The following is a 922746-nucleotide window of genomic DNA, read 5'->3' on the forward strand; positions in this document are numbered from 1 at the left end:
AAGATTGGGCCTGTAGCCTTGCACCTTCTTGTTCATCGCCACCAGTTCGAACTGGAACGCGAGCGGCAGCACGAACGCATTTTCCATCACCAGCCGCTGTACCGTCGCAAACGCCTTGCTGCGGGTCTCGATATCTTCCGACGCCCGCGATTCCTTGATGGCAGCTTCGAGTTCCGACGGTACCGGTGCGCGGCCGCCATTGTAATAGGCGTCCTTGGTGAACATCAGCGAGTAAGTGAGGCTGGGATCGGGGCGGCCGGTCCAGGCCGCGAGCAGGCCCGAGTGGCGCTTCTCGGGGCCGAAGAAAGCGGCGGACGCCTCCGCGATCGGCGCGTTGACGAACTTCACGTTCATCCCGGCCTTGCGGAACATCTCGATCAGGATTTCCTGGCGCTGCACCGAATCCTGATCGTTGTAGCCACCGATCTCGATCGCGGTGCCTTCCTTGAAGCCGGCCTCGGCCAACAGCTTGCGTGCCTTGTCGGGATCATAAGGATAGAGCGCGGCCACCGACTTGTCGTAGGCCCAATGCGCCTTCGGCAGGTTCATGTAAGCGGGCTCGGCGAGGCCGGCGAGCGCCGCCTTGACGAAGGCTTCGCGATCGACCGCGAAATTGAACGCCTGCCGCACCTTGATGTTGTCGAACGGCGGCTTCGCCCAGTTCAGGAAGATCTGGAACACGTAGAGTGTCGGCCCGTTGAAGACCTTCACCGAGGGGACGCGATCCATGATCGCCTTCTGGCGCGGCGGCAACTGGTAGATCAGGTCGTTCTGGCCGGCGGTGACCGAGCGCGCGCCGGTGGTCAGTTCCGGAATGATCGAAAACTCGATGCCGTCAGGATAAGGACGGTTCGGCTTCCAGTATTTCTCGTAGCGCTTGACGACGATCTTTTCGCCGTCGGCCCAGCTTACGAAGGCATAGGCGCCGGTGCCGACCGGCGTACGATTGAGGCTGCCGGCTGCGGCCGCTTTCAGCGCGGTCGGCGAGACCATCATGCCGGCACGGTCGGACAGAATGCCGGGCAGCGCCGCATCCGGCGTGCTCAGCTTCATCGTCACCTGCATTGGGCCAGTAACCTCGGCCGATGCCATCGAAGCGAGATCGGCCTTGATGTTGGATTTCGCATCGCTCTTGTTGCGCTCGAGGTTGAACTTCACAGCTTCGGCATCGAGCGGCGTTCCGTCGTGAAAGGTGACGCCGGCGCGGATGTTGAGCACCAGCGTATTCGGATCAGTGAACTTCCAGCTCTCGGCGAGACCCGGCTTGGGCTTCAGCGTCTCGAAATCCCATTCGGTCAGTGTGTCATACATCGTGAACAGGAAGGCGTGATCGGAGCCGGCGCCGCCGGTGGCCGGATCGAGGCTCGACGGATTGGCCGGCGCCGAGATGCGCAAAGTTCCGCCGCGTTTCGGTGTGGTTTGCGCGAAGGCGCTGCCGCTCAGCGTCACGCCGGCCAGCGCGCCAGATATCAGCGCCATCAGCTCGCGTCGGGTGGTGTGGGTCATGGCTAGTCCTCCGGCAGTTAGTTCGGCGAAAAATTCGGACGATCGGCGAAATGGCAGGCGACCCAGTGATCGGGCAACAGCTCGCGCCAGTCCGGCGTCTTCTCGGCGCAGAGATCCTGCGCATACTGGCAGCGGGTACGGAACCGACATCCCGACGGCGGATCGATCGGGCTCGGGATTTCACCCTGCAGCATGATCCTGGCAGCGCCGCGCATGGTCGACGGCAACGGCCGCGGTTCGGCCGACAGCAGCGCCTGAGTATAGGGATGCAACGGCTTTTCCGAAACCTGTTCCGTGGGCCCGAGCTCGACGAAGCGTCCCAGATACATCACGGCGATGCGCTCGCTGATATGCGACACCACGGCGAGATCGTGGGTGATGAAGACGTAAGTGAGCCCGAGGTCGCGCTGCAGCTCGGCGAACAGATTGAGCACGTCGCCGCGGATGGACATATCCAGCGCCGCCACCACCTCGTCGCAGACGATCAGTTTCGGCCGCAAGGTCAGCGCCCGCGCGATCACCACGCGCTGCTTCTGGCCGCCGGACAACTGATGCGGATAACGCGCGCCGATATCCGGAGGCAGGCCGACCCGGTCGAGCGCCTCGCGGGCCCGCGTCAATCGTTCGGCTTTGGTGCCGGCGCGCGCCAGTTCCAGCGGCTCCAGCACCGAGGACAGGATCGTCATGCGCGGGTTGAGCGCGGCGTTGGGGTCCTGAAAGATGATCTGGTAGTCGCGGCGGTGGCTCTGGAACTGCTTGCGCGGCATCGCCAGCGGATCGACGCCGTTGTGCAGGATCGCGCCCGCGCTGGGCTTCAACAAAAACACCAGCGCGCGGCCGATCGTGGTCTTGCCCGATCCGGATTCGCCGATGATGCCGAAGGTCTCGCCGCGGCGAACGTCAAAATTGACGCCGTCGACCGCCTTGACCGTGGCGCGGCGGTCGCCGGTCTGGAACTGGACCTGCAGATCGCGCACCGAGACAATTGAATCCTGGACAATGGAGTCGTTCGTAATATCGGCGGCCGGGGCGTTCATGGGCGGGCGACCATCGCTGCAATCGGCGCCGTGGCCGCATGCTGCAGCGCGCCGGGCAGATCGAGTTCGGCAAAGCGCCAGCAGCGCACCTTGCGGCCGCCCCCGGCATCGCGCAATTCCTGCTCGGCCTCGCAAGCCTGCACCGCGTGCGGACAGCGCGCCTTGAACCGGCAGCCGTTCGGCATATCGGCAAGGGAAGGTACTCTCCCGGGAATCGACGGCAGCTTGCCGTGGCGCGGACTCAAATGCGGCAACGAGCGCAGCAGCCCCGACGTATAGGGATGCAGCGGCCGCACCAGCGCGGCGTCGACGCCGGCGTCCTCGATCACCTCGCCGGCATACATCGTGATCATGCGGGTACAGGTCTCGGCGACGACGCCGAGGTCGTGCGTGATCAGCATCAGCGCGGTGTTGGAGGTCTCGCTGAGGTCGCGCAGCAATTCCAGGATTTGCGCCTGCACGGTGACGTCAAGCGCGGTGGTCGGTTCGTCCGCGATCAGAAGCTGCGGACCGCAAATCAAACTGGCTGCGATCATCACCCTCTGGCGCATGCCGCCGGACAATTGATGCGGATAATCGTCGATGCGCCGCTCCGGCGAGGCGATGCCGACACGGCGGAGCATATCCAGCGTGCGTTCCCTCGCCTCCTCCTTGCCGACGCCGGTATGGATGCGCAGGGTTTCAGCAATCTGGTGGCCGACGGTGAACACCGGATCGAGCGCGCTCATCGGCTCCTGGAAGATCATGGCGATGCGGCGGCCGCGGATCGCGCGCATGGCACGGCCGGAGCATGTGGCGAGATCGACCCCATCGAACAGGATCGAGCCGTCGAGGCCGGCCATATTGTTCGGCAACAGCCGCAGGATCGAAAGTCCCGTAATCGTCTTGCCGCAGCCGCTTTCGCCGACGATGCCGACGCGCTCGCCGGGCGCAATGTCGAAATCGATCTTGCGCGTCGCCTGCCAGACGCCTTGCGAGGTCTTGAAGCGGATGCCGAGGCCGCGCACAGACATCAGCGCCTGCGGGCTAACCGCAATCGCTTCCGCCTCGCGCTGTGCCGACCGCGCCGTTGCCATCAGCCTGCCGCCCGCTTCTTCTCTTTCACGAGCTGTTCTTCCATCAGCATCTCGGTACCGATGATGCCGTCGCGCGTGAGCTGCGCGATCTCGGCCTCCGACAGCCCGAGCAGGCCGCCGAGGATTTCGTTGTTGTGTTCGCCGAGCGTCGGCGGCGCGCGACGGATGGCAAACGGTGCTTCGTTCTCGCGGAACGGCATCGACGGTTGCGGATGTTTGCCGATGAAGGCGCGGTCGACCTGCTGGATGAAGCCGCGCGCGCGCAACTGCGGGTCTTGCAGAAGTTCAATCGGCAGCCGCGCCACGCCGGCGGCAATGCCCGCCGCCTGCAATTCCTTCATCGCCGCTTCCGGATCGCGCGCGGCGGTCCACGCCGCAATTGCGGCCTCGATCTCGCTTTCGATCACGCGCCGCCCCGCGGCGGTTTTCAGCTTCGCATCGAAGGCCCAGTCGGCGCGGCCGAGCAGCGTCGCCAGCTTCGGCCACATCGCGTCGCTGGAAACCGCGACCATGATCCAGTTGTCGGAACCGGAGCAGGGAAAACAGCCATGCGGCACGAAATCCGGATGACGGTTGCCGTATTTCAATGGTTGCTTGCCATCGATCGAATGCGCGGTGATCCAGGGCGCGGCAAACGGCATCATGCATTCGATCTGCGCCAGATCGATGAACTGGCCCTTGCCGGTGAGTTTGGCGTGGATCAGCGCCGTGAGAACGGCGGCGCAGCCGTTGAGGCCGCCGACGGCATCGCCGAACGCCGTATGGCTCATGACCGGCGGACCCAGGGGATCGCCGACCACGCTCGGCAGGCCCGAACCTTGCTCGAGCGTCGAACCATAGGCGCGGCAGTCGCGGTGGCTGCTGCCGGCGCCAAACGCCGACATCGACATCATAACGAGTTTTGGATTGAGCTTGCTCAGGACGTCGTAGCCGAGGCCCATCTTCGGCAACACCTCGACCGAATAATTGTCGACCACGAGATCGGCGTCGGCCAGCAGACGCTTGGCGAGCGCCAAGCCCTGCGGCCGGGTCAGGTCGAGCGTGATGCCGCGCTTGTTGCGGTTCATGATGCAGTAGCGGACCGACTTCTCGTACATCTGCTCCTGGACATAGGCCCGACGGCGGTCGACGCCGCGCCACCAGTCCGGATATTGTGTCGCCTCGATCTTGATCACGTCGGCGCCGAGATCAGCCAGCGTGCGCGTGCAGACCGGGCCGGCCCAGCCCATCGAGAAATCGACCACACGAATGCCTTCGAGCGGCAGGCGTTTCTGCCCCTGCGGTGCCGGCGCCGTTGCACGAACGGCCTCGGTGACATGGGCGCTGCCCATCATCTGCTCGCCGATATCGGGAACCGCGCCGCCCTTGCGCGGCGGCGTTCCGGTCAGGCGCTGCATCGAACCAGCCGTAAAACCGCTCTCGTCGCCGATAATAACCGGCACGATCGCGCCGCGCGCCTTCTTTTCCTCATCGGCGACGAGATCGGCGATCTCAGGCACCGGCACGATCGGGATCTTGCGCCGCAAGCCTTCCGCGAACCATTCCTGCGCGGTGCGCGTCTTCAGCTTCGGGATGAATTGGCTCTCGATGACATCGACATGCTGCAAACGGTCGACGCCGAGAAACAAGGAGGCGTCGTCGCGCAAGTCAGGCAATCCAAGCATCTCGCAGAAGGAACGCCATTGCGCAGGGGTCACCGTGGTGACGCCGAGCCAGCCTTGTTTGGTCTCGTAGATGCCGACCGGAAAGGTCGGCCAGAACCTGTTGACGCCGATCCGCCGCATGATATCGCCGCGTGAGAACGCCTCGAACATGATGTATTCGGTTACGGCGATCGAGGACTCGAAGATGCTCAGGCGGCTGCTGCGGCCGCGCCCATCCTGCATCCGCCCTAGCACCGACGAGGCGGCGGCGATGAAACCCCAGAGCCCGGCGAAGATGCCGGTCTGGAAATCCGGCGCGTACATTGGCGTTCCCTCGGCGGGACCGACCAGTTTGACAAGGCCGACCAGCGCGCGAATCGTGGAGTCCGTCGCCTCGAATTTGGCGTAGGGCCCCTCGCCGCCGAACCAGCTCGCCTCCAGGTGAATGAGGCCGGGATGATGCCGCCTGAGTTCGGCGAGTTCGATCGCAGGACAATCCGCCGCATCGACGTCGCGGCCGTCGAGCAGGATGTCGCAGCCGGCGATCAGTTCGGCCAGGCGCGATACCGCCTTCGGGTCATTCGGATCGAGCGCGATACTCGACTTGTTGAAATTCAGAAACGCAAACCACGCGCTGTTGCCTTTCGGCGTCAACGGCGCGGCGCGGCGCAGCGGATCACCCGCCGGCGGTTCGATCTTCTGAACATTGGCGCCGAAATCCGCGAACAGGCGGGCGCAATAGCTCGTTGCGGCTGCGCTCCCGATTTCGACAATCCGCAGATGCGACAACGCGCCCATCACGCTTCCTCATGGCCAAACGACCGGCACAAAGTGATTGCCGGTTCAATTTCTTGTTGGCGACCATGAAACCGCGCCCGCCTGCTGATGCAAGCGGAATTTTGTTCCGCGTTACGGAATACGCTGATGACGCCGACGTGAAGGGATTAACTGCAATCCAGCTGCTGCTCAAACCAGTTTTGCAAGCCGGCCGAGAGTTGTGGCCATGCTCGCTGTAGACCTGAGAGTTTCCCGGCATTGACGCGGAAGATTCCGCGCAGTTCCTGCTCGATCGCAGGCAGATCGACTCCCAGGCAACGGCCTTCGCTGGCGATCAATCGTCCGTCGACAACCACGTCGCGCACCAGCTGTGCATTGCCCCTGGCGAACAGGAGATCGATCGGATCGACCGGCATGATCGCGTCGCGGTCGAGCCGGTCGAGATCGAGGGTAACAAAGTCGGCTGGCGCGCCGGATACTAACGCCCCGGTTCCGGGCGCACCGGTGGCCTTGCGGCCGTTGGCGATCGCAAGGCCGAAGAATTCGGCAGGCGCCCACGTCCGCTGGAAGCCGAGACCGCCGTGCACCATCTGCACCAGCCGCATCTCGCGGAGCACATCGTCGTCCTCGTCGAGCGCCAATCCGTCGACGCCGACGGCAATCGCGCAGCCGCATCGATGCGCCGCGGCGATCGGCGCCAGGCCGGAACGCAGATGCATGTTGGAACTGAAATTGGTGACGATGCGCGCGCCGGAGGCCGCGATCATCTCGATCTCGTCCGGGCGCGCATGGATACCATGCGCCAAGGTCAGCCGTTCCGACAGGAAGCCGATGTCGCGGAGATAGCGCACGATACCGTCCGGAAAATTCGTATCGGCCCAGGCACGCTGATAGATGGTCTCCAGCAGATGCATGTGAATGCGCCGGCCGGTCGTGGCCGAATTCTCCGCCACCGCTTCGAGCAGCGGCTTCGAGCACCACTGCACGCCAGCGGGGCCGAGTTGCACATCGACCTTCGGGCCAGATATCGCGGCAGCGATCGCATCGGTCAGTTCGATGTAGGCTTTCGGCGACATCGGCGCGCGGACGAACAACTCCTCGATGGTCTTGCGGTCGTCGCTCGCAAGCCCCGACAAGACAGGCTCGCCGTCGCCATACACAATCGGATTCTGGTCGCGCACCGCAATCGCAAAGGCGATGCGGATTCCGACATCGGACGCCGCGCGTGCGATCGCTTTTGCCTCTTCGACCAGCGGCATGGTGCCGCTCGGCCGGGTGTAATGCACCATCATCGCGGCACAGCCTGCCCGCGCCGAACGCGCCAGCGCGGCGGCCGCCGTCAGATAAGGATCGACCGGCGTACCGATCGCCGAACGCAAGATCCAGCTTTCCAAGGGCATCCCGATCGCGCCGAACGAGGATGCGGTCGGCCGCGCATGGTCGTGGGCATTGACGAAGGCCGGAAGCACAAGCGAGCGCGGCGCGGTCGCGGGTGGGGCTCCCCCGGAGATCGAGGTGATGATACCGTTGTCGTGCCGGAGGACGACGTTCGAGAGCAGGCCACGGCCGGGGCCGGAGAAGAGGCTGGCGGCCGTGACATCTCCGGACATGACTGTGCGCCTTCTCTATCTGTCATTCCGGGGCGATGCGGAGCATCGAACCCGGAATCTCGAGATTCCCCGATGCGCCATTGCGCATCTGAGGTCTGGTGCTTCGCACCATCCCGGAATGACGGGCTTACGCCCGTCAATTCGCCGTATAGGTCAACTCGCGATCCGCACGCGGCGGCAGGAATTCGCGCGAGAAGATTTCCGACGCGGCCGGCACGCGGGCGAGCTGGTAGCCTTCGGCAATGATGCCGATGGCGCGGGTCATGCGGTCGTCCTTGACGTCGCCGACGCCGATTTCCTTCATTTCGGGCGAGACGATCAGCTTGTCGAAGGAATACTGCAGCCGGCGCTTCTCGACGTCGACATTGATCAGGTTGTCGTAGTTCAGCGCCGCCTTCATGCCGGCGTTCTGGTCCTTGGCGACCGCGATCATGCCCTTGTTGATGGCGCGGACGAGGCCGGCGACGGCCTTCGGGTTCGACGCCAGGAGCTTGCGCGATACCATCACGCCGTTGGAATAGAGGTCCATGCCGTAGTCGCCGAACGAGAACCACTTGTAGTCCTTGTCGGGATCCTGGCGGTTCAGCACCAGGTTGAAGTAGCTGGTGATATTGAACACCAGGGCGGCGTCGATATCGCCCTTGATCAGCATTGGCTCCTGCAGGTTGGGCGCCATGTTCGAAATCTTGATCTTCTCGCCTTCCAGCTTGTTCTTCTGCACGAACACCGGCAGCAGCCGCGTGGTCGGCGTACCCTGCGCGCCACCGAGCGTATGGCCTTCGAAATCCTTGATGCTGTTGATGCCGCTGCTGTTCTTGGTCACGATCGCGAACGGCGGCTGGTTCCAGATCATGTAGACCATGACCGGCGCGTCCTGCGGCTTGGTCGAGGCGTTCTGGATGATGGCATTGACGTCGCCGAAGCCGGCGTCATAGGCGCCGGACATGATGCGCGTCACCGTGGCACCGGAGCCCTCGCCCTGGTCGATTACGACGTTGAGGCCCTCTTGCTTGAAGTAGCCGTTGTCCTGGGCATAGAAGAACGCGGCGTCGCTGCCTTGCGTCTTCCAGCCCAGCGTGAACTTGATCGTCGTGTCCTCGGCGCTGGCGGCGCTTGTGAACAGAACGGCTCCCAACAGCGCGGCACTTACTTTGGCTAACATGTTGACCTCCTGGGTTGGATGGCGGTTGACGAAATCTTGTTTCAGGTTGCGATCAGATCGTTCTTGCGGGTGGCCCAGCCGGTGACGCGCCCCTCGATGACAGAGAAGATCACGTAGAGCGCGACGCCGAGGCCGGCGAGCACGAACAGGCCGGCGAACACCAGCGGCACATTGAAATTGGACGATGCGGTCATCATGACGTTGCCGATGCCGCGGTTGGAGGCGACGGTCTCGGACAGCACGGCGCCGACAAAGGCGTAGGAGATCGCAACCTTCAGCGACGCAAAGAAGAACGGCATCGTGCGGGGCAGGCCGACATTCCAGAGAATGTCTAATTTGCTGGCGCCGAGCGCCTTAAGCACGTCTTCGAGTTCGGGCTCGGTGGTCGCGAGCCCGGTCGCGATGTTGACGACGATCGGAAAGAAGCAGATCGACAGCGCCGTCAGCACCGCCGGCACCGAACCGGAGCCGAACCACAGTACGAAGATCGGCACCACGGCGACCTTCGGGATCGAGGAGAAGCCGACCAGCAGCGGATAGCAGGTATCGTAGGCGGTCTTGGAGACGCCGATCACCGCGCCAAGCACGACACCGAGGCCGACGCCAAGCACGAAGCCGATCATGGTGGTCGCCAGGGTCTGCAGGATATGCGGCCACAGGATCGGGAATTTCTGGAACAGCGTGACGAACACCTGCGACGGACGCGGCAGCACCAGGTCGGACATCCCGGTCATCACGCAGAACAATTCCCACGCGACAAAGAACAAGACGATCAATCCCGCCGACCAGGCTTTTTGGCGATAATCGAGATCGGGCATGATCAGGCCACTCCCTGTTTTGACGCCGTCTCTTTTGCGGCAGTTCTTGCGTCGACGATGAACGCGCGAAGTTTCTGGTTGAGCGCGACGAAATCCGGCTCGAAGGTTCTGGCGACCGTGCGCGGGCGCTCGAAGTCGACACGGCTGTCGTCGACGATGCGGCCCGGCCGCGCGCTCATCACGCAGATGCGGCTGCCGAGGAACGCCGCTTCGCGCAGATCATGGGTCACCAGCAGCACGGTCGGCTTGTGCGCGATCCAGAGGCCCTGAAGGATCGACCACAGCTCTTCACGGGTGAACTGGTCAAGCGCGCCGAAGGGTTCATCGAGCAGCAGCATGCGCGGCTCATGAATCAAGGCGCGGCACAGATTCGCGCGCTGAAGCATGCCGCCGGAGAGTTGCCAGGGATAACGGCTGCCGAACCCCTTGAGGCCGACCTGCTCCAAGAGCGTATTGGCCTTGTCGCGGAATTCGGTCTTGCGCAGTTTGCGGAATTGCGAGCGGAACGGTTCGACGATCTTGAGCGGCAGCATGATGTTCCGCTCGATCGTCATCCAGGGCAGCATGGTCGGATTCTGGAACGCCATGCCGACGCGCAGCGCACGCGCAGCGACTTCACGGCCACCGACGATGACGACGCCGGTGGTCGGCTGCACCAGTCCTGAGACCAGCCGCAAGATGGTGGACTTACCGCAGCCGGACGGCCCGACCAGGGCGACAAACTCGCCGTCGGCGATCCGCAAGCTCGTGGCCGATAGCGCCGGCACCGCGCGGTCGCCGCGGCCGAAGGTAACGGAGGCGTCCGACAGTTCGATCGCAATCGGCATGGCGGCGGACGGAACCGGCGCGCCCTTGAATTCCTGATCTGGTTGCATGCGCATCATGGCTGGAAGTGCATGCAAGCCGGATGCCAGCGAGACTCGCGTTGAAAATCAACGGGATCGCAAAAAGACGGTGCCATTCGCCGGATTCGTTTTGGGCAATCCGCCCGTCAAACTGCATGCAATTGAGGCGCTCATTCGCTGCCCAATTGTGATATCAAATGCCCATTCGAAGCACTTCCTTTCAGGATTCGCCCGATGGCGCCTCGTCCAGGCAGTAAGACTGCGGAATCGTCCGACAAGGTCAGCGTGATCTGCCGCGCGCTTCGCCGCGCCATTATCGAGCAGGCACTGGCGCCGGGCGCGAAATTGCCGGAGGATTCGCTGGGCGAACGCTTCGGCGTTAGCCGCACCATTGCCCGTCACGCGCTGGGACAACTCGCGGCAGAGGGCCTGGTCGAGCTGCGCCGCAACCGGATCGCCGTGGTGGCAACGCCAAGCTGGCAGGAAGCCCGCGACGCCTTCGATATCAGGATCGAACTCGAACGGCTGGTGGTGCGCCAGCTCGCCGGCAAGCTGACCAAGGCGCAGGTCGCCGAGCTGACCGCCCATGTCGATGCCGAGGACGGCGCCCGCGACGGCACCGACGCGGTATCCATCAGGTTGGCGACCGAATTTCACATCCTGCTCGCCCATATGACGAACAGTCCGATTCTCGTGCGTTATGTCAGCGAAGTCGCGTATCGCTGCTGCCTGACCTTATCCTTGTACAGCCGCCCGCATTCCTCGGAATGCGCGATCAACGAACACCGCGCCATCATCGCCGCGCTGGTCAAGGGCGACGAGAGCAAGGTGATGGGCTTGATGCACAGCCATCTGGATTCGGTCGCCAATCGCGCGCTGGTCGCCCCTGTCCCGCAGCGCGGCCGCGATTTGCTGGATATTTTGGCGCCTTATGCGGAAGAAGGCGATAGCGGGCGGGTGGTGAAGATGCCGAAGGTGGTGCGGGCGAGGTAGGCCTTCTCCCTCGCCCCGCTCTTGCAGGGCGAGGTAAGAGGGCTACGCCTCAATCCCCCGCTTCACCAGAATCCGCTCGGCGCTGTCGTTCCAGACGTCCATCTTCACGATCTGGCCGCCTTTCACCACGAAGCGGTCGACATAGCGATTGCCCTCGAACGGCGAGCCGTCGATCCATTCGCCGTAGAGCGTGCCGACGCTGTAGACCACGGTCTCATCGACCCCTGGGCACACGTCGAAGCGGTCCATCTTTTTCTTGACCCAGCGATAGCGTCGCGCGTTGAAACCGGTCGGCCCGCGCGGATGATCGAATTCGCGACCGCCGGTGAAGGTGATGATCGTGCCGGCCTTCATATAGGCCGCGGCGGCATCCGGATCCGGGATCATCGAGGCCGTCAGATAGGCCTCCACGACCTCGGCATCCGACAGGGCTTTGGGCTCGGCTTTCGCGACAACAGACATCGTGGCTTCTCCTCAAGGTACCAAATACTACAATTAGTCCACCAAATTGCATGCACATTTTTTGAACAGTTTGGCCTCTAAACTGCACACAATCTGGAGCTGCCCGCTCCCTGCTCTTCCGCTAGGCTTCAATCCTCCTCCAGCCCGCCCGGACCCATGAACGCGAAAACGGCCTTCGATCTGATCTTCCGCAATGCGCGGACGCGGACCTCCCCCACCCCGGTCGATATCGGCGTCTCCGGCGGCCGGATCGCCGCCATTGCACCAAAGCTTGCCTGCGAAGCTCTCGAGGTCGAGGTCGGCGGAAAACTGGTGCTGCCCGGCTTCGTCGACACCCATATTCACTTGGACAAGGCCTGCCTGCTCGGCCGCTGCGGGCACGACCACGCGACCGTCAGCGAGGCCATTGCCGCGGTCGCGGCGATGAAGCGCGATTTCACCGTGGAAGACGTCTATGCCCGCGGCGCCCGCGTGATCGAGCGCGCCATCGTGCACGGCACCACGCGGATGCGCACCCATGTGGAGATCGACCCGCGCATCGCGCTGCGCGGTTTCGAGGCGGTCAAGGCGCTGAAGCGGGATTATGCCTGGGCCATCGACCTGTCGATCTGCGTGTTTCCGCAGGAAGGCCTCACCAACGATCCCGGCGCCGAGGAACTCTTGGTCGCCGCACTTCGCGACGGCGGCGAGGCGATCGGCGGCTGTCCCTATATGGACACCGATCCGAACGCGCAACTCGAAAAACTGTTCGACCTGGCGCAGCAGTTCGACGTCGACGTCGACCTGCATCTCGACTTCGATCTCGATCCGTCGTGGTGGCACATGGAAGAGGTGTGCCGGCAGACCGAACGCCGCAATTATCAAGGCCGCGTCGCCATCGGACACGCCACAAAACTGTCGGCGCTGCCGCCGGACCGGCTGCAGGCCGCGACCGCGCGGCTGGCGAAATCAGGCGTCGCCGTCACCGTGCTGCCCGCGACCGACCTCTATCTGATGGGCCGCGATGCCACCCATAATGCGCCACGCGGGCTGACGGTGGCGCACAAGCTCGTCGAAAACGGCGTGCTGTGTTCGGTCGCGACCAACAACGTGCTCAATCCCTTCACGCCGTTCGGCGATGCGTCCCTGCTGCGGATGGCGAATTTCTACGCCAACGTCGCGCATGCCGGTATCAGCGAGTTCGACGCCTGCCTCGATCTGGTGACGGAGTTGCCGGCGCGCCTGATGAACCTGCGCGACTACGGCATCGCTGAGGGCAATCCGGCCGATCTCATCGTGCTCGATACCGACAGCGGCGCCAACGCGATTGCGGAAATGCCGGACATGCTGATGGGCTTCAAGAGCGGCCGCCAGGTTTTTGCGCGGCCACGGCCGACGCTGTTTCCGCCTCAGGGTTAGGGACGCCCCGCCCTCCCGCGATTGACGCGCCTGCCGATCCCTGTTTGTTATCAGCCAAACACAACAACAAAATCGGGCAGGAAATGATGACCAAGGCATCCCAAATAAGAAGCGTCGAAACGCTCGCCTGCGACGCCGGCTGGCGCAACTACCACTTCGTCAAGATCATGACCGAAGACGGCATCGTCGGTTGGAGCGAATATGACGAGGGCTTCGGCGCGCCCGGCGTGACGGCGGCGATCGAGCGGCTCGCCGCGCGCGTGGTCGGCAAGAATGCGTTCCAGCATGAGCGGATTTACGCGGAACTGTTTTCGGCGACGCGGCCCGCCGCCGGCGGCGTGGTGGCGCTGGCGCTTGGCGCCATCGAGAACGCGCTGCTCGACGTCAAGGCCAAGGCGCTCGGCGTGCCCTGCTACGACCTGCTCGGCGGCAAGATCCGCGACAAAATTCGCGTCTACTGGTCGCATTGCGCGACCTGGCGCATCAACCACCCCGACTGGTTCAAGCCGGCGATCACCGATCTCGACGGCGTCAAGGGAATCGGCCGTGAAGTCCGCGAAAAGGGTTTTACGGCGCTGAAGACCAACGTCTTCGTCTACATCGACGGCAAGCCGCAGGGCTGGCGCCCCGGCTTCGGCTCGCCATTCGAGCCCGAAATCAATGTCGATCGCACTGTGCTGCGCAATCTCTGCATGCACCTCGAAGCCATCCGCGACGGTGCCGGGCCCGATGTCGACCTGCTGCTCGACCTCAACTTCAACGCCAAGACCGAGGGCTATCTCAAGATCCTGCGCGCCATCAAGGACATGGACATGTTCTGGGTCGAGATCGACACCTTCAACCCGCAGGCGCTGGGTTACATCCGCCGCCAGAGCCCGCACCCGATCTCCTCCTGCGAGACGCTGTTGGGCCTGCGCGAATTCCTGCCCTACTTCAACGAACAGGCGATGGACGTCGCCATCATCGACACGCCGTGGAACGGGGTCTGGCAATCGATGAAGATCGCGGCCGCCGCCGAGCATTTCGAGGTCAACGTCGCCCCGCATAATTTCTACGGCCACCTCTGCACCATGATGAACGCGCATTTCTCGGCAGCGGTGCCTAATCTGCGCATCATGGAAACCGACATCGATCGGCTGGCGTGGGACCATGAGCTGTTCACGCATGTGCCCGAGATCGTCGACGGCCACCTCATCATCCCGGACCGGCCGGGCTGGGGCACCGAACCCAACGAGGAAGGCCTGCGCGCCCACCCGCCGAAGAGCAAGGGCGGGCTGCTGAATTATGGGCTGAAGAAGTGATGTAACCTCGCCCCGCTTGCGGGGAGAGGCCGAAGCCGCAGCGAAGCGTAGGCTTCGGGTGAGGGGGTACTAACGGTCTATCAGCTATAGCGAGATCGCCGAGAGAGCCCCTCACCCATAGCCGATGCTTCGCATCGGCGTTCTCCTATAAAGTACGGCGGCCAAAGGCCGCCTACGCCTCTCCCCGCAAGAGCGAGGCGAGGGAGAAGAAAGAGCCGGCGCATCTAATTATCCCCCGGGCTCGCGGCGAACGCGCTTTCGATCACGTCGCCGATCGGCTGCCACGCGGTGCCGTCGAACTGCACCAGCCGCATCTGTTTGATGGGGCGAAAGTCGGAAGGCCCGGTGTTGATCGCAATGCCCGGCAGCACGATCGGACTCTGGTAGTTCTTCAGCGATGCCGCCTGCCGCATGATGTTCTCGCGCGACAGGTCGTCGCCGCACTGGGTCAACACCTGCAACAGGGTTTCGGCCGCAGCATAGCCGAAGATGGCGTAGCTGTCGTCCTTGTCGCCGTCGGGGTAATATTTATCCATGAAGGCGAGCCACGTCTTGATGGCCGGGTCTTCCTTCCAGGTGGTGTCGCCGGTGTCCTTCAGGAACGAGGTCGAGATCACGCCGATGGCGTTCTCCAGCCCCGCCGGCCGCAGCGCATTGGCGATCGAAGCCGCCGCATTGACCAGCAGCAGCACCGGATGCCAGTCGAGCTCCGCCGCGCGGCGGATGGCGCGCGCCGAGATCGGCGGCGCGCAGTTGAGCACCAGCACCTCGGCGCCGGATGCCTTGAGGATGTCGACCTGGGAATCGATCGACATGTCCGCCTCGATGGCAATATCCGCCACGATGTGGTTGGCGGTGACCCCGAGCCCCTCCTGCAGTCCCCTGAACAGATCGCGGCCGAACTGATCGTTCTGCCACAGCACCGCGATCTTGCGGTCCGCATAGGAAGCCTGGATGTAATTGGCGTAGATCCGGCCCTCGGAGCGGAACGTCGGCTGCCAGCCCATCGTCCAGGGAAATTTCTTCGGATGCGCCCACTCCTCGTCGCCGGACGCGACAAAGAGCTGCGGGATATTCTTCTCATTGAGATATTTTCGCGTCGCCAGATTGCCCGGCGTGCCGAACGAGCCGAACATCAGCACCACGTTCTGCTCTTCGACCAGATTCTTGGTCTCCTCGAGCGCCGTCACCGGGTTGGAGCTGTCGTCGCGGGAAATGAACTTGATCTTGCGTCCGTTGATGCCGCCGCGCTCGTTGACCATGTCGAAATAGGCGGCCTCGGCCCTTCCGATCGCCGCAAACCCCGTCAGCGGCCCGGTATAGGGCATGATGTTGCCGATGCGGATTTCGGTATCGGTGACCCCGGCGGCCGCGGCTCGCTGAGCAGCGAACGGAGCAAACGCCAGGGCTATGGCGGCGACAAGGGCTGACGTTAGTCGGGTTTCTCTTCTTATTTGCATCAACATGGCCTCGAGCTAGCAGAAGCTTGTGACGCCCAACCCAGCAGGCGCGACGATAGCGCCGAAAATGCGGATGTTGAAATCAAATGTTGAGTCGGTTTCGTCGGATGGTCGAAGCGATACCCAGCCTACATATCACCGCAACGCAATATCGAGCCAGCCGAGCGCATTCACCGTGACGCGGTCGCCGGTGTCGACCAGCACCGTCGTGGTCTCGGCTTCGATGATCGCTGGACCCGCCAAGGTATGCCCGGGCCTGAGGTCATCGAGCGCATAGACCGGCACCTCGCGCCAGCCGCCGAAGAAGGCTTGCCGTTGGCCGCGCGGCGCACAGGCGCCGGAAGACGGTGCAGGCCTGGTATCCTGCCCGCGTTGCGCGACTTCGCCGACGGCTGCGACGCGGGCGTTGACGAACACGACTTCCTGGCCGCGCGAAGCGTAGGTGTAGAGTTCCTCATGCTTGACGTGGAAACGGTCCTCGATTTGATCGACGAGATTGTCCGCATTCCAGTCCAGCCCATCGAGCGAAACGTCGATCTCAAAAATCTGCTCGCCGTAGCGCATCTCGGCGGAGCGCTCGATCGCGATCGGTCCAGCGAACCAAGAACGAAGCCGGCCGGCGGCCTGCGCTTCCAGCTCGGCAAACAGCGCATGGACTTCGCCCGCGGTGATGCGCGCGCCCGTACCGTAATGCGTGCGGCTGACTTCGTAGCGGAGATCGCTGGTCAGCATGCCCCAGGCCGACAGCACCGACGCCACCGTCGGCACGATGATGCGCTTGATCTCGAGCTCGCGCGCCACTTCCGCCGCATGAAGTCCCGCCGCGCCGCCAAAACTGAGCAGCGCAAATTTTCGCGGGTCAACGCCACGGCGCAGGGTCATCAGGCGGATGCCGTCGGCCATCTTCAGATTGATCATGCGGTAGATGCCGGCGGCGGCTTCCGCCTGCGACAATTCCAGCGCCGCGGCGACGCGATCGATGGCGGCTTCCGACGCCGCGCGATCGAGCGGGCGTTTGCCGCCCATGAAGGCGGCGGCATCGAGATAGCCGAGCACGACATTGGCATCGGTGACGGTGGCTGCCAGGCCGCCGTTGCCGTAGCAGGCCGGGCCCGGCACCGAGCCCGCGCTTTCCGGGCCAACGCGCAAAGTGCGGCCGGCATCGACGCTGGCGATCGAGCCGCCGCCGGCCGCGATGCTCGCAATGTCGAGGCTGCGCAACGCGATGCGCTGGCCGGCGAGCATGCCGTCCGCGGACAGCGAGGCCTGCCCGCCCGATATCAACGAGATATCCGTGCTGGTGCCGCCCATGTCGAACGGCACCAAATCGGGAATTTCGACCAGCGCAGCACAGCGCCGTCCTCCCGACATGCCGCCGGCGGGGCCCGACAGCACCGTGCCCGCGGCGAGCCGCGACGCCTCCTCGACCGGCGCCATGCCGCCATGCGACAGTACCACGAACAGCGAGCCCTTGAAGCCGGCCTCCGTCAGGCGCGTTTCGAGATTGGTGAGGTAGCGCCGCACGATCGGCTCGACATAGCCGTTCACGATCGTGGTCGAGACGCGCTCGTATTCCTTGATCTGCGGCAGCACATCGCTGGAGCGGGAAACGCTGATGCCGGGCAGCGCCTGCGTCAGCCGATCAACCGCGGCGAGCTCGTGCGCCGGATTGATGTAGGCGTGCAGGAAGCACACCGCGACCGAAGTCGCACCGGATTTCTTGATGCCGGCAATGGCATCATCGAGCGAGCGCGGGTCGAGCGGACTCGAAACCTCGCCGTTCGCCCTCAACCGTTCGCGCAAGCCGAACCGCAATTCGCGCGGCACCAGCGGCTCGGGCGGCGGCGAGCGCAGATCGTAGCGGTCCGGCTTGAGGCCCTCGCGCATTTCGATGACGTCGCGATGGCCTTCGGTCGTGAGCAGCGCGACCTTGGCGCCCTTGCGCTCCAGCAGCGCATTGGTCGCGACTGTGGTGCCATGAACGAGGCGGTCGGTCGCAGCCAGCATCTCCGCGCGCGTGACGTGCAGGCGACGCGCCAGCTCTTCCAGTCCCGCCATCACGCCGATCGATTGATCCGCCGGGGTCGATGGTGATTTCGCGAATACGGTCCGTCCGGTTTCATCCGTGGCCACCAGATCGGTGTAGGTGCCGCCGACGTCAACGCCAATCCTGTACATTGTTAGCTACGCTGCTCCGCCGGAACTTCAGTGAGGCCCTGTTCGCGATCGCGCTGCCGCGCTTCTGCCGAACGCTCCGACGGTGGCCCCCAGCCGCCACCGCCGGAGGAGCGGATTTCGAGACAATCGCCCGGACGCAGCTCGATGCCGACTTCCTTGGTGCGCAACACGCGGGGCTCGCGGCCCTCGGACAGCAGGCGATAGTGATGCGGCTTGCCGTCCTCGCCACCGAGCATGCCGCACGGGCCATGGCGAGCGCCGTCGCCCGCGGTGTTGCCGCGCGCGGGCTTGTCGATTTCGAGCACGAGATCGAGCGCGACGCCGAGCCCGCCGCGAAACTGACCATCGCCGCCGGAGCCAGGGCGGAATTCGTGCTGACGGAAATGCAACGGAAAACGGGTCTCGGCCACTTCAAGGCTGCCGAATTTGAGCCCGCCGACGCTGTGCCATTCGCCGATCGACGACCAGCCGTCGCCCCCGGACGACGCGCCGCCGCCCGGGCGCGCCTGGAACAGATGCCAGATGAAGTTCTTGCCGGTGCGCGGGTCTTCACCCTGGATGGCGATCCGGAACCGTCGGCTCCAGCCCGCCATCGCCCGTTCCGGACAGGAAGCCGACATCGCCTTGACGATCGCCTCGACGATTTCGTTGGAGGGATGGCTGGTGCACAGCGTCACCGGCCGGCCGGGATCGGCCCAGACGATGGTGCCCTGTTTGGCGATCACCTTGAGCGGACGCAGCGCGCCGGTGTTCTTGGGTATCTCGGCGTCGATCAGGTACGCAAAGGCCATCGCGACGGCGGCCTGCATGTTGGCATGCGAGGAATTGACGAAGCTGGTCGATTGCGGGTCGGAGCCGGAAAGATCGACCTCGATGTCGCTGCCCTTCTTGGTCACCTTCGCAGCAATACGGATATCGCTGCGGCCATGGCCGTCGTCGTCGAGAAACGCCTCGCCGTGAAATACGCCGTCTTTCCAGGTCGAGACCACGGCGCGGGTCTGCTGCTCGGTCGTATCCAGAATGGCTTCGATCGCGGCTTCGACGACCGGCGCGCCGAATTCGCTGAACAATCTTGATACGCGCCGCTCGCCCAACTGCGCCGCCCCCAGCATCGCCGCGAGGTCGCCGCGAAATTCGCGGGGGTTGCGGACGTTGAGCGCCAAGAGATCGAGCAGGTCGGCGCGCGGCTTGCCGGCCTCGTAGAGCTTGATCGGCGGAATCCGCAGGCCTTCCTGAAAGATTTCGGTGGCCGCGGGGTTATAGGCGCCATGGGTGCCGCCGCCGATATCGCTCTGATGCGCGCGTACGATGGTCCAGAGCAGTCGCCGTTCGCCGGCAAATACCGGCACGAAGACGGTCAAGTCAGGCAGGTGGCTGCCGCCATGATAGGGATCGTTGAGCAGAATGACGTCGCCGGGCTTGACGTCCTTGAACCGCTCCTCGACCGCGATCGTCGCCCACGGCAGCGCGCCGACGTGGACCGGAAGGTGGTCGGCCTGCGCGATCAGGCGAGCGTCGGTGTCGCAAATCGCCAGCGAGAAATCGCGGCTGGAATTCAGTATCTGCGAATAGGAGGTGCGAAGCATCGCCTCGCCCATCTCCTTGACTATCGAACTGAGCCGGTGCTGGACGACGGAGCGCGTGATGGGATCAATCTTGGCGGACATTGTACCTGTTCTTGCCGTCTTGCTTGTTGTTGCTCAGAGCGCCGCGACTTCCGCCAGCGCGCCCGATGCCGCCTCGATGATTGCATGGATATCGTCGTCCGTCATCGGGGTCGACAATGCCATCAATCCATAGCCCGCGGCCAGCACGCCACGATTGAGCAGGCCGCGGTTGAAAACCGCCTGGCGTTTCGCTTCCTCGTCGGTCGGATACGCCGAGCGATAGTCGCGGATCGGGCGGTCGGCGAAGTGAATCTTCAGGAGCGAACCGAGCCCGACGGTGCGGCCCGAAACGCCGTGGCTGCGAAACGCCGCATCGATGCCCGAGCGCACAGCCTCGCCCATCGCGTCGAGCCGCGCGAATGCCGCGTCGTCCAAAAGCTCCATCGCGGCGATGCCGGCGCGCATCGTCACCGGATTGGCCGAGAACGTGCCGCCATGCGGCAATGCCGGCTTGCCCGGCCGCGGATCGAACACCGCCATGAATTCCTTGTGGCCGCAGATCGCGCCGACCGGAAAGCCGCCGCCGATGATCTTGCCGAGCGTGGTCAAATCCGGATCGATGTTCCAGATGCCCTGCGCGCCGCGATAGCCCAGACGAAACGTGATGACCTCGTCGAAGATCAGGAGCGCGCCGACCTCGCGCGTGACGTTTCGCAGCGCCTCCAGATAGGCATGGTCGGCCGGCGCCAGACCGGCGCGGTTGGGCATGGGATCGACGAGGACGCAGGCGAGTTCCGGGCCGTGCTCGCGGATCAGGCTGACGGCAGCCTCCGCGTCGTTAAAGGGAATGGTGACGACATCGGCGAGCACGTTGTCGGGCGTGCCTTTGGCGTAGGCGACCGATACCGGCGCGTTGCGGCCCCAGGCTTCCGGGGTCGGATCGAGGCTGACCTCAGCATAGTCATAGGAGCCGTGATAGGCGCCCTCGCATTTGGCGATCTTCGGCCGGCCAGTGTGCGCGCGTGCCGCCTTCAGCGCCATCATCACCGCCTCGGTGCCGGAATTCGCAAAGCGCACCTGGTCGACCGACGGCAGTCGCGCCGCCAGCAACTCCGCAAGATCGACTTCGGATTCGGTCGGCAGGCCGAAGGCCGATCCCATGGCAAGCTGCGTGGTCGCGGCCTTGATCAGCGCGGGATGGGCGTGGCCGTGAATCTGCGAGGTGAAATTGTTGATGCAGTCGATATAGACGTTGCCGTCGAGGTCCCAGACCCGGCAGCCCTCGCCGCGCGCGGCATAGATCGGATAGGGCTTCATGAACACGGTGGTGCGGGTGTTGCCGCCAGGCAGGCTCGCCAGCGCACGGTCGTACATTTTTTGCGACGAGGAATTTGGATCCGGGTACATGCGGCTTCCTGCGAACTGGACCCAGCCCTTATAGCGGCTGGATTTTTGCCCGCAAACCGCCGCCTTTTCCGCGATGCTCCGCACGGCAAAGGCCCGACGGCTCACGTTTACGTGTCCGGAACCACTAAAAAACCCAGCAGCCGACGGAATAGATCGCGCCGCCACGCGTCACCACCCATGCAAGCCGTTTGCATCATGGGAGTTGAAATGACGAAATCACCAATCCTGGCCCTATTCGCCGCCGCGATCTCGCTGGCCGCCATCTCAGCCGCGAGCGCGGCACCTCCGACCAAGACCGGCACCACCGCCAAGGGGTCGGCGCTTACCGACGCCAAGGGCATGTCGCTCTATACCTTCGACAAAGATGCCGACGGCAAGTCGGCCTGCAACGGCCCCTGCGCGGCGAATTGGCCGGCCCTCAAGGCGGAAGCCAGCGACGCCGCAGGCGATGGTTATACCGTCATCGCCCGCGACGACGGTTCCAAGCAATGGGCCTACAAGGGCAAGCCGCTCTACACGTTCACCAAGGACCAGAAGGCCGGCGACATCACCGGTGACGGCTTTCTGAACGGCGCCTGGCACCTGGCGCAGCCCTGACCAATCGGGACCGAGGATCGAGGCTCGCGCGTGTCGGCGCCCAACCGGCGGGAAACGCGCGAGCGCTTTCAACAAACCAGTTCGAGCACAGGGAACCATGACAATGCTACAGCTTTTCAAACCAGGCATCCGAATGGCGATGTTTGGCGCGCGCCTCCTGGTCGCCTTCGCCGCGCCGTCTCTGGTGTTAGGCGCGTTCGCACATGAAGCCCATCCGGCCGCGCAAACGGCTGCCAGCGCGGATGAAAGCGCGTTTCTCGCCGAGAACGAGACGGCGATGACAAAAATGATGAACGACATGGCGGCGAAGCCGACCGGCGACATCGATCGCGATTTCGTCGCCATGATGGCCCCGCACCATCAAGGCGCGATCGATATGGCCGTGATCGAATTGCGCTACGGCAAGAACGAGCAACTGCGACGGATCGCCCAGGAAATCATCGTCAGCCAGTTGCAGGAGATCGCAGCCATGAAGCTCGCGATCGGCGAGCCGGTCGCGGCTTCCGCGCCTGCCCCAACGCAGCCTGACAAGGCACCGGTCTCGGCGCCGGCGGTGCACGACCACATCAACATGAAAAAGTAGGAGCGACACATGCGCTATCCGATTCTGAAAAGCAGCCTGTTGGCCTGCACGATCATCGCAACATCAGCAGCAGCCTGGGCGGGACAGCCGCCCGGCGCGGCCGCCTCCCCCGATATCCCGATCAGCCATCACGACCGCGTCTATGCGGCGGAGCAATTTTCGAACACGGTGTCGGTCACCGACCCCGTCGACAACAAGTTGCTGGGCGTGATCCGGTTGGGCGATCCGCAGCCCGGCAATTTCAGCCCGCTCTACAAGGGCCAAGTGCTGGTGCACGGCATGGGCTACTCGCCCGATCACACAACGCTTGCCATCGTCTCGATCGGGTCGAACTCAGTGAGCTTCATCGACACCGCGACCAACACCGTGAAGCACGTCACCTATGTCGGCCGTTCGCCGCACGAGGCGTTCTTCACGCCCGATGGCAAAGAGGTCTGGATCACCGTGCGCGGCGAGAATTACATCTCCGTCATCGATGCCGCGAGTTTTTCCGAGAAGACGCGCATCGAGGTGCCGGCCGGTCCGGGCATGCAGATATTCTCGCCCGACGGCAAATACGGCTACATCTGCTCGTCCTTCAATCCGGAGACCGTGGTGGTCTCCGTCGCCGACCACGCCATCGTCGCGCGCGTCAAGCAGGAGAGCCCGTTCTGCCCGAACATCGCCGCCACGCCTGACGGCGAGCAGGTGTGGTTCACGCTGAAGGATGTCGGCAAGACGCAGGTGTTCAACGCGCGGCCTCCGTTCAACCCGATCAAGACCATCGACACCGGGCCGATCACCAACCACGTCAACTTCGCGCGCACGCCGAAGGGAACGTTTGCCTATGTCACGATCGGCGGTACCAACGAGATCAAGGTGTTTCGCACCGATGATTTCTCATTAACTGCGACCATTCCGGTCGGCAGCCTTCCGCACGGCATCTGGCCATCCGGTGACGGCACGCGGGTCTATGTCGGCCTCGAAAACGCCGACGCGCTGGCGGCGATCGATACCGCAACCAACAAGGTGGTCGCCAACATCCCGATCGGACAGGCGCCGCAGGCAATCGCCTACGTCCCCAACGCAGCGCCCAATCCGGAGGATCGCCAGAACCTGCAACCCCTCGGTGTCGCCGGCCAGGTCGCGCACCTCTCCCTCGGGCCAAAGACGGAGCCCAAGAGCGGACAGCCGCCGACCAGCGTCTCGCTGTTCGACCAGGGCCTGATTCAGGTGCTGCAGGCGTCGGTGACCGGCCTGCAGCCGAAGCAGCGCTATGTGCTGGCGCTCGCCGAAAAGATCGACGGCAGCGGGGCAGTACAGCCGCTCGCCGCTTTCATGACCAATCCGGCGGGTTCGGCGATCGTCAACGCGGTCGGACCTATCCGGCAGATCGTGCAGAATTCCGCCACAGCCGAGCGGCGATATCTGATCATCGCCCCCGGCGAGCCCGCCAAATTCGGGGAAGCGGTACAGGTGCAGACCCCATGAGCGACATGCTGCGCCAGATCGAGCCGGTGATTCCAGCGTTGCGCCGCTACGCGCGTGCGCTAATGCGCAACCACGCCGCCGCCGACGATCTGGTGCAGGATTGCCTGGAGCGGGCCGTCAGCCATTGGAACCAGCGGCGCGAAGGCGATCCCCGTCCGTGGCTGTTCACGATCCTGCACAATCTGGCGATCAATCAATTCCGCCAAACAAAGACACGCGGCAAGCACATTGCCATCGACGAGGCCAACGAGGATGACTTTGGGCAGGATGCCGTGCAGGAACAGAAACTGATGTACCAGGATGTCCTGGACAGGCTGGCGCGGTTGCCGGAAGACCAGCGCGCCGTGCTGCTTCTGGTCGCGGTGGAAGACCTATCCTATGCCGACGCCGCCCGGGTGCTCGACATTCCCGTCGGCACCGTGATGTCGCGGCTGTCGCGGGCGCGCGAAAGATTGCAGCAGGAAATCGAAGGGACCGCGGACGGCGCGTCGAAAAACGTGGTGCAGTTGCGGAGCATGAAATGACCAATCGACCCATCACGGAAGACGATCTCCACGCCTATGTGGATGGCGTTCTCGAACCTGAGCGGCGAGTAGAAGTCGCGGCCTATCTGGAAGGCCACCCCGATGTCGCCAAACGCATCGCTGGGTTCGCCGATCAGCGTGAGCTGTTGCGCAAGGCGCTGGCGCCGATCGCAGACGAGCCCTTGCCGCCGCAACTCAATCTGTCGCGGATGATCGAGAGCCGGCAGCGACGCCACCTGCCGTTCGGCTGGGCGGTCGCGGCCATGCTGATGCTGAGCATCGGCGGTCTCGGCGGCTGGGTGATGCGTGGCGCCGTGCAAACTTCGTCCGGCGGCCTTGCCGCACTCGCGCAGGAAGCGGCCTACTCCTATCAGGTCTACGCGCCGGATCGCGTCCGGCCGGTCGAGATGCGGGCAACCGATAGCGCGCAACTGGTGCAGTGGGTTTCCAACCGCCTGCATCAGCCGGTGAAACTGCCGGACCTGACCACGTCGGGCTATCGCCTGATGGGAGGCCGTCTGATCGCGACCTCGCACGGCCCCGCGGCCATGTTCATGTACGACGACGACAAGGGCGAACGGCTGGTCGTGTTGACGCGTCCCATGACGACAGACCAGAGCGCGCCGATGGCCCCGCATGCGCAGGACAATGTCGCGGGCTTTGCCTGGGCGGATGGCGGGATGGGCTACAGCCTTGTCGGACAGGTCGCCGCCGAATCCCTCAAGCCGATCGCCAACGAGGTACGCCGGCAGGCGCGCACGATTTAGTGGTTCGACGGCCGTGTGTAGATCAAGAACACGACCGTCCCGACGAACAGCGCCGCCGCCATGTACAACAGCACGGCGGGCAAGCCATAGACCGCCGCGACCATGCCGGTGGTCGATTGCATCAGCGCGGCACCGAGGAAGAACGCCAGGTTGATTGCGGACAGCGCCTTGCCGGTGTTTTGCGCGTCCACCATCTGCCGCGTCATCCCGTACAATAACGGCTGCGCCGATACCGCGATGCCGATCAGCACGAACAGCACGGCATCATATTGCGCCGGCATCACCGCCACCCCGAACAACTCGGACACCGGATAGTGCGGCGCGCCGGCGGCCATCAGCACCAACGTCAGCGCGGCGACAAAATGCGCTGACGCCAGCACCTCGCGCCGATGACCGACATTGCGGTCGAGAATGCCGATCAGCAACGGCCCGACGATCAGCGCCAGCGTGAACAGGCCGAGTTCGTTGCCGGCCTCGATCCGGCTCAGCCCCTTGATCTCCATCAGCCAGGGACCGCCCCATAATCCCCGCAGCACCAGCGAAGCCGCCAGCGACACCAGCGCCACCGCGATCAGGCCGCGCAACTGACGCGACAGGCCGAGCCGGATCACTTCGGTCATTTGCGCGAGCGGCGATGACCGGTCGGCATGCGCGGCCTCTTGTCGCGGCACCAGCGCGAACACGGCAATCGCCACCACGACGCCGAAACCGGCCGAGATCCAGAACCCGGCCCGCCATCCCCAGTGATCGACCACGAAAGCCAGCGGGCTCGACGACAGCAGCATGCCGATGTTGCCGATCGACAGGATCACGCCGGACCACAGCCCGAAGCGCGTCGCGGACATGCGCTTCGCCGCCAGCGTCATCGGGCACATCAGCATGCCCGAAGTCGCCACCCCCAGCAGGAATTGTCCGAACAGAAAGCTCTCCGGTCCCGTCGCCAGGCCGGAAGCCAACGCACCGACAACGGTTCCCATCAACAGGCTCAGCGACACCGGACGGACGCCAAAACGGTCCATCGCGGCGCCGACCGGAATTTGCGAGGCGGCAAAGGCGAAATGATAGATCGAGGTCAGGCTGGCGAGCTTCTGCGGGGAAGTGCCGAAATCGGCCGCCATCACGTCGAGGCTGATGGCCGGGATCGTTCGCAGCAGGGTCGACAGCATGTGACCGCAGGCCAGCGCCAGCAGCGCAAGAACCAGCGCGCGAAAATTGCCGCCTGCATCATCGGCTTTGGCGCCGCCCATGGTCAGTCTCGTCCCGTTTCCTGGGCGGCGTAACATCATTATCGGCCAGGCGCCAATCAGCCCTCCCCTGCGGCTTGATCATGCCAGCCGGGCGAACCATGATGGACCTCATCGGCCGATGCTCTGCTTCGGCCTGTCCAGCGGCACAGAAGACCGCGACCGGGAGAACAACATGCAAATAACAATGAAAGACCGCGTTGCCGTCATCACCGGCGGCAGCAAGGGCCTCGGGCTGGCGATGGCGCGGCGGTTTGCGGAGTCCGGCGCCAAGGTCGCGATCCTGGCGCGCGGCGCACAGGACCTGAAGGCAGCGCGGGAAGAACTCGCCAAGGACGGCCTCGCCGTCCGCGACTATGCCTGCGACGTCTCGAAGGCGTCCGACATTGCGAAGGCCCATGACAAGATCACCGCCGATCTCGGCGGCATCGACATTCTCGTCAACAATGCCGGAACCGCGCGCACCGTGGCGTTCGAGAACATCACCGACGAGGCCTGGCAGGAAGACCTCGACCTCAAACTGTTTGCCGCCATTCGCTTCAGCCGGCTGGTCTGGCCTGGGATGAAGGCCCGCAAATGGGGCCGCATCATCAACGTGCTGAACACGTTTGCGAAGGCGCCGGCGGCGTCCTCGGCGCCGACCTCGGTCTCCCGGGCGGCCGGCATGGCGCTCACCAAGGTGATGGCGAACGAGGGCGGCGAGCACAACATTCTGGTCAATGCGATGCTGGTTGGCCTGATCATGAGCGATCAATGGGTGCAGCGGCACGCCAAACAGGCGCCCGACATGGATTTCGAGGTGTTCGCCCAGGGCCTCGCCAAGGGCACACCATTGGGGCGGATCGGAACATCCGAGGAGTTCGCCAATCTGGCGTGCTTCCTCGCCTCCGATCAGGGCTCGTACATCACCGGCACCGCCATCAATGTCGATGGTGGCCGCTCGCCGGTGGTGTGAGGGCGCGTCTTACCGCCCCCCCAAACAAAAAGGCCCCCGTCACCGGGGGCCTTTTCGCCTTTCTTAAACCGCGTCCTTGGCGGCCTTGACCGGCCTGGCGCGAACGATCTTGCGCGCCGGCTTGGCCTTGAACATCATTTCCTCGCCCGTGAAGGGGTTGGTACCCTTGCGGGCCTTGGTCGCGGGCTTCTTGACCACGACGAACTTTGCGAAGCCGGGAACGAGGAACACGCCGTTCTTCTTGAGTTCCTTGTGACCGACGTCAACCAGCGCTTCCATCACGCCCTTGACTTCCTTCTTCGAAACTTCGGTGGTGGTCGCGATCTTTTCGATCAGCTGCGACTTAGACATTTGGGTAGCCATGTTTGCTCCATTGATTCTGGACGTGCGACGTTATGGCGGAAATTGCCTAAAAAAATAGGGCTTTTGGCATTCTTCACAACTATATCGCCAGTTGACTTAGACTGATTCGCGCTATCTAGCGCGGTTTTTCGTAGTCCAAGGCCTCCAAAACCCCTTTTTTTATGGGGGATGAGACACATTGTCCCCTTTCTGCACTGCGATTTCCGGTCATTTCCCGGTCCGATGACCGGTTGCGGGCGGCCATTGATTCCGATTCCGCGGCAAAAAGCGGCGATGACGTCGCGCGCAATTGCCTGCTTTCACCGCATGTTTTGAATGATTTTCCTCATGCGCACCTGCATTAGAAAATGACTCGCGTTCCCCTTCCATCGTAACATCGCCTTTAAAGGCCGCCGTCGAAAACGGCGCACCACCTGATGTCCCCTTCGGAGAGTTTTCATGGATTTGACGCGTCTTGAGATCAATCGCCGCACCGCGTTGCTGACATCGGCCGCGATCGCCGCCAACGTGATCAATCCGATGCGCGCCTTTGCGCAGGAAACGCCGAAGAAGGGCGGCGTGTTCAACGTTCACTACGGTGCCGAACAGCGCCAACTCAATCCGAGCATCCAGGCTTCCACCGGCGTCTACATCATCGGCGGCAAGATTCAGGAGAACCTCGTCGACCTCGATGCCAGCGGCCAGCCGGTCGGCGTGCTCGCCGAGAGCTGGGAAGCCACCCCCGACGGCAAGACGGTGACCTTCCATTTGCGCAAGGGCGTCACCTGGCACGACGGCAAGCCGTTCACTTCGGCCGACGTCGAATTCACCGCCATGAATATGTGGAAGAAGATCCTCAACTACGGCTCGACGCTGCAGCTGTTCCTGACCGCGGTCGAGACGCCGGATCCGCAGACCGCCGTCTTCAAATACGAGCGGCCGATGCCGCTGAACCTGTTGCTGCGCGCCCTGCCCGACCTCGGCTACATCTCCGCCGAGCATCTCTATGAGAATGGCGACATCCGCCAGAACCCGACCAACCTCGCCCCGGTCGGCACCGGCCCGTTCAAATTCGTCAAGTATGAGCGCGGGCAATATGTCATCGCCGACCGCAACGCCGACTACTGGCGCCCCAACGCGCCCTATCTCGATCGTATCGTCTGGCGCGTGATCACCGATCGCGCCGCGGCCGCAGCCCAGATGGAAGCCGGCGAACTGCACTACAGCCCGTTCTCGGGTCTCACCATCTCGGACATGGCGCGGCTGGCCAAGGACAAGCGCTTCATTGTCTCGACCAAGGGCAATGAAGGCAACGCCCGCACCAATACCATCGAGTTTAATTTCCGCCGCAAGGAATTGTCCGACATCAAGGTGCGCCGCGCCATCGCACATGCGATCAACGTGCCGTTCTTCATCGACAACTTCCTCGGCGATTTCGCCAAGCTCGGCACCGGGCCGATCCCCTCGACCTCGACCGATTTTTATCCCGGCGCCGGCACGCCGCAATACCCCTACGACAGAGCCAAGGCGGCGGCATTGCTCGACGAGGCCGGCTTCAAGGCCGGCTCCGGCGGCACGCGGTTTTCGCTAAAACTGCTTCCGGCGCCATGGGGCGAGGACATCTCGCTGTGGTCGACCTTCATCCAGCAATCGCTGGGCGAGATCGGAATCCCCGTCGAGATCGTGCGCAATGATGGCGGCGGCTTCCTCAAGCAGGTCTATGACGACCACGCCTTCGACCTCGCCACCGGCTGGCATCAGTACCGCAACGACCCCGCGGTCTCGACCACGGTCTGGTATCGCTCCGGCCAGCCGAAGGGCGCGCCGTGGACCAACCAGTGGGGCTGGGAGGACAAGACGGTCGACAAGACCATCGATGACGCCGCCACCGAGGTCGACCCGACCAAGCGCAAGGCGCTCTATGCCGAGTTCGTCAAGGAGGTGAATACGGAACTGCCGGTCTGGATGCCGATCGAGCAGATTTTCGTTACCGTGATCTCGGCGAAAGCGCGCAACCACTCCAATACCCCGCGCTGGGGTTCGGCGAGCTGGCACGATCTTTGGCTTTCCGCCTGACGCCTTATCAGCGAAGATAGGTTTATGCGTATTTTAGGCCTCGCGGGGCGGCGTCTGGCCGCCTCGATTCCGACCCTGTTCCTGATCCTGATCGGCGTGTTCCTGCTGCTGCAGTTCGCGCCGGGCGACACCGTCGACGCCATGATGGCGCAAATGGGTGGCGGCGATGCCGCGACCGCGCGCGAGTTGCGCAAATTTTACGGGCTCGACCTTTCGATTCCCGTGCAGCTCGGCAATTACCTCTGGCGCCTGGTGCGGCTCGATCTCGGCTTCTCCTCGATCTACGGCAAGCCGGTGGCGTCGGTAATCCTGGAGCGGCTGCCGCCGACCATCCTGCTGATGACCGCGTCGCTGTCGTTTGCGTTCTTCTTCGGCCTGCTGTTCGGCGTGATCGCCGCGCGCGGCGTCAATCGCTGGCCGGATACGCTGATCTCCACGCTCGGCCTGATCTTCTACGCGACCCCATCGTTCTGGTTCGGGCTGATGGCGATTGTCGTGTTCTCGATCTATCTGCAATGGCTGCCGGCCGGCGGCTTTCAGGATATCGGCACCGTGCAGGCCGGCATCTGGGGCGTCATCGATATCGCCCGCCACCTGGTGCTGCCGACGCTGACGCTCGGGCTGATCTTTCTAGCGATCTATCTGCGCATCATGCGCGCCTCGATGCTGGAAGTGCTCAACCTGGATTATGTCCGGACCGCGCGCGCAAAAGGCCTCGACGAGACCCGCGTGGTGACCCGGCATGTGCTGCGCAACGCCCTGCTGCCGATGGTGACGCTGATCGGGCTGCAGGCCGGCACCATGCTCGGCGGATCGGTGGTGGTCGAGAGCGTGTTCTCGCTGCCCGGGCTCGGACGTCTCGCCTATGAATCGGTGGTGCAGCGCGACCTCAACACCCTGCTCGGCATCGTCTTTGTTTCCGCCTTGCTCGTCATCGTCGTCAACTTCGCCGTCGACCTGGTCTATGCGCGCCTCGACCCGCGCATCTCGGCCGAGGGCTAGGGTCATGGACGCGATCAAGCGCTATTTCCGAAGTCCAGCCGCGGTCGCCGGCCTGTTCCTGCTTCTGGTGGTGATCGCGATGGCTGTCAGCGCCGGCTTTCTCTACCCGCGCGATCCGCTGGCGCTGGCCGGGCGCCCCCTGATCTGGCCGTTCTCCAATCCGCGCTTTCTGCTCGGCACCGACAATTCGGGGCGGGATATCGCAGCGCAAATTTTCTACGGCGCGCGGATCTCGCTCTTGATCGGCGGCGTCGCCACCGCGATCGCGATCCTGATCGGCATCCTGGTCGGCGCCTTCGCCGGCTATTATGGCGGCTGGGTCGACAACGTCCTGATGCGCATCACCGAAGCGTTCCAGACGCTGCCGAATTTCGTGCTGCTGCTGGTGCTGGTCGCGGTGTTCGGCTCGACCTTGACCACCGTCACCATCGCTGTCGGCGTGGTGTCCTGGCCGGCGCCGGCACGGCTGACCCGCGCCGAATTCCTGTCACTGCGCAACCGCGAATTCGTCCAGGCCGGGCGGACGCTGGGCATGAAGGACGTCCAGTTGATCCTCGGTGAAATCCTGCCCAACGCGCTGCCGCCGGTCATCGTCTATGCCAGCGTCGTGATGGCGGTCGCGATCCTGCTGGAAAGCGCGCTCGCCTTCCTGCGGCTGTCCGATCCCAATGTCGCTTCCTGGGGCAACCTGATCGGGCTCGGCCGCGACGTGCTGCGGGTGCAGTGGTACGTCTCGGCGATCCCCGGCATCGCGATCCTGGTCACGGTGCTGGCGGTGTCGCTGGTCGGCCAGGGCCTCAACGACGCGCTCAATCCGAGGCTGAAGAGCCGATGAGCGACAGCATTCTCTCGATCGAGCATCTCGGCGTGCGTCTCCCCAAAGGCGCCGACCGCAGCCATGCGCTATCGGACGTTTCGCTGTCGATCAAGCCTGACGAAATCCTCTGCGTGGTTGGCGAATCCGGCTCCGGCAAGTCGATGATGGCCAACGCCATCATGCGGCTGCTCCCCAATGAAGTGACGATCGATGGCGGCCGGGTGATGTTCGAGGGCAAGGACCTCGCCTCTGCTACCGTGGCCGAGATGCGCCGGGTGCGCGGCGCCGGCATCGCCATGATCTTCCAGGAGCCGATGACGGCGCTCAATCCGCTCCGCACCATCGGCGACCAGATCGCCGAAATGTTTTCGATCCACACCGAGCTGTCGAAGGCCGAGATCTCGGAGAAGGTGCTGGCGTTGCTCGCCGACGTCCACATTCCCGAGCCTGCGGGCGCCGCAAAAGCCTATCCGCACGAACTGTCGGGCGGCCAGCGCCAGCGCGCCATGATCGCAATGGCGCTGGCGCTCGACCCAAGGCTCTTGATCGCCGACGAGCCGACCACGGCGCTCGACGTCACGACGCAGGCGCAGATATTGAAGCTGATCCGCGAGCTGCAGCAGCGCCGCAAGGCCGCGGTGCTGTTCATCACCCACGATTTCGGCGTCGTCGCCGAGATCGCCGACCGCGTCGTGGTGATGCAGCACGGCGTCATCGTCGAACAAGGCGCGGCCACTGATGTTCTCAACAACCCGCAGCACGCCTACACGAAGCAGCTGATCGCCGCCGTGCCGCCGCTGAAGGCGCCGCCGCCGCGCGCGATTTCGGGCGAGAATATCCTCACCATTTCAGGCGTGTCGAAGACCTACCGCACTGGCGGCTTTCTCGGGCGCGGTGCGCGCGTGACGCCGGCGGTCAGGGACGTCACGCTCCATCTGCCCAGGGGCGCGACGCTCGGGATCGTCGGCGAATCCGGCTCGGGCAAGTCGACGCTGGCGCGCTGCCTCGTGCGATTGATCGATCCAGATAACGGCTCGATCGTGCTCGAAGGCAAGGACTGGGCAAAACTATCGCGTGAAGAAGTCCGGCGCGAGACGCGCCACGTCCAGATGGTGTTTCAGGACCCGTTTGCCTCGCTCAATCCGCGCCGCAAGGCGGCCGAACTGGTGGCGCAAGGACCGATCGTGCACGGCGCGCCGCGGGCGCAGGCGATCGCCGACGCCAGGGAATTGTTCGCGCTGGTCGGGCTCGATCCTTCCGCCGGCGACCGGTTCCCGCACGAATTCTCCGGCGGCCAGCGCCAGCGCATCGGGCTGGCGCGGGCGCTCGCCCTGAAGCCTGATGTGCTGGTCGCGGACGAGCCGGTCTCCGCGCTCGACGTCTCCGTGCAGGCGCAGGTGTTGAAACTGCTCGCTGACTTGCGCCAGCGGCTCGGGCTGTCGATCGTCTTCATCACCCATGATTTGCGCGTCGCCGCCCAGATCTGCGATCTCGTCGCCGTGATGAAGGACGGCGCCGTGGTCGAGCACGGGCTTGCCGGAGACGTATTCGGCAATCCGCAGCATCCTTATACGCAGGCGCTGCTGGCTTCGATTCCCGGCGGCGATTTTACCCGCAAGCGCGACGCGGCCCTGTTGTGATTACGCGATCTCGCGCGCGTCGCGACGCCGGTAGACCAGGAGCATCAGCGGCGCCAGCTTGCGCAGGATGGCGTGCCCCACGATCGGCACCGGCTCGGTGAACGGCAGCGCCAGTTCGCTCTCCGGCACACCACGAACCGCCTTCGACAATTGATCGCCGAGCGCGATTGTCAGCGCTACCGCGCGGCCGTTACAGCCGGTCCAGCCATAGGCGTTGGGCCCGAGGTGGTGGACGCGCGGCAGGAAATCCGTCGTCATGCCGACATAGCCGTTCCAGACATGATCGAACGAGACCTCGCCGATCTGCGGCCACAGCCGCTGCAGCCGTTCCGTTACCCGCGCCTTGATCCGTTCGACCTTGTTGCCGGGACCGATCACAGCGCCGCCGGTGATCAGGCGATTTCGCGCATCATAGCGCGCGAAATAGAGTTCGCCGTGGGTATCCGACAGCGCCTGCCGGCCGGGGATGATGGTCTTGCGAACGTTGTCCGACAACGGTTGCGTCGACATCTGCCAGGACAATACCGGCATCACTTCGCTCGCAATATCAGGCACCAGCGATTTGGAGAACTCGCCGCTATAGGCATTGGTCGCCACCACCAGCGCGCGGCCGGAGATTTCGCCTTTCGCCGTCCGCACGATCCAGCGGTCGTTGCGGCGCGCGAAACTTTCGACCGGCGAGCGCGCGTAGATGCGCGCGCCGAGACCGAGTGCTGCGCGCGCCAGCCCACGGGCCAGCGCCAGCGGATTGACGTGGCCGCCGGTCTTGTTCCAGAAGCCGCCGAACCAGGCGTCCGAGCCTGTCATCTCGCGGACTTCGTCGCGCGACAACAATTCCACCGGCGCACCGAATTTCGACCATTGCCGCACACGACGTTCGGCGATCTTGATGCGGCCGGGTGAGTGCACCGGCTGCACCCAGCCGGCCTGCTCCTGCTCGGCCTCGATATTGTAGCGCCGCGCGACATCGAACAGCGTCGATGCGCTGTCGCGCAGCAGGCCGACGAAGCGCTCGCCGACCGCGCCATGCCGGGCCACGATGTCTTCGGGATCGGGCCGCGACAGCGTCGGGATCACCTGGCCGTTGTTGCGACCTGACGCGCCCCACCCCGGCTCCGCCGCTTCGACGACCGTGACATCGACGCCGGCTTCGCGCAAATGCAGCGCGGTCGAGAGGCCGGTAAAGCCGGCGCCGATCACGATGACGTCGGCTTGCTGCGTGCCTATCAATTCCGGGAGATCGGGCCCCTGCGGCGTCACAGCGGCCCATAGCGAATCGGGCCAGCGGACGTTGGTCGTTTCCATCGTGATCCTTTCTTGCAGGCGACTGATCGTTCTGCTTAGTTTAATCAGCTAATTGATCGTGAGGAAATAACAGAGTGGCACTCAAAAACGTCATCGGTATAGATCACGCCGTCGTCATGGTGAAAGACCTCGACCAGGCAGCAGCCAACTACAAGCGGCTGGGCTTTACCGTGTCGCCGCGCGGCACCCACAGCGCGCATATGGGATCGGGCAATTACACCATCATGTTCGACCCCGACTATATGGAATTGCTCGGCGTCCTCACCCCGACAGAACATAATGCTCCGGCGCGCGCCTATCTCGAAACGCGCGGCGAAGGCATCGAGCGCGTCGCCTTCACCGCGGTGGATTCGGCTGCCGGCGCCGAGGAAATTCGCGCGCGCGGCTATCCGCCGGTTGGACCGACCGACTTCGAGCGGCCGGTGACGATGCCCAACGGCACGATATCGGCGGCCAAATTCCGGACCTTTGAATGGCCGAGGGCGGAGACGCCGGGCGGCATTCGCATCTTCGCTTGCCAGCACAAGACCCGCGAGACGGTGTGGATTCCCGAACTGATGCAGCATGCCAATGGCGCCAGGCGCCTCAAGCAGGTCATCATCGTTTCGCCGGAGCCGGCCAAGGATGCCGCGCATCTGTCCAAAATGGTCGATCGCGACGTACGCAACGAAGCGGATGGCGCGGTCGCAGTGCCCTCAGGCGGAGACCGCGCCGACTTCGTGTTCCTGACCCGCGACCAGCTCGGCAAGCGCTATCCTGATGTCTCGATGGCTGGCCTGCCCGAGCGCGGCGGCGCCGGGCTCGTGATCGCGGCCGATCTTGCCGCCGCCGAGAAGGCGCTGGCTACGACGGGCGTACGCAGCGCCGGCGCCATAGTCGTGCCGCCCGCCTCCGGCAACGGCACCCTGCTCGCCTTCGTCACGGCGTAGGCGTTTCACTTTTATTGCTGCATCCGTTGGCACTGCACACCGGCAACCGCGTCACGCGCGGTTGCCGGAAAAATTGTGCTTGCAGCATTATACCGCACAAGGGGGCTATGCAGACCGTTCGCGAACGCTAGTATTCGCCCAAAACAAGCCGACCCCAGGGAGAGAACAACAATGCACAACCATATCATCTCGCGCCGCAAACTTCTGGCCGGCACCGCCGCCGCGGGCGCGCTCGGCCTCACCGGCTTTCCGGCGCGCGCCGACGTGCAATGGAAGAAATACGCCGGCACCAAGCTCGAGGTCATCCTCGCCAAGGGTCCGCGCGGCGACAATCTGCAGAAGTACATCAAGGAATTCACCGAACTCACCGGCATCCAGGTCGAGTCGGAACAGATCCCCGAGCAGCAGCAGCGCCAGAAAGCCGTGATCGAGCTCGCCTCCGGCAAGCCGAGCTTCGACGTCGTTCACCTCAGCTATCACGTGCAGAAGCGGCAGTTCGAGAAGGCCGGCTGGCTCGCCGATATCTCTGGCTACATGAAGGACCCGAACCTTACCGCGCCCGACTTGGTCGAAAGCGATTTCTCGGCCGCCGGCCTGCAGTACGCCAAGAACGACAAGGGGCAGATGCTGTCGCTGCCGTGGTCGGTCGATTACTTCATCCTCTATTACAACAAGGAGCTGTTCCAGAAGAAGGGCGTCGCGGTGCCCAAGACGCTGGACGAGATGGTCGCGGCCGCCGAAAAGCTCACCGACGCCAAGGACGGCATCTACGGCTTTGTCGGGCGTGGCCTGCGCAACGCCAACATGACGCTGTGGACCAACTTCTTCCTCAACTACGGCGGCGAATTCCTCGACTCCAAAGGCGGCATCCTGACCGACGGTCCCGAGGCGATCGCAGCGACCAAACTCTATCAGACGCTGCTGACCAAGGTCGCACCTCCCGGCGTCGCCGGCTTCAACTGGATGGAGTCGATGGCCTCCTTTACGCAAGGCCGCTCGGCGATGTGGATCGACGGCGTCGGCTGGGCGCCGCCGCTGGAAGACCCGGCCGCCTCGCGCATCGTCGGCAAGGTCGGCTACACCGTGGTGCCGGCCGGACCGAAGGGGCAATATTCGGCGACCTATGGCGACGGCCTCGGCATCGCGTCCGCCAGCAAGAACAAGGAAGCCGCTTATCTGCTGTGCCAATGGGCGGTCTCCAAGACGCAAGGCGCGCGGCTGTTGCAGAGCGGCGGTGGCGTGCCGTTCCGCAACTCGATCCTCAATGACGCGGAAGTGCAGAAGGGCGTCAAGAATCGGGAGTGGCTGCAGTCGGTGATCGATTCCGCCAAGATCAGCAAGCTCGGCCTCCCCGTCGTGATCCCGGTCGCCGAATTCCGCGACCTGGTCGGTGCCGCGCTGACGTCGACGCTGTCGGGCGCCGACCCGGCGACGGAACTAAAGAAGGCGCACGAGCAATTCCGCCCGATCCTGGAGCGCAGCGAGAAAGCGTGAAGGCCATTACAGAAGTCGCTCCGGGCGCGGCAAATGGCGCCGCGCCGGAGCAGGAATTACGGAAGCCGTCATACTGGCCGTTCGTCGTGCCGGCGCTCGTCGTCGTGCTCGCGATCATCATCTTTCCGTGGGTCTTCACGATCTGGATGAGCCTCAACGAATGGAAGGTCGGCTCGCCGACCACCTTCGTCGGCCTCGCCAATTACATGCGGCTGCCGAACGATCCCCGCTTCGTCGAGGCGGTCGGCCACACGATCCTTTACACCGCCTTGTCCGTGGTTTTGCCGCTGATCTTCGGGACGCTGGCGGCGGTCGTGTTCCACCAGAAATTTCCCGGGCGCGGATTCCTGCGCGGGGTCTTCATCATGCCGATGATGGCAACCCCGGTGGCGATCGCGCTGGTCTGGACCATGATGTTTCACCCGCAGCTCGGCGTGCTCAATTATCTGCTGTCGCTGGTCGGCCTGCCGCCGCAGCTCTGGGTATTTCATCCCGGCACCGTAATCCCGTCGCTGGTGCTGGTCGAAACCTGGCAGTGGACGCCGCTGGTGATGTTGATCGTGCTCGGCGGTCTCGCGGCGATCCCGATCGAGCCTTACGAGAGCGCCGAGATCGACGGCGCCAACTTCTGGCAGATGTTCCGCTACATCACACTGCCGCTGATCACACCGTTTTTGTTCATCGCCGGCATGATCCGCATGATCGATGCCGTGAAGAGCTTCGATATCATCTTTGCGATCACGCAAGGCGGGCCCGGCTCGGCGTCGGAGACCATCAACCTGTATCTCTACAGCGTCGCCTTCATCTACTACGACCTCGGCTACGGGTCGGCGATCGCGGTCATCTTCTTTGTCCTGATAATCATCCTGGCCGCGCTGCTGCTGTATCTGCGCCAGCGCACGCTATGGACCGAGATCGGCGGTGGCGCATGAGCCTCCGGCAAATCCTCGGCAAGATCGCGCTGTGGTTTTCGGTGCTCGTCATCGTCTCGCCCGCGATCCTGTTTTTTCTCTGGATGCTGTCACTCTCGCTCAAGTTCGAGGTCGACAACGCCGCCTACCCGCCGGTCTTCATCCCGGAGAATTTCGCCTGGAAGAACTATGCCGACGTACTCGCCTCCAACCGGTTCCTGACCTATTTCGTCAACAGCCTGGTGGTGACGGGCAGCGCGACCGGGCTCGCGATGCTGATCGGCGTACCGGCCGGTTACGGGATCGCGCGCATGGCCGCGCACAAATCGGCGGTCGTGATCCTGATCGCGCGCATCACGCCGGGCCTGTCCTATCTCATTCCCCTGTTCCTGCTGTTCCAGTGGCTCGGATTGCTGGGCACGCTGGTGCCGCAGATCATCATCCATCTGGTGGTGACAGTGCCGATCGTGATCTGGATCATGATCGGCTATTTCGAGACCACGCCGCTGGAGCTCGAGGAAGCCGCATTGATCGACGGCGCCACGCGCTGGCAGGTGTTCCGGCATGTCGCGCTTCCGATCGCCAAACCGGGCCTTGCGGTTGCCTTCATTCTCGCGGTGATCTTCTCCTGGAACAACTTTGTGTTCGGCATCGTGCTGGCGGGCCGGGAGACGCGCACGCTGCCGGTCGCGGTCTACAACATGATTTCGTTCGACCAGTTGAGCTGGGGACCGCTGGCGGCGGCCGCCCTGATCGTGACGTTGCCGGTGCTGTTACTGACGGTATTAGCCCAGCGACAGATCGTCGCCGGGCTAACCGCGGGTGCCGTCAAGGGCGGTTGATAGAGCTCCTTACTCCGCGGGCGCGGCGTGCGGCATGTCCATATGCGAGGTGTAGGGCATGCTGACGCTGGTCCGGCCCAGCGCATAGAGGCCGCCGGCCATGACGAGGTAGGCGAACGCGACGCCCGGTGTGACACCAAGACCGCCGCCGATGCCGACCGCTTCGCCGTGCATGAAGCCGAAATAGGTCATGACCGCGCCGGCCAGCGCGAATGCCGAAGCCTTGAGGAAATCACGTTCGATCACGAACACGCCGATCGCGCCGAGGATCAGCCCGGCGAGGATTGAGCCGCCGCCCATCACGTCGAGACCGTGATAGAGCACGCCCTGCTGCGGCAATGAGGCGATCGCCGCAGACTTGACCGCGCCGACCTTGTCGGCGGCCAGCCCGCCGACGCTCTGCGCGGCATTCATCGTCGCACCGAGCATGGTGTCGATCTGCAGCTTGGCCCAGGCCGCCAGATGCGGCGTCAGCGCCAGCACGACCGCCGGCGCGTGCTTGACCGGCGTGGTCTGGAACGCCTGCGCGCCGATCAGCATGCCGATATAGAGCAGGATCGGCGAGATTGCGACCACAGGCACCAGCGCCAGCAGCACCGAGATGATGCCGAACCAGGACAGGATCACCACCATCAGGCCGGTCGCGGCGGAATAGCCGATCCGGCCGCCCATCGCCTTCCAGCCGGGATGGCCGATATAGACCGCGTTGATGAAGGGATTGCCCATCAGGCAGCCGATCAGGCTGACGACGCCGTCGGCGGTCAGCACCCGCGTGGTCGGATATTCGTCGCCGGCGGCTTCCGCGCTCTCGACGTTATCCATGGCCTCGACGAGGTCGTAGATGCCGAACGGGATCGCGGTGACCAGGATGACGCCGAGGAATTCGAAGCCGGAGAATACCTGGCCGACGGCCGGCAGCGGCACCGAGAAGCCGAAGCTGGCAAAGGCGTCGCCGAGACCCTTCACGCTGAGACCGCCGAGTCCGAGACCGAACAGGTTCGAGCCCCAGGCGATGATCATGCCGACCGCGATCGCGACCAGGCCTGCCGGAATGTTCTTCCAGTATTTCACGCCGCCGAACCAACTCACCAGGATGATGGCAAAGCACACCAGGCCGATCTGCGGCGTCATGAACATTTCGAGCGCCGGCCGCATCGAGATGAAGGTGATGGAAACGCCGGCGAGCGTGCCGAGCAGCGCCGCGCGCGGCGTGATTTTTCGGATATACGGCGCGATGAAGCCGCCGATCATCAGGATGAAGCTCTGGAAGAACACCCAGACCAGGCCGGCGGACCAGCCCTTCATGGGATCACCGGTCTTGATCGTGATCGGCAGCATGATCACGAAGGTGACGATGAACATGTGCGGCACGGAAACGCCCGACGGCAGCGCGCAGACGTCGGTGCGGCCGGTCTTCTGCGCCAGTTTGTAGGCGAGGAAGGCGTAATAGAAGGTCGAGAGGCACATCATCAGGCCGAGCGCCGGCAGGATGCGGCCGAACACGAGTGTATCAGGCATTTTCAGCACGAACCGCAACAGGCCGGTCAACACCAGCATGTTGACGAGAATGTTGGTGCCGAAGCCAAAGAATGCGTTCCAGTCGCCCGGCGTCCACAACACCGGTTTGAAATCGAATTTGCCTGCCGTCTCCGTCGTGCTCGTGCTCATCGTGATGCCCCCGCTGCTGCTGTTTTTGAAGTCTCCGGTGAAAGTGCCTCCAGTACCGCGGCTGAGTCGGAGACCCAGCCGAAGATTCCGCCCTGGGCCTTGATCATCTTCAGGCCCATCTCGTGAAACTCGGGGAAATAGGATGCGCAGCCGTCGGCCAGCACGACGCAGCGATAGCCGCGGTCATTGGCCTCGCGCACCGTGGTGTTGACGCAGACCTCGGTGGTGACGCCGCACACCAGCAGGTTCTCGATGCCGTATTGCTGCAGCACGTCTCCGAGTTCGGTGGCGTAGAACGCGCCCTTGCCCGGCTTGTCGATCACCACCTCATTGTCGAGCGGATAGAGCTCGGGAATGATGTCGTGGCCGGCCTCGCCGCGAATGAGAATGCGCCCCATCGGGCCGGGATCGCCGATACGCAACGACGGCGCGCCGCGTTCGATCTTGGCCGGTGGCGCATCCGACAGATCGGGCAGATGACCCTCGCGGGTGTGCACGACCAGCATGCCGATGTCGCGGGCCGCTTCCAGCACGGATGCGATCGGCTTCACCGCGCGCGCGAGCTGCGAGACGTCGTTGCCGAGCGTTTCACCGAAGCCGCCGGGCTCCATGAAATCGCGCTGCATGTCGATGATGAGAAGTGCTGTCGCGGCGAAGTCGAGCGTGATCGGCTCCGGCTCCGCGGCGACCGTGCCTGAGAGTGGACCCGCCGATAGTGAACCCGTCGACAGTGAACCCTTGGAGTTCGCCATGATGCACACGCCCCGAACGAGAGTACCCGGAGCTAGCTAAGCAAGGCGCGTGCCATTGTGTACAATGCCGGTGCGGCGTCGCTCGAAAGCGAATCCGTCGTATTTTCAATTCATTGCGTGAGGCGCATGTCTCTGCTCATTCTCTGTGCGAAGCTTTCGCCGCGTGCATTTGCTCAAGTGCTGAGCGATAATTTCATTGCACTCGATTTACGCAACACCTCGTGACCCCTGTCTTTCTACGGAGCAAAGCGACCGAAGCATGCATCAGCCGGACTGAAGCAAGACTCCGATCGCCCAGTTTCGCCGGCAGTCCGAAAGGCCTCAGACGGTGCCGACGATACCCTCGACGAGATAGTCGGTGGTCTCCAGCGACGGATCATAGAGAGGCGTGTCCTTGCTGGTGATGACCTTGCCGGTGTTGCTCTTGACGGTGCCGGTGAAGATCGGCTTGCCGCCCTTGAGCTCGGCGATCGCCGCCATCGCGGCGTTCTTGCCCGCCTCGCTGCAGCCGGCACCGAACGGCGAGCTTTGCACCATGTCCTTGTCGTAGCCGCCGATCACCATGTTGGGCAGCTTCTCGCCCTTGCCGATCATGCCGGCAAACTGCGTATAGATCGTTCCCCATTTCAGTTCGGCGCCGGTAATGAAGCCCTTCGGGGCCAGATCGGCCTGGTTGGCGTTGTGGCCGCAACTCTTGACGCCGCGCTTTTCAGCGGTCTCGATCACCACCTTGGGGCTGTCGATGTGGCAGGCGATGACGTCGCAGCCGGCATCGACCAGCGCGTTGGCCGCTTCCGCCTCGCGCACTGGCAGCGCCCAGTCGCCGGTGACGATGAGTTGCACGGTGACAGTGGGATTGACCTTGCGCGCACCCAGCATGAAGGAGTTGACGTTGCGCAGCACCAGCGGAATCGGCTTGGCCGCGATGTAGCCGATCTTGTTCGACTTGGTCGAAAGCCCGGCGGCGATGCCGTTCACATAGTGGCCCTGGTCCAGATAGCAGAAATAGCCGCCAGCGTTGGTCGGATCCCTGCCCTCTTTCCACAGCGAGGTTGGATGGCGGAATTCGATCTTGGGATATTTTCTGGCTTCGTCGACCATGAACGGGTTGAAGTAGCCGAACGACGTCGGAAACAGCAACGTCGCACCGTCGATGTTGATCATCGACTCCATCGTCTTCGCCACCGCCACGGTTTCAGGCACGCTCTCCTCTTCGACGACCTTGACGCCGGGGATTTCCCGCAGCGCCTTGGCCCCGACCGCATGCGCCTGGTTCCAGCCATAGTCCTGGCGAGAGCCGACATAGATAATGCCGACGGTGATGCCGGCCGCAGCCGCCGGCCCGCCGAGACCCGACAGCACGAACGGACTGGCGGCGGCGCCGAGCAGCGAACGGCGTGAGATCGAATATCTGGTCATATACATACTCCCTCAATGCCGAAGCCCCATCGGCGTGGCGTGAATGCTGGAATAGATGTCGTCGTTGCGGCCGTCATTGCGACACCCGCATCTTGCGTTTCGGCAACCGCGCCACTTTTGGCGAGTTTGTGGCTTCCAGGTTTTCGGCATAGCGCGAGAGCACCGCGCCAAGATCGAATTGCGCGTCGCGGCCTTCGTCCGACAGCGCGCGATGCGCGACCAGGCCGAGGTGATGCTCCATCACGGATGTGGCGGCATCCGCGTTGCGCCCGCGCAAGGCGGCCACAATCTCGCGATGCTCCTTGACGGAACAGTCGGCGGAATGCGGCCGGCCATATAGCGCCAGGATCAGCGAACAGCGCGACACCACCTCACCGAGATAGCGGCGCAACAGCCGGTTACCCGACAAATCCGCGAGCTTGACGTGGAATTCACCGGCGAGCCGGCCGGACACCCGCGTGTCGCCGGCCTTGCGGGCGGCCTCTTCTTCACGGACATGGCCCTCGAGTTCGGCGCCGAATTCCGGTCTCCAGCGCTCGATCACCAGCCGGACGACATCGCGTTCGAGCAGACGCCGAACCTCGAACACCTCCCTCGCTTCCTCCAGTGTGGGCTTCGCCGTGGTCGCCGTGCGTCGCGGCGGCGCATCGACCAGGCCTTCGGACTGCAACTGCGCCAACGCCGCACGCACCAGCGTGCGGCTCATCGCGAACCGTTTTCCGAGTTCATCCTCGGGCAATTTGGTGCCAGGCGGCAGCGCCTGCTCGATGATCGCCTGACGCAATGCTTGACAGGCCAGATCGGCGCGAGTGGATTTCTTGCTCATCCGGGATCTCGTTGCGAAGTCTGAGCGACAGGGGCGCTCAACATTCCGCATACGATAATCCAGCATCTCGTACACAAGATGCGGCAATTTTGTTCGATGCGCTGGAATTTCGGGCAGCACGCCGCACAAAGTTTGCGCTTCGAAGTGCGCTGCAAATGGCGCTATTCTCATCAATGAGCGATGGCGACCATACTTTTCCGCGCGACTGATGAACCTCGGACGCGCGGCAGCGAAGCCGTCCATCGCAATCAATTCGGCAATTCCTGTATACAGGATTTGCCATCTTACGACCTTTCGAAAGGACGCGTTCATGGCCGAGACGGTCGTCAAACTGCGGTTGAACCAGCAGCAACTCGAACTGATGGACCGCACCATCGCGCAAGGCGTGGCGCCCGATCGCGTGGCCCTGGTTCGCCTGGCGCTGCGCGAATACGCCGCCGCCCGCAAGGCGGAGACTTCGCGATGAGTTTGCGGCAGGTGATTTCCGAATTCGTGCTGGAGCCCGGTACCGGCAAGGCCATCGAACTGCTCAAGGGGCAAATCCTGCGCATCGAACAGGTCGAAGGCGGCCAGTGCGCCGACTTCAACGCCTTCAACCTGCATGACTACAAGGAGTTCATGCATTGCGGCCGTACCCGCACCGTGCACGGCTTTCACCCGACCAAAGGCACCTTCATGTGGTCGGCGCCGCCGCGCGAGCGCGCGATGCTCTATATTCTCGAGGACACCGTCGGCCGCAACGACGTTCTGTTCCCGCGCTGTAGCGCCTATGTCTACGAGGCGTCCTACGGCTTCGCCGTGCACACCAATTGCCACGACATCCAGGCCGAAGCGCAGCGCGAATACGGGCTGACGCCAGATGACGTGCACGATTCCTTCAACCTGTTCATGTGCACCGGCGTCGACGACGACGGCCATGCCTTCATGACACGACAAACCACCAAAGCCGGCGACCATGTCGACCTGCTGGCGCTGATGGACGTGCTCGCGGTGCCCAATGTGTGCGGCGCCGACGTGATGAAGACCAGCAATTTCGCGCTGAAACCGCTGAAGCTGACGGTGTTCGCCGCCACCGCGGCCGATATCGCGGCGGTACCGAAGACGCCTGTCCTGGCCAGCCAGCGCACGCCGAAGGATTTCAGGAACTCCACCATCAAGACCGACCGGCCGCTGCGACGCGATCCCGCCTACAGAGCGGAATTCCCCAACACGCCGATCGTCGTTACAGAGCTGCCGATCGCGCTCAGTCCGGACGAACTCGCTTTGTTCAACGCCGTGAAACGCACCGACATTTATGGCGGCGACGATGCCGCCGCCTTGCGCGACCTGCTGTTCTCCTGGTGGGAAGAGCGTTTCCTGCTGGCTCATGCCGGCGCGCCTGCGATCGAGAAAGCACGAGGGAGCACGACATGAACGGACTTGGCGGCCTCAACAAATCCCCCGATGGCGTCGTCATCGGGCTGGTTCAATTGCAATTGCCCGTGGTCGTGACCCGGGCCGACCTGGCGCGGCAGACCGAGCGCATCGTCACTATGGTCGGCAAGGCGCGGCGCAATCTTTCCACCATGGACCTGGTGGTGTTTCCGGAATACGCGCTGCACGGCCTGTCGATGGACACCAACCCCGAGATCATGTGCCGGCTCGACGGCCCGGAGGTCGCAGCTTTCAAGCGCGCCTGCATCGACAACAATATCTGGGGCTGCTTCTCCATCATGGAATTCAACCCGGACGGCAATCCCTATAATTCCGGATTGATCATCGACGATAGCGGCGAGATCAAACTGTATTACCGGAAATTCCATCCCTGGATTCCGGTCGAGCCGTGGGAGCCCGGCGATGTCGGCATTCCCGTGATTGAAGGCCCGAAGGGCGCCAAGCTCGCGCTGATCATCTGCCATGACGGCATGTTCCCGGAGATGGCGCGCGAATGCGCCTACAAGGGCGCCGAGATCATGATCCGCACCGCCGGTTACACCGCGCCAATTCGCGAAAGCTGGCGCTTCACCAACCAGGCCAATGCGTTCCAGAACCTGATGGTGACCGCCAATGTCTGCATGTGCGGCTCCGATGGTTCGTTCGATTCCATGGGCGAAGGCATGATCGTGAATTTCGACGGCTCCATCATCGCCCACGGCACCACCGGCCGCGCCGACGAGATCATCACCGCCGAGGTCCGCCCCGACCTGGTGCGCGAAGCGCGGATCCACTGGGGCGTCGAGAACAACATCTATCAGCTCTGGCATCGCGGCTACGTCGCGGTGAAGGGCGGCGCGATGGATTGTCCCTACACTTTCATGCAGGACATGGTCGCCGGCACCTTCCGCCTGCCGTGGGAAGACCAGGTAAAGATCACCGACGGCACCTCGTGCGGTTTTCCGGCGCCGACCCGGATGTTCGGCAAGACCGCGAAGGCGGCGGAGTGAGGGATTGCTTGTAGCCCGGATGAGCGAAGCGATATCCGGGGTGATGTGAGGGCGACCCCGGATGTCGCTTCGCTCATCCGGGCTACGAACCTTATCGTCATTGCGAGCGCAGCGAAGCAATCCATTCTTTTCTTTCGTCGGCAAGATGGATTGCTTCGCTGCGCTCGCAATGACGTTGTGAGACATGCGCTCTTGATCTCGCGGCGCAATGCGCCCGGAGTTTTGCATTTCGTTTGCCCTCGAAATACAGAGGGCGCAGGGAAGACCGGGTGCGCGCCGCACCCGCGGTCTTGCGTGCAAGATGCATACGAATAGGCGCACGCAAGCATACAGGTTTGGCGGAGGCATCCAGCCTTCCCTGCGCAATGGCTTTACGGCTTATACGATTTCGTCCTGGTGACCGGCTTTTTTGCCACCATCATCGACGTCGGCTTTCGCTTCCGCCAACTTGACGCCAGCACCGGGGCGTCGGACCCACACGATTTCACCGTACGCAATGACCACGCTCGTCAGTCGCAGCCTTCGCGTCCACCGCTCCCTGCCCCTCGTTTGCGACGATGGCCTACGCCCCTCCTGTGGGACAGGATGCGCGGAGTTAAACGTCTGATTTGCCCGACAAGGCCAGCGAAATATTTTTACCCGAAGGTCTGGACGACGAAAATCACGTTGAATCCGCTCATGAAATTCGTGCCGACGCGCATCGCCTTTTATCCGGCGGTCGCGCAAGGCGACACCGGCCGATTGTCACCTCGGACACAATCACCCGTTCGCAGATCACGCCGTCATTAGGAACTATTGACCGGAAGCGGATATCTGCTTCCCTGCGGAAAGCGGCGATCTCCAGACGGGCGGGTGGGACATGGCCTCGAATTTCATCGCGAAGGGCGCTGACGGTTACGAGGCTTTCATGGGCCGATGGAGCAAGCGCCTCGCTCCCGTCTTTCTGGATTTTGCCGGGATCAGGGATGGAGAGCGGGTGCTGGACGTCGGCTGCGGCACCGGCAGCCTGACGTTTTCGATCACGGAACGCTCGGACGTCGCCTCGATCGAGGCGATCGATTTTGAAGAGCCGTTCGTCGAGGCGCTGCGGCAGCAGAACAAGGACCCGCGCATCACCGCGCGACAAGGCGACGCCTGCGCGTTGACGTTTGAGGACAGGCAATTCGACCGCGCGCTGTCGCTGCTCGTCCTGCATTTCGTTTCCGACCCTGCGAAAGCGATTTCGGAAATGCGGCGCGTGGTTCGCCCGGGAGGCGTCGTTGCGGCAACGGTCTGGGACACATTCGGCGGCATGCCGAGCCAGCGAATGTTCTGGGACACATTTTGCGCCATCGAATCGGCCGCCGTTGAACGAAGGTCGCTCGGATTAGTGCGACCGATGACCCGTCCGGGAGAACTGGCAAAGGCATTCGCCGCCGCCGGCCTTGAACAGGTTACCGAGGCCTTCCTGACTATCCGGATGGATTTCAGCAATTTCGACGACTACTGGCAGCCGCTCATCAATGGACAGGGCACGCTTGCGGTGTTCCTGTCGACGCTTCCAGCGACGACCACTGACAGGCTCCAGGCGAGCGTTCGCGATGCGTATCTATGCGGTGGATCGGACGGCGCACGAAGTTTCCCGACGACGGCGGTTGCGGTAAAAGCAACGGTTCCGCAGGGTTGACGGCGCCATCTGTCGGATCGTCCACCTTGCGTACTAATTCCCGTTCAACAGCGACGTCCCGAACGCGCGCTTCCACACCGACAGGAAACGCGGAAACCAGGAATGCGCGACCGCGCTCTGGTAGGCCCAGGTCTGATATTTCTGGCCATTTTCCGACAGCAGTTCCTGATAGCCGCCGTGGGTCTCGGTCGCGGTACCGATGTCGCGCAAGATGTCGCGCGCGTAGGCACGGTAGGTATCGGTGGCCCCGCATTCGTCATAGTCCAACATGCGGTCGGCGAATTCGACGTTGAATGTCGGCCAGGACGATCGGCCCTGGTAGGCCGGCGCCGCGATCTTGTGAATGAGTTTGTTGAGCGGATTATCCACGGATACCAGGAAGTGGGACGTGTCCGGAATTCGAAACCGCGGCTCTGCGAGAACCAGATTTGTCGTGGCCGCGAACAGCGCCCGTTCGTTCGCGTCGTTCAGATCCCAAAATCCCAGATGCACGTTGACGAAATCGAGCGCGATGGAAAACACCGGCGGCTCCTGACGGGAGTCCAGCGAATGGCTGATGTAGCCATGCTTGCCGAACAGCCGCAGCAGTTCAGTCTTGTAGTGCGGAAGCTCGCGGCCGAGCCGCCGATCCAGTTCGCTCCGCTCGATCACGCCGAGCTTGATGCCGCGCAGAAATGTCGCGTAGACGCTGGCATTGGTGACGAAACGCCGGCGTTCGGCGCGGGTATCGGTTGCGGCAGATCGCGGGGCCGTCGCGTCGCACAGCAAAGCCGAGAGGCCGTTGTCCTCGAACGGCTGCAACGATCCGGCGAGGTCAAGGATCGCTCGTTTCAGATCTTCGCGATACTCGGCCAGCAACAGCCGGCCGGCATGTGCGCCCTGTGACATCGCCACATAGGAAGACGGCCGTTGCTCCGCGGTCAGCAATTGCTCGAGACCCGCAAGGATGCCGAGCAGCGTATCCGAAGGCCGCGAGAAATAGTTGATGCCGATGTAGCGGTTGCGTCCCGCAGGAACGAGCGTCGTCGTGACGACATCGGCGCGAACCGCCTCCAGCATCAGCCGAACGCTTTTCTCGAGCAGACGAACCCGGCGCACCGCATCCGCGGAATCCAGGACGGTTTCAGGGTCGAGCACATCGGGATAGAACCAGGCGAAGTCGCGCGGATAATAGGCGGATGCGTGCGGCGCCCCGGTGACGAGAAAGGCTTCGGTCTCCGAGAACGCAGCGTTCATCGAGTGCCGGTACAACTGGTCGATCGCCGCCGAGAGATGATATTTTCGGAGGAACCGATCGCCGAGAAAATTCACGGCCTGAATGCCGTTGGCGACAAAGCTGGCAATCAGCCCCTGGTAAAATCGGTATCCGCGACGGGATGCAAACGTAATCTGGCTATTCATGCGCTGGGATGACGATGTCCTGTGGTGCCGCGTGTTACCGCGTTGGTACTGCAAACACCATTGATTCGTCTCTCGGCCAGAGCGCGACGAATGTCATCGAACTGTCATACTGCGCGATGCGGACCAAGCCAGGTCGAACATGACAGCTTTGATTGATCGACGATCACGGGGAGCCGCGCGACTATTCCGGCTGGATCTCGCCCGTGGCTCTCTTAGGAAGGTCTCCGAGCAGGTTCGATAGCTTGACCGCGAGCTTTCGAAGCCGGGCATTCTGCTCAAGCAACTGCAGCAAATCATTGGCTTCCGCTTGTTGCGATTCAAGTATCTCGGCCTCTTCAAGCAGAGGCGACAAGGCTGAAAGAAAGTCGTCGCGCTGATCCTGCCTGTCGTGCGGCGGATGTCCGATGCTCATGGCAAATCCCCGATCTGGACGCGCGGCAGCGGCCCGTTCAACTGCTAACGTCGATTGAGTCGAGGGCAAATTTGCGTCGGAAAAAGGGACACGCGTCGGCGAGTTAGAGATCTTCCGCGCTACTGTCCGGCCGCGTCCCGCGGCCTGAAATTCTCGATCAACCGCAGCAGCACCCGCGCGCCGGCATCGGCGTCTGATGTTTCGACGTGCTCGTCGGGATGATGGCTGATGCCGCCGCGGCAGCGGACGAACAGCATCGCGACATCGGCAACGTCGATGATCGCCATGCCGTCATGCCCTGCCCCGCTCGGCAGTTCGAACACGGAAAAACCCTCGGCAGCGACGGCTTCCGCGACCTGCGCCTTCAGCCAGGGCGCGCAGGGCACGGTGCGGTTTTCGTGGGTGACGTCGACCTGCAGCGCAAGCGCGCGGGTTTTGGCGATGCTCTCGACCCGGCGAACGATATCCGCGACCGCACGGCGGCGGTGCGAATCCGTCGGCGCGCGGATGTCCATCGTGAACGACACCTTGCCGGGAATGACATTGGTCGCACCGGGCATCGCATTGATGTAACCGACGGTGCCGACCAGGCCATCCGGATCGGTGCGGCACAGTTCCTCGATCGCGACGATGCATTCGGCAGCCCCCGTCAGCGCGTCGTGGCGCAGCGCCATCGGCACCGTGCCGGCGTGGCCGGCCATGCCGGTAAGATTCGCTGCCAACCGCGTCGCGCCTGCGATCGCGGTGACGACACCGACCGGAAGCTGCTGCTTTTCCAGCACCGGCCCCTGTTCGATGTGCAACTCGACATAGCCAAGCAATTCGCCGCGCGCGCGCGCCGCCGTGTCAATGTGGTCGGGGTCGAGCCCGAACGCGATCATCGCCTCGCGCATGGTGATGCCGGCGCGGTCCTTGCCGGCGAGCACGCTCTCGACGAACGTCCCCGCCACCGCGCGGCTGCCGAGCAGCGTCGACGCAAAGCGCACGCCCTCCTCGTCGGCGAAACCAACGATCTCGATCGCGAATGGCAGCCGCTTGCCTCTTCTGTGCAGGTCGCCGATGCAGGCGATCGCGGTGATGACGCCGAGCGGCCCGTCCCATTTGCCGGCGTCACGCACCGTATCATAGTGCGAGCCCAGCATCAGACACGGCAGACCGGGACGTTCGCCCTCGTAGCGGCCGCAGACATTGCCGATGGCGTCGAGCCGCGCGTTCATGCCGGCCTCACGCATCCAGGACAGGATCAGGTCGGCGGCGATGCGGTGCTCGGGAGACAGGAAAACCCGCGCCAGGTGCTCCGGCGTCTCCGAGATCGTCCCGAGTTGGTTGATCCGGCCGACGATTTCATCGCCGAGCGAGGATTGTCTCAATGCACCGCTCGCCGCCTCTGTCTTGCTCATGCTTTTCCGGGGCGCGCTTGCCGCGCCTGCCTCATCGATACAAGTTCAATGCCAGCGAATGCGACTCCGCATCGCCCACCGACCTTGTCACTGGTAGCAGCCCCAATCAGGCTGACCAGCCGACAAATACAGGAATTCGGCCGCAAGCAGGCCTCTTGGAGCCCCTTCCGGGAGTCAAGAACTGCTCAACCGCCTTGCATACAATTAGAAAATGGCGCCTAAAAACTGAGCTGAAAGGCTCCTGCCCAAAGTTTGAACGGCTGTCACTTATCTAGATTAGCATAATAATTTCAATGTACTGCCAAACAATGCCCACCAGATGTGCTCTGGCACGAAGATTGCGACACACCCTCTGAGCTTCGCCGTGTCGGCGCGGCTGCGAAATAGGGGGCGGTTTTTCCGCCAGAGGGAGCAGGCAAATGGATTTTGGCAGGATTTCTCGACGGCATCTGTTGCAGGGCAGCGCCGCGATGGCGCTCGGCGGCACGCTTGGCGCGGGCCGGGCTTTTGCGGCCGACACCACCATCGGCTTCATCTATGTCGGGTCGCGCGACGACTACGGCTACAACCAGGCCCACGCGGCGGGTGCGGCCGCCCTGAAGAAGTTGCCCGGCCTGAAAGTGGTCGAGGAAGAAAAGGTGCCCGAGACCGACGCGGTCGAGAAGACCATGGAGTCGATGATCAATCTCGACGGCGCTTCGCTGCTGTTCCCGACCTCGTTCGGTTACTACAACCCGCACATGATCAAGATGGCGAGCAAGTTTCCAAAGCTTCGCTTCGAACATTGCGGCGGCCTGTGGGCCGACAAGGATCCCAAGAATGCCGGCAGCTATTTCGGTTATATCGACGAGGCCCAGTATATTTCCGGGATCGTTGCCGGCTACTCCTCCAAGACCGGAAAGCTCGGTTTCGTCGCGGCGAAACCGATCCCGCAGGTGCTGCGCAACATCAACGCGTTCACGCTCGGCGCGAAACTCGCCAACCCGAAGGCCACCTGCCAGGTGATCTTCACCGGCGACTGGTCGATGCCGGTCAAGGAAGCCGAAGCCACCAACAGCCTGATCGACCAGGGCGTCGACGTCCTGACCTGTCACGTCGACGGTCCCAAGACCATGGTCGAGAACGCGGCGCGCCGCGGCGCGATGGTCTGCGGCTATCACGTCAACCAGTCGCCGCTGGCGCCGAAGGCCTACCTCACCGGTGCCGAGTGGAACTGGGAAGCGCTGTATCCGAAATTCGTCAAGATGATCGCCGCCGGCGAAGCGATTCCGAACTTCTACCGCGGCGGCCTCAAGGAAGAGATCGTCAAGTGTTCGCCCTACGGCGAAGCGGTCTCGGCCGAAGCGCGCAAGCACGCCGACGACATCAAGGCGAAGCTGACCGAAGGCAATTACACCATCTTCAAGGGACCGATCATGGACAACAAGGGCAAGACCGTGATCGCGGCCGGCACCGATCGCGGCCAGAAGGATCCCGAACTCGAGAAGATGGATTATCTGGTCGAGGGCGTGATCGGAGCCACTTCGTGACCACTGATGCGGCGGATCCGGCGGGGGCGGTCGGCATTGCGCCGGCCGCCGATGCCGGATTCCTGCAGCGCTACGGCGCCAGCATCGAATACATCCTGATCCCGGGCGCGGCGCTGGTCGGCGCGCTCGCGGTGTTCGGCGTGTTCGTGGCGCTGTTCGGCAAGAGTCCGCTCGATCTGTATTTCTACATGTACCAGGGCGCGTTCGGCACCTGGTTCTCCTGGCAGAACACGCTGACGCGCGCGGCGCCCTTGATCCTCACCGCGCTGTGCACGGCGCTGCCGGCGCAGCTTGGCATGGTCATCATCGGCGGCGAAGGCGCGCTCTTGATCGGCGCGCTGTCGGCCACCTCGATCGCGCTGGCGATGCCGTGGGCGCCGCCCTTTGTGGTGCAGTTTGCCATGGTCTGCGCCGGCGTCGCCGGCGGCGGGCTCTGGATCATGTTGGCGGGCGGCTTAAGGCAATATCGCGGCGTCAACGAAACCATTTCGAGTCTGCTGCTGGTCTATATCGGGCTTGCGATCCTCAACCATCTGGTCGAGGGCCCGATGCGCGATCCGGCCAGCCTCAACAAGCCGTCGACCCGCGAGATCGGCGCCGCCAACATGATCGGCAGCATTCCCGGCACCGACATCCATTGGGGACTGGTGTTCGGCGTGATTGCTGCGATCGCGTCCTATATCCTGATCTATCACACCGTGTTCGGCTTCGCCGCGCGGGTCGCCGGCGGCAACATCCGCGCGGCGAGGATCGTCGGCCTCGGCGTCAGCAAGCTGATCCTGACGATCTGCTTCCTCGCCGGCGGCGCCGCCGGCCTCGCCGGCATGATCGAGGTCGCGGCCGTGCAGGGCCGCACCAACGCCAATCTCGCCGCAGGCTACGGCTTTACCGGCATCCTGGTCGCCTTCCTGGCACGGCAAAATCCGCTCGCGATCATTCCGGTGGCAATCCTGCTCGGCGGCATCAGCGCCAGCGGCGGGCTGTTGCAGCGCCGGCTCGGCCTGCCCGACGCCTCGGTGCTGGTGCTGCAGGGCATCATCTTCGTGTTCGTGCTGGCCAGCGACGCGCTGTACGGCCGCATCGGCTTCCTGAAAGGAAAATCCTGACATGGCGGACGGAACGATCGGACTCTGGACCGTCCCGCTCGCGGTGTTCGGCGGCGCCATCCGCGTCTCGACGCCGTTCCTGTTCGTCAGCCTGGGCGAATGCATTACCGAGCGTTCGGGCCGCATCAATCTCGGCCTCGAAGGCACGCTGGTGATGGGCGCGATGAGCGCCTACGGCATCTCCTATCTCTCGGGCTCGCCCTGGCTCGGCGTCCTCGCCGCCGGCATCACCGGCGCGCTGCTGGGCGCGCTGCATGCCGGCATCTGCTCGCTGCCGCGCGTCAACGACGTCGCGGTCGGCATCGCGCTGATGCTGTTCGGCACGGGTTTAGCTTTCTATCTCGGCAAACCCTTGATCGAACCGACGGCGGCGCGGCTGCCGGCGATCGATTTCGGCTGGTGGAGCGACATCGCACAGGTGCGCGCCGCGCTGCGGATCAACGTGCTGTTTTTGATCGGGGTCGCGATCGCGCCGATTCTTTACTGGGCGTTCCGGACCACGCGCTGGGGGCTATTGATCCGCACCGCCGGCGAAAGCTCGGATGCCGCGCGCGCGATGGGTTATTCGGTGCTGTGGATCCGCCTTCGCGCCACCATGGTCGGCGGTTTCCTCGCCGGGATCGGCGGCTCGTTCCTGTCGCTGTTCTATCCCGGAAGCTGGAACGAAGGCCTCTCCAGCGGCCAGGGCATCACCGCCGTGGCGCTAGTGATCTTCGCACGCTGGGACCCGATGCTGTGCCTGTGGGCCTCGCTGGCGTTCGGCGGCGCCGCGGCGCTGGGCCCGGCGCTGCAATCGGTCGGCGTCACCTCCGGCTATCATTTGTTCAACGCCGCGCCCTACATCCTGACGCTGGCGATCATGATCATCACCTGTTCGCCGAAGCGCACGCTGACCGGCGCACCGGCGGAGTTGTCCATCACCCGATAGGCGAGAACGTGACATGCCCGAGCGTTACCTGAAATCCGAACCCTATGCGTGGCCCTATAACGGCGACCTGCGCCCGCAAAATACCGCGCTCATCATCATCGACATGCAGACCGACTTCTGCGGCGTCGGCGGCTATGTCGACAAGATGGGCTACGACCTGTCGCTGACCCGCGCGCCGATCGAGCCGATCAAGAAGCTGCTGGCGACCATGCGCGCGCAGGGTTTTCACATCATCCACACCCGCGAAGGCCACCGCCCCGACCTCACCGACCTGCCCGCCAACAAGCAGTGGCGCTCGCGCCAGATCGGCGCCGGGATCGGCGATCCCGGTCCCTGCGGCCGGGTGCTGGTGCGCGGCGAGCCCGGCTGGGAGATCATTCCCGATCTGGCGCCACTGCCGGGCGAACCTGTTATCGACAAGCCGGGCAAAGGCTCGTTCTGCGCCACCGACCTCGAACTGATGCTGCGGCTGCGCGGCATCGAAAACATCGTGCTGACCGGCATCACCACCGACGTCTGCGTCCATACCACCATGCGCGAAGCCAACGACCGCGGCTTCGAATGCGTGCTGATCGAGGATTGCTGTGCCGCGACCGACAAGAGCAATCACGAGCACGCGCTGAAAATGATCAAGATGCAGGGCGGCGTGTTCGGCGCGGTCGCGACCTCGGCCGCGATGATCGGGGCGCTGTCATGATCATCGGCGAAACGCCGCTTCCATCAGGCGCGCTCGGCGTCGACGCCATCGCCATGACCATGCAGTTCGGCGACTTCAAGGCGCTGGACAATGTCGAACTGAAGGTGCGCCCCGGCTCGTTCCATGCGCTGCTCGGCGAGAACGGCGCCGGCAAAAGCACGCTGGTGAAATGCATCATGGGTTATTACCGCGCCACCCAGGGCGACGTGCTGGTCGGCGGCCGCGAGCAGGCGATCGCCAATCCGAAGGAAGCCCACGCGCTCGGGCTCGGCATGGTCTACCAGCACTTTACGCTGGTGCCGGCGATGACGGTCGCGGAAAACCTGGTGCTGGCACGCGACGACGTGCCCGCGGTGGTCGACTGGGCCAAAGAGAAGAAGGAGCTCGAGGCATTCCTGGCGCGGATGCCGTTCAAGGTGCCGCTCAACGCAAAAGTCTCGGATATCTCGGCCGGCGAGCGGCAGAAATGCGAGATCCTCAAGCAGCTCTACCTGAAGCGGCGCTTTCTCATTCTCGACGAGCCGACCTCGGTGCTGACGCCCGGCGAAGCCGACGAGGTGCTGGGCATGCTGCGCGCCATGGTGGTGGCCGGCGACCTCACCATTCTGATGATCACCCACAAGTTCCGCGAGGTGATGGCGTTTGCCGACGAGGTGACGATCCTGCGCCGCGGCAAGCTCGCCGGTGCCGGCAAAGTCTCGGAGCTGACGCCCGACGACATGGCGCGCACCATGATCGGCGCCGAGCAGTTGACCGTGCAACCGCCCCGCGTCGGCGAGGTAGGCGAAACCAGGCTGGAGCTTTCCAAACTCACCGCGCTCGACGATGCCGGCGCGATCGCGGTCCATGACGTGTCGCTGTCGGTGCGCGGCGGCGAAATCGTGGGGATCGCCGGCGTCTCCGGCAACGGCCAACGGCAACTGGTCGAGGTGCTGGCCGGCCAGCGCGAGGCCGAGAGCGGCGAAGTCCGCGTCCGCGGCGATCTCTATTCGGCAAGCCGCGAGGAAATGCGCCGGCACAAGATGTCGTTGCTGCCCGAGGAGCCGCTGAAGAATGCCTGCGTCGGCGGCATGAGCGTGGCCGACAACATCGCCTTCCGAGAATTCGACCGCGCGCCCTTTGCCAGCGGCGGCTGGTGGCTGAACAAGTCGGCGTTCCGCAACAGCGCGATCCGCAAGATCGGGCTCTACAAGATCAAAACCCGCACGCCGGATACGCCGATCTCGGCGCTGTCGGGCGGCAACGTGCAGCGCGCCGTGCTGGCGCGCGAACTCGGCGGCGAGGTCGAGGTGCTGATCGCCGCCAATCCCTGCTTCGGGCTGGATTTCGCCGCCGTAGCCCAAATCCACGCCGAGATCATGGCGGCCCGCAACCGCGGCGCCGCGGTGCTGTTGGTCAGCGAGGACCTCGACGAACTGCTGGAACTGTCCGACCGGCTGGTCGTGATGTTCCACGGCCAATTCGTCCACGAAGCCCGCGCCAGCGAGGCCGACCTGACCGAAATCGGGCGGCATATGGCGGGGCATTGATGATACGGTACTGACGACAGTAACGGTGTAACGGTCATGCACTAATGGTCGATATATCCACGCTAAGCCCGGCGGAGCGCGACGCACATTTTCTGCGCCGGTCGTTCGACGTCGCCCGCCGCGCCATGACGCACGGCAACCATCCCTTTGGCGCGCTGCTGGTCGATGCGGATGGCAACGCGCTGATCGAGGCCGAGAACGGCTACATGCCCTCGCATGACGGCACCGCGCATGCCGAGCGCCTGCTGGCGACGCAAGCCTGCACCACGATCCCGGCGGACATCCTCCGCCACGCCACGCTCTACTCGTCGGCCGAGCCCTGCGCGATGTGCGCGGGTGCGATGTACTGGGCGGGGATCGGCCGGCTGGTCTACGGCCTCAGCGAGCACCGGCTGCGCGACATCACCGGCAACCACCCGGAAAACCCGACGCTCAATTTGCCGTGCCGCGACGTCTTCGGCAGCGGCCAGCGCTCAATCGAGGTGGTCGGGCCACTGCTGGAAGACGAGGCTGCCGCCCTGCATGATGGGGTGTGGGGCAAGTAGGATTTTTGCCTTTGTAGGATGGGTGGAGCGAAGCGATACCCATCGCGGTCACCACAGACAGTGATTGATGGGTATCGCTTCGCTCCACCCATCCTACGATTTCAGGCCGCCAAAAAGAAAAATGGCGCCGCGGGGAACATCGCGGCGCCATCGCTTTTCACCTGTGGAGATGATCAGGTGGTCAGAACTTCACGGTCACGCCGCCGTAGACGGTCGATTCGGTGCAGGAGTTGGTGCTCTGGCCGGTTGCTGCGATGGTGCAGACGCCGGGCATCGCGTTGTGATCGAGGCCGAACTTGTTCTGCCAGTAGCGGTAGGCAACCCAGAGGTCGACGAAGTGGGAGTACTGCGGACCGATGAAGGCCTTGGAGGCGTCGAAGGTCAGACGGATCGGCTCAGAGTTGAGTTCGGTCTTGGAGGCGGTGCTGAAACGTCCCGGACCGGAAAGAGCCGGAAGGCTGTTCGAGTCGCCCTTGGGTCCATACCAGCCGGCGCGGCCGCTGATCGAGAAGTACTGCATGTTCTCGGGCAGGAAGCCGAGGTCCATGTAGTAGTTGATTTCAACCGCCCAGGTAGCGTTGTACTTCACGTTGCCGTCGGCGTTACAGTTCAAGCCCGGAATGTTGCCCGCAAAGTTCGAGCCGCACTGGGTGAAGGCGTTGTGATTCGAGAATTCCCAGTAAGCCAACGGCGCTATGTTGATGTAGCCCTTGTAGGGCAGGTCGAAGGCAAACTGCAGACCGGCGACCATGTCGCGCTTGGCCGGAGCCAGGTAGTTGTTTTCGGTGTTGCCGTCCATGCCGACTTCCAGCGAAACGTTATGCAGGGGGCCCATCGAGAAGGCCTTGGTATTGAAGATTTCGTTGAAGCCGAAGGTCGAGCGGAACAGACCGTAGATTTCGGTCGCACCGGCGCACTGGACGTTGGGCCCGGTCGCGAAGTTGTCGAGGACACCCGCGTTGATACACGGCGAGGCCGGATCGTTATGGCCCGACTTGAACATCGAGATGGTGAAGAAGTTGGTGCCGTAGGCCCAGGCATCGAAGTGGGTGAACGAATAGACCTGCTTGGCGGTGGTGCCGTTGATCGAACCGTTCGGGTTCACCGAGTACATGCCGGGATCGGTGCCCTTGGGCATCCAGGAGAACGACACGCGGTCGTCGATCACCAGGAAGAACGGGACCGGAGCGACCTTCTTGAGGGCCTTGACCGGCAGGTCGGCCGCCGCGGCGTAGCCGGCCGGTACGAGTGTGGCGAGTGACAGCGCCGCTGCTGCCAATGTTCTGCGAAGACTAGACATCCTTTAATACCCCCAAGTTGACGACCGAATGATCGAGGCCCTTGGAAGCGACCCTTGCGCCGATCGCATGAAGTGAGAAGCCTCAAGATTCCCCATGGCTTGCTGCAAGTTTCATCAAGAAGAAGTGAGGCCGGCGCGGTTTGTGCGGCGAGAGGCCGATTGGTTGCCGCGGCAAGACAATCTCCGGTAGAATCGGATTTTCGCATTTTTGCCGGGAACAATCGGGCTTTCTGCGACGATCGGGCGCAGGGAGCAGCGCACCAAACGCACGAACGGGGCATTCCCGGCGACGCGTACACAGCCGCGTCAAAACTGCTCAACTTCGCAGCAGCGCTGCTTAGGCGATTTCGATTTGTCTAGACCGTCACAAATTTACAACAACCCGTCTGGCGTTTTTGCGGGTCACCCGCACCACGCGACGCTTCGGTGCCGGCTCAACGACGTCCATCGGATCGAGGAGCAGCGAATCCGGCCGGGAATCACGCCGCGTCTCATCTGCCAAAGAGTTGAGCAAGGGTTGGCGCTTTTTCCCTACTTACGCATGCGGCCAAACTAGCACAGTATTGAGGCATTCTTTTCTCATACGCGTGACAACGAATGTTGGATTCGACGCCTGCCGCGCTGCACACAGGTGGCACGCCGCTGCTCCGGACGGTCGGTTTGACCAAGCGGTACGGCACCTTCCTCGCCAACGATGCCATCGACATCGAGATCTGGCCGCAGCAGATCCACGCTTTGCTCGGCGAGAACGGCGCGGGAAAGTCGACGCTGGTCAAGACCATCTACGGACTGGTTCAGCCGAGCGAGGGCGAGATGCTTTGGCAGGGCGAACGGATGGTGCTGTCCGGCCCGTCGGAAGCCCGCCGCCGTGGCATCGGCATGGTGTTCCAGCACTTCTCGCTGTTCGACAATCTCACCGTGGCCGAGAACGTCGCCCTCGGGCTCGACGGCAAGGAATCCTTCAAGGCCATGTCGGCGCGCCTTGAAGAAGTATCCCGGATTTACGGGCTTCCGCTCGATCCCCGGCGCGAGGTCTGGCAATTGTCGGTCGGCGAGCGGCAACGCATCGAGATCGTTCGCGCGCTAATGCAGAATCCGAAATTCCTGATCCTCGACGAACCGACCGCGGTGCTGACACCGCAGGAGGCCGACCAGCTCTTCGTCGTGCTCGATCGCCTGAAGGCCGAGGGGCGCGCGATCCTCTACATCAGCCACAAGCTCGACGAGGTGAAACGGCTCTGCGACACCGCCACCATCCTGCGCGGCGGCAAGAAGATCTCGACCTGCAATCCCAAGGCGGAGACCGCATCCTCCCTCGCCCGCATGATGGTCGGCGGCGAGATCAAGGAAGTGAAGGCCGCGGCGAACCGCCAAACCACGGTGCCGCGCCTCGTGGTCAACGACCTCAGCCTCGAGCCGGACGATCCGCACGGGGTGCGGCTCCAGCACATCTCCTTTGAGCTCAAGGGTGGTGAAATCTTGGGCATCGCCGGCGTCGCCGGGAACGGTCAGGACGAACTTTTCGCCGCACTTTCGGGCGAGCGGCTGGCCCAGGACCCCGGCACGGTCGTGATCGACGGACATGCCGCGGGACACCTTTCGATCACCAAGCGGCGCAAGCTCGGCGCGGCCTTCGTTCCGGAGGAGCGGCTCGGTCACGGCACCGCGCCGCGCATGCGGCTTTCCGAGAACGCGCTGCTGACCGGTCATGCCGCCAGCGGCATGGTCCATCATGGCTTCGTCAATACGACCGCGACGCTCAATGCGGTCGACAAGGCGACCGCGGCGTTTGACGTCCGCAAGGCCAAGCGCGATCCCGAGGCCGCCAGCCTGTCCGGCGGCAATCTGCAGAAATTCATCGTCGGCCGCGAAATCCTGCGAAACCCGGTCGTGCTCGTCGTCAGCCAGCCGACCTGGGGCGTCGATGCCGGCGCCGCCGCCGTGATCCGGCAGGCGCTGCTCGATCTTGCGGCCGCCGGAGCCGCGGTGCTGGTCACGAGCCAGGATCTCGACGAGCTCGCCGAAATCACCGACCGCATTGCCGTGATGTTCCACGGTCATCTGTCGGCGCCCATGGCCACCGGCGAAGCCAACCGGGAAAAGCTCGGCCTGTTGATGGGCGGGGCCAGCCTGGAACAGAAGGAAGCGGCTCATGCAGTTGGTGCTTGAAAAACGCGCCGAGCGGTCGAACACGATCGCGCTGATTTCGCCGCTGATCGCGATCGGGCTGACGATCGTGACCATGAGCATTCTGTTCGTCATTCTCGGCAAAAACCCGATCGCGGCGCTTGGCGTCTATTTCATCGACCCGCTCACCGACAGCTATTCGCTGCAGGAGATCGCGGTGAAGGCATCGCCTTTGGTGATGATCGCGATCGGCCTGTCGCTGTGCTATCTCGCCAACGCCTGGAACATCGGCGCCGAAGGCCAGTTCCTGGTCGGCGCGGTGGCCGGAAGCTGGCTCGCGGTGAAGACCAACGGCACCGATGCCGGCGTCTGGGTCCTGCCGGCAATGCTGCTGCTGGGCGCCGTGGCCGGCGCGCTCTATGCGCTGATCCCGGCGATCTGCCGGGTCAAGTTCGGCGCCAGCGAAATCCTGACCAGCCTGATGCTGGTCTATGTCGCCGACCTGTTTCTCGATTATCTCGTGCGCGGTCCGTGGCGCGATCCCAAGGGTTTCAACTTTCCGACCACGGCCGAGTTCGATCCGGTCGCGACCGTGCCGGTGCTGATCGACGGCGGCCGCCTCCACCTTGGCGCCGTCATTGCGCTGGTCGTGGTGGCGGCCGGCGCGGTGCTGCTCGGGAGGACCATCAAGGGGTTTGAAATCCGGGTGGTCGGCGCCGCCCCGCGCGCCGCCCGGTTCGGCGGCTTCAACTCCAACCAGTTGATCCTCCTGACCTTCGCGATCTCCGGCGCGCTGGCGGGGCTGGCGGGGATCATCGAGGTCGCGGGTCCCGTCGGTCATCTGCAGCCCGGCATCTCGCCCGGCTACGGCTTCACCGCGATCATCGTCGCCTTCCTCGGGCGGTTGAACCCGGTTGGAATATTAATTGCAGGACTTTTCCTCGCACTCACCTTTATCGGCGGCGAGCAGGCCCAGATCGCAATGAAGATCCCGTTGGACGTCACCAAGGTTTTCCAGGGCATCCTGCTGTTCTACGTGCTCGCCTGCGATTCCCTCATCCTCTACCGGTTCAAGCTCATTTTCGCGTCAGCAAAGGTGGCCTGATGGAGCTCGTCGAAGCCATCATCCTCGCAGTGCTCGCGGCCTCCACGCCGCTGCTGCTCGCTGCGACCGGCGAACTCGTTACCGAACGCGCCGGGGTGCTGAACCTCGGCGTCGAAGGCATGATGATCGTGGGCGCGGCCTGCGGCTTCGGCGGCGCCTGGCTTTCCGGCTCGATCATCGTCGGCGCGCTGTGCGGCATCATCGCCGGCACGCTGCTGTCGCTGATTTTTGCGCTGATGACGCTGGGGCTCGCGGTCAACCAGGTCGCGACCGGCCTGGCGCTGACCATTCTGGGCATCGGATTGTCGGGCCTGATCGGCGCCCGCTTCGTCGGCGAGAAGATCACGCCGGCGCCGCACCTTCATATTCCCGGTCTCACCGATATCCCGCTGGTGGGACGGATCCTGTTCGGCGAGGATGCTTTCATCTACCTGTCGCTGGCGCTGGTCGTCGCGGTCTGGTTCTTCCTTTACAGGACCCGGGCCGGGTTGATCCTGCGGGCCGCCGGCGACAACCACGTCTCGGCGCACGCGCTCGGCTATCCCGTGCTGCGGATACGGATGTACGCGGTGATGTTCGGCGGCGCCTGCGCCGGCCTTGCTGGCGCCTACCTGCCGCTGGCCTATACGCCGTTCTTCATTCCCGGCATGACTGCCGGCCGCGGCTGGATCGCGCTGGCGCTGGTGGTGTTCGCATCCTGGCGCCCGGGGCGGCTCGTGATCGGCGCCTATCTGTTCGGCGCGGTGACGATCCTGCAATTGCACGCACAGGGCTGGGGCGTCGGCGTTCCCTCGCAATTCATGTCGGCGTTACCGTATCTCGCCACCGTCATCGTCCTCGTCCTCATTTCACGCGCGCGCAGCGGCGGCTCGACCGCACCGGCGGCGCTCGGGACGGTGTTCGTGCCCGATCGATAGATATACCCGGAGCGTGCGCGATGGGGCGCGTGCGCATCGGGGCGTGACAGTTCACCCCTTCAGTAACTGGAGAAACCACATGAGAAAGATTTTCATCGCGACGACGGCAGCCGTGATTGCCGTCGGAGCAAGTCTGGCCGGCGCTTCCGCCGCCGACAAACTGAAAGTCGGCTTCATCTATCTCGGTCCGGTCGGCGACCTCGGCTGGACCTATCAGCACGACGTCGCCCGCCAGGCGATGGTGAAGGAGTTCGGCGACAAGGTCGAAACCACCTTCCTCGAAAACGTCAGTGAAGGTCCGGACTCCGAGCGTTCGATCGAACAGCTCGCCCGCGCCGGCAACAAGCTGATCTTCACCACCTCGTTCGGCTACATGGAGCCGACGCTGAAGGTCGCCAAGAAATATCCCAAGATTCATTTCGAGCATGCCACCGGCTACAAGCGCGCCGAAAACGTCTCGACCTATTCCGGCCGATTCTACGAAGGCCGTTACATCCAGGGCATCATCGCCGCCAAGATGTCGAAGACCGGTGTGCTCGGCTACATTGGTTCGTTCCCGATTCCGGAAGTCGTCTCCGGCATCAACGCCACGATGCTGGGCGCGCAGACCATCAATCCCAACATCAAGGTCAAGATCATCTGGGCCAACTCGTGGTTCGATCCGGGCAAGGAAGCCGATGCCGCCAAGGCGCTGCTCGACCAGGGCGCCGATGTGATCATGCAGCACACGGATTCGCCGGCCGCGATGCAGATCGCTTCCGAGCGCGGCAAGCTGGCGTTCGGCCAGGACTCCGAAATGATCAAGTTCGGGCCGAAGTCGCAGCTCACCTCGATCATGGACAATTGGGGCCCCTACTACATCGAGCGCGTCAAGGCCGAGCTCGACGGCACCTGGAAGTCGGAAGATTTCTGGGGCGGCCTGAAGACCAAGATCGTGATGATGGCGCCCTACACCAATATGCCCGACGACGTGAAGAAGCTCGCCATGGACACCGAAGCCGCCATCACCGACGGCAAGCTGCAGCCGTTCAAGTGCCCGGTCATCGGACAGGACGGCAAGGAAGTCGAATGCAAGGGCGGCACCCATCTCGACGATGGCCAGGTGCTCGGCATGAACTTCTACGTCAAGGGCATCGACGACAAGATCCCCGGCAAATAGGGCTGAGGGGGACCAGCGCGACGACCAAGGTCCGGGCGGAAACGCCCGGACTTTTTTCATGCTGGACCGCTTCTTACCTTCTCCCCTTGTGGGAGAAGGTGGCATCGGCGGCCAAGGCCGCCGTTCTCGATAACGCCGATGCTTTGCATCGGCTATGGGCGCGAAGCGACAGCGAGACGGATGAGGGGTTGTCTCCGCGGATAGAGACCCCTCATCCGCCTTCGCGTTCCGCGATGGCACCTTCTCCCATCCCAACTCGGGTATACCCGAGTTGGGCATCCTAAGATGTCGAAGTCGGATAGATCCGACTTCGATGGGAGAAGGTAAGAATCCAAGCGGCCTCACATGACGACCTCATCCTGAGGAGCGCGAAGCGCGTCTCGAAGGATGGGCCACGGGCCTCATGGGTTCGAGACGCGCGCGAGTGCGCGCTCCTCACCATGAGGATCACCCCGCATGCATCGCGCGGCCGGCGGGCGCTTTGGTGGTCTGCCAGGCCAAAATTGATCGACAGGGTCATTCATTGCCTTCGGCCCGAACCGGCGGCTTCTGCGCGCCCTGCACGCTCTTGCTAAGCGACAACAGCGCATACTTCAGCTCGTCGGAGACGGAGGGGATGCCCCTAATGTCTTCGAAGGCTTCGGAGACGCGCTCATTCGCCGATTTCGCGAACGGTTCGAAGCCCACATCGATGCGCGTTCCTGCTCCAAGAACGGTGGCAGCGGCAATCGATCCCAGCAGGAGGATTGCGGTCCAGATGCCGCTTTTTGGGTTGTTATTGTCCGGCTGAAGGATGGGCGGTAGCTGCAAGTGATCGTTGGCCATGGTTGTTTACCTCCTGTCGTCGCGAACAACGTCCGGCCGGCGAGTTCGGTGACGAACAACAGTCTTTCTCGTCGCGGCCTGCCAACCCAGCCGGTCTCTGCGTAGTGTGTTGTCTGACGGCATATCGGGCGACTGCTATTAAGGGGTAAACCCAACAGACTGCCTTATCTTTCTTGCCCCGCCATCACGGGTGCGCATTCGCGTCATCCGAACAAGCCGCCGGTCGCCCGCTCGCCCGGATACAAGCTCGATACAACTACGGCTCAAACTAGCTGCCCGCCCATATCCCGCGGCCAGCATGCTCGGCATTGCGCTGGGCTGCATCATATCTGCCCTTCGAATATTGCGGCCAGTCTGCTCCTTGAGCCGAGGGCCTTTTAGGCGAACAGCTCAGCGCCGGACAGCGACATCCAAGAACTCCTGCACAGAACGCGGCACCTCGTCGTATTCAGCAAAGCGTCGGCGCAGCTCGTCGGCAATATCGATCGTGACGTCGCGCGACCAGCCCTCGGCGGTGTTGAAGGCGACAATGCGGACCGGGTGACTATACTGGTCTTCCATGAGACGGCGGATCAGCGTCGTCCGGTCAGTACCTTGCTCATCTGCTTCGCACCAAGCGCGCCCGAGCCTGCCAAAATCGTTTAGCACCACATAGGTGTCGCAGTCGGCGCCATGCGGCACAATGGAGGGGGAGCGGCGCATCACCTTTGGCTCCAACAAGTCCCGCACAAAGCGACCCCGCTACGCGGGGCGTTGGCAGGGTCGCCTGCTCTACCGGGCCCGGGGCTGGGCAGCGTGAGCCCGGTAGGCCGAAACACTTTATCCGAGGAAACCTGATGGAATGACTGCTAAAAAGGGGCACCCCTTTAGTTCCATCCACCATTCGGACGCGCGCGAGCGGGGACGAACGGTTCCAGCTCCGGCGCTGAGCGGTTGGGCTAGGCGCCTTGATGGGCGGAGACCCATTATTTTTTGGAGGCGGGTGGATAAGCATCAACTATGGCTGCCACCCGATCTTCCTTCTCGCCCCCGCGCCCGACAATCTTGAGCATGTCGTCCCGCAACGGCCGCTGTAGCGCCTTCGCCTCATCCCACGGCGCGCGCATCCAGACACGTCCAACATGTCTAGGGCTCCCAACAGGATTTGGGTCTTCCCTGTAAACTGTTTATGGCACCCTTAGTTCGACACCCGTATGGCGTAAAATTTGCCGAATGAGTTGACAGGTGATCAAATCCGCGCTGGACGCGGCTCACAAACAAAGCCGATTGGCAGACGCCGAAGAGCGCGGCGATGGCAGCCTGGCTGGTGTAGTGCTGTAGAGGTTGCACATCACTGGAACTCGTGCCGCGGGATGATCCAGCCAATTGCCCGGAAGGGGACTGTCGAAACCCGCAGCTTGTCTTTGAAGCCGCTCCGATCAAGCAGATCAAACATCCTCAAAACCGACGCATGAGCCAACGCCCGCGCCAAACCCCAATTGGACACTATAGGGACGCCGATCACTTAAGATATTAGTTACGTTACAGATATTCTGGGTGTCATCCTCCCACAAGGGAAGAAGGGAAGAATCCAAGCGCCCCACATGACGACCTCATCCTGAGGAGCGCGAAGCGCGTCTCGAAGGATGGGTCACGGGCCTCATGGTTCGCCCGGCGATGCAAAGCATCGTCCGGAGACGCGCGCAAATGCGCGCTCCTCACCATGAGGATCACCCCGCATGCATCGCGCGGGCGGCGGCGCTGTGGCGGCGGATCAGGTCCTGGACATCGAGGCCGGGGATCGCGCCATCCGTCACCGCCCAGTTGCCGCCGACCATGACGCGGTCGGCGCGGTGTGCGCCGCAGAGCACCAGTGCCGCCAAGGGATCGCCGTGGCCGGAGAAGCGCAATTCATCGAGCTTGAACAGCGCGAGATCGGCGGCTTTTCCCACCGCGATTTCACCGAGTTCGGGACGGCCGACGCAGGCGGCGGAGCCCTTGGTGGCCCAACGCAGCGCGTCCTTGTGGCTGACGCGGCCGACGCCGTAGCGGGCGCGCTGCAGCAGGAACGCGGCGCGCACCTCCTGCATCAAATTGGACTCGTCGTTGGAGGCCGAACCGTCGACGCCGAGGCCGATCGAAACCCCGGCCTCCTCCATCTCGCAGACCGGGCAGCAGCCCGACGCCAAAATCTGATTGCTGCAAGCGCAATGGCTGATCGACGTCTTCGCCCGCCCCAGCCGCTTCATTTCGTCCGGCTTGAAGAAGATGCCGTGCGCCAGCCATGTCCTGGCGTTGAGCCAGCCGCATTGTTCGAGGTAGTCCAGCGGCCGGCAGCCGTACATCTGCTCGCAGAATTTGTTCTCGTCCTCGGTCTCCGCCAGATGGGTATGCAGGCGGACGTCGAGCTTGTCGGCAAGTGCTGCGGTGGCGCTCATCAGCGATGTCGTCACCGAAAACGGCGAGCACGGCGCCAGTGCGATCTGCACCATCGCGTCCTCGCCGCGCTGATGATGTTTGGCGACCACGCGCTCGCAGTCGGCCAGAATCGTGTCCTCGTCCTGCACCACGCTGTCGGGCGGCAGGCCGCCGTCCTTCTGCGACAGGTTCATCGAGCCGCGCGTCAGCAGCACCCTTAAGCCGAGGCGCTTGGCGGCGGCGACTTCGATATCGACGGCGTCTTCAAGGCCGCCGGGAAACACGTAGTGATGATCGGTCGTGGTGGTGCAGCCCGACAGCAGCAGTTCCGACATCGCCACGGTGACGCCGAGGTGGAGCGACTCCGGGGTCAGCCGCGCCCACACCGGATAGAGCGCCTGCAACCACGGGAACAGTTCACGGTCCATCGCCGCCGGCAGCGCCCGGGTCAGGGTCTGGTAGAAATGATGGTGGGTGTTGATCAGCCCGGGCAGCACGACATGGGCGCCGGCATCATAGACCGCGGTATGGGCGGTCACAGGCTCGCGGCCTTTGCCGACCAGCTCGACGATCTTGCCGCCGCGGACCACGACGCCGCGTTCGGCGCCGTCGGCCAGAATGGAAAGGGGATCCTTGATCCAGATCGCCTGCGTTTGGTCCATGATCCCCACCGTCTTCCCTGGAAAGCGCCATAACGGGCGCCCGTGCGCTACAATGCAAAGACCATCCCAACGGGATTGGCAATTGGCGCTGGTCTTGCAAGACTTCACAAGCAGAGAGGCATCCTGTTGAAAGCACTAGCCTATCCATGGACCTGAACACGATAGAAGCGGTGGCGCATCCCACAGCGCGGGAACAATTGCCCGTTTGGACGGCAGGCGATGCGTGGCTTGCGGGCGGGACCTGGCTGTTCTCCGAACCACAGGCCCATCTGCGCCGGCTGATCGACCTCACCGACCTGCAATGGCCGGCGCTGACGATCAGTGAGGCCGGGCTGTCGATCGCGGCGACCTGCACGGTGGCGCAGCTCGACGCGCTGGCCTGCCCGCCGGACTGGATCGCCTCCCCCCTGATCAACCAGTGCTGCCGGGCGTTTCTCGCCTCCTTCAAGATCTGGAAGACCGCGACCGTCGGCGGCAACATCTGCATGTCGCTGCCGGCGGGGCCGATGATCTCGCTGACCTCGGCGCTCGATGGCATGGCCACCATCTGGCACGCCGATGGCGGCGAACGAAAGATCGCGGTCGCTGATTTCGTCACCGGCGACAACCGCAATGTGCTCGCGCAAGGCGACCTGTTGCGGCAGATCGATATCCCGCTCGCGGCGCTGAAGCGGCGCTCGGCGTTTCGGCAGATTTCGTTGACGCCGGTCGGCCGCTCGGCGGCGCTCCTGATCGGCAGCCTGACCGGCGAAGGCGCGCTGGCGCTGACGGTGACGGCATCGACCAAACGGCCGGTGCAACTGTCCTTTGCCGGAATTCCGACGGCGAGGGAGCTGCGTGAAACGATCCTGCAGCGCATTCCCGACGAGCTCTATCACACCGATGTCCATGGCAAACCGGCGTGGCGCAAGCACATGACATTGCGGCTCGGTGAAGAGATCCGCAGCGAGTTGCAGGCGCTGCTATGAATTTCCTGATCAACGGCAAGACATTCTCGCAAGCCCCCCGGGCCGGGCAATGCCTTCGGACGTTTCTGCGCCAGCTCGGCCATTTCGGCGTCAAGAAAGGCTGCGACGCCGGCGACTGCGGCGCCTGCACGGTGCTGATCGACGGCGAGCCGGTGCATAGCTGCCTGATCCCGGCGTTTCGCGCCGACGGCCACATGGTGACGACCATCGAAGGTTTTGCGCCCGACGGCGGCACCCATCCGATGCAGCAGGCATTTCTCGATGCGCAGGGATTTCAGTGCGGGTTCTGCACCGCCGGCATGATCCTGACCTGCGCCTCGTTGAACCAGGCGCAGCGCCAGGACCTCGGCACGTCGCTGAAGGGAAACATCTGCCGCTGTACCGGATACCGCGGGATAGAGGATGCGCTCAACGGCAAGACCAATGTCGAGGACGCCGCGGCTGGCACCGCGTTCGGCCGCAGCCTGCCCGCGCCCGCCGGGCCGAATCTGGTGCGCGGTGCGGAACGCTATACCTTCGACGTCGCCTCGGAAGGCCTGCTGCACGTCAAGATGCTGCGCTCACCGCACCCGCACGCCAGGATCATTTCGATCGACAAGCGCGACGCGCTCGGCGTGGCCAGCGTGCATAGCGTGCTGACCTACGAAGACGCGCCGGACCGGCTGTTCTCGACGGCGCGACACGAAAGGGACTGGATGGATCCCGACGACACCAAGGTGCTCGACAACGTCGTCCGCTTCATTGGGCAGAAGGTTGCGGCCGTGGTCGCCGAGACCGAGGCCGCCGCCGAAGAAGGCTGCCGCCGGCTCAAGGTCGAGTATGAAATCCTGCCCGCCGTGGTCGATCCCGTGCAGGCGATCGCGCCGGGCGCGCCCGTCATCCATGGCGACAAGACGCCGGCGCATCGCGTCAGCAACGCCGCTCGCAACATCGTCGCCGAAACCCACGGCGAATTCGGCGACGTCGCCGCAGCGTTGGCACAGTCCGCCGTGACCTATCAAGGCACGTTTACGACCCAGCGGGTGCAGCACGCAGCGCTGGAGACCCATGGCGGCATCGCCTGGGTCGATGCCGATGGCGCGCTGACGGTTCGCTCCTCGACGCAGGTTCCGTTTTTGACCCGGCGAGCATTGGCCGACCTGTTCAATCTGAAGCCCGAAAACGTGCGGGTGTTCTGCAAACGAGTCGGCGGCGGTTTCGGCGGCAAGCAGGAAATGTTCGTCGAGGACATTCTGGCGCTGGCCGCGCTCAGGACAAGACGGCCGGTGAAATTCGAGTTGACCCGCGAGGAGCAATTCATCGCGACCTCAACGCGGCATCCGATGCGCGTCACGGTGAAGGCCGGCGCCGACAGCGACGGCAAACTGACGGCGTTGCAACTCGACGTGCTCTCCAACACCGGGGCTTACGGCAATCACGCCGGCCCAGTGCTGTTTCATTCCGTCAGCGAAAGCCTCGGCGTCTACAATTGCCCGAACAAGAAGGTCGATGCGGCAGCCGTCTATACCAACACCGTGCCATCAGGCGCGTTTCGCGGCTACGGCCTGCCGCAGACGCTGCTGGCGGTGGAAGCCGCGATCGACGAACTGGCAAAGCAACTCGGGATCAGCCCGTTCGAGATGCGCCGCCGCAATGTCGTCAAGCCCGGCGATCCCATGCTGTCGCCGCCGAGATCCGAATATCACGACGTGTTCTACGGCTCCTACGGCCTCGATCAGTGCCTCGACCTGGTCGAGCGGGCGATGGCGGCCGACGCCGCCAAACCAGACCTTTCCGAGGACTGGCTGACCGGCGACGGTATCGCGCTGACCATGATCGATACCGTGCCGCCGGCCGGACATTTGGCCGACTGCAGTATTTCGCTGCGCGAGGATGGCGGCTTCGAACTCACGGTCGGCACCGCCGAGTTTGGCAACGGCACCACCACGGTGCATCGGCAGATCGCAGCGTCCGCATTGGCAACCACGGTCGACCGGATCACGCTGAAGCAGTCCGATACCGCGCATGGCGGCCACGACACCGGTGCCTATGGCAGCGCCGGGATCTTCGTCGCCGGACGCGCCACGCAGGCCGCGGCAGAGGCGCTGGCCGCCGAGATGAAAGTGTTCGCCGCATCCCTGACCGGCGAAACTCCGGATGCCTGCGCACTCGACAATCATGCAACCGTGTGCGCCGGACGCCGCACGCCCTACGCTTTGCTCGCCGCCTCGGCGAAGGCGCTCGGCAAGTCGCTTGTCGCCAGCGGCACGTCGGCGGGCTCGCCGCGGTCGGTCGCCTTCAACGTCCAGGGCTTTCGTGTCGCCGTCAACAAGTTCACCGGCGAGATCAGGATATTGAAAAGCGTGCATGCGGCGGACGCCGGCCGGGTCGCCAATCCCTTGCAGTGCCGCGGCCAGGTCGAGGGCGGCGTCGCGCAAGCGCTCGGGGCAGCGCTGTATGAGGAAATGGTGATCGACGAGACGGGCCGCGTCATCAATCCCCGATTCCGCGACTACCACCTGCCGCAATTTGCCGACATCCCGCGCACCGAAGTGTTCTTCGCCGACACGTCCGATACGATCGGACCGATGGGCGCGAAATCGATGAGCGAAAGCCCGTATAACCCGGTCGCCGCCGCCATCGGCAATGCCATTGCCAACGCCACCGGCATCCGCTTTACGTCGACACCGTTCAAGCCGGACAGGCTGTTTCCGGCGCTGCACGAGAAATTCGGGAAATAATTATCGCGCTATTGCCGGTTGGCCCAATCCAGGATGGCGGACGCTTCGGCCGGCACCTTGGCCTGCCATGCCGCGATCGGACCGCTTCCGGCTTTCTTCAGGGCGGCGATAATGGCTGTCGGCGGCGGCTCGTCGATACTGACCCCATTGGCGCGCATCCGCGCGTAGTTCTCGGCCGTGCGATTGGCGAGCAGTTCGATCTGGCTTTTTTCGGTTTCCGCGGCAGCGGCATCGACCGCGGCCTGCAGGTCACCGGACAGCGCGTCGAAGGCGTCCTTGCGTACGAACGCGATCGAGATCGGGATCGCGTAGTTGATCGGCGTGAAATGATGCAGGTCGTCCCAAAGCTTTCGGCCCGCGCCGCCGTCACCGGAAGTCAGGATCGCGTTCAAGGCGTGATTTTTCACCTTGACGATCGCCTCGTTGAACGGAAGAAATTCCGCCGCAGCGCCCGCAGCACGCAAGACGTCGGCCGAGCTGTTGTCATAGGCTCTCACCGCTAAGGTATGTAGGTCTTCCTCGCCTTTGAGCGGTTGATCCGACCATATGCCCGTCGCAGGCCAGATCGTGATGTAGAGCAGCTTCATGCCGCGCGCCGCCAGCGCGCGTTCATACAGCGGTCGTGCTTTGACATTCATCGCCTTGGCGGTCTCGACCGACTGGACCACGAAGGGAAGCGCCGACAGACCGAATATTTGGTCGGACGATTCCAGCGGCGCCGCAAACGCGTCGCCGCCGTCAATACGGTGGTCCTGGGCCGCCTGGGGCATCTCGCGAGAAGTGATTTTCAGTTCGTTGTCGAAAGCGGTCACGACCGTCAGCGCGCCCAGCGTTTTCGACGACAGCAGTTTTCCGAACGTCACCAACCCGATGCCGGAGATGTTGCTCTCCGGATATTCGGTCGTCATCTTCCACTGGACTTGCGCAAAAGCCGTCGCGGGGACCGCCACCAAAATCAGCGCAATCGCGCAGGCTACGGCGCGGACCCGTCGGCTTACAACTAACTGATGCATGCTACCCTCTGGCTTGCTTGGCGGCGTAGGTCGGCTCCAGCCGCGAACGCAGGAATTCGGCGCCGGTGATCGGCGGATATTTCGCCGGACGGTCGGCGCTGACGCAGGTCGGCAGACACGCAACCACGGCATCGGGATTGGGATCGAGAAAGAACGCCACCGAATAGCGATCCTTGCCGGGGTTGACCACCTTGTGCGGTGTCGAAACATAGACGTCGTTCGACCACCGCATCAGGCAGTCGCCGATATTGCAGACGAAGGTATCTGGAATCACGGGCGCGTCGAGCCAGCGACCGGAGCGGTCCTGCACCATCAGGCCGCCGACCTCGTCGGTCGCCAGCAACGTGACGTTGCCGTAGTCGGTGTGAACGCCGGCACCGAGTTGCCCCTCGGACAACGGCACGGCGCTCTGCGGGTAATGCAGCAGGCGCAGCGTGGCGTTCGGCCGGTCGAGCCTGGTTTCGAAATAGTCGGGCTCAAGCCCGAGGTCGAGCGCAAACCCGCGATGCAGGTCGCGCCCGAGCCGCCACACCCGGTTGAAGTAATCGAGCATGGTGTCGCGAAAGCCCGGCATGTGCGGCCACAGATTGGCCGCCCGGAACGGCGCGCGCGCCAGCATCTCGGGATCGTCAGGAGGCAGTTCGAGACCGATGTTGAAGGCCTCCTTGACGTCAGCCGGCTTGCCGGGATCGAGCGTTTCGCCGCCGACCCGGATGTAACCGCGATTGCCGCCGGGACCGCTGAAGGAAACCGCCTCCCGGATCGACGCCGGTCCCGCAAAGAAAGCGGCGGAGGTTTCGAAAACGCGCTTCATCAAGGCCGACGGCACGCCATGGTTGGCAATATAAAAGAACCCGACATCCCGGCACGCGTTACCGAGGTCCCTGGCGACGGCGCGAGCTTGCGCCGGCGAACCGTCCACCAGGGGCGCAATGTCGATCACCGGAATGGCACTCATATCGATCTCCCGGAGAGGTCATCGGGCCAACAAACAGGAATCGTTAACCCAGACGCCCCAGAATCGGAGCCACCAGTCTGTTCGCATTCCCGACGGAACTCCAAATCTGGCGGGGCATTGTCCCCAACCAGCGCGTCTAAGCCGCGCACCTCTGTAAGGCAATTTCCCATGCGACGCACGATCGAACACCTCTTTGAACTTGCGTCGCTGGCGATCACGGGCTGCCTGCGCTTCATCTGGGAATGAAACCACCACGGCGGCAGGAAGACCTGCCAAGGTGGCACGAGGGCCTGCTCTAGACTAGCCGCGCCCCACCGTGCACTCGATCTGGCCGTGCGGCTCGTCGGTCGGCAGGAACACATCGTTGTTGTTGTCCTGCCCGAACGCCGACAGGTTCATCAGGATGAAATGCATGTTCGGGCAGGCCATGCTGACCTCGGAAATTTCCGGCACCGCCGCAAGCGCCGCCTCGCCCATCCGGTACAGGCTGTCCTGCACGCTCATGCTGTAGGTCATCGCAAACACTTCCAGCAAGGTATCGAGAACCCTGTTGTTGGTCGCCGGGTAGCTTGCAGGTTTGCCCGACCACTTCCACGACGCCACCATCGAGGTCGCACACATCCGGTCGGCGGTCGGCGGGATCGTCGTGTACTTGTCCTTGACGTAATTCTCCCAGCCGGACTGGGTCGACTTCATGAAGGCAAAGCCGTCGATGCCGGACGACATGACAGCAGTGCCGCCGCGGATTTGCGAGATTTCCACCGTGGGCTTGCCGTTGCTGTCGAGCACGAAACTGTGCGGATGCGGCTTGCCGCCGACACTGAGCCGGCTCCATTTGGTCTCGTGCGCGGTGATGGCGACCGAGGAAATCTGCGGATAGGTGTCGAGATATTTCTTCGCCAGCACCTGGCAGAATTCCTCGGTGCTGAGCCCGGTATTTTCGCGGGCGACGACGTTGACGACGTTCTTGATCGTGTCGGTCGAGACCGAAGTGGAATTGTCGGCATGGGTATAGGCGCGGGCGAAGTCACCCTCCATCATCGCCTTGATGTTGAGCTGGCTGACCTCGTGCCGGTCGCCGTCGCGATGGATGCGCATCACGCGGACGCGACCTTTCCCGTATCTGTTCTTGATCAGCGGCACGTGGGAGCCTCCAGTTCAGCCGGTAAATTAACGGGATATTGGTCGCCCGATATGGTCCAATAATGAGCAACGTTCGTGCCATCGAGCAAGGGCCCCGGATCAGGTTCTGGCACGGGCCTTGTATCGGTCTGACCGGGCCGTGGGCCCGTGCCTTTAAGGGGCAAGCTTTTGGGGGGCCAGTCCATGACCACGACGATCGAAGTTCATCCCGTCGACCAGATCCTGCCGACCCCACGCCTGCTCGCGCTGGGCTTGCAGCACGTGCTGGTCATGTATGCCGGCGCCGTCGCGGTACCCCTGATCATCGGCCGGGCGCTGAAACTGCCGCCGGAGGACGTCGCGTTCCTGATCAGCGCGGACCTGTTCGCCTGCGGGCTGGCGACGCTGGTCCAGTGCATCGGCTTTCCCGGGGTCGGCATTCGTCTGCCGGTGATGATGGGCGTCACCTTTGCGTCCGTCGGCCCGATGCTGTCGATGGCGGCGGCGCCCGATATCGGCCTGCTCGGCATCTACGGCTCGGTCATCGCTGCCGGAATCTTCGGCATCCTTGCCGCGCCTTTCATCAGCCGGCTGCTGCCGTTGTTTCCCCCGGTCGTGACCGGAACCATCATCATGGTGATCGGCATCTCGCTGATGCGGGTCGGGATCAACTGGGCGGGTGGCGGCCTGCCGACGCTGACCAAGGTGGTGGATGGCGTCCCCGGCGCGTTTCCCAATCCCGGCTATGGCCAATTGCAGGGGCTCGGCATCGCGCTGTTCGTACTGCTGGTGATCCTCGGCCTGATCAAATGGGGCTCCGGCTTCATCGCCAATGTCGCCGTGCTGCTCGGCATCATCGCCGGCGCCATTCTCGCGGCCGCGCTCGGCGTCATGCATTTCGAAAAGGTCGCAGCCGCGTCATGGGGCGCAGTGGTGATCCCGTTCCATTTCGGCATGCCGCAATTCCATCTGGTGCCTGTTGTCACCATGTGCATCGTGATGATCGTGGTCATGATCGAATCGCTCGGAATGTTTCTGGCGCTCGGTGAAATCACCGGCAAGACCGTCGATCGCGACGCGCTGACCCGTGGCCTGCGCGCCGACGGCGTCGGGACGCTGCTCGGCGGTCTTTTCAATACATTCCCCTACACGTCGTTCTCGCAGAACGTCGGCCTGGTCAGCGTCACCGGCGTGCGCTCGCGCTGGGTGACGATCGCAGGCGGCTGCATCATGCTGCTGCTAGGCTTGCTGCCGAAGATGGCGGCGCTGGTCGAAGCCGTACCGCTGGTGGTGCTTGGCGGCGCGGGCCTCGTGATGTTCGGCATGGTGGCCGCGACCGGCGCACGCATCCTCACCGCGGTCGATTTCAGGAACAACCGCTTCAACCTGTTCGTGGTCGCGATCTCGGTCGGCTTCGGCCTGATTCCGCTCGCGGCACCGAACTTCTTCAAGAACCTGCCGCACGACCTGCAGCCACTGCTGGAAAGTGGCATCCTGCTCTGCGCACTGGTCGCCGTGATCCTGAACGCCTTCTTCAACGGCGTCAGCAGCAAGGCCGGGGCGGAAGCCGACGCCGCCGCGGCCGCGTCATCGGCGCAGCATGTGTGATTTCCAATTGTGCATCTCACGCCGTCATGGCCGGGCTTGACGAAGAGAGAACCTCAACTCCCCCGATAGGTCCCGTAGCTCCAGGGCGTGACCAGGAGCGGCACGTGCAGATGGCCCTCGGGATCGCTGACCGAAAAGCGCACGGGAATCTGGTCCAGGAACGGCGGCTCCGACATCGGCACGTCGCGGCCGGCAAAATATTCGCCGACACTGAACATCAGCTCATAGCGTCCGATCGGCACCGGCCGGCCGCCGATCAGGGGCTGGTCAGTGCGGCCGTCGCTGTTGGTTACCGCGCGGGCGATCACGCGGGGCTCACCCAAGTCAGACAGTTCGGTCAGCACCAGCGAAATTCCTGCCGCGGGCTTGCCGCTATGGGTGTCCAGCACATGGGTCGACAGCCGCCCGTGCACCGGAAGCTTGTCATCGGATAGCACGAGCTGATCAAGCCGCAGCGCCGCGATACGGCAAATTTCATTGATCGAGGTCTGGGTCTCCGTCGCTACGTCGTTCGGCAGCCGGCGCTCGAAATCGCGCAGCACGGAATCCTTGGTGTGGCGGCGAACGCAGACAATGTAGGGGAAACCGAATTTGGCGCGATAGGCGTTGTTGACGCGCTCGAACGCCTCGTATTCGGCATCCGACAGCCGGTCGAGACCAAGGCTGTTTTGTTCAGAGGTAGATTCGGCAGTCAGGCCCGCGGCACGCTGGGTCTTGTTGGCGAGATCGGGATGCGCCTTGATCAGCGCCATCTGCTGTTCGGCCGGCGCGCGATCGACCGCATCCCTCATCGCTGATAGCAGCGCCTTTACGCCGGAATAGGGCCGCACCGCGGCGGCCTGTTCGGCAATCCAGGGCGAGTATTCGAAGATATTGGCAAGAGCCGCGACGAAATCATCCTTGCTGCAGGCATTGAGTTCAGAAAGGTTCTTTTGCATGACCTACCCGATGTTGAACGCGTGCCCGGCCAAATGCTTCAGATTGGAGTGCCAGTGCTGCGCGATCTGCAGCCGCGTCGGCACCCAGACGCGCTCGTGCTTGCCGACATAATCGAGAAACCGCATCAGCGACGCGGCGCGGCCTGGGCGGCCGACGACGCGGCAATGCAGGCCGATCGACATCATCTTCGGCGAGGTCGCGCCTTCGGCATAGAGCACGTCGAAACTGTCCTTGAGATAGGTGAAGAACTCCTCGCCGCCGCCGAACCCCTGCGCGTTGACGAAGCGCATGTCATTGGCATCGAGCGTGTAGGGAATGACCAGATGCGGCTCCAGGGCCTGCGTCCTGATCCAGTACGGCAGGTCGTCGGCATAGGAGTCGCAGAGATAGAGGAGACCGCCAGCCTCCATCAAGAGCCGGAGCGTATTGATCGAGGAACGTCCGGTGTACCAGCCGAGCGGACGCCCGCCGGTCGCCTCGGTGTGAACGCGGATCGCCTCCGCGATCTCCCAGCGCTCCTCGGCCTCCGACATATCCTTGTGTTCGATCCATTTCAGGCTGTGGCTGGCGATATCCCAGCCCGCCTCCTTCATGGCGGCAACCACATCGGGGTTTCGCTGCAGGGCGGTGGCGACGCCGAACACCGTCGCCGGCATCTTGCGCTCGGTGAACATCCGCCACAGCCGCCAGAAGCCGGCGCGCGAGCCATACTCGAACATCGATTCGATATTGGCATGGCGCTGGCCCGGCCAGGGCTGCGTGCCCAGCACATCCGACAGGAACGCTTCCGAGGCGCGGTCGCCGTGCAGGATGTTGTTCTCGCCGCCTTCCTCGAAATTCACCACGAACTGAACGGCGACCCGTGCATGGCCCGGCCACTTCGGATCGGGTGGATGGCGGCCGTAGCCGCGAAGGTCGCGCGGGTAGTTCGGCTCCGTCACCTAGACTTCCTCGAACCGGATCTTCTGCGCACCCTTCCACAACACGGTCTTGCCGAACGCGGTCAGGTTCTCCAGCCCCGAGGTCAGGGTGATGAAATGGTTGCCGGCGAGCTGGCCCATCTTGCTGGCGAAATGCACGCCGCCATAGGCGAGCAGGATTTCGGTTTCGCTGATGCCGCCGGGATAGAGGATGATCTGGCCCGGCGCGGGATAGCTGGTGTGGTTCTCATAGGAGACGCCGAAGTCGAGATCGCCGAGCGGCATCCAGACCCCCTCGCCGCTCCAGCGCACATGGATCGCCTGGCTTTCGAACGGCATCGCTTTTCGAAATGCCGCGACCGTTTTCGGCGCCAGCTGCTCCTCGAAACGGGCGTTGAAGGTGAACTCACCGGCGCGGACGATCAATTGGCTCATCGGTCTCTTCTCTCGGATGGCTAAAGAAAACGGGTTCGCCATATCCATTGCAGCCGGGATTAGCGGAAGCAAGGACCATTCCAGCCCAAGGGGATAGTCCAAGGGGATCGGTTTCGAGCCTGGCCGCCTTATTGCCGGCGGTCGTAGGACCAGCCGAAAATCCCGCCGCGCTGGGCTTCCGGTTCCGGAGCCGCAGCGGGCGCGGCCTCCCTGGCTTCGGCCTGCGACGGTGGCGGCGGCGCCGGCAGGTCGTCGCACTTCATGGAATAGACCAGCTCGCCCTTCGCGGTCCGGCCGATCGGCGCGCAGTTGTCGACAACCCGCGCGGCTCCCTTCGGGGCAGGCTTGGGCGTCAGCGGGGTCTGGGCCCAGGCGGGCGATGCGGCCAGCAAAATGACCAGCAGGATATTCTTCATCGGGTTCATCAGCGACAACTGAATTCTCTCATTGGACCGGGTCGGCTGGACCCATTCTATTACAGCCCGACGACAGCGGTTGCTGAATATTTAGTCGATCGACGTCCCTGACCAGAAAGTTTGCTCGCCGCTTCGTGATATCCGCGACCGTAATAATTCACATCGGCCATCGTTATCTCCCATGGAGCGCTGCAACGGCGAGGCGCGTCTGCCGCGCCAGCGAAAAGCGTCAAAGGGAGAACCACAATGCGAAAGACAATCCTCACCATCCTCGGCTCGGCCCTGATCGTTTCGGCTTCCGTGCAATTTGCCGATGCCGCCCAACGTCATCACGGCAACCGCGCCGTCACGAGCCAGCAGCTTGGCCGCAATGCCGATGCCTATGCGGCGTGGCCGGCCCCTGCCGCACAGCCCGACTGGTCGCGCTATTCGGGCGGCTATTCGGCGCCTGCCGGACGCTGAGCTAGCCTACAGGATTGAAAAGCCGGTCGCGCGCAGCGGCTGGCTTTTCAACGGACATCGGTACGAGCCGCGCCGGTCAGCCGATGCGGATCCGATAGCCGAGGCTCCGGGTGGCTGATGGCGCGATGTGCATCAGCCCGGGCTTGTCGGTGAATTCGCCGTCGAAATCCACCGGGCTGGCAAAGCCGTGCCACGGCTCGATACAGAGAAACGGCACACCGCCGGGCTTCGACCAGATTCCGAGTTCGCGAAAGCCATCCCACGACATTTCGATCGACGGTCCGCGGTCGGCTGCAAAGCGAACCGAGCTGCTCGCGGGGTGATCAAGGATGATGGCATCGTCATCGAACAGCTTTTCCGAAAGCGGCAGCGTGTTGCCGCCAATGGGCGTCGGCTCCGGCGTTGCCAGCATCAGTCCCCTTTGGAGACGCCGGATCGGCACGGTCTCGTCGTGGGAGAAGGTGAGCGTGTAGGTTTCCTTCGCGAGTCCGGGCAGCAACGGCCAGTTAAACGCCGGATGCCCGCCGATCGAGGCCGGCAGCATCTCGTTTCCGGTGTTGGTGACTTTAAGACCCACGTGAAGGTCGGAGCCTTTCGCCGTATAGGTAACTTCCAGCCGAAACGCGAACGGGTAACGGGAACGGGTTGCGGGATTGTCGGTCAGAACCAGCGCGCAGGAATCCGGCTGACGCTCGAGCCATTCAAAGCGGTGATCGCGCGCCACACCATGCTGTGTCATCGGGTAGGTCTTGCCGCGATGATGCAGCTCGTCGTTCTTCAGGCGGCCGATGATCGGAAACAGCAAGGGAGAATGCCGCGGCCACGCCTCGCCGGCCTGCCACAGCAATTCCTGCCCTTCGGCATTCCGCAGCGAGCACAGTTCGGCGCCATCGGTCTTGATGGTCGCGGCAATCCCGTTACTGCGAAGCGTATGGCGGTCGTCGGTTATGCTGTCCATTCCTATCCCTCATAATTCATGGAGTTAACCACCGCAACAAGCGAGGTCCACGCATGGCGGCAGTGGATGCCGGCCGTGAGGCCGGCGCATAACCAGCAGCGCGCTAAACGCTTGCATTCCCCGGATGTTGCGCGTTTCATCGGTCCAAACAATTCGAACCGGGGAAGCACCCATGCCAGCCAGAATCATCGGTATGATTGGCACCCAACAGGAAGGCGTCGCGGTCCACCTGATCCAGGGCAAGATATCGCGCGAGTGGGTGCGCGATTTCACCCGCCTGCACGAGCAGTGGAATTACGACTCCGTCCTCGTCGGCTATTACGCATCGGCGGCCGAAGGTTTTGCCATCGCGCTTTACGCGGCCGACCACACCGAGCGGATCAAGTTCCTGATCGCGCACCGGCCGGGCTCAGTGGCGCCGGCGCTCGCGGCGCGGCAGGTTGCGACCTTCGACCAGCTCACACAGGGCCGGATGTCGCTGCATATCATCGCCGGCACCAGCGACAAGGATCAGGCCAGCGAAGGCGACTTCCTGCCGAAGGACGACCGCTACCGCAGAGCCAGCGAATATCTCGACGTGATGCGCCGGATCTGGACCAGCGACAGCCCCCTCAACCACCACGGCGAGTTCTACCGGGTCGAGGGCGCGTTCTCCGATATCAAGCCGTATCAGCAGCCCTATCCGTCGCTGTTCTTCGGCGGCTCGTCAGAAGGCGCGCTGGAGATGGGCGCCAGGCATTGCGACGTGTTTGCGATCTTCGGCGAACCGCTCGCCGAGACGCGCGAAAGGATGCAGGATTTCCGGCGGCGCGCGGCCGTGTTCGGCCGCAGGGTCGGCTTCAACATGTCGCTGCGCCCGATCATCGCGGACACCGAGGGTGCGGCGTGGGACAAGGCCAACAAGCTCCTGGCTGATGTCGAGGGCAAGACCGGGGCTGCGCCGCAACCGACCAACCATTCCGCCGAACGCCTGCTCGGCTACGCCGCGCGCGGCGATGTGCATGACGAACGGCTGTGGATGGGGATTGCCCGCGCGACCGGCGCGCCCGGCAATACCTCTTGCCTGGTCGGCACGCCTGAACAGGTCTCGGCCGCAGTGCTGGAATATTACCGGCTCGGCATCCATTCGTTCCTGCTGCGCGGTTTTGAAAATCCGCACGACACGGTCGCGATCGGCCGCGAATTGATTCCGCGGATCAAGGCCGGCGCGATCGAGATCGACCGGCTCGCCGAAGCCGCCGAGTAAAGAAGCTGCAACCCGGAGGGAAATGACGATATGGATCAAGTTGCATGAGAGCTGTTGTTGTCGAGAATTACGATTCGATTGATGGAATTTCGATCAAGGAGAGAGAGTTGCCGGACGTTGCCGCCGGCGAAGTCCGCGTCAGGATCGGCGCCGCGGCGGTAGGCTTTGTCGACGGGTTGAAGGTGCAGGGTCTCTACCAGACCAAGGATCCGCTGCCGTTCGTGCCGGGAACGGAGTTCGCCGGCACGGTCGATTGCGTGGCCGACAACGTCGCTCAATTCAAGCCGGGCATGCCCGTGATCGGCATGACGCGTTCCGGCGCGCTCGCCGAATATATTTCGGTGCCGTCGATGGCGCTGAAGCATCTGCCGGCGCAGGTTCCCTTCGAGGCCGGGGCCTCGTTCCAAGCCAACTATCTCACCGGGCTCTATGCGCTTGAAGCGCGTGCGCAGCTTCGCGCGGGCGAAACGCTGCTGGTGCTCGGCGCCGCCGGCGGCGTCGGCATCGCGGCGGTTCAGATCGGCAAGCTAATGGGCGCGCGCGTGATCGCGGCGGCATCGACGCCGGAGAAGCGCGCATTCGCGGCTCAATACGGCGCGGATGAAACCATCGACTACACCCAGGCCGACTGGCGCGACACGCTCAAGACGCTGACCGGCGGCCACGGGCCTGATGTGATCTACGATCCCGTCGGCGGCGAAGTGTCGCTGCAGGCGTTCCGCTCGATCGCCTGGCGCGGCCGGCATCTGGTGGTCGGGTTCGCCTCCGGCACCATTCCGGCGCTTGCCTTCAACCTTCCGCTGCTCAAGGGCGGCGCCCTGCTCGGCGTCGATCTCGCGCAAATCCAGAAGCGCGAGCCGGAGACGCATACGCGCCTGATCGCGCAACTGTTCGACTGGCTCTCATCCGGCAAATTACAGCCGGTGGTCGGCAAGGTCGTGCCGTTCGAGAATTTTCGCGAAGCGTTCAAGACCATGCAGTCGCGATCGGCGTTGGGCAAGATGATCATCAAATTCTCCTGAACCCACGCCATCCAGCCATCAACGACAGCCGCGGCGACCACGCCTGCGGCGTCGAACCAGGACAAGGACGAATGCCCAAGGAAGACACTGGCAACCCGACAGGGCGCCGCCACATGCATACGCGCACGATCGAATGCAACGGCTACCTGCGCGACGACGGGCTGTGGGAAGTCGAGGCGCGCTTGCGGGATACAAAACCGTTTTCGCAGAGTGCCAGCCGCTACCGCGAGGAACTCAAGCCGGGCGATCCCGTCCACGACATCGCCCTGCGACTGGCGATCGACGACAGCATGACGATTCACGAGGCGCAGGCGACCATGCGTGGGACACCTTATCCGACCTGCATCGAGGTCGAGCCGATACTCCAACGATTGATCGGTGAGCGCATCGGCAGCGGATGGCGCAAAGTGGTTCAGAGCAAGCTCGGCCGGCTCGAGAGCTGCACGCATCTGTCGGAACTGCTCGGCCCCGCCGTGACCACGCTGTTTCAGACCATGTCACATGGCAGAAATCCGGAAGGCCGCGATTCGCTGGAGAACCAGCGCGCCCGTACCGAGCGGCCGTTCTTCGTCGGCGGCTGTCATTCCTGGCGCACCGACGGGCCCATCGTCGCCGACATGTTCCCGCAATTCGCCACCGAGCCGGCCGCGCGGGATTAGCTGTCAGCTCTCGCGCACCTGATACCGAATTTGGCCGCGGTCGCCGACACCAGTACGATGAACGCGCCAGCCGGTCCGCCGATCTGATACCGGCCGCCTCCCGGCGCCGAGACTAAAAGCCGCCGATGACGGCGGCATGGTGTACCGAAAATGCGATGGTTCCGCGTTTTTCACTTGATCCAGATCAAATCCGCGGGTCATCTCGGCGCACATGATACCCTCGGGTTGAATCCGTCACGGACCCGCCTGCCGCCGTAAAGTCAGCCGATGCAAAAATTCGCGCTCAAGATGCTGCTGACGAGCCTCACCGTCGGGCGAAGCTCGTCGCGGCGGATCGGGGGCGCGCAAGTCGTAACGGCCTTTCTGACACTTGTTTTGCTCGCGACCGTCGGGCTGTACATCTGGGCACATGGCGGCAATTGACAAAGTTTTCGCAAGGACTTGGCTTCGGCAACCGGGAGTGGTGATGCGCCCGATCGTCCAGTTACTCGCATTCGCGATCCAGTTTGCCCTGGCGGCAGCAGCATCCGCCGGCCCGGCGTTCGAGACCAAGGCGGTTTGCCGAACGGCAATCGCTGTCCTCATGGACCGCGACCCCAAACTGCTCCAGGCAACCGACGCGCCTGACGGCGGCGTGGTCGTGACCTATGCCCGCCCGTTCGACAATTTCGTCTTTGCCTATCGATGCCGGATCGAGGGCGATCGCGTTGTATGGGCGGACGAGCCCGGACGCTGGCGCGACCGCGCCAAGGACGCCAAGGTGTCGTTCGAGGTCGCCGGTACCGGCGACCGACTTCGCATCGTCGTCAGCCGCGCCAACGGCCCGACCCTGCAGCAACTGTTCGATCGCGAGCTGAATGAAGTGCATTAGAATGTCGCGATGGTTGCACGATCAACCCACGTGCTCGATGGCGCGGATCGCGCCGCGCAGTTCGGCCAGTCCCCGCAGCCTGCCGATCGCGGTATAGCCGGGGTTGGTCCGCTTGGTCTCGGCGAGATCGTCCAGCATGCGGTGGCCGTGATCCGGCCGGAACACGATCCGGTCGCGCGCGGAACGCTTGCTGTTTTCGGTCAGCAGCGCCTTGAGCACCGCGATCATGTCGACATCGCCGTCAAGATGATCGGACTCATAGAACGACAGGCCGTCCTGCTCCCGCTTGGTCGCCCGCAGATGGGCAAAGCCGATCCGGGGCGCAAAGCGCTTCGCCATCGCAGGCAGGTCGTTTTCCGCGCGCACGCCGAGCGAGCCGGTGCAGAAGCAGATGCCGTTGGCCCTGGACGGAACGGCGTCGAACAGCGCCTGATAGTCTTCCGCCGACGAGGCGATGCGCGGCAGGCCGAACAGCGGGCGCGGCGGATCGTCCGGATGCAGCGTCAGCGTCACGCCGAGCTGCTCCGCCACCGGCGTCACGCGTGCGAGGAATTCGCTCAGATGCCGGCGCAACACCGCTGAGTCGATGCCGCGGTACTGCTCCAGCCGGTCGCGAAACTGCGGAATGGTCAGGGGATCGGTGGTCGATCCCGGCAGCGCGCTGGCAATATTGGTCACGAGGCGGTCGATGTCGGCTTGCGTCATGCCGGCATGGATCTGCCTGGCACGCTGCTGCGCGGCCTCGGAATATTCGGAGGCCGCTTCCGGCCGCTGCAGGATATGGAGATCGAACGCCGCGAAGCGGTCCTGGTCGAAGCGCATGGCGCGGGCGCCGTTCGGCAATTCCCATTCGAGATCGGTGCGGCACCAGTCGACCACGGGCATGAAATTGTAGCAGATGAGCCTGATGCCGGCCGCGGCCACCGCCTCGAGGCTGGCGATCCAGGCCTCGATCGAGCGCGTCGCCTTACCGCCGAGCCGCTTGACGTCGTCGGGCACCGGAATCGATTCCACCACCGACCATGTCAGCGGCGAGCGGCCGGGCTGGCCGTTCTCGATCAGGTTCTTGCGCGCTTCGACGGCCGATCGCGTCCAGGCTTCGCCGATCGGCACCTGGTGCAGCGCCGTCACCACATCGGTGGCGCCGGCCTGGCGGATATCGTCGAGCGACACCGGATCATCCGGCCCATACCACCGCCATCCCTGCAACATCATGCGGAGTCTCCTGAACGTATGTCGCCCATCATTGCGCGGTCAGCACGACCTTGACGCTCTGCGAGCGGTCGAGCGCGAGGCGGACCGCGTCGGGCGCCACCGACAACGGACGTTCGGCCGTCACCAGCGCCAGCACGTCGACGCTGCCGTCGGCGATCAGCTCGACCGCGGTGAAGAATTCGCTTCCGAAACGGAATGAGCCGCGGAGGTCGATCTCCTTGGCCATCACGGCGTTGGCCGGCACCGGGATCTGCCCGCCCGGCAGATTGCCGACCTGAACCACGATGCCGCCGCGCCTGACGACGCCGATCGCGCTGGCGAGGCCGGCCGCCGTGCCCGATACTTCGAACGCCACATCGAACGGCTGCGCCGCGGCCTGCGCCTTCAAGGCCTCGTCACCGCCCGAGATATCGACGACATGGTTGGCGCCGAGTCGCGTGGCAAACGCCAATGGCGCCGCCGCGATGTCGACGACGGTGACGTCGGCCATCCCCGCCCGCCGCGCCGCCAGCATGGTCAGCAGCCCGATCGGACCGGCGCCGAACAGCACCGCGCGTTTGCCGTTGACGTCACCGGCGCGCGCGACCGCATGCAGGCACACCGCCAGCGGCTCGGCCAGCGCCGCCGCCTGATACGGGACGTGGTCGGGAATCTTCACGCATTGCGCCGGGACGGCATCGAACACCGAGGCAAAACCGCCCTGCATGTGCGGGGTCTTCGAGGCCGAGCCCATGAAGAAGATGTTTTCGCAGAGGTTTGCCCGGTTCTCTCGGCATGGCTTGCAATGGCCGCACCAGCGCGACGGATTGACGGCAACCCTGTCGCCGACTTTCAGGCCCGGCGCGGGGCCTGCGATCTCGACGACTTCGCCCGCGATCTCGTGGCCGAGCACGAGCGGCGAGGTCACGACGAAATCGCCGGTGCGGGCATGGCGGTAATAATGCATGTCCGAACCGCAAATGCCGCCGGCGCCGAACCGGACGCGCACCATGCCGGACGCCAGCGGATCGAGCGGCCGTTCGACCATGCGCAGATCTTCCGGACCGAACAAGGTTGCGGCCAATGCCATCGATGTCATTTTGAAAGCCCCATATATTTCGGAAGCCAGAGCGTTAGCTCCGGGATGTAGGTGATCGCAATCAGCGCCAGCAACAGCGGCACCAGCCACGGCAGGATCGCCATCGTGGTACGCTCGACCGAGAGCTTCGCCACGCGCGCGAGCACGAACAGCACCATGCCGAGCGGCGGATGCAGCAACCCGATCATCAGGTTGAGCGTCATGATCAGGCCGAAATGGATCGGATCAATGCCCAATTTCAGAACGATCGGCAGCAGGATCGGCACCAGGATGGTGATGGCGGCGATGGTGTCGATGAAGCAGCCGACGAACAGGATCAGGATATTCGCCAGCAGCAGGAACACCCATTTGTTGTGGGTGATCCCGAGTATCGTGTCCGTCAGGATCTGTGCCGCCTGCGAGACCGTCAGCAACCACGCAAAGATCGAGGCCGCGGTGACGATGAAGAGCACGGAGGCCGTGGTCTCGATGGTGTCGAACGTCGCCTTCGCCACCGTCTTGAGCGTCATCGAGCGATAACGCACCAGCCCGAGAAATAGCGACCAGATCACGGCGGCCACTGCGGCCTCGGTCGGCGTGAACCAGCCGAGCGTCATGCCGCCGATCAGGATGACCGGCGCCATCAGCGCCATCACGGCGGAGAAGTCGAAGTACCAGTCGAGCGCCAGCAGCACGGCGAGCCCGATGCCGACCGCCATGTTGGTCGAGAGGCCGGCGACGACCATCAGCCACACCACAAGCGGGAAGCCCAGCACGATGACGATCTCGAGGCCGGCCGATCCGATCTGCGCCCACGAGAACGGCGAGTCGCTGCCCCAGCCGTTCTTGTGGGCGAAATAGGCCACGGTCGCCATCATCAGCAAGGTCATGACCACGCCGGGAATGACGCCGCCGAGAAACAGCGCGCCGATCGAGACGTTCGCCATCATGCCGTAGATCACGAACGGCAGCGACGGCGGGATGATGGGGCCGAGCGTTGCGGACGCCGCCGTCACGCCGACGGAAAATTCCGTCGAGTAACCATGGTCCTTCATCGCCTTGATCTCGATGGTGCCTAGGCCGGCGGCATCCGCAATCGCGGTGCCGGACATACCCGAGAAGATCACCGAGCCGATGATGTTGACGTGGCCGAGGCCGCCGCGCATCCAGCCCACGAGCGCGACCGCAAACTTGTAGATGCGCCCGGTGACGCCGGCGATGTTCATCAGATTGCCGGCGAGAATGAAGAACGGCACCGCCAGCAACGGAAAACTCTCGACGCCGGCAATCATGCGCTGCGCCAAGGTCACGTCGGGCGTGATGCCGGTGACGAGGATATACAATAGCGAGGACGCGGCCATCGCCAGCGCGACGGGAAGGCCGAGCAGCATCAGGATCAGAAATCCACCGAGGAGCAACAGCATCGCCTTACCCTTCCGTTCCGTCGAATGCGCCGGGGCGTTCCAGGATCGAATAGCCCCGCTGCCAGTTCTCGACCGCGATCTGGATCGAGCGGCCGAACATCAGCACGAAGCCGAGCAGCACGGCGTAATAGACGAAGCCCTTCTGGAACTTGATCGTCGTCATCCGTTCGTCGCCGATGATCTGGATGAACTGCCAGACCAGCGTGGCCGCGTAGCCGAAGAACGCGATCCGGATCAGGTCGATCACGGTCGAAAGCGCGCGCGCGGGCAGACGCGGCAGATAGCGGAAAATCAGGTCCACCTGGATGTGCCGGGACAGCCGCACGCACATCGACGAACCGATGAATACCACCCCGATCAGGCAATAGGTCGCGATCTCCTCGGTCCAGGCGTAGCTGTCGTTGAGGACATAGCGGGTGAAGAACTGCAGGAAGACGCACAGCGCCATGATCCAGAAGATCGCCAGCGCCAGCCAGTCTTCCAGCGCGTATTGCCCGAGGTCGGCGCTGACCGGCGCTTCTTCCTCGAACGTGTGGGCGATCTCGTCCCCCGTGATCTGCTTGTGCACTTCAACCATCGACATCTGCCCCTCTTCTGGCGTCGAAAATCCGCGAGCCTCGACCGGGCTAACGCCGTGCCGCCGCAGGGACGCGGCCGGCACGGACGAAGGTCCGACCGTTTATTTGATGGCCTGGATGCGATCCCAATCGGCCTTGCGATAATCGAAGCTCTCGAAGCTCGTTGTCTTGAGGACCGCGTCGCGGAACTCGTCCTTGTTGATCTCGGTCACGGTCAGGCCCTTCTCCTTGAAGAAGGCAACCAGCTTGGCCTCGTTCACCTTGATCTCCGCGGTCGCCTTGGCCGACGCCTCCTGCGCCACGTCGGTGAAGATCTTGCGATCTTCCTCACTGAGCTTCTTCCAGAGGCCAGCGGAGATGATGGTGTTGAGGTGGTCGACGATGTGACCGGTTAGAACGATGTGCTTCTGCACCTCGTAGAACTTCTTGGCTTCGATCGTGGTGAGCGGATTTTCCTGGGCTTCCACCGTGCCGTTCTGCAGCGCCAGATAGACCTCCGCGAAGGCGATCGGCGCGGTATTGGCGCCGCAGGCGCGCGGCATCGCCAGATAGGCCGGCACGTCAGGCACCCGCATCTTCAGGCCCTTCATGTCGGCGCAGGTCTTGATCGGCCTGTTCGACGAGGTGTGCCGCACGCCATAATAGGTCACCGCCACGATGTGGTGGCCGGTCTTGTCCTCGTAGCCCTTGGCGAGCTCCTTGAAGACGTCGCTCTTGGTGTAGGCCAGGAGATGATCGGCATCGCGGAAGGTGTAGGGATAATAGGTCACGCCGATCGGCGGGTAGCTCTTGGCAGCAAAACTCGATCCGGAAATGATGATGTCGACCGAGCCGAGCGAAAGACCCTGATTGATGTCGGCTTCCTTGCCGAGCTGGGAGGCCGGATAGACGTCGATCGCGTAGCGGTTATTGGTCCGCTTGTTGATTTCCTGCGCCGCCCAGACGGAGGCAGTGTGGAACGGTTCCGAGGTCTCGTAGACGTGGGCCCATTTGAGCTTGGTCTGGGCCATTCCGGCGGTGGTCGCGGCCATCAGCGCTGCGGCAGACGCCGCCAGTACGATCGTCAATTTCTTCAACACGTGCATTCCCTCCGTTGTTACCGTTTTCTCTTGTTACGCATTGGTTCGGGATCTGACCGAACATCGAATGTCCGTCCTGATCGTCTCAACCGCTCCCGGCCGAAACACGCGACATCGGTGCGGCCTCCGTCCCGAAACTCTGTGCAAAGCGCGCCTGCGAATGCGCCAGATGCTCGCGCATCGCCGCGCGGGCGGCTTCCGGATCGTGCGCGGCAATGGCGTCGCGGATCGCCTGGTGCTCGGCCAGCGCAGCGCCCCAGGACTGCGGATTCTCGAAATAATGTGCGAGCTTGGCGAAGTAGGGATTGAGCCGCTGATCGAACAACTCGCCGACGACGCGGACCAGAACCGCATTGTCGAGACATCCGGCGACCGCGACGTGAAACGCGCGGTCATGGATCATCGAGGCTTCGCCGGGATGCTGCACGGTCGCCATCGCCTCGAGCGAGGCGTCGATACGCCCGATATCAGCAGGCGTCGCGACCCTCGCCGCCTGTTCGGCAATGGCGGCTTCGATGAATTCGCGGGCGCGCAGCAGTTCGAACGGCCCTTCGATCATCCCGGACAGGTGTGCGGGCAACGCGTGCGCGGCGGGTTCGCTGACATAGATTCCGGAGCCGACCCGAATGCGCACCAGGCCTTCGACCTCGAGCGCAATCAGCGCCTCGCGCACGGTCGGCCGCGACACCTTCAACTGTTCGGCCAGATCGCGTTCGGTCGGAAGCCGGCTGCCGACGGCGTATTCGCCGCGCTCGATCAAGCCGCGAAGCTGATCGGCAATCTGGCGATACAGGCGTCGTGCTTCCACAGCCTCGAGCGGCACGCTCGTCTCTCCCTGAAACGATCCCAGACGGATCGATTTTTCTTGCTTGTCTTGCTTGCTTTGGTGAGAGGCCATTGAAAATTGGCCTTACCAATTGACCAAAGATTGACGGAACCGGTTCCACATGTCAAGCGAGAGGACGAAATCCGTCCATTCCAACCCGATAGAGGGCCATTTGCGCCTCTCGAACGCCAACCTCGACCGGCTCCCGGGCCAGATCCGTCGCCCGAATTACGACCGCGCGGGCATCCGGCCGGGCATTATTCATCTAGGGATCGGCGCCTTTCACCGCGCGCACCAGGCGGTCGTGATCGACGATCTGCTCGCGGGAGGCGCGTCAGCCTGGGGAATCGTCGGGGCCAGCCTGCGAAGTCCGGACACACGCGATGCCCTGGTCCCGCAGGACTGCCTCTATACGCTTGCCGTTCGTTCCGGCGCCGGCACAGAACACCGGATTATCGGCTCGGTCCTTGAGACCGTCGTCGCGCCCGCCAACCCCGCAGCGCTGATCGCGCGCATGGCCGATCCCGCCGCGCGCATCGTCTCCTTGACCGTCACCGAGAAGGGCTATTGCCACACGCCGCAAACCGGCGAGCTCGACGGGCATCATCCCGATGTCGTCCATGACCTGCAACATCTGGACGCGCCGCGATCGGCGCCCGGATTCATCGTGGCCGCGCTTGCGCGCCGGCGGGCTGCGGGCACCGCGCCCTTCACCGTCCTCTCCTGCGACAATCTTTCCGCCAACGGCCACACTGCAAAGCGCATCGTCACGCAGTTCGCCGCCCTGAAATCGCGCGAACTCGCCCGATGGATCGAAGACGAGGTCGCATTCCCCGCGACGATGGTAGACCGGATCGTTCCGGAGACCACCGAAGCCGACCGCGCTTCGGTCGCATCCGCGCTCGGCATGACCGACGCGTGGCCGGTGGTCACCGAGCCGTTCACGCAATGGATCGTCGAGGATCGCTTTCCGGCCGGACGGCCGGATTTCGCGGCTGCCGGCGTGCAGCTCGTCTCCGATGTGACGCCGTTCGAGCACATGAAGCTGCGGCTGCTCAACGCCAGCCACTCGGCGCTCGCCTATCTCGGCTATCTCGCCGGCTATGAGACCATCGCCGCCGCCATGACCGACGCGCATTTTGCGGCCTATGCGCGGCAAGTGATGGAAGACGCGGCGCCTACGCTCGCCATGCCCGAGGGCACTGATCTGGCGGCCTACAGCGCATTGCTGCTGCAGCGCTTTGCCAACCCTGCTTTGCATCATCGCACTTGGCAGATCGCGATGGACGGATCGCAGAAACTGCCGCAACGGCTGCTCGCCACAATGCAGGACCGGCTGCGGCTCGGCTTGCCGATCGACACGCACGCGCTCGCCGTCGCAGGCTGGATGCGCTACGTCACTGCCAGGGACGAGGCCGGACGCGCGATCGACGTGCGCGATCCGATCGCAGCCAGGTTGAAGGAAATTGCCGAAGACGCAGGCCCCGTCGCCAACCGGCTGGCTCCGGCGCTGCTGGAGGTCAGCTCCATTTTCGGCGCGCTCGGAGCGGATCCCCGGATGCAGCGCGCCGTCACGCAGGCGCTCACACGGCTCTATGCGGTCGGCGCGCGACAGGCCGTGCAGGAATTTCGCCCCGCATAAACAGGATCAGCGCGGCACCACTGCCGTCGCCTCGATCTCGACGCGCGCGGCCTTCTCGACCAGCCGCACCACCTGAACCAGCGCCATCGCCGGATAATGCGTGCCAAAGATCTCGCGATAGACCCGGCCGAGCGTCTTGAGACTGGCCAGATATTCCTCGATATCGACGACGTACCAGGTCAGCCGCACCAGATGCTCGGGCCCGGCGCCACCTTCAGCAAGGATGGCGGCAATGTTGCTCAGCGCCTGACGCACCTGGGCGACAAAGTCGGCGGCCAGATGGCCCTCCGTATCCCAACCGATCACGCCGCCGGTCACGACGAGACGGCCATCGGCCGCCATGCCGTTGGCGTATCCTTTCGGCATCGGCCAGCCGCTCGGCTGCAGCACTTGCGGGCCGGACGACGAAGCATCGGATTTGGGATGAGGCACCACGGTCAAGGTGGGGCCTTTGGGGGCGGTCACGTTCAATTCTCCTTCCAGGACGTTCACTCAGCCGCAGCGCTCGACGATACGGCGCTGGCCGCAGCCATCTGCCTCAGCGCAAAACGCCGCAGCTTGCCGGTTTCGGTCTTCGGCAGCGCCTCGACATATTCGATGGCGCGCGGATATTTATAGGGCGCGATCTCGCGCTTGACGTGCTCCTGCAACGCCGCCGTGAGTTCGGCATCGCCGCGAGCACCGCCGGCGAGGATGACATAGGCCTTGACGATCATCCCGCGCGCCTCGTCGGGCGCGCCGACGACGCCGCATTCGGCGACCGCAGGATGGGACAGCAACGCCGCCTCGATCTCGGGGCCGGCGATGTTGTAGCCGGAAGAGACGATCATGTCGTCCGAGCGCGCCACAAAGGACAGCCGGCCGTTGGCGTCGCTGACAAAGGTATCGCCGGTCAAATTCCAGCCGTCGCGCACATAGTTCGATTGCCTGGAGTCGGCGAGATAACGGCAGCCGGTGGGACCACGAACCGCAAGCTTGCCGACCGTGCCCGCCGGCAGTTCGTTCATGTCGTCGTCGACGATCTTGGCCTCATAGCCGGTGACCGGATGTCCGGTGGTTCCGGCGACGGCATCGCCGAGCCGGTTGGTGATGAAGATATGCAGCAGCTCTGTCGAGCCGATGCCGTCGAGAATCGTCTTGCCGGTTCTGCGGGTCCAGGCGTCGAACACCGGCGCCGGCAAGGTCTCGCCGGCGGAGACCGCGAGCCGCAGCGACGAAAGATCGGCGCCCTTGTCCATCGCCGCCATCATGGCGCGATAGGCGGTCGGCGAGGTAAAGCAGATCGTGGCCTTGTAGGTCTCGATGATCTTGACCATTTCCGGCGGCGAAGCCGTTTCCAGCAGCGTCGCCGTGGCGCCGAATCGCAACGGAAAGATCGCAAGCCCGCCTAGCCCGAACGTAAACGCCAGCGGCGGCGAGCCGACGAACACGTCATCCTCGGTGACATTGAGGACCTCCCGCGCATAGCCATCGGCGACGATCATGAGGTCGCGATGGAAGTGCATCGTGGCCTTCGGTTCGCCCGTGGTGCCCGAGGTAAATCCGAGCAAGGCGACATCGTCGCGGCCGGTCTTCACCGCATCGAAGCGCACCGGCTTGTTCAGCGCCACCCGGTCGAGCTCGGCGTCGTGGTTCGAGGTGCCGTCGAAATTCACCACCTGCTTGAGAAAGCGGCTGGTCTTCGCGCATGCCACCAATTCATCGGCAATGCGGCTGTCGGTCAGCGCCAGCGCGATCTCGGCCTTGTCGACAATCTTTGTCAGTTCGCCGGCGCGCAGCATCGGCATGGTGTTGACGACGACGGCGCCGGCCTTCGTCGCCGCAAGCCATGCCGCGACCAGCGCCGGATTGTTGCCGGAACGGATCAACACCCGATTGCCGGGCTTGACCCCGTAATTCTCCACCAGCGCATGCGCCAGGCGGTTCGACCAGTCAGCCAGCTCCTTGTAGGTGCGCTGACGACCATTGCCGATCAGCGCAATGCGATCGCCCATGCCCTTCTCGACAATGCGGTCGGTCAGTTCGACGGCGGCGTTCAGATATTCCGGATATTGAAACTCCGGCCGGTCGAGCCGCAGCTCCGGCCATTGCTCGAACGGCGGCAGATTTCGCCGCGCAAAATCATCGACGTGGCCCGACGGACCAAGGACAGGGTCTCTACCTGACATTTCCATCGCTCGCTTTCATCCATGAAAGGCACGAGTTGGGTATCGCGGACGCCCGGCAGCGTTATCGGCAATCATTTTAGGCTTAAAGTAATTTGGTGCAAGTCCGGAATTTGGCCATCCCGAAGATTTTGCGGAGAGTCTAGCGCCCGGCCAGTTGCTTCAGCCGCAGCGTCATCGGCGAGTTCGGATCGGCCAGCGGCGCAATCGCGGTAAAATGGTTGGCATCGGCAACGGTGCCAAACCGCGCCGCAAGGCCTGCCGCGCCCCAGGCGTCGACAATGATCCGGCTCTGCCGGAAATATTCGGCGCTTTCGTTGCCGCCGACCACCGCATCAAGCGAGCCGCGCGCCGGTGGCTGCCAGAACAAGGGGCTGGCCGCCTTCGCCGACGCGTCGTCGAGCTTCAGCGCGGTGTTGATCGAGGTCGGAACCAGCGGCCGCAGGTCGAACAGGCCCGATATGGTGTAGGCCGCCGTCACCAGATCTTCCGGCAATGCCGCATCGAGCGCGCGCCAGTCGGTCGCCAGCAGGCAGGCGGCGAGATGGCCGCCGGCGGAATGACCGCTCATGACCAACGGGCGCCCGAGCTTTGCGAGTTCGCGCGTTGCGGTTCGCATCTGTTCGATGATGTCGGCGACGGAAACGTTGGGGCAAAGGTCGTAGCTCGGCACCGCGACATCGATCCCGTGCGCATTCAATCCGCCAGCCAAATGGCTGAAGAAGGAGCCATCGAGCGCCTGCCAATAGCCGCCATGAATGAAGACGACGATCGGCCCCGTTCCATTGCCGGCAAACAGATCGATCCGATGGCGCTCGCCCGGGCCATAAGCCAGCACTTTTGAACGGCCCTGATGCAGTTCGCGATAGGCCTGCGCATCGCGCGCCCAGCCGGCCATGATCGCCGGATTTTCCGGCACCCGCGCGCGATTATTGTATTCGACCTCGTAGTCCACATCCGCATTCAACGGATCACCTCATGCGATAATCGAAGCGCTGCGCTACGCCATCCGCGCCTTGGCGGATTTCTGTGCCGAGCCCTTGGTCTTCGCCAGCAGGCGCATCAATTCGCGGACATCCTTCGGCGTCAGGTCGCCAAAAATGTCGGCGATCCATAACTCGTGCTCCGCCGCCATCTTGCGAAACTCGGCGCGGCCGGCCTTGGTCAGGCGGATCACCTGGACCCGGCGGTCGGAATCCGAGGTGCGGCGGTCGAGATGGCCGGATTCGACAAGGCGCTCGACCAGGCCGGTGACGTTGCCGTTCGAGACCATCATCCGCTTCGAGACATCCGACAGCGTCATGCCCTCGGGGACCTTGTCGAGCTGGGCCATCAGGTCGAAGCGCGGCAGCGTGACGTCGAACCGCTCGCGCAGGCGGCTCCGCACCTCGCCTTCGATCAGGGTGGTGCAGGTCAGGAGACGCAGCCACAGCCTGATTTCGTCGCCATGATCCTCCGGGAGCTCGACGGCCTTGGTCTCGGAATCGAGAATCATCGTACAATCTTGTCTGGTTTGGATATCGCGAGATTACCAACAGACCGCAGCTTGGGGTGATTGTCCAGATTTCTTTAGGGTTCAAGCAATTGGCGCACGGCTTGCATGACCTGCAGGCTAGCTTGCGCAAGCTTGCAGGCGCGGTCGTCATCAGAATAAGCTGCCGCTCGAACATTGGTGTGGCGTCAGGTTTCGGCGGCGGTCGCGGCCGAACGGAGGAATAATCATGAAGCAGTCGTTGAAACTGGCGCCGTTGAAGCTGGCCGGACTTGCCGTCCTGCTGGGTGCCGCGGCCGGTCCCGCTGTCGCGCAGGAAAAGGTCAAGATCGGCGTGATCGTGACCTTGTCCGGCCCGGCCGCCGGCCTCGGCCAGCAATCGCGCGACGGTTTTCAGCTCGCGATCAAGGATCTCGGCGGCAAGATGGCCGGCAAGGAGGTCGAGGTCGTTGTCGTCGACGACGAACTGAAGCCGGACGGCGCCGTGACCAAGGTCAAGGGTCTCCTGGAACGCGACAAGGTCGACTTCGTCGTCGGGCCGATCTTCTCCAACATCCTGCAGGCCATTCACCGGCCGGTCACCGAGAACAAAACCTTCCTGATCAGCCCGAACGCCGGACCGTCGAGCTACGCCGGCAAGGAATGCAGCCCGTTCTTCTACGTCACCTCGTACCAGAACGACCAGGTTCACGAGATCCTCGGCAAGGTGGCGCAGGATCGCGGCTACAAGCGCGTCTACGTGCTGGTGCCGAACTATCAGGCCGGCAAGGATTCCGCCGCCGGCTTCAAGCTCGATTACAAGGGCGAGATAGCAGAGGAAAGCTACATGCCGCTCGGCACGCTCGACTTCCAGGTCGAGCTCACCAAGATCGCATCCGCCAAGCCCGACGCGCTGTTCACCTTCATGCCAGGCGGCATGGGCGTCGGCCTCGTCAAGCAATACCGGCAGGCCGGCCTCGCCGACAAGATTCCGGTGCTCTCCGCCTTCACCGTCGATGAATCGACGCTGCCGGCGCAGCAGGACGCCGCGGTCGGCATGTTCGGCGGCGCCAACTGGGCCCCCGATCTCGACAATCCGCAGAGCAAGAAGTTCGTTGCCGCCTACGAGGCTGCCTACAACGGCGTACCCGGCACCTATGCGATGCAGGGCTATGACGCGGCGCTGCTGATCGACAGCGCGGTGAAAGCGGTGAAAGGCGACCTCAGCAACAAGGACGCGGTGGCGGCGGCACTGAAGAAGGCCGATTTCACCTCGCTGCGCGGCGATTTCAAGTTCAACACCAACGGCTATCCGATCCAGAATTTCTACCTGACCAAAGTGGCAAAACGCACGGACGGTAAGTTCGAGACCGAGATTGTCGAGAAGGTGTTTTCGAATTACGGCGACCGCTACGCCAAGGACTGCGGCGCGAAATAACAATCGGAAGGAAACAGCACCATGAAAACCGAAATCGCCGGGATCACCCGGGCCAACGAGGGCATGCAGGGCATCTCCTGGAACATCCTCGGCCAGACCTATGTACCGAAACACCTCACCGAGCATTCCTTCTCATGGCATGCGACCTTCCCGCCCGAGACCTTCGTGCCGCCGCATATTCATCCGGACCAGGACGAGTATCTCTACATCCTCGAAGGCAAGCTCGACTTCTTCCTCGACGGCGCCGAAACGCAAGGGTCGCCGGGCGATCTCGTGCGGCTGCCGATGGGCAAGCCGCATGGCATCTTCAACAAGTCCGGGCGGACTGCGAAAACGCTGTTCTGGGTGTCACCGACGCGCCGGCTCTACGATCTGTTCTGGGGTATCCACAACATGAAGGAACAGACCCCGGACGCCGTGGTGGCGCTGGCCGCCGAGCACAACATCCACTTCCTGCCGCCGCCTCCGGGGGCGTGAGCGCCTAACCCTCATGGTGAGGAGGCGCGTAGCGCCGTCTCGAACCATGAGGCCCCGATGTGGCCATCCTTCGAGACGCCGCTTCGCGGCTCCTCAGGATGAGGATGAGAACGTGTGTTACGCCCGCACCGCCGCCAGCCCCAGCGTCGGCGCGGCAAATCCTGCCTTCGACGCATAGCCGCGCACGATCGCCTCACGCTGGGCGTGGCTCAGCACCTTCTCGATATCGGTAAAGCCGTCGGGCGCCAGTTGCTCGACGGCGTCGATGACGCCCTCGGGCCCGCCGCGGCGGTTCGAGCGCACGATGTCGGCCGTCATCGGCAGGCGCTTCTGCTCGTAGGCCAGCAGCGCCTGACGCGGATGTTCGGCATGCGCCAGCGAATCCGCCAGCGCGCGGGCGTCGAGGATCGCCTGCGATGCCCCGTTTGAGCCGACCGGATACATCGGATGCGCGGCGTCGCCGAGCAGCGTGACCCGTCCCCAGGTCCAGTACGGCAAGGGATCGCGGTCGCAGCACGGATATTCGTAAAATTCCGGCGTCGCCGAGATCAGGCTGCGCGCATCAACATGCGGCACCTTGAACCGCTCGACATGCGGCATCAGTTCCTCGCGCTTGCCGAGGCGCGACCAGTCCTCGCGGCGCGGCGGCGGGGCGTTGTTCTCGCCAACCTTGACCAGCACCGCCCAGTTGGTCAGCCGGCTCGCCGGGCTCGATCCTTCGGCGATCGGATAGACCACGACCTTGGCATTTAAGCCGCCGGCGACGATCATCGAGTTGCCGGTCAGGAACGCCGGCCAGTCGCGCGCGCCGCGCCACAACATCAGGCCGTTCCAGCACGGCGGGCCCTCGTCCGGAAACAGCATCTCGCGCACGCGCGAATGGATGCCGTCGGCGCCAACAAGCACGTCGCCCTGCGCGGTCTTGACGTGCGACCCGGTGCGGTCGAAGAAATGCGCGATCACGCCGCCTTCATGCTGCGCGAAGGCGCCGAGCCGGCAACCGGTGTGGATCGCTTCCCTGCCCAGCCGTTCCTCGACGGCGCGATGAATGACGCTCTGCAGACGGCCGCGGTGGATCGAGAACTGCGGCACGTCGTGACCGGCCCCGAGGCCGCGCGGCTCGCGCCAGACCTCCTGGCCGTGGCGATTGAGGTAATACAATTCATCAGTGCGGATCGCGGCAGCATCCAGCCGATCCAGTAGCCCAAGACCGGCCAGTTCGCGGATCGCATGCGGCAACGTGTTGATGCCGACGCCGAGTTCGCGGATGGTATCGGACTGTTCGAACAATTCGCAGTCGATGCCGCGCGCGCGCAGCATCAGCGCCGTGGTAAGGCCCCCGATGCCGCCTCCGACGATGATCGCCTTCATCCACTCAACTCCACTCAACGCAAACTCAAAACCGCGGCTCTCTTACCTCGCCCCGCTTGCGGGGAGAGGTCGGCGCCCTTGCGCCGGATGAGGGGGTACCGAACTCACGGCGATCTCGCCCGTTGAGAGAGCCCCTCACCCAACCCTCTCCCCGCAAGGGCGGAGCGAGGGAAGAACGAGCCAGCGTGCCACCCGGCCTATTCGGCTGCAAGCGGCTTTGTCGCCTCCGCCTTCAGCTCCGCCCGTGTTTTCGGCTTACCCTTAATTTTGAGGTCGTCGAAATCCTGCCGGTCGCGAACACTGTTGCGGAAAATCTGCTCCTTGCCGGGCAGATATTGCTGCGGACAGGCGATATCGGCGCCATACCAGGCCGCCGCCCGCATCGTGAACGACGGATCGACCAGATGCGGCCGGCCCAGCGCCACCAGGTCGGCGCGCCCGGCGGCGAGGATGGTGTTGACCTGGTCCGACGTGGTGATGTTGCCGACGCACATGGTGGCGACCCGGGCCTCGTTGCGGACCTGTTCGGAGAACGGCGTCTGGAACATCCGCCCGTAGACCGGCTGGGCGTCGCGCACGGTCTGGCCGGTGGAAACGTCGATCAGGTCGACGCCGGCCTCGCCGAACGCACGCGCGACCGCGACCGCGTCATCGCCGGTGATGCCGCCTTCGGCCCAGTCGGTCGCGGAGATCCGCACCGACATCGGCTTGTGCGCGGGCCAGGCCGCGCGCATCGCCGCAAACACTTCCAGCGGATAGCGCAGCCGGTTGGCGAGCGTGCCGCCATAGTCATCCGTCCGCGTGTTGGTCAGCGGCGAAATGAAACTCGCCAGCAGATAGCCGTGGGCGCAGTGCAGCTCCAGCATATCGAAGCCGCAGGCTTCGCCGCGTTCGGTCGCGGCGACGAACTCGGCCTTGACGTGGTCCATCGCGGCGCGATCCAACTCGCGCGGCACCTGGCTATCCGGGAAGTAAGGGATCGGCGACGCCGACACCGTGTCCCAGCCGCCCTGTTCCAGTGGCCGGTCCATGCCCTCCCACATCAGTTTGGTCGCGCCCTTGCGGCCGGCATGACCCAACTGCAGGCAGATTTTGGCGGCGGAATTGGCGTGAACGAAATCGACAATGTGCGTCCACGCCGCCTGCTGCTCGTCGTTCCACAACCCGGTGCAGCCGGGCGTGATCCGGGCGTCGCGGCCGACACAGGTCATCTCGGTGAAGATCAAACCCGCCCCGCCGATCGCACGCGACCCGTAATGCACGAGGTGAAAATCGCCGGGCATGCCCTCGTTCGCCGAGTACATGCACATCGGCGACACCACCGCGCGGTTCGCCACTTCCATCTCGCGCAGCCGGAGCGGCTGGAACATCGGCGCTACCGGCTTGTCGAGATCGACGTCAAATCCTTTTGAGCGAACCTGCGTCGCAAAGGCCCTGTCGACCTCGCGGACAAATTCCGGCGCCCGCAGCGTCAGGTTATCGTAGGTGATGGCCTTGGCGCGGGTCATGACGCCGAACGCAAACTGTACGGGATCGAAATCCCAGAACCGGTCGACATGCTCGAACCAGACCAGCGACACGTCGGCGGCGTGTTGGGTCTTCTCGACCTCCTCGCGGCGGCCCTGCTCATACTTCTGTAAAGCGCCTTCCACCGTCGGCGCCTGCGCCATCGCGTCGCCAAGCGCGATCGCGTCCTCCATCGCAAGCTTGGTGCCGGAGCCGATCGAGAAGTGCGCGGTCGCCTTGGCATCGCCGAGCAGCACCATGTTGCCTTTGACCCAGCGCTGGCTGCGGATCATCGGAAAATTGCGCCACATCGAGCGGTTGGTCAGCAGCGGATGGCCGTCGAGGAACCAGCCAAAGATCTCTGCCATGCGATCGGCGGATTGCCGTTCGCTCAACCCTTCGAGGCCTGCCCGCGCAAAGGTCTCGGCATCGGTCTCAAAGATCCAGGTCGAGCGACCGGCCTCGTATTGATAGGCGTGGGCAATGAACGGCCCCCACTCGGTCTCCTGGAAGATGAAGGTGAAGGCGTCCAGCGGCCGGGTCGAGCCCATCCAGGCGAACTTGTTGGAGCGCAGGTCGACTTCGGGCTGGAAATGATCGGTGTATTTGTCGCGGAAGCGGCTGTTGATGCCGTCGGCCAGCACCACGAGATCGGCATCGGCAAACCTGCTCTCGTCGTCGATATCGGTTTCGAACTTAAGCGTCACGCCGAGTTCTCGGGCGCGCTCCTGCAGGATCAGCAGCAGCATGCGGCGCGAGCAGCCGCAAAAGCCGTTGCCGCCGACCCGATGTACGGTGCCGCGGAAATGCACGGCGATATCGTCCCAATAGGCGAATTCCTGGGTGATGCGGCGGTAGCTCGGCGGATCGTACTTTTCGAAGTTATCCAGCGTCGCATCGGAGAACACCACGCCGAAACCAAAGGTGTCATCGGCGCGGTTGCGCTCATAGACGGTGATCTCGGCCTGCGGCCGCTGCTTCTTCAAAAGGATCGCGGCATAGAGACCGGCCGGTCCGCCACCGATTATCGCGATCTTCATCAGCGCCTCCGAAGCAGGCTATCGGGTCATTCCAATTACTTTAAGCCTAAAGTAATTTTTCGGCAAGGCCCGCCACACCCTCCGCCCCCATCCTGAGGAGCGGCCACTTGGCCGCGTCTCGAAGGATGGGCCACATCGGGGCTTCATGGTTCGAGACGGCGCTGACGCGCCTCCTCACCATGAGGGCTCCTCAATTCCCCTGGAACGCCGGCGTCCGCTTGTTCGAGAACGCCTCGAACGCGCGAGCAAAATCTTCCGTGGTCATGCAGAGCGCCTGCGCCACCGCTTCGGCCTCGATCGCCTCTTCCACCGACATCGCCCATTCCATCGCCAGCATACGCTTGGTCATGGTGTTGGCGAAGGTGGGACCGTCGGAAATCTGCTTCGCCAGCACCTGTGCCTGTGCCAGCACGGCGTCCTGCGTCACGATCCGGCTGAAAAAGCCCCAGCGCTCGCCTTCCTCAGCGGTCATGAAGCGGCCGGTATAGAGCAGTTCGGAAGCGCGGGACTGTCCGATGATGCGCGGCAGGATCGCACAGGCGCCCATGTCGCAACCCGCGAGCCCAACCTTGTTGAACAGGAACGCGACCTTGGCGCCGACAGCGGCCAGCCGCAGGTCGGAGGCCATGGCGATGATCGCACCGGCGCCGGCGCAGATGCCTTCGACGGCTGCGACGATCGGCTGCGGACACGCCCGCATCGCCTTGACCAGATCGCCGGTCATGCGGGTAAACGCGGTCAGACCCTTGGTGTCCATCTGCACCAGCGGACCGATGATCTCGAACACGTCGCCGCCGGACGAGAAATTGCCGCCGGCACCGGACACGACGATGGTTTTCACCTCATCGTCCATCGCGCAGGCGCGGAAGAAATCGGTGAGTTCGCGATAGCTCTCGAAGGTCAGCGGATTCTTCCGCTCGGGACGATTGAGCGTCACGGTGGCGACACCACCGACCACGGCGAGCAGGAAATGTTTTGGCGAATAATCCGCCAGCGGCAGTGTCACGGGGTTGGCGGGTCTGCTCATGGGTTCTCCCTAGCATTATGGTTGTTGTTGCCGCTTCAGACTTCGCCGCCAGCCACCGCGATGGCTTGTCCGGTGATGGCGGCAGCACCTTCGCCGCACAGCCACAGCACGGCGTCAGCGACTTCCTGTGGCGTCACGAGGCGTCCTTGCGGGTTGTGTTTCGACAATTCGGCCACCGCCTGCTCGCGGCCGCGGCCGGTCTTCTTCATGATGTTGTCGATCGAGCCTTCGAGCAGATCGGTCTCGGTGAACCCGGGACAAACCGCATTGACGGTGACGCCGCTCCTCGCCGTCTCCAGCGCCAGCGAGCGCACCAGGCCGATCACCGCATGCTTGGCGGCGCTATAGGCGCTGACATAGGCATAGCCCTTGAGACCCGCCGTCGATGCAATCGCGACAATCCGGCCGTGGCGGCGCTCGATCATACCGGGCAGCACCGCCTGCGTGGCATGCACCACGCCCATGAAATTGACGTCCATCATCCGCTGGAACAGTGCCGCCTCGGAGCGGCCGAAGGGGGCGGATTCCGCAGCCCCGGCATTGGCGACCAGGATGTCGATCGGCTGGCGGCGAGCCGCTTCCGCGATCACCGATTTCACCGAAGCCTGATCGGCAACATCGGCCACTTCGGCGAACTGCGCCGCGCCCGATGCAACGGCCTCATCAAGCGTGGCGCGATTGCGGCCGAGAATGGTGACCGTCGCACCCGCCTCTGTCAGCGCCGCGGCCACCGCACGGCCGATGCCGCGCCCGCCACCGGTGACGAGCGCATGGGAGGAACGCGAAAGTTTCGACATCCGTTGGCCTTCCCGCGAAAGAACGCTTCTGCATATATTTTAAACTTCAAGCATTGGCAAGGAAGCGTCCCCCCCCCCTGCCGACATGCTTGACAGCAAGCCGGCCGAGGCTAGCGTCGTCCCTTCAACAACGAAGGGATCGGCAACATGGCGGCGCTCGAAAAAGGCATCACGCGGAACGGCACCGGCTATTCCGGCAAGACCTGGAACATCCTTGGACAGGTCTATTTTCCGAAAGCCGTCACCGACTCGACCTTTGCGTTCGAGACCAACAGCGACCCGGGCCAGTTCGTACCGGTTCATATCCATCCGACTCAGGACGAATTCATCCTGGTGCAGGACGGCATGCTCGACCTGAAGCTCGACGGCGTCTGGGTTCAGGCCAAGGCCGGCGACCTGGTCCGGTTGCCGCGCGGCATTCCGCACGGCTATTTCAATAAATCGGACAAGCCGGCGCGGGCGTTGTTCTGGGTTTCGCCGACCCAGAAGCTGGAGGCGCTGTTCAACCAGTTGCACGACCTGACCGACGTCGCCGAAATCGTGCGCATCTCGGCCGAGCATGAAGTGAATTTCCTGCCGCCGGAAGCGAACGAGTGAAGGCGCCCGCCGTCATTGCGAGCGAAGCGAAGCAATCCATGCCGCCGCGAAACAAGTATAGATTGCTTCGTCGCAAGTGCTCCTCGCAATGACGCTGCGCCAATCAGTCAAATCCGATAAAGCCTCGCCGCGGTGTCGTGCAGGATGGCAGACTGCTCGGCCTCGTCGAGATGCGCGATAGCATTGCGGAAGGTCCGGTACAAAGTGCCGTAGTCCGTCCACAGTTTCTCGATCGGAAAATTGCTGCCGAAGAAACAGCGATCCGCGCCGAACAACGCCACAGTCTCCCTCACGATCGGACCGATGACATCGTCGCGGCAGGCATGAACGAAGGTGCCAAGCCCGGAGAGCTTGACGTTGACGTTGCGGCATTGCGCCAACGCGGCCATGCCGTCGCGCCACAGCTGCCAGCCCGCAGGCGACATGTCTTCCAGCATGCCGGCGTGTTCGAGCACGAATACCGTATCCGGGAACCCGCGCGCAAGCGCCGCGCCATCGGCCATCTGGCTCGCAAAGATCTGCAGTTCGAACAGCAGGCCGTGATCGGAAAGGCGCGCCAGTCCGCGGCGCCAATCGGCGTCCTTCATGACGTCGAGCCGCGGCGCAAAGCGATATTGCGGATTTTCGTGCCAATGCAGTTGCTGGCGAATCCCGCGCGTGGCCGGCAAATCAGCGAGACGGCGCAGCAACGAACCGGCGTCGGAATCGGCCAAGTCGGCATGCGCGACGTTGGCGTGCGGCCAGCCGGTCTCGTCGGCCACCGACTGCACCCACCGCGCTTCGTCAAAACTCTTGCCCGCGGGCCAGTTGGTCTGGATGTAGATCGATTTGACGATATCGCAGCCGGCCATGTCGCTGCGGTATTCGGAGATCGGATAGTCGCGGCAGATCGGCTGATAGGGCCCGAAGATCCGCGGCACCTGCGGCCCCGCAAGCCAGGGCAGATCGTTCAGCCGCCAGATGTGATGGTGGGCGTCGATGGTCGGAACAGGCTTCATGGGCATGCGCTAGGTTTCGGCCGCCGGGTCGGAAGCCGGCACTTCGCCGAAAATCTGCGCCGCGATCCGGTTGGTTTCGATTGCCGCCGGCACGCCGCAATACATCGCCACCAGCAGCAGCACATCCTGCACCTGCTCCTTGGTGCAGCCGTTCGCCAGCGCGCCCTTGGCATGGACGCGAAATTCGGCAGGCTTGCCGCTGGCCGCGGTGATGCCCAGCATCACCAGGCTGCGAATATCGCTGGAAAGGCCGGAGCGCTCCCAGACATCGCCATAGACGTAGGCGTTGATGATGTTCTGCAGCGGCGCGCCGAATTCGCCGGCCGCCGCCATCCGCTTCTCGACGTCGGCGTCGCCGAACATCGCCTTGCGCCGGCGCAAGCCGCGCGCGTACATTTCGCTGGTGTCCACGTTTGGCTCCCGGTGAACGATTTATACGGTCAAATATACAGGTTCGACCGAACAGGGATAGCTTTATTCGCCGCATTGTTCTTGCGACAAATCTATTTGTCCGTATAAAGTTTTGGACGGGTCCGAGAGAGATCCCGCTGATAAATGCCGGGAGCACGCGATGAAACTGTCTTTGGGTGCCGTTGCCGCCGCCATCTTGCTTGGCCTTGTAGGCTCGCCGGCCAACGCCGCCGACGATTATCCGTCGCGCCAGATCAAGATCATTGTGCCGTTCCCGGCCGGCGCCGGCCCCGACCAGGTCGCCCGGCTGCTCGGCCAGCAGTTGCAGGATGCACTCGGACAGACTGTCGTGATCGAGAACCGCAGCGGCGCACTCGGCAGCATCGGCGCTCAGGAAGTCGCGCGCGCCCAGCCCGACGGCTACACGCTGCTGATGGGAACCAACACCACCCAGGCCAGCAATGTCGCGATGCTGAAGAACCTGCCCTACGATCCGGCCAAGGATTTTACGCCCGTCATCCGTACCGTGACCACGGCGATGGTGCTGCTGGTGAATCCCAATTTCCCGGCCAAGGACCTGCCGCAGTTCATGGCCTACGCCAAAACCCATCCGAACATGACGGCGGGCTACGGCTCCGGCGCGTCGCAGATATCGAACGCGCAACTGCAGAGCCGCGGCGGGATATCGATCGTCTCGGCGGCCTATCGCGGCGTGCCGCTCGCCGTCACCGACGTGATCGCCGGCGTGATCGATCTCGCCTTTGCCGATTTCTCGGTGGCGATCCCGCAGATGCAGGGCGGCATGCTGCGCGGCATCGGGGTAACCTCACCGATGCGAAACGAACTGACGCCGGACCTGCCGCCGCTCGCCGATGTCATGCCGGGCTTCGAGGCCACCATCTGGTACGGGCTGCTGGCGCCCGCGAATACGCCGGCGCCAATCGTCAACAAGCTCTATGCCGCGAGCGAGAAAATCCTGTCGGCGCCGGCGACCCGCGAGAGGCTCGCAAGCCTCGGCATGATCGTGTCGACGATGCCGCCCGCCGAGTTCGGCGCCTTCGTCAACAGCGAAATCACGCGGTGGACCGAGGCTGCCAAGGCCGCCGGCATCGAAGCGAAATAGATGTCTGGGGACACGCCGGTCGGAATCATTGGGCTCGGCCTGATGGGAACTGCGCTGGCGGAGCGCCTCACCGGCGCTGGCATTGCAGTGATTGGCTTCGATATCGACGCGAATAGGCGCGACGTGTTCAGAGACGACAGCCGAAAGATTGCAGCCTCGGGCAGCGATCTCGCCGGCCAATCGCAATCGATCGTCATCGCGGTCTATGACGGCGCCCAGGTCGAGGCATTGCTCGGCGAGTTCGAGCTCAGCCCTGCCCGCCCGGCCTTGATCTGCACGACGACGTGTGCACCCGACGAGATCGAGCGGATCGCCGCACGCGCGGCCAACGCGGGCTTCACCTTTGTCGAAGCGCCGATATCGGGCACCAGCGCCGAGGTCAAAGATGGTGCCGCGACCGCGCTGGTCGCCGGCGACGCTGACGCGATCGAGGCGCTCGACGCGCTGTTGGCCGTGCTCTGTCCGCATCGGATTCGCATCGGCAACATCGGCGACGCCAGCCGGACCAAGCTTGCGATCAATCTGATCCTGCAGAATAACCGGGCGGCACTGGCCGAAGGCATTGTGTTTGCGGAGCGGCTGGGGCTGGATGGGCAGGCTTTCCTGGCCGCCGCGCGGCAATCCGCGGCCTATTCGCGCGTGATGGATACCAAGGGTGAGAAAATGGTGAGCCGGGATTTTCGGCCGCAATCACATATCGCGCAAACCTTGAAGGACGCCGAGTTGATCCTGCACGAAGCCCGACGACGGGGCCTGCGCCTCGCCGTCACCGAGGCCCGGGCCGACCTGCTGCGCGCGGCCATCGCGCTCGACGGAGCGGAGCGCGACAGTTCCGCGATCATCGAAGCAATCCGGCAGCGGCCTTCATCAGAGGTTGTCCGATGATACCAGCCGCCATCGTCGGCCTCGGCCGCTGGGGCCGCAATATCGTGGAAGCCGCAGGCGGCCACGACAGGCTGAAGATCGTCCGCGCCGTCGAGCCCGATGCCGATGGCGCGCGGGAGTTCTGCAACCGGTATCACCTCGATCTTTCTCCTACTCTCGATGACGTTTTGGCCGATCCCGCGATCAAGGCGGTGTTGCTGGCAACGCCGCACTCGCTGCATCCGGCGCAGGTGATCGCCTGCGCCGCTGCGGGCAAGCAGGTGTTCTGCGAAAAGCCGCTCGCGTTGCATCGCGCCGACGCCGCGCGGATGTTCGACACCTGCCGCGCGGCCGGCGTCCTGCTTGCGGTCGGACACAACCGGCGCTTCTGGCCCTCGTTGCGGGCGTTGCGCGATATCGTCGCCGGTGGCGAGTTGGGCACCCTGCTCCATATCGAAGGCCACAACAGCAACGAGAACTCGCAAAACATCGCCGCGGGCTGGCGATTGTCGGAAGCTGAATCGCCGGGTGGCGGGCTGACCGGCGCCGGCCTTCATGTACTGGACGCGTTCATCAGTATGCTTGGACCGGTGCGGCAGATCTCGGCGCAACTGCATGCCCGCGAGCCGGGTCCGCCACCGCTGGACACCGCCATGCTGATGATGGATTTTGTCAGCGGCGTCACCGGGACGCTCTCGACCATCAGGGCCACGCCGTTCTACTGGCGCGTGCATGTGTTCGGAACCCAGGGGTCTGCGGAGGTGCTGGACGAAATGACCTTGATCAGGCGGGTGTCCGGCAGCAAGCCGATGCGACACATCTTTCCGGCCATCAACGTGCTGCGCGCCGAGCTCGACGCATTTGCCGATGCCGTCGAAGGCAGGCGGACGTTTCCGGTACCGGAGGCGGACGTGCTGGCGACGCTCGCGGCATTCGAGGCCGCCCTGGCCTCGATGAAATCGGGCCAACCGGTGCGGTGCGATGGCCAATAAGGAGGAAGCCCGCAAAACCACGCGCTACCGCGACATCGCGGCCGAACTGCAGAAAGCTGTCAGGCTCGGCAAATATCCGGTCGGAGACCTGCTGCCGACCGAGACCGAATTGATGGCGCGCTATGCGGCGAGCCGCCAGACCGTGCGCGAGGCGCTGCGCATCATCACCGAACAAGGTCTGATCGTGCGCCGCGCCGGGCTCGGCTCCGTCGTCATCGCCGCCGAACCGCCGGTGCTGTTCACCCACAGCGTCAAGTCGCTGACCGAATGGCTGCGATATTCCAACGAGACCTATCGTCAGGTAGTGCGCTCGAGCGAGATCGTCGCCGACCGCAAGCTCGCGGCGATGCTGAAATGCGAACCCGGCAAGCACTGGTTCCTGATCGAGGCGGTCCGCCGTTCCGACGAATTTGCGGCGCCGCTGGGCTGGACCGAAATCTACGTGCTGCGGAAATTTGCCGGCGTCGTCGACCGCAAGGACCACGGCCGGACACCGGTGCATGAGCAGATCGCGAAGATGTACGGCGAGACCATCGAATACGCCCAGCTCGAAGTGTTCGTGCGCGGCATGCCGGCCCGGCTAGCCAAGCCGCTCAAGGTCAAGCCGGGATCGCCGGCGCTGACCATGGTGCGCCGCTATTACGGCCGGCGCGAGGAACTGTTCGAGGTCACGGTCACCACCCATCCCGAAGGCCGCTACACCTATACGATGGACATGCAACGGTCGCTGCGGCCGCGGGTGTAGAAAAGTCAGCGAGAGTTGAACAGTGCGGCATGGCTGATGTCGCCCCAGGCGCTAGGCGCGATCCGGCGAAGCTGATAACAATTCCAATCCTCATATCGAGTTCAAGATCGGGATCTGACGATGGACAACCGCAGTGACATCTGGCGTGGCGTCGACACCATCAAGCCGCGCTTCGTCGCCCTCGCCGACAGGGTCTGGGCGATGCCGGAGGTGTGTTACACCGAGGCGCGCTCTTCGGCCGAACACCTGGCCGAGCTGCGCCACCAGGGTTTCCGCATCACCGAGAACGTCGCCAGCATTCCCACCGCCCTGATGGGCGAAGCGGGCGAAGGCGGCCCCGTTATCGCGTTCCTCGGCGAATATGACGCGCTGCCGGGCCTCAGCCAGGAAGCGGGCGTGGCGGAACATCGCCCGATCGAAGCCGGCGGCCATGGCCACGGCTGCGGCCATAATCTCCTCGGCTCCGCCGCCCTGCTCGCCGCCACCGCGGTGAAGGACTGGCTCGCCGCCAACAAGGTGCCGGGACGCGTGCGCTATTACGGCTGTCCCGCCGAAGAAGGCGGCGCTGCGAAAGCCTTCATGGTGCGCTCCGGCGCGTTCGCCGATGCCGACATCGCCATCACCTGGCACCCGTCGAGCTTCTGGGAAGTCGTGGTGACGCCGTCGCTCGCCAACACCCGCGCCGACTTCATCTTCACCGGCCGCACCTCGCATGCCGCAGCTTCCCCGCATCTCGGCCGCAGCGCGCTCGACGCGGTGGAACTGATGAATGTCGGCGTCAACTACATGCGCGAGCACATGCCGAGCGACGCCCGGATCCACTATGCCGTGCTCGACACCGGCGGCATTGCCCCCAACGTGGTGCAGGCCCACGCCCGCGTGCGCTACTCGATCCGCGCCCGCGACCTGCCCGGCATGAACGAACTGGTGGCGCGCGTCCACAAGGTCGCGCAGGGCGCGGCGTTGATGACCGAGACCAAGATGGAGATGCGGATCATTTCCGCCGTCTCCAACATCCTGTTCAACACCCCGCTCGAGGAAGCGCTGCATGGCATCATGCAGGAACTCGGCCCGCCGCATTTCGACGACATCGACAAGGATTTCGCCGCCAAGATCCAGTCGACACTGACCGACAAGGACATCGCCAGCGTCTATCATTCGATCGGCATGGACCCCACCGACCGACCGCTGGCCGATTTTCTGGTTCCAATGGATGCCAAACGCAATCCGCAGATCGGCTCGACCGACGTGGGCGACGTGAGCTGGGTGGTTCCGACCGTGCAGGTCCATGCCCCGACCATCGCGATCGGTACCCCCTTGCACACCTGGCAGGTGGTGGCGCAGGGCAAGACCCCGGCCGCCCACAAGGCGATGGTGCAGGCCGCGAAGGCGATGGCCGGACTTGGCATCAAGGCGCTGACCGAGCCGGACTTGGTCGCCGCCGCCAGGGCTGATCTGGAGAAGCGCACCGCCCGGACACCCTATGTCTGCCCGATGCCGGACAGCGTGGCGCCGCCGCTGGACATGTCGCTGGGCTAGCGCGGCCCGCGAACCCAACGAACAAATTTTTTGCAATCCGGACCGGTTTCGCCACGCCGGAACCGCCGGATTGCCGAAGCCGTGTGCGCCGCAGCGTCCTTCTGCCCAAGCGATCACCAGAATCCGCTCGCCTTGATCTGGATTGTCGCGCGCCAGACGTTGACCTCCGAGGCATTTGGTGTGCCATCTATTGCCATCTGCCAAAGGCATACCCGGCGCACCCCTGCGGCGCGCCGTGACGAGGCGCGAACCGGACGAGGGGAACTATGCTGGATACCGAACTGCGTACCATGATCAACGAAGTGAAAGACGGGCGCATGGATCGCCGCGGCTTCATTCAGCGTATGATCGCCCTTGGCCTCACCGCGCCCATGGCCACCCAAATTCTCGCCGTCGGCGGCGTCGCCATGGCCCAGAGCCCCGCACAGTACATGCCGACCAAACGTGGCGGAGGCGGACCGCTGAAGCTGCTGTGGTGGCAGGGGCCGACCCTGCTCAATCCGCATTTCGCCACCGGCACCAAGGATCAGGACGCTTCGCGCATCTTCTATGAGCCGCTCGCAAGCTGGGATCTCGACGGTCATCTCAACCCGATCCTCGCCGCCGAAATTCCCTCGATCCAGAACGGAGGCCTCGCTGCCGACGCCAAGTCGGTGACCTGGAAACTCAAGCCCGGCGTCAAATGGCACGACGGCAAACCGTTCACCGCCGACGACGTCGTGTTCAACTGGGAATACGCCACCGATCCCGCTACCGCGGCGGTGAGCAGCGGCGCTTTCGGCGATGCCACGGTCGAGAAGGTCGATGACCTCACCGTCCGCATCCTGTTCAAGGTGCCCACGCCGTTCTGGGCCAACGCCTTTGTCGGCGCCTATGGCTGCATCATCCCAAAGCACCTGTTCGCCGAGTACAAGGGCGGCAAATCGCGCGAAGCCCCGAACAACCTCAAGCCGGTCGGCACCGGCGCCTACAAATTCGTCGAGTTCAAGCCGGGCGACCTGATCCGCGGCGAGATCAACCCCGACTATCACATGGCCAACCGTCCCTACTTCGACACGATCGAGCTGAAGGGCGGCGGCGATGCCGTCTCGGCGGCGCGCGCCATCATCCAGACCGGCGAATATGACTATGCCTGGAACATGCAGGTCGAGGACGAAGTCCTGCTGCGCCTCGAGAAGGGCGGCAAGGGCAAGACCATCTATGCAGTCGGTGGCGACATCGAGTTCATCGCCGTCAACTCCACCGACCCCAACACCGAGGTCGACGGCGAACGTTCCTCGATGAAGACCAAGCATCCGATCCTGTCCGACATCAGGGTGCGCAAGGCGCTGGCGCTGCTGATCGACCGCAACGCCGTTCAGAAGGTCATCTACGGCCGCGCCGGACGCACCACCTCCAACTATCTCAACGGCCCCGCGCCATTCGTTTCCAAGAACACGTCGTGGGAGTTCAGCATCGAAAAGGCGAGCAAGCTGCTGGACGATGCCGGATGGAAGCCGGGCGCGGACGGCATCCGCGAGAAGGACGGCAAGAAGCTGAAGCTGCTCTATCAGACCTCGATCAACGGACCGCGCCAGAAGACCCAGGCCATCGTCAAGCAGGCCTGCCAGAAGGCCGGGATCGACGTCGAGCTGAAGTCGGTCGTCGCCTCGGTGTTCTTCTCCTCCGACGTCGCCAATCCCGACACTTATGCGCATTTCTACGCCGACCTCGAGATGTTCCAGATCCCGATGACCCAGCCCGATCCGGTCCTGCTGATGCGGCGCTATCATTCGCGCTACGTCGCCACCAAGGAGAACAAGTGGCAGGGCTCGAATTTCCCGCGCTGGGTCAACAAGGAATACGACGCGGCGGTCGATGCGGCGGAAACCGAAGTCGACCCGGTCAAGCGCGCGGCGCTCTACATCAAGTGCAACGACCTGATGTGGCAGGAGGGCGTCATGATTCCCGTGATGCACCGCGTCAAGGTCGGCGCCACCGCCAACGCGCTGCGCCCGGTGATGAGCGGCTGGGCTAACGATCTGGATAACCTGCAGGACTGGTATCGGGAGGCGACGGGATAGAAGTCGAAGGGATCGTTCCCTCATGGGCCAGTATGTCCTGCGTCGCCTGCTGATCGCGGTGCCGAGCCTGCTCGGCATCTCGCTCGTTCTGTTCACCGTGCTGGCGCTGGCGCCCGGCGACCCCTTTGGCGACCTCGCAACCAATCCGAACGTACCGCCCGAAATAGCCCTCGCGCTTCGGGCCAAGTTCGGCCTCGACGACCCGATCTATCTTCGCTACCTGCACTGGCTGGCGGCGATGGCGCAGGGCGACTGGGGCTTCTCCTTTGCCAGCCGCACGAACGTCGACACGCTGATCCTGCAGCGCCTGCCCACCACGCTCTATGTGATCGGCTCGGCGCAGTTGCTGGCGCTCGCGATTGCGATCCCGGTCGGCGTCTTTGCCGCGACCAGGCCGTATTCGATCTTCGACCAGATCGCCAACACCCTCGCCTTCATCGGCTTTTCGCTGCCGACCTTCTTCACCGGCCTGCTGTTCATCCTGGTATTTTCGGTCAAGCTGGACTGGCTGCCCTTCGTCTATTCGACCGACGTCAAGGGAACCGGCATTCACTGGGTGCTCGAACAGATCAAGCAGGCCATCATGCCGGTGATGGTGCTCGGCCTGTTCCAGGCGGCCTCCATGACCCGCTTCGTGCGCTCGGCCATGCTGGACGTGATCCGGCTCGACTACGTCACCACCGCCCGCGCCAAGGGGCTCGGTCAGGCCACGGTGATCGTCAAGCATGTGATGCGCAACGCCATGATCCCGGTCGTGACCCTGATTGCGCTGCAGATACCGGCCGTGTTCGGCGGCGCCATCGTCACCGAGCAGATCTTCCGCATTCCCGGCATCGGCTCGCTCTTGATTTCCTCCATTCTCTCCAATGACACGCCGGTCGTGATGGCCGTGACGTTCGTGTTCGCCTGTCTCGTGGTGTTCTTCAATCTGATCGCGGATGTTCTGTATGGCTGGCTTGACCCTCGCATCTCGCTCCGTTGAGCGGGGCGGCTACTCGCCCTGGCGCGAGACCTGGCGGCGCTACCGCCGCCACAAGCTCGCCGTGGTCAGCGCAGTGCTGCTGCTGGTGCTGGCCGCGGCGGTGATCTTCGGCCCGTTCGTCTGGCGCGTCGCCATCAACGAAATCGATTTCACGGCGCGGCTGGAAGGCCCCTCGTTCGCCCACCCCTTCGGCACCGACGATTTGGGTCAGGATATCCTCGCCCGGATGATCTATGGCGGCCGCATCTCGCTCGCGGTCGGCCTTGCCGCGATGGCGGTGTCGGTGATCGTCGGCACGCTGATCGGCGCGCTCGCCGGCATGTCGCGCGGCGCGCTCGGCCATGCGCTGATGTGGCTCACCGACCTCTTCCTCTCGCTGCCGCAATTGCCGCTGCTGCTTCTGCTGATCTACCTGTTCCGCGACGGGCTCAAGGCCGCGTTCGGCCCGGAGGGCGGCATCTTCATTCTCATCGTCCTTGTGATCGGCGGCCTGCGCTGGATGCCGGTCGCCCGCCTGGTGCGCGCCCAGTTCCTCTCGCTGCGCGAGAAGGAGTTCGTCGAGGCCGCCCGCGCACTCGGCGCCAGTCCGTTGCGGCAGATCGTCCGCCACATCCTGCCCAATGCGCTCGGGCCAGTGATCATTGCGGGCACCATCGATGTCGCCGCCGCCATCATCGCGGAATCGACACTGTCGTTTCTCGGCCTCGGCTTTCCGCCGGATACGCCGACCTGGGGCCGGCTGCTCTACGACGCCAAGGATTATCTCGACATCGCCGCGCACTGGGCCATGTTCCCGGGCGGGGCGATCTTCATCGCCGTCGTCGCCATCAACTTCATCGGCGACGGGTTGCGCGATGCGCTCGACGCGCGGCGGGTGATCTGATGGCGCCGCTGCTCGAAATCAAGGGCCTGAAGACCCACTTCGCCACCGACGACGGCATCCTTCAGGCCGTCGACGGTGTCGATCTCTCGATCAACAAGGGCGAGACGCTGTGCGTGGTCGGGGAATCCGGTTGCGGCAAGACCGTCACCGCGATGTCGATCCTCAAGCTGATCGCGATGCCGCCGGGCCGCATCGCGGCGGGTCAGATCATCTTCGAGGGCCGCGACCTCGTGCCGCTGACCAGCGAGCAGCTGGATGAGGTCCGGGCCAAGGAAATCGGCTTTATCTTCCAGGAGCCGATGACCTCGCTCAACCCGGTGCTGTCCATCGGCGAACAGATCGCCGAGAGCCTGCGCCGCCACGAGGCCGTGACGCGCAAGCAGGCGCTCGCCCGCACCATCGAAATGCTGCAACTGGTCCAGCTCCCGAACGCCGCCGGCCGGGTGCATGACTACCCGCATCAGTTCTCGGGCGGCATGCGCCAGCGCGTCATGATCGCGATGGCGCTGGCCTGCAAGCCCAAGCTCGTCATCGCAGATGAGCCGACCACCGCGCTCGACGTCACCATCCAGGCGCAAATCCTCGATTTGCTGCAGGACATGAAGGAGCGCTTCGGCATGGCGGTCATGCTGATCACCCATGCGATGGGCGTGGTGGCCGAGACCGCGCAACGCGTGGTGGTGATGTATGCCGGCAAGATCGTCGAGGAGGCCGACGTCGACAGCCTGTTCGAAAGCCCGGGCCATCCCTATACACAGGGCCTGATCCGCTCCATTCCGCGCATCGACCTCGCCGCCACCCACAAGACCCGGCTGGAGGCGATCGGCGGTTCGGTGCCGAGCCTGATCAATCCCGCCCCCGGCTGCCGCTTCGCCGCGCGCTGCCGCTTCGCCATGCGCATCTGCACCGAAGTGGAACCGCTGCTGCGCGAGATCGCGCCCGGTCATCGCATGGCCTGCCATCTGGGAGCTGTGCCATGAGCGAGTTTCCCGTGCGCGCGCCCGAAACCAGCGAATCGCTGTTGCGCGTTACCGATCTGAAGAAGCATTTTGCCGTCAAGGGCGGACTGCTTTCGCGCGAGGTCGGGCGCGTTCACGCGGTGGATGGCGTGTCGTTCGCGGTGAAGCGCGGCGAGACGCTCGGACTGGTCGGCGAATCCGGCTGCGGCAAATCCACCACCGCCCGCTGCGTCATGCGGCTGATCGAGCCCAGCGAAGGCGAGATTATCTTCGACGGGCAGAACGTGCTGAACCTCGGCGGCGACGATCTGCGCGCGATGCGGCGCAACATCCAGATCGTATTCCAGGATCCGTTCGCCTCGCTCAATCCGCGCATGACCGTCGGCGCGATCCTCGGCGAAGCCTTCATCATCCACAAGCTCGCCTCCTCGGCCCGCGAGCGCGAGGAGCGTGTCGCGAGCCTGCTTCTCAAGGTCGGACTCAAGCCCGAGCACATGCGCCGCTACCCGCACGAATTTTCCGGCGGCCAGCGCCAGCGTATCGTGATCGCGCGTGCGCTCGCGGTCGAGCCCAAATTCATCGTCTGCGACGAGCCGGTTTCGGCGCTCGACGTTTCGATCCAGGCGCAGGTGATCAATCTGCTGGAAGACCTGCAGGCCGAAATGAACCTCACTTATCTGTTCGTGGCCCACGATCTGTCCGTCGTCGAGCATATCTCCGACCGCGTCGCGGTGATGTATCTCGGCCGCATCGTCGAGCTGGCCAGCGCCAGCGACCTCTACCGCCATCCGCAGCATCCCTATACGCAGGCGCTGCTCTCCGCCGTGCCGGTGCCGGACCCCAAGGTGAAACGCAAGCGGATCCGCCTGCAGGGCGACGTGCCAAGCCCGATGAACCCGCCGAAGGGCTGTCATTTCCACACCCGCTGCCCGATCGCCGAACCGCGCTGCCGCGAAGTTGCGCCCGAGCTGAAGCAGGGCAGCGACGGACATTTCGTGGCCTGCCATCTGGCGTGAGCCGACCGTCATTGCGAGGAGCGTGGCGACGAAGCAATCCGTTTTTCCCCTTTTGCGGCGAGATGGATTGCTTCGCTTCGCTCGCAATGACGTTGTGAGACATACGTTCTTGATCTCGCGGCGCATCGCGCCCGAAGTTTTGAAAGAAATCCGTGCCCTCGAAATCAGAGGGCGCAGGGAAGACCGGGTGCGCGCCGCACCCGCGGTCTCGCGCGCAAAACAGTGCATCAAACACGCGCACGAGCATGCAGGTTTGGCGGAAACACACCGGCCTTCCCTGCGCAATGGCTTTACGGCTTATACGATTTCGTCCTGGTGACCGGCTTTCTTGCCACCATCATCAGCTTCGGCTTTCGCTTCCGCCAACTTGACGCCAGCACCGGGGCGTCGGACCCAAACGATTTCGCCGTACGCTCATGCCACGCTCGTCAGTCGCAGCCTTCGCGTCCATCGCATCCCACCGCACGTTCGTGACGATCGCGATCGCCCCTCTTGTCGCGGTAGACGAGCGGAGTTGAACTCCTGATTTGCCCGACGGCGCAACGGAAATATTTTTGCGCCGAGCACTGGACAGACTTTGGTGATTTGCCCGTCGTGCCAATTTGTCGCGGATGCCGGTGATTGACGCGCCGACAAATCAGACCCTGGAACAGGCGAAGCCCGCCGCTACACGATACGTTTATCCCGTAGTGCCGTGATCGTTGCCGCATCATAGCCGAGTTCGGCCAGCACCAGATTGGTGTGTTCGCCGAGCGTCGGCGGCCGCGTCACGATCTCGCCGGGCGTTTCCGACAGCCGTACCGCAGCGCGCGCCAGCGGCGCGGGTTTCGGCAGTCCCGGATAGTCGACGTCCTGCATGAAGCCGGCGGCGCGAATATGCGGATGATCCAGCGCCTGTTGCGGGCTCAGGACGGGGCCTGCCGGAATCATCGCCTTGCCGAGGGTATCGAGCGCCTCCTGCGAGGTACGCTCGGCGCACCAGCGCGCCATCCGTTCGCTGATGACGGGACCGTTCTCGCCGCGCTTGAGATCGTCGGCAAAGCGTGGATCCTGTAGCCAGAACTCCTCACCCATCAGTTTGGCCCAGCGAATGAACAGCGGGTGGCCCGTCACCTGGCACAGCACCCAGCCGTCCTTGGTGCGGTAGATGTCGACGGGCGCCGCGGTCTGGCCGAGATTGCCGGTCGGAACGCGATTGGCCGCGATCACCGCCTGTTCGATCAGCGTCGAATTGGTAAAGGACAGCGCAGTCGCCAGCAGCGCGCCCTCGACGATCTGGCCGCGCCCCGACTTGGCCTTCTCCATCAGGGCCGCGAGCGTGCCGAACGCACAATGCAGCGCCGTTCCGAAATCGACCCAGTTGACGGCCGCCCGGTACGGCGGATCGCCGGCGCCGGTCATATAGACCGCGCCCGACATCACCTGCCCGACGCCGTCGAAGCCGACGCGGTCGGACCATGGCCCTGGCCCGCCGAACGCGGTTGCCGTCGTTAGAATAATGTCCGGTTTGATCGCCTTCAGCGAATCGTAATCGAGCTTCATCGCCGCAAGCGTCTGCGGCGGCAGGTTGGCGACGACGACGTCTGCGGTCGCGATCAGCCGACGCATCACTTCCTGGCCCTCGGGCTTCATCGGATTGAGGGTGATGCACTTCTTGTTGCGGTTGATCTGCAGGAACAGCGCACCCTCGCCGCCTTCGCCGACGGGAGCGACGAAGCGATCCTCGCTGCCATCGAGCTTTTCGACGCGGATGACTTCGGCGCCGAATTCGGCCAGCAAGGTCGCACAATACGGTCCCGCGATATAGCGCCCGAAATCCAGGACGCGAACGCCCTCCAGAACTCCCCCCATCGACCTACCTTTGCTTTCGTTTGGCTGAAGCGTTCTCTAATTGCGGGCAGCGAGTCAACCGTTCTGGCGTCCCCGCCGCGCCGCCTCGATCGCGTGCCAGATGCGGGAGGGCGTCGCCGGCATGTCGAGATGCGTCACGCCGAGCGGCGTCAGTGCATTCATTACGGCGTTCATGATGGTGGCGGGTGCGGCGATGGCGCCGGCCTGGCCGCTTCCTTTCACGCCGAGCCGGTTGGCGCTGCTTGGAAAATCGGGTGTCAGGGCGCCCTCGAACGAGGGAATATCGTCGGCACGCGGCAGCGCATAATCCATCAGCGATCCCGAAAGGATCTGGCCGGTCTCGCCGTCGTACAGCGCCTGCTCGAACAGCGCCTGCCCGATGCCTTGCACCACGCCGCCATGCACCTGCCCCAGCGTCAGGCGCGGATCGAGCAGGCGGCCGTAGTCATCGAAGATCACGTAACGCGCGAGCGTCACCTCGCCGGTCGCCGGGTCGATCTCGACTTCGGCGACATGGCACCCGTTGGGAAAGGTGTAGCGGTCGCAGAGATGGGTTGCCTTATGTGCGAGGCCGGGCGCGACGTCGTCGCTCGGCATCTGGTACGAGACGCGCGCCACCTCATCGACACTGATCTCCTGCCCTGTCGCGGCCACGCGCAACAGGCCGGCTTCGTAGCTGACGGCATCGACGCTGGTTTGCAGCAGCCGCGCGGCCAGCCGTCGCGCATTCTCGATCAGGCCTTCGGCCGCCATCAGCACCGCGGTGCCGCCCTGGTGCATGGAGCGCGCGCCGCCATGTCCGCCGCCGCTATCGAGATCGTCGGTATCGCCCTGCCGAAATCGAAATCGATCCAGCGGCAAACCAAGCGCGGCGGCCGCGATCTGGGCGTAGGTCGTTTCATGGCCCTGGCCATTGGAATGCGTGCCGACTTTTATATCGATCAGGCCGTCCTCACTGAAACCGACTTCCGCCACTTCATTGGGTTGACCCCGCGCGGTTTCGAGGAAGCAGGCATAACCTAGACCACGCAAGCGGCCTCGCGCGCGCGAACTCTTTTGGCGCGCCTTGAATCCCTCCACGGCCGCGACCGCGCAATCGATGGCGTGCGCAAAGCTGCCTTGCTCGATCGTGAGTCCCATCGCGCTTGCGTAGGGAAACCGGCTGACGATGTTCTTGCGCCGCAGCTTCAGCGCATCCATGCCGAGTTGGGCGGCGGCGATATCGATCAGGCGCTCGATCAGATAGTTCGCCTCGGGCTTGCCGGCGCCGCGATAGGCGTCGACCGGCGTGGTGTTGGTGAAGACGCCCTTCGCCTGAAATGCGATCAGCGGAATGTCGTAAACGCCGCCCATCGCGCTTGCCATCGCCATGGTCGGCACGACCGGCGCCACCGTCGAGACATAGGCGCCCAGATTGGCGAGAACGTGTGTGTCGAGCGCGAGGAAGCGGCCGTTCCGATCGAGCGCCAGGCGCGCTCGGACGATGCTGTCGCGGCCATGCACGGAGGCGACGAAATCCTCGCCGCGCTCCCCGATCCAATTGACCGGACGGCCGAGGCGCCGCGCCGCCCACAGCACCAGCACCCATTCGGGATAGAGCACGTTCTTCATCCCGAAGCCGCCGCCGACGTCGGGAATAGTGACGCGAAGCTGTTGACGGGGGACGCGAAAAACCTGATCGGCGAGCAGGTCGCGGATCGCATGCGCACCGGCGGCGGACGCCGTCAGGTGCAGGCGGCCGCTCGACGCGTCGAACTCGCCGAGCGCACCGCGTGTTTCCAAGGGAGCCGCGACCACGCGGTTGTTGACCAGTTCGCATTCCACGACATGCGCGGCACTGCCGATCGCGGCTTCCACCGGACTGATTTCGCCGCGGTTGAACTGAAACGCAGAATTGTCCTTTGCCTCCGGCCAGATCGCCGGCGCTCCCGGCGTCACGGCGTCCGTGATCGCGACGACCGGCGCCAGCGGCTCATAGTCGACGACAACCGCCTCGGCGGCATCGCGGGCGCTTTCGATGCTTTCCGCGACCACGAAGGCGACGGGTTCGCCGACATAGCGAACCACGTCGGCCGCCAGCGCGTGACAGGGCGGCACCACCAGCGGCATGGTCATCGGGATCTGGGTCGTCGCGCACGGCAGCGGGCCAATATGATCGGAAGCCAGATCGGCCCCCGTGAGTACGGCTACGACGCCGGGCATCCGGCGCGCCGCATCGACTTCAAGCTGGCGGATGCGCGCATGCGCATGCGGCGAGCGAACGACAACGCCGTGAAGCGCGTTCGGCGTCGCCAGATCGGCGATGTAACGCCCGCTCCCCCTTACGAAGCGCGCGTCTTCAAGACGGTTGATACTGCGTCCCAGGAGCGGCTCGGTCATATCAGGTTGTATGGAACTGGGCGTTCGTGAAGGCAAGTGCAGCCATGCTTCAAAATGGTACCTTGAATGGTTGGAATAGTCGGTTGCCCTGCCCTAGTATTACAATAGTCGTGCATTCACACTCCGAGCCGCTTTCATGCACCAGCCCTTCGATCGTGCCGCCGAGGACCTCGGCAACGCCATCCACCTCGAACATGTCAACGTCCAGGTCCCCGATCAGCGCCTGGCGACGTTGTTTTACGTCGCGGGACTTGGGCTCACCCGCGATCCCTATCTGATGGTGTCCGACACCAACATGTGGGTCAATGTCGGCAGGAGCCAGTTTCATCTGCCGAGCGGAAGTGCGCAGGTGCTGCGCGGCCATACCGGCCTAGTGATCTCGGGCCGCGAGGCGCTGCTCGACCGGCTCGCTTCCGTCGCCAAAAAGCTCGAAGGCACCGCGTTCGCATTCGCCGAGCATAACGACTACGTCGAGGCGACCTGTCCGTGGGGCAATCGCCTGCGTTGCCACGAACCGGACGCCGATCGTTTCGGGCGCATCACGCTCGGCATTCCCTATGTCGAGTTCGACGTGCCCCTCGGGACCGCGTCGGCGATCTGCGCCTTCTATCCCGAGATCATGGGAATGCCGGCGGAACTGCACAACGGCGACGGCACCGTCGCTGTGGTGAAGACCGGCCACGGCCAGCATCTGCGGTTCCGCGAGACCGACCGGCCGCAGCGCGAATATGACGGCCACCATGTGCAGATCTACATCACGAATTTTTCCGGACCGCACCGGCGGCTGGCTGAACGCAACCTGATCTTCAGCGAGGACAACCCGTACCAGTACCGGTTTCGCGACCTCGTCGATCTCGCCAGCGGCAAGCACCTGTTCACGGTCGAGCACGAGGTGCGCAGTGCGACCCATCCGATGTTCATGCGGCCGATGGTCAACCGCAATCCGGCCCAGAACAACCGCAACTACGCCTTCGGCCACGACCAGTGGCGCTGGGCGATGGGGCCGGACGAATACGACCGCCGATAGCCTCCCACGTCCTGTTAACCGGGCCTTGAAACCGGGTCTTGACTGTTATCCGGGCCTATTTGATGCTGCAGCGCACGATAACGTCAGGGTGAGCCGAATTGCGAGACAGTAAATGGGATGAGCGGTTCATGCTACTGGCCCACCATCTGGCGGAATGGAGCATCGAGAAGGGACGGCGCGTCGGCGCCGTCATCGTCGGGCCCGATAACGAGATACGCTCGACCGGATTCAACGGCCTGCCGCGCGGCGTGAACGATGCGGTGGAGGAACGCCACTCCCGCATTACCGGCGCGAAATACATCTGGAGCTGCCACGCCGAGCAGAACGCGATCTTCAACGCGGCCCGCACCGGGATCGCGCTCAAGGGCTGCGCGATCTACGTTCCCTGGTTTCCCTGCGTCGAATGCACCAAGGCGATCATTCAATCAGGGATCACGGAGGTCATCGGCTACGAACTCGACCGGCCCAACTCCAATTGGGCCCAGGATTTCGCCATCGCCAGCACCATGCTGAAGGAAGCCAATGTCACCGTGCGCTTCATTCCGAGACTGGCCGAACTGCCGGACGTATCCGAAAACAATAGCTGATCGCGACCACCCGAAGACGATTAGTCACAATTACCGGGTGCCGTAGGCGCGGTCGCCGGCGTCGCCAAGGCCCGGCACGATAAAGGCGTCCTTGTCGAGCCCTTCGTCGATCGCGGCGAGCCAGACCGGCACATCCGGGTGAATACCGCGCATGCGCTCGATCCCTTGCGGCGAGGCGATCAGGCTGACCAGGCGGATATCGTTGGCTCCGCGCTCCTTGAGCCGGTCTACCGCCGCGACGGACAGGTTGGCCGTCGCCAGCACCGGGGAGACCACGATCACGAGCCGCTCGTGCAGATCGCTCGGGGCCTTGAAGAAATATTCCACGGCGGTGAACGTTTCCGGCTCGCGATAGAGGCCGATATGGGCGACGCGCGCGGTCGGCACCAGGTCGAGCATGCCGTCGGCAAAGGTGACGCCGGCGCGCAGCACCGGCGCGAACACCAGCTTCTTGCCGGATATCTCCGGCGACTTCATCTTCGCCAGCGGCGTCTCGATCTCGACATCGGCAAGCGGCAGATCGCGGGTCACCTCGTAGCAGAGCAGCATCCCGATCTCCTTGAGGAGTTCGCGAAACGACTTGGTCGAGGTATCCTTGCTGCGCAACAGTGTCAGCTTGTGCTGTACCAGCGGGTGGCTAACGATCGTGACGCCTTCCATGGCTTAATATCCCTGCTTCTTCTATTGAGCATGATCTCCGCGCAAACGCGTTCCGCGTTTGTCGCGAGGGAAAACCGGTGCCCACTTTTCCGGATCATGCTCTAAAATACCGTACCGTCGCTGATGATCTTTATTGGGGGCGACGCGTCGGCGCGGCGATCGCGCGCCAGCCGCCGGCCCGCGGCCCAGGTGCCGCCTTCCAGAATTTTGGCCAGCGGTAGCGCGCCGGCATCGAGCCCAAGGCGGCGCCGCACGCCGTCAGCGACGCGATCGAGCAACGCCACCGTCAGCGCCCGCCACTCCACGACCAGCGGCGATCCCACATCGTGCTCGCGGGATGCATCGTCCGGATCGCGGAACGTCAGCACGCCGTGGTCGACGAACAGTCCGCCGTTGCGATATTCGGCAAGGCCGGTCAGCCCGTCGATATCGGTCACATCGATGCCGGCCCGCTGCAGCGGTTCGATCAGCGAATAGGAAAGCCACTGCGACAGCTTGTGCAGCGGCATCAGTTGGCTGGTGGCGTCCCCGGTCGTCAGCATCGGATGCCGCCAGCAATCGCCGAGCGCGATGCCGCCGAGCGCCAGCCGCGACGGCCAGATCGGCCCGAATTCCCTGAGCAGCTCCGACAATATCGTCGGCGCCGGAAGCCTGCCATCGGCGGCCAGCGTTGCCAGCCGGTCGAACAGGCCGCCGGGCCGCGGCGTATCCTGGCTTGCAAAGACGCCCGGCTTCGCGGCCACCAGCCTGCCGAGGCCGCGCAACAAATTCACACGGCCCTCGAGGCCCACCAGCGGATTGTCCGCCGCGACCTGCATGCCGCGTTCGAGGTCGGCCACGGAAAAATTCGCCAGCACTTCGGCATCGACCCGCAGCGGATGTCGGGAATCGGACGAGAAGACACCGCTCGTGAACATCGCAAGGCTGGCCAGCCCCAATCCCTCCGACCGACCGATCGCCGATCCGGTGACGGGATCGCGGTAACGCCACGAGGGGCCGGCGCCGGCGTCGAGGAAGACGCTGACCATGGCGAGATCGAATTCGGCACGGGCCCGCGCCGCCGGATCGGGCCACGCGATCCGGTCGGCCAGCTCAGCCCAGCGATCGACACCGTCAATCGCAAAATGCCGCCAGCGCGAATGAAACGGTATCGCCAGCGAGGGATAGGCCTTGCGCGTGGTCTCCACCACCAGCTCGGCGGTTGCGTCCATCCGATCGAAGTGGATGCGAAAGTTCGGAAGCCTGTCGTCGAGGCCGATCGCCAGCAGCCGATGGGCGCGCTGGCGAACTGCGCCGGCATTCAGCAACGACAACGCCGCCGCCGTCTCGGGATTTTCGACAGACACGGCCGTTCTCAATATTTGTCGAGCGAGCGGCCGACGAAGTCCCGCTGGGTCGGTTCATCCGGCGAATAGTAGCCGGCGGCTTTCTTCGCAACGATCTCGACCTGGGCATCCGCCGGCACCAGATCGTCGGGGATCGGTACGCGTTCGACGATGTCGATGCCCTGGCTGGTCAGCGCGTCGTACTTCATGTCGCTCATGGAGACGAAACGGTCGATCCGTTTCAGGCCAAGCCAGTGCACGACATCCGGCATCAACTGCTGGAATCTTGCATCCTGCACACCCGCGACGCATTCGGTGCGCTCGAAATACTGGGCCGCGGCGTCGCCGCCTTCCTGTCGCTTGCGCGCATTGTAGACCAGGAATTTGGTGACCTCGCCGAGCGCGCGGCCTTCCTTGCGGTTGTAGATGATGATGCCGAGGCCGCCGGTCTGCCCGGCCCGTACGCATTCCTCGATGCCGTGCAGCAGATACGGGCGGCAGGTGCAGATGTCGGAGCCGAACACGTCCGAGCCGTTGCATTCGTCATGCACGCGGCAGGTGATGCGGGTGCGATGGTCAGGAAGTTTGGTGACATCGCCGAACAGATAGGCGGTGGTGCCGCCGATCGGCGGCAGGAACACATGAAGGTCGGGCCGCGTCACCAGTTCGGGAAACATGCCGGCGGTCTGATCGAACAATTGCCGGCGCAGGTTGTTTTCGGTGGTGGCGAAGCGCGCGGCGATTCCCGGCAGGTACCACACCGGGTCGATCGCGATCTTGACGACGCCGACGCTGCCGTTGGCGTGAACGACTTCGCCGTCATGCTTCAGCCGACCGGCGGCGAGCGCGGCCTGCAGTTCCGGCAGATCGAGGCGCGCGCGCGTGACGGCAATGCTCGGGCGGATATCGATGCCCTCGGCGATTTCCTTCGAAAACGCTTCCGCGGCGAGATGTCCCCACGGATCGAGCGAAACGATCCGGTCCGGTTCGGTCCATTGCGGGAACGGCCCGATCACCGCCGCCGGCTGGGTATTGGTCAGGTCGGGGCGCCTGATCGGATCGAGCGCGCCCGACGACACCGCCAGCGCGCGATAGATCGAATAGGAGCCGCTATGGGTGCCGATCACGTTGCGGTCCTGCGGACGTGAAACCGTGCCGATCACCGGCCCGCGTTCGCGCGCCGTCGCAGCCCCCCAGTGGATCGGGAAATCAACCTTCGCACCCGGCGCCGGGTGGGAAGTAATGCGGATGTGGTCAGTCCGATTGGAGCGAGTCATCGTCACACACCAAGAGATGCCGACTGTATTAGATGCCGACTGTCCGCAGAGCGGACCGGCCGGCCACAACAATCGAAGGATTCTCCAGTATGGCCGAATTGCCGCCGAGCACAACGGGGGTTTCGGGCATGGCGCTGGTTGGCGACGCGGTACTGGTTCGCAGCCGTTTTCGCCTGAGAACAGAGAATTTTTTGCAAAATTCGCCAAATAACAGGCCTTTGGCCGGTTTGATGCCGGCCAGTTGTCGGAGATTCGGCTGCAATCTCCGACGGTTACGGGAGGGCTCAGGCACTTTCCCTGCTATTCTGCATCACAGGCATTTGAAGCGCGAAAAAGTGACCGCATGAATCTCCACTGCTTGTGACAACCACGCCAGTCGCGGCGAGACCATCTTCATTCGACTCGGTCAGCTACGCGATGCTTCTTTTGATGCACCGGAAACCGACATGGCTGGCCGATGTGTCGATCGGCTCGGCGTGACGCGCGGCCGGACGATAGCGGCGGCAATAGTTGGGAGCGCAAAGATGCGATCCACCTTTCAGCACCTTGCGCGGAATCTTGCTGTTCGGATCACGAGCATCGTAGCTTTGCTCTTCCCGCCCGCCGCGCGGATTTTCGGGAATGCAGCACGCCTTCGGCGCATCGGCCGTATGCTTCGGCGAATACCAATCGGCGGTCCATTCCCAGACATTGCCGATCATGTCATGGAGGCCGTAGCCGTTAGCCGGGAATGCGGTGACCGGCGAGGTCCGTTCGAAGCCGTCGGCGGCAAGGTTCTCGTGCGGGAAATTGCCTTGCCAGGTGTTCGCCATGTGTTTGCCGCCCGGCGTCAGCTCGTCTCCCCATGCGAATTCCGTGTCGTTCAATCCGCCGCGTGCCGCAAATTCCCATTCGGCTTCGGTCGGCAATTCCTTGCCGGCCCATTTGGCATAGGCTTCGACGTCCCGGTAGGCGACGTGGACGACGGGATGATCGTCAAGCCCGCTAATGTTGCTGCGCGGCCCATAGGGACGGCGCCAGTTGGCGCCGAATTTGAACGTCCACCATTCTCCCCAATAACGGAGGTCGACTGCTTGCTTGGGCGGCGTAAAGACCAGCGAACCAGCCTTGAGCATATGCGGGAGCGCGTTCGGATAATCTTCCGCCTTAGGCGTCAATTCGGCGAAAGTGACGTAGCCGGTTGCGTTCACGAATTTACGGAATTGGCGGTTGGTGACCGGCGTCCGGTCGATCCAGAACCCCTCGACGGTGACGCGATGGCTGGGCGCTTCCTCCGGATAATGTCGGTCGGAACCCATGCGATAGGTACCGCCCGGCACGTACAGCATCCCCTCATCCGCGAGCGCTTCCGACGACGGCGCGCGATCGGATAATGATTTTGCTTCCGCAAAACTCATCTTGAACTCCAACAGCGTTGCGAGCGGCTTCAGGCCTTTCACGCGTGATACTGCCGAAGCGCTATTTCGTCCGCTATGCAGTTTCGGCAGCAAAGCCGTTGGGGGGGACCGACGCCCCAATGTCGATGATCGGAGGAGGACCGCGGTTCCTCCACTAGTTACTGGACGGCGGCAGCCTCAGCTTTTCCAGCGCCTGTTCGACCGAGAACGAACCGGGCCTTTGGCGCGGCGGGAATTGCACGAAGCTCGCGAGATGCTGTCCCACGATCGCCTGCGCCGGGACAACCACGAAGGCGTGCTCAATGAACCATCGTACGTAGTCGCCGGACTCGTGCTGCGCCCGCTCGAACGGATCGGAGCGCAGGTTGAACAACATCGGCAGTCGAAGTTGAATCATCGGCTGTTGCCAGACACTGAAACCCTCCGCCTTTTGCTCGAGGAACACAGCCTTCCACTGTTCATACCGCAGACCCGCAAGATTGCCGTCGTCGGTCCAGTAGAAGAATTCGCGGCGCTTGTCCGGCCCCTTGCGGCTAAGAAGGTCACGCTGGTCATAGCCGTCGAGGTGAACCTTGAAGGTCTGGCCTGCCGCGCTGTAGCCCTGCAACAGCTTTTCCTTCATATCGGGCTCGCCGGCCGCCGCGACCAGGGTCGTCGCCCAGTCCTCCGCCGAAAAGATGTCGTTGATCTCGGTATGCGCCGGTACCAGCCCGGGCCAGCGTACCATCGCCGGAACGCGATAGCCGCCCTCCCAGTTGGTGTTCTTCTCGCCCTTGAAGGGCGTGGTGCCGCCGTCGGGCCACGTGAACGTCTCGGCGCCGTTGTCGGTGGTGTAGATCACGATGGTGTTGTTGGCGATCCCGAGATCGTCGAGCTTTTTGAGCAGCTGTCCGACCTGACCGTCATGCTCCACCATGCCATCCGGATAGAGACCGAGACCGGTTTTCCCCTGGGATTCGGCCTTCAGGCGAGTCCAGATGTGCATGCGGCTCGGATTGAACCAGACAAAGAACGGCTTCTTGTCGCGGTTGGCGCGATCGATGAAATCCGTCGAGGCTTTGAGGAACTCCTCGTCAATCGTTTCCATGCGCTTCTTCGTGAGCGGCCCGGTGTCTTCGCACTTCTGCTTGCCCCAAGTGCCGAAACGAGGGTCGTCGCCGGGGGTGTCGGTCGGGACAGCGACGCACTTCATTACACCGCGCGGGCCGAACTGCGCCCTGAACGAAGGATTTTTCGGATAGTCGGGGTTCTCCGGCTCATCCTCGGCATTCAGATGGTAGAGATTGCCGAAGAACTCATCGAAGCCGTGTAGGGTCGGCAGGAATTCGTTGCGGTCGCCGAGATGGTTCTTGCCGAACTGTCCCGTCACATATCCCTGCGGCTTCAGAAGCTCGGCGATCGTCGGGTCTTTCCCGGACAGTCCTTCCTTTGCTCCAGGCAGGCCAACTTTCAGAAGTCCTGTCCGCAACGGACTCTGTCCGGTGATGAAAGCAGAACGACCCGCGGTGCAGGACTGCTGTCCATAATAGTCGGTGAATATCGCACCTTCGTCGGCGATGCGATCGATGTTGGGCGTTCGATATCCCATCATCCCGCGGTTGTAAGCGCTGATGTTCCAGTAGCCGATGTCATCGGCCATGATGACGAGAATGTTTGGCTTCTGCGGCTGTTGGGCCAAGGCGGGCGCGCATGCTGTTGCCGCAACTGCAGACAAAGCGAATAGCGCCGGCCGGAGGTTGCTTGCAAAGCCCATCACACACTCCCGTGGTTCTTCAGTCTGCCGAAAGCTATTGCGAAGTCGTGGTATCTTCTGCTCGAAGGCACAAAGGTCAGAGATCGTCGGCTCCGGAAGACCTTCGACGGGCAGCGGACGCCCCGGGGGGCGCCCGCATCAACCGCAAGCATCCGGACTACTGGCTCGGGTGCCCCTGACCCTTCTTGAGCTGTTCCATGACCTGATCGAGGTTGTAGCTCGCCGGATCCTGAAGCGGGGGGAACTCCTTGTAGGTTTCCAGCTCCTTCAGCCACAGCACCTGGCCGATGGGCAGCAGGTTCCAGTCATAGATGTAAGCAGAGACCGGCCCGGCGAGCGCGCCGCTGAACCAGAAACTCGCCTTCTTCTCGTCGCCCCACGACGTCTCGAATGGATCGCGCTTGAGGTTTACCATGCCGGCCGCGAACTGGGTCTGGACTCCCGGGGAGAGGAAGCCCGTCGCGGTTTCGGGCGCGATCGCGAAATACATCTTCCAATTCTTGTAGCGCACCGCCGACGGGTGTGCGCTGGAATAGTAGAAGAAGGTGTCGCGCGCCGACTTCTCCGAACGTCCCGAGAGATATTCGGTCTGGTCGACGCCATCGAGCCTGGTCTTGACTATGCCCGGATAGGAACCGGCCATGATCCGCTTGTTCAGCGCATCGCCCTTATCGCCGCCGGCGATGTCGACAAGCGTGGGCAGCCAGTCGAGCGACGCGAAGATGTCGTTCTTGACGGTGCCGGGCTTGATGACGCCCGGCCAGCGCATGACCGCCGGAGCGCGCATGCCGCCTTCCCAGGTGTTCATCTTCGAGCCCTTGAACGGGGTGGTGCCGCCGTCCGGGTAGGTGAACGTCTCGGCGCCGTTGTCGGTGGTGAACACGATGATCGTGTTGTCGAGTTGGCCCATGTCCTGGAGCTTCTTCATCACGTAGCCGATATTGTCGTCCATCTGCTTCATGCCGGCTTCGTTGACGCCCCAGTCCTTGCCGCCCGGCTCGCCGACCATGGCCATGTACTTGTCATTCAGCACGGTCGTCACATGCATACGCGCCGGGTTGTACCAGACGAAGAACGGCTTGTTGGTCTTCTTCGGGTCGTTGCGGTCGAGGAAGTCGATGACCTTGGTCGAGATTTCCTCGTCGACACCCTTCGATCGTTCGAGCGTCAGCGGACCCTCGTCCTTGCATGTCATGTTCTTGGCGGTGCCGTCGGACTTGCACGCCAGCACGGGCCGCGGAGGCGTCAGGCAAACCGACGTTCTCGGATCGACCGCGCCCGGCACTTCCGCAACACCGGGGATCGGCGTGTTCTTGCACGGCGGCGCGACCGTCTGCTGGGTCGGAGTCTTGTTGATGTCCGGGAAGCTCACCCCCTGCATGGCATCGAGATGATACAGGTAGCCCCAGAATTCCTGGAAGCCGTGCGCGGTCGGCAGCGCGTCGGTGTGATCGCCGAGATGGTTCTTGCCGAACTCGCCGGTGTTGTAGCCGAGATCGAGCAGGAATTTGGCGAGCGTCGGGGTGCCGGGCCGCAGATAGGACGGACTGCCGGGCAATTGTGGAGGGATCATGCCGGTGCGCAGCGGATTCATGCCGGTGAAGAAGGCATTTCGCCCGGCCGTGCAACTTTGCTCGGCATAGTACGTCATAAAGATCGCACCTTCGTTGCCGATGCGATCGATATTAGGCGTTTCGCCGACCATCAGGCCGCGATGGTAGATGCTTGGCTGCATCCAGCCGATGTCGTCGCCCATGATGAAGACAATGTTGGGCTTGGCAGCCGGCGCCTGTGCGAATGCCGGCAGGTTGATTGCGGGCAGACTTGCCGTCGCTAGAGCGACACTCGAAACCAGTAGGGCTCCTATCCGTTTACTGATCTTCATGACTCCAGATCCTCCGTTTCGAACGTGATTGGTCATTGAGTCGCATTTTCCGGATGACAGCGCAGAGAGCAGGCCACACGTGGTCTTCGCCTCTGGCTATCGCCGGGGTCGTCGCATCCTGTCGATCTGTCGATTTTCGGCGGGTTGCTCTGCGTACGCTATGCGGCTTCGGCAGAAATGATCAGATCAGGACGTTTTGATCAGCGGGCTTCTCAGCGTGGACGACGGCATTTCACCGAAGACGGTGCGGTAGGCCACGGCGAAACGCCCAAGCTCCAGGAAATGATGGTTTCGAGCTATCTCCGCGACACTTGCCGTTTCCGGATCGGCACGCCATAACGCCGAGCGGACCAGGTTCAATCGTTGCAGCAATTGGTACCGGGTTGGACTCATATCCAGGAATTCATTGCAGCACGCTCGCAGCGTTCGCTCGGGCACGCCGATCGCTGAGCAAAGCGCAGGCAAGCTCGGTCGCGGATCGGCATGTGCGGCCAAGGCATCCTCGAACTGGAGCATGATATCGGTATGATGCCGCCGCTTTTTCAGATTGCCGACGGCATCGCCGACCGTCAGGCAATTCACAAGAGCATGAATTAGTTCTTGCTCGAGAGCTCGCGCGACTTCCGGATTCGCAATCAGCTCATGTTTCGTTTCGGCGAGACGACAGACCCTTGAATAGAGCCCCAGCAGATGTCTGGCGGCGCTCCGCGGCGGCCGCAGCACCCAGCCCTCCGGTGGCGACACGATGTTGTATCCGATCAGGGCCTTACTGGACGCGGCGAGTTGCTCGGGCGGCAGCGATATGAGGCCCCATTGGCCTTCTCCATCGATCCGCTGATGCATTCGCTCGCCGCGGCTGTGCAGCACGACATCGCCGAGCTGCAAGTCAATTCCGCCGTACGTTAAGGGGGCGCCCGGATTTGTCGGAAACGAAACAAACGATTGTGTAGGCGACAACGAGAAAAAGCCAATGCGCGGCAGATTTTCGCGGCCATGGAGGACGTGGAGATGACCTAAATTCAACCACGTCAGGCGGGCGTTGAAGTTTCCACCGCCCGTGACGACGAGATTGACAGTCGCGGATCCAATGGCCGCGCGGTAGTCGTCCGGGTTGGCAAACGTGGCCGTGCCCTTCTCCGCCATCCGCCCGATCTCATTCGAGGTGTGACGCCATCGCGAACGGCGATCGCTAAAACGCGCAGGATGGCGGATCAGCTTCGGTCCAGCTATGCGACTTCGGAAGCTGGCCTTCAATTTCAACTAATACGTCTCTCTTAGGCCCGGACCATCTTCGATAGGGGTAAGAATAGCCGTAGGCCGGGCCGTCTGAAGTCAAACCGGCCGGCGTCAGAGGTTCACCCTCCGCGAAGCAACGCCGGCGATGTTGCATCAAAGCATCAGAGGAAACAGATTCGGACCGTTTTGCCGTTTCTGCATACTGTCCCTGGAAATATCGGTACTAGACTAAAGCGATAGGAGTCGATCTCGGGGGAGCCAGCAGGTGCAGCACGATTTTTCGGATTTGAAACACAATCTTCGATGTCTGGGACTCGGCGCTTGCACACTTGGCGCACTACTTACGCTTTCTCCCGAGATTTCCCGCGCCGACGAAAGTGGCGTTTCGTTCTGGCTTCCCGGGCAAGTTGACAGTCTTCCGGCGGTTCCGGGGGCGCCGGGCTGGTCGATGGGGGCGGTTTATTATCATACCAGTGTATCGGCATTCGGCGCCGTAGCCGCGGCAAGAGAGATCCAGATCGGCAGGTTCTCGCCGAACGTTAATGTCAGCTTCAACGCGAGTTTGAACGCGCAAGCCGATCTCCTTTTCTTGAATCCGACCTATACGTTCGCGACGCCGGTGCTTGGCGGGCAACTCGCGATGGGTGTTACCGGCATATTCGGCCGATCGGCAGCGACCATCGACGGGACGCTGACCACAGGGATCGGAGCATTTGCGGCAAGCCGTATGGGAAGCATCGGAGACTCCATCACGTCGGTCGGCGATTTGTATCCAATGATAACACTGAAGTGGAACTCAGGCGTTCATAACTTCATGACCTACGCGACCGGGGATATTCCCGTCGGCGCCTACGACCCGAGCCGTCTCGCCAACATCGGCATCGGTCACGGTGCTATCGACGGTGGCGGCGGCTATACTTACTTGAATCCGGTGACTGGGCACACGTTCTCCGGTGTTGCGGGATTCACCTACAATTTCAAGAATCCCGATACGCAGGTTCAGAGCGGCATCGATTTCCACTTCGACTGGAGCGCAGCGCAATTTCTTTCGAAACAGGTTTTTGTCGGCCTCGTCGGATATGCCTATCAGCAAGTCTCGGACGATACGGGCCAAAGCCCGATTCTTGGTGGTTTCAGATCGCGTGTTCTCGGAGTGGGTCCACAGATCGGCTATATCTTCCCCGTCGGCGACATGCAGGGATATCTGAACTTCAAGGCATATGGGGAATTCGACCAGGCTAACCGTCCGGCGGGCTGGAACACATGGCTGACGTTTGCGATATCGCCGACGGCACCCACCGAAGCGAGGCCGACGCGCCACCTGATTACGAAGTAGACCGGTAACGATGGGCTGGCTCGCCGGTACCGAGCCGCCTTCGAAACGCTCACTGGTAGGCGGAGCCCGCCAGCGATGATGGACGATTCAGGAATTCGGGCCGCTGGTCCGCGGGCCGTCGCAAGGATTCCGACGGTGACTCGTTAAACAAGGCACGATAGGCGACCGCAAAGCGCCCCAGTTCCCAGAAGCCGTGATCGGTCGCCAATCGAGTGACGGTTGTGGTCGACGAATCCGCCCGCTGAAGCGCCCGGTGGACAAGGTGCATTCTCCGCAAGGAAAGAAAGCGAATTGGGCCCATCCCCAGATGCTTCTCGCAGGCGACGCGCAACGTTCGTTCCGCCACACCAATCGCCGCGCAAATCTCTGTCAGATACAGCGGCCGGCAGGGGTGTGCCTCCAGGAATTCCTCGAACCGGGCGATGATGATGTCGTGGCGGCGGCCGCCGCTGGTCATATCCAGCGAGCATCCCTCGGTCAGGCACCGGATCATCACAAGAATCAGCTCCTGCTCCAGCGCCCGTGTCACCTCGGGAAGCGAAAGAATATCCGGAGAAGTCTTGGCGAGCTGTCCGACCATCTCATGAATCTTCAGCAGCCGTGACATCAGTGCGGGAGCTGGCCTGACCAGATGTTTCAAGGGCGACCCCGAATATTCGCGGCCGGTCAAGGCTTTGCACGATGCATCGAGATCGTCCTCGGGGAGAGACATCGACCCCCAATCGCAGTTGGCCTCGGTCCGCCGATACATCAAGTCAGTGTCGTTGATAACGATATCGCCGGGCAAGACCGCCATACCGCAGTGTTGCATGGCCGGCTGGTCTGGCCTGGTTAGAAAGCCGATCGCCGCTCGATGCGGCTTGACAGTGCCGATGTAAACCCGGGGCAGATCCTCGTGAGCGCCGTGTACCCAGAGCTTGCCCATGCTGACTTGAGTCAATTCGGCGCGGAATTCTCCTTTCGCGGTCGGGAGAAGCTCTACCTCCACGGAACGAAAAGCCGATTGATAAGCAAACGGGTCGGTGAAGGTGAGCACGCTGCTCGAAGGCATTTCCGCACTCCTGGATCAGCTGAAATTGCAACCGACTGCTTGACCGTGTTTTCATTTAAATGAGAAGCGATGAGCGAAATTCTCTTTGCCGATAATCGTCAGGGCACATGTACGGAATATGACATAAAACCAGAGGATGCAGAACGCAAAAGGCTATCTCCAACGGAAATTGGTTACGAATCTCTTCGCGTACAATGTCGCGCTGCAAGCGCGTAAATCGGCGCTTGTCGAACGGAAGATCGTCGGCGTGCAATTCCTTGATGGCAATGGGATCGCTTTGGGCGACTCCCTGAACCGAGTAGTCCTAGCCTAATGTTATTCCGAGGATCGCCCCGGCCAACGCATTTAATCGCCTGTTTTTCATCGTGGCTCTCTGGAACACGTGGGAGAAGGGCAAATCCTTCGCACCACCGATCCAGAAGAGAAGTTTGGGGTGAGGAATAGTCGCAGTCTATGCAAATTCGGCACATTTGTCTTGCCGTTTAAATGAGCTTCATTCTGCCCCGCGGATGGCATCTCGCTCCGCGCTCATCTACGCGCCGTTTCTGCATAGTCGATACATTTGAAATGCCTCATACAATCGAGTGAAGCGCGATCGTCCGCGTTAGGACAATACCGTTTACCTGTGACTATTTACCTGTGCCGTTGCGGTACAACCGCTCCCAATGCCCCTCGCATTGCGCTCATCAAGGAACGGTCTAGATGAAGCTGTCCACAAGGCGCCGGCGATGGCTGTTCATTCTAGGGGCTGTGCCAATCGTCTATTTCATACTGGCTTACCTCGTGTTGCCTGCGATTTGGACGCACCACGAGCACGAACCCGGTCTGGCTAATCTTCCCATGGTGACACGCACCAGCTCCGGCATTCCGGGCGATGCCCTTAACGTCGGACTTGTTGGTAGCAAGGAAGACATTATCCGCGCCATGCATGAGGCCGAATGGTTTCCGGCCGATCCAATCACGCTGCGCACGAGCATCGATATCATCGGCAGCGTTGTACTTGACCGGCCCTACCGCGATGCCCCAGTCAGTCCCCTCTACTATGACGGAAAAAAGGAACAGCTTGCCTTCGAAAAACCGGACGGCAGAAGCGCAGATAAACGACATCACGTCCGCCTGTGGATGGTCCTTGAAAAAGGAACGGATGGCCGCCCTGTCTGGCTCGGCTCTATAACGTTCGATCGTGGGGTCGGGTTGAGCCATGACACGGGGCAAGTCACCCATCACATTGGGCCAGACATCGATGCCGAACGCGACCTGCTAATGAACGATTTGCGTGCGGCGAGAATGGTCGAGACTTTCTTCCAGATTTCCGGAATTGGGCCGACCCTGCTCGCCCGGAATGGCGAGGGTGATCCCTATTATACAGATGGAGAAATCGACGTTGCCCGTCTTGTCCGTGACGGCGTCAAGAGAACGGAGCCGCCGACGACGTTGCCGCCTCCGAAGCTGATTGCCCTCAAGGATCAAGTCTGGCACGGCATCGGCAATGTCGTAACCCAATGAGGACCGGGGCAACTCGGCATGCGGCTGCCGTTCGCCCGCCGGCGTTTCGCGTGACACTGAAAGGTCGGCGATAGGGCGGGTAGCGATAGAACGGGTTCGGTATTCAGGTTGATCGGACAGACTGATGGAAAACCTGACGCATTACCCCGCACTGGTGTTCGCGGCAGCCTTTGTCTCTTTATCGCTCGCCTCAGAGACGGGGGCGTGGTTGCGACGGCGCTATTCAGGCGCCAGCGACGAGCGGAATGAGGCTCTCAGTGTCATCCTCGGCGCTACACTGACGCTGCTGGCACTAATTATCGGTTTCAGCTTTTCGATGGCCACCAACCGCTACGATCAGCGCAAGAATTTCGAGGAAGCAGAAGCTAACGCGATCGGAACCGAACTCTTGCGCGCCGACCTTCTACCTGCGGCCGATGCCTCAAGCGTGCGCAAGCTTCTCGGCGACTATCTCGACCAGCGCATCGCGTTCTACATCAATAAGGACGATATGCGCCGGACGCGGATCGACGAGCGTATTGGTCAATTGGAGACTGAGCTCTGGGCTGCGGTCCGCTCGCCGGCTCAAGCACAACCGACGCCTGTTGCTGCGCTGGTGCTCATTGGCATGAACGACGTGATCAATTCTCAGGGTTATACTCAAGCGGCCTATTGGAATCGGATTCCCACGGCCGCGTGGTGTCTAATGGCCGCCATTGCGGTATGCTCCAACGTGCTGTTCGGCTACCGGGTGCGAAACGCGGGAAAGCTTTCTCTCGTTCTACCGCTCGTCGTCTCAATTTCCTTACTTCTGATCGCCGACATCGATGCTCCGCGGCATGGCCTGATACACGTCAGTCCGCAGAACCTTGAAAGTCTGGCGAGATCACTCGGGCACTGAAGTTCATCGCGGCGAACACGCTGCATTCCTTGTGCTTTCGGGGAGCGAGCACCTCGTCAGCGCCGGTGAGAAGCGCGAGCGGCCTTCGCGATCAATTACGACGGAAGCCCTAGTCAAGCCAAGATGGTCAACCACCTGGACCAACATTACAAGTGTTACGGGTGCAATCCTGGTAAACGCCCCGACACTCGGAGGATGGTATTTGCTTCAGGGACCGGCAGTCTCGATATCGCGCCCGACAGGTATTTACGCATTGCTGTTTGGCTGTCTGAGCCGCCGCCAGGGTGAAAGGGGCGAGATCGGCGTCGCGCGCATTGAGGGTTCCCGCACTCACGGCCAGTGAAAGCAACGACAGAAGCATGGTGAAGAGTACGGAGACGAAGGCAAACGACTGGTTGCTACATTTCATGGCCTAACCCCCTAAGGTCAGCGAGCTTGGAATGACGCTGCCGTTCGTCAGTAAAGTACAGCCTTTGTTCGTCCGCAACAACTTCTCGCACGGAATTGATCATTACCGACTGGCGACGCAGCGGTTGTAGGCCGTCAGTTCGATTTGTGCCTGACATACCTGCCGGGCGCCGGCTCGATGACGCCATAGGCCTCGTTACCGGCATGCACAGGCGCCGGAACGATTCCGTTCGAATGCCGCTTCATCCAGGCATCCCAATCGGGCCACCAGCTTCCGGGCTTTTCTTCGGCCCGGTCAATCCAGTCCTTGGCTTCGCAATTAAGGTCGTCATTCAACCAGTGACTGCGCTTGTTGCGCGCCGGAGGATTGATCACGCCGGCCACGTGACCGCTTGCGGCGAGCACAAAGCGGGGATTTGTACCCATGAGATCCTTTGAGCGGTAGGCACTCTGCCAAGGCACGATGTGATCCTCGCGCGAGGCCAGCACATAGAGGGGAATTTTGACCCTCGACAGGTCGATCGACAGCCCGCATTGCGTGGTCTTGCCCGGCTCCTTGATCTTGTTTTCGAGGTAGGTATTGCGCGTGTACCAGCAGTACATCGGGCCCGGCAGGCTGACGCTGTCGGAGTCCCAGTACAACAGGTCAAATGCGTCGGGCGTTGCTCCCTTCATATAGCTGTCGACGACATACCGCCAAATCAGGTCATTGGCACGCAACGTTCCAAAGGTAAACGCCAGCTCTTTGCCCGGCAGAATGCCGCCCCTGCCTATGGTCGCCTCGCGCAACGCGACCGACGCGTCATCGATCAAAAGCCCGATGTCACCGGTATCGGCAAAGTCGAGCATCGTCGTCAGCAGCGTCAGACTCGTGAGCTTGTTCTCGCCACGCGCCGCCAGCACTGCTGCGGCGCAGCTCATGATCGTGCCGCCGACACAGAAACCAAGCGCATGCACCTGCTCCACCTTCGCGATGTCGCGGACCACGTCGATCGCCTGCAGAGGCCCCTTCGTCAGGTAGTCGTCCCACGTCAGATGGCCGATTTCGGGCACCGCGCTGCGCCAGGAAATGAGGAACACATGATGGCCCTGTGCGACGGCGTATTCGACAAGCGAATTGCCTTTTCCGAGGTCGAGAAGATAGTATTTATTGATGCACGGCGGTACGATCAGCAGCGGCGTCCGCTCAACGTTGGCTGTCTGTGGCGTGTATTCGATCAGCTGTATCAATTCGTTCTCGAAGACGACTGAACCGGGCGTGATCGCAAGATTGCCGCCGACTTCAAAGGCCGATTCGTCAACACGCGTGATTCGGCCTTTCCTGATGTCCTCGATCAGATTCGCCATCCCGCTTGCCAGGCTCGTCGAGCGCGTTTCAATAGCGGTCCGGATCACTTCGGGATTCGTCGCCGGAAAATTTGACGGGCTCAGCGCGTCAATGAACTGCCGGGCATAAAAGCGCAACTGCAACTTCGTCTTGCCGTCAACCTGCGCGCCTTCGACCAGGTCATGCAGTTGTCTTGCCGCCAGCAAATACGATTGCTTGAGGAGATCGAAGTAAGGGGCCTCCTGCCACGCCTCGTCCTTGAAGCGCTTGTCGCCGCGGATCGGCTGGATTTCAGACTTGGCTCCGAGGGAGAATGTCCTGATCGCCGCCGTGTTCCAGAAGCGCCAAACCTGCGTCAGGTATTGGCGCTGCATATCCAGAGCAAACGCAAAAGGCGAAAAGCCTTGCCCTGTTGGAGCCGGATTCTTGCCGCCCACTCCCATGGTCGTCGCGAGGGCTTCGTCGAATTGCTTCATCGACTGCTGACCGGCTTGCATCAGGCGCTCGAAGTACTCGGATGGATCCCCTGGCGAGGTGAAGCTATTCATGCGCGTGTCTCCTTCGCAGTCGCTCGGCAGCTACCTCCGCAATTTTTGGTCCAGAGCCGCTCTTACGACAAGGTAATTGTTGTCGAGCCGCGCACACGTCGCATGCTGATATTGCGTCGCAGCATATTGTGATCTTCCGCTGATTCACGTGCACTCTTGAGGTCGGCTTCACCCAGGCCTGCTCCACCGACACTTTATCTTCGCCGAGAACGTCGACGACCGCAGCAACGACAGACGACGGTCGCGACGGTATCGGATTGCGCGCAATCGACACCAATGATTGGTAGCCAGCCTATTGATAGCGGCTTCGAAGCGGGAGGTTCGAGTGGTCCGATCCACAGGTGAGTTTCGGACAACGCCAATAACGACCGGCAATGAATGATGTACTTTTGCCGGGCGGATTCTCAGCTCCACCGAGAATCAAACCCACCGTCATCCCCGCAATCGTTCTACTATTACCATCGCCGAGGGGCCGGATGAATTCGGGTATAACGAACCTTCCTGCGGCCGAAAAAATGGCAACGATGGCCAAAACAGGGAGGTCGAATATGCCTGTCGCAACGCGCGAACATCCGGAACAGCCGCTGCACGAGTATCTCCGCAAGCATGCGCGCGAGCGGCCGGAGAAGCCCGCATGTATTTGGTATGGCCGCGCCATCACCTTCGCCGAACTTGATCGCGCGAGCGATGCGTTTGCGGCGCGGCTCCAGGAACTAGGAGTGCGCAAGGGCGAGCCAGTTGCGCTTTTTATGAACAACTGCCCGCAATACTTGATGGCGCAGTACGGCATCCAGAAGATCGGCGCCATCGCCTCGCCATGCGGCGCACTGAACAAGGAGCATGAGCTGCATTACCAGCTCGACGATCTCGGCGCGCGCGTGATCGTCGCTGCCGAGCCGCTGCTACCCATTGTCCGCCAGGTGCGCGGCAATACCGCGCTGGAGCACGTGTTCGTCGTCCGCTACCACGATCTGCTGCCCGATCAGCCGAAAATCACCGTGCCGGACGAATTGATTAGGATGGCCGCCGAAAGGGCGCCTTTAGTCGCCGACGCCGAGGATTTCCTCGCCGTCGCCGCGAGCGGCGCCACGCCGACAGACGTCACCATCGACATGGATGATACCGCCCTCATGGTCTACACCTCAGGAAGCACCGGGCGGCCGAAGGGCGCGATGCTGACCTATCGCAACGCCTGGTTCAAGTCAGCGGCAACGGTGCATTGCAATGGTCTGAGTGCCGACGACGTACTCCTCTCGATCGCGCCGCTTTATCATATTGCGGGCATGGTGATGGGAGTCAACGCGCCGATCTATGCGGGAGCGAGCTCGGTTCTGCTGTACCGGTTTGACCCACTGACCGCACTTCAAGCGATCGATCGTCATCAAGTAAGCTGGTGGTACAGCGTGGCACCGATGAACGTCGCAATGACGCAACTTCCGAACGCGCGCGACTTCAAGCTGACAAGCCTGCGCGTCAACCCTGTGACCAGTTTCGGTATCGACTGGACCGAGGCACTCGCCAAACAGTGGCGTGGCTTCGCTTCCAATTGCGAAACGTTCGAAGCAGCCTACGGCCTCACCGAAACACACACGGTGGATACCTATATGCCTCGGAAGGCGGTGCGCTGGGGGACGCATGGCATGCCAGTGCCGGGCAACGAGATCCGCATCGTCGACCCAGATTCTGGCACAGACACCCTGCCCGGCGTTCCCGGAGAAATCGTCCTCCGCAGCCCCGGGGTATTCAAGGGTTATCGGAACCGGCCCGATGCGACCGCAGAGACGCTCCGCGGCGGCTGGTTGCACACCGGCGACATGGGGTGCGTCGACGCCGAGGGCTATTTGACCTTCATGGGGCGCTTCAAGGAGATGATCAAGGTCTCCGGTTACAGCGTATTCCCCGAAGATGTAGAGGCGATTTTGAACAAGCACGCAGCTATTGCACAATCTGCGGCTATCGGCGTGCCCGACCCTACAAAGGGTGAGGTCGTGAAAGCGTTCATTGTGCGCGAGCCCGGCGCCGCGCTGGACGCGCCCGCGCTCGTTGCCTGGGCCCGACAAAACATGGCCCCGTACAAGGTGCCGCGCGACATCCGGTTCGTCGAAGAGCTGCCGCGGTCGCCCGCAGGGAAACTCCTGCGACGCCTGCTCAAGGACCAAGCTTAAGGGCGTCACGCCGACAAGGCGTCCCAAAATCACTTCCGATTCGGGCTAATCGCACCTTTCCTCGCGGCCCATGCGGAGGAATTCTCTTGGAACATCAGCATCAAAGGCGCTCGATGCTACAAACGGCTTAGCAACGCAGGTGTCGGCTTGACCGCATTGGAACCACAGCACGAAGGCGTCGTGAGATCTCGCGTCGTGAAGCGCTCGATTGTCGTTGCCGGTCACAAGACCAGTGTCAGCCTCGAAGATGCCTTCTGGAACGGGCTAAAGGAAATCTCCGGTCTCCGAAACATGACGATGTCGGAGCTGGTGGGCGAAATCGACCACAATCGACAGCAAGGCAATTTGTCCTCCGCCATCCGCCTGTTCGTTCTCGACCACTTCAAAAACTCCGTCGTGACAACCGCGCTGGATTCGCTTCCGCAAACAAGAACGGTCGGCGGAGAAGTGTCACGACCGAAACACTCCAGCACGCCAACGTGAAGACCGACCTTGCGTTCGAAAACGGCAGGAAATCTCGCTCGAAAGAAGCCCGCAACTAGGCGGACCCGCTCCTGACCGCGGGTATTGTCGAGCGTGATCTTTGCCTACCTCATGACAGCAACCTCCCTGCTCAACCCGGCTTCCTAACGGATGACTATCTGGGACGCTGCAGTCTATGCGCAAAGTCGACCGTAGCTATGGCCCCCACGGGTGCGGTTGAGCCTTCGGCCACCTCGATGGTGCGGCCGTCACCGGACGCCACGATCTCGGTGGCAATCTTCTCGGTTTCCACCACGAACAATACATCGCCGCTGCGCACCTGATCGCCGGGCGCAACATGCCAAGACGCCACCATGCCCTCGATCTTGATACGAAGATTTTTCACCGTGCCGATTTTGCATAGCGCGCATTGGTCGATTCTCGGCCAATAGCGATCTTGTACCCGAACGATGGGGAGCTCCGGCGTGGTCGTTATCCTGTGCCTTTATGTAGCTGCGATGTGGGTGGTTGACCGATTTTGCATAGGCAGTTCGCAATCGGCCTCCTAGGGTTCTCTCTCAAGATGAAGGCCGAAGTTAATGCTGACGGCATGACGCTCGGTAGCCATAGGAATAAGATTTTGAAGCTGAGACGGATAACTGCGCTACTTGTTCTCGTCGCCATTCAATGCCCGGCAAGCGCACATGCGCAGGTTTCGACCCGATACCCATTCTGCCTGCAAGGTGATGACTATCCGGGCTGGAGCAACTGTACCTTCACCAGCTTTCAGCAATGCCAGGCCTCGGCGTCCGGCACGTTCGACGAATGTCTTGCAAACCCGTGGTACCAGGCCGGTGACGATGCGGCGCCGGCTCCCGATCAAAACACGGCCACCCCAGGTATATCTCCCCTGCCCGTCGGGCCCCCGCCCAACTGAAGCACCAGTTTCAGTGGTGCTGGAAATCGGCCCGGACAAGGCCGACCGCCTGCCTGAAAGGGGCGCTACCACCACACGTTGCCCTCAAGGACAATATGCCGGGATATCGAGCTGTGGTGTTTTGGCGCCGGGCAGAACTTTCTGCTGTGTTCTAGCGATATGCGGGGCCACGATGAGAATTCATCTGTCAGCCAATATGGGGACGCAAACTCTCAGTGCCCAGTCCGTTAGCTCCTGTCGAGACCTCGTTGAACGGGCTGAAGTTCTGGCGCTCGCTGAGGTCGACGAGCCCCTCCAGATCTCAGCTCTTTGTGCCGCTCTTTCGGTCAGCGAGCGCACCCTTCGCAAGGCATTTCACGGGATCCGTGGTCTCCCGCCCTGCCGGCATCTTCGAATGCTGCGATTGTCACAGGCAAGACGCGCGCTGATGGACACTGACAGCGGCCTGTCGACTGTAACAGAGATTGCTACCGGCTTTGGATTCCTGGAATTGGGACGCTTCTCGGTTGAGTACCGACGAGCGTTTGGCGAAAGCCCCTCTCAAACCTTGCAACGCACATCGAGTGCAAGTGCGCACATGGTCCGGACCGCTGAGCACGAAGACCGCGTCGAATTTTATGTGTGAGTATTCGCGCGGCGCAGCTTGGCTCCCAAGCCGCCGCAACCTGAGAGTGACATTGGAGCCACAGCAAGGAACCGACGCGGATGGATGGCCGATTTTGCATAGTCATTCCCAACACTCGGAGGTTCAATCGCTAACCTGGCAGCCTGCCACATCGTGATATTGAGGATGATATGCAGATGACGGGCTATATCTCCAAGCAAGCATCCCCCCATCGGCTCGCCCACTCCGCCGGCCTGGCCATGTTGGTATTTGGCTCGCTGTCTGGCGCGGCCTATGCGGACGAAAGCGGCGTGTCGTACCGGTTGCCTGGGCGGCTCAGCAGTCTGGCTGCCACTCCCCAGCTGCCGGGCTGGTCTTGGGCCGAAGTCTACTATCATACCTCGGTCGGAGCATCCGGAGGCGTGGCGGCCGCAAAGCAGATCCAGATCGGAAGGACCCCCGCGAACGTCAACGTCAGCCTGAATGCAAGTCATCATTTCATGACCTACGTGACCGGAGACGTAACATCATGAAATTTTGGCTGAACTAGAACGCCCGCCATGACCAGGTGATCAGCAATGCCGCTTCCGAAATCCATCACTGGCACCACCGTTTCGGTGGACGAGGCAGCCCACGCACAGCCGGCGAAGAGCGGCCGGTTGAGCCGCCTGGTTCTTGACCTCCTTCGGCCGTACCGTGGCTGGCTAATCATTGTGTTCGTGGCAATGCTGGTCGAGATCGCTATGAGCCTCGCGGCACCGTGGCCGCTCAAGCTTGTGCTCGACGACGCTCTTGGACACCACAAGCTTCCATACTGGCTCGCGTGGGCGCACGATTACGGTTTTGGACGTCATACACTCGGTGTTGCCCTGTTCGCGGGAGTCGCGACCCTGTTTATCGCCGTCTTCGGAGCGATCGCCACCTATATCGACAATTACTACACCACCAGCGTGGGGCAGTGGGTCGCAAACGACTTGCGTATTCGCATTTACGAGCATTTGCACCGCCTTTCGCTGCGCTACTACGACAACGTCAAGTCCGGCGCTCTGATGTCCACCATCACCAGCGATGTTGCAACGATTCAAAGCTTTGCGTCGTCATCTACACTCGACATCGTCGTTGACCTGATCACCATCGTCTTCATGGTCGGGCTGATGTTCTGGCTCGATTGGGACTTCACCCTGATCGCCGTCGGTTTAACTCCTTTCCTGGTGGTGTTTCTTTTTCATTTCAAGAAAGCGGTGAAGGAAGTCACGCGGACTGTCCGTGCGCGGCAGAGTGAGATCGTCGCGGTTGTCCAGGAGGGGCTCGGTTCCGTTCGCGCAGTCAAGGCATTTGGAAGGCAGGATCTCGAAGTCGCCCATTTGGAGGCCGCGAGCCATGCGACCGTTGAAGCTGCGCTCAAGGCGCGACAGGTGAAATCGCTGCTGGCACCGATGGTCAACATCGTGGTGGCAATTTGTACAGGGATTGTGCTTTGGAAGGGCACTTCCTTGATCGTTGCGGGAACGATGACGGCCGGAGCACTGACTGTGTATCTTGCGTATTTGTCGAAATTTTTCAAACCGGTCAAAGACCTTGCTAGCATGACGAGCGCAATCGCACAGACGACGGTGGCTCTGGAACGCATCCAAACTATCTTGTCCGCCGATGACATCATCCAGGAGCGCGCCGATGCCACAGACCCCGGCCGCCTCAAGGGCGCCATCACTTTCGACCATGTCGCCTTCAGCTATGGTGACGATACCCCGGTGTTGCGCGACGTTTCGTTCAGTATCGAGCCCGGCCAAGTCGTCGGTATTGTCGGCCCAACGGGTTCCGGCAAGTCGACGGTGTTGAGTCTCGTTCCCCGATTTTACAATCCCACCAGCGGACGAGTGCTGATCGACGGTGACGACATATCCACGTACAAGCTCGCGTCGCTGCGTTCCCAGGTCGGTTTCGTGCTGCAGGAAACGGTGCTATTTCGCGGGACCATTCGCGAGAACATTGCTTATGGACGCCCCGGAGCCACGGATGAGGAGGTCATCGCTGCCGCGAAAATTGCCAACGCGGACGAGTTCATCAGTCGCATGCCGCACGGCTACGACTCCCCTGTCGGCGAGCGAGGCGACACACTTTCGGGCGGCCAGCGACAGCGCATCGGCATAGCACGTGCAGTCATTCGGAACAGTCCAATCATGATCCTCGACGAGCCCACGGCAGCGCTCGATACGGAATCCGAGCGTCTGGTCATCGAGGGTCTGGAACGTCTGATGGAAGGCCGTACGGTCATCATGATCGCGCATCGTCTCAGTACCATCGTCGACGCCGACAAGATCATCGTCCTGAAAGACGGCGTCGTGGCAGAAGAAGGCTCAAACGACGAACTAATTGCACGCGGGGGCGTCTACGCCGAGTTGCACCGTGTCCAGTATGAACCAGCCGTCGCAAGATCGACCGGCGCAGCATAGGCACGGATCGGCCAATCGCATTTCATCATTTTGAGGAGCTTTAAGCCATGTCGCACAGGTTAATCGTCCTGCCGGATGATACCGCCAAAGCAATACTTGATCCTATCGAAGCGGCCCTGCATTCACTCAACATTCGAATGTTTCTGTTCACCGATCCGACCCTGCTGAGCGCGGTGATTGCTGCGAAACGCCGCGGCGTCAACGTCCGGGTCATGCTGAACCCAGCGCGACGCGACGGGCAAAGCGATAACGAAAAGTCTCGCAGACTATTGCTCAAAGCTGGTGTCAAAGTCCGGAACAGCAGCGAAGCTTTTGCGCTGACGCATCAGAAGTCGATGGTAATCGACGATACATTAGGCTTTGTAGAATCTCTCAACTGGGAGACGCGGGACCTCACGGAAACCCGTGATTATGCCGTCGTAACCACGAGCAAGCGCGAAGTTGCAGAGATGATAGCGTGCTTCAACGCCGACTGGTCACGAAAGCCGTTCAAACCCGATCCTAAATCACGCCTCATCTGGTGCCCTAACGACGGCCGCGAGCGTATTGCGGCTTTTATCGATGGGGCCAAGAAAAGCCTCTGGATCCAGAACGAACGCTATCAGGACACGGTAATTATCGAGCGGCTGGTTCAAGCCATGAATCGTGGCGTTCGCGTCCGAATCATGGCGCGCCCCGCGCACAAGCTGAAGAAGAACAAACTGGTTGAAGCGGTCGGCGGTCTTCGTATCATGCACGACGTAGGCGCGAAGATTCATAAACTTAAGGATCTCAAGCTGCACGGCAAGATGCTGCTCGCAGATGAGAGCCGCGCGATTGTAGGATCGATCAACCTCACACCGGGGAGTTTCGATGCAAGACGAGAACTGGCCGTCGAGACCGACGCCAAGCATGTTGTGAAACGACTCGTCAAGACATCGCGCCTTGATTGGAAGAATTCCAAAAAGCTCGATTTGTCTGATGAGGGAATTTTAGCCGATTTTGAAAAACACGGCACTCAGGGAGCGGACAAGCTCGCTATCGCCACCAAGTCAACCAAGCAGAGCGCTAAATAACCGAATGGGAGGCCAATCATGTATTCCATAGCGCGCTCCGCATGACCGTCGGAGATTCGGCGAGCTTATCGCACGAAACAGTCGGATTGCGTCGCATCCATTCTCGCCGAGCGGTCGTTGGAGTCTTCGAAGAGCCCGCTTTGCGCCGAAAGCGGCCCCCCCCCGAAATGTCATTTCATCGCTTGATGCCAGGCTCCACAGAGTCGACGAGGGGCGTCACTCCCGACACTTGTCGTGATCGTCTCAGTCGGAATCTACTTTTTTGGCCTATCACATCACTCACGAGATTAGCAGATCAAGGGGTCGGATCTGGTCGAACAGGCTCGTCTTCGGCAATCGCCCGCCACCCTGCCCCTTCGAGGTCATCGTACTGGCCGTTCCTGAGCGACCAAAGAAATCCCATCAGGCCGATCAGACCGAGCGTCAGTGCCAACGGCACGAGGAACACCAGGACTTCCATCAGCCAAACTCCCTGACACCCCGGTGTGCGCGGAGGGCATTCAGTATCACCAGCAGCGACGAACCCGACATCGCAGCCGCCGCCACCAGCGGCGTCGCCAAACCAGCAATCGCCAGCGGCACCGCAAGCAGATTGTATCCGGCGGCGAGCCACAGATTCTGCCGCATCAGCCGCAGTGCCTTGCGCGAGAAGCCGATGGCCGCCACCACGGGCGCCAGGCGGTCGCCGAGGAAAACCAGGTCGGCCGTGGCTTGGCTCAAATGGGTGGCGCTCACCGGCGACATCGAAACATGCGCAGCCGCCAGCGCCGGCGCGTCGTTCATACCGTCTCCCACCATCATGACCTTCAAGCCCTGCCGCTTCAGCTCATCGATGCGGGCGATCTTGTCGGCGGGTGTGACACCGGCGCGCCATTCCTGAATGCCGAGCAAATGCGAGGCATGCTTCACCGCAGGCTCGCGATCCCCCGAGAGGATCTCGACCGCGATCCCGGCCCGCACCAGCGTCGCCACCGCCGCGGCCGCATCCGCGCGCAGGCGCTGTCGCACCGCAAAGACGTGGCAGTCGTCGCCATGCCGGAAGGCGACCACCGAAGCCTCTGGATCGCTGCACAGAATCTCGTTGGCGAGCCGGTCCGCATCACAGAACGACGGCCTCCCCAGCCTGATCTCGACGTCCCCGACAAAGCCCCGCACGCCCTGACCCGGCACTTCCTCGATCCCCGCTAACGGCTTCTTTGCGCGCGCCGCGCGGGCAACCGCGGCTGCGACCGGATGATGGCTGGAAAGCGCAAGCCTACCCGCCAGCGCAAATTCAGCTTCCGGAATTTCACCCGCATTGGTGACGTCGAGTTCGGGCATGGTCAGCGTGCCCGTCTTGTCGAACACGACCCTGTCGACCTCGGCCAGTCGTTCGATGGCATCACCGGAATTGAGCAATACGCCAGAGCGAAACATGGCGCCCGATACCACGGTCTGCACGGCGGGGATCGCAAGCCCCAGTGCACAGGGACAGGTGATGATCAGGACCGCGATCGCGGTGACAATGGCGTCATGCCAGGTCGCGCCGAACGCGACCCAGCCCAGCATGGTCAACAGCGCCGTGGCGTGCACGACGGGCGCATAAAGCCGCGAGGCGCGATCCGCCAGTTGCACATAGCGGGAGCGCGCCTGCACGGCGTTGTCGAGCAACCGACTGATTTCGGCCAGCAGCGTGCCTTCCGAGGCCGCCGCGACCCGTACGCGCAATGCGCCGGAGAGATTGAGCGTTCCCGCATAGACAGCGGTGCCCGGCTCCGCCCTGACCGGCAGGGTCTCGCCGGTGATCAGGCTTTGATCGATCTTGGATTTCCCTTCGATCACCGAGCCGTCGACAGCCGACCGCTCACCGGGCCGCAGCAAGACGATGTCTCCGACCTGCACCGCGGCGATCGGCACTTCGCTGATCTCGTCAGCGCCGACAAACTTTGTCGCGGTCTCTGCCTTCAGGGCTGCCAGATTTCCGGCGACGGCACGCGTCCGCCGGCGCAGACTCTGATCGAGATAGCGGCCAGCCACGAGAAACGTGATCAGCATCAGCGCTGCGTCGAAATAGGCGTGTTCGGCGTGGTGAATGGTTTCAACCACCGACATTGCCAGCGCCAGGACGATGCCAATGCTGATGGGAACGTCCATATTGGTGCTGCGCGCCCGCAGCGCACGGAATGCGGATCTGAAAAACGGCTGTCCCGAATAGGCCGCCGCCGGCAACGCAATCAGAGCGGACAGCCAGTGGAAAAAATCGCGCTGCTCCGGGATCATGTCGGTCACATTGCCGGACCAAACCGGAACCGACAGCATCATCACGTTCATCGCAGCAAAGGCAGCGACGCCGAGGCAGCGCAGCAGGAAGCTTGCCTGTTCGTTCTCCAGCGTTTCAGCGCGGACCGGCTCGAACGGATAGGCCCGGTAACCAAGCTCCGCCAGCCGGTCGATGAAGCGAGCCGGATCCAGCGCGCCTTGCTTCCATTCCAGTGCCACGCGGCGGTCGGTCAGATTGACGCGGGCCAGTGTCACGTCCGGCAACGCGGAAAGGCCGCGCTCGATCTTGGACATGCAGCCGGCGCAACTGACACCCTCGACCGCGAGATCGATATGCGACAGGCCCGAGTCCAGGTTCCTGACGTAGTGCGAGAAGTCGCGCGTTGCCTGCATGTGCGCTTTCCTAGTTGAACAAGACGCGGTTTTTGGACAGGAACAGGCGCTGGCCGGCAGATGCGCCTTCCAGCACCAGGTCCCATTGGCCCGATGCGATCGCTAGCGCGCTGCCGCGATAGATACCGATCCCGACTTCCGCCAGCGTGACCGGCAGATCGGCCCGCCGGTCGGTCGGCCGCTCGAAGCGGCCTTCGAACGTCAGGCCGGTCATCGGACGGCCGGCATTGTCGCGGGCCTCGACCTGCAACGTCGCCCCGCCCTGCCCGCTGCGCTCGACATGCGCGTCGACCTTCCAGTTGCGCGCGTTCTGGTCGCGGGCCGCCAGAATTTCCTTTTCGTAGGCAAGGCTGGCACTGTAGGCGCTGTCGACTTCGGTGCCCGGCAGCGTCTGGATGGCGAGCCGCATCATGACGAGGTTGACCCCGATCACGACACCGAAGAATGCAACCAGCATGAAAAACACCCTGCGCCCGGTCAAAGGCTTTGGGGCCTGCGATTTTCTCATGCAACACTCCTCCCGGATCTCATGGCGTCACGAAATGATCGGTCGCGGAGGCGACCTCGCCGAGCCCGATATCGGTGACGTGAAAGTGCACCGGAATGGACTTCTCGGGATTGCTTTCGGTGGGCGCTGTCACCAGCAGTCGCAACTCGGTGGTCTGGTCCCGGCCCAGGATGATCATCGGCCGGTCCTGCGTCAGGGAATCGGCGCCGACGACATGGACTGTGCCATTGACCGGACCGTCGATATCAATCGCTATGACACGATCGAAGCCGCGCTTGTTCAGGAGACGAACCGTATAGGCATTGCGGATCGAACCGTCGCTCAGCTTCACCGCGACCGGATTGCGATCGTGCAGCACGTTGATGTCGAGCAGCGTCCGCGTCAGCAGCGCGTACAGCATGACCGCGCCAACGCAGGCGATCATGGCCAGGTAGGTGACGGTACGCGGGCGCACGATGCGGTAAACCGGCGGTGTGCCGGCCTGGCGGCGCTGGATATTGATATCGTTGTCATATCCGATCAAGCGGGTTTCGCGACCGATCTTCGTCATCACCGCGTCGCAGGCATCGATGCACAGCCCACACTGGATGCAGTCGAGCTGCGCACCGTTGCGGATGTCGATCCCGGTCGGGCACACGGCGACGCATTGATAGCAATCGACGCAATCGCCGACCGGCTCGCCAAGCGCCCGCAATTCGTTCGCCTTCTTCAACGACGTGCGTTTCTCGCCACGATCGTATCTGTAGGTGACGTTGAGCGCCCATTCGTCGGTAAGCGCCGCCTGAATACGCGGCCATGGGCACATATAGACGCAGACCTGTTCGCGCATGAAGCCGGCGAGCAGATAGGTCGTGGCGGTCAGTATCGCAATCCAGATATAGGCCAGCATCGGCGCCTGGAACGTCACCAGCTGCTTCACCAGCGTCGGCGCATCATTGAAATAGAGCACCCAGGCACCACCGGTCCACCAGGCGATCATTAACCAGATCGAATGCTTCAGGACGATCTCGGCGAACCGCTCGAGCTTCATCGTACCGCGCGCCGCATCCTTGCGCATACGATCACGTCGATCGCCCTCGATCAGGCGCTCCACGGCGTAGAACAGATCCGTCCATACGGTTTGCGGGCACAGATATCCGCACCAGATACGGCCACCCACCGAATTCATCAGAAACAAAGTGATGGCCGCGACGATCAGCAGGCCAGTGAAGTAGTAGACCTCCTGTGGCCACAACTCGATGAAGAAGAAATAGAAGCGGCTGTTCGGCAAATCGACCAGCACAGCCTGGTCGGGGGCGCCCAAGCCGCGATTCCAGCGCACGAACGGCAGCAAATAGTAGACCCCGAGGCAGAACGCCATCAGGCCCCATTTGATCCGGCGGAAGGTTCCCGACACGCTTTGCGGATAGACCTTCTTCCGGGCCGCATAGAGCGGTCCGTCGTCTTCAAGCTGCAGTTCGGTTGTGTTCACGGGCTTGTTCATCGAAGTGGTCTCGTGCGCCTGGGGCGGAATGTAGGCCCACCCCCGCAACCCTGATTGATCCACCTCAAACAGCGCGCAACTTCCTGCGCCCGGCGGTCACTTACCTCCGCCGAGAGAGTGAACATAGACGGCCAGCGCCTTGACCGTGGAAGGGTCGAGACGGCCTATCCAGGCCGGCATGACGCCGCCGCGGCCATTCGTGATGGTCTCGATCAGCGTCACCTCGTCCGAGCCGTAGAGCCAAATCTTGTCGGTAAGGTCGGGCGCGCCGAGCTCCTGGTTACCCCTGGCATTGTCGCCGTGGCATGAAACGCAATTGTCCGCGAAGATCTTCGCGCCAGCCGACTTGTCGTAGCCGGGACTGGTCGGCAGACCCGACAGCGACCGGACGTAGTTGGCGACGGTGACGATCTGATCCCTTTTGAGAATTCCATCCTTGCCAAAAGCCAGCATGGTATTTTCGTGAGCCTTCGGATGCCCGGAACGGGCGCCGAACTGGATCGTCTGCATGATCTGATCGAGCGAGCCGCCCCACAGCCAGTCGTCATCGTTCAGGTTGGGATAGCCCTTGGCACCGGCGCCGCCGGAGCCGTGGCATGGCGCGCAGTTGTCGCCGAACACCGTCTTGCCGCGGGCCCGTGCCAGCGCCAGCAAGGCAGGATCCTTCTCGATTTCCGCCAACGGCGCTGCGCCAAGCGCGACCATTTTGTCGCCGCGGATCTTTTCCAGATTGGCAAGTTCGACGGCAACATCCGCGCGCGAGGAGTAATTCAGCACGCCGGTGGTATGGCTCCACAGCAACGGCCACGCCGGATACACCACCCAATAGCCGATCGCCCAAGCGATGGTCAGGTAAAACGTGATGACCCACCAGCGCGGCAGCGGAGTGTTCAATTCCCTGATGCCATCCCACTCGTGGCCCGTGGTCGTCTTGCCGGAGACTCTATCGAAATCGTTGTTGTGCTCGGTCATGATCCCGTCATTCCTCCCGCAACGGCATTCTCGCCGCCTCGTCGAACTCGGCCCGGTTGCGCGGCCAGAGCGCGTAGGTCACGATCGCAATGAAGATTCCGACAAACAGCGGTGTCCAGAACGTCGTGACGAAATCCGACGTGATGTTCTGTACCGTTAGAATGGCTTTCATCGTTCTGCCTTCTCAGCGAGGTTTTTCTCAGCGAAGATTTGCTTTTTCGTTGTAGAGCTTGAAATCGACCAGCGTTCCCAACATCTGCAGATAGGCGACAAGCGCGTCCATCTCGGTCGGCATGCCTGGCCTGCCGTCAAAATTCCGGGCAGCCGCTTTCGGGTAGCGCTTGGAAAACGCGTCCACGCCGTCGCTGTCGGGGTCGGTCTGGGCCTTGAGATCGGCCGCAGCGTTGGCGATCTGGTCGTCCGTATAGGGTACGCCGACCGTGCGGCTGGCGCGTAGATGATCGGCGATCCCCGCAACATCCACCTCCGCCTTCGACAGGAAGGCATATCCGGGCATTACCGATTGCGGCACGATCGCGCGAGGATTGGTCAGATGCGTGACGTGCCATTCATCGGAATATTTCGCGCCGACGCGGGCGAGATCGGGACCGGTTCGCTTCGATCCCCACTGAAACGGGTGGTCGTACATACTCTCGGCTGCGAGCGAGTAATGGCCATAGCGCTCGACTTCATCCCGCAACGGCCGGACCATCTGCGAGTGGCAGAGATAGCAGCCTTCACGGACATAGACGTTGCGGCCAGTGAGTTCCAGCGGCGTATACGGCCTGATGCCGTCGACCACTTCGATTGTGCTCTTCAGATAGAACAACGGCGTGATCTCGACGAGGCCGCCAATCGCGATCACCGCCAGAATCCCCCCGACGAGGACGATCGAGTTCTTCTCGAAGATCTGGTGTCTGCTCCAGAATGACATCTAGTCGCTCCTCATTCCGCCGGCTGGAGCGCGACGGGCGATTGCACTTCCGCCTCGCCGACACGCACCGTCATCCAGAGATTATAGGCCATGATCAACGCACCGATCAGGAACAGCGCGCCGCCCGCCGCGCGAATGATGTAGAACGGATGCATCGCTTCCACGGATTCGATGAAGGAGTATTCGAGGAAGCCGAGCGAAGTGTAGGCGCGCCACATCAGGCCTTGCAGGATTCCCGAGACCCACATCGCCGAGATGTAGAGCACGATGCCGATGGTCGCGATCCAGAAATGCCAGTTGACGAGCTTGAGGCTGTAAAGCCCCTTGCGATCCCACAACCAGGGAAACAGGCAGTACAGCGCGCCGAACGAGACGAACCCGACCCAGCCGAGCGCGCCGGAATGAACATGGCCGATGGTCCAGTCGGTGTAGTGGCTCAGCGAATTCACCACCTTGATCGACATCAGCGGGCCTTCGAAGGTGGCCATGCCGTAGAAGGCGACGGACACGACCAGCATCCGGAGCACGGGATCGGTGCGCAGCTTGTCCCAGGCGCCCGACAGCGTCATGAGGCCGTTGATCATGCCACCCCAGGACGGCATCCACAGCATGATTGAGAACGTCATACCGAGCGTTTGCGCCCAATCCGGCAGCGCCGTGTAGTGAAGGTGGTGCGGCCCGGCCCAGATGTAGAGGAAGATGATCGCCCAGAAATGGATGATCGACAGCCGGTAGGAATAGACCGGCCGCTCGGCCCTTTTGGGGATGAAGTAATACATGATGGCGAGGAAGCCGGCGGTGAGGAAGAACCCGACCGCGTTATGGCCGTACCACCACTGGAACATCGCATCCTGAACGCCGCCCCAAGCGATGTAGGATTTCGAGCCGAACACCGACACCGGCAGTGCAGGATTGTTGCCGAGATGCAGCACGGCGATGGTGACGATGAAAGCGAGATAGAACCAGTTGGCGACGAAGATATGCGGTTCCTTCCGCTTCACGATTGTCATCAGGAAGACCAGCAGATAGGTCACCCAGACGATCGTCAGCCAGAGATCCGCATACCATTCCGGCTCGGCATATTCCTTGGATTGGGTAACGCCGAGCAGATAGCCCGTGCCCGCGATCAGGATGAAGAAATTATAGCCGATGACAACGAACCACGGCGCGAGATCGCCAACGAGACGCGTACGGCAGGTCTTCTGCACCACGTAGAACGAGGTTGCGATCAACACATTGCCACCGAATGCGAAGATCACTGCCGACGTATGTAGCGGCCGCAGACGACCAAAACTGGTCCAGGGCAAGTCGAAATTGAGCGCCGGCCAGGCAAGCTGCGATGCGATCAGCAGCCCGACCGCGAAACCGGCAATACCCCAGAACATCGCCATCACGGCCGAGAACTTGACCGGACCCATATTGTAATTGGGTCGGCCGTTGATCTCCCGGGGCGGCAGCACCGCGGAACGGTCGTAATACCGATTCAGGATCGCAAAGACAGCCCCCAGGCTGGCAGCGCACGCCAGCGACGCATGGAAGGCGAACGCCGTATCTAGCGCCTTTCCCGCGGCGAAGAGGCACAGAAATGCCGTCGCGGCAAACACCAGCGTCAGACCGGCTTCGCCATGCGTCATCGATTTCGCGGATTGAGATGGGTTCATGCGCGGGCTTCTCTTCTGTAGAGGTCAGCCTGAATGATCACACCTTCGGTATCTCCGAATTGATCGAGGTCAAACTCGGTCAAATTTGCGAGCGCTGGGGAAAACACTGATCAGGTGTCAGCAGCAGGAAGGACCGATCGGAATGGACGCGCGTATTCTGGCCGCGCGACGCTGCCGTTCGATCGCACGCAGCCGCTTCGAAAGCTGCGCGGATCCTAATTCCGCCGCCAGGCGCTGTTCCAGCGCGTCGGCCGAGAGATGACGTGATGTCAAAAGCCGGTAGAGTTCCGGGGGAGACAGGTTTAGGTCTTGCGCGATCTGCTCGAACTCCGCACGTTGCACGCCGCGCAGCCTGTTCTTGCGCGCGCACACAGCGACGGCGGTCTTGAGCCACCGCGCCAGAGCGCCGCCAAGCGACGAGCTTCCTGCATCACCTGACAAAATATGCACGTGCGCCCCCTCGCAAGATGAAGCTGGCAGCCAAGCCCGATCCGGCGATATCCGCCTTGACCTGAATCAAGCTGGAAAGGAGCGCTAGACGGCCTTGCTGAATCGCGCCGGATCAGTGCGCGTATGGGGATCGAATGCCGCCGCAAGCACCCGCACCACCTGATGACCGTTATCGGTGGCGGTCACAACGCGGCCCTCAATGCGTACCAGGCCGTCGTCGACCAAGGGTTGCAGCAGCGCCAACTCTTCGGCAAACGCCATGTCCGGCGCGGTGACGTCGAGGTCCGCCTGAAACGCGCACATCAGGCTTTCGATGGTGCGGGCCCGCTGCTTTTCGGCGGCATCGAGCCGGCAACCGCGCGACGACGCCAGGCGGCCATCGGTAATGGCGCGAACATAGCTTGGAACGTCGGAGATATTCTGGACGTATCCGTCCTCAAATCTTGAAATCGAAGATGCTCCGAGGCCGATCAGGGTTTTCCTGCCATCGTCGGTATATCCCTGGAAATTGCGATGCAGCTGCCCGGACATCGCGGCCCGGGCCAACGCGTCGTCCGGTTTTGCAAAATGGTCGATACCGATCTTCAGAAACCCGTGGCGCAGGAACTCCGCGGCGATAGCTGCGGCCTGATCGATGCGATCGTCGACGCCCGGGAGCGTGCTTTCGTCGATGCGCCGCTGATTGGCTTTCAGACGCGGCATATGGGCATAGCCGTAACAGGCGATGCGGTCCGGCGACAGCGTGGCGACGATCTCGCAGGTCTTGCGAAGCGAGTCGATGGTCTGCAGCGGCAATCCGTAGATCAGGTCGAAATTCAGATTGCCGATGCCGGCGGCTCTCAACCGCAACACAGCGGCTTCGACATCCTGCATCGGCTGCCACCGGCCGATCGCCGCCTGCACCAGGGGATTGACGTCCTGCACGCCCAGACTGGCGCGGTTGACACCAAGTTCCTTCAGGCTCTCCGCCAGCAACGGCGTCACATAGCGTGGATCGAGCTCGATGGCATGCTCGAAGCTATCCTCAAAGGTGAAATGGCTGCGCAGGACTTTCATCACCGATGCGAGTCCCTCGCCGCCCAGAATGCTCGGCGTTCCGCCGCCCCAGTGCAGCCGGGCGATTCGGACCGGTCCGGACAAGGCGACGATGACCAGTGCAATCTCGCGTTCCAGCGCTACGCGATAGGTCGCGATGACGTCGTCGCGCATCGCTTTCTTGGTGTTACAGCCGCAGTAAAGACAGAGCTCGCGGCAATACGGCACATGCAGATAGATCGAAACGGCCTCAGACGTGTCCAGATCCTGCAACCACCGCCGCTGGTCGGCGGAGACCACCGCTGGCGTGAATTCGGCCGCCGTCGGATAGGACGTATATCGCGGCACCTGCAGTCGGGCGTAACGGCGAACAATATCGTTCACGGCAGTGCTTCCTTGCGCCGGACAAAATGCCCTGGTTGGAACCGTCGTGAATCAGAACGGTCGGCGCCTAACGTCGGACTGTTGGGCCAATTGCTTCGGACGGGTCTGCAGATCGCCCCATGCCAACACGGCCCCAAAGACAACGAACATCAGCACTACGCTTAGGGCAACGAGCATCGAATCGACTGGCATGGCTTGCCTCCTGTGATGGAGAAACGATGCCTGCCTTGCTTCGTCAGGGCTTTGACTTGAATCAATCAGACACGAGTTGCGGCGCAGAATTCCTTCACGCCGCGGCCATGGCCTCGGCGCGTGCCGGGTCGATCAGATGAACACCGCCGGTGACGATAGCCAGCATCTTTTCGCGCGCAAACCGCGTCAATGTCCGGCTTACCGTCTCGATCGTCAGCCCGAGGTAATCGGCGATATCCTGCCGGCTCATCGGCAAGGAGATCGTCTGCCGCTCGTCGCCGATATGGGCCAGCCGCGCCCGCCAACCGACGAGAAAGGCCGCGACCTTCTCTTCTGCGGTACGCCGTCCAAGTAAAAGCATCTGCTCCTGAGCCAGCATCAATTCGCGCGCCGCGAATTCGTTGATCCGAAGCAGGAAATGCGGTCGATGTTCAATGAAATGCGCAAACGCGTCGGCAGGAAAGCGGCACACCGAAATGGCTTCGATCGCATCCGCCGAATAGCCGTAACGCTCCGATGGCATCGTGCCGAGAAAATCTCCCGGCACCGCGAAGCCGATTACCTGCCGCCGCCCATCGGGCAACAGCTTGTAGAGGCGCGCAACGCCCGCGGTCACGTTGTGGACGGAAGTGGCGGGCTGTCCCGCATTGAAAAGCGCCTCGTTGCGCGTCAAATGAACATGGCGAGCGATCCGTTCGAACTCGGCGAGGTCGGCCTGGTCGAGCGCGCCGCATATGCTGAGCGATCGGACTGCGCACGCCGAGCAACGGCCGAAAATGACGCGATTCGGATTTGGCGCGATGGTTCGTATCATTGCCTCTGCCCGTTCGGCCGAATCTTCGGCCAGTGCATTTTCCGGTCGTAAATGGCGGCTCAAGGGCACGCCGGGATATGCTCCATTTTAGTGGGTTCACGGCAGGCCGATTGATCCAGATCAAGTGAAGCGCCAATTAGACCTGCATTGTACGGCGCACGCTTGGAAGCCAGCCTCCGCCCGGAGTGATCCCGAAAATGATTCGACGAATTCTAACACCGCTGGCGCTTGCGCTCGTCACGCTGACGCAGGCCGTCGCGGCTTCACCTGACGAACAGCGCGGCAGGACGTTCGCACTCACCAACTGCGCGCGATGTCACGCCGTCGATCGGGTCAGCCAAAGCCCGCTCAAGATCGCGCCGCCCTTCCGCGTGCTGCACAAACGTTATCCGATAGAGACCCTGGCTGAATCGCTCGCCGAAGGCATCCAGACGGGTCATCCGACCATGCCGGAGTTCCAGCTCGATCCCGATCAGATTCACGATCTGTTGTCGTATCTGAAGACGCTTGAATAATCGGCTCTACGCGCGAAACAGACTCGCCTGGAGCGCGTCGCGCCGGGAAGATTGAGCTGCATCAAATCGATCGTCGCCTGGACGTGTTACCTGCCCAACACCAATCCAGAATTCGCGGAGGTTCCCATGCGCGCGCATCAGATCATGACCCGGCCGGTCTTCACCGTCTTGCCGGACGCCACCATCCTCGAAGCCGCAAACCTCATGTTGCGGCGGCATATCAGCGGGCTTCCGGTGGTCGATGCGGCCGGGAAGCTGGTTGGCATCGTCTCGGAGGGTGATTTCATTCGCCGCAGCGAAATCGGCACCCAACGCAAGCGCAGCCGTCTCTCGAACTTCATTCTCGGCCCGGGTCAGGCGGCGACTGACTTCGTTCACGAGCGCGGCAGCAAGATCGCCGAGATCATGACGCATGATCCGGTGACGATCAGCGAGGATACTTCGCTCGCCGCTATCGTGGCGCTGATGGAGAAGAACAAGCTCAAGCGATTGCCGGTGATGCGCGGCGAAAATCTCGTCGGCATCGTGTCGCGCTCCAATCTGCTACAGGCGGTCGCGAGCCTTGCCCGCCAGATCCCCGACCCGACGGCTGACGACGATCACATTCGCGACCGCATCATCGATGGGCTCGTCAGGAACGACTGGTGTCCTCAGGGTCTCAGCGTCGTCGTCCGCGACGGCGTGGTGCATCTGAGTGGCATCATTACCGACGAACGTTCGAGGCAGGCCGCCATCGTCTGCGCGGAGAATATCTCCGGGGTGAACAAGGTCCACGACCATCTGTGCTGGGTCGATCCGATGTCCGGGCTGTACTTTGTCGCACCGGAAGACGAAGAACTCGCGAAGGCGAGTTAGGGAACGCAACCGCGCCGACGTGGCCGAATACTTTCCACTGCCGTTGCTGCTACGGCCCTTCAACCCTGGACGTCAGCGGGTAAGCGGCGCTCTGCTGCCGGTACAGCGCTGCAACGCCCGCATCACGTCTTCGCGTGAGATGATGCCCGCAAGCCGCTGATCGTTATCGATCACCGGCATGCTGCGGATGCGGTGATCGACCATGAGCTGAAGCACCCTGGTCAGCCTGGTATCCGTTCCGACATAGATGAAGTCCGAGGTCATGATATCGGCGACAACGCGCCTCATCAGGTCGTTGTAGTGCGGCATCATGCGGGCCGGGGTAAGGATGAAGCAAGCCAGGTGGTCGAACTTCGAAACCAGCCCGACGACTTGCCCGTTTTCTTCGACCGGGTAGGTATTGAAGTCCTCTCGTTCAAAGCGGTCGCCGAGTTCGCGCAGCGTCAGGCTGCGAGCGACCGTCTGGACGTCGCGCGTCATGTGATCGGCAACAATCTGTTCGATGAAATTGTCCAAGACGCGATCCTCAATCGAGATTCGGTACTATTCAATCAAGCCGTCAGCCGGCTGATGTTGATTGAGATCAAGTTCAGTGTGACAGCAGGGAACAGCGGCCTGCCGACGGATCGATGAGCCGTCGCGTCACGCCCCCGAAAATCCATTCGCTGAGCCTCGAGCGGCCATACGCACCGGCAATGACCGCGCCGGCCCCGACGTCTGCCGCAATCCCGTCAAGCTGCTCGGTAACCCCGGCGGCCGAGTCCGGAACCACGGTACGCGCGACGATGCCGTGGCCAAGCAGCCACGCCGCCACGTCCGCGACGTGTGACAGCGCTTCGGCGCGATGGGCGCCTTGTTCGGGAATTTCCGCGATCGTCACATCCCGTGCCGCGGCGAGGATCGGCAACGCATCGAAAACCGCCCTGCGGGCTTCGCGCACATCCTTCCATGCCACCAGCACACTTCTGAAATCGAACCATCCGACTGCAGGCGGCACGACGATGAGAGGACGGCCCGCCTGCATCAAGAGAATACCGGGATCCGCGGCGGCACGGACGTCGACAATGGCCTCGCCGCGGGCGCCAACCACGAGGAGGTCTGCGCACTTCGCTTGCTGCAAGATGTACGGCGCCGGTGTTGCCTGCGCGGAGCGCCATTCAACGGCTTTCGCGCGCTTTCCGACACCAGCACGAAACTCCGCCTCGAGTTCGGACAATCGCCTTCGAATAATGACAGCCTCTTCGTCGAACAGCTTTTGCGCATAGCCGCCCTCGGCAAAATACAAAGGCGGCCTGAGGTCTGCCGCGGCGATGCCGATTACCCACGCCCCAAAACGCTCGGCAAGATCACCGGCCACCGCGAGACAAGCCTCGTTCGGCCGGTCCAACGCCAAGCTGACCATGACTGTCTTGTAGTCCATATCCCGCTCCACGCCCTGGCGCCAAATCCCCTATGGGCGTTCTGCCCGTGAAGCGACATCCTAGGCGGCGATTCCGGATCGGACCTGACCTGGATCAAGACCGGCACGCTTTCTCCAATAGGTGGCCGGCCTGGCGTTTCGGGACGCCATGCGAGTGCGAATGCGTGGATATTATCTTTTATCCCAATGAGGTAAGCGCTATTGATAGCCTCACCTCGTTGCCAATGCAGATCGCACGATTGGACACGTGTACGGAAAGGTTCGAGACGAAGCATGATTGACGTCGACCGTCCATTTCGCAGTCAGAATCCGCTCAATCGGAACGTGCGCAACGGTGTCGAGGGGTCCGGTGTCGGCACCTGGGATTTTGAGTTTTCGACCCGGGAATTGACCTGGTCCAACACAACACGGAAGCTTTTCGGCATCTCGCCGGACGCACCCATCGATTACGATATCTTCCTTTCGCTACTTGATCTGCAGGACCGCGATCGCACGGCGCACGCCGTGCAGGAGTCGATCGATACCGGGTGCAATTTCGATATTCAGTACCGGGTGCACGGGCATTCGGATGCGGGTCATTGGGTGCGCGCGCTCGGCGCCATTGTCGCCGACTCCGATGGCGCCCCAACCCGGCTGAGCGGCGTCATGATCGACATCGACCGCGAGAAGCGCCTCGAGGATGAGTTGAGGACACGCGAGCGGCATTTCCGCTCGATCTTGGACACGATCCCCGATGCTATGATCGTGATTGACGAGCACGGCATCATGCAGTTTTTCTCGAGCGCCGCCGAAAGGCAATTCGGCTACACCGAACCCGAGGCGATCGGCAAAAATATCAGCGCGCTGATGCCGGAGCCCGATCGCAGCCGCCATGACGGTTACCTCGCGCGCTATTTGCGGACCGGCGAACGGCGCATCATCGGCATCGGCCGTATCGTGACCGGGATGCGCAAGGACGGCACCACATTTCCGATGCACCTCACCATCGGCGAAATGCAATCGGGCGGACGACCCTACTTCACGGGTTTTGTGCGCGACCTCACCGAGCAACAACAGACGCAGGCACGGCTGCAGGAACTGCAATCCGAACTTGTCCATGTGTCGCGCCTCAGCGCGATGGGCGAGATGGCTTCCGCCCTCGCCCATGAACTCAATCAGCCGCTTTCCGCCATCAGCAATTACATGAAGGGATCGCGCCGGCTGCTGGCGGGCAGTACCGACGTCAACGCGCCGAAGATCGAGGCCGCGCTGGATCGTGCTGCGGAGCAGGCCATCCGTGCTGGCGACATCATCCGGCGCCTGCGTAACTTCGTCGCACGCGAGGCATCGGAAAAGCGCGTCGAGAGTCTCTCGAAGCTGATCGAGGAGGCCGGCGCGCTGGGGCTTACCGGCGCCCGTGAACAAGGGGTGTTGCTGCGCTTCAATCTCGACCCGGCGTGCGACCTGGTGCTCGCTGACCGGGTCCAGATTCAGCAGGTTTTGGTCAATCTGTTCCGCAACGCGCTGGAAGCGATGGCCGCTTCGTCGTACCGCGAGCTCATCGCCGCCAACGCCAGGGCCGCGGATGACATGATTGAAATTTCCGTGTCAGATACCGGATCTGGATTCGGCGAAGATGCCCATGCCAACCTGTTCCAGCCGTTCTTCACGACCAAGGAGACCGGCATGGGCGTCGGCCTTTCGATCAGCCGAACCATCATCGAAACCCATGGCGGCCGGTTGTGGGCCGAGACAAACAAAGCCGGTGGCGCGACGTTCCGCTTCACGCTGCCCGCGGCCTCTGCAAAGGAGGTGACCGATGTCGCAGAACGGTAAAGTCTATGTCATCGACGACGATGCGGCGATGCGTGACTCGCTGGATTTCCTCCTCGGCTCGGCCGGCTTCAGTGTGCGCCTGTTCGATTCCGCGCAGGCCTTTCTGAACCAGCTTTCGAGCCTGGAGGCCGGTTGCGTGGTCACGGACATCCGTATGCCTGGCATGGACGGCATGGAGTTGCTGCGCCAACTGAATCTTGGCTCCGGCGCCCGCAAGCTTCCGATCATCGTCATGACCGGCCATGGCGACGTTCCCTTGGCGGTTGAGGCCATGAAGCTTGGCGCGCTCGACTTTCTCGAAAAGCCGTTCGACGATGACCGGCTGATCGGCATGATCGCGACCGCCCTCACGCAGAATGAAGGCGGCGCAAAGAACGAGGCGCTCACGGCCGACATGGCCGCACGGGTCGCCTCCCTCACCCAGCGCGAGCGCCAGGTAATGCAGGGGCTGGTGAACGGCCAATCGAACAAGGTGATCGCAAGGGAATACGATATCAGCCCGCGGACGGTGGAGGTCTACCGGGCCAACGTCATGACCAAGATGCAGGCGGGCAATCTTTCGGAGTTGGTCAGGTTTGCGATCCGGGCCGGGGTTTTCGAGGATTGAGCCAAGTCAATTCGGCCGGACGGAAACTGGCTATCTTCCGGCAATGATAAATGCCCGTTACACGCCATCCGGCCGTGCCGTGATCGCCCCGCCATCGAAAAAATCGATGATTTACATCGTCGACGATGACTACGATGTCCTTAGCTCGTTGCGATTTCTTTTGGAGACGGAGGGTTTCGAGGTCCGCACCTTCCGCAGCGGGTCCGCGTTGTTGGGGTCTTCCACCCGGCACGACGCGGATTGCCTGGTTGTCGACTACAAAATGGCGGGAATCGACGGGCTGGAGCTGGCCGAGCGGTTGCGGGGTCTCGACGTCAGCGCGCCGATCGTCATGATCACGGGCTTTCCCGACGAAAACATCGCGTCAAAGGCGAGTTCCGTCGGAGTGCGCCAAGTTCTTCTGAAGCCCAATCTCGAGGATAATCTGGTGGAATGCGTTCGAAACGCAATTAATCCGGCCTCCGCGACTAATCCGGGCTCCACGGCGGGCCAGCCCTGAATATCAGGCAGGCTGCGCCTCCGTAAAACCCCGTAAGTAACCCCCCTTAGGATATCGACCGAAATATTCAGGAACCGGCATTCCCGGTACGCCAAGCCATCCCGCATCGAGGAGATGGCGACATGCACACCCAGACGATCACCGCCCCGGCAACCACGGTTCTCACCGCCCCGCGCGCGCCGATCCCGCCGTCGGCCGACCAATTCAGCGTCATCGCCAGTTGCTCGGGAGTAATCGCGACCGAATTCTCCTACCGCAAGGATGAGGAAATCTACGGCGAAGGCGAGCCATCCGAGTATGTCTATCAGGTGATCCGCGGCGCGGTGCGTACCTACAAGCTCCTGAACGACGGACGCCGCCAGATCGGTGCGTTCCATCTGGCCGGCGACGTATTCGGCCTCGATCCCGGCACCTCCCATCGCCTGACCGCCGAGGCGATCGCCGATACCACCGTCCGCCTGGTGAAGCGCCGCAGCCTGGAAGCCGCCGCGGGATCCAATGTCCGGGTTGCCCACAATCTCTGGACCATGACGGCAAATAACCTCAGGCACGCGGAAGATCATATGCTGCTGCTTGGCCGCAAGACTGCGATGGAAAAAGTTGCCACGTTCCTCCTAGAAATGGACCGCCGGCTCGCCAAGGCTGGTATGATGGCGCTGCCGATGTGCCGGCGCGATATCGGAGATTATCTCGGCCTTACCCTGGAAACCGTATCGCGCGCGCTTTCGCAGCTCAACGACCAGGGCATCCTGGTGTTTTCCAGCGCCCGCCAGATCGTACTACGCAACCGCCAGCGGCTCGCCGACATGGACGCCTGAGGCGGGCCACCAGCCCGCTTCCCGATTTGCTGCACCACCTCGCACACGGATGGGAGTCGACAATGAACAGCTATCGCGTCTCCTTCTACAAGGATCTCCTGAACTCGGACGGACACAGCTTCAAGTGCCTGCAGCGCCATGTCGATGTCCAATCGGACGGCCCGTCGCAGGCGCTGGTGCTGGCCGAACGGCTGGTCGACAACGGGCGCCTGAACGCCGACTGCGTCGAGGTGATGCATCTGGGCGACCATCATGCATTCGAACGCCCATCCAGCCAATCATCTGCCCCCAGCAAACACACATGGAGCCGCGCCTCGTAACGCGCGCGCCATGGCATGGATCGTTTCCCGGAACTCGCCGCCGGCGATTCGTCGAGATCGATTTTCCGATCAGCCGGCGGGACGCTGCTGTGATGATCGGCACCACCTTGCATAGCGTTAGCCGTATTCTCGGCGCTTGGGAGCAAGAGGGCCCGGTCGAGGGCAGGCGGCAGCATATCGTGCTGCGCGACCCCTGCAGACTGTTCGCAATCGCGGGAAGGGCACGACAAACATGACGGTGAGCCCGGCTAGAAGCTCTTTTGTGTGAAGGCGGAAACAAGCACTGAGAGTTTGGGGGATCGCGAAGCCATTGCGGAGCTAGTTGCCGGAATCGTCGTAGGCTGGTCATCAGTCTCAAATCAGATGGCGTGGACGATAGATCAGATTCCCCATATGTCCGGTCGCTCACAATTCCCTCGCAGAAACCGCCCTCCAGAAGGTCCCGCCGGATCCTGTTCTCGCAAAATGCAGCGCGAAGCGACGTCCGTCCGGAGCAGTTCAAGCGCCGGGCGCGCCTGGTCAGCACGATCGCCCGAGGTCGTCAGTGGCTCGATGACGTAGTCTCCGGCCGGGTCCGCACGGTCGCAGAGCTTTGCGCTCGCGAGAAGTGCAGCGTTCGGCAGGTCAACATGGCCATCTCGCTGGCCTTCCTCGCGCCCAATCTTGTCAAAGCAGCCCTAGAAGGCCGCCTGCCGCGCGGCGTCGGTATCGAGCGGCTCCGTGATCCGCTGACCGAGTGGAGCCGGCAGTTCGAGGCGCTCGGACTTAATCCGGAATAGCCGAAATGCCGGTCTCTTCCCATCGAATTCAGGACCCAGCACACAGTCGTCGAACCAGTCTCCGCCTGAGCGGGGAACGGAATTTTCTGATGCGGAGACAGGTGCGCAAACGGACCCCTTTTGCTTGCCAGAGGTCCTACTGGAGACTCGCAGGGTGAGCCAAAGCCCGCACTCCAGCGCAATGAATGCGGCTATTCTTGCAAGGGCCCCAACCCAAAGACTGGGTGGTGGTGTGCGCAATCACGCGCGAACCGGTCTCGCCCGGTTTTCGCCTGAGAACACGGAATTTTTTGTCACCGCGGCCTCCGGACCCGCAGCCGCACCTATTCTAGCCATAGCCGGTGGAAGCTGTGTACACAGCCTGGGGCCTAACACGGTAAAGCGGGTCAAAGGAACCGACAGCAGAGGCGACGCCGCATAGCTGTGAGTTTTTATGGCCGCCTCAATATTGATACCCCGGGCAAATCCAGTTGCCGTAGGCGTCGTAGCCGCAGCCGCCGCGATAATAGGTCCCTGCCGCTGCAGCGCCAACAGCAGCCGCGCCGACCGCCGCCGCACCGACACCGCGTCGATACCCGTATCCGGCATAACCGTAGCGGCCGCCGCGCACTGCGACAGCGCCGCCACGGTGGCCCCCGCCTCGAACTGCGACAGCGCCGCCGCGGTGGCCACCTCCGTGAAATCCGCCACCGCCCCGATAGCCGCCACCCCCGCGGCCGCGGGCATAGGCATCGTCTGGGATCATACTGGCGGTGAGCAGAACGAGTGCTGCAAGAGGAGTAAGAATATAGCGGAGCATGACAGGAATCTCCCTACGAACTCTCCGACCAAGGAGATTGCGGCGCACTCCGCGCGGAAGGTTGATCTAGATCAACGGAACTTGTGCGCTCCGGCATTTCGCGCGGCAGCCTATGCAAATCCACTTGGGATCAGTTTTGATTTTCCCGTCTCGACCTTTGCGTCGTCGCCCGCTCGACTTCATTGGCAAGCTCGTTGAGATGCTGGGCCAGCCGGTCGAACGTGTCCCGCTTCGTCGGGTCCGTTGTGAGGTCCCGGATGAGCGCGCATCCGGCTGCGTCACTGCGGAGCTTTCCAAGCCGACTTGATAATCTTTCACGGCCCCCCCTTTCTGCAGCGGGTGCGGCAAAATGCACATGCGGTGATCCGCCGTCGCCGAAGCGTCGAACGGCTCCGGCTCAATTGGGGTTGAGTGACCGGGGCCGCCGGTGGGACGGCGCGTGCCGGGGGCGACCAAGCACTCACCTCTTTCATTTCAACGCGCATCGTCGCCGGTCAATCAAAAGGACCGAGCCTTAATTGACGAAGTTTCGCTGTTCACCATCCGTAGCCATAGGGCGGGCAATAGCCGCCGCCATACCCATAGCCGCCGCCGTAGCCGTATGGGACGGCCGCATAGCTGTAATAGGGATCGCCGCCGTAATAACCGTAACCGCCGTAATAGCCACGACTGATAAGCGCGCCGCCCACGACGGCTCCGGCTGCTACGCCGTAACCAAGCCTGCGATAACCCCAGCCTCCGCCGCGATAGCCCCAACCGCCGCCGCGAAATCCGACACCGCGATAGCCAAAGCCGCCACCGCGCCAGCCGCCTCCCCAACGCACTTCGGTCGCGCTTTGATCGACCATTGATTTCATCGCCGCCACGTTGGTCGGCATCGGTCCGGCCTGTGCGCTTGCACCGATTAGGGCGACGGTTGCAGTGAGAATGGCGATGCGCAGTGAGCTCAACAATCTCATGATTATCTCCTTACTGTGCGGCAACGCTTGTGCGGGCCGTGAGCGCCAATTTCTGGGCGGCTGGGCCGCGGCGGATTTGATTTAGATCAAAGCCAAGACTGTGAGGGCCGGCCAATAGCTGAAATATTGAACGGCCGCAGGGAGGATCGCGGCAATGAAACTCAAATTTTCTGCCTTCGCGCTGCTCGCGGTCTTGCCGGCGCACGCGCGCGCCGCAACGCTCACCGATGCCGAGGCGGCATTCCTCGACCACCTCGTCACAGCGGCAGCAGTGCTCGAACAACGATGCACCGGCTACGAGGTCAATGGTACCGGCGGCGTACAATACGGGGCCGGACTTCTCGGCAGTCCTAATGCCGCAATGGCGATGATCGACGCCTTTAATGCCGCCATTTTGGCGCACGATGGTAGGGATTACGATTCGAGTAAGTTTCGTCCCGAGGTGTTTGAGGCGGCCGGCAAAACGTCCAACCAAGTCCGCGCGGAACTTACCAAAAATCCGAAAGCGGCCTGTGCCGACTAGGGAGATACAGCGTGGCGCGCGGCCTGCTAAGGCGGTATTGAACGTGCTCTCGGAGCTTTTGGAATTTGGCCTTAGACTTTATCAGGCCGCGCGGTCCCATTGAGGTGAAGAGAGCGACCCAGAGTGACGTCAGAACGAGGCATGAAGAAAACACTCGCATCCATGGTGCTGCCGGCGCTGGTGCAGGTCGCACATGCAAGACCTACCGACTGGCAAGCTGAATTGGATCGCTGTCGCGCAATGCCCGAGCAAATGGAACCACTGTTGCGGGCAGGAGTAGGCCCGTCTGCTGTCGCGCGCTCCCGGACTGCGGTGCGTCGCTGTATCCGAATTGAACGGCGGGCACCGAAACATGGCGCACGATAGCCGAAGAACTTCGACTCTCGTTAAGTTCATAGGCTGGAAGGGGTCTTCGAGCCGTTCTACGCCAGCAAGAAAGAAGGTGTGACTGTCCATCGCCCGCGCCCACTATCGAGGCGCACCGTGGGCCAATATGGGCTGGAAATCGGGATCATGCGGGCGCGTCGTTCCGAATGAAACTTCCACAACGACGACACCGCACTGTCATTGGGGGCATCGGCGAGCGCCGCACCTGACCAAAAAGCTGCGAAGGCACGGCCAAGATGCCAGACCAACGAGAGCCGATGGTACAGAGTGGGCCACTGTCGTCCAATAAGCGCGACCTCATTGCTGCGTCAGGCCCGCTTTTTAGTTGCTTTGATTTGGATCAATAGGTGCTGTCGCTTTGAAGATCGAAATCTCGCGTGTGCCATCGCAGATGCAGCGAACAGAGAGGAAAGTCTGATGAGTGACCTTGTGGTGATTGCATTCCCAACCGAGGCGAAAGCTGAGGAACTCCGTCAGAAACTGCTGACCATGCAGAAAGACTATTTGATTGAACTCGGAGATGCCGTCGTCGTCGTGAAGGACGGCACCGGAAACATCAAGTTGAATCAACTGATCAATACCACGGCTGCCGGTGCGGTTGCCGGCACGTTTTGGGGCGCGCTGATCGGCATGATCTTTTTGATGCCGTTGGTTGGCGCTGCCCTTGGCGCAGCGTCCGGCACGCTCAGCGGATATTTGACGGATGTCGGAATTGACGACAAATGGATGAAGGAGACCGCCGCCGCAATTCAACCTGGAACCGCCGCGCTTTTCGTATTGGTGCGCAAGGTCACCGCGGACAAGGTTCTTGAGAGGCTCAAGGGCGAAGGCGGCACAGTGCTAAAAACCTCCCTCGACCACACGAAGGAAGCCGCCTTGCAAGCGGCTCTGGCGGAGGTCAAAGCGGCGGTACAGGCTTCGCCTCCCGTTTGAAGCGACCGCAAACCGACGACCGCAGCACAGTTACTCATTAAGCGCAGATCGGCCCCCAACCCGACTGTCCCACAGCATAGATGCACTGACGACCAGGACCCACAATGGAAACAGGAGCAGGCTTCCATCGATGTGGTTACTTCCAAATATCAGGACCACCGCGACGGCAAACCCTCCGATTGCCAGCCAACGCGGCGTTAGACGCGTATAGGCAGCAATCGTTGACGTCGTAATCATGAAGACGGCCGCTGTCTTAGCTAAGTATATGTTCACCATCCCGTAGGCCAAGCCGCGCCCAAAATGAAAAGTGGGAGACTGGATAAGCAGTTCGGGTGCCGCATGGAATGCAACAATGATCGCGCCGACAACCGCGGCGGCGGCGAACAGCATTGATAACATTAGAAAGCCGCTCCCCAAGAATACCGTCGCAAAAAATCGATCCTCCCGTGAGCCAAGTCGGTCCCGAAGCACGCCCACGAACCAGAGGAAGGCTACTCCGGCAAACGGCACGAGGTTCATGGCAAGCGTGACATACGTCGTATCCCCTGCAAGCCAGGCGCCTCGTTCAAGGGGATCGGAGGGGACCGAAAGTCGCATGAGCCCGAATACGGCGAACATCAGGACCGAAAAGATAATACCCGCATAGGCCGCGGCTCTTGGTGTTTTCAGATAGGCGTCCGTCAAACCTGGTTCGCCCGATATCATCGCGAAACTCCGTGCGGGAAGATTTCAGCAAGGCCACGCATGGTTCAGAATCGCGTCCGCCCGACGCTGAAGACCGGGCAGACAATGGAACGAAGCGTTGTCCTTAGGCCTAGTCGCGCTTGGGCGACTGACGATCCAGGCGCATACGTTGCGCTCTCATTCGCCTTATTTCTTCACTCAATGCGTCGGCTTTTTCGTCGCGCGACGAGCTTTCCGATTTCGCGTCGCTCTCGCGCATCTTTTTTAAAGCTTTCTCCACGGAGAGCTTGGGTGTTTCCGCCATTTTTACCCTCTCTCAATTCGCACACTTAAAAGTGCCGTTGCCTTCAACACAGCCACCTACTCTGCCGGGTTAGCGACCCAAGCCAGCGTCGATCGAGAACGCGAGCGGCAGCGCGGCGCAGGCGGCGAACCCAAGTAGAGCGCCCTAACCCGCTCTTTTGTAAGCTGGCTGAACTTGATCTAGATCAAACAACGGCAACCCCACCGTACCACCATCCAGCGCAGTCGCCCGCAAGTAAAGCACCCCCTCGGGCACATAATCGAACGCACGCGGTGGGAGACGTATCATGAAAGCAAGTGCCGCTCTCAGGAAAGAAACCGATACTGGAGATTGTTGGAAGGCGTTTCGGCCGGGAGACTGGCAGATCTCGATCAACGTACGCGACTTCATCGTTCGAAACGTGACGCCCTACAGCGGCAACGAGGACTTCCTGGCAGGCCCTTCGCAGCGCACAAAGGCGGTGTGGGCAAAACTGCAGCCTTATTTCGCGGATGAGAGAAAGAAGGGCGTGCTTGCGGTCGATGCTGCTTCCCCCTCAACCCTGTTGGCGCACAAGGCCGGCTATATCGATCGTGACAACGAAGTCATTGTAGGCCTGCAGACAGACGAGCCCTTCAAGCGGGCGATCTTCCCGTTCGGTGGCCTCAGAATGGTCGAGAACGGCTTGCAGGCGGCAGGTTTCGAACCCGATGCGCGTGTGCATGAAGCATTCACGAAATACCGTAAATCGCACAATGACGGCGTGTTCGACGCCTATACGCCCGAGATCATGAGCTGCCGGAAATCGGGGATCGTCACCGGCTTGCCCGACTCTTACGGGCGAGGACGGATCATCGGAGATTATCGCCGGCTGGCTCTCTACGGGGTCGACCGCCTCCTTAAGGAAAAGAAAGCGGAGCGGGCGCAAATCGACGACATGTGGCCGACCGACGAAATCATTCGGATGCGCGAGGAGCTATCGGAGCAGATGCGCGCGCTGGCCGATCTGGCGTCCATGGCGAAGCTCTACGGTAGCGACGTATCCAGGCCCGCTGCGAACGCACAGGAAGCATTCCAGTGGACTTATTTTGCGTATCTGGGCGCCATCAAGGAAGCAAACGGCGCCGCGATGTCGATTGGCCGCATATCGAGCTTCCTCGATATTTACATCGAGCGCGATCTGAAAAGCGGCGTTCTGGACGAAGCCGGGGCGCAAGAGCTTTGGGACCAGCTGGTGCAAAAACTCCGCATCGTCCGTTTCCTCCGCACCCCTGACTATGATGCGCTGTTCAGCGGCGATCCCTATTGGGCGACCGAATGCGTTGGCGGCATGGATCTGGATGGCCGGGCTCTGGTGACCAGAAGCAGCTATCGGATGCTGCACACCCTTTACAATCTTGGTCCGGCGCCCGAGCCGAACATTACGGTGCTGTGGTCGACCAAAATGCCAGCACCTTTCAAGCGGTACTGCGTGAAGGTGAGCAAGGACACATCCTCGCTTCAGTACGAAAACGACGATCTAATGCGGCCGTTCTGGGGAGATGACTACGCGATTGCCTGCTGCGTTTCGGCGATGCGCCTTGGCAAGCAAATGCAATTCTTCGGCGCGCGCGTCAACCTGGCGAAGGCCCTGCTGTACGCGATCAACGGTGGCCGGGACGAAGTATCTGGCGACCAGGTTGCGCCGCAGTCGTTGCCCGTCGCGGGCGAATTCCTCGATTACGACGACGTCATGGCCAAGTTCGACATCACGATGGAGTGGCTCGCCAAGATTTACGTCCATGCCATGAACTGCATCCACTACATGCACGACAAGTATTTCTACGAGCGTCTGGAGATGGCGCTCCACGACCGCGACATTTTACGAACGATGGCGTTCGGGATTGCGGGTCTCTCGGTGGTTGCCGACAGTCTCAGCGCCATGAAGTACGGCAAGATTCGCGTCGTGCGAGACGCTACAGGACTGGTGGTCGACTACCAGAACGAGGGCAACCGGTCGACGCCCCAGTTTGGCAATAACGACGACCGGGTCGACCAGATCGCCTGTAGCCTCGTTACGAGTTTCATGGAGAAGATCCGCAAGCACCCGACCTACCGGAACGCGACGCACACCCAGAGTGTACTCACGATCACTTCCAACGTCGTCTACGGCAAGGCCACCGGAAACACACCTGACGGACGGAGGAAGGGCGAGCCGTTCGGACCGGGCGCAAATCCGATGCACGGACGCGACAGCCACGGCTGGCTCGCCTCCTGCCTGTCGGTCGCAAAGCTACCCTACAAGGATGCACAGGACGGCATCAGCTACACGGTCTCCGTCGCGCCCCAAAAAGCGCATCTGTCGGAAGGCCAGCTTATCGATGAGGCCGTCAAGGCCTTCGACGTCTATTTCGATCGCGGCGGCTTCCACATGAACCTGAACGTCATCGACAAGGAGACACTCGAGGATGCGATGAAAAACCCGGACAAGTATCCGCAGCTCACGATCCGGGTTTCCGGGTACGCCGTGAATTTCGTCCGGTTGACGCCGGAGCAGCAGCGAGACGTGATCAGCCGCACCTTCCACGGCCAGATTTGAGCGAGGTGCTCCATGTCGACGGTGCAGGCACTGGAACCCGGAAATCGTCATGATCTCCGGGTCGGCATTTCGCCCGACGCGCCCGATACCGAAGAGGTCAAGGACGAGGAAGGCGCGTTCGGATACTGCCACTCCTATGAGACGTCGTCCCGCTATGACGGACCCGGTCTGCGCGTCGTGCTTTTCACCTCGGGCTGCCTTCTGCGGTGCACTTACTGTCACAACCCGGACACTTGGCACCTCAAGGACGGCACCTATGTTTCGGTCGACCAGGTACTTCGCCGCCTGGCTGATTTCGCGCCCTCCATCCAGGCCCTCGGTGGCGGGCTGACCATCTCGGGTGGCGAGCCCATGGTGCAGCTTGCCTTCACGCGCCGGATCTTCGCCGGCGCCAAGGCGATGGGCCTGCACACGGCGGTCCAGACCTCCGGCTTTCTCGGCGATCGCGCGGACGAGGCCTACCTATCTGAGATCGACCTCGTTCTTCTCGATATCAAGAGCTCGGATCCCGAAACTTACCGCCGGACCACCGGTCGTGACATCGCCCCCACGCTTCGCTTCGCCGAACGCCTGGCTTCAATGTCGAAGCCGGTCTGGGTTCGGTTCACCCTCGTCCCGGGGGAGAACGACGATCCGGCGAATGTCGACGGTATCGCGCGATTTGTCGCGCCGATGAAGAACGTCGAGTGGGTAGAGGTTCAACCTTTCCACCAGATGGGCGCGTTCAAGTGGAAGGCGATGGGCATCGAATACAAGCTTGCGGACACGCTGCCGCCTAGCCGCGAATTGGTCGATCGGGTGCTTGGACAGTTCCGGGCCGCGGGGTGTCAGGCACGCTGAACAATAAATCGTCACATCGATCCAGGGGAGCTCAAAGACATGTTGGACTTTGCACGCGAAATCATCGGAAGCCAGCCGATCTTGACGGCCTTTCTGGCGATCGGAGTGGGCTATCTGGTCGGTCAGATCAATATCGCCGGGTTCTCGCTCGGGGTTGGAGCAGTTCTTTTTGTCGGCCTCGCTATCGGAGCCTTTGCGCCGAAAGCCCAGATTATAGGGCCGATCGGCCTGACCGGCCTGATCATGTTTCTATACGGGATCGGCATACTTTACGGCCGGCAATTTTTCGAAGGGATGGTCGGCGCCGGGCAGAAATACAATCTGCTGGCTCTTGTTGCATGCCTTGCCGGCTTGGGTGTTGCACTCGGGCTGGGCCACATCTTCGGCATCAAGATCGGTCATACGCTTGGCCTGTATGCCGGGTCGATGACGAGCACCGCAACACTTCAGGCCGCGCTCGACGTCATGAAGAACAAGGATCCGTCGATCGGATATTCCATCGCCTACCCCTTTGGCGTCATCGGTCCGATCCTGTGCATCTATCTGATGACCCAGATCGTGAAACCAAAATTCCCGGCGAAAACGCAGCGCTTTCATATGGGCGAGATTTCGATCAGCCAGATGTTTGCCGGAAGAAAACTCGACGAACTGACAACCAGCGTGCTCGCCGACGTCCAGGTCACGATGGTTCGAAAGGATGGACGCAACTTCGTTCCGACCTCCGATACGGCTTTATCGGCAGGCGATGCTCTCATGGTCGTCGCGGAGAGCCAAGAGGCGATCGCCAAGGCGGCGACTCAGCTCGGGAGCCTGCAGCCGGGCCAGTTGGCGAGCGACCGCGCCGATCTCGATTACATCCGTGTTTTCGTTGGAAAGGCCAACATGGTCGGCGTGCCGCTCGTCAGTCTTCCGATGCCGGCCGGCTATCCGACGCATCTGCTGCACGTCCGGCGATACGATGCCGACCTGGTGCCGTCACCCGACCTCATGCTGGAATTCGGCGACCGGGTCGGCGTGCTGATGCCGCCCGACCGAAAGGAAGAGATCCGGCGTCTCTTCGGCGACACCGTAAAGGCGGCGGCCGAATTCAGCTATGTCTCGCTCGGGATTGGGATGGTCCTGGGTGTTCTGCTCGGCCTCATTCCGATTCCAGTTCCAGGCGTCGGTGTCGTGACACTCGGAATCGGAGGCGGACCCCTGATCGTTGCGCTCATTCTCGGCAAGCTCCGTCGCACTGGGCCCATGCTTTGGACCATGCCCCTGCCGGCCAATATCGTTCTTCGAAACTTCGGCCTCGCCATGTTTCTCGCGACCGTCGGGGTGAACGCCGGACAACCCTTTGTCCGCACCGTGGCCGAGTCAGGCTTCACGATGCTGTTTATCGGCGTAGCCGTGCTTCTGACGACGGTGTTCATCGTCTTGTTGGTCGGCCACTACATCATGAAGATTCCATACGACGATCTGGTCGGCGTGGCGTCCGGGGCGACTGGAAACCCCGCCATCCTGGTCTACTCAACCAAGATGGCGCCGACCGAACGGCCCGACATCGGCTACGCCATGATCTTTCCTTCGATGACGCTGGTGAAGGTGATCGCGGCGCAGATCGTGGGTCTGCTCGCGGTTGGCGGCGCCGGCGGCGGATAGCCGGACTGTCGACCGAGGATCCGCCGATGGCCGACCAGGCACCTGAGCCGCAACCGCCTATCTTCAATCTGCAGGCCTACAGCCCTGCCGAAATCAAGGAAGCCGTCGAAAAGGTCGGGGTGAAGAAGGCCAATTTGCCGCTTTTGGCGTCTTTCATGCTGGCGATCGTCGCAGGCGGCGGCGTCGGCTTCGGTGCCCTCTATTACACAATCGTCGCCAGTGACCCCGCGCTCAGCTTCGCCACCGTGCGCGTCGTTGGAGGCCTGGTTTTCTCGCTCGGATTGGCGCTCGTCCTGGTTGGAGGCGCCGAACTATTTACGGGCAACAACCTGATTGTGATGGCCTGGGCGAGCGGAAACGTGTCCACCGCGACGATGCTGCGCAACTGGACGATTGTCTATTTGGGCAACCTGGTCGGAGCGCTTGGGCTCATTGTCCTGGTCTTTTTCTCACATCATCTCGACATGAACGATGGCCGTATCGGCCTTTCCGTATTGAATACAGCCGTCGGAAAGATCCGTCCCGATAGTGTGACATTGTTCTTCAAGGGCATTCTTTGCAACGTGCTCGTATGTGCGGCAGTCTGGCTTGCTTATGCAGGCCGGTCAGTCACTGACAAGATGGCTGCGGTCATATTGCCGGTTTCCGCTTTCATCGCCGCCGGATTCGAGCACTGCGTTGCCAACATGTATTTCCTACCCCTGGCGTGGTTGCTGATCCAGACGGGCCACGCTCCAGCGAATTTCGACGCTTCGTCCGTCACCGTCGCGGGGATCGTCCACAATCTCGTACCGGTAACGCTCGGTAATATCGTGGGCGGTGCTGGCTTTGTCGGTGCTGTCTACTGGGCAATCTACAGAGCGACCTTCGGCGCGCCAAATCCGGACGCGCGGTAACAAGATCCAGGATCAACAACCCGCACAGGACGATCACCATGGCGCTGCAAACTGCCAATTGGGAACCTAACAAGGAGATGCCCGTCGGCAAGGGTGCCACGGTGCAGCAGTTCTCTACCACCGTCGGCAATGATCGGTTCGAGATCAGTGTTGCGCCTTGGGGAGAAGGACAGTTGAAAGTGAACGGCCGGGAGATAGCCAGGACCGCGGATGCCAAGGATCGGCGCCAGGCCTTCACTTTCTTGAAGCAGGCCGCCGAAAGATATGCCCGCGGCGAATCTCTCGAGATACCGAAAGCGGGAAAAGCCCGGCTGATCCCGGCCGTCAAGGCCAAGCTACTCGAGGGCAAAAAAGGCCTCGTCGTGGGTATCGCGAACGAGCAATCGATCGCATGGGGGTGCGCTGCCGCGTTCCGCGCCTTTGGCGCCGACCTGGCTGTCACCTATCTCAACGACAAGGCGAAGAAACACGTCGATCCGCTGGCGCAGGCGCTCGAATCCCCAATTGTGATGCCACTCGATGTCCGCGTGCCCGGACAGATGGAGGCCGTATTCGATCGGATCACCAAGGAGTGGGGCAAGCTGGACTTCGTCGTACATTCCATCGCGTTCGCGCCGCAGCAAGCGCTGCATGGACGGGTGATCGACGTTCCGCTGGATGGATTTCTGACGACCATGCATGTTTCATGCTGGACGTTCCTTCGGATGGCCCAGTTGGCTGAACCGCTGATGAAGAAAGGCGGAACCCTCTTTACCATGACGTATTACGGCAGCCGTACCGTCGTAAAAAACTACAACATCATGGGAGTCGCCAAGGCCGCGCTGGAAAGCGCCGTCAGGTACGCATCCGCCGAACTCGGACCGAAAGGTATTCGCGTTCACGCTATTTCGCCCGGACCGCTCGCCACCCGGGCCGCATCCGGCATTCCCGAGTTCGACAAGCTGCTCGAGAAAGCGAAGGCCAAAGCCCCGGCACGCAGCCTCGTGAGCATCGAAGACGTCGGCGCCGCAACGGCTTTCCTGGCACACGACGTGGCCCGGCTCATCACCGGCGACACGATCTACATCGACGGTGGATATCACAACGTCGACTAGGACATTCAACGACGCAGGTGGGTGCACTACAATTCGGGCGTCCTCCCCTGCTGTTGCTTTCTCAATAGATGCCCGTCAAATAGAAGAACCCGATGACAACAAATACCGCCACGGTCTTCGTCAATGTAATCACGAACACATCCTTGTAGGCCTGCCTGTGTGTGAGACCGGTCACCGCAAGCAGCGTGATGACCGCGCCGTTATGCGGCAAAGTGTCCATACCGCCGCTCGCCATCGCGGCGACCCGATGAAATACCTCGAGCGGAATGTTCGCAGCCTTTGCAGCAGCGATGAAAGTATCGGACATTGCGGCGAGCGCGATGCTCATGCCGCCGGAGGCGGAGCCCGTGATACCTGCGAGCACCGTCACAGTCACGGCTTCATTGACCAGGGGATTGGGAATCGCACTCAGCGCGGCAGACACCGTCTTGAAGCCGGGCAAGAGTGCAATGACGCCACCAAACCCGTATTCAGATGCGGTGTTCAGCGATGCGAGCAGCGCGCCGGCGACGGCTGCCTTACTGCCGTCCGCGAACCTAGCAAGCACGGGCCGCCAGGCAAATATGAAGACGGTCACAATCCCCAGAAGGAGTGCGCCTTCGACGGCCCATATCGCCGCCACCGATCCGATTTGCGTTACGATCGGGTGGTCGCCGAGCGTGATCTCGTGTTTCGCTCCGTAAAAGCGGGGGATCAGGAAGGTCAGAATGAAATTTGAAACACCTACAATGATTAGCGGCAGGATGGCGATCAAGGGATTCGGCAGTTCCTTCTCTTCAAACGGCTCCGGTTCGTTAAGAACCTCCGTGCCATAACCCTCCCCGCGGGCCTGCGCGGCGCGACGACGGTTCTCGATGTAGGCGAGGCCTACGCCGAAAACGAAAATGCTGCCGATGATGCCAAGCACCGGGGCGGCCCACGTCGTCGTGTTGAAGAAGGTCGTTGGTATGATGTTTTGAATCTGCGGCGTCCCCGGCAACGCATCCATCGTGAAGCTGAATGCCCCGAGCGCAATCGTGCAGGGAATGAGACGTTTCGGAATGTCACCTTGGCGAAACATCTCGGCTGCGAATGGATATACCGCGAACACCACGACGAACAGCGACACGCCGCCGTAGGTGAGGATCGCACATACGACGATGATGGACAAAACGGCCCTCTCCCGGCCGAGTATCCCTATCACGGCAGATACGATCGACTTCGAGAAACCCGACAGCTCGATAACCTTGCCGAAGACTGCTCCCAGCATGAAAACGGGGAAATAGCTTTTCACGAATCCGACCATCTTCTCCATGAAGACGCTGGAGAACATGGGAGGCACCAGCGACGGGTCTGTGAACAGCACGGCGCCAAGCGCGGCCACCGGCGCGAACAGGATCACGCTGTAGCCGCGATAGGCCACAAGCATGAGAAAGACCAGAGCGGCCAACACGATCAAGAAGTTCATGGCGAAGATCCCCTGCGCGCCTTCGTTCGACCCCGGCCCTGTCAGGCCGTCGATGTGAGCATGGTCAGACGTTCCCGCTCGAGTTCAGCGATGACCCTCGTGTGGTGCGCGACCGCTTCGCCCAGCAAGTCACGAACCGAAATTACCCCCACGACGTCGTCATTATCCGTCACCGGCAGATGGCGAATCTGGTGTTCGTGCATCAGCCTCAGACAGTCGGAAAAGGTATTGGTAATGTCGGCTTTGACGACGTTGCGGACCATAATGTCCGCGACCGACGTCGCCTCGGCAGATCTTCCGCCGAGGACGAGACGCCGGACGCAATCGCGTTCGGAAAGAACGCCGACGATCGTGCGGCGCTCCATGACCACCAAAAAACCGATGTTCTTGTCGGCCATGAGTTGCATCGCCGAAAGCGCATTGTCGCCGGGTGCAACGGTCCAGAGAGCCTTGGACTTGGCGGCAAGGATCTGTTTCAGCGGTCGGTAGGCAAGGATTTGCTCGGGCCGTCTGAGCGGATGATCCATGGTGCAATCTCATAATGGCTCGATCTGCGTTGAATCTGTGAAGCCGAAGGCGGAATGCCTTGATCTATGTCAAGTGTGGGGCCGATCGATCGCTGTGCGCCGCAACACAGCCGAGGCAACTGACTGCGAAAAACGCGCTGCAAGGGCAAACAGCTGACGATAAGATCGGCCGCGACGCTGTTGTTAGGAGGTGTGCATGGGAAACCCTGGAGCGGCGCGGGAGCGCGGGTAGTCCGGCGACCCGCGCCAGGGCGAGTTTGATATATTTCTTCACGAGACAGGGGCCGTCTCCAATATGCTGGAAATACCGGTGCTCGGCCGGGGGGAGATGCCGCCGATCAGTTCTCCGCTTACGTCATGCGTCGGCTCGGCAGAGATGAAGCCCGCAGAATGATCCTCGGGTCTGCCCATCATTATACAACCCAGATGCCGGGGCAGGAGGTCACTCTTCCGCGCCAGTCGTTTTCGGACGCACACTCGACGCCAATCCAACGGGCGTTCAACGTCTTGTGTATCGCTTACGGTGCCGACAAGAACCTTTTTGCCGATGTCGTCGAAAAGAATTTCCTGCCCAAGCGACGAGCCGAAAGGTGCGAAACAGAGGATAATGACTTTTCCTTCGCCATGACCAAGCTAATCGGCCCGCATATCAATGACAGGGCGCATGGCGCCGCAGCCGGCGGACCGGTTTCCGAAATAATGGATGGCGCGTGCCGCGGTTCATCGCACCTCGGCAGGAGGCACCGTCGGCAGGGAAATTTCGAATGTCGATCCCCGGGGACTCGATTCGGCAAGGACCAAACCGCCTTCATACCGTTCAACGATCGTGCGGCAGATTGCCAAACCCAACCCCATACCCGCGGGCTTGGTCGTGAAGAACGCCTCAAATATCCGTCCTTGGTCCTGTGGATTCACTCCGGGACCGGTGTCATGAACAGACAGGAGAACTGACGAATTTCCTCGGAGCCGCGTGCTGATGTTCAATCGGCGACGATCAGGAGGGGTAGAACTCATCGCCTCGATCGCGTTCTTGACCAGGTTCAAGATCACCTGTTGCAACTGCACTCGATCGACACGCACTAAAGACGGCTCCGCCCGGAACTCGGTCACGACAGATACTTCATTGATCATTAGTTCGTGCCGCAGCAATCGTAACCCCTGTTGAACAACGTCCTCAATGGGCATCATGGCAGGCTGATCTGTTGGTTTCTTGAACAGTTCTCGAACGCTGGTGATGGTCGCGCTCACCCTGAGGCTTGCCTCCTCTATGTCTTTGAGAATGATATTCAGGTCCTGCAGCAAAGGAGGCTGGGAGCGCAGCTGCTTCAGAGCCGTGCTCGTATTCAGCGTGATTGACGCCAACGGCGACCTGATTTCATGTGCGATTGCCGCGGTGGCTGCGTCTATGCTCACCAAGCGGTTCGATCGTTCTCGCCGCTGCATCGTCAGAGCGCTGGCCAGGCGCGTGTATAGTACGATCATCTCGGTCAGCAATACGGACAACAGCATGCAACTTGCGACCAGCGCAAATCCGCGGGCTGCATACCACCCCACCGAAAAGCGAACCGAACTCGCGACGGCCGCTACCAGAAAGTTGGGTAGCCAGGCGAATAAGGTCACCAGGAGCCACAGATCGAGCACAGTCCGTCTTCGGGCGAAAAGCACCAGCAGTGTAGTGGCGCCGAACAGCAACAAGGCGACATTGATTTGGCTGCCCAGTCTTGTCTGCAGCGTGATACTTGTCGCGTAGAAGCTTGGTAATGACTCGACCCTAACCGTCACCAGCCACGACAGCGCGGCGACTGCTCCAAACACGCCGGCAACGGTCATGGCGATACTCGCAGTCGTCGAAATGGGAGAGCTCTTGCCTTTGTCCTTCAGCAAAGCATACGCAAGGATACCCAAGGGGAAAGTTGTGTGCCAGAAAACAAAAAACCAGGCCGGAGTGTTGGAACCGTCCCCGATGATGCCACCCGGTGCGTAGCCGCCCGGAAAGCTCAATGTCTGCAGAAAGGCAAACGAGCCGCCAAAGAGGTATCCACTCGCGAGAGCGAGCAGCGCGCGGTGCGGCTGGACCGAATATTGAGCCAACAGGAGAGTCGCCGTGAGCAGGTCAGCAGCGCTCAGGACCGTCTGAAGGACCGGAACAAAGCTGTCTATTCTTCCTAACTGTACGTTCGCGAACGGAGCAACAAGAACCGCCGTGGCGAGCAGCGCAACTATTACCCCGACAGCGACGGCTCGATGTCCCGGCGTCGAAGGCATCAATGGCACCACGACCGGAGGATCGTGATCTGCATCGGGCAAATACTGGTGAGTGTCCGCTTTCGGCATTGGCGCGCCACTCCCTCCGGCGACGGGCTTCCGCCCACTGAAGTTTTAGTATCCCCCGGAAGACTTCCGTTGGCGAGTGCTTCAGCCGTGTTCAATCAAGTTTGGCGGCCAAAGCCCGGGTATCAAGCATTTCGAGGGAGCCCGTAACCTTTTCGCAGCGCTTGTCGCATCGCCAAACGCAAGGTCCGTTGCCGCCCTGGGCGTTGCTTGTGAGCGGCAGCCCGGATCGCTGCGGGCTTTACGGCCGCATGCAAATGCCGACCGATCCGGCGGATTTTGCTCAGGGATTATCAACTCCGGCGGCATATTTTGCCACGCCGGAGGCCTTCACTTTAGCGAGATTTTGATCCCGCTGACGTTGCCCGCGAACTCCATTCCCGCCCGGAGACCTTGCAGGGCGATCCTTACACCCTTGTCGTTGCTGAGCTGAACGCCTCCGAACCCGCCAACGAAGGCCCCGCCACCTCCAACTGAACTGTAAGTGCCGGCGAAATCGCTGATCTGCTTGATTCCGGTAGCCCATCCTTCCAACCGGCTGATGGACGCGCCGGCTGCAACTCCCAGGCTGAGGCCGGACACCCTGAACGGATAGTCGCGGCCGCGATACGTCACGACACCGCTGCCGCCGCCGGCTCCCACCATCAGCCCTGCCTTCACCAGCTTGACCCGGACATGGCCGGGAGCCTGCGCCGAGGACGGCGTCACCGGCACTGTCAACGCGAACAGCCCAATTGCCGCCAGGGACATGACGACCAAGCGCAGTGCAGCTATCCAGCGCTCAGGGTTTTGCTGCATCGACTTTCTTCCAGGTCTGGTCGGGATCGAACAGGATCAGGCGCTTGGCGAAGAAGTCGGTGCTTTTTCCAAGGTCCTTCTCGTAGACCGTCCCGACATGACTGACCAGGAAGGTCTTCACGCCGGAATTGCCATACTCGGCGGGCCAGGCGATCAGCGCGAAGCCGCCGATCATTTTGTCCTTCACGACATAATTGAGCGTGCCGCCGGGTGCATCCGATCCCTGCGCTTTCAATATCCGGAAATAGTAACCGTGATAAGGCGCCGGCTTGTCACCGGCCTTGTAGCCTTCGGCCGCAGCCTCCGCGACCAATGCGCCGAGTGGGCTCGGATCGCTATCGTCACGCCAGAACAGCCCATCCTTCTTGCCTGGCGTCGATACGATCCGCTGCGCATAAACGCCCCCGCCCTCACCGCGATCCTTGTCGGCGTATTCGTTCTGGGCATCGACATAGGCGAGGCAGGTCTGGATCGCGTCGAGCTCGTTACGGCCGATACGACGATACAGGACCTCGATGCGGCCCTCGTCAGCATCGAAAACCCAGCCGGTCCGGGTGTTGACGAGTGGAATCGGGAACGGGAAGTCGTCCGCGCCCAACATCAGCGTGGCCTTTTTGTTACCCTCAGCTTTGATCGAATGCTTGGCGTCATACATGGACGTGAAGCGTAGACGCGTGTCCGCATCGGCGACCTCGTCGCCCGACGAGACGATGTCATCGGCGGCCCTGCCGAGGACCTTCAAAACATCGCGTGGGCCGCTCTTGACCGCGACAGCCAATGCCGCCGCGGCATCCTCCGGAGAGGGAAAAGACTGCTGCGCCTGGGACACCGAGCTCATCAGGGCCAGCGCCAAGATGGCCGCAACACTTGTCGACACGGCGCGATGGAATGACGTCATGACAGTCATGGCGACACCTCCGCAGGGATCTTTGCGCCGTTCGCAATCCAATCGCGATACGTGCGGAACGTCAGTCCGAGTTTCTCGTAGTAAACCCGCAGGTAGCCGTCGCTACCGCGCGTCACCGCATCCGGCACTACGGCCTGCACCTCTTGCGCCATTACACCCACATACGTCTTCCGGCTGCCGAGATAGCTGAAGCGGTAATAGCCGAGGCCGCTGGAGAGATGGCCGAGCAGGATGATGTCATGCTTGAGCGCAACGTCGGAACGCCGCCCACCGCCGCCGCCGCCCCGGAAGCCACCGCCACCTCCGCCACGGAAGCCGCCTCCTCCGCCACCATGGAAGCCGCCACCACCACGCCCGCCGGCGAAGCTTGCAGCGCCACCACCGCGCGGCATGCTTGCCATGCTCGACCGGCCGCGTGCGGATGCCGCAGACGCCCCCCGGCCAGACGACAAATCCATCGCGCCGCCGCGATTGCCGCCACCTCTGTTGGCTGCACCCCCGCCGCCGCGGTTAGCGGCCTTCGCGCGATCCCCGCCGCCTTTGGCGCGGTCCGCAGCACCGGCGCGATTACCGCCGCCCTTGGCGCGGTCCGCAACGCCAGCGCGGTCACCGCCGCCGGGCCGGTCGCGCGAGCCGGCACGGTCACCGCCACGATCTCCCGCCCGATCCCCCGCACCCTGGTTCGGACGCAACACCTGCTGTCCGTCGCGGCCGCGAAAATCCATCCGGTTCGAAGCGCCGGCCTTCAGATTGTTGTTCCCGAAGCGTTGCTGAACATTAGCGTTGTTGTAACGCACGCCCTGGCGATGCACCGAATTGTGCTGCCAGCCGACGTTGGCGGTGCGATGGTTGACGTAGACATTACGATTACCCCAGTTGCAGCCACCGCCCCAGTAATTGCCCCAGCGGCCGATAGCCCAGGCTGCGCCAAAGGCGAGACCAGCCGCAACCACCCCCGCGCCGATATAGGACGGGTACCCGAAGTAATATGGCGGATAGGCCTCATAAGGCCAGGTCCCGTAGACCGTGGCCGGATCGTAATACGGCACGTAGACCGTCGCGGGGTCAGCCTGTTCGATCACGACGACCTGTTTGCTTTCCTGGGTCTTGACGCTGACCTTCTGCTGCTTGGTCGTGACCAGCTTCTTGTTATCATAGGCCTTGGTGCGGAGCCGCTGGACGGCGTCCATCAGGTCCGGTTGCTGGGCCAGCACTGCATCGCCGAGATTCTTGGTCCATTCGATCTTGTCGCTCATCATTGTCAGGACGGCGGCCGTGCTGACCAGAGCTTTGACGCTGTCGTCCCAGGACTGCTTGTCGACCTCCGTCTTCAGCGCGTCGCCCTTGAGCGACTTGCGCTCCTTCAGCCAACGATCGGCCTGCACCACTTCCAGCGGATAGGTCGATGCAGCCAGCACGTTGGCGAGCAGCTCATCCGGGTAAAGTGCGATCGGCGCGACCAGCGCCTCGAGCTGTTCTGGCTTCAGGAGTGACTGGTCAGGTAGGGACGGCGACGGACTGACTGGGGCTTGGGCCGCAGGTTGGCTCGGCGACGACTGAGCGGATGGCGCAGGTCGATCCGTCGTTTGGGCGAGGGTGGCAACGGGCGTCGCGATCAGGAGCGCAAGCGCAATCAAGGTCCTCACCCAATGAAACATTGTCGCCTCCATTCCTGTCGTTGGCGCAAGCTTCGCGCAGCCCGAATGCCAAGGTTTGACAGAGATCAAAGGAATCCGACGGCTCAGTGTGGCATCTGCCCCTGCGGCGCGCTCCCTTGCTGCGGCGCAAGAACCAGCCGGCGGTCATGAGGTTTTCCCGCCGGTGCGCCGCCACGTTCAACGCGACAGCGTCGCGGGCTTCCTGCGCCGCTGGGCTTTGTTACAATAGATCGAAACGGTCTTGCGTCGTAAACCAGCTGAACGTCGGCATAAACCGCCGGTGCGGCTGACGCGCAGCTTGTCCGGCCGCGCAAGCTGCAATTTCCGGAGCTCGTGAACTGGATTTTCTCCAGCGCGAGTGTCAGACCTCGATATCGCCGTCGAAACTGTCGGAGATCGTTTTCAGCGCGCGGGTATAGTCGGCCATCACCTTGAGCAATTTCGCTGCGCCGTCCGCCACGCTGACTGGACGGTGCGCGCGATGAAGTCCCGCGATCAAAGCCGCATTTGCGAGGCATTGAGCGCGCGTAGTTCCGTTGATCGACGCCATCAGTCCCAAGTATCGTGGTGTGCGTTGAGCTAGGTCAAGCTCCGTCGAGCAAGGATTTTATCCTAGATTTGGCAGCGGTGATACTTCACTTCCATTCCTTCCATTCCTGGAAACTCTCGGGAGATCGTGTTGCCATCAATTACTTTGAGGAAAAATTGGACATTTGACGACATGATCCCCGAGGCGCAAGCAACGACCAAATTTACAATCTGATCGCTCTCCTTTTTCGACTTGATCTTGCAGATCTCGGCCTTGCTCCTCAGGCGACCGGCTTCGGCAATGAATCCGCCGCCATACACGCCTGGGAAGGCCGTAAATCCGACCTGGTTCGCGCGTCCCTTGCGGGTGAACACCTTGGTACATTGGTCCGCGCTCGTCGCCCACGCGCCAGTAAGCTCGAACGCATTCGCCTGCGGCGATGATAGAAAGACGCATCCTGCCGCTATCGCCATGGCCAAGGCTGGGTTTCTTTTCATAACTATAGGTTCTCCCTTAGTGACCGCTCAACACCAGTGTCCTGATCGGCAACAGCAACGCCTGGATACGGAGCAACAATGCATGCACGAGCCCCGTCGCATCGATAACGTGCAGGCCAAATCCTTTCAGTGCGCCGGTTTTCGGATCGGCGATGACGTCATGGTTGCTGGTATATGCATTGACAATGCAGGAGCTGCCCGGCGTTACATCCGCCAGGCCATCTTTGTAGAGCGGCTCCAGGAAAACGAGAATCGAACCAGGTTTTTGCAGGTTCTGAGGGTCGATCAACAGTTCGCCGGCCCGGAATTGACCGGCGGCAATGAAATCTTGCACGCTCGTGACGACCAGAGGAATGATCACCCAGGGTTTCGAGACGCAGGTGGCTTCCGCGATCATGCCGGGCTTCATCACCTGGGCTTCGATCTGTCCGAAGCCCGCCTGCAGACTGCGCCGGCCCGCGCCATCGGGTATCAGGACTCCGGCCGGACGCATCAATTGATTGACGACGTCGCCAATACGGAGGAGGAATTGCTCGACGCGGCCATCGATTCCCGCGCGAACATACGTCTTGTCGAGATCCACCTGCGCCTGCGCCTGCTCGGCCTCAGCGCTCGCCTTCTCGGCCGGCAGAAGGGTGGAAACCCGCAACGCAGAGGATTCTCTCGAAGCCTTCGCGACGTCGACGCCGGCCTGCCGTTGATCAACGAGCACCTGCAGCTTCTCAATATCGCGTTGCGGCACAATGCCGGGGTTTCGACGTTGCAGTTCGCTTTTCACATCAAGTTCGTCCCTGGCTTGCTGCAACGAGGCTTTCGCCTCCCCGACCTGGGCGTCCGCCTTGACGATGTCGGCCCGCGCCGAGATCAGCGAAGCCTCCACCTCCGCAATCTTTCGCTTGGCGGTTTCCAGGGCGGCCTCCTGCTTCGAACCGTCAAGCCGGAACAGAACGTCGCCTTTCTTAACTGACGCGGTGAAGCCGACATTGACCTCGGCGACGCGGCCGGAACCTTCGGGCAGGATCGGTACCGTCCTGAAATAGATCGCGGCCGAGGTGGTCGATGGATGGAAATAGAAGATCATCGTGATCAGCCCGATCGTGAGCATCAGACAGCCGGTAATGCCCCACCTCAGTTCGTACCAGACCGAGAAGAACGTGATCTCCTTGCCAAGGCGCTTACCCTGCCTATACCGGCGGTAGAGGTAATCCGGAAGAATTGTCACCAGCGAGCAGATCATAAGCTCAAGCATGGTCGCGTGCCCCTTCCTTCGCCGGCATTTGGACGCTCAAATTGCTGTCGGATCCGAATTCGGCTTGGGGTTCAGCAGCGCGCGTCCCCGGCGTGGTGTCGGCTATGCGCCGGACGGAATCAGCAATGCTGCTCATCGGCGTGCCAAAATCCGGCAGATCGATCATGGCAAGCAACAAACCAGCTATCCAGAAAATATGCATATGGGTGAAAAGCGAAATCAGCCCAAGAACGGCGACGATCTCGAATTGCAGCTTGTGGGTCCTGTGCGCCATGCGCTCAGGCAGGCTGTGCAGCTTCAAGTACAAATTGCCCACCCAAAGAACCATTGCCACAAGAAAAACGCCCATCACCACTATCAGGGTGTCTGACCCGTCAGCGCCAGGAATGAAAAACGGCAGATGATGGGGGGCCATCGGGTGCATCTGTTCGTTCAAATTTCGTCTCCCCAAGGTGTCCAGGCACTCGAGACCAGACTACATCGTGGCCTGGCCTGACGCGATTTTCTTGATTTGGATCAACGGACCGCAGTTGGCTGCACCTAGCCTCGTGGCAGTTCTGTAACCGATAGCCAGCCAGGAGCCGTCCGTCATGTCCGACAGCATCGACGATCTCATCCCAAATGCTAAGAAAATCCGCGAGGAAGCGGCTCTCAAGGAGGCCGAAAAAGCCGATGAATTTGCGCGTCTCGCTGCCGCAGCTGAGGCAGAGAAGCGGGCGCTGATCGAACGGCTTACTCGCCCGTCGGGCAAGAGCGAAGCCGAAAAGATCCAGCTCGCCTCAAGCATAATCCAGCGGGCGGTACGAAGCGGATTGACGGAAGTTCAGGTCTATCGCTTTCCCAATACGCTGTGCACCGACCGGGGCCGCGCCATCAATCAGCAAGAGCCGGGCTGGGAAAACACGCTGACGGGCATTCCCAAAGAAATATACCAGCTCTGGACCGACTATCTGAAGCCACGCGGCTATCGCATCGGCTACCAGATCATCGACTACCCGGGAGGCGTGCCGGGCGACATCGGCGTCACGATCGCCTGGGCGGACTGAGGGCAGCTGCAATTGGTTACGGAAACAGTGAAATGTCAGTTGACGGGCCCGCAGAGAGAATGAAACGCAAGGACTACGAGAAGGAGCTCGAAAAGCTTCAGGTAGAGCTTTGCCACCTGCAGGAATGGGTGAAGACCGAGAAGCTGAAGGTGATCATCATCTTCGAAGGCCGCGACGCCGCCGGCAAGGGTGGCACCATCAAGGCCCTGACCGAAAAGGTGAGCCCGCGGGTGTTTCGAATTTGCGCGCTGCCCGCGCCGTCTGACCGGCAAAGAACCCAGCTGTTTTTGCAGCGCTATATTGAACAATTCCCGGCTGGCGGCGAAATCGTGATCTTCGACCGCAGCTGGTACAACCGCGCCGGCGTCGAATATGTCATGGGCTTCTGTTCGCCGAGCGACCACAAACGTTTTCTCGAATTGTGTCCATCGGTTGAGAAATTCGCTGTCGATGCCGGCATCATCCTTATAAAATTGTGGCTTGAGGTCGGGATGGAGGAGCAGGAACTCCGTTTCCAGGCGCGCATCGAGGATCCATTGCGGCAGTGGAAGCTGAGTCCAATGGACACCGAGTCGTTCGGGCGCTGGTATGACTACTCGCGGGCGCGCGACATGATGTTCGAGGCGACCGACACCAAGCATGCGCCGTGGCGGCTGATTCGTTCCAACGACAAGCGACGGGCGCGGCTCAACGTCATCGCCCATATTCTCAAGACGATACCGTACAGAAAAATCGCGCGAGACAAGATCAAGCTGCCGAAGCGATCCCATAAAGGCCGTTACAACGACCAGGCGAGCCTGCGCCGCATGAAGTTTGTCGAGGAGCGGTATTAGTCCATCGCATCGAACCGGCTTGGGGGCGCGGCGCAAAGCGGCACCCCACCGTGTCGACGATCATTGCATCGTGGATCATTGCATCTTGATGGTGACGCCGCCAACGGCCGCCGAGGCTTCGAATCCCATCCTTGGTCCGCTGAGCCGCAGGATCACACCATTGGCATTCTGCAACTGGACGCCTCCGGCCCCCGCTGCAAGTGCGCCGCCCGCCCCGCCCACGGCGTAGGTACCGGCCAAATCGCCGGGGCTGCGCAAGTTTATTGCCTTTCCAACAAACTTGCTGGTCGAGGCGCCGATTGTGAAGCCCACACTCATGCCCGACACCGTGAAGCGATAATGCCTGCCGCGGAAGGAGAGCACGCCCTGCCCGCCACCGACGCCGACGATGAAACCGCCCTTGGTGAAGACGACGGCAACCTGGCCGACGTCGGCGCGCGAGGACGTGCTGAAACCGACAGTACCTGCGAGCATGGCGATCAGCGCGGCGTGAATGGAAAATCTTCGCATGACTTTCGTTTCCTTCTGGTTATGACGTTATGTCATTGGTGAGTCGGTCAGCAGTTTGGCCAATGTTGGTGCTGGTCCAGCCTGCGTCTCTTGATCCAAGTCAACGCAAAACTGGTCATGTGCGCGGGACCTCGCGTTCGGCGTGTCGCAGCGTCGTAAGGTCAATCGCCCCCCAACTCGCCGAGCACACTGTCCATTCTCCGAGTCCAGTTGGCCTTGTCGGTCTTTTCCGCAAGACCATCGGCCTGCAAGACATCGCGGACTTGGCCGCGAGCGCCGACGATCAGGAAGACGATACGGCGCGAGGCGAGCTCGCCGTGGAGGTCGTGCAGCATTTTCGCGCCCGCGAGATCGATAAAGGGAGACGATGAAAGGCCGCAGACAACATTCTTGATGTCCGGCGTTGCGTCGACCTTTGCCAACACGGTCTCCATCACCGTTTCGGCATTGATGTAGAGCAGCGAGGCTTCCGGGCGGAACGCGATCACACCTGCGAGCGGTTCGACGTCCGGGTGGCGCGCGCTGTCGGCATAACGGCCGGTTCCTGGCAAGCGGCCGAGAATTGCCACGTTCGGTTGCGAGGCGCGTGCGAGCAGCAGGAAAATGGAAGCCAGCGCCGCCAGCAAGATGCCTTGAAGTATACCCAGCATCAGCACCGCAACGAGGGCGATCGCCGCGGCGTAGAAGTCGATCCTGCTGATACGCCACATTCGCACCAGCGCGACGACGTCAACGAGCCGGTAGACCGCTGTGAAAACGATCGCGGCGAGTACCGCCTTGGGCAAATTGGTTAACGAGCCTGTGAGAAAGAGCAGGCAGATTGCCAGCGTGGCTGAGCAAATGACCAGTGCGAGTGGCGTCCTCGACCCCGCCAGATCGTTGACGGCGGATTGCGACAGTCCGCCCGCGACCGGATAGCCATGACCGAACGCCACCGCGAAATTGGCAGCGCCCAAGCCCAAAAACTCCTGCCGGACGTCGAGGGGGTAGCCGTGTTTCGCCGCGAAACTTCGCGCGGCCGAGACGCCTTCGACATAAGCGAGCAACAGGATGCCGGCGGCCAGTGGAAACAATTCGTCGAATTCCAGTAGTCCGAAGGTCGGCCGGGCAAAGCTCGGTAAGCCCTTCGGGATCTCGCCGGTGACGGGAATGCCGAGCGCCGGCAGGCCAAACACCGTCGCGACAAAGATCGAGAGGATAACGACGGCAAGTCCCACCGGCTTGCCAGGCAACAAGCGTTCGCCCTGCAGGAGCAGCAGGATGGCGACAAGCCCGAAAGCGAGCACGATCCAGTGGACGCCACCAAGCTGCCCGACCAGCGTGATGAGGCGATCGAAGAAATTTCGTCCGCCGCCGGCGACGCCAAACAGGCTCGGCAGTTGTGTCATGATGATGGTGAGTCCGGCCCCGGCTTTAAAGCCGACCAGAATGCTGTCGCTGATCAGGCGCACCAGCATGCTTAGTCGGAATATCCATGCAATCAGACAGAGGGTCGCAACCGCAACGGCCGTCAAACTCGCGATCTGCGCATACCGGACCGCATCACCTGCCGCGAGCGCGCCGACCGTGGCCGCGATCATCAGCGAGATCGCCGAGGTCGGGCCGACCGCCAGCTGCCGCGACGAGCCGAGCAGCGCATAGCCGATGCCGCCAAGCATGTAGCCATAGATGCCTACCTGCGGCGGCAGACCGGCAAGTGCGGCATAAGCCAGCGACACCGGGATCGCGTAGGCGGCCAGCGTAACGCCTGCGATGATGTCGTGGCGAAACCAGTCGCTTCGGTACTCGGCAAGCCACTGCGCGGGCGGAAAGAATTTGATTCCGTTGAATTTCATAGCGGCCTCTTGTTCAGCCGTGCTCCGTCACATCGACCGGACGCAATGTCCAGCATAGGAGTAGGACGAGAAGCAAAGCGGCTACGGGAAGAGCGAGGGTGAATTTCGGCATGCGCTCCGTAATGAAGGCACCTGCGGCCGCCCCTGTTCCAAACGTTGCGCAAAGTCCCATGAAGATGCAGGATTTTCGCGACAGCCCGGCCTGCGGATCCCGCGCGACCACGGCGAATGCGCCCTCGATCGCCTGGCGAAAATTGCCTGTTATCATCACAGAGCTGTAGACCGAACCTTCGACCTTGGTAAAGATCGACGTCTGCATGGCCGCGACCATGGAGACGCCAAGCGTGCCCGCAACATTGGGCGCAATATTGTGCACGACAGCGACCACGATCAGTATCAAGATTTCCACGAGAAGGCTGATCTGGCCAGCGCGACCGCCGACGGCGCGGCGTAGCCACGAGGAGAGTACAACCCCGGCCATGAAAGCAAAAAAGCGAGGGCACGAAGTGAAACGCCTCTTGCCAACTCCCAGCCATCGCATTCACCCACAGGAACACTAGATTAGCCGTTTGCGCGTTCGCCATCACTCCGTGGACGATCCAGGTGTAAGCGTCGAGATAGCCTCCCGTGAAAGCAAGCAACAGCGCGATCTACACCGTTTCGTCGCGACGCATCGGTCCGCTGGCGGCAGTATCGAGAGAACTCATGTTGCGGCGCAAGCTCTCGCAGAGGTCCGGTCAGACCCATAAGCGATGACGCAAGCCCGACGCGGTTTGATCTGGATCAAGACTTGCCCGGGCTTCCGGGATTCCATTCAAAGCAAATCGAACTCCGTGGTAGGGAAAAACAACCGTGGGCACTGTCGGGCGAACCAATTCCACGCTCCGAAAGTCTTCCTGCCATTGGCGGCATCCATTCGCTGCTTCGGCCACGTCAGCATTCGAAGATTTTCGATCGGCACGACGCGTGGTCGGCTACCGCTCGGGGCACGAAATTCTTGCGCCTTCGACCATGCGCCGGCCGCATGTTTTCCGGTTGAGCAATTGCCGCGGCGTTTCCAGATCGGGAGAATAACGTTGGGTCAGCAGGGCTTACGGAGCATGGCAGTAGCAATCATGCTGCTGTCGGTCGGTTTGGTTTCGCCATCGCGTGCGGACGATCAGGCCGCACCGCGAAAGATTCAGGAAGAGATCTGGGCGCTGCCCCTGCCGCTTCCAATGTTCGCCTATGTGACCCGGCCGGTCGGCGACGGACCATTTCCTCTGGCGGTTATGAACCATGGCGTTTCGCTCAAGGCGATCGACCGCAGCTTCTTCCCCCTCGTCGAGTTTCGCGACGCCGCCAAATGGTTTGCGCAGCGCGGCTATCTCGTGGTCGCCCCCGTCGGCTCAGGATACGGCGCATCCGCCATCGACGTACCCGAGCAAGGAATCTACGGCCCGTTCTTCTCGAAGGTCGGAAAGTGCAGCAATCCCGATTTCCGTGCTCCCGGGCTGGCAATTGCGCAAGTTGACCTCTGGATCATCGATCACCTTGTGTCCGAAAAGCGCGTTCTGCCGGAGAACGTCATCGTCGTCGGGCAGTCCGCAGGCGGGTGGGCCGGGATCGCACTTTCAAGCCTGAACCCGCCACCAGTCAAGGCCGTCATCATCTTTGCCGCCGGCCGCGGCGGCCGTGTTGACGGCAAGCCAAACAACAATTGCGCGCCGGACAAACTGGTGGAGATGACTTACGAGTTCGGCCGCACATCGCGCACACCGATGTTGTGGATTTATATTGAGAACGATACCTATTTCGGCCCTGCCCTGTCGAAACGTATGCTCGAAGCATTTACGGCGGCCGGCGGCAAGGCCGAATACCATCTCATGCCACCGTTCGGAGACGACGGGCATTTCTTTATCGGCTCTCCTGACAGCATCGCGATCTGGGCACCGATCGTAACGAAGTTTCTGGATCAAACGAAATAGGAAGGCCAAACCAGGAGACGCAGCCATGTCAGGCCGACACCGCACTGAAGTGCAGTTGAATACAGGTTGTCAGAGGCCTTACTTCCCGCGGCTCTTGATAGCGGCGGTTGCCAGCATGGCGTTCAGCCAGACCGCCGCATCACAACAGAGCCCCGCGTCGGATGCGCCCTCCGGGACCGAAATGACACCCCGCGGTGAGCGCGAGGTGAAGGACGTCAACTACGGCGACTGGAGGAAGCTCTGCTTCCAGCCCGGTGGTGCAAAGATGGTTTGCCGGACTTCCGTCACCGGTACATTCGCGACCGGCCAAATGGCGATTCGCCTGGACATTATCGAGCGCGAGGGTGACGGCGCAAAGCGGCTGCAGGTGTTCTCTCCCGTCGGCATGTATCTGCAAAACCCGGTCAAACTTACCATCGACCAAGGCAAGCCCTACCTCGTGCCCTATACGTGGTGCCTCACCAACACCTGCATTGCGGGCACTGTCGTCAACCCGCGGCTGATCCAGGAAATGAATACGGGACGGGTGCTGCGGCTGGAGTTCGTGGATTCGAACCTGTTATCGCTCACGACCTCGCTGCCGCTTGGCCAGTTCGCTCTGGTCCACAAAAATGCGCCGGCGCAGAAATTCGAACAGGACATCGAGGAATGACTGAAGACCGTCTACGCGGCTGCGCGGGCTTCTTCAACAGGCTTGATGAGCGAAAGGGCCTCGAACGGTTTGGTCAAGTACGCAAGGCAACCCATTTCGGTAGCCGCTGTCCGGACCGCATCACTATCGTTGCCGGTGATAAAGATGACCGGCAATCGTATACCCATGCTGGCGAGACGTCGGCATACGCCGATGCCGGACTCGCCATTCAAATCGATATCCATGATAACGCAAAATGCTCTGCCGAAATCGTCATGATCAAGTATTGCATCGGCCGATTCGAACAACGTCGAATTGAATCCGTGCATCTTCAACAACCGCATGATGCCCCTACGCATTGATGGGTCATCATCTACAACAAAGACAGAGTTGCGCGTCGGCAGGGGGACGTTTTGCAAGATCCATCCTCTCGCAATCAGACATCCTATCCTGACACGCTGCTATCAACGTCCACAATTGTACTAGTGGGCAAGAAGCCCTGCGAGTGACGCGGAGCGCCAATCCAAAGCCAGGGTTATCATGTCTTCGGGTGAAGCAAGCCAAGCCGTTCTGCGATGGAAACCAGTTCGGCGAGGGAATTCACCTGCATTTTCTCCATCACTTCGTGACGATGGGCTTTCACGGTGCGCTCGGCGGTTCCCAATTCAAGCGCGACCTGCTTGTTGATCTTGCCGCGGACGATCAAGTTGAAAACCTGGTGCTCGCGCGGTGTCAGGGTCGCCAACCGGTTGCGAAATGCCTCGAGCTCGTTCCGTTGACTAAAGGCCGGGGCGAAGCGCGCCACGGCACGCTCGATCGCCTCGATCAGTTGCGTCGACGAAGCCGGCTTTGTGAGAAAATCCTCTGCGCCCGCCTTGATGGCCCGAACCGTCGCTGGCGTGTCCGAATATCCGGTGACGAAGATAATGGGCAGGATCGAGCCACGTTCGGCAAGGCGGCCTTGCAGTTCCAGGCCGGTCAGCCCCGGCATCTGCACGTCGAGCAGGATACAACCGGGCGTCTCGTTATCCGGCAAACGATCGAGCAATTGCTGGGCCGATGAATAGGTTTCGACCTCATAGCCCGCAAGCTTCAGGTGGCGCTCGATCGCCGTTCGGAACGAAGCATCGTCATCTATGACATGGATCAGGCCAGGCAATTGTCGCTCCCAACCGTCAAGTGAGAAAGAGAGATCTACCGCGCAAATCGCAGTCAGGTACGCGCGGAATCCCGAGCGATTGTACCGATCGTCCAAACCACGGCTATTCGCATAAGATTTAGCCGTTTCACAACGGCCGTCTGCATCGTACGGAACCCCTGTCCGTTGGTACAATGCACCATGGGACAATAGCCTGATACCCAATCTTAGGCGAAGATTAATTAGGAGCAAGATTGCGGGACGGGCGGCGGCAATTCCGCAAAGTGATATCTCCAAGGGCTGCAAAACGACCTTTCAAAACGACCTTTAAAGAGTCGTCTTCGGTAGCCGGTTTAGGAGTTGACCATGTTCGTCCGCGTCACGACCGACCCGGCTCCTCGCTCTACCTCCCTCGGCGATCTGGGAATCGAAAGTAATTCAAATACAAAGGTCAGTTTAAACGAATTCACCTATAGAAAGGGGAGCGAAATCTACGGCGAAAAGGAGCCGGCAGATTACGTCTATCAGGTCAAGAGCGGAGCGGTCCGAAGCTACAAGCTGCTTTCGGATGGCCGGCGCCAGATCGGCGCATTTCACCTCATCGGCGACATCTTCGGGCTGGAAAACGGGGCCGAACATCGGTTTACGGCGGAGGCGATCGTCAACACAACGGTGCGTCTGATCAAACGGCGCAGCCTTGAGATCGCGGCCGAGAGCGATGCCATGGTTTCACGAAACCTGCTCAGCATGACGACGGTCAACCTGCAGCACGCCGAAAACCATATGCTGCTGCTGGGCCGGAAAACTTCGTTGGAGCGGGTCGCCGCCTTCCTGATCGAGATGGACCGGCGACTTACGGCGGCCGGCGTCATGCCACTGCCGATGTCCAGGCGCGACATCGCCGATTATCTTGGCCTCACACTGGAAACCGTGTCCCGCGCACTGTCGCGACTGCATGAACTCGATATCATCGGCTTCATCGGCAGCAATCAGCGCCAAATCATGCTTCTGGATCGTCGACAACTCGCAGGCATTGATCTGAGGGAGTGATCCGCGCAGGAAGCTCGATCGTCTTGCGCAGCACTTCGAACAAGACGGCGGTTGACCAGCCGAACATCAATATGCCGTTCATTGCAGTCATCGGCCCGGTCAGCCGCCATGCCTGCACCGGCGTGATGTCTCCGTAACCGAGCGTCGTGTAGTTGACGAAGGCAAAATAGAGCAGATCACTGTCCGCGGGAGCCACGCCGACGGTTGCATAGGCCAGCGCCCAGACGAAAACCTCCAGCGTGTGCGCCATCATCAGGACCGTCGCGGTCCCAACCATCACGATCATCAGGCGCAATCCCGGTCGCACGGCGTTCCGCGATCCCGCGGAGCGGGCGATACCGACCGCTCCGACGGTCACCAGCGCGTGAACCATGATGTTAACTATGCTGACAATACAGCCGATCAGGAATTGAAGCGCCATCCGCCCCCCCTCTTGATGGACAGGGCCGGCTGGGAAGCCTTGCTGGCCTCATGGCGACCGTGCGACCCGACATCAACTCTTCAGGAAATCTTTGCGTCTCCTTCGGATTAGATTCTCGACGGGCATCGGGCCGGCTATGGGCGGACAAGCTCACAAGCATCGGCATCACCACCCTCGCCGCGGAACGCCAGAATGCCTTGATACAGATCAAAGGAGCGCACGAGGCGTTCCATCAACATCATCATCGCGTCTGTGCTTTCACTGACCGCTTGCGGGCTGGAGATTCAACATGAAGGCCGTCTCCGTGGAAGAAGCCGTTGCAATGATCCCGGCCGGTGCAAGTATCATGGTCGGCGGATTCATGGGTGTTGGAACACCAGGACGCTTGCTCGACGAGTTGGTGCGGCAGAAGAAGTCGGGCCTTTTTCTGATCAGCAACGACGCGGCCACGCCTGGAAAGGGCGTCGGCAAGCTATTCGACGGACAACAAGTGTCGCGCATGATCGGCACCCATATTGGGCTCAATCCAAAGGCGCAGCAGCAGATGCTGGGCAAACAGATCACCGTCGACCTGATCCCGCAGGGCACCTTTGTCGAACGTATCCGTGCCGGCGGCTGCGGTCTCGGCGGCGTGCTGACGCCGACTGGCGTCGGGACGCTGGTCGAGGAAGGCAAGCAAAAGATCGACGTGCACGGGAAAACATACCTGCTGGAGACCGCGCTACGCGCGGATTTCGCGCTGGTGCATGCGTTTCTTGCCGACTATGCCGGCAACCTCTCCTACGCCCTCACCGCCCGTAACTTCAATCCGGTCATGGCGATGGCTGCCGACACGGTGATCGTCACCGCCGAACATATCGTCCCGGTCGGCGTCATCGCGCCCGACCATGTTGTGACCCCCGGCCCCTTGGTCGATTACCTCGTCGCGAACGGGTGACCCATGGATGCACAAGCCATCATCGCCCGCCGGGTGGCGCAAGAACTTAGACCCGGCAACCTCGTCAACCTCGGCATCGGTATTCCGACGCTGGTTTCGAACTATCTGCCTGTAGGGCTCAACGTGTTCTTCCAGTCCGAGAACGGGCTGATCGGCACGGGCCCGATCCCCGAGCAGGGTATGGCGCATCCACTGCTGACCGACGCTGGCGGTAAGCCGATCAGCGCACTGCCGGGTGCCGCCACCTTCGATAGCGCGATGTCGTTCGGCCTGATCCGCGGTGGCCATGTCGATGTCACCGTGCTCGGCGGTTTGCAGGTCGATGCCGGTGGACGCCTCGCCAACTGGATGATTCCCGGCAAGATGGTGCCGGGCATGGGCGGCGCCATGGACCTGGTCAGCGGGGCCAAGCGCGTGATCGTCGCCATGCAGCATGCGGCCAAGGGCAAGTCCAAGATCGTTACCAAGTGTAGCCTGCCCCTGACTTCGGCGCGGCCGGTCGACCTTGTCGTCACTGATATGGCGGTCATCGCCTTTCCCGGCGGCAAGGCGACGCTGCAGGAAACCGCGCCCGGTGTCACCGTCGCCGAAGTCCTGGCAGTGACGGACGCCGAACTCACCATTCCGGACAGGGTGCCGGAAATGAAGCTGTAACGCGCTCGGGAACGGGATCGATGCCATGCGGATTTTCAACGGATTCGAGGAGCTGAAGGCCGCCGTCGGCACGGAGATCGGCTTCAGCGACTGGATCGAGGTAACGCAGGACCGAATCAACATGTTCGCTGAAGCGACATGCGACGAGCAGTGGATCCATGTCGACCAGGAGCGCGCGGAAGCCGAGATGCCGGGCGGAAAAACCATCGCGCACGGCCTGCTGTCGTTGAGCCTGACGCCGATGTTCATCCGCTCGGTGATGGGGCTGAAGGGGCTGAAGAACACGTTGAACTACGGCGCCGATCGCATCCGCTATCTGTCGCCGGTGCCGGCAGGGTCAAAATTGCGCGGTCGCGTCAGCATTGCTGAGGCGGAAGAAGTGCCACCCAACGGCTTGCGCGTCCATTATCGCGTAGCGATCGAGATCGAGGGCGGCAAACGCCCCGCCTGCGTCGCAGAGGTGATCGGCCTGCACTTCAGCTGAAGCAGGAATTGCGCACGTCAGTCGATGATGTGGTAGCCGCCATCGATATAGAGCACGCTTCCCGTGATCAGCTTGGCGCCGTCAAGAGCGAGAAACGCGGTCGCCTTCCCAACATCATCGATGCTGACCAGGCTGCGCGACGGTGCCTGCGATTGCGCCTTGTCCATCAATTCGTCGAACTCGGGGATGCCTGACGCCGCGCGCGTTGCCAGCGGTCCGGGTGAAATGGCGTGCACGCGAATGCCTTTCGGGCCGAGTTCGGCCGCAATGTAGCGCACCGCAGCCTCGAGGGCCGCCTTCGCAACACCCATGACATTGTAATTCTTCACCACCATCTGGCTACCATAATAGGTCATGGTGAACATGGTGCCGCCGTCCTTCATTAGCGGTTCCGCCAGATGCGCCATCCGCATAAACGACCAGCAGGACACGTCCATGGTCTTCTGAAAACCTTCCCGGTCAACGTCGACCACACGGCCGTGCAGCGTATTCTTCGGCGAGAAGGCGATAGAGTGCAGCAGGAAATCGAGCTGGCCCCATTCCTTGCCGATCCGCTCAAACACCTTTTCGGTTTCGCCTTCGACCATCACATCGAGCGGCATGAAGATTGGCGACTCCAGCGCCTTGGCCAGCGGCTCGACATGCTTCCTGGCCTTTTCGTTCAGATAGGTGACGGCTAGGTCGGCGCCTAACGCCCGAAACGCCTTGGCACACCCCCAGGCGATCGATTGATCGTTGGCAATACCAACGACGAGCCCCTTCTTGCCTTTGAGCGCGACGCTGGTCTCGGGATATACCGGGATGTTCATGACACGGTCTCGCGTTTCTGGTTAGGCCTTTTTCCGTTCACGAGCACTGCCAACGTGTGCTGCGCAATCATCAACTCTTCGTCGGTAGGAACGACATACACAGGAATACGGCTGTCGGATCGCGATATCTTGCTGGCGTGCCGGGCATTCGCCGCCGGATCGAGCACGACGCCGAGCCAGGCCAATCGCTCGGCAATACGGGCTCGGATTGAGGCCGAGTTCTCACCAATCCCGGCGGTAAACACGAAGGCATCGAGCCCTTGAAGCGCCGCGGCCAACATGCCGGCGTTGAGGCCGACCCGGTAGACGAAATAGTCGATCGCAAAGGCCGCGTGGGGATCCGCACTGGTCTCGAGCTCCCGCATATCGTTGCTAATGCCGGACAACCCCTTCAGGCCGCACTCGCGGTAGAGAAAATCCTGCACCTTCGCTGCAGACATGCCTTTTTCCGCGATCAGATACAGCACCACGCCGGGATCGAGCTGGCCCGGGCGCGTTCCCATCGCAAGGCCGTCGAGCGCCGTAAAGCCCATGGTGCTTTCAACGCTCTTGCCATTTCTCATCGCGCCCATCGAGGCTCCGCTGCCGAGATGAGCGACAATTACGCGGCCGCCGGCAATGTCGGGTGCAACCTGCGGCAAGCGCTTGGCGATATATTCGTAGGACAGGCCGTGGAAGCCGTAGCGCCTGACGCCTTCGGAATGAAGCTGGTGCGGGATCGCATAATGGTCCGCCAGCGCATCGTGATCGCGATGAAAGGCGGTATCGAAACAGGCGACCTGCGGCAGAGCCGGGAAGTTGTTCAGGAGCGTCTTGATCGGCGCGAGGTTATGTGGCTGGTGCAACGGTGCGAGCGAGACGTACCGCTCCAGCCGCCCTACCACCCCGTGATCAATCAACACCGGGCTTGCATGGTCAGGCCCACCATGGACGACGCGATGGCCGACGGCGATGGGTTTGATACTTCGTTCGTCGCGCAGCCACGCGCCGGCAACAGCCATCGCGGCCGGTACATCGGCTATCGCCTCAATCGGATAGGCGCGATCCGCCATCGGATCGCCGTTCGGGCCACTCGCGCGCAGCCGCGGACGACTGCCGATCCCGTCGATCTGGCCCTTGATCCGCCGCTCTAACTTCCCCTCTCCTTCGACGGAGAACACCTGAAATTTAACGCTCGAAGAGCCGGCATTGACAACGAGGATCGTATCCATGGCGATCACCCGACAACGGTTGGCGCGTGTTGGCGCCTTGCATGGGCATAGAGCGAAGCTATGGCGCTGGACGCCATGCGGGCGCGCGCAGTATCCGCACGTGACGTCAGGACGATGGGCACCCGGGCGCCGAGCACAATGCCCGCGCCATCGGCTTTGGCGAAGTAGGCAAGATTTTTCGCCAGCATGTTGCCGGCCTCAAGGTCGGGAACAACCAGGATCTGCGCGCGACCTGCGACCTCGGACTTGATTCCCTTGATCCGCGCCGCTTCCAGATCGATGGCGTTGTCGAAGGCGAGCGGCCCGTCGAGCACACCGCCGGTGATCTGGCCGCGGTCGGCCATTTTGCACAGTGCCGCTGCCTCGATCGTCGAAGGAATCAGGCCGGTGACGGTTTCGACCGCCGACAGGATCGCCACGCGCGGATTCTTGCCGAATCCCGCCTGGTTATAGAGATCGATCGCGTTCTGGATGATGTCCCGTTTGGCTCCAAGATCGGGAAAAATGTTGATCGCCGCGTCTGTGACGAAAATCGTTTCGGCATAGGCCGGCACGTCCATCACGAAGACATGGCTGATGCGCCGGGCCGTGCGCAAGCCGCCAACCTTCGCCGTCACCGCCCGCATCAGTTCGTCGGTATGCAGGCTGCCCTTCATCAGCATTTCGCCCTTGGCCGCGTGAATCAACTCGACGCCCTTGGCGGCAGCTTCCTCGCTATGCCCGGCGTCGACGATTTCAAAGCCTGCGATGTCAAGGCCGCTTTTGGCGGCGGTCTCCCTGATCTTGCCTACGGGACCGATCAGAATGGGCTGAATGATGCCGGCCTGCGCACTATCGACAGCGCCGCGCAGCGAGGTTTCGTCGCAGGGATGCACAACGATGGTCGGAACCGGCGGCACGGCTTTCGCCGCCTCGATCAATCGATCATATTTGCTGGGCGGTTTCGTTTGCCCTGTGTCGGCGGACATGATGTCGCTCCCAATCCTTTGAACCTTCGCTATGACGCTCTTGCCGCGGGATCGAAAGGGGCAACGTTTGACGCCCCTACCTCCCCTGCATCGACACCAAACAACCCGGCGATCCGCTCGAGGCGGTTGGCGCGTTCGCCCGTGATCTCATGGCTGGCGGACAACACCTCACGTATCGCCGCGAACACATTGCGCTTTTGCATGACGTCCTCGGGCAACAGCTTCGGGATGGCGGCAAGCGCCCCTTCCAGATCGAGCAACAGCATGAAGAACTGCTCGCGTACCAGCATCTTGAACTCGGGCAGCGTCAATCGTGCTCCGGCATGATCACGCCGAACCTGACGCAGCGCTTCGATGCTGCGCTCATCGACCATTCCCCGCGCCGAACCTACATAAAGCAGCGCCCGCAAGCTCGCTTCGCGCAAACCTCCTTCTCCGACCTTCGATTTCAGTTCAGCGATCCGCTTGTCCAGCATGGCACGGTGTTCGGCCGACATCGCCCTGCGGCGCGACGGCTCGGACTTCGGATCGATGCCGACGGCTGTCTGCAATGCCGGCGAACCGTAGAGGTTGAGGAAGATGGCCTCGCTCAGCGCCTCCTGCGAGTCGCGCCAGCTATCCAGCACATGAACGATCTGCTTGGACATATGCTCCTGGAATACCAGGAAGGGATTGTCTTTCGAGACCGGCTTGCGGTTCTCTTCGATGCCTTCCGCGGCGGACTTCACCGTGGTCATCCAGGGGTTTTGGCTGCTGAAGGCCTCATACTGCATCCGCAGCGGATGTAGTTTGCGCATCGACTCCGCCATTTGCGGAGTCACTAAATTCTTGAGCCAGGGCTGAACGAATTTCTGGTAGGCTGCGAGATTCATCTCCGAAACGCGCTTGGCGGCAGCGAAGCGCCGCTCGTCCTCGGGCGAATTGCCGCCCATAGCCTTGATGTCGTCAAGCGTTCGCGCCTCGCAGCGCATAACCCATTGGCCGGCGACGAGGTCGGCGCTCGTGGTCTCCTCACCTTTTGCCTCGAACGTCGCTTCATATAGACCGGGCGGCAACACGTCGATCAGATCGATGTTGCTGGAAAATTCGGCGTGCTCCTTCTTGGCGACACCACCGGAAACGAAAATGCCGAGATGACCGACGCTTTGGTGAACCGTATAGACGATCGTCTGCCCATACGCCCTGATCTCGTCCACGTCGGCATAGCAATCGAGTATCCAGTTCAGCGCCTGTTGCGGTGGGGTGACGTTGTCGCCCTCGGAGCAAAACACCAGGATCGGTGATCTGATATTGCGCAAGTCCACCTTCCGGCCATCCGACATCTCGACCTTGCCGGCAGCAAGGTTGTTACCGATGAAGAGCTCATCGACGATGAATTGGATTTCTTCGGCATTCAAATTGACGTGCCCGCCCCACCAGCGCTCGAATTCGAGATATCGATCCGCCTCGGTATCGATCTTGGAATAGACGTTGTACTGCTTGCTCCACAGTGTGTTCGAGGGGTTCTGGCTCTCGAAATTCTGCACCAGCCAAGCGCCGTCGAACTTGCCGGCGCCGAGATCGCTGGTCATTGCGGTCAGCCAGCTGCCGCCCATCAGGCCGCCGGAATAGCGCATCGGGTATTTGCCGTGCACGCCTTCCCAATAGGCGAGCGGTGCACCCGCGATGATCAGCGGCCCGAACAGTTCCGGCCGCAGCGAGGCCAGGATCATGACGGCCCAGCCGGCCTGGCAATTCCCGATCACACAGGGCTTGCCGTCAGCCTGGGGATGCAGGCTGATGACCTTCTCGATGAACTGCGCTTCGGCGCGCGCAATGCGTTCGATCGTCTGTCCCGGCATCGGGTCCGGCAGGAACCCGATGAAATAGCAGGGATGACCCGCCTGCATCGCGACGCCGATCTCGCTGTCCGCCTTGAAACCGCCGATTCCCGGGCCGTGACCGGCGCGGGGATCGACCACGATGAACGGCCGCCGATCGAGATCGATTTCGACGCCCTTCGGCGGAATGATGCGCACCAGCGCGTAGTTGACAGGTTCGTCCAGCTTGCGCCCATCCATGATCAGTTCGGCGGCATATTGCAGAACATGGGGCGCTGTCTGAGCGACGTGTTCGCGGTATTGGTCGCCGCGCTGGCGCATGACGTCGAGGAAAAGCATGCTCCGCTGCCCCGCATCGACCATGTATTCCACCGCTGAGGCAACGAGCCCGGACATCGGGCCGCCCGGGAGCGCCGCATTGTTCATCGACATGGTTCGACCTCACTGTCGTGTAGCTTCATTCAAGAAGCCCGGCGGTTTCCGAACGTTGATTTAGGTCAACGTTCGATGGTCGACCGGAAAGTGACTCCGCCTTGGTGCGATCGGTGCGTATCCATGCGACCGTCAACTCCCAGGCAAGTGATAGAATGATTGGTCCTATGAAGAGGCCCACAATACCGTGCGCGAGCATTCCCCCTATCACTCCCACGAAGATGACGAGCGTCGGCGTCGCCAGGCCCCGCCCCATCACGAGCGGTTTCAACACGTTGTCGAGGATCCCGACGATCGCCAGGAAGATCGTCAACAGAAGTGCCGTGGTGAAATCCTTGTCGAACCAGATCCATATGACCACGGGGAACAGGACGATTGCCGCGCCGATCTGCACGATCGCCAGCAACATGACCGCAAACGCCAGCAGGCCGGCGCTGGGAATACCCGCCAGCTTGAAGCCGATCCCGGCCAACAATGATTGGACTATCGCGACCCCGATGACACCCTGCGATACCGCGCGGATGGTTGCACCGGCCAGCTCAAGGAAGTGTTCGCTCTGTTCGGGCACGATGCGATAGAGAAAGCCTCTGCCTGCCGCCACAAGTTGCGAACCGTAGGGAAAAAGAAAGCCGGCAACCGCCACGGCCATTAGAAATTGGAGCGTCCCAACCCCTGCGTTACCCGCAAAAGAGAGCATGATGCCCGCCAACGGTTTCAGATACGGGGCCACTTCGCGCAATGCCGATCGAATGTTGTTGAAGGCCTGATTCCAGAGTTCATACAGCTGCGGACCAATGAGTGGCCAATTCTTGACGCCTTCAGGCGGCGACGGAACAGCCAGATTACCTGTACCTAGATTACCGGCGATCGCCTTCAACCCATCTACCGCGCTGAGGCCGAGCCAGGTCGCCGGTCCGATGACGATCGCAAGATTGACAATGGTAAGGATCGTTGCCGCAAGCTTCGGGCGACCACCTAGCGCCTTGGAAAGAAATTCAAAGACCGGGTGGAATGCGACGGCGAGTACAATGCTCCATGCCAATATAGGTACAAAGGGTCGGATCAGGAGAAACGTCCAGTAGATCAGGAAAGCGAGCAAGCCGAGGCGGATTGCAAACTGGATGACATCTTCTCCGGACAGGAGCTGGCGAAGGGTTCTCAAAACGCGCGCCTCCTGCGAGTGGCCATGTGGCGCCAACTACCTGCTGCTCTTGCGCAATAGTCTTGATCCAGATCAAGCGGCCGCGGACCAGTCCCGGCTTCATCGGCCGACGGCGATCGTTTGCACGTACTTGAGGCGAAATGTCAGAAGCTATCGACTACACCGCACGCGAGCTTCTCCGCGATGGCAGCCAGGTCGACATCCGCGCGCTTCGGCGGGAGGACGAAGCTGACATGCTCGGTGCGATCGAAAGGACCAGCGCGAAATCCTTGCAACGTCGCTTCTTCGTTATGAAGCGGCATTTCTCGGAAAAGGAACGCGCCTTCTTCATGGATGTCGACTTCAAGAACCATGTCGCGATCGTCGCCGTTGCAGAGGAATCCGGCAGCAAGGTCATCGCCGGTGGCGGCAGGTACATTGTCTTTGAGCCAGGACGCGCCGAGATGGCATTTGTCGTCGTGGATGCCTGGCAAGGACGCGGCATCGGCTCGATCCTGATGTGTCACCTCGCCAGGATTGCGAATGACGCCGGACTGCAGGAATTGACGGCGGAAGTTCTGCCCGAGAACACCGCGATGAGAAAGGTATTCGAAAAATTCGGGTTCAAGCCAACTCGACGGCGCGACCCGCAGACGGTCCATCTCGTTCTGAAGCTCGGTTAGATGGCTATCTCAATCCCAGTAGCGCACGCCGGTAGCCGCTCTTCCGAGCCTCATTCCTGCACACGAAGCTGCCGGAAAATCCCGACGCGTAGCGCTTTTGACCCTTCGCATAGTAGCGCCCGTTTCCGAAATCGAGCCAGACGATCGAATCTCCGAGACAATGGCGCTGCGCCTGGGATTCATGGCGGAACGGCGTAAGAACCTGCGCCGTCGCGCTTCGCCACCCGGATGAAATAACGGCTAGTGCGACAGCCGAACAACAGTAGAAGGTTCTTCGCATCTTGCATCCCACTTTGTGCCGCATCCTCCATAGTTCCAGCCACAGAGCATCGAGCCGGGGGCAAAGCATGGTGGACTGTGGAGTTCGTGAGCGAGCAAAACTGCAGCCTCCGCGGCGGCCCCACGTTGACGTAGATCAACGGTACCCTTGGGGTAGTCGGATAGAAATCGAGGCGTGTAGCCTCGCCCTCGCGCTCCACCCTCGGAGGTGCCGGCGCTTCCTCCCACAATCAAGAAGGCCGGGGCCCGGTCCCACCGCACCATCTTGCGCAACAAGGCCGACCACTTGTTGACAGGGCTGCTGTGCGACGACGCCGGGCATCGCATGATTCCGACCCACGCCACAAAAGCCGGCGTCCGCTACCGTTACTACGCGTCGACACCAGTCCTGCATGGAGAGGCTAAAACCGCGTCCGCTGGATCGTCTCCCGCCTTCCCGCCGCTGACGTTGAAGACACCGTCGTAAAATCCCTAAAGGAATATCGTGGCGCCAACCAAGGCATGAGCGCTGAGAGTTTGGGGGATCGCGATGCCATTTCGGAGCGAGTTGCCGGAATCGTCGTAGGCTGGTCATCAGTCTCAAGTCAGACGGCGCGGACGATACATCAAATTCCCCATATGTCCGGTCGCTCACAATTCCCTGGCAGAAACCCGCCCTCCAGAAGGTCCCGCCAGATCCTGCTCCCTCACAATGCAATGCGTAGCGACGTCCGCCCGGAGCAGTTCGCGCGCCGGGCGCGCCTGGTCAGCACGATCGCCCGAGGTCGTCAGTGGCTCGATGATGTAGTCTCGGGACGCGTCACCACGGTCGCATATCTTGGCGCTCGCGAGAACTGATGCGGAGACAGGCGCACGAACAGACCCCTTTGCTTGCCAGAGATTCTGCTGGAGACCTGCCGGGCGACCCAAAGCCCACACTCCAGCGCAATAAATGCGGCTATTCTTGCAAGGGCTGTCACCCAGAGACTGGGTGGTGGGCGCACCAGGGCTCGAACCTGGGACCCGATGATTAAGAGTCATCTGCTCTACCAACTGAGCTATGCGCCCGGATCTTGGTCCGGAGAAGCCCTGCAAGAGGGCGTCGTTTAGCAAAGCGACCCCGGGATGTCCAGCAAGCCGGAACGAGTTTTCCCGGTCTTTGGCGAGCCCCCGGAACGGCAAAAAGCCGCTGGATTTCAGCGGCTTCCGCCGTCACCGGGATCGACCCGCCGAAACCTGCGTCTAGAGCCGCTCGCCGCCGCCCCGATCCGGGCCGCCGTCGCGGTCGTAGCGATTCCGGTCCAAACCACGACCCCGGCCGCCGTCGTCGCGGTCACGGTCAAAGCCGCGGTCCGGGCCCATGCCGCCCATGCCACCGTGGTGGCGCCAGCCTTCCCCGCCGCCGAAACGGTGTTCCATATGGGTCAGCACGGCAAGGCGGCGCTTCTGGCCGTCATCCAGCGTCTTGTAGAGCGGGTCGGCCGCATCGGCGATTTTCTTCATGGCCGCAGCCGAGGTCGCCATGTTGTCCGCGCGCTCGCGCAGGCGGGCGACCGGATCTTCCGGCTTCTGGCTGGCATCGTCCTGCGGCGCATTCATCCGCGCATTGGCGCGATCGATCCGCAGCTTGGCGAAATCCTTCACCGCGGCTTCCACCGGCGGCCACAGCTTTTCCTGGTCGGCCGAAAGCTTCAGGCCGGCATGAACGGCTGCGATCCGCGCATCGGCGAACGCCGCCCTGTCCTCCGGGCTCATCCGCATATGTCCGTAGGACCAATGGCGGTGCTGGGCGTAGACGGCGGTCGAGCCGGCGATGGCGAGCACGGCGACAGCGGCGATGGTGAACTTCCTCATGCGAACCTCCTGTAAAGGTTGCCTGAGGATGAGCCGCTGCCTGCCGTTGTTCAACTTAACGATTGGAAAGCTTCCCCTTGCCGAGAAGCATAACGCCCTTTTGATCGACGGCACCGCGCGGCGCCAACTGCGGCAAAATCTAGACCATCCCGAGCAGCCGCGGCAGCCACAGCGAAATTTCCGGGACGTAGGTGATCAGCCCGAGGAAGGCCAGCATCGCGCACAGCCACGGCAGCACCGCGATCGTGATCTCGCTGATCCCCATCTTGGCAATACTGCTGGCGATGTAGAGGTTGAGGCCGACCGGCGGATGGCACAAGCCGACCTCGGTGTTGACGATCATCAGCACGCCAAGGTGAACCGGATGGATGCCGAGCTTGGTCGCCAGCGGAAACAGGATCGGCGCCATGATCAGCAGGATCGACGATGGATCCATCACGTTGCCCGCCAGCAGCAGGATGATGTTGACGACGAGCAGGAACATCCAGACCGAGAAATTCTTGTCGATGATCCACGCGGCCATTTCCTGCGGGATCTGCTCGTGCGTCATCAGGAACGAGAACAGCACCGCGTTGGTGATGATGTAGAGCAGCATCGAGCTCATGCTCGCGGCCTGCAGCAGCACCTTCGGCACTTCGGTGAGCTTCAGTTCCTTGTAGACGAACACCGTAATGAAGAAGGCATAGACCGCGGCGACGGCGGCCGCTTCCGTCGGCGTGAAGATGCCGCCATAGATGCCGCCGAGCACGATACCGATCAGCAACAGGCCCCAGAGGCTTTCCCGGAACGCGGTCCATTGCTGTCCGAGCGTGGCCTTGGGCATCTTCGGATAGCCGTTACGCAGGGCGACGACGAAGGTCACCGCGGCCAGCATCAGCGCCAGAATGATACCCGGCACGATGCCGGCCATGAACAGCGCCCCGATCGAGGTGTTGGTCGAGACGCCGTACAGCACCAGGATGATCGACGGCGGCACCAGGATTCCGAGTGCGCCCGAGGTCGAGATCACGCCGACGCCGAAACGCCTGGGATAACCGTGTTCAACCATCGCCGGCATCATGATCGAGCCGATCGCGACTACCGTCGCGACGCTCGATCCGGAAATCGCCGCGAACATCGCGCAGGCCGCGACGCCGGCGAGGCCCAGCCCGCCCGGCAAATGCCCGACCAGCGAGGTCGTAAACGCGATCATCCGCCGCGCGACACCGCCGCGGGTCAGGAAGGTACCGGCGAGGATAAAGAACGGGATCGCCATGATGCCGAAATTGTCGAGGCCGGAAAACAGCTTCAACCCGACGCTTTCGATCGGCACTTCCGTCATCGTGAACAGGAAGGTCAGAACGGTGAGGCCGAGCGAAATCGAGATCGGCATGCCGGTCAGCATCAGCGCAAACAGCAGTCCGAAGATGAGAGCCGCACTCATCACGCTTCTCCGAGCGCGATGGGCGCATTCTTGCTGGTTTCAATGCCCTCGACATGGGACGCATCATGGTGCGGCAGATCGCCGGTCCACCAATAGGTCCACATCACCTGCATGAAGCGGAACGACATCAGATAGGAGCCGAGCGGAATGCAGGCATAGACCAGCCAGCTCGGCAATTCGAGATCGGGCGAGACCTGATCGGTTTGCATCAGCTCGAAGACGAATTTGGCGCCCATGGTGCCGACGATGGCGGTGAACAGCGCGCCGCCAAACAGGCCGAACAGAATCACAGCCTTGCGCCAGCGGTCGTTGAGCCGGTTGATCAGCACGTCGACGCCGACGTGGATGCCGGTCCGCACACCATAGGCGGCGCCGAACTTGGCCATCCAGATGAACATGTAGATGCACAGCTCCTGGGCCCAGGCGATGTGGATCTGGATGAAGAGCGGATAGAGGAACGATATGCCGGTGCCGAACCGGTGAACGACGGAAACAAAGATCAGGACCGTCGCCGCGCCCATCAGCGAGGTAATGATGATTTCCTCGAGCCGATCAAGGATACGTAGCAGCATTTCTTCCCCCACGCACCCGGCAAACTCCGGCGCATCGCCTTCCATTGATGTAAGCCGGCGCCCGTCGATCCCCACTATCCGGCGCCGCGCAAGATCAGTGCGAACCCAAGTCAGCAAACTTTTGCAGCCAAGGGCTCGCCTGTCGCGGCGGTCAGTGGCCCGCCTGGCCGGTCTCTTTCAGGAACTCGTCGATCAGCGGCTGGCCGACCCGGGCAGCGACGTCCTTGTAGACCGGCTCCATCGCCTTACGCATCGCGGCGTCCTGTTCCGGCGTCAGCGTGACGATTTCGGTCTTGCCGGCCTTCTTGATTTCGGCGAGCGCGTCCTCGTTTTCCTTCGCCGACTGGCCGTTGCCGAAAGCGGTGGCTTCCTTCATGGCCTTGTCGAGCTCGGCGCGGATGTCGGCCGGCAGGCCGTCCCAGAACTTCTTGTTCACGACCACGACGTAGCCGATGTAGCCGTGGTTGGTGACGGTGGCGAACTTCTGCACCTCGTGCATTTTCTGGGTGTAGATGTTGGACCAGGTGTTCTCCTGGCCGTCGACCACGCCGGTCTGCAGCGCCTGATAGACCTCGCCGAACGCCATCACCTGCGGGATCGAGCCGAGCGCGCGGAACTGCGCCTCGAGCACCTTCGACGACTGGATGCGGAACTTGACGCCCTTGTAGTCGGCGGGGGTGACGAGCTTCTTGTTGGCGCTCATTTCCTTGAAGCCGTTGTCCCAATAAGCGAGGCCGGTCATTCCCTTCGAATCGAGCAGCTTGAGCAACCTGGCGCCGAGTGGACCATCGGTGACTTTGCGCAGCGTGGTCAGGTCGGGAAGGATGTAGGGCAGATCGAACACCTCGAATTCCTTGACCCCGATCGGGCCGAATTTCGAGTTTGACGGCGCCAGCATCTGCACCGCGCCGAGCTGCAACGCTTCCAGCTCTTCCTTGTCCTTGTAGAGCGTCGAGTTCGGGTAGACTTCGACCTTCACCTTGCCGTTGGTGTATTTCTCGGCCAGTTCCTTGAATTTTTCGGCCGCCTTGCCCTTGGGCGTGTCGGAAGCCACCACGTGGCTGAACTTGATCACGATCGGCGCCTGCGCCGCGGCCGGACCGGCCAGAGCGAATGCCGCGACCGATGCCGCAGCCAAGATCAGTTTACGCATGTTTCCTCCGCGCTATTTTTGCGGAACACGGGAAATGCCCGGCCCCGATACCCGTATGCCAGCCGCACCAATACAGAGAAGCGAACCGGATTGCCATTGCCCCTTTAGCAGGGGCTGCTTTCCCAAATTTGCTGCACTGCAAAATGCGACATTCTGTCCATGCCAGGGGACGAGCTGTTCGATCGGCAACCGCATTCGCCACGACCATCCCGGAATGACGGAGGATAGATACGACTTCGCCTCCTCGCGGCGCTGATCGCCCGAAGTTTTTCTGGAAACCTTGCCCTCCGAAAATCAGAGGGCGCGGGGAAGACCGGGTGCGCGCTGCACCCGCGGTCTCGCGTGCGATGTGCATTAGAAATGCTGCACACGAGCATACAGGTTCAGCGGAGAACACCCGGCCTTCCCTGCGCAATGGCTTTACGGCTTATACGTGATCGTCCTGGTGACCGGCTTTCTTGCCACCATCGTCAGAGTAGGCTTTCGCTTCCGCCAACTTGACGCCAGCACCGGGGCGTCGGACCCAAACGATTTCGCCGTACGCAAATGACCGCGCTCGTCAGTCGCAGCCTTCGCGTCCACCGCTCCCTGCCCCTCGTTTGCGACGATGGCCAACGCCCCTTGGTGGGACAGGATGGCGGGAGTTAAACTTCTGATTTGCCCGACGGGGCAACGGAAATATTTTTGCGCGAAGGGCTGGACATACTTTTGGTGATTTGCCCGTCGCGCCATTTTGTCGCAGCCACTACGCCGCCCGTCGCAGAGGCTGTTACGGAGGCGATATTACGATGCCCGCCACACGCCTTCAGCGCGTCCTTGCCGTTGCGCGATCTGTCTTCGGCTCCTCTCCGAAGACCGTCTCGTCAACCAGGCGCCAATACGCTTCGACAACCTTCGTGTCGTCGGATGACAGTCCGCTCGTAACTTGCATTTCAGGACCAAATTCCGAAAGCGCGGCGGTAAGGCTGACCATCATATAGTGGAAAAGAATCGGATCGACTGCGGGAAGGAGATCTCGTTTCTGAGCCTCAACTATCTGAGGCAGCAATCGCGCCAGAAGCGGAGCCAGGACAGTTTCCGCCAGCCATTTCAGCCGCGGATTATTCGTCAAGGCTTCCTGGCGCATGAACCGATGAAATTCAGGAAACGCGACGGTATACCGAAAAAGAGCCGTGTACTCCTGGCGCAGCCGCACCAACGGCGACAGTTCAGATCCTTCTGGCGCCAGAATATCCCACTCGGTCCGTATCTGCGCGAAGGCGTGCTCGGCCGCGGCCCGCCAGAGAATATCCTTGCTGCGATAATGATAGGTGATCAGCGGATGTTGCAGATCGAGCCGATCCGCGATTGCGCGGATGCTCGCACCTTCAAATCCTCGCTCGGCAAATTCCGAGATGGCGGCATTAAGGATCGCCGCCCGCGTCTCGATTGAACGCTGTTGTTCGGCTCTCTTGCGCGGGCGCTCCTGGCGCCCGGTAGCCAGTCTGGTTTTCTTCGGCATCGGGCCTTCAATTAACATAGCTCCCAACCGAACGCCACGCGGAGTATTGAATGGCTCTTCATGAGTATATCACGGGCTGCCACGTAACCGATCGCCTGGAGCTATCGGCGTTGACCACGGAGTTTCTCGACTTGTGTTCGCGGCCGGCTCATTTTCCTTCGAAGACGAGCGTTGGCGGTTCAATGTCCCTGTCGAAAGCGTCCGCTGTGCTCGCAAAACCGCGCTGGGCGTCGGCACCGTTGTAGAGCTCCATCGCGATATCGAGCATCACCAGATCCGCGGCGGCGACGCCTCCGCTCGACCAGGCCTTGAGCAGCGTGCGCGTCGCGGCGTACGACCGGGTCGGCCCGGTCGCGAGCTGTCCGGCCAATGCAGCCGCCGTTGCCGAAAGCTCGTTCTCAGGCACCACATGGGTCGCAATTCCGAGCACACCGGCTTCGCGTCCGGAGATCGGCTCACCGAGCATGGCGAGACGCGTTGCGCGAGCCCGCCCGGCACGCTCGGCGATCCGCTGCAGGGCTCCGGCGATCGGCAGCATCGCCGTCGTCACTTCGACGCAGCGAAGGGTCGCATTTTCGGCCGCGACGAGAAAATCGCACGCCAGCGCAAGTTCGAAACCGCCGCCGAAGGCGACGCCGTGCACCACGGCCACCGTCGGTATCTTCAGCATCTCGATGGCGCGATAGGAGACGTTTATTTCGGCGACGAACGTCCTGAACCAGTTGACGTCCTTTCCCGGCCATTCACGCACCTCGCCGCCAAAGCTGAAGTGCGGCCCCTCGGCGCGAACGACAAGCACGCGGATGTCGCTTGCGCTGGCCTGGTGCACGGCCACTCTCAGAGCTTCCGTGAAGCGCAGGTCCAGCCGGTTAAACGGCGGATTGGCCAGCACAATATTTCCGATGGCGCCATCTCGTTCAAATCGGATCGTCGTCATTGCAAATGCCCTCCTCGAGCTTTACGCAGTGCGCTGGTTGACGGATGCGGGGATCAGCGGCAGCAGCAGATGTGACGGACGCTCGGCATCCCGATAGATCTTGTGGGTCACCGTTGTGCTGCTGCAGACGTGGTACGGGATGTATTCGACGTTGGTCATCGCCCCGGTGCCGGTCGGGACATCCACGGAGGTGATGTCGAGGCAGATCCGATGACCCGCCTTGAACTGGTTCGCTGTGGCGAGGATCTGTATCTTGTACTCAACCACCTCGCCCGGCTTGACGGGAGCGATGGCGTCCTGCGTGAGCTTGTGGAACGGCTCCCAGGGCTTTGAACGCTTTTCATCGAGCGCCCGATAGGATGCCTTCAGCCAGCCTCGTGTCAGTTCGCGTTCGGGCAGTGTGGAGGGAACATCGCGCTCACCTTCACGCGCGGTTCGAACGGAGACGTCGGGCCCGACGTCCTTGAGCACGATGATCCAGTTGGTGTCTTCCTGATCGATCGCCGCGTACAGCGTCAGCGTGATCGGGCCAGCGACGGTGACGTCGTGCGGCAAGGGATCGGTCATGTAGCGTAGCCGCTCGACCTTGGTCGTGCGCGTCACCGGCATCTGCGTGAAGACATCGGGCTCGCGCGCGGAAGCGCCTGCCTCTGAGGCCGGGCGCGGCGGCTCGGTCGACAGCGTCTCCCAATGGGATAGATAATATTTCGTCCACTGCGTCTCCGGCAGCGGCCAGTCCGTTCCGGTCCGCCATTCGTTGGCGCCCATCAGCCAGTACCGAACCGGCGGCTCTTCCATGATGCCGGTGTCCTGACCCTTCAGCCAATGGTCGTACCACCGGATGATCTCGTCGTGATGCTGGTGGAACGGCCGCTCAAGGTGGGCCGGCCCCGTGAACAGCATCTTCTTCGGCGCATTGACGCTCTGGAAGTAGTGCTGCGCGCCGAGCCAGTGGAGCTTGTAGGTGTAGGCGTAGGCTCCCGAGCCCGTATAGAACGGTATCTTGATTTTCCTGAACGTCTCCTCCGCGCGCTCGACGGTGCCGTCGGGCTCCCACGGATGGGTCATCATGAGATACATGATGAACGTCCGCTGCCCCTTCTGCGTGAGGATGTTGTAGAGGTTGATGTACTGCTTGTAGTCGGGATTCCGCATGGCCCGGTGCCAAAACTCCTCCTCCGCGGCCGGAAGTTCTGCGGGCCGGTCGCGCGACTCGTGAACCGTGCTGAAGACGTCGAGCAGATAAGGGAAGGAATGAAGGACGCCGCCGGGATTGAAATCGCGGAATCCGAACATGCCGCCATAGGCGCTGCACGCGTCGTAGGGAAAGATGGCTTTCAGCGCCGGATGTCCCTGCGCGGCCGCGCGCCATTGTTCTCCGGCAAATCCGGAGATGCCGACCATTCCGACCTTGCCGTCTGACCAGAGTTGTTGCGTAATCCATTCGATCAGATCGTAGTGGTCCGTATCCTCGTGGCCGTAGTGTCCTTCCGATTTGGCAGAGCCCCTCGGCTGCGCGATCACATGGACATAGCCGTTGGCGATGAAGCGGCGTGTGTCGCCCGCCTCGATGGGACCGAACCAGAGCGGCGCGTGCGCCGGTTGCGGCGGCAGGATATCCGCGATGTCAGGACCCTGGATGTCCTTGTTGTGCAGTGCTGACGCGTACAGCACGGGGTATTTGCCTGGCGCATCCGGGCGGTAGACGTCGACGGCCAGCCGCGTGCCGTCCCGCATGGCGACGTAAATGTCCCGTTCCTTGATCATCGCTCGTCTCCGCCCGTTTTTCGCGGCGCTGGCCGCCGACATTTTGCGATAGCGGCTTGCAATAGCGGCACCGCACAACCGGACTCATACCACTTTACTTTACGATCGTAAAGTATAATATTGATCACGACCGCGTGCGGTCGCACCGGATAGAATTCTCACCCCCTGCAAGGAGAGCTGAATATGGACGTCACGAGGTTTCTGCCCCTGCTTGGTCGCCTGCTCATCGGCCTGCCGTTTCTCATGAGCGGCTTTGGCAAGCTAACCGCCTATGGCGCAACGACGGCCTATATCGGCAGTGTCGGCTTGCCGCTTGCCCCGCTTGGCTGGGCGGTTGCCGTTGCCTTCGAGATCGGGGGCGGTCTGCTGCTGGTGCTCGGCTTTCGTGCGCGAGAGGTTGCGTTCGGCATGGCCGTGTTCACGTTGGCAACGGCCATCTTCTTTCACCGGAATTTCGCCGATCAGAATCAGATGATCCATTTTCTCAAGAACATCATGATCACCGGCGGGCTGCTGCAGATCGCGCATTTTGGCGCCGGACGCTTCAGCCTGGACGCGCGCGATCCGAAAAATGTTGCGGGCGCGACGACTTGAGGGACTGAATCCAAGTCACTGAATCCAAGTCGATGAATCAACCCTGGAAGAGCCACCGAGCGCGGCGCTGACGCGCGCCGCCGCTCGTCGCGATAAGGGACACCGGCGTTCGGCTAGGTATTCTTGGACCGTCCGGCCTTCTTCCTGGTGACCGGCGGCTTCGGTACCTTGCCCGTATCCACCGGAAATTGCTTCAGGCGATCGACAAACCATCGGCCGGCGGGTCCGGGCGGTGACTTGGTCTGCCACACCGCCGACATCGGCAGCATCAAACCATCCGGGGGCACGTCCTCGATCGGCAGCACGGCAAGGCGCCCCTCTTCAAGATCCTTGCGCACGGCATGCAGTGGCATGCCGCCCCAACCCAGGCCGTGGAGCAAAAAATGATGCTTGGCGAAGAGGTCCGCGAGCCGCCAGGTCGCAGACGACATGACGCCGAATTCGCGTCCCGACGACAGCTCCGACCTGTCGGTGAGAACAATCTGGGTATGTTTTCCAAGAACCGCCCTGGGAATTTTGCCCCGGTAGGAAGCCAGCGCATGATCGCGGGCGGCAACCATGAGAAACGCGATACCGGGCAACCGCTCATAGGCCAGCGTATCCGGAATCACCGGCAGTGATCCGATCACGCCGATGCTGCAACGGCCATCGAGCACGGGCTTGATGGCTCCTCCGAGCGCCTCGACATAGATGCGCAGCGCCACGCCCGGGTAGTTCTGCCGAAACTCCTTGGCCACCTGGGTAATCGCGTCGATCGGATAGAAGACGTCGATTACCACGGACAATTCCGGCTCGAGACCAGCCGACATGCCCTTGGCCCGGGCCTTCAGCTGGTCGACCCCGGCGATGATGCTGCGCGCATCGCCCAGAACGGCCGATCCCGCCGCGGTGAGTTTGGGGTAGCGGCCGGCGCGGTCGAACAGCTGCACGCCGATCTGTTCCTCGAGCTTGCTGATGGTCTCGCTGACAACGGACTGCGCGCGCAATAGTTTGCGGGAGGCGGCAGAAAAGCTTCCTTCATCGACCGCGGCGATGAACGTACGCAATTGATCGAGAGAGACAGCGTCGAGCATGGAACCTACCTATCGACCAAACCGATACTAAAGCGCCGGATGCTACTGCCCGATCGGCGGTCATATCAACCATCGAGCTCGCATCATCGGTCCCGTAAGCACGTTCTGGCGGCCTCGGGCGTGGTCAGAGCGCCCATTGATCCTCCTGGTCGCTCCGGTCGCTATTGTTCAGGCGCCGGGCGATCTCCTCGCCCATCGCCGGATCGCTGGCGACCGCGATCGTGAGACCTTGCTGGGTGACGATCTCGCGGCCCCTCGCCTCGACCGGGAAATGTTCCGACCGGAGCGGCAAGTCTCGATCGGACCTCCACGGCCGGGCGCTAGCCATACGTTGAATAAGCTGAACTCCATCTGATCCAAACATTGCTTTTCTCCATTCGTTTGTTCTTCAACCAGGCCAATCGCTGCAAATCCTCAGCGTCTTGCTGCCAGGACGCCCTGGTTGTGCAGCCGACGGCCGATATCGGCGATGTTGCTCTCGCCGATGCGCAGTGAATCGGCGTTGGTATGCACGGAGTAGTGGCCGGTCACGAGGTCGTAAGGGTGCTTGACCGCAGAGCCGAGGATGAAGCCGGCATCGGAGAGCGCTTCGAACTCGATCGCCTGATCTCCCTCCTCGAACACGGCGACTTCGCCCGTCGATACCTGCTCCGACGTTGTCACGATGCCCTGGTGCGACGCGATCCAGGCGACGTCGTGCCCCCTGGGCGGCTGAAAGGTCCAGCGCTCCCCGGCCTTGAGGCGCACATCGAGGTAGGTGATACCTTGAGGCGACTCGACAATGCTTTTCACACCGCCGTATTCGCCGGCGAGAACCCTCGCCGGACCAGCAAAATGGAAATCGGAAGCGCCAAGATATTGGCTCTGGGGTTCGGCAAGTTCGAGCTTGGGCGGCATCGCGACCCAGAGCTGAAAGCCCTTGATCCGCTCCGTGCCGAACATTCCGCCGGTATGCCAAACGCCGCTACCGGCGCGCATCCACTCAACACCGCCGGTGTCGATGACCCCTTCGCGGCCGGTGGTCTCCTTGTAGAAGGCCTGCCCGGCCAGAATGACGGTCAGCGTCGCAATTCCCGAATGGGGATGAAAGCCGAATTTGGGTGCGGTCGCGGGATCGGCGTCGAAGTAGTCGAGAAAGACGAACGGCTTGATCAGTTCACCGACGTCGCCCGGACTGACCAGTCGGGTAACGCCCCCATGCGAGTGTCCACGCGTGCGCAGAGCAATCTGCCGGGAATTCTTTTCAGCGCGATTCGGACGCGTGAACACTGCATCGGTCTTCATTTTCATTCTCCCGAGGTTTGACCATCTCTTGGTTTCGAAGCTCAGCCCCTGACCCGGTGAAGCAAGGCAACGAGCTCATCGCGCCGCAGGTAGACAACCAGCGCGTTGAGAACTCCCAGAACAATCGCCGGGACCGGACTGGTGTGCAGGACGAGCACATGGGTTGCGACAGCGCCGACCATGGTGCCGCCGAGCCACAGGGCGCCGAGCGAAGCGAGGCCCGGAACCAGCAACGCGACGGCGCCGACCACCTCCACGACGCCGGTCACGACACGAAACCACTGACCGAGTCCGACCTGGTCGAACAGGTCGACCATGAAAGGAACGCCGGCCAGTTTGGCGGCGCCGGCCGCAAGGAAAGCCGCCGCGATGATGCCCTGCAACGTCCAGGCGCCGATACGACGGGAAGGACGGACGGATGAAATAGAAGTTGCACTCATGTTGGTCTCCATTGGGTGTGGGGTTGAAAGTGAGGAAAACCTAGGATGGAGGCGACCACGGCAACAGGCGATTTATTTAGATAATATCCATCGGATTATCCGATATATCGTCGCCGCCCGTTTTGAGAGACCTGACGTATCGGACGATGTTTTGCGCAGCCGCGCGACGGCTCGCGCGGGAACATCGCGGCTGGTGGCGTCGGAGCGCCCAATGACACTTAGTTCGGGAATCGCGTCTTCAGGTCGAGGGCGACTTCAGCGCCGCAGCAAGCACGTCGCGGAGCGGCTTGGGCGGCCGGCCGCCAAGACGCTCGACGTCGCCGGTCACGATGTCGAACGCACCCGCCGCGAAGCTCGCCTGGATGCCGACGACGATGTTGACGGCCCCCGCCGGCAGCCCGGCCTGCGTCAGTCCGGCGCGCAGTTGCTGCTCCGTGATGACGCGGAACGCGAGCGGCCGGCCCGTAATTTCGGCGATGAGGCCCGCGCGCTCCGCACCGGAGAGGCGCTCGGGCCCGGTGGCGTTGTAGATCGCGCCTGCATGGCCGTCGCCGACCAGGATTCCGGCTGCAGCGGCTGCCACATCGTCACGCGCAACGAAGGCAGCCCGGTTCTCGGCCAGCCCGGCCAGCACGCCCTGGTTCAGCGCCGCCTGTGCCAGTTGCAGGAAAGCTTCGGCATAGAAGTTCATCCGCAGGATGGTCCAGGCCGGCGCCGTGGCGATCAGATGCTGTTCGCCCCGCCAGTAGGAGGCGCCGCGCGCCGGCTCCTCCTCCTGCCGCGTGCCCACGGCCGACATGAAGACGATATGCTTGACGCCCGCCTTCACGGCCGCGTCGATGGCAGCGACGTTCTGCACGCCGCGCTTTCCGGCTTCCGGATCGACGGTCGTGATGATGAGCAGACGATCGAGACCCGCATAGGCCTCCGCGAGGCTTTCGGGCTGGTTGTAGTCCCCGAACCGTCCCTGGGCCGGTCCGGAGACGGTTTCCGGCGTGCGCGTGATAGCCACCACCTCGTGCCCGCCGGCACGCTGTAGCAGTTCCGAAACGACGGCTCTGCCCAAATGGCCGCTGGCGCCACTGACACCGATCTTCATGTCAACCTCCGCCGGGATAACAGAGCAAAGCAGGCGAGCGTGGCAGCTTGCGTCTTTGCCACGCTTGCACTTGTTTTGACCGCCTTCGCGGGCAAGCTACGCGGCCGTGGCCGCCTCCAGCGCGGGATAATCGGTGTAGCCCGGCGCGGCGCCGCCAAAGAAGCTGACACGATCCGCTTCGTTCATCGGCGCACCGGTCTTCACCCGGGCGACAAAATCCGGATTGGCGAGGACCAGCTGGCCGTAGGCTTCCAGATCGGCCAACCCCGAAGCCACGTCGGCGCCGATCCGGTCGCGCGGACGACCGGGCCGGTTCACGATCAGCGGTTGCTTCGACAGCGCGCGGATGTCGCCCACCAGTTTCTCGTCGCCGGCATGCAAGACGTGCAGGTAGGCGAGGCCGAGCTTGTCGAGCTCGGCGACCAGATAGCGGTAGAGCGCCGGGCCTTCCTCGCCTTCGTCGATGCCCCACATCTTAATCCCGGGCGACAGGCGGATAGCGGTCCTGTCCGCGCCGATTTCTCCGGCAACCGCGGTGGCGACTTCGATGGCGAAACGGGCGCGGTTCGCGATCGAGCCGCCATATTCATCGGTGCGCGTGTTGGCGCTCGGGGCGAAGAATTGCTGGACCAGATAGCCGTTGGCGCCGTGAATCTCGACGCCATCGGCGCCGGCCTCGATGGCGCTGCGCGCCGCTTGGCGGAAGTCGGCGATGGTCCGGCGCACTTCCTCGGTCGTCAGCGCGCGCGGCGCAGGCATGTCCTGCATCCCTGTCGCGGTGAACATCTGCCCGCCCGAGGCAATCGCAGAGGGTGCTACGGCTTGACGATGATGCGGCGTATTGTCGGGGTGCGACATACGCCCGGCGTGCATGAGCTGGATGAAGATACGGCCCCCCTTGTCATGCACGGCGGCGGACACCTTGCTCCAGCCTGCGACATGCGCCGGGCTGTAGATGCCGGGCGTCGCGAGATAGCCCTGGCCGTCATCGGAAGGCTGGGTGCCTTCGGTGACGATCAGGCCGACGCTGGCGCGTTGGGAATAGTATTCGGCGGCCAGTTCTCCCGGCGTGCCGTCCAACTTGGCGCGGCTGCGGGTCATCGGGGCCATGACCAGACGGTTTGGCAGCGTGTAGCGTCCGACACGGACGGGCGTGAATGATTGCTTCATGGTTTTCCTCGACAGCGATTGGATGACGCATGACGAGAAGCTAGGGATCGCGCCGCAATCAGATAACCCGGCTTATTCAGATGGGAACCATCGGCAGGTTCGATACAGCGGCAGTGGATTCAGCCTGCATCCCGAGCGCATTGTCGGCCCAGTGCCGCCCGACCTTGATCGAGCGACCTGCCGGCAGCGCGGAGCGAGGACACCAAAAACTACAGCGATTGCCGGAATGCCCGCAACGGGCACGATGTCTCCTGGCGGACATCTCAAGTTTGCGGAATGCCCGCTTTGTGCTCGAATACCGGAAGCCGGAGGGCCCTATTCGATCACCTCGTCGGCAATGGCGAGAAGCGTAGGAGCCACTTGCCCCAGCGTTCTGGCCGTCTTGAGATTGAGCACCATCTTCCCAGACGCTTCGCGATCGTGGCCGCCACTCAACTAAACAATCAGTCAAAACTTCGATTAATTAAAGGTTACGCGGCAGGGACAATTTTGTGCGGTCAGCTAAACCGCTTTCTAAGTCGTCTCCTTTAATCTGCGTTCGAGACGATCTCGAAATACAAAGCTGGTGGAACCATGAGCCGACTGAGAAAGTCCCTTTCACGATTCGATCGTGTCCGGCCCGCCTTCGCGCAAGCGCCGAAAGTAGGCCGTCCGAACTTCAAAAGGATGCTCCGGCTCTTCGGGCACGATCAGTCCGGAAGCTACATGATCGTTGCCGCAGTTGCGATGCCGGTCCTGGTCGGAACCGCCAGCCTCGGCACCGAAGTTGGATGGTGGCTATATACTCATAAAAACATGCAGAGCGCAGCGGATTCAGCAGCTGTGAGCGCGGCGACGGCAGGAAGTAACCTGAACGCCGAAGCCGGCACGGTGACCGGTCTCTATGGCTTTACCAATGGGGCAAAGAACGTCACCGTGACCGTCAACCAGCCGCCGTCCGCGGGAAGCTACGCATCAACCCCACAAGCGATAGAGGTGGTCATCAGCCAGTCGCAACCACGGTTGTTGTCGGCGCTGTTTGGAAACGATCCGGTACTCATCACGGCGCGGGCCGTGGCGTTAGGTAACGCCGGAACGGGCTGCGTGCTTGCGCTAAACCCCACTGCCAGCCCGGCCGTGAACGTGAGCGGCAGTAATCAGCTCAATCTAATTGGCTGTAATCTTTACAGCAACTCCAGCGCGAAACCTTCGCTGAATGTCAGCGGCAGCGCAACCGTTTCCGCCAATCAAGTCGGAGTGGTCGGCGATATCTCCGGCGCGAGTAATATTACGGCGACCAACGGCATCCGGAGCGGCATGCGACCGATCGCCGATCCTTATGCGAACGTTTCTCCGCCAGCGGAGCCGAGCTGCAGCAACGCCAAGATTACCGTCAACAGCAACGGGAAAAACACGTCGCTCAGCCCAGGGTGCTATAGCGGTAGCATCACCGTCAATGCGGGAGCGACGCTGAACTTGAGCCCCGGCATCTATTATCTCGACGGAGCGAACCTTTCGGTCGCAGGCAATGCCACGATCACCGGCTCCGGCGTGACGCTCGTCTTCACCGGCTCGGGCAGCAATTGGGGCACGGCCTCCATCGGCAGTAACGCGAATGTCAATTTAACGGCGCCAAGCTCCGGGCCGACCCAAGGGATCGTGATGTACGGCGACCGCAAAATGCCGGTTGACACGGCTTTTAGCCTGACCGGCGGCGGTACCCAGAACTTCGGTGGCGCCATTTACCTGCCAAAAGCGAACCTTAGCTTCAGCGGTGGCAACGGCATGAGCACCTCCTGCACGAAAATCATAGCGGATAAGCTCACCTTCACCGGGACTTCGAATCTTCAGGTCAATTGCGCCGCACTTGGTACCGCCGCGATCGGCATCACTACCGCTCAGCTCGTCGAATAGAAGGAGTGCTTCAAATGACGAAATGCAGCTCTCCTCACCGCGGCATTTGTCGAAAACCCAGTTTGCTTCGCCGCCTTTTCGACCGCGCAGCAAGCGACACAGGGGGCGCCGTCGCCGTCGAATTCGGCTTTCTGGTCCCCGTGCTTGCGCTCATGGTGGTCGCCGTGATCGATATTGGCTTAGGGGTCTACCGCAAGATGCAGGTTGAAGATGCCGCCCAGGCCGGTGTCCAATATGCCATCATGCATAACTTTGATGCGAACGCGATTTCCGATGCCGTGACCAGCGCGACTAACTCTACCGCCGTCGCTGCGTCGCCCTTGCCGGTGTCGTTTTGCGGCTGCGCAACGGGTTCCAGCATAAGCACCGTTAGCTGCGGCACGACCTGTCCAGGAGGAGCTTTGGCTGGAACATACACCACGGTTTCAGCACAAGCGACGTACAGCACGATCCTTAATTACCAACTCGTACCCTCCACCTACACTTATACGGCGCACTCTACCGCGAGGCTGCAGTGACATTAACAAGGATGTGGCGGAATGAGTGCGGCGCGTCGGCGCTGGAATTTGGCCTGACCGCCCCGGTTTTCTTTTTGATTCTCTTAGGCGTTATTGAAACCGGGCTTCTGTTCTGGACGCAGATCGGCCTGCAGCACGGGGCTGAGATGGCCGCACGATGCGCAAGCGTGAACTCTACGCTTTGCCCAACCAGCAATCCGAACGCGATCACCAGCTACGCCACCCGGCAGACTTTTGGCCTGGGCTTGCCGTCATCGACCTTCAGCTACAGTACGCCAGCCTGCGGAAATCAGGTTAACGCGAGCTATAATTTTCAGTTTCCGGGGATCTTCAACGTCGCTCCGCTGACGCTGACAGCGCAGGCTTGTTTTCCGAGTTAGCTGAGCCTTCCAAGCCTGCCTTTGCTAAGTCCAATGCGGGGGCACTAGTCGAACGCTACCCCAATTCGCTTTTCTGAGGTCGGTCTCAACTGACTCTTGCAACAAAATCCGCCACGAGCCGCCATAGCCGGCAAACGAATGCACCCGCGGTCTGCGGGCAATAACCCAATCAGCCGCAATTCCAGACCGGCCCGATCGGCGTCTGCGTCCAGCAGGGGCCGAAGGTACCGCCATTGTAGCGACCGCCGTAAAAGCCGGGCCGGCCGAAATAGTGCCAGTTACCATCGTAGCCGTAATATTCCGGAGTCCGATCAATATACCACGGCCGCCGGTTCTGGCGCGCGTAGCGCACTACCCCAGCCTTCTGGGCGTAAAGTGGCAGGGTGTTGTTCAGGGGCTGCTGATAGCCCGGCAGGAAACCGTAGCCGTGCCAGCGTGGCGCCGGTCGTTTATGAGCAGGCGCAGCGGGCGCGAGCGCCGGCAGCAGCAACAAGACGATCGCAATCAAAGGAAACACGAAGCGCGGCATAGCCACACCATAGACCACCGACCGGGTACGCGCCAGATCTTCGACTGATCGGCTTCACGCCTTCCGGCAAGACGAACGCCGGGGTCACGATCAACCGATCCTGTTGAGCGTGCCTCTGATGCTGGTGAATATCTCCCCGATATTCTTGCGCATGGAATCCAGCTTCTGGAAATCCTCGAACACCTTGGCGACCCGCTCGTCGACCTCGATCTTGCTCGCCGCCAGCGCCTCCACGCGCGTGCTGAGAAATTCGTCGCCCCTGATTTCGATATCGTCGAGAGTCCTGGCCAGGATATCCCGGCCGACATTGACTTCGCCGATCAAGGCCTCGATGCCGAATACCGGTCCCTGCAGCGGCGCCAGCCCGGCCAGGGTCTTGGCCAGCTCTTCCTTGAACTGGTTCAGCGTCGCCGACGAATCCTGCAGTTTCTCGAGACGCAATCGGGTTCTTTTGATGAACTCGTTCAACGCATTCTGTCGGTCGACAAGGCTCTCGCCGCGGGCATTCGTCTCCACCTCCGCCAGCGAGCGTTCCAGATGGGTCCGACGTTCCCTGAGATCGTCCATATCCAGGCGAATTGAATCGAGGATATTGAAGCAATCATCCAGGCGGGCAACCCTCTGCTCGATCTCGATCTTCTCTCTGGAAAGCGCTTCGACACGGGAATCGAGTTTTTCATTGTCGCTGGATTCGAGTTGCTCGAGGCTGTTGTTGAGCGCCTCGCGACGCAAGCGCAGATCCGCGATCAGGGCGTAGATCCCGGTTTCCGGGGAGCGCAACGGCGCCAGTTCGGCATCGGATTTGGTCAGTTCCTCCTTGAAGCGGTTCAGCGTCGCCAGCGATTGTTGCAGAGAGTTTTCGCGTGCGTGGATCGCCGACACGTCGTGGTCCAGCTCCGTGACGCGATCGCCGAGGCTTTGCTTGTTGTCGTCGATCTCGAGCTGGGTAAGCCATCGCTCGAGCTGGCGCAGCCGGTCCTTCAGTTCACCGAAGACGGGCTCGACCACCCGCCGCCTTTCGCTCACGGCGCCGACCGCCTCGCGAAGCGCCTGCTGGCGGCGCCTGATCTCGTCGAGCCTTTCGTTCAGGTCGACGGATTCGATACGGCTGCGCTGTTCGGCAACCCTTTGCTCGGTATCGCTGAGCGTTTTCTGAATTGACGTAATCGCCACCTCGGGGTCGGTATCGAGAAGATGCTGCACCGCCCCATCGAAGTGTTTCTGCGAGTCATGCGCGGTCAAGGCCTCCTGCCGGAGGCCCCTGAGACGATCCCGCAACAACTTGTTTTGCCGTGCCAGGCTGTAGGCCTGCCATACCGACGAGCCGATCAGCGAAAGGGTTGTGAGAATGATGGCGCCGAGCGCAAATCGCTGGGGAGCCGGCAGAGACGACAGCTGAATTGAGATTTGGCGCGGATCGAGACCGAGTGTCGCGCCCGCAAAAAATGCAGACGCACTGAACAGTACTATCCACGCGACAACGGGGAACCACATGGTGCGATCTATTTGAATTGCATTGGACAAATGTGGATGTAGTTCGGCAGGGAGCCGGGTCTGACGCCCGCGGCGATTCTGTGTCGCCTTATGCGCGGTCATCCTATCGGCTTTTCCAGCGCGATCCAGCCGCGCCGGCGACGTTGCAACAGATTTCACGGTGGTCACGCCCGGCGGGCAATGTCGGTCCATCCACGCGAAGACGCTATTCGACTTTGGCCAAAGGACCGGGATATCGCCACAACTCCGGGTTGAGTCCGGGGAGCGCTTGAGGCAACCGATCCCGGCGATCGCCGCCCGCTGTCCGAAGTGCTCGCGCTTCAGTGATCGCACGTGATGAAATAATTTCGGGCGTTCGCCGCACTTGGTCCTAGGAGCCGAGCTGGTTTGGCTTCCATCACCACGCGGAGAAAACCATGACCAAAATGACCTTCGTCGCCGCAGCCCTGGTTGCGGCAGCCGCATACACCACCGAGGCGTCGGCCACCCGCAATGTTGCATCGCGGCACAACCAGGCCGCGACGGCGACCAATACAGCCGTCGATTGTGTGCGGGCTCCGAACGTCGGCGCGTACGCCACAGCTCCTTATTCGGTACCGCCGTGCTTGCCGAACACCGCCAACTGACGGTACGGCCGGTCGGGTTGGCGGCTTTCGGCCAGCCCGACCGTCGTCGGCCGTACGGATGGCTAGGCAATGCCCTGTCGCAATGTCCCCGTCACATCGAGCTGTAACGCGTCGCGCTCCTGACCGCGTCGTCGATCTCAACAGCGAACCGGTCTTCGCCTATCTGATGCAGATCGGCTGCCAATGACGATGCCTCCGCGGTGTCCATCGAGAGCGGCTCATCAGATCATAGCTGACTTGATGCGCTAGATTCCGCTGTTCCTGATCGGTCCAGGGCCGCTCGCGGTCGTGCGGCTTCCAGCGTCGACATGGAATGATGGCCGGTTGGTTGTCCGTGTCGGTGCAGGGAATCTCACTCTGTCCGTGGTGTCAACAAGCCGCTGCGAAGCCGCAACCCACCGCGACAAGGAAAGATGGCGGATTACGCTTCCGCCTTCGCACATTGAGGTACGATAGACATTTCGCTGATCCGCCGTGCGAATTCAACAGATCTAGTAGCACCGCACGATATTGACGATGTGGTCCTTGCCGCCGACGCCAGGGACCGTCACGGTCTCAGCGGGGCACTGCGTTACATAGGCCCGGTCGGACGGCACGACATTCGGCGGATACCGATGCGCCCAATCCCAGGGAACGTCATAGGTGTAGGTGTAATGGACGTCGCTCGAGAGCGGCGGCGGAACGTCGGCAATGGCTTCGCCGCTTGATGGCCCATCGTAGTAGTCCGCCGGCCAGTACGCACCGTCAATGTTTCTCCGATGATGCAGCCGGCCAAATGGCGAATGAGGGATCGCGCGCGCCGAGACGAAACCTCCACCGTGCACGCCGCCCGACCTGGCGAACGTCTCGTTACCGGCACACATCAGCGCGATGGCGGCAAGCGCCCCAGCAAGCGTTCCGTACCTTCCATACGTCATGGCACGCACCTGTTCCTGGGTTGCGACCCGCCAAGGCTAGGCCTCGCCTCTCGGACCCGCAAACGTAACCTTAACTAATGGTTAATCCGTCCGCGGTGGCGCGGTTCCTGCGGCTGCTCCGGTACGCAGATGATCCACCTCCAGCCGACCGCGCCGGAAAGATGTGCGGCGCGCATGACGATCTTCAATTCCAGTTTCGCCCAGTCGTCGCGCAGCGGCATGGCGCACAGGGCCGTGCCAGCGCCGATCACCTCGAACGCGCGATCCGAAGCGAAACCCATGAATGTCACGTGTCACGGCTGCACCGGCAGGCAGGACAGGAGATCGAGCCACCTGTCCACCCTTTCAGTGCAGTCTTTTAAACCCTAGGATGCCACCTGCCGAAGCCGGGGAGCGGACATGAGACGCCGGGATTTTGTGGCAGGGGCCGTGTCGTTGGCTGCGGTCAGCCGTGCCGCGGCGCAGCCGGTCGCCACCAACCGGCGTCTGGCCATCGTCAATGTATCGGCACCTTCACATGCGCTGATGCGTGAGGACAGCCCCACCTACCATCGGGTATTTTTCGGCGAGCTTCGGCGTCTCGGGCAGATCGAGGGACAAAACCTTACCGTCGAGCGCTACAGCAGGGAGCAGTACCAGTCAGACCCGGCCGCGCTGGCGGCACAGGTCGTCCGCAGCAATCCGGATGTCATCTACATCATCGATCCCGCCGCTTCGCACTTCACGCGCGAAACCTCGAAAATCCCGATCGTCACCATCACCAACGATCCGATGGCGCTCGGCTACGTGCAGAGCCTGGCGCATCCCGGCGGCAACGTCACCGGCGTCAGCGTCGACGCCGGACCGTCGATTCACGGCAAGCGCATCGCGCTGCTGCGTGAAATGTTTCCGGCGATGTCGAAACTGGCGTTCATTGTCGCGAAAGGTGTATCGCAACATTTGGCGGAGGCCCCGGTGCGCGCGGCAGCCGAAGCCGCCGGGATTGCCGTCGTCAGCGTGCCGATCGATGTTCCCGGTACCGCAACGACCTATCGCGACGCCATCGCACAGGCCTCTCGCGGCGGCGCGGACGCGGTCATGATGATCGACAGCGCGAACGCGCTGGTGAACCGCGCCGTGATCGCGGAGTCACTCGCCGAGGCGCGCATTCCGGCCATTCATGCCTTTGCGGAAGCGGTCGATGCCGGCGGCCTGATGGCGTATTCCTTCGACCTGAAGGAGTTGATCAAGCGAATGGCCGGCGATGTCGACGCCATCCTGCGCGGCGCCAATCCCGCCGACATCCCGTTTTATCAGGTTTCCAAGTTCGAATTGTCGATCAACCTGAAAGCCGCCAAGGCGCTCGGGATCGCGGTGCCGCCGACCCTGCTGGCCACCGCCGACAAGGTGGTTGAGTAAGGCGGCATTGGGTTTGCGCCAATCGCTCTTGCGCGTTGTTCGATGCTGCGCATCGCCCCGGGATGACAGTAACGAACCGCCCCTCATCCGCGACGCGTGACCGCACCGGTCGGGGTCGCAAATCCTTCCAGCGTCCGGATCCGCTTTTCGAGCCACCAGCCATATTCGGGCGACCAGTCCTCGAAGCGCATGTTGATCCCTAGATCGTGCGCCCAATGGTGGGCGATGTTGGGATTGAACTGCGACTGGCGGCCGATCGCGATCAGATCGGCCTGCCCGTTCTGCAGAATCGCCTCGGCCTGCTGCGCTTCGAGAATGATGCCGACCGCCATGGTCGGGATACCGGCCTCGTTGCGGACCCGCTCCGCAAACGGAACCTGGAACCCGAGGCTGCGCGGCACTTGGGCAGCGGTAGCCGCACCCGCGATGCCGCCGGACGAGCAGTCGATCACGTCGACGCCGCGCGCCTTCAGTTCGCGCGCAAAAACCACCGTATCGTCCATGTTCCAGCCTTCCTGCGTGCCGTCGACCGACGAGACGCGGACGAACAGCGGCATCGTATCCGGCATTTCGCGACGCACCGCTTCGGCGATCTCCAGCGGCAGGCGCATGCGGCCGGTGCGGTCGCCGCCGTATTCGTCGTTGCGGGTATTGGAGACCGGCGACAGGAACGAGGCCAGCAGATAGCCGTGCGCGGTATGGATTTCGATGGTGTCGAAGCCCGCGGCCACTGCATTCCGCGCGGCCTTGGCCCAGGTGCCGACCATCGCCTTGCACTCTTGCGTCGTCAGTTGGCGCGGCGTCAGCCAGCCCTTGGCGACCGGCTCGGCCGTCGGCCCAACCGGCTGCCAGATCTTGTCGCCGGCCTTCAGGTTTTCTTCCGTGAGCGGTCCCATGCCCTGCATGGCGGTTTGCGAGGACGCCTTGCGGCCGCCATGGGCAAGCTGGATGCCGATCGCGGTGCCCTGACGCTTCATGAAGGCGATCAGCGGCCTAAAACTCTCGACCTGCGCATCGTTCCAGATGCCGAGGTCGTGCTCGTTGATCAGCCCGATCTCCTCGACTCCGGTTGCCTCGACAAAGACGAGGCCGAAGCCGCCCAGCGCGTAGCGGCCGAGATGCACGAGGTGGAAGGTGCCGCAGGTGTTGCCGGGGTCGCAGCGGTAATGGACCATCGGCGGCACCACGAGCCGGTTTTTCAGCGTGAGGCCCCGGATCGCAAGCGGCTGGAACAGCATCGGCGATGGCATCTGGCTGCCGTTGGTCGAACCGTCCATCATTCGCTCCCTTGCGGATTATTGTTATTCGCAGTGCGGCCCGATCGGGTGGCCGAGACCGCCAATTAAAAATGCCTGATGCTATCGCGTCAATGCGCAGTTTCAGCCGGGGGCCTGTGCCGGGCGCGGAACGCCCAGGCGCCGGCTGAACCTGAGCAACGGACGCTCGACGGCGATGTTGAGCAACAGGCCGAGTGCGACAACGATAACGCTGGTGACGACCAGGAGCAGCAGCGGCGGAATGGCCGGGATCAGGCCGGCCACGGTCGTGCCTGCCAGCGACACCGTCTCCACCTGGGCGAGATAGATCGAATAGGACGCATCGCCCAACCGCGCCAGCTTACGCTCCGGCCAAGACGGATCGGTGCGCCTGCGACTGATAAAGGCGGCCGCCGCCACCAGCAAGGCTGACGGAATGCCGGATACGATGACGCGGCTGGCGGGGTCCGTCGCCAGCACCGCCGCGATCGCGCAAGCTGCCGCAACCGGCATCGTCCAGCCGGCCCGGCCATTGACGAACACATGGCCCACGATGACGCCGAGCACGAATTCGAGGATTATCGGATCGACGAAGAACGCGTAATTTCCGAGCGCGGGGTCAACGCCAGGAATTCGCCCAACGGTCGCGAGCGCGGAAAAAATCACCACGATGTTGCGCCAGGCATCGCGCGTTGCCGCCATCAGCAGGGCCGCGGCGAGATAGAAGTACATCTCGTATTCGAGCGACCAGCCGACATAGACGACCGGCATTTCGCCGTCGGTGAAGGCGACGAACGCCAGCGATTTGAGGATATGGCGGGGCGTGTACCAATCCGGCGCGCCGAACGTGGCCGGCAACGTCACCGCCAGCACCGTGACAGCGAAGATCACGAAAAAATACAGCGGCACGATCCGCTCGACGCGGCGGCGCAGGAATTCCGCCGGCGTCAGGCTGGCACCATGGGTCGCATAGAAAATGATGAAGCCGGAAATAACGAAGAACAGATCGACGCCGCGGCCGCCATAGGACAGCACAAAGGAGATGGGACTCTCGGCCACCTTGAAGCCGTCAGGGGCGACGCCCAGCGCATGAAAGGCGATGACGGAGACAGCCGCGATAAACCGGAGAATCTGGATATGGACGAGCATCCCTGTCATTAGCGCGCGGCGAACGGTCGCTCAAACGCAAAAACGCGGCGCTGAGGGCGCCGCGTTTTGTGTTTGCATGTCATTCCGGGATGGTCCGGAGGACCAGACCTCAGGTGCGCAATTGCGCACCGGGGAATCTCGAGATTCCGGGTTCGATGCTTCGCATCGCCCCGGAATGACGGAGAAGCCCTCAGCTCGCCGCCTGCGCGGGCTCGTCGCGCTGGTGCTTCATGACGATCTTGTTGAGCGCGCCGAGATAGGCCTTCGCCGACGCCACCAGCGTATCCGGATCGGAGGCCTTCGACGTCATCGAGCGGCCTTCATGGGCGAGCCGCACCGACACTTCGGCTTGGGCATCGGTGCCTTCGGTGACGGCGTGGACCTGATAGAGTTCCAGCTTGGCCTCGTGCGGCACCAGCGCCTTGATGCAGTTGAACACCGCATCGACCGGGCCGTTGCCTTCGGCTTCCTCGATCCTGGTCTTGCCGTCGATGTCGAGCTTCATGGTGGCGCGCTGCGGCCCATGGGTGCCCGCGATCACGGTCAGCGAGGTTAGTTTGATGCGGTCGTGGGCGGCCGCGATCTCCTGGTCGACCAGCGCCTCGATGTCCTCGTCGTAGATGTCCTTCTTGCGATCGGCCAGCGCCTTCATCCGTACAAAGGCGTCTTCCAGCTGGTTGGCGCCGAGCTTGTAGCCCATCTCTTCCAGCTTGTGCACGAAGGCATGGCGGCCGGAATGCTTGCCGAGCACCAGCGACGACTTCTTCAGGCCGATCATCTCCGGACGCATGATCTCGTAAGTCGAGGCGTCCTTCAGCACGCCGTCCTGATGGATGCCGCTCTCATGCGCGAACGCGTTACGGCCGACGATCGCCTTGTTGTACTGCACCGGGAACGAGGTCGCCGCCGATACCAGCTTCGAGGCCCGCGTCAACATCGTGGTGTCGATCTTGTTCCACCACGGAAACACGTCGTTGCGGACGTTCATCGCCATCACGACTTCTTCCAGCGCGGCGTTGCCGGCGCGCTCGCCGATGCCGTTGACAGTGCATTCGATCTGGCGCGCGCCGCCGGCGATGCCGGCCAGCGAATTCGCCACCGCCATGCCGAGGTCGTTATGGCAGTGCACCGAGAACACCGCCTTGTCGGAGTTCGGCACCCGCTCGATCAGCGTGCGCATGAAGCGGGTGTATTCCTCCGGCGTGGTGTAGCCGACGGTGTCGGGAATATTGACCGTGGTGGCGCCGGCCTTGATCACCGCCTCGACGATGCGGCAGAGAAAATCCATCTCGCTGCGGGTGGCGTCCTCGGCCGACCACTCGACGTCGTCGATCTGGTTGCGGGCGCGGGTGACGTTGGCGACCGACAGATCCAGCACCTGCTCCGGCGTCATGTTGAGCTTGACGCGCATGTGCAGCGGCGAGGTCGCGATCACGGTGTGGACGCGGCCCCGCCTGGCGAACTTCACGGCTTCGGCGCAGCGGTCGATGTCCTTCGGGTTGGCCCGCGACAGGCCGGCGATCACCGAATTTTTCGAGCGGCGGGCGATCTCGCTGACCGCCTGGAAGTCGCCTTCCGAGGTGATCGGGAAGCCGGCCTCGATGACGTCGACGCCCATGTCGTCGAGCATCTCGGCGATCTCGAGCTTTTCCTCGAACGTCATGGTGGCGCCGGGACACTGCTCGCCGTCACGCAGGGTGGTGTCGAATACGATGACGCGGTCCTTCTCGGACTTGGAGGCGGTGGTCATTGGAAGCATTCCTTATGGGTGGTAGCGCTGCTGTTTCGAGCGCTGAAGGGTCTGGTGATCTCGCGCAACCCCTGAGTGCCCAGGCGCAAGCGCCCAGACGGCCCTCAGGGGCCGATAAGAAGCAGAAGCCCGCCAAGAAGGAGGGTGGGCAAGGACGCAGCCGGAATCGCGGGGGCAGCCTTGGCCGCTCCACCCCGAACTCCAGACATTTCGCTGCGAATCAGCATTGCCAGACCCTTGAGAAGCCGGAAGCCTCAGCCAAAACCGTTGACGGTTCGTTGCCGGGACCTCGCTTCCGGGCCGTTCTAGACGAGAAATATGGCCGGCCGCAATGCCAAAAGATGGTCAGCAGGGGTGACCTAATAGCCCCTCGCCCATCCGGTACGGTCCGCCGGTATCCCATCACGCCTGCGCGGGCTCGGCCTTGGGCTCCGCCTGCGGCGCTTCGAACAGCACCGGTACTTTCTTGTACCAGTCCAACAGCCAGGCCGCCGCCACCATGATCGCGATGCCGACCACGCTGACGAAAAGCTGCTCGGCAAAGCCCTTGGAATACTGGGTGAGGACCCAGTGCGCCGAAAACGACAGGAAAATGCCGAGACAGAATATCGGGAGCGAATGCCGCCCGCACGACAGCAGTGGCTGCAACCATTTCGACGTCAGCGGCGGCCAGTTCTTTGGTACGAACCGGACGACCACCAGAGCCAGCGCCAGGAAATGCGTAAAGCGCAGCATGTCGAGATCGGACTTGTCGATCGGGTAGATCACCTTGATCAGCCACTTCGGCACCAGCGATTCCAGGAACGAACTGTGCCAGGTCATCACGATCAAAAATGCGAACAGCAACCAGGCCACGGCCACCGCCAGGGCGACGCGGGAGCGAATGAGAAATTGCAGTTGGGCGCTGCCGCCGAGACCGCACCAGGCGGCAAACACGAACAGCATCTGCCAGGCGAACGGATTGAAGTACCAGGACGTCCCGGCCGGATAGGACGGCAGGTTCCAGTCGAACCAGCGCGCCGCGACGTACAGTGCGACCGAGCCGAGCAGCGCGAGCGCCGGACGCCGGATCAGGCACCACAGGATCAAGGGCGATGCGAACAGCAGCGCCATGTAGAGCGGCAGCACGTCGAAATTGACCGGTTTGTACTTCAGCGTCAGCGCCTGCCCGATCATCACGTCGGGATGCTGAAGAAAGTTGAAGACGTTGAATTCATTCTCGTACATCGGGTTGTCGAAGCGCTTGGCGGTGCGGGCCACCTGCGCCGTAAAGAGCAGGAACAGGAAAATATGGGCGATGTATAATTGCCATACCCGCTTCATCAGCCGCTTGGTGGCGGCGAGAAAATAGCCGCCGCGCACCGCAGGCCCGTAGATGAAGCCGGCGAGATAGCCGGAGATGAACACGAAGAACTCGGCCGCGTCGCTGAAGCCGTAGTTGCGAAGCGTCAGCCAGCTGACGAGATCGTGCGGGATGTGATCGAGAAAGATCATCCACTGACCGACCCCGCGAAACAGATCGAGCCGCAGGTCGCGTTCGGGCGGCCGCAAGACAGATAGATCTTTCTGGTCGGCGGAAAGGGTCTGGTCCATGGCGAGCAATCCCGTTCGTTGAAACAAAGCGTGCTTCGAATCCATCGTCGCGCACGGTATACCGTAAACGAAGCTGTCACCGTAGGGTGGACCAAGGCGCTTTTGCGCCGTGCCCGCCATGCATCAACCGGTGCCCTGCATCTGGTGGGCACGCTTACGCGTTGCCGACCCTACTTCTTCTTCGCCGGCGCCTGTTTCGCCCCGCCCTTGCCTTCGGCTAGCAACGCCTCGCGCACCTGCTTGAATTCGCTGCGCTCGGCCTTGTCGACCTTCGGAAATTGCAGATCGAGCCTGTCGAGCGCCGCCACGATGGTCGAACCGATCACGACGCGGGCAAACCATTTGTGGTCGGCTGGCACCACGTACCACGGCGCCAGGGATGTCGAGGTGTGGCGGACGATGTCCTGATACACCGCCTGGTAGCGCGGCCACAGCGCGCGCTCGGTAATATCGCCCATCGAGAACTTCCAGTTCTTGGCAGGCTCCTCCAGCCGTTCCAGAAAGCGTTCGCGCTGTTCCGCCTTGGAGACGTTGAGGAAGAATTTCAGGATCACGGTGCCGTTGCGCGCGAGGTAGCGTTCCATTGCCGAAATATCCTCGAAGCGATCGCGCCAGATGTTCTTGGTGATCAGCTTCGGGGGGATTTTCTCCTTGGCAAGAATGTCCGGATGAACCCGCGTCACCAGGCATTCCTCGTAATAGGAGCGATTGAAGATGCCGATCCGGCCGCGTTCGGGCAGCGCGATCGTGCTGCGCCACAGGAAATCATGATCGAGTTCGTGCGAGGTCGGCTGCTTGAACGAGGTGACCGCGCAGCCCTGCGGATTGACGCCGTCGAAGATGCTCTTGATGGCGGAATCCTTGCCCGCCGCATCCATGCCCTGGAAAATCACCAGCAGCGACCAGCGGTCCTGCGCATAGAGCCGCTCCTGGAAATCGTTCAGCCGTATTCGGTTGGCTTCGAGAATCTTTGCCGCCTTGTCCTTGTCAAGGCCGCCCTTTTCGTCGGTCTTGTGCGATTTCAGGTGGAACTGACCGGAGCCGTCGAACCGGAACGGCGCAACAAAGGGCTTTAGTTCGTCGGCGAGGAATTTCGCGGGTTTCTTGCTCATAGGAACCTGTTGGCTTTCCTTCTTCGCGGCCGGCGGGCGGCACAAGCTATCCACAAACTGCCCGAATGGGAATCGTTTGTCGCCCTCCCCTGCATCGCAGCGTAGAGCCGGACTTGCCGAGCCTTGATATGCCTCAAGCCGAGCCCCCGTTGGGGCGCTAACCAATGATCTTCGCAATGGTTGAGGAACGGCAATGCTGAACAGACGCAGTTTGGTCGGCTTGGCAATCGGGGCCGGCATGGCACATCTTTCCTCGCCGGCCCAAGCCGCAACGATGAGCTATGAACAGGCGGTGCGTCAAACTTGGGCGCCGCTGCAACCGACGCCGAGAGACCGCGAACTGGTGCGCGCAGCGACGCTCGCTGCCAACAGCCACAATACCCAACCCTGGATTTTCGCGGCCGACGCCGACGAAATCACCATCGCCCCGGATTTCAGCCGAAGATGCTCCGCGGTCGACCCGGACGACCATCATTTGTACGTCAGCCTGGGTTGCGCCGCGGAGAACCTGACGCACGCCGCGGCGGCGGTCGGATACAAGGCCACGCCACGCCTTGCCGACGATATGCTGGCCATCAGTCTCGAACCGACGCCGCCGCTGCGCTCGCCACTGTCCGAGGCGATCGCGCTTCGACAATGCACCCGCGCAGCCTATGACGGCCGGCCGGTCGCGTCAGAAACGATCCGCTCCCTCGAGGCCGCCGGCCGCGAGCCGGGTGTTTCGGTCATCATCTTCACTGACCGCAGCGCGATTTCGAACATTGCCGATTATGTCGAGCAGGGCAACTCGTCGCAGATGCACGACGCCGCCTTCATGGCGGAGCTCAAGAGCTGGATCCGCTTTAGTGAGGCGGATGCCGTGTCCACGATGGACGGGCTGTTCGCGCCCGCGTCCGGCACCCCCGCCATGCCAGCCTGGCTCGCCAGACCGTTGATGGGGCTGTTTTTCACCGAGCAGAAAGAAAACCGGAAATACCACGAACACATCGAAAGCTCGGCGGGGATTGCAGTCTTCGTTTCGGAGACGAACGACAAGTCGCATTGGATCGCGGCAGGACGCGCATGTCAGCGGTTTGGCCTGCAGGCGACGGCTCTCGGGCTGAAATATGCCTTCATCAACCAGCCGGTGGAAGTACCCACGCTGCGCCGCCAGTTCGCTTCCTATCTTGGGATCGGCGATCGGCGGGCCGACCTCGTGCTGCGGTTCGGCAACGGGCCGCAATTGCCAAAATCCCTCCGTCGTCCCCCGGAGCAAGTTATGCGACAGCACGCATGAAGGTGGCCTCGGCTGCCGCGATCTATTTTCTGGCTACTTTTTCGGTCGGCTTTCTGCTCGGACCGATCCGTGTACTGCTGCTGGAGCCACGCATCGGCGCTGTCGTGGCCACTCTCTGCGAAGCACCTCTGCTGCTGATTGCGATGGTGGTTGCCGCCCGTTGGACGCCGCGACTGGTAGGGTTGACGACGTCCCTCGCCGGGATGCTGGCCGTCGGGATGGGCGCGCTGGCCCTGCAACAAGCCGCCAACCTCCTGGTAGGCATGCTGCTGCGCGGATTGAGCGTGCAGCAGCAATTCGCCCGGCTGGCGAAGCCGGAAGGCGCCATCTACGCTGTGCTGCTCGCTATCTTTGCGCTGATGCCCGCGATCGCCAACCGAACCGGCCGATGATGCCAAGGCTCGCAGCGCCACGTCAGCGCGGCGGCTTAAGTCGCGCCATGATGCTACCAAGAATACCCTTGGGAAGGAATATGATGAAGGTCACCAGCAGCACGCCATAGACGAGGTTGTCCCAGCCGACCGCCTTGGTTCCAAATCCGATACGCAGGATTTCCGCGAGCATGATGGTGATGACGGCGCCGACGGTCGGCCCGAGCGAGACATAGAGCCCGCCGACGATGACGGCGAACACCATCTGCAGCGACACCGAAATTCCGCTGACGGTGTCGGGGGTGATGAACATCTGGTACTGGCAATAGAGCGCGCCGGCGAGCGCCGTCATCAGCGCCGAGATCAGCGTAATCTTGAGTTTTTCGGCGGTGACGTTGACGCCGGCCGCGGCCGCCGCGTCCTCGTCCTCCGAGATCGCCTCCATGGCGTAGCGGCTCATGCTGCGATCGATCCAGCGCCAGATCAACAGCCCGACCACCCAGACGAACAGCGCGATCAGATACCACGTCACCTTGTCGTCGAACTGCAGCGCCAGCAACTGGCTGCCCTTGGTGCGGTTCGGCGTCAGCCCGAGCGAACCGCCGGTGTAGTCGCGCGTCGCGGTGATGACCTGCAGCACGATGCCCGACAGCGCCAGCGTCACCAGCACGAAATAGTGCCCGGTGATGCGGAAGCGAAAGCAGGGATAGGCGACGATCAGCGCGAGCACGCCCGCCGCCGCCATGCCGACGGGAATACCGATCCACGGCGACACGCCGAGATGGTTCCACAATAGCGCCGTCACATAGGCGCCGACGCCCATGAAGCCGCCATGGCCGAGCGACACCAGGCCGAAGCGGCCCATGATCGACCACGACGTATAGGCGAACGACCAGATCAGGATCAGCACCAGGATGTGCAGGTGATAGGGATCGCGGTAGACAAACGGCAGCGCGATCAGCGCCGCCAGTCCGGCAACCCAGGCGGCGTTGCGAAGAGTCACGAGCGCCTCGCAAACAGGCCCGCGGGCCGGATGAACATCATGACGATGAAGAAGGCGAAGGCGAGCACGTAGCCCCATTCGAGGTCCGAGAACAGCCCGCCCAGCGAAATGATCTCGGCAAACACGAACGCCGCGATGAAGCCGCCGAAGAAATTGCCGAGCCCCCCGAGCACGCAGATCAGGAAGGTGATCGGCCCGAACGACAGCCCGACAAAGGGATGCACGTCGTATTGCAGCACCAGCAGGCAGGCGGCGAGGCCCGCCAGCGCGCCGCCGAGCGCCGAGGTGATCAGGTAGATGCGCTTGGTATCGACGCCCATCAGCGACATGATCTGGCGATCCTGCGCGATGGCGCGGATGGCCGTGCCGGTATAGGTGCGTTTCATGAACAGGTAGACCGCGACCATGCCGACCAGTGCCGCGCCGAACGACAACAGCCGCGCGTAACTGAAATGCATCTCACCGAACGCCAGCACCGGCAGGCGGATGCCGAGGTTGCGGAAGTCGATACCGAAGGCGACGGTGGCAAAGCTCTGCAGGATGAACAGCACGCCGCCGGTGGCGAGCAGCTGGTTGATCGGCGGCGCGGTCAATAGCGGCGCGATGACGATGTAATGCAGCGCGGCGCCTAGCGCCGCCACCAGCATGATGGTCAGCGGCGCCGCCGCCCAATAGGGAAAGCCGAACACCTGCACGAGATAGTACATCCCGTACATGCCGATCATGACCAGCTCCGCATAGCAGATCCAGGTCACGTCGATGACGCCGAAGATCAGGTTGAGTCCGAGCGCCAATAGTGCCAGCACCCCGCCGAGCAGGATGCCGTTGACCACGGCCTCCAGCAGGTAGATGTCGAAGATGTCGAGAAACGCCTGCATAATTTGATCAGACTCCCAAATATGCCTGCTTGATGGTGTCGGTCGACAGCATCTCCGCCGCAGTGCCCGACGCGCGAATGGTGCCTGCTTCGAGCAGATAGGCGCGATCGACCACTTTCAGCACCTGCTGCACGTTCTGCTCGACGATCAACACCGTCAGCCCGCCGGCCCTGATGCGCTTGACCAGTTCGAACACCTGCTGCACCACGACCGGCGCGAGGCCCGCCGACGGCTCGTCGAGCAGCAGCAGTTTCGGGTCCGACATCAGCGCGCGGCCGATCGCGCACATCTGCTGCTCGCCGCCGGACATGGTGCCGGCCATCTGGCTGCGCCGTTCCTTCATGCGCGGAAACAGGTCGAACACGAATTCCAGCCGCTCGGCATATCTGGCGCGGGCGCCGGGCATGTAGGCGCCCATCTTCAGATTGTCGTCGACCGAGAGCCGCGGAAACAGCCGGCGGTTTTCCGGCACATGGGCAATGCCGAGATCGACGATGCGATGCGCCGGCGTTGCCAGCACGTCGGTCCCCTCCATCGCGATCGCGCCTTTGGTGGGCCGGATCAGGCCGGAGATCACCCGCATCAACGTGGTCTTGCCGGCGCCGTTGGGGCCGATCACACCGACCGCTTCGCCCGCCTTGACCTCGAGCGACACGTCGAACAGCGCCTGAAAGCTGCCATAGCCTGCATCGAGCGATTTCAGTTCCAGCATGACTAGACCCCTGCCCGGCGGCGCGCTTCGGCGGCCGCGACCTGGCTCTCGTCGGCATCAGTGCCGAGATAGACCTCGATCACCCTGGGATCCCCAGCCACTTCGCTCGGCAATCCCTCTGAAATCTTCTCACCATGATCGAGCACCATCACGCGATCGACCACCCGCATCAGGACGCCCATGATGTGCTCGACCCAGATGATGGTGATGCCGAGTTCGTCGCGGATCTTGCGCAGCATGTCGGCCGCCTGATCCATCTCGGTCTCATCGAGCCCGCCGAGGCTTTCGTCGGCGAGCAGGAGTTTCGGGCCGGTCGCCAGCGCCTTGGCCAGTTCGAGCTTTTTCAGGCCGGCGGCGCCGAGCCCGTCGACGCTGGCATGGCGATCGGTCGACAGGCCGACCATGTGAAGCGCCTTTTCCGCGGCTTCGTCGGCCTTGGCCCGGCTGTGCCGGCCCTGGCCGTAGTAACCGGCCAGCGCCACGTTTTCGAAGATCGTGAGCCGGTGAAACGGCCGCGGAATCTGGAAGGTGCGGCCGATGCCGCCGTTGATGATACGGTGCGGTACCTGGCCCGCGAGTTCCACGCCGTTGAACATGATCGAGCCTGCCGTCGGAATCAGCGTGCCCGACAGCATGTTGAAGATCGTGCTCTTGCCGGAGCCGTTGGGGCCGATCAGGCCGAGAATCTCGCCCTGCTCGACCCGAAACGACACGCCGTTAACAGCGGTGAAGCCGCCGAAGCGCTTCACCAACCCGTCTACAACAAGCACCCCAGAACCTCCGCTTAACCCGCTTGTCCCAGCCGTGTCGTGTCAGACCTGACTCGACCTACTGGTTGCTGAACGTGGTCCCCTTCGGCAAAGGCAGCACGGTCTCGCGCTGCATCTGGCTCTTCGGCCACACGACGTAGGACTTGTCGTCGATGTACTGCAGCACCACCGGGAACGAGCGCTCGTTCTGGCCGGCCATCTGGGTACCCTCGCCAAAGAACTTGACGCCAAAGCCGAGCATGGTGCCGCCTTCAGGAATATCCGTGTCGAGCGCGGCCTTGCGCAGGGCTTCCGGATCGACGCCGCCATACTTCTTGATCGCCCGCGGCAGCACGTCGTCGAGGAAGACATAGGCGTTCGAGGCGCCGATGCCGACATGGGCGGAACGGATCGCCACGCCAGGCTTCAGTCTGTCGAACTCCTCGCCGACCATCTTGATGACGGCCGGCAGCTTCGGATCCATGGTCTTCTGGTTGGCGAGCCAGATCGAGATCGGGTCGGTGTTGAAGAGGTAGTTGGCGTCGGTGCCGAGGCCTTCCTTCAGCTTCTCGTATACGCCATAGCCCGCGCCATGACCGACGATGGCGCCGAACTTCAATCCCTGTTCGCGCGCCTGCCGGAACAGCAGCGTGATATCGGGGTTGTAGCCCGTGTGGAAGATCACGTCGGGCTTGGCGCGCTTCAGCTTGGTGACCAGCGCGGAGAGGTCGGGGGCGGTCGCTGAATAACCTTCCTTCAGCACCAGGTTGAAGCCGGCCTTCTTGACGCCGGCCTCGTTGCCCTTCGCCACGTCGACGCCATAGGCGCCGTCCTCGTGAATGATGGCCACCCGCAGATCCTTCGGCTCCTTGCCGAATTTGGACATCGAGTTCTGCGCGATGAAGTCCGTCGTCATCATGCCGTACTGGTCGCCGGCCGCCTGCGGACGGAACACGTATTTATAGTTCTTGCTGTCGAACACGCCGGAGGAAATGCAGGTGGTAATCCACATGAACTTCTTCATCTGGTCGACGCGCGAGGCCACCGGCACGCATTGCGCCGACGAGAAGAAGCCCATCAGCATGTCGACTTTTTCCTGCTCGAGCAGGCGCACCGCCTCGTTGATGGCGATGTCGGGCTTGCTCTGGGCGTCGGCGTAAACCGCCTCGACCTTGTAACCCTCGACGCCGGTCTTGGCGTAGTGGTCGAGCATGATCTTGACGCCGGTATATTGCAGCTCCGAACCGCCGCCGGCGAGCGGGCCGGTGAGATCGAAAATGACGCCGATCTTGATCTTCTTTTCCTGAGCCTGGGCGGATACCGCCATCCCCAGCACCGCGACAGCGGCCGACACCCCAACAAGCAGGCGTGCGAAATTGCGCACCGGCATGAAATCCTCCCTGGACGATTGTGCACTGCGTCTTTTTTGTTTTAACGCCGCCCATCACATTGATAGCGCGGACCGATGTCAAGCGCATTGCAGCGCCACAACGACGCGGATACACCTCGCACGGCGCGCGCCTGCACGTCAGGGTTGGGTTGACAACTGGGCTTCGATAAACGCGGTCACGAAATCCGGCATCGCCGACGTGAGATCGAATGTGCCGCGCACCAGATGAATATCCGACAATTCCGGCGACTGTTGCAAAGCAAGATTGCCCACAATCCGGGCACGCAACGCTTCGCCCGGCATATCGACGCGCAGAACCTTGATCATCGCCACCGCGGGACCGGTGAAGACGCAGTGCCAATGCGCTTCGCCCCGATAATCGGCCGGCGCCAACCCGGTCTCCTCCTCCAGCTCGCGCGCGACGCTGCCGGATATGTCGACCGCGCCATCCCGGATGTCGTCGAGATCGGGCGTGCCTGAGGGAAAATAGATCCGCCCGGCATTGGAGGTGTGCCGGCCCATCTCGCCAAGCACGAACGCACCGTCGCTGCTGAGCAGCGCACCCATGCCGAAGCCGTTGAAGACGCTTTTGTCGGCAAAGCCCCAGTCGCGCCAGGCCAGGAAGCTCGCGAAATCGGTCTCGAAATAGCTGGCGCTGAGCCGCTCGCCGGAAAACACCGGATTGCGCCCGAGCAGGACGCGGCCGTTCCACAGCGCAGGATTTTCGCGCAGCTGCGCCGCAAAGTGCGCGTCGATCTCGGCGCGGCGTTCGCGCGCGAACGGCCACGGCCATGCTTCCACGGCCAGATCGAGCGCGGTGACGCGGTGAATGACCAGCGTGCTCATGCCACTCACCGCGTCATTTCACTCGTATATCAAGTCAACATCATTTGGCGTTCATGCCCGTGGTCTTCTTGACCTGGTCGACGAACTTGTTGGTCCAGGTCTTGGTCACGTCGATATTGGCCTTGGCGACCTCAGGCGAACCCTCGCTGAACACCGCGAGCACCGCGTCGGCGCCCTTGGGATCCATCTTGCCGGTCTCCGAATACATCGGGATCGTGTTCTTCAGTGCGGCGAGATAGAGCTCCTTGTTCTTGCCGACGATTTCCTCCGGCATTTTCGCCATGATCTCTTCCGGCGAATGCGAATGAATCCAGCTCAGCGTGTTGACGATGGCCGTGGTCAGCGCCTGCACGTCCTTTTCGTGCGAATTGACCCATGCCGTGGTCGAATACAACGCGCCGCCCGGATATTCGCCTCCGAACAGAGCCAGCGTATCCTTCTGCGTACGGGTATCGGCGAGAATTTTGAGGTCCTTGTGGCTGCCCTGCAGCACCGTGACCGCGGGATCGAGCATCACGGCCGCATCGATCTGGCCCTGTTCCATCGCCGCCACCGCTGTCGCGCCGAGGCCGACGCCGATGACCGCGGCGCTGGTGGGGTCGAGGCCGTTTTTCTTCAAAAGAAACTTCAGGAAAAAATCCGTCGAGGAGCCCGGCGCGCTGACGCCGACCTTCTTGCCGGCGAGATCCTTGATCGACTTGATTTCGGCGGTGTGCGAGGGCGACACGACAAGCACCAGCCCAGGATAGCGGTCATAGACCACGAACGACTGCAGTTCCTGCTTCTTGGCGGCCAGATTGACGCAATGGTCGAAATAGCCGGAAACCACGTCGGCGCTGCCGCCGAGCACGGCTTTGAGCGCGTCCGAACCGCCCTTGAGGTCGACCAGTTCGACGCTGAGGCCGGCCTTGTCGAATTCGCCGAGCTGCTTGGCCAGCACCGTCGGCAGGTAGCACAGGCAAGCGCCGCCCCCGACCGCGACCGTGATCGTGCTTTGCGCTGCGGCAAAACCCGACGTCAGCGCCAACGCCAGCAGCGTTCCGGCCAGCCGGCCAAACAGTTTCTTCATGGTTTCCTCCATTCGGTTGCCGGCAACATAGTGCAGCGCACCTGCCTTGAGAAGCTTTACGCTGTCATTCCGGGATGGCTGGTCAAGCCAGAACCAGCGAACTAGCATCGCCGTACAAAAAACGCTCCAGGGAGGACACCCCATGAATCGCATCACCATGACACTGTCGATCGCCGCCGCCTTTGCCGCCGGTTGCGGTGTCACGCATCTGCTGCGCCCGGCGCTGGCCGCTGACACCATACAAGCGCAGGTTATCCATACCGGCGATCTCGAAGGCGACGCGCTGTCGCCGGCCAACGCCGGCGGCATGCGCAACAAGACGTTCGTCTCGGTCGACGGCGCGACCATCTCGATCCAGGACGGCAGCCCGCCCAAGCATCTGCATGCCAACGCCAACGAGATTCAGTACATCCTCGAAGGCAAGGGCACGATCTGGCTCGGCGACAAGGAAGTGCAGGTAAAGCCGGGCGATCTCGTCATCATCCCGAAGGGCACGCCACATGGCGGCACCAAGCCCGACGGCCGCACCATCAAGGCGATCGCCATCAAGACCCCGCCGCAGGCGCCGGATGACGTCAAGCTATTGAACTGACGGCGCGGTTCTCTCTTCCGTCATTGCGAGCGAAGCGAAGCAATCCATTTCTCCGCGCAACGAGGAATGGATTGCTTCCGCCTTCGCTCGTTGAGCTACGGCGGACAGGTCGTCGCTTTGCTCCTCGCAATGACGAAAAACGCTATCCCCGGCTCTCCGACGCGGCCGGCCGCCACACCAGCAGCCGCTTCTCCACCACCGTCACCGCCATGTCGATCAGGATGACGAAGGCCGACAGCACGAACATGCCGGCGAACACGCCGGCGACGTCGAACACGCCTTCGGCCTGCTGGATCAGGTAGCCGAGGCCGGCCGCCGATCCCAGATATTCGCCGACCACGGCGCCGACGACCGCAAAGCCGACCGAGGTGTGCAGCGAGGAGAACATCCACGACAGCGCCGACGGCCAGTAGACGTGGCGCATCAGTTGCCGCTCGTTCATGCCGAGCATGCGGCCGTTGTCGAGCACCGTGTTGGAGACTTCCTTGACGCCCTGATAGACGTTGAAGAACACGATGAAGAACACCAGCGTCACGCCGAGCGCGACCTTGGACCAGATGCCGAGCCCCAGCCACAGCGTGAAGATAGGCGCCAGAACCACGCGCGGCAGCGCGTTGACCATCTTCACATAGGGATCGAACACCGCCGCGACGCGCGGCTGGCGCGCGAACCAGAAGCCGACCAGGACGCCGCCGAGCGAGCCGATCACGAAAGCCAGGATCGACTCCCACAGCGTGATGATCAGGTGCTTCCAGATCACGCCGGTGGCGAACCAATGCACGATCTGACTGAAGACATCGACCGGGTTGGAGAAGAAAAACGGCGGCAGCCACATGCGGCCGAACACCGGAACCGTGGCAAAGAACTGCCACAGCCCGAGGGCGACAACGGCGACCAGCAATTGCAGCAACAAGAGCGTCGAGCGGGACATCAGCCGGCCTCCGCCACTAGCGAAGATTGCGCGTAGCCCTTCAACACCTCATCCTTCAAAACACTCCATATTTCACGGTGAAGCGAGTGAAATTCCTTTTCCATGCGGATTTCGGAAATGTCGCGCGGCCGCGGCAGCGCCACCCGCCAATCGCCGATGATGCGCGCGCTCGGCCCCGCCGACATGATGACGACACGGTCGGCCAGCGCGATCGCTTCTTCCAGATCGTGGGTGACGAACAATACCGCCTTGCGGTCGGCGTTCCACAGTTCCAGCAGCAGGTTGCCCATGATCTGTCGGGTCTGGGCATCGAGCGGCCCGAACGGCTCGTCCATCAGCAATATCTTGGGATCGCGAATCAGGACCTGCGCGAGCCCGACGCGCTTGCGCTGGCCGCCCGACAGCATGTGCGGATAGCGGTTGCCAAACGCACCAAGCCCCACCGAGGTCAGCCATCCCTGCGCGCGCTGCAGCGCCTGCTCGCGCGGCGCGCCGGCGACCTCAAGCCCGATGGCGACATTGTCGATCGCGGTCTTCCAGGGGAACAGCGCATCGGCCTGAAACAGATAGCCGGCATCCCGGTTCAGGCCGTTCAGCGGCTGGTCGAAGATCTTCACCGATCCCGCCGCAGGCTTCAGCAGCCCGGCCGCGACGTTGAGCAGCGTCGATTTTCCGCAGCCGGTGGGGCCGACGATGGCGACGAACTCGCCATGGGCTATGGAAAGATCGGCCCGTTCCACGGCGGTATAGACCCGGTCCCCGGCCAGCCGGAATGCCACCGTCGCCTCTTCGAGCGCGATCGCCGTCGGCTGTGCCGTATCCACCCTGTCTTCTCCCGGTTTGGACAGATGCCTTAGCGGTTCAGAAGGATAAGTTCAACGCGGCGTAACGGCATGCTAGTTGGTGGTTCACACCCTCCCCTGGAGGTGAGAACCGAGATCGCATTGCATGCCGCCGCCCCTGATCTCCTATAAGGATGTCGCAAAGACCTTCGACGGCGGCCGCGTGGTCGCCGTCGACGACGTTTCGCTGGAGGTCGCCGAGGGCGAGTTTCTGGCCATCGTCGGCGGCTCCGGCTCGGGCAAGACCACGCTGTTGCGGCTGGCGAACCGGCTGATCGAGGCCGACCGCGGCCGCATCACGGTCGAGGGCGAGGATATCGGCGACGTCGACCCGATCGGATTGCGCCGGCGGATCGGCTATGTGTTCCAGAGCGGCGGGTTGTTTCCGCATATCAGCGTCGCCGGCAATATCGGCATCACGCCCATGCTCTTGGGCACGCCGGCCGACGAAATTGCCGCGCGCGTGGATGAACTGCTCGACCTGGTGCGGCTCGACCGCGCGCAATATCGCGACCGCCTGCCGCATGAGCTCTCCGGCGGCCAGCGCCAGCGCGTCGGCGTGGCCCGCGCGCTTGCCGCGAGGCCGCGCATCGTATTGATGGACGAACCGTTCGGCGCGCTCGATCCCCTCACCCGCGATGCGCTCGGCGACGATTATCGCGCGCTGCATCGCAAATTCGGCCTGACCACCGTCATGATCACCCACGACATGACCGAGGCTATCTTGCTGGCCGACCGCGTCGCCGTCATGCAAGGCGGCCGGCTGCTGGCGGAAGGTACGCCGGCAGAACTCTCCCGAAGCGGCGATCGCTATGTCGGCGAACTCCTGCGCACGCCGCGGCGGCAGGCCGAGCGGCTGGGCGACTTGCTGCCGCCGGATGGCGCCACATGAGTGTTCTCTCCGATCCGCGCTGGGGCGAGGCGTTAGGCCATCTGCCGGACTATCTCGGCAACCATGTCCGCGTCAGCGTCACGGCGCTGGCGCTCGGCCTTCTCGTCAGCCTGCCGCTCGCTATCCTGTCGCGTCACCGGCCGGTGCTGCGCGGCGCGCTGCTGGGCTTTGCCAGCATCGTGCAGACGGTGCCGGGGCTGGCTCTGCTCGCGCTGTTCTATCCGCTGCTGCTGGCGCTCGCGGCGCTGTCGCTATCCTGGTTCGGGGTCGGCTTTTCCGCCTTCGGATTCCTGCCCGCGGTGCTGGCGCTGGCGCTCTATTCGATGCTGCCGGTGCTGCGCAACACCATCACCGGCCTGCAGGGCGTCGATGCCGCGGTCCTGGAGGCGGCGCAGGGTGTCGGCATGACCCCGCGGCAATCGCTGGTCACGGTGGAATTGCCGCTGGCGCTGCCGGTCATGATGGCGGGCATCCGCACCGCGGCGGTCTGGGTGATCGGCACCGCGACGCTGTCGACGCCGATCGGCCAGACCAGCCTCGGCAACTATATCTTCGCGGGACTGCAGACCCAGAACTGGGTGTTCGTGCTGTTCGGCTGCCTCGCCGCCGCCGTGCTGGCGCTGGCGGTGGACCAGTTGCTGGCGCTGATCGAAGACGGCTTGCGCCTGCGCAGCCGGCCGCGGATCGCCCTCGGCGGCGTCGCCGTCGCCTGCCTCGTCGCGGCGACGCTGGTGCCGGGCTTGGCCCGCTCGCCATCGAACTACGTCGTCGGCGCCAAGACCTTTACCGAGCAATATGTCTTGTCGGCGTTGATCAAGCAGCGGCTGCAGGCGGCCGGGCTCGCCGCCACCTCGCGCGAGGGCCTCGGCTCCAACGTGATCTTCGACGCGCTGGCGAGTAACGATATCGACGTCTATGTCGACTATTCCGGCACGCTGTGGGCCAACCAGTTTCACCACAGCGACATCAAACCGCGCGAAGCGCTGCTCGCGGAGTTGAAGACCACCCTCGCCGGTCAGAACATCACGTTGCTCGGCCAGCTCGGTTTCGAAAACGCCTATGCGCTGGTGATGCCGCGCAAGCGCGCCGAGCAACTCGGCATCCGCACCGTCGCCGACCTCGCCTCCCGCGCCCCGGGGATGTCGATCGCGGCCGACTACGAATTCTTCTCGCGCCCGGAATGGGCCGGCTTACGGAAGGCTTACGGTCTCTCGTTCCGCGCCCAGCGGCAAATGCAGCCGGACTTCATGTATGCCGCGGTGGCCTCCGGCGAGGTCGACGTGATCGCGGGCTACACCAGCGACGGGCTGATCGCCAAATACGATCTGGTGGTGCTCGACGACATCAGGCACGCGATTCCGCCCTACGACGCCATGGTGCTGCTGGCGCCGAAACGCGCCGGCGACGAGAAGCTGCGCGACGCGCTGCAGCCGCTGCTCGGCAGGATCAATATCGCCACCATGCGCGAGGCCAATCTGCGCGCCGCCGGCAACGACGCGACGAGTTCGCCGGACGCGGTGGCAAGGTGGCTGTGGGAGAAGATCGGCACGAAGTAAGTTGTCGGCGGTTCATCGTCATTGCGAGGAGCGTCAGCGACAAAGCAATCCATACTTGCTTCGCGGCGGCATGGATTGCTTCGCTTCGCTCGCAATGAGGACAATGACCCGGCCATAACGGCAAGGATCAAAGCCCCTTGATCATCCCGGCGTCGATCAGGAGACGGTTGAGGCGCCGGGACTCGGCGCCCGCCTTGCAATCGTAGAACACGCCGTTGCAGCGGAGCATGATGCTCTTCTGCTCCTCGAACGACGGGTCGAGCGGAATGCCGGCGGCTTCCTGGATCACCAGCGGCAGATAGGCCGCGTCGATCGTGTCCATCACGGCCGGGCTTTTCACCGGTTCGAAGTTGACCGCGTCGATCGCGTAATAGGTCGCGTAATAGCGCGGGTCGTAACTTTCCAGTTTCTTGCCGATGCCGGCTTCGTCGAGAGCTGGATCGAGAAGCTGCGGCGAGAATTCGGGCTGATGGTCGCCATACCGCACAATCAGGAACGGCTGCGACGGAAACTTCTTCTTCAGCGCCGCGACGAAGGCGGAATAGTCGCCCGCGCTCATCGCTTGCCGACGCAAATATTCATCGACCGAGGCCGTGTTGCCGGGACGGCGCCAGGACGGCATCAGGTCGGGACGGAATTTGGTTTCCCAGGGGAAGTGATTGGCGGCGAGATAGACGAAGGTGAACAGCGGCGAATTGGCCGGCTGTTCGGCCATCAGCTTCAGGGCCTTGTCGTAGAAGAAGGCGTCGGGCTCGACATCCTTGGCGCCGAGGTCGCGCGCATCGAGGAAGCGCTGGATGCCGGTCGTGGTTTGGAAACTCCGTGCGCTCATGAAGGCGCCATAGGCCGGATACAGCGACAGCGTGGAATAGCCACAACGACGGAGGGCGAGCGGCAGGCCGCGCTCGACCCGGCCCGAGGCGATGCGCGTCACGAAATAGGCAAAGCGGCCGAACGAGCGCGAGGAAAGGCCGGCGAGCACGTTGTATTCGGTGAACCAGCTCGGCCCGCCATTGCTCTCGGCGAGAAACGTGCGCTCCTTGCCGTCGTAGGACTGGAAATGGTTGCCGTAGCCCGGCGGCACCTTGATGCCGTCGGCGGCGCGGATATCGAAGCTCGATTCATCATGGATCATGATGATGTTCGGCCGCCGCCCGGCCGGATGGCAGGAGTCCACCAGCGGCACCTTGAGCCGCTCGGGGACGGACGCGGCCGATTCCATGAAACCGTAATGGATGAAATCGGAAACGGCCGTGACGCCGGAGCGGGAGAATTTCGACAGATAACCGTCGTCGTAATAGCCGCGCCAGGCTTCATCCGGCCAGGTGACGGCGTAACCCACCAGCGCCGCCAGGCACGCCAGCATGCCGGCCAGCGCCGGCAGGCGGCGGATCCGGAACGGATCGAGCCACCACAGCGCATACATCAGCGGGATGGTGACGAGGCCGGCTGCGATCACCGACCAGCGCAGGTTCGGAAAGATCGTGAACAGGAAGGCCGCGGTGTCGCGATCGATCACCATCAGGTCGACGAAGTTCGCGGTCATCTGCACCACGGAGTGCTTCAACTGCGACAGCAGCACCAACACCACGACCAGAGTCAGCGACAGCGCGCCCGACAGGGCCGGCCGCCGCAACAGGGTGATGAAGAAGAAGTTCAGGATGCCCCAGGACAGCACGAAGCCGGTGCGCGAACCCAGGTCGGTTTCGGTCTGATACATGATCGCCAGCGCCGCCAGATGCGGCGCGGCGACGGCCGATAGCCGCCAGATTCCTATCCCGGTGACGCCGGAGGCGACGGTGGAGGCGGAGGGTCCTGGGTTTGGCGCGGGCGCCATCTGGGGAAACAACATGACCCGGCACGATACAAAGGTCTTGGCTGGCGACGACCAGGAGACGCACGACCCAGCCGGAACCTGTGTCGTGTCATAAAAACGTAGTGGAATCGTCATGAACGCGCAATGAATTTGCCGGTGTAGCGAGCGGCAGGAATGGGCAACGTCATTCCTGGGCGATGCGGAGCATCGAACCTCAGATGCGCAATTGCGCACCGGGGAATGACAGGAGGGTCACGCCCGCTTCGAAATCCCCTCGATGAACAGGTCGATGATCGCCCCCGCCGTCCGCTCGGCTTCCTCACCGCCGACGCCCCAGCGCGGGAAATGACCGTCGATGTTCATCCGGGCAAAGCCGTAGACCAGCGCGCGGCCGGCGATCTGGACTGATTTCAGATCCCCCGAGCGGAGTTGACCCTGCATGAACGCTTCGGCGAGCGTGCGCTCGGTCAGTTCGATCAGTTCGGCATTGTCGACCGAGACGCCGGCGGCCTTGTCGTGGTCAAAAAAGCGGCGGCTGGAGAGAATTTCGAAATGGGTCGGGTTGCGCATCGCCCAGCGCACATAGGCCAGCCCCAGCGCGCGGAAGCGCGCCAGCGGATCGTCGGCCGCAGCCTCCGACAGCGCCGCCTCGATCTCGGCCCGGAACCGCCGCTGCGCCTCCTCCGCCACCGCCTGCATCAGGGCGTCGCGGCTCGGAAAATGCCGGAACGGCGCGCCGGGCGAGACCCCGGCGCGGCGGGCGGCCTCGCGGACGCTGACCGCGTCGGGGCCGCCCTCGCCGATCAGTTGCAGGGTGGCGTCGATCAGCACCCGCCGCAGGTCGCCGTGGTGATACGGTTTTGGCACCGGTGCGCGGGCGGCCCGGCGGCGCGGCTTTACGGTCGCAGATTTGGCGACGTCAGATTTGGCGGCGGTCGTTTTGGCAGGACGCATGCCCTCCCCTAGCATCACTCCCTTGTGAATGTAAGCACCGATTACACGGATTGACGGTTCCGGTTCACGCTATGTAACTGGTGATTACATTTACTGAGAGGAGCGCGCGATGTCTGCCAATCGTCAAAACTGGTTTGAGGGCTGGCGGCTGTTCGCCGTGCTCGCTCTGACGCTGGTGGCCTTGAGCCTAGGGATCGCCGGCATGCGGCAGTTCGAAGTCGACGGCGTGCGCATGGTGATCCGCTTCACCGCGCGGACCTCGCTGTTGTTCTTCTGCCTCGCCTTCAGCGCCGCGGCGCTGGCGCGGCTGTGGCCGAATGCGTGGACGCGGTGGCAGCGCCGCAACCGCCGCACCCTCGGCGTCACCTTCGCCGCATCGCACGCCATCCATGCGATCGCCATTGTCTGCTTCGCCGTGATGGATCCCGTTGATTATACCGGCGCGACCTCGATCGCCTCCTACGTCTTTGGCGGCATCGGCTATGCCTTCATCGTTGCCATGACCGCAACCTCGTTCGACCAGACCGCGGCCGCGATCGGCGCCCGCGCCTGGCGCATGCTGCACCTGACCGGCGGCTATTACCTGCTGCTGCAGTTCATGGTGTCGTTCGGCAAGCGGATTCCCGACATGCCGCTCTACGCGCTGTTCCTGATTCCGCTGCTCGCGGTGTTCGCGCTGCGCATGATCGCGATGGCGCCGCGGGCCCGACGCGCCATGCCAGCGGGGCCATAGCGTTTTCAAGCGAAGTGGACTCCGGTTCGCGTCAAGAAAACGCGTCAAACAAGAGCTTACTCGTCCATCAGCAGGTAGAATTTGCGTCCAAGCCTGTGGTGCACGGTAATGACCGCCCGATCGACATCGCTGATCAGGCTGTCGCCCAGCACGACATTCGGAATTTCCCAGTTGCGGCCTTCCCGGACATCGGGCAGGCCGGACAGACCGAGCACCGAGGCGGTTTCGCAACCGGGCTGGCTGCGAAGCGCCTCATCGGCGAGCCGGGTCAGTTCCGCGAGACTCTTTCCAATCCTCGTCATTGGCCGGCCGTCACTGATGACCGAGGCCTTCCAGCTCTTTGGCCCGCGCTTCGGTCATGCTGCGCATGCATTCGCCGGCATCGAGCCGCGCGATGGTGCCCTCGCCGAGACCGTAATACAGGCAATTGGCGTCGCGGTACTGGATCCACAGCCGCTGCGCCGCGCGCAATTGATCGTGCTGCGCCGGCACCGCATCCTTCAGCGCCTGCTGATAGGCAATGGTCATCCGCTTGTCCCATTGCGCGGTCTTGGCCTTGAGACACTCGACCATCTGGAACGTGTTGCCGTCGCAGGACGCTTCGGGATCGCCCTGATCGCCGGCCTGGGCGACCGAGACCAGCGCCAGCATCGCGGCGGCGCCCAAAACTACTTTCAACATCATGCTCATGCCGGCGGTAGCAGGCCGAGACGCCTGGCGATGAGCTTGTCGACGGTACGCTTGGGCAGCACCGACATGATCAGATGCCGCATCGGGTCCGGCGTGATCTGATAGCGCACTTTCGGATTGGGGGACGTCAGCGCCTCAAAAATTCGTTCGGCGATCTTCTCCGGCGGCAATCCGATTTCGCTGAGATGTTTGGTGAACGCGCGGATCTTGACCAGCGCCGGGGCAAACGGCGAGTTGGTGGCAAGCTCGGTCTTGTCGGTCTTGCTCCAGATCGGCGTCTTCACCGCGCCGGGCGCGATGATGATGACGTCGATGCCGAACAGCATCATTTCGCGGCGCAGGCTCTCGGACAGCCCCTCGATCGCGTGCTTTGATGCTGCGTAAGCCGACGTCAGCGGACTGCCGCTCTTGCCGGAGACCGACGAGATCATGACGATCCGCCCCTTCGGCCCCTTTAACGACGGATCGGAACCGAGCAACGGACCGAAGGCTTGCGTCGAGATGAGCGGCCCAATGACGTTCACTTCCATCTGGCGGCGGAAAGCGTCGGCGGAAATCTCGAGCACCGCGCCCGCAACGCCGATGCCGGCATTGTTGACGAGACCCGCGAGCGTCTCGCCGTTCAGCGTGCTGCGCACCTCGCGCGCCGCCGCCAGCACCGCCGCCTCGTCAGTGACGTCGAACAACAACGGCGTGAAATTGGCGCCGAATTCGCTCTTGAGGCGGTCGGCGTCGGCCTGCTGGCGCACGCTGCCGAACACACGAAAGCCGCGGCCGAGCAGCAGCTTTGCCGTAGCCCAGCCGATGCCGGTAGACGCGCCGGTGACGACGACAGATTTCATGACGAAATTCCTTTTCCCGACGGTTTTCCGGCATTTTGCGCGGAAAGACCAGTCCTCAAGCTCGCTCAGCCGCGCGTGACATCATGCGCCGGACGGCTCAAGGCGTGCCTGAGACGCCCAGGTCCGGTAAAGCCGGGTGCGCCGCTTGGTGATGATCTGCTGGCGGATCAATGACAGCAGTGGACTGGCGTTGGGTTTCGGCTTCAGGCCTCGGCCAAGGCGGCGCAGTTGCAGCTTCACCAAGGCCATCTTCGCAAGGCTTGCATAGGCCTTGTTGCGCCAGCCGACGCTTGGGATTTGGACGTCGAGGGCTTCATCGCCCTTCCACTTTTCCGCCAGCTCCGGTTCGAACGCAAAAGCGCTGGCAATGCCGACCATCGCCACACCCGGCCGGCCCTCGCTCGGCCTAAGCGCCTGTTCGGCAATGGCACGCCGGCGGATGCCGCCGGTGACCATGACCGGCATGCGCGCCACTGCGCTGACGTCGCGCGCAAAGTCGAGAAAATAGGCCTCGCGCGCCGCAGTGCCACCGGTCTGTGGCGCGCCCTGCATGGCCGGGCTTTCGTAACTGCCGCCGGACAATTCAACGAGATCGACCGGCAACTCGTTGAGCCAGCGCACCACTTGCACGGCATCCGACGCCTCAAAGCCGCCCTTTTGGAAATCGGCCGAGTTGAGTTTTACCGCGACCGAGAAGCCGGGTGAGACCGCGGCCCGCACCGCCCTGACAACATCGAGCAGGAGCCGCGCGCGGTTATGCAACTCGCCGCCCCACGCATCGTTGCGCCGGTTGGTGAGCGGTGAAAGAAACTGGCTGATCAGATAGCCGTGGGCGGCATGGATCTGCACGCCAGAAAAGCCTGATGCCTCAGCCAACCTGGCGGTGGTGGCAAAACGCGCGACAATCCCGGCAATGTCAGCTTCATCCAGCGCTCGCGGCACTGGAAACAAATGCGAATAGGCTCCGAGGTCGACGCCGATGGCTGACGGCGCCACCGCCTCCTGCCCCATCGCGGCGAAGACCTGCCGGCCGGGATGGTTGATCTGCAGCCACATCTGGCTGCCGTCCCGCATCGCGGCCCGCGCCCAGGCCTTGAACGGTTCGATCGGCTGGCGCGCGTCGAGCACCACGCCGCCGGGTCCAGTCAGCGCCGCCGGATCGATCATCACATTGCCGGACAGGATCAATCCGGGACCGCCGCGGCCCCAGTTCGCATACAGCCGCCGCAGATCCTCGCCCGGAAGCTGGTTACGATCCGCCATGTTCTCTTCCATCGCCGCCTTCGCAATGCGGTTGGGAACGACCGCCTGGTTCGGCAGCGTCAGCGGAGCGAACAGCGATGGCGGCGGGACGATTGCATGCATGGATTGACCTTGAATTCGGTGACGGATGAGGCCACCCTACACCTTCAAGCTAACTTGAAGGTCAAGGCCTTTCAGGGGGACGGTGGCGATGCAGATTGGTGAATTGGCGCGACGGTTCGCCGTGGCGCCGTCGAAAATACGCTTTCTCGAGGACCAGGGCCTGGTGCAACCGGTGCGCCGGACACAAGCGGGCTACCGTGAATATGACGAGGGTTCGGCTGAAGCGCTGAGCATGATCCTGCAGGCGCAATCGCTCGGCTTTACCCTCGACGAGATCAAGGGTGCGCTGGCGGAGACCAAAAGTCACGGCCTGCGTCGCGACTATTTGATCGGGCAGATCGCGCGAAAACTGTCCGAGCTCGACCGTCACATCGCGCAGTCGCAAGAGCTGCGCGCGCGCCTGGTCTGCGCCAGCAACGAGCTGAAAACGCGCATGAAGAACGGAGCGAAATGCGACACAAGGCCTGCGGCTCCGCCGCCGGTCCGCACCAACAAGCCGCGTCCGGCGCAGCGGGGCCATCGCCGAATTCCGGCCATCGCGGGATAAGGACGCCCTCGTCCCGCCATCGCGGCCGGATGCCTACTCTGCATGACCGTCGATGATCGGGCCGAACAGCTCCCATTTCTCGCCGCTGAATTTCATCATCTGGACCTGCTCGATCGGATAGAAATCCGTTGGCGAGGTCTTGATGCGGATTCCCGGGATATAGGTGTTGATCTCGAAATCCATGTTGGCGACCATCTTCATGACGTTCTCGCGGGTGAGATTGTCGCCGCACCGTTTCAGCACCTCGATCAGGGCGGTCGAGGTATTGTAGGCCGTCAGCGGCCCGCTCTCGGATCGGTCGGCCTCCGGATAATACTTCGCCATGAACGCGCGGTATTTCTGCATGCCGGGATGGCTGTCCCATTGCGGATCGGTGACATCCATCTGGTAGCCGGCACTGAGAATGTCCTTGGAGTTGTCGAGCCCGGCAGGTTTCAGCACCGCGCCGACCGAGGCCGACACGTTGGTCATGATGTGGATCGGGTGCCAGCCGAGTTCGGCGACCTTCTTGATCGCCTGGGCAGCGAACTTCGGCGTCGCGATGTTGATGAAGATGTCGGGGTTGGAGGTCTTGATCGCGACCACCAGCGAGTCCACCGTTGGCATTGCGATCTCGTAGGAAATCTCGCTGACGACCATCCGGCCGTATTTGTCGCCCAGCACGTCCTTCAGCCCGAGCACATAATCCTTGCCGAAATCGTCGTTCTGGTAGAGCACGCCGATCCTGGCATTGGGATGATGCTGCAGGATGTAGGTGGCGTAGATTCGAGCCTCGGCGCGGTAGTTCGGCTGCCAGCCGATGGTCCAGGGGAAATGCTCCGGATCGCCCCAGCGCGAGGCGCCGGTGGCGACGAACAGCTGCGGCACCTTCATGGTGTTCATGTATTTCTGGATCGCCGCGTTCGACGCGGTGCCGAGCGGCGCGAAGATCAGAAATACCTCGTCGCTCTCGACCAGCTTGCGGGCCTGCTCGACCGTTTTCGGCGGGCTGTAGGCGTCGTCGTAGGAAATGAAGTTGATCTTGCGGCCGTTGACGCCGCCACTGTCGTTAATCATCCGCATATAGGCGCTCATCGTCTTGCCGATGATGCCATAGGCCGACGCCGGCCCGGAATACGGCATGATGTTGCCGATCATGATCTCGGTGTCGGATACACCGGTGTCGTATTTCTTTTGCGCGGCAGCTGACACGGTGGCCGCGACGATGATCAGTCCGGAAAGTCCGATCGCCCCGAGCAGAGCTTTAATGAAGTTCGTCGTGAAAAAATCCTTAAGCGCGCGCTTCATGAGTTTCCTCCTCGGATGCGGGCCAGGCTTGACGGCTTCTTGTTGGACAGTTTCCTATTCGAGTCTTTTGTGGAACGGTTTGGAGAGGATAACAGCCGGAACCGGGTACCGGAAGCCGTTCGCAACCACATACAGAGGCCAATTGTCGCGCGAAACGCTGCGTGCGGCGCAGCAAGCTTGGTAAAGCAATCTACAACGCAAACCGCACAAAGCCCGGAATGCTTCGACAAACGTCCGCGGCTTCACGCGCGCCATGGCCGGTCTGCCGGTTCTCGCAGCGGTCGTTCTGTGGTTCTACGTAGTTCCGGTTTTAACGCCAGCGTAAGGTGGCCGCGGGCATGGTGCAGCTTGAAATTGAAACAACAAACAGGCTGCCTCCGTGCAACAGCCGGCTCACTCGATCATCGCCGAACTAGAAGATGCCGTAAGAGGCGGTTCATCTGCCAAACGGGTCGATACCCTGCGGCAGGTCACCGATCTCTTCCTCAATGACGGAGATCGTCTCAGCGACGACCAGGTCCAGGTCTTCGACGACGTGCTCTGCCTGTTGATCGCGCGCGTCGAAACGCGGGCGAAGGCCGAACTCTCGCGGAGGCTGGCGCCGATCGACTACGCGCCGTTCGAGGTCATCCAGCATCTGGCATGGGACGACGAAATCGAGGTGGCCGGCGCCGTGCTGGCCCAGTCGAGCCGTCTCGGAACCGAAACGCTGGTCGAGATTGCCAGCCGCAAGGGACAGGAGCACCTGCTCGCCATTTCCGGCCGGCCCGACCTCCCCGCCGCCGTGACCGACGTCATCGTCGATCGCGGCGAAGGCAGGGTGATCCGGAAGCTGGCCAACAATGCCAGCGCCAACTTCTCGGAACAGGGCTATTCCGCCATCGTCGCCCGCGCCGACGGCGACGACGAGCTGATCGAGATCCTCGGGCTTCGCATCGATCTGCCCGCCAAATTCCTCCGCGAGCTGTTGCGCCGCGCCAAGGAGGCCGTGCGCGACCGCCTGCTGGCGATCGCGCCGCCCTCGATCCGGGAAGAAATCAGGCAGGTGCTGAACGCAATCGCGGGCCAAGCGCCGGCTCCGAGACGGAGCTACGGCGTGGCCGAGGAACTCGTGAAGCTGATGAAGGGACTGAACGAACTGGACGACGCCGCGGTCTACAACTTTGCCGAAGCCGGGAAGTTCGACGAGGTCACCGTCTCGCTGGCGGTTCTCAACGACATGCCGCTCGACATGGTGGGCCGGCTGATGGAAGGGTCCCGCAGCGACCTGATCCTGATTCCCTGCCGGTCGGCGAAGCTCAACTGGCCGACGGTGGAGAGCATCCTGCGCAACCGGCCGATCGAATACCCGATCGACGAGCCGACCCTGGAAATCGCGCAGCGCGATTTCCGCAAGCTATCGATGGAGACCGCCCAGCGCACCGTGCGGTTCTGGCAGCTTCACAACCGGATCGAGAAATAGGCCGCGGCAGACGGCTTGACCCATCATTTGATTCTGGAAATGCCGATCAACTTCGCCTGTTCGACCGATCATCGAGCTGCATCAAACGCGCATTAAGAAACTGCGCTTTGACTCGGTAATTCCACGACTTTTCGCTGTTAACAGATTGCTTGAGCTAGTTCGCGCAGAGGATGCGGAGGGAGCATCAAGTCGGTGTTCTCAAGGGTCAGGCCAGGCGCCTGACACGGAGCGTTCAAGAATCTAAATCAACGCTCAATTCTTCGAACAAACGGCGAGACCGCGTGTCCGCGATCTCGCCTGATCATGCCGATCCTGCCTTAATTTTTCGTTTGCGGCAGCGCACTCTTCTTCATCGGGATCGCGCGCGATCCCACACTTGGATCAAGCCTCAGTTCTTCGACTTGTCGACCAGCGCGCCCTTCTTGATCCACGGCATCATGTCGCGAAGCTTCTCGCCGACTTCCTCGATCGGGTGGGCGGCGAGCTTGGCGCGGGTTGCCTTGAACGAGGTCTGGTTGACCTTGTTCTCCAGCATCCAGTCGCGGGCGAACTTGCCGCCCTGGATGTCGGCGAGAACGCGCTTCATCTCGGCCTTGGTCTCGGCGGTGACGATGCGCGGGCCGGTGACGTATTCACCGTATTCGGCGGTGTTGGAGATCGAGTAGTTCATGTTGGCGATGCCGCCTTCATAGATCAGGTCGACGATCAGCTTCACCTCGTGCAGGCACTCGAAATAGGCCATCTCGGGCGCGTAGCCGGCTTCCACCAGCGTCTCGAAGCCGCCCTTGATCAGCTCGACCAGGCCGCCGCAGAGCACCACCTGCTCGCCGAACAGGTCGGTTTCGCATTCTTCCTTGAACGAGGTCTCGATGATGCCGGCGCGACCGCCGCCGATCGCCGAGGCATAGCTGAGGCCGAGGTCATGGGCGTTGCCCGAGACGTCCTTGGCGATCGCGATCAGGCACGGCACGCCGCCGCCGCGCTGGTATTCCGAACGCACGGTGTGGCCGGGGCCCTTGGGGGCGATCATCAGCACGTCGAGGTCGGCGCGCGGATCGAGCAGGTTGAAGTGGACGTTGAGGCCGTGCGCGAACACCAGCGCCGCACCCTTCTTCATGTTGTCGTGCAGGTGCTCGCGGTAGATGTCGCCCTGCAATTCGTCGGGGGTCAGCATCATGACGAGGTCGGCCCATTTGGCGGCTTCGGCGACTTCCATCACCTTGAAGCCGGCGGCTTCCGCCTTCTTGGCCGAGGCTGAACCCTTGCGCAGCGCAATCGCAACGTCCTTGACGCCGGAATCCTTCAGGTTCAGCGCGTGGGCATGGCCCTGGCTGCCGTAGCCGACGATGACGACCTTTTTGCCCTTGATCAGGTTCAGGTCGGCATCACGATCGTAATAAACTCGCATAGTCGTTTCCTCATCGGTGGCCAAAATCGGCCGGTTAATCAGGCATTTGGGTGGTTGGGACCCGCCGGTCGCCCGCGAAATTCCGGCGTTGTCTAGAGCTTTTTCCGGTCAGGGGAAACCCTCATCTCGCATGGCGCGGTGCGGCATCATGCATCCATGAAGACCGGATAGAGGGAGACCAGCAGCAGCACCGCCATCACGATATTGAAGGCCCGTACCGCCCGTGGAGAGTTCAGGATCGGCCGCAGCGCACTGCCGAACAGCGCCCAGGCGGTGCAGGAAACCGCCCCCAGCGGCAGGCTCAAAGCGACCTGGATCGCGATGTTCCAGGGATAGGTCGCGATCGCCGCATAGGCGGTGATGGTGCCGATCACCATGACCCAGCCCTTGACGTTGACCCACTGGAACATGGCCGCGCCCCAGAACGTCATCGGCCTTCGCCCGACGTCCTGATCCGGCGAGACCGGCCCGGACATCGCGATCGCAGCCGCCAGGTAGACCAGATAGGCGACGCCGGCATATTTCAGGATGGTCTGCAGCACCGGATAGGCGATGAAGACCGTCCCCAGCCCGGCGCCGACGGTCCCGACCATGAAGGCGAAGCCGAACGTGATGCCGAGAATATGCGGGATGGTCGGGCGAAACCCGTAGGTCAGCCCCGACGACAGCAGCATGATGTTGTTCGGCCCCGGCGTGAAGAACATCACGGTGGCGAACATCACAAAAGCGATCAGGAGCGAGTGCGACATCAAGGCCTCACGCGATCTTCGGCAGGACTTGTTTTGAAGCTTGCGGGCGCTTCGCCAGCAGCATCACGGCAATGCCGCCGACCACCGTGACCATGCCGGCCAGCCGCAGCGGCCCGAAGGTCTCGCCGAACACGAGGCTCGACGCCGCCGAGCCGACGAACGGCACCAGCAGCGCGAACGGCACCACCTGCGCCGCCGGATAGTCGCGCAACAGACGGCCCCACAGCCAATAGGCGATGCTGGTGGAGATGCCGCCGAGCGCCAGCATGCAGACGAGCCCGGTCAGCGACATCTGCGTCAGCGCCTGCCAGGTCGGCTGCGGCCCGTTGGTGACCAGCGTCAACGCAAACAGCGGGACGGCGGCCACCAGACACAGCCAGGCAAACAGGTCGAACATCGGTACGCCCTGCGCGCGCCGCAGCAGGATATTGCCGACCGCAAAGGCGATCGGAGAGATCAGCAGCACCGCAAAGGCACCGACACTGAAATCATAGCCGACGGTGCCGCAGATCATCAGCAGGCCCATGACGGCAAGGCCGATGCCGGCCACCTGCATCCGTGTCGGCCGCTCGCCGAACAGGATCGCGGCAAAGCCGATGGTGAACAGCGCCTGGCTCTGCACGATCACGCTGGTCAGGCCGACCGGAACGCCGTGCTGGATGGCAAAGGCCTGCGCGAGGAACTGGCCGAGAAACAGCGTGAAGCTGATGGCGATCAGGATTTCCCAGGACACGCCGGGCTTGCGCACGAACAGGCACGGCAACGCCGCGATCGCAAAGCGCAGCGTCGTCATCAGCTCCGGGGAGAATTCGTTGAGCGCGATCCGGCTCATAATGAAGGCAAGTCCCCAGATCACCGCCACCAGAACGGCGATGCAGACATCGGCCGGTTTCATTTTTTTCTAGCTCGCCTGGTCCGGCTTCGGTTTGCGCAGCAGATAGGTGCCGTGCAGCGGCGCGTGATAATCGACCGCTTCCAGCGTGAATCCGATATCGGTCAGCATGCGCTCGATCACCCAGCCGAAGGTCGAGTATTCGTCGCGCATATGGGTAACCACGCCCTCGTGCTCGAAGTCGTGGTTCTTGATGGTGAAATCCGCCCATTGCTCGACATCGCGCTCGACGCCGTCGGGCATGCTGACGAATACGATGTCGCGCAGGTAGAAGTTGGCGCCGGGCTTCAGCGCGGCGAAAATCCGCGCCAGCGCCACCGCCTTCCAGAAATCCGGCAGATGGTGCAGCGTGAATTCGCTGACGATCAGGTCATATGAATTCGGCTGATAGGCGAAGCTCAGCATGCCCGCGGGCTGGGTGCGGACCGCTACCTTGCGGTCGCGCGCGTAGATCTTGGCGAGCGCCAACATCGCCGGCGAAATATCGATCGCGTCGACCTCGGCGCCGAGCAGCGCCGCCTCGCAGGCCAGTACGCCGTTGCCGCAACCGATATCGGCGACGCGCCAGCCGCGCTGCACGCCGAGCATGGTGAGCGCCGCGCGCGCCCGGAGGTCGCTGTCGTCATGCCGGTCATAGATCGAGGCGACCGCGGAATCGAGTCCGAGCTGCCGCCTTTGATTGTAGTACCAGTCGCGCGCCAGCATGTTCACATCCCTTCAGGCCCGCGCCCGATCGCGGCAACCCCGGTGCGCGACACTTCGACAAGGCCGAGCGGGCGCATCAGGTCGATGAACTGATTGATCTTGGCGGAATTGCCGGTGATCTCGAACACGAAGCTTTCGGTGGTGGCATCGATCACGCGGGCGCGGAACGCATCCGCCAGCCGCAGCGCCTCGACGCGGTTGTCGCCGCCGCCGCGCACCTTGACCATCGCCAGTTCCCGCTCGATCGAACGGCCGGTCAGCGTCATGTCGACGACGCGATAGACCGGGACCATGCGGTCGAGCTGGTGCTTGATCTGCTCGATCACCATCGGCGTGCCCGTCGTGACGATCGTGATACGGGAGAGATGTTTCTGGCTCTCGGTCTCGGAAACGGTGAGACTTTCGATGTTGTAGCCGCGCCCCGAAAACAGTCCGATCACGCGCGCGAGCACGCCCGGCTCGTTCTGCACCAGCACCGAAAGCGTGTGCGCTTCGGTCGGATCGTGCCGCTCTTCGAGGAAGTAAGCGGATGCGGGCTGGTTCATTGTCGTCCCCTTGTCATTCACTGGTGTCATGCCCGCGAAAGCGGGCATCCAGTAATCGCCGGCACCCGGGATGAACCCGGAAGCCGCGGCGTACTGGATCGTCCGGACAAGCCGGACGATGACGTCAATATGTGTGGCGCGTCGGTAGCCATCCTCACACCGCCATCCTGTCTGGAACGACGGTCGTCTCCGGCATCACCCACCTGCGAAACAGATCGAAATCGATATTGCCGCCGGACAGGATCAGTCCGACGCGCTTGCCGCGATTGCGGGCCTTTTCCTGCAGCGCCGCGGCAAGCGGGGCCGCGCCGGCGCCTTCGGCCAAGTTATGGGTGTCGGTCCAGTAGGCACGGACGGCCTCGGCTATCTCGTCATCGGTGACCTGCACGATCCGCGAGGCGCCTTTGCAGATGATCGCCAACGCGTCGGAATCAGGCACGCGCGTCGCCATGCCGTCGGCCAGCGTGGCGCTGGTCTCGGTAGAGACGGCGGTGCCGGCCGCGAACGACAGCGCATAGGACGGCGCTTCGGTCGACTGCACGCCGACGATTTCGGTCTTCCGTCCCAGCAGATCGCGCGCCAGGATGCAGCCGCAGATGCCGGAGCCCTGCCCGATCGGCACATAGAGCACGTCGAGGTCGGGCGCGGTTCGCAGCAGTTCGAGCGCGTAGGTCGCGACGCCCCGAACCAGATCGGGATGGAACGACGGCACGATTTCAAGCCCGCGCGCCTCGGCCTGGCGGGTGGCTTCGAGGCGCGCCGCCTCGAAATCCTCGCCATGCTCGATCAGTTCGGCGCCGAAGGCGTGCATGGCGCGGTTTTTCTCAACCGAGTTGCCGCGCGGAACATAGATCGTCACCGGCAGCCGGTAGCGGCCGGCCGCGAAAGCAAGACTCTGGCCGTGATTGCCGCGGGTCGCCGAAATCAAGCCGGCGATGCCGGGCCGCTCGCACTTCAGGCGATCGACGTAAACCAGCCCGCCGCGCACCTTGAAGGCGCCGATCGGCGTGTGGTTCTCATGCTTGACGATCACGGTCGCGCCGAGCCGCTGCGCCAGCAGCGGCCACGCATGCGCCGGCGTCGGCGGCATTGCCGCCGCGACGACTTCATGTGCGTGCTCGAGCTGGCTGAGATCAAACATCAGTTCATCTCACACCAGTGCCTTGCCGCCGGCAAAGGCGGCGGCGGTCGCTTCGTCGGTGGCTTCCACCGGCAGCAGCATTTCGTTGTGAGCCTTGCCGGACGGGATCATCGGGAAGCAGTTCTCCAGCGCCGCGACGCGGCAGTCGAACAGCACCGGGCGCTTGATCGAGATCATCTCCTTGATCGCGCCGTCGAGATCGCCAGGCTTGATCGCCTGCAGGCCGACGCAGCCGAACGCGTCCGCGAGCTTGACGAAATCCGGCAGCGCTTCCGAGTAGGAGTGCGACAGCCGGTTGCCGTGCAGAAGCTGCTGCCACTGCCGCACCATGCCCATATACTGGTTGTTCAGGATGAAGATCTTGATCGGCAGCTCGTACTGAACCGCCGTCGACATCTCCTGCATCGTCATCTGCACCGAGGCGTCGCCGGCAATGTCGATGACGAGGCTGTCGCGATGGGCAACCTGCACGCCGAGCGCGGCCGGCAGGCCATAGCCCATGGTACCGAGACCGCCCGACGTCATCCAGCGGTGCGGTTCCTCGAAGCCGAAGAACTGCGCCGCCCACATCTGGTGCTGGCCGACCTCGGTGGTGATGTAGGTGTCGCGCCCGCGCGTCGCCTCGAACAGCTTCTCGATCGCGTATTGCGGCAGGATGATATCGTTGCTCTTCTTGTAGGACAGCGAGTTGCGCGCCCGCCACTTGGCGATCTCCGCCCACCAGGCCTTGATGTCGGGCTTCTTGGCTTCCGCCTTGAACACCTGCAGCAAGTCGCCGAGCACGTTGCCGCAGTCGCCGATGATCGGCACGTCGACGCGAATGTTCTTGTTGATCGAGGACGGATCGATGTCGATGTGGATCTTCTTGGAGTTCGGCGAGAACGCATCGACGCGGCCGGTGATGCGGTCGTCGAAGCGCGCGCCGACGCACAGCATGACGTCGCAATCATGCATCGTCATGTTGGCCTCGTAGGTGCCGTGCATGCCCAGCATGCCCAGCCAGTTCTTGCCGGTCGCAGGATATGCGCCGAGGCCCATCAGCGTCGAGGTGATCGGGAAACCTGTGGCTTCGACCAGGTCGCGCAGCAGCTTCGACGCCTCGGGTCCGGAATTGATGACGCCACCGCCGGAATAGATCACCGGGCGCTTGGCGGAAGCCAGCAGCGCCACGGCCTTGCGGATCTGCGCCGCATCGCCCTTCACCCGCGGCGTATACGACACGTGCACATCGGACTTGCGCGGCGGATGGTAGGTGCCGACCGCGAACTGGACGTCCTTGGGCACGTCGACCAGCACCGGACCGGGACGGCCGGTGGTCGCCACGTAGAACGCCTCGTGCAACACCTTGGCGAGATCGTTGACGTCGCGCACCAGCCAATTGTGCTTGGTGCAGGGACGCGTGATGCCGACGGTGTCACATTCCTGGAACGCATCATTGCCGATCAGATGCGTCGGCACCTGCCCGGTGATGCAGACCAGCGGAATCGAATCCATCAGCGCATCCGTCAGCGGCGTCACCATGTTGGTGGCGCCGGGACCTGAGGTCACCAGCACCACGCCCGGCTTGCCGGTCGAGCGGGCATAGCCTTCGGCGGCATGGCCGGCGCCCTGCTCGTGCCGTACCAGGATGTGCTCGACCTCGCTCTGCTGAAAGATCTCGTCGTAGATCGGAAGCACCGCGCCGCCGGGATAGCCGAACAGGTGCTGGACGCCATGATCGATGAGCGCGCGCACGATCATCGCGGCGCCGGACATCTGGTTCGGATCGTGGCTCTTGTCGGTCATAACGCGTTTCCTTGGCTTGCTCCGGATCCGCTGTTGCCAGCGGCTTTTTCGGTCTCGAGAATTTGGGAAATAAAAAAGGGCCCCAGAGGCCCCATGCACACCGCCCGAATTTGGATGGCCTTCAGCCACCCCCGGCGGTGCGCCTGGGTACGACTACGATAAGGAGTTTGGTAATAATATTACGCATTCGAGGTCTCGGACTTCCCAAAGGTTGCGCGGGTTATACCGCCCAGTCCCCGGAAGTCAAGGGAAGGCGGCGTTCAGCGCCGTTTTGGCAGCTTAGCGGTGTTCCGGCGGTTCTGCGAGTGCGAATTTGCCGTTCCCGCCATGCGTGGCTGTTGTTCAACTCGACGTCATTCCGGGATGGTCCGAAGGACCAGACCTCAGGGGTGCAATTGCACCCCCGGGGAATCTCGAGATTCCGGGTTCGCTTCGCGCCCCGGAATGACACTGGCCAGCCAGCCCCTCGCCACCTCCGGCGCCATCCATTCGAACTCCGGCAGTTGATGCCGGAACCAGGTGAATTGCCGCTTGGCGTAATGGCGGGTGTCGGCGCGGGCGGTCTCGGCGGCGGCCTCGCGCGTGATCTCGCCCTTGAGGTGGCGGATCAGCGCCGGCACGCCATGGGCCTTCATCGCCGGCAGCAACGGATCAAGATTTCGCGATGCCAGCGCGGCGACCTCGTCCAGCGCGCCGCCCGCCAGCATCGCATCGAACCGGGCATCGATCCGGGCGTAGAGCTGGTCGCGCTCGGGGGCGATGAACAATGCCGCAAACTCACCCGGCGGCAGCAGCGGCGGCAAGCCTTCGCGATGCCAGTCGGTCAGCGAGCGGCCGGTCGCCTCCACGACCTCCAGCGCACGCGCAATGCGGGTGCGATCGCGCGGCTTGAGGCGCTCGGCCGAGGCCGGATCGCGCGCAGCAAGTTCGGCATGCAGCGCTTCGACGCCATCCCGCTCCAGCCGCGCGCGCACGTCCTCGCGCACGTCGGCGGCAATCGGCGGCACCGCCGACAGGCCACGCGTCAGCGCCTTGAAATACAGGCCGGAACCGCCGGTGAAGATCGGCAGGCGTCCCTCCGCGCGCGCATCAGCCAGCACCTTCGTGGCATCCGCTACCCAGGCGCCGGCGGAAAAATTCACGGCGGCATCGACATGGCCATAAAGGCTGTGCGGCACCGCGGCCTCTTCGGCCGGCGTCGGCCGCGCCGTGATGACGCGAAGATCGCGGTAGACCTGCATGGAATCGGTGTTGATGACGACACCGCCGGTTTTTTGCGCCAATTCGAGCGCCAGCGCCGACTTGCCGCTGGCGGTCGGCCCTGCGATAAGCACGGGCTTTCTTAGATCTTGCTTGCTCAAGTCCTGCTTGCTCAAACTTTGCGAACCCGCCTGCATGTCCCTCGTCGCCACGCTCATCTGCAATCCCGTCAACCCCGCGCTCGACTCCACCATCGTCGACGGCGCGCTCGCCGTTCTGCCACAGCCGGGATCAGCGCAATGGCTATTCGACGGGGTGGCGGTCGATATCCCCTTCGAAGGCCAATCCTTCAATAGCCCGGCCGACATCAAGGCGATCGAGGCCCGCCTGCGCCAGGCGCGCGGCGACCTGCCGATCGACATTGTGGTGCAGCCTGTCGCGTTCCGGCGCAAGAAGCTTTTTCTGGCCGACATGGATTCCACCATGATCGGCCAGGAATGCATCGACGAGCTGGCCGATTTCGCCGGCCTGAAAGCGCACGTCGCCGCCATCACCGAGCGCGCGATGCGCGGCGAAATCGAGTTTGAACCCGCGCTGCGCGAACGCGTCGCGCTGTTGAAGGATCTGCCGGTCGGCGTGATCGACGAGGTGCTGGAAAAACATATTACGCTGACGCCGGGGGGCCGCGAGCTGGTTTCCACCATGCGCGCGCACGGCGCCTGGACCTGCCTGATCTCGGGCGGCTTCACGCTGTTCACCAACGCGGTCGCCGCCAAGATCGGCTTCCAGGAGAACCGCGCCAACGAGTTGAAAGTCCACGACGGCAAACTCACCGGTGAAGTCACCGAGCCGATTTTGGGCCGCGCCACCAAACTTGCGACCCTGGTCGAGTTGCGCGAATCCTTCGATCTCGACGAGATCGACACGCTGGTGACCGGCGACGGCGCCAACGATCTCGGTATGATCGAGGCCGCCGGCCTCGGCGTCGCCTATCACGCCAAGCCTGCGGTCGCGGCGGCCGCGGCTGCGCGGATCGATTACGGCGATCTCAGCGCGCTGTTGTACGCGCAGGGCTACCGGCGCGAGGAGTTTGTGGAGGGGTAGTCCTCAACTGTCATCACCCGCCTTGTGCGCCATTGCGCACTGGAGCGGGTGATCCAGTATTGAGATGCGTGAGCGACGGGACCGAAAGGCCGCGGCGTACTGGATACTCCGCCTTCGCGGAGTATGACTGGTTATTACTGCACGCTCAGCGCGACGAAGCGCAATTCGCCGTCGCCGTTGGCAACCAGTAGCAGCACCGACTTCTTGCCGTCCTTCTTGAGCTGATCGACACGCTTCTTGATATCGGCGGCATTGCTCACCGCCTCCTGCGCCACCTCGACGATGACGTCGCCGGCGGACAGCCGCTTTTCGGCGGCATCCGACGTGCCGTCGACGCCGGTGATGACCACGCCCTTGACGCTTTCCTTGATCTTGTATTTGCCGCGCAGGTCCTTGCTCAGCGTCGCCAGATCGAGGCCCAGCGCCTTTTGCGTCACCGGCTTTTCGGCCGGCTCTTCCTTGGCCTTGGCGGCAGCCTGTTGCGCCTTGTCGTTGTCCTCGAGGCGGCCGAGCGTCACCTTGCGGGTTTCCTCATTGCCCTTGCGGATGATCACGACATCGACTTCCTTGCCGACCGCGGTGTCAGCCACCACGCGCGACAGGTCCTTCGGGTCCTTGACGTCCTTGCCGTCGAACTTGACCACGACGTCGCCGGGCTCGATGCCGGCAGGTTTCGCCGGGCCCTTGTCGTCGACCCCCGCCACCAGCGCACCGCGGGCGGGCTTGATGTTGAGGCTTTCGGCGATCTCGTCGGTGACCTGCTGAATGCGCACGCCGAGCCAGCCGCGGCGCAGTTCGCCGAACTGCCGGAGCTGATCGACGACGCCGGCAACCGTTTTGGACGGCACCGCAAAACCGAGGCCGATCGAGCCGCCAGTCGGTGAAATGATCAGTGTGTTGACGCCGACCACCTCGCCCTCGAGGTTGAACAGCGGGCCGCCGGAATTGCCGCGATTGATCGATGCGTCGGTCTGGATGTAGTTGTCGTACGGCCCCTGGCTGATGTCGCGGTTGCGCGCCGAGACGATGCCGGCCGTGACCGAGCCGCCGAGCGAAAACGGATTGCCGATCGCGATCACCCACTCGCCGAGACGCAGCTTGTCGGAATCGCCGAACTTCACGGCGATCAGCGGTTTCACCGGCTTGAACTTCAGAACCGCGATATCGGTCTTCTTGTCGACGCCGACCAGTTCGGCCTTGATCTTGGTGCCGTCGTTCATGATCACGTTGATCTCGTCGGCGTCGGCGATGACGTGATTGTTGGTGACGACGATGCCCGAGGTGTCGACGATGAAGCCGGAGCCGAGCGAATTGGTCTTGCGCGGCTGCATGTCGCCGTTCTTGTCGCCGCCCTTGGGGCCGCCGCCGCGCCGGTTCTTGAAGAAGTCGTCGAAGAACTCCTCAAACGGCGAACCCGGCGGCAGTTGTGGCATCGCGCCCCGGTCGCCGCCACCTTTGGCTTCGACGGTCTGCGAGGTCGAGATGTTGACGACGGCGTCGATCACCTTCTCGGCAATGTCGGCGATGCCGTCCGGACCCCGCGCACTGGCCGGCGCAGACACCAGCATGCTGGCGGCACTGAGCGTGATCGCAAGCCCTATCAGGCGCAGGCTGCGGCTCAAGGCGGGTCTGGCAGCGGTCATGTCAGCTTCTCTCCAAAGGGTCGGTAGGGTCCACAGTGCGCCCGAACGGGTCCGCGGCGCAAGCATTTGAGCCGGACAATCCGGCGAAAAACCGGTTCCTGGCGGCACACGATTTCGTTGATGCAGCAGGGGTTTGCAATCAATTTAGGTGGTCGTCATTCCGGGGCGATGCAAAGCATCGAACCCGGAATCTCGAGATTCCGGGTCTGGTCCTTCGGACCATCCCGGAATGACAGCAAAAATCCTACCGCCGGACGAACCAGATCAGGACCAGACCCGCGACCGCCGATCCGATGCCGACCACCCGCAGAATATTGTCCGGCGTTGCCAGCGCGCTCTTCATGGCACGGCGCATCCAGGCCGGGCTTGCCGCGAACATCAGGCCTTCCAGCACAAACAGGATTCCCACACCGATGAGGAAGTCGGTGAACGCTATGGACCTCATCGGATGGCAACCTCCCGTTAGCAGCGCCTTTTTTGCGCTTATGGCAGCGAAGCGAGTTCCGCTTCGCTACACCTTTTGTACCCCGCCGCCAACCTTATGGCTTCGGCGCAGCAGGCGCCGCGGCGGCTGGCGGATGCCCGGCCGGATTGGCGAAGAAGCGGAAGAACTCCGAATCCGGCCGCAGCAGGAAGCGGGTATCGTTCGACTTCAGCCCGTTCTCATAGGCCGTCATCGACCGGTAGAAGGCAAAGAAATCCGGATCCTTGCCATAGGCCTCGGCGAACAGCCGGTTGCGTTCCGCATCGCCGGCGCCCCGTGTCTGCTCGGCGGTCGAATTGGCCTCGGCGATGATCACCGTCGCCTCACGATCGGCCTTCGACCTGATCTCCTGCGCCTTCTGGCCGCCCTGGGCGCGGAACTCCGCCGCCTCGCGCTGCCGCTCGGTCTGCATCCGCTGGTAGACCGCCTGGCTGTTCTGCTCCGGCAAATCAGCCCGGCGGATACGCACGTCGACGACCTGAATGCCGTAACCGTCGGCCTCCTTGTCGAGCTGGTCGCGGATCCGGTTCATCAGGGCTTCGCGCTCGTCGCGCACCACCGTGATGAAGGTGACCTCGCCCAGCACGCGGCGCAGCGACGCGTTCAATAGCGTCGTGAGCTGGATGTTGGCGGCCTGGATCGAACCGACGCTCTGGTAGAACCGCAGCGCGTTCTTGATGCGGTAGCGGGCGAACGCATCGACCACCAGCCGCTTCTGATCGGAGGCGATCACTTCCTGCGACGGGTTTTCCAGGTCGAGGATACGCTTGTCGATCGAGATCACGCTGTCGATGAACGGCGCTTTGAAGTTCAGGCCGGGATCGGTGACGACGCGAACGGGCTCGCCGAGCCGCACCACCAGCACCTGCTCGGTTTGTGAGACGGTGAAGACGGAGCTGTAGCCGATGATGATGACGACCAGCAGCACGATGAGGGAGGCAATGCCTGCAACGGGGGATCTCATCGCGTGCCTCCCTGCTGCGGCTGACTCGTCGTGGGCGCGGCCGGACGCCGCGGCGTCAACTCGCTGAGCGGCAGATACGGCACGATATTCTGCCCATTGCCGCCGCCGTCATAGACCAGCTTCTCGGAACCGCCGAGAACCCGTTCCATGGTCTCGAGATAAATACGCTCTCGCGTCACGTCGGGCGCCTTCTTGTATTCGTCATAGACTTTCAGGAAGCGCGCGCTCTGGCCCTTGGCCTCGGCTACCGCCTGCTCCTTGTAGCCTTCGGCAATCTGCAGGATTTGCGCTCCGCGGCCACGCGCGTCGGGAACGACACGGTTGGCGTAGGTCTGCGCTTCGTTCTGCAGTCGCTCGAGGTCGGCGCGTGCGGCCTGCACGTCGCGGAACGCGTCGATCACCTGCGCCGGAGGGTCGACCTTCTGCATCTGCACCTGCTGCACGGCGATGCCGGAGCCGTAGCTGTCCAACGTCTTCTGCATCAGGTCCTGCACGCTCGCTTCGGTCGTGGTACGTGCGCCGGTGAGGATCGGCTGGATGTTGGCGCGGCCGACGACCTCGCGCATCGCGCTTTCAGCCACGGCCTTCACGGTGCCTTCGGGATTCTGGATGTTGAAGAGATAATTGCCGACGCCGTCGGGTTTGATCCGCCACAGCACGGTGAAGTCGACGTCGACGATGTTCTCGTCGCCGGTCAGCATCAGGCTTTCTTCCGGCACGTCGCGCATGGTGCGGCCGCGCCGCGCCGGATCGTCGATCAGCGTCATGCCGATCGAAATGGTGGAGACGCGCAGCGCCTTCGGCAGCAGCACAGTCTCGATCGGATAGGGCAGATGATAGTTCAGGCCGGGCTGCACCGTGCGCACATGCTTGCCGAAGCGCAGCACGACGCCGAGCTCTTCCGACTGGACGCGGAAAAATCCAGACAGGCCCCAGATCGCCAGCGCACCGATCAGCACCAGGGCGATGCCCATGCCGCTGAAATGGCCGCCGGGCAGAAGCTGCTGCAGCCGGTCCTGGCCGCGGCGCAAGAGGTCCTCAAGATCGGGGGGCCTTGGCCCAACCGATTGCGGACCGTTGCCCCACGGTCCTTTCGGACCCGAGCCCCACGGGCCCCCGCCTTGATTCTTCCACGGCATATAAATCTCCTCCGCGGGGCCCGGGTCCGCCTGTTTGGGTGGGATACCCGGCCTCGCCTATCCGCCCGGCTTTATAGGGGACCGCCCGGGCCCTTACAACGCAAGCTTGGTGCTCGAAGCAGCTATGCGTGATGCCATAATTGTCAATGTAAACATTGGTTAGCGCGGTTAATGCCGGCCGCGTCGACGAAATGTCACATAGGAGAAATCGGCGCTGTCGTCGGGACCAGCGGGATTCCGCTGGCGCGCGACCTCTTCCCAGTCCGCCGCATCAATTGTGGCGAAGCGCGTATCGCCCTCAGGCCGGGCGTGCACTTCGGTGATTTCCAGCCGGTCGGCGCGATCAATCGATTGCGCATAGATTTCGGCGCCGCCGATGATCGCAATGTCAGTGGCGAAACGCCGCAGCGCATCGCCGGTCGCGATCGCCATGGCATCCGCGGGCGTGCTGGTGACAACAACGCCGGCCGCGCGAAATTCAGGATCGCGCGTCACCACGATATTGGTCCGGCCGGGTAGCGGCCGGCCGATCGAGACGAAGGTCTTGCGGCCCATCACGACAGGGCGTCCAAACGTCAGCGCTTTGAAGCGCTGCAGATCGGATTTCAGCCGCCACGGCATCGCGCCGTTGGCGCCGATCACGCCGTTTTCGGCAACGGCGACGATGAGGACGGTGTGCGGGCGGGCATTTGCCGTCGCGGTCACACCGCGACCTCGGCCTTGATGTGCGGGTGCGGGTCGTAGCCTTCGAGCGCGAAGTCTTCGTAGCGGAACGCGAAGATGTCCTTCACGTCGGGGTTGATCTTCATGACCGGCAACGGACGCGTCGGGCGCGTCAGTTGCAGCCGCGCCTGCTCGAGATGGTTCGAGTACAGATGCGCGTCGCCGAGCGAGTGCACGAAGTCACCGGGTTTCAGTCCCGTCACCTGCGCCACCATCATCGTCAGCAGTGCATAGGAGGCGATGTTGAAGGGCACGCCGAGGAACACGTCGGCGGAGCGCTGGTAAAGCTGGCACGACAATTTGCCGTTCGCGACGTAAAACTGGAACAGGCAGTGACAGGGCGGCAGCGCCATCTTGTCGACGTCGGCCGGGTTCCACGCGCTTACGATCAGCCGCCGCGAATCCGGATTGCGTTTGATCATCTCGACGACGTTGGAAATCTGGTCGATGCTGCGCCCGTCCGGCGCCGGCCAGGACCGCCATTGCGAACCATAGACCGGGCCGAGATCGCCATTGGCGTCGGCCCATTCGTCCCAAATCGAAACGCCGTTATCTTTTAGGTATTTGATGTTGGTGTCGCCGGCCAGAAACCAGAGCAGTTCGTGCACGATCGCCTTCAGCGGCAGCCGCTTGGTGGTCAGCATCGGAAAGCCTGCCGACAGATTGAAGCGCATCTGATGGCCGAAGATCGACAGCGTACCGGTGCCGGTGCGGTCGTGCTTCTCGGCGCCATCGGCGAGAATCCGTTCGAGCAGGTCGTGGTATTGATTCATGGCTGACGTTTCGGGCTGTTCGGGATCGCGAATTTAGCGGCCGGAGGCGGCAATCGACACGCCGATTCGGCTCCGGAAACCGATTATACCCGGAAAAATGATCATTCCGCTCACAAACGACAAGGGGCGGAACCTGCGTCCCGCCCCTCGCCTATCCATCTGATTGCATTGATTAACTTGCGGGCTTGAGTACCGGCGTCCACTTCGCGATTTCGGCTTTGACTAAGGCCGCCAGCGCCTCCGGGGTGCGCTCCGCCGGAGCCGGGATCACGCTGCCGAGTTCGAGCAGGCGCTTGCGGACGGCCTCGTCATTGAGGGCCTTGCCGATCGCCTCGTTCAATTTGGCGATAACAGGCGCGGGCGTTCCCTTCGGCGCGAAGATCGCGTTCCACGCCTGGGCCTGGAACGCCGGAAGGCCTGCTTCTGCGGTGGTCGGAACATTTGATAGCGACGGGTTGCGCTCCGGCGTCGCCACTGCATAGGCCTTGATGGTGCCGGCGTTGATCTGCGGCACCGCGTTGACGATCTGGTCGCACATGTAATCGACCTGCCCGCCGACCAGCGCATTCATCGCAGGCCCGGTTCCGTTGAAGGGAACGCCGGTCGGCTTGATGTCGAGAACCGAATTCAGGAGCTGACACGAGACATGCGACACCGAGCCGACGCCGGCATGCGCGGCGTTCAGCTTGGCCTCGTTGGCCTTCACATAAGCGAGGAATTCCTTGAGGTCCTTCGGCGAAAAATCCTTGCGCGCCAGGATCAGGATCGGCGTGCCGGCGAGCAGGCCGACGGGTTCGAAATCCTTTTCCGGATGATAGGCGAGGCTAGGATACAGCGGCACCGCCGCCGCATGCGTGCCCATGTGCCCGGTAATCAACGTATAGCCGTCATTGGCGGCGCGCGCCGCGCGCGTGGTGGCGGTGGTGCCGCCGGCGCCGACCACGTTCTCGATGATGATGCTCTGGCCGAGCGTCTGCGCCATATGCGAAGTAACGAGGCGCGCGATGACGTCGGTCGGACCGCCGGCCGCGAACGGCACGATCATGGTGATGCTGCGCGTCGGATAGGTTTCCGCCTGCGCCTGCGCCACAACGCCGCACAGCGCGGCAAGCATGGCAACGCAACCGCTCGCTAGCGAGCGACCGTAACTACTCATCGCTGTCTCTCCGGGAAAGCGCGTTAAAAAAATGCCGGCCCAACCGGCCGGCATTCTCATCTCACATCGCCGTGTCCGAAGTCGATTCGACTTCGGACTGCGGCGCGCCGACGCAGGTCAGCGCGCGGTCAGCTTTCGGACTCCACGAACACCTCGTCGCGCTTCTTGCGCAGCGACGGCAGCACCGCCAGCACCAGCAGGAAGGCCGCGATCGCCATCAAAACCGCCGACAGCGGACGGGTGAGGAACACTGACCAATCGCCGCGCGAGATCAGCAGCGCCCGGCGCAGGTTTTCTTCCATCAGCGGGCCCAGCACCATTCCGAGCAACAGCGGCGCCGGCTCGAAATCATGCTTGATCAGCCAATAGCCGAGCAGACCGAACGCACCGGCTAGGACGACGTCGACCGGTGCGTTGTTGATGGAGTAGATGCCGATCGCGCAGAAGATCACAATCGAGGGGAACATCAGCCGGTACGGCACCCGCAGCAATCGCACCCAGATGCCGACCAGCGGCAGGTTGATGATGATCAGCATCAGGTTGCCGATCCACATCGAGGCGATCATGCCCCAGACCAGTTCGGGCTGCTTCTGCATCACCTGCGGACCGGGCACGATGCCGTGAATGGTCATCGCGCCGACCATCAGCGCCATCACCGCGTTCGGCGGGATGCCGAGCGTCAGCAGCGGAATGAACGAGGTTTGCGCCGCGGCGTTGTTGGCGCTTTCCGGCGCCGCCACGCCCTCGATTGCGCCGCGGCCGAACCGCGACGGATCCTTGGCGATCTTCTTCTCCAGCGTATAGGCCGCGAACGAAGCGATGACCGCGCCGCCGCCAGGCAAAATGCCGAGGATCGATCCGAGGATCGTGCCGCGGACGATGGCCGGGGCGGAATCGATCAGGTCCTTTTTCGTCGGCATCAGACCGGTGATCTTCTGCTGGACCAGATCGCGGTCCATCTCGGCGCCGGCGTCGAGGTTGCGGATGATTTCCGCAAAACCGAACACGCCCATCGCCACCGTGGCAAAGCCGAGACCGTCAGCGAGCTCGGGAATGTTGAACGCCATGCGCGAGGCGCCGGTTTCGATGTCGGAGCCGACCATCGAGAGCAAGAGCCCGAACACGATCATCGCGATCGCCTTCAACACCGAACCCTTGGCCAGCACCACCGCGAAGATCAGGCCGAGCACCATCAGCGAGAAATATTCGGCAGGACCGAACGCCAGTGCGAGCTTGGTCAACGGCGCGCCGAGCACCGCGATCAGCACGGTCGCGACGCAGCCGGCGAAGAACGAGCCGATTGCGGCGATCGCCAGCGCCGGACCGGCGCGGCCCTGCTTGGCCATCTGGAAGCCGTCGAGCGTGGTCACGACCGATGTCGCCTCACCTGGAATATTGACCAGGATCGAGGTGGTCGAGCCGCCATATTGCGCGCCATAATAAATGCCGGCGAGCATGATGAGCGCGCCGACCGGCGGCAGTCCGAACGTGATCGGCAGCAGCATCGCCACCGTGGCGATGGTGCCGATGCCCGGCAGCACGCCAACCAGCGTGCCGACCAGCGCGCCGATCAAGCACAGCAGCAGATTGATCGGCGTGAGGGCAACGCCGAAGCCGAGAGCGAGGTTGGAAAAGAGATCAGCCATTACGCCCTCACTGAACCAGGAAACGCGGGAAGAGCTGCAGCGGCAGCCCAAGCGCATAGGGGAAAAGCAGACTGCAACCGATCGTCAGACAGATGCCGACGATGATGGTTTCCTTCCACTTGGTCTCCGGCGTTCCCAGCGCGGAAATGATGAAGCTCGCAAAGGCCGAGATGACGAGACCCAGCGGGCGGATCGTGACCGCGAAGGAAATAATGGCCAGCGACACGAACAGCGGGCCGCGCCACGCATAGACCGTGATGTGTTCGCCCTCATACAGAAGCCCCATCGCAGTAACGGCGGCACCCAGCCCCAGTAGAAGAACCGAGAACATCCGAGGGACGGTTCCGGCGCCGAACGAAAACCCGTGCATGCCCTGCAGATCGCTCGATGCCCACAAGGCAAATATGGCGATCGCCATGAGCGCAAGTCCGCCGACAAAGTCCTGCGGACCACGAATCCATTTCGCCATCTTGAATTTGACCGGCACATGGCTCGGCGTATCACTCATCGATCTCTCTCCCCGGACAGGGCTTCCCGCCCATCTTGTTTGGATAGTGTCTAGTGCAGACCCCGGTCTTGCCTAGCGATTTTCCTCAGATAACGCCAGCAAAACCCAAGGCGCCCCCGGCCACCAGCATCCACAGCGGGTTAAGCCGGGTGGCAAACGCCAGGGCGGCCGCCGCCACCGTGATCAGGCCGGCCACCCAGCTCCGGTCCGACGTCAGCGCCAAGATCAGGCCGCTGGCGCCCATCAGCCCGATCGAAAGTGGAACCAGTGCCGCCTGAATGATGGCCGGCCAGTGTGAATGGCTCGATCGCGCCAGAAGCCGGCTTACGTAATAGGCAAGGATGGCGGTCGGACCGCACATCGCAACCGTCGCGGTCAGCGCGCCGGCCACACCCGCCACCGAATAGCCGATCAACGTCACGATCAGCACGTTCGGGCCTGGCGACAGCTGGGATATGGCGAAGATGTCGGCAAACTGCCTGTCGGTCATCCAGTGGTGCACGTCGACCGCGATCCGGTGCATTTCGGGCACGGCCGAATTCGCGCCACCAACCGCAAACAACGACATCCATGCGAAAGTCCAAACGAGCGTCCAGATCGGATTGGTGTCTGAAGTCATCCGTTCACCCGGCGACGCATGAAATAAGTGATGGCGAGGCTGAGCGGGATCCCGACCAGCAGCACCTCCTGCAACGGCAGCCGAAACAGTCCGATCGCGACGAACACCGCGATCAGGATCACGATCCCCACCACGTCACGCTTCTTGATCAACGGCATCATCATTTTGAAAACCACCGCCAGCAGAAGTCCGACCGCCGCGCAGGCGACACCTGCCAGAATACGCCGCAGCGCGTCGATCTCGCCGTAGCGGGCGTAAACCGCCGCGAGCGCGGTCGCGATCACCATCGGCGGGCCGACCAGCCCGGCAAATGCCGCGAAGCCGCCGGCAACGCCGCGAAACCGCGATCCGAATACGACAGACAGGTTGACGATGTTCGGGCCGGGCAGGAAATGGCACAGCGCAAAGGTCTCGTTGAATTCCTCCGCCGTCATCCAGCGGTGCTGGTCGACGATGCCGCGCCGGGCCCAGACCAGCACGCCGCCGAAGCCGGCCAGCGACATTTTGGCGAACGCTACGAACAGCTCGAGCAGGCCGGGCTGGTTTGGCGGGACGGAAGCTGCAATGTCCGGCGCCGGGACGGCGGCCGGCGGGAAATCCGGGGGCATGGCGCGAAACTAGAACGGCCGCGCGTCAGAGGCCAATCCAAATTCAGCGAAGGTTCATCGCGTGGAACATGACTGTCCGGCTCGGAGAGCGGCTTGACGTCCGGCCGGCCACTTTTTTTCTCGACATTTGCGCCCTATATTGGGGGTGCCGGTTCGCCGGCTATGGAAATAAATTGCCGTCGCAATAAACCATTCGGACCCGGGGGCAGTACCCGGCGCCTCCACCAAAGCCCGTTGATTGGGCATGATCTTATTCGGAAAACCGGTATCCACTTTTCCGGATCATGCCAGCGGGTTTCGGCGGGGGCGAACCAGGATCGACGAGGGCGTAAAGGGCGTGTTTTTTCCCGGTATGGTTCCGCCGTTATCGGGCTATGCAATAGTTGCAAACGACAACTATGCTCCGGTTGCTCAGGCTGCGTAACGCAGTTTGAAAGACCAAGTCTAAAGTCCTAGTGGGTTAAGCTCCGCTGGGCGGGGTTCGGAGGCACCTGGCAACAGAAGCCTCCACTTTCATTTTTCCCGCAATTTGCCCCCTGCTGGAGCGTTTCTGCTGCAAATTCGGTCCATGACGGCTGCTGACCTGCGACGCAGGCCGGGGTAGCATGGGTCAAAAGGCGAGTCGGGCGACCGGTATCGTGGCCCTTTCAACGTAACAGGACTTCCATGGCGACCGATCATATCCGTTATGACGTGCTGGCGCGCGACGCGCTGCGCGGGGTGCTGCGCCGCGTGCTGACCGACGCCGCCGAACACGGCCTGCCGGGTGAGCATCATTTCTTCATCACGTTCGTGTCCACCGCCGATGGCGTCAAGCTGTCGCCGCGGCTGCTCGCGCAATATCCGGAAGAGATGACCATCATCCTGCAGCATCAGTTCTGGGACCTGGTCGTGACCGAGGATCGGTTCGAAGTCGGACTGTCGTTCGGCGGCATCCCGGAGCGGCTGGTGGTCCCGTTCGCCGCGATCAAGAGTTTCCTCGATCCTTCGGTGCAGTTCGGATTGCAGTTCGAGCCGTCGGATGCCGACGCAGCCGTAGACGCGCCGGCGGGCAAGGTCCCCGCCGTAGCCGCGCCGTCCGCCTTGCCCGTTGCAGCGCCCTCGCCTGCGGCGGAGGACAAGGACGAAGCGGCGAAGCCGAGCGAAGGCGCCGAGGTGGTGCGGCTGGATCGATTCCGAAAGAAATAGTCCGCGCGCAAGTAGCGACGCTGTAGAATGCACGTTGCGCCAATTCGCGGCGCTACCGACATCGCTACGGACATTGCTTATGGCTCGATCAGAAACACCCGGAAATAAATCCACCCGCAGCGAGACCGACAGTTTTGGTCCGATCGACGTTCCCGCCGATCGGTATTGGGGCGCGCAGACCGAACGTTCGCGGCAGAATTTCAAGATCGGCCACGACCGGATGCCGATCGCCATCGTCCATGCCCTCGGCATCGTCAAACTCGCCGCCGCGCAAACCAACCGTGAACTCGGCCTGCTCGACGCCCGTCGCACCGGGGCCATCACCCGCGCCGCGCGCGAGGTGATCGAGGGCAAGCTCGACGACCATTTTCCGCTGGTGGTCTGGCAGACCGGTTCCGGCACCCAGACCAACATGAACCTCAACGAGGTGATCGCCAACCGCGCCAACCAGATGCTCGGCGGCGAACTCGGCGCCAAGAAGCCGGTTCATCCCAACGATCACGTCAATATGAGCCAGTCCTCCAACGATTCATTTCCGACCGCGATGCATATTGCCGCGGCAGGAAGCATCGTTGCCGACCTGATCCCGGCGCTGAGCGAGCTGCATCGCGAGCTGCGCAAGAAGGAAAAGGCTTTCGCGAAGATCGTGAAGATCGGCAGGACCCACACCCAGGACGCGACGCCGCTGACGTTGGGCCAGGAATTTTCCGGCTATGCCGCGCAGGTCGAGAGCGGCATCACGCGGCTGCGGATCGCGGTGAAGGATCTTTATCCGCTGGCGCAAGGCGGCACCGCCGTCGGCACGGGCCTCAACTCCAAACCGAAATTCGCCAAATCCTTTGCGCGACATGTCGCTAAGATCACAAAACTGCCGTTCACCAGTGCGCCGAACAAGTTCGAGGCGCTGGCCTCCAACGATGCCTATGTGCTGGTGCATGGCGTGATCAATTCGGTGGCTACCGGCCTGTTCAAGATCGCCAACGATATTCGCTTCCTGGGATCGGGGCCGCGCTCCGGTCTCGGCGAACTGATCCTGCCCGAAAACGAACCGGGCTCGTCGATCATGCCCGGCAAGGTCAACCCGACCCAATGCGAAGCGATGACCATGGTCTGCTGCCAGGTGTTCGGCAACGAGACCGCCGTCACGTTGGCCGGAAGCCAGGGGCATTTCGAGCTGAACGTGTATAAGCCGGTGCTGGCATATTGTATGATGAATTCCATTCAGCTGCTGTCGGACGTGGTTCGCTCCTTTACCGAGCATTGCGTGGTGGGAATACGCGCCGACGAAAAGCGCATCCGCGAATTGATGCAGCGTTCCCTGATGCTGGTGACCGCGCTCGCGCCAAAAATCGGTTACGACAACGCGGCCAAGGTCGCCAAATCGGCGCACGCGCGCGGAACAACATTGAAAGAAGAGGCTGTGCGCCTAGGGTTTGTTGCTGCCGACGAATTCGATCGGCTGGTGCAGCCGGACAAAATGACACACCCGGGCTGACTGTCGCACCCGCCCCGGAAAACTACGGATGAGTGATATAATTATAGATCATAACGCCTAAAGAATGAGGTGGATCATCTATCGCCGTCGCGCCGACGCATGGTAGGAGCAGCAATTATGCTGTTTTCGCAGAGCGAAATTCATTTTTTGATGCTATCAAAGAGCTCGACATGGGGATTCTGAATGACCATCGGGTTTGCTTGCGCGCCGCGCGACTGCTTCCACCTGCGACCGTCACTCCTTCGAGCCGCTGGATGATGGAGGCGGGCATGGGGGAGATCGTCAACCTGAAGCGATTCAAGAAGCGCAATGAGCGTGAGCAGTCGGCAAAGCAGGCCGACGCCAACCGTGCGCGCTTTGGTCGCACCAAGTCCGAACGCGCATTCGATGAGCAGGCCAAGGATCGCGCCAGCCATTTGCTGGAACAACACAAGCTTGATGACGGAGACGCATCATGAAGTCGCCCGTTGTCAAACGTTCGATCGTCGTCGCTGGTCACAAGACCAGCGTCAGCCTCGAGGAAGCCTTCTGGAACGGCATGAAGGAAATCTCGGGCTTGCGAAACATGACGCTGTCCGAATTGGTCGGCGAAATCGACGGCAACCGCCAGCAGGGCAATTTGTCGTCGGCGATCCGGCTTTTCGTGCTCGACTATTTCCGCACCCGCGCGATACCTGCCGCCGCTGTAGCCCCGGACGTGCGGCCGCAGGCGTAGAGCCTTATCGGTTCTGATTGAATCAGAACCGGGCTCTACTCTTTTATTTTGACGCGTTTTCTTTACGCGAACCGGTTCCCACTTCGCTCGAAAACGCTATGGACGCATCACGTCCACACGTATCTACTGAGTGTCGAATAGCCGCTATTGCCGAGGCAATGCCGGCTGAATCAGTCACGACAGCACCCATGGAGAGAGAAATGGATTTCGCAAAGCTCACCGCTCCGCGACATCTGTCCATTTCGGAAGCTCTCCATGCCTGCATTTCTTGTTCTGGATTCCATTTCCCTCGCCACCCCTGACGGCCGTCCGCTGTTCGATGGCCTGACGCTTGCGCTGGGGCGCGAGCGAACAGGGTTGGTCGGCCGTAACGGCTGCGGCAAATCCACGCTGTTGAACCTGGTCGCGGGCGAGATCGAACCGGCAAGCGGATCGCTTCAGCGCATCGGCTCGATCGGCATGCTCGCCCAACTGGCCGATGACCGCGTCACCGTGGCCCGGGCGCTCGGCGTCGAAACCGACCTCGCGCGCCTGCACCGACTCGAGCGCGGCGAAGGCTCGCTCGACGACGCCGCGGAGGCCGACTGGACGCTGGAAGAGCGCCTGCACGCCGCGCTGATCGAGACCGGCCTGCGGTCGTTGCGGCTGGACCGCCCGATCGCCTCGTTGAGCGGCGGTGAACGAACGCGGGTCGCACTGGCGCGCCTGCTGATCGAGGCACCGGATCTGCTGCTGCTCGATGAGCCCACCAACAATCTCGACACCGATGGCCGGCAGGCCGTGGCGCAACTGCTCGAACGCTGGCAGGGCGGCGTCCTCGTCGCCAGCCATGATCGCGCATTGCTGGAACGTGTCGACCGTATCGTCGAGTTGGCACCCACGGGCGTCAACGTGTTCGGCGGTGCGTGGTCCGGCTTTGCGCAGGCGCGCGATGCGGCCCGCGCCCGCGCCGAAGCGGACCTCGGCCGCGCATCGGATGCATTACGTAATACCGAACGCGCGTTGCAGAAGGCGCGGGAGAAGAAAGCCCGGCGCGACAAGGCCGGCCGTGCCTACCGCGCCTCGGGCAGCCACAGCAAAATCCTGCTGGATGCCAGCAAGCAGCAGGCGGAAGAGAGCGTCGCGCGCGAAAGCAATCTGGCCGACCGGCTGATCGGCGATCGGACCGAAGCGCTCGAGCTAGCCCGTGCACAGGTCGAAATCCTGACGCCACTTGCGATCGAACTGCCCCGGACCAATCTGCCGCGTGGCCGCGCGGTGATCGCCTTCAAGGACGCGGCGATGAGGTTCGGGGAGCGCCACCTGTTCGGTCCGCTATCCTTCGAGGTGCGCGGCCCCGAGCGCATCGCGATCCGCGGCGCCAACGGCTCCGGCAAGACAACCCTGTTCCGCCTGATGACGGGAGAGCTCGCGCCCGCGAGCGGCGACATCGACCGCCTGACCACGCGCGTCGCCGTGCTCGACCAGCATGTCGGCCTGCTCGATCCCTCAACGAGCATTCTCGACAACCTGCGCCGGCTCAACCCGGAGCTGACCGCCAACGACGCCCATGCCGCACTGGCGCGGTTTGCCTTCCGTAACCGCGCGGCGCTGCAAATCGCCGGCACGCTCAGCGGCGGGGAGCGCCTGCGCGCGGGAATGGCCTGCGTGTTCGCGCGGCCGGAGCCCCCGCTGTTGCTGCTGCTGGACGAGCCGACCAATCACCTCGATCTCGCCTCGATCGAGGAACTGGAAAAAGCGCTGAATGGATTTGACGGCGCGCTGATCGTGGTGAGCCACGACCAGGCCTTTCTGCAGGCGATCGGCATCGAGCGGGAGATCGTGCTTTCATAGCGAGCGAAGTGGAAACGCGCCAAAACAACAGGGCTGAGCCCGGTTGGTCAGTTGCTGTTCTGAAGCGCCGGACGCGGCGGCGGATTGGCCACCTGCGGTGTCAGCGCGAGCGGGGGTTTCAGTTTCGGCTTTGCGGGACCCGGCGCCGGCTTCACCTCGATTGGTGGCGGCAACGGCGCCACCTGCTGCTGGCTTGTCACCGGCGCAGGCGCCGTGGCAGCGGGCGACGCGGCCTGCGGACGCGGCGCAGCGGCCTTGGGCTTTGCCGGAAGCCTGCGCGGATCGCGGCCGGGCAGCGGCACCTGCGTCAGCGGCTCGCTCGGCGGGGCCGCTTGCGGTGCCGGCATTGGTGTATCCTCCTGCGGCGGCAGCGACACCGGCGCCGGCGCAGGCGGCGGCGGTTCGCCGCGCTCGATGGCATCGAGCCGTTTGGTTTCGTGATCGATCGCCCGCACCGAGAGCCACGAAGACAATGCGGCGACGTCGACGGTTCGACTGAGCGCGTCAGGCGTGCCGACGGCAAACAATTGAATCTCGGGGCGGCCGGCCGTCATCGTCAGCGCAAGGGCCGCGCGAATATCGGCCTGATCGGCCGGGATGTCGTAGCCGCCGGAAACGATCGCCCTCACCCCGTTGGCATCGAGCGTGGTGACGCCGACCCTGACGCGGCCGTCCCGGATGTTGAACGGGACCTGTGCCGACGCAATCGACAGCGTACCTGCCGCCAGGGCGGGCTCGACGATCTGCTTCAATCTGGCGTCATCCTTCACCTGCCCGCTGTCGCTGGCGCGGACCGCCGCGTCGAAGGCGCGCGGATCGAGGCCGGCGATCTTCGCGGATTCCAGCGTCACCGTTCCACTGCCGGTCAGTGCGCCCGCCAGCGCCGAGGCGCTGCGACCCTGGCTTGCCAGCGTCATCTGCAGCGACGCGTGCCCGGCCGGCATCGCGAGATTGCGATAGCGCAGCGCCGTGCCGTCGACATGGCTCAACTGGACACTCGCATTCATCGCTATGCCGTCGGCGCTTTGCCTGGTGTCGATCATGGCGCTGGCTTCGCCGCCGCCGATCCTGCCCTTGATGGCATCGAACGTCAGCGACTGGCCGTCACTCCTGACGGCGCCGCTGACCGGCTGCAACTCGCTGCCGCCCGGCAGCAGACCCCGCAAGGCCTGGAACGCGATCTTGCCGCGCCAGCCCTTCACCAGTCCGGCACCGAGCGGCTCGGCCGCGTCATGTCCGGCCGCGCCGATCGCCAACGCGAAGGCCGGCGCCAGCGCCAGTCGATCCAGTCCGATTTCGCCTTCGATGCTCTTGTCATCACCGAGCGCGACGGCCACGCGGCCGCGCAACCGCGAACCGGCGATGCTGCTGTCGAGATCGTCGAAGGTCAGTCTGTTGCCCGCGAGCGAGACGCGCGAGGTGAGAGCGATGTTCTGCGCCAGCGTGTCGGTGGGCTTGAGTTCGAGCAGCGGTCCGAGATCGGCGCTGCGAACTCTGAGATTGAGACTGGCTTTGGCGTCCTGCGCCCACGGCTCCGCAGAACCATCCGCTTCGGCATCCAGTCCCGCGCCCGAGATCTTGGCCTTCAGCCGCAACGGCGCGCCCCAGGCGCCCGCCGCCGAGCCTTCGAACTGGGCCGGGCCTTCGCCCGCCGCGATGACGCTGTTGACGCCTAGCAGCACCAGCAACGCGCGACCCTGCGTCGACGACAAATTCGACTCGATCCCGACCTCGCTGCGCCCGAGCGCCGCCAGATCGATACCGCGGATCGCCGCGACCGGCGGCTTCGCGGTGATGGTAGTGACACCCTTGAGCAGCGGCGCATCGACATCGACGACGGCGCGCGCATTGGCGCGATCGGCCTGCCCGGTGTTCTTGTCGAGATCGAGCGCGAGCTTCAGGCGCGCAGGCCCCGGAGCGGAGCCCATCGCGTTGAGCCGCGCGACCAGCGCCGGTGCAAACGGCGCGATCAGACTGGTGAGCTGGCCGAGCGACGCGGCGCTCGAATCGATCTTCAGTTTTCCGGTCGAATTGGCGCGGTCGAAATTGCCCACGCCTTCCAGCATCACGCTGTCGGGCCGGCCGATCTTCAACTGGTCGAGCGAGAACGATTTTGGCCCGTAATTGAGTTTGGCCAGCAACGGACGCAATTCCTGACCGGCCGAAATGGCGCTGCCGATATCGAGCGACAGTGCGCCTTCATCCGGCCAGTCGCCCTGCGGTCCCGCCAGCGAACGGACGAACGCCGTGGCCGCATCGAGATCCAGCCGTTCCGCCTTCAATTGCGCATCGACCCTGGAGCCACTGCTGGCCTGCCGGTGCGACACCGCAACCCGCCCTTCGACGGCGCCGCCGTCGATGTCCGCCTTCAAGGTGTCAAAGGTGAATCCGTCAGGCGCGATGGTGACGTCGCTGCGCAGCCGCAGCGGTTTCTGGCTGCGATAGGCGGCGTCGCCGCGGCCCTGCAACCAGGTCATCAAGGCGTCGGGGTCCGACGACTCTATATTGAGCGCGGCTTTGAATTGACCGGGCGCGGCACTTTTTGCGCTCGCCTCGCTGAGCGATACCCGCGTCGTGCCGGGGGCGCGGAACTCCAGTTTGTGGACACTCCAGGTGCTGGCGTTGCCGTGCAGGTCGGCGGCGATGTCCTGTAGCGGGCGGCCGCCGAGCATCACCTGCTCGGTAGAGAGTTCGACTTGTGCCGGAATCGGCGCCGGCGGAATAGCCGAAATCAGGGCGCGCAGCGCCGGCCACGCGCGGACCGGTTCGGCGGAATTGTCCTTGCTGACGAACCTGTCGGCATCGAGCTGTCGCGCCGACAGCACAGCATGCAACAGCGGCGAGGCACCGAAGCGAATGTCGCCGTTGCCGGCGAGCTTCAACGCGCGCTCCTCGCCGCCGAGGGTGACCTCGATCTGTTCGAGCCGGGCCGCCGCGTAATCGGTCTTGACCTTCGCCGTGATACGCCACGGCGGTTCGTCACCTCTGCCCTTTTGGCCGGCTGGCGTGGCCAGCGTCACCGCGCCGTCGAAACGCGGCGCGCGGGCGTCGAAATTCAGGATGCCGTCGAGGTCGGCCGCGAAGGCACGCTGGCCCGGATCGATATTGAGGTGAAGGCGCGTGCCGTTGCCGTCGGGCCCCTGCCCCGAGGAAACGCGAAACGGATAGCGCGTGCCCTGAAGCATGAAGTTGCCGTCACCGCGAAGCGCACCGGCGGCGAGCGAGCGCACGTCGCCGCTGAAGGCGATGTCGTTCAGTTCGAGCGTGCTGCGGCTGGCCGCATCATGCAGCGCGATCCGGCCGGTGAGATTGAGGCGATCGATCGCCAGTGAGCCGAGGTTGAACGTCCCGGTCGAGGCCGGCCAGTCGACCCGCCCCTTCGGATCAAGGCCGAGATCGAGCGACATGCCATTGATGGTCAATTCGGTGGCGCGCCATTCGCCGCGCATGAGCGAGCCCAGGCTGAATTCGACGTCGAGCTTGTCGGCGCGAACCTTGCCGAGGTCGTTGGCGCCGCCGACCACCACCGAGCGCAACTGCAGCGACGGCGCCGGCAGCAGCCGGGCGTCGAGCTTGCCGCCGACGCGAACCTGGGCGCCGATGATTCGCGCCGCCTCGGCCTCGAATTGCGGCCGGAACTGGCTCCAGTCGATGAAGTACGGCCCGACCAGCGCGGCAATGAGCGCAATGATAAAGGCGATTGCCAGGCCGAGCAGCGTCGTCTGCACGGTGTCTCCCCTTGAAGCGCCCCCGCATATCGCCGCGCGAACCCGAACCGGCGCCGGAGCAACTCAATATATAGAGACAAGTATGGCGAAGTCACAGCAACATCGCGAGAGCCCTGGTTCTGAAATACAGAACCGGGGCTGTCTTCTCTGATTGGACGCGTTTTCTTGACCCCGCTTCGCCGAAACCGCTCTGGTGACGGCGCCAGGGAGGCCCGAATTTACCAGCTCGCGGGCAGCCGCTTCAGGCCACGCAGCACGAAGGTCGGACGCCATTCCGGATTGACCGCGTCATCGAGCCGCAGGTCCGGCAGGCGGCGCAGCAGGGTCGAGATCGCGACCTCGGCCTCGATCCGCGCCAATTGGGCGCCGAGGCAGAAGTGAATGCCGCCGCCGAAGGACAGCGGCCGCACGTTCGGCCTGGTGATATCGAGACGCTCCGGGTGGTCGGGATAAACGGCGGGATCGTGGTTGGCCGAACCGAGCAGGCACAACACGCTTTCGCCCTTCGGAATTCGCTTGCCGCCGAGATCGTCGATGTCTTCCAGCGCCACCCGGCCGGTCAGCTGCACCGAGGAATCGTAACGCAGGAATTCCTCGATGGCGTTGGTGATGAGCTCCGGTTTGGCCTTGAGCAGTTCGAGCTGGTCGGGATTGCGATGCAGCGCCAAGAGGCCGTTGCCGATCAGGTTGACCGTGGTCTCGTGGCCGGCGCCGAACAGCAGGATGATATTGGCGGTGAGCTCCTCATTGGAGAGCTTGCTGCCGTCTTCCTCGGCCTGCACCAGTTGCGTGATCAGGTCGTCGGCGGGGGTCTTGCGCCGCAACTCGAACAGTTGCTGGAAGTACATGGCCGCCATCGCGTTGCTGGCATTGCCCTGCTTGATCTCGTCCGGTGACAGCGGAACCGGGTCGAGCAGGCGTCCACCATCGCGCGAACCGGTGTAAAACACCTCGCGATGCTCTTCGGGAATGCCGAGCATGTCGCAGATGATGGTGACCGGCAGGCGGAACGCAAAGTCCTCGATCAGGTCCATCTTTCCCTGCGGAATGATCCGATCGAGTGTTTCGTCGACGATGTGCTGGATGCGCGGGCGCATGTCCTCGACCCGGCGCGCGGTGAACGCCTTCACCACCAGCCCGCGCAGGCGGGTGTGGTCGGGCGGATCCTGCTGCAGCATCCAGTGGCTCATGCTGCGGAACACCGGCTCTTCCATGATCTTCGGGCCGTAGCGCCGGATCGTGCGCTCGACGTAGTCCTTGCCGAAGCGCTTGTCGCGAAGCACGAGGCTGGCCTCGGCATGGCGGCTGGCGACGAATACGCCGAGCGGCGTGACATGCATCGGATCGGTAGTGCGCATCCGCTCGTAATGCGGATAGGGGTTCCTGATGAACTCGGGCGACAGCGGATTGAACAGCGGCGCGCTATTCGCAGCCTGAACATGCTCGTTCATGGTGACCTCACTGAGTTACCGCGTTGAATCTCGCCGAAAAAGGCGGCGTCATTTGGAATTCGCAATTCGATACACTATTGTATCGAGTTGCATTCTGACCTAAATTGGCAGGATGTCAAGAGTCCGGACCAGACCCACAAGGGACGATACCCGCGAAAAACTGTTCGAGGCAGCGGCGCGCGTCTGCGAGGAGCAGGGTATCGGCAGCGCCAGCATCGAGGATATCGCGGCTGCCGCCGGCTTCACCCGCGGGGCGTTCTACTCGAATTTCAAGAGCAAGGACGAGCTGATCATCGCCATGATGGAGGAGCACGTCGAACAATCGATTCGGCGGATGCACGAACTTCTCGCCCGGCACCAAAACCTCGAAGAATTCATCGAGGCACTGAGGACGATGGATCGCAGCAAGCAGGATCCGCTCGGCCGCTCCCCCCTGCTGCATATGGAGATGATCCTGTTCGTGGCGCGCGCCGAGAAGCGCCGGCCCGAACTCGCCAAGCGGCTGCGTGCCCGGCGAAAACTGATCGCCGATATCGTCGAGACCACGGCGAAGAACAGCGGCAAGAACGGAATTCTGAATCCGGCCTGGGTCGGCGCGGTCGTCCTGGCGCTCGAAGACGGCTTTCGTCTGCATCGCCTGATCGATCCGGAAACCACGCCGGCCGACAGTTTCCTGCGCGCCATCGGCGACCTGCAGCGGACGATTGGGATTACGTCAGCCTGACCGCAACACCTCAGCCGCCGTTGCCGTGCGCCTTGTGCATCTGGCCGGCGACCGCCCTCACCTTGCGCGGCGACGCCTGCCAGATCGCGATCGCCGACAACAGACTCACGGCAATGCCGATCGCAAAGGCCAGCGTGTAACTGCCCGCTAGATCGTACAACGCGCCGGTCGCCCAGGGACCCGCGGCGCCTCCCGCCAGCGCCGCCAGCATGATGGTGCCGAAAATGCTGCCATAGTGCCTGCCCTGGAAGATTTCGAGCACCACCGCGCCCATGATCGAGGTGAGCCCGTAGCCGAGCGCGCCCTGCGTGAAAATCATCAGATAGACCAGAGGCAGTACCGGCGCATATTTCAGGCCGATCAGCGCCGCGAAGCAGATCGCAAAGCCGAAGCAACTGATGGCCCAGATCCATTCCCGCCCGATCCGGTCCGAGAGATGTCCGAGCCAGATCTGGCCGGGAATGCCGAGCAGGCTGACCACGCCGAGCGCCCACACCGCGACGTTCGGGCTGAAGCCGATATCGAGCAGGAATTTGGTTTGGTGCACCTGCACCGCGTACCAGATGTACAGGCCGCAGAAGTAACCGAGCGATATCCACCAGAAGCGCGCGGTGCGCAACGCGCGAGCCAGCGTCCAGTCGGTGCCGGCCCAGACCGGATCGACGATGTTGGAGATTGGTTTTGCCGACGTTGCGGTCGGCGCGGCGTCACCGTCCGGCAATAGGCCGATATCCTCGGGCTTCTTGCGCAGCAGCAGATTGATCGGCGCCAGCACGGCGAGCACCAGAATGCCCATCGCGGTGCAAGCGGTGCGCCAGCCGGTCTGCTCGATCATGTGCTGCACCCACGGCAGCAGGGTCACCGAGCCGATGCCGACGCCGGCGAACGCCAGCCCCATGGCGAGGCCGCGGCGACGAATGAACCAGTTCGGCAGAAACAACGATTGGCCGGAATAGCCGAGGCAGACGCTGCCGGCGCCGACCATCACGCCGATGGTGAGATACAGATGCCAGGGCTGCGTCGTCAGCGGCGCCAGCAGCAGGCCACCGCCCATCAGGGCGACGCCGAGTTCCATCACCCCACGCGGACCGAAACGGTCCATCATGCGGCCGATCAGCGGACTGACCGCGCCGGAAACCACGAAGCCAAAGGAGAAGGCGCCCGCGGTGACGCCGCGCTCCCAGCCGAACTCGCCGATGATCGGCGGAAAGAACAGCGAGAACGCGGTGCGCGCATTGACGCCGATCGCCATGGTGACGAACGTCACCGCGACAATCATCCAGCCGTAGAAGAAGGGAAGTCGCATCAGCGGGGATTCCATTGCTGACCCTGTGGAGCGGGCCATCCGATCAGATCACGCTGACATCCGCGCCTCGAAGTTTCAAGGCCGCCGCGTCCAGCTCGCGGCATTGACTGCACCGACCGGAATCTCGCCGGCGACGATCTTCTCGACCTGGGATACTGTTTCCAACGACTGGCTTTCGATCGCCGGCGGCGTCAGGCCGCCGATATGCGGTGTCGCGATGACATTCGGCAGCTTTGCCACTTCCGGCGTTGGCATCTGGTCCAGCGCGCGGCCGACATCCATCGCGGCGCCGGCAATGCGCTTCTCGCGCAACGCCGCCGTCAATGCCGCCTCGTCGACCAGATTGCCGCGCGACAGATTGATAAAGAACGCGTCGGGGCGCATGCGCGCCAGCGCCGCCTGCCCGATCAGGTTCTCGGTCTTCTCATTGGCGATCGCGAGGCAGACGACGAAGTCGGACTGGCTCAGGAGATCGTCGAGCGGCAGGTGCCGGATTGTGGCATCGTCGACGGTCGCAAAGGGATCGGCGACGAGAACCTCCATGCCCAGCACCTTGGCGATGCCGGCGAGGTAACGGCCGATGCTGCCGTAGCCGATAATGCCGAGGCGGCTGCCGGCCAATTGCCGGCCCATCATGATCGCGGGCTTGCGCCCGGCATGGTAGTCGGCGCTCGCGCGCGAAACGCCACGCGACAGATCCACCATGAAGCCGAGCGCCAGTTCCGCCACCGACTGGATGAAGCCCGGCCCGGCCTGCGTGACCAGCACGCCGGCCGCCGAGGCGGCGTCGACATCGATGTTGCGGATATCGACCGCGCAGCGGACGAAGGCGCGCAGTTGGGGCAGTCTCGGAAAAATCTCGCCGGGTCCGGCGGTGAGCCGGTCGGCGACGATGATATCGACATCGCGCGCCGCCGCGATCAGGCCGATGGCGTCCAGCGCCGCATCAGCCTGATGCAGCGTGACCTCGGCGATCGCCTGCAGCCCGTTCAGGCTGCGCTCGCCGTAATATTGCGTCCGCGCCTGCGGCGTATGGGTGAGCAAAACTTTCACGTCAGTACCCGAAGGCGCGCGGCAGCGCCGTGCTGATCGCCGGCACGAATGCGATCACGAGCAGACAGAGCAGCAGCAGGCCGAGGTAGCCCATGATCGGCTTGATGGTCTGTTCGATCGGGACGTTGCCGATCAGGCAGGCGCCATAAAGTCCGAGACCGAGCGGCGGTGCGAATAGGCCGAGCCCCATCGAAATGACCAGCACGACACCGAAATGCAGCGGATCAATGCCGAGCTTGACCGCCACCGGCAGCAGCAGCGGGCCGAAGATGATCAGGGCCGCAGCGCCCTCCAGCACCGAACCCATCACGATCAGCACCACGATCGACAGCAACATGAACAGCCAGACGCCGTGCGAGCCCGACAGCGATAGCATGAAGTCGCCGACCGTATGCGGCACCTGCTGCAGCGTCAGGATGAAGGCCAGCGATTGCGCGGCAGCGACGATGAACAACACCAGCCCCGACCGCGTTGCCGATTGCACGAAACTGTGCGCGGCGGTTTTGAAGCTGAGTTCGCGGAACACGATGCTGCCGATCACGATGGCATAGACCGCGGCAAAGGCCGAGATTTCGGTGGCGGTCGCAAAGCCGCTCTTGAAGCCGAAGAAGATCATGAAGATCAGCCCGAACGACGCAATCGCGCCGCTCCACAGGCCCGACACCGGCGCCTGCGGCTCGGCGTCCTCGACCGGCTCGGGACGCTTGCCGAGAATGATGCACAGCACGATCAGGGCCAGCGCCATCAGCCCGGCCGGCAACAGGCCGGCGACGAAGAGACCGCCGATCGACAGATTGGCGACGAAGCCGAGAATGATCAGGTTGATGCAGGGCGGGATGGTTTCGGCCATCACGGCCGACGCCGCCAGCAACGCCACGGCGCTGCCGGGGTTCTGCCGCGAGCGCCGCGCCGCCGGGATCAGCACCGAGCCGACGGCGGCGACGTCGGCCATCTTGGAGCCGGAAATGCCGGAGAACAGCACCATCGACGTCACCATGACGACGTTCAGTCCGCCGCGCATCCGCCCCACCGCGCGCTGCAGCAGTTCGATCAACCGGACCGACATGCCGTTGGCTTCCATCAGGTAGCCGACCAGAATGAAGAACGGGATCGCGAGCAGCACGAAATTGTCGATGCCGCGCGCCATCTGCTGCGCGAAGATGACGCCCGGCAGCGTGCCCTCGACCCAGATGAAGATCAGCGCCGCCAGCGCCAGCGCGAACCCGATCGGCAGTCCGCCGAACAGCGTGATGAAGAAGCCGACCAGCATCAGCGTGCTCGACGACGGCACCGAATTGGGGCCGAGAAAATCCCAGGCCAGGTAAAGCCCGGCGATCGCAGCCGTCGCGACCAACCCGGCGATCATGTCGTGAACGGAACGCTTACAAAAAATCTCGGCGGCGAACACCGTCATGAACAGCGCGCCGGCGCCCATCGGATAGAACGTCCATTCCAGCGGCAGCCCGGAGCCGGAGGTCTGCCCGGTGGTCAGCCAGCCCATCTTGATGGCGTTGAAGGCGACATAGGCCGCGACGACCGTCACCAGCAGCGCCCCGATCGAATCGATCACGCGCCGGATCGCGGCCGGCAGCATGTCGACGAAAAACGCCACGCCGAGATTTTCGGCCCGTGCCAGCGCGCTGGCGGCGCCGAAGAAGCTCGATCCGACCATCAGGCCGCGGGCGACGTCGTCGGCCCATTCGACCGGCGCGTTGAACAGGAATCGCAGCAACACCGACACGCAGACGACCACGAGGTCGGCAACGAGCAGGATCGCCGCCACGGTGTCGCTCAATTGAAGCAGCGAAGCCGTGATCCGGCGGCCGCCGCTTGGCGCGGCTGCGGCAACTGACATCTCGTCTGCCCTCAAGCCTGCGTCGCGCGGATCATGTCCACCACGGGCTTCGCCTCGGGCCGCGCCTTGATGAAATTCTCGCTCTGCGGAGCGACGCGCTTGCGGAACGCCTCCTTGTCGCATTCGACGATGGTGACGCCTTTGTCGGCGAGGTTCTTGAGCGCTTCCTTTTCCATCTCGAGGCCATGCGCGCGGGTATCGGCGGCGGCTTTCTTGGCCGCGTCGAGGAAGCCTTCGCGCAGCTTGGGATCCATCCGATTGAAGGTCGCGTCGCTGAAATAGGTCGCGAGCGGCGAGAAATTATGCTGCGTCAGCGCATAGTTTTTCGAGGTCTCGTAGAACTTGCTGGCAAGGATGGTCGGCGGATCGTGCTCGAGCCCGTCGAGCACGCCGGCCTGCAAGGCCGTATAGATTTCGCCGAACGCCAGCGGCGTCGCGGCAGCGCCCATCAGGCGCAGACATTCGGTGATGACCGGGTTCGGCAGCGTCCTGATCTTGAGGCCGGCCAGATCTTCGGGACCTTTTACAGGCTTCTTCGCCAGCACGCTGCGGGAGCCGAAATTATAGGCCCAGGAGATGATGCGGATATTGGCGCCCTTGAGCAGCGCATCCTCGATCGGCTTGGCGGCGCCGGCGTCGAACGCCTTGGTCTGCTGCGGAAAACTGGTGAAGAGATAACCGAGGTCGAAGGTACCGACCAGGGGCACCAGGTTGGCCGAGATCGACGAGCCCGACACCATCAGGTCGATCACGCCGAGCTTGACCGAATTGATGACGTCGATTTCCTGACCGAGCTGGTTGTCGGGAAAGAACGTGACCTCGATCTGCTCGCCGAGCCCGTTCGCTTTCAGGCTCTTGACCAGGTTGTCATAGTAGACGCGGCCATTGGCGTATTTGGGATCGTTCGGCAACGACGACGAACATTTGAGTTTCAGCGTGGCGGCTTCTGCGCGCCCGATCAGGGCCGGTGCTGCGGCCAGCCAGGCGGTCGCGGCGACCGTCGATTGCAGAACGACGCGACGGTTGATCGGCTTCGACCTCATCATGCTCCTCCCGGGAGAGTCTTTTGTTGTACCGCCGTCTTGGCGCGGCGGACGTCGCACCAGCTTAATCACATTGCTTAACTAAGCAACCACCAACACTCTCCGCCTACTTCGTTCGCGCAATGCTGGTGCCGTCCCAGTCGTCCGCGGAGGGATTTTCGATCTGGTGCCGGCAGCGTTCGATCATCAGCACCGACGCCGCATCGTCCTGGCGAATTTCCAGCACCTTCTCGAACGAACCGATCGCGGCGGTGAAATCGCGCGCGCGGAAGGCCGCGAGGCCAGCCTCGTAACGGCTCACCCAGTCGCTCGCGCCATCAAACACGCTGCCAGCGTCCCCTTGCATGCCCAGCAATTCGTAGATCTGCAGGCCGCCCGCGCGTCCATAGACCGCAAGCCGGTCGAGTTCGCGAACCACGATGCTATCGCCCGCCAGCCGGCGCGTTTCCGGGCCGATGATGATGGTGGAGCCGTAGACCTTGTTGGTGCTTTCGAGACGGCTGGCAATATTCACAGCGTCGCCGATCACGGTGTAGTTGAGCCGGACTTCCGATCCGATATTGCCGACCAGCATGTCGCCGGAATTGATGCCGATCCTGATCTTGATCGGCTGGCCGTGGTCGTCGACCAGACCCGCCTCCTCGATCGCGCGCCGGCACGCCAACGCCGCGCGGCAGCAATCGACGGCGTGATCGGGATCGGGCGCCGGCGCCCCCCAAAACGCCATCACGGCGTCGCCGATGAACTTGTCGATGGTGCCGCCCTGATTCTGGATCTGCGTCGACATCGCATCGAAATAGCGCGACAGCAGCGGAATGATGCGGTCGCCGAGCCGCTCCGACATGCCGGTGAAGCCGGCGAGATCGATGAACATCACGCTCATCGGCCGCACCGCGCCGCCGAGACGCGCGCCGTTGCCGTCGCTGATCAATCGCTTCACCAGATCGGCCGGAATGTATTTCCGGAACGCGGCGAGCCCCTGCGCCATGTCACCGATGGCGCCGGACAGATTCTCGATCTCGGTCAGCCGCGACGAATGCCGCTCCACGCGGTCGAGATCGAACCGTTCGACATGCCTGATCTCGCCTACCACCTTGATCAGCGGGGCGGCGATCAGGCGCTGCGCCAGCCAGGCCGACAATAGCCCGGCAAACACGATCAGGACCGCAAGTCCGATCAGCAAGTTCCGGATCGTCATCTGCACCGGTCCGAGAAATTCCGACTCGGGCACCACGGTCACCAGCGACCAGCCCGGAAACGAGATCGGCGTCAGCACCGCCTGATAGGCTTTTCCGTCCCGTGTCACCTGCCTGTGTAGGGGCTCGCCCTCGCCCGGTTGATAGGCATCGCCAGCCTCTCGCATCGCCGCCACCGCGACCGGAAATAGCGGATGATCGGTTTTGAGCGCGTTCAGTTCGTTGGCGTCTGGATCGGGAGCCGCGACCACATTGCCGTCCCGTTCGAGAATGAACGCGCCGGCCGATTTCCCGACCGTGAGTTGCGACAGGAAATTCGAGACCCGCGTCAGCTCGATGATGATGGCGATGACGCCGGCGGGCTTCTGGTCGATCTCGATCGGCGCCGCGAACGCCGCCGCCAGCCTCGGACCGGTGGGAAGCGCCGAAAACGTCGACCAGTGTTCATCTTTGGTGTCGATCGCGACCCGAAACCATTCCTGATTGATGACGGAATAGTCGGTATCCTCGACCCGGGTATTCTTGAGCTGGAGGTCGTTGCCGACGAATTCGTAGCGGTCGATCCGCATCTTGTGATCGGTATGGATCTCGATCATTTCGATCACGGCGTCGCCGAGCTTGTGCCCGGCGTAGAGCGATCCGTCGGGCCAGGCGAACGCCACCCAGGAGATGGTCGGCTGTGACAGCAGTTGCGACTGGAACACGAACTCGCGCCTGCGCATGTCGCGTGGGTCGAACACTTTCCCGAGCAGCAGCGTCCGCACCGCCATCATCGATGAGCGCGCCTCTGATGTGATCGACTGCAGTTCGTCGCCGACCGCAGATACGATCTGGTCGTTAATGGTATCGGCCAGGGTCTGGCTGACCCGCTGGGCGGTGCGCCACCACAACAGATGCACGCCGACGGCGCTGACGACGATCGACGTCAGGACGAGGGCGGAAATGGCGCTGCGGATGCCGATACGCATGGGGACCCTGGTTGGCGGGGCTCGTGACCGCGATACGGAGCGATACTAGCGTTTGTTTCGCCGCCGGCGCTATCCCGGATGCCGAACACGGCATCCGGCGTGCCGGACACGGCTCTGTGACCGAAGTTGAACCCGCCCGTCGCGAAACTTCTGGATTGCCTGTTCCGTACAGGCCAAGACGGCGCTATGCCCTGCCGTAGTTCTCGGCCGCAGTTCTTGAAGGTTATGCAATGCACGATGTTTCCATTCCCGCGGCCCTGATCGCCGGCCTCGTCAGCTTCCTGTCGCCCTGCGTGCTGCCGCTGGTGCCGCCCTATCTGATCTATCTGACCGGCGCGACCATCGAGCACGTCAGCAATGACGAATCTACCCAGGCCTCCAAGCGCGCGGTGATGATCTCGGCGCTGATGTTCGTGCTCGGCTTTTCCACCGTGTTCGTGGCGCTTGGCGCCAGCGCCTCCTTTGTCGGCAGCTTCATCCGCGCCTGGTCGGCGCAGTTATCGATCGTCGCCGGCATCGTCATCATCATCATGGGCCTGCATTTCCTCGGGCTGACCCGGATCGGGCTGTTGATGCGCGAGGGACGGCTAACGGCGCCCAAACCCGTCGGGCTGTGGGGCGCCTATGTCATGGGGCTCGCCTTCGCCTTTGGCTGGACCCCCTGCATCGGCCCGATTCTGGCGGCGATCCTGTCGATTGCGGCCGCCGAGGCCACGGTGACCAAGGGCGCCGGACTGCTGGCGGTCTACTCCGCCGGACTCGGAATTCCGTTCCTGCTGGCCGCTTTCATGATCGAGCAGTTCTCCTCACTGTTCGCGCGGATGAAGCGCCATCTCGACACCGTTGAGCGGGTCATGGGCGTGTTGATGGTGATCACCGGCATCGGCTTCCTGACCGGCACCGTCTCCAGCATCAGCATCTGGTTGCTGGAGACCTTCCCCGCGCTGCAAAATTTCGGCTAAGGCCCCGTAACAAGCGGGCCGGCCATTGCGAAACTCCTGCCAGAACCAGCTTGCCGCAATCGCGGCCGCGGCATTTTCGTCCGCGCTGGATTGAAGAAGTCGCGGGCCGCGGCTTCACGTCAGCATATTTAAAGGGGGGTCGCATGAATTCTATTATCAATCTTCTCATCCTGTTGCCCGCGCGGATCGCGTCGCATTTTTCCTGGGCCGGACCGCTTCTGATGCGGCTGATCGTCGGCTACACCTTCATGCTGACCGGCTGGGGCAAGCTCACCAATCTGGCGCAGGTGACCGAGAATTTCATCGGCTGGGGGATTCCGTTCCCGCACATTCTCACTCCCTTCGTATCGGGCGTCGAATGCTTCGGCGGCGCCATGCTGATCCTCGGCCTGTTCACCCGGATCCCGGCCGCGATGCTGGCGGTGGTCATGCTGGTCGCAATCAAGTCGGCAAAATGGGGCGACATCGATTCGCTGGAAACGCTGCTCGGCTTCGAGGAAATGACCTACTTCGCCGCCTTCATTTGGCTGGCGATCTGCGGTCCCGGCGCGGCCTCGCTAGACCGGCTGCTGGTGAATGCTGCGGGACACGCTGAGAAATCGACCTGAGGCTACTTCTCACGATGCCGTGACATCGTGGAAAGTGTGAGCCTGGATTTTTCCGCGCCCGTAGCTCTTTCAACGACAGCCCGGGGAGCCGCCATGAAATTCGTCCGCATTGCCATGCTTGCTGTCACCGCGTTTGCGGCTTCTCCCTGCTTGGCAGACGGACCGAAATGGAGCGGCTGGGACGACGAATTGTTCGCCCGCGCCACGGCCGAGAAACGCTTCGTGATCCTCGATCTCGAAGCGGTGTGGTGTCACTGGTGCCACGTGATGGAAAAGACCACCTATGCGAACCCGCAGGTCCAGGAGTTGCTGGCCTCGAAATATTTGCCGGTTCGTGTCGATCAGGACGCCAACCCCGATCTGTCCAGCCGCTATGGCGACTGGGGCTGGCCGGCGACGGTCGTGTTCGGTCCCGATGGCACCGAGATCGCCAAGATCAGGGGATATATCGAACCCGAGCGGATGCAGGCGCTGCTCACGGCCATTATCGACGATCCCTCGCCGGGGCCTTCGGTCGGCGAGGCTTTCGAGATCAAACCGTCCGCTTCGGCTTTCCTCAACAAGGAGCAGCGCACGGAGCTGACCAGGAACTACGACGAATCCTACGAGGAAAATCTCGGCGGCTGGGGCGAGAACCAGAAATACATCGATGCCGACAGCCTGGATCTCGCCATCGCGCGCGCCGAGAGCGGCGACGTCACCGCGATCAAGCGCGCCCGGCAGACGCTGGACGCCGCCGTCGCATTGATCGATCCGGTCTGGGGCGGCGTGTTCCAGTACTCCGAAGCCGGCTCCTGGAGCCATCCGCATTTCGAAAAGCTCATGTCGTTCCAGGCCCAATACCTGCGACAATACAGCCAGGCCTATGCGCTGTGGAAGGACCCGAGATACCTCGCGGCCGCCGGTGACATCGAACGCTATCTCGCCGCCTTCCTGACCAGTCCCGACGGCGCCTTCTATGTCAGCCAGGACGCCGATCTCGATCACGACACCGACGGCCACACCTATTACGCGCTCTCGGATGGCGAGCGCCGCAAGTTGGGAATGCCGCACATCGACAAGAACCTGTACGCACGTGAAAACGGCTGGGCGATCTCGGGAATGGCGGCCTACTACGATGTCGCCAACGATCCCAGAGCGCTTGAGATCGCCGTCCGCGCCGCGAAATGGGTGATCGACAACCGCGCGCTGCCGAACGGCGGATTCCGCCACGGCGACAAGGATCGCGGCGGCCCGTTCCTCGGCGACACTCTGGCGATGGGCCAGGCCTTCCTCGATCTCTATGCCGCCACCGGAAACCGCGACTGGCTGACCTCCGCCGCCAAGGCCGGCGAGTTCGTCGCGACCTTCCGAGATGATTCCGGCGGCTTCCTGACGTCGAAGACCTCGGAAGGCAAGACCGGTGTATTCGCCAGGCCCGCCAAGCTGATGGACGATCAGATCCAGGTCGCCCGCTTCATGAACCTGCTCGATCGCTACTACGGCAATGCGAGCTATCGCGAGCAGGCCTCACACGCAATGCGCTATCTCGCCAGCGCGTCGGCCGAGATGATACGCCCGCTGCCCGGCGTATTGCTCGCCGACGAAGAACTCGCGGTCGAGCCGACCCATATGACGATCGTCGGACACAAGGACGATCCGAAGGCGCAGGCCTTGCACGCCATCGCCCGAGCGCTGCCGGCCCGGTACAAGCGCCTCGAATGGCTGGATTTGCGCGAAGGCAAATTGCCCAATCCCGACGTCGAGTATCCCGATCTCGGCGAGCCTGCCGCCTTTGCCTGCAGCAACCGCACCTGCTCGTTCCCCTCCTTCAATGCTGGGGAACTGCAGGCCACGGTGAAGCAGATGGCGAAGCTGAAGCCGACAAGGGCAGCGCTGAACTGAACCCCATTGTGCATTGCAACTAAATCGTCAGTCCTACTGCCCAATCGATTGCAGCGACGCGATTTCTGCGTCGCCGGCATTCCGGTCGCACAACGAAATACTCTCAGGCCGGCGGGGTTAGACATGGACGGGTTGTCCAACCGCAAAGAAAGAAAATTTTCTTTCGAGACTCTGTAACCAAATCGCCCGATGCCCCGTAGCTGTCTCTGGACGAGCACTCAGACCACGGCGACGACGTCCTCCGGCGCAGCCACCGCAGTCTGATTGTTTTCCAATACTTCCCCTGCGTTGTGCGGGTCTGTGATCTCTCGGATCATCCTTTGGATGATCTTGGGATCATCGGCCACTCACGGCGTCACCTTTTTCTTCAAACAATCATCGAGGAGATCGTCATGAAGTTGAATTCCAAATCCGGCGCCACACTCGCAGCCGCCGCCGCCACCCTGTTCCTCGCCGGCGCCGTTGCCACGACCGCGTCGAGCCCGGCAAATGCCGCCCAAGGCAAGTGCATGGCCGGCAACGCCTGCAAGGGCCAGAGCGCCTGCAAGGGCGGTTCGAACTCCTGCAAAGGCCTGAACGCCTGCAAAGGCACCGGCTTCTCGATGACCTCGCCCGGCAAGTGCGCTGCCATGGGCGGCGCTTACGTCAAGGGCTGACGGCTCCGAACGGAGCCAAGGGGCTCGGCATCCATGCCGGGCCCTCTTCGTTCTGGCCTTCTTTTGCCGGCCATGATTAAAAATAATCTAGCCGGCCGCGTAACCAATTCGAAGCGGAAGCGTAGCTCTCACCAGGTGCAGTCTTGAGCCGCAAACGTCAGGGCTCGCGGGCGATGCACCGACACAATTGTTGGAGGATACATATGAAGATGACTTCCAAGTCCGGCGCCGCCATTGCCGCCGCTGCAGCCACTCTGTTCCTGGCCGGCGCTACCATGTCGACCGTGACCTATGCCGCCGGCGAGGGCAAATGCGTCGGCGCCAACGCCTGCAAGGGCCAGAGCGCCTGCAAAGGCGGCAACCATTCCTGCAAGGGCCTGAACGCCTGCAAGGGCCAGGGCTTCTCCGCCATGACCAAGGACAAGTGCGACGCGGCCAAGGGCAAATACGAGCCGGCCTAACGCTGCGGCCGTCGGAAGGAGGCCCGGTGTGGGCCGGGCCTCCTTTCCGTGGTAATTTGAACGCCAGCTTCGGAGCCTCCCGGTTCATTTGGCGGTACCGTTCAAGCGGAGACGACATGAACGTCGCAAGCAGATTGCCAGACAGTTCGGCCGCGGCGCTTGCAGACCGCTCGACGCAGACGGCCAAGCCGCCCTTCCTTGGCTTCGGTCTCGGGCTTCGCCACCAGCATTACGACGAAATCCTCAACGGAAATCCCGACATCGACTGGTTCGAGGTCATCAGCGAAAACTACATGATCCCGGGCGGCCGGCCGCTGCGCACGCTCGACCGGATCCGCGAACGCTATCCGGTCGTGATGCATGGCGTGTCGCTATCGATCGCCTCCACCGCGCCGCCGAATTTCGAATATCTGCAAGGCTTGAAAGACCTCGCCAGGCGGGTCGAGCCGAAATGGATTTCGGACCATCTGTGCTGGACCGGCGTGCACGGCAAGAACCTGCACGATCTGCTGCCGATCCCCTACACCTCCGAAGCGCTCGACCACGTCGTCAGCCGCGTTCAGCTTGTCCAGGATTTCCTCGGCCGCGCGCTCGTGCTCGAGAATGTCTCGACCTACGTCCAGTTCAACAATTCCGAAATGACGGAGTGGGAATTTCTTTCGGAATTGTCGCGCCGCTCCGGCTGCTGGCTGCTGTTCGACGTCAACAACGTCTATGTCAGCGCCTTCAACCACGGCTACGACCCCTTGACCTTCCTCAACGGAATTCCGGCGGATCGCGTCGTCCAGTTCCATATGGCCGGCCACAGCCATATGGGCACCCATATCATCGACACCCACGACCATCCGGTGTGCGAGGACGTCTGGGATCTCTATGTCGCGGCCCTGAAACGCTTCGGCCGGGTCTCGACCATGATCGAGCGCGACGACAACATTCCGCCGCTCGCCGAACTGCTCGAGGAAGTGAACCGGACCCGAGAGATCGCCGACAAGGTATTGCCGGCGACAGGCACGCAGGTAGGATGAGTAACTCATCCGAGATGAACGACTTCGCGCGACAGCAGGCTGAATTCCAGCGCGGCATCCTGACCGGCGACGACACGGTGCTATCAGAAATTCTCGACAGCCCCCGCGAGAAGCGCGAAACACTGTTCGGCGTCTATCGTTATGCCTATGGCTCGCGGCTGGTCGATGCGATGCGCAACGATCACGAATTGCTGCACCTCTATCTCGGCGACGAGATGTTCGACGAGATGGGATATGCCTATGTCAAGGCGCGCCCGTCCGAACACCCGAACCTGCGCTGGTTCTCGCAAGGCCTGCCCGATTTCCTGAAGTCGGCGGAGCCGTATTCAGACCATCCCGTGCTGTCCGATCTTGCTGCGCTGGAAAAGACCCTCAACGACGCCTTCGACGCTGCGGAAGGCCCGGTGGTGGGTCTTTTAGACATGGCCGGCTTTTCCCCGGAGGCCTGGCCCGATCTCGAATTTGTTCCGCACCCCAGCGCCTTCAGACTCGACCTTGCGACCAATGCGTCCGCGATCTGGCTGGCACTCAAGAACGAAGAGACCCCGCCGGATGCGGCCGTGCTGGAACAACCCATGCGCCTGCTGATCTGGCGTCAGGACACGACGCCGATGTTCCGCGAGCTCCCGGCTGAGGAGGCGATGATGTGGGATGAAGCCGCCGACGGCGTTCCGTTCGACGTGCTCTGCGAAATGCTCGCGACCTATGACGACCCCGACAGCGCGGCGGCGCGCGGCGCCGGCTATCTGCACGGCTGGATTACATCGGGACTTTTGACGGGTGTTTCCGTCGGCGCTTAGATGAGATGAAAGGCCGGCCATGGCCGCGGACACCGATCGCCATTTCATCGAACGATTGACATGGGACGAGGTGGCGCGGCGCATTCATGACGGCGCGCCTGCGATATTGCCGATCGGTGCGGCGGCGAAGCAGCACGGCTTCCACCTTCCCCTCAACACCGATCGCCTTCAGGCCGAATGGCTCGCGGCCAGAATTGCCGAACCTGTCGATGCCCTGATCTGGCCGACGCTGACCTACGGCCATTATCCGGCCTTCGTCGAATATGCCGGAAGCGGCAGCCTGTCGGCAGCGACATTCGAGACGCTCGTGCACGAAGTTGCCGTCGGAATTCTCGGCGGCGGATGCCGCAAGCTGCTCGTGCTCAATACCGGAATCAGCACGCTGGCCCCGGTCGATCGAGCACTGGCGCGCCTCGACACCAGCCGGGTGATGCATTTGTGGACCCACGGAGGGCCGCGCTATCCCCGGGTCGCGAAAGGGTTGGCGCAACAGGCCCACGGCAGCCACGCCGACGAGCTGGAGACCTCGCTGATGCTGGCGCTGGCGCCGCACCTCGTCGACATGGCGCGCGCCGAGGCAAGCCCTGCCGTGACCCGGGACACGCCGGGTCCGCTGACGCCGTCGGATCTGAATTCGCCGAACTACAGCCGTTCCGGCAGCTATGGCGATCCGACACTGGCGACATCGGCCAAGGGCGAGATGCTGCTCGCCGCCATGCTCGACGATCTCCACGAGCACGTTGCCGCTTTCGTCGGGAAACCACCAGCCACCGAGCCGAAACCCGCCACGATGCAAAGCCCGTTGCGATGAGGAACGCCACCGCCTTTAGCTGGATGGTCGCGGGCGCCGTCATCGCGTCCATCCTGGCCAGCGTCATCTCCTTCCGCGCCGACGCGCAATCGGAATACATGCGCGGCGATCGCATGCCTTACGATGCCTTCGACCACTTGCCCAAAACCGATCTCGAAATCGCAGGCGGCTCTATTCACGTCGCGTTCGCGCCCGGCGACATCGCACTGCCGAAGGAAAAGGTGCTGGACTGGATCAGAATGTCGGCCAAGGCAGTCTCGACCTATTACGGACGTTTTCCGGTCAGCTCGCTGAGATTGCTGATCGTGCCGGTCGATGGCGCGCGGATACGCGGCGGCACCACGTGGGGTTATCGCGGCGCCGCGATCCGCATCCCGTTCGGCCGCGACTCCACCGAAGATGTCCTGCGGCGCGACTGGGTGATGGTGCACGAGATGGTGCATACCGCCCTGCCCGATCTCGACCAGCGCTATGCATGGCTGTCGGAAGGACTGGCCGTCTACGTCGAACCGATCGCGCGGGTGCAGGCCGGCGATCTGTCCGCGCGCGCCGTCTGGCAGGATATCATGCGCGACATGCCCAAAGGCCTGCCGGAGAGCGGCGACCAGGGCCTCGACAATACCGACACCTGGGGCCGCAAATATTGGGGCGGCGCGATGTTCTGCCTGATCGCCGATATCGAAATCCGCAAGCGGACCAACAACCGCCTCGGCCTGCAGGACGCGATGCGCGGGGTGATATCGGCCGGCGGCAATCACGAGAAGGATTGGTCGCTGGAGCGCGTGCTTTCCACCGCCGACAAGGCGGTCGGCGTCGATGTGCTGACGCGCCTTCACAACGAGATGGGACCAAAACCGGTAACCCCCGACCTCGCCGCGCTGTGGCGCGATCTCGGGCTGAGATCGCAAAGCGAGAGCCTCGAATTCGACGACACCGCGCCGCTCGCGGCGATCCGTAAGGCCATCACCGAGCCACGCGCTTGACAAGCGCCATCTCTTTCGCACGCGCAACAGACGCTGGGCGAAACCCTGCACAAAGCTGGCTTTTCGGCGCGCGATGTTGGAAGGTTCCCCCGACTTGCTGCCGCGCAGAAAGCCGGGGTTGATGACCGATAGCCCAATTACCAAAACCAACTGGCCGGTCTTCCGTTCGCTGGCCTCGTTCCGCCCGAGCGACCTGCCGGGCGACCTGATCGCAGGGCTGACACTCGCCGCCATCGCGATCCCCGAGCAGATGGCGACCGCGCGGCTCGGCGGTTTCTCGCCGCAGATCGGCTTCTTCGCGTTCATCGCGGGGTCGCTGGGCTTTGCCATGCTCGGCGCCAACCGCTTCCTGTCCTGCGGCGCAGATTCCACCATCACGCCGATCTTCGCCGGCGGTCTGGCACTGCTGGCGACGGTGGGCTCGCCGGAGTTTCAGTCGCTCGCGATGGCGCTGGCGCTGATGGTCGGCGTGATCATGATCGCCGGCAGCCTGTTCAAGCTCGGCTGGATCGCCAACCTGCTGTCGACGCCGGTCACGGTCGGCTTCCTCGCCGGTATCTCCGTGCACATCCTGGTCTCGCAACTGCCCGGCGTGCTCGGGCTGCCGTCTCCCAACGGACCGACCCTCTACAAGCTCGGCGTTCTCGCCCAGGAGCTCGGTCAGACCAACCTCTATACGCTGGTGATCGGGCTTGGCGTGCTCGCGGTCGTCGCCGGGTCGGAAAAGATCAGCGCACGCATCCCCGGCGCGCTGATCGGCCTTGTCGCGGCCACTATCGCGGTCGTCGTCGGCCACCTGGAAACGAAAGGCGTCAAAGTCGTCGGCACGGTGCCCGGGACGCTGCCGACGCCGTCGCTTCCGGATATTGCGCCGGAGCGCTGGGTGAAACTGGCATCGTTGGCGTTCCTGATTGCGATCGTCGTCATGGTGCAAACGGCGGCGACGACGCGCTCCTTCCCCTCCGATCCCGACAAGCCGGCCGACGTTGATCGCGATTTCCTCGGCGCCGGCGCGGGCAGCATCCTGTCCGGCCTGTTCGGAGCGTTTCCGGTCAATGCCAGCCCGCCGCGCACCGGCATTGTGTCGGAAACCGGCGGGCGCACGCAGCTCGCCGGCCTGGTTGCCGCCGCAATCGTGCTGGCGCTGCTCGCCTTCGGCGCGACGCTGCTGCAACACGTGCCGGATGCGGCGCTCGGCGGCGTGCTGCTGTTCGTCGCGCTGCGCATCATTCGCGTGAAACAGATCGTCACCATCTTCCGGCAATCGTTCGGCGAATTCCTGCTGATCGTGGCGACGGCTGCGGCGATCATCGTGCTGCCGATCGAGCAAGGCGTCGCCGTCGGAATCGCGTTGTCGCTGCTGCACGGCATCTGGACTACGACGCGGGGACGGTTGGTCGAGTTCGTTCACGTGCCCGGCACCACCATCTGGTGGCCCATCAGTTCGCGTGTGACCGGCGAACGCAAGCCGGGAGTTGCCGTGGTCGGCCAGCAGGCGCCACTGTCGTTCCTTAACGCCGCAGGCTTCCACAGCGACGTACTGAAAGTCATCGGCACGTCGACCCCGAAGCCGCATCTGGTGGTGATCGAAGCCAGCGGCGTTGTCGAGATCGATTTTACGGCCGCACAAGCCTTGCTCGATCTGTTCCGGGAATGCCGGGACGACGGCGTGACGATCGCCGTCGCGCGGCTCGAATCCACCCGCGCCCAGCGGGCATTCGAACGCTTCGGGCTCTATGAGGTTCTGCCCAGGGACCATGTCTTCCGCAGCGTCGACGAAGCCGTGCGCGCACTTGCCGGGCAGAATTGATCGGTTCGCATCAAGGCGCGTCAAAACAGGGATCTGGAGCTTCCTGGGGGGTCCAGATACAAAATCGCGAAAACAACCCCATGCAAAGTAGAATGGACCCCGGCCCGCAGCACTCCTGCTACCTGGGCACACGAAAAAAATGGTCCGTCGTCGCGGCCCAACCTAATCTCATCCCCCCTCTAGAGTCTTTCCGATTTAGACGGAAGCATATCCAGCGTTGCGCAGATAGTTTGCGCATTCTTGCGGTGTGAAGTGTTGGAGAAGGCTGCCAATTTGGCGCCACACGCCTTCGATGGTGCGCTCTTCGGCTTTGCGGAGCAGGGTTTTGAGCTTTGCGAAGACCTGCTCGATCGGATTGAGGTCCGGGCTATAGGGCGGAAGGAAGACGAGCCGTGCGCCGGCAGCTCGGATAGCTCTTCGGATAGCGGGACCCTTGTGGGAGCCGAGATTGTCCATGACGACAATGTCGCCAGGTTGGAGCGTTGGCACCAGCAACTGCTCGACATAGGCACGGAAGCTCTCGCCGTTGATCGGCCCGTCGATGACGCAGGGCGCAGCGATGCGGTCGTGCCGGAGTGCTGCGAGGAAGGTCATCGTCCGCCAATGGCCGTGCGGGACCTGAGCCTTGAGCGGGATGCCCCGTCGCCACCAACCATGGGTACGGGTCATGTTGGTCTTGGCCCAGGTCTCATCAATGAAGACGAGACGGGTAGGTTCGATTTTCGATTGGTGCCGTCTCCACCAGGCGCGGCGGCGCGCGATATCAGGACGATCCTGCTCAGCCGCGAACACGGTTTTTTTTGAAGCTGATGCCCTGGCGCTTGAGGAACCGCCAGAGCGTGTCGCAGGACACCGCGACACCGCGTTCGCCAAGTTCTGCCAGCAGCGCGTGCAAGGTCAGATCAGGTTTCTCGGCCAGCCGAGCCAGCAGCCAGTCGCGCTCGCCTTCCAGCAGGTAAGGCCGCCTGCCGCCCATCGGCTTGGCCGCCGCACTGCCCGTCGCGCGCGCCCGCTGCGACCACTTCACGACGCTCGCAACGCTGACGTCATACAGTTCTGCCACCGCTCGGCACGTCTCACCACTCGCAACCAACCCGACAACACGCTCACGCAGATCCAGTGAGTATGCTCGCGCCATCCTTGCTGGCCTCCGTCCCAGCAGGAAAATTGAATCAGAGCCCACCTGATTTGGGAATCCCCGATTCAGAAAAAATCGGAAACACTCTAGAGCTTCTTCCGTTCCGATTGAATCGGAACGGGGCTCTAGGTTCTTGTTTTGACGCGTTTTCTTCACGCGAACCGGTGCCCACTTCGCTAGAAAACGCGCTTAGGCTGATCGTCTCGGCCCGATCGCCTCGAACTGCGCCTTTTGCTCGTCATTGAGGGTGGCGTAGAAACCATCGAGCGCGGCACGGACATCCTTGACGGCCTGCAGCATGGTGTCGAGCCGGCTGGAGACGGACGCAAGCCGCGCAGGCGGCGTCATGGCGTCGCTCGCCTGGCACGCCGCTTTCAGCCTCTGCGCGGCATCGGCGCTGGCGTTCTGGAGCACCTGGAGCGCGGCTCGCTGGCTGTCATTCAGATGCAGTCGGGCGTCGATCTCGCCGGTCGGCCACTCCTGCGCCGCCGGTTGCGCAGCGGCGCAATTCCTGGCCAGTGGCGCACCGTTGTCGCTTGCAGCCGATGCCTTGCGTTGGTCCTCCGCCAGCGCGTTCAGCCGCGCCTTCTGCTCGGCGTCCAACAAGCCGTAGAATTTCTCCAGCGGCGGTTTCACGGCGGCGACCGCTGCGACCATCGCCTCGATCCGCTGCTGCATGGCGGCAAGCCGGTTCGGCGCGGTCAACACCACCTGCGCAGGACATGCCGCACGAATGGTCTGGGCGGCGGCGATCGAGGCGTTGCCGAGTTCGTCGAGCGCCACCGCCTGCGCCTCGGTCGGGTGCACGGCGTCCGCGATCTGATCGATCGGAAGCCCGGCAACCGAACGGCTGTCATTGCCACACATCTGCTCGATCCGCCCGTCACCGCGATATCGGCGGCCCGGCCTGCGTTCGGGCAGATAGCCCCTGAGGTCGTCATAGCCATAAGGTCCGAATATGCCGGCATAGATGTCCGGGTAGCCGTAGCCCCAGAACCCGATGTCGTCGCCCCAGATGGCGTAGTCGTAGATGTCGTTGTAGGCGAACGGCCAGAACAGCGGGCCGACCCACCCATAGCCGCCGCCGGCATGCTGCCACCAGCCGTTTCCGGCCACCCCGCCGTGCCAGCCTGCAAGTGCTGCAGCCGCCGCTATCTGGGCGCGCGCCGCCGGATTGCTCAGCAGCCGGCCGTTTCGCAACGCGCCGGTGCGCGCCAGCGAATTCAGCGCGTGATGGAAATTGCCGGATCTGACCGCGGCATTTCGGATCTGACCGAAATTCGCGCCGTGCCGTGACGCGAAGGCCCGTGACGCGAAGGCGTGATGGCCGTGAAAGCCTGCGCGTCCAACCGCGTGGAACCTTCCGCCGCCGTGATGTCCGCCGCCATGTCCGCCGCCGCCAAAATGCACATGGCCGAAACCGTGGCCGCCGCCGCCATGACCTCCTCCATGTCCGCCGCCACCATGACCGCCGCCGCCGTGACCGCCGCCGCCGTGACCGCCGCCGCCGCCCCTGGCTATCGCGTCGCCCGAGAGCGCCATCGCGAGGACAATGAGCGCAATTCCAATTAATCGCCTGACCATGGCTCCCTCTCTGCGCCACGCCGCTGACACCGCGGCGCAGGGAAGACGCAGGGAGAACAGAAAAGTTCCACGCCCGGCCGTGCAGCCGCCGGGCGGGAGCACGCGAAGCGTGACAACTCTCAGGCGGCCGGGACGATCTTGCCGGGATTGAAGATGTTCTGCGGGTCGAGCGCGCTCTTCAGCGCCCGCATGGCGTCGATCGCCTCGGGGCCGAGTTCGGCCTTGAGGTATTTCTGCTTGCCCTGGCCGATGCCGTGCTCGCCGGTGCAGGTGCCCCCCATCGACTGCGCGCGCTCGACCAGACGATGCATGAACTCCTCGCCGCGGGCCATTTCTTCGGCATTGTCGACGTCGCAGACCAGCGAGCAGTGGAAGTTGCCGTCGCCGACATGGCCGACGATCGGCGACAGCAGGTTGAGCCGCTTCAGATCGGCCTCGGTCTCGGTGACGCAATCGGCCAGCCGCGAGATCGGCACGCAGACGTCAGTCGCGACAACGCCGGCGCCGGGGCGCAGCGCCTTCACCGACCAATAGGCGTCGTGCCGCGCCTGCCAGAGCTTGGTGCGATCCTCCGGCTTGGTGGTCCAGGTGAAATCGCCGCCGCCGCATTCCTTGGCGATTTCGCTGAAATTCTTCGATTGCTCGGCGACCTCGATCTCGCTGCCGTGGAATTCCAGCAGCAACAGTGGCGTCTCCGGCAGGGACAGCTTCGAATAGGCATTGCAGGCGCGCACCTGCTCGGCGTTGAGCAGTTCGATTCGGGCGACCGGAATGCCGGTTTGAATGGCGAGGATCGTGGCCTGGCAGGCACCGCGCACGGTCTCGAACGAGCACGCGGCCGCCGCGATCGTCTCGGGAATGCCGCGCAGCTTGATCGTGAGCTCGGTAATGATGCCGAGCGTGCCTTCGGCGCCGACGAACAGATGCGTCAGGTCGTAGCCGGCGGAGGATTTCTTCGCCCGCGTCCCGGTCGTGATGATCTCGCCGTCGCCGCGCACCACCTTCAGCGCCAGCACGTTGTCGCGCATGGTGCCGTAACGCACCGCGTTGGTGCCGGAGGCGCGGGTCGAGGTCATGCCGCCGAGCGAGGCGTCGGCGCCGGGATCGATCGGAAAGAACAATCCCTGGTCGCGCAGATGTTCGTTCAGCGCCTTGCGGGTGACGCCGGGCTGGATCACGCAATCCAGATCCTCGGTATGCACCGCGAGGATCTGATTCATGTCGCGCAGGTCGATGCAGACGCCGCCGGCCGGCGCGTTGACTTGGCCCTCCAGCGAGGTTCCGGTGCCGAAGGCGATGACGGGAACGCCGAACTGAGCGCAAATCCGCACCACGTCCTGGACGTCGGCGGTTTCCTGCGCCATCACCACCGCATCCGGCGGCTGGGTCGGCAGCCAGGTGGTGGTATGGGCATGCTGTTCGCGCACCGCCTGCGAGGTGATCAACCGGTTGCCGAACCGCGCCGCCAGCGCCTCAACCGCGCTGGCGAGGGCCTGCGGCTCCGGCCGCTTCGGATTGTTCGAAATCGTCATCGCCACGCAAAATTCCTCCCGGCTTTGAGACGACCGTGGCAAAGGATATAAAAGGGGTCAAGAGAGCAAAGGCAAGACAACCTGGGAATGGATGATGACGACTGGTGCCGCCGCCAAACACAGCTTGAAGGATATGCCGCTGCCGCCGGCCCCGTTCCTGTCATCGGTGATGCAGATCGAGCCGCAATGGATCGACTATAACGGCCATCTCAACATGGCCTACTACAATGTGATGATGGATCGTGCGATCGACGAAATGTGGCTGCAACTCGGGATCGGACCCGGCTACATGAAGGAACGCCACGGCTCGACCTTCACCGCCGAATGCCATGTGCGCTATCTGCGCGAAATTCACCTCGGCGATCCCGTGCAGATTTCAGTGTATCTGCTGGCCGCCGACGAAAAGCGCATCCACACGTTTGAGGAACTACGCCACGCCACCGAAGGCTGGATCTCCGCTACGTCGGAAAACATGACCGTTCATATCGACATGAATGCGCGAAAGGTCGCGCCGTTCCCGCCCGACATCCGCGCCCGCATCGCGGCAGTGGTGGATACGCATGCGGCTGTCCCAAAGCCCGAGGGCACTGGCCGCAAGGTCGCGATGCCCGCGAAATAGCATCGTCCCCGCCTGGAGGCCGTCGATCCGTCGCCCTCATCCGTTCGGAGGGGGCGCGATGACGATCTGTTGAGCGAAATATCCCCCCAATGGAGGAATAAGCGTGGCGGCTGGCCGGTAGAGCACAAGTATCGGCAGCAATGTTGGGTAACGAACATCCAATGCCGTGTGTATCTCGGCGAGCTGGGCAAGCCGCCGGGCGTCGGGTTTGAAGGATGGCCATGGATCAGGCAGCGCAGCTCTCCGAACTCGTCAGCGATATCTATGATGCGGCGCTGGATCCCTCGTTGTGGAGCGACGTCCTCTCCCGCGCCGGTCGTTTCGTCGGCGGCTCCGCGGCGGCGATCTTTGCCAAGAGCCCCACGGCCGGGAGCGGCAACGTCTATTACGAGTCCGGCACCGACCCGTATTACCGGCAACTCTATTTCGACAAATATGTAAAGCTCGACCCTTCCACGACCGGCCATTACTTTGCCGATGTGGGGCATCCAATCGCAATCGCGGACCTCATGCCGTACTGCGATTTCCTGGATACCCGGTTTTACCGGGAGTGGGCGCAGCCGCAGGGCATGGTGGATTTCGTATCGGCGGTGCTCGATAAATCGGTGACCAGCACGGCATTGTTCGGGGTGTTTCGCCACGAACGCGACGGTATTGTCGACGATGAAACACGCCGGCGCATGCGCCTTCTCGTTCCGCACGTCCGCCGGGCGGTACTGATCGGCAGACTTATCGATCTCAAATCCGCGGAGGCTGCGACTTTCGCCGACACGCTCGACGGCCTCAGCACGGGGATGTGCCTTGTCGATGCGGCCGGGCGCATCGTCCATGCAAACGTCGCCTGTCACGTCATGCTCGACGCCGGCGATTTCCTGACGGTGACCGGAGGGCGGCTTGCCGCGCGCGATTCGGCAATCGATCAGTTGCTGCAGAAACTGTTTGCGTCTACGGGCGCCGGCGACGCGGCAATCGGAACCCAAGGCATCGCCTTGCCGCTGAGGGCGCAGGACGGCGTGCGCTATGTTGCCCATGTGCTGCCGCTCACATCGGGCGCCCGGCGCGTTACCGGCTTTGGCTACGCCGCGGCTGCGGCAGTGTTTATTCGCAAGGCCGCGCTCGAACCCCCGGCGGCTCCGGAAGTCATCGCCCGGGCTTATCGGTTAACCCCGACCGAATTGCGCGTGCTGTTGGCCATCGTGGAGGTCGGCGGCGTTCCGGAAGTCGCGGCGATGCTCGGCGTTGCGGAAACCACCGTCAAGACGCATCTCGGGCGTCTGTTCGTCAAGACCGGCACCGGCCGCCAGGCCGATCTGGTCAAGATCGTCGCGGGATTTGCCACGCCGCTAGCCAGCCAGCAGGCCTCGACGGCTCCGCGCGCGGTCGCTCCCGCCCCGACTTCGCTTCATCGCGGCTAATTCGCGCGCGTCGCATCCTGCGTTCGGAGGAAGCGGACCGGGTTTGGCACGGGTATGAACATCCGATGTTACCTGAGCCGCACGAACCGCGCTGTGCTGTGTTCGAATCAACTGTCAGGAAAACAGGTCCTCCGCCGTTACACATCCGGACTTTGGCGGTATCCGTTACCTATGGTGCGCCAAGGAATGCCTCGTTTTTTCTTCGATCTCATTTTCGATCACACTATCGTGCTCGACCCGGGAGGAATGTTGTTCGATTGCCGCACCAACGCGGCTGCCGCCGCCGACGAAATGGCGCGACATCTTCTCGTTTCGCGGGCCGAGCTGCGCGATAGCAGCAGTTGGATACGCGTCAGGGACGAGCGCCGAAATGAAATCTACCGATCGTCGATCGATGCCGACACACTCGGCATCGACTCACCCGGAATGACAATGGTGGATTGAAGGCGCCGGACGTGCCCCGGTCCGTGTCGCATAATTGCACCAGCCGCCGACATAGTGCGCAGCTTTATCCGCGCGCGTCGCCGCCTCCTACGTTCGGTGGACGCCGGCGGTGCTGTGCGCAGCTTACCGTAGCCCCGAAGCGCCGACTCCGGCGCACCGACTTTGTCGAACGGGGAAAACGGAAATGGAACTGAACCGGGCAGCTCTGGATGATCTTGCGCAACCGCAGCTGGCGCGCCGGCGCCGTGCCCAAGGTCGCACGCTTGCGCTGGCATTGACGATCGCGCCATTGGCGGCGGTCGGTCAGGCCGAGGCCGCGTGCGATGCGACGTCGCCGATCAATAACACCACCATCACCTGCACCGGCGCCACCAACAACGCGAACGGGAACATCGGCTTCGGCACTGTGTCCGACACCGGCAACACCTATAATATCCTTTCCGGCGCGTCCATAACGGGAACGGCAGACGGCCTGGAATTTGACCGAGGAACCGTCAACAATTCCGGCACGATCACAGGCGGCAACTTTTTCGCCGTGGTTGGAAGCCATGACGCCGTGGTCAACAACTCCGGCACCATCTCGTCGAATGTCGCGAATGGCCGTGGTGTCGGCGCCTTCGGCTTTCACGTAACCAATTCCGGCACCATCTCGGCGAACGGCGCCGATGGCCACGCCCTCGAAGGCGGCGGCGGACAAAGCGAAGTTACCAATTCCGGCACGCTCTCGGCGACTGGCACGAACGGCGTCGGCATCAGTGGCGGCGGCTTGGTTACGGTGAACAACTCCGGCGACATCCTCGCAACCGGCGCCGGCGGCACCGCAATCAGCTCCGGGGTGGTGACCGTCACCAACTCCGGCAACATCACAGCGGACGCAGACGGAATTAGAGTAGATGCGGGCGCCACGGTGACCAATACCAGCAGCGGAACCATCTCCGCCGCGGCCTCGAACGGCGTCGGCGTCAAAGCCACCACCGCTACCATCAACAACTCCGGGCTGATTCAGGCGACGGGCATCACCGGTTCTGGTGTCTCCGCCACCACCGTCAATGTAACCAACACGAGCTCCGGCACCATCACGGGTGGGGACAGCGGCATTCTGGCGAACAGCACCGCCACCATCAACAACGCCGGCAGCATCCTCGGTGGGACGTTCGGCATCAACGCCAGTGACACCGCCAACATCATCAATTCCGGCACGATCGCGGCGGGCGCCGCCGGCGCTGCCATCGCTGCCGACGTCGCCAACGTGAACAACTCGGGCACGATCTCGACGACAGGCGTAGGTAGTCGTGCGATCTCCGCAACCAGCGCCGCCGCCGTGACCAACTCCGGCACCATTTCAGCCGATTTCGCCATCGTCGTGCAAGCGGGCAGCGCCACCGTCACCAACATGAGCGCCGGCACGATCTCCGGCGTGGAAGCTATCTTCGCCAACGGCGACGCGACCGTGAGCAACGCCGGCAAGATTCAGGCAACGTTTGACGCCATCCGTGCCAACGGCCTGATCGATGTAACCAATTCCAACTCGATTGTCGGCGGAGCTGCCGGTATCAGCGCCATCACCGCCAAGGTGACGAACTCGGGCACGATCTCGGCTACTGACGGGGACGGTATTGCTGTCTTCTCAGAGCGCGCCGCCACCGTGAACAATTCCGGCACGATCTCGGCAACAGGCGCGAGCGGCACTGCCATCAACGCAGGCAGCACGGCCAACGTGACCAATTCCGGCACCATTTCAGCCGGCAACGTCGCCATCTTCGCAGACACCGGCAGCGCCACCGTGACCAACACCAGCGCCGGCACGATTTCGGGTGCGCAAACTATCTTAGCCAACGGCGGCGACGCGATTGTGAACAACGCCGGCAAGATTCTGGCAACGGGGATCACGGCTATAGCCATCCGTGCCGGCGGCCTGGCCGATGTGACCAACTCCGGCTCCATCAGTGCTGACGCAGTCGGTATCAACGGCCACAGCGTCAAGGTGACGAACCTCGGCACCGGCAGCATCTCGGGTGGGATAGGCGCGATCTCGGGCGGGTCCGCGACTGTCAACAATGCCGGCGCGATCACAGGTGGGGCGCTCGGCATCGGCGCAGATACCGCCACCATCGTCAACACCGGCACGATCTCGGGGGGCTCCGAGGGCGCCGTTATCGGCGAGACAAGCGTCAATCTGACAAACTCCGGCTCTCTCACCGGGACTGGGCGCGGTGTTTCGGGCGGCGCGGTTGTCGTCAACAATTCCGGCTCCATCGCGGCGACCGGTGTAAACAGCTTTGGTATCGTCGGTTCGACCGCCAGCGTGTCCAATTCCGGCACCATCTCGGGGGCAACCGGCATTCGCGCTTTTGACGCCGCCACCATCACCAACTCCGGCAGCATCATCGGCACCGGCGGCACGGCGATCAAGCTGTCGAGCGCGGCCGACACGCTGACGCTGTTGTCGGGGTCGCGGATCGTCGGTGTGGTCGACTTCGGCGGCGGCGCCGACACCGTGAATGCTTTCTTCGTCGCGCCGAGCAGCAAGGTGTCGTCGCTCACCACCATCGCGCTTCCGACCTTCGTCAACTTCACCGGCACGGTCAACACCAGCCTTTCCAGCGGCGGCTTCACCGGCCCCACGGTGCAGAGCGGCATGCAACTCGCCACCCTCGATCCCACCGCGCTGGCGCAGACCGACCGCACCCTGATGGACTTCACCGGCGGCGCGTCGTCGCTGGTGCAGGGCCGCCTCAACGGCGCGTCGCCGTCGGCCGATGGCATGATGGCGATGGCCTACGCGCCCGAGACCGGCTCCGGCGACAGTCATGGCGCGCTTCGCACCAAGGCGGCCACCACCGACTGGCTGAACCCGGCGCCGATCACGGTGTGGGCCAACAGCTTCGGCGGCCGGCGCACCCAGGATGCGACCGATACGACATTGCGCTCGACCTCGACCGCCTGGGGCGGCGCCATCGGCATCGACCGCAAGGTGCAGCCGAACTGGCTGATCGGCGCGTTCGTCGGCGGCGGCGCCGGCGGGCTTTCGGTCGACCTGAATTCGCAGACCGTGAACACCGATTACGTGTTCGGCGGCGGCTACAGCCGCTTCGAGTGGGCCGCGCAGTTCTTCGACTTCACCCTGCAGGGCGGCAGCGCGTCCAACAAGTCGAGGCGGCTGGTGCTGAACAACCTCGCGGCGGGCGGCGCGGATACGGCGACCGCGAGCTATAATGGCTGGTTCATCAGCCCGGAAATCGCCTACGGTCGGCACTATCAATTCGGCAACGGCTATGTGCTGACGCCGACCGTCCGCGCGCGCTACGTCGCGGGCCTGTTCGACGGCTTTACCGAGACCGGTTCGGCCCAGGGGCTTTCGGTGGGCAGCCGGACGCTGCAGGATTTCGAGGAGCGTGGCGAGTTGGAAGTCTCCAAGGTGGCGACGTTCTTCGGTGGCGAGCATAGCCTGAAAACCAATTTGCATGGCGGCGTCATCGCCTTGCAGCGGGTCGGCAACACCGGGATCAACACCGTCTTGCTCGGGCAGAACCTCGCCTTCACGACCCCGGGCAAGGCGAGCGCGGTCGGCGCCGTGCTGGGTGCGGGCTTCGACTACCACACCAGCAAGAACGTCGCAGTGTTCGGTGCGGTCGAGGCCACGGCGATGTCCGACCAAAGCCGCACCGCGACCGCAAGGGGCGGCCTGCGCGTCGGATTCTGAGATCGCACGCGAAAGAGCCTCGGTCCTGTTGAATCAGAACCGAGACTCTTTTTTGTCTTGACGTGATCGCCTTGCAGGGCGAGAGGCCAGCAACCGCGATCGCTATTCCGCCATCGCCTCGCCGGAGCCGCCAAATTCGGCCGGGAAGTCTTTCAGCTTCGGCAGGCCGTCCCGCATCGGCAGCACTGTCTCGGCATAGTTGACGTGAACGCCGGGAGCGAAGGCCAGCGTCGGAATCGTTGCGGCGAACACGTCGACGAGGCCCAGCGGCGGATGATTGGTCATCACGTGCCCTCCGCACTTCGAGCAATACTGACGCTCGCTGAGCGGGGTCTTCTGGAACATGGCCAAATGCTCGGCCCCCGATGTGACCCGCACCGCCTCCGGCTTCCAGAGGCTGAAGGCGTTGACGGGTCCGCCGGACCACGAACGACATGACCTGCAGTGACAATAGCCCATGGCCTCCGGTGAACCGGTGACCTCCAGTTTGACTGCGCCGCAAAAGCAGCTTCCGACGTGAGCCATGGCTCTCCCCTATGATTTCTATTGTTTCCGGTCCGCCAGCAGGCGCCAACGGACAAGTGACGTTGCGTTAGCAAACCGATCGGCGCGACCGCGTCACTCGATCGGAGGAGAAGGCGTGTACAACCGGATTCCTTGAAAACACCGGATTCAGGCGCAGGGGCGCCGGAATTGCAAGCAGAAGCCCGCATCGCGCGCGACCGCCATGCGAGCCCGGAAGGTTCCGGGCAGGTCCCTCGCCGCAATCCGCGAAAATTCTTCCTCAGCAGGGAGCGAAATCGAGGCCGGGCGCGCGAAAAAGCGCTGCCGAGACGGCCCGATAAAACCTGTCAAAACGGCCGATCAGGCCCTATATGGCCCGTAATCCCTGCTATGAAGGCTCCCCTTCATCGCCCCACGGTGCCATCGTGGGGACAACACGATTCGCGAATGACCGAGCCCAGCAAACTGCCCCATCACGGCGTCCCCGAGCACCAGCCTGCGGCTGGCGGCATCGCTGCGCGTGCGCGGGCTGCGGCCGGTCCGCAATATCTCACCGGCCTCAATCCCGAGCAGCGCGAGGCGGTGGTCTCATTGGACGGCCCGGTTCTGGTGCTGGCCGGCGCCGGCACCGGCAAGACCCGCGTGCTGACCACCCGCATCGCCCACATCCTGAGCCAGGGCCGGGCCCGGCCGCACGAAATCCTGTCGGTGACCTTCACCAACAAGGCGGCGCGCGAGATGAAGCACCGCCTCGGCCAGATGCTCGGCCAGGCCGTGGAAGGCATGCCGTGGCTCGGCACCTTCCACTCGATCGGCGGCCGCATCCTGCGCATCCATGCCGAGCTGGTGCAGCTCAAGTCCAATTTCACCGTGCTCGACGTCGACGATCAGGTCCGGCTGCTGAAACAGTTGCTGCAGGCCGAGAACATCGACGACAAGCGCTGGCCGGCGCGGATGCTGGCCGGGTTGATCGACGGCTGGAAAAACCGCGGACTGACGCCGGCGCAGGTTCCCCCCGGCGAAGCCGCGGTGTTCGGCAACGGCAAGGGCGGCAAGCTCTACGCCAGCTATCAGGAGCGGCTGAAGATCCTCAACGCTGCCGATTTCGGCGATCTCCTGCTGGAGAACATCCGCCTGTTCCGTGAGCATCCCGACGTGCTCCGGCAATACCAGAACCGGTTCAAGTTCATCCTGGTCGACGAATATCAGGACACCAACGTCGCGCAGTATCTGTGGCTGCGGCTGCTGTCGCAGGCGCCATCGCGTGCTGGCATGCCGCTGTCGGCGATTATTCCGGGAGCCACGGGCACCGCGGTCATTCCGGAGGAGATCGCCTCCCCCGTCATTCCGGGGCGCATCGAAGATGCGAACCCGGAATCTAGAGATGGAGAGGACTCACCTCGAGATTCCGGGTCTGGTCCTTCGGACCATCCCGGAATGACAGCATCCGCGCCGCAGGCCCCTCTCAAAAACATCTGCTGCGTCGGCGACGACGACCAGTCGATCTATGGCTGGCGCGGCGCGGAGGTCGATAACATCCTGCGCTTCGAGCACGATTTTCCCGGCGCCAAGGTGATCCGGCTCGAACGCAATTACCGCTCCACCGGCCACATCCTCGCCGCCGCCTCGCACCTGATCGCGCATAACGAAGGCCGGCTCGGCAAGACCCTGCGCACCGAGGATGTCGACGGCGAGAAGGTCACCGTGACCGGGTCCTGGGATTCGGAAGAGGAAGCCCGCGCCATCGGCGAGGAGATCGAGGAACTGCAGCGGTCGGGCGAGAATCTCAACGAGGTCGCGATCCTGGTGCGGGCCTCGTTCCAGATGCGCGAGTTCGAAGATCGCTTCGTCACGCTCGGCCTGTCCTACCGCGTGATTGGCGGTCCAAGGTTCTATGAACGCGCGGAAATCCGCGATGCCCTCGCCTACCTGCGCGTGATCAATTCGCCCGCCGACGATCTCGCCTTCGAGCGTATCGTCAACGTGCCCAAACGCGGCCTCGGCGACGCCACCGTGCAGATGCTGCACGACCACGCCCGCAAGCGTCGCATCCCCCTGTTCGAAGCCGCGCGGGCGGTGGTCGAGACCGACGAGTTGAAGCCGAAGGCGCGCGGATCGTTGCGCGACCTCATCCAGCATTTCGACCGCTGGCGCGCCCGGCGCGAGGTGACCTCGCATACGGAGTTGGCCGAAATCGTGCTCGACGAGAGCGGCTACACCGACATGTGGCAGAAGGACCGCTCGGCCGACGCCGCAGGCCGCCTGGACAACCTGAAGGAACTGGTGCGCTCGATGGAGGAGTTCGAGAACCTGCAGGGTTTCCTCGAACATATCTCGCTGGTGATGGACCGCGACGGCGGGCCCGACGAGGAAGCGGTGTCGCTGATGACGCTGCATTCCGCCAAGGGCCTCGAATTCGACAACGTGTTCCTGCCCGGCTGGGAAGAAGGCCTGTTTCCGAGCCAGCGCACGCTCGACGAACAGGGCCGCGCCGGCCTCGAGGAAGAGCGGCGCCTGGCCCATGTTGGCCTGACCCGCGCGCGCCGCCGCGCCAAGCTCTATTTCGCCACCAACCGGCGCATTCACGGCACCTGGTCGACCACGATCCCGTCGCGCTTCCTCGACGAATTGCCGTCAGCGAATGTCGAGATCACGGAGTCCAAGGGCGGCTCCGGCTGGGGCGGCAGCGGCGGCTATGGCGCCTCGCGTTTCGACAACGTCGAATCCTTCGGCTCCAGCTACACGACGCCGGGCTGGCAGCGCGCGCAGGCCAATCGCGCCAAAAATCGCGGCGGCGGCGGACAGGCGCGCGGCGGCTTCGACGAAGCCCAGTCGTCCTACGGCAGCTCGCGCGGCGAAACCGGCGGCTTCGCGCGCAACAAGCGCGGCCCGATGGTGATCGAAGGCGAACTGGTCGCGAAATCCACCGGCACCGTTTCCGAATTCTCGCTGGAGGACCGCGTGTTTCACCAGAAATTCGGCTACGGCCACGTGGTGAAGGTCGACGGCAACAAGCTGACGATCGCGTTCGAGAAAGCCGGCGAGAAGAAGGTGGTCGATAGCTTCGTCGAGCGGGTTTAGCCCCCCTCGAAAGCCGCCTGCACGGCCCGCCCTCGGCCGGAAACGCCCGCGAACTGCGTGGCATTTGAACGAATTGTTAGACCGAAAAATCGCAGGTGCCGAAGTAGCTTTCGGCCCAGCGATCATTGGGTCCGTTCATCAGAGTTATCAAGAAATGACCAAGGTAAATCCATTTCTCCGCGACCTCGACGAGGTCGTGGCGCGCGGCACCCCGGAGAGCCGGGCGCGGGCGTTGTGGCATACCACCGATCTGATGATGGCGGGCCGGCATAGCGAGGATGAAATCTGGACCCTCGGCGCCGTCATCGGCCGGCTCGCGGACGAGATCGAGGTCGCGGCCCGCGCGCAACTCGCCAAGCGGCTGGCCCGCTTCAACGATGCGCCGGTCAATGTCATCCACAAGCTCGCCTTTGACGATTCGATCGATGTCGCGGGCCCGGTGCTCAAGGAGTCCGAACGGCTCGAGCCGTACGCCATGGTCGCCAATATCTGCCTCAAGAGCCAGTCGCACTTGCTCGCGATCTCGAAACGGGAATCCCTGGTCGAGATGGTAACAGACGTGCTCGTGACCCGCGGCAACCAGGAGGTCATGACCTCCGTCGCCTCCAACAAGGGTGCACGGTTCTCGGAGAGCGGGTTCCGGCACATGATCGAGCATGCCGAGGGCAATTCCGTTCTCGCCGAGCGATTAGGTCTGCGCCAGGACATTCCGAAGCACATTTTCCAGCAACTGGTTACAAGCGCGTCCGACGAGGTGAGAAAGCGGCTCCAGCGCGAGCGTCCCGAGATGGTCGATCAGATCCAGTCGACGGTAGCCGTCGTCGCCGGCGAGTTGCAGTCCAGGCTCGGCCCGATGGCGAAGAGTTACGCCATCGCGAAGCTGGCCGTGACCGCCCTGCATCGACAGGGCAAGCTGCATGAGAACACCATTTCCGGCTACGCACGCGCCCGCAGACTTGAAGAAGTCACGATCGGTCTGGCCCTGCTGTGCAAGCTGCCTGAAGATGCGATTGAACGGGCCCTATCGGACACGAACCGGGAAATGCTGCTGGTTCTGACCAAAGCCCTCGGCTTTTCGTGGGCGACAGCGATGTCGCTGCTTTTTCTGGGCGCCTGGGATTACCGTATCGGCGCGCGCGAACTGAAAGGCCTGGAAAGCGAGTTCGGCTGCCTCAACATCGAGACATCGCGCAGCGTCCTGAAGGCCTGTCAAGCTCGCAACAACCCCGGCGATGCCAACGCCGGTGCAAAGACACCCGCGCTTGCCGCGCGTTGAGATACCGGATGCGGATTTCGCCGGGCAGATATCCGGCAACGCCCTGAATTGTGGCAGCAAGCTATTTCCGGCCTGAACCGATCCCGGCTGAGCGGCGCTTGCGCGGCCGCATCCGAGTTCCTATCTGTTGAAACTCGCCCCGAGATCAGGCCTGCGCCGCCTTTTGATCGCTTCCCGCATTTTCCGGTCAACTCATCAAGCTCGCCATGTCTCCCATCATATCCGTCTCGAATCTGTCAAAAACCTACGGCTCCGGCTTCAAGGCGCTGAACGGAATCAATCTCGACATCAACCGCGGCGAGATCTTTGCGCTGCTCGGCCCGAACGGCGCCGGCAAGACCACGTTGATCAGCATCATCTGCGGCATCGCGAACTTGAGCGAAGGCCGGGTGACCGTGAACGGCTATGACATCAACCGGGACTATCGCGCCGCGCGCTCGCTGATCGGACTGGTGCCGCAGGAACTGCACACCGACGCCTTCGAGTCGGTGTGGGCCACCGTCAGCTTCAGCCGCGGCCTGTTCGGCAAGCCGAAGAACCCCGCCCATATCGAGAAGGTGCTGAAGGACCTCTCGCTGTGGGACAAGAAGGACAACAAGATCGTCACGCTGTCCGGCGGCATGAAGCGCCGCGTGATGATCGCGAAAGCGCTGTCGCACGAGCCCCAGATCCTGTTTCTCGACGAACCGACCGCGGGCGTCGACGTCGAACTGCGCAAGGGCATGTGGGAGGTGGTGCGTACACTGCAGGCCTCCGGCGTCACCATCATCCTGACCACGCATTACATCGAAGAGGCCGAGGAGATGGCCGACCGCATCGGCGTCATCAACAAGGGCGAGATCATCCTGGTCGAGGACAAGGCCGGCCTGATGCAGAAGCTCGGCAAGAAAGAGTTGAAGCTGCATCTGCAGAGCAGGATCGATGCGATCCCCGCTTCGCTCGCAGCCTACAGTCTCGAACTGTCCGAGGACGGCCGCGCGGTAACCTACGACTATGACACCAAGGGCGATCGCACCGGCATTACCAGCCTGCTCAGCGACCTCAGGAATGCCGGCATCCGCATCTCGGACCTCGATACAAGGCAATCCTCGTTGGAAGACATCTTTGTCAGCCTGGTGAGGGCGCCATGAATTTCCGGGCGATCCGCGCGATCTATCTGTTCGAAATGGCGCGTACCTGGCGCACGCTGCTGCAGAGCATCGTCTCGCCTGTGGTGTCGACCTCGCTGTATTTCGTGGTGTTCGGCGCCGCGATCGGCTCGCGCATCACGCAGGTCGAAGGCGTCAGTTACGGTACCTTCATCGTGCCGGGGCTGGTGATGCTGTCGGTGCTGACCCAGAGCATCGCCAACGCGTCGTTCGGAATCTACTTTCCGAAGTTCGTCGGCACCATCTATGAAATATTGTCGGCGCCGATCTCCTATTTCGAGATCGTGATCGGCTATGTCGGCGCGGCCGCGACCAAATCGATCATCCTCGGCCTGATCATTCTCGCCACCGCGGCCCTGTTCGTGCCGCTGCAGATCCATCACCCCTGGTGGATGCTGACCTTCCTGGTGCTGACGGCGGTGACCTTCAGCCTGTTCGGCTTCATCATCGGCATCTGGGCCGACGGTTTCGAAAAGCTGCAGATGATCCCGATGCTGGTGGTGACGCCGCTGACGTTCCTCGGCGGCAGCTTCTACTCGGTCAACATGCTGCCGTCGGGCTGGCGCACCATCACGCTGCTCAATCCGGTGGTCTATCTGATCTCGGGTTTCCGCTGGAGCTTCTACGAGATCGCCGATGTCAGCGTCGGCTTGAGCATCGGCGTCACGCTCGGCTTCCTCGTGGTCTGCATGGTCCTGGTGTGGTGGATCTTCAAGACCGGCTACCGGCTGAAGAACTGAGGCGCGAGGACACAGCGACCGCGGTCCGGAATTCCGAACACGCCCTTGACCGCGCCCACGGTGCCGCCAACCGGGCCGGCGATCCGGTTACCTTCATGGGAGCCCTCCTGCGCGCCGCGCACAATGCCTTGGGCGCGTCCGGCATAGGTGAAGGCTGCCGCTCGCGAAAAAATCAGCGGCGCCAACCCAATCAGCCGCGGCGCTGCCTTGATTGCGCCGTGAGGCGCATTAACGATGCGTCCGCAGGCTACTGGAACGAAAGCCGGATTCCGGGCATATTGGATGCCGGGGGACGGAGAAGCGGTGCTGCAAGCGTGGGCTCTTTATCAAGAGACCTGGAGGCCAAAGGTAAAATGCGTTCCTTCCTCATTGCTTTCAGCGCGCTGGCGCTGCTCGCCTCAGGCGCCGCGCAAGCCAAGGTCGCCATCACCATCGACAAGGATAACCAGCAGATGACCGTCGCCGTCGATGGCGTCGAGCGTTATCACTGGCCGGTATCGTCAGGCATTCCCTCGCGTGAGACGCCGAGCGGCAGTTTCCGCGCCTTCCGCATGGAAGAAGACCACTTCTCCAAGGAATTCGACGACGCGCCGATGCCGCATTCGATCTTCTTCACGAAGGTCGGCCACGCCATTCACGGCACCGATTCCGTCGGCCGTCTCGGCACCCCCGCCTCGCACGGCTGCGTGCGGCTGTCGCGCGACAACGCCTCGACGCTGTATGCGCTGGTGCAGCAGGAAGGCGTGCTCAACACCACGGTGACGCTGACCGGCTCTGCCCAGGTCGCGTTGGCGCGCAATCCGAAACCGCGCACCAACAATGCCGTCGCGCGCCGCGCCCCGCAGTCGCAATACGACCAGCAATATGATTCCGCCGGCGATCCCGTCGTGATCACGCCGCAGCAGCGCACGGTGCCGGTGCAGCGCGCCGACGACGGCTACATCTATCCGGCCGACGGCTCTTCCAACGAGGCGCGCTATCCGGCGCCGCCGAGCCGCCGCGTCTACGACACCCAAGCCTATCAGCAGCAGCAATATTACGGTAACCGCGGCTACGCCCCGGCGCCGCAGGGTTACTACCAGCAGCGCCCGCAATATCAGCCGCGCGGGCTGTTCACCTATCAGGATTAACCGGGCGCATCGCTGGCGCTAGCTCACCCGTCGGTCGCGCCCGCAAGCGGGCTGCCGCGCTGAACCGTCAGCCGCGATTTCTGCCAGGCCTCGTGAAGCGCCATGCCCGCGGCCATCGCCACCGCGAAGACGATGACACCGGGCGACAGCGTTGCGAGACTCTCCAGCGCCGGTCCCGGGCACAGGCCGACCAGGCCCCATCCAACACCGAACAGCGCAGCGCCCGCCACCAGCGGCAGGTCGATCTCCGATTTGCTTGGCCAGAAATATTGACTGGCCAGCCATGGCTGCGAACGCTGTTTGGCCAGCATGAATCCGGGCACCGAAACCGCGAGCGCCGCGGCCATCACCACGGCGAGGCTCGGATCCCAGGCGCCGAAGATATCGAGGAAGCCCAGCACTTTGGTCGGCTGCACCATGCCGGCGATGAGCAGCCCCGCACCGAAGATCAGACCGCAAACCAGGGGCGCAATGATCCACATGGTTCAGCCTCCCAGAACATGATGCGTGATGGCTACCGTGATCACGGCCGTCGCCATGAAGACGATGGTGGCTGCAATCGAGCGCATCGACAGCCGTCCGATGCCGCAAATGCCGTGCCCCGAGGTGCAGCCACCGCCGAGCCGGGTGCCGAAGCCGACCAGCAGCCCTGCGGCTGCTATCACCACCCAGCTCGCCGGCAGTTTGGGCGGCGCCATCCCGTGGCCGATCCAGCCGGCGATGACGGGCGCCAGAATGAGCCCCGCGATAAAGGCGATGCGCCAGCCTTTGTCCTCGCCGCGCAGATTGAGCAGGCCGCCGAAGATGCCGCTGATGCCGGCAATGCGGCCGGTCAGCAGCATCAGCAACACGGCGGAAAGGCCGATCAGCATGCCGCCGATCGCGGCCGATAGGGGCGTGAAATTGGCCATGGCGAGTTTCCTGCAATTGTTGACGTACCCTGAATCATAGATGTGCCCGAAGCGTTGATCCATCGCAATGCCGGCCAGGCGACTGCTGGTTATGGACAATCAGCAATTCAAGAGGCAAATCGATGAACAACTGGCCGCAGCAAACTACCGAATTGAGCTCCCTCCTGCGCGACCTTCGCGGCACAGCTCCCGACGTTATGAAGGCGTTCGCGGGCATTGCGAAGGCGGCGACCACCTCGAAGGCTCTGGACGGCAAGACCAAGGAGCTGATTGCGCTAGGCATCGCGGTAGCGGTGCGCTGCGACGACTGCATTGCCTTTCACGCCAAGGCCGCCGTGGAGCATGGCGCCAGCCGGGATGAAGTGAGCGAGACACTGGGCATGGCGATCTATATGGGCGCGGGCCCCTCGGTAATGTATGCGAGCCACGCGCTGGAAGCATTCACGCAATTCGAGGCCCAGTCCGCGCCGAAGGCAGTCGCCGCGTCATTATGACGAAGCCGAAGCCTCCCGCCGTTCACTGCTCGCCGTCGCGCAGCCGCCGCCATACCGCGCCGAGCACGTTGGAATAGTCGTCGGTCCACACCCGTTGCTTTTCGTCCGCCTCGGTCTCGGCCCATTTGTCCGACGACGCGAGGCTGCCGACATCGGCCTCTTCCCGCGCCGATACCACGACCGAGGTCGAGAAGATGTACTCGTTGTCGCGGCCGGAATCCTCGCTGTAGACCCAGCTCTTCATGTCGTTGGCATCGGCGATGCCGACAATGACGCTGGCGAGTTCCAGATGCCGGTTGGAAACATGCATCACCACTGCGCCCTGCGGCGCCAGCTTTTCCTTGTAGATTTCCATCGCTTCTTCGGTTGCGAGATGGATCGGGATCGCATCCGACGAATAGGCGTCGACGATGATCAGGTCGTAGATGCCGTTGGGCTCGCGCGCAAAGGTCAGCCGGGCGTCGCCGATCACGGGCTTCAGGTTCGGCTCGCAGTTCTGGATATAGGTGAAGTATTTCGGATCGCGTGCGGTATCGACCATCGACTGGTCGATCTCGAAAAACTTCCAGTCCTCGCCGGGCTCCGACGCGCAGGTCAACGTGCCCGACCCGAGCCCGATCACCGCCACGCGCAGCGGCGCACCCTTGCGCTCGCGCACCGCCGTGATCGCCTGACCGATGCCGCCGTCCTTGTGGTAATAGGTGATCGCCTCGGGCCGGCCGGTGACGGGGGTGCCGTCGTCATTCTTGAATTTTTCGGCGCCGTGTATCGTCGTGCCGTGCATCAGCACGTGATACTGCCCGTTCGGCGTTACCACGATCTTGTGGACGCCGAAGAAGCTGCGCACGGTCTCCACCCGCCCGTCGTCGGAGGGATAGGCGCGCAGCAGCAGCAGCGCGACCGCGACGGTGGCAAAAATCTTCCAGCGACTGACGTTAAGTCCGAGCGCCAGCAGCGCCGAGAGCACGCCAACCGCGCCGATCACCCACACCCGATGATCTTCGATCCAGTTGAACAGTTTTCCGGTCGAATAAGTCGGCGCGATCAGCGCCACCGCCAGCACGGCGAGGAACGGCCAGTACCAGCCGCTCCAGCGCGGCAGCCGCTCATTCCCGGACGGACGGCACAACGCCGCCAGCGCCAGCAGGATCGGGTATTCGGCGACCCAGGAGAAGGTGAACGGTGCAATCAGGCCGGCGAACAACCCGCCGACCATGCCGCCGAACGACAGCGCGACATAGAATCCGGTGAGATATTTCGCCGCCGGCCGGGTTCGCGCCAGTTCGCCATGGCAGGCCATCGCGATGACGAAGAAGCAGAGCTGATGCCCGCCCAAGGTCAGCAGCAGATTCTGCTCGCCGCCGACCGCCAGCAGGATCACCACGCCGGCAATCGCAAGTGGCTGCGCCCGCAGCATCCACTTGTGCGGCAACAGCGGCCGCGACTGGAACACCAGCACCCAGGTCAACAGGTAGAGTGACAGCGGCAACACCCACAGCAAGGGCGCGGCGGCGACGTCGGTCGAGATGTGCGCGGTCACGGCGATGAGGAGACCCGACGGCACCGCGGCCAGGAAGATCCATCGCGCGCGCACCATCCAGGATGGCGCCGGCGCGTCGGCGTCGTCGGCCGGCATGTTCAGCGCAGCGGCATTGGCCGGCGAGCGCAGCAGCAACATGCCGCACGCCGCGATCAGGACGATCAGCAGGCCGTAGCCGCCGGTCCAGATCAGGTTTTGCGTGCGCAGCGTGAACATCGGCTCCAGCAGGACCGGATAGGACAACAGCGCCAGAAAGCTGCCGATGTTCGAGGACGCATAGAGGAAATAGGGATCGGGGCCGTTGGGATGCCCGGTACGAACGAACCAGGCCTGCAGCAACGGATTGTTGGCGGCCAGCGCAAAGAACGGCAGCCCAATCGAGACCACAAACAGCCCGAGCAGCCAGAACGCATAGCCCGAGGTCGGCGGCTCGCCCCACCCTCCTGCGATCGACAGCGGCAGCGTCAGCAGCGCGATCGCGAGCAGCACCAGATGAACAGCTACGGGAATCGCGCGATTCTTGATCTGCATCAGGAAATGCGCATAGGCGTAGCCGCCGAGCAGCAGCGACTGGAAGAACACCATCGCCACCGACCACACCGCCGGCGAACCGCCGAGCCGTGGCAACACCATCTTGGTGAACAGGGGTTGCACCGAGAACAGCAGCAGCGCACTGACGAAGATCGCGGCGGTATAGACCGCCAGGATCAGCCGGTTTCGCGCGGCGGACGACCGGTCCGTGACGACGGATGGCTCAGAAATCATGAAAGCTCCGGCTTGAACCCGGCGGGCGCCGGCGGCGGGAATTTGGCCACAGCGAGCCAGAGAGTGGACTTGAGCATATGGCATCACAGCGAGCAATGCGGGATAAGAGACGTCGTTCCGGGGCGATGCAACGCCTCGAACCTCAGATGCGCAATTGCGCATCGGGGAACCTCGAGATTCCGGTCTGGTCCTTCGGACCATCCCGAAACGACGAACCCACGCTAATCAAACCTTCTTGAAGCGAACATGAACGAAACGGACGTCGTCATCATCGGTGCGGGGCATAACGGCCTCACCTGCGCGGCCTATCTCGCGATGGCCGGGCTGCGCGTCAAGGTGGTCGAGCGCCGCAAGACGGTCGGCGGCGCGGCTGTCACCGAGGAATTCCACCCCGGCTTTCGCAACTCTGTGGCGGCCTATACCGTCAGCCTGCTCAACCCGCGGATCGCCGCCGACCTGAAACTGGCCGATCACGGCCTGCGCATCGTCGAGCGCCGCGCCCAGAATTTCCTGCCCGCGCCCGATGGCAGCTATCTCGTGACCGGCGAAGGCCGCACCCGCGAATCGGTCGCCAAACTCAGCCCGCGCGACGCCGACCGTATCGAGACGTTCTCGCGCGAGCTCGAAGTCATCGCCGACGTGCTGCGACAATTCGTGTTGCGCGCGCCGCCGAACATCGTTGAGGGCCTCGGCGTCGGCGCCATCCGCGAGGCCTTCAACGCCCTCGGCACCGCCGGCATTCTGCGAACACTGCCGCTGGAAGCGCAGCGCAACCTGCTCGATCTGTTCACCTGCTCGGCCGGCGAGATGCTCGACGATCGCTTTGAAAGCGATCTGGTCAAGGCGCTGTTCGGCTTCGACGCCATCGTCGGCAACTATGCCAGCCCGTATGCCGCAGGCTCCGCCTATGTGATGCTGCACCACGCCTTCGGCGAGGTGAACGGCAAGAAAGGCGTCTGGGGCCACGCCATCGGCGGCATGGGCGCGATCACCCAGGCGATGGCACGGGCCGCGCGTGGCCATGGTGCCGAGATCGAGACCGACGCCGGCGTGCGCGAAGTGATCGTCGAACGTGGCCGCGCAGCCGGAGTCGTGCTCGACAATGGCGAGACCATCCGCGCGAAATATATTGCGTCCGGCGTCAATCCGAAATTGCTGTACACGCGGCTGGTGCCGTCGGGTGCGCTGACGCCGGAATTTCTCGCTCGCATCAACCGCTGGCGCAACGGCTCCGGCACGTTCCGCATGAATGTGGCGCTCAGCGCACTGCCCTCCTTCTCGGCGCTATCAGGCATGGGCGATCATCTGACCGCCGGCATCATCCTGGCGCCCGGCCTCCCCTACATGGATCGCGCCTGGCAGGATGCCCGCAAGCTTGGCTGGAGCCGCGAGCCCGTGGTCGAGGTACTTATCCCTTCCACACTGGACGACTCGCTCGCGCCCGAGGGACAGCATGTCGCGAGCCTGTTCTGCCAGCATGTCGCGCCGGAATTGCCGGACGGAAAGTCATGGGACGACCATCGCGAGGAGGTCGCCGATCTCATGATAGCTACCGTCGACAGATACGCGCCGGGCTTTGCGGCTGATGTGATCGGGCGTCAAATCCTGTCACCGCTCGACCTGGAGCGGCAGTTCGGCCTGCTCGGCGGCGATATCTTTCACGGCGCGCTGACGCTCAATCAATTGTTCTCGGCGCGGCCGATGCTGGGCCACGCGGATTATCGCGGGCCGCTGCAGGGCCTCTACCATTGCGGCTCCGGCGCCCATCCCGGCGGCGGTGTCACCGGCGCCCCCGGCCACAACGCCGCGCGCGTGATCCTGAGGGATCACCGGGCATTGTTTGGATGAGGCCAATCGTCCCTTCATCGAACCGATCTCAAACGATATAGTTTTCTTGAACGTTAGCGGGACCGAATGCGAAGACGCGATTTCATTGCACTTGTTGGCGGCGCGGCAACCGCGTGGCCATTTTCAGCACGTGCCCAGCAGGAACCACGCGCGCCGCGCGTGCCCCGTGTCGGCTTCGTCGGGCTGGCTTCGCCCGCCGTCGACGAACTCGCCATTCTGCCGTTTCGGCAAGCGCTGAAGGAGCTCGGCTACACCGAGGGCCGCAACATCGTCCTCGAAGTCCGCAATGCCGAGGGCGACGTCAACCGTGGTCACGCCCTGATCGCCGAATTGGCGGCGCTGCCGGTCGACGTCTTCCTTTCGCCGGGCCCTGCGGTGTCTCGCGCCCTCGTTCGCAAAACCGATATTCCCGTCGTCGCGGTCGCGCTGCCGGCGACGCAAAGCGAGCCCGGGCTGTTTTCAAGTCTGGCCCATCCCGGCGGCAGCCTGACCGGCTTCTCGGCCTTTGGCGAAGAGATGTCGGCCAAGCGCATCGAGATGCTGAAGGAGATTCTGCCTAACCTGAAGACCTTGGGCGTGATGCACAATGCGACCGACCCGATGTTCCGCGCCTGGGGCGAGCGCACCATGGAGGACGCCCGAAAACAGGGAATCGAACCGGTCCAGTTGGGATTGAACCCGTCGCAACCCGCGCTGGTCACCGAGCAGTTTCGCAAGCTCGCCGACCGGGGCGGTACCGCCATGATCGTGATCCGCGACTTCCTGACGGCCGCGTTGGGCGACGACATCTGCAAGGCCGGGCTGGACGGCCGCATCGCCGTCATCGGCGAGTACGGCGATATCGCCCGGTCCGGCGCCCTGTTCAGCTACGGCGCTGATCTCGGCGACCTGTTTCGCCGCGCCGCCGGCTATGTCGACCGCATCCTGAAAGGCGAGAAGCCTGCTGACCTGCCGATCCAGCTGCCGACCAAGTTCGAGCTGAACATGAACCTCAAGACCGCCCACGCGCTCGGGCTGACGATCCCGCCAAGCCTGCTGGTCCTCGCCGATCAGGTGATCGAATAGACGCTGGCCCAGATCCCGCCGGCCAGTGCGCCGCGGCTGTGGATGATCCGGTGGATGGATTGTGGAAAAGCGGTCGATGACGCTGTGGACAATGCGGAGATAAGAGCAGGAAAGTCAGCTCGAGAGCTTGGGGCGCCTTGCTGTATAAGCCTGTGAATTACCGCTGTATGAAACGCCGACAGAGACCGGGCGCTGATCGCGTCCGGTCCCTGGAATGTTTCAAAATAATGCGTTTTTACTTCAGCGAGTTGCTGATGCTGCTAAAGGTTCCGCTCAGCTGGCTGCCGACGCCGTTGACGGCAGTGATGATGGCAATGGCGATACCCGCTGCGATCAGGCCATACTCAATGGCGGTGGCACCGGATTCGTTCTTCAAGAATGATGAAATGAGCGACTTCATGGCTGGTTCCGACCTCGGTTTTTTGCACCTCAGAACAAAGGGTTCCCTAGGTTCCATTCGTGAAGTTACCGACAGAAATCTAAGGTTGCGCTAACGCGCATCGGTCACTTTTCACGATATTGAGAAATGAAATTTGCTCAAGTTTGAGGCAAATAACCCGCTTCGGTTCCACCCTGGTTCCATCCCTCCCCCACTTTTTTTCGGTTTTCCAATGACTTCCACCGCTCCGACCCATCGCGCCGGCTTTGCGATCGGGGATGAACACGCCGCCAAACGCGTCGTCGACGTCCTGACTGAAATTTTTTTTGAAGGCGAGGCCGCGATTGCCGCATTCGAGCGACCGGACGGGCGCTGGGACGTCACGATGCATTTCGCCGACCCGCCCGACCGGGCGCGGTTGCGCGAGCTCGTGACCAACGCCGCCGATGCCGGGGCCGCCGACGGCATCGTTTTCGACACGGTCGAGGCCAGGGACTGGGTCAAGGCGAGCCTCGAAGATCTGGTCCCGGTCCCCGCCGGGCGCTTCGTCGTCCACGGCCAGCACGACCGCGACCGCATCGCCCCCAACAAGCTCGGCATCGAGATCGAGGCGGCGCTGGCCTTCGGCACAGGCCATCACGGCACCACGCGGGGTTGCCTGCTGCTGCTCGATCATGTGCTGAAGGCCTGGCGTCCGCGACGCGTGCTCGATCTCGGCACCGGCACCGGCGTGCTGGCGATTGCCGCAGCCGAGGCGCTGCACGAGCGCATCCTGGCGACCGATATCGATCCGCTCTCGGTCACGGTCGCGCGCGAAAATGCCAGACTGAACCGGACCGGGCATCTGGTGCAGGCGGTTCGCGCCACCGGATTCTCGGCGCCGCAATTCGCGATCGCCGCGCCGTTCGATCTGGTGCTGGCGAACATCCTCGCCAATCCGCTCCGGCAATTGGCAACGCCGATGGCGCGACATCTCGCACCATCGGCGCTGGTAATCCTGTCGGGTCTGCTGACGCATCAGGCGCCCGCCGTCATCGCCGCCTATCGTGCCCGGGGACTGGTCCCGCTGCGGCATCTGCGCATCGAGGGCTGGAGCAGCCTGCTGCTGCGTCGTGTCAATTAATTGAAGGTCAATCGGGTGGTCGATGCGGGTTACGGGCGATCACGGCTTGCTCTTCGCTCAGGGATCGTTTGACGCGCGCTTCAACAAAACGGTCCAGCATCTGGACGATGACTCCACGCTGTTTCTTGTTCTTGATCGGGGGAATCGGAGTGCGGCGGGGCGGCGGCGAAATCTTCTCAAAGGTAAAAGCAGGCATTGTGCATCCCCTCGTCGTTGAGTTGAAACACTCCCGGAATTCCCCCCAGCAAGTTGGCGTCAACGGCTTGCATGGCAAACCGTTCCGTCCGATCTAACGCGGACAGCATAATTCAAGCATAGATTATGCCAAATCGAGTCGATCCGGATCGGATTGCCGACCGCTCCCCCCACCCCTAGAGTGCCCCTCCCATGTTCGAAGCCCATTTCCAGACATTCGAAGAGCCCGAAAGCGGCGTGGCGCTGGCAGCGCGGCTGGCCGCCTTCCGCGAGGAGCTGGCGCGCCGGAAGCTGACGGGATTCGTGATTCCCCGCGCCGATCAGCAGCAAAATGAGTATGTCGCGCCGTCGGAAGAGCGGCTGGCCTGGCTGACCGGCTTCACCGGCTCGGCCGGTCTTGCCATCGTCCTGACCCATGAGGCGGCGGTGTTCGTCGATGGCCGCTACACGCTGCAAGCCGCCAAACAGGTCGACCGCAAGGCCTGGCATATCGAACCGCTGGTCGATCCGCCGCCGGAACACTGGCTGGGGCGGCACCTTTCGGCCGGCGACCGCCTCGGTTTTGACCCCTGGCTGCACACTTCTGCGGCAGCCGAACGCCTCGCCGCCGCCTGCGCCAAGGCCGGTGCCGAGCTGGTCGCGGTCGAGACCAACCCGCTCGACCAGGTGTGGACCGAGCGCCCGGAGCCGCCGCTCGGCCCGGTCGCGATCCATGGCATGCAGTTTTCCGGCGAGATCGAAGCCGAGAAGCTGAAGCGGATCCGGCTCGAGATCAACAAGCTCGGCGTCGATGCGCTGGTGCTGTCGGATAGCCACGCGGTGGCCTGGACCTTCAACATCCGCGGCGCCGACGTCTCGCATACACCGCTGCCGCTGTCCTACGCGCTGGTGCCGAAGGACGGCCGCCCCACCGTCTTCATCGATCACCGCAAGTTGTCGAATCTGTCGCGCGATCATCTCGAGCACTCCGCCGACGTCCGGGACGCCGGGGCGCTGACGCCGGCGCTGACGGAGCTCGCCAAGCACGGCGCGGCCATCGCGCTCGACAACGCCACCGCCGCCGACGCGCTGAGCCGCCTGATTGCGGCCGCCGGCGGCAAGCCGGTGCGCGGCAACGATCCGGTCGCCCTGTTGAAGGCGGTGAAGAACCTCACCGAGATCGAGGGCACGCGCACCGCGCACCAGCGCGACGCAGTGGCGCTGACGCGGTTCCTCGCCTGGATCGACCGCGAGGCGCCCTCGGGCGCGCTGACCGAAATCGACACCGTCGAGGCGCTGGAGACCTTTCGCCGCCAGACCGGCGCGCTGAAGGATGTTTCCTTCCCCACCATCGCCGGCACCGGGCCGAACGGCGCCATCGTGCATTACCGCGTCACCCGCAGGAGCAACCGGCGGATTGTCGCCGGCGATCTGCTGCTGATCGATTCCGGCGCGCAATATGAAGACGGCACCACCGACGTCACCCGCACCATCGCGATCGGCGAACCAACCGACGAGATGCGCGACCGCTTCACCCGCGTGCTGCGCGGCCATATCGCGATTGCACGCGCGATCTTCCCCGACGGCACCACCGGCGCGCAGCTCGACAGCTTCGCCCGGCAATATCTCTGGCAGGCCGGCGTCGATTTCGAACACGGCACCGGCCACGGCGTCGGCAGCTATCTGTCGGTGCACGAAGGCCCGGCGCGGATTTCCAAACTCGGCACCACGCCGCTGAAGCGCGGCATGATCCTGTCGAACGAGCCCGGCTACTACAAGACCGATGCCTATGGTATCCGGATCGAGAACCTCGAACTCGTGGTCGGCACCGATATCGCCGGCGCCGAAAAGCCGGTCAACGCCTTCGAGACGCTGACCCTGGCGCCGATCGATCGCCGCCTGATCGACGTGGCGATGTTGAGCCCGACCGAACTGAAGTGGCTCAACGACTACCACACCCGCGTCAACCGCGCGGTGCGTCCGCATCTCGACGACAACGCCACCAAGCTGTGGCTGGACGAGGCGACGGCGGCGTTGTTGGTGATCTAGGGATTGTCGCTTTGTAGTGACCGTCATTCCGGGGCGCGAAGCGAACCCGGAATCTCGAGATTCCGGGTTCGATGCTTCGCATCGCCCCGGAATGACGACCGAGGGCCTCCCCAAATCAGCATACCCGCATGCTGAAACGGCCGTATTCGACCGCAGCGATAACGCTACAGTTCTGACCACACAGAGGATCAGACCTGAATGCATGGCGTGATGGGCCAGCCGCCCGGCGTGACGACGGATACCGACCGCCTCGCGAATTCCAAGACCATGCTGTTTCTGCTCGTCCTGATGACGGGCGTGGCGCCGATCTCGCTGTACATGCTGGTGCCGGCGCTGCCGGTGCTGGCGACCACGTTCGGCCGCGATATCTCCGTCGCGCAGATGACGGTGTCGCTCTACATGGTCGGCATCGCCTGCTCGCAGATCATCATGGGACCGTTGTCCGACCGATTCGGCCGCCGCCCGGTGCTGCTGGGCGGCATCGGCCTGATGGTCGCGGCGAGTGCGGCCAGCATTTTCGCCGAGACGCTGCCGCAACTGATCGCGGCGCGCTTCCTGCAGGCGCTCGGCGGCGCTTCCGGCATGGTGGTGAGCCGCGCCATCATCCGCGATCTCTACAGCCGCGACCGCATCTCTTCGATGATCAGCCTCGTCATCGCGGTCATGATGATCGCGCAGATGCTGTCGCCGCTGACCGGCGGTCTGTTGGAAACCGCGTTCGGCTGGCGCGCGATCTTCTATCTCATCACCGCCGCGTCGCTGACGATCACGATCATGATCGCATTCATGCTGCCGGAGACCCGCCGCGACCGCGTCGAGGGCTCCAGCTTTCGCGGCGACGTCGGCAGCCTGATCCGAAGCCGCGCCTTCATCGGCTATGTGCTGTGCCAGGTGCTGGCCTCGCAGATGATCTTCGCCTTTGCCGGCGGCGGGCCCTACATCGTGGTGACGCAGATGGGCCGCAGCAGCGCCGAATATGGCGCGTGGTTTGCGACCACGGCATTTGCCTATCTGGTCGGCAATCTCTTCTGCGTGCGCTTCGCGCCGCGCCACTCGCTGGAACGGCTGATCTGGTTCGGACTGGCGCTGCAGGTCGGCGGCAGCCTGCTCAACGTCATCTGGAGCATCACCGGGTTCAACCAGGCGCCGTCAATCCTGTTCGGCACCCAGATGATCGTGATGGTCGCCAATGCCTTCGTGATGGCGAACTCCGCGGCCGGCGCCATCAGCGTCCGCCCCGAAGCCGCCGGCACCGCCTCCGGCGCCATGGGTTTCCTGCAGCAGGGCGTCGGCGCGCTGGTGTCGCAATTCGGCGCCTATCTCGGCGGCCACTCCACCACCACGCTGCCGCTGACCTCCGCGATGTTCGTCATCTCGATCGCCTGCGCCTCGACCATGATCTTCATCGTGCCGCGGCGAACCGTGATCGTCAGCGAGGCGCTGATCGAACAGGCGGAGGAGGAAGAGTCGGGGATGCTGTAAGGGCGCTTGCCCCCTCGCGACTGTCTCTTGCTGTCGTACCCCGCGAAAGCGGGGTATCCAGTACGCCGCGGCTTATCGGTTCAATCACTGACGTCTCTGAAATACTGGATCGTCCGCCTTCGCGGACGATGACAGCTGAGAGCATTCTCGCGGCGCGATGTGCCCGGAGTTTTGCTGGAAATCCTTGCCCTCGAAATCAGAGGGCGCAGGGAAGACCGGGTGCGCGCTGCACCCGCGGTCTCGCGTGCGATAGATGCAACAAGATTTGCGCACGAGGTCACGCTTCGCGATGTTACCTGTTAACTAACCGGCGACGCGCCCCGCCAGTGCGTCCCGCACGCCGAGACGTTCCCCGTCCGGCTTGCTGACGTAAAGGTGGCGTTCCAGCACGGATTGCATGTTCTCAAACATGGAATAGAGGTCGTCGCAATAGACCGACGGATTGTCATAACCGTTCTTCTTGGAGAAACGATGCGGAAGATAGCCGCCGCCGCAGGCATTCATAAACCTGCACTGCTGACATTTCTCGGAAAGTTTGATCGAAGCGTCACGCGCGGCTTTCCAGCGGGGCTCGTTCCTGACCTCGTCGATCGCATGCTCGAAAATGTTGAACTTCGTGTTCGTGAATCCGTCGCCGGCAATCCGCAGCACGTCATGCGCCTCGACCGAACCGTCAGTCATGACCGTGCAGAGTTCGATGGGCTTGTAGCCGACGCCCTCCGTCGGTGAATTGTTGCCGAGCATAGCGGTGATCATATCGGAAATGATCCGGATATTCACCGTGGGCTTGCTGCGGTTGGCCTCCAGCCACAGGTCGAACAGGCCCTTGTAGAACGAAGCAACGGATGCGGGGGTCTCATCCACCGTCGCATCAGGGATCATGATATCGTAGTTGGCAATTCCGCACTCTGCGAAAAATTCGACGTACTGCTTTGGCGGGTAAGCGGGATTGCAGACGGCCAGAGCGCTCATGCCGATGTCGCGAGACGCCAGCATCCGCGCGGCTCGCTCGGCCGCCGCGTGGGTGCCGGTGCCTTGAAACGTTTTCCGGTGAAGGTCGTGAATATGTGCCGGCCCGTCGAGGCTGATCGCGACCGAAATGTCGCGGGCCTCGAAACAGTTCAGCCACTCATCGTCGATCAACACGCCATTGGTGGTCACCGCGATCGGTATGTCGCAGCCCGTCCGTGACGATATGCCTTCGCAGGCCTCCGCAATCCGGTGAAAATTATCGATTCCCCACAGCAACGGTTCGCCGCCGTGCAGGATGATGGGAAAATCGATCAGGGAATGCCTGGCGACGTGCTCTTCGATCCGCTGCAACAACTGAAGCAGCACGTCCGAACTCATCAGCTTCGGCTTGTCATAAACCGACGCGTCGCGGAACCAGTAGCAATAGGAGCAGTCGATGTTGCATCTCGAAGCAACCTTGACCAACAGCTGCGAGATTGGCTGCTCCTGGAAGCCCAACGCATCTGGCAAGGAATCTTGAGCGTCAGCCGACATGCCGGTACCGGGTGGGGACACGAACTACGACGCCGACCTAGTATCGGATAAAGCCGCCCCTGCGGAACCCGCCACCACCACCGTACCCCGCTCTGCGAAAGCCGCCGTACCCGCCGCCTCGAACGAACCCGCCGCGCCGGAAGTAGACCTGGGTCGGCTCCGCGGCATTTTGCCCGCGCAGATCGCTCAGCAATGCGTCGATGCCCTGATGATCGCTCTGGATTGTTGCGCCCGGTCCGTGCAGTTGCAAGATAGTCGAGAGAACCTTCAGCGTCGTAATCGGCATATTGTGGTCCTTTTTGCGATGCAACCAAGGAGCGAGCGAAAGGCCGGTATCCGAAAGAGTCGAGTGACACGGACCTTATACCCATTTTATTGCAGCGACAATGTGTCGGCGTAACCGTGGAGATATGACGGATCGCGCCCGGGGGCATCCGACTCACCCACGGCGCCAAGGAGAGTGCGAATGCCCATTGGATCATTTGCAAAATCGTTTGCATCTGGCAGGACAACCTGATCGTCATGCCCCGCCGCGGAATGACGTGTAACAGAATCCGATCCCGGACATGATGGCCGAAGAAGACGACCCGACCGACGAGATTGCGCAAATCGAAGCACGGCTCGAAGCGCTTGCCGAAAGCGCCGAGCGCTGCCGGAAGATCATCATGTTCTCGAAGGCCGCGATCGCCGCCGGCGCCCTGTTGCTGCTGGTGATGATGCTCGGCCTGTTCGGGTCCGGGGCAACCGTGGCGTTGGGATCGATCGCCGCGGTGCTGGGCGGTATCGTCTCGCTCGGATCGAACACCAGCACGTTGCAGCAGACGATGGCGGCCATCAGCGCTGCCGAGGCGCATCGTTCGCAACTGATCGGCAGGATCGATCTGCGTCTGGTTAGTGACAGGATGAAGAAGCTGAATTAGCGGGTTAACCGTCATTGCGAGCGAAGCGAAGCAATCCACTCTTTCTTTATGCGGCGCGATGGATTGCTTCGCGGAGCCTGTCATCGGGCGGCGCTTCGCGCCGACCCGTTGGCTCGCAATGACGCCCTACTCCCCGATCAGCTTCAACCACTCATCCTCGGTCAGCACCGCCACGTCGAGTTCGCGAGCCTTGGCGAGCTTGGAGCCGGCGTCCTCGCCGGCGACGACATAGTCGGTCTTCTTCGACACCGAGCCGGCGACCTTGGCGCCAAGACGCTCGGCCACCGCCTTGGCCTCGTCGCGGGTGAACTTGGTCAGCGATCCCGTGAACACGACGGTCTTGTCCGACACCGGCGAGCTCTTCTTCGGCTGTTCGGCCGGCTTGACCTCGATCTCGCGCAAGAGTTCGCCCAGCGCCTTGACGTTGCGCGGCTCGGCGAAGAATTCGACCACCGCGTTGGCGACGATCTCGCCGATGCCGCCGATATTGTTGAGATCCTGATAGGCCTCGGTCTCGTTCTCCTCGGCCTCAGCTCCCTTGGCGGCGGCCAGCATCGCCTCGCGGAAATTCTCGATGGTGCCGTAGTGCCGCGCCAGCAGTTTGGCGTTGCCCTCGCCGACATGGCGGATGCCGAGCGCGAAGATCAGCCGGTGCAGCTCGATGGTGCGGCAGGCATCGATCGCCGCAAACAGATTGCGCACCGAAGTCTCGCCATAGCCCTCGCGCTGCATCAGCTTGCTGGAAGAACGCGCATCGCGCTTTTGCAGCGTGAAGATGTCGACCGGCGACATTACCAGGCCATCCTCGTAGAATTCCTGAATCTGCTTGTCGCCGAGACCGTCGATATCGAACGCGAGCCGCGAGACGAAATGCTTGAGCCGTTCCGTCGCCTGCGCGGGGCAGATCAGCGCGCCAGTGCAGCGGCGCACCGCCTCATCCTCCTCGCGGACCGCATGACTGCCGCACACCGGGCAGACCTCGGGAAACCTGTACGGCTTCGCGTTCGCCGGCCGCTTGTCGAGCACCACGTTGGCGATCTGCGGAATCACGTCGCCGGCGCGTTGCACCACCACGGTATCGCCGACGCGAATATCGACGCCGTCGCGGATCGGGCTGCCGTCGTTGCCGATCCCCTTGATGTAATCCTCATTGTGCAGCGTAGCGTTTTGCACCACGACGCCACCGACCGTGACCGGCGCAAGCCGCGCCACCGGCGTCAACGCACCGGTGCGGCCGACCTGGATGTCGATGCCGTTGAGGACCGTCGTCGCCTGCTCCGCCGCGAACTTGTGCGCGATCGCCCAGCGCGGGCTGCGCGACACGAAGCCGAGGCGATCCTGCCAGTCGAGACGATCGACCTTGTAGACCACGCCGTCGATGTCGTAGCCGAGCGAGGCGCGGTCGTCGCCGATCTTGCGGTAGAACTTCAAGACATCTTCGATGGTCTTGCAGAGCTTGGTGCGCGGATTGACGACAAAGCCGGCTTCGTCCATCCACTCCAGCATGCCGTGTTGCGTGTCGGCCGGCCGCTCGCTCATCTCGCCCCAGGTGTAGGCAAAGAATTTCAGCGGCCGGGATGCCGTGATCGCGACGTCCTTCTGGCGCAGCGAGCCCGCCGCCGAATTGCGCGGGTTGGCGAACACCGTATCGTCGGCTTCGGCCTGCCTCCAGTTCAGCTCGAGAAAATCCTTCTTGAGCATGTAGACCTCGCCGCGCATCTCGCAGGCGGCCGGAATGTTGCGGCCCTTCAGCGCGTGCGGAATATCCTTGATGGTGCGGACATTGGCGGTGACATCCTCGCCGGTAAAACCGTCGCCGCGGGTTGCCGCGCGCACCAGTTCGCCGTTTTCGTACCGCAGCGACAGCGACAGCCCGTCGATCTTCGGTTCGGCGACCAGCGCCGGGATTTCATCGGCGTCGAGCTTGAGGAAACGCCGGATACGATCGACGAACTCGGTGACATCCTCGTCGCTGAAGGCATTGCCGAGCGACAGCATGGGAACGACATGCTGCACCTTGGCGAACCCGCGCGCGGGCGCCGCGCCGACCTTCTGCGTCGGCGAGTCCTTGCTGACGAGATCGGGAAATTTCGCCTCGATCGCTTCCAGCCGCTGACGCAACCCATCATAGGCCGCGTCCGATACGGTCGGCGCATCCTTCTGGTAATAGCGCTCGTTGTGGCCCTCGATCTCAAGCGCCAGCCGCATATGCTCGACCTTGGCCTGGGCCTTGGTGAGCTTGGCGACGTCGGTGAGGGGTTTCTTCGCTTTCACAGCCATGATCGCACACCAACGCCTAAGCGGTCGCCGACTTCAGCAGCCGGTCGGCCGCGGCCCTCGCCTCGGCGGTGATCTCGGCGCCGGCCAGCATGCGGGCGATTTCCTCGCGGCGGAGGTCGGCGGCCAGCGCGTTGACGCGGGTGGCGACGCGCTTGCCTTTGTCGAGCGCGTCCTTGGAGATCAGCAAATGCTGGCTGGCGCGGGCTGCGACCTGCGGCGCGTGGGTCACCGCCATCACCTGAACCTTGCCGGCCAGCCGCGCCAGCCGGGCGCCGATGGCATCCGCCACCGCGCCGCCGACGCCGGTATCGATTTCGTCGAACACCAGCGTAGGCGCCGAACCGCGGTCGGACAGCACCACCTTGAGCGCCAGCAAAAACCGCGACAGTTCGCCGCCGGACGCGACCTTCATCATCGGGCCCGGCCTGGTGCCGGGATTGGTCTGCACCCAGAACTCGACGCGATCGATGCCCTGCGGCCCCGGCGAATTGGCGTCGCTCTCGACCTGCGTCATGAACCTGGCGCGCTCGAGTTTCAGCGGCGCCAGTTCGGCGTTGACGGCCTTGTTGAGTTTCTCGGCGGCCTTGGTCCGCGCCGCGGACAGTTTCGCCGCTGCCGCGCCGTAGCGCTGGTCGGCCTCATCCGCCGCCGCTTCCAGTTTCTTCAACTGGCCGGCGCCGGCATCGATCAGCGCCACGTCGGCCGCGTATTTCGCGGCCAGCGCCGCGAGGCCATCGACCGGGGTCGAATATTTGCGCGAGGCGGCGCGCAGCGCGAACAGCCGCTCCTCGATGCGCTCCAGCTCCGCCGGATCGAAATCGGCGGCGGCCAACGCGGCGTTGAGATGCTGCTCGGCCTCTTCCATCGCGTTGATGGCGACATCGATCGCCTTCACCGCGGGCTCGACCAGATGCGGCAGATTGCCGGCGCGGCGTTCGAGCCGGCGAACCGCGGCCGCCAGCGCCGGCACCGGCGAATGGTTGCCGCCGACCGCCTCCAGCGCCTCGCGCAGATCGCTGGCGATCTTCTCGCCCTGCATCATCGTGGTGCGGCGTTCGGCCAGCGCGGTTTCCTCGCCGTCCTTCGGCCGCAGCGCCTTCAACTCGTCCGAAGCGTGGCGCAGGTAATCCGCCTCGCGCGCCGCACGCTCCATGCTGGCGCGATGCGCCTCAAGAGCCGTGTTGGCGGTGCGCCGCGCCTCCCAGAGCGTCTCCAGCGCGGTAACCTCTTTCTCGAGCCCGGCAAAGGCATCAAGCAGCTGACGGTGCGTCGAGGCATCGACCAGCGCGCGTTCGTCGTGCTGGCCGTGGATCTCGACCAGCGCCGCGCCCACCGCTTTCAGGGTCTGCACAGAGATCGACTGGTCGTTGATGAAGGCGCGGGTGCGGCCGTCGGCGAGCTGCACCCGGCGCAGGATCATTTCGCCGGTATCGTCGAGGCCGTTTTCGGTAAGGATCTTTGCCGCCGGATGGCCCTTGGGGACATCAAACATGGCGGTGACCTGCCCCTGCTCCGCACCGTGGCGAACCAGGCCCGAATCGCCGCGGCCGCCGAGCGCCAGCGCGAACGCATCGAGCAGGATGGATTTGCCCGCGCCGGTTTCGCCGGTCAGCACCGCGAGGCCACGGGAAAACTCGATATCGAGCCGTTCGATCAGGACGATGTCACGGATCGACAGACGGGCCAGCATGCCAAGTAAATTCCTAGCCGAGACCTATCTTCTTGAAGGCCCTGGAAATGTAGGAACCCTGATTCTCGCTCGGCTCGAGACCGCCGGACTTTACAAGATTATAGGCGTCCTTGTACCAGCGGCTGTCAGGAAAATTGTGGCCAAGGACGGCGGCGGCGGTTTGCGCCTCGCCGACGATGCCGATCGCCATATAGGCCTCGGTGAGCCGGGCCAGCGCTTCCTCGACATGGCGCGTGGTCTGGTAGCGGGTGACCACGGTCTTGAAGCGGTTGATGGCGGCGGTGTAGTCGCGCTTTTCCATGTAATAGCGGCCGACGTCCATTTCCTTGCCGGCGAGCTGGTCGCGCGCGCCTTCCAGCTTGGCCTTGGCGGAGGTGGCGTATTCCGAGGTCGGATATTTGCGGATCACCTCTTCCAGTGCCGCGATCGCCTTCTCGGTGCGGGCCTGGTCGCGGGAAATATCCGGAATCTGGTCGTAATGCGACGCCGCGATCAGGTACTGCGCGTAAGCCGAATCGGGGCTGCCGGGATGCAGCGTGACGTAACGGGTCGCCGCGCCGATGCAATTGTCATAGTCGCCGGAATTGTAGAACGCATAGGCCGACATCAGCAGCGATTTGCGCGCCCAGTCGGAATAAGGATGCTGGCGATCGACTTCCTCGAATTTCTTCGACGCCGCCTTGTTATCCTTGCGCTGGTTCATCAGGTACAAGCCCTCATTGTAGAGCTTGTCCGCGGGTTCCTCGACGAAGGTGTCGTCCTTGGCGGTGAACTTGTCCCACAGCGCGCCGGTGCCGCATCCGCTCAGGGGGATGGCCAGCGCGATCAATCCCGCCGCCAGCCGCAGCGAGCGGGCCCAGGACCCTAAGGCGGATGGTTTGCGTGGTTCGAGCGTCATACGCTGTGCCGACATGAAGTTAAGACCTGACGCGTTTTGGTGCGGTCGCATTTGGTGCGGTCGATGGTGATGCGGAAGGTATCCACCCGCCCCGTCCATGAACCGCGGCCATGAACGCATATTCCCCGTGCCCAACTCTTCGCCGAAATCTACAGCGGCCTCGCGGCGCGAGATCGCGCAACCGCAAGGCCTGTGTAGCCGAAAAATGGTCGTTAACCAACCGAATACGGGGCCAATTCGCCCGGATTAAGGCGGCAGGACCGCACCGTTACCAATTGTGGTTACTGCGGAAAACGCGCCAGCCACGTCAGATCGCCGCAGGGCGGCCGCGCGGCGGCAAAAGCGCCAGCACAATCGACGGAATCGGAAAGAACAGCGCGCCCAGCAGGAACCTGAAGCGGAAAGTCAGGACATTTCCAAGCGGAAAGTCAGGACACGTCCGGGCCGTAGGCCGGGGCGATCATGCCACCCACCATGCCCGCGCCTGCCTCGGCATGACTGCGGGGTCGGCGCGCCGGTTCGGCCTCGACCACCCGCCAGGCGCTGTGATCGGCCAGCAGGGCCGTCAGCACGGCGTGATTGAGCTTGTGGCCGCCACGCACCGAGCGATAGGCCCCGAGCAGCGGCAGACCGGCCAGCGCGAGGTCGCCGATCACGTCGAGCACCTTGTGGCGGACGCATTCATCGGCGTAGCGCAGGCCTTCGGTGTTGTGCAGGCGGGCCTCGTCGAACACCACCGTATTCTCAAAGGACGCGCCGCGCGCGAAGCCGGCGTTCCAGAGCCGCGCCACTTCGTTCATGAAGCCGAAGGTGCGGGCGCGCGAAACATCGCGGCGGAAGCTTTCGGCGCTGAGATCGAGTGCAAAACTCTGGCGGCCGATCACGGGATTGGCGAAGTCGATTTCGACCTCGGCGCGGAACCCGCCGGCATGCGGGCGCAATTCGCCAAAACTGTCGCCGATCGCAACTTGCACCGGCTTCAGCACCTGGATGAAACGGCGGGTTGCGGACTGGGTGACGATGCCGGCCTGATCGATGGCGGCGACAAAGGCCGCCGCGCTGCCGTCCATGATCGGAACTTCGGGACCATCGACTTCGATGATGGCGTTGTCGACGCCCATGCCGCGCAAGGCCGCGAGCACATGTTCGGCGGTCGAAACCAGCGGACCGTCACCATCGCCGAGAACGGTCGCGAGGTCGGTGGCGATAACGGAACCCGCTACCGCCGGAACTTCGCGGTCGGCATCTTCGAGACCGGTGCGGACAAAAATAAAACCTGCATCGATGGGTGCAGGTCCAATGGTGAGATTAACAGGCAGACCGGAATGTACGCCGACGCCAGTCACGGTGGCTTGCGACCGAAGCGTGGTTTGACGGCTGAATTTCATGCGATAACTGCCCACTACCCGACTTATACCCAAGACTGGAACCACGCTTGCACGCTGATTCGAAGCTTAAGCATCCCCAAGTCACGGCAGACCATAGTCACAGCCCCAAAGCGCGCCAACTCACGCTTTTTTACCGATTGTTACCCTATCTCTGCCGCATTCGCGCCAAGGCTTAACCAAATTCCGAACCGGTTGGACACCATTCCGGCCGCGCCATCCGACCACGAAATACATAATTAATGATTTAAAATCAGTCGGTTGGGTATCCAATGACATTTCGTCGCGGCCGATAAGAAAGGGGCCCCGGCTGGATCAGCCGGGGCCCCTTGGGTCGCCAGAATTGTAACAAACTTCAGTTGGCCTGCCGGCGCAGGAAGGCGGGGATATCAAGATGGTCGTCGCCCTGTGGCGCCGGTGCAACAGGTGCCGGGCGGCCGTGGGCGTCCAGGCCCTGCGGCGCGGGACGCCTTGCATACTCCGATACCGGCTCGTTACCCGCCATTTGCTGCGCGACGGTGCGCTGCGGCTTGCGCTCGGGGAGCGGCGACATCGACGGTCCCGAGGCGCGGGCCGCGATCGGCGGCTCGGTCTCTTCGTCGCGGCGGCCGAGGCCGACATTGGCCAGCCGCTGCAGCAGCGACAGCCGGGTCTTCTGCGGGTGCTCTTCCTCCGCGTCGCCGCGGGCCTGCCGGATTTCGGCCTGCGCCGGCATCGGAAGGTCCTCGAACTTCGGCATCCGCGGGGTGCGGACCGGCGGACGTTCGGCCGCCTGCGGAATGAAGGTTTCAGGCATCACCGGCACCTCGGCCTCGAGGCGGGGGGCGTCGTGATGATCCGGGAACAAAGTCGGCTTCTGTGCGATCGGGCGAACCGTGACGTCGCCATAGGACGCGGACTGCAGCGGCGCCTGCTGTTGCGCTTCCGGAGTGGCGACGGCGGCGGCAATGGCGGCAAGTGCTGCGCGCTCGACGTTGCTGGACTGGCGCTGCTGCGCCGGCGCGGGAGCCTGCACCGGCGCTGACGCCTGAGTCGCCGGCTCGAGCTTCTGGGCGCGCTCGGCCATCCGCGCATTGTCGGCGCGCAGCCGCGCGGTCAGTTCGGCCAGACGGCTATCGGGGGCCGAGGTCGCAGCAGGGGCTGCAGCCGCGGCCGGCGCCGCGTTGCGGGCGATCAACGCCTGCTCGATGCCGGTGGCGACGACCGAGACCCGGATGATGCCGTCGAGCGTTTCGTCGAAGGTGGCGCCGACGATGATGTTGGCGTCCTGGTCGACTTCCTCGCGAATCCGGGTGGCGGCTTCGTCGACTTCGAACAGGGTCAGGTCCTTGCCACCGGTGATCGAGATCAACAGGCCGCGCGCACCCTTCATCGACGAATCGTCGATCAGCGGGTTGGCGATCGCAGCTTCAGCCGCGGTCAGCGCGCGCTTCTCGCCGGTGGCTTCGCCGGTGCCCATCATCGCCTTGCCCATCTCCTTCATCACCGCCCTCACGTCGGCGAAGTCGAGGTTGATCAGGCCCTCCTTGACCATCAGGTCGGTGATGCAGGCGACGCCCGAATAGAGCACCTGGTCGGCCATCGCGAAGGCGTCGGCGAAGGTGGTCTTTTCGTTGGCGACCCGGAACAGGTTCTGGTTCGGGATGATCAAGAGCGTGTCGACCACCTTGTGCAGTTCGGCAATGCCGGACTCGGCGGTGCGCATGCGGCGCTGGCCTTCGAAGTGGAACGGCTTGGTCACCACGCCGACGGTGAGGATGCCCATGTCGCGCGCGGTCTTGGCGATGACGGGGGCGGCTCCGGTGCCGGTGCCGCCGCCCATGCCGGCGGTGACGAACACCATGTTGGCGCCGGTGAGATGGTCGCGGAGCTCATCGATGACCTCCTGGGCTGCGGCCGCGCCGACATCGGGCTGCGATCCTGCGCCGAGGCCCTGGGTGACCTGCGTGCCCATCTGCACGATGCGCTGGGCCTTCGACATGGTCAGCGCCTGCGCGTCGGTATTGGCGACGACGAAATCGACGCCCTGCAACCCGGCAGTGATCATGTTGTTGACGGCATTGCCGCCTGCGCCACCGACGCCGAAGACGGTGATCCGCGGTTTCAGCTCGCTGATGTCAGGGGGGGTCAGATTGAGTGCCATGGTTGCCTCTCGATTACGACGCGCGCGTTGGTTCGCCCCGGCCGGCGGCCGCGGGAGTTGGTGAAAGTCGTTTGGTCACAGGATCGATCATCAGAAGCCCTCGCGAAGCCATCGTCCGACCTTTCCGAAATAGCCGTCAGTCCCTGTCCTGACCTGCCGCGTATGCCGCGGTTCGACATGTTCAAGATGAGCGTATTGCGGATAGACCAGGAGGCCCGCGGGCACCGCGAACGAGGCGCTCTTGGCCTCGTTGGGCAGCCGGCCGAAACCGAGCGGACGGCCGATGCGGACCGGCCGGTTGAGGATACGGGTGGCGAGCTCGACGGTGCCGGTGAGCTGGGAAGCGCCGCCGCTCAAGACAACCCGCGCCCTCGGCTCTGCCGCAAAGGGAGAATCCGCGAGCCGGTCCCGGACCATTTCAAATATCTCCTCGGCGCGATGCCGGACGATGTTTGCGATCGTGGCGCGCGATACGATCTGCGGCGCGTCACGTTCGTCGCCTGCCGCCGGTACCGACATCAATTCGCGCGCGTCAGACCCGCCGGTCAGCACTGTGCCGTATAACGTCTTGATTCGCTCGGCATCCGCAATGCATGCGCCGACGCCGCGAGCAAGATCCATCGTGATGTGCTGCCCGCCGACCGCGAAACCCGAGGCGTGCACGAAGCGGCCGCCCGAAAAGGTCGCGATCGTGGTCGATCCGGCGCCCATTTCGACCACGGCGGCGCCCAAATCAGCCTCGTCGTCGGTCAGGACGGAAAGACCTGCGACATAAGGACTCGCCGCCATGGCCTCGACGTTGAGGTGGCAGCGTTCGACCACCAGCATCAGGTTGCGGGCGACGGTGGCGTCCGCCGTCACCACCTGCATGTCGATGCCGAACTGCCGCGCCACCATGCCCCTGGGGTCGCGGATGCCCTTGACGCCGTCGAGCGCGTAGCCGACCGGCAGCGCGTGCAGCACGGTGCGGCCCTCGCCGGTGGCGTGGCGCATCCCGGTCGAGGTGACGCGGGTGACGTCGTCGGACGTGACCGAGCCGCCCTTGATGTCGGCGGCGGCCTCGACCAGTTGTCCTTGCAGCCGACCGCCGGAAACCGACAGCAGAACCGACTCGACGCGAACCTTGGCCATGCGTTCGGCCATCGAAACCGCCTGGCGCACCGCTTGCTCGCATTCGGCGAGATCGACCACGGAGCCCGCCTTGACGCCGCGCGACTGGATCTGGCTGTAGCCGATCAGTTCGACGGCGTGGCTGCGGCCGCGCAAGGCCTCATTGGGCGGGCACGGCTTCAGCCGCGCGATCATGCAGGCGATCTTGCTGGTGCCGATGTCGAGCGAGGCCACCAGCGCGGTGCGCTTCTGTGCCATCGGCCGCGTCTTCGGGGTCTGGTTGCGATCGAGACCGGTCATGCGTCACCGGCCTTTTTCTTGGTCTTCTTGTCCTTGAACAGTTCGTCGCGGGCCTTGGCCGCGTCATCGGACAATTGCACCGTCAAGCGGTCCGGCAGGCGCATGTCGACGGCTGTGATGTCGCGCGAGAACAGCTTGTCGTCCTTGTCGAGCTTGCTCAGCAGAGCCAGTGCATTGCCGACGTCGTTTTCCGGCAGGCGAATATCGAGGCCATCCTTGAGCCGCAGATTCCAGCGCCGTTCGCCGACCAAGATCGCCGCCTTGGTCACGGAACGGACTTGCGGGTAACGATCCAGCAGCGCGAGGAAATCACGCGCCTTGCCGTCGGCGCCCTTGCCCACCACCAGCGGCAGCGTGACGAAGCGGCGCGCCACGAACGGTTCCAGCACCGCGCCGTCCTCGGAGATCACGGACAGGCGGCCGTCCTGCTGCCACAGCGCGAACGCCGACCGCTCGACGATGTCGATCTGGAGCTGGCCGGGATAGAACTTCAGGATGGTGGCGTCGGCGATCCACGGATTGGCCTTGAGCTTGTCGCGCACGGTGGTGGCGTCGAGGAACAGCAGCGAGGAACGGCCATTGACGCCGCCGATCGCGAGCACCTCATCCTGGCTCAATTGCTTGCGGCCGTTGATGGCGACGGTGGTGATGCGGAACCCGGCCGAATTGGCCAGCGCATTGCGGGTATCGCTGAGGGCTGCCGTCAAATCGTCGAGATGGCCACCCTTGACGATCCCGAGGCCGGCGCTGCCGAGCAGCATCAGCACGGTCAACGCAACGCCGGTGCGGTTTGGAAGGTAACGCTCCAGCCAAAGGATGATTCGGTTTGGCGGCGCGCGATCGACCGGAGCCCTGGTGCGGGCAGGAAGGCCCAGCCGCTCGCGCAGCAGCACCACCGCTCCGATGGCGGCGGCTTTCAGGTCAGCTTGGGGCCCCAGCGATCTCAGCGACCGAGCGAGGCGTCCTGCACCATCCATTGCACGAGCTCGTCAAGTGTTGTTCCCGCAAGCATTTTTGCGAGTTCTGGCGCAGATGGCTCTCGGTGATGCCGGGCTTGATTGCTGACCTCAAAGTCGGAACAGCGAACGCCCCGGCAGCCAAGCGCCACATGCGCCGCCAGCGTTAACCTTCGGACTTCCTGGTAAACAAAGGGTAAATTGGGGGCGCGTTACGCGCGTTTTGGTCCGTATTCTGAGTAGTTTGCCGGACATTGGTTAGGATTTTAGTAATAATTCTCATGACCGGGCCGGTTCCCCGCCCAAGGCCGCAACGAGACCCCGGCAAGGCCTTGGCGGCGCGTTCAAATCCGCTCGCGGCTGCGCTTGTCGGCCAAAACGATCTGGTCGCGCAGAAAATCCGCGAATTCGATCCCCTGCGCCTTCAGCGCCTTGGGATAGAGCGACGCCGCCGTCAGGCCCGGCAGGGTATTGGTTTCCAGATAGACCGGCCCCTTGGCCGAAACGATGAAATCGGTGCGGGAATAGCCGCTGCAGGACAGCGCCCGGTGCGCCCGCAGCGCCTGCTCCATGATGTCAGCGCTGACGTCGGGGGGAAATCGTCCCGGGCAGATCTCCTGGGTCGACTTCAGCAGGTATTTGGCGGTGTAGTCGAACGCGCCCTCCCCCGGGATGATCTCGACCGGCGGCAGCGACAGGATGCTGCCGTCGGATCGCTCCAGCACGCCGCAGGTCGCCTCGACACCGGAGACAAACGGCTCGATCAGATACTCTTCGGTCTTCGCCGCATTGCGGACAGCAATAAGGTCCTGCTTCGCGTTGACGAAAATCAGGCCATAGCTCGATCCATCCCGCGCCGGTTTCGCGATCAGCTTGCCGTATTCGGCGAAGGCCGCGTCGATATCTTCCAGCGCGATGCCCTCCGGCGCCATGACGCCGGCAATCGCCGCGAACCGCTTGGCCGCGGTCTTGTCGAAAGCGAGATTCGAGGACGCCGAACCGGACCCGGTGAACGGAATGCCGCGCATTTCGCACGCCGCCTGCAGTTCGCCATTCTCCGCCCTGCCGCCGTGGAGGCCGAGCACCAGCACGCGGTCTTCTGCTTTCGCCTTGTCGAGCGCCGCCTCGAAGCCGAGGCCGCGATTGCCGGGCTCGAAGGCGTCCTCGAACGGACGCTGGTGATTGAGCAGGGTCTCGGATTTCACTTCATGCACGGTGTCGGCCGCGTGCCAGAACCAGAGGTCCGCCTCCGGCAAAGCCCGGTGCAGCGCCTGCGCGCTCGCCACCGAGACCAGACGCTCCTTGTTGGTGCCGCCGAACAGAATGGTCGTCCGCATTTCGTCTTTCCGCTGATTAAGTTCTGTCGTCATTCCGGGATGGTGCGCCAGCACCAGACCCGGAATCTCGAGATTCTCCAATGTGCACTTGCACATCGTAGTTCGATGCTCCGCATCGCCCCGGAATGACAGTTATTCAAAATTCCCGATCCGCTTGATTTCCCAGTGTAGCTCAATTCCGGAATTCGCTTTAACCCGTTCACGTACGGTTTCGCCCAGTGTTTCAATATCATGCCCGGTGGCGTTGCCGGTGTTGATGAGGAAATTGCAGTGCATTTCCGAAACCTGCGCGCCGCCGACGCGCAGGCCGCGGCAGCCGGCAGCATCGACCAGTTTCCACGCGCTGTGGCCGGGCGGGTTCTTGAAGGTCGAACCGCCGGTCTTTTCGCGGATCGGTTGCGCGGTCTCGCGATGGGTCTGCACCTCGTTCATCCGCGCGCGAATGATGTCGGGATCGGTGATGGCCCCGCGAAAACGCGCCGTGGTAAAAATGATCGAGGGATCGACGCCGCTGCTGCGATAGACGAATTTCATGTCGGCATTGGTGAAGACCTGTCTGGCGCCGTCGCGACCAATGCCGACCGCCTCGATCAGGACGTCCTTGGTCTCGCTTCCGTTGGCGCCGGCGTTCATGCGTAGCGCGCCGCCGATGGTGCCGGGAATGCCGAAGAAGAATTCCATGCCGCCGATCCCGGCCGCCGCCGCGGTTTCCGCCACACGCTTGTCGAGCGCGGCGGTGCCGGCGCTGACGATATCATCGTCCGCTTTGGTCTCGCCGAACGCGCGCGGCGACAGCCGGATCACGACGCCTTCGATGCCGCCGTCGCGCACGATCAGGTTGGAGCCGACGCCGACGACATAGACCGGCAACGCCTTCGGCAGATGCTTCAGGAAGTAAGCAAGGTCGTCCTCATCCGCCGGCGTGAACAGCACCTGCGCCGGACCGCCGACGCGAAACCACGTCAGCTCCGCCAGCGACTGGTTCGCCAGCAACCGCCCGCGCAGATCAGGCATCGCGGCTTTGAGATCGGCGGTGATGTCGGGGAAAGCCACGGCTAGCCCAGCGCCTTCAATTCGCCCGGCAGCGCGTAGGCCCATTGCGTGATGTTGCCGGCGCCGAGGCAAACCACGAGATCGCCGCGACCGGCCAGGCCGTGAACCACCTTGGCGAGTTCGCCCGCGTTCGGCAGCGGAATCACTTCCCGATGGCCGTGCGCACGCAAGCCCAGCACGAAATGGTCGCGGTCGATGCCGGGAATCGGCGCTTCGCCGGCCGGATAGACGTCCGCGACCACGACCGCGTCGGCATCGTTGAAGCAGGTGCAGAATTCCTCGAACAGCGATTGCAGGCGGGTATAGCGATGCGGCTGCACCACGGCGACGATCTTGCCGTTGGTGGATTCGCGCGCCGCCTTCAGCACGGCCGCGATCTCGACGGGGTGGTGGCCATAGTCATCGATGACCGTGACGCCGTTCCATTCGCCGGTCCTGGTGAAGCGCCGCTTGACGCCGCCGAAACCTGCGAGCGCCTTGCGAATGGCGTCGTCGGAAATGCCGAGCTCGTGGGCGACCGCGATCGCCGCGGTCGCGTTCAACGCGTTGTGGCGTCCAGGCATCGGCAGCATGATATCGGCGATCTCATGCGTCGTGTCGGTCTTGCGGTTGCGGAACACGACCTTGAATTTGGAGTCGCCGCCCGTCGGCGTCAGATCGACCAGCCGCGCATCGGCCTGCGGGTTCTCGCCATAGGTGATGATGCGACGGTCCTCGATCTTGCCGACGAGATTCTGCACCACGGGATGATCGATGCACATCACCGCAAATCCGTAGAACGGCACGTTCTCGACAAAATTCCGGAACGCGTCCTGAATCGCTTCAAACGTCTTGAAGTGGTCGAGATGCTCAGGGTCGATATTGGTGACGATGACGACGTCGGACGGCAGCTTCAGGAAGGTGCCGTCGCTTTCGTCGGCCTCCACCACCATCCAGTCGCCGGCGCCGAGGCGCGCGTTGGAGCCATAGGCATTGATGATGCCGCCGTTGATCACGGTCGGATCGAGATCGCCGAGCAGTGTTGCCACCATCGTGGTCGTCGTGGTCTTGCCATGGGTGCCGGCAATCGCCACGCAGCTTTTCAGCCGCATCAATTCGGCCAGCATTTCGGCGCGCCGCACCACCGGAATGCGCTGGGCGCGCGCCGCCATCAATTCGGGATTGTCGCGCTTGATCGCGGTCGAGACCACGACGACGTCGGCGCCGTCGACATTCTCGGCCTTGTGGCCGACCGAAACCTTGACGCCCTTCTCCCGCAGCCGCGCGACGTTGCCGCTTTCGGACGCGTCCGAGCCCTGCACGGTATAGCCGAGATTGCACAACACCTCGGCGATGCCGCTCATGCCGATGCCGCCGATCCCGACGAAGTGAATGGGTCCGATCTCGCGCGGCAATCTCATGGTGCATTCCCTATTATTCGCCGTCTTGGATGCCTTGCTTCGGCACGGTATGACAAGGGCTTTTTCCGGTCATTCCGGGGCGATGCGAAGCATCGAACCTCAGGGGTGCAATTGCACCCCGGGGAATCTCGAGATTCCGGATCAGTCCGCTTCGCGGCCTGTCCGGAATGACGAGACGTCAGATTCCGGCCACTTTCATCACCAGATCGGCCAGCCGCTCGGCTGCATCGAGCCGGCCCACCTTGCGGGCCGAGGCTGCCATCGCCGTCAGCCGCGCCGGCTCGGCGGCAAGCGCCGAGATTTCGGATGCGAGCCGGTCCGGGGTGAACTCGCTCTGCAGAATCCGCAATGCCGCATCCACCTGCGACAACACGCCGGCATTGGCGAACTGGTCCTGATCGATCGCGCCGGGCAGCGGCACGAGAATAGATGGCCGGCCGATCGCGGCCAGCTCGGCCACCGTGCCGGCGCCGGAGCGTGACACTACCAGATGGCTCGAGGCCAGCCGCGCCGGCAGATCGCTGAAGAACGGCGCCAGCTCGGCATTGATCTTGAGCCGGTCGTAGACCGCGCGCACCCGCGCCATGTCTTCGTCGCGCACCTGCTGCGTCAGGACCAGGCGACTCCAAAGCGCAGGCTCCAGCCGTTCGATCGCACCGGGCACGATGTCGCTCATCACCCGCGCCCCCTGGCTGCCGCCGACGACCAGCAGGCGCAACGGCCCGTTCGCCTCGGGCGACGCAAACGGCACCGCGGCGGCGGCAAGGACGGCGGGGCGCATCGGCGTGCCGACGGTGGTGGTCTTGCTTGCAAGCGACGGATCGCGATCGAGCACGCCGGGCAGCGAGGTCGCGATCGCGTCGACGCGGCCCGAGAGAAAGCGGTTAGCGCGGCCGAGCACCGCGTTGGCGTCGTGAATGATGCCGGGCACACCGAGCAGTCTTGCGGCCATCAATGGCGGCACTGTCGGATAACCGCCGAAGCCGACCACGGCGGCGGGCTTCAGCCGCCGCACCAGATTGGCCGCGACCAGCGTGCCATAGCCGAGCATGAAGGCGGTGCGCGCCAGCGACACCGGATCGCGGCCGCGCAGGGTCTCGCTCGGCACCACGTCGATATTTTCCGGCGTAAACAGCCCGCTGTAGCGCAGCGCGCGCGCGTCGGTCGCGAGCCGAACCCGCAGGCCGCGCCGGATCAGTTCGACGCCGAGCGCCTCGGCGGGAAACAGATGGCCGCCGGTGCCGCCCGCGGCGAGGAGGATCAGAGGGGTGTCGGTCATGGCTTCAAATAGCCGATGACGCGACGTTAGTCATTAGGGGCTTTCAAGAACGCTAGGGCGCCGAGCCCTCACCGAGAAGACCCAGCCGCCGCCACGTCCACACCGCCGCCGGATTCCACGACAGCATCCAGGCGAGGAAGTAGAATCCGATCGCGAGCAGATAGAGGAAGGCAAATCCGAAATACATCGAGTTGTATTCCATCAGGCCGCCGAACAGCGCGCCCATCAGGTTGTAGGCAAGCGCGGTCGAGATGTTGACGTCGGATCTACCGATCAGGCTCGAGAAAACGATGCCGGAAAAGAACAACGGCAGCGTCAGCAGTACGCAACTCAGAGCCAGACTGGCCAGCGGTGAACCGAGGACGACAAGCCCGTGGTTGCGGGCATAGAAATATCCAACGAGCAGACTGACCAGCAACCCTAAATAGGCAAGGCCGGTCTGCTGAAAGACCTTTCCGCGCACCAATAGATTGGCGAGGAACGCCATTACCAGAACCAGGATGATGGTAGCGGCGATGACAAGCCAGGTGCCGCCGAGATGCAACCCCAGTTCGGTGATGGCCTTGGTCTCCACCAGCATGAAGCCGGCGCCGAGAAAGAAGAACGGCAGGTAGCCGCGCTCGACCGTACCGCGCAGGCCGATGGTCTTGCGTACGAACAAGTAGCTCAGCACCAGCACCATTCCGAGCGAGATCATGTAGCTCACAGGATAGGTGCGCTCGATCATGTAGAAGAACGGCCAGTCGTCGGTCGGGACACTGGCCGCCGGATAGGGCTGCGCGAAGTGGGCGGAGACGTCGGTGAATCCGATCGCGGCGAGGCCGCCGGTTTCGGGCATGGCGATGTTGCCGCCCTTCTGGGTAATGAAAGCCGTCGTCGTGCTCGCATCATAACGCACGCGAACCGCCAGCGGCTTTCCGGCGCCAGGGATATCCTGAAGGATGTGAGATAGTTTGAAGCCCAGCGATTCATTCGGCAGGGCAAACGCCACCGACATCACGCCATCGGGCTTCAGCAGCTTGAATGCCTCCGTGATTCCCTCCCGCGTATAGACGTAGGAATCGACCCGGAGGTTGGAAGCGTGGCTGAGTGCGGTATGGGAATCCAGCACGCCGTAGATGATCAGATCGTATTGTTGCTGGGCCGTGCGAAAGAAGTTGCGGGCGTCGTTGATGCGCAGCGTGACGCGCGGATCGTCGTAGGGATGCTCGGGATGATAGTGCTTGCCGAGATCGGCGATGGCGGGATCGATCTCGATCGCATCGACATGCGACGCACCCATGCGCAGCGCCGCCGCCACGTCATTGCCGCTGCCGGCGCCGACAATCGCGACGCGCTCGGGCTTCTTTTTAAAGTTGAACGGAAACTCGTAATAGGCGCGAACGTAGCGATCTTCTTCTGGCTCGTGGCCGCGATTGCTTTCCGAAAGGTTGAAGACCTTCTGATAGTACGCGCCGCCCGACAGCAGGTTCATCAACCCGTCGGACTTGGCCATGCGCTCCAGCAATTGATATGGCGAATAGATCCGCTGGATTTCAGGTTGAACCGGCCATGACAGCACCGTCAGCAGCAGGCAAAAACTGGCTACCCCCAAAGGCAGGCGCGTATCGCGCGAGAGCACGAAAAACAGCAGGATGCCGCCGACCGCGGTGAACCAGACCACCGGCGGCAGCCAGAACAGGCTCATCGCGCACAGCACCAGGACGCCGACGATGCTGCCGACCAGGTTGAGACCGTAGGCTTTCAGCGCATCGGCGCTGTGAAGCAGTTTGCCGCAGAGCTGGCCGACCGGATAGCAGATGCAGGCGCAGAGTACGAAGCTAATCGCAAGCAGCATGTAGACCGGTCCACCCTGTTGCAACAGCTCGATCCAGCTTGGGCCCTCGGTCGCGACGCCGACGGTGCTTTGCTCGTGCATCGGAAGCGCCGTGAACAAGCCATTGCCGGCGCCGAGGTCGTAACGCAGCAGCGTGATGACGGCGACGAACAGCGCCAGCATCGGAAGCACCAGCGCCGGTGCGCAGGGCTGCTTTTCCGCCACCGCATATCCGGCGCCGAGGCCGAGGAAGCAGGCCAGCAGGGTGAAATTCTTGAAAAACGAGAATACCGGGAACACCGACGCCAGCCAGCGGATCATAACCAGTTCCAGCAGCAGGCTGACCATCGTCACCAGCACGATCAGCCGAATCCTTTCCCGGGTTCCGGCGCTGGCAAAGCCGTCCTCGAACAGCTTGCCCATCAACTCGACCTCGCGGTCGAGCCGACGCGCGAGCCAGCCCGGATTGAGGAGGACCAAAAGTGCCGCCACACCGAGCAGCGCACGCGCTGACATCAGCAGCAGGTCGGCCGCGCCGAACGCGCCGCGTTCCAGGAACAGGCGAAACGACAGGAGGGCATAAGCAAAGACGAGAATACCGAGGCAAATGCCGAAAAATCGGACCATCCTGCGGTTAGCCTCGTCCGGGTACTCGCCGCTGACGTAGTCGATGCTCATGATGTCGCCGTTTCCTGCGGTTGATGCGCCAAGGGCCAGCCTGCGGCAAAATGGTTTAGGATTCCGGCCGGGCTTTTAGAGAGTCTTGCTTAAGATTTGACGTGCCTTTGTTGCAACCTGTTGTGATCCAAGGCCGGTTCTATGCGTAACTGCGCGCCGTGTTGGCATCGTTCATCGATTCCACCTCGGTGCGCGGCCGCAGCCGCGTCAGCGCCAGCATCATGCCGACGCCATAGGCCAGCGAGACGATCGACGAGCCGCCATAGGAGATGAACGGCAGGGTCATGCCCTTGGCGGGGATCAGTTGCAGATTAACCGCCATGTTGATCGCGGCCTGCACACCGAACAGGATGGCGAGACCGGAAGCTGCAAAACGCGAGAACATGTCCTCGCTCTGGTAGGCGCGGAGCAGCGTGCGGATCACGATGAAGGCGAACAGAGCGACCAGCGCCAGACAAAGGATGATGCCGAATTCCTCCGCCGCCACCGCGAACACGAAGTCGGTATGGCTGTCCGGCAGGCTGCGCTTGGCGATGCCTTCGCCGGGGCCAAGGCCGAACCAGCCGCCGTTCCAGAACGCTTCCATCGCGGTATCGACCTGGAAGGTGTCGCCCGAGGCCGGGTTCATGAAGCGCTTGATGCGGCCGGCGACATGCGGGACCAAAAGATAGGCGCCGAACAATCCGGCACCGGCGGCGCCGGCGAGGCCCGCTACCCAGATCATCCGCATGCCGGCGATGAAGAACAGCGCGCCCCACACCATCAGGATCAGCATGGTTTGACCGAAATCAGGCTCCATCACCAAGAGCGACACCAGCATCAGCAGTAGCACGATCGCCATCGAGGTCGCCGGCATTTCCGGCCGCTTGGTCGATTCCGCAAACAGCCACGCCGCCATGACGACGAAAGCAGGCTTTGCGGATTCGGACGCCTGGATATTGACGCCGAGCAGCGTGATCCAGCGCCGCGAGCCCTTGACCTCCGGGCCGAGCGCCAGCGTCGCCACGATCAGAGCGATCGAGACCGCGAACACCAAAAGCGCACTGCGCCGGATCGTCTTCGGTGACATGAACGACACCGCGATCAGCACCATGAACGACGGCAGCAGGAACATCACGTGCCGGCTGAAGAAATGAAAGGGATCGAGCCCAATTCTGGTTGCCACCGGCGGGCTCGCCGCCAGCGACAGGATGACGCCGCCCACCATCAGTACGGAGATCGCGGCAAGCAGCAGCTTGTCCACGGTCCACCACCATTCCGAAAACGGGGTGCGTTGGTCACGGGCGAGCATGGGCATCCCCAAATGGCAGAGGTAGCGCCCATTGGTGGCCGAGGATGGTTTCCAAGAGGTTAATGGGGACGGTAACTTTTGAGGGATACCCGCTCCCTGGTCGCCATAGCCCGGCTTGCTCCGGCCACGTTGCGCCGCCGTTCACACCACTGGCTTAACGCCAGGACGCCCACACGCGATCGCGACGCTCAAAGTTCGCGGAACCCGATCTCGAGCAGCTTGCCTCATGTACCATTGAGTGGTACAAACACTCATTCTGGAGTTGCCAGATGATTGTTGGCTTTCGAGATGGCTGGCTGCGCGCCTTCTTCGTCGAGGATACAAAATCCAGGAAAATTCCTGCTGATCTGGAAAATCGCTTGTTTCGAAAAATCCAGATGATCGACGATGCCGCGACGGATCAGGACTTGCGGGTGCCACCTAGCAATCATTTCGAAAAGCTACGCGGCAATCTGGATGGATTCCACTCCATTCGCGTTAATCAGCAATGTCGGTTGATTTTCCAGTGGGACGGCAGCTGTGGTGAAGCGACCGGCATTTATCTGGACGATCATTCCTATCGGTGAGGTGAACGATGTTGACGACGAAGCGCAAGCCGGCGAGCGTCGGTGAAATTCTGCTTGAAGAGTTCATGGAACCGATGGGTTTGACCCAAGGCGCCCTTGCCAAGGCCATGGGGGTACAGCGCAAGCACGTAAACGAGCTGTGCAACGATCGTCGCACCGTCACCGCGTCCACGGCGCTGATCCTTGCCCGCGTGTTCGGCAATAGCCCGGATTTCTGGCTGAACGTGCAGCGGCGCGGCGATTTGTGGGATGCGATGCATTCGCCCCGCGAACGCGAGCGGATCAAACGCGCTCGGCCACTGAAATCGGTCGCATGATTTGCCTCCCTGGCGTTGAGTCAGCAGACAGAATGGGACGGGCGAAAGCGGTATCCGCGAATTAACGAGGTTTTGCTCCACTGCCCCTATCCGATTTGTCGCGAGCGTCGTTGGCCGAAGGAATTGTTACACACGCCGCCTCCGCAGGCGCGCGTGTTGACTTTCCGGCACAACCACCAAATACTCGCAAAAAAAGCAGAAAAGACGGTCGAAAAGACCGATTAAGTGGGGAGGATACGATGCCGACTTCACGTCGAACGCTGCTGAAGAATTCCGCCGCCGCTGCCGCTATAGCCAGTCTCGATTGGACGCGCGCGCAGGCGCAAGCCGAAACGGTGCGCATCGGCGTGATCTACGACCTGACCGGCCCGTTCGCGGCGGGCGGCTCGGTCGCCTCCGCGGTCGGCACGCAAATCGCGATCGATCTCGTCAACGAGAAGGGCGGCATCGGCGGCAAGTACAAGGTCGCCCCGGTCAACGCCGATTCCCAGAGCAAGCCCGACGTCGCGATCAACGAGGCGTCACGCCTGATCGACCAGGAAAAGGTCGACATCATCAACGGCGTGTATGCGAGTTCGCATGCGGTGCCGCTCGCGGCCAAGGTCGAGCAGCAGAAAAAGATCCTCTGGATCACCACTGCGGTTTCGACCGCCGTGTTCAAGGACAAGAACCTGCAATACGTGTTCCGCGCACAGATTCATTCCGACCAGTACGGCCAGGCCTTTGCCGGCTTCCTCGCCGAACACGCCAAGGCCAAGCTCGGCATGGAGCCCAAGGACGTCAAGGTCGCGCTGATTCACGAAGACGGCCCCTACGGCGTCGGTGTCGCCGCCGCCGACGAGGCGTATGCCAAGGAAGCCGGACTCCAGGTCGTGCTCAAGGAAGGCTATTCCGCATCCGCCCCCGACCTCTCGGTGCTGGTGACCAAGCTCAAGCGCGCCAAGGCCGACGTGATCTCGCACGCCGGATACAATCCCGACATCACCCTGCTGCTGCGCCAGGCGCGCGAGAGCGGCCTCAAGTTCAAGATGCTGTTCGGCAACGGCGCGGGCTACAGCCAGCTCGACAAGCTGCGTGCGGCCTTCGGCGCCGACATCGACAATTTCTGCAATATCGACCCGGTGCCCGCGCAATTGCTCGACGCTTCCAAACTTGCGCCCGGGATCGGCGATCTCACCAAGACCATGGTGGCACGCTACAAGGAGAAGACCGGCGCGACCGACGTTCCACCGCATTGTTCGATGGGCTTCAACCAGACCTGGATCCTGCTCAACAACGTGCTGCCCGTCGCCAAGGAGAAATATGGCGGCTTCGACCCCGATTCTATTCGCAAGGCCGCGCTCGACGTCGACATACCCCCGGGCGGCACAATCCAGGGCTATGGCGTCAAATTCTATCCGCCCGGTACGCCGCTCGCCGGCCAGAACGAACGCTCGACGCCGGTGGTGATGCAAAACGCCGGCGAACATATATCGGTGGTCTGGCCGACCAATATCCAGACCCAGGATCCGGTTTTCCCGCTGCCGAAATCGTCGGTCTACGCCGCGTAGACCTTACCGGTTCTGATTGAATCAGAACCGGGCTCCAGCTTTTGCTTTTGACGCGTTTTCTTGACGTGAACCGCTACGCACTTCACTTGAAAACGCTTTGGCCTCACAGCGTGACGCGACGGCCCTCTTCGGCGGCCCAATAGCCGGCGTAGTTGACCTTGATGGTCTCGAAGGCGAGCGCGAGATCCGAGAGCGGCTGCCGGCCGGTCGCGACGCATTCCATGAAATCCTGGATTTCCTGCAAATAGCCGCGCGTCCATTCCTCCTCGAGGCAGACATATTGCCAGCCGGTCTTGCGATCGACCTTTTCCGTAATGTAGACGCCCGCGAGCTTCTCCTCGCTGGTCTGGTAGCTCATCATGTGCGTGTTCGGCGTGATGTTGGCGAACAGCGCGCCGCTCGAGGTATGGGTCTCGATCAGGTTGCGCACGCCACCCAAAATCATGTCGCCGGAAAACACCGTCGCCTTGGTGCCGTCGGAGAAGGTGACTGACAGCATGCCCCAGTCCTCGACGTCGACCGGATTGGCCTTGAGCACGGTTCGCTCCTCCGGCCGCAGGCATGCCGCGACGTTGCCGACGTCGCAGATCACGCTGGCAACACCGATCGTCTCGCCGCGCGCCTTGGCCTCGACCTGTTTGAGATAAAGTACAGCCGAAAGCGGATGGCATCCCATCCGAATCAGCGAGCCGCCGCCGGTCATCGCCCATTGCGCCGCGTGCGCGGCGTGCGAGCCGCTGTGGCTCTCCTCCCCCTTCATGAAGAGGATTTTGTCCTTGGTGGCCTTGAGTATCTCGACGGTCTTGGTCACCGCCGGCGCGTAGATCCAGTCTTCGGCATACATGAAGAGCTTGCCGGTGCGGTCGATCGCAGCGCGGGTCGCCTCCATTTCCTCGAGTACGCGTTCGTACATCCGCGCCTTCGGCACGTGCCTGCCGATCGGCGCCTTGTCGCCATCTCGCCCGAAATAACCCCCGAACGGCTTTTCGCAGATCACATGCTTGCCGGCCCGCATTGCGTCGACGATCATCGCAGCGTGCAGGTTGGGCGGCGTGCAGATGTCGACGACGTCGATCTCGCCGTCGGCGATCAGATCGCCAAAGCTGCGATACACCGTCGGGATCCGGTGCCGGCGGGCAAAATCCACCACGTGGTCGCCCCGCGCCGCGACGGCTTTGACTTCAACATTCACGCCGTAGACACGTCTGTAGGCGTGCATGTGCAGCTCCGAAACGAAGCCGCAGCCGACCAAACCGATCCTGATCTTCGTCACTGCGAATGTCTCCCCTTGTCGCGGGCAACAATCTTATGTTTTTGTCGGCGGCGATCGGCGATCACACCACCGGCTTGACGCCCGGCATCGCCGTGACCAGGTCGCGAAACGCAGCGCCACGGATTTCGAAATTGCGGTACTGGTCGAATGAGGCGCAGGCCGGCGACAGCAAGACCACCGGATCGGCAAGCCCGGACGCTTCCGCATCACGTGCGGCATTGGCGACCGCCACATCCAGCGTCTGCGAAATCTCGTGCGGCACGTGCGTCCCCAGCGTCCCTGCAAATTCCTGCGCCGCTTCGCCGATCAGATAGGCCTTGCGGATACGCGGAAAGTATTCGGTGAGACTGGTGATGCCGCCGAGCTTCGGCTTGCCGCCGGCGATCCAGAAGATGTCAGCGAAGGACGACAGCGCATGCGCCGCGGCATCCGCATTGGTGCCCTTGGAGTCGTTGACGAACAGCACGTTGCCGCGGCGGCCGACCTGCTCCATGCGGTGCGCGAGACCCGGAAAGCTGCGCAGGCCATTTTGCAACGTCTCGGTGCCGATGCCGGTTGCGAGCGCACAGGCCGCCGCACAAGCCGCATTCTGCGCATTGTGCAGGCCGCGCAGCGAACCGATACCGCCGAGTTTGGCGATTTCCCGGCGCGCACCGCCCGACGCCTGGACGATGACTTCGCGCTCGACATAGATGCCGTCGGGCAGCGGGTTTTTCACCGAGATCCGCACCACGCGCTTGCCCGCCTGGTCGAGCCGGTCGGCGATGTTGCGGGACCAGCCGTCGTCGACGCCGACGATCGACGTGCCCTGCGGCTGCACGCCCGCGACCAGCCGCGCCTTTACCGCGGCATAGTTTTCCAGCGTGCCGTGGCGATCGATATGGTCTTCGCTGACATTGAGCAGGATGCCGACGGAGGGATCGAGCGAGGGCGCAAGGTCGATCTGGTAGGACGACATCTCGATCACATGCACCCGCCCCATCCGCGGCGGTTCCAGCGACAGGATCGCGGTGCCGATATTGCCGCCCATCTGGGTGTCGTAACCCGCGACCTGCATCAGATGCGCGATCAACGCGGTCGTGGTCGACTTGCCGTTGGTGCCGGTGATGGCGACAAACGGCGCCTCCGGCGCGTGACGGCGGCGCTCGCGGCAAAACAATTCGATGTCGCCGATGACCTCGATGCCGGCCTGCCGCGCCATCAGCACCGACCAATGCGGCGAGGGATGCGTCAGCGGCGCGCCGGGCGTCAGGATGAGGGCGGAAAAATTCGCCCACGATACGTTGCGCAGGTCGGCGGTGATGAAGCCGGCCTGTGCGGCCTTGGCGACATTATCGGCCGAGTCGTCGCCCGCGATCACGTCGGCACCGCCGGCCTTCAAGGCGTGGCAACTCGCCAGCCCCGAGCCGCCGAGGCCGAAGACGGCGACCGTCTTGCCCGCAAAGGAAGTGACGGGGATCATGATGGGACTGCCGTCATTCCGGGGCGCGCAACGCGCGAACCCGGAATCTCGAGATTCCGGGTTCGTGCTGCGCACGCCCCGGAATGACAACAGCAGAATTGCACGGGCATCACCGCAGTTTCAGCGTGGAGAGGCCGGCCAGCGCCAGCATCACCGAGATGATCCAGAACCGGATCACGATCTGCGGCTCGGTCCAGCCCTTCTGCTCGAAGTGATGGTGCAGCGGCGCCATCCGGAAGACGCGCTTGCCCGTCAGCTTGAACGACACCACCTGCACGATCACGGAGATGGCCTCGAGCACGAACAATCCGCCGATCACGGCCAGCACGATCTCGTGTTTGACCGCGACCGCGATCGCGCCCAGCATGCCGCCGAGCGCGAGCGAGCCGGTGTCGCCCATGAAGATCGAGGCCGGCGGCGCGTTGAACCAGAGAAAGCCTAAGCCCGCCCCCAGCACCGCACCGCACAGCACCGCGAGTTCGCCGGTGCCGGCGACGTAGTTGATCTGCAGATAGTCCGAGAAAACCGCGTTGCCGGTCAGATATGAGATCATGCCGAAGCTGGCGGCGGCGATCATCACCGGTACGATGGCGAGACCGTCGAGACCGTCGGTCAGGTTCACGGCGTTGCCGGAGCCGACCATCACGAAGGCGCCGAACAGCACGAAGAACCAGCCGAAGTTGAACACCAGTTCCTTGAAGAACGGGATCGCCAGCGAGGTCGAGGACGCATCGCGGCCGAGCCGCACCAGCGCGTAGCAGGCCCCAATCGCGATCGCGAATTCGATCAGGAGCCGCAGCTTGCCGGCAAAGCCGCTATGGGTCTGCTTCGTCACTTTCAGATAGTCGTCGTAGAATCCGACAAAGCCGAAACCGAGCGTCACCGCCAGCACGATCCAGACATAGGGATTGGCCGGATTGGCCCACAGCAGCGTCGCCACCACGAGCCCCGACAGGATCATCAGCCCGCCCATCGTCGGCGTGCCCTTCTTGGAGATCAGGTGCGATGCCGGGCCGTCGGTGCGGATCGGCTGGCCCTTGCCCTGCCGCAGCCGCAGATGATCGATGATCCAGGGACCGAACAGGAACACGAACAGCGCGCCCGTCACCATCGCCCCGCCGGTGCGGAAGGTGATGTAGCGGAAGACGTTCAGGAGCCCGCGGAGGAAGCCAAGACCGGGAACGGTGTTGGAAAGCTCGATCAGCCAGTAAAACATTCAAATGCCCTATCACGCGGCTTGGTTGCGCCGTCTTCAGCGGGAGGCGCCCAGCGCTTGCGCCTTGATAATCGTTTTCGTCCTCAAACCAAGCAAATCCTGGTCATCTCGCAGGCAAGCCTCGCGAATCGCCACGCGAAAACAAGGGGTAGTCAGCCCGGCCAGTTTACGCTTTTGCCTGCAGGGCGGCCAGCAACCTCGGCACAAACTTGTTCACCCAGAACATCTTTTTGCTGCCTTTGACCACCACCACGTCGCCGCCCCGGAGCAGGGCCGCGATTTTCTGCGGATCGAGCGTTGCGGGGTCTTCATGCCAGCCCAGCGCCCGCCCGGCCGGCACCAGGTCATACAGATGACGCATCAACGGGCCGACGCAGTAGATGCCGTCGAGGCCGGGCAGATCGCCCGCGAGCTTGGCGTGATAGGCGGGCGCGTCAGCGCCGAGTTCCAGCATGTCGCCGAGAATGGCGATGCGCCGGCCGGCCGTCACCGGCCGCGCCTTCAGGCTGCCGAGGGCCGCCACCATGCTGGCCGGGTTGCCGTTGAAACTGTCGTCGATCACGGTGACGCCATCGGCCACTTGCTCGACGCCGCGCCCGGTCATGATGCCGACGTGGTTCAATTCCTTCGCCAGCGCCGTCGCATCGAGTCCGGCGGCATGGATCGACGCCAGCGCCGCCAGCGCATTCTGCAGCCGGTGCGGCGCGCCGGGCGTCAGGCTGAACGCCACTTGTTTGCCGTCGACCTGCGCGGTGACGTCCCAGCTTTCGCCCTGCGCGGTGTGGCTCAGCGCCTTTACTTCCGACGCATCCCCAAAACGCTCGACCTTGCCGTTCCACTCCGGTGCTTCGACGTCGGTCGGCAGTACGAGGACGCCGTCTTTGGGCAGGCCAAGCGCGATACTTACCTTCTCGCGGCGGATCGCTTCGAGGCTGCCGAGCTTTTCCAGATGAACCGGCTGCACGTTCACCACCAGCGCCACGGTCGGCCTTGTCAGTTCGCTGAGCCGCGCAATTTCGCCGGTCTGGTTCATGCCCATCTCGACGACCCACACGCTCGCGCTTGGGCTGGCATTGCACAGCGTCAGCGGCACGCCCCAGAAATTGTTGAAGCTGGCAGGGCTGGCATAGGCGTACGGGTAAGCGCCGAGAAATTCCTTGGTGCTGGTCTTGCCGGCGCTGCCGGTGAGTCCGATCACCGGTCCGTCAAAGCGCGCCCGCGCCGCGCGCGCCAGCCCCCACAGGCCGTCGATCAGCGTGTCCTTGACGATCAGCTGCGGGACCTTCACGCCTTCGATCCGGTGCGGCACGATCATCGCCACCGCGCCCGATGCTTCGGCCTTGTCGGCGAACTCCCAACCGTCGCGGGCGCTGGCGAAACTCGAAACGAAGCCGCCGCTCGGCGTGCCGCTCAGCGCCACGAACAGGCATCCCGGTTTTACCAGCCGGCTGTCCTGCGTCACGAAGTCGATCGGCGTATTCGGGAATTCGCCCGATACTCCCAACGCGCGGGCCGCTTCGGCAATCGTCCACAACGGCGTAGCGCTCATGCAACCCTCGCTGCGAGCGCGGCCGCCACCGCCTCGTGATCGCTGAAATGCAGAACCTTGTCGCCGACAATCTGCCCGGTCTCATGGCCCTTGCCGGCGATCAGCAGCGCGTCGCCGGGCTGCAACGCGGAGATGCCGGCCCTGATGGCTTCCGTGCGATCGCCGATGTCGTCGGCGCCTTTCGCTTCGGCCAGGATAGCGGCGCGGATCGCGTCCGGATTCTCGCTGCGCGGATTGTCGTCGGTGACGATGACGTGGTCGGCGTTGTCGGCCGCGATCGCACCCATGATCGGGCGCTTGCCGGCGTCGCGATCGCCGCCGGCACCGAAAATCACGACCAGCTTGCGCTTCGCATAGGGCCGAAGCGCCTGCAGCGCCTTCGCCAGCGCATCCGGCTTGTGCGCGTAATCGACGAAGATCGGTGCGCCGTTATGTTCGCCGACCCGCTCCAGCCGCCCCTTGGCGCCTTCGAGATGTGCCAGCGTTGCGAACACCGCAGCAGGCTCGCTGCCGGTGCCGATCGCGAGGCCCGCAGCGACCAGCGCGTTCTCGATCTGGAATTCGCCGACCAGCGGCAACTTGATCATGTGCTTGTGGCCGCGATGTTCGAGCACGAGCTTTTGCGCAAAACCTTCGACGGTGGCCTCGACAAGACGAATGCCCTCGCCTGCGCCATCCGCGTTGCGGCCGACCGCCATGATGCGCAGATTTTTCCCGCGCGCGACGTCGATCACTTCCGGCGAACAGTCATGATCGGCCGAGATCACGGCAACACCACCGGGTGGAACGAGATCGCGGAACAGCCGCAGTTTTGCGGCGAGGTAATGCGCGACGTCAGGATGATAATCCATGTGGTCGCGCGAGAGATTGGTGAAGCCGCCGGCAGAGATGCGCACGCCGTCGAGCCTGAACTGGTCGAGCCCGTGCGAGGACGCTTCGAACGCCAGATGCGTGACGCCGTCGGCGGTGATTTCGTCGAGTTGCCGGTGAAGCGCGATCGGATCCGGCGTCGTCAGCGAGCCGTAGACCGTGCGCTTCGGCGAAACCAGCCCGATGGTGCCGATGCTGGCGGAGGCGTAACCGAGCCGCTCCCAGATCTGGCGCGCAAATGCTGCGACCGAGGTCTTGCCGCTGGTGCCGGTCACCGCAGCGATCGTCTTTGGCTGCCCCGGATAAAAACGTGCCGCCGCCAGCGCCAGCGCGCGGCGCGGATTGGCGGTGACGACAAACGGTATGCGACGATCGCCCGGCGGTGCGTGATCGCAGGTGACCGCAACCGCGCCCGCGGCAATCGCCGCATCAATGAAACGCGAACCGTCGGTCTTGCTGCCGGCGAGAGCGAAGAACAGGTCGCCCGGCTTTACCGCGCGGCTGTCGACCGCAAGGCCATTGACGTCGAGTGCTGCCGCCTGCGGCTCGATCGCAGCGTCGTCGCTGAAGAGGTCGCGAAGTCTCATGGTCTTCCAGTCCGGCCGGCGCAGCTCGCCCCCGGTAGGGATTACTGGGTTGTCTTCGATGCCGCAAGAATAAGGCGGTCGGACGGCGGCAGATCGAACCGCGGTTCGATGCCCAAAAGCGGTCCGATGCGGGCGATCACTTTGCCGCCGGTCGGCACCGCGTTCCAGCCCGAGGTGATGAAGCCGTGGGTTTCCGGCAGCGCCTTCGGCTCGTCCAGCATGACCAGGAGCTGATATTGCGGGTTGTCGGCCGGGATGATCGCGGTGAAGGAATTCAGCACCTGCTTCTTGGAATAGCGCCCGCCCACGACCTTTTCGGAGGTGCCGGTCTTGCCGCCGATATAATAGCCCTTCACGTCGGCCGACTTGGCGGTTCCGATTTCGGCGTTCAGCCGCATCAGGTAACGCATCTTCTCCGACGTCTCCGGCTTGATCACGCGCTTCGCCATCGCTTTGGCTTCTTCTTCCGAGCGCTTGAGGAAGGTCGGCGGGATCAGCAGGCCGCCGTTGACGACGGCGTTGATGCCCATCACCGCCTGCAGCGGCGCCACCGCGATGCCGTGACCGAAGGAAATCGTGATGGTGTTGAGCTCGCTCCAGCGCTTCGGCACGATCGGCGAGGCACTCTCTGGCAGTTCGGTGCGCAGCCGATCCATCTGGCCGAGCTTCTTCAGAAACGCCTTGTGCGCCTCGACGCCCTGCGCCATCGCGATCCGCGCGGCGCCGACGTTGGAGGAGAAGGTGAATACTTCCGCCAGCGTGATCGAGCGGCCGAGCGGATGGGTGTCGTGGATCGCGAACTTGCCGAAGTGCAGCGCGCCGCGCGCATCAAAGAGCGAGTTCAGCGTCGCCTTGCCGGAATCGAGCGCCATCGCCAAGGTCAGCGCCTTGAAGGTGGAACCCATTTCGAATACGCCCGTGGTCAGGCGATTGATGCGGTCGGGATCGTGCGCCTCTTTCGGATTGTTCGGATCGAAATCCGGCAGCGACACCAGCGCCACGATCTCACCGGTCCGGACGTTGGAGACGAGGCCCGAGGCGGCCTTGGCCTTGTACTTGTCTTTTGCCTTAAGGAGCTCGTCGCGCAGCGCGTGCTCGACGCGCAGGTCGACCGACAGTTCCACCGGCCGCTGCAGCCGGTCGGTGGCGAAGCCGGCGCGGTGCAGATCGGCCAGACCGTTGGTGTCCAGCCACTTCTCCATTCCGGCGATGCCCTGGTTGTCGATATTGACCAGGCCGATCAAATGCGCAACTTCGGCGCCGGTCGGATAGACGCGCTTGTTCTCGCGCAGGAATCCGATACCGGGAATGCCGAGACGATGGATGTCCTGCTGCTGCTTCGGCGTGATTTCACGCTTCAGCCAGACGAAACCCTTGCGCGACGACAGGCGGTCGCGCACTTCGATGGTGTCGAGGTCCGGCAATGTCGCGGTTAAAAGTTCGATCGCCTCGTCCTTGTCGATGATGCGGCGCGGCTCGGCAAACAGGCTCGGTGCCTTGACGTCGGTGGCCAGCACCTCGCCGTTGCGGTCGACGATATCGGGCCGTGCCGTCGCGATCGCGTCCTGCGAAGCGGTGCGGCGCGCGCCATGACTGTCGGCGCCGACAGCAAACATCACCAGACGTCCGGCGAGGATGGCATAGACGCAGGCAAACGCCAGAATTGCCAATCCGACGCGGGCGCGGGCCTTCGCGGCGCGATCGACATTGCGCCCGTACAGCAGGCTGCGGATCAGCCGCTGCCGCCACGGCTCGGCCGGCTTTCCCGTGGTGGTGCGTGTCCGGTCGGTCATTGCTGATCTCCCGGCCGATTTGCCGGTGCCGGCACCGATCCGGTCACGGATTGTGGGTCGGCGGTAGCCTCGATGGTGTTGATCATCGCGCCGATCGGGTCGGGAGCGCCCGGCCGCGCAAAACTCGGCGGCCGCTCCGGCAGGTTCTTCAGGGTATCGTATTGCGTGGCGTTCAACGGCTTCAGCCCGAGATAGCGATCGGCAAGGCCTTGCAGCCGGAGCGGCGCATCGAGCTTGGCCCATTCCGCGCGCAGCGTCGCGATGGCGTCGCGCTGCTCGCGGATTTCCGCGTTCAGCCGCAGCACGCGCTCGACGCGCGCGGTCGATTCCATCTTGATCCGGTAGACGTAGGCCGCCGCGAACACCAGCATGCCGATGACGAGAAGATGGATGACGCGCATGGTCAGCCCCCCCTCATCACGTCGGCGAGCACGGGCCATGCCGGCAGCGCGTCCGCCGCATGCGCGGGCGCCGCGGTGCGCTCGGCGGCGCGCAGTTTTGCAGAGCGCGCGCGTGGATTGGCGGCAACCTCCGCGTCGCCGGGCGTAACCGGGCGTTTGGTCAGAATCCGGAAGCTTGGTGCCGTCTGCGCCACTTCCGGCAAATGCCGCGAGCCGCCGCCGGTCTTGCCGCGCGCGTTGAGGAAATCCTTGACGATGCGGTCTTCCAGCGAATGAAACGACACCACGACCAGCCGTCCGCCCGGCTTCAGCACGCGTTCCGCCGCCGCCAGCGCCAGATGCAATTCGTCGAGCTCGGCGTTGACGAAAATCCGCAAGCCCTGAAACGTCCGGGTCGCCGGATGGATCTCGTTCGGCTTGGAATGAACCACCTTGGAGACGATATCGGCCAGCGCCTGCGTGGTCGTGATCGGCGCTTCCTTGCGCGCGGCGACGATGGCGCGGGCGACGGCGCGCGAATAGCGCTCTTCGCCGAAGATGTAGATGATGTTGGCGAGATCGGCCTCGGAGGCCCTTGCCACCACATCCGCCGCGGTCGGACCGTCATGGCCCATCCGCATGTCGAGCGGACCGCCGAGCCGGAACGAAAAACCGCGCTCGGCCTGGTCGAGCTGCATTGAGGAAACGCCGACGTCCATCACGACGCCATCCACCCTATCGACCCCTTGCGCGGCGCAGACGTCGTCGAGATGGGAAAAGCGGTCTTCGACCAGGGTCAGCCGGCCGCCCGAGCGGTCGACGAGATCGAACCCGCCGGTAATGGCTGACCGGTCGCGGTCGATGCCGATAACCCGGGTTCCCGCGATATCGAGGATCGCGCGGCTGTAGCCGCCGGCGCCGAAGGTCGCGTCGACGTAAATGCCGCCGTCATGGGGGGCGAGCATCTCGACCGCTTCGCGGCCGAGAACGGAGATATGACGCGGCGCAGCCGGGGTCATGCGCCGACCTCTGGCGTATCCCAGTAAGGAAAACGGAATTTGGACACGAACGGGCCCATTGCGCCTCGAATCTCTGCGCTTCGCCGGGCTTTCCCGGCTAAAAAGCCGCCGTGAGGCGCGTTCGCCATTCCCCGCCCCGGCCCGCCAACCCTGACTTCCGGACGGAATTTGCTGGGTTGCCATGGCATTTCGAGCGTGAAAGAGGGCCTCTGCCGTCCCCAAAACCGGTTCGGCTCTTCACCACTTAGTAACGGCACTTAGCGTTAAGAAAGCGTTGATGAAGGCTAGCGGGTTTGGCGCAGTTTGCAGTCACGTGCCGGTGACCTCGGGCACCTCGGAACGGGTGACCTCGGACACCCGGAACGGGTGGCCTCGGGCAGCCTGAACGCCGGTGATGCACCCCGCACACAGTCCGGCAAAATGCGAGGCGGAACGGGACTGCCGGATTGCGCCGACAGCAAGGTAAAGGAATAGTAAACGCTGTTCATTTTTAGCGTTGCTGTCTTTCGTTGCCGTTCTCCTGCCCGGTTTGAGTTTCAAAATGGCTTCTGGTTCGTTCGCGTCTGCTGGTATTGATTCGAAGCGTCAACGCGCCCTTCCCGTTCCCAGGGCCAACGCAGACATGAAGACTTTTACCCCGGATTCCTCGATCGCTTCCGACGTCATCCCGTCGGCGAACTACGGCGATCGCAACAAGGGCCGACAGGCCGACATGATCGTGCTGCACTACACCGGCATGCCGGATGTGGAAGGTGCGATCGCCCAGCTCTGCACCGCGGGCACCGACGTTTCGGCGCATTACATCGTGCTGGAAGACGGCCGCATCGTGCAATGCGTGCCGGAGAGCAAGCGCGCCTGGCATGCCGGCGTGTCGTGCTGGGCCGGCGAGGAAGACATCAATTCCTGTTCGATCGGGATCGAGATCATCAACCGCGGCCACGACTGGGGCTATCCGGATTTCCCGCTGCGCCAGATCGCCGCCGTGATCGCGCTGTGCCGCGGCATCATGCTGCGCCGCCAGGTGCCGTCGCATCGCGTGCTGGCGCATTCCGACGTCGCGCCGGCGCGCAAGAAGGATCCCGGCGAGAAATTCCCGTGGCATTCGCTGGCCAATTCCGGCGTCGGCCACTGGGTACAACCGGCGCCGATCGTGCGCAGCGAAGCGCTCAAGCTCGGCAGCATCAGCGACGACGTCGCCGGCCTGCAGGCAGCCCTTGCCCGATACGGCTACAACGTCCCGACCCATGGCAAGTTCGACGGCGCCACCATGGAAGTCGTCACCGCCTTCCAGCGCCACTTCCGCCCCGAGCGCGTCGACGGGATCGCCGATCATTCGACCATGACCACGCTGCACGCATTGCTGGCGAGCCTGCCGGCGGATGCGCAGCAGACCACGACGATCGTGGCGACGTAGCTCCACCGTCGCAATGACGGATAGCTATTTGTCGCGGAGCACGAACCTCACCGTCCTGCTCACAGCAGCGAACAGCGCTGCTATTCGATCACCTCGTCGGCCTGAGCAAGCAGCGTCGCCGGCAGGCCAAGGCCGAGCGTTTTGGCCGTCTTGAGGTTGATCACGAGCTCCAGCTTCGTCGGCTGTTCCACCGGCAGATCGGTTGGATTGGCCCCCTTGAGGATTTTGTCCACATAGAAGGCGGCGCGTCGAAACAGATCGGACAAGGTTGCGCCATAGGACATCAGGCCCCCATCCTCGACAAACTCCCTTGCGGCGTACATTGCCGGAAGCCGGCTCTTCGCCGCCAATTCCACGATGCGCTTGTGCTCGCCATACAGCATCGGGCTAGGCAACAGAATGACGGCATCGGCGCGCTCTCGAGTCATTGCGGGAAATGCACCGTCGAGGTCGCCCGGGCCACTCGCCGGCACGAGTTGAAGCTGCAAGCCCAGCGCCCGGGCCGCAGTCTCGGTCTCCTTCAACATGCCATCGATCGTACGCTTGCCGTATGCACCAGGATGGTAAAGGGCCGCGACGCGAAAGATTCCGGGAATGGCGGCCTTGAGAAGTTCGAACCGTTTGGCAACCAATTCCGGACCAAGAAAGGTATTCCCTGTAATATTCCCGCCTGGCCGGGACAGGCTAACGATCAGTTCATCCCCGACAGGATCGGCCATGCCGGCCACGACGATAGGGATTGTGCTGGTTGCTTGTTTGGCTCCGCGAGCTGGAGACGTGCTTATCACGACGATGACGTCAACCTTGAGCCGAGCCAGATCGGCAGCCAGTGGCTGAAATCGATCTGTGTTCCAATCCCCGTAACGACGTTCGATCGCTATGTTCAAACCCTCAGTGTAACCAAGCTCCCGCAGCCCTTGGTAGAATCCAGCGGTTCCCGGGGTATCGGTCGAACCAGGGTTCAATACGCCGATAAGCGCGAGCTTTCCCTTCTGCTGGGCGTTAGCGGCGAACGGCCACGCAGCTGCCGCGCCGCCGACCAATGTGATGAACTCGCGCCGCTTCATTGCCAACCCCGGGCTCGAAGGTGGCATCTTAGCGGTTCAAACGGACCCACTGATAGGGCGGAAACCGGCTCCGGCGCCGCTTGCCTGAAGATTTGTAGTATCCGAAAGAGAAGCCCGGCCAGAAGCCGGGCTTCTTTTTGGCGGGCAGAGCGACAACAATCGTTGCTGTCTTCCTGATCTCCGCTGTCGCCCGCGCGGACGCGCGTTCCAATTGTCTTCACGAGGGAACGCTCGCGATCAACCGCCGTTGAACCGTAAGCCAAAGGAGACCGCCATGACGCGATCAGCAACCCTGCTTGGTGTTATCGCCCTGTTATCCGCGCTTGCCAGCCCGGCCTCGGCGCAACACGTCATTTATAATCCGGGCTGGTGCGCCCAATTTTATCCGAACGCAAACTGCCAGAATTACGGCGCCGGCAACCCCTATACGAGCTCCGGCTGGCGACGCGCCTATGGCTATCATGCTCGCTACTATGGCGGTCACCGCCATCGTCGCTATGTGTACTAGCTCTTCGCACCCGCATCACGGTCCAGCTCCGCCATTCGACGTGCATATAACCGCCGCAGCGGCTCCAGTTGCGTCGCAGCCGTTGCCGCAAGATATTCCGCGCGCGCAGCGTCGCGGCGGCCGAGCCGGCGCAACAGGTCGGCGCGTACCGCCGGCAGCAGTTCATAGCCTTTCAGTCCGCCGCGCGCCGCGATCGCGTCGATCAGGTCAAGCGCCCGCGCCGGCCCGTCGACCATCGACACCGCCGCAGCATGGTTGAGTTCGATCACCGGCGACGGGCTGATCCGCAGCAGCACCTCGTAGAGGCCCGCGATCTGCGGCCAGTCGGTGTCATCATAGTTCGGCGCGCGCGCATGCAGCGCCGCGATCGCCGCCTGCACCGCATAGGACTGCGGCCGGCCCGGCATCCGCAACGCCTGTTCCACCAGCGCCAGTCCCTCGGCGATCTGACCATGATCCCACAGCGCGCGGTCCTGCTCTTCCAGCAGCACGATGTCGCCGCCATCAGTCGCGCGGCCGGCGCGGCGTGAATCGTGCAACAGCATCAACGCCAGCAATCCCTTGATCTCGCCGCGGTCGGGCATCAGCCCATCCAATAGCCGCGCCAGCCGGATCGCCTCGCGTGCCAGGTCCGGCCGCATCAGGTCTTCGCCCGAGGTCGCGGCATAGCCTTCGGTGAAGACGAGATAGATCACCGCGAGCACGCCGCGCAACCGCGGCACCAGCGCTTCGCGCTCCGGCACCTCATAGGGAATGCCGGCGAGCCGGATCTTCTGCTTGGCGCGCAGCAGGCGCTGCGCCATCGCCTCCTCGCTGGCGAGAAAGGCGCGCGCCACCTGGGCCGTGGTGAGCCCGCATACGGTGCGCAGCGTCAACGCGACCTGTACTTCGGCGGCAAAGGACGGATGGCAGCAGGTAAAGATCAGCCGCAGCATGTCGTCGTCGAGCGCGGTTTCCGCGGTCTCGCATGGCGCCGATGCCTGCAGCAGCAATTCGTGCGTCAACGCCTCCTGCTTGCTGCGAAACGAAACGTTGCGGCGAACCCGATCGATCGCCTTGTTGCGGCCGACATTGACCAGCCATGCGCGGGGATTGGACGGCAACTCGGCGCTCGGCCAACGCTCCAGCGCCACCGCGAACGCATCCTGCAAGGCATCTTCCGCGAGATCGAAATCGCCGACGAGGCGGATCAGGGTCGCCAGCGCCCTGCCCGCCTCGTCGCGAAAGGTTTGTTCGATTTCGGTGGGTGTCATTGGCGCTCGTTGAACTCTCGTCGTCATTCCGGGGCGATGCACAGCATCGAACCCGGAATCTCGAGATTCCGGGTTCGTCCTTCGGACGCCCCGGAATGACAGCCTAGCCGTCAATTATCATAAACCATCACCGGCCTGACCTCGACCGAACCGGTCTTGGCGCCGGGAATGCGTGCGGCGACGGAGAGGGCGGCGTCGAGATCCTTGGCTTCGACCAGATAATAACCGGCGAGCTGCTCGCGCGTCTCCGCGAACGGTCCGTCGGTCGTCAGTGTCTTGCCGTCGCGGACGCGTACGGTGGTTGCCGTCGTCGTCGGCTGCAGGCCGTCGCCGGCCTTGAAATGGCCGCTCTGGACAATCGACTGGGTGTATACGCCATATTCCGCGGTCAGTGCCTTGCGCGCCGCGGCGTCCCTTTTGCCCAACTCGGCCTCGTTCTGATAGATCAACAACAGATACTGCATCTCGTTTACTCCTCATTGATCGGCTGGATCGCCGACACCCAGTCGAACGGGCCCCACGCAAAACGACATCGTCAGGATAAATTATTTTGGGCGCCGGAGCGGGATCATCCGCAGCCGCGGCTGCCCGGTTTTCGCCGGCGATCTCCCTTAATATCGAATATATCGATAATAACAGCCTATATTATTCGTTTGCCAAAACTACTCCGGAGCATACCGTTGGCGGCGGTTAAACCCGGGAGGCGACCATGAACGCCATCATGCAGATGAAATCGCGAATCTTGCTGCTGCTGGATTGGGTGGGGGATCCGATCGCACGATTCCTGGCACCGAGGCCGGTGCATCGCGCCGCCCTGATCGCGGTCAGGGTCGCAGCCAGCGGCAACCCGACCGGCGCATGAGCGGTCTGCGCCGCCTGATCGCCGACGAAGGCTTTGCGGTCTCGATCCTCGCGGCCGTGGCTGCAGCAACCATTCTCGCCTTCGGCTTTGACGCAACGGCGGATGTCATAGCATCAATGCTGGTCGTCGGCGGCGTGACGGCCCTCGCCGAGACGAAACTCAGATCCGGCAGAAAATCATGAGCGCGCCATCATGACTGCGCTTTGGCGTCGCCGGATTCGGCGAGCCGGCGCTTCAGCTCCCTGACTTCCTCGAAGCGCTTCGTCACATCGCGCATCACCGCAATCGTGCCCGTGACCTGTTGCGCGCCGTCTCGCAGCATCAGAATCGTGAATTCGACCGATATCCGCCGGCCGTCCTTGGTCAGGGCCGGTACCGACAACAGGTCGCCGTGACCGTAGCGGCTGGTTCCCGTCGCCATCGTATGGCGATAGCCGCTCCAGTGCCGTGCCCTCAGGTTTTCCGGGATGATCAGGTCGAGCGATTGACCGCAGGTCTCGGCGGCGGTGAAGCCGAACATCCGTTCCGCGCCGGGATTCCAGAACATGATCCGCCCCTCGCGATCGGTGGCAACGATCGCGTCGGAGGCGCTGTCGAGCAGCGCGTCGCCAAGTCCATCAGGAATGTTCATCGCCTGGCTCTGTCGGGAAGGATGGCGCCGATGTGAACCCGCGGGGCCATTTTGACAAGCGAGGAATACCGATGGCTGCGATCGGCAAAGCCGATAGGAAAGGATGTGGCCCTGGCGCGATCAGCGCCGCTTGCGCGCGCCGCGCTTGGCCGGCGGTGCGGCATTCGGCTCCTGCTCCCGGTGGGCATCGGCGACGCGATGCATGATTTCGACGGCGCGCGCCACCTGCTCGCCCTCCCGGTCCAGCGGATAGGCGACATAGGCCGGCATCGCGAATGCCGGAGCACCGCCGACGGCATGCAGCCTTCGCGTTTTCAACAGCGGCTCGACGATCCGCCGCGCGAAAAATCCGGAGCCGCCGTTTTCAAGAACGTGCTGCAATCCCAACCAGCCGATATTGGCCGTCAGCGCCGGCCCCGAAAAATTCGGAAAAAACACGCTGTGACGGGCATAGAATTCCGGGCCCCAATCGACATAGACATAGCCTGCTTGCGGTTCGGGCGCGCTTTTCGGATCGGTCGAGACCAGGATCAGTTGCTCCTCGAACAATTGCTCGACCTTGAGGCCCGGCCGGCTCTGCGGCGTATACATCACGCCGATATCGATGCGCCCTTCCACCAGCCCCTGCATCAATTCGGGCTCGAGCGCGCTCTCGGCCCGGATCGAAATGTCCGGCTGCTCGGCCCGCATCAGCGGCAACCAGCGCAACAGATATTCTTCCCACAGGCCGATACGGCCGCCGACGACGAGCGTTCCCGAAAATCCCTTGGGAATGCCGACGTCGTGACGGGCCTGTTCGACGGTGCGGACCAGCGCGGAGGCGTGACGCTGAAATTGCCGTCCCGCCGATGTCAGCGTGGTGCCGGCCTTGTTGCGAACGAACAGCGTGCAGCCGAGCTGCTGCTCCAACGTGTGAATGCGGGTACTGACGGTCGACTGGCTGACATGCAGCCGTTCGGCCGCGGTGATGAAGTTGCCAGAGGTGACCACCGTCAGGAACGTCCGGGCCAGTTCGGTGTCCATGGCGGGCCAATCCTCATATCGACGAGGCCGATATCAAATGCCGCTCTTTCGCGGATGTCAAAATTACGCGCCCGGGTGCGGATTAACCATCGCGATCGCTTGACGCAGGCCGCGCGAGCCCCCATGCCTTGGACGTCAGTCGGCCGGACGGCCGCTCCCGCTACGGTCGAAAGGCTGCGGGAGAGGAAAGTCCGGGCTCCATCGACATACGGTGCCGGATAACATCCGGCGGGGGCGACCCCAGGGACAGTGCCACAGAGAATGAACCGCTTCCCCCACCTACCCTCCCCGCTTGCGGGGGAGGGATGGGAGGGGGAAGTAAGGGTGAAAAGGTGCGGTAAGAGCGCACCGCGGGTCCGGCAACGGAAACGGCATGGCAAACCACACCGGGAGCAAAACCGAATAGGGACGGCAAAGCGGGATGTTCGCGCAAGCGATAACTCCGCAGGGCGATGTCAGGCTCGCCGTCCGGGTAGGTTGCTCGAGGCCATGTGCAAACATGGTCCCAGAGGAATGGCCGTCACGTATCGTCCGCGCAAGCGGGCGGTGCCTTACAGAACCCGGCTTACAGGCCGGCTGATATTCTATAGCGTTTTCGAGCGAAGTGGTTTTCCGGTTCGCGCAAAGAAAACGCGTCTTACCAAGTGAGAATGAGGGGTTCGGCGTAACGCGCCGGACCCCTCGCCAATTTGGGAGTTCGTCATTCCGGGGCGCGAAGCGAACCCGGAATCTCGAGATTCCGGGTTCGTGCTTCGCACGCCCCGGAATGACGTCGTGAAATCACGCCGCGATCTGCTCCAACAACGCCATCAGCGCTTCTGGCGCCGTGACGTTCGGCGAATGGCTGGCGTCGATTTCGAAGTAGCGCCAGGCCGGATCATTTTTTGTCATGCGCGCAAATGGCCCAAACGTGTCGGCCGGCGTGATGCGCGTGGCGTAGATGTAGCTGCGCGGCAAGGTCAGCGGCCCGCGCTGCAGCTTCAACTTTGTATCGAAGCATTTGATCGGCATGTGAACGCGGCGGGCCGCAAGCCATTCGACGTCGGCAGGCGAGGTATCCGGCGGCGTTTGCATCGGCGGCACGCGCCAGCCATCGCCGTCCTTTGCCGTCTTCTGCAGCGGCGTTCGCCCGGATTCATTGAGATCGAACAGCGACTGTCCATCCCCGGGCACGAAGGCGTCGATGTAGATCATCTGCGCAACCTTGGCGCGCGCGCGGTCGGCCACGCCGGTCGCGACCATGCCGCCATAGCTGTGGCCGACCAGCACGATGTCGCGCAGATCATCGTACTGGATGACGTTCAGCATGTCCTCGATGTGGGATTCGAGATCGAGGCCGGGATGGGCGAGATGCGCGCGCTCGCCCAGACCCGTATAGCTCGGCGTCACCAGCCGATGGCCTGCCGCCTGCATCGGCGGGTGCATCTTCTTCCAGGCCCAACCCGCCGACCATGCGCCATGACAAACCAGAAAGGTTTTCGGAGAGGTGGATTTCATTGGGCCGTTTCCCCATGGTTATTGTTGAAGGCTTAATTGCGAGTGTACCGGAGCTTCGCGTCGTGTAAACGTCGGCGCAAATCTCACCATCGTCATTCCGGGATGGTCCGAAGGACCAGACCTCAGGGGTGCGATGGCACCCCGGGGAATCTCGAGATTCCGGATTCGCTTCGCGCCCCGGAATGACGGAGCAAAAAAATTGGACATCTCCACCTACGCTATTCTCGTCGCCGGCGCACTTGCCGGCGGCTTCGTCTCCGGGCTTGCCGGTTTCGGCACGGCGCTGATGGCGCTGGGGATCTGGCTCTACATCTTGTCGCCGGCCGTTGCCGTGCCGCTCGTGCTGATCTGCTCGGTCAGTTCGCAGCTCTCGACGCTGCCATCAATGTGGCCGCTGCTCGATTTCCGGCTGGCGCTGCCGTTCGTGGTGGGCGGGCTGATCGGCATGCCGATCGGGACGCTGCTGGTCGCCCGTGCCGATCCGCAAGTCTTCAAACTGAGCGTCGGCGTGATGCTGCTGGTGTTTCCGGCGGCGCTCTATTTCATCCGAAAGCCGATGGCATTTCGTTTCGGCGGCCGGTTGGCCGACGCCGCCGTCGGATTTGCCGGCGGCATCCTTGGCGGCCTCGCCGGCCTCTCGGGTCCGCTTCCAACCCTGTGGGCGAGCGTACGCGGCTGGAGCAAGGATCAGCGGCGCGGCGTTTTCCAGATCTTCAACGGCACCGTGCTCGGCGCCGCGCTGTGCCTGCAGGTCGCGAACGGTTTTGTGGCACGGGAAGTGTTCTGGCTCGCGCTGCTGGCGCTGCCCGGCACATTTTTCGGCGCCTGGGTTGGCATGCGCACCTATCGGGCCCTGAGCGACCGTAACTTCTACGACGTCGTGTTGGCGCTGCTGTTTTTGTCCGGACTCGGCCTGGTGTGGAGCAGCATTGCTCCGAGATAGCGGCGCATGGCCGCCATGTGCACCGAGTAGATTGCTGTACGCTAAGCTGCAAAGCAGCTAACCCATCGCGCCATGAACGCCCCTCCATCTTCACGCGAACGTCTCGGACTGCTGCTGGGTTTTGTCGGCATGGCGACCTTCGGCGGCACATTGCCGGCGACGCGCATCGCCGTGTCGGCCATTGACCCGATGGCGCTGACCTCGTTGCGCACCGTGATCGCCGGCCTCTGCGCGCTGGCGCTGCTGGTCGTGCTGCGGCGCCCGCTGCCGCCCCGCGCGCTATGGCCGCAACTCGTGATCACCATGCTGTGCGTCGCCGTGCTGTTTCCGTTCCTGATGGCGCTCGCGGTTCAAACCGTCGACGCCTCGCATGGCGGCCTGGTGTTTGGAATCATGCCGATCGCCACTGCCCTGGTCGCCGTCGCCATCACCCATGAGCGGCCGCGGCCGTTGTTCTGGATCGCATCCGTCGCCGGCGCGGCGCTGGTGATCGCGTTCGCGCTGCGGCAAGGCGGTGGCACGCTGTCATCCGGCGATCTGCTGTTGTTCGCGGCCGTCGCCGTCTCCGCGGTCGGCTACGCCTTTTCCGGGCGGCTGACCTTGCAGATGCCGGGCTGGGAAGTCATCAGCTGGGTGCTGGTGATCGCGCTGCCGGTTTCGATCCCGGCCGCGGCGCTGACGATGCCCGCCGACATCACCCACATCGCGCTGAAACCATGGCTGGCGCTGCTCTATGTCGCGCTGTTCTCGCAATGGATCGGGTTCTTCGCCTGGAACGCCGGCATGGCGATGGGCGGCATCGCACGGGTGTCGCAGATCCAGTTGCTGCAACCCTTCGTCACCTTCGCGCTGGCGTCATACTTCAACGGCGAGACCATCACGCTGCAGATCCTGCTGTTCGCGTCAGCCGTGGTCGCAACGGTGGCGATATCGACGCGCACCCGTGGCCGGGCAGCGCCCGCGGCACCGAAACGGGACCGGGAGCCGCCTCAGCTCGCGGCCTCCTAATCGATCAGGTCCGGATTTTCAGCGACAAGCTCCCGCCGGGTTTTTTCCGACCGTATGGCGCGAAGCAGCACCCGCGCGGTCTTCATGTGCCCCGCCTTGACCGACAGGCCGATGATCTGGCTGACCGAGACGTCGCGCATCTGGTCGTCGGAAATCTGCTTGGCAATTTCGAGGGCGCGCCTGACGGCCGCCTGGTAACGCTCGCCTTCGACTGCCTTCTGCTTTTCGTCCTTGCGACCGTTGCCGGTCGCCATTGTTTCGGCAATGGCCCGGGCGGAAGCGCAGATCTCGCGGATCTTCTGCGCCGCGCCGATGTCGCCAAGCGGCTGATCGGCGGCAAATTCCCAGACGTCCGGTGGCCGATCTTTATGGAACCAGCGCATCGCGTAAGCCCCTTCGATGCCGGAAATATATTCCGGCATCGATCCCGTTAGCAAGAATGCGCAGCTATTCCGCGGCCGAGATGCGGCCGAACTCGGTCGCCTGCCGCTCGAACAGCCCGCGATAGATTCCGCCGGGGCGCGCCTTCAGCACGGCGTGGGTGCCGTGCTCGACGATCTCGCCGCGATCGAACACCAGAATCCGGTCGAGGCTGCGCACCGTCGACAGCCGGTGCGCAATCACGATCGAGGTACGGCCCTTCATCAACCGGTCCATCGCCTGCTGGATCAGCCCCTCCGATTCCGAATCCAGGCTCGACGTCGCCTCGTCCAGGATCAGCACCGGCGCATCGGCCAGAAACGCCCGCGCCAGTGCGACGCGCTGCCGCTCGCCGCCCGACAGCTTGACGCCGCGTTCGCCGACCAGCGTGCCATAGCCCTTCGGCAGCCGCAGGATGAACTCATGCGCGTTCGCCAACCGCGCGGCCTGCTCGATCGCCGCCATGGAGGCGCCCGGCCTGCCATAGGCGATGTTATCGGCCAGCGTCCGGTGAAACAGGATCGGCTCCTGCTGCACGATCGCGATCTGGCTGCGCAGCGAATGCTGCGTCGCCTGCGCGATATCCTGGCCGTCGATCAGGATCTTGCCGCCGCCGATATCGTAGAGCCGCTGCACCAGCTTGACGAAAGTGGTTTTGCCGGAACCGGAACGGCCGACCAGGCCGACCCGTTCGCCGGCGCGGATATCGACCGACAGGCCGTCATACAACGGCGAGCGATGCCCGCCGTAATGGAACGTCACGGCATCGAACACGATGCGGCCGCCCTGGATGTCGATCGGCGTTGCAGCGGGCGCGTCGGCAATGCCGACCGGCTCGCCATGGATAGCAACCAGTTCCTCCATGTCATTGACCGAACGCTGCAGGTTGTTGATGTGCATGCCGACGTCCCGCAGATAGGCGTGGATGATGTAGTAGCTGGTCAGCACATAGGTGACGTCGCCCGGCGAAGCGCGCCCGGCAATCCAGAGCAGGATCGCGCCGCCGATCACGGAGGCGCGAAAGCACAGCAGCACCCCGAGCTGCGCCGTCGAGGTGTAATTGTAACGCAGCCAGGTCCGCCGCACGCGGGTGCGCCATCGGCTGATGACGCCCTCCAGCCGCGCGTCCTCGCGCGCTTCGGCGCCAAAGGATTTCACCACCGCGTTACAGGTCAAGGCATCGGCCAGCGTGCCGCCGACCTTGGTGTCCCAGGCATTGGAAACCCGAGCCGCCGGCGCGATGTAGTTCATCGAAAACGCAATCGTCATCGACACATAGACCAGCGTTCCCGCCGCGATCACTGCGCCGAGCACAGGCCAGTGCAGCCCGAGCAGGATCATCGAGCCCAGCAACACCAGCAGCGACGGCGCCAGCGCCATCAGGATGGTGTCATTGAGCAGGTCGAGCGCCCACATGCCGCGCGTGATCTTGCGCACGGTCGATCCGGCAAAGCTGTTGGCGTGCCAGTCGGTCGAAAAGCGCTGCACGCGCGCGAAGGCATCGCGCGACACGTCGGACATCAGCTTCAGCGTGAACGGCACGATCGCCTGCAAACCGCTCAGGCGCAGGATCATCGACAACAGGCCCAGCGCCACGATCCCGCCAAAGGCTGTGAACGCGGCATGCCGTGCCGCCGGATCCGAAGCGCCTAAGGTGAGCGCGTCGACCAGCCAACCGGAGAAGACCGGCATGAACAGGTCCGCCGCGGTCGCGCCAAGGAAGCCGCCGGCGACGAGGGCCGCGCGGCCGGGCTGTTCGAGCCAGTGACGGAACACGAACGGGATCACCACGCGCATCGCCGCGGGACGTTTGTTGAGTTGACTGGTCATTTGAGTGGTCATGGCGTCATCCGGCTGCGCCCACGCGCATGCCGACTCCATCTGGACGACGCGTGACAGCATCAAACTGATGCGAAAGCGTCGATAAATTAACAGGTAACCCGTTGGGAGACTTTGGAGATCGGCAACCCCGAGATCAGGAAATCAGGTGGTCCGATCGATGCTGGCGGAGTGCGCCCTCAAAGGGCGAGACAGGCGTCCGGCATAAATACTGAACGCGGACGGGCGGTCTGCGAATAAGACGAAATCATGCAAATCCTCCCCGGTTCGAGTGATAATGCGCTGCTTATAAATGCATCACGCACAATTTGCAACATGACAAGCGCGTGAGCGTGCATCCGTTCACGCGAACTTCAACCAACGCCGGCAGGTGACTTCAGTCAGTACCTGGTCTCGTTAGTACTTGGCGACGACCGGGCCGCCGAAGCGGTAGTTGAGGCGCAGCGTGACCATGTCGATGTCCTGACGAATCCGTTCGCTGTGGTTCAGCAACGCTGGAACAAACAGCGCAGGATCGTAGACCATCGCGACATCGCGCGACCCCATGAACAAATGATCGTATTCGAGCGCGAGCGACCAGTTAGGCGTGAACGCATATTCGCCGCCGACCCCGACCACGCCGCCCCAGCGCGTTTCACTGCCGCGGTCCGTGACAAAGCCGGCAAGCTGTCCGCCGAAGGCCGTGGTCAGAAAGCTGTCGTATTTGTCGCGGGCGACGGCGGCGCCGCCCTTCACGTAAAGCAGGACATTGTTCCAGGAATATCCAACCTGCCCGGTGAACAAGCCGATCGCGTCGATCCTGGTGCGGTTCGCAATACCTGCAAACAACAATGCATTCTGGGATGGGTTCGAACCGCTGAGGTCGGCCCAGTTGCCCTGGGCCTCCACGCCGAACACCCAGGAAGCGCTCTGCCAGCGATAGCCGATCTGGCCGCCGGCCGTTCCACCACTGGCGGTGTGGCAGCCTTCGGAGCCGGCAACGTTGAGGGTCGGAGCGACGAAAGTCGTGATCGTAAAAGGATTGATATCCCAGCATTTGCGGCTCCACGCACCGCCGCCGTTGCCGCCGATATAGAAGCCGCTCCAGTCGTAGGCGGCAACGACCACGGGCGGTGGCGCCTTGGTAGTGGGACGCGCGGCGAGATCGGCGGCAGAAGCGCTCACGGCGCTGACGGCCAGAGCAAAAGCCGCAACAACGAGCTTGTTCATCGCAATGCTCCATGGCGCCGGATCGCGCTGAGTCACGGAACAATCTATGCGATGGCACGACCAGAGGCTGTATCTCACCGGCAACATCCGCAAACGATTGCGATAACCGGCGGCGACCTTTGATTTGACGCGTTTTCTTGACGCGAACCTGATTCCACCCACGGATCAAGTCCGAGGGCATGCTTCGCCGGAAAACGGTCTAGTGCGCGACCTCACCGCCCGCCGCCGAAGCCGCGGGTTTATCCAGCAGCATGACCAGGAGGCTGAGGCTGAAATAGAAAATAGTCAGCATGAAGAAGGCATCGCCATAGCCCATCACCACTGCCTGCCGGTGCACGATCTGCGACAGTTGCTTCATCGCCATCAGCGCGGCATCGCCCATGCCCTGCAGGCGCTGGGTAAACATGTTGAGGGTTTCGGTCGCGGTGGCGTTGCCCCAGTTCACCCGCTCCTGCAGCCGCACGATATGCAGATCGGTGCGTTCGTTCAGTACCTGGTTGATGACCGCCAGCCCCACCGCGCCGCCGAGGTTGCGCGTCAGGTTGAACAGGCCCGAGGCATTCTTCACCCGCTCCGGCGCCAGCGTCCCGAGCGCGATGGTATTGGTCGGCACCATCGCGAACATCATGCCGATGCCGCGCAGGATCTGCGGCACCAGCAATTCGTAGAAATCATAGTCGCGGGTGATCCAGGTCATCTGATAGGAGCCCAGCGCGAAGATGCACAGCCCGGCGGCGATGATGTAGCGCAGGTCGACCTTCAGCATCAGCCGCCCCACGATCGGCGCGGTGAAGAACATGGTGATGCCGGAGACGAACATGGTCTCGCCGATCATCAGCGCGCTGTAGCCGCGCACTTCGGCGAGATAGCGCGGATACATGTAGGTCAGGCCGTAGAGTCCGATGCCGATGCAAAACGAGATCAGGCAGCCGATGCCGAAATTGCGGTCATTGAAGGTTCTGATATCGACGATCGGCTCTTTCGCGGTCAGCACGCGCCAGAAGAAGGCGATGGCCGAGATAGCGCAGACCGCAGCACAGGTTGCCACCGACGTGTCCTGCAGCCACTCATATTGCGGGCCCTCTTCCAGCACATATTCGAGCGAGCCGAGAAAGCCCGCCATGAACAACAAGCCCCACCAGTCGAAATGCTCGAGCAGCGCGAAGTTCGGCTCGTCGAAATCCACCAGTGCCAGCACGCCGATGGTGATGCCGATGCCGGGGACGATGTTGATGAAGAACAGCCAGTGCCACGACATCATGTCGGTGATGTAACCACCGACCGTCGGACCGATGGTCGGCGCCAACGTCGCGACCAGGCCGATGATCGGGCCGACGATGTAGAATTTCTCGCGCGGAAACACCGTGTAGGCGGAGGCGAACACGGTCGGGATCATGCCCGCCCCGAGGAATCCCTGGATCGCGCGCCACAGGATCATCTGCTCGATGGTCGAAGCGAAGCCACAGAAGAAACTCGCGATCGTGAAGCCGGAAGCGGAAATCGCAAACAGCAACCGGGTGCCGAACGCGCGCGACAGGAATCCGGAGAGCGGGATCGCGATTACCTCGGCGATCAGATACGAGGTCTGAACCCACGACACTTCGCTGGAGGATGCCGAAAGGCCGGCCTGGATTTCAGACAGCGACGCCGAGACGACCTGGATGTCCAGGATCGACATGAACATCCCGAACACCATGATGAGAAACGCAAACAGCCGTCGCGGCGGAATCCGCTCGGACGTCTGCGCCGCTGATTTCATCATGCCGGGGGGAGCGGTGGTGGCGTCAGCCATGATCTGCCCGGAACCTGCACCGGGCTCGCGCCCGGCGCTTCAAGGAAATTACTGCGGATGAATCGCCGTCGTCGAATCGAGGTCGGCGTCGCTGTCCGCATCGGCGGCGCCTTCGCGGGTATCGACGGTCGTGTAGACCGACATCCCCGCGCGCAACAGGTTCTGCTTCGCCACGTCCTTCGGCACGCGGATGCGGACCGGCAGCCGCTGCACGATCTTGGTGAAATTGCCGGTGGCGTTGTCGGGCGGCAGCAGCGTGAACACCGAACCCGCGGCCGGCGAAATGCTGTCGACGATACCCGCGAACTTGCGCAGGCCATAGGCATCGACCTTGATCGTCACCGGCTGGCCGGGGCGGATGCGCTTGAGCTGGGTTTCCTTGTAGTTGGCGTCGATGAAGACGTCGTTGAGCGGCACCACGTTGGCGAGCCGCTGGCCGGCCTGGATGTAATCGCCGGTGTTGACGAGCCGGTTGGAGAAGGTGCCATCGACCGGAGCGCGCACCGAGGTAAAGGCGAGATCGCGCTCGGCCTTCGCAAGCGACGTCTGCAATTCGGCAAACTGGGCCTGGGCTTCCGCCTGCTGCGCCCTGGTGACTTCGACATTGTCGCGCGCCGCGTCATAGGCCGCCTGCGCCGCCTTCACGGCCGCCACGCCCTGGTCGCGGCCGGCCTCGGATTGCTCGAAGGTCGCGCGCGAGGCAAATCCCTTGGTGGTCAACGCCTGCTGACGATCATAGTCGAGACCCGCGCGCTTCAGCGCCGCTTCCGAGGAAGCAAGCTGGGCGCTGGCCTGCTCGACCGCGCTGACCAGCGCGGTCACCTGGCGGCCGATCCGGTCGATGGTGGCCTGCTGGGTCGCAATCCTGGTGCGCGCGGCATCCACCGCGATCCTGTAATCGCCGTCGTCGATCTTGAAGATGACGTCGCCGGTATGAACGATCGAATTGTCGGCAGGCAGAATCGCGGCGACATGGCCCGCCACCCGCGCGCCGAGCGTGGTGTTGTTGGCGCGGACATAGGCGTCGTCGGTCGAGACATAGAAGCGGCCGACGAGCAGGAAATAGACGCCGTAGCCGACGGCCGCGAGCGCCAGCAATCCGAACACGCCCATCATGATGAATTTGCGCTTGCCCGGCTTGGCGCCGACGGCAGGCTTGTCAGTGATCTTGGCCGGCGGCGCGGCCGGATTCTCGGTGGCCGGACCGGCCGGCGTCTCCGCGGGGCGGCGCCTGGTTTCTTCCGTCACGTGGGTCCGCAACTGATCCGCCAGCTGGGCGGTGGCGTCTCGCGAAACTTCGCCCTCTGCCGTTTCCGGCTCGGTGCGAACAACGCGGGCTGCCTGGTCTCTCGTTGCGGCCATTACCGGCCTCCCCATTCCGATTTCGCGATGCAAGTGCGGCCAAAAACCGGCCGCCTAGGCATCGTCACCCTCAAAAGTATCATTGACCGAACGGTTCGGTCAAGATACATTCTCACCCATCGGACCATAGAGCGAAAAACCCTTCCGGCCGGTATCCCGGGTTGAAATCTTTCGCGAGAAGATAAACCAATGGTTGCAGCCACTCCAAACACGATTCATCTCGCCGCCGAAGAAGATTCTTCGAAGCGCCGGCAGATTCTGGACGGCGCCCGCAAGGTTTTCATGGATCTCGGCTTTGACGGCGCCAGCATGAACGAAATCGCGCGCTCGGCCGCCGTCTCCAAGGGCACGCTGTATGTCTATTTCGCCGACAAGAACCGGTTGTTCGAGGCGATCGTCGAGGAAGAGGCGCTCGAACGCGGCCAGCTCTCGTTCAATTTCGATCCCGGGCGCGATGTCGTCACCACGCTTCGCGCGTTCGGGCAGACCTTTATCCAATCGCAATGCCGGCCCGGCGGTGGCTCTTCAATCCGAACCGTGATGGCGATTGCCGAGCGGATGCCAGAGGTCGGCCGGCGGTTCTACGAGAACGTGCTGGAGAAGACCAACAACCGCCTTGCCGATTACCTCAGGACGCATGTCGGACCGAACGATCTCGCGATCGACGACTGCCACCTCGCAGCATCGCAATTCACGATGATGTGCCAGGCTTCGCTGTTTCTGCCGTTCATTTTTCAGGCCGCCCCCGCCCCTTCGGCGGAACGCATCGCCGAAGTGGTCGAGAGCGCGACCAAGATGTTCCTGGCAATGTATCGGGCGAAGCCAGCGTAACGGCGAGTGCGTTGTTTCAGGCTGATCAGGCCGCCCGATGCCGATGCAGGGACAGCGGGGTTGGCGCCGCGACGGCGCGGTTGCGTCCCGCATGCTTCGCTTCATAGAGCGCCAGATCGGCCGATTTGACCAGGTCGCCTGGCACCAGCCCGACCTGCGGAACCATGGCGGCGACGCCGATGCTGATCGTCGGGCAAATATCGGGACGCCCTTGCTGCTGGCTGCGCAACGACAGCACGCTGGCGCGGATCTCCTCGGCAACGCGGCAGGCCCCCTCGACCGATTCGCCCGGCAACAGCACCGCGAACTCCTCGCCGCCATAGCGCGCGCTGAGGTCGGATACGCGTCTTGTCCCGTTGGCGATGCAGGCTGCGATGGAGGTAAGCGCCGCATCACCGGCCTGATGCCCGTGTGCGTCGTTGTAGGCCTTGAAGCTGTCCGCATCGATCATCAGCAGCGCGAGCGGATCTGCCGACCGCTGCGAACGGCGCCATTCGCTGGACAGCACCTCATCGAATTTCCGCCGGTTGTAAAGCCCGGTCAGGCCGTCGGTGCTCGCGAGCAGCGCGAGCTGGTTTTCGGCGGCGGTTCGTCGTTTCAGCGCCAACGCCAGAAACACGGTCAGCGCCATCGTGATTGCGCAAAGTGCCAGCATGATCGAGCCGATCAGCCAGACTTCCCGCCACCAGTCGGCATAAATGGTTTCGAGCGAAACACCCTGGACGATCAGCAGCGGATGATGACCGACTTGCTGAAAGACGAACAGGCGCCGAACGCCGTCGAGGATCGAAGCCGTTTCGTACCAGCCGTTCTGCACCTGAGGGAATTGCTGGAATACTCGGGATTTGCGCAGACTCTGCCCGATCGTGTCGATGTCGAACGGCGCCCGCATCAGAATGGTGCCGTCCGCAGCGATCAGGTTCATCGAATCCCCGTGACCGAACTTCAGCTTGCTGAACAGGCTGTGGAAGTAGCTCAGGCGCATGCTGCCGGCGACGATCCCGCCAAACGATCCGTCCGGGTTGGTGATCCGCCGGCTGAGTCCGATCAGGTACTGTCCATCAGCCGCCACCCAGGGACGGCTGATATACAGGCCAGCGTCCGCTTGCCTGACGTGAATCTGAAAAAAATCCAGGCCGGAATAACTCGCCTCGGCAGGCACCAGCGATCGCGAGTCGAGCACGACCTTGCCGAGACGATCCGTCACCAGAATCGACCCCATATCCTTGGCGGTAGCCGCACGGTCGAACAGTACGACCTGCCGCAGTTCCGGACTAATCTTGTCGATCTCGGGCAGCTTCAAGCCATCGACGACCGCCTGCAGCGACAGATCGTAGAGCTCGATGTTTCGGTCGATTTCGCTGGCGAGGCTGGAAACCAGATTGGCGGCGGCATCCCGGCTGTGCAGGTAGTCCCTGTCGCCGGCCTGCCAGAGAATCCAGCCGCAAATCGCAGAGAAGCTCAGCGTCACGGCGAGCCCCAGCATCAACAGCCACTTGGTCGGCGCGGTCTTTTGCCTTGCGAAGCGCGTAGTCATCGATATTCCCAACACCCGGCGCCCCGCGCCTGCTCCTTTCCTAGCGGTATCGCGTTGAGGAAGCTGGCGCGATTTGCGCGCAATTGACGGCCGCGCGTTCAGAATTCGGTAACCCTCGCGGACGCACGTCGCGCCACCGCGGCTGCGCTGCGCAACCGGGCGCTTAAGCGCCGAAAATGGCGCACGGCGTCCGCGCCGCCGGTGTCACGGGAGCGTCATTTGACATTTCATTCGATTTTGTCAAACTCGTCAAATGAGCCCCCGCACCCGCATCCTCGACGCCGCGATGACGGTGTTCCGCCGCCAGGGTTTCCGCCGTTCGTCGATCGAGCAGGCGGCCGAAGCCGCGGGCCTGACGCGGCAGGCGCTCTACCATCACTTCAAGTCCAAGGAAGCGCTGTTCCGCGCCGTGATCGAGCGGCTGTATGAAGACGCATTCGCCGCCGAGACGGCGGCGATCACGGCAACGGAGAAAGCCGGCGGCGGCCTCGCCGATGTCATCGTCGCCGCGGTCACCGCCAAGCTCGGGCAGTTGGCCGAATCCCTTGACGGTTCGCCCCATGTCGAGGAGCTGTTTTCCGAACACCTCGCGCAGGCCCGCGACCTCTACCAGAAATACGTCGCCGCGCATGGCGAGCAGTTGGCGACGGCGATTGCGCGCATCTGCCGCAAACAGGGCCTCACCCTCAACGCCGGGATGACACCGCGCGATCTGGCGCGCTGCGTCGAGATGACGATCAACGGCACCAAATCCGCCTACCCCGCAATGCAGCCGGCGGCCGCCTTCCTCAGGGATCTGGAAGTCATGCTGCGGACATTCGTCGCCGGTGCGGCAAGCCCGGCGAAGCCGCGCGCCGCAAAAGCGAAGCCGGCCAGGAAATCTGGAGTTAAATCCGTGAAGAAATCCGTGAAGAAATCCACCGGCAAACACCAGGGAGATCGCAAATGAGCACGATGACGATCAACGGCCAACTCGCGCCGCTCCCCGACGATCCCGACGCGCTGCTGATCGAGGTCGTGCGCGACGCGCTCGACCTGACCGGCACCAAGCTAGTGTGCGGCGCCGGCGTCTGCGGCGCCTGCACCGTGCTGGTCGACGGCGCGCCTGTCGTGAGCTGCCTGATGCCGGCGCGCGCCGCTGCCGGCAAGGCGATCACGACGGTCGAAGGCATCGGCGCGGCAAAACTGCATCCGGTGCAGAAGGCGTTCATGGCGCACGATGCTTTGCAATGCGGGTTCTGCACGCCCGGTTTCATCGTCGAGGCCGCGGCGTTTCACGACCGCTGGCGGGCGGCGAAGGGAACGGCGACGCCGTCGCGCGAGGAAATCGGTGCAGCATTGTCGGGGCATCTGTGCCGTTGCGGCGCCTATGACGGCATCTTCCGCGCCGTGGCGGACGCCTGCACCGGCCGCTTCGACAACGACGCCGTCGCCTCGCCGCCGCGCATGGAGGCGCGCGACAAGGTGACGGGAGCGGCGAAATACACCGTCGACATCCATCATGACGGCCAACTCGAGGGCATGATCCTGCGCTCGCAGCTCGCGCATGGACGGATCGGCGAACTCGACCTCGCGCCGGCGCGCGCCATTCCGGGCGTCGGCGCGGTGATTTCACTGCTCGACGACGACCGCGTCGTCCGCTATGTCGGCGCCCCCATTGCCGCCGTCGCCGCCAAGGATCGCAGGACCGTCGTTGCCGCGATGGCCGCCATCAGGATCAGCAGTGAAAAGCTGCCCGCGGCGGTCGGACTGGAGAACGCGCGCAAGCCCGGCGCGCCGGTCGTGTTCGAAAAGCCCGATCGCAAGAAGGCCGGCAACGTTTCCGAAGGCGGCGGTTCGCCGGCGCCGTGGAAGGGAAATATCCGCGGACCGTCGGCGGCGTTTTCCAAGAAGCCGAAGCAGGTGCAGAGCTGGGTGGCGGATGCGCTCGAAGCGAAAAATCCGCTGCTGGTCGAGGGCACCTTCCGTACCGGCACGCAATCGCATGCCTGCCTGGAGCCGCACGCCGCGGTGGCCCGTTTCAACGGCGATCAACTGACCGTGCATGTCTCGACCCAGGCGGTGTTCCATCTGATGGAGCTGATCGCCAAGCGCTTCAAGCTCGACCACGACAAGGTCCGCGTCATAGCCGACCATGTCGGCGGCGGCTTCGGTTCGAAGGCGAGCCTCGGCATGGAGACCATTGCCGCGATCGAGCTTGCGCGCGCCGCCAAGGCGCCGGTCCGCATTGCCTATGACCGGCATGAAGAATTGTCGGTGACCGGCTATCGCCCGGCCGCGGAAGTGAAGATTGCGCTGCTGCCGTCCGCGCAGGGCGACTTGAAGGCTTTGTCGCTCACCGCCCATGCCGACACCGGCGCCGCGACCAATTCGACCATCGCCGCCCTGGCCCGCCTGATCTATCCGGCGGAAGCCAAGGCGCTGGCCGATTACGACGTCATCAGCAACCTGCCGCCCGGCGCCGCGTTCCGCGGTCCGGGCGGACCGCCGATGGCATTCGCGCTGGAACAGGCGATCGACGAGGCGGCGCTGCGGATGAACGCCGATCCGATCAGCTTACGCAAGCGCTGGGATCCCGATCCCAACCGCCAGCGTCTGTACGATTGGGCTTCAGACCTCGAGGTCTGGCGCAACCGGAAACCAGCGTCCGCACAGAGCGGCCGCTATCGCCGCGGCGTCGGCGTCGCCACCGGCTACTGGCTCTATCTGTGGCAGCCCGGCTCCAAAGTCGAAGTCGCCGTCAAGGGCGGGCGTCTTATCGCCAGCACCGCGACGCAGGATATCGGCACCGGCACCCGCAGCGTGATCGCCAACACGGTCGCGCGCGAGTTCGGATTGGAGCCGCACGAAGTCGAGGTCAGGATCGGCGATTCCAGGTTGCCGGAAGGGCCGGGGTCGGGCGGCAGCCGCGTCACCGCATCGGTGGTGCCGCCGACGCTGCTCGCGATCACGAAACTGAAAGCCGCGATCGAAGCGAACGCGAAACGAAAACCGGTGCCCGGCTCGAATGCGCCGTGGCGCGAGTTGCTGGCGGCGTCGCCCGATCTTGCGGCCGCAAGCGAACGTCCCGAGGACAGCAAACCGACGGCGCCCGGAATCCAGTCGCCGCTGAAGCAGGTCGGCCTGCTGGGCTGGATCTTCGGCTGGATGATGCGCCGCTTTTCCAATCTCGCGATCGGGGCCGGCGTGCCGAGCTCGGTGCAGGTGATCGAGGTCGAGGTCGACACCTGGCTCGGGCATGTCCGTGTCGTCAGCGTGCACACCGGCATTGCCGTCGGCAAGATCGCGGCGCCCGCGCTGGCCCACAGCCAGGCGGCAGGCTCGGTGATCCAGGGCATCGGCTACGCCCTCTACGAAGCGCGCGAAATCGATTCCGTCACCGGCGACATCCTCTCTGGCGGGATGGAGGATTATCGCATTCCCGGAATCTCCGACACTCCCGCGATCGACGTGCATTTCGACGAAGGCGGCTTCGGCCACGTGCTCGGCGGCAGCGTCGGCATCGGCGAGGTCTCCACCGTGCCGACTTCGCCCGCGATCGCCAACGCCATCTGCAACGCGACCGGCCTCCGGCTGACCGAGTTGCCGATCCGGCCTGACCGGCTGATAGCCGCACTCAAAGGGAGGGCCGCCGCATGACACAAGCAAACATGACCGCCGCGCAAGCTCCGGAATTCCGCGCCGCCGGCACCGATCTTTCCGAGCGACGCCGCAGCGGGGTTTCGACCGGACCGCTGATCGATATTGCAGCCCAACCCGACATGACGAGCATGCTGTGGGGGGCGGACGGCACGTTGCGGATCGGCGCCCTCACGACGGTCGCCGCCATCGCAAGCGACAGCCGCATTGCCGCCGCCTATCCCGGCCTCGCAGCATCGGCGCAGGATCTGGCGACGCCGCAGATCCGTCACCTGGCGACGCTGGGCGGCAACCTCGCGCAGCGGTCGCGCTGCTGGTACTATCGCAGTCCGCAGTTCGCCTGCCTGAAAAAGGGTGGATCGGATTGCCCGGCGCGTTCAGGCAATCATCTCTATGGCGTCGCCTTCGATCTCGGCCCCTGCGTGGCGCCGCACCCCTCGACCCTTGCCGCAGCGCTTTTGGCCTACGACGCCACCGTTCTCACCAACCAGCGCGGCTGCCTGACCATCGCCGAACTGTTCGGCGACGGCTCCGACGGCACCGCCGACAACGCGCTGATGCCTGGCGAATTGATCAAGGGCGTCGAGCTGCCTGCCGCGTTGGCGAACGAGCGCGCGCTGTACAAGCGCGCCATCAGCCGCACCCATGCGGAATGGCCGCTGGTCGAGATCTGCGCCCGCGCCGTGGTCAGGGACGGCGCGTTCCAGTTCATCCGCCTCGCCGCCGGTGGCGTCGCCCCGGTGCCGTTGCGCCTTGCCGCCGTCGAAGCCGCGTTGCAAGGCAAGCCGGCGAGCGCCGCCAACATCGCCAGCGCCGCCGCGCTTGCTGTAGCCGGCGCAAAGCCGCTGCCGATGACCGGCTACAAGCTCGATCTGCTGCAAGGCCTGGTGCACGATCTGCTGGAGCGGCTGGCGGAGTAGAAGAACGTCGGGATGTAGGGCGGATTAGCCGAAGGCGTAATCCGCCGTTCCTGGCCGACGCTGCAACTATGATCGCTCGCCGAAGTCACCGCTTGTTTCTGTATCGCCGCCCCAATCGGTCGGAAAGATTCCCGCACGCACGTCGCGATGAAACGACGAATATGGCCAATCGCGCACCTGCGTGACGAAACGATGCTTCAACGGATTGATGTAACAATATTCGACATGGCGGGCGTAATCCGCCTCGTCGCGGACCAGATGCTCCCAAAACCGGTGCTGCCAGACACCTCGTTCGTTGCGCGCGATGCGAGCAGCGCCGAGTTGCTCCCGCTTCGGCATAGCTCTCGCAAAACGGCTCTTGATTAGGCGCAAGCGTGTCGAGAAATCGCAATCGCCCGGGGGCAGGCTCCAGACTGCATGCAGATGATCGGGCAGCACAACGAATGCGTCGATCGCGAATGGACGGCTTCGGCGGGTCGCAGCCAAGGCCTCGCGTAGAATCTCGATATGGTCGACGAGCAGGGTTTGCCGCCGGTCCAGCAGGTTGACCGTAAAGAACCAACATCCGCCCGGAATGAACGCACGACGATAGTTCGGCATGAGGCACAGGATAGCACGGACGTTCGCTTTGTGGCGAGACGGCGGATTACGCCTTCGGCTAATCCGCCCTACGAATACCACGATGACGAAATCACTCGTCCTCGAACTCGTCTTCCTCGTTGACCTTGCTGCCCGCTCTGCGCGGATGCGGCAGCGGCTTCTTGCCGCCGAGCGATCCCGTGACGAAGGTTTCGCGCGAGGCGTAAGGGTTGCGTCCGCCGGCACGGGCCGCGATCTCTTCGCCCGACACCGCTGCCGGCTGGCAGATGATGCGGCGCGAGGCGCGGCGCATCAGGTCCACGTGAATGTGATCGTAGTGGTAGACGTTGGAGCCCGGCGCCAGCACGGTGTTGAACTGTTGGCAGGCGGCGCCCTGGACGTCGCGCAGAAAGCCCTGCTCCTCCGGCATGCCCTTCCAGCCGTCCTTCACCGTGATGCGGCGGCCGTCGGCGAGTACGAAGGCCGCGATGTCGAGCGCGTTGCCGAAGGCGTGCTCGGAAATATGCGCATACGCATTGCCGTTCATGCCGCGGCAGGAATAGGCGGAGATCTGCTTGATCTCGACCACGCGCACGCCGAACCAGCGCTGCGCCGCGGGCTGCACGGAATCGGCGAGCCAGCGGTCGAGCGCCGAGACGATCGGACAGGCCAGCGTCGCCGCAGGCTTGATCGCCACCGGACCGACCGTGTTGACGGCATTGCCTTGCGCGGGTCCGAGCCGCGGCGGAGCCGACGCCGGTGCCTGCGAATAGGGCGCCGAATAGCGATCGCGTGACGGATAGGTCGGCGCATTCCGGTAAGGCGCCTGTCCAGGTGCGGCTTCGGCCGGCAGGTCGATTTCGTCGTCCTGTGGCGCGACACCGGGCGCCGACAAAGAGATCGGCCCGTTCGACGGCGGCGCATAGTTCGGTTGGCGCAGCGCCGAATCCGAATAGCCGCCTTGATAATTTCCTTGAGGTGCCGTCGCAGCCGGCGCCGGCGAGATCGGCCAGCGCGGCTGATTGCCGATGGCACCGGGCGGCCGCAGATCGTCGGCAAAACCGAAGCTGGCTGACGCCTCGCCGAGGGCGGCCACCTTGAGCGGGAATTCGGCACCGCAGACGCCGGGACCCGAAATCGGATCGATCCGGACCAGTTCCGGGCTTTCCTTGACCGCGCCGGATTTCAGGCATGCGACCTCGGCCTCGGCCCGCCACGGTTCACGTTCCGCGGACTGAAAGAACCCGCGCCCGCAACCCGCTAGCGATACAAGGACGAAGGAGCCGACGAGATACAAACGAACTCCGCGCGTCATCGGCGCACGTTCGACGAATTTATTTAAGGACTCTTCAACGCGTTGATTTTACGAATTTTTTACCACGTTGCCGGGGACGGGCGGCCGTGGAGATCTCGGGAGCGACAGCAACACTGACTTTTTGCGTCGGGAACGCTTTGTTAGCGTTATGCGTTATGTGCGAGCACGACGTGAACCAAGGGAGTTCGTTCCCATGACTTTCGTCAGCAAGCTGAGCATGTTGACCGCGTACGTCGCGTTCGCCTTCGTCGGAGCCATTGTGCTCGGCGTCATCTAGACTCCCCGTCCAGACGATCTGGACCTCCTCGCCCGGTGGCAAAGCCACCGGGCGTTTTCGTGCCCATCGCTGTTTCGTACCCATGGCTGTTTTCGCGCCCATGGCTGGCGTCAATCGAAGTTCGAGCAACTCGACCCGGTGACGCCGCCGATCTTGAAGTCCCGGCACATCAGCCCGGATTGTCGGGATCGGGATAGCGGTCGTCGCGCCCGCGAATCGTATGGCTGAAGCGCCAGCCATGCGAGAGCATGCAGCGCCGGTAGACCCTCGACGTCACCGCGCCGTTCTGCGGCGCGCCGAATTGCGCATCGCAGATGGCACCGTCGGCGTGCAGGGCATCGTCACCGCGCGGCTGCTTCAGGATGTTCTTGTAGATGTCGTTGTCGGCCTGCGCCGCGGCGGCACCTCCGAGCAACAACAGAATGACGAGCCCATAGGTTTCACGATCGATCTCCATCTTCTGCCAATAGCCATTCAGCTATCGGTCGGTTGCGATGGAGCGGCCGTTCAGACCGGATCGATTACAAATTGGAAACGTGGGCAGCCATCACGGCTTCACGACCGCGGGACGATGAATTGAGGACCCGGCTCCCCCGTGACGCATGTCACAGAACGCGCCCTCGCCCCGGCATAGGGTTCGGGCAAGTTCACCGCCCCCTTTCACAAGCCGCACAGGAGGCTCGCATGAAAAAACTGTACATCCTCGCCGCGCTGCTGATGGCCACGACCTCGGCGCACGCCGGCAACGGCATTTCGTTCGAGATCAACGGCGAGCGGATTCGCGTCGAAGCGCCGCGCAACTGCAATGCGCTCTCCTGCATCAGAATCGCGGCGCCCGGATATTCCGGCACGGTCGGCAACATCGACCTCAAGGGCATCGGCTCCAAGAGCAAGGACGATGACGATTTCGCCGACACCACGCCGGCGAATCCTGTCCCCGCCCCCGCCCCCGCTCCGGTTCAGGCGGCGGCGCCGGTCGCGACCAACGCTACGCCCGCCCCGGCCCCGACGACGGTCGCCTCCACCGCGCCGGTGCAGGCCGACGTCGCCGCGCCCGCCGCGCAGCCGGCACCGGTTGCCGCAGCGCCGGTGTCCGACCCGAACTCGCCACTCGGCATCTGGGCGACCGAAGAGAACAAGGGCAACGTGCGCATCGAGCCGTGCGGAACGAACCTCTGCGGCTATGCCGTGAAGAGCGGCGAAAAAATCCTGATCGGCATGAAGCCGGAAGGCAGCAAGTGGACCGGCCGCATCCACGATCCCGACAGCGGCCGCAACTACGACTCGACGATCGCGATGAAGGGCACCAACGCGCTGCGCGTGCAGGGCTGCGCCTTCGGCGGCATGCTCTGCGGCGGCCAGACCTGGAAGCGGGTGAGCTGACCGGATATCGGCATCAGGATAGTGACAGGGACAACTGCCTTTGCCATCATGATCAGGGATTGGCTTTTTGCGGCGCATGCGCAGATCTGGGGTATGTTCGTGGTTCGTCTGAATTTCTGTATTGCAGGCATCCTATCACTGCTTGCACTGGTCGAAGCCTTTCCCGCATCAGCGGCGGACCGGGTCGCCCTCGTCATCGGCAATGGCGCCTATCAAAAGGTGCCAACGCTTCCCAATCCGCCGCGCGATGCCACGGACATCGGCGCGGCGCTGGAGCGACTGAACTTCAAGGTGACCCGCCTGAACAACGCCAGCGCCGCCGAAATGCGGAAGGCGATCGTCGATTTCGGCCGCACCACCGAGGGATCGGAAATGGCCGTCGTATTCTATGCCGGACACGGCATGGAAGCCGGCGGCGAAAACTGGTTGATTCCCACCGACGCCGAACTACGCAGCGATGCTGACGTCGAAAGCGAGGCCGTCAGCCTGCGGTCGATCAATCTTCAGGTGTCGAAGGCACGCCAACTCGGGCTCGTCATTCTCGACGCCTGCCGCAACAATCCCTTCGCGGCAAAGATGCAGCGTTCGTTGCGCACCCGGGCCGTGGCGCGCGGCCTGGCTCCCACCGAGCCCACCGACAATGTCCTGGTGGCTTATGCCGCCCGCGATGGCACCACGGCCAATGACGGGGACGGAAGAAACAGCCCCTTTACCACAGCCTTGCTTCGCAACATCGAAACGCCGGGACTGGAAATATCGTTTCTGTTCCGGAACGTTCGCGATGAGGTGATGACCGCCACCAAACGAGAGCAACAACCGTTCGTCTACGGCTCGCTTTCCAAGGAAGCGATCTACCTGAAACCGCCGATCGTCGTTCAGCCTGCCGCTCCGGCAGCTCCCGCAACCGCTTCAGCACCTCCCGTAACAATCGCAAAGACATCCACCGAGCAAAATGCCGGCAAGGATCGCACGACGCCTCCCGACGAAAAGAAACGGAACGCCTTCACCGAGGAGGACGCCAAACGCGTTGCGGCGATGGGATCCAAGCTGAAGCTTTCGATGCCGCCGTTCGCCATCGGAGAAACCAAGGCCGATGTTCCCGTATCTTTCCAACGGTACGTTGGCATTTGGGTGGGAAAAGTCGGACCGGGCGAAGGACGCCAGAAAATGCTGGTTCTGACTGAGGCCCTTTCTGACGGTATGGTCCTTGGCCATTATGTTTACGGACCTGCAGCCAAAGGTACCTGGGACGAAAAGTCGCCTGCTGGCTATGTCGGTTTTGCAGCAAAGATTTCCGACAACGTACTCCGGTTTCGGTCGGGGATTTACCCGGTGGAGGTGAAGCTCAGCGGAGTCGATGCAATGAGCATGCGGGTCACCAATCCCGACAAGAAAATAACAGGCCCGGCAATCAGATTCACTCCGCTTTGGCGGTTGGTTTCAGCGGATCGTACCCTGCCGGCGAACGACACCGGTAAGGAAGGCAACGAAGGCCGCCGAACCGCCCGAAAGAGAACTGCCGCGAGTTCATCTTCGTCCACCGAAAGCGAGCCGGCTTCCCCAGATGCCGGGGGCTCAAGCCAATCCACGAAAGCCCTGTACGCGAGATGCAGCGCCGAAGGACACAGAATTGCCGGCGGCAAACACAAGAACGTCGGCTTTTCGAGAATCGAAGCATGCGTCCGCAACGGTGGGCAGATGTAACGGCCCAGGCCGCAAGCGCGGCTGAACCGTCACTGTCAGGTCATGGCGCCATGTCCGGCCAGCCCGGACGTGGCGCTTGATCGTTTTGTCCTGTCATGACAACAAACACCGACGTTCATCCCGCATTCAGCCCGGCGCAGCTGATATCCTCCGTCCGCCAATCCCTCGTTGCTTCCCTCGTTAGTTGGAATTCCCTTGATGCCGCGTCTGCTTTCCCTAGCGCTCCTGCTGTTGGTCTGCAGTATGCCAGCACATGCGGCGAATATTTCGGTGGCCGCGGCCGACCAGATCGAACTGGCACAAGCGCAGCCCGCACCTGCGCAGCCCGCAGCGCCGGCACCGGTCGCGCCCAACTCCACCGCACCCGCCGCCGACGCGCAGGCGCCGGAAGAACCGATCGGCAATGTCGCCACCGTGACCGGCAACGCCAGCGTGGTCCGCAACAACGCCACCACGCCGCTCAAGGCCAAGGACGACATCTATCTCAACGACGTGGTGCAGACCGGTGCGAATTCCTCGCTCGGCATCACCTTCATCGATGCCACCACCTTTAACCTCAAGGCGAACGCGCAGATCACCATCGACACCTATGTCTATGAAGACGGCGGCAAGAACAACGCCGGCATCTTCGACGTCGCCAAGGGCACGGTTGCCTTCGTGGCGGCGTCCGTTGCCAAGACCGGCGACATGAAAATCACGACCCCGACCGCAACGCTCGGCATTCGCGGCACCACGGGTCTCGTCGAGGTGCCGGAAGGCGGCGGCACCAGCGCCACCAACAACATCAAGCTTTATCCCGACGCCGACGGCAAAGTCGGGCGCATCGAGGTCAATGACCGCGCCGGCGCGCGGCTCGGCTTCCTCACCCAGGGCGCCAGCGGCTTCACCATCCGTCCCGGCATCGGCGGCGCACGCGTGGTCGCGGTGCCGCTGGTGATTCCGCCGCAGATGATGCAGCGCGACCAGGGTTTTGTGCGCCAGGTCTATTCGACACAGACTCTTGGCCGCCAGGTCGTGCTGCAGCAGCGCGACTTCCGCCGCGCCAACCCCAATTTCGTCAACCCGAATCGCCCGATCCGGCAGCAGCAGCCCGGCCAGCAGCCGAATGGCGCGCCCGGACAGAACCGTCCCGGACAACAGCAGCAACGGCCGGGCGCACCGAACCGTCAGGGCCAGCAGCAACCGGGTTCGCCGGCGCAGCCCGGCACGGCGCCACGCACCGGTCAGCAGAAACAACCGGGCGCGCCGACACACCCAGGGACGACACCGCGCGCAGGTCAGCCGCAGCAACCCGGTACGCCCGCGCAACCCGGCACCACGCCGCGCACCGGCCTGCCGCAACAGCCGGGCACGCCGTCGCAGCCAGGACTGTCGCCGCGCACAGGACAACCGCAGCCACCCGACACGCGCTCGCAGCCCGGTCTGCCGCCGCGCGTCGGACCGACACAGCCTCCGCAGCCCGGCCTCCCGCCGCGTGCAGGACAGCCGCCCTTGCCGGCACAGCCCAGCGCGCCACAGGGCCAGCCGGGATTGCTGAACCGGATCGCGCCGCACGTGCCAGGGCTTTCACGAATTCCCGGCATGCAAGGCGCGCCTGCCTTGCGGCCCGGAGCGCTGCCGCGGCGGGCCGTGCCGCCCAAGGGCAAACTGCCGAAGAATGTGCGGTAAGGCGTCGCGTCGGATGGACGACGTGTCGCCTCGCTCCGTTCGCAGGGCACAGAAGACAGCGAGTCAGGCCGAGCGCAGCCAGTCGCGGATTTTCTGCATCAAGCTGCGCGGCCGATGCTGCAACTCGGCCGGCGAAGCGATGCGACCGGGTTCGGACGTACGATCGGCGCTCGCGCCGCTGCGCCAGACCTGGCTCGCCGAAGCCAGCGCGATCGGTCCGACATTTTCGAGAAACGCGCGCTCATAGCCGTGCGACAGCCGCGCCACGGCCTGGCCGAGCGGCAGCCAGTCGACCGCCTTGACGTCGCGCATCAGCTTGCGGACCGGGCCATCGCCCGCCTCCATGCGCCAGTAGTGCACGACCTTGGAGCCGCTGCGGGCCTCGTAGACCAGCGTTCCCAGAAATTCGTGCACGGCGACGGCGTGCCCGGTCTCTTCCATCACCTCGCGCTCGGCAGCGGCGCGTGGCGTCTCGCCGCGATCGAGCTTGCCCTTGGGCAAGACCCATTCATTGCGCTTGCGCAGGCGCACCACGGCGACCAGCGGCGTCTCCGCCTGCCGCAATACGATGCCTCCCGCCGCCATCACAGGCGCTCGTGCCATTTCGCCTTCCGCCTTGCGATTTCGAATCCCGTTGTAGAGACACGCCGCCGCAAGGTCGAGATCACGGCGAAGGTTTTCGCAACAACGGCTCGCCGGCCTTCACGCGGGCGCCGTCGGTGACGTTGGCCGCGAATTCGAAAGTGTCCGGCGCCAGCACGATGATGGTCGAGCCGTGCTCGAACCAGCCGAGTTCTTCGCCCTTGTGCACGTCGGCATCGCAAGGAAACACGCTGGGGCCCCTGCTCTGCGCGTTGAGCGTGAGGTCGAGGAAGTGCAGCCGGATGCTCGCCACCAGGATAGCTGCGACCGGCACCAGCGTCAGCGCTTCGCCCGTCGGCAGCCGGGTTTCGATCACCGCGCGCTCGTTCTTGCAGAACAGACGCTCGACCCGCTTCAGTGCGATCGGGTTGACGTTCCAGACATCGCCATGAACGAACGTCACCCGCTCGATCCTGCCATCATAGGGCGCGTGAAAGCGGTGATACATGCTGGACGTCAGCCGCAGCGTGAGGAAGCGCCCGTTGCGGTGGCGCTCCACCAATGCGGGATCGCCGAGCAGGTCGAGCAGCGAATACGGCGCGCCCTTGATCTGGAACAGCTCGGTATCCTGGATGCGGCCATGCGCGCCGACGATCCCGTCGCTCGGGGAAACCACCACGGACGTATCAGGGTCCACCGGGCGCAGCCCGGGGCGAAGTTCGCGGGTAAAGCAGTCGTGCAAGCTTCTGAACTCGGTCTTTTTCGCTTCCGACAGATCAAGGTCGGAAAACAGCCGCCAGCAGGCGATCGAGGCGTCGCGCACAAAGGGGTTCTCGATCTTGCCGAACCAGCCCATGAAGCGCGTCAGCGCCGCCCGCGGGATGCGGTTGGTCAACAAAAAATTGAGGTCCTCTTGCTGGGTCAGGGAGGCGATCAGGCCCCGGATTGTCATCAATCTGTTAGACGGATTGGCTAGCGCTGGCGGCATGGATTCGCCCCTTTCGATTCTGTCACTGTCCGCCGCCGCGATTGCCGGCGCCGCGGTGACCTTCCCCAAATTGCAGGCGCGGCTGGCGCTGTCGCGGGCCAAACACCGCTCGCTGACCGGACATTCCAAAATGTCCAAGATGGTCGCGCGACTGGTGCCGCATTACGAATTCGATATCGACGATTTCTTCCGCTCCGACGGCGCGCCGGCCGATATCGCCACACAGCGCCAGGACGCGTTCTTCCGGCTCGCCGGCGTCTACAAGGAGCGCTACGCCAAGGGACGGCAGATGACCGCGGAAGCGGCCGAGCACATCTCCGACCTGCAATTCACCGAGACCTACCGGGTGCCGTTCCAGTACAGCCGGCTGGTGCGCGAACATCTTTCCACCAGCGCCTTTGTGCAGTCCTCGTCCGGCGTCACCGTCACCGATGTCGACGGCAACGTCTCCTACGACCTGACCGGCTCCTACGGCGTCAACATCTTCGGTAACGATTTCTACAAGGAGTGCATCGAGGCGTCCGAAAAGCGGGCGCACGCGCTCGGCCCGGTGCTCGGCCCCTACCACCCCGTCATCACCGACAACGTGCGGCGGCTGTGCGAGATTTCCGGGCTCGACGAAGTCTCGTTCCACATGTCCGGCACCGAGGCCGTGATGCAGGCGGTGCGGCTGGCGCGCTACCACACCAGGCGCTCGCATCTGGTTCGCTTCGCCGGTGCCTATCACGGCTGGTGGGGCGACGTGCAGCCCGGCGTCGGCAATCCCGTTTCGCCGCATGAGACCTATACGCTGGCCGACATGTCGGAGCGGACGCTGCATGTGCTCCGGACGCGCCGCGACATCGCCTGCGTGCTGGTCAATCCGCTGCAGGCGCTGCATCCGAACGCCAACGCGCCCGGCGATTCGGCCCTGGTCGACAGTTCGCGCAAGAGCTCGTTCGACCGCGCCGCCTATGGCGACTGGCTGAAGCAGCTGCGTGAGATCTGCACCGAGCGCGGCATCGTACTTATTTTCGACGAGGTGTTCGTCGGCTTCCGCCTGGCCGCCGGCGGCGCCCAGGAATATTTCGGCGTTCGTGCCGACATGGTCACCTACGGCAAGAGCCTTGCCGGCGGCCTTCCCGTCGGCGTGGTCTGCGGCCGCAAGGAATTGATGCGCCGCTTCCGCGACGACCGCCCCGCCGACGTCTGCTTCGCCCGCGGCACTTTCAACTCGCATCCCTACGTGATGACGGCGATGGACGAGTTTTTGAGCCGGCTCGCCAGTCCTAACTTCAATTCGATCTATCAGGGGCTCGACGAGACCTGGAACAAGCGCGCCAACGTCCTGAACGACCGGCTGGCCGCGCAAGACCTTCCCGTGCGCGTCAGCAACCTGTCGTCGATCTGGATGGTGCATTATACAAAACCGTCCCGTTACAACTGGATGCTTCAATATTACCTGCGCGCCGAAGGGCTGGCGTTGAGCTGGGTCGGCACCGGCCGCCTGATCTTCAGCCTCAACTACACCGACGCGGATTTCGCTGATGTCGCCGACCGTTTCGTCGCCGCGTCCGAGAAGATGAAGCGCGACGGCTGGTGGTGGCACGATGCGTCCCTGACCAACAAGACCATCCGCCGGCGGATCCTGCGGGAGATGCTGACGCGTAAGAAGTTGCGGTGATCCGCAATCTCTAACGTTTGTCATGGCCGGGCTTGACCCGGCCATCCACGTCTTCTCTTGCTGCCAGTTAAGACGTGGATGCCCGGGACAAGCCCGGGCATGACGACTTTCATGATGACGCAACGCTCACGCGTGCTTGACGTGCTTTTCCAGACCCGGATCGATCAGTTCGCCCTTCATCAGGAACAGCGGCGCCTTGTGATAGAGCTTCAAATCGTTGAAGGGGTCGGTGATGATCTTGGTCATCCAGACCAGGCCGGTCTCGACGTCGCGGATGAAGAACAGGTGGATGGTACGGAACAGCAGCCCACCGATGCCGACCACGAGCCAGATCTTGGCGACCTGGCGCATGAAGTCCGCCGGTAACGCCCAGGGCGTGAACAGGCCGAACAGGGTCGGATCGACGTACAGCACCGCCGGCGACAGCGCCCAGATCGTCATCAGCACGACCTTGCGCTGCAGATTGTAGCCGACCTTGATTTCTTCCTTGTGCTCGTGGGTCGCCTGGTTGACGTGATCGTAGCCCTTCGGCTCGAAGAAGAAGTGACCGGCCTGACGCGAGGTCATCGAAACCAGCCAGCCGACCAGTGCCGAGATCGCGGGATCGACGAACAGCATCACGTAAGCGAACAGGAAGCTCGCCGCGCTGACGAAGTGCAGCGACTGGTTGATCCGGCTGTGATGATAGAAGCGATGGTCGTCCCAGCGCTGGGTACGCAGTTCCTGCAGGAAATTCTTGATCATTGGTCTTCCCCAAAGTTCTTTCGGGCTGAATTTACCGGGATTCGATGTACGGCATGTGACATCATGATAATGACATATGACCGATCGCAGCGACGCGATGACGCGGGATCGCCGGCGTTTACGCCACCGCCGCGGCGGCCTCGATTTTACGGAAGCGCACCAGCGAGAAATGGCCGAGCGGCGGCACCAGGCGGCGCTCGGCGAGCTCGATGCCACGGGCGCCGGAGAGCCAGTGCACATAACGCGACCAGGCGAATTCGGCGGTGCGGAAGCCGAGCGGACGCACCACCGGCTGCAGCCGCTGCTCGATGAAGCGGCGCATGCCGGCATCGGCGCTGACGCGGGTCAGGATGATGAGCTCGCCGCCGGGCCGCAGCACGCGGGCGAATTCGTCGAGCGCCTTTTCCGGGTTCGGCACGGCGGTGACGACATATTGCGCCATCACGACGTCGAACGAGTTGTCGGGGAATTCGAGCTTCTCGGCGTCCATCACCGCGAGGCCCTCGACATTCTTCAGGCCGAGTTCGGTGACGCGCTTCTTGGCCTTCTGCAGCATCGCTTCCGAAATATCGGTGCCGAAGATGCGCAAATGCGGCGCATATTGCGGCAACGAGATGCCGGTGCCGACGCCGACCTCGAGCACCCGGCCGCCGATCTTGTTGGTGGCCTGGATCGCGGCCTTGCGGCCCTTGCTGAACACGCCGCCGAATACGAGGTCGTACACCGGCGCCCAGCGGTCGTAGGCTTGCTCGACCGTCTCGCGGTCGAAGTCCAGCGGCCGCGAGCCGTCGAGCTTGATGATTTCTGCCATGATGCGTCTGCCTTCTCGTCTCTGTGGTGTGACTGGTTTGGTGATCAACCCTGCACGGCGCTTCGGGCGGCCGCCCGCGGCGCGGGCCGCGGCACGCGGCTCGACTGCAGCGCGGCCAGATTGCCGATGAACTGCCGGGCGCTGTTTTCCCAGGAACGCTCCAGCGCGAAATGGCGGCAGGCCTCGCGCGACATCGTCAGCGCGCGCAGACAGGCGCGGCGTAGATCGTTGTCCAACGCGCCGACCGGATGATCGGCAATGACGTCCTTAGGACCGGTGACCGGAAACGCCGCCACCGGCGCGCCGCAGGCCAGCGCCTCGAGCTGCACCACGCCGAAGGTGTCGGTGAGGCTCGGAAAAACAAAGACGTCGGCAGCGGCGAGATGCGCGGTCAGGTCCGCGCCCTTTTTCTCGCCGAGGAACACCGCATCCGGATATTTCTGCGCGAGCTGCGCCTTCTGCGGCCCGTCGCCGACGACGACTTTGGTTCCCGGCAAATCGAGCGAGAGAAACGCCTCGAGATTCTTTTCGACCGCGACCCGGCCCATGGTCATGAAGATCGGCCGCGGCAGGTCGAGTTTTGCGGGATGATCCGGATTGAACAGTTCGGTGTCGACGCCGCGCCCCCAGGAACCGAGCCGCCGAAAGCCGCGCTCGGCCAGTTCCTGGCGCAGCGAGGCGGTTGCGACCATCGTCATCGAGGCGGCCGAGTGGAAGTGCCGCAGCAGCGCGTAGCCGACGCTGGCCGGAATCATGGTGCGAACTTCGACATATTCCGGAAACCGCGTCGTGTAGGACGTGGTGAACGCGAGCTTGTTGCGGCGGCAATAGCCGCGCACCGCCCAGCCGATCGGGCCTTCGGTCGCGATGTGAATGGCTTCGGGTGCGGCCTGCTCGATCCGGCGCGAGATCTCGCGCCGGTTCGGCAACGCCATCCGCAAGCCCGGATAGGTCGGAACCCCGACGGAGGGAAACCCCTCGGGCGTCAGGAAGCTGATGTCGGCGTCCAGCGTGGCGGCACTGCGGGCCAGCGAGGTCAGCGTCCGGACGACGCCATTCACCTGCGGGTGCCAGGCGTCGGTCGCAATCAATATCCGCATGGTCAGGCCCTGAGATTCGGTTGATTCTCGATGGCCGACGTTAAGGACATGGATATTTCAGGCGTATGACGTCATCGATCTGTAAGGATGTTTTTTAGGATCATCTCCACGCCTTTTCATGTAACGTGACAGAACCATGTCAGACCTGAACGACAATCCGGCGCCGCCCCGCCCGCGAAAGAAGCGGAAGAGCTATGCGCTCTTGATCCTCGCCGCGGGCATGCTGGCGTTCGGCGTCGCCGCCGGCACGCTGTATTACGCACTGCGTCCGGTCACGTTGCGGATCGCGGTCGGGCCTCCCGGCAGCGAGGACCAGAAACTGATCCAGTTGATGGCGCAGACCTTCGCGCGCGACGGCAACGCGATCCGGCTGTCGCCGATCACGACCGAGGGTGCCACCGAAAGCATCGCGCTGTTCGCCGCCGGCAAGGCCGAGCTTGCGGTCGCGCGCGGCGACCTGAACATGCCGGCGAACGCCGAATCCGTGGCCATCCTGCGCAAGAACGTCGTCGTGCTGTGGTCGACGCCTGGGCTTCCGGCCAGGAACGGCAAGAAGCAAACGACGATCAAGGTCAAGAGCCTCGACGAACTCGCCGGCCATAAGGTCGGCGTGATCGGACGAACGCAGGCCAACGTCACGCTGCTGCGCGTAATCCTGACCGAGTCCGGCATCAATCCGGACAAGGTGACGGTCAGTCAGTACGCCACCAACCAGATCGCCGAGATGGCGCGGGATCCCACCATCGACGCCTTCATGGCGGTCGGCCCGCTCAACAGCAAGATCACCGCGGACGCGATCACGGCGACCGCTACGGCGCGCGGCGAACCAAAGTTCCTGCCGATCGATGTTTCCGAAGCGATCGCGCAGAAGCATCCGCTCTACGAGTCCGAGGAAATCGCCGGCAGCATCTTTTCTTCCTCGCCCGCGCGGCCCGAGGACAAGGTCGAGACCGTCAGCGTCAACCATCTGATCGTCGCGGCGAAATCGGTATCGGATACCTCCATCGCCGGCTTCGCCCGGCAACTGTTCACGGATCGCCAGCAACTGGCGAGAGAATTGCCGAGCGCTGCTCATATCGAGAAGCCGGACACCGACAAGGACGCCGCGCTGCCCGCGCATGCGGGAGCGGCGGCCTATATCGACGGCACCGAGCGAACCTTCCTTGAAAAATATACCGACTACATCTGGGGCGCGATCCTGCTCCTGTCGGGCCTCGGCTCGGCCGGCGCCTGGCTGCAGCACTACTGGAAGCGCGATGAGCGCGAGCGGTACACGACGCATCGCGACAATCTGCTCGATCTGATTTCCAGGGTGCGCAAGGCCGAGACGCCGGAAGAGCTGGCGCAGATGCAGGCCGCGGCCGACGGCATATTGCGCGAGGCGCTTGACTGCTACGACGACGGCGCGATCGAGGAGAGCGATTTGTCGGTGATCGGGCTTGTACTCGAACAATTCCATCACGCCGTCGCCGACCGCCGCGCCGTCATCGGCGCCGGCGAGGTCGACGCACCGCGGGTCCGCGCCCGCCAGAGCTAGCCGCGCCGGCCTGTAAATCGAGCTTGATTGCGGCAGGCATGGCCAATGTCTGCCATGTAAATGCACCGTTTCAAGCTGAAAGAGGTGGCGAGCCATCAAGCTCTGGAGATTGTGGCAGGCTGCTTTCTGGATACGAGCTTTCGCAGATCACGCAGCAAATCGTCGCCCAGTTCAGTAAGGCCGTTGATTTCCTTTTGTGCGTCGATTGCGTGCTGCCTGCACAACTCCTTCGGCTCGTTGTTGGTTGACGCAAGGGCATGCAGGTGTCCGGCAAGGCTTCCGGCACGCGTGAAGAAATAAACGATCTGTCGCTGCATCGCCGGGTCGAACAAATCCAATCGACCCGTATTGGACTCGTAAACCGAGAATTTCGGCAACGTGAAAGCGCCGAGCTCGTCGAGATGTTCTTCGGCTCCGAGCTCCATAACCTCGAGCTTCCGAACTTCTCCAAAACCCTCCATCCCGTCGATCACGGCGGCGATCTCTCCGATCAAAGCTGACGCGAGGCCTCGTCTGGTGTGGCCACGTCCGAAATGAAGCATAGCTTCCTCCCGCTTCGATGATCTGGTGGGCCGAGCGCGCGGGAGCGAACTCACGGAAGTATATTAGCAGCAAAACCGCGCCGGACGCCATTATCGTGGGGCCGCCGTCGGCGGCGCGTTCGCGGCAAGACGTCGTCGAACTCGCACGCCGGACTGGGTAAACCATCCTTACATATCCACCCCACAATGGATGCGCTGACGGCCAGGGTGATGGCTGCGCACGGCGCAGTGTGATCGATCGCTGTTGAAGCATGTTGATCACGTAGCTCCGGTTTGGTCCCGCGGCACTGCGCAGAGGGCAAACTCAGGGGACGACCCGGCGCTTCGAAGCCGATTTGGGTTCTGGGCGAGGCCAAGCGCCTCGCGGTCTCCGCGTTGATTGCTGGAGGTCCGTTCATTCGATCACCTTGTCGGCGGCTGTGAGCAGGGTCGGTGGCACCGTAAGGCCAAGTGCCTTGGCGGCCTTGAGATTGATGACAAGCTCGAAGTTAGTCGGCTGCTGGATCGGCAGATCGGCTGGCTTTGCTTCTTTAAGAACCTTCCCGACGTAAACGCCAGCCGCACGATACAGCGACGTGAGGCTCGCCCCATAACTGATAAGGCCTCCAGCCGTGACAAATTCCTGCCACTCGTAGATTGCCGGAATGGAGTAACGTGACGCCAAGGCCACAATCCGCTCGCGGCGGCTGGTGAAGACGGGGTCTGTCCCAACAATTAGCGCATCGGCCTTAAGATGGGCGAGAGAGGCGAAGGCGGGCTCAAATTCGTCCTCGTCGGCTGCATTCAAGATATGGAGCCGTACTCCCTTCGCACTTGCCGCTTGTTTCACGAGTGGGGTCGTGCCCTCGGTGGCCCGATGGTATTTCGGATTTATGAGTAAGGCGATTGTCCTGATCTGGGGAACCAGTTCGAAGAGCAATTCGAAGCGCTTTGCCGTCAGTTCAGTCGTGATCATGCTGAAGCCGGTAGCATTGCCGCCCGGTCTGGCAAGGCTGGCGACCAAGCCAGTCTCAACCGGATCGCTACCGGTAATAAAAACGACCGGGATCGTGGAGCTTGCCTTGATCGCCGCTCGGATCGAAAGATCACCGCTCATTGCAGCGATGACATCGACCTTGTCGCGGATGAGGTCTGCGGCCAATGCAGGAAGTCGATCAAACTTGCCTTCCGCCCAGGAGTATTCGATTGCCAAATTTTGGCCTTCGATAAAGCCGGTTTCTTTAAGTCCCTCGTTGAACGCGGTCACAAAAGGAGCATGTAGACCCGGCGAAGAGACACTCAGGAAGCCGATCTTCTTCACCGGCTGCTGCGCGTGTGCCATGAGCGGCCACGCGACCGCCGTACCGCCGAGAACAGTAATGAACTCGCGCCGTCTCATAGCGGCCATCCATGAACGCTCAGTGGGCGGAGCTAACCTAGCATTTTGCGATACGGCCAGGGACGAACAAATGGCATCCAACCGGTCTTAGACGCGATTGAGTTCGATGTCCGACTTGGGGTCAAGCGCGTCGATTTGCCATCTCGGCAGCACGCCAGGCGACAGGGCAATCCCGAAAATGCCGGTTGAAGGCTTCGGTTTGGTCTTGCCTACGACCAGCCCGCGGGTCGGCTAGGCCAACCCACCCCACGCGGCAATGAAACCATAACGAAACAAAACCCTAACGCGACGAAACCATTTTGGCGGTTTTGTGCAAACGTCCTGAAACGGTTGATCTGTACTGGTTTCCCCAACGACGCGCCGAAATGGGGTGCGCAGGGCGCAAACTGAAGGGGACGACCAATGTTCAATTCATTCAGAATGAATACCCGCCTCGTTGTCGGCGCTTTGGGCGCGCTGGCGATCGGCACCGTTGCTTTTTCCACATCCGCCGCCGCGGCCCCGCTGCCGCTGTTTCCGTTCTTCATGACACCGCCGACCGAAGCGGCCCCGCCACCGGTCGCCGCGGCACCCTCGCAGGATGAAGAGCGCTCCGTCACCCAGTTGCCGGCGCGCCTGAAGCGCCAGGTCGTGAGCTACCCGACCCGCGAAGCCCCGGGCACGATCATCATCGACACCCCCAACACCTATCTCTATCTGGTGCTCGGCAACGGCCAGGCGATGCGTTACGGCATCGGCGTCGGCCGCGACGGCTTTACCTGGTCCGGCACCCAGACCATCACCAAGAAGTCGGAATGGCCGGATTGGACCCCGCCTCCGGAAATGATTCAGCGCCAGCCCTATCTGCCGCGCCACATGGCCGGCGGCCCCGGCAACCCGCTCGGCGCGCGGGCGATGTATCTCGGCGGCACCATCTATCGCATCCACGGCACCAATGCCCCGGAGACGATCGGGACCCATGTTTCCTCCGGCTGCCTGCGCCTCACCAATGAAGACGTCACCGACCTCTATTCGCGGGTCAACGTCGGCACCAAGGTGATCGTGAAGCCGATGACGGATCGCCGCGCCGATCTCGGCACGATCGTCCGCTAAGCCGACGTCATTCTACGCAAATACGGCCCCGGCATCTGCCGGGGCCGTTTCACGTTCAAGTCCGGCTTACCGGGCGCGGCGCAGGGCGGCTATTTCCTCACATACTTCTGGATGCGCCAGTTCAACGTGTCGGCGACAAAAATCTCGTCGCGCGGTGACACCGCGATGTAGTGGGCCTCGCCGTATTTGCCTGTTGTCTTGCCCTGGCCGCCGCCTTCGATCATCCCGACGACGTTGCCGTTCAGGTCGAGCTTCATGATCAGACCGGTGTGACCGTGCGCCAGCCAGATATGCTGGTCGGCGCCCATGAACAGCCCGCAGGGCGCGCCGGGATGCTGGGACTCACGGATGTAGTTGCCGTCGGCGTCGAAAACCTGGATGCGGGCGTTGTTGCGATCGGCGATATAGAGCAGTCCCTGTGCGTCGAAAACCAGCGAGTGCGGCAGATCGAATTGGCCCGGCCCCTTGCCCTTGCCGCCCCAGGTCTTGAGGAAGGTGCCGTCGCTGTCGAACTTCAGCACCCGCGAGTCGCCCTTGCCGTGGCCCTGCAGCACGAAGATGTCGCCGGTCGGTCCGACCACCGCTTCGTTCGGCTCGTCGAACAGCCGCAGATGTCCGAACGGATGCCACTCGCCGGTGTGGCCCTTGACGCCGAGCACCATTTCAAGCCGCCCCGACGGGTCGAACTTGTAGACCATGTTCGATCGGACGTCGGTGGCCCAGATGTTGTCCTGCGCATCGATCCGCAGGCCGTGCGACCGCTCGAACATGCCGTCGCCGAAGCCGCGGATGAAATTTCCGTCGGGATCGAACTCCATCAGCGGCATCGGCCCGCGATGGATGACGAAGATGTGGCCCCTGGAATTGAAGGCGATGCCCGAGGTGCCGTGAAAGTTCGCGCCTGATGGCAGCTTGAACGATTCGGCAACGGCGACATAAGGCAGTGGCGGAGCTGCTATTTGCATGGGATGCGAGTATCACACCCGGCAAATCGGGAGTCCATCAGGCGCTTGCCGGCAGTTACATTCCCATAGACCGCGGAGGTCCGGGGCGGTTCAAGTTTTCCGGGAGCGCCCAACTGGAGCCGCAGTCGCTATCTGGTAGGCACGCTCCCTCGACACTCCGAAGACTTCGCCGATAGCTCGGAAGCTGGCCCCGGCGGCACGAGCTTGACTCATCGCCTTGGCCCGGTCTGTCCCGGCGGCGATGGCAGCTTTCATCTTCCGAATGATCTCCCCCTCCTTTCGGAGGCGGGTGTCTATCTTGAGCCGGGCGGCGGCCGCCCTCGTTCGACGCCGCTCGAGCGTCGACGGAAAAACCACGCCGTTGAGCCGCTGAAATCGTCCAAGCGCTGCGTTGCGTGTGACCCCCATTCGCTCCCCGATCTCGGCGAACGAAAGTCCCTCCCGCTTCAATTTCAATAGTCTGGCGTCAAGCCTATCATTCCACATCGTCAACTTCCCGAGCGACCGTTGACGGAGACAGGCCTGATTTGCCACCGACATGTCAATAAGCTCCGTTGTCTCACCTCAAAGGGCCCCCCTGCTGCAACGCGGTGCACCATTTGCGAACGCCCCATCCGGCGCGCTAAGCTCGGGACAAGAAACCCCGGGAGGAAAGCATGGGTCGGAAGATAGCCATCGTTGGTGCAGGCGCGGTCGGCGGCTACGCCGGCGCCCACATGGTGCAGGCGGGCGAGGACGTCACCTTCATCGATCCCTGGCCCGAACATGTCGAGCACATGCGAAAGCACGGCCTGCGTGTCACCCACGCGATGGATGTCCCGGAATTCACGGTTCCCGTCCGGGCGCTGCACGTCACCGACGCCCAGCAGCTCGCCAAGGAGGCGCCGGTCGACATCGCCTTTGTCTGCATGAAATCCTACGACACCGCCTGGGCCACCATGATGATCCGGCAGTATCTGGCGCCGGACGGCTACGTGGTGTCGCTGCAGAACTGCATGAACGAAGAGACCATCGCCGGCATCGTCGGCTGGGGCAAGACGCTGGGGTGCATCGCGAGCAGCATCACCGTCAACCTGCCCGAGCCCGGCCACATCCACCGCGGCGCCGGCAAGCACGGGGCCGCGCATACCGTATTCCGCGCCGGCGAAGTGCACGGCCGCATCTCGCCACGGGCGGAAGAGCTCTGCCGCCTCGTCGGCTATGCCGACAGCGCCAAGGTCACCAACAACCTGTGGGGCGAGCGCTGGTCGAAACTGGTCGCCAATGCCATGCAGAACGGCCTCTCCGCCTGCACCGGCCTGCCCGGCGGCCAGATGCTGGAGAGCGAGCCGATCCGCCGCTTCGCCACCCGGCTCGGCAGCGAAGCGATCCGCGTCGGCCAGGCGCATGGCTATCAGCTCGAGGAGGTCCTGCACATTCCGCCCGAGACCATCGCGCGCGCCGGCGAAGGCGACGAGACGGCGATGCGCGCCTGCGACGAGCAGCGCTTCAAGGACGCGAAGAAGACCGCGTCCGGGCAACGCCCGTCGATGGGCCAGGACATGCAGAAAGGGCGGCGCACCGAGATCGAATTCCTCAACGGCTTCATCGTGCGCGAAGGCAAAAAGGTCGGCGTTGCCTGCAAGGCCAATACGGTGCTGACGGATCTGGTGCTGCGCGTCGAACGCGGCGAGTTGCAGGCCGATCCGAAGCACATCACCGAGCTGCGATTGAACTAGGCCGCGATCCCATCTGTGGACGCCCCGCAAGATGCAAGCGGTTTTTGAAGAAGTTCGGCACGTAGTCGGATGCTGCCATCTGTCCGGCCTCTGATGATGCAGCGATAAAGCTGCGGGCCCGTATGGGAGTTCGCGGACCGGAACCAAATCATAAATGCGTGCTCCAGGCACGATGGGTTCATCTGGTTCTTCCGGTCCCGTCTCGCCGACTGTTGCGCCATACCCTCCTTCGACCGACTACATCTCTGACGACCTCAGGCCCGCCAGGCTCACGCCTTGGCGGCGACCGGAGCCTTGTAATTCTCCTGCTTTACAAGTAGCGCCCAAACGATCCGCGCCATCTTGTTGGCGAGCGCAACAGTCACCAACATCCGCGGCTTGCGAGCCAGTATCTGTTCGAGCCAAGAACCCTTTGGTGCGCCGCGTTTGCCTGCCTGCTTTACGACGGCGCTACTGCCAATGATGAGTAGGCGTCTGAGCGTGCGCTCGCCCATTTTGGACGTCGCGCCAAGCTTCTGCTTGCCGCCTGTCGACCTTTGAAGAGGCGTGAGACCCAGCCAGGCGGCAAAGTCGCGGCCCGTGGCAAAGGTCTCGGCTGGCGGTGCTAGGGCAGCGATCGCGGTGGCCGAGATTGGGCCGATGCCAGGAATGGTCATCAGCCTGCGCGATACTTCGTCCTCGCGAGCACGGCGCGCGATCTCCTTGTCGAGATCTGCGATCTTACCATTGAGGCCGGCGAGCAGGTCTAACATCAATCGGAACATGGCGTGGGCGGCTTCGGGAAGCGAGCTGGCCATCTCTTCTTCCTCGATCAGGTCGGCAAGCATCGCCACATGCGACGGCCCCTTAGGTGCGATCCAACCATATTCAGTGAGGTGTCCTCGAATCGCGTTGATCAACTGGGTTCGCTGCCGCACTAACAGATTACGGGTCCGAAACACCAGACCCGCCGCCTGTTGTTGTTCGCTCTTCACGGCCACGAACCGCATGCTCGGCCGCTGAGCGGCTTCGCAGATCGCCTCGGCATCGTTCGCGTCATTCTTTTGCCGCTTCACGAACGGCTTTACATAGGCAGGCGGGATCAGCTGAACTTTATGGCCAAGCTGGGTGAGCTGACGGGCCCAGTAATGTGCTCCGCCACATGCCTCCAGCGCTACCGTGCAACTCGGCTGGGCTGCGAAGAAATCCAGCAATTTTCCCCGGCTGATCCTCTTACTGAATACCGCTCGACCCTGCTCATCCGCTCCGTGAGCGTGAAAAACATGCTTGGCGATATCCAGACCGATTGTGGTAACCTCTGACATGGACGCCTCCCTTGAGTGGTGCTCAACACCTCCACTCTGGCACATCGATGCCGTCGGCGGGGCGTCCACCCCATCATAAATCTGCCGGGCGGACGGCTTGCGAAGTCCGCTATGCCCCGACAGCCGACTTATTGTTGCACAGCAGCGCAACGACGCAATGTGCCACAGGCAAACATCCAGGCAGCTTCTATTTTCCGCGCGAAAACGTCACAAATCCATCCCGGTTCGGCATTTTTACTTTTGGCAACGTCCGCGCATCCATTGTGTCGATATCTGCAATGATGCCGTTGAGGTTCAGGATATAAGCGACGACCGCATAAATCTCATCGTTGGTCAGTGACTTCGATTCGTTATGCGGCATTGCCCGCCGCACATAGTCGAAGACGGTCGTAGCGTAGGGCCAGAAGCTTCCCACGGTTTTGACCGGAGGCTTGTCACCGGGAAGCGTCCCTAAACCGCCCACGAGCTGATCGTTGGGCTTGCCGGCTCCTTTCTCGCCATGGCAGGCGACGCATTTCGCCGCGAACACGGCTTCACCCTGCTTCGGGGCCCCGCTACCTGGCGGCAGACCAACGCCGTCTGGACCAATACTGATATCCCAAGGCGCAATTTCCTCCGGTGTTGCCACCCGTCCGAGGTTTGGACTTTCAGCCGCGATTGCACCGGCCGAAGCCATGGCAAGACCAAGACCTGAAACGGCGATGAGGAGGGCGTTACGCATAGACATGCTTTACCTCGCCTTTGTTAGAAACGGCCCAGGTCGTAATGGCGTTGGAGTGATAGATCGTTCGATTGCCGCGCGCGGCGATCATCTTCTCACGCGTCGGCTGCATATAACCGGTCTCGTCGGTCGCGCGGCTTTGCAGGACCGCCGGCCCGCCGTTCCACCGCCACGGAATACGGAAGCGCGTCAACGCCTTCGACAGCACGGGCGGCTGTAGCGCCGCCTTTGCCCAGCTTTTGCCGCCGTCAGCCGAGACCTCAACCTTGGTGATCTTGCCATAGCCCGACCAGGCAAGGCCCGAGATTTCATAAAGGCCGGGCTCTTTCATAGTCAGCCCTGGTGAAGGCTGCGTGATCACCGACTTTCCTTCCTGGGGAAACATAAACTGAAGGGATTTCCCGTCGGGCAAGGTGATCGTGTACTTCGATGTCTCGTCCTTGGTCATCGTCGGTCCTTCGGTCACCTTGATGCGCCGGAGCCATTTCACATTCATGTTGCCTTCATATCCCGGCAGCAGGAGCCGCATCGGGTAGCCGTTCGATGGTCGCACACGCTCGCCGTTCTGGTAGAGCGCGATCAAAGCGTCTTCCATCGCCTTCGCCAGCGGAATGCTTCGGCTCATGCCGGCGGCATCGCCACCTTCGGCTAGAATCCATCTGCCCTTCGGATCGACACCAACTTCTTGCAGCAGGATCGAGAGCTTCACGCCCGTCCATTCGGCGCAGGAGACGAGACCGTGAATAGCCTGGACGCCGACCGGGGCGGGCTCTTTCTGGTACAGCAATTGGCCGTTACCACCACATTCGAGAAACGCGACGCGCGACTCCCTCGGGTAGCGTTCCAGGTTTTCCAGCGTGAAGATCAGCGGACGCTTGACCAGGCCGTGGATCAACAGCCGGTGAGTATCCGGGTTAATGTCGGGGATGCCGCTATGAGAACGCTCAAAATGCACGCCGTTGGGCGTGATCATGCCGTCAAGCAAATGGAGCGGTGTGCGGGCGGCACCTGTGCCAGTCGTGCCTGGCGCGGTGTTCCAGGTTCTGGCGACCTTTTCTTCGTATTTCGATGGCTGGCCGTAGCCGGCGAATCCGGATCCCGGCACCTTCATCCAGGACTCAACCGGTAACGCGTCGGCGGCAGCTGGATTAGGCAGAGCGGAACTGGCAACGGCGGCCGCGGCAGCAGTACCCGCTGTCAAAAACATACGGCGATGAAGGAGGCCGTTCCCCGCCACGATGTCCAGATCGGACCCGTGAACGGTCGATCGATCAGCAGCCATCAAATCCTCCTTTTTGACTTTGCCCCGGTTATCAACCCAGCTGTGCGATTATTATTCTCCAGATACAGGTCGAGCTCAATTCCCTGGATATCGGTCGCCACGTCGCTTTCGGCTCAATCGCGCCATTCTGACTATGCCGATCGCTTCCGGTCTACCCCGGAAAGCAGAGAAGCGTGATGAACTCGCGTCGCTTTATGGTCGCCCCCTTCAGCAGGCGACCACACCCTACCACGTCGCTGAATTGAGCGCAGTGTTTTGCATTACAGCAAAATTGGCCGCCCACGTCCGCTCCGGGTTATTCGCGACCGGGTCGCGTCAGCCGTAGGTCTGGCGATAGCCTCGAATCATGCGCTACGAACTCAGCGATTATGAATGGATCGCGATCAAGCCGATGCTGCCCAACAAGTCGCGCGGCGTTCGGCGGGTAAATGACCGTCGCGTGCTCAATGGCATCATTTGGGTTCTGCGCTCGGGTGCGCCATGGCGAGACCCGATCTGCTTTAGTCCGTATCTGTATCGCGCGCGCAACTTGGTCGGCGCTTCTTCAACAAGATCAAGCAGTGTCTGCGTGTCGCGACCCGATATGACAAACTCGCGGCCAACTATCTGGCGTTCGTTAAACTCGCATCAATCCGAATTTGGTTGCGCGCTAATGAGTCCGCGCCCTACTAAGCACCCGTCACCCGCCAGATCACGTCGCCGACATCATCGGCCATCAGCAGCGAACGGCCGTCGGGGCCGAGCATGACCCCGACCGGCCGGCCGTAGGATTCCTTCTCGTCCGGCGCGAGGAAACCGGAGAGAATATCCCGCGCCGGCCCGGACGGACGGCCGTTTTCGAACGGCACGAACACCAGCTTGTAGCCGCTCAGCGTGCTGCGGTTCCACGAGCCGTGCTGGCCGATCGCCATGCCGTCCGGAAAGCCCGGCAGCGTGCCTGAAGGTACCCAGCACAGCCCGAGCGAGGCGGTGTGCCCGCCGAGCGCATAGTCCGGCGTGATCGCCTTGGCGACCATCGCCGGATCCTGCGGCACCCGGTCGTCGACGGTCTGGCCCCAGTAGCAATAGGGCCAGCCGTAGAAGCCGCCGTCGCGCACCGATGTCAGATAATCCGGCGGCGTCTCGTCGCCGAGGCCGTCGCGTTCGTTGACCACGGTCCAGAGCACGCCGGTGTTCGGCTCCCAGGCCATCCCGACCGCGTTGCGCAGGCCACTGGCGAAGATGCGGCTCGAGCCGGAAGCCAGATCGAGTTCGTAGATCGCCGCGCGGCCTTCCTCAACGGCCATGCCGCCCTCGGCGATGTTGCTGAGCGAGCCGACGCCGGCGTAAAGTTTCTTGCCATCGGGGCTCGGCAGCAGGCTGCGCGTCCAATGCCCGGCGGGCTTGAAGCTGACGAGTTTCTTTCCCGGCGCGGTGATGCTGTTGGCGCCCGCCACGTAGGGGAACGCCACCACGCCGTCGGTATTGCCGACATAAAAAGTGTCGCCCACCAGCGCCATGCCGAACGGCTGGTTCAGTCCCTCCATAAACGTTTCGCGGACTTCGGCGACGCCGTCGCCATCCCTGTCGCGGAACAGCGTGATGCGGTTCGCGCTATCGCCAAGCGCGCGGGCACGCCGCATCGTCGCCTGCATTGCGTAGTGGAACACGGTTCTGGGCGGTCCGGCGATCTGGTTCGACTCGGCAATGAGAACGTCGCCATTGGGGAGCACGTTGATCCAGCGCGGATGTTTTAGACCGGTCGCAAACGCATTGACCTTCAGTCCCGGCGCCGCCACCGGCTTCTGCCCGTCGCTCCAGCCCCTGGCGGTCGGCATCTTCAGCGTCGGCAGCGCGCCTTGCGGCTTTGCTTCGGGCACCACCGGCGCGTTGCCCCAAGCAGGCGCAGGAGCTTCGCCCTGCAGCTTCCGCCACTGCAGCGCGACGCCGCCGATCAGCGCGACGATGCGCGCCATAATGCTGGACATGGTCATGTCATTCCCCTTCTCAACGCGCGCACCCTATCCGACACCACGGCGCGATGAAAGCCGAGTGCGTTGGAAGTCGCCGGACGTTTCTACAACGAGGCGCCGGCTAGATAGAATGCATCAATGCGGCTGCTCGATTTCGCCACGCTCGATCGTGAGCGTGATGTTCGCAAACGCCGCCACCAGTTTGGGGTTGGACTCGGTGATCAGCAGCGTGATCTCCTTGTCCTGCGCGCGCAGCCGCTCGAGCGCCTCGGCGTAACGCTGGGCGAGGACGGGTGCCAGCCCCTGGAACGGCTCGTCGAGAATGACAAGCCGCGTGCCGAGCATCAGCGCGCGGCCGAGCGCCACCATCTTGCCCTGCCCGCCGGAGACGGATCCGGCCGGACGGGCCGCGAGTTCCTTCAGCTCCGGCATCACCCAATAGGCCCGCTCCAGCCGCCGGGCGGTTTCAGCCTTGGACAGTTTGGCGACGCGCGCCGGCAACAGCACGTTTTCCTCGACCGTGAACGCCGAAAACAACCGCCGGTCCTCCGGCGCGTAGCCGATGCCGAGCGCCGGACGGCGGTGCGGCTCGACCGGGGAAATATCCTCGCCAGCCAGACGGATGACGCCCTTCGACGTCGTGAACCCCATGATGGTGCGCACCGTCGTGGTCTTGCCGGCGCCGTTATGGCCGATCAGCGCGCAGGTCGATCCGGCCGGCAGGTGAAACGACACCTTGCGCAGCACGTGCACACCCGCGATCGAAACATCGATCCCCTCGAAAGCGAGCATGGTCAGATTCCGATCACGCGTTCGCGGACTTCCGCGTTGTTGAGGATTTCGGCCGGCGGGCCGACCACCTGGATTTTTCCGGAACTCCACACCGCGACGCGATGGGCGTAGCGCTCGACCATGTCCATATCGTGCTCGACGAACACCGACGAGACCTTCTGTCTCGCCAGCGCCGAGGTCAGGATGTCCATCAGGCCGAGCTTCTCGGCGGATGCAACGCCCGAGGTCGGCTCGTCCATCAACAGCACCGTGGGCTTGAGCGCCAGCGCCAGCGCGATGTCGACGAGCTTGCGCTGCCCCTCGGGCAGCTCAAACGCCTTGCGGTTGGCGAACGATCGGACGCCGACAAGGTCGAGCAGGTCCTCGACCTCCTTGCGTTCGGGCAGGTCGAGCAGGTGGCGGAAAGCCGACATCGAGCCGCCCTGCGCTGCTGCCGCGATCATCATGTTTTCCATCACGGTCTGATCGAGGAACAACTGCGGAATCTGGAAGGCGCGCGCGATGCCGAGCCTGGTGATGGTGCGCGGCGGCAGCGCGGTGATATCCCGACCGAGAAAACTCACCGTGCCGGCCTGCGGCCGCAGATACCCCGTCGCCATGTTGAGGAAGGTGGTCTTGCCGGCCCCGTTGGGCCCGATGATCGCGAGGTTCTCGCCCTCGAGAACGTCGAGATCGATGCCGTCGGCCGCGATCACCCCGCCGAAGCGGATCTTGAGCCCGCGCGCCGAAATCAGAACCCGGCTCATGTGCGCACCTCGGCCGATGGTTTGCGGCGGTTGAGCAGCCCGATCAGTCCGTTCGGCGCAAACATGATGATCACGATCAGCACCACGCCGAGGATCAGTTGCCAGGCATTGGCGAGCTGGGCCGAGGCAAAGAAGCGAACGGTCTCGAACACCGCAGCACCCGCGAACGCGCCAAACGCATTGGCGGTGCCGCCGAGGATGGCGATGAAGACGAACTCGCCGGACTTGGTCCAGTACGCGAATTCGGGCGTTGCGATCTGCTGGGCGATCGCGACCAGGACGCCGCCGAGCCCGCCGAGGAAGGCGGAGGCGACATAACCGATCAGCAAAACCTTTCGCGCCGAAATGCCGAGATATTCCAGCCGGGTTTCGTTGGACTTGATGGCCCGCAGCATGTGGCCGAGCGGGCTGTCGAGATAGCGCTGCACCGCGTAGCTGACGACGAGGACAAGGCCGAGAGTCAGATACAGCAGTACATATTGAAAGGCTTCGGGCGTAAACGCGATGCCGGCCAGTGTCGGCCGGGCGACGCGGATGCCGTCAGCCCCGTTGGTGTAGTGGTAGAGCTTTTCCAGGAGCGACCACATCACCATCGAAAACGCCAGGTTGAGCATCCCGAAAAAGATTTCCCGGTAGCGCACCACGAACAGGCCGATCAAAAGGCCGAACGCCATCGCGATCAGCGGCCCGAGCAGCAGGAACAGCAGCAGGTCGGCGGCGCCGACATAGCGCTCCCAGAACGCCACCGTATAGGCGCCGACGCCGTAGAACATGGCGTGGCCGAACGATACCTGCCCGGCCTGCAGCAGGATGATGATGCCGAGCACGACGATCCCCTTGGCAAGGATCAAGGTGACCAGCGTCGCCCAGCTCGGCAGGATCAGCGGAAAGATCGCGGCCACGGCGATACCGAAAACAATGACCCATCTCGACAGCAAACGTGCGGACATCAGATCTTCCTCACGTTGTTGACGCCGAACAGCCCCATCGGGCGGATCAGCAGCACGATCATCATGATCAGATAGGGCACCAGCACCTCCAGCTCCGGCTGGATGTAGATGATGAAGGCGCGCGCCAGGCCGATCATCAGCGCGGTCACGGCCGCGCCCTCGATCTGTCCGAGGCCGGCGGTCGCAGCAACCGCAAAGGACAGCACGATCATGTCCGTCCCCATGCCCGGCACCAGCGACGTGGTCGGCGATGCCAGCGCGCCACCAAGCGCAGCAAGGCTTGCGCCGATGATGAAGGTGACGAGAAACACCCACTTGGCGTCGATGCCGATGGCGGTTGCGGCTTCGCGGTCTTCCGTGACCGCCATGATGATGGCGCCGGCAAGCGTGTAGCGCAGGAAGTAGCGCAGCCCGAACAGGGTGATGACCGCCACCAGCGGCAGCACCAGGACCTGATAGCTGGTGTAGTTGACGCCGAGGATGGAGATATTGGGCAGCAGCTTGACCGGCTCGGCGGCAAAGATCGGCTGCACGCCCCAGATCATCCGCTGCAGGTTATCCATGATCATGAACACCGCAAAGGTGATCAGAAGCTGCAGCACCTCCTCGCGGTGATAGACCGGCCGCAGCAGGAAGCGCTCCATCAGTCCGCCGACGATCGATCCCACCAGGACCGATGCCACCAGCAGCGCGGGAAAGGTCAGCCAGGGCGAGATCGGCGCCACCAGCAGGCTGAGGGTCGCCGCGGTGTAGGCGCCATAGGCATAGAGCGATCCATGCGCGACGTTGACGATGCGCAGCACCCCGAAAATCAGGCTGAGGCCGACCGATACCAGAAAGACCAGAGCGGCATAGCTGAGGCCGTCGCAGATCGCCAGAATGACGATGGTAGAATCCATAAACGCACCTTCAGCGACGCAAGAAAAGTGAGGCGTGGAGACACGATGTCTCCACGCCGGAGGTGACTGACGATGTCAGCCGCCGTGCTTGAAGGTCGGTACGTTCATCTTGACGAAGTCGGGCGACAGGGTCTTCAGCCAGTCCACCGACTTCTGACCTGCCGGAGTCGTGATCGACTTCGGCTCGAAGATCATCATGTCGTCGAGAACCTTGAAGTCGTAACCGGGCGCGGCCTTGCTGACGCCGACGAGTTGCGACTCAAGCCCCTGGTGGTCTTCCGGACGCAGCGACACCGGGCGGCCCCAGCCCTTGAACTCGAGACCTTCGGCGGCGTCGATCACCTGCTCGCGGCTCGGCCACTTGCCGCCATTGGCCTTGATCGCCTTCTCGACGGCACCCTGATAGGCCGCGAACGCCTGCTGCATATGATAGACCGAATAGATCGGCCAGCTACCGGTTTTGGCCTTGAAGGCTTCGTTGAACGCCTTGAACGCCGCGTCGTTCTTCATTTCCGGATGCAGGAACCAGTGGTCGCCACGCGCGCCGATGATCAGGCCGTCCGGGAGATCCTTGCCCAGTCGCTGCATCGAGGATTCGCCGATGCCGAGCACAAAGGCGCTTTGCTGCAACAGGCCGCGCTGTCCGGCCTGACGCACCAGCGTATCGAGGTCGCCGCCCCAGCTCGTGGTCAGCACGACGTCGGGCTTGAGCGCCAGCAGGCGCGAGATTTCGGTCGAGAAATCCGGCGCACCGAATTTCGGGAACAGTTCGGCGACGACCTTGACGTCGGGCTTCATCACCTTGAGCGCGGTCGAGAAGATTTCCCAGCTCTCGCGACCCCAGGCGTAATCCTGGTTGACCACGGCAATGGTCTTGAAATCCGGCTTGGTCTTCAGGAGATAGACCAGCACCGCGAGCATCTCGGGCGTGCCGTTGGCCTGCGAGCGGAAGTTATAACGATACTTCTTGGCTTCGAGGATCGAGGACGCGCCGCAGTCCCACATCAGGTTCAGCATCTTCAGGTCTTCGGCGAGCGGCGCGAGCTGCCCGCAGCTTCCCGAGGAGATGGCCGCGAACGTGACGTCGACCTTGTCGTCCTGCACCATCCGGCGATAGTTCGACACCAGCGCCTCACCGCCGGCTCCCTCGTCGATAAAGCTCACGCTGACCGGAACGCCTCCGATGCCGCCCTTCTTGTTGATATCTTCGGCAATCATTTCGGCAGCGGCCTTGGCCGGCACACCGAATACCGAGGCAGGCCCCGACAGGAAGGTGGCGATGCCGATCTTGAGTTCTTTCGGCTTGTCCTGGGCCTGCGCGGGAAATGCGAAAAGTGTGGCGGCCAAAGCCGCTGCCCCGGACATTCTTGCGAGTGTTCTTATTGGCTTGATCACGACGTCTCCCCTTTTTGATTATTTTATGGTGATAACATGCCACAATTCACCGATGGCAAGTCTGGCTTTTTTTTCGCAGAACCGATTCTAGCATTTTCGACATTGGCCTATTGCCGGGCTGGCACCAAGACAGCGAACGCCGTGGCGGCGCCGCAGGCGCGCCATCATGCATTAATCTCCGGTACAGCCAAGCCGCTGCCGGCGCGGCCATAGCGACACAGTGGCGCGCATCGACCCATAGCCGGAGGCTGTTCACCAACGACGTCTGAAGGAATGATGCCGCCGGGGCCATCCCGCTCTGGCGCGGCCCTCGCCGCCCCTGTAAAACGCCAGCGGGTTCAATGGGTCCCGGGGGCGACGCGTCTGCCGAAGTATCTGAAAATGGTTCTGGCCGCCGTGGCGGTCATCGCGGTGTCGTTCGTCGCCAGCCTGAAGATCATGGACTGGCTGTCGCCGCGCGGCACGGTGCAGCCGCCGGTGCTTACCGAATTGCCGCCGCTACCGCCGGCGCCGCGCTCCTCCGTGGTGATGGCGCCGGTCGCGGTGGCGCTGTCGGCGATCCGCGATGCCGCTGACCGCGCCGCGCAGCGGACGTTCGCCGGCAAGGCCGAGAATCCGATATCGCAGATCCTGCAGAATGCCGACATCGGCTGGACCGCCTCGCGCGGGGCGATCAGCGCGACCGGCGCGCAGGACGTGCTGTCGCTGTCGACGCCGATATCAGGCACGCTCAATGTCACCGGTTCACTGTCGGCGAAGGCGACGGGGGCAGTCGGCGACGCGCTCGGCGGCCTGCTCGGCGCCAACGTCGCCAAACAGATCGGCGGCATCAACATCAAGAATCTGAACGCCAGCGCCGAGATCAAGGGCAACGTCACCGTCACCGCGCGGCCGAAGATCGCCGCCGCCTGGCGGATCGAGCCTAACCTCACCGCACAGGTCAATCTCGGCGACACCAGCCTGACCGTGGCGGGTGCGCGCGTCAACGTGCCCGCGCAGGTCAAGCCGCTGATCGACAAGACGGTGGCCGATCAGCTTGCCGCGGTACAGGCGCGGATGCGCAACGATCCCGCCTTCGAGCAGAACGCAAGGGCGCAATGGGCCAAGGCCTGCCGTTCGGTCCCGCTGCAGGGGACCGGGCCGAGTTCGTCGCTGCCGGCGCTGTGGCTCGAATTGCGCCCCATCCGCGCGATTGCCGCGCAGCCGCGCGTCGACGCGTCCGCGGTGACGCTGACGCTCGGCATCGAGGCCGAGACCCGCGTCACGCCGGTCGAGACCAAGCCCGTCTGTCCGTTCCCCGCCACCATCGCCATCGTGCCGGCGGCGCCGGGGCGGATCGCGATCGGCGTGCCGATCGACATGCCCTTCACCGAGATCAACAAGATCGTCGATGCGCAGTTTGCCGGAAAGACGTTTCCGGAAGACGGTTCAGGTTCGGTCGGTGTCACGGTGAAGCGCGCCAGCGTCGCGGCATCCGGCGACCGGCTGCTGATTTCGCTGCTGGTGAACGCCAAGGAAAAGAAGAGCTTTTTCGGCTTCGGCGGCGAGGCCACTGTGCACATCTGGGGAAGGCCCGTCCTCGATCAGGCGCAGCAGACGCTGCGGCTGACCGATATCCAGCTTGCTGTCGAGTCGGAGGCCGCGTTCGGATTGCTGGGCGCGGCGGCGCGCGCGGCCGTGCCGCATCTGCAAAAGGCGCTGGCGGACAAGGCGACAATCGATCTCAAGCCGTTCGCCAGCAATGCGCAGAAGAAAATCGCCGCCGTCATCGCCGACTTCCAGAAGAACGAGGACGGAATACGGGTGGCGGCCGAGATCACCACCCTGCGGCTGGCCGACATCGCCTTCGACTCCAAGACGCTGCGCGTGATCGCGGAAGCCGAAGGCACGATCAACGTCGCGGTCAGCGCACTGCCGGGGCTGTAGCGTTACTTCTCCCTCGCCCCGCTCTTGCGGGGAGAGGGTCGGGGTGAGGGGCTCTCTCAGCGAGTCTGGTGTTCGAGGATATACCTGTACCCCCCTCGCCCGGATCGCATCTATCGATGCGATCCGACCTCTCCCCCGCAGGCGGGGCGAGGTAAGAGAACCGAGCGCTATCGGCCCGATCACACCGAGCGGCTTTCCTGCTTCACCGTCGTCGCGGATGCGACCAGCGATCGGATCAAATCCGCATCCGAGCTCGTAGCTGGATTATAGACGACCATGCTGAGGTCGGGCCGGCCATCGACGGCGAACGCGGAATATTCCAGTGCGATCGGGCCGAGCAGCGGATGACGGAGGCGCTTTACCCCCTCGCCGTGAACGTTGACGTCATTGTCACGCCATAGCGCCGCGAATTCGGGACTGAGCCTGCAAAGCTCGTCCACGAGTTCGGCGACTTCGGAAACCGCGCCGGCGCGCGCCGCATCTGCCCGGAAGGCGCCGACCACGAAGCGCGCGACGCTTTCCCAATCATATTGCGCGGCCCGGACGTGGGGGTTGCCGAAGATCATGCGAAGGATGTTGCGCTGGCCCGGCGGCAGCGCGCCATAGTCGGTCAGCACCGCAACGGCCGCGCGATTCCATGCGACAACGTCCCAGGTCGCGGTCCTGATCAGCGCGGGGCTGACCTCGAGCGCATCGAGCAGCCGTTGCAAGCGGGGGGTGACGCCCTCGGCGGCCTTGTAACGCACCTCGGGAGGACGCCCGAGCCCGAGCAGAAAGAGATGTTCGCGCTCGACGTCGGTCAGCATCAGCGCGCCGGCGATCCGGTTCAGCACATCGGCCGAGGGCGCGCCGCCTCGTCCCTGCTCCAGCCAAGTGTACCAGGTCGCGCTGATGTGGGAGCGTTGCGCAACCTCCTCCCGCCGTAGCCCCGGCGTCCGTCTGCGCCCGATCGGGAAACCGAAGGCCGCCGGATCAAGCCGGATGCGGCGATCCTTCAAATACGTGCCCAGCCGATTGTTGGTCCGGTCATGTTGTTCTTGCGGCATGCCGATCCTGTTGGTCATTATACCATGATAATGTCACTACTTTAACAGTATGGCAGCTTAGCCGATATGAGTCTCCGGCCAACATTGGAGACTTCCCATGCGCATATTCCTCACCGGCGCGACCGGCTTCATCGGCTCGGCGATTGTTCCGGAACTCATCAACGCCGGCCATCAGGTGCTTGGACTGGCGCGGTCGGATGCGGGGGCCCAGTCGCTCACCGCCGTCGGCGCCGAGGTGCATCGCGGCGATCTCGCAGACCTCGAGAGTCTGCGCAGCGGCGCGGCGAAGGCTGACGGGGTGATCCACTGCGCCTTCGACCACAACTTCGCGAACTTCGTGGCGAACTGCGAGAAGGACAAGCGCGCCATCGAGGCGCTCGGCAGCGCGCTCACCGGATCGGACCGGCCCCTGGTTATCACGTCAGGCACCGGAATCGGCAGCGCAGCGCCAGGTCAACAAGCGACCGAGGACGTCTTCAACACCAGTCACCCGAACCCGCGCATTGCCACGGAAATGACGGGCGCCTCGATGTCGGCGCTGGGGGTCAACGTGTCGGTGGTGCGGCTTCCCCAGGTCCACGACACGGTCAAACAGGGTTTTGTCACCTACGCCGTGGCCTTGGCGCGCGAGAAGCGCGTTTCAGCCTATGTGGGCGATGGAAAGAACCGCTGGCCGGCGGCGCACGTATCCGATGTCGCGCGCCTCTACCGGTTGGCTTTGGAGAAGCGGGAGCCCGGCGCGAGGTACAACGCGGTCGCCGAAGAAGGCATCACCGTTCGCGATATCGCTGAGGTCATCGGCCAGGGCTTCAAGGTGCCGGTGGTTGCCCTATCTCCGGAGGAAGCGGCGGATCATTTCGGATGGCTCGCGCCATTTGCCGGCATGGATCTCCCGGCCTCCAGTGCGCAAACGCGCCAACGGCTCGGATGGCATCCGATGGGGCCGGGACTAATCGCCGATCTCGAACGGATGAGCTACGCTTGAGCAGGCACATTGCACGCCCTGCTTACTTCTCCCTCTCCCCGCACTTTGCGGGGAGAGCGTTGGGGCGAGGGGCTGCTTCCACAAACTCGATAGATCTGAGTTCGCGGAGAATCCCCCTCACCCGAAGCCTTCGACTCCGACTCTCCCCGCAAGCAAAGCGGGCGAGGTAAGAAATCACGCCCGCATTTTAGCCGTTGGTAGCGGGTTCCACCGCGGCCTTCGGCTTACGCTCTTCCGCAAAGCCGGATACAACAGGCGCCTAAACGAAGCCCTCAACAAAAAGCCTGGGAGAAGAAACCATGAAATCCATCGCAGCCGCGGTCGCGGCCGGTCTTGCCGTCGCCCTATCGGGCGGCGCCGCACAGGCCCAGATCTCCGACGACGTCGTCAAGATCGGCGTACTCACCGACATGTCGAGCCTCTACGCCGACGCCACCGGGAAGGGTTCGCTCGCAGCCGTCGAGATGGCGGTCGCCGATTACGGCGGCAAGGTGAAGGGCAAACCGGTCGAGGTGGTCGCCGCCGACCATCAGAACAAACCCGACGTCGGCGTCAGCATCGCCCGCAACTGGTACGACAACGACAAGGTCGATGCGATCTTCGACGTGCCGACTTCTTCCGTGGCGTTGCCGATCTCGGCGCTGACGCGCGAAAAGAACAAGATCAACATCAATTCCGGCGGCGGCAGTTCCGACATCACCGGCGTCGCCTGTTCGCCCAACACCGTGCACTGGACCTACGACACCTACGCGCTGTCGAACGTCGCCGGCAAGGCGATGGTCAAGCGCGGCGAGGACACCTGGTTCTTCGTCACCGCCGACTACGCCTTCGGCATGGCGCTGCAGCGCGACGCCGCCAACGTCGTCAAGGAAAGCGGCGGCAAGGTCGTCGGCGACGTGCGCGCGCCGCTCAACTCGTCCGACTTCTCGTCGTTCCTGCTGCAGGCCCAGGCTTCCAAGGCCAAGGTGATTGCGCTCGCCAATGCCGGCGGCGACACCACCAACGCGCTGAAGCAGGCCGCCGAATTCGGCATCATCGACGGTGGCCAGAAGATGATCGCGCTGCTGATGGAGATCACTGATGCCCACGCGCTCGGCGTCAAGGCCACCCAAGGCCTGATCGTCACCGACGCCTTCTACTGGGACATGAACGACGAAACCCGCGCCTTCTCGAAACGCTTCAACGAGAAGGTCGGCCACATGCCGACCATGATCCAGGCGGGCCTGTATTCGGCGACCATGCATTACCTGAAGGCGATCGAGGCCATCGGCTCCGACGAGGCGCCGAAGGTGATGGCGCAGATGCGCGCGACCCCGGTCAACGATTTCTTCGCCAAGAACGGCAAGATCCGCATCGACGGCCGCATGGTCCACGACATGTATCTGTTCGAGGTGAAGAAGCCGGCCGAGTCCAAGAACGAATGGGACCTCTACAAGCTGATCGCCACTGTACCCGGCGACGAAGCATTCCGTCCGCTCGACAAGGGCGGCTGCCCGCTGGTCACGCACTGACGGTTGCGACAGCAAAAACGCGCCCGGCAAAACCGGGCGCGTTATATATTTCGCCGCGGCGGCGTCAGCCTTCGAACTTGAACGAGACTTTCAGCTTGGCGCGGTAGGCTTCGACCTTGCCCTTGGCGTCCAGTTGCAGATCGAGCGTGACAACCTCGGCGACGCGAAGATCGCGCAGCGATTTTCCGGCCCTGGCAACGGCGGCGGTGGCCGCCTTTTCCCAGGAGTCCTTGCTGGTACCGATCAGTTCGATAACCTTGTAGACGCTCTCAGCCATGTCGTCCTCCCGTTGGTTTCAGGCAGGACGCAGGAGTTCCCGCCGCAACCGAGCGTAGCATCGGGATATGCCGGCTGATAGGATGCGCTGCAGCATGGTTTGGCCAAGCAGGCCGCCGAAAATCAAACCAACAATCAAACCATGAATCAAACCGGCCGGGCGGCAATGCCGTCCGGCCGGTTGATGTCGCTCACGTGGGCCGAAGCCCGCGGACTTAGTTGATCGAATACTTGAACTCCGGCATCGCCTTCAACTCGTCCTTGGTCGCGTTGAACACGGCGTGGTCCGGATACCAGGGATTGGGCTTCGAAGCCGCCGCGGGAGCCGTGGTTGCTGCGCCCGTCGTGGTGGTCGAAGGCGGCGGCATCGTCGAAGACGACTTCGCAGCGCCAGACGCACCCGGCGCGTTGGCCGCGCCGGTATAGGCCACCGGCTCGCTGACGAACTTCACCTTGTCGAACGGCACCGCGACGAGGTGCTCGCCTACCCCGAGGAAGCCGCCGACGCCGATCACGACCGCCTTGATGTTACCGCTCTTGTCGGTGAGCAGGTCATTGATCGAGCCCACGCTTTCGTTCTTGTCGTTGTAGACGCTCAGGCCGGCCATCTTGGACGCGCGCCAGTCCCCCTGGAACGACGAAGATGTACTGGACGCTGGCGCCATGCCGGCGCTGTCGGTGGTGGTCGCGGTTGGATTCTGCGCGAATGCGGCACCGGCAAGCAACGCGGAACCGGCAATCGCGGCGATGGTATATCTGGCCAACATTTTGGTTCTCCTCAGTTCAGAAATCGATACCGGGAAAACCCGTCAGCCCACCAAGCGTTCCGCAGTTCTGCAAGAGAACACTGCGGTCAAAAGCCGCCCCAGTAAGGCGGCATGCCGTAATAGCGATGCAGCTCCGCTTCCTGCGCACGATCGCCCCAGTCGAAATCCTTGTCGGCGCGGAACGACGGCGCGCGCTTCAGTTCCTCGTCTTCGATATCGAGTTCGTAGGCCTCGAATTTTGTGCTGTAGCAGAGCCGCCCCCACGGCAACGGAAGCAGATTGGTTCCGATGCCGAGGAACCCGCCGAAGCTCAACACGGCGTAGGACACCTGGCCGGAGATCTTGTCGATCATCAGCCGCTCGATGTGGCCGATCTTGTCGCCGTTCGGCCGCCGTACCGCGGTGCCTTCGATCCGGTCGCTCGCGATCAACTGATGCGGCCTGGACGTGACCTCGATTGCCATCGCACCCTCCAGATATGAACGGAAGGATTAACGTTCCATCGGGCCGTCGGTTCCCGCGTGCTGTCGCTGCACGACCGCCAGCCCCACGGGTTAGTGGTCCGCATCCAACTGCCGGTACACCAGCAGATCGAGCGGTCGGCCGCCTAGTCAAGCCGCCTGGGTGAATCGCGTGTTGTTACGCCGCGAGCGCGTCGGGATCCGCGTGGTCGTAGATCGCGACCGCTTCGAAGCGATAATCGCAGGCGCGACAGAACCAGAGGAACGATGTCCGGCCCGGGCTGCTTTCAATCCAGTCCGGCCGCGCGATCGGCTTGCCGCATTGCGCGCAGGGATTTTCGCGGGGCAGATAGCTGGAGCCTGATCCAGTCATGGCGCACCTCCCTCAGATTTTATTTTTTGTAGATTCTATTTTGATTTGAATGGGACAGATTTGCTGTCGGAAGCAAGCGTCCCGCGTCCAAAAAAATCCTAGACCTGCATTGAGTCATTTGCACGACAAACATGCGCTGCTGGACGACAAACATGCGCTGCGATGCAATGCGAGGAACGAGAGTGCGCAATCGCGATCCGGAGCGACGGCGGGCACGGCGCAGGCGTGCCTCTGCCCACGCGGCATGCGTAACGTCCGGCCGGAGCCTCGCGGATGTCCTCGGGATGAGGTGCCGCGGCGTCGATGTCGCCGGTTTTTCGCCACAACTGGCCGCGATACTGGGTTGTCCAAATCATTAACGCGTCGCCCGATCCATATCGCGTCCGCCCGAGATCTTTTTCATGAAGCGTTTGCCCGTCATTGCCTGGCCTGTCGCCGTGGCAGCGCTGCTGTTTCCGCCTCGCGTGGAAGCGCAGAATCGCGCGACCTTTGAACAGACCGTCGCCGTTCACGCCAAGGCGAACCAGGTGCCGGAAGCGCTGGTGCACCGGGTCATCGTCAGGGAGAGCAAGTATCAGCCGAACCTAATCGGACGCGGCGGCACCATCGGGCTGATGCAGATCAAGCTCGCGACCGCGCGCGGCCTTGGCTACAAGGGCGACGCCGAAGGCTTGCGCGATCCCGAAACCAACTTGACCTATGGCGTGAAATACCTCGCCGGCGCCTACCGCGCCGCCGAAAGCAACCACGACCGCGCCGTGCATTTATATGCCAGCGGTTATTACGAGGTCGCCAAGCGCCAGCGGCTGAAGCATACCGCGCCCATGCTGGCGAGTGCACCGTCCAATGACGCCGTCGCGGAACCGACCGAGGCCGCCGTCGCACCTGTCGAGGTCGCCAAATCGGATGAAGCCGCCAGGCCTGCGGAAGCCGCTGCAATGCCCGATGCCGTGAAGCCCAACGCTACGGCGCCCACGCATGCTTCGCGGCGCAAAATCGTTTCAGCTGCCAAAACCGCGTCAAAGCCGATCGATCTGATACCCGGTTTCCTGAAGCCCAAAGTCGCTTCAAAGCCCGCCGCGAAGAAGCTCGCGGACGCGAAAGAGCGGGTTCCGCGCCCGTCTGCCGGCATGCCTGCCAGCACTTCCAGCGGTGCAAACGCCCCAAAGCCGCGTTGACACGTCAGCCCATCGGCCTACATTAGACCCGTTCCGAGGGGAGCTCCGACGAGGAGCTGAGATACCGCAAACTTTGGGCCAGCCCTACGTCAAGGTAGAGCGCCCGAGACCGCGGTGACCCTTTGAACCTGATCCGGGTCATGCCGGCGAAGGGACAGGGATGTTACAGGGTTCCAAGTCGCGGGGGGATTCCCCCGTTTCCATTATCGGCGCGGGCATTGCTGGCGCGTGGCAAGCCTTGCTGTTCGCGCAGGCCGGCCACGCCGTCACGCTATACGAGCGCAGCGACGCCGAGATGACGCTGTCGACCAGCCACTGGGCCGGCGGCATGCTGGCGCCCTGGTGCGAGGCCGAAGCCTCGGAGCCGATGATCGGCAGGCTCGGCCTGCGCTCGCTCGATCTCTGGCGCGAGCATTTTCCCAAAACCCCGTTCAACGGCTCGCTGGTGGTGGCGCATGCGCGCGACCGCGCCGATTTCGAACGTTTTGCCAAACTCACCACCGGCCACGTCAGGCTCGACGCGCAGGGTCTCGGCGAACTCGAACCGTCGCTCGAAGGCCGCTTCCGCGACGGGTTGTTCTACGCCGATGAAGGCCATGTCGAGCCGCGCCGCGTGCTGCCGGAGCTGCATGCGCGGATCACTGCGGCCGGCGGCACCATCAAGTTCAACAGCGACGCCGATGCTGAAAACCTCGACGGCCAAAACCTTGAGGGAATCGTGATCGATTGCCGCGGCCTTGCCGCGCGCGACGAGCAGAAGGAACTTCGCGGCGTCAAGGGCGAGATGATCATCGTCGAGACCTCGGAAGTCGAACTGTCGCGCCCGGTGCGGCTGATCCATCCGCGCTGGCCGCTCTACGTGATCCCGCGCGGCGACGGCAAGTTCATGCTGGGCGCGACCTCGATCGAGGCCGAGGACACCGGCGTCAGCGTGCGCTCGGCACTGGAGCTTCTCGGCGCGGCCTACGCCGTGCATCCGGCGTTTGCCGAAGCGCGGATTCTCGAATTCGGTTCCGGCCTGCGCCCGGCCTATCCGGACAACCTGCCGCGGATCACGGTCGAGAAGAAAAAGATCGCCGTGAACGGGCTCTATCGCCACGGCTTCCTGCTGGCGCCGGCGCTGGCGGAATTGACGCTGGCGCATGTGGCGCGCGGCGCGATCGACAATGAGGTGATGCGATGCGTGTAACCGTCAACGGCGAGCAGCGCGAGATCAATGCCTCCCGGATCGACGCGCTGCTCAGCGAGCTCGAATACGAAGGCACCCACTTTGCGATTGCCGTGAATTACGACGTGCTGCCGAAAAGCCGCTGGGCCGAGACCACGCTGAAGAGCGGCGACGAGATCGAGATCATCACGCCGCGGCAGGGAGGGTGATTTGGTGAACGGCACACCCGACACACCGCTGTCATCGCCCGGCTTGACCGGGCGCCCCAGTACGCCGCGGCCGCGCGGTTCAATCGCTAGTTTCCCGGCGTACTGGATCCCCGCCTTCGCGGGGATGACGGTTGTGGGTGGGACGACAAATTGAGAGATCCCATGCTGAACTTCTACGGCAAAACCTTCCCCTCCCGCCTCCTGATCGGCAGCGCGCTGTATCCGTCGCCGGCGATCATGCAGGGTGCTATCAGGGCCTCCGGGGCCAACATCGTTACGGTGTCGTTGCGGCGCGAGTCCGCCGGCGGCAAGACCGGCGATGCGTTCTGGTCGCTGATCCGCGAGCTCGACGTCTCCGTGCTGCCGAACACCGCCGGCTGCCGCAGCGTGCGCGAGGCGGTAACCACCGCCAAGCTGGCGCGCGAGCTGTTCGGCACGCCCTGGATCAAGCTCGAGGTGATCGCCGACAACGACACGCTGCAGCCCGACGTGATCGGCCTGGTCGAGGCCGCCGCCATCCTGATCAAGGACGGTTTTGAGGTATTCCCCTATTGCACTGAAGACCTCGGTGTTGCGATGCGGCTGGTCGACGCCGGCTGCAAGGTCGTGATGCCGTGGGCGGCCCCAATCGGCAGCGCCAAAGGCATCATCAACCGCGATGCGCTAAAGCTGCTGCGCGACCGGCTGCCCGACATCACGCTGGTGGTCGATGCCGGTTTGGGCGCACCGTCGCATGCGGCGCATGCCCTCGAACTCGGCTACGACGCCGTGCTGCTCAACACCGCGATTGCAAAAGCCGCTGACCCGATCGCGATGGCCAACGCATTTCGTCTCGCCGTGGAATCCGGCCGCACCGCCTTTGAAGCGGGGCTGATGGAAGCCCGCGACTTCGCCTCCCCTTCCACCCCTGTCATCGGGACCCCATTCTGGCATGCCGTATCCTGACAAGTTCTATCCCGTCGTCGACAGCGTCGCCTGGGTGGCGCGGTTGACCAAGCTTGGCGTCGGCACCATTCAGTTGCGCGCCAAGGACCTCAACGATTCGCAAGCGCTGCAGATCGTCAGCGATGCGCTGGCCGTCACCAAGGGCACCGGCACAAAACTCGTCGTCAACGACTACTGGCGCGCGGCGATCGTCGCTGGCGCGCAGCATCTGCATCTCGGCCAGGAAGACCTCGCCGATGCGGACTTGAACGAAATTCGCAGCGCCAAACTGACGCTCGGCATTTCCACCCATGACGACGCAGAACTTGAGACCGCGCTGCGTGCCAGACCCGATTACGTGGCGCTGGGGCCAATTTTTCCGACCACGCTGAAATCGATGCGCTTCGCGCCGCAGGGCATTCCCAAAATCACCGAGTGGAAGAAGCGCATCGGCAACATCCCGCTGGTCGCAATCGGCGGTATCAAGTTCGAACAGGCCGCCGATATTTTCGCCGCCGGCGCCGACTCGATCGCGGTCGTCAGCGACGTCACCCAACATGCCGACCCCGAAGCGCGGGTGAGGCAATGGCTGGGCCAGAACGCGGAGGCCGCGTGAGCATGAGTGCTTGCAGAAACACCCCCACCCCAACCCTCCCCCGCAAGCGGGAGAGGGAGCCGACCTCGCGCTTGTCTTCCCTCTCCCGCCTGCGGGGGTCGAGACGAGCGAAGTTCGCTCTTAGGGTGGCGCGCGCGTCAGCGCGCGACGGGTGGGGGAACGCCACACCCAACGCTATCAATTAGAAGTTCAACGGAGGATCCCATGAACATCCGCTCCAACCCCGACACCACGCTTCCCGCCGTCACCACCGGTCCGCTTCCCGCCTCGCGCAAGATCTGGGTGACGCCGGATGAAGCCCCGGATGTCCGCGTGCCGCTGCGCGAGATCATCCTCAGCGAAGGCGCCGGCGAGCCGAACCTGCCGGTCTACGACACCTCAGGCCCCTACACCGATCCTGATGTCACCATCGACGTCAATGCCGGCCTGAAGCGCGCGCGCATCGAATGGGTCAAGGAGCGCGGCGGCGTCGAGGAGTACCAAGGCCGCGACATCAAGCCGGAAGACAACGGCAATGTCGGCGCCTCGCATGCGGCGAAGGCCTTCACCGCGCATCACCAGCCGCTGCGCGGCCTCGATGGCCACATGATCACGCAGCTCGAGTTCGCCCGCGCCGGCATCATCACCAAGGAGATGATCTACGTCGCGACCCGCGAAAACCTCGGCCGCAAGGTGCAGCTGGAGCGCGCCGAAGCCGCGATCGCCGACGGCGAGAGCTTTGGCGCCAGCGTGCCCGCGTTCGTGACGCCGGAATTCGTCCGCTCCGAAATCGCGCGCGGCCGCGCCATCATCCCCTGCAACATCAACCATGCCGAACTGGAGCCGATGATCATCGGCCGCAACTTCCTCACCAAGATCAACGCCAATATCGGCAACTCCGCCGTGACCTCGTCGGTCGAGGAGGAGGTCGACAAGATGGTGTGGGCGATCCGCTGGGGCGCCGACACCGTGATGGACCTCTCGACGGGCCGCAACATCCACACGACGCGGGAATGGATTCTGCGCAATGCGCCGATCCCGATCGGCACCGTTCCCATTTATCAGGCGCTGGAGAAGTGCGAAGGCGATCCCGTCAAGCTGACCTGGGAGCTCTACAAGGACACGCTGATCGAGCAGTGCGAACAGGGCGTCGACTATTTCACCATTCATGCCGGCGTGCGCCTGCCCTACATCCACCTCACCGCCAACAGAGTCACCGGCATCGTGTCGCGCGGCGGCTCGATCATGGCGAAGTGGTGCCTGGCGCATCACAAGGAAAGCTTCCTCTACACCCATTTTGAGGAAATCTGCGACCTGATGCGCAAGTACGACGTCTCGTTCTCGCTCGGCGACGGTCTGCGTCCCGGCTCGATCGCCGACGCCAACGACCGCGCGCAATTCGCCGAACTGGAGACGCTCGGCGAACTGACGCAGATTGCCTGGAAGAAGGGTTGCCAGGTCATGATCGAAGGCCCCGGCCATGTGCCGCTGCACAAGATCAAGATCAACATGGACAAGCAGCTCAAGGAGTGCGGCGAAGCGCCGTTCTACACTTTGGGACCGCTGACCACCGACATCGCGCCGGGCTACGACCACATCACCTCGGGCATCGGCGCCGCCATGATCGGCTGGTTCGGCTGCGCGATGCTGTGTTACGTGACGCCGAAGGAACATCTCGGCCTGCCGAACCGCGACGACGTCAAGGTCGGCGTCATCACCTACAAGATCGCGGCCCACGCTTCCGATCTCGGCAAGGGCCACCCCGCCGCGCAACTGCGCGACGACGCCTTGTCACGCGCGCGTTTCGACTTCCGCTGGGAGGACCAGTTCAATCTCGGCCTCGATCCGGAAACCGCCCGCGCCTATCACGACGAAACCCTGCCGAAGGAGGCCCACAAGGTCGCGCATTTCTGCTCGATGTGCGGGCCAAAGTTCTGCTCGATGAAGATCACCCAGGACGTGCGCGATTATGCGGCGACCTTGAACGATCCCGACAAGCGCGCGGTCGCCGGTGGCGGCGTCGGCATGTCGGTCTCTGGCGTGATCGAGGACGGCATGGCGCAGATGAGCCAGAAGTTCAAGGAAATGGGCAGCAACGTGTATCTGGATGCGGAGAAGGTGAAGGAGAGCAATCGGGTGTTGTGAGGCACCTGATCTCCTCGTCATGCCCGGGCTTGACCCGGGCATCCCTCGGAATGCGAAAGGCCGGGCGAGAGCCCGGCCTCTTTATTGTCGGAAAGAGTTAGGGAAGAGTCGAGAGTGTTGTAAGAGGCCCACTTTACACGCAAAGTGAGAGAATCAGGCCGACCTTGATAAGGCGCGCACAATGATTGAATATGATTGGGACGTATTCATTAGCCACGCCTCCGAAGACAAAGAGAGCGTGGCCCGACCACTTGCAAATCACCTTGCGGGATTCGGCCTTAAAGTTTGGCTCGACGAGTCCGAAATACACCTGGGCGATAGCTTATACCCAACGACCGTGTAGGCCTGCTAGACCTTCCGCAAACCCTTGGGGGCGGACCAGGGAAACGTAATCCGCCGCATCTCTCCGCAACAGCCTTTGTATTGCGGTGGGTTACGCTCCGCTAACCCACCCTAGGCACCTACAGTTCCCCTACTTCACCCGCTTGTAAAAATTACTCGCACTCCCCCGCCCGCCACCGACATTTGGGTTGGTGTTGACGAACTCGTCGTCGGTGAGCTTGTCGATATTGCGGGTCTGCGCTTCGCCCTCCCAGTTCGGGAATGAAGACGACACGATATTGTAGGTAACGGTCTTTTTGGCCTCGTCGACGGTGTAGGTGCCGAACACCGACAGGCTGCGCCGCATGATCACGGCGTATTCCTCCGGCGTGCCGGTCATGCGGTTGTTGGAGGCGATCTTGGGCACGTCGCCGGCGACATGGATCTGCGCGAAGCGGCCGTCGGCCGTGAAGATCAAAATGCCCTTGGGCGTCTCGCCGAACGGAAACGACTTCTTGCCGTCGGGCGCCGACACCTCGGCGACCACGAAATTCCAGGTGCCGACGATCTGCTCCTTCAGGCTTTTGGCCGGCTGCGCGGCGGCGGCGCCGGCCGACAGAGCAAGCGCGAGCAGACTGGCGGCGATCCTCAACTTCATGGGTTCCTCCCCGGAGACGTGTTGGCGCGCATGCTAGGGTCGTAGGCCGGATTAGCGAAGCGTAAACCGCCACCTCTTCGCAACCGAGCTCGTAATTCGGTGGGTTACGCTTCCGCCTACGCTCTTTGAGCTACGGCGGACAAGTCGCTAACCTACCCTACGTTGCTTCGCCACGAAGCTGTTTCCACCTCGCGCGCAAGCACAATTTATCGCTTCCACCTGCGACAAAGTAACCCGACGGGCAAATCACCAAGAGTCTGTCCAGCCCTTTGCGCAAAAATATTCCGCTGGCCCCGTCGGGCAAATCAACTCCACAACTCCGCGCATCCTGTCCCACCACAAGGGGCGTAGGCCATCGTCGCAGACGTTGGGGCGGGGAGCGGTGGACGCAAAGGCTGCGACTGACGAGCGCGGCAGATGCGTACGGCGAAATCGTTTGGGTCCGACGCCCCGGTGCTGGCGTCAAGCTTGTGAGAAGCAAACGCTTCTCACGGCGATGGTGGCAAGAAAGCCGGTCACCAGGACGAAATCGTATAAGCCGTAAAGCCATTGCGCAGGGAAGGCCGGTGTGATTCCGCCAAACCTGTATGCTCATGTGCAGCATTTACTACCCACATCGCACATGAGACCGCGGGTGCGGCGAGCACCCGGTCTTCCCTGCGCCCTCTGTACTTCAAGAGGGCAAACGAAATGAAAAACTCCGGGCGCATCGCGCCGCGGGAATGCGGATGCGTGTCTCGCGCTGTTTGACAGTTGAATATGAGCGAGTGAGCCGTCTTGCGTAGGGTGGGCAAAGCGAAAGCGTGCCCACCATTGCGAGCGCCGCGTTAGATGGTGGGCACGGCGCATACGCGCCTTTGCCCACCCTACGCGCGTGGACTTTACCGCATCGTGATCGCAAGCCCGCTCAAATCCGCGTTCGCCATCAGGCCGGTCTGGCTGCCGGACAGTTCCAGCACCGCGCCCTTCTGGTTGGTCAACACGATGGCGCGAGCGCCGCGGCCGACGGCGAGGCCGGCACCGGCGGCGCCGTAGACGCCGGCGACATCGGACGGGCGGTAGATGTTGCTGACCCGGCCGCGTAGCACCGTCTTCGAGCCGCCGAACACCAGGCCGTAGTCGAGACCGCCGGTCGACAGCCGATAGGTCCGGCCGCGGAACGTCAGCGTGCCGCCGCCGCCGGAGCCGCCGATGATCCAGCCCGCCTTGTAGATCGTGAGCTGCACAAAGCCCTCGTCGGCATGCGAGGCCGAGGAGAACATCGTGCCGGCGAAGGCGGTCAGTGCGAGCAGAGCGATGCGGATGGCGGATGAGATCTTCATGAATGGGTTTCCCGGAATTGACGAATGCGTGTTGCGACGCGCGAGAGTCTTGACTTGGTGAGTCGCGATTTGCGGATTGTAACCGAAGGGCCGGATGGGCAAAGTGGTTCCGTCATTGCCTTCATACCATGGCGAAAAGGAGTCCCTATGCCCCCCATAAAGCACTTCGCCCCTCCCTCAGGTGTCAAATCGCCGCCGCTGTCGTTTGCCGCGCGCACCGGCGACCTGCTGTTCATCTCCGGCATTCCCGGCTTCGACGAAAACGGCGCGCTGGCGGAGGGCTTCGAGGCGCAGTTCGGCTTCGTCGTCGCCAACATCAAGCGCGTGCTCGACGAGGCAGGCGCTTCGTTCCGCGACCTGGTCAAGGTCAACGTGCTGCTGACCCGCGCCTCCGACGTCGCGACCATGAACAAGCTCTATGCCGAAGCGTTCGGGCCGGCGCCCTATCCGGCCCGCACCACCTGCGTGGTGGTGGCGCTGCCCGATCCCAAGATGCTGATCGAGATCGAGGGCGTGGCGTCGTTGAAGTCGTAGGGTGGGCAAAGGCGCACTTGCGCCGTGCCCACCATCTTCACTGCCGGTTCACAAGGTGGTGGGCACGCTCCGCTTTGCCCACCCTACGAAGCAAGAGCGCAAAGCGTGCGATGAGCCAGTAACTCACGGCTTGGGCATCGCGTCCCTTAGCGTATCGCCGACGAAATCGGCGGCGCGGCGATAGGCCATGTCGTTGTCGCCGCGGAACGTCACCGTGCGCCGGAGCAGCAGCTTCTCGTTCTCGAGATCGAGCAACTGCACCTCGCCCCACTGCACCAGCGTGCTCATCTTGCGGATGCCGCCATAGACCACCAGCCGCGCGCCGGCGCGGCGGGCCGCCGCGACGAAGGCATCCGGCGACATGCTGGTGGCGGTGCAGGGATGATCCGGGCAGTCGATCGGCATCACGCGATAATCGCCCTGCGCAGCGATGTTGCCGCGCAGCAGCTCGGCGAACGACGCCACGCGGGTGCGATGCTCGGCGCTCTGGTCCACGGCCTCGCCCGAGGTGTCGACATAATCGAAATCCGCCACCGCGACCGCCAGCGGCGCCGCAGCCGATGACCTGTCGAACCCGAATGGCAAGGTGGTCGCGGCACAGATCGCAAAGGCGATGGTCGCACCGATGCGCAAGCGCGAAGCCTGCGAATTACCCGTTACGTTCATGCCGGCCTCCGGTTGGCCCCTGCAGCTACCCTAGCAGAACACCGCCCAATTGCATTGAACCAATCGCGCCTTCGCCGGACAAATCCATAGCCTGATATAAACGCCCCGTCCTGCAAACCGGAGATAGTCCATGCGTCGTCTATTCGCCCTTGGCGCCGTTGCCGGCATCGGTCTTGCCGCGCTTGCCGCGTCGAGCCCCGCCGAGGCCGCGTTTCACCTGATCCGCTGGCAGGACTCCGGCTTCTGCCAGATCTGGGACGAGAGCATCCCGACCGCGCCGTGGCCGTCGAATTACAGCGTGATCATCGGCAGCGAGGTGCCGACCTTCGGCGATGCGCTGGTGTTCAAGGACGGCCTGCTGCGCAACGGCGCCTGCTTGTTCTAGTCAAGTTGCCGGGGTGGGCACAGGCGCGCCTGCTCCTCACGGCATATCTGCCCGTAGTCCCCGCCACCTTGTGCCGGCGGGCATGCTTGCTATCCTCTGCCAAAACCGCAAAACAGAGGAAACGCGCATGCCCCTTCTCGCCAACCACATCGCCGTCGTCACCGGCGCGGGCTCCGGCATCGGGCGCGCGATCGCCAACGGCTATGCCCGCGAGGGCGCGCGGGTGGTGCTGCTCGACTTGAACGAGAAGGCGGCGTCCGACGTCGCCACGGAGATCCGCGACGCCGGCGGCAATGCGGAAAGCATGGCGCTCGACGTCAGCCAACGCGACGACTGTTTCGCGATGGCGAAGACCATCGCCGACAAGGTCGGGCAGGTCTCGATCCTCGTCAACAATGCCGGCATCGCCCGCCGCAACGGCATGCTGGGTGCGGCCGAAGCCGTGATCAACGATTGGGAAGACATCATCGCGATCAACCTCAATGGCGTCTTCAACGTGACCTACGCCTTCCTAGAGCCGTTGCGGGCCTTGAAGGGACGCATCGTCAATATCGGCTCGATCCAGTCCTTCATGCATCTGAAGACGCCGAGTTCGCCGGCCTATACTGCGTCCAAGCACGGCGTGCTCGGCTTCACCAAGGCGCTCGCGGCCGAACTCGGCAAGGACGGCGTGCGCGTCAACGCGATCGGCCCGGGCTTCATCGAGACGCCGCTGAACGCCAATGTGCGCGCCAATAATCCGGAGCTGGCAAAGGTCTTCGTCGCCCACACCCCGCTCGGCCGTGCCGGCATCGCCGAAGACATCGTCGGCCCCGCCATCTTCCTCGCCTCCGACATGTCGGCCTATGTCTCCGGCTCGATCGTGATGGTCGACGGCGGCTACCGGACCATCTGAGCCCGCCATGTCCAACGCCCCGCATTTCGACATCGACGTACCGGCATTCTGGGCCGATCCCTATCCGACGCTGGCGCGGATGCGCAAGGAAGCGCCGATCGCGTTCGTGCCGCAGCTCAACTCCACGGTGTTCACGCGGCGCGACGACATCTTCACGCAGGAGAAGCGCATCGACGTGTTCTCCTCGCACCAGCCGGCCGGCCTGATGAACGTGCTGATGGGGCACAACATGATGCGCAAGGACGGCGATGCGCACATGGCGGAGCGGACCGCGATGTTCCCGGCGGTGTCGCCGCGCACGGTGCGCGACACCTGGGTCCGGCAGTTTCAGACCCATGCCGACCGCATCCTCGACCAACTCGCGCCGCGCGTCTCCGCCGATCTCTGCAAGGCGTTCGCGTTGCCGCTGTCGGCCGAATGCCTGAAGGACGTCACCGGCCTCACCAACATGCGCTTCGAGGACATGGATGCGTGGTCGCAGGCGATGATCGACGGCATCGCCAACTATACCGGCAACAGGGAAGTCGAGGCGCGCTGCCATGCCGCCACCGCGGGCATCGATGCCGCGATCGACGACATGATTCCGGTGGTGACGAAGCATCCGAACACCTCGATCCTCAGCGTGCTGCTCGCCGCCGGCCAGCCGATGGAAAGCATCCGCGCCAATATCAAGCTGGCGATCTCCGGCGGCCAGAACGAGCCGCGCGACGCCATATCCGGCGCGATCTGGGCGCTGCTGACCCATCCCGACCAGCTCGCGCTGGTGCAGGGCGGCCAGGCAAAATGGCTCGACGTGTTCGAGGAATATGCGCGCTGGATCGCGCCGATCGGCATGTCGCCGCGCCGGGTGGCAAAGCCGTGGTCCTATGGCGGCGTCGACTTCGAGCCCGAGGACCGCGTGTTCTTCATGTTCGGCTCGGCCAATCGCGACGAGGCCTGCTTCGCCGATCCTGATCGTTTCGACGTGACGCGCAACACCCAGAAGAGCATCGCATTCGGCGCCGGGCCGCACTATTGCGCCGGCGCCTTTGCGTCCCGCGCCATGGTGGCCGACGTCGCCCTGCCCGGCATCTTCGCCCGATTGAAGGGCTTGCGGCTGGACGCGCGCGAGCCGGTGCGGATCGGCGGCTGGGCGTTTCGCGGCCTGCTCAACCTGCCGGTCGAATGGGACGCCTGATCATTCCACGCCGTGAGGGAAGACGCCTGTTACCCGAACCTTGCCCGTGGGCGCTCCTTCGCCTTGGCGGCCTCGACCTCGCGGTCGCGCGCCGGCGCCTGGGTCTGCAGCGACGCCAGCAGGCGTCTCGCGCTGTCGGAGACTTCAGAGACCGCTCGGTTGAAGGCCTCGGCGTTGGCCTGTGAGGGCGAGTTGAAGCCGGAAAGCTTGCGCACGAATTGCAGCGCCGAGGCATGGATTTCCGCATGCGTCGCCGGCGGCTCGAAATTGAACAGCGTCTTGATGTTGCGGCACATGGTCATCTCCTCCGCCCGGAATTCAGCCCTGCCGTCTCCAAGGACGAGCGGCCGGCACAAATCCCGACAATGCCGGCCCATTCTGTCATAGAATGGGCGAAGCGTTCACCCCTCGGCAAAGGCGAGTTCCCGATGAGCCATGTGACTTACAAGGTCGTCCAGCATGACGGCGGCTGGGCCTACACCGTCAACGGCGTCTTCTCCGAACCGTTTCCGAATCGCGGCGCGGCGCTCGCCGCTGCGCGGCGCGTGGCGGCGGAGCAACGGGTTCCCGGCCGCACCGAAGCCATTCAATACGAGACCGAGGACGGCAGGTGGCACACCGAAACCGCCGCAGGCAGCGACCGGCCGGAAACCGACGTCGAGGGTTAAGGCGCTACGCGTCGATCTGGTGACGCTGAAACAGCCGATGTGATAGCCTCTCTGCAAGCAGCCCGTTCAAAGCGGCCGCACCCGGGGAGAACATCATGAATTTTTCGCACGCAGTCTTGTCGGTAGCCCTCGCCTTGACGCCCCTCACCGCCTACGCCGCCGACTATCCGGCCCCGAAACAGGGCGACTGGATCGCCAAAGATTTCAAATTCCACACCGGCGAGAAGATGCCGGAGCTGCGGCTGCACTACACCACCATTGGTGAGCCGACCGGCCAGCCGGTGCTGGTGCTGCACGGCTCGGGCGGCTCCGCGGCCAACATGCTGACGGCGGCGTTCGCCGGCGAACTGTTCGGCACCGGCCAACCGCTCGATGCCGCGAAATACTACATCATCATTCCGGATGGCCTCGGCCACGGCAAATCGTCAAAGCCCTCCGACGGCATGAAGACGGCATTCCCCCGATACAATTACGACGACATGGTCGATGCGCATTACCGCCTGGTCAGGGAAGGGCTCGGGGTAAAGCACCTGCGACTCGTCATCGGCAACTCGATGGGCGGCATGCACACCTGGATCTGGGGCGGCAGGTATCCGCAGTTCATGGATGCGCTGGTGCCGATGGCCTCGCAGCCGACCGAGATGGCGGCGCGCAACTGGATGCTGCGGCGAATGATGATCGAGACCATCCGCAACGACCCCGACTACAAGGACGGCAACTACACCGCGCAACCGCGCATGATGAAATACGCCGTCAACGCCTATGGCATTGCGACCGGCGGCGGCACCCTCGCCTATCAGATGCTGGCACCGACAGCGGCTGCGGCCGACAAGATGGTCGACGAGCGGCTGGCTTTGGCGGTCACGGCCGATGCCAATGACTTCATCTACCAATGGGAAGCCTCGCACGACTACAATCCGTCTGCGAGCCTCGACAAGATCGAGGCTACGCTGCTGGCAATCAACGCCGCTGACGACGAGCGCAATCCGCCGGAAACCGGCGTCACCGACGCGGCGCTGAAACGGGTCAAGAACGGCCGGCTGTTCCTGATACCGGCCTCGACCGAGACGCGGGGCCACCTCACCACCGGCAACGCGGCGTTCTGGAAGCAGCAGCTGCAGGAATTGCTGCAGACCGCGCCGCAGCGAACCATGTGAGCGTGCGCGTCGTTGAAGCCTGCGGTACGGTTGCTGATTTCGCACCGCATCAATCTTGCGATCGCCCGCATCGCTCATTATTTAAGCGTGCATCCGCAATCAGAGTCCGGTTGAATTGCTTGGCTTACGAATCGCGGACGCATACGCGTCCGCAATGAAACGAGGACACGGCGGAGGATCGGATGCGAAGGCTCGCGCAATCTGTTTTGCTCGCGTGTCTGTCGGTGCTGGCAAGTGCCGCGATCGCCTTCGACAACGGCCAGTACGACAACGTCGCGCCCGACATCCGCGCCTGGTTCAAGAGCGTGACGGCGCCGAACGGCGTGCCCTGCTGCGATATCTCCGACGGCCATCGCACCACGTACGACGTTCGCAAGGGCGCCTATTGGGTTCCGATCGATGGCGAGTGGATGGCGGTGCCGGAGCGCGCCGTCGTTCGCGACCGCGGCAACCCGGTCGGCGAAGCCGTGGTGTGGTATGTGCATCACCGCGGCAGCATCATCATCAACTGCTTCGTGCCGGCCGACACGATGTGAATTCCGCCACGCGACGGCCCATGGTGTCAGCCCGTTATCGTCTGATGGGCTTTGTACCGGCGATCGACGGACCGTAGCGCCGATAGCAGTGGCCGCCGAAGCAAGGCGATGGTATTTTGGCGACCTGACGACGACAGCCCCGGAGAACGTCCTTGACCGATTTCAGCGCCAGCGACCTCGCCACGATTTATCCCGCCCCCACACCGCGCGTGATCGCCAAGGCCCGGCCGGCGATCGATGTGCACGCGAAAAAATTCATCGGTATGTCGCCGTTCTGCGTGCTGGCGACATCCGGCTCGGACGGCAGCGTCGATGCATCGCCGCGCGGCGGCAATCCCGGCTTCGTCAGCGTGGCCGGTCCCAACGAATTGCTGATGCCGGATCGCTCGGGCAACAACCGCATCGACAGTTTCCGCAACATCGTCGAAGGATCGGGCTTCGTGCAGTTGATCTTCTTTGTGCCGGGGATCGACGAGACGCTGCGTGTCGGCGGCAGGGGAAAGCTGTCGGCGGATCCGGAGCTGCTGGCCTCGATGGTGGAGTTCGGCAAGGAGCCGCGCGCGGCGCTGCGCATCGACGTTAGCGAGGTCTATTTCCACTGCGGCAAGGCGCTGATGCGCTCAAAACTGTGGGCGGGCGATGCGCGGGTGGAGCGTTCGGTGATGCCCAGCATCGGCCAGGTGATCCACGACCAGACCGGCCTCGGCGAACCGGAGAGCCAGGAAGTCGTCTACGAGCGGTACAAGACGCAGCTGTAGGACCTGGATTGTGATACCCCGCGAAGGCGGGGTATCCAGTACGCCGTAGCCTTAAACCCCGTCACTGGCGCTTGCGAATACTGGATCACCCGCTCCAGTGCGCAATGGCGCACAAGGCGGGTGATGACAGCTACGAACGTCGCAAAATCCTTCAGTCGCCGCTCTCGAGCCCGCCGACGTGCTTCTGGGTGTAGAGTTCGAGCCCGATGCGCTTGATCAGATCGAGCTGGGTCTCGAGGAAATCGATGTGATGTTCCTCGTCCTTCATCAGGCTCTCGAACAGGTCGCGGCTGACGTAGTCCTTGACGCCATGGCAGTAGGTCGCGGCTTCCTGATAGAGCGTGCGCGCGGCGATCTCGGAGGCGAGATCGCAGTCGATGATCTCCTTGACGTTCTGGCCGATCCGCAACGGATCAAGCACCTGCATGTTGGGAAAGCCGTCGAGGAACAGGATCCGGTCGGTGAACTTGTCGGCGTGCTCCATCTCCTCGATGGATTCCTTGCGCCAGACCTTGGCCATGTCCAAGAGGCCCCAGTTGTTCAGGAGCCGGTAATGCAGCCAGTACTGGCTGATGGCGGTGAGCTCGCTGCGGAGGCCCTTGTTGAGATAATCGATGACTTTCGGGTCGCCCTGCATGGTGCACTCCAAATTTTGAGGCCGAACCGGCCTGAACAATATTTAGAACGCTTCTAAATCAGTTCGCAAACAAGAGCAACCACTTCCCCGGCAAGCCCGGTTGGAACCACAAAATCCGGCAGGTTCAGAGGGTTTTCAGCAGGCCGCGAGCGCGAACGCCGGAGCGATGTCCTGGACAGTTTCCTGGGCCGGCTCATCGTTGGCGGCGGCATGGCTGTGGGGACAGCCCAAGCCGCAGGCCTTGGCGCAAGGCCCCAACGCTTCGTCGATGATGGTCTTGATGGTGCGTGCGCAGCGGCCACACTCGGCGCTGCAGCCAAGGCAGCCGTAGATCTGCTTCGGATGGCGCGCCAAGTCGCCGGCTGCGCTGACAGCATTGCGGACATCATGGTCGCTGAGGACGTTGCAGGAACAGACGATCATGAAGTCGGCGGGCCCATCGGTGATGCTTCTGTTCTTTCAGATATTGAAGCGCCGCACCGGATGCAAAAGGAAAAACCGCAGTTTCAAGCAATTCCAAACTGCGATCAGACAGTTTGGAACGGCTCTAAAAAGCCTTATCGCGTAGGCCTAACATGGCTTCTTCGAGATCGCGCTGCAGCGTTAATTACCGCCCCCGCCGCCATCTCCACCACCGCCGCCGCTGTCACCGCCGCCACCAGTTCCGTCGTCCGAACCGCCCCAATCGCCCGAGGCCCCCGACGAGTCGGACGACGACGTATCGCTGCTGAACCACGAGAAGATGCTCCAGCCATCGCTGCCGGAATCGTAGCTCGTGCCGCTGCCCGCGCTGTCGCCGGGTGTGCCGTGGCGCCGGGCGCTGCGGTTCTGCACCCGGTTCATCAGCAGGTAGCAAATCAGCGACGTCCCGCCGACCGCGGCCAAAAATGCCGTCACTGCGCTGGTCATGACACCCCTCGGGTACGGCCCCGGCCCCGGGCTTTGCGTCACCGGACCGCCCCATTTCCTGCCATTGGTCGGCAAATAAGGCGCCGCCGTTCATTGATCATTCAAGCGAAATGTGGAACTTTCGCGGGGACAGAACGCTTTAGAAACTGTCCTTTGCTCCCATGAGAAAGGTGAGGCCATGAAGAAGACATTGATGGCGCTCGGTGCCGTCGCCGCGCTGGCTATTTCTGCGGTTGCGATGCCCGCTCCCGCCCATGCGCAGCGTGGCGTTGCGGCAGGTGTCGCTGCCGGATTGATCGGTGGCGCCATTGTCGGCGGCGCGATCGCCTCGCAGAACGGCTACTACGGTCCCGGCTACTACGCGCCCGGTCCGGCCTATGTCGTCGAACCCGGTTACGGTCCTGATTGCTACCTGCAGCGCCAGCGCTTCTGGGATGGCTACGGCTGGCGGGTTCGCAACGTCAGGGTCTGCAACTAGAGTCTTTCCGATTTAGACGGAAGCATATCCAGCGTTGCGCAGATAGTTTGCGCATTCTTGCGGTGTGAAGTGTTGGAGAAGGCTGCCAATTTGGCGCCACACGCCTTCGATGGTGCGCTCTTCGGCTTTGCGGAGCAGGGTTTTGAGCTTTGCGAAGACCTGCTCGATCGGATTGAGGTCCGGGCTATAGGGCGGAAGGAAGACGAGCCGTGCGCCGGCAGCTCGGATAGCTCTTCGGATAGCGGGACCCTTGTGGGAGCCGAGATTGTCCATGACGACAATGTCGCCAGGTTGGAGCGTTGGCACCAGCAACTGCTCGACATAGGCACGGAAGCTCTCGCCGTTGATCGGCCCGTCGATGACGCAGGGCGCAGCGATGCGGTCGTGCCGGAGTGCTGCGAGGAAGGTCATCGTCCGCCAATGGCCGTGCGGGACCTGAGCCTTGAGCGGGATGCCCCGTCGCCACCAACCATGGGTACGGGTCATGTTGGTCTTGGCCCAGGTCTCATCAATGAAGACGAGACGGGTAGGTTCGATTTTCGATTGGTGCCGTCTCCACCAGGCGCGGCGGCGCGCGATATCAGGACGATCCTGCTCAGCCGCGAACACGGTTTTTTTTGAAGCTGATGCCCTGGCGCTTGAGGAACCGCCAGAGCGTGTCGCAGGACACCGCGACACCGCGTTCGCCAAGTTCTGCCAGCAGCGCGTGCAAGGTCAGATCAGGTTTCTCGGCCAGCCGAGCCAGCAGCCAGTCGCGCTCGCCTTCCAGCAGGTAAGGCCGCCTGCCGCCCATCGGCTTGGCCGCCGCACTGCCCGTCGCGCGCGCCCGCTGCGACCACTTCACGACGCTCGCAACGCTGACGTCATACAGTTCTGCCACCGCTCGGCACGTCTCACCACTCGCAACCAACCCGACAACACGCTCACGCAGATCCAGTGAGTATGCTCGCGCCATCCTTGCTGGCCTCCGTCCCAGCAGGAAAATTGAATCAGAGCCCACCTGATTTGGGAATCCCCGATTCAGAAAAAGTCGGAAACACTCTAGTCCCGTTCACCTTCATTAAATCTGATATGTCGCCCCGGAAAACAGCCTGTTTTCCGGGGCGTTCGTCTTTTGCGGCAGAAAAAAACCGCTTTTTCAGCTCAACAGCCTGATGCGTTTGTTGGATTGAGCCGGGTGCGCTATCGGCGACGGCCAATTCGGACGACAGCGTGCCTCAAACCCCCGGTGCCGGCGAAGGCGCCACTCCAGGAGAGCCTAAGACATGAAGAAGACATTTGCTGCCTTGGTCGCGGTTGCGACGCTTGCGGGTTCGCTCGCAGCGACCCCTGCCAGCGCACAGCGTGGCGTTGGCGTTGGTATCGCAGCGGGCCTCCTCGGCGGCGCGATCATCGGTGGCGCGATCGCCTCGAGTCGCCCGGCTTACGGTGGCCCGGTCTATGTCGAAGACGCGCCTTACCCGGCCTGCCGCATGGTCCGCGAGCGTTTCTGGGACGGTTACGGCTGGCGCTTCCGCCGCGTCGAGGTCTGCGACTGATCCGACCGACCGGTCGCGTAACCTGCGCGCTTTGATCCAAGGCCCGGCCGTTACTTCGGCCGGGCTTTTTTCATGCCGCCGTCAGCGCGCGGCGCTCATCGATTGCAGCACCGCTTCGCTGGGCCAGCAGTCGACCTTGAGACCGGCGGACTTCTGATACGCGCCAAGCGCCGCGCGGGTCTGCATGCCGGCCTTGCCGTCGAGCTTGTCCTTGTAGAGACCGATCCGCGTCAGGTGGCGCTGCATGGCCTCGACATCCCGCGTGCGCAACTGCGTCGATGCCGACCAGGGTGTCGCGAACGGCAGCGGGCTGGTCATGCGATCGCTGAGATGGCCGACGAACAGCACATACAGATCGGAGAAGTTATATTCCTTGATGACGAAGTAGTTCTTCGTGGTCAGGAACGCCGGACCGTAGACGCCCTCGGGCTGCAGCAACGAGGCCGGCTGCGCCTGCTCGGCCGTATTCAATTTCTGTCCGCGCACCGGCGCAAACCCCGCGCGCAGCCATTCGCCGATTGGTTTTGTCACCTCGGGCACGCCCATTGTGCAGTCGACATTTGCGGGCGCGCGCACCTCGTAGGCCCAGCGCACGCCGGGCTGCCAGCCCTTGTTGACGAGCTGCTGGGCGGCGGAGGCCAGCGCGTCCGGCACCGAATGCCAGATGTCGACGCGGCCGTCGCCATCGAGATCGACGCCGTGCTTGTAATATTCGGACGGCAGGAATTGCGTGTAGCCGGTGGCGCCGGCCCAGGACGAGCGGAACTCCTTGCGCGTCACCGCGCCCTCACCGAGGATTTTCAGCGCCAGGATGAATTCGCTGCGGTACTGATCCTTGCGCCGGCCGACATAGGCCTGCGTCGCCACCACGCGCAGTGTGTCATACGGCAAGGCGTAGCGCCCGTAATCGGTCTCGCGTCCCCAGATCGCGAGCACGACGCTCGCGGGAACGCCGAAACGCTGTTCGATCCGGTCCAGCGCCGCGCGATGCTTCGCCATCAGTTTCTGGCCTTCGGCCGCGAGCCGCGCGATCGAGGCTTCCTTGATGTAATCTGCCGGCACCTGCACGAACTCGGCCTGCGACGGCGCGCCGGTCGCGGGCCGTCCGGGCAGGATCAGATCCGGCAATTTGTAATCCGGCTCGAGGCCGCGGGTCTCGGCATCGAAGGTCGCGCGCGAGACGCCGGCCGCCTGCGCCTCCGGCCACAGCGAGGCGATGAACTGGGTAAAGGCGGCGTCGGCGGCGCAAGCGGGCGTGTGCAGCGTCAGCGCCAGAAACAGCAGGCCAACGGCAATCAGGCGGCAATTCATCCGCAATGATTTGCTCACGTGTCGATATCGAAAACGGCCATGGTCAATCCTAACATGACCGTCGCTGGCTGTGAACTCAGACAGAACACGCCATCAATGCGCGCCCTGCTGCTTGGCCGCCTCGATCGCGCCATTGGAGAGCTTGTCGACATAGGCAATGCCGATCGCCGACAGAATGAACACGGTGTGGATGATGGTCTGCCACATCACGCCGGTTTCGGTATAGCCGGTCTTTCCCGACGCCAGCCCACCGGCCTCGATGAATGTGCGCAACAGATGGATCGAGGAAATTCCGATGATCGCCATCGCCAGCTTGATCTTCAGCACGCTGGCATTGACGTGGCTGAGCCATTCGGGTTCGTCGGGATGCCCTTGCAGATTGAGGCGGGAGACGAAGGTCTCGTAACCGCCGACGATCACCATCACCAGCAGGTTCGAGATCATGACGACGTCGATCAGGCCCAGCACCGCCAGCATGATCTGCTGCTCGCTGAAATCGAAGGAGTGCGCGAACAGGTGCCAAAGCTCCTTCACGAACAGCACAACGTAGACACCCTGGGCTACGATCAGCCCGATATAGAGCGGCAGCTGCAGCCAGCGCGAACCGAAGATCAGCATCGGTATCGGACGCAATGACAGGCCCTTCGGCGGCAAGGGTGTCTCGGGAGTAAGCAACATTCTGGATGGCTCGCTGCGGGGTTCGAATGGCGGAAGCAGCGTATATCTAACCAGTCCCATCCGGCTGTGAAGCGACAACTGGCCGCAGCAGGCTGCCATAGAGCCGTCAATCAACAGCTAATTGCCGGGCATCGAATCGCGATGCCCGGTCTTGATCACGACTTGATCGGTCCGCCGCTATTGCCGCGTCAACTTCTTGTACTTCACCCGATGCGGAATGATGCTGTCCTGGCCCAGCCGGCGCATCTTGTCCTTTTCGTAGTCCTGGAAGTTGCCTTCGAACCATTCGACATGGCTGTCGCCTTCGAAGGCCAGGATATGGGTCGCGATGCGGTCGAGGAACCAGCGATCATGGCTGATGATGACGGCGCAGCCGGCGAAATCCTCCAGCGCCTCTTCCAGCGCGCGCAGCGTATCGACGTCGAGATCGTTGGTCGGTTCGTCGAGCAGCAGCACGTTGGCGCCGGATTTGAGCATCTTGGCGAGATGCACGCGGTTGCGCTCGCCGCCTGACAACGCGCCGACCTTCTTCTGCTGGTCGGCACCCTTGAAGTTGAACGAGGAGCAATAGCCGCGCGAGTTCACTTCCTTCTTGCCGAGCAGGATCAGCTCGTTGCCGCCGGAAATTTCCTCCCACACCGTCTTCTTGCCGTCGAGATCGTCGCGCGACTGATCGACGTAACCGAGATGCACGCTCTCGCCGACGGTAATGGTGCCCTTGTCAGGGGTTTCCTGCTTGGTGATCATGCGGAACAGCGTGGTCTTGCCGGCGCCGTTGGCGCCGATCACGCCGACAATGCCGCCCGGCGGCAGCTTGAAGGTGAGATCCTCGATCAGCATGCGGTCGCCAAAGGCCTTGTTGAGGCCCTCGAAGTCGACGACGTTCTGGCCGAGCCGCTCGGCCACGGGAATCGTGATCTGCGCGGTCTGGGTCTGCTTCTCGCTGGCCTGCTTGAGCAGGTCCTCATAGCGCTGGTAGCGCGCCTTGGACTTGGCCTGGCGCGCCTTGGGCGACGACGCGATCCATTCCTGTTCGCGGGCCAGCGTCTTCTGATGCGCGGCGTCCTCGCGGCCTTCCTGCTCGAGGCGCTTCTGCTTCTGTCCCAGCCAGGACGAATAGTTACCCTCGTAGGGAATGCCCTTGCCGCGGTCGAGTTCGAGAATCCAGCTCGTGACGTTGTCGAGGAAGTAGCGGTCATGGGTCACGATCAGGATCGCGCCGGGATAGTTGCGCAAGTGGCCTTCCAGCCAGGACACCGACTCGGCGTCGAGATGGTTGGTCGGTTCGTCGAGCAGCAGCAGGTCCGGCTGGTCGAGCAGCAATTTGCACAGCGCGACGCGGCGGCGCTCGCCGCCCGACAGCTTGCTGACGTCGGCGTCGTCGGGCGGGCAGCGCAGCGCGTCCATTGCCTGGTCGACCTTGCTGTCGAGATCCCAGAGGCCGGCGGCCTCGATCTCGTCCTGCAGCTTGGTCATTTCGTCGGCGGTCTCATCCGAATAGTTCATCGCCAGTTCGTTGTAGCGATCGAGGATCGCCTTCTGCTTGGCGACGCCGAGCATGACGTTCTCGCGCACGGTCTTGGTGGCGTCGAGGTGCGGCTCCTGTTCGAGGTAGCCGACCCGGGCGCCCTCGGCGACCCAGGCCTCGCCGTTATATTCCTTGTCGAGGCCGGCCATGATCCGCAGCAGGGTCGACTTGCCGGAGCCGTTGACGCCGAGCACGCCGATCTTGGCATCGGGGTAGAACGACAGATGGACGTTATCGAGCACCTTCCGGGTCGGGTAGCTCTTGGTCAAACCCTGCATGAAGTAAACGAACTGGCGAGCCATCGCGATCCCTTGAAACCAGAGGATTTATGGAAATTTGCTGCCGCTGATGTAGCGGCGTGGGCCCCAAAGGGCAACCGCGGGAACCCGTTTTCCATCCGTTCACCACGGATGAATACGGGACGTTTACCATGTGTGCGCCAGATCACGATAATTGAAACTAACTTTTAATAAATCGGGCGAAAACTGGTTTTCAGGACGTCTAACAGAGCGTCCAGGGCGGCAAAAGCCGCAGATGAAAACAAGGGCCCGCGTCATGGCTACGATCAGTTCGGCATCCCTTTCCACCCCCACGCACCGCCACCACGGGCATCCGAAGCCGTTGGCTGAGCTATTGGCCTTCTGGCGCCAGTTCGTGGCCAAGGCGTTCAACCCCTACCGCCCGGAACTGCATTACATGCGCGGCCCCGGCCCGGCCTGGCGCGCCAAGCACCTCTCCCGCTCGAACTGACCTCCACGGACATTTGAGGCCGCCCCTCGGCTCCGTTTTTGACGCGTTTTCTACCGCAGATAAGTCTACGCAATCTGCGCAGGCTTGATTGCTATGCGAACCGGCCGCCACTCCGCTCGAAAACGCGATCAGACCGCTTGCGTGCTCCCCGATTGCGCGCAACCATGGCGGTCCTCCCGACGGCCATTCCCGCCGTCATCCTTGCCATGAACGGACCTCCCCATGACGCGGCTGCGCTGTGCGATTCTCGACGACTATCTCGATGTGGCCCAGAAGGTTGCGGACTGGTCCAAGGTCGCCGACCGCGTTGACGTCACCGTCTTCAACCAGCCCTTTGCAACGACCGAGGCCGCCGCCAGCGCCCTGAAGGATTTCGAGATCATCTGCGCGATGCGCGAGCGCACGCCGTTTCCGCGGGAGCTGTTTGCGGCTTTGCCCAACCTGAAGCTCCTGATCACCTCGGGCATGCGCAACGCCGCGATCGACATGGAAGCCGCCAAGGACCACAAGGTGGTGCTGTGCGGCACACAATGGGCCCGCGATCCGACCGCACCCCTGACCATGGGCCTGATCCTGGAGCTGACCCGCAATATCGGCCGCGAGAACGCGCGCATGCATGCCGGCGAACCGCTGCAGAAATTCGTCGGCATGGAAATCGAGGGCCGGACCCTCGGCGTCGTCGGTCTCGGCAAGCTCGGCACCAAGGTGTCGAAACTCGCCCAGGCGTTCGGCATGAACGTCATCGCCTGGAGCCCGAACCTGACGCCGGAGAAGTGCAAGGAAGCCGGTGTCGGCTACGCCACCAAGGAGGAATTGTTCGCGACCGCCGACATCGTCACCATCCACGTCGTGCTGAGCCAGCGCTCGCGCGGGCTGGTCGGGGCGGCCGACCTCGCGCGCATGAAGCCGACGGCCTATCTCGTCAACACCGCGCGCGGGCCGATCGTCGACGAGAGCGCGCTGCTGGACGCGCTGACCCAGAAGACGATCGCGGGCGCCGGCATCGACGTGTTCTCGGTCGAGCCGCTTCCGGTCGATCATCCGTTTCGCAAGCTCGACAATCTCGTGCTGACGCCGCATCTCGGCTACGTCACCGAAGACAGTTTTCGCAACCACTACACCCAGATGGTCGACGGCATCGACGCCTGGTTCAAGGGCGAAACGCCGCGCCGATTGGCGTAGAGTTATTTTATTTGACGCGTTTTCTTTACGCGAACCGGCGTCCACTTCGCTCGAAAACGCTCTGTGAACGAAATCGCCCTCCTGCGTGGAGCAGGAGGGCGAATGTCTCGCGGATAAATCAGATCAAATGGTCTAGCGAACCGTGACCGGCGCGGGCAGCGGCGGCACGACGGTCGGCTGCGTGCCGGGAATGGGCCCCAGTTGGGCCTGCGACGGCGCGGGACCACCTGCCGCGGGGCCACCGGGCGGCGGCGCGGCCGAAGCGGTCGCGGTTCCCGGCGGCGGACCACCGGGCATGACCACTACGCGGGTTCCGACCTTGGTGCGCTCGAACAGATCGGACACGTCCTCGTTCAACATGCCGATGCAGCCGGACGAGACGAACTTGCCGATCGTCGAGGGCTGGTTGGTGCCGTGAATACGGTAGACCGTCGATCCGAGATACATCGCACGCGCGCCGAGCGGATTGCCGGGGCCGCCGGCCATGAAGCGCGGCAGATAGGGCTGGCGTTCGATCATTTCGGTCGGCGGATGCCAATCCGGCCACTCGGCCTTGCGGCTGATCTTCTGCACGCCGGTCCAGGTGAAACCATCGCGGCCGACGCGAACGCCGTAGCGAATCGCGCGACCGCCACCCAGCACGTAATAGAGATAGGTGTTGGGCGTATCGACGACGATGGTGCCCGCGGGCTCCTTGGTCGGGAACGCAACTTCCTGGCGACGCAGGTTCGGCGGCAGCTGCGCGGGAGCAGCATCCGGCTGCTCTTCCGGCGGCAACGCTGAAAGTTGTACCGGCCTGCCGTCGGCTCCGACCGGGGCCTGTTGCTGAACCGATCCGGTAGCGCCGGCCGCGGGCGCGGCACCAACGGCCTCGGGCGGCCGCAGACCGCCGCGGTCATCATTCGGATAGACGATGCCGGCACCGGGAACGCGATTGTCGCCGCGATCGGAATAGACCGGCTGCGGCGAACCAGGCGCGCGATCGCCATAGATCACCGGCGGCGGGCCGGCCGGGCGACCGTAACGGGGATCATCGGGCGACATCACCGGGCCGGTGGGAATCGGCGGACCACGGTCCGAGTAAACCGGTGCACCGGCGGGACGGCCATAACGCGGATCAGCCGGCGACAGCACCGGGCCGGGCGGCGACAGCGCGGTCGAACTCTGCGCGTTCGGCGCCTCGTCGTCTTCCAGGGCGTCGAAGTCGGGCACGCCGGGGCCACGGCGTTCATCGATCGCGTAGCCACCGGGCACATAGGGTCCTGGAGCGGCCGAATTCACCGCGCCTGGAGGCACCGGATAGGACTGCTGCGCCTGCGCAAGCGAAGCTCCTGCCGCGCCGACGGCAACGGCAGCACAAATCGTCAGAATGCGGTTAATCATCATCGCTTTTGTATAGACCCCAAGCCACACCGGACCGTTAACGGCAGATGGCCGAAGATAGCGGCGCATTCAAGACAAAACAGCGAAGTTCGGCCCAAATCGGACATTTGTGAAGGTCCGTGAGGCTGCGGCAAAGATGCCTCAGCGCTCCGAAATCGCGATTCAGCGGCGGACGAAGCAGCCCGGCACCGATTTTATAACAAACAGGTTCCAAGCGTTGAGATATTCTCGAATCGGCCTGATTCGCGGCGGCGAAGCCGGGCCCTCTCAGTGGTCACCGCGTTCCCTTTGGCATCAACAGCCCTGCAGCCTCCTGGCAAGGTGGGAAACTCGCGTCCATGCTCCCCGGTTTTCGCTTTCTGTTTGCCGCCATCGTCCTGTCGATGTCTGTACTGATTTTCGGGCTTGGCGCGGCGGCCCTGCTGCGTTCGGCGCATGAAGAGTTTGCGAGCCTGCCGTCGCGGCGGGCACCCGCGGAACCCGTATTCACCCGCCAGAACGACCCGCCACTGCCGACACTGGCCCTGCTGCGCTTCGATCCGCCGGTTGCGGACGACAAGCCGTCGGAAAATGGACCCGTGGCGGTGGCGCCCGAAACCGTGACGCCGACCGAGCAATCCCCGGATGCCATGCCGGCCGAGCCGGAGAAACTGGCCGCATTGAAGCCGGAAGAACCGATGCCTGCCGTGGCGGCGACGCTGGAAATGGCCGCTGTGGACACAACAGCGGCGGAGACCGTTGCGCCGGTCGCCAATGAGGACGTGAAGGTGGCGGCGATTGCGGACGCTCCGGAGCCTTCAACGACCGCGGCCACGCCGGCGCCCGACAGGCTCTCGTTGGAAGGCAACATCGCCGCGACGAAAATCGCCACGCTGGGTGGGCCCGCCGTCACCATTGCGAACGCTGGCGACGCCAAGCCGGACCGCAGCATGGTCAGGAAGCGGAATGCCCAGCGCGCCCGGGAGCGGCGGCGTATCGCCGCGCGACGCGCAAGGCTGGCGGCGCAACTGGCGGCGGCGGCCGCTCAGCAGCTGGCCAACCCGTTTGGGCAAACCGCCGGCGTGCGTCGAACGCAATAGCCGCATTGTTTTTGACGCGTTTTGTTGACGTGAACGGTATCCGCGTCACTCGAAAACGCTTTGGAAGATCACGCCGGACCGGTCGCGATCGGCGGCCCGTCGGGCAATCCCCATTCGGACCAGGATCCGTCATACAGCGCGGAGCCGCGTACGCCGAGGCGATAGAGCGCAAGCGTCAGCACCAGCGCCGAGACGCCGGAGCCGCAGGTGGTGACGATCGGCTTCGTCATGTCGACACCGGCGCCGGCAAACGCCTTGCGCAATTCGTCGAGCGGCTTCATCGCGCCGGTCTTGGCGTCGAACAATTCCGCATAGGGCACGTTGCGGCTGCCGGGGATATGGCCGGAGCGGGAGTCCGGCCGCGGCTCCGGAGCGGTACCTTCGAAACGCCCGCGCGGGCGCGCATCGACCAGTTGCTCGGCGCGCGTGCCGACATTGGCAAGCACCTGCGCCTGGCTGCGGATGTAGCTGGGATCGAGCTTCGCCGTGAACTTGCCGGGCTTCGCCGTGACCCTGCCGGAGTGGGTCGGGCGGCCTTCCTGCGTCCATTTCTTCAAGCCGCCATCCAGCACCTTCACGTTGGCGTAGCCGAACGACAGGAACATCCACCACGCCCGTGGTGCCGCGACCCAACCGCCGGAATCGTAGGCGACCACGGTGTCGCCCGTGGAAATGCCGAGCCCGGCAATGTCACGCGCGAACTGCGCCGCATCGGGAAACATATGCGGTCGCGGATTGTCATGATCCGAGATCGCATCGACGTCGAAATACACGGCACCTGGAATATGCGCGGCGAGATAGTCGTCGACCGGCAGCGGCAGCACGCCGGGCAGCTTGAACGACGCATCGATCACCTTGACCTTGGGATCGTCGATATGCGCGGCGAGCCAGTCGGTTGAGACAAGCGGATCGTCGGTGGCGGTCATGAATGTGGACTCCGGCATTTTTCAAATCGTCGTTGCCGGGCTTGATGCCCCGGCAATCCGTCTGCTTCGAAACATGGATTTCTTTGTAGGAGGAACACGCGGGTCAGGCCCGCGTGTGACAAGTCTCAGCCTTTCGGCTTCTTCGGTTCCCACTTCTCGATCGGACCGCCGGCGTCGCGCCAGGCGGCGAAGCCGCCGCCCATATGCGCGACCGGTTTCAGGCCCATGTCCTTGGCGGTCTTGGCGGCGAGCGCCGAGCGCATGCCGCCGGCGCAGTGGAAGATGAATTTCTTGTCTTCCTGGAAGATCGGCTTGGCGTAGGGGCTCGCCGGATCGATCCAGAACTCCAGCATGCCACGGGTACAGGAGAACGCGCCGGGGATCTTGCCGTCACGCTCGATCTCGCGGGGGTCACGGATGTCGACGATCACGACGTCGGCGCCTTGCGCGGCCTTGATGGCGTCGGCGGCGCTGACGGTCTCGATCTCGGCGTTGGCCTCGTCGATCAGGGACTTGATGCCGCGGTGAATGGTCTGGGGCATGTTTCCACCTTTGTTATTTTCTTTGAAGTCATTCCGGGATGGTCCGAAGGACCAGACCCGGAATCTCGAGATTCCGGGTTCGCACTTCGTGCGCCCCGGAATGACCTGTGATCACCGCACCAGTTCCTTCATCGCGGCTTCGAGTCCCTCGATCGTGATCGGGAACATCCGCTCCGAAAACAGCCGGCGGACGATGGTGGTGGATTCCGAATAGTCCCAGTGCTTCTGCGCCACCGGATTGAGCCACACCGCATGCGGATAGGTCCGCGTCACGCGGTCGAGCCAGACCGAGCCCGCTTCTTCATTGACGTGCTCGACCGAGCCGCCGGGCACCATGATCTCGTAAGGCGACATAGAGGCGTCGCCGACGAACACCACCTTGTAGTCGTGCGGGTATTTATGCAGCACGTCCCAGGTCGGCGTGCGATCGGTGAAGCGGCGCTTGTTCTGCTTCCACACGCCTTCGTACAGGCAGTTGTGGAAGTAGAAATACTCCATGTGCTTGAATTCGGTCTTCGCCGCCGAGAACAGTTCCTCGACCTGCTCGATATGCGAATCCATCGAGCCGCCGATATCGAAGAACACCAGCAGCTTGACCGCGTTGCGCCGCTCGGGGCGCATGACCACGTCGAGATAGCCGTGGTTGGCGGTCTCCTTGATCGTGTTGTCGAGATCGAGTTCGTCCGGCGCGCCGGTGCGCGCGAATTTGCGCAGGCGCCGAAGTGCGATCTTGATGTTGCGGATGCCGAGCTCGACATTGCCGTCGAGATCCTTGAACTCGCGCTTGTCCCACACTTTGACGGCGCGGTTGTTGCGGTTCTTTTCCTGCCCGATCCGCACGCCTTCGGGATTATAGCCCTGGGCGCCGAACGGCGAGGTGCCGGCGGTGCCGATCCATTTGCTGCCGCCCTGGTGGCGGCCCTTCTGTTCCTCAAGCCGCTTGCGAAGCGTCTCCATGAGCTTGTCCCAGCCCATCGCCTCGATCTGCTTCTTCTCTTCCTCGGTGAGGTATTTCTCGGCGAGCTTCTTCAGCCATTCGGCGGGAATGTCCGCCTTCTCCATCGCGTCCAGCAGGCTTTCCAGCCCCTTGAACACGGTACCGAAGACGCGGTCGAACTTGTCGAGGTTGCGTTCGTCCTTCACCAGAGTGGCGCGGGACAGGTAATAAAAGTTCTCGACCGTCTGATCGGCGAGATCGGCGTCGAGCGCCTCCATCAGCGTCAGGTATTCCCGTAAAGTAACGGGCACCTGAGCGTCGCGCAGCGATGTAAAGAATTGCAGGAACATAGATGACAGATTGCCCGCCGGACAGCCGACGTCAAGGGCCAGTGCATACCAGACAGGCCTAGACCGGGAGCGTTTTTCAACTACAATTGAGCCATAAAAGGCTTTTTCCGGCAGGGGAAATATCAATGGGCATCATTGCGGCACTCGTCATCGGCGCGATCGCGGGCTGGCTGGCCGGACTGATCGTGCGCGGCGCCGGTTTCGGTCTGATCGGCAACATCGTGATCGGCATCATCGGCGCGCTGTTGGCGAGTTGGCTGTTGCCGCAACTTGGCGTCAGCCTCGGCGGCAGCGCGATCAGAGATATCGTCAACGCCACCATCGGCGCGGTGATCATCCTGGTCATCCTGTCGTTCATCAGACGCGCCTGACGAACCTCTTTCACTCCACGACCGCCGGACCGGCGGTCGTTTACTGTTCAGGCTGCTACAGTTCAGGTTATGGCGGCTCAAGAACGAACAACAAGGCAACCAGATAGATGAAATTTACCGGTACCAAGAACTACGTCGCCACCGACGACCTCAAGGTCGCCGTCAACGCTTCGATCGTGCTCGAGCGCCCGCTCCTGATCAAGGGCGAGCCCGGCACCGGCAAAACCGTGCTGGCGGAGGAAGTCGCCAAGGCGCTCGGCGCCCCGCTTCTGACCTGGCACATCAAGTCCACCACCAAGGCGCAGCAGGGCCTCTATGAATACGACGCGGTGTCGCGCCTGCGCGACAGCCAGCTCGGCGACAGCCGAGTGTCGGATATCTCCAACTACATCAAGCGCGGTAAATTGTGGGAAGCCTTCACCCATGAGAAGCGCCCGGTACTGCTGATCGACGAAATCGACAAGGCCGATATCGAATTTCCCAACGACCTGCTGCTCGAACTCGATCGCATGGAGTTCTTCGTCTACGAGACCGGCGAAAACATCAAGGCGAGCTTGCGCCCGATCGTGATGATCACCTCGAACAACGAGAAGGAACTGCCGGACGCGTTCCTGCGCCGCTGCTTCTTCCACTACATCAAGTTCCCCGATGCCGACACTATGAACAAGATCGTCGACGTCCACTTCCCCGGCATCAAGAAACGCCTGGTGGAAGAGGCGCTCCGTATCTTCTTCGAGGTGCGCGAAGTGCCGGGCCTGAAGAAGAAGCCGTCGACCTCGGAACTGCTCGACTGGCTGAAGCTGCTGCTCAACGAGGACATCACCCCGGAAATGCTGAGGGAGCGTGACCCGCGCAAGCTGATCCCGCCGCTGCACGGCGCGCTGCTCAAGAACGAGCAGGACGTGCATCTGTTCGAGCGGCTGGCCTTCCTCAGCCGACGCGAAGTGTAATTGCGGCCCAACGGCGCCGGAACTCCGGTTCTGGCGTTTCGTTTTCAAACGCGACAGACAATCAAACGCGACAGACAAGAAGAACAGGGAAGATGAACGTTCAAACCCAGATCGACAAAACCTTGCCCCGCGCCACCGAGCATTTCGACGTCCTGATCGCGGGCGCCGGCATCTCCGGCGTCGGTGCGGCCTATCACCTCATCAAGCAGTGTCCGGGAACGACCTTCGTCGCGCTCGAAACCCAGAAGACGTTCGGCGGCACCTGGAGCACGCATCGTTATCCGGGCATCCGCTCCGACAGCGATCTGCACACCTTCGGCTACAGCTTCAAGCCATGGACCAGCGCGCCGATCGCGAGCGCCGCCGAGATTTTGAAATACATGGGCGAAGTGATCGCGGAAAACGACCTCGGCCGCCATATCCGCTACCAGCACACCATCACCGCGGCGACTTGGTCGAGCACGGAAAACCTCTGGACCATCGATGCGGTGCGCACCGACACCGGCGAGCAGCTTCGCTTCACCACCAATTTCTTCTGGATGTGCCAGGGCTATTACCGCCACACCGAAGGCTACACGCCGGAGTGGAAGGACATGGCCAAGTTCAAGGGCCCGATCGTCCATCCGCAGAAATGGCCTGAAGATCTCGACTACAAGAACAAGCGCGTGATCGTGATCGGGTCCGGCGCCACCGCCGCGACGCTGATCCCGGCGATGGCCAAGGATTGCGCGCACATCACCATGCTGCAGCGCTCGCCGACCTATTTCCGCACCGGACGCAACGCGATCGAAATCACCGAAACGCTGCGCCAGTTGCAGGTCGATGAAGCGTGGATCCACGAAATCACCCGGCGCAAGATCCTGTTCGACCAGGACGCCTTTACCCGCAAGACGTTCGAGGAGCCGGAAGCCGCCAAGAAGGACCTGCTCTCCGCCGTCGAGGCCTATCTCGGCAAGGATTACGACATCGCCACCCACTTCACGCCAAGGTACCGGCCGTGGCGGCAGCGCATCGCCTTCATTCCCGACGGCGACCTGTTCCAGGGCATCAAGTCCGGCAAGGCCTCCGTCGTCACCGACGAGATCGACCGCTTCACCGAGAAGGGCATCCTGCTGAAATCCGGCAAGGAACTCGAAGCCGACATCATCGTCACCGCGACCGGTTTCAACCTCTCGGCCAATGGCGACATCGAATTTGCCGTCGACGGCAAGAAGCTCGATTTCGCCGATACCGTGACCTATCGCGGCATGATGTTCACCGGCGTGCCCAACCTGGTCTGGGTGTTCGGGTATTTCCGCGCCAGTTGGACGCTGCGCGTCGACCTGGTCGCCGACTTCGTTTGCCGGATGCTCAAGCACATGGAGCAAACCGGCGTGAAGAAGGTGACGGCGGAACTTCGGGCCGAAGACCACAACATGCCGCTGCTGCCCTGGATCGACCCGGAAAACTTCAACCCCGGCTACATGATGCGCGGCATGCATCTGATGCCCAAACGCGGCGACAAGCCGGAATGGCAGCACAACCAGGACTATTGGGCGGAAAAGGACGAATTTCCGAACATCGACCTGAAGGACAAGGCCTTCGTGTACGGCGCCTGAAACCCGCCACGCGGCAGTACCCAGAATTCCAAACCGCTCCCTCGGGAGCGGTTTTTTATTACCTTTATCTGGAATATTATATACTTTATGTATACTAAAATTGCGGAAATCGGTCTCACAACTGAATTTTTATCGACTCTATCGGCATTTATGTATACATGATGTACTCACGCAGAACGCGCGGGAGTACAGCCCATGCCCACCTCTTTTCCGCTCAATGCCTGGTATGCCGCCGCCTGGGACGTCGATCTCAAGCACGCGCTGTTTCCGCGCACGATCTGCGGCAAGCATGTCGTGATGTACCGCCAATCCAACGGGCAGGTCAGCGCGCTGGAAGATGCCTGCTGGCATCGTCTGGTGCCGCTGTCGAAGGGTCGGCTCGACGGCGACACCGTGATCTGCGGCTATCACGGCCTGAAATACAACGCGCAGGGCCGCTGCACCTACATGCCTTCGCAGGAGACCATCAACCCGTCGGCCTGCGTGCGCGCCTATCCCGTAGTCGAACGGCATCGTTTCGTCTGGCTGTGGATGGGCGATCCGGCACTCGCGGACCCTGCGCTGGTGCCGGACATGCACTGGAACGACGACCCCGCCTGGGCCGGCGACGGCAAGACCATTCACGTGAAGTGCGACTATCGCCTCGTGGTCGACAATCTGATGGACCTCACCCACGAGACCTTCGTGCACGGCTCCAGCATCGGCAACGATCACGTCGCCGAGGCCCCGTTCGACGTTACCCACGGCGACAGCACGGTCACGGTGACGCGCTGGATGCACGGCATCGAGGCGCCGCCGTTCTGGGCGGCGCAGTTGCAGAAGCCCGGTCCGGTCGACCGCTGGCAGATCATCCATTTCCAGGCGCCCGGCACCGTCAACATTGACGTTGGCGTCGCCCCGGCAGGCTCCGGCGCGCCGGACGGTGACCGCTCGCAGGGCGTCAACGGCTTCGTGCTCAACACCATGACGCCGGAGACCGAAACCACCTGCCACTATTTCTGGGCTTTCGCGCGCAATCACCGCATCACCGAACAGAAGCTCACCACCGAAATCCGTGAAGGCGTTTCCGGCATCTTCAAGGAGGATGAAACCATCCTCGAAGCGCAGCAGCGCGCGATGGACGCGAACCCGGATCGCACCTTCTACAATCTCAACATCGACGCCGGCGCGATGTGGGCGCGGCGCGTGATCGACCGCATGGTGGCGCGCGAGACCTCGCCGCAACACGCCCAGGCCGCGGAGTAGACCATGAGCGAACGCGACGCCGAACGCTCCGTCTCGCAGACCGTGCGGGCCCAGCTCGCGCTGCGCGACATGATCCTGTCCGGTCAGTTGCGGCCGGGCGAGCGCATTTCCGAACTGCAGGCGGTCGACATCACCGGCGTGTCGCGGACGCCGGTGCGGCTGGCGCTGGTCCGGCTCGAGGACGAGGGCCTGCTGCAGGCGATCCCGTCCGGCGGCTTCATGGTGAAGGCGTTCACCGAACGCGACATTCTCGATTCGATCGAGCTGCGCGGCACGCTGGAGGGGCTGGCCGCCCGGTTTGCCGCCGAGCGCGGCGTCAGCGCCCGCAGCCTCGAGCCGCTGAAGGAATGCCTCGCCGACATCGATCAACTGGTCCGGCAGGATCCGATCTCGGTCGAGGCGTTTTCGGCCTATGTGACGATGAACGCCCGCTTCCACGCCATTCTCAACGAACTGTCCGCCAGCGCGCCGGTGATCCGCGAGATCGACCGCGTCTCGGCGCTGCCGTTCGCAAGCCCAAGCGGATTCGTGATGGCACAGTCGGCTCTCCCCGAGGCGCATCAGATCCTGCTGATCGCGCAGGATCATCACCGCATCGTGGTCGACGCCATCGAGAATCGCGAGGGCGCCCGCGCCGAAGCCATCATGCGCGAACACTCCCGGCTCGCAGCCCGAAATTTGCGGCTGGCGCTGCGCAACCGCGCGCATCTCGACCTGCTGCCGGCCCTCGCTTTGCTCAAATCGTCCGCCGACTAGGGAGCCGCCATGCGCTTTGCCGAGCAATGGAGCTGGTGCACCGTGGAGACGATCCGCGACGTGACGCCCGCGATCCGTGAATTCCGCTTGCGTCCCGACAACGGCCAGGTGCCGCCCTGCCCGCCCGGCAGCCACATCAGCGTCGCCGTGCTGATCGACGGACAGCCAGCCAGACGCAGCTACTCGCTGGTGGCCAACCACGATCCCGGCACCTATCGCATCGCGGTGCGGCGGGCGCCGGACAGCCGCGGCGGCTCGCGCGGCATGTGGAATTTGCAGCCCGGCGCGCGGATCGAAATCTCCAGCCCGGCGTCGCTGATCGAGATCGACTGGAGCCGGAAGCACTACTGCCTGATCGCCGGCGGCATCGGCATCACGCCGATCACCGGCATTGCCGCCGCCCTGCGCCGCCGGAACGTCGACGCAACGCTGCACTATGCCGTGAAATCGCGCGGCGACGCCGCGTTCCTCGACGAGTTGTCCGCGCTGCTCGGCGATCGGCTGATCGTGCACGCCGGCGACGAGGGCGCGCGGATCGATCTCGATGCCACCTTCCGCGCCCTGCCCGATGACGCCATCACCGTGATGTGCGGACCGATGCGGATGCTGGAGGCCGCGCGGCGCGCCTGGAACGCCGCCGGCCGGGCGCCCGCCGACCTGCGCTACGAGACCTTCGGTTCCAGCGGCCTGATGCCGACCACTGAATTCCGCGTGCGCCTGAAGGATTCCGACACCGAGCTGGTGGTCTCGCAAACGAGTTCGATGCTCGACGCCCTGAACGGCGCCGGTTTCGAGGTGATGTCGGACTGCCAGCGCGGCGAATGCGGCGTCTGCGCCGTCGACGTCGTTGCGATCGATGGCGAGATCGATCATCGCGACGTGTTCTTCAGCGATGCCCAGAAGCAGGACAACCGCAAGATCTGTCCCTGCGTCTCGCGCGCGATCGGCGTCGTCACCATCGACACGTTGTATCGACCGGAAGTGGTTTAGGCCGGCAGCTTCACCGCCTCCAGTGACTGCTTGCCGCGGATCATGTCGGAGGCCTTGTCGGCGATCATCAAGGTCGAGGCGTTGAGGTTGGCCGAGATCATCCGCGGCATGATCGAGGCATCGACCACGCGCAGGCCCTGCAGCCCGTGCACGCGCAGCTGGTCGTCGACCACGGCCCATTTGGCATCCGCCGGTCCCATGCGGCAGGTGCAGCCGGGATGGAACGTGGTGGTGCCGCGCTCGGTGGCGGCGGCGAGGAATTCGTCGTCGCTCTGCACCTTCGGCCCGGGGAAGTCCTCATAGGCGTAGTATTGCGACAGCGGCGCGGAGGCCATCAGCCGGCGCGCCAGCTTCATGCCGGCGACGACGACGCGGCGGTCGAGTTCCTCGACCAGATAGTTGGTCTGAATGATCGGCGGCGCAAACGGATCGGCCGAACGCAGACGGACATAGCCGCGGCTTTCGGGGCGCTGCTGCCAGGACGCGATGGTCATGCCGGGCTCGTCCTCGAGCTGGCCCTGCACGCCCTCCTTGTAGCTCGCCGGCGTAAAGGTGAGTTGGAGATCCGAGCTCTCGGTGGTCTCGCCGGAGTGCCAGAAGCAATAGACCATGGTCGGCGACAGCGAGAGCAGGCCGCGCCGCGTGGTGGCCCATTTCAGCGCCTCGACCCAGAGGCTGAGGCCGCGCCGCATTTCATTGATGGTCCGGATGTTCTTGACGCGCGCGACCGTGCGCGGCGCGTAATGGTCCTGCAGGCCTTCGCCGACGCCCGGCAGCGCATGACGCACCTCGATGCCGAGCGAGCCCAGCAATTCCGGCGAGCCGACACCTGACAACTGCAGCACTTGCGGCGAATTATAAGTGCCGCCGGACAGGATGACTTCCTTGTTGGCGCGCACCTCGACCGGCGTGCCGCCCTTGCCACCTTTGAGGTAGCGCACGCCGACGGCGCGCTTGCCTTCGAAGATGATGTTGGTGACATGCGCGTGCGTCCGCACATCGACGTTGCCCCGCTTCACCGCCGGATGCAGGAATGCCTTCGCTGCGCTCATGCGCAGGCCGTTCTCGATCGTGCGCTGGCAGTACGACACGCCCTCCTGGATCGCGCCGTTGTAGTCGGGGTTGCGCGGGATGCCGAGGCTCATGGCCCCCTCCATGAACGCTTCGCACAGCGGATCCTGCCAATCCATGGTGGTGACGGTCAGATTGCCGTCGCGCCCACGAAACGTTTCGTCGCCTTCACCGATCCGCCGTTCCAGCCGCTTGAAGTAGGGCAAGATATCCGGATAGCCCCAGCCGCGATTGCCGAGCTGCGCCCAGGTGTCGAAATCCTGACGCTGGCCGCGGTTGTAGATGTGGCCGTTGATCGAGGACGAGCCGCCCAGCGTCTTGCCGCGCGGCGCGTAGATGCTGCGGCCGCCGGTCCACGGGCCGACCTCCTGCTGATAGGCCCAGTTGATGCTCTTCATGTGGAACGTCTTGATGAAGCCGGCCGGCAGATGGATGTAGGGATGCCAGTCCGTCGGCCCCGCTTCGAGCACGCAGACGCGGGTCGAGGAATCCTCGCTGAGCCGGTTGGCGAGCACGCTGCCCGCGGAGCCCGCGCCGATGATCACGTAGTCGAACGTTTCCATTTTATCTTTTCTGGCGCGGCTGGCGTTACCGCGGCTTTTCGTTGAGTTGATAGGTAAGATGCGCCTTCACCGTCGGCCATTCGCTGGCGATGATGCTGTAAACCACGGTATCGCGCAACGTGCCGTTCGGCGCGATCTGGTGGCTGCGTAAAATGCCGTCCTGCTTGGCGCCGAGCCGCTCGATGCCGCGCCGACTCTGGTGATTGAAGAAATGCGTGCGGAACTCGACCGCGATGCAATTCATCTTCTCGAACGCATGGGTCAACAGCAGCAGCTTGCATTGCGTATTGACCGCGCTGCGCTGCACGCGCTTGGCATACCAGGTCGAACCGATCTCGACGCGGCGGTTGGCGGCATCGACGTTCATGTAGGTCGTCATGCCCGCGATCTTGCCGTCGGCATCGTAAACCGTGAACGGCAGCATCGCGCCGGCGGCGAGCAGACCAAGCCGGCGATCGATTTCCTTGCGCATGCCTTCCGGCGTGGGAACGGCGGTATACCAGAGCTTCCACAGGTCGCCGTCGCCGACGGCTTCCGTGAGCCCGTCGCATTGATCTTGCGACAACGGCTCGAGCCGCGCGTGTTCGCCGCGCAAGGTGACAGGTTCAAGGAAGGGCATTTAAAACTCCTCTCCTCATCCTGAGGAGCGCTTCACTTGAAGCGCGTCTCGAAGGATGAGGCCATTGCCAGGGCCTCATGGTTCGAGACGCGTCGCAAGCGCGACGCTCCTCACCATGAGGGTTGATCATATCGCTCGCCGTCACTTATTCAAAAAATTCAGCGCCAGCCCGGGCCGCGCCCAGTCCATCGCGACCAGTTCGCCCCTGCCTGATAGCGTGATGTAGGCCGTCTTCAGATCGGGGCCGCCGAAGGCGATGTTGGTGGTCATGCGGTCGCCGGTCTCGACCTGCTCGACGATTTTGCCATCGGGCGCGATCACCGAGATACAGCCCGAGATCAGCGTCGCGACGCAGACATTGCCGGAGGCTTCCACGGCCAGCGAATCGAACATCTGGTAGCCGCCGAGACCCGCGATCGGCTTGCCGCGTTCGCCGCGATAAATCGGATCGCGCGGCTTGACCTCGCCGGGCGCGGCAAGATCGAACGCCCACAGCCGCGCCGTCGGCGTCTCCGCCACATAGACGGTGTTCTCGTCCGGCGACAGGCCGATGCCGTTGGCGGGCATCATGCCGAACGCGCCTTCGACGATCTCCTTCATGCCGGGCTTGATGTAGTAAAACGCGCCGACATCCATGTCGCGGGCGCGGCGCTTGCCGAGATCAGTGAACCAGAGTCCGCCGTGCTTGTCGAATACCAGGTCGTTCGGCCCCTTCAGCGGATGCTCGCCGACTCTATCGATCACGGTCTCGACCTTGCCGGTGGCGAGATCGACGCGCTGGATCGAGCCACCGATATATTCGGCCGCCGACGGCGGGCCCGGCATGAAGGTATTGCGGGTCGGAATCCAGCTAAAGCCGCCGTTATTGCAGACGTACATCTTGCCGTCAGGACCGAGGGCTGCGCCATTGGGGCCGCCCAGGATTTCCGCGACCACTTCCTTGCGGCCATCCGGCCAGACCCGCGTCAGCCTTTTGCCGCGGATTTCGACCAGCACCACCGAGCCGTCGGGCATGACGACGGGCCCTTCCGGAAATTCCAGATCGGTGGCGATTACGCGAACATTGGCCATGAAATCCTCCCGGCTTGCTTCGGCTGCAGGCGGATTCCAGCTCGATCCCCGCACGCGCAACATTTCGTTGCCCCAGTTATGGCAAAGTCGCCTGGGCTTGCCAACCCGAGCGCCTGCGCAACAGGTATTCTGGCGCGTACAGCGAAAAGCGGACGTTTGGCTTGCAAACATGGCTTTGCGATCTCGCGGCGCAATGCGCCCGGAGTTTTGCTGGAAACCTTGCCCTCGGAAATCAGAGGGCGCAGGGAAGACCGGGTGCGCGCTGCACCCGCGGTCTCGCGTGCGATTGCACAAAACAAAGTGCACACGAGCATACAGGTCAGCGGAGAACACTCCGGCCTTCCCTGCGCAATGGCTTTACGGCTTACTTCGCGCTCGCCCCGGTGACCGGCTTTCTTGCCACCGTCATTCCTGAGAAGTGTTTGCTTCCCGCGAAACTTGACGCCAGCACCGGGGCGTCAGGCCCACACGACTTCACCGTACGCTCACGCCGCGCTCGTCAGTCGCAGCATCAGCGTCCACCGCTACCCGCCCCTCGTTCGCGACGATGGCCAACGCCCCTTTGGTGGGACAGGATGGCGGGAGTTGGTAAGGTGTTTCTACCTGACATGCCAAGAAGAGAATTTTTTGATGGAGGGATTGACCAACGTGTTGGGCTGATTTGCCCGTCGGGTTGCAATTAGCGCCGCTTGCCGGGGCAACGAAACAATCTGTAGATGGGGTAACGGGCCCGCTACCCCATCTACGCATCGTGGAGCTAGCGATAGCGTACGTCGCCGCTTTGTCGACCGTGAGTGATGGATTACACTATCGCTGATCCAATCTCCGCCCGCTCCTTGCATTTTCAGCCTCGATAGGTTTAAAGCCCGCTGAGTTTATGAGCACCGGCATGAACGAGAACGCGTCGCGACGTCGTCACGAACAAAGTGAGACGCCCGGTGTGGCACGGATGCTTCTCCAAAGGAACCTATCATGGCAAAGATGACCAAGAACCAATTGATCGATGCAATTGCAGAGGCAACACAGATCTCCAAGGGAGATGTAAAGTCCGTCGTGGAGCAGATGGCGACCGTCGGCTACAAGGAATTGAATGAAGCAGGCGAGTTCGTTATTCCCGGCTTCGTCAAAATGTCCGTCGTGCACAAGCCTGCTACCGAGGCCCGCAGCGGGATCAATCCCTTTACGAAAGAGCCAATGGAGTTCGCGGCCAAGCCGGCCAGCAAGTCGGTCAAGGCATCTCCGCTGAAGGTCGTAAAAGACGCTGTTTAACTGAGGGGGTTATTCTCGGGCCGGGATCCATATCTCCAGCGCGCCATTGCCGATCGCCGGATCGAACTTCTCGTCGTAGCGCTCGAAGTTCGGCACGTCGGCCTGCTTTCCCGCAGGAACCAAACCACCGCCGCGGCTTTAATTCACAGGAGGTGGTCCCATGGAACACGATCCTTCTGTCGATCATACCCTTCAAGAAGCGCCGCCGACCGAAACCGAACGAAAGATGGGCATGCTGACCACGGGCGTCATTGCGCTCCTGGTCGTCGGAACCGCGATCTACTGGATGGCGTAGCCACGGTACGCGAAGGGCCCGCCGAACCCGCTCCATACCCCGCCGAAAAAGCGAGGGGTGGCGAGATTATTTTGAAGACGCCGGCTCGACGGGCAATCTTCCTGGCCGGACTTATCGGTGCAGTGCTCCTGGTGCTGGTCCGCTGAGTTTCACCGACCACCCGGCCTCGACCGACACGGCGCTAGCAAGCTTCATCACTGCTTGTCGTAACGCGCTACCGCTCTTGCGGATAAAGTCATCCTTCCGCAGCCAACAAATCGACAAAACTCTCGCGGAATCGTGAGGCTGTCGACGGCGCCGCCCGGTGACAAATTGTCCAGGAACCAAATTCACCCGTCGGCGTTTTTGCCCGCGGCAGGATTTAGATGTTTTGCAGGTTTTCAAATCTGGCTGTGCTTTGCATCGCCCTTGCGGCGGCGGCGGGGATGCTGGCTTGGGTTGCCACCATTGCGATCAATGTCTTGCTGGATTCGCCCGGCGGTAGTGCGGCAGCGGTAAGGATCATTACGCCCGTGAACGAGAGTGGACCAAACAGGAACTGACGCGGGCTCGCGGAATTATTCGTTCGTGCCGGCCGCCCCGGCACATCCCCTGCGACGACGGCCCTGGTGCTTCCCCGAACCGGGGCCGTTCCTTTTACTCCCTCACCGGTATCCATATCTCCAGCCCGCCGTTGCCGGTCGCCGGATCGAACTTCTCGTCGTAGCGCTCGAAGTTCGGCGCATCGGCGGCCTTCATGCCTGAGATCGGCAGCCAGTGATTCCAGATCGTATTGACGGTGCGGCGGATGGTCGAAATGTGTTCGGCGTGGGTGAACACCGCGTATTTCTGTTCGGGAATCCGCACGCGGGAAAATTCGCGCGGCAGGTCGGAGAAATCGGCGACCTCGACGCCGGCGATGTAATCGAAATTTCCGGCGTCGTCGCCGTTGCAGCAGACGCCATAGGCCACCGTGCCGATCCGCCCCGGGATATGATCGACGGACTGGTGAAACCGCTGCCACTGGTTCGGAATACCGGCGCCGCCATTCTCGTGGGTGCAGCGCTCGCTGATCCCGGCGACCAGCAACGGCCTGGAGGTTTCGAAGCGCGGGGCCTTGAGATGATCGAGTGCGGTTGAATTCATGACGATGGGCTCCTGTAGCCTGAGGTGATCGAGGCACGTTGCGGTGCGGACCGCTTCGGGCGTTACGCCGAAATGATCGCGGAACGCGCGGGTGAAGGCTTCGTGGGAGCTGTAGTCCGCATCCAGCGCCAGGCTGAGAATGTCAGGCGCGCCGGCGGCCAATGCACGCGCCGCCTTGCTCAGGCGGCGCGCACGCACATAGCGCATCACCGAAAGCCCGGTCGCGGCGCCGAACGCCCGCACCAGATGGAAGCGCGAGACACCGCTGACGCCGGCGATCTCGTCGAGCGTCAACGGCGCGGCAAGATGGCTTTCGATGTACCAGAGCGCCTTCTGGGCAGGATTCATGGACGACAGCTTTCGTTCGAAGCAGTGCCATCATGATCGTTTGGCCGGTGCCTCGTTTGACAGTACTTGCTCCCTCGGATCGGAACACCGCTTGTTCCGCCTTGCGGAAATTGGCGAATACTTCCTTGTATGACGCGTTTTCTGCGCAGATAAGTCTACGCAATCTGCGTAAACTTGATTGCTTTGCGAACCGGTACCCACTTCGCTCGAAAACGCTCTAAAAGCTGCGCTGGTAACATAGTCCCAATCGTGCATACTCCCTGCCTGCATTGAATCCGACGGCTCACCAAGCTGCCCCACAATAAAGACTGCAAGAGCCTCGGCCAGCACGTCAGGGAGGACGATTAATGCGCTACCGTGTCTTGAATCATGTCACATCCGTTGCGCTTGCGGGACTGTTCGCCATAGCGGTCGCAAGCTCAGCCAACGCCCAGAAGAAATACGACCCGGGTGCGACCGATACCGAGATCAAGATCGGCAACATCATGCCCTATTCGGGGCCTGCGTCCGCCTATGCGACGATCGGCAAGACCGAAGCCGCCTACTTCAACAAGATCAATTCCGAAGGCGGCATCAACGGCCGCAAGATCAACTTCATCAGCTATGACGACGGCTACAGCCCGCCGAAGATGGTGGAGCAGGCGCGCAAACTGGTCGAAAGTGACGAGGTGCTGCTGATCTTCAATCCGCTCGGCACCCCCGGCAACACCGCCATTCAGAAATACATGAATGCGAAAAAAGTGCCGCAGATCTTCGTGTCGACCGGTGCGGCGAAATGGAACGATCCGAAGAATTTCCCGTGGACGATGGGCTGGCAACCGAGCTACCAGGTCGAGGCCCGCATCTACGCCAAGTACATTCTGCAGAACCATCCCGGCAAGACCATCGGGGTGCTCTATCAGAATGACGACTTCGGCAAGGACTACGTGATCGGGCTGCGCGAAGGGCTCGGCGACCAGGCCAACAAGCTGATCGTCGTCGAAAGCTCCTACGAGACCTCGTCGCCGACAGTGGATTCGCAGGTGGTGCAGATCAAGGGCGCCAATCCCGATATCTTCATCAACATCTCGACGCCGAAATTCGCGGCGCAAGCGATCAAGAAGCTCGGCGAGCTGAAATGGACTCCGATCCATTTCCTGACCAACGTCTCCGTCTCCGTCGGCAGCGTCATGAAGCCCGCCGGGTACGAGAACGGCCAGGGCATCCTCAGCGCCGCCTATCTCAAGGACCCGAAGGACCCGCAGTGGAAGAACGACCCGGGCATGAACGAATGGCGCGCCTTCATGACCAAGTGGTATCCCGAAGGCGACCAGGAAGACGCCGCGACCACCTTCGGCTACGGCGTGGCCCAGGGCATCGTCCAGGTGCTGAAACAGTGCGGCGACGACCTCACCCGCGAGAATGTCATGAAGCAGGCGGCCAACCTGAACTTCGAGCTCGGCGTCTACCTGCCCGGCACCAAGATCAAGACCAGCCCGACGGATTTTGCCCCGCTCGAACAGCTTCAGATGATGAGGTTCAAGGGCGAAAGCTGGGAATTGTTCGGACCGCTGATGTCAGGCGAGAAGAATTCGTAGGGCGGAACTCTCTCCCCGTCATTCCGGGATGGTGCGTTAGCACCAGACCTCAGGGGTGCAATTGCACCCCGGGGAATCTCGAGATTCTCCGATGTGCAATTGCACATCGGAGTTCGCGCTAACGCGCGCCCCGGAATGACGACATCAACTACTTCCCGCCATCCTTCACCGCCGGCGCCGCGTCCTTGGCCGGCGGCGCGTCGGCCTTCTTCTTCAGATCCTCGTCCGTCTTCTTCTGCGCCGCCTGCAAGTCACCGACGGTCTTCAGCAAGCCCACGACCGTGCCCTTCAGTCCCTCGATCTGCCGGTTGGCCGCGTCGATCTTCTGCTGGTGGTCCAGCGTCAGCTTCGTGATCGTCTTCTGCAGGAAATCGACATTGCTCTGCAGGCAGCTGGTCCGCCGCTCCATGGTTTTCTCGACGGTGCAAATTTCGATGCCGGGAACGTCCTGCGCGTAAAGCGCCGCAGGAAAACCGGCCATCCACAGCACGGCCAGGACAGTCGTCAAGGCAGGCATCATGGCAGTCGTCGCAGTACGGGCGATCATCAAATCCTCGTTCGACATTCAGTCTTAGTTTCGACGTGTTTTCTTTCCGCGAACCGGTACCCGCCTCGCCCGAAAACGGTATCACGGCAATTTGCGCGAAGCCCGCCGCCGGCGCCAGAGATACCACACTGATACCTCATTCCAGCGCTGTGCTTCGGCCGTTACGGACGATGAATTTAGCCGCGGAACTCGAACCCCAAGGGTTTTGCCCCCAAGGGGGTTTGCGGGCCCCGGCAGTGGAGATTGATTAGATGGCAACGCGTGAAAAGCGGCTGGCGCAATTCGACGGCAGCGGCGAGCCACCCTCGGATCAACCGGTGGAGGTGCTTTGCGAGGATCACAGCGGCACCTATCAGCTTCCATTCGTCTGCCGCTGGATCGACGGCCAATGGCGCAATGACAAGACCGGTGGCGCCGTCGAGGCCACCGTGGTCGGTTGGCGACTGCCGCGCGGCAATTCGCTGTAGGACAAAGCCGCGGCCCGCGTATTGTGCCAGAACGCGACGGGCTTGGGTGTCGTGTTAAGGTTCGGAACGTGGAAAGAACGAACCGCGCCCGAATCACTGCTTTAGCGCTGTACTCGGCTGTTCACGGCTAGATATCGGCCAAAATCCGAGGCGGCGCCCCACATACAGCACGACGATAAAGGGCCACAGCCAGCGGCCGACGACAAAGGTTAATTCCTCCTGGGATGACATGGCGGTCACTTCCAGGGCGTTACAGGCGGCACCTTGTCGGTGGCCGGCGGCATGTCGACGGTCTTGAAGTCCGCCGGACTGACGATTTCGAGATACTCCATGTCCGGCGAGTAATCGTAGAGGTAATGCGTGATGCCGGGCCGCTGATGCACCACATCGCCGGCCTGCACCAGGGTCGGCTTGTCCTCGTACATGAAGCGGGCCCAGCCCTTCATCATGATGACGATCTGGAAGTCGCATTCATGCTTGTGCCAGCCGGTACCATCCTCGGGCGGCATCTCGGGATTGGCCTTGACGAGGTGACAGATCACCTGGCCGCCAGTGGCGGAGGCGATGCCGAGATCGCGATACAGGAAGAAATCGCGCAGACCGCCGCCGGTGAATTCGGTGTCGGTCGGTTTGACGTGGGAGAATTTGCTGACGACGGCGTGCTGATTCATGGAAGCCTCCACGGTTCTTGTTCGCGAGACGCGACCAGGCAAGGCGTCCAAATTTTCGGCAGCGTCGCATCGTCGCGTTCACGGCTGCATGTTGCTATGCGAAATCCGCGCCAATCGCGCTGCACTGCGGCGATTTGACCGATGCCGGCCGCAGACACGGCGAAACGCTTGGCGGGAAGCCGGAATTCAGGTTGGACGATTTTGGGCGGCTGACCGGGGCGCCGGCGGCAGATGCGGCCGCCGCCGCTTTTCTGACACCGGCTTGAGCAGGGCCTGCCCGGGCTTTGAGCCCTTCAAACGGGCAACGCGCCGCACCGGCTGCCTAATATTCGACCTCGAGCTCTTCGATGTCGGCGGGCTCGGTCTTGGCGGCTTCGATCCACTCCACCATCTCGGGCATGGCCATGATGGTCGTGGCGTAGGCCGCGAGCCTGGGCTCGAGCTTCACATCATAGGTCATGAAACGGGTGACGACGGGCGCATACATGGCGTCCGCCATGGTGCGTTCGCCGAACAGGAACGGCCCGCCGGACTGGGCCAGGCATTCGCGCCAGATGGTGCAGACCCGGTCGATGTCGGCCTGCGCCCGCGACCAGATCTTGAAGCCCGGGAAATGGCCCTTCAGATTGACCGGCAGCGAGGCGCGCAGCGTCGTGAAGCCGGAATGGATTTCGCCGCAAATCGACCAGCAATGGGCGCGCTGGATGCGGTCCGCCGGCACCAGACCGGCCTCCGGCTTGATCTCGTTGAGATACTCCGCGATCGCCAGCGTATCCCAAACCGTAGCGCCGTCATGGCGCAGGCACGGCACCAGGATCGAGGACGACAGCAGCAGGATTTCGGCCCGCGCCGACGCATCGTCCGGCGCGGTCACGACCTCCTCGAATTCCAGCCCGGAAAACTTCGTCAACAGCCAGCCGCGCAGCGACCATGACGAATAGTTCTTGCTGGAGATAGTCAGTGTCGTTTTCGCCATCTGGCCTTTTCCTCAACCCCTGAACGCCGTCCGCATCGGTCCGCGCGGCCGGCCGCAGCGCCGCCCAATCGGTGCGCGTCGGGCCTTTTACGCAGCAAGCCACGTGCCAGTTTAAGGGGCGACCGACACCCGCTCTGGCTCCGATATTGCATGGCCATATCGGACAGGGGCGGATGTGAATGATGTCAATAATGTACCAGGCCTATCAGAACCACATGGACCTCACGGCGCCATGGCGGACCGGGGCTGCGGCGGCGCTGAAATATCTCAACCTGGTGCCGCAAGGCGTCTCCGACAAAGCGTTCGGGCGGCTTGCCGCCGCACTCGAACTGATCTCGCGGACGTCGCTGACCTATACGCGACCGGCTTACGGCATCGACAAGGTGCTGGTCGGCAACCAGGAGTTCGCGGTCACCGAGGAGGTCGCCTACGCGACGCCGTTCGGCTCGCTGCTGCGCTTCAAGAAGGAAAATTCGCCGGAGCAGCCGAAACTGTTGCTGGTGGCGCCAATGTCCGGCCATTTCGCGACGCTGCTGCGCGGCACGGTGAAGACGCTGCTGCAGGACCACGACGTCTACATCACCGACTGGCACAATCCGCGCGACATTCCGCTCGGCGCGGGCCGGTTCGGCCTTGAGGATTATACCGATCACCTGATCGCTTTTTTGGACCAGATGGGTCCGCGCTCGCACATGGTGGCGATCTGCCAGCCTTCGGTGTCGGCGCTGGCCGCAGCCGCGGTGATGTCGGAAGAAAATCATCCCGCCCGCCCGGCGACGCTGACCCTGATGGCCGGCCCGATCGACACCCGAATTCAGCCGACCAAGGTCAACGATTTCGCCAAGAGCAAGCCGATCAAGTGGTTCGAGGAGAACCTGATCAATTACGTGCCGGTGCAATGCAAGGGCGCGTTCCGCCAGGTCTATCCCGGCTTCGTGCAACTCACCGCCTTCGTATCGATGAACCTCGAACGCCACATCAAACAGCATATCGATCTGGCCGATCACCTCGCCAAGGGCGAGAAGGCGAAGGCCGAGCTGATCAAGACCTTCTACGACGAATATTTCGCTGTGATGGACCTGCCGGCGGAGTTTTACATCGAGACCGTGCGCGACGTGTTTCAGGAGCACCTGTTGCCGCAGGGCAAACTGATGCATCGCGGCCGGCCGGTGAACCCGGCCTCGATCAAGCGCATGGGCCTGATGACGGTGGAAGGCGAGAAGGACGACATCTGCTCGATTGGCCAGACGCTGGCGGCGCAGGACCTCTGCACCAGCGTGCGCGCCTATCGCCGGGTGCACCACATGCAGGCCGGCGTCGGCCATTACGGCGTGTTCTCGGGAAAACGCTGGAATAACGAAATCTATCCGCTGCTGCGCGATTTCGTGCATGTGAATTCGTGATGCTTTCTTACCTCTCCCGCTTGCGGGGGAGGTCGACGCGCGGAGCGCGGCGGGTGGGGGAAAATCTCTCCCGGAATTCGGTACCGACTATGCGGCGACACCCCCACCCCAACCCTCCCCCGCAAGCGGGAGAGGGAGCCAACCGCCGTTGCCGAACTAGCCGCCCTTCCCTTCCCACGCTAAAACCCTCCCCGCGGCCGACCGTCCAAGAGTCGTCCCGGGAGGATTTATCATGCGGTGTTCCAACCATTTTCGTGCTCTCGCGCTCGGCCTCGTCAGCGCCGTCCTGCTGACGGCGGCGGCCGGTGCCGCCGAGGTCCGGGTGATGATCTCGGGCGGGATGACCGCGGCCTACAAGGCGCTGGTGCCCGAATTCGAACGCGCCACCGGCCACAAGGTGCTGACCGCCTACGGGCCGTCGATGGGCACGACCACCAATGCGCTCCCGGTGCGGCTGGAGCGCGGCGAACCGGCCGACGTCCTGATCATGGTCGGCTACGCGCTCGGCGATCTCGTCAAGCAGGGCAAGGTCATCGCCGACTCAAAGGTCGATCTGGTCAGGTCGCCGATCGGCGTTGCCGTGAAGTCGGGCGCCCCCAAACCGGACATCTCGTCGGCGGACGCGGTCAAGCAGGCGCTGCTGGCGGCGAAAACCATCGCCTATTCCGACAGCGCCAGCGGCGTCTATGTCTCGACCGAGATATTCGCCAAGCTCGGCATCACCGATGCCATGAAGGACAAGGCCCGGAAGATTCCGGCAACCCCGGTCGGCGAAATCGTGGCCCACGGCGACGCCGAACTCGGCTTCCAGCAGATCAGCGAGCTGAAGCCCGTCGCAGGCATCGACATCATCGGCCCGCTGCCGGACGCGTTGCAGCAGATCACGATATTCTCCGCCGGGATCGCCACCGTTTCCAAGGAGCCGGACGCCGGCAAGGCGCTGATCAAATTCCTGGCCTCGCCCGCTGCCCGCTCCGAGCTCGTCAAGAGCGGCATGGACCCGATTGCGGGCGCGACGAACTAGGGCGTCTAGCCCACATTGCGCCGTCGGCGTCCGGTCAACCTGGGAAGCAACGTCGGACGCTTGCGCGCGGATATGGACATCCCCGATATTGGCGAAGTGCGCTACTCGACCGGAGTGAGCGCAAAATCCAATTTTCTATTCCACGGCTTCGTTCAGCCAACGGGTCCGGGTACCCAATAGTCGCCGACAAGCGGCATGACTCTTACGTCGCGAATGACGCCGATCTCCATGCTCGGATCGAAATGACGCATCGTCCGCTCATTGAGATCGATGATGCGGCCAGGCATGAGCGGGCCGACATCGTTTATCTTGACGATGACCTTCTTGCCGACAGCCTCAACGAGGGCGTATTTCGGCCTCTCGCCAAATTGCACGCCACCAAATTTTTCACGCAGACTCGTTTTGATGGCAGCCGTCCAGGCAGAGGGATCATAGCGCTCGCCGGAGGCCGTTTCCGGGCCACCTTCCCGCGTTCCGGGCTGGAATGGATTGTACGTGGATGCCGCGCCAACGAGCGCATCGCCACAAGCCTGATCGACGACGGCACTTGAATGAACTGTCGCGTCTTGACCTCGAGCGGCGGCAGCAAAAACAGCAAACGTGACTACAGCGCCGCAAATCGCGGCGCTCGCGCGGAAGGACATCGTAACTCCTCGATTGATTTTCTGACGTGCGGCTCCAGATGCCGCAAAAGAAATGGCCGACCGAACGCGGAGGCGTTAACGAGCCCGTGCCAATTTCTTGCGGGTTCGCGCCGACGTTGGCTACGGAACCGTTGTCGGGACCAGAGCGGTCCTCGCACAGTGTTTTGGTTCTCGTGGTCTAAGACAAAGATTGGGTCGGCAAGATGGCTACGGAGAGTCGGATAGATGTCCCACTCAGGGTCAAAGCCGACATCACCACAGGTGCCGCACCACGCCTGGTGTCAGCGTCGCAAAGGCTGAATACTGTTATCGGCGTTGAAGAAACTCGACAGCACGTTGGTAACGTTCTGCCGATTGGTGCACACACCCTGGTCTTCAACGATGCCCGAAATGCTGGAGCGCGAGCAGCAGGATCACGGCGAGTGCGAGAGCGATCGTCGTGCTCTTCCAGAACAACAGCGGATTGCGCTCGATCAGCGGCGTCGATGACGTCTTGAGATAGTTGGCGTTGGGGTGGCGCAAATCGAACAGGAACTCCGACAGGCTGTCGTAGCGCTTGGCGGGATTGGGATGCACCGCCCGCTCCAGCGTCCTGTCGATCCATTCCGGGATGTCGCGGCTGCCGTGCGCCGCCGGGGCATAGACCAGCTTGCCGAACTGCGAGCGCGTTCGCGCGCGCGCGATCTGCGCGCCGTAGGGCAGTTTTCCCGTCAGCATCTGATAGGTGATGACGCCGAGCGAGAACAGGTCGGAGCGCGACGTTGCCTGCTCGCCGAGGAAATATTCCGGCGCGGTGTATTGCTGCGTGCCCAGGATGTCGCGGTTGCCAGGCGCCGCCGCCTCGACGACGCCGGTGATTTTCGTCGAACCGAAGTCGATGATCTTCACCGTGCCGGTGGCGTCGATCATGATGTTGTCGGGCCTGATGTCCTGGTGCAGCATCTCCTTGCGGTGGAAGGCCCGCAGGCCCTTGGCGATCTGCTCGACGATGCCGCGCACCGTTTCCAGGCCCGGCTTCGGATTGTCGATCATCCACTGGGTCAGCGTCTGGCCGTCGATGAATTCGGTGACGACGTAGAGGAAGTTGCGCTTGCGCTGCGGCGGACAGGGTTTCAGCACATGCGGGCTGTCGATCCGCCGCGCCACCCACTCCTCCATCATGAAGCGCTTCAGATAGGCCGGATCGTCGCGCAGGTCGATCGACGGGATCTTGATGGTGACCACCGCGTCGGTCTCGATATCGACGGCGAGATAAATGTGACTTCGGCTGGAGCCGTGCAACTCGCGGACGATGCGGTAACCGTCGAACACCGCCCGCGCCTCCAACAGCGGCGGCGGCGGCAATTCGTGCGGCTGGCCGAACACCTCGCGGGCGGCGGCGTCCGGCAACTCGTCGACGCGTACGATCTGGACGGTGAGATTGTCCTTGCTGCCGAGCTCGTAGGCCAGTTCGACGATAGCCTTGGCGGCCTGGTCCAGATCGGCGGCGCCATCCTTGACCACCCGAGCGATCAGGCGGTCGCCGACATGCTCGTAGATGCCGTCGGTCACCAGCACGAAGGTGTCGCCCTGCTCGACCCTAGACATCAGGTAGTCGATTTCGATCTGGGAATTCACCCCCAGCGCGCGGCCGAGATAGCTCTGCTCCGACGAAATCACGACGCGGTGGTCGTTGGTGAGCTGTTCCAGCGTCGTGCCGGAAACGCGGTAGATACGGGAATCGCCGACGTGAAACAGATGCGCCGTGTTCGACCTGATGACGAGCGCGCTCAGTGTGCAGACGTAGCCGCGATCCTTGTCGTAGGAATACTGGCTGCGCCGCGTCTGCGAGTGCAGCCAGGAATTGGTCGCCTCCAGCACGCGCTGCGCCGAGGTCCGCACCGACCAGGATTCCGACGTGCAGTAATAGTCGGTCAGGAATCCCTTGACCGCCGACTCGGCGGCGATCCGGCTGACATTGCTGCTGGAGATCCCGTCCGCCAGCACGATGGCGATGCCCTTCAGGCTGAGCAGCGGCTCGTCCGGAATCAGAACGCCGTGAAAATCCTGATTGGTCTCCTTGCGACCTTTGTCAGAATGTTGCCCGACCGATATTTTCAGTTCACGCGGCATCATGGAGGCCTGACGGAGAGGACCTCAACTAGACGGTTGAGGTCCCCTCAAGTCAATCGCCGATCAGGCCGGGATACGTTTCGGCTGCGTCAGGACGTGGGTGGTGTAGAGGGTCAATCCGGTGAAGGCGAGGCCGCCGACCAGGTTGCCGAGCACGGTCGGAATCTCGTTCCAGATGAAGTAGTCCAGGATCGAGAACTTCGCATGGAGCATCAGGCCCGACGGGAACAGGAACATGTTCACGACGGAATGCTCGAACACCATGTAGAAGAACACCAGGATCGGCATCCACATCGCGATCACCTTGCCAGGGACCGTCGTGGAAATCATCGCGCCGACGACGCCGGTGGAGACCATCCAGTTGCACAGCATGCCGCGGATGAACAGCGTTGCCATGCCGGCCGCGCCATGCGCGGCATAGCCCAGCGTTCGACCCTCGCCGATGTTTCCGATTGCCGCGCCGACCTTGTCGGGCTCCTGTGTGAAGCCGAACGTCGTCACGAAGGCCATCATGAAAGCCACCGTAAGGGCGCCTGCAAAGTTGCCGATGAACACAAGGCCCCAATTTCGCAAAACGCCGCCGAGCGTGACGCCCGGGCGCTTGTCGAGCAGCGCGAGCGGCGACAGCACGAACACGCCCGTCAAGAGATCGAAGCCCAGGAGATAGAGCATGCAGAATCCGACCGGAAACAACAGTGCTCCGATGACCGGCTGGCCCGTGTTCACGTTGATCGTCACGGAAAACCACGCCGCCAGCGCCAGGATGGCACCGGCCATATAGGCGCGGATGATGGTGTCGCGTGTCGACATGAAGATTTTGGATTCTCCGGCATCGACCATCTTGGTGACGAATTCCGAAGGCGCGAGATAGGCCATTCCAGTTCCCCTTGTGTGGCAGAAAGCATTGAAGAGGCGCCGGCCATTCACGAAAGGCCGCGCCGATGTAAAAAGCTACGCCGTCCTCGCGCGAGAGCCGGAAGTGGCGCCATCGGCGGAAGCAAGAAGCATCCGCAGGAGCACCGCTGGCGACACGCTCACGCCCGATCAGAAACAGAGATGCACAAGCTTTATTGAGTCGCCCCGACGACTGCTCCAGACGCCTCGGCGAGGTCGCCCGATCCCTGCACTTGGCCAACGCTGGCCTCGGCAATCCAAACGGCAGTCGTCATTGACTGAGAACCATTTAAGCAATCGATGTGCCAACCCTGGATTCGGGCTAAGGCACTAAAATGCCGAGCTTTTCAGGAAGTGATGACGCTGCCCCAACTGCAGCGGAGCGAAGACGTGCCTGCTATTTGTGCAGATGCACAGATGTTGGCGTGTGCGGCAAAGGCCTAAGCAACGCGCCGTCGGCGCCGTCCGTGAGAGCCATATCAGCGCGCGCGGCTCACTTTGTCTGTGTGCGGATTGGCGTGTCCTTTAGGCCGTTGTTGTCATAGGCCTTGCGCAGCGTGCCGTTGGAAATCGCGTCGGTCAGAAACCTGGCCGCGAACGCCAGCGACTGCGGATGATTGGGCGGTACCGCCACCGCCGTCACGGTCTGCTTGAAGGTCTCGTCCAGCACGCGCGTGCCTGGAATCTTTTTCGCCATCGCATTGAGCTGGTCGCGCGACAGCGCGAATGCATCGATCTCGCCCTTGCTAAGCAGGCCGAAGATTTCGTCATAGGTCTGGTAGCCCGTGACCTTGGCGTTCTTCAGATGCGCGATCGCGCCGCGCATGGTGGTGGTGTTGTTGACCGCGGCGACCTTGACGCCGGGCTGGTCGAGGCTCCCAAAATTCGTCACCGTCGAGTTCGGCTTGACGATGTAGGTTGCGTCGGCAACCTCGTAGATCGGCCCGAACGACATCTTGCCTTCGCGCTCCGGGTCCTTCGGCAGGAAGGTGACGTCCCAGGTCTTGTTCGACGCGGAGTCGGTGATCTGCCCGGAGTTGTTGTGCACGACATATTCGACGGGAACGCCGAGCTGCGCCGCCATTTCCTTGCCGAGGTCGACCGGTACGCCGGCATAGCCGCCGGATTCGGTCCTGGTCGACCAGAACGCCCCGCCGGCCGGGCTGATCGCGATCGCGACCCGCAGCTTGCCGGTCGGCGCGATCTCGTCTTTCAGGCCATCGGCGCTCGCCGGCATCGTCGTCATCGCAGCAATTCCCAGAATGAGGCCGGCTATCGCCGGCAAGGATGGATTGAACAAGGATGGATTGAACATCGGGTAGTCCTCCCCCGGGGCCCGTTGTCGATGCCGGGCCTTCAGCGTTTTACCCACGCAGAGAATAATCAGCGCTTCTTCTTGGCCGGTGCGGCGCCTTTTTTAGCGGCGGCGGCCGGGGCCGCCGGCTTCGGCTCCACGACATCCGGCTTCCCGAACGCGATGATCTGGGCCCGGGCATTGACCGGCGCAGCCGGCTTATTGGCATCCTGCAACTGCTCTTCGCCGAGGCCGAGCGCCACAAGGCGCTTGCCGGAAATCTTGAAGGTCGAAACCAGCACGTCCCGAATCGAGTCCGCGCGCCGCTGGCTCAATGTCAGGTTGGCATCGCGGCGGCCGCCCGACTCGGTGTGATCGACAATCAGGAACTTGAAGGGCTGCAACTTCGGATCGGAGAGCGCATCGGCAAGACTGCCGATCATGCCATAGGATCCCGGCCGGATCAGCGACGAGTCCGGATCGAACTGGATATCGAAGCGTACCTGCGTCAGCTTCGTCAGCTGGGGCGCGATGAGTGGCCGCTTGACCTGCTGCGCATCGGCCTTGGCCTTGATCCGGTCGACGGCCTGCTGCTTCAAGGCGGCGACGTCGACGTCAGGCGCGGTATCGTCGGCCGCGGTCAGCTTGTCGATGATCTCGGCGGCCGGTATCGCCGTCTGGGCGCGGCCGACAACCGGAACGGCGAAGATGGCCAACACGCCCAGCAACAGACCGATCGTGCGCAATCTCATTCCCGAACCCATCAGCGATACCCCGCCGCTGCTATCGCCTTGTTGCAGTTTCCGGTCGCTTTCTTGGTCGAGTCGAGCAGGCATTGCAGGCCCTTGGCCGGATCGGTTCGGACCTCGCTGCACAGATGGTTCATTTCCCAATTGCACAGCTTCATGAGGGTGGTGCGCGCGGTAATGCGCTGCTGGATCGCCGAGAAGGCGCGCGGGTAGTCGGCCTGGCATTTTGCGGACACCACGTCCTGATTGCGGTACAGGCATTCCTTAAGCCGGGTAGGGTCAAAATTGACGCCGCGACAATTGTCGTCGATGTCCTTGGCGCAACTCGCCCCGACCAGGCTGGCGGCCTCTTCGAACTTCAACGCCTGCGCCGACGCCAGCGAAGGCGCACACACCGCAAGGACGAACAAGGCAATCCGGATTCGGTTCATGCCCTCACCTCACACAAGGAGGGGGGCGATGGTCAAGGTGCATCTTCCGATTGGACCGGACACAGCCATATTGCGTCGCAACATGTCACCGCCCTGTCACATCCGAGGACCTGGCAAGCCTCGCGCGCGCCCTCAGGGCGCGGTCCGCGCTGCCGGCACCTTGATCTCCTGCGGCAAAATGACAGCGGCCACGATCACCAGCAGGCACAGCGCACCAAACGCCTGCAGCATGGTGACGAAGCCGCCCCGCTCGTACAGCCAGGCGACGAGGCCGACGGATGCGCCCGCCGCGGTAAAGCCGATGAAGTAGCGCACCGAGTAAGCTCTGCTGCGCCATTCCTCGCTGGTATATTTGCCGACCATGGCGTCGTTGACGGTGACCTGCCCGAACGCGCCCATCACGATGCCGATCGAAGCGATGATCAGCGGCAAATTCGACAGCGTCGCCGCAAAATACAGGAACGGCGCCAACATGAACGACAGCGGCAGCATCACGGTCTTCAGCGAGTAGTGGTCGATCAGTTTGCCGATGGTGTATTGCGTCATCGCGCCGAACACGTAAACGCCAGCCGCGATCAAACCGAGCAGCGCCGGGCTCTTGGTGACGTCGGCGAGCCGCTCCGCGAACAGTTTCGGCAGCGCCACGGTGACCGCGTTGAAGGTGGTGGAGATCGCGATCACGACGATCAGGAGCGCCAGGATCACCCGCCACATGTCCTGCTTGGCGACCCGCGCTTGCGCCGCGGCCTGCTTGAAGCCGGAACGATCCTCGTGAACCACCATCTGCGCGAAGGCGATGCCGATCAGGATGGTGACCATGCCGGGGACGATAAAGGCCCAGCGCCAGCCGAGATATTGCCCGACCACGCCGGTGACCAGCGCCGACGACGCCACGCCGAGATTGCCCCAGACCCCGTTCAGCCCCATCTCGCGGCCGAGCTTGTCGGCATAGGACACGATCATGGCGGTGCCTACCGGGTGATAGATCGAGGCGAACAGGCCGATCGACAGCAGGGCCGCGCCGAGCTGCAGCGCCGTCTGCACGAAGCCGACCGCGATCATCGAGGCGCCGATGCCGGCAAAGAAGATCACCATCATGTGGCGGCGGCTCCAGCGGTCGCCGAGCCAGCCGGTGATCAGCGAGCCGGCGCCGAAGGCGATAAAGCCCGGGGTGGCGTATGGCAGCAGTTCCGAATAGGCCATGCCGAGCGCCGGGCCCATCACGATAACCGCGGCGGCAAAGATCAGCATCGCGTAGTGGTCGATGAAATGGGCCGCATTGACGAAGCCGATCACCCGGCTGGGGCTGTTCATGGTCGATTCCTTTGGCGAATCCTCTGGTCCCGCAATCTTCTGAAATAGGTTATACGGAGTTGTCCTGACGGGATGTCGCCAATGAATATCGCCGAAAAGCCAATTGCCGCCATACTCGGGCGCCGCATCTCGACCGGCGACGGCATCCACATGATCGCCAACACCTATGCAAAGGGCGTCCGGCTCGACACCCATATGCACCGCGAGGCGCAACTGGTCTATGCCGCCCGCGGCACCATGCAGGTAACGACGCCGAAAGGCCGCTGGCTGGTGCCGCCGGATCGCGCGGTCTGGGTCCCGGCGCTGCTGCCGCATGCCATCGACGTGCTGGCCGATATCGAGATGCGGACGCTGTATTTCGACCTGGCGTGGCTGAGGCGCGAGGAGCGCAGCGCCAGCCTGGAGGCGGAATTCGTGGTGCGGGTATCGCCGCTGCTGCATCAGGCGATCCTGGCGCTGTTCGACGACCACACGACACCCGAACGTACCGCCCTCCTCGTCAAGCTCGCCATGCTGGAATTACATCAGGCCGAGGATTCCGCGACCTTCATTCCGCTGCCGCATGAGCCGCGCTGCCGCCGCGCCGCCGACATCGTGCTGGCGGACCCGACCGGCGACCACGAGATCGAGACGCTGGCGCGCGCGGTCGGCACCTCGGCGCGGACGCTGTCGCGGCTGTTCGCGGCCGAGACCCAACTGAGCTTCAAGAGCTGGTGCCAGCGCGCCCGCATCGCCGCCGCCATCGAAAAACTCTCGACCGACGTCAATGTTTCGGTCAAGCAACTCGCCTCCGACCTCGGTTATGCCAGCGTGCCGGCATTTTCCCATGCCTTCCGGCAAGTTACCGGCAAAACGCCGACGGCGTTTGCGGACAAGGCGTGAGGCCATAACGTTGCCGTCATTACCCGCGAAAGTGGGTAATCCAGTATTCCGGAGGCCATCGTGCGTGGTCGCGAGGCTGCGGCGTATTGGATGCCCCGCATAGGCGGGGCATGACAACCGGTTGCGCTTGATTGTGATCGGCAACGCCCTAAATCCCGTATAGGTTTTACGGGAATCCCCGCAGGATCAGACCGCCACATGGCCAACGCCTTTTTCTCCGATCTTCTCTCGACGATTTCCGAGCGCGGCCGCACGCTGCTCCGGCGCGGCGGCTCTTCCGACGCGAGGCAGGACGCCTCCGAGTTGCTGGCGCTGTGCGAGGCGCTGCTGTCGGGCAGAGGTGAGGCTTCCGGCATTGCCATCGCGCGCGATGTGTTCGACGGTTACCGGGAGCTCGACGCCGCCGGCCGGCAGTCGTTCTTCGCCGCCCTCGCCCGCGACTTCGGCCCGGATCGCGAAAAGCTGTCGCAGGCGATCGAGAGCTGGCGCGCGCAGCCGAGCGACGACGATGCCAGCGATCTGCATTTCGCGTCCGAACCGCGGCGCCAGGAACTGATCCGCCGGCTCAACCGTGCGCCGGGCGGCACCAGCGAACTGGTTTCGATGCGCGCCGACCTGCTTTCGCTGATGAAGGGCAACAAGGACCTGGCGGCGCTCGACCGCGACGTCGTGCATCTGCTGTCGTCGTGGTTCAACAGGGGATTTCTCGTGCTGCGCAGAATAGATTGGTCGACGCCGGCGAATATTCTGGAACAGATCATCCGCTACGAGGCGGTGCACGAAATCCGCGACTGGAACGACCTGCGCCGCCGTATCGATCCGATCGACCGGCGCTGCTACGCCTTTTTCCACCCGCAGCTTTCGGACGAGCCGCTGATCTTCGTCGAAGTCGCGCTGACCGAGGCGATCCCGACCGCAATCGCGCCATTGCTGGCGGCCGAGCGGCCGCTGGTGCCGGTCGAGCGTGCTCGCACCGCCGTGTTCTATTCGATCTCCAACACCCAGAAGGGTCTTGGCGGCATTTCCTTCGGCAGCTTCCTGATCAAGCAGGTGGCCGAGGAATTGCGGCGCGAATTGCCCAAGCTCGATACCTTCATCACGCTGTCGCCGGTGCCGGGCTTCATGAACTGGCTGAAGCAGGCCGAGGACGTTCCGGTCAGCGACGAGGAACGGACGCTGCTGGAAAACCTCGACAAGTCAAACTGGTTCGAGGATGCGGAACTGACCGCGCAACTACGCGCCGTGCTGGAGCCGCTGGCGGCGCATTATTTCCTGAAAGCGCGCACGGCGAAGGGCCGGCTGATCGATTCGGTAGCGCGCTTCCATATCGGCAACGGCGCCCGGCTGGAGCGGATCGACTGGCTCGGCGATCTCTCGCCCAAGGGCCTGCGCGAATCGGCCGGGATCATGGTCAATTATCTCTACCGGCTCGACGATATCGAAAAGAACCACGAGGCCTACGCCAACCAGGGCGAGATTGCGGCTTCGAGCGCGGTGAAGAAGCTGCTCAAGACCGAAGGTCGAAGGCTGCTGGATATGCGGCTGTCGTAGGGTCAAGCCAACTCTCTCGTCATTCCGGGATGGTCCGAAGGACCAGACCCGGAATCTCGAGATTCTCCGATGTGCAAGTGCACATCGTAGTTCGATGCTGCGCATCGCCCCGGAATGACAGCGAGACCCTTACCCGCGCCTCGCCCCGCCTCACGCCGCCAGCGCCTTCATCTCCTTGTAGAGATCGGATTTTCCCTCGAAGCCGATGCCTGGCAGATCCGGCATGGTGATGTGGCCGTTCTCGACACGCACGCCGTCGGGGAAACCGCCGTACGGCTGGAACAGGTCGGGATAGCTCTCATTGCCGCCGAGTCCGAGGCCTGCCGCGATATTGAGCGACATCTGGTGGCCGCCATGCGGAATGCAGCGGCTCGCCGACCAGCCGTGGGTCTTCAACATGGCGAGCGTGCGTTGATACTCGCACAGCCCATAGGACAGCGCGCAGTCGAACTGCAGCCAGTCGCGATCCGGCCGCATGCCGCCGTAGCGGATGAGATTGCGGGCATCCTGATGGCTGAAGAGATTTTCGCCGGTCGCCATCGGGCCCGGATAGAAATCTGCCAATGCCGCCTGCAGCGCGAAGTCGAGGGGATCACCGACCTCTTCGTACCAGAACAACGGATATTCCCGCAGCATTTTTGCGTAGGCGATCCCGGTCTCCAGGTCGAAGCGGCCGTTGGCGTCGACGGCAAGCTGCGCCTGGCTGCCGATCTCCTTCAGCACCGCCTCGATGCGCGCGCGGTCTTCCGCGATCGGCGCGCCGCCGATCTTCATCTTCACGACATTGTAGCCGCGATCGAGATAGCCGCGCATCTCGCCGCGCAGCGCCGACAGATCTTTGCCCGGATAGTAATAGCCGCCGGCGGCGTAGACGAACACGCGTGGGTTGGCGTTCAGGCCGTGGCGTTCGGCGAGCAAACGGAACAGCGGCTTGCCCGCGATCTTCGCCACCGCGTCCCACACCGCCATGTCGATGGTGCCGACCGCGACCGAGCGCTCGCCATGGCCGCCCGGCTTCTCGTTCGACATCAGGGTCGCCCAGACCTTGTCCGGGTCGAGATTGCCGCCGCTTGAGTCGAGCAGCGTCTTCGGATCGGCCTCCTTCAGCCGCGGCGCAAACCGCTCGCGGATCAGGCCGCCCTGCCCGTAGCGTCCGTTCGAATTGAAGCCGTAGCCGACCACCCGCTTGCCGTCGCGCACGACGTCGGTGACCACGGCGACCAGGCTGGTCGTCATCTTGGTGAAGTCGATATAGGCGTTACGGATCGGCGAGGAGATCGGCTTTGTAATCTCGCAGACGTCGACGATACGGACGGACATGGTGTGTGGCTTTCATTGTCCCCGTCATAGCGAGCGAAGCGAAGCAATCCATCCATCCGCAAAGAAAGCATGGATTGCTTCCGCCTTCGCCCGGTGAGCTACGGCGGACAGGTCGTCGCTTCGCTCCCTTGCATAAACGCTTCGCGTTTGTCGCAGGCAATGACGGTGGAGAGATCGGGACTTCAGCTCGACGCCTTGTCGCGGAAATACGGTTCGACCGGACCGTGCACCTTGATGGTCAGCGGGTTGCCGTGACGGTCCTTGGCATTGCCCGCGGTGACGCGCACCCAGCCCTCGCTGATGCAATATTCCTCGACATTGGTCTTTTCGACGCCCTTGAAGCGAATGCCGACGTCGCGCGCCAGGATTTCTTCGTTGTAGTAGGGGCTGCTCGGATTGACCGAGAGACGGTCGGGGAATTGGTCGCTCATGGTTTTGCTCGCTTCGTTCACAGGTGCGCCTCGATTTCTTTTCGTATTGCTTCGGGCGTTGCGGTCGGCGCGTAGCGCCCGACCACCTTGCCGGACCGATCGACCAGGAATTTGGTGAAGTTCCACTTGATCGAGGAGCCGAGCAGGCCCGATTTCTCTCTTCGAAGATATTGATACAGCGGATGCGCGCGCGACCCGTTGACGTCGATCTTGGCGAACATCGGAAACGTCACGTGATATTTGGTTTCGCAGAACTGTTCGATCTGGCTGGCATCGCCCGGTTCCTGCGCGCCGAACTGGTTGCAGGGAAAACCGAGCACCGAAAAGCCGCGCGGCCCGAGTTCCTGCTGAAGCGCCTGCAGGCCCTTGTATTGCGGCGTGAAACCGCAGGCGCTGGCGGTATTGACGATCAGGAGCACCTGCCCCTCGAACCGCCTGAGCGGGACGTCCTCGCCCGCGAGCGACTGCGCCGTAAAGTCATAAATGCCTGGCATCGTGTTCTCTTTGTTGACTGGCCGGTTGTCAGACGGCCGGATCGATTGCCGCCGACGGCGTACCGCCGGCCTCGATCGCCTCGCCCGCCGCGAGGCAGAGATCCTCGCGAAAGCGGCCGGAGACGATTTGAACGCCGACAGGAATCCGTCCCACCAGCCCGGTCGACACCGTTAACCCGGGCAGGCCCATCAGGGGAATGCCGATTTGCGGCATTTGAGCGTGCCAGACCCGGGCAAAGGACGCCTCGTCCTTGCGATCGAGTTGATCGGGAAACGGCAGTTCGCCGGACACCGGCATCAGCAGCACGGGGTATTTCTCGAAGAACGCCAGCCATTCGCGCGTCAGCGTCAAGCGCCGCGTCAGCGTCTTCGACAGATCGAACGGAAACACCTTTGGCCGGTTGCCGCGCAGGCAGGCCAGCGCGCCGGGATCGCCCTCCCGCTCGGCCGCCTCCAGTTGTGCTTCATAGCCGTCGCCGAGCCACAGTTTGGTATTAAGCTCGGCCGCCTCGCGCAGCGGCGGCGTGTCGGTGATTTCTTCCACGATCCATCCGGCGCGCTCGAGGCGCTTGCCGGCATCCGCGACCGCGGCTCTCACTTCCGGAACGGGATCGAGGCCGTCGGGGTTGAGGCACATCGCGGCGCGCTTCGGCATCGGCGCGCCCAGCAAGGGCGCCGGCACCCACCAGGGATCGCGCGCGTCCATCGCCGACATCGCCGCCAGTGCAATCCGGAGATCGACAATGGTGCGCGCCAGCGGACCCGACACCGCGCAGAGCTGCGGACCGATGCTGCGTTCAGGCAATGCGGCGTTGAAGGCCGGGATGCGGCCGAGCGTCGGCCGCAAGCCGTGCACGCCGCAGGCATAGGCCGGATAACGGATCGATCCGGCAATATCGGTGCCGTGGGCGATATGACCGATGCCCGCGGCGACTGCGGACGCGGCGCCACCCGACGAGCCGCCCGGCGTGATGCCGGGATCGCGCGGATTTTTGGTGTCGCCATGGATGAGATTGGTGGTGAACCAGCGATAGGAAAACGCCGGGCAGTTGGTGCGGCCGAGGATGACCGCGCCGGATTTTCGCAGATTGTCGATCACCGGGCTGTTGCTCCTGGCGATGGCGTCGCGCTGCAGCTTCAGCCCGTTGGTGGTGGCAAAGCCTTGCTGGTCGATATTGACCTTCACCGTGACGGGAACCCCGGCCAGCGGCCCGACATCCTCGCCCCGCCCGATTGCGGCATCGATGGCGGAAGCCTGCGCCAATACTTCCGCCGGTCTGTGGTCGACGACGGCGTTGAGTTTTGGATTGACCGCATCGAGCCTCGCCAGAGCTGCCTGTGCCGCCTCCTTGGCCGAGACTTTCTTAGACTTGATCAAGGCGGCCAGATCAGTGGCCGACAGACGCCAGATATCCTGCATGTAAAACCCCGTTTGACGGCCTTCTTGTAGCGCCGACGGGAGGGCAGCGCCAGCCGGGCCCTTCTCGCTCGCGCCCCGCGCAAGCGCGGGGCCAAAGCGAGGTTTCAACGCACGCGCGCGATGTAATAAGCGAGATCGGCGATCTGCTCCTTGGTGATCGGCCCCATGACGTCGGCCATGGTGCCGTCATAGCCGTGACGGCTGTTGTCCTTGTATTCGCCAAGCGTCTTGGCGAGGTAATCCTCGCGCTGGCTGGCGATCCGCGGCACGTTGTCGTTGCCGGAGAAATCCGGCCTGTGGCAGTTGTTGCAGAGATAATGCTGCGCCAGCGCCTGGCCGCGCTGCATCCGCGCCGGATCGCCGGCGTTGGCCGGAGGCGCCGGCTTCGGTATTTTCGCGATGAAATCGGAAAAATTGCGGAGATCGTCGTCGGTCAGTGTCTTCGCCACGTCGTTCATCGGCTCGAAGGTGCGCAGCTTCTCGCGAAACATGAAGAGCTGGATCAGCGCATAGGGCGCCTGCTGGCCGCCAAGCGAGGGCGTATTTTCGGTCTCGGACTGCCCCTTTTCGCCGTGACAACCCTGGCAGGTCACGAAGCGCTCCTGCAGCGTTTCGGCGCTGGCCGAAGCTGCGATCAAGGCAAATGCCAGCGCCGCTATTGTTGTTATTCGCATCGGCCTGTTCCCGCCGTTTTCGTCATTGCGAGGAGCAAAGCGACGAAGCAATCCATTCTTCCTTTGTGCGGTAAGATGGATTGCTTCGCTTCGCTCGCAATGACGGACTTGATATTTACTGCGTGGCTACCTTCGGCTTGCCGTAGGTGATGCGGTAAACGGCGCCGTTCCAGTCGTCGGAGACCAGTATCGAGCCGTCCTTCAGTTGCTGCACGTCGACCGGGCGACCGACATACTTGTTGTCTTCGAGGAAGCCGGTGATGAACGGCTCCATCGACTTCATGGTACCGTCCTTGTTCAGCTTGACGACGACGACGTCGCCCCCTTGCTTTTTCGATTTATTCCACGAGCCGTGGCGCGCGATGATGATCGCGTTCTTGTAGGCCTTCGGGAACATGTTGCCGGTATAGAACCGCATGCCGAGCGACGCCGTGTGCGGACCCAGCAGGCCGACCGGCGCAGTGTAGTCCTTGCAGTCCTTGCCCCAGCCGAGCTCCTGGTCGATGATGTTGCCCTGCAGGCAGTAGGGCGCGCCGAAATGCTCGCCGGCCTTGGTGACGCGGTTGAGTTCGTCCTCCGGCACCGTCTCCGACAGCCAGTCGCGGCCGTTGTCGGTGAAGTACATCTGCTTGTTCTCGGGATTCCAGTCGAAGCCGACCGTGTTGCGCACGCCGCGCACATAAACCTCGGCCCCCGTGCCATCCAGGTTCATCCGGCGGATCTGGCCGTGGTCTTCGTCATGCAGCACAACGTTGCCGGGCTGTCCGACCGGAACATAGAGCTTGTTGTCCGGACCGATGGCGATGAACTTCCAGCCATGGGCTTCGTCCTTTGGCAGCTTGTCGTAGATCATCACCGGCTTCGGCGGGCTGTCCAGGTTGTCCTCGACCTTGTCGATCTTGGAGACCTTCGACAGTTCGGCGATGTAGAGCGTGCCGTTCTTGAACGCGACGCCGTTCGGACGATAGAGGCCCGAGGCAATCACCTTCACCGAGCGCTTGCCGTCCTTGTTCTCGATGCCATAAACCTTGTCGACGAGCCGGCTGCCGACGAATACCGTGCCCTTGTCGCCAACGGCGAGCGAGCGCGCATTGGCCATGCCCGCGGCATAGACCTCGATGTTGAAGCCGGGCGGCAGCTTGAGCTTCGCAGTCGGCAGCTTGTCCGGTGCAGCCGGAAGCGGCGGCGGCGCCACCGGCGCGAGCTTGGCGGCAGCCTCGTTGTCCGGCCGGCCGAGCAGCGGCGAGCCCGGCGGCAATGGGGCGGGCGCGGCCGCCGGCGCGGCACCGGCCGCGGGTGCGGCGGGCTGCTGGGCGACAGCATTGAGCGTGAGTGCACCGAAGAAAGCACCGGCCAGCAAGAGGCTGCGCGATGCCGACGAATAGCTCTTCATTGAGGTTCTCCCTTGGCGGAAGCCGTTTTCCTCGCGCAGGCAGTCACGGTGCCGGCGCCGGTGGCTTTCCCGAACCGCAGTCTCCGACATTTGTCCGTACATTTGCAATCGGAAACATGCTCGCAAAGCAAGGTGACGCGGCCGGAATCGACCAAGGCGCACGGTGTAGCGCAAAACGACTTCGCGCGACGTCAATGCTTGGTGGTCGGACCGTCCGGGCCATCGAGCAGAATCGCTTCCGAGAACGGAAACTCCAGCACGATCTCGCCTTCGTCGTCGGTCACCTCGATGATGGCGTTCAACAACGCGCCATCGGCGCCCTCGGTCCGCAGCAGCTCCCGAATCATGGCGCGCGCCATTTCCCAGGCGCGGTCGGGATCCCCAAGCATTTCACCATCGGGATCGGAAATCAGCTCATCGCCGATACGGGTATTGAAAAAATAGCGTGGCATCGGCGCAAACCTGGCTCCATCGGCAACCACGCAACCGGAGGCCACCATTGTCACAAGTTCTTTATCGGGAGCCGGTAGCGCCCCGTCTTGGCAAATCGTTCTGCAAAATCGTCATTCGCGACGGTGCGAACAACCGCGAAACGCTTGATCCCACGCCGTTTTGAGCCGGAACGGCGCACAATGGCGTGAGTACATTTCGCAGCGCAGCATAAACACGCCCAGGTTTCACGCAAAAGATTTAACTGGCGAACTTTCTGATCCGCAGTACTTTATCTCCGAGGGCGGAGTTCGTCCGATATCAAAAGGAGCGCCAAATGGCCTGGAAGACACCGAAAATCGTCGAAGTGTCGGTCGGCATGGAAATCAATATGTATATGTGCGCGACCCGCAAGTAAGCAGCGCGTCACTTCCAATCTCACGCAGGTGGACCTCCGGGCCGGACATCTTCCCGATTGTGGAACTATGTCCTGAGCCGGTGTCCACTTTGTTGCGTTTGTAACCAAGCTTACGTTTGTGCAGCATCAGGATCTGTAACGGCAGATCTTGGTTTCCCGGGAGACGGATCATGCTTCGGGTCGTCGTCCTGGGCGCCGCGGCAGGTGGCGGCGTTCCGCAGTGGAATTGCGGATGTCCGGTGTGCCGGATGGCGCGAACCGAACATCCCGAATTGCAGAGCACCCAGGCCTCGATCGCTGTCAGCGCCGACGGCGCGCACTGGTTTCTGGTCAACGCCTCGCCGGACCTGCGCCAGCAACTAACCGCGACGCCGCAGCTTCACCCCAGGGCCGGACAGCTTCGCCACAGCCCGATCGCGGGCGTCATCCTGACCAACGGCGAGATCGACGCGATCACCGGGCTGTTGTCGATGCGCGAGGGCTCGCCCTTTACGCTCTATGCGCATGAACGGGTGCTTGCGATTCTGAAATCCAACAGCATCTTTAATGTATTGAACGACAAGAACGTCCGCCGCCAGGGAATCGAGGTGGACAAGGCATTCGAACCCTCCCTGCCCGACGGTTCAGCGTCCGGCATCGAGATTCTTCCCTTCGAGGTTCCCGGCAAGGGCGCCTGGTATCTCGAAGGCAAGGCGCATCCGGCTGGCAGTGACGGCGCGGGCGATACGCTCGGGCTTCGGATTCTGGACAAGACAAGCGCCAAGTACTTCTATTTCCTCGCCGCCTGCGCCCGGGTGACCGACGACCTCAAATCGAGGCTGGCCGGGGCAGCGCTGGTCTTCTTCGACGGCACCGTGTGGCGCGACGACGAATTGATCGTGGCGGGACTGGGCAACAAGACGGGACTGGGCATGGGCCATATCGCGATGTCGGGCGATCACGGCGCGATCGAAAGCCTCGCCGGCCTCGACATCGGCCGGAGGATGTTTTTGCATATCAACAATTCCAACCCGGCCTTGCTGCACGGCTCGGACGAGCGCAACGCCGCAGAACAGGCGGGCTGGCACATCCCCGCCGACGGAATGGAGATCACGCTGTGAACGTCGCGACACCCGGAATGACCGCACCTGGAATGACGGCGCTGTCGATCGGCAAAGGCATCACGCTCAACAGTGCCGAAGAGCTGGAAGCGATGCTCCGCCGCATCGGCGCGACGCGCTATCACAATCTGCATCCGTTCCACCGGCTGCTGCACGGCGGCAAGCTCAACCAGGGCCAGGTGCAGGCCTGGGCGCTGAACCGTTATTACTACCAGAGCACGATCCCGCTAAAGGACGCGGTGGTGATCTCGCGGTTCCGCGACCGCGCCACCCGCATCGAGTGGCGGCACCGGATCGAGGACCACGACGGCGATCCCGGCAATGAAGGCGGCATCGATCGCTGGCTCAAGCTGACCGAGGGGCTCGGTCTCGACAGCGCCTATGTGGAATCGACCGAAGGCATCCTGCCCGCGACGCGGTTTGCGGTGGAAGCCTATGTGCATTTCTGCCGCGACAAGACGCCGCTCGAGGCCATCGCCTCGTCCCTCACCGAACTGTTCGCGCCGAACCTGCACGAAGAACGCATCTCCGGCATGCTGCAGCACTACGATTTCGTCAATCCTGACATCATGAGCTATTTCAGCCGCCGCCTGACCCAGGCCCCGCGCGACGCCAATTTCGCGCTGGACTACGTCAAGACCCATGCCACGACGCCCAGGGAGCGCGAGGCGGTCTGCAATGCGCTGATCTTCAAGACCAATGTACTATGGGTTCAGCTCGACGCGCTGTATCATGCCTATGTCGAGGGCCACATTCCGCCCGGCGCGTTCGTGCCAAAAGGGACATGACAGAGATGACCAGCCGCAACATCAGCGTCAGCGAGGCGAGCCGGCCGAAATTGCCGCGGCACGCCAGGCTGAAATTCGATGAGACGCGGCAGGTCTGGGTGATCCTGGCGCCGGAGCGGGTGCTGGCGCCCGACGAAATTGCGGTTGAGGTGCTGCAGCTCTGCGATGGCGCTCGCAGCGTGTCCGACATGGTCGATCAGCTCGCCGCGAAATACGCGGCGCCGCGCGAGGCGATCGCCACCGATGTCGTCGCCATGTTGCAGGACCTCGCCGACAAGGGTTTCCTCACCGAAGCGCGTGAGAAGACGTCATGAATGACCTGATCGCCGACGGCAAGACAGCGGCCGCGCCCCATGACGGGCTTGCGATCCTGGAATCGCGCCGTTCGACCGCCGAGACCTTCGGCATTCCGCTGGCGGTGCTCGCCGAACTGACGCACCGCTGCCCGCTGCAGTGCCCCTATTGCTCCAATCCAGTGGAACTCGACCGTGGCAGCAGCGAGCTGACGACGGACGAGTGGAAGAAGGTCCTCACGGAGCTTGCCGAAATCGGCGTGTTGCAGATTCATTTTTCAGGCGGCGAGCCGACCGCGCGCAAGGATATCGTCGAACTGGTGCAGCACGCGACCGATGTCGGGCTCTACAGCAACCTGATTACGTCGGCGGTGTTGCTGACCAGGGAAAAGCTGGCCGCGCTGGCCGATGCCGGGTTGTGCCACGTGCAGATCAGCTTTCAGGGCAATGAGCCTGTGCTCGCCGACCGCGTCGCCGGTCTGAAGAACGCGCACGAGAAGAAGATCGAGGCCGCGAAATGGACGCGTGAGCTCGAACTGCCGCTGACGGTCAATGCGGTCATGCACCGGCAGAACCTGCATCAAGTGTCCGACATCATCCAGATGGCGGTCGATCTCGACGCCGATCGTCTGGAAGTGGCCAATGTCCAGTATTACGGCTGGGCCCTGAAGAACCGCGCCGCGCTGATGCCGACGCTGGAACAGATCGAGGAAACCAGCCGCATCGTCGAGGAAGCAGCCGTGCGGCTGAAGGGCACCCTCGCGATCGATTATGTCGTGCCGGATTACTACGCGCTGCGGCCGAAGAAGTGCATGGGCGGCTGGGGCCGGCAATTCTTCAACATCTCGCCATCCGGCAAAGTGTTGCCGTGCCATGCCGCCGAGTCGATCACCGGGCTCGAATTCGAATCGGTGCGATCCAATCATTCGATCGCCTGGATCTGGCAGAATTCCGAGGCCTTCAACCGCTATCGCGGCACCGGCTGGATGCCCGAGCCGTGCCAGAGCTGCGAATTCAAGGAGATCGATTTCGGTGGCTGCCGCTGCCAGGCCTTTGCGCTGACCGGCGACGCCGGCAATACCGATCCGTCCTGCACGCTATCGCCAATGCATGAGCAGATATTCAGAGCTGCCCAGTCCGAGGCCGCCGCCGACCACAACCGCTTCCTCTATCGCAATTTCGCCGGCGGCACGCTGGAGACGGAAGGCGAGCATGGCGCCTGACGCCGACGCCAGAAAATCCGCGCAACGTGCCGATCCGTTTGCGCCGCTGACCTCGGAACATTTGCCCGTCGGCGATGGGCACGAGATTTATGTCGAAAGCGTCGGCCGCGCCAGTGGTATCCCCGCGGTCTACCTGCATGGCGGGCCTGGCAGCGGCTGCCAGCCCGATCACCGCCGCCTGTTCGATCCCGAACGCTTCCATGCGGTGCTGTTCGACCAGCGCGGCGCTGGCCGCAGCCGCCCCAAAGCCAGCCGCGACGCCAACACGCTGCAACATTTGATCGCGGACATGGAGATGATCCGCGAAAAGTTCGGCATTGAACGCTGGATGGTGGTCGGCGGCTCCTGGGGCGCGACCCTGGCGCTGGCCTATGCGCAGGCCCATCCCGAGCGCGTCAGCGGCATCGTGCTACGCGCGACCTTCCTCGGCACCATAGCGGAAATCGAGAACGGCTTTCTCAACGTATTGCCGCGCTTCTATCCCGGCCTTTATGACGACTTCCTGAGCGTGTTGCCGCCGGAACAGCGCGCACGTCCGATCGAAGCCTATTTCCGCCGCATCCTCGATGCTGATCCGGCCGTGCACGGTCCCGCGGCGCGGGCCTGGGGACAGACCGAGGGAATTCTTTCCGAGCACACGCCCAGCCGTAGCCGGCTCGAACTGCCGGCGCTCGTTTCCTCGCGCGCTTTGCCTGCGACGCCGTTCATGGAAGCGCATTATTTCGCCAATAACAGCTTCATGCAACCGGACCAGTTGATCAATGAGGCCGGCAAGCTCATCGGCATTCCCGGCATCATCGTGCAGGGCCGCTATGATCTGCTGTGTCCGCCCGCAACCTCGCATGCGCTGGGCGCGGTATGGCGCGAGGCCGAAATCCGCGTCGTCGAAGGCGCCGGTCACACGCTGTACGACCCCGGCGTCCGCGACGCCGTGATGAAGTCGATTGCGGACATGGCTTCCAGGACTACGCGATAGGGGAATTTAGAGATGCCTATAGCCGGAAAAGGCATGTTGCTGACGTCGATGAATGTCGATGCTGCTGATGAGGCCGAGTTCAATCGCTGGTACGACCGCGAACACCTCGAGGAGCGCGTTGCCATCCCCGGCTTCCTGGAGGCGCGGCGCTATGTCGCGCACGACGGCAATCCGAAATATCTCAGCCTCTACTCCACCGAAACCTTCGACGTGCTGGACAGCCCGGCCTACCGCACGGCGCTCGCCAACCAGACCGCGTGGTCGAAGGCCAACATCGCCCGCTTCAAGGACATGATCCGCGGCGTGGCGCGTATCACGATCAGCCGCGGCATCGGCCGGGGCGCCGCCCTCGGCATCATCCGCCTGCGCCCCGCCGCCGGCGGCGAAGACAAACTGCGCGCGGCGCTGCGGGAACACCTCGATCCCGCCATTCGCGACGGGATTATCTCGATGCACCTGCTGGAGAACGATCCGGCGCTGTCAAAGCCGCTCACCGACAATCCGTCTGCATCCGCCCCCGGCGCCGGCGACTGGTTCGTGCTGATCGATGCCACCGATGTGAACGCGATCCCGGCAGTGATGGCCGGGTTCGCCGCATTCAAGCCTCAGACGATATCGAGCGGCATCTACCGGCTGATGTGGGATGTGACGAAGAGCGATTTGGGAAGCTAAATTCGCACGCAACACCATGCAGCGCAACATGTGCACTGCATCATTACCGTTCACGTATGCGGCAGCGATCGAAAGCTGAAGATCGCGCAAAATTGCCTTTGTGCCGGCTCTGGAATGGCTCTAATAATGACCCCAATAAGATAAGCCTATGATCCAATTCAAAAACCACAAGAACGCCATCTAAGCGTTCGCAGGCAAAATAAGGCCGCGTTTCAATCGTTGGCGCGGATAAGGTAGGAATGAAACCGACTGACATCTCGGCGCCGGACTACTTTCACAAAGTGGTCGATTGCCAATGGGCCTGCCCCGCTCACACGCCAGTTCCCGAATACATCCGGTTGATTGCAGAGGGGCGTTATAGCGACGCCTATATGATCAACTGGAAATCGAATGTGTTTCCCGGAATTCTGGGACGCACCTGCGATCGTCCGTGCGAACCCGCCTGCCGCCGTGGCCGCGTCGAGGAAACGCCGGTTGCGATCTGCCGGCTGAAGCGCGTCGCCGCCGACTTCAAGGACGACGTCAATCATCGCATGCCGAAGCCGCAGGCGAAGAACGGTAAGCGCATCGCGCTGGTCGGCGGTGGTCCCGCCTCGCTCACGGTCGCCCGCGACCTCGCGCCGCTCGGTTATCACTGCACCGTGTTCGACGCCGATCCCAAGGCCGGCGGCATGATGCGCAGCCAGATTCCGAAATTCCGGCTGCCGGATTCCGTCATCGACGAGGAGACCGATTACGTTCTCAACCTCGGCGTCGAGTTCAAGGGTGGCCATCGCATCGACAGCCTGAAAAAGCTGCTGGCTGAAAATTACGACGCCATCTTCGTCGGCTCCGGCGCCCCGCGCGGCCGCGAGCTCGAGATTCCCGGCCGCAAGGAAGCCGCCGCCAACATCTATGTCGGCATCGAATGGCTGGCCTCGGTGTCGTTCGGCCATGTCGAGAAGATCGGCAAGCGGGTCATCGTGCTCGGCGGCGGCAACACCGCGATGGATTGCTGCCGCACCGCGCGCCGCCTCGGCGGCGAACAGGTCAAGGTGGTCGTCCGTTCCGGCTTCGAGGAAATGAAGGCCTCGCCCTGGGAGAAGGAAGACGCTCTCCATGAGGACATTCCGATCCTCAACTACATGGTGCCGGTTGCCTTCACCCATGAGAACGGCAAGCTCACCGGCGTCACCTTCCAGAAGGTGAAGGCCGAATACGACGCCAAGGGCCGCCGCAACCTGGTGCCTTCGGGCGAACCGGACCAGACCATCCCCTGCGACGACGTGCTGGTCGCGGTCGGCCAGGAGAACGCCTTCCCCTGGATCGAGCGCGACTGCGGCATCGAATTCGACAAGTGGAACATGCCGCAGGTCGACCAGACGACCTTCGCCTCGACCAATCCGAAGGTGTTCTTCGGCGGCGACGCGGCGTTCGGCCCGAAGAACATCATCTGGGCGGTCGCGCACGGCCACGACGCCGCGCTGTCGATCCACAAGATGCTGTCCGGCGAGGACATCAAGGAGCGTCCGCTTCCCGAAGTGCATGTCTCGTCGCAGAAGATGGGCATCCACGAGTGGAGCTACGACAACGACGTCTCGGTCGACCATCGCTACAAGGTGCCGCATCGCGACAAGGTGATCGCGCTGAAAGACATCCGCACCGAGGTCGAACTCGGCTATGACGTCAAGTTGGCGCTGGGCGAGGCGCAACGCTGCCTGAACTGCGACATCCAGACGGTGTTCTCGGCGCCGGCCTGCATCGAATGCGACGCCTGCGTCGACATCTGCCCGATGGATTGCATCACCTTCACCGACAACGGCGAGGAAGACGATCTGCGGCAGCGGCTGAAGGCGCCCTCGCCGCACCACGACCAGGCGCTCTATGTCGCCGACGGCCTCAAGACCGGGCGTGTCATGATCAAGGACGAAGACGTCTGCCTGCATTGCGGGCTGTGCGCCGAACGTTGTCCCACCGGTGCCTGGGACATGCAGAAATACCTCATCGATATGACTCACGCGGGAACATCATGTCCGTCCAAAGCCCGATCAGCAGCGTAAACGATTTCGTCGTCCGGTTCGCCAACGTCAACGGCTCGGGGTCGGCGAGCGCCAACGAGCTGTTCGCGCGTTCGATCCTGCGCCACGGCGTGCCGGTTAGCCCACGCAACATCTTCCCCTCCAACATCCAGGGCCTTCCGACCTGGTACGAGGTGCGGGTGACCGAAGACGGCCACCTCGGCGCCCGCGGCGGCGTCGACATGATGGTGGCGATGAACCCGCAGACCTGGGACAAGGACGTCGCCTCGATCGAGCCCGGCGGCTACCTGTTCTACGATTCGACCAAGCCGATGCCGTCGTCGAAATTCCGCGCCGACATCACCGTGATCGGCGTGCCGCTGACCGCGATCACCAACTCGACCTACACCGATCCGCGCCAGCGCCAGCTGTTCAAGAACATCATCTATCTCGGCGCGCTCTGCGCGCTGCTCGACATGGACCCGAAGCTGACCGAGCAATTGTTCAGCGAGCAGTACAAGGGCAAGGAAAAGCTGCTCTCCTCCAACGTCCACGCGCTGGCACTCGGCCGCGACTGGGCGCTGCAGAACCTGAAATGCCCGATCGGGCTCCGGGTCAAGAAGGCCGACAAGGTCGGCGACCGCATTTTCATGGAAGGCAACAGCGCCGCGGCGCTCGGCGCCGTCTACGGGGGCGCCACCGTCTGCGCCTGGTATCCGATCACACCGTCGTCGTCGGTAGCGGAGGCCTTCACGAGCCACTGCAAGAAGCTGCGGCACGACCCTGAAACAGGCAAGGCGAAATACGCCATCGTTCAGGGCGAAGACGAACTGGCGTCGATCGGCATCGTGATCGGCGCCTCCTGGAACGGCGCGCGCGCCTTCACCGCGACCTCCGGTCCCGGCATCTCGCTGATGACGGAATTCATCGGGCTTTCCTACTTCGCGGAAATTCCGGCCGTGATCATGAACATTCAGCGCGCCGGTCCTTCGACCGGCATGCCGACACGGACCCAGCAATGCGACATCATAGCCTGCGCCTACGCGTCGCACGGCGACACCAAGCATGTCCTGCTGTTCCCGGAAGATCCCGCCGAGGCGTTCGAATTCGCCGCGCAGTCGTTCGACCTCGCCGAACGGCTGCAGACCATGATCTTCCTGATGCTCGACCTCGACATCGGCATGAATCACCGGCTGTGCCGTCCGCTGAAGTGGGACGACGCGCGGCAATACGACCGCGGCAAGGTGATGACGGCCGAGATGCTCGACGAACCCGGCCGCGACTTCGGCCGCTATCTCGACGTCGACGGCGACGGCATTCCCTACCGCACCTATCCGGGCACGCATCCGACCAAGGGCTCGTTCTTCACCCGCGGCACCTCGCGCGACCGCTACGCACGCTATTCGGAAGAAGGCGCCGTCTACGCCGACAATATGCAGCGGCTGGTGCGCAAGTTCGAAACCGCGCAGGACATGGTGCCGCGGCCGTTGCAGGCCAACGCCGCCAAGCCGACCAAATACGGCGTGATCTATTTCGGCTCGACCTCACCGGCGATGGACGAAGCGATCGGGCTCCTGGAAGCGCGCGGGCACCAGCTCGATCGCATGCGCATCCGCGCCTTCCCGTTCCACTCCAGCGTGGCGAGCTTCATTGCCGACCACGATTTTGTTTACGTGGTCGAGCAGAACCGCGACGGCCAGTTGCGTTCGCTGATCGTCAACGAGAACGGCATCGATCCGGTGCGGCTGGTGCCGATCCTGCACTATGACGGCACGCCGATCACCGCGCGCTTCATCGCCAACGCCATCGGCGACCACCAGGACCACCTGAAGGTGACCCCTCTCCGCAAGGCCGTGTCATGACCTGCCCGGTGATCTTTCCGCCGTCATACCCGGCCTTGTGCCGGGCATCCACGACTTCCTTCTTCCTGGCCAAGACGTGGATGGCCGGGACAAGCCCGGCCATGACGCGGCTGGAATCGCAGGTGTTGTCATGACCTATATTGCAAAGCCGAAGTTCCAGCATCCCGGCCTGCCGAAGAACGATCTCGGCTACACCCATCGCGACTACGAGGGCAAGGTCTCGACCCTTTGCGCCGGTTGCGGCCACGACTCGATCACCGCCTCGATCATCGAGGCCTGCTACGAGCTGTCGATCGAGCCGCATCGCGTCGCGAAAATTTCCGGTATCGGCTGCTCGTCGAAGACGCCGGACTATTTCCTCGGCAACTCGCACGGCTTCAACTCGGTGCATGGCCGCATGCCGTCGGTTTTGACCGGCGCCAACCTCGCCAACCGCGACCTGATCTATCTCGGCGTCTCCGGCGACGGCGACAGTGCCTCGATCGGCTTCGGCCAGTTCGCGCATTCGATCCGCCGCGGCGTCAACATGACCTACATCGTCGAGAACAACGGCGTGTACGGCCTGACCAAGGGACAATTTTCGGCCACCGCCGACCGCGGCTCGAAATCCAAGAAGGGCGTGATGAACACCGACAACGCGATCGACCTGGTGGCGATCGCGCTGCAGCTCGGCGCAACCTTCGTGGCGCGCAGCTTCTCCGGCGACAAGACCCAGCTGGTGCCGCTGATCGCCGCCGCGATCCGCCACAAGGGCGCGTCCTTCATCGACGTCATCAGCCCCTGCATCGCCTTCAACAACCACGCTGGCTCGACCAAGAGTTTTGACTACGTCCGCGAACACAACGACGCCGTGAACCGCCTCGACGTCATCACCGGCCGCGACCCGATCACCGTCGATTACGCCCCGGGTTCGGTGCAGGTGGTGGAGCAGCACGACGGCACCCGGCTGGCGCTGCGCAAGATCGACGCCGACTACGACCCCAACGACCGGCTGGCGGCCATGACCTTCCTGCAGAAGCACGCCGCCAAGGGCCAGGTGGTCACCGGGCTGTTGTATGTCGATCCGGACTCGGAGGATATGCACGCCCATCTCGACACCATCGAGCGGCCGCTGAACACGCTGGATGCCGGCGATCTCTGCCCCGGCACCTCGGCGCTGGAAAAGATCAACGCCAGCCTGCGCTGAGCCGAATGTCGGGCTGAAGGATCTGCCGCCGGGTTTCATTGCCGCCGAAAGAGGCGGCGTGGCCGGATCGCAGCGCTGCAATCGCGGGCTTATCTTTATTTGCGGCCCTGATTGCGGGCGCACTGCCGTCACAAAATTGTGCAGGATTGAAGCGACGCTCGGGGATCAACCTCCCCCGGGGGATCGATCCGGTGCCTATTGCGTTATCACGACGGATAGAGCCCTTCCCAACGGCGACATGCCGAACCAAATGTTGACTTTCCACCCTCGCAGCCGAAAGCTGCCGGGAACCCGGAAATCGACCGACCGAACAGAACAGGCATCATGAATCCCGTCAAAGCCCTCGAAAACCATGGTCAGGCCGTTTGGCTCGACTTCCTTGCCCGCGGCTTCATCGCCAAGGGCGACCTCAAGGCGCTGATCGATACCGATGGCGTCAAGGGCGTCACCTCGAATCCCTCGATCTTCGAGAAGGCGATCGGCAGTTCGGACGAGTATGACGCCTCGATCGGCCAGGCGCTGAAGAAGGGCGACCGCCCGGTCGCCGACCTGTTCGAGGCGCTGGCGGTCGAGGATATCCAGCACGCGGCCGACGTACTGCGCTCGGTCTACGACCAACTGAAAGGCGATGACGGGTTCGTCAGCCTGGAGGTTTCGCCCTATCTGGCGATGGACACCAAGGGGACCATCGCCGAGGCCGAGCGGCTCTGGAACGACGTCAAACGCAAGAATTTGATGGTCAAGGTGCCGGCGACGCCGGAAGGCCTGCCCGCGATCGAGCAGCTGATCGGCGAAGGCATCAGCATCAACATCACGCTGCTGTTCTCGCAGAAGGTCTATCGTGAGGTCGCGGAGGCTTATATTGCCGGCCTCGAGAAATACGTCGCCAAGGGCGGCGATCCCTCCCATGTCGCCAGTGTCGCCTCCTTCTTCGTCAGCCGGATCGACTCGGCGGTCGACAAGCAGCTCGACGAGAAGATCGCCAAAGCCAACGACCCCAGCGAGAAGGAACGGCTGAGCGCGCTGAAGGGCAAGGTCGCGATCGCCAATGCGAAGATCGCCTATCAGGATTACAAGCGCCTGTTCGCAGGCTCCCGCTGGGACAAGCTCGCCGCCAAGGGCGCCAAGCCGCAGCGGCTGTTGTGGGCTTCCACCGGCACCAAGAACAAGGACTACAGCGACGTCCTCTATGTCGAGGAATTGATCGGTCCCAACACCATCAACACTGTACCGCCGGCAACGCTCGACGCGTTCCGCGACCACGGTAAAGTGCGCGACAGCCTCGAGGAAAACATCGAGGACGCCCGCCGCGTGCTGGAAGAGCTCGATAAATCCGGCATCTCGCTCGATGCCATCACGGCCGAGCTGGTCAAGGATGGCGTCAAGCAGTTCGCCGACGCCGCCGACAAGCTGTACGGCGCGGTCGCGCACAAGCGCGCGGCCTCGCTCGGCGGCGGTATCGACGCGGCGCACTTCGCGCTCGGCGACGGCATCAAGAAGGCCGTCGAGAAGAGCACCGAGGATTGGCGCGTGCACGCCACGATCCGCCGGCTCTGGCACAAGGACAAGTCGGTCTGGACCGGTGACGACGAGAACAAGTGGCTCGGCTGGCTGAGCAGCCCGGCCGCGGCCGACGTCGCCGACTACGAGGACTTTTCCCGGCGCGTGAAGGGACAGAATTTCAGCGATGCCGTGGTGCTCGGGATGGGCGGATCGAGCCTCGGTCCCGAAGTGCTGGCGGAAACATTCCCCACGAAGTCCGGCTTTCCGAAGCTGCACGTGCTCGACTCCACCGATCCCGCGCAGGTGCGGGCGATGGAGGCCTCCGTCGATCTCGCTCACACCCTGTTCATCGTTTCCAGCAAATCCGGCGGTACCACCGAGCCGAACGTGATGAAGGATTATTTCTTCGATCGCGTCGCCAAGACCATCGGCAAGGATAAAGCCGGACATCGTTTCATCGCCGTGACCGATCCCGGATCGTCGCTGGAGAAGGTCGCCATCAAACAGGGCTTTGCGCGCATTTTCCACGGCGATCCCACCATCGGCGGGCGCTATTCCGTGCTGTCGCCGTTCGGACTGGTGCCGGCCGCTGCCGCCGGCATCGACGTCAGGAGCCTGATCGCGCATACGCTGGCGATGGTGCGCTCCTGCGGCGCCGACGTGCCGCCCCAGGAAAATCCCGGCGTGCAGCTCGGGCTGGCGCTCGGCCTCGCCGGGCTCGAAGGCGTTGACAAGGTGACGATTTCCTCGTCGAGCAAGATCGCCGATTTCGGCGCCTGGGCCGAGCAGTTGATTGCCGAATCCACCGGCAAGGACGGCAAGGGCCTGATCCCGATCGATGGCGAGCCGCTCGGAACGCCCGAGGCCTACGGCGGCGACCGCTTCTTCATCGACATCCGCGTCGAAGGCGACGACGACGCCTCGCATGACGGCAGGCTCGCCGCGCTCGAGGCCGCCGGTCATCCTGTGGTCCGCATCGTGATGAAGTCGATCGACCATCTCGGCCAGGAGTTCTTCCGTTTCGAAATGGCGACCGCGGTGGCCGGCGCCATCCTCGGCATCAACCCGTTCAACCAGCCCGACGTCGAAGCCGCCAAGATCAAGACCCGCGAATTGACCGGCGCGTTCGAAAAGACCGGCAAGTTGCCCGCCGAGACGCCGGTGATGAGTTCTGCCGAAGCCGATCTCTATACCGATGACGCCAATGCGGCGGCACTGCGCAGGGCCGGCGCCAATGGCAGCCTCGGCTCCTGGATCAAGGCCCATCTCTCCCGCTCCGGGAGCGGCGACTATGTGGCGTTGCTGGCCTATATCGCGCGCGACCCCGGCTCGATCGGGAGCTTGCAGAAGATGCGGCTCGCCGTGCGCGACGAGCGCCACGTCGCGACCTGCGCCGAGTTCGGCCCGCGCTTCCTGCATTCGACCGGCCAGGCCTACAAGGGCGGTCCCGACAGCGGGGTGTTCCTGCAGATCACGGCCGATGACGCCAAGGACTTGAAGGTGCCGGGCCAGAAGGCAAGCTTCGGTATCATCCAGGCGGCGCAGGCCCGCGGCGATTTCGACGTGCTCACCGAGCGCGGCCGGCGCGCGCTGCGCGTCCATCTCAAGGGCGAGATCGGACCGGCGCTCGCTGCACTGGACGCCGCGATCTCGGAAGCAGTCAATTAGGAAAGCAAGCGAATGCAACTCGGCATGATCGGCCTCGGCCGGATGGGCGGCAACATCGTCCGCCGGCTGATGAAGAACGGCCACACCGCGGTGGTCTACGACAAGGACGCCAAGGCCGTCGCCGGCCTCGCCGCCGAGGGCGCCAGCGGAGCTTCGTCGCTGGAAGATTTCGTCGCCAAGCTCAAGAAGCCGCGCACCGCCTGGGTGATGCTGCCGGCCGGCAAGATCACCGAGGCGACGATCGAAGCGCTGGCAAAACTGATGCAGCCCGGCGACGTCATCATCGACGGCGGCAATACGTTCTGGCAGGACGACGTCCGCCGCGGCAAGACGCTGAAAGAGAGCGGCCTGCATTACCTCGACGTCGGCACCAGCGGCGGCGTCTGGGGCATCGAGCGCGGCTATTGCATGATGATCGGCGGCGACAAGGCGGTGGTCGACCGGCTCGATCCGATCTTCAGGACGCTGGCGCCGGGGATCGGCGACATTCCGTTGACGCCCGGCCGCGAGAAGCGCGACCCGCGCATCGAACAGGGCTACATCCACGCCGGCCCGGTCGGCGCCGGGCACTTCGTCAAGATGATCCACAACGGCATCGAATATGGCCTGATGCAGGCCTACGCCGAAGGCTTCGACATTCTGAAGAACGCCAATATCGAGGCGCTGCCGCCGGAACATCGCTTCGACCTGGATATCGCCGACATAGCCGAAGTGTGGCGGCGCGGCAGCGTGATCCCGTCCTGGCTGCTCGACCTGACGTCATCCGCGCTCGCGGAAAACCAGACGCTGGATAATTACTCCGGCTTCGTCGAGGATTCCGGCGAAGGGCGATGGACCGTCAATGCCGCGATCGACGAGGCGGTGCCGGCGGAAGTGCTGACGGCGGCGCTCTATGCGCGCTTCCGCTCGCGCAAGGATCATACTTTTGCGGAAAAAATCCTCTCGGCGATGCGCGCAGGCTTCGGCGGCCACAGGGAGCCGCCGAAGAAGCCGGGCTCAAAGGCGTGATGCATGGCGGTCGGTAAGGCAGCACAAACCAGGCCCGATCCCTGCTCGTTCGTGATCTTCGGCGTCACCGGAGACCTCGCGCACCGGCTGGTAATCCCCGCCCTTTATAACCTCGCTGCCAACCACCTGCTGCCGGATAAATTCTGCGTGGTCGGCATTGCCCGCAAGGGCATGTCGAGCGGCGAACTGCGCGACGGCCTGATGAAGGGACTGCACCGGTACGCCACCCGCGCGGTGGACGACGCCATCGCCCAGCGCCTGCTGGCATGCGTCACCTGCATCGAGGCCGATCCGAAAGACCCGGCCTCGTTCGATGCGATGAACAAGCAGCTCGACGAGCTGGAAGCCTCGCGGCAGACCGGCGGCAACCGGCTGTTTTATCTGGCGACGCCGCCGAACGCGTTCCTGCCGATCAGCCGCGAGCTCGGCCGCACCGGCATGCTGGCGGAAAACGGTTCCTGGCGGCGGCTGGTGATCGAAAAACCGTTCGGTACCGACCTTGCCTCGGCGAGGGAGCTCAACAGCGAACTCTTGAAGATCGTCGACGAGCACCAGATCTACCGGATCGACCATTATCTCGGCAAGGAAACCGTCCAGAACATCCTGGTGCTGCGCTTTGCCAACGGCATGTTCGAGCCGATCTGGAATCGCAACCATATCGACCATATCCAGATCACGGTCGACGAGAAGATCGGCGTCGGTCACCGCGGCAGCTTCTACGACGTGACCGGCGCGCTGCGCGACATGGTGCCGAACCATCTCTTTCAATTGCTATCGCTGGTCGCGATGGAGCCGCCCGCGAAGTTCGATGCCCATGCGGTGCGTTCGGAGAAAGCCGAGGTGCTGGCGGCGGTCCAGACCCAGACCGAGGAAGAGGCGCTGCGCAATTCGGTGCGCGGGCAATATCGCGCCGGCAGGGTCGGCGATACCGAAATCGACGATTATCGCAAGACTCCCGACGTCAAGCCCGGAAGCAACACGGAAACCTATGCCGCACTCAAGCTGACCATCGACAATTGGCGCTGGGCCGGCGTGCCCTTCTATCTCCGCACCGGCAAGGCGCTCGGCGTCAAGCGCACCGAAATCGCGATCAAGTTCAAGCAGGCGCCGTTTGCGATGTTTCGCGATACGCCGGTGGACCGGCTGTCGCAGAATTACCTGATCATTTCGACCGAGCCGACCGAAGGTATCGCACTGCAGTTCAACACCAAGGTGCCGGGACCGAACATCAACATCGACGGCGTCGAGATGAAGTTCCGCTACAAGGATTACTTCAAGACCGAGCCGTCGACCGGCTACGAGACGCTGATCTATGACTGCATGATCGGCGACAACATCCTGTTTCAGCGCGCCGACAGCGTGGAAGCCGGCTGGCAGGCCGTGCAACCGTTCCTCGATGCCTGGAAGAAGGCCGGCGCCAGGGGGCTTAAGGTCTACGAACCCGGCAGCGAAGGCCCCGAGGAGGCCAACGAACTGATGGAACGTGACGGCCGAAGCTGGCGGAAGCTCGGTTAGCCGATGGCCGGGAACGACAACCGACACGTCATTGGGGTTGCCGATCCGGCGGCTTTGGCAACCGCCGCCGCCGATCGTGTGCTGGCCCGGATAGCCGCCAACGGCGGCCGCGTGGCGATCTGCCTGACCGGGGGATCGAGCCCGCAGCAGCTCTATCAGCTGCTCGCCACCGACAGCTATCGAAGCCGCATTCCGTGGGAGCGCGTTCACTGGTTCATCGGCGATGAACGGTTTGTTCCGGCGGGCGATCCGCTCAACAACATGAGCATGGCGAGCGCGGCGTTTCTGGACCAGTGCGCGCCGGCTTCCAACGTCCATCCGATTCCGACAGCGACCGCCGACCCGGCCGATCCCGACCGTAGCGCTGCGCTTTACGAAGGCGAACTGAAGTCCTTCTATGGCGCGGAGATGCTGGATCACGAGCGCCCCTTGTTCGATCTCGTATTGATGGGCGTCGGCCCCGACGGCCACACCGCATCGCTATTTCCCGGATATCCCGCACTTGAGGAGACCGCGCGCTGGGTCGTCGGCGTGCCGCGTGCCAATGTCGAGCCGTTCGTTCCCCGCGTTACCCTCACCTTGCCTACGCTCGCCTCTTGCCGCGAAATGCTGTTCGAGGTCGCGGGCGCCGGCAAGCGCGCAATCTTGACGCGCCTGCTCGCAGGCGAGGACCTGCCGGCCGGCCGCGCAGGCTCCGCCGGCGAGACGGTCTGGCTGGTCGACCGGGCGGCGCTTCCGGAGGATTTTCGTGGGCAGTGAGCCCCCCTTCGCGCTGGTGGTGATGGGCGTCTCCGGCTCGGGCAAGAGCACGATTGCCGAACACCTCGCCGCGCGCATCGGCTGGAATTATGTCGACGGCGACCTGTTTCACCCGCCGGCCAATGTAGCCAAGATGAGCGCGGGCCACCCGCTCACCGACGAAGACCGCTGGCCATGGCTGCGCGCGATCGCCGCCGAGATCGATCGCCTCGCGGCGGCCAGCCAGCGCGCCGTCGTCGCCTGCTCGGCGCTGAAGCGCGCCTATCGCGACATTCTCGTGCACGGCCGCGACGACGTCCGCATCGTCTTCCTCGACGGCACCCAGGACCTGATCGCGAAACGGCTCGCCGCACGCAAGGGGCATTTCATGCCGCCCGGGCTGCTCGACAGCCAGTTCCAAACTCTCGAGCCGCCGCAGGCGAGCGAGCGGCCGATCACGGTTTCGATCGATGCATCGGTCGAGGCGATCGTCGATGCCATTATCCGCCAACTCCAACTGGTTGCCCCATGAGCCGCATTTCGCTGGTCGTTTCCGATGTCGACGGTACCTTGCTGCCCAAGGACAAGATCCTGACCGAGGCTAGCAAGGAGGCGGTTCGCAAGCTGCACGCGGCCGGCATCGGCTTCACCATCGTCTCCAGCCGGCCGACCATCGGAATGGGCTTTCTGATCGAACCGCTGGCGATCAGCCTGCCGATCGGCGCGTTCAACGGCAGCGCCATCGTCGATGCCAAGCTGAAGCCCATCGAACAGCATTTGATCCCGCCCGCGACGGCGCAACGCAGTATCGATGTGCTTGTCGAATTCGGCGCCGATATCTGGCTGTTCACCAACGACCAGTGGCTGACGCGCAATCCGGACGGCGAATACGTTTCGCATGAGAAACTTGCGATCAAGCACGACCCGGTCATTGTGACGGACTTCGCGCCCTATCTGACCGGCGCCTGCAAGATCGTCGGCGCCAGTTCGGACGCCGCGCTGCTGCAGCGCTGCGAGGCGGCGATGCAACAGGCGGTTGGCGCGGAAGCTACCGCGGTTCGCTCGCAGACCTATTACCTCGACGTCACGCCTCCGGGTCACGATAAGGGCACCTTCGTCGCGGCGATGGCCAAACGGCTTGGCATATCGACCGACGCCGTCGCCACCATCGGCGACATGCAGAACGACCTGGCGATGTTCGCCACGAGCGGCGTCTCGTTCGCGATGGGCAACGCCACCGACGACGTCAAGAAGCACGCGACGCATGTCACCGACAGCAACGAGCGCGACGGGTTTGCCGCGGCGATGAAGACCGTGCTGAAGCTCACATAGCGCAGTCACGCTGTTCCCGATCTCGGCAGGCTTTGCATTTATCAAGCGTCTGCGAAGGAAAAATCGAGGAAACGACAAAGTCTTCCTTCAACGAAACCTGCCCCTATCGGTCGGCCGACCTCCACACTTCCATCTGGTGTGAATCGGCAAGCGCGAGCCGGCACCCGCCGCCGCATCCTCCCCTGACAGCAGGCTTTCCCAGCCCGAGCCTGTCGCGGCGAAGACACAGTGCCGGCTCGCGCGACCACTCATCGGCGGACCGAGGCGCGGAGACCGGTCCGGCTTGCACGTAATTGCAGACCGGACCGGCCTTCACTTTCCCTTGGATGGGGCGAGCGAACGCTCAGCCTGCCGTCATTGCGAGGAGCGATAGCGACGAAGCAATCCATTCTTTCTTCTCGCGACGAAATGGATTGCTTCGCGGAGCCTGTCATCGGGCGCGCATTTCGCGCGACCCGTTGGCTCGCAGTGACGGAGGCACCCACGACTTGGCGATCCCGTCAGGCAAATCACCCGCTATTTTGGCCGCGGCATCGCCGGCTTGTCCGTCTGCCGAGACTTCGCGCGGATCGTGCCGCAGTCGTTGCGGCGGAAGCCGCGACCGATACGCCGTGATCATGTCAGGACCGCATAACAGTTTCGTGTTCCGCAGGCGCATCGCGATTGATCCATGTCAACGAGCAAGCGCTTTGACGATGTTTAAAGCAAGCATGGCTGAACAGTTCGGCCCCTCACCCGGTTGCATTCCCCATCTGTCGCTGGTTCGAAACGCACACATCGGTGTCTCTCCCTGCCCGCATTGACTTGCCACGCACGGTTCAATCCGCTGTAGGCCATGAACGGGCTTGTCCAAAATCATGATGTCAATCGAAAGGAACACTCCGTGACAGTCATAAAACGAAAAGCATATCTCGTTGGCGGCGGCATCGGCTCACTGGCGGCGGCGGCTTTCATGATCCGGGACGGCGGCCTGCCTGGCGGCAGTATCACAATCTACGAGGCCTTGCCGGTACTGGGAGGGAGCCTCGACGGCGGCGGCAATCCCGACGGCGGCTATACCCTGCGCGGCGGACGCATGCTGACAACGGACAATTATGAATGCACCTGGGGATTGTTCAAATCCATCCCTTCTCTGCTTACGCCGGGCAAGACCGTGTTCGACGAAACGGTCGAGTTCAACCAGAAGATAAAAGCGCATTCGCAGGCGCGGCTCGTCGACCGCAACCGGGCCATCGTCGACGTCACCTCAATGGGGTTTTCGATGACGGACAGGATAGAGCTGCTCAAGCTCATGACGGCGAGCGAGCCGGAACTGGGGACCGACCCGATCTCCGACTGGCTCTCGCCGGAATTCTTCACAACCAAATTCTGGTTCATGTGGGCGACGACCTTTGCCTTCCAGCCGTGGCACAGCGCGGTCGAGTTCAAGCGCTACCTGCACAGGTTCATCAAGGAATTTTCCCGCATCGAGACCCTCGCTGGCGTCAAGCGCACGGTCTTCAATCAATACGATTCGCTGGTTCGCCCGCTGCAGTCATGGCTGTCGGAGCAGGGCGTCAATTTCCAGAAGGGCTGCTTTGTCACTGACCTCGATCTTCGCTCCGAAGCCGGCAAGGTTGCCGTCGGCGCGATCAAGTTGACGCGCGACGGCAAGACCGAAACCATCGCGGTAGGGACCGACGATCTGGTGTTCGTCCAGAACGCTTCCATGACCGACGCTTCGAGCTTCGGCTCGATGACGCAGGCACCCGCCCGGCTGACGAAGCAGGACAGCCACGGTTGGACGCTGTGGGAAAAGCTGGCCGAAGGCCGGCCCGAATTCGGCAACCCGACGGCGTTCAACAGCAGTATTCCCGAATCTTGGTGGGAGTCCTTCACTGTGACGCTGAAGGATAATGCCTTCTTCGACCGGATGGAGGCGTTTTCCGGCAACAAGGCGGGTACCGGCGGGCTGGTGACGTTCAGGGACTCCAACTGGCTGATGTCGGTCGTGCTGGCGCACCAGCCGCACTTCGCCGATCAGCCTGCGGGTGTTCAGGTGTTCTGGGGATATGCGCTGCATCCAGACCGGGTCGGCGATTTCGTGGCCAAGCCAATGTCGGAATGCACAGGCGCCGAGATCCTGCACGAGCTGTGCGGCCACCTCAATTTCGATCGCAATGTTTTCGCCAAGGCAACCTGCATTCCGTGTCGGATGCCCTACATCACCAGCATGTTCATGCCGCGCGCGCCAGGCGACCGACCGTTGCCGGTCCCCAAATCATCGAAGAATCTGGCCTTCGTCAGCCAGTTCGTCGAGATCCCAGAAGATGTCGTGTTCACGGTCGAATTCTCGGTCCGGGTGGCCCAGACGGCGGTCTATGAACTCCTCAAGATCGATCGCGAGATCCCGCCGATCCTGCATCACGACAAGTCACTGGAAGTCAATTTCGACGCGGTGATCAAGGCCTTCAAGTGAGGGCGGGAGCGTGGTCGCACGGCCGTCCCAAACCGGAATATTCGGCTGGTCGATGATGACCTTTTGGCTGCAGTTTGCCGCTATTTCGACCGCTGCATCGCCGGCTTGTCGGTCGACGGCTTCGCCGCGCTGAGATTGTGCGCGGTGTTGATCAGCGAGATATGTGTCAGCGCCTGCGGAAAATTTCCGGTCTGGCGGCCGGCTACGGTATCGAACTCCTCGGCCAATAGCCCGAGATCGTTGGCGACCGCGACCACACGTGAAAACAGCGTTTGCGCCTTCTCGAATTCGCCCGCCAGCACGAAGGCATCCGCAAGCCAGAGCGTACAGGCGAGGAATGCGCCTTCGATCGGCTGTGTCTCATCCGCGATCTCGCGGGGATCGTGCCGTAACACGAAGCCGTCCAGCATCATGTACCGCTCGATCGCATCAAGCGTGCCGCGCACACGGGGATCCGTGGACGGCAGGAAGCCGACCGCCGGCAGCATCAGGATGCTGGCGTCGAGCAGCTTCGAGCCGTAGAAATCGACGAAGGAATTCAGTTCGCGATCAAAACCATTTTCGCAGACATCGCGGTGAATCGCGTCGCGCAGACCCCGCCACTTTCCGAGCGGCGCCTTGAAGCCGAACTGTTCCGCGCTCTTGATGCCGCGGTCGAACGCAACCCAGCTCATCACCTTCGAGGAAACATAGTGCCGGCCCTCGCCGCGGCGCTCCCAGATGCCGTGATCGGGCTGGTCCCAGACCTCGGCGAGATGCTCGAGCACCGAACATTCCAGCGCCCAGCTGCCTTCGTCGAGTTCGAGCTTGGCCGTCCGCGACTGGTGAAACGCGTCGATCAGCTCGCCATAGACGTCGAGCTGGAGTTGCGCATAGGCGGCGTTGCCGACCCGCACCGGCCGCGCGCCCTCATAGCCGGGCAACCAGTCCGCCTCCCATTCCAAGAGGCGCCGCTGGCCCATGATGCCATACATGATCTGCATGTTGGCCGGCGAACCCGCCACCGCACGCAGCAGCCAGTTATGCCAGGCGGAGGCCTCGCCGGTGTAGCCGGAGTTCATCAGCGCCAGCAGCGTGAAGGTGGCGTCGCGCAGCCAGCAGAAGCGGTAGTCCCAGTTTCTGGCGCCGCCGAGCTTTTCCGGCAGCGACGTCGTCGGCGCCGCGACGATGCCGCCGGTCGGAGCGTAGGTCAGCGCCTTCAGCGTGATCAGCGAGCGCATCACGAGATCGCGGCGCTCGCCTTCGTAGGTGCAGTGGCTGCACCATTCGGCCCAGAAGGTTTCGGTGTCCCGCAGGGCCTGCGCGGGATCGATCGGCGCGGGCACCGGCAGATGCGAGGGTCCGTAGGTGAGCACGAAGGGTACAATATCGCCCTCGCCGACTTCGAACTCGGCAACGGTCGTGAGATCCTCTCCGCGGGTCGCGACCGGGGTCCGCAACACCACCATGTCCTGCCCGCAAATCGCCAGCAATCCCGACCCGTCCGCGTTCTTCTTGACCCAGGGAATATCGCTACCGAATCCGAAGCGGATCACCAGTTGCATCCGCATTTTCACCCGGCCACGCGCGCCGCGCACCAGCCGCACCACATCGGACGCGTGGCCACGCGGTGGCATGAAATCGACCAGCTCGACCTCGCCATCTGGTGTCTCGAACCGCGTTTCCAGGATCAAGGTATCGCCCCAATAGCGGCGCGACGTGCGCTTGATGTCGCCCACCGGCGCTATCAGCCAGCGGCCGTGCCTGGGGGTGCCGAGCAGGCTTGCGAAACAGGCGTCGGAATCAAACGCCGGCCAGCACAGCCAGTCGATCGATCCGTCGCGGCCGACCAGCGCCGACGTCTCGCAGTCGCCGATCAGCCCATAGTCTTCGATACGGCACGACAATATTCATCACCGTCTTATTCAAAATCAAACCACGGCGCGCGAACGCTCACTGGTCGCGGCCCTGAGCGCATCGACATCGATTGCGGAAGCGATCAGTTCCAGCGACACCGGAACTCGCTGCCGCCAGTTCGGATGTTCGTGAACCGTGCCTGGAATATTCGGCTGGTCGATCAGCCCGAGCAGATCCTCCAGCGAGATCGTCAGCATGCGCGATTTGGTCCGCGCCAGAAATCGCGCCACCGAATACAGATCGTGGCCTTCAATCGCATGATGGCGCAGCACCTCGTCCAGCATCGCCAGCGCATGCCAGCGCGCATCGTCGCTCTCGCCGGGATCGATCCCGAGCGCGCGCTTGACCTTGAGATCATGGAAGCCGCGCCAGCCGGTATAGGTCGAGAGGTCGTGGGTGTTGAAAGTGATCAGCGCATTGGTCCAGTAGTGATCGATGCCGCGGAACGCGCCACGGTCGTCGCGTTCGAACATCATCACGAGATACGACCAGATGCCCCAGTCGGCCATCTGGTCGCGAAACCCTTCCGGCACGGTGCCGAGATCCTCGCCGATCACGACGCAACGATTGGCGACGCTTTCCTGCGCGGTCACGGCCAGGAGCGCCTCGAACGGCATCTGCACATAGACGCCGTCGGCGGCACTAAAGCCGTGGGGCACCAGATAGAGCCGCTTCAGGCCCAGCACATGGTCGAGCCGGATTGCGCCGGCGTGCCGCATCGAGGCACGCAGCATCTCGGCAAACGGCGCAAAGGATTGCTGCTCCAGTCCGGAAGCATTGAAGCCGGCGAGGCCCCAGCTCTGGCCGGCGGTGTTGAGCGGATCCGGCGGCGCGCCGACGCCGAGATGGCGGGAGATCGCGACCTGCTCGTTCCAGGCGTCGAAGCCGTCAGCCTGCACGCCGACCGCGACGTCGAGATAGAGCCCGACCTCCATGCCGAGTTTTTTCGCCAGATCGCTCGCCGCGCCAAGTTGCCGGTCGGCGGTCCATTGCACGAATTCGACGAACTCGATTTCGGCCCCGCGCGCGCCCGTGCGCAAGTCCGCGCAGGCGGCGTCGTCGGGTTGCCGCCATTCCTGCGGCCATTCCCACCACGGCCCTTCAAAAGCGTGCCGGAGCGCCTCGAAGCAGGCGAAGCGCGACAACAGCGCGCCGCGTTCGTTGCGAAACTTGTCGAAGTCCTGCTGTTGTGCCGGCGTCGCATGCGCCTTGAACGCCGCGAAGCCTGCGCGCAAGGCCTGCCATTTCAATCCGGCCACGGCGACATAATCGACCACGTCGAGCGCCCGCAACCGCGTTAGCTCCGCCGTGGTCTCTGGGGCGAGCCGGAATTCGGGCAGCCTTTCGACGTCGATATAGAGCGCGTTGAGAAACAGCCGGCTATTCGGCGAATACGGGCTGCAATCGCCCGGACGATCGTCGAACAGAGCATGCAGCGGATTGAGGCCGACGCCGTCGGCGCCGAGACGATGGGCCAGCTCAATCAGGCCCTGCAGGTCGGTGAAGTCGCCGATCCCCCAATTGCGGCGGGAGCGGACACCGTAAAGCTGGACCGCGAGCAGCCAGCAGCGGTCGAAATCGCCGCCAAAGGCGCGCGAAGGCGCCACGATCAACGGCACGTCTTCCGTCGTCGAAGCGGCATCGGTGACTTCCAGACGGTAGATGCCGGCCGACAGACCCTCGGGCAGCACGATGACCCGGCCCGGAGCGACGTTTTTGGCGATAACCTTCTGGCCGGCCGTGATTTTCCACGTGGTCGGCAGTTTGGCTGACGGCAACAGCCCGGCCCGCGCCGGCTGTCCGGCCCGGACCACGACCGGGTGACCGATCAACGGCCCCGGCGTCTGCGGCGGCAGCGATTCGAGGACGATTTTCAGGGCCGCCGCGTCGGTCACACGGCGGTGACCCTGGCCGTCCAGAAATTCGGTCTGAATTCCCCGGGCTTTAGCTGTTTCGAAAAGGTCCATTCGGCACGCGGTTTGCACGCAAACATCAAGGTGATGTCGCGAAATTGTCCAAATACGGGAAGGAGATAGACGGTGTCTAACGCGCTGGCCCAACAGCGGTTCCGAGGGAACCAAAGCGCGTCCAGCGGCTTTCTACTTAGGACCGGAACGTCTCCCTTTCGACACCAGAAGCGGGGACGTCATCTCCATGGCCATGGCATCACCGTGAATAAAAAAGCCCAAACCGCCGAAAATTCCAACACCGGCGTCCCCCTTCGCATTGACGGCTCCTATCCGCTGAATGACGGCGGCCGCCTTGCCATGAACATGGGTGAGGTGAAAGCAAGGGAAGTGCCAGCCACTGGCCTTGCGACCGACGAGCTTTGGTACAAGGATGCCATCATCTATCAGCTCCACGTCAAGGCCTTTGCCGACAGCAACAATGACGGCATCGGCGACTTTGCCGGATTAACCGAGAAGCTGGGCTATCTGCAGGACCTCGGCGTCACCACGCTGTGGCTGCTGCCGTTCTATCCCTCGCCCGGCCGCGACGATGGCTACGACATCGCCGACTACGGCGACATCAATCCCGATTTCGGGACCATGAAGGATTTCAAGCGCTTCATCCAGGAGGCGAAGAAGCGCGGCCTGCGCGTCATCACCGAACTCGTCATCAACCACACTTCGGACCAGCACGACTGGTTCAAGCGCGCCCGCCGCAGCGACCCGAAGTCTAGCGCGCGCAACTGGTATGTCTGGAGCGACACCAATCAGAAATACCAGGGCACGCGGATCATCTTCACCGACACCGAGAAGTCGAACTGGACCTGGGATCCCGAGGCCGGCCAGTTCTACTGGCACCGCTTCTTCTCGCACCAGCCGGACCTGAACTTCGACAACCCGCGCGTGGTCTCGGCGCTGGTGCAGGTGATGAAGCGCTGGCTCGACACCGGCGTCGACGGCTTTCGCCTCGACGCGATCCCCTATCTGTGCGAGCGCGACGGCACCAACAACGAGAACCTGCCCGAGACCCACGCCATCATCAAGAAGATGCGCGCCGAGCTCGACGCCTATTCCAAGGGCAAGGTACTGCTGGCGGAGGCCAATCAATGGCCGGAGGACGTGCAGGAATATTTCGGCCGCGGCGACGAATGCCACATGGCCTATCACTTCCCGCTGATGCCGCGGATCTACATGGCGATCGCGCAGGAAGACCGCTTCCCCATCACCGACATCCTGCGCCAGACGCCGGATATTCCGAACAGTTGCCAGTGGGCGCTGTTCCTGCGCAACCACGACGAACTGACGCTGGAAATGGTCACCGACGTCGAGCGCGATTACCTGTGGTCGACCTACGCCAACGACCCCCGCGCCCGCATCAATGTCGGCATCCGCCGCCGGCTGGCGCCGTTGATGGACAACGACCGGCGCAAGATCGAGCTGATGAACTCGCTGCTGCTGTCGTTCCCGGGTACGCCGATCATCTATTACGGCGACGAAATCGGCATGGGCGACAACATCTATCTCGGCGACCGCAACGGCGTGCGGACGCCGATGCAGTGGTCGCCGGACCGCAATGGCGGGTTTTCGCGCGCCGACCCGGCGCGGCTCTATGCGCCGACCATCATGGACCCGGTCTACGGCTATGAATCCGTCAATGTCGAGGCGCAGTCGCGCAGCCTCTCCTCCCTGCTCAGCGCCACCAAGCGGCTGATCGCTGTCCGCAAGTCGACGCTGGCCTTCGGGCGCGGCACTATGACCTTCATCCGCCCGGAAAACCGCTCGGTGCTGTGTTACGTGCGCCAGTACCAGGACGAGGTCATTCTCTGCGTCGCCAACCTTTCGCGGTCGGCGCAGGCGACCGAACTCGATCTGTCGGCCTTCAAGGACCGCATCCCGCTCGAAATGCTCGGCCGCACGCGCTTTCCGGCCATCGGCGAACTGCCCTACATGATTACGCTGGCGCCCTACGGCTTCTACTGGTTCGAGCTGCAGGAGCGTGACAAATCGGCGCCGGTGACACCGCGCGAGGTCGGAGAGTTCGAGACCCTGGTGGTGCCGCTCGGCGCCACCTGGGTGTCGCTGGCGCGCGAGCGCGGCGTGTTCGAGCGCGACGTCCTGCCGGGGCATCTGGCGCGAACCCGCTGGTATCCGGAGCGATCGGCCAAGGCGATCCAGCCGACGCTGACGTCGGCGGTTCCGTTCTGCGACATCGGCGACAACCGGCCCTGGCTCGCCTTCTTCGAAACCACGCAGCGCGGCGTCGCCACGCGCTACACGATGCCGCTGCAGATCGAGTGGGTGCGCTTCGACCGCGAGCGCTACAACGCCCACGCGCTGGCGGCGGTGCGCCAGGGCGCGCGCGAAGGCACCCTGCTCGACGTCGCCACCAACCCGATCTTCATCGGGCTGCTGCTGCGGAATCTGCAGCAATCGCTGACCGTCGAGGAAGGCGAACAGGGCCTGCGGCTCGAATTCCGCCCGACCAGCCGGTTTACCGACAAGCCGATCCGGCAGCCCGAGCACATCCGCGCGATCGAGGCCGAGCGGCCCGACTCGACATCCCTGGTAGATGACCAATACGTCGTCAGGATCTACCGCAAGCTCGAGGCCGGCCCCAATCCGGAAATCGAGATGGGGCGTTTTCTCACCGACGTCGCGGGCTTTGCCAACACACCGGCACTGCTCGGCAGCGTCGAGCTGGTGGACGGCAACAGCACGAGCGCCGTGGGCGCCGTCCACGCCTTCATCGCCAACCAGGGCGACGCCTGGAACGTGACCGCCTCGCATCTCGATCGCTTCGTCGACGAGCAGCGGACGTTGGTGGCGAGCGACGATTCCGGCGCCCATGGGCTTCAGACTCCCTATCTGGGTTATCTTTCGCAGGCCGGGCGGCGCCTCGCCGAGCTGCATATTGCGCTCGCCGGCAACGCCGAACTTCCTGAATTCGCGCCGGAGCCGATCCGGACCGAAGATATCAAGCGCTGGACCGGCGATATTCTGATCCGTGCCGAGCGTATCTTCGATGCGCTGGGCAAACGCCGCGGCCGGCTGAAGGAGGCCGACCGCCCGCTGGTCGATCAGTTGCTGGCGCTGCAGCCGACCCTGCCGGAACGGTTGAAAGCCTTGCTGCCGCGCGGGATCGACGGGCTCAACATCCGTCATCACGGCGACTTCCATCTCGGCCAGATGCTGATCGTCAAGGACGACATCTTCATCACCGATTTCGAAGGCGAGCCGCGGCGCGCGATCACCGAGCGCCGTCGCAAGGCGCCCGCCGCGCGCGACGTCGCCAGCCTGATCCGTTCGATCGACTATGCGGCGACATCGGCGCTTGAGCGCGCGCGCAAGGTGGCCCAGGACGAGCACGGCAGGCTCGGCGCCGCGCTCGACGCGTGGCGCGACCGGGCGATCGGCGAATTCCTGTCCGCCTACCGCGAAACCATCGCCCATCAGCGCCTCTGGCCGTCCGACCCCGTCGCGGCCGAGGGCCTGTTAACCTTCTTCCTGCTTGAGAAGGCTTTCTACGAGATCGAATACGAGCTGTCATACCGGCCCGACTGGCTACGCGTGCCGCTGACCGGTATGATCCGAATGTTGTCGCAACAGTCCCCCGAGGCCTCATGACCAAGTTATCCGCCGAGGCCTATGCGATCCTCGAAGGCAGGCATTCCGATCCGTTTCACTATCTCGGCCTTCACAGCGAGGACGGCCAGAACGTGGTGCGCGCCTTGCTGCCCGAGGCCTCCAATGTCGAGGCGATCGGCGAGCATGGTGAAACCGCGCCACTCAAGCGCATCCATGATTCCGGGCTGTTCGCGGGCGCCCTGCCGAACGGCTCAACGCGCTACCAGTTGCGCGCCCGCTTCGGGGAAAACGTCGTCGAGCTCGACGACCCCTACCGCTTTCCGCCCGTGCTGAGCGACTTCGACCTGCACCTGCTCGGCGAAGGCACGCATATGCGGATCTACGACAAGCTCGGCGCCCATCCGATGACGCTTGAAGGCGTCGACGGCGTCGCCTTCGTGGTGCTGGCGCCGAACGCCAAGGGCGTCAGCGTGGTCGGCGATTTCAACTACTGGAATCGCCGGCGGCACCCGATGCGGGTGCGCGGCATCGGCTATTGGGAGCTGTTCATCCCGCACGCCAAGGTTGGCGACCACTACAAGTTCGACATCATCGAGCCCAACGGGCAGCATCTGCCGTTGAAATCCGATCCGCTGGCATTCGCGGCCGAAGTTCGCCCGAAGACCGCTTCGATCGTGTTCGACGAGATGAAGCTGCCGCGGCCTCGCCCGGCGCCATCGGATATCAACGCGCTTGGCGCGCCGGTCTCGATCTACGAGGTCCATCTCGGCTCGTGGCGGCGCAAGGGCAGCAACGAGTGGCTGACCTATCGCGAACTGGCCGAACAGCTGCCGGCCTATGTCAGGGATCTCGGCTTTACCCATGTCGAGTTTCTGCCCGTCAGCGAACATCCGTTCGACGGCTCCTGGGGCTACCAGCCGACCGGCATGTTCGCGCCGACCAGCCGGTTCGGCAGCCCGGAGGATTTTGCAGCGCTGGTCGATGCCTTTCACCGCGAAGGCATCGCTGTGTGGCTCGACTGGGTGCCCGGGCATTTCCCCGACGATCCCCACGGTCTTGGCCACTTCGACGGCACGGCGCTATACGAGCACGCCAATCCACTGCAGGGCCGGCATCTCGACTGGGGCACGCTGATCTACAATTACGGCCGCACCGAAGTGGTCAATTTCCTGGTCTCGAACGCCCTGTTCTGGCTGGACCGTTATGCCGTTGACGGCCTGCGCGTCGATGCCGTCGCCTCGATGCTCTACCTCGACTACTCCCGGCCGCCGGGCGAATGGATTCCAAACCGGCACGGCGGGCGCGAAAATCTCGAAGCGATCGATTTCCTGCGCCGCTTCAACACCGAACTGTTCGGGCATTTTCCACAAGCCACCACGGCAGCGGAGGAATCCACCGCCTGGCCGCAGGTATCGCGGCCGGTCGAATTTGGCGGGCTCGGTTTCGGCTACAAGTGGAACATGGGCTGGATGCACGACACGCTGAACTATATCGGCAAGGATCCCATCCACCGCAAATTCCATCACGGCGACATCCTGTTCGGCCTGCACTACGCGTTTTCGGAAAACTTCATCCTGCCGCTGTCGCATGACGAAGTCGTGCACGGCAAACGCTCGATCCTCGGCCGCATGCCCGGCGACGACTGGCAGCGCTTTGCGAACCTGCGCGCCTATTACAGCTTCATGTTCGGCCATCCCGGCAAGAAGCTGATGTTCATGGGCTGCGAATTCGGCCAGGAGCGCGAATGGAATCACGACCATTCGCTGGACTGGCATCTGCTCGAACAGCCGAAACATGCCGGCATCCAGGCGCTCGTTCGTGACCTCAATCGTCTCTATCGGTCAGTACCCGCGCTGCACGAGATGGATTGCAATCAGGCGGGGTTCGAATGGGTCATCACCCATGATTCCGGCGGCAACGTCTTTGCCTGGGTCCGCAAGGGTCTGGATCCGCACGCCCGCTGTCTCGTTGTCGTAAATTTTTCACCGAACGTCTATTACGACTACCGCGTCCGGGTGCCGTTCGCCGGCAAGTGGAAGGAAGTCTTCAATTCGGACTCCGCGTATTATGGCGGCAGCAATGTCGGCAACATTGGCGCGGTCCACACCCTGGCGGGCGCCATACCCGAGCTCAACCTGACCATTCCACCGCTGGCTGCGATCTTTCTCGTACCGGAAGACTGACGCATGCGATTGACGGCGGGAAGCCCGGCGCGTCTTGGTGCAAGTTGGGACGGCAGGGGCACCAACTTTGCATTGTTTTCGGCCAACGCCGAGAAGGTCGAGCTTTGCCTGTTCGACGGCCAGGGCCGCCGCGAGCTCGAACGCATCGAATTGCCGGAGCGCACCGAGGACGTCTGGCACGGCTATCTCAACGACGTCTCACCGGGTCAGCTTTACGGTTACCGCGTCTACGGTCCCTACGCGCCCGAGCACGGCCACCGCTTCAACGCCAACAAGCTGCTGCTCGATCCCTATGCCAAGCGGTTGGCCGGCCGGCTGGTATGGAGCGATGCGCATTTCGGCTATCGCGCCGGCAGCGCCCGCGAAGACCTGTCGTTCGACCGACGCGACAATGCCCGCGGCATGCCGAAGGCCGTGGTGGTCGACGAAACCTTCAACTGGGGCCGCCGCGAGATGCGCCCCAACATCCCCTGGGAAGACACCATCATCTACGAGGCCCACGTCAAGGGCCTCACACAAAAACGCGACGACGTGCCGCCGAACCTGCGCGGCACCTATGGCGGGCTGTCGTCGCCGGCGATGATCGACCATCTCAAGCGCCTCGGCGTTACCACGGTCGAGTTGCTGCCGGTTCACGGGCTGATCGATGATCGCGTGCTGGTCGAAAAGAAGCTGGTCAATTACTGGGGCTACAACACGCTGGCGTTCTTCGCGCCGGAGGCGCGCTACGCGCAGGACAATGCGCTCGATGCGTTCCGAACCACCGTGGCGCGGCTGCACGATGCCGGCATCGAGGTGATGCTGGACGTCGTCTATAACCACACCGCCGAGGGCAACCACATGGGCCCGACGCTGTCTTTCCGCGGCATCGACAACGCGTCCTATTACTGGCTGAAGCCCGAAAACCCGCGCTTCTACGACGATTTCACCGGCTGCGGCAGTTCGGTCAACCTGACCCATCCGCGCGTGCTGCAGATGGTGATGGATTCGCTGCGCTACTGGGTCGAGGTCTGCCATGTCGACGGTTTTCGTTTCGACCTCGCCACCACGCTGGCGCGCGGGCCGAACGGCTACGACCGCAACGCCTCGTTCCTGACCGCCGTACGTCAGGATCCGGTGCTGGCGACGGTGAAGATGGTGGCTGAGCCGTGGGATCTCGGCATGGGCGGCTACCAGGTCGGCGCGTTTCCGTCGCAATGGTCGGAATGGAACGACCGCTATCGCAGCGCGATACGGCGCTACTGGAGCGGCGAAGGCAGCCTGATCGGCGAAGTGTCGAGCCGCATGACCGCCTCCTCCGACCTGTTTCACCACGACAACCGCCTGACGCGCGCCGGCATCAACCACGTCACCGTGCATGACGGTTTCACGCTGGCGGACCTGTTCAGCTACAACGAGAAGCACAACGAGGCCAACGGCGAGGACAACCGCGACGGCTCCAACGATAATCACAGCAACAACTGCGGCCACGAGGGTCCGACCGACGATGCCGCGATAACGGCGCTGCGCCGCCAGCTCCGCAAGAACCAGCTTGCCTGCCTGTTGCTGGCGCAGGGTACGCCGCTGATGCTGGCCGGCGACGAGGTCGGCAATTCGCAGAACGGCAACAACAATGCGTATTGCCAGGACAACGAGACCGGCTGGGTCAGTTGGGATAACCTCGGCAAGGAAGGTGACGACCTTATCGATTTCGTCGGCCACATGACCGAACTGCGCCGCCGCTTCGGCCAGATCCGCTGCCAGCGCTGGCTCGACGGACGGCGGACAGATGGCTCCTACGGCGTGCTGTGGCTGACGCCGGCCGCCGTGGAGATGACAGAGTCCGACTGGACGTTTCCGGACGGCCGCTTCCTAGCTTATGTGCTCGGCCCGATGGAACAAGGACAGGCGCCGATCTTTATCGTGCTGAACGCAGCCCCCGAACAGATCGCATTCAAGTTTCCGATGATGCCCGAATACAAGAATTGGCAGCAGGTGCTCAACACCACCGAGATCGAGCAGAAGACCGCGGATTTCGCCGCCGGCGCAGAGACTAAGGCGCCGCCGCGCTCGGTGTTGGCCTTTGCGGGCGCTGCATGAAGGCGCGGCAATTCGGGCCGCAACTGACGAGGGACGACGCGCGCTTTCGACTATGGGCGCCAACGGCAAAGCGCGTCGATGTGATACTGGAGCAGCCGCACGCAATGACGCGCGGCGACGATGGCTGGTTCACCGCCGACATCGCGGAAGTGAAAGCCGGCGCGCACTACAAATTCCGCATCGACAACGAGATCGACGTTCCCGACCCGGCATCGGACTTTCAGCCCGACGACGTGTTTGGCCCAAGCGAAGCGATTGATCACGAAAGCTTTGCCTGGCGCGCCACGGACTGGCGCGGGCGACCGTGGCCGGAAGCTGTCATCGTCGAGGCCCACGTCGGCGCCTTCACGCCCGAAGGCAGCTACCGCGCCATGATCGAACACCTCGATCATCTCGTCGAGACCGGCATCACTGCGCTGGAGTTGTTGCCGCTGGCGGATTTTGCAGGCAGCCGCAACTGGGGCTATGACGGCGTGCTGTGGTATGCACCGGACAGCGCCTATGGCCGCCCGGAAGACCTCAAGACGCTGATCGACGAGGCGCATCTGCGCGGGCTGATGGTGATGCTCGACGTGGTCTATAACCACTTCGGACCCGAGGGGAATTATCTCGGACGCTATGCGCCCGGCTTTTTCACCGACGCGCACACGCCGTGGGGCAGCGCAATCGACTATCGCGTGCCGGAGGTGCGCGCGTTTACGATCGAGAACGCGCTGCACTGGCTGCGCGACTATCGCTTCGACGGCCTGCGGCTCGATGCCGTCAACAGCATCGTCGAACCGGGCGGGCTGTCGCTGCTGCACGACCTCAGTGCCGCCGTGGGCGAACTCGCCGTGGAAACCGGCCGCCACATCCATCTGGTGCTGGAAAACGGCGACAACCGCGCCAGCATTCTGGACACGGAACAGGATCCGCCGCAGGGCAAATACCGCGCGCAATGGAACGACGACTATCACCACGCCTGGCGCGTGCTGATGACGGCTGAGAAACAGGGATATTACGGCGACTATCAGCGCGCGCCGCTGCAAGACATCGCCCGCTCGCTGTCGTCAGGCTTCATCTACCAGGGCGAAATGTCGGCGTTTCGCGGCGGCGCGCGCGGCGAGCCGAGCGGCGCGCTGTCTCCGATGGCGTTCATCAACTTCCTGCAAAACCACGACCAGATCGGCAATCGCCCGCTCGGCGATCGTCTGGAATCGGTCGCCCGCACCGAGGCGATCGAGGCGGCGCTGGCGGTGATGCTGCTGGCGCCCGCGATCCCGATGCTGTTCATGGGCGAGGAATGGGGCTCGAAGACGCCGTTCCCGTTCTTCTGCGATTTCCGGGGAGGGCTGGCGGACGCTGTCCGCCAGGGCCGCCGCCGCGAATACGAATGGGCTTACGCCGAATTTGGCGACGAGGTACCCGACGCGCTGGCGCCATCGACCTTTCGGTCGGCCGTGCTCGATTGGAATGATCTCGATCAACCGACGCCGCAAAAGCGGTTGATGCTGGTGCGTGACCTGCTCCGGGTTCGGAACGAGTTGATCGTTCCCCGATTGGCAGGGGCGGCGTTCGGCTCGGCCCTGGCGAGCGAAGACCGTCTATTGACGGCGGATTGGAGAATGGGCGACGGCACCACGCTTTCGCTGCTCGCCAACCTCTCGCAGCGGCAACTCCCGGTCCCGCCGGCTGGCCCACAGCGAACTCTTATCTGGGGCAGCGAGTTGAATGCGTGCATCCCGCCGTGGTCGGTGGTCTGGCGCCTCGGATAGGGAAACGCACGACCGCAGGTCAGCTCCGTTTGGTCAGCAGCAGGTTGCCGCGGCTGCGGATCGCGGCCTGCGCCACTTCGGCAAAACGCTGCAGCAGCCACGGCAGCACGACCTCCACCCGCACGTGATCGTCCGCGACATCGACATGGCCCGTCGCCGCCTGCCCCATCGCGCGCACGCGAAAGATCATGCGATTGTCCTCCCAGCGCTCCTCGTCGACAACAAGCACCGGCACGCTGGCCGCCGCACGCGACAGACCCGTCTTCAGGCGGCGCATCGCCTCCTCGCGCCCGAGACTATGCGGGATAGAAACCACCAGCGGTGCGGACATCGTTGCAATCCTCCTCTGACCACACCTGATGTAATTCCACGGCTCTCGAAAGGAAGAGGCGCGCGCAATATCGTGGCGCAAAAGATGGAACTTTCGCAGTTCGCATTGGTTCTTCCGGCTGAAGGCAGCGACACCTTGACGCCTCCCTGCCGGGCTGAGGAGAACATTCAATGTCAATCGGAACAATCATTCTTATCATTCTGATCATCGCCCTGCTCGGCGGTTTCAGCGGCGTCGGCGGCGGACCGTTCTACGGCACCGGTTATTACGGCGGTGGTGGCCTCGGCCTCGTGGTCGTGATTTTGCTTATCCTGTTGCTGCTCGGGAAGCTGTAAGCGAAGTTTCGAGTGTTATTCATCATGGCCGGCTTGTCCCGGCCATGACGACCTTCCTTCCATCCCGTTGCGGCCTCAAGCCTTCGCCGCCAGCTTCTTCATAGCCGCCTTGATCGGGGCCGCCGCGTCATCATAGCCCTGCCACGCCTTCGTTTTCGAAAGCAGCGCCGGCACCGTGCGCACGGTAAACTTCTTCGGATCGAGATCGCCGCGTACCTGCGCCCATGTCAGCGGCATCGACACAGTGGCACCGGGGCGGGCGCGCGGCGACAGCACCGCGACCGCCGTCGACAGCCGGTCGTTGCGCAAGTAATCGAGGAAAATCTTTCCGTTGCGCAGCTTCTTCGACATGTTGAGCAGGTAGCGCTGCGGATCGTCGTTCGCCATCCACTGGCAGATGGCTTGCGCGAAGGCCTTGGCTTCCTTCCAGTCCACCCGCTCCTTGACGCCATGCAGCAACGGCGTCACCACATGCAGGCCCTTGCCGCCGGTGGTCTTGCAAAAGCTTTCCAGGCCGACGGCAGTCAACCGCTGCCGCATGTCCTTGGCCGCTTCGACTACATCGGCGAAATCGACATCCGGCGCGGGGTCGAGATCGAACACCAGCCGGCCCGGCACATCAGGGGCGTCAGGCGCGCAATTCCAGGGATGCAGTTCCAGCCCGCCGCTCTGCGCCACCGCCGCCAGCCCCTCGACCCGATCGATCTCCAAATAGGGTTTGCGGTCGCCGGATACTTTTGCGAGCGCCAGCAGCTTTGAGCCGCCCGGCATGGCGTGACGCTGAAAGAAGGTTTCACGGCCGATGCCGTCGGGCGCGCGAAGCACCGAGCATGGCCGCCCCCGGATATGGCCGATCATCCATCCGCCTACCGCCTCGAAATATCGGGCGAGATCGAGCTTGGTCACCGGCTCGCCGTCGCCGCCGTCCGGCCACAGCGCCTTGTCCGGCTTTGAAATAGCGACGCCCATCACCTCGGCGGTCTTTTTCGCAGACGATTTGACGACGACGATCGAGGGCTTTGAAGTTGAAGGCTTTGAAGTTGAAGGCCTGGCAGTCTTTTTCATCGACGGCTTCTCCGCAACCACCTCGTCGGCCGGCTTGTCCTGGCGCAACCCCTTGAACGCGGCTTGCCTGATATTGCCGTCGTCGGTCCAGCCGGCGAATTCGATCTCGGCGACCAGTTCGGGCTTCAGCCAATGCACGTCGCGGGTCTTCGCCGGCGCATCCTTGCCGCCGAACGGGCTCTTGTCCGAAGCCGCCTTCTTCAACGCCGGCATGATCCGCCGCACCGTGTCCTGGCCGAAACCGGTGCCGACGATACCGACATATTCCAGATGTCTGCCGCGATGAACGCCGGCCATCAATGAGCGGAATTTGCCGTTGGTGGTCTTCCAACCGCCAAGCACGACCTCCTGCCCGTCGCGAATCTTGGTCTTGGTCCAGCTCTCCGAGCGGCCTGAACGATAGGGCGCATCGAGTTTCTTGGAGATGATGCCCTCCAGCGACATGGACCGGGCCGATTGCATCATCGCGTCGCCGCGTACTTCGAAATGATCGACGTATCGGATCAGCTTGCTGCCGTTGTGCTTCTCAAGCAGGCGCTTCAGTCGCGCCTTGCGCTCATGCAACGGCAAGTCGCGAAGGTCTTCGCGACCGTGAAACAGCAGGTCGAACGCAAAGTAGATGAGCTCGTTGGTCTTGCCTTCCGACAGCGCCGCCTGCAGCGTCGAAAAATGCGGCACGCCCTTGTCGTCAAGCGCGGCGATCTCGCCATCGATCAGCACGTCGGGAAGCGATTTCGCTTCCCCAGCGATCGCGCCGAACTTGTCGGTCCAATTCAACCCCTTGCGGGTGTTCAGCGCGACCTCGCCATCCTCGACTCGCAACTGCACCCGGTAGCCGTCGAACTTGATCTCGTGGCACCAGCCGTCCGAATTCGGCGGCTTCTCGACGGAGGCGCACAGTTGCGGCGCAACGAAATCGGGGATGGTGGCGATCTTCTTCGCTTTGCCTTGCTTCACCTTGGAAGCCTTCGCGCCGGTCGCAGCCGCCGGCCTCGCATTCGACATCTTGCCCTTGGCCCTCGCCTCGGCGGCCACGCCGCGGTTGGAATGCCAGACCGCATCGGCCTTGGGCTTGCCCGCCTCGGCCAGCATGAACGGCTTGGGCGCCCGTCCCTTACCTTCCGCAATCTGCGCCATCGATCGCCCCGAGGCGACGGAGCGGTCCTCCCCAAGGATCGATTCGCCGTCGCCGTCTTTGGCGAATTCGTCACGGTGCTTGATCAGCAGCCAGTTGGTCCGTTTGCCGCCGTAGCGGTCGCCCTTCATGCGCACCAGCACCCAGCTCCCGTGCAGCTTGTCGCCATGCAGGGTGAATTTCAGGTCGCCCTTCTTGAAGCCGCGGTCCGGGTCATCGGATTCCCAGGTGCCGCGGTCCCAGAGCTGCACGGTGCCGCCGCCATATTCGCTGTCGGGGATGGTGCCTTCGAAATCGCCGTAATCGAGCGGGTGATCCTCGACCTCGACCGCCAGCCGCTTGTCGTGCGGATCGAGCGAGGGACCACGCGTCACCGCCCAGGATTTGAAGACGCCGTCGAATTCAAGCCTGAGATCGTAGTGCAGCCGCGTCGCGTCGTGCTTCTGGATCACGAACCGCCGCTCCGTCGAAGGAGCCACCTTGACGTCGCCGGACGGCTCCGCAGTCTTCTCGAAGTCACGTTTCTTCCGGTAGGTGGACAGGCTTTTCGGCGGCACGAGCAACCCTCAACAACCAGGGCCGCGCAGCAGCCCGGAACGAAAACCAACCATAGCCGTTGAAGTTCCCAAACCCAACCTTGCCGGAGATCGTAATGGCCCCCCGTGCCTACTGGAAAGGCTCGCTCAAGCTTTCCCTGGTGTCCTGCCCGGTGGCGCTGTATCCGGCCTCGACCTCGGTCGAGAAGACCCGCTTCCACATGATCAACAAGGAGACCGGTAACCGGCTGAAGCAGCAGATGGTCGACGCCGAGACCGGCGACGTCGTCGAAGGCGACCAGAAAGGCCGCGGCTATGAGCTGAAAAACGGCGAATATGTCGAGCTCGAAAAGGAAGAGCTGGACGCCGTCCAGATCGAGAGTAACCACACCATCGATATCGACAGCTTCGTCCCCCGCGACGAAATCGACAAGCGCTACCTCGACCACCTCTATTATATCGTGCCGGACGGCAAGGCGGGGATCGATGCCTTTGCCGTCATCCGCGACGCCATGAAGGACAAGAGCCGCGTCGCGCTCGCCCGGATCGTACTGACCAGCCGCGAGCATGTCATCGCCATCGAGCCGCTCGGCAAGGGCCTGCTCGGCACCACGCTGCGCTATCCCTATGAGCTGCGCGACGCGGCCGACTATTTCAACGGCATCAAGAACCCGAAGATTTCAAAGGACATGGTCGAACTGGCAAGCCACATTCTCGATGCCAAGGCCGCACATTTCGATCCCTCGAAATTCAAGGACGAGTACGAGAACGCCCTGAAGGCGCTGGTGCGGCGCAAGGCCTCCGGCAAGCCGGTGAAGGCCGTCGAGCGCGAGGAGAAGCCGGACAACGTGATCAACCTGATGGATGCGCTGAAGGCGAGCCTGAAGGGCGGATCGGCCGGCAAGCGACGTGCCCCGGCTGCACGGCGAGCTCCGGCACGGCGGGCCGCCAAGAACGCGCATCGATCTGCGGCGCGGGCGCGCAAGGCGGGATAAGACTGAGTCACCCGTCATTGCGAGCGAAGCGAAGCAATCCATACCGCCGAGAAAAGATAGATTGCTTCGTCGCTCCGCGCAATGACGATGGTCCTATTTCTTCGCCCTGCGCTTCGACTTCTTCGCCGTCTTCTTGACCGTCTTCTTGGTCGCTTTCTTCGCTGCTTTCTTCGCCGTCTTGCGCTTCTTCGCGGCCTTCTTCGGCACCTTCTTGCCCTCGGCGCGCGCTTCGGACAGTCCGATCGCGATCGCCTGCTTGCGGCTGGTGACTTTCTTCTTGGAGCGACCGCTTCGCAACGTCCCGGCTTTGCGCTTCTTCATTGCGCGCTCGACGTCGGCGGAGGCCTTCTTCGAATATTTTCGTGCCATGATGGATCTCCCGGTGAGAGGAAATAATGGCTGCGATTTGGGAAAGTTCCGGCTCGCGCAACTCGTCATCGCCCGGCATAGTAGTCTGCTTTGCGCAGACTGCGTAAACTTGTCTGCGCTCCGGGCGATCCAGTATTCCAGAGACGCCAGTGCTCAGGCTGACAGGCCGCGGCGAACTGGATGCCCCGCATTCGCGGAGCATGACAGCGGAGCAAACTAGTCCCCCGCCCTCAGTCGATACCCGATTCCTGTCTCGGTCAGCACGATCTGCGGTCGCTCCGGATCGGCCTCGATCTTCTGCCGGAGCTGGCGGACGTAGACGCGCAGATACTGCGCGTCAGTCAGTTCGTCCCACAATTCCTTCAGGAGAAACCGGTGGGTCAGCACCTTGCCGGCGTGCTGCACCAGCACCCGCAGCAGTTCGTATTCCTTCGGCGACAGCTTGACCTCGCGCTCGCCGACCTTGACGATGCGGCGGACCAGATCGACCGAAAGATCGCCGGAGCGAAACACCGGCCGCTCGCCCTGCACCTGCAATTGATGCCGCAGCGCGGCGCGCATGCGGGCCAACAACTCATCCATCCCGAATGGCTTGGTAAGGTAATCGTCCGCACCGAGGTCGAGCGCCTGCACTTTGCCGGCCTCGTCGCCCCGGCTCGATAGCACCACGATCGGCACGCTGTCGTTGCGGCCGCGGATCATGCGCAGCAGTTCATGGCCCTGAATATCCGGCAGACCCAGGTCGAGGATGATCAGCGCCGGCTCCTCGGCGAGCTTTTCCAGCGCCAGTTTGCCGTTGGAGGCTTCGAGGATGTCGTAACCCTGCGTGCTCAGCCCCATCCGCAACAATTTGCGGATCGGTGGTTCGTCGTCGATCACCAGAACCTTGATCGGGGTGGCGTTCATGCGGCGGTATCCAGGGAATTGCTGGCTTCAGGTATCGGCAGCCGGATGGTGAGCACCGCGCCGCTGCGGTCGGCGCGGTTGGCGGCCGTAATCGTGCCGTGCATGGCTTCGACGAAACCACGCGAAATCGCCAGCCCAAGCCCGGTGCCGGGGCGGACATGATCGCCCTTCTGCACGCGATAGAATTTGTCGAACACGCTTTCCAGTTCGCCCAGCGGAATGCCGTTGCCCTCGTCCATGATCTGCAGCGCGACCTGTCCGCGGTCCGGCATGGCCCGGATCGATATCGTGGTGTCCGGAGCGGCGTATTTGGCGGCGTTGTCCAGCAGATTGAACAGCACCTGTTCGAACAGCACGGCGTCGAGCTCCAGCATCGGCAGATCGGCCGCCAATTCGAGCGAGACCTTGTGATGGATCAGGATCTTCCCGGCCCGGCGCAGCGCGCTGCCGACGATCTCGCTGAGGTCGTGCCGCGCGGTATTCGGCACAATGGCGCCGGATTCGAGCTTGGTCATGTCGAGCAGATTGGCGATAAAGCGATTGAGCCGCTCGGACTCGTCGATCACGGTGGCGAGCAGATCGCGCTTCTCCTCGTCCGTCAGGCCGGCGTCGAGATCGCGGATGGTGGAGGCGGCGCCGAGCACCGAGGCCAGCGGCGTCTTCAGATCATGCGAGATCGAGGTCAACAGCGCGCCGCGCAGCCGGTCGGACTCCACCGTGCGCTTGACCCGGTCCATGTCCTCGACCAGCAGCACGCGCTCGATCGCCAGCGCGCCCTGATCGACCAGCGCATCCAGCAGCCGCCGCTGATCCGGCGTCAGCAAGGGGCCGGTGCGGTCGTCGTCGATGCCGATGACGCCGATCGCCCCGCGCCCGGTTCGCATCGGCAGGAACAGCCGCTTGGCGCCCGGTAGCGTGTCGGAGCCGCGCCCGGCCGGGCGGTCGTTGTCCCAGGCCCAGTTGGCGGCGGCGAGATCGGCCTGGTCGAGCTGGTCCTCCGGCGGATAGCCGGCCATCACGGCCAGGACGCCCTCCTCGGGCAACAGCAGCACCACGCGCACCTTCAGCATCAGCGCGGTCTGGTAGGCGGTCGCCCACAGCACGTCGTCGAGTGTCGCGGTGCCCGCCAGTTTGCGGCTGAAGGCGTAGAGCGACTCAGTGGTGCGCACACGGCCGATCGCGGTGTCGGCCTGCGAACGCACCCGTGCCGCGACGTTCGATACCAACAGCGCAATCAGCATGAAGAAGAAGAACGCCGCGATATTGGTCGGATCGGTGATGGTGAAGGTATAGACCGGCGGCAGGAAGAAGAAATTGTAGCACAGCGACGCTGTCACGCTCGCCAGCAGTGACGGCCACAGACCATAACGCGCGGCAACGCTGACGACCGCGGTGAGAAACACCAGGTCGACGTTCTCGATGCCGCCGAACAGCGGTTGGATCAGCGAGGCCGCGGCAAGCCCGATCGCGACGAACAACAACGCCATCAAATAAGGCCGCGGGTTGAACGGCTCCGGCCGCGCCGCGGTCTGGACCGCCGCCTTGGCCACGGGCTGCTCGTCGCCGGCGATGACGTTGACGCTGATATTGCCGGCGCGCCGCACCAGATCATGCACGACCGAGCCGCGCATCAGCTCGAACCACCACGAGCGCGTCGATTTGCCGATGATGATCTGCGTTACGTTGTTGGCTTGCGCGAAATGAATGACGTCGTCGGCAATGCGGCGGCCGACGCCGGGGACGGTCAGCGTTTCAGCCCCGAGCGCTTCGGCTAGCCGCATGGTGTCGGCGAGCCGGTCGCGCTGCTCGTCGGTCAGTTGCAGGCTGCGCCGGGTCTCGATCGAGATCGCCGTCCATGGTGCGTGCAGCCGGTCCGCCACCCGCTTGGTGTAGCGCACCAGGCCGGCCGCGCGCGGGTCCTCGCTCAGGCAAACCAGAATGCGCTCTCCCGCGGCCCAGGGGCCTGCGATGGCATTGGCCTGCATGTGGGTCAACAGCTGCTCATCGACCCGCTCCGCGGTTCGCCGCAACGCCAGCTCGCGCAGCGCGGTCAGATTGCCTGGCGAGAAATAATGCTCCAGCGCCCGCTCGGCCTGCTTGGGCACATAGACCTTGCCCTCTCTCAACCGCTGGATCAGGTCGTCCGGCGTGAGGTCGATCAGCTCGATGGCGTCGGCGCGGTCGAACACCTTGTCCGGCACGGTTTCGCGCACCCGGACGTGGGTGATCTGGGCCACCACATCGTTGAGGCTTTCGATGTGCTGGATGTTGACGGCGGTATAGACATCGATGCCCTGGGAGAGCAGCTCTTCGACATCGAGATAGCGCTTGGGATGCCGGCTGCCCGGCGCGTTGGTGTGGGCGAGTTCGTCGACCAGCGCGATTTGCGGCCGCCGCGCGATCAGGGCATCGAGGTCCATTTCCTCGAGCGTCTGCTCCTTGTAGGTGAGCCGCTTGCGCGGCAGCACCTCGAGGCCCGCGAGCAGCGCTTCGGTCTCGGCCCGGCCGTGGGTCTCGACCACGCCGACGACGACATCGGCGCCCGCCTTCATCCGCGCATGCGCGCTCTGCAGCATCTCGTAGGTCTTGCCGACGCCAGGGGCGGCGCCGACGAAGATCTTGAGCTTGCCCGCGCGGCTTTCCTCGCGCCGGGCCGCTTCCAGCAGGGCTTCCGGCGAGGGACGTTGTTCGGAATCGCGGCGGGCTTGGACCATACGGTTATATAGCCCTCACCCACCGCCGGGCCTAGATGGCCTCATTTGGCGGCAGCCCGGTCCAGCGCCAGATTCAGCACCAAAACGTTAACGCGGGGTTCGCCGAACAGGCCAGCGAGGCGGCCCTGGCTGTTAGCCGTGACCAATTGGCGGACCTGCTCTTCCGGCATATTGCGGGCTTTCGCCACCCGCGGCACCTGAAACAGCGCCGCCTCGGGCGAAATATCGGGATCGAGCCCGCTACCCGATGTCGTGACCAGGTCGACCGGAACGGAAGCCGCGGGGTTCTCCGCCTTCAGTTTCTCAACGTCGTCCTTGATCCGGTCGTTCAGCGCCTTGCTGGTCGGTCCCAGATTAGAGCCGCCGGAATTGGCGGCGTTATAGGGCGCCGGCACCGTCTTGGTGGAATCGGCCGGGTCCGGCGCCGAGGTCGCGGAGGGACGGCCGTGGAAATATTTGTCGTCCTTGAACTCCTGCCCGATCAGGCTGGAGCCGATCACCTTGCCGTCCTTTTCGATCAGGCTGCCGTGCGCCTGCTTCGGAAAGATCACGCCGGCGATGGCGGTCATGGCGAGGGGATAGGCAAGGCCCGTGATCAGCGTCAGCAGGACCAGGATGAGAATGGCGGGGCGAAGTTCGCGAAGCATAGCAAGTCTCCATTATTTCGTCATTGCGAGGAGCGAAGCGAGGAAGCAATCCACTTCTTTTTGCAGCGTCATGGATTGCTTCGCTACGACCGCAATGACGGGTGAGGTTCAAGCCAGGCCCAGGGCCGCAACCGCAAGGTCGATGGCCTTGATGCCGATGAAGGGAATGATGATGCCGCCGAGCCCGTAGATCAAAAGGTTGCGGCGCAGCAGCGCACCGGCGCCGACGGCGCGATAGGCCACGCCTTTCAGCGCCAGCGGGATCAAGGCAATGATGATCAGTGCGTTGAAGATGATCGCCGACAGGACCGCGCTTTGCGGGCTTGCCAGGTGCATGACATTGAGCACCGCGAGTTGCGGGTAGAACGCCAGGAACATCGCCGGGATAATGGCAAAGTATTTCGCGACGTCGTTGGCAATCGAGAACGTGGTCAGCGCACCGCGCGTCATTAATAGTTGCTTGCCGATCTCGACCACTTCGATCAGCTTGGTCGGGTTGGAATCGAGATCGACCATGTTGCCGGCTTCGCGGGCGGCCTGGGTGCCGGTGTTCATGGCAACGCCAACGTCGGCCTGGGCGAGCGCCGGCGCGTCATTGGTGCCGTCGCCGCACATCGCCACCAGCTTGCCCTTGGCCTGCTCGTCGCGGATCAGCTTCAGCTTGTCCTCCGGCGTCGCCTGGGCCAGGAAATCATCGACGCCGGCTTCGGCGGCGATCGCGGCGGCCGTCATCGGGTTGTCGCCGGTGATCATCACGGTGCGGATACCCATGCGGCGCAGCTCCGCGAAGCGTTCGCGGATGCCGCCCTTGACGATGTCCTTCAGGTGGACGACGCCGAGCAGGCGGCCGTCCCTGGCAACCGCCAGCGGCGTGCCGCCGGCCTTGGCGATCTCATCCGAAATCGCCTGGATCTCGCGCGCAGCCTCGGAGATGACGCCTGTCTGCATGGCGCGCGCCGTATTGCCGGACGCTACCGCACGGAAGTCGCCGCCGCCGTCGACATAATTGAGGATCGCATCCACCGCGCCCTTGCGGACCGAGGACGCGCCGGCGTCGATGCCGCTCATCCGGGTCTGCGCGGTGAACGGAATGAAGGTCGCCGCCAGCTCCTTCATGTCGCGGCCGCGAATGCCGTACTTCTCCTTGGCCAGCACCACGATCGAGCGGCCTTCCGGCGTCTCGTCGGCGAGCGAGGCGAGTTGCGCCGCATCCGCCAGCTCCTGCTCGGTGACGCCGCGAACGGGACGAAACTCGGTCGCCTGGCGGTTGCCGAGGGTGATGGTGCCGGTCTTGTCCAGCAACAGCGTATCGACGTCGCCGGCGGCTTCCACCGCGCGGCCGGACATCGCCAGCACATTGAAGCGCACCAGCCGGTCCATGCCGGCAATGCCGATCGCCGACAACAATGCGCCGATGGTGGTCGGGATCAGCGTGACGAACAGCGCGACCAGCACCACCACCGAAATCGAGCCGCCGGCATAGGCCGCGTAGCTCGGGATCGTCACCGTCGCAAACACGAAAATGATGGTCAGCCCCGCCAGCAGGATGTTGAGCGCGATCTCATTCGGCGTCTTCTGCCGCTCGGCGCCTTCCACCAGTCTGATCATGCGGTCGATGAAGGTCGAGCCCTGAGCCGCCGTGATGCGGACGCGGATCCAGTCGGACAAAACCTGGGTGCCGCCGGTGACGGCCGAACGGTCGCCGCCGGATTCGCGGATCACGGGCGCGGATTCACCTGTTATCGCCGCCTCGTTGACCGACGCCACGCCCTCGATCACCTCGCCGTCGCTCGGGATATTGTCGCCGGCCTCGACCAGGACGATGTCGCCGACCTTCAGGCTGGTGCCGGACACCAGCTGATAGGCCTTGTCCGCACCCTTCAGCAGCTTGGCCTTGCTCTCGGTGCGGGTCTTCTTCAGCGATTCCGCCTGCGCCTTGCCGCGGCCTTCGGCGACCGCTTCGGCGAAGTTGGCGAACAGCACCGTGAACCACAGCCAGACGATGATCTGGAAGGTGAATCCGAGGTTGGCGCCGCCGGTGACGAGGTCGCGCAGGAAGATCACGGAGGTCAGTGCGGCGACGATCTCGACCACGAACATCACGGGGTTCTTGACCATCAGCCGCGGGTCGAGCTTGGCAAAGGCGGATCTGATCGCAGGCACGACGATCTTGGGATCGAGCATCGCCGAAGCCGTCACTTTTTTCTGCAGTTTCATGGTTTCCATGGACGTAACTCCGAGAGTCAAAACAGTATCTTGCGATCAAAACAGGGTGTTGGCGTTGCCAGCGAGGTGCTCGACGATCGGGCCGAGCGCTAGCGCCGGGAAGAAGGTGAGCCCGCCGATGATCAGGATGACGCCGACGACGAGGCCGACAAAGAGACCGCCGGTGGTCGGCAGCGTGCCGGCCGAGGGCGGGATCGACTTCTTGGCCGCGAGCGAGCCTGCCAGCGCCATCGCCGGCACGATCATGAAGAAGCGGCCGACGAACATCGAACTGGCAAGCGTCAGGTTGTAGAAGAAGGTATTGCCGGTCAGGCCGCCGAAGGCCGAGCCGTTGTTGCCGGTCGCGGAGGTGAAGGCATAGAGCACCTCCGTGAAGCCGTGCGGGCCCGAATTGGCCATCGACGCCACCGCCGACGGCAACACGACGGCGACCGCGGTCCAGCCGAGATACATCAAGGGCAGCACCAGAATGGCGAGCATGGCCATTTTGACCTCGCGCGCCTCGATCTTCTTGCCGACATATTCCGGTGTGCGGCCGACCATCAGGCCGGCGACGAAGATCGCCAGCACCACGAACAGCAGCATGCCGTAGAGGCCGGCGCCGACACCACCGACGATGATTTCGCCGAGCTGCATGTTGATCAGCGGGATCATGCCGCCCAGCGCGGTGAACGAGTCATGCATGGCGTTGACCGCGCCGCAGGAGGCCGCCGTGGTGACGACCGCAAACAGGCTGGAGGCAACGATGCCGAAGCGGACTTCCTTGCCTTCCATATTGCCGCCGGAGAGCCCGAGCGCGCTCAGCGCCGAGGTGCCATTGGCTTCCGCCCAGTAGGTGACGGTGACGCCCGCTAGGAACAGGACGCCCATCACGGCGAGGATCGCCCAGCCCTGACGCTGGTTACCGACCATGCGGCCGAACACGTTGGTGAGCGCCGCGCCGAGCGCGAAGATCGAGATCATCTGCACAAAATTGGACAGCGCGGTGGGGTTTTCGAAAGGATGCGCGGCGTTGGCGTTGAAGAATCCACCGCCATTAGTGCCCAGCATCTTGATCGCGACCTGCGAGGCGACGGGGCCGACCGCGATGGTCTGCTTGGCGCCTTCCAGCGTGGTGGCGTCGACATAGGCGCCCAGCGTCTGCGGCATGCCCTGCCACACCAGGAACAGGGTGTAGACCACGCAGATCGGCAGCAGCACATAGAGCGTGCAGCGCGTGACATCGACCCAGAAATTGCCAAGGGTACGCATCGAGGAACGCGAGAAGCCGCGGATCAGGGCAACCGCGAGCGCGATGCCTGTTGCCGCCGACAGAAAATTCTGGTGCGTCAGCCCCAGCATCTGCACCAGATAGGACAGCGTGCTTTCGCCGCCGTAGTTCTGCCAGTTGGTGTTGGTGATGAAGGAGATCGCGGTATTGAAGGAGAGGTCCTCGGCGACCGCGGATTGTTCGGCCGGGTTGAACGGCAACAGTGCCTGCAGCCGCATCAGGCCGTAGATGATCAGGAAGCCTCCGACGTGGAACAGCAGCATCGCGACCGTATAGGTTAGCCAATGCTGCTCGCGCCTTTCGTCGACGCCGCCGATCCAGTACAGCCCGCGCTCGACCGGACGCAGGACCGATGAGAGGAAGGTGCGCTCGCCGCTGAAAATGCGCGTCATGTACCAGCCGAGCGGTTTGACCAGCGCGACGATGATCGCGCAATAGAGAATAATCTGAATCCAGCCAATGGATGTCATAGTCGGAGTCCTTCAGGAGAGTCTGGCGGGCAGCAGCATGCGCAGCAGCGCAATCAGCAGCGCCGACGTCACAACAAACGCGAGCACGATCTGGAAAAGGGCGAGCATGGCGCGCTCAGAACCGTTCCGGCCGCAGCAGCGCGTAAGTGAGATAGAACAGCAGGCCCACCGAGACGAGGGCAGCGAGCGAGTAATCGAAAGTCATGGCGCTCTCCTTCTCACAGCCGTTCGCAGGCATAGGCGTAACCTATGCCTGCCACGAAGAAGCCGAGGCCTAGCGCCAGCATGACAATGTCCAGCATGGGATGTTCCTGTGCGATGGGAATCGCGAGGCCGACCAACGGCATTCGCGCTTGATGGCCGTGAAGTGCCATCGGGCGCATAGGTTTTCGAGACGGGAGAGAACGGGACGTTATAGGAATCTCATAAAGGCGACGGCCTCCACGGGTGTCGTCCCTGCGAACGCAGGGACCCATATCGCGTTGCTCCCCCGATAGGGCAGAGTCGCCAACGGCATTCGGAACATCGGCATCGGTGGCTATGGGTCCCTGCGCCCCGTGCGCAATTGCGCACTAGGCAGGGACGACGGGGACCATCTTTATGAAATCCCTATATCTTCACCCCTCGCCTCATCTCGTTTTCAAATGGCGTTTTCACCACTTTGGCAGCGTGGCTGCAATTTCAGCCCCGCTTCACGTGAGATATCGCCATGCTGCTCCCTTCAGAACATCAAAACCCCGCTGAACTCGGCGAGCGGCTGCGTAACGCCGATTCCGTTACCGCCGAAATCATGTCCGAGATCATCAGTCAGGCCTGCAGGCGTTTTCCCTCGCTCGGGCAGAGCGAAAAATCGACCCGCCTCGAGCGACTGCTCCAATCGGGCGCCTGGACCGATGCGGCCCTCGCCTTGATCGACCTGGAACTGCCGCTATGGCAACTCCGCCGCATCGCCTATGACGAGGGCGAATGGTATTGCGCGCTGTCGCGCCAACGCGAGCTTCCGGACTGGCTTGATCGATCGATCGAAGCCCGCCATGCCGATCTCGCGCTCGCCATTCTCAGCGCGTTCGTCGACGCCCAGCGCGTCAGCGCGCCATCGAGCCGAACCAGCGTTCCCAGCGTGTCGCGCGACGCCAACCTGCTCTACGAACCGATGTGCAGCGACAATTTCAGCTGAGCGGCCGTCCTACCGATTGTGAGAGTTCGCAGCCTTGGCGCAGCCTCCGCATCTTCCGCAGGAACTGAAGTCGGTTCAGGTACTCGCGCGCTTCGCCATGCGAATGATCGTGCTGACGGCCTTTGCCGCGTTCGGCAACGCAGGCTTCGGCAGGAGCCTGGTCGCATTGTTGTGGATGTCCGCCATACTCAGCGCCATCGTCGGCGCCTTCAGGCGCGAACTTCCGACCGACGTCGTCCTCAACCATTGGGACGAAGCGGCGGCCTATGCGGCGTTGTTTTCGCTAGTCACCGCATTCAATCACGCCGTCCCGGCCTGAAGCAACCCTGCGCCAATTTATGCGGCGCTTATGAGATCGCGGTCCTGTCGCCCTCGAATTCATACCCGGCCGGGAAGATATTGCACGCATGAGTCATGCCGTCTCCCGGCCAACAGCCACCCGAACATTCACAGCGAACGACAAAACCACGGAAGATTCGTGGCAACCGGGAACGCGCTGCTCGCCCACAGAAGGAATACCAACGTGAAGCTCGTCGAACCTCCATCGTGCAGTTCGCCATCTGCAATCATATTCATCGGCAGGAACAGCCGCGGCAACTGGGTCGCCCAGGAACAAAACGGTCTCTATGGCGGCCTGTTCGTCAACCGCGCGCAAGCCATCAAATACGCCTTGTTCGAAAACGGCCGTCATCCCGAAGCCGTCATCGAGGTCTCGCGCGAAATCGAACTCGACACGAATGGCCGTCCCGCGGACGATTCCGTGACCGTCAACCACACCCGGTCCGCGCGCGTTGCTTGATACGCCAGACCACCGTCACCCGGCAGGACTATCAGGAGCGCAGGATGGGTCAGCTTCAAACCGGTTCAAACCGTGAGCAGCTTGTTGATACCATGATTGGATTGACCCGCCTGCAAGCGGAAACGGCAGCGTACGCCATGACAGCCCGCACAAATTCCGCCACCTGGCTGGCGGGTTACATACCCGATCTTCCGACTCCATTTGACGAAGCCGGCGCGATTGACCTGGCGGCGTTCCGCCGGCTGTGCGAACGCCAGATCAAGGCCGGCGTCTCGGCGATCGTGGCAGGCGAAACCAGCGGCGAAAGCTCCACCCTGACGCCGGCGGAGCATGGCGCTATCGTTCGCACCGCCGTCGAGACCGCGCGCGGCCGGGTGCGCGTCATTGCCGGCGCGGGATCGAATTCGACCAGCCAGGCCATCGAATTGACCCGGCGCGCGGAGGCCGCCGGCGCCGATGCCGTTCTTTCGGTCGTGCCCTATTACAACAAGCCGACGCAAGCCGGCATTTGCGCGCACTTCGAAGCGGTCGCCGGCTCGACTGGCCTGCCCGTCATCCTGCACGACGTGCCTGCCCGAACCATCCGCGAATTGGCCGACGACACGCTGCTGCGGCTCGCCCGCTCCGGGCAGTTCATCGGCCTGAGGGATGCCAGCGGCGATGTCACACGCCCGACGCGGCTGCGGCCTGAGCTGCCGCACGGGTTCCGGCTCATGTCCGGGGACGACGCCACGGCGCCGGCTTCCATCATCAATGGCGGCGACGGCTGCATCTCCGTGATATCGAATGTGGCGCCGGAGCTGTGCAGCGAGATCTTTTCGAACTGCAGGCAGAGGCGGCTGCCGGCTGCAAGATACCTGCAGAGCCGGCTCGCACCGCTGACATCGGCCCTTTGCAGGGAGAACCCGGCTGCGCTGAAATATGCGCTATGCCTGCTCGGTTTCATTTCGCCGGATACGCGCCTGCCCATCGTTGGGCTCACCGATGCGGCCAAGGCCGAGGTCGCGGGCGCGATCGCCGATATCGGCGACGAGGAGCTGGCCTGCCCGATCCAGAGCTGGCGCGGACCTCGCCTTTGCAACGGTCTGGTCGCAACGTCTTAGAGTTTTTGAAATGAAATCGAGCGTTGCGGAAGTGGAGAAGCACGCCAGGACGCTGCGCGCCTGGCAACTCGCACTGCTACGATTCGCCGTAACCCTGGACAATGCCGATCGATTGGCGGTTCTGATGATCGCCGCCGAGATCGACAGACTCGGCGCAAGACATGAAAAGCCCGATTTCGGATTCTTCCGGAATACCAGCGCCGAACTATGCGCCGCCATTCTGCAGCCGAATGCGTCACGTGCCGCGGTGTTACACCAGTTTGTCGTGCGGATCGATGACGAGCGCCTGAGGCGCACGTTCGCTGCCGTATTGGAAATCAACCAGCCGAATGCTGCTTCGGCTGCCAAGCCTGCAAAACGCGACAGAAGTCTGTGGCGAGGACTATCCTCCTGGAGCGACCACGCACTCCAGGAAGAACTTTAGCAGGGTCCGCTAGGTGCCACCGGCGGATGCACTGCCGAGGCGGTGTTTTTCATGCCATTTCGGCCCGGGGCCGCGCATATAGTGGTCTTCCGGGTGATATTTTCCGACCGGCCCCTCCCAGGACGATTTCAGGAACGCTGACACAATGGCGAGGGCCCTGCGCAGCATTGAAACCGTAACGGCGAGCGAAAGTGGACGCATATGATCCTCCACGCAATCGATCGAGTTGAGACCGGGGGCTCTGATCAGCAGCGCGCTGTAGGAACCGGTGCTCTGCGACAATCTCGGCTAAAGCTGACCTGGCAGCCTAATCGGCGACAAACCGATCGCCCTCCAGCCTGACCGACGGATAGCGAACGCCGCGAATCCTCAGCTCACGGGCAAGCCGCCGCAGCTTGGCTTCGGCAATGATCCTGAATACGGCGCTGAGGAAGCGCCTCGCCCCGCGAGCGCTTCGGCCGGTTATGGCGCGGACGGGCTTTGCCGCCGTTCTTGCGAAACGATAGTTGCCTGGATGGAAATTCGGCCAGTCATGATCCGATTGGCGATGGCGCGCCGGTTCGGGCAACCGGTCATCGGCGAACGCTGGATATGTCATCTTCCGTCTCCATCACGGCCCTATGCCGCCTGCTGGAAGATGAGTCGGAAGGCATATGAATTCGAGAGCAGCCTTTTTGCTTTCGCATAGGAACGACATAAGCACCGCGATCGGCAGAGCCATCCATCCCATGACAATGCCGCGGCCCACTATGCCGTCACTATATGACGCGCCGTTCGGCCGTCTCGAATTCATATGGCGTACGGACCTATATGAAATCGGGCGCCGCGCTGGCCGGCGCCGGTTTTAGGACGGCATTTCGATGAACACGGTGACTTGCGGCGACGACCTTCGCGGAAGCAGAGCCGCACAGGGATCATCGATCGCCATGCGCCCATCGCCTCTTCGCAACCAATCCCGCTGTGTCGCGAACTCGCCATTTCTGCGTCCCGGTGCCGAAGACCTCAGCGAGGCCATTCCGGTGTTTTTCATCGGCCGTAACCAGCGCGGCCATTGGGTCGCGCGAGGCGCTGACGGGAAATCCGGCGGGCTGTTCTGGCGCAAGCAGGCCGCCATTCGTTTCGCCACGCGAAGTGCGTGGCCGGCGCGGTGCGCGACGATATTCCCGTCCGACAACATCGAGCTGGACCTGGAAAACCAGGGCAATCCGCTGCTGGCTCACATCGACGTCACACGAATGTTACGAAGGTTGAGCGCTGCCATCGGGGTCTTGCTGGTGACGGCCGTCCTTGCCGGCATCGTCGCGATGAGGGCCGGAATATTCCTGTCCCGCCTGAATTATTGACTCGGACCGATCGTATCCCGAGGCGACCAAGCCTTTACCTGCCGTCTGTTCACCCTTACGATGCCACCGGCAGCGAGCGCCGTTGCCCGGATCATTGCGCCAGAGGCCAGGGTCTTTCAGTCACGCCCTATTGTTATTGACGCAACCATGAACTCCACCAGCGCGAACCTTTCCGATATCCTGGATCGTATTCTCAACACGGCAGCCGACAACCTGCGGTTCGCGAAGATATTGGTCCAACTGGGCCTCGATCCCGACAACATCACCTACGACGCCATTTTCAATCGCCTTCTGGAAATCCTGCTGGCGAACATCACGCTTGCCAATATGTTTGCCCTGGTTGGCGCCGTCTTCTTTGTCGCCACGCTGCTGACCCAGACGATGGTGCCGCTGCGCGTTGCCAACATGGTCGGCTGCGCCTGTTTCGCCGGCTTCGGCGCGCTCACCGGAGACATCAAGACTTTTCTGCTTTATCTCCTGCTGCTGCCGATCAACGCGCTTCGCCTTCATCAAATGCTCAACCTGGTCAAGAAGGCGCGCACCGCCACCGCGGGCGACATGTCGATGGAATGGCTGAAGCCGTTCATGACCACGCGCAAGTATCGCAAGGGCGACATCCTGTTCAAGAAGGACGATCCCGCGCATGACATGCTCCTGACCGTCACCGGCCGGTTTCTGGTCAAGGAGATCGGCGTCGCGGTGCCGCCGGGACGCCTGATGGGCGAACTCGGCTTCCTTTCGCCGGACAACCGGCGAACGGCGACGATCGAATGCACCGAGGATGGGCAGGTGCTGACCATCACCTATGAGAAGCTGCTCGAGATCTACTTTCAAAACCCGCAATTCGGGTATTATTTTCTGGTCCTGACCAGCCAGCGCCTGCTGGAAAACATCTCGCGGCTCGAGACCATCGTGGCACAAAACAAGACCGCGGAGCAGGCCGCCGCGGCAACCCGCACCAACTGAGCATCGCCGCTTGCGCTAGAGCGTTTTCGAGCGAAGTGGACGCCGGTTCGCGTAAAGAAAACGCGTCAAAACAAAAGTAGAGCCCGGTTCTGATTCAATCAGAACCGACAAGGCTCCAGCCCTACTCGGCCGCGCTGCGGATCTCGGCCTTTTCGGCGCGCACGGCGCAGAACTTGAATTCGGGAATCTTGCCGAACGGATCGAGCGCCGGATTGGTCAGGAGATTCGCCGCCGCCTCCGCGTAGCAGAACGGCATGAACACCATGTTCTCCGGCACGTCGCGGTCGGAACGCACCTTGACCTCGACGGCGCCGCGGCGGGTTTCAAGCCTGATGAAATCGCCGGGCCATACGCCGAGCCGCCGCATGTCCTTTGGCGACATGAAGGCCACCGCCTCCGGCTCGATCTGGTCGAGCACGCTGGCGCGGCGGGTCATCGAGCCGGTGTGCCAGTGCTCGAGCACGCGCCCCGTCGACAGCACCATCGGATATTCGTCGTCGGGCACCTCGTCCGGCGGGATCACATGCGCCGGCACGATCTTGCCGCGGCCGCTCGCGGTCGGGAAACCGGTGGTGAAGATGATCTCGTTGCCGGGCTGATCGGAGGCGTCGACCGGATAGGTCACCGCACCCTCGCGCACCAGCCGCTCCCAGCTGATGTTCTGCAGCGACGGCATCACCTGCGTCATCTCGGTGAACACGTCGGCCGGACCGTCGTAGTTCCACGGCAGGCCCATGCGTCTGGCGATTTCCTGGATGATCCAGAGATCCTGCCGCGCGTCACCGGGCGGCTTGATCACCTCGCGCGCCAATTGCACGCGGCGGTCGGTGTTGGTGAAGGAGCCGGATTTCTCGGCAAACGCCGAGGCCGGCAGGATCACATCGGCATGGAATGCAGTTTCGGTGACGAACAGATCCTGCACCACCAGATGATCGAGTTTCGCCAGCGCCTCGCGCGCATGCTGCAGGTCGGGGTCCGACATCGCGGGGTTTTCGCCCTCGATATACATGCCGGTGATCTCGCCGGCATGGATCGCGTTCATGATCTCGACCACTGTCAAACCACGGACCGGATCGAGATCCTGGTGCCAGAGCTTTTCGAAGGGCTCGCGCAGATCGGTGCGGCCGACCGGCTGGTAGTCCGGCAGGAACATCGGAATCAGGCCGGCGTCGGAGGCGCCCTGCACGTTGTTCTGGCCGCGCAGCGGATGCAGGCCGGTGCCGGGACGACCGATCTGGCCGGTGATCAGCGCCAGCGCGATCAGGCAGCGCGCATTGTCGGTGCCGTGGATGTGCTGGCTGATGCCCATGCCCCAGAAGATCAGCGACGCGCGCGACCGCGCATACATCCGCGCCACTTCCTTCAAGGTTTCGGCCGGGACGCCGCAGATCGCTTCCATTTTCTCCGGCGGGAAATCCTTGATGCGCTCGGCGAGTTCGTCGAAGCCTTCGGTATAGCCCGCGATATATTGCTGGTCGGTCAGCCCTTCGGTAATGATGGTATGCAGCATCGCGTTCAGCATCGCGACGTCGCTGCCGGGCTTGAACTGCAGATGCTGGTGGGCATGGCGCGACAGCGTCTGCCGGCGCGGGTCGATCACGATCAGCTTGGCACCGCGCTGGGCGGCGTTCTTGATGTAGGTCGCGGCGACCGGATGGTTGACGGTCGGGTTGGCGCCGATCACGATGATGACTTCGGCATCCATGGCGGCGGCGAACGGCGCCGACACCGCGCCCGAGTTCAGGCCTTCCATCAGCGCCGCCACCGACGAGGCGTGGCACAGCCGGGTGCAGTGATCGACATTGTTGGAGCCGAACCCGGTGCGCACCAGCTTCTGAAACAGATAGGCCTCCTCGTTGGAGCCCTTGGCCGAGCCGAAACCGGCCAGCGCCTTGACGCCCTTCTCGTCGCGGATCCTGACGAGGCCCTTTGCCGCGACATCCAGCGCCTCTTCCCACGACGCTTCGCGGAAATGCGTGAACGGATTGGCCGGGTCGACCTGGTCGTTGGAATCCTTCTTCGCGTTCGGCAGCCGCACCAGCGGTTTGGTCAGGCGATGCGGATGGTGGATATAGTCGAAGCCAAAGCGCCCCTTGACGCAGAGCCTGTTGTGATTGGCCGGACCGTCGCGGCCCTCGGCGTAGATGACCTTGTCGTCCTTGACCTGATAGGTGACCTGGCAGCCGACGCCACAGAACGGGCACAGCGAATCCACTTTCTTGTCCGCGTAGGTCACGCGGGTCTGGTTCTCGTCGAGCATCACGGACGGCATCAGCGCGCCGGTCGGACAGGCCTGTACGCACTCGCCGCACGCCACGCAGGTGGACTCACCCATCGGATCGTCGAAGTCGAACACGATTTTCGACTCGTGGCTGCGATAGGCCATGCCGATGACGTCGTTGACCTGCACCTCGCGACAGGCGCGCACGCAGAGCCCGCACTGGATGCAGGCGTCGAGATTGACGCTCATCGCCGGATGGCTGGTGTCGCTTTGCCAGCGCTCGGCCGCGGGAAAGCGGCTCTCGGTCACCTCGACCTTCTCGGCCCAGTGCCAGAATTTCGAATCGGGATCGTGCGAGGTCTCGCGCGCCGGCTGGTCGGCGACCAAGAGCTCCATCACCATCTTCTGCGCCGAGACCGCACGCGCACTCTCGGTCTTCACCTTCATGCCGACACTCGGCGTCCGCTTGCAGGACGCCGCCAGCACGCGCTCGCCCTCGATCTCGACCATGCAGGCGCGGCAATTGCCGTCGGGCCGATAGTCGGGCTCGGGTGAATAGCACAGATGCGGGATCTCGCGGCCCTGGCGTTTTGCAACTTGCCAGATGGTCTCGCCGGCGTTGGCTTCGACCTGCTTGCCGTCGAGTTCGAACTGGATCTTGGTCATTCCGCCGCTTCCTTGAACTCGTCGGGGAAGTATTTGATCACCGAGGTTAGCGGATTCGAGGCCGCCTGCCCGAGCCCGCAGATCGACGCATCGCGCATCGCCTGGCTCAACTGGTCCAGCAATTCACGGTTCCAGACCGGCTTTTCCATCAGGATCGCCGCCTTCTGGGTGCCGACCCGGCACGGCGTGCACTGGCCGCAGCTCTCATCCTCAAAGAAGCGCATCAGGTTCAGCGCCGCCCCCCTCACACTGTCCTGGTCGGACAGGATCACAACCGCGGCCGAGCCGATGAAGCAGCCGTATTTTTCGAGGGTGCCGAAATCGAGCGGGATGTTGTCCATCGATGCCGGCAGGATGCCGCCCGACGCGCCGCCCGGCAGATAGGCGTGGAATTGATGGCCGTCCGCCATGCCGCCGCAGAACTCGTCAATCAGTTCACGCACGGTGATGCCGGCGGGCGCCAGCTTCATGCCGGGATTGCTAACGCGGCCCGAAACCGAATAGCTGCGCAGACCGTGACGGTCGTTGCGGCCATGGCCCTTCCACCAGTCGGCGCCCTTCTCGACGATGTCGCGCACCCACCACAGCGTCTCGATATTGTTGATCAGCGTCGGCAGGCCGAACAGCCCGACCTGGAACGGATAAGGCGGCTTGTGCCTGGGCAGGCCGCGCTTGCCCTCGATGCTTTCGAGCAGCGAGGATTCCTCGCCGCAGATATAGGCGCCGGCGCCGCGGCGCATGTGCAGCACCGGGCCGCCGGGCGGCAGCTTGGCTATTTCGCGCGTCAGAATTTCGCGGCTGGCCGGATATTCGTCGCGCAGATAGATGTAGACGTCGGTCGCCTCGACCACATGGGCGCCGATCAGCATGCCCTCGATAAAACGGTGCGGGTCGGTTTCGAGGTACCAGCGATCCTTGAAGGTGCCGGGCTCGCCCTCGTCGCCATTAATCGCCATCAGCCGCGGACCGGGCTCGCCGATCACGGAGCGCCATTTCCGGCCCGTGGGAAAGCCCGCCCCGCCGAGACCACGCAGCGACGCGTCGTCGAGCGCCTTCAGCAGATCTTCCTTTGACAACGCACCGGAGCGCAGCCTGTTCAGCAGCGCATAACCGCCGCCGGCCACATAGGCGTCGTAGCCGACATAGTCGGGCAGATGCGCATGGGTCTGGCCGGCCTTGGCCGCGGCAAGCACATTGGTCACGGTCGCATGATCGACGAAGTGATGGCCGACCTCGGCCACGGGCGCGGTATCACAGCGGCCGACGCAGGGCGCGCGCACCACGCGGATGCCGGGACCGGCCTTGTCCTGCAGTTGATTCAGCAGCGCTTCCCCGCCCAGCATGGCGCAGGTGAGCGAGTCGCAGACGCGAATGGTCAGCGGCGCGATATCAGGCTCGCCTTCCTTCACCACGTCGAAATGCGCATAGAAGGTCGCGGTCTCGAACACCTCGGCAAACGACAGCTTCATCTCGTCGGCGAGGGCTGCGAGATGCGCCGCCGTGATCTGGCGATACTGGTCCTGGATCAGGTGCAGATACTCGATCAGGAGATCGCGGCGCCGCGGCCGGTCGCCGAGCAGGACCTCGATTTCATGCGCGGCCGTCGGATCGACCTGGCGGCCCTTCGGGGTCGATTTAGCCCGCTTCCGTCCCGCGCCCGGGTGCTCGAATGGGCGAACTTTTTGTACGTCGTGGACCATGCATATCGACCTTGACCAATTTGGATCAACTCTAAGCCGTGGCATGCCAGATGCCAAGAGAATTATTACGATCCGATAAGCATTTAAGGGGCACGCAGTTGTGCTGCATACCCTCAAATCAACGCCGTTCGGGACCGGAAGTTCTCAAGTCTTGAAGGCCTCAAGTCTTGAAGTTCTCAAGTCTTGCCCATGCAGTCCTCGATGTAGAACCAGCGGTCGTCGCCCGCCAAACCCTTCTGCTTCACCTCGGTGCGGCAGGCCTTGAGCCTGGTCTTGTTGGCGCTCCACTTGGCCTTCATGTCCTTCAGCTTTTCGGCGGTCAGCTTCATTTTCGAGGGCTTGGCGGCCGGGGCGGGTGTGGTGGCCGCCGGCGCGGCAGCGGGCGCGGTAGAGGTTTGGGCCGAAGCCGTGTTGAGCATGCCGGCGACAAGCAGCGCGGCAGCAAGACAAATTCCGATGCGAAGCATTGGGAGATTCCCCTGATCTGTTGATTGGTTTTGACGAGACGGCGAGAGGCACCGCGGGACGAGAATTGCCGTCCCGCGATGCAATCCGCGATCAGAAGATCTTGACGGCGCTTTCCAGCGTTTTCCAGATACCCCAGGCGAGCGGGATGCCGACGAACGCCCAGAACAGCGCGGCCTTGCCGTCGAGTCCGCCGAACCCGATGCCGTAGGAACCGGATGTCCCCGATGCACTGGCAGTGGCCGACGCCTCCTGCAGCTTGGAGACCTCATCGACACTCATGTGCCACTTCGAATCGACCGGCTTGATCAGGTAGTTGCAGATCAGCCCGGCGACTAGCATCGCGCACAGGATGTACATCGTGGTGTTGTAGAGCTGGTCGCGCGGAACGCCGGCCGCGAGCTGGAACTCGCGGATATAGTTGACCACGACCGGACCGATGATGCCGGCCGTCGACCAAGCCGTCAGCAGACGGCCATGGATGGCGCCCACGAACTGGGTGCCGAACATGTCAGCGAGATAGGCCGGCACGGTGGCGAAGCCACCGCCATACATCGACAGGATGATGCCGAAGCCGACCACGAACAGAAGTTTCGAACCCATCACCGCAAAGGTCGGCGCCAGTGCGTATAGCACGATGCCGAGGATGAAGAACGTATAGTAGGTGTTCTTGCGACCGATCTTGTCCGACAGCGACGCCCAGAAGAACCGGCCGCCGATGTTGAACAGCGAGAGCAGCCCGGCAAAGCCGGCCGCGATGCCCGCAATCGTCGCCTTCTGCGTGGCGTCGAGCGCGTTGAAACCGACGTTGGGCAATCCGATCAGCTTGCCGGCAAAGATTTCCTGCAGCATCGGCGAGGCCATGCCGATCACGCCGATGCCCGCCGAGACGTTGAGGCACAGCACCCACCAGATCAGCCAGAATTGCGGCGTCTTGTGCGCGTTGTCGAGATGGACGTTGTTCTTCGAGATCATCGCGTTCGCCTTGGAAGGCGGCGTCCAGCCTTCCGGCTGCCAGTTCGGCGGCGCGACACGGTAGGAGAAGGCGCCGATCACCATGAACACGAAGTAGATCACAGCCATGGCGAGGAAGGTTTCCCAGACACCCACCGAAGTCGGGGTCTTGAAATAGTTCATCAGCAGGTTCGCCAGCGGCGCGCCGATCATGGCGCCGCCGCCGAAGCCCATGATCGCCATGCCGGTCGCCATGCCGCGACGATCCGGAAACCATTTCACCAGCGTCGACACCGGGGAGATGTAGCCGAGGCCGAGACCGACGCCACCGATGACGCCGGCGCCGAGCCACATGATCCAGAGCTGATGCACATAAACGCCGAATGCGCCGATCAGCAGGCCGCCGGCCCAGCACAGCGCGGCAACGAAGCCGGCCTTGCGCGGTCCGACGCGCTCGAGCCAGCCGCCCCATATGGCGGCGGAGACGCCGAGGAGAACGAAGAACAGCGTGAACATCCAACCCAGGCTGGCGACCTTCCAGTCGCAGGTGGTGGTGAACAGTTCCTGCATCAGCGACATGTCGGGGCAGGCCTTCGGCGCGGTCAGACCGATCGCACGCGACAGCGGCAACCAGAACACGCTGAAGCCATAGGCCATGCCGATGCACAGATGAATGCAAAGCGCGGCGGGCGGCACCAGCCAGCGATTGAAGCCGGCGGTCGCGATCGTCCGCTCCCTGTCGAGAATTCCCGCTCCGGCGCCGGACACCGTTCCGGCACTGCTGATTGTCGTCATCGTTATCTCCCCCTGCAGCCCGCCCTTGATGGCGCTTCTGCCGTCCACGATCCCGTTGTCCTCGGCGCCACAGCGGAGCAATCCCACATTGCTGCCCCGCAGTTTCCAGGATGCGCCGGGATCGATAAGCGCACTCGAGAACTAAACCCCGGACACCACCCACTATGCCAATTGCGGTGCCAACTTCGGCGAAATTTGGCCTGCCACGGAACGGTTTTGTGTCGTGTACAAAAACACGACTCCGCTTCCACAAGCCGCAGAGGAATTCAATTGGGACAGAAGCAGGGACCTGAGTCGATAGGCAAAAGGTAGATATCGCTCAACCGAGGCGATCACCCGATGACAGGCGGCGCATCATTGGATTTTCCTATCGAGCCATTCGTCTTCTCTATCAGGAAAACGATGCGGGTTTCGCCGCGCTCGGAGATCTCGACCTTGTCGCCGGTTTCCCGGATCAGGTTGGGAATATCGATTACCGATAGCGGATCGGTACAGTGAACTTCGAGGAAGTCGCCGGGCGCGACCGCCTTCAGCGCCTTGCGTGTCTTCAGCGCCGGGAGCGGGCACTTCAGGCCGGTGAGATCGAGCTTGGTGGTGGTCATGTTGCGAACATGGCGAAGCCTGTGCGAAGGGTCAATCAAATCAGACTGGCGTAGGACAGGAAGGCGACCGTCTGGCCGGGCTCGACCTGCGTGACGTCTTCGCCGAGTTCGACCAGGCCGTCGGTGTCGACCAGCGAGGACAGCAGCCCCGCGCCCTCACGCGGAAACTTCACGGCCTCGATCGCGCCGTCACCGGCCTTGCGCAGGCTGACGCGGACATATTCGCGGCGGGCGATTTTCTTTTTGTAGGCAAAGCCGGCACGGACCGGCATCGGAACCAGCTTGTCCTGCATCGCGCCCGACAAGGCCAGAACGGTCGGCCGCACCACGTGAACGAAAGTAACAAAACTCGCCACCGGATTGCCTGGCAGGCCGATGAGCGGCGAGCCGTCGATGATCCCCATCGCGACCGGGCGTCCCGGCTTGATCGCCATCCGCCACAGCACCAGCCTGCCGACGCTTTCGACGGCTGCCTTGACGTGGTCCTCCTCGCCGGTCGAAACGCCGCCGGTGGTGAGGATCAGGTCGTGCGTCGCCGCCACCTGCTGCAAGGCGTGCGCGAGCGAGGCGCGATCGTCCCTGAGGATGCCGAGATCGCTGACCTCGCAGCCGAGCCTTGCCAGCATTGCCATCAGCATGAAGCGGTTGGAATCGAACAACTGCGCCGCGCCGCGCGCTTCACCGGGCGAAACCAGTTCGTTGCCGGTCGAGAACACCGCGACGCGGATGCGCCTGACGACGTCGAGCTGCGTCAGGCCAAAGGCCGCGACCAGCGCGACATCCTGCGGCCGCAGCCGCCGGCCGGCCTTCAATGCGGCGTGGCCTGCGGGAATGTCCTCGCCCGCGGGCCGCACATTGGCGCCCGGCTTCAGCCCGGCGGGAAGCACAACCTGGCCGTCTTCGAGGCGGACGTCCTCCTGCATGAACACGGTATCGGCGCCGTCCGGCATCGGCGCGCCGGTAAAGATGCGCATCGCCTGCCCCGGTTTGACCGGGGCCGCCGCGGAGCCGCCGGCCTGAACGCGCCCGGTGATCGGGAATGCCTGCTCGTCCTTGCGTGGTAGGTCGCGGCTCGCCATCGCGTAGCCATCGACCGCGGAATTTGTGAAAGGCGGCAGCGGCAGTGGCGCCGCAATATCGTGCGCGAGAATCCGGCCATCGGCCCCGACCAGCGCAACGCTCTCGATATCCCGCACCGGCGTGACGCGCGCGGCGATGAGGCTGACGGCCTCATCGACCGACATCATCGGGCCGCCGAAGGCAAAGCAATCGTCGGACAGTTGCGCCATGTGCGGGATCAGCCCTCAGCTTCGCTCTTGGCCAAGAGATCGTCGACCGGCATCGCCGACCGCTGCATCATGGCCGCAATGGCCTCGATATCATCGAGATGGGCCGTGGGAAGCGTGGTTTCAACCGCGGTGTCGGTTGCGATTCCGACCACACCGGGGTCGTCGGGGAACAGCAGCGGCTTGGCGTTGGCAGCGCGATGGACCTCGATCTTGTGGTGCGGATCGCGCTTGAAGCCCTCGATGACGACGAGGTCGACCCGCGCCATTTTCGCCAGCAGTTCCGGCAGCCTCGGCTCGCCGGCGCCGCGCAGCTCGTGCATCAGGGCCCAGCGCCGGGTCGAGGACACCAGAACCTCGGTCGCCCCGGACTCGCGGTGCCGCCACGAGTCCTTGCCGGGCACGTCGACATCGAAGGCATGATGGGCGTGCTTGATGACGGAAACGCGCAGGCCGTTTTTGAGCAAAAGCGGGATCACCCGCGTCAGCAAGGTGGTCTTGCCGGCGCCGCTCCATCCCGCGAGGCCTATTACTTTCATCGCATTCTCCGGAACCCGGCATCCCCTTGCCGTCATTGCGAGGAGCCAACGGGTCCGGCCTTTGGCCGGCCCGATGATAAACTCCGCGACGAAGCAATCCATTCTTCCTTGCATGGTAAGATGGATTGCTTCGCTTCGCTCGCAATGACGGGACGGGCGGTATTCGCTCGATCTCTCAAATGCTTTATATCGGCTGACAGCCATTGTCATGCTAACCTGCCGAGATGATGAAAATCGACAAGGCCCCCGTCCCCCTGATCGTGCCCAACCCGGATGATCCGCGGCTGACCGAGCGCGTCACCGGGACCGACCAGACCGGCGCCACGGTCGAAATCCGGGTGCCGGTGGAACGGCCGCTGACGCTGTACCTGAACGCACAGGAAATCGTCACCATGATGACGATCGGCGACTATCCGGAGTATCTCGCGCTCGGCTATCTCCTGAACCAGAACATGCTGAAATACGACGACGTCGTCACCGAGGTCGAATACGACGACGATCTGCAGGTGGTGGTGGTGCGCACCGAGCACCACACCAACTTCGAAGCGAAGCTGAAAAAGCGCACGCAGACCTCGGGCTGCGCGCAGGGCACGGCGTTCGGCGACCTGCTGGAGGCCGTCGAAAGCGTGGCGCTGCCGAAAGCCGAGTTGCGCACCTCCTGGCTCTACCAGATGACGCATGCGATCAACACCATGCCTTCGCTCTATCTGGAGGCCGGTGCGATCCATGGCTGCGTACTGTGCAGGCAAGGCACGCCTGTCTGCTACACCGAGGACGTCGGCCGCCATAACGCGGTCGACAAGATCGCGGGCTGGATCTATCGCCACGGCGTCGATCCCGCCGACAAGATTCTCTACACCACCGGGCGTCTCACCTCCGAGATGGTGATCAAGACGGTGCGGATGGGGATTCCCATTCTGGTCTCGCGCTCGGGCTTCACCGCCTGGGGCGTCGAGTTGGCGCGACAGGTCGGACTGACGCTGGTCGGACGCACCAAAGGCAAGCGCTTCATTGCGCTGTCGGGCCAGGAGCGCATCGTGTTCGACCAGAACCTTGCCTTTGTCGAAGAGGAATCGGCGCGGCACAAGCGCAAGGGCGAAGACCGTGACGACTGAAATTCCTGCCGTGCTGCTCGCCGGCGGACTGGCGCGGCGGATGGGCGGCGGCGACAAGCCGATGCGCACGATTGGCGGCCGCACCATCCTGGAGCGGGTGATCGCGCGGCTCGGGCCGCAATGCAACGGTCTCATTCTCAACGCCAATGGCGATCCCGCCCGCTTCGCGGCGTTTGGCCTGCCTGTAATCCCGGACGGCGTCGCCGATTTCCCGGGACCGCTCGCCGGCATTCTGGCCGCCCTCGACTGGGCCGCGGCCAATCGCCCGGAGGTGTCGCTGGTGCTGAGCGCCGCCGGCGATTGTCCGTTCCTGCCGCGCGATCTGGTGTCGCGGCTCCATGGCGCGCTGACGTCGGAGAATGCAGAACTCGCGGTCGCCGCGTCCGACGGACAGTCCCATCCGGTGATCGGATTGTGGAGCGTGCGTCTACGCGAACAACTCCGCCACGCGCTGGTGGTCGAGGATGTCAGAAAGATCGACCGCTGGACCGCGCGCTACAGGTTGGCCACCGTGACATGGCCGGTTACGCCGCTCGACCCGTTCTTCAACGCCAACACCATGGACGACATCGCCGAAGCCGAGCGGCTGGCGGCGCTGGACGGCGGCTGACACGGGCTTCGATTTCTTCAACCACTTCCGGAACGCAGCGATCGCAAGCTAATTCAGTTCGCTGTCAATTCGTCGAACAGCCCGCGCATCCAGTCGATCACGGCGCGCGATGCGGGGTTGCGCTTGAGATGATTTTGCACGAGAAGCCACACCTCGAGCCGCCGCGGCAGCAACGTCGCGCGAAGGCCTCGATCGGCCAGCAACGAGCCGCAAACATGCTCGGGCAATATCCCGATCGCCCGATGCGACTGCACCAGCTGGCGTATCACGCGAAGGTTGTCCGTCACGCAGCGGCTTCGCGCCTTGAGGCCCTGGGCTTTTAGAAACGCCATCTCCGCTGTGTTGTCGAGTTCATCAGGGTATCCGCAGACCACCGGTTCCTCGCCGGCCTCGATCGTCTCCCGCGGTTCGAACAGATAGAGGCGGACGTCCGCGAGCTTCGTAATCGTGAAATTGCCCTTCTCCGGCTTGCGTAACCGCACCGCCAGGTCGGCCTCCCAGCGCGCAAAATTGACGTTCTGTCCGGAGGTCAGGAGCTGCAGCGTCAGACCGGGATTGCGGACCAGAAATTCCGCCGACTTCGGCGCCAGAATTTCCTCGGCCAGCGAATTGGTGGTGGCAAGGCGGATGCGTCCGGCAACGCCACGCGCCGCGTTTCCGAGTGCGCCGATCTCGGCAACGTGCCGGGCGATCTCCTGAACATGATCGAGAATCTGTTCGCAATGCGCCGTCGGCTTCCGCACGCCGTCGGTCGCCGTAAACAAGGCCACGCCTAGCGTCTTTTGCAGGCGCGCCAGCCGCCTCGAAATCGTGGTTTCGTCCATGCCGAGCCGAATGCCGGCACCGGCGAAAGTGCCGCTGTCCCGGATGGCGGCAATGATGCGCAGGTCGTCCCAATCCATCGCAGCGGATTATCACATCCGGCGGCTACCTGCAAAATCGCAGCGATTGGTCTCAACTTTCCTGCATAACTACCAGCAACCTGCCCAAGCCCGAGGATTTTCCAGCCGAATTCGGCGGCTCCGGCGAGGCGATGGCGGAATGACCTTGCGGCGGGCGGCCCCTTGAACCCGGTCGCCGCCCGCAGCGACTACTGCACGCCGCCCGGGTCACGGGCGGAAATCGAGAATTCCAGATGATCGACTTCCTGTGGGGCGCTCTGGCCTTCATTTTCCGGGCGATTAATTTCGTCCTGGACATCGCGGTAGGTATTTCGCGAATGCAGCGGCTTGCCCGGCTGTTCACCGGCAGCGATGCGATCGTCGAGGTGCCGTCGGAGCCAAAGGCCCTGCCAGCGGCGGCGCAACGTGCGCTCGCCGAGGCCGAGCAGCGGCGTCACGACGGCGCTGACTTCATCGACAAATATGTCCGCCCATCCTGCAAATAGCCGGACGACTCAAGCCGCCAGCGGAACGTTCCACGCATCGTAGCCATAGACCCCGTCGGCATTGGTTTGTCCGCTGAGCCATTTGTTGGCACGCGAAGTCTGCTGGACCAGTTCCGTCCGCTCCTTTCGGGTCGCCTCGAAGCGGCGGAGCGCGTTGGCGACGCCGTCGCGTTCCACACCGTCGAGGCAGCGCGACAGCACCGCGGCATCCTCGATCGCCATCGCCGCACCCTGTGCCATATAGGGCGTCATCGGATGGCAGGCGTCGCCGAGCAGCGTCACGTTGCGATCCGTCCAGCGCGCCAGCGACTCGCGATCGACGATCGCCCATTTGTGCACATCTGGACACGCGGCCAGCACCTGTTCGACCTGGCGGTCGAAACCGGCAAACGCCTTGCGCAATTCCCTGACGTCGCCCTTCGCCGACCACGACTCGATGCGAAACTCCGGCTCCGGCTGGCTGGTGACGAGGTAGATCTCGCTACGGTCCGGCTTGACGTAGTAGATGACGATGTGGCGGTCCTCGCCCCACCATTTGGTGCAGTCGTCGATTTTATCTCCGCCCAGGAGTGCTGCGGGATAGGTCGTCCGGTAGGCGATACGGCCGGTGAAATTCACCGGCGAGGCGCCGAACAGGATATCGCGCACGATCGAATGAACGCCGTCCGCGCCGATCACGGCATCAACGGTCGTCGTTGCGCCGTTGGCGAATGTCAGTTGCACGCCATCGCCGGTCTCGTCCAGCCCGGCCAGCTTGTGGCTGAGCTTGACGCATTCGTCAGGCACGGCGCTCGCCAGCGCCGCATGCAGGTCGCCGCGATGCGCCAGCAGATAGGGCGCGCCGTACTTCTGTTCGGCGCTCTCACCAAAAATCATGTCGAACTTGATTTCACCGGTGCGCCGGTCGCGGTTGTTCCAGGAGCGCGGATAGAACGATTGCCCGCGAAGTTTTTGTTCCAGCCCCAGCCCGCGCAACACTTGCATGGCATTGCAGCCGATCTGGATGCCGGCGCCGAGCCGCGCGAATTGCGTCGCCTGTTCGTAGACGGTGACGTCGATGCCCACCCGCCGCAGCGCCGCGGCGGCGGCTAGCCCGCCCATGCCGGCGCCGGCAATCGCAATCGACAGAGGTCTTGCCATTACCGTCCCCCCGCGCAAATCTTTTTTCTTTTTAAGCCGGCCGAAACCCCGCCTGCTCCAGCGCCGCACGGCCTTCGTGCGACACCAGCGCGTCGAGGAAGGCCTGCATGGCCGGCCGCTGCTTGCGCGCCTTCACCAGCGCGAAATCATAATGCTCTTCGGCAAAGGGAATGAAACCCAGGTTTGATGCATGCGCCACCGGCGCAATGGTCATGCCCCAGTCGGCGCGGTGCTGCGCCACGGCAGCCGCAACCGCATTATGCGAGCGCGGCTGATTCCAGTAACCGTCCGGCGTCGCACCGCCCAGCAGGCGGTCGATCAAGATTCGCGTGCCGGCGCCCTGGTTGCGGTTGACCATGATGCAGGCGGGATCGGCGAGCGCGGCGCGCACTGCGTGCTCGGCACTCAAGCTTTCGAAGCGCCGATCGCCCTTTCTGAACACGATGCCCTGCATCCGCCGCCAGCCCGGCACAAGCTCCAGCCCTTCGGCCAGATAGGGCGTGTTGTAGGTCTCGGTCTTCTCGTCGAACAGATGGATCGGCGCGAAATCGCATTCGCCGCGCTTGGCCGCCGCGAGGCCACCAAGACTGCCGACCGCGATCGAACGCACGATGAGCCCGGCGCGCGCCAGCGGCGCCGTGACCAGATCGAGCCCGGTGCAATGGCTGCCGACAATCACCAGATCAGGCACCCGCACATGCGGCGTAAACAGCGTCACCTCGGCCTGCGTGCCGGCCGGCAACTGCTCGGCCAGCGCATCGATGCGCAGGAAACCGTCGGCTTGCGCAAACGACGTGATGGCGCCGGAGCCCTTGCCGGTGGGATAGGCGATCAGCCCGTCTGCACCCTCGACCAGCGACACCATGACGAATTCGGTCCGACCGAGTTCGGAGGCGATCCGCACCGGGATTTTGGCGCTGACCTTGGCATCTGAACGCGGCGGCAGGCCCGCCATCCGCCGCAGCACCGGCACGATCATGTCGTGAAAGGTAAACATCGCCGAGGTCGGAAATCCCGGCAGAATGATCACAGGCTTGCCGTCGCAGACCGCGAGACACAACGGCTTGCCGGGCTTCAGCGCGACGCCGTGGGCGATGATACCCGGCCTGCCGAGCCGGCCGATGATGCGGTGGGAGACATCGCCCGCGCCTTTCGAGGTGCCACCCGACAGCACCAGCATGTCGCAGGTTTCGAGCGCATCGCGCATCGCGGCTTCGAGCAGCGCTTCGTCATCGGCGATCGCGCCGAGGAAGCGAGCCTCGCCGCCGTTCTCGGTGATCGCGGCGGTGACGATCGCGCCGTTGGTGTCGTAGATCGCGGCCGGTCTCAAGGGTTGGCCGGGCTGCACCAGTTCGTCGCCAGTGGAGAGGATCGCGACACGCGGCCGGCGCGCGACGGCGACCTGCGCGATGCCGCAGGCCGCCAGCATGCCGATCTCGCGCGAGCCGATGATGGTGCCGGCGCGCAGCAGCGCCTCGCCGCGCGCGATGTCGGAGCCGGCATAGGACACGAATTGCCCGGGCGAGGCCGCGCGGCGGATCTCGATGGCGCGCGGGCCTGCCGGCTGGGTGTGTTCGACCATCACGATGGCATCGGCCCCGCGCGGCAGCGGGCCGCCGGTTGCGATGGAAGTCGCCGTCCCCGACAGCACCGGCCGCATGGGCGCAACGCCGCAGGCGATCACCTCATCGTTCAGCATCATCCGCACCGGTGACGCTTCGCCGGCTGACGCCAGATCGGCGGAACGCACCGCGAAGCCGTCGACATTGGAGCGGTCGAACGGTGGCACGTCGATCGGCGCCACCACGTCTTCGGCGAGCGCACAGCCGAGCGCTTCTGCAAACGGGCGGGTCTCGCACGGCACGGCACGCGGAAACAGCGCTGCTTCGAACCGCGCCAGCGCATCTTCACGCGACAGAATGGTCAGGAACTGGTCCTGATCGGCGCTATTCGGATTTTTCGCAGGATTTTTCGGCAGCGGCGTCTTGCTCATGCGGGAAGTCCTATCACTCCCGCAAGATATAGGCATCGACATCAGCGCCCGCAGCAAACCCCTCCGAGCCATCAGGCACGACGAGCCAGGCTTCAGCCCGGGCGATCGCATCGAGCGACAATTCACCGGCCGCCAGCGTGACCCAGGCGCCCTCCCTTCGTTCCAGCAGCGCGATCTCGGCGATGCCGACGAGCGATGCGATCTTGCGCGCCAGCGGCAAATTCAGCGTCTTGCGCGGCCGGCGGCCCGACAGACGATCGAGCACGGGCATCGCCAGCGTCCACCACGCCGCGAACGCCTGATCCGGCGCGCCCGGCAGCACGACCACGGGCGTGTTATCGATGCGGCCGACCGCCGCGGTGCGGCCGGGCTGCAGCGCAATGCCATGCGCGAGCACCTTGCCGCCTTCGGCCAACGCCGTCACGGTCGCGTCGGTGCGACCGACGCCGGAGCCGCCGACGATCAGCAGCAGGTCGCAGGCGCCGGTGTCGATGGCGACAGCGATCGATGCGGCATCGCGCGCCGCTGCCGTGAGCGAAACAATGTCAGCGCCCGCGGTCCGCGCACTCTCCGCGGTCCAATCGGCCGTCACCGTGCCGCCGGGCACATTGACGATACGGACGCGCGGACGCCGCACCTTCAGCCGCGTGATCCCCGCAGCACGCGCGATCAAGAGATCGCAGGCAACGACGCGCCGCCCGGACCCGACGACATTGCTTCCCGCGGCAATATCGCCGCCGGCGCGACGCACCCCCTGCCCCGGAATGGCTTCCGCCACAACCTGCGCAACAAGGCCCGAGACATCCACGGAATCGGAATCCAGCACGCAGTCACAGCCGCCGGGGATCGCCTCGCCGGCCTCGACCCAGACCGGCGCCGCGGCCAATGGCACAGGCGAATAGGAGGACGCGCCGACGAGATCGCGGGCGCGCAGCGCAAAGCCGTCGGCGGCCGCGATGTCGTGCGTCGGGTACGCGGCGAGCGGCGGCGTTTCGGCCGCAATGCAGCGCAGCGCTTCATCCAGCGGAAGCGCGACCGGCGGGACCGGTCCCAGCCCGTCCAGCAACGCATTCAGCGCCGCATCGAGCGGGGTCAGCGAAGCCGGCAGGCGCTGGATCGGGGTCATCGCCCGCCTATGCCCTGAATCGCGCCGGAAATAAATAGAACCGGATGCCGGCCGCCGCCGTCTCATCCATCCGGCCAAGTTGACGCGGGCTTTCGAATAGTTGCAAATGGGACCAATCGGCGCCTTTTGAGCCGCCGAAACCAGCACTTGCGGCCAATGCGCCGTGCTCAGGGAGAAGACAGGATGTTCGCGGGGAACCACTCCAGGAATCTATCAAGGCTTGGTGCGCTTGCGGTCGCGATGCTGGCATCGACGGCCGCCTTCGCGCAAGTTTCGGACGATCTGGTCAAGATCGGCGTGCTCACCGACATGAACGGCCCGGCATCGACGCCGACCGGCCAGGGCTCGGTGACAGCAGCGCAAATGGCGGTCGACGATTTCGGCGGCAAGGTTTTGGGCAAGCCTATCAGCGTCATCGTCGGCGACCATCAGTTGAAGCCGGATATCGGCGGCGCCATCGCGCGGCGCTGGTACGATATCGACCAGGTCGACCTGATCGTGGACGTGCCGGTGTCGGCGGTCGGCCTCGCCGTGCAGAACGTCGCCAACGAGAAGAAGAAGCTGTTCATCACCCACTCCACCGGCACCGCGGATTTCCACGGCAAGTTCTGTTCGCCTTACGCGATGCAGTGGGTGTTCGACACCCGCGCGCTCGCGGTCGGCACCGCGCAGGCCGTGGTCAAGCGTGGCGGCGACAGCTGGTTCTTCATCACCGACGATTATGCATTCGGTCATTCGCTCGAGCGCGACGCCTCGACCGTGATCACCGCCAACGGCGGCAAGGTGCTGGGCTCGGTGAAGCCGCCGCTCGCCACGCCCGACCTGTCGTCCTTCGTGCTGCAGGCGCAGGCGTCCAAGGCCAAGATCATCGGCATCGCCGCCGGCCCGCCAAACAACATGAACGAGATCAAGACCGGTTCCGAATTCGGCGTGTTCAAGGGCGGGCAGCAGATGGCCGCGCTGCTGGCGCTGATCACCGACATTCATTCGCTGGGACTGCCGGCTGCGCAAGGCCTGTTGCTGACCACGTCGTTCTACTGGGACATGGACGACAAGACCCGCGAATGGTCGAAGCGCTACTTCGCCAAGATGAACCGGATGCCGACGATGTGGCAGGCCGGCGTCTATTCTTCCGTGACGAGCTATCTCAACGCCGTCAAGGATGCGGGCACCGACGAGCCGCTCAAGGTGGCGGCCAAGATGCGCGAAAAGCCGATCGAGGATTTCTTTTCCCGCAACGGCAAGCTGCGCGAGGACAACCTGATGGTCCATGACCTGATGCTGGTTCAGGTCAAGACGCCGGAAGAGTCCAAATATCCGTGGGACTACTACAAGATCCTCGCCAAGATCTCCGGCGAGGAAGCATTCGGCCCGATCGATCCGGCCTGCGCGATGGCGAAGAAATGACTGCGTAGCAGTCATTCCGGGGCGATGCGTAGCATCGAACCTCAGGGTGCAATTGCACCCCGGGGAATCTCGAGATTCCCCGATGCGCAATTGCGCATCTGAGGTCTGGTCCTTCGGACCATCCCGGAATGACATCGTCCTGAGGCGAAAGCCTCAGAACGAAGTCACTTCACCACCCCGATCTCTTTGAAATATTTCATCACGCCGGGATGGATCAGCCCGACATTCGGCGCGGCGGCGACGGTGTTCGCCGCGGTGGTCTCGCAGGCCTGCGACAGCTTCTTGCAGAAGGCAGCCTCGATCCCGTGCAGCGTCTTGGCCAGCCGGTAGGCGACATCGTCCGGCAGGCTTTCGCGGGCCAGAATGAAGCTCCACGAACCGAGGGAATCGATCGCAGCGGTTTGGTTCGGGTAGCTGTTCGCAGGAATCGTCAACGGCTTGAGATAGGTGTGCTTGGCGCGGATGCGCGCGATCTCGCCGGCATCCGGCACGATGAACCGCGCGCCGCCGGGCGCTTTCGCCATCGCATCGAAGCCAGGCCAGCCGATGCCGGCGCCCCATAGCGCCGCGGCGCGGCCGTCCTGCACCATCGCCGGGCCATCGCCGGCGCGGTCGAGATAGATCGACTTGAAATCCTCATCCTGCTTCAGCCCGATGCCGTCGAGCATGTAGCGCGACAGGATCGGCAGGCCCGAACCCTTGGCGCCGAACGCGACCGGCTGACCGACGAGATCACGAATGGTCTTGTAGGGGCTGTCGGCGCGCACCACGAACATGCCGGGGCTGGAATACATCGCGGTGAGAATTTTCAATTTGGTGGCCGGCCGCCCGATGCCCATGAAGGCTTCATAGGACGGCTCGCCCGCCACCAGACCCATATCGAGCTGGTTTGATTCGAGCAGCGGAATGTTCTCGTTGGAGCCCTTGGTGTTGCGCGGCTCGATCGACATTGATGGATCGGCGGCATTCATGACTTCGGCAAAGGCGTTGCCATAGAGCGGGAAACCGCCGCCGGGAGTCGCAGTGCCCAAGCTGATCGTGGTCTTGGTGGTCATCGAACCGGTCTTGCCTCCGTCTTGCGCCGCGGCGCCACTGGCCAGCAGAAGAACGCCAGCGCAGACAATATGAGCGAGTTTCATGGTCGGCCTCAAGCGTTACGTGCGCAATGATCGCCGCCGAGGTTGTAGGCAAGCGCGGTGTTTTATGAAAGCATGTCGGCAAGCGTAACAAGAAAATGACGGGAAGCCTAATGATCGGATTTTTGCGCAAAGCATTGCTGGTTTGCATTTTAAGTCTTGTTGGCAGTTTTGCCGCCGGAACGGCGCCCTCCGCTGCCGCCGGCTATCCCGATCGCCCGGTGAAATGGCTGATCGGTTTCGCGGCCGGCGGCCCGGTCGATATCGTGGCGCGCATCATGAGCCAGTGGCTGTCGGACCATTTTGGCCAGCAATTCGTGGTCGAGAACCGCGCCGGCTCCGGCGGCAATATCGCAGCCGCCGCGGCGATCAACTCGCCGCCCGACGGCTACACGCTGCTGTTCGTCGCCCCCAACAACGCGATCTCGACCTCGCTGTACAAGAAGCTGCCGTACGACTTCATCCGCGACACCACGCCGGTCGCCAGCATCATGCAGCTCACCAACATGCTTGTGGTGTCGAACGCCACGCCGGTGAAGACGGTTCAGGAGTTCATCGATTACTGCAAGGCCAACCCCGGCAAGATCTCCTATGCGTCGTCGGGCAACGGCACCTCGGTGCACATGTCGGCGGAACTGTTCAAGGCGATGACCAAGTGCGACATGGTGCATGTGCCCTATCGGGGATCTGCGATCGCCTTTCCCGACATCATCTCCAACAAGGTGCAGTTGATCTTCGACAACCTGCCCTCGGCGCTGGAACAAGCCAAGGGCGGCTCGGTGCGCGCGCTCGGCGTCACCTCGCCGCAGCGCTGGCCGAGCGTGCCGGACGTACCTGCCATCGCCGAGACCGTGCCCGGATTCGAGTCGGTCGGCTTCTACGGCATCTCGGCGCCCAGGGACACGCCGCCCGAAATCGTCGACATCCTCAACAAGGCGATCGGCGAGGCGCTGAAGGACCCGAAACTGGTGGCCCGGCTCGCCGAGGTCGGCGGCATCCCGAAGCCGATGACCCCGGCTGAATTCGGCAAGCTGGTCACCGACGAGACCGAAAAGTGGCGCAAGGTGGTGGAATTCGCCGGGGTTTCGGTCGATTAAGCCCGGCATTGCCGGATCGCGATCCGGCCTGTAAACGATCCCGGCACCGTTGCCGGCCGTCCCGCGGCCGTTCGCGGCGGGGCCTGTAGCTCAATGGTTAGAGCCGGCCGCTCATAACGGTCTGGTTGCAGGTTCGAGTCCTGCCGGGCCCACCAATGATTACAGAAGCTTATTACGTTTCTGAAGGGTGACGATTCGACACCGCCTCAGTTACCGCCACAGAAACGATTGCCGGTTTGTTCGCGTACTGGTCTCGCGCACCCGTCTTCGACTCTTGTGCTCGTCGCTGCTCCGCTATGATATTGAGATAGCTTGCTGGCGTCTTACAGACATTGATCGCTGAAAGCGACGCACTTCCCCTTTCCCATCTAATCGGTTTTCACGATCTCCAATTGGGGCACGTCACGCTTCCCGCGCCACGGGAATGATAGTGGCATTTCCCGGAATTTTGGCAGCCGCGCGATTGATCAAACAGGAAGCGCGGATTGGCGATCAGGTCTCGGCACAAGCCCAAGTAGATGTTGTCTGGAAGGTGTTCTACGATCGCCGATGCTCGTCCGGAAAGAATGAATTGCATCGTAGGATGCCGCAACGCCAGCCGTGCCGTCTCCCTATGGCGATCCTCGAGTACCGCAGCAACGCTGGGATAGATCAGTCGTTTGTCGACGCTGTAGAATCCCGAGGAGACGTCGACGACATCGACCGGCAATCTGCTCACTCGGTCCTGGAATGTACAGGTGCCATGACGATCAAAACGCTCGTCGCCCGTCTTCAATGAGATCCTCACTGACGTTTCCAGGCCGGCCGCTCGGCTCTCTCGAGCCCAAGCCTCAACATGGCCAAGACACTCGTCGGCGCCGTCGTATAACCGAGAATCGACGAGCAGACCAAAGAGGTAGCCGTGAGCGGCGTGGAGCTGGACGTGTCCGAACCCGGCCTCAGCGGCTAGCTCGGTCCCAGTGCGCAGATTGGAAAAAAGTTGCCTGAGCGCGTTCGGCGTCACAGTCGCTGCGAGCGCACGACTCAAAGCGATGGCCTCCGCCCAACCCTTCGGACGAAAGCTGGTCGGACCGGAATACCCTTCCCACACCGTAGCAAACTGGATTCCCGGCGTTGTGCCGCGCGTCGAGATTGCGGACGCCAATTTACTCCATCGCCGGCTTCGCGAGATTTTCGGGGTCACCGAGTTGACCCCGTGTCCACCGGGTATGACAACATTTCCGACGATAGCGCACGAAAGTCTAGGCGAGCTGCGCTCGTCATAGAACGCGAGCAAGCGCTTGTCCGGCTCGCCAGCGTCCACATAGCCGGTATTTAGGCCGACGAAAAACGTCCGCCTAACCTTCCTTAAGATATCCGTACCGCTCATCATTCAAGCGCATCTTCTCAAGCACCGCTTCGCCGATATCCACGCGGATCAGGTGCGCGAGCCGCAGCAGATAGATCTGGGCGTCGGCGAGTTCCATCCGAAGATCCGGCGTAGCGGCGCTAAGTTTCGGTCCTGCATAGCCTTGCCGGCTGATGGCCAATTCGACCTTTTTGACGAGATTGGCGAATTCTCCGATCTCGCCCATCAAACCAACCAGATCTTTAGAGAGTTGGCGACAGAGATCTTCGTCGCTTGATAGCTCGACCGGAAAGCCGTGCTTGCGATCTGCATCGATCTGACGGCGGGTGAGGCCGGCGAGCGACAGCTCGCCTGATGTTTCCGATGGCGGCGCGACCTGCGCCGGAGAGCTAAGCCTGGGATCGCCAGCCAACTGTTCGCGGGTCTTCTGCAATTCGTGCCGGAATGGCCAAATCTTGGACTCGAAACCGTGTTGGCCATGGTACGTCCGCTTCGCTGGCGTCTCCAGAATCGTAAAGTCAACCTTAGCGATGTGCTCCAGCAGCGGAAGTTCTATGTATTTGTCGCTTATGTTCTGGGTCACGATGCCTAAGCGCCCGTGGAATCCAGGATCAGCGTAGGTAGCGACAGGACTTAATCCGACGCTAAAGAGAGAGCCCTTGCTGACGACGCGCGCGAAGGTTTTTGCATCGAGCTGAAGCTTCTCATGCGTTATGAGAATTACCCGGTGTCCCGGCTTGATGAGAACAGTGCCGCCGGGATCCACGGCAAAGCGCTTCTCGCCATCCGTCAGGTCGTAGTAAACGTCTCCCATCCGGAGCTCGTAACAGGCGCCCACGCAGCCTTCCGGATCCGCGTTGAGAACGAGCTCGCCACGAGCGATAGCCGTCTCAATCTCATGATCCGCCAAAACCTTCATCCCATCCATCCCAAGGTACTCCTCGGCTTTTCTGCGCGTCGCGGTAGTGTTACATGGTTCGGGTGCCCGCGTCGCCCGCATCCTGCTGCAGCGTTTATTTGGAGAGCCTCGTCCAAACACCGACGGGGCCCTTGCAATTCGGCTTTGCGACGGGATTCCTATATGCGGGCCCAAATGCGACGCGCTGGCTCGTGACTAACTGGCACGTTGTGACAGGCAGGTGGCCGGACGATCCCGGGCATCTTTCCGGTAAACAGCCTCAGAGTCCGGGCTGGCTTCGGTTCAAAGTGGAGAATCCAAGCAGCTCTGGCTGGCAAGAAATGGAGCTCGCGCTTTACGATGCCAACGGACCAACGTGGATAGAGGGAGGCCGTGAGCAAGGGGTAGACCTCGCGCTGATTCGCCTAAAAGATCCGCCGCGGTTTCCTTTGCCGCTGTCCCAGACCTTCGCACCGAGCTCATCCGTGAAGCTGCAGCCGGGCTTGGATGTCGTCATAGTCGGGCACCCATTCGAGCTAGGCAAGCATGCACCGTCAGCGATCTGGAAGGCCGCTATGGTTGCGAGTGATCGGGACACTGCCAAGGAGGGAAACCCTTGGATCTTGCTCGATGTGCCCGGAGTGCCCGGAATGTCCGGATCACCCGTCTATCGCCGCGTGAATCGACCATCGAAGGCGGACACCAAGCGGGGGCCCGCGAATGCCGTTCTTCATTCGCCCGATCGTGAAAAAGACGTCGGCCTTGAATTGCTTGGAGTCTATGCGGGAGCGGTGGGAGAAAAGCAGCTGCAGGAACTGCGTCTAGGCCGGGTATTTCCGATTGAGTTGGTCGAGGACCTGTTGCGCCGGCGCGAGCGCGGCCGAAACCCTTATCCGCCCGAGTTCGCAGCGAAATAAACGATCTGCTGCCCGTTGTCCGCATCCCGCGCCTTAGCGCTTCGTGGCGCTCCGGCGCGGGGACCTCTCCAACACACGATCCAACCGACGCAAAACGAGCTCAGGCCGACGGAGCTCGTGCTGCCATATCCGAACGGGGATCCAGCCCCGCTTCTTCAACTCCCGCACGACAAGGCGATCTCGCCGCTTGTTGCGATCAAGTTTTGCGGTCCAAAAATCCACGTTGGTCGAGGGGATTGCGCCGTGGGTCGGACAGCCGTGCCAAAAACACCCGTCGACGAATATCGCGACCCGCGTTTTGAAGAAGACAAAGTCGGGTCTGCCGAAGACCGCGGCGTTTCGCCTCCAGCCGACAAACCCATGCTCGCTAAGCAGATCCAGCAGACGAAGTTCGGTGAGACGATTGCCGCGTCCTTTAACGCGCGACATGATCTCCGAACGCTGCTTCCTGGAAAATACATCCGCCATCTACCCACTCCCGCCGGGAATGTACTCGAGTCGCCAGCTCGAAACTCGTCTTCGATCTAGTCGAGAGCCCTTAGCGAGCTTGCAATCTGATTGGCATGACGATGGATGAAGTTAGGAGGGAGAGCATTGCCAATCATCAGCGCAACGGCTTCCTTGCTTGCGTGCACGGGGAATCGATACCGCCGCGGGAAGCTTTGCAAGATCGCCGCCTCGCGGAGGGTAATGGCGCGATCCTCGACGGGGTGTAGGAACCGTCCCTTTGACGGGTTGAAACAGCCTCCCGTTATAGTCGGCCCGGGCAGATCCCAAGCGATGCGTCCGTAGATATCTCTGAACCCATCGATACGCTTATGACATTCCAATTGCTTGGATCTAGGCAGATCTGTTCGGCTTCCGCCATTCTTCGGAATCAACTTGATGAGCTTGAGTACCTTCGCACTTCGGTTCTCAGGCAAATTCTGAAGCGCATCTCGGCTTTTTCCGGGTCGCCGAAGATTCGCAAAGGCGTTCCGTACGGTGCGCAGGGTTTGAGATTCCTTGGCCAAGGAAATGTGCACACCGCGGCCGGCTACTAGGATCAGCCGCTTGCGCCGCTGAGGAACGCCATAATGTTTGGCATCCTTCACATCCCATTCGACCTGATAACCGAGCGCGCGCAGGTCTCGGCAGAACTTTCCGAAGGACCAATGTTCCGCAAGCCCTGGAACGTTCTCCATCATGATCGCCCTCGGCAGAAATGCGCGAGTAAAGCGCATCATGTCTCGGATTAGACCGTTTCGGCCGTCTCGCTTCTGCGCAGCGCCGTTCCGCGTCCTCAGTGCCGAAAAGCCTTGGCAAGGTGGACAACCCGCGAGCAAATCCAATTCGCCCGGCTTGAGTTTCAGGCTCTCGCGCAGAGGCTTTGCCCTGACGCGACGAATATCGTCTTGAATGACGCGGACGCCGCGATGATTTGCCTTATAAGTGTCGACGGCCAATGAATCGATTTCGATAGCGGCAAGGACCCTAAAGCCTGCCAACTTCAGACCGAGAGTCAAACCACCGCAACCTGAGAACAGGTCAATTGCCTTAAGCTTCTTCATTTTTGCAGGAAATGAAATCGACCCGTGGGGGTCGCCTTGCCAACTAGACGTCGATATTGACAATTCTCGACCCGCGGCTCAAGAGGGAAGCTGGCAGGCGTCGCAACCCTATGATTTGACAAGTATTTTTGTTCGGCGACCGCGGCTCCGCGAGATTGTTTATGACCAGGATCGCAACTTCGATCGAAGACTTGGCGCGGACAAGCGCCGAAAGCGGAATGGCGCGCGTGGTCCAATTAGCCAAGGAACGCGATTTGGACGCAGAGGAGATTTGCCTGCTGGCTGAAGTTTTGGCTCGAAGCGGCTCCATCCTTTCCCAAGGCAGAAATATCACCGCCGACTTGGCATCGACCGGCGCTCCGACGTCGCTGTCGACCCTTCTTTGCCCTCTCTATCTCTGCGCGTTAGGCATCGCCGTACCGAAGCTCGGCGTTCCCGGTCGTCCGGCGGGCGGAATCGACGTGATGGCACAGATCCCTGGGTACCGCTATCGGCTCGATCCGCGTGAGATCCAAGCCATTATCGATCGTTGCGGGTACGCGCACTTCGTCGCAGGCGAAACCTCGGCACCTCTCGATGCGGCCCTCTTCGCTTACCGTCAGAAGAACGGAGCGCAGAATGTTCCGGAACTTGCGGCCGCAAGTCTACTCGCAAAGAAGATCGCCTGCGGCGTCCGATTTGCCGGGCTGGACGTGCGCGTTGCGCCGCATGGCAATTTCGGAGGTACGCTTTCGGAGGCGGCGAGTTCTGCCCTGAAATTCTGCCAAGCGGCTCGCATCGCGAACATCCAAGCCTTGGCCTTTTTGACCGACGCCCGGCTGCCGTACCAACCGTTTATCGGTCGAAGCGAGGCGCTTGCTGCCTTGCAAGCCGTGCTTTCACGACGAGCCGATCCTTGGCTCGGGGACCACGATGCCATGTGTCGATCGATGTCCTACCAAGTCGGGACGATTGCAGGATATCCGGTCGACACTTCCGCGACCGGCGACATCTTGCAGGTATTCTCCCGAAACGTCGAAGCGCAAGGCGGATCGATGGAAGCATTCGAAGCGAGGGTTTACGCGGCGCTCCGATCGCATACTCGCGAACTGAAGGCTGAGCGCGACGGCTTCTACCGGCTGGATCTGGAACGGTTGCGCGCGGCATTCGTCAAGGCCAACGAGGCAACGTCTGCCGGCGGGGAATTCCCGGATCGATTGGGCGTTATCTTGCTGGTCCGTCCGGGTCGGTATGTCAGGCGGGGAGACGTTTTGGCGACAGCCCGTGCCGACGAAGCCGCTTGGCATAACTCTGGCACCCTTCTAGCTTCCGCCTTTCAGGCGGACGAGTTGTTGGACTATGCACCCGGGGTGGAGGAGATCATTCGTGCCTAGCTACTGCTGCTTCTTCTGCCCGACCAACACGTTCGAGGAACGGTCGCTCGACGCTCCATGCAAACTCTGCGGTCGGCCGTTCGGCTTTCCCTTGCAGAATTCCCCAGATGAGATCGGCGAGTTCAAGGTCCTGAAGCCCTTGGGACGCGGGTTCTATGCTGCTACGTACGTCGCGGAGCGAAAAGCCGGTCTGAAGACCAAGGTTGTGCTCAAAGTCACGCCGAGATCATTCTACGAATTTTTCAAAAAGAATTTCGAAGCCGAGTGCCAGCTTCATCAGGAGGTCGCGGAAGGCACCGAGCATCTCGTCAAGATTCGGAACATGATGCCCGAGGTCGCGATCAAGTTCGGCGCCGACAGCCTGCCGTGCTGCGTCGCCGAATTGGATTACCTGGAAGGTCCTTTGCTGAGCGACTATTTTGACGGAAAGGAGCGAGTATCGGCGCCGATCGCGGCCCAAATCGCGATTGATCTGCTGCGACTAAGGGAGGAGATGGAAAAACGGCACATCTTTCACAACGACCTTCATGCCGGTAACATCATAATCGAACATCTCAGGCGCGAACGACAGAGGGTCGACGCCGTCTATCCGTCGATCCGCGCCGTGGCCATCGACTTGGGCTCGGCCAGCGAAATCAGCCGAAGCGACCCCGAAAAGCAGCGCGTAGGAGATCTGACTAGAATAGCCGAGCATATGTCAAAGCTCGTTGCGCGTCTTCTGCACGATCCAGACACGGTTTCGGACCACGATTTCCGCCTCGCTAGTGCAGTGCAAAGCATCTTTCACGTCCTAGCCGCTCCGGCTGCGAATACTCGGCTGCCGGCGGCCCAGGAGCTGATCCAGCAAGTAAAGCAAGCCCATGAGATGTTGCCGCGCCATTGGCGGCCATCTTGGCGACAGCCCCTAACACTCAGTAGCTTCGGCTCATACTACAATGCACAAACGCTCGAGCCCTGGTACGTGCCTGCACTGTTGATCGATCCGAAAGGCGCTTGGCTCCACCAAATCGGCACTCCCGGTCCACAAGTGATCACGGGAATGCGAGGCTGCGGGAAGACGATGTTGCTTCGTGCCCTGCAGTTTCACGCGCGCGCCTCCAAGATCGGCGGCGAGACCGATTCAGGCGTGATCGCACGCGTGAAGCGCGACCGGTACATCGGTCTTTTCGTGTCGGCACAGCGGTTGCTCGACAGGATAAGCGGCACCGATGCGGATCGATCCGATCCGTTTGCTCGTCTTCTGTTGGCCTATGCTCTCGAAGCCGTCCGTTCTGTGATGCATTTGAAGGACATCGAAGGGCACCAAGTCGTCGATACCGCCCACAAGATTCTTGCCTCGACCATTCAGCGTCTGACCACGGGTCTGGATGATCTGACTGATAGCATCGATCTCGACGATCTAGACTTCAGGATCACCAAGGCACAAGTAACGCTCGGGCGCGACAGCTCGAATATCAAGCTCGAAATCCATCCTGCCGAGGCGTTCGTCCACGTGGCGGAAGCGCTTCGTAGTTGCTCCAGTCAATGGGCCGGAGCCCAGGTCCTGTATCTTCTCGACGACGTCTCTACGCGTTACTTGAATGCCGCGAGGATCAAGCAACTCCTTTCGGCTCTAATGTTCCAAAACCCCGTGTGCGCCTTCAAGATCACGTCCGAAGTTCAGACGATGGAGCTCGAGCTGAGGACCCCGGGCGAAAACCTGCCAGCTAGGGAGGGGCGTGACTACTCCGTCTTCGATCTCGGCTCGGCCGTTTACGACGAGATCAAGGGACACCGAGGCAAGGCATTCGTCGAGGAAATTCTGGCGTACCGCGCGCGCCATTTCTCGACGCATCCTCATGCTCCCCCATCCAAAATTCTCGGCAACGTCAATCTCGAGACGATCGCGCGGGAGATCACCGAGAGTAAGGCGACATCGAGAGAGAGGAAGCAGGTCTATCGTGGTATTACAGCTCTGGCGCACGTATGCGTGGGAGACATCGGCGATGTCATCAGCCTCTACGAGAGAATAATTAAGGCTGCGAACGGATCGTATCCGGTCTCCCCTGAAACGCAGTCGGAATGCTTTCAGAATCACTGTTCTCACAGGCTCTATGACCTGAACAGACGTGGTGGCTCTCTGAAGGACGTTGCCCAATCGTTTGCGGAGGCTTCGTACGAGCAGATGACCAAGTCTGCCCGGGGGGCCAGGGCCGAAGGTCAGACACCGCGGATTCGGCAATACTCCTCCATTTACGTGCGCATGACGTCCGGCGATACCGGAAAGCAGATGCATCAGTTGCGAGAACTTATCGACGCCGGCGTCTTCGTTTTCACGGGTGGCCGTCCTCGCACGAAGACCCGGGATTCGGATCCAATCCTGCAATTCAAACTGACCTTCAGACGCATCTACGGTCTCGCCAATCACATCGGATTGGCCGAACGCGACAGGTTCGAACTGTCGGGAACCGAACTTGAGGAATGGTTGTCAGAGCCGACTCGAGGAAAGGAGATACTTCAGCGCAATCTTGGGGGTGGCCTTGAAGACGAGACGGAAGAGAGCGAAACGGATGCATCTTCAGCGTCTCCGGCTACTGACGAAGCCGAAGTTGCTGCGCCCGCAGATAACCGCACACCGACTCTTTTCGATTCGCTGGATGGCATGGCAGTTGGGTCTAGCGGACCTTACCGCTACTCGGATGGTTCTCTTGATCAACGAATCTCGGTCGAAGAGTTGACCGATGACGAGATGGCAGCTCTACGTCCGACCTCTCTTGTGCTCGGCCTCGGCTTCGAGGAGCGAACGCTCGAATCGGCAAAGCGGCTCGTAAGACTTCTAAAGCCCACGCGATCGTACGCCGTAGGCTACGAAGAGCAGGGAAAATCGCGAGAGATCAAACGCCTTCTCGAAAAATGGGGGCCAGCGGATCTGACGACGGTCCCTTACTCGAAAGCTTTACGCGACGGAATCCAGGTAGAGGATGACGGAGCGACCCTCGTGGATGTGACAGGCCTCGCCAAGCCGATCATCTTCCATACGATCCGTCAAAGCCTACGACGTACCGGTTCGGTGCTCGTAGCTCACACGCGCGCCAAACACTATTATCCCACAGAGACAGACATGAAGAGCCTGCTCAAGTCCGAACGGGACCGCCACAAGTTCTTCGAGGCACTATCTGGCATTCTGACGGGCGAAAAAGGGCCCTATCAACGCATTCCACTGCTCACCGCCGACGCGGATGAAACCAGGAGAAGCCTTCTCGTGGCGTTCTCTTCGCCGAAGCACGAGAGGCTTCTATCCTTGGTCGAGAGTAAGGTGATAGACCGGCTGGAGGTCGTCGCACCCAATGGCGATACAGCTCGCAATAGAGTGGCTCGTCAGATTGCGGATATAGCCGCTACCGACAATGCGAGCTCCAAGGTGACATTGATAGATTCAGACGATCTAGGGACCACGGTCGATTTTCTTCGAAAGGGTTTCGAGGATTGGTACGTTCGCGGCGGCTTCAACTTCGAAATCGGCCTCACGGGCTCAAAAATGGAAGCCGTGGCCGCCGCAGCCATTTCGGCGTTCTACAAGCTGACGCAGTGCTGGTATGTACGGCCACAGCAATTCGATCCGCAACGATTTACGAAGGGCGCGGGCGACACTCGCTTCTTCAGGATTTCCGGTAGAGAACCGCAGGAGGACGCCACGGCTGATTAGGCCCGGCGCGTCATGAGCACGTCACCACCCAATGTCGCGACAATGGAGATCAAGCTCGGTCGACTGAAAGATGCGTTGCTTCGCGGCCGGCGCCACGACGGATGCCTCCGGCTCTGGAGTGACTTCATTCGGGAACGTGACGGGCATAGATGCGTCGATTGCCATTCGCGAAAGCGGCTTTCTGCACATCACATTTGCCGCAAGTCGTTCTTGCGTATAGCCGAATTCCAGACGGGGAATGGGATTACTTTATGCCACGACTGCCATAAGGAGATGCATCGTGGCTTCAATGCTCGCCCCGACCTGTCGCTTCCGGTCGATGCCCAAGGCGGAGAAAAACTGGCTGCCGCCGAGCGGTTGTTCAGCATCCTGACTGATGATGCGGTCGAGCGGAACTTGATGAAGGACGAGTTTTACTTTCTCAGCGACAAGGTACTCGGATCGCTCAAGCGCATGCAAGGGTACGACCCTGCTACTTATTTTCCCGGCTCGCGCATTGAACAGGCCTACCTGATTCTAGCGGAGTGCGAGCTCGGGATGCGCCGCGCAATGGCTGGAGCCGACGGAATGCCCATGACGAGCGAGCCACTTCTACCGGGAGGACTCTATCTTGTGCTTCCCGAAAGGCCAGGCGAGCCGCGCAAGACCGTGGTCGTGCGGACTTACGTGCCTCGCTCGAAATCGAATGAAGTTGACGAAAAGAAAGCTTCTTCAGGAACTCGCCGCGGGCCGCAGCCGAAGGGGGAGCCTGAATGAACGTCGGTCAATTAAACTTAGGCCGAATTCCGCGAACGTCTTGGCCAAGAGCGGCGGAACGGCATTACCTATCATCCTGGCGACTGCGCACACGGCGTCCTGCGGATAGAAAATATAATCGTCCCGGAAGGATTGAAGCGCCGCCGCTTCACGAAGCGAAATACCGCGGTTTTGCGACGTGTCGTAGTGACCGAACCTACCGTTCGAGATACTATGGCACTTTGTTGTGATCGTAGGTGACGGACGATCGGGTCTCATCCGTGTGTAGACGTCCGTGAAGCAAGCGGTCTTGAGCCTCTTTTTAACCCGACGGTGACACGCCAACGAGAGATCTCCGTATGGGGTCGACGAAAGGTAGCCGTTGTTTTGGCCTGGAATCGCCGATGCGATCCTCTTGAGATTGGTGTCGCTCAGACTTCGTGCCCGATGATTGGGAATATCAGGATGAAGCTGACCGGCTTCGATCTTCGGAAGGTGTGCTATCACTTGCTGGACGGAGACGGTTTCGCCCGTTGACGTCGCCAGAGGAATAGTCAACGACCCCGGCTTGGCTACGGACTTCTTCGCGCGCGATTTCCTTACGGCGACCAGGATGGACCGCTTGCGATATTGAGGAATGCCGAAGTTGGAAGCACATACGACATCCTTGCCGACCGCGTATCCAGCTCGGCACAAGGCCTCGCAAAATTCCTGCCATATTCCCCCAAATTTCGGATCCGAGATTCCGGCGACGTTCTCCGACAGCACGATGTCGGGTTGGAATGCCTTCACGAACGCAAGCGCTTCGGACAGAAGGTTCTTGTCCTTTCGCCGTCGCTCTATCCGATGCTCGGAAAGCTCCTTCCGCGCCAAGGTGGTGAAAGGCTGGCAAGGCGCGCATATCGCGAATAGCAGCGGCACTCCCGGCGCGAGCCCGCGGTATTTGTCGACCAGCAATCGAAGCTCCTTCTGAAGCTTCTCTTGTTCACCGCCCGGGTGTGCTTTCGATGCAGGAAAGATATCGCGGCAAAGGAAATAGGGCGGCCGCCTGTCCAAGGCGCCGTTTCCGTTATTTTCGACGTACGTTCGCTCGCAACTTAGATCCTTGTCGATTCCTGCGATCACATAGCCGCCAGCATCGAGCAGCCCGCGCGTCGTCCCGCCGGCCCCGCTGAAGAAATCCACCGCAAGAAACGCGGGCATTTTAACGCGGTTGACCGCATCTTTCTTGGTGTCTGGCCCAGTTGAACTAAGCATCTTTATCGCTTCCGAAGTTGAAGAAGTCGATCCCGATGCGCGAGAGATGAGAGCCGGTCAGTTGGAGAACACGGCTCGCATAGTTGGGACGAAGTTGACCGACGATGGTAAATTCGGCTTCCGGCGCGAATTGTGGAACGTTTCCGGCCTGCAACACCCTCATGGCGCGAAAAGCCAATGCGTCACCTGCCGCGACCACCACCTTCCCCGCGTCAAGCGTGAAGAAGATCTCCGGATCGGGCGTCGACGTCATATTGTCGAGCAGCGAAAGGTAGAGTGTCTCCGTCGGTCGCGTGACGAATGCAAACCGACCTTGGGTCGCCCTCTTCAGGGCGTCTACCGGGTTCGCCTTTTGCAGTCGGATCGCCACCATGGCTCGAACGGGATGAATGCTCTTCATCCAGGCTTGCGCGGGGCCGGGAGACCGAGACATCAGGTCGCAAGCAGGCGTTGCGACCATCCAATAATCATCTCCGGCGCTAAATATCGTTCCGGTGGTGATCCTAGATTTCGCGAACGTCTCGGTCGATAGGAACGCATTGAGAAATGAAACGACGGCGCTGGGGTCGATCTGATGATCCACATGGGCCAAAGCCGCCGCCCTGGATAGGACCTCGCCCGCCGTAAGCTTTTCGCCCAAGTGCTGCCGGATACCCCCCAGCACTTTCGTGGCGAGTTCACGCATCGGTCGATCACCGGAGATCCTGTGTCTGAGGGTCTCCACAATCCGGTCGATCACGCTTTCCACGGCGCTCTCGGGATCTTCGTTACCTGCCAGTTCCTCCAGGAGGTAGTGGCTTAGCCCAACCTGACGACTGGCCTCCGAGAACACCTTCGGATCCGTGGCGACAGACTCAAGTTCGAGCCGGTTCTGGATTTCGGATACCAACAACTGCAGAAAATTCGGCCTCCAATCGACCAGCGCGGCGGTTAAGCCGGTCATGAGGACCTTTACTTCGTCATCGACATCCGCCTTTTTGACGATGGCGATGAAGCAGCCTCTGCACTGCAGCCAATGCGGCTTACCGGCACCATACTTGCCTTGAAGAGGCCTCGGCCCGAGATCGTCCTTTTCATCTAGCGCCTTGAGCGCCGGGACCCGGCGCTTCTCCAACGCCGACCTAAGCAATATCTCGACCATGATCCGTGGGTCGCCGGCATCTTCGCCGAGCGTCTCGCGGATCCGTTTAACCATCTCGCCTTTCTGGGTTCGATCGACTCGAGAAATTCCACCCGTGAGATAGGCGGCCAGCGCGCCGTCGGTCGGCCGCAAGAGCTTATTTACGTCGACCTGCTCCCACCAAGCCGCTTCTTTCGCGTTCTCTTTGAGAAACGTAGCGAGCCGCAGATCGGGCCGCACGTTGGTCGCCACATCGAACCAAACATCCTCAAGTTTCGCGTTGGTATAGACGACAACAGTATTGAAATGGGGGGAGTCTGCAAGCTTCCGCAGAATTTCAACGGATTTGGCGTTGTCGCCCCCCTCGCCGTCGAGGTGAAAATCGAGCACGATCAGATCGCACTTTCTCAGCCGCTCGACCATGTGCAGGTCGCCGGGCGTGAATGTGTTCTCGATGTCGCATGGCAGGAACTGCTCGCGGAACGCCGTATATAGCTTACGAGCCCTGTCGTTTTCCGGGTAGGTTTCGAACGCCTTCTCGCCTCCAAACATATCCGCGTACGTCGGAAACGCATCGTCGACCAAAAAAACGCTCTTCAGGCTGCCAACGAACGTCGACCTGACAGCCTCTTCATACTCACCGTTCATTACTCAACGCCCTGAAACTCGATAACAAAATTGGCACCTTTGAGCGGACGCGGATCGTCGCCGCTTGCGTATCGAATGCGATGTCGCGCAACGGCGAGGTTCGCTTGTGAAAGGAACAGTCCCAAGCCTCTTCCCTTCGCTCTCCGCGTGAAGAAGAGTTGGAACAAGCGACCGACATCATCGGGGTCGACACCTGGTCCGGAGTCCGACACGATCGCCTTCCCGTCTTGGAAATCGAACGTAATGCGCCGCTCCTGCACGAATTGCAGCCAATAGAACGAATTGTTCACGAGGTTCACAAATACGGGGTAGATGCGCGATCTGAGATCGTTGAAGGCAATCTTCCTGAAGGCCTTTGTGGCGTCAAACGAGACCTTCTCCGACCGGAACCGCCGCTCGAAGAACTCACTCACGTAGTCGGCGATCTCCGCGCCCGTGATTCGCTCGCGATTGCGATAGCCAGCGATCTTGAGGGGCGCCAGGAACTTCAGCTTTTCGGTCAACGCCGAGTGGGCCTCGTAAGCGAGCTTATACGGTCGTGTTTCTTTCGCGTCTGCTGGCAGCTTGTCGAGATTGCGCCGGACCTCGACATCTAGCGTCTCAAGCTCGTGCCCGATGATTTCCACAGCGATACCGAGCTGCGCAACCTGATAGATATCGCGGAGTCTGTCTTCCAGTTCGGCCCTGTCATCGTCGATGACGGATAGAGCCTCTTCGAGATCGATACCCTCCTTTAGGCGATCGAGCGCTCTGATCAGAGCCGCGTACTTAGACCGCAGCTCGGACTCGACCTCCGACCGACGTTGATCGACGAGGTCGATCACCGACGCGAGGCCCGTTATGCTGACGCGTCCCTTCGCATAAGGAGCGGCAATCTCGGGATAGCGCTCCCGGTCGGCATCTACTGTCGCACGCCATTCGCCCCGCAGCGCATCGAACTTTACCGTAACCGACTGCGCTGCCTCATCCAGGAAAGCCGCGATCGCGGCCGTATTCGACTTTATTCGAGCGGCGACGACGTCAGCTGGGTCTTCTCTCCCGACTTTTGCCTCCGCCTCATTCAGGGCCGAACGCAGGTCTGCCGCTTCATCCGAAACTTCACCGAATGAATCTCGGTACCGACGATAAGCATCTTCCAGGTTGCCGAGATTCCTTGGCGCGGGCGGCGGCTTGAGTTCCTGCAATTCGCGATTGAGGTTCCTGACCTCGGAAGAGATGACCGCGACCTGCTCGCTGTTTTTCGACTTTACGACCTCCGCCAACCTGGATTTTAGTTGTGATATCCGGGTGCGTGTCGCCTGGACGGGCTGCTCGTTGGCCTTGATGAACTGTCGCAGCTTCGAACGCTGGTCCGTCCGCAACCGCTCGGTGGTAGCTCTCGCAGCTGCTGTACGCTTCTCCACCTCTGCAAGGTGATCTTTCCTGATTGGCGCATCCGTGCCGAAGAACCGACGAGCGAAATTCTTCATCAGGTCAACTACTAGAAACTGAAGCTCACGCCGGGCCTTGTTCTCCACGAGTCCTTCGCGACCGGCCTTGTCTTTCAGATGCGGGTTAGTCAGACGCGACAGTGCGACTCTTCCGAAGACGCGACGAAATGAGAAGAACTCCCGCCCGGCATGAAGTGTGCGCCGCTCTTCGATCTTGAAGAAATCGCTGTCCGGCCGACCGTAGGGCATAACCCGCAGTTCGTCGCGGTATACGGCGAGCCCCGCATACCGGTCGGCCTTTTCATTTAGTTGTTCGAATTGTTGCTCCGTGTGGGTCGTATTTTCCAGCTTCTGTTCGAACGTCCCGATGCAGAACTTGAAAGGACCGACCTGATCTCGACGGCTTTGCGAGGGAGGGCGACTGGGGACGAACTCTTGGATGCCGAGATCCTTTCCGAACGCGATGACGCGTCCTTTGAATCGACCGCGTGTATCGAACGCGCCGTCAATAACGTGTTCCAGCAGCATCAAATCGTCGTACCCAAATACGTCCTTCGACGCCAAGATTCTCCTTGTCCGATCGCCGAGGTGAAGGAGTACCTCATAGGTAAAATCAGGCTCCTTGTTCGCAAAAGGATCCACGAAGCCAGCAAGCGTCCTCAACAGCAGTTCGCGTACACCCAATCGATCATCATCGTCGGGCGCCCCCGGCTGGGCCCATTGGGCCAATTCGTTGTGCACTCCGAGCATGTAGAGGGCGGTCCCGTGCGTCGCCAGGCCGGTATAGACCGGCCATTCGCTGAAATGACGTTCCCCGATCGGGATCGACGCGGACCAGAACGTCTCGAGGTCGTCGTGCGTGGTCACGCCGAGGTTCTGCGAAATCTCGTAATCCGAGAACCTTCGCCAGCCATCATGCAGGCGCGCCACGCGTGATTCCGGATCCCGCTTCGCTTCTCGGACTGAGACGCTGAAGTTGGAGCGCAGGATGTCGGCCATGCTTTTGAGCACGCCCGCGAGGTCGCCTGGCTCATCGAACTCGACTACCGGAATGCGTATGTCCTGGATCAGCAGAAAGGGATTCTCGAAAAGCCGCCAATCCACCAAGACTGCCGCAAACCTATCGCGCCGTGTCTTGGAGACGACCAAAGACACCGGTGCAAGGAAGGCGGCGGAGAGGCGACCGATACCCTTTTCGCCTTGCCTCACACGCTTGCGGAGGCCGAAGGTCTCGGTCGGTTCAGCGTCGACGTCTTCGATCTTCGACTCGGTCCCGATTACGAGCCATCGGTTCTGGAACGTCTCGATGGACATGCCGGCACCGTCATCGACCACGAGCGCGATCTCGGGGGAACCGTCGAAGATGTGTAACGCCACATCTTTCGCGTACGCGTCGTACGCGTTCTTCCATAGTTCGCTGACCGCGGTCGGCGCGTCCGCGATCTGCCCTCGCCCGAGGTGGTCGATGGTACGGGCGCGCGTCTGAAACATCACACCGCTTGCTGGACGTGGCTGACGTTCCCGACGATCGGTTTTTCCCTCTTGCGGCATCCCTACACCAACGTGATCCCAATCCCGAACTGTACCGGGACGCCTCTTCCAAAACTATTCGGACCTTGCGTTCCCCTACGAAAGACTAGTACCACCAATATCTTAGCGGAATGATACCTACTGAGAGATTGTGTCCCGCGAAAGTGACAACTGTGAAGATAGCCGAGCGCGCCGGCTTGCAAAAGTGCCGTGTTATCGAATGGTTAACCATGACCAAAAGCCGCCCGGCACGCGCTTCGCTCGGTCATGACCGCTAACCGACACGAAACCCGCTTGGCGAACGCTTCGTTAATCGACTTGAAAAAATGACACGGGGCTGACGTTTAATGCGACTGACAATTGCTCAAGCGCATCGACGGTTGGCGAGTTCTCTTCGCGCTCTATCATTCCAACATAGTTACGATTCAGACTGGCGCGATCCGCAAGCTCTTCTTGCGTGAGCCCACTCTTCTGCCGAAGCCTTCTAAGATTTCGAGCTACCGTCCGACGCAGTTTCATGCGGCAAGACGGCATCATCAGTTGCGCTTACTCCACCTAGTATACTAGGTATTGCGCCTGTACCGTTCCTTGTCGTTCTCAGGTTCTGGATTGCTGCAGATGTCTGGTCAATCAAATCCGCCCATAGAGCCATTTGTCGAGCGTAGCGGGGATGAGAGAGGAGCGCGATCCTATCGATTTGGATACAGATTCAACACAACGAGGGATTCGCTTTCCACTGTCACCATACCTGCGAAAACGGTCGAACTTGCCCTAACCGTTGATTTTTCGCTGACGACCAAAATCACTCCTTCGGGGGACGTCATTCCAGCTTTCGTTGGTCCTGACGATTTTGCAATCGCTCCAAGTGCTATTTGGACTGTTATGCCCATCGAACAGCTAGTAGCTGACGCTATCAGCGCGGGAAACCTTCATCTTGAGGAAGCTGGCCGTGCGGATTTGAAGACCCTACGACAGCGGCTGCAACACGCTGTTGACCTCGTAACGGAAGCTCTCGAGCGGCAGACTGATGTGAAGAAGACTTCTTTCTAAGTTAGGTTTTCGCTTCCTCCGCTCGGCTTTTTGCTAGCAGACTGATTGCTCAAATGTCGGGCTTCACCGCCAGAAGGGTCCTTTGCGCCGCCTGCCCGGTTGGCGCGCCTGAAATCCGCATCGCCATCAAGAAACGCCTCCAGCATGAACGGTACGAGATCGGCCACCTCCTCCCGTGTACCGTAGGTCTCTGCGTAAAACTCGGCGTAGTCGCGAAGCCGCGCCGCAAGGGTCGGCGTTAACATCGTGCTCAGCTTGACCGGGGTGCGGTCGGGCAGTTTCGAGAGCTTCATCGGCATTATCTCGCCTTGGCCACCGTCTGAATGTCCTGGTACGGCTTCAGCACGAGATCCTTCGAAACAATCACACGCAGCGGCCAGCCCGGCCGCACCGTGATGGTCGGCTGGACATCGAGTTCACGTTCGATGAGCCGCTGACCGGCCCTATTGGTCGTCTGCTGAACGCTTTCTCGCAACGCCTTGACCAGATCGCTTTCGTCGTTGCCGAGCGAGAGCTGGGTCCCAACACCAAGAAGCGTCGCCAAGCCAATCCCCTTGAGCAACTGCCACGTATGGAAATCGACCTCATCCTCAAGACCGGCGTAACCCGCTACGTCTGTTGCCGGCAAATTCTCGATGACGACCGAATTGCCATTAGGCAGGATCAAGCGCGTCCAGACCACCAGCGCACGCTTCTGGCCAAAGGCGACAACGCTGTCGTATTTGCCAAAGAGCTTCGTTCCCTGCGGGACCAAGAGATGCTCGCCGGTCACGGTGTCGTAGACGTTTTCTGTCACCTGAGCGATCGTCGATCCCGGCAGATCGGAATTCAGGCCAGTAATAAGGCTCGCCGGAATGATCGACCCCGCCATGATCGCGTACGGCGACGGCGCGGCTGCCAGGGCGTGCGGGTTGGTGGTTTCCTTGTCAGCTTTGGCGCTAACGAAGGCGAGTTTTCGCGCCTGGGAAGATGGAATAATTTCGCCGGAGCGATCGTTCAAGCCTTGGGCCTTTGCAAGGAGAGCGGCCGTTGTCGGCGCATTATCCGCGGGTGCTGGGCGAAATGCCGAAGGCTGCTCGGTGTTAATGACCGCAGCCACCGGCTGTTTGCGCCGCTCCTGCTTATCGGACAGGCGAAATAAGAGGCCCGACTCCTTGGCCTGCTGCGCGATACGGGCCTGGCGGATGCGCTCCGCCCGCTCGACATCCTGCTCCGCGTTTGCCTGGAACGGCGTCTCGGATGCCGGACCTGCTCCAAGTCTCTTCTCACTTTCGGCAAAGGCACGACCGACGTCGCCTGGCGAAGGTGGCCCGAGCTTGGGCGGCAAACCTTCGTAGGATTTCGGCAGCTTGGCGAGACCGTCAGCCGTTTGCTTGCGGTCCGTATTGTACAACTCGGTTCGTTCGCCAGGCTTGAATATGCGAGGCGGGCTGAGCGCAATGATCGTCGCACCCGCGATGAACAGCGCGGCGACCGCGCAACCGATCATGAGGGTGCGCTTGTTAAGGCGGCGGATCGGCCGCGGTCGCACCCGCAACTCCAACCGCTCCGGTGCAACCTTGTCGGAATCCTCTGTCACGATGCGCCTCCGGTGCTGAAGATCTGCGAGATCGGGTGAGCATCGGTGCGGATGATCCGGACCGTGCGCTGGGGGTTCTCGCCAAGACGAAGCTCAGCGGCGCCGAACATCCGGTCGACAATGTAGTAGGAGCCTCGTACGCGATAATTAACGAGGTTTGGCCGGCCGTCGGCGCCGGCGATGAATAGCGGTGGCGCCTCGCCCTGGGATAGACCCGACGGCATCTGAATAAAGACCTTGTGACCATCGTCGAAGGCCCGCAGCGGCCGCCACGGCGGATCGTCCCCCTCGATTCGATAGCGGAAGTTCAAGCTGTCCAGCCGTACGCCGCGGTCGGCGACACGTTGCTCGGTCTCTTGCGCCGCCTGGTTCTGCTTGTGAATCGCCACAAGGCTATCGGTCGGATAAGTCCAGGAGATTGAAGCCATGTAGGTTTGCTTGGTGGAGACGAGCTCGAGGTGGTAGGTGCGCCGGTCGGTCAACACCACGAGATTGGTCTGAATATCCGGCAGCGTCGGCTTGACCAGGATGTGAACCCGCCGTGTGCCCCCCTGCCCACTTATGGTATCAGCGATGACCCAACGCACGGTGTCACCGGTCGAGACATCGATTAGCTCCTCGGCTGGCTGAAGCACGATGGTGGAGACCTTCTCCGGGCTGGCATAGAGCCGATAGAGCGCACCCTCCGTCCAGGGGTAGACCTGGATTGCATTGATGTAACCGGCTCTGGTCGGTTCGATCCGGGCGGCCTTGTTGGCAGTGGCAATCGCCTGCTCCGGCGGGACCTTCTCACCTTTCGCGCCTTTGGTTGGCCAAGGCTTTAGTTGCCCGGGCAGAGGCAACACTTTTGGTATTTCGACAACTTGGACCGCCTTCGGCGCTTCGACCTCCGGAAGAGCCTTCTCAAATGTCATTTCATCGTACGGCGCCTCGAGATTCAATTTTGTGGCGCAGCCCCCAAGTGAGATCGCCAGGACAAGTGTGCTCACCGTCGCGCAGTTCTTCATGGCAAAGGACATCATTTTGCGTCTCCGATCAGGTCGCGCGACCAGTTGAGGGAATGAACGTAGAGACCGAGCGGATTTTTCCGCAGCGTCTCGGCATTGGATGGAGGTTTCAGGATGACTGTCACGACGCCGGTGAAACGCTCAGTCTTTGCGACCGCGCCGTTCTCGTAGGTGTTCTCCTTCCAGCGAATCTCGAAACTGTCGCCGGATGCACGGACGACCGAGGTGACCTCGGCGGTAGCTGTTTTTGCGCCGATCTTGGTGAAGGGATCGGCTTCGCGGGCGTACTCGTTAAGCGCCTGCGCCCCGCGATCGGTGACAAAGTCATAAGCGTGCAGCCAGTTCGTTCGCACGATGACCGGGTCGATCGACAGCGAGCGGACGTTCTCAACGAAGCGCGCCAGGAAGTGCGCTATCTGGGCATCGGACGGCTGGTAGGCCTCAAAGGCGGGACCAACCGCCCGCACCTCGCCGAGGCGGTCAACCTCGACCACATAAGGCACCACGCCGGACCGGCCGATCACCGTCGAGAGCGTGAGACCCAACACAGTTGAAAGTGCTGTCGCTGCCAGCGCGGCAAGCCGCCAGTTGCTGGCCTGGACGCGAGCCGAGCCCAGCCGTTCGTCCCAGACCTGCTGCGCCTTCTGATACGGCGTGACTGGTTCGGGCGTGTCGCCATAGCGAACCGACGGTCGATGGAATGGATGAGACGACATGACTTAGTCCTCCCCCAATTTTGGACCGGAGGAGTGTCCCCCCTTGTCACCTTCCTTCACGGCGCGACCTGCGACGTGCGCCGCCTCCTTGACTTGTTGTCCCCGACGAAATCGGCCGACTATCCCCGAGGTCTCCCCGGTTGAAGCAGCGGAGCTACTGCCCCCGGCTGCAGCAGATTGCGCCGGTTGGGGACTCTGGCGACCCCCTGCTGACTCTGCAGCCGCGGTAGCGCCCCTCGTCGACGTACCCGCTAGCGATGCGGCTGAACGGAGGGCGCTCATCGACCCACCCGCCGCTATCCGCAACCCGCCGAGTGCCATCGCACCGCCACCGATCGCGACCGCCGCCGCGCCCGCAACCGTGCCGGCCGCAGCGCCAGCGCCCAGTTGGGGCGCGCCCGACACCAGACCTGCCGCGATGCCTGGACCAAAGATGCCGAGCCCGAACAGGGAAAGCGCGGCCAGCAGCAGACTCATGGCAGAAACAATGTCGACCGGCCGGGTCAGCGTGGTCGCAAGTTCGCTGAAGATGGTCGATCCGATGCCGATGATGATGGCAAGAACCATCACCTTGACGCCGGATGCAATCACATTGCCGAGTGTCTTTTCCGCGAGGAACGACGTCTTTCCCCAGAGCGCGAACGGTACGAGAATAAAACTCGCAAGCGTCGTCAGCTTGAACTCGATCAGGGTGACGAACAGCTGGACCGAGAGGATGAAAAACGCGAGCACGATCACGATCCAGCAAAACAGCAGGATCAGGATCGTCGGCATGTTGGTCAGGATGTCGAAGCCTGAGAATTGGCTGGTTTCCTCCAGCAGCGGATGTGCCGCGGTGAATCCTGCAGAGGCCACGAAGCCCGGCCTCATCAGATCCGCCGCACTGAGCGAACCGCCGCTTGCCTTCAGCCCGATGCTTGAGAACGAGCTGAAGACGATACCGGCGAGCGACTTGAAGTTACCGATGATGAAGGCGAAGGCCCCGACATAGAGCACCTTCTTGGCAAGCGTGACCAGGATATGGTCGTCAGCTCGCATGCTCCATGCAAGCCCTGCGAGCGTCAAATCGATGGCGACAAGCGTCGAGCTCAGAAACGAGACATCCCCGCCGAGAATGCCGAAGCCAGAGTCGATATAGCGCGAGAACGTATCGGTAAAACGGTCGATGACCGCGAGGTCAGCCATGGTCCCCTCCCCTAGCGTCCGCCGGTGTAAGCGCGACCATCGCCGATGAAACGAGTGAAGCGCTCGCGGGCGGCCGCCGCGGAGGCCTGCTGCTCGACAGTTCGCAGGGCTTCAGCCCGGGCCTGCGTCGCGACCAGTGCCTGGGCCTGCAGCGACTGCTTGACCTGAAGTGCGAGCAGTTCGTTGCCGGACTGTTGGGCTTGCAGGGACCCAACGGCGGTGGAAGAATTCGCCATCAGGGTGCGGAGTGTCTGACCGTCCTGGTCGAGCGCCGAAGCGATCGTGGCCTGGGTCACCAGCGTTTGCTTCAATGCCTGGTAGGTATTGTCCCAGCGAGCTGTGGCGTCCTGTACCATCCGATCCGAGGAGACAGCTGCGGTGTATTGACGGGGATAGAGCCGCTCAAAGTTGCTTTGGGGTTTCTGGACGTCAAACGAGATGCCCTTGGCTTGCGCGATCAGACTGTTGATCTCGTTGATCTTCGATGTCAGCTGCCCAACGACGCTGCTCGGCAGACTCGTCAGGTTCCTGGCGCCGTTGATCAGCATCTGCGCCTGATTTTCGAGGCTCTTGATCTGATTGTTGATCTGATCCAATGCCCGCGCGGCGGTCAGTATATTCTGGCTGTAATTCGATGGATCGAACACGACGACCTGGGCACCGAGTCGCCGCGATCCGTTGATCGCCACAACAACCGACAATGCGACGGCTACAGTAGTGGTCGACAGCTTTCGAGGGACAGGCTTGCCGAACAGTTTTTCCAGCATGAGATGGACTCCGAATTAGAGGAAAGGATTACAGGCAACGCGTGAAATCACGCGTCCCTGACATGTTCGAAGGTGCTGATCAGATTGGCGGCCCACTGAAGATCTCGGGCGGCGAGGTAGTGTTCCGCGAATCCGCTTGGGCCGAATTTGGCGATGACCGCCTCAATTAAACGCTGGTCCTCAGGCGACGAAGCCCCCGCGAAGGCAAGCGCAATTGGACCGAGCCCAAGCTCGAACAAGCGATTGCCGGCGCGCGATTGCAGGTAATAATCCCGCTTCGGAAAGGCCTCTGCGATCAGCCGCACTTGCGTGTCGTTGAGACCGAAACGGCGATAGGTCTCAGACTGTGCAGGTTCGAGCGCTCGCGGGTTCGGCAGGAATATCCGAGTTGGACAGGATTCGATGATCGCCGGTGCAATCTTGCTGTCGGCAATGTCGCTGAGCGACTGGGTCGCAAAGATCACAGCGACGTTTTTCTTGCGGAGCGTCTTCAGCCATTCACGGATGCGATCGGCGAACAGCGGATCGTCCAGGAACAACCAGGCCTCATCCAGGACCAGAAGCGTCGGACGGCCATCAAAGCGCGCTTCGAGGGCATGAAACAGGTAGGTCAGCACCGGTGCCACCAGTCCCGGCAGCGCCATCAATTCTTCCATCTCGAAAGTCAGCACACCGGCGCCGGACAACCTGTCGGCATCGGCATCGAGAAAGCGCCCGTAAGGGCCTTCCAGCGTATAAGGGGTTAGCGCCTGACGCAGTGCATCGCGCGCCAGCAAGGCCACTAAACCAGTCATGGTGCGTTCCCTGACCGGTGCCGAGCCAAGGCTTTTCAAGGCCGACCAGATGCTCTCCTTGACCTCGGGCGTGATCGCGACGCGCTCATGGGCGAGAACGCCACACAGCCAGTCGAGCGCCCAGAGCCGCGCTCCCTCGTCGTCGACATCCCGGAGTGGCTGAAACGAAAGTCCACCCTTCACCCCCAACTCATACCAGGCGCCGCCGAGCGCAAGCGTCGCCGCGCGGGCCGAACGGCCCTTGTCGAAGATGACGAGCTGAGACTTCTGATACCGTCGGAATTGAAGAGCCAGGACCGAAAGCAGGACAGATTTGCCGGCGCCAGTCGGGCCGACGATCAGGCTATGGCCGACATCGCCGACATGCAGCGTCAGGCGAAACGGCGTCGCGCCCTTGGTCTTGGCCAGCAGAAGTGGCGGTCCATCCAGATGTTCGCAGCGCGCCTCACCCGCCCAAACGGAAGACAAGGGACACATATGGGCGAGGTTGAGGGTATGGACGATCGGCTGACGTAGGTTCGCGTAGGCCTGCCCGGGCAGGCTACCGAGCCAGGCTTCCACCGCGTTGACGCTCTCCCGGATCGTCGTGAAGCCGCGGCTGTTGATGGCCCGCTCCACCGCGCGAATCTTCTCGTCAGCCGCGTGGGAATCCTCATCGTGAACCGTAACAGTGGTCGTGATGTACCCAAAAGCGACAAGATCATCGCCAAGTTCCTGGAGTGCCGCGTCGGCGTCGACGGCCTTGTTGTCGGCGTCGGTATCGAGCAAGGCCGCCTGCTCGTTAAACATCACCTCCTTTAGGATGGCGCCCAGAGATTTCCGCTTGGCAAACCATTGCCGTCGATAGCGGGAAAGCGCGGCGTGGGCTTGCGTCCGGTCCAGCGGCAGAAAGCGGGTCGCCCATCGATAGGCGACGCCAAGGCGGTTCAGATCGTCGAGCACACCGGGAAAGGTGACAGCCGGAAAGCCGAGAACGGTTACGGTCCGAAGATGACTGCGGCCGATTGCCGGCGAGAGTCCTCCGGTCAACGGCTCGTCGCTCAGGAACGCGTCCAAATAGGCCGGAATCTCGGGAACCCGGACGGGATGCCGCTTGGTCGACACACAAGCATGCAGATGGGTAAGCGTGTCCTGGTCATCGAGCGCGGCGATTTCCGACAACACTGATGACAGCAGATCGACAGCCCGATCTGTCTCCTGAATGAAGCGCTGAAGGTGCTCCTGGTACCCGCCGGTGCGGCCCGCCCTGGTGTCGCGTTCTGCCGGATCATCAACCGAGCCGCCGTTCTCCGCTGAATTGGCGTTAGCCGTCCCCCGTGCATGGGCCGCGTTCTTTCGCCGAAACAAACCCGATAACGGATTCGAGCTGAATGTCGCATCGTCCGGATTTTCCAGAAACAGGCCCTCCAGCCTCGAGACCCGTTCGACCGGCGGCAGATACATGAAGGTGAGATGTGAGATGCTCTCAAAATGTTGGCCGCCCTGACGCGAAAGGTCATCCCATGCCGCGTCAACCGTTCCCTCAAAGGAAGCGCGTCGCTCCTCGTCGACCAGCCAGGACACCGCATCGGGAAATTTCGATCGCGGGTAATCCGAAGCGGTCATGCGCGTGGCATCGAAGAACAGCGCCCAGCCTGACCCGAATCGTTTCAGGACATTGTTGACGCGCGATGCGGCACTCATCAGTTCCGCTTCGGTTGCGCTGTCGAGATCAGGACCACGGTAACGAACCGTTCGCTGGAAACTGCCGTCCTTGTTCAGGACAACTCCCGGCGCAACCAGACACGCCCAAGGCAGCCAATCGGCCAGGTGATTTGCGTGGGAGCGGAATTCGCGCAAATTCAGCATGCGAGCCATCCCTTGTGCTTGGTGTGGCGGACCGCGACTTCGACAAAGGCCGGGTCGCGCTTGGCGAGCCAGACGGCGATGCCATGGCCGACGATCCAGAGGACGAGGCCGGCGAGCCAAAGCCGCAAGCCGAGCGCCAGGACGGCCGAGAGCGTGCCAATCAGGATGGCGGCGGCCCGCGGCGCGCCACCGATCAGAATCGGCTCGGTCAGCGAACGGTGAAGGACGAGTTCAAAGCCGTCGCGCCGCATCAGATCAGCGCTCCGCCGCCGAAGGAAAAGAACGATAGAAAAAACGAGCTTGCGGCAAAGGCGATGGATAGGCCGAACACGACCTGGACCATCTTTCGGAAGCCGCCCGAAGTGTCGCCAAAGGCGAGCGAGATTCCCGTCACCGTGATGATCATGACAGCTACGATCTTTGCGACCGGTCCCTGTACGGATTCCAGAATGCGCTCGAGCGGCGCCTCCCACGGCATGCCGGAGCCAGCCGCATGCGCGGTGGAAACCGTCAGCAACGTGACGATCGCGCTCGCGCCAAATTCGGCCATCACTGGGCCAGCAACGTCGCGAACCCGTCCCAGGCGCACGCGCGTTGATTTGCGTAGTCCGAACATCATTGGATTCTCCAGTTTTCGATCAAGGATGATTGATTGGGTTCGGCAGGCCGGGCGGAATTTCGAGGATGTACTCGCCCGAAAGATCGAGGCCTTTGACCTCGACAGCTGTCTCGATCCGGCGCCCTGGCCCCCGCCCCTTGATGAACACGACGAGATCGATGGCTTCTGCGATCAGGCGGCGGGGAACAGTCGTTACCGCCTCCTGGATCAGCTGCTCGATGCGATAGAGCGCCGCGCGCGCCGAGTTCGCGTGCACGGTTGCAATTCCACCGGGATGGCCGGTGTTCCAGGCCTTCAGCATGTCGAGGGCTTCCCCGCCCCGGACCTCACCGACCACGATCCGGTCGGGGCGCAACCGTAGGGTCGAGCGCACGAGATCGGCTAGCGTTGCGACGCCGGGTTTGGTCCTCAGCGCGACGGCATCCTTGGCGTCGCATCGTAACTCGCGGGTGTCCTCGATGATCACTACACGCTGGTCGAGGCCCGCGACCTCGGCAAGCAGCGCATTGGCGAGCGTAGTCTTGCCGGAGCCAGTTCCGCCGGCGACCAGGATGTTGCGACCTTCTGCAACCGCTGCGGTGAGGATCTTTGCCATCACCGGCGATGCAATCTGGGCTTTGACGTAATCTGCCAAACGGAAGGTCGTCATTGCCGGTTTGCGGATGGCAAAGCAGGCCGCCAGCGTAACCGGCGGCAAGAGCCCCTCGAACCGCTCGCCAGTTTCTGGCAACTCAGCAGAGACAACAGGAGAAGAGCCACTAGCCTCAGCGCGGACGTGGCTCGCTACCAGACGGATGATCCGCTCGGCCTCGTGGGGTGTCAGAACCACGCCGGTGTCGGCGCGCCCGGAACCATGGCGGTCGAGCCAAAGCCGTCCGTCCGGATTGACCAGAACTTCGACCACGTCCGGTTCATCGAGCGCCAACGCGATGGCTGGGCCCATGGCGGTGCGCAACATATTGCGGCGGCGCTCACGGGTCTCGGGCGAGAGGAGATCAGACATTGCCGACCTCCTCTCGTCCTTCCGGAGAATGCTCCGGCGGCTCGCCCGTTGCGTCCATTGCACGGGGATTAGTTTCATTGTCTGCCGCTGGCTGGCCCAACGGCGCGCCCTCTTCCAGATTCCGAAAAAACAGATCCGGATTGGACGCACTGACCCGCTCCATCACGTCGGCCACGAGCCGCCCGCCCGAGGCGACGCGTTTGCCGACCTGTGCGACAAACATATCGAAGCGTTCACGCCCCAAGGCGCGCGCGGCGTTCTGATCGCCAGATGGCAATGGCGGCGTAATCGTGAGGTAGTAGCGGACAAAGAGGGCAATGGTTTCCGCCGTAATCGAGAGATCACGGTCGATCTGACCAAGCTGCCGGCTCATGCGGTCGAGACGCCGCACCAGGGCTGCATCGCCGCTTTGATCGCGCTCCGGGTTAAGAAAGCGGTCGAGGGCAGCGTCGACGATCGCAGACTTGTTGGTTCCTGGTCGGTTGGCCGCCAGTGTAAGACGCTTGGCGACCTGGTCGGAGAGATACACAGACAGTTTCGGTTTCATGGTTTTGTCCATCAAAAGGCTGGGAGCAGATCGTCGTCGTCGCGCGTGACCGCATGGGCGCGGCGCACCGTTGCCGGCCCATTGGCAGCGCGCTGCATCTGGTTGCGATCGGAGGCCGCGTCGGAATCGTCTTCAAAGAGGCGTTCCTCACCGGAAGAAGTCTCGCCGACGCCGTGCGCGGGTTCGTCGAACAGGGGCAGTTGCTGCTTGAGCCCGCCCTCTTCCTCGGCGCTCTGCATCAGATCGCGGAACGGAAGCGTTGCCAGCCGGAGATCGACCTGCCGAAGCTGGTCTTGCCAATCATGGGCTCGCGAGCGGGGACAATCGGCGTATGCGCCGCTGTCAAGCCGTGGCGGCGGAAGCAGCCGCTTGCTGAAGTTTGCGTCCTCATAGTGCCGCAGCTTCTTGGCGCGTACGGGTGCAAGGCCCGACACGAGCACGATCGCTTCATCCTGGGGAAGCTGCATCACTTCGCCCGGTGTTAGCAGGGGCCGAGCGGTCTCCTGCCGGCTGACCATGACGTGCCCTAGCCAGGGCGCGAGCCGATGGCCGGCATAGTTGCGTTGGGCCCTGAGCTCCGTGGCAGTGCCGAGCGCGTCCGAGATACGTTTGGCAGTCCGCTCATCATTGGCTGCAAACGCGATCCGCACATGGCAATTGTCGAGGATGGCGTTGTTCTCGCCATAAGCCTTGGCGATCTGGTTGAGCGACTGCGCGATCAGGTAGGCGCGGATGCCGTAACCGGCCATGAACGCCAGCGCGCTCTCGAAGAAGTCAAGCCGCCCCAGCGCCGGGAACTCGTCCAGCATCAACAGGAGTTGCCGCTGCGTCGGCGCTCCATCATTCGTGTTCAACGTTTCGGTAAGGCGGCGGCCGATCTGATTGAGGATCAGCCTCATCAAGGGCTTGGTACGGCTGATGTCGGAGGGCGGCACCACGAGATAGAGCGTGACTGGCCTGTCGGCGGCAACGAGGTCAGCGATCCGCCAGTCGCAGGCCTCGGTATTGCGGCCGACGGTCGGATCCCGATAAAGCCCGAGGAAACTCACCGCGGTCGACAGCACACCGGAGCGTTCATTCTCGGACTTGTTGAGCAGTTCGCGCGCCGTTGCCGCCACAACAGGATGAACCTTCGGTGCGTCCACCGTGCCGAGATGGTTGGTCGCCATCATGATCCGCAGTGTCTTTTCGAACGATTGCGCGGGATCGGCGAGGATTTCGGTGACGCGAGTGAGGGTCTTGTTCTCCTCGGCGTAGAGCACGTGAAGGATCACCCCGACGAGGAGCGCATGGCTGGTCTTTTCCCAATGGGTGCGGCGCTCGAGCGCGCCCTCCGGATCGACCAGAATGTCGGCGATGTTCTGAACGTCCCGGACTTCAGCGGCGCCCTTGCGTACCTCAAGCAGCGGATTGTACCGGGCACTCCGCGTGTCGGTCGGGTCGAACAGCAAACAATGCGAGAAGCGCGACCGCCAGCCGGCCGTGAGGTGCCAGTTCTCGCCCTTGATGTCGTGAACCACGGCAGACGAGGTCCAGGAGAGCAAGGTCGGCAGTACCAGACCGACACCCTTGCCCGAGCGCGTCGGAGCAAAGCACATCACATGTTCTGGACCGTCGTGGCGAAGATAGTCGTCGTCGATGCGGCCGAGGAAAACGCCCTTGGCCCGGAACAGACCGGCGCCAACGATTTCCTTTGGTGTCGCCCAACGCGCCGAGCCGTAGGTCGTGACCAACTGATTTTGCCGCGCGCGCCAGACGGAATTGACGACGGCAAACAACGCGCCTGCAATCCCTCCACCTGCGGAGACCGCACCGGCGCGCTCGAATATCTCGGGCGCATACGCTTCATACGCATACCACCACTCAAACAGCCGCCAGGGCAGATAGACCGGATAGCCCGACAGCGTGAACCAGGGCGAGCCAAGGCCGTCTTGATAGACGAGCGCGCTGGCCGTCCACTGCGTCGCGCCCCACGTCGAGGTGACGACAATGCCGAAGACAACGGCGATCTGTCCCAGATAGATTTTTGCCGGAAACATTCCTTGCCCCATTCACAGCGCGACGTGAACGGCGCGATGAAGAGGGCGAGAACGATGCACATTCAATCGAAATAAAAATCGCGCTCCGCAACGAGAACCGCGTTGATCAAATGCGCTGAAGTGAGATCACGCGTAAGCCAACTTCGGAGTAGTGCGGGAAACACCTCAATAGAATGTGAGCGGTTTGATGATGCTGGCTCACGCTTCCAGCGACCATCCGGCCAACGGAAGGCCACGCCGATATTCGGAATCGGAAACGCCCGACTCGACAATCCGGGAGCCCAGGGATCTTCCGATTCCATGCTCCCGTACCCGATTTGGGACGATTTCGCGATTAATGGCTAGTTATACTCAGTCCGCGGATTGAGTATAACTGGGCTGGACTCTGGGTGGAACCCGAGTTATACTCAGCCCGCGAGTTGAGTATAACATCCAGGATTCTACGATGGCGGCACCTCCGCTGGTCGCGCAGACCACTTATGCCGAGCTTCTGGAACGGTGCGCCGGCGCCGCGTTCCACGACGCCTTCGACGACGAAGGCGCCTTCACGCCCAAAACGGTCAAGGGACGCCGCTACTGGTATTTCCAGACCGGCTCCGGCGAGGCGCGTACGCAACGTTACGTCGGTGCGGAAACGCCCGAACTTCTTGAACGTATCGCCCGCCACAAGGAGGTCCGGGACGATGAACGCGAACGTCGTGCCCTGGTCCAGACATTGGTGCGATCCTTCTACCTTGCCCGTCCCCTCCCCGAAATCGGCGAGGTTATCGCCGCGCTGGCGAAGGCCGGCGTGTTCAGGCTTCGTGGCATTCTGGTCGGCACGGTCGCCTACCAGACCTATTCCGCGATGCTCGGCGTCAGACTTTCTGGCGGCGCCTTGCAGACCGGTGACATCGACATCGCCCAGTTCAAGAACGTGTCGGTTGCCGTCGGCGACAGTACTCCGCCGGTACTCGACGTATTGAAGGAAGTCGACAAGACCTTTCGCGCGGTCCCACACACCGTCGATGGCAGACGGGTGACCAGCTATGCCGCCAAGGGTGGACTGCGGGTGGATTTCTTGACGCCGAACGAAGGCGGAGAAACCGGCAAACCCCAGCCCCTGCCCGCGCTTCGAACCGATGCGCAGCCCTTGCGCTTTCTCGATTTTCTCATCCACGATCCCGAACCGGCGGTGATCCTGCATGGTGCCGGCATTTACGTTCAGGTTCCGGCACCGGCGCGGTACGCGATTCACAAGTTGATCGTTTCACGCCGGCGGCCTGAAGGTCAGGCAAAACGTGACAAGGATCTGCTGCAAGCCGAGGCGTTGTTCGAGGCGCTTGCGGACAAGCGTCCCCATGAACTCAAGAGCGCATGGCAGGAAGCCTATGAGCGCGGTCCGACGTGGCGGCAGTTGTTGGCCGAAGGCATCGGGCTATTGAGCGCCTCCGCCCGGGATCTGACATTGAAGAGCGTCGACAGCCGACGGTCGATCGTTCCGGGGATCGACTTGGTGTTTAACAATCCCCCCGCCCGCTATGATTTCAGCCGGGATATCGTGAGCTTCGAGGGCACCGCACTCGGCAGTCCCGTTGCCTGCGCCATCAGCCGCGAAGCGCTCGACGATCATTTCGGGACCGACGGTCTCGGACAGGACGGCCGCCTCGAAGGCTTTCTCAAGAGCAGATCGAGGATCGAACTGATGGCCCGCGCCAAATATCTTTCCTGGCCGGTCGAAGAGCCCGCCGCGGTATTGATCAAGACCATGGATATCAAGAAGCTCTCAGAGGAGATATCCACGGCGGCGCCAGCGGCACCGGCCGGCCGGTCGGGCAAGAAGCGCTAGCGCTTGAAGGTACCGGCCTGCCGGAGGAGGCTTCACCGTCCCAACCCGCGTTTGGTCCCGACCGACCAGGAAATCCCCGCACCGCCGACGACACCGGTGACCGCCTGCCCTTTTGCGCGTTCAAGCACCGGCCGCCATGGCACTAGGCTGAATTCCTGCGCCCGTTCGATCAGGGCAAACCGACCACTGTTCAGCGTCAGCGCCCGCCGATAGGTTCCGGTCGGCCGGTCGCCGGGCTTGATCTCGGAATATCCAAGGCCGGTTTCGCCGGCGATGCGGGCGCCGGTCTCGGCAAGCTCACGCCGCTCCAGGGTCTGCAGCATATTGCGCGCATAGACCATGCGGCCGTCCTGATCGCGCGCGAGCCCCTGCTCGAGCAACCATTGGCGCCGTGCCCGAATCGCCGCGCCGACCTCTGATCCAAGCCCCATCGGGGCGATCGTCTCAGGGTCCTTCGCAACCAGCTGACGGTCAAGCCAGGTCGCGCCGTTGGCGTTGGGCAACGCTTCAAGGTTCTGCCACGACAATACCGTCATGCGCACAGGACGTTCTGAACGGTTCACCGCCTCGAAGCGCTCTGCCCGGTCGAGATGACCTTGCCCGACATTCCATCGCCCGTCCGGCAACCGCTCGGCCAAGCCCTGCCTTCGCATCGCCTCAAGCCGGCGAGCGTGGCTTTGGATAAACTCGGCTGAAGCGCGCGGGTCGGTGTCGCGATGAATATCCACGCTATAGAGCCCTTGGTTGCGCGTCGCGATGTCCGCAATGGTACGGTCGACCTGGCGCGGACCTGTCTCCCGTGCACGCAGCTCGATGATCGTGTTCCGAACCAGCGGCTCGTCATCGGCGCGCCGTAACCCGAGCTCGACGTAATGCGTCCGGCCGTCGATCCCGTCGACAATCGCATAGCGCCGCTCACGCAGTTCGTCCGAGAACCCTTCCGCGACCAGGCGTCCGACGACACGGCCGCCTTCTTTGGAGTCGAAGATCGCCTGATCGGCCGCAGCGCGATTTAACCCCGCGCCCTTCAAGTCGCGGTGCATGGTCTTGATGATATCGCCGCGCTCCCCCATGCGCCGCAAGGTCGGTTCGATATCTCCGGCGATCCGCCACATACCCGGCGCCGTTTCTTGTGCCAGTTCCAGGCGCTCGAGCGCCCGAAGCCTGCCCATCCGCATGGCATGATGCCGCGGGTCGCGCTCCGGCTTTTCGGAAAGCGCAAGGACGCTGTCGCGCGCGTCACGGAGGATCGCGCGGTCGAGACGGGTGAAACGCTCCGCGCCAACCTCCTGCTCGAGCTTGCGCAGATGGTCCAATTCGCTTTCGGGCCCCAGTTCACGGGTGATCAGTTCGCTCGCCCGGGCCCGCATCCCATGGCCGATGTAATCGCGGGCGATCACGAGGTCGTTCCCATGGTCGTCCTTGCCCCGCACCACGATGTGGCTGTGGGGGTGGCCGGTATTGAAGTGATCGGCGGCGACCCAATCGAGCCTGGTTCCGAGATCGGATTCCATCTGCCGCATCAGGTCGCGGACGAACGGTTTGAGGTCGGCGATTTCGGCAGAGTCCTCCGGCGCCACGATGAAACGAAACTGGTGGCGGTCGCCTTCGGCTCGATCAGCAAAAGTCTTGGCATCAACACGATCGTGGCCTTCATCGTAAAGCTCGCCGGGATTCCCCTCGCGCGTGACGCCGTCGCGCTGGACATAGCGCAGATGAGCCCGCACCGCGCCGGCATCGCCTGCCTTGATGCGGACGATCCGCGCCTTGATGACGACCCGGCGCTGGCCCAGAGAGCGACGGCTGGCGGACACCATTCCCTGCGCATAGCCACGGCCGATGCGTGAGCCGGTAAAACCGGAAGCTCGGTGCGTTGTTCCGATGCCGGCTTTTTGCGCGATCTTGCGGACGCGCTTGACGTAGCCGATTGCCTTGCGGCCGCGACGGTTGCCGATGCGGCCAAGCCTGACTTTGAACTCGTCGTCGATGTCGGACACACGCGCGCTCCGTTTGGCAGCAGGCGCATGTGTGAATACATCTTCGGTGCGTCAAGACGCAGACGTCGTTCATCAATTGCGAAAGGTACTTGACTGTGAGTTGGCGACACCGCCTTCGACGGTGGCGACAAACCTTGGATGTGCAGACAACGACTTAGGCGCGTTTGGGCGCCAGTGCTTTTATCTTGCCCTCCCGCTTGATCTCCGTAAGCGTCCGAGTCCTGCACGACTTTCCGAGAGTGCGTTGTCGTTCCATATCGGGTTCCTTGCTGCATTGGAGGATCTCCGGTGGGTACGGAATATTTCAAGAACGAGGCGCTCCGTTCTTTTTGGTCGGTACACGTTGAAGCGTGGCGACGAAGCGGTCTGAGCAAACGCAAATATTGTCGTCAGCATCGTCTCAGCTGCAGCACATTCGATCGCTGGCTGCGGCATCTGATTGACGTTGAAACCCTGAAAATACGTGCGGAATTGCGTCGAGAGGAACGTCGGGAGCGGCTCCGCAAGAAGCGGAGTCCGGTGTCGAACGACCAGCGCTGCAGAGCCGTGCAAGCGTTCTGGGCGATGCACGTCGAAGCGATGAGATGGTGCGGAATGAACATGCAAGCGTATTCCCGGGCACATGGCATATCGCAGCACAGCTTGAGGCGGTGGCGTGATCTGATCGACGCCAATGAAGTGGAAATCGACTGGCGGACCCATCTTCATCCGAGTGCCCGCCCCCTGGTAAGCACTAGTGCTAGCAGCGCTGCTAAGGAGTCCGTCGCCGGAACGCGCTTGACAGATACGCCGACAGCTGATCCGCCGAGCGATGGACGTGCCAACCGACGCCGCTTCAGTGAGGAGGAAAAGCTGGCGATCGTCCGCGAGTCCGAACAACCCGGCGCCACCGCCGCCGAGGTTTGCCGGCGCCACGGCATCGTCAGCAGCATGCTGTTCCGGTGGCGGGTACAGTTCGGGTTCGGCAAGCGAGCACCGGCCAAGTTGGTGGCTGTGAAAGTTACCGCAGCGCAATCGGGAACGCTCGTCCTGAACGATCTGTTGCAGCCGCCCGACGGCATGACGGTTGTCGAATTGGACGATGGGCGACGTGTCTTTGCACCGATGGGCAGCGATCCGGATGCAGTCCGTCGACACGTCATCGAGCAGGAGATAGCACGATGATGATTGTTCCGGCCGGGGTGAAGGTGCATCTGGCCTTGGGATATACCGACATGCGCAAAGGCCTGGATGGGCTCGCTACGCTCGTTCAGGAACACCTCAAGAAGGATCCGTTCTCCGGCCACCTGTTTGCCTTCCGCGGCAGGAATGCGAGCAGACTGAAAATCCTGTTCTGGGACGGCAACGGACTCTGCCTGTTTACCAAGCGCATCGATCAAGGTGGCTTCATCTGGCCCAGAATGAGCGATCCAGGTGGCACCGTGACGCTGTCTCCAGCGCAACTTGCGATGCTGATCGAAGGCATCGATTGGCGCACACCCGAGCGTCGATGGCGCCCCGCCATCGCGGGCTGAATCGCAGAAACCCGCATAGAATATAGCGAAGTTGCTTCTTCGAATCAGCATGTTCGAGTAGAATCGGACATGCAGCTCGATCTCAACAATCTGCCGTCGGATACGACACTTCTGCATCGCTTGGTGCGCGACATCGCCGCGACAATTGAGCATCGAGACAGCGAGATCGAGCGTCTTCAGGCAATCATCAAACAGCTTCAACGCGCGCAGTTCGGGCGTCGCTCCGAGCGCCTTGATCCCGACCAACTGGCGCTCACGCTGGAAGATATCGACAGCGATATCGGCCGCATTGAGGAAAGCCGGCCGGTTATTGTATCGGAGCCGCCAGAGGCACCGTCGCGGCGCGCACCGCTGCCCGATCACCTGCCGCGCGAGGACATCCTGCTTGACGTCGATGGTGAGGCCTGCAGCTGTTGCGGTGGCGCGCTGCATTCGATCGGCGAGAGCGTCAGCGAGATGCTGGACTGGGTTCCGGCGCAGCTTCGCGTGGTGCGCATCACGCGCCCGAAGTACGCCTGCCGAGCCTGCGGTAAGGTTGCCCAGGCGCCTGCGCCGGAGCGGCCGATCGCCGGCGGATTGGCGACTCCAACCCTGCTCGCCCACGTGCTGGTCAGCAAGTATTGCGATCACACGCCGCTTTATCGGCAGTCGCAAATCTTCGCCCGGCACGGCGTCGACCTCGGCCGTTCGACGCTGGCCGGATGGGTTGGCGGCGCATGCTGGTGGCTCGAGGCGCTGCACGAGCGATTGTGCAAGAACGTGTTTGCCTCCGACCATCTGTTTGCCGACGACACGCCGATCCCGGTGCTCGATCCGGGAAGAGGACGCACCAAGACCGGACGCCTGTGGGTCTACGTCCGCGAGCAGCGGCCCTGGAGCGGACCTGAACCGCCGGCAGCGGTCTATTTGTTCGCACCCGACCGAAAGGCCGAACGTCCGGTATTGCACCTGGCGGGCTTCAAAGGTGTCCTGCATGTCGATGGCTATGCGGGCTTCGAGCACCTGACCGTCAACGGCGACGTCATGCTCGCGGCATGTTGGGCCCATACAAGACGCAAGTTCTACGAAGTTGCCGAGGCCACCGGTTCGCCCATAGCGACGGAAGCCTTGCGCCGGATCGGTGAGCTCTATGCCATTGAAGCCCGCGTCCGTGGGCAGTCGTCTGTCCATCGGCTCGCTGAGCGGCGCTCCTTCTCGAAGCCGGCCGTGCAGGCCCTGCAAACCTGGTTTGAGGCGCAGCTTGTACGCGTGCCCGGCAGCAGCACGCTTGCGGAAGCGATCCGGTACGCGCTCTCCCGTTGGGAAGGTCTGACGCGCTTCCTGCACGATGGCCGCGTTGAAATGGACACCAATCCGGTCGAGCGTGCAATCCGCCCGGTGGCGCTCGGCCGGAAGAACCATCTCTTCGCCGGCAGCGACGGCGGAGGGAATCGTTGGGCAGTCGTCTGCTCGCTGATCGAAACCTGCAAACTCAACGGCGTCGAACCCTACGCTTATCTCACCGACGTGCTCACGCGCATGGTCGACGGACATCCGATCAACCGTCTCGACGAACTGCTGCCGTGGGTTTGGAAACCAGAGATTCATGTCAAGACCTGACTGGCGTGCAAGAACCGGACGCATACTGATCTCCGAACATGAGACCGCTGGCAATTGCAATAGTCGTCCGTTGTAACGATAATGCTTGACGGTCCATCATTACGATGGTGGGGATAATGCAGTCTTCCCGAAACAGAGCGGATGCTGAGCCGCTCTCGGAAGCCGTTGCCGCGCTTCGTGAGTTGGTCTCGCGCGCGCGAAAAGCCAACGATCGGTCGTTCGACGACGGCCAGTCGGTCGATGCCTGGAAGAGCGATGAACTCAGTGCCGCCGTAGAGCGTACTGAAGCGATGATCGCTAAGGCGGAAGCTGCCATAGCGGAGCCGGGTACAGAGTAGGAGCTCGCTCGCCCAATCGGTACATTGCCAGCGAGACCGCTCGGCTCTTCAAGACCATGTGCAGCCCCCGTACTCATACTGATCTCGAGCCGCGCCGCCTCGATTCCTTCGATGGCTTCCACGACTGGGCTCATATCGAGCCGAATTCACGAAACACATTCGAGATTTTTGCCGCTTCATTGGCAGATCACTGGTCTCTCAAGGCCCCGGGGACTGCTCCCAGCGGGCACGCGGCTAGCCCGGAGGATTCCAGGTCCATAGCGGGTGCGCCACGCCTAGAATATCGCACCGCATGACCGGCCCGAAATACCTCGAGTCGAACGAATTCGGATGCGGTTGCAGCAAGAAAAATTCGCCGTCGATCAGCTTCATGCACCCCTCCCACGCCGGCAACGGACGCCCGTCGCGATCGTTATCGAAGGTCTCAGCAACGACCTTGCCGTTGATGGCAATCGCGTGCACCGGTTCCTTCGAACGGCAGACTTCATCGCCGCCTACGGCCGCGATTTCCTTGAGGAGCGGTACCGACGGCGGCAGAATTCCGCGCGCCACAATCATCAGCTCGATCAACGGCGGCGGCTGGACGACCGCTGTCTCTCCGACGCCGGGAAAACGGTTCTCCAGATAATAGAAACCAAGAGGTGCGCTGCCCGTGGCATTGTAGATGACGAGCGGTGTGTGACTTCCGAACGTAACGAGCATCGAAACGACAGCCGCCGACATCGCGGCCAGCACAGGCACTTGCCGGCGCAGGCGTTTGTGATCAATTCGCATCGGACGTCGACCTCCGCTTGCTGGCTTGCGAATAATCGACGAGGTCTTCGATGTGATAACGGACGTAGCGTCCGTGCTTGCGGTAGAGCGGGCCCGTGCCCTTCACCCGCATTTTCTCAAGCGTATTCTTGGTGAGCCGCAGCCAGGCCGCCGCCTCCGCCGTATTCAGAAAAGGCCGATCAGGCTCTTTCTTTGCATCGTCCGTCATGTCCAACGCTCCCTGTCCCGCGGCTCGTCAAGATGCGGGGGCGAGAAGAAGCGTCGTCAGATTGCAGCGCGGGCGGGAGTGGCGAAGATGACCGAGGGTGAATTCGCCACCCCACGCCGGCAAAAATGGTCAACTCGGCAAATGACCAGGACAGCTAGAACAGCAGATCGCGGTAACCGCCCTTCATCAACTCGGTACCCTTGGCGACCAGCCGCCTTGTGCGGTCCTTGAGGAACTGGCTCGGCCCCTGCCATTCCTCGCCTACCTTTTTCTCCCCGAAGATGGCGATGGCGATCTGCCGATAGGTCTTGCCGTGCAGGCTTTCGTCGAGCGCGACCAGCGCGTGATGGAGGCGTTCGTCGACGGCAAATGCCGGCCGGTTGCCAACGGACGGGGCCTGTTCCGTAAAACGATGAAGGCGCTTGAGCAGTTCGGTTTGCGCGCTCAGGTCGGCAAAACCGTCGATCTCGAAGACGGGCGCAAAAGGATTTGTCAGGGCCGCGACGTCGCGGATTTCGAGGGGAATGTGGACACCTGGTCCCTTCATCAGCACCAGCGGAACGTTATCGACGCCGATCGCTACCACACGATCGGCATTGAAACTCGATAGCGTGAGCGGTGTGAGGTTTTCACGATGTGTCGCTGGCGCGGCCCTGACCCGGACCACCTGTTTCAACGCGGCCATATGCCAGAACACCGGGGCTTGCCGGGCAACTACCGACGGATCGGCGAAGGCATAGAGTCCCCATCTTTCGGCGCGCGGAAAGCGCCGCCGCAACCGCAACAGCCGGGTGCCATCCTTCAAGGTAATATGCGGCAAGTGTCGCGGCACGGAGCTTCGCCAGTCCGCACCGTAGTCCGGATTTCGGCGCAGGAATTCCCACGCCCAGTCGCTTCGATCGTAGGACGCTGGACCGCTAAAAATGGCTGCGTCGCGTGGAAGGCCGCTCGCTGTATCGGCGTGATTTCGGTTCAGGCGAAGCCCCAGCATCCAAGCAAGCGATCAAGCGAGCCATCATCGTCGAAACAAAATGCGGCGAGAGAACGGCCCCCGCGCTGATCGCGCGCGGGCCGAACTCGGGCGCCGCGAGTGACAGGCTCACAAGGTCCTTGCTGCCGGCTTCGCCGCGCCGGATCCAGTCAGCACCAGCCTCGACGCTTGGGTAACGACCCTGAAGTCGGGATGGGTCCGGCTCTCGGTGTTGAAGTGGCAGATCTGTCAAGCTGCCAGCTCCGATCGGGGATAAAAGAGAGGCCGGAACGCATCTGGCGCTTAACCGTGTGAGCTTGTCAGAAGTTGGCTAGTGCTTTCCGCGAGCCGGGCCGCAGGCCCGGCGAGCCGCGGGCGCGGAAACGCGTCCGCCGCCGATCCGAAACCCGGATCGGCGGAAAATCACAAATTTGAGGCCCTCAAGAACGCGAAGCCGCGCAACCTGGCTTCCGGTTGCGCGGCCCAGCGATTTAGGTGGCGCGTTCCAGCAATCGCTTGGCCCTGCCCTCAAGCTCCAGACGCGCGTCCTGATGGGCCTTGCCACGCGCCAGCGCGGTGATCCCCTGCACGAAGTCAAACACGCTTTCCGGTGGGCGACCTTCTTCATGCAGTACGGTCTCGATGATTTTCACCGTCTCGGACTTGGAAAACCCGCGCTTGCGCAAAAAACCGTTGCGGTCCTCGTCGCTGCGGGCGACAATCCGCTCGCGCGCAACCTTGATACCGGCGATGAACGGCGCGGGCGACGAATCGGCAAAGCGCGTCAACGCGGGAGCTGCCTCATGCGCAAAGCGTTGGGCGGCAAATTTGGAGTGCCGGATCGTAATTTCCTCAAAATTCTCGACGCCCCAGAGGTTGCGGTTCATGCAGACGGCCCGGAGATAAAACGAGGCAATGCCGAGCGTCTTCGATCCAACCTCGCTGTTCCAGCAATAGAACCCCCGGAAATACAAATCCGGCGAACCGTCTGACAGGCGACCCGCCTCGATGGGATTGACATCATCAACCAGAAACAAGAACACGTCGCGGTCGCTGGCATAGAGCGTCGTGGTGTCCTTGGTAATGTCCACAAATGGGTTATGCGTCATCGTGTTCCAATCGAGCACGCCCGGCACCTTCCACCGCGTATCTCCGGTCCCATTGCCTGCGATCTTCATGACGGCTGCGACAAGTTCGTGATCCCAGATGCGGCCATAATCCGCACCCGTGACGGCACGAAGCTCGACGCGACCGTCATCGGCCTCCAGTGTTTTCACCAACTCGGCGCGGTGCGACAGCAAGCCGTGTTGCAGATTGATCCCGGCCAACGGCGCGGGAAGCTGCCGCATGTAGGATGATGGCGCGCCGACGAGACTGCATAACTGCCCAAAGCTCCAATGCGTCGGCGCGACCGGTTCGTCACGACCCGGGACGATCAGGGCCAGCCGCTCGGCGTTGTCGCGGCTCACCTCCACCTTTACGGCGCGGCTCTCCACGGTACGGGTCTTCGCGCGTTCGGCGCGGCGGCGCACCGCGTCATAGAGATCGGTCAGGCCGAGATAGCGCTCGTCATCGGGTCTGGAAAACCATTCCGACGACACGCGGCCGACACGTTCGCCGCGCGATATGTCCACGCGAAAGCCAGCTGAAACAGGCTGCTCGATCTGGGTCAGGGTTATCATCGTCATCGCTCATTCTCCTTCTGTAGCTGGGTTAAAGCGCAGCGCTGCGCTGCAACCCTGCCCGTCGGCGAGACCGGGGTAGCAAGGGCAAGGGCGGCCGGAGTGGAGGGGGATCACCCGCCCGCAGGGACGCGCGACGCGCGCGCGTCTGCACGCGCCTGGCGCTCATGGCTTCATGAAAATTCTGCGGCGGCGCGGAAGACCGGGGAGACCACTCCGGCCGGCGACGGCTTCGGCGCTTCACCCTTGCGCGCGCGGGGGCGGAGCCCTTAGCGATCGTCTTGCAAACAAGCAGACCGCAGGTCTTCTCCTCTCCTTCCTGTTCCGTCGTGGGCATGAGCGCAGAAAAAACCCCGCCTCCAAAGAGGCGGGGCGCGTCGATCCGGTTGGATCAGTCGCCGTTGCGGCGGGACCAGATCAGCGTGAAGCTGTCGTCGCCCTCCCCCTTCACCAGCGAGGCGTAGATCGGGGCCGGGAAGCTCGGATCGTCGAGCTTGACCGAGAGATATTCGCGATCGGTCTCCCGCGCGGTCTTCTTCCAGGCGGCGCCGAACTCGGTGGCGCCGGCGATGATGCGATAGTCGGGCGCCTTGTCGTTGTCCTTCACGGTGGCGACGAACTTCGCCTTGACGTTGAGCGTGAGCGTCTTGACCGAGCCGGTGTAGCCGTTTTCCGCTGCGGTGAAGGTTCCGATGGTAGCCATGGTGGTCTCCGTTCTGTTTTCGGGCCGCGACCATCGCAGCCTCGATGGCGGTCCTTGGTCCGGGGAGCGATCGGCCCGCAGCCGTCAGGCCCGCAGCGCAGCGGAGGACGGCGGTAGACGGCTTTTTTGCCTCGCGAGGAATGCCGCCCCTTCGCGGCAGGGGAAAAAAGCCGGCGTAGCCGTTGCGGGAAGGCGATCGAGGCGAAGCCGTCCCTCGGGCCTGATCCGTCCATTCGTGGTTGCGTTGGTGCGAGCCCATCAAAACAGAACGGCGACCACCATGGGTGCCATCATCGTCGCCGCACAAGGATATGGCATCACCGGTCGCACAGAGACTTGCGCGTGTGGATCAACGAAAGGCGAAGGCGTAAGCCCAACGAACGACCGCGTATGATTTCGCATCGCGGCGCGGCCGACCGCACCGCCTTCACCCAGGAGCGGCGGAGTCGAGCTTGCAATCTCGATGTCAGAGATGGCCGACAGGTCCGCCACGATCTACGCTTCGCCGGTCAAGGATGGGGGCGACGACAGCTTCACGCTGATCTGGTCCCGCCGCAACCGCGACTGATCCAACCGGATCGATGCGACGCGCCGTCCTTCGGGGCGGGTTCACGGGCGCTGACCACAACGCGCCCTGTCCCATCGGTTTCAAGCGAAAAAGCGTCTCGCTTTCTTTGAAAAATGCACCCGATCGAGAGTGTGAATATCATGAGGTTGGCCGCGCGCCTGAAGGCGCGCGGCCAAAAATTTCGACAGTCGCACGACAAGCCGGAACCGCGTGAGCGGTCCCGGCCATGCCCGCTTACTCGGCGGCGACAGAGTACGTGTCAGGGCTCGTCTCTGTGACGGCATCTGACTGCTGTGGTTCGGCAGGCTCTTGGACGGCTCGCGATGTCCGCATCAGCACGGGCAGCCAATCCGTCGCAGCCAGCAGTTGCTCGGCGGCTTCCGCCATGTCCGGCTTCTTCATGTCCGCCATACGGTCGGCCGCTTCGTGACTTACGCTTTCCCGCACTGCCTCCAGGATACGCGCCTTGGTAATGCGCCCGAAATAGCTCCGCACGGTCGGCCGCCAGTAGCCGGTCATGTCGAGCGAGACGGCTTCCGCCAATTGGTTGGCTGTCGCCAGGGTTCGTGGTTTCCGCTCCCAAGGCAACTTGACCGCGTTGACCGTCAGCGCGACGCAATGCGCCAGCAACGCCAACCGGCTGTCGTGATCAAGTTCGGACACGAACGTCCACAGGCTGGTCACGTCACGGGGCATTTGCCTTGCCCAATTGGCATGACGATCCGCCCACGCCTTGCCAGCCGGGGTATCCTCGATCCCATCCGCATGCGACGCCAGCGCCATGTTGACCGGATGAATGCCGACCACGTGCGCTTCCGCCCCGAGATAGTAGATTTGCGCGGCGAGTGCATGGGTGATGGTAACGACGGCGACTTCCGGCTGTTCGCTCAGATTGAGCCGCAGCCCCAAAGTGCGATGGGCGGTGAGGTCACGAACAAGGATGTCCGACAACGGACTGTCGTTTTCTTCCTCGTCCGCGGAACTCTGATCCGCCTCCCCGTCCCCATCCTCCGCCGACCGGCCGTCACCACGCTCGTGGTCGGCGCTCTCCGAAGCAACGCCCGCCTGCTCGGTTTCGGGTTGGGGTTTTTCATCCTCGGTTCGGATGAATCCGCGTTCAATCCGCACGGTGCCGTCATGGTTGAGGATGACGAAAGCCCCGCCGCGGGCGATGTAGTCAGGGTCATAGGCCTGCCGCTTGGCTTCCAACCGCTCGATCTCGGCCTCAAGTTCGCCAAACCGCGCGTCCGCGTCGTCAGGAAGTTCCTCGGCCGTCTCGTGCTGTTCGGTCAGGCTGTTGAATTCGGCCTGCGCGGCATCAAGGGCGGCCTGATCTTCCGCCGAAAGCTCCACCGGATGGGGGTACGTCCGGCGCAGACCATGGGCGTGCGGAAAGTCGAGATGGGCTTGGGTCCATTTCCAACCTTCGGCCTCCCGCAGGGCATCTGCCGCGCGCCCGAGCTTTCCGGTCACCAACAGATCGAGCAGCGCCACGTCCTCGAAATAGCCGCCGCGATCCTCCGTAAAGAGGTCGCGCAGGATCGCGCCGCCCGCGTCCGTGTAGGCCTCCGTACCGACAAAGATCGCCCGGCGATCCGTTGCGGCCACATGCGTCTCCGTTAACAGCCGGCGGATGGTGCTGGCATCGCGGTTATACGACAATCGCTCGTACACCGCTTCCTGCCGGGCATGATCCTCCGCAATGGCGAAGGCCATCAACTGGTCCAGCGCCAGACCGCCGTCGCGGTAGATTTGCATCAGCTTGGGTGAGACCGCGCCCAAGCGCAGGCGCTGCCGCACCACATGCGGCGTCACGCCAAACCGGGCGGCGATTTCTTCCGCGCCGAACCCGCGTTCGTCGGCGAGCTTCGTGAACGCCTCGAACTGGTCGGCGGGATGCATGTTCTCGCGCGTGACGTTTTCATCGAGGCTGATTTCGAAGGCGTCGTTCACCGTGTCGATGACGCAGCGGATCGGTTCGGTCTTCTTGATCTCCTTGCGCTTGACGCGCAGAAGCTGCGCCAGCCTGCGGCCTTCGCCGATGCTGACGAAATAGAACCCGGTGGCCGCGCCATCCGACAGTTCCGGCTCGACGACAAGGTTTTGCAGGATGCCTTTGGCGGCGATGCTGGCTGCATAGGCCTCGATCGACGCCTCGCTGTGCGGGGTCTTGCGGGCGTTCTTCGGCGACTTCTTGAGCTTGTTGAGCGGAATGAAACGCTCAGTTCCGCTGGCCGTGGCGATTTCGACATTCTTGACAGACATGATCAATCTCCTTTTAGGGCGTGGGTGCAGAGCGCACCTCGCGCCTGCACCCCTGCCCGTCGGCGAGACCCGGGTAGCAAGGGCAAGGGCGGCCGGGACGGAGGGGGATCACCCGGCCTGCACAAGCGGATTCCGATGGTGGAAGCTGTCCGGTCTTTACCTCCGCGCGGAAGGTCGGGGAGACCGCCCCGGCCGGTCCCGGATCTTCCGGGACTTCACCCTTGCCCGCGCGAGGGCGGAGCCCTTAGCTCCCAAACAGAAAGAGGGCGTCTGCGCCGCAGCGAAGCGGAGGCCAGTCGGCAGTCGCGAGACCGGTTAAGAAGGCACCCGAACGAAGGGCAGTGATAGCGACGCCGGCATGAAATGACGGCGGGACCGAGGGCGAGTGCCTCCGGCGAGCGACACGTTATCGCGCGAGGGATCGAAGCCGAAGGCCGAGACGCAGCTTTGCGGCTCGGTTCACGAGAGCCCGGCCCGCACGCGAAGCGCCCTGCGGGTGGCGCCCCAAACTACGACAGGAGCTCCAGAACCCTCTGTTTCAGGATCGGATCATCCAGGCACACCGCCCATTCCAACAAAGTCTGTCGGACCGTCGTGGCCAGCACGCCGTGAAGTGCCAGGCGGTCCAGAACAAGCGACCGGTCGGTTTCAACCCGCGCCACAGTGAGGTCGGCGAACACCCGCACATCATAACCAAGCCTGACCCCTTCCAGGGCCGCGATGAAAACCTCTTCCTCGAGCCAGGCGCCGCCTAGAAAAATAACGCCAACATTTGATGCCGCGAGCGACGCCGTACACTCGTGGTCGCGCCACAAGGAAAGGCCGTCGATACTTACCGCTACGATCGAATGAGCGCCCCCATCCGAAATTTGATTTGGTTCATATTCGCCGACGGCAAGCTGAGTGACGCCGAAGGCATCACGACATACCGGAAGCAAAGCCAGGCTCGCGCGGCGACGCGCAGCGAACTGGGCCGGCATAGTGGCCTCTTCGCCGCGCGTCAGATTGATCAGAACAACTCGACTATGCCGCGGGTCTGCTAGCATTGGCGCACACTGAAATGACGAGTCGCTCTCAACAACGCCGGCACATCGCGATCTTCACGCCGCCGTCCTGAACGAGTTCGGCGCAACGAGCACCGGACCCGTGACGTCGGCATTTTGATACATCTTCTCAAGCGATTCATCGCAGGCATGCAGAAACCCGGCAAGAGCCATGGTTTTACCGATCTGATGGGGAGCAGCGATGCGTTCAAGCGGCCAGCCAGCGCGTCGGAGAATGCGCTCCATCCGCGTATCCGTGACAGTGACGATGCCGTCGGCGTCCACAGCACGCAACGCCTCGATCATGGCGGCAAACAAAATGAACGTTGCGCGGTTGAGACCGTTACCTGCGAGTTCGGCTGCAAGCTTGGTATCCACACAAAACCGTGAGCTTTCGAGGATTCTTTCGCTGCGCGGTGCGGCCTGGCCACCGAGCAGAACCGGAAAGGTGTCGGCAAGCATCGTCGGCCCGGTAGTCGGGAGCAGCCGAACACATCCAACAACCTCACTCGCACCAGACACGACCAGAAGATAAGTGGGATTCAGCGCGTCATAGATATCGAGCTCCAGTTCGCCGGAAACTGATACGGACCAATCGAGCCGCTCCTTGAAGACGCGACGGCGCAGCCGGTACATCGCAGAAAGCAAATCAATGTGCTGCGCAAATTGCCGACTATTCAGCGCGGTGACATGCATATTACCCTCCTTCGAAAAACAGGAAGGCAACAAAACCAAGAAATCCCGCCACACGCGCCTGCTAGATTTTACAGGGGGGGTGACTAGGACGCGAGAAAGACGAGCAAGATCATCTAGTTTGGAGAAACTATCGCGGATTGCAAGTATCAGCTCCAGACGTCGGCTATCATGCCGACATCTTGAGGCTACATTCCGTGAACCGAAAGGTCAGGGTAGCAACCCACGGCGCATCGCCTCTGCCACACATTGTGCGATCGATGATGCGTTAAGTTTCTGGCGCGCTCTCTCAAGATGGAAAACGACAGTTCGCGGCGCTATTCCCACGAGAATCGAAACATCGGCTATAGTCTTTCCACGGGCAGTCCAAGCCAAGCATTGCCGTTCACGTTGAGTTAAGACGATTTTTGCGCCCGACGGGCCAACACTCGTTCCGAGCCTGGTGGTCACGTGTGTGTGGAAGTATAACCCAACAAGCCGAAGGACATCCCTGGACTCCGTCATTAGACGTTCGGTCGGTTCAATCAGCTCATCTGTGGCAAGCGTGAATGCAGCCATCCGGCCGAAACCACCTCTGATCGGGACCGTGATACCGGATTTTATGCCAAACGTGGTTGCTTCCTCAAAGAATTTACGTTGCTCCCGAGTCCCCGCGTGTACTGACGACCCTCCACCCCAACTGAACAGGTCATGCTCGCGGCTTGCCCTGCGAACGACTGGGTCGAGCCGTTGATAGCCGAGATCAAAGTATCGACCGGTCCAGGATTTCGGATATGAGGAAATCAGAGTCGGCGTGTCGTCAGTCAAGCGCAAGTACGCGAACCGTTGAAAGCCGAGTTTCTGTGCTACGCGTGTCGCAACTCGCTCAAAAGCGATTTCGTCATCCGCCGTCTGTATTGCATCAATGAATTCCTGGAAGGAACGCTCGATCGGTTTCATGTATCTGCTGTCACTCAATAGCGACATGGTCTCACCGAGCCGCCGATATCGGTGTTGGTCTTCTGCCGTCCGTGAAGAATGATCATCAGTTGATGTCGTGCCGTAGCGCTCCCGTTGAACCATCACTGGCATTCGTGGGCAACCGCTTCACTGGCAGGACAATTCAGGCGCCTTCCCCAAAAATGTCTTTCGTTGCCCGCCATCTCAATCTTGCCGACTCGGACGTCCGGCTTTTAGGTGGCGGTAGGTAGGGCAGGCTTTTCAATGAGTGTAGCCGGAGGCGCAAACCAAAAATCGTGCATCGACGAATAGATTTTATGATGAGACTCGTACGGAACGAATAACCTTTACCGCTTCACCTCAGGTTTTGTTTAGGCTCGCGCCATCTTTCGTGCGGCACTTTTTCAGCATTGCTGATATCTCCGGATAAGCCGCACAGCGGCTCGTCCCCCGGGAATTCTTCGCGGGATCTATGAAGTTGCAGCTGCATTGTTCGATACGGACACTTTGTCCGAAGGATCGTCCATGTTTGCGGGTCCAATCGGCACCAAGGGACTTTCGTTCGGTGCGATCACCAAAGCCGCTTCGACACGATTGCGGCCGCCTTGTTTTGCACGATAGAGGGCCGCATCAGCTGACTGAAGCAGACTTTGCGGCAGTTTGATACTGCCGCCCAAACGAGCAAATGCCGTTGAGACGCCCGCGCTCACGGTAACCCAACCACGATCACCCGAATTGCCTGCGCGCGGCAACCGGAGTGCCTCGACAGCAGCCCGCACGCGCTCGGCTATCATCAGTGCGGCCGCCGCGTCAGTATCAGCAAGTATCATGGCGAACTCTTCGCCGCCGTATCGAGCTGCCAAATCGCTGGGGCGTCGCGCGGTCTTGATTAAGACCTCAGCTACGGCGCAAAGACAACCATCGCCGGCTTGATGGCCGTAGCAATCATTGTACTGCTTAAAATGGTCCAGATCGAGCATCACAAGTGACATCTCTATGCCGTTCCGGAGTGTATGGTGCCACTCTCGATCCAGCGCTTCATCGAAGGCGCGCCGATTTGCCAGACCCGTCAAGCCGTCCGTGAGAGCCATCGCCGAGAGCTTTTTCTCCAGGAGTTTTCGCTCGGTGACGTCCCGCATCGTAATCACGATTTCATTAGCTTGATCCGTCGCCGGGTCGCGGACAATCCCACCGTTGCCTTCCACCCAGAGAATGCTACCATCTTTCTTTCGAGCACGAAATTCCAGTCGGCCACTATTCTCCTCTGAGGAGAATGCTTGGACGACAGCGGCCATGACGATCGGCAGATCCTCCTCTAAGACGAGAACAGTCGGAGAACGACCGATCAGTTCTTCCGGTGCCCAGCCGAGTACTCTCAACGAAGAGGGAGAAACGTAGTTAGCCAATCGATCGCGGCCCATGCGAACAATTACATCGCTGCTCGCTTCGGCCAACACCCGAAAGTCGGCCTCTTCCAACTTTGTCACTGGCGCACTGCCGAAATAGGATGCTTGTGCCACGAACGAGCGGCGCAGGTTTCGAAGAATGGAAGGTAGCCTTTTCATCGCCAAGCCTCGGAGGCACGTAGGGAGAATCCTCTAAATGATCATCAAATTAAACGACCACCATCGTTTAACTTGTGTTTGACAATCAATCGAACCGCCCCTTTTTCGGGATCGTAGTGTAGGTGAAGTTTAGATTTCCTTCCCCCTGGAATTTTGTTAATCACAAATTTGGAGCGCGCGCTGAGGCAGGTTGCGGCCGATGCCTGAGTTCTGCCTGGCGACCGCCCAACGAAACGACGCGACTCACATGCGATTTCCATGAAAGCGGGACGATCCGTGGCTCTGGGCTTGGTTCTGTTGAAGCTCTGAGATGCCAAAGCCGAGGCATTGAACAATGGATCGCCGACCATCCGATCTGCTCTCCTACCGTTAGAAAAGTTCAAACACTCCCATGAAAGCGCGCACCGAAAACGGCAACCAGTCTCTTATTCGCGGCCTCAGAATTCTTGAGTCGTACACGTCGTCAAAGCAAGGTTGGGGCATTCGCGAACTAGGTCGCGCCCTGGATATCGATGCGGCGACCACCTATCGGATGGTCTCGACGCTCGCGGATCGCGGATACTTGGAACAAAATCCCGAGACGCAGAAATATCACCTTGGCCCAAAGGTCGTCCAGCTTGCCGCTAACTATGCGACACACAACTCACTGATCGAGATTAGCTTACGCATCTTTGCCAAGTATGAATCCCAGTTTCCATACAACTTCTACGTCGGCGTCATGGGCTCCGATGACGTGACCTATATCGCGGTCTACGAATCACGCGGACCGCTAAAAATCACCACCGAGGTCGGACAAAGCGTGAGCCTCTTCGGCTCAGCGATGGGCCGCCTGCTCATCTCCTTCGAGAGCGACGATTTCATCGAAAACCTTCTCGCAAAGAAGCCTATTGAAAAGATTACGCCGCTAACCCTCACAAGCCCGAAGGACCTGATGCGTCAGATCCGTCAGATCCGAAAGAACGGCTACGCAGTGAACCGTGGCGAGATTTACGAAGAGATCGCCGCAGTCGCGACACCGATTACCGGGTTCGACGGAACCGTCGTCGCCGGCCTCGCCCTGTGTTTCCCCCTTCATTATCTTGACACCAAAAAACTTGACCTCGATGAGACTATTCGCCTTGCGCAAGTTATCGCGGACGAGCTCTCGGTAGCGAACCGAAGCACGGTCATTCGACGAAACTCGCAGCATCGATGACCTGCAGAACCCACAAATTTTCGAGGCGAACCGGAGGTCAGCCGAATATTTGGGCGCTCTTTGGGACAATGAACGGATTCTCGACCTAAGCAGCGCCCGATTCCAAACTCGTAGTATAGCGCTTTAGTATTGACCACGGCGGCTTCCGACCCGATTCTACCTGGGCGCCGAGACTGTTCCGACCGAACCGTTATCATCGTAAATTCGGGGCGCGCCTCGCTACAAGGCGATTGAACGATTGAATCAGATATGGTTCGCATCGGTAACACCGGCCTACACGATCGATAGAGGCTTGGGTGGCCTGTTTGGCGATACCCGCCGCACGCGCGATGCGGCGAACTTCCCCCTCCTGCCTCTACGCGGCGAACCCAAGCGAACACCGAAGGCGTCGGGACGAAAGTAGGCCGACGCAAGCGCCTGCTTGATCGCCGCCTCCACGCCTTGTCAACCATTCTCGTCAGCTCGCACCGCGTTCCGGCAAGGCGAGCCCGCTCAAGGTAGCCACAAGCGCCGCAGTGCCGTTCGCCTGCGATGGATTGTTGGTAAGTCTCTGCCGACGCAGCGCGTGGAACGGCAGCTTCTGTTCGGTACGGCGCTCGCGATTTACGGCGTCGAAGCTGCTGCTATCCGTGAAGCAATTCACATCCTCCGCCGTGGCCTCGAAACGCCCGTCCAGATCGTCCCCGATCGTTCTCCGCTCCAACCGGTGGCCAGGCAACGATCGGCTCGTCTGTTTTACTTAGTAAAACACGACTTCGATTTCGCGATGCCGAGGTCGCGAACGCTAGTGCAGAAACCGACCAATCTCCCGTTCAAACGGCTCGTTTTTGGGCTGATTTTGGCCTTGTTCGTCTTGACGTCAGGTACTTGGGGTGATTGTATAATAGAAAAACACTGTTTTATATATTGAAACATGAAACCAAATAGGAGGGACGCCATGAAACATGCTGAAAAGCTATTTTGCTGAACCGTTGAGCTAACTGGATCAAAGCCGCCCCTTTAACAGGGAGTGAGCGATCGTTATTCGTTAACTAGGAGGAGATTAGTGATGGGGAAGAGCTGGCTCAGCGTGAGCAGGATCGCTCTAGGGGTAGCGTCCGTTATTACGGGCATGAGTTATGGTGCTGCGGCGCACGCGGCAGACGTGGAATTTCCGCTGAAGGCACCACCGATAGTGCCGGACCTGACTTGGCGCGGAATCACGGTCATTGGTGCAATCGACATCGGGGGCCAATACGAGCAGCATGGGACGCCCTATGCCGGCGGCATCGGGAGCACAGCATCTCTGATTTCACCTTATAGCGGAAATTCTCGGTGGCTCTTGTCTCCTAACCAGTCGTTGCAATCGTACATCGGCGTCAAGGTCGAACAGCCGCTAACATCAGAACTGAAGTTTATCGCAAGAGCGGAGATGGGGTTCAATCCGACGACCGGTGACATTACAGATGGTCCGCGGAGCCTTCAAAAAAACAACGGCATTCCGTTGGCCTCGCAAACCGTAAATGCCGACAGTGCTCGAGCCGGGCAGATACTCAACGGTGAGGCGTGGGTAGGTTTTGAAAGCAAGCCTTGGGGCACAATTCATGTCGGGCGAAATAGCAGCGTCTCACTAGACATGATCGGGGCGTATGACCCCCTCGCATCCTATGGCTTCTCTTTACTGGGTTATGTCGGCATTCTGGCCGGACAGGGAAGCTCCGAAACGGCCCGCATCGACCAATCGATAAAGTATCTTAATAGCTACGGTCCGTTCCGTACTGAGATTATGTACGGGCGTCCGGACACGAACGCGAAGGATTTCGTGCAAGGAACTATCGGTTTCGTAAAGCCCAATTTTTCGGTCGACCTCATCGCCGGGCATATCAACGATGCTGTAGGCCTTGCTGCTCTAGGAGGGCCGGCCAACGTTGGTTCAGTCCTTCTAGGTGCTCGCGTTTTCGATACGGACATGTACGGAGCGTTTGGCAAATACGTGTTTGATGTTGGTGGAAATGGGCCTCTCACAACGTCAGATTCGAAGTTTATCGTGAGTGGCGGATATCAGCGTCTCACTTTCTCGAACCCAGCAGACGGCGGGTATGCGCCGGGGCACACTACAATTGGCGGCTATCAGATCGGTCCCGTGTTCTCAACGAACGGTTCACCCGGTGCTGGGGTCGTCAACTACGCCTATACAGGTGGTGATCGACAGGTAGACATCGCCTTCATTGCTGGCAAATACCAGTATGATTCCCAACTGTCGTTTGCCCTCGCGTATTATTGGCTCAACCAGAACAGCTTCGGGTTAGGGGTCAACAGCATTCCAGGCATTGTAGCCCCGGCATACTCGAGCACAAAGTGCTCAAGCAGTTCCTTCACCAACTGCGCTGGCTCCGAGAACGTCGTTTCATTCCGAACTGACTATCGGTGGACGAAGAACGTTATGATTTATGGAGGATCTACCTACTCGAAAGTCAGCGGTGGAATGGCGTTCTCATATCTCAACACATCCACGTTTGTGCATACTGCGGGCGTCAGACTCACCTTCTGATGAAGCTAGGGATGGGCAGCGCTCGGACAGACATGGAGGTCGTGTAGTCCGGCGACTTGCACTCAAATTACCACCGCGGATGGATGCCCCCATCCGCGGAGCCTGGCGGGGTGAGGGACCGACGTCGGCCCCTCACTCTGATGGTAACGCCTGCGCTGCGGTTGGTGTGGTCGCCATCAAGCCAGCACACTAGATTCCAGGCAGTACGTTGAGAGTATCGAAGTTGAAGGACGCAGCTTAGCGGGTCAACCAAATCGATGGCGACAAGCCAACACTGCCAGCGGCGCGTTACATTCGACGTGCAAACGCTCAACGCCTATCGACAGATGACGGTGCTGATACCACCCGGATGGCCGATCCCGGTTCGCGAACAATCGGTGCATGAGCCGGACAGGATCATTGCATCAATCAAGACATATGAGCCGGATCTTGTTCTGGCCTTTCCGAAGAATTTCGTCGACATGATTAGGCATGGCTTTGACGCGCAGTATGTATCAAGCGTTGCAGGGCCGGCTGTCCACGGGGGATCGCCGGTTGGTTTGCCATTGCAAGCACGCCGATGGCAAGCCGCTAGGATCGCTCAACGTTGAGAATATTGGATCATCGGAATTCCCCTGTGCAGCGGCAAGTGGGCGGTAAGGCAGATCCACAGACAGGGCGCGCATTGAACGACGTTCCAGACGTTCTCGTTCGGCTCGTCCTGCCCTTCCTGTTTGTCGTGTTGTACAGCTCGGGCTACATCGCCAGCAAAACCGGCACGTTCTACACGGGCCCGATGACGTTTCTCGTGTTGAGGTTGCTGATTCCGATCGTCTTTCTCGGCATCATCATAAAATGGACGAAAGCCCCGTGGCCGAAGACAGCGTTGGAGACGCTGCACATCGCCGTCGCCGGCATACTTCTTCATGTTGTGTGTTTTGGAGGAGCGCTGCTGGCCTTTAAGTTCGGGGTCGAGGCGGGCGTCGTGGCCCTGATTTCGGGGGTGCATCCGGTGTTGATAACTGTATTGGCAAGCCTCATGCTGGGGGAGCGAAGCAACCGATACCATCAGATCGGTCTGGTTGTCGGCTTGCTTGGCGTGGTTCTCGTGGTCTGGCACAAGCTGGAGAACGGCGTAGGTTCGAGGGTTGGATTTCTCGCGGCCGTGTTAGCCTTGTGTGGGCTCTCTGGAAATGCGCTTTACCAAAAGCGCTTCTGCCAACAGATGGATCTGCGCACCGGTTCGATAATACAGCACGTGGCCGCTGCGTTGTTTGTCGCCCTTCCAGCGATTTGTCTGGAGGGCTTCTCCGTCAGTTGGTCCTTGCCGTTGGGCATTGCGCTGCTGTGGTCCGGTGTTGTGTTGTCTTTGGGTGCATTGATGATCTTCTTTACGCTCATTCGGCGCGACGCCGTGTCAAAGACGCAGGCAGTATTCTTCCTCGTGCCTCCCACGACGGCTATTCTCGGGTGGATGTTTTTCCGGGAGCTGCCCAGCTCGTTGTATCTAGTTGGACTGCTGCTCACTGTGGCAGGAGTGTCCATGGTCAACCTTGTGCCTACCGTCTGCGCGACTGGCAAAGGGGATGCATGAAGACGCGCGCGGCAGCGCTCCTTCGTAAGTTTGGGCTGACGTTATTCGATGCCGCATCAAACCTACGAGGCTACGAGCTGATGCTCGTTGCGACTATACGGCTCTAGCTTTTGTATGGCAAAACTCGTGATTCCGGGGACGAGACTGCAAGACTTTTTGCTCCAACAGTACTAGATCTAAAACGCGACGTAGCTCCGTTAGCGCCGGACCGTCGTCCGCCGCCTTCAGATCCGTCTTTCTCCGAGCCTGTTGCTTGCCCGGGGTCTACCCGCGCGGCCGTTGCGGGACGTAATGATTCAGATGACGCGAAAATATCCCATCATTCCGCTCTCTTGGTGTTCGATGACGTGGCAATGAAACATCCAATCGCCGGGATTATCGGCTACAAAGGCGACCTCAGCCTGTTCTTTTGGTAGCAGCAACAGCGTATCTGCCTGATGTTGCGGTCTGCTTTGCTTGTTGGAGCGCAGCAGTTTGAACGTATGGCCATGAATGTGGATGGGATGAACGAACGGCGAGTCGTTCGTCAGCGTGAAAATATAAGATTGTTCGCGCCTCAGCACGGCCAGCGGCGGCGGCAAACGCGCATGATCGCCATCAGGCCAGGGCAGACCGTTAATCGTCCAGAAGATCTTGGAACTGATGCAGAGCGAACCAAGGGTAGTGCCCAGTGTATCCTCCGCCGCCGAAATGACTTCTCCTGCATCGCTGGCCCGAAATAGAAAGTTCAGCCGCTCCGCATTTTGGAGGTTCGGCTCGGGAATCCGCGAAGCGCGCAATGGCGCGGGATTGAAAGCCGTCTTGCGTCGGGGAGCGCCCTTGCCGACGAACTGCGCGAGTTCCACGCGCTTCGGCGGGGATTTGTCAACCAGCCGGGCGAACTTCCCTTCTGAAGGCGCGCGCAGCACAAGGTCGATACGCATGGCGGGCCCCATCGACCAGAGCTCGAGCGGGAACGGCTGCACCGCAAGCCCGTCGATCGCAACAATCGCTGCTTCAGCGTCCTCGACTCCGATCTGCATCACCCGCGTTGGATCGGTGTTGATGACGCGCAGACGGCAATCGCCTGACGCAGGCAGGGGTATTTCAGGATTTCTGGCGCCATTGGCGGTGCGAAGCGCCCCATAGGTGCCCGCGCGCGCTGCCCCGCGCAGCGTGTAAAAGTCGCTGAACTGCCCGGTTTCAAGGTCGACCTGCCAATCGCGCAGTAGCAGGACGTTATCACTGTCGTATGGTTCAGTGGTGTCGCCGTCCACGATGAGGATGCCCTCGAGGCCGCGACCAAGCTGTTCAACCGTGTTGCAATGCGTGTGAAACCAAAACGTGCCAGCATCGGGCGGTATGAAACTGTAAAGGAAGCTCTCACCGGGCTGCACTGGGGCCTGAACAAGGTAAGGTACGCCATCCTGATCATTTGGAAGACGGATGCCGTGCCAATGGATCGAGGTAGATTCTTCTGCTCGCGGAAGCCGGTTTTCCAGCGTCGCTTCCAGCCGGTCGCCCAGGTTGAGGCGAATCACCGGCGGCCATTCGCCCTCGGCGAAAGTCCACATCGGCAGTGAACGCCCGTCAAAGCAGGGCAGCGCAATGGCCCGCTCGGCGGCGGTGAAGTGAACGGCAACCGTCTCGCCGTTGATCATCTCGACTGGGGCGCCGAGCCTGCGGGTGTAGCGGGGCCGAGCGCTGGACGCCGCGAACGCGGCTGCGGTTCCAATGCAAGCCACACCAGCTACCAATTGCCTACGCGTCAACATCGGGCTTCTCCGGCGCTGTCAGGTCTATGACGATCAGACAAAATCATTTCTTCAACAACGACTCTAGCGTGGGGTTTGGCTCATTGGCTCGTTTGACGGGCGGCAGCGTGCGGACATACGCGACGACGGCGTCTAGATCCTCGGAGGTCAAATTCTTCAAGAAGTGATAGGGCATGAGCGGGATGAGCTGATTGCCATCTCTATCGATTCCCTTCGTGATCGCGCGCTTCAGCTGCTCGTCGGTCATGTTGCCAATTCCGGTTTCCATATCGGATGTGATATTGCGCGATTTGACGAGCGCGCCCGCGAATTCAAACACAACGCCGCCGGCGCCAGTTTGGTGCTCGTAGTCCCGCTCCGGCCCAACCTGCGGTGTATGGCATTCCAGGCAGTACGCCGCGGTGACGACGTAGCGACCATAGGCGACCTTGTCGCTCTTGGGCGGGGCAGGCTCGCCCTTCGCGGCAGGTCTCGGCTTGAGCGGAATCTTGTATTTAGGTTCAGGCACTTCATTATGTATCGGCTTCATCGTGCGCAGATATGCGACGATCGCTTTGGCATCGTCGTCTGACAACTTGTTGAGCATGTCGAACGGCATAGGCGGCCCGAGCGTCTTACCCTCCTTGGTGACGCCTTCGCGCATGGCGCGGATGATCTGCTCATCGGTCCAGCTGCCGATGCCGGTGTCGTGGTCTGGAGTGAGATTGCGCGAATAGGTCACAAAAGCCGGACTTGTGAATTTTTGACCGCCGGCGAGAAACTTGCTCATGTCGGCCAGCAAATCGGGTCCGCGCTCGGTGTGGCAATTGCCGCATAGAGCTGGGCCCTTGACCAGATATTCGCCGCGCGCCACCTGCGCCTTCTGATGCTCGACGTTAGCAGACCGACTCTGGGCACTGGCCGGCAAGGCAAAGATTAACGCTCCAATGCCGATAGTTGCGCTGATTTTGACTCGCATGGTCGCCCCCTCGGATAGATGTGCCCGTGGCATCACAATCGTCACGCCTTGCGCCAGTTGGGGAGAATTCGCAGCACGTTCTCGCGCTCGATCAGCTTGAGATCCGCCGCGCTGAACGCGGTCGCGAGGCTTTTCACATGGTCCTCGGACGTGCGGTACGGAAAATCGCTACCGAACACCACTTGCGACACCGGAACGAGTTTGACCAATGCGCCGATCGTCACTGCGCGGGCGATCTGGGCGGTGTCATAGTAGAAACGTTGTAATTCCTTGTCGACCGCCTCGCGGGTGAACCTGTCCTTGTAGGGCTGGGTCGTCACCATCTGGACCTGAAGCCGCTCGGCGATGGCGGTCAGGACGCCGCCACCATGCGAGAAGATAAAATTAATGTCCTGGTAGCGCTGCGAGGTGCCGCTGAAGATCAGGCTGGCGATCGTGCGGGTGGTATCAGTGCCGAATTCGACAGTCGCGTCGGGCAGGCCTTGGACCAGATTGACGCAGCAATTGGCCCCGGTCGGGTGGGTGTATACGGTCGCCTTGCGCCGATTCAGTTCCTCCCAGATCGGGGCGAAATGCGAATAACCAAGCCATTTGTCGCCGTAGCTCGTCATCACGCCGATGCCATCGGCCTTCAGGACGTCGAACGCGTATTCAATTTCTTTCAGACTCTCGTCTATATGATGCAGCGGCAGCATCGCGAAGAAGCCAAACCGCCCGGGATGATCAATCGCCAGTGTCTTTGCGTATTCGTTTGACCCGCGCGCGACGCGCGCGGCTTCTTCTCTACCGAGGAAGCCAACCTGCGGAGTTGTCGGCGACGTTATCGCGGTTGCAACGCCCCCTTTGTCCATGTCGTCAAGTGACTTCTGGATCGTCCAGTTGTTGACAAGGGGGTCGCCCAAGCCCGCCTTCTTCAGCGCCTCGACCCAGATTGGCGGAGCAACGTGATGGTGCACGTCAATGGGCGGGGCAACGCCTTGGGCGTCGGCCTTGGAGATGAAGCGGATGCCCGAGCCGCCCAGGACAGCAGTCCCAAGCGCAGCGCTCGCCTTAGTGAGGAATGCACGACGCGACCGGTCCGCCGGCGCCGGCACCGATTGCGGGCCACAGCAATCGCATCGCGGAGTCAGCAAGCTACTCATAATCGTTTTCCCGTTCGATTTTATGATTGGACTGGTCCGAGACGCCTACGAAATGCTGCTGTCGTGTCATAGCGCTCCCGTTGCTTCCTGGGCTGCACTACGTCCCCGGGGAACGCCGCAGCGCTGTCCCTCAACGACATCGATCGCTGGAAGAAGCTACGGCCCTTCGAACGAATGGACGAGCGCAAGCCGAGCGCACGCCAGTTCGTCGTTCGAACAGAAAGATAGTCCCGAGCCATCATTGGCATTCGCGTCGCTGGCCGGGCAATTCAAGCGCCTCCCCCAGAAATGTATTCCTTTGCCTGCGATCTGATCTTTTTCGGCTCGGACGTTCGGCTTTTAGGGAACGGTCGGCCGCCTGCTCTTCAATCCGCCAGCCCCGAAGCACAATCAAAAAAACGCACTTCGAGAATTGGATATTCTAACGATCATCGTGGGAGCGAATGACTTCTTCAACTTCGCCTCTTAATCTTGCTTAGGATCGCGCCATCTTTCGTGCTGCGCTTTTTACAGCGCTGATGATCTCCGGATAAGCCGCACATCGGCACAGATTTCCCGCCAGATAGTTCCTGATTTCTTCATCCGTCGGCATCGGATTTTCTTCCAGCAGCTTGTGCGTCATCAAAATAAAGCCCGACGTGCAGAAGCCGCATTGGAACGCGCCTTCGTCGATATACGCCTGTTGCACCAGGCTCAAACGACCGTCGCGATCGAGGTTCTCAATCGTCTCAACGGACTTGCCGTCAATGAATGCAGCAGGGCACAGGCAACCTGAGACCGCGATATCATCGACGATCACGGTACAGCAGCCACACAGACCCTGGCCGCAGCTTTCGCGGGCGCCGTGGAGATCCAGCCTGTTCAACAACTCGACAAGGTTTTCATGGGTCTGAACGAGCATTTCGGCCTTGCTTCCATTCAGTACAAAGCTGATCGACTTGGCGTGCTGATTCATCTCAATCTCCGATCGGGTTTCCGGCCTTGAGGCGGATTCCCCTCAACACGCTTTCCGCGCTCAGCGGCAGGTCGGTCAGGCGAATGCCGACCGCATCGTGAATCGCGTTGGCGATCGCTGGCGAAACGCCGAATGTCGCACTTTCTCCGACGCCCTTGGCGCCGAACGGCCCACCGCTCTGGTTGGCCGCGACGATGTGGTTTTCGATATCGGATGGAATGTCGTGAATGCCGGGTATCTTATAGTCGGCGAAAGATGCATTCGTGACCTGGCCCGCGTCGAACTCCATGTTCTCAAACATGGTGAAACCAAGCTGCATGATTGCCGCGCCGGACAATTGCGTTTCCACGATCCGGGGATTGAGCGGCCGGCCCATGTCTGCGGCATTGATGAGCTTCGTCAGTCTAACATGTCCGGTCTCGGTATCGACCTCGATCTCGACGCCGGTGCCACCCACCATCCAGAATGGCGTGATGTTGTCGGACATTCCCGTCGCGGGGTCGGGCGATTGGTAGGTCGGAATATAGCTGCCGACGCCCATCACGTTGCCGGCCTGCATCCCGTACTTCTTCTTGAATATCTCTCGGGTCTCTAGATTTGCGCCTTCCGGCACCCCGACGCTCCGCGCCAGTGCTTCCAGCTTCTGCTTTGCATCCTCGGCCGCCAGCTTGACCGCGTTGCCCATATGGTAAGTCGAGCGCGAACCGAGCGTCGCCATATCGTAGGGCGTCACATCGGTGTCCGGATGGATCACCCTAATGGTCTCAGCCTGTACCCGCAGCACCTCGGCAACGATTTGGGCCATCGCCGTGTCGGACCCCTGTCCCATATCCACGGTGCTCATATGAAGCGCACAACTGCCGTCAGCATAGATATTGACGAAAGCGACCGACGTCGTCGGTGAGATCGAGGCCTTGAATCCAATCCCCACCCCACGGCCACGGCGCACTGTTCCGTTGCCGCGGTCGAACGGCGCCGACCAGTTCATCCGTTCGGCGACTTTCTCCAAAACCAGGTCGATAGCGGCGTCCTTCATTATGGTGCCGGTCGCCTGGGGGAGTCCTTCGCGCAAGATGTTCTTGCGGCGGAATTCCACCGGGTCGATGTTCAACGCGCGCGCGATCAGATCGGTATGGCTTTCATAAGCCCAGACGAGCTGCGGGATGCCGAAGCCACGCAAAGCGCCAGCCGGCGGACGATTCGTATAGAGCGCGTAGGAATCGATCGCGACGTTCTCGATGTCGTAGGGACCAGGAGCGGTGAAGCCCGATTTCTGGGTGACCCGTGGCCCAATATCGGCATAGGCACCTCCGTTCCAGTAGACGGTGCACCGACGACCTGTCACCTGCCCGGCTCCGTCGACAGCACTTTTGATCTTGAGGGTCGTCGCATGTTTGGTGATGGTGTAGAATTGCTCTTCCATCGTCAGCGACAGCTTGACCGGCCGCTTCGCGAGAAGTGCAAGCGCAGTAACCAACGCCTCTAGCTTGATATAGAGCTTGGCGCCGAAGCCGCCGCCGAGATGCGGCACCTTGACCTGCACCTTGTTCTCAGGCCATCCGAGCAGTCGAGCGATCTCGATACGAACAAACGAAGGACTCTGCGAAGCAGTATGGATGGTCAGGCCGTGCGGCGTCGGTTCTGCCAGCGAGACCATCGGCTCGAGCGGCGTATGCATGACCGGCTGGGTACGGAATTCATGCTCGAACACATGCGCCGCGTCTGCAAATGCCTTCTCCACGTCACCACGCTTGAGGTGAAAATCGAGTGCGATGTTCGTGTTTTTCTTGCCGTGCAGATGCTTGAGGTCCGGAAACGTACCTGCCGGCTTTAACACGTCGTGAACAATAGCCTTCGTATCCATCGCTTCGACTTCATCGAAGACCGCAGGGAATTCCTCGTATTCAACTTCGACAAGTTGCGCCGCCCGCTCCGCGACATGCGGGTCCAGCGCAAGCGCGACAGCAACTGGTTCACCGACATACCGTACCTTCCCAAGCGCCAAAATCGGTTGATCGTGGAACGCGGGACCGTAATACGGCTCCGGTATGATCCTTTGAATGTCCTCGCCGGTATATACCGCAAACACACCGTCGACTTGTCGCGCGGCACTCACGTCGATACTGACGATGCGGCCATGCGCCATGGAGCTCCGCGCAACCTTTGCAACCAGCATGCCCGGTACGCGCATGTTGTGAACGTAGTCTGCGCGTCCGGTGACTTTTTGACGGGCTTCGAGCCGCGGGAGTGAGCGTCCCACCTGCCCTGCTGGCATCGGCTTATGGATCACTGGGCTACTCCCGCTGCGACCTGCTGCAAAGCACGTCGCACATACACCCGCACCAATTCCGATTTGTAAGCGGCCGAACCGCGGGAATCCCCGATCACTTGGGCTTCGGTCAAGGCGGACTCTGCTGCACGCTCGAATGTGGCCTGGTTGACCCGTTGACCGCGCAAGACCTTCTCGGTCGAAGCGAGGCGCGTCAATTTTTCCGTCGCTGCACTGATCATGAGCCTGACGTCGCCGATGATCTCGCCCTCGATGCGAAGTGAGCAGGCGATACCGAGCGCAGGCCAATCGTCGACCGACCGAGTCGTGCATTTGATATACGCTGATGACCATCCGGCCTGGGGCGGCACATCGACGAACGTGATGAGCTCGTCGCGGTCCAGGACGGTCTCATAATAGCCGCTGAACAGATCTTCGATCATGATCTCGCGCTGACCGGACGGGCCGACGATGATCGCCTTCGCGCCCAACGACGACAGCACGGGCGGCAGATCCATATGCGGATCACCGTGCGCCAAATTGCCGCCGAGCCGCGCAACATTTCGCACGCGCACATTCGACAAGTGACGCATTGTCTTTTCAATGACGGGCGCCACGCGGCGGACCTCGTCGGAGCGCTCGATCTGCGACAAATTGGCGAGTGCGCCGATCCGCAGACTCCCATTCGCGCCGCGCTCGATGCGTGAATATTCCGATTCGACCTTTTGCAGGCTAACGAGGCGGCTTGGACGGAATACGCCGGACTTCATCATCAGCATCAAGGCGGTACCGCCCGAAATCGGCCGAACTTCCGGGTCTTCCGCATCAAGAAGAGCGATCGCTTCTCTTAACGTCTTCGGCTCCGCCAATTCGAACGATATCATGTTTCGCTCCTGGCGTTCGTGACCTGGAATTTGGCCTGGATGCGAGATGCAAACTGACGCTCCATTTCCTTGGCCTTCGATTTGAGGACAGGCTGGCCGAGACTGCCAAGCTTGCCTGTCAAAGCCACGTCCAGTTCGTAGTGCACGATCGTGCCGTTTCCCACGGCTTCGAGATTGGCAGCAGAGGTCGCGGTAAGGCGGCCGACCATGCCCGTCGGCGTACCCTCTACTCTGGCAACCACGCGGGCGGGTTCGTCTAGCTCTACGATTTCCACGGAAACGACGAATTTGAACTTGATATAGGCTACCCGCGTCTCGAGCGTAGCGGTGTAGTGGCGGTCGTCGAGTTCAACTAGATCTTGAACGCCATCAACGCAGGACGCAAAGAAATGCGCGTCGCGCAGCTTGGCAAACACTGCTGCGCGTGGCGCCATAACTTCAATTTTTCCGGTAAACTTCATCCTATGCCCTTTTCCAGCAGGAAATCGATCTCCGCGGCAATGCGCTCCGGAAACTCGAGCGGCGTCAAATGACGGCCGCCGGAGATAATGTTCAGTTCCGATCCGGTGATTCCTGCGTTCAGCGCTTTGGCCATTTCGATCGGCGTTGCATAATCCTGTTCGCCTACGGCTATGCGCGTTGGCATCCCGAGGGTGCCAAGTTTCGGTCGGAGATCGAATGCGCCCATCATGCGGCAGGTCTCAGCATACGCATTGGGATCAGTCTTGATAAAAGTCGCGACCGTTCTATCGACGACGCCAGGATTACGCGTCCTGAAACCGTCGCCGAACCAGCGGGTCTTCTGAAACTCGACCAGGCTCGCCATGCCGTCGGCGATGCCGCGCTGCGCGCGCTCCTCCCACTGCCTCGGCGCGTCGACTCCATACCACGCCGTCGTATCGAACAACCCCAATCCGGTTGTCTTCGCGGCGTTGCGAGCGGCGAATGCGATAGCGACGGATCCACCCATTGATGCGCCGCCGATGACAGCCGACGGCCAGTCAATCCCGCGCAGGACATCGGCGAGATCGTCAGCGAATTGTTCGACGGAGTAGGGACCAGGCGGTTTGTCCGATGCGCCGTGACCGCGACAATCGATCATCAGTACCGCCGCTTGCTTGGACAAAATCTCGGCGACCGGCCGCCAGAATTCACCGTCCAGCGCCAGCGAATGCACCAGCGCGACACGGCGACGGCCACTCGTACCGGCCACAGCGTAAGAAATCGAAGTTCCGTCACGAACGACGAGGGATGCCCGATGTGGAGTTGGAGTGCTCAACGGTTGATCCGATCTGAACAGGATAGGCGTCGCAAACTTATATACTCTGCGACGTATTCCGCTTTTGGCGGATCGCGGGTAACGACTCAATCGACAAATTCTAACCAACACATTAGAAACGCTAATAACGCTCTAAAGATGTTAGATTGAGATCAAAACGCCGACCTGTCGACGCGCTGTTCATTGGAAGTCACGGCCGGACATATCAATCTCACCCACCGCTGGTTCTGCAGTGGTCAGATGACAGGGCGCCCGATCACTCACCTTCTCAACAAGCCGTCATGAGGGCGTGCGTTTCACGTCGCTCCGCGCGAGAGAGCGAACATAGCCGAAATCGATGCGCATATCTTCACCGCTTCAAAGCACAGCCGGATCCAGCCTTGCGCTTGGCAAGGCTTGCGCCCCTCTTCTAGAAAGCATTCATTTTTGAGAGAATGTCGTCGGATATTGAAGGCGCTCAGTCAATTAGGGTGCGTACTCATAAAATCTGCTGCTAAGAGTAGGCGCGCGTGATGTCCGCTTGTCCTCCAACAGCGGCGCGAAAGCGGACGTTGTCAGACTTCCGAGAAGGGCCATAACCCGGCTGTGGCGAACACTCGGCGGCACCGCTGATGATCACGTGCGACCAGAGCGCGGAAACGTCTACGGCGCGGTTGATCCGTCGGATCAGCTGGGATTCATGCCCTTCGATTTGATGATTGCAACTGCCGCCGGACCTTTGAGGTATTCAATGAGGGCCTTGGCAGCGGTGGCTTCTTTGGTTTCCGATCCCACCGCCGCCGTAAACACCACGTTTTGTTGCAGTTCGGCCGGAAATGGCCCGACGACTTCCAAACCGGGAGTGGTGAGAACGTTGATAAGGAATATGCCCAATTCGACTTCACCCTTGGCAACCACCGCGACGACCTGCGCAGGGTTGGGCTGCGCCCTCATCTTCGCCTTCATCGGCTCGGTGATTCCAAGGCGATCAAATACCTTTGCGATTGAATAACCGGTGGCGCTCTCCGGGATCGAGGCAATGGACTGCGCCTTGAGCAGCGTCTGCTTCAGCGCTTCGGGCGTGCTGATGTCGGGCTTGAGGGCACCCGAGCGCACAGCAACGCCGAGGCCAACGTGGGCAATATCGATTGTCGGACCTGCCACGAATTTAGCTCGGGCTGACGCGTCCTGCATAACCTCGACAGGTACAACGCCAACATCGAACGGCTTGCTCGACGTAGCCTCCTTTATGAGGTTCGGAGTTGTGCCAAAGAAAATCTCAAGCCTGTGACCAGAGGCTTGCTCGAACTGCGGTTTGATATCTGCCCAAACGCCTGACATTGCTCCACCCGCCAGAAGCCTGAGTTCAGCAGCCTGCACGTCGGCGGACAGCGACAGCACAAGCGCCAGACCTAGCACTGAGGCGGCCACTGGAAGCGAATACTTCTTCATGACAAAACACCTCATTGATTGCGGCGCTCTATTACGGGACCTTACCGATGACCCGCGAACCAGCATGAATATTCACGTTTCTCGGCATTTCTGCAAGATAGACGACGGCTACGCCCCATGTCTCAGTTGGGTCATGAACGACAAACTCAAGGTGAGCATAATAGGTCCGCTTTCGGGTGCATAGCGACAGTTGAGCCTGCCAGCCGAGCCATGATTCAAGCCATCCATCGGAAGGGGTCGAATCATGCGCTACGAACTCACGGACTATGAGTGGTTTCCATTAAGCCGATGCTGCCGAATAAGTCGCGCGGCGTGCCACGAGTAAATGACCGTCGTGTCCTCAATGGCATCTTCTGGGTCTTGCGATCCGGGGCACCGTGGCGCGACCTGCCGGAGAGCTTCGGTCCGTACACGACCTGCTACAATCGGTTCGTTCGCTGGCGACGGGCGGGCGTGTGGGCCAAGCTCATGAGCGTACTGGCTGGTGCCCATGATGCTGCCGTGCAGATGATCGATACGTCCATTGTTCGCGTCCATCAACATGGGGCCTGTATCACAAGGAACCAGCGCCAATCGATGGGAAGGTCACGCGGCGGTCTTACAAGCAAAATCCACGCGGTGGTTGATAGCAATGGTCTACCGATACGGCTTGCGTTGAGCCCCGGCGAGGCGCACGACGTTCGACTTGCCGGAAAACTGTTGTCTCGTCTCAAATCCGGATCAATGCTGCTTGCCGACCGTGGCTATGACGCCGACTGGATTAGGGAGCTTGCCATGAAGAAGGGCGCGTGGGCCAACATCCCGCCAAAAAGCAATCGCAGCGATCCGATCTGCTTTAGCCCGTACCTCTATCGCGCTCGCAACCTCGTCGAACGGTTCTTCAACAGGATCAAGCAGTGCCGTCGGGTGGCGACGCGCTACGACAGGCTTGCAGGAAACTACCTTGCCTTCGTTCGACTCGCATCTATCCGCCTATGGCTGGCCCCGCGTTATGAGTCCGCGCCCTAGTTCGGTCCGCCGATTACGTCGGATCGGCGCCCAATCGCGCCGAGATCGCACGCGCAGCCTTTCGCATGGCTGCCGGTATGGCTGAGCCTTCGGACACATCAATCATTTCGCGTGGTCCCACCACAGATACTGCGGCGCGCAATTGACCCGTATGATCAAAGATTGGAACCGCGACCGCACTAACGCCGGGAAACATGGCCGCCACGACGTTCGCGGAGCCAAGTTTGCGAATTGATCGGCGCAGGGCTTCAACATCTTTTTGGGTTCGCAGTCCGGCACGCCGCGTTGGCTCAGTACCAAGCTCTGTTTTTACGAGACTGCTGATTTCCGGCCCTTCCTTCCAAGCAAGGAAAACTCGACCAAGCGCAGACGTGAGCAACGGCATTCGAGAACCGACGCGAACATTGACATTTACTGGTCGAGAGTTTTCCAGGAAGCGCACGATTGTTGGTCCTTGGCTCGCCCAAACTGCCAAACTCACGCATTCATCCAACTCACTCCGAACCTCGGTCATAATCGGTTCAGCGCATGTCAAAACGTCGAGCCTGCGCATGGCTGCGAGACCCAGCGCGAGCGATCTCCCTCCCAGATCATACAGATGCGTCAATGGATTTTGTTCGACCAATCCGATTCGAATATAACTAACGAGGTAGCGATGGGCTTTACTCGGTGACAAGTGAGCGGCTTGAGCAAGCTGCGATAGCGGCATAGGTCCAGGCGCCACACTCAAAACTTCGAGAAGAGGAAAACCGACCTCCACCGACTGAATTCCGACTTGAACACGCGCCAAGGCCAAGGCTCCCGAGTTCTATCCAGGCAACACATTTACTATTATGGAATTACTCATTTCGATGCAAGTTGATGAGCCCTCCATATTGATGCTTATCTTGATGCCCATCGTGCCGCCGCCGCTCGCCGCGGCAAGTCTATCGCACGACTTTCGAGCAAACCCGCACGAATGTGGGCGATCAATAGCCCAGCTGGCCCTTGATAAGGATCGCCTCTATATCCTCCAAGCGCAGGAGATGGGAGACCTCAATACCCGCCGGACCCGCGCCGATCGTGCAGAGTTGTCCACATCGATGCGCGTCGGTTCAGCGGCCATCGGCGTCGATGCCGATGAAGACGCCGATGCGGGGAAATCACAGGCGGTTATGAAAGAGCGTTGGGTGGCGCCGTTTCAAATCTCGATCTCGTCGATATTCTGATAGTCGGCTTTCTGCTGCGCATAGTCGCGTCGAGGGCGTCGAGCCTTGTTCGCTCATCGTCAATCGGCCAGCTCCCAATGATGCGCCGGCAGCCGGTCGGGATGTCGCCTCAGGGGAACCGACAGCCACTTAGGTCGACTTCTAGCCCTCCGCCGCGATCGTCCTGGTCTTCGGCCTTTCGGAGGCGAGACCTGTCGGGTAACAGAGTATCCCCCAGTTAGCAGCCGTCGGTGACGGCTGCCCGCCATACCTCCCACGTCCGCTCGACTTGCAGGGGCGCGGTCTTTTCGGCGGCTTCGGCTTCAGCGTCCGTAAGGAAATTGGCTTCCCCGAGTGAGTGCGCATTCGCCTGAACACGCGCGTTAGTCTCGGTCAGCACCGCGCGGTAAACAGCCCGCCGCACCGTGTCCGCCACGACGGTGGATCCGTGACCACGCATGAGCACGAGATTGGACTGTCCCAGTCTGGTAGCGAGCGCGTCTCCGAGCGCGGCATTGGAGATTAGCAGATCAGTCGCATCACCGGCGACGTCGCGAATCTCGAATAATGGAACACCACCGCCAAGGAACCCACAGACATGGCAGATGGGTCGCAATGGCCTACTCGGAACAACACTGAAAGCCAGGCTCGACGGGGCATGGCTATGCACAATCGCTTGGACGTCAGGCCGGGCTCGATAGATAGCACTGTGAATGTAGCGTTCGAGAAAAGTCGGCGTACCGTCCTGGTGGACGAGTTCGCCATTCAATCCAAATTCGCGGATGTCAGATTGGGTAATCAGCGCCGGTGCCAGTCGCCGCGACAACAGGAAACGATCGGCAGAATGTGGATGGCGGGCGCTGACGTGGCCAAACGCGTCTAGCACTCCATGCTGGACAAGTATGTGGGAGCCGTCCACGATATCGAGCTGCACCTGCGCCAACTCTTGGTCTAGGGGGGACAAAATGGTCATGTTACGCTTTCTTCTGCTAATCACCGCGCGACGCGGCGTGTCTCCCGCGATATTCTTAGTCGCCTCGCAGCCGCCCGCGGGAAAGTAGAAGCAGCGCAGGCACCAGGACGGTCATCGAAAGGCCGACGGCGAGCATCATTCGCGACAGTGGCCAGCCTCCAGCGATCATCATGCCGACGATCAGCGGACCCGCGACGGCGCCTGCCCGCCCTGATCCCATAACCCAACCGATCCCAGTCGACCGAAGCGTGGTGGGATAGACTATGGCGGCGAGGGCTACGGCCCCCGACGAACAGGCGCCCAGGAAAAGCCCAACGAGAACGTAGACGATGTTAACCGGGACGGGAGCCGGGGCGACCAGACCTATTGAGGCAATGGCCAGGCAGGCACCCAGGACTGCCGGTAGTGTTGTGCGGACAATGCTGAACCGGGAGAACAGGAGTCCCGCCGCGCTGGTCCCCAAGAAAGAGCCGAGCCCGTAGACAGAGACGGTGATCGCGCCCGCCGACGGCGGCGCTCCTTGGGCTGCAAGCAATGTCGGTGTCCACGTCGCGAGCAGTGTGAGCGTCCCAAATGTCATGAATGAAATCACCGCAAGGGACCAGCTCGGGACAGCGAAACGCTGCCGAAACAAGTCGATTGGTGTACCGTCCTCCTTGCCCTCCACGTTGCTATCCGCTCGTGCAACAAATACCGTCGTTGCAGATGCGGAACCTGGATCAATTCGGTTCACGATGCGTCGCACTCGATCCGCACGACCGCCCCGGGCGACCAGGAACCGCACCGACTCGGGCAGCGCGACCATGAGAATCAGCGCGGCGACAAGCGGCATCGCGCCCCACAGGAAAAATAGGGGGCGCCATCCTAGATAAGTGACGATGTAGCTGTTGATGAAAGCGCCGGCCGAGGCACCGAGCGGAAAGGAAGCCCACATCAAAGTCACGATTCTTGCCCGCCACCGCGCGGGTGCATATTCGGAGGTGAGCGCCACGAAGCAGGGGACTGCCCCGCCCAACCCAACCCCAGTCACGAATCGCCAGACGACAAGGTCCGTGAAACTCCCGGCCAACCCCGTCGCCAGTGTCGCCAGGCCGAATATGCCGGTAGCCAGGATCAATACGCGCTTGCGCCCAACTCGATCGGCCAGCACGCCGCATATGACGGCGCCGATCACCGCGCCAATTGTAGCGGCAGAAAACAGCCAACCGAAAAGAGCGGGAGCGATTGCGAGTTCTTTAACGATCAGCGGCGCCCCGATGCCAAGTACTTGCGTGTCGATACCGTCCAGCACCACCACCATCGCGCATAGGAAGAAGACTCCAAGCTGATAGCGCGACAACCGCCGATCTATGACATCGCCCACATCGACGGTTGGATGTAGATCGGACTCGCCTTCTCGATCTTGCTTCGCGGACACAAGCATCATGACCATATTCCTCGCCGCCGTAACGTGATGTGAATGTTCTTCTCGCGCGTGAAGGCGAGCAACTCGCTGAGGCATTCTTCGCGACCAATTCCAGACTGCTTAAAGCCGCCGAACGGAGCGCCCAGGAAATGCTTGCTTGTATCGTTAATCCAAACGTAGCCGGCCTCAACTCGTTGCGCGGTGCGGTGAGCGGTCTCCAGATCGTTAGTCCAAATGGAGCAGGTCAATCCATATTCCACGCCGTTGACGTCACGAAGCATGTTTTCAGGGTCATTCCATTTGAGGATGGAGAGTACCGGACCGAATATTTCTTCAGAAGCGATACGCATTTTTGGCGTCACGCCGGCAAAGACGGTCGGCTCGATGAAATTGCCGTTTGCCAATTCCGGCGAGCTTGGAACACGGCCACCGCAGATGAGCCTAGCGCCCTCGCTACGGCCGATTTCGATATAGCGCAGGATGCTTTCATGCTGCGCCTTGCTGATGATGGCACCCATCGTCGTCGCAGGATCGGTTGGAATTCCCGGAACGAAACGAGTGACTAGATCCTTAACGTGCGCAATGACGGCGTCGTGTATGTCGGCGTGCAGAAAGGCACGGCTCGTTGAACCACAGGATTGGCCACACCAGGTGAAATTCATGCCGGCCACGACGGCCGCGGCCACTTCTGCTGGATCCACATCGGAATAAGCGATCAGCGCGTTCTTGCCGCCTAGCTCCAGAAGGACGGGCTTCAATGTAGCGGCGGCAGCCTTCATGACCTTGCGCCCCGTGGAAACACTACCGATCAGTGTTACGGCATCGACGCGCGCGTCGGTCGAAAGCACCTCCCCCACTTCCTGGCCACCAGGAAGGACGCCCAACACCCCATCCGGCAGCAAGTGCCCGACCAACTGGGCGAAGCGCAACGCGCTGAGCGGTGCCTGAACCGGTGGTTTCATGATCACCGCGTTGCCGGCCGCCAAGGGTGCCGCGGCCTTGGAAGCTAGAAACATGAACGGGTGGTTAAATGCTACAATGCGAGCCACGACGCCAAGCGGTTCACGCAGTGTGAAGTTGATGTCGTCACGTCCCATAGGGATAGAGTCGCCCTTCATCTCCGTGACGAGCCCTGCGAAGAAGTCAAAGGTATCAGCGGCGAAGGCTGCGTCGCGCGCCATTTCACGCACCGGATTGCCACCATCGAGCGCGTCAATCATGGAAAATTCATCGGCGTGAACGCGGATTACGTTTGCAATTTGTCGAAGAATGCGTGCCCGCTCAGCTGGCGCCACATCCCGCCATACTTGAAACCCATGGCGCGCGGCTACGATCGCCGCCTCTACATCGTCGCGGGAGCATGAAGCTACATCGGCCAGTTTTTGGCCAGTCGCTGGGCTAGTTATGCTATCGTATCCTGATGCGAACGGAGCATGCCAACCACCACCATAAAAGATGTCGCCACGCCCCGGCTGCGCGACTCCACCTCCTTCGAGCTTCAGTCGAAATCCGACTTCGCTGGACCCGTCATCGCGAACTGATGCATCGTCCCGGATGAGTTGCTCGATCATTTCTTGTTTCATGGCTCCCTCAGGGGCTGTTTCCTACGCAAAGATTGGTTGAAGCGTAACGCGATGACGGATCAAGTCCGCCGCACGCTCGGCAATCATAATCACGGCAGCATTGATGTTGCCGCCGATCATGTCAGGCATGACCGAAGCATCTACGACGCGCAGCCGCTCTACACCAAAAACCCGGAGCTCAGGATCCACTACTGCCAATGCATCACCCTCCACACCCATCCGGCAGGTGCCGAGGGGATGATGGGCGGTCATCGCAGTACCGCGGATATGGGCGTCGACCTCGGCGTCGCTCTGTACGGCCGCGCTTGGGAGAATCTCGTCTTGAACGAAAGCCTGCATGGGCTTTTGACGCGCTACTTCACGCATCGCCCGCCAAGACGCCCGCATAGCCAATCGATCAGATTCGGTCGCCAGGAAATTCCAATGGATCCGAATCGCTGCTTCGGGATCCGTTCCAGCGAGCTTCAGGCTTCCGCGGCTCTCCGGCCTCAGCAATACCGCCCGGCACGAAAAGCCGTCAGCGAAAGGTTTGCGGAACGGAGATAAATATGGTGCAGCCGCGAGCGAACCAGCATGAAAGAGTAACTGCGTGTCGGGAACAGCGATGGTCGGATCACTTTTCAGGAACGCCATCATCCCGCATGGCAAATCCGTCGCGTATCCGCGACCAAACAGCTGCGCTTCCACGATCGATGTCGCGATTCGATCGAATCGGAGGTTGTAATGGAAGGGTCCCGGTTCTCGCCGAGAATAGGCAGCCAGCGTCACAAGATGATCCTGCAGATTCTTGCCGACCCCAGGCAGGGCTACGCGCGGGCTGATGCCAACCTCGCTGAGTTCGTCGGGATCGCCTATGCCAGATAGCATTAAAAGCTGCGGCGTATTGATCGTCCCACCCGAAAGCACGACCTCTCGATCGGCATAGTAGCGACGGGTCTTCCTACCCCTTCGCACTTCCACGCCGACCGCGATCCCGCTCTCAAGGAGAACGCGATGGGCTGGTGTGTTGATGAGAACTGTCAGATTGGGGCGCTGCAGCACGGGGTGAAGATACGCAGCAGCAGCGCTGCACCGCCGCCCCTTGCTAATGGTCGACTGAAGGCGCCCAAAACCTTCCTGTTGAGCGCCGTTGTAGTCGGCATTGGCGGGGTGGCCCAACGCTAAACCTGCCTCGATATAGGCATCGACCAGCGAATCTTGATACCGACTTTCCTGAACGACCAGAGGCCCGCTATCGCCGCGATACAAATCCGCGCCGTGCTCCCACCTTTCCTGCTTCCGGAAGTAAGGCAATGCATTCGCGTAGGACCAATCCGATAGTCCCGATTTCGCCCAGCGGTCGAAGTCGCTGGGGTGACCGCGAACATAGCCCATGGCGTTGATCGAAGACGAACCGCCAATCACCTTGCCTCTTGCGCACTCGACCGCACGACCGCCCAGGTTCGGCTCCGGTTCGCCGAAATAGCCCCAGTCGTGAAGTCGGTTTTGAAGGATCTTGCCCCATCCGAGCGGTATGTGGATCCAAGGATCGCGATCCCAGCCCCCCGCCTCTATAAGCAAGACTCTAGTGTTAGGATCATCCGATAACCGGTTCGCGAGTACGCAGCCAGCCGATCCGGCTCCAACAATAATGTAATCATAGCTGGCCGGCATCAGATTACGGGCCCCGACGGAGCGCTAGGACCATTCCATCCGGTCCGGCACCAACAATTCCCATATCCACGACGCGATTGAGCCGGCTGGGCGTGCTTCATCTCTAGGTTACTCTCGTTAGACCGACGAACTTCTTCCGGCGGTTTCGCTTCAAGGCGTGAGACGCGACGGCGTCAGCACTTTGACAGTGACTTCATTTCGCTACAGCCCGCAGCGAGGGGCATAGACTTATTGCGAAGAAAGATGAGCGCCCGGTGTCGACCCCCGGGACCGGGAGCCCGACGTTTGGGTGAGCTCTCAATCACAGCAACCGGAACAGGTTCTAGTTCGTCGACAGCGCGGGTGTGATATCCGCCTGCTTGGCAGTGGCGCCGTGACCGGCCACAATGGTCGAGCCGGTGATGCCGAATTTCCGGAAGGCGTCACCCACCGCGATTGAGGCGGGAGATCGGCCGATCGGGCCGCGCGGGTTGATCAGATCCGTCACCCAAACCAGATTTGGACCAACCACGTGCCCGATGAGCATGCCGTCAGCGTGCGGGTTTGGGATGTTGTAGAGCTTGATCTCGACCGTCCCGTCCTTGAGCGACATCGTGTGCTTGACGCTCACGATCTTCGCCGGCTTGGGCTTTAGCGCCAGCGCGTCCGGCGCCACCTTATGCGGGGCCCGGAACATCTTTTCGAAGAACGCCCGATCCTGGCTCGGGACCACTATCTCGGCGCCTTCCGCCACGTAGGCGCGGGCCCCGGTGATATGATCCATGTGATGATGGGTTAGAACAAGCTGCTTGATTGGCTTGCCTGGATACCTGGCCTTGGCCGCATCAATGACCCAGCGTGACATCCCCTCGCCTATTGGCGCGTCGAAGATCACGATACCATCCTTCATCGCCACGATCAGGCTGTTGTGGGTGCTGCCGACCACGTGCTGCACGTTCGGCGCCAACTCGACCAGCTTGAGGCCGCCACCCTCCGGATAAAACACTTTGTCGCTGTCGATGAAGCGGCCCATAAACAGGCGCCGCAGGACCCATTGGTAGGGCACGTCGGCGACGGCCTTCTTCGCCTTGGCTCTAACATCGTCGTTGACGGCAAAGGTGTCGGCCGGAATCGGCGCGTCGACGGTGACTTTCTTCAGCGTCAGCCGCTGCACCTCAACGCCGTTGAGCTGAAACGAAAGCGTATGCGCGCGCATCATTCCACCAAGTTCTACTTCGTCTTCTGTCCAGTCGGAGAGAACGAGGTCGTAGTTCGCGTCGCCGTAGACGTTGTCGGAGTCGCGCGTACGCACCACCGCAGGTAGGTGCGTGATGCGATCGAACAGCACAGTGAAAGTGCTGGTTTGGGTCTGTATCGAGACCGCCGGCAGCGAGCGGTCACCGATCTGCTGCTCGCCCAGCGCGGCGATGCTGTCGGGGACTTCCAAGGCTCGAAGCAGCATCCGCGGCGAGACGCGCTCACGCTCGCGCAAGATCGCAGCGAGGCGAATGCCCGACATCGCACGCTGGACACCATTGTCGTTGATCTCGACGCCGAATGCTGGCGAGGTGATCTCGCTGAGCCTAAGCCGCCCGATAAACGGATATTTCATATTGCGATCCCAATCGACGCGGACCGTATTGGTTACATTGTCGGTGGTCTCCGTGTAGGTCGAGTCGCCAAAAAATTTCGGTTCGCTCGTGACCGAGAATGAATGCCCGGGGTCCCAATGCTTAGCTTCGCCCTTGATAATAGTGGTCTTGGCAAAGCTGAGCGCTGCTACGCCGCCCTGCGCGGCGACGGCCTGTCTAACGAGATCGACGCCCGACTGCGCGAGCGCCGGCTGCGCCAACGCTGCGCTGAAAACGAGCGCGAGCGCTGGCAGAAAATCAGCGATCTTTTGCTGATGAAACATGATGCGAACCTCTGGCAAAATCCTGTTGTTTCCAGACTGGCCGGCGGCTGAGGGGAACAGGTCGTTCTACCGAGCGCCGATCTTTTCACTACTAGTGAATTGCTTCTATAATACATAATGCGCGGGAAGCTGTAAAGGCGCTTTCCTTATTCAGGAATTCATTCACTAATACACAATGATTGCAACGCCGCCGCAACGTCAAGAATCTCAAAAAACTTAGTTCGCTGGCGAACAGAGAGCGTTTCAGAGTTAAAGCTCTTCACTTGGAGTATCGCGCTACGTCTGTTCTCGACATTGCTCGCGCTCCGAAGGCACGTATCAAGCCGGCTGATGCGAAAAGTGAGGAAGAAAGAGTATTGGAATACAACGTCTTATGAGGGATGCGCGTAGGCGCTTAACACCTGCACAAAACCCGCGTAAGCACCGCGTAAGCAGTAAGCACCCGTAGGTCGGCTGGATAGAGCGTCGCCCTCCGAAGGCGAAGGCCACAGGTTCGAATCCTGTCGGGTGCGCCATTTTTCACGATGGCATCTCGAATAACCGATCAATCTTTTTCGCGAGCGCTGAGTGCTATCTTCATCGGCGAGCGGAAGGGAATGCCACGCGGCCTGGAACCTCGGACGTAACGCTCGATTTTTCGTGCGCGAATGATCCAACCGGCCACTGCGCGATGTTCCGCTCTGGCCGCCTCTGGATTATTCCGGCTCAGGCGATTGTGTTGGTTGCTTGCATCGCAATGGGCGTATCAAAGTCGGCATCTTTTCCTCGCTCGCGTCTGGCTCACTACGCGACCTATTGCGCGCATACGGCAAAGAACATGCGAGCGTGCGGGTCGAATTGATCGACGGTGATCCGGCAGATCATGTCGCGGCGATCCGGCGCCTTCAACTTGATGTGGCGTTCATCACGGGAACCACGCAGTGGTCCGAATGCGAGATGGAGCAGCTTTGGTCCGAGCGGGTATTCGTGGTGCTACCCAGCGCTCACCCGCTTTGCGAGAGGCCGCAGCTTGGTTGGCACGATCTTGCAAACGAGAGGTTTATTGTGAGCGAAGGAGCCCCTGGCCCGCAGATTTACGACTAGATTATCTTGTTCAACGCCTGGCCGATCTCGGTCGCCACCCGGAAACTCATACGTAGTCTGTCGGGCGGGGTACTCTTCTGTCGCTCGTTGCCATCTGGCGGGGCCTGACGGTTATGAGCGAAGCCGGCACGGCGGCTCAGTTTCCTGGAACCGTCTATCGACGATCGTTGGTGAGATTCTGCCATTTTTTGCACGGTGTGGTCGCCGCACAACGACAATCCGGCATCCCGTCGACTCCAGAGCCTCGCACGTTCAATGTCTCGATCAGCCGGTGCGACGATCATCCAGACAATTTCGGCGATGATCCTGAGCTCTTCGCTTTTGTAAATCCCCGATCCGTGGCTATGAACCGCTTGAGCATCGGAACGATCAGGCGGACCGGATCGGCCGCCGGCTGTCCCGTTTCACGGCCGAGGATTTCGGCATAGGCGCTGAGATCACGATGGAGCGTAGCTGGCAGCTCCAGCGTCACTTTCACCGGCTTGTCGTCTGCGATCAGACCAAGTTTCAGCTTCGCCATGTCAGCCTCCGTAGGGTTCGAGCACGAGATCGCGCGTGACGTTGACCCGGACGGGAAAACCTGGCCGGATCGTGAGCGTTGGCGCGATCTGCAATTGGCGCTGAACGATCTGTTGGCCGGCCTGATTGATGGTGTCGACGATGATGTCCGCGACTTTACGTTTGGCCGTGACTGGCCTCCATATCCGGGTTGGCGGGGTTCGCGACGGTAGAGACAGGCCTAGGAATCCTGGAATTTGATCGCTGCGTGCGAGCCGTCGCAGAACGGCTTGTTCTTCGACTCTCCGCAGCGGCACAGAGTCACCCGGTTGCGCACCTCGTACGCGAACCCGTCCGCGGAGACGACGGGAACTCCTCCCCGCAGCCAGAGCGGCCCGCTGCATTGCTCTTCGGGGTCCTCGACCAAGCCGATGGAGACCGGCAAGGCGTGCTCAATGGGCCGTCCCGACGCTTTGTCCCAGGCCGCGAGACGTCCGGCGGGACAATTGTTCACCTGGCGGATGAACATCGCCTGGACCTGGGGATCGTCCGTCTGTGTCACCTGGCCCCAGACCTGGCCGTTCGGATCGCAGAACCGCCCGAACGCGCAAAGGCTTTCCGCGTCGGTGAGCTTAAGCACGGGTCCGTCCAACACCTGCGCCTGGTCGAGATAGGTTTCACGACGGGCGGTCTCGGTTCCGTCAAATCGGATCTTGAGGTGCGTGCCGTCGCAGAAGGGCTTGGTTTGCGACGCACCGCATCGGCAAAGCGCGTAGGTCTCCGGGTGTGGGAGGCTCTCGCCCTCCCGCCAGACCTCCGACCCGCCTTCCGTGTCCGTTACGATCGTTTGCTTGGCGAGAGAGACGTCGCCGGTGACGAGGTAGGGACCGTTCTTGGAAACAGTGACGCGAACCTTGGTCTTTGCCGATGTCATGGATCAACTCCTGGTAGAGGTACGAACGAATCGAGGCGGGTCGCGATTTGATCTCTGATCGGGGCGCGGCTGGCCCGATAATCTCGTCAGATCTTGTCGAACTCGGCCGTGCGGGAGAAGGATTCAGCTCGCCGCCTTCCTGAGCGCGGCGACCTGCTCGGACGTAACCCGGGATGGCGTCGCCCCGAAACGGCCGGTGACATAGTTGGCGACGGCGGCGATCTCGTCATCGCTGTAGGCTCGGCCGAACGCCGGCATGAAGCTGTGGCCCGTGGCCGTGCGCCGGTTGGCGCCGGCGATGATCACCTGGGCGACATTGGTGGCGGTGGGATCGTTCACTGCCCGGCCACCGGTGAGTCGTCCGGATTGGGTGTCGTCGCTAAGAGCGCAGCGGCCGACATGATCTGCCCGGACTGGCAATAGCCGCACTGGATCACTTCGAGGTCGAGCCAGGCCTGCTGGACCTTGCGGCCAGCTGCGGTGGCGCCGATCGCCTCGATGGTGGTGACCGCGCGGCCCTCCAGGGCGCTGATCGGCAGCATGCACGAGCGCAGCGGCGCGCCCTCTACATGCACGGTGCAGGCCCCGCACTGGGCGATGCCACAGCCGAACTTGGTGCCCGTAAGTTTGAGGAGGTCGCGCAGGACCCACAGAAGCGGCATGTCCGGCGGCGCGTCCGCATCGCGAACCTGCCCGTTGATGTTCAACTTAGTCATGCGCTCACCACCTAGAATCGCTCCGCCCGCAAGTCAGCGCACACCCCCGGTATTTTTAACTGGGCCGGTGTATTGCTCGAAGCGTTTTCGCAATTTTGTCAGCAATGGCCCGTTTGTAATGAATTCGCGGTAACTATTGTCCACCTTGTATGACAAAACCGGCCTTAACCCGCTGGGTGGCGGCACATCTGCACGTGGCGACCATGTTCCAATACGACTCTGCTGATCTACTCCAAGGTACCAAGTAAGAAATAGTTTTGCTGCGTTCGGATGCGGCGCAGACTTGAAAATACCGGCGACAAAAGGCCAAATCGGCAAAGGATCGACGTCAGAAATCGCGATCGCCTGAGGTTCGCCTTGCATTTTCAGCGTCAGCGCGATGCTGATAACCGAATCAAAAGTTACGAGATTATCGCCCTTGGCGATGCTGCGTAGCACACCCAAATGGCCCTGTATAAAAGTCGGCTGGTTCGCCATGTATTGATCCATGTAATTCCAGCCATATTTTTTTATCACACTGTAAAATGTATAGAGCGTCACGTCATCGTCAGATGGATAAGCGGCGACTAGCTTGTCTTTGAACCGTGGTTGCAGGAAATCCAACGCCGTTCTGGGTGCATCTTCGGCGCGGACCAGATTGGGGTTGTAGACGTACGGCTGGGCATTGATCTGCACGGCTATATAGGCGCCATCCTCGTCTTTAAAGCTGGTGTCGATCTCATCGAAGCCTGCAGGCTTGAAATTGAGCAAGACGCCAGCCTTCTTCCAACGCACGAAATCCTGCAGCGTCTGGAACATTGCGAGATCGACTTTCAGCTCCTTTGCAGCGAGCTGGGCGTCAATCTTCCTATCAAGCACGTTACTGAAGCCGCCAGTAATAGTAATGTGGATGCCAGGGTAGCGTTGTTCGAATTCCTTTGCAGCGGCCTCAAAGGGCGCCACAGGCCCCCCGGTGTATAGCTCCAGTGTTTTCTCGTTCCGCGCCTTCGCGTAAAGCTCGTCCAGGCTCTGACCCCAAGCGGCATTGCTAGTAGCGCATACGATAAGCACGAGCGCCGATGCGACACGGCCCGCAATCCTACGAGCTCCAGTGAGGGCCATCGGCTTTAATATCCATTTCTTGAACTTTAGGTCGGCCGAGGCTCCGAGCGACCATAGGCAAATCCCAAAATTTCGGCGGAGCATTGTCGAAGGACTTGCAGGAGATAACTTTGGCGAGAACATGCCATCAATAGACACATCCGCGCGGAAGAAGGCATTCCTCAATAACGATTTCATCGACCTGCACCTCCTTCTCACCTAAGCGACAGAATAGCTTAGGATCCGGACCGCGATCACAGACGGTAGTGAAACCGTTCCAGGCCGAACTATATTGTTATGATCGCGGCAGTCCGCGTGTGAGTTTATCCGGCCGGCCGGGGTCTACAAGCTGACGGCTTCGCTCAGCCTGGGGCGCTGGTGGGGGCAGATTCGCTCAGCGACTGAAGGGCGCGGCTTACCTCTCGCCTTACGCTCGTCGAACAGGTAGTGCCGCTGATAGGTTTGCCTACATTCGTTCCAGACCTGCCTTGCAGCAAAGGGCCTTACCATGCTCGATATAGTTTTCCAGTCGATTGGCTATGTTCGCGGCGGCCGCCGGGAGGCCACCAAGGACGGCTGGGGCGGCAACCGCTGCCGCGTTGAATTGGACGGATCCCGTTTTGCGGCTGACGCCTTGTTCGGACTGGAAGAGCTTTCTCACCTCGAAGTATTGTTCTATTTCCACCTGCATAATGACGAGCCAACCGAGTTCGGCGCGCGCCATCCCCGAGATCGATTGGATTGGCCCAAGGTCGGTATCTTCGCGCAGCGAGGGCGGATGAGGCCCAATCGACTTGGCCTTTCTACGTGCAAGATTATCAAGGTTGAAGGAATATCTGTTGAAATCGAGGGGTTGGATGCGGTCGACGGCACGCCGGTTCTGGATCTGAAGCCCGTTTGGACAGGCAATGAACCCAGGGACGAAATTCGCGAACCGGTTTGGGCTCAACAGATCATGTCGAAATATTGGTAGGCCGCGTTTGTTTGAGATGTATTTTCCGTCTTATGGCGTCGCTGAACCTGACCCAACTCAGCTGCTGAGGCGGGTAGCGATCTCTTTGATCCGGGCGACGACTTCAGGTTCGAGCGCCCGCATCTTCGCGGCAGCGCTATTTGCACGAAGCTGATCGGGCGTTGATCCGGTCGCCCCCTTGATGAAGCGTCGGTAGCTGCGTACATCCGCGTAGCCGAGGTCGGCCGCGATCGAGCTTACGCTTCTGGCGTCGTCGGCCAGCAAGCTCAGGCTCGCTTCAACGAGTGTTTCCTCGCGAAAGCGACGAAATTGCCCCCCGGCAACACTATTCCTTCGGCGAAAGGTGGCTGGGCTAATCCCAAGTTCAGCACAGAGGGCACTGGCATTGAGTTGCTTGATTGAGACAGAGTGAATGGGCAGATGTGGGTTTATTCCACTGTCGAGGGCCAATCGGTGTTGAAGGATGGCCCAGCAGATATCGTCGGTCGGATCGGCCTGTCGGGTTTCGGTCAATAGCGATACGGGAAAGTGGATCGCCGCCACGGCGCCTAGGTGGACAGCGGCCGACATCGACCAATGGCGGACGCCTAGGGCTTGCCTTCGGTTGCGTGTTACGATGGCAGACGCTGGAAACCGTCGACCGAGGAAATAGCATAGCCCCCCGAAAATAGCGTTGAGACATATGTCCTCAATAACCGGTGCGTTCTGGCCCCCAAATGCGTCATCGCAACTGACGCAGAGCCGAGCTTCCATTCCATCCGTGCGCAGCCAAATCGAAATAGGCTGGCCCATTTTACAAAAATGAGCGAGGCTGCCGATCGCGCGTTCGAGTGTGCTACACGCCATCATAATCCTAAGCATGAGGATTAGCTGCGAGGGTGGGTACGTGTGTCGCCCAAGACCACTAAAGTGGTCGTCAGTTTCATCGATCGTGTTCATCAACAGCAGAACGATCTGACCGAGCGAAATGTGGGTCTGAATGTGCGGATCCAGAAGGCTCTGTTTAAATAGCTCATCTCGCGACAGGCCGCGCATTACCGCACCATCCGAGTACGAATATGCCTCAGAGATCGGAACAAAAAGCGACTGACCATCAGCTGAAGATTTTAACTCCACGGTCCGACTCATGCACAATATCCTCCTCGGCTCCGAGTATACGTCTGCGTGAGGCGAAATGCGAAGGATGCCCAGCTCAACTTTCGACGTTCATGCCATCTGAGAGCTCTCCCGGAAACCGGCTCGACGATGTGAGTAAAATCATACACTTGGCGTTTATCGGCACGACTATCGATTTCGCTAGGCCCGGCTCAGGGCGCTCTGGCGTGGCGGACAGGCCACCGCGCCGATTGCGACGAACCATAGATGCCTAGGCTTTCGCTACGTGCCTAGCTCGGACGCTCGGGTGGGCTCTCCGCACTACTCATTTTGAACCACCTCTCGGCGGTTGCGCGATCCCAAAAGATATCGCTGAGCGAATCTGTCCCCGCCGGGCGCCCAGGCTGAGCGAAGTCGTCAGCTTGTCGGTTCCAACCGATTGGTTACATTCACAATTTTCCGCAGCAGCTTCGCCGCTCTAACGACTCGCCGAGGAGGCCCCTATGCCCGCAGTCATTGAAATCGCACTCTTCAAGCTTGCTCCCGGCACAACCGCAAAGCAGTTCGCACCGATCGATCACGCGATGGAGCGTGATTACATCTCGAAACAACCTGGATTTATTACGCGCGAGTCGGCTGCGGGAGATGATGGGGAATGGCTGGTGGTCAATCACTGGAACTCCGTCAAGGACGCGGATGCGGCTATGGCGAACTTCGCCAGTGCACCCGCTACGCGAGCGTTCATGAGCAATCTCGACGCGAAGACGATGATCAATCGCCGCTATGTTAAGATGCCATCCGCATCTGGACTCGCTTGGAGACATTTTCCTGCAGGCCCGAATGGCTTCTTCCGAGCCCCGGTGTTGTTGACTGGCGCCTCGGAGGCGTTGCTTATCGATGGGGGTTTCAGCCTACCCGACGGCAGAGCTCTCGCGACTGCGGTCAAGACGACGGGAAAGACGCTCACTACTGTCTATGTGAGCCAGAGCGACCCTGACTACTATTTCAGCCTCGGGCCGATCAAAGCTGCGTTTCCCGATGTCAAAGTTGTCGCCGCCCCAGCAACAGTCGATGCGATAAAAGCATCTGTCCAAAATAAGCTCGAAATCTGGGGGCCGCAGCTGAAGGAAAATGGCCCGCAGAAGCTTTCCGACGTCGTAATCCCCAGTATCAATTCCGCGCCAACATTAAATCTCGAAGGCATCCCGATCGAGGTTGTGGAGACGAAAAGCCTGCCCAATCGGCGCTACCTCTATGTGCCGTCACTCGACGCTGTGTTCGGCGGAGTGCTGATATTCTCCGGCGTGCATGTCTGGACAGCCGACACGGCGACCCCTCAACTGCGCGCAGCGTGGGTAAAAGAACTGGAAGCGATCGCGGCGCGGAAGCCGAAAGTCGTGGTGCCGGGCCATCTCACCGCGGATGCCCCTACCGACGCCTCCGCCATTACTTATACGCGGGACTATCTGTTGGCCTTCGAGGAAGAATTGTCGAAGGCGAAGGATAGCGCCGCGGTCATCGCTGCAATGAAGAAGCGTTATCCGACCGCGGGTATGGATGTCGCCCTCGACGTCGGTTCGAAAGTGGCGAAAGGCGAAATGAAATGGGGATGAGGCAATAGCCGCCCCTGGTGGGGCCCTGCCGATTGTTTCGGTCGTAAGAAGTCTCTGACAACAGACTCCCGCACTTAGAATTCGGTGGTCACTGCGCTGATGCCATCAGGAGATACAGCATGACGACACTCGATCACGCAGACAGCTTCGAATACATCGTAGTTGGGGGTGGATGGGCTGGATGCATTGTTGCTGCACGCTTGAGCGAGGACCCGCGCGCCCGCGTTCTAATGCTTGAGGCTGGCGGAGAGAATTTACGCGAATATTCTTATTACGCCAGCGGCGTGCTCGGCATGTGGGCCGGAGAAACGAACTGGCATTTTTCATCCACGCCTCAAAGCGAACTCGGTGCGCGCGCGATCAATCATCCTCGCGGCCGAGTGATCGGAGGCTCGGCCGCGATTAATATGGGGTCGTGGTCTCGCGGCATTCCAGCCGATTATGACAGCTGGGAGCCAATTGGCGCCGCTGGGTGGAAGTGGCAAACGGCGCTGGATGTTTTCAGGAGGGCTGAGGCCAGCTCTCGACCAGACGATGGTACTCGGGGCAGGAACGGCCCACTTCGTCTCGAAGATGTGCCTCCTGGAAGTCCAATGACAGAACTGTTTCGTGAGGCATGCATCGCTGCAGGCGTCGGCGTAACCGCCGATCACAATGGGAGCCAGTTTGAGGGCTTTGACCGTTGGGAAGCGATCTTCTCGGAGGGGCGAAGGCACAATTCCGCGGAAGCTTATCTGGGAACTGCTGTTCGTTCCCGCGAAAATCTCAAAATCGTCACGGGCGCATTTGTTACCAGAACTATAATCGAGAATGGTCGCGCAGTGGGCGTCGAATATGAGTTGGGGGGCGAACTGCGCCGTGTCCTGGCTTCGCGCGAGGTTGTGTTATGCGCGGGCGCATTTCAATCACCCCAGCTGCTGATGTTGTCCGGTATTGGACCAGCCGATCATTTGCGGGACCACGGAATCAGCGTTCGCGCCGACCTGCCTGGAGTCGGAGCCAATTTGATCGACCATATGAATTTCTCGATCGGCGGCGCCGCCGCCTCAGGTGGGATTGCCCCTGTCAGACCCGATGCCAAGGACCCCGAACAGCTCGAGGCGTGGCGGCGCACTGGTCATGGCCTGTTGTCGGTGATCCAGAACCCATCGATCGCTTTTGTCCGATCCAGGCCAGATTTGGAGCATCCAGACATCGAGCTTTTGTTTCATATCAGTCCGCCGGCAGACCTGGCGGACGACCCGGCAACGGGCGGCTTCTATATCATGGTGGCAAATGTGAATCCGATGAGTCGGGGGCAGGTTCGCTTGGCGTCGACCGATCCCCATGCCGCTCCCTTGATCGATTTTCGATATCTAAGCCATCCCGAAGACCTTCTCGCTATGATTGGCGGCACGCGTGAGGCTATGCGGATTGCTGCGACCAAGCCGCTTTCGCCCTATATCGTTCGCCGCAACTACGACCCACAAGCGTCCGATGCGGAGATCGGCGCTTCTATCCGGTCTAGTTCGCAAACAATGTTCCATCCGGTTGGGACCGCCCGCATGGGTGGGGCAAATGATCGGATGGCAGTACTTGACGCGCAACTTCGCGTCCGTGGAATCGAAGGTCTACGGGTGATGGACGCGTCATCCATGCCCGGCATTGTTCGGGGACACACCTTGGCGCCCGTCCTTTACATCGCAGAGCGGGGTTGCGAGCTGATACGGCAAGGTACGGATTGACCATCACACATCCAACCAGTCTGCCATCTCGGTTCATTGTCGATTTTGCCTAGCCGGCGCTAGCGAGAGGAAGTGTGACATGAATAAAATCGCCATCGAAGAGCATTTTCTGCTGCGGGAGCTTGACGACTATTTCCGTACGCTGGTGCAAGGCGTGTCCAGCGAGTCCTTCGACAATGTTCTGCCGAAGTTCTGGGATTTCGACGCCGGCCGTCTCGCAGACATGGACAAGCAAGGCATTGAGCGGTCGATCTTATCCTGCTTCAATTACGGTAGCGTTCAGCTCGATCCGGACCCCGTACGCGCGGTCAAGATGGCGCGCCGAATGAACGATATTCTTGCTGAACGCATTAAGAAGCATCCGGACCGCTTTTCGGGATTTGCCGCGCTTCCACTTCAGGACGCGGATGCATCAATTGCTGAATTCAGGCGGTGCGTGACCGAGCTCGGGTTCTGTGGAGCCATGATAAACGGTCAGACGCATGGCCATTATCTGGATGAGCAGAAGTATCGGCCACTCTGGGAAGCGGCCCATGAGTTGGAGGTTCCAATATACCTTCACCCCTGGTCATCGCCGTTGGATCAGCTCAAAGCCTATGACGGCTATCCGGACATTCTAGGCCCGACCTGGAATTGGACGGTTGAAACGGCGACGCATGCGCTTCGCGTCATCTGCAGCGGCGTGTTCGACGCCTACCCGAAGGCGGCGATGATTCTCGGCCATATGGGCGAACTACTGCCATTTTCGATGGAGCGCTTCGACCAGGGTTGGCAGTTTTATGCCGCGCACAAAGCCAAGCATCCGATCACGTTTTACATGCGGAACAACGTGTTCATCACCACGAGCGGAAACGTCTCGCCAGTGTCGTTGACGGGCGCCTTGATGTCGCTCGGCGCGGATCGCATCCTGTTTGCGACGGACTATCCGTTCGACCTTGGTCCAGCGTTTTTGCAGAATCTCGAAAGCGGAATCCTGAGCAAAGCGGATCTCGAGAAGGTGTATCGCGAGAACGCGAAGCGAATCTTCAAGCTTGGCGACGCCTCTTAACGCGCGACGAAGGGCGGGCGGTTGGAATCGCGATCCGCGTTCGATGATCTGTACTTTGATACGGGAAACTGTAATGGCCAAAAGAGTTGCTGACGTCATCGTGGAAACGCTGCAAGCAGCCGGCGTGAAGCGATGCTGGGGTGTACCCGGCGACACCCTCAACTTCGTCACCGACGCCATCCGCCGTAGCGAGATAGAGTGGGTCCATGTCCGGCACGAGGAAGTCGCGGGATTTGCCGCCGGCGCCGAGGCCATGCTGACCGGAGATCTCACGGCATGCGCCGGATCCTGCGGACCCGGCAGCCTGCACTTCATCAACGGGTTGTTCGAATCCCACCGCAATCGCGCGCCGGTGGTTCTGATCGCCAGTCAGATCACATCCGACGAGCGCGGCTTCGATTTTCCACAGGAAGTGGATTTTGCGCCGATTTATAAATCGTGCAGCGTGTTCTGCGACGAAGTCCGCACGCCGGCGCAAGCCAGGCGCAAGACGGCGATGGCAGCTCAGGCAGCGCTTTCGAAACGCGGTGTCGCCGTGCTGATCGTGCCGGTCGATGTCTCCAGGGCTCTTGCCCCCGAAGAGCCCGCCTTTGCAGTGCACGTGTCCCAGCCGGTGATACAGCCGACTGATGACGATCTCGAACGCATCGCGGAAGTGCTGAACGCGGGCAGTCGGGTCGCGATCTACGGCGGATCCGGATGTCAGGAAGCCCATGACCAGATCGTGGCCTTGGCTGATCGGCTGAAGGCTCCGGTCGCCTATACGTCTCGTGCCAAGGATTTCATTGAATACGACAACTCGTTCAATGTTGGCATGACCGGGGTCTTCGGCACCGCGGCTGGATATCATGCACTGATGACGTGCGACACCTTGCTGCTGCTCGGTTGCGATTTTGCCTGGCGCCAATTCTACCCTGCGCATGCCCGAATTGTCCAAGTAGATATCGATCCGACGCATCTGGGCCGCCGTCACCCCGTGGAGATAGGCGTGGTGGGTAGCGTAAAGGCGACGCTGGAAGCGCTTGCCCCGCGCCTGACGCACCATGAAGACAGAAGTTTCCTCGACGATTGCCTGAAGCGCCACGAGAACGCCCTTCGCGCGCTCGATAAGCGCGCGACTGTCGGTCGCGGCGGCGCGATCCACCCGCAATACCTGGCTCGCCTTATCGATCAATATGCTGATGATGACGCGATACTCACCGCGGATGGCGGCTCGCCCATGATCTGGCTGTTGCGGCATGTCCGTGCGACCGGGCGGCGGCGGACCCTCTGCAGTCTCACTCATGGCACAATGGCCAACGCCATGCCGCAGGCGCTTGGCGCCAAGAAGGCCGCTCCCGATCGGCAAGTCATATCCTTGAGCGGCGATGGCGGCCTTTCCATGCTGATGGGTGACTTGATCACTGCGGTGCAGGAGAAGATCCCGATCAAGATTGCGGTGCTTAACAACAGCTCGCTTGGTTTCGTCGAACTTGAGATGAAGGTCGAGGGCCTGCTGGATAGCTACACCAATCTCGAGAATCCCGATTTTGCCCGCGTGGCGCAGGCCGTCGGCTTCGAAGCGCGGCGGGTGGAGGAGGCGCGGGACCTGGAAGCGGCGATCCGCGAGTGGCTTGCTGCTCCCGGGCCGGCGCTGCTGGATGTCGTCACCGATCGCATGGAACTTGTGATCCCGGCGAAGATCGAAGCGGCTCAGCTGTTCGGCACCGCTCTCTATTCCGCCAAGGCTGTGCTCGACGGTCGCGCGGGTGACGTATGGGAGCTGGTGACCGATAATTTTACTTGAGGTGTCGTTTCGTGGGGGAACGGCGTGCGTGAACGGCTGCCAGACATGCGAGACGGCGCGCGGTTCGAGCGTCAGCTCGGGCTCCGCCGTCCGAAGGCTGCCGAAAATTCTCAATGTTGGAGGCAACGGGCGAAGAGCGCGCGAGAGCGCGGGCTCTGAGTTTCATTATGGACGCAAACGAACTGGATGAAAGACCATGAGCATCGTCAACATTGAGGACTTACGGCGGCGGTCAAAGTCCAAAGTTCCGAAGATCTTCTTCGACTACCTGGATGGAGGCGCCGACAGCGAGATAACGCTTCGGAGAAACATCGCTGACTACGATCACTGGGCATTGCGTGAGCGTGTCCTCTGTGGCGTATCCAGCGTTGATCTCCAAACCTCTTTCTTCGGTGCCAGCCACGACTTGCCGTTCATGCTGGGCCCCGTAGGCTTCGCGGGCATGCTCTCACGGCGAGGCGAGATCGCGGCGGCGCGAGCGGCCGACAAGGCGGGCATCGCCCAGTGTCTTTCGACCTTTTCGATTTGCTCGCTTGAGGATGTCGCAGCGGCCAAGAAAGGTCCGCTCTATTTCCAGCTCTATGTCTTTCGAAAGCGAGAGCTAACCGAGGATATGGTGGCGCGCGCCAAGGCAGCCGGGATCAAGACGCTGGTCATCACCGTCGACACGGCGGTCGCTCCGCCCCGTGAGCGTGACGAACGCAATGGGTTCAGGGCACGCAGCTTTCCTAGCCTCTCGATGCTCTTCGGAATGATGGTGCATCCGATCTGGTGCCTTGGCGCAATCTCACATGGCGTGCCGAGGATCGGAAATATCGACCGCTATCCGGAGATGGGTTGGTGGGTGATGGACCAGTCCGCCGAACTCGGGAAACAGATTGATCCGACGTTGACCTGGAAGGACATGCATTGGTTTCGCAAAATCTGGGACGGCCGCATGATCATCAAGGGCATCATGTCGGCTGACGACGCGCAGCAAGCGCTTGATTGCGGCGCTGATGGCCTGATCGTATCGAACCACGGCGGTCGTCAGCTCGATCCCAGCGTCTCCAGCATAAGCGCCTTGCCGGAGATTGTGAAAAGTGTCGGAGACCGCACCGAGATCGTTTTCGATGGTGGTGTGCGCCGAGGCGCGGATGTGATCAAGGCAATCGCCCTCGGTGCGAATGGCGTCTCGCTTGGGCGCGCTTATGCCTATGGGCTGGGTGCGGCCGGCGAGGCTGGCGTCACGCGAGCGATCGAATTGCTGAAAGCCGAGATTGTTGCTTCGCTTACCCTGATGGGAATTGGCAGCATTCGCCAATTGCGTGACGTCGGACCTGATGCCTTGCGCCGGAGTGCGCCTCTAAATGCCCGAGCAGTGAATTCATGAATAAGACCGGCTAGATCGGGTAGCGAGGCGACGACGGGGCGGATGCGACGAATCGATGTGCGCAGGATACGCGTGACGATCCGCTTCGGCGCTCATGCTGTTCAAATTCCCCGAACGATGACCCAACCACCAAGAAATATCTGCCAGCTTAAAAGGGGCACGGTTGTGCGAGAGCGGCTGCCGGATACTTCGCATACCGCACGGTAGCTGGCAAACAGCTGTTCGGTTTAACGCTTCACAATCGAATTGCCGGATCGTCGACATTTGAGTCGAGCGACAATTTTTTTGTCTATGCGGGTAATGGCTCGCCGCGAGTTTCCGGAAGAAAGAATGTTGCAACGATACCTATGATGTAGATCGTTGAGAGCAACATGGCCGCTTGGCCAAAGCCACCGAACTGGATGATCATCGCGCCGGCGAGCAGGGGGCCGAGGAACGCGATAAATCGCGGTCCATTGGACGCAAAGGCTAACGCAGTCGCCCGCATGCGGGTGGGATACAATTCAGGTAGCCAGGCCGGCATCCACGAATATTGACCACAGCTGAAGAAGGCGTTGGCACACGCCAGCAGCAACAACAGCCTCAAGTCCTCAGTCGAAAGAAACAAAACTGGCGTCATGGCCAATGCCAGAGCATAAAACAGGATCGTCGTTGGCTTTCTTCCATACCTATCCGCGAGAAACCCGAAGCTTATGTAGCCCAACACGGAGCCAAAGGTGTAGGCCATACCCGCGTAACTTACCCATAACGCCGCAGTCAGACCTTCTTTTGCCGCGAGCGCCCCGATAAATGGGGGAACCCAAGTCGATATTCCCCAAAACCCGACTGTTGTTGACAAGGACATCAGGAACACAATGAGAGTTCGGCCCCGGACATTTTGATCGGTAAACAAGTTCGTCAGGGTGAACCGTGTCAGCTTCTCTTCCGCTTCGCTAAGCTCGCCATCCCGCTTTCTCTTGGTTGCAAGCTTCCGACGTTTATTCGTCTCTTTCCAGATTTCAGACTCCGGAATTCCATGGCGTATCCAGAGTGTTAAAAGCGCTGGGAGAACACCGATCAAGTACATGTAGCGCCAGTTGTCCGCACCTGTCGAACTGACGAACATCCACAGGAACGAGGCCAAGAAAAACCCCAGGCCATAACCGCACTGCATAAGGCTCGCGCCGATTCCGCGAAGCTTCGCCGGCCACAATTCGGCAATCATCGAGCTTCCGGTCGTCCACTCGGAACCAATGGCAATGCCAACGATGAATCGTGTAATTGCAAAGGATATCCAGTCAAAGGAAAACGCGCTTACGCCAGCGGCCAATGAATAGGCCAGGATAGCAATGATCATCATGCGCTTGCGCCCAATATAATCTGCGAGGATGCCTCCGAGCATACCGCCGATTCCCCATCCCAGCAGGGTGAGCGCAATGGTAGTTCCTATATAGGAGGGGATTTGGGAATGAAGAGAGGAATCCAGTAGCTGACGCAGCGCAACGCCTGCAGTAAGAATCAGCGCGTAGGTTTCGAATCCGTCAAAAAGCCATCCGAGGTTCGAGGCGAGAAGCGCTTTCCACTGAGTTGGCGTGAGTGTCTTGAACCACGCAACATTATCGCTGCTCAAAGAGCTGGCTGTACTCATAGTCCCCCCGATATTGCGAGTCAGGCTAACTTTTAAGGCGCGCGCTATTTCTTCTCACGCAATGTCACGCATTGCGCATTTTTGAATGCGCTGGCACGGCACATCCAACTTTTGGGAAATGTGGCGTCGGATCCTGATCGTTCGAAAGTCCATCACACCGATCTAGACTCCCAACCAATTTCTTCACGAAGGGGGAGGTCCATGCAATCGACAAATTTTGTAAGCCTGATTAGATTGTCTAATCGTGTCTATTCATTTTTCGCTTATGACCACTCCGTCTAGATCTCGGGGTTGTTGACGCCTACCCACCGGACCGCTCTCAGGATTGACTAGACACGACGCAATGCCCAGTCATTAGACAGCCCGCCGGTCGAACTCCGGATCGGGCCCATACTCCCCGGACGTCCAGCTCGAGCGAAATATGCCCGTCCTTTCGGGAGACATGGCTTCATGCCACATAATGATGCGGTGTAACGGCAGAGGCGCGGAATCGATGACCGAGTATGATAATCAAAACATTTTTGCGAAAGTTCTTCGCGGTGAGGTTCCCTGCTTCAAGGTCTATGAAAACGAACATACGTTCGCTTTCCTGGATATTATGCCGCGCTCGCCTGGGCACACGTTGGTGATCCCGAAGGCCCCTGCGCGGGGTCTCCTGGACATCTCAGAGGACGATTTCGCACAGGTCGCGCGAACCGCCAAGAAGATCGCCGTCGCGGCAATCCGCGCTTTCAACGCTGATGGGATCGTCGTGCAGCAGTTCAGCGAACCGGCCAGTGGCCAGGTGGTCTTTCACCTGCACATGCACGTCATGCCGCGGACGATGGGTGTGGAACTACTACCTGCGCAAACGCGCAAGGAAGACCTTAAGGTGTTGGAAGATCACTCGGAGAAACTGATCGCCGCATTGCGAGGTTAACCGTTGGAACAATCGCGCCGAACGGGCAGCAGCGGAGCGAGTCAACGATTCCGCACGCACCTTCCCGACTTTCAGCCTCGTCACCTGGTTGGAACAATAACGACTCGATCTTTTGTGGGTCCCATTGCCCTGGCGTAAGCCCGCTTTGCCTCTGAAAGGCTAAATACCGCATCACCAGATATGGGGAAGGGCTTTAGAACTCCACTTTCGAATCCCGGGACAAGTGTGCGCATAATTGTGACGCTGTCATCGGTACTCAAAGACAATGAATCAACTCCGACATAGGTATGTTGCCGACGATAAAACTCCAACAGGTTAAATGGGACAATGTTCTCAATGGTCGCTATCAATATCTGGCGTCCTCCGTGTGCAAGCGCGCGATGCGCGACTTCAAAATAGGGACTGCCAACCGTATTGAACACAATATCGGCTCCGAGGTCATTCGTCAGTTCCAAAATTCGTCCAACAATATCTGAGTTTGAAGACGCAAGGATTTCGACGGGCGCACTATGGTAACCGTGGGGTCCACGTTCGGTTCGTATGACGCCAATTGTTCGCGCACCGAGCATCGCCGAAATTTGAACTGCGGCTTGGCCTACCTTGCCGTTCGCACCAAGCACCACCACGCTTTGACCGCTATTCGGTAGACCAGCAAGCTCAAACCCCTTCCAGGCAGTCACGAACGGTACGCCGATCGCGCCAGCTTCCAGCATTGAAATGGTGCTTGGCTTCGCGCAGAGACTTGAAGACTTTATGATCAAGTGCGTTCCGTGAGTACCGTCGCAGCTGATTCCCAATTGCCCGCTCGATCCCCAGACTTCGAGTCCAATCAGTTCCTTCGGACCTCCAACAACGACTGCGGAAAAATCACGCCCCGGCGTCCGGGGCCATTTAGCTTGAGGTATAAGTCCCAAAAGAGCTTTGACATCGCTCGGATTGATAGCCGCCGCAGCGATCTTCAAGAGAACCTCGTCCGCCTCGTACGTTGGGACCATAGATTCCAAGTTGAAGGCGATCCTGCAAATGTCGTCAGCTTTGGACGTGACGCGCAAGCGCCTTCCGGACTCCCCGCTCAAAGTCGGGATCGATGGGTCCATCACGAAATCCCTCGTATCCATTCGAGGCCTGTTTGCAGTTGACCAGAATTAGTTCCTCGTCCCACGTCCATATCCTAAGCAGCATTAGAGCGAGCCGTGGACACTACTGGCTAACGCTTTCACCTATTGACGTTAAGCATTCACGGCAACGTGGTTGTGGATGAAAATCGCCGTCCACGAGGCATCCCTACGTCTCGACCGACGGATACTGGCGTCCGATCCAAGATCGTAACTTTGCGGCAAACTCTCGTTGAAATGACAATGGTCCGTGCTTATTCGTCCACTCGTCGTCATAGATGCCGATGAAGATCGTTAGCGAAAGAAAGAAATGCGCGCCCATTTCAAACAGAGCAACATAATCGTGAGCTATCAATGCTTCCCGCTCGCTATCGCTCAGCGACGTGACTGTCGTGGCCTCATAGTCATTCAATCGAGGCCCGATGGCTTGCTCCCATCTTGCAACCAACGCTCTCGGATTTTCTCGATATTGCTTGAGAAGGTCCGGATCTCGATCCACGGTGTAGAGGAACTTATTCACGTAATACTTGCTCATGCTGACGTCCCGTTCGGGTACCACGTGAAGTACGCCTCCATCGTATGATAGAGGTCCAAGGTGTCGACGTAGTCCGCTCGTCCAGCACCCGCAATCCCAAGCATCAGAATCAAATTCAGGAAGCCGTGCGTAGCGTTGCCGCTTTTTGCCAGACTCTCGACGGTTACCTGTTCAAGTATGCCTTCAATGTCGCCGTCGGCCAGCCATTGGACGGCCCGCCGGTCGAACTCTGGATCGGGCCCATGCTCCCCGAACTGACGGGGGCCGCCCAGCTCGAGCGAAAGATGTCCGGTACCAATCGCGGCAATTCGGCGGTCCGATGGGTAAGCGTCAATTATCCCCCGGATGGCGCGACCCAACTCCCAATATCTCTTGGGGGGTGGAAGGGGCGGAGCAAAGATGTTGGCATAAATAGGAACAATTGGGAGATCCGCCTGAGGGCGCGTAGTGATAATCGGGCAGATAATAGAATGGTCCAGTTTCAACTCATTGCTGAATGCAAAATCGAAGCCCCTCTCGATCAGACCACGATGCATAAAGCCGGAAAGGTCTTCATGTCCTTCTAGAACGTACTTTGGAATGCCAAACTCGCGCTCCTCATTGTAAAAGGTCGCGTCGTATCGGGGCGCCTTTCCAATCAGAAATGTCGGATAGTTGTCTAGAAACAATTGGTGGAAATGATCCGATCCAACCATCACCAGTATTTCGGGATTCGCTCGAGTAAGAGTCGTTCGATAAGCCTCGACCTTTCTTTTCCATTCTGCAGCCTGAGGAATCTGCTTGTCGGCCGGGGCCGTCGTCGCCTTCAGATAGAATGGGTGATGCGTTGAGGCCAGCACTGCTGCGAGCTTCGCCATATTCGCTTTCCTTGTCTAGCTTGAGGTCGTCAAGCGCCATCTCGCGCGGGCCAGGTTTCACCACCTTCAGCCAGCGCGCCTCGAATAGCGTTGTTATGCTGACCGACCAATGGAGCAGCAATCACGCCCTCCGATCTTTCTCCATCAAACGTGAAGGGAGGCCTCACCGTCTGCGTCGCCCCCTCGATCCTCTTCGTGACGGGAACAAACATTCCGAGGTGGAGAGCCTGCGGATCCTTCATCACTTCATCGATTTGATTGATCGGGGCATAAGGTAGATCCGCGTTCTCGAGTCGTTCGAGCCAATCGGAGCGATCCCCTTTCCCGAAAATTTCGTTCAACTCGTCGTTGAGCGTATCATAGTTATCAATTCGATTCTGTCTTGTGGCAAACCGCGCATCCACCCCAAGTTGCGGCACTCCCACGACTTCGACGAGAACGCGCCAGAACTTCTCCAACGAGGATAGGTGGAACGCAATAAGTTTTTGGTCCTTACACCGAACAATATACGCTTGCGCTATTCGAGGACGGTCGGAGCCTTTCGGAATCTCGTTAAGCGCGAGAAAGCCCATGAAGGGCTCGACGGCAAAATGCATCATCGCCTCAAGCATAGAGATCTCCACCCGTCGACCTCTACCGGTTCGTGAGCGCTCCACCAGTGCACCAGCTATTGCAAGCGAGGCGTAGATGCCAGTGATCGCATCGGCGAGCGCAGGACCAAGAAAACGTGGTTGCTCGGGATCAATTGCTACACCGAGAAACCCACTCATTGCCTGTGCGACGGAATCGTAAACCGGTCTCGCCGCATACGGACCATCAGGCCCAAATCCTGTAATCGAACAGTAGATCAAATTTGGATTGATTTTTGCGAGCGTCGCGTAGTCCGCGCCTATGCGTTCCGCCACTCCAGGTCGAAAGTTCTGAACGTAAACATCGGCCCGGCGAATCAAATTATGGAAGAGCGATCTATCGTCATCCTTCTTCAAATCGAAACAAACGCTGCGCTTGTTTCTGTTATATGCTTGAAAATGAGCGCTATAGAAGCCGGATTTGAAGCTGCGGTAGGGATCACCCTCTCCGGGCGTTTCGACCTTGATTACATCAGCCCCGAGATCGGCCAACATCATCCCCGCGCAAGGTCCGCTAATGAATACTCCTTGTTCGACTATACGAATTTCGTTGAGTACGCCGTACATGCAAATTCCCCTAGTTCTCGCGCGTAGCGAAGCCAGCCGGTGCCGGCCCGTTATAAGTAACCACCGAAGCTGCTGCGTCGCTCAGCAAGAAGCCGATTGGGGACGTCTGCTCTTCAAGTAGATGACCAACGAGGCTTGCGGTTCTTGCCAGAATGGGCACCCCTCTGAGCGCTAGTAACGGATACCCCGCATCAAGAAGACTGCTGGCGATCGCACTGGAGATATTAAGTACGAGTCTCCTACCGGCGATTTCCGGGATGGCGACATCAACAGCAAGAGCTGCATCGGTGTAGCGACCCGCAATGCCTTCCTGTCGTGCAATCGCGAGGAGGTGCTGCGCGCGAGGATCTCGCTCCTTGTAATAAGGATGGCCATAACCGGGAATGGCCTTTCTATCCGCGCGATAGCGTTTGACTATTACCCGCGCAGCTTCCTGTGTAGGTACATTCTGAGATCTTTCGACATCAAGAATCTGTTCGAAGAGCTTGCCCGCTCCTTCCGCCGCTCCGAGAATAACCGAGCCGCAACCGAGCAGACCAGCCGCGACCGCCCCCTGCAATGCCTCGGGAGCCGCGGCCAGCGTCATGCGGCTTGCTTGAACGCTTGGAACCATACCGTGCTCGGCTAACGCAACAAGCGCTGCGTCCAGCATGCGGCGCTGTGCATCGCTCGGCAACACTCCCGCAATAAGCAACCAAATGTGGTCGGTGAACGAGATCTTTCCAACCAACTCATTTACGAGATCGTACCCGCGAACCACCATGGTTTCGGAGTTCGATCCGGATATCTTCGTCGTTGCCGGACCGTTCGAACTAATCTTCATGATCTGCTTCCTTAATCGCCAACGGCTTACCACGCGTTTCGGGAAGGAAACCGTCGTAACTATTGCTAATGCAGCTCGTTGCGAGCAACACCGCCGCTTGGCCTGCTCCGTCACGCGACTTCGAGCGCCGACTAATTTCTTTACGATGTTAGGCTGCTGCGCAATCGACAAATTTTGCCCGTCTGATTAGATTGTCTAATCGTATCCCACTCAGTTTGAAACGCTGCAGCGCCCAACGCAGGCTTGGCGCTTGAGTTGCCTGAATTGTGCGGCACGAGTCGTCGAAAAGGTTCAGGCCTTACGATCGAGGCTCGGAGCTGTGGCTGAGGGTCCCGTGTCTCATCGCTCTTCGGACAGCGGCGGCATCTTGAGCCATATTAGGAGCACCGCGGCAACGAGACTCAACGGAGCAATGCTTGAGGTCACCTGGCCGGGATTCAATCCAATGCTCAACAACAGCCCTCCCAACAAGGGGCCGAGGACAGCACCCACGCGACCGATACCAATAGCGACACCAGTTCCGGTCACCCGGACGTTGGTCGGAAATCCACGCGCGAACAATGCATACAATCCACTGACACACGCAAAGATCGCCATCCCTAGAATGAACACCCCTGCACGTATCACCATCAAGTCCTTCGGTAGATAACTGAAAGTGAACATAAATAGTGCGGAAAGTACAAGGACACACGTCACAAGCCGCTTCAAACCAACAGGGCCCGAGATATATCCGAACAGTAATCCCCCTATCACCCCTCCAATGTTGAAGATCACCGCGGTCCGGATCGCGCTTGATTGGTCGAAGCCCATTCCGGTCAAGAGCTGCGGCAGCCAACCGGCGAAGAAGTAGAACGCCATCACGTGGAGGAAATAGGAGAGAGTCATGATGGTCGCAGGGCCGCGGACATCCGCACCGAAAAGAGCGCGAAAGCCCGAACTGCGTCTGAAAGACACGACTTGCGGTGATTCGTGCGACAACGGATGTCCCATGCGTTCAAGAATACGATTAATTTTGGCGAGCGCATCCGGCTTACCGCTCTCTGCCAAATAGTGGATCGACTCTGGAATACTGCGCCATACAATCGGAACAGCAAGAGCGGTCATGACCCCGCCGAACATGAAGATCGCACGCCAGTCGGATATCTGAACCAGCTCAGCCGCGACCAGCCCTCCTAGTAGAGCTCCTAGCGGAAATCCAGAGGCCACGAGACTGACCGCCAGGTCGCGACGGCGTTCGTTAGCAAACTCCGCCGTGACAGCATTGAGCGTGCTGAGCATTCCGCCAATCCCGAGACCGGTCAGGAAGCGCCAAATGCCAACAAGCGATAGCGAACCGGCAGCGGCGGCGAGCAGCATACCGACCGTCATCAGGACGAGGGAGATCAAGATCGTGGGTCGCCGGCCATATCGGTCAGCGAGGGGGGATATTAGCAACGATCCTACCCCCATCCCGGCGAGCCCCGCTGAAATCACAACACCAAGCGCGGCGGGGGACGCCCCCCATTCAGTAGCCATGCCTGGTGCCGCAAAAGTCACAGCCAGCACGTCGAAGCCGTCAAGTCCGTTGAGAACGAAAGCCGATCCGATGGCGACTATTTGTACGAAACTCATTGGTGCCGACGACAGTATCTGCAATGACGTTCTTGACATTGTTTCCAGTTCCCTCTGATCGCTGCAGCAAGACCTCTTCCGAGTTGCACAATGATGTGTGAACGGACCGAAGAGTTCGTATCAAAAAATGAGTGCGGGTCGACAATTGGTCAGGTGCGGACCGGCTACACGGCTTCAAGCGTCGACTGGCTTCTTTGCCAGGCGACGCGCCTATGAAACCGGCAAGGTTTGTAAGTTTATGGTGGTTGATTACGTCGGCTCATCCGTATTCTTGGAAATCTGAGCCTTCTTGAAGCCGTAGATGGGATAGTGCATGCCCCGCTCACACGGATGATGCGGACGGTTGCGAGCATCGAAGCCACCCGGTTCAGTGCCTTGACCGGGATGGATGGCTACCGCCGGTGACACACTCGATGAGACGGCCAGCATCAGCGGGCGGAGCATTGCCTCGCCAAGCGACATGCTGGTCCGAGCGCACGAGCACAAGATCGCGCTCATAGAGGTCGCGCGCCGCACGGCTCGGAACGTCGAGTACGGTCAGCGGAACTCGACGCGCCTTCGCGGCTTCGGCGATCGATCCGTCATCCACCGCTGTCCCACCAAGTCGCAGCAACGTGAACCCGGGCCCGAGCCTGTCGAACAGTGAGCTCCCACTGCCGCGCCCCGCGTCAAGCCATACATGAGGTGTGCGGCCGCCCGGGATACTCGTTGGAATATATTGGCTGTAGGTTTCCGCTGGCGCTGCCTCATCGGAAGCAACGATCGGGGAGCCGTCATATCGCGCGCCGAGTTGAACGCCGACGGAAGCAAACTGCTCGCCAAAGCCCTGCAGGAATTCTCCAACCGCCGCGCGCTCGACCGCGCCTTGCGCAGTATTCTCTTCCAGTTGGTCCGTCACCGCCACATCGCCAACATTGCGCGCAAGATCGCGCGCAGCGCGGGTGTTGCGCTCGGCTATGAACTTTCGTTCGATCTCGTATGAGGCGAGGAGATCGTGGCCACCCCACCCCTTCACAGCCGCGGCCAACTTCCACGAAAGATTGGCTGCATCGTCGATTCCAGTATTCATGCCGAAGCCGCCCGTTGGGGTAAACAGATGGGCCGCATCACCCGCCAAAACTACTCGTCCCCGACCAAACCTTTCCGCCACTAACGCGACGCCAGCAGTCCAAGGGCTATGATCGATCAGTTCAACTGGGATGGGCGCACCAGCGCTGCGCTGAACCTGCTCGACGATCGCCTCCGGATTGACGGGGGCCGAGGGAGTCGCCAGCTTCGTGAACATCAGGAATTCTGCATGACCGTCGAGCGCAATCAGTGTCGTGCGCATCTCGGCGTTAACGATCCAGTACTGAAAGGCTGGCCTATCCGCGAGGAACGTGCGATGCAGCGTAGGCGCCCTGAGATAGGTCGCAAGCATCGCCCCGCCGAAGTAAGCCTGATCCAGTTTACTGAAACCGCTATAGGCGATACCGAGGCCCCGCCGAACCATGCTGCGGGCACCATCGCAGCCGACGAGATATTGGCACCGCCAGCGCTCTGCTTGTCCCTCATTGGGGCAAGCGGTCAGCCTCACGAAGTCGGCATCCTGGTCAAAATCAAGAACCGTCCATCCCCTCCGAAAATCTATCCCGGGTCGATTCTTGGCCCGCTCGAAGACCAGATTCTCGACGTACATTTGATTCGCGCGAAGGATCGGCTCGGGGAACTGATCGAGTTCGTCCGAGGCCGCCACGCTGCGTTGCTTCTCGCGCTCCGATGGCATCGACAAGCGGGCCAGTTCGAATCCATTCAGCCTGGTCAGGTAGCGCACATCGGTTGGATAGTCCGGCGGCAGCCCAAGAGCGCGAATCGCCCCGGACAGACCGAGCCGCCGATAGTGTTCCATAGTACGGGCGTTTTGCGTGCTGCCTTTCGGATGCATGCGGGATTCGAGTTCAGTGTTGAATAGGGCGACCGAAACACCCTGCTGCTCAAGAAGCAGCGCCAGCACCATCCCAACTGGGCCGGCCCCGACAATTGCGACATCCACAATGTGATCGATCTCACCGGCCAATGTCATGTCATCCTTGGGTACGTCGACGACCCTCGTTGAGGCTACGCAAGCCGAGGGCAGCCGCTTCAGTCCTTTTGCGTTTGTTCGAGCTTTCGAAATTATTGAGTGCTTACGCAATCGACAAATTTTGACATTCCTATTAGTTTCTCTAATCGTATCGGCTCGCCTTCGTTCCCAAAGACACCGGCCAAGGCGACTGGAACCATTGAGCTTCTCCGACACATCCTGCGACGATACGTTCAGCCCCCATTTGGGCTCCATCCCAACGAGAAGAGCCCCGCCGGCGGCTCATCTCCCAACGACTGAGCGTGTAGAGATTGCGCTCGATATTCGGATGAAAGTTTCTTAGTAACATAATAGCATTCACACCGAGCGTTCGAGGTATTCGTTCGGTCAGCGCATGAGGCATTGATATGCGTACGCCACTTCCAAGTCTTATCAGTCTTTGTGCATTTGAGGCAGCCGCTCGACATCGCAGCTTCCGACGTGCCGCAATCGAATTGAACATCACGCAGGGAGCCATCAGCCAGCGAATCAAAGGGCTAGAGACGCTTGTAGGTACTGCGCTTTTTTATCGCGAAAACAATACAATCCGCCTCACCGACACGGGGAGCGAATACTTGCGCTCCGCTCGCGTCGCGATCACGGAGCTAATGGCCGCAACGGATCGGGCGGCGGGTCGACAACGGGAGGACACACTTACGATATGTAGCTTGGGTACATTTGCCCACAAATGTTTGATTCCAATTCTGGAAAGCTTTCGCACGCTATATCCAAAAATTTCGCTGCGGCTTCGGACGGGATTTCCTTTTGAACAAGTCGCGCCGAACGATTCGGATTTGTCAATTCTTTATGGGTTAGGAGACTGGCCAGGTATGAGCTCATGGAAAATCCACGATGAAGAACTATTCCCTGTCTGCAGCCCCTCGTTATTGCACGGGCGACGCGCTCTGAAGCGGCCAAGCGATCTCCGTTTCCATACCATCATTCGAACATCCTCTCCTCTCCTACTCAGAGATGATTGGCCTCTTTGGCTGGCAGAAGCCGGCATCGCGAAGGCAAGTTTTCGGGATGAGATCTCCTGTGATCTTCTGAATCCAACGTTTCAGCTCGCTATTAATGGCTTAGGTGTTGCCATGGGGCGAAGCGGCGTCGTTCAATTCGATCTAGAGAACAAGCTATTGGTTGAGCCATTTGACATACGCTTACCATCTGCACTCGCCTACTACGTTGTAGTGCCAGAAGCTCGGGCGAATTCTCCGAAGATTCAACGTTTCGTCACGTGGTTATTGAAGGAGTTTGGACGGACGATCGACAAGAAGATAGTTTGATTGAGCGTCGCGAGGACTGAACGTTCTGGAACGATGACGGCGACACGCGCGTGACAGAGCGCCCCCTCGACATTAGCTTCTTTGAAAACTGGTAGATCGATTTGAAAGAGGCGTTTGAAGCTAACCAAAGTCGGCTCCATTTGAGTTATAATTGTCAAATCAATTATCTATGCGGTCCAATCAGCGCTCGCTTAGTTTGCAGTTCTAGCGACTTCAACAAGCAGGTCGGGAATATTGGCAACGATTCCGAATTTGGCGGCGCCCATGAGCTGAGCTTCGTCCTAGTTGAACTTGACGTTGCTCTGCGCCGCAAAACTCTTCCAGAACTCCGTCTGGTCAGCAATAAAATGTGTAAACTCTGCTGGCTTTTTGTACGAGATCACCAGTCCAATCTCCGCTAAACGTTTGCGAATATCATCGCGTTCGAGGACACGCTGAAGTGCTTCCGCGAGGATCCCGACGATGTACGCCGGAGTTTTAGCCGGCGCTACAAGCCCGGTCCAGTATCCGGCCTCCATAGGGAACCCAGCTTCCTCCATAGTCATCACATCCGGCAACAGAGGAAAACGGGTTTTGGCTGCTATCGCCAAGGGAACTAGTGTTCCAGATTGAATATGCTGCATCGAAACAATCGGGCTGACGAACATCGATTTGATGTGACCCGCTACCAGATCATTTATGGCAGGCGCTCCCCCTTTGTAGGGAACATGCAGCAGATCGATGCCGCCGACACGCGCCTTGAACAGCTCGACGGCAAGATGAGATGCGCTGCCGTACCCCACCGATCCGTAGGTGAGTGGTGCCTCTACTTCCTTTCTTGCCAACTCAACGAATTCCTTCACAGACTTAACCGGCACGGATTTGTGAACCGAGAGAATAACCGGAGCATTCCCGATCAGTCCAATGGGAGCGAAGTCTTTTAGACTATCGTACGGAAGGTTCTTGAAAGCTAATGGGTTCGTTGCATGACTATCGGTGATCGCCAAAAGCGTATAGCCATCGGCGTCCGCGCGCGCCACACTGCTTGTCGCGATTGTCCCTCCGGCACCGGGTCTGCTCTCTATGATAAATGGCTGATGAAGCTCAGCCGACATCGCTTCGCAAACGACTCGCATGACGATGTCCACCAACCCGCCTGCTGGATATGGCACAGTCACTTTGATCGGGGAGTTTGGATACTCCGCTCCCATGGCGTTGCCGAGAAACATTGACAGGGTTGCGCACGCAACCAAAAATAGCGTTCGAAGCGAAGTATTCATTGCAACCTCGAATTCTCTGGATGCCGATCTAGTGATAGTCGCCTTACTAGGAACTACCGAGCTTGAAAACTCGTTTTGCGTTCCCGCGGTATACCTTCTCAAGATCAGCGTTACTCAGGAGTCCGCTTTCGAGGTTCTGTAGAAACGCGGGCCCGAGATCGAATGGATAGTCCGTCGCAAATAGGATGCGGTCCGCGCCGAGCGACATGAGAGCTCCTGTCAAAGTCGCCGGTGAAACGTTGCCGCTCGTCGTTATGAACAGGTTGTGTCGTATGTAGAAGTTGAGCGGATGTTTGGCCTTGTGACCAGCGTAGAGTTGCCACCCCTGATCAAAACGCTCCATGGAGAATGGCAAAAGCTCACCCATGTGGCCGAGGATCATCATCGCCTTCGGATAGGCGTCGAACACGCCGCTGCAAATGATTCGGAGTGCATGCGTCGCCGTCTCCACGGTCCAATTCCAGGTGGGGCCTAGGATGTCTGGATAACCATCGTAGGCCTTAAGTTGATCGGGTGGAGAAGACCAAGGGTGAAGATAGATCGGAACGTCTAGCTCCTGAGCCGCCTCCCAAAGCGGCCAGTACTTCTTCTCATCCAGATATTGCCCATGCGTGTGCCCATTTACCATGGCTCCGCGAAATCCGAGCTTGGTTACACAGCGCCTAAACTCGGCGATCGAGGCCGCGGCGTCCTGAAGCGGCAGCGCGGCGAATCCAGAGAATCGGTCAGGATGACTCTTGATGCGCTCCGCAAGAATATCGTTCATGCGTCGCGCCATCTCGACCGCGCGAGCAGTGTCAGGATCGAGCTGAACGCTGCCGAAATTGAAGCAAGACAAGATGGATCGCTCTATACCCTGCTTGTCCATGTCCGCAAGGCGGCCCGCATCCAAGTCCCAGAACTTGGGCAAGACCTTGTCAAAGGACTCGCTGGAGACGCCCTTCACGAGCAGACGGAAATAGTCATCAAGCTCGCGCAGGAGGAAATGTTCTTCGATAGCGATCTTGTCCATATTCTTGTCTCCGGATTTTCTGGTGAATTTGCAACAGCATTCCACGAGCTGGGCAAAGAGTGTCGTCGTCAGGAAGACGGCCTGCGCCGCAGTAGCCCCTCGCCCACCTTGGTCAATATCCCTGCAAAAGAAAGTTGCTCGGAATGGCCGGACCCCAAACGTCACGCCGTCCGGGGCCCTCCCACGTCTTCGGACGTTGAGGATGGTCTTCGTGCCACGGCTTGGGGTCAAAATGGCCAAGATCCTCGCAAGACATCTTATCAAGTTCTGTATACAGCTCGATCATTAGATCGTCGGTGTTCAGATGATAGGTCGCGATGTTGTGCCCAGGGCCGTGGCGAACCGGACCCCAAATTATCTCGAGCTTCTCACGGCCAAGAACGTCGCACGACGCCGTTAGATGAGCTGCATCGCGCATTTCGAACGCGAAATGGTGCATTCGGCGCCCATCAGCTCGCAGGAAGTTGACTGTGTGGTGGTCAGGACCACAACGCATGAAGACGAAAAACCGCTCCACCCAGTCAGAGACGCGGAAGCCAAGAATCCGTTCGTAAAACGCTGCGGTGACTACGGGATCGTCGACGATAAATGCTACGTGCCCGAGCTTAAATGGAGCAATTCCGATGGGCCCCGCCAGCTTCGCAAACGTGGCTGCGGTAAAGAGCTCTATCTCGGTTCCATTAGGATCGGTGAATACAAGGACCTTTCCACCGCCAGGCCGCGATTCCTCACGGGTCTGAGCCTTTATCCCATTGCTAGAAAGGGCACGAGCGGCTGCAGCCAGATCTGTCTGTGGCGGAACTTGAAATGCAAGCTGTTTGCAGCGGCGAGTAGCACCCTGCTCAAGAACCACTGCCAGCTCGCCGGTCCCGGTGCAAAGATACGCTGACGAGCTGTATCGATCCGCCAAGTGCAAACCCATCACACGCTGATAGTAATCCAGCTGTCGATCCAAGTCTGGAGTTTCAAGCGTAAGGTGGCCAATTCGAGATACCTTGATCATAATCCAGCTCCTGTTACGGTCGGTTCACAGTGAGGCCATCCGGTCCACTCTGAACCGATTTAAGTCCGAACTGTTCTTCGAGGTGATCCGAGAGCTTGTCGAACTTTTCGGGTGTAGTCGCACCCGCCACGTAACGATCGGGTCGCAAGATCAGTATTTTCCCCCGATGTGTGGCGACGAGAGCCCGCCCTCGGTCGTCGATCGCATGAAGCGAGGGTCCGACCGTGTCTCCGGCGTCGTCACGATCCCTTACGAGCAGAATGGCGGGTCGCAACGATCTCCAGAGGGGATGATTGGCCGCCCTGTTAAGCGCAGCGCGTTCGACATGAAAGCCAATAAGCCCAAAACCTTGCCCAACAGCGTCATCTATCGCCAGTTCTCGACCGTTAGTTTCCGCTAGTTTAACGCGCGGCAACATGCGGCCCGTCAGGCCGTCGTCATTCTGCCCGGCGTCTCGGGCGAGAAATCCCCGCCTGAAGAAGGGCCGGGGCAGATGCCGCATCTCCCGAAAGTAACGGCGCACGCCTGGCAACAAATTTGCCACCGCAAATGCAATATCGCGCACAAGTGTAAGGCTTCGGGAGCGGATGTTAGCGAGGCGACCAACCCGGACGGAGTACTTGACGATCGCGCAGGTGTGTTCCCTACGCTCTTCGTCGTATGTTTCCAGCAGGCGCTCGGATGCGCCGCTACGCAACACGATGCCGATCTTCCAACAGAGGTTGGCGGCGTCACGGGCACCTGTATTCATCCCCTGACCGCCAAATGGCGGCATCACATGGGCCGCATCGCCGAGAAGGAACACGCGCCCGTCGCGAAATCGTTGTGCGATGCGTTCCGAAAATCCGTAGACGGCTCGCCTGATGATGTGGAGTTGTACACCCCGATACGGTGTGTGCCGGTCAACCAGTTCTCGAATCGAGGCGTCGGTAAGGATCGCCTCCCGGTCGTCATTGGGATGCAGCATGAATTCGATACGACGACCGCCATAGGGAGCCGGTACACTATTTACCGGCCTGCGGGGATTGCAAAAAAACCGGGAATAATCCGCTTGGTCCGGAAAGTCTGCAAGATCCAAGACAAGGTGCGGCTCATCGATCCGTGAACCTGGAAACGGAATGTTAAGCGCGTTCCTGATGAAGCTGCGCGCGCCATCGCACCCGAGTACATATCGGGTTGAAATCTCACGGTCTCCGGCTGCGGTCTGCAAGCTGACCCTAACCTGTTCGCGGCCTTGAACGATTGCTGTCACAGAAGCGCCAAAGTGGCGCCGAATGTCCGGAAAACGAGCGCAACCACGGAGCAGTATCTTCTCAAAAACGGGCTGCAGGACGGCGTTACGATTTCCGAACCCGTTCGATGTGATGAACCCCGGCACTTTAGCTAGCACGAAACGCAGCGGAGAAATGAAGTGAACACCGAAAGGTCGGGAGATGTGAGGCCTGATATCGTTCACCAAGTCGAGCGCATCCAGAATTCGCATGTACTCGTCATCAATTGCAATGGCCTTTGGCATGTCGGAGGTCGCGAACTTCTGCTCGACCAGCAAACAACTCACCCCCCAAGATCCAAGAAGATTTGCCGCGGTCAAACCGACCGGCCCCGCTCCTACCACTAGGACGTCAATCGATGTCGGTAGTTCGTCTTGCGGCCCTTCGGCAGGTGCAATCAGCTCAAGAGTCTGAGACAGCGTGAGCGCATGATCGCCCTCAGCATAAATTCCGTCAGTTCGGGTATCCACTGACGGTGCCACGTCGCCAATCCCGTTTATTCCGGCGGATCCATCGCGATCGACTGACGCTCGCTGTGTTGCACGTGTGCAGCTCATAGATGCGCTCTCGCGGATGGGGCAAGAGGACGTACTTCTGTTCTAGGCGCTGTATAACAGCTGCGTCTTGAGTACTGGCGAGCCGTCCTTCGAGCGCGGAAGTGATGGGCGCTTCCGTCCATGGCTGTATCCTAAAAATTCTCTCGAGAGAGGCCTAATCTTGCAACAGGAACTTGATGTTCTCAGAGTTGAATTCGTCAGGCGATTCAAACTGGGGCCAATGGCCAACATTGTCCAGTTGGAGAGCGGTCGAGTTTGGAAGCAATTGAAGAAGACGACGCGCCGTATTTAGGAAAAGCGGCCGATCTTTCAGCGATTCTACGACCAACACCGGAGCCTTGATGGCACGGCACTCATCTTCAGTGATCAGATTGCGCTGCAGATACTTTGGCCCGAGCAGGGCAAGAACGTGATCGGCGGCAGCCTTGGCGTCCGGTTGGCGATAGGTGGCCTGGCGCAGCGCAATAAGGTCATCGATCCGCTTTTCGTCCCTGTAAATAAGCGAGCTAAATATCGCCTTGATGTTTTCCCAGCTTGGATCGTCGTACGCCCGTCCACGGCGCGCGATGATGCCACCGATTTCTTCAGCGTCATCTGCGAGGCCAAAAGGCGCGTTCAGCGTCACCTTGAGCGTCTTGTCCGGATGGGTTGATGCAAACCGAAGCGCAACCCACGCTCCCAGCGAAATCCCGATCAGCGATGCCTGTTTTACTCCTACGGCATTCATGAATGCCGCGATCTGATCAACGTAATCGGCGATCTCGTAGTCACGCGACGGCTTATCGCTATACCCGCTACCCAGAAAGTCCAAAGCGAAACAGTTGAACCGCTGCGAATGCGGTCCGAGGTTCGCCATATAGGCCTCCCAAGTGCCTCCTGTTCCGTGCAACATAATGACCGCCGGAGCGTCTTTGGGTCCAGCCTGCACGTAACGGGTAGCGACACCACCGGCGTCAATCCAGTCCTGGCGAAACGCTACTGTTTGTAAGTGGGTCCAGATACTTTCGTAAGGAGTGTCAGGCGACATGGGTCTTCCTCTGGTGATCAGATATTCGAATACTATCTTATTTTCGAAATATCAAGAGAGCGATCTTCAAGCGAGCCATGCTGGCGCGCGAGCACAGGGGTGCCGCGTGAGCCCGAGTCAAACTCAAGCGGCCAACTTTGGGAGATCTGCAGCGTTTGCGAAAACGCGACGTGGAGCGCTAATATCCACTCAACTGTTCCATCGGGCCCAGCCAGCTTGGAGACGCGAGGATCCAATCGACAACGTCGGAGAGCGCTGAGTGTGGCTTCAAGTCATGACTAGACTGTAGCTGCCTGGTAAGACTGGTGACCACTTAACTGTCACCGCTTCTCCAGATCCAGCCTGATTCCTCGGTGGATCTCATGATCTTGGCGATACCGTTGGAAGATCAGCAACAGGAAGCCCACGCTGATGATCAGCATTGCTCAAGGAATGAGGGATAGGAGTCAGGCAAAGCGCACTCTTCCCGGGCGGAGCTGATAGCAGGTGCGGCGCGGATACCTCAGAGAGAGATTTTTGGCGAGTTGATTACCAGCCGGGACACCAAGTCAGCTAGTGACAACGGGGAAAGTTTGGTCAAAATCACCGCGTTAGGGTGGCAACAAGGCTACGCACCAACTCGCGAACGTGCGCACAGGATGTCCGATTTCAATATCCCGGTCTCCACGAGGAAACGCAAACAACACTGGACGCTACCGCCGATAGCGCCTCTTTTTTCGCAGTACTGAGCAATACACTCGAGAACGCGATTCCTGCTTCTCAAGCGAGCTGCGGCGAGTAGCGCAGAACATGCTCTACGGTCCGTCGAATATGCTGCTCCGCCAACCGGCAAGCAAGATCGACTTTCTTTGAAAGTGCCGCTTCCATAATCGCCTGATGTTCCCCTCTTCGGTTTCCATCTTTCGGACGGTGCCGTAGAGAGAGCAATCGGTAGCGCTCTGCCTGATCGAACAGGATCGAATGGAAATGCAGCAGCCATTGTGAACGGCAGGCAGAAACGAGCGCTCGGTGGAACTCGCCATGAACGACAGCCCAACGGCTCGCATCCCTCAAGCGATCGGAAATTGGGACCCCCTCCAGCTTATCCAAAAGATGAAACGCTGAGACAATTCGCACCTCCCACGCATCATCGCCGTTCGCAATTGCGTCGGTAAGCGCCCTCGTCTCGAAATCAACTCTTAACTCCGAGATGTCTAGCAGGTCTACGCGCGATACCGGCGCGACTCGATAACCGCGGCCCGCTTCAACCTGGACTAATCCTTCCGAGACCAGATGTGAAAGGCCCTCGCGAATCGTTCCAACGCCGACGCCATATCGCTGTTGGAGAAGCGCGAACGGAAGTTTGGCACCAGGCTCGACAACACCGTCGAGAATGTCCCAGCGCATCTTTTCCAGCACCTCCTGGCCAGCAAACTGGCTCGGCAACGCCCGCTTACTCTGTAGGATGACTGACATATTTCACCCGAGCTTTCGTGGGGCCAATAGGAACCCCTCGCAAAGAGCAAGGCTCCTGTCAACGCTGGATATTCGAAAAGCTACCAACAATCGAATTTTGCCCCGGTTCACACAAGGGCAAATCCCTTACCCGACGATCCAAGCGTTAAGCACATCATCTATTGATTCACCCTGAGATTTTCGAAAAATTCTGTATAATTGAATATAATACACGAAGAACGGCAATAAAAGGTGGCATACTCGAGAGCAACACTCCGTGCCGAACTCGTTGCAAGCGCGCCGTCCCTTGTTGCACTGGTTTCGTGCAAACGCAACGAAGGCGAAGAAATGCGACGCCTTCCCGACGATACAATCGCCGCAATGGATGCGGCCGGCGGTCCCAAATCTCACGGCGGCGGCTCCGCCGACAATGAATTACCCCGAAAATTCGTTCGAGATGGCGATATTATGTTGAGGGCCGCTCCGGCGCTGGGGCAAATTTCCCAATCGATTCGATTGATCCCGAAGACTCGGCGGCGGAAGCTTCATCGAGCCGGAAACTCCTAAACCGGCGGAAACACAGCGCAACGAGGAGACCGGAAGCCATCGCTCCCACGCCGAGGCTGAGAGCCGGCACATAATACAATTGCTTTTGGGGAAGATGCATTGCCAGCAACATACCGCCGACCATAGGGCCGGCAAGCGAGCCCAAGCGCCCCGCCGCTTGGGCCCATCCGGCGCCAGTGGAGCGAATTGACGTGGGATAGATCATGACGAGGGCCGCGTTGATGCCAAAATTGTTTCCGGTAACGCAGAAGCCGGCGCCTGCAATGATCGCACCCAGGATGAAAGGAGCAAGGCCTGGAGTGCCCATCATCGCAACCAGAGGAGCGCCAAGGGCAAAGAGGATGACGACCGGAAGCGCTCCAAACCTGTCGATGAGGAATATCAGAAGCACGCCACCGCCCAAACCGCCGATCGAAAATGCGGACGCACTGATTCCTGCCTGAGCCGTGCTCATTCCCGCGGATTGCAGTAATGTCGGAAGCCAACTGAGCACAAAAAAGTTGGTCAACTGGTTTGCCGCCAGCGCAATCCAAAGCAGGGGCGTGATGACGGCAAGTCCACCCTTGAACAGTTGAATCGGCGAGCCTACGCCGGAAACCACGCCGAGACTGTCGTAAGAAAAGCGAGATCGCGGGTCGATCGAGAGATCGGGTCTCAGTGCGCGGGCGAGGATCCTGGCCTCCTCATCACGACCACCGTGCTGCACCAGAAACTTCAGCGATTCATTCATCGTGAAGCAAGCAACAACCGCGATCACAAGCGGCAGCACGCCACCGACAAAAAGAAGCGCAGGCCAGCCGTATTGCGGGACCAGAAGAGCCGAGGTCCAACCGGGCAACGCAAGGCCCGCAGGTACACCAAAGAGAACGATGACGCTGAACAGGCCCCGCAACCGCCTCGGTGCGACTTCAGCGGCTAGCGCGAGGACATTTGGAATCATGCCCCCGAGGCCGATGCCGGTCAGGAAACGCAGGACTGCAAATTGATTCAGCGAGGTAGCCAACATCGTTAGGAGTGTGAGCGAACCGTAGGTGCAAAGCCCGATGAGGATCGCGTTCTTGCGTCCAATACGGTCTCCAAGAATGCCAAACAATGGAGCGCCCACCAGCAACCCAAAGATGCCCGCAGAGAAGACCGGGGAGAGTTGCGCGGGTGAGATCTTCCAGTCCTTTACCAGTTCCGGACCAACGAAACCGATAACAGCGAGGTCGAAGCCATCCGCCATCATTGCAAGCGTCGCGACCACCAGAAATACAATGGTAGATTTCTGGACCTTTTGCCCCTCAATCAAAGTGTTCAAGTTCACGACCGGCGCTTCCATGTCTTCACTCCCCGATGAATTCGACGTCGCAGTACTGCTTAGTGGTGTGCCGTGACGGCGCCGTGCACTGTCGGTCTGACGAGCGCTCATCGCGTTCGTTGAAAGCAGCCGCTCGTTCTCCGACGAGTTAGGCGGCTGTTCATATTCGAATAACATTATATTTTCGAATATACAAGGTTCGTCGTCTTCTACACGCCAGGGACTGCTGGCGCGGGACCTTGCCTACGCTGAGCCGGGCGGCATCACCCGCGGGAACGATGGCCACCAGGCTCGAAAGCCATCGCGCAGATCCGGCCGTACCAACGAGCGCGTGTTCGATTTATCAGCGACATTTTTAGATAGGCGCCCCGCCGCCGATTTGGGAGCCAATCATTACGGTTGCCATCGCGATTGTGGCTTCCAAGTCGATTGCATCTGGGTCGGCCAGCCACTGCAGTGCAACACCACGCATGACCTGCACAAATCGCACTGGCTCCGACGCTAACAACTCAATATTTTCTATATTGTCGGTGCTGATGGCATCGTCTGACACCCCAGCGGCCCTGCAGCTTGCTTTCTACGCGAGTTGAGGCGCGTAGCGCAGAACATGGTCCACAGTCCGCCGGATGTGCGCGCCTGTTCGACCCTGCTGATCACGACCGGGTCATGCGGATCAATAAGCGACGATCAGCTTTCTTGCGCAGTCCACCCGGCATCCGCCGTCAATCCGGTCATCGAGAGAAAGAGTCGGCGCTTGACATTTTCGAAAATGTTCGTTTTATTGAAACTATAACCTAGGAGGGAACGGCGATGAAAAGCGGGACGCTCGATAGTACTGTTGGCCAGGAAACTCTCCGCGCCGAACTCGTCGCCAAAGCAGCGTCGGTTGTGCCTTTGCTTCGCTCAAATGCGGCCAAGGCGGAAGAAATGCGACGCCTTCCCGACGACACGATTGCCGCCATGGAGGCGGCCGGCCTTTTCCGTATTTGCGCGCCAAAGCAGTTCGGCGGTTACGAAAGCGACGTTCGCACCTATACGGACGTTATCACCGAAATTGGCCGCGGCTGCGGCTCGGCCGCCTGGATCGCCTTCATCTCCAACGCGGCTGTGTGGATCGCCTGCCATTATCCGGAGGCAGTTCAGCGCGAGATATTCGAGGAAAATCCCGACGCCCGGTTCATGGGCGTACTTGCTCCGACCGCGACGGCCGACCGGGCTGACGGCGGCTACGTCATCACCGGAAAATGGGCTTATGCCTCGTGCTGCTTACACGCCCATTGGGCGATCCTGACCGCGCCGCTGACGCAGAAAGATGGTTCGAAGGAGCTTGGCATCGTCCTCGTGCCGATGAGCGAGCTGTCGATTGAGGACACCTGGTACTCGGTCGGCGTCCGTGGCTCCGGCAGCAACACGGCCGTTGCTAAAGACGTCTTCGTGCCCGAGCGCCGCGCCTTGCTGATCTCCGCATTGCTGGCGGGAAACGCGCTCGGCGATCCGAAGAAGTCCGTGCCGTTTCGGCAGGCCTTTTCGGCTGTCGCTGTCATTATGGTCGCAGCGCCGGTGCTTGGCATGGCGAAGGCGGCGCTGGAGATGACCCTGGAGCGAATCGGTGCGGGCGGCAAACGGGTTGCCTACAGCACATATGACGACGTCCGTCGGGTGCCCGGCATGCAGTTGCAGCTTGCCGAGGCTGCGAGCCTGATTGGAGCTGGCAGTGCCCTCGTCCAGAGCTGGTGCGATCGCATCGTTGCAGCCGCGGTCTCGCTCCAACAGATGTCCTTTGACGATCGGGCGAGAATGCGCGCCGATGTCGGCCTTGCGGTGCGGCACTGCCGTGATGGCGTGGACCGTCTGATGTCGGTACAGGGTTCCAGCGCGTTCGCGGAGTCCAACCCGGTACAACGGGTGTGGCGTGACATCGCTACGGCGTCACGACACGGACTTCTAACACCGGAAGTGCCGCTCGAAATCTATGGCCGCGCTCTGGTCGCTGATTTTCCGATGCTCTCTCCGTTCGTCTAAACGCCACTCCGAAGCCAGCCCTCCTCATGCCGCAGCATGCTCCACGACAAACCGCCCCGCCCCAAGCGTCTACCGGCCCGAGCCGGGACGCCTTCCGCAATGCGATGGCCCGGCTGGGCGGGGCCGTTAACATCGTGACGACGAACGGCCCGGCGGGACAGGCGGGCTTCACGGCGTCGGCGGTCTGCAGCGTCAGCGACACCCCTCCGACCCTGCTGGTTTGCCTGAACCGAAGCGCTTCAGTTTACGAGCTTTTCAAGGCGAACCGCTTTCTATGCGTCAATACGCTGACGTATCGGCAGGAAGACATTGCCGTCCTGTTCGGCGGAAAGACTCCGATGGCTGAACGGTTCGCCGCCGGAGTTTGGTCGCAGAGGATCACCGGCGCCCCTGTCTTAAATGGCGCGCTCGCCAGCTTCGACTGCGAGATCTCCGAGACAGTCGAGGTGGGTACGCACGACGTCCTGTTCTGCACCGTGCTATCCGCAGAAGTCGACATCAGCAGCGAAGGACTGATCTATTTCGATCGGCGCTTCCATCGTTTGTCGGCCTCAAAGAGCACATGACCATGCTGGCCCTTAGTTTGGCGTCGGCCGATCCACACCCGGAGTGAGCACGATGATAGGCTTCGAACAGTTTGGGACCGGCGAGCACAAGCTCATTGGGATGCATGGCTGGTTTGGCAACGAAGATACGTTCAAATCCTTGCAGCTTTCCCTGGACCCTCGCAAATATCAATGTGCGTGGCTCGCGCACCGTGGGTACGGTCGGTCGGTGGCGGTCGCTGGCAACTATAGTATGGCAGAGATGGCCGACGACGCGCTGGCCGTCGCTGACAACCTCGGATGGACAAGTTTCAGCGTCATTGGCCATTCGATGGGCGCCAAGGCCGCTCAGGTACTTGCCACCCGGGTGCCTTCGCGGGTCAAAAAACTGATAGCCGTCACGCCTGTATCCGCGGACCCCATCCCGCTCGATCCACAGACCCGCTCATTGTTTGAGGCTGCAACTCGTTCCCCGGAGAGCCGTCGTAGCGTCATCGACTTTTCCACGGGTGGACGGCTAAGTTCAGTTTGGATTGATCAGTTGGCCTGCGACTCAATTGCTAGATCAACCTCCGAAGCCTCTGCCGCATACCTTCGCTCTTGGGCAGATGACGACTTCTCAGGCTCGATCCGGCGTTGCGAGATCCAGACACTGGTAGTGGTTGGTGTAGAGGATCCCAGCATCACTCCGCAACTTTGCGAACTCGGCTTCCGCAGCCGCTATCCCCATCTAGCCATCGTCGCGATGCAGAATAGCGGGCATTACCCGATGGATGAAATACCACTCGCCTTCGGGGCGACCGTCGCTGCTTTCTTACAATCGTCAGCTGGCCAGCGTTGACCAATGCACATCCCTGCCACTGAAGGAAGCATCCTTCATCGCGAACCTGACAAGTGCGACCGTTCCCACCTGAAGAGCCTATGACCGCTGGACCAGACGTAGAAGTGGTAGCTTCCCCATGCTGATAAACACACGGCAGATCAAGGCGGCACGCAGTCTTATTGGTTGGCGACAATTTGAACTTGCCGAACAATCAGGTGTAGGAATATCGACAATTCGTCGGCTAGAGGGGGCGGAGGGCCGGATTGAGGCTCACTTTGATACGATTGAGAAGCTCCGGCTTGCGTTCGAACGCGCTGGAATCGAGTTTCTCGGAAGACTAAATCCGGGTGTGAGACTATGGCAGGAGCTTAACTCAGATTGAGCGCGAACTCGTGCTGGTGTTGCATTGCGCTGGATAGGCGCCTCAGGCGTTTGGCATCGATCGGCATGATCTCGTATGATTGCGAGCTGGCTTCACTCGATGGAAGGCTAAACGAAATGAATCCGAAGAAGCTACCGCGTCTCTTGCGACGATTGCCAAACTCCCCGAATCCGCCTGGTTCTCCAAGACGCCAGGTGCGATGGCTGATGGGAAAGTGATGCCCGTGTTGGCAGCCCTCTCTGAGGGCACCTACCTCCAGGACTGACCTTGCAAGGCATTGCGAGGCGAACCCCCGCAGCTCCTCTGGCCGCGGGCTTTTTTTTATCGCAAGCGTCCCTAACGACTGCTGCACACGGTCTTCCAGTACGAATTCCAATGAGCCAAATCATCGCGGGCGGATGCGCGGTTGAACATTGTGTCACATCGCAGCGCTTGGCCCGAATGCACGCAATCTCGAAATGTCTTCACGCTGTCGAGCGACCATTTCGATCGGCAGACGCCTAGCTATACGAGACACAACTCATCGCGCGGCTGTTCTACATCTGAACTCTTTTCGCACTGAGAATGATATCCCAAATACTATTTCGAGGATGTTTATACGCGAATTGATATCTGGGTAGTCTGCGAGCAACAGCGACAAAGTATCTGAAGCGTCGAGCATTTTGCGTGTTGTGGACGTCGCCGAATTGTAATCAAAAAGATGTGTAGCAGAGAATTTCTCAGCGTCGCTGGTTTGTACAAACGAAGTCCGCAACGCAATCGATATGAGGTTCTTGCTGATCCATCGGCAGACGTCAGAGCAACAATCTGGAGAGGGAAATGAAGCTAAAGAATATGCTGTTCGCAGCGCTAGGCTGGATGGTCGCCGGGTCGCCCGCCTGGGCATTCGAATTTGGCTCTCCAGGATTTGCACAACAGGGGGGACTTACGTTCGGAGCATCGGCAGCAACGCCCCCGCCAGGCCTCTATATGTTTAATCAAGCGATGACCTATCAGGCAAACCTAGCCGGTCCCGGAACTCGCCTCACAGGAACAAACACCGGTGTGCAAGCCGCGGCCGGAGCAACTGGACTCGTTTGGATTCCGGGTTGGACATTTCTTGGCGGAACGTATGGCGCTGTTTTGGTTCAAGGCGGAATTATGGATAGCGTCGGCTCTCCATTTAACGTGCAGCAGTCCGGACTGCACAACACATTCATCATTCCAGCCGAATTGAGCTGGAGGCTTGGAGACAGCGGTTTCTTTGTCAAAACAGGATTGGGCATGTACGTACCGACCGGTACTCAGACCGGGGTAAACGGTCTTGGGAATGTCGGCGCCCCTTGGTGGACATTCCAGCCGGAGATTTTTGTCTCATATATCAAGGATGGCTGGAATATAACTTCCAACATTTTTGCGGAATTCAATACGCGAAATACGATTACCCAGTATCAGAGCGGGGACATCCTCCATGCTGAGTTCGCAGCTACTAAGAGAATCGGGCAGTGGAGCGTGGGACCTGTAGCGTACTACATTGGTCAAGTAACAAATGACAAATCGAGCGCATTCTACGGAAATGCCATCAACGTCAACAGATACAACATCTGGGCGGTTGGTGCGCTTGTCGGCTACGATTTCGGTCCGGCGGCCCTAAACGTCTGGGCTACGAATGAGATTGTTGCAAACGCATCGGGGGGCATGCCTGTTGCTGGTATCGACACTGCTACGGTCGCCAAGGGATTCAAAGTCTTTGCTACCTTGAGCTATCGTATCTGGGCACCAGATGAACCGAGTCAGACCCCCAAGCTCAGCACTTATCATAAGTAGAAGGAAATCGCGGCGTTGTCGCTTAACACTTCAACGCCGCGATTTACAGCAATTACGGGATATGTTGAAGCCCGTCGAACCCGCATCATTTTTTAGAGTGGAGACAGCGGCGGGTATCTAGGTCCTCCCCACTTGCGTCGCGCAAGCACGCGCGGATCGTCGAGTACGCGGCGGAAATCTATGTCCCCAAATGCTACTCAAGACCACACGCGTACTGTAACGGTCGGACCGGTCGATCGTATATGTCCGTGATGGCCGGCCATGACCACTACAGTCGTAGAACAACGAAGTGAAAGCGTTCACTGGCATCCACAGCGAACTCGTCCCACATCTCGAAGCGGAGGCTGATCGAGTTGCTCACAGCACCACGGGCTTTGACGACTCGCCAGCCGAGACGGCCAGATGAATGTTCGGCTCGCCCCTCAAATTGCCGGACTTGGTACGGGGCAGCCCTCATCCCTACTCTGCCGCCCCGCGAACAGGAGCATCCAACTCCTTGCGAAGCGCCACGAAGAAGCAGCCGATCAAGTGTTTCGACACGCTGCCAAGATCCCGCTGTCCGACTCCAGCCACAACGCCTCCGATCTCGCCGGCCCCTTTGTGGATTAACTTCGTCCCATTCGCGCCATCCGGCTCGATGTCGAAACGCGCTATGCCGTTGCCGGAATCAAAGCCAACACCAACGCCGCTGACTGTGCCCTTATGAATCTGCTTCAGTTGATGCGCTTCAAAGGCGACCACAGGGAACTGTTCGGGGCGTGATCAGCGGAGGTCTTGGCGCTAGGTTGCCCTCAGACTGTCATGTGGACCACATCCTATAGACGGTCCCATCTTGGTCCTTAGAATTGGACAAGAGGTCTATGCTGGCTTGCGGTAGATCGCGTCGTCCGGCGATTCGACGCTCCTGACGGCTGCGCCGTTCTTACCAATGCTCGCCTGCTGCAGCGAAGAGGCATTCCGCCAGACACAGCTTGACGCGATGTGACTTCAACCAATTCGAGCGATAACCGATTTGCTCTCAAGAAAGCCGTTAAGCCCAGCCAATCCCAGGTCACGACCCACGCCTGACTGACGGAAGCCCCCTGTCGGAACACCGACGGGAGGAAAGTGGGTTGTATTGATGTAGACCGTACCGACGCGTAAATCGCGTGCAACTTTTTGGATTTTGCCGTGATTGGTGCCCCAGATGTACGCGGCCAGGCCGTAATCAGCCGCGTTCGTCCTCGCTACGATTTCGCTGACATCGTCGAAAGGCTCGATTGTCATAACGGGGCCGAATATTTCTTCTGTGAGCAACCGGGAGGCGGGTGGCAAGTCGATCAGCACGGTCGGAGAAATGTAATAGCCGGCACCGGCCGGAGACGCCCCGCCTGCCAGCACCCTCGCCCCGCCTTGCTTACCGAGTTCGATGTAGTCGAGCACTCGTCTGAACTGGGTCTTCGAAACCAAAGGTCCAATTTGGGTGTCCGACGCAAATCCATTGCCGACCTTCAGAGCTTTGGCGAACGCGGCAACTTTATCGGACAATTCCTTGGCGATCGACCTGTGCGCGAACACGCGACTCCCCGCCACACAAACTTGGCCTGAATTGACAAAAATGCCCATAGCGATACCCGGTGCCGCCGCGTCAATATCGACATCATCCAGAACAATGACGGGAGATTTTCCGCCAAGCTCCAGGCCGAGACGGACCATCCGGTCAGCGGCCACCTTGTGGATGTGTTTGCCCACCGAGGTCGAGCCGGTAAACGCAAACTTATCGATCCCAGGTTGAGCGAGCAGAGTATTGCCGACCGTTTCGCCACGACCAACGATTACATTAACGACTCCGTCAGGAAAACCTACTTTCTTGATCAACTCAGCCAAGCGCAGAACCACAAGTGAGGCTTCTTCCGACGGTTTGAGAACAATCGTGCAGCCTGCGGCTAGAGCAGGCCCCAATTTCCATGTGGAGATGAGAAGCGGCGCATTCCACGGAATAATGGCGCCCACAACACCGACCGGCTCATCAACAGTATAGCAGAAGAATTCTCCGCCTCCCAATTCCGGCCCAACATCGATCGTCCTGCCGGAGATCTTTGTTGGAAATCCCGCATAATACCGAAGGGCCTCTGCGGACTTTTCCACCTCAAAGAAGCGTGCCGCGGTCCGCGGCGCACCAAGCTCCGCGGAAATGAGATCTGCCAGAACTTCGGCGTCTTCGACGATTGCGTTTGCCAATGCATGCAGAAGCCGCTCGCGCTCGTGTGGGCCGCACCTCCTCCACGGACTGCCAGTATCGAAAGCCGCGTTGGCTGCTTCGACGGCGGCCGCAACATCAGCGGCGGTTGCCTCTTTCAAGGTACTGATTTGAATTTCCGTTGCTGAATCGATCACGGGCAAATCTGCTGCGCCATCATTAAATCGCCAATCGCCACCGATAAATTGCCCCTTGCGGCACTTCAGGAAAGCTCGGGTTTCGTCGCCAACCAAATCAAATGCGGAAGTTGTTTGCTGCAAGGTCATGTTCTCTTCACTACCTTCATTAATTGTGATGCGAAGCCGCTCAACGCGGGACGTCCGCGTTGCAAATTGGCGAGAGGATGACTCTTGGCTTATTGCAACTGCGGCTCATATCGCAGAAGCTCATCGACTGTGCTCCTGATATGCTGTTCTGCAAGCACGACGGCTCGTACGGCGTCACGTGCCAACACAGCGTCCATGATTGCTCGATGCTCGCCGTCCCGGCTGCTACCCGTCGGCTGGTGCAATTGCGCCCGGAGCCGATAGCGGTCGGCTTGGTCGAACAGCAATGCGCGGAATTGCAACAACCATCGTGATCGACAAGCAGAAACCAGCGCGGCGTGAAACTCGCGATGCAGTCGGTTCCAGCGGCCTGGCTGCGTGAGCCGATCTGAAAGGGGTGAACGTTCCATTTTCTCCAAAAGGTCGAATGCGGAGATAATCTTAACTTCCCAGCGCTCGTCACCGTGAGACATTGCACTCTCAAGTGCGCGCTTCTCGAAGTCGACGCGGAGCTCCGAGATCTCGATGAGATCCGCCTTTGAAACGGGCGCGACGCGAAAGCCACGTCCTGCGTCGAGATGAACGAGCCGATCTGAAACGAGGTGAGAAAGCGCTTCTCGGATCGTTCCAATGCTGAGCCCGTATCGGCTCTGCAATAGTGCAAATGGTAGTTTCGTGTTAGGCTCGAACGTGCCTTTGAGGATGTCCCAGCGGATATTCTCCAAAACCTCTTGGCCAAGAAACTGGACCGGCGAAGGCGATTCGCCCTCCAAGTCAACTGACATTCTCTGATCTCCAATTGATCTTCGAACGGTGTCGGCAACCCGAAACTTCAGCTAGAACTTTGACTCTGGCCGATACAACAGGTCGGACTCACCCAATTGGCGATTCAGCCAGGCTCTACGCTGCGCGGAGACTCGCTTGTCCAATTCCTCCCAATACGCGGCACTCTTGTGCCGCTTTCTATCCTGCAGGAAGTAAATCGGCGCGTGGGTCAGCCAATAAATCATACCCCAGAACACAGGGTTCGGTGATTTGATCAGCTTGCGAGTTTCGGGCTGCACAAAGAACAGTGTCTGTGCGATGTTGACCTTGTATTCCCACCAGCGTTTGACTTTCTCCCAACCCTTTTGCTTTCCTGTCGGTCGAAAGGCCGCAAGGAAGGACTGACCCAAGCGGATGCCATCAGGATCGTCGGTTAGCGGTGACAGGTTGAAGGCGTGGAATACGGTTTGAAGGGCTTCATCAACAGTGGTTGGGAAGTGCGGACTGCTATAGCCCATGATATAGGCGATATAGCGCCACAAATGCATCATGGCCTCAATTTCTGTATCTGTTGTGCGGAAGCCTATGAGGTGTGTGAACTTCCCAAGCATCAGAGAGGACATAAGCGGGGCGGCCATCATTCCAAGTTGATTGATCGGTGTCCCCAAATGCTCCGCATCCCAACGCTTGTTGGCAAAGACTGCCCGGCGGATCAACGTATGCAGCAACCGCACCCGCAACGAGACCTTCCAGCCCTCAGCGTAAGGACGCATACCGCCTGGCTCCGAAATCTGGAGCCAAAAATTACAAGTTAGCACGAACCGCTTGAAGGCCGTTTCGTCTGAATATTGCCCGGTCGACATCAGCACACGGGCGATGGTTTCCACTCTGTAGCTGTCAATCGTGTTAATCCCCTGGAATTGAAACCCCAGGACGCCGAAACGGCGATAGGCCTTCGCTCCGAGTTCCAGCTTGTCCCAATCCAGCCACTCGGGATCCTCGCTAACTTCCTTCCAGATTGCGACCAACTCTTCAGGTGGGTTCTCGACGCCGTCGATACCCTTTTCAATCATTTGATTGATTACCTTGTGAGGATTCACGCCGCTGCGGCGAATCTTCAGAATTGCAACATCAGATAGCGGATCACCCACCCAGTTGGTCATGGCCAACTCGTGGCCGACCTTGCTATCGATCTTCGGCTCAAATCCGAAGAACTTCTTCATCATTCTCTGCATTTGCTTTGCACGAGGCCCTCTTGCCGATTTTTCATAGTCAGCAACCGTCGGAGGCTTTGTGCGGCCCTTCGCCAAACTCAGAAACTGCCTGTCTATCTCAAGCTCCCGGCTTAGGTCTTTCTCTGCCATCAAACCCATCGGGCTACTCCCATTTTGCTTGCTTTGCGTGACGACGGGCCTAATCCAATTAGCTGCCACGCTTTGGCTTCCGAACACACAAGTGCAGATCCGGCTCGACAACTCGAGGAACCCGCACGCAGACCAATTCGCAGGTCGGACACGGATTCGTGGCCAGTATTCCACTCTTTGATTATTTTCGAATATCATGTAATGTTCGACATAACAAGGAAAAACATTAGTCCGCTCGGTCTCATCTGGGATGGGGCACGGCGGGCGGGGTAATCTAAAGTCGCTCAAAGCGAAATGTTGTAATGCAGGCTACGTGAGCCAGGAGGGACAGCGCGTGAAGATTTGCACTGCCATCGTAGCGGTCGTTATTGGCCTAGCCGCCGCAGGGTACGCGAAAGGGGCCGATCGAGCCGTCACCCTTCGCCTATCTTATTTCCTGCCTTCGTCTCATCCGCTGCAAGCTTCCTTTCAAGAATGGGTTTCTAGGGTCGAAAAGGCTAGTGAGGGTACACTGCGGGTAACTATCTTTCCGTCCGCACAACTGGGCAAGGCGTTTGACCACTATGACATGGCTCGCGACGCTATCACCGACATCGCTCTAGTTGGACCTGGCTATCAGCCGGGCCGTTTTCCGATCGCCGGTGCGGCGGATCTACCCTTTCAGTACAACGGAGGGAAGAGCGGCACGGCCGCAATCGACTCATGGTATCGCAAGTATGCCCCCGCGGAGATGAAGGATGTTCATTTCTGTCTCGGGTTCATTCAGGAGCCAGCAACATTTCATTCGCGTAAGAAAGTTGTCGAACCTGAGGATGTTAAGGGTCTGAAGGTCAGGCCGCCCAATGCGGTTCTAGCCAGTCTCATCACGCGCCTCGGTGGAACGAATGTCGCTGCTTCACCGCAGGAGACGCGGGAGTTGATAGAACGAGGCGTCGCGGATGGAACCTTTGTTCCCTGGGGTAGCGCTGTTCTCTTCAGCATCGATCGGGTCGCCAAATTTCACATCGACGAAAAAATGAATGCCTGGTTCGGCGTCGTTGTGATGAATGCGACAAGATATGAGGCTTTGTCAGCGCTACAAAAGAGCGCGATCGATGAGAACTGCAACACCGACGCAGCAGTCGCACTTGCTTCTCGCTGGGCCGATTTTGAAATTGCCGGACGCGCCAAGATCGTTGGTCAGTCCGGGCACGAAACCGTCACCCTCACGCCCGACCAACTCGCGGCTTGGCGCAAGGCCGCCGCTCCCCTCACAGCATTATGGTCCAGTGCCGTCCGCGAGGTCGGCGTTGACCCTGATAAGGCCATGGCGGAACTCAAGGACAGCTTGCAGAAGTATGGCGCCGCCTACTGACGATGCCACCGTACTGCCTCGCGGCAGCATAAGGGGCCGCCTGTCAGACTGGCTCGAAGCGGCCGAATGGAGCGGAGGTTGTCGCCCTTCCGCACCGCGAGTGCCGGAACCCCGTAAATTAAGCTGCGGGTTGGATTGGCATCGCGTGAACGCTTTGAAGGTGAGATCGATCGACGAGATGAGACAATTCTCCGCAAAACACTGGTCCGCGCGGCTTCGTTCAAACCACAAGAAACCGAAGGCGGATTACTGATGTACTCCCCAATACCTTTCCGCCCGCAGCGAACGCGATTTCGATTGTGACCGCCGACACGTCCATTGTCAGGGGAACCAATGTCAACGAGGAAGTATATTTCGTTCCCCCTCGGACTCAATCGAGCCCTATGCCCGGAACCTCCCCGTGACTCGGAACAGCCTTGAACTACTTCAAAGTACAGGAGATTGCGGTTCCCGCCGCCGTGTCGACGCCTTTCCGCGATCGCCTTACTTACCCAGTCTCGGTGATCAACATTCCGGACCCCAAACCTAGTTCGGAGATGTCAGCGGGATAAGCTGCGCAAATCTTGCAAAGAACTCGTCCGCCATCTTTTTGCCGATCCGGCGATCAGACGCTGTCCAAGTTGAGCAAGCTCTCAGCAATCAAGCTGCGCTGATCCGCTCAATGTCGCCTAATACGTACTGGACCTTCGCGATTATCGTCGAACCCTTCAAGATTCGCATTTCGTCACCGCTGACTCACCTCATCATGACCGAAGAGGATCGAGCCAGACTGTCGAAGGTCGCGACGTTCGTGGAGCCGCTGCCGCTGCCCTCTTCGTAAATTCCGCCAACAGGCGCAAAAAAATGCGACCGGCGTCGAGCCGGTCGCACAGTCTGGGAGAACTGGCTATGATTTCGCTATGCTGCTTGCGCGAACGAAACGACGACTTGCGTTTTTGCCGATTGGACGCGCCCCCGCAATCGATATGTTCTAATCGCCGGATCAAGCAATCTAATGGGGGCGTGCCGCATTGTTTTACTGTGCTCGCCATCGCGACCGGAACTGTGCTTGAGCGAACACCGAACTGACGGCACCACTGAGATCCGATCCAACTCTTGACCACTGGACTGCGCGACCTCAAACCCCGCGCTTGGGCAGTTCGGCCATCCGTGGTTAGCTATGGCAGGAGCGTCCGGGTAAGAGATCGGGGATGATCACAGAACCGGCATCCCGCGCTCACCCGATATCCGTCACAAGACCTTTCGGGGTTCGGTCGGCAGCCCGAAGATTCTGGCCGCATTCAATCCAAGAATATTTCGCTTTGCTTGTTCAGACAAAAACGGCAAATCACAGATTGATGATGGCAGATCGAAATCGAAATGCGGCCAGTCCGACGCATAGAGAAGTTGGGTTTCAGCATTGATCATCTCAAAAGTCAGTTCAAGCGCTTTCCTATTCAACGATTCCATCGGCTGCGTAGTGTACCAACAATGCTCGCGCATATACTCGCTAGGCAATCGTTTGAGCTGCGGAGCTTCCGATGGACGCATCAAGTACTGATCGTCAAGTCGTTGCATCAGAAACGGAAGCCAGGCGAGCCCACTTTCTACCCAAATACTCTTTAACTTTGGAAATCGCTCTGGAATTCCATTCAGAATCCAGTTTGTCATATGTATCATGTTGCACCAAACAAAGCCTAACGCATGCATACCCAGAAATCGATTTACGGTCGCGAGCGATTGGTCATTCCAATTGTAACCGGCGTGAAACGCTATGGGCAATCCCCGCTCCTCAAGCATCGCGTAGAGTCGCATATATTCATTGCTATGAACGGCCTTGTGACGAACGCTCGTTACGGAGAAACCGATCACCCCCGGCGCATTCCCGAAGTCTTCCACCATGCGGATGCATTCGCTTGGCGTATTGAAAGGAAGATACACCAGAGTCTTAATGCGATCTTCGGCGACGAGCACCTTGTCGATCATCCATTTCGTGTAAGCACGCGCGAGGCCAACTTCCATTTCCGGCTGTGGATGCATTCCGAGAAACAGCATAGGCGTCGGAAAGACAACCATGTAATCAATTGCCAGACCCTGCATCGCGCGTCGCGTCAGCACAACGTCTCGGTGCACCGTCACGTCATCGACTGTCTCGCGCTGAATGTCCTGATGGGGAATTCGGCCTCCCACGCTCTGATATCGCAAACCCAAATCACCATTCAGGCCGTAGGGTGGAGCGCCGACCCGGTCCGCATGAAAATGACGCGCCTGCTCACGTACGACCGGGTCTTCGATGTACTCGACGATTTCTTTCCAACTCACGGTTTCCATATGATGGGCGTCGATGTCACAGACTAACCAATCCTGGAGACCTCGGCTCTTTGCATCGCGGTTGGCGTGAGCCAGAAGAGTGCGCGTGTCGGTAAACACGCCGGCTTCCTGAAGTGGCAACAGCTCAGAGTTCTTAATCATGGTCACGTCCATGTCTGCGCTCTCAATCTTCGTCTGGCCGGCGTCGATACCAGAGCGCCAGTTCCATTGGTCCGAGGTGAAGCGACCGTAGCAGTTCGGAAACTGCCGACAGCATCTCGGTCGCAGTGATTTCTTCGTCCTTCGCGCCCGCTATCGGGCGAAACGTCCGCTCTTCGCCGTCCGATTTCGCGACGTAGAGGCGTATGGCCGCGGTCAAGAGTTGAGCAACCGCCTCATCTGAAACGCGGGATGCCTCCCCCGTGTGGACCAATTCGGCTGATACGCGTAGAATATCCCTTGCGGTCCCATCGACCCAACCGTAGCGGTCGTTCCGCCGATCGGCATCAAATGACGACATAGATTTCGTCATCCATAATCTTAAGGTCGGCGCGCCGCAATCGCCTTCCGGACCCGCTGGGGTGCTCCCCTGTCAGAAGATCGAACTCGTAACCATGCCAAGGACATACGATATGGATATGGTCCTCACTATGCTGCTGAATGCTCACGGTACGGTCTGCCCCAACGGGCTCTAGGACACGTTTGTATATGCGCCCTTGGCATACGGGGCCGCGCATGTGCGGACAATTGTTGTACCAGGCCAAGAGCTGGCCCATAATCATGAACACACCAATCTCGACACCATCGCAGGAGACCACCTTCCGACCGCCCTCGACGAATTCATCAAGCCGTCCAACCCTGAACGTGTTCACGCATCCTCCGCGTCGTTTTGTTCCGAAGGCCGTGCAAACGACGGCGCCCGGGAAATAGTTTTTAGAACGCCCATAGTCATTGTTCGGGCGCTTAGAGGCCAATACTATGTGTAAGTGCGTGTGATACATGGGGTGTATCGTTGATCGAATTGCGCCAATTTCGTCAGTTTCTGGCAGTAGCCGAGTGTCTGAGTTTTCGGCGAGCGGCCGAGCGACTAAACATGGCGCAACCTCCTTTGACGGTCGCCATCAAGAAGATTGAAGCCGAACTAGGCGTCAAACTCGTTGAGCGATCGAACAAATATGTTCGATTGACTGAGGCGGGACAGGTTTTCTTGGAGGAAGGTCTGCGTGTCATTGCGCAATCCGATCGCGCCATCGCAGCAGCGAAACGCGCTGGTGCTGGTTTTACGGGCCGTCTCCGGATTACCTTTCTCTCGAGCGTCGCCCATAACCTGCTTCCAAGTGCGCTTCACGTTTTCGGCATGCTCCATCCCAACATCCAACTTACCCTTACGGAGGCCACAACCGGAGCTCAGGTCCGTGCGTTAATCGAAGATCGCTCCGATCTCGGAATTCTCATGCCCCCTGTCGCGGACGCTGCGGATAAGCTCCAATTCGAAGTCCTGAAGGAGGATGGGCTGCTCGTCGCCCTTCCCGCAGGACATCCGCTGATAGCTAGATGCAGCATCGAGCTGCGCGAGCTGGAATCTGACCCTTGGATTCTTTGTCCCAGCCACGAGGGTCCGGGGCTTTATGCACGCATCACAAATGCGTGCGCCACCGCGGGATTCAAACCTCGGATTGCCCAGGAGGCTATGCAAATGGACACCATGATTGGTCTAGTGTCCGGTGGGTTGGGGATCGCACTTGTTCCGCGTCCGTTTGCTGAAACCGAGCGCAGCGATGTTGTTTTTCGCGATCTCTCAGGTGTTGGAACGCCCGTGCTGCGGACCATAGCTGCGGGTTACAAAACGCCGTCGCCAATGATACGGACGTTCATCGATATCCTCCGCCAACAAGCGGCGAAATGAGCTTGGCTTGCCGGCCCGATAGCGCAACCGTCACATGGCCCGCCTGCGCGGCAGCGGCGTTTACAAGATCGCCAGGCCAGAGCCAGCCGCGCCAGAGAGTAGCAGCCGTCAGGCCGGCATCAAAAGAACAGGCTTTACGACGGCGCCGTTCTCCATCGCTTCGATCGCTTTGTTGATGTCTACGAAAGGAAATGTTGTCACGAGCTTTTCAAGTGGCAGTGTCCCATTGCGATAGAAATTGATCATCCGCGGAAGAAGCGACCAGGGAACGGCATCACCTTCTATAACACCCATAATCTTAATCCCCATGGAGAGGGCAACACTGGGATCGAGGTCATAACGGGTTCCCGGACGCGTCGCCGCGACATGGGCCATGACACCCCTTTTTCGAAGGCACGCAATCGCGTTTCGAACTACTGCCGGAACACCAGTGGTGTCCATCGAGTAATGAACGCCCTTATCAGTGAGTTTTATCAACTGCTCCAGAACGTCGGGTGCGCTCCCATCAATCACATGGGTTGCACCAACCCTCTGTGCAGTACACAATCTGCCTTTCTTGATGTCTACCGCGATGATCGTGCTACAGCCCACGATCTTTGCTCCCATAATTGCTGCAAGCCCCACTGCACCGGCGCCAAACACGGCAATAGAGCTTCCGGGAAACGGCTTGAGACAGGTCAGCACCGTCCCGATGCCGGTCTGAATTCCACAGCCGAGAGGCGCGAGTAACTCCAGTGGAAGATCCTTATCCACCTTGACGATGTTTCGTTCAGTGACCAATGCATGAGTTGCAAAGCTGGATTGGGCAAAGAAATTCCCTCCCATTTCAACATCGTCACAACGAATAGCGGAGCCCGCAGAACGGTGTCCCATGAAATTAATCTCACGAAACTGGTCACAGTAAGCTGGGTGTCCTTGGTGACAATTCTCACAACCTCCGCATGAACCGAAGGTCATGAGCACATGATCTCCCACACTGAATTTCGTTACCTCGGCTCCGATTTTTTCGACTACCCCTGCTCCTTCGTGACCTAGGACCCGCGGGAAACTAAGGGGAATATCCTGTCGTTTCACTGCAATATCCGTATGGCAGACACCGCAGGAATGCACTTTGACGAGGATTTCCCCGGCTTGTGGTTCCGCCAGATCGCACACTTCGATCGAGAACGGGGCTTCAATCGATCTTGCGATAGCAGCAGATATCCTCATCTCTCCTCGCGCTCCCAAAGAAATATGTCGGCCGATAAAGCCCAACCGATCACGGACTGCAGTTAGTTCATGTCGGCCCAAATAACGGACTTGGTATTAAAGTGCTCTGCAAGACCTTCAACTCCCATCTCCACTCCCAGCCCACTTTGCTTAACGCCAGCAAATGGCAGCTCCGGCGGAGACAACGCAAATGTATTGATGCTCAGAGATCCAGCTTGGATATGTCTCTGTATGTATCTTGCCGCCGTTGCACTGTTGGTGAACGCATATGAGCCCAGACCGTACTCGACGGCGTTCGCGCGCTCGACGGCGTCTTCCAGATGCTGAAACGGCGTGATGGGGGCGATCGGACCAAAGGGTTCCTTCACCATTAAATCCGCTTCGTTTGGAACGTCCGCTATGATGGTTGGTGACCAGAAATAACCTGCCTGCGTGGGCATGACCGGTTCACCACCACAAATCACTCGCCCACCGCGATCGCGCGCATCGTCGGTCAGCTTCTGCATGGCGGCAACCCGACGCTCGTTTGCCAAAGGCCCCATTTGAATGCCGTCGTTGAGGCCGTTTCCGACCCGCAAAGCGGACGCTCGAGCTGCAAACGCCGCGCCGAAAGCTTTATATGAATCTTGATGGACGATGAAGCGGCTAGGTGCAAAACAGATCTGACCGGCGTTTCTGAACTTTGCTGCTACGCTGAGCTCGGCGACCTTAGTGACATCGACGTCTGGCATAATGATGACTGGGGAATGGCCACCAAGCTCCAATGTAATTTTCTTCATTTCCGTTCCCGCAAGAGCGGCGAGATGCCGGCCAACGGGAACGGATCCAGTGAAGGACACTTTTTTGATCAGCGGATTTTTGATTAATCGTTCGGAGATGTCCGCTGGATTTCCAAAAAGAATGTTCAAAACACCTGGAGGGAGACCGGCCTCGCCGCATATTTTGCCCAATGCAACGAGAGCGCCAGGGGTTTCTTCGGGGGGCTTGATGACGATGGTGCAGCCTGCAGAAAGGGCTGTCGCAATTTTTCGGCTTGCGAGGAGCAGCGGAAAATTCCAGGGCGAAAACGCAGCTACGGGACCGATCGGCTCGCGAAAGACATACTGATCTGCAAATGCAAAGCGCGACGGAACGATGCGGCCATAGACCCGCTTTCCCTCCTCTGCCGACCATTCAAAGATATCCGCCGACGCGAAGACCTCCGCTTCTGCTTCGTGCAACGGTTTCCCTTGGTCGATGGTGAGGACGCGCGCAATTGTCTTCGCATCCCTTCGAAGAAATTCAGCGACGCGCAACAGCACCCGCGCACGTGTCAATGCGGTCTCGGCTCTCCACGCGGTGAAGGCTCGGTCCGCCGCATCCGCGGCCTGATCGACATCCACCAGACTGGCAAGCGGAAGAACTCCTGCAACAACACATGTGGCAGGATTGATAACTGTTTGTTCTTCCCGCCCACCACCTGCAAGCCATTTTCCGTCAATCAGGAGCGCGAGTTGTGGGTACATAATGCTCGCGCTCTCGATTTTCATGACTGACACGAGGGCAAATATACCACGAGGCTTTCAAGGTGGTCAGACGCTTTAATCTGGCAACTCAGTCGGCTATTCGGTCTGCGTTCGGCCGCAACACCGTCAAGCAGCGCGTTCTCTTCTTCCGTAACCGCTGGTAGAGCCGACAATTGCGCGGAATCGACATACACGTGGCATGTCGCGCACATCAAATTGCCTCCGCACTCGGCGACGATGCCGTCGACCCCTTCGTGCAGAGCGCCTTGCATGACGCTCATTCCGGCCTGCAAGAGCGTCTCCCGACGCCGACCGTCCGGTTCAACATAAGTAACGCTTGTCATTCTTTATCAGCCAACATCCGGAGTGATGGTAATGGGAAGGGTGTCGAAGCCGCGCAATCCGTTGTTGTACCGAGGCGTCGGCTGCCCGGCTAATTTGAAGCTGGAAATCCGTTTGGCCAGCGCAGTCAGAATCTCCTCTCCCTCAATACGCGCAAGGAATTGACCGACACACATGTGGATTCCATTGCCGAATCCGACATGTCCGCTAACGCGACGTGTGATGTCGAATCTGTCAGGATTGTCCCAGTGACGAGGATCATGGTTGGCGGCACCCAGAAACATCAGTATCTTTTCGCCCTCTCCTATCTGGGCGTCACCGATAGTCACAGGTCTTGTTGTCGTCCGGAAAAAGATCTGTGCGGGTGAGTAAAAACGGATCGTCTCTTCAAAAGCTGGCCGGGCTAGCGAGCGATCAGCCCGAAGCCTCTGCCACTGTTCGGGGTACTGCGCGAAGCATGCGATTGCGGCCGCGATTGCGTTGACCGTTGTATCTAGTCCCGCAGCCAGCAGGGCCCTTACCAGTACTGGAGCATGTTCAGGCTTCAGCTCACCGCGGTCGACAGCAGCATATATGTCCGCTCCAAAACCCACTGGGGCAAGGCGCTCACGCTTGACTTGCTCCAGAGCCCAAGCAGAAAGTGGGGGAGCCCCCGACATCGCCTGCCTTCGCAACTCGTTGTCGGGCCCAAGCGACGTGAAAATGAGTTCCCCGAACGGCAGCAGGAACTCCTTGCTTTCAGACGGCAAGCCGATCGCTTCCATCATGACGGTTGACGGATAGTCTTCGGCGAGGTCCGACACAGCATCGAAGCTTCCCATCGCAAGCAAGTCGTCAGCCTTCTTTTCAGCTATCTCCGCAATGCGGCCGCGCAATTTCTTGACGGCAGCAGGTGATAAAACGCGGTTCAATGCCGTCCGCACCTCGGTATGAACCGGCGGATCGCCTTCCAACAGCAGACTAGGTACGCGCCACGGTTTTTCTTTAGCGTAATCGACGTGCCCAACGCCTCTCCCGGAGCAAAAGGTCTCCCAGTCAGCGAAAACGGCGCGAACTTCCTGGTAACGTCCCACGGCCCAACAATTGTGGCTACTCAACCAAACCACTGGTCCCGCATCGCGCAGTCCCTGATGAAAGTCGAACGGGGCGTCGAAGATCGCCTTTGTGAACGGATCCACCGTCAAAATCGGCGCTCCACGGTGATTACCCCGCTCAAACGTGTACTCGGCCGACGAATGATCCTTGGATCCCGCGACAAGCTGCAGGTTATAACCCATAACTACCTCCCCACCCTTTATTCTGGACTTGGTCGCACCAGGTAAGCCTTCGCTTGCTCGCGAAGAAGCCGCCTCGAAGCCGACGTCACGCCGCGAGACCGCGGCATGGATCCCGAATGTGCAGCACCGACGATCATGATGGACTCGTTGTTCATCGCACGAACTCCAAGAGAATGAGCATCGGCGACCCTTAGTTGCGGATCTGATCTAAGCCGGCACCCCGCGTATCTAACCCTGAGGCTAGTCAACCGTACCACCCTCCTAGACACCCGACAATAATAAATCGCACGTGCGTGCGATTTTTGTTGATCGGAAGTACGAGTTTATGACAAAATCTCCGCCGTGAACCCGGGCGAGTGACTTGTTGCTATACATAGCAAGCCCGCTCGGCATCGAACGGATCAGTCAAGCGCTCTGAAATTCGTCAGAGGCCATGCGGGCTGCGACAAACTGTCCAACGTTAGGGATTGAAAACGCACACACGCTTTTGACGTCTCAATTTGCCGCTCTCAAAAAACTAGACGCGGGCATGCCGTAAGCCGCAGTCGGGAATAAGTCGCCAAACACCTGGCATTGAATAACCGGCGATAACTAACAATACCTTGGAGGAAAACTATGCGCAGCAAGTCGATACAATGCCATCTCACCATGTCAGCAGCGTTCCTGGCACTAACTGTAACTAGTACGCTGGCAATAGCTCAGAAGAAATACGATACCGGTGCCACCGACACTGAGATCAGAATCGGCAATATCATGCCATATAGCGGCCCCCTATCCACGTTGAGCGCGATTGGGAAGATCGAGGCGCTCTATTTCAAGAAAATCAACGACGATGGCGGCATCAATGGGCGCAAGATCAACTTCATATCCTACGACGATGCTTACAGTCCGCCGAAGACTGTCGAACAAACACGGAAGCTGGTCGAGAGCGACGAAGTACTCCTGATCTTCAGCACGCTCGGCACGCCGACAAATGCGGCAATTCAGAAGTACCTCAATGGAAAGAAGGTTCCGCAACTTTTCATCGGAACTGGCGCGACACGATGGAACGATCCCAAGACTTTCCCATGGACCATGGCCTGGCAGCCAAGCTACCAGAGCGAAGGTCGAATCTATGCGAAGTACATCTTGGAAGAGAGACCGAATGCGAAGATCGCCGTCATCTATCAGAACGACGATTTCGGCAAGGATTACCTCAAAGGGCTCAAGGACGGCCTTGGTGCGAAGGTGTCGTTGATCGTTGCGGAAGAAAGTTATGAGACGTCTGAACCCACCATCGACTCGCACATCCTGAATCTCAGAGCGAAGGGAGCGGACGTTTTTGTCAACATCGCGTTGCCAAAGTTTGCAGCTCAGGGCATCAAGAAAGCAGCGGAAATCGGATGGAAACCCCTGCATATTGTGCCCAGTGTCACGGCGACCATTGGCGGAACGTTAAAGCCCGCTGGGCTTGAGCATTCCCAAGGCATCATTTCCGCATTTTTTGTGAAGGACGGTGCTGATCGCCAGTGGGACAGTGACAAGGGAATGAAAGACTTTTACGCGTTCCTAGCGAAATACGCGCCTGATGCGGATAAGACTGATTATTATAATGTGTACGGATACGGCGCTGCGCAGGCAATGGTGCATGTCTTGCAGCAATGTGGCGACAATCTCACTCGCGAGAATGTCATGAAGCAGGCAGCCAGCTTGAACGGGTTTGCGTCAGGCGTGCTGTTGCCCGGCATCACCGCCAACACCAGTACAACTGATTATGCTCCGATGAAGCAACTCCAGTTGATGCGTTTCAAGGGCGAAAACTGGGAACTTTTCGGAAGCGTGCTCAGCGGAGATCTGGGCGGCTAGACACGTTCGCCGCGCGCCTCATGGTTTATCCTGTTCCTTTGTCCGCATGACACACGATCCGCTGCGGTCACTCCCCGCACGGCAACGGAAGTCCAAGAGGCCCACTTGTAGTGTTGGAGACGCTCCCGGCGCATCGTCTCCCAAACTTGCCGGGATTTCGTTTGAAATCTCGGCCTTTTCGATCAGACAACTATTTCCGACAAAGGGTGATGCTACGGGTACCCTATCGATGAAGAGCGCGGCGGCTACGGTTGGCTCGGCAAGAAAACGCGGCGCTGAGGGCCTGGACCTTCGCATTCAGGATGTGTCGGGACCCCTTGTCACCGGCGTTACTTCGAGGATCTCGGACTTGTGCAACGTGTCATCGTCTCAATCTATATGGCGTGCTTGCGGGCAGCTACGGTGGCTTCATGAATCGCCCTAGCCATTGTCAGCGAGCAAAGATATCGCTTGTCCTGAACGTCCAATAGGACGTCCTCGTCGAGATCGAAAGCGTCGCTCATCGCCAGACTTGCGTCCAGTACCTCACGCCGCTGCAACGACGACCCCCTTAATGCGACCTCGGCAAGATATCCTCGTTGGGCCTTCTCGCCGATGCCCGTGATGCCTATGCGAATGCCGGCGCAGCGTTCAGCTTGGTCCAATGTCACGACGGCTGCAACGCCAACCACTGCAAATCGCGATGCAGGATGCGGGACTTTGATGTAGGCAGCTCCACATCGAGCCGCCAGAAGCGGAATTCTCACTTCGGCCAAAATCTCGTTGCTGCGAAGTGTCGTTGTCAGCAAGGACTTGAACCAATCCTCAGCGGCCACGGCCCGGGTTTCCGTAGCGCTCTTACAGATCATGGTGGCGCCGAGGGCGAGCACGTTCGCCGGATAATCGGCGGCCGGATCGGCATTGGCGAGCGAGCCACCGATTGTCCCTCTGTTTCGCACCTGAGGATCTGCGATAAGGGAAGCCGCTATTGCCAGAGATGGCAGCATGGACCGAACGATTGGCGACGATTCTACGTGCCAGTGCGTCGTCATCGCTCCGATCACGATCTCTTCGCTCTCTCTCCTGATTCCCTTCAGAGACTCCACGAGTGATAAGTCGATGAGATGGTCCGGCTGGATTAGCCGCAGTTTCATCGCGGGAACAAGGCTGTGACCGCCGGCTATGCACTTGGCGCCGCTTCCCAATGACGTGAGAAGGTCTAACGCCCGTTCGAGGCTTGGCGGCTTATGATACTCGAATGAAGCAGGATACATCAGGTGTTATCCTTGATTTAAGACAAGTCCCTCGCGCGGGCTGCCACTTTCTGTATCGCAAGGCGCGATATGCTGAGCAGCTTCTTGAATCGCACTGATAATGTTGCGGTAGCCGGTACAACGACAGATGTTGCCGTCGAGTTGATGCCTGATTTCCTCGGGGGTCGGATCCGGGTAGCGCTGAAGAAGCTGGATCGTGGCCATCACGAATCCGGGCGTGCAGAAGCCGCATTGAAGACCGTGATTATTTTTGAAGGCTTGCTGCACCGGATGAAGACGGTCTTCCTTGGCCAATCCTTCAATCGTGACGATCTCCTTCCCTGCCACTTGCACCGCGAAAATCGTGCAGGACTTTACGGCTAGGCCGTCCAGAAGAACCGTGCAAGCCCCGCATTGACTTGTATCGCATCCCACATGCGTGCCCGTCAGGTTCGCCTTTTCCCTTATGTAGTGAACAAGGAGAAGACGCGCCTCAACATCGTGTTCATGCACGCTGCCGTTGATCGCCAATGATACGGAGTGCTTCATCTGGTGTCTTCTTTGTATGCACTTTGGGTCTCCGATTCCGACGGAACCCTTCCGGCATGGAAACCGTTTTGCAGCGACTTCAGGACGTCGCCCCAACTGATCGGCAAGCTGCTTATTTCCAACCGTCCCTCAAACGCATCCGCTACCGCCGCCGCTATGGCCGCCGGTGGCGAATTGGGCCCGCTTTCTCCCACCGATTTGATGCCCAATGGATTGTCGTCCGTAGGAAAAATGACATGGTCAAGGTCGATATCCGGGATGTCACTGGCGCGAGGGACAAAGTAATCCATCATCGAGCCCGAGAGAGCCTGTCCCTCCGAGTCGTAGATCATCCGTTCGCCCAGAGCGATGCCAAAGCCCTGGGCGAGACCCCCGCATATCTGCCCTTCCACCACGGCAGGATTGAGAGGCTTGCCGCTGTCGTGAACAAAGACATACTTGAGAACGTGAATGCGGCCGGTGTTCCGATCGATCTCCACGACGGCGATGTTTACCCCGCTGGACCATGTTACTGTCGGCGGATAGAAGGACGCCGTCGACGCCAGACCTGGGCCGCCAAGATCCGCCATTCTTCGATCTCGTACTGACTTTTGCGCAAGTTCGGCGAACGTCATGAATTGCTGGCCGGGAGCCTTGACGCTGACGACTCCGTCGGTGACATCGAGTTCGGTGGCGGCGCACTCGAACAACCTCGACGCAAATGTCACGATCTTGTGCCTGAGATCCAGGGCCGCTTTGTATACGGCATTTCCTGTATTGATCGCTACCCGGCTTGCGCCGGTTCCAAACCCGAAATCCTGCAGGTTTGTGTCGCCCCCTCGTACGAATACCTCGTCTAACGCGAGGCCCAGCGCGCTTCCACATATTTGAGCCAACGTTGTTTCGTGGCTCTGTCCCTGGGAGTTCACTCCGATCGAAACCTGCGCGTGGCCGCGATAGTCGATTTGTACAGTGGCGGTCTCGGACGGCCCCATTCCTCCGGCCTCGACGTAGCTCGATATTCCGATGCCAATGCAGCGGCCCGCTTGGCGCAGATCCATCTGTCGGTTCCGCCAACCCCAGTAGTCGCTCTTGGTCAACGCACGTTCCAGAAGCAGCGGGAAGTCCAGGTCTTTATAGTTGATGGGAACGCCATCGCGGTAAATCAGGCCACTTTTGTAAGGCATATCGGCGGCTTCGATTATGTTGCGGCGCCGCGCCTCGACGGGGTCAATCGTCAGTTCGCGAGCGATCGCGTCCAGTATTCGATCCATCGTGAACACAGCCTCGACCCGGCCGGCCCCGCGATATGGGCAACATGGAACAGTATTCGTAGCGATGGATTGTGAGTCGAATCGAAAGGCCGGTATCTTGTAGTGCGTGGTCAGATGATTGATCGTATTGGACGGCAACATCGTCTGATAGTGATTGTAGGCTCCCACTTCTTTCCGCAGGATGAGATCCATGCACAGGATCGTCCCGTCTCGCTTTATGCCGACACGGACGTCGTGACTCTGCCGGCCCGATTGATTTGACGAGATCATGTGCTCAAGCCGCGTCTCGATCCATCTGATCGGCTTCTTGAGCTTGTAAGCCGCGATCGCGACGATCAGATCCTCCGGCTTCAGACCGCCTTTGAGACCGAACCCCCCGCCGATATCGCGGCAGATAACGCGGACCTGTTTGATCGGGAGATCGAGGACCCGCGCTATCGTCTCCCGCATCGAATACGGAGCCTGCGTCGTCGACCACACGTTCAGCGTACCTGTCGAAGCGTCCCACTGGACCGCGATACCCCTGCATTCGATGGCCATGGCCTTCAGGCTTTGGAGATCGAAACGCTTGGTGATGATCCGGTCAGCCTGACGAAACGCTTCGTCGACGTCTCCGACCTCGAAATTCATGCGCGCTACGACGTTGTCGTATCCTTCATGAAGGCGAACCGAGCCGGGACTGGCGGCCTCCTCCCATGTAACCACTGGCAACGCTTCATATTCCACTTCGACCAGATCGGCGCCATCGGCAGCGCTGTAGGGTGACTTCGCAATCACGACTGCGACAACTTCTCCGACGTGGGTGGCATGATCCGATAATATTTTATGGACCGGCCCACTTGAGTCTCCGCCGTAGGGGTTCGCGGCTCCCTGAATTCCTCCGATGGAAGGCAGGGCGGCTGACAATTCCTTCCAGGTGCCGGGACCGACGATTGCGAGCACCCCTGGGCAGCTTAGAGCAGCGTCGGTTGTTATTTTGCGGATGAAGGCGTGCGCGTGAGAGCTGCGGACGAACGCAGCATAGGCCATGCCCGGCAACTTCACGTCCTCGACGTATTGACCTTGTCCGGTAAGGAAGCGGTCGTCCTCCTTCCGCTCCACGCTCAGTCCAAGCAAGGCTTCCTCCAATCCCTTAGGCAGCGGCAGCCCCGATATGAGAGCTGCCACCAGGCATCATACGTTGGACCTTCCGAAGCGGAGATCTGCTCGACGCATCATAGGTTGCGGACCAGAAAATCGGCCATCGCGGGGCGCATGATGTGAGAGCGGTCGTGACAACAATGAATCGCATCGTCCCAGATCAAAGTCTCGACTGGCCCTTTCACCTCGGCAATCAACTCCTCCGCGTTGATGATGGGCGTCTGCATGTCGAGTCCGCCATGGGTGACGAATGTTGGGCAGGTGATCTTGTCGGCGTAGCCTTTAAGGTCCAGGAATTTGTAGAATTCCACCGCCTCTTCCATGGTTTCGCTCCCGCTGATGTAGAGCAGCGCCTTTCGGCTGTTTCCCTGCTTCTCGGGCAGGCCGTAAAGACGATAAAGGACTCCCCAGCAAGCCAGAGCCTTGATCCGTTTATCCACCGCCGCTGCCTTTGGCGCGTAGTATCCTCCCATGCTGCGGCCGACGATGCCGATACGGGAGGAGTCAATTTCGATTCTTGATTCCAGGTAGTCGATCACCGCACTAACGGACTTCTCGTAGTCCGGCCGCAGACGCATTTCAAAAAGCGTCTCTCCCTGGCCCGGACCATCGAATGCAAATGTCGCCAGTCCCCGCCGAATGCACTCATCACTGAAGTCGAGGTAGTCCTCCTTCGTCGTGTCAAGCCCGCCGATGCAGATGACCACGGGCGGATTGCTGACACCGGCCGGGCGGCGAAAGTAACCCGCCAGCTTGATGCCATCGAACGGAACTTCCACCCGCTCGACCGGAGACTCAAACAGCGGCGCAGCACGAAGAAAGACGGCGGTTTTCTTGTCGTGAATGCGCTTTTTCAGTGCAATATCGTCATACAGCAGATATTGCGCATAGTGATAGTAGATCGCGGAGCGCGCGAATTCGGATGCCGCCGTTAGTTTGGCGTTCTGCGCAAGCGACGCTTCGCCGCGCTTCTCCGCTTCCGCTGCAAAGGACGACCACACCACGGGCCAATCGTTCCAGTCTCCCACTTTCTCGCGGATATTGATGAGATCCCGATAGTGAACCCCATCGGCCAGAAATCTGTCGATGCCCTTGTCAATGACGGCCTTCGCCGAGGTCTGATCCATTTTGTTCTCTCCCATCGTCGACTGTAATTATGGAGCTTTCGAGCGGCAGCCGTGGATTTGTCGGTACAATCGGGGTCGTTCACGCTGCAGCACTCTTCGAAGGCCGACCAAGATACGCTTGCTCACTTTCGCCGAAGATCAGCGATAGAGGGCGGCGACATCCGGCTCCCATCTCGATAGAACATGCCGACGTGGAGGCATAATAATCTTGCGCGATGCCAGCGATCTCACGATGTTATCGCTCGGATCTCCGGCGGCAACGCCCCGCGATGGCACGTCTCGACCCTGGCCTCCCAAACCTTCTCCTCCACCAAACGAAGCAGGACGGGCTTAACAAGGTTGTTGACGAGAACAGCAGCAACAGACAGGGGCCGGTCTATCGGAGTTGCCAGAAACACGTTGCGCCGCACTTCCGGCTCGACGATTCGCCAGGTCGAGATGAGACCCTGTTGCCGTTCCGAACGCACAGCCATCATCGGAAGCACGGCAAATGCAGATCCTTGCTCGATCATCGTCTTGATGGGTCCATATGAATCGATCTCCATTGACACATGCAAGGAACACATGTGCTTCTTAGCGAGCTCTTCAAGGAGATCGCGCAGCCCATGGCCGCTGTTGGGAAGGATCAACGGTAAGCTGACGGCTTCACGAAACGGTATGGTGTCGCCCGGCGCCCGGCCGCCGCCTGGCGACGATAGCGGTCCGCCACACAAAACAATCTCTTCGGAAAACACCCGTTCGAACTTCAGATCCCGCCGGTCGGACTCACGATATTGCACCGCGATATCGACTTTGCCGTCACCCAGCCAATCGGACACATAGCCGCTCATCGGCTCAAGAATACGGATCTTGATTTTGGGATATGCAAGACCGACTTCTTTGATCAACCGAGGACTTAAGACGGGACTTACCGTCGTCGGCACTCCAATACGCACTTCGCCGAATGGCTCAACGTCGGCTCCCCTGACAAACTCGTGCATGGCCTCGAACTGCGCGAGCAGACTTCTCGCGTGCTTCACGAGGCGTTCGCCGGCTTCGGTCGGCCTTACGCCTCTCGAACTTCGAAACAGCAACCCGACGCCGAACTCTTCTTCCAAGCTTTTGATGTGCTGGCTCAGCGCGGGCTGAACGATATGAACACGCTCGGCCGCCTTTGAGAGCGATCCCTCCTCCACAATAGCGATGAAATATTCTAGTTGACGGAGGTTCATATCGCTCAGATGACCGGATCGACACCCTAGTTGAACATAGCTTTCTCAGTATCATTACGCAACTGTCTGCATCTCGACGAGACAGCGCCCCTTTGCTATGCCGCACAACATCGGCGGCGCGGCAACGTCGTCATACCTCCAGCCACTGCTGGCGGATGTGGGCGTTACTTCTCAGGGAAGCTGGCGTTCCATCGAACACAACTTTTCCGTGACCCATGACGTAGATTCTATGGGAAATCCGCATTGCGATTGACAGCTTCTGTTCGACAAGAAGGATCGATATCCCCCGTGCAGCAATCGCGGCGATTAGGTTGCCAACTTGCTGAACGACCAGAGGCGCGAGGCCTTCGGTAGGCTCGTCTATCAGAATGAGATCGGGATCCCCCATCAAGGTGCGGCAAATGGTCAGCATTTGCTTTTCGCCGCCGGATAGCACCCCCGCGGCCGTATCCGCCCGCGCACCTAGATTCGGGAACATATCGAAGACTTCGCTGATTTCCCATCGACCGCGCTTGGATGTGTCTTTGATTCCCAACATCAGGTTCTGACGGACGGTCAGCGTGGGAAATATATCGCGACTTTCGGGAACGTACCCCAGTCCTAAGCGGGCGATACGATGGCTTGGAAGACCCTCGATGTTTCTACCGCGAAACAGTATTTCTCCATAAGGCCGGACTTCGCCCATGATCGCCTTAACGGTGGTGGACCTTCCCACCCCATTCCGTCCGAGAAGGCTTACGATCTCTCCGCTGCCAACAGAAAGTGAAACACCCTGCAAGACATGGCTTTTCCCGTAATAGGCGTTCAGGTCGCGCAGTTGCAGCATCAAGAGGTCTCTTCGTTACCCAGGTATGCTTCGCGAACCTTGGCGTCGCGGCGGATCTGTTCGGGCGTTCCGCACGCGATGACTTGTCCGTACACGAGAACGGAAATTCGGTCGGCAAGGGTGAAGACCACGCTCATATCGTGCTCGACGATCAGAAGAGTGCGCCCTTCCGTAATGCGACGGATGAGGCTAACAGCACGCTCGGTTTCGGCGTGGCTCATCCCGGCGGTCGGCTCGTCGAGAAGGATGACGTCGGCGCCGCCAGCGACGGTAATCCCGATTTCAAGAGCGCGTTGTTCGGCGTAGGTCAGCAGTCCGGCAGCGACCTCGCGCCTGTCGAGCAAGCCTATTTCCCCGAGTATTTCTTCGATTTGTCCTTCTACGCCGGTCAACTTGTCGACGTTCCCCCAGAAGCGATAACGCTGTCCGGACGACCACAGTATCGCACAGCGGACGTTTTCCCGTACGCTCATGTTCGAGAAGACGTTCGTGATCTGAAAACTGCGTGAAAGCCCCATTCTGCTGATTTCGTATGAGGGTAGCCCTGCGATCTGCTTGTTCTTCAGGAGGATATCGCCCGATGTCGGCGGCATCAGTCCACTGATCAGATTGAAAAGCGTGGATTTTCCAGCGCCGTTCGGACCAATGAGGGCGTGACGCTCCCCTTTCGTAATCGCAAGATCGACACCGCGAATAACCGGTATATTCCCGAACGACTTCTTCAGGGATTTGATTGTGAGCGCATTTTCCGTCATGTCGCGGCTCTTCTAATGGCCGCATTGGAAATGGCGAGGTTCCACGCGTTTGCGATATGCCTCCACGAGGCGCGCGCAGGGAGATATCCACCGAGAAGGAGCGCTGAGGCAAGCAGGATAACGCGCGGGTCCGTGGCGACGAGGCGAATACCAAAGATCTCCTTGCTTTGTTCGCCGGACACATAGCCGACCATCAACTCGATGCTCAGAATCGCTCCGGCGACCAGCACGGCGGTCGGAATTGCAGCGATCAAATAAGCTATCAGGACACCCGACATCGCCCGGGCATCGATCAACGACGCGTGCCTTCGCAGAAGTCCGGCGATGCCCTCCGGGACGAACATGACTACGAGGACAAATAAAATTCCGAAATACAATTGCCAGACAGCGGTGATGTCGCTGAGCGTGACTGTGAGCAACGTCACCAGGATTGCGCCAAGCATCGGGCCGATGAATTGTCCGGATCCTCCTATGTAGGCAGCAAAGAGCGGAAGACCTGATTGTGCCGCACCCAGATATGTCGCGTTTGCAATTTCGAAGTTGATTGCGGCCAGCGCACCGGCAATTCCCGCGAAGAAACCCGCGAAGCAGAATGCTATGTAGCGGACGACTTGCGGATCGTATCCTACGAATTCCGCGCGCTCTGGATTGTCCCGGACCGCGTTGCACATCTGGCCGAGCGGTGTGCGTGTCAGCGCACGCATCGCCGCCACCGAAATTACCGTCCAGACAACGATGAGGTAGTATACTTGGCGTTGCGATCCGAAAGTTAGCCCGAACATCGGTGGGAGCTGCGTGCGATTGGTCGAGACGCCGGCCTCACCGCCGAATACGTCATTTAGTATCAGGGATAGCGACAATACTAGCTCGGCTATCCCCAAGGAGATCATGGCGAACGTCATGCCGCCGCCTCGCGTGGACGGCCACCCAAGCAGACACGCTGTTACCAATCCAGCCACGCCACCCAAGATCGGTATCAACGGCAGCGGAATCGGCAACCCCAGAGTGGTTGCGATATTTATTGAATGAACTGCCGCAAAGCCGCCGATGCCGTAGTAGACGGCGTGGCCAAACGACAGCATACCCGATTGTCCGAACAGGATGTTGTACGACAGTGAAAAGATTACAGAGATGCCGATAAGATTCATGACGGAAATAGCGCCCCCTGAGGAAAACAGGAACGGCAAGCCCGCAACAACAACGATCGCAACGGACCATACCGCGCGATGGCTGTTAGACCGGGGACGCAGAAACTCGGGCGGGATTACTCTTTTGAGCATCACAGACGTTTTCCGAGCAGACCCGTAGGTCGGAACACAAGTATCAGTACGAGGAGCACGTAAGGGATCATGGGAGCTATCTGCGCGACTTTAACGTTCCAGATATTTCGCACGACAGGTGCCGAGATGCTTCCGAAAAGATCGGCCGCAGACACGTCAATCGCCACGGCGAAAGTTTGGATAATTGCAACCAGCAACGACGCCACGAACGCTCCGGGCAATGATCCCATGCCACCGACGACAATAACCACGAAGAGGATGGGTCCGAGCGAAGCCGCCATGGACGGTTGAGTCACTAGCGCAGGGCCGGCGATTACGCCGGCCAGACCAGCCAATGCCGACCCCACCCCGAATACGAACATGAAAATGCGGGGAACGTTATGGCCCAACATCGCCACCATGTTCGGGTGGGTAAGCGATGCCTGAATTATCAGTCCAACGCGTGTACGCTTCAATATGATTACCAAGAACGCGAACATTACCAGGGACGTCATGAGCATGAAGGCTCGATAAAACGGATAGGTAGTATTGAACAGCTGAAAAGCGACGAAGTCGAGTGATGTTGGAACTCGATAATCGACCGGCATTTTCCCCCAAAGCATCATGACAAGCTCTTCGATCAGGTATGCAAGACCGAATGTGAACAAGAGTTCTGAGACGTGACCGGTCCGGTGTACGCGACGCAAGCCGAAGCGTTCCACCAACGCCCCAGCAACTCCTACTATTATTGGGGCAAACAGGAACCCTGTCCAAAAGCCATATCGACGGCTAAGCTCAAAACCGAAATAAGCACCTAGCATGTAGAAGCTCGTATGAGCGAAATTGAGAACGCCCATCATGCTGAAGATGAGCGTGAGGCCGCTTGCCATCATGAACAGAAGCATGCCGTAGAGAAAGCCGTTCAGCATGGAGAACGTGATCAACTCGAGCATGTGCATCTTCTTCTATTGAAATCGCCAACCCGCCGCCGAGCCGACTGTTGCGGCGTCGGCTCAGTCGCGCTCATTAGCCGCACCCCAGGCTTCGCGTCGTTGCCGCTCGTGGCCTAGCTGGGCCTCTTCATTTTGCAAGTTGTGTCGACGACTGTCTCCGACAGAGGCACCGGGGCCACAGCTTGCCACCCCAAGCCCGTGCTTTCTTCGTCGAATTTCATGCCGTCCTTCAGGGGGACGAGGGACACGACGTACATGTCGTTGAACCCCTGATGATCTTCACCGCGCATGAGCACAGGCCCATAAGCTCCCTTGAAATTCATCCCCTCGAGGAGGGGGGCGATTTTCGACGGCTCCGTCGAGCCGCCCTGCCGCATTGCGGCTACCATCATGTCTATTGTGTTTCTTGCGCGGGGATACCACCAGCCATAACCTGCGTAACGGCGACGGAAATCGGTCTCGAAATCGGCGTCATCAGCGCCTGGCTGATTGCTGTAGCCTTCGACAATCGCGCTCACTTGGCCCGAAAGGCCAGCTTGTTTAATGGCCGTCGGGCCACCCGGACCTGCACCGAAGAAAGTGAACCAACGCACTTTTAGCCCCGCCTCTCCCGAGGCCTTCAAAAGCAGCGCAAAATCAGGACCCCAATTCGCCGTGATCACGCTATCGGCGCCAGACGCCCGGATCTTGGCCACATAAGGCGCAAAATCGTTTATCTTCGCGAGGGGGTGAAGTTCGTCACCTACTATCGAGATGTCGGGGCGCATATCCTTCAAAAACAGTCGCGCCGACTCCCGACTGTTCTGTCCGAGCGAATAGTCCTGATTGATCAGGTATACCTTCTTTATTTCCGGCTGCTTCGCGATGAAAGACGTCAACGCCTTCATCTTCATGGTGGTATGAGGCACCCATCGAAACTGCCAGTAACTGCAACGCTCATTCGTTAAGACGGGATCTTCCGCCGAATAGTTGAGGTACATAACCTCCTTTCCCGGATTTCTTTCGTTGTACCTCGTCACGAAGTCCTGGATTGCTCCTCCCGGCCCAGAACCGTTTCCGACAAGAACATACCGGGCGCCCGCATCGACTGCCTTCTGGGCGCTGACGACCGTTTCCTGCACGCTGAGCTTGTTATCGTAGGAGAGGATCTCCAGTGTTCTGCCCCCAACGCCTCCATCTGCATTTATTCGCTCTGCGATGTACTGAAATTGATGAAGGGCGTGCGTACCGACTGCGGCAAACGGCCCCGACATTGGTTCGATCAGCGCGAGCTTTATTGTCTCCTGTGCAGATGCCGGCGAGCCGGAAATACACGTAATGAACGTAAAAACGAGAAACCGTCGATAGCTTCGTCCAAGATTTTGCACGCGTCCCTCCATCTGGCTTCGCTCGCAAGAGCTGTCTTTTCCGCTTCAGTCGCCGCTTGCGGAATGAACCGCCCGCAAACAATCGCCAGCTCGCGAAGGACCCTCCGCAGCGATTAGCGTTGTGAAAACAGCATGATCGCCGCAGTCGCTCTTTGGAGCGTTCTCTGGATCGCAGCTGCCTTCTTCCGTCGTGGCTTGTTCGGCCGGTTCTCCCTTACGGGAACTCCCGGCCACTTCTCCCGTATTCAATTATTGCTTCTCGCTTGCCGGCATTCTTAGCCCACCGGTCACGCGGCTAATAATAGTCTTCCGCGATAATTGCGATACTTGAACGTAATAGCAGCATTTTTTGCGTCGCACTCGCTTGCCGTCCTTCTGCGGTCAAACAGCTTGATGAATTCAACGCACGGTCCGCGAAATCAGAGCGTCGCTGCGCCCTTCGGCGATGACACGTCAACCTATGGCAGTGCCCCTGGCATCCTCGACAATCCTGCGAACACGGCTCTCGAAGTCCGAGACGCGGTTCGGATGAGTCAGCACATAAAGCCGGTTGTCTCTAATGGCAGACAGCACCCTGGCGGCCACCTCGTCAGGTGGCAAGCCGTCAGCGATTTCCTTTGAAAAGTGCATGTTTCGATCGGTATACGGGTCAGTGGCGAGGTCCAGCGGCCCTCCGAACCTTGCCGGTCTGTTTCGACCGTTGTGCAGCATTGCTGTCCTGACCCAGGATGGACACAAGACGCTGACCCCGATTTTCGAACCCTTGAGTTCGTCTTCCAATACTTCGGACAGTCCAACAACAGCAAATTTCGTAGCGCAATAAGGACCCGACAACGCGCGGCCGATCAGTCCAGCCATCGAAGCGGTATTCACGATATGCCCGGGCTCGCCGTGAGCTTTCATGTGCGGCAAAAGGCAGCGCAACCCGTGAATGATCCCTTTGAAATTAACTCCGATGACCCAATCCCAATCTTCATATGAGATTGTTTCCACCAGCCCCGCACGCGAAACACCGGCATTGTTGCAAAGGACGTGAACTTTGCCAAACTCGGAAACTGTCTCGTTGGCGGCTTGTCGCAGGGATGCCTCGTCCGCCACATCACAGACGAATCCGATAACGTCGCATTTGTCGGCCTTCAGCTGCTGTACCGCCGCGGAGAGGTCGTCAGCATTGATATCGGCAAGGGCGATCTTCATTCCGATGCCGGCAAACATTTTCGCCATCGCGAACCCGATGCCGCTTGCGCCCCCGGTAATAAAGGCGGTCTTGCCTTGCAATTCCATGTTTGTGGTCCCACCTCTTAGTTCAGCATCTTGCACTGTCTGCCGCTTGAACAGGTTTTGCGTCAGGGGATTTGGCGCTCCGGAATGTGAATGATCAGGCCCTCGAACTTGTCAGAGACCAGAAGCTGGCAGCTCAAGCGGCTATTTGATCTCCTCTCGGCTGCAGTGCAATTCAACAGCTCGTCCTCCATCAAATCGAGCGACGGCAAGCGATCGATCTGGCCTTCGTTGATGTAAACATGGCAAGTGGCGCATAACGCAGACCCTCCGCATTCACCGATGATCCCATCCACGCCTGCGGCGACGGCTGCTTGCATAAGCGTCTGCCCATTGGCGACATTACGAACGTGTTCGGCGCCGGACGGATGCACGAATATCACACACGTCATGATGGCGCTCCGGGTGCATCGTGCTCGGCGAACAGGATCGCCGAGATCGGATCGGCAGCCCTGAGGGCGCTCTTCATGCTTTAGCAATCGTCATTCTGACCCCTGTCTGATTGTCGTGGCCCCCGAAGAGGACGGAATGAAACCGGCGACGATGTTAGCGAATTCGATTGGAATCCCGATAACGGGGGCAAGCGACGCGTCCAACCTGACAACGCGCGCCTTGACGATAGCCTCGTCGTCCCACCGAAGTAGGTCGCACGGAACTTTCAATCAGCAGTCACACGAACCCGCATTTTCTCGTACCCGCGTACGCTGTTAGAAAGCTTCCGGACCGGATATTCGTCAAGCTCAACGCGGCGGACGCGTGTCACAAACGCGCGCAACAAGGCCTCGACCTCCATCCGCGAGATCATCTGCCCAATGCACCCATGAATTCCCGTGCCGAAGCCGAAATGTCCCTGGGTCTGACGCCGGATGTCGAAGCGATTGGGATCTTGCCAGCGCCGCGGATCTCGATTGGCCGAGGCCGTGCTGAACCAGATCTTGTCCCCTTCCGCTAGTTTGACACCGGCTAGAACCGTATCGCGGCCTACGGTCCTGTAAACACCGCCACTAATGGCACTATAGCGCAGCGTTTCGTCAAACGCGTTTCTAACCAGCTTATGGTCCGCGCGAAGTACAGCCCACTGCTCGGGATGCTCAGACAGGTTTCGAAAGAGAGCGGCTACACCCGCGATCGTGGTATCGAGGCCCGCAGTCATGAATGAGCGTACCAGCAGTTCTCCTTCCGCCTCCGTCAACGTGCCCGCATCGACAGCTTCGAAGACCTGGGCGCCGATACTTCCCGGTGACAGCGACGCACGCTTGCATCCGTCGGTCACCCAAGTGACTGCATTGCCTACCTGGGCTACTGCAGCTTCATAATGCTTGTTTTTAGGACCGAACGCATTGAATGCCATCGTACTATATTTCAGCAGATTCTCCCGCCCCTCTTGGGGCATACCGATGATGTTCGGAAAGACATGAGAGATATACGGCTCGGCCAAGTCACCTATGACGTCGAACGTCCCTTGGCGGACGAACTCATCCGCTCTGGCTTCGGCCTCCGCCGTGAACTTCTCCTGAAATTTTCGAAGCGCCACCGGTGACAGGATTCGCGACAGCACGGATCGCGATTTCGTATGATTTGGTGGGTCGCTCTCAAGAAGCATGCTGAGCGGTCGCCATGGCTTTTCGCGCTTGAAATCGGCCAATCCTGCGCCGCGCCCCGAGACAAACGTCTCATGATTACGCAACCCCGCCTCGACATCGCTGTAACGACCCATTCCCCAGGTGCCATGATACGTCATTCGAACCACCGGTCCTGCTTCCCGAAGCCTTTCGTACAGGGGATAAGGATCAAGCAGGAACTTATCGTCGTACTGATCATCGTCAATAGCGGGACAAGTCAGTTTGGGCTTGGTAGCGAGGGACATTCAGACCTCCAGAACGTGTAGTTAGCGGGAAGCGGGAAACCGACCGGCCCTCGGACCCTCAAACCATTACCGAACCACCGTCGACAACGATCGTTTGACCCGTGATAAAGCGGCTTTCTGACGACGCCAGGAAAATCAAGGCGCCGATCAAGTCTTCGGGCAAGCCTTCGCGCTTGAGGCAGCGACTGGTGATGTTCGCCGATAGAGCATCGCCTTTGAATACTCCGTTGCGAATAACATTTTCCGTCATGATGAGGCCTGGCGCGATGGCGTTGACCCTAATGTTGTCGCCGCCTAACTCGCGCGCCGCGGCGCGCGTCATGGCTATGATCGCGCCCTTTGATGCCACGTACGGTAGAATAAAGGGGATTCCCTTGAGGGCGGTGCCCGACGACAAGTTGATGATCGAGCCGCCGCGGCGCCGTCGCATGGCAGGAATCACGGCTTTGATTCCTTCAAAGACCCCGCGGGCGTTGACCGCTACAACCTTATCGAAACACTCGCTGCTAATGCTGGTGATCGCCTGTGGGCCGTCCTCGCCGGATATCGCAGCATTGTTGACGAGAATGTCGACGCCTCCGTAGGAGTCGACGGCAAGATCGATGGCTGCAGCGATGGATTTTGGATCGGTTACGTCAAGAGGCAGGCCGGTCACTATACCGCCAGCACTCTTGATTTTGGCGCAAATCCCCTCGGTCGACAGAATATCGCCGAGTACGACCTTAGCCCCGTTAGCGGCCAGCTCGCGCGCAAACTCTGCGCCAAGTCCACGGGCAGCGCCGGTAACAACCGCCACTTGGCCGTCAAGTCTCGCCAACTTCATTCCCTCCGCGATCACCTCTCCGACCAAGCCTAGTCACTTGATCCCGAAGAGGTCGTGGCGACGATAAGGAAGTTGAACAATTTTAAAAATAGAACTTTGCTATACGATCGATCTCACACGGGCATGACGATTAGGCCCGTCAATCAAATCGTTTGGCGCTCCGCCAACAACGCCTCCCACGCAGGTCTGATCCTGGCTGCATAGGCTGAAAACAGGCTAAGAAAAGTGCCACCCGCGGCCGTCATCGGGCGATCGTGTTGCCGCATCAACCCAAGGCAATAGGTGATCTTTGGCCTTTCGATTGGATAAACAAACACTTTGCCAAGTTCGAGTAGATTGAGCACGCCACTGATCGGTGAAAAACTAGCCCAGCCGCCGTTCCAAACCAAATCTGACATCGCGCTGATGCTGTCGACAGTTACGATTTTGGATGGCCGCAATTGTCCCGCCGCAATCAAGGCGTGAATTTGCTTGGACATTACATTGTGAGCCGGTGGAAGCACCAGCTTCAATGCCGGAAGTTCATCGAGTCGACATGGACGAAAGGGCGGTCCGGCGATCGGTTCGCCACAACCCAGCACGACCTCTTCGCTGTAGACGAAATCACAAGTCAGATTCGATGCCTGTTCCGGAATGGCACCGAGAGCGAAATCCAACTCTCCGGACTGCACCATCTCGGTCAGCTGGCCGCTGAAACTTTCGAAAAGGCTGACTTCTGTATCGGGATAGAGATCGAGAAAGTCGACCAAAACCTTGCCGACTACGGCGCGGTTGATTGTCGGAGGGAATCCACAGACGACCCGGCCCGAAACTGGCTGCCCTGCCATCGCCCGAATTTCTTCTTTGACGTTGGCCAGTCCGCCTACCAGCGGCAGCACGCGCTCGTAAAGTTTAACTGCCGCGTCTGTCGGGACTGCCCCGCGATGTCCGCGAACAAAGAGAGTTGCATTCAGTTCTTTCTCGAGCACCGCGATTTGACGGCTAAGAGCGGGCTGCACGACATTCGCGCGCTTAGCCCCGTTCGTGAAGCTTCGCTCTTCGAATACTCGCATGAAATACATTATCTGTCGCAGATCCAATTCAACTACCTTCCAATCTGGAGTTGCTATCTGCCCCAAACGGCAATGCAATTCTGACTGTATTCACCATTTCCTGAGATATCCGTCACAGCAAACGCCACTCTACAGAACGCTCACTGGGAAACCCATAACTCCGATAGCTGCAACTCTGGAATGACTTGAGACAGCGATAACATCTCTCGCAATATGAGCGACCAGGCATGTCTCATCTGTTGCACCAATAAAAATGGTACCAAGTTGACGAATTGCTTAAAGACGGCCGGGTCGATTACCATAACTTGCCGGCCGACATCGCTATCTCTGGAAGAGAATACAACGATGTTTTGCTATTAGGAAGCAGCAGGACTTCCCTGTGTTACGAACTTCGTGACGAGATAGGCTTCGACAGCTTCCGGGCCACCCTCCGACCCATAACCTGACTCTTTCACGCCCCCGAAAGGCAACTCCGGCAGCGCGAGCCCATAGTGGTTGATCGAGATCATTCCGCTTTCAATGGCCGCCGCTACGGCCGTCGCGTTTTTTACCGAACGAGTATAGGCATAGGACGCGAGACCGTAAGGCAGCCGGTTCGCTTCCGCTAGCGCCTCTTCGAACTCCTGAAATCGAGTGACCAAGGCAAGAGGTCCGAAAGGCTCCTCGTTCATCGCCCTCACCTCTTTTGTTACATCAGTAAGCACGGTGGGTTCAAAGAAATAGCCTTTGTTCTGGCTACGCTTGCCGCCGGTGACGACCTTTGCACCATGTCGTATGGCATCATCGACGAGTGTTTCCAGGGCGGCCCGGCGACGATCGTTGGCAAGTGGTCCGATGGTAACGCCTTCGTCGAGCCCGTTACCCATCTTGAGCGCCTCGGTCCCTTCAACGAACTCCTCAACGAATTGGTCGTGGACCGCCGCCTGCACCAGAAACCTCGTCGGAGCGATACAAACCTGACCTGCATTACGATACTTGCCTGCAGCAAGCACCGCGGCCGCCACCTTCACATCCGCGTCGTCGAACACGATGGCAGGCGCATGCCCGCCAAGCTCCATGGTGACGCGTTTCATGTGCATGCCAGCAAGCGATGCAAGCTGCTTGCCGACCGGCGTCGAGCCGGTGAACGAGATCTTGCGGATGACCGGATCGGCGATCAGATAGTTGGAAATCTCTGATGGTACGCCATAAACAAGATTAACAACGCCGTTCGGCACGCCAGCATCGGCCAACGCGCGTATTAGTTCCGCAGGAGAAGCTGGCGTCTCCTCCGGCGGCTTGATCACCACCGAACAACCAGCAGACAATGCCGCGCCGATCTTGCGTACAGCCTGGCTGATTGGAAAGTTCCAGGGCGTGAACGCAGCCACGGGGCCAACGGGCTCCTTGAGGACGAGATTGTAGATACCTTCACCACGCGACGGAATCACGCGCCCATAGGTGCGACGGGATTCCTCGGCGCACCAGTCGAGAATATCGGCCGATGCAAGAACCTCGACCTTCGCTTCAGCAATCGGCTTGCCCTGCTCGAGGGTCATCACGGTCGCGATTGCCTCAATGCGTTGCCGGAGCAGATCAGCGGCATTCCGCATGATCTTGGAACGATCCAGTGGTGACATCCTCCGCCATACTTTGAAGCCCTTGGCGGCCGCATTCACGGTGATCTCCAGATCCTCGTGCTGGGCATGAGCAACCTCGCCTATCCGTTCCTCGGTCGCTGGGTTTATCACCGGAATCGTTTTGCCCGAGACACTGTCTCGCCAGCAGCCATCAATAAAAAGCTGAACCTTGTACACAAAACTTCTCCCGACGATCGTTGTTATTGGGCGCTTCAATCACGGCGACGCGCGCAGTCACAGCCGATCGACTCAAAAACACCTAAGGCCCACTGTTGGTCACGCGGTCAATGAGCGAGGATGCGACAATTGTGGTTGGCGCAAGATGGCGGCTCACTTCTTTGGCTGCCTCTTATCAAGGGTCACAGCTGCCTGCAGCTGCAAGCTGCTTGAGCCTGATCTTGAAAATCTTTCCCGTGGGCCCGATCGGCAATTCCGACTTGATAATTATTTCAGTAGGACGCTTGTACGGCGCAAGCCGCTGGTTTGCCCATTGCGACAGAGCATCGACGTCGAGCACCTGCCCCGGCTGCGGTTGAACGAACGCAACGACCTCCTCGTTACCTGGGACGTCGCGGCCGACGACGGCAACCAAAGCAACGCCAGGGAACAGCGAGAGCACCGATTCCACCTCCACCGGGTAAACGTTGAATCCGCTCCGGATGATCAGATCCTTCGAACGCCCGACGATGTAGAGTCGGCCGTGATCGTCCATTCGCGCGAGGTCGCCGGTGGCGAGCCAGTTTCCTTCTCGCATCGCGGCTGCCGTGGCTGCTTCGTTGCGGTAGTAACCCAACATGCAAGTGGGGCTTCTGGCCCAGATTTCGCCGCTCTCCTCCGCACGGACATCGCCTCCATCTTCCGCCACAATTCTTATCTCAACGCCGGGCTGCAACTCACCGACCTCGTTGGTTTCTACGCCGACGGCGGAACGCGCGATCGGGTTGCATTCGGTCATCCCGTAAGAATTGCCCATGCGCAGACCGAAGGCTTCTTCCACCCGGGCCTTCAGGACAAGGTCCAGCGGCGCTCCGGCGGTTGCAATAATGCGCAAACGGCGCGACCGGAGCGATAGGCCTTTCTCTTCGGCATATTCGAGAATGCGGGCAAACAACGTCGGGACGCCGGTTATCGCGGTAATTCGCTCAGCTTTCAGCGCTTCGACAAAGTGCGCGGGCGTGAAGCGCGCTACCAGCTCGGCGCTTGCGCCGGCCCAGAAAGCCGTCATCAGCACTGTCCCCAGTCCGATCGCGTGACTGATCGGCGAGGAATTGTAGAACGTGTCAGCGGCGGTAATCCTGCGCAACTTCGCCATGTTGGCACCCATATAGATCAGCGCCTGATGACTGAGCATCACGCCCTTTGGCTCGCCCGTCGTGCCAGAGGTAAATACCAGGACCGCTGTCTGGCGTGCCTTGTCGAGATATACCGGTTCCTGTCTCGCGTTTTCGTTGAGCACACTCGCCATGATGGGACCTAACACGGAAATTTCTTGATCTATTTTGTCTGTCGCAGCGTGCGCCGCCGCCGAGGAGGAGTCTCCGACGCAATACAGCGAGCGCCGGCAGTCACTGAAGGCGCGGATCGTCTCCACTTCTCGCGCGGACATCCGGGCGTTCAAAGGCACCGCCCATGCGTCCAACTCACTGACGGCAAGTAGCAGCGGGACAATTTGCAGCCCATTTTCAGCAACGAGAAGGACGCGGTCGCCCGCACGAACTCCCAATTCCTGCAGAGTATTAGCGGCCTTTCGCGCGGCGATCCACAACTCCCCGTACGACAAACGCATGGACCCCGCGATAAGCGCGATCCGCGAGGGTTCGATCGTCGCCCAATCGCAAACAACGTGACTGAACCGGTCCGGCATCCGCGCCAGCAATTTAGTCGCATCCTCCCCACGCATCGCCTGGGCCCGGCGATCCGCGATTCCACGCCGGCTTCGGCTGTTGTCCATCCTGGATTCCCTGGCCCGTTAACCGATATTTCGTCGGAACATTCTCGTGGAGCGCTCGCCGACATGCGGCTCCGGAAACCCAGTGTAATCCCATCACCAAATTCGCACAAGTGTGCGCTTTCTAGAAATGCGGATTTGCGACGACCGGATGTCGGGTCGTCCTAACCGATGAGCAGCAGATTCGACTTACCTCAAATGGGAGCTCGACGCGCCAGACGGTCGCGAGACGGGCGCCGCTCGGCCGACGAAAATCGCTTTCACAGAATTAAAATTGGGCGCGCGGTGACGGCCAGGAGGAGCCTTCGACTCAGCTGCCCTGCGCCCGGCGCACCCTCGGGTTCTTGGCCGCAAGCCGCTTGAACCGTTCAGTGAGAATTTCACGCGCCTCTTCGCGGTTCGCGGGCGTCGGCGACTGCAGTTGTCGCAGCACCAAGCCGTGGGCGATAAGCAAAAGGTCGTTCGCCTCCCGTTCCGGGTCAACATCGGGACCGACCTCGCCTGCCGCAATTCCGTCGCGCAGGAGTTCGCCCCAGAACTTGCGTTGACGCTCGTAGCGCGTGTTTTGATGCTCACGCATCTCATCATCGCGAGTACTGTGAGCGGTGTAATTGATCCAGAAGCGCCAGAAGCGATCGCGAGGGGACCGAAAGACGTATCCCATCGCCAAGCCTTGCAGCTGCGAAAAGGGCGATCCCTTATAGACTTCCCAGTCATCGGGCAGCTCGTAAGCCGCCTCCATCGCCAAAATCAGCAGGTTGTGCTTGTTCTTGAAATGATAATTGATGGTCCCGGTGCTCATATCGGCGGCTTCGGCGATCTGTCGCATCGTGACGCCATCGACGCCAGACTCGGAAACGGCCTCATAAACGACGCCCAAAACCTCTTTGCGGCGCTTGAGCGTCTTGGGACGGGCGGAGTCGACTGTACCTACGTCCGTTTTCTTCGAGCCGCTTGCCAAGTCAACTCCTGCCATGCCCATGGAATGTATAGTTATGAATATATACACATCCACAGTTGCTGCTGCCAACTCCTTCTACGCATGAAAAGGCGGAAAAGTCGCCAAACCTGGGGTTCGGCAACTGGTTTTCAAGCAGGCTCGAAGACCGGCACGTTGAATTCCTCGCTCAGCTTCTCCCATGAAAGCTTGACCGGCAGACCGTCTCGAAGTTTCGAGGCATCGCTGTTAATTAGATTCACGAGAATGCGAACCCCTTCCTCGAGATCGACGAGCGCGCATATATAGGGAACCCTGTCTTCATGTCCCGGCCACGGCACCAACGTGTTGGTCCAACTGTAGAGCGTGCCTTTGCCGGAGGCCTCGCGCCATTCGAGGTTACGCTTCCCCGAATAGATGCTGACCGGCCGAGGAAACCATTGGTATTGGTTGGTATCCTTGCAAAATTGCAGAATCAGCTTGTGTTGCTTGGCCGCCTCCCAAAAGGGACGGGTCTTCATGTAGATATCCGGGCGCGGGAGCGGCCTTGGTGTCTTCTTCGCTTCGCTCATCTCACTTCTCCAGGATCATGACGTTGGAAACACCCCAGTTGCGCGCGTACGGGATCACGCCGATACCGGTAACCATAGCGTTCGTGACGTTCTCGACCTGGCGTTCGCCGGCTTCAGCAAACAGCTGACGCACCGCCTCCACGAGATTGAGGCCGCCCCCGGCGAGGCCAGGCTGACCGGCGGAGATCTGTCCGCCGCTGGTGTTCAGCGGAAGCGTACCCTTGTAGGTCATGTCAGTCTTCAGGATGAAATCCGAACCTTCGCCACGGCCGCAGAATCCGATCTGCTCAAGCTGGATCAGAATCGCAATCAGAAAATCGTCGTAGGGCGTAAAGAGCTTGATATCCTTCGGCGTCAATCCCGCTTGCTTCAACGCCTTGGGGCCAGCCACCGAGAACCCGGTTTCGGTGATATCGGAGATCGCCTTGTCGCCGTTGAAGTTGGTGATCTCGCCGTACCCGGTCGGATACACCGCTTTCTTTAAGCCGAGCCGCTTTGCGTTCTCGGCGGAGGTGACCAGCACGCCATTGGCGCCGTCGCAGATCATCACGCTATCCAGCATTCGCAGCGGCTCGGACACGTATTTGGAGTTGAGATAATCCTGTTCCGTGATCGGCGTCTTCAGTTTCGAACACGCGTTTGGGTTCATCAACGCATGGTTGCGCTGTGTTACCGCAAGCTTGGCGAGCGCCTCGTCCTTCAGCCCGTATTGCATGCGATAGCGCTGGCTGAGAAGGCCGAACACGCCCACCGGCCCGCGCAGGCCGGTCGGATACTGGAACTCCCAGCGTTGTGCGCCCTGCTCGGTCGGCGGATAGCTCGATTGGGCGTCGGATGCGAGCACCAAGACGGTGGTGCATTGCCCGTCCCGGATAGCTGAAGCGGCCCGGGAAATGCCCGCGATCGTCGACGCCCCGCCGAGGCCGTTCACCTGGGTCCAGGCCGGCACCAAACCCATCATTTCGGCCATGTATACCGGCCAAAATGGGTTCGACGTTTCGCTCATCGTTTCCGAGACGCAGATGCCGTCGATCTCGCTTTTGGCGATGCCCGTCGAATTCAGGATCTGCTCGAATACCTCGCAGGCCAGATCGTATGAGCTGCGCCCGCTACGCAACTCGACCTTGGTCTCGCCGTAGCCGACAATTGCTATGTCACGTCTTGTCATAAATCTCGTCCTATCAATTGCCCTTGAACGTCGGCGCCCGCTTTTCGCGAAATGCAGCGAGTCCTTCGTTACGGTCTTGCGAGAAGCTCAGCGCGAAGAACGCATCGGCTTCCACCGACATGCCTTCCGCGAGACTGCCGTCGTAACCTCGCTCGATCGCGGCCTTGGTAAACATCACTGACAGCGGACCCTGCTCGCCGATCGAGCGCAGAAGTTCCCGCGCCTTCTCCACTGCCTGGCCCTGCGGAACCACGTGATTGACGATGCGCAGCTGCCGCGCTTCCTCGGCCGTCAGCCGCCGGCCGGTCCAGATCAACTCCTTGGCCAAGGGTTTTCCGACAATCCGGGATAAGGTCTGCGTACCGGCACCGCCCGGCATCAGACCGAGCCGAGCCTCTGGCAGGCTGAACTGTGCAGTTTCGCCAGCTACGATAAAATCGCAAAGCAGCGCGATCTCGAAACCGCCGCCAAGCGCGTAGCCTTCGACCGCCGCGATCACCGGCTTGGTGAATTCGGGTAAAGCGCGAAAGAACTGGTTGACCTTGCGCGAACGTTTGCGTCGGCGCCACAACTCAAATGCTTCGTCCGGCTCGTTCTTTTGTTCGCTGGTGTCGACGCCAGTGCAGAACGCCTTTTCGCCACCGGTGATGATCAGACCTCGAAGCTGGCGCTGGTTCTCCACCTCGGTCATCACATCGAGGATCTCGACTGCGGTCTGCTCCCGGATTGCGTTCATCTTGTCGGGACGATGTATCGTCACTTCGATCCAGCTATCGTGTCGGTCGACCTTGATATCGTCGGGCATTCAGATCACTTTCTTCCATTTCTTGAGGATGATTGCGTTGCGCCGTCCGCGGCGTACGGATGCCATTCAGCGCTGAAACTCGCCGCTAAGGACTTCGCCAAAGAGATCCCAATGTTCACCCTCGAACCGCATGAGCTGCAGCTGCTCGATTGGGGCGTAGTCGGTGGGGCTCGTATTGACCATGATCCCGGGCAGCAGGCTTCCCTGCTCGAAATTCTTCATGCCTGCGGCTTGTTTCACGAGGTTGTCGCGAGTGAGATCATCTCCGCATCTCCTTAGAACCTCCACCATCGTGAGCGCGATATTGTAGCCCGTCATGGCGGAGCTATCCGCCCGGCTCATTTCGGGCAGGTATTTGGCGAGGAACTGATGGTATGCCATCATTCCAGGATCGCTATCCCACCTCGGTTCAGTCGGATCCTTCACATAGGCCGCCGATATCACGCCCTGAGCGTTTTCAAGACCTGCAGGATGAATAACGTTGGCCATGGAGATGCTGACGTTGGAGACGAATTGCAACGGCTTCCAGTTCAGTTCAGCGACCTTCTTGATCGCCTGTGCCGCGAATTTTGGTGTCGAGAAATTAATAAAAATATCGGCTCCCAGCGATTTCATCTTTGCAATGCTTGAATCCACCGTCGGTTGGAGCACTTCATAAGGCTCCTCGATCACGATCATGGAGGCCTTGTCCCCGAGCGCGTCACGTAAGCCCTTCAGATAATCCTTGCCGAGATCATCGTTCTGATAAAGCACAGCGATTTTTCCGCTGGGCCGTTCTTTCAGAATGTAGTTTGCATAGATGCGCGCCTCCGCCTGGTAACTTGGCAAATATCCTATCGTCCAGGGAAAGGCCTTCGGATCGTTCCAACGCGTGGCACCACTAACGACAAACAACTGTGGCACCTTCTTGGCATTCAGATACTTCTGAATTGCGCTGTTTGACGCCGTGCCAAGCACAGCAAACATCGCAAGCACTTCGTCGCTTTCCACGAGCTTGCGAGCCTGCTCGACAGCCTTAGCCGGACTATAGGCGTCGTCGTAGGAGATGTAGTTGATCTTGCGTCCGTTGATGCCACCCTGCTCATTTATCATTCTGAAGAAGCCGGCCTGCACCTTCCCAACGCTGCCGAACGCCGACGCCGGGCCGCTGTACGGAACGATGTTGCCGAGCTTAATCTCGGTATCGGTCGCGCCAACGTCGTACTTCTTCTGGGCAGAAGCCGGCACGGCGGCAAATGCGGCGACACCGCAAATCAGCGCGGTCGCGAGCGAATAACTTCTGAACATGCGTCTGCTCGTTTCCCCGGGCCTTGATCCCTCCCTGGCGCGCGCCATGCCGCCGCGCCGGGACGCCCGCGGTCAGTATTCCGTAAATCGCACAAATGTGCAAATATAAAATCGCACGATTGTGCTATTTTCTGATACCCCGCTCTTTTGAGGACGTGCTCGAGCGCTATCGGGTAACGATCACTGTCGTCGAACGAAGGGGTATCGAACTGCGCCTGTTCGATGGTGCCGTGAAGCCCGCGAGCACGGGTGCCGTCATGCGTCACGCATCGCCGCCATTAAATGGACGTAGCTAGCAGCTTGAGGTCGTGCCGGATACGCGATCAGGCACCAGCGTTACGCCCCCGGAACGAGCGAACGCGTCAGCTAAGGGGGTCGCGTCGCCGCACGCTTCATGCCGCGAGCACGTCGCCGATCCGGCTTCGAATGAGCTCGCGTTCTTGCTGATCGGTGTTGCCATCGAAGCTGACATCATACGCAATGGTCGCGGGTCGTTTCAGGACGACTATCCGGTCACCGATCTCCAATGCCTCGCTGATGGAATGGGTGATGAATACGGCGGTCTTGCCGTTTTCCTTCACCAGGCTGACGAACTCCGTGCGCAGTCGCCCGGCTGTGGATTCATCAAGCGCAGAGAACGGCTCGTCGCAGAGCAGAATATTGGCGTTGGTTGCAAACGCACGCGCGATCGACACGCGCTGGCGCATGCCGCCGGATAGCGCGTGCGGATAGTCGTTCTCGTGACCGCCAAGTCCGAGCTTGGTCAGCCAGAGCTGAGCCGTCGTCCGCCGCTCCGCCGCCGGTATTTCGAGCATCTCGAGCCCGAGTTCGACGTTTTGAATGGCAGTGCGCCAGGGTAGTAACCGGTCGTTCTGAAACACAATCGCCATCTTGCCGCGAAACGAATCAAAATCCGTGAAGGGATCGCGCCCGCTGACGCGCACCGTGCCGCTGGTCGGCTCGGTCAGCCCGGCAATCATGTTGAAGATTGTCGACTTGCCACAGCCGGTTTTGCCGAGCAGCGCCAACATTTGGCCGGCGCGAACGTCCAGATTGAGACCGTCCACCGCGCGGTAAGCCGCGTCGGAATCGGCCTTGCCGAAGACCTTGGAAACATTATCAAGGAGAATGGCGGCCTCAGCCGGTGTGACGATATCCCTCATATCGCCCGCTCCAATACGGCGCGATAGCGAAACGCGGCATTTTCAATCAGCGTCAAAGCGCCCTGTACTATCAGCACAAAAAATACCAGTTGCAGCGTCCAGGCCAGCGCGCCGGCCATGTCGAACAGCTGCTGTTGCTGCAGCAACTGATAGCCGACACCGCCGGTGGCACCGACCAGTTCGGCGACCACAACAACACGCGAGGCGTTCCCGAGATTAACTTTCCATGCCGTCAGAATATCCGGCAGGATCGCCGGCGCAATCATCACCCGGAACAGCTTTGTCCGTGTGGGGCGGAAGCTGAATACCATCTCTATCAGATCTCTGGACATCCCACGTAAGGCGCCGAGCACCTGAAAGGTAAATGCCGGCAGAGTCGTCATCACCATAATAAAGAGAATGCGGAATTCGACGCCGTGAAACCAGATGATGGCGAATACCACCCAGGACAGCGCTGGAATGCCCTGAAACAACGTGAGGATGGGAGAAAGGAACTTGTCGACGGCGCGGGAGCGGACCATCAATAGCGCCAGTGCGCCGCCAATGATAAAGGCGCCGGCGAGCCCCGCCAGAATGCGCAGGATCGTCGCCAGCACATCCCGGAACATCGTTCCATCGGAGAAGATTTCCAGGCAGCGCCAGAACACGTCGATCAGCGATGGAAATAGAAAACGTGGGAAAAAAAGCGAGGCGAACTGCCAGAGCAGAATTACCACGACGAAAGGCAGAGCCGACGACCCCAGGCGTTTCGCCCCCGCGAGCAGCATCATGGCCAGCGGCGACGATCCGGCCCGGGGCGCGGCGTCGCTCATTTGCCGGGTGCCTGATAGATTGTCGCAGCCGACGGGTCTGCCGGGAGAAAGGCGATCGATTTTCCGGCGGCGTAGACCGAATTGATCTCCTTGCGGACATCAGAGGCCCACTGCACGTTCATACCAAGCCGGTCGTTGGCGCGAATAAGTTCCGCGATCGCCTTCTGGTCGTCAGGCGTTCCCTTTGGCGCGATTAGTTTCGATGCGTCGTCCGGGTAAGCTGTCACCCATTCGGAGGCTTCCTTATAGGCCGCGTAAAGCTTCGGAATGAGCTTTGGGTTCCTTTCCGTCCAATCGATGTGAGCGGCGACGCCTAGATAGGGGATATTGCGGCTGCCGGTGAATTTCTTCCAGCTTTCGGCAATGCCAATGTCGATTGTCCGCATCTCGCTCTTCTTCGACAGAAGCGTGGTGTAGGCGGGCTCCCAGAGCTGGACCGCCGCCGCGCGATCGGCCAGCGCATAACCGATCAGACCAGGGGGCGCGGTATTGATCACAGAGAATTTGGCCGTGTCGGCGCCGAGTTGCCGTGCGAACCAGTCGAACATCACCCAGTTGGTGGTGCCCTTGGCCGCGGCAACATCCTTGCCCTCGAGGTCCTTCAGCGTCTTGACGTCGGGCCGGGACGTGACGACCGCGCCCCAGAAGTCGAACAGATTGAAAAGATAATTCACCTTGACACCGCGCGTGTCTGCAAGACCAACTGTCAGCAACGACGCGCTGCCACCGAGCTTGAATTCGCCGGAGTTGAATTGCGCGGTATAGGCGTCGGGCGTGCGTTCCTCGAATTTGATGGCAAGGCCGTTTTTCTCGTCGAGTTTTCGCGCCTTGATCACGGGCGGCAGGAACGCTCCAAGCGACGGGGGACCGAATACCACGATGGAGAGCGGCTCCGGGGTTTGTGCGAACGAAGGCCCAGCCAACAGCAGTGCCAAAGCGCAAGCAAAACCGGCCAGATTGCTTCTCATTTTTGTCCTCCCAAACTTTTTTGTTTTGTTATTCAGCGTTTTATTACTCCGCAGCGCCCTCCACCGGAGTCTCCAACTCCTTGCGCAGCGCCGTAAAAAATCGTCCGACCAGGTGCTTCGACACGCTGCTCAGGATTCTCTGACCGACCCCGGCAACCAACCCACCTATTTCACCGGCGCCCTGAAACGTCAGTCGCGATGCATCGGGCCCATCCGGCGCAATCTCGAACCGCGCGCTGCCGTTACCGTGGCCCAGCGTGCCGGCGCCGGACACCTTGATACTGCATACCTTCGGTGGTTCCTTGTCAGACAGCGCAATCTCCCCCTCGAACGAGCCGCCTACTGCGGCGACGCGCAACTGCATCTCGACCTTGTAGGCGTCGGGCGCAATCTCAGTCATGGTCTTGCAGCCGGGGATGCAGCGGGTGAGCACGGCGGGATCGTTGAGCGCCTTCCAGAGTGCCTCGGCTGGGGCTTGAATCTTTTCGGCTCCGCCGATGTCCAGCTTCATGAATTGATCCTTCTCACAGGCCGAACAGCCGTTGCGCAAGTCCGCCATTGATCGCCGTGCGCTCGGTGTCGGAGAAGCTGGTCTCGGCGACAATTTTCGCAGGCGCGAGATCGCCAATTGGGAACGGCATGTCCGAACCCATCATGATTCTCTCGGCGCCGACGATATCGGCGAGATAGCGCAGCGCGCGCGGATCCTGGACGATGGTGTCGTAATACATCGCGGCGAGTGCCGCATCGGGATCGCCAAGCTTGTCCTTGTCGAGGGAGTAATTTCGGCGCAGGCGGCCGATCACATAAGGCAGCGCCGCGCCGCCGATCCCGGCGACGATCTTCGCCTGCGAATAGTGGGTGACATGCCCGGCATAAATCAGCCGGGACATCGCGATCAGCGTGTCGGTGATACGCCCCACCGCGTTTGCCATGCCATAATCATGCACGCGGTCATCGCCACTTTCGAATACCGGATGGATGAAGACGACCGATCCGAGCTCGTTGGCGGCTTCCCAGAAGACCTTAAGCGAGGGATCGTCGAGCACGCCACCCTTGCCCTTGGGCTGCGTTCCGATCATCACGCCCTTGAAGCCAGCAGCATGCGCTTCGCGCAACACTTCTGCCGCTCGCGCGCCGTCCTGCAATGGAACGGTGGCCAGCGGCACAAACCGGGACTCCTGCATCGCGGTTTGCGCCAGATGCATGTTGATCAATCGCGACCAGTTCGCGCCCTCCTCCGCCGGCATTTCATAGCCGAACATATCGAGCCAGCCGCCTACCACCTGACGCTCGATCTTCTGCTCGTCCATCCATTTCAGGCGAGCGGGCATATCCCTCAGCGGTTTGGAAACCGGCCGCGTCGGCTTGCCCCCAGCGAAGGAGAAACCGATGCTGCCGCCCTCCTCGATCAGTCGGATCGAGGGAAAGCTTGCGGCCTGGGTGCGGATCGCATCCAGCAGGCTTGGCGGTACTAGATGGGCGTGGCAGTCGATGATCATTTGGCTTGCTCTTGGGGTTTGCCTTGTTGCGCGTCCGCGATGGCATCGCCAATGGCGGAAATACGGATAGGAAGTTTATTGAAGGAAATGCCCAACGATGCCACGCAATCGTTGATCGCGGCCGATATCGCGGCAGGTGCGCCGAGATAGCCGCTTTCGCCAGAGCCCTTCTGCCCGAACACGGTGTAGGGTGAAGGCGTGCAGTGATGCACGATCTCGACCTCAGGCACTTCGTGGGACGACGGCAGCAGGTAGTCCATGAAACTCTGGGTGATCAGGTGACCTTCGTCGTCATAGACGAACTCTTCCAGCAACGCGGCACCGAGACCGTGGGCGAGGCCGCCTAGCGTCATACCCTTGACGATATGCGGATTGATGACCGTGCCGCAGTCGTGACCAATCACATAGCGCTTGATTTCCGGCTTGCCGAGAACCGGGTCGATCGCCATCAGCACCACATGAAACTCGAAGGAGTGGCACGGATACATCTGCACCCGGCCGTTCTCCGGCAGTCTGCCGCCGGTCGGCACCTGCATCACATGCGTGCTCTCCAGGCCCGGCTCCATGCCCTCAGGCAACAGGTGAAAATTGCGATGGGCAATATTGATAAGCTCAGCCCAGCCAAGTTGCTTGTCGCTGTTGGGATCCGTCACGCCGCCTGAGGCGTAAACAACCTTGTCGTGACCAAGACCAAATTGATGCGCAGCGATCTGCGTCAACTTCGCCTTCAATTTTTGCGCTGCATGAAACGCTGCGCCGCCGAGCATAATGGCCATCCGGCTGCCGACCGGTGAGTTAGACGGCAAACAGGCCAGCGAATCCGGCCGTATCACGCGGATAAGATCGGGGTCGATCTGCAACACTTCGCCGATCACGGTTGCAACCAGGGTCTCGTGCCCCTGCCCCGATGACGTGGTGTGGATAGTGACCGTGACGAAGCCCAGCGCATCGATAACGATACGGCAGGAATCCATCCAGGTGGTCGTGGTATTTTTTTCATTGAGCAGCGGCTCGAATGAGGAATTGGCCCCGCTGGGCTCCAGGCAAGCGGCGATGCCGATTCCCGCGAGCATGCCGGAAGCGCGCAGGCGATCGCGCTCCTTTTCCATGGCGGCGAAATCGATGTGCGCGAACACTTTGTCCACCACGGTGTGGTAATCGCCGCTGTCATAGGTGCTGCCGCTCGGGATTAGATAGGGAAACTCGTCCTTGCGGATAAAATTGCGGCGACGCACTTCGATCGGCGCAAGGCCGACCGCGGCGGCGACCTTGTCGATCGCGGTCTCGATCGCGTAGTTGGTCGGCGCCTGGCCGAAGCCGCGCACGGCTTCCTGCACGGCCTTATTAGTCGTGACCGACTGCGCGCGGTACTGCACACTCTCGATTTTGTAGGGACCGACGATGGCGCCGATTGGCTTGCCCAGTTGGAATGGCGCCCGGCCGGCATAGGCGCCGGCATTGTCCAATGCCTTCATCTTCATCGACTTGACGATGCCGTCATCGTTGAAAGCGACATCGACGTCGAAAATGCGCTCCGGCCCATGCGCATCGCCGCCGCGCATATTTTCCAGCCGGTCTTCGATCAAGCGTACGGGTCGGCCAAGCCGTCGCGCCAGATGCGCCACCAGGACGGTCTGCTTGATTCCGCGCTTGACGCCGTAGCTGCCGCCGACGTCGACATCCTGGTGCACCCGCACATTGTTGGCCGCAATCCGCAGTGCGCGCGCGATCTGGTCCGGATATTTCGGCATCTGGATCGACGCCCAGACGTCCAGCATGTCGCGCCACGGATCCCACGATGCGGCGACGCCAAAGGTCTCGATCGGAACGGTTGAATTGCGCCCCCAGGTCACACGGAACGACAGATGGCGCGGGCTTTCCGCAAAATGCTTCTCGACCTCGCCCCAGACGAACGTTCGGTCGAGCAGCACATTGGAACCATGCGCCGGATGAACCGGCGGACTGTCGAGCCTCAACGCTTGCTCCGCATTCATCACGAAGGGCAACGCTTCATAGGTGACGCGAACTTTCTCCGTAGCGTCCTCCGCAAGCGCGCGGTTATCGGCAACCACCGCTACGACCCATTCGCCGGCATAGCGTGTCTGCCCCACCGCGAGCGGATGACGCCGGACCTTCGGCGTATCAAGCCCGTTCATCAGCGGATCGGTCGCGGCGGCAAGCTCATCGCCAGTTAGCACATAGTGGATGCCCGGCATCGCAAGCGCCGCCGACGCGTCGATCGACACGATGCGCGCAGCCGGATGCTGCGACGGCAGGATCGCCACATGCAACATGCCCTCGAGCGCGACATCGGCCACGAAATGGCCATGGCCTGCCACGAAACGGCGATCCTCGCGAACGCGGCGATTGGTCGAAACAAAGCGGAAGTTTGATGGATCGGCGTTCATTTCGCCTCCACAACGGGTTCGTCAGCTTGTGCGTGAACGCCGTAGTGCGGCCGCGGCGTATTGGCGATCCGCAGCCGAGCGGCCGCGAATTCGACGGCCTCGATGATCTGCCCGTAGCCGGTACAGCGGCAGATGTTGCCCGAGATCGCCTCGACAATATCCTCGCGCGTCGGCGTTATCGTTTGCTGCAGCAGAGCATGAGCGGCCAGGATCATACCGGGCGTGCAATACCCGCACTGCAGGCCGTGGGTTTCGCAAAATGCGTCCTGAATCACGCTGAGTTCACCCGGCGCGGGCGCGAGACCCTCGATCGTCGTGATCTCGTATCCATCCGCCTGTACAGCGAACATCAGGCAGGATCGAACGGGCTCGCCATCGACAAGCACGGTGCAGGCACCGCAGACGCCGTGTTCGCAACCGGCATGGGTCCCATTCAGAAGAAAATTTTCCCGCAGCGCGTCGAGCAACGTTTTGCGCGGCTGGATATCGGCGCAACGGTTGGCACCGTTGATGCGCAGGTCGACCTTCATCGTGCGCCCTTCTTAGGTTTGGCGGCGGCATTGTCGCGCGCTTGTTCAAGGGCGCGAATGCAAAGCACGACGGACACGCGGCGGCGATAAGCGGCGCTGGCATGGAGATCACTCGATGCGTCCAATTCAACGGACGCCGCGTTGACCGCTTCTGCCGCCGACGCCGAATCTAGTTTCGTGCCAACGAGCGACGATACATCGAGCCGCAATGGCCGATCCCCGACGCCGCCGACACCCAGTGCCACGTCGAGGCAACGCCCCTCCTCGTCGAGCGCAACCTGTGCTGCGGCTGCGACGAACGCAAAATCCGACTTGCGTGCGCTGATCTCGAAGAAGCCGACGCCGATGTGCTTGTGCGGCCAGACCGGGAACCGGATCGCGCTAACGCACTCGCCCTGACCGATCGCGGTCAACATCGGGCCGATAAAAAAATCATCCGCCGGCATCGACGTCGGACCGTCGGTGGTCGCGAGCATGATTTCGGCGCCGAGCGTCACCGCCACCAGCGGAATCTCGGCCGATGGGTCCGCATTCGCGATCGAACCGCCGACCGTGCCGCGATTGCGGGTCGGTGGATGTCCGACCCATGGCAGCACCCGCGCCAACATCGGCACCGATGCCCTGATGACGGGATCGCGTTCGGCCTGCGCCTGACGCGTGGTCGCGCCGACAATCACGGCGCCTGCTTCTTCGCGAATCCCCGCAAGTTCCGGTAGCCGCAAGATATCGATCAGCTTCGCCGGACGAGCGAGGCGCATCGCCAGCATCGGCACCAGCGTCTGCCCACCCGCGATCAGCCGCGCATCCTCATCGCCAGCCAGCAATGCGCACGCCTCCGCGAGCGAACCCGGCCTGACGTAATCGAAGGGGGCGGGTTTCATGCTAGCCCAGCGGCAAGCCGGCGATCGCCGGCGACAGCACCGAAACAGTCTGGTTCTTCAACAGCGGGCCGTCGGTTTCGCTGGTTGCCTTCACCACTGCCCATTCCGGATCGGCGCCGAACGAAGCCCATGCCTTCTTGCGCGCGTCTTCGTCCGCAAAGCGCGTCATGTAGGTCAGGCGGCCGTCTTCGACCGGTGCGGTGAATACGCCGAGAAGCTCTATGCCATGCCGGGGAAAAAATTTGGTCGCGACATTGTCGCGAAAGCGGCGGCGCATTGCGTCCGCCCGGCCCTCAGCGGCTTCATAAACCCGGATTTCGTAGATCAACACGCGCTCCCGTCGTTCCTGACGGCTTGTAAGAAATCCGCCGCCTTCTCAATGACGATAGAAGCCGCGCGCGGAAATTGTCAAACACAAACTGGAGCAATCACACAAGCTATGCAGTATTGAGTTGGTTCAATTATACAAATGAAGCACATACCTTCTCTATAAAATATCAATTAAGTCAGTTACTTGTGAGAATTAACTCCAGATCGATCGACCAAATGCGATAACATCGCGTTTGAACATTGCAACAATTCCAAAATTGTACTACTCGATAAACGCGCTCCTAGCGACGTTGCAAATGCGCCTTGCGGATAACGGTAAATGACAAACTGGGTGCCGACCCTCGCTTCAATCGAAGGGCCCCGCTATCTCGCCTTTGTTTTTGCGCTGGAAGCCGACATTGCCTTGGGGCGCGTCAAGCCCGGTATGCGATTGTTGCCTCAGCGCGATATGGCGCAGCGGCTCGAACTCAGCGTCGGAACGATTTCAAAAGCCTATGCGGAAGCCGAACAGCGCGGTTTGATCTCTGGCGAAGTCGGGCGCGGGACGTTCGTGCAAAGGCGGCGGCCGGAAGCCCGTGGTCCCGGGTCCTCGGAAGCTATCAATTTGGCGCTGAATGTCCCGCCCTATACCGGCGAGGACGACGTGATTGCATCCGTTCTCGCCGACATCGCCGCCGACGGCGAGATGTCGAACTTGCTCGGATATTTGCCGCACCAGGGCGTGCTCCGACACCGTGAGGCAATGGTAACATGGCTCGGCTCGCTCGGCGTCTCCGCGGACGCTGATCAACTCTTCATCACGCACGGCGGGCAGCACGCGCTGTCGATCGCGCTCGGTATGGTCGCAGCGTCGGGCGATACCGTCCTCACCGAGAGCTACACCTATTCCGGCATGCTCGCGCTCTCGGCACAATGCGGCTATCGCCTTCACGGTGTCGTTACGGATTCGTTCGGACTGATCCCGGAAAATCTCGATCGCGCCTTTACTGAGACCAAGGCCCGCGTTCTCTATTGCATGCCAACGCTGCAAACGCCGACGGGATCGGTGATGCCCCCACAGCGACGGCAAGCTATCGCTGAAATTGTTCGCAAGCACGACGCATATCTATTGGAGGACGATGCCTACGGTTATCTGCTGTCACCGCCCATGCCACCGGTCTCCCAATTCGTTCCCGAGCGCAGCTTCTACGTCGTGAGTTTCGCAAAATGCCTGGCGCCGGGGCTTCGCATTGCCGCGATGATCGCGCCCGAAGCATTTCGCGATCGTTCGATCAACGCTTTGCGCGCCACCGGCTGGATGGCCGTGCCTGTCATGGCCGAAGTGGTGGCGCGACTTATTCACAACGGCGGTCTTACACGGCAGGCAAAGCTCAAACGCGAAAAGGCCGCGCTGCGCGACGCCATCGTACGGCGAGTACTGAAGGAGTGGCTGCCGGCAGCCGCGGCGGTGCCGGGTTTTCACAGATGGTTGCCACTGCCGGCCGGCCGCACGCTGGCAGCTCTGATCGCGCAAGCTGCCCAAGCGGGCATCACGCTAGCTCCTCCCGGAGCGTTGCGGCGAATGGAAAGCGAAAGCCTCGGCGTCCGGCTTTGTCTCGGCGCGCCTACAACCGAAGCAGATCTCGAGCGTGCCCTGATCGAAATTCGTCGAATTCTTGAGATGGCCGAAGCGATCTCGTTCGTTTGACGCAGCTAGATCCATGACTTCGACGCATCCGCGATCTTGACTAGGAGACGGTCGAACTCACGCTGCTCCGAAGCGGTCAACACACTGACCACCTTCTCGTCTCGCTCGACATAATGGGCCCTGATCCGTCGAAACAACGAGAGGCCATGGTCAGTCAGGTAAAGTCGGGACGCCCGTGCGTCGCTTGAATCGCCATGCCGCCGAATGACGCCGGCAGCCTCCAATTTGCGGACGGCTCGACTAATAGTGTTTTTTGGTCGCGCCGTGTAACCGACGATATCCTGGGCCGTCGGCCCGTCTCCAAACGACAGGCACACGATCACCGCCGCCTCGTCCCGAAGCAGTCCGTGATCGCGTTCGATCGCTGCGTACAACGGATAGGTGTAGCGATTGCTGATCACCGACAACCGTAGCCCGATCCAATCGCGTCCTCGATGCTTCAGCGCCACGGTCCGGAGTTCCTTGGTTTGACTGCGGGAACTGGCTTACTACCATAAACCGGCCCAGTGATAGCTCGCGGGCTGCGGTTCTCTTGCTTGCAATTAGTACCATTTGGTACTACTTTTTACTGCGATATAACCAGAAACCCGGCAGTAACCGCACGAAAGGGCCAACACATGTCAGGATCATCGACGTTCGCAGCGCCGGTTTTCGATGAAGTCGACGCGCGCATCGAGCAAGAACTCGACATCACCGGCCACAACATCAACAGCATCTACAACGTGGCCGGCTACAAGCCGGTCAAGACCGAACTGTCGCATGTCCCTGTGCGTGTAACCGGGCAAATTCCACCCGACCTGGAAGGCGTTTATCTGCGAAACGGCACGAATACCCAGTTCGACATCACCCACGTGCGCCTTCACGCTTTTCAGGGGGCGGGCATGTTGCATCAGATCCAGATCCGGAAGGGAGCGGCAACCTATTCCAACACCTACATCCGCACGCCCCGCTTTCTGGCGGAGGAAGCCGTCGGACGCGAGATCTACTCCGGCATTACCGACGTTACCGGCGGAGGCCGCGCCTCGCTCGAACGGCTGGGCCGCATCGAGCAGAAGAAGGCGCAGGGGCTGGTTCCTGACCTCGGCAATCTGGAAGCGTCGCCCGGTTCGACCTCGGTGCAGTTTCACGCCGGTCGCATTTTCTGCTTGCAGGAGTCGGGCTATGCCTTCGTCCTACATCCGCGCGTGGTGACCGGCCGGGTGTTGTTGGATGGCACGGGGCATTTGGAGACGTGGGACGGTGGCTGGCAGGCGCCATTCTCCGCCCATCCGCGCATCGACCCAACGACCGGGGACTTCTACAGCCTGACGACGGACCGTAACGGCAATCTCTATTATGGCCAGATCAGCAACGATACCCTGTCCTGCTTCCATCAAATTTACGAGCATCCCGCCGGAGAACCGCGAATGGCCTGGCAACACGACTACTTCCTGACTGATAAATATGTGATCTTTCCCGACATCTCGATGCGGTTTTCACAAGATGGCCTGCTGAGTCAAAACGGCAGCTGTTTCTGGTTCGACCCCGACTACAAACTGCGCTGGGGCGTTATCCCCCGCCGGTTCAAGGAGGGAGACCGGATACGCTGGTTCCAGACTTCGCGGCCCGGCGCCATATGGCACGTCATCAACGGCTGGGAGGAAAGATCGGCCGACGGAAAAGAACAGATCGTCCTCTATGCGCCGATGTTTCATGACTATCCGGCCGATGTTGCTATCCACACGCCGGACGAACCGCCGGCCAAGCTCAATAAGTGGGTTCTCGATCTCGACGCCGGCACCGTGAGTGAGGATCGGGTACTGCTCGAGCACGGGTACGAGCGTCCAAGCATGAATCTCGATTTCGTCGGAAAGAAGAGCCGTTATAGCTACCTGATCGACGAAGAGCGCGCCGGCTATATGGGAAAAGGTGTGCTCAAATACGACCTCCTCGACGAGAAGGAGGTCAGTTATGTCGACTACGGTGAGTTTTATGGCGGCGAAGCTCTCTTCGTACCGAAGAACGGTGCGACCGAGGAGGACGACGGTTACCTGCTCGAACTCTTGATGTCGGACACGAAAGCCGAAATGCTCATCATCGATGCGAAATCCATGAAGGAGACGGCGAGGCTGCATCTCCCTCAACGCGTACCGTTTGGGGTCCACGCCTGTTGGATCGATGAAAAGAGGTTGAGCGACCTCGTTGTTTGAGGATTGGGCACCGGCCGGAGCAATTATAGATGGAACGGGTTTGGTACGATATCGGCGACGTGAAGATTACGCGCATCGACGAGCTTCGTCTTACGATCGATCCGAAAGCTCTGTTCCGATCCTGGGATCGTGAAAGTGTGGCCCATTGTCTACCGGCGATGACACCGCATTTGATAACCGAGGACACCGAGCAACTCCTGAGCAGCGTACATGTATGGCTTGCGAAGACCCCTTATGGCGCCGTTCTCATCGATGCAGGAATCGGCAACGGCAAACCGCGCTCAACCTTTCCACCGTTTCATATGCTACAGACAAAGTTCCTCGAGCATTTGGCGACCGCGGGAGTCGAACCTGCAGACGTGCGACACGTTTTGATAACGCACGTTCATACGGATCACGTGGGCTGGAATACAATCCTGGCTGGCGACACTTGGCAGCCAACGTTTCGCAACGCGAAGTACTATATTCCCAAAGCAGGTTGCGATTTCTTCTCTAGCCCTGAGGGATCTGCGCGTCCGAACGCGGACATGTTTCGAGACAGCGTAATACCTGTTCTGAACAGCGGTCAGGCGGAACTCGTCCCGTCGGAAGGCCAAGACGTTTTAGGCATGTTTCAGTATCATCCGACCGTAGGCCACAGCATCGATCACATGTCGATACTCCTACGGTCCAAGGGAAGTACAGGTTTCTTCGCTGGCGACGTCATGCATCATCCGATCCAATTTCATAAGCCGGAATGGAGTTCGGTATATTGCGCCTCTCATCAAGAAGCCGAAACGTCCCGACGGTGGGCCATGGATCATTGCCTGGAAAATAACGCCACTTTTTTCAGCTCCCACTTCACCTCCAGCTCAGTTTGCAGGCTCAAGCGGTTAGACGATGCCGTCAGCTTTGAATTCGTATAAAATAAGCTTCTGGCTGGCTTTTCTCATAATTGAAGCGGGAATAGCCGCAAAGCAGATACGACGCAGTTCACCGAGGCGCATTCAGACGCATCTGCTGCTGCCTATGAAACAATGCTGGAAGTCCGATGAGCCTCAACCAAATTCCTGGCGATTTTGTCCCGTTTTCCAGATCTGGGGCATTTTGTGAAACAAACGGTCCCATTTACGTGAGGCCGAGCGACGCAACCCTCGCATTTCGGGTTCGTGCCGAACATTGCAATCCGGTGCGTTCGTGTCACGGTGGTTGGCTTGCAGCGTTTATCGACATGCAGATGCCGTTCGCTGCGTTACAGAGCGAAAAACTTGGAGATACCTTTCTTCTTACAATCAGTCTTTCGCTGGACTACTTGGCTCCTGCGAGGATCGGCGACTGGGTCGAAGGCACCGCAAGCGTTCTTCGCCGCACCGGTAGCCTCGTGTTCGCCCAAGGCCTCGTTACGTCTTCTGGCACGGCATTGCTGCGCGGCAGTGGCGTTTACAAGATCGCCCGCCGCGAGCCCTTCACCAGGCCAGATCAAGGATCTCCATAACCTGGGCGGGCGCGGTAACCGGGCGCGGGTTGCCGCGGATTGCAAAGTCATGAAGCACTTTCTCGGCAATCGCCGGGAATTCCTCGCGGCGGACTCCGACGTCGCGCAGTCTTTGCGGCAATGCCAAACGACGGACGAGTTCGGAAAGAGCGGTCCCAGCGTCGACGTCAGGGCAGCCCAACGCTTCGCTAATGAGCTTCTGTCGGTCGTCGTTGGCAACCCGGTTCCAAGCCATGACCGGCGGAAGCAGGACGCAAGAGGTGTGGCCGTGCGGAACTCCGCAATGCCCTCCCAGAACATGTCCGATCGCATGGCTGGCCCCAACGCCGACGCCAGCCGAAGGGCCCACCATCGCGATTGCCATGCCTTTTTGGCAGTCGAGCCGGGCGTCCAGGTCGGCGGGATTCTTCAGAACCTCAAGCAGGCCTCGCGACAGCAGCCGCAAAGCCTGCGCGGCGAGGGCTTCGGTCAAAGGCTCGACGCTCAGAGACGCAAGACGCTCCGCAGCATGATCAATCGCTTTCATTCCGGTCGAAAGAAATAGCGGAAGCGGCGTCGCCAACGTCGTCGCGGGGTCCAGTATGATCGCCTGCGGCACCATCATGGGATGCCCATAAGGATCCTTCACGCGCCTTTGCGTGTCATACGCTCCGCCGAACCAGGTGAATTCGGCGGCCGAGAGCGTCGTCGGTATTGCAACCAATCGCAGCCAGCGCGATTCATCGGCCGGACGTACGCTGGAGTCCGCAGCTGGAAACCCTCGATAAACGTCGAGCGCTTGGACCTTCGCAATGTCATGCCGAAGGCAAAGCAACATCAATTTTGCAGCATCGATCGCGGAGCCGCCGCCGATTGCAAGCAGCAGGTCCGGCTCGGCCAATCGCGCAGCGGCGCTCCCCGAGATCACGCATTCCCGAGGCCCGTGGGCCGTGACTTCGGAATAGACGCCGACGCAGTGCTCACCGAGCGCCTCGACAACCTTCTTGAAGGGGGCCGACGAGGCAACCGAGCGGCTTGTTACAATGAACACTCGATGTCGGCCGATCCGATCAACCTCGGAGATGATCGCGGACGCGGCCGGCTGACCAAATATCACACGTTCGAGGGCCGAGTACCGATAGGTCACAGCGTGCATATTTGGCTCCCCTCGCTGGTTCTTTTGCGTCAGAGACACCCACTAGCCGGGGCCTCAGCCCAGGAAAGTTCGGACCCGCTCACTGACCAGGTTACGTTGTTCAAGCTGAGGCGTATGTCCGGCATCCGCAATGATCTCCTGGCGGGCACCGCTGATGCCGGCCGCAAAGTCGTCGGCGTAGGCCCGCGGCGTCAGCCGGTCCTCGGCTCCCCAGATGATTAGTGTTTCCGCTTTGATACGACGCAAGCGCTTTCGCAGCCCGCGATCCGGGATGGGATGGATGAACTGCGACGTGCTGCTGAGCGCCAGGAATCGCTTGACCAAAGCCGCTTGCATCTTATCGGGTTCGCTCGGAACGCTTATTTCCTCCGCCACAGCCGCATTCTCCAGATTGTGGAAACGCATCGCGGTCTGCACGGCGGGCGTCGACAGAAGATGATCTGCAACCGGATAGTTGTCGTTCCACAGACCGAGCGCGTCGATCAGTACAAGTTTGCCTATCCGTTCCGGATACATCGCCGCAAACTCGGCAGCCACCATGCCGCCGAACGAGTGCCCGACGAGGTCGAAGCGATCCAGGCGAAGGCCAGCGAATAAATCGTCGTAATAGATCAACAGATCCCACAGGCCGTCGAGCGTTTCGAGATCGGCAAGGTCGACACTGCCGGCATGGGCTGGGGCATGAACCTTGCGAATGTTGGCGAGGTCATCGAGGAACCCTCCCCATTCCTGTCCAAACAACCCGTGCATGAAGACAAGTGGCCTACCCTCACCTTTAATGAGTACCGGGTTCGCGACATAGCCTCCGGGGTGCGGCACTTCCAATACGGCAACGCTATTCATGATGTCGCTCCCGCCGGAATCCTCGGCTGTTTATTGTGGCCGAGATAACGGTTGCCCTTTGCCGCGCCTTGGGGCCACCAGTGGTCCTGATAGCCTTCCTTGTCCCAAATGCCGCTGATTCTCGGGAGAACCTTTTCGGCAAACGTGCGCATGTTGTATTTCGTGAGCTCGTGATCCATTGACTGAATCTGCAACAATACAAGAAGATGACCGATGCGCAGGTTGCGGACGGCCTCCTCGATGCCGGCTACGACCGTGTCGGGACTCCCGCCGATGACTCGTTTTGATTTGTCGGTAAAGTCGGCCCAAGTCATTTCTTCGGGAGCAGTTGGCCTCGAGCCACCGCGGTACGATCCTGCGCCGGTCGCCAGTCCATGTTTGTAGCTGGCCAGGGTCTGCACACCCGGTACCGCAGCAATGCCTGGATTTACAAAAAGAGCCTTCGCATAGAAGTTGCGCAAGTGCTGGAGATAGAGTTTCTCGGCCTGCGCGTCCGAGTCAGCCACTACTACGAGCTGAGCAAATCCGGCCCGGTAGGGATTGTCGTCAAGCCCCGCCTTTTCGACCTCGGCCCAGTAGCCGTCCATCAGCACCTTGGCCGCCGGATGGCCCATGAAACTCAGATAGCTATAGGTATAGTTATTGTCGACCGCGAACTTCCAGGTCTCGACCGAGCCGCCGCCTGCAAGCCAGATCGGCGGATGGGGCTTTTGCAATGGTTTCGGCCAGGGATTCACATAGCGCAGCTTGGTGAATCGCCCATTGAATGTAAATGGGCCAGGCTTCGTCCACGCCTGCTTGATGAGATCATGCGCCTCGTAGTAGCGAGGCCGAACCAAAGTCGGCGGATTGCCGTAGCAACCGACATTGTCCATCGGTGAGCCGACCGGAAGTCCCGCTACGAGACGGCCGCCACTGATGCAGTCGAGCAGCGCGTATTCCTCAGCAACCCGGATCGGCGGCTGATACATCGGGATCGTGTTTCCGAGCACAACGATGGCGGCATCGGATTGCCGCTCGGCAAGGATCGAAGCGATCAGATTGGGCGACACCGAGAAGCCATAACCGTTCTGATGATGTTCGTTGACGCCCACGCCATCGAAGCCGAGTTCGTCGGAAAGCTTCAGCTCGGCAATGTTCCATCGAAAATATTTACCAACGGTTTCGGGATCACAGAGCTCATCATTCGGCGGCGTGACCCAAATACTATCATAGCGCTTGTTGAAATCCGCCGGCAGGTCGCGATAGCCCTGCATGTGGAACGCAATCGTCTTCATCCGCGGCTTCCTTTCCGAGTCCGAACGCGACGAAATCGCACCGTTCTAGAACTCAGACACTCTATCGGCAGCCGTTCCAGCCGATTTGACAAAGCGCGCCATTGTTATCCATTTTGGCGCCAAATCACTGAGAGGGGTGGAGTGGAACCGCCTCCCGAAGCGGTCGGGCCGACCGCGACGCCTGGCTTGTCTAAGCCACATCAACCGGGATGATTTGGGTTTTGGGCTTGAGGGGACCGACGTCGAGGTGTCGGAATTCGCTGCCATGGAAGACCAGCGGATGGATTCCCGGATAGATCATAAGTCCTTCAATTCGTAGCAACACGATCACATGATCGCCCGCTGCAAACCGATCATGGATCGAGCAATCGAACCAGACAGGAGCTCCTTTTATAAACACCGCCCCCTCCCCGGCTGACTCCCATTCCAGCCCGGCAAACCGATCGCCGGTTGCAGCCGCCAGTTGGCGGCAGGCGCCATCCTGTGACTCCGCGAGTACGCTCACTCCCAACCGGGAAAGGCGGCTCAGGGCGGACCAGGTCCGCGACCTGTTGCTGACGCACACGGAGACCAGCGGCGGTTCCAGCGAAACGGGCATGAACGAGCTAGCGGCCATGCCAACCGGGTGGCCTTCGCAAAGCGCGCACAGGGCAGTGACGCCCGTCGGAAAATGCCCGTAGGCGTTTCTCAACTGTCTGCCATCCAGAGTTTTGTTCAAGGCACTCACGATCGTGGCATCTTATCCATAGACGTATCGGCCGATTTGACAAAGCGCGCCAACATTGTCCATTTTGGTGTCAAAACAGGTAGGAGGACGAAGTGGAACTGATTGCGGAAGCGACAGGAGCCCGGCAATTCCTTGCCTATCTGGACCATGTCGGCGTGGACGACGGAGCCTTGAATGTGGGCGAGATCGATCCCGCGCTTCGAAAATCGAGCGCCCCGCTGGCGATCTCGGCGCAATTCTTGATCGATTTAATGGAAGCGGCGGCTGAATCCTTGCGTAGGCCTGATCTTGGACTCCTCTATGCCGAATGGCGCGATCCGCATCGCTATGGGCCACTTGCTTTGCTTGGCGAAACCAGCAGGACATATTACGAGCGGTTTCAATTGTCTCGCCGCTTTGTTCACCTACAGAACAGTGCAGTCTCCTTCGATCACGCGAGCGAAGGTGACGATGTTGCCGTGCTTTGCAATGTCCACGCCGTCCTGCGCCCTCGGGCGCGACAGTATATCGAATCGCTTGTCGCCCTCAGCGTCAGGAATGCCAGGTCGCTGTTGGGGGCGGGTTGGAATCCCGTACGAGTCGAGTTCGCACATGCCCCGCCATCATCGATTTCAGCTCACAAACGTTTCTTCCGCTGTCCCGTCTACTTTGACTCAGAGCGAGACGCATTCGTTATGAGCAACTCCGACTTTCGTCGCCCCTTGCCGAAGGGCGATCCCGAGACAATTGCGTTTCTCGAAAAGCATCTCGCCAGTCAAGAGGAGCAGTGGCCCACCGACCTTCGTGGCCAGGTAGAAAACCTGATCGCCGCGCAGCTTGCCGGCGGAGGCGTGTCGCTCGCGCGCATCGCGTCGCTGCTCGCCGTCTCGCCCCGCACGCTGCAGCGGCGTCTTTCAGACCATGGCGAAGACTTCGGGAAGATTCTCACGAATGTAAGAATCGAGATCGCACAAAATTGCCTATTACAAAGGCAACCACCATCGCTCGCCAAGCTCAGTTATCTACTTGGGTACTCGGAACCGAGCGCGGCAAGTCGATTCGTCAGGAGCCACATGGGGAAATCGGCAAGAGACATCATGCGCGAGTTGCGCACAACGCATCCAACTCATTCGCCCGTGCGTCAATCCTAGGTTTCAGCGGAGTCTGCCGCGAACTACTGTTGTGCACCGATCAGCGAGCCAAATAGTTCCCACGCCTTGCCATTGAATCTCGCGAGTTGCATTTGCTTGATCGGCGAGAAGTCGGTGGCAGACGTGTTGAGCCGGACGCCGGGCAGCAGAAGTGGGATCTGGACGTCCTTCATGTTGCTTGCCTGTCGCATGACATTCTCGCGGGTAAGATCGCCGCCGGCCTGCTTGAGAACATGGACCAGAGAGGATCCGACCGCGTAAGCATACGCATTCAGGTATTCGATTTTACTTCCTTCGGGGAAATATTTGTCCATGAAGGCGCGCCATTCGTTTACTTCCGGGTCATTTACCCATTGCGGATCCGTCGGATCCTTCAGATATTGCGCCGTGATGATGCCGATCGAATTTTCCAGTCCCGCTGGCTCCAGGGACGACTTTACCGAGCTTGAGGTACTACCCACGATCTGAACTGGCTTCCAACCAACTTCGCGAGCCTTGCGTATCGCCTGCGCAACGTATTTCGGTGTGCCGCCGTTCAAGAAGACATTGGCACCGCTGCTTGCAAGCCGGACGACCTGGGAATCGACCGTGGGGTCGGTTGATAGATAGGACACCTCGGCAACCATGATCGATTTGGCCCTTTCGCCGAGCGCATGCTTAAAACCGGCGATGTATTCCCTTCCCGCATCATCGTTTTGAGTAAGCGCGGCGACCTTCGGATCTGCGATATTCTCCAGAACGTAGCGGCCAAATATCGTTCCTTCGACGTAGTAGGAAGGCCACCACCCCATCGTCCATGGGAAGTTCTTGGGGTCGTCCCACTTGCTGTGACCGCTGCTCACGAACAAATGCGGGATTTTCCTGTCATTCACGTATTTGTGGATGGCAAGGTTTGTTGCGGTGCCGATGGGCGCAAAGAGAAGGAAGACTTCGTCACTCTCGACGAGCCGACGAACCTGTTCGACGGTTTTTGGCGGGCTATAGGCGTCGTCAAGCGAGATGAAATTGATCTTTCGGCCCTTGATGCCGCCCTGGTCGTTGATCATCTTAAAATACGCGGAAAGGGTCCTGGCCACGGTGCCATAGGACGACGCCGGGCCGGAGTAGGGGCTGGTATTGCCGATCTTTATTTCCGTGTCTGTGACGCCGGGATCGTGGCCTTTTTGCGCGGCAGCCGGCGTTGCCAAGGCGAGCAAGGCCGCAAGCGCGAGCGCCGTGGTTTGACGTGTCACCGCTTCCTCCCCGTGTTGGGGCCGGCCGACCATTCTCAGCGCCGATGGCGGGGAATGGGCTGTCGCCGGCACAGATCGCAATTCTGCGGTCTATTCACAGGCCGGATGATAGTCAGCCCAAGGACGCCGGCTCTGACATTCCGCGCCAAATATTAGACAAATGGCGCCAATGGTACGCTCATATCGGAGCCTTTCATTGACGTCCGACCCGGTTGCTCGGCTAAGTGACATCCCATGGAGCATGCTCAGATTTCCCATGACCACTGTGTTTCCGAAGCCGACTGGCGAGACGATCGGTGCGTTCTTCGGCCCTACCATGACCCTCAAGGGCGGAGCGACGGACAGGATCAAGGCCAAGATAGCCAGCTTGATCCGCGTACGGGCGATCGATGTTGCGATAAAGCTGTTTCAGCGTCTGAGAAAATTGATGATGCCCGAGAAATCCTCGGCATGGTTGCCTGCGGCAACGTAGTCGGCATAGAGACTGGCCGCCCGCGCAGCGACCGGCGTTACTGCACCGGCGCTTGCTGCGGCAGCCTGCGACAGCTGCATGTCCTTCGACATCAACGCCGCGGTGAAGCCTGGCTTGAAGCCATTATTCGCCGCACTGGTCGGCACGACCCCCGGAACGGGACAAGCGCTGGCTAGAACCCGGCTCGCCCCCGACGAGGTCGAGACGACATCGAACATAGCCTGATGGGAGAGGCCGAGCTTTTCCGCCAGCACAAAGGCTTCAGCGACAACGATCATGTTCACGCCGAGAATCATATTGTTGCAGATTTTGGCGGCTTGTCCGGCGCCCCATCCGCCACATGGTATGACCTTCTGGCCCATTTTCGCGAGCACGGGCGCAGCCAACGCGAGCGCATCATCATCGGCGCCGCACATGAACGTTAATGTGCCGTCTGCGGCTCCCTTTGTTCCGCCGGATACCGGAGCGTCCACGCTGATCAGTCCGGCGTCCGATGCCAATGCGTGGGCGGCACGCGCGCTATCGACGTCGATCGTCGAACACTCGATCAGCAGCGAGCCCCTTTTGATCGTTGGCACAAGGTCGGTCAGCAAGGCGATAACATGCTTGCCGGTCGGGAGCATTGTGATTGTGACGTCGGCGCCGCTAACGGCGTGCTGCGCCGATGTCGCAATCCTTATTCCGTCCTTCGCTGCAGTCTCGCGCGCGTCCGGAATGAGGTCGAATCCCGTAACATCGTATCCCGCCTTGACCAGATTGGCGGCCATCGGACCACCCATTCTGCCGAGACCGATAAATGCAACCTTTTCCATTTCTCGTGCTCCCGCCGCGGCATCCGCCCGCATGGACTTGCACCGTTTAATGTATCAGAGCGAGGAAACGCGCAAGTGAAGATCTGCATCGCGCCCTCGACGTGAGGTGGGACGGCTTGGGCCGCGCAACAAGATCGAGCATCATCGTCGGTGCTGCTATGCGGCCGGCGCGCGCTTGCAACCTGTCAAAGTCAAGTAGCCATGCGACCGGTCGGATACACAGAGTAACTCTACTTCGACATTCCAATTGTGCGATTACTTACGGATGAAAGAAATGGCCGCAAGAACAGATGTCATTAAGAGCGCGGGCCGGATTTTCGACGTGCTGGAATATTTCGACACCGTCGAACGAGCCGTTGGACTCACCGAACTGGTCGAGCGATTTAGGTTTCCGCAGTCGAGTGCGGCAGCGATTCTGAAGAGCCTCGTTGTCCTGGGCTATCTCTATCATGATCGTGCAACGCGAACCTATCTACCAACGGCCCGACTGGCCCACCTCGGTACTTGGGCGAGCACGCTTCTCATCGACCGGGACGAGGTCATTCAACTCGTTACTCACCTCAGTCGGGCGGTCGAGGAAACCGTCGTGCTCGGCGTTCAGAATGACCTTATGGCGCAGTATATCTACGTCCAATTGGCCGCGCGATCGGTGGTGTACTACAACAAGCCCGGCGGACTTCGGGCGATGTGCAGTTCAGGCGTGGGCTGGGCACTTTTGTCGACGCTCAACGATGAGGCTGTGCGACGTTTGATCATTCGTCACAATGCCGCTGAAGAGAATCGTACGCTTCGCCTGGACCCGAACCAGTTATTGAGCACAATCGCCGACGCACGCCGTACGGGATACGCCTTCTCGCGAGGAGCCGTTTCGCCCGGCGTTGGAATGATCGCGATGCCGCTTCCGGGTGATCGGAGGAGTCGAACTTTGGCTATCGGCGTCGGCGGCCCGCTCCAACGGCTGGAAGAGCAGAAGACCAGTATAGTCCGCGAGATGCGTTCCGCCATTAAGACGTATATCTCGTCGTCTCCTGAGCCGACCAGCGCGAGGTTGCGACGACCGAAGGGGGCTTCGACCTAGTCGCCTTATGGGGACGGTCGTGAACCAGTTGCGCCGACCCGCCGCGAATAGATTCCATTGTGCTGGAATTTGTCCAAGCCGGCATCTTCCATCTAATTGGAAGACCGATGAACCGCCGTTCCCTTGGTTGACCCAAGATTCTGCTAGTCATAGGTTGATTGTCGAAAGACGATTGGTGCGACCATTCATTCTTGCGCAGCCGATGTTGAACGGGCTTAGAAAGAGCATTTCCTCCTCTATCGAACTGCCCGCTATGGGCCCGGCAGAGAGGAGAGCGCTCTCCAAGAGGTCCCTTAGCAGTCGTATTCTACGGAGTTCCGTGATGCCGACTTTCCGTTCGCTCGTACTAAGCGCGTTTTCGCTATTGCTCCTATCGGCGGGTGTTGCCGCCGAACCAATCGTTTTTGGCCAGACGATGCCGTACAGCGGTCCAGCATCTGCGTGGAGCACTGTAGGAAAAGTAGAAGCCGCCTACTTCAAAATGATCAACGAAACCGGAGGCGTCAACGGACGCCAGCTTCAGCTGCTGTCCCTTGATGATGCCTATACACCGTCGAAAACGGTAGAACAGACTCGAAGGCTCGTAGAGGCGGACAACGTGTTGTTCATGTTCGGATCATTAGGGGCCACCAACCAGGCGGCCGTACAGAAGTACCTCAATTCCCGGAAAGTCCCCCAACTTTTTATCGTTTCGGGAGGCGACCGATGGAATGATCCGGAGAACTTCCCTTGGACCGTGCAGTTGCAGATACCGTTCAGGACCGAGGCCCTGTTGTACGCAAAGTACATCCAGCAGAATCACCCGAACGCGACGATCGCCGTCCTCTACCAGAACGACGACTTTGGAAAGGACTATGTGAAGGGACTGGAGGCAGGGCTTGGCGCGGCAGCGGAACGCATGATCGTGGCCCGCGCGTCCTATGAACCGACGAGCCCCACGGTCGATTCACAAGTCGCTACCCTTGCGTCGTCGAAGGCGACCGTTTTCTTCAACGCGACCTCGCCCAAATTCGCAGCGCAAGCGATCAGGAAGACGGCAGAACTCAACTGGAAAACGACGCAGATCTTGATCAGCACGTCCGCCTCCATCCAGACCGTCCTGGAGCCTGCCGGCTTGAACCATTCGGTCGGCATCATATCCAGCACTTTCCGGAAGGACGTATCGGATCCTCAGTGGGCGAGCGATGCCAGCGTGAAGAAGTACCTCGGTTTCATGAACAAATATATGTCCGGCGCCAGCGCAGCCGACGCTGACAATGTGTACGGCTATCTTGCAGCTCAAACACTCGTTCATGTTCTACAAAAGTGCGGCCAGGACCTCAGCCGCGAAAATGTGATGAAGCAGGCGACGTCCATCTCCAACCTGGAGCTGGACATCTTGCTGCCAGGTATCAGACTCAACAACACCGCGGACAACTATCCCCCGATACGGCAACTGAGAACGATGCGGTTCAACGGCACGAGCTGGGAATTGTTCGGAGAAGTGCTTGCGGAATAGCTGCAGGAGCATCGCCGACGGCCGGAGACGATCGAAGGGGATTTACAAGCTGGCGGGTGGGCGACTCGACCGCTAGACGTTGCAGCGAAGTCGAGTTGAGCGGACCTTGGATTTCTCTATGACGTACGGATTACACCGGCGGCCACGAGCTCATCGAGGTCGCGATCGCTGAATTGCAGATCTCGCAGCACCTCACGGCTGTGCTGACGAGCTTTGGAGAAGGCACCTTCTCCAGCGCGTCCACTTCGTGGATGCGGATCGGACTGTCCGGCACTACGATTCGACCGAACTGGGGATGGACTATCCAGGATAGGCATCCCTCTCTCATGCATGTGAGGATCGTTCGTGACCTCAACGAGATCGCGGACTTCAGCATTCGGAACCTTGTGTGCCCGAAAATCTTGGACGCCTCGGCGCGTGTGCGTTGCGAGGTCCAATCTCCGATCAAGCGATCGGTCGCCTCGATATTCCGGACCCGCGCTTCATTGGACTTGAACTGCGGATCGACGATCGGGTCACTTCTTTGTATCGCCTCAAGAAGATTGAGCCAAGGCGCGAGTTTATTTTTCGGCGAGCCGACCATCCGACATCCAACACGCCTGGAGCGTAGTTTCACCAGCAGCACGTCCGCGCCTGCCACATGTTTCTTTAGGATGTCGAGACCGGGATCGCTTTTGAGACTGAGCGCTATCGCCTGTTTGTTGGAGCATCGCGAACGGTACTGCCGAGCCTTTGCTGATCGCTTCGCGTAGCCTGATCGGCTCGCCATCGATCGGTTCGACCTTGATCACGCTCGCGCCTACCCGCGCTATCAGAAACGTGGCGCATACCCCTGATAGACTTGTCCGAGATCGATGACGGTGACGCCATCCAGTGGTAGGTTCCTACGACTCATCCGACGCTCCTTCTTCCGAGTCGCAAAGCCATTCCGCCGACTTACCCGGATGCCGCTTCCAGCAGGGCGCGAACGTCTTCCGGCCCCGAGATCAGCCGCGGATTGGTTCGCGCCCATGGGTCATCCATTGTCAGGCGAGCGAGGCGATCAAATTGATCGCGATGCACTCCTACGTCCTTGAGTGTATTAGGTAAGCCAAGTTCATGTATCAGTTCCGCTACTAGTTCAGCCGCAGGGCGCGTCGTATCGCCCAGCGCCGTGCTGACATGCTTCTGACGATCCGGATTGACTGCGGCGTTCCATCTTAGAACGTGCGGCAGCATTACGCATGATGTCAGGCCGTGCGCTACTCCCGCCGATCCTCCGAGAATATGACCAATCGCATGGCTCGCTCCCTTGTTAACGCCGCCTTGAGACCCGATCAGAGAGAGCCAGACACCCACCATGCTCTGCAACCTCGCGTCGAGGTCTAACGGATCGCGCATGGTCTGCCTGAGACTTTCGGAGAGTAACTTCAACGCGTGGATCGACGCTGCATCCGAAAGCGGCTGGCCGCTTACCGAACAAATGTCCTCCACGGCGTGGTCCACCGCTCTGATTCCGGTCGAGAGCCAAAGCTGCTCGGGCGTATGCGTCGTGATCGCGGGGTCCAGGATGACCGACAAAGGAATCATCTCGGGATGGCCATACCCCTCCTTGATACCTTGGTCCAAATCCGATCCGCCGGCATAAGCTGTAAATTCCGCGCCGGACAGGGTTGTCGGTATTGCTATCATTCGTAAGCGGAGCGGCACTGCCTCGGTCGGTTCGGCACGCTTTCTCTTGAATCGTGCGAGATCGTTTGGGCCGGAGGCGTTCAACGCCGCCGCCAACTGCATGATTTTTACACCGTCGATTACGGACCCTCCGCCGATTGCAACAAGAATATCCGCATCGCGAAGCTTCACCGCCTGCAATAGTACAAAAACGTCGTTCAGGGGCGTATGGGCACGTATCCCATGCTCCAGTCCGACAAGCTTAGCACCCAATGTGCGGGAAAGGTCCGCGTTCAGCGACGTCGAGCGTAATAGAGTGGAACTGGCGACGACAAAAACGCGTCGCGCGCCGAGCCGATCCACCTCTGCGTTCAGCTTCGCCGCCCAAGGCAGGCCATAGTGAACAATATCCGTACGCGGGTAGGAGTAAGAGCCTCTCCGGACCGGATGCTCGATTGATCCAACCGACGCAGTCGGCCTCGGCTTGGTATCGGCCATCGACGCTTTCCTCGCTGTTATGTTCGAGGCAAGTCAGATACACGCAAGGGTGACAGCTTAATATGGAAGCTTGGCGACTTCCATATACATGGAAATCTGAGATCTGTTGCATATACCGATTGATTTTTGCGCCTGTCTGTCCGCTTCTTCAATCGACGCTAGCGCTGCAACTTACGGGCTGCGCATCCAGCGCGTCAGAATGCGTCCCGGAGCGGGTATAGATGGAACGGGCCTGGTACGATATCGGCGACGTCAAAATTACGCGCATCGACGAACTTCGTCTTACGATCGATCCAAAATCCCTGTTCCGGTCGTGGGACCGTGGAAGTGTCGCGCATTGCCTACCGGCGATGACACCGCATCTGATAACCGACACCGAGCAACTCCGAAGCAGCGTGCATGTATGGCTTGCGAAAACTCCTCATGGCGCCGTTCTCATCGATGCAGGAGTCGGCAACGGGAAACAACGCCCAGCCTTTCCGCCGTTTCACATGCTGGAGACACAGTTCCTTGCAAATTTGGTCGCCGCGGGCGTCGAACCTGCTGACGTGCGACACGTCTTGATAACACATGTCCACACCGATCACGTGGGCTGGAATACCATCCTGGTTGGCGACACCTGGCAGCCGACCTTTCCCAACGCGAAGTACTATATTCCGAAGGCGGGTTGCGACTTTTTCTCCGGCCTTGAGGGCTCCGCGCGTCCGAACGCGGACATGTTTCGAGACAGCGTAGTACCCGTGCTGAAGAGCGGTCAGGCTGAACTCGTCCCGTCGGATGGTCGGGACGTTTTAGGCATGTTCCAGTATCATCCGACCGCAGGCCACAGCATCGATCACATGTCGATAGCGCTGCGGTCTAGGGGAGATACGGGCTTCTTCGCCGGCGATGTAATGCATCATCCGATCCAGTTTCATAAACCGGAATGGAGTTCGGTTTATTGCGCCTCCCACGAAGCGGCTGAACTGTCCCGACGGTGGGCGATGGATTATTGCCTGAAGAACGACGCCACTTTCTTCAGCTCTCATTTCACTTCCAGTTCGGTTTGCAAGCTCAAACGGTCGGACGATGCCGTCAGTTTTGAATTCGTATGAGCGAGTCGGCACGATCGACATCGCGTATGGCGCAGGGCTCCCATGTGTGGGACTTTTGGACCTACTTGTCCTTCCGATGATGCCAAACAGCCCGATCGCGTAAGGGCGTGGCGTGCACTTCAGGAACGCCAACAATTGTGGTCTCCGATTAAACCAGGTGCCTGACGGTCGACGGGCAAACAGGCACGCGCAGACCCATTGTGGCAAAGAGAACCCCCATTTGAACGTTGGTATGGCCGACGATTTGCAATTCCAGGCAAAGAATGCCTCGCTAGACGTCATTCAGGCCGGGCACTGGCCGCAGGTCGACTTGGCCAGCGACGTTGCCAGAACAATGGAAGGCCAATGAATCAGATCCGCTTTTGCCGAATGAATATACAGAATGAGTTCCAGCGCGCGTTCGCTTACCGCATCAGTTTCGTACCAGAAGCGACCCAGCCAAAGCACCACGAACGCGCAGTCGCCTTGGCGGGAACCAGGCCCATGCCGCCCACACGGCTATCGAAGATTGAATTGCCGAATGACAAATCGGATGCGCGGCTATAGGCTACGGCAAAACAAAATGCACGGGAGGATGGCGTGCCAGACGCAATGGTTGCAGCATCTCTTTCAGAAGCAACGAACGGCGGTACGACGCAACAGGTCGACGTCGCGGTGGTGGGTGCCGGGTTTGCCGGACTGTACCTTCTGCATCGGTTGCGAAAGGCCGGCTTCACCGCAGTCGTGCTGGAGGAGGCCAACGACGTCGGTGGAACCTGGTACTGGAACCGCTATCCCGGCGCACGCTGCGACATTCAGACCATCGACTACAGCTACACCTTCGATCCGGAGTTGGAGAACGCGTGGAAATGGTCGGAGAAATACGCAACCCAGCCGGAAATCCTGCGCTACCTCGGTTTCGTCGCCGATCGCTATGATCTGAGGCGCGATATCCGCTTTGCCACCAAGGTCACGGCGGCGACGTGGGACGAGGCCGCGGAACGCTGGCGGCTCACGACCGACGGTGGCGCGGTTGTGTCCTGCCACAACTACATCATGGCCACCGGCTGTCTCTCCGCTCCCAAGCCGCCGGAGATCGATGGCGTCAAGGACTTCAAGGGCGAGGTCTATTTCACCGGCCGCTGGCCGCATGACGAGGTCAAGCTCGCCGGCAAGCGAGTCGCGGTTATCGGCACCGGATCGTCCGGGATCCAGTCGATCCCGTTGATCGCTGAACAGGCGGCCCATCTGACCGTCTTCCAACGCACGCCGAACTTTGCGTTGCCCGCCCACAATGGTGCCGTGCCGGCCGATCGTATTAGCTTGCTGGAAGGCGACCACCGCGCTGGCTACCGCGAGCAGGCTCGCTGGTCGCTCGCGGGCGTCCCGTATCCGCAACAAACGGCGGTGAGCTGGCAATTGAGTGACGCCGAGCGCCGCGAGCGGTTCGAGCAGGCGTGGGCCGCGGGCGATCTCGTCCACATCCTGACCCAGCTTTGGGCCGATCAGGCCGTGGACGTCGAGGGCAACGCGCTGGTCGGCGAGCTGATCCGCGAGAAAATCCGCGCGACGGTGAAACAACCCGAAACGGCTGCGGCGCTGAGCCCCCACGATCATCCGTTTGGAGCCAAGCGTCCTTGCCTCGATACCAACTACTACGCCACCTATAACCGTCCCAACGTTACGCTGGTAAACCTCCGGCAGGAGCACATCAGGTCGATCACGGCCTCCGGAATCAACACCGACAACCGCACGTTCGATGTCGAGACAATCGTGTTCGCCACGGGCTTCGACGCCATGACCGGTGCCATCATGGCCGTTCATCCGATCACGGGGCGCGGCGGAAAATCGCTATCCGACATCTGGGCCAACGGCCCGCAGACCTATCTTGGACTTACAGTGGCCGGCTTTCCCAACCTGTTCATGATCACCGGTCCGGGCAGCCCGTCCGTACTGTCGAATATGGCCGTATCGATCGAGCAGCACGTCGACTGGGTCGTCGACCGGCTGATCGCGGCGCGAGAGGCCGGCTTCACGACAATCGAGGCGACCGCAACGGCGCAGGCCGGCTGGGCCCAACACATGGCCGACTGTGCAACGCTCACGCTGCATCGGTTGGCGAACACCTGGTACACTGGCGCCAACGTTCCCGGCAAGGCGCAGGGTGTGATGCCCTATACCGGCGGCGTCGGTCCCTACCGCAGTATCTGCAACGACGTCGTCAGCCGCGGTATGCTCGGTTTCAGGCTCACCGGCCCCAACGTCGCCGAGCAATGCAACGACGGCGAGGTCGTTCGCCTGCAACCGGATGTGCGGTTGGTGCTGAACATGCTGGCGGACATGAAGTTGGCGCCACTGGAATCGTTCGGAGCCCAGGGCGCGCGCGACTTCCTGGCTGAATTCAATGCCGCCCGTCCTGCTGGCCGACCGGTCGGTGACATTGTCGACGGCACACTCCCCGGCACCGATGGACCGCTGCCCTACCGTCTCTATCGGCCAGCGACGCCGGGACCACATCCGATCGTGGTCTATTTCCATGGCGGCGGCTGGGTGTTGGGCGACGAGCAATCCGACGATCCGTTGTGCCGTGACCTGTGCCGGCGTACCGGGATGATCTTCGTCAGCGTCGGTTACCGGCATGCGCCCGAACACCGCTTCCCGACAGCGGCAGAGGACGGCTTTGCTGCGACGCACTGGATCGCCGAGCATGCCCCTGATCTCGGCGGCAGACCGGGACCGGTGATGGTCGCGGGCTGGAGCGCAGGCGCCAACATCGCCGCCGTTACCTGCCAACTGGCGCGCGACCGCGGTGGCCCGCAGATCTCAGGCCAGCTTTTGGTATGTCCCGTCACTGACTGCACGTTCGATCGTCCTTCCTACACCGACAATGCGACGGGCTATTTCGTGACGCGCTCGTTGATGTACTGGTTCTGGGACCTGTACTGTTCGCCCGGCGACCGAACCGATCCGCGCGTCTCGCCACTGCGCGGCAGACTCGAGGGCTTGCCTCAGGCATTCGTGGCGACCTGCGAGTTCGATCCGCTGCACGACGAGGGTGTCGCTTACGCCGAAGCCCTGGCTGCCGCGGGTGTGCCGGTTGAGCAACTTGACGCTCGCGGCCACTTCCACTCGTCCTTGACCATGGTCGACGTGGTGATCACCGGCGTCAGCGGGCGCGTGCAGATGTCCGAAGCTTTGCGCCGGTTCGCCGGGCTTCCCCCGATAAGGAGGCAAGATGAGGAGGGTGTCCGATCGAGTCAGACGGCTGCACCGCACGAAATCAATGCGGCTGCAGGATAGCGCGCAGGGGCAACAAACTCCTTGACTACGGGCAGCCGTCGATCTGGGCCGGTCGACCGCTTCGAGCACGCGCGAGAGGGCTAGAAGTTGGGCCCTGATGATCGCGCCGTCCGCGCTGCAAGGCAATCGACGTCGACCAATTCACGCCACGCGTCACGACCCATCGTGGCGCTCTTCCGAAGCGCTTTAACGCAAAGTCAGACCGCCATCGACAGGAATGGTCTGTCCGATTACATACGAAGCGAGCGGAGACGCCAAAAATAGTGCTACGCCGGCAATCTCGCTGGTCGTCCCTAAACGTCCCAGGGGAATTTGTTTTTTCCAGGCTTCAACGCGGTTTGGATTGTCGGTCGTAACCCTCGTCATCTTCGTCGGTATCATGCCCGGCGCGATACCATTGACACGGATGCCGTCGGGCGCCCAGGCGTCGCCGAGAGTCCGTGTCAGACCCAAGGCGCCGGTCTTAGAAGCGCCGTAGGCAGGGTTACCACGCGTGGAGTGAAGTGCTGCGGTTGAACTGATAATGATGATCGAGCCCGCACTGGCTTTCAGCATTGTATAAAAGCGCGCGCAGCATTCCATCAGGCTGTTCAAGTTGACGTCGACAACGTGCCGAAACCGCCCAGGTTCGAATTCCGCCTGACTGTAGAGCGCAATCCCTTGCGAGAGCACCAATACGTCGAGCGTTTCAAACTCTGCATCACACCTCCGAACCTGCTCCGCGACCGAAACGTCGACCTGTTTGTAGTGTAGACCGCTCAAGTCGGAGTCCCCGGAATTTGCATATTCGACCGCATTTGCTCGGGTCCCCCATATATGGACAGAGGCGCCCTTCGAACGAAAAGCTCGAGCGATGGCATTTCCGATGCCACTGCTTCCGCCCACAACCAAAACCCTCTTCTTCTCGAACTGCAGTTCCTGGCTCATATGAGATTCGGTCTCGATTGCTTGTGCATTATCGAAGGATGTTTTTCCGGGATGTGACCTTGCGAAGACCCCGCAAGCAGGGTGGGATTCGAACGGAACCTCAGCAAATCGCAAATAGCCCCGCGTCGGTCGAAAGAAGAATAGCCGATCCTTCATCCGAAGGACCGGCCTTCGGCCTTATTTCTGGTCCTGCCAGAAGGTCTTGGAGATCTTGCGCCGAGCCGCGCGCGTGTCCGGTTTGGCAAAATCTTCCATGCCGGCGGTCGCAAAGCGGCCGGGCTTGTTCGCGAACGGCTGGATTGGAACCTCGAACGCCATCGCTCCAGAGAGCGGCAGATCGGCACCCTTGTTTAGGGCGAATTTCGACCGCCGGACGGTGATGGGGTTCTTTGCGGCCATCACGGCAACAAGCGCATCGACTTCCTTATTGAGATCAGCCGGCTTGCAAATGCGGTTGACCATGTCGTGCCGCTCCGCCGTCCTGGCATCGAACAACTGACCGATCAGATTCCATTCCTTCGCCTTGCGACGTCCGGCGAAGCGCGCGAGGCGTGTAACGCCGCCCCAACCGGGCGTAATATCCCAGTCGATCTCCGGCATTCCCCAGCGGCTTCGATCGGTTGCAATGACGAAATCACACGTCAACGTCAGTTCGAGGCCGCCGCCGGTGCAAACGCCGTCCACGGCGGCAATCGTGATGCAGGTCAGATCCTCGATCATCTGCGCGGTCTCCTGATACTGACGCGCCTGCCAGTACGGGTCGTCATCTGTCCAGGTAAGGAAATCCTTGATGTCGTCGCCGGCGCAGAAGGTATCGCCCGCACCCCGGAAGATTAAAAACCGGCACTCGCGGTCCCTCTTTACCACCCGGACCGCATCCGCGAGTTCGTCCGACATCTCCTTGTCCAGCGCGTTGTGCGCGGTGGGACGGTTGAATGTAATCGTGGTGATTGTTCCCGACCGGTCAAAAAGGATCTTGTTGTATTTGGACACCGCATTCTCCTTCGCTGATTTATCAGTTGTTTAGTGCTACTCACCTAGCTGGTCTAGCGTACCAAGTAGCGCTACGCAACTTATTTTCCTCTGACTTCGATCCTCCGCCCTTCAGGCGACGCTCCTTTGCCGTCCAATCCAATGACGTTCGAGATTCCTGATGAGTTGCTCACTCAGGTGACAAAACACCTGCTGATAGGCGTAGGTCGCCATGTACCTTCGAAAAAGATCAAGTGGCTCCGTTCGAACGCGCATTGCCTTTCGGTTTGCACCGGCGCTCACCAGGCCCGACCCGACCACGCCGGTGACACATCTCTCGATCGCAGCGTCGATCTCCGACCGCGGAACGACTTCATTCACCAGGCCACGGGATTCCGGGTCGTCTACGTAGAAAATCCTGTCAAAAAGGATTGCCTCCCGGGCAAGCCTTTCGCCAACGAAGCGAGCGAGCCGCAAGTTCGCCGCTGCCGGGATGATGCCCTCCTTTCTGGCAGGTAAACTGAAGTACGACCCGGCCTCCGCAACAACATAGTCAACGACGAGCAGAAGCTGGCACCCTCCTCCGATCGCAAAGGATTCGACGGCAGCTATCCAGGGCTTCTCGAGCGTCTGCTCGGGTTCATCATTCGGTTCTACCAAACCGCCGATCTGATCCGGACTTAAAACGCCGCGATACATCTTGTGGGCAAAACCCATGTCCCGGATCAGGTACTGCAGATACGAAAATTGGCCGTTATAGATCTGCGTGAGATTCGCTCCCGCGGAGAACACGCGCTTCCCGGCATATCGCGGATGATCCACATAGCCACCCCGGAGCACGCCAACCTGAAGATCAGGGTGCAGCAAGATCAGGTCGGCTGCGATCTCCAGCGGCAGGAATGTCGAATCGTCCTCGGCATTCAGGTAGGCGCTATTGTTGAAATAGATGTACCCCGCATTGCCCTTCGCTTCGACCTGAACAGTTCCGAGATCCAAACGCCTCTCACGCTTGAACGCGTTGAGAAGTTCGAGGGACTCCGCACGCGGCAACAACAGGCTTTTGATCAGATGATGGCCCAAGATGGGATCACTCAGTATCTGACTGAAGAAAAGCCCCTGGCTAATTTCGAGACCATCCTTGTCCTTCTGAAAAAGTTCGCGTTCACCGGCCAAGTCAGCCGCAGTGGGTAGCAACCCTGGAAGACGGCCTGCCGCCTGGATTGCCAACTGTTCGATGCGCATGGGAGACGCGCCGTCATTGGTAAGCTCGCGATAGACCTCACCGGCGTGATTGCGGAAGAACTTCCATGTCGTATCCGCGAGCAGATGCACAATTGTGTTGCCGGCACGTAGTTCGTCCCCGGTGCGGGTGGATCTCAGGGGAAGGGCCTGCAGCAGCCCCCTTCCCACTTCGCACACGCGCTGCGCTGCCGAGAGATCGGGTTCAAAGCTGACTGCGCCGGGATTGCTGCTTGCAGAAGCCCGGGTGGGGCTGCTCTGCAGGCTTTCAACAAAGCAGCGAACGCCGTCTGGCGGAAGTCCGGCCGCCAGGAGTCGGGGCTCGCGCTCGATCGGAGGAATGACCTCAATCATCGCATGTTCTCCATCAACCCTGTTTGCGCAAGGCAGCGATTCCGCCGCACGTCGAAACTACGCAGGCCGGTCAGCCTGGGGCAACTGATGCAAAGACGGCGGGCGAAGTCCGAGTTCCTGCGCCGACTGCTCCGCGAGCAGATATTTCTGGACCTTTCCGCTCGCGGTCATCGGGAACACGTCGACAAATCGAACGTAACGCGGGATCTTAAAATGCGCGATTTGACCACGGCAAAATTCTCTCAGTTCCGCGTCGGAGGGCCGTGGTCCGTTCTTCAGCTTGACGCATGCGCACAATTCCTCGCCGTATTTTTCATCAGGAACTCCGACGACCTGGGCCATCTCGACCTGCGGATGCCGGTGCAGGAACTCCTCTATCTCCGCCGGTGAAATATTCTCACCGCCCCGGATGACCAGTTCCTTCAGGCGGCCGACGATTTTGCCACAACCATCCTGGTCTATCATCCCGAGATCTCCGGTATGCATCCATCCATCTGCGTCAATCGCTTCGGCTGTCTTCTGCGGATCTTCCCAATATCCCAGCATAACCGAGTATCCGCGAACGCAGATTTCGCCGACTTGTCCTCGCGGGACAATCTCCGATCGCTCATTGACAACTTTAGCTTCGACATGCGGCACCACCTTGCCGACCGTGGAAACCCGCCGCTCCGCCGAGTCGGTCGGCGACGTGATCATGATTGTGGCGCTGGTTTCCGTCATTCCATAGCCGATAACGACCTGCTCCATGTGCATGTCAGTGATAACGCGCCGCATCAGCTCCATGGGTACCGAAGCGCCAGCGATGATCCCGGTGCGCAATGACGACAAGTTCCGCTGCTTGAAGTCCGGGCTCGCGAGTTCGGCGATGAACATCGTCGGCACACCATAAAGCGACGTGCAGCGCTCCCGCTCCACGGCTTTCAGCACCGCATCCGGCTCAAAGGCTTCGCAGGGATGAACGACTTTGGCGCCGAATAACATTGCTAGCAGATTGCCGCTTGCCATTCCGAAGACATGGTAGAGCGGCAGCGGCACACAAATGGCGTCCGACGAGGAAATCCCGCAGATCTTTCCGGTGAAGTACGAGCTGTTGAGCAGATTGCGGTGACTTAGGGTTGCTCCCTTGGGGCTTCCTGTCGTGCCGCTCGTGAACTGGATATTGATCGGATCGTCGCAGTTCAACCTGGCTGCGACATCGACAAGCAGCTGCCGATCCACTTCCTCACCGAATGCTGCAATCTCGTCGAATCGGAAGAATCCGCCGAGGCGTTCAGCTCCCAATTGAATTACGATTTCGAGTTTCGGAAGCCGCGCGGCTTTCAGCTTGCCGGCTACTGAGGCGTTCAGTTCCGGTGCAAGGGTCCGGACCATTTGGATGTAGTCGCTTCCCTTGAAGCGATCTGCCAGCACTAACGCCCTGCAGCCCGCTTTGTTGAGAGCGAACTCTATCTCGGCAACGCGATAGGCCGGATTCAGGTTGACGAGGACAAGCCCGAGCTTGGCGGCCGCATATTGGGTAACCGTCCATTCGGCGCAATTCGGCGCCCATATGCCGATGCGGTCGCCTTGCACCAGACCAAGCCTGAGCAGGCCGGAAGCGAAGGCTTCGACCTTGCTTGCCAATTCTGCATAGGTCCAAACAATCTGCTGGTGGCTGACAACAAGCGCGGTGCGATCGCCATGGCATTCAACGGTGCGGTCGAAGGCTGTTCCGATCGTATCTGACAGCAATGGAACATCGACGTCGCCGCGGACGTAGCTAACGCCCGAACCTTTCGCCCTCTCCGACATAAGCGTCCGCGCTCCCGGGCTATTAGCCCCACCGTGGTTTATAGTTGCTTAAAGCTACTTACAATGTATTGTAGCGTTAGGCAACTGACCACATCGAGAAAGCCGCCTCCTCGCTGCAGAACCGGATACCGGCAGGCGAATAGAGGAAAAACCGAACGCCTTGGAGGGAAGAATGTTCAGGACACCCGCGCGTCTCCGCCACGTCAGATTTGCAATTCCGTTGCTGCTCACGGCCGCGCTGAACGGCGCCGCATCTGCCCAGAAGAAGTACGACGTCGGCGCGACGGACACCGAGATCAAGATCGGGAATATCGTCGCCTACAGCGGCCCCGTCTCGAGTTTGGGCGTAATCGCCAAAATCGAGGACGCTTATTTCAGAAAGGTCAATGATGAAGGCGGTATCAATGGCCGCAAGATAAAGTTCATTTCCTATGACGATGCATACAGTCCGCCTAAATCGGTGGAACAGGCTCGCAAGCTCGTGGAAAGTGACGAGGTCTTGTTGGTTTTTAACCCGGTCGGCACTCCGTCGAATGTAGCGATCCAGAAATACCTGAATGCCAAGAAGGTTCCGCAGCTCTTTGTTGGCAGCGGCGCTACAAGATGGAATGACCCCAAGGATTTTCCCTGGACGATGGGCTACCAACCGAATTACCAGAACGAAGGACGCATCTATGCAAAGTATTTGCTGAGGGAAAAACCGGACGCCAGGATCGCCGTCCTGTATCAGAACGATGATCTGGGGAAAGACTATCTAAAGGGCTTGAAAGACGGCCTTGGTCAAAAGGCCTCGATGATCGTTGCCGCAGAAGGTTATGAAACGTCGGAGCCGACGGTCGATTCGCATATTGTCAATCTCAGGTCCACGGGCGCCGATGTCTTCATCGCTGTTGCGTTGACCAAGGTCGCCGCGCAATCGATCCGCAAGGTCGCGGAGATTGGATGGAATCCGCTATTCATCCTGTCCAGCATTGGATCTTCGATCGGCACGGTAATTCAACCTGTGGGCTTCGACAAAGCGCAAGGCCTTATTTCCACGGCCTATCTGAAGGACAGTTCCGATCCGCAATGGAACGACGACGAGGGCATGAAGAAGTTCTACGCTTTCCTTGCGAAGTATGCGCCTGACGCCAACAAAGCGGATTTCTTTGTCGTATATGGCTATGGTATCGCGCAGACGATGACAAAGGTGCTGCAGCAATGCGGTGATGACCTCACGCGCGAAAACGTCATGAGGCAAGCCGCCAGCCTGACTAATTTCATGCCCGACGTGCTGCTGCCGGGAATCTCGATCAACACCAGCGCTTCAGACTTCGCCCCGATTGAACAGATGCGGATGATTCGCTTGAAAGGTGAAAAGTGGGAGCTTTTCGGCGATGTCATCAACGGCAGTGACGAAGCAGGGAAATAGCGGCTGTTCCGTACGACAGGCGTCCATCTCGACTACGAAGTGTTTTTAACTGTCAGAGCTGATGGCCTTCGTTCGAGAGCCACTCTTGGTCTGAGCGGATGACGAAATGCGCGACAAGCTTGGCGACCCGGTATTTTGAACGGTGGATTGCCTTGCTTCATTTCTCGTGATGACTTCGACGTCATGAGGGTTTGGAACTTCTTTGCAGTTCTCGCAAACCACGAGTACCCGGAGTGGCTGGCCGCAAGACTTATGCAAAACGGAGGCGTCCGTCATTTCGGTTCCCAACCCGCGCTTGCCCCAGTCGAACAGGGTCAGAAGGACGGGACAGAGGGCCTTGCCCTTCGAAGTGAGATGGTAATCGTGCCTGGGTGGCCGGTCCTGATACTGAATACGATCGAGCAAGCCTTGTTGCACGAGCCGATCAAGCCGTGCCGTCAGTGTCGTTCGCGCGATCCCAAGGATACGATGGAAATGGTCGAACTTGGTTATTCCGGCAAAAGCGAGCCAGAGAACAAAAAAGCCCCACCTGTCGCCGATCGCCGCCAAGGTCCCGCCGACCGACGTGGGCCTGCCACCGGTGTATAATTCCGGACGCGAGGAGTATCTCACTTGCGCGCCGTCTTCCGGTGCAGGATCCTTGGCACTAAGGGGATTGATCGAGACATCTTCCGCCCGAACTTCCCTCCGGCATGCTTCACAAATGGCGGAAGGATGAAGCGGCTTGTTGCACGTCTTGTGACGAAGGCGAACCGGCGGTCCCTTCTCATGCGGAAGCCATTCGTCGCCCCATTTCATCAGCGAAAGGGCGTAGGGGTAGGTATCAAGGCCGCGTTCCGTCAGCCGGTACTCGTATCGGCGGGGACGCGTCTGATAACCCTTTTTCTTGAGAAGATCGCAACTGATCAGGAGCGCGAGACGGTCCGTCAAAGTATTCCGAGCAATATTCAAGTTTCGCTGGAAATCGTCGAACCGCCGCACTCCAAAGAACGCTTCCTGGTGGATGAGGAAGCTCCATGGGTCGCCAATGGCCTTCAACGCGTGGGAGAGTGGCGAAACCGTCGATTTCAACCGTTTGGTCAGGAAACGAACCCTTGCCGATGGTAATAAAGTTATCCTCCCACTAGCAGACATTGCCAGGTTTCACCACCCGTTTTACTTGGATACGCCCATTTGCTTGAGCTGGATCTTAAAGATCTTGGGTTAGCCCAATTCGCTACTCTGCTTTGACAATGATCTCGGCGGGACGCTTGTAGGGTGGCAGCCACTCGGCGCCCCATCGCATCAGCGCGCCGACCTCAACAGTGTGATGCCGGCTCACGAACGACACCACCCCTCGTTGCCGGAGACGTCGCGGCCGACCACCGCAACCTGTGCAACGCGTGGAAATAAGCGCCCTGACATCGACCTCTCTTCAATTCAGAATCATGACAATGACAGCTTATGCGTCGCGCAACTCTTTTAGGCGGCTTCGCGCTGGCGACGTCGCTCCGCCAAGTCCGTGATACGAACAACATTCGGCGGAAGATCAGCCTCGGCGGTGAGCGCTGGCTGAGCGACCTCGAGTTCAATAACTGCCGACTCGCAGGTTGCCACTTCGATTGATGTAAGGAAGGCGCGGCCGGCATCGGTGATCTGCCACCCGCTGTCGTCTCGGATCACATAGCCGCTGGAAAAGATGCTCAGGTCCGGCGCGCGCGCCGCCAGGCGCTTCATGCGGTCTGACCAATCCACGCCGCTAGACATTAGGATGGCGGCAGATCTCGTGACGTCAGCGTGCGTTGCTCGCCCTTCCGGGTGTCCCGCCAAGACCTTCAACGTCGTGATCTGAATGCTCACGCCACGCCCCGCAACAACTGATGACAATACGCAAAATAAAACACGAACGTATCTGCCTGTTGAGGGATATGTCGAGCGATTGCAGTCGACGGCGAAAGCGGCTTTGCCGAGTTTTCCCGACTGCGTCAAATTGGCAACAGATTATCAGTCATTGCCGAAACAGCCGAGCGCAAGCGCTTAGGGGTAGATGGAAAGGCTGCACCCGACTATCCGGCCGCCGCGGCGAGGCGGCAGGACGAGATCATGAATGATTTTCGACTTTGTCACTAACCAGCGAACGGCGAAGGCCCTGGGCATCACCGTGCCGACGTCGCGACTACCTCTGGCACTTGACTGAGGGACGTCTCGCGTTGGGGGCGGGTAAACGTCAGGGTGCGACTGGCGGTCCTGCCATCGGCGAATGACGCCTCGACCGCAACCGACCATTCGGTTTGATCGGCAGCGCTTTCACGGCCCTGCGAAAGATTGCCTGTCGGACGTTCGATAATTGCTTCAAACATGCCGAGATCATGGGGTATCCGGCGACCACCAATCGTGAGCGCCAAGCCCGCCCCCACCGCATCACCGTGCACAATTCCACGGACAAGAGCCCGGTTACCGAAATATGAGATAGGTTATGTCGATCGCCTGCTTCGGCCGCTCCTTGACGTCAATTGCCGCAATCAGACGATTTAGGGACGGCGAGCTGTCGGAAAATCGGAGCGTCCGCATCCGCCGGTCGGTCTCAAATCCGAGAGGTTGAATGATCTGCGTACCTGGTTTCCCTGAGGCATCAGCCGCTTGCACCTGCAACCGAGGTTTTTGGACTAACGACGCGTCACCAAAAGCGTTCGGTGAAAAGACGACTGAGTTCACGCCTCGACGCAGTGCACCTGCAGCGATCGGTTCAACAATCTCGGTCGTTCCTGTAGCACCTTCATCCAGGAATCCGCCGAAGGCAGTTCTGCCATTCAGCGAACGTCGGGTTCCGGCGGGTGTCCGTGCGGTCGGCGCGTCATAAACAAGTTCGGCCCGCTCGATCGCAGCTGGATCAATCGGCAGATCAAAAAAGAAGGACTGCAATTGAGTCGTCGGACTATCCGCCCTCTGCGGAGCAATCGGCCGGACAACGCTGGCTGCATAGGCCGGGCGGACTAGGTCCAGATTGGAGACTAAGAGAAATGATAATATGGATAGGAACGAAAGTGCATGTCCGACAAAACTGAATGCGAGCGTCAACAAATATCCAACAGACATCCCGCCCCCGCGCGAAGCCGAATGCAACCTCAAATCCACCGGTTGCCCCAAGAAAGGAGCCTAGTTGTAGCAAATCAAAATTGCAAGCAGGGCGCGACGTTAGACAAGAACACTACCCAGTTTCCGGCTATCCGACGCTTTCGCCGGGGCTAGCTTCGCTATGAGCCATTGAGTACCTCTTCCTTTGCAAACGTTTCACCGTCCCCAAGACACGACTGCGGGGTTAACATCTTCGACGCTAGCTGTGCACGATAACGAAGTTGGCTCTCAGACCTAGAAGCCCACGCAACTCTACGCGGTCGCTCATTCCAGTAGACAAAAGCGGCAGGGAATTGTCGACCCGCGGTCTTTCCGCACATGTCTAACGGGGTCTCACGGTGATGGAATTCGAGGCCATCTGCCTGGGAAAGGGCCGCACGAAAGATCATCAACGCTCATGGCCTACGGGTGACACCACCGCGTCAGGCATGCCGTCCCGTAGGAATTGCGTCGCTTCGCCAAGCGATTTCTGATCAAGACTCGCAGCTTAGCCACGATCGTCGAGGCCGTCCCATATCTGCCCGGTGGAGATGGGATCGAGCTTGTGGGCTTGGAGAAGGCCCAATCCCGCCAACATGGGACATGCTCCTGCTCTACATTCACTGTGGGAATCATAACCGAAGTCGAGACGAAATATCTGACGTCCTGAGCGCGGCTGATGCCGCATATCGGTCGATTTAGAGAATATTCTCAAGCTGAACCTCTCCTTCGGTGACCCCCGAATAATTCCCCTGCCTCTATTCCATCCATTCGGCCTGCCCTGTTCGCAATCCCACATTGACCGTGATGGGATTTTTCTTGATCTCCCGGTGCACACGTCGTGCACACGACAACTTCTAACCAATTGAAAATCTTCGACTCTCGCTCCAATCCATCATGGGCCAATTTGAGCTACCCCACGCCAAACAGGGGCAGCTCGAGCAAGCTTAACGACCAGCCGGCGCGGCTGCGACCCACCAGCGAAGCCTAAAGTTTGCGGAGCAGATCGAACCGCGGCTGATCATCACGGCCAAACCTTACCAGTCTGCAACGATCGGTTCTCGATCGATAGACTGATAAGCTTTCGTATGAAGCCTTCTGAGCCAGCAGACTGGCTCCATTTGTACGATTTGATTGTTGGTTGGCAGACTGACTCCATTTCACATATTTGCTTGCCAGTTCGCCCAATGACTCCATCCTTACAAACACTTCGTAAATTGGCGGGCTGGCTCGTTTCGCATGTTTTCATGCTAATCTGCTGATAGATCCATAGCCCCAGCAATTGCTTCTGCCGTCCATTCTTAGATCGAGGAGTAGTCGAGCGAGCCGCGACTGTCAGTCATTTGACGTCGCTATTTTCCGCAGCCTGGGATCGCTCGCAATTGCTTTCAGCGCTGACGCATCAAACAAATCCGCTGCCCGCGGCTTCACGTTAATGATCCCCACGTCGGCCATTTCATCGATAATGCCTGACAATGTCGTCTCCACCTCCGCAGGCCCATTGGCATTGTCGAACCGCGCAAGCTGGTCCTCGAAGGGTGGCGGCAGACCGTTGAGCAGTTCCCGGACGGCCTCGCCTTCTGAAATCGGAATGTCTCGTTCTGCATAAACGCGTTTGATGTCACCGACCCATTTCTTCGGATTTTTTCTCATCAGGCCAATGCGCGCAAACTCGTTGGCCAGTTCTGTGTAAACAACCGCGGGATCCGAAACATTGGTAAAATCGGCAAACGTCACGAAGAACGTAGGAAGTCCGACGTCGGCCGACATGCATTGTGCCACGAAGTCGTGCTTCGGCTCGAGGGCGGTTCCACGAACCCGCAACAACTGTGGCCCCCACAGTCCGCCTCCGGCAACCGTACCGCCGCGCAATCCATTAATTGTATCGGAAATGGAGCTATCGGCCGGGATCGAAGAAGACGGCAATTTGTTCGCCTCCATGCACTTCTTGAATACCTTGGTCAGGAGGGAGCGAGCCGGAACGCTAATCCGATTGGACGACTGTCCGGCTTGATCGGCACGACCGACGATTCCCGCGCCCGAAATCGGGGAACGCGCCAGCGCGATGATCTTGTATTGCGACATTTTGTCGTTGAACGTCGTGTACTCAAATATGCCTCTCCAGACGTCTCTATTGAGACGCCTGTCGGGCCCTTCAGCTGCAAAGGCGACGCACGAAATGGAGCTCGAAAGCGCGCCCATAAAAAGCAGCACCGAAAATCGCTTCATCTAGGTCGACCTCCGATTGCGCATCAAGGCGCTTAGTTTGGTGGCGCGATCACTTGCGTATTCTCTTCGGCATTCCTCGGCATCCTGCTGTAATGCTGGTGATTTTTATGCTCATTACGCAACTTCGTATTAAATTTGTCCCACGGTTTGTTCAAACGATCGATAGTTCCAGGCTTTGTCATCCTTTCGAGCAAGTCTGGGCCATAGTACTCGTCGATATCCGGTTGCGCCCGAAAGGATTGGAAAAGAGACGAACTCGCATTATGATTTCCGGGGTCGTAGACTGGATGACCATTCACCAGATTTATATCCACAGCATTTCCGGTTGGATGGCGTCCGGCGTCGTGGCCACCCACGCTGCTGTTGATGTTCACAGACCACACCCCTGGTGCTTGAATGACAGCCCGCTCGACCATGCGTGCGGTCGCAGTTCGCATTGGGCGATGCGTAGATGGACCACCGGGCACATCATTCCGGAATGAAATTTGAACGCCGGCATGATGATTTGGCCCTGCCAGGACGGAAGCGATGACTGACCTCCAAAATTGAGGTTCCGCCATCGAAAACGAAGACTGGCTCCGCGACAGACCTGATCGTATTCCCGACTCTTGTGGATACGCATCAATAGTCGCCATACTGCAGTCCTCATTTGCGCAAGTGTAAGCTCCTCCGACATCGACATTTGAAATCGGGTTTTGGCCTGCAAACTGGTAGCTTGCCAGGTTCTTTGATGCATAAACACCGCCATTCAGGCCGCCCGAGAGATAAGCGCCTAGAGCGGGATCCGGGCGCAACCAGATCGACAGGCGGTTGTCGTAGGACCTCATCCCAAAATCGATGATCCCAGCCTCGTCTTCCTCCTTGCCGTTAAATCGATAGTGGGGCAGCCCCGCCGCTTCCCGGCTTGTCTGGGGGCGCTTCCCCCCGCCTGGAAATACAACCAAATTGTCGTCAAGCGACCTTTCGCGTTCGTTTAGGATCTCGCCAAAGGTCGCATATTCGACCTGCTGGTGTAGACGCGCCGTCTGCGGCTTGCCCAGTGTCGAACGTAACACATCGGAGACGTTTCGGGTTTGCAGTTGCGCGTGATAAGTAAACACCTGAGTTTCGTCGCCACCTTTATCGGGCAACCAGACGGAGGCAAGTCGGGCGCTTCCCGCAAACAGGTGTAGCAGCGCCTGGGGCTTGCCGTTTCCGCGCCGTGTTACAGTCAATAGCGGATCAAGGTATAACGTGTCTGATATGCGGACATCGGTAAGGCGCGTGTCCTTGGGCGTGGTAGGCGGCGCGGCCCATCCCTCCTCATTTCGAGACTTGTAAAGTCGCTGTCCATCGAAGCTGTATTCGGAGTCTATGCGGTCGTACCAGGCAGAGATCCGCTTGTCGTTCTTTGTAAATTCGGACTTTTCCTTGCCGGCGAGCGTTTGGCGGAGGGTATCTTCGGCATACCAGTGATAGCGCCGCTCAAGCTGATCCTCGGCGCAAAGTACCTTTTTGTCGCAGACCACAGCCGTCATACGACCGTAGTTGTCGAAGCCCATTTTGATCCCGAAGCCCTGCGCAGCGGCCGGCCCCTCTTTTGTCGAACGCGATATTGTCCATGGCGCGTGACGCGGATAATCCGCGTTATCGCTATAGGAATATGCGAGGGACCGGAGGCTATTCCTGACTTCGGTCGATCCCAGTTGTCGCCGTTCTGCCGTTCGATGCATCCGTTCGACCGTGTGGTCGGCCAAAAATGAGAAAGTTTCCTCAAACTTCAATTCGAACGGGGCTGCAGAATTTACCGTGGCTGTGGTCAACGGATCACTCTTCGCCGAACTCTCAAACGTTCCGATCTTTTTTGAAGCGGATCTGACTCTATTCAGTTCATCGTAACGGAAGGCATTGTCAGAGCCGGTTATCAGCAGGCCCCAGTTTCGAGCATCATCAGGCGAGATAGAGTCGCAATTTTCGCCGATTGAGATCTCACGGCAATCTGCCCGGTAACGAGGCTTGTTCGTATATGTCAGGACATTCCCGCCCGGGTCATAACGGTAGGTGAGGTTCTGGAATAGGATGGGCGATGGCCGCGTCACGCAGTCGGACGACGCGCCTGGATCATTACAACCGATTCCGATCTGGGAAGAAGATGCGATCAGGCGACTGGATGCCGCATTGTATCGATTTTCCGTCGTCACGCCGTTCTCATATTGAACCCGGACAACATTTCCGCGGGAATCGTATTTTACGTCTTTCAGGACGGCGATTGGCGTCGTACCAGCACTCGCAATCGACACCGACTGTAGCTGTCCGGCCACGGTGTAGGCTTGCGAGATCTCGCGGGTCACCGACATACTATCGTCCGGCTTGCCGCGAAATGCCGGGACGTCAGCGGAGACGCTTGTCTTCGCCAGTGATCCCCAGGCGTCGCGCTCGTATCTTGTCGTGACGTGATTTGTTTTTCCAGGAACGAGCTCGGCTAAGCTTGCTATGAGCGCCCTGCTGGTACTCGCTGGCAATCCCAAGGCGTCATAGGCAAAAAGCGCCTTGCCTGCATTGTCTTCTACTTCGAGTACCCTCCCCACGACGTTTCGCTTGAAGCCATCAACGTCCGATGACGAGCCATACCGCATGATGGATCCGCGTGGGGCGGGCTCCTGTGGCCAAACGTAGCGTGTTTCCTTGACCAGCGGGCCGATATACGAGGATTGCACCACCCGCGTCAGGCGAGCCTGATCTTTCGCTTCCGGAGTTCGACAAGCCGGCCCGGCGCCAGGCGACGGTTGTCCCGCTGTCTCGACAGCCCAATCAGTTGGAGTGAGCTCGTTGCTCGCGATCTTGTCGCGGTGCGGCCCGTACCGGTCACAAACGACATTACTGGCTGCGTCATACGCCCGGAACTGGAAGCCGCGGTCCGGATCGTTCACGAACAATCGCCGGCCGAGACGATCATATCCCAGCTGGATAGCTGCGTCTGATGTGCTAGCGGCAGACAGCGAGGCAGCGGCAACCCGATTCGGCAACCGCACGGAAACCAGCTGATTTAGCGCATCGAAATTGTAGGCGGTAAGCGAGACGACGCCTTTGTCGATCGCTCCGTCGTCATTGCAGTCATAGGCCTGTTGCTCGCCATCAGCGGCGCCAACGGACTTGATGCGCTCATTTGCACCCGTGAGGACCTCCCCGGCCAGCGGACTGCTGCCTAATCCCACCTTCGCGCTGCCGGGTGTAAACACTTCCGCAACAGATCGAATGTTGCCGCGGATGTCGCGATCAATAACTGAGGGTACGCAGAGTGAGTTTCGAGCTGTCGTTCGATGCCTGAGTTGAGCCCCTGCCCGTCCCGCTTCTGTCGCGACCGAGTATTTGAATTGGTAAGTGTTGCCGTCCGGAAGTCTGGTCGACAGCGTCCGGTCGAAACCGTCTAAGGACAACTTCGTAGACGGAGCAGTCGTGTCGATTGTATATCCAATCGCCTGGATGTCGGCGGCGACCTTTCCTTCGAGAGCTTTGGGCAAGAACTCCTGAACTGGCCTGAACAGCCGGTCCTTCAGAACCGCGCCTGTAACGGTAAATTCGGCGGTGGCGGTACAGCTGCCTGGACGCCAAGCCTCGCCACTTGGCTCACATACCGCGGCTGGCGAGATAGTTTGCAACGATTGTCCTAACTGATCGAAGAGGTGCTTGGTCGGCAACGACAGAACATCGTTCGCAACGCTGAAACTGCCGGTGGAATTGTACAAACCAGCCGTCACATGAATCGTAACGATCGCTGTTGGGCCAACAGAATGACCGGCATCGCCGTCTAGTCGATTTGTGAAGTTAATAAGCGGCCTCAGCGCGGCGTTGGTTCCGGCAAACTTGCCGGCCAAATAGCTATCGAAAGGTGCCTTCGACCAATCCGGACAATCTATCGAGCAGGCGGCGCCGAGCGATGCCCACGAACCCAAGACATCCTTGGGCCGGCCAAAACCATCCAGCCGTGTGAGGAGCAAGTTCCGGTTCGGATCAATCGATAAAGTCGGGACCGCATGCCGGTAGTCGACTATGACCGATCGCGAGATTATGCCTCCAATCTCGCTCACGCCATCGAGGCACGGAGCGTCCGGCGGAAATAGAGGATCTGGCACGGAGCCATCTTCGTCGCCGCCAAGACGGCAATAGTCTGTTTGTTCGCCGGATTCCACGATACTCAAATATCGATCGTACCGATATGTTTTCGCGACAAATGTACGGCGGGAGCCCACGGGGCCTGCATATCGCACCAGGTTTCCAAGCGCGTCATACGAATAGGATTTTTTGACAACACCCGCACGGGACGCAGCCAGCATTGAAGCTCCGCGTCCAGGATAGTTCGGCGCCTTCTCACAAGGGTCTGGCCCATTCAAATTTTCAAACGAGCAGAGTGCCGTTCGGGCACCCGTGCGTCGATCGTAAGCCGCCGAACGATGTCGCTCTGCGACCCGAATCCTTGACGACGAAGCAAGATCGGTGGCATCGGCAGCGCCAAACGAAAACTCTTGAGCTTGAGCGGCAGGCGCGTCCAGGGCTGGCGCCGCCACCTTCTTGGCAAAGCTCGAGATCGTGACTTCGCGCACAAGATTGCGTTGCTCAACAAGGAGAGTTCCACCTCCACTGGCCCCGTGCGTGAAGATCGGTCGCACGCCCGTTTCGTAGATCAATTTCGAGCAAACCGCTGCTCGCAACGCGGTCACCGGAATCAGACGATTCGACGGCTCGGTAGCGGGTTCGTCCTCAAGACCGGCGCCGCTTAAATCGCCTAAATCGCAAACCTCCTCGCTGCGTCCATATTGATCCGGTTTGAATTGGACAGCCGTTCGAAGCGGCCAGTTAGCGGCAGAATTTACTTCCCGAGTCAGACGAACGGTTTGGACTAGAGCCGGGGTCAGTCTTCGTGGACTCCGGTCAAGCAAAGGGTTCTCCAGATCATCATTCGGTGGCCGCAAATCGTCTCTGCAGCGAGCCGGCAGGCGATCGCTCGAAATGAGGCCGGCATCCAACACGTCAGTTCGGCCGATCCGGACGTTATGACAGACGAAGCGCGCGGGACTGGAAAGCGCAGTATCGACCAGAACGTAACGATTGCGTATTACTCTCAGCGGTATCCTTGACGCAGCGGCGCCAGCCGTCAGGTCGTAGACTTCTTCCGACAGAAGCAGCCCACTCTCGTAAACAGTGCCATTAGAATAGTGACGGACGGTCTTGCGGATACCGTCAATTATTTCATCCTGCTTCGGATCCCCGGCAACTTCGATCAACGACCTGGCTTTGCCGGGCTTGAGGCGACAACCCTCGACCATTTCGACTCGCCCAAAGCCCAGAAAGCGCCGCTCGAATCGCTCGTGCAGGCCGTCTCCGTACAATAGGCAGGTGACTCGCTCACCTTCAGCCGAAGCATCGGCCGCGGAAAACCCTCTGTTGGTCGAGATCGAGGACAGCACCCAATGGCTGGTGGGATCACGATCGCTTGGCATGGTCCGACGAAATTCGAAAGCGAAATTAGGCGTACCGGTCCTGTTGGTCGGCAGGAACACGCCACTTAAGAGACCATGCGAGCCAAGGTTATTCGGCACAACCTCGGCCTTGTTGTTGTCGAATCCGAGAGCGCCGGCACCGTTGCCGAGGCCTTCGCCAACCACGAGATCCGGCAATCCATCTCCGTCCACGTCTCTGAACGCGACCGGTTGGCGCGTCACCGAATCCGAGACCGCGACGTTCGGGTTGATGGCAATATAGATCGGCGGCAACCACCAAACGGGAATAAAATAGGAGAAGGCGCCGCCAGCTGACGTCGAGTCAGCTTCGGTTCGTCCCAACCCCCCTGGCTTTAGTCCAGATGGAATTGTACCAATCTCAACAGGATTCGCCGTAAACCCCGTTCCGGTATTCAACAATGCCTTGATCTTGTCCCCTGCAAGATAGACAAGATCCGGGAGTCCGTCGCCATTGACATCCAAAAGCACACGATCCTGACGCGACGTATTCAGATTGGCGGAAATCCCACCCTGATATCCCCCGTCGTTTTCGCTGTTGGAATAACCCGCCGAGATTCCGAATCCGGTAGAGTTCGATCGCTCCCCCAACACCCCTCTTGCGCCGAGCCAGTCGACCGGATTGGAGAACCCGTAACCCAGATTCAGCCAGACCTTCACCGCGCATGGGCTCGGCTCCCCATCCTTGAGCGGGTCAATACAGTCTCCGCCCTCAACAAGGTCGGCGAGGCCGTCGCCATTCATATCGATGAAGTCGCGGCGGCGCATGGACGCGCCCTTGTTCAGGTTTGCAGTCAGACCGTATGTCGCGAAGCTGGGATCTTTGCCTTTAGTAGGTTCGTTCAGCGTTATGCCGCCAGCACTGCCTCCCGTGTTGCCGCGTCCTCCGTTGGTATCCTTTGGATACGTATGCGGCGGCGATCCGATGCTGATGCTTCCGCCATATGTGTTTGCGTATGTATTTCGTACGACGTCAGAGCCAGGCACTGCATTGCTGTTGCACGCCGTCGCATGCCCGTTCCACGGACTATTTGCGCCACACCGAAAATATCCACCAGGTCCGGTAAAATAGATTTTTCCATCAACAAGGATATCCGGAAATCCATCACCATTAAGATCGATAATGTCTGTTTTCGTGGTCGTATCCGTCCGGGAATGTGAAATTCCGCCGGGGGAGAAAGATGCAGCTTCACTGTGGACCTCTGCTGTCGACAATTTGGCTATGCCGCGCAACCCGACTGCGGTAGGCGCAGCAATTTGCGCCCGAACATTCGACAACTCCTTCTCAACGCCAATGTGCAGGTCCTTCAGGCCTATACGCGAGGCGCTCATTAAATCGTCGGAAATCCAGATCGCGTTGTCCGGACCCATACTGCAGATCGATGGATCCAGCATGGCTTCCGACGCAGCGCCAATCTGCGCATTATCAGTGGAAGTGAACGTTGTTGTCCGGCCGAGCGTCTTCAAGGCATCCGGGACGCTGAGTTGGGCCCGCATGTTCGCCGCCTTGGGATAGTTGCGGCGAGGGTTAAATTGACACGCCTGTCTCGAGTCCGGAGTATCCAGAGAATTGTCACTGGTCGCCTTTGGTACACGATACTGGACCGAGAGCGGGTAGACGGGCACCGCGGCCCCCCCAGAACTGTTGGATAGATCCTTGCATTTGCCCTCGTTTGTCTCGTCTCCGGAATTTGCGGGCTTTAACTGGCAGTCCCCCGTACCGTTCTGGAGGCCGCCAACTTCTTTCTGCAACTGGGTGCTGAATCTTGAACTTTTCTCGCTCAGTGCTGCGAACGTTGCCAGCGGCCTGAGATCCGACGCCTGCATCGCGATTGGGGGCGAAACGGCTCCTGATGCAGTTGGAGGATCTTCGTACCGTACCGCCATGCCTCCCCACCCGCGAAGGCCTTCAGGCGACAACGCCTCGGATCGCTGATTGTAAGTCACGAGGTCTTCAGCAAGCAGCGTCAAAGGCGAGGTCGGCGATACGGTCGGGGCTCGCCCGGGATACTCGACCACGGCACCCCCAATCGGACAAATCCTCCCGCGTTCCGCATTTTGATCCGTCGGCGCCGGACGCGCAATCGCGTCCTGACACACCTGCGCGCCGGACAATCCGGCAGCAGCCGCGTAATCGAATTCGCCTACCTTTCCGGTATCCTCGATGACCGTCTCCAGCACAATCTGGGCGCCAGTCTCAGGGGCGCAGATTGCATAGCCAGTTTCCGCTTGATCGAGTATTTGCGGCAGGCGGGAACCGTCGAAATTGGGAAGTACCGGGAATTTGAAGTTCGACGTAAATGCCGTTCCGGCTAGTCGCTGGAGGCCTCCGTTACGAAGACGCGCGTGTTGCAACACTGCCTCTCCGGCGACCCGCGTATCGGCGAATGCACGTTCATTCGCCTCGAGCCCACCACGCAAGTGGCTTAACTTTACAGGAACAGTTTTATTCGTAGCCTCGTTAAAGATAGCAAAAGGGGTCACCGGCAAAGGCATCAATCCCGCATCGGTTCTGATGTACGCGGACGTCCTTAGTTGAGCAACGACAGCGTCCAGCGTAGTGTTCGACGCCGCGCCGCCGACGATTTTTTCTCGCAGCGAAAACCGATACTCACGTAATGGTGTCGCGCCCGGCTCAGCCCAGCATCGAAGGATCGACGAGTCTGATCTTGCGTCGGGCGCCAGTCGGAACTCCGAATGGCGTCGCTCGATTCTAAGCGGGTTCGGTGGGATGCTGTTTGAGTTGCCAAACGAAGTCGTCGACCCCACCGCCGCTCCGAACCGTGGCAACACAAAATACTCTTCGTAGGCCCCACGACAGGCAAGTCGTGCCGGATGATCGGCCGTGAATTTTTCGCGATCAGCGGCGTCCAGTTTCTGAAACGCGGGATCCAAGTAGATTTGCGGTGCGGCGCCTGAAAAGCATTCGGACAAAGCCAGTTCCTGGCCTTTTCCAGGTATTCTTGGACTGGAACGATCGGTTCTTTCGCCCGAACTCGCAACGGTTTGTTCAACAACCTCGATAGCGGCTGTAAAGGAAACCGTGAACGGATCCGCCCCCTCCTTGTTGCCGGCACCAAGGGACCTGATCCACTTCCAACGACTGCCATCTTCCGGCCAAAACCCGTAGCTTTGAGCGAATAGATTCTGCAAGTCATCGGCAGACGCAGGAATCGTACTCTGCAGAAATATGCACAGCAACTGGCTGCTTCTTACGAACAATTGGGTTTTCGAACTCGAATCGGAAGAGAGCCGATAGCGACCTGGATCCCGCTCCATCCACACTGCGGGCACCCAGGAAGACGTTCCTCCAATCAACCGCTCCATTTGGAACGGTGTCGTGCTGCGGGCCGGATCGCAGGAGAACTTTGTGCTTCCCTGGTTTCTTGCGTTATCGAGCTCATTCTGATCCTTTGGCGGATCGATTAGTTGGTAGGTCAGCCTGACACGTCCGCTCGTTTGCGGTTTGACGAGTGAACCCGCGAAATTGACTTTACCGGTCTTCGGTGAAGACCAGGCCCCTAACGTTGACGCTTGCGGTGTCGCCTCGGCCGACGCGCCGTAACGAACCAAACTGCGCCCCCAGGGGTCACATAGTCCGACATCAGCCTCGCCGACTGGCCAACTGGCTCCTGTTTCGTCCTTGGTTCCAACAGATGCGCAATCCGATCCACCGGTGCGCAGCGAAGCCAACACAACGTCCAATCCCTGGGTGGCCTCGCCAGAACCCGATCCTGTCCGCGTGTAATCGAGGAAGAGGCGCCGGGAAACGCCGCCGGTAGCCCCGTTTGTGTTTAGGTCCGTCGCTTTTATGTAGTAAACCTTCGGGTCCCACCGGATGACGTCGAGCGAGCCATTGTCGATCGCATCGACACGAAAAGCGATGACGTCGCCCTTGCGAACTGTGACAGCTGAACCCTCAACGGCGCCAATACTGCTCTTGAGCGCGGCGAGATTCCCTTCGAAGCATTTGTTCTGAAGATCTGCTGGCCATCCAGCCTGCTCCGTCAGCTTGTTGCTTTCGCAAATCGACGACAAAGCATCGCTCGGACTGCCACGCTCGATCGAGACAATCACCCCGTCCTGGTTACCATAGGGTCGGTCGCCGACTGCTGGCTGCGGCAGCAGCGTTGGCGTGCCCTTCACGACAATCTCACCGTCGAACGGAGCCTTCCAATAGCGGACCGTGTCGTATCTCGGATGTTTATGGCTCTGTGGGACCTGCACCCTCTTAGTCATGTTATCGGCCACCGAGTTGGCGTCAGGGATCGGGTTTAGATCCCTTACGAGCCCGTCAATGTATGGCGATTGCGACTCAAATTTAACTTCGCCGCCGGCGGGACTAGCCCCTGTCCGGCTCGCGTTGAAAAGCACGGATCCGGGAGAGACCGCGTCCACCTTCCCATCGCCGTCCATATCGACGAGATAGTTGGTCTGGATCGTGCTCGATGAGCCGCCAGAAATGCCGAAGAATAGCGAGAACGGATGAGCCTCGACAGACCAACTGTCCCAATAATGAACAGGTTCTCTCTGGAACGCGAAATCGCTAGGAAGCGTCTTTTGAATCGGGCTGTCTCTAAACGTAAGCAGCCCGGCACTGTTCAACGTTCCAGCTAAAATCGAATAGCCGTCTCTACCTCTAATGATCAGATCCGGAATGCCGTCCCCGGTCACGTCGAACAATAGCGTCGGATCCAGGTAGCCGTCCCTTGACGCAAACGAATATCGGAACCCGGCCGAGAAACTCTTCTCCGGAGATATCAAAGCTATGCCGGCATACAATCCGCCGGTCGTTTCGGATACGGCGGAGCTTCCGAGAAGGCTCGCATTGAACGGACCCTGGGCTCCGAGACCAAACAGGTCGTGCAGCGCGTTGATACGAGTTCCCAGATCGACATCAAAAGGTTGGCTTGAAGCCAGGCGAAAGTGCTCGCTGTGTCCATCGCTCGAACCGACGAACTGCCGATTGTTATACTCAAATCTCGTGGTCGCTTGCGACCCGGCAAGCGGGGCGTCGCTTTTCGGAAGACTGCAATCCGAACCGGCAACTGGAAGCAGCGCTTCATTCGACGCGAGTGATACGGCAATTTTCGACCCCGCATCATCTTCCGATACGCTCTTGGTTACGGTCGTGAGCCGCTGCTTCGCCGCATTGCTCCCAGTGTAGAGAGGATCGGCCGCGTAACCGAAACTGTAGCGGACGAACGGCGCCGAGCATGCCCAAGCCGGACTTATGATATCGCCCGACTTGCTGCGAAAACGAACGTCAATGGCCCCAAGCAAGTCACCGGATTTCAACATGCCGCCGAGCCGGCCATCCGTCCGTTGAAACTTGCCTTCACCCGGCTTCCACGAGAAGTTCACCTCGTAAAGCGCCAGGTCGCGCTTGCAGCCCGCCAAGTCCTGTCGCGCTTCTCGGCACCTGAGGATTGTCTCTTCCAGGGCGCGGTGTCCGTAGTAAGTCACCCGAGTCAAATAAAGATCATTAGCGCGCAAATCTGCATTGGTATCGGGCCCCTGACATGGGCCGCCGGCGATCTGGCATTTGTAGTGCCAATCGTAATCAATAATGTTTCCGAACGCGTCCACCTCCCGCGCGAGCCCCCAGCGGACAATCGCGTTTGGGGTTGCGGCAACTGAAAGTGGACCAGTGCGCAGCGTCGCTTGGCTCTCGAATGTGGGCGAGTCCGCCGTGCCGAGATCACCAGCGAAAGCACTCGGTAGTCGCCCGGGTGCCTTGCCGAAATACATCACCTTGACGATTTCGCCTTGACCGTTCTCTTGCCAGGCCTCCCACCAGTATTGGGCGGGATCATCGCCATACCGGTTAAATCGCCAAAGCCCTTCGTCGCGCCTTAGAACGAATTGAGCTTTGCCGGTTTTTCGCGGACGAAGCTTCGTCGCGCGATGCGGTTGCGGAACCAACTCCAGGGACGCGGCCCTTATGTCGGCCGTCGAGCCATCTGACTGGGAAGGAGGCAATGACGCAATCGCAGCATCCGGAAGAAAGTCACCAGCTTCTGCGACAAGCTGCTCGCCGTTAAACAGATAGGTTTCCGTTTCAAGTTTGGGATCAAAGACGGGCACACCCCATCGTGTTTCAATCGAAATTGAGGGAGTGCTCAGACTCCAACCTTCTCCCAGGTTTCCGTATCCCGATCCAGACACATACGAAACAGCGAAATTGGGCTTTAGCTCTCCCCGGTTGGCGGCTGGTAAGTCGATCGGAAATTGCAGCTTGAGCTCACCGGTTTGATTTGGCGCTGGGGCCGAAACCATCGATATTCCACCGAGCGGATTGGCAGAACGTAACTGCTTCATCGAGTCCGTGGAAAATGATGCTGGCGGCCTTTCGGGTCGCTCTCCGCTTTTGAGGACTCCATTGAAAAACCGTCCAACCTGATCATTCAGGGTGGCGACAGTTTTCTTGTTCTCGATGTCGACAAATGCGTCCATCGACTTGATCGTCGCCGCAGCATAGTCAATCCGAAACAATTGAACTTCGGATGGAGACACATCGTCCGGAAGCAGGGACCGATCAAAAGGAACCTCGATCTTGACGGGTTCTTGTGAGAGCACCGAAAACGAGGCGCACTGCTTGGTGACGTTCAGAACCTTTGAGTCGGAATTCCGGTTGCCATCTTCCTCGCAACTTACCAACACGCTGACATCTATTTGCGCTGCGCTCTTTGACAAAACGGCACGCCGTCGGACGGTCATTCCAAAGGCAGTCGCCTCCTCCATACCAGGCGAGAGCCTCACGAGCGTTGACCGCCCCCCGACGTCAGGTATGTTCGACGCTTGATAGCCGCTAGGCACGCTCTGCTGGCGTGCCGCAACAGGCCACGTCCCGATAACTATGACGATTGATGATCCCAACCGGACGGCTAAATCGAATACGCGCTTAAAAGACAAACGCAATATGGCCCCCTTCCTGCCAAGGGTGTTCATACCACTGCTGGAAAACGATAAATCAACGCGTCAATGCTGACAAACTTTACCTCTAGTTGCAAGGGCTGAAAAAGCCAATTAGTGTCTGCTTGGCTGTTTCGACATCAAGGCCAGTGAATGGGAGGCAAAATGGCTTCGTTCAACCGGCGGAGCGCAATTCGCATCGGGCTAGGTGGACTTTCAGGTGCCTTGTTCAGTTCAAACGCATATTCGGGACCGCAACAAATCGGTATTCTGACCGGCCCTGTTACCGGGTCTTACTACTCGCTTGGGAGAGTGTTGGCGAACGCCCTAACAACGCAAAACCGACTGATTTCGGCGATTTCTTCGAACGGAGCGTTTTCAAATGTCGGGCACGTCGGTGCGCTATTGGCGGATACAGCTTTCTGCCAAGCCGATCTTGCATTTTGGGCGTACACCGGGACCGAATTGTTCAGCACCTTGAAAAATGCTGATCTGCGTCTTATCGCGAATTGTTACACCGAGACTGTGCACATCCTCTGTCGGAAAGCATTAAACCTCGCCGATGCGTCCGGTCTCAAAGGACGGAAGGTCGCTGTATATGCGACGAACGATGGAGAACTTCGAAATGCAATACTGATTCTGGCCGCCCACGGTCTGAAGCCTTCAGATGTCACCCCACAGGCCATGGCGCCCAGCGTTTGCATTCAGCAATTTGTATCGGGAGCCGTCGATGCTGTTTTCATAACCGCGGCGCAGCGCTCGAAAGAGGTGACCGCACTGGCCAAATCCGGCTTCGCATTCAATCTAGTCCCTCTTGATGCCAGCGCGCGCGAGCACTTGATAAAAACGTCTCCATATTTTTCATCTGACGTCGTTGGTGCGGACACATACTTTACCAGCCCGCCCGTTCTTGCAGTTGGGATCGGGTGTCAGTGGCTAACCACAACAGATCGCGCTGAGGATCTCGTTTTTGATTTGACCACCGGCTTGTGGAACGATCAAACACGGATCGAATTGCTTGCAGGATTCCCGAATGGTCAGGCGGTAATAAAAGAGCGAGCGACACAAGGCACCGACGGAGTGCCGCTGCATCTGGGAGCACAGCGCTATTACAAGCAAGAGGGCATCTCCAAGTGATAGAGAAGGGGCGCTGAAATCATTAGGCAAGGAGCGCACCACTCAACTTGAGATTCCGATCAAAGCAGTCTGCGCGATACACCAAGCTAGTTGCGCCATCATCCTTCCCAAGTCTGCTCAATGCTCCGGAAGTCAATTCTTCGCTGCCCCCGGCGAGGATAACCGCTGATCATACGAATTGAGCTCTCGGCAATTAGCCGGCGCAAACTTGTCGCTCGCCGAGAGCGAGCACTCCGCGCCCAAAACATCAGTCCACCGCCGACACCGCAGCACGTTCAGTTCGGCCTGCCCACATTGGTTGTCGCTAGATTTCCTTCGATCTCTCGGTGCACACATCGTGCACACGCCGCCCTCTAACTATTTGAAAGAATTAAACTCTCGTTCCAATCCATCATTGGACTGAACGGGCGTCGGCCAATCCCAGACGACTCCCCAAGAGTGAGGGTTGAAATGGATATTGATTACAAAAATATGATCGCACGGCTCTAGTTGCGTCAAACCATACGAAATGAAACTCGCTTTCTTTGGCCCAGGGTTATGATGTGGCAAATTTCTCCTGCTTGCAGTTGAGGGACAAGCAAAAAAGGCGCTTGAGTTGGTTCATAGAAATCGACGATCGCAAAGCCGTTCCGGCTTTCTGCTCGGAATCGCTGGGCAATGTGGTGGACGTTCTGAGCAAATGCGGCGCTTGGCTCGAACGTATTGACTCGGAGACATCCGAGCGGAGTTGAGGGATCCCGCAGAAATTTACGTGTAGGCCGCTTGCTCGCTTGAATCATTTGTGAGATGACCTTTGCGCAAACCAGCGCTAACATCGTCCGAGAATGTAGGACCCGATACACCGCTGAGGCTGTCCGTAGCAGCTGCAATCGCTTTTCCGGATCAGAGTATTTCCGAAAGCAGCTTGAGACGAGAAGCCAAGCGCGGGCGGCTTACAGTCGAGATTATTGCAGGCAAGGCGTTTACGACTCTCAATGAAATTGAAAGGATGCGTGGCCGATGCCGCGTAGAAGTAAAGGTGCCCGCCTCCACCTCAGACCAGCCCGCTACAAGGCCGGAACACTCACCCATCAAGCCACTTGGGTCATCCGGGACGGCACGGGATATCACGCCACTGGATGCACTGAACGCGAAGTTGCAGCGGCTGAGCAAGTCCTCAAGGACTATATTGCAAAGAAATACGCGCCGGCGCGCAAGGAACAAGATTTAGAGAAAATCCCCATCGCGGACGTGCTTTCGATTTTCATCGACGACCGCCCAGATCTCTACGTCGAGAACTCCGACGCTCAGAAGTATCTCAATCGGATCGGGCGCCTCAAAGAATTCTGGGGAAAGCTCATGTTGTCCGAGGTGACCCGGACTAAGTGCCGCGAGTACCAACAACACCGTGGCAATAAAGGCGGCGCCCGCCGAGATCTTGAGGATCTCAGGGCAGCCATCGCCAATCATGCGGCGGAAGGGCTGCACCGTGGCATTGTGAAGGTCACACTCCCCAAGAAGGGCCCTGCCCGCGATCGATGGCTGACTCGTGACGAAGCCGCCCACCTAATCTGGACGTGTTGGCGCGCCCGCGAGATACAGACCGTGCACCGCGGACCGAATAAAGGACAGCAGGTGGAAACGAATAAGCGGCCGCTCCGCCATCTCGCCCGGTTCATCCTGATCGGCGTCTATAGCGGGACCCGCGCCGGGGCGATTGCATCAGCGTCGCCGACCGCGGCCATCGGGCGGTCCTTTGTCGACCTTGAACGTGGCGTCTACTACCGACGCGCCCAGGGAAAGCAGGAGACCAACAAACGGCAGCCGCCGATGCCGATCCCACCGCGCCTGCTGGCACACCTGCGACGCTGGAAGGAGCGCAAGATCATCGCGCGGCACTTCGTCGAGTTCAACGGCGAAGGTGTGTCTTCCGTCAAGACTGCGTTCAAACACGCGGTGACGCTGACCAAGCTCGGGCCCGGCGTTTCACCGCATACGCTACGGCACACCGCAGCGACGTGGTTGATGCAGAATGGTACCGACCCATGGCAGGCCGCCGGGTATCTCGGCATGAGTGTCGAAACGCTGTTGCGGGTGTACGGGCACCACCACCCGGACCACCTGAAGGACGCCGTCGCCAAGATGACGGCCAAGCCCACCGCCTCAGCTTCGCCTCAGAAACAAGTCGAAAAGAGGAAAACGAACGTCGTCAAAATTCAATGAAAATGGGCACTTCTAGTGGGAATACTGCGAATTTCCACCGCTCATAACGGTCTGGTTGCAGGTTCGAGTCCTGCCGGGCCCACCACGCTTCGCCCTGCGGGCTACGCGTGGCGCAGCCAAGCGGAGACCACAGGGCGAAGCGTGGTGTCCGGCGTAGCCGAGCGTGGCGAGAGCGAAGACGGACGGGGCTGCCACCGGGAAGGCCATGCCCCCAAAACCAAAATATCGAAAACAACCCCATGCAAAGTAGCCGCGTGGTCGGATTCCCGACGCAAAATCCCGCGAAAACATTTTGACACGTCGGGCAAATCAACGGCAGAATAGCAAAATCGCGCGATCCGTGAGGCCCCGGTCCTGCCTGGCATCGCCCCCCAGTGCAATTAAAACAACCTGCAATTAGAACAACCTGCCCGGCTGATTAGAGAGTCTTATCCGGTCCAATGTGGAACGGGACGCCTTGCGGACTTTCTGATGGCGATCAGCCTCAGACCAGCTCGGCTCCCTTCCGTTCGGGAATGAGAAGAAGCAACGCTGCAATATCCAGAATGTACAGCAGGGCAAGCAACGCGATGGCCGTTTGAAAACCATAGACGGCACTGACGGCGCCCACAGCCAATGGGCCAAAGCCGGCAACGGCCCGCCCAATGTTGAAGAATACGTTCTGCGCAGTCGCGCGGGCCACCGTCGGATAGAGTTCGCTGGTAAGCGCTCCGTAACCACCCAACATGCCATTCACGAAGAAGCCCATGACCGCACCGCCGACAAGCAGATGCAGCGGGTCGACCAGCTGCGAATAGACCACAACCATGATTGCCGCACCGAGCATGTAGCCAAGGAAGGCTGGACGGCGGCCGATCCGGTCCGCGATGTGTCCAAACAAGAAGATACCAAGCGCCATGCCGCTGATCGTAACGGCGGTCCAGATTGCCGATCGAGTAAGACCGTAGCCGAACCGCGTCGATAGATAATTCGGCAACCAGATCATAATTCCGTAGTACCCGAAATTCTGCACCGAGCAGAGGATGATCATCCCAAGGCTGGTTTTGATCGTCTGTCTATCCGCGACAAGCAATCGCAGCGGAGACGTTGCATCCGGCTCGCGGGTTCTGTGAGACTTGAATAACTCCGGCTCGTGCAGAACGCGCCTGATAAAGTAACTCACGATCGCCGGAAAAATACCGACGACAAACATGCCGCGCCAGCCAATCACCGGCAACAGGAGCGGCGTGAGCAAGGCGGCGGCCAGGACACCGAGTTGCCATCCCAATCCTACATACGAGCAAGCGCGCGCACGTTTCGAACTGGGCCAGGCCTCGGCCACCAGCGCCATCCCGATACCAAATTCGCCGCCCAAGCCGAGACCGGCAATGCTTCGGTAGACAAGGAGGTCCCAATAGCCCTGCGCAAGCGCGCACATTCCCGTAAACACGGCGAACACGACGATGGTCCAGGTGAGAACGCGCACCCGGCCCAATCGATCCGACAGCATTCCAAATCCAAGTCCCCCGACGACCGCCCCCACAAGCGTCGCGGTCACCAGCGATGCGGCTTGCACGGAAGTAAGATGCAAATCACTCGAAATCGCATTCAACATGAAACCGAGTATCAGGAGATCAAAGCCATCCATCGCATAACCGATGGCAGAGCCCCACATGGCTCTGCGAGCGTTGCTGTCGATCTCCGAGACCGAGCCCGAAAGAACCGCTCCCGTGGCACTTTGTACCTGGCTCATTTCACATTCCCCCTCTGTTCGGTCGCCGAGCCGATACCGGGTCGATCCAGCGAGCCGGCCTCACTTCCCCAAATGTCGCTGCGCGATGAAACGTGACCTGCCAATTGACGGCATCATTCAAGCATTCATGCCACTTCGCAGCCTTCCTCTGATTGCCCTGACGATCATCCGCCTTTCATGCGCGGCGCGCAACACCGCGGGCGTTATCGAGCCACCGAAAAAGGACAGATCGAGATGTCCCACCTGACAATGAGCTTTTGCAGGTGGATATCTCAACACTTGTGTGTTGTTCCGTCGCGACAACAAAATGGAAATGGTGATAAAGGAATAGGCCGCGCCGAAGCCCACTTGGGCGAAGGCGGGCCGTGTACCCACCCATCAGACCAAGTCAGCCACGCTTCCCGGCAGCCGTGCCGCCCCCAACTAAAATATCGAAAACAACCCCATGCAACGTAGCCGGTGGTCGCCGGCATCGATGTTTTTTAGCGATCCCGCGCAAACATTTTGACACGTCGGGCAAATCAGCGGCATTATTCCATCATCGCGCTATTGGCGTAACGCCCATGGCCCTGCCCGACAACGGGCTCTTCGGCACGATTGCAGGCAAAAAATCCCTAAGCACGGCCTCTTCACGAAGGTTGCAATCGCCGAGCGAAGGCAGCTTCAGGCCTTGTTGGCTAACGCCCGGAAGTTGCTGCAAGAGATGAAATGATCTGTTTTGGCTGGGACGAACATTGCGGGCCGCTCATGGGGGGTCTGGCTGCAAGTCCCGCCGGGCCCGCCAATAAATCGATCACCTATGGGATCTTCATTTCGCAGGACCTCGGCAAATGCCTTCGTCCAGAAGGCTGCTTCGGCTCGCGGCGATTTGAAATCAGGAAGCGCTCAACAGATCGCCCACCTTCTCGTACGCAACACCCTTGAAGCGCATCAACTGAAACTTCTTGATCGGAACATAGTCGGTCGGCGTTGTCGTCATGGTGATTCCCGGAACAAGCAGCGGGGCCGCGAAGCTCAAGAGGTTCGTCGCCTGCCGGAGAATGTTTGCCCGGCTCAGATCATCGCCGCAAGAACGAACGACATGCGACGTCGTTGCTGCGATCGTGTAGCCGATCGCATAGAGATCATCAGCGCGATCCGCATTCGGCACGTAGCGATCGAGGAAGGCCATATAGTCCTGCATCTCCTTCTGCCCGGCCCACAAGGGATTGCCCGGGTCCTGGCGGGTGACCAGGGCCAGCACGCCCTGCGCGTTCTCGAAGCCTGCCGGCTTCAAGGTCGCGCGGGTCGACGAATTGCCGGAGCCGAGAAAGACCTGGGGCTTCCAGTTGAGCGCGGCCATCTTCTGAAGCGCCTGGCTCGCCATCTTGGGAATCGTGATCAGGTTGACGACGTCGGCGCCCGACAGCTTCATCTGAACGATTTGCGAATCGACGGTGGGATCGCCGACAGCATAGCTCAGCTCGGAGGCGATCTGCGACGTCTTGCCGGCAAGGCCACTCTTGAGGCCCGTCAGGGTCGCCCTGCCGGCATCGTCGTTCTGATAAAGCATCGCGATCTTTGCGGCCGGAAAGTTGCTTGCGATATAGCGGCCGATCACCGATCCCTCGATCTCGTACGTCGTGCCGCCAACCATCGTCCATGGGTTGTTTACGAAATCAGATAGCTTGCTTGCCGCGGCGGCCAGGAACAGTTGCGGCACCTTGCGCGCATTCATGTATTTCTGAACTGCGATGTTGCCGGGCGTCCCCATCGCGCCGGCGATGAACAGGACCTCGTCGCTTTCGACTAGCCGGCGCGCCGCCTCTACCGATTTCGCCGGGCTATAGGCATCGTCATAGTTGATGAAAGCGATCTTGCGCCCGTTGATCCCGCCCTGGTCATTGAGCATGCGGAAATAGGCAGCCATCGCGTTGGCCAACACACCGAACGAGGAGACGGGACCGCTCAGCGGACCGAACTGCCCAATGCGGATCTCCTTGTCGCTGGCGCCGGGATCGTAGGATCCTGCTGCGAAGGCGATTTGCTTGGAGAGCCCGGCCGCCAGGCCGCTTGCCGCGCCCGCGAGCACCGTCCGACGATTGATTGTCATGGTTTCCTCCCTCGGCCGAGGCCTACGGAACGCAGCCCTCAAACGCCGCCTGGTATTGTTCGGCCAGTTCCTCGACCAGCTCGGCAGCACCGCCCATTGAGCGCACACCCGAGACGGAATGCCCCGCGCTCCAGACCTCGATCCAGCGCCGCGGTCGATCGCCGGAATCCTTGCCGCCGAACTTTTCCCCGGCGCGGGCTTCGGACACCGACTCATCCAGATTGGCGGGGTCGAGACCCGCTGCAACGATCGATGGCCGCAGCATGCTCGCGTCGAGGCCGGTGAAAGCCCTCGTAAGCATCACGTCATCGAGCGTGCTATCGACCAGCATCTGGCGGTACGCATCGCTTGCCATACTCTCGCGCGCGGCGATGAAGCGCGTACCCATGTAAGCGAGGTCGCAGCCAAGCACGCGGGCGGCCGCCAGCGAGTCTCCGTCGGTGACGCCACCGGCAAGCACGATAGGACCGTCGAACATGGCGCGGACCGCACGCACGAATGCAAACGGGTTGGCCCAGCCGGTTTGTCCTCCGGCGCCAGCCGTCAGCAGGATCAGGCCGTCGGCGCCGGCTTCGATCGCCTTCTCCGCATGGCGCATTGACGCGATGTCGGCGAACACGAGGCAGCCGATATCGTGTAACGGCGCAACCGCTGCAGCCGGCGACCCGACGCTGGTAATCACCATTTCTACCTTGTGACGCACGAGACAGCCGAGATCGTCCTTGAAGCGCGGCTGACGGATGATGAGGTTCGGGCAATGCGGGGCGGCCGGCCGCTCCAGGCCGGCGACATTCCGCTCGATCTGGCCGAGCCAGGCGCTGAGTTCTTCGACCGAACGTGCGTTCGCGGTCGGAAACGCGCCGATCGCACCCGCACGGCACACTGCCGTCACGAGATCGACGCCCGACACACGAAGCATCGGCGCTGCAATCAAGGGCAAACGAAGCCGCGTTGCGATGGCTTCCGGCAGAGCGCTGTGGCGGTGCAAAGCGCTCACGGCTACCTGCCCTTCCAGACCGGCTTGCGCTTTTCGGCGAAGGCCTTGAGGCCCTCGGTACGATCCTCCGAATTCAGCGCACGAGCGGCAATCGGCATCTGCTGAGCCCAGCCGACTTCGTCGGTCCAATTGGCCGACTGGAGGATGATCTCCTTCGAGGCCGCCAGCGCCGTCGGCCCATTGACCAGCAGCTCATTGCCGAACGCCACGGCAGCGTCCAGCGCCTGCCCCGGCTCGACCAGCCGGTTGACGAGCCCGAGCCGTTCGAAGAACTCGGCGGTCTTGAACTGCCCCGTCAATGCGAGCTCCATCGCGATGTGATAGGGAATCCGCTTCGGCAACCGAAACAGTCCGCCGCCGATCGCGACGACGTTGTGCCGGACCTCCGGCAATCCCATCCTGGCGTCGCGCGCGGCCACGATGAGATCGCAGGACAGGCACAGCTCCAGACCCCCGCCGACGGCGTAACCTTCGACCGCTGCGATCAGGGGTTTCCGCGGCGGTCGGCGGAACAATCCAAAGCCGCCGCGATCAGTCGTGCCACGTTCGCCCCGTGCGGCCGCTTTCAAGTCCGCGCCCGCCGAGAAATTCCCTCCGGCGCCAGTGATCACGCCGACGAAGAGTTCGTCTTCGGCGTCGAGCCGGTCCATTGCCGCGGAGACACCCTGCGCCACTGCGATATTGCAGGCGTTCTTCGCCTCGGGTCGATTGAGCGTGACAATAAGGATATGCCCGCGCCGTTCGGTGAGAACCGCTTGTTCGTTGCTGCCTGTCATCGATCCGCCTCAGAGCGCGAAGGTGAAGCCGCCATTGACCGGATAGGTCTGTCCCGTGATCCAGGCGCTGGCGCCCGAGGCAAGGAACAACACCATGTTGGCGACGTCCGTCGGCTGGCCCGGGCGGCGGATGACGTATTTCTCCATGATCTTCTTCGCTCGTTCAGGATCGGCCTTCAGCCGCGCCTCGATCGCCGGTGTCATGGTGGCCGCGATCGCGACGCAATTTGCGGTGATCTGATGACGGCCGAGCGAACGCGCGATGGCGCGTGTAAATCCGGCAGCGCCCGCCTTTGCACCGGAATAGACCTCAAGTCCGGCTTCGCCGGCGCGACCCGCATCGGAGATGATCGTGATGATGCGTCCACCCTGGCGCTCGATCATGCGTGGAATGCAGGCCGACGCGCAATTGATGACGCCATAGAGATTGACGCCGATGAAGCTGTTCCACACCGCAGGTCCCGTTTCCCAGAACGGCTTGCGGGCATCGGGATCGGGAACGGCGCCCGCGTTGCCGGCATTGTTAACCAGGATGTCGACCGGACCGAAGGCCCGCTCGGCAGCACCGACCAACTGCTTCACCGACGCAAGGTCCGTGACATCAGCCTGCACGGCGATCGCCCTGCCGCCGCCGTCATTGATTTCCTTTGCGACCTGCTCGGCGCGGTCGAGGAAGTAGTCGTTGACGACGATACCCGCCGCATTGTGGGCCGCGAAGTGTAGCGCAATCTGGCGTCCGACGCCTTGCCCCGCACCCGTGATCAGCGTCACCTTGTCCTTGAGATCCAACAACTCGCTCATACGTTCCTCTCCCGTCCCTTCCAGTAGGGCTCACGCAATTCCCGCTTGAGCAACTTGCCCATCGTGTTGCGCGGCAATTCGTCGACGATCGACACTGACTTCGGCCGCTTGTAGGAGGCCAGATGCCCCCGGCAGAAGTCGATGATGGCACTCTCGCTTGCTCGATGACCGGGCTTCAGTTCGCAGAAGGCCTTGACCTGCTCGCCGAACTCGTCATCGGGAATGCCTATGACAGCGACGTCCTGCACGTCGGGATGCTTCAGGATCGCCGCTTCGATCTCCGCAGGGTAGATGTTGACGCCGCCGGCGATAATCATGTCCTTGGCGCGATCGGTGATGAACAGATAGCCGTCGTTATCGAGCATGCCGACATCGCCGACGCGGAAGAAGCCGTCTGCATCAAGCGTGTCGGGACCGAGCGGCTTGGCATTGAGATAGCTGCGGATCGTCGCCGGGGTCCTGATCCAGATCTCGCCGGATTGATTACGCGGCAGTTCCTCTCCATTGGCGTCACGTATGCTGATCTCAACGTGCTTGTGCGGCAGTCCGCTCGAGCCGGGTTTCTTCTCCTGCATCTCGGGCGGAAGGTGGCTGATCATGCCGACTTCGGTCGCGCCGTACCCTTCACCAAGCACGCCGGCACCAAAATATCCGATGATCCACCTCTTCAGCTCGAACGGCACCGGAGCGGCCCCGACCGAGAGCGCGCGTATAGAGGAGACGTCGTAAGCGGCGAGCACTGCGCGCGGCAGTGCAGCCAGGCGTTTGTACATGGTGGGAACACCGACCCAACTGGTGACGCGATGCTGTTCGATCAGCCGTAAGGCGCCTTCCGGATCGAACCGGCGCATCATGATGGTGGGATTGCCGAGCTGGATCGCACCCCACACCTGCGACGGACCGGCACCGTGATGCAGCGGCAGCGTCAGAAGCGACACGCCCCCCGGCTGCCCCCGTCGAGATCGCGCCACGTCGGCCAGATATTCATTGACCTTGGGATCGCTCTGGCGTGCTGTGACGACCCCTTTGGGAAGACCCGTTGTCCCTGATGTGTAGAGGATCAGCGGCGGGCGCCCTTTGCCAAACAACGGTGGTTCGGCAGATGCCCCCAGCAAATCTTCCAATGCAACGAAGCCCTCGGCTTGCTTTCCGATCGAGACAGCGAGCTTGATCGGCAGGCCGGCAAACGCAGGCGCGAGCGCGGCAGGATCGTCGTCGTCGCATACCACGACGGTCGCACCGCTGTTTGACAGGACGTACTGCGTTTCGGTGGGCGTCAACCGCCAATTGAGGCCGAGCAGCGAGCAGCCAAGCTTGCTGATTGCCTCGCCGAGAATAGGCCACTCGATCCGGATCTGGGTACGCACCACGACGATATCGCCGGCGACGACACCCCGGGCCGCAAGGCCATGGGCAAGACGATTTGCCACGTCATTGAGTTCGGCCCAGGTCAGGCGCCGGTCGCCTTCAATAAAGGCGGTCGCGTCGGGCGTCGTCGCGGCCCAATGTTCGACACTTTTCGGCTGCGCGGCGCTCATTTCGCAATACTCCGCTCGAGAGACGAGATGTAATTCTCGCCGAGGCGTTGCAGGTCGATCCGCTCGGGATCGGCCAGCCATTGCGCGACTGATCCGCGCAAGGTTGCGAGAATCAGCACGCCCTGCATGTCGGGATCGATGTCGTCGCGCAGCCGTCCGGCAGCGATACCGGCCCTGATGCCCGCTGCGATCTCCGCGGCAGAGTCGCGATTGACCTGCGCGACGGTTGCCGCGACCGCCGGCGTATTGAGTGCACTGGCGAGCACCGCATGGAACGCGCGAACCAGGGTCGGGCTCTCCAGTGGCCTTCGGAAATAGAGGCGGAACGATTCGATCAGACCCTCGAATCCGGTCGCGCCGCTCGAGCTGGCGCGACGGCGCGCCATGAACGACTCGACGACGAAGACAGCAAGCGCCGACAACAGGTCGTCCTTGGTCCGGAAATAATGCGACGGCAGCCCGCGACTGTAACCTGCCCGCGCGCCGGCTTCGGCCAACGTGACCGCCTCGAACCCGCCTTGAGCCACGATGTCGGCCGCAGCCTCGAGGATTTTGCGCTCAGCCTCGTCGCGGCGCTCGGCCTGCGTACGCCCTTCGCGCTTGGAAGCTTCAGCCCCCTTTTCGGACACACGCCGCGCCACCCGGATCATGCTCACTCCCCACCCGCCGTTAGTTTTCGCTTGTAAACGATCTAGAATAATGTTTGTTGGTCAGTCAACAAGTATTTTAGGGAGAAAGTGATGCGGCCTACCAAGCTATTGAAGTCACATCTATATTCAGAAGCGGGCAGCGATGGACGATCCGGCGATCCGGTTCTCCAGGGCGGTCGCTGCCGTTGCGGCTACGTGTTCTTTCCGATGCAGACTTATGGCTGCGAGCGGTGCGGCAATCACGGCGACGCCCTGACGCCGCAGCAGCTTTCGACGTGCGGGACGCTGCTGGCCTCGGCGACCGTGCATCTCCATGCCGACAAGAACCGGCCCACCCCGTTCACGATCGTCAAGGTTGCGCTTGATGATGGCCCCGTCGTCCGAACGCTGCTGGCCGACGGCTCCGGTGACATTGCACCTGGACAGCGAATGCTGGCGAAGCTGGTGCCCTTGCAGCACGACGACGGTGAAACCGTCTTCGATCTTCGTTTCACCGCAACTTTCTAACATTATCGGAGCTGCACCATGTCGCGCCCTCTCAGTGAACTGCGGCCGGTCTACGTCGTCGGCATCGGGTGGCATCGCTACCAGAATCCAAGTGAAACCCCATACGTCACACTTGGCCTTACCGCCATTCGCGGCGCATTGGCGGACGCACGGATCGAATGGCCCGCGGTCGAGTCGAGTTACATCGCGACCGCCCTGCTCGGCATGGCGTCAGGCCGGCCGATGCTTCGTCATCTCGGCGCGAGCGGCGCGCCGATGCTTCACATCGAGAACGCGTCAGCTTCCGGATCGACTGCGTTCCGGCATGCCTGCATCGAGGTTGCAAGTGGCATCAGCGATATCGCACTCGCGGTCGGCGTCGACAAGCGCAACCCGGTTCGGCGTCCAGCCACCGGGATCGATCATCTCGCCGACGACGCCATCGTGCCGTTTACGCATTTCGCGTTGCTCACCAATGAATATGCGAGCCGTCACAACGTTTCGACCGATGACATCGCGCTCGTCGCGGTGAAGAACCACCGCAATGGCTCGAAGAACCCCAACGCGCAACGTCAGCAGGAAAGGACGCTGGACGAGGTGCTCGGCGGCAAGAAAGTTTCGGGATCGTTGACGGCGCTGCAATGCACGCCCATCGGCGAAGGTGCAGCCGCGGTGATCGTTGCCTCCGACGACGGCATCAGACGTTTCGGTATCAACCCTGATCGTGCCGTTCGCGTCGCCGCGTCCGCCGGCCGCAGCGAACGCGTTTATCCGCCCGGCACCGGTTTTGACGCCGCGCTGACGTGCGAAACCGTGGAGCTCGCGCTCGCAGAAGCAAAACGCGCGCCCGGAGATCTCGACATCATCGAACTGCACGATGCGTTTACAGTGGAGGAATTACACTACATTGAAGGCATCGGCCTTTGCCCGGAAGGCCACGGCGTGGCCATGCTCAAGGAAGGCGCGCTCGACATCGGCGGGCGTTGCGCCGTCAATCCGTCCGGCGGACTAATCGCGATGGGTCACCCGATCGGCCCCACCGGGATCGGCCAGATTGGCGAGATCGCGATGCAGTTGCGGGGCGAAGCGGGACCGCGTCAGCACCGCGACGCACGTATCGGTCTCGCCCATATGGTCGGTGTCGGGGCCGTATGCTACGTGCATTTACTCGAGCGTCGCAGCTGACCGGCAAGTCAAGCGACGCATCTCGTGACGTCATCCAAGCGTCCGCAAGCTGCCATCCCTCAAGGGCCGCTTGTGGTCCAGGGCCGACGTCGATGAACCAAGGATCGCCCGCTTCGATCCGGACGCAGAAGTCTCAAACTCGAGTAATCAGCCTCTAGGGGCGCCGCACCAGATGTTTTGAGCGATCCCGCGCAAACATTTTGACACGTCGGGCAAATCAGCGGCATTATTCCATCATCGCGCTGCTGGCGTAACTACAAGGCCAGCAGCAATCCGGAAAATAGCAACATCGTGAGGATGATCCGCCGGAACGACGCTTCATTGACACGGCGGAAAGCGAAAATCCCCAGCGCCGCGCCGGCAAGCAGTGCCGGAATACTGGCGACGAACTCAACCAAGACCTTCGAAGACAAATCGTTTTGCCACAGCATCAGCACGAGCGCGAAAATCTGCATGGCAGCAATGAAAGGCTGAACCAGCCCGCGCTGCTCCGTTTTTGGCACGCCGTGGATGTCGCACCATATGGTCGGTATTGCACCCGGCATTGCCGTCAACCCGCCGACAAAGCCGCCGCCGAAGCCGATCAATGCATTGCGTCCCACATTCATCTGCAGGCGACGAGAAAGCACCGGCCGGAATAACGTGTAGACTGCATAGCAGGCGATGGCGAGACCAAAGCTCTCTCTGAAGATCCGCGCGTCTGCAGCTTGCAGCAACCAGACGGCGATCGGAACGCCAAGCAATCCGCCGACGACCAATACCGAGCTCTGCTTCCAGCGGATACTTTTTCTCAACGCCCAAAGATTCGCGGCCTGCACGGTGATGCTGCAGGCCATCATCAGCGGGACCGCCTCCAGTGGTGGGAGAACGTGAAGGAGAATCGCGCCGGCCACCGCCGAAAAGGCAAAGCCCGCGAGGCCCGAGACGAAGGCGCCGCAAAACACGGCGATACTGAGCAGGCAGAACGACGCAATGTCGCCCATGAGCGAACCCTCCCGGTGGACGAGATCCTGGAATAACGGCTTGGCGATTAGTCCCCGGACGACAGTCCGGGCGGCTCGGCCGCCGCCCCGGCGTCGGCCTGGCGGGAGGAGGTCAATATCGTGGCCGCAAGGATGTGCAGAATGACAAAGCAGATGGCGATCGTTGCCAGCGGCCTATTCTCGCCCGGTGCCGAAATCTCAAGTTTGCGTTCGGACGACTTTTCACAGAGCGACATTGTCACCTCCTCCAACATCTGACCGAGATTCAAACTGGTGCCACCTATTGTCGATCAGGTGACGATACTGTCGAAGGGTGCGCTCTGCCTGCAGCCGTCGAGAATGGTGCAGCGCTTGAGGGAGGCGCCCAGACGAGCCTTCCTTTCGAGAAGAACTCTCGGAGGCGACAAACGAATTCGCCGAAAATGACGCATCACTCCCGGTTGACGCTCTGCTGTCAAACAAGGGGACGAAGGATGCCGCGATCGACTGAAACATCCTGTGAAACAACAACCCATAGAACACGCGGGTGAGACGCCGGGCCTTTTCTTCCATGCGCATGACACGAACACCTTATGTGAGTGACGGGATGCCGCTGGAAGTATCGAACGGGGCGTCGGGCCGCGCTTTAACGCGAGCTTAACTTGTCCTTATCGTTTCCTTGATTTTTGAACGGTGTCCTTGATTTCGGGCCCGCGAGCCGGTTGAATATCCACCTCGCCGCTCCCGCGAAGGCATTGTTTTGCTGTATTTATTCGACGATTTCGTTCTCGACACCGACCAGCGGGAACTGCGCCGTGACGGATCTCCGATTCCGTTGCAGCCTCAGGTTTTCGACCTCCTCGAGTATCTGATCCGCCACCGAGCCCGGGTGGTGACCAAGGACGATATGATCGGTGCAATTTGGGGCGGTCGCATCGTCTCGGAGTCAGCGCTCACCACCCGCATCAACGCAGCCCGCACGGGAATAGGCGATTCCGGCGAGGCGCAGCGACTAATCAAAACCCTGCCACGCAAAGGCGTGCGCTTTATCGGTACGGTGCGCGAAGCAGCCAATGAGGTCGAGAGCGCGGTCGCCCCCCCGAAGGTCGAGATATCCAGCCTGGTGGTCGGCCGGACAGCCCCCTTCGAGACGATCGACCGGATGACGCGGCACGCATTGTCCGGTCAACGGCAAATGGCCTTTGTCACGGGAGAAGCCGGGATCGGCAAGACGGCCTTCATCGCCAAGGCGATCGAGCGATTGACGGAACAGGGCTTCGACCTGCTCTATGGGCGCTGCACCGAGCGGTTTGGAACGGACGAGGTCTTCCTGCCACTCATCGATGCGCTGGTGAACCGTTATCGGGCGAACGGCCCGGAACTGATTTCCGCCGTTCGCGCGCACGCGCCCACCTGGATATTGCAATTGCCAGGTGCCATCGACGCATCGGAACGCGCGGCTTTCCAGGATGAAGTGTTCGGTGCGACGCGCGAGCGGATGCTGCGGGAGTTTTGCGATCTTCTGGAAGCGCTGAGCGCCGGCCGCCCGTGGGTCCTCGTTCTCGAAGATCTGCATTGGAGCGACTTCGCGACGCTTGACGTGGTGTCACGCTTCGCGCGCGGGAACGGCAAGGCACGCGTGCTGGCCCTTTGCTCCTATCGTCCAGCCGACAGCGCAGCGGACGGGCATCCGATCCGTCGCCTGCATCGTGATCTCGAGATTCATGGATGTTGCAGCGAATTGCGCCTCGATCGATTGTCGCACTCGGAGGTCGAGCGCTATCTCGCATTGCGCTTCGACGACGCGGTATTGGCCTCGAGCCTGTCAAAGCCGGTATACGAGCGGACGCTGGGGCACCCTCTGTTCGTTGCCTCGCTGCTCAAACACCTCATCGACCAGGAGTCGATCGTCGAAATGGACGGCCGATGGCGCCTGTCTTCGCAGGCGGCATTTGCTCAAGATCGTATTCCAGACAGCCTCTTGAACATGATCGGCCATGAGCTCGACCGCCTCACCGACAACGAACGACGTCTGCTCGATGTCGCCAGCGTCGCCGGCGAAGATTTTTCCGCGGCTCTCGTTGCAGCCGGCCTGTCTGATGATGCGATCGACGTTGAAAGGGACATCGAAGCGTTGGTCCGGAAGGATCATATCCTCGTTCGTTCGGGGGTTTCCGAGTGGCCCGATGGAACATATTCCGGCTCCTACGCCTTCCGTCACATTCTCTATCAGAATATCATTTACCAGAATCTGCCGCCGGGGCACCGCGCACAAACGCACAAGCGCTTGGGCAAGAGGCTGGAGCAGGCCCATGCCGGCCGTACCCCTGAAATAGCGCCCGCGCTCGCACTTCACTTTGAGCAGGGTCGCGAATTTCCGAGCGCGTTGCGCTACCTCCGGGAAGCGGCAGAGAGCTCGACGAAACGCCTCGGCCATGCGGAGGCCGCAAGCTATCTCACCCGCGCGCTTGGCATACTCGATCGTTTCGATGCTGCCGACGAATTCTCGGCCCGCGTCGCCCTTCTGCGGCAGCGAAGCTGGGCTCTTCGCTCGTGCGGCGACCTCGTCGGCTCCATCCGTGATCTGCGAGACATGATTGTCTGCGCCGAACAGGCGGGCGAGATCAAGCAACAGCTCAACGGCCTCACGGCTGTGAGCAGTCTCTGCTTGCGCGTGGATCGCCACGCCTGCCTTGAGGCCGCTGAAGACGTATTGTCGCGAAGCCAGGCGCTTGCGGACGACACATTCAAGGCTCTGGTCCAGGGCAGCAGCGCGAGCGTCAACCTGTTCCTCAACGGCTGGCGCAAACAGGACGCCACGCTCTGCGACAGGGCGATCGAGCTAAGTGCGAGTGCCACGAACTATGGCATCCTGATCAGACGCAATGGAATATCCGGTATCGTCGATTGCTGGAGGTCGCGGTACCAGGAGTGCCGCCGCGCCGGCACGGAAGGAAAGCGATTGGCGCGTTTGGCCGGCGACGTTTACACTTTTGTTCTGTTCAACGTTCTTGAATCAATCGCGCTCATTCATCTGGGCGAATGGCGCGAATTGCGACGTGAAATCACGGCCGGCCTCGAGCTGGCCGTCAGGAACGCGAACGGCCCCAGCAGCGCATTGTGCCGGCTGACGCTTGCGTGGTTGCACGTCGAAGCGATGGATTTCGATGGAGCCCGGGAGCTCTGCGAAAGCGTCGACGATAGTCTGCTGGTCGGCGATCAGTCGACGTATTTCCACAAGCGGGCCGTCCTTGCGAAGGCCTATGTCGGCCTGAACGATCCGTCGGGAGCTCGCAGGCAATTTGACGATATTGAGCGCCGCAGGCATGAAGAAGGTATCGACATCGAATTTACCGCCGCGACGCAGGTGTATCATTGCCTCGGCGAATATTACTTGCAGGTTGACGACTTTACGCAGGCTCAGAGCTGTGCCCGCCAGCTCCACGACTATGTGGCATCGGCTCCAGATCTCAATCACCTGGCCCAGGCCCACGGACTGCTCGCGCGTACGGCGCTTGGCTTGGGTGATTCAGCGGAGGCTCGGTTGCACCTGTCCCGCGCGCTGGAGATCGTCGACAATGCCGACTTCCCGATCGCTTCCTGGCGGGTGTACCGCACGGCCGCCGAGATCTTCGCGAAGTACGGAGACGTCGACAGGGCAGCGACGTATCGCTTGCGATTTGTCGAGACCGTCCGAAGGCTCGCGCAAAATTTCGAACCCGAGGATCGCCTGCACAAGAGCTTGCTCGCTGTGTTAGCAACGCGAACAGCGCAACTGGAGGCGATGACCTCGCTGCCGTCGCGGCCCGCTTAGCCATTGCGAAGGGCCTAGATTCGCCAGGAACAAACACTCGGTACGCAAACGGAAACGTCTGTATAATTCGTGGGTCCGGTTCTGGCACCTTTCCGAACCGTAGACGCTGACAATTTGCTCCGTTATCAAGTTGAGCCGACTATTTGTTGGACCGACAGCAGCGGAGATTGCGGAATGACACTCTACACACCGGTCCTGTGGTTTTATGCCGTGATGGTGTCGCTAGTTTTCGGTGCGAGTGTGTACGAAACATTGGTCGTGCATCCCGCGTGGAGCCGAAAGCCGCCAGAATCCTTCCGCGGGTTCGTTGGAGTGCCGGTCAGTCGGATGAATATCCCAGCGTTCTGGGCCCCCGTGGCTCCGCTGTACGCGTTGAGCGCGCTCGCTGCGTTGGGTCTTGCCCTTCGCGCGGGAAGTCAAGGGGTAGCCCTCATCGTTTCTACCGTATGCGCCGTCGCTGCCGTTGCGTGGACCTTGCTGTACTTTCGCCCCACCATCGAACGGTTTCTTGAAGCGGGAGGCGGGAACACTCCAACCGAACGCCTGCAAATCGAGGCTCGCCGCTGGATCCGACTCAATTGGATCCGCGTAGGGCTGGTCGCAATTTCTTGGTGGGGAGCCCTCAGCGCCGTGGCGAGGCACGGATGAATCCGGCTGAGCAGCCCAACAAAAAGGCAAGGGTATCGCCAAAACCCAGCGCCCAGTTTAGCCGCGGTCCACCACAATGAAAACAATGACTTGCCCGACTACAAACTGATTGGGCGCCTCGGCGTCCACCAAAATTCGTTCACGAATATCGACGAACGTGAACAAACACGAATGAGTTTGCGTAAATGGGTACGGCCGGCAAGACGGTCTTCTCGCAGGTACTAACTATTCGGGAAGTGCCTCGAAGACGGACAACGGCGAGGCCGTCTGCAATACGTTTGCAAGCCTGAACCCGGCATCGGCCAATAGTCTTCGGAAATCAGTCTCGGTGCGCTCCCGGCCGCCGGGCGTCATGACCAACATTTCCAGATCCAGAAAAGCATAATCGTATAGCTCAAACGAGGACTTTGACAGTGGCCAAACGGGCTTCGCTACTGCAACAGGAGATTCTGGCCAATGTCCGAAATGGGGTGCCGGCTCAACCGGTCAAAAGCGACGTTTCGGGTATGTCGTCGGTATTTCCGCTTAACCCTCGGACTCGGACATCGTCTGATGCAATTGGCCGATGGCTTGACGTACTTGCCATCAGAAATCCGGCAGAAATCCCGTGAACAAACGTAAATGATCTTGATAGAGAAACGCTGATTTTGTTCGAATTTCCAGCCAGGGTGCTGCGCTCATAACGATCTGGTTGCCGGTTCGAGTCCCGCCGGGCCCAGCAAACATATCAACGACTTACTGACCCGGTTCACATCAATGAACGGACACGCGTGTGCAACGTCGGATAGTCCGAACAGTGCCAAGATCAAGATAGGGATTCTTGCATTGCAGCAGACATCGTCACTCGATCACCTTGTCGGCGCGAGCCAGTAACGCCGGAGGCACCGTGACGCCGAGCGCATTGGCGGTCTTCAGGTTTATCACCAGCTCGAACTTGGTCGGCTGCTCGACCGGGATGTCGGCAATCCTGGCACCGCGAAAGAGCATGGCGGCCTGTCGGATAGTAATCTCTGGAATTTGAGTGATACGCGGTCCGTAGGCGGCGAAGCCGCTTCCCTCCGCCATTTCGGCCCATTGATAGATGGCAGGCAGGCGCAGCGCTGAGACGCGGTCCATAATGAGCTGACCATTGGCGAAGAGCATAGGCGATGCCAAAACGTTGAGCGCCTTGGCCCCAGATGCCCGTGCCATGTCGATCGCTCCTGCGATCTCCTCGCCTTTGGCAACACGGTGAATTGAAAGCTCGACGTTGCTTGCGCGTGCCGCCTCTTGAAGCGCGGCAAGCTTCGCTTCTGCTGTTGCGTTGGAGTCAGCCAGGGCCGCCATGCGGCGAAGCCCCGGCACCGCTTCGATCAGGAGTTCCTGCCGCTTTCCGTCAAGCTCGGTAGCGAGGATACTGACGCCGGTTGTATTGCCATTCGGCCGGGACAGCGAGTCTACTAATCCTTCCCCGACCATATCGTCTGCAACTCCGATGATCGGAATTTCTTTCGTAGCCTGCTGTGCGGCACGAGTTGCCACACTCCCGGCGGCTTCGATGACGTCGACCTGGGCTTTGCCCAGCTCCGCCGCATATTGCGAAATCAGATCAATGTGGAGCCCGAAATCGCGGCGATAAATTGTGAGGTTTTGGCCTTCAATGAAGCCACGGCGGCGTAGTTCGTCGATACGTCGCAATGACACGGGCGTATCCGCAAAGGGCTCCAAGATACCGAAACGATAGATGCGCCCCGCTTCCTGCGCCATCGAAACGAACGGCCATTCCACTATTGCGCCAGCGACCAGCGTGATGAAATCACGGCGTTTCACGGATCTTCCTGCTGTTGTTGAGATGTTCTCAACCGCTACGATGTTATCTCTTTCACGCCGCACGTCATAGCCCGCGCATGTCCGGTTTGGCTCAAAACCGGTCCTGACGAGATTGAAACGAGACTTCCGGTCCGCCCCCAAAGGCGACATGCAGCCGGACCGGGCGCACCAGAAGCGGCCTCTTTCAGCTCATGACCTGGTTCGGAAGAATGAAAAACGGCACATAGATGATCGCGAGCAGCACACCTATCGCCAAACACTGAAACGCAATCACCAACCAGAACAGCGATGGGCTCTCGTATCTCAACAGAACGACACCCAAGCCCATTTGTATTTTCATCGTTCTCAAACTGTTGAACAGCTTGCACGACATCAACACGAACGCGAGGAAGACGGGAAGGAGCATCGTCGCCACCTGCATCGTCGCGCTCCTCCCTGCTCCTTGGTATGCGCTCAACCTGCCGCACCCACGCTCACATCGAGCTGGAGGCCTCATGTTCGTGATGCGTGTCGACCGGCGATGACGCGACCTCCTCCAGAACTTTGGCGAACCTGCCCACGGCCCAGTCAATCTGCGCCTCGTTGATGATCAACGGCGGCGCAAAGCGTATGGTGTTGCGATGGGTGTCCTTTGTCAGCACGCCAGCCGGAATCAGGCGCCTGACGACCGCACCGGCATCTGCCATATTCCGGTACAGTTCGACGCCGGCGAACAGGCCGCGCCCGCGCACCTCGCGAATGAGCGGATTGTCGATCGCGGCGAGCCTGCGCAGCAGATGCGCGCCAACGCTCGTCGCGTGTTCCACCAACCGTTCGTCGATCAAGGTGTCGAGCGCGGCCAGCCCGACGGCCGCCGCGATCGGATTGCCTCCGAACGTGCTGCCGTGATCGCCCGGCGTAAAGACGTCCATGACGTCCCGGCGGGCCAGGAACAACGACACCGGCAGAAGCCCGCCGCCGAGGGCCTTGCCGAGCATCAGTCCGTCAGGCTGCACGCCGTCATGCTGACATGCCAGCAACCGGCCGGTGCGTCCCAGGCCGCTCTGCACCTCGTCGCACAGCAGCAGCACATTGTTGGCCCGGCAGATTCGCGCGACGTCGGACAGATAACCGGGCGGCGGCACGTTGATGCCGCCCTCACCTTGAATGGGTTCGACCAGAAACGCCGCGGTTTCGGCCGTGATCGCGGCGGCCAGCGCGGCCGCGTTGCCGAACGGCACGAGCTTGAAGCCAGCCGGAAACGGCCCGAAGCCATCGCGATATTGGGCCACGGATGAAAAACCGACGATCGAGATGGTGCGGCCGTGGAAGTTGCCTTCCGCGGCGATGATTTCCGCCCGATCGGTTGGCACGCCCTTGACCTTGTAAGCCCATTTGCGGGCCGCCTTGAGCGCCGTCTCCACGGCCTCCGCGCCGCTATTCATCGGCAAAGCCGCGTCCATGCCGGTGAGGTCGCAGGCCCGGGCAAGGAAGGGTCCCAACCGGTCGCTGAAATAGGCCCGCGAAATCGTGTCGAGGCGCTGGGCCTGCTCGGTCAGCGCCTTGACGAGACGCGGATGACAATGGCCGAAACTGACCGCGGAGTAGGCTCCCATCATATCGATGTAGCGACGGCCGCTCTCGTCCCAGACATAAACCCCTTCCCCGCGGACGAGGGTGACCGGTAAGGGCGCATAGTTTCCGGCACCGAAACGGGTTTCAAGGCTGGTATCCATCGCGCGATCACCGCTCATGGCGCGTCCTCCGATCGGGGCACCCCGGTGCTCATGTCGCTACCGCTCCCTTGCATGTAGGACGACGGGAACAAAAAGCGAGGCAGGGATCGCACCCCCGCACCAGAATCATGAGTTCCAGCGCTCCCTGAAAACCGACGTTTGCTGCAGAGGCTGCCCGGGCGCAACAATCCGCTGCGTTCGCGCGCGGTAGCGCCGATCGCGGGAGATCCTGGCTGCCTCTCGATCGACTGGTCACCGACGACGAATTGCAAGCGGCGGGTGGACGATCTATGCTGGGTCCACAACCACGCAGCCGCCCATCGTCGGCGAAGGTCTGCAGGGAAGCCCTCGCGGTGGATGGTTTGCATTTCGCACCGGAGGTAATGTCATGTCCATTGCTCCCACGCTCCAAAAATATCTGGCGGCCGAAAACATCCAGTACGAGCTGATCCCGCACGAAATCAGCATGACGTCCACGCGTACCGCGGAGGCATGCCATATACCCGGCGATCGTCTCGCCAAAGGCATCGTGTTGCGGCGCGACAGCGAATATATGCTGGCCGTCCTGCCCGCATCGCACCACCTGCGCCTGTCGGAACTGAGGACAAAACTCGGTGACAACGTTCACATCGCCGATGCAACCGAGATCGTTCAGCTGTTCGGCGACTGTGCCCACGGCGCGATTCCTGCCGTCGGCAAATGTTACGGGCTCGATATCATCGTCGACGACAGCATCGGAGCCCAGCCGGACATCTATATGGAAGCAGGCGATCACGAGACGCTGCTCCATATGGGTCACGCGCAGTTTTCGCGGCTGACGGCCGATGCACCGCACGGGCGCTTTAGCGCGCACGACTGAGGATTTGTCGACCGCGTCGGAAGCTCGGCATAGGGTGAGCGGCGATCCGGGAATCCGGATCGCGAAATCGCTGTCAATGTTCGGGAAGGTCGCAGCGTAATGATGATTTCGTCTGCGACCTTGAGGAACCGATGCCGTCGCACCCGATCGGGTGTATAGTCGACGGGATGGGGCTGCGTTGCATCAAAGTGCACCTGAAACCCGGAGGTCCGCCATGAAAGTCAAAGACGTAATGCACCGGGGTGTCGACTGGGTCAGCCCCAACACCCCCGTCAGCGAAATCGCAAAATTGATGCGGGAGCAAGACATCGGCTGCATTCCGATCGGGGAGAACGACCGACTGATCGGAATGGTGACCGACCGCGATATCGTCTGCAAAGGGCTCACCAGGAGCGACTTCGATGCGCGCCAAACGATGGCGCGCGATGTGATGACCGACGGCATCCATTGTTGCCGCGAGGACGATGACCTCGCAAAGGCGGTGCATCACATGGAGAAGCTGCAACTCCGCAGGCTGCCCGTGATCAACAAGAGCAAGCGGATGGTGGGCATCGTCAGCCTGGGTGACGTCAGCCATCAGGCGTCCGGTGACTTGCTGTCCGAGTGCGTCAAGAGCGTATCGGCCCATCACTGAACCGCGGCCGGCACGGCTTTCGCGATGGCCGCCAAGCCGCGCGACCTGGCGGCGGCGCGACGCCGCTTTATGTCTCATGCCCGCGGTCGAAATCGTCTTCGAAGCGCAGATGCTTGACGCTGCGGCCACGGCGACGCACGAGTTTCAGGGCCTCCATCCCGATTCTGATATGCATTTCGACATAATTCTCGGTCACCGCGCGATCCGACATTTCAGTCTTCACACCCTCGGGAATCATTGGCTGATCGGACACAAGCAGCAGCGCGCCGGTCGAAATGTGATTGGCGAATCCCGCCGCGAAGATGGTAGCGGTCTCCATGTCGATCGCCATGCTTCGGGTTCGACGCAGCATATCCCTGAAGCGATCATCGTGTTCCCAGACGCGACGATTGGTCGTGTACACCGTACCTGTCCAATAGTCCTGACCGAGATCCCGGATCATCGTCGACACCGCGCGTTGCAGCTGGAACGCGGGCAACGCCGGGACCTCCGGCGGCAGGTAGTCGTTCGAGGTGCCCTCGCCCCGAATGGCTGCGATCGGCAGAATCAAGTCGCCGATCTGATTTTTGCGTTTCAATCCGCCACATTTGCCGAGAAACAATACCGCTTTCGGCGCGATGGCGCTTAGCAGATCCATCACGGTCGCGGCATTCGGGCTTCCCATGCCGAAGTTGATCAGGGTAATTCCGTCGGCCGTCGCGTTGGGCATCGGTCGATCGATGCCCTTTACCAGGCCGCCATGCGCCGTGGCGAACCATTCGACGTAATTGTCGAAGTTGGTCAGGAGAACATATTCCCCGAATTCGGAAAGCGGCGTGCCGGTGTATCGCGGCAGCCAGTTTTCGACGATGTCCTTCTTGTCTTTCATTGCCCTTGGATCCATTTGGAGGCGCGCGACAACATCGCCTGTCAGGCTAACGGATAGAGCCGCTCCCTGTCCAATGGGATACATCCGGTCGAGATGCCGGACGCGTTTTCTTGACGCGAACCGGCTTCCACCCACGGATCAAGTCCGAGGGCATGCTTCGCTCGAAAACGCTCTAGTGGCCGGTGGATGGCCGGTTCATTTTCTCCAAAACGTCGCGCATGGCGTCGAACTCCGTACCGAAGCCTTTCCAATCCCCGGATTTCAATCGCTCCACGGCCTGATTGTAGCGATCGAGCGCCTCGCGCGCCTGGGTTTCCGCCGGACCTGCAGGGGGCATCCTTTCTCTCGTGCTTGAGGCAACCGGAGCGGTACCAGACTCCGTGAACAGCGCTGACAACGCCTCGGCAAGCGTCTCCTTCATCACCACATGTTCACCGTAGGCCGCGATCACACGTTTTAGCTCCGGCAGATGCCCCTGCTCCGCTCGCAGATAGAGCGGCGATACGTAGAGGATTGAGTTCTCGATCGGGATCACAAGCAGGTTGGCACCGCGGATCACCCGCGAGCCCATCTGGTTCCACAGCGTGATTTGCTGGGAGATCTCGGTACTCTGGTTGATCCGCGCTTCGATCTGGAACGGCCCGTAGACGAGCTTCTCTTTCGGAAACTCGTAGACGATCATCTTGCCGTACTCGGACCCGTCGCAGCGCGCGGCCAGCCACGCGATCATGTTGTCACGGCGGCTCGGCACCATCGGGAGCATCAGGAAGAACTCGGCACGCGGCTCTCCGGGCAGCCGCATGATGATGTAATAGGGTGCCATCATCGCGGTGCCGCCGCCGCCCGGCTGGCGCGGAAACTGCCAGAGATCCTCGCGATTATAGAAAACGTCGGCCGCCTCCATGTGGTAGGCCTGGTACAGCCGCGCCTGAATCAGGAACAGGTCCTCCGGATAGCGGATGTGGTTCTGCAAGTCTGCAGGCATGGCCGTGAACAGTTTGAACAGGCTTGGAAAGATGCGCTGGTAGGTCGCTGCAACCGGATCGTTGCCGTCGATCAGATAGAAGTCGACGGTCCCGTTATATGCATCGACGACAATCTTCACCGAATTGCGAATGTAGTTGAGGTCGATGTCCGGCGCGGGCTGCGCAGAGGGGAAATAGGAACTCGTCGTGTAGGCGTCCTGCATCCAGAACATGCGCCCGCTGCTGATAACGAGGTATGGATCATGATCGAGCCTGAGGAACGGCGCGATCGTGCGTACCCGCTCCTGGATGTTGCGCCGGATCATGATCCGGCTGTCGGTCGTGATGTAGCTTGAGAGCAGCAGGTTGGGGTCGTTGAAGTAGTATGCGAACAGCATTCTGTTCGCCAGCGCTCCGATCGGAACACCCCCGGCACCGTCGTAGGCCGCATAGACGTTGTCTTTCCCCTTCGGATAGTCGAACTCCGGTACGCTTCCCTTGACGATGACGTAGCTGTCGCTCTCTTCGCCGTAGTAGATGCGCGGCTCCTGGATCTTGGGACCTCCGTCGGCAACGGGAGGAATATCCCGCAAATAGAAGAACGGCAGGCCTTCAGTGCTCTTGCGGGTGACCGGGCTCATCACCGCGCCGTTGCCGTGGGTAAACAGCACGTGGCGGTTGACCCATGTCTGCGCGTTCGGCGGCAGCAAGGAAGGCCGTAATTCGCGGGCCGAGAGCATCACGCTTTGGTAGGATCCATCGAGCCAGTAACGGTCAACGTCAAGATCATGGAATTTATAGTAGGTGCGGATCTCCTGCAGCTGCGCGTAGGTATCCGACAAGGGCAACCAATCCCACAGCCTGATATTTTCAATCGTCGCCTTGTTGGCTTCCAGGGTGTCGACGGAGAGCTTCTGTTCGGCCGCAAACGGCTTGGCTGAGATCTGATCGAGATTGTATGCCTTCCGGGTGAGTGCGATATTGCGTTCGATGTAGGGCTTCTCGAGCTGCAACTCGCTCGGTTTGACGAAAAACTGCCGGAACAGCACAGGAACTGCACCGGACAGCACAAAGGAGCCGATGGCGACGAGCACGAAGGCGGCGGCAGGAAGCCAGTAGGTACGCACCCGGAGATTCGCCCACGCGGCGAACGCCGCGATAATCGAAAGCCCGAACAGTAGCCACAGAGCGGGTATCCCCACATGGATATCGGTGTAGCTCGCGCCGACCACCACACCGTTGTCGGCATAGAGCAGCAGATAGCGATCGAGAACACAGGACCAGGCCTTCACCGCGAAGAAGATACCGAGCAATGCCGAACCATGAGCGATCACGGTCGGTGATACCGACCGGTGGTGAACGTCGTATTCGATGTCGCCGTGTACCCAGTAGATCGCTCCGGCGAATAGCGCGCCCAGAACGAGCGTCAGCAGCATCCAGTTCTTGATGAGGATATAGACGGGTAGCGAGAAGAGATAGAAGCCGATGTCCTTGTTGTAGAGCGGATCGTCGGCGCCGAACGGCACTTGATAGAAGAACTGCAGGAAGACGCTCCAGTTACCGACCTCCGACGCGGCGACAAACAGCGCGAGCAAACCGCCGCCGCCTGCGATGATCCGGGACCATCGCAGTCGATCGCGCACCAGCGCAAGCAGAGCGGGGGGCGGCGTGCCCGAAGCCTGCCACACCGCGGCGGGTGCAACCTGTGTCGACTGCCGCCGGGCAAAGCGCACCGCGAGCCATCCGTTCAGCCAAAGCGGGAGCGCGGTTGCCGCAAGAACGGCGAAAAAGACGACGACCTTGGCGCCGATGCTCGTCAAAAAAATCTGAAGATAGCCGATCGATGAAAACCACAGCCAGTCGACCAGAAGGTCGCTCGCGAGGCCGAGCAAGCTCAGGCCAATCCCGATGGCGACGGCCACAATGATGAGGCTGACCACGGCGTTTTGCCCGGGCGCCTTCCGTCCGGGTCCGGCGATCCCGATCGTCATGATCCAATAATAGCAGAACCGACGAATGGTTGCCGCCCTATTCACGACGGGACGATGCCTTATCGCAGAGGCCACAGGCGCTTGAAGCTCTCCGCCACCGTGGGACGCATCTCAGAGCAGGCAACGGGATGACCGGCGCGCTCGCGACCGCTTTCCGATCGCACGCGATAGTTGGGCCTTGATCGAGGCCGGAGGGCCAGCTCGAAACTCGTCGGGGTCAGACGCCCCTTGAAATCGAATCTCCCGGATTTTCTGCTCTCTCTCTGAACTCCATAAGAGATTGGACTGCCAAGTGAATTTTGCGTGAGCGAGCCAAACCGTTCGCGGCCCGGTCCGACCGCCGCCACGGCGGCCCGCCAGGGCGATGGGCGCCGCGATCCCGACCTCCTGCGAGTGAAGGATGACTTCGCCCGGCTTGCTGCTAGCGTTCGTCCTTTCGGCGGCTCAAAGGAGCTCTCATTGCCCGGAAGAGACCCGCTTCCCCGCTGCGACTATCGCATGGACCACCAGGCGGCAGACGCTGGCAAGAACTACGACAAGACGTTTGAAGCGGGCTACGGCGCGGCGCTCTGGCAAAGGATCGAGAAACCTCTGCTTGAAAGCTATTTGCGTTCACTCGGCTGGCGTGATGGCTCGCCGAGAATTTTATCGTCGTGTCGCGAAAGCGATCGACCGGAGGGCGCCGTTAGCCAACCGCCGGGCGCACGTCGCTAGCGTCGCTACAGCGACGCGCCGACGGCAATCCAGATCGCAAGAGCAATGCACCAGACGATAGCTGTATATGACAGAGCAACGCGCATTTGCTTACCTGTTCGAACGACGTGAAGCCAGCACGGATGCACAATAACGCCAGTTTGCGTTTACCCGATTCTGGCCCGCGCGCGAATACCTCCAACGAGGTACTTCGGCTGCTCTGCATCCAGCAGAACAAGTTGGTGTGCTAGAATAGCGCCGGTATTGAATCGATTGCCGCGTGGAATGGCACAATGAAGCCCGCACTTTCCATTGGCGTTCGCGTTCGGATGAGCGCACTTGGTGCGTTACGCTGTTCACGTCTGGCAGAAAAAACCGGAACAATCGTCGGAGGGAGCGTCTACGTTAACAGCGTCAGCGTCCTGTTCGACGGAAACAAATCGCCGACCACAATTCATCGTGAATACGTTGAAGCGTTGCTTCCCGCCATGGACACGACACGGGATCGCTAGGCGACGCCGCGCTGAAAACCAGAATTCACCGCCGCATACTGCGCGATACAGCGCCGGCGTTCGACGGCCCTTTCCGTTCCTGCCCGCACCTAGTCCGACCAGATGAGCCCTTCCGGTTTGTCCTCCGATGGAATCCCGCGCTCGTTCAGCGAAATTGCCAGCGCCGCGAGCATGGTCCGGTTGGAGATTTCGAGCTTCTGAAAGATGTGATGGAGATGCACCTTGATAGTGCCGTCAGTGATGTCCAGCCGTCGCCCGATTTCCTTGTTCGACAACCCCTCGGACACCAAAAGCATGATCTGCTGCTCGCGCTCCGTCAGCCCCGCCAGCGCATTCTCCGCGATCGTACCTTGCTCACGAGCTGCCGCTCGCTCCGATGAAGGCGACAGTGAAGGCGACGGCAATAGCTGTCGACCCGCCGCGATCTGGCGCAACGACTGCACCAGAACTTCAGGCGTCACTTCCTTTGAAATAACGCTGTGGCCATTCGCCGCAGTCGCCATCATCACCCGCGCGAGTTCTTGATCGGATGCGGTGAAAACGACTGGCCGCGTGGGAAGACCTTCGGAATTGATGATGGAAAGGATGTTCAGCCAGGTCACGTCGGACATCGAGGCATCGAGGATGGCGATATCCGGCGCAAACTTCCGAAGCGCTTCGACACAACTTGCACCGTCGCTGCAACGTGCCACGATATTGAAGTCGGAGTGGTCCCTGAGCGCGCTGCTCAAACCACGCAGAACAATGGGATGGCGGTCTGCAATCACGACGCTGGCACGACGCATGGGCCGGTCCTCAGCCTGTCGCCCCTAACAACACAAACCCCGCGCGGCTCCGCTTGTTTCATGTCTAATCTAAACAGGTTCGAAACAATTTTCTATCAATTCATGCCGCGGCGCACAAAAACGGTTAACGCGCGTCCTACCGTTCTGAAGTTCCCTCGCAACGACACGTTGCACTTAGGTACCGACATCCTTCCGGCGCGAACGAACGTTCTATAACGAAAGGTATATAGGGATACGGGCAATTCAACTCTAAAATTCCACAAAAGCGTCATATTTTCTGAGCCCTCGCGATCTGCCTACCCGACATCCCGCGAACGAAGGAAAGCAAGGTTCACAAATTCGAGGTTCCTTGAAATCCGCCAACGAAAACCCTGTGAACGAAGGAGCGCAGACTGACTGACCAAGCCCAACTGGTAGGAGTTAGTAGGAATTTAATTGCGTAGGGCCTGGAGAGAGTAATCAGGGGCCAGGAGAGTAAAATGTCTAGGCAACAATCTTTTTCAACGGTTCTCATTGGAAGATGTGTTTTAATCAGGGAAGGAATAGGCAGAATCCTGCGGGCAGCAAATATTCGCACCTCGGCTTCAGTATCGTGCGCTGATGATTTGCCGCCGGGCAAGCTCCTACGCCACCAATTGCTGTTTCTCATTGTCCACGCCGGCGATGATATCGACGTCGCCCTTGAACAGATCGAACTGTTGCGGGACAACCATCCGGGCGGGCGCATTGCAATCGTGGCCGATCACTATCGGCTAGACGACGTGGCGTCTGCATTTCGAGTAGGCGTCAACGGCTATTTCGTCGACGTCATGACGTGCGATCTATTCACCAAATCTGTTGAACTGGTGGCGATGGGGGAAACGATCTTTCCGCCAGCATTTCTGACATTCGCTCTCGCTCCCGAACGCCTTCTCGTCGCTGAGGCGGCGCGGCGCGACGAAACTGCGCTGATGCTCTCCAGGGCCAAGGACACGATCGCGCCGCAGCTTTCTCCGCGGGAACAATCGATTTTGCAATGCCTGATCGAGGGCAACTCCAACAAGGGCATCGCGCGAAAGATCAATATCGCCGAGGCGACGGTAAAGGTTCACGTCAAGGCGATCTTGCGCAAGATCCGGGTGCAGAACCGGACACAGGCGGCGATTTGGGGGATGAACAACGGATCACCACGACCGGCAAACGACAGCTTTTCGCCCTCAACCGCCAAGGTGACCAAGGGACTCCCAAAGCCCCTCGAGGTGATCTCCGAAATCAGGCAAATCGAGGCACCGGTACCGCTAGGCGTGATCAATCACGAAGCAAATCACGTTGCGGTGTCCGATCGCCTGATCCGCGAGGGCATCAACCGAAGGACTCATGGAACGGTACGGTCCGGCAAATAACCGGCGGTCGCGGCGTTCCGGTCACTTTCTTCACCGGCGGCAGCAGGATTTGAACGTGAGTAAGTCGCGACTATTAATGGTCACCGGATTGCTGTGCGTTCTGCCCGAGCTCTTGCCGACTCTCGACGCCGCGCAAGCCTACGAGGCGTCGGCGACGACGCGTGTCGCCATGACGCCGTCAATACCCTATCCCGGCTATCTTCAACCGGTGACTGACGCGGCCTTTGGGACTTTGACGGACCCAGGCCGGCAGATGCTGAGCGGGCTCTCTTGCAAGTCAGCTTATTGCACACTGATGATCTGCGTGTCCGGCAGTGAAGTTTACACACCGGCGGTTCGGTCGCAGATTTCGTCGCGCGCCTGTCGTGGCTGGAGCCAACAATGCTGAGATCATCAACGCAGCAATAACTCGCCATGACAGCTGGAGGGTGTACCATGCTCAACGTTCGATCGGCCTTAAGGGAGACGGCCTTGTTCGCCGGGCGCGCGTCGCACCTTGGCAAGAAGCGCGATGCGAGATCATTCCTGCTTGCCGCCGCTCTCCTGTGTTCGATCACGCCAGCAAAGGCCGAATATAAGTTGCATGTGGGAGACGTGATCGAGATCTCCCTGGCCAGGCTCCCGGAACTCAAGCAACGCGTTCGCATTCAACTGGATGGAACTATCTCGTTCCCGCTGCTGGGGACGCCGCAAGTCGCGGGCCTGTCGCCGGCGGAGGCGCAGGCCAGGGTGCAGGCCCTGCTCGCGGCCAAGGTCTTTCGGCAACGAACGTCGGACGGACGTGAGAACTCGGTGACGATCGAGCCCGATGAGGTCACCGCAACGATCGTCGAATACCGGCCAATCTACATCAATGGAGATGTCTCCAGGCCCGGCGAACAGGCCTATCGCCCGCTCATGACGGTACGGCAGGCCATCGCCCTGTCGGGCGGTTATGACGTCGTGCGCCTGAGAATGAACAACCCGATCCTGGAAACTGCAGACCTGCAGGCCGAGTACGAGTCGCTTTGGACCGAATACGCCAGGGAACAGGCGCATGTATGGCGCCTCCAGCGCGAACTCGGACAGGGGACTACGGTTGACCAGAAGGCCTTGCTCGACGTGCCGGTTGCCCGGTCGACGGTGCTGGCGATCGTCAACGTTGAGGCTGAGCATCTCAAGACCCGCCAGGCAGACGAGAAGGCTGAAAGAACATTCCTTGAGCGCGGCATCGTTCAGGCTGATGAACAGATCCATGTCCTTTCGGAGCAGCTAAAGACCGAAGACCAGGGAGCCCAGGCCGATATCGAAGAGCTGGACCGGGCCAAGGAACTCTTCAACCGAGGTACCTTGACAGCGGTTCGCGTCAGCGACGCACGTCGCGCAATGCTGCTGTCATCTACCCGTAAGCTGCAGACCACCGCACAACTGATGCAGACCAAGCGGCAACGGGATGATTTTTCGCGACAGATCGAGCGGTTCGACGGCCAGCGCAGGAGCGATGTGCTCCGGGAGCTGCAGGACGCTACTCTGGCTCTCAGCAAAATCCGCTTCAAGCTGCAGAGCACCGGCGAAAAGCTTCAATATACCGCCCTCGCCAAGTCACAGCTTGCACGCGGATTTGGCAACAAGCCCGCGATAACGATTGTCAGAAACGGCGCCAAGGGCAGTGAAAATCTGATCGCGAACGAGGAATTCGAACTTCAGCCGGGTGATGTCGTCGAGGTTGCCTTGCGGGATGCTCCAAGCGCAGATCTGAGCGGTCAATAGCGTCGAACAGAGAATGCTGCTGATCCCAGGCTGAACCAACAACGACCACCCTCCATCAGGCCAAGGCTTGCGTACGCTCCGAGGCTATCTCTCTCGCAACACTTCCTGGTTATATCGCATCAGAGGCGAAAGCAGATAACTGATGATCCGCCGCGAGCCGGTCTTGATCTCGACCGTCACCGCCATTCCGGGCGACAGCTGGACGGGGCGCCCCTCGATCTCCATCCCGCTTCGGTCGAGGCTCACGCGCGCAGCATAGACGAGTTCCTGGCCCTTGGGTTCACTCGACGCGCTCTCCGCGCCGACGGGCTGGTCCCTCGCCTTGTCCTCATGTCTGTCGCGCGTGATGGCATCGCGCGAAATGCTGAGCACCCGGCCATGCAGCAGCCCGTAGCGGGTGAAATTGAAGGTATCGATCTTGATTGCGGCGTCCTGTCCGGGGACGACGAAGCCGATGTCACGGTTCAACACCATCGCCTCGATCTCGAGATTGGGGTCGAGCGACACTACGGCTGCGAGCGCCTGAGCCGGCGTAACCACGCCTCCGATCGTGTGCACCGCCAATTGTTGCACGACGCCGTCAACGGGTGCTCTGAGGACCTGCTGCTTCGCCTTCTGTTCTCCCTTAATCACGTCTTGGGCGAGACCCGCGGCCCGCTGCTCTGCTTTGGCGAGATCATCGTAGAGCGTGCGGCGGTACTCCGCTTCCACTTTGAACCTGGCCTGAGTGAGCCCTGCCACCGCGGCCTCGGCCTCACGCAGCCGGCTCTGCTGAACAAGGACGTCATGCTGCTGGCCGACAAGGTCCTGAAAATCGGTGAGATAGGTTATCTTGGAACCGATCTCCTTGTCGTAGAGATATTTGCGTACGTCCACTCGCTCCTGCAGCAGCGGGATCGTTGCGCGGAGCTTGCCGATCGTCGCCGCAATCGTCTCGCGTTCCGCGTCCTTCTGCGCCAGTTGACGGTCGATTTCCGCCAGTTTCGCGGCATGTTCGGCCGTCTGGCTTGCCAGAAACTGACGATGCATCTCGACCTGTTCCTGGCTGGCGCCCGCTGGCGGTGTGAAGTCGCCGAACGGCTTGCCGCCCGTCGCAAGCGCCGCCCGCGAGCGCGCAATGTCGAGCCGGGCGACGATCAAATCGCCTTTCAAATGTTCAAGTTCGGCGACATTGATGGTCGGATCCAGTTCGATCAGCACATCCCCGGCCTTGACCGTTGCGCCATCGCGCACGTGAATCGCGCGTACCACCCCTGTTTCTGCCGGCTGGATCACCTTGGTTCGTCCATTTACGATAATCTTCCCCGGTGCGGTCGCGACAACGTCGACCTTGCCCAGCGACGCCCACGCCAGCGCCGCGCAAAACAGCGAGATGATGGTCAAGCCAATGGCGCGGCCGACCGGCGAAGGCGGCGTCTCGACCACCTCGAGCGCGGCCGGGAGAAAGGCCGTCTCGTAGTCGTGATGCCGTTGCGGCCGACCCGGGAACTTGATGATTTTCTTAGCGACCGTCATTGCCACCCGCCTGCAGCAAATGGAGGTTGGCATAGCGCCCATTGGAACGGATCAGTTCGTCGTGGGTGCCGTCCTCGACGACGCGGCCACGCTCGATGGTGATGATGCGGTTGGCCCGGCGTACCGCGGAAAGCCGGTGAGCGATAACGAAAACGGTGCGGCCTTCACAGATCCGACGCATGTTATCCTGGATGACGCGCTCACTCTCGTAATCGAGCGCGCTCGTGGCTTCGTCGAAGATCAGGATACGGGGGTCGGTCACCAGGGCGCGGGCAATCGCGATGCGTTGTCGTTGACCGCCCGAAAGGCTGCACCCTCGCTCGCCGACGATCGTGTCATATCCCTCGGGAAGTTCGAGAATGAACTCATGCCCGCCGGCCAAGGCGGCTGCATCGACGATCCGTTGCATGGACATCGCGGGATCTGCCAGCGCGATGTTCTCGGCGACGGTTCGATTGAAAAGCACGTCTTCCTGCAAGACAATGCCCACCTGTCGCCGCAGCCAGGCGGCATCGGTCATCGCAAGATCGACACCATCGATGAGGACGCGGCCAGTCTCCGGCAAATAGAGGCGCTCAAGGAGCTTCGCGAGCGTGCTCTTGCCCGAGCCCGACGGGCCGACAATGCCGACGATCTGCCCGGCCGGAACGTGGAAGCTGACGTCGTGCAGGATTTCCGGTCCATCGACGCGGTAGCGAAACCCGACGTGGTCGAACGTAACAGCACCGCGGATCGGGGGGAGCACGGCACGACCGACGCCGATCGCGGGCTCCGGGCGGGTGTTGAGGATATCCCCCAGCCTCTCGATCGAGAGGCGGGCCTGGTGAAAGTCCTGCCAGATCTGAGCGATGCGCAGAACCGGCATACTCACCCGGTTCGCCAGCATGTTGAAGGCCACCAATTCGCCGACAGTAAGACTGCCTTCGATCACGAGCTTCGCACCGAGAAACAAAATGGCGACCGTGACCAGGTGATTTACCAGTTGAACGGCCTGGCTGGTGACATTACCGAGGCTGATGACGCGGAAGCTTGCGGACACATAACCGGCCAGCTGCTCCTCCCAACGCCGGCTCATCTGCGGCTCAACCGCCAACGCTTTCAACGTCTGGACGCCGGTGACGCTTTCCACCAGAAACGCCTGGTTCTCCGCGCCGCGCCGGAACTTTTCATCCAGCCGGCTGCGGAAAAGCGGAGTGGCGATCGCTGAAATACCGATATAGAAAGGGAACGCGCCGAGAACGACGAGCGTCAGCACGGGCGAGTAGATGAACATCACCGCAAGGAACACGGCCGTAAACAGAAAATCGATGACAAACGTCAGCGCCGAGCTTGTCAGGAAGTTACGGATATTCTCAAGCTCATGGACGCGGGCAACGGAGTCGCCGACACGGCGGGTCTGAAAATAGATGAGTGGCAGCGCCACCAGATGGCGATATAGACGCGCACCAAGCTCGACGTCGATGCGGTTTGTCGTGTGGGAAAAGAGGTAGGTGCGCAAGGCGCCGAGCGTTGCTTCGAAGACTGCGATCACCGCAAGACCCAGGACCAGGACTTCGAGCGTGCTCAATCCACGATGCACGAGAACCTTGTCGATAATGACCTGGAAGAATAGCGGGCTGACAAGCGCGAAGACCTGCAGAAAAAACGAGGCGATCAGCACCTCGCCCAACAGATGGCGATATTTCTGAATGGCGCCGAGGAACCAGGTGATGTCGAACCGGCGGGAAAGATCGGAGAGCGGGGCGCGGCGCGCCATCAGGACCAGACGACCGTCCCAGAGCTCCTCGAATTCGGCACGCGTTAGCTGGAGCGGGCGGGGCGCCGAGGGACGCTGAACCAACACCTCGTCGCCCTCCGCCCTGCCAAGCAGGAGAAAGCCGCCATCATTGAGGGCCGCGATCGCCGGCAAGGGCACGCGGGCAAGACGCGCCCAGTTCGTATTGATCGTACGTGCTTTAAGTCCGAACTCCTTCGCGCACCGAAGCATCTCCGTGATGCCGACACGCCGCGTGCCCAAACGGTGACGAAGCTGCTCCTCCTCAGCGGCGACACCGTGCAGTCTGAGCAGCAAGACAAGGGCGAAAAGCCCGGTTTCCTCCTGCGACGTCATCTGCTGGCCTTCCTGTGTGCGAGCGGGCTGGAGAACGGTGATCTATCGCGCCGCATCCGTCCGCATCGTTTCTCTCCACTTCGTCCAGTGATCAGAGCTCAGCACTGTGGTCTGGTCAGAAACTCCTGATCCCCGGGCCACGCTTGCTGCGGAGCCGGCCAGGAGGTCTGGCACACGCCGGCCGCGCCCCCGCAGGATCGGGCAGCCATATACTGATCGAGCAACCCTGCGAGCGTGGCGTATGGCGACGGTGCCGGGCCGCCTGCCGGCGCGTGATCGAGCGACCTGAAATCCGGAACCGCAAGGGCCGGATTGTTCGATAAGATCGATTGCTGCGGGCTCGATGTGATCACCGGGGGATCGGTGACGACGATGGTTTGCACCGCCGAGGTTGCCGCTTCACCTGACGTCGTATTGCTCGCCGCGAGGGTAAGGTTGTTCACCGGGTGATCGGAACCAGTATACGACGAATGCAGTGTCAGGCCGCTGTTGACCTCGGCGGCGCTCAAGGTGACCGAACTGCCGCTGAAGATTGACTGATCAAGATTGTCGGTGATCGTCTCGTAGCTGGTCAGCCCGCCGATCGTCACAGACACTGCGTCATCCGCATCGACCGGTGTGACCTGGACGCCCAACGGAACGGAGCCTCCCGCGGCAACAGTCAGCGCCGTATTGCTGATCGTAAGCGTCGGCGCCTCCGCCAGGGGTTTGACCTCGATCTGGGCGACGGATGTCTGCCACCAGCTATTGGCGACATACTCATTCGACACCCAGAACGAATGCGAATTCGCGGGATCGGCGATCGCCGTGGAATAATTGCCCCACGGTTGCACACTAGCGCCGTCGCCCGAGTTGAAGAAGCCGGTGCTCGCCTGATACAGGATGGGGGCGCTGAACGAACCGGGCGGATCGCCGCTCTTCTGATAGGCATAATAGTCGCCCGGATACATGTTCGGGCCGCTGGCGGTGAAATTGATGATGACGTCCCCTGCCCCGTCGACGGCGATCGAGCCGTTGAAGGTCGCGACATTGCTGCCGAGCGAGGTGCCGGAAATGTCGCCCTGCGCCACCAGGGTTGGGCTGTTCGGATTGCTGACATCGATCTTGAACCAGTGCACCAGCGGCACGCTGGATCCGATCGGCTTCTCCTCGGCGACGCCGTAGAGGAAGCCATTCGCGTAAACTAGGCTACGGGCTCGCCTATCGCCGGCGTCGAGCAGGAGGCTCGTTCCCAGTTGCTGGGCCGTATAGGAGCCGCCCTGATCGATATTGCCGAGCCCAATGGTGCTGATGGGCCCGAACGTGTTGGTGGCCGCGTCGTAGGTCTGCAGCGTGAGGACGATCTGGCTGCCGCTGCGGTAGTCGCTTGCGTAATAGGCTTTTCCATTGCTGCCGGCCACGACGGCGAAGGTGCCCTGGCTTGACGGAAGGAGTTCGCTCGCGGTGACGGTCGGCGTACCGCCGTTATAGATGCCGCCGCCCGCGCCGGCCGTATCGCCGATGACCCAGCATTCCGTTCCGGGGGAGCCGGAGACGTTGACGTTGTACTGGGTCGCAGTGATGTAGATGTTCGTGCCATCGACCGACAGCGTCGGGCTGTCGGCCGAGGTCAACTGACCGTTGATTGTGAGCGACGTGTTCAGCGCAGCGAAATACCAGCCATCATTGGGATTGGAGTCCTTGGACACAGCAATGTCGATAGTGCTGATAGTGCGGCCCGACGCACTGTTGTCCATGATCGCGATGTAGCGCTGATTGACGCTGTCATACACACAGCGCGGATGGTGCAGCGAGGTGTCCGCCGCTGCCCCGAGCGGGGCGTAGAAGTTGTATACCGATTGCAGGGTTGGCGATGCGCCGGCGAGGTTCGTCCATTCGATCCGCGACGCTTCCATCATGACGACGTAGTTCGATCCCACCGCGAGACCGTTGTTCGGTGGATAGGTGCTTGAGGAAGGGCCAGAGAACAGTGTGTCAATCTCCGATGAACTCGGCGTGGTCGTTATTGTTAAGGCATAGGCAGCCGACAAAGCGCTGGCGTCTCCCGCAGCATCGACAGCCTTCGCCGTAACGTTATGCGTTCCGCTCGCAAGCGTTGAGGTCGTGATGCTGAACGCGCCGGTTGTGGCATTCGCGAGGCCCGTGCCCAGCACGGTGGTGCCATTGGTGTCGTACAGCGTCACCGTATTGCCAGGTTCGGCATTACCGTCGATTTTGACTTGCGTGAAGTTGGTGATGCCGTCGCCCTGCGTGCCGCTGTCGGTGGACGGATCGAGCGAGAGGCCGGTCGGCGCCGGCGGCGGGTCCGTATCGATAGTGAGCTGATCGGCGGCCGACGCCACGCTGGTATTTCCGGCGGGGTCGCTCGCCTTCGCGCTGATGCTGTGCGTGCCGTCCGCAAGCGCCGAAGTCGTGATGCTGAATGCACCGGTCGTGGCATTGGCCGTTCCGGTGCCGAGCACGGTGATCCCGTCGGTGTCGTACAGCGTCACCGTATTACCGGGCTCCGCGGTGCCGTCGATCTTCGCTTGCGAGAAGTTGGTGATCCCGTCGCCCACCGCGCCGCTGTCGGTCGTGGCATCGAGCGCGAGCCCGGTCGGCACCGGCGGCGCGTCCGTATCGATGGTGACCTGATAGGCGGTTGACGCCACGCTGGTATTTCCGATTCCGTCTGTCGCCCTCGCACTGATGCTGTGCGCGCCGTCCGCAAGCACCGAGGTTGTGATGCTGAATGCTCCGGTCGTGGCATTGGCCGTTCCGGTCCCAAGCACGGTGGTGCCGTTGGTATCGTACAAGGTAACGCTGCTGCCAGCTTGGGCGGTGCCGTCAATCTTGACCTGCGCAAAGCTGGTGATCCCGTCGCCTACCACGCCGCTGTCCGTCGTCGCGTCAAGCGACAGGCCGGTAGGGGCTGGTGGCGCGTTGGTAGTAATGGTTAAGGCATAGGCAGCCGACAAAGCGCTGGCGTCTCCCGCAGCATCGACAGCCTTCGCCGTAACGTTATGCGTTCCGCTCGCAAGCATTGAGGTCGTGATGCTGAACGCGCCGGTTGTGGCATTCGCGAGGCCCGTGCCCAGCACGGTGGTGCCATCGGTGTCGTACAGCGTCACCGTATTGCCAGGTTCGGCATTACCGTCGATTTTGACTTGCGTGAAGTTGGTGATGCCGTCGCCCTGCGTGCCGCTGTCGGTGGACGGATCGAGCGAGAGGCCGGTCGGCGCCGGCGGCGGGTCCGTATCGATAGTGAGCTGATCGGCGGCCGACGCCACGCTGGTATTTCCGGCGGGGTCGCTCGCCTTCGCGCTGATGCTGTGCGTGCCGTCCGCAAGCGCCGAAGTCGTGATGCTGAATGCACCGGTCGTGGCATTGGCCGTTCCGGTGCCGAGCACGGTGATCCCGTCGGTGTCGTACAGCGTCACCGTATTACCGGGCTCCGCGGTGCCGTCGATCTTCGCTTGCGAGAAGTTGGTGATCCCGTCGCCCACCGCGCCGCTGTCGGTCGTGGCATCGAGCGCGAGCCCGGTCGGCACCGGCGGCGCTGTTGTATCGATTTGCAGAATACCGGCCGGATTGTAGTTGGTGGCGCCCGACAGGTCGGCGGCGTTGCCAACTCCGCCCCGGATGGTCGCGCCGTTCAGGTTCAGGGCCGACACAATCAGGTCCGATGTATTCTGACCGGAAGCGACGGTATAATTGAAGGTTAGCGCGCTGGTGCCAGACCCCCCGGAATACGTGGCGCTGCCGCCATCGTTGAGCGCGAGCGTCGGTAAGCCCGCCGTGGTGTCGACCGTGACAGCTGAGCTGAAATTGACAGTCAGCGTGACCACCTTGCCCGCGTTCAAATCGCCGCTGCCACCAATGATGCCGGGGCCGGAGGTCACGATCGACGCTACCGTGGTTGAGCCGGAGGACTTAACCCCGATCTGGGCGACCGAGGTCTGCCACCAGCCATTGGCGACATATTCGTTGGAAATCCAGAATGTATTCGGATTGTTGGGATCGGCGATCGCCGTAGAATAGATGCCCCAGCGCTGGACGCTGGATCCGTTGCCGGAGTTGAAGAAGCCGCTGCTCGCCTGATACTGGATCGGTGCACTGAACGAACCGACTGGATCGGTGGCGCCCTGGAAGACGTAGTAGTCCGATGGATACATGTTCGGACCACTGGCGGTGAAATTGATGATGACGTCCCCTGCCCCGTCGACGGCGATCGAGCCGTTGAAGGTCGCGACATTGCTGCCGAGCGAGGTGCCGGAAATGTCGCCCTGCGCCACCAGGGTGGGGCTGCTGGGATTGCTGATGTCGATCTTGAACCAGTGCACCAGCGGCACGCTGGATCCGATCGGCTTCTCCTCGGTGAGGCCATAGAGAAAGCCGTTGGCGTAGACGAGGTTCTGGATCCGCTTGTCGCCGGCATCCAGCAGAAGGCTCGTTCCCAGTTGCTGGGCCGTATAGGAGCCGCCCTGATCGATATTGCCGAGCCCGATGGTGCTGATGGGCCCGAACGTACTGGTGGCGACGTCATAGGTCTGCAGCGCAACGACGATCTGGCTGCCGTTGGAATAGCTCGAGGCATAGTAGGTCTTGCCGTTGTTACCGGCCACGACCGAGAAAACGCCCTGGCTGGACGGGATGAGCTGGTTCGCGGTGACGGTCAGCGTACCGCCATTGTAGATGCCGCCACCAGGGCCCGCGGTATCACCGATGACCCAGCATTCCGTTCCGGCGGAACCCTGCGTCGCCGTGATGTAGATATTAGTGCCGTCGACCGACAGCATCGGGCGGTCCGAAGCGGTCAACTGGTTATTGATCGTCAGTGCCGTGTTCAACGATGCAAAATACCAGCCGTCGTTCGGATTGGAGTCCTTGGAAATCGCCATGTCGATGGCGCTGACGCCGCCGGACGCGCCATATTCCATGATCACGATGTAGCGCTGATTGATGGGGTCGTACGCGCAGCGCTGATCGTACAAGCCACCCGTCGGCGAGAGCGACGAGAAGAAATTGTAGGTCGACTGCAGCACTGGCGATCCGCCGGCAAGATTCGTCCATTCGATCCGCGACCCCTCCACCATGACGACATTGCTTGGCCCCACGGCAAGGCCATTATGCGGTGGATAGGTGCTCGTGACGGAAGGGCCGGAGAATTCAGTGTCGATTTGTGAGGATGAGGTCCCTGGAGGATCTGTAACGACGATCGTTTGCGCTGCCGACGTTGCCGCTTCACCCGACGTCGTATTGCTCGCCGCGAGATTGAGATTGTTTACCGGGTGGTCCGAACCAGTATACGATGAATGTAATGTCAGGCCGCTGTTGACCTCGGCAGCGCTCAAGGTGACCGAACTGCCGCTGAAGATGGACTGATCAAGATTATCGGTGATCGTCTCGTAACTGGTCAACCCGCTGATCGTGACAGACACCACGTCATCCGCGTCGATGGGCGTGACCTGGACGCCTAGCGGGACGGAGCCTCCCGCGGAAACGGTCAGCGCCGCATTGCTGATCGTAAGCGTCGGCGCCTCCGCCACGTCGACCCCGACCTGGGCAACCGACGTTTGCCACCAGCCATTGGCGACATATTCGTTGGAAATCCAGAATGTATTCGGATTGTTGGGATCGGCGATCGCCGTAGAATAGATGCCCCAGCGCTGGACGCTGGATCCGTTGCCGGAGTTGAAGAAGCCGCTGCTCGCCTGATACTGGATCGGTGCACTGAACGAACCGACTGGATCGGTGGCGCCCTGGAAGACGTAGTAGTCCGATGGATACATGTTCGGACCACTGGCGGTGAAATTGATGATGACGTCCCCTGCCCCGTCGACGGCGATCGAGCCGTTGAAGGTCGCGACATTGCTGCCGAGCGAGGTGCCGGAAATGTCGCCCTGCGCCACCAGGGTGGGGCTGCTGGGATTGCTGATGTCGATCTTGAACCAGTGCACCAGCGGCACGCTGGATCCGATCGGCTTCTCCTCGGTGAGGCCATAGAGAAAGCCGTTGGCGTAGACGAGGTTCTGGATCCGCTTGTCGCCGGCATCCAGCAGAAGGCTCGTTCCCAGTTGCTGGGCCGTATAGGAGCCGCCCTGATCGATATTGCCGAGCCCGATGGTGCTGATGGGCCCGAACGTACTGGTGGCGACGTCATAGGTCTGCAGCGCAACGACGATCTGGCTGCCGTTGGAATAGCTCGAGGCATAGTAGGTCTTGCCGTTGTTACCGGCCACGACCGAGAAAACGCCCTGGCTGGACGGGATGAGCTGGTTCGCGGTGACGGTCAGCGTACCGCCATTGTAGATGCCGCCACCAGGGCCCGCGGTATCACCGATGACCCAGCATTCCGTTCCGGCGGAACCCTGCGTCGCCGTGATGTAGATATTAGTGCCGTCGACCGACAGCATCGGGCGGTCCGAAGCGGTCAACTGGTTATTGATCGTCAGTGCCGTGTTCAACGATGCAAAATACCAGCCGTCGTTCGGATTGGAGTCCTTGGAAATCGCCATGTCGATGGCGCTGACGCCGCCGGACGCGCCATATTCCATGATCACGATGTAGCGCTGATTGATGGGGTCGTACGCACAGCGCTGATCATACAAGCCGCCCGTCGGCGAGAGCGACGAGAAGAAATTGTAGGTCGACTGCAGCACTGGCGATCCGCCGGCAAGATTCGTCCATTCGATCCGCGACCCCTCCACCATGACGATGTTGCTTGGCCCCACGGCAAGACCATTATGCGGCGGATAGGTCGACGTAACGGAAGGGCCGGAGAATTGCGTGCCGATCTCCGAGCTGCTCGCTGCACTTGTCTCCGTCACTGCATAGGCGATGGACGCCGGACCGGTATTGCCGGCTGCGTCCGTTGCCCTCGCGGTGATGCTGTGAGTTCCGCTCGACAGGACCGATGTCGTGATGCTGAATGCGCCGGTTGTGGCGTTGGCAATGCCCGAGCCGAGCACCGTCGTGCCATTACTGTCGTACAAGGTCACCGAGCTACCGGCCTCGGCCGTGCCGTCAATTTTGACTTGTGTAAAGTTGGTGATCCCGTCACCCAGCGTGCCGCTGTCCGTTGTGCTATCCAGTGACAGTCCCGTCGGCGCGGCTGGCGCAATCGTATCCACCGCCACCGCATACGCGGCCGACGCCGCGCCGGTGTTGCCGGCCGCGTCCGTTGCCTTGGCAGTGATGCTGTGGGTTCCGTTCACCAGCGCCGATGTCGCGATGCCGAATGCGCCGGCTGTGGCGTTGGCAATGCCCGAGCCGAGCACCGTCGTGCCATTACTGTCGTACAAGGTCACCGAACTGCCGACCTCGGCCGTGCCGTCAATTTTGACTTGTGTAAAGTTGGTGATCCCGTCGCCCGGCGTAGCGCTATCCGTCGTGCTATCCAGTGACAGTCCCGCCGGCGCAGCGGGCGCGATCGTGTCCACCGTCACCGCGTACGCGGCAGACGCCGCGCTGGTATTCCCGGTTCCATCTGTCGCCTTGGCGGTGATATTATGCGTTCCGTTCGACAGTGTCGACGTGGTGATACTGAACGCACCCGTTGTGGCATCGGCAGTTCCCGTTCCGAGTACGGTGATCCCATCCGTATCGTACAGCGTCACCCTGCTGCCAGCGGCCGCCGCGCCGTCAATCTTGACCTGACCAAAATTGGTGATGCCGTCGCCCGTGGCACCGCTGTCGGTCGTTATATCGAGCGACAGCCCGGTCGGCGCCGGCGGCGCTGTCGACGTCACTGTCACAGAATATGCAGTCGACGCCGCGCCGGTGTTGCCGGCTGCATCCGTTGCCTTCGCAGTGATGTCGTGAGTGCCGTTCGACAACGTCGAGGTCGTGATGCCGAACGCGCCGGTCGTAACGTCTGACGCCCCGGTGCCGATGATGGTGGTCCCGTTCGAATCGTAGAGCGTCACCATGCTGCCAGGTTCCGCCGTACCGTCGATCTTCACCTGTACGAAGCTGGTGCTTCCGTCACCCAGCGTGCCGCTGTCCGTCGTCGGGTCGAGCGCGAGGCCGGTCGGGGCTGCCGGCGCGGTGGTGTCCACCGTCACCGCATAGGCAGCCGACGCCGCGCCGGTGTTGCCGGCCGCATCCATTGCCTTGGCGGTGATGCCGTGCGCTCCGCTCGACAGCCCCGAGGTCGTGATGCTGAACGCCCCGGCCGTGGCATCCGCAGTGCCGGTACCGATGACGGTGGTGCCATTCGTATCGTACAATGTCACCGTGCTGCCGGGCTCAGCCGTACCGTCGATCTTCACCTGTACGAAGCTGGTGCTTCCGTCACCCAGCGTGCCGCTGTCCGTCGTCGGGTCCAGTCCGAGACCGGTCGGCGCTCCCGGCGCCGCGGTGTCGATCGTCACCGCATAGCCCGCCGACGCGGCGCTAACGTTGCCAGCGGCATCCGTCGCTGTCGCCGTGATGTTGTGGGTTCCGTTCGACAGGGCCAGCGTCGAGATGCTGAATGCGCCCGTCGTGGCGCCGGCGACTCCCGTACCAAGTACCGTGCTGCCATTCGTGTCGTACAACGTCACCGTGCTCCCGGGTCCAGCCGTGCCGTCGATCTTCACTTGCGAGAAATTGGTGATTCCGTCACCAACCGTGCCGCTGTCCGTCGTAGTGTCGAGCGTTACGCCCGTCGGAACCACCGGCGCGGCGGTATCAATGATCAGCGTGCCGGCAGGATTGAAATTGTTTGCTCCTGTGAGATTGGCGGTGTTTCCCGCAATATCCTGCACCATCGCGCCATTTAGGCTAAAAGATGCTACCGTTAGGTCGGACGTGTTCTGCCCGGCCGCAACAGTATAGCTGAAGGTCAATACGCTGGTGCCGGAACCACCGGCGTAGGTCGCAATCCCACCATCGTTCAGCACCAGCGTCAGAATGCCGCCCGCCGTATTGACGGTTACCTTCTCGCTGAAATTGACCGTCAATGTGACAACGCGGCTTGCATTGAGATCGCCGCTGCCGTTTGTGATGCCGGGGCCCGAGGTCGCAATGGAGGAAACCGTTGGCGCAACGGTATCAATCGTAATCACTTGGCTGCTCAGCAGTGAAGCGCCGCTGGTCGTTCCGTCGGTCAGACTGATCGCATATGTTCCATCGGCAAGCTTTGTACCGGTGAAATCAAAGCTCCACCCTGTTTGCCCCGGAGACAACGCCAGCGTTCCGATGAGCGTCCCTTTGCCACCATTGAGCGAGCCGTAGACGCCGCCGGATATCCAGATCCCAAGCGTACTGCTTCCGCTATCCCTAGTTGAGCCACTGAACACCAAACTATTGTCATCAGTGATGAAATCGCCAACGCTACCGGTGTCTGTTGTGATCCCGGTCAGAGAAGCCTTCTTGACCGACAGCACGGCGGGATACGTCGCCATGCCCTCGACCGTCAGGGGTGGTCGCACGTCCCGTGCACTGTCAAGGGTCCAGCTGCCGCCCACGCCGGCCGCGCCTACAAGCTTCGTCGCGGCCATGACCCGCGCTGCGGTCGCGCGCGCTACCCTCTCGATGAACGCCGCCCCACGCTCTCCCTCACCCGTACGGCAGCTCCACAGCAATAGCTCGCCATCGCTGCTGAGTGCCTTTCCGATCGCGGCAAGATCTTTCCAATCCTTCCCAAGCGTCTCCAACGCGAGTGCACGGGATCCAAAGCTCACCTCGCCCGGTCTTCCGTGCGCGATGACGTGGATGGCTGTGAGATCTGTTCGGTACTGAACCGCCGCCGCCATCTCCCGCACTGCCGGCTCGTCGCCCGAAAGCAAGACTGGTTCGAGCTGCGGTCGAAGCCCTGCAAGCAATGTGGTGAGGTCGTCCACGTTACGGTCGATGAAAGCGATCTCGCGTTTGCTAGGGGGCATGAGACTGGCCCTTACGACGAGGTAGTTGCATGAGGGACTTCAGATCTGGGAGCCGGCAAATACTCAAACCGGAGCCCCGGGGCTTTTGCGGTCGTTGCTATTCAGTAACTCCTCATCATCCCGGGCTTGCCAGCCGCCAAGGACCAGTAAACGGCTTGCGCGGCAAGTGTGCCGCAGCGCGGGCTAACTCGCGTACGCCTGAGAGGGGCCGTCACGTGATGAAGTCCATCTGTCGGCGGACCTTCTTGTCGGAAAGACGACAACGCCACCACTCGACCGTTTTTTCTAACCCTTCGCGCAGCTTGACCTGCGGTGACCATCCAGTCGCACGTACAAAGCGGGTGCAATCAGCGAGCAACGCTCGTACCTCCGAATTCGGCGGCCGCAGACGCTTGTCCTCTTGGAGCACAGGCTTGCGGCTGAATGTCAGGTCGATGATGACGTCGATCAGATCGCCGACCACGATCGCCCGCTGACTGCCAGCGTTATATGCATGGCCGTATTCCATGCTTTCTGCGAGTCCGGCAGCCATGAACGCCGCTGCAGTATCCGTAACGAACGTGAGATCGCGCACGGTCGTCGCGTCGCCGACCATGATCGCGGAGCAGGAAGGATCAAGCGCCTGCCGGATAATGGTGCCGATGATCGCTCTCTCACTTTGTCGTGGCCCGAACGTATTGAATGGCCGGAGGATTACGACCGGTACGCCGAACGACCTAGCGAATGCCTCCGCCATCATATCCGCGGCTATTTTGGAAGCTGAGTATGGCGACTGTCCCTGTAGCGGATGGGATTCATCGATCGGCATTGTCAGCGCGGTGCCGTACACTTCGCTTGTCGATGTCTGCACTATCCGCTCGGTACCGTGTTGCCGTGCCGCTTCCAGAACGTTCAAGGTGCCGAGTACGTTCGTTTCCACATAAGATTGCGGTGCGACGTACGAGAAGGGTATCGCGATCAGTGCCGCGAGATGAAAAATGATTTCCTGGCCCAGCACGAGGCGATTGATGAAAGCTGCATCGCGGACGTCGCCACGGACGAGATTGACTTTCCCTCGGACCAACTCCGGCAAATCGTCCAGCCAACCGTAGCTATCGAAGGAATTGTATTGAGCAAGGGCGGTCACTTCGGCACCTGCTGAAACGAGAGCTTCTGTCAGGTGTGAGCCGATGAAACCGTCCGCTCCTGTCACCAAGACCTTGGCACCAAGGTAGTTCGTAGCCATCGATGTCCGCCTCATTTTGTGTTTTCGTTTGGCTGACCTCCAGGAGCGGTTTCGATCCGCGACCCCGCCGCGATCGCCCACGCTGCTCGAAAAATCCAGCCAAGATCGGAAACAAGTGTCCGGTTCGGGAAATAGGCGAGGTCGATTGCCGCTTTAGCCGGGAACAGAACTTGTCGATAGAACTCCACCGCAGCGACACCGGCGGGGTAGAGCTTGCTTTCATGACGAAACATGACCTGACACGGCCCAAAAATGCCGGGCTTGTGCTCGTGAAGCTTCTCGAACCCGTTGCGGAAACAATCGATGAAAGCAAGCGACTCTGGCCGCGGCCCAACCAGCGACATATCACCGCGCAGAACGTTCCAGAGTTGCGGCAGTTCGTCCAGCTTGCTTACGGCAAGGACGCGGCCGATCGCTGTTAGACGGTCGTCTCCTTCGACAGTCAACGGACATCCGCGGTCGTCGCAATCCGGTCTGAATTTGCGAAATTTGTACATCCGGAACGGCCGTCCATACTGTCCAAGACGAAGCTGCGAGAACAGGATCGGTCTTCCGCTTTCGATCCATATTGCAAGTACCACGATCAGCATGAGGGGCGCGAGAACCAACGCCGCCGTCCCGGCACAAAGAATATCAAGAGCAGGCCGCAAGCCGATTTGCATCCCGAGGGATGGTCTGGAGAACTGGTCCGCAGCGTTGTGCATGCTCATGCGATTCTCTCCACCGAAGCCCCCGCACACAGTGCGGCTGTGAGAGATCTCACGACGAACTCGACGCTGCCCGGGATCATCCGGGGATGGAGAGGTAGCGTGAGCTCCCGTCGGGCAAATTCCTCGGTTCGCGGCAAATAGGACTCTGGGTAGAGATCGTTGTAATACGTCAGGCGATGCACAGGGGGATAGTGAACGGTAGTCTGAATGCCTCGCTTGCGCAGCCGATCGATGACGGCCTGCCGACCGATTGCGGTCGGAAGCACCACCGGCATCAGATGATGTGCCGATGGCCATGAATTCGTGAATGGAACCATTACCGATGGGCAGTGCTCCGCAATGAGCTGGCGATAGCGCAGCGACAGACGTCGCCTGACGTCATTCCATTCCGGCAATCTTTTTAGCTGTACCAAGCCAAGGGCGGCTCGCAACTCGTCCATACGGTAGTTGAATCCCAGCATCGTCACATCGTAGTCCGGGCTGCGGCTGGCGAGGCGCTGCCGTGTGCCGCTCGTCATGCCATGGCATCGTGCTCGCCTGATGGCTTCCCTCAATGGGCGGCTGCGGGCAATGATTGCGCCTCCCTCAGCGGTCGTGATGTTCTTATTGCCATAAAAGCTGAATGCCGCCGCCTCGCCGAAGGTCCCGGCGACAGGCAGCCCCGGCGCGTGCGCGGCGTCTTCGATCAAGAGCAAGCCCTTGCGGCGAGCAAAGGACTGCCAGGCGTCATGATTTGCCAGATAGCCGCCAAAATGTACGATTATGACGGCCTTGGTTCTCGCGGTGCACTTGGCTTCGGCTTCATCCAACGACATCAAAGGAACTTCCGGCGACGCGACGTCGACGAAGACCGGCTGTGCCCCTACGTAGAGCACGCTATTGGCAGTGGCGACGAAAGTCAGCGATGGAACGAGAACTTCATCGCCCGGTCCAATGCCAAGCGCGTGCAAGATCAGGTGGAGCGCTGAGGTACATGAACTGACGGCGATCGAATCCTCGGCTTCATGCAGGCGAGCGAACGCCAGCTCGAATTCCCGGACCCGGTCTCCCATCGTAACCCAGCCGCTGTCGATTACTGCGGCAAGAGCTGCTTTCTCCTCCGCCCCCAAAATTGGCTCTGATACCAATAGCATATTCTGGTCTCCACTCCCGACCTGGGCGAAACGTTGGACCGGAAAGACCAATCTCCGCGCATGCGGCACTGCTTCAAGCAGCGATGGTTGGCGCGAATGCGGGCGACTGCTCGTCCCATGCGACATCCTGAGCCTTGAGGAAGTCATCCACCCGGCCGATGTCGAGCCACATGCCGTTGTGCTTGAACACGTTCACCGGCATGTCGTCCTCCAGCATCTGGTAGATCAAATCGTCAAAGCCGAATGGAACGCCCGACGGGATGCGTTCGAGTATGGCGGGATCCATGCAATAGATACCCATGCTGACGAGATGCGACAGCTCAGGCTTCTCGCGGAATTCGGTCACACGACCGTCGGTCTCGTCGATCACGCCAAAGTCCATTTTGGTGGGGCGTGTCGCGGTAGCGATGGTGAGAGTTCCGTGATGTCGTCGATGACAGTTCACGAACTGGTTGAGATTGAGATCGGTAAGCACGTCGCCGTTAAGAACCAGGAACGGTGCGTCGAGGTGTTCGCGCAGGAGTGACAACGGACCGATCGTTCCAAGCGGTTCGACCTCCTGGGTGTACGTGATCCGCATGTTCCACTGATTACCGTCGCCGCAAACGCTGCGAATGAGGTGACCCAGGTATCCAGTCGTGATGAAAACGTCCTTGATGCCGTTTCGTCTGAGCCATTTGAGCAATAGCTCAAGCACGGGTCGCGCTCCAATCGGCATAAGTGGTTTTGGCAAAATGGATGTGTGCGGCCGCAAGCGCATGCCTTTTCCGCCGCATTGGATGACAGCTTTCATTTGCTTCTCCCGTATAATTTTAATAATTTTATCGTATTGCTCACCTTACTCATTACTCACCGCTCGCGTCCGACTGGCCACATCTGACTGAAATGTTCGCACCGCGAGCACGCTTCAACATGGTCCTCAAGTCAATGCGGCTCCTCAACAATGCTCGATGTTAGCTGGCTCGCCATCCGCGCGCATGGCTAAGGCGCATTACCACCCGCTCGCCGCGGGCGGCGGCTCGCTCGTTGCGCTACATCGAAGTGGGTAGCCCATCAACGGATTCCGATCGCGATCATGTCGAGCATCGCGGTCTCCTATACCGAAATCTTGACGGAGCGATACCCGGAGTACCGATGCGCTTACGTGAATGCGTCGCAATCGCGCGAAAGCTGCCGCACCTGTTCCCGGATCATCGACGCAGTCCGACGGGTTTCAGTGCCGCGCATATGCGCGCATATGAATGGCTTTTCGGCTCGCGGACCTGCAACTCCGCGGGCTTTTCTGCGCGCTGCGATCGGAGCTGGCAATATGCCAGCCTGCCTCCGGCCCGGGGGCAACTCATCACCGCGTCAGCCGTCGGGCGAATACCCCGTTCTGGGTACCCCGCAATGCATCGATCCTTTCCAGGCCGTTGTTGGTAACGTTTTCTTCCTGGTGCTGCATCAATGCCGCCACCGCGCGCTCCGCCGGTTGGCGGCGCACACGACAGCGATGACCATGTTTCAGAATCGCGATGACCAGACGTTTTTCCAACGCTATGCGGTGATCGGCAGCGCTGTGATAGTGATGCTCGGTCGCGCGCTGGCAACTTCTCTAATTCGGCAATGATTAAGAGGGATCCCGGCCTTGAACCCGACCCCTGCTCTGTATTGGAGGCGAGGGCCACAATCCTCGCCTGCCGTGCTTTCTGGCGCCTTACAACCGGAATACGCGAGACCTCACCTGGGCGAGGCGCTTGCGTCGAAGGCCATGAGAGTGTTTTGCGTGGCATCACTGCTGGCGGCATCGGGCTTTGGCGCGCTGGCATTTGACGAACTGGCGACAACTACGATCGTCGTCGCGCCGCCGATGCCTCGCCCCGACTATCTACAGGCGGTGACCGACCCGCTGTTCGGGACGGGCTTCACCCGTGTCACCGAACCAGGGCGGCTGCTTGCGGCGGGTATTTCCTGTAACCCAGCCTATTGTCGGCACCGGTATTCAAGCACGCAAGCATGGAACGCCGATCAAAGCCTGTTGGCGATCAACAACGGCTGCAATGGCATCTGCTTTCTGGATGGCAGAACGTACGAGCCGGTCTTTCATCGCCCCATGAACGATGACTGCAAGTGGCACCCGACCGATCCTGCGCTTATGATCTGCATATCCCGCCGCGCGATCTATACCTGGGCGCCGCGGAGCAACGCCAACACGATCGTCTACGCCCCCGCCGACTACGCCAACCTCCAGTTCGGGCCGTACAAGGGAAATCCATCCCGTGACGGCAATCGATTGGTGGTGGTTGCATCGAACGGCGCGGGCGCACTCGTGGCCTTCGCCTATGATCTTTCAGCGAGGAAGAAGTTTCCGGACATCAATCTCGGCAATCTCCCGGGTACCAACGCGTACTGCGGTATCTCGCCCTCCGGACGGTACACATACTGCTTCCACAGGATGGATGATGGAACGGAGGTCACGTATATCTTCACCGTGGACGGCGTGCAGGTCCAGCACTGGATTGAGCATCACCGGCCTGGCCATGGCGACATGGCGATCGATGAGGACGGCAGCGATGTCTATGTGGGCATCAGCAAGGCCGATCCTGACAAGTGGCACGTCATCAAGCGGCGGCTTGAGGATGGTAGGGTCACTGATCTGGCGCCCGCCGGCTACGGCACTCACGCCTCGACGCGCAATATCAACCGTCCGGGCTGGGTTTTCCTGAGCTACGAGGGGAGCTACTCCAGGGTGGTCGGGAGCCCCGGCTACGCGCCATTCTACCAAGAGGTTGTCGCGCTCCGGATCGACGGCAGTGGCGAGACTCGGCGCATCGCCCAGACTCGCAATGCCAAGAGTGACTACTACAGCGAGACTCACGCCTCGCCATCGCCTGATGCTTCGCAAGTGATCTGGTCCAGCAACTGGGGCCAAGCCGGCGGACCAGTCGCGGACTACGTCTCTCGGCTGTCGTGGCCGGCGTCATCGCCAAGGGAATGACAGCCGCAGACGCCGGCGAGAACCGCTACGGAATGTTGCGGACGATCCACGGTCCCAGCCGGTTCGCGAGTGCCAGCGGCATCGTTTTCCAGCAACGGACCGCGAGCGCATATTTCGGATTGTCGGGGCCCAATTCCGGCAGCTCGATTCCGGACGCCAGCCAGTAATACCAGAACAGCGGGCGTACCTCGGGGTTCCACTGTATCTTGAACCGAAACGTCCCTCCATCGATCGAACACCGGCCCAAGTCCAGTTCGCGGGCGCACGACCTGCAGGCCCACTGAATGGCATTCCAGTACAGATATTCGTTCACGCTAAAGGAAGACTGCGAGTAATCGGAACAGATCCAGGGCAGTTCCAACCGCTCGCCGCTGCGCAGCGCTATTGCCCCCGCCACCGGCCGCCCTTCGCGGTGCACCAGCAGTACCGCCGCATCCTTCGCGAACCGGAGGACATTCTGGAAGAATGCCGGGCTGTAAACGGGCGTCCCCAGATCCCGCATGTTCAGGCTGAACACGCGATAGAAGTCGTCGAGCCCTTCGGTCATTCCCACTGAAAACGTGGCTCCGGATTTCTCGGCCTTTCGCACCTTGCCGCGCAGGCGAGAACTCAAACCGGACCAGTGTGTATCGGGATCGGCGTTCAGCGGGATGACGAGCGCCGCTTTGTGCTGTCGCAGCTTCCATCCCGCCCATCCCACCTCCGCGCATCTCGCCGCCGCAAAGGATTGCCGCAGCTCGACGTGATGCGCTCCTCTCTGCGCGGCCAAGCCTGCGGCGGCGGTTGCCAGCGCCGCTTCGTACTCTGGCGTGTCGGCCAGAATGCCGCCATAGTCGAGAAACGGCAGCGATACGAAGAAGTGCCCGAACAGTGAGCTCTTCATCTCGACCAACGGCAGGACCCCTCGCGTCTCACCATCGTCCTGCGCCATCAAATACCAGCTTCGATGACCGAAGGCGCGTAGCAAAACATCCCGCCATTCGAGCGCGTGATACACGGAAGCGTGTGGCGCGCTCTTGACGTAGGTCTGCCACTCTGCCTCGCGCCCCGCATCCGCCAATTCGACGATTTCGAAGTGCTTCATGTGGCGAATCTCAGACCTTTAGGCATAGGTGGTACGGTCGTAGCTGGTGTCGCGACCACCCTCTCGCGGCTCGACGTGTTCCTCGCCGGCGCTGAACTAGCCGAGCTTACTCTCGCCTGCATTCTTCATGCATGACCAAGCCGGGTTACCACCTGAAACCGGTATCGTGCGCACCGCACCACGAACGACGTCGGCAAGCGCACAGGCCGCTTACCTCCACCTAGGTACTCCGTCATATACGCACCGTTCCTGGCATGCCGTGGTACTGCTTTTCAGTTGCGCAAGAAAATGCCGCCCACCGGCTGTTGCAAAGGAGGGAGCGATGGCCAGCATGATCACGGAGCGTCCGGGTTCCGGCAAGGTCGCGCTATCCATCGACGTGGAGGACTGGTTCCATACCGCTAACCTGAATGGTGTGATCGCACGCGAGGCATGGGAACGATGCGAGTCGCGGGTCGAGCGCAACACCATGCGAATGATGGAAATTCTTGACACGTGCAAGACCCGCGCAACGTTCTTCGTGCTTGGCTGGGTGGCCGAGAAGTGTCCGCAGCTCGTGCGCGCGATCGCCGCAGCGGGCCACGAGGTCGCATCTCATGGGTATGCTCACGAACCTATCTACTCGATCCGACCCAGCGAGTTCCGGTCAGACGTACTGCGCTCAAAGCAATACCTCGAAGACTTGACTGGCAAACCTGTCCGCGGCTACCGCGCGCCTAGCTTCTCCATCACTGAATGGGCAATCCCGATCCTGCAGGATGTGGGTTTTGACTACGATTCTTCCGCCGTGCCAACCGTCGCGCATGATCGCTATGGCCGGCTTAATGGGATGGATGCGGGCGAGCCGATCGTTTTGCTCCGCGACGGTTTCTATGAAGTCTGTATCTCGTGCATTCAGCTCGGCAAGCGCGGGATCCCCTGGGGCGGGGGCGGCTACTTCCGGTTCGTTCCCTATCTGGCGTGGGTTTGGGGCGTGCGCAGAATCCTGCGGTCGGGGACGCCTTACATCTTCTACATCCACCCGTGGGAGATCGATGCGGGGCAGCCCCGCGTGGCTGGGATCAAGGCGACAAATCAGTTTCGCCAACGCGTCAACCTACAACGATGTGAAGGGCGCTTCGCCGCGCTTGTTAGCGAATTCGAATGGATTCCGCTTTGCGATCTGATCGACGGGTGGGCGGCGGACGTGACTCGTCGCAGCCGCAGTGCTCAGCCGGTCATGGCGAGTACGCTTTTGATGCCGATCGATCCGGACTGGCAGCAATGAGGATACTCACGTGAGACCGCACCTGCTCTGCATTGGAGGAGAGGACCACTCTTTTCGCATCCCGTTTTTGCTGGCGCTGCGTGACAAAGGCTTTCGGATAAGCGCTGCGGGGACCGGCGACCCCACCCCGTTTGTGCAGGCCGGCCTCGACTATCATCCTTTCCATTTCGCCCGGTTCGTCGATCCGCTGGCCGATTGGGCAGCCGTCAAAACGATCTCGAAGCTAATCGCCGACGTGCGACCGGCCCTCGTTCAGTGCTTCGACACAAAGCTGAATTTGCTGGTTCCCCTCGCGGCGAGAGGCCTCCGTGATGTGAGGGTCATCGTCACAATCAACGGACTGGGCTGGCTCTATTCATCGTGTTCGCCGATGGCGTTGGGGTTACGCCCGGTCTCCCGCTCGCTCCAGCGATTGGCGGCCCGCTGGACGGCGGTGACCGTGTTCCAAAACCGCGACGATCAGGCCTTCTTCATGCGCAACCGGATGGTCGGCAGAGGAGGCAATGTGCTGATACGCGGCTCCGGCATCGATATCGAGAGGTTCGAGCGGGCTGCAGCGACGGGACCATCGCCCGCCGAGCTTCGCCAGGCGCTCGGTCTGGGCGCGTCCGAGGCCGTCATCACGGTGACGCGCATGACGCGACAGAAGGGGATTCCGACGCTGCTCGAAGCGGCAGCGCTGGTCCACCGGCAGCGACCTGGCGTGCGCTTTCTGCTGGTGGGACCGCGCGAGAGCGAGGGGCCGTTCGCAGTGACACAAGCCGAGATCGACCGCCATGCCCCTTATGCGGTGGCCGTCGGTCGGCGATCCGATGTGCCGGCGCTGCTTGGCGTCGCCGACGTATTCGCGTATCCGACCGAATATCTCGAGGGGTTGCCGCGAGCGCTCCTCGAGGCGGCAGTAGCCAGCCGCCCGATCGTGACGACGAGGATGCCGGGCTGCGCCGACGTAATTCGCGACGGCTGGAATGGCTTTCTCGTCCCGCCGCGTGCCCCCCAACTCTTGTCTGAGAGAATTCTCGACCTCCTTCGCGATCGGGCGGCCGCGGCGGCGATGGGCGCCCGCGCCGCGCAGCTGGTGAGAACGGAATTCAACCTGGACGTCACGGTCGCGCGCTACGCCGCGGTGTATGAAACTCTGGCGACGCACTCCATTCCGAACCGCTTGCCGATGCACGAGGACGCGCTTGAGCGTGAACCTTATGCCCAAGACGTGCCGGTTCGGCGATTGGGAGCAACGGGAGAGCAGCTCATGCCGTCTCAGGACGTGGTGGCGCCGGAACGAAGTTCGCACTTCTCTACGGAGGCATGACGTGGTCCTGGACGTGCTGTTCACCATCGGCCTGCTGCTGTCGACGGCATCCCAGTTGAGGCCGGCCGGCGCCGCCGTTGGGCCAGGCGAAATTTGCTTGGCCATCTGGGTTTTGCTGATGCTCTCCCGCGAGATGGGTCGGCTCGGTCCCGCGCCGAGGCCCGCTTTGTCAAAGCTGATGATCTTCTGGCTGGTTTTCGCGGTCGCTCTGTGCGTCGGCACGATGGCAGGATTTGCCACCGGTGACCGTCACGATTCGGGTTTGTTCATGCATGATGTCGTGGCTTACGTGCTGCTCGCAGCCGTCAGCTGTCTGAGCGTGGTCGAGCCCGGGGCCGGTTCTCGCCTGCATCGCGTCGCTTGGCTGTTGGCGACGCTCGGTACGGGATGGCTTTCACTTCAGGTTGCGTTCGGCTGGGAAGTGGTCGACCCTGGAGATTTCGACACTTGGGAATGGGATCGGTTTCGCGGTTTGAGCGACAACGCGAACCAACTTGCTGACTTTTGCCTGTTGATCGGTTTCGTCTCGCTGCATCTTGCCGAAGTGGCACGTGGAGTCGGTGAACGGATCGCCGCTGTGATTTGCATGATCGTCGCGATTGTCGTGGGTCGGCTCACGAAGAGCGATGCATTCCTGCTTGTCCTTCTTGCCGCCGGGCCGATCTTCTTCGCTCTCAAGCTCCTGAGATGGTTAATGTCGCTGGAGCGGCAGATGGCCTTGCGCTCCGCATTCGCGTGGATCCTTGTTCTTTCTCTGCCGCTGGCCGCGGCATATGCCACGCCGCTCGGAGCTTTTGTCGGAGTCGAGGATCTCATCAAGGGAATGACCAAGGGGGGTGGCGATCACGACACCCAGGAAACCACTCGTCTGCGCATCGAGATCTGGAATGCGGCGATGCACCGGGGTATCGAGGCCGCCATGCTGGGCCTGGGACCTGGCCCGCATCTTGAAATTCCGCCGACTATCGTGACGAGCAGACGGGAGTCGCTGAATGACCCGAAGCACGTCGAGCATCCGGAGTACGGATTCACCCCGAATTTCGAGGCGCACAACACATCCTTGGATCTCTTTATCCAAGGCGGGCTGATTGCTGTCTTGAGCCTGGGCTGGCTCGTGGCAACAGCTCTCGTCGTGACGCACATGGCCAAGTTAGATGCGCTGACGACATGGCTCTGTGGGCTCGCCATATTCAGCATCTTCCATCTGATCGTGCGCCATCCGACCTTCTGGTTTGCAATCGCGCTCTGCCTGGTCGCTGCTGCAAATGCCCGCGGAGCCCGGACGATTCGGGTTGGGAGTTAAGGCCATGTGGACCGTCGCCGGCATTCTCGATCCCGACCCGTCCGTGACGGTCGAGAGCATGATCGCGGACGTGAACTTCTGCAGGCGGAGTGCCTACGGCCTGTGGGTCGTTCCAATCCGCCACGAATTGCTGATAGCCAGGTGAGGTTAAGAGATGTTGCAGGTGCGTTTAGACGAATATGCCGCTGACGGCACGGCTCATCTAGATAAAGGCCCGGCCGCCGAGCACGAGGCGACGGGCGCGCAACCGGCGGTCAAGCCGCGGCTGGTGGACGACCTTCACTTGAGTCAAGTCGCTGCCATCCTGCGTCGCCGCAGCGCACTAATCCTCACGATCGCTGGAATCGGTACGATGCTCGCTGCTGTCGTCGGGCTGCTGATCCCACCCAAATATACCGCAATGGCCCAGCTCGTGATTGACCCTCCGGCGGTAAATGCCGAACGCGCGCCAGGCGTGTCGGCGATAGACGAGAGCATTGACACTCACGTGACGCTGCTCAGCTCTCGCGACCATCTCCAGCGTGTCATCAAAAGCCTTTGGCAGGATCCGGAATTCCGGTCAGCAGCGCGCAACACAGTCGACCTTGAGCCGACGCCCGGTGCCAGTCCTGGCGCACAGCGACCGGCTGCTTTGGACCAGCCGAATGGCTCGACGGTGACGGAAACGATAGGCCTGAGCGAGCTCAAGCGCCGCCTGAATGTCTGGCTTGAAGAATTTCATTGGAGTGGACGCGTAGCGGTGCCGTCCCTCGAACAGTTCGAACGCAACACCAAAGTCATCCAGGAGCGTCGCTCTCGCGTGATTTCCGTCGGATACACGTCGGCGAGCCCCGAGAAAGCCGCAGCGTTCGCCAACCGCATCGTCCAGCTCTACGTCGATGACCTGACAGAGCAGAAGCAGGCAGATGCAATTCGTGAACTGGCGCGGCTTGATGAGCGGATTGCGGAGGCTAAGTATGAGATGGAAAGAGCCGGGGCTGCGGTGCAGAAGGCGATCCAGCAAAAACCCAGCTCCGACCAGAACGCCAGCAGCGAGGAGCGAGCGGCCGATGGGAAACTCCGCGAGCTCCTGCTTCATGCGGGGAGTAGTGCGCAGCACTATGATCGCCTTCTGCAGAGTCGAAAGGAGTTGCGCGCCAAGCAGGAGACCGGTTCATCTGGCGTAGGAAACGTCTTGCTGACGGGGGTGCCGAAGCGGCCTAGCTCCCACAATCCGATCCTCTTCATCCTCCCCGCGTTTATCGTTTTTGCAATCGGCGGAAGTTGGCTGGCGGTTATCCTTGAGCGGCTGGACCGCGGGTTGCGTAGCCAGCAAGAAGCCGCTGATGCGCTCGGTATTTCCTGCGTCGGCCTTGTGCCGCAGCTTCTACCAGAGCACGCAATCCGCCCAGACCAGCATCTCCTCACTGAGCCATTTTCCGCATACTCGGAGGCGATACGGTCGGTGGTTGGGACGCTAGGGCTGTCCGGATCCACTCGTAGCTCCAAGGTGGTCCTGATCAGCTCCAGCGTTTCCGGGGAAGGGAAATCGACGTTGGCCCTGAGCATCGCGGCCTACATTGGGGCCCTCGGGCGACGCGTGCTGCTGGTCGATCTCGATTTGCGGCGAGACTCGCGGCTTGGCTGGCTCGACCATACGACCGCAAGACAGCTCGTCGATTTACCCCTGCAGAATCGACCGCCCGCGGAGCTCATCCGGCACATCGCGGGGGCCGGGATCGACTACCTCCCGACGACCGGTTGCCGCAGGCATCCGTTGGCGCTTTTTGCCTCTGAAGAAATGCCGGGCCTCGTCCGTCAGTTCCGCGAGCGTTACGACTGTGTGATCATTGATGGGCCGCCTGTATTCGGTGCAGCCGAGGCGCGATTGCTTCCTTCAATTGCAGACAAATTACTGATGGTCGTGAAATGGGGGAGCACGAGGCGCGAGGTCGCTCAGAATGCGATGAGCATGCTCTATGACTCCGGCTGCCTCAACAAGGATTGCAGCGATCGTGCGGCAGCCATCGTGACACAGGTCGATCTCAAGAAACACGCGCGATATCGCTATGGTGATGTCGGCGAGTTTCTCGCGAAACACGGGGAATACTCCTCCCGCTCCATTGGGGACACAGGCGACAAGAATCCAATAGCAGGAGCCAACGAAAGGCTCCTCGCAATACCTTCCTCGTTGCTCCACACGATCATTCCAATGGGGCGAATGAAAATTGAAGACCTCAAAATCAAGCTGCCGTCCAGGCCGAAGCTCCCGTGAGGAGAGTAAGACACATGGATGCTCGTTATGACATGGGTATGATCCATCGATCATGCGAACATGCGATCCCACCTGTGCTGGTGGAGGTTTTGGACGAATTTCATCGGCGGCAGGTTTCCTACTGCTATTGGAAGAGCAGTAGGCGCCTCCATGCGGTGCTCGCCGGCGAGGGGGATGTCGACCTGCTCGTGGCAAGAGAGGACCAGCATTGCGTCCAAGCGATATTGCTCGAGCGGGATTTCAAGCTCTTTCCGTCCGTCGGCGACCGTGATCATCCGGCAACACTGAGCTTTCTTGGCTACGATAGACGGAGTGGCCAGCTGATCCATATTCATCTCCATTTCCTGTTGATCGTCGGCGAACGACTTCTCAAGAACTACCGAATTCCGTGGGAAGCGGTGCTTCTGACTCGGGCTATCCTCCACCCGACACTGCCGATCCGAATACTTGAGCCGACGAGCGAGGCAATACTGTTGGTGGTGCGCGCTTGCCTTGAGCTGCGGCGACTGGATCCCATGACGCTCTACGTCTGGCAGGCGACAACGCGCAAGTTTGCGCTTGATCGCGCAGAGCTCGCTGCGGCTGTCGACCGCACTACACTTCGCGACCTTGCCGCCGAGCTATTGAGTGAGGACTTGGCGGAACTCGTTGCAGATGCCTTTTACGGCGAGCAGCCGTTGGAAACTCAGGCGCGGCTCCGCCGGCGCATGCGAAAGCATTGTGCCGCATATCGCAGCTACAACACGGTCGAGGCGCGGGTACGCAACGCAGGGAGGGCCCTGCTCTGGGTTGCCGGCGGCCTGAACAAGCGTGTTCTCCATGCGCCGCGACCATGGAACCGGCGCGCGCCCTGCGGCGGGTGCATGGTGGCGATGATCGGCGTCGACGGCAGCGGTAAGAGCACGTTGGTGGCAACGATGCGGGCTTGGCTTGGCTCGAAGGTCGACGTCGTGCCGATTTATTTCGGTACCGGGGACGGCAGACCGTCGCTGTTGCTCTGGCCGTTCAAGCTGATCATGCCCTTGATCATGCGTGTGCTCAAGACCAAGCCCAAAGGTGCGTCGCATGGCAAGATCTCAGGCCACGCTCCGGGACTGCTCTACAGCCTGCTACTGATGGTCTGGGCTGTGGCTGTGGCCGAGGACAAGCGAAAGAAGCTCGCAGCGGCACGGCGCGGAATCAATCGGGGACTCATCGTCCTCGCCGACCGATATCCGCAAAATCAAATCCTCGGCTTCAACGACGGTCCCTTGCTAACACGTTTGACCGGGGTGCCGCATTGGCTTCGTCGGTTTGAGGGCGCCGCATATGCTCTTGCGCGTCGCCTTCCACCGGATCTCGTCATCAAGCTGTTGGTAACGCCCGAGACCGCCGCAAGACGCGAGCCGGAGATGGACCCGGCGATCATCCGGGAGCGCATCGCGGCCCTGCAGCGACTCGAGCTTCCCGGGGCCCGCGTCGTGTGCGTGGACGCCGAACAGCCGTTGGCGGAGGTAATCCGCGCGGTCAAGCACGAAATCTGGCGCCTGATCTAGGCGCGGCCAGCGGAGGCGGCGCATGATCATCGAGCTGTTCGGTCCTCCAGGAGCTGGTAAAACCACTTTCGCGCGCGCCCTCACGGTTCGGCTGCGGGAACGCGGCCACCTCGCGGAACTCAGGCTCAGCTACCGACCGACCGAGCGTGCGCCGGCCCTCGCCCCTCGCCGGGCAACGGTCATCCGTCGCTTGAGCCGACCACTCGGCGAGATGCTGACGATTGCGCGCCACCCGATTGCCAATTCTCGCGACGTCAAGACAGCGGCTCATCTGGTTATGCTGCTGCCTCCAACAAACATTTTCACGTCGATCAAGCAGAGTCAGTACATATTGCGTCTGTCCCATTCATGGTATGAAGCGTCTCGTGTCGCGCAAGTCGCGTTGTTCGATCAGGCATTCGTTCAGGCGGTGTGCTCGTTGGCATTGGTGAGTGGAGTAGCGGACGACACACTGATTGCCGGCGCCCTCGCTTATGCACCACAATCCGATCTGTTGATCCGCCTGGATGCACCTTTTGAGCTTCTGAACGCTCGCCTCCACGACCGGAGGCGCCTTCAAAGTGAAATCGAGCAGCGGTTCGAGCCTGACCTGCAGAGAAGCCTGGCATCGATCCCAATGATCGACCATTTGCACAATCTGTTGCTGCGGGCAGGTCGATCGGTTCTGAGCGTTTCGTCTTTAGATCAGCGTTCTCTTAACGAGAGTGTGAACATGGTGGAGAAGGAGGTCACGAGGAGGCTTCAAAAACCGAGCACAGAGGAGCTCTGTGATGATGACGACCAAGACTGCTGCGCCGCTTTACGGGGGAGCCAGACGTGAGTGACGGAATACCTGGAAGCGCGCCGTTGAGCCGGGTGGCCCGCGGCGGCGTTACAGCATTTTTTGTTTATGGCACCGGTTTCGCGCTGACCTATTGCTCGCAACTCATCATCGCGCGCATCGTCGGCGTCGATACCTATGGCGTGTATGCCTATGTTTTCGCCTGGATGGTCGTCCTGGCGTACTTCTCGACGCTCGGCTTCGACGTGGGGCTTCTGCGCTTTGTGCCAGCTTACGAGGCAGAGGGAGCGTGGCCGCTGCTCCGTGGGGTGATTCAGTATGCGCAAAGGCGGGTGATGTCCGTCGGCCTCTCCGTCATGTTGGTCGGCATTTGTGTCATCGAGAGTTTGGTGTCGTCAACTGAACTCCGGAGGACGTTCCTCGCTGGGTTAGCGCTGGTGCCGATTTTGGCGCTGGTGCGGATCCGCTGTTCAATAGTGCGCGCGTTTGGCGGCGTGGTCTCGGGGCTTGTGCCTGACCGCGTGGTACGGGACGGGACGCTGATCGGCCTTCTTGCGGTCGCCAGTGTGGGCATGGGATGGACCATCAACGCCCCGTTCGTGATGGTGGCCGCGCTGATCAGCTCGGTGCTGGGGCTCACCTGTGCGGGCCTTGCCATGCGGCGTCGCCGCCCCCCTGCCATTGATGACATCTTGCCGGCGTACGACGCCGCGACTTGGCGCCGGGCTGCGATTCCGCTCGTCATCCTCGGCGCTACCGAGTCCCTGTTGAACCGCACCGGGGTCATCTTGCTAGGCTGGATCACGGATACCAAGGATGCGGGAATCTACAGTTTGGCCTTCAATATCGCTCTTGTTGTCACGCTGCCTCGAATCGCGATGAATACCCTGTTCGCGCCCGTCATATCTGATCTGTATGCGCGCAAGGATACGAAGACCATGCAGATCCTCATCACCAGGACTTCGTCATGGACGTTCTGGGCGGGATTGTGCATCGCGGCCGCGCTCTTCGTGCTCGCCTATCCTCTTCTCGCCTGGTTCGGCGCCGGTTATGAAGCTGGCGTGCCCGCACTGCGTTTTCTTCTCATCAGCCAGGTGATGGCCGCCAGCGCCGGTTCCCAATTGTACGTCATGACCATGACCGGGCATGAGCGCAGTGCAGCTGTGCTGCTCGTGTCCTGCGCGATCGTCAACACGGGCGCGAGCGCGGTGCTTATTGGCATGTTTGGTTTGACCGGCGCGGCGATCGGCACCGCGGTGTCTCTGGTCGTCTGGAATCTGGCGATGACGCTCTTTCTATGGCGGCGTTTGAATCTGTTGGCGGGTGTATTCGCCACCTTCCGGATTGCTCCCAAGAAGGAGCCATCTGTCATCACCGGTCGTGAGCGCGTCATGTAGCGGCTGTTCCCTCACGGGATCGCACTTTCAGCATCGCCTTCGTGGTCGCGCTTCTCCCGACAGCGATCTTGTTAGTCATCATTTAAGAGAGCGCGTTCGACTCCGATAAAAGAATACCGTAACGCAGGCGCAGGCCACTCCGCCGGAACTCGCCAGCCAATCTAACAACTCGGCATGACGGCCCGGAACGTACATCTGGCCAAGCTCGAGTACGCCGGCGTAAACGCTGAGAAGAGCCGCTATTAACCACGGAGGTTTTTGGGGATATGCGGCGAGAACAGCAATCCCGGCCATCAGATAAGCCGTCGTGTGTTCCAGTCGTGTGTTGAAACCAGTCCGGACCATTTCCTGTCCGGGCATCCAGGACGCGACCGTAAGCCCGATGACAAATGCCCATGCGATGAACCTCATCGCGACGTAAGGATTTTTCATCATCCTACTCTAGCGCTTTCATCGCGACTCCAGGATCGCCGCTGGTGCGTCTTTGCCCGGAAGGCTATCCGGGATGGCGCCACCCCGGAAAACCGGTACTGGCCTGGGCACTGGCCGAATTAGGCCACTCGCAGATCAAAACGGCCACTTGCAGGGGAACGGTTTTCTGGCTGGCGAATTATGAGACCGTGCCGTTCCAGCAGTTCAGCATATTGCACGATGCAAGGCCACCTACGGCCTCAGCTTGCTGCTCGCGCTGGGGCCGTTTCTTTTGGCCCCTCACCTCTCTCCCGTCCGGATGCACCCAGAGGTACGAGAGCGCCTAGATGTTGGGAGCAATGCTGCGCGATAAACGCAAGTGGTAGCATCCGGGTCCCCCACCCCCCGCGAGCACGCGCCGGGCCTCACCAGCCGATTGGCTGTACATCTGACCGGCTGAGCGATGGATGGGCTCAGCTACGTCAGTTTGAAGCAGCTACGTCAGTTTGAAAACGAGTTGTCCCCGTCATCCAATATCTTTTCGGGCTGGGCAGTGAGACGGATGGCTCCCTGCCCTGCGCATCCTTCTCGTCGGTCAGGTGATCGCAGCAAGCTACGGATTGCAATTATACGTCATGACGATGACCGAACACGAACGCGCCGCCACCGCCGCCGCCTGCTGGTCCTGAGCGCTGTGGTCAGCGTCGTCGCCGGTATCGTCTTCATCAGCATGCCAGGGCTGACAGGCACAGCGATCGCGACAACCATTGCGCTGATTGTCTGGAACGTAGCGATGGCGCTCTTCATCTCCCGGCATCTGTGATTTCTGCCGGGTGTCTTCGGGATGCTCGGATCAAGACTCCGGCGCTCCCTGGGGCCACGCAAAGCCGGAGTCGTCCGGCTCATGGAACTGCAAGAGCGATGCTGGAGTTACCTGCAACCCTGAAGACTTCAACAGGAATCCAAATCTCCTGTCCCTGTCGCAAATTGTATCCGGCACATTTATGACGAAGCCCGCGAGGACGTGCGTCGTAAAATGCGACCGATGGTCTGGATGACAGACATCAGCCGGCCACGACGCCGCGTCATCGCTCGTTGAACGCGCGCTGAATCTGGTCGGTGATCGGCTTGAACAGGTAGCTCAACATGGTGCGGCTTCCGGTCTGGAGGAAGACCTCAACAGGCATGCCGGAAATGAGATGAAGCTCCCCGAGACGGCGGCGTTCTTCGCCGGGAAGCGTTGTCCTCACGGTATAGTAAGCGGCATTGGTCTGCTTGTCGTGGCTCAGGTCAGCCGAAATGTAGGACACGGAGCCACTCAATTGCGGCGTCGTTCGCTGATTGAAGGCCGGAAATCGCACCAGGCTCTTCTGGCCAATCCGCACCTGATCAATGTCGTGGGGCTGCAGCCTTGCCTCAATCTGCAGACTATCCTTGTCCGGCACGATTTCCATGATGACTTCACCCGCGGCGACGACACCGCCGATCGTGTGAACGGCAAGCTGATGGACCACTCCCGATGCAGACGCTCGGATGTCGATCCGATTGAGCAGATCCCGCGCCGACACGCTGCGCTCCACTAGCTCGGCTTCCTTGCCTTGCGCCTCGCGGAGGTCCTTCATCACGTCCGTGCGAAAATCCTGATCGATCCGGACGATCTGAAGCTCCTCCTCGCTGATCTTCGATCGCGCCTCGGCAATCGCCGACACCAGTTGCCCGCGCTCGCCCTCGAGGCGGGCTGCGTCACGCTGCAGAGCCGTAAGCCGCATCAACGGCACCAGATGCTTGTCGTAGAGGGTTTGAACGCCCTGGAGCTCGCCGGAGATCAGATCGAGTTGTGCGGCCTTGGCATCGATTTGAGCATTGAGACCACTGATCTGCTCTCCCAATTGCCCGACGTGGCCACGCAGCAAGTCCTTTTGGGTCTGACGGGCCGTCTTGCGCGCTTTGAATAAGGTGTTCTCAGAGGCGATCAGCTGCTCCACATCGTGATCGGTCGGGCGCTCGGTCAGGTCGAGCGGCACTTTGAGCTCCTCGCTATCGTCCCGCTCCGCAACAAGCCGGGCAATCCGGGAACGGAACTCATCGAGTTGCTTGGTAATCACCTGAAGAGACGCGCGCGCTTGCGTTGCGTCGAGGCGCGCGAGCAGGTCGCCCTCGTTGACATGCAGGCCATCGCGGACCGGTATTTCCGCCACGACGCCCCCGGTGGGATGCTGCACTTTCTTTACGTTCGATTCGACAATCAGGTTGCCGGCCACGACCACGGCGCCCGAAAGCGGCATCAGAGCGGCCCACCCGCCAACCAGCCCGACGCCAAGGATGAGTACTCTGAGACCGGACCTGAGTTCGGTCTCAAACGTGCGCCTTATCCGCGTCGCCAAATCCTCACCGTGGGAATCCCCCACGGGCGTTCCGTCGCCCTTAACGAGGAAACCGTAACCGGACCTGAGATATCCGCCGCAAACCCCAAGCGCGCGGGTTACACCGCCCTTGCCAGCCTGGACGTCGTCCGCTTGCTCGTCCCTGCCGGAGCGGCGCACCGGAAGGGAACCTTGCGCTCCAGCTTCAAATTCGCGATCAGGGCGCTCGATTGGCCGACGGCGGTCGGAGACCGAAGCGGCACGCTGAAACGCCATCGTTTCGCCGATGCGCGCAACCGACGACTGGCGCGTCGCGCCGGCATCTTGATGTCGCGCAACCCGGCCGGGATTTGTCGCAGGACGCAACTCCTCGGCGGGCAGTTCGCTCGGATCGGACATGCGCGCGCCGCTGAATCCGAGACGCTGCAGACAAGCATCGACGGCGCGGGTCATCGCGCCCTTGTGGTGACCGGACTTTGCGGGGCGCCTGCGCCGTTTGGATTTGCTGGCCGGCCCGCCGCCATTAGCATTGCCGTTCGCGGAAGAAGCTGAAGAAGCTTTTGGCCCGGAGCGCTGTTGCTGGTGAAAGGCCTCCTGGATCCGCTGAAGTTCAAGGACAAGCGCGGCACCCTGGCTTCCGGTTGTTGTACCTGGTCTCTCTTTCGCCGAAGACCGCAAACCACGGGTTCGGCCGGTCAGAATCTCGCCGCTCGAACTCATGACGCTACCTCGGCGGCTACGGGGGACGGCTTCGCGTGGATCGGCGTTGGCGCGACCGGCATCTGGCGGCCCGCAGAGCGCGCCACGCGCCTAAATACCTCTTCGCGCGGCCCGAAAGCGATTGTCCGGCCATCGTAAAGCACCATCGCCATGTTCAGCGCGGCAAGCGCGCTCGGGCGATGCGATACCACGATAACGATGCAATTCCGCTTGCGCAGGGTCTCGATCGCTCTCGTCAACGCATTCTCGCCATCGGCGTCCAGGTTGGCGTTCGGCTCATCAAGGACAACCAGAAACGGATCGCCGAAGATGGCGCGGGCCAAGCCGATGCGCTGGCGCTGGCCGGCAGAAAGAGACATGCCCCCCTCCCCGATCTGCGTCGCATATCCGTTCGGGAGGCGCAAAATCATCTCATGCGCCCCGGCGACCCTGGCAGCGCCCAGAATTGCCTCGGATGTCGCCGTTTCGTCGAACCGTGCAATATTTTCGGCAACGCTCCCGTCAAACAGCGAGACGTCTTGCGGAAGATAGCCAATATGCCGGCCAAACTCGTCCGAATGCCACTGATCGATCGCAGCACCATCGAGACGCACCACTCCGCTGGTCGCCGGCCAGATGCCGACCAGCGCTTTGGTGAGTGAGGTTTTTCCCGACGCGCTCGCTCCCAGTAGCGCCAAACCCATACCGGCTTCCAGAGCAAAAGAGACATTCGAAACAATCATCCGATCCGTTCCCGGAGCCGGCACGGCCAGATCCTGAACCAGAAGCTCGCGCCGGGGCCGCGGCAGAACCACCGGAGGAGCCGCAGGCGGCGCCGTGACTTTGAGAATATCGCGCAGCCGCTTAATGCCCTGACGCGCCGCGACGAGTTGCTTCCATGTACTGAGTGCCACCTCGACGGGGGCCAGCGCCCGACCCATCATGATCGACGACGCGATCATGATTCCGCCGGACGCCTGTTCGACCACGACAAGGTATGCGCCAACACCGAGAATCGCGGATTGCAACACGTAGCGCAACACCTTCGCCGCCGATCCGAGATTGGCATACATGTCCGTGGCGCGAACGTTCTCCCGTAGAAATCGCTCATTGGCCTTCGACCACCGGGCCGTGAATCGACCTGTCATTCCAAGCGCGCGGATTACTTCTGCGTTAAGGCGCGTCGCGTCAGCCTGCACTTGCCGCTGGGCACTGCTGTCCATCGCAGCCTTGGCGGCGCCTTTCGACTGACGCTCGGTCAGCCAGGTGACCGCCACGATCGAAAGCGCCCCCAAAACCGCGACGGCACCGATGACCGGATGAAACAGAAAAAGCGCGATCAAAAAGATCGGGATCCACGGCATGTCCAGAAATGCGGTTGGCCCGAGGCCGGACAAAAAGCTCCGCACCTGATCGAGATCGCGCAGCGGTTGTTGCGTCAGCAGAGATCTCACCCCGCGCAACGGAAGGGTTGCCAGCGCCACGTGGATTGGCTCCTGCAGATTGACGTCAAACAACGTTCCCACCCGCGACAACATCCGCATCCGCAAGGCATCAAAATATCCCTGCAACAGATAGGCGAGAAGAACGATGAAGGAGAGCCCCAGCAAGGTCGCAATATTGCGGCTCGGAATGACCCGATCATACACCTGCAACATGTACAGCGAACCCGAGAGAGTCAGGAGATTGATGACGCCGCTGAAGACCGCGATCCCCAACAATCGCCGCGCACTTGCGCGCAGCCCATCGGCAACGGGATCGCTCGATCCAATGCTCAACATTGCGCTAACGGCATTCGTCTAATTCGCCTTGCTGTTATTGATGCTGTTATTGATGCTCTCGCAGCGAGTTCGCTTCTATCTCGGTCGAAGCCATACGCTGTCGAGCAATCAACGGTGGCAACCGATACCGGCAGAATTTTGACGAGATTGCGACGCCGGCACCTGCCAAAGTTCTGCGGCAGAGACCTTCACCGACGTGAGTTGTGATTCACTTATTTGAATTACAACGATCTCGATGACTACATTGCCTCACATCGTGTGCGCATCGTGTCGCAATGGTTCCCTGAACGACCCATGTTCATAATATGATGATGATCTGCTGAAGGACTGAATCACGCCACGTGGAATCAAGCTAACTCAATTGCAGACCGTCCAGATTTCCGGATGACGGCCGCAACATCCACGCGCATTCGGCAGCACCGCATCTTCAACGACCCCGCGACGAAAGCGGATTGCACGCCAAACAAATCTTGTTTGGGCAGATATTAAATCACGTTCTCGTCAGATTCTCGTCTCGAAGATAATGAAAACCCTAACGCTCTGTAGTGCCATCGACACGAGCAATCGAACCGTCGTGGATTTCGTAATCGCCAAGGGGAAGTCAAAATTGACTTGGGCGCTCGCACTCAAAAGGGAATACAACACATGACTAGGGCCAATCTTGAGCATCTGCATCACAGCGACGATCATCAGAACCTTGGCCAAACCGAAACGCCACCACCAGCGCCGCCTGTCGTTGCAACGCCGCCGGCCGCTGGAGCAGGCGGCGGTCTGACGGCAACGGATCTGTTCAACGACGCAACGACGCGTGAGATTGGCGGCATAGGCCCGGACCAAGTCAACTTGATCGTCTCGGACCTCGTCGGCGTGCAGCAGATGTTGAGCGCGGCATTGCCCCAGATCAATGACCTCACTGGTCTGCACACGCAGATCATCATCAATCAGCTCAACGAAGAGATCGCATCCATCGAGAACGCGAACTCGCCGACGACGGGCACGCTGACATTGGGAACAGATCTCGGACAATTCGTCGGGCGTGCGATCAACGATATCCATCGGGACATCATTGATATCGCTCAGGGCGACCCGGGTGTGCAGGCGCTGTTTAACCCGGCGCCTCTCCCACCCCTGAACACCCCTCCTGCACCGTTCCATGACAATGCAGCGCAGACGACCTTTCTCACTCAATGGATCCAGGACAGTAACCATCTTGGGCAGATGGCGACCACGATCGAGAATAATGGCTTCAACGGAGACATTGCTGGACTGGTGCAGCAAATCCAGACCTACGAGAACAATTCGAACGCCTTCGATCAGTCTCAAGGCGGCCTGTTCTCGGCGCGCTTCTGGAACGAGCTTCGGACGGATGGAACGTCGGGCACGGCGGCGACCGCGCTGATCGAGGGTTTGCAGACGCACAATGCCGGGGAAGTCAACGCCGCGGTGGAGCAGCTCGCTGCGAACTCTTCGGATGTGGCGAGCAATAACCTCATGGCGAATGGCGGGAGCTACGCGAGTGTGGTGGCGGACGCGCAGGCGACGGCCGTGACACCGACGGGCCACCACCACGTTGCAACACCTCCTGCAGCAACACCCCCCGCAGCAACGCCGCCGGCGGCTGGAGCAGGCGGCGGTCTGACGGCAACGGATCTGTTCAACGACGCAACGACGCGTGAGATTGGCGGCATAGGTCCGGACCAAGTCAACTTGATCGTCTCGGACCTCGTCGGCGTGCAGCAGATGTTGAGCGCGGCATTGCCCCAGATCAATGACCTCACTGGTCTGCACACGCAGATCATCATCAATCAGCTCAACGAAGAGATCGCATCCATCGAGAACGCGAACTCGCCGACGACGGGCACGCTGACATTGGGAACAGATCTCGGACAATTCGTCGGGCGTGCGATCAACGATATCCATCGGGACATCATTGATATCGCTCAGGGCGACCCGGGTGTGCAGGCGCTGTTTAACCCAGCGCCTCTCCCACCCTTGAACACCCCTCCTGCACCGTTCCATGACAATGCAGCGCAGACGACCTTTCTCACTCAATGGATACAGGACAGTAACCATCTTGGGCAGATGGCGACCACAATCGAGAATAATGGCTTCAACGGAGACATTGCTGGGCTGGTGCAGCAAATACAGACCTACGAGAACAATTCGAACGCCTTCGATCAGTCTCAAGGCGGCCTGTTCTCGGCGCGCTTCTGGAACGAGCTCCGGACGGATGGAACGTCGGGCACGGCGGCGACCGCGCTGATCGAGGGTTTGCAGACGCACAATGCCGGGGAAGTCAACGCCGCGGTGGAGCAGCTCGCTGCGAACTCTTCGGATGTGGCGAGCAATAACCTCATGGCGAATGGCGGGAGCTACGCGAGTGTGGTGGCGGACGCGCAGGCGACGGCCGTGACACCGACGGGCCACAACACTGCAACACCTCCTGCCGCTGGAGCAGGCGGCGGTCTGGGCGTGGCCGAGGCAACAACGACAGCCGTGGCCGCTGCCACGGCCGCTACGGCGATCGCCACCGCCTCGGTCTCGCCCGGCATATCCCCGCTCGCGCCGGTTGATCACCACGCCGGAGATCCCCAAACTCCCTTCTTGGAGAACGCGCATCACTTCCATCACCTGTGGGGATAGCGGTGCGTCCGTGACGGCTATCTACGGGTGATTTCATCACCGCGTCGGAAGCCGGCACCGGCATTTAAGTCGTTAACGTATCAACGCGCTGGTCGGGGAATTTGAACCGGCCGGCGCGATTGGCATTGCATGGGCGCATGCAGTCTGTTCACCGGGTAATGGCGACAACTGCATCGATACAGGGGATCTATTCTTGCACCACCTCTTGCACCACCAGGTAATTTCGTTTCTCGGAGCAGACACCTCGTCCTTTGGAGCATCGGCATGTCCACCATGTCGCGTCGGGGCGTGCTGCCGCTCGTCCTCGCATCGTTCAGTAACCCGGCCCCATGGTGGGGCCTCTCGCCGGCGAGGCGTGGTCCCGAGGCTTGACGCATGAGACGACGCAGGACTTGGACTCGCCGCACGGACTATGGGACGATCATCCTGCACTGGATTCTGGTCGGCTTTCTCTTGATTGCGATCGCTACCGGCTTGAGGATCGCCGCGGAAACACCAGACCGAACGTGGATCAATGCACTGGATAGCCTGCTGCCCCAGTCCACGGTGTGGACGGCGCACCTACCTGCGGGCGTGGGATTGGCCGCGGTGGCCATTGCCTACGTGGTTTATATGCCGCTTGCAGGGCTCTGGCGCCGGGTTCGGCTAGACCGGGTTCGCCTGCTCGGGCTGGTTGGCGGCAAACAGCCCCGATGGGGCGCGATCAACGTCATCCTGTACTGGCTGTTCTATCTTACGCTGATCTCGCAACTCGTGACGGGCGGCCTGCTGTATCTTGGAAGTGCAAACGGCATGGTATCTGCCTGCCACTGGTACGGCATGTGGATGATTTTTGCCTACGCTGCCTTGCACGTGCTGTCGCACCTCAAGCTCGGCGGGATGCTGCAATTGCTTCGCATCTTTCGACCGGCGCGTCTCGGAGTGCCGCAAAAACCGCTGGATCCCGTCGATCTGCTTGCTTTGCTGGCGGAACACTCCCATCGGCCGACGGCACCACCGCGCGTCACCCAAACGCACCCCAGGCCTCATCGGCCTGAAACGCTGCGGCCACAAAAAGCAAAACGGGATCCGATGTTGGATCAGCTGGTCCCACGCGCGACTGCGACACCGCAGCCACGGCAGAACGCCGAGACTGCGCGGAACGCCGTTAGACCACGACGTCGATCCGTGCTTCACGCCAATCCGCTGGTCGTCGCGGCTGCGAGCGCGTTCGTCGGCGCCTCGTTTCTGCTAGCGATCGATCGCGAGACAGTAGACACGCTTCACATCCGCCACATCGGAAGTGTGGACGCTCCGGTACTTGACGGCGATACATCCGACGCGATCTGGCGGACCACGCCGCCGCTTTACATCGCCACCGCCCAGGGCGGGAATTTCGACGGAAACGGAGCAACCACGATCGAGGTTCGCGCGGTCCATGACGGCACCTGGGCCTATTTCCTCTTTGCTTGGGACGATCCAACCCGCTCGCTGAAGCAGCTCCCTCTGAAAAAGACAGCCGATGGCTGGCACCTCCTCCATGAGGGTTACGAGCTGGGCGACGAACACTCCTTCAACGAGGACAAATTCTCCGTGATGTTGACCACGCTCGACGTCATTCTTGCGGGCGACCGAACGTTCCATGCCGGACCGACGCCGGCTGCAGGCAAGCCCGGCACGCTCTCGGGACGTGGCTTGCACTACACGATGAACGAGAGCACGTTTCTCGATGTCTGGCAGTGGAAAGCGACCAGCGGCGGCGCGAGCGGCTGGATGGATGACGCGTATATCGGCCCTCCCGCAGAGCCGACGCAAGATCAGATCGATCGGAAAACTCCCTTCCGCGGTGGCTTCGCGCTGGATCCGGGCACGGCTAACTACTCCGACAATTTCGAGGTCCGCGCGTCCGGCGATTACCGCCGGCCCATCAAACCTCGCCGCCTGCCGAGCAACTTCAGGGCGATGGCCTTGGCCACGGGCAAGATCGATCTCGACCCAAACCACGGCGAGAGCGATGGTGCGCGATGGTACATGACCGAGTCGGAATCAGTGCCCTATTCCGACGCGCTTGATGCCCAGATCCCGGTTGGCACCATCATTCCCGGCGTCGTCATTGCTGGTGAGTATTCAGGCGACCGCGCCGACGTCCGTTGCGCCGCCCGCTGGGCGGCCGGACGCTGGGCGCTCGAGGTCGCGCGGCGGCTCGATACCGGGAGTCAATTCGACAAGCCAATCACGACCGGGACTTTTATGCGGCTCGCCGCGTTCGATCATGCCCAGACACGTCACACGAGGCATGTTCGGCCAATTCGCTTGGAGGTGGAATGAAACGCAAGGTCTGCAAGGTTTCGGTGAACGGCCAAGGCTTTTCAGCAAAGTTTGGCGACCTGCTGCTCGACGCGGCGCTGATAAACGGCGTCGATATTCCGCACGATTGTCGCTCGGGCCATTGCGGCACGTGCCGCGTCAACGTGGTCGACGGGCGGGTCTTCGGCGGAGACGGCGACCCGGATTCGGTGAAAGCCTGCCAGTGCAGAATCCTCTCGGATCTCGAGATCGCGATTGAAGAGGTCCCCGAGGCGGTTACAATTTCGGGACGCGTCGTTGGACTCGTGGCGCTCGCACCGGATGTTGTCGAGGTCTGTATCAAACTGCCGCGACCCGCGGGTTATCTTCCCGGTCAACATTATAATGTAAGGTTTCGCGGATTTCCCGCGCGGTGCTACAGTCCCACAGCCCCGCTGGACAAGCATTCGGACGACGGCCTCGTGCGCTTCCACGTGCGCCTGGTGCCGAACGGATTGGTGTCGTCGGCGCTCGGACGGGAGATTGGCATCGGACACCGTGTAACTCTGCTTGGTCCGCACGGCACCGCGTATTTTCGGCCGGATCACCCTCATCGCCTGGTTCTCGTCGCGGGCGGCACCGGCTTTGCACCGATGTGGTCGATTGCGCAGGCGGCCCTGATCGAGTGGCCTCAACGCCAACTCATTTTTGTGGTCGGTGCCCGGACGTTGAATTCGCTCTACATGGTTCCGGCGCTGTGTCAGCTCGCGCGCCACCGGAATGTCACCGTTGTTCCGGTTGTTTCGGAGCCGCAAGCCATTTCGAAGGTCGTAAGGGCGGGTCAACCGACCGACTATTTGCCAACATTCTCACCCTTTGATGTCGTCTACGCGGCAGGCGCACCGGGCATGGTTGAGAGCGTGGCTTCCAGAGCGAGAGCTGCAGGCGCAAAGTGCTATGCTGATCCGTTCGAACACGTATCCAATCAAGCCACCACCGTGGGCCTGTGGTCGCGCGCCATCTACTGGCTCAACAGCAAACCGAAAATTCCATCGCCGTCAATTGTCTACGAGCCGGAACTGACCAGCGTCCGAAGATAGGCCGCGAAGCGAGCGCGGCGGCTGTTTTCGGTCGCCGCGCGGTGCCCGCCGATGGATCGAACTTGGAGAAACAAAGGTCGCGGCAACCTCGCTCTTGTACGATCATTGCTCGACCGCACCGGATCGGGGAAACTGTCTCCAGCCGACCCGAGAGCGAATGTCGTCCAGCTTGCTCGCTCCAGCGGCCCCGCCGTTCCGGCGGCCGCGTTCCTCAGATCTTCACACCACATCCTCAGCCGATGCAGTGACCGCCGACAACATCAAGAAGCCAACACCGTAGCGATGCAAGGACGCTCACAGCATTCCCGGGCCGTCGCGCCATGGTGCTCGCGTCAACACCTTCCACGCACCCGACCCGCGGATCGCGGAAAACCGGCGGCCCCTGTCGCCCGCAGTTCCACAACTTCAGCGGGCGATCAAACCTGCTATCTCCCCGCGCGCCGGCCGCGACCCCAGCGTTCAAAAATCGAAAAAAATGCGTGAAAGTTGCAGTTTGTCGGCTATCATCGGAGCTGGGGATGGCTGCTAAATGTTGACTTGGACTTCGAAATTTAAACTTCGCCTTCTCGGGCCATTCAGCTTCGTGGACCCGGAGGGGCGCCGGATCGTAATTTCCAGCCGCAAGGGCGCGGCGTTGATTGCCATGCTGGCCGTTTCCAAGGACGGCGAGCGAGCCCGCGGCTGGCTCCAGACACAACTGTGGGGTAGCCGCGAGCCAAAGGAGGCCAACGGCAGCCTGCGGCGCGAGTTGTCGGATTTGCGCCAGCGGCTCAATCGTCCGTCGTGGACGCCGCTGATCTGCGAGCGGGACCGGGTACGGCTCGACCTCAACATCGTCAGCATCGACATTTTCGAACCGGACGACGAGGCTGGTGCGCACGGAACCGGTCAGGCAGGCGAGTTCCTCGAGGGAATCGACATTCCCGGTGAGGAAGCCTTCGAAGACTGGCTACGCGAGCAACGCACTCGCCTGCTCGAGAACCCTCCGGCCAAGGCCGCACCGCCGCAAGTTCCGGCCGCCGCAGCCCGCTCCGAGCCCGGCCCCACCTGGCCGGGACAGCGCGCCAGCGATGGCCCCTCGTTGGCGGTCCTGAGTTTTGCAAACCTGACGGGCGATCCGGACGACGCCTATTTCGCCGAGGGCTTCAAGCAGGAATTGATCAACCGCCTGTCCCGCGTACGGTGGCTGGCAGTGATCGCCGGCGACTCCGGTGAGCCGCGAGGTTCGACCATCACCAGCCAAGAAGCGCGAGGGCTGGACGCCAAATATCTGCTCGACGGATCGGTCCGGACCGCGGGAAACCTGATGCGGATCGACGTCACGCTCTATGAGGCCGCGCGACTCCAGGCGGTCTGGTCCAAGCGGATCGAGATCGCCCGGTCGGTGATTGCGACGGCGTTCGACGAATGCCTGCAGGAACTGGTGGCGCATCTCGGCGCCAAGATCGATCACGGCGAACAGTCAAGCGCGCGGGAGCGGGTGCCGTCGAACGCAAACATCACCGATCTGCTGTGGCGGGGTCGTTGGCACCTCAATCGCCTGCAGCACCCGGATTCGGATCAGGCGCAGGAGCTGTTTGCCAAGGCGCTCGCGCTCGATCCTCATTCCCCGGAAGCCCTGATCAACGTCACCCATGGACTGGCCTGGGCGATCTGGACCGGTCGAGAGTCGGGTCAGCGGGTGCACGAGATGCGACGGCTCGCCCAGCGCTCGATGCGGGCTGATCCATCCGACGGCCGGGCCTACTGGCTTGCCGGCACGGCGGAGACCTGGCTGCGGCACATGCAACCCGCACTGGACCTGCTCTACCAGGCGGTCGAACTGACGCCCAGTCTCGCCATTGCGCACGCCCAGATCGGTTCCACCCTCAACCTTTGCGGCAAGTCTGAACAGGCCGGCGGGCACCTTGAGCTGGCGAGACGGCTCAGCCCGTTCGACGTGCATCTGTTCTTCGTCCTTGGCGAACTGGCAATGAGGTCCAGCCTGCTTGGGGATTACCGGGAAGCGATCGCCTATGCGGATCTGGCCATCGTTCGCCGGGAACAATACTGGTACGCCCATATGGTCAAGATCGACGCGCTTTACAGACTGGGCGAAGCGCAGCAGGCGAAGTCGGCATTTGAAGAGCTCCGGGCCGTCAGGCCGCGCTTTTCGACCACGTATATTGACTGGATTCCATTTGAAGATCGCTCGGTGAACCATCGGTTTGTCGAGTCAGTCGCTTCGCTCTCGGCGGGCCGCACCCGCCTCGCGGCCGAGGGCGACAATTCACGACGTTGATGCGCGAAGATTATTTCAGAACGAAGGGGACGTTATGGGGGACGCGAAGGCGGCAGGGGGACTATTCGCCAGGTGGACGCTGAAATACAGGGTTGCCGCAGACGGGACGATATCGATATCCGGCAACGAGAAGGCATCCGCGCAAGACACCTTTGATTTTGACGACCTGGGCGCCGACCGGCCGTGGTCGCCGGTTTTCAGACGGCTTTGGCTGTGGTCGCTGCGGGTGGTGTTCGCTTTCTTTCGGACCTTCTGGCCGATCCCGAGGTTCGGCCGACTGGTCATCGTCACCCGCGACGCCGACGTGCGCGACGTGCTCGCGAAGCACGACATCTTCCGCGTGCCCTACGGCCCGGAAATGAAGGAGCTCGGCGGCGGCGCCGCGACGTTTGTCCTCGGTCTCGAAGGCGTCCAGCAACAGCGTCAACACGAACTCATTCGCAGCCTGATCGGAGAACAGGACGCGAAATGGCTGATCCAGCGGACGCGTCAGATCGCCGACACGCTGATCGATGCGTCCGAGGGCCGTATCGATATCATGAAGGATCTCATCACCCGGGTGGCGTCGGAGACCTGCGCCGAATTCTTCGGGCTCAATGTCGACGACCCCGACGCTTTCGCCGAATGGTCGATGTCGATCTCGGCGCTGCTGTTCGCCGATCCGTTCGGCAATCCCGCGACCCGCAAGCTCGCCCTTGCCGGCGCAATGCGCGTACGATCCGTGGTCGAAGCCGCCCTGGTGAAGCTCTCGGTCGACCCGCCAGCGCCGCCCGAGGGCCTTGGCAAAACGATTCTTCAACGTCTCCGCGACACCCATATTTCGGACGACGAAATTCTCGCCATCATGGTGGGCATGATCACGGGGTTCATTCCGACCACGACCCTGGCAGCGGGCAACATTATCGAAGAGTTGTTGCGGAAACCGGACGGACTGGATGCGGTGGCCGCGGCGGCGAAGCAGGCGCGCAGCGGCGACGACCCGTCGGCGCGCGACCGGCTGGAGCATCTTCTGTTCGAGGCGGCACGGCTCAATCCGGCGCTCAACCCGGGGCAGTGGCGCTACGCCGCACAGGACGGCACCGTCACGACGGCGTCGGGTCCACACCGGATTGCCGCCGGATCGATCCTTATGGTCGCGACCGCCTCGGCAATGCGCGACCGCCAGTCAAAGGGCTATGAACTGGTGTTCGGAACCGGCGTGCATGCCTGCCTTGGCAAGACGCTTGCGATGGCGCAGATCACCGAGATTTTCGAAGCACTGCTCTCCAGGGACGAGGTGCGCGTCAGCAAGGGTCAATGGGGACGCATCTTCCGGGTCGGCGTGTTTCCCCGCCGCCTCGACATGGAGTTCAAGCCCGCCTTTGGATCGCAGATCCAGAGCATGGTCACCGTGCTGGCTCCGCTCACCGAAAAGGCCGACCTCAACGCCTGGCGTCACGAGATCGAGAAGCTAGTCCTGCAGCCGCGGCCGAATATCGACGACGCGCTCCGGAGCACCGACGTCATCCATTTCGCATCGCTCAACGCCATCGATCTGGGCGATGCCAATACTCCGGCGCCGTATCTGATGCTGGAATTGAACGGCGACGGGAATTCCGACGCACTGATTGACGCGATCGATGCTTCCGCACGCCCATGGTTGCTGCAGCTGTTCCGCTCGGCGGCAAACCGCGACACGGCGCCTGCTCCGGCGAACACCGGGCCTTCGCTAGGCGAACTGTTGCGGGCCAGCGAGATTAAGCTGCAGGCGCGGCCATGGGGAAACACCGGACTGTGCTTCTACGGCCTGCCCGGCCAGTCGATCGCCAGCATCCAGCAGCAGGAGGAACTTGTAAAATTCTGCCGCGAGGCCGTCGATTATTTCGTAAAGATTCACGCTGGTATCGGCAGCCACGCCACCGGTGCCCTACAGTTCGTTCGCGATCTCATCCATGGCGCTCCCAAACTCCGCGGAATGAAATATCCAGGCATGCAGTCTCTGGTGGCGCGCGGCCCCGCATTCCAGCGCTATCTGGTGATCCCAAGCCGTCAGGAACCACCGACGCTCTGCTGGAAGCAGCCGGACAGCCGTCTCGCCGCGGTCCTCTCCTCGCCGACGCTGCGTCCGATCTATATCTTGCTGGCGGTGATCGCCGTTATCGTCAGCGTGTTGTGCTTCAAGTGGTACGACTTCTCCCTGTCCTTTGCACCGGGGGACCTTCTGACTACCGCCGGGCAGTGCGCCATCGCGGTGGTCGCCGGATGCATCGGCACCGCTACGCTGGTGGGCATCATCGTCGGCGCATTCATCGCACGACTGCATTGGGCCGACGTCAACGACAGACCGGAAGATCTCGACCCCGACCTTGCCAAGGTTCGCGAGGTTGCGAAACGCGAGAACGCCCCCAACTGCGAGCAAAATCATTTTCTGTCGGTTTCGCCGCTCAAACCCGGCTGGTTCCGCAGGTTCACGCTTGGTATCGCCCTGTGGGGAATCGAACTCGTCGTCGTCAGAGCCTTCCGCCCCGGCTATATCGTCAACATGGGGACGATTCATTTCGCGCGCTGGTTCCGGCCGCCGGGGTCGGAGCGCCTGGTGTTCCTCTCCAACTACGACGGCAGTTGGGAGAGCTATCTCGAAGATTTCGTCACCAAGGCCTATCAGGGCCAGAACGCGGCCTGGAGCAACGCCGTCGGTTATCCGCGGACGAAATGGCTGATGAGTGGCGGCGCGCAGGATGGCGATCGCTTCAAGCGTTGGGTGCGCCGCCAGCAGCAGCCGACGCAATTCTGGTTCAATCACTTCCCGCATCTCACGGCAGACCAGATCCGCAACAACGCGGTGATATCCTGGGAATTGGCGCGGGCGACGACGGACTCGCAAGCCCGCGCATGGCTCAGCTATTTCGGCTCGATGCCGAAGACCGACACCGTGATCGAGACGCAGGAGGTGCAGTCTGTCGTATTTCGCGGTTTCAAGCGACTTCCCCACATGAAGTTCGCCGCCCTTCGCCTGCCCGACGATCCCAGGGCTCGCGCCGACTGGCTGGCCTCGCTCGTACCCGCCGGAAGTAGTCCGCACGATACTGTAGAGCGGTTACAGCAGACTGAGGATTTAATGGTCACGTTCGGTGACCGCCCGCTGTCAGGCGAAGAGGAAAACTCGGCTACATGCGTCGCCTTCACGGCGGCGGGCCTGTCCTACCTTCTGCGTGGATGCGATGATAATGCGTCCACCACGATGGCGACCTTCCCCACCGCCTTTAATCTCGGAATGTCGTCCCGCCAGCGCATTCTGGGCGACGATGCCGAATCCGAACCGTCATCGTGGCGCTGGTCGGATGCTAATCGCGACACGCAGGTTCATGCCGCACTTCTTGTGTACGGAAAATCCCAGGGCGATTGCGAGTCCCGCTTCGAGTTGCATCGTTCGAAGCTGGCCGGCGCAGGTTTTGCGGTCTACGAACTCGACACTCAGCCCACGGAAAACGGCATCAACTACGAACACTTCGGCTTCCGCGATGGCATCTCGCAACCGGTCATCCGCGGCACCCAGCGTTTTGCGCGCGGCGCGCAACCCCGCGACATTATGGAGCCTGGCGAATTCCTGCTCGGCTACAAGAGCAACCAGGGCTACTACCCGCCGACGCCCGTGGTCGCCCGCGAGAGCGACCCGGACAACCAGCTTGGATCGATTCCGACACCGGCGGACAGCCGTTTCGGTGCCTTCCAGGATCCGCGCCCGCAAGTGCGCGACTTCGGTCGGAATGGCAGCTTCCTGGCCATCCGGCAACTCGAACAGCACGTCGACGAGTTCCACGATTATGCCAAGCGCAGCGCAGAAAAATTGCTTGGAGACACGATGGACTTGCTGCCGGGCTTGATTGGAGGCGAGGTCACCGGAGACTGGATCGAAGCCAAGATGATGGGACGCTGGCATGACGGCGTGCCGCTGATCGACCGTCCGATCGGACCCGCTCCGCCGAAGCGCAGCGACGACGATCCTCTCGACGAGACGGATACCGACCTGAACTTCGGGGTCGATGACCCACAAGGTCTGTTTTGTCCGTTTGGCGCGCATATCCGCCGGGCCAATCCGCGCGGCAGCCTTGCGCCGGGCGATGATTCGCAGCTGATGATTACCAACCGGCATCGTCTTTTGCGGCGTGGCAGATCCTATCAGCAGGAAGGCGAAAAGGGCCTTCTGTTCATGGGCCTGTGCGCGGATCTCGAGCGCCAGTTCGAGTTCATCCAGCAGTCATGGATCGGCGCTCCCGGCTTCGCCGGGCTTACCAACGAACCGGATCCGATCGTGTCGGTGAAGCTGCCGGATGAATCGACGCGGTTCACGATCCCAACCTCGGCCGGTTCGCTGGCGGTTGAGGGAAGCGCCGAGAGTTTCGTGACGGTTCATGGCGGAGGCTATTTCTTCCTGCCAAGCCGGTCCGCGCTCATATTCCTGGCGAAACTCAATCAGCTTCGTGTTCCTGATCGAAAGCTTGTAGACGACGCCTCTGAAACCGAGGTTCAAACCTCTTAGCCTTATCGGTACTGATTGAATCAGAACCGGGCTCTTCGCTCGAAAACGCCGCGGCGAATTCGAGCCGCGGCGGACGGCCGGGCGGCCGACCGCTCCACCCTTGCATTCACCTCCCGCGCCATTACTGTCCGCGTCGCAGAATGGCGAAAAACGCCACGGACGTTTACCGGGAGCGAACACGTTGGCGCTGAGCAAGGGCGATGATTACCCGATCCACCAGACACCGGAGCCGGTGGCGTATGCGGGGACCGACCGCAATTTCTACGACCGCTATTTCTTCAACGGCTATTCGACAGCGTCCGGAAACACGGCGTTCTTCGCGGCGGCGTTCGGCGTCTATCCGCATCTGAACATCGCGGACGCCGCCTTTGTCGTGGTCCGCAACGGCGTCGAGACCGCGCTGCATGCCTCGCGCTGCCTCAATATGGAGCGCATGGACCTCGCCGTGGGCCCGATTCGCATCGAGGTGGTCGAGCCCCTGCACAAGTTGCGCGTGATCGTCGACGCGCCGGACCACGCCATATCAGCCGATATCGTGTTCACCGGCCGCAGCGCCCCGATCGAGGAACCGCGCTTCATCCGACGGATCGGCCCGCGCACGCTGATGGACTATACCAGGTTGACGCAAAACGGGCGGTATCAAGGCTGGATCGAACTCGACGGCGTTCGCGAACAGGTCGACGGCTTTGTCGGAACGCGCGACCGCTCGTGGGGCGTCCGCCCGGTCGGCCTTCGCGATCCGCAGGCACTAACGCCGGCGACACCGCCGCAATTCTTCTGGCTGTGGTCGCCCTGCAATTTCGACAGCGCCAGTCTGTTCTTCCACTCCAACGACGATGCCGCCGGCCTGCCGTGGAACCGCCGTGCGGTCTGGGCGCCCGACAACGCCCCGCTGCAGGAAATCGAACACGCCACAGCACTGGTGAACTGGAAATCCGGCACCCGGCACGCGACATCAGCCACCGTCACGCTGGGGGAAGGTTCGCAGCGGCTCGAAGCGACGTTCACGCCAGTCTACAATTTCTTCATGCTCGGCCTCGGCTATGGCCACCCGAAATGGGCGCACGGGCTCAACCATGGCGACCTCGCGGTCGAGCGCGAAGACATCGTGCTTGTTGATGTCGATGTACGGCAACAGCAGCATCTCCACATCCAGGCGCTGTGCGACGTGAGCTGCCGCGATGCGGAAGGCCGCGTCCATCACGGACGCGGCGTGCTGGAGCAGCTGGCGCTCGGCCCGCATGCGCCATCGGGATTCAAATCCACGCTGGATTTCGCCCCATGAATGCGCCGAACTCGGGCGAGGCGCTGGGCCGACGGCTGGAGCAATATCTCGGCAAGCACTGGGGTGAGAGCGTCGTGGTGCGCGATCTCACGCGCATTCCCGGCGGCGCCAGCCGCGAGACCTACCGCTTCGATGCGGAGGTCGGCGGCAAGGTCAGGGGCGTGATCCTGCGCCGCGACCCGGTCGGCGGCCTGATCGACACCGACCGGCAAACCGAATTCATGGCCTACCAGTCGTTCCACGGCAGCGTGCCGGTGCCCGAACCGCTGGTGCTGGAGACCGAAGGCGGCGCACTGGAGCGACCGTTCTTCATCATGAGCCGGATCGACGGCGGCCAGGTGCCGTCGGTGATGAACCTTGAGCCTTATGGCGAACATGCCGGTGCCATCGGCCGCGAATTGTTTGCGATCCTGGGGCGTATCGCCCGCCGCGATCCGGCGACGCTGCCGATCCGCCATTGCTGCGCAGCCCCTGCCCTCGCCGACTGCTGGCGTGTGACGCTGGATTACTGGAGCGCGGTGATCGAGCGCGACGAACGTCACCCGCAGCCGATCGTCCATGCCGCGATCCGCCGCCTGCGCCGCAATCCGCCAAAGCCGGCGGAAAAGATTTCCGTGGTTCACGGCGATTATCGCTCGGGCAACTTCATGCACGATGGACGGGGAAAGATCATCGCCGTGCTCGACTGGGAGATGGCGCATCTCGGCGACCCCATCGAAGATCTCGCCTGGTGCTTCGACCCGTTGTGGAGCCATTTCGACGACAGCCACGTCGCCGGTACGATCCCGGAAGCGGAAGCGATCGCGATCTGGGAGCGCGAGAGCGGTCTGCGCGTCGATCCATCCGCGCTGGCGTGGTGGAAACTGTTCAGCGCCGTGAAGGGCTGCGCGATCTGGACCACGTCGGCCAAGGAGTTCGTGGCCGGCGGCAACGATCTGGTGCTGGGATTTACCGGCACTTACACCGCGCGCCGGCACGACCGCATCATGGCGGACCTGCTGGCGCGGCTGGTCGAGGAAGGCTGGTCATGACGCCGACGGTGCCGGAACTGCTCAACGGCTGCATGCTGACACTGATGACCCCGCCACGGCCGGAGGACGCCGGGCTGTTCTCGGCGGCCCGCCTTCGCCTGATCGCGCTCGTCAACAAATTGGTCGCATTGGAAAGCGCCGACGGCGCCGCCGTGCGGGTGTGGGAAAACGCAGCACTCCGCGCGCTGATCGCGGAAGCCGGACCCGGACATGGCGTCTTGCCCGGTGACGCGGCGGAAACCGCCGACGGCGACTATTCGCTGGCGGTCCTCGATGCGGCAAACGCCCGGCTGCGCCGCCTCGTCATCCGCCTGCATGAAGCGGCCGAACAGGCTGGCGATATCGAACTCGACCGCCAAATCCTGAAACTCTATGGCGAGATGGCGCGGCGGCGCGAACTGCATCTGGCGCCGGTCAAGCCGGTGGCTTGAGCGGCCCATTTCAAACGTACCCTACTCGGCCGCGCTCGACCTGACGGCAGGCCGCGCCGAACCCCGCGCCTCCCCGCCGAACACGATTCCCTCATAGCCCTTGGCGGTGACGTCGTTGATGGCGGCGACATATTTCGGGGTGCCGCCATTGTAGACGAAGTAGCGGACCTTGCCGTGCTCGTGGCCGGGGACGTTCGAGTTGTAGCCGGTGAACCACGACTTGGCTTTTCGCATCAGCATGATGGCGTACATCTTGGTGACATGGGCCGTCCACCGCTCCTGCGCCGCCAGTGTCGGTTCGGCGCTGACATAACCGCGGTCCCACATGTGTTCGAGCAGGTCCATGCACCAGTTGACGCCGTTCTCGATGCCGCGCGGGAAGTTGGTCGAGGCCGAACCGCTTTGCGGGCCGGTCGGCATCAACAGGTTCGGAAAACCGTGAACCAGCATGCCGAGGAAGGTCGAGGGACCGTCGCGCCATTTGTCGAACAGTTTTTCGCCGCCGATGCCGCTGATGTCGATCTGGTCGAACGCCCCCGTAATGGCGTCGAAGCCAGTGGAATAGACGATGATATCGAAATCGTAATCACCCGCCGAAGTTCGCAGGCCGTTTTCGGTGACGCGCTCGATCGGCGTCTCGCTGATGTCGACGAGATGCACATTGTCGCGGTTGTAGGCTTCGAAATACAGCGTCTCCAGTGGCACCCGCTGCACGCCGAAACCGTGGTCTTTCGGAATCAATTTTTCCGCGGTCTCGGGATCCTTGACGCGGCGGCGGATGCGATCGGCGATGTAGGCGGAAAATTCGGCGTTGGCCGCCTCGTCGGTGAAAATTTCGCGAAAATTGCTCAGCCAGATGCCGAAGCCAGGCTCGTCGTACAGCTTGTCCCACAGCGCCAGCCGCTCCTCGCGGGTGACCTCGTGGAAGCCGCGCCGGTCGGGCTCATGCTCGAATCCGCCGGGGGTGCGGGCGCATGCCGCAAAGATCTCGTCATAGCGCGCGCGGATGTCGGCCATCTCTTCGTTCGAGATCGGGCTGTTGTTGAGCGGCGCGCTCCAGTTCGGCCGGCGCTGGAACACCGTGAGGTCGCCGACCTTGTCGGCGATCTCCCCGATGATCTGAATCGCGGTGGCGCCGGTGCCGATGATCGCGACCTTCTTGCCGGTCAGATCGACCGGGTCGTGCGGCCAATAGAAGGTGTGGAACGAGCGTCCCCTGAAGGTGTCCATCCCTTCCAGCCGCGGCGGCGTCGGCACCGACAGCAGGCCGATCGCCAGAATGACAAACCGGCAGGTCAGTTCGCTGCCATCGCCGAGCGTGAGCCGCCAAAGATTCTCCGCCTCGTCGAACCGGGCCTTCTCGACCTTGCAGTTGAACCGCATGTATTTTCGGAGATCGAATTTGTCGGCGACGTAATTGAGGTAGCGCAGATTTTCCGGTTGCGCCGAGAAGCGTTCCTTCCAGTGCCACTCCTCGAGCAATTCCTTCGAGAACGAATAGCCGTAGGTGTAGCTTTCGGAATCGAAGCGCGCGCCGGGATAACGGTTCCAGTACCAGGTGCCGCCGAGATCGGGAGCGGCATCCAGCACCAGCGCGTCGATCCCGAGGTCGGCCAGCCGCTTGATCTGGTAGATGCCCGCCACGCCCGCGCCGATCACGATGACCTCGTGGTGCGACTTGGTCGCCTCGCTCCCGGTCCCCTCGGACATGTTCACTCCGGTCGTTGTTGTTTTTGGCGTCGACGGCGGCAGCGCTGATATGCTTCACTATAGCAACAATCCGCCCTTTGCACTTGCGTCAGGATGCCATAACCGCGCCGCAGAATTCTGACGTAAAACATTGTTTGAAAGCTGTGGCGTGGCCGACCCGGCTCGAAGGCCGGGCGGAAGAGCCAGACTGATCCAAGGGAGACATTCGAATCATGAGCAATATCGCCTATGTCACCATCGGCGCCGTCGACGGCGAGAAATCAGGCGCGTTTTACGATGCGGTCTTCGGCGCCCTCGGCAGCGAACGCAAGGTCGCGGATGGCGGCTGGATCGGCTATGGCAAGATCGGTCCCGGCAAAACCATCATGGATTGTCACACCGCGGTCTGCCCGCCCTTCGACGGCAAGGAAGCCCGCGCCGGCAACGGCATCATGATCGCCTATCAGGGCAAATCGCCCGATGAGGTGAAGACCGCCCATGCCGCCGGGCTCCAGAACGGCGGCTCCGACGAGGGCGCGCCGGGCTTCCGGCCGCCGGAAGCACAGAAGGGCTTTTATGCCGCCTATTTGCGCGATCCCACCGGCAACAAGCTTTGCGTCTTTTGCGTCGCGTGATCGTTGTGAGTATCGCGGATTTTCCCGCCGATCGGCTCAGGGATGACCGTGTCAGATGCCCGCGCCGGCATTGATCTGCACGTGCAACTGCTCGACATAGGGATCCCTGATGTCGAGCGCTTCCAGCTGGGTCGCCAGTTGCACGAGATATTCGCGGTTGGTGCCGAGAATACCCTTGCCGCTGGCGATGGTGGCCGCGGTCTCCGCGAACGACAGTTCGCCGACATAGCTTGGATGCGCGGTGTTGGAGACAAAGGCGAGCGCGGTGATCGGCCCTTGCGGTGTCGTCATCGGCACCATTGCCGGCGCATAGCCGCCGCGCAGCATCTCGCGGCGCCACAGGATCGCCGACTCCGCATGCACGTCGTCAGCGGCGATGCGAAACGCCAGGCCGCGGCAGCAGCCTTGCTGCTTTTCGAGCGACAGCATCAACGCCGGATAATCGCGCGACCCACGGCCGAGATCGATCCAGAGCGTGAAGCGGCGCTGATAGCCTTCGAGGTCGGCAAGCCGGACTTCCGCGAAGTGAAAGCCGGGGTCCCACATCAGCGATCCATAGGAGTAGATCCAGAGATCCTCGCCGCTGTGGTGATCGCCGAGCAGCGCCAGCCGCGACGCCTCGATCGCTTCATCCGACAGCCGCCAGCTTGCCGGGAGCCCTGCGGCCCGGGCCCGGCTCTCCCACATCGCGAACATCTCCGGCGTCAGCCGCAGCCGCGATTGCGCCGGCTGCGTCACGCGGTCGCGCAGATCGGGCAGATGAACGAAGGCGTCCGCGGTCACGTCGAACCAGCTCCTGTGCTTCCGGCATTCGTAATGTGCCATTGTTGGCACCTCGCGCCAATTCAAACCACGACCTGCCCGGCATGACTTTACCTCACTGCAGGACTGACTTTAAATCATCCAAAGCCATTGTTCGCGGCGCGCCGCGGCGCTATCGATCAAGCAGGCTGCAAGGGAGCGGCCCGACGCGCCTGCCCGCCACTTCCGTGCGCGGTCTCAGGTCTTGCCGAGCCAGAACCGCGTTTCGGTGTCGGCCCATCCCTTTCCGATCCGGTCGCTCAGCCAGGTATCGCTGCGTTTCAGCCCCTTGTCCTTCTGGCCTTCCGGCGTGTTGCGCCAGGCCTGCCAGCGATACGTGCCGTAGATGCTGACAATGCGCGCGGCGTAGGTGAGCGCCAGTACATTGTCCCCCTGGATGATGACGAGATTGTCGTCGTTCTTGGTGCTGGCCCGGGCACTGAAATTGTGGGAGCCGGTCATGACGACCGGATTCTTGCCGGCAGGATCGATCACGATGACCTTGCTGTGGACGGCGATCATGAATTTGCCGGTGTTCCTGATTTCGCGTTCCCACCAGTCCGCCGAGGCGTCGATGCCCGCGGGACGGACCACGTCGGCGATCTGCTTTCCCTTGAACACCTGCTGTTCGCCGTTGCTGGTGAGAAGCTTCAGCTGGTCTTTCGGACTGTCCTTGCCCTGCGCCGGGAAATTGTTCAGGACCCCGCGCACATAAAGCTTGGCATCCTGCGCTTTCTCCAGAATTGGACCCAACAGCCCATCGGGGCCGGGATTGAGCATCAGGCACACCGCGCCGTGCTCGGCAGCCTTGATCAGTTTTGTCGCCTGCTTCAGGTCGCCGCTCTTGGAGGTCGGCGTGAACCAGACGCTGGCATTGGATTTTGCCACCGTAAAATCCCACTCGCGATCGCCGGTTGTCGCGAGCGTCTTTGGGTTCGTGCTGGCGGCCTTGTAAATAATTTTCCAATGCTCGTGAAAGGCGGCGGCGATCTTGGCATCCGCGATCTCAAGTCCATTGTTATTCTGGGTGCAAAGGCCGGTTCGGGTCCAGTTGGTGCTGCCCGTCCATACGCGTTCGGCATTACCGGCGTCGTCGCAGAAGACGACGAACTTGTTGTGGGCATAGCGCGCGGGTGCGATCTTGCGACGCACGATGTCAACGTTCGCCTTCTTCAGGACGCCGGCGTTCTGCTCGGTCTCCTTGGCGGTGGCGTCTGCCTTTCCCGTGCTGTTGCCAAGAACGACATGTGCCTTTGCCTTCATCGCGCAGAGTGCCGCGATCAGTTCGGGATCGTTGAGTTCGTAGAGCGCGACGAAGACATCCCGCTTCTTGTCCTTGGCCTCGCCGAGCAATTCCAGCAGCCGCGATCCCAATGCACCCTTGAGAAAGTCCCGGATCTTGTTTCCCTTGGTGGCGATTGCCTTCTCCAGGGTTTGCGCGGATTTCGGGTCGCCGCCAATCGCCCGGGCCAGCCATTGGGCGGAAATTGTCCCTCGGTTGAACCATGGGGCCAGCGGTCCGCTGGGCTGGGCCGACACGTAGTCCGTCCACCGATCGGGTGCTTTCGCCGCAAGCTTCACTGCCGTCGCGCCGTCCTTGAGAACGGGCACTACGCCGTAGCGAACGGGCGCCTTGGCCGGCGCCACGAAATCCGTCCAGCTGGTCTTCTGCACCGGCCACTCGGTACTCGGCCGATGTTCGCCCTGCTTGTGCGCGTTCGCCTGATCTTCGAAGCCGACCCATGTATCGACGATCGTGCTGCCTTTGCCTTTTTCCTGGCGAAACAGCGCGAAACCGAGGCAATCAGGAATCATCACCGTCACGTCCCAAACGACAAAGATACCGTCCGTCGTCGGGAAGGCCTGAATATTCGAGATCATGGGGACACCTCCAAATGAGCCGTATCGAGAACATCCTGTCAGTATGAATTTCGTCGTCCGTTGCCTGTCACGCCGGCTACGGCTATGCCCCCAAAGCCGCTTCGCCGATACTCTATCAGAGGAAGCGTGACGTGTGTATTGCAACCTGAATATGACGATACTTCCTGAAAATCGTTTGCTGCTCTGCACATGGCCACGAGGGTGGTGAGGCTATTGGTATGTTGTTCCCGGCTTGCTAGGTCTATTCGGTTCCGACCCTATCAAAGCAAGTGAGACCTCATGCGCGACCAGTTTTCCAACACCCAGCAGATCCGCAAATCCGCGGTGACTTCCAAAGGCGGCATCGTCGCCGCGCAATCGGGCAAGGCCGCGCAGGTCGGCGCCGAGGTGCTGGCCGCCGGCGGCGATTGCGTCGATGCGGTCATCGCGACCACCTTTGCGCTCGGCGTGCTGGAGCCGTGGATGAGCGGGCTCGGCGGCGGCGGCGCGATGGTGCTCTACCGCGCGCGCGAAGACCGCTATGAAGTGATCGATTACGGCATGCGCGCGCCGCGCAGCCTGCGCGTTGAGGATTATCCACTGACCGGCGACGGTGCCGCCTCCGACCTGTTCCCGTGGGCGCGGGTGAAAGACGACCGCAACCTGCACGGCCCCGGTTCGATCGCGGTGCCCGGCGTGGTCGCCGGCATGGAGGAAGCGCATCGCCGCCACGCCAAACTGCCGTGGCAGGAATTGCTGGCGCCGAGCATAGCGCTCGCGGGCGAAGGCCTTGGCGTCGACTGGTGGACCACGCTGATGATTGCGAGCTCGGCCGCGGACTTGCGGCGCTATCCCGCCAGCGCCACCGCCTATCTCGTCGACGGCCTGCCGCCGAATGCGCCATGGGGGATCAAGTCCCATGTCCGCATGCCGCAGGACCGGCTCAAGGCGACGATGGCGCAGCTGGCCAGCGCCGGCGCGCGCGATTTCTACGAAGGCGATCTGGCCAAGAGCCTCGCCGCCGACATTCAGGCCGCCGGCGGCGCATTGTCGGTCGAAGACCTCGCGCCGTTCCGCGCTCACCTGCGCGAACCGCTTGATATCCCCTATCGCGGCGGCAAAGTGCTGGCGACGCCGGAACTCACTGCCGGGCCGACGTTGTCGCGCACGCTCGGTCTGCTGCAAGACAGTTTGAAGCCCGCGCGCGGCGAACCGGATGCGGCGGCTTACGTCGCCTATGCGTCAGCGCTGCAGGCAGCCTATCGCGAACGCCTGAAAGACATGGGCGACGCCGACGGCCGCCGCGCGCTCGGCGCCGAAGCACTGGCGCCGGCCTGCACCACGCATTTCTCGGCGGTGGACCGCGACGGCAACATGGCCGCGGTGACGCAGACGCTATTGTCGACCTTCGGCTCAAAATTCGTCTCGCCGCAGACCGGCGTCACCATGAACAACGGCATCATGTGGTTCGACCCGACGCCGGGCACACCCAACTCATTGGCACCCGGCAAGCGCTGCCTGACCAACTATACGCCGGTGCTGGCGCAGGCCTCCGACGGCAGGCGCGTGGCGATCGGCGCATCCGGCGGCCGCCGCATCCTGCCGGCGGTGACGCAGCTTTTGTCCTTCGTGATGGATTACGGCATGGATCTCGATGCCGCGATCCATCAACCGCGCATCGACGCCAGCGAGGGCGCGGTCGTGATCGGCGACATCCGCCTGCCGGCCCCGGTCCGCAACGAGCTCGGCGCGCGTTTCGACTACGAGGAGGCGCGCATCCAGACCCTGCCGATGAAGTTCGCCTGCCCGAGCGTGGTGCTGCGCGATGGCGTCACCAACAGCGGCGCCACCGAGCCGTTCCAGCCCTGGAGCGAAGCGGTGGCGGAAGCGTAAGACGGCTTTACCCGAACCGGTGCGCGTAGCGATCGATCGTGAGTTCGCTGGCATCGATGTCGGGCTTGCGGCCGGACAGCATATCCGCCAGCACGCGGGCGGAGCCGCAGGCCATGGTCCAGCCCAGCGTGCCGTGTCCGGTGTTGAGATGCAGATTTGAATAGCGCGTGGCGCCGATGACCGGCGGCCCGTCCGGCGTCATCGGCCGCAGCCCGCACCAGAACGTCGCCCTGGAAAGATCACCGCCGCGTGGAAACATGTCGGTCAAGGAATGATCGAGCGTCGCCCGCCGCGCTAAATCGAGGCTATTGGAATAGCCGGAGATTTCCGCGGTGCCGCCGACGCGGATGCGCTTCCCGAGCCGCGTGATCGCGACTTTGTAGCTCTCGTCCATCACGGTCGAGACCGGCGCGCCGTCGGCATCGATAACAGGCACCGTGATCGAATAGCCCTTCACCGGATAGACCGGCACGTAAACGCCGATCGGCTTGAGCAGACGCGGCGACCAGCTGCCGAGCGCGGCGATGTAGGCATCGGCCTGCAACGTGCCAGCGCTGGTGACGACGCCGGTTATGTCAGCACCATCGGTCTCCAGCCGCTCAATACCGGTGTTGAATTTGAACTGGACGCCAAGCTTGGCGGCCTCGGCGGCGAGCGCGTCGGTGAACATGTGGCAGTCGCCAGTTTCGTCCTGCGGCAGCCGCATGCCGCCGACGAACTTGTCTTTGACGCCGGCGAGCGCGGGCTCCGCGGCAATGCAGCCTTCCCGATCGAGCACTTCGTAAGGCACACCGTATTGCTTGAGCACGGCGATATCGCCGCCGGTATGGTCGAGCTGCGCCTGCTTGCGGAACAGTTGCAGCGTGCCGCGGCTGCGTTCGTCGTAGTGAATGCCGATGTCGTCGCGTAGCGCGCGCAGGCAGTCGCGGCTGTATTCGGCGATCGGGATCATCCGGCTCTTGTTGACGGCGTACCGCGCAGACGTGCAGTTGCGCAGCATCTTCAGCATCCAGATCCACATGACAGGATCGAGCTTGGGCCAGATCACCAGCGGGCCGTGCCGCATCAACAGCCACTTGATGGCCTTGACCGGCACGCCGGGCCCGGCCCAAGGCGAGGAATAACCGGGCGAAACTTCGCCAGCATTGGCGAAACTGGTTTCCAGCGCCGGCTTCGGCTGACGGTCGATGACCGTCACCTCATGACCGGACCGCGCCAGATAATAGGCCGTGGTGACGCCGATAACGCCGCTGCCGAGAACGATGACTTTCACGATAGACTTGCTCCAATACAGCACCGCCGGCATTTCATTTGCCGGCGGTTCTTGTCGAGCAAGGATCAGGCCACGCGCTTGATGGCGTCGCCGAGGATCGAGACCATCTCGTCGATATGGCTGCGCTCGACGATCAAGGGCGGCGACACCGCGACCGCATCGCCGCTCTGGCGGAAGTAAAGACCGCGGTTGAAGCAATCGACCATCAGCTCATAGCCGCGCGCGCCCGGCGCATCCTTGCGCGGCGCGAGCTCGACCGCGCCCATCAGGCCGACGTTGCGGATGTCGATCACGTTCGGCAGGCCCTTGAGCTGATGCAGCGCATCGCGCCAGTAGTCGGCCATCGAGGCACCGCGCGTCAGCAATCCCTCGTCCTTGTAGATATCGAGCGTCGCGAGGCCGGCGGCGCAGGCCACCGGATGCGCGGAGTACGTGTAGCCGTGGAACAGCTCCATCGCGTTTTCCGGGCCAACCATCAAGCCGTCGTGGACCTTGCGGCTGCAGAACACGGCACCCATCGGCACAGTGCCGTTGGTGATGCCCTTCGCGGTCGTCATCAGGTCGGGCGTGACGCCGAAATAATTGGCGGCGAACGGCGTGCCGAGCCGGCCGAAGCCGGTGATGACTTCGTCGAAAATCAGGAGAATGCCGTGCTTGTCGCACAACTGGCGCAAGCGCTGCAGGTAGCCTTGCGGCGGCGGCAGCACGCCGGTCGAGCCCGGCACCGGTTCGACGATGACGGCGGCGATGGTCTCCGCGCCATGAAGATTAACCAGCCGTTCGAGATCGTCGGCGAGTTCGGCGCCGTGGGCCGGCAGATCCTTCGAGAAGGCGTTGCGCGCGAGGTCGTAGGTGTGGCCGATGTGATCGACGCCGGGCAGATGCGTCGCGAACGCACGGCGGTTGTTCACCATGCCGCCGACCGACATGCCGCCGAAGCCGACGCCGTGATAGCCGCGCTCACGGCCGAGCAGGCGCGTGCGGGTCGGCTGACCGGCGGCGCGCTGATAGGCCAGCGCAATCTTCAGCGCCGTGTCGACCGATTCCGAACCCGAATTGGTAAAGAAAATGCGGTCGAGTCCTTTTGGCGCGATCGCCGCGAGCCGTTCGGCGAAATCGAACGCGATCGGATGGCCCATATTGAACGACGGCGCGAAGTCGAGATTCATCAGCTGCTTTTCGACGGCGGCGGCGATCTCGCGGCGACCGTGGCCGGCGTTGACGCACCACAGGCCGGCCGAACCGTCGATCACCTTGCGGCCGTCGACGGTGGTGTAGTGCATGCCCTCGGCGGAGGCGAACAGGCGGGGAGCGGCCTTGAACTGCCGGTTGGCCGTGAATGGCATCCAGAACGCGTCGGTTTGCAGGGTGTTCGGAATCTGATGAAGGGTCACGGCCTGGCTCCTTTGCTGGCAGCTTGCAGGTGCTAGCCGGACCACGGTTGAGAAGGCGCAACAAGTCCTTTTCTGCGCTCCTGCAACCCATTGATTTTATTGATCCCGTGAGGTCATATTTGTTCGATCCGAAACACCTGCAACAGGGATTTGCGATGAGCGTCGATATCGGTGGGCAACTGCGCTTCGTCCGGAGCCGTCACAAGCTGTCGCAACGCGAGCTGGCGAAGCGCTCGGGCGTGACCAATTCGACGATCTCGCTGATCGAATCCAACCAGATGAATCCGTCCGTCGGCGCGCTCAAGCGCATCCTCGACGGCATTCCGATGGGGCTGGCGGAATTCTTCGCCATCGAACCGGAACGGCCGCGCAAGGCCTTCTACCGCTCCGACGAACTGACCGAAATCGGCAAGAAGCCGATCTCGTACCGCCAGGTCGGCGACAATCTGTTCGGCCGCACCTTGCAAATTCTGAAGGAACGCTACGAGCCGGGCAGCGATACCGGCCGGGTGCCGCTGACCCACGAAGGCGAGGAAGGCGGCATCGTGGTCTCGGGCCGGCTCGAGGTCACCGTCGACGACGAGCGCCGCATCCTCGATCCCGGCGACGCCTATTATTTCGAAAGCCGCCGCCCGCACCGGTTCCGCTGCGTCGGCGCCAAACCCTGCGAAGTCATCAGCGCCTGCACGCCGCCGACGTTTTGAGGCGATGCGCAGGACGCGGCTTCACTTCGGCAGTGCAGCCGAAAGCACCAGTTCGAGTTCCTGCCTGACGTCGTCGAGCGGCTGCGCACTGCGCGCGGCGCGACACATCGCGACCGTCCCCTCCACCGACGCGATCACGAGCGCCGCCAGCCGCCGGGCGCGCGCGGGCGCCACGCCCTCATGGCGCAGCGCCGTGGACATGATCCGCTGCCAGTCGGCAAATACCCCGTCGGCAAGATCGAGCAGATGCTGTTGCGCGGCTTCGTCCGGCTCGCCGTCCTTTTCCGTCGCATCGTTGATATATTGCTCGACCGCCACCGCGAGCACCGGACAACCGGCTTCGAACTTCGAACGCTCCAGCGTCTGACGCCACAGGGCGATAAAGGCGCGAAGGCCGGCAATGGCACCGCGCGACCGGGTCAGGTGCTCAAGCGGTCCGCTGACCTGCGCGCCGGCGAAGACCAGCGCGTCCGCGATCAGTTGTTGCTTGCCGCGTGGGAAATGATGGCCGATCGACCCCCGCGGCGTACCGGTATGGCGGACCACTTCGCGCAGGCTCGTGGCATTGACGCCGCGCCGGCTCACCAGGTCGGCGGCGCCGGCCACCATCTTGGCGCGGGTATCGGACGTCATCGCTAAATCCTTTTCGGTTTGATGCCCCATTCTAGAATATGACGCTTGACATAGCCAGTCCAATCTAGATTATGCCACATGTCATAGTCGACAACATGGCCGGCAAGAGGGGGGCGCGATGACGTTTATCCATGTGATGACGCCGCAAGGGCGACTGAATGCAGATCAGCGGCGCGTTCTGGCCAGGACACTGACGGATGCCGTGCTGGTGCCGGAGGTCGGCAAACTCACGCCCGAAGCCCGCCGCGGCTATCAGGTGCATTTTGCCGAGCGCCCGCTGGACATGATCGCGCACGGGGGAGAGTTGCTCTCGGACAAGCCAAGCGACGTCATGGTGGTCGATGTCGTGGCGATGGATTGCTGCTGGACCCGCGAGGATCGCGCCGCGGTCATCCGCAACATCCAGACCGCGCTTGCGGATGCCTTGGGGATGAAGGCTCCGTCGCCGGCCTGGTGGGTCAATTTCCGCATCATCGAGGAAGGAAGCTGGGGTTCGCGCGGCGGTGTGCTGTCGTTCTTCGATCTGCTCGAGCACGGCGCATCCCACTTTGCGCCGGAGCGCGCCGCGGCGATCCGCACCGCGCTTGCCGTCAAGTACGAGAGATAGCCGCCTCTTGAAGGCCGCATCGGAACTTTCGCGTATCAAACAGAGGAAACCAAGCCATGACCGCAGAGGGAAAAATCCGAACCGAAACCCATGACCGCGTGTTCAGGATCATCATCGACAATCCGGCGAAGAAGAATGCGTTTTCGCCGGCCATGATGGAGCAATTGTCGGACGCACTGACGGAACTGCACAACAACGAGAGCCATTGGGTCGGCGTCATCTGCGCCGAGGGCAAGGATTTCACGGCCGGCCTCGACATGCCGAAGTTCTTCGGCCCCAACGCCGAGAAGCGAAATATCAGGGAAGGCAATGTCGACGTGTTCGGCCTCGGCAAGCGTTGCAGGAAGCCGATCGTCACCGCGGTGCAAGGCATCGTGTTCACCATCGGCATCGAGCTGATGCTGGCGGGTGATATCGTCGTCGCCGCCGATGACAGCCGGTTCTGCCAGATGGAATCCAAACGCGGCATTGCGCCGTTCGGCGGCGCGCATTTCCGCTTCCTGTCGCGCACCGGCTGGGGCAACGCGATGTATCACCTGTTGCTGTGCGATGAATTCAGCGCGGCCCGCGCCCGCGAGATCGGGCTGGTCCAGGAGGTGGTGCCGGCCGGCCAGCAGATCGAACGCGCGATGCAGCTCGCCGCGATCATTGCGCGGAATGCGCCGCTCGGCATCCAGGTGACCAAGGAGGCTGCCGCTAAATATGTCGAGCACGGCGAGGCCGCGGCGATCGCCTACATTCCGTCGATTCGCGAGCGGGTGCTGAACAGCGCCGACGCCAAAGAAGGCATTCAATCCTTCATCGAGCGGCGCGCCGCCGTGTTTCAGGGCCGGTGAGCAAGTGAAGCCGATTTCAGGAAAGCAGCGGGAACTGGCGGATTTGCTGGTCGAGGCGCGCCGCAACGCGTCTCAGCTGTCCTCGCTGCCGGATGACCTAGTGCCGGCAACGGCCACCGAGGCCTATGCCGTGAACCGGATCGTGGCGGAGCGGCTCGGCTGGGAGCCGCTCGGCTGGAAGATAGCCGGAACGACCGACGGGGTACGGAACAAGCTCCGGCTCGACGGACCGATCTATGGCAGGACGTTTCGTCGCTTCGCATGCACCTCGCCTGCGCGTTTTGGAGCCGCGGAATTGCTCGACCCCCTGATCGAATGCGAGTTCTTCGTCACGCTCGCGCGCGACCTGCCGCCGCGAGACGCGCCGTGGACGCTGCCCGAGACCATCGAGGCGATCGGCGAGGTTCACGCAGGCATCGAAGTCGCGGAGTGCCGTTACGCGCGAGCCGCCCTGCCCCCGATGCCAGCCATTCTCGCCGACGGCAGCGCTTCGGGGCGCTACGTGTTCGGCGACAGGATCGAGAACTGGCGCGAAGGACTTGCGTCGATTCCGGTCCGGCTCGAAGTGGACGGCGCGTTGCGCCGCGAGGGCATCGGCGCCGACGTCATGGGCGACCCGTTGCGGCCGCTGTGGTGGCTGGCCGAACAGCGCCGGCATTGGGGCGACGGACTTCGCGCCGGGGAAACCATCAGCACCGGTTCGATGACAGGCATGCTGCCGGTGCGCGGTGGCCAGCATGTTCGCGCGCGCTTCGGCGATACGGCGACCATCGAGATCACAATCGATCCTTGACGGGTTCGGCTTGATGCTGGTCTGAACCCGAAGCGCACGCAGGACGATTTAAGGGCCGCTAGCCGTTCAGGATTCCAGAGAAGCCAGGGGAACGTCGAGCGCGTAAACAAACCCGTCCGGCTGATAGGAGAGCTTGACGTCACCTTTCAGCTGCCGACCGAGCGTCTCGATCAGGCGCGTGCCAAAACTCTGTCTGCTAGGCGCCGTGACCGACGGTCCGCCCTGTTCTTTCCAGGTGAACCGCAATCGCGCGGACGCCGCATCCACGGCCCAACTGACGTCCACATGACCATCGGGCACCGACAACGCACCGAATTTCGTGGTGTTGGTGCAGAGCTCGTTGAGGGTCATCGCGATCGCGATCACGGCACCCGATGCGATGTCGACGCCAGGGCCGTCGATCGAAAACCTCGGCCTGTCCACATTGTCGAAAGGTTCGGTCGCGCCGCTGACGATTTTTCGCAGGTCGGCGCCGGTCCAGCGCACCTGCAACAGAAGATCGTGGGCCCGGCCGAGCGCCAGCAATCGCCCTTCGATCGCGTGCTGCGCATCACGCATGCTCGGCGCATTGCGCAGGCTTTGCGACGCAATGGCGCCAACCGTTGCGAGCGTGTTCTTGATGCGATGATGCAGCTCTTCCAGGATGAGCTTCTGAAGCTTGTCAGCCGCCTCGCGCTCCTTGGCGTCGATACCGGCTTGCGCCAGCAGCGTCTCGGCGCTGAGCTTGGCCTGCGTCAGCAACAACCGCAGGCTGACGTTTTCAGCCGCCAGCAGCTCCTGGGGAGACGCCGGATCGGACGCCAGGCCGGCGTCGACCAGATCATGGTCGGTTTTCAACATCGGCAATGGGTACCACCATCCGTCCGTTTCCGGTCATTTCTTTCCGGTAACGATTTCGGCAGGCTGCATGGAAACGTTGCCGGGATGACGACGTTCGGTCCGCAGAGATCAGACATGGCCGAGCATCCCCCGTATTTCCGCTACGATTTCGACGGTATCCAGCGGTTTTCCGAAGAAGCGGCTGTCTTCCGGGATGTCGCTCTTCGACAACTTCAGTTGCCCGGACGCCAGGATGATCTTGATCCGTGGCCAGCGCTCATGGACGGCCAGCGCAAGCTGCAGGCCGCTCATGCTGCCCGGCATCTGAATGTCGGTGAACAGCAGCACGATATCGGACCTGGACTGGAGGATGGCGAGCGCTTCGTCCGCGTCCACCGCCTCGACCGGGAGATAGCCGGCATCCTCGACCATATCGACCGCCCGCATGCGCAGCAGCATCTCGTCTTCGACGACGAGGATGACGGGTGGCAAAAGCGTGCGATCCAGGGCCATCATGGCTCGCGATGCGCGGTCACCGGAAGCCCGGCAAAGCGAGCACCGACGTTCCCAGAAGCATTGCGAGGGCCGCAAGAGATTTGATCATATCAAGCTGCTGACTGTGGCGGATCGCCAATCCCGCTGCGCTTGGGGATTGGTTGGCAACGAAGCCGAAGCTGCAAAGTTCCGAGAGATGCAGCTTTATATTGATCGCTTCCGTCTCGCGGCGCCTGGCGATGGGCGAATAGCCACTTCCGCCCGTCTCCTGGCGGGTATAGATTCAGCCCGATCGCACCGCCGCAGGCACCGTCAATCGGAGGCATTTGCATGCGCGCTGTTGTTTTGATGACCGCATTTCTGATTGGCCTTGCCTCACCAACATCAGCCGCCGACGATGTCGCCACAGCCCAAGGCGTCATCCGCGCGCAGGAACAGGCGCTCGGCCACGACGACGCGGCGGCGGCCTATTCCTATGCGGCGCCGGCGATCCGGCAGCTGTTTCCGCAGGCCGATATCTTCATGTTCATGGTCCAGAACAGCTATGCCCCGATCTACCGCCACAAGAGCTTCGAGTTCGGCGAGGCGCGCGCCGCCGATGGCTACATTGCGCAGCGCGTCCATATCATCGACGCCAATGGCGAGGCCTGGGAGGCGCTCTACACGCTGGAGACGCAGCCGGACGGCAGCCTGAAGATCACGGGATGCTCGCTGTTGAAGGCCGGTCAGGCGGTCTGAGCCACGCCCGCTTTCGGTTGATAGCCGCGCGCCCGGATCAGCAGCGCGACCATGATGGTGACGTTGACCAGATTCCAGGCGACGCCGTTCAGGAACGCCGCGGCGTAGGAGCCGGTGGCGTCGAAGATCACGCCGGAGATCCAGCCGCCGAACGACATTCCGAACACCGAGGCGAAGATCACGATGCCCACTCTCGTAGCGGCTTGCGAGGCCGGCATCGCCTCGCGCACGATGATCGCATAGCTCGGCACGATGCCGCCCTGGAACAGCCCGAACATCGCGGAGATGATGTAGAGCGAGGTCAGGCTGTCGAAGAACAGGTAGAACAACAGCGCCGAGCCCTGCGCGACCGAACCGATCAGGAGCGTGGGGATGCCGCCGATCCGGTCGGCAAGGAAGCCCGAGCCGATCCGGCTGATGATGCCGAAACCCAGCATCAGCGACAGCATCTCGGCGCCGCGTGCCACGCCGTAGCCGAGATCGCCGCAATAGGCGACGATATGAACCTGCGGCATCGACATCGCCACGCAGCAGGCGATGCTGGCGAGCGCCAGGATCGCCGTCAGCGTATTGGTGGAGAGCCGCAGATTGACGCGCGGCGGCGGCGCATTGACATGGTCGCGCTGCGTCCCGGCGCCCATCAGCATGCGCAAGCCGATCAGCGCCAGCGTCATCGCCACCGCGGTGAAGATGCCGACCGCGATATGGGTATGGCGCCAGCCGTAGGTCTGCATGCCCCAGTTCACCAGCGGCGGCCAGATCGTGCCGCCGATGTAATTGCCGGAGGCGGCGATCGCGACCGCGAGCCCGCGGTAGCGGTTGAACCAGTGCGAGGCCTCCGCCATCAGCGGCCCGAACGTCGCCGACGACGACAGCCCGATCGCAAAATGCACCAGGATAAATTGCCATATTGAAGTTGACAGCCCGGCGCCGATATAGCCGAGGCCCAGAATGCCGATGCCGAGCCCGATCGCGGTGACGATGCCATAGCGGTCGGTGATCTTGCCGGTCAGCACCCCGCCGGATCCGAATCCGAGCATCACCAAGGTAAAGGCCAGCGACGCCGTGCCGCGGCTCGCGGCGAATTCCGTCTGCACCACCGGGAGCGCGACCACGACCGACCACATGCCGACGCTGCCGAGCGAGCCGATCAGGACGGCGACGGCAAGCCGGGTCCATGCCCGGCGCGAATCGGGAACGAACATGTCGGAATCTCGGGTGAGGTAAGAAGAAATTTCCACGGCGGCGCAACTTCTTCGGCTAATGCCTCTGGGTCAAGCCACAATGGCGCGATATTGGGCATGCAGATGTGGAGGGACACACTCTCAGTCATTCGCGCCGCCTTGGCGAAACAGTTCAACCCGTTTACCATGAAGCCATGTTCGTTCGCCTGACCCGACACATGCGCAGGAAAGCAGGGTGGTTTGCCGCTCTGCTTTATCTATTCTGCGTGCTCGCGCCCGGCGTGGCACTGGCGCTCGGCGATGCCGCGAGCTGCCTGCCGGCCGGCGTCCAAATAACATCAACCGAGCATGTCCATAACACGCAACCGATGCCGGCCGCGCATCAGCATCATCAGCCGGAGGCCGGCCAGGATTCCGGTGTCGGCCTGGCCCAACATGCGCAACATCAGCATGACGGCCAGCATCAACATGACGGTTCGCCCGGGCCGTGCTGCGCCATGCTCTGCCTGTCCGCGATCGCTGCCGATCTGCCCGCGATTGCCAAGCCGTCGCAGCCGATCTCGGTCTGCAGCTTCGCGGACTTCCAGCGCCTGCCCAACGAGGCGCCTGAACGGCTCTATCGTCCCCCCATCGCCTGATTTGACGAACCGATTTGGGTCGTCGCGCGCGTGAGCGCGCGCGTACGCGTGGTCCATCGACAAATCAGGGATTTCTCCATGTCTGCGCAGTTCGGGGCGAGGCTCACCGCCGTTGGTTCGGCGGCGGCGCGTCATTGCATCTCAAGATTCATCATCCTCGCGATGGCGATCGTGACAGCCGGTTTCACACCTGCCGCAGCGCGCGCGTGGCATAGCTGTCCGAAGGACGGCGTCGCTTTCGCTCGCCTATGCCCCGCCGATGCCGCGGAGAGAACCGCCGGCGTCGGATATCGCTCGACCATTGCGCCCTATACCAGCCTGCGCCCCTCGGCACCGGCGCCCTGGCGCGCGCGCAACGACAGCGTCACGCCGCAACCGAAAACCGGACGGGAGCCGAAATGAACACCCGTTTTACCTTACGCGGACCTGCGCTCGGGTTCGTACTGACAGCGGGCCTCGCGCTGTCCGGTTGCGCCTCGTTCCTGCCAGACAGCGGCATGGGCGTCGTCGCAGACGTCGCTAATCAGACCATCGGCAAGGAGGTGGCCTTCGTGCGCTCGGCCGACGACGCCGAGCATGCCGATGGCACCGTCAAGCGCTTGCTCGGCCGCCCTTTGAGCGCCGACGCCGCGGTGCAGGTTGCGCTTCTCGGCAACAAGGGGCTGCAAGCCGCCTACAACGAACTGGCGCTGGCGGAAATCGACCTCGTCCAGCAGAGCCTGCCACCGAATCCTGTCTTTTCGATCTCCCGCATCGCCGGCAATGGCGCCAGCGAACTCGAACGGCAGGTGGTCGGCGATATCCTGGCGCTGGCGACGCTGCCGTTTCGCTCCGAGATCGCGCGCGAACGGTTCCGGCAGGCGCAATTGCGCGCAGGCCTCGAGACGCTGCGGCTCGCCGCCGAGGTCCGGCGCGCCTATTTCCGCGTCGTCGCGGCGAACGAGATGGTGGTGCTCCTGACGGACGCGAAATCCACCGCCGAGAGCACGGCGCAGCTTGCCAAGAAACTCGGCGAGACCGGCTCGCTCAACAAGCTCGACCAGGCCCGCGAGCAGGTGTTCTACGCCGAAACCGCCGCCGAACTCGCCAGCCTGCGCCAGGAAGCGACCAGCGCGCGCGAGCGGCTGGCGCGGCTGATGGGGCTGTGGGGCGACGATCTCGGCTTCAGACTGCCCGACCGGCTGCCTGCCTTGCCGAAGCGTCCGCAAGCGCTTCCCGGAATCGAAGCCGACGCCGTCGGTCACCGCATCGACCTGCAGATCGCCCGCATGGAGTTGGCGGCGCTTGAGAAATCGCTCGGCCTCACCGAAGCCACGCGCTTTGTCACGCTGTTCGACGTTGCCGGCATTTCCAAACGCACCAGTGATCCCGGCGCCCCGGTCCTGCGCGAGCGCGGTTTCGACGTCCTGTTCCAGATCCCGATCTTCGACGGCGGCGAGGTGCGCGTGCGGCAGGCCGCCGAAACCTACAACCAGGCCTTCAACCGCCTGACCGAAAAGGCGGTCAATGTGCGCTCGGAAGCGCGCGACGCCTATCGGGTCTACCGCTCGAGCTACGATATCGCGAACCACTATGCGCGCGAGATCCTGCCGCTGCGCCAGATCATCACCGAGGAGATGCAGCTTCGCTTCTCCAGCATGCAAATCGACGTCTTCGCGCTGGTGACGGAGGCGCGGCAGCGCATTGCCTCGCTGCGCGCGGCGATATCAGCCAGACGCGAATTCTGGCTGGCGCAATCCGACCTGCAGACCGCGGTCAACGGCGGCGGATCGGGCGGGCAGCAGGAAAATTCAACGACGGCGGCAACCGCGGTGCAAGCCACCGGCGGCGGACACTAAAGGAGACGGCAAATGTTTTCACGCAGAGGATTTCTCGGCAGTGCCGCGCTGATCGGCGCCGGCGCTGTCTCCAGCCGGGTCCAGGCCGCCGCCATTCCGGAAGCGCCGACCATGGACAAGGCCGTGATGCAGCCGCCGCTGCATCCGACCTCAGGCCCTGATTACCGGCCGGTGGTGACGCTGAACGGCTGGACCCTGCCATGGCGAATGAACGGCGACTGGAAGGAGTTCCACCTCGTCGCCGAACCCGTGGTGCGCGAATTCGCCGAGGGCATGAAGGCCAATTTGTGGGGCTATAACGGCCAGGCCCCAGGGCCGACCATCGAGGCGGTCGAAGGCGACAAGGTGCGCATCTTCGTCACCAACCGCCTCCCCGAAGCGACCACGGTGCACTGGCACGGCATGGTCGTGCCGTCAGGAATGGACGGCGTCGGCGGACTGACCCAGCCGCACATTCCGCCGGGCAAGACCTTCGTCTACGAATTCATGCTGAAGCACAGCGGCACCTTCATGTACCACCCGCATTCGGACGAGATGGTGCAGATGGCGATGGGCATGATGGGCATGATCGTCGTGCATCCGCGCGATCCCTCGTTCCGACCGGTCGACCGCGACTTCGTGTTTATCATGAGCAGTTATCTGATCGACCCCGGCACCTATCTGCCCAAGGTCAACGAGATGACCGACTTCAACATGTGGACCTGGAATTCGCGCGTCTTTCCCGGCATCGACCCGCTGGCAGTGCGACTCGGCGACAAGGTTCGCATCCGCGTCGGCAACCTCACCATGACCAACCACCCGATCCATCTGCACGGACAGAGTTTTGCGGTGACCGGCACCGACGGCGGCTGGATTCCGGACACCGCGCAATATCCGGAGGCCACCGCTGACGTGCCCGTCGGCAGCGTCCGCGCCTTCGACTTCCTCGCCGACAACCCTGGCGACTGGGCGTTCCACTGCCACAAGTCGCATCACACCATGAACTCCATGGGCCACAACATGCGCAATTTCATTGGCGTGCCCCAGAAGGACCTTGCCCGCGCGGTCGGCAAGCTCGCGCCCGACGCGATGGCGATGGGCTCGACCGGCATGTCGATGGGCAGCATGGAAATGCCGGCACCCGAGAACACGCTGCCAATGATGACCGGTACCGGTCAGTTCGGCCCGATCGAGATGGGCGGGATGTTCACGGTGATGAAGGTCCGCGAGGGCCTGGCGCGCGACGACTACGGCGATCCCGGCCCGTACAAGTTTCCGCAAGGCTCCGTTGCCTACGAAGTCGAAGCGCCCGCCGCCATGCCTGCGCGGCAGGACTCCCCCTCTACCGCCACACCGGCACCCAAGGGCACGAGCAGCAAACCCGCATCGATGAAAAGGATGAAAATGTAACGCGTCGACGTAACCGCCTTTGAAACCAACGAAGAACAGGGAATATCACATGAAGAACATCGTCACTGCAGGGCTCGCGCTGGTTGCCATCTCAACCTTGCCGCTCCAGGCGCACAGCCACGAGCAGCATGGCCACGAAAGCTACGCCGCGGGCCAGCCCGGCGACATCGGCAAGCCGGCGCGCACCATCGAAATCGAAATGAGCGAGATGGCGTACACGCCATCGCGCCTCGAGGTGAAGCGCGGTGAGCAGATCCGCTTCGTGGTGCGCAATGCCGGCAAGGAGGACCACGAATTTCTGCTCGCCACCACCGAAGAGAATTTGAAGCACGCGGAAACCATGAAGAAGCACCCGCACATGGAGCACGACGATCCGAACGGTGTACGGCTGGCACCGAACAAGTCGGCCGAGATCCTCTGGAAGTTCACCAAGGCGGGCACGTTCGAATATTCCTGCCTGATTCCCGGTCATCGCGACTACGGCATGATCGGCAGAATCACCGTGAAATAGACCGCCGCTAGAAACGGTGGACAAGCATAAGAAGGAGAACGACATGAACAAACTCATCCGGGCGATGGCCGCGGTAACCCTCGCCACCCTTGTCTCAGCGACCGTCGCGATGGCCCAGAACAGCATCAGCGGCGAGGTCAAGAAAATCGACGAGGGCGCCGGAAAGATCACGCTCAAGCACGGCCCCGCGAAAAACCTCGGCATGGATGAGTCGATGACGATGGTCTATCGCGTCAAGGACCCCGCCATGCTCCAGCAGGTCAAGGTTGGCGACAAGGTCGAATTCGAGGCCGAGGAGGCCAGTTCGGGCTTCACGGTCACGAAAATGCGGAAGGCGAAATGAGCCAGGGCCGCGGCGGCGCCCGCCGTCGCCGCGACGTTTTCGATTGCCCATGCCGCCCGGTTTCGTCTGCCCGGGCTGCATCTGCGAACCTATCATCGCCATCGTCGACCGCCTCCTGACCCGTCTCCCGTTCGCCAAATTCGCGATTGTCACCGTGGCCGGAGGCAATGATTGCGATTTGACCGGGATCAAGACCGCGACCGGAAGCCACGACAAGGAGTTCCAGGATGATGGCTGCCCCAACATGGTTAAGCTGTGCAGCCAGCTGTCGCGGAAGTGAAGTGGCGGCCCTTCCAAAGGGCCCAGTCGCCGTGTCAGAATACGGCATGGTCTTCCGTCTGTTCATAACCCGGTTGCTGGCGATCGCCATCGTTGCCGGACTGGCCGTTGCGCCCGTCGCAGCGCCGGCCGCCATGCAGGGCTCCATGCCCGCGGGAATGACCGACATGTCGTCGATGGCCGCCGAAATGCCGTGCTGCCCCGACGAACAGAAGAGCAAGACGTGCACGGATTGTCCTGTCATCGCGATGTGCGTGTTGGCGGCGGCCCAGGCCGCTCCGCCCGAGACGTCAGCCCTGCCGGTGCGCCGTCCGGTCCGGACCACGCATGCGCTGCGTGACGACGTTTTCGCCGACGGGCTCGACCGCCCCCCTCCCGACCAACCACCTCGAAACCTGGCCTGACGAACCTTCGGTCGCCGCCGCTCGCGGCGCGCCGATGACGCATGCCGCTTTGCGGCTGACCCAGGACATTCGAGGACAGAGTAGATGAAGACGTCAAACACCAAACGCGCCGTTCAGGCGGCGCTGATCGCGGCCGCCATCGGCTGCGCGAGCACGCAAGCCCTTGCCGATATCAGCGATTACCGGTTCGAACTGGTCGACCAGACCGTCAAGGCCGGCCCCGACAAGATCATCACGATCCGGCTGACGAACCACAAGACCGGCAAGCCGGTGCCCGGCGCCGTGATCTTCGCGACCCGGCTCGACATGGCGCCGGACGCGATGCGGGAGATGGTCACCAAGGTCACACCGGTTCCTGACGCTGAGCCCGGCACCTACAAGTTCCAGGCGACGTTCGGCATGGCCGGCCGCTGGCAACTTTCCCTTGGCGCCAAGATCCAGGGCGAGACCGGCACGCTCGAGAACAAGCTCGTCATCACGGCGCAACCATGAACCGCGCCGTTCTCGCATGCACCGGCGTCGCGTTGATCGCGGCGGCCGGTGCGGGGCTCGTCGCGGCAGCATTCGCCGCCGACGGAGATCGCGCGCCGATCTATTACAGGGATCCCGACGGCAAGCCCGACTACTCGCCGGTCCCGAAGAAGACCCCGGACGGACGCGACTATCGTCCGGTTTCGGCGGACGACAACGCGCGAGTCGACGAGACCCCTGCGGCCTCGGCCGCGGGCTCGGGTTCAAGCACGGGCGGCGACCGCAAGATCAAATATTACCGCAACCCGATGGGCCTTCCCGACACCTCGCCGGTGCCGAAGAAGGACTCGATGGGAATGGACTACATCGCGGTGTTCGACGGAGACGATAGCGACGACGGCACCGTCAAACTGTCGCCCGGCAAGATCCAGCGCACCGGCGTGAAATCCGAACCCGCCGCGCGGCGCACGATCCGCAGTGTGATCCGCGCCCCCGGCACCATCCAGCTCGACGAGCGGCGGATCTCCGTGATCGCGATGCGGTCGGAAAGCTTCGTGCTCAACGTCGCCAATGTCACGACGGGGTCGCACGTCGCCAAGGGCCAGCCCTTGATGGAAATCTACAGCCCGGCGATCGCCTCCGCCGCCGCCGAGTACATCGCCACCATCTCATCGAAGACCACCGCGGGCGACGGCCTGTACGGCCGCGGTTCGCGGCAACGGCTGATCAACCTCGACATGCCGGACGCCGCGATTGCCGCGATCGAGAAAACCCGCAACGTTCCGACTTCGGTCCAGTGGGACTCGCCGCGCGACGGCATCGTGCTGGAACGCAGCGCCATCGAGGGCATGCGGGTGCAGCCGGGCGGCGTGCTGTTCCGGATCGCCGATCACACGGTGGTCTGGGCGCTGATCGACATCGCCGAGCGCGATCTCGGCGCCATCCGCCTCGGCCAGCCGGCCACGGTCAAGGCCCGCAGTTTTCCCGACCGCGACTTCGCCGGCAAGATCGAGGTCATCTATCCCGAGATCAACAAGGAGACGCGAACCGCGCGGCTCCGCGTCGTGCTGCCCAATCCCGAACAACTGCTGCTGCACGACATGTATCTCGACGCCGAGATCGCGATCGGCAGCGGCGCGCCGGTGCTGGCCGTTCCCGAAAGCGCGGTCATGGACACCGGCAGCCGGCAGGCCGTGTTCGTCGACAAGGGACAGGGCCGGCTGGAGCCGCGCGACGTCACGCTCGGTCAGCGCGGCGACGGCTATGTCGAGATACGCGACGGCGTTGCCGAAGGCGAGCCCGTCGTGGTCTCGGCCAATTTCCTTGTCGATGCCGAGAGCAACCTGAAGGCCGCGTTGAAGGGCTTCTCGGAAGGATCCCGCCCATGATCGCGCGCCTCATCGCCTGGTCGGCGCGCAACCTGCTGCTGGTGCTGTTCGGCACCGGCTTTGCGGCCGCCGCCGGCATCTACGCCCTGGTCCACCTGCCGCTCGATGCGATTCCGGATCTCTCCGACACCCAGGTCATCGTCTACACCGAATATCCCGGCCAGGCGCCGCAGGTGATCGAGGACCAGGTCACCTATCCCCTGACGACGGCGATGCTGACGGTGCCGAAATCGAAGGTCGTGCGCGGCTTCTCCTTCTTCGGCGTCTCTTTCGTTTACGTCATCTTCGAGGACGGCACCGACATCTACTGGGCGCGCTCGCGCGTGCTCGAATTCCTCAACGGCGCGGCGCCGCGCCTGCCGTCGGGCGTGACGCCGACGATGGGACCAGATGCCACCGGCGTCGGCTGGGTCTACCAGTACGCGGTGATGTCCAAGGAGTTGAATCTCGCGGACACCCGCGCCATCCAGGATTGGAATCTGAAATTCGCGCTGGCCAAGGCCGAAGGCGTCGCCGAGGTGGCCAGCGTCGGCGGCTTCGTCAGGCAATACAATGTCATCCTCGATCCGCAGCGCATGCGCGACCGCGGCATCACCATGCAAAAAATGCGCGAGGCGATCCGCGCCAGCAATTCCGATGTCGGTGGGCGCACCGTCGAACTCTCCGAATTCGAATATGTGATCCGCGGCAAGGGCTACCTCAAGAGCATCAACGACCTTGGCAACGTTGTGTTGAAGGCGAGTGGCGGCACGCCGGTGCTGTTGCGCGACGTCGCCCGCGTCGAGCTCGGTCCCGACGAGCGGCGCGGCATCACCGAACTCAACGGCGAAGGCGAGGTCGCCAGCGGCATCGTGCTGCAGCGCTTCGGAGTCAACGCGCTCGACGTCATCGAGAACGTCAAGAAACGCTTTGCGGAAATCGCCTCCAGCCTGCCGAAATCGGTCGAGATCGTGCCGGTCTACGACCGCTCGAACCTGATCAACGCGGCGATCGAGACGCTCAAACACACGCTGTTCGAGGAAAGCGTCGTCGTGGCGCTGGTCTGCATCGTGTTCCTGCTGCATGTCCGCAGCGCTTTGGTGGCGATCCTGATGCTGCCGGTCGGCGTGTTGATGGCGTTCGGCGCCATGAAGCTATTGGGCCTCGGCTCCAACATCATGAGCCTCGGTGGCATTGCGATTGCGATCGGCGCCATGGTCGACGCCGCGATCGTGATGATCGAGAACGCCCACAAGCACCTGGAACGGGCCGCACCCGGCAAATCCCGTGTCGAGATATTGATCGAGGCTGCGTCGGAGGTCGGTCCAGCGCTGTTTTTCAGCCTGTTGATCATCACCGTCTCCTTCATGCCGATCTTCACGCTGGAGTCGCAGGAGGGGCGGTTGTTCAGCCCGCTGGCGTTCACCAAGACATTCTCGATGGCAGCGGCGGCGCTGTTGTCGGTGACGCTGGTGCCGGCGTTGATGGTGATCTTCGTTCGCGGCAAGATCGTTGCGGAGCACAAGAACCCGATCAACCGCTTCCTGATCTGGGTCTACCGGCCCGTGATCAAGGGCGTGATGCGCGCCAAGACCCTCGTCATCGTTCTCGCACTGGCTACTCTCGCAGTCAGCGTCTGGCCGGCGCGACAGCTCGGTACCGAGTTCATGCCGAACCTGAACGAAGGCACCCTGCTCTACATGCCGACCACGCTGCCGGGAATCTCCGTCACCAAGGCCGCTGAATTGCTGCAGATGCAGGACCGCATCATCCGCTCGTTTCCGGAAGTCGCCTCGGTCTATGGCAAGGCCGGACGCGCCGCCACCGCGACCGATCCGGCACCCTCCGAAATGTTCGAGACCGTGGTCAATCTCAAGCCAAAGGAACAATGGCGGGCCGGCCTCACGGTCGACGGCCTGATCGCCGAGATGGACAAGGCGCTGCAGTTTCCCGGCGTATCGAACGCCTGGACGATGCCGATCAAGGCCCGCATCGACATGCTGTCGACCGGCATCCGCACGCCCATCGGCGTCAAGGTGATCGGCACCGATCTGGTCGAGATCGACCGGCTCGCCAAGCAGATCGAGCAGATCATCAAAGCCGTGCCCGGCACCGCGTCGGCCTATGCCGAGCGTGGCATCGGCGGCTACTATCTCGATGTGACGCCGGATCGCAACGCGCTGGCGCGCTACGGCATCGCGGTCCAGGACGTGCAGGATACGGTGGCGACCGCGCTCGGCGGCCAGACCGTGACCACGACGGTGGAAGGCCGCCAGCGCTTCACCGTCAACATGCGCTACCCGCGCGATCTCCGCGACAACCCGCAGGCGATCGCCAGTGATGTGCTGGTGCCGATGCCGGCGGGCGGCGCCGTGCCACTCGGCGAGGTCGCCACAGTGGCGCCGGCGCGCGGGCCAACCACGATCCGCACTGAGAACGGCCAGCTGGCAACCTACATCTATGTCGATATCCGCGACCGCGATCTCGGCGGCTACGTTGCCGAAGCGCGGCAGGCGGTGCAGGCAGGCATCGCGTTTCCACCGGGCTATTACGTGATGTGGAGCGGCCAGTACGAATACCTGGAACGCGCCACCGCGCGGCTCAGAATCGTCGTGCCGGTGACGCTGCTGATCATCTTCCTGCTGCTCTATTTGAACTTCCGCTCGATCGTCGAGACCATGATCGTGATGCTGTCGCTGCCGTTCGCGCTGGTCGGCGGCCTCTGGCTGATGTGGTGGCTCGGCTTCAACTTGTCGGTGGCGGTCGCCGTCGGCTTCATCGCGCTCGCCGGCGTCGCCGCCGAGACCGGCGTCGTGATGCTGATGTACCTGAACCAGGCGTTGGCCCAGATCGCGGCACAACGCGCCGGCCAAGGCCGCGCCGTGACGCGCGGCGATCTCTACGACGCCATCATGGAAGGCGCGGTCGAGCGCGTGCGCCCGAAGATGATGACGGTGGTCGCGATCATGGCCGGCCTGTTGCCGATCATGTGGAGCAGCGGCACCGGCTCCGAGATCATGCAGCGCATCGCGGTGCCGATGATTGGCGGCATGGTGTCGTCGACGCTGCTGACGCTGATCGTGATTCCGGCGGTGTTCGGACTGGTCAAGGGCTGGCGTTTGCCGAACGAACCGCGCGCCGATGTCAAGCCTCCGCCGCCGCCCGTGCGCGCCGCGGTCGAATCAAAGCGGGAGATTCCGGAACCCGCCGCCTGAAAACGCGCGTGTGGAACGTTACTTTGTTGCACGTCGACTCCCGATCAGCCGCCGTGCTAGACACCCTCCGCAACCATGCGAGTAGCCGCCCTGAAACCCGCCGCCCATCGATCTGGATTACGCCGCCTGCGCACCGCGCGCGGGTTCGCGGCCGTCTTGATGATGGCGGTGTATCTGTTGGCCGGCGCGCTGCACGGCGTGTGCGATCTCGACGTCGCCAATCCTATCGGCAAGGGCGCCGTCACCATGACCGCGGCCACGGACATCGACGCCTCCGGCAAGACCGTGGCCGCCGAACATCACTGTCACGGCTGCTTCTCGGTGTCGGTCCCGGCGCCGCTGCTGGCCAGCATCGTCATCGAACCGAAGCCCGCCACGCCGGCCGCGCCGCGCGCCGACGGCGCCGGTCTGGTTCCGGGCATCGATACCCCTCCGCCCAAATTCCTGAGCTGAACGCAGTCGCCGAGCGCATCTGCGCCCAATGTCGCCGTACGTCAGGTAAGTCTTCATGTTCTCGAGAGCCGCCACGCGTCTTGCGTGCGCGACGGTATTGCTGGTCAGCCCATGGCTGGCGGGTGCCGCGCATTCACAAACCCTCACTTTGGGGACCGCGCTGCAGCGCGCGCTCGCCGCCAGTCCGCGGCTGACCGCAGCCGAGCGCGACGTCGGCATCGCCACGGGCCAGCGCATCCAGGCCGGCGCGTTGATCAATCCCGAACTCTCCTATGAACAGGACAATTCGTTCGGCTCCGGCAAATATAGTGGCACCAAGTCGGCCGAGACCACGTTGCAGATCAGCCAGCTGTTCGAACTGTTCGGCAAGCGTGACGCGCGCATCGCCGCGGGCGTGGCCGGTGTCGAGACGGCGGCGATCCAGCGCAAGGCCGTCAGGCTCGAAATATTGTCGGAGACCGCGATTGCCTTTCTCAGCGTGCTGGGGCTGCAGCGCCGGATCCAGATCCTCGACGAACAGGTCGCCGACATCGACCGAATCACGCCGCTGCTGCAGCGACGGGTCGAGGCCGGCGCCTCCTCGCCGGCGGAAACCGGCCGGGCCGAGGTCGCCTCCGCCCTGGTGAAGGCCGATCGCGAACGGGCGCGCGCCGCGCTCGCCAGCGCCAGGCGCGAACTCGCGATCCTGATGGGCGATACGTCCGCGAAGTTCTCGACCGTCTCGGGCAAGCTCGATGCCACCGGTCGGCCGCCATCGTTCGCGGCCGTCGTGGCCGCGATCGACGCCAATCCGCAACTGATGCGCTGGACCGCGGTCTACGCACAGCGCAATGCCGAACTGCTGCTGGCGCGGCTGAAACCCTATCCGGATGTACGGTTCGCCGCAGGCTGGCGGCATTACAACGAAAGCAACGCCGACGCCGTCAGGCTCACGCTCGCGGTCCCGATCCCGGTGTTCGACCAGAACCAGGGCAACATTCTTTCGGCGCAGGAGAGCCTCGACAAGACCAGGGCCGAGCGTGACGCCAACCGGAACACGCTGATCGTGCTGGCGGGGCGCGCCTACGATTCGCTGCAGGGCTCGCTGCGCGAACTGGCGGTGCTGCGCGACACTGCGGTGCCGAAGTCGCGTCTGGCCGCGGATGCGATCTCTGGGGGATACGGCCAGGGGCGCTTCACGCTGCTCGAAGTGCTGGACGCGCAGGCCAGCGTCGCCCAGGCGCGCCTTCGCGAACAGGAAGCGCTGCAGAATTTCCACGTCGCCGTCGCCACCATCGAAGGACTGGTCGGCAATCCCTTTGCACTGGCGCGGGAGAGCGCACGATGAAGCGATCGACCATTCTGACCGGCGTGATTGCGGCGATCGCAATCGGCGCGTTCGGCTATCGGATGCTGTCCCCTCCCTTGGCCCGCGAACCCGCGGCGCAAACCGAAAAGAAGGAATCGAAGGCCGCCAATGAGCACGTGGCGCCGGACGAACACGCCGCCGATCGTATCCTGATCAGCGACGTCAAACTCGCCGCCGCCGGCGTGGTGCTGTCGGAAGCCGGCGCCGTCACGCTCAGCGACACGCTGCAGTTCAACGGCCTGCTGCGCGCCAACCAGGAAGCCGTCGTGCAGGTGACGCCGCGGTTTCCCGGGATCGTGCGCGCCATCCGCAAGCGCATCGGCGACGCGGTCGCCAGGGACGAGGCGATGGCCTCGATCGAGAGCAACCAGAGCCTGACCGTCTATGAACTCAAGGCGCCGATCGGCGGAACGGTGATCGAGCGGCAGATATCGCTCGGCGAGTACGCTTCGGAACAGAAACCCGCCTTCGTCGTCGCGGACCTGTCGTCGATCTGGGTCGACCTGTCGATCTACCGGCAGGATCTCAAGCGGGTGCGGATCGGCGACGAGGTGCTGATCGACCCCGAGGACGGCGGCGGCGACATCAAGGGATCGATCTCCTATGTCGCGCCGATCGGCGCCAGCGACACCCAGACGGCGCTGGCCCGCCTCGTGCTGCCGAATCCGGACGGCCGGCTGCGGCCGGGACTGTTCGTCACCGCGCGGCTGGTGCTGGCCAAGCGCCAGGTTGCCGTCGCGGTGCGCGCCGGCGCGATCCAGACGCTGGAGAACAAGACCGTCGTGTTCGTGCGCGAGAACGGCGACAAGATCGAGGCCCGTCCGGTCGAACTCGGCGAGGCCGATCCGAAGTTCGTCGAGATCCGTGCCGGATTATCTGCCGGCGAACGCTACGTCGCCGAGAACAGTTTCGTGGTGAAGGCCGAGATGGGCAAGGGAGACGGCGACCATGATTGACGCCATCCTCGCCTTCGCCATCCGGCAGCGCTGGCTGGTTCTGTTGCTGACGCTCGGAGCCGGCGTCTTCGGGGCGTGGAATTTCACCCGGCTTCCGATCGACGCGCTGCCCGATATCACCAACGTTCAGGTGCAGATCAATACCTCTGCGCCCGGCTATTCGCCGCTCGAAGCCGAACAGCGGATCACCTTTCCGATCGAGACGGCCATGGGCGGACTGCCCAAGCTGCAATATACTCGCTCGCTGTCGCGCTACGGCTTGAGCCAGGTCACCGTGATCTTCCAGGACGGCACCGATCTCTATTTCGCCCGCCAGCTCGTCAACGAACGCATCCAGCAGGTGCGGGATCAATTGCCGTCGGGAATCGAAACCACGATGGGGCCGATCTCGACCGGTCTCGGCGAAATCTACATGTACACCGTGGAGGCGAAGCCCGGCGCCCGAACCCCGGGCGGCGGCGAATACACCACGACCGAACTGCGAACCATTCAGGACTGGATCATCAAGCCGCAATTGCGCACCGTGCCCGGCGTGATCGAGGTCAATTCGATCGGCGGCTTCGCGCGCCAGTTTCACGTGCAGCCCGATCCCGGCCGGCTGATGGCCTACAAAATCGGTTTTCGCGACGTCATGACGGCGCTGGCCAGCAACAACGCCAATGTCGGCGCCGGCTATATCGAGCGCAACGGCGAGCAGTACCTGGTGCGCGCCCCGGGCCAGGTGTCCTCGATCGAGGAAATCCGCGACATCGTGATCGGCTCGCGCGGCGGCGTGCCGGTGCGGATCCGTGACATCGCGGATGTCCAGGAGGGCAAGGAACTGCGCACCGGCGCGGCGACGGTAAACGGCGCCGAAACGGTGCTCGGGACCGCGATGCTGCTGATCGGTGAAAACAGCCGCACGGTGGCACAGCGGGTGGCCGCCAAACTTCAGGAGATCGCGAAGTCGCTGCCCGAGGGCGTCGTGGCGCGCGCCGTCTACGACCGCACCCACCTTGTCGAAGCCACCATCGCGACGGTGCAAACGAACCTGCTGGAGGGCGCGCTGCTGGTCATCGCGATCCTGTTCCTGATCCTGGGCAATATCCGCGCCGCCATCGTCACCGCCTGCGTGATTCCGCTCTCCATGCTGTTCACGATCACCGGCATGGTGGAGACGAAGGTCAGCGCCAATTTGATGAGCCTCGGCGCCATCGATTTCGGCATCATCATCGACGGCGCCGTGATCATCGTCGAGAACTGCCTGCGGCTGCTGGCGCAGGAACAGCACCGCCGCGGACGCCTGCTGTCGCTCGACGAGCGGCTGCGCACGATTCTGGACGGCTCAACGGAGGTGATCCGGCCGAGCCTGTTCGGAACCCTGATCATCGGCGTGGTCTACCTGCCGGTACTGACCCTGACCGGAACCGAAGGCAAGATGTTCACGCCGATGGCGCTGACAGTGCTGATGGCGCTGGCGGCGGCCGCGCTATTGTCTGTCACCTTCGTTCCCGCGGCCGTCGCGATCATGGTGCGCGGCAGGGTGGCCGAGGGAGAGAACATTTTCATGCGTGGCGCCCGGCAGCTGTATTTGCCGCTGCTCGGGCGCGCCATCGCGTATCGCCACGCCGTGGCGCTGCTGGCCGTCGTGATCGTCGCCGCCAGCGGTTACGCCGCCACCCGGATGGGCGGCGAGTTCATCCCGAGCCTCGATGAGGGCGACGCCACCGTCGAGACGCTCCGGATCCCCGGCACCAGCCTGACGCAGAGCGTGGAGATGCAGCAGCGGCTCGAACTGGCCCTCAAGGAAGTGCCCGAGGTCGCCTCGGTGTTCTCCAAGATCGGCACCGCTGAGATCGCCAACGATCCGATGCCGGTGAATGCGGGCGACACCTACGTCATGCTGAAACCGCGGGAGCAATGGCCCGACAGCGGCAAGTCCAAGAACGAGTTGTTCGAGGAACTCGAGGCCGTGGCGAACCGCCTGCCCGGTACCTCCTACAGCATGACCCAGCCGATCCAGATGCGGTTCAACGAACTGATCGGCGGCATCCGCAGCGATGTCGGCGTCAAGATCTTCGGTGACGATCTCGACATCCTGCTTGGCGTCGCGCAGCAGGTGCAGTCGGCGGTCAAGGGCATCCGGGGCGCGGTCGACGTCAAGACCGAACAGGTGGCCGGGCTTCCGGTATTGACCGTCAAGCTCGAACGGCAGGCCTTGTCGCGCTATGGCCTGAGCGTCGGCGACGTTCAGAACGTCATCGGGATCGCGGTTGGCGGCAAGAGCGCCGGCAAACTGTTCGAGGGCGACCGGCGCTTCGATATCGTGGTTCGTCTGCCCGAGAAGCTGCGCGGCAATATCGAGACCATCCGGGCAATACCGATACCGTTGCCGCCGCAGGAGGATTCAGCGCCCGGACTGCTGCGAACCGGATTGTCGGGCGCTGCGGCGGCGGCGATGCGTTACGTCCCGCTTTCTTCCGTCGCCTCGATCGACGTCGCCTCCGGCCCCAACCAGATCAGCCGGGAGAACGGCAAGCGGCGCGTCGTCGTGACCATGAACGTGCGCGAACGCGATCTGGGTTCGTTCGTCGCCGAGGCGCAAGGGGCCGTCGCCGAAAAGGTCAAGCTGCCGGCCGGTTACTGGATCGGCTGGGGCGGCCAGTTCGAGCAGTTCGTCTCCGCCGCCAAGCGGCTCACCATCGTCGTTCCCATAGCGCTGCTGCTGGTGCTGCTGTTGCTGTTCATGAGCATGGGCTCGATGGCGGATGCGCTTCTGGTATTCAGCGGCGTGCCGCTGGCACTGACCGGCGGGATTCTCGCGCTGCTGTTGCGCGGCATTCCGCTGTCGATCAGCGCCGGCGTCGGCTTTATCGCCCTGTCCGGCGTGGCCGTGCTGAACGGCCTCGTCATCGTCGCCTTCATCGAAAGGCTGCGGCGCGAGGGCGCGCCCGTCATTGATGCCGTCCGCGATGGCGCGCTGACCCGGCTGCGGCCGGTCCTGATGACGGCGCTGGTGGCTTCGCTCGGCTTCATCCCGATGGCAATCGCGACCGGCGCGGGCGCCGAAGTGCAGCGGCCGCTTGCGACCGTCGTGATCGGCGGCATCATCTCCTCGACGATCCTGACCCTGCTGGTGCTGCCGGCGCTGTATGTCCTGTTCCGGAAGGATTCAGTGCCCGCGGCCGAAGGAGCGGCTTCCGGTTGACCGGCGACGGCAATACATCGGTATGGGAGGGCCACGAAATGATCGTACGATCTCGATCTGTTGCAGCCGGAATGCTGCTGAGCCTTACCTTACCTGTGTCTCAGGGTCGCTGCGCGCGGCGGCGCCGGTAGCGCAGATCCACCCTGGAATCCGGAACACATCAGCATGTTGCCGGCGGAAGTTAGAAGCGCGCTCCAGCACCTTTGCGGACCGTCATTGCAGGCAGCGCACTACTTCGCGACCTATTCCGAAAATTCCCGATTTCTCAATCTACACTTTGAAAAATCCCAATGCGGGTCGCAAAATGTGTGCACGCAAGCGGGCTGCCTGCATCAGGTCTACGTGATGAGCCACGGACGGTACCGGCTATTGCGAAGCTACTACGGCTCCCCCAACGACTGAGACGAAGAGAAGCCGGCACGTTGTTGTCCTCTTCCGTTGTCCCGGCCTTGAGCCGGGACAACGGGCGACGCGGGGCCACTTCGTCATTCCGGGCGCATCGAAGATGCGAACCCGGAATCTCGAGATTCCCCAGGGTGCGATTGCACCCCTGAGGTTCGATGCTTCGCATCGCCCCGGAATGACGGTCTTTATGACCGGCGCGGGACCCCGTTAACCCTTTGCTAACCATGCACCCGGCAATAATTGCCGAGTGAAGTCGAGTGTCGTCGATCGCGTAAAACGGGAGACCCCGTGGACGCCAGTGCGGTACCTCACTTTCGAACCGTCGGCCCTTCGGCCGTCGCGCAGACGCTGGGCGGCCGCGGCCGCCACGCGCGGGGGGAGGCTGCAACCATGGTCGACATCACGGCAGGTCAAGGTGCTGGAACCGGCAACGGCTTCAGCCTCAGTGAAATCGGCGATATTCTGAAGCGCGGCGATCTGGCGCTGGCGTTCGGCGTCCTCACCATCCTGGTAGTGCTGATCCTGCCGCTGCCTTCGATCGTGCTGGACCTGTTTCTGGCGATCTCGATCACGGTCTCGATCCTGATCCTGATGACGTCGCTGTTCATCCAGGCGCCGCTGGAATTCTCATCGTTTCCGACCATCCTGCTGATTTCGACCATGCTGCGGCTGTCGCTGAACATGGCCTCGACCCGGCTGATCCTGTCGAAGGGCCATGAGGGCACGGCGGCCGCCGGCCACGTCATCGAGGCGTTCGGCAACTTCGTCATGAGCGGTAATTTCGTGATCGGAATTATCGTGTTCGCGATTCTCGTGATCGTGAACTTCGTCGTCATCACCAAGGGTTCGGGCCGCATCGCCGAAGTCGCCGCCCGATTCCAGCTGGACTCGATGCCGGGCAAGCAGATGGCGATCGACGCCGACCTGTCGGCCGGACTGATCGACGAAAAGACCGCCAAGGCGCGCCGCAAGGAACTGGAGGACGAAAGCGGCTTCTTCGGCGCCATGGACGGCGCCTCGAAATTCGTCCGCGGCGACGCCATCGCGGGCCTTCTGATCGTCTTCATCAACGTCATCGGCGGCATCATCATCGGCGTCGCGCAACAGGGGCTCTCCTTTGGCGACGCCGCCCGCACCTATACCGTGCTGACGGTCGGCGACGGCCTGGTCACGCAGGTGCCGGCGCTGATCGTTTCGACCGCGGCGGGTCTGCTGGTGTCGAAGGCCGGCATCACCGGCGCCGCCGACAAGGCGCTGATGAAGCAGCTCTCGGGCTACCCGCAGGCGCTCGGCATGTCGGCCGGCGTGATGCTGGTGCTGGCGCTGCTGCCGGGCATTCCGATGCTGCCGTTCCTCGCGCTCGGCGGCGGCGCTGCCGCGCTGGCCTGGAAGGCGCGCAACCACAACCGCAGCACCAAGGCCAAGGCAGCCGCCGAATTGGCAGCGCCCGAGCTCGCGGCAGCCGCCGCTTCTGCCGCGGCGGAAGAGCCGATCTCCACCGCGCTCAAGATCGACGACCTCAAGATCGAGCTCGGCTACGCGTTGCTGCCGCTGGTCAACGGCCCCGACGGCACCGACCGCCTGACCGAGCAGATCAAGGCGCTGCGCCGTTCGCTCGCGGTCGAAATGGGCTTTGTGATGCCGGCGGTGCGCATCCTCGACAACGTCCAGCTCGAGGCCAACACCTACATCATCAAGATCAAGGAAGTCGACGCCGGCACCGGCAAGATCTGGCCGAACCACTTCATGGTCATGGACCCTGCCGGAAACCAGGTGAGCCTGCCCGGCATTCACACCGTCGAGCCGACTTTTGGATTGCCCGCAACCTGGGTCGATGCCGCGCTCAAGGAAGAAGCTTCGCTCAAGGGCTACACGGTGGTCGATTCCGCCACCGTGCTGTCGACCCACCTGACGGAACTGCTGAAGAACAACATGTCGGACCTGCTGTCCTATGGCGAGGTTCAGAAACTCCTGAAGGACCTGCCGAAGGAACAGGGCGAACTGGTCAAGGATATCGTGCCCTCCAGTGTCACGGTCTCCGGCATCCAGCGCGTGCTGCAACTGCTGCTGGCCGAGCGTATCTCGATCCGCGACCTCTCGACCATCCTCGAAGGCATCGCCGATGCGCTGGCGTTCTCGCGCAATCCCGCCACCATGGTCGAGCATGTCCGCGCCCGGCTGGCACGGCAGATCTGCGCCCAGAACACCTCCCACAACGGCTATCTGCCGCTGATCGCTCTGTCGGCGCGCTGGGAACAGGCGTTTGCCGAATCTATCATCGGCAGCGGCGAGGATCGCAGCCTCGCGATGCAGCCGTCCAAGCTGTCGGAGTTCATGACCGCCGTGCGCAACTGCTTTGAACAGGCCGCCCGCGAAGGCGAGGCGCCGGTGCTGGTGACGTCGGCGGCGATCCGCCCGTTCGTGCGGTCGCTGGTCGAGCGTTTCCGGGCGCAAACCACCGTGCTGTCGCAGGCGGAAATCCACCCCCGCGCCCGGCTGAAGACGGTCGGCAGCGTCTAGAGCCATTCCCGTTTCGATTGGATCGAAACCGGACTCCAGATTCTTAATTTTTGACGCGTTTTCTTGACGCGAACCGGATCCACCTCGCTGGAAAACGCCATAGGCGGTTTCCTGGCGGGGAGCCGCGTCGGGCCCAAATCAGCGCAAGGCCGGCGAAGCATTTTCGCCACAGGCAAACGGTTTGTTGGAATCGGCCATTTCGGCGCCGGTCCGCACCTTCGCCGGAAATAACCAATCAAGATATTGAACAATATATCGAATTTCTGATTTCAGACGCCCGTGCCGAGTGGCCTGATCGCGGCGGTTCAAGTCTTTTCACCGCCTTGTGATCGCATCTGTGGAACCAAACCGGGAATTCCTACGTTTCCTGTCGCGAGACGTTGAACCTGCCTGTGCTTGAGACCGACGAAATTTCACAGGCCGGAAGGCGGCAGGAGACTTCCATGAACCACTCGATTTACAGCGCGGATCGCACGACCCATCTCAAGATCGTGGTCGTGGCGCTCGTCGCGGGTATCCTGGTCGCCGGGTTCAGCATCTCGACGCGCAACAGTTCGGATGAAGGGTTCACCCAGACCGCGCGCGTGATGAAGGCCGGCAAGCCGGTCGTGATTACCAGCTCAGGCAACTCCGTCGTCCGGTAAACGAACGCTGGCTGGTGCGCTAAAGGAATTAACGGAATTCACGCGGCTCTTTATAGCCCCCCAAAGTCGCCACGTGGATATTAAGACCCCAACTACCCCAAGTTGACTGAGAAAGCGCCCGCTCCCCACGGGCGTTTTCTTTTTGCGCCCACGGGCGTTTTCTTTTTGCGGGGTATCGCAATCGGCGTGGCGGCCAGCCAGGGATCAGCGCGCCGCGGGCACGGTCTCGATCAGCTTGCCGGTATAGATCGGGGTCGAGTGCGGCTTGCCGTCGGGCGAGCCGCCGGCCTGTTCGACCGTCACCGCATAGGTTGCAGCGTTGATCGTGTTGGCGTCGTAGGACGCCAGCAGCGGACGCGTGGTGAAATCGCCGCCGCCGATCACGCCGAGCGAGCGCGGTTGCGGCAGCCGGTCGGAGATCAGCCACAGCTCAAAGCTCTTGCCGGCCTCGGCGGCGTCAGCGCCGACCTTGCGCACCGTGAAATTCTTGGTCGCGGCGTCGACGGTCAGAATGAACGCGGGCGAACCGCCGTCGCGCTGCAAGAGGGCGACATATTGCGCCGAGGGCTGTGCCGGCGGCGCCGGCGTCTTGACCTCGACAGTCCTGATGCGCGGCTTGGCGCGGAGCCCTTCAGGCAAAAGATCCGGCGCATAGACCTGTACCGCCAGCATCGCGATCAGGGCAGCGGCCAACCCGGTCGCGACCGATGCCAGCGTGCGCATGCGCTTCAGCCGCCCCGACAACTGAATAACGTTGGAATCATCGGCCACGGGCGCCTGCACGATTACGGGCGCGACCGGCGGCGGAGCCGGCGGCGCCTCGGGGAGCACCAGCGGCGCCTGCTCGCCGGAATGCCCGATCGCGGCCTTGATGTTCTCCCACACGATCGGCCGCGGCTCGACCGAACCGACCATCTGGTTCAGCACACCGAGCCGGTACTCCCACGCATGGACGACCGCTGTGAACTCGGTGTCGACGGCCATCATCATCTCGACCTGCGTGCGCTCGTCGGCATCGAGGGTACCGAGCGCATATTCCGCCGCGAGCGCGATATGGTCTTCGCTATAGGCCATCGTTCACAGTCCAGACATCCAAAATTACTAGAGTCCGAGACACTCTCGGATATCCATCATGCTGCGACGCAGCCACGTCTTCACCGTATTCACCGGTGTCTCGAACTTGGCGGCCAGTTGCTCGCGGCTCCAGCCATTGTAATAGGCCAGCAACACCAGCTTCTGCCGATCCGGCTCGAGGCGCCCAACGCACTCCAGCAACCGCTTCAACTCTTCCGTCATCTCGCGCCGCGCCAGCGGATCGGGTGAATCGGCCGCCACTTCCATCGCGGTCGGCTCCTCCTCGATCGAGGCCTCACTCTTCTTGCGCACCACGTCGATCGCCCGGTTGCGCGCGATCGATGCCATCCATGTAATCGGTGAAGACAGGCCGGGATTGAACTGTCCGGCGCTGTTCCAGATCTTGACGTATGCCTCCTGAATGACCTCCTCGGCGAGATCCTGTCGCCGCAAGATACGGAGCACCACGCCAAAGAGTTTCGCGCGCGTGGCGGCGTAAAGGCGCTCGAAAGCGGCCTCATCCCCCTTCGCCACAGCGGCAATCAGCCAGACCAGCTCAGCTGGCGTCAGCATTCAGCGTCCCCCAAATCGCGATCCCCCATCGCGGCTTACGCCGGGAGCAATCGACCATCCTCGTAGCATACCCTGCGCCAAACCGGCCACCAAGTTGCAGCGCCCACCGGATCAACAAAGAAAAGCCCGGGCCTTGCAGCCCGGGCTTCGATCGTTGAGAATCAGCGGTAGCGCGTCAGGCGATCGCGCCGATGCGCGCACGCATCAGGCCGATGGAGTCCATGTCGGCCTGCTCCCGGGCGCTCTCCTCGGCGCGTTCGCGCGCCTGGTCACGCTCGTCGAGCAGTTCGACCTTCTTGAGCTCCTCGAACGCCTCGCCGAGCAGGCTCTTGGCATCCTCGAGCTGGATGCGCAGTTCGTCGGCGGAGCGGGTCAGGTTTTCGCGGCGCTGAATCGCCGCCTTGGCGTAGGTCGGATAGGCAAAATGGGAGGGATCGTTGATCCCGGCCCGGTCCTGTTCGGTCTGGATTTCGCGCTCGAGGTCGACCGACATGCGCTGGAAATCGGCGATCATGCCTTCGATCTGGGTGACCCTTCGGCGCTTTTCATCCACCTGAAATTTCTTCAGGCGGATCAGCGTTTCACGTGACTTCATCGACTCATACTCCCCAGAAGTCCCAATATTGTACGCGGGACAAAGCCGGCTCCCCCCAGGGCCCCGCCGGCATGGCTAATCAGGTGCCGGCGATGATGGCCTGACAAAGTTAGCGTTCCGTTTCCAAATTTGTCAGGATTTCCGCCAATTGGCGGTAGCCGTCGGCCAGGCTCGAATTTTCGTCCTGGGACTGGCGCAGGAAGCCCTCCAGCGGCTCATGCAGCCGGATCGCCTCATCGACCTCCGGGCTTGAGCCCGCCCGGTAGGCGCCGAGCCGGATCAGCTCCTCCATGTCGGCGTAGGTCGCCATCACCTGGCGAGCCCTGGTGATCACGGGCAGATAGGCCGGATCGGCCGACCGCGGCATCGTGCGGGACACCGATCTGAGGATGTTGATCGCCGGAAACCGTCCGCGCTCGGCGATCGAGCGCTGCATCACGATGTGACCGTCGAGGATGCCGCGCACGGCGTCCGCGATCGGCTCATTATGATCGTCGCCGTCGACCAGAACCGTGAAGATCGCGGTGATGGTGCCGACGCCGGTGCCCGGCCCTGCCCGCTCCAGAAGCTTCGGCAGCTCGGTAAACACGGTCGGGGTATAGCCCTTGGCGGTCGGCGGCTCGCCGGCCGACAGCCCGATCTCGCGCTGCGCCATTGCAAAGCGCGTGACCGAATCCATCAGGCACAGCACGTCCTTGTCCTCGTCACGGAAATATTCCGCGATCGCCAGCGTCAAATAAGCCGCCTGCCGCCGCATCAGGGCCGGCTCGTCGGAGGTCGCGACCACCACCACCGAACGTGCCAGACCTGCCTCGCCAAGGTCTTCCTGCAGGAATTCCTGTACCTCGCGGCCGCGTTCGCCGATCAGGCCGATGACGGTGATGTCTGCATCGACGTTGCGCGCCAGCATCGACAGCAGCACCGACTTGCCGACGCCGGAGCCGGCGAAGATGCCGAGCCGCTGGCCGCGGCAGCAGGTCAGGAAGGTATTGAGCGCGCGAACGCCGAGATCGAGCGGCGCGCCGACGCGCTTGCGCGAATGCGCCGGCGGCGGCGAAGCCCGATACGGCATCGGCGACGGGCCCTGCACCAGCGGCCCCTTGCCGTCGATCGGCTCGCCCATCGCGTTGATCACCCGGCCGAGCCAGGCCGGCGACGGCCGCACCTGGTTCCCGGCACTGGCGATCACGGCGCGGCAGCCGCGCCGGACGCCCTCGAGGCCGCCGAATGGCATGACGACGGCGTTGCTGCCGGAAAAGCCGATGACTTCGGCCGCGATGAAACGGTTGGTGCCGGTCTCGATCACGATACGGGCGCCGACCGACATCGCGTGGATGGGACCCGCGATCTCGACCATCAGCCCGCGCACACCGACCACTCGGCCATAAATATTGACGCCGTCGATGTCGCCGATCTGTTCCGCGAGGGCCTTCATTGCGAAAACCTTAAGTTTCCGCGCTTTTGAGCCCGGCGCTTAACCTCGTGTTTACCCGCATCGTTAATCATTACGTCACTGTCTTTGGTGACTGAGAACGCTCGTCCATCAGAAGAAGGATGAGTCGTGAGAGTCGGTTAGGCCCGCCTCTTAATGTGGAGCTTGAGCGAACACGGTAGGTAAAAGCTGCTTCGACGCAATATCTTAGGGCGATTCGATAAAAATTGCACTGATAGAGCTTGCGAACGGGAATCAGATTTTGTTAACCATGTATCTGTCAGGATCCGAATCAGTTGTTCAAAGGCGTTTTGAGTGCCGCAAGTGCGGCCGACCTGACGCCCGGAGCGGCGACGATAGGGGACTGGCATGCGCGTTTTGCTGATAGAAGATGACAGCGCCGTCGCGCAGTCGATCGAGCTGATGCTTAAATCCGAGAGTTTCAACGTCTATACGACGGACCTCGGAGAAGAAGGCGTCGATCTCGGTAAGCTTTACGATTACGACATTATCCTTCTCGACCTCAACCTGCCCGACATGTCCGGCTACGACGTGCTCAAGCAGCTCCGGGTCTCGAAGATCAAGACCCCCATTCTGATCCTCTCCGGCCTCGCCGGCATCGAGGACAAGGTCAAGGGTCTCGGCGTCGGCGCCGACGACTACATGACCAAGCCCTTCCACAAGGACGAACTGGTCGCCCGCATCCACGCGATCGTGCGCCGTTCCAAGGGCCACGCCCAGTCGGTGATCCAGACCGGCGATCTCGTGGTCAATCTCGACACCAAGACGGTCGAGGTCGGTGGCCAGCGCGTCCACCTGACGGGCAAGGAATACCAGATGCTGGAGCTGCTCTCGCTCCGCAAGGGAACGACCCTCACCAAGGAAATGTTCCTCAACCACCTTTATGGCGGCATGGACGAGCCCGAGCTGAAGATCATCGACGTCTTCATCTGCAAGCTGCGCAAGAAGCTCGCCAATGCCTCCGAAGGCCGCAACTTCATCGAGACCGTGTGGGGCCGCGGCTACGTGCTGCGCGAGCCGCACGAGCATGAAGAGCGCATCCCCGCCTAGACTTTTACGGGTTACCGCGAGCCAAAAGGCTCACTCCTCCCGACTGGACCCCGCCGCAAATGGCGGGGTTTTTGTTTGGGATTGAACCGCGGCCTGGCGTGCATCGACCGATGGTTCGTGCAAGCCTGAGGGCTAGTCGAGTCGGGGGCACGTCGAATGATCCTACAATCCCTCGCCGGGCTGCCGGCGTTCCTGGTCTATTTCTGCACCGCGCTGCTCGCCGTCGTGGCCTACCTGTTCGTCTACACCCGCGTCACCCCGCATGATGAGTTCGCCCTGATCCGCGCCAACGACCCGGCCGCGGCGATCGCGCTCGGCTTGAGCCTGCTCGGCTTCGTGCTGCCGGTGGTCTCGGCCATCGCCCATTCCGCCAATGTGGTGGATTGCCTGATCTGGAGCGCGATCGCGCTGGTCGTGCAGATCGCCGTCTATTACATCGTCAAGATCCCGGTGCCGAACCTGTCGGCGCGGATCGCGGCCGGCGAACTCGCCGCCGCGATCTGGCTCGGATTGTCATCGCTGGCCGCGGGCGCGCTCAACGCCGCCTGCATGATCTACTGACCATGCCCGGCAAGCCCTCCCATGAATTCGGCAAGCGCAGACCGGTAGGCGCGCCGCTGATCACGCCGGCGCCGGTGAAACGCTCCGGGCATGTCGCGCTGTTGCTGATGGGCACGCTGGCGGTCGGCGGCGGCGCCTATGCGCTGATGCCGGGCGAGACCTGCCAGCAGACGCCGCCGGGAATGGCGGCGCCGACGGAATGCCAGCCGCGCGGGTCTTCATCCAGCAGCCACGGCGGCTCGGGCGGCGGTTCCTCGCGCAGCAGCTTCTTCTCGGGCAATTCTTCCTCGGGCGACTCTTCTGCGAGCCACTCGGGCTCCGGCGGTTCGGAATCAAGCTCGGGCGGCGTGCAACGCGGCGGCTTCGGTTCGTTTGCGCATTCCTTTGCCGCACACTTCTCCGGCGGCGGCTGAGTGCCCGCACGAAGCCGTGAAGCGGCGGGCTTTCGCTTGCGTCCGCTCGCGCAGGTGATGGAAACTGCCGGTCAACCGGAAAGATCCGGAAACGGGATCGCCACCATGAAACGCTCGCGCCGTGTGGTGCTGACATTGATGGGAAGTGCTGCGATCGGTGCGGTTTCGATGGGGCTGGCGCCGCGGCGGGATTGCGGGCCGGGGAATGAGGCCCTGCCCGGCCCCGACGGGCGGATGTATTGCCGCGCGACCTATCGCGGCTTTGGCGGCACACCAGGCAGATTGCATGGTCACGGTCATGGCGGGCACGCACATGGCGGCGGCTGATGCAGCGCATCGTCTGTCCTGAACGCGACGACTGGCGTGCGACCGCCGAAAGCACCGGCTTCGATTTTCACACCATCGACGGCGAGCGCTACTGGGACGAGCGCGCCTACTACGCGTTCACGCTCGACGAGATCGAACGCGGGATCGAGGCGCCCACCGCCGAAATCGACGCGATGTGCCTCGAACTGGTCGGCCACGCCATCGACGACGAGGACTATCTGCGCCGGCTGAAGATACCGGAAGCGTTCTGGCCGCTGATTTCGGCAAGCTGGCACCGCGACGACGGCAGCCTCTATGGCAGGCTGGATCTGAGTTTCGGCGCTCACGGCCCCGCAAAGCTGCTGGAATACAACGCCGACACGCCGACCTCGATCTTCGAGGCGGCCGTGTTCCAGTGGACCTGGCTCGAACAGGCGATCGAACGCAACATTATCCCGAAGCGCGCCGACCAGTTCAATTCGATCCATGAGCGCCTGATCGAGGCCTGGATCAAGCTCGGCGGCGCGCATCACCTGCATCTCGCGGGGATGACCGAGAATACCGAGGATGCGGGAACGCTCGCCTATCTCGAGGACACCGCCTCGCAGGCGGGACTAAAGACCACGCTGATCGATATCGAAGATATCGGGTTGCGCGACGACGGCCAGTTCGTCGACATCGACGACCGCGCCATCGAACTCGCCTTCAAGCTCTATCCCTGGGAGTGGATGTTCCACGATGCATTCGGCGCGAAGTTATTGAGCGCGCCGACGCGCTGGATCGAGCCGCCGTGGAAGGCCATCCTCTCCAACAAGGGCATTCTGCCGCTATTGTGGGAGATGTTTCCGAACCATCCCAATCTGCTACCCGCCTATTTCGAGGACGATCCGAACGCCGCGCGCCTCGGCAGCTCGTTCGTGCGCAAGCCGCTCTATTCGCGCGAAGGCGCCAATGTCGCGCTGGTCAGCGCCGGCACCACGCTGGTCGAGCAGGAAGGACCGTACGGCGCGGAGGGATTCATCCGGCAGGCGATGGCGCCGCTGCCGAACTTTGCCGATCAGTATCCGGTGCTCGGAAGCTGGCTGGTCGATCACGTGCCATGCGGCCTGTCGATCCGCGAGGACGAGAATCCGATCACCGGCAATACGTCGCGGTTCCTGCCGCACGCGATTCTGTAGACCGCCATCGATCAGTCGCCAAGAAACTTACCAGCCGCCCGGCCGACCGCGGCGGCGGCCAGCAAGCCGAGATAGGACGGCACGCCGATCAGGATTACGGCAAGCGGAAGCATTCCGAAATCTCCGCCACCTGGATGCACCGCCACCACACCGGCGAACAGCCCACCGAGCATCCATAGCGGTTGCCAAATGATGCCGTTGCGCGCCACCGCGCCTCCCACTGCCTGGGCCAGCAGCATCAAGGGCACGCCGAGCCGCCAGAACAAGGCCGTGTCCCATGCTTCACGAATTCGAAACGGCGCAGACGATTGCATTAACCCGGGCAAGACAGAGAATGCCGTCCAGACCGCGAAACCAACCAGCACCAGCAACAGTCCGGGAAGGAAGCGAATAGCGAGCGGCATGATCCAGTTCCATCACTTGTCTGGCGATGAGGCCAGACGGCGGCGCCTCGCGGAACCGTTGGTGCCGGCCTGGCCTTTGCCGCCGGTCAGCGTGCCGAAGCAACCGCCTTCAGCATTTGCGGCATCACCGTCGAGGCGCCGCCGCGCACAACCGGTGCTGCGTTCGAACAATAGAGTCCGCGCCGGTCCGGCAACGGCTTGAACGCGTTGGTGATGCCGACCACCGACTCGGCAGCACCCAGCGCCAGCACGCCGTCGGGCTCGATCATGCGCGACATGCGATCGAAGATGCTGACCTTGGTGGCCTGGTCGAAATAGATCAGCACGTTGCGGCAGAAGATGATGTCGAAAGTGCCGAGATGGGAGAAATCCTGCAGCAGATTGAGCTGGCGATACTGCACCATGCTGCGGATGTCGGCATTGAGCTGCCACAACTCGCCGCTCTGCGTGAAATATTTCACCAACATCTGGATCGGCAGGCCGCGCTGCACTTCAAACTGGCTGAACACGCCGGCTCGGGCTTTCTCCAGCACACCGTGCGAGAGGTCGGTCGCGATGATTTCAGTGCGCCAGCCCGACAGCATCGCCCCGGCTTCCTTCAGGCACATCGCGATCGAATACGGCTCCTGCCCGGTCGAGGCAGCCGCGCACCAGATCCGTAAAGTACGGCGGGCCGCGCGCGCCTGCACCAGCGCCGGAAGCACCGTCTCCTTCAGATGATCGAACGGCACCTTGTCGCGGAAGAAGAACGTCTCGTTGGTGGTCATCGCCTCGACCACTTCGGCGATCAGCGCCTCGGCGCCGCCCTTCATTATCGAAACCAGTTCGGGAATACCCTGCAGACCCGACCTGCGCGCCAGCGGCACGAGGCGGCTTTCCACCAGGTATTGCTTGTCAGCCGACAGGTCCAGTCCGGAACGCTCTTTCAGAAGCTTGCGCAGATACTCATAGTCCAGAGGCGTCACGAACGATCTCCCGAAAACAGTCGAACCAGTTTCGGCCCGATCTGATTGAGCGGAAGGATGGCGGCGCAAATGCCGGCATTGGCGGCGGCGCCCGGCATGCCCCACACCACGCTCGTCGCCTCGTCCTGGGCGATCACGCTGCCGCCGGCAGCAACAATGTCCTTGCCGCCGCGCATGCCGTCGGAACCCATGCCGGTCAGGATCAACGACATGACACCGCCCTGCCAGACGTCGATCGCCGAGTTGAACAGCGGATCGACCGCGGGCTTGCAGAAGTTCACCGGCGGACCGTCATCAAGCGCGATCGCGGCGTCGGCGCCGTGGCGCACGACGCGCATGTGGCGGCCACCCGGCGCCAGATAAATCTGTCCGGCCTTGACGATCTCGCCGTCGACGGCTTCGCGGGCCGGACGGCGGCTCGAGCGCGCCAGATGCTCGGCGAGAATCGTGGTGAAGGTCGGCGGCATGTGCTGGGTGATCAGCACCGGAAAGCGGTCGATCACGGGACCGATTTCCGTGACCAGCGACATCAGGGCCTGTGGACCGCCGGTCGACGAGCCGATCAGGAGCACGCGCGGCGCCAGCATGCTGAATGGCCGGCGCATCAATTGCATTTGCGCCGCCGGTGCTGCCACCGGACGGGCCGCCGCCTCGCGCGCAAGAACCGGGGCCAAAGTCGGGCTCGCATGCGCGGTCGCCGATGCCGTGCGACGAACCTTGGCGCCGAGATGGCGGATCTTCTGAATCAGGTCGTGGTGAAAGGTTTCGGCCGCGGTGGCCTCGCGGGTGCTTTCCGGCTTCGGAATGTAGTCGGACGCGCCGAGCGAAAGCGCCTTGAAGCTGATCTCCGCGTTGCGGCGGGTCAGCGTCGACGCCATGATGATGATGAGGTCGCGCTTCTTCGCCAGCAGTCGCGGCAGCGCCGAGATGCCATCGAGGTCCGGCATTTCGATATCGAGCACGGCGACGTCAGGGTTGATGCGTTCGAGCTGGTTGACGGCGTCCAGGCCGGTGCGCAGGGAGGCGGCAACCTCCATGTCCGGCTCCGCGGCGATCCACCGCGAAATCATGCCGCGGATCACGACGGAGTCATCGACCACCATCACGCGCAGCTTTTCCTGCCGTGTCGACGTCGGGGCCGCAGGACTTGTCAACGCAATACTCATTACTTCACCAAGAACGCCAGGTACAAATTAACAAAACAAAGCCGGAGGCCGCTCGGCCGCCGGTCGCAAGAACAAGAATCAGATCAGGCCGACTTCCTGGAACTTCGCGGTGACGATGTCCTTGTCGAACGGCTTCATGATGTATTCGTTGGCGCCGGCATGCAGCGCGCGCGCGATGTGCGCGACGTCGTTCTCGGTGGTGCAGAACACCACCTTGGGGGCGTCGCCGCCGGGCATGCGGCGGAGATTGCCGAGAAATTCGTAGCCGTCCATGACCGGCATGTTCCAGTCGAGCAGCACCGCCTCGGGCATGGCGCGTTTGCACACCTCCAGCGCCTTCTCGCCATCCTCGGCTTCGATGATCTGGAAATCGAGACCTTCCAGAATGCGGCGCGCGACCTTTCGAATGACGCTTGAGTCATCGACGACCAGACATGTTCTCATTTTCGGCCTCTGCTTCTCACCAATCCCATAGAAAGGGACGTTTCCGTTCCAGGTTCGTTACGCAGCTTGCTTCTTATGCCGCCATCAGGTCAGGCACGATTTCGAGGACGCGATCGACGTCGAGGACGACCATGAGCTGGCCGTCGAGCCGGTGGACGCCGCCGGCGAGCTTGGCCATGCGGGGATCGAGGTTGACGGGGTTGTCCTCGCGGCCCTCGTCGGCGAGTCGGAGCACCTCGCCGATCTGGTCGATCAGAAGACCGTAGGACTCGCCGCGCAGGTCGACGCCGACCGCCATCGGCGGCTTGCCGTCCTCGTTCTTCGGCAAACCGAGCCGGGCGCGCATGTCGACCACGGTGACGATGCGGCCGCGCAGGTTGAGCACACCGGCGATCTCCGCCGACGACAGCGGCACCCGGGTCAGCCGTTCCGGCATGAACACGTCCTGGACGCGGGAGATCGGCAGGCCGAACAGCTGGCCGCCGATCACGGCGGTGACGTATTCGGCCACGGTGCCCTCGATGGTGTCGGTCTTGGTCGTTGTCATGTGCTTGCTTTCTTAAGCCGCCTGCCTGATCTCGGCCGCGGCGGTCTGTTCCTTCAGCGCCGCGATCAGGCCGGGACGGTCGAACTTGGCGACGTAGTCGTGGAAGCCGGCCTGCCGGCCGCGTTCGATCGCCGCCGGCGACACCATCGAGGACAATGCGATGATCGGCATCGAACTCAGGTGCTGGTCGGCCCGGATGGTCTCGGCAAACTCGAACCCGTTCATGTCGGGCATCTCGATGTCGGTCAGCACCACGTCGAAGGCCTGGCCCGAGCGCAGCGCGGTGAGGCCTTCCTGGGCGTTGGGGGCGACCCGGACCCGGTAGCCGGCGGCTTTCAGCACCGGCGCCAGCATGTTGCGGAAGAACGCGCTATCGTCGACCAGCAGCACCGACTGCGCCGACATCGAGGGCCGCATCTCCTTGCGCGAGAACCAGTCGGCGAACGCCATCGGCAGGAAGTGGCCGACGTCGATCACTTCGGTGGCCTGGCCCTTGATCACGGCCGAACCCAGGATGCCGGACTGCGAGCCCGCCACCTCGATGTGCAGCCGCTCCTCGACGATGTCGATGATCTCGTCGACCACCAGCCCCATCGAGCGGCCGTCGTCGGCGAACACCAGGATCGGCTGCGCGCCCGCGGTCCGGACCGTGACCCCGTCCATCTGCACCAGCGGCATCAACTGCTCGCGGTACTGCACCATGTAGCGGCCGTTACTGAGTTCGATCTTGTCGGTGGCGATCTCCTCCAGACGGGTCACCAACCCGAGCGGCACCGCCTTGGGCTGGTTCGAGCCGGCGCGGAACACCAACAGCGAGGTCAGCTGCTCGCCCGAGGAGGCGTGCGCGGCGGCATGCTCGTCGGCGAGCTCGCGGGAAGCGGAGCCGGCCGCACCCAGCGCCTTGGCAATGCCGTTGGGGTCGATGATCATGATCACCGCGCCGTCCCCCAGAATGGTGTTGCCGGAGAACATGTCGATGTGCCGCAGCTTGGTCGACATCGGCTTGACCACGATCTCTTCGGTGTGGAACACGCCGTCGACCACGATGCCGAACGTTTGACTGCCGACCTGCGTCACCACGATAAAACCGTTCTCGGGGTCGGACGAGGAGCCGTCGTCGATCTTCAAAAGCTTCTTCAGGTGCATCAGCGGCAACAGCTTGTTGCGCAGTCTGAGCACCGCGGTGTCCTTGATGCGCTCGATGCGGTGTTCGGAGTTGGCGCGGGCCCGCACCAGCTCGACCACCGACAGCTGCGGAATCGCAAAGCGGTCGCCGGCGGCTTCCACGATCAGGGCCGAGACGATGGCCAGGGTCAGCGGGATCTTGATGGTGACGCTGGAGCCTTCGCCGGCCACCGACTTGATGTCGATGGTGCCGCCGATCTGGTCGATATTGGTGCGCACCACGTCCATGCCGACGCCGCGGCCGGAGACCGAGGTGACGGCGGCCGCGGTCGAGAAGCCCGGCGCGAAGATGAACTTGTGGATCTGGGCTTCGGTCATCTTCTCCAGATCGGACTCCGAGACCAGACCGTTCTGAATGGCCTTGGCCTTGATCCGCTCGGTGTTGAGGCCGCGGCCGTTGTCGGCGATGCAGATGATGATGTGGCCGCCTTCATGGTAGGCGGAGAGCCGGATGGTGCCCTGCTCGGGCTTGCCGCTGGCCAAGCGCTCGGCCGGCGTCTCCAGGCCGTGGTCGGCGGAGTTGCGCACCATGTGGGTCAAGGGATCCTTGATCAGGTCGAGCACCTGGCGGTCGAGTTCGGTGTCGGCGCCGTGCATCTCCAGTTCGATCTGCTTGCCGAGTTCGCCGGAGAGGTCGCGGACGATGCGGGGCAGCTTCTGCCAGGCATTGCCGATCGGCTGCATCCGCGTCTTCATGACGCCTTCCTGCAGTTCGGCGGTGACGTTGGAGAGCCGCTGCAGCGGCACCTTGAACTCGGTGTCCTCGTTGCGGCGGGAGATCTCCAGGAGCTGGTTGCGGGTCAGCACCAGCTCGGAGACCATGGTCATCAGGTGTTCCAGCGTGTCGACGTTGACGCGGATCGACTGGTTGGCGATCTTGTCGGCTTCCTGGACATCGGCCTCGGCGACGATCGGCTTCTTTAGCGGCTTGGCTTTCGCGCGCGGCCCGGGGGCGGCTTCCGGCTCGGCGGCGGGGGCGGCCTTGACGACGGGTGCAAGCGCGGGCGCGACCGGCGCGACTTCAATCTCGGTCTCGCGGAAGGCGCGCTCGAGGTCGTCGAGCGAGACTTCGCCGGGGCGCAACGGACGTTCCAGCACCTGCTCGACCAAAGTGCCAGCTACGCTGGTCACGGGCGTGCCCTGCGCGACCGCGGGCGCTGTCGGCGCCACCGGAGGGGCGGCGACCACGGGTACCGGTGCGGCGGCAACTTCGGCAACCGCATGCGCGGCGCCTTCGGCCATCTCGTGCAGTTTCTCGATCAGGTCTTCGTCGGTGCCCTCGGGCTCGGTCTCGGTGGCCTCGAGGCCGGCGAGGATTTCCTTGATGCGGTCGATCGAGGACAGGATCAGCGTCACGGCGCCGGCCGTCACCGGCATGCCGTCGCGGAATTTGCCCATCAAGGTCTCGCCGGCATGGGCCAGCGCTTCGAGACGCGGCAGCCCTAAGAAGCCGCAGGTGCCCTTGATGGTGTGAACCAGGCGGAAGATGTTATCCAGGATCTTGGCGTCGGTCGGATCCTGCTCGAACCGCACCAACTGATTGTCGACCGTATCCAGGCTCTCGCTGGTCTCGGTCAGGAACTCCCGCAACAAATCATCCATGAAACTGGCCTTGGTACGCACCGGCACGCGACATCGACGTGCCTCGACGGAACTTGGCCAGCTTCTATGCAAAGCGTTTAATATTGGTTGAGCAAATGGAAAAGAACGGGCTCAACAAAGAGATAAGACCGCGGCAAGGAATTCCGCGGCCTGTCGTCAACCTTTGATTAACAAATTGGCGCGGGTCTAGGCGGCGGTCACGACCACCTTTTCGCCATCGAGCGCCAGCGTCACGCTCAACCCGCAGGCCTGGGCCAAGAGCCGTGTATAGTAAGGCTGCACCGCATGCGCATCGATCGACGCGGTCGAACTGGCGCTGACCAGATCGGCGATATTCTGCGGCACGCGGGCATTGAGACCGGCGGACGTCACGCGAAAGCTCATGGTCTCGCCGTCGCCGATCGGGTCGATCGTCAGCGTACCGCCGCGCGGGATGGTCTGCTGGGCAATGATCAGCATGTTCAGGAGCAGCTTGACGCGATTCTTCGGCAGCAGCACGCGCGGCAGATTCCAGCTGATGGTGATCTTGCCGTCCTCGATGTGGCCCCGCGCCATGTTCTGGGCGTCGCCGAGATCGATCTGCGCACCCGCCGATCCCGCCGCGCCAAAGGCCAAACGGCAGAACTGCAACCGCGCCGAAGCGGTCTTGGCGCTCTTGCGGATCAAATCGAGCGCGAAATCGCGATCTTCGGGCTTCGGATTGTCGTCGAGAACCTCAAGCCCATTGACGATGGCACCAACTGGACTGATGAGATCGTGACAGACCCGCGAACACAACAGTGCCGCAAGTTCGAGGGCATCGGGAGCCGGACCGGGAGACGAAGTGCCAGACATCATATGTTCCTGGAAAACCGCTGGAGTCGCGGACAGTTACGAATCACGCATGCGAGCTGGCTTGATACACTGCGCAGCCGCATGCTGCCAGCACGGGGCGACCGCAGGGGCGGAGGACGTACAGCAAATGGGCGCCGCTCATGAATGAGGCACATCCGCTTGTCGGCGATGGCGAGGCCGCTGCCGCCCTGATCGAACCGCTGACCGACCTGGTGATGGCGGCCGGCGCCGCAATTCTGGCCGTCAACCGTTCCGCCATGAAGGTCGACGGCAAGAGCGACGGATCGCCGGTAACGGAGGCCGATCTCGCGGCCGACCGCATCATCGCCGAAGGCCTGGCGCGGCTGGCCCCTCACATACCCTCGCTTTCCGAGGAGCGCGCCCGAGAGGCGCGGTTGCCCTTTGAGGACAGCTTCTTCCTGATCGATCCGCTCGACGGTACCAAGGAATTCGTCGCCGGCCGCAACGAATTCACCGTCAACCTGGCACTGGTGACCCGTGGCACGCCGCTGCTCGGGATCGTCAGCGCGCCTGCGCTGGGGCTGATCTGGCGCGGCATCGTCGGTCGTGGCGCCGAGCGGATAACGCTTCGCGCCAACGCGCCCCTGGTGGAACCGATTCACACCCGCCCCTGCCCGGCGCGTGGCGCGCCGTGGACGGTTGCGGTCAGCCGCTCCCATGGCGATGCCAGGACCGAAGCCTTTATTGCGGGACGGCCGGGCGCGGTGCGGTCCGAGCTCGGTTCGGCGGTCAAATTCGGCCGGGTGGCCGAAGGCCTGGTCGATATGTATCCCCGCCTGTCGCCGACCTGCGAATGGGATGTCGGGGCCGGCCATGCCGTGGTCACCGCGGCCGGCGGCAAGATCACGGATTCAAACGGCGCCGCCCTGAAGTTCGGGGCCGGGCGCGAGGATTTCATCATTCCCGAGTTCATCGCCTGGGGCGATCCTGACGCGGCGGTTTGAATGCCTCCTTGTAGCCCGGGTGAGCGAAGCGACACCCGGGAACGGGTGGTCAACTCGCGGCAGTTTTCAATTGGTCATGCACTGTCCCCGGATTTCGCGGAGCCTGTCATCGGGCGCGCATTCGCGCGACCCGTTGGCTCATCCGGGCTACAAAAGCCGGCCTACTGCGCGAGCCCCTCTTCCAGCGCCGGCCAGCGGCCGGTTGCTTCTCGCAGGAAGCGCGCCGGGTTCGCCGCGAAGGCGTTGCGGCTCTCCTCGCGGCCGAACAGATAGAGCCGCTGGTCGACGATCAGCCAGATGCGTGGGTTGCCGGCATAGGTCACCCCTCGCCCCACATCGACCGGATCGTAACCGCCGAACTGGGGACCGTAGACCTCAGGATGGGAGACAAAAGAGGCCCGGTTGCCCTCGTTGCGGAAGCGCCAGACCGCACCGGACTCGGCGGCCTCGAAATCGGGCAGTCCCTGGGTGGCCAGCTGGTCGGTGAAATAGGCCACGGGGTCAAAACCCTCGATCGCCAGGCCGGAATAGCGGTTCACCACCACCCGTTCGGTGGTTGTGGCATAAGCGGCGAAACCGACGCTGAAAGCCGCGAAAAAGCCCACCAACAAGGCAAAAAAGGCCATCCCGGGGCGCCAACCGTATCTTTCCTGCCGTTGTGCCGTCATAGTTGGTACCGATAACAATCGAGTCGAGGGGACACTGGACGCAACCTAAAGCCGTGCTTGTTGGTGTCAGGTTAAGGAACGGCGGCCAGAATTTCGATACCAGGGGTTCTTTGATGATTTTTGCTTCACGCCTTGCCGCGGTGACGTTCGCCGCGTTGATGTGCTGGACTGTGCCGGCTTCGGCGCAACAGGCGCAACCTTTGCCGCCGCCGCAGCAGGGCCCCGCGACCTTCGGGCCCGACGAGTTGGTCAATGCCGGGCACAAGTTCTTCGGCAACGTCTCGCGTGGCCTTGCCTCGGTCATCGAGCGCGCGGTCAGCCAATGGGGCCTGCCCAACGGCTACGTGCTCGGCGAGGAAGGCAGCGGCGCTTTTGTCGCCGGGCTGCGTTACGGCGAAGGCACGCTCTACACCAAGAACGCCGGCGACCTCAGGGTGTACTGGCAGGGACCGTCGGTCGGCTTCGACTGGGGCGGCGACGGCGCGCGCACCATGACGCTGGTCTACAACCTGCCGGCCACCAACGCGATCTATCAGCGCTTCGTCGGCATCGACGGCTCCGCCTATATCATCGGCGGTTTCGGCATGACCGCGCTGACCGCCAACAACATCGTGCTGGTTCCGATCCGCTCCGGTATCGGACTTCGGCTCGGCGCCAATGTCGGCTATCTCAAATATACCCCGCGCGCGACCTGGAACCCGTTCTGAGCCTGTTGCGAACGCTACGCCCGGCACCGACATGTGTTGAGCCGGCGGATTCAGGTTAACGCGCCATTGGGCTGGCCTTGGGCCGGTCCGCCATGGCATTGTGATTAACAATTCCTTTTTGCTGTGGAGTAACCATCCATGATCGAACCGATCATGTATCTGGCGATCGGTTTTCTGGTCTCGATGCTGTTTGGCCTGATGATCGTGCCGCTGGTGCATAACCGCGCGGTGCGGCTGACGACCCGGCGGCTCGAAGCGGCGACCCCGCTGTCGATGGCCGAGATCCAGGCCGACAAGGACCAGTTGCGCGCGGAATTCGCGATGTCGGCGCGGCGGCTCGAGATGAGCGTCGATCAGCTCCGCAACAAGACCACCAGCCAGCTCGCCGAACTCGGCAAGAAATCCGATGCGATCAATCGCATGAAGATCGAGCTCGGCGAAAAGAACGCCACCATCTTCTCGCTCGAAGCGCGCGAGAAGGCGGTCAAGGAGCAGTTGCGCGCCACCGAAGAGGAATTCGCGGCCAAGACCGAAATGCTGCGCGGCGCCGAAGCGGCGCTGACCGACAAGCAGGCCGAACTCGCCAAGATCAACCATGAATTGTCCGACCGTTCGATGATGGCGGATAGCCGCCAGGTCGAACTGGTCGCGGTGCGCACGCAGATCGAGGAACTCAAGGGCCGCGTCGGCGATGCCGAAAAGGAATTTTCGACGACGCAAGCCCGGCTCGCGCAGGAACGAACCGAATCCGAAAATGTGACGCGCGAACTGACCGATGCGCGCGGGCGCGTCGAAAACCTGAGCCAGCGCGTCACTGATCTGGACCGGCAACTGATCGTCCAGGTCAAGGAAGCCGAGATGCTCGGCAACCGCGTCGCCGATCTGGAAGGCCGCCTCGCCACCCAGGGCAAGCTCCTGGCCGAACGCGAATACGAAAACAACCAGCTCAAGCAGACCAACGCGGCCGCCGAGCGCATCATGATGGACCTTCGCAACGAGGTCGCGACGGCGTCGTCGAGCGGCGCCAGTTCGGCGGCGATCGAGAAACTGCGCTCTGAGAAGGCCGCCGTCGAGGAGCAGCTCCGTGTCGCGCGCGACGAACGCGCCAAGCTGCAGCGCGACATCAACGCGATCCAGCAGCAGGCCGAAAGCTCCTGGGCCACCGAGCGCATGGAAAATGCGCTGCTGCGCGAGCGCATCAACGACATCGCCGCCGAGGTCGCCAAGCTCGCGATGCAGCTCGAGGGGCCGAATTCGGCGATCGAGGCCATGCTGGCCGCGGAACCGGCGGCCCCCAAGACCCCGGCCAAGCCCGCCAACGACATCGCCGGAAACAGGGCTGCCGTCCCCGTGGGTCCTTCCGAAGGCGGCGGGACACTGGCCGAACGCATCCGGGCGCTGCAATCCCACGCCTCCCGCGCCCGCCAGCAGGGGGCGTAATTCCGCGGCCCTTTTGTTTTGACGCGTTTTCTTCACGCGAGCCGGTACCCACCTCGCTCGAAAACGCTAGGCCAGGGCGACTGTTCGCTTGACACCATGGGCCCGCAAAACGTAAATCGCGGGCTCTGACGGCCCTCATTTCGGGCCAAATTCCCGGACGCATAGCTCAGCGGGAGAGCGTTCCCTTCACACGGGAGAGGTCCAAGGTTCGATCCCTTGTGCGTCCACCATCAATACCTCTGAATCTCCTTCCTATTCCTGATAGCCGCGTACTTCCGACTTATCGGCAAAGGCGCTGAGGTGGCGCGCACCAGCTTCTCAAGCGCTTTGGCGGCATCCTTCAGGTAGTCGGGCCGCCGTTCAACGAGGATGGAGGCAATGGAGGGCGCTAAGCCCCTATCATCCAATACAGTTGCCCTTGGTCGTCCTTTGTCTCTTTAAGGAAGCGGTCTTTTGCCGACCGATCCCGTAGGACGTAGAAGATATCTTGAAGGACTTCCCGGGCGCTTGCGACGTACCCGTGACCCAACGTGGTCAAATCAGCATTCGTCACGTTAACGGTTTCAATGCCGGCAACCAACATGACTGGTGGCAACAGACCCGCGCGCGGGTACGAATGCAGCCATTCCGCAGCTTCCACGGCGCGGTCTCTCGATGAAACGTACATCGTTGTCCGCCGAGCAATCTTGGAATACGCCGCGCATAGGTTTTTGAATGTTCTGGCATCAACGTCAGCAGCGGCGAGAATGATTTGGTCGAACGGCACTGACGTTCGCGCCTGCGCTGATGATGCTATATTGTTCACGGCTCGCAGAACGCCACGGTTGCCCATGCTGTGCGCGATGATATGAACCCTGGCGGCTCCAGACTTTTCGGCGAAGTCGGCTAGGAATTTGGTTATTGCGGGTTCACTGGCTTCGATGGTGGCCTCATCGGCCGGATAACCCTCAACGTTTCCTTTCGAAGGCCAACTAAAGAACGCCATCGCCCCTTTGATGCCTAGGTCATATCCAATCTGGGCTGCTCGAAGGGCCGCATCCTGAAAGCTGACATTGTAACCGTGGATGAAGACGACGGCGTCTCTCTCGCTCACGTCAATTGTCTCAAGCTGTGAGGCAATACGCTTCCAAAACTCTTCGTCCAAAACTTCTTGGTTTCTGACAATGGTCAGGCGGTCATCAATCCCCGTAAACCAGCGGCGAATAAGCGATGAGCCGAGAGAACCCAATTTGTGAGACTTCGGAATGTTCACTTCGCAGAAGCCGTATTGGACAGCATCTACCTGTTCGGAAGTAAATCCCTTGGATAGGTCCCTTTGGTCATTGGGCGCGCGATTGGTGCCATACCAGACTTTGTAGGCGTGGATGACGTCGAGCTCTTTTCGTGCCTCCACATCTTCCCGATAAGAAGGCTTCGGTTCGGACGCTTGTATTGGTACTCTTAGTTCGTCTTGGGATTGTAGTTTGAGTACCAAAATCTTATTCAAATCTTGCAGCGACTTGGATGCCTCAACATCTTTTGGCGTTAAAGCAATTTTCAATCCCTCCATTCGAAGGCCTTGATTAACCAGGACAGCAAACTGACGCCAACGCTGTCCATCGAGAATTCCAGCCCTGAGGTTTGTGGATGGGTTGACTGAAGCGTCCGACCCAAGAAACCGTTGCAGTTCGAAAATCAGAATTCGAAGAATTATGTTTTGGTCTAAGCGTACAGGCGGCATGGCGGGCTCACCGTCAAATCGAAAACCTAAGCTCTAGCCGACATCGAACGGCCTAACAACCATCCGTTGAGCAATTCAACGGCCCTGAACTTGTTAGTGGCTACTTATGTTCAGCACACCTATGACGATGCTAAGCTAAGCACGTGGCCGGCGGACGAACCTATGCCGCCAAAACCATATTCATTCCCCGACTCGTCATCCTTGCAGCACTGCCGCAGCAGATCCAACGTCGCTGAAGCCTGCTCCGACTACTTCCTGGCATCGACCGCTGCAAAAGCCGCCTTCCATTTCTCGACATCGGCACGAATGAAATCGGCAAACTCTTTCGGCGTGCTGCCAACCGGATCGGTACCTTGCAACTTCAGAGCTCTCTGGACTTCCTCGTCCTTCAACGCCTCATTTGCCGCGATTGAAAGCCGATCGATGATGGCCGATGGCGTTCCGGCCGGGGCAAGAAGACCGATCCAGACTCCCGCGTCGTATTCACTCATTCCCGCTTCGGCAAGGGTTGGTACGTTCGGCATGATGGTCGCGCGCCTCGGTTGGGCGACGGCGAAGGCTTTCAGCTTTCCGGCCTCGACATGCGGCGCAAGCGTTGCCGCCACATTGAACATCAGCGTGATGCGCCCGGCGAGCAGATCGCTGACGGCCTGATTGCTTCCGCCCTGGTAGGGCACGATCACGACGCTGGTGCCGGCCTTTTGGTTGAACAACTCCGCGGCCATATGGCTGGCCGTCCCCGCGCCCGACGAGCCGAAAGTGAGCGTTTCCGGTCTGCTCTTCGCCAGCGCGATCAGCTCGCTCAGGTTTGAAGCCGGCACCGAGGGATGCGCCACGAGCACATTGGGCACGACGCCGAGAAGGGCAATCGGCGCGAGCATCTTGCCAAGGTCGAAACTGGATTTTGTTTGCGCCGGGTTGAGCGTGTTGGCGATCGTCGCCGTGAACAGCGCATATCCATCGGCCGGCGCTCGCGCGACGGCCTCGGCGCCGATCATGCTGCTGTTTCCTGCCCGATTTTCGATGATGACGGGCTGGCCGAGCTTGGTCTCCATCCGCTTGCTGACGAGGCGCGTGAGGATGTCGGCCGCGGAGCCCGGTCCAAAGCCGACGACAATCTTGATGGGTTGTGTCGGATAGTTT

General features: G+C 61.7%; 814 protein-coding genes, 5 tRNA genes, 2 other RNA genes, 11 pseudogenes and 1 riboswitch (2 of these 833 cut by a window edge). Of the genes and pseudogenes, 346 read left to right on the forward strand and 486 right to left on the reverse strand.

Annotated elements, in window-relative coordinates; genetic code table 11:
* The 8 genes from FFI89_RS24395 to FFI89_RS24430 form a co-directional block, all read right to left on the reverse strand.
* Nucleotides 1-1506, reverse strand: the 5' portion of a protein-coding gene (locus FFI89_RS24395; RefSeq protein ID WP_138830137.1) for an ABC transporter substrate-binding protein. It extends 42 nt beyond the left edge of the window; the window shows 1506 of its 1548 coding nt (coding positions 1-1506); the start codon lies at nucleotides 1504-1506; its stop codon lies beyond the left edge, outside the window.
* A 17-nt stretch (nucleotides 1507-1523) separates the two neighbouring features.
* Nucleotides 1524-2543, reverse strand: coding sequence for an ABC transporter ATP-binding protein (locus FFI89_RS24400; RefSeq protein WP_138830138.1), 1020 nt, complete (start codon nucleotides 2541-2543; stop codon nucleotides 1524-1526).
* The gene (locus FFI89_RS24405; RefSeq protein WP_138830139.1) at nucleotides 2540-3619 is read right to left on the reverse strand and encodes an ABC transporter ATP-binding protein; all 1080 of its coding nucleotides are present in this window, start codon (nucleotides 3617-3619) and stop codon (nucleotides 2540-2542) included. Before FFI89_RS24405 ends, FFI89_RS24400 begins: the two co-directional genes overlap by 4 nt.
* The gene (locus tag FFI89_RS24410) at nucleotides 3619-6060 is read right to left on the reverse strand and encodes a CaiB/BaiF CoA-transferase family protein (RefSeq protein ID WP_138830140.1); all 2442 of its coding nucleotides are present in this window, start codon (nucleotides 6058-6060) and stop codon (nucleotides 3619-3621) included. The genes FFI89_RS24405 and FFI89_RS24410 overlap by 1 nt, the downstream gene beginning before the upstream one ends.
* A 146-nt stretch (nucleotides 6061-6206) precedes the next feature.
* Nucleotides 6207-7649 (reverse strand): amidohydrolase family protein, encoded by a 1443-nt coding sequence (locus tag FFI89_RS24415; protein ID WP_138830141.1) that lies wholly within the window; start codon nucleotides 7647-7649, stop codon nucleotides 6207-6209.
* Between the two features lie 136 nt (nucleotides 7650-7785).
* Nucleotides 7786-8811: an ABC transporter substrate-binding protein gene (locus tag FFI89_RS24420; protein ID WP_138830142.1), complete on the reverse strand. Its 1026-nt coding sequence runs from the start codon at nucleotides 8809-8811 to the stop codon at nucleotides 7786-7788.
* A 41-nt stretch (nucleotides 8812-8852) separates the two neighbouring features.
* Nucleotides 8853-9629 (reverse strand): ABC transporter permease, encoded by a 777-nt coding sequence (locus FFI89_RS24425; protein WP_138830143.1) that lies wholly within the window; start codon nucleotides 9627-9629, stop codon nucleotides 8853-8855.
* A gap of 2 nt (nucleotides 9630-9631) precedes the next feature.
* Nucleotides 9632-10504, reverse strand: a complete 873-nt coding sequence (locus tag FFI89_RS24430) for an ABC transporter ATP-binding protein (protein ID WP_246669241.1) — start codon at nucleotides 10502-10504, stop codon at nucleotides 9632-9634.
* Between the two features lie 204 nt (nucleotides 10505-10708).
* Here FFI89_RS24430 and FFI89_RS24435 point away from each other — a divergent pair, with 204 nt between their 5' ends.
* Nucleotides 10709-11467: a GntR family transcriptional regulator gene (locus FFI89_RS24435; protein WP_138830144.1), complete on the forward strand. Its 759-nt coding sequence runs from the start codon at nucleotides 10709-10711 to the stop codon at nucleotides 11465-11467.
* A gap of 42 nt (nucleotides 11468-11509) precedes the next feature.
* Here the strand turns inward: FFI89_RS24435 and FFI89_RS24440 are convergent, their stop codons facing one another.
* Nucleotides 11510-11929, reverse strand: coding sequence for a nuclear transport factor 2 family protein (locus FFI89_RS24440; RefSeq protein ID WP_138830145.1), 420 nt, complete (start codon nucleotides 11927-11929; stop codon nucleotides 11510-11512).
* Nucleotides 11930-12085: 156 nt separating this feature from the next.
* Here FFI89_RS24440 and FFI89_RS24445 point away from each other — a divergent pair, with 156 nt between their 5' ends.
* Together FFI89_RS24445 and FFI89_RS24450 are read left to right on the forward strand one after the other, a co-directional pair.
* Nucleotides 12086-13327, forward strand: a complete 1242-nt coding sequence (locus FFI89_RS24445; protein ID WP_138830146.1) for an amidohydrolase family protein — start codon at nucleotides 12086-12088, stop codon at nucleotides 13325-13327.
* Between the two features lie 86 nt (nucleotides 13328-13413).
* Nucleotides 13414-14628, forward strand: coding sequence for a mandelate racemase/muconate lactonizing enzyme family protein (locus tag FFI89_RS24450; protein ID WP_138830147.1), 1215 nt, complete (start codon nucleotides 13414-13416; stop codon nucleotides 14626-14628).
* Between the two features lie 224 nt (nucleotides 14629-14852).
* On the opposite strand, the gene FFI89_RS24455 is transcribed toward FFI89_RS24450, so the two are convergent.
* The 4 genes from FFI89_RS24455 to FFI89_RS24470 form a co-directional block, all read right to left on the reverse strand.
* Nucleotides 14853-16088, reverse strand: a complete 1236-nt coding sequence (locus tag FFI89_RS24455) for an ABC transporter substrate-binding protein (protein WP_168213023.1) — start codon at nucleotides 16086-16088, stop codon at nucleotides 14853-14855.
* A gap of 135 nt (nucleotides 16089-16223) precedes the next feature.
* Entirely contained in the window at nucleotides 16224-18266 is a 2043-nt protein-coding gene (locus FFI89_RS24460; RefSeq protein ID WP_138830149.1) for a hydantoinase/oxoprolinase family protein, read from the reverse strand.
* Nucleotides 18267-18268: 2 nt separating this feature from the next.
* Nucleotides 18269-19933 (reverse strand): hydantoinase B/oxoprolinase family protein, encoded by a 1665-nt coding sequence (locus FFI89_RS24465; RefSeq protein ID WP_138830150.1) that lies wholly within the window; start codon nucleotides 19931-19933, stop codon nucleotides 18269-18271.
* A 33-nt stretch (nucleotides 19934-19966) separates the two neighbouring features.
* A complete protein-coding gene (locus tag FFI89_RS24470) occupies nucleotides 19967-21280 on the reverse strand; it encodes an aspartate aminotransferase family protein (protein WP_138830151.1) in 1314 nt (437 codons plus the stop codon).
* Nucleotides 21281-21487: 207 nt separating this feature from the next.
* Between FFI89_RS24470 and FFI89_RS24475 the strand changes: the two genes are divergently transcribed.
* The 5 genes from FFI89_RS24475 (at nucleotide 21488) to FFI89_RS24495 (ending at nucleotide 25221) form a co-directional block, all read left to right on the forward strand.
* Nucleotides 21488-21877: a hypothetical protein gene (locus FFI89_RS24475; protein WP_168213024.1), complete on the forward strand. Its 390-nt coding sequence runs from the start codon at nucleotides 21488-21490 to the stop codon at nucleotides 21875-21877.
* Between the two features lie 103 nt (nucleotides 21878-21980).
* Nucleotides 21981-22460: a DUF305 domain-containing protein gene (locus FFI89_RS24480; protein WP_168213025.1), complete on the forward strand. Its 480-nt coding sequence runs from the start codon at nucleotides 21981-21983 to the stop codon at nucleotides 22458-22460.
* A 9-nt stretch (nucleotides 22461-22469) separates the two neighbouring features.
* Entirely contained in the window at nucleotides 22470-23930 is a 1461-nt protein-coding gene (locus tag FFI89_RS24485) for a YncE family protein (protein WP_138830154.1), read from the forward strand.
* Nucleotides 23927-24454, forward strand: coding sequence for an RNA polymerase sigma factor (locus tag FFI89_RS24490; RefSeq protein ID WP_138830155.1), 528 nt, complete (start codon nucleotides 23927-23929; stop codon nucleotides 24452-24454). The genes FFI89_RS24485 and FFI89_RS24490 overlap by 4 nt, the downstream gene beginning before the upstream one ends.
* On the forward strand, nucleotides 24451-25221 hold the full coding sequence (locus FFI89_RS24495; RefSeq protein ID WP_138830156.1) for an anti-sigma factor: 771 nt from the start codon (nucleotides 24451-24453) through the stop codon (nucleotides 25219-25221). Before FFI89_RS24490 ends, FFI89_RS24495 begins: the two co-directional genes overlap by 4 nt.
* Here the strand turns inward: FFI89_RS24495 and FFI89_RS24500 are convergent.
* Complete coding sequence (locus FFI89_RS24500) at nucleotides 25218-26468, reverse strand: MFS transporter (RefSeq protein ID WP_138830157.1); 1251 nt, start codon at nucleotides 26466-26468, stop codon at nucleotides 25218-25220. The genes FFI89_RS24495 and FFI89_RS24500 overlap by 4 nt on opposite strands.
* Before the next feature lie 172 nt (nucleotides 26469-26640).
* Between FFI89_RS24500 and FFI89_RS24505 the strand changes: the two genes are divergently transcribed.
* Entirely contained in the window at nucleotides 26641-27420 is a 780-nt protein-coding gene (locus FFI89_RS24505) for an SDR family oxidoreductase (protein ID WP_138830158.1), read from the forward strand.
* Nucleotides 27421-27483: 63 nt separating this feature from the next.
* Here FFI89_RS24505 and FFI89_RS24510 read toward each other — a convergent pair whose 3' ends face one another.
* Nucleotides 27484-27783, reverse strand: coding sequence for an HU family DNA-binding protein (locus FFI89_RS24510; protein WP_027536409.1), 300 nt, complete (start codon nucleotides 27781-27783; stop codon nucleotides 27484-27486).
* Nucleotides 27784-28221: 438 nt separating this feature from the next.
* On the opposite strand from FFI89_RS24510, the gene FFI89_RS24515 reads away from it, so the two are divergent.
* From FFI89_RS24515 to FFI89_RS24530, 4 genes are read left to right on the forward strand one after another with little or no spacing between them, the layout of a single operon-like run.
* Nucleotides 28222-29838 (forward strand): ABC transporter substrate-binding protein, encoded by a 1617-nt coding sequence (locus tag FFI89_RS24515; RefSeq protein ID WP_138830159.1) that lies wholly within the window; start codon nucleotides 28222-28224, stop codon nucleotides 29836-29838.
* A 24-nt stretch (nucleotides 29839-29862) separates the two neighbouring features.
* Nucleotides 29863-30840, forward strand: a complete 978-nt coding sequence (locus FFI89_RS24520; protein WP_138830160.1) for an ABC transporter permease — start codon at nucleotides 29863-29865, stop codon at nucleotides 30838-30840.
* 4 nt (nucleotides 30841-30844) lie between these two features.
* A complete protein-coding gene (locus FFI89_RS24525; protein WP_074825908.1) occupies nucleotides 30845-31675 on the forward strand; it encodes an ABC transporter permease in 831 nt (276 codons plus the stop codon).
* Complete coding sequence (locus FFI89_RS24530) at nucleotides 31672-33297, forward strand: ABC transporter ATP-binding protein (protein ID WP_138830161.1); 1626 nt, start codon at nucleotides 31672-31674, stop codon at nucleotides 33295-33297. The genes FFI89_RS24525 and FFI89_RS24530 overlap by 4 nt, the downstream gene beginning before the upstream one ends.
* Here FFI89_RS24530 and FFI89_RS24535 read toward each other — a convergent pair whose 3' ends face one another.
* Nucleotides 33298-34602 carry an FAD-binding oxidoreductase gene (locus FFI89_RS24535; protein ID WP_138830162.1) on the reverse strand — a complete coding sequence of 435 codons (1305 nt, stop codon included), beginning with the start codon at nucleotides 34600-34602 and terminating at the stop codon, nucleotides 33298-33300.
* Nucleotides 34603-34676: 74 nt separating this feature from the next.
* Here FFI89_RS24535 and FFI89_RS24540 point away from each other — a divergent pair, with 74 nt between their 5' ends.
* The 4 genes from FFI89_RS24540 to FFI89_RS24555 all read left to right on the forward strand — a co-directional run bounded on the left by FFI89_RS24540 (nucleotide 34677) and on the right by FFI89_RS24555 (nucleotide 38778).
* Nucleotides 34677-35531 carry a VOC family protein gene (locus FFI89_RS24540; protein ID WP_138830163.1) on the forward strand — a complete coding sequence of 285 codons (855 nt, stop codon included), beginning with the start codon at nucleotides 34677-34679 and terminating at the stop codon, nucleotides 35529-35531.
* Between the two features lie 171 nt (nucleotides 35532-35702).
* Nucleotides 35703-37025 (forward strand): sugar ABC transporter substrate-binding protein, encoded by a 1323-nt coding sequence (locus tag FFI89_RS24545; protein WP_138830164.1) that lies wholly within the window; start codon nucleotides 35703-35705, stop codon nucleotides 37023-37025.
* Nucleotides 37022-37957 carry a carbohydrate ABC transporter permease gene (locus tag FFI89_RS24550; protein WP_138830165.1) on the forward strand — a complete coding sequence of 312 codons (936 nt, stop codon included), beginning with the start codon at nucleotides 37022-37024 and terminating at the stop codon, nucleotides 37955-37957. Before FFI89_RS24545 ends, FFI89_RS24550 begins: the two co-directional genes overlap by 4 nt.
* The gene (locus FFI89_RS24555; RefSeq protein WP_168213026.1) at nucleotides 37954-38778 is read left to right on the forward strand and encodes a carbohydrate ABC transporter permease; all 825 of its coding nucleotides are present in this window, start codon (nucleotides 37954-37956) and stop codon (nucleotides 38776-38778) included. Before FFI89_RS24550 ends, FFI89_RS24555 begins: the two co-directional genes overlap by 4 nt.
* Before the next feature lie 9 nt (nucleotides 38779-38787).
* On the opposite strand, the gene FFI89_RS24560 is transcribed toward FFI89_RS24555, so the two are convergent.
* The 4 genes from FFI89_RS24560 to FFI89_RS24575 form a co-directional block, all read right to left on the reverse strand.
* Nucleotides 38788-40446 (reverse strand): regulator, encoded by a 1659-nt coding sequence (locus tag FFI89_RS24560; RefSeq protein ID WP_138830167.1) that lies wholly within the window; start codon nucleotides 40444-40446, stop codon nucleotides 38788-38790.
* Complete coding sequence (locus FFI89_RS24565; RefSeq protein ID WP_246669242.1) at nucleotides 40443-41198, reverse strand: cysteine hydrolase family protein; 756 nt, start codon at nucleotides 41196-41198, stop codon at nucleotides 40443-40445. Before FFI89_RS24565 ends, FFI89_RS24560 begins: the two co-directional genes overlap by 4 nt.
* Nucleotides 41199-41519: 321 nt before the next feature.
* Nucleotides 41520-42617: a BMP family ABC transporter substrate-binding protein gene (locus FFI89_RS24570; protein ID WP_138830168.1), complete on the reverse strand. Its 1098-nt coding sequence runs from the start codon at nucleotides 42615-42617 to the stop codon at nucleotides 41520-41522.
* A gap of 73 nt (nucleotides 42618-42690) precedes the next feature.
* Nucleotides 42691-43443: a GntR family transcriptional regulator gene (locus tag FFI89_RS24575; RefSeq protein ID WP_138830169.1), complete on the reverse strand. Its 753-nt coding sequence runs from the start codon at nucleotides 43441-43443 to the stop codon at nucleotides 42691-42693.
* 310 nt (nucleotides 43444-43753) lie between these two features.
* Between FFI89_RS24575 and FFI89_RS34555 the strand changes: the two genes are divergently transcribed.
* The 4 genes from FFI89_RS34555 (at nucleotide 43754) to FFI89_RS24595 (ending at nucleotide 47532) form a co-directional block, all read left to right on the forward strand.
* The gene (locus tag FFI89_RS34555) at nucleotides 43754-43909 is read left to right on the forward strand and encodes a hypothetical protein (RefSeq protein ID WP_168213027.1); all 156 of its coding nucleotides are present in this window, start codon (nucleotides 43754-43756) and stop codon (nucleotides 43907-43909) included.
* On the forward strand, nucleotides 43906-44856 hold the full coding sequence (locus FFI89_RS24580; RefSeq protein WP_168213028.1) for a DUF1989 domain-containing protein: 951 nt from the start codon (nucleotides 43906-43908) through the stop codon (nucleotides 44854-44856). Before FFI89_RS34555 ends, FFI89_RS24580 begins: the two co-directional genes overlap by 4 nt.
* Entirely contained in the window at nucleotides 44853-45866 is a 1014-nt protein-coding gene (locus tag FFI89_RS24585) for a formamidase (RefSeq protein ID WP_138830171.1), read from the forward strand. The genes FFI89_RS24580 and FFI89_RS24585 overlap by 4 nt, the downstream gene beginning before the upstream one ends.
* An 859-nt stretch (nucleotides 45867-46725) precedes the next feature.
* Nucleotides 46726-47532 (forward strand): class I SAM-dependent methyltransferase, encoded by an 807-nt coding sequence (locus FFI89_RS24595; RefSeq protein WP_138830172.1) that lies wholly within the window; start codon nucleotides 46726-46728, stop codon nucleotides 47530-47532.
* Nucleotides 47533-47565: 33 nt separating this feature from the next.
* Here FFI89_RS24595 and FFI89_RS24600 read toward each other — a convergent pair whose 3' ends face one another.
* The 3 genes from FFI89_RS24600 to FFI89_RS24610 form a co-directional block, all read right to left on the reverse strand.
* Nucleotides 47566-48933: a hypothetical protein gene (locus tag FFI89_RS24600; RefSeq protein WP_138830173.1), complete on the reverse strand. Its 1368-nt coding sequence runs from the start codon at nucleotides 48931-48933 to the stop codon at nucleotides 47566-47568.
* A gap of 181 nt (nucleotides 48934-49114) precedes the next feature.
* Entirely contained in the window at nucleotides 49115-49345 is a 231-nt protein-coding gene (locus tag FFI89_RS24605) for a hypothetical protein (RefSeq protein ID WP_138830174.1), read from the reverse strand.
* Nucleotides 49346-49464: 119 nt separating this feature from the next.
* Nucleotides 49465-50745, reverse strand: a complete 1281-nt coding sequence (locus FFI89_RS24610; protein ID WP_138830175.1) for an allantoate amidohydrolase — start codon at nucleotides 50743-50745, stop codon at nucleotides 49465-49467.
* A 419-nt stretch (nucleotides 50746-51164) separates the two neighbouring features.
* Between FFI89_RS24610 and FFI89_RS24615 the strand changes: the two genes are divergently transcribed.
* The 6 genes from FFI89_RS24615 to FFI89_RS24640 are packed head-to-tail and all read left to right on the forward strand — an operon-like array spanning nucleotide 51165 to nucleotide 57079.
* The gene (locus FFI89_RS24615) at nucleotides 51165-52274 is read left to right on the forward strand and encodes a BMP family ABC transporter substrate-binding protein (protein ID WP_138830176.1); all 1110 of its coding nucleotides are present in this window, start codon (nucleotides 51165-51167) and stop codon (nucleotides 52272-52274) included.
* Entirely contained in the window at nucleotides 52271-53380 is a 1110-nt protein-coding gene (locus FFI89_RS24620; RefSeq protein WP_138830177.1) for an ABC transporter permease, read from the forward strand. The genes FFI89_RS24615 and FFI89_RS24620 overlap by 4 nt, the downstream gene beginning before the upstream one ends.
* 1 nt (nucleotide 53381) lies before the next feature.
* Nucleotides 53382-54308, forward strand: a complete 927-nt coding sequence (locus tag FFI89_RS24625; RefSeq protein WP_138830178.1) for an ABC transporter permease — start codon at nucleotides 53382-53384, stop codon at nucleotides 54306-54308.
* Nucleotides 54309-54321: 13 nt separating this feature from the next.
* Complete coding sequence (locus FFI89_RS24630; RefSeq protein ID WP_092515793.1) at nucleotides 54322-55005, forward strand: cysteine hydrolase family protein; 684 nt, start codon at nucleotides 54322-54324, stop codon at nucleotides 55003-55005.
* The gene (locus FFI89_RS24635) at nucleotides 55002-56534 is read left to right on the forward strand and encodes an ABC transporter ATP-binding protein (RefSeq protein WP_138830179.1); all 1533 of its coding nucleotides are present in this window, start codon (nucleotides 55002-55004) and stop codon (nucleotides 56532-56534) included. The genes FFI89_RS24630 and FFI89_RS24635 overlap by 4 nt, the downstream gene beginning before the upstream one ends.
* Nucleotides 56535-56578: 44 nt before the next feature.
* Nucleotides 56579-57079 carry a nucleoside deaminase gene (locus FFI89_RS24640; protein ID WP_138830180.1) on the forward strand — a complete coding sequence of 167 codons (501 nt, stop codon included), beginning with the start codon at nucleotides 56579-56581 and terminating at the stop codon, nucleotides 57077-57079.
* Between the two features lie 181 nt (nucleotides 57080-57260).
* Here the strand turns inward: FFI89_RS24640 and FFI89_RS24645 are convergent, their stop codons facing one another.
* Complete coding sequence (locus tag FFI89_RS24645) at nucleotides 57261-58379, reverse strand: hypothetical protein (RefSeq protein ID WP_138830181.1); 1119 nt, start codon at nucleotides 58377-58379, stop codon at nucleotides 57261-57263.
* A 597-nt stretch (nucleotides 58380-58976) separates the two neighbouring features.
* Between FFI89_RS24645 and FFI89_RS24650 the strand changes: the two genes are divergently transcribed.
* From FFI89_RS24650 to FFI89_RS24665, 4 genes are all read left to right on the forward strand, one after another.
* Nucleotides 58977-60548, forward strand: coding sequence for an ABC transporter ATP-binding protein (locus FFI89_RS24650; protein ID WP_138830182.1), 1572 nt, complete (start codon nucleotides 58977-58979; stop codon nucleotides 60546-60548).
* A complete protein-coding gene (locus FFI89_RS24655) occupies nucleotides 60532-61611 on the forward strand; it encodes an ABC transporter permease (RefSeq protein ID WP_138830183.1) in 1080 nt (359 codons plus the stop codon). The genes FFI89_RS24650 and FFI89_RS24655 overlap by 17 nt, the downstream gene beginning before the upstream one ends.
* Nucleotides 61611-62528, forward strand: a complete 918-nt coding sequence (locus tag FFI89_RS24660) for an ABC transporter permease (protein WP_138830184.1) — start codon at nucleotides 61611-61613, stop codon at nucleotides 62526-62528. The genes FFI89_RS24655 and FFI89_RS24660 overlap by 1 nt, the downstream gene beginning before the upstream one ends.
* Nucleotides 62529-62607: 79 nt before the next feature.
* A complete protein-coding gene (locus FFI89_RS24665) occupies nucleotides 62608-63687 on the forward strand; it encodes a BMP family ABC transporter substrate-binding protein (protein WP_138830185.1) in 1080 nt (359 codons plus the stop codon).
* A gap of 516 nt (nucleotides 63688-64203) precedes the next feature.
* Here the strand turns inward: FFI89_RS24665 and FFI89_RS24670 are convergent.
* From FFI89_RS24670 to FFI89_RS24685, 3 genes are all read right to left on the reverse strand, one after another.
* A complete protein-coding gene (locus tag FFI89_RS24670; protein ID WP_138830186.1) occupies nucleotides 64204-64512 on the reverse strand; it encodes a hypothetical protein in 309 nt (102 codons plus the stop codon).
* Nucleotides 64513-64902: 390 nt separating this feature from the next.
* On the reverse strand, nucleotides 64903-65214 hold the full coding sequence (locus tag FFI89_RS24680) for a hypothetical protein (protein ID WP_138830187.1): 312 nt from the start codon (nucleotides 65212-65214) through the stop codon (nucleotides 64903-64905).
* Between the two features lie 1007 nt (nucleotides 65215-66221).
* Complete coding sequence (locus FFI89_RS24685; RefSeq protein ID WP_138830188.1) at nucleotides 66222-67571, reverse strand: 8-oxoguanine deaminase; 1350 nt, start codon at nucleotides 67569-67571, stop codon at nucleotides 66222-66224.
* Nucleotides 67572-67717: 146 nt separating this feature from the next.
* Here FFI89_RS24685 and FFI89_RS24690 point away from each other — a divergent pair, with 146 nt between their 5' ends.
* Together FFI89_RS24690 and FFI89_RS24695 are read left to right on the forward strand one after the other, a co-directional pair.
* Nucleotides 67718-68539, forward strand: coding sequence for an FAD binding domain-containing protein (locus FFI89_RS24690; RefSeq protein ID WP_138830189.1), 822 nt, complete (start codon nucleotides 67718-67720; stop codon nucleotides 68537-68539).
* On the forward strand, nucleotides 68536-71259 hold the full coding sequence (locus FFI89_RS24695; protein WP_138830190.1) for a molybdopterin cofactor-binding domain-containing protein: 2724 nt from the start codon (nucleotides 68536-68538) through the stop codon (nucleotides 71257-71259). Before FFI89_RS24690 ends, FFI89_RS24695 begins: the two co-directional genes overlap by 4 nt.
* An 8-nt stretch (nucleotides 71260-71267) precedes the next feature.
* On the opposite strand, the gene FFI89_RS24700 is transcribed toward FFI89_RS24695, so the two are convergent.
* From FFI89_RS24700 to pucL, 3 genes are all read right to left on the reverse strand, one after another.
* A complete protein-coding gene (locus tag FFI89_RS24700; RefSeq protein ID WP_138830191.1) occupies nucleotides 71268-72272 on the reverse strand; it encodes a TRAP transporter substrate-binding protein in 1005 nt (334 codons plus the stop codon).
* Nucleotide 72273: 1 nt separating this feature from the next.
* Nucleotides 72274-73230 (reverse strand): isopenicillin N synthase family oxygenase, encoded by a 957-nt coding sequence (locus tag FFI89_RS24705; RefSeq protein ID WP_138830192.1) that lies wholly within the window; start codon nucleotides 73228-73230, stop codon nucleotides 72274-72276.
* A 300-nt stretch (nucleotides 73231-73530) separates the two neighbouring features.
* Nucleotides 73531-74373, reverse strand: a complete 843-nt coding sequence (gene pucL, locus FFI89_RS24710) for a factor-independent urate hydroxylase (RefSeq protein ID WP_138830193.1) — start codon at nucleotides 74371-74373, stop codon at nucleotides 73531-73533.
* Between the two features lie 183 nt (nucleotides 74374-74556).
* On the opposite strand from pucL, the gene FFI89_RS24715 reads away from it, so the two are divergent.
* Complete coding sequence (locus FFI89_RS24715; protein ID WP_138830194.1) at nucleotides 74557-75960, forward strand: nucleobase:cation symporter-2 family protein; 1404 nt, start codon at nucleotides 74557-74559, stop codon at nucleotides 75958-75960.
* Between the two features lie 53 nt (nucleotides 75961-76013).
* On the opposite strand, the gene uraD is transcribed toward FFI89_RS24715, so the two are convergent.
* The 4 genes from uraD to FFI89_RS24735 form a co-directional block, all read right to left on the reverse strand.
* Nucleotides 76014-76898, reverse strand: coding sequence for a 2-oxo-4-hydroxy-4-carboxy-5-ureidoimidazoline decarboxylase (uraD, locus tag FFI89_RS24720; protein ID WP_138830195.1), 885 nt, complete (start codon nucleotides 76896-76898; stop codon nucleotides 76014-76016).
* 3 nt (nucleotides 76899-76901) lie between these two features.
* Complete coding sequence (puuE, locus tag FFI89_RS24725) at nucleotides 76902-77840, reverse strand: allantoinase PuuE (protein WP_138830196.1); 939 nt, start codon at nucleotides 77838-77840, stop codon at nucleotides 76902-76904.
* Nucleotides 77841-78254, reverse strand: a complete 414-nt coding sequence (locus FFI89_RS24730; protein ID WP_074825847.1) for a DUF3830 family protein — start codon at nucleotides 78252-78254, stop codon at nucleotides 77841-77843. It abuts the gene before it with no gap.
* A gap of 128 nt (nucleotides 78255-78382) precedes the next feature.
* Complete coding sequence (locus FFI89_RS24735) at nucleotides 78383-78670, reverse strand: hypothetical protein (RefSeq protein WP_138835653.1); 288 nt, start codon at nucleotides 78668-78670, stop codon at nucleotides 78383-78385.
* A gap of 246 nt (nucleotides 78671-78916) precedes the next feature.
* Between FFI89_RS24735 and FFI89_RS24740 the strand changes: the two genes are divergently transcribed.
* Nucleotides 78917-79132, forward strand: a complete 216-nt coding sequence (locus tag FFI89_RS24740; protein ID WP_138830197.1) for a hypothetical protein — start codon at nucleotides 78917-78919, stop codon at nucleotides 79130-79132.
* Nucleotides 79133-79208: 76 nt separating this feature from the next.
* Here the strand turns inward: FFI89_RS24740 and FFI89_RS24745 are convergent, their stop codons facing one another.
* A complete protein-coding gene (locus FFI89_RS24745) occupies nucleotides 79209-80090 on the reverse strand; it encodes an aldose 1-epimerase family protein (RefSeq protein ID WP_138830198.1) in 882 nt (293 codons plus the stop codon).
* Nucleotides 80091-80262: 172 nt separating this feature from the next.
* Here FFI89_RS24745 and FFI89_RS24750 point away from each other — a divergent pair, with 172 nt between their 5' ends.
* The 5 genes from FFI89_RS24750 to FFI89_RS24765 all read left to right on the forward strand — a co-directional run bounded on the left by FFI89_RS24750 (nucleotide 80263) and on the right by FFI89_RS24765 (nucleotide 83888).
* Complete coding sequence (locus tag FFI89_RS24750) at nucleotides 80263-81336, forward strand: LLM class flavin-dependent oxidoreductase (protein ID WP_168213029.1); 1074 nt, start codon at nucleotides 80263-80265, stop codon at nucleotides 81334-81336.
* 44 nt (nucleotides 81337-81380) lie between these two features.
* Nucleotides 81381-82358: an NADPH:quinone oxidoreductase family protein gene (locus FFI89_RS24755; protein ID WP_138830200.1), complete on the forward strand. Its 978-nt coding sequence runs from the start codon at nucleotides 81381-81383 to the stop codon at nucleotides 82356-82358.
* A 113-nt stretch (nucleotides 82359-82471) separates the two neighbouring features.
* Nucleotides 82472-83017, forward strand: coding sequence for a DUF2889 domain-containing protein (locus FFI89_RS24760; protein ID WP_168213030.1), 546 nt, complete (start codon nucleotides 82472-82474; stop codon nucleotides 83015-83017).
* A 267-nt stretch (nucleotides 83018-83284) separates the two neighbouring features.
* Complete coding sequence (locus tag FFI89_RS34560) at nucleotides 83285-83440, forward strand: hypothetical protein (protein ID WP_168213031.1); 156 nt, start codon at nucleotides 83285-83287, stop codon at nucleotides 83438-83440.
* Nucleotides 83441-83483: 43 nt separating this feature from the next.
* Entirely contained in the window at nucleotides 83484-83888 is a 405-nt protein-coding gene (locus tag FFI89_RS24765; RefSeq protein WP_138830202.1) for a hypothetical protein, read from the forward strand.
* 21 nt (nucleotides 83889-83909) lie between these two features.
* On the opposite strand, the gene uxuA is transcribed toward FFI89_RS24765, so the two are convergent.
* From uxuA to FFI89_RS24795, 6 genes are all read right to left on the reverse strand, one after another.
* A complete protein-coding gene (gene uxuA / locus FFI89_RS24770) occupies nucleotides 83910-85100 on the reverse strand; it encodes a mannonate dehydratase (RefSeq protein WP_210249163.1) in 1191 nt (396 codons plus the stop codon).
* 31 nt (nucleotides 85101-85131) lie between these two features.
* Nucleotides 85132-86181 (reverse strand): L-idonate 5-dehydrogenase, encoded by a 1050-nt coding sequence (locus FFI89_RS24775; RefSeq protein WP_138830204.1) that lies wholly within the window; start codon nucleotides 86179-86181, stop codon nucleotides 85132-85134.
* A complete protein-coding gene (locus FFI89_RS24780) occupies nucleotides 86178-87584 on the reverse strand; it encodes a TRAP transporter large permease (protein WP_138830205.1) in 1407 nt (468 codons plus the stop codon). Before FFI89_RS24780 ends, FFI89_RS24775 begins: the two co-directional genes overlap by 4 nt.
* A 4-nt stretch (nucleotides 87585-87588) precedes the next feature.
* Nucleotides 87589-88167 carry a TRAP transporter small permease gene (locus tag FFI89_RS24785; protein WP_138830206.1) on the reverse strand — a complete coding sequence of 193 codons (579 nt, stop codon included), beginning with the start codon at nucleotides 88165-88167 and terminating at the stop codon, nucleotides 87589-87591.
* A 96-nt stretch (nucleotides 88168-88263) separates the two neighbouring features.
* Nucleotides 88264-89247 (reverse strand): sialic acid TRAP transporter substrate-binding protein SiaP, encoded by a 984-nt coding sequence (locus FFI89_RS24790; protein WP_138830207.1) that lies wholly within the window; start codon nucleotides 89245-89247, stop codon nucleotides 88264-88266.
* A gap of 79 nt (nucleotides 89248-89326) precedes the next feature.
* Nucleotides 89327-90064, reverse strand: coding sequence for a FadR/GntR family transcriptional regulator (locus FFI89_RS24795; protein WP_168213033.1), 738 nt, complete (start codon nucleotides 90062-90064; stop codon nucleotides 89327-89329).
* A gap of 124 nt (nucleotides 90065-90188) precedes the next feature.
* On the opposite strand from FFI89_RS24795, the gene FFI89_RS24800 reads away from it, so the two are divergent.
* Entirely contained in the window at nucleotides 90189-91709 is a 1521-nt protein-coding gene (locus FFI89_RS24800) for a mannitol dehydrogenase family protein (RefSeq protein ID WP_138830209.1), read from the forward strand.
* Between the two features lie 6 nt (nucleotides 91710-91715).
* Here the strand turns inward: FFI89_RS24800 and FFI89_RS24805 are convergent, their stop codons facing one another.
* The 4 genes from FFI89_RS24805 to FFI89_RS24820 form a co-directional block, all read right to left on the reverse strand.
* A complete protein-coding gene (locus FFI89_RS24805; RefSeq protein WP_168213034.1) occupies nucleotides 91716-92174 on the reverse strand; it encodes a RidA family protein in 459 nt (152 codons plus the stop codon).
* A gap of 23 nt (nucleotides 92175-92197) precedes the next feature.
* A complete protein-coding gene (locus FFI89_RS24810) occupies nucleotides 92198-93877 on the reverse strand; it encodes a benzoate-CoA ligase family protein (RefSeq protein ID WP_138830210.1) in 1680 nt (559 codons plus the stop codon).
* 139 nt (nucleotides 93878-94016) lie between these two features.
* Complete coding sequence (locus FFI89_RS24815) at nucleotides 94017-94841, reverse strand: alpha/beta hydrolase (RefSeq protein WP_246669243.1); 825 nt, start codon at nucleotides 94839-94841, stop codon at nucleotides 94017-94019.
* 33 nt (nucleotides 94842-94874) lie between these two features.
* Entirely contained in the window at nucleotides 94875-95369 is a 495-nt protein-coding gene (locus FFI89_RS24820; protein WP_138830211.1) for a MarR family winged helix-turn-helix transcriptional regulator, read from the reverse strand.
* A 226-nt stretch (nucleotides 95370-95595) separates the two neighbouring features.
* Between FFI89_RS24820 and FFI89_RS24825 the strand changes: the two genes are divergently transcribed.
* Both FFI89_RS24825 and FFI89_RS24830 read left to right on the forward strand, forming a co-directional pair.
* Nucleotides 95596-96783: an ABC transporter substrate-binding protein gene (locus FFI89_RS24825; protein WP_138830212.1), complete on the forward strand. Its 1188-nt coding sequence runs from the start codon at nucleotides 95596-95598 to the stop codon at nucleotides 96781-96783.
* Between the two features lie 21 nt (nucleotides 96784-96804).
* Nucleotides 96805-97260 (forward strand): cupin domain-containing protein, encoded by a 456-nt coding sequence (locus FFI89_RS24830; RefSeq protein WP_138830213.1) that lies wholly within the window; start codon nucleotides 96805-96807, stop codon nucleotides 97258-97260.
* Nucleotides 97261-97377: 117 nt separating this feature from the next.
* On the opposite strand, the gene FFI89_RS24835 is transcribed toward FFI89_RS24830, so the two are convergent.
* From FFI89_RS24835 to FFI89_RS24850, 4 genes are all read right to left on the reverse strand, one after another.
* Nucleotides 97378-98631 (reverse strand): flavin-dependent oxidoreductase, encoded by a 1254-nt coding sequence (locus tag FFI89_RS24835; RefSeq protein WP_138830214.1) that lies wholly within the window; start codon nucleotides 98629-98631, stop codon nucleotides 97378-97380.
* Nucleotides 98632-98828: 197 nt separating this feature from the next.
* Complete coding sequence (locus tag FFI89_RS24840; protein WP_138846642.1) at nucleotides 98829-101177, reverse strand: bifunctional salicylyl-CoA 5-hydroxylase/oxidoreductase; 2349 nt, start codon at nucleotides 101175-101177, stop codon at nucleotides 98829-98831.
* A gap of 190 nt (nucleotides 101178-101367) precedes the next feature.
* Nucleotides 101368-102204 (reverse strand): enoyl-CoA hydratase family protein, encoded by an 837-nt coding sequence (locus FFI89_RS24845; protein ID WP_138830216.1) that lies wholly within the window; start codon nucleotides 102202-102204, stop codon nucleotides 101368-101370.
* A 35-nt stretch (nucleotides 102205-102239) separates the two neighbouring features.
* Nucleotides 102240-103001 (reverse strand): SDR family NAD(P)-dependent oxidoreductase, encoded by a 762-nt coding sequence (locus tag FFI89_RS24850; RefSeq protein WP_144596286.1) that lies wholly within the window; start codon nucleotides 102999-103001, stop codon nucleotides 102240-102242.
* A 147-nt stretch (nucleotides 103002-103148) separates the two neighbouring features.
* Between FFI89_RS24850 and FFI89_RS24855 the strand changes: the two genes are divergently transcribed.
* Nucleotides 103149-103598: a cupin domain-containing protein gene (locus tag FFI89_RS24855; RefSeq protein ID WP_138830218.1), complete on the forward strand. Its 450-nt coding sequence runs from the start codon at nucleotides 103149-103151 to the stop codon at nucleotides 103596-103598.
* A 107-nt stretch (nucleotides 103599-103705) separates the two neighbouring features.
* On the opposite strand, the gene FFI89_RS24860 is transcribed toward FFI89_RS24855, so the two are convergent.
* Both FFI89_RS24860 and FFI89_RS24865 read right to left on the reverse strand, forming a co-directional pair.
* The gene (locus tag FFI89_RS24860; RefSeq protein WP_371721710.1) at nucleotides 103706-104602 is read right to left on the reverse strand and encodes an amidohydrolase; all 897 of its coding nucleotides are present in this window, start codon (nucleotides 104600-104602) and stop codon (nucleotides 103706-103708) included.
* A 3-nt stretch (nucleotides 104603-104605) separates the two neighbouring features.
* Complete coding sequence (locus FFI89_RS24865) at nucleotides 104606-105007, reverse strand: carboxymuconolactone decarboxylase family protein (protein WP_138830219.1); 402 nt, start codon at nucleotides 105005-105007, stop codon at nucleotides 104606-104608.
* A gap of 160 nt (nucleotides 105008-105167) precedes the next feature.
* Here FFI89_RS24865 and FFI89_RS24870 point away from each other — a divergent pair, with 160 nt between their 5' ends.
* From FFI89_RS24870 to FFI89_RS24915, 10 genes are all read left to right on the forward strand, one after another.
* Nucleotides 105168-106130, forward strand: a complete 963-nt coding sequence (locus tag FFI89_RS24870; protein WP_138830220.1) for a tripartite tricarboxylate transporter substrate binding protein — start codon at nucleotides 105168-105170, stop codon at nucleotides 106128-106130.
* On the forward strand, nucleotides 106131-107015 hold the full coding sequence (locus FFI89_RS24875; protein WP_138830221.1) for an NAD(P)-dependent oxidoreductase: 885 nt from the start codon (nucleotides 106131-106133) through the stop codon (nucleotides 107013-107015).
* Nucleotides 107012-107986, forward strand: coding sequence for a Gfo/Idh/MocA family protein (locus FFI89_RS24880; RefSeq protein ID WP_138830222.1), 975 nt, complete (start codon nucleotides 107012-107014; stop codon nucleotides 107984-107986). Before FFI89_RS24875 ends, FFI89_RS24880 begins: the two co-directional genes overlap by 4 nt.
* Nucleotides 107976-108731, forward strand: a complete 756-nt coding sequence (locus tag FFI89_RS24885) for a GntR family transcriptional regulator (protein WP_138830223.1) — start codon at nucleotides 107976-107978, stop codon at nucleotides 108729-108731. The genes FFI89_RS24880 and FFI89_RS24885 overlap by 11 nt, the downstream gene beginning before the upstream one ends.
* A 120-nt stretch (nucleotides 108732-108851) precedes the next feature.
* Entirely contained in the window at nucleotides 108852-110270 is a 1419-nt protein-coding gene (locus FFI89_RS24890; protein WP_138830224.1) for a M20 family metallopeptidase, read from the forward strand.
* A 266-nt stretch (nucleotides 110271-110536) separates the two neighbouring features.
* Nucleotides 110537-112333, forward strand: coding sequence for a peptide ABC transporter substrate-binding protein (locus FFI89_RS24895; protein ID WP_138830225.1), 1797 nt, complete (start codon nucleotides 110537-110539; stop codon nucleotides 112331-112333).
* 22 nt (nucleotides 112334-112355) lie between these two features.
* Nucleotides 112356-113315 (forward strand): ABC transporter permease, encoded by a 960-nt coding sequence (locus FFI89_RS24900; RefSeq protein WP_138830226.1) that lies wholly within the window; start codon nucleotides 112356-112358, stop codon nucleotides 113313-113315.
* Nucleotides 113281-114198 carry an ABC transporter permease gene (locus FFI89_RS24905; RefSeq protein WP_138830227.1) on the forward strand — a complete coding sequence of 306 codons (918 nt, stop codon included), beginning with the start codon at nucleotides 113281-113283 and terminating at the stop codon, nucleotides 114196-114198. Before FFI89_RS24900 ends, FFI89_RS24905 begins: the two co-directional genes overlap by 35 nt.
* Nucleotides 114198-115178: an ABC transporter ATP-binding protein gene (locus FFI89_RS24910; RefSeq protein WP_138830228.1), complete on the forward strand. Its 981-nt coding sequence runs from the start codon at nucleotides 114198-114200 to the stop codon at nucleotides 115176-115178. The genes FFI89_RS24905 and FFI89_RS24910 overlap by 1 nt, the downstream gene beginning before the upstream one ends.
* Nucleotides 115175-116173 carry an ABC transporter ATP-binding protein gene (locus FFI89_RS24915; RefSeq protein ID WP_138830229.1) on the forward strand — a complete coding sequence of 333 codons (999 nt, stop codon included), beginning with the start codon at nucleotides 115175-115177 and terminating at the stop codon, nucleotides 116171-116173. Before FFI89_RS24910 ends, FFI89_RS24915 begins: the two co-directional genes overlap by 4 nt.
* A 666-nt stretch (nucleotides 116174-116839) precedes the next feature.
* On the opposite strand, the gene FFI89_RS24920 is transcribed toward FFI89_RS24915, so the two are convergent.
* Both FFI89_RS24920 and FFI89_RS24925 read right to left on the reverse strand, forming a co-directional pair.
* On the reverse strand, nucleotides 116840-118024 hold the full coding sequence (locus tag FFI89_RS24920; protein ID WP_138830230.1) for a CaiB/BaiF CoA-transferase family protein: 1185 nt from the start codon (nucleotides 118022-118024) through the stop codon (nucleotides 116840-116842).
* A gap of 54 nt (nucleotides 118025-118078) precedes the next feature.
* The gene (locus FFI89_RS24925; protein ID WP_138830231.1) at nucleotides 118079-120403 is read right to left on the reverse strand and encodes a xanthine dehydrogenase family protein molybdopterin-binding subunit; all 2325 of its coding nucleotides are present in this window, start codon (nucleotides 120401-120403) and stop codon (nucleotides 118079-118081) included.
* A gap of 136 nt (nucleotides 120404-120539) precedes the next feature.
* Between FFI89_RS24925 and FFI89_RS24930 the strand changes: the two genes are divergently transcribed.
* Entirely contained in the window at nucleotides 120540-121430 is an 891-nt protein-coding gene (locus tag FFI89_RS24930) for a hypothetical protein (RefSeq protein WP_138830232.1), read from the forward strand.
* Nucleotides 121431-121558: 128 nt separating this feature from the next.
* A complete protein-coding gene (locus FFI89_RS24935; protein WP_138830233.1) occupies nucleotides 121559-122017 on the forward strand; it encodes a dCMP deaminase family protein in 459 nt (152 codons plus the stop codon).
* Nucleotides 122018-122047: 30 nt separating this feature from the next.
* On the opposite strand, the gene upp is transcribed toward FFI89_RS24935, so the two are convergent.
* From upp to FFI89_RS35300, 7 genes are all read right to left on the reverse strand, one after another.
* Nucleotides 122048-122677, reverse strand: coding sequence for a uracil phosphoribosyltransferase (upp, locus tag FFI89_RS24940; protein WP_138830234.1), 630 nt, complete (start codon nucleotides 122675-122677; stop codon nucleotides 122048-122050).
* Nucleotides 122678-122778: 101 nt separating this feature from the next.
* Nucleotides 122779-124023 carry a URC4/urg3 family protein gene (locus FFI89_RS24945; protein ID WP_138830235.1) on the reverse strand — a complete coding sequence of 415 codons (1245 nt, stop codon included), beginning with the start codon at nucleotides 124021-124023 and terminating at the stop codon, nucleotides 122779-122781.
* Between the two features lie 8 nt (nucleotides 124024-124031).
* Nucleotides 124032-125279, reverse strand: coding sequence for a GTP cyclohydrolase II (locus tag FFI89_RS24950; RefSeq protein ID WP_138830236.1), 1248 nt, complete (start codon nucleotides 125277-125279; stop codon nucleotides 124032-124034).
* A gap of 410 nt (nucleotides 125280-125689) precedes the next feature.
* Nucleotides 125690-126676 carry a formylglycine-generating enzyme family protein gene (locus tag FFI89_RS24955; RefSeq protein WP_138835666.1) on the reverse strand — a complete coding sequence of 329 codons (987 nt, stop codon included), beginning with the start codon at nucleotides 126674-126676 and terminating at the stop codon, nucleotides 125690-125692.
* 154 nt (nucleotides 126677-126830) lie between these two features.
* Nucleotides 126831-128429: an arylsulfatase gene (locus tag FFI89_RS24960; protein WP_138830237.1), complete on the reverse strand. Its 1599-nt coding sequence runs from the start codon at nucleotides 128427-128429 to the stop codon at nucleotides 126831-126833.
* A gap of 157 nt (nucleotides 128430-128586) precedes the next feature.
* A complete protein-coding gene (locus FFI89_RS24965; protein ID WP_246669533.1) occupies nucleotides 128587-130185 on the reverse strand; it encodes an arylsulfatase in 1599 nt (532 codons plus the stop codon).
* A 315-nt stretch (nucleotides 130186-130500) separates the two neighbouring features.
* The gene (locus FFI89_RS35300; protein ID WP_138846643.1) at nucleotides 130501-131574 is read right to left on the reverse strand and encodes a helix-turn-helix domain-containing protein; all 1074 of its coding nucleotides are present in this window, start codon (nucleotides 131572-131574) and stop codon (nucleotides 130501-130503) included.
* 283 nt (nucleotides 131575-131857) lie between these two features.
* On the opposite strand from FFI89_RS35300, the gene FFI89_RS24975 reads away from it, so the two are divergent.
* On the forward strand, nucleotides 131858-132886 hold the full coding sequence (locus tag FFI89_RS24975) for a transporter (RefSeq protein ID WP_246669535.1): 1029 nt from the start codon (nucleotides 131858-131860) through the stop codon (nucleotides 132884-132886).
* 49 nt (nucleotides 132887-132935) lie between these two features.
* On the opposite strand, the gene FFI89_RS24980 is transcribed toward FFI89_RS24975, so the two are convergent.
* Entirely contained in the window at nucleotides 132936-133937 is a 1002-nt protein-coding gene (locus FFI89_RS24980; protein WP_138830240.1) for a helix-turn-helix domain-containing protein, read from the reverse strand.
* A 702-nt stretch (nucleotides 133938-134639) separates the two neighbouring features.
* Here FFI89_RS24980 and FFI89_RS24985 point away from each other — a divergent pair.
* Together FFI89_RS24985 and FFI89_RS24990 are read left to right on the forward strand one after the other, a co-directional pair.
* Nucleotides 134640-135443, forward strand: a complete 804-nt coding sequence (locus FFI89_RS24985) for an LssY C-terminal domain-containing protein (protein WP_138830241.1) — start codon at nucleotides 134640-134642, stop codon at nucleotides 135441-135443.
* Nucleotides 135444-135567: 124 nt separating this feature from the next.
* Nucleotides 135568-136323, forward strand: coding sequence for a hypothetical protein (locus FFI89_RS24990; protein ID WP_138830242.1), 756 nt, complete (start codon nucleotides 135568-135570; stop codon nucleotides 136321-136323).
* A gap of 543 nt (nucleotides 136324-136866) precedes the next feature.
* Here FFI89_RS24990 and FFI89_RS24995 read toward each other — a convergent pair.
* Nucleotides 136867-138606, reverse strand: coding sequence for an alpha/beta hydrolase (locus tag FFI89_RS24995; protein WP_210249026.1), 1740 nt, complete (start codon nucleotides 138604-138606; stop codon nucleotides 136867-136869).
* Nucleotides 138607-139082: 476 nt separating this feature from the next.
* On the opposite strand from FFI89_RS24995, the gene FFI89_RS25000 reads away from it, so the two are divergent.
* A complete protein-coding gene (locus tag FFI89_RS25000; RefSeq protein ID WP_210249027.1) occupies nucleotides 139083-140771 on the forward strand; it encodes an AMP-binding protein in 1689 nt (562 codons plus the stop codon).
* A 180-nt stretch (nucleotides 140772-140951) separates the two neighbouring features.
* A complete protein-coding gene (locus FFI89_RS25005; protein WP_138835676.1) occupies nucleotides 140952-141254 on the forward strand; it encodes a ribbon-helix-helix domain-containing protein in 303 nt (100 codons plus the stop codon).
* Nucleotides 141255-141408: 154 nt separating this feature from the next.
* Here FFI89_RS25005 and FFI89_RS25010 read toward each other — a convergent pair whose 3' ends face one another.
* Nucleotides 141409-141639, reverse strand: coding sequence for a lipoyl domain-containing protein (locus FFI89_RS25010; RefSeq protein ID WP_138830243.1), 231 nt, complete (start codon nucleotides 141637-141639; stop codon nucleotides 141409-141411).
* 204 nt (nucleotides 141640-141843) lie between these two features.
* Here FFI89_RS25010 and FFI89_RS25015 point away from each other — a divergent pair, with 204 nt between their 5' ends.
* From FFI89_RS25015 to FFI89_RS25035, 5 genes are all read left to right on the forward strand, one after another.
* Complete coding sequence (locus FFI89_RS25015) at nucleotides 141844-142170, forward strand: DUF3551 domain-containing protein (RefSeq protein ID WP_138835678.1); 327 nt, start codon at nucleotides 141844-141846, stop codon at nucleotides 142168-142170.
* A 196-nt stretch (nucleotides 142171-142366) separates the two neighbouring features.
* On the forward strand, nucleotides 142367-142795 hold the full coding sequence (locus FFI89_RS35410; protein WP_371722532.1) for a helix-turn-helix domain-containing protein: 429 nt from the start codon (nucleotides 142367-142369) through the stop codon (nucleotides 142793-142795).
* A 176-nt stretch (nucleotides 142796-142971) separates the two neighbouring features.
* The gene (locus FFI89_RS25025) at nucleotides 142972-143307 is read left to right on the forward strand and encodes a hypothetical protein (protein WP_246669244.1); all 336 of its coding nucleotides are present in this window, start codon (nucleotides 142972-142974) and stop codon (nucleotides 143305-143307) included.
* A 45-nt stretch (nucleotides 143308-143352) separates the two neighbouring features.
* Entirely contained in the window at nucleotides 143353-145227 is a 1875-nt protein-coding gene (locus FFI89_RS25030) for an ABC transporter ATP-binding protein (protein ID WP_168213037.1), read from the forward strand.
* 47 nt (nucleotides 145228-145274) lie between these two features.
* Nucleotides 145275-146282, forward strand: a complete 1008-nt coding sequence (locus FFI89_RS25035) for a phosphatidylserine/phosphatidylglycerophosphate/cardiolipin synthase family protein (protein WP_138830245.1) — start codon at nucleotides 145275-145277, stop codon at nucleotides 146280-146282.
* 295 nt (nucleotides 146283-146577) lie between these two features.
* Here FFI89_RS25035 and ccoS read toward each other — a convergent pair whose 3' ends face one another.
* From ccoS to FFI89_RS25090, 11 genes are all read right to left on the reverse strand, one after another.
* Nucleotides 146578-146742, reverse strand: a complete 165-nt coding sequence (gene ccoS / locus FFI89_RS25040; protein WP_138830246.1) for a cbb3-type cytochrome oxidase assembly protein CcoS — start codon at nucleotides 146740-146742, stop codon at nucleotides 146578-146580.
* On the reverse strand, nucleotides 146742-148934 hold the full coding sequence (locus FFI89_RS25045) for a heavy metal translocating P-type ATPase (RefSeq protein WP_138830247.1): 2193 nt from the start codon (nucleotides 148932-148934) through the stop codon (nucleotides 146742-146744). Before FFI89_RS25045 ends, ccoS begins: the two co-directional genes overlap by 1 nt.
* 10 nt (nucleotides 148935-148944) lie before the next feature.
* Nucleotides 148945-149442 (reverse strand): FixH family protein, encoded by a 498-nt coding sequence (locus tag FFI89_RS25050; protein ID WP_138830248.1) that lies wholly within the window; start codon nucleotides 149440-149442, stop codon nucleotides 148945-148947.
* Between the two features lie 19 nt (nucleotides 149443-149461).
* Nucleotides 149462-150925 carry a cytochrome c oxidase accessory protein CcoG gene (ccoG, locus tag FFI89_RS25055; RefSeq protein WP_138830249.1) on the reverse strand — a complete coding sequence of 488 codons (1464 nt, stop codon included), beginning with the start codon at nucleotides 150923-150925 and terminating at the stop codon, nucleotides 149462-149464.
* 96 nt (nucleotides 150926-151021) lie between these two features.
* Entirely contained in the window at nucleotides 151022-151897 is an 876-nt protein-coding gene (gene ccoP / locus FFI89_RS25060) for a cytochrome-c oxidase, cbb3-type subunit III (RefSeq protein ID WP_138830250.1), read from the reverse strand.
* 7 nt (nucleotides 151898-151904) lie between these two features.
* On the reverse strand, nucleotides 151905-152069 hold the full coding sequence (locus FFI89_RS25065) for a cbb3-type cytochrome c oxidase subunit 3 (RefSeq protein WP_138830251.1): 165 nt from the start codon (nucleotides 152067-152069) through the stop codon (nucleotides 151905-151907).
* A gap of 27 nt (nucleotides 152070-152096) precedes the next feature.
* Nucleotides 152097-152831, reverse strand: a complete 735-nt coding sequence (ccoO, locus tag FFI89_RS25070; RefSeq protein ID WP_138830252.1) for a cytochrome-c oxidase, cbb3-type subunit II — start codon at nucleotides 152829-152831, stop codon at nucleotides 152097-152099.
* An 11-nt stretch (nucleotides 152832-152842) separates the two neighbouring features.
* Nucleotides 152843-154465, reverse strand: coding sequence for a cytochrome-c oxidase, cbb3-type subunit I (ccoN, locus tag FFI89_RS25075; RefSeq protein ID WP_168213184.1), 1623 nt, complete (start codon nucleotides 154463-154465; stop codon nucleotides 152843-152845).
* Nucleotides 154466-154609: 144 nt separating this feature from the next.
* Nucleotides 154610-154942: a hypothetical protein gene (locus tag FFI89_RS25080; protein WP_138830254.1), complete on the reverse strand. Its 333-nt coding sequence runs from the start codon at nucleotides 154940-154942 to the stop codon at nucleotides 154610-154612.
* An 84-nt stretch (nucleotides 154943-155026) separates the two neighbouring features.
* Nucleotides 155027-156361 carry an oxygen-independent coproporphyrinogen III oxidase gene (gene hemN / locus FFI89_RS25085; RefSeq protein WP_138830255.1) on the reverse strand — a complete coding sequence of 445 codons (1335 nt, stop codon included), beginning with the start codon at nucleotides 156359-156361 and terminating at the stop codon, nucleotides 155027-155029.
* A gap of 286 nt (nucleotides 156362-156647) precedes the next feature.
* Entirely contained in the window at nucleotides 156648-157367 is a 720-nt protein-coding gene (locus FFI89_RS25090) for a Crp/Fnr family transcriptional regulator (RefSeq protein WP_138830256.1), read from the reverse strand.
* A 197-nt stretch (nucleotides 157368-157564) separates the two neighbouring features.
* Between FFI89_RS25090 and FFI89_RS25095 the strand changes: the two genes are divergently transcribed.
* Both FFI89_RS25095 and FFI89_RS25100 read left to right on the forward strand, forming a co-directional pair.
* The gene (locus tag FFI89_RS25095; RefSeq protein ID WP_138830257.1) at nucleotides 157565-157882 is read left to right on the forward strand and encodes a cytochrome c; all 318 of its coding nucleotides are present in this window, start codon (nucleotides 157565-157567) and stop codon (nucleotides 157880-157882) included.
* Nucleotides 157883-158008: 126 nt separating this feature from the next.
* Nucleotides 158009-158737 (forward strand): CBS domain-containing protein, encoded by a 729-nt coding sequence (locus FFI89_RS25100; protein ID WP_138830258.1) that lies wholly within the window; start codon nucleotides 158009-158011, stop codon nucleotides 158735-158737.
* A 72-nt stretch (nucleotides 158738-158809) separates the two neighbouring features.
* On the opposite strand, the gene FFI89_RS25105 is transcribed toward FFI89_RS25100, so the two are convergent.
* Nucleotides 158810-159253 carry an HPP family protein gene (locus FFI89_RS25105; RefSeq protein WP_168213038.1) on the reverse strand — a complete coding sequence of 148 codons (444 nt, stop codon included), beginning with the start codon at nucleotides 159251-159253 and terminating at the stop codon, nucleotides 158810-158812.
* A 73-nt stretch (nucleotides 159254-159326) separates the two neighbouring features.
* Nucleotides 159327-160157 carry a universal stress protein gene (locus FFI89_RS25110; protein ID WP_138830259.1) on the reverse strand — a complete coding sequence of 277 codons (831 nt, stop codon included), beginning with the start codon at nucleotides 160155-160157 and terminating at the stop codon, nucleotides 159327-159329.
* Between the two features lie 273 nt (nucleotides 160158-160430).
* On the opposite strand from FFI89_RS25110, the gene fixL reads away from it, so the two are divergent.
* From fixL to FFI89_RS34570, 7 genes are all read left to right on the forward strand, one after another.
* Entirely contained in the window at nucleotides 160431-161972 is a 1542-nt protein-coding gene (fixL, locus tag FFI89_RS25115) for a sensor protein FixL (protein WP_138830260.1), read from the forward strand.
* Nucleotides 161956-162579 carry a response regulator FixJ gene (fixJ, locus tag FFI89_RS25120; RefSeq protein ID WP_138830261.1) on the forward strand — a complete coding sequence of 208 codons (624 nt, stop codon included), beginning with the start codon at nucleotides 161956-161958 and terminating at the stop codon, nucleotides 162577-162579. Before fixL ends, fixJ begins: the two co-directional genes overlap by 17 nt.
* Nucleotides 162580-162685: 106 nt before the next feature.
* Nucleotides 162686-163078 (forward strand): response regulator transcription factor, encoded by a 393-nt coding sequence (locus FFI89_RS25125; protein WP_246669245.1) that lies wholly within the window; start codon nucleotides 162686-162688, stop codon nucleotides 163076-163078.
* A 122-nt stretch (nucleotides 163079-163200) separates the two neighbouring features.
* On the forward strand, nucleotides 163201-163896 hold the full coding sequence (locus FFI89_RS25130; protein WP_138830262.1) for a helix-turn-helix domain-containing protein: 696 nt from the start codon (nucleotides 163201-163203) through the stop codon (nucleotides 163894-163896).
* A 62-nt stretch (nucleotides 163897-163958) separates the two neighbouring features.
* On the forward strand, nucleotides 163959-164216 hold the full coding sequence (locus tag FFI89_RS35030; protein WP_246669246.1) for a hypothetical protein: 258 nt from the start codon (nucleotides 163959-163961) through the stop codon (nucleotides 164214-164216).
* 92 nt (nucleotides 164217-164308) lie between these two features.
* Nucleotides 164309-164452, forward strand: coding sequence for a helix-turn-helix domain-containing protein (locus FFI89_RS35035; RefSeq protein ID WP_371722533.1), 144 nt, complete (start codon nucleotides 164309-164311; stop codon nucleotides 164450-164452).
* A gap of 393 nt (nucleotides 164453-164845) precedes the next feature.
* Nucleotides 164846-164995 carry a hypothetical protein gene (locus FFI89_RS34570; protein ID WP_168213039.1) on the forward strand — a complete coding sequence of 50 codons (150 nt, stop codon included), beginning with the start codon at nucleotides 164846-164848 and terminating at the stop codon, nucleotides 164993-164995.
* A gap of 442 nt (nucleotides 164996-165437) precedes the next feature.
* On the opposite strand, the gene FFI89_RS25140 is transcribed toward FFI89_RS34570, so the two are convergent.
* Together FFI89_RS25140 and FFI89_RS25150 are read right to left on the reverse strand one after the other, a co-directional pair.
* Nucleotides 165438-165794 carry a hypothetical protein gene (locus FFI89_RS25140; RefSeq protein WP_138830264.1) on the reverse strand — a complete coding sequence of 119 codons (357 nt, stop codon included), beginning with the start codon at nucleotides 165792-165794 and terminating at the stop codon, nucleotides 165438-165440.
* Between the two features lie 536 nt (nucleotides 165795-166330).
* Nucleotides 166331-166753 carry a hypothetical protein gene (locus tag FFI89_RS25150; protein ID WP_138830266.1) on the reverse strand — a complete coding sequence of 141 codons (423 nt, stop codon included), beginning with the start codon at nucleotides 166751-166753 and terminating at the stop codon, nucleotides 166331-166333.
* Between the two features lie 154 nt (nucleotides 166754-166907).
* Between FFI89_RS25150 and FFI89_RS25155 the strand changes: the two genes are divergently transcribed.
* Nucleotides 166908-167276, forward strand: coding sequence for a hypothetical protein (locus FFI89_RS25155; protein WP_138830267.1), 369 nt, complete (start codon nucleotides 166908-166910; stop codon nucleotides 167274-167276).
* Nucleotides 167277-168080: 804 nt separating this feature from the next.
* Nucleotides 168081-168596, forward strand: a complete 516-nt coding sequence (locus tag FFI89_RS25165; protein WP_138830268.1) for a DUF1269 domain-containing protein — start codon at nucleotides 168081-168083, stop codon at nucleotides 168594-168596.
* A gap of 30 nt (nucleotides 168597-168626) precedes the next feature.
* Here the strand turns inward: FFI89_RS25165 and FFI89_RS25170 are convergent, their stop codons facing one another.
* Both FFI89_RS25170 and FFI89_RS34575 read right to left on the reverse strand, forming a co-directional pair.
* Entirely contained in the window at nucleotides 168627-169301 is a 675-nt protein-coding gene (locus tag FFI89_RS25170; RefSeq protein WP_138830269.1) for a hypothetical protein, read from the reverse strand.
* 109 nt (nucleotides 169302-169410) lie between these two features.
* Nucleotides 169411-169584 (reverse strand): hypothetical protein, encoded by a 174-nt coding sequence (locus FFI89_RS34575; RefSeq protein ID WP_168213040.1) that lies wholly within the window; start codon nucleotides 169582-169584, stop codon nucleotides 169411-169413.
* 286 nt (nucleotides 169585-169870) lie between these two features.
* Between FFI89_RS34575 and pflB the strand changes: the two genes are divergently transcribed.
* The 5 genes from pflB (at nucleotide 169871) to fabI (FFI89_RS25195) (ending at nucleotide 176615) form a co-directional block, all read left to right on the forward strand.
* A complete protein-coding gene (pflB, locus tag FFI89_RS25175; protein WP_138830270.1) occupies nucleotides 169871-172141 on the forward strand; it encodes a formate C-acetyltransferase in 2271 nt (756 codons plus the stop codon).
* 12 nt (nucleotides 172142-172153) lie between these two features.
* Complete coding sequence (gene pflA, locus FFI89_RS25180; protein WP_138830271.1) at nucleotides 172154-172981, forward strand: pyruvate formate-lyase-activating protein; 828 nt, start codon at nucleotides 172154-172156, stop codon at nucleotides 172979-172981.
* Nucleotides 172982-173020: 39 nt separating this feature from the next.
* The gene (locus tag FFI89_RS25185) at nucleotides 173021-174625 is read left to right on the forward strand and encodes an aspartate:alanine exchanger family transporter (RefSeq protein WP_138830272.1); all 1605 of its coding nucleotides are present in this window, start codon (nucleotides 173021-173023) and stop codon (nucleotides 174623-174625) included.
* 26 nt (nucleotides 174626-174651) lie between these two features.
* Nucleotides 174652-175521: a formate/nitrite transporter family protein gene (locus FFI89_RS25190; RefSeq protein ID WP_138830273.1), complete on the forward strand. Its 870-nt coding sequence runs from the start codon at nucleotides 174652-174654 to the stop codon at nucleotides 175519-175521.
* A 311-nt stretch (nucleotides 175522-175832) separates the two neighbouring features.
* Nucleotides 175833-176615 carry an enoyl-ACP reductase FabI gene (gene fabI / locus FFI89_RS25195; protein ID WP_138835689.1) on the forward strand — a complete coding sequence of 261 codons (783 nt, stop codon included), beginning with the start codon at nucleotides 175833-175835 and terminating at the stop codon, nucleotides 176613-176615.
* A gap of 61 nt (nucleotides 176616-176676) precedes the next feature.
* Here the strand turns inward: fabI (FFI89_RS25195) and FFI89_RS25200 are convergent, their stop codons facing one another.
* A complete protein-coding gene (locus tag FFI89_RS25200; RefSeq protein WP_138830274.1) occupies nucleotides 176677-178062 on the reverse strand; it encodes a GntP family permease in 1386 nt (461 codons plus the stop codon).
* A gap of 41 nt (nucleotides 178063-178103) precedes the next feature.
* Nucleotides 178104-178589, reverse strand: coding sequence for a CBS domain-containing protein (locus FFI89_RS25205; protein WP_138830275.1), 486 nt, complete (start codon nucleotides 178587-178589; stop codon nucleotides 178104-178106).
* Between the two features lie 357 nt (nucleotides 178590-178946).
* Here FFI89_RS25205 and FFI89_RS35040 point away from each other — a divergent pair.
* Nucleotides 178947-179138: pseudogene (locus FFI89_RS35040) on the forward strand (DUF4344 domain-containing metallopeptidase); the annotation flags it as partial.
* 171 nt (nucleotides 179139-179309) lie between these two features.
* Here FFI89_RS35040 and FFI89_RS25215 read toward each other — a convergent pair.
* The 8 genes from FFI89_RS25215 to FFI89_RS25250 all read right to left on the reverse strand — a co-directional run bounded on the left by FFI89_RS25215 (nucleotide 179310) and on the right by FFI89_RS25250 (nucleotide 186994).
* Nucleotides 179310-180923 carry an MASE4 domain-containing protein gene (locus FFI89_RS25215; protein WP_138830276.1) on the reverse strand — a complete coding sequence of 538 codons (1614 nt, stop codon included), beginning with the start codon at nucleotides 180921-180923 and terminating at the stop codon, nucleotides 179310-179312.
* Nucleotides 180924-181250: 327 nt separating this feature from the next.
* Nucleotides 181251-181718 (reverse strand): hypothetical protein, encoded by a 468-nt coding sequence (locus FFI89_RS25220; protein WP_138830277.1) that lies wholly within the window; start codon nucleotides 181716-181718, stop codon nucleotides 181251-181253.
* On the reverse strand, nucleotides 181702-182625 hold the full coding sequence (locus tag FFI89_RS25225) for a DUF2950 domain-containing protein (RefSeq protein WP_138830278.1): 924 nt from the start codon (nucleotides 182623-182625) through the stop codon (nucleotides 181702-181704). Before FFI89_RS25225 ends, FFI89_RS25220 begins: the two co-directional genes overlap by 17 nt.
* The gene (locus FFI89_RS25230) at nucleotides 182622-184283 is read right to left on the reverse strand and encodes a DUF3300 domain-containing protein (protein ID WP_138830279.1); all 1662 of its coding nucleotides are present in this window, start codon (nucleotides 184281-184283) and stop codon (nucleotides 182622-182624) included. The genes FFI89_RS25225 and FFI89_RS25230 overlap by 4 nt, the downstream gene beginning before the upstream one ends.
* A 361-nt stretch (nucleotides 184284-184644) precedes the next feature.
* Nucleotides 184645-184833 carry a hypothetical protein gene (locus tag FFI89_RS25235; protein WP_138830280.1) on the reverse strand — a complete coding sequence of 63 codons (189 nt, stop codon included), beginning with the start codon at nucleotides 184831-184833 and terminating at the stop codon, nucleotides 184645-184647.
* 62 nt (nucleotides 184834-184895) lie between these two features.
* Nucleotides 184896-185309 carry a hypothetical protein gene (locus FFI89_RS25240; RefSeq protein ID WP_246669247.1) on the reverse strand — a complete coding sequence of 138 codons (414 nt, stop codon included), beginning with the start codon at nucleotides 185307-185309 and terminating at the stop codon, nucleotides 184896-184898.
* Between the two features lie 16 nt (nucleotides 185310-185325).
* Entirely contained in the window at nucleotides 185326-186558 is a 1233-nt protein-coding gene (locus FFI89_RS25245) for an HlyD family secretion protein (RefSeq protein ID WP_138830281.1), read from the reverse strand.
* Complete coding sequence (locus FFI89_RS25250) at nucleotides 186551-186994, reverse strand: hypothetical protein (protein WP_138830282.1); 444 nt, start codon at nucleotides 186992-186994, stop codon at nucleotides 186551-186553. Before FFI89_RS25250 ends, FFI89_RS25245 begins: the two co-directional genes overlap by 8 nt.
* A 154-nt stretch (nucleotides 186995-187148) precedes the next feature.
* Between FFI89_RS25250 and FFI89_RS25255 the strand changes: the two genes are divergently transcribed.
* Complete coding sequence (locus FFI89_RS25255) at nucleotides 187149-187604, forward strand: hypothetical protein (RefSeq protein ID WP_138830283.1); 456 nt, start codon at nucleotides 187149-187151, stop codon at nucleotides 187602-187604.
* Between the two features lie 32 nt (nucleotides 187605-187636).
* Nucleotides 187637-188437, forward strand: a complete 801-nt coding sequence (gene ppk2, locus FFI89_RS25260) for a polyphosphate kinase 2 (protein WP_138830284.1) — start codon at nucleotides 187637-187639, stop codon at nucleotides 188435-188437.
* Between the two features lie 75 nt (nucleotides 188438-188512).
* Here the strand turns inward: ppk2 and FFI89_RS25265 are convergent, their stop codons facing one another.
* The 4 genes and pseudogenes from FFI89_RS25265 to FFI89_RS35415 all read right to left on the reverse strand — a co-directional run.
* Nucleotides 188513-188947, reverse strand: coding sequence for a hypothetical protein (locus tag FFI89_RS25265; RefSeq protein ID WP_138830285.1), 435 nt, complete (start codon nucleotides 188945-188947; stop codon nucleotides 188513-188515).
* Nucleotides 188948-189108: 161 nt separating this feature from the next.
* A complete protein-coding gene (locus tag FFI89_RS25270) occupies nucleotides 189109-190782 on the reverse strand; it encodes a SulP family inorganic anion transporter (protein WP_138830286.1) in 1674 nt (557 codons plus the stop codon).
* Nucleotides 190783-190795: 13 nt separating this feature from the next.
* The gene (locus tag FFI89_RS25275) at nucleotides 190796-191323 is read right to left on the reverse strand and encodes a YoaK family protein (protein ID WP_371721732.1); all 528 of its coding nucleotides are present in this window, start codon (nucleotides 191321-191323) and stop codon (nucleotides 190796-190798) included.
* A pseudogene (locus tag FFI89_RS35415) lies at nucleotides 191322-191423 on the reverse strand (DUF1275 family protein); the annotation flags it as partial. The pseudogene FFI89_RS35415 and the gene FFI89_RS25275, both read right to left, overlap by 2 nt.
* A gap of 459 nt (nucleotides 191424-191882) precedes the next feature.
* Here FFI89_RS35415 and FFI89_RS25280 point away from each other — a divergent pair.
* Nucleotides 191883-192749 carry a S9 family peptidase gene (locus tag FFI89_RS25280; RefSeq protein ID WP_138830287.1) on the forward strand — a complete coding sequence of 289 codons (867 nt, stop codon included), beginning with the start codon at nucleotides 191883-191885 and terminating at the stop codon, nucleotides 192747-192749.
* Between the two features lie 25 nt (nucleotides 192750-192774).
* Nucleotides 192775-193401 carry an invasion associated locus B family protein gene (locus tag FFI89_RS25285; RefSeq protein ID WP_246669248.1) on the forward strand — a complete coding sequence of 209 codons (627 nt, stop codon included), beginning with the start codon at nucleotides 192775-192777 and terminating at the stop codon, nucleotides 193399-193401.
* An 11-nt stretch (nucleotides 193402-193412) separates the two neighbouring features.
* Here the strand turns inward: FFI89_RS25285 and FFI89_RS25290 are convergent, their stop codons facing one another.
* Both FFI89_RS25290 and FFI89_RS25295 read right to left on the reverse strand, forming a co-directional pair.
* Nucleotides 193413-193739, reverse strand: coding sequence for a response regulator (locus FFI89_RS25290; RefSeq protein WP_371722534.1), 327 nt, complete (start codon nucleotides 193737-193739; stop codon nucleotides 193413-193415).
* A 179-nt stretch (nucleotides 193740-193918) separates the two neighbouring features.
* Complete coding sequence (locus FFI89_RS25295) at nucleotides 193919-194539, reverse strand: response regulator transcription factor (protein WP_138830288.1); 621 nt, start codon at nucleotides 194537-194539, stop codon at nucleotides 193919-193921.
* Nucleotides 194540-194884: 345 nt separating this feature from the next.
* Here FFI89_RS25295 and FFI89_RS25300 point away from each other — a divergent pair, with 345 nt between their 5' ends.
* A complete protein-coding gene (locus FFI89_RS25300; protein ID WP_138830289.1) occupies nucleotides 194885-195568 on the forward strand; it encodes a helix-turn-helix domain-containing protein in 684 nt (227 codons plus the stop codon).
* Here FFI89_RS25300 and FFI89_RS25305 read toward each other — a convergent pair.
* Nucleotides 195519-195989 carry a potassium channel family protein gene (locus FFI89_RS25305; protein WP_138830290.1) on the reverse strand — a complete coding sequence of 157 codons (471 nt, stop codon included), beginning with the start codon at nucleotides 195987-195989 and terminating at the stop codon, nucleotides 195519-195521. The genes FFI89_RS25300 and FFI89_RS25305 overlap by 50 nt on opposite strands.
* A 289-nt stretch (nucleotides 195990-196278) precedes the next feature.
* Between FFI89_RS25305 and FFI89_RS25310 the strand changes: the two genes are divergently transcribed.
* The 3 genes from FFI89_RS25310 to FFI89_RS25320 are packed head-to-tail and all read left to right on the forward strand — an operon-like array spanning nucleotide 196279 to nucleotide 198064.
* Nucleotides 196279-196926, forward strand: a complete 648-nt coding sequence (locus FFI89_RS25310) for a CoA transferase subunit A (protein WP_138830291.1) — start codon at nucleotides 196279-196281, stop codon at nucleotides 196924-196926.
* Nucleotides 196927-196929: 3 nt separating this feature from the next.
* Complete coding sequence (locus tag FFI89_RS25315; protein ID WP_138830292.1) at nucleotides 196930-197580, forward strand: 3-oxoacid CoA-transferase subunit B; 651 nt, start codon at nucleotides 196930-196932, stop codon at nucleotides 197578-197580.
* Between the two features lie 25 nt (nucleotides 197581-197605).
* Complete coding sequence (locus tag FFI89_RS25320) at nucleotides 197606-198064, forward strand: MaoC family dehydratase (protein WP_138830293.1); 459 nt, start codon at nucleotides 197606-197608, stop codon at nucleotides 198062-198064.
* 17 nt (nucleotides 198065-198081) lie between these two features.
* Here FFI89_RS25320 and fabI (FFI89_RS25325) read toward each other — a convergent pair whose 3' ends face one another.
* Genes fabI (FFI89_RS25325) through FFI89_RS25345 form a run of 5 tightly spaced genes read right to left on the reverse strand, consistent with a single transcriptional unit; the run spans nucleotide 198082 to nucleotide 204466 of the window.
* Nucleotides 198082-198873 carry an enoyl-ACP reductase FabI gene (gene fabI / locus FFI89_RS25325; protein WP_138830294.1) on the reverse strand — a complete coding sequence of 264 codons (792 nt, stop codon included), beginning with the start codon at nucleotides 198871-198873 and terminating at the stop codon, nucleotides 198082-198084.
* On the reverse strand, nucleotides 198870-200084 hold the full coding sequence (locus FFI89_RS25330; protein ID WP_138830295.1) for an acetate/propionate family kinase: 1215 nt from the start codon (nucleotides 200082-200084) through the stop codon (nucleotides 198870-198872). Before FFI89_RS25330 ends, fabI (FFI89_RS25325) begins: the two co-directional genes overlap by 4 nt.
* Before the next feature lie 5 nt (nucleotides 200085-200089).
* On the reverse strand, nucleotides 200090-201052 hold the full coding sequence (locus tag FFI89_RS25335; RefSeq protein ID WP_246669249.1) for a phosphate acetyltransferase: 963 nt from the start codon (nucleotides 201050-201052) through the stop codon (nucleotides 200090-200092).
* Nucleotides 201053-201081: 29 nt separating this feature from the next.
* Entirely contained in the window at nucleotides 201082-203304 is a 2223-nt protein-coding gene (locus tag FFI89_RS25340; protein ID WP_138830297.1) for a DUF3141 domain-containing protein, read from the reverse strand.
* 25 nt (nucleotides 203305-203329) lie between these two features.
* Nucleotides 203330-204466, reverse strand: coding sequence for an AI-2E family transporter (locus FFI89_RS25345; RefSeq protein ID WP_138830298.1), 1137 nt, complete (start codon nucleotides 204464-204466; stop codon nucleotides 203330-203332).
* 233 nt (nucleotides 204467-204699) lie between these two features.
* Between FFI89_RS25345 and FFI89_RS25350 the strand changes: the two genes are divergently transcribed.
* Entirely contained in the window at nucleotides 204700-205128 is a 429-nt protein-coding gene (locus FFI89_RS25350) for an N-acetyltransferase family protein (protein WP_371722535.1), read from the forward strand.
* Nucleotides 205129-206378: 1250 nt separating this feature from the next.
* Here the strand turns inward: FFI89_RS25350 and FFI89_RS25360 are convergent.
* The 8 genes from FFI89_RS25360 to FFI89_RS25395 form a co-directional block, all read right to left on the reverse strand.
* Nucleotides 206379-206454: transfer RNA gene (locus FFI89_RS25360), tRNA-Lys, on the reverse strand.
* Between the two features lie 174 nt (nucleotides 206455-206628).
* Nucleotides 206629-207240 (reverse strand): Spy/CpxP family protein refolding chaperone, encoded by a 612-nt coding sequence (locus tag FFI89_RS25365; RefSeq protein ID WP_138830301.1) that lies wholly within the window; start codon nucleotides 207238-207240, stop codon nucleotides 206629-206631.
* A gap of 139 nt (nucleotides 207241-207379) precedes the next feature.
* Complete coding sequence (locus tag FFI89_RS25370; protein WP_138830302.1) at nucleotides 207380-208663, reverse strand: TRAP transporter large permease; 1284 nt, start codon at nucleotides 208661-208663, stop codon at nucleotides 207380-207382.
* Nucleotides 208663-209235, reverse strand: a complete 573-nt coding sequence (locus tag FFI89_RS25375) for a TRAP transporter small permease (RefSeq protein ID WP_138830303.1) — start codon at nucleotides 209233-209235, stop codon at nucleotides 208663-208665. Before FFI89_RS25375 ends, FFI89_RS25370 begins: the two co-directional genes overlap by 1 nt.
* A gap of 151 nt (nucleotides 209236-209386) precedes the next feature.
* Entirely contained in the window at nucleotides 209387-210388 is a 1002-nt protein-coding gene (locus tag FFI89_RS25380; protein ID WP_138830304.1) for a TRAP transporter substrate-binding protein, read from the reverse strand.
* Between the two features lie 805 nt (nucleotides 210389-211193).
* Entirely contained in the window at nucleotides 211194-211889 is a 696-nt protein-coding gene (locus tag FFI89_RS25385; RefSeq protein WP_168213041.1) for a TetR/AcrR family transcriptional regulator, read from the reverse strand.
* A 148-nt stretch (nucleotides 211890-212037) separates the two neighbouring features.
* The gene (locus tag FFI89_RS25390) at nucleotides 212038-212826 is read right to left on the reverse strand and encodes an enoyl-CoA hydratase/isomerase family protein (protein ID WP_138830306.1); all 789 of its coding nucleotides are present in this window, start codon (nucleotides 212824-212826) and stop codon (nucleotides 212038-212040) included.
* Between the two features lie 21 nt (nucleotides 212827-212847).
* On the reverse strand, nucleotides 212848-214593 hold the full coding sequence (locus FFI89_RS25395; RefSeq protein WP_168213042.1) for a CocE/NonD family hydrolase: 1746 nt from the start codon (nucleotides 214591-214593) through the stop codon (nucleotides 212848-212850).
* 183 nt (nucleotides 214594-214776) lie between these two features.
* Between FFI89_RS25395 and FFI89_RS25400 the strand changes: the two genes are divergently transcribed.
* Nucleotides 214777-215187, forward strand: coding sequence for a DoxX family protein (locus tag FFI89_RS25400; protein ID WP_138830308.1), 411 nt, complete (start codon nucleotides 214777-214779; stop codon nucleotides 215185-215187).
* A gap of 113 nt (nucleotides 215188-215300) precedes the next feature.
* Here FFI89_RS25400 and FFI89_RS25405 read toward each other — a convergent pair whose 3' ends face one another.
* The 6 genes from FFI89_RS25405 to FFI89_RS25425 all read right to left on the reverse strand — a co-directional run bounded on the left by FFI89_RS25405 (nucleotide 215301) and on the right by FFI89_RS25425 (nucleotide 220253).
* The gene (locus tag FFI89_RS25405; protein WP_138830309.1) at nucleotides 215301-216260 is read right to left on the reverse strand and encodes a LysR family transcriptional regulator; all 960 of its coding nucleotides are present in this window, start codon (nucleotides 216258-216260) and stop codon (nucleotides 215301-215303) included.
* A 124-nt stretch (nucleotides 216261-216384) separates the two neighbouring features.
* Nucleotides 216385-216552, reverse strand: coding sequence for a hypothetical protein (locus FFI89_RS34580; RefSeq protein ID WP_168213043.1), 168 nt, complete (start codon nucleotides 216550-216552; stop codon nucleotides 216385-216387).
* Between the two features lie 122 nt (nucleotides 216553-216674).
* Nucleotides 216675-217544 (reverse strand): pirin family protein, encoded by an 870-nt coding sequence (locus FFI89_RS25410; protein ID WP_138830310.1) that lies wholly within the window; start codon nucleotides 217542-217544, stop codon nucleotides 216675-216677.
* A gap of 41 nt (nucleotides 217545-217585) precedes the next feature.
* Nucleotides 217586-217984 (reverse strand): DoxX family protein, encoded by a 399-nt coding sequence (locus FFI89_RS25415; protein WP_138830311.1) that lies wholly within the window; start codon nucleotides 217982-217984, stop codon nucleotides 217586-217588.
* A 238-nt stretch (nucleotides 217985-218222) separates the two neighbouring features.
* Nucleotides 218223-219083 (reverse strand): SDR family oxidoreductase, encoded by an 861-nt coding sequence (locus tag FFI89_RS25420; protein WP_138830312.1) that lies wholly within the window; start codon nucleotides 219081-219083, stop codon nucleotides 218223-218225.
* Between the two features lie 96 nt (nucleotides 219084-219179).
* The gene (locus FFI89_RS25425) at nucleotides 219180-220253 is read right to left on the reverse strand and encodes an alkene reductase (protein WP_138830313.1); all 1074 of its coding nucleotides are present in this window, start codon (nucleotides 220251-220253) and stop codon (nucleotides 219180-219182) included.
* A 705-nt stretch (nucleotides 220254-220958) separates the two neighbouring features.
* Between FFI89_RS25425 and FFI89_RS25430 the strand changes: the two genes are divergently transcribed.
* The 3 genes from FFI89_RS25430 to FFI89_RS25440 are packed head-to-tail and all read left to right on the forward strand — an operon-like array spanning nucleotide 220959 to nucleotide 223044.
* Entirely contained in the window at nucleotides 220959-222146 is a 1188-nt protein-coding gene (locus tag FFI89_RS25430; protein WP_138830314.1) for a pilus assembly protein TadG-related protein, read from the forward strand.
* A 14-nt stretch (nucleotides 222147-222160) separates the two neighbouring features.
* A complete protein-coding gene (locus tag FFI89_RS25435; RefSeq protein ID WP_138830315.1) occupies nucleotides 222161-222664 on the forward strand; it encodes a TadE/TadG family type IV pilus assembly protein in 504 nt (167 codons plus the stop codon).
* Between the two features lie 11 nt (nucleotides 222665-222675).
* Nucleotides 222676-223044, forward strand: a complete 369-nt coding sequence (locus tag FFI89_RS25440) for a TadE/TadG family type IV pilus assembly protein (RefSeq protein ID WP_138830316.1) — start codon at nucleotides 222676-222678, stop codon at nucleotides 223042-223044.
* A 169-nt stretch (nucleotides 223045-223213) separates the two neighbouring features.
* Here the strand turns inward: FFI89_RS25440 and FFI89_RS25445 are convergent, their stop codons facing one another.
* Nucleotides 223214-223573: a hypothetical protein gene (locus FFI89_RS25445; RefSeq protein WP_138830317.1), complete on the reverse strand. Its 360-nt coding sequence runs from the start codon at nucleotides 223571-223573 to the stop codon at nucleotides 223214-223216.
* 90 nt (nucleotides 223574-223663) lie between these two features.
* Complete coding sequence (locus FFI89_RS25450; protein ID WP_246669250.1) at nucleotides 223664-225400, reverse strand: hypothetical protein; 1737 nt, start codon at nucleotides 225398-225400, stop codon at nucleotides 223664-223666.
* 83 nt (nucleotides 225401-225483) lie between these two features.
* On the opposite strand from FFI89_RS25450, the gene FFI89_RS25455 reads away from it, so the two are divergent.
* On the forward strand, nucleotides 225484-225693 hold the full coding sequence (locus FFI89_RS25455; RefSeq protein WP_138830318.1) for a hypothetical protein: 210 nt from the start codon (nucleotides 225484-225486) through the stop codon (nucleotides 225691-225693).
* A gap of 491 nt (nucleotides 225694-226184) precedes the next feature.
* Here FFI89_RS25455 and FFI89_RS25460 read toward each other — a convergent pair whose 3' ends face one another.
* Complete coding sequence (locus tag FFI89_RS25460) at nucleotides 226185-226610, reverse strand: hypothetical protein (RefSeq protein ID WP_138830319.1); 426 nt, start codon at nucleotides 226608-226610, stop codon at nucleotides 226185-226187.
* A gap of 74 nt (nucleotides 226611-226684) precedes the next feature.
* Nucleotides 226685-226891 carry a hypothetical protein gene (locus FFI89_RS25465; RefSeq protein ID WP_138830320.1) on the reverse strand — a complete coding sequence of 69 codons (207 nt, stop codon included), beginning with the start codon at nucleotides 226889-226891 and terminating at the stop codon, nucleotides 226685-226687.
* A gap of 118 nt (nucleotides 226892-227009) precedes the next feature.
* On the opposite strand from FFI89_RS25465, the gene FFI89_RS25470 reads away from it, so the two are divergent.
* Complete coding sequence (locus tag FFI89_RS25470) at nucleotides 227010-228008, forward strand: ABC transporter substrate-binding protein (RefSeq protein ID WP_138830321.1); 999 nt, start codon at nucleotides 227010-227012, stop codon at nucleotides 228006-228008.
* Between the two features lie 83 nt (nucleotides 228009-228091).
* Here the strand turns inward: FFI89_RS25470 and FFI89_RS25475 are convergent, their stop codons facing one another.
* From FFI89_RS25475 to FFI89_RS25500, 5 genes are all read right to left on the reverse strand, one after another.
* Nucleotides 228092-229285, reverse strand: coding sequence for an NADH:flavin oxidoreductase/NADH oxidase (locus tag FFI89_RS25475; RefSeq protein WP_246669251.1), 1194 nt, complete (start codon nucleotides 229283-229285; stop codon nucleotides 228092-228094).
* A gap of 102 nt (nucleotides 229286-229387) precedes the next feature.
* On the reverse strand, nucleotides 229388-230422 hold the full coding sequence (locus FFI89_RS25480) for an acyltransferase (RefSeq protein ID WP_246669252.1): 1035 nt from the start codon (nucleotides 230420-230422) through the stop codon (nucleotides 229388-229390).
* Between the two features lie 181 nt (nucleotides 230423-230603).
* Nucleotides 230604-232163, reverse strand: a complete 1560-nt coding sequence (locus FFI89_RS25490) for a 2-isopropylmalate synthase (RefSeq protein ID WP_138830322.1) — start codon at nucleotides 232161-232163, stop codon at nucleotides 230604-230606.
* Nucleotides 232164-232565: 402 nt separating this feature from the next.
* On the reverse strand, nucleotides 232566-233756 hold the full coding sequence (locus FFI89_RS25495) for an OpgC domain-containing protein (protein WP_138830323.1): 1191 nt from the start codon (nucleotides 233754-233756) through the stop codon (nucleotides 232566-232568).
* Nucleotides 233757-233926: 170 nt separating this feature from the next.
* Nucleotides 233927-234868, reverse strand: coding sequence for a polyphosphate kinase 2 family protein (locus FFI89_RS25500; protein ID WP_138830324.1), 942 nt, complete (start codon nucleotides 234866-234868; stop codon nucleotides 233927-233929).
* A 193-nt stretch (nucleotides 234869-235061) separates the two neighbouring features.
* Here FFI89_RS25500 and FFI89_RS25505 point away from each other — a divergent pair, with 193 nt between their 5' ends.
* Nucleotides 235062-236144: a Tat pathway signal protein gene (locus FFI89_RS25505; RefSeq protein WP_246669253.1), complete on the forward strand. Its 1083-nt coding sequence runs from the start codon at nucleotides 235062-235064 to the stop codon at nucleotides 236142-236144.
* Entirely contained in the window at nucleotides 236141-236536 is a 396-nt protein-coding gene (locus tag FFI89_RS25510; RefSeq protein WP_138830325.1) for a hypothetical protein, read from the forward strand. The genes FFI89_RS25505 and FFI89_RS25510 overlap by 4 nt, the downstream gene beginning before the upstream one ends.
* Nucleotides 236537-236558: 22 nt before the next feature.
* Here the strand turns inward: FFI89_RS25510 and FFI89_RS25515 are convergent, their stop codons facing one another.
* From FFI89_RS25515 to FFI89_RS25545, 7 genes are all read right to left on the reverse strand, one after another.
* Nucleotides 236559-237518 (reverse strand): branched-chain amino acid ABC transporter permease, encoded by a 960-nt coding sequence (locus FFI89_RS25515; protein ID WP_246669254.1) that lies wholly within the window; start codon nucleotides 237516-237518, stop codon nucleotides 236559-236561.
* Nucleotides 237515-238396 carry a branched-chain amino acid ABC transporter permease gene (locus tag FFI89_RS25520; RefSeq protein WP_138830327.1) on the reverse strand — a complete coding sequence of 294 codons (882 nt, stop codon included), beginning with the start codon at nucleotides 238394-238396 and terminating at the stop codon, nucleotides 237515-237517. The genes FFI89_RS25515 and FFI89_RS25520 overlap by 4 nt, the downstream gene beginning before the upstream one ends.
* Before the next feature lie 7 nt (nucleotides 238397-238403).
* Entirely contained in the window at nucleotides 238404-239108 is a 705-nt protein-coding gene (locus FFI89_RS25525) for an ABC transporter ATP-binding protein (protein WP_138830328.1), read from the reverse strand.
* Between the two features lie 2 nt (nucleotides 239109-239110).
* Nucleotides 239111-239878, reverse strand: coding sequence for an ABC transporter ATP-binding protein (locus FFI89_RS25530; protein ID WP_138830329.1), 768 nt, complete (start codon nucleotides 239876-239878; stop codon nucleotides 239111-239113).
* A 58-nt stretch (nucleotides 239879-239936) separates the two neighbouring features.
* Nucleotides 239937-241247, reverse strand: coding sequence for an ABC transporter substrate-binding protein (locus FFI89_RS25535; RefSeq protein WP_138830330.1), 1311 nt, complete (start codon nucleotides 241245-241247; stop codon nucleotides 239937-239939).
* 138 nt (nucleotides 241248-241385) lie between these two features.
* Complete coding sequence (locus tag FFI89_RS25540; RefSeq protein ID WP_138830331.1) at nucleotides 241386-242093, reverse strand: NUDIX hydrolase; 708 nt, start codon at nucleotides 242091-242093, stop codon at nucleotides 241386-241388.
* Between the two features lie 40 nt (nucleotides 242094-242133).
* Nucleotides 242134-243162 carry an ABC transporter substrate-binding protein gene (locus tag FFI89_RS25545; protein WP_138830332.1) on the reverse strand — a complete coding sequence of 343 codons (1029 nt, stop codon included), beginning with the start codon at nucleotides 243160-243162 and terminating at the stop codon, nucleotides 242134-242136.
* A gap of 142 nt (nucleotides 243163-243304) precedes the next feature.
* Here FFI89_RS25545 and FFI89_RS25550 point away from each other — a divergent pair, with 142 nt between their 5' ends.
* Nucleotides 243305-243754, forward strand: coding sequence for a cupin domain-containing protein (locus FFI89_RS25550; RefSeq protein ID WP_138830333.1), 450 nt, complete (start codon nucleotides 243305-243307; stop codon nucleotides 243752-243754).
* 142 nt (nucleotides 243755-243896) lie between these two features.
* Here the strand turns inward: FFI89_RS25550 and FFI89_RS25555 are convergent, their stop codons facing one another.
* Together FFI89_RS25555 and FFI89_RS25560 are read right to left on the reverse strand one after the other, a co-directional pair.
* Nucleotides 243897-244685 (reverse strand): ABC transporter permease, encoded by a 789-nt coding sequence (locus FFI89_RS25555; RefSeq protein ID WP_138830334.1) that lies wholly within the window; start codon nucleotides 244683-244685, stop codon nucleotides 243897-243899.
* Nucleotides 244685-245509 carry an ABC transporter ATP-binding protein gene (locus FFI89_RS25560; RefSeq protein ID WP_246669255.1) on the reverse strand — a complete coding sequence of 275 codons (825 nt, stop codon included), beginning with the start codon at nucleotides 245507-245509 and terminating at the stop codon, nucleotides 244685-244687. Before FFI89_RS25560 ends, FFI89_RS25555 begins: the two co-directional genes overlap by 1 nt.
* Before the next feature lie 124 nt (nucleotides 245510-245633).
* Here FFI89_RS25560 and FFI89_RS25565 point away from each other — a divergent pair, with 124 nt between their 5' ends.
* Together FFI89_RS25565 and FFI89_RS25570 are read left to right on the forward strand one after the other, a co-directional pair.
* Entirely contained in the window at nucleotides 245634-246419 is a 786-nt protein-coding gene (locus FFI89_RS25565) for an ATP-binding cassette domain-containing protein (protein WP_138830335.1), read from the forward strand.
* Nucleotides 246416-247975 carry a glycine betaine ABC transporter substrate-binding protein gene (locus tag FFI89_RS25570; protein WP_138830336.1) on the forward strand — a complete coding sequence of 520 codons (1560 nt, stop codon included), beginning with the start codon at nucleotides 246416-246418 and terminating at the stop codon, nucleotides 247973-247975. The genes FFI89_RS25565 and FFI89_RS25570 overlap by 4 nt, the downstream gene beginning before the upstream one ends.
* 127 nt (nucleotides 247976-248102) lie before the next feature.
* Here the strand turns inward: FFI89_RS25570 and FFI89_RS25575 are convergent, their stop codons facing one another.
* Both FFI89_RS25575 and FFI89_RS25580 read right to left on the reverse strand, forming a co-directional pair.
* Nucleotides 248103-249812, reverse strand: a complete 1710-nt coding sequence (locus tag FFI89_RS25575; RefSeq protein WP_138835710.1) for a sulfatase-like hydrolase/transferase — start codon at nucleotides 249810-249812, stop codon at nucleotides 248103-248105.
* 231 nt (nucleotides 249813-250043) lie between these two features.
* On the reverse strand, nucleotides 250044-250745 hold the full coding sequence (locus FFI89_RS25580) for a TetR/AcrR family transcriptional regulator (RefSeq protein WP_138830337.1): 702 nt from the start codon (nucleotides 250743-250745) through the stop codon (nucleotides 250044-250046).
* 109 nt (nucleotides 250746-250854) lie between these two features.
* Between FFI89_RS25580 and FFI89_RS25585 the strand changes: the two genes are divergently transcribed.
* Nucleotides 250855-251478: a hypothetical protein gene (locus FFI89_RS25585; protein WP_138830338.1), complete on the forward strand. Its 624-nt coding sequence runs from the start codon at nucleotides 250855-250857 to the stop codon at nucleotides 251476-251478.
* Nucleotides 251479-251534: 56 nt separating this feature from the next.
* On the opposite strand, the gene FFI89_RS25590 is transcribed toward FFI89_RS25585, so the two are convergent.
* The 4 genes from FFI89_RS25590 to FFI89_RS25605 form a co-directional block, all read right to left on the reverse strand.
* Nucleotides 251535-251780: a hypothetical protein gene (locus FFI89_RS25590; protein WP_138830339.1), complete on the reverse strand. Its 246-nt coding sequence runs from the start codon at nucleotides 251778-251780 to the stop codon at nucleotides 251535-251537.
* 10 nt (nucleotides 251781-251790) lie between these two features.
* The gene (locus FFI89_RS25595; protein WP_246669256.1) at nucleotides 251791-252162 is read right to left on the reverse strand and encodes a lysozyme inhibitor LprI family protein; all 372 of its coding nucleotides are present in this window, start codon (nucleotides 252160-252162) and stop codon (nucleotides 251791-251793) included.
* Nucleotides 252163-252164: 2 nt separating this feature from the next.
* Nucleotides 252165-253010 (reverse strand): SDR family oxidoreductase, encoded by an 846-nt coding sequence (locus FFI89_RS25600; protein WP_138830340.1) that lies wholly within the window; start codon nucleotides 253008-253010, stop codon nucleotides 252165-252167.
* Between the two features lie 81 nt (nucleotides 253011-253091).
* Nucleotides 253092-254375: an NADH:flavin oxidoreductase/NADH oxidase family protein gene (locus tag FFI89_RS25605; protein ID WP_138830341.1), complete on the reverse strand. Its 1284-nt coding sequence runs from the start codon at nucleotides 254373-254375 to the stop codon at nucleotides 253092-253094.
* An 88-nt stretch (nucleotides 254376-254463) separates the two neighbouring features.
* Between FFI89_RS25605 and FFI89_RS25610 the strand changes: the two genes are divergently transcribed.
* Nucleotides 254464-254922: a MerR family transcriptional regulator gene (locus tag FFI89_RS25610; protein ID WP_138830342.1), complete on the forward strand. Its 459-nt coding sequence runs from the start codon at nucleotides 254464-254466 to the stop codon at nucleotides 254920-254922.
* A gap of 33 nt (nucleotides 254923-254955) precedes the next feature.
* Here the strand turns inward: FFI89_RS25610 and FFI89_RS25615 are convergent, their stop codons facing one another.
* Entirely contained in the window at nucleotides 254956-256209 is a 1254-nt protein-coding gene (locus FFI89_RS25615; protein ID WP_138830343.1) for an ABC transporter substrate-binding protein, read from the reverse strand.
* 379 nt (nucleotides 256210-256588) lie between these two features.
* Between FFI89_RS25615 and FFI89_RS25620 the strand changes: the two genes are divergently transcribed.
* Nucleotides 256589-257671, forward strand: coding sequence for a DUF2336 domain-containing protein (locus FFI89_RS25620; RefSeq protein WP_138830344.1), 1083 nt, complete (start codon nucleotides 256589-256591; stop codon nucleotides 257669-257671).
* Between the two features lie 388 nt (nucleotides 257672-258059).
* On the opposite strand, the gene ilvC is transcribed toward FFI89_RS25620, so the two are convergent.
* The 8 genes from ilvC to miaA form a co-directional block, all read right to left on the reverse strand.
* Nucleotides 258060-259079, reverse strand: a complete 1020-nt coding sequence (gene ilvC / locus FFI89_RS25625; protein WP_138830345.1) for a ketol-acid reductoisomerase — start codon at nucleotides 259077-259079, stop codon at nucleotides 258060-258062.
* 146 nt (nucleotides 259080-259225) lie between these two features.
* The gene (locus tag FFI89_RS25630; RefSeq protein ID WP_138830346.1) at nucleotides 259226-259828 is read right to left on the reverse strand and encodes a LysE family translocator; all 603 of its coding nucleotides are present in this window, start codon (nucleotides 259826-259828) and stop codon (nucleotides 259226-259228) included.
* A 7-nt stretch (nucleotides 259829-259835) separates the two neighbouring features.
* The gene (locus FFI89_RS25635; protein WP_138830347.1) at nucleotides 259836-260723 is read right to left on the reverse strand and encodes an EamA family transporter; all 888 of its coding nucleotides are present in this window, start codon (nucleotides 260721-260723) and stop codon (nucleotides 259836-259838) included.
* A 6-nt stretch (nucleotides 260724-260729) separates the two neighbouring features.
* Nucleotides 260730-261425 carry a class I SAM-dependent methyltransferase gene (locus FFI89_RS25640; protein ID WP_138830348.1) on the reverse strand — a complete coding sequence of 232 codons (696 nt, stop codon included), beginning with the start codon at nucleotides 261423-261425 and terminating at the stop codon, nucleotides 260730-260732.
* A gap of 2 nt (nucleotides 261426-261427) precedes the next feature.
* On the reverse strand, nucleotides 261428-261970 hold the full coding sequence (gene ilvN / locus FFI89_RS25645; protein WP_138830349.1) for an acetolactate synthase small subunit: 543 nt from the start codon (nucleotides 261968-261970) through the stop codon (nucleotides 261428-261430).
* A gap of 154 nt (nucleotides 261971-262124) precedes the next feature.
* On the reverse strand, nucleotides 262125-263111 hold the full coding sequence (locus FFI89_RS25650) for a threonine dehydratase (RefSeq protein WP_138830350.1): 987 nt from the start codon (nucleotides 263109-263111) through the stop codon (nucleotides 262125-262127).
* 9 nt (nucleotides 263112-263120) lie between these two features.
* Nucleotides 263121-264896: an acetolactate synthase 3 large subunit gene (locus FFI89_RS25655; protein WP_138830351.1), complete on the reverse strand. Its 1776-nt coding sequence runs from the start codon at nucleotides 264894-264896 to the stop codon at nucleotides 263121-263123.
* Nucleotides 264897-265279: 383 nt separating this feature from the next.
* Nucleotides 265280-266293, reverse strand: coding sequence for a tRNA (adenosine(37)-N6)-dimethylallyltransferase MiaA (gene miaA, locus FFI89_RS25660; RefSeq protein ID WP_210249164.1), 1014 nt, complete (start codon nucleotides 266291-266293; stop codon nucleotides 265280-265282).
* Between miaA and serB the strand changes: the two genes are divergently transcribed.
* Complete coding sequence (serB, locus tag FFI89_RS25665) at nucleotides 266292-267200, forward strand: phosphoserine phosphatase SerB (protein WP_138830352.1); 909 nt, start codon at nucleotides 266292-266294, stop codon at nucleotides 267198-267200. The two genes, miaA and serB, sit on opposite strands and share 2 nt — an antisense overlap.
* A 134-nt stretch (nucleotides 267201-267334) precedes the next feature.
* Here serB and FFI89_RS25670 read toward each other — a convergent pair whose 3' ends face one another.
* The 11 genes from FFI89_RS25670 to FFI89_RS25720 all read right to left on the reverse strand — a co-directional run bounded on the left by FFI89_RS25670 (nucleotide 267335) and on the right by FFI89_RS25720 (nucleotide 277463).
* Entirely contained in the window at nucleotides 267335-268843 is a 1509-nt protein-coding gene (locus FFI89_RS25670) for a Do family serine endopeptidase (protein WP_138830353.1), read from the reverse strand.
* A 244-nt stretch (nucleotides 268844-269087) separates the two neighbouring features.
* Nucleotides 269088-269288, reverse strand: coding sequence for a DUF2065 domain-containing protein (locus FFI89_RS25675; protein ID WP_074817899.1), 201 nt, complete (start codon nucleotides 269286-269288; stop codon nucleotides 269088-269090).
* Between the two features lie 94 nt (nucleotides 269289-269382).
* A complete protein-coding gene (gene hflC, locus FFI89_RS25680) occupies nucleotides 269383-270291 on the reverse strand; it encodes a protease modulator HflC (protein ID WP_138830354.1) in 909 nt (302 codons plus the stop codon).
* The gene (hflK, locus tag FFI89_RS25685) at nucleotides 270288-271430 is read right to left on the reverse strand and encodes an FtsH protease activity modulator HflK (RefSeq protein ID WP_138830355.1); all 1143 of its coding nucleotides are present in this window, start codon (nucleotides 271428-271430) and stop codon (nucleotides 270288-270290) included. The genes hflC and hflK overlap by 4 nt, the downstream gene beginning before the upstream one ends.
* A gap of 168 nt (nucleotides 271431-271598) precedes the next feature.
* Complete coding sequence (locus FFI89_RS25690; protein ID WP_246669536.1) at nucleotides 271599-272051, reverse strand: dihydrofolate reductase; 453 nt, start codon at nucleotides 272049-272051, stop codon at nucleotides 271599-271601.
* A gap of 80 nt (nucleotides 272052-272131) precedes the next feature.
* Nucleotides 272132-272926, reverse strand: coding sequence for a thymidylate synthase (locus tag FFI89_RS25695; protein WP_138830357.1), 795 nt, complete (start codon nucleotides 272924-272926; stop codon nucleotides 272132-272134).
* Between the two features lie 172 nt (nucleotides 272927-273098).
* Nucleotides 273099-274082 carry a tripartite tricarboxylate transporter substrate binding protein BugD gene (locus tag FFI89_RS25700; RefSeq protein ID WP_138830358.1) on the reverse strand — a complete coding sequence of 328 codons (984 nt, stop codon included), beginning with the start codon at nucleotides 274080-274082 and terminating at the stop codon, nucleotides 273099-273101.
* Between the two features lie 128 nt (nucleotides 274083-274210).
* Nucleotides 274211-275728 carry a tripartite tricarboxylate transporter permease gene (locus FFI89_RS25705; RefSeq protein WP_138830359.1) on the reverse strand — a complete coding sequence of 506 codons (1518 nt, stop codon included), beginning with the start codon at nucleotides 275726-275728 and terminating at the stop codon, nucleotides 274211-274213.
* 7 nt (nucleotides 275729-275735) lie between these two features.
* Nucleotides 275736-276236, reverse strand: coding sequence for a tripartite tricarboxylate transporter TctB family protein (locus FFI89_RS25710; RefSeq protein ID WP_138830360.1), 501 nt, complete (start codon nucleotides 276234-276236; stop codon nucleotides 275736-275738).
* An 85-nt stretch (nucleotides 276237-276321) separates the two neighbouring features.
* The gene (locus FFI89_RS25715; protein ID WP_138830361.1) at nucleotides 276322-276855 is read right to left on the reverse strand and encodes a chromate transporter; all 534 of its coding nucleotides are present in this window, start codon (nucleotides 276853-276855) and stop codon (nucleotides 276322-276324) included.
* On the reverse strand, nucleotides 276852-277463 hold the full coding sequence (locus tag FFI89_RS25720) for a chromate transporter (RefSeq protein WP_138830362.1): 612 nt from the start codon (nucleotides 277461-277463) through the stop codon (nucleotides 276852-276854). The genes FFI89_RS25715 and FFI89_RS25720 overlap by 4 nt, the downstream gene beginning before the upstream one ends.
* Before the next feature lie 108 nt (nucleotides 277464-277571).
* Here FFI89_RS25720 and ssrA point away from each other — a divergent pair.
* From ssrA to FFI89_RS25750, 6 genes are all read left to right on the forward strand, one after another.
* Nucleotides 277572-277975: a transfer-messenger RNA gene (ssrA, locus tag FFI89_RS25725) on the forward strand.
* 154 nt (nucleotides 277976-278129) lie between these two features.
* Nucleotides 278130-278651, forward strand: a complete 522-nt coding sequence (locus FFI89_RS25730; protein ID WP_138830363.1) for an SspB family protein — start codon at nucleotides 278130-278132, stop codon at nucleotides 278649-278651.
* A 79-nt stretch (nucleotides 278652-278730) separates the two neighbouring features.
* Nucleotides 278731-280146 carry a class II fumarate hydratase gene (fumC, locus tag FFI89_RS25735; protein WP_138830364.1) on the forward strand — a complete coding sequence of 472 codons (1416 nt, stop codon included), beginning with the start codon at nucleotides 278731-278733 and terminating at the stop codon, nucleotides 280144-280146.
* Between the two features lie 269 nt (nucleotides 280147-280415).
* Nucleotides 280416-280604, forward strand: coding sequence for a DUF4169 family protein (locus FFI89_RS25740; protein WP_138835715.1), 189 nt, complete (start codon nucleotides 280416-280418; stop codon nucleotides 280602-280604).
* The gene (locus tag FFI89_RS25745; RefSeq protein WP_138830365.1) at nucleotides 280601-280861 is read left to right on the forward strand and encodes a ribbon-helix-helix domain-containing protein; all 261 of its coding nucleotides are present in this window, start codon (nucleotides 280601-280603) and stop codon (nucleotides 280859-280861) included. The genes FFI89_RS25740 and FFI89_RS25745 overlap by 4 nt, the downstream gene beginning before the upstream one ends.
* Nucleotides 280862-281218: 357 nt before the next feature.
* Nucleotides 281219-282694 (forward strand): ABC-F family ATP-binding cassette domain-containing protein, encoded by a 1476-nt coding sequence (locus tag FFI89_RS25750; protein ID WP_371721756.1) that lies wholly within the window; start codon nucleotides 281219-281221, stop codon nucleotides 282692-282694.
* A gap of 47 nt (nucleotides 282695-282741) precedes the next feature.
* Here the strand turns inward: FFI89_RS25750 and FFI89_RS25755 are convergent, their stop codons facing one another.
* Entirely contained in the window at nucleotides 282742-286422 is a 3681-nt protein-coding gene (locus tag FFI89_RS25755) for an AsmA-like C-terminal region-containing protein (protein ID WP_138830366.1), read from the reverse strand.
* 218 nt (nucleotides 286423-286640) lie between these two features.
* On the reverse strand, nucleotides 286641-287873 hold the full coding sequence (locus FFI89_RS25760) for a cytochrome P450 (protein WP_138830367.1): 1233 nt from the start codon (nucleotides 287871-287873) through the stop codon (nucleotides 286641-286643).
* 112 nt (nucleotides 287874-287985) lie between these two features.
* Between FFI89_RS25760 and FFI89_RS25765 the strand changes: the two genes are divergently transcribed.
* A complete protein-coding gene (locus FFI89_RS25765) occupies nucleotides 287986-288597 on the forward strand; it encodes a TetR/AcrR family transcriptional regulator (RefSeq protein WP_138830368.1) in 612 nt (203 codons plus the stop codon).
* Between the two features lie 10 nt (nucleotides 288598-288607).
* Here FFI89_RS25765 and FFI89_RS25770 read toward each other — a convergent pair whose 3' ends face one another.
* From FFI89_RS25770 to FFI89_RS25790, 5 genes are all read right to left on the reverse strand, one after another.
* Nucleotides 288608-289903 carry an MFS transporter gene (locus FFI89_RS25770; protein ID WP_138830369.1) on the reverse strand — a complete coding sequence of 432 codons (1296 nt, stop codon included), beginning with the start codon at nucleotides 289901-289903 and terminating at the stop codon, nucleotides 288608-288610.
* Between the two features lie 75 nt (nucleotides 289904-289978).
* Nucleotides 289979-290956 (reverse strand): hydroxyacid dehydrogenase, encoded by a 978-nt coding sequence (locus FFI89_RS25775; RefSeq protein WP_138830370.1) that lies wholly within the window; start codon nucleotides 290954-290956, stop codon nucleotides 289979-289981.
* A gap of 1 nt (nucleotide 290957) precedes the next feature.
* Nucleotides 290958-292811, reverse strand: a complete 1854-nt coding sequence (locus tag FFI89_RS25780; RefSeq protein WP_138830371.1) for a TRAP transporter large permease subunit — start codon at nucleotides 292809-292811, stop codon at nucleotides 290958-290960.
* Between the two features lie 11 nt (nucleotides 292812-292822).
* Nucleotides 292823-293854, reverse strand: a complete 1032-nt coding sequence (locus tag FFI89_RS25785; RefSeq protein ID WP_138830372.1) for a TRAP transporter substrate-binding protein — start codon at nucleotides 293852-293854, stop codon at nucleotides 292823-292825.
* 106 nt (nucleotides 293855-293960) lie between these two features.
* Nucleotides 293961-296018 (reverse strand): adenylate/guanylate cyclase domain-containing protein, encoded by a 2058-nt coding sequence (locus FFI89_RS25790; RefSeq protein ID WP_138830373.1) that lies wholly within the window; start codon nucleotides 296016-296018, stop codon nucleotides 293961-293963.
* Nucleotides 296019-296248: 230 nt separating this feature from the next.
* On the opposite strand from FFI89_RS25790, the gene FFI89_RS25795 reads away from it, so the two are divergent.
* The 3 genes from FFI89_RS25795 (at nucleotide 296249) to FFI89_RS25805 (ending at nucleotide 299472) form a co-directional block, all read left to right on the forward strand.
* On the forward strand, nucleotides 296249-296980 hold the full coding sequence (locus FFI89_RS25795; protein ID WP_138830374.1) for a cytochrome c biogenesis CcdA family protein: 732 nt from the start codon (nucleotides 296249-296251) through the stop codon (nucleotides 296978-296980).
* A 143-nt stretch (nucleotides 296981-297123) separates the two neighbouring features.
* Nucleotides 297124-297588 carry a DoxX family protein gene (locus tag FFI89_RS25800; RefSeq protein WP_210249028.1) on the forward strand — a complete coding sequence of 155 codons (465 nt, stop codon included), beginning with the start codon at nucleotides 297124-297126 and terminating at the stop codon, nucleotides 297586-297588.
* A gap of 93 nt (nucleotides 297589-297681) precedes the next feature.
* Nucleotides 297682-299472 carry a thioredoxin domain-containing protein gene (locus FFI89_RS25805; protein WP_138830375.1) on the forward strand — a complete coding sequence of 597 codons (1791 nt, stop codon included), beginning with the start codon at nucleotides 297682-297684 and terminating at the stop codon, nucleotides 299470-299472.
* 218 nt (nucleotides 299473-299690) lie between these two features.
* Here the strand turns inward: FFI89_RS25805 and FFI89_RS35270 are convergent, their stop codons facing one another.
* Complete coding sequence (locus FFI89_RS35270) at nucleotides 299691-299819, reverse strand: hypothetical protein (RefSeq protein WP_256379159.1); 129 nt, start codon at nucleotides 299817-299819, stop codon at nucleotides 299691-299693.
* 45 nt (nucleotides 299820-299864) lie between these two features.
* Here FFI89_RS35270 and FFI89_RS25810 point away from each other — a divergent pair, with 45 nt between their 5' ends.
* The 7 genes from FFI89_RS25810 (at nucleotide 299865) to FFI89_RS25840 (ending at nucleotide 306018) form a co-directional block, all read left to right on the forward strand.
* Complete coding sequence (locus FFI89_RS25810) at nucleotides 299865-300128, forward strand: hypothetical protein (protein ID WP_138830376.1); 264 nt, start codon at nucleotides 299865-299867, stop codon at nucleotides 300126-300128.
* Nucleotides 300129-300331: 203 nt separating this feature from the next.
* Complete coding sequence (locus FFI89_RS25815; RefSeq protein WP_246669257.1) at nucleotides 300332-300589, forward strand: hypothetical protein; 258 nt, start codon at nucleotides 300332-300334, stop codon at nucleotides 300587-300589.
* A 116-nt stretch (nucleotides 300590-300705) separates the two neighbouring features.
* Entirely contained in the window at nucleotides 300706-301614 is a 909-nt protein-coding gene (locus FFI89_RS25820) for a DUF692 domain-containing protein (protein ID WP_138830377.1), read from the forward strand.
* Complete coding sequence (locus FFI89_RS25825) at nucleotides 301611-302414, forward strand: DNA-binding domain-containing protein (protein WP_138830378.1); 804 nt, start codon at nucleotides 301611-301613, stop codon at nucleotides 302412-302414. The genes FFI89_RS25820 and FFI89_RS25825 overlap by 4 nt, the downstream gene beginning before the upstream one ends.
* 19 nt (nucleotides 302415-302433) lie before the next feature.
* Nucleotides 302434-303225: a creatininase family protein gene (locus tag FFI89_RS25830; RefSeq protein ID WP_138830379.1), complete on the forward strand. Its 792-nt coding sequence runs from the start codon at nucleotides 302434-302436 to the stop codon at nucleotides 303223-303225.
* The gene (locus FFI89_RS25835) at nucleotides 303222-304208 is read left to right on the forward strand and encodes a hypothetical protein (protein WP_246669258.1); all 987 of its coding nucleotides are present in this window, start codon (nucleotides 303222-303224) and stop codon (nucleotides 304206-304208) included. The genes FFI89_RS25830 and FFI89_RS25835 overlap by 4 nt, the downstream gene beginning before the upstream one ends.
* A gap of 121 nt (nucleotides 304209-304329) precedes the next feature.
* Nucleotides 304330-306018 carry a SulP family inorganic anion transporter gene (locus tag FFI89_RS25840; RefSeq protein WP_138830380.1) on the forward strand — a complete coding sequence of 563 codons (1689 nt, stop codon included), beginning with the start codon at nucleotides 304330-304332 and terminating at the stop codon, nucleotides 306016-306018.
* 195 nt (nucleotides 306019-306213) lie between these two features.
* Here the strand turns inward: FFI89_RS25840 and FFI89_RS25845 are convergent.
* From FFI89_RS25845 to FFI89_RS25860, 3 genes are all read right to left on the reverse strand, one after another.
* Nucleotides 306214-307156 (reverse strand): IS630 family transposase gene (locus tag FFI89_RS25845; protein WP_138829534.1). Its coding sequence is split into 2 segments (ribosomal slippage): nucleotides 306214-306819 and nucleotides 306821-307156, totalling 942 coding nucleotides; the frame shifts between segments, so codons are not numbered across the junction.
* 189 nt (nucleotides 307157-307345) lie between these two features.
* Nucleotides 307346-308740, reverse strand: a complete 1395-nt coding sequence (locus FFI89_RS25855; protein WP_138830381.1) for a Spy/CpxP family protein refolding chaperone — start codon at nucleotides 308738-308740, stop codon at nucleotides 307346-307348.
* A gap of 119 nt (nucleotides 308741-308859) precedes the next feature.
* The gene (locus FFI89_RS25860; protein WP_138830382.1) at nucleotides 308860-310278 is read right to left on the reverse strand and encodes an FAD-binding oxidoreductase; all 1419 of its coding nucleotides are present in this window, start codon (nucleotides 310276-310278) and stop codon (nucleotides 308860-308862) included.
* A gap of 127 nt (nucleotides 310279-310405) precedes the next feature.
* On the opposite strand from FFI89_RS25860, the gene FFI89_RS25865 reads away from it, so the two are divergent.
* From FFI89_RS25865 to FFI89_RS25880, 4 genes are all read left to right on the forward strand, one after another.
* Nucleotides 310406-310891, forward strand: a complete 486-nt coding sequence (locus FFI89_RS25865; RefSeq protein ID WP_138835722.1) for a thioesterase family protein — start codon at nucleotides 310406-310408, stop codon at nucleotides 310889-310891.
* 221 nt (nucleotides 310892-311112) lie between these two features.
* On the forward strand, nucleotides 311113-312306 hold the full coding sequence (locus tag FFI89_RS25870; protein WP_138830383.1) for a helix-turn-helix transcriptional regulator: 1194 nt from the start codon (nucleotides 311113-311115) through the stop codon (nucleotides 312304-312306).
* 186 nt (nucleotides 312307-312492) lie between these two features.
* Nucleotides 312493-312750 (forward strand): hypothetical protein, encoded by a 258-nt coding sequence (locus tag FFI89_RS25875; RefSeq protein ID WP_138830384.1) that lies wholly within the window; start codon nucleotides 312493-312495, stop codon nucleotides 312748-312750.
* 184 nt (nucleotides 312751-312934) lie between these two features.
* On the forward strand, nucleotides 312935-316453 hold the full coding sequence (locus FFI89_RS25880) for an autotransporter domain-containing protein (protein WP_138830385.1): 3519 nt from the start codon (nucleotides 312935-312937) through the stop codon (nucleotides 316451-316453).
* A 102-nt stretch (nucleotides 316454-316555) separates the two neighbouring features.
* On the opposite strand, the gene FFI89_RS25885 is transcribed toward FFI89_RS25880, so the two are convergent.
* Entirely contained in the window at nucleotides 316556-316978 is a 423-nt protein-coding gene (locus tag FFI89_RS25885) for a GFA family protein (RefSeq protein WP_138830386.1), read from the reverse strand.
* A gap of 426 nt (nucleotides 316979-317404) precedes the next feature.
* Between FFI89_RS25885 and FFI89_RS25890 the strand changes: the two genes are divergently transcribed.
* The 4 genes from FFI89_RS25890 to FFI89_RS25905 all read left to right on the forward strand — a co-directional run bounded on the left by FFI89_RS25890 (nucleotide 317405) and on the right by FFI89_RS25905 (nucleotide 323202).
* Nucleotides 317405-320038, forward strand: a complete 2634-nt coding sequence (locus tag FFI89_RS25890; RefSeq protein WP_168213044.1) for an ATP-dependent helicase — start codon at nucleotides 317405-317407, stop codon at nucleotides 320036-320038.
* 154 nt (nucleotides 320039-320192) lie between these two features.
* On the forward strand, nucleotides 320193-321314 hold the full coding sequence (locus tag FFI89_RS25895) for a DUF2336 domain-containing protein (protein WP_138830388.1): 1122 nt from the start codon (nucleotides 320193-320195) through the stop codon (nucleotides 321312-321314).
* A 206-nt stretch (nucleotides 321315-321520) separates the two neighbouring features.
* Entirely contained in the window at nucleotides 321521-322444 is a 924-nt protein-coding gene (locus tag FFI89_RS25900; protein ID WP_138830389.1) for an ABC transporter ATP-binding protein, read from the forward strand.
* The gene (locus FFI89_RS25905) at nucleotides 322441-323202 is read left to right on the forward strand and encodes an ABC transporter permease (protein WP_138830390.1); all 762 of its coding nucleotides are present in this window, start codon (nucleotides 322441-322443) and stop codon (nucleotides 323200-323202) included. Before FFI89_RS25900 ends, FFI89_RS25905 begins: the two co-directional genes overlap by 4 nt.
* On the opposite strand, the gene FFI89_RS25910 is transcribed toward FFI89_RS25905, so the two are convergent.
* Nucleotides 323184-323414 (reverse strand): hypothetical protein, encoded by a 231-nt coding sequence (locus FFI89_RS25910; protein ID WP_138830391.1) that lies wholly within the window; start codon nucleotides 323412-323414, stop codon nucleotides 323184-323186. The two genes, FFI89_RS25905 and FFI89_RS25910, sit on opposite strands and share 19 nt — an antisense overlap.
* A gap of 141 nt (nucleotides 323415-323555) precedes the next feature.
* On the opposite strand from FFI89_RS25910, the gene FFI89_RS25915 reads away from it, so the two are divergent.
* The gene (locus tag FFI89_RS25915; RefSeq protein ID WP_138830392.1) at nucleotides 323556-324332 is read left to right on the forward strand and encodes a L,D-transpeptidase; all 777 of its coding nucleotides are present in this window, start codon (nucleotides 323556-323558) and stop codon (nucleotides 324330-324332) included.
* A 23-nt stretch (nucleotides 324333-324355) separates the two neighbouring features.
* On the opposite strand, the gene FFI89_RS25920 is transcribed toward FFI89_RS25915, so the two are convergent.
* Both FFI89_RS25920 and FFI89_RS25925 read right to left on the reverse strand, forming a co-directional pair.
* Nucleotides 324356-324814: a DUF6691 family protein gene (locus tag FFI89_RS25920; protein ID WP_138830393.1), complete on the reverse strand. Its 459-nt coding sequence runs from the start codon at nucleotides 324812-324814 to the stop codon at nucleotides 324356-324358.
* A gap of 3 nt (nucleotides 324815-324817) precedes the next feature.
* Nucleotides 324818-325243, reverse strand: a complete 426-nt coding sequence (locus tag FFI89_RS25925) for a YeeE/YedE family protein (RefSeq protein ID WP_138830394.1) — start codon at nucleotides 325241-325243, stop codon at nucleotides 324818-324820.
* Between the two features lie 122 nt (nucleotides 325244-325365).
* Here FFI89_RS25925 and FFI89_RS25930 point away from each other — a divergent pair, with 122 nt between their 5' ends.
* The gene (locus tag FFI89_RS25930) at nucleotides 325366-325737 is read left to right on the forward strand and encodes a carboxymuconolactone decarboxylase family protein (protein ID WP_138830395.1); all 372 of its coding nucleotides are present in this window, start codon (nucleotides 325366-325368) and stop codon (nucleotides 325735-325737) included.
* A gap of 22 nt (nucleotides 325738-325759) precedes the next feature.
* On the opposite strand, the gene FFI89_RS25935 is transcribed toward FFI89_RS25930, so the two are convergent.
* Nucleotides 325760-328042 carry a fused MFS/spermidine synthase gene (locus FFI89_RS25935; RefSeq protein WP_138830396.1) on the reverse strand — a complete coding sequence of 761 codons (2283 nt, stop codon included), beginning with the start codon at nucleotides 328040-328042 and terminating at the stop codon, nucleotides 325760-325762.
* 246 nt (nucleotides 328043-328288) lie between these two features.
* Here FFI89_RS25935 and FFI89_RS25940 point away from each other — a divergent pair, with 246 nt between their 5' ends.
* Both FFI89_RS25940 and FFI89_RS25945 read left to right on the forward strand, forming a co-directional pair.
* Complete coding sequence (locus FFI89_RS25940; RefSeq protein ID WP_138830397.1) at nucleotides 328289-329890, forward strand: NAD(P)/FAD-dependent oxidoreductase; 1602 nt, start codon at nucleotides 328289-328291, stop codon at nucleotides 329888-329890.
* A gap of 66 nt (nucleotides 329891-329956) precedes the next feature.
* Nucleotides 329957-330955, forward strand: a complete 999-nt coding sequence (locus FFI89_RS25945) for an ABC transporter substrate-binding protein (protein ID WP_138830398.1) — start codon at nucleotides 329957-329959, stop codon at nucleotides 330953-330955.
* Between the two features lie 235 nt (nucleotides 330956-331190).
* Here the strand turns inward: FFI89_RS25945 and FFI89_RS25950 are convergent, their stop codons facing one another.
* The gene (locus FFI89_RS25950) at nucleotides 331191-331355 is read right to left on the reverse strand and encodes a Flp family type IVb pilin (RefSeq protein ID WP_138830399.1); all 165 of its coding nucleotides are present in this window, start codon (nucleotides 331353-331355) and stop codon (nucleotides 331191-331193) included.
* A 211-nt stretch (nucleotides 331356-331566) separates the two neighbouring features.
* Here FFI89_RS25950 and FFI89_RS25955 point away from each other — a divergent pair, with 211 nt between their 5' ends.
* Nucleotides 331567-332457, forward strand: coding sequence for a 50S ribosomal protein L11 methyltransferase (locus FFI89_RS25955; RefSeq protein WP_138830400.1), 891 nt, complete (start codon nucleotides 331567-331569; stop codon nucleotides 332455-332457).
* Between the two features lie 7 nt (nucleotides 332458-332464).
* On the opposite strand, the gene FFI89_RS25960 is transcribed toward FFI89_RS25955, so the two are convergent.
* Complete coding sequence (locus FFI89_RS25960; protein WP_138830401.1) at nucleotides 332465-332653, reverse strand: hypothetical protein; 189 nt, start codon at nucleotides 332651-332653, stop codon at nucleotides 332465-332467.
* A 191-nt stretch (nucleotides 332654-332844) separates the two neighbouring features.
* Here FFI89_RS25960 and FFI89_RS25965 point away from each other — a divergent pair, with 191 nt between their 5' ends.
* Entirely contained in the window at nucleotides 332845-334680 is a 1836-nt protein-coding gene (locus FFI89_RS25965) for an aminopeptidase P family protein (RefSeq protein ID WP_138830402.1), read from the forward strand.
* A gap of 198 nt (nucleotides 334681-334878) precedes the next feature.
* Nucleotides 334879-336162 (forward strand): multidrug effflux MFS transporter, encoded by a 1284-nt coding sequence (locus FFI89_RS25975; protein WP_138830404.1) that lies wholly within the window; start codon nucleotides 334879-334881, stop codon nucleotides 336160-336162.
* Nucleotides 336163-336465: 303 nt separating this feature from the next.
* Here FFI89_RS25975 and FFI89_RS25980 read toward each other — a convergent pair whose 3' ends face one another.
* Together FFI89_RS25980 and FFI89_RS25985 are read right to left on the reverse strand one after the other, a co-directional pair.
* The gene (locus tag FFI89_RS25980) at nucleotides 336466-337644 is read right to left on the reverse strand and encodes a radical SAM protein (RefSeq protein WP_246669259.1); all 1179 of its coding nucleotides are present in this window, start codon (nucleotides 337642-337644) and stop codon (nucleotides 336466-336468) included.
* Between the two features lie 61 nt (nucleotides 337645-337705).
* Nucleotides 337706-337954, reverse strand: coding sequence for a hypothetical protein (locus FFI89_RS25985; RefSeq protein WP_138830405.1), 249 nt, complete (start codon nucleotides 337952-337954; stop codon nucleotides 337706-337708).
* Between the two features lie 283 nt (nucleotides 337955-338237).
* Between FFI89_RS25985 and FFI89_RS25990 the strand changes: the two genes are divergently transcribed.
* Complete coding sequence (locus tag FFI89_RS25990) at nucleotides 338238-338588, forward strand: hypothetical protein (protein ID WP_138835726.1); 351 nt, start codon at nucleotides 338238-338240, stop codon at nucleotides 338586-338588.
* Between the two features lie 126 nt (nucleotides 338589-338714).
* Here FFI89_RS25990 and ligA read toward each other — a convergent pair whose 3' ends face one another.
* The 14 genes and pseudogenes from ligA to ftsW form a co-directional block, all read right to left on the reverse strand.
* Nucleotides 338715-340868, reverse strand: coding sequence for an NAD-dependent DNA ligase LigA (gene ligA, locus FFI89_RS25995; protein WP_138830406.1), 2154 nt, complete (start codon nucleotides 340866-340868; stop codon nucleotides 338715-338717).
* 16 nt (nucleotides 340869-340884) lie between these two features.
* The gene (recN, locus tag FFI89_RS26000; protein ID WP_138830407.1) at nucleotides 340885-342558 is read right to left on the reverse strand and encodes a DNA repair protein RecN; all 1674 of its coding nucleotides are present in this window, start codon (nucleotides 342556-342558) and stop codon (nucleotides 340885-340887) included.
* Between the two features lie 13 nt (nucleotides 342559-342571).
* A complete protein-coding gene (locus tag FFI89_RS26005) occupies nucleotides 342572-343471 on the reverse strand; it encodes an outer membrane protein assembly factor BamD (RefSeq protein ID WP_138830408.1) in 900 nt (299 codons plus the stop codon).
* 413 nt (nucleotides 343472-343884) lie between these two features.
* The gene (gene lpxC / locus FFI89_RS26010) at nucleotides 343885-344844 is read right to left on the reverse strand and encodes a UDP-3-O-acyl-N-acetylglucosamine deacetylase (RefSeq protein WP_138830409.1); all 960 of its coding nucleotides are present in this window, start codon (nucleotides 344842-344844) and stop codon (nucleotides 343885-343887) included.
* A gap of 352 nt (nucleotides 344845-345196) precedes the next feature.
* Nucleotides 345197-346984, reverse strand: coding sequence for a cell division protein FtsZ (ftsZ, locus tag FFI89_RS26015; RefSeq protein ID WP_138830410.1), 1788 nt, complete (start codon nucleotides 346982-346984; stop codon nucleotides 345197-345199).
* A 90-nt stretch (nucleotides 346985-347074) separates the two neighbouring features.
* Nucleotides 347075-348394: a cell division protein FtsA gene (ftsA, locus tag FFI89_RS26020; RefSeq protein WP_138830411.1), complete on the reverse strand. Its 1320-nt coding sequence runs from the start codon at nucleotides 348392-348394 to the stop codon at nucleotides 347075-347077.
* Nucleotides 348391-349371: a cell division protein FtsQ/DivIB gene (locus FFI89_RS26025; RefSeq protein ID WP_138830412.1), complete on the reverse strand. Its 981-nt coding sequence runs from the start codon at nucleotides 349369-349371 to the stop codon at nucleotides 348391-348393. Before FFI89_RS26025 ends, ftsA begins: the two co-directional genes overlap by 4 nt.
* Nucleotides 349338-349559, reverse strand: a pseudogene (locus FFI89_RS35050) (D-alanine--D-alanine ligase); the annotation flags it as partial. The pseudogene FFI89_RS35050 and the gene FFI89_RS26025, both read right to left, overlap by 34 nt.
* Before the next feature lie 135 nt (nucleotides 349560-349694).
* Nucleotides 349695-350687, reverse strand: coding sequence for a D-alanine--D-alanine ligase (locus FFI89_RS26035; protein WP_138830413.1), 993 nt, complete (start codon nucleotides 350685-350687; stop codon nucleotides 349695-349697).
* A 132-nt stretch (nucleotides 350688-350819) separates the two neighbouring features.
* A complete protein-coding gene (gene murB, locus FFI89_RS26040) occupies nucleotides 350820-351740 on the reverse strand; it encodes a UDP-N-acetylmuramate dehydrogenase (RefSeq protein ID WP_138830414.1) in 921 nt (306 codons plus the stop codon).
* Nucleotides 351741-351742: 2 nt separating this feature from the next.
* The gene (murC, locus tag FFI89_RS26045) at nucleotides 351743-353140 is read right to left on the reverse strand and encodes a UDP-N-acetylmuramate--L-alanine ligase (protein WP_138830415.1); all 1398 of its coding nucleotides are present in this window, start codon (nucleotides 353138-353140) and stop codon (nucleotides 351743-351745) included.
* 178 nt (nucleotides 353141-353318) lie between these two features.
* A complete protein-coding gene (murG, locus tag FFI89_RS26050) occupies nucleotides 353319-354419 on the reverse strand; it encodes an undecaprenyldiphospho-muramoylpentapeptide beta-N-acetylglucosaminyltransferase (RefSeq protein ID WP_138830416.1) in 1101 nt (366 codons plus the stop codon).
* 52 nt (nucleotides 354420-354471) lie between these two features.
* Complete coding sequence (locus FFI89_RS26055; RefSeq protein WP_138830417.1) at nucleotides 354472-356913, reverse strand: hypothetical protein; 2442 nt, start codon at nucleotides 356911-356913, stop codon at nucleotides 354472-354474.
* 139 nt (nucleotides 356914-357052) lie between these two features.
* Nucleotides 357053-358204: a putative lipid II flippase FtsW gene (ftsW, locus tag FFI89_RS26060; protein WP_138830418.1), complete on the reverse strand. Its 1152-nt coding sequence runs from the start codon at nucleotides 358202-358204 to the stop codon at nucleotides 357053-357055.
* 269 nt (nucleotides 358205-358473) lie between these two features.
* On the opposite strand from ftsW, the gene FFI89_RS26065 reads away from it, so the two are divergent.
* The 3 genes from FFI89_RS26065 to FFI89_RS26075 all read left to right on the forward strand — a co-directional run bounded on the left by FFI89_RS26065 (nucleotide 358474) and on the right by FFI89_RS26075 (nucleotide 360637).
* Nucleotides 358474-358770, forward strand: a complete 297-nt coding sequence (locus FFI89_RS26065) for a type II toxin-antitoxin system RelE/ParE family toxin (protein ID WP_138830419.1) — start codon at nucleotides 358474-358476, stop codon at nucleotides 358768-358770.
* Nucleotides 358771-358778: 8 nt separating this feature from the next.
* On the forward strand, nucleotides 358779-359087 hold the full coding sequence (locus FFI89_RS26070) for a HigA family addiction module antitoxin (protein WP_138830420.1): 309 nt from the start codon (nucleotides 358779-358781) through the stop codon (nucleotides 359085-359087).
* A gap of 239 nt (nucleotides 359088-359326) precedes the next feature.
* On the forward strand, nucleotides 359327-360637 hold the full coding sequence (locus FFI89_RS26075) for an ABC transporter substrate-binding protein (protein ID WP_138830421.1): 1311 nt from the start codon (nucleotides 359327-359329) through the stop codon (nucleotides 360635-360637).
* Between the two features lie 103 nt (nucleotides 360638-360740).
* Here the strand turns inward: FFI89_RS26075 and FFI89_RS26080 are convergent, their stop codons facing one another.
* From FFI89_RS26080 to FFI89_RS26120, 9 genes are all read right to left on the reverse strand, one after another.
* Nucleotides 360741-361910, reverse strand: a complete 1170-nt coding sequence (locus tag FFI89_RS26080; protein WP_138830422.1) for a Gfo/Idh/MocA family protein — start codon at nucleotides 361908-361910, stop codon at nucleotides 360741-360743.
* A 61-nt stretch (nucleotides 361911-361971) separates the two neighbouring features.
* Complete coding sequence (gene murD / locus FFI89_RS26085) at nucleotides 361972-363372, reverse strand: UDP-N-acetylmuramoyl-L-alanine--D-glutamate ligase (protein WP_138830423.1); 1401 nt, start codon at nucleotides 363370-363372, stop codon at nucleotides 361972-361974.
* Between the two features lie 109 nt (nucleotides 363373-363481).
* Nucleotides 363482-364588, reverse strand: coding sequence for a phospho-N-acetylmuramoyl-pentapeptide-transferase (gene mraY, locus FFI89_RS26090; protein WP_138830424.1), 1107 nt, complete (start codon nucleotides 364586-364588; stop codon nucleotides 363482-363484).
* Between the two features lie 166 nt (nucleotides 364589-364754).
* Nucleotides 364755-366137: a UDP-N-acetylmuramoyl-tripeptide--D-alanyl-D-alanine ligase gene (gene murF / locus FFI89_RS26095; protein WP_138830425.1), complete on the reverse strand. Its 1383-nt coding sequence runs from the start codon at nucleotides 366135-366137 to the stop codon at nucleotides 364755-364757.
* Nucleotides 366134-367594, reverse strand: a complete 1461-nt coding sequence (locus FFI89_RS26100) for a UDP-N-acetylmuramoyl-L-alanyl-D-glutamate--2,6-diaminopimelate ligase (RefSeq protein ID WP_138830426.1) — start codon at nucleotides 367592-367594, stop codon at nucleotides 366134-366136. Before FFI89_RS26100 ends, murF begins: the two co-directional genes overlap by 4 nt.
* A 41-nt stretch (nucleotides 367595-367635) precedes the next feature.
* Nucleotides 367636-369387 carry a penicillin-binding protein 2 gene (locus tag FFI89_RS26105; RefSeq protein ID WP_138830427.1) on the reverse strand — a complete coding sequence of 584 codons (1752 nt, stop codon included), beginning with the start codon at nucleotides 369385-369387 and terminating at the stop codon, nucleotides 367636-367638.
* Nucleotides 369384-369788 (reverse strand): hypothetical protein, encoded by a 405-nt coding sequence (locus tag FFI89_RS26110; protein WP_138830428.1) that lies wholly within the window; start codon nucleotides 369786-369788, stop codon nucleotides 369384-369386. Before FFI89_RS26110 ends, FFI89_RS26105 begins: the two co-directional genes overlap by 4 nt.
* Before the next feature lie 2 nt (nucleotides 369789-369790).
* Complete coding sequence (gene rsmH, locus FFI89_RS26115; RefSeq protein WP_210249029.1) at nucleotides 369791-370786, reverse strand: 16S rRNA (cytosine(1402)-N(4))-methyltransferase RsmH; 996 nt, start codon at nucleotides 370784-370786, stop codon at nucleotides 369791-369793.
* Between the two features lie 309 nt (nucleotides 370787-371095).
* Nucleotides 371096-371326: a hypothetical protein gene (locus tag FFI89_RS26120; protein ID WP_138830430.1), complete on the reverse strand. Its 231-nt coding sequence runs from the start codon at nucleotides 371324-371326 to the stop codon at nucleotides 371096-371098.
* A 1-nt stretch (nucleotide 371327) separates the two neighbouring features.
* On the opposite strand from FFI89_RS26120, the gene FFI89_RS26125 reads away from it, so the two are divergent.
* Nucleotides 371328-372200 (forward strand): N-acetylmuramoyl-L-alanine amidase, encoded by an 873-nt coding sequence (locus tag FFI89_RS26125; protein ID WP_138830431.1) that lies wholly within the window; start codon nucleotides 371328-371330, stop codon nucleotides 372198-372200.
* An 80-nt stretch (nucleotides 372201-372280) separates the two neighbouring features.
* On the opposite strand, the gene FFI89_RS26130 is transcribed toward FFI89_RS26125, so the two are convergent.
* Complete coding sequence (locus tag FFI89_RS26130; protein ID WP_168213045.1) at nucleotides 372281-373267, reverse strand: ABC transporter substrate-binding protein; 987 nt, start codon at nucleotides 373265-373267, stop codon at nucleotides 372281-372283.
* A gap of 274 nt (nucleotides 373268-373541) precedes the next feature.
* On the opposite strand from FFI89_RS26130, the gene FFI89_RS26135 reads away from it, so the two are divergent.
* On the forward strand, nucleotides 373542-373775 hold the full coding sequence (locus tag FFI89_RS26135) for a hypothetical protein (protein ID WP_138830433.1): 234 nt from the start codon (nucleotides 373542-373544) through the stop codon (nucleotides 373773-373775).
* On the opposite strand, the gene FFI89_RS26140 is transcribed toward FFI89_RS26135, so the two are convergent.
* Both FFI89_RS26140 and FFI89_RS26145 read right to left on the reverse strand, forming a co-directional pair.
* Nucleotides 373772-375028 (reverse strand): RNA polymerase sigma factor, encoded by a 1257-nt coding sequence (locus FFI89_RS26140; RefSeq protein WP_138830434.1) that lies wholly within the window; start codon nucleotides 375026-375028, stop codon nucleotides 373772-373774. The two genes, FFI89_RS26135 and FFI89_RS26140, sit on opposite strands and share 4 nt — an antisense overlap.
* Before the next feature lie 110 nt (nucleotides 375029-375138).
* Nucleotides 375139-375492, reverse strand: a complete 354-nt coding sequence (locus FFI89_RS26145) for a YciI family protein (RefSeq protein WP_138830435.1) — start codon at nucleotides 375490-375492, stop codon at nucleotides 375139-375141.
* Nucleotides 375493-375737: 245 nt separating this feature from the next.
* Between FFI89_RS26145 and FFI89_RS34585 the strand changes: the two genes are divergently transcribed.
* Entirely contained in the window at nucleotides 375738-375890 is a 153-nt protein-coding gene (locus FFI89_RS34585) for a hypothetical protein (RefSeq protein ID WP_168213046.1), read from the forward strand.
* On the forward strand, nucleotides 375887-376072 hold the full coding sequence (locus tag FFI89_RS26150; RefSeq protein WP_138830436.1) for a hypothetical protein: 186 nt from the start codon (nucleotides 375887-375889) through the stop codon (nucleotides 376070-376072). Before FFI89_RS34585 ends, FFI89_RS26150 begins: the two co-directional genes overlap by 4 nt.
* 8 nt (nucleotides 376073-376080) lie before the next feature.
* On the opposite strand, the gene FFI89_RS26155 is transcribed toward FFI89_RS26150, so the two are convergent.
* Together FFI89_RS26155 and FFI89_RS26160 are read right to left on the reverse strand one after the other, a co-directional pair.
* Nucleotides 376081-376521, reverse strand: coding sequence for a PAS domain S-box protein (locus FFI89_RS26155; RefSeq protein ID WP_138830437.1), 441 nt, complete (start codon nucleotides 376519-376521; stop codon nucleotides 376081-376083).
* 120 nt (nucleotides 376522-376641) lie between these two features.
* Entirely contained in the window at nucleotides 376642-377544 is a 903-nt protein-coding gene (locus tag FFI89_RS26160; protein WP_138830438.1) for a LysR family transcriptional regulator, read from the reverse strand.
* A 135-nt stretch (nucleotides 377545-377679) separates the two neighbouring features.
* Here FFI89_RS26160 and rnpB point away from each other — a divergent pair.
* An RNA gene (gene rnpB / locus FFI89_RS26165) (RNase P RNA component class A) lies at nucleotides 377680-378128 on the forward strand.
* Nucleotides 378129-378324: 196 nt separating this feature from the next.
* Here rnpB and FFI89_RS26170 read toward each other — a convergent pair.
* Nucleotides 378325-379041 carry an alpha/beta fold hydrolase gene (locus FFI89_RS26170; protein ID WP_138830439.1) on the reverse strand — a complete coding sequence of 239 codons (717 nt, stop codon included), beginning with the start codon at nucleotides 379039-379041 and terminating at the stop codon, nucleotides 378325-378327.
* Between the two features lie 199 nt (nucleotides 379042-379240).
* Between FFI89_RS26170 and FFI89_RS26175 the strand changes: the two genes are divergently transcribed.
* Together FFI89_RS26175 and FFI89_RS26180 are read left to right on the forward strand one after the other, a co-directional pair.
* A complete protein-coding gene (locus FFI89_RS26175; RefSeq protein WP_138830440.1) occupies nucleotides 379241-379984 on the forward strand; it encodes a sulfite exporter TauE/SafE family protein in 744 nt (247 codons plus the stop codon).
* 72 nt (nucleotides 379985-380056) lie between these two features.
* Nucleotides 380057-380992, forward strand: coding sequence for a DMT family transporter (locus tag FFI89_RS26180; RefSeq protein ID WP_138830441.1), 936 nt, complete (start codon nucleotides 380057-380059; stop codon nucleotides 380990-380992).
* Here the strand turns inward: FFI89_RS26180 and FFI89_RS26185 are convergent.
* The 5 genes from FFI89_RS26185 to FFI89_RS26205 form a co-directional block, all read right to left on the reverse strand.
* Nucleotides 380989-381414: a hypothetical protein gene (locus tag FFI89_RS26185; protein ID WP_138830442.1), complete on the reverse strand. Its 426-nt coding sequence runs from the start codon at nucleotides 381412-381414 to the stop codon at nucleotides 380989-380991. The two genes, FFI89_RS26180 and FFI89_RS26185, sit on opposite strands and share 4 nt — an antisense overlap.
* A gap of 25 nt (nucleotides 381415-381439) precedes the next feature.
* Nucleotides 381440-383254 carry an ABC transporter ATP-binding protein gene (locus FFI89_RS26190; protein WP_371721781.1) on the reverse strand — a complete coding sequence of 605 codons (1815 nt, stop codon included), beginning with the start codon at nucleotides 383252-383254 and terminating at the stop codon, nucleotides 381440-381442.
* Between the two features lie 393 nt (nucleotides 383255-383647).
* On the reverse strand, nucleotides 383648-384460 hold the full coding sequence (locus tag FFI89_RS26195; RefSeq protein WP_138830443.1) for an outer membrane protein: 813 nt from the start codon (nucleotides 384458-384460) through the stop codon (nucleotides 383648-383650).
* Nucleotides 384461-384659: 199 nt separating this feature from the next.
* Entirely contained in the window at nucleotides 384660-386252 is a 1593-nt protein-coding gene (locus FFI89_RS26200; RefSeq protein ID WP_138830444.1) for a DHA2 family efflux MFS transporter permease subunit, read from the reverse strand.
* 48 nt (nucleotides 386253-386300) lie between these two features.
* The gene (locus FFI89_RS26205) at nucleotides 386301-387614 is read right to left on the reverse strand and encodes an HlyD family secretion protein (protein ID WP_138830445.1); all 1314 of its coding nucleotides are present in this window, start codon (nucleotides 387612-387614) and stop codon (nucleotides 386301-386303) included.
* Nucleotides 387615-387803: 189 nt separating this feature from the next.
* Between FFI89_RS26205 and FFI89_RS26210 the strand changes: the two genes are divergently transcribed.
* Nucleotides 387804-388445: a TetR/AcrR family transcriptional regulator gene (locus tag FFI89_RS26210; RefSeq protein WP_138830446.1), complete on the forward strand. Its 642-nt coding sequence runs from the start codon at nucleotides 387804-387806 to the stop codon at nucleotides 388443-388445.
* Between the two features lie 25 nt (nucleotides 388446-388470).
* Here the strand turns inward: FFI89_RS26210 and FFI89_RS26215 are convergent, their stop codons facing one another.
* The gene (locus FFI89_RS26215; protein WP_138830447.1) at nucleotides 388471-389982 is read right to left on the reverse strand and encodes a sensor domain-containing diguanylate cyclase; all 1512 of its coding nucleotides are present in this window, start codon (nucleotides 389980-389982) and stop codon (nucleotides 388471-388473) included.
* A gap of 253 nt (nucleotides 389983-390235) precedes the next feature.
* Between FFI89_RS26215 and FFI89_RS26220 the strand changes: the two genes are divergently transcribed.
* The 3 genes from FFI89_RS26220 to FFI89_RS26230 are packed head-to-tail and all read left to right on the forward strand — an operon-like array spanning nucleotide 390236 to nucleotide 394541.
* The gene (locus FFI89_RS26220) at nucleotides 390236-390931 is read left to right on the forward strand and encodes a TetR/AcrR family transcriptional regulator (protein ID WP_138830448.1); all 696 of its coding nucleotides are present in this window, start codon (nucleotides 390236-390238) and stop codon (nucleotides 390929-390931) included.
* On the forward strand, nucleotides 390928-393621 hold the full coding sequence (locus FFI89_RS26225; RefSeq protein ID WP_138830449.1) for a molybdopterin-dependent oxidoreductase: 2694 nt from the start codon (nucleotides 390928-390930) through the stop codon (nucleotides 393619-393621). Before FFI89_RS26220 ends, FFI89_RS26225 begins: the two co-directional genes overlap by 4 nt.
* A complete protein-coding gene (locus FFI89_RS26230; protein WP_138830450.1) occupies nucleotides 393618-394541 on the forward strand; it encodes a xanthine dehydrogenase family protein subunit M in 924 nt (307 codons plus the stop codon). The genes FFI89_RS26225 and FFI89_RS26230 overlap by 4 nt, the downstream gene beginning before the upstream one ends.
* Before the next feature lie 66 nt (nucleotides 394542-394607).
* On the opposite strand, the gene FFI89_RS26235 is transcribed toward FFI89_RS26230, so the two are convergent.
* From FFI89_RS26235 to FFI89_RS26245, 4 genes are all read right to left on the reverse strand, one after another.
* Entirely contained in the window at nucleotides 394608-395141 is a 534-nt protein-coding gene (locus FFI89_RS26235) for a transposase (RefSeq protein WP_138830451.1), read from the reverse strand.
* 91 nt (nucleotides 395142-395232) lie between these two features.
* Nucleotides 395233-396435, reverse strand: a complete 1203-nt coding sequence (locus FFI89_RS26240) for an extensin family protein (RefSeq protein WP_138830452.1) — start codon at nucleotides 396433-396435, stop codon at nucleotides 395233-395235.
* A 34-nt stretch (nucleotides 396436-396469) separates the two neighbouring features.
* Nucleotides 396470-396796, reverse strand: a complete 327-nt coding sequence (locus FFI89_RS34590) for a hypothetical protein (RefSeq protein ID WP_168213047.1) — start codon at nucleotides 396794-396796, stop codon at nucleotides 396470-396472.
* 85 nt (nucleotides 396797-396881) lie between these two features.
* Nucleotides 396882-397169, reverse strand: a complete 288-nt coding sequence (locus tag FFI89_RS26245) for a hypothetical protein (protein ID WP_138830453.1) — start codon at nucleotides 397167-397169, stop codon at nucleotides 396882-396884.
* A gap of 227 nt (nucleotides 397170-397396) precedes the next feature.
* Here FFI89_RS26245 and FFI89_RS26250 point away from each other — a divergent pair, with 227 nt between their 5' ends.
* The 3 genes from FFI89_RS26250 (at nucleotide 397397) to FFI89_RS26260 (ending at nucleotide 401467) form a co-directional block, all read left to right on the forward strand.
* Entirely contained in the window at nucleotides 397397-398095 is a 699-nt protein-coding gene (locus FFI89_RS26250; RefSeq protein ID WP_138830454.1) for a DUF2147 domain-containing protein, read from the forward strand.
* A 21-nt stretch (nucleotides 398096-398116) separates the two neighbouring features.
* Nucleotides 398117-399799 carry a caspase family protein gene (locus FFI89_RS26255; RefSeq protein WP_138830455.1) on the forward strand — a complete coding sequence of 561 codons (1683 nt, stop codon included), beginning with the start codon at nucleotides 398117-398119 and terminating at the stop codon, nucleotides 399797-399799.
* 243 nt (nucleotides 399800-400042) lie between these two features.
* Nucleotides 400043-401467 carry a FecR family protein gene (locus FFI89_RS26260; RefSeq protein ID WP_246669260.1) on the forward strand — a complete coding sequence of 475 codons (1425 nt, stop codon included), beginning with the start codon at nucleotides 400043-400045 and terminating at the stop codon, nucleotides 401465-401467.
* A gap of 63 nt (nucleotides 401468-401530) precedes the next feature.
* Here FFI89_RS26260 and FFI89_RS26265 read toward each other — a convergent pair whose 3' ends face one another.
* Both FFI89_RS26265 and asd read right to left on the reverse strand, forming a co-directional pair.
* A complete protein-coding gene (locus tag FFI89_RS26265) occupies nucleotides 401531-402070 on the reverse strand; it encodes an NUDIX hydrolase (RefSeq protein ID WP_138830457.1) in 540 nt (179 codons plus the stop codon).
* A gap of 61 nt (nucleotides 402071-402131) precedes the next feature.
* Nucleotides 402132-403001 carry an archaetidylserine decarboxylase gene (gene asd, locus FFI89_RS26270; RefSeq protein WP_138830458.1) on the reverse strand — a complete coding sequence of 290 codons (870 nt, stop codon included), beginning with the start codon at nucleotides 402999-403001 and terminating at the stop codon, nucleotides 402132-402134.
* Between the two features lie 34 nt (nucleotides 403002-403035).
* On the opposite strand from asd, the gene FFI89_RS26275 reads away from it, so the two are divergent.
* Complete coding sequence (locus FFI89_RS26275) at nucleotides 403036-404700, forward strand: aminotransferase class III-fold pyridoxal phosphate-dependent enzyme (RefSeq protein ID WP_138830459.1); 1665 nt, start codon at nucleotides 403036-403038, stop codon at nucleotides 404698-404700.
* A gap of 126 nt (nucleotides 404701-404826) precedes the next feature.
* Here FFI89_RS26275 and FFI89_RS26280 read toward each other — a convergent pair whose 3' ends face one another.
* The 3 genes from FFI89_RS26280 to FFI89_RS26290 all read right to left on the reverse strand — a co-directional run bounded on the left by FFI89_RS26280 (nucleotide 404827) and on the right by FFI89_RS26290 (nucleotide 407355).
* Complete coding sequence (locus FFI89_RS26280; RefSeq protein WP_138830460.1) at nucleotides 404827-405444, reverse strand: hypothetical protein; 618 nt, start codon at nucleotides 405442-405444, stop codon at nucleotides 404827-404829.
* Between the two features lie 118 nt (nucleotides 405445-405562).
* Nucleotides 405563-406255 carry a class I SAM-dependent methyltransferase gene (locus tag FFI89_RS26285; RefSeq protein ID WP_138830461.1) on the reverse strand — a complete coding sequence of 231 codons (693 nt, stop codon included), beginning with the start codon at nucleotides 406253-406255 and terminating at the stop codon, nucleotides 405563-405565.
* Nucleotides 406256-406299: 44 nt separating this feature from the next.
* Nucleotides 406300-407355 carry a glycosyltransferase family 1 protein gene (locus FFI89_RS26290; protein ID WP_138830462.1) on the reverse strand — a complete coding sequence of 352 codons (1056 nt, stop codon included), beginning with the start codon at nucleotides 407353-407355 and terminating at the stop codon, nucleotides 406300-406302.
* 136 nt (nucleotides 407356-407491) lie between these two features.
* Here FFI89_RS26290 and FFI89_RS26295 point away from each other — a divergent pair, with 136 nt between their 5' ends.
* Nucleotides 407492-408892 (forward strand): TAXI family TRAP transporter solute-binding subunit, encoded by a 1401-nt coding sequence (locus FFI89_RS26295; RefSeq protein ID WP_138830463.1) that lies wholly within the window; start codon nucleotides 407492-407494, stop codon nucleotides 408890-408892.
* A 95-nt stretch (nucleotides 408893-408987) separates the two neighbouring features.
* On the opposite strand, the gene FFI89_RS26300 is transcribed toward FFI89_RS26295, so the two are convergent.
* Both FFI89_RS26300 and FFI89_RS26305 read right to left on the reverse strand, forming a co-directional pair.
* Entirely contained in the window at nucleotides 408988-409434 is a 447-nt protein-coding gene (locus FFI89_RS26300; protein WP_138830464.1) for a hypothetical protein, read from the reverse strand.
* Between the two features lie 394 nt (nucleotides 409435-409828).
* A complete protein-coding gene (locus FFI89_RS26305) occupies nucleotides 409829-410812 on the reverse strand; it encodes an ABC transporter substrate-binding protein (RefSeq protein WP_168213048.1) in 984 nt (327 codons plus the stop codon).
* A 402-nt stretch (nucleotides 410813-411214) separates the two neighbouring features.
* Between FFI89_RS26305 and FFI89_RS26310 the strand changes: the two genes are divergently transcribed.
* On the forward strand, nucleotides 411215-411904 hold the full coding sequence (locus tag FFI89_RS26310; RefSeq protein ID WP_138830466.1) for a L,D-transpeptidase: 690 nt from the start codon (nucleotides 411215-411217) through the stop codon (nucleotides 411902-411904).
* A gap of 89 nt (nucleotides 411905-411993) precedes the next feature.
* Here FFI89_RS26310 and FFI89_RS26315 read toward each other — a convergent pair whose 3' ends face one another.
* Nucleotides 411994-412869, reverse strand: coding sequence for a peptidyl-alpha-hydroxyglycine alpha-amidating lyase family protein (locus tag FFI89_RS26315; RefSeq protein ID WP_138830467.1), 876 nt, complete (start codon nucleotides 412867-412869; stop codon nucleotides 411994-411996).
* A 90-nt stretch (nucleotides 412870-412959) separates the two neighbouring features.
* A complete protein-coding gene (locus FFI89_RS26320) occupies nucleotides 412960-413409 on the reverse strand; it encodes a GcrA family cell cycle regulator (RefSeq protein ID WP_138830468.1) in 450 nt (149 codons plus the stop codon).
* 116 nt (nucleotides 413410-413525) lie between these two features.
* On the opposite strand from FFI89_RS26320, the gene FFI89_RS26325 reads away from it, so the two are divergent.
* The gene (locus FFI89_RS26325) at nucleotides 413526-414587 is read left to right on the forward strand and encodes a ketopantoate reductase family protein (protein WP_138830469.1); all 1062 of its coding nucleotides are present in this window, start codon (nucleotides 413526-413528) and stop codon (nucleotides 414585-414587) included.
* A 269-nt stretch (nucleotides 414588-414856) separates the two neighbouring features.
* On the opposite strand, the gene FFI89_RS26330 is transcribed toward FFI89_RS26325, so the two are convergent.
* The 3 genes from FFI89_RS26330 to soxC form a co-directional block, all read right to left on the reverse strand.
* Nucleotides 414857-415891, reverse strand: coding sequence for an IS110 family transposase (locus FFI89_RS26330; RefSeq protein WP_138830470.1), 1035 nt, complete (start codon nucleotides 415889-415891; stop codon nucleotides 414857-414859).
* A gap of 187 nt (nucleotides 415892-416078) precedes the next feature.
* Nucleotides 416079-416618, reverse strand: coding sequence for a c-type cytochrome (locus tag FFI89_RS26335; protein WP_138830471.1), 540 nt, complete (start codon nucleotides 416616-416618; stop codon nucleotides 416079-416081).
* Nucleotides 416605-417894, reverse strand: a complete 1290-nt coding sequence (soxC, locus tag FFI89_RS26340) for a sulfite dehydrogenase (protein ID WP_138830472.1) — start codon at nucleotides 417892-417894, stop codon at nucleotides 416605-416607. The genes FFI89_RS26335 and soxC overlap by 14 nt, the downstream gene beginning before the upstream one ends.
* A gap of 346 nt (nucleotides 417895-418240) precedes the next feature.
* Here soxC and FFI89_RS35055 point away from each other — a divergent pair.
* Together FFI89_RS35055 and FFI89_RS35060 are read left to right on the forward strand one after the other, a co-directional pair.
* Nucleotides 418241-418384: pseudogene (locus FFI89_RS35055) on the forward strand (transposase); the annotation flags it as partial.
* A 21-nt stretch (nucleotides 418385-418405) separates the two neighbouring features.
* Nucleotides 418406-418566: pseudogene (locus FFI89_RS35060) on the forward strand (IS5/IS1182 family transposase); the annotation flags it as partial.
* On the opposite strand, the gene FFI89_RS26350 reads toward FFI89_RS35060, so the two are convergent.
* The 6 genes from FFI89_RS26350 to FFI89_RS26375 all read right to left on the reverse strand — a co-directional run bounded on the left by FFI89_RS26350 (nucleotide 418563) and on the right by FFI89_RS26375 (nucleotide 424580).
* Nucleotides 418563-419867, reverse strand: a complete 1305-nt coding sequence (locus tag FFI89_RS26350; RefSeq protein WP_138830473.1) for a sorbosone dehydrogenase family protein — start codon at nucleotides 419865-419867, stop codon at nucleotides 418563-418565. The pseudogene FFI89_RS35060 and the gene FFI89_RS26350 overlap by 4 nt on opposite strands.
* Nucleotides 419868-419981: 114 nt before the next feature.
* Complete coding sequence (locus FFI89_RS26355) at nucleotides 419982-420638, reverse strand: ABC transporter ATP-binding protein (protein WP_138830474.1); 657 nt, start codon at nucleotides 420636-420638, stop codon at nucleotides 419982-419984.
* Between the two features lie 2 nt (nucleotides 420639-420640).
* Entirely contained in the window at nucleotides 420641-421384 is a 744-nt protein-coding gene (locus tag FFI89_RS26360) for an ABC transporter ATP-binding protein (RefSeq protein ID WP_138830475.1), read from the reverse strand.
* Entirely contained in the window at nucleotides 421381-422334 is a 954-nt protein-coding gene (locus FFI89_RS26365; RefSeq protein ID WP_138830476.1) for a branched-chain amino acid ABC transporter permease, read from the reverse strand. The genes FFI89_RS26360 and FFI89_RS26365 overlap by 4 nt, the downstream gene beginning before the upstream one ends.
* The gene (locus FFI89_RS26370; RefSeq protein WP_138830477.1) at nucleotides 422334-423233 is read right to left on the reverse strand and encodes a branched-chain amino acid ABC transporter permease; all 900 of its coding nucleotides are present in this window, start codon (nucleotides 423231-423233) and stop codon (nucleotides 422334-422336) included. Before FFI89_RS26370 ends, FFI89_RS26365 begins: the two co-directional genes overlap by 1 nt.
* A gap of 75 nt (nucleotides 423234-423308) precedes the next feature.
* Nucleotides 423309-424580, reverse strand: coding sequence for an ABC transporter substrate-binding protein (locus FFI89_RS26375; protein ID WP_246669261.1), 1272 nt, complete (start codon nucleotides 424578-424580; stop codon nucleotides 423309-423311).
* Nucleotides 424581-425009: 429 nt separating this feature from the next.
* Here FFI89_RS26375 and FFI89_RS26380 point away from each other — a divergent pair, with 429 nt between their 5' ends.
* Nucleotides 425010-426554, forward strand: a complete 1545-nt coding sequence (locus tag FFI89_RS26380) for a DUF4403 family protein (RefSeq protein ID WP_138830479.1) — start codon at nucleotides 425010-425012, stop codon at nucleotides 426552-426554.
* A 179-nt stretch (nucleotides 426555-426733) separates the two neighbouring features.
* Here FFI89_RS26380 and FFI89_RS26385 read toward each other — a convergent pair whose 3' ends face one another.
* A complete protein-coding gene (locus FFI89_RS26385) occupies nucleotides 426734-427600 on the reverse strand; it encodes a helix-turn-helix transcriptional regulator (RefSeq protein ID WP_138830480.1) in 867 nt (288 codons plus the stop codon).
* Nucleotides 427601-427697: 97 nt separating this feature from the next.
* Between FFI89_RS26385 and FFI89_RS26390 the strand changes: the two genes are divergently transcribed.
* Both FFI89_RS26390 and FFI89_RS26395 read left to right on the forward strand, forming a co-directional pair.
* A complete protein-coding gene (locus FFI89_RS26390) occupies nucleotides 427698-428585 on the forward strand; it encodes an SDR family oxidoreductase (RefSeq protein WP_138830481.1) in 888 nt (295 codons plus the stop codon).
* 299 nt (nucleotides 428586-428884) lie between these two features.
* Nucleotides 428885-430096, forward strand: a complete 1212-nt coding sequence (locus FFI89_RS26395; RefSeq protein WP_138830482.1) for an ABC transporter substrate-binding protein — start codon at nucleotides 428885-428887, stop codon at nucleotides 430094-430096.
* A gap of 64 nt (nucleotides 430097-430160) precedes the next feature.
* Here FFI89_RS26395 and FFI89_RS26400 read toward each other — a convergent pair whose 3' ends face one another.
* The 4 genes from FFI89_RS26400 to FFI89_RS26415 all read right to left on the reverse strand — a co-directional run bounded on the left by FFI89_RS26400 (nucleotide 430161) and on the right by FFI89_RS26415 (nucleotide 431973).
* On the reverse strand, nucleotides 430161-430373 hold the full coding sequence (locus FFI89_RS26400; RefSeq protein WP_074818153.1) for a dodecin family protein: 213 nt from the start codon (nucleotides 430371-430373) through the stop codon (nucleotides 430161-430163).
* Nucleotides 430374-430587: 214 nt separating this feature from the next.
* The gene (locus tag FFI89_RS26405; RefSeq protein WP_138830483.1) at nucleotides 430588-431139 is read right to left on the reverse strand and encodes a PRC-barrel domain-containing protein; all 552 of its coding nucleotides are present in this window, start codon (nucleotides 431137-431139) and stop codon (nucleotides 430588-430590) included.
* Between the two features lie 86 nt (nucleotides 431140-431225).
* Nucleotides 431226-431603: a PRC-barrel domain-containing protein gene (locus FFI89_RS26410; protein WP_138830484.1), complete on the reverse strand. Its 378-nt coding sequence runs from the start codon at nucleotides 431601-431603 to the stop codon at nucleotides 431226-431228.
* 175 nt (nucleotides 431604-431778) lie between these two features.
* Nucleotides 431779-431973, reverse strand: a complete 195-nt coding sequence (locus tag FFI89_RS26415) for a hypothetical protein (RefSeq protein WP_138830485.1) — start codon at nucleotides 431971-431973, stop codon at nucleotides 431779-431781.
* A 401-nt stretch (nucleotides 431974-432374) separates the two neighbouring features.
* Here FFI89_RS26415 and FFI89_RS26420 point away from each other — a divergent pair.
* The 7 genes and pseudogenes from FFI89_RS26420 to FFI89_RS35420 all read left to right on the forward strand — a co-directional run.
* Nucleotides 432375-432779 (forward strand): annotated as a pseudogene (locus tag FFI89_RS26420) (transglycosylase SLT domain-containing protein); the annotation flags it as partial.
* A gap of 398 nt (nucleotides 432780-433177) precedes the next feature.
* A riboswitch (TPP riboswitch) is annotated at nucleotides 433178-433324 on the forward strand.
* On the forward strand, nucleotides 433312-434340 hold the full coding sequence (locus tag FFI89_RS26425) for an FAD-dependent oxidoreductase (RefSeq protein ID WP_138830486.1): 1029 nt from the start codon (nucleotides 433312-433314) through the stop codon (nucleotides 434338-434340). Its footprint overlaps the riboswitch before it by 13 nt.
* Nucleotides 434331-434528 carry a sulfur carrier protein ThiS gene (gene thiS / locus FFI89_RS26430; RefSeq protein WP_138830487.1) on the forward strand — a complete coding sequence of 66 codons (198 nt, stop codon included), beginning with the start codon at nucleotides 434331-434333 and terminating at the stop codon, nucleotides 434526-434528. The genes FFI89_RS26425 and thiS overlap by 10 nt, the downstream gene beginning before the upstream one ends.
* Nucleotides 434529-434690: 162 nt before the next feature.
* The gene (locus FFI89_RS26435; RefSeq protein WP_138830488.1) at nucleotides 434691-435473 is read left to right on the forward strand and encodes a thiazole synthase; all 783 of its coding nucleotides are present in this window, start codon (nucleotides 434691-434693) and stop codon (nucleotides 435471-435473) included.
* Nucleotides 435460-436068: a thiamine phosphate synthase gene (locus tag FFI89_RS26440; RefSeq protein WP_138830489.1), complete on the forward strand. Its 609-nt coding sequence runs from the start codon at nucleotides 435460-435462 to the stop codon at nucleotides 436066-436068. The genes FFI89_RS26435 and FFI89_RS26440 overlap by 14 nt, the downstream gene beginning before the upstream one ends.
* A gap of 204 nt (nucleotides 436069-436272) precedes the next feature.
* Complete coding sequence (gene thiC, locus FFI89_RS26445) at nucleotides 436273-438192, forward strand: phosphomethylpyrimidine synthase ThiC (RefSeq protein WP_138830490.1); 1920 nt, start codon at nucleotides 436273-436275, stop codon at nucleotides 438190-438192.
* 181 nt (nucleotides 438193-438373) lie between these two features.
* The gene (locus FFI89_RS35420; RefSeq protein ID WP_138830491.1) at nucleotides 438374-438535 is read left to right on the forward strand and encodes a toll/interleukin-1 receptor domain-containing protein; all 162 of its coding nucleotides are present in this window, start codon (nucleotides 438374-438376) and stop codon (nucleotides 438533-438535) included.
* Nucleotides 438536-438664: 129 nt separating this feature from the next.
* Here FFI89_RS35420 and FFI89_RS26455 read toward each other — a convergent pair whose 3' ends face one another.
* Nucleotides 438665-439171 (reverse strand): lipocalin-like domain-containing protein, encoded by a 507-nt coding sequence (locus FFI89_RS26455; RefSeq protein WP_138830492.1) that lies wholly within the window; start codon nucleotides 439169-439171, stop codon nucleotides 438665-438667.
* An 881-nt stretch (nucleotides 439172-440052) separates the two neighbouring features.
* On the reverse strand, nucleotides 440053-440493 hold the full coding sequence (locus FFI89_RS26465; RefSeq protein ID WP_138830493.1) for a hypothetical protein: 441 nt from the start codon (nucleotides 440491-440493) through the stop codon (nucleotides 440053-440055).
* 147 nt (nucleotides 440494-440640) lie between these two features.
* Between FFI89_RS26465 and FFI89_RS26470 the strand changes: the two genes are divergently transcribed.
* On the forward strand, nucleotides 440641-441027 hold the full coding sequence (locus tag FFI89_RS26470) for a RidA family protein (protein WP_138830494.1): 387 nt from the start codon (nucleotides 440641-440643) through the stop codon (nucleotides 441025-441027).
* A gap of 123 nt (nucleotides 441028-441150) precedes the next feature.
* Here the strand turns inward: FFI89_RS26470 and FFI89_RS26480 are convergent, their stop codons facing one another.
* Entirely contained in the window at nucleotides 441151-441693 is a 543-nt protein-coding gene (locus FFI89_RS26480) for a DUF2380 domain-containing protein (RefSeq protein ID WP_138830495.1), read from the reverse strand.
* A 130-nt stretch (nucleotides 441694-441823) separates the two neighbouring features.
* Between FFI89_RS26480 and FFI89_RS26485 the strand changes: the two genes are divergently transcribed.
* The 3 genes from FFI89_RS26485 (at nucleotide 441824) to FFI89_RS26495 (ending at nucleotide 444150) form a co-directional block, all read left to right on the forward strand.
* On the forward strand, nucleotides 441824-442078 hold the full coding sequence (locus FFI89_RS26485; protein WP_138830496.1) for a hypothetical protein: 255 nt from the start codon (nucleotides 441824-441826) through the stop codon (nucleotides 442076-442078).
* A gap of 127 nt (nucleotides 442079-442205) precedes the next feature.
* On the forward strand, nucleotides 442206-442973 hold the full coding sequence (locus tag FFI89_RS26490) for an SDR family NAD(P)-dependent oxidoreductase (protein ID WP_138830497.1): 768 nt from the start codon (nucleotides 442206-442208) through the stop codon (nucleotides 442971-442973).
* Nucleotides 442974-442980: 7 nt separating this feature from the next.
* Nucleotides 442981-444150 carry a cytochrome P450 gene (locus tag FFI89_RS26495; protein ID WP_138830498.1) on the forward strand — a complete coding sequence of 390 codons (1170 nt, stop codon included), beginning with the start codon at nucleotides 442981-442983 and terminating at the stop codon, nucleotides 444148-444150.
* Nucleotides 444151-444179: 29 nt separating this feature from the next.
* On the opposite strand, the gene FFI89_RS26500 is transcribed toward FFI89_RS26495, so the two are convergent.
* A complete protein-coding gene (locus tag FFI89_RS26500) occupies nucleotides 444180-444446 on the reverse strand; it encodes a DUF2277 domain-containing protein (protein ID WP_138830499.1) in 267 nt (88 codons plus the stop codon).
* 132 nt (nucleotides 444447-444578) lie between these two features.
* On the opposite strand from FFI89_RS26500, the gene FFI89_RS26505 reads away from it, so the two are divergent.
* The 4 genes from FFI89_RS26505 (at nucleotide 444579) to FFI89_RS26520 (ending at nucleotide 447269) form a co-directional block, all read left to right on the forward strand.
* A complete protein-coding gene (locus tag FFI89_RS26505) occupies nucleotides 444579-444818 on the forward strand; it encodes a DUF2188 domain-containing protein (RefSeq protein WP_138830500.1) in 240 nt (79 codons plus the stop codon).
* A gap of 95 nt (nucleotides 444819-444913) precedes the next feature.
* Nucleotides 444914-445975 (forward strand): alpha/beta fold hydrolase, encoded by a 1062-nt coding sequence (locus FFI89_RS26510; RefSeq protein WP_138830501.1) that lies wholly within the window; start codon nucleotides 444914-444916, stop codon nucleotides 445973-445975.
* Nucleotides 445976-446157: 182 nt separating this feature from the next.
* A complete protein-coding gene (locus FFI89_RS26515; protein WP_138830502.1) occupies nucleotides 446158-446511 on the forward strand; it encodes a hypothetical protein in 354 nt (117 codons plus the stop codon).
* A 152-nt stretch (nucleotides 446512-446663) separates the two neighbouring features.
* Entirely contained in the window at nucleotides 446664-447269 is a 606-nt protein-coding gene (locus tag FFI89_RS26520) for a pyridoxamine 5'-phosphate oxidase family protein (RefSeq protein WP_138830503.1), read from the forward strand.
* A 151-nt stretch (nucleotides 447270-447420) separates the two neighbouring features.
* Here the strand turns inward: FFI89_RS26520 and bfr are convergent, their stop codons facing one another.
* From bfr to FFI89_RS26535, 3 genes are all read right to left on the reverse strand, one after another.
* Complete coding sequence (gene bfr / locus FFI89_RS26525; protein ID WP_138830504.1) at nucleotides 447421-447906, reverse strand: bacterioferritin; 486 nt, start codon at nucleotides 447904-447906, stop codon at nucleotides 447421-447423.
* Between the two features lie 135 nt (nucleotides 447907-448041).
* Nucleotides 448042-448329 carry a bacterioferritin-associated ferredoxin gene (locus tag FFI89_RS26530; protein ID WP_138830505.1) on the reverse strand — a complete coding sequence of 96 codons (288 nt, stop codon included), beginning with the start codon at nucleotides 448327-448329 and terminating at the stop codon, nucleotides 448042-448044.
* 180 nt (nucleotides 448330-448509) lie between these two features.
* Nucleotides 448510-448815 carry a hypothetical protein gene (locus FFI89_RS26535; RefSeq protein ID WP_138830506.1) on the reverse strand — a complete coding sequence of 102 codons (306 nt, stop codon included), beginning with the start codon at nucleotides 448813-448815 and terminating at the stop codon, nucleotides 448510-448512.
* Nucleotides 448816-448993: 178 nt separating this feature from the next.
* Here FFI89_RS26535 and FFI89_RS26540 point away from each other — a divergent pair, with 178 nt between their 5' ends.
* Complete coding sequence (locus FFI89_RS26540; protein ID WP_138830507.1) at nucleotides 448994-449293, forward strand: hypothetical protein; 300 nt, start codon at nucleotides 448994-448996, stop codon at nucleotides 449291-449293.
* A gap of 12 nt (nucleotides 449294-449305) precedes the next feature.
* On the opposite strand, the gene FFI89_RS26545 is transcribed toward FFI89_RS26540, so the two are convergent.
* Nucleotides 449306-450248 (reverse strand): IS630 family transposase gene (locus tag FFI89_RS26545; protein WP_138829534.1). Its coding sequence is split into 2 segments (ribosomal slippage): nucleotides 449306-449911 and nucleotides 449913-450248, totalling 942 coding nucleotides; the frame shifts between segments, so codons are not numbered across the junction.
* Nucleotides 450249-450558: 310 nt separating this feature from the next.
* Between FFI89_RS26545 and FFI89_RS26550 the strand changes: the two genes are divergently transcribed.
* Nucleotides 450559-450831: a hypothetical protein gene (locus tag FFI89_RS26550; protein ID WP_074818220.1), complete on the forward strand. Its 273-nt coding sequence runs from the start codon at nucleotides 450559-450561 to the stop codon at nucleotides 450829-450831.
* Between the two features lie 81 nt (nucleotides 450832-450912).
* Here the strand turns inward: FFI89_RS26550 and FFI89_RS26555 are convergent, their stop codons facing one another.
* The 3 genes from FFI89_RS26555 to ettA all read right to left on the reverse strand — a co-directional run bounded on the left by FFI89_RS26555 (nucleotide 450913) and on the right by ettA (nucleotide 454650).
* The gene (locus FFI89_RS26555) at nucleotides 450913-452142 is read right to left on the reverse strand and encodes a lytic murein transglycosylase (RefSeq protein ID WP_138835729.1); all 1230 of its coding nucleotides are present in this window, start codon (nucleotides 452140-452142) and stop codon (nucleotides 450913-450915) included.
* A 93-nt stretch (nucleotides 452143-452235) separates the two neighbouring features.
* Nucleotides 452236-452820 (reverse strand): TIGR00645 family protein, encoded by a 585-nt coding sequence (locus FFI89_RS26560; protein WP_138830508.1) that lies wholly within the window; start codon nucleotides 452818-452820, stop codon nucleotides 452236-452238.
* 177 nt (nucleotides 452821-452997) lie between these two features.
* Nucleotides 452998-454650 carry an energy-dependent translational throttle protein EttA gene (ettA, locus tag FFI89_RS26565; protein ID WP_138830509.1) on the reverse strand — a complete coding sequence of 551 codons (1653 nt, stop codon included), beginning with the start codon at nucleotides 454648-454650 and terminating at the stop codon, nucleotides 452998-453000.
* Nucleotides 454651-454903: 253 nt separating this feature from the next.
* Between ettA and FFI89_RS26570 the strand changes: the two genes are divergently transcribed.
* Complete coding sequence (locus FFI89_RS26570) at nucleotides 454904-455098, forward strand: hypothetical protein (protein ID WP_138830510.1); 195 nt, start codon at nucleotides 454904-454906, stop codon at nucleotides 455096-455098.
* A 222-nt stretch (nucleotides 455099-455320) separates the two neighbouring features.
* A complete protein-coding gene (locus FFI89_RS26575; RefSeq protein ID WP_138830511.1) occupies nucleotides 455321-456280 on the forward strand; it encodes a D-2-hydroxyacid dehydrogenase family protein in 960 nt (319 codons plus the stop codon).
* Nucleotides 456281-456412: 132 nt separating this feature from the next.
* Here the strand turns inward: FFI89_RS26575 and FFI89_RS26580 are convergent, their stop codons facing one another.
* Nucleotides 456413-457666, reverse strand: a complete 1254-nt coding sequence (locus FFI89_RS26580) for a L,D-transpeptidase (protein ID WP_138830512.1) — start codon at nucleotides 457664-457666, stop codon at nucleotides 456413-456415.
* A 335-nt stretch (nucleotides 457667-458001) separates the two neighbouring features.
* Here FFI89_RS26580 and FFI89_RS26585 point away from each other — a divergent pair, with 335 nt between their 5' ends.
* Nucleotides 458002-458742, forward strand: coding sequence for a hypothetical protein (locus FFI89_RS26585; protein WP_138830513.1), 741 nt, complete (start codon nucleotides 458002-458004; stop codon nucleotides 458740-458742).
* A 68-nt stretch (nucleotides 458743-458810) separates the two neighbouring features.
* Here FFI89_RS26585 and sseA read toward each other — a convergent pair whose 3' ends face one another.
* The 3 genes from sseA to FFI89_RS26600 all read right to left on the reverse strand — a co-directional run bounded on the left by sseA (nucleotide 458811) and on the right by FFI89_RS26600 (nucleotide 461497).
* Complete coding sequence (gene sseA, locus FFI89_RS26590) at nucleotides 458811-459668, reverse strand: 3-mercaptopyruvate sulfurtransferase (RefSeq protein WP_138830514.1); 858 nt, start codon at nucleotides 459666-459668, stop codon at nucleotides 458811-458813.
* 125 nt (nucleotides 459669-459793) lie between these two features.
* On the reverse strand, nucleotides 459794-460210 hold the full coding sequence (locus FFI89_RS26595) for a rhodanese-like domain-containing protein (protein WP_138830515.1): 417 nt from the start codon (nucleotides 460208-460210) through the stop codon (nucleotides 459794-459796).
* 111 nt (nucleotides 460211-460321) lie between these two features.
* Complete coding sequence (locus tag FFI89_RS26600; protein ID WP_138830516.1) at nucleotides 460322-461497, reverse strand: VWA domain-containing protein; 1176 nt, start codon at nucleotides 461495-461497, stop codon at nucleotides 460322-460324.
* Between the two features lie 125 nt (nucleotides 461498-461622).
* Here FFI89_RS26600 and FFI89_RS26605 point away from each other — a divergent pair, with 125 nt between their 5' ends.
* The 6 genes from FFI89_RS26605 to FFI89_RS26630 all read left to right on the forward strand — a co-directional run bounded on the left by FFI89_RS26605 (nucleotide 461623) and on the right by FFI89_RS26630 (nucleotide 467407).
* The gene (locus FFI89_RS26605) at nucleotides 461623-461868 is read left to right on the forward strand and encodes a GlsB/YeaQ/YmgE family stress response membrane protein (RefSeq protein WP_138830517.1); all 246 of its coding nucleotides are present in this window, start codon (nucleotides 461623-461625) and stop codon (nucleotides 461866-461868) included.
* A 107-nt stretch (nucleotides 461869-461975) separates the two neighbouring features.
* The gene (locus FFI89_RS26610; RefSeq protein WP_138830518.1) at nucleotides 461976-462818 is read left to right on the forward strand and encodes a MoxR family ATPase; all 843 of its coding nucleotides are present in this window, start codon (nucleotides 461976-461978) and stop codon (nucleotides 462816-462818) included.
* Between the two features lie 92 nt (nucleotides 462819-462910).
* Complete coding sequence (locus FFI89_RS26615; RefSeq protein ID WP_138830519.1) at nucleotides 462911-464416, forward strand: NAD(P)/FAD-dependent oxidoreductase; 1506 nt, start codon at nucleotides 462911-462913, stop codon at nucleotides 464414-464416.
* Nucleotides 464417-464611: 195 nt separating this feature from the next.
* The gene (locus FFI89_RS26620) at nucleotides 464612-465661 is read left to right on the forward strand and encodes an aromatic ring-hydroxylating dioxygenase subunit alpha (protein ID WP_138830520.1); all 1050 of its coding nucleotides are present in this window, start codon (nucleotides 464612-464614) and stop codon (nucleotides 465659-465661) included.
* 3 nt (nucleotides 465662-465664) lie between these two features.
* Complete coding sequence (locus FFI89_RS26625; RefSeq protein ID WP_138830521.1) at nucleotides 465665-466417, forward strand: GntR family transcriptional regulator; 753 nt, start codon at nucleotides 465665-465667, stop codon at nucleotides 466415-466417.
* A 9-nt stretch (nucleotides 466418-466426) separates the two neighbouring features.
* Entirely contained in the window at nucleotides 466427-467407 is a 981-nt protein-coding gene (locus FFI89_RS26630; protein WP_138830522.1) for a PDR/VanB family oxidoreductase, read from the forward strand.
* Here FFI89_RS26630 and FFI89_RS26635 read toward each other — a convergent pair.
* The 3 genes from FFI89_RS26635 to FFI89_RS26645 form a co-directional block, all read right to left on the reverse strand.
* Nucleotides 467404-469041 (reverse strand): GMC family oxidoreductase, encoded by a 1638-nt coding sequence (locus tag FFI89_RS26635; RefSeq protein WP_138830523.1) that lies wholly within the window; start codon nucleotides 469039-469041, stop codon nucleotides 467404-467406. The genes FFI89_RS26630 and FFI89_RS26635 overlap by 4 nt on opposite strands.
* 25 nt (nucleotides 469042-469066) lie before the next feature.
* The gene (locus FFI89_RS26640) at nucleotides 469067-469660 is read right to left on the reverse strand and encodes a GNAT family N-acetyltransferase (protein ID WP_138830524.1); all 594 of its coding nucleotides are present in this window, start codon (nucleotides 469658-469660) and stop codon (nucleotides 469067-469069) included.
* A gap of 141 nt (nucleotides 469661-469801) precedes the next feature.
* Nucleotides 469802-470731 (reverse strand): SMP-30/gluconolactonase/LRE family protein, encoded by a 930-nt coding sequence (locus tag FFI89_RS26645; protein WP_138830525.1) that lies wholly within the window; start codon nucleotides 470729-470731, stop codon nucleotides 469802-469804.
* 972 nt (nucleotides 470732-471703) lie between these two features.
* Between FFI89_RS26645 and FFI89_RS26655 the strand changes: the two genes are divergently transcribed.
* A complete protein-coding gene (locus FFI89_RS26655; protein ID WP_138830527.1) occupies nucleotides 471704-472000 on the forward strand; it encodes an HU family DNA-binding protein in 297 nt (98 codons plus the stop codon).
* 9 nt (nucleotides 472001-472009) lie between these two features.
* Here the strand turns inward: FFI89_RS26655 and FFI89_RS35425 are convergent.
* Nucleotides 472010-472108 (reverse strand): annotated as a pseudogene (locus FFI89_RS35425) (AraC family transcriptional regulator); the annotation flags it as partial.
* A gap of 52 nt (nucleotides 472109-472160) precedes the next feature.
* Between FFI89_RS35425 and FFI89_RS35275 the strand changes: the two are divergent.
* Complete coding sequence (locus FFI89_RS35275) at nucleotides 472161-472295, forward strand: hypothetical protein (RefSeq protein ID WP_256379160.1); 135 nt, start codon at nucleotides 472161-472163, stop codon at nucleotides 472293-472295.
* 636 nt (nucleotides 472296-472931) lie between these two features.
* Here FFI89_RS35275 and FFI89_RS26670 read toward each other — a convergent pair.
* Nucleotides 472932-473768: an AraC family transcriptional regulator gene (locus FFI89_RS26670; protein WP_138830528.1), complete on the reverse strand. Its 837-nt coding sequence runs from the start codon at nucleotides 473766-473768 to the stop codon at nucleotides 472932-472934.
* A 347-nt stretch (nucleotides 473769-474115) separates the two neighbouring features.
* On the opposite strand from FFI89_RS26670, the gene FFI89_RS26675 reads away from it, so the two are divergent.
* Nucleotides 474116-475345, forward strand: a complete 1230-nt coding sequence (locus tag FFI89_RS26675; RefSeq protein ID WP_138830529.1) for an ABC transporter substrate-binding protein — start codon at nucleotides 474116-474118, stop codon at nucleotides 475343-475345.
* A gap of 148 nt (nucleotides 475346-475493) precedes the next feature.
* Here FFI89_RS26675 and FFI89_RS26680 read toward each other — a convergent pair whose 3' ends face one another.
* Nucleotides 475494-475826, reverse strand: a complete 333-nt coding sequence (locus FFI89_RS26680) for a hypothetical protein (protein WP_138835734.1) — start codon at nucleotides 475824-475826, stop codon at nucleotides 475494-475496.
* Nucleotides 475827-476143: 317 nt separating this feature from the next.
* On the opposite strand from FFI89_RS26680, the gene FFI89_RS26685 reads away from it, so the two are divergent.
* Nucleotides 476144-476359, forward strand: coding sequence for a hypothetical protein (locus tag FFI89_RS26685; protein ID WP_138830530.1), 216 nt, complete (start codon nucleotides 476144-476146; stop codon nucleotides 476357-476359).
* A 236-nt stretch (nucleotides 476360-476595) separates the two neighbouring features.
* Here FFI89_RS26685 and FFI89_RS26690 read toward each other — a convergent pair whose 3' ends face one another.
* Both FFI89_RS26690 and FFI89_RS26695 read right to left on the reverse strand, forming a co-directional pair.
* Complete coding sequence (locus FFI89_RS26690) at nucleotides 476596-477030, reverse strand: cupin domain-containing protein (protein ID WP_138830531.1); 435 nt, start codon at nucleotides 477028-477030, stop codon at nucleotides 476596-476598.
* A gap of 322 nt (nucleotides 477031-477352) precedes the next feature.
* The gene (locus FFI89_RS26695; protein ID WP_138830532.1) at nucleotides 477353-478006 is read right to left on the reverse strand and encodes a glutathione S-transferase family protein; all 654 of its coding nucleotides are present in this window, start codon (nucleotides 478004-478006) and stop codon (nucleotides 477353-477355) included.
* Nucleotides 478007-478185: 179 nt separating this feature from the next.
* Between FFI89_RS26695 and FFI89_RS26700 the strand changes: the two genes are divergently transcribed.
* Both FFI89_RS26700 and FFI89_RS26705 read left to right on the forward strand, forming a co-directional pair.
* Nucleotides 478186-479409 (forward strand): polyhydroxyalkanoate depolymerase, encoded by a 1224-nt coding sequence (locus tag FFI89_RS26700; protein WP_138830533.1) that lies wholly within the window; start codon nucleotides 478186-478188, stop codon nucleotides 479407-479409.
* Nucleotides 479410-479641: 232 nt separating this feature from the next.
* Nucleotides 479642-480433, forward strand: a complete 792-nt coding sequence (locus tag FFI89_RS26705) for an extracellular solute-binding protein (RefSeq protein WP_138830534.1) — start codon at nucleotides 479642-479644, stop codon at nucleotides 480431-480433.
* Between the two features lie 152 nt (nucleotides 480434-480585).
* Here FFI89_RS26705 and FFI89_RS26710 read toward each other — a convergent pair whose 3' ends face one another.
* The 7 genes from FFI89_RS26710 to FFI89_RS26740 all read right to left on the reverse strand — a co-directional run bounded on the left by FFI89_RS26710 (nucleotide 480586) and on the right by FFI89_RS26740 (nucleotide 487871).
* The gene (locus FFI89_RS26710; protein WP_138830535.1) at nucleotides 480586-481077 is read right to left on the reverse strand and encodes a septal ring lytic transglycosylase RlpA family protein; all 492 of its coding nucleotides are present in this window, start codon (nucleotides 481075-481077) and stop codon (nucleotides 480586-480588) included.
* 375 nt (nucleotides 481078-481452) lie between these two features.
* Nucleotides 481453-483189, reverse strand: a complete 1737-nt coding sequence (locus tag FFI89_RS26715; protein WP_138835736.1) for a bifunctional protein-serine/threonine kinase/phosphatase — start codon at nucleotides 483187-483189, stop codon at nucleotides 481453-481455.
* A 63-nt stretch (nucleotides 483190-483252) separates the two neighbouring features.
* Nucleotides 483253-484065: a formate/nitrite transporter family protein gene (locus tag FFI89_RS26720; RefSeq protein WP_138830536.1), complete on the reverse strand. Its 813-nt coding sequence runs from the start codon at nucleotides 484063-484065 to the stop codon at nucleotides 483253-483255.
* Between the two features lie 511 nt (nucleotides 484066-484576).
* Entirely contained in the window at nucleotides 484577-485329 is a 753-nt protein-coding gene (locus FFI89_RS26725) for a transporter substrate-binding domain-containing protein (protein ID WP_246669538.1), read from the reverse strand.
* A gap of 137 nt (nucleotides 485330-485466) precedes the next feature.
* A complete protein-coding gene (locus tag FFI89_RS26730; RefSeq protein WP_138830538.1) occupies nucleotides 485467-486129 on the reverse strand; it encodes an OmpA family protein in 663 nt (220 codons plus the stop codon).
* Between the two features lie 11 nt (nucleotides 486130-486140).
* Complete coding sequence (locus FFI89_RS26735) at nucleotides 486141-486557, reverse strand: hypothetical protein (protein WP_138830539.1); 417 nt, start codon at nucleotides 486555-486557, stop codon at nucleotides 486141-486143.
* Nucleotides 486558-486689: 132 nt separating this feature from the next.
* Nucleotides 486690-487871, reverse strand: coding sequence for an MFS transporter (locus tag FFI89_RS26740; protein WP_138830540.1), 1182 nt, complete (start codon nucleotides 487869-487871; stop codon nucleotides 486690-486692).
* Between the two features lie 81 nt (nucleotides 487872-487952).
* Here FFI89_RS26740 and FFI89_RS26745 point away from each other — a divergent pair, with 81 nt between their 5' ends.
* Both FFI89_RS26745 and FFI89_RS26750 read left to right on the forward strand, forming a co-directional pair.
* Nucleotides 487953-488753, forward strand: coding sequence for a helix-turn-helix domain-containing protein (locus tag FFI89_RS26745; protein ID WP_246669262.1), 801 nt, complete (start codon nucleotides 487953-487955; stop codon nucleotides 488751-488753).
* A gap of 198 nt (nucleotides 488754-488951) precedes the next feature.
* On the forward strand, nucleotides 488952-490304 hold the full coding sequence (locus tag FFI89_RS26750) for a malonyl-CoA decarboxylase (protein WP_138830542.1): 1353 nt from the start codon (nucleotides 488952-488954) through the stop codon (nucleotides 490302-490304).
* 150 nt (nucleotides 490305-490454) lie between these two features.
* On the opposite strand, the gene FFI89_RS26755 is transcribed toward FFI89_RS26750, so the two are convergent.
* From FFI89_RS26755 to FFI89_RS26785, 7 genes are all read right to left on the reverse strand, one after another.
* Nucleotides 490455-491624 (reverse strand): mandelate racemase/muconate lactonizing enzyme family protein, encoded by a 1170-nt coding sequence (locus FFI89_RS26755; protein WP_138830543.1) that lies wholly within the window; start codon nucleotides 491622-491624, stop codon nucleotides 490455-490457.
* A gap of 182 nt (nucleotides 491625-491806) precedes the next feature.
* Nucleotides 491807-492055, reverse strand: coding sequence for a DUF3297 family protein (locus FFI89_RS26760; RefSeq protein ID WP_138830544.1), 249 nt, complete (start codon nucleotides 492053-492055; stop codon nucleotides 491807-491809).
* Nucleotides 492056-492072: 17 nt separating this feature from the next.
* Nucleotides 492073-492549 (reverse strand): glutathione peroxidase, encoded by a 477-nt coding sequence (locus FFI89_RS26765; protein ID WP_138830545.1) that lies wholly within the window; start codon nucleotides 492547-492549, stop codon nucleotides 492073-492075.
* Between the two features lie 28 nt (nucleotides 492550-492577).
* Entirely contained in the window at nucleotides 492578-493969 is a 1392-nt protein-coding gene (locus FFI89_RS26770) for an amidase family protein (protein ID WP_138830546.1), read from the reverse strand.
* 104 nt (nucleotides 493970-494073) lie between these two features.
* Nucleotides 494074-494643 carry a c-type cytochrome gene (locus FFI89_RS26775; protein WP_138830547.1) on the reverse strand — a complete coding sequence of 190 codons (570 nt, stop codon included), beginning with the start codon at nucleotides 494641-494643 and terminating at the stop codon, nucleotides 494074-494076.
* A gap of 115 nt (nucleotides 494644-494758) precedes the next feature.
* Nucleotides 494759-496036: a sorbosone dehydrogenase family protein gene (locus tag FFI89_RS26780; protein ID WP_138830548.1), complete on the reverse strand. Its 1278-nt coding sequence runs from the start codon at nucleotides 496034-496036 to the stop codon at nucleotides 494759-494761.
* Between the two features lie 191 nt (nucleotides 496037-496227).
* Nucleotides 496228-496488, reverse strand: coding sequence for a hypothetical protein (locus FFI89_RS26785; RefSeq protein WP_138830549.1), 261 nt, complete (start codon nucleotides 496486-496488; stop codon nucleotides 496228-496230).
* Nucleotides 496489-496802: 314 nt separating this feature from the next.
* Here FFI89_RS26785 and pqqA point away from each other — a divergent pair, with 314 nt between their 5' ends.
* The 17 genes from pqqA (at nucleotide 496803) to FFI89_RS26870 (ending at nucleotide 517202) form a co-directional block, all read left to right on the forward strand.
* Nucleotides 496803-496883, forward strand: a complete 81-nt coding sequence (gene pqqA / locus FFI89_RS26790) for a pyrroloquinoline quinone precursor peptide PqqA (RefSeq protein ID WP_138835738.1) — start codon at nucleotides 496803-496805, stop codon at nucleotides 496881-496883.
* A gap of 170 nt (nucleotides 496884-497053) precedes the next feature.
* Nucleotides 497054-497983, forward strand: a complete 930-nt coding sequence (pqqB, locus tag FFI89_RS26795; RefSeq protein ID WP_138830550.1) for a pyrroloquinoline quinone biosynthesis protein PqqB — start codon at nucleotides 497054-497056, stop codon at nucleotides 497981-497983.
* A gap of 32 nt (nucleotides 497984-498015) precedes the next feature.
* The gene (gene pqqC / locus FFI89_RS26800; RefSeq protein ID WP_168213189.1) at nucleotides 498016-498771 is read left to right on the forward strand and encodes a pyrroloquinoline-quinone synthase PqqC; all 756 of its coding nucleotides are present in this window, start codon (nucleotides 498016-498018) and stop codon (nucleotides 498769-498771) included.
* Between the two features lie 5 nt (nucleotides 498772-498776).
* Nucleotides 498777-499085 (forward strand): pyrroloquinoline quinone biosynthesis peptide chaperone PqqD, encoded by a 309-nt coding sequence (gene pqqD, locus FFI89_RS26805; RefSeq protein WP_138835740.1) that lies wholly within the window; start codon nucleotides 498777-498779, stop codon nucleotides 499083-499085.
* A complete protein-coding gene (gene pqqE, locus FFI89_RS26810; RefSeq protein ID WP_138830552.1) occupies nucleotides 499082-500287 on the forward strand; it encodes a pyrroloquinoline quinone biosynthesis protein PqqE in 1206 nt (401 codons plus the stop codon). Before pqqD ends, pqqE begins: the two co-directional genes overlap by 4 nt.
* Entirely contained in the window at nucleotides 500277-501263 is a 987-nt protein-coding gene (gene pip, locus FFI89_RS26815) for a prolyl aminopeptidase (protein ID WP_138830553.1), read from the forward strand. The genes pqqE and pip overlap by 11 nt, the downstream gene beginning before the upstream one ends.
* Nucleotides 501264-501275: 12 nt before the next feature.
* Complete coding sequence (locus FFI89_RS26820) at nucleotides 501276-501935, forward strand: DUF4286 family protein (RefSeq protein ID WP_138830554.1); 660 nt, start codon at nucleotides 501276-501278, stop codon at nucleotides 501933-501935.
* A 239-nt stretch (nucleotides 501936-502174) separates the two neighbouring features.
* A complete protein-coding gene (locus tag FFI89_RS26825; RefSeq protein WP_138830555.1) occupies nucleotides 502175-503974 on the forward strand; it encodes an FAD-dependent oxidoreductase in 1800 nt (599 codons plus the stop codon).
* Nucleotides 503944-505794 (forward strand): 2-oxoacid:acceptor oxidoreductase subunit alpha, encoded by a 1851-nt coding sequence (locus tag FFI89_RS26830; RefSeq protein ID WP_168213051.1) that lies wholly within the window; start codon nucleotides 503944-503946, stop codon nucleotides 505792-505794. Before FFI89_RS26825 ends, FFI89_RS26830 begins: the two co-directional genes overlap by 31 nt.
* A gap of 130 nt (nucleotides 505795-505924) precedes the next feature.
* The gene (locus tag FFI89_RS26835) at nucleotides 505925-506980 is read left to right on the forward strand and encodes a 2-oxoacid:ferredoxin oxidoreductase subunit beta (protein WP_138830557.1); all 1056 of its coding nucleotides are present in this window, start codon (nucleotides 505925-505927) and stop codon (nucleotides 506978-506980) included.
* Between the two features lie 324 nt (nucleotides 506981-507304).
* Nucleotides 507305-510151: a bifunctional transaldolase/phosoglucose isomerase gene (locus tag FFI89_RS26840; protein ID WP_138830558.1), complete on the forward strand. Its 2847-nt coding sequence runs from the start codon at nucleotides 507305-507307 to the stop codon at nucleotides 510149-510151.
* Nucleotides 510152-510163: 12 nt separating this feature from the next.
* On the forward strand, nucleotides 510164-511159 hold the full coding sequence (gnd, locus tag FFI89_RS26845; RefSeq protein ID WP_138830559.1) for a phosphogluconate dehydrogenase (NAD(+)-dependent, decarboxylating): 996 nt from the start codon (nucleotides 510164-510166) through the stop codon (nucleotides 511157-511159).
* Nucleotides 511160-511162: 3 nt separating this feature from the next.
* Nucleotides 511163-512674, forward strand: coding sequence for a glucose-6-phosphate dehydrogenase (gene zwf, locus FFI89_RS26850; protein ID WP_138830560.1), 1512 nt, complete (start codon nucleotides 511163-511165; stop codon nucleotides 512672-512674).
* Between the two features lie 3 nt (nucleotides 512675-512677).
* Nucleotides 512678-513433, forward strand: a complete 756-nt coding sequence (gene pgl / locus FFI89_RS26855; protein ID WP_138830561.1) for a 6-phosphogluconolactonase — start codon at nucleotides 512678-512680, stop codon at nucleotides 513431-513433.
* A 22-nt stretch (nucleotides 513434-513455) separates the two neighbouring features.
* Complete coding sequence (locus FFI89_RS26860; protein ID WP_138835742.1) at nucleotides 513456-513944, forward strand: gluconokinase; 489 nt, start codon at nucleotides 513456-513458, stop codon at nucleotides 513942-513944.
* Complete coding sequence (locus FFI89_RS26865) at nucleotides 513941-514744, forward strand: Cof-type HAD-IIB family hydrolase (RefSeq protein ID WP_138830562.1); 804 nt, start codon at nucleotides 513941-513943, stop codon at nucleotides 514742-514744. The genes FFI89_RS26860 and FFI89_RS26865 overlap by 4 nt, the downstream gene beginning before the upstream one ends.
* Nucleotides 514745-515627: 883 nt before the next feature.
* The gene (locus FFI89_RS26870) at nucleotides 515628-517202 is read left to right on the forward strand and encodes an oleate hydratase (RefSeq protein WP_246669263.1); all 1575 of its coding nucleotides are present in this window, start codon (nucleotides 515628-515630) and stop codon (nucleotides 517200-517202) included.
* 80 nt (nucleotides 517203-517282) lie between these two features.
* On the opposite strand, the gene FFI89_RS26875 is transcribed toward FFI89_RS26870, so the two are convergent.
* Together FFI89_RS26875 and malQ are read right to left on the reverse strand one after the other, a co-directional pair.
* Nucleotides 517283-519088, reverse strand: coding sequence for a glycoside hydrolase family 15 protein (locus FFI89_RS26875; protein WP_138830564.1), 1806 nt, complete (start codon nucleotides 519086-519088; stop codon nucleotides 517283-517285).
* Nucleotides 519089-519112: 24 nt separating this feature from the next.
* Nucleotides 519113-521065: a 4-alpha-glucanotransferase gene (gene malQ, locus FFI89_RS26880; protein WP_138830565.1), complete on the reverse strand. Its 1953-nt coding sequence runs from the start codon at nucleotides 521063-521065 to the stop codon at nucleotides 519113-519115.
* 300 nt (nucleotides 521066-521365) lie between these two features.
* Between malQ and treS the strand changes: the two genes are divergently transcribed.
* The 4 genes from treS to treZ are packed head-to-tail and all read left to right on the forward strand — an operon-like array spanning nucleotide 521366 to nucleotide 530648.
* Nucleotides 521366-524671, forward strand: a complete 3306-nt coding sequence (gene treS / locus FFI89_RS26885) for a maltose alpha-D-glucosyltransferase (protein ID WP_138835744.1) — start codon at nucleotides 521366-521368, stop codon at nucleotides 524669-524671.
* Nucleotides 524668-526815 (forward strand): 1,4-alpha-glucan branching protein GlgB, encoded by a 2148-nt coding sequence (gene glgB, locus FFI89_RS26890; RefSeq protein WP_138830566.1) that lies wholly within the window; start codon nucleotides 524668-524670, stop codon nucleotides 526813-526815. The genes treS and glgB overlap by 4 nt, the downstream gene beginning before the upstream one ends.
* Nucleotides 526816-526818: 3 nt before the next feature.
* Entirely contained in the window at nucleotides 526819-528894 is a 2076-nt protein-coding gene (gene glgX, locus FFI89_RS26895; protein WP_138830567.1) for a glycogen debranching protein GlgX, read from the forward strand.
* Nucleotides 528891-530648 carry a malto-oligosyltrehalose trehalohydrolase gene (gene treZ / locus FFI89_RS26900; protein WP_138830568.1) on the forward strand — a complete coding sequence of 586 codons (1758 nt, stop codon included), beginning with the start codon at nucleotides 528891-528893 and terminating at the stop codon, nucleotides 530646-530648. The genes glgX and treZ overlap by 4 nt, the downstream gene beginning before the upstream one ends.
* Before the next feature lie 19 nt (nucleotides 530649-530667).
* Here the strand turns inward: treZ and FFI89_RS26905 are convergent, their stop codons facing one another.
* Entirely contained in the window at nucleotides 530668-530979 is a 312-nt protein-coding gene (locus FFI89_RS26905; protein ID WP_138830569.1) for a polyhydroxyalkanoic acid system family protein, read from the reverse strand.
* Between the two features lie 170 nt (nucleotides 530980-531149).
* Between FFI89_RS26905 and FFI89_RS26910 the strand changes: the two genes are divergently transcribed.
* On the forward strand, nucleotides 531150-531314 hold the full coding sequence (locus FFI89_RS26910; protein ID WP_100416677.1) for a DUF3309 family protein: 165 nt from the start codon (nucleotides 531150-531152) through the stop codon (nucleotides 531312-531314).
* Between the two features lie 75 nt (nucleotides 531315-531389).
* Here FFI89_RS26910 and ligD read toward each other — a convergent pair whose 3' ends face one another.
* Nucleotides 531390-534071 (reverse strand): DNA ligase D, encoded by a 2682-nt coding sequence (gene ligD / locus FFI89_RS26915; RefSeq protein ID WP_138830570.1) that lies wholly within the window; start codon nucleotides 534069-534071, stop codon nucleotides 531390-531392.
* 95 nt (nucleotides 534072-534166) lie between these two features.
* Here ligD and FFI89_RS26920 point away from each other — a divergent pair, with 95 nt between their 5' ends.
* Nucleotides 534167-535045, forward strand: coding sequence for a Ku protein (locus FFI89_RS26920; protein WP_138830571.1), 879 nt, complete (start codon nucleotides 534167-534169; stop codon nucleotides 535043-535045).
* A 93-nt stretch (nucleotides 535046-535138) separates the two neighbouring features.
* Here FFI89_RS26920 and FFI89_RS26925 read toward each other — a convergent pair whose 3' ends face one another.
* From FFI89_RS26925 to FFI89_RS26960, 8 genes are all read right to left on the reverse strand, one after another.
* Entirely contained in the window at nucleotides 535139-535414 is a 276-nt protein-coding gene (locus FFI89_RS26925) for a DUF6496 domain-containing protein (protein ID WP_138830572.1), read from the reverse strand.
* A gap of 216 nt (nucleotides 535415-535630) precedes the next feature.
* Nucleotides 535631-536320 (reverse strand): response regulator transcription factor, encoded by a 690-nt coding sequence (locus FFI89_RS26930; RefSeq protein WP_138830573.1) that lies wholly within the window; start codon nucleotides 536318-536320, stop codon nucleotides 535631-535633.
* The gene (locus FFI89_RS26935; RefSeq protein ID WP_138830574.1) at nucleotides 536317-539034 is read right to left on the reverse strand and encodes a sensor histidine kinase KdpD; all 2718 of its coding nucleotides are present in this window, start codon (nucleotides 539032-539034) and stop codon (nucleotides 536317-536319) included. Before FFI89_RS26935 ends, FFI89_RS26930 begins: the two co-directional genes overlap by 4 nt.
* Nucleotides 539035-539075: 41 nt before the next feature.
* Nucleotides 539076-539681, reverse strand: coding sequence for a K(+)-transporting ATPase subunit C (locus tag FFI89_RS26940; protein ID WP_138830575.1), 606 nt, complete (start codon nucleotides 539679-539681; stop codon nucleotides 539076-539078).
* A 108-nt stretch (nucleotides 539682-539789) separates the two neighbouring features.
* Nucleotides 539790-541907, reverse strand: a complete 2118-nt coding sequence (kdpB, locus tag FFI89_RS26945; protein WP_138830576.1) for a potassium-transporting ATPase subunit KdpB — start codon at nucleotides 541905-541907, stop codon at nucleotides 539790-539792.
* Nucleotides 541908-541943: 36 nt separating this feature from the next.
* Nucleotides 541944-543647, reverse strand: coding sequence for a potassium-transporting ATPase subunit KdpA (gene kdpA, locus FFI89_RS26950; protein ID WP_138830577.1), 1704 nt, complete (start codon nucleotides 543645-543647; stop codon nucleotides 541944-541946).
* Nucleotides 543648-543762: 115 nt separating this feature from the next.
* Nucleotides 543763-543852: a K(+)-transporting ATPase subunit F gene (locus FFI89_RS26955; protein ID WP_074818397.1), complete on the reverse strand. Its 90-nt coding sequence runs from the start codon at nucleotides 543850-543852 to the stop codon at nucleotides 543763-543765.
* Nucleotides 543853-543865: 13 nt separating this feature from the next.
* Nucleotides 543866-544030, reverse strand: a complete 165-nt coding sequence (locus FFI89_RS26960) for a phenylacetate--CoA ligase (protein WP_138830578.1) — start codon at nucleotides 544028-544030, stop codon at nucleotides 543866-543868.
* A gap of 326 nt (nucleotides 544031-544356) precedes the next feature.
* Between FFI89_RS26960 and FFI89_RS26965 the strand changes: the two genes are divergently transcribed.
* The 5 genes from FFI89_RS26965 (at nucleotide 544357) to FFI89_RS26985 (ending at nucleotide 547150) form a co-directional block, all read left to right on the forward strand.
* The gene (locus FFI89_RS26965; RefSeq protein WP_138830579.1) at nucleotides 544357-544824 is read left to right on the forward strand and encodes a hypothetical protein; all 468 of its coding nucleotides are present in this window, start codon (nucleotides 544357-544359) and stop codon (nucleotides 544822-544824) included.
* Between the two features lie 34 nt (nucleotides 544825-544858).
* The gene (locus FFI89_RS26970; RefSeq protein ID WP_168213052.1) at nucleotides 544859-545143 is read left to right on the forward strand and encodes a hypothetical protein; all 285 of its coding nucleotides are present in this window, start codon (nucleotides 544859-544861) and stop codon (nucleotides 545141-545143) included.
* Between the two features lie 204 nt (nucleotides 545144-545347).
* Entirely contained in the window at nucleotides 545348-545623 is a 276-nt protein-coding gene (locus FFI89_RS26975) for a hypothetical protein (RefSeq protein WP_138830580.1), read from the forward strand.
* 137 nt (nucleotides 545624-545760) lie between these two features.
* The gene (dapA, locus tag FFI89_RS26980) at nucleotides 545761-546726 is read left to right on the forward strand and encodes a 4-hydroxy-tetrahydrodipicolinate synthase (RefSeq protein ID WP_138830581.1); all 966 of its coding nucleotides are present in this window, start codon (nucleotides 545761-545763) and stop codon (nucleotides 546724-546726) included.
* Nucleotides 546727-546736: 10 nt separating this feature from the next.
* Nucleotides 546737-547150, forward strand: coding sequence for a hypothetical protein (locus FFI89_RS26985; protein WP_138830582.1), 414 nt, complete (start codon nucleotides 546737-546739; stop codon nucleotides 547148-547150).
* Between the two features lie 9 nt (nucleotides 547151-547159).
* On the opposite strand, the gene FFI89_RS26990 is transcribed toward FFI89_RS26985, so the two are convergent.
* Complete coding sequence (locus FFI89_RS26990; RefSeq protein WP_138830583.1) at nucleotides 547160-547351, reverse strand: hypothetical protein; 192 nt, start codon at nucleotides 547349-547351, stop codon at nucleotides 547160-547162.
* Between the two features lie 725 nt (nucleotides 547352-548076).
* Here FFI89_RS26990 and FFI89_RS26995 point away from each other — a divergent pair.
* Nucleotides 548077-548493, forward strand: a complete 417-nt coding sequence (locus FFI89_RS26995; protein ID WP_210249030.1) for a hypothetical protein — start codon at nucleotides 548077-548079, stop codon at nucleotides 548491-548493.
* A gap of 147 nt (nucleotides 548494-548640) precedes the next feature.
* The gene (locus tag FFI89_RS27000) at nucleotides 548641-549459 is read left to right on the forward strand and encodes a Crp/Fnr family transcriptional regulator (protein WP_138830584.1); all 819 of its coding nucleotides are present in this window, start codon (nucleotides 548641-548643) and stop codon (nucleotides 549457-549459) included.
* Nucleotides 549460-549580: 121 nt separating this feature from the next.
* On the opposite strand, the gene fdhF is transcribed toward FFI89_RS27000, so the two are convergent.
* The 7 genes from fdhF to mobB form a co-directional block, all read right to left on the reverse strand.
* Nucleotides 549581-552346 (reverse strand): formate dehydrogenase subunit alpha, encoded by a 2766-nt coding sequence (gene fdhF, locus FFI89_RS27005; protein ID WP_138830585.1) that lies wholly within the window; start codon nucleotides 552344-552346, stop codon nucleotides 549581-549583.
* Nucleotides 552343-554046, reverse strand: coding sequence for an NADH-ubiquinone oxidoreductase-F iron-sulfur binding region domain-containing protein (locus FFI89_RS27010; RefSeq protein WP_138830586.1), 1704 nt, complete (start codon nucleotides 554044-554046; stop codon nucleotides 552343-552345). The genes fdhF and FFI89_RS27010 overlap by 4 nt, the downstream gene beginning before the upstream one ends.
* A 176-nt stretch (nucleotides 554047-554222) precedes the next feature.
* On the reverse strand, nucleotides 554223-554513 hold the full coding sequence (locus tag FFI89_RS27015) for a hypothetical protein (RefSeq protein ID WP_138830587.1): 291 nt from the start codon (nucleotides 554511-554513) through the stop codon (nucleotides 554223-554225).
* Between the two features lie 91 nt (nucleotides 554514-554604).
* Nucleotides 554605-556260, reverse strand: a complete 1656-nt coding sequence (locus FFI89_RS27020; protein WP_138830588.1) for an OFA family MFS transporter — start codon at nucleotides 556258-556260, stop codon at nucleotides 554605-554607.
* A 332-nt stretch (nucleotides 556261-556592) separates the two neighbouring features.
* The gene (locus FFI89_RS27025; protein ID WP_138830589.1) at nucleotides 556593-556862 is read right to left on the reverse strand and encodes a sulfurtransferase TusA family protein; all 270 of its coding nucleotides are present in this window, start codon (nucleotides 556860-556862) and stop codon (nucleotides 556593-556595) included.
* A gap of 35 nt (nucleotides 556863-556897) precedes the next feature.
* The gene (glp, locus tag FFI89_RS27030) at nucleotides 556898-558151 is read right to left on the reverse strand and encodes a gephyrin-like molybdotransferase Glp (RefSeq protein ID WP_138830590.1); all 1254 of its coding nucleotides are present in this window, start codon (nucleotides 558149-558151) and stop codon (nucleotides 556898-556900) included.
* An 8-nt stretch (nucleotides 558152-558159) separates the two neighbouring features.
* Complete coding sequence (mobB, locus tag FFI89_RS27035; RefSeq protein WP_138830591.1) at nucleotides 558160-558687, reverse strand: molybdopterin-guanine dinucleotide biosynthesis protein B; 528 nt, start codon at nucleotides 558685-558687, stop codon at nucleotides 558160-558162.
* Nucleotides 558688-558911: 224 nt separating this feature from the next.
* On the opposite strand from mobB, the gene FFI89_RS27040 reads away from it, so the two are divergent.
* Together FFI89_RS27040 and mobA are read left to right on the forward strand one after the other, a co-directional pair.
* Nucleotides 558912-559802, forward strand: a complete 891-nt coding sequence (locus tag FFI89_RS27040) for a formate dehydrogenase accessory sulfurtransferase FdhD (RefSeq protein ID WP_138830592.1) — start codon at nucleotides 558912-558914, stop codon at nucleotides 559800-559802.
* A gap of 40 nt (nucleotides 559803-559842) precedes the next feature.
* On the forward strand, nucleotides 559843-560412 hold the full coding sequence (gene mobA / locus FFI89_RS27045) for a molybdenum cofactor guanylyltransferase MobA (RefSeq protein WP_246669539.1): 570 nt from the start codon (nucleotides 559843-559845) through the stop codon (nucleotides 560410-560412).
* A 53-nt stretch (nucleotides 560413-560465) separates the two neighbouring features.
* Here mobA and FFI89_RS27050 read toward each other — a convergent pair whose 3' ends face one another.
* The gene (locus FFI89_RS27050; RefSeq protein WP_138830594.1) at nucleotides 560466-561314 is read right to left on the reverse strand and encodes a LysR family transcriptional regulator; all 849 of its coding nucleotides are present in this window, start codon (nucleotides 561312-561314) and stop codon (nucleotides 560466-560468) included.
* 233 nt (nucleotides 561315-561547) lie between these two features.
* On the opposite strand from FFI89_RS27050, the gene FFI89_RS27055 reads away from it, so the two are divergent.
* Entirely contained in the window at nucleotides 561548-561799 is a 252-nt protein-coding gene (locus tag FFI89_RS27055) for a hypothetical protein (protein ID WP_138830595.1), read from the forward strand.
* Between the two features lie 9 nt (nucleotides 561800-561808).
* On the opposite strand, the gene FFI89_RS27060 is transcribed toward FFI89_RS27055, so the two are convergent.
* The 3 genes from FFI89_RS27060 to FFI89_RS27070 are packed head-to-tail and all read right to left on the reverse strand — an operon-like array spanning nucleotide 561809 to nucleotide 566058.
* Nucleotides 561809-562939: an FAD-dependent monooxygenase gene (locus tag FFI89_RS27060; RefSeq protein WP_138830596.1), complete on the reverse strand. Its 1131-nt coding sequence runs from the start codon at nucleotides 562937-562939 to the stop codon at nucleotides 561809-561811.
* Nucleotides 562940-562970: 31 nt separating this feature from the next.
* Complete coding sequence (locus FFI89_RS27065; protein ID WP_138830597.1) at nucleotides 562971-564932, reverse strand: molybdopterin biosynthesis protein; 1962 nt, start codon at nucleotides 564930-564932, stop codon at nucleotides 562971-562973.
* 13 nt (nucleotides 564933-564945) lie between these two features.
* Nucleotides 564946-566058: a molybdopterin-binding protein gene (locus FFI89_RS27070; RefSeq protein WP_138830598.1), complete on the reverse strand. Its 1113-nt coding sequence runs from the start codon at nucleotides 566056-566058 to the stop codon at nucleotides 564946-564948.
* Between the two features lie 183 nt (nucleotides 566059-566241).
* Between FFI89_RS27070 and FFI89_RS27075 the strand changes: the two genes are divergently transcribed.
* On the forward strand, nucleotides 566242-567465 hold the full coding sequence (locus FFI89_RS27075) for an ABC transporter substrate-binding protein (RefSeq protein ID WP_371721833.1): 1224 nt from the start codon (nucleotides 566242-566244) through the stop codon (nucleotides 567463-567465).
* Between the two features lie 164 nt (nucleotides 567466-567629).
* Here the strand turns inward: FFI89_RS27075 and FFI89_RS27085 are convergent, their stop codons facing one another.
* Nucleotides 567630-568604, reverse strand: coding sequence for a TAXI family TRAP transporter solute-binding subunit (locus FFI89_RS27085; protein ID WP_138830599.1), 975 nt, complete (start codon nucleotides 568602-568604; stop codon nucleotides 567630-567632).
* A 95-nt stretch (nucleotides 568605-568699) separates the two neighbouring features.
* On the opposite strand from FFI89_RS27085, the gene FFI89_RS27090 reads away from it, so the two are divergent.
* Together FFI89_RS27090 and FFI89_RS27095 are read left to right on the forward strand one after the other, a co-directional pair.
* Entirely contained in the window at nucleotides 568700-569698 is a 999-nt protein-coding gene (locus tag FFI89_RS27090; protein WP_138830600.1) for a tripartite tricarboxylate transporter substrate binding protein, read from the forward strand.
* Between the two features lie 79 nt (nucleotides 569699-569777).
* A tRNA-Ile gene (locus tag FFI89_RS27095) sits at nucleotides 569778-569853 on the forward strand.
* 224 nt (nucleotides 569854-570077) lie between these two features.
* On the opposite strand, the gene FFI89_RS27100 is transcribed toward FFI89_RS27095, so the two are convergent.
* Both FFI89_RS27100 and FFI89_RS27105 read right to left on the reverse strand, forming a co-directional pair.
* Complete coding sequence (locus tag FFI89_RS27100; RefSeq protein ID WP_138830601.1) at nucleotides 570078-571070, reverse strand: hypothetical protein; 993 nt, start codon at nucleotides 571068-571070, stop codon at nucleotides 570078-570080.
* Nucleotides 571036-571974 carry a hypothetical protein gene (locus FFI89_RS27105; protein WP_138830602.1) on the reverse strand — a complete coding sequence of 313 codons (939 nt, stop codon included), beginning with the start codon at nucleotides 571972-571974 and terminating at the stop codon, nucleotides 571036-571038. Before FFI89_RS27105 ends, FFI89_RS27100 begins: the two co-directional genes overlap by 35 nt.
* A 44-nt stretch (nucleotides 571975-572018) precedes the next feature.
* On the opposite strand from FFI89_RS27105, the pseudogene FFI89_RS35430 reads away from it, so the two are divergent.
* Together FFI89_RS35430 and FFI89_RS35065 are read left to right on the forward strand one after the other, a co-directional pair.
* A pseudogene (locus FFI89_RS35430) lies at nucleotides 572019-572558 on the forward strand (hypothetical protein); the annotation flags it as partial.
* A 36-nt stretch (nucleotides 572559-572594) separates the two neighbouring features.
* On the forward strand, nucleotides 572595-572861 hold the full coding sequence (locus tag FFI89_RS35065; protein WP_246669265.1) for a hypothetical protein: 267 nt from the start codon (nucleotides 572595-572597) through the stop codon (nucleotides 572859-572861).
* A gap of 33 nt (nucleotides 572862-572894) precedes the next feature.
* Here the strand turns inward: FFI89_RS35065 and vsr are convergent, their stop codons facing one another.
* Nucleotides 572895-573329: a DNA mismatch endonuclease Vsr gene (gene vsr / locus FFI89_RS27115; protein WP_138830604.1), complete on the reverse strand. Its 435-nt coding sequence runs from the start codon at nucleotides 573327-573329 to the stop codon at nucleotides 572895-572897.
* Between the two features lie 56 nt (nucleotides 573330-573385).
* Nucleotides 573386-574411: a DNA cytosine methyltransferase gene (locus FFI89_RS27120; protein ID WP_138830605.1), complete on the reverse strand. Its 1026-nt coding sequence runs from the start codon at nucleotides 574409-574411 to the stop codon at nucleotides 573386-573388.
* A gap of 161 nt (nucleotides 574412-574572) precedes the next feature.
* On the opposite strand from FFI89_RS27120, the gene FFI89_RS27125 reads away from it, so the two are divergent.
* From FFI89_RS27125 to FFI89_RS27135, 3 genes are read left to right on the forward strand one after another with little or no spacing between them, the layout of a single operon-like run.
* Entirely contained in the window at nucleotides 574573-575784 is a 1212-nt protein-coding gene (locus FFI89_RS27125; protein ID WP_138830606.1) for a hypothetical protein, read from the forward strand.
* Nucleotides 575777-579469: a protein kinase family protein gene (locus FFI89_RS27130; protein ID WP_138830607.1), complete on the forward strand. Its 3693-nt coding sequence runs from the start codon at nucleotides 575777-575779 to the stop codon at nucleotides 579467-579469. Before FFI89_RS27125 ends, FFI89_RS27130 begins: the two co-directional genes overlap by 8 nt.
* 12 nt (nucleotides 579470-579481) lie before the next feature.
* Nucleotides 579482-580225 carry an HNH endonuclease gene (locus tag FFI89_RS27135; protein ID WP_138830608.1) on the forward strand — a complete coding sequence of 248 codons (744 nt, stop codon included), beginning with the start codon at nucleotides 579482-579484 and terminating at the stop codon, nucleotides 580223-580225.
* Here the strand turns inward: FFI89_RS27135 and FFI89_RS27140 are convergent.
* The 3 genes from FFI89_RS27140 to FFI89_RS35435 are packed head-to-tail and all read right to left on the reverse strand — an operon-like array spanning nucleotide 580181 to nucleotide 584053.
* Nucleotides 580181-581461, reverse strand: coding sequence for a DNA cytosine methyltransferase (locus tag FFI89_RS27140; RefSeq protein ID WP_138830609.1), 1281 nt, complete (start codon nucleotides 581459-581461; stop codon nucleotides 580181-580183). The genes FFI89_RS27135 and FFI89_RS27140 overlap by 45 nt on opposite strands.
* The gene (locus FFI89_RS27145) at nucleotides 581454-583229 is read right to left on the reverse strand and encodes a response regulator receiver domain (RefSeq protein WP_138830610.1); all 1776 of its coding nucleotides are present in this window, start codon (nucleotides 583227-583229) and stop codon (nucleotides 581454-581456) included. The genes FFI89_RS27140 and FFI89_RS27145 overlap by 8 nt, the downstream gene beginning before the upstream one ends.
* A complete protein-coding gene (locus tag FFI89_RS35435; RefSeq protein ID WP_371722536.1) occupies nucleotides 583229-584053 on the reverse strand; it encodes an ATP-binding protein in 825 nt (274 codons plus the stop codon). The genes FFI89_RS27145 and FFI89_RS35435 overlap by 1 nt, the downstream gene beginning before the upstream one ends.
* A gap of 157 nt (nucleotides 584054-584210) precedes the next feature.
* Here FFI89_RS35435 and FFI89_RS35440 point away from each other — a divergent pair, with 157 nt between their 5' ends.
* Entirely contained in the window at nucleotides 584211-584357 is a 147-nt protein-coding gene (locus FFI89_RS35440; protein WP_371722537.1) for a hypothetical protein, read from the forward strand.
* A gap of 1478 nt (nucleotides 584358-585835) precedes the next feature.
* On the opposite strand, the pseudogene FFI89_RS35445 reads toward FFI89_RS35440, so the two are convergent.
* Both FFI89_RS35445 and FFI89_RS27155 read right to left on the reverse strand, forming a co-directional pair.
* Nucleotides 585836-586210, reverse strand: a pseudogene (locus FFI89_RS35445) (ATP-binding protein); the annotation flags it as partial.
* A 288-nt stretch (nucleotides 586211-586498) separates the two neighbouring features.
* Nucleotides 586499-586726, reverse strand: a complete 228-nt coding sequence (locus tag FFI89_RS27155) for a helix-turn-helix domain-containing protein (protein ID WP_371721838.1) — start codon at nucleotides 586724-586726, stop codon at nucleotides 586499-586501.
* Nucleotides 586727-586807: 81 nt separating this feature from the next.
* Here FFI89_RS27155 and FFI89_RS27160 point away from each other — a divergent pair, with 81 nt between their 5' ends.
* On the forward strand, nucleotides 586808-587239 hold the full coding sequence (locus FFI89_RS27160) for a hypothetical protein (protein WP_138830613.1): 432 nt from the start codon (nucleotides 586808-586810) through the stop codon (nucleotides 587237-587239).
* Here the strand turns inward: FFI89_RS27160 and FFI89_RS27165 are convergent.
* The 12 genes from FFI89_RS27165 to FFI89_RS27220 form a co-directional block, all read right to left on the reverse strand.
* Complete coding sequence (locus FFI89_RS27165) at nucleotides 587236-587532, reverse strand: DUF2274 domain-containing protein (protein WP_138835750.1); 297 nt, start codon at nucleotides 587530-587532, stop codon at nucleotides 587236-587238. The genes FFI89_RS27160 and FFI89_RS27165 overlap by 4 nt on opposite strands.
* A gap of 5 nt (nucleotides 587533-587537) precedes the next feature.
* Nucleotides 587538-588818 carry a TrbI/VirB10 family protein gene (locus FFI89_RS27170; protein ID WP_138830614.1) on the reverse strand — a complete coding sequence of 427 codons (1281 nt, stop codon included), beginning with the start codon at nucleotides 588816-588818 and terminating at the stop codon, nucleotides 587538-587540.
* Nucleotides 588815-589840, reverse strand: a complete 1026-nt coding sequence (gene trbG / locus FFI89_RS27175; RefSeq protein WP_246669266.1) for a P-type conjugative transfer protein TrbG — start codon at nucleotides 589838-589840, stop codon at nucleotides 588815-588817. The genes FFI89_RS27170 and trbG overlap by 4 nt, the downstream gene beginning before the upstream one ends.
* Nucleotides 589837-590541, reverse strand: a complete 705-nt coding sequence (gene trbF, locus FFI89_RS27180) for a conjugal transfer protein TrbF (RefSeq protein ID WP_138830615.1) — start codon at nucleotides 590539-590541, stop codon at nucleotides 589837-589839. The genes trbG and trbF overlap by 4 nt, the downstream gene beginning before the upstream one ends.
* 3 nt (nucleotides 590542-590544) lie before the next feature.
* The gene (gene trbL, locus FFI89_RS27185) at nucleotides 590545-591726 is read right to left on the reverse strand and encodes a P-type conjugative transfer protein TrbL (RefSeq protein ID WP_138830616.1); all 1182 of its coding nucleotides are present in this window, start codon (nucleotides 591724-591726) and stop codon (nucleotides 590545-590547) included.
* An 11-nt stretch (nucleotides 591727-591737) separates the two neighbouring features.
* Entirely contained in the window at nucleotides 591738-592493 is a 756-nt protein-coding gene (gene trbJ / locus FFI89_RS27190; RefSeq protein ID WP_138830617.1) for a P-type conjugative transfer protein TrbJ, read from the reverse strand.
* 47 nt (nucleotides 592494-592540) lie between these two features.
* On the reverse strand, nucleotides 592541-595135 hold the full coding sequence (gene trbE / locus FFI89_RS27195; protein ID WP_138830618.1) for a conjugal transfer protein TrbE: 2595 nt from the start codon (nucleotides 595133-595135) through the stop codon (nucleotides 592541-592543).
* Nucleotides 595129-595386 (reverse strand): VirB3 family type IV secretion system protein, encoded by a 258-nt coding sequence (locus FFI89_RS27200; protein ID WP_138830619.1) that lies wholly within the window; start codon nucleotides 595384-595386, stop codon nucleotides 595129-595131. The genes trbE and FFI89_RS27200 overlap by 7 nt, the downstream gene beginning before the upstream one ends.
* Nucleotides 595386-595685 (reverse strand): TrbC/VirB2 family protein, encoded by a 300-nt coding sequence (locus FFI89_RS27205; protein ID WP_138835754.1) that lies wholly within the window; start codon nucleotides 595683-595685, stop codon nucleotides 595386-595388. Before FFI89_RS27205 ends, FFI89_RS27200 begins: the two co-directional genes overlap by 1 nt.
* Before the next feature lie 88 nt (nucleotides 595686-595773).
* On the reverse strand, nucleotides 595774-596757 hold the full coding sequence (trbB, locus tag FFI89_RS27210; protein ID WP_168213057.1) for a P-type conjugative transfer ATPase TrbB: 984 nt from the start codon (nucleotides 596755-596757) through the stop codon (nucleotides 595774-595776).
* Nucleotides 596750-597304, reverse strand: coding sequence for a CopG family transcriptional regulator (locus FFI89_RS27215; protein ID WP_138830620.1), 555 nt, complete (start codon nucleotides 597302-597304; stop codon nucleotides 596750-596752). The genes trbB and FFI89_RS27215 overlap by 8 nt, the downstream gene beginning before the upstream one ends.
* A gap of 11 nt (nucleotides 597305-597315) precedes the next feature.
* Nucleotides 597316-599343, reverse strand: coding sequence for a conjugal transfer protein TraG (locus FFI89_RS27220; RefSeq protein ID WP_138830621.1), 2028 nt, complete (start codon nucleotides 599341-599343; stop codon nucleotides 597316-597318).
* Nucleotides 599344-599788: 445 nt separating this feature from the next.
* Between FFI89_RS27220 and FFI89_RS27225 the strand changes: the two genes are divergently transcribed.
* A complete protein-coding gene (locus tag FFI89_RS27225) occupies nucleotides 599789-601171 on the forward strand; it encodes a GSU2403 family nucleotidyltransferase fold protein (RefSeq protein WP_138830622.1) in 1383 nt (460 codons plus the stop codon).
* A gap of 32 nt (nucleotides 601172-601203) precedes the next feature.
* Here FFI89_RS27225 and rlxS read toward each other — a convergent pair whose 3' ends face one another.
* Nucleotides 601204-603168, reverse strand: coding sequence for a relaxase/mobilization nuclease RlxS (gene rlxS, locus FFI89_RS27230; RefSeq protein WP_138830623.1), 1965 nt, complete (start codon nucleotides 603166-603168; stop codon nucleotides 601204-601206).
* 288 nt (nucleotides 603169-603456) lie between these two features.
* Here rlxS and FFI89_RS27235 point away from each other — a divergent pair, with 288 nt between their 5' ends.
* From FFI89_RS27235 to FFI89_RS27250, 4 genes are all read left to right on the forward strand, one after another.
* Nucleotides 603457-604332, forward strand: coding sequence for a transposase (locus tag FFI89_RS27235; RefSeq protein ID WP_138830624.1), 876 nt, complete (start codon nucleotides 603457-603459; stop codon nucleotides 604330-604332).
* The gene (gene tnpB / locus FFI89_RS27240) at nucleotides 604329-604682 is read left to right on the forward strand and encodes an IS66 family insertion sequence element accessory protein TnpB (protein WP_027545505.1); all 354 of its coding nucleotides are present in this window, start codon (nucleotides 604329-604331) and stop codon (nucleotides 604680-604682) included. The genes FFI89_RS27235 and tnpB overlap by 4 nt, the downstream gene beginning before the upstream one ends.
* A gap of 69 nt (nucleotides 604683-604751) precedes the next feature.
* The gene (locus FFI89_RS27245) at nucleotides 604752-606281 is read left to right on the forward strand and encodes an IS66 family transposase (protein WP_138830625.1); all 1530 of its coding nucleotides are present in this window, start codon (nucleotides 604752-604754) and stop codon (nucleotides 606279-606281) included.
* Nucleotides 606282-606397: 116 nt separating this feature from the next.
* The gene (locus FFI89_RS27250; protein ID WP_246669267.1) at nucleotides 606398-606619 is read left to right on the forward strand and encodes a hypothetical protein; all 222 of its coding nucleotides are present in this window, start codon (nucleotides 606398-606400) and stop codon (nucleotides 606617-606619) included.
* Between the two features lie 234 nt (nucleotides 606620-606853).
* Here the strand turns inward: FFI89_RS27250 and FFI89_RS27255 are convergent, their stop codons facing one another.
* The 10 genes from FFI89_RS27255 to FFI89_RS27310 form a co-directional block, all read right to left on the reverse strand.
* A complete protein-coding gene (locus FFI89_RS27255; protein WP_168213058.1) occupies nucleotides 606854-607354 on the reverse strand; it encodes a S26 family signal peptidase in 501 nt (166 codons plus the stop codon).
* Nucleotides 607355-607382: 28 nt separating this feature from the next.
* A complete protein-coding gene (locus FFI89_RS27260) occupies nucleotides 607383-607601 on the reverse strand; it encodes a helix-turn-helix domain-containing protein (protein WP_138830627.1) in 219 nt (72 codons plus the stop codon).
* Nucleotides 607602-607755: 154 nt separating this feature from the next.
* Entirely contained in the window at nucleotides 607756-608592 is an 837-nt protein-coding gene (locus tag FFI89_RS27265; RefSeq protein WP_138830628.1) for a DUF2285 domain-containing protein, read from the reverse strand.
* A 470-nt stretch (nucleotides 608593-609062) separates the two neighbouring features.
* Complete coding sequence (locus FFI89_RS27275; protein WP_210249165.1) at nucleotides 609063-610253, reverse strand: DUF932 domain-containing protein; 1191 nt, start codon at nucleotides 610251-610253, stop codon at nucleotides 609063-609065.
* A 391-nt stretch (nucleotides 610254-610644) separates the two neighbouring features.
* Entirely contained in the window at nucleotides 610645-610956 is a 312-nt protein-coding gene (locus FFI89_RS27280; RefSeq protein WP_138830630.1) for a DUF736 domain-containing protein, read from the reverse strand.
* Nucleotides 610957-611758: 802 nt separating this feature from the next.
* Entirely contained in the window at nucleotides 611759-613789 is a 2031-nt protein-coding gene (locus tag FFI89_RS27290; protein ID WP_138830631.1) for a ParB/RepB/Spo0J family partition protein, read from the reverse strand.
* Between the two features lie 509 nt (nucleotides 613790-614298).
* Entirely contained in the window at nucleotides 614299-614769 is a 471-nt protein-coding gene (locus FFI89_RS27295) for a hypothetical protein (protein WP_138830632.1), read from the reverse strand.
* A 120-nt stretch (nucleotides 614770-614889) separates the two neighbouring features.
* Entirely contained in the window at nucleotides 614890-615528 is a 639-nt protein-coding gene (locus tag FFI89_RS27300) for an acyl-homoserine-lactone synthase (protein WP_210249031.1), read from the reverse strand.
* Nucleotides 615529-615735: 207 nt separating this feature from the next.
* Nucleotides 615736-616464, reverse strand: a complete 729-nt coding sequence (locus FFI89_RS27305) for an autoinducer binding domain-containing protein (RefSeq protein ID WP_168213060.1) — start codon at nucleotides 616462-616464, stop codon at nucleotides 615736-615738.
* A 470-nt stretch (nucleotides 616465-616934) separates the two neighbouring features.
* Complete coding sequence (locus tag FFI89_RS27310) at nucleotides 616935-618029, reverse strand: sensor domain-containing diguanylate cyclase (protein ID WP_138830634.1); 1095 nt, start codon at nucleotides 618027-618029, stop codon at nucleotides 616935-616937.
* 391 nt (nucleotides 618030-618420) lie between these two features.
* On the opposite strand from FFI89_RS27310, the gene FFI89_RS27315 reads away from it, so the two are divergent.
* The 3 genes from FFI89_RS27315 to FFI89_RS27325 all read left to right on the forward strand — a co-directional run bounded on the left by FFI89_RS27315 (nucleotide 618421) and on the right by FFI89_RS27325 (nucleotide 623327).
* Entirely contained in the window at nucleotides 618421-619224 is an 804-nt protein-coding gene (locus FFI89_RS27315) for an IclR family transcriptional regulator (RefSeq protein ID WP_138830635.1), read from the forward strand.
* 1048 nt (nucleotides 619225-620272) lie between these two features.
* Complete coding sequence (locus tag FFI89_RS27320) at nucleotides 620273-621754, forward strand: porin (protein WP_138830636.1); 1482 nt, start codon at nucleotides 620273-620275, stop codon at nucleotides 621752-621754.
* Between the two features lie 664 nt (nucleotides 621755-622418).
* Nucleotides 622419-623327, forward strand: coding sequence for a DMT family transporter (locus tag FFI89_RS27325; protein WP_168213061.1), 909 nt, complete (start codon nucleotides 622419-622421; stop codon nucleotides 623325-623327).
* 296 nt (nucleotides 623328-623623) lie between these two features.
* Here the strand turns inward: FFI89_RS27325 and FFI89_RS27330 are convergent, their stop codons facing one another.
* From FFI89_RS27330 to FFI89_RS27370, 9 genes are all read right to left on the reverse strand, one after another.
* The gene (locus FFI89_RS27330) at nucleotides 623624-624967 is read right to left on the reverse strand and encodes a multicopper oxidase family protein (RefSeq protein ID WP_246669268.1); all 1344 of its coding nucleotides are present in this window, start codon (nucleotides 624965-624967) and stop codon (nucleotides 623624-623626) included.
* A 157-nt stretch (nucleotides 624968-625124) separates the two neighbouring features.
* Entirely contained in the window at nucleotides 625125-626039 is a 915-nt protein-coding gene (locus FFI89_RS27335; RefSeq protein ID WP_168213062.1) for a cytochrome c, read from the reverse strand.
* 41 nt (nucleotides 626040-626080) lie between these two features.
* On the reverse strand, nucleotides 626081-627181 hold the full coding sequence (locus FFI89_RS27340) for an amidohydrolase family protein (protein ID WP_138830640.1): 1101 nt from the start codon (nucleotides 627179-627181) through the stop codon (nucleotides 626081-626083).
* A gap of 475 nt (nucleotides 627182-627656) precedes the next feature.
* Nucleotides 627657-628136 (reverse strand): (2Fe-2S)-binding protein, encoded by a 480-nt coding sequence (locus FFI89_RS27345; protein WP_138830641.1) that lies wholly within the window; start codon nucleotides 628134-628136, stop codon nucleotides 627657-627659.
* Nucleotide 628137: 1 nt separating this feature from the next.
* Complete coding sequence (locus tag FFI89_RS27350; RefSeq protein WP_210249032.1) at nucleotides 628138-630426, reverse strand: xanthine dehydrogenase family protein molybdopterin-binding subunit; 2289 nt, start codon at nucleotides 630424-630426, stop codon at nucleotides 628138-628140.
* On the reverse strand, nucleotides 630423-631289 hold the full coding sequence (locus tag FFI89_RS27355) for a xanthine dehydrogenase family protein subunit M (protein ID WP_138830642.1): 867 nt from the start codon (nucleotides 631287-631289) through the stop codon (nucleotides 630423-630425). Before FFI89_RS27355 ends, FFI89_RS27350 begins: the two co-directional genes overlap by 4 nt.
* A complete protein-coding gene (locus FFI89_RS27360; RefSeq protein ID WP_138830643.1) occupies nucleotides 631286-631750 on the reverse strand; it encodes a CoxG family protein in 465 nt (154 codons plus the stop codon). The genes FFI89_RS27355 and FFI89_RS27360 overlap by 4 nt, the downstream gene beginning before the upstream one ends.
* Nucleotides 631747-632466, reverse strand: a complete 720-nt coding sequence (locus FFI89_RS27365) for an alpha/beta fold hydrolase (protein WP_246669269.1) — start codon at nucleotides 632464-632466, stop codon at nucleotides 631747-631749. The genes FFI89_RS27360 and FFI89_RS27365 overlap by 4 nt, the downstream gene beginning before the upstream one ends.
* Nucleotides 632467-633234: 768 nt before the next feature.
* Complete coding sequence (locus tag FFI89_RS27370; protein ID WP_138830645.1) at nucleotides 633235-633999, reverse strand: substrate-binding domain-containing protein; 765 nt, start codon at nucleotides 633997-633999, stop codon at nucleotides 633235-633237.
* A 244-nt stretch (nucleotides 634000-634243) separates the two neighbouring features.
* On the opposite strand from FFI89_RS27370, the gene FFI89_RS27375 reads away from it, so the two are divergent.
* Nucleotides 634244-635007 (forward strand): IS5 family transposase gene (locus FFI89_RS27375; protein ID WP_246669270.1). Its coding sequence is split into 2 segments (ribosomal slippage): nucleotides 634244-634274 and nucleotides 634274-635007, totalling 765 coding nucleotides; the frame shifts between segments, so codons are not numbered across the junction.
* A gap of 13 nt (nucleotides 635008-635020) precedes the next feature.
* Here FFI89_RS27375 and FFI89_RS27380 read toward each other — a convergent pair.
* The gene (locus FFI89_RS27380; protein WP_168213063.1) at nucleotides 635021-635797 is read right to left on the reverse strand and encodes an IclR family transcriptional regulator; all 777 of its coding nucleotides are present in this window, start codon (nucleotides 635795-635797) and stop codon (nucleotides 635021-635023) included.
* Between the two features lie 43 nt (nucleotides 635798-635840).
* Between FFI89_RS27380 and FFI89_RS27385 the strand changes: the two genes are divergently transcribed.
* Nucleotides 635841-636215 carry a hypothetical protein gene (locus FFI89_RS27385; RefSeq protein WP_210249033.1) on the forward strand — a complete coding sequence of 125 codons (375 nt, stop codon included), beginning with the start codon at nucleotides 635841-635843 and terminating at the stop codon, nucleotides 636213-636215.
* A gap of 217 nt (nucleotides 636216-636432) precedes the next feature.
* Here the strand turns inward: FFI89_RS27385 and FFI89_RS27390 are convergent, their stop codons facing one another.
* The 5 genes from FFI89_RS27390 to FFI89_RS27410 all read right to left on the reverse strand — a co-directional run bounded on the left by FFI89_RS27390 (nucleotide 636433) and on the right by FFI89_RS27410 (nucleotide 643702).
* Nucleotides 636433-637167: a class II aldolase/adducin family protein gene (locus FFI89_RS27390; protein ID WP_138830648.1), complete on the reverse strand. Its 735-nt coding sequence runs from the start codon at nucleotides 637165-637167 to the stop codon at nucleotides 636433-636435.
* 55 nt (nucleotides 637168-637222) lie between these two features.
* Nucleotides 637223-638593 (reverse strand): MFS transporter, encoded by a 1371-nt coding sequence (locus tag FFI89_RS27395; protein ID WP_168213064.1) that lies wholly within the window; start codon nucleotides 638591-638593, stop codon nucleotides 637223-637225.
* A complete protein-coding gene (locus FFI89_RS27400) occupies nucleotides 638590-640155 on the reverse strand; it encodes an aldehyde dehydrogenase family protein (protein ID WP_246669271.1) in 1566 nt (521 codons plus the stop codon). Before FFI89_RS27400 ends, FFI89_RS27395 begins: the two co-directional genes overlap by 4 nt.
* A gap of 21 nt (nucleotides 640156-640176) precedes the next feature.
* Nucleotides 640177-641808 (reverse strand): GMC family oxidoreductase, encoded by a 1632-nt coding sequence (locus FFI89_RS27405; protein WP_138830650.1) that lies wholly within the window; start codon nucleotides 641806-641808, stop codon nucleotides 640177-640179.
* Between the two features lie 322 nt (nucleotides 641809-642130).
* The gene (locus tag FFI89_RS27410; protein ID WP_138830651.1) at nucleotides 642131-643702 is read right to left on the reverse strand and encodes an MBL fold metallo-hydrolase; all 1572 of its coding nucleotides are present in this window, start codon (nucleotides 643700-643702) and stop codon (nucleotides 642131-642133) included.
* Between the two features lie 438 nt (nucleotides 643703-644140).
* Here FFI89_RS27410 and FFI89_RS27415 point away from each other — a divergent pair.
* Nucleotides 644141-644217 (forward strand) — tRNA-Arg (locus FFI89_RS27415).
* Nucleotides 644218-644428: 211 nt separating this feature from the next.
* Nucleotides 644429-644785 (forward strand): LysR family substrate-binding domain-containing protein, encoded by a 357-nt coding sequence (locus tag FFI89_RS35070; protein WP_246669272.1) that lies wholly within the window; start codon nucleotides 644429-644431, stop codon nucleotides 644783-644785.
* A gap of 280 nt (nucleotides 644786-645065) precedes the next feature.
* Here FFI89_RS35070 and FFI89_RS27425 read toward each other — a convergent pair whose 3' ends face one another.
* From FFI89_RS27425 to FFI89_RS27450, 6 genes and pseudogenes are all read right to left on the reverse strand, one after another.
* Nucleotides 645066-645305, reverse strand: coding sequence for a DUF2274 domain-containing protein (locus tag FFI89_RS27425; RefSeq protein ID WP_138830652.1), 240 nt, complete (start codon nucleotides 645303-645305; stop codon nucleotides 645066-645068).
* A gap of 1 nt (nucleotide 645306) precedes the next feature.
* Nucleotides 645307-645447, reverse strand: a pseudogene (locus FFI89_RS27430) (TrbI/VirB10 family protein); the annotation flags it as partial.
* 77 nt (nucleotides 645448-645524) lie between these two features.
* Nucleotides 645525-646217: a CDGSH iron-sulfur domain-containing protein gene (locus FFI89_RS27435; protein ID WP_138830653.1), complete on the reverse strand. Its 693-nt coding sequence runs from the start codon at nucleotides 646215-646217 to the stop codon at nucleotides 645525-645527.
* A 123-nt stretch (nucleotides 646218-646340) separates the two neighbouring features.
* Entirely contained in the window at nucleotides 646341-646556 is a 216-nt protein-coding gene (locus FFI89_RS27440) for a cytochrome c (RefSeq protein WP_138830654.1), read from the reverse strand.
* Between the two features lie 8 nt (nucleotides 646557-646564).
* Nucleotides 646565-646933 (reverse strand): annotated as a pseudogene (locus tag FFI89_RS27445) ((2Fe-2S)-binding protein); the annotation flags it as partial.
* A gap of 33 nt (nucleotides 646934-646966) precedes the next feature.
* The gene (locus tag FFI89_RS27450) at nucleotides 646967-648211 is read right to left on the reverse strand and encodes an extracellular solute-binding protein (RefSeq protein ID WP_138830656.1); all 1245 of its coding nucleotides are present in this window, start codon (nucleotides 648209-648211) and stop codon (nucleotides 646967-646969) included.
* 310 nt (nucleotides 648212-648521) lie between these two features.
* Between FFI89_RS27450 and FFI89_RS27455 the strand changes: the two genes are divergently transcribed.
* On the forward strand, nucleotides 648522-648986 hold the full coding sequence (locus tag FFI89_RS27455) for an SAM-dependent methyltransferase (RefSeq protein WP_138830657.1): 465 nt from the start codon (nucleotides 648522-648524) through the stop codon (nucleotides 648984-648986).
* A 57-nt stretch (nucleotides 648987-649043) separates the two neighbouring features.
* On the opposite strand, the gene FFI89_RS27460 is transcribed toward FFI89_RS27455, so the two are convergent.
* A complete protein-coding gene (locus FFI89_RS27460; RefSeq protein WP_138830658.1) occupies nucleotides 649044-650114 on the reverse strand; it encodes an AraC family transcriptional regulator in 1071 nt (356 codons plus the stop codon).
* Nucleotides 650115-650848: 734 nt separating this feature from the next.
* Between FFI89_RS27460 and FFI89_RS27465 the strand changes: the two genes are divergently transcribed.
* The 5 genes from FFI89_RS27465 (at nucleotide 650849) to FFI89_RS27485 (ending at nucleotide 657624) form a co-directional block, all read left to right on the forward strand.
* Nucleotides 650849-651694, forward strand: a complete 846-nt coding sequence (locus FFI89_RS27465) for an MBL fold metallo-hydrolase (protein ID WP_138835769.1) — start codon at nucleotides 650849-650851, stop codon at nucleotides 651692-651694.
* Between the two features lie 119 nt (nucleotides 651695-651813).
* A complete protein-coding gene (locus FFI89_RS27470) occupies nucleotides 651814-653418 on the forward strand; it encodes a GMC family oxidoreductase (protein ID WP_138830659.1) in 1605 nt (534 codons plus the stop codon).
* A 79-nt stretch (nucleotides 653419-653497) separates the two neighbouring features.
* Nucleotides 653498-654466 carry an amidohydrolase family protein gene (locus tag FFI89_RS27475; protein ID WP_138830660.1) on the forward strand — a complete coding sequence of 323 codons (969 nt, stop codon included), beginning with the start codon at nucleotides 653498-653500 and terminating at the stop codon, nucleotides 654464-654466.
* 73 nt (nucleotides 654467-654539) lie between these two features.
* Nucleotides 654540-656252: a thiamine pyrophosphate-dependent enzyme gene (locus FFI89_RS27480; RefSeq protein WP_138830661.1), complete on the forward strand. Its 1713-nt coding sequence runs from the start codon at nucleotides 654540-654542 to the stop codon at nucleotides 656250-656252.
* A 196-nt stretch (nucleotides 656253-656448) separates the two neighbouring features.
* Nucleotides 656449-657624, forward strand: coding sequence for an alpha-hydroxy acid oxidase (locus FFI89_RS27485; protein ID WP_138830662.1), 1176 nt, complete (start codon nucleotides 656449-656451; stop codon nucleotides 657622-657624).
* A 289-nt stretch (nucleotides 657625-657913) separates the two neighbouring features.
* On the opposite strand, the gene FFI89_RS27490 is transcribed toward FFI89_RS27485, so the two are convergent.
* Nucleotides 657914-659251, reverse strand: coding sequence for an MFS transporter (locus FFI89_RS27490; RefSeq protein ID WP_138830663.1), 1338 nt, complete (start codon nucleotides 659249-659251; stop codon nucleotides 657914-657916).
* Nucleotides 659252-659744: 493 nt separating this feature from the next.
* Here FFI89_RS27490 and FFI89_RS27495 point away from each other — a divergent pair, with 493 nt between their 5' ends.
* Entirely contained in the window at nucleotides 659745-660170 is a 426-nt protein-coding gene (locus FFI89_RS27495; protein ID WP_138830664.1) for an HIT family protein, read from the forward strand.
* 80 nt (nucleotides 660171-660250) lie between these two features.
* Here FFI89_RS27495 and FFI89_RS27500 read toward each other — a convergent pair whose 3' ends face one another.
* From FFI89_RS27500 to FFI89_RS27530, 7 genes are all read right to left on the reverse strand, one after another.
* Nucleotides 660251-661132 carry a zinc-binding alcohol dehydrogenase family protein gene (locus tag FFI89_RS27500; RefSeq protein WP_246669273.1) on the reverse strand — a complete coding sequence of 294 codons (882 nt, stop codon included), beginning with the start codon at nucleotides 661130-661132 and terminating at the stop codon, nucleotides 660251-660253.
* 322 nt (nucleotides 661133-661454) lie between these two features.
* Complete coding sequence (locus tag FFI89_RS27505; protein WP_138830666.1) at nucleotides 661455-661820, reverse strand: hypothetical protein; 366 nt, start codon at nucleotides 661818-661820, stop codon at nucleotides 661455-661457.
* Nucleotides 661817-662677, reverse strand: coding sequence for an extradiol ring-cleavage dioxygenase (locus tag FFI89_RS27510; RefSeq protein ID WP_138830667.1), 861 nt, complete (start codon nucleotides 662675-662677; stop codon nucleotides 661817-661819). The genes FFI89_RS27505 and FFI89_RS27510 overlap by 4 nt, the downstream gene beginning before the upstream one ends.
* Before the next feature lie 29 nt (nucleotides 662678-662706).
* On the reverse strand, nucleotides 662707-663873 hold the full coding sequence (locus FFI89_RS27515) for a CaiB/BaiF CoA-transferase family protein (protein ID WP_138830668.1): 1167 nt from the start codon (nucleotides 663871-663873) through the stop codon (nucleotides 662707-662709).
* Between the two features lie 10 nt (nucleotides 663874-663883).
* Nucleotides 663884-664696: a citryl-CoA lyase gene (locus FFI89_RS27520; RefSeq protein WP_138830669.1), complete on the reverse strand. Its 813-nt coding sequence runs from the start codon at nucleotides 664694-664696 to the stop codon at nucleotides 663884-663886.
* Nucleotides 664697-665035: 339 nt separating this feature from the next.
* On the reverse strand, nucleotides 665036-666346 hold the full coding sequence (locus FFI89_RS27525) for an MFS transporter (RefSeq protein WP_138830670.1): 1311 nt from the start codon (nucleotides 666344-666346) through the stop codon (nucleotides 665036-665038).
* A gap of 328 nt (nucleotides 666347-666674) precedes the next feature.
* Nucleotides 666675-668363, reverse strand: coding sequence for an FAD-dependent monooxygenase (locus tag FFI89_RS27530; protein WP_210249034.1), 1689 nt, complete (start codon nucleotides 668361-668363; stop codon nucleotides 666675-666677).
* Nucleotides 668364-668776: 413 nt separating this feature from the next.
* Here FFI89_RS27530 and FFI89_RS27535 point away from each other — a divergent pair, with 413 nt between their 5' ends.
* Nucleotides 668777-669694, forward strand: a complete 918-nt coding sequence (locus tag FFI89_RS27535) for a LysR substrate-binding domain-containing protein (protein WP_138830672.1) — start codon at nucleotides 668777-668779, stop codon at nucleotides 669692-669694.
* Nucleotides 669695-669975: 281 nt separating this feature from the next.
* Here the strand turns inward: FFI89_RS27535 and FFI89_RS27540 are convergent, their stop codons facing one another.
* The 8 genes from FFI89_RS27540 to FFI89_RS27575 all read right to left on the reverse strand — a co-directional run bounded on the left by FFI89_RS27540 (nucleotide 669976) and on the right by FFI89_RS27575 (nucleotide 679677).
* On the reverse strand, nucleotides 669976-670953 hold the full coding sequence (locus FFI89_RS27540; protein ID WP_138830673.1) for a tripartite tricarboxylate transporter substrate binding protein: 978 nt from the start codon (nucleotides 670951-670953) through the stop codon (nucleotides 669976-669978).
* Nucleotides 670954-670999: 46 nt separating this feature from the next.
* The gene (locus tag FFI89_RS27545) at nucleotides 671000-671965 is read right to left on the reverse strand and encodes an amidohydrolase family protein (protein WP_138830674.1); all 966 of its coding nucleotides are present in this window, start codon (nucleotides 671963-671965) and stop codon (nucleotides 671000-671002) included.
* 112 nt (nucleotides 671966-672077) lie between these two features.
* Nucleotides 672078-672968: a VOC family protein gene (locus tag FFI89_RS27550; RefSeq protein ID WP_138830675.1), complete on the reverse strand. Its 891-nt coding sequence runs from the start codon at nucleotides 672966-672968 to the stop codon at nucleotides 672078-672080.
* A 13-nt stretch (nucleotides 672969-672981) separates the two neighbouring features.
* A complete protein-coding gene (locus FFI89_RS27555; protein ID WP_168213065.1) occupies nucleotides 672982-674721 on the reverse strand; it encodes an FAD-dependent monooxygenase in 1740 nt (579 codons plus the stop codon).
* Between the two features lie 229 nt (nucleotides 674722-674950).
* Nucleotides 674951-675823: an alpha/beta fold hydrolase gene (locus tag FFI89_RS27560; protein ID WP_138830677.1), complete on the reverse strand. Its 873-nt coding sequence runs from the start codon at nucleotides 675821-675823 to the stop codon at nucleotides 674951-674953.
* A gap of 759 nt (nucleotides 675824-676582) precedes the next feature.
* Nucleotides 676583-677278, reverse strand: a complete 696-nt coding sequence (locus FFI89_RS27565) for an FCD domain-containing protein (protein WP_138830678.1) — start codon at nucleotides 677276-677278, stop codon at nucleotides 676583-676585.
* A 445-nt stretch (nucleotides 677279-677723) separates the two neighbouring features.
* Nucleotides 677724-679145, reverse strand: a complete 1422-nt coding sequence (locus tag FFI89_RS27570; protein ID WP_168213066.1) for an MFS transporter — start codon at nucleotides 679143-679145, stop codon at nucleotides 677724-677726.
* Between the two features lie 334 nt (nucleotides 679146-679479).
* Entirely contained in the window at nucleotides 679480-679677 is a 198-nt protein-coding gene (locus FFI89_RS27575; RefSeq protein ID WP_138830680.1) for a hypothetical protein, read from the reverse strand.
* A 257-nt stretch (nucleotides 679678-679934) separates the two neighbouring features.
* Here FFI89_RS27575 and FFI89_RS27580 point away from each other — a divergent pair, with 257 nt between their 5' ends.
* The 4 genes from FFI89_RS27580 to FFI89_RS27600 all read left to right on the forward strand — a co-directional run bounded on the left by FFI89_RS27580 (nucleotide 679935) and on the right by FFI89_RS27600 (nucleotide 684702).
* A complete protein-coding gene (locus FFI89_RS27580) occupies nucleotides 679935-681146 on the forward strand; it encodes an acyl-CoA dehydrogenase family protein (protein WP_138830681.1) in 1212 nt (403 codons plus the stop codon).
* Nucleotides 681147-681172: 26 nt separating this feature from the next.
* Nucleotides 681173-681712 carry a flavin reductase gene (locus FFI89_RS27585; protein ID WP_138830682.1) on the forward strand — a complete coding sequence of 180 codons (540 nt, stop codon included), beginning with the start codon at nucleotides 681173-681175 and terminating at the stop codon, nucleotides 681710-681712.
* A gap of 52 nt (nucleotides 681713-681764) precedes the next feature.
* On the forward strand, nucleotides 681765-682532 hold the full coding sequence (locus tag FFI89_RS27590) for an alpha/beta fold hydrolase (protein ID WP_138830683.1): 768 nt from the start codon (nucleotides 681765-681767) through the stop codon (nucleotides 682530-682532).
* Between the two features lie 1183 nt (nucleotides 682533-683715).
* A complete protein-coding gene (locus FFI89_RS27600) occupies nucleotides 683716-684702 on the forward strand; it encodes a transporter (protein WP_138830685.1) in 987 nt (328 codons plus the stop codon).
* 459 nt (nucleotides 684703-685161) lie between these two features.
* Here FFI89_RS27600 and FFI89_RS27605 read toward each other — a convergent pair whose 3' ends face one another.
* The 4 genes from FFI89_RS27605 to FFI89_RS27620 form a co-directional block, all read right to left on the reverse strand.
* Nucleotides 685162-685443, reverse strand: a complete 282-nt coding sequence (locus FFI89_RS27605; RefSeq protein WP_138830686.1) for an SRPBCC domain-containing protein — start codon at nucleotides 685441-685443, stop codon at nucleotides 685162-685164.
* Between the two features lie 246 nt (nucleotides 685444-685689).
* Nucleotides 685690-687207 (reverse strand): aldehyde dehydrogenase, encoded by a 1518-nt coding sequence (locus FFI89_RS27610; protein ID WP_138830687.1) that lies wholly within the window; start codon nucleotides 687205-687207, stop codon nucleotides 685690-685692.
* 89 nt (nucleotides 687208-687296) lie between these two features.
* Nucleotides 687297-687992, reverse strand: a complete 696-nt coding sequence (locus FFI89_RS27615; protein WP_138830688.1) for an FCD domain-containing protein — start codon at nucleotides 687990-687992, stop codon at nucleotides 687297-687299.
* 51 nt (nucleotides 687993-688043) lie between these two features.
* Nucleotides 688044-689345, reverse strand: a complete 1302-nt coding sequence (locus tag FFI89_RS27620; RefSeq protein ID WP_138830689.1) for an oxygenase MpaB family protein — start codon at nucleotides 689343-689345, stop codon at nucleotides 688044-688046.
* A gap of 325 nt (nucleotides 689346-689670) precedes the next feature.
* Between FFI89_RS27620 and FFI89_RS27625 the strand changes: the two genes are divergently transcribed.
* A complete protein-coding gene (locus FFI89_RS27625) occupies nucleotides 689671-690690 on the forward strand; it encodes a TRAP transporter substrate-binding protein (protein WP_168213067.1) in 1020 nt (339 codons plus the stop codon).
* 661 nt (nucleotides 690691-691351) lie between these two features.
* Nucleotides 691352-691510, forward strand: a complete 159-nt coding sequence (locus FFI89_RS34600) for a hypothetical protein (RefSeq protein WP_168213068.1) — start codon at nucleotides 691352-691354, stop codon at nucleotides 691508-691510.
* A gap of 410 nt (nucleotides 691511-691920) precedes the next feature.
* Here FFI89_RS34600 and FFI89_RS27630 read toward each other — a convergent pair whose 3' ends face one another.
* Genes FFI89_RS27630 through FFI89_RS35450 form a run of 3 tightly spaced genes read right to left on the reverse strand, consistent with a single transcriptional unit; the run spans nucleotide 691921 to nucleotide 693980 of the window.
* Nucleotides 691921-693153, reverse strand: coding sequence for an amidohydrolase family protein (locus FFI89_RS27630; protein WP_138830691.1), 1233 nt, complete (start codon nucleotides 693151-693153; stop codon nucleotides 691921-691923).
* A 10-nt stretch (nucleotides 693154-693163) separates the two neighbouring features.
* Nucleotides 693164-693511 carry a hypothetical protein gene (locus FFI89_RS27635; RefSeq protein WP_246669275.1) on the reverse strand — a complete coding sequence of 116 codons (348 nt, stop codon included), beginning with the start codon at nucleotides 693509-693511 and terminating at the stop codon, nucleotides 693164-693166.
* Nucleotides 693486-693980, reverse strand: a complete 495-nt coding sequence (locus tag FFI89_RS35450; RefSeq protein WP_138830692.1) for a Rieske 2Fe-2S domain-containing protein — start codon at nucleotides 693978-693980, stop codon at nucleotides 693486-693488. Before FFI89_RS35450 ends, FFI89_RS27635 begins: the two co-directional genes overlap by 26 nt.
* Nucleotides 693981-693991: 11 nt before the next feature.
* Here FFI89_RS35450 and FFI89_RS27645 point away from each other — a divergent pair, with 11 nt between their 5' ends.
* Nucleotides 693992-694885, forward strand: a complete 894-nt coding sequence (locus FFI89_RS27645) for a LysR family transcriptional regulator (RefSeq protein ID WP_138830693.1) — start codon at nucleotides 693992-693994, stop codon at nucleotides 694883-694885.
* 108 nt (nucleotides 694886-694993) lie between these two features.
* Here FFI89_RS27645 and FFI89_RS27650 read toward each other — a convergent pair whose 3' ends face one another.
* From FFI89_RS27650 to FFI89_RS27665, 4 genes are all read right to left on the reverse strand, one after another.
* Nucleotides 694994-696094, reverse strand: coding sequence for an NAD(P)-dependent alcohol dehydrogenase (locus tag FFI89_RS27650; protein WP_138830694.1), 1101 nt, complete (start codon nucleotides 696092-696094; stop codon nucleotides 694994-694996).
* A 62-nt stretch (nucleotides 696095-696156) separates the two neighbouring features.
* Entirely contained in the window at nucleotides 696157-697623 is a 1467-nt protein-coding gene (locus FFI89_RS27655) for an NAD-dependent succinate-semialdehyde dehydrogenase (RefSeq protein WP_210249036.1), read from the reverse strand.
* Nucleotides 697620-697943: a 2Fe-2S iron-sulfur cluster-binding protein gene (locus FFI89_RS27660; RefSeq protein ID WP_138830695.1), complete on the reverse strand. Its 324-nt coding sequence runs from the start codon at nucleotides 697941-697943 to the stop codon at nucleotides 697620-697622. Before FFI89_RS27660 ends, FFI89_RS27655 begins: the two co-directional genes overlap by 4 nt.
* Before the next feature lie 6 nt (nucleotides 697944-697949).
* Nucleotides 697950-699218, reverse strand: coding sequence for a cytochrome P450 (locus FFI89_RS27665; protein ID WP_138830696.1), 1269 nt, complete (start codon nucleotides 699216-699218; stop codon nucleotides 697950-697952).
* Between the two features lie 648 nt (nucleotides 699219-699866).
* On the opposite strand from FFI89_RS27665, the gene FFI89_RS27670 reads away from it, so the two are divergent.
* The gene (locus tag FFI89_RS27670; RefSeq protein WP_371722538.1) at nucleotides 699867-701063 is read left to right on the forward strand and encodes an ABC transporter substrate-binding protein; all 1197 of its coding nucleotides are present in this window, start codon (nucleotides 699867-699869) and stop codon (nucleotides 701061-701063) included.
* Nucleotides 701064-701437: 374 nt separating this feature from the next.
* On the opposite strand, the gene FFI89_RS27675 is transcribed toward FFI89_RS27670, so the two are convergent.
* The 31 genes from FFI89_RS27675 to FFI89_RS27825 form a co-directional block, all read right to left on the reverse strand.
* A complete protein-coding gene (locus FFI89_RS27675) occupies nucleotides 701438-702316 on the reverse strand; it encodes a xanthine dehydrogenase family protein subunit M (RefSeq protein ID WP_138830698.1) in 879 nt (292 codons plus the stop codon).
* Between the two features lie 6 nt (nucleotides 702317-702322).
* Nucleotides 702323-702844 (reverse strand): (2Fe-2S)-binding protein, encoded by a 522-nt coding sequence (locus tag FFI89_RS27680; RefSeq protein WP_138830699.1) that lies wholly within the window; start codon nucleotides 702842-702844, stop codon nucleotides 702323-702325.
* Entirely contained in the window at nucleotides 702841-705213 is a 2373-nt protein-coding gene (locus tag FFI89_RS27685; protein WP_138846648.1) for a xanthine dehydrogenase family protein molybdopterin-binding subunit, read from the reverse strand. The genes FFI89_RS27680 and FFI89_RS27685 overlap by 4 nt, the downstream gene beginning before the upstream one ends.
* A gap of 98 nt (nucleotides 705214-705311) precedes the next feature.
* A complete protein-coding gene (locus tag FFI89_RS27690; RefSeq protein WP_168213069.1) occupies nucleotides 705312-706364 on the reverse strand; it encodes a S9 family peptidase in 1053 nt (350 codons plus the stop codon).
* A 227-nt stretch (nucleotides 706365-706591) separates the two neighbouring features.
* Nucleotides 706592-707575, reverse strand: a complete 984-nt coding sequence (locus FFI89_RS27695; RefSeq protein ID WP_138830702.1) for a LysR family transcriptional regulator — start codon at nucleotides 707573-707575, stop codon at nucleotides 706592-706594.
* A 130-nt stretch (nucleotides 707576-707705) separates the two neighbouring features.
* A complete protein-coding gene (locus FFI89_RS27700; protein WP_138830703.1) occupies nucleotides 707706-708401 on the reverse strand; it encodes an ABC transporter ATP-binding protein in 696 nt (231 codons plus the stop codon).
* Nucleotides 708401-709156, reverse strand: a complete 756-nt coding sequence (locus FFI89_RS27705) for an ABC transporter ATP-binding protein (RefSeq protein ID WP_138830704.1) — start codon at nucleotides 709154-709156, stop codon at nucleotides 708401-708403. Before FFI89_RS27705 ends, FFI89_RS27700 begins: the two co-directional genes overlap by 1 nt.
* Nucleotides 709153-710436: a branched-chain amino acid ABC transporter permease gene (locus FFI89_RS27710; RefSeq protein WP_246669540.1), complete on the reverse strand. Its 1284-nt coding sequence runs from the start codon at nucleotides 710434-710436 to the stop codon at nucleotides 709153-709155. Before FFI89_RS27710 ends, FFI89_RS27705 begins: the two co-directional genes overlap by 4 nt.
* Entirely contained in the window at nucleotides 710436-711368 is a 933-nt protein-coding gene (locus FFI89_RS27715; RefSeq protein WP_138830706.1) for a branched-chain amino acid ABC transporter permease, read from the reverse strand. The genes FFI89_RS27710 and FFI89_RS27715 overlap by 1 nt, the downstream gene beginning before the upstream one ends.
* Nucleotides 711369-711481: 113 nt before the next feature.
* On the reverse strand, nucleotides 711482-712735 hold the full coding sequence (locus tag FFI89_RS27720) for a branched-chain amino acid ABC transporter substrate-binding protein (RefSeq protein WP_246669276.1): 1254 nt from the start codon (nucleotides 712733-712735) through the stop codon (nucleotides 711482-711484).
* A gap of 453 nt (nucleotides 712736-713188) precedes the next feature.
* On the reverse strand, nucleotides 713189-714019 hold the full coding sequence (locus FFI89_RS27725) for an SDR family NAD(P)-dependent oxidoreductase (RefSeq protein ID WP_138830708.1): 831 nt from the start codon (nucleotides 714017-714019) through the stop codon (nucleotides 713189-713191).
* Nucleotides 714020-714081: 62 nt separating this feature from the next.
* Nucleotides 714082-714408 carry a 2Fe-2S iron-sulfur cluster-binding protein gene (locus FFI89_RS27730; protein ID WP_138830709.1) on the reverse strand — a complete coding sequence of 109 codons (327 nt, stop codon included), beginning with the start codon at nucleotides 714406-714408 and terminating at the stop codon, nucleotides 714082-714084.
* 266 nt (nucleotides 714409-714674) lie between these two features.
* Nucleotides 714675-715883, reverse strand: coding sequence for a cytochrome P450 (locus FFI89_RS27735; protein ID WP_138830710.1), 1209 nt, complete (start codon nucleotides 715881-715883; stop codon nucleotides 714675-714677).
* A gap of 58 nt (nucleotides 715884-715941) precedes the next feature.
* Nucleotides 715942-716700, reverse strand: a complete 759-nt coding sequence (locus FFI89_RS27740) for an SDR family NAD(P)-dependent oxidoreductase (RefSeq protein WP_138830711.1) — start codon at nucleotides 716698-716700, stop codon at nucleotides 715942-715944.
* A 149-nt stretch (nucleotides 716701-716849) separates the two neighbouring features.
* The gene (locus FFI89_RS27745; protein WP_168213070.1) at nucleotides 716850-717758 is read right to left on the reverse strand and encodes a LysR family transcriptional regulator; all 909 of its coding nucleotides are present in this window, start codon (nucleotides 717756-717758) and stop codon (nucleotides 716850-716852) included.
* Between the two features lie 356 nt (nucleotides 717759-718114).
* Nucleotides 718115-719554 carry an NAD-dependent succinate-semialdehyde dehydrogenase gene (locus tag FFI89_RS27750; protein ID WP_138830713.1) on the reverse strand — a complete coding sequence of 480 codons (1440 nt, stop codon included), beginning with the start codon at nucleotides 719552-719554 and terminating at the stop codon, nucleotides 718115-718117.
* Between the two features lie 175 nt (nucleotides 719555-719729).
* Nucleotides 719730-721328, reverse strand: a complete 1599-nt coding sequence (locus FFI89_RS27755; RefSeq protein ID WP_138830714.1) for a class I adenylate-forming enzyme family protein — start codon at nucleotides 721326-721328, stop codon at nucleotides 719730-719732.
* Nucleotides 721329-721635: 307 nt separating this feature from the next.
* Entirely contained in the window at nucleotides 721636-722286 is a 651-nt protein-coding gene (locus FFI89_RS27760) for a TetR/AcrR family transcriptional regulator (RefSeq protein ID WP_168213071.1), read from the reverse strand.
* Nucleotides 722287-722414: 128 nt separating this feature from the next.
* Entirely contained in the window at nucleotides 722415-722834 is a 420-nt protein-coding gene (locus FFI89_RS27765; RefSeq protein ID WP_138830716.1) for a Zn-ribbon domain-containing OB-fold protein, read from the reverse strand.
* 1 nt (nucleotide 722835) lies between these two features.
* The gene (locus FFI89_RS27770; protein ID WP_138830717.1) at nucleotides 722836-724002 is read right to left on the reverse strand and encodes a thiolase family protein; all 1167 of its coding nucleotides are present in this window, start codon (nucleotides 724000-724002) and stop codon (nucleotides 722836-722838) included.
* A gap of 13 nt (nucleotides 724003-724015) precedes the next feature.
* Nucleotides 724016-724807: an enoyl-CoA hydratase/isomerase family protein gene (locus FFI89_RS27775; RefSeq protein WP_138830718.1), complete on the reverse strand. Its 792-nt coding sequence runs from the start codon at nucleotides 724805-724807 to the stop codon at nucleotides 724016-724018.
* A 66-nt stretch (nucleotides 724808-724873) separates the two neighbouring features.
* Nucleotides 724874-726094, reverse strand: a complete 1221-nt coding sequence (locus tag FFI89_RS27780) for an ABC transporter substrate-binding protein (protein WP_138830719.1) — start codon at nucleotides 726092-726094, stop codon at nucleotides 724874-724876.
* Between the two features lie 392 nt (nucleotides 726095-726486).
* On the reverse strand, nucleotides 726487-727257 hold the full coding sequence (locus FFI89_RS27785; protein WP_138830720.1) for an ABC transporter ATP-binding protein: 771 nt from the start codon (nucleotides 727255-727257) through the stop codon (nucleotides 726487-726489).
* Entirely contained in the window at nucleotides 727254-728069 is an 816-nt protein-coding gene (locus FFI89_RS27790) for an ABC transporter permease (protein ID WP_138830721.1), read from the reverse strand. The genes FFI89_RS27785 and FFI89_RS27790 overlap by 4 nt, the downstream gene beginning before the upstream one ends.
* Nucleotides 728066-729037 carry an ABC transporter substrate-binding protein gene (locus FFI89_RS27795; RefSeq protein ID WP_138830722.1) on the reverse strand — a complete coding sequence of 324 codons (972 nt, stop codon included), beginning with the start codon at nucleotides 729035-729037 and terminating at the stop codon, nucleotides 728066-728068. The genes FFI89_RS27790 and FFI89_RS27795 overlap by 4 nt, the downstream gene beginning before the upstream one ends.
* Before the next feature lie 43 nt (nucleotides 729038-729080).
* The gene (locus FFI89_RS27800) at nucleotides 729081-729548 is read right to left on the reverse strand and encodes a carbon monoxide dehydrogenase subunit G (protein WP_168213072.1); all 468 of its coding nucleotides are present in this window, start codon (nucleotides 729546-729548) and stop codon (nucleotides 729081-729083) included.
* Between the two features lie 13 nt (nucleotides 729549-729561).
* Nucleotides 729562-730539, reverse strand: a complete 978-nt coding sequence (locus FFI89_RS27805) for an amidohydrolase family protein (protein WP_138830724.1) — start codon at nucleotides 730537-730539, stop codon at nucleotides 729562-729564.
* Nucleotides 730536-732947 carry a xanthine dehydrogenase family protein molybdopterin-binding subunit gene (locus tag FFI89_RS27810; RefSeq protein ID WP_138830725.1) on the reverse strand — a complete coding sequence of 804 codons (2412 nt, stop codon included), beginning with the start codon at nucleotides 732945-732947 and terminating at the stop codon, nucleotides 730536-730538. The genes FFI89_RS27805 and FFI89_RS27810 overlap by 4 nt, the downstream gene beginning before the upstream one ends.
* On the reverse strand, nucleotides 732944-733477 hold the full coding sequence (locus FFI89_RS27815; RefSeq protein WP_138830726.1) for a (2Fe-2S)-binding protein: 534 nt from the start codon (nucleotides 733475-733477) through the stop codon (nucleotides 732944-732946). Before FFI89_RS27815 ends, FFI89_RS27810 begins: the two co-directional genes overlap by 4 nt.
* On the reverse strand, nucleotides 733474-734358 hold the full coding sequence (locus tag FFI89_RS27820; protein WP_138830727.1) for a xanthine dehydrogenase family protein subunit M: 885 nt from the start codon (nucleotides 734356-734358) through the stop codon (nucleotides 733474-733476). Before FFI89_RS27820 ends, FFI89_RS27815 begins: the two co-directional genes overlap by 4 nt.
* Before the next feature lies 1 nt (nucleotide 734359).
* A complete protein-coding gene (locus tag FFI89_RS27825; protein WP_138830728.1) occupies nucleotides 734360-734686 on the reverse strand; it encodes an NIPSNAP family protein in 327 nt (108 codons plus the stop codon).
* 321 nt (nucleotides 734687-735007) lie between these two features.
* Between FFI89_RS27825 and FFI89_RS27830 the strand changes: the two genes are divergently transcribed.
* Entirely contained in the window at nucleotides 735008-736375 is a 1368-nt protein-coding gene (locus FFI89_RS27830; protein WP_138830729.1) for a PLP-dependent aminotransferase family protein, read from the forward strand.
* 5 nt (nucleotides 736376-736380) lie between these two features.
* On the opposite strand, the gene FFI89_RS27835 is transcribed toward FFI89_RS27830, so the two are convergent.
* Nucleotides 736381-736824, reverse strand: a complete 444-nt coding sequence (locus FFI89_RS27835; RefSeq protein ID WP_138830730.1) for a MarR family winged helix-turn-helix transcriptional regulator — start codon at nucleotides 736822-736824, stop codon at nucleotides 736381-736383.
* A gap of 168 nt (nucleotides 736825-736992) precedes the next feature.
* On the opposite strand from FFI89_RS27835, the gene FFI89_RS27840 reads away from it, so the two are divergent.
* The 3 genes from FFI89_RS27840 (at nucleotide 736993) to FFI89_RS27850 (ending at nucleotide 740038) form a co-directional block, all read left to right on the forward strand.
* A complete protein-coding gene (locus tag FFI89_RS27840; protein WP_138830731.1) occupies nucleotides 736993-738564 on the forward strand; it encodes a carotenoid oxygenase family protein in 1572 nt (523 codons plus the stop codon).
* Nucleotides 738565-738593: 29 nt separating this feature from the next.
* Nucleotides 738594-739469 (forward strand): MBL fold metallo-hydrolase, encoded by an 876-nt coding sequence (locus tag FFI89_RS27845; RefSeq protein WP_138830732.1) that lies wholly within the window; start codon nucleotides 738594-738596, stop codon nucleotides 739467-739469.
* 125 nt (nucleotides 739470-739594) lie between these two features.
* On the forward strand, nucleotides 739595-740038 hold the full coding sequence (locus FFI89_RS27850; RefSeq protein ID WP_138830733.1) for a PaaI family thioesterase: 444 nt from the start codon (nucleotides 739595-739597) through the stop codon (nucleotides 740036-740038).
* Here the strand turns inward: FFI89_RS27850 and FFI89_RS27855 are convergent.
* The 4 genes from FFI89_RS27855 to FFI89_RS27870 form a co-directional block, all read right to left on the reverse strand.
* The gene (locus FFI89_RS27855; protein WP_138830734.1) at nucleotides 740010-741173 is read right to left on the reverse strand and encodes an iron-containing alcohol dehydrogenase; all 1164 of its coding nucleotides are present in this window, start codon (nucleotides 741171-741173) and stop codon (nucleotides 740010-740012) included. The two genes, FFI89_RS27850 and FFI89_RS27855, sit on opposite strands and share 29 nt — an antisense overlap.
* A gap of 54 nt (nucleotides 741174-741227) precedes the next feature.
* Nucleotides 741228-742016, reverse strand: a complete 789-nt coding sequence (locus tag FFI89_RS27860; protein ID WP_138830735.1) for an alpha/beta fold hydrolase — start codon at nucleotides 742014-742016, stop codon at nucleotides 741228-741230.
* Nucleotides 742013-743293 carry an LLM class flavin-dependent oxidoreductase gene (locus tag FFI89_RS27865; protein ID WP_138830736.1) on the reverse strand — a complete coding sequence of 427 codons (1281 nt, stop codon included), beginning with the start codon at nucleotides 743291-743293 and terminating at the stop codon, nucleotides 742013-742015. Before FFI89_RS27865 ends, FFI89_RS27860 begins: the two co-directional genes overlap by 4 nt.
* A gap of 190 nt (nucleotides 743294-743483) precedes the next feature.
* On the reverse strand, nucleotides 743484-744011 hold the full coding sequence (locus FFI89_RS27870) for a flavin reductase family protein (protein WP_210249037.1): 528 nt from the start codon (nucleotides 744009-744011) through the stop codon (nucleotides 743484-743486).
* A 101-nt stretch (nucleotides 744012-744112) separates the two neighbouring features.
* Between FFI89_RS27870 and FFI89_RS27875 the strand changes: the two genes are divergently transcribed.
* The gene (locus FFI89_RS27875) at nucleotides 744113-745150 is read left to right on the forward strand and encodes an AraC family transcriptional regulator ligand-binding domain-containing protein (RefSeq protein ID WP_138830738.1); all 1038 of its coding nucleotides are present in this window, start codon (nucleotides 744113-744115) and stop codon (nucleotides 745148-745150) included.
* 23 nt (nucleotides 745151-745173) lie between these two features.
* Here the strand turns inward: FFI89_RS27875 and FFI89_RS27880 are convergent, their stop codons facing one another.
* Nucleotides 745174-746415 carry an ABC transporter substrate-binding protein gene (locus FFI89_RS27880; protein WP_138830739.1) on the reverse strand — a complete coding sequence of 414 codons (1242 nt, stop codon included), beginning with the start codon at nucleotides 746413-746415 and terminating at the stop codon, nucleotides 745174-745176.
* A gap of 375 nt (nucleotides 746416-746790) precedes the next feature.
* Nucleotides 746791-747666, reverse strand: a complete 876-nt coding sequence (gene mmsB, locus FFI89_RS27885) for a 3-hydroxyisobutyrate dehydrogenase (protein WP_138835775.1) — start codon at nucleotides 747664-747666, stop codon at nucleotides 746791-746793.
* A gap of 265 nt (nucleotides 747667-747931) precedes the next feature.
* On the opposite strand from mmsB, the gene FFI89_RS27890 reads away from it, so the two are divergent.
* Together FFI89_RS27890 and FFI89_RS27895 are read left to right on the forward strand one after the other, a co-directional pair.
* Complete coding sequence (locus tag FFI89_RS27890; RefSeq protein WP_138830740.1) at nucleotides 747932-748744, forward strand: IclR family transcriptional regulator; 813 nt, start codon at nucleotides 747932-747934, stop codon at nucleotides 748742-748744.
* Between the two features lie 322 nt (nucleotides 748745-749066).
* The gene (locus FFI89_RS27895) at nucleotides 749067-750242 is read left to right on the forward strand and encodes an ABC transporter substrate-binding protein (protein ID WP_138830741.1); all 1176 of its coding nucleotides are present in this window, start codon (nucleotides 749067-749069) and stop codon (nucleotides 750240-750242) included.
* 130 nt (nucleotides 750243-750372) lie between these two features.
* Here FFI89_RS27895 and FFI89_RS35455 read toward each other — a convergent pair whose 3' ends face one another.
* The 3 genes from FFI89_RS35455 to FFI89_RS27905 all read right to left on the reverse strand — a co-directional run bounded on the left by FFI89_RS35455 (nucleotide 750373) and on the right by FFI89_RS27905 (nucleotide 752390).
* Complete coding sequence (locus tag FFI89_RS35455; protein ID WP_371721886.1) at nucleotides 750373-750825, reverse strand: CoA transferase; 453 nt, start codon at nucleotides 750823-750825, stop codon at nucleotides 750373-750375.
* Nucleotides 750803-751033 carry a hypothetical protein gene (locus FFI89_RS35075; RefSeq protein WP_246669277.1) on the reverse strand — a complete coding sequence of 77 codons (231 nt, stop codon included), beginning with the start codon at nucleotides 751031-751033 and terminating at the stop codon, nucleotides 750803-750805. Before FFI89_RS35075 ends, FFI89_RS35455 begins: the two co-directional genes overlap by 23 nt.
* Before the next feature lie 145 nt (nucleotides 751034-751178).
* A complete protein-coding gene (locus tag FFI89_RS27905; RefSeq protein ID WP_138830743.1) occupies nucleotides 751179-752390 on the reverse strand; it encodes an iron-containing alcohol dehydrogenase in 1212 nt (403 codons plus the stop codon).
* Nucleotides 752391-752611: 221 nt separating this feature from the next.
* Here FFI89_RS27905 and FFI89_RS27910 point away from each other — a divergent pair, with 221 nt between their 5' ends.
* Together FFI89_RS27910 and FFI89_RS27915 are read left to right on the forward strand one after the other, a co-directional pair.
* Complete coding sequence (locus FFI89_RS27910) at nucleotides 752612-753484, forward strand: MBL fold metallo-hydrolase (RefSeq protein ID WP_138830744.1); 873 nt, start codon at nucleotides 752612-752614, stop codon at nucleotides 753482-753484.
* A gap of 579 nt (nucleotides 753485-754063) precedes the next feature.
* Nucleotides 754064-756763, forward strand: a complete 2700-nt coding sequence (locus FFI89_RS27915; protein ID WP_138830745.1) for an alpha/beta hydrolase fold domain-containing protein — start codon at nucleotides 754064-754066, stop codon at nucleotides 756761-756763.
* Between the two features lie 186 nt (nucleotides 756764-756949).
* On the opposite strand, the gene FFI89_RS27920 is transcribed toward FFI89_RS27915, so the two are convergent.
* The 4 genes from FFI89_RS27920 to FFI89_RS27935 all read right to left on the reverse strand — a co-directional run bounded on the left by FFI89_RS27920 (nucleotide 756950) and on the right by FFI89_RS27935 (nucleotide 762046).
* Nucleotides 756950-757690, reverse strand: a complete 741-nt coding sequence (locus FFI89_RS27920) for an SDR family NAD(P)-dependent oxidoreductase (RefSeq protein WP_138830746.1) — start codon at nucleotides 757688-757690, stop codon at nucleotides 756950-756952.
* A gap of 177 nt (nucleotides 757691-757867) precedes the next feature.
* Nucleotides 757868-758683, reverse strand: coding sequence for an enoyl-CoA hydratase/isomerase family protein (locus FFI89_RS27925; protein WP_138830747.1), 816 nt, complete (start codon nucleotides 758681-758683; stop codon nucleotides 757868-757870).
* Between the two features lie 111 nt (nucleotides 758684-758794).
* Nucleotides 758795-760255 carry an enoyl-CoA hydratase/isomerase family protein gene (locus FFI89_RS27930; protein WP_138830748.1) on the reverse strand — a complete coding sequence of 487 codons (1461 nt, stop codon included), beginning with the start codon at nucleotides 760253-760255 and terminating at the stop codon, nucleotides 758795-758797.
* A gap of 57 nt (nucleotides 760256-760312) precedes the next feature.
* Nucleotides 760313-762046 carry an AMP-binding protein gene (locus FFI89_RS27935; RefSeq protein ID WP_138830749.1) on the reverse strand — a complete coding sequence of 578 codons (1734 nt, stop codon included), beginning with the start codon at nucleotides 762044-762046 and terminating at the stop codon, nucleotides 760313-760315.
* A 172-nt stretch (nucleotides 762047-762218) separates the two neighbouring features.
* Here FFI89_RS27935 and FFI89_RS27940 point away from each other — a divergent pair, with 172 nt between their 5' ends.
* Nucleotides 762219-763457, forward strand: coding sequence for an ABC transporter substrate-binding protein (locus tag FFI89_RS27940; RefSeq protein ID WP_138830750.1), 1239 nt, complete (start codon nucleotides 762219-762221; stop codon nucleotides 763455-763457).
* A 45-nt stretch (nucleotides 763458-763502) separates the two neighbouring features.
* Here FFI89_RS27940 and FFI89_RS27945 read toward each other — a convergent pair whose 3' ends face one another.
* The 5 genes from FFI89_RS27945 to FFI89_RS27965 all read right to left on the reverse strand — a co-directional run bounded on the left by FFI89_RS27945 (nucleotide 763503) and on the right by FFI89_RS27965 (nucleotide 780994).
* Nucleotides 763503-764528, reverse strand: coding sequence for a helix-turn-helix domain-containing protein (locus FFI89_RS27945; protein ID WP_168213074.1), 1026 nt, complete (start codon nucleotides 764526-764528; stop codon nucleotides 763503-763505).
* A gap of 390 nt (nucleotides 764529-764918) precedes the next feature.
* Nucleotides 764919-765173 (reverse strand): hypothetical protein, encoded by a 255-nt coding sequence (locus tag FFI89_RS27950; RefSeq protein WP_138830752.1) that lies wholly within the window; start codon nucleotides 765171-765173, stop codon nucleotides 764919-764921.
* Between the two features lie 717 nt (nucleotides 765174-765890).
* Nucleotides 765891-766514 (reverse strand): hypothetical protein, encoded by a 624-nt coding sequence (locus FFI89_RS27955; protein ID WP_138830753.1) that lies wholly within the window; start codon nucleotides 766512-766514, stop codon nucleotides 765891-765893.
* Between the two features lie 1371 nt (nucleotides 766515-767885).
* Nucleotides 767886-768779 carry a hypothetical protein gene (locus FFI89_RS27960; protein WP_138830754.1) on the reverse strand — a complete coding sequence of 298 codons (894 nt, stop codon included), beginning with the start codon at nucleotides 768777-768779 and terminating at the stop codon, nucleotides 767886-767888.
* A 32-nt stretch (nucleotides 768780-768811) separates the two neighbouring features.
* Nucleotides 768812-780994 carry a SpvB/TcaC N-terminal domain-containing protein gene (locus FFI89_RS27965; protein ID WP_168213075.1) on the reverse strand — a complete coding sequence of 4061 codons (12183 nt, stop codon included), beginning with the start codon at nucleotides 780992-780994 and terminating at the stop codon, nucleotides 768812-768814.
* Between the two features lie 360 nt (nucleotides 780995-781354).
* On the opposite strand from FFI89_RS27965, the gene FFI89_RS27970 reads away from it, so the two are divergent.
* The 3 genes from FFI89_RS27970 (at nucleotide 781355) to FFI89_RS27980 (ending at nucleotide 784613) form a co-directional block, all read left to right on the forward strand.
* Complete coding sequence (locus FFI89_RS27970; RefSeq protein WP_168213076.1) at nucleotides 781355-782326, forward strand: TAXI family TRAP transporter solute-binding subunit; 972 nt, start codon at nucleotides 781355-781357, stop codon at nucleotides 782324-782326.
* A gap of 999 nt (nucleotides 782327-783325) precedes the next feature.
* Nucleotides 783326-784528, forward strand: a complete 1203-nt coding sequence (locus tag FFI89_RS27975) for a site-specific integrase (RefSeq protein WP_138830757.1) — start codon at nucleotides 783326-783328, stop codon at nucleotides 784526-784528.
* Between the two features lie 4 nt (nucleotides 784529-784532).
* Nucleotides 784533-784613 (forward strand) — tRNA-Ser (locus FFI89_RS27980).
* Between the two features lie 399 nt (nucleotides 784614-785012).
* On the opposite strand, the gene FFI89_RS27985 is transcribed toward FFI89_RS27980, so the two are convergent.
* From FFI89_RS27985 to FFI89_RS28015, 7 genes are all read right to left on the reverse strand, one after another.
* Nucleotides 785013-786260 (reverse strand): MFS transporter, encoded by a 1248-nt coding sequence (locus tag FFI89_RS27985; RefSeq protein ID WP_138830758.1) that lies wholly within the window; start codon nucleotides 786258-786260, stop codon nucleotides 785013-785015.
* Between the two features lie 874 nt (nucleotides 786261-787134).
* Nucleotides 787135-788352, reverse strand: coding sequence for an ABC transporter substrate-binding protein (locus tag FFI89_RS27990; RefSeq protein ID WP_138830759.1), 1218 nt, complete (start codon nucleotides 788350-788352; stop codon nucleotides 787135-787137).
* A gap of 22 nt (nucleotides 788353-788374) precedes the next feature.
* The gene (locus FFI89_RS27995) at nucleotides 788375-789271 is read right to left on the reverse strand and encodes a nitronate monooxygenase family protein (protein ID WP_138835777.1); all 897 of its coding nucleotides are present in this window, start codon (nucleotides 789269-789271) and stop codon (nucleotides 788375-788377) included.
* A gap of 80 nt (nucleotides 789272-789351) precedes the next feature.
* Entirely contained in the window at nucleotides 789352-790125 is a 774-nt protein-coding gene (locus FFI89_RS28000; protein WP_138830760.1) for a crotonase/enoyl-CoA hydratase family protein, read from the reverse strand.
* 9 nt (nucleotides 790126-790134) lie between these two features.
* Nucleotides 790135-790926 carry an SDR family NAD(P)-dependent oxidoreductase gene (locus FFI89_RS28005; protein ID WP_138830761.1) on the reverse strand — a complete coding sequence of 264 codons (792 nt, stop codon included), beginning with the start codon at nucleotides 790924-790926 and terminating at the stop codon, nucleotides 790135-790137.
* Nucleotides 790923-792464: a class I adenylate-forming enzyme family protein gene (locus FFI89_RS28010; protein WP_138830762.1), complete on the reverse strand. Its 1542-nt coding sequence runs from the start codon at nucleotides 792462-792464 to the stop codon at nucleotides 790923-790925. The genes FFI89_RS28005 and FFI89_RS28010 overlap by 4 nt, the downstream gene beginning before the upstream one ends.
* A complete protein-coding gene (locus FFI89_RS28015) occupies nucleotides 792461-793114 on the reverse strand; it encodes a TetR/AcrR family transcriptional regulator (RefSeq protein ID WP_138830763.1) in 654 nt (217 codons plus the stop codon). The genes FFI89_RS28010 and FFI89_RS28015 overlap by 4 nt, the downstream gene beginning before the upstream one ends.
* A gap of 90 nt (nucleotides 793115-793204) precedes the next feature.
* Here FFI89_RS28015 and FFI89_RS28020 point away from each other — a divergent pair, with 90 nt between their 5' ends.
* Both FFI89_RS28020 and FFI89_RS28025 read left to right on the forward strand, forming a co-directional pair.
* Nucleotides 793205-793621: a Zn-ribbon domain-containing OB-fold protein gene (locus FFI89_RS28020; RefSeq protein WP_138830764.1), complete on the forward strand. Its 417-nt coding sequence runs from the start codon at nucleotides 793205-793207 to the stop codon at nucleotides 793619-793621.
* Nucleotides 793622-793639: 18 nt separating this feature from the next.
* Nucleotides 793640-794785: a thiolase family protein gene (locus tag FFI89_RS28025; protein ID WP_138830765.1), complete on the forward strand. Its 1146-nt coding sequence runs from the start codon at nucleotides 793640-793642 to the stop codon at nucleotides 794783-794785.
* 254 nt (nucleotides 794786-795039) lie between these two features.
* On the opposite strand, the gene FFI89_RS28030 is transcribed toward FFI89_RS28025, so the two are convergent.
* Nucleotides 795040-795768: a sulfite exporter TauE/SafE family protein gene (locus FFI89_RS28030; protein WP_138830766.1), complete on the reverse strand. Its 729-nt coding sequence runs from the start codon at nucleotides 795766-795768 to the stop codon at nucleotides 795040-795042.
* Nucleotides 795769-795815: 47 nt separating this feature from the next.
* The gene (locus tag FFI89_RS28035; RefSeq protein ID WP_138830767.1) at nucleotides 795816-796004 is read right to left on the reverse strand and encodes a hypothetical protein; all 189 of its coding nucleotides are present in this window, start codon (nucleotides 796002-796004) and stop codon (nucleotides 795816-795818) included.
* A 503-nt stretch (nucleotides 796005-796507) separates the two neighbouring features.
* On the opposite strand from FFI89_RS28035, the gene FFI89_RS28040 reads away from it, so the two are divergent.
* Nucleotides 796508-799561, forward strand: a complete 3054-nt coding sequence (locus FFI89_RS28040) for an AAA family ATPase (protein WP_138830768.1) — start codon at nucleotides 796508-796510, stop codon at nucleotides 799559-799561.
* A gap of 327 nt (nucleotides 799562-799888) precedes the next feature.
* Nucleotides 799889-800209 carry an anthrone oxygenase family protein gene (locus tag FFI89_RS35460; protein ID WP_371722539.1) on the forward strand — a complete coding sequence of 107 codons (321 nt, stop codon included), beginning with the start codon at nucleotides 799889-799891 and terminating at the stop codon, nucleotides 800207-800209.
* A gap of 225 nt (nucleotides 800210-800434) precedes the next feature.
* On the opposite strand, the gene FFI89_RS35465 is transcribed toward FFI89_RS35460, so the two are convergent.
* The 4 genes from FFI89_RS35465 to rocD all read right to left on the reverse strand — a co-directional run bounded on the left by FFI89_RS35465 (nucleotide 800435) and on the right by rocD (nucleotide 803751).
* Complete coding sequence (locus FFI89_RS35465) at nucleotides 800435-800572, reverse strand: hypothetical protein (protein ID WP_138830770.1); 138 nt, start codon at nucleotides 800570-800572, stop codon at nucleotides 800435-800437.
* A 477-nt stretch (nucleotides 800573-801049) separates the two neighbouring features.
* Nucleotides 801050-802018, reverse strand: coding sequence for an ABC transporter substrate-binding protein (locus FFI89_RS28055; protein ID WP_168213077.1), 969 nt, complete (start codon nucleotides 802016-802018; stop codon nucleotides 801050-801052).
* Nucleotides 802019-802202: 184 nt separating this feature from the next.
* Complete coding sequence (locus FFI89_RS28060; protein ID WP_138830772.1) at nucleotides 802203-802439, reverse strand: hypothetical protein; 237 nt, start codon at nucleotides 802437-802439, stop codon at nucleotides 802203-802205.
* 52 nt (nucleotides 802440-802491) lie between these two features.
* Nucleotides 802492-803751 (reverse strand): ornithine--oxo-acid transaminase, encoded by a 1260-nt coding sequence (gene rocD / locus FFI89_RS28065; RefSeq protein ID WP_371721896.1) that lies wholly within the window; start codon nucleotides 803749-803751, stop codon nucleotides 802492-802494.
* 370 nt (nucleotides 803752-804121) lie between these two features.
* Between rocD and FFI89_RS28070 the strand changes: the two genes are divergently transcribed.
* Nucleotides 804122-804592 (forward strand): aminoacyl-tRNA deacylase, encoded by a 471-nt coding sequence (locus tag FFI89_RS28070; RefSeq protein ID WP_168213078.1) that lies wholly within the window; start codon nucleotides 804122-804124, stop codon nucleotides 804590-804592.
* Between the two features lie 214 nt (nucleotides 804593-804806).
* Nucleotides 804807-805226, forward strand: coding sequence for a CBS domain-containing protein (locus FFI89_RS28075; protein WP_138830774.1), 420 nt, complete (start codon nucleotides 804807-804809; stop codon nucleotides 805224-805226).
* Between the two features lie 67 nt (nucleotides 805227-805293).
* Here FFI89_RS28075 and FFI89_RS28080 read toward each other — a convergent pair whose 3' ends face one another.
* A complete protein-coding gene (locus FFI89_RS28080; RefSeq protein ID WP_138830775.1) occupies nucleotides 805294-806094 on the reverse strand; it encodes an AMP nucleosidase in 801 nt (266 codons plus the stop codon).
* A gap of 172 nt (nucleotides 806095-806266) precedes the next feature.
* Complete coding sequence (locus FFI89_RS28085; RefSeq protein ID WP_138830776.1) at nucleotides 806267-809050, reverse strand: UPF0182 family protein; 2784 nt, start codon at nucleotides 809048-809050, stop codon at nucleotides 806267-806269.
* Between the two features lie 498 nt (nucleotides 809051-809548).
* Between FFI89_RS28085 and FFI89_RS28090 the strand changes: the two genes are divergently transcribed.
* Nucleotides 809549-809764, forward strand: coding sequence for a hypothetical protein (locus tag FFI89_RS28090; protein WP_138830777.1), 216 nt, complete (start codon nucleotides 809549-809551; stop codon nucleotides 809762-809764).
* 272 nt (nucleotides 809765-810036) lie between these two features.
* Entirely contained in the window at nucleotides 810037-810255 is a 219-nt protein-coding gene (locus tag FFI89_RS28095; RefSeq protein ID WP_138830778.1) for a hypothetical protein, read from the forward strand.
* Nucleotides 810256-810344: 89 nt separating this feature from the next.
* Here FFI89_RS28095 and FFI89_RS28100 read toward each other — a convergent pair whose 3' ends face one another.
* Nucleotides 810345-811040, reverse strand: coding sequence for a response regulator transcription factor (locus FFI89_RS28100; RefSeq protein WP_138830779.1), 696 nt, complete (start codon nucleotides 811038-811040; stop codon nucleotides 810345-810347).
* Between the two features lie 479 nt (nucleotides 811041-811519).
* On the opposite strand from FFI89_RS28100, the gene FFI89_RS28105 reads away from it, so the two are divergent.
* On the forward strand, nucleotides 811520-812422 hold the full coding sequence (locus tag FFI89_RS28105; RefSeq protein WP_138830780.1) for a response regulator transcription factor: 903 nt from the start codon (nucleotides 811520-811522) through the stop codon (nucleotides 812420-812422).
* A 435-nt stretch (nucleotides 812423-812857) separates the two neighbouring features.
* Complete coding sequence (locus tag FFI89_RS28110; protein ID WP_138830781.1) at nucleotides 812858-814171, forward strand: polysaccharide biosynthesis/export family protein; 1314 nt, start codon at nucleotides 812858-812860, stop codon at nucleotides 814169-814171.
* An 84-nt stretch (nucleotides 814172-814255) separates the two neighbouring features.
* On the opposite strand, the gene FFI89_RS28115 is transcribed toward FFI89_RS28110, so the two are convergent.
* The 7 genes from FFI89_RS28115 to FFI89_RS28155 form a co-directional block, all read right to left on the reverse strand.
* Nucleotides 814256-815686 (reverse strand): HlyD family type I secretion periplasmic adaptor subunit, encoded by a 1431-nt coding sequence (locus tag FFI89_RS28115; RefSeq protein WP_138830782.1) that lies wholly within the window; start codon nucleotides 815684-815686, stop codon nucleotides 814256-814258.
* Complete coding sequence (locus tag FFI89_RS28120) at nucleotides 815673-817796, reverse strand: type I secretion system permease/ATPase (RefSeq protein WP_138830783.1); 2124 nt, start codon at nucleotides 817794-817796, stop codon at nucleotides 815673-815675. The genes FFI89_RS28115 and FFI89_RS28120 overlap by 14 nt, the downstream gene beginning before the upstream one ends.
* Nucleotides 817797-817894: 98 nt before the next feature.
* Nucleotides 817895-827644: an Ig-like domain-containing protein gene (locus FFI89_RS35080; protein ID WP_246669278.1), complete on the reverse strand. Its 9750-nt coding sequence runs from the start codon at nucleotides 827642-827644 to the stop codon at nucleotides 817895-817897.
* Between the two features lie 211 nt (nucleotides 827645-827855).
* Nucleotides 827856-828869, reverse strand: a complete 1014-nt coding sequence (locus FFI89_RS28140; RefSeq protein ID WP_138830784.1) for an SDR family NAD(P)-dependent oxidoreductase — start codon at nucleotides 828867-828869, stop codon at nucleotides 827856-827858.
* An 11-nt stretch (nucleotides 828870-828880) separates the two neighbouring features.
* Nucleotides 828881-829579, reverse strand: coding sequence for a sugar transferase (locus tag FFI89_RS28145; protein ID WP_246669279.1), 699 nt, complete (start codon nucleotides 829577-829579; stop codon nucleotides 828881-828883).
* Nucleotides 829576-830712 (reverse strand): DegT/DnrJ/EryC1/StrS aminotransferase family protein, encoded by a 1137-nt coding sequence (locus tag FFI89_RS28150; RefSeq protein WP_138830785.1) that lies wholly within the window; start codon nucleotides 830710-830712, stop codon nucleotides 829576-829578. The genes FFI89_RS28145 and FFI89_RS28150 overlap by 4 nt, the downstream gene beginning before the upstream one ends.
* Nucleotides 830713-830785: 73 nt before the next feature.
* The gene (locus FFI89_RS28155) at nucleotides 830786-831505 is read right to left on the reverse strand and encodes a sugar phosphate nucleotidyltransferase (protein WP_138830786.1); all 720 of its coding nucleotides are present in this window, start codon (nucleotides 831503-831505) and stop codon (nucleotides 830786-830788) included.
* 516 nt (nucleotides 831506-832021) lie between these two features.
* On the opposite strand from FFI89_RS28155, the gene FFI89_RS28160 reads away from it, so the two are divergent.
* Complete coding sequence (locus FFI89_RS28160; RefSeq protein ID WP_138830787.1) at nucleotides 832022-832321, forward strand: hypothetical protein; 300 nt, start codon at nucleotides 832022-832024, stop codon at nucleotides 832319-832321.
* Between the two features lie 156 nt (nucleotides 832322-832477).
* Nucleotides 832478-833689 carry a hypothetical protein gene (locus tag FFI89_RS28165; protein ID WP_246669280.1) on the forward strand — a complete coding sequence of 404 codons (1212 nt, stop codon included), beginning with the start codon at nucleotides 832478-832480 and terminating at the stop codon, nucleotides 833687-833689.
* Between the two features lie 25 nt (nucleotides 833690-833714).
* Here the strand turns inward: FFI89_RS28165 and FFI89_RS28170 are convergent, their stop codons facing one another.
* Nucleotides 833715-834773 carry a FemAB family XrtA/PEP-CTERM system-associated protein gene (locus tag FFI89_RS28170; RefSeq protein ID WP_138830788.1) on the reverse strand — a complete coding sequence of 353 codons (1059 nt, stop codon included), beginning with the start codon at nucleotides 834771-834773 and terminating at the stop codon, nucleotides 833715-833717.
* 322 nt (nucleotides 834774-835095) lie between these two features.
* Here FFI89_RS28170 and FFI89_RS28175 point away from each other — a divergent pair, with 322 nt between their 5' ends.
* The 8 genes from FFI89_RS28175 to FFI89_RS28205 are packed head-to-tail and all read left to right on the forward strand — an operon-like array spanning nucleotide 835096 to nucleotide 844622.
* Complete coding sequence (locus tag FFI89_RS28175) at nucleotides 835096-836040, forward strand: XrtA system polysaccharide deacetylase (RefSeq protein WP_210249038.1); 945 nt, start codon at nucleotides 835096-835098, stop codon at nucleotides 836038-836040.
* A gap of 10 nt (nucleotides 836041-836050) precedes the next feature.
* On the forward strand, nucleotides 836051-837352 hold the full coding sequence (locus tag FFI89_RS28180; RefSeq protein ID WP_246669281.1) for a glycosyltransferase: 1302 nt from the start codon (nucleotides 836051-836053) through the stop codon (nucleotides 837350-837352).
* A 1-nt stretch (nucleotide 837353) separates the two neighbouring features.
* A complete protein-coding gene (locus FFI89_RS28185) occupies nucleotides 837354-838655 on the forward strand; it encodes an O-antigen ligase (protein ID WP_168213079.1) in 1302 nt (433 codons plus the stop codon).
* Nucleotides 838656-838659: 4 nt separating this feature from the next.
* The gene (locus tag FFI89_RS34605; RefSeq protein WP_168213080.1) at nucleotides 838660-838800 is read left to right on the forward strand and encodes a hypothetical protein; all 141 of its coding nucleotides are present in this window, start codon (nucleotides 838660-838662) and stop codon (nucleotides 838798-838800) included.
* A gap of 9 nt (nucleotides 838801-838809) precedes the next feature.
* The gene (locus FFI89_RS28190) at nucleotides 838810-840909 is read left to right on the forward strand and encodes a polysaccharide biosynthesis tyrosine autokinase (protein ID WP_138830791.1); all 2100 of its coding nucleotides are present in this window, start codon (nucleotides 838810-838812) and stop codon (nucleotides 840907-840909) included.
* Nucleotides 840910-840923: 14 nt separating this feature from the next.
* Complete coding sequence (locus tag FFI89_RS28195) at nucleotides 840924-842444, forward strand: hypothetical protein (protein ID WP_138830792.1); 1521 nt, start codon at nucleotides 840924-840926, stop codon at nucleotides 842442-842444.
* 22 nt (nucleotides 842445-842466) lie between these two features.
* Complete coding sequence (locus FFI89_RS28200) at nucleotides 842467-843264, forward strand: hypothetical protein (RefSeq protein WP_138830793.1); 798 nt, start codon at nucleotides 842467-842469, stop codon at nucleotides 843262-843264.
* On the forward strand, nucleotides 843261-844622 hold the full coding sequence (locus FFI89_RS28205; protein ID WP_138830794.1) for an oligosaccharide flippase family protein: 1362 nt from the start codon (nucleotides 843261-843263) through the stop codon (nucleotides 844620-844622). Before FFI89_RS28200 ends, FFI89_RS28205 begins: the two co-directional genes overlap by 4 nt.
* Before the next feature lie 78 nt (nucleotides 844623-844700).
* On the opposite strand, the gene FFI89_RS28210 is transcribed toward FFI89_RS28205, so the two are convergent.
* Nucleotides 844701-845054, reverse strand: a complete 354-nt coding sequence (locus FFI89_RS28210) for a VanZ family protein (RefSeq protein ID WP_138830795.1) — start codon at nucleotides 845052-845054, stop codon at nucleotides 844701-844703.
* A 442-nt stretch (nucleotides 845055-845496) separates the two neighbouring features.
* Here FFI89_RS28210 and FFI89_RS28215 point away from each other — a divergent pair, with 442 nt between their 5' ends.
* Entirely contained in the window at nucleotides 845497-845856 is a 360-nt protein-coding gene (locus FFI89_RS28215; protein WP_138830796.1) for a hypothetical protein, read from the forward strand.
* Between the two features lie 262 nt (nucleotides 845857-846118).
* Here FFI89_RS28215 and FFI89_RS28220 read toward each other — a convergent pair whose 3' ends face one another.
* Nucleotides 846119-848116, reverse strand: a complete 1998-nt coding sequence (locus tag FFI89_RS28220) for an HlyD family type I secretion periplasmic adaptor subunit (RefSeq protein ID WP_246669282.1) — start codon at nucleotides 848114-848116, stop codon at nucleotides 846119-846121.
* Entirely contained in the window at nucleotides 848113-849876 is a 1764-nt protein-coding gene (locus FFI89_RS28225) for a type I secretion system permease/ATPase (protein WP_371721909.1), read from the reverse strand. Before FFI89_RS28225 ends, FFI89_RS28220 begins: the two co-directional genes overlap by 4 nt.
* A gap of 645 nt (nucleotides 849877-850521) precedes the next feature.
* On the opposite strand from FFI89_RS28225, the gene FFI89_RS28230 reads away from it, so the two are divergent.
* From FFI89_RS28230 to FFI89_RS28265, 8 genes are all read left to right on the forward strand, one after another.
* Entirely contained in the window at nucleotides 850522-852519 is a 1998-nt protein-coding gene (locus FFI89_RS28230; RefSeq protein ID WP_138830797.1) for a hypothetical protein, read from the forward strand.
* A 375-nt stretch (nucleotides 852520-852894) separates the two neighbouring features.
* The gene (locus tag FFI89_RS28235; RefSeq protein ID WP_138830798.1) at nucleotides 852895-854826 is read left to right on the forward strand and encodes an ethylbenzene dehydrogenase-related protein; all 1932 of its coding nucleotides are present in this window, start codon (nucleotides 852895-852897) and stop codon (nucleotides 854824-854826) included.
* The gene (locus FFI89_RS28240) at nucleotides 854823-855884 is read left to right on the forward strand and encodes a 2Fe-2S iron-sulfur cluster-binding protein (RefSeq protein WP_138830799.1); all 1062 of its coding nucleotides are present in this window, start codon (nucleotides 854823-854825) and stop codon (nucleotides 855882-855884) included. Before FFI89_RS28235 ends, FFI89_RS28240 begins: the two co-directional genes overlap by 4 nt.
* 529 nt (nucleotides 855885-856413) lie before the next feature.
* Nucleotides 856414-858165 carry a hypothetical protein gene (locus tag FFI89_RS28245; protein WP_138830800.1) on the forward strand — a complete coding sequence of 584 codons (1752 nt, stop codon included), beginning with the start codon at nucleotides 856414-856416 and terminating at the stop codon, nucleotides 858163-858165.
* Nucleotides 858166-858199: 34 nt separating this feature from the next.
* Complete coding sequence (locus FFI89_RS28250) at nucleotides 858200-862684, forward strand: Dyp-type peroxidase (RefSeq protein WP_138830801.1); 4485 nt, start codon at nucleotides 858200-858202, stop codon at nucleotides 862682-862684.
* Between the two features lie 181 nt (nucleotides 862685-862865).
* On the forward strand, nucleotides 862866-863969 hold the full coding sequence (locus FFI89_RS28255; protein WP_138830802.1) for a hypothetical protein: 1104 nt from the start codon (nucleotides 862866-862868) through the stop codon (nucleotides 863967-863969).
* Nucleotides 863966-865000, forward strand: coding sequence for a phosphotransferase family protein (locus FFI89_RS28260; protein ID WP_138830803.1), 1035 nt, complete (start codon nucleotides 863966-863968; stop codon nucleotides 864998-865000). Before FFI89_RS28255 ends, FFI89_RS28260 begins: the two co-directional genes overlap by 4 nt.
* Nucleotides 864997-865431 carry a hypothetical protein gene (locus tag FFI89_RS28265; RefSeq protein WP_138830804.1) on the forward strand — a complete coding sequence of 145 codons (435 nt, stop codon included), beginning with the start codon at nucleotides 864997-864999 and terminating at the stop codon, nucleotides 865429-865431. Before FFI89_RS28260 ends, FFI89_RS28265 begins: the two co-directional genes overlap by 4 nt.
* A 21-nt stretch (nucleotides 865432-865452) precedes the next feature.
* Here the strand turns inward: FFI89_RS28265 and FFI89_RS28270 are convergent, their stop codons facing one another.
* Complete coding sequence (locus FFI89_RS28270) at nucleotides 865453-867141, reverse strand: NAD(P)/FAD-dependent oxidoreductase (RefSeq protein WP_138830805.1); 1689 nt, start codon at nucleotides 867139-867141, stop codon at nucleotides 865453-865455.
* Nucleotides 867142-867353: 212 nt separating this feature from the next.
* Between FFI89_RS28270 and FFI89_RS28275 the strand changes: the two genes are divergently transcribed.
* On the forward strand, nucleotides 867354-867755 hold the full coding sequence (locus FFI89_RS28275; RefSeq protein ID WP_138830806.1) for a VOC family protein: 402 nt from the start codon (nucleotides 867354-867356) through the stop codon (nucleotides 867753-867755).
* 51 nt (nucleotides 867756-867806) lie between these two features.
* Here the strand turns inward: FFI89_RS28275 and FFI89_RS28280 are convergent, their stop codons facing one another.
* Both FFI89_RS28280 and FFI89_RS28285 read right to left on the reverse strand, forming a co-directional pair.
* Nucleotides 867807-868580 (reverse strand): gamma-glutamylcyclotransferase, encoded by a 774-nt coding sequence (locus FFI89_RS28280; protein ID WP_210249039.1) that lies wholly within the window; start codon nucleotides 868578-868580, stop codon nucleotides 867807-867809.
* A 174-nt stretch (nucleotides 868581-868754) separates the two neighbouring features.
* On the reverse strand, nucleotides 868755-870437 hold the full coding sequence (locus FFI89_RS28285; RefSeq protein ID WP_138830807.1) for a phospholipase D-like domain-containing protein: 1683 nt from the start codon (nucleotides 870435-870437) through the stop codon (nucleotides 868755-868757).
* 279 nt (nucleotides 870438-870716) lie between these two features.
* Between FFI89_RS28285 and FFI89_RS28290 the strand changes: the two genes are divergently transcribed.
* On the forward strand, nucleotides 870717-872309 hold the full coding sequence (locus FFI89_RS28290) for a gamma-glutamyltransferase family protein (RefSeq protein ID WP_138830808.1): 1593 nt from the start codon (nucleotides 870717-870719) through the stop codon (nucleotides 872307-872309).
* 7 nt (nucleotides 872310-872316) lie between these two features.
* Here FFI89_RS28290 and FFI89_RS28295 read toward each other — a convergent pair whose 3' ends face one another.
* Both FFI89_RS28295 and FFI89_RS28300 read right to left on the reverse strand, forming a co-directional pair.
* Nucleotides 872317-873582: a D-amino acid dehydrogenase gene (locus FFI89_RS28295; RefSeq protein ID WP_138830809.1), complete on the reverse strand. Its 1266-nt coding sequence runs from the start codon at nucleotides 873580-873582 to the stop codon at nucleotides 872317-872319.
* 65 nt (nucleotides 873583-873647) lie between these two features.
* Nucleotides 873648-874976 carry an aspartate aminotransferase family protein gene (locus tag FFI89_RS28300; RefSeq protein WP_138830810.1) on the reverse strand — a complete coding sequence of 443 codons (1329 nt, stop codon included), beginning with the start codon at nucleotides 874974-874976 and terminating at the stop codon, nucleotides 873648-873650.
* A gap of 155 nt (nucleotides 874977-875131) precedes the next feature.
* Between FFI89_RS28300 and FFI89_RS28305 the strand changes: the two genes are divergently transcribed.
* Nucleotides 875132-875680 (forward strand): cupin domain-containing protein, encoded by a 549-nt coding sequence (locus FFI89_RS28305; protein WP_074831166.1) that lies wholly within the window; start codon nucleotides 875132-875134, stop codon nucleotides 875678-875680.
* Between the two features lie 21 nt (nucleotides 875681-875701).
* Here FFI89_RS28305 and FFI89_RS28310 read toward each other — a convergent pair whose 3' ends face one another.
* Nucleotides 875702-876313 (reverse strand): TetR/AcrR family transcriptional regulator, encoded by a 612-nt coding sequence (locus tag FFI89_RS28310; protein WP_138830811.1) that lies wholly within the window; start codon nucleotides 876311-876313, stop codon nucleotides 875702-875704.
* 118 nt (nucleotides 876314-876431) lie between these two features.
* Between FFI89_RS28310 and FFI89_RS28315 the strand changes: the two genes are divergently transcribed.
* Genes FFI89_RS28315 through FFI89_RS28325 form a run of 3 tightly spaced genes read left to right on the forward strand, consistent with a single transcriptional unit; the run spans nucleotide 876432 to nucleotide 878549 of the window.
* Entirely contained in the window at nucleotides 876432-876920 is a 489-nt protein-coding gene (locus FFI89_RS28315; protein ID WP_138830812.1) for a tautomerase enzyme, read from the forward strand.
* Nucleotides 876921-876976: 56 nt separating this feature from the next.
* Entirely contained in the window at nucleotides 876977-877756 is a 780-nt protein-coding gene (locus FFI89_RS28320; RefSeq protein ID WP_138830813.1) for a crotonase/enoyl-CoA hydratase family protein, read from the forward strand.
* Nucleotides 877757-877760: 4 nt separating this feature from the next.
* Nucleotides 877761-878549 carry a 2-keto-4-pentenoate hydratase gene (locus tag FFI89_RS28325; protein ID WP_138830814.1) on the forward strand — a complete coding sequence of 263 codons (789 nt, stop codon included), beginning with the start codon at nucleotides 877761-877763 and terminating at the stop codon, nucleotides 878547-878549.
* Between the two features lie 66 nt (nucleotides 878550-878615).
* Here the strand turns inward: FFI89_RS28325 and FFI89_RS35085 are convergent, their stop codons facing one another.
* Nucleotides 878616-879389 carry a sensor histidine kinase gene (locus FFI89_RS35085; protein ID WP_138835795.1) on the reverse strand — a complete coding sequence of 258 codons (774 nt, stop codon included), beginning with the start codon at nucleotides 879387-879389 and terminating at the stop codon, nucleotides 878616-878618.
* Nucleotides 879390-879497: 108 nt separating this feature from the next.
* Entirely contained in the window at nucleotides 879498-879881 is a 384-nt protein-coding gene (locus tag FFI89_RS35090) for a response regulator (RefSeq protein ID WP_138830815.1), read from the reverse strand.
* Between the two features lie 312 nt (nucleotides 879882-880193).
* Here FFI89_RS35090 and FFI89_RS28340 point away from each other — a divergent pair, with 312 nt between their 5' ends.
* The gene (locus tag FFI89_RS28340; RefSeq protein WP_138830816.1) at nucleotides 880194-880601 is read left to right on the forward strand and encodes a DUF4864 domain-containing protein; all 408 of its coding nucleotides are present in this window, start codon (nucleotides 880194-880196) and stop codon (nucleotides 880599-880601) included.
* Here FFI89_RS28340 and FFI89_RS28345 read toward each other — a convergent pair.
* Nucleotides 880589-881806, reverse strand: coding sequence for an MFS transporter (locus FFI89_RS28345; protein WP_138830817.1), 1218 nt, complete (start codon nucleotides 881804-881806; stop codon nucleotides 880589-880591). The genes FFI89_RS28340 and FFI89_RS28345 overlap by 13 nt on opposite strands.
* 173 nt (nucleotides 881807-881979) lie before the next feature.
* Between FFI89_RS28345 and FFI89_RS28350 the strand changes: the two genes are divergently transcribed.
* The 16 genes from FFI89_RS28350 to flhA all read left to right on the forward strand — a co-directional run bounded on the left by FFI89_RS28350 (nucleotide 881980) and on the right by flhA (nucleotide 901109).
* Nucleotides 881980-882423 (forward strand): hypothetical protein, encoded by a 444-nt coding sequence (locus FFI89_RS28350; protein WP_138830818.1) that lies wholly within the window; start codon nucleotides 881980-881982, stop codon nucleotides 882421-882423.
* Nucleotides 882424-882501: 78 nt separating this feature from the next.
* Complete coding sequence (locus FFI89_RS28355; RefSeq protein ID WP_138830819.1) at nucleotides 882502-882825, forward strand: hypothetical protein; 324 nt, start codon at nucleotides 882502-882504, stop codon at nucleotides 882823-882825.
* Entirely contained in the window at nucleotides 882822-884261 is a 1440-nt protein-coding gene (locus tag FFI89_RS28360) for a TolC family protein (RefSeq protein WP_138830820.1), read from the forward strand. The genes FFI89_RS28355 and FFI89_RS28360 overlap by 4 nt, the downstream gene beginning before the upstream one ends.
* 12 nt (nucleotides 884262-884273) lie before the next feature.
* Nucleotides 884274-885650 (forward strand): multicopper oxidase family protein, encoded by a 1377-nt coding sequence (locus FFI89_RS28365; RefSeq protein WP_138830821.1) that lies wholly within the window; start codon nucleotides 884274-884276, stop codon nucleotides 885648-885650.
* Nucleotides 885651-885699: 49 nt separating this feature from the next.
* Nucleotides 885700-886161, forward strand: a complete 462-nt coding sequence (locus FFI89_RS28370; RefSeq protein WP_138830822.1) for a cupredoxin domain-containing protein — start codon at nucleotides 885700-885702, stop codon at nucleotides 886159-886161.
* Nucleotides 886162-886204: 43 nt separating this feature from the next.
* Nucleotides 886205-886504 carry a copper-binding protein gene (locus FFI89_RS28375; protein WP_138830823.1) on the forward strand — a complete coding sequence of 100 codons (300 nt, stop codon included), beginning with the start codon at nucleotides 886205-886207 and terminating at the stop codon, nucleotides 886502-886504.
* Between the two features lie 49 nt (nucleotides 886505-886553).
* Nucleotides 886554-886784, forward strand: coding sequence for a hypothetical protein (locus tag FFI89_RS28380; RefSeq protein WP_138830824.1), 231 nt, complete (start codon nucleotides 886554-886556; stop codon nucleotides 886782-886784).
* A gap of 46 nt (nucleotides 886785-886830) precedes the next feature.
* Nucleotides 886831-887187 (forward strand): hypothetical protein, encoded by a 357-nt coding sequence (locus tag FFI89_RS28385; protein WP_138830825.1) that lies wholly within the window; start codon nucleotides 886831-886833, stop codon nucleotides 887185-887187.
* A gap of 84 nt (nucleotides 887188-887271) precedes the next feature.
* Nucleotides 887272-887679, forward strand: coding sequence for a FixH family protein (locus FFI89_RS28390; RefSeq protein WP_138830826.1), 408 nt, complete (start codon nucleotides 887272-887274; stop codon nucleotides 887677-887679).
* Nucleotides 887676-889046, forward strand: a complete 1371-nt coding sequence (locus tag FFI89_RS28395) for an efflux RND transporter periplasmic adaptor subunit (RefSeq protein WP_138830827.1) — start codon at nucleotides 887676-887678, stop codon at nucleotides 889044-889046. Before FFI89_RS28390 ends, FFI89_RS28395 begins: the two co-directional genes overlap by 4 nt.
* The gene (locus FFI89_RS28400) at nucleotides 889043-892240 is read left to right on the forward strand and encodes an efflux RND transporter permease subunit (protein WP_138830828.1); all 3198 of its coding nucleotides are present in this window, start codon (nucleotides 889043-889045) and stop codon (nucleotides 892238-892240) included. Before FFI89_RS28395 ends, FFI89_RS28400 begins: the two co-directional genes overlap by 4 nt.
* A 75-nt stretch (nucleotides 892241-892315) precedes the next feature.
* Nucleotides 892316-892693 (forward strand): hypothetical protein, encoded by a 378-nt coding sequence (locus tag FFI89_RS28405; protein WP_246669283.1) that lies wholly within the window; start codon nucleotides 892316-892318, stop codon nucleotides 892691-892693.
* A gap of 55 nt (nucleotides 892694-892748) precedes the next feature.
* Nucleotides 892749-894020 (forward strand): divalent metal ion exporter subunit IhpA, encoded by a 1272-nt coding sequence (gene ihpA / locus FFI89_RS28410; protein WP_138830829.1) that lies wholly within the window; start codon nucleotides 892749-892751, stop codon nucleotides 894018-894020.
* Entirely contained in the window at nucleotides 894017-894997 is a 981-nt protein-coding gene (gene ihpB, locus FFI89_RS28415) for a divalent metal ion exporter adaptor subunit IhpB (RefSeq protein ID WP_138830830.1), read from the forward strand. The genes ihpA and ihpB overlap by 4 nt, the downstream gene beginning before the upstream one ends.
* Nucleotides 894990-898184, forward strand: coding sequence for an efflux RND transporter permease subunit (locus FFI89_RS28420; RefSeq protein WP_138830831.1), 3195 nt, complete (start codon nucleotides 894990-894992; stop codon nucleotides 898182-898184). Before ihpB ends, FFI89_RS28420 begins: the two co-directional genes overlap by 8 nt.
* Nucleotides 898185-898979: 795 nt before the next feature.
* Nucleotides 898980-901109 (forward strand): flagellar biosynthesis protein FlhA, encoded by a 2130-nt coding sequence (gene flhA / locus FFI89_RS28425; protein ID WP_168213081.1) that lies wholly within the window; start codon nucleotides 898980-898982, stop codon nucleotides 901107-901109.
* Nucleotides 901110-901247: 138 nt separating this feature from the next.
* Here the strand turns inward: flhA and FFI89_RS34610 are convergent, their stop codons facing one another.
* Complete coding sequence (locus FFI89_RS34610) at nucleotides 901248-901418, reverse strand: hypothetical protein (RefSeq protein ID WP_168213082.1); 171 nt, start codon at nucleotides 901416-901418, stop codon at nucleotides 901248-901250.
* Between the two features lie 134 nt (nucleotides 901419-901552).
* Here FFI89_RS34610 and FFI89_RS28430 point away from each other — a divergent pair, with 134 nt between their 5' ends.
* Nucleotides 901553-901753, forward strand: a complete 201-nt coding sequence (locus FFI89_RS28430) for a hypothetical protein (RefSeq protein WP_138830833.1) — start codon at nucleotides 901553-901555, stop codon at nucleotides 901751-901753.
* 204 nt (nucleotides 901754-901957) lie between these two features.
* Here the strand turns inward: FFI89_RS28430 and FFI89_RS28435 are convergent, their stop codons facing one another.
* The 4 genes from FFI89_RS28435 to fliI all read right to left on the reverse strand — a co-directional run bounded on the left by FFI89_RS28435 (nucleotide 901958) and on the right by fliI (nucleotide 905430).
* Entirely contained in the window at nucleotides 901958-902827 is an 870-nt protein-coding gene (locus FFI89_RS28435) for an anti-sigma factor domain-containing protein (protein ID WP_138830834.1), read from the reverse strand.
* Between the two features lie 27 nt (nucleotides 902828-902854).
* Nucleotides 902855-903400 (reverse strand): sigma-70 family RNA polymerase sigma factor, encoded by a 546-nt coding sequence (locus tag FFI89_RS28440; protein ID WP_138830835.1) that lies wholly within the window; start codon nucleotides 903398-903400, stop codon nucleotides 902855-902857.
* A gap of 175 nt (nucleotides 903401-903575) precedes the next feature.
* Complete coding sequence (fliJ, locus tag FFI89_RS28445) at nucleotides 903576-903995, reverse strand: flagellar export protein FliJ (RefSeq protein WP_138830836.1); 420 nt, start codon at nucleotides 903993-903995, stop codon at nucleotides 903576-903578.
* A 109-nt stretch (nucleotides 903996-904104) separates the two neighbouring features.
* On the reverse strand, nucleotides 904105-905430 hold the full coding sequence (gene fliI, locus FFI89_RS28450; RefSeq protein ID WP_138830837.1) for a flagellar protein export ATPase FliI: 1326 nt from the start codon (nucleotides 905428-905430) through the stop codon (nucleotides 904105-904107).
* A 366-nt stretch (nucleotides 905431-905796) separates the two neighbouring features.
* Here fliI and ctrA point away from each other — a divergent pair, with 366 nt between their 5' ends.
* The 5 genes from ctrA (at nucleotide 905797) to FFI89_RS28475 (ending at nucleotide 908956) form a co-directional block, all read left to right on the forward strand.
* Nucleotides 905797-906498, forward strand: a complete 702-nt coding sequence (ctrA, locus tag FFI89_RS28455) for a response regulator transcription factor CtrA (RefSeq protein ID WP_008138878.1) — start codon at nucleotides 905797-905799, stop codon at nucleotides 906496-906498.
* Nucleotides 906499-906654: 156 nt separating this feature from the next.
* Nucleotides 906655-907059, forward strand: a complete 405-nt coding sequence (locus FFI89_RS28460) for a DUF350 domain-containing protein (RefSeq protein WP_138830838.1) — start codon at nucleotides 906655-906657, stop codon at nucleotides 907057-907059.
* Between the two features lie 2 nt (nucleotides 907060-907061).
* Nucleotides 907062-907472 carry a hypothetical protein gene (locus FFI89_RS28465; RefSeq protein ID WP_138830839.1) on the forward strand — a complete coding sequence of 137 codons (411 nt, stop codon included), beginning with the start codon at nucleotides 907062-907064 and terminating at the stop codon, nucleotides 907470-907472.
* Between the two features lie 105 nt (nucleotides 907473-907577).
* On the forward strand, nucleotides 907578-907799 hold the full coding sequence (locus tag FFI89_RS28470) for a hypothetical protein (RefSeq protein WP_138830840.1): 222 nt from the start codon (nucleotides 907578-907580) through the stop codon (nucleotides 907797-907799).
* On the forward strand, nucleotides 907799-908956 hold the full coding sequence (locus FFI89_RS28475; protein WP_138830841.1) for a glutathionylspermidine synthase family protein: 1158 nt from the start codon (nucleotides 907799-907801) through the stop codon (nucleotides 908954-908956). Before FFI89_RS28470 ends, FFI89_RS28475 begins: the two co-directional genes overlap by 1 nt.
* A gap of 11 nt (nucleotides 908957-908967) precedes the next feature.
* On the opposite strand, the gene FFI89_RS28480 is transcribed toward FFI89_RS28475, so the two are convergent.
* From FFI89_RS28480 to chpT, 7 genes are all read right to left on the reverse strand, one after another.
* Nucleotides 908968-909360, reverse strand: coding sequence for a hypothetical protein (locus tag FFI89_RS28480; RefSeq protein WP_138830842.1), 393 nt, complete (start codon nucleotides 909358-909360; stop codon nucleotides 908968-908970).
* 86 nt (nucleotides 909361-909446) lie between these two features.
* Nucleotides 909447-910325, reverse strand: a complete 879-nt coding sequence (locus FFI89_RS28485; RefSeq protein ID WP_138830843.1) for a protein-glutamate O-methyltransferase CheR — start codon at nucleotides 910323-910325, stop codon at nucleotides 909447-909449.
* On the reverse strand, nucleotides 910322-911491 hold the full coding sequence (locus FFI89_RS28490; protein ID WP_138830844.1) for a chemotaxis response regulator protein-glutamate methylesterase: 1170 nt from the start codon (nucleotides 911489-911491) through the stop codon (nucleotides 910322-910324). Before FFI89_RS28490 ends, FFI89_RS28485 begins: the two co-directional genes overlap by 4 nt.
* A gap of 78 nt (nucleotides 911492-911569) precedes the next feature.
* Entirely contained in the window at nucleotides 911570-911935 is a 366-nt protein-coding gene (locus FFI89_RS28495; RefSeq protein WP_138830845.1) for a PleD family two-component system response regulator, read from the reverse strand.
* Between the two features lie 73 nt (nucleotides 911936-912008).
* Nucleotides 912009-912482, reverse strand: coding sequence for a chemotaxis protein CheW (locus tag FFI89_RS28500; protein WP_138830846.1), 474 nt, complete (start codon nucleotides 912480-912482; stop codon nucleotides 912009-912011).
* 12 nt (nucleotides 912483-912494) lie between these two features.
* Nucleotides 912495-915269, reverse strand: a complete 2775-nt coding sequence (locus FFI89_RS28505; protein WP_144596289.1) for a hybrid sensor histidine kinase/response regulator — start codon at nucleotides 915267-915269, stop codon at nucleotides 912495-912497.
* Nucleotides 915270-915455: 186 nt separating this feature from the next.
* Nucleotides 915456-916103, reverse strand: coding sequence for a histidine phosphotransferase ChpT (chpT, locus tag FFI89_RS28510; RefSeq protein WP_138830848.1), 648 nt, complete (start codon nucleotides 916101-916103; stop codon nucleotides 915456-915458).
* A gap of 140 nt (nucleotides 916104-916243) precedes the next feature.
* Here chpT and FFI89_RS28515 point away from each other — a divergent pair, with 140 nt between their 5' ends.
* Nucleotides 916244-917068: a 3'(2'),5'-bisphosphate nucleotidase CysQ gene (locus FFI89_RS28515; RefSeq protein WP_138830849.1), complete on the forward strand. Its 825-nt coding sequence runs from the start codon at nucleotides 916244-916246 to the stop codon at nucleotides 917066-917068.
* A 161-nt stretch (nucleotides 917069-917229) separates the two neighbouring features.
* Here the strand turns inward: FFI89_RS28515 and FFI89_RS28520 are convergent, their stop codons facing one another.
* On the reverse strand, nucleotides 917230-917694 hold the full coding sequence (locus FFI89_RS28520; protein WP_138830850.1) for a YHS domain-containing (seleno)protein: 465 nt from the start codon (nucleotides 917692-917694) through the stop codon (nucleotides 917230-917232).
* 155 nt (nucleotides 917695-917849) lie between these two features.
* On the opposite strand from FFI89_RS28520, the gene FFI89_RS28525 reads away from it, so the two are divergent.
* From FFI89_RS28525 to FFI89_RS28535, 3 genes are all read left to right on the forward strand, one after another.
* Nucleotides 917850-918443 (forward strand): DUF1134 domain-containing protein, encoded by a 594-nt coding sequence (locus FFI89_RS28525; protein WP_138830851.1) that lies wholly within the window; start codon nucleotides 917850-917852, stop codon nucleotides 918441-918443.
* A gap of 138 nt (nucleotides 918444-918581) precedes the next feature.
* A complete protein-coding gene (locus tag FFI89_RS28530) occupies nucleotides 918582-919883 on the forward strand; it encodes a hypothetical protein (RefSeq protein WP_138830852.1) in 1302 nt (433 codons plus the stop codon).
* A 155-nt stretch (nucleotides 919884-920038) separates the two neighbouring features.
* Nucleotides 920039-920113 (forward strand) — tRNA-Val (locus FFI89_RS28535).
* Nucleotides 920114-920271: 158 nt separating this feature from the next.
* Here FFI89_RS28535 and FFI89_RS28540 read toward each other — a convergent pair.
* Nucleotides 920272-921603 carry an alpha/beta hydrolase gene (locus FFI89_RS28540; protein WP_138830853.1) on the reverse strand — a complete coding sequence of 444 codons (1332 nt, stop codon included), beginning with the start codon at nucleotides 921601-921603 and terminating at the stop codon, nucleotides 920272-920274.
* Nucleotides 921604-921851: 248 nt separating this feature from the next.
* A protein-coding gene (locus tag FFI89_RS28545; RefSeq protein WP_138830854.1) for a tripartite tricarboxylate transporter substrate binding protein crosses the window boundary here: on the reverse strand, nucleotides 921852-922746 show its 3' portion. 149 nt of this gene lie beyond the right edge of the window; only the last 895 of its 1044 coding nucleotides appear in the window; its start codon lies off the right edge, out of view; its stop codon occupies nucleotides 921852-921854.

This window comes from Bradyrhizobium sp. KBS0727 (assembly GCF_005937885.2).
In the GTDB taxonomy this organism is placed as follows: Bacteria; Pseudomonadota; Alphaproteobacteria; order Rhizobiales; family Xanthobacteraceae; genus Bradyrhizobium.

Excerpts from the sequence above, each read along its gene's own strand:
- FFI89_RS28505 (WP_144596289.1), bottom strand. The coding sequence starts at position 915,269 with ATGGATGATTTGTTGCGGGAGTTCCTGACCGAGACCAGCGAGAGCCTG.
- FFI89_RS26745 (WP_246669262.1), top strand. The coding sequence starts at position 487,953 with ATGAATATCGCCGAAAAGCCAATTGCCGCCATACTCGGGCGCCGCATC.
- zwf (WP_138830560.1), top strand. The coding sequence starts at position 511,163 with ATGGCGGTCGGTAAGGCAGCACAAACCAGGCCCGATCCCTGCTCGTTC.
- FFI89_RS26530 (WP_138830505.1), bottom strand. The coding sequence starts at position 448,329 with ATGATCGTCTGTTCCTGCAACGTCCTCAGCGACCATGATGTCCGCAAT.
- FFI89_RS24775 (WP_138830204.1), bottom strand. The coding sequence starts at position 86,181 with ATGACATCGATGGCATTGGCCGCAACCTTGTTCGGTCCGGAAGATCTG.
- FFI89_RS24630 (WP_092515793.1), top strand. The coding sequence starts at position 54,322 with ATGCCCGAGCGTTACCTGAAATCCGAACCCTATGCGTGGCCCTATAAC.
- FFI89_RS27340 (WP_138830640.1), bottom strand. The coding sequence starts at position 627,181 with ATGAGTAGCTTGCTGACTCCGCGATGCGATTGCTGTGGCCCGCAATCG.
- FFI89_RS26920 (WP_138830571.1), top strand. The coding sequence starts at position 534,167 with ATGGCCCCCCGTGCCTACTGGAAAGGCTCGCTCAAGCTTTCCCTGGTG.
- FFI89_RS26940 (WP_138830575.1), bottom strand. The coding sequence starts at position 539,681 with ATGCTTCGCGAACTTCGCCCCGCCATTCTCATCCTGGTCCTGCTGACG.
- FFI89_RS26670 (WP_138830528.1), bottom strand. The coding sequence starts at position 473,768 with ATGAATCCTGCCCAGAAGGCGCTCTGGTACATCGAAAGCCATCTTGCC.
- FFI89_RS25035 (WP_138830245.1), top strand. The coding sequence starts at position 145,275 with ATGTCGCACAGGTTAATCGTCCTGCCGGATGATACCGCCAAAGCAATA.
- FFI89_RS24930 (WP_138830232.1), top strand. The coding sequence starts at position 120,540 with ATGCACCAGCCCTTCGATCGTGCCGCCGAGGACCTCGGCAACGCCATC.
- FFI89_RS27735 (WP_138830710.1), bottom strand. The coding sequence starts at position 715,883 with ATGTCCCTCGCTACCAAGCCCAAACTGACTTGTCCCGCTATTGACGAT.
- hflC (WP_138830354.1), bottom strand. The coding sequence starts at position 270,291 with ATGAGATCCCCCGTTGCAGGCATTGCCTCCCTCATCGTGCTGCTGGTC.
- FFI89_RS26905 (WP_138830569.1), bottom strand. The coding sequence starts at position 530,979 with ATGTCCGCACCGCTGGTGGTTTCTATCCCGCATAGTCTCGGGCGCGAG.
- FFI89_RS26535 (WP_138830506.1), bottom strand. The coding sequence starts at position 448,815 with ATGACCAGCGCAGTGACGGCATTTTTGGCCGCGGTCGGCGGGACGTCG.
- FFI89_RS25480 (WP_246669252.1), bottom strand. The coding sequence starts at position 230,422 with ATGACAGGGATGCTCGTCCATATCCAGATTCTCCGGTTTATCGCGGCT.
- FFI89_RS26025 (WP_138830412.1), bottom strand. The coding sequence starts at position 349,371 with ATGGATGGTGCAGGACGCCTCGCTCGGTCGCTGAGATCGCTGGGGCCC.
- FFI89_RS25555 (WP_138830334.1), bottom strand. The coding sequence starts at position 244,685 with ATGTCCCGCTCGACGCTCTTGTTGCTGCAATTGCTGGTCGCCGTTGTC.
- FFI89_RS26275 (WP_138830459.1), top strand. The coding sequence starts at position 403,036 with ATGGATTCGCCCCTTTCGATTCTGTCACTGTCCGCCGCCGCGATTGCC.
- FFI89_RS35090 (WP_138830815.1), bottom strand. The coding sequence starts at position 879,881 with ATGGCCCTGGATCGCACGCTTTTGCCACCCGTCATCCTCGTCGTCGAA.
- FFI89_RS27525 (WP_138830670.1), bottom strand. The coding sequence starts at position 666,346 with ATGTCAAGAACGTCATTGCAGATACTGTCGTCGGCACCAATGAGTTTC.
- FFI89_RS24420 (WP_138830142.1), bottom strand. The coding sequence starts at position 8,811 with ATGTTAGCCAAAGTAAGTGCCGCGCTGTTGGGAGCCGTTCTGTTCACA.
- FFI89_RS24885 (WP_138830223.1), top strand. The coding sequence starts at position 107,976 with ATGGCCAATAAGGAGGAAGCCCGCAAAACCACGCGCTACCGCGACATC.
- FFI89_RS25655 (WP_138830351.1), bottom strand. The coding sequence starts at position 264,896 with ATGACCGACAAGAGCCACGATCCGAACCAGATGTCCGGCGCCGCGATG.
- FFI89_RS27215 (WP_138830620.1), bottom strand. The coding sequence starts at position 597,304 with ATGAAACCGAAACTGTCTGTGTATCTCTCCGACCAGGTCGCCAAGCGT.
- FFI89_RS27245 (WP_138830625.1), top strand. The coding sequence starts at position 604,752 with ATGCAGCTCGATCTCAACAATCTGCCGTCGGATACGACACTTCTGCAT.
- FFI89_RS24495 (WP_138830156.1), top strand. The coding sequence starts at position 24,451 with ATGACCAATCGACCCATCACGGAAGACGATCTCCACGCCTATGTGGAT.
- FFI89_RS27345 (WP_138830641.1), bottom strand. The coding sequence starts at position 628,136 with ATGAATCAGCACGCCAAGTCGATCAGCTTTGTACTGAATGGAAGCAAG.
- FFI89_RS26645 (WP_138830525.1), bottom strand. The coding sequence starts at position 470,731 with ATGGCCAATGTTCGCGTAATCGCCACCGATCTGGAATTTCCGGAAGGG.
- FFI89_RS26355 (WP_138830474.1), bottom strand. The coding sequence starts at position 420,638 with ATGCTCGCTTTCGAGGGGATCGATGTTTCGATCGCGGGTGTGCACGTG.
- ihpB (WP_138830830.1), top strand. The coding sequence starts at position 894,017 with ATGAAGCGATCGACCATTCTGACCGGCGTGATTGCGGCGATCGCAATC.
- FFI89_RS24840 (WP_138846642.1), bottom strand. The coding sequence starts at position 101,177 with ATGAAGATCGCGATAATCGGTGGCGGACCGGCCGGTCTCTATGCCGCG.
- FFI89_RS35085 (WP_138835795.1), bottom strand. The coding sequence starts at position 879,389 with ATGTTGAAAACCGACCATGATCTGGTCGACGCCGGCCTGGCGTCCGAT.
- FFI89_RS24485 (WP_138830154.1), top strand. The coding sequence starts at position 22,470 with ATGCGCTATCCGATTCTGAAAAGCAGCCTGTTGGCCTGCACGATCATC.
- FFI89_RS35275 (WP_256379160.1), top strand. The coding sequence starts at position 472,161 with ATGGAACACGATCCTTCTGTCGATCATACCCTTCAAGAAGCGCCGCCG.
- FFI89_RS28370 (WP_138830822.1), top strand. The coding sequence starts at position 885,700 with ATGAAGAACATCGTCACTGCAGGGCTCGCGCTGGTTGCCATCTCAACC.
- FFI89_RS26785 (WP_138830549.1), bottom strand. The coding sequence starts at position 496,488 with ATGCCACGCTATTTTTTCAATACCCGTATCGGCGATGAGCTGATTTCC.
- FFI89_RS26960 (WP_138830578.1), bottom strand. The coding sequence starts at position 544,030 with ATGCGCCCGATGGCACTTCACGGCCATCAAGCGCGAATGCCGTTGGTC.
- ftsA (WP_138830411.1), bottom strand. The coding sequence starts at position 348,394 with ATGACCGGTCTCGATCGCAACCAGACCCCGAAGACGCGGCCGATGGCA.
- FFI89_RS26410 (WP_138830484.1), bottom strand. The coding sequence starts at position 431,603 with ATGGCAATCGAGGTCACGTCCAGGCCGCATCAGTTGATCGCGAGCGAC.
- FFI89_RS28105 (WP_138830780.1), top strand. The coding sequence starts at position 811,520 with ATGTCTAGGCAACAATCTTTTTCAACGGTTCTCATTGGAAGATGTGTT.
- FFI89_RS26295 (WP_138830463.1), top strand. The coding sequence starts at position 407,492 with ATGTCAGACCTGAACGACAATCCGGCGCCGCCCCGCCCGCGAAAGAAG.
- FFI89_RS28395 (WP_138830827.1), top strand. The coding sequence starts at position 887,676 with ATGAACCGCGCCGTTCTCGCATGCACCGGCGTCGCGTTGATCGCGGCG.
- FFI89_RS25830 (WP_138830379.1), top strand. The coding sequence starts at position 302,434 with ATGGCCGCGGACACCGATCGCCATTTCATCGAACGATTGACATGGGAC.
- FFI89_RS28540 (WP_138830853.1), bottom strand. The coding sequence starts at position 921,603 with ATGCCGCCTGTACGCTTAGACCAAAACATAATTCTTCGAATTCTGATT.
- FFI89_RS25590 (WP_138830339.1), bottom strand. The coding sequence starts at position 251,780 with ATGACGAGGATTGGAAAGAGTCTCGCGGAACTGACCCGGCTCGCCGAT.
- FFI89_RS28155 (WP_138830786.1), bottom strand. The coding sequence starts at position 831,505 with ATGAAAGCTGTCATCCAATGCGGCGGAAAAGGCATGCGCTTGCGGCCG.
- mraY (WP_138830424.1), bottom strand. The coding sequence starts at position 364,588 with ATGTTTTACTGGCTGATCGAGCTTTCCAACACCGTTCCCGGTCTTGGC.
- FFI89_RS28340 (WP_138830816.1), top strand. The coding sequence starts at position 880,194 with ATGCGCGCTGTTGTTTTGATGACCGCATTTCTGATTGGCCTTGCCTCA.
- FFI89_RS28265 (WP_138830804.1), top strand. The coding sequence starts at position 864,997 with ATGACGCCGACGGTGCCGGAACTGCTCAACGGCTGCATGCTGACACTG.
- FFI89_RS28480 (WP_138830842.1), bottom strand. The coding sequence starts at position 909,360 with ATGCCGCTCGCTATTCGCTTCCTTCCCGGACTGTTGCTGGTGCTGGTT.
- FFI89_RS27090 (WP_138830600.1), top strand. The coding sequence starts at position 568,700 with ATGACGGGAAGCCTAATGATCGGATTTTTGCGCAAAGCATTGCTGGTT.
- FFI89_RS25595 (WP_246669256.1), bottom strand. The coding sequence starts at position 252,162 with ATGATGTTGAAAGTAGTTTTGGGCGCCGCCGCGATGCTGGCGCTGGTC.
- FFI89_RS27470 (WP_138830659.1), top strand. The coding sequence starts at position 651,814 with ATGACGACACTCGATCACGCAGACAGCTTCGAATACATCGTAGTTGGG.
- FFI89_RS26985 (WP_138830582.1), top strand. The coding sequence starts at position 546,737 with ATGAAATCGAGCGTTGCGGAAGTGGAGAAGCACGCCAGGACGCTGCGC.
- FFI89_RS28490 (WP_138830844.1), bottom strand. The coding sequence starts at position 911,491 with ATGAGTATTGCGTTGACAAGTCCTGCGGCCCCGACGTCGACACGGCAG.
- FFI89_RS35080 (WP_246669278.1), bottom strand. The coding sequence starts at position 827,644 with ATGCCCCCTAGCAAACGCGAGATCGCTTTCATCGACCGTAACGTGGAC.
- FFI89_RS27770 (WP_138830717.1), bottom strand. The coding sequence starts at position 724,002 with ATGACAAGACGTGACATAGCAATTGTCGGCTACGGCGAGACCAAGGTC.
- FFI89_RS24700 (WP_138830191.1), bottom strand. The coding sequence starts at position 72,272 with ATGCATCAGTTAGTTGTAAGCCGACGGGTCCGCGCCGTAGCCTGCGCG.
- FFI89_RS26230 (WP_138830450.1), top strand. The coding sequence starts at position 393,618 with ATGACACAAGCAAACATGACCGCCGCGCAAGCTCCGGAATTCCGCGCC.
- FFI89_RS27450 (WP_138830656.1), bottom strand. The coding sequence starts at position 648,211 with ATGAAATCGTTATTGAGGAATGCCTTCTTCCGCGCGGATGTGTCTATT.
- FFI89_RS26465 (WP_138830493.1), bottom strand. The coding sequence starts at position 440,493 with ATGAAGATCTCATCCGCCATCCGCATCGCTCTGCTCGCACTGACCGCC.
- FFI89_RS26495 (WP_138830498.1), top strand. The coding sequence starts at position 442,981 with ATGTCCAACGCCCCGCATTTCGACATCGACGTACCGGCATTCTGGGCC.
- FFI89_RS25410 (WP_138830310.1), bottom strand. The coding sequence starts at position 217,544 with ATGAAGACCGATGCAGTGTTCACGCGTCCGAATCGCGCTGAAAAGAAT.
- FFI89_RS25790 (WP_138830373.1), bottom strand. The coding sequence starts at position 296,018 with ATGCGTATCGGCATCCGCAGCGCCATTTCCGCCCTCGTCCTGACGTCG.
- FFI89_RS28290 (WP_138830808.1), top strand. The coding sequence starts at position 870,717 with ATGCGCGACCAGTTTTCCAACACCCAGCAGATCCGCAAATCCGCGGTG.
- pgl (WP_138830561.1), top strand. The coding sequence starts at position 512,678 with ATGGCCGGGAACGACAACCGACACGTCATTGGGGTTGCCGATCCGGCG.
- FFI89_RS28035 (WP_138830767.1), bottom strand. The coding sequence starts at position 796,004 with ATGTCGCTCTGTGAAAAGTCGTCCGAACGCAAACTTGAGATTTCGGCA.
- FFI89_RS27320 (WP_138830636.1), top strand. The coding sequence starts at position 620,273 with ATGGGGAAGAGCTGGCTCAGCGTGAGCAGGATCGCTCTAGGGGTAGCG.
- FFI89_RS25815 (WP_246669257.1), top strand. The coding sequence starts at position 300,332 with ATGAAGATGACTTCCAAGTCCGGCGCCGCCATTGCCGCCGCTGCAGCC.
- FFI89_RS26600 (WP_138830516.1), bottom strand. The coding sequence starts at position 461,497 with ATGTTCCTGCAATTCTTTACATCGCTGCGCGACGCTCAGGTGCCCGTT.
- FFI89_RS25335 (WP_246669249.1), bottom strand. The coding sequence starts at position 201,052 with ATGTCCGCCGACACAGGGCAAACGAAACCGCCCAGCAAATATGATCGA.
- FFI89_RS27775 (WP_138830718.1), bottom strand. The coding sequence starts at position 724,807 with ATGCCCGACGATATCAAGGTCGACCGACACGATAGCTGGATCGAAGTG.
- FFI89_RS25865 (WP_138835722.1), top strand. The coding sequence starts at position 310,406 with ATGCCGCTGCCGCCGGCCCCGTTCCTGTCATCGGTGATGCAGATCGAG.
- FFI89_RS25190 (WP_138830273.1), top strand. The coding sequence starts at position 174,652 with ATGGCCGACCAGGCACCTGAGCCGCAACCGCCTATCTTCAATCTGCAG.
- FFI89_RS25900 (WP_138830389.1), top strand. The coding sequence starts at position 321,521 with ATGTCTCCCATCATATCCGTCTCGAATCTGTCAAAAACCTACGGCTCC.
- FFI89_RS27745 (WP_168213070.1), bottom strand. The coding sequence starts at position 717,758 with ATGCGAGTATTCGAAGAGCGAAGCTTCACGAACGGGGCTAAGCGCGCG.
- FFI89_RS28270 (WP_138830805.1), bottom strand. The coding sequence starts at position 867,141 with ATGTCCGAGGGGACCGGGAGCGAGGCGACCAAGTCGCACCACGAGGTC.
- FFI89_RS26425 (WP_138830486.1), top strand. The coding sequence starts at position 433,312 with ATGTTACAGGGTTCCAAGTCGCGGGGGGATTCCCCCGTTTCCATTATC.
- FFI89_RS25940 (WP_138830397.1), top strand. The coding sequence starts at position 328,289 with ATGAACGAAACGGACGTCGTCATCATCGGTGCGGGGCATAACGGCCTC.
- FFI89_RS28475 (WP_138830841.1), top strand. The coding sequence starts at position 907,799 with ATGCAGCGCATCGTCTGTCCTGAACGCGACGACTGGCGTGCGACCGCC.
- FFI89_RS25650 (WP_138830350.1), bottom strand. The coding sequence starts at position 263,111 with ATGTTTGATCTCAGCCAGCTCGAGCACGCACATGAAGTCGTCGCGGCG.
- FFI89_RS27100 (WP_138830601.1), bottom strand. The coding sequence starts at position 571,070 with ATGATGAGCGGTACGGATATCTTAAGGAAGGTTAGGCGGACGTTTTTC.
- FFI89_RS26160 (WP_138830438.1), bottom strand. The coding sequence starts at position 377,544 with ATGGACACCGAACTGGCCCGGACGTTCCTGACGGTGGTCACCTCTGGC.
- FFI89_RS26100 (WP_138830426.1), bottom strand. The coding sequence starts at position 367,594 with ATGAGACTTCGCGACCTCTTCAGCGACGACGCTGCGATCGAGCCGCAG.
- FFI89_RS26635 (WP_138830523.1), bottom strand. The coding sequence starts at position 469,041 with ATGGAAACGTTCGACTACGTGATCATCGGCGCGGGCTCCGCGGGCAGC.
- FFI89_RS28515 (WP_138830849.1), top strand. The coding sequence starts at position 916,244 with ATGAATGAGGCACATCCGCTTGTCGGCGATGGCGAGGCCGCTGCCGCC.
- FFI89_RS27485 (WP_138830662.1), top strand. The coding sequence starts at position 656,449 with ATGAGCATCGTCAACATTGAGGACTTACGGCGGCGGTCAAAGTCCAAA.
- FFI89_RS27050 (WP_138830594.1), bottom strand. The coding sequence starts at position 561,314 with ATGGATTGGGACGACCTGCGCATCATTGCCGCCATCCGGGACAGCGGC.
- FFI89_RS25570 (WP_138830336.1), top strand. The coding sequence starts at position 246,416 with ATGAGTGTTCTCTCCGATCCGCGCTGGGGCGAGGCGTTAGGCCATCTG.
- FFI89_RS26205 (WP_138830445.1), bottom strand. The coding sequence starts at position 387,614 with ATGGCCGCAACGAGAGACCAGGCAGCCCGCGTTGTTCGCACCGAGCCG.
- FFI89_RS26195 (WP_138830443.1), bottom strand. The coding sequence starts at position 384,460 with ATGAACAAGCTCGTTGTTGCGGCTTTTGCTCTGGCCGTCAGCGCCGTG.
- FFI89_RS26965 (WP_138830579.1), top strand. The coding sequence starts at position 544,357 with ATGCTGCTCCCTTCAGAACATCAAAACCCCGCTGAACTCGGCGAGCGG.
- FFI89_RS24835 (WP_138830214.1), bottom strand. The coding sequence starts at position 98,631 with ATGAAGGCGATCATCGTCGGAGGCGGCATCGGGGGCCTTACCACGGCG.
- FFI89_RS27630 (WP_138830691.1), bottom strand. The coding sequence starts at position 693,153 with ATGGACGTGACCATGATTAAGAACTCTGAGCTGTTGCCACTTCAGGAA.
- FFI89_RS27650 (WP_138830694.1), bottom strand. The coding sequence starts at position 696,094 with ATGAGGATATCTGCTGCTATCGCAAGATCGATTGAAGCCCCGTTCTCG.
- FFI89_RS27335 (WP_168213062.1), bottom strand. The coding sequence starts at position 626,039 with ATGCGAGTCAAAATCAGCGCAACTATCGGCATTGGAGCGTTAATCTTT.
- FFI89_RS28115 (WP_138830782.1), bottom strand. The coding sequence starts at position 815,686 with ATGACGGTCGCTAAGAAAATCATCAAGTTCCCGGGTCGGCCGCAACGG.
- FFI89_RS28085 (WP_138830776.1), bottom strand. The coding sequence starts at position 809,050 with ATGACGATCGGGATCGCCGGACCCGGACGGAAGGCGCCCGGGCAAAAC.
- FFI89_RS24860 (WP_371721710.1), bottom strand. The coding sequence starts at position 104,602 with ATGCCCATGAAGCCTGTTCCGACCATCGACGCCCACCATCACATCTGG.
- FFI89_RS25820 (WP_138830377.1), top strand. The coding sequence starts at position 300,706 with ATGAACGTCGCAAGCAGATTGCCAGACAGTTCGGCCGCGGCGCTTGCA.
- FFI89_RS27730 (WP_138830709.1), bottom strand. The coding sequence starts at position 714,408 with ATGACGTGTGTGATATTCGTGCATCCGTCCGGCGCCGAACACGTTCGT.
- FFI89_RS25240 (WP_246669247.1), bottom strand. The coding sequence starts at position 185,309 with ATGAAAAGAAACCCAGCCTTGGCCATGGCGATAGCGGCAGGATGCGTC.
- FFI89_RS27565 (WP_138830678.1), bottom strand. The coding sequence starts at position 677,278 with ATGTCAGTCATCCTACAGAGTAAGCGGGCGTTGCCGAGCCAGTTTGCT.
- FFI89_RS25810 (WP_138830376.1), top strand. The coding sequence starts at position 299,865 with ATGAAGTTGAATTCCAAATCCGGCGCCACACTCGCAGCCGCCGCCGCC.
- FFI89_RS27705 (WP_138830704.1), bottom strand. The coding sequence starts at position 709,156 with ATGACGGAAAATGCGCTCACAATCAAATCCCTGAAGAAGTCGTTCGGG.
- FFI89_RS26245 (WP_138830453.1), bottom strand. The coding sequence starts at position 397,169 with ATGGAGATCGATCGTGAAACCTATGGGCTCGTCATTCTGTTGTTGCTC.
- FFI89_RS24470 (WP_138830151.1), bottom strand. The coding sequence starts at position 21,280 with ATGTACCCGGATCCAAATTCCTCGTCGCAAAAAATGTACGACCGTGCG.
- FFI89_RS27690 (WP_168213069.1), bottom strand. The coding sequence starts at position 706,364 with ATGGATCAGACCTCGGCGAAGGCCGTCATTGACAAGGGCATCGACAGA.
- FFI89_RS27455 (WP_138830657.1), top strand. The coding sequence starts at position 648,522 with ATGCTCGATATAGTTTTCCAGTCGATTGGCTATGTTCGCGGCGGCCGC.
- FFI89_RS28305 (WP_074831166.1), top strand. The coding sequence starts at position 875,132 with ATGAGCGTCGATATCGGTGGGCAACTGCGCTTCGTCCGGAGCCGTCAC.
- FFI89_RS27910 (WP_138830744.1), top strand. The coding sequence starts at position 752,612 with ATGGAACGGGCCTGGTACGATATCGGCGACGTCAAAATTACGCGCATC.
- FFI89_RS26180 (WP_138830441.1), top strand. The coding sequence starts at position 380,057 with ATGAACGCCCCTCCATCTTCACGCGAACGTCTCGGACTGCTGCTGGGT.
- FFI89_RS24790 (WP_138830207.1), bottom strand. The coding sequence starts at position 89,247 with ATGCACGTGTTGAAGAAATTGACGATCGTACTGGCGGCGTCTGCCGCA.
- mobB (WP_138830591.1), bottom strand. The coding sequence starts at position 558,687 with ATGAAAGTAATAGGCCTCGCGGGATGGAGCGGCGCCGGCAAGACCACC.
- FFI89_RS27135 (WP_138830608.1), top strand. The coding sequence starts at position 579,482 with ATGAGCACGTCACCACCCAATGTCGCGACAATGGAGATCAAGCTCGGT.
- FFI89_RS28360 (WP_138830820.1), top strand. The coding sequence starts at position 882,822 with ATGAACACCCGTTTTACCTTACGCGGACCTGCGCTCGGGTTCGTACTG.
- FFI89_RS27275 (WP_210249165.1), bottom strand. The coding sequence starts at position 610,253 with ATGATAACCCTGACCCAGATCGAGCAGCCTGTTTCAGCTGGCTTTCGC.
- FFI89_RS24425 (WP_138830143.1), bottom strand. The coding sequence starts at position 9,629 with ATGCCCGATCTCGATTATCGCCAAAAAGCCTGGTCGGCGGGATTGATC.
- FFI89_RS25440 (WP_138830316.1), top strand. The coding sequence starts at position 222,676 with ATGTGGCGGAATGAGTGCGGCGCGTCGGCGCTGGAATTTGGCCTGACC.
- FFI89_RS24655 (WP_138830183.1), top strand. The coding sequence starts at position 60,532 with ATGCAGTTGGTGCTTGAAAAACGCGCCGAGCGGTCGAACACGATCGCG.
- FFI89_RS24465 (WP_138830150.1), bottom strand. The coding sequence starts at position 19,933 with ATGTCCGCCAAGATTGATCCCATCACGCGCTCCGTCGTCCAGCACCGG.
- FFI89_RS25155 (WP_138830267.1), top strand. The coding sequence starts at position 166,908 with ATGAAACTCAAATTTTCTGCCTTCGCGCTGCTCGCGGTCTTGCCGGCG.
- FFI89_RS27055 (WP_138830595.1), top strand. The coding sequence starts at position 561,548 with ATGATCGACTTCCTGTGGGGCGCTCTGGCCTTCATTTTCCGGGCGATT.
- FFI89_RS27300 (WP_210249031.1), bottom strand. The coding sequence starts at position 615,528 with ATGCATGTCACCGCGCTGAATAGTCGGCAATTTGCGCAGCACATTGAT.
- FFI89_RS24605 (WP_138830174.1), bottom strand. The coding sequence starts at position 49,345 with ATGAGCATCGGACATCCGCCGCACGACAGGCAGGATCAGCGCGACGAC.
- FFI89_RS25585 (WP_138830338.1), top strand. The coding sequence starts at position 250,855 with ATGTCTGCCAATCGTCAAAACTGGTTTGAGGGCTGGCGGCTGTTCGCC.
- pqqD (WP_138835740.1), top strand. The coding sequence starts at position 498,777 with ATGACCAGCCGCAACATCAGCGTCAGCGAGGCGAGCCGGCCGAAATTG.
- FFI89_RS24520 (WP_138830160.1), top strand. The coding sequence starts at position 29,863 with ATGCGTATTTTAGGCCTCGCGGGGCGGCGTCTGGCCGCCTCGATTCCG.
- FFI89_RS26770 (WP_138830546.1), bottom strand. The coding sequence starts at position 493,969 with ATGCAGGATATCTGGCGTCTGTCGGCCACTGATCTGGCCGCCTTGATC.
- FFI89_RS24580 (WP_168213028.1), top strand. The coding sequence starts at position 43,906 with ATGAGTTTGCGGCAGGTGATTTCCGAATTCGTGCTGGAGCCCGGTACC.
- FFI89_RS25760 (WP_138830367.1), bottom strand. The coding sequence starts at position 287,873 with ATGAACGAGCATGTTCAGGCTGCGAATAGCGCGCCGCTGTTCAATCCG.
- FFI89_RS25730 (WP_138830363.1), top strand. The coding sequence starts at position 278,130 with ATGGCGACCGATCATATCCGTTATGACGTGCTGGCGCGCGACGCGCTG.
- asd (WP_138830458.1), bottom strand. The coding sequence starts at position 403,001 with ATGACAATCCGGGGCCTGATCGCCTCCCTGACCCAGCAAGAGGACCTC.
- FFI89_RS27370 (WP_138830645.1), bottom strand. The coding sequence starts at position 633,999 with ATGAAGAAGTATTCGCTTCCAGTGGCCGCCTCAGTGCTAGGTCTGGCG.
- pqqA (WP_138835738.1), top strand. The coding sequence starts at position 496,803 with ATGGCCTGGAAGACACCGAAAATCGTCGAAGTGTCGGTCGGCATGGAA.
- FFI89_RS25375 (WP_138830303.1), bottom strand. The coding sequence starts at position 209,235 with ATGCTGCTACGTATCCTTGATCGGCTCGAGGAAATCATCATTACCTCG.
- FFI89_RS26185 (WP_138830442.1), bottom strand. The coding sequence starts at position 381,414 with ATGCCGGAATATATTTCCGGCATCGAAGGGGCTTACGCGATGCGCTGG.
- FFI89_RS24920 (WP_138830230.1), bottom strand. The coding sequence starts at position 118,024 with ATGGGGGGAGTTCTGGAGGGCGTTCGCGTCCTGGATTTCGGGCGCTAT.
- FFI89_RS25925 (WP_138830394.1), bottom strand. The coding sequence starts at position 325,243 with ATGGCCAATTTCACGCCCCTATCGGCCGCGATCGGCGGCATGCTGATC.
- FFI89_RS24400 (WP_138830138.1), bottom strand. The coding sequence starts at position 2,543 with ATGAACGCCCCGGCCGCCGATATTACGAACGACTCCATTGTCCAGGAT.
- FFI89_RS28020 (WP_138830764.1), top strand. The coding sequence starts at position 793,205 with ATGCGGCCTACCAAGCTATTGAAGTCACATCTATATTCAGAAGCGGGC.
- FFI89_RS27920 (WP_138830746.1), bottom strand. The coding sequence starts at position 757,690 with ATGAGCCAGGAACTGCAGTTCGAGAAGAAGAGGGTTTTGGTTGTGGGC.
- FFI89_RS25015 (WP_138835678.1), top strand. The coding sequence starts at position 141,844 with ATGACGCTCGGTAGCCATAGGAATAAGATTTTGAAGCTGAGACGGATA.
- FFI89_RS28375 (WP_138830823.1), top strand. The coding sequence starts at position 886,205 with ATGAACAAACTCATCCGGGCGATGGCCGCGGTAACCCTCGCCACCCTT.
- FFI89_RS25370 (WP_138830302.1), bottom strand. The coding sequence starts at position 208,663 with ATGAGTGCGGCTCTCATCTTCGGACTGCTGTTTGCGCTGATGCTGACC.
- FFI89_RS25840 (WP_138830380.1), top strand. The coding sequence starts at position 304,330 with ATGACCGATAGCCCAATTACCAAAACCAACTGGCCGGTCTTCCGTTCG.
- FFI89_RS24455 (WP_168213023.1), bottom strand. The coding sequence starts at position 16,088 with ATGCAAATAAGAAGAGAAACCCGACTAACGTCAGCCCTTGTCGCCGCC.
- FFI89_RS26725 (WP_246669538.1), bottom strand. The coding sequence starts at position 485,329 with ATGACGACGATGCCGGCGAGCGCCGATGGCCTGAAAGACGAGATCGCG.
- FFI89_RS26260 (WP_246669260.1), top strand. The coding sequence starts at position 400,043 with ATGCCAGCACATGCGGCGAATATTTCGGTGGCCGCGGCCGACCAGATC.
- FFI89_RS24765 (WP_138830202.1), top strand. The coding sequence starts at position 83,484 with ATGCGCCCGATCGTCCAGTTACTCGCATTCGCGATCCAGTTTGCCCTG.
- FFI89_RS26760 (WP_138830544.1), bottom strand. The coding sequence starts at position 492,055 with ATGAGCGACCAATTCCCCGACCGTCTCTCGGTCAATCCGAGCAGCCCC.
- FFI89_RS25710 (WP_138830360.1), bottom strand. The coding sequence starts at position 276,236 with ATGAGTGATACGCCGAGCCATGTGCCGGTCAAATTCAAGATGGCGAAA.
- glgB (WP_138830566.1), top strand. The coding sequence starts at position 524,668 with ATGACCAAGTTATCCGCCGAGGCCTATGCGATCCTCGAAGGCAGGCAT.
- FFI89_RS26765 (WP_138830545.1), bottom strand. The coding sequence starts at position 492,549 with ATGCCAGGCATTTATGACTTTACGGCGCAGTCGCTCGCGGGCGAGGAC.
- FFI89_RS26225 (WP_138830449.1), top strand. The coding sequence starts at position 390,928 with ATGAGCACGATGACGATCAACGGCCAACTCGCGCCGCTCCCCGACGAT.
- FFI89_RS25425 (WP_138830313.1), bottom strand. The coding sequence starts at position 220,253 with ATGAAGCAATCATTCACGCCCGTCCGTGTCGGACGCTACACGCTGCCA.
- FFI89_RS25580 (WP_138830337.1), bottom strand. The coding sequence starts at position 250,745 with ATGCGTCCTGCCAAAACGACCGCCGCCAAATCTGACGTCGCCAAATCT.
- FFI89_RS28175 (WP_210249038.1), top strand. The coding sequence starts at position 835,096 with ATGGCCAGCATGATCACGGAGCGTCCGGGTTCCGGCAAGGTCGCGCTA.
- FFI89_RS24755 (WP_138830200.1), top strand. The coding sequence starts at position 81,381 with ATGAGAGCTGTTGTTGTCGAGAATTACGATTCGATTGATGGAATTTCG.
- FFI89_RS25025 (WP_246669244.1), top strand. The coding sequence starts at position 142,972 with ATGACGGGCTATATCTCCAAGCAAGCATCCCCCCATCGGCTCGCCCAC.
- fliJ (WP_138830836.1), bottom strand. The coding sequence starts at position 903,995 with ATGAAGTCACGTGAAACGCTGATCCGCCTGAAGAAATTTCAGGTGGAT.
- FFI89_RS26440 (WP_138830489.1), top strand. The coding sequence starts at position 435,460 with ATGCCGTATCCTGACAAGTTCTATCCCGTCGTCGACAGCGTCGCCTGG.
- FFI89_RS28170 (WP_138830788.1), bottom strand. The coding sequence starts at position 834,773 with ATGAAGCACTTCGAAATCGTCGAATTGGCGGATGCGGGGCGCGAGGCA.
- FFI89_RS24955 (WP_138835666.1), bottom strand. The coding sequence starts at position 126,676 with ATGAGTTTTGCGGAAGCAAAATCATTATCCGATCGCGCGCCGTCGTCG.
- FFI89_RS26290 (WP_138830462.1), bottom strand. The coding sequence starts at position 407,355 with ATGCGGATATTGATTGCGACCGACGCCTGGCACCCGCAGGTGAATGGC.
- FFI89_RS27315 (WP_138830635.1), top strand. The coding sequence starts at position 618,421 with ATGAAAGCGCGCACCGAAAACGGCAACCAGTCTCTTATTCGCGGCCTC.
- FFI89_RS26865 (WP_138830562.1), top strand. The coding sequence starts at position 513,941 with ATGAGCCGCATTTCGCTGGTCGTTTCCGATGTCGACGGTACCTTGCTG.
- FFI89_RS26540 (WP_138830507.1), top strand. The coding sequence starts at position 448,994 with ATGAAGAAGACATTGATGGCGCTCGGTGCCGTCGCCGCGCTGGCTATT.
- FFI89_RS26910 (WP_100416677.1), top strand. The coding sequence starts at position 531,150 with ATGTCAATCGGAACAATCATTCTTATCATTCTGATCATCGCCCTGCTC.
- FFI89_RS27105 (WP_138830602.1), bottom strand. The coding sequence starts at position 571,974 with ATGGATGGGATGAAGGTTTTGGCGGATCATGAGATTGAGACGGCTATC.
- FFI89_RS24595 (WP_138830172.1), top strand. The coding sequence starts at position 46,726 with ATGGCCTCGAATTTCATCGCGAAGGGCGCTGACGGTTACGAGGCTTTC.
- FFI89_RS25505 (WP_246669253.1), top strand. The coding sequence starts at position 235,062 with ATGCTGAACAGACGCAGTTTGGTCGGCTTGGCAATCGGGGCCGGCATG.
- trbJ (WP_138830617.1), bottom strand. The coding sequence starts at position 592,493 with ATGCTGGAAAAACTGTTCGGCAAGCCTGTCCCTCGAAAGCTGTCGACC.
- rocD (WP_371721896.1), bottom strand. The coding sequence starts at position 803,751 with ATGAGCGGTGATCGCGCGATGGATACCAGCCTTGAAACCCGTTTCGGT.
- FFI89_RS25720 (WP_138830362.1), bottom strand. The coding sequence starts at position 277,463 with ATGCCCCCGGATTTCCCGCCGGCCGCCGTCCCGGCGCCGGACATTGCA.
- FFI89_RS24895 (WP_138830225.1), top strand. The coding sequence starts at position 110,537 with ATGCTGGATACCGAACTGCGTACCATGATCAACGAAGTGAAAGACGGG.
- FFI89_RS35455 (WP_371721886.1), bottom strand. The coding sequence starts at position 750,825 with ATGGTCGGCTCGCCGAAAAATAAACTCGCGCCTTGGCTCAATCTTCTT.
- FFI89_RS26210 (WP_138830446.1), top strand. The coding sequence starts at position 387,804 with ATGGTTGCAGCCACTCCAAACACGATTCATCTCGCCGCCGAAGAAGAT.
- FFI89_RS25000 (WP_210249027.1), top strand. The coding sequence starts at position 139,083 with ATGAATTCGGGTATAACGAACCTTCCTGCGGCCGAAAAAATGGCAACG.
- FFI89_RS24440 (WP_138830145.1), bottom strand. The coding sequence starts at position 11,929 with ATGTCTGTTGTCGCGAAAGCCGAGCCCAAAGCCCTGTCGGATGCCGAG.
- FFI89_RS24530 (WP_138830161.1), top strand. The coding sequence starts at position 31,672 with ATGAGCGACAGCATTCTCTCGATCGAGCATCTCGGCGTGCGTCTCCCC.
- FFI89_RS25350 (WP_371722535.1), top strand. The coding sequence starts at position 204,700 with ATGCTCGGTGCGATCGAAAGGACCAGCGCGAAATCCTTGCAACGTCGC.
- FFI89_RS26400 (WP_074818153.1), bottom strand. The coding sequence starts at position 430,373 with ATGGCTGAGAGCGTCTACAAGGTTATCGAACTGATCGGTACCAGCAAG.
- FFI89_RS25310 (WP_138830291.1), top strand. The coding sequence starts at position 196,279 with ATGAAGGCCGTCTCCGTGGAAGAAGCCGTTGCAATGATCCCGGCCGGT.
- FFI89_RS25975 (WP_138830404.1), top strand. The coding sequence starts at position 334,879 with ATGCATGGCGTGATGGGCCAGCCGCCCGGCGTGACGACGGATACCGAC.
- FFI89_RS25330 (WP_138830295.1), bottom strand. The coding sequence starts at position 200,084 with ATGGATACGATCCTCGTTGTCAATGCCGGCTCTTCGAGCGTTAAATTT.
- FFI89_RS35420 (WP_138830491.1), top strand. The coding sequence starts at position 438,374 with ATGATTGAATATGATTGGGACGTATTCATTAGCCACGCCTCCGAAGAC.
- FFI89_RS25150 (WP_138830266.1), bottom strand. The coding sequence starts at position 166,753 with ATGAGATTGTTGAGCTCACTGCGCATCGCCATTCTCACTGCAACCGTC.
- FFI89_RS27025 (WP_138830589.1), bottom strand. The coding sequence starts at position 556,862 with ATGACCACCACCAAGCTCGATCTCACCGGCCTGAAGTGCCCGCTCCCG.
- FFI89_RS24445 (WP_138830146.1), top strand. The coding sequence starts at position 12,086 with ATGAACGCGAAAACGGCCTTCGATCTGATCTTCCGCAATGCGCGGACG.
- FFI89_RS24650 (WP_138830182.1), top strand. The coding sequence starts at position 58,977 with ATGTTGGATTCGACGCCTGCCGCGCTGCACACAGGTGGCACGCCGCTG.
- treZ (WP_138830568.1), top strand. The coding sequence starts at position 528,891 with ATGAAGGCGCGGCAATTCGGGCCGCAACTGACGAGGGACGACGCGCGC.
- FFI89_RS25785 (WP_138830372.1), bottom strand. The coding sequence starts at position 293,854 with ATGAGGTCGAAGCCGATCAACCGTCGCGTCGTTCTGCAATCGACGGTC.
- malQ (WP_138830565.1), bottom strand. The coding sequence starts at position 521,065 with ATGGACCTTTTCGAAACAGCTAAAGCCCGGGGAATTCAGACCGAATTT.
- kdpA (WP_138830577.1), bottom strand. The coding sequence starts at position 543,647 with ATGACATCCATTGGCTGGATTCAGATTATTCTCTATTGCGCGATCATC.
- FFI89_RS28015 (WP_138830763.1), bottom strand. The coding sequence starts at position 793,114 with ATGATCCGGGTGGCGCGGCGTGTGTCCGAAAAGGGGGCTGAAGCTTCC.
- FFI89_RS27410 (WP_138830651.1), bottom strand. The coding sequence starts at position 643,702 with ATGTTTCATCAGCAAAAGATCGCTGATTTTCTGCCAGCGCTCGCGCTC.
- FFI89_RS24735 (WP_138835653.1), bottom strand. The coding sequence starts at position 78,670 with ATGAAGAATATCCTGCTGGTCATTTTGCTGGCCGCATCGCCCGCCTGG.
- FFI89_RS28090 (WP_138830777.1), top strand. The coding sequence starts at position 809,549 with ATGGACCACCAGGCGGCAGACGCTGGCAAGAACTACGACAAGACGTTT.
- FFI89_RS28070 (WP_168213078.1), top strand. The coding sequence starts at position 804,122 with ATGTCCATTGCTCCCACGCTCCAAAAATATCTGGCGGCCGAAAACATC.
- FFI89_RS24900 (WP_138830226.1), top strand. The coding sequence starts at position 112,356 with ATGGGCCAGTATGTCCTGCGTCGCCTGCTGATCGCGGTGCCGAGCCTG.
- FFI89_RS26500 (WP_138830499.1), bottom strand. The coding sequence starts at position 444,446 with ATGTGCCGCAACATCAAGACGCTGTTCAATTTCGAGCCGCCGGCGACG.
- FFI89_RS24505 (WP_138830158.1), top strand. The coding sequence starts at position 26,641 with ATGCAAATAACAATGAAAGACCGCGTTGCCGTCATCACCGGCGGCAGC.
- FFI89_RS24460 (WP_138830149.1), bottom strand. The coding sequence starts at position 18,266 with ATGTACAGGATTGGCGTTGACGTCGGCGGCACCTACACCGATCTGGTG.
- thiC (WP_138830490.1), top strand. The coding sequence starts at position 436,273 with ATGAACATCCGCTCCAACCCCGACACCACGCTTCCCGCCGTCACCACC.
- FFI89_RS27790 (WP_138830721.1), bottom strand. The coding sequence starts at position 728,069 with ATGAGCGACGCCGCGCCCCGGGCCGGATCGTCGCCGCTGGCCATGATG.
- mobA (WP_246669539.1), top strand. The coding sequence starts at position 559,843 with ATGGGCGGCGGCGACAAGCCGATGCGCACGATTGGCGGCCGCACCATC.
- FFI89_RS25415 (WP_138830311.1), bottom strand. The coding sequence starts at position 217,984 with ATGAGTGCAACTTCTATTTCATCCGTCCGTCCTTCCCGTCGTATCGGC.
- FFI89_RS25600 (WP_138830340.1), bottom strand. The coding sequence starts at position 253,010 with ATGAAATCTGTCGTCGTCACCGGCGCGTCTACCGGCATCGGCTGGGCT.
- FFI89_RS25465 (WP_138830320.1), bottom strand. The coding sequence starts at position 226,891 with ATGGGTTTCGCTTCGGATCGCGCGTTCGAGGTGATCGGCGCTGGCACG.
- FFI89_RS27665 (WP_138830696.1), bottom strand. The coding sequence starts at position 699,218 with ATGGGTTATAACCTGCAGCTTGTCGCGGGATCCAAGGATCATTCGTCG.
- FFI89_RS27505 (WP_138830666.1), bottom strand. The coding sequence starts at position 661,820 with ATGAGCAAGTATTACGTGAATAAGTTCCTCTACACCGTGGATCGAGAT.
- FFI89_RS25285 (WP_246669248.1), top strand. The coding sequence starts at position 192,775 with ATGTCAGGCCGACACCGCACTGAAGTGCAGTTGAATACAGGTTGTCAG.
- FFI89_RS25675 (WP_074817899.1), bottom strand. The coding sequence starts at position 269,288 with ATGAGGTCCATAGCGTTCACCGACTTCCTCATCGGTGTGGGAATCCTG.
- trbB (WP_168213057.1), bottom strand. The coding sequence starts at position 596,757 with ATGTCTGATCTCCTCTCGCCCGAGACCCGTGAGCGCCGCCGCAATATG.
- FFI89_RS24405 (WP_138830139.1), bottom strand. The coding sequence starts at position 3,619 with ATGGCAACGGCGCGGTCGGCACAGCGCGAGGCGGAAGCGATTGCGGTT.
- FFI89_RS28190 (WP_138830791.1), top strand. The coding sequence starts at position 838,810 with ATGTTGCAGGTGCGTTTAGACGAATATGCCGCTGACGGCACGGCTCAT.
- FFI89_RS25965 (WP_138830402.1), top strand. The coding sequence starts at position 332,845 with ATGTTCGAAGCCCATTTCCAGACATTCGAAGAGCCCGAAAGCGGCGTG.
- ilvN (WP_138830349.1), bottom strand. The coding sequence starts at position 261,970 with ATGAACCAGCCCGCATCCGCTTACTTCCTCGAAGAGCGGCACGATCCG.
- FFI89_RS26780 (WP_138830548.1), bottom strand. The coding sequence starts at position 496,036 with ATGAAGAGCTATTCGTCGGCATCGCGCAGCCTCTTGCTGGCCGGTGCT.
- FFI89_RS24745 (WP_138830198.1), bottom strand. The coding sequence starts at position 80,090 with ATGGACAGCATAACCGACGACCGCCATACGCTTCGCAGTAACGGGATT.
- FFI89_RS28145 (WP_246669279.1), bottom strand. The coding sequence starts at position 829,579 with ATGAGCATGCACAACGCTGCGGACCAGTTCTCCAGACCATCCCTCGGG.
- ftsZ (WP_138830410.1), bottom strand. The coding sequence starts at position 346,984 with ATGGCACTCAATCTGACCCCCCCTGACATCAGCGAGCTGAAACCGCGG.
- FFI89_RS27970 (WP_168213076.1), top strand. The coding sequence starts at position 781,355 with ATGGCTTCGTTCAACCGGCGGAGCGCAATTCGCATCGGGCTAGGTGGA.
- FFI89_RS27070 (WP_138830598.1), bottom strand. The coding sequence starts at position 566,058 with ATGACCCCGATCCAGCGCCTGCCGGCTTCGCTGACCCCGCTCGATGCG.
- FFI89_RS27725 (WP_138830708.1), bottom strand. The coding sequence starts at position 714,019 with ATGGAATTGCAAGGCAAGACCGCCTTTATTACCGGGGGCGCAAGCGGC.
- FFI89_RS24660 (WP_138830184.1), top strand. The coding sequence starts at position 61,611 with ATGGAGCTCGTCGAAGCCATCATCCTCGCAGTGCTCGCGGCCTCCACG.
- FFI89_RS27060 (WP_138830596.1), bottom strand. The coding sequence starts at position 562,939 with ATGGCAAGACCTCTGTCGATTGCGATTGCCGGCGCCGGCATGGGCGGG.
- lpxC (WP_138830409.1), bottom strand. The coding sequence starts at position 344,844 with ATGAAATTCAGCCGTCAAACCACGCTTCGGTCGCAAGCCACCGTGACT.
- FFI89_RS26680 (WP_138835734.1), bottom strand. The coding sequence starts at position 475,826 with ATGGCCGGTTTTCCTGCGGCGCTTTACGCGCAGGACGTTCCCGGCATC.
- FFI89_RS24880 (WP_138830222.1), top strand. The coding sequence starts at position 107,012 with ATGATACCAGCCGCCATCGTCGGCCTCGGCCGCTGGGGCCGCAATATC.
- FFI89_RS27465 (WP_138835769.1), top strand. The coding sequence starts at position 650,849 with ATGATCAATCGCCGCTATGTTAAGATGCCATCCGCATCTGGACTCGCT.
- FFI89_RS26365 (WP_138830476.1), bottom strand. The coding sequence starts at position 422,334 with ATGTCCGCACGTTTGCTGTCGAGATGGGTCATTGTTTTCGGTATCGCC.
- FFI89_RS27845 (WP_138830732.1), top strand. The coding sequence starts at position 738,594 with ATGGAACGGGTTTGGTACGATATCGGCGACGTGAAGATTACGCGCATC.
- FFI89_RS27020 (WP_138830588.1), bottom strand. The coding sequence starts at position 556,260 with ATGACGACAATCAGCAGTGCCGGAACGGTGTCCGGCGCCGGAGCGGGA.
- FFI89_RS25170 (WP_138830269.1), bottom strand. The coding sequence starts at position 169,301 with ATGATATCGGGCGAACCAGGTTTGACGGACGCCTATCTGAAAACACCA.
- FFI89_RS25740 (WP_138835715.1), top strand. The coding sequence starts at position 280,416 with ATGGGGGAGATCGTCAACCTGAAGCGATTCAAGAAGCGCAATGAGCGT.
- FFI89_RS27510 (WP_138830667.1), bottom strand. The coding sequence starts at position 662,677 with ATGGCGAAGCTCGCAGCAGTGCTGGCCTCAACGCATCACCCATTCTAT.
- fumC (WP_138830364.1), top strand. The coding sequence starts at position 278,731 with ATGGCTCGATCAGAAACACCCGGAAATAAATCCACCCGCAGCGAGACC.
- FFI89_RS27675 (WP_138830698.1), bottom strand. The coding sequence starts at position 702,316 with ATGTATCCTGCTTCATTCGAGTATCATAAGCCGCCAAGCCTCGAACGG.
- FFI89_RS26055 (WP_138830417.1), bottom strand. The coding sequence starts at position 356,913 with ATGAGCATCGACTACGTCAGCGGCGAGTACCCGGACGAGGCTAACCGC.
- FFI89_RS27820 (WP_138830727.1), bottom strand. The coding sequence starts at position 734,358 with ATGAAACCCGCCCCCTTCGATTACGTCAGGCCGGGTTCGCTCGCGGAG.
- FFI89_RS27840 (WP_138830731.1), top strand. The coding sequence starts at position 736,993 with ATGTCAGGATCATCGACGTTCGCAGCGCCGGTTTTCGATGAAGTCGAC.
- ligA (WP_138830406.1), bottom strand. The coding sequence starts at position 340,868 with ATGGCTGTGAAAGCGAAGAAACCCCTCACCGACGTCGCCAAGCTCACC.
- FFI89_RS24935 (WP_138830233.1), top strand. The coding sequence starts at position 121,559 with ATGCTACTGGCCCACCATCTGGCGGAATGGAGCATCGAGAAGGGACGG.
- fliI (WP_138830837.1), bottom strand. The coding sequence starts at position 905,430 with ATGAAGGCCCTCGCGGAACAGATCGGCGACATCGACGGCGTCAATATT.
- FFI89_RS25125 (WP_246669245.1), top strand. The coding sequence starts at position 162,686 with ATGATTTACATCGTCGACGATGACTACGATGTCCTTAGCTCGTTGCGA.
- murF (WP_138830425.1), bottom strand. The coding sequence starts at position 366,137 with ATGAGCGCTACGCCGTTGTGGACGATTGCCGAAGCGGCCCGCGCGTTG.
- FFI89_RS26740 (WP_138830540.1), bottom strand. The coding sequence starts at position 487,871 with ATGAACAGCCCCAGCCGGGTGATCGGCTTCGTCAATGCGGCCCATTTC.
- FFI89_RS25395 (WP_168213042.1), bottom strand. The coding sequence starts at position 214,593 with ATGATCAAGGAACGGGACATTTACGTCGCCATGCGGGACGGCACGCGG.
- FFI89_RS27265 (WP_138830628.1), bottom strand. The coding sequence starts at position 608,592 with ATGCTGGGGCTTCGCCTGAACCGAAATCACGCCGATACAGCGAGCGGC.
- FFI89_RS28195 (WP_138830792.1), top strand. The coding sequence starts at position 840,924 with ATGGATGCTCGTTATGACATGGGTATGATCCATCGATCATGCGAACAT.
- FFI89_RS27755 (WP_138830714.1), bottom strand. The coding sequence starts at position 721,328 with ATGGACAACAGCCGAAGCCGGCGTGGAATCGCGGATCGCCGGGCCCAG.
- FFI89_RS25520 (WP_138830327.1), bottom strand. The coding sequence starts at position 238,396 with ATGCAGGCGTTTCTCGACATCTTCGACATCTACCTGCTGGAGGCCGTG.
- FFI89_RS25545 (WP_138830332.1), bottom strand. The coding sequence starts at position 243,162 with ATGAAGAAACTGTTTGGCCGGCTGGCCGGAACGCTGCTGGCGTTGGCG.
- FFI89_RS25825 (WP_138830378.1), top strand. The coding sequence starts at position 301,611 with ATGAGTAACTCATCCGAGATGAACGACTTCGCGCGACAGCAGGCTGAA.
- FFI89_RS27425 (WP_138830652.1), bottom strand. The coding sequence starts at position 645,305 with ATGGCGAAGCTGAAACTTGGTCTGATCGCAGACGACAAGCCGGTGAAA.
- FFI89_RS25100 (WP_138830258.1), top strand. The coding sequence starts at position 158,009 with ATGCGCGCGCATCAGATCATGACCCGGCCGGTCTTCACCGTCTTGCCG.
- FFI89_RS26220 (WP_138830448.1), top strand. The coding sequence starts at position 390,236 with ATGAGCCCCCGCACCCGCATCCTCGACGCCGCGATGACGGTGTTCCGC.
- pflA (WP_138830271.1), top strand. The coding sequence starts at position 172,154 with ATGTCGACGGTGCAGGCACTGGAACCCGGAAATCGTCATGATCTCCGG.
- FFI89_RS27260 (WP_138830627.1), bottom strand. The coding sequence starts at position 607,601 with ATGACGGACGATGCAAAGAAAGAGCCTGATCGGCCTTTTCTGAATACG.
- FFI89_RS28120 (WP_138830783.1), bottom strand. The coding sequence starts at position 817,796 with ATGACGTCGCAGGAGGAAACCGGGCTTTTCGCCCTTGTCTTGCTGCTC.
- FFI89_RS27950 (WP_138830752.1), bottom strand. The coding sequence starts at position 765,173 with ATGAAGCGCCTGGCGGCGCGCGCGCCGGACCTGAGCATCTTTTCCAGC.
- FFI89_RS25215 (WP_138830276.1), bottom strand. The coding sequence starts at position 180,923 with ATGCCGAAAGCGGACACTCACCAGTATTTGCCCGATGCAGATCACGAT.
- FFI89_RS28140 (WP_138830784.1), bottom strand. The coding sequence starts at position 828,869 with ATGGCTACGAACTACCTTGGTGCCAAGGTCTTGGTGACAGGAGCGGAC.
- FFI89_RS27785 (WP_138830720.1), bottom strand. The coding sequence starts at position 727,257 with ATGAGGGATATCGTCACACCGGCTGAGGCCGCCATTCTCCTTGATAAT.
- hflK (WP_138830355.1), bottom strand. The coding sequence starts at position 271,430 with ATGCCGTGGAAGAATCAAGGCGGGGGCCCGTGGGGCTCGGGTCCGAAA.
- FFI89_RS25365 (WP_138830301.1), bottom strand. The coding sequence starts at position 207,240 with ATGAGGAAGTTCACCATCGCCGCTGTCGCCGTGCTCGCCATCGCCGGC.
- FFI89_RS24855 (WP_138830218.1), top strand. The coding sequence starts at position 103,149 with ATGGCGGCGCTCGAAAAAGGCATCACGCGGAACGGCACCGGCTATTCC.
- murD (WP_138830423.1), bottom strand. The coding sequence starts at position 363,372 with ATGATCCCCGTCACTTCCTTTGCGGGCAAGACGGTCGCCGTCTTCGGC.
- FFI89_RS24515 (WP_138830159.1), top strand. The coding sequence starts at position 28,222 with ATGGATTTGACGCGTCTTGAGATCAATCGCCGCACCGCGTTGCTGACA.
- FFI89_RS27535 (WP_138830672.1), top strand. The coding sequence starts at position 668,777 with ATGCGTACGCCACTTCCAAGTCTTATCAGTCTTTGTGCATTTGAGGCA.
- FFI89_RS27280 (WP_138830630.1), bottom strand. The coding sequence starts at position 610,956 with ATGGCTACCATCGGAACCTTCACCGCAGCGGAAAACGGCTACACCGGC.
- FFI89_RS27670 (WP_371722538.1), top strand. The coding sequence starts at position 699,867 with ATGTCAGCAGCGTTCCTGGCACTAACTGTAACTAGTACGCTGGCAATA.
- FFI89_RS28470 (WP_138830840.1), top strand. The coding sequence starts at position 907,578 with ATGAAACGCTCGCGCCGTGTGGTGCTGACATTGATGGGAAGTGCTGCG.
- FFI89_RS24760 (WP_168213030.1), top strand. The coding sequence starts at position 82,472 with ATGCATACGCGCACGATCGAATGCAACGGCTACCTGCGCGACGACGGG.
- FFI89_RS26350 (WP_138830473.1), bottom strand. The coding sequence starts at position 419,867 with ATGACCATGTCCAGCATTATGGCGCGCATCGTCGCGCTGATCGGCGGC.
- FFI89_RS25380 (WP_138830304.1), bottom strand. The coding sequence starts at position 210,388 with ATGCGTAAACTGATCTTGGCTGCGGCATCGGTCGCGGCATTCGCTCTG.
- FFI89_RS28320 (WP_138830813.1), top strand. The coding sequence starts at position 876,977 with ATGACCGCAGAGGGAAAAATCCGAACCGAAACCCATGACCGCGTGTTC.
- FFI89_RS26240 (WP_138830452.1), bottom strand. The coding sequence starts at position 396,435 with ATGACGCGCGGAGTTCGTTTGTATCTCGTCGGCTCCTTCGTCCTTGTA.
- murC (WP_138830415.1), bottom strand. The coding sequence starts at position 353,140 with ATGAGATTGCCGCGCGAGATCGGACCCATTCACTTCGTCGGGATCGGC.
- FFI89_RS27515 (WP_138830668.1), bottom strand. The coding sequence starts at position 663,873 with ATGTACGGCGTACTCAACGAAATTCGTATAGTCGAACAAGGAGTATTC.
- dapA (WP_138830581.1), top strand. The coding sequence starts at position 545,761 with ATGACAGCCCGCACAAATTCCGCCACCTGGCTGGCGGGTTACATACCC.
- serB (WP_138830352.1), top strand. The coding sequence starts at position 266,292 with ATGTCCCTCGTCGCCACGCTCATCTGCAATCCCGTCAACCCCGCGCTC.
- FFI89_RS28095 (WP_138830778.1), top strand. The coding sequence starts at position 810,037 with ATGAAGCCCGCACTTTCCATTGGCGTTCGCGTTCGGATGAGCGCACTT.
- FFI89_RS24525 (WP_074825908.1), top strand. The coding sequence starts at position 30,845 with ATGGACGCGATCAAGCGCTATTTCCGAAGTCCAGCCGCGGTCGCCGGC.
- FFI89_RS27800 (WP_168213072.1), bottom strand. The coding sequence starts at position 729,548 with ATGAAGCTGGACATCGGCGGAGCCGAAAAGATTCAAGCCCCAGCCGAG.
- FFI89_RS25615 (WP_138830343.1), bottom strand. The coding sequence starts at position 256,209 with ATGAAGCGCGCGCTTAAGGATTTTTTCACGACGAACTTCATTAAAGCT.
- FFI89_RS26840 (WP_138830558.1), top strand. The coding sequence starts at position 507,305 with ATGAATCCCGTCAAAGCCCTCGAAAACCATGGTCAGGCCGTTTGGCTC.
- FFI89_RS27305 (WP_168213060.1), bottom strand. The coding sequence starts at position 616,464 with ATGAAACCGATCGAGCGTTCCTTCCAGGAATTCATTGATGCAATACAG.
- FFI89_RS25470 (WP_138830321.1), top strand. The coding sequence starts at position 227,010 with ATGAGACGCCGGGATTTTGTGGCAGGGGCCGTGTCGTTGGCTGCGGTC.
- ccoO (WP_138830252.1), bottom strand. The coding sequence starts at position 152,831 with ATGTCATTCTGGAGCAGACACCAGATCTTCGAGAAGAACTCGATCGTC.
- FFI89_RS27120 (WP_138830605.1), bottom strand. The coding sequence starts at position 574,411 with ATGAAGAAGCTTAAGGCAATTGACCTGTTCTCAGGTTGCGGTGGTTTG.
- FFI89_RS27905 (WP_138830743.1), bottom strand. The coding sequence starts at position 752,390 with ATGGCCGATACCAAGCCGAGGCCGACTGCGTCGGTTGGATCAATCGAG.
- FFI89_RS27495 (WP_138830664.1), top strand. The coding sequence starts at position 659,745 with ATGACCGAGTATGATAATCAAAACATTTTTGCGAAAGTTCTTCGCGGT.
- FFI89_RS27895 (WP_138830741.1), top strand. The coding sequence starts at position 749,067 with ATGCCGACTTTCCGTTCGCTCGTACTAAGCGCGTTTTCGCTATTGCTC.
- FFI89_RS35450 (WP_138830692.1), bottom strand. The coding sequence starts at position 693,980 with ATGTATCACACGCACTTACACATAGTATTGGCCTCTAAGCGCCCGAAC.
- FFI89_RS27040 (WP_138830592.1), top strand. The coding sequence starts at position 558,912 with ATGATGAAAATCGACAAGGCCCCCGTCCCCCTGATCGTGCCCAACCCG.
- FFI89_RS26935 (WP_138830574.1), bottom strand. The coding sequence starts at position 539,034 with ATGGTCCAAGCCCGCCGCGATTCCGAACAACGTCCCTCGCCGGAAGCC.
- FFI89_RS35065 (WP_246669265.1), top strand. The coding sequence starts at position 572,595 with ATGTCCGGATCACCCGTCTATCGCCGCGTGAATCGACCATCGAAGGCG.
- FFI89_RS26570 (WP_138830510.1), top strand. The coding sequence starts at position 454,904 with ATGGCTACGATCAGTTCGGCATCCCTTTCCACCCCCACGCACCGCCAC.
- uxuA (WP_210249163.1), bottom strand. The coding sequence starts at position 85,100 with ATGTTGCAGGGATGGCGGTGGTATGGGCCGGATGATCCGGTGTCGCTC.
- FFI89_RS26170 (WP_138830439.1), bottom strand. The coding sequence starts at position 379,041 with ATGAAATCCACCTCTCCGAAAACCTTTCTGGTTTGTCATGGCGCATGG.
- FFI89_RS24825 (WP_138830212.1), top strand. The coding sequence starts at position 95,596 with ATGAAGCAGTCGTTGAAACTGGCGCCGTTGAAGCTGGCCGGACTTGCC.
- FFI89_RS24435 (WP_138830144.1), top strand. The coding sequence starts at position 10,709 with ATGGCGCCTCGTCCAGGCAGTAAGACTGCGGAATCGTCCGACAAGGTC.
- FFI89_RS24820 (WP_138830211.1), bottom strand. The coding sequence starts at position 95,369 with ATGATTCTCGATTCCGAGACCAAGGCCGTCGAGCTCCCGGAGGATCAT.
- FFI89_RS24585 (WP_138830171.1), top strand. The coding sequence starts at position 44,853 with ATGAACGGACTTGGCGGCCTCAACAAATCCCCCGATGGCGTCGTCATC.
- FFI89_RS25895 (WP_138830388.1), top strand. The coding sequence starts at position 320,193 with ATGACCAAGGTAAATCCATTTCTCCGCGACCTCGACGAGGTCGTGGCG.
- FFI89_RS26145 (WP_138830435.1), bottom strand. The coding sequence starts at position 375,492 with ATGCAGTATCTGTTGTTGATCTATCAGAACGAGGCCGAGTTGGGCAAA.
- FFI89_RS28060 (WP_138830772.1), bottom strand. The coding sequence starts at position 802,439 with ATGCAGGTGGCGACGATGCTCCTTCCCGTCTTCCTCGCGTTCGTGTTG.
- FFI89_RS25990 (WP_138835726.1), top strand. The coding sequence starts at position 338,238 with ATGGCCGAAGAAGACGACCCGACCGACGAGATTGCGCAAATCGAAGCA.
- FFI89_RS24545 (WP_138830164.1), top strand. The coding sequence starts at position 35,703 with ATGCACAACCATATCATCTCGCGCCGCAAACTTCTGGCCGGCACCGCC.
- FFI89_RS27635 (WP_246669275.1), bottom strand. The coding sequence starts at position 693,511 with ATGACGAAATCTATGTCGTCATTTGATGCCGATCGGCGGAACGACCGC.
- FFI89_RS28310 (WP_138830811.1), bottom strand. The coding sequence starts at position 876,313 with ATGACGTCCGATACCCGCGCCAAGATGGTGGCCGGCGCCGCCGACCTG.
- FFI89_RS27330 (WP_246669268.1), bottom strand. The coding sequence starts at position 624,967 with ATGATCAACGGCGAGACGGTTGCCGTTCACTTCACCGCCGCCGAGCGG.
- FFI89_RS24705 (WP_138830192.1), bottom strand. The coding sequence starts at position 73,230 with ATGAGTGCCATTCCGGTGATCGACATTGCGCCCCTGGTGGACGGTTCG.
- gnd (WP_138830559.1), top strand. The coding sequence starts at position 510,164 with ATGCAACTCGGCATGATCGGCCTCGGCCGGATGGGCGGCAACATCGTC.
- FFI89_RS28280 (WP_210249039.1), bottom strand. The coding sequence starts at position 868,580 with ATGGCACATTACGAATGCCGGAAGCACAGGAGCTGGTTCGACGTGACC.
- FFI89_RS24870 (WP_138830220.1), top strand. The coding sequence starts at position 105,168 with ATGAAACTGTCTTTGGGTGCCGTTGCCGCCGCCATCTTGCTTGGCCTT.
- FFI89_RS27600 (WP_138830685.1), top strand. The coding sequence starts at position 683,716 with ATGAAGCTAAAGAATATGCTGTTCGCAGCGCTAGGCTGGATGGTCGCC.
- FFI89_RS27930 (WP_138830748.1), bottom strand. The coding sequence starts at position 760,255 with ATGATTGAGGTCATTCCTCCGATCGAGCGCGAGCCCCGACTCCTGGCG.
- FFI89_RS26065 (WP_138830419.1), top strand. The coding sequence starts at position 358,474 with ATGATTGTTGGCTTTCGAGATGGCTGGCTGCGCGCCTTCTTCGTCGAG.
- FFI89_RS27810 (WP_138830725.1), bottom strand. The coding sequence starts at position 732,947 with ATGAACGCCGATCCATCAAACTTCCGCTTTGTTTCGACCAATCGCCGC.
- FFI89_RS26130 (WP_168213045.1), bottom strand. The coding sequence starts at position 373,267 with ATGAAGCGGCGCGAGTTCATCACATTGGTCGGCGGCGCGGCAGCTGCG.
- FFI89_RS28220 (WP_246669282.1), bottom strand. The coding sequence starts at position 848,116 with ATGAGTTCGAGCGGCGAGATTCTGACCGGCCGAACCCGTGGTTTGCGG.
- FFI89_RS27610 (WP_138830687.1), bottom strand. The coding sequence starts at position 687,207 with ATGACCTTGCAGCAAACAACTTCCGCATTTGATTTGGTTGGCGACGAA.
- FFI89_RS25935 (WP_138830396.1), bottom strand. The coding sequence starts at position 328,042 with ATGATTTCTGAGCCATCCGTCGTCACGGACCGGTCGTCCGCCGCGCGA.
- FFI89_RS28500 (WP_138830846.1), bottom strand. The coding sequence starts at position 912,482 with ATGACAACGACCAAGACCGACACCATCGAGGGCACCGTGGCCGAATAC.
- FFI89_RS26075 (WP_138830421.1), top strand. The coding sequence starts at position 359,327 with ATGCCGACTTCACGTCGAACGCTGCTGAAGAATTCCGCCGCCGCTGCC.
- FFI89_RS27000 (WP_138830584.1), top strand. The coding sequence starts at position 548,641 with ATGAACTCCACCAGCGCGAACCTTTCCGATATCCTGGATCGTATTCTC.
- FFI89_RS24575 (WP_138830169.1), bottom strand. The coding sequence starts at position 43,443 with ATGAGCAAGAAATCCACTCGCGCCGATCTGGCCTGTCAAGCATTGCGT.
- FFI89_RS27155 (WP_371721838.1), bottom strand. The coding sequence starts at position 586,726 with ATGATGCCGTCTTGCCGCATGAAACTGCGTCGGACGGTAGCTCGAAAT.
- FFI89_RS27475 (WP_138830660.1), top strand. The coding sequence starts at position 653,498 with ATGAATAAAATCGCCATCGAAGAGCATTTTCTGCTGCGGGAGCTTGAC.
- FFI89_RS28365 (WP_138830821.1), top strand. The coding sequence starts at position 884,274 with ATGTTTTCACGCAGAGGATTTCTCGGCAGTGCCGCGCTGATCGGCGCC.
- FFI89_RS25280 (WP_138830287.1), top strand. The coding sequence starts at position 191,883 with ATGGCAGTAGCAATCATGCTGCTGTCGGTCGGTTTGGTTTCGCCATCG.
- FFI89_RS24690 (WP_138830189.1), top strand. The coding sequence starts at position 67,718 with ATGGACCTGAACACGATAGAAGCGGTGGCGCATCCCACAGCGCGGGAA.
- FFI89_RS24925 (WP_138830231.1), bottom strand. The coding sequence starts at position 120,403 with ATGACCGAGCCGCTCCTGGGACGCAGTATCAACCGTCTTGAAGACGCG.
- FFI89_RS24475 (WP_168213024.1), top strand. The coding sequence starts at position 21,488 with ATGACGAAATCACCAATCCTGGCCCTATTCGCCGCCGCGATCTCGCTG.
- ccoP (WP_138830250.1), bottom strand. The coding sequence starts at position 151,897 with ATGACCGAGCACAACAACGATTTCGATAGAGTCTCCGGCAAGACGACC.
- FFI89_RS28230 (WP_138830797.1), top strand. The coding sequence starts at position 850,522 with ATGACTAGGGCCAATCTTGAGCATCTGCATCACAGCGACGATCATCAG.
- FFI89_RS27360 (WP_138830643.1), bottom strand. The coding sequence starts at position 631,750 with ATGAAGTTTACCGGAAAAATTGAAGTTATGGCGCCACGCGCAGCAGTG.
- FFI89_RS25235 (WP_138830280.1), bottom strand. The coding sequence starts at position 184,833 with ATGGCGTCGATCAACGGAACTACGCGCGCTCAATGCCTCGCAAATGCG.
- FFI89_RS26300 (WP_138830464.1), bottom strand. The coding sequence starts at position 409,434 with ATGCTTCATTTCGGACGTGGCCACACCAGACGAGGCCTCGCGTCAGCT.
- FFI89_RS26405 (WP_138830483.1), bottom strand. The coding sequence starts at position 431,139 with ATGTTGGCCAGATATACCATCGCCGCGATTGCCGGTTCCGCGTTGCTT.
- tnpB (WP_027545505.1), top strand. The coding sequence starts at position 604,329 with ATGATGATTGTTCCGGCCGGGGTGAAGGTGCATCTGGCCTTGGGATAT.
- FFI89_RS25400 (WP_138830308.1), top strand. The coding sequence starts at position 214,777 with ATGGACGTCACGAGGTTTCTGCCCCTGCTTGGTCGCCTGCTCATCGGC.
- FFI89_RS27460 (WP_138830658.1), bottom strand. The coding sequence starts at position 650,114 with ATGAGTCGGACCGTGGAGTTAAAATCTTCAGCTGATGGTCAGTCGCTT.
- FFI89_RS27940 (WP_138830750.1), top strand. The coding sequence starts at position 762,219 with ATGTTCAGGACACCCGCGCGTCTCCGCCACGTCAGATTTGCAATTCCG.
- FFI89_RS25715 (WP_138830361.1), bottom strand. The coding sequence starts at position 276,855 with ATGACTTCAGACACCAATCCGATCTGGACGCTCGTTTGGACTTTCGCA.
- FFI89_RS24570 (WP_138830168.1), bottom strand. The coding sequence starts at position 42,617 with ATGACCAGATATTCGATCTCACGCCGTTCGCTGCTCGGCGCCGCCGCC.
- FFI89_RS27880 (WP_138830739.1), bottom strand. The coding sequence starts at position 746,415 with ATGGTCGGCCGGCCCCAACACGGGGAGGAAGCGGTGACACGTCAAACC.
- FFI89_RS25460 (WP_138830319.1), bottom strand. The coding sequence starts at position 226,610 with ATGACGTATGGAAGGTACGGAACGCTTGCTGGGGCGCTTGCCGCCATC.
- FFI89_RS27160 (WP_138830613.1), top strand. The coding sequence starts at position 586,808 with ATGTCTGGTCAATCAAATCCGCCCATAGAGCCATTTGTCGAGCGTAGC.
- FFI89_RS27295 (WP_138830632.1), bottom strand. The coding sequence starts at position 614,769 with ATGCCGGCCCAGTTCGCTGCGCGTCGCCGCGCGAGCCTGGCTTTGCTT.
- FFI89_RS28150 (WP_138830785.1), bottom strand. The coding sequence starts at position 830,712 with ATGCTATTGGTATCAGAGCCAATTTTGGGGGCGGAGGAGAAAGCAGCT.
- FFI89_RS27010 (WP_138830586.1), bottom strand. The coding sequence starts at position 554,046 with ATGGTCCACGACGTACAAAAAGTTCGCCCATTCGAGCACCCGGGCGCG.
- FFI89_RS34590 (WP_168213047.1), bottom strand. The coding sequence starts at position 396,796 with ATGGGTACGAAACAGCGATGGGCACGAAAACGCCCGGTGGCTTTGCCA.
- FFI89_RS25265 (WP_138830285.1), bottom strand. The coding sequence starts at position 188,947 with ATGCGAAGATTTTCCATTCACGCCGCGCTGATCGCCATGCTCGCAGGT.
- FFI89_RS25165 (WP_138830268.1), top strand. The coding sequence starts at position 168,081 with ATGAGTGACCTTGTGGTGATTGCATTCCCAACCGAGGCGAAAGCTGAG.
- FFI89_RS26625 (WP_138830521.1), top strand. The coding sequence starts at position 465,665 with ATGAGCGAACGCGACGCCGAACGCTCCGTCTCGCAGACCGTGCGGGCC.
- FFI89_RS25630 (WP_138830346.1), bottom strand. The coding sequence starts at position 259,828 with ATGTCGCACTCGCTCCTGATCGCTTTTGTGATGTTCGCCACCGTGATG.
- FFI89_RS28465 (WP_138830839.1), top strand. The coding sequence starts at position 907,062 with ATGCCCGGCAAGCCCTCCCATGAATTCGGCAAGCGCAGACCGGTAGGC.
- FFI89_RS27830 (WP_138830729.1), top strand. The coding sequence starts at position 735,008 with ATGACAAACTGGGTGCCGACCCTCGCTTCAATCGAAGGGCCCCGCTAT.
- FFI89_RS25315 (WP_138830292.1), top strand. The coding sequence starts at position 196,930 with ATGGATGCACAAGCCATCATCGCCCGCCGGGTGGCGCAAGAACTTAGA.
- FFI89_RS26700 (WP_138830533.1), top strand. The coding sequence starts at position 478,186 with ATGATGTCAATAATGTACCAGGCCTATCAGAACCACATGGACCTCACG.
- FFI89_RS25305 (WP_138830290.1), bottom strand. The coding sequence starts at position 195,989 with ATGGCGCTTCAATTCCTGATCGGCTGTATTGTCAGCATAGTTAACATC.
- FFI89_RS27680 (WP_138830699.1), bottom strand. The coding sequence starts at position 702,844 with ATGAAGCACTCCGTATCATTGGCGATCAACGGCAGCGTGCATGAACAC.
- FFI89_RS27780 (WP_138830719.1), bottom strand. The coding sequence starts at position 726,094 with ATGTTCAGAAGTTATTCGCTCGCGACCGCGCTGATTTGCGGTGTCGCC.
- FFI89_RS24750 (WP_168213029.1), top strand. The coding sequence starts at position 80,263 with ATGCCAGCCAGAATCATCGGTATGATTGGCACCCAACAGGAAGGCGTC.
- FFI89_RS28000 (WP_138830760.1), bottom strand. The coding sequence starts at position 790,125 with ATGACAGGCAGCAACGAACAAGCGGTTCTCACCGAACGGCGCGGGCAT.
- FFI89_RS24555 (WP_168213026.1), top strand. The coding sequence starts at position 37,954 with ATGAGCCTCCGGCAAATCCTCGGCAAGATCGCGCTGTGGTTTTCGGTG.
- soxC (WP_138830472.1), bottom strand. The coding sequence starts at position 417,894 with ATGGCTGCTGATCGATCGACCGTTCACGGGTCCGATCTGGACATCGTG.
- FFI89_RS25110 (WP_138830259.1), bottom strand. The coding sequence starts at position 160,157 with ATGGACTACAAGACAGTCATGGTCAGCTTGGCGTTGGACCGGCCGAAC.
- FFI89_RS25890 (WP_168213044.1), top strand. The coding sequence starts at position 317,405 with ATGACCGAGCCCAGCAAACTGCCCCATCACGGCGTCCCCGAGCACCAG.
- FFI89_RS26140 (WP_138830434.1), bottom strand. The coding sequence starts at position 375,028 with ATGACACCCACCGAAATCGAACAAACCTTTCGCGACGAGGCGGGCAGG.
- FFI89_RS24850 (WP_144596286.1), bottom strand. The coding sequence starts at position 103,001 with ATGTCGAAACTTTCGCGTTCCTCCCATGCGCTCGTCACCGGTGGCGGG.
- FFI89_RS25875 (WP_138830384.1), top strand. The coding sequence starts at position 312,493 with ATGCCTCGTTTTTTCTTCGATCTCATTTTCGATCACACTATCGTGCTC.
- FFI89_RS27560 (WP_138830677.1), bottom strand. The coding sequence starts at position 675,823 with ATGTCGCCTGACACTCCTTACGAAAGTATCTGGACCCACTTACAAACA.
- FFI89_RS28400 (WP_138830828.1), top strand. The coding sequence starts at position 889,043 with ATGATCGCGCGCCTCATCGCCTGGTCGGCGCGCAACCTGCTGCTGGTG.
- FFI89_RS25510 (WP_138830325.1), top strand. The coding sequence starts at position 236,141 with ATGAAGGTGGCCTCGGCTGCCGCGATCTATTTTCTGGCTACTTTTTCG.
- FFI89_RS24500 (WP_138830157.1), bottom strand. The coding sequence starts at position 26,468 with ATGGGCGGCGCCAAAGCCGATGATGCAGGCGGCAATTTTCGCGCGCTG.
- FFI89_RS27250 (WP_246669267.1), top strand. The coding sequence starts at position 606,398 with ATGCAGTCTTCCCGAAACAGAGCGGATGCTGAGCCGCTCTCGGAAGCC.
- FFI89_RS28215 (WP_138830796.1), top strand. The coding sequence starts at position 845,497 with ATGGATGGGCTCAGCTACGTCAGTTTGAAGCAGCTACGTCAGTTTGAA.
- FFI89_RS26830 (WP_168213051.1), top strand. The coding sequence starts at position 503,944 with ATGTCCGTCCAAAGCCCGATCAGCAGCGTAAACGATTTCGTCGTCCGG.
- FFI89_RS28525 (WP_138830851.1), top strand. The coding sequence starts at position 917,850 with ATGATTTTTGCTTCACGCCTTGCCGCGGTGACGTTCGCCGCGTTGATG.
- miaA (WP_210249164.1), bottom strand. The coding sequence starts at position 266,293 with ATGCAGGCGGGTTCGCAAAGTTTGAGCAAGCAGGACTTGAGCAAGCAA.
- FFI89_RS27205 (WP_138835754.1), bottom strand. The coding sequence starts at position 595,685 with ATGGCCGAATTTGGCGCGAGCGCGATCGTCACGTTGCTGACGGTTTCC.
- FFI89_RS28010 (WP_138830762.1), bottom strand. The coding sequence starts at position 792,464 with ATGAGCGCCGCGCAGCCGAAAAGTGTCGAACATTGGGCCGCGACGACG.
- FFI89_RS27935 (WP_138830749.1), bottom strand. The coding sequence starts at position 762,046 with ATGTCGGAGAGGGCGAAAGGTTCGGGCGTTAGCTACGTCCGCGGCGAC.
- fixL (WP_138830260.1), top strand. The coding sequence starts at position 160,431 with ATGATTGACGTCGACCGTCCATTTCGCAGTCAGAATCCGCTCAATCGG.
- FFI89_RS26860 (WP_138835742.1), top strand. The coding sequence starts at position 513,456 with ATGGGCGTCTCCGGCTCGGGCAAGAGCACGATTGCCGAACACCTCGCC.
- ettA (WP_138830509.1), bottom strand. The coding sequence starts at position 454,650 with ATGGCTCGCCAGTTCGTTTACTTCATGCAGGGTTTGACCAAGAGCTAC.
- FFI89_RS28435 (WP_138830834.1), bottom strand. The coding sequence starts at position 902,827 with ATGGCCTATAGCGAAGACCATATCGCGCTCGCGGCGGAATATGCGCTC.
- FFI89_RS27065 (WP_138830597.1), bottom strand. The coding sequence starts at position 564,932 with ATGAGCAAGACGCCGCTGCCGAAAAATCCTGCGAAAAATCCGAATAGC.
- ccoG (WP_138830249.1), bottom strand. The coding sequence starts at position 150,925 with ATGAACAAGCCCGTGAACACAACCGAACTGCAGCTTGAAGACGACGGA.
- FFI89_RS24615 (WP_138830176.1), top strand. The coding sequence starts at position 51,165 with ATGGATTTTGGCAGGATTTCTCGACGGCATCTGTTGCAGGGCAGCGCC.
- FFI89_RS25805 (WP_138830375.1), top strand. The coding sequence starts at position 297,682 with ATGAAATTCGTCCGCATTGCCATGCTTGCTGTCACCGCGTTTGCGGCT.
- FFI89_RS25090 (WP_138830256.1), bottom strand. The coding sequence starts at position 157,367 with ATGATACGAACCATCGCGCCAAATCCGAATCGCGTCATTTTCGGCCGT.
- vsr (WP_138830604.1), bottom strand. The coding sequence starts at position 573,329 with ATGGCGGATGTATTTTCCAGGAAGCAGCGTTCGGAGATCATGTCGCGC.
- FFI89_RS24665 (WP_138830185.1), top strand. The coding sequence starts at position 62,608 with ATGAGAAAGATTTTCATCGCGACGACGGCAGCCGTGATTGCCGTCGGA.
- FFI89_RS27015 (WP_138830587.1), bottom strand. The coding sequence starts at position 554,513 with ATGCTTCGCATCGGAATTTGTCTTGCTGCCGCGCTGCTTGTCGCCGGC.
- FFI89_RS35460 (WP_371722539.1), top strand. The coding sequence starts at position 799,889 with ATGAATATCCCAGCGTTCTGGGCCCCCGTGGCTCCGCTGTACGCGTTG.
- pflB (WP_138830270.1), top strand. The coding sequence starts at position 169,871 with ATGAAAGCAAGTGCCGCTCTCAGGAAAGAAACCGATACTGGAGATTGT.
- ihpA (WP_138830829.1), top strand. The coding sequence starts at position 892,749 with ATGTTCTCGAGAGCCGCCACGCGTCTTGCGTGCGCGACGGTATTGCTG.
- FFI89_RS25780 (WP_138830371.1), bottom strand. The coding sequence starts at position 292,811 with ATGTCAGTTGCCGCAGCCGCGCCAAGCGGCGGCCGCCGGATCACGGCT.
- FFI89_RS35030 (WP_246669246.1), top strand. The coding sequence starts at position 163,959 with ATGAACAGCTATCGCGTCTCCTTCTACAAGGATCTCCTGAACTCGGAC.
- FFI89_RS25245 (WP_138830281.1), bottom strand. The coding sequence starts at position 186,558 with ATGCTTGAGCTTATGATCTGCTCGCTGGTGACAATTCTTCCGGATTAC.
- FFI89_RS26620 (WP_138830520.1), top strand. The coding sequence starts at position 464,612 with ATGCCCACCTCTTTTCCGCTCAATGCCTGGTATGCCGCCGCCTGGGAC.
- FFI89_RS25540 (WP_138830331.1), bottom strand. The coding sequence starts at position 242,093 with ATGAGCACGCTGGTCATTCACCGCGTCACCGCGCTCGATCTGGCCGTG.
- FFI89_RS26550 (WP_074818220.1), top strand. The coding sequence starts at position 450,559 with ATGAAGAAGACATTTGCTGCCTTGGTCGCGGTTGCGACGCTTGCGGGT.
- FFI89_RS27085 (WP_138830599.1), bottom strand. The coding sequence starts at position 568,604 with ATGAAACTCGCTCATATTGTCTGCGCTGGCGTTCTTCTGCTGGCCAGT.
- FFI89_RS27545 (WP_138830674.1), bottom strand. The coding sequence starts at position 671,965 with ATGGACAAGATCGCTATCGAAGAACATTTCCTCCTGCGCGAGCTTGAT.
- FFI89_RS26575 (WP_138830511.1), top strand. The coding sequence starts at position 455,321 with ATGACGCGGCTGCGCTGTGCGATTCTCGACGACTATCTCGATGTGGCC.
- FFI89_RS27075 (WP_371721833.1), top strand. The coding sequence starts at position 566,242 with ATGTTCGCGGGGAACCACTCCAGGAATCTATCAAGGCTTGGTGCGCTT.
- FFI89_RS25255 (WP_138830283.1), top strand. The coding sequence starts at position 187,149 with ATGTCCGACAGCATCGACGATCTCATCCCAAATGCTAAGAAAATCCGC.
- ftsW (WP_138830418.1), bottom strand. The coding sequence starts at position 358,204 with ATGCTCGCCCGTGACCAACGCACCCCGTTTTCGGAATGGTGGTGGACC.
- FFI89_RS28345 (WP_138830817.1), bottom strand. The coding sequence starts at position 881,806 with ATGTTCGTTCCCGATTCGCGCCGGGCATGGACCCGGCTTGCCGTCGCC.
- FFI89_RS25050 (WP_138830248.1), bottom strand. The coding sequence starts at position 149,442 with ATGAGAAAATCGCAGGCCCCAAAGCCTTTGACCGGGCGCAGGGTGTTT.
- FFI89_RS26435 (WP_138830488.1), top strand. The coding sequence starts at position 434,691 with ATGCTGAACTTCTACGGCAAAACCTTCCCCTCCCGCCTCCTGATCGGC.
- FFI89_RS25130 (WP_138830262.1), top strand. The coding sequence starts at position 163,201 with ATGCACACCCAGACGATCACCGCCCCGGCAACCACGGTTCTCACCGCC.
- FFI89_RS26595 (WP_138830515.1), bottom strand. The coding sequence starts at position 460,210 with ATGCCCCAGACCATTCACCGCGGCATCAAGTCCCTGATCGACGAGGCC.
- flhA (WP_168213081.1), top strand. The coding sequence starts at position 898,980 with ATGGTCGACATCACGGCAGGTCAAGGTGCTGGAACCGGCAACGGCTTC.
- FFI89_RS27855 (WP_138830734.1), bottom strand. The coding sequence starts at position 741,173 with ATGCACGCTGTGACCTATCGGTACTCGGCCCTCGAACGTGTGATATTT.
- FFI89_RS28405 (WP_246669283.1), top strand. The coding sequence starts at position 892,316 with ATGCGAGTAGCCGCCCTGAAACCCGCCGCCCATCGATCTGGATTACGC.
- FFI89_RS27355 (WP_138830642.1), bottom strand. The coding sequence starts at position 631,289 with ATGATATCGTTCGAATTGGCGGAGCCGAAGACGTTAAGAGAAGCGATC.
- FFI89_RS28380 (WP_138830824.1), top strand. The coding sequence starts at position 886,554 with ATGCCGCCCGGTTTCGTCTGCCCGGGCTGCATCTGCGAACCTATCATC.
- FFI89_RS26325 (WP_138830469.1), top strand. The coding sequence starts at position 413,526 with ATGGGTCGGAAGATAGCCATCGTTGGTGCAGGCGCGGTCGGCGGCTAC.
- FFI89_RS26415 (WP_138830485.1), bottom strand. The coding sequence starts at position 431,973 with ATGACTGGATCAGGCTCCAGCTATCTGCCCCGCGAAAATCCCTGCGCG.
- FFI89_RS28355 (WP_138830819.1), top strand. The coding sequence starts at position 882,502 with ATGTCTGCGCAGTTCGGGGCGAGGCTCACCGCCGTTGGTTCGGCGGCG.
- FFI89_RS27795 (WP_138830722.1), bottom strand. The coding sequence starts at position 729,037 with ATGAGAAGCAATCTGGCCGGTTTTGCTTGCGCTTTGGCACTGCTGTTG.
- FFI89_RS25500 (WP_138830324.1), bottom strand. The coding sequence starts at position 234,868 with ATGAGCAAGAAACCCGCGAAATTCCTCGCCGACGAACTAAAGCCCTTT.
- FFI89_RS26735 (WP_138830539.1), bottom strand. The coding sequence starts at position 486,557 with ATGAACCGAATCCGGATTGCCTTGTTCGTCCTTGCGGTGTGTGCGCCT.
- FFI89_RS28420 (WP_138830831.1), top strand. The coding sequence starts at position 894,990 with ATGATTGACGCCATCCTCGCCTTCGCCATCCGGCAGCGCTGGCTGGTT.
- FFI89_RS26630 (WP_138830522.1), top strand. The coding sequence starts at position 466,427 with ATGCGCTTTGCCGAGCAATGGAGCTGGTGCACCGTGGAGACGATCCGC.
- FFI89_RS28200 (WP_138830793.1), top strand. The coding sequence starts at position 842,467 with ATGATCATCGAGCTGTTCGGTCCTCCAGGAGCTGGTAAAACCACTTTC.
- FFI89_RS27975 (WP_138830757.1), top strand. The coding sequence starts at position 783,326 with ATGCCGCGTAGAAGTAAAGGTGCCCGCCTCCACCTCAGACCAGCCCGC.
- FFI89_RS26775 (WP_138830547.1), bottom strand. The coding sequence starts at position 494,643 with ATGCGAATAACAACAATAGCGGCGCTGGCATTTGCCTTGATCGCAGCT.
- FFI89_RS25185 (WP_138830272.1), top strand. The coding sequence starts at position 173,021 with ATGTTGGACTTTGCACGCGAAATCATCGGAAGCCAGCCGATCTTGACG.
- FFI89_RS26320 (WP_138830468.1), bottom strand. The coding sequence starts at position 413,409 with ATGTCGGTGGCAAATCAGGCCTGTCTCCGTCAACGGTCGCTCGGGAAG.
- FFI89_RS26150 (WP_138830436.1), top strand. The coding sequence starts at position 375,887 with ATGAGCGGTCTGCGCCGCCTGATCGCCGACGAAGGCTTTGCGGTCTCG.
- FFI89_RS24635 (WP_138830179.1), top strand. The coding sequence starts at position 55,002 with ATGATCATCGGCGAAACGCCGCTTCCATCAGGCGCGCTCGGCGTCGAC.
- FFI89_RS27815 (WP_138830726.1), bottom strand. The coding sequence starts at position 733,477 with ATGAAGGTCGACCTGCGCATCAACGGTGCCAACCGTTGCGCCGATATC.
- FFI89_RS24730 (WP_074825847.1), bottom strand. The coding sequence starts at position 78,254 with ATGAGCCAATTGATCGTCCGCGCCGGTGAGTTCACCTTCAACGCCCGT.
- FFI89_RS26955 (WP_074818397.1), bottom strand. The coding sequence starts at position 543,852 with ATGACTTTCGATTACTCGCTCGCTGCCCTCGTCTCGGTGGGCCTGCTG.
- FFI89_RS26720 (WP_138830536.1), bottom strand. The coding sequence starts at position 484,065 with ATGGCCTATCTCGCGCCTTCGGAATTCGTCACCAAGATGGTCGATGCC.
- FFI89_RS28240 (WP_138830799.1), top strand. The coding sequence starts at position 854,823 with ATGAAACGCAAGGTCTGCAAGGTTTCGGTGAACGGCCAAGGCTTTTCA.
- FFI89_RS25905 (WP_138830390.1), top strand. The coding sequence starts at position 322,441 with ATGAATTTCCGGGCGATCCGCGCGATCTATCTGTTCGAAATGGCGCGT.
- sseA (WP_138830514.1), bottom strand. The coding sequence starts at position 459,668 with ATGACCGCCACCGACGATCCGCTTGTCTCAACCGACTGGCTCGCCGCG.
- FFI89_RS26135 (WP_138830433.1), top strand. The coding sequence starts at position 373,542 with ATGACGCGATCAGCAACCCTGCTTGGTGTTATCGCCCTGTTATCCGCG.
- FFI89_RS28260 (WP_138830803.1), top strand. The coding sequence starts at position 863,966 with ATGAATGCGCCGAACTCGGGCGAGGCGCTGGGCCGACGGCTGGAGCAA.
- FFI89_RS24785 (WP_138830206.1), bottom strand. The coding sequence starts at position 88,167 with ATGTCGATGGTTGAAGTGCACAAGCAGATCACGGGGGACGAGATCGCC.
- ctrA (WP_008138878.1), top strand. The coding sequence starts at position 905,797 with ATGCGCGTTTTGCTGATAGAAGATGACAGCGCCGTCGCGCAGTCGATC.
- FFI89_RS25525 (WP_138830328.1), bottom strand. The coding sequence starts at position 239,108 with ATGCTGGAACTGAAATCGCTCGATGCAGGCTATGGCAGCTTTCAGGCG.
- FFI89_RS25745 (WP_138830365.1), top strand. The coding sequence starts at position 280,601 with ATGAAGTCGCCCGTTGTCAAACGTTCGATCGTCGTCGCTGGTCACAAG.
- FFI89_RS28385 (WP_138830825.1), top strand. The coding sequence starts at position 886,831 with ATGGTCTTCCGTCTGTTCATAACCCGGTTGCTGGCGATCGCCATCGTT.
- FFI89_RS26105 (WP_138830427.1), bottom strand. The coding sequence starts at position 369,387 with ATGACCGACCGGACACGCACCACCACGGGAAAGCCGGCCGAGCCGTGG.
- FFI89_RS26610 (WP_138830518.1), top strand. The coding sequence starts at position 461,976 with ATGAAATTTACCGGTACCAAGAACTACGTCGCCACCGACGACCTCAAG.
- FFI89_RS26605 (WP_138830517.1), top strand. The coding sequence starts at position 461,623 with ATGGGCATCATTGCGGCACTCGTCATCGGCGCGATCGCGGGCTGGCTG.
- FFI89_RS24965 (WP_246669533.1), bottom strand. The coding sequence starts at position 130,185 with ATGGGCGACGACATCGGCTGGATGCAGCCAAGCATCTACCATCGCGGC.
- FFI89_RS27615 (WP_138830688.1), bottom strand. The coding sequence starts at position 687,992 with ATGTCAGTTGACTTGGAGGGCGAATCGCCTTCGCCGGTCCAGTTTCTT.
- FFI89_RS26580 (WP_138830512.1), bottom strand. The coding sequence starts at position 457,666 with ATGATGATTAACCGCATTCTGACGATTTGTGCTGCCGTTGCCGTCGGC.
- FFI89_RS26380 (WP_138830479.1), top strand. The coding sequence starts at position 425,010 with ATGGTTCTGGCCGCCGTGGCGGTCATCGCGGTGTCGTTCGTCGCCAGC.
- FFI89_RS26360 (WP_138830475.1), bottom strand. The coding sequence starts at position 421,384 with ATGAGCCGGGTTCTGATTTCGGCGCGCGGGCTCAAGATCCGCTTCGGC.
- FFI89_RS24780 (WP_138830205.1), bottom strand. The coding sequence starts at position 87,584 with ATGCTGTTGCTCCTCGGTGGATTTCTGATCCTGATGCTGCTCGGCCTT.
- FFI89_RS28030 (WP_138830766.1), bottom strand. The coding sequence starts at position 795,768 with ATGGGCGACATTGCGTCGTTCTGCCTGCTCAGTATCGCCGTGTTTTGC.
- trbE (WP_138830618.1), bottom strand. The coding sequence starts at position 595,135 with ATGCTGAATTTGCGCGAATTCCGCTCCCACGCAAATCACCTGGCCGAT.
- chpT (WP_138830848.1), bottom strand. The coding sequence starts at position 916,103 with ATGTCTGGCACTTCGTCTCCCGGTCCGGCTCCCGATGCCCTCGAACTT.
- fixJ (WP_138830261.1), top strand. The coding sequence starts at position 161,956 with ATGTCGCAGAACGGTAAAGTCTATGTCATCGACGACGATGCGGCGATG.
- FFI89_RS28225 (WP_371721909.1), bottom strand. The coding sequence starts at position 849,876 with ATGTTGAGCATTGGATCGAGCGATCCCGTTGCCGATGGGCTGCGCGCA.
- FFI89_RS25320 (WP_138830293.1), top strand. The coding sequence starts at position 197,606 with ATGCGGATTTTCAACGGATTCGAGGAGCTGAAGGCCGCCGTCGGCACG.
- ppk2 (WP_138830284.1), top strand. The coding sequence starts at position 187,637 with ATGTCAGTTGACGGGCCCGCAGAGAGAATGAAACGCAAGGACTACGAG.
- FFI89_RS27715 (WP_138830706.1), bottom strand. The coding sequence starts at position 711,368 with ATGCTCGAGTTGATCACGTTCTCCATGCTGAACGGCTTTCTCTACGGC.
- FFI89_RS26685 (WP_138830530.1), top strand. The coding sequence starts at position 476,144 with ATGGCAACGCGTGAAAAGCGGCTGGCGCAATTCGACGGCAGCGGCGAG.
- FFI89_RS25955 (WP_138830400.1), top strand. The coding sequence starts at position 331,567 with ATGACTTCCACCGCTCCGACCCATCGCGCCGGCTTTGCGATCGGGGAT.
- FFI89_RS28075 (WP_138830774.1), top strand. The coding sequence starts at position 804,807 with ATGAAAGTCAAAGACGTAATGCACCGGGGTGTCGACTGGGTCAGCCCC.
- FFI89_RS26640 (WP_138830524.1), bottom strand. The coding sequence starts at position 469,660 with ATGCCCTTCCTTGAACCTGTCACCTTGCGCGGCGAACACGCGCGGCTC.
- FFI89_RS24480 (WP_168213025.1), top strand. The coding sequence starts at position 21,981 with ATGCTACAGCTTTTCAAACCAGGCATCCGAATGGCGATGTTTGGCGCG.
- ilvC (WP_138830345.1), bottom strand. The coding sequence starts at position 259,079 with ATGCGAGTTTATTACGATCGTGATGCCGACCTGAACCTGATCAAGGGC.
- upp (WP_138830234.1), bottom strand. The coding sequence starts at position 122,677 with ATGGAAGGCGTCACGATCGTTAGCCACCCGCTGGTACAGCACAAGCTG.
- ccoN (WP_168213184.1), bottom strand. The coding sequence starts at position 154,465 with ATGACGCATGGCGAAGCCGGTCTGACGCTGGTGTTTGCCGCGACGGCA.
- FFI89_RS24680 (WP_138830187.1), bottom strand. The coding sequence starts at position 65,214 with ATGCGCCGCTCCCCCTCCATTGTGCCGCATGGCGCCGACTGCGACACC.
- FFI89_RS28350 (WP_138830818.1), top strand. The coding sequence starts at position 881,980 with ATGTTCGTTCGCCTGACCCGACACATGCGCAGGAAAGCAGGGTGGTTT.
- FFI89_RS27310 (WP_138830634.1), bottom strand. The coding sequence starts at position 618,029 with ATGAAAAGGCTACCTTCCATTCTTCGAAACCTGCGCCGCTCGTTCGTG.
- FFI89_RS35465 (WP_138830770.1), bottom strand. The coding sequence starts at position 800,572 with ATGTTGGTCATGACGCCCGGCGGCCGGGAGCGCACCGAGACTGATTTC.
- FFI89_RS28110 (WP_138830781.1), top strand. The coding sequence starts at position 812,858 with ATGCTCAACGTTCGATCGGCCTTAAGGGAGACGGCCTTGTTCGCCGGG.
- FFI89_RS26490 (WP_138830497.1), top strand. The coding sequence starts at position 442,206 with ATGCCCCTTCTCGCCAACCACATCGCCGTCGTCACCGGCGCGGGCTCC.
- FFI89_RS26675 (WP_138830529.1), top strand. The coding sequence starts at position 474,116 with ATGCGCTACCGTGTCTTGAATCATGTCACATCCGTTGCGCTTGCGGGA.
- FFI89_RS24565 (WP_246669242.1), bottom strand. The coding sequence starts at position 41,198 with ATGGCGAACTCCAAGGGTTCACTGTCGACGGGTTCACTATCGGCGGGT.
- FFI89_RS24990 (WP_138830242.1), top strand. The coding sequence starts at position 135,568 with ATGGAAAACCTGACGCATTACCCCGCACTGGTGTTCGCGGCAGCCTTT.
- FFI89_RS25795 (WP_138830374.1), top strand. The coding sequence starts at position 296,249 with ATGCACGATGTTTCCATTCCCGCGGCCCTGATCGCCGGCCTCGTCAGC.
- treS (WP_138835744.1), top strand. The coding sequence starts at position 521,366 with ATGAACATGGGTGAGGTGAAAGCAAGGGAAGTGCCAGCCACTGGCCTT.
- FFI89_RS27405 (WP_138830650.1), bottom strand. The coding sequence starts at position 641,808 with ATGCCGGCCAGCTATGATTACATTATTGTTGGAGCCGGATCGGCTGGC.
- FFI89_RS25445 (WP_138830317.1), bottom strand. The coding sequence starts at position 223,573 with ATGCCGCGCTTCGTGTTTCCTTTGATTGCGATCGTCTTGTTGCTGCTG.
- FFI89_RS27620 (WP_138830689.1), bottom strand. The coding sequence starts at position 689,345 with ATGGGTTTGATGGCAGAGAAAGACCTAAGCCGGGAGCTTGAGATAGAC.
- FFI89_RS24890 (WP_138830224.1), top strand. The coding sequence starts at position 108,852 with ATGGACAACCGCAGTGACATCTGGCGTGGCGTCGACACCATCAAGCCG.
- FFI89_RS26470 (WP_138830494.1), top strand. The coding sequence starts at position 440,641 with ATGCCCCCCATAAAGCACTTCGCCCCTCCCTCAGGTGTCAAATCGCCG.
- FFI89_RS27390 (WP_138830648.1), bottom strand. The coding sequence starts at position 637,167 with ATGACCATTTTGTCCCCCCTAGACCAAGAGTTGGCGCAGGTGCAGCTC.
- FFI89_RS25385 (WP_168213041.1), bottom strand. The coding sequence starts at position 211,889 with ATGCCGAAGAAAACCAGACTGGCTACCGGGCGCCAGGAGCGCCCGCGC.
- FFI89_RS25405 (WP_138830309.1), bottom strand. The coding sequence starts at position 216,260 with ATGCTCGACGCTGTCTCTCTCGATCAATTGCGTACGTTCATCGCCGCG.
- FFI89_RS27990 (WP_138830759.1), bottom strand. The coding sequence starts at position 788,352 with ATGACAATCAATCGTCGGACGGTGCTCGCGGGCGCGGCAAGCGGCCTG.
- FFI89_RS34585 (WP_168213046.1), top strand. The coding sequence starts at position 375,738 with ATGAACGCCATCATGCAGATGAAATCGCGAATCTTGCTGCTGCTGGAT.
- FFI89_RS24910 (WP_138830228.1), top strand. The coding sequence starts at position 114,198 with ATGGCGCCGCTGCTCGAAATCAAGGGCCTGAAGACCCACTTCGCCACC.
- FFI89_RS26560 (WP_138830508.1), bottom strand. The coding sequence starts at position 452,820 with ATGTTGCTTACTCCCGAGACACCCTTGCCGCCGAAGGGCCTGTCATTG.
- FFI89_RS27580 (WP_138830681.1), top strand. The coding sequence starts at position 679,935 with ATGAAAAGCGGGACGCTCGATAGTACTGTTGGCCAGGAAACTCTCCGC.
- FFI89_RS27140 (WP_138830609.1), bottom strand. The coding sequence starts at position 581,461 with ATGCTTAGTTCAACTGGGCCAGACACCAAGAAAGATGCGGTCAACCGC.
- FFI89_RS26335 (WP_138830471.1), bottom strand. The coding sequence starts at position 416,618 with ATGTCTATGCGTAACGCCCTCCTCATCGCCGTTTCAGGTCTTGGTCTT.
- FFI89_RS27850 (WP_138830733.1), top strand. The coding sequence starts at position 739,595 with ATGAGCCTCAACCAAATTCCTGGCGATTTTGTCCCGTTTTCCAGATCT.
- FFI89_RS25765 (WP_138830368.1), top strand. The coding sequence starts at position 287,986 with ATGTCAAGAGTCCGGACCAGACCCACAAGGGACGATACCCGCGAAAAA.
- FFI89_RS28245 (WP_138830800.1), top strand. The coding sequence starts at position 856,414 with ATGTTGACTTGGACTTCGAAATTTAAACTTCGCCTTCTCGGGCCATTC.
- kdpB (WP_138830576.1), bottom strand. The coding sequence starts at position 541,907 with ATGGAAACCATGAAACTGCAGAAAAAAGTGACGGCTTCGGCGATGCTC.
- FFI89_RS25230 (WP_138830279.1), bottom strand. The coding sequence starts at position 184,283 with ATGTTTCATTGGGTGAGGACCTTGATTGCGCTTGCGCTCCTGATCGCG.
- FFI89_RS27590 (WP_138830683.1), top strand. The coding sequence starts at position 681,765 with ATGATAGGCTTCGAACAGTTTGGGACCGGCGAGCACAAGCTCATTGGG.
- pqqC (WP_168213189.1), top strand. The coding sequence starts at position 498,016 with ATGACGGCGCTGTCGATCGGCAAAGGCATCACGCTCAACAGTGCCGAA.
- FFI89_RS27965 (WP_168213075.1), bottom strand. The coding sequence starts at position 780,994 with ATGACCGTCCGACGGCGTGCCGTTTTGTCAAAGAGCGCAGCGCAAATA.
- pqqE (WP_138830552.1), top strand. The coding sequence starts at position 499,082 with ATGAATGACCTGATCGCCGACGGCAAGACAGCGGCCGCGCCCCATGAC.
- FFI89_RS26715 (WP_138835736.1), bottom strand. The coding sequence starts at position 483,189 with ATGCCGCGTGAACTGAAAATATCGGTCGGGCAACATTCTGACAAAGGT.
- FFI89_RS27710 (WP_246669540.1), bottom strand. The coding sequence starts at position 710,436 with ATGCTCAAAAGAGTAATCCCGCCCGAGTTTCTGCGTCCCCGGTCTAAC.
- FFI89_RS25140 (WP_138830264.1), bottom strand. The coding sequence starts at position 165,794 with ATGCTCCGCTATATTCTTACTCCTCTTGCAGCACTCGTTCTGCTCACC.
- FFI89_RS28160 (WP_138830787.1), top strand. The coding sequence starts at position 832,022 with ATGCCAGCCTGCCTCCGGCCCGGGGGCAACTCATCACCGCGTCAGCCG.
- FFI89_RS26750 (WP_138830542.1), top strand. The coding sequence starts at position 488,952 with ATGGCCAACGCCTTTTTCTCCGATCTTCTCTCGACGATTTCCGAGCGC.
- FFI89_RS28495 (WP_138830845.1), bottom strand. The coding sequence starts at position 911,935 with ATGAGAACATGTCTGGTCGTCGATGACTCAAGCGTCATTCGAAAGGTC.
- FFI89_RS26005 (WP_138830408.1), bottom strand. The coding sequence starts at position 343,471 with ATGTCGGCACAGCGTATGACGCTCGAACCACGCAAACCATCCGCCTTA.
- FFI89_RS25205 (WP_138830275.1), bottom strand. The coding sequence starts at position 178,589 with ATGGATCATCCGCTCAGACGGCCCGAGCAAATCCTTGCCTACCGACCG.
- FFI89_RS27655 (WP_210249036.1), bottom strand. The coding sequence starts at position 697,623 with ATGAAAATCGAGAGCGCGAGCATTATGTACCCACAACTCGCGCTCCTG.
- FFI89_RS24625 (WP_138830178.1), top strand. The coding sequence starts at position 53,382 with ATGGCGGACGGAACGATCGGACTCTGGACCGTCCCGCTCGCGGTGTTC.
- thiS (WP_138830487.1), top strand. The coding sequence starts at position 434,331 with ATGCGTGTAACCGTCAACGGCGAGCAGCGCGAGATCAATGCCTCCCGG.
- FFI89_RS27695 (WP_138830702.1), bottom strand. The coding sequence starts at position 707,575 with ATGAACCTCCGTCAACTAGAATATTTCATCGCTATTGTGGAGGAGGGA.
- FFI89_RS26555 (WP_138835729.1), bottom strand. The coding sequence starts at position 452,142 with ATGAATTGCCGCCTGATTGCCGTTGGCCTGCTGTTTCTGGCGCTGACG.
- FFI89_RS25705 (WP_138830359.1), bottom strand. The coding sequence starts at position 275,728 with ATGGCTGATCTCTTTTCCAACCTCGCTCTCGGCTTCGGCGTTGCCCTC.
- uraD (WP_138830195.1), bottom strand. The coding sequence starts at position 76,898 with ATGCAAAAGAACCTTTCTGAACTCAATGCCTGCAGCAAGGATGATTTC.
- FFI89_RS26835 (WP_138830557.1), top strand. The coding sequence starts at position 505,925 with ATGACCTATATTGCAAAGCCGAAGTTCCAGCATCCCGGCCTGCCGAAG.
- FFI89_RS25695 (WP_138830357.1), bottom strand. The coding sequence starts at position 272,926 with ATGAATCAATACCACGACCTGCTCGAACGGATTCTCGCCGATGGCGCC.
- FFI89_RS27490 (WP_138830663.1), bottom strand. The coding sequence starts at position 659,251 with ATGAGTACAGCCAGCTCTTTGAGCAGCGATAATGTTGCGTGGTTCAAG.
- FFI89_RS27890 (WP_138830740.1), top strand. The coding sequence starts at position 747,932 with ATGAAAGAAATGGCCGCAAGAACAGATGTCATTAAGAGCGCGGGCCGG.
- FFI89_RS28025 (WP_138830765.1), top strand. The coding sequence starts at position 793,640 with ATGTCGCGCCCTCTCAGTGAACTGCGGCCGGTCTACGTCGTCGGCATC.
- FFI89_RS27395 (WP_168213064.1), bottom strand. The coding sequence starts at position 638,593 with ATGATGCTTGTGTCCGCGAAGCAAGATCGAGAAGGCGAGTCCGATCTA.
- FFI89_RS24800 (WP_138830209.1), top strand. The coding sequence starts at position 90,189 with ATGTCAAGCGAGAGGACGAAATCCGTCCATTCCAACCCGATAGAGGGC.
- FFI89_RS26265 (WP_138830457.1), bottom strand. The coding sequence starts at position 402,070 with ATGGCACGAGCGCCTGTGATGGCGGCGGGAGGCATCGTATTGCGGCAG.
- FFI89_RS26455 (WP_138830492.1), bottom strand. The coding sequence starts at position 439,171 with ATGAAGTTGAGGATCGCCGCCAGTCTGCTCGCGCTTGCTCTGTCGGCC.
- FFI89_RS25575 (WP_138835710.1), bottom strand. The coding sequence starts at position 249,812 with ATGGCGCCCGCGCCAAACCCAGGACCCTCCGCCTCCACCGTCGCCTCC.
- FFI89_RS26125 (WP_138830431.1), top strand. The coding sequence starts at position 371,328 with ATGGCTTCTGGTTCGTTCGCGTCTGCTGGTATTGATTCGAAGCGTCAA.
- FFI89_RS28440 (WP_138830835.1), bottom strand. The coding sequence starts at position 903,400 with ATGCTGACGCCAGCTGAGCTGGTCTGGCTGATTGCCGCTGTGGCGAAG.
- FFI89_RS27385 (WP_210249033.1), top strand. The coding sequence starts at position 635,841 with ATGGAATTACTCATTTCGATGCAAGTTGATGAGCCCTCCATATTGATG.
- FFI89_RS26235 (WP_138830451.1), bottom strand. The coding sequence starts at position 395,141 with ATGCCGAACTATCGTCGTGCGTTCATTCCGGGCGGATGTTGGTTCTTT.
- FFI89_RS34560 (WP_168213031.1), top strand. The coding sequence starts at position 83,285 with ATGCAAAAATTCGCGCTCAAGATGCTGCTGACGAGCCTCACCGTCGGG.
- ccoS (WP_138830246.1), bottom strand. The coding sequence starts at position 146,742 with ATGGAAGTCCTGGTGTTCCTCGTGCCGTTGGCACTGACGCTCGGTCTG.
- FFI89_RS26390 (WP_138830481.1), top strand. The coding sequence starts at position 427,698 with ATGCGCATATTCCTCACCGGCGCGACCGGCTTCATCGGCTCGGCGATT.
- FFI89_RS24960 (WP_138830237.1), bottom strand. The coding sequence starts at position 128,429 with ATGGGCTTTGCAAGCAACCTCCGGCCGGCGCTATTCGCTTTGTCTGCA.
- FFI89_RS24830 (WP_138830213.1), top strand. The coding sequence starts at position 96,805 with ATGAAAACCGAAATCGCCGGGATCACCCGGGCCAACGAGGGCATGCAG.
- FFI89_RS25220 (WP_138830277.1), bottom strand. The coding sequence starts at position 181,718 with ATGCAGCAAAACCCTGAGCGCTGGATAGCTGCACTGCGCTTGGTCGTC.
- FFI89_RS26385 (WP_138830480.1), bottom strand. The coding sequence starts at position 427,600 with ATGCCGCAAGAACAACATGACCGGACCAACAATCGGCTGGGCACGTAT.
- glgX (WP_138830567.1), top strand. The coding sequence starts at position 526,819 with ATGCGATTGACGGCGGGAAGCCCGGCGCGTCTTGGTGCAAGTTGGGAC.
- FFI89_RS27200 (WP_138830619.1), bottom strand. The coding sequence starts at position 595,386 with ATGCGGCGCGACGGCTTTGAACTCGTCCTTCACCGTTCGCTGACCGAG.
- FFI89_RS26250 (WP_138830454.1), top strand. The coding sequence starts at position 397,397 with ATGAAAAAACTGTACATCCTCGCCGCGCTGCTGATGGCCACGACCTCG.
- FFI89_RS25045 (WP_138830247.1), bottom strand. The coding sequence starts at position 148,934 with ATGCAGGCAACGCGCGACTTCTCGCACTACGTCAGGAACCTGGACTCG.
- mmsB (WP_138835775.1), bottom strand. The coding sequence starts at position 747,666 with ATGGAAAAGGTTGCATTTATCGGTCTCGGCAGAATGGGTGGTCCGATG.
- FFI89_RS27520 (WP_138830669.1), bottom strand. The coding sequence starts at position 664,696 with ATGAAGATTAGTTCGAACGGTCCGGCAACGACGAAGATATCCGGATCG.
- FFI89_RS26710 (WP_138830535.1), bottom strand. The coding sequence starts at position 481,077 with ATGTCCTTCCGCGCGAGCGCCGCGATTTGCGGCGCTGTAGTCACGTTT.
- FFI89_RS25635 (WP_138830347.1), bottom strand. The coding sequence starts at position 260,723 with ATGAAACCGGCCGATGTCTGCATCGCCGTTCTGGTGGCGGTGATCTGG.
- FFI89_RS24670 (WP_138830186.1), bottom strand. The coding sequence starts at position 64,512 with ATGGCCAACGATCACTTGCAGCTACCGCCCATCCTTCAGCCGGACAAT.
- FFI89_RS25390 (WP_138830306.1), bottom strand. The coding sequence starts at position 212,826 with ATGACGACGATCCGATTTGAACGAGATGGCGCCATCGGAAATATTGTG.
- FFI89_RS27805 (WP_138830724.1), bottom strand. The coding sequence starts at position 730,539 with ATGATCATCGACTGCCACGCCCATCTAGTACCGCCAAGCCTGCTGGAT.
- FFI89_RS25605 (WP_138830341.1), bottom strand. The coding sequence starts at position 254,375 with ATGCATGCAATCGTCCCGCCGCCATCGCTGTTCGCTCCGCTGACGCTG.
- FFI89_RS25455 (WP_138830318.1), top strand. The coding sequence starts at position 225,484 with ATGACCAAAATGACCTTCGTCGCCGCAGCCCTGGTTGCGGCAGCCGCA.
- FFI89_RS26310 (WP_138830466.1), top strand. The coding sequence starts at position 411,215 with ATGTTCAATTCATTCAGAATGAATACCCGCCTCGTTGTCGGCGCTTTG.
- FFI89_RS26655 (WP_138830527.1), top strand. The coding sequence starts at position 471,704 with ATGGCAAAGATGACCAAGAACCAATTGATCGATGCAATTGCAGAGGCA.
- FFI89_RS26505 (WP_138830500.1), top strand. The coding sequence starts at position 444,579 with ATGAGCCATGTGACTTACAAGGTCGTCCAGCATGACGGCGGCTGGGCC.
- FFI89_RS26695 (WP_138830532.1), bottom strand. The coding sequence starts at position 478,006 with ATGGCGAAAACGACACTGACTATCTCCAGCAAGAACTATTCGTCATGG.
- FFI89_RS25920 (WP_138830393.1), bottom strand. The coding sequence starts at position 324,814 with ATGTGGATCATTGCGCCCCTGGTTTGCGGTCTGATCTTCGGTGCGGGG.
- FFI89_RS34570 (WP_168213039.1), top strand. The coding sequence starts at position 164,846 with ATGGCCATCTCGCTGGCCTTCCTCGCGCCCAATCTTGTCAAAGCAGCC.
- FFI89_RS25475 (WP_246669251.1), bottom strand. The coding sequence starts at position 229,285 with ATGGACGGTTCGACCAACGGCAGCCAGATGCCATCGCCGATGCTGTTC.
- fdhF (WP_138830585.1), bottom strand. The coding sequence starts at position 552,346 with ATGACCAAGATCCAGTTCGAACTCGACGGCAAGCAGGTCGAAGCCAAC.
- FFI89_RS26370 (WP_138830477.1), bottom strand. The coding sequence starts at position 423,233 with ATGGATTCTACCATCGTCATTCTGGCGATCTGCGACGGCCTCAGCTAT.
- FFI89_RS27225 (WP_138830622.1), top strand. The coding sequence starts at position 599,789 with ATGGCGGCACCTCCGCTGGTCGCGCAGACCACTTATGCCGAGCTTCTG.
- FFI89_RS26035 (WP_138830413.1), bottom strand. The coding sequence starts at position 350,687 with ATGCGGACGACCATTCTGTTCGGCGGCACCAACAAGGAGCGTCTGGTC.
- FFI89_RS26315 (WP_138830467.1), bottom strand. The coding sequence starts at position 412,869 with ATGCAAATAGCAGCTCCGCCACTGCCTTATGTCGCCGTTGCCGAATCG.
- FFI89_RS25290 (WP_371722534.1), bottom strand. The coding sequence starts at position 193,739 with ATGCGTAGGGGCATCATGCGGTTGTTGAAGATGCACGGATTCAATTCG.
- FFI89_RS28530 (WP_138830852.1), top strand. The coding sequence starts at position 918,582 with ATGATCGAACCGATCATGTATCTGGCGATCGGTTTTCTGGTCTCGATG.
- FFI89_RS25835 (WP_246669258.1), top strand. The coding sequence starts at position 303,222 with ATGAGGAACGCCACCGCCTTTAGCTGGATGGTCGCGGGCGCCGTCATC.
- FFI89_RS27290 (WP_138830631.1), bottom strand. The coding sequence starts at position 613,789 with ATGTCTGTCAAGAATGTCGAAATCGCCACGGCCAGCGGAACTGAGCGT.
- FFI89_RS28250 (WP_138830801.1), top strand. The coding sequence starts at position 858,200 with ATGGGGGACGCGAAGGCGGCAGGGGGACTATTCGCCAGGTGGACGCTG.
- FFI89_RS25670 (WP_138830353.1), bottom strand. The coding sequence starts at position 268,843 with ATGACCGCTGCCAGACCCGCCTTGAGCCGCAGCCTGCGCCTGATAGGG.
- FFI89_RS27985 (WP_138830758.1), bottom strand. The coding sequence starts at position 786,260 with ATGAGCCAGGTACAAAGTGCCACGGGAGCGGTTCTTTCGGGCTCGGTC.
- FFI89_RS26755 (WP_138830543.1), bottom strand. The coding sequence starts at position 491,624 with ATGTCCGTCCGTATCGTCGACGTCTGCGAGATTACAAAGCCGATCTCC.
- bfr (WP_138830504.1), bottom strand. The coding sequence starts at position 447,906 with ATGCAGGGCGACCCGAAAGTCATCGATTATCTCAACAAGGGCCTCCGC.
- FFI89_RS27765 (WP_138830716.1), bottom strand. The coding sequence starts at position 722,834 with ATGAGCGAAGCGAAGAAGACACCAAGGCCGCTCCCGCGCCCGGATATC.
- FFI89_RS24415 (WP_138830141.1), bottom strand. The coding sequence starts at position 7,649 with ATGTCCGGAGATGTCACGGCCGCCAGCCTCTTCTCCGGCCCCGGCCGT.
- FFI89_RS35035 (WP_371722533.1), top strand. The coding sequence starts at position 164,309 with ATGATCGGCACCACCTTGCATAGCGTTAGCCGTATTCTCGGCGCTTGG.
- FFI89_RS24995 (WP_210249026.1), bottom strand. The coding sequence starts at position 138,606 with ATGAATAGCTTCACCTCGCCAGGGGATCCATCCGAGTACTTCGAGCGC.
- FFI89_RS26615 (WP_138830519.1), top strand. The coding sequence starts at position 462,911 with ATGAACGTTCAAACCCAGATCGACAAAACCTTGCCCCGCGCCACCGAG.
- FFI89_RS25490 (WP_138830322.1), bottom strand. The coding sequence starts at position 232,163 with ATGACCACCGCCTCCAAGTCCGAGAAGGACCGCGTCATCGTATTCGAC.
- trbL (WP_138830616.1), bottom strand. The coding sequence starts at position 591,726 with ATGGCTGACCTCGCGGTCATCGACCGTTTTACCGATACGTTCTCGCGC.
- FFI89_RS25275 (WP_371721732.1), bottom strand. The coding sequence starts at position 191,323 with ATGCGATGGCTGGGAGTTGGCAAGAGGCGTTTCACTTCGTGCCCTCGC.
- FFI89_RS24905 (WP_138830227.1), top strand. The coding sequence starts at position 113,281 with ATGGCTGGCTTGACCCTCGCATCTCGCTCCGTTGAGCGGGGCGGCTAC.
- FFI89_RS26705 (WP_138830534.1), top strand. The coding sequence starts at position 479,642 with ATGCGGTGTTCCAACCATTTTCGTGCTCTCGCGCTCGGCCTCGTCAGC.
- FFI89_RS24685 (WP_138830188.1), bottom strand. The coding sequence starts at position 67,571 with ATGGACCAAACGCAGGCGATCTGGATCAAGGATCCCCTTTCCATTCTG.
- FFI89_RS25885 (WP_138830386.1), bottom strand. The coding sequence starts at position 316,978 with ATGGCTCACGTCGGAAGCTGCTTTTGCGGCGCAGTCAAACTGGAGGTC.
- FFI89_RS27865 (WP_138830736.1), bottom strand. The coding sequence starts at position 743,293 with ATGAAGACGATTGCGTTCCACATGCAGGGCTATCGCGACCTGCCGGCG.
- FFI89_RS24610 (WP_138830175.1), bottom strand. The coding sequence starts at position 50,745 with ATGAGCAAGACAGAGGCGGCGAGCGGTGCATTGAGACAATCCTCGCTC.
- FFI89_RS28100 (WP_138830779.1), bottom strand. The coding sequence starts at position 811,040 with ATGCGTCGTGCCAGCGTCGTGATTGCAGACCGCCATCCCATTGTTCTG.
- FFI89_RS24875 (WP_138830221.1), top strand. The coding sequence starts at position 106,131 with ATGTCTGGGGACACGCCGGTCGGAATCATTGGGCTCGGCCTGATGGGA.
- FFI89_RS28390 (WP_138830826.1), top strand. The coding sequence starts at position 887,272 with ATGAAGACGTCAAACACCAAACGCGCCGTTCAGGCGGCGCTGATCGCG.
- FFI89_RS26995 (WP_210249030.1), top strand. The coding sequence starts at position 548,077 with ATGCGCCCATCGCCTCTTCGCAACCAATCCCGCTGTGTCGCGAACTCG.
- FFI89_RS27165 (WP_138835750.1), bottom strand. The coding sequence starts at position 587,532 with ATGAAGCTCTCGAAACTGCCCGACCGCACCCCGGTCAAGCTGAGCACG.
- FFI89_RS28460 (WP_138830838.1), top strand. The coding sequence starts at position 906,655 with ATGATCCTACAATCCCTCGCCGGGCTGCCGGCGTTCCTGGTCTATTTC.
- pqqB (WP_138830550.1), top strand. The coding sequence starts at position 497,054 with ATGCTTCGGGTCGTCGTCCTGGGCGCCGCGGCAGGTGGCGGCGTTCCG.
- FFI89_RS26070 (WP_138830420.1), top strand. The coding sequence starts at position 358,779 with ATGTTGACGACGAAGCGCAAGCCGGCGAGCGTCGGTGAAATTCTGCTT.
- FFI89_RS25300 (WP_138830289.1), top strand. The coding sequence starts at position 194,885 with ATGTTCGTCCGCGTCACGACCGACCCGGCTCCTCGCTCTACCTCCCTC.
- FFI89_RS25065 (WP_138830251.1), bottom strand. The coding sequence starts at position 152,069 with ATGAAAGCCATTCTAACGGTACAGAACATCACGTCGGATTTCGTCACG.
- FFI89_RS24845 (WP_138830216.1), bottom strand. The coding sequence starts at position 102,204 with ATGAGCAGACCCGCCAACCCCGTGACACTGCCGCTGGCGGATTATTCG.
- rsmH (WP_210249029.1), bottom strand. The coding sequence starts at position 370,786 with ATGACCCCGGCTGCGCCGCGTCATATCTCCGTTCTCGGCCGCGAAGCG.
- FFI89_RS24695 (WP_138830190.1), top strand. The coding sequence starts at position 68,536 with ATGAATTTCCTGATCAACGGCAAGACATTCTCGCAAGCCCCCCGGGCC.
- FFI89_RS25800 (WP_210249028.1), top strand. The coding sequence starts at position 297,124 with ATGAATTCTATTATCAATCTTCTCATCCTGTTGCCCGCGCGGATCGCG.
- FFI89_RS25430 (WP_138830314.1), top strand. The coding sequence starts at position 220,959 with ATGATCGTTGCCGCAGTTGCGATGCCGGTCCTGGTCGGAACCGCCAGC.
- FFI89_RS24535 (WP_138830162.1), bottom strand. The coding sequence starts at position 34,602 with ATGGAAACGACCAACGTCCGCTGGCCCGATTCGCTATGGGCCGCTGTG.
- FFI89_RS25950 (WP_138830399.1), bottom strand. The coding sequence starts at position 331,355 with ATGAAGTCGCTCATTTCATCATTCTTGAAGAACGAATCCGGTGCCACC.
- FFI89_RS25340 (WP_138830297.1), bottom strand. The coding sequence starts at position 203,304 with ATGTCGATGAACAATGCGGCGCTCCCGGGCGGCCCGATGTCCGGGCTC.
- FFI89_RS28315 (WP_138830812.1), top strand. The coding sequence starts at position 876,432 with ATGACGTTTATCCATGTGATGACGCCGCAAGGGCGACTGAATGCAGAT.
- FFI89_RS27145 (WP_138830610.1), bottom strand. The coding sequence starts at position 583,229 with ATGAACGGTGAGTATGAAGAGGCTGTCAGGTCGACGTTCGTTGGCAGC.
- FFI89_RS25495 (WP_138830323.1), bottom strand. The coding sequence starts at position 233,756 with ATGGACCAGACCCTTTCCGCCGACCAGAAAGATCTATCTGTCTTGCGG.
- FFI89_RS25640 (WP_138830348.1), bottom strand. The coding sequence starts at position 261,425 with ATGCTGGCGCGCGACTGGTACTACAATCAAAGGCGGCAGCTCGGACTC.
- FFI89_RS25550 (WP_138830333.1), top strand. The coding sequence starts at position 243,305 with ATGAATCGCATCACCATGACACTGTCGATCGCCGCCGCCTTTGCCGCC.
- FFI89_RS25270 (WP_138830286.1), bottom strand. The coding sequence starts at position 190,782 with ATGAAATTCAACGGAATCAAATTCTTTCCGCCCGCGCAGTGGCTTGCC.
- FFI89_RS27660 (WP_138830695.1), bottom strand. The coding sequence starts at position 697,943 with ATGACAAGCGTTACTTATGTTGAACCGGACGGTCGGCGTCGGGAGACG.
- FFI89_RS25565 (WP_138830335.1), top strand. The coding sequence starts at position 245,634 with ATGCCGCCGCCCCTGATCTCCTATAAGGATGTCGCAAAGACCTTCGAC.
- FFI89_RS24600 (WP_138830173.1), bottom strand. The coding sequence starts at position 48,933 with ATGAATAGCCAGATTACGTTTGCATCCCGTCGCGGATACCGATTTTAC.
- FFI89_RS26925 (WP_138830572.1), bottom strand. The coding sequence starts at position 535,414 with ATGGCACGAAAATATTCGAAGAAGGCCTCCGCCGACGTCGAGCGCGCA.
- FFI89_RS28005 (WP_138830761.1), bottom strand. The coding sequence starts at position 790,926 with ATGAGCGAGTTGTTGGATCTCAAGGACAAGGTGACGCTGATCACGGGT.
- FFI89_RS24810 (WP_138830210.1), bottom strand. The coding sequence starts at position 93,877 with ATGTCAGGTAGAGACCCTGTCCTTGGTCCGTCGGGCCACGTCGATGAT.
- FFI89_RS25985 (WP_138830405.1), bottom strand. The coding sequence starts at position 337,954 with ATGCCGATTACGACGCTGAAGGTTCTCTCGACTATCTTGCAACTGCAC.
- FFI89_RS27125 (WP_138830606.1), top strand. The coding sequence starts at position 574,573 with ATGACCAGGATCGCAACTTCGATCGAAGACTTGGCGCGGACAAGCGCC.
- glp (WP_138830590.1), bottom strand. The coding sequence starts at position 558,151 with ATGGCGCAACTGTCCGACGATTGCTTTGCCTTCGGCGGCCCGATGATG.
- FFI89_RS26730 (WP_138830538.1), bottom strand. The coding sequence starts at position 486,129 with ATGAGATTGCGCACGATCGGTCTGTTGCTGGGCGTGTTGGCCATCTTC.
- FFI89_RS25690 (WP_246669536.1), bottom strand. The coding sequence starts at position 272,051 with ATGCCGTGGCGGCTGAAATCCGATCTGCAGCGCTTCAAAGCGCTGACG.
- FFI89_RS25945 (WP_138830398.1), top strand. The coding sequence starts at position 329,957 with ATGCGAAGACGCGATTTCATTGCACTTGTTGGCGGCGCGGCAACCGCG.
- FFI89_RS27550 (WP_138830675.1), bottom strand. The coding sequence starts at position 672,968 with ATGATCAAGGTATCTCGAATTGGCCACCTTACGCTTGAAACTCCAGAC.
- FFI89_RS28080 (WP_138830775.1), bottom strand. The coding sequence starts at position 806,094 with ATGAAAGACAAGAAGGACATCGTCGAAAACTGGCTGCCGCGATACACC.
- FFI89_RS25880 (WP_138830385.1), top strand. The coding sequence starts at position 312,935 with ATGGAACTGAACCGGGCAGCTCTGGATGATCTTGCGCAACCGCAGCTG.
- FFI89_RS27570 (WP_168213066.1), bottom strand. The coding sequence starts at position 679,145 with ATGGAAGCGCCGGTCGTGAACTTGAACACTTTGATTGAGGGGCAAAAG.
- FFI89_RS25870 (WP_138830383.1), top strand. The coding sequence starts at position 311,113 with ATGGATCAGGCAGCGCAGCTCTCCGAACTCGTCAGCGATATCTATGAT.
- FFI89_RS34605 (WP_168213080.1), top strand. The coding sequence starts at position 838,660 with ATGTGGACCGTCGCCGGCATTCTCGATCCCGACCCGTCCGTGACGGTC.
- FFI89_RS34600 (WP_168213068.1), top strand. The coding sequence starts at position 691,352 with ATGTCGCCTAATACGTACTGGACCTTCGCGATTATCGTCGAACCCTTC.
- FFI89_RS26215 (WP_138830447.1), bottom strand. The coding sequence starts at position 389,982 with ATGACTACGCGCTTCGCAAGGCAAAAGACCGCGCCGACCAAGTGGCTG.
- FFI89_RS35410 (WP_371722532.1), top strand. The coding sequence starts at position 142,367 with ATGGGGACGCAAACTCTCAGTGCCCAGTCCGTTAGCTCCTGTCGAGAC.
- FFI89_RS27995 (WP_138835777.1), bottom strand. The coding sequence starts at position 789,271 with ATGCTTCGTGTGTCGGGCGTCGATCTCGTGACGGCAGTGTGCCGTGCG.
- FFI89_RS24430 (WP_246669241.1), bottom strand. The coding sequence starts at position 10,504 with ATGCAACCAGATCAGGAATTCAAGGGCGCGCCGGTTCCGTCCGCCGCC.
- FFI89_RS26690 (WP_138830531.1), bottom strand. The coding sequence starts at position 477,030 with ATGAATCAGCACGCCGTCGTCAGCAAATTCTCCCACGTCAAACCGACC.
- FFI89_RS26305 (WP_168213048.1), bottom strand. The coding sequence starts at position 410,812 with ATGAGACGGCGCGAGTTCATTACTGTTCTCGGCGGTACGGCGGTCGCG.
- FFI89_RS25855 (WP_138830381.1), bottom strand. The coding sequence starts at position 308,740 with ATGGTCAGGCGATTAATTGGAATTGCGCTCATTGTCCTCGCGATGGCG.
- FFI89_RS25610 (WP_138830342.1), top strand. The coding sequence starts at position 254,464 with ATGCAGATTGGTGAATTGGCGCGACGGTTCGCCGTGGCGCCGTCGAAA.
- FFI89_RS24510 (WP_027536409.1), bottom strand. The coding sequence starts at position 27,783 with ATGGCTACCCAAATGTCTAAGTCGCAGCTGATCGAAAAGATCGCGACC.
- FFI89_RS25435 (WP_138830315.1), top strand. The coding sequence starts at position 222,161 with ATGACGAAATGCAGCTCTCCTCACCGCGGCATTTGTCGAAAACCCAGT.
- FFI89_RS25030 (WP_168213037.1), top strand. The coding sequence starts at position 143,353 with ATGCCGCTTCCGAAATCCATCACTGGCACCACCGTTTCGGTGGACGAG.
- FFI89_RS25200 (WP_138830274.1), bottom strand. The coding sequence starts at position 178,062 with ATGAACTTCTTGATCGTGTTGGCCGCTCTGGTCTTTCTCATGCTTGTG.
- FFI89_RS26515 (WP_138830502.1), top strand. The coding sequence starts at position 446,158 with ATGCGAAGGCTCGCGCAATCTGTTTTGCTCGCGTGTCTGTCGGTGCTG.
- FFI89_RS26280 (WP_138830460.1), bottom strand. The coding sequence starts at position 405,444 with ATGATCAAGAATTTCCTGCAGGAACTGCGTACCCAGCGCTGGGACGAC.
- FFI89_RS27540 (WP_138830673.1), bottom strand. The coding sequence starts at position 670,953 with ATGAATACTTCGCTTCGAACGCTATTTTTGGTTGCGTGCGCAACCCTG.
- FFI89_RS24715 (WP_138830194.1), top strand. The coding sequence starts at position 74,557 with ATGACCACGACGATCGAAGTTCATCCCGTCGACCAGATCCTGCCGACC.
- FFI89_RS24915 (WP_138830229.1), top strand. The coding sequence starts at position 115,175 with ATGAGCGAGTTTCCCGTGCGCGCGCCCGAAACCAGCGAATCGCTGTTG.
- FFI89_RS34575 (WP_168213040.1), bottom strand. The coding sequence starts at position 169,584 with ATGGCGGAAACACCCAAGCTCTCCGTGGAGAAAGCTTTAAAAAAGATG.
- FFI89_RS24490 (WP_138830155.1), top strand. The coding sequence starts at position 23,927 with ATGAGCGACATGCTGCGCCAGATCGAGCCGGTGATTCCAGCGTTGCGC.
- trbF (WP_138830615.1), bottom strand. The coding sequence starts at position 590,541 with ATGTCGTCTCATCCATTCCATCGACCGTCGGTTCGCTATGGCGACACG.
- FFI89_RS26155 (WP_138830437.1), bottom strand. The coding sequence starts at position 376,521 with ATGAACATTCCTGATGGACTTGGCGACGCGCTGCTCGACAGCGCCTCC.
- FFI89_RS27700 (WP_138830703.1), bottom strand. The coding sequence starts at position 708,401 with ATGCTGCAACTGCGCGACCTGAACGCCTATTACGGGAAAAGCCATGTC.
- FFI89_RS26480 (WP_138830495.1), bottom strand. The coding sequence starts at position 441,693 with ATGAACGTAACGGGTAATTCGCAGGCTTCGCGCTTGCGCATCGGTGCG.
- FFI89_RS26330 (WP_138830470.1), bottom strand. The coding sequence starts at position 415,891 with ATGTCAGAGGTTACCACAATCGGTCTGGATATCGCCAAGCATGTTTTT.
- FFI89_RS34555 (WP_168213027.1), top strand. The coding sequence starts at position 43,754 with ATGGCCGAGACGGTCGTCAAACTGCGGTTGAACCAGCAGCAACTCGAA.
- FFI89_RS26485 (WP_138830496.1), top strand. The coding sequence starts at position 441,824 with ATGCGTCGTCTATTCGCCCTTGGCGCCGTTGCCGGCATCGGTCTTGCC.
- FFI89_RS26585 (WP_138830513.1), top strand. The coding sequence starts at position 458,002 with ATGCTCCCCGGTTTTCGCTTTCTGTTTGCCGCCATCGTCCTGTCGATG.
- FFI89_RS26200 (WP_138830444.1), bottom strand. The coding sequence starts at position 386,252 with ATGGCTGACGCCACCACCGCTCCCCCCGGCATGATGAAATCAGCGGCG.
- FFI89_RS24640 (WP_138830180.1), top strand. The coding sequence starts at position 56,579 with ATGGTCGATATATCCACGCTAAGCCCGGCGGAGCGCGACGCACATTTT.
- FFI89_RS28235 (WP_138830798.1), top strand. The coding sequence starts at position 852,895 with ATGAGACGACGCAGGACTTGGACTCGCCGCACGGACTATGGGACGATC.
- pip (WP_138830553.1), top strand. The coding sequence starts at position 500,277 with ATGGCGCCTGACGCCGACGCCAGAAAATCCGCGCAACGTGCCGATCCG.
- FFI89_RS25420 (WP_138830312.1), bottom strand. The coding sequence starts at position 219,083 with ATGAAGATCGGTGTCAGTGGCGCCAGCGGCCATTTGGGCAGAGCCGTC.
- FFI89_RS26510 (WP_138830501.1), top strand. The coding sequence starts at position 444,914 with ATGAATTTTTCGCACGCAGTCTTGTCGGTAGCCCTCGCCTTGACGCCC.
- FFI89_RS28520 (WP_138830850.1), bottom strand. The coding sequence starts at position 917,694 with ATGGCCTTTTTTGCCTTGTTGGTGGGCTTTTTCGCGGCTTTCAGCGTC.
- FFI89_RS24950 (WP_138830236.1), bottom strand. The coding sequence starts at position 125,279 with ATGACTCGCTCCAATCGGACTGACCACATCCGCATTACTTCCCACCCG.
- fabI (WP_138830294.1), bottom strand. The coding sequence starts at position 198,873 with ATGAACATCCCGGTATATCCCGAGACCAGCGTCGCGCTCAAAGGCAAG.
- FFI89_RS25535 (WP_138830330.1), bottom strand. The coding sequence starts at position 241,247 with ATGCCGGTGCGCAATTTCGCACGCCTGCTTGTTGGGGTGTCGGCCGCT.
- FFI89_RS24645 (WP_138830181.1), bottom strand. The coding sequence starts at position 58,379 with ATGTCTAGTCTTCGCAGAACATTGGCAGCAGCGGCGCTGTCACTCGCC.
- FFI89_RS25225 (WP_138830278.1), bottom strand. The coding sequence starts at position 182,625 with ATGACTGTCATGACGTCATTCCATCGCGCCGTGTCGACAAGTGTTGCG.
- FFI89_RS24740 (WP_138830197.1), top strand. The coding sequence starts at position 78,917 with ATGCGAAAGACAATCCTCACCATCCTCGGCTCGGCCCTGATCGTTTCG.
- FFI89_RS28275 (WP_138830806.1), top strand. The coding sequence starts at position 867,354 with ATGAGCAATATCGCCTATGTCACCATCGGCGCCGTCGACGGCGAGAAA.
- FFI89_RS26395 (WP_138830482.1), top strand. The coding sequence starts at position 428,885 with ATGAAATCCATCGCAGCCGCGGTCGCGGCCGGTCTTGCCGTCGCCCTA.
- FFI89_RS28210 (WP_138830795.1), bottom strand. The coding sequence starts at position 845,054 with ATGAAAAATCCTTACGTCGCGATGAGGTTCATCGCATGGGCATTTGTC.
- trbG (WP_246669266.1), bottom strand. The coding sequence starts at position 589,840 with ATGATGTCCTTTGCCATGAAGAACTGCGCGACGGTGAGCACACTTGTC.
- murG (WP_138830416.1), bottom strand. The coding sequence starts at position 354,419 with ATGACCGACACCCCTCTGATCCTCCTCGCCGCGGGCGGCACCGGCGGC.
- FFI89_RS25095 (WP_138830257.1), top strand. The coding sequence starts at position 157,565 with ATGATTCGACGAATTCTAACACCGCTGGCGCTTGCGCTCGTCACGCTG.
- FFI89_RS24980 (WP_138830240.1), bottom strand. The coding sequence starts at position 133,937 with ATGCCTTCGAGCAGCGTGCTCACCTTCACCGACCCGTTTGCTTATCAA.
- FFI89_RS27860 (WP_138830735.1), bottom strand. The coding sequence starts at position 742,016 with ATGAATAGCGTTGCCGTATTGGAAGTGCCGCACCCCGGAGGCTATGTC.
- FFI89_RS27220 (WP_138830621.1), bottom strand. The coding sequence starts at position 599,343 with ATGTTTCCGGCAAAAATCTATCTGGGACAGATCGCCGTTGTCTTCGGC.
- FFI89_RS27435 (WP_138830653.1), bottom strand. The coding sequence starts at position 646,217 with ATGACATCGGCAAAGACCAAGGTTCGCGTCACTGTTTCCAAGAACGGT.
- FFI89_RS26825 (WP_138830555.1), top strand. The coding sequence starts at position 502,175 with ATGAAACCGACTGACATCTCGGCGCCGGACTACTTTCACAAAGTGGTC.
- FFI89_RS24985 (WP_138830241.1), top strand. The coding sequence starts at position 134,640 with ATGAAGCTGTCCACAAGGCGCCGGCGATGGCTGTTCATTCTAGGGGCT.
- FFI89_RS24450 (WP_138830147.1), top strand. The coding sequence starts at position 13,414 with ATGACCAAGGCATCCCAAATAAGAAGCGTCGAAACGCTCGCCTGCGAC.
- FFI89_RS24560 (WP_138830167.1), bottom strand. The coding sequence starts at position 40,446 with ATGAGCACGAGCACGACGGAGACGGCAGGCAAATTCGATTTCAAACCG.
- FFI89_RS26110 (WP_138830428.1), bottom strand. The coding sequence starts at position 369,788 with ATGCGCGTCATCCATCTTCTCGTCATCGGCATGCTGGTGTTCGCGGCG.
- FFI89_RS25960 (WP_138830401.1), bottom strand. The coding sequence starts at position 332,653 with ATGCCTGCTTTTACCTTTGAGAAGATTTCGCCGCCGCCCCGCCGCACT.
- FFI89_RS26990 (WP_138830583.1), bottom strand. The coding sequence starts at position 547,351 with ATGCGTCCACTTTCGCTCGCCGTTACGGTTTCAATGCTGCGCAGGGCC.
- FFI89_RS25770 (WP_138830369.1), bottom strand. The coding sequence starts at position 289,903 with ATGCGACTTCCCTTCTTCTACGGCTGGATGATTGTCGCGGTGACGTTC.
- FFI89_RS27480 (WP_138830661.1), top strand. The coding sequence starts at position 654,540 with ATGGCCAAAAGAGTTGCTGACGTCATCGTGGAAACGCTGCAAGCAGCC.
- FFI89_RS26285 (WP_138830461.1), bottom strand. The coding sequence starts at position 406,255 with ATGGCAGAAATCATCAAGCTCGACGGCTCGCGGCCGCTGGACTTCGAC.
- FFI89_RS27400 (WP_246669271.1), bottom strand. The coding sequence starts at position 640,155 with ATGAAACAAGAAATGATCGAGCAACTCATCCGGGACGATGCATCAGTT.
- FFI89_RS24410 (WP_138830140.1), bottom strand. The coding sequence starts at position 6,060 with ATGGGCGCGTTGTCGCATCTGCGGATTGTCGAAATCGGGAGCGCAGCC.
- FFI89_RS27960 (WP_138830754.1), bottom strand. The coding sequence starts at position 768,779 with ATGAAGCGATTTTCGGTGCTGCTTTTTATGGGCGCGCTTTCGAGCTCC.
- FFI89_RS26820 (WP_138830554.1), top strand. The coding sequence starts at position 501,276 with ATGCCTATAGCCGGAAAAGGCATGTTGCTGACGTCGATGAATGTCGAT.
- FFI89_RS27585 (WP_138830682.1), top strand. The coding sequence starts at position 681,173 with ATGCCGCAGCATGCTCCACGACAAACCGCCCCGCCCCAAGCGTCTACC.
- recN (WP_138830407.1), bottom strand. The coding sequence starts at position 342,558 with ATGCTGGCCCGTCTGTCGATCCGTGACATCGTCCTGATCGAACGGCTC.
- FFI89_RS25700 (WP_138830358.1), bottom strand. The coding sequence starts at position 274,082 with ATGAGTAGTTACGGTCGCTCGCTAGCGAGCGGTTGCGTTGCCATGCTT.
- FFI89_RS26190 (WP_371721781.1), bottom strand. The coding sequence starts at position 383,254 with ATGACCACTCAAATGACCAGTCAACTCAACAAACGTCCCGCGGCGATG.
- FFI89_RS26930 (WP_138830573.1), bottom strand. The coding sequence starts at position 536,320 with ATGAACGCCACCCCGATCAAGGTTCTGGTGATCGACGACGAACCACCG.
- FFI89_RS25930 (WP_138830395.1), top strand. The coding sequence starts at position 325,366 with ATGAACAACTGGCCGCAGCAAACTACCGAATTGAGCTCCCTCCTGCGC.
- FFI89_RS28430 (WP_138830833.1), top strand. The coding sequence starts at position 901,553 with ATGAACCACTCGATTTACAGCGCGGATCGCACGACCCATCTCAAGATC.
- FFI89_RS25915 (WP_138830392.1), top strand. The coding sequence starts at position 323,556 with ATGCGTTCCTTCCTCATTGCTTTCAGCGCGCTGGCGCTGCTCGCCTCA.
- FFI89_RS28285 (WP_138830807.1), bottom strand. The coding sequence starts at position 870,437 with ATGATCTCGAATATTCAGGCCTTCCCGACGACGGACGGTATCTTTGTC.